This window comes from Caproiciproducens sp. CPB-2 (genome assembly GCF_036287215.1).
GTDB lineage: Bacteria > Bacillota > Clostridia > Oscillospirales > Acutalibacteraceae > Caproiciproducens.
This window is the reverse complement of the sequence record NZ_CP142860.1, coordinates 686,443-1,609,188: the sequence shown is the minus strand read 5'-3', so window position 1 is coordinate 1,609,188 and position 922,746 is coordinate 686,443. Positions and strand designations below refer to the sequence as shown.

At 51.4% G+C, this 922,746-nt stretch carries 876 protein-coding genes, 11 tRNA genes, 2 other RNA genes, 9 pseudogenes, 6 riboswitches and 3 other annotated features (2 of these 907 cut by a window edge); of the genes and pseudogenes, 297 read left to right on the top strand and 601 right to left on the bottom strand.

Annotated features, from left to right (window positions below; all coding sequences use genetic code 11):
* Positions 1–323, top strand: the end of a protein-coding gene (locus VXK30_RS07935; RefSeq protein WP_329494549.1) for an IS3 family transposase. Its footprint begins 604 nt before the window's first position; the window shows 323 of its 927 coding nt (coding positions 605–927); its start codon lies off the left edge, out of view; the stop codon is at positions 321–323.
* Between the two features lie 120 nt (positions 324–443).
* Here VXK30_RS07935 and VXK30_RS07930 read toward each other — a convergent pair whose 3' ends face one another.
* From VXK30_RS07930 to VXK30_RS07835, 20 genes are all read right to left on the bottom strand, one after another.
* A complete protein-coding gene (locus tag VXK30_RS07930; protein WP_275717790.1) occupies positions 444–1,469 on the bottom strand; it encodes a rod shape-determining protein in 1,026 nt (341 codons plus the stop codon).
* Between the two features lie 61 nt (positions 1,470–1,530).
* Positions 1,531–2,193 carry a ComF family protein gene (locus tag VXK30_RS07925; protein WP_275717789.1) on the bottom strand — a complete coding sequence of 221 codons (663 nt, stop codon included), beginning with the start codon at positions 2,191–2,193 and terminating at the stop codon, positions 1,531–1,533.
* The gene (recD2, locus tag VXK30_RS07920; RefSeq protein WP_275717788.1) at positions 2,183–4,399 is read right to left on the bottom strand and encodes an SF1B family DNA helicase RecD2; all 2,217 of its coding nucleotides are present in this window, start codon (positions 4,397–4,399) and stop codon (positions 2,183–2,185) included. The genes VXK30_RS07925 and recD2 overlap by 11 nt, the downstream gene beginning before the upstream one ends.
* Before the next feature lie 48 nt (positions 4,400–4,447).
* On the bottom strand, positions 4,448–4,798 hold the full coding sequence (locus VXK30_RS07915) for a hypothetical protein (protein ID WP_275717787.1): 351 nt from the start codon (positions 4,796–4,798) through the stop codon (positions 4,448–4,450).
* Between the two features lie 50 nt (positions 4,799–4,848).
* A complete protein-coding gene (metK, locus tag VXK30_RS07910; RefSeq protein WP_275717786.1) occupies positions 4,849–6,033 on the bottom strand; it encodes a methionine adenosyltransferase in 1,185 nt (394 codons plus the stop codon).
* 69 nt (positions 6,034–6,102) lie between these two features.
* A riboswitch (SAM riboswitch) is annotated at positions 6,103–6,199 on the bottom strand.
* A 112-nt stretch (positions 6,200–6,311) separates the two neighbouring features.
* Positions 6,312–6,947 (bottom strand): ECF transporter S component, encoded by a 636-nt coding sequence (locus tag VXK30_RS07905; protein ID WP_275717785.1) that lies wholly within the window; start codon positions 6,945–6,947, stop codon positions 6,312–6,314.
* Between the two features lie 177 nt (positions 6,948–7,124).
* A riboswitch (FMN riboswitch) is annotated at positions 7,125–7,253 on the bottom strand.
* 41 nt (positions 7,254–7,294) lie between these two features.
* A complete protein-coding gene (locus tag VXK30_RS07900) occupies positions 7,295–8,533 on the bottom strand; it encodes a CapA family protein (RefSeq protein WP_275717784.1) in 1,239 nt (412 codons plus the stop codon).
* Between the two features lie 223 nt (positions 8,534–8,756).
* Positions 8,757–9,962 carry an elongation factor Tu gene (tuf, locus tag VXK30_RS07895; RefSeq protein WP_275717783.1) on the bottom strand — a complete coding sequence of 402 codons (1,206 nt, stop codon included), beginning with the start codon at positions 9,960–9,962 and terminating at the stop codon, positions 8,757–8,759.
* 102 nt (positions 9,963–10,064) lie between these two features.
* Positions 10,065–12,146 carry an elongation factor G gene (gene fusA / locus VXK30_RS07890; RefSeq protein ID WP_275717782.1) on the bottom strand — a complete coding sequence of 694 codons (2,082 nt, stop codon included), beginning with the start codon at positions 12,144–12,146 and terminating at the stop codon, positions 10,065–10,067.
* A 71-nt stretch (positions 12,147–12,217) separates the two neighbouring features.
* The gene (gene rpsG / locus VXK30_RS07885) at positions 12,218–12,688 is read right to left on the bottom strand and encodes a 30S ribosomal protein S7 (protein WP_038323934.1); all 471 of its coding nucleotides are present in this window, start codon (positions 12,686–12,688) and stop codon (positions 12,218–12,220) included.
* 149 nt (positions 12,689–12,837) lie between these two features.
* Positions 12,838–13,275 carry a 30S ribosomal protein S12 gene (rpsL, locus tag VXK30_RS07880; protein ID WP_275717781.1) on the bottom strand — a complete coding sequence of 146 codons (438 nt, stop codon included), beginning with the start codon at positions 13,273–13,275 and terminating at the stop codon, positions 12,838–12,840.
* 164 nt (positions 13,276–13,439) lie between these two features.
* A complete protein-coding gene (rpoC, locus tag VXK30_RS07875) occupies positions 13,440–16,982 on the bottom strand; it encodes a DNA-directed RNA polymerase subunit beta' (RefSeq protein WP_275717780.1) in 3,543 nt (1,180 codons plus the stop codon).
* A 17-nt stretch (positions 16,983–16,999) separates the two neighbouring features.
* Positions 17,000–20,758, bottom strand: a complete 3,759-nt coding sequence (gene rpoB / locus VXK30_RS07870; RefSeq protein WP_275717791.1) for a DNA-directed RNA polymerase subunit beta — start codon at positions 20,756–20,758, stop codon at positions 17,000–17,002.
* Positions 20,759–21,039: 281 nt separating this feature from the next.
* Positions 21,040–21,471 carry an RrF2 family transcriptional regulator gene (locus VXK30_RS07865; protein WP_038323928.1) on the bottom strand — a complete coding sequence of 144 codons (432 nt, stop codon included), beginning with the start codon at positions 21,469–21,471 and terminating at the stop codon, positions 21,040–21,042.
* Positions 21,472–21,484: 13 nt separating this feature from the next.
* Positions 21,485–22,579, bottom strand: coding sequence for an RNA polymerase sigma factor RpoD (gene rpoD / locus VXK30_RS07860; RefSeq protein WP_275717779.1), 1,095 nt, complete (start codon positions 22,577–22,579; stop codon positions 21,485–21,487).
* 12 nt (positions 22,580–22,591) lie between these two features.
* Complete coding sequence (gene dnaG, locus VXK30_RS07855) at positions 22,592–24,358, bottom strand: DNA primase (RefSeq protein WP_275717778.1); 1,767 nt, start codon at positions 24,356–24,358, stop codon at positions 22,592–22,594.
* 25 nt (positions 24,359–24,383) lie between these two features.
* Positions 24,384–25,382: a deoxyguanosinetriphosphate triphosphohydrolase gene (locus VXK30_RS07850; RefSeq protein ID WP_275717777.1), complete on the bottom strand. Its 999-nt coding sequence runs from the start codon at positions 25,380–25,382 to the stop codon at positions 24,384–24,386.
* Between the two features lie 76 nt (positions 25,383–25,458).
* A complete protein-coding gene (locus VXK30_RS07845; RefSeq protein ID WP_275717776.1) occupies positions 25,459–26,082 on the bottom strand; it encodes a YigZ family protein in 624 nt (207 codons plus the stop codon).
* A gap of 78 nt (positions 26,083–26,160) precedes the next feature.
* Complete coding sequence (gene rpmE, locus VXK30_RS07840) at positions 26,161–26,364, bottom strand: 50S ribosomal protein L31 (protein WP_038323919.1); 204 nt, start codon at positions 26,362–26,364, stop codon at positions 26,161–26,163.
* A gap of 102 nt (positions 26,365–26,466) precedes the next feature.
* Positions 26,467–27,258: a M15 family metallopeptidase gene (locus VXK30_RS07835; protein WP_275717775.1), complete on the bottom strand. Its 792-nt coding sequence runs from the start codon at positions 27,256–27,258 to the stop codon at positions 26,467–26,469.
* A gap of 280 nt (positions 27,259–27,538) precedes the next feature.
* On the opposite strand from VXK30_RS07835, the gene pyk reads away from it, so the two are divergent.
* On the top strand, positions 27,539–29,296 hold the full coding sequence (gene pyk / locus VXK30_RS07830) for a pyruvate kinase (protein ID WP_275717774.1): 1,758 nt from the start codon (positions 27,539–27,541) through the stop codon (positions 29,294–29,296).
* 104 nt (positions 29,297–29,400) lie between these two features.
* Here the strand turns inward: pyk and VXK30_RS07825 are convergent, their stop codons facing one another.
* From VXK30_RS07825 to VXK30_RS07800, 6 genes are read right to left on the bottom strand one after another with little or no spacing between them, the layout of a single operon-like run.
* On the bottom strand, positions 29,401–30,813 hold the full coding sequence (locus VXK30_RS07825) for an aminopeptidase (protein WP_275717773.1): 1,413 nt from the start codon (positions 30,811–30,813) through the stop codon (positions 29,401–29,403).
* Positions 30,806–31,405 carry a lytic transglycosylase domain-containing protein gene (locus tag VXK30_RS07820; protein WP_275717772.1) on the bottom strand — a complete coding sequence of 200 codons (600 nt, stop codon included), beginning with the start codon at positions 31,403–31,405 and terminating at the stop codon, positions 30,806–30,808. Before VXK30_RS07820 ends, VXK30_RS07825 begins: the two co-directional genes overlap by 8 nt.
* Entirely contained in the window at positions 31,402–32,007 is a 606-nt protein-coding gene (gene coaE, locus VXK30_RS07815) for a dephospho-CoA kinase (RefSeq protein ID WP_275717771.1), read from the bottom strand. Before coaE ends, VXK30_RS07820 begins: the two co-directional genes overlap by 4 nt.
* Entirely contained in the window at positions 32,000–33,022 is a 1,023-nt protein-coding gene (locus VXK30_RS07810; protein WP_275717770.1) for an L-threonylcarbamoyladenylate synthase, read from the bottom strand. Before VXK30_RS07810 ends, coaE begins: the two co-directional genes overlap by 8 nt.
* Positions 33,023–33,026: 4 nt before the next feature.
* Positions 33,027–34,121, bottom strand: coding sequence for a peptide chain release factor 1 (gene prfA / locus VXK30_RS07805; protein ID WP_275717769.1), 1,095 nt, complete (start codon positions 34,119–34,121; stop codon positions 33,027–33,029).
* Positions 34,122–34,161: 40 nt separating this feature from the next.
* Entirely contained in the window at positions 34,162–34,359 is a 198-nt protein-coding gene (locus VXK30_RS07800; RefSeq protein ID WP_275717768.1) for a DUF951 domain-containing protein, read from the bottom strand.
* 163 nt (positions 34,360–34,522) lie between these two features.
* Here VXK30_RS07800 and VXK30_RS07795 point away from each other — a divergent pair, with 163 nt between their 5' ends.
* Complete coding sequence (locus VXK30_RS07795; protein WP_275717767.1) at positions 34,523–35,503, top strand: biotin--[acetyl-CoA-carboxylase] ligase; 981 nt, start codon at positions 34,523–34,525, stop codon at positions 35,501–35,503.
* Between the two features lie 38 nt (positions 35,504–35,541).
* Here the strand turns inward: VXK30_RS07795 and VXK30_RS07790 are convergent, their stop codons facing one another.
* The 3 genes from VXK30_RS07790 to VXK30_RS07780 form a co-directional block, all read right to left on the bottom strand.
* A complete protein-coding gene (locus tag VXK30_RS07790; RefSeq protein WP_275717766.1) occupies positions 35,542–37,227 on the bottom strand; it encodes a glutamine--tRNA ligase/YqeY domain fusion protein in 1,686 nt (561 codons plus the stop codon).
* A 15-nt stretch (positions 37,228–37,242) separates the two neighbouring features.
* Entirely contained in the window at positions 37,243–38,712 is a 1,470-nt protein-coding gene (gltX, locus tag VXK30_RS07785; RefSeq protein ID WP_275717765.1) for a glutamate--tRNA ligase, read from the bottom strand.
* Positions 38,713–38,790: 78 nt separating this feature from the next.
* Positions 38,791–39,591, bottom strand: a complete 801-nt coding sequence (locus VXK30_RS07780) for a M15 family metallopeptidase (RefSeq protein ID WP_275717764.1) — start codon at positions 39,589–39,591, stop codon at positions 38,791–38,793.
* A gap of 248 nt (positions 39,592–39,839) precedes the next feature.
* Between VXK30_RS07780 and VXK30_RS07775 the strand changes: the two genes are divergently transcribed.
* The 5 genes from VXK30_RS07775 to VXK30_RS07755 all read left to right on the top strand — a co-directional run bounded on the left by VXK30_RS07775 (position 39,840) and on the right by VXK30_RS07755 (position 41,977).
* Positions 39,840–40,052 (top strand): DUF6774 domain-containing protein, encoded by a 213-nt coding sequence (locus VXK30_RS07775; RefSeq protein WP_275717762.1) that lies wholly within the window; start codon positions 39,840–39,842, stop codon positions 40,050–40,052.
* Between the two features lie 40 nt (positions 40,053–40,092).
* The gene (locus VXK30_RS07770) at positions 40,093–40,278 is read left to right on the top strand and encodes a hypothetical protein (protein WP_275717761.1); all 186 of its coding nucleotides are present in this window, start codon (positions 40,093–40,095) and stop codon (positions 40,276–40,278) included.
* 176 nt (positions 40,279–40,454) lie between these two features.
* Positions 40,455–40,530, top strand: a tRNA-Pro gene (locus VXK30_RS07765).
* A 268-nt stretch (positions 40,531–40,798) separates the two neighbouring features.
* Entirely contained in the window at positions 40,799–41,638 is an 840-nt protein-coding gene (locus VXK30_RS07760; RefSeq protein WP_275717760.1) for a hypothetical protein, read from the top strand.
* A gap of 189 nt (positions 41,639–41,827) precedes the next feature.
* On the top strand, positions 41,828–41,977 hold the full coding sequence (locus VXK30_RS07755) for a hypothetical protein (protein WP_275717759.1): 150 nt from the start codon (positions 41,828–41,830) through the stop codon (positions 41,975–41,977).
* Positions 41,978–42,616: 639 nt separating this feature from the next.
* On the opposite strand, the gene VXK30_RS07750 is transcribed toward VXK30_RS07755, so the two are convergent.
* The 6 genes and pseudogenes from VXK30_RS07750 to VXK30_RS07725 form a co-directional block, all read right to left on the bottom strand.
* The gene (locus VXK30_RS07750) at positions 42,617–43,480 is read right to left on the bottom strand and encodes an IS3 family transposase (RefSeq protein WP_275718017.1); all 864 of its coding nucleotides are present in this window, start codon (positions 43,478–43,480) and stop codon (positions 42,617–42,619) included.
* A gap of 23 nt (positions 43,481–43,503) precedes the next feature.
* Entirely contained in the window at positions 43,504–44,244 is a 741-nt protein-coding gene (locus VXK30_RS07745; RefSeq protein WP_275718016.1) for a transposase, read from the bottom strand.
* Between the two features lie 124 nt (positions 44,245–44,368).
* Positions 44,369–44,731 carry a VOC family protein gene (locus VXK30_RS07740; RefSeq protein ID WP_275714309.1) on the bottom strand — a complete coding sequence of 121 codons (363 nt, stop codon included), beginning with the start codon at positions 44,729–44,731 and terminating at the stop codon, positions 44,369–44,371.
* Between the two features lie 96 nt (positions 44,732–44,827).
* The gene (locus tag VXK30_RS07735; RefSeq protein WP_275714307.1) at positions 44,828–44,956 is read right to left on the bottom strand and encodes a hypothetical protein; all 129 of its coding nucleotides are present in this window, start codon (positions 44,954–44,956) and stop codon (positions 44,828–44,830) included.
* A gap of 45 nt (positions 44,957–45,001) precedes the next feature.
* Complete coding sequence (locus VXK30_RS07730; protein WP_275714305.1) at positions 45,002–45,427, bottom strand: hypothetical protein; 426 nt, start codon at positions 45,425–45,427, stop codon at positions 45,002–45,004.
* 273 nt (positions 45,428–45,700) lie between these two features.
* A pseudogene (locus VXK30_RS07725) lies at positions 45,701–46,102 on the bottom strand (cupin domain-containing protein); the annotation flags it as partial.
* Positions 46,103–46,325: 223 nt separating this feature from the next.
* On the opposite strand from VXK30_RS07725, the gene VXK30_RS07720 reads away from it, so the two are divergent.
* On the top strand, positions 46,326–46,619 hold the full coding sequence (locus tag VXK30_RS07720) for a hypothetical protein (protein ID WP_275714301.1): 294 nt from the start codon (positions 46,326–46,328) through the stop codon (positions 46,617–46,619).
* 644 nt (positions 46,620–47,263) lie between these two features.
* Here VXK30_RS07720 and VXK30_RS07715 read toward each other — a convergent pair.
* The 7 genes from VXK30_RS07715 to VXK30_RS07685 form a co-directional block, all read right to left on the bottom strand.
* Positions 47,264–47,521, bottom strand: coding sequence for an HPr family phosphocarrier protein (locus tag VXK30_RS07715; RefSeq protein ID WP_038323895.1), 258 nt, complete (start codon positions 47,519–47,521; stop codon positions 47,264–47,266).
* 93 nt (positions 47,522–47,614) lie between these two features.
* On the bottom strand, positions 47,615–48,349 hold the full coding sequence (dagF, locus tag VXK30_RS07710) for a 2-dehydro-3-deoxy-phosphogluconate aldolase (RefSeq protein ID WP_275714299.1): 735 nt from the start codon (positions 48,347–48,349) through the stop codon (positions 47,615–47,617).
* A gap of 1 nt (position 48,350) precedes the next feature.
* The gene (locus VXK30_RS07705; RefSeq protein WP_275714297.1) at positions 48,351–49,466 is read right to left on the bottom strand and encodes a DgaE family pyridoxal phosphate-dependent ammonia lyase; all 1,116 of its coding nucleotides are present in this window, start codon (positions 49,464–49,466) and stop codon (positions 48,351–48,353) included.
* 51 nt (positions 49,467–49,517) lie between these two features.
* Positions 49,518–50,384 (bottom strand): PTS system mannose/fructose/sorbose family transporter subunit IID, encoded by an 867-nt coding sequence (locus VXK30_RS07700; protein ID WP_275714295.1) that lies wholly within the window; start codon positions 50,382–50,384, stop codon positions 49,518–49,520.
* 2 nt (positions 50,385–50,386) lie between these two features.
* On the bottom strand, positions 50,387–51,133 hold the full coding sequence (locus VXK30_RS07695) for a PTS mannose/fructose/sorbose/N-acetylgalactosamine transporter subunit IIC (protein WP_275714293.1): 747 nt from the start codon (positions 51,131–51,133) through the stop codon (positions 50,387–50,389).
* 21 nt (positions 51,134–51,154) lie between these two features.
* Positions 51,155–51,649 carry a PTS system mannose/fructose/N-acetylgalactosamine-transporter subunit IIB gene (locus tag VXK30_RS07690; RefSeq protein ID WP_275714291.1) on the bottom strand — a complete coding sequence of 165 codons (495 nt, stop codon included), beginning with the start codon at positions 51,647–51,649 and terminating at the stop codon, positions 51,155–51,157.
* Positions 51,642–52,070, bottom strand: a complete 429-nt coding sequence (locus VXK30_RS07685; protein ID WP_275714289.1) for a PTS sugar transporter subunit IIA — start codon at positions 52,068–52,070, stop codon at positions 51,642–51,644. The genes VXK30_RS07690 and VXK30_RS07685 overlap by 8 nt, the downstream gene beginning before the upstream one ends.
* 326 nt (positions 52,071–52,396) lie before the next feature.
* On the opposite strand from VXK30_RS07685, the gene VXK30_RS07680 reads away from it, so the two are divergent.
* Positions 52,397–53,233, top strand: a complete 837-nt coding sequence (locus VXK30_RS07680; RefSeq protein WP_275714287.1) for a MurR/RpiR family transcriptional regulator — start codon at positions 52,397–52,399, stop codon at positions 53,231–53,233.
* A gap of 100 nt (positions 53,234–53,333) precedes the next feature.
* On the opposite strand, the gene VXK30_RS07675 is transcribed toward VXK30_RS07680, so the two are convergent.
* The 4 genes from VXK30_RS07675 to VXK30_RS07660 form a co-directional block, all read right to left on the bottom strand.
* Positions 53,334–54,554 carry an aspartate kinase gene (locus VXK30_RS07675; RefSeq protein ID WP_275714285.1) on the bottom strand — a complete coding sequence of 407 codons (1,221 nt, stop codon included), beginning with the start codon at positions 54,552–54,554 and terminating at the stop codon, positions 53,334–53,336.
* 35 nt (positions 54,555–54,589) lie between these two features.
* Positions 54,590–55,486 carry a homoserine kinase gene (gene thrB / locus VXK30_RS07670; RefSeq protein WP_275714283.1) on the bottom strand — a complete coding sequence of 299 codons (897 nt, stop codon included), beginning with the start codon at positions 55,484–55,486 and terminating at the stop codon, positions 54,590–54,592.
* A 34-nt stretch (positions 55,487–55,520) separates the two neighbouring features.
* A complete protein-coding gene (locus VXK30_RS07665) occupies positions 55,521–56,765 on the bottom strand; it encodes a homoserine dehydrogenase (protein ID WP_275714281.1) in 1,245 nt (414 codons plus the stop codon).
* Positions 56,766–56,914: 149 nt separating this feature from the next.
* Positions 56,915–59,266, bottom strand: coding sequence for a transglycosylase domain-containing protein (locus VXK30_RS07660; protein WP_275714279.1), 2,352 nt, complete (start codon positions 59,264–59,266; stop codon positions 56,915–56,917).
* Between the two features lie 267 nt (positions 59,267–59,533).
* Here VXK30_RS07660 and VXK30_RS07655 point away from each other — a divergent pair, with 267 nt between their 5' ends.
* Complete coding sequence (locus VXK30_RS07655; protein WP_275714276.1) at positions 59,534–59,746, top strand: BofC C-terminal domain-containing protein; 213 nt, start codon at positions 59,534–59,536, stop codon at positions 59,744–59,746.
* Between the two features lie 72 nt (positions 59,747–59,818).
* Positions 59,819–60,463: a uridine kinase gene (gene udk, locus VXK30_RS07650; protein ID WP_275714274.1), complete on the top strand. Its 645-nt coding sequence runs from the start codon at positions 59,819–59,821 to the stop codon at positions 60,461–60,463.
* A 47-nt stretch (positions 60,464–60,510) separates the two neighbouring features.
* Here the strand turns inward: udk and VXK30_RS07645 are convergent, their stop codons facing one another.
* From VXK30_RS07645 to dinB, 11 genes are all read right to left on the bottom strand, one after another.
* The gene (locus VXK30_RS07645; RefSeq protein WP_275714272.1) at positions 60,511–61,770 is read right to left on the bottom strand and encodes a polysaccharide biosynthesis tyrosine autokinase; all 1,260 of its coding nucleotides are present in this window, start codon (positions 61,768–61,770) and stop codon (positions 60,511–60,513) included.
* Between the two features lie 23 nt (positions 61,771–61,793).
* On the bottom strand, positions 61,794–62,975 hold the full coding sequence (locus tag VXK30_RS07640) for a glycosyltransferase family 4 protein (protein ID WP_275714270.1): 1,182 nt from the start codon (positions 62,973–62,975) through the stop codon (positions 61,794–61,796).
* Positions 62,972–64,192, bottom strand: coding sequence for a glycosyltransferase (locus tag VXK30_RS07635; protein WP_275714268.1), 1,221 nt, complete (start codon positions 64,190–64,192; stop codon positions 62,972–62,974). Before VXK30_RS07635 ends, VXK30_RS07640 begins: the two co-directional genes overlap by 4 nt.
* A complete protein-coding gene (locus tag VXK30_RS07630; RefSeq protein WP_275714266.1) occupies positions 64,189–65,718 on the bottom strand; it encodes an O-antigen polysaccharide polymerase Wzy family protein in 1,530 nt (509 codons plus the stop codon). The genes VXK30_RS07635 and VXK30_RS07630 overlap by 4 nt, the downstream gene beginning before the upstream one ends.
* Before the next feature lie 60 nt (positions 65,719–65,778).
* Positions 65,779–67,539, bottom strand: coding sequence for an Rqc2 family fibronectin-binding protein (locus VXK30_RS07625; protein WP_275714264.1), 1,761 nt, complete (start codon positions 67,537–67,539; stop codon positions 65,779–65,781).
* Positions 67,540–67,563: 24 nt separating this feature from the next.
* On the bottom strand, positions 67,564–68,334 hold the full coding sequence (locus tag VXK30_RS07620) for a Nif3-like dinuclear metal center hexameric protein (protein ID WP_275714262.1): 771 nt from the start codon (positions 68,332–68,334) through the stop codon (positions 67,564–67,566).
* A gap of 1 nt (position 68,335) precedes the next feature.
* Positions 68,336–69,034, bottom strand: a complete 699-nt coding sequence (locus VXK30_RS07615) for a class I SAM-dependent methyltransferase (protein WP_275714260.1) — start codon at positions 69,032–69,034, stop codon at positions 68,336–68,338.
* Between the two features lie 187 nt (positions 69,035–69,221).
* Positions 69,222–69,425 (bottom strand): DUF1858 domain-containing protein, encoded by a 204-nt coding sequence (locus tag VXK30_RS07610; RefSeq protein WP_275714258.1) that lies wholly within the window; start codon positions 69,423–69,425, stop codon positions 69,222–69,224.
* A 153-nt stretch (positions 69,426–69,578) separates the two neighbouring features.
* Positions 69,579–69,854 (bottom strand): zinc-ribbon domain containing protein, encoded by a 276-nt coding sequence (locus tag VXK30_RS07605; RefSeq protein WP_038323857.1) that lies wholly within the window; start codon positions 69,852–69,854, stop codon positions 69,579–69,581.
* A gap of 109 nt (positions 69,855–69,963) precedes the next feature.
* Complete coding sequence (locus VXK30_RS07600; protein WP_275714254.1) at positions 69,964–70,563, bottom strand: sigma-70 family RNA polymerase sigma factor; 600 nt, start codon at positions 70,561–70,563, stop codon at positions 69,964–69,966.
* Between the two features lie 482 nt (positions 70,564–71,045).
* Positions 71,046–72,263: a DNA polymerase IV gene (gene dinB / locus VXK30_RS07595; RefSeq protein WP_275714252.1), complete on the bottom strand. Its 1,218-nt coding sequence runs from the start codon at positions 72,261–72,263 to the stop codon at positions 71,046–71,048.
* Positions 72,264–72,612: 349 nt separating this feature from the next.
* On the opposite strand from dinB, the gene VXK30_RS07590 reads away from it, so the two are divergent.
* The gene (locus VXK30_RS07590; protein WP_275714250.1) at positions 72,613–74,145 is read left to right on the top strand and encodes a YifB family Mg chelatase-like AAA ATPase; all 1,533 of its coding nucleotides are present in this window, start codon (positions 72,613–72,615) and stop codon (positions 74,143–74,145) included.
* A gap of 63 nt (positions 74,146–74,208) precedes the next feature.
* Here VXK30_RS07590 and VXK30_RS07585 read toward each other — a convergent pair whose 3' ends face one another.
* From VXK30_RS07585 to VXK30_RS07570, 4 genes are all read right to left on the bottom strand, one after another.
* A complete protein-coding gene (locus tag VXK30_RS07585) occupies positions 74,209–76,293 on the bottom strand; it encodes a methyl-accepting chemotaxis protein (protein ID WP_275714248.1) in 2,085 nt (694 codons plus the stop codon).
* 176 nt (positions 76,294–76,469) lie between these two features.
* The gene (locus VXK30_RS07580) at positions 76,470–77,504 is read right to left on the bottom strand and encodes a protein-glutamate methylesterase/protein-glutamine glutaminase (protein WP_275714246.1); all 1,035 of its coding nucleotides are present in this window, start codon (positions 77,502–77,504) and stop codon (positions 76,470–76,472) included.
* Positions 77,495–78,319 carry a CheR family methyltransferase gene (locus VXK30_RS07575; protein ID WP_275714244.1) on the bottom strand — a complete coding sequence of 275 codons (825 nt, stop codon included), beginning with the start codon at positions 78,317–78,319 and terminating at the stop codon, positions 77,495–77,497. The genes VXK30_RS07580 and VXK30_RS07575 overlap by 10 nt, the downstream gene beginning before the upstream one ends.
* A 37-nt stretch (positions 78,320–78,356) precedes the next feature.
* Positions 78,357–80,444, bottom strand: a complete 2,088-nt coding sequence (locus tag VXK30_RS07570; protein ID WP_275714242.1) for a chemotaxis protein CheA — start codon at positions 80,442–80,444, stop codon at positions 78,357–78,359.
* Between the two features lie 90 nt (positions 80,445–80,534).
* Here VXK30_RS07570 and VXK30_RS07565 point away from each other — a divergent pair, with 90 nt between their 5' ends.
* From VXK30_RS07565 to VXK30_RS07540, 6 genes are all read left to right on the top strand, one after another.
* A complete protein-coding gene (locus VXK30_RS07565) occupies positions 80,535–81,959 on the top strand; it encodes a hypothetical protein (RefSeq protein ID WP_275714240.1) in 1,425 nt (474 codons plus the stop codon).
* Complete coding sequence (locus tag VXK30_RS07560; RefSeq protein WP_275714238.1) at positions 81,946–82,302, top strand: EscU/YscU/HrcU family type III secretion system export apparatus switch protein; 357 nt, start codon at positions 81,946–81,948, stop codon at positions 82,300–82,302. Before VXK30_RS07565 ends, VXK30_RS07560 begins: the two co-directional genes overlap by 14 nt.
* Before the next feature lie 142 nt (positions 82,303–82,444).
* Entirely contained in the window at positions 82,445–82,948 is a 504-nt protein-coding gene (locus VXK30_RS07555; RefSeq protein WP_275714236.1) for a chemotaxis protein CheW, read from the top strand.
* Positions 82,949–82,983: 35 nt separating this feature from the next.
* Entirely contained in the window at positions 82,984–83,640 is a 657-nt protein-coding gene (locus tag VXK30_RS07550) for a PilZ domain-containing protein (RefSeq protein ID WP_275714234.1), read from the top strand.
* Between the two features lie 38 nt (positions 83,641–83,678).
* Positions 83,679–84,197 (top strand): chemotaxis protein CheW, encoded by a 519-nt coding sequence (locus VXK30_RS07545; protein WP_275714233.1) that lies wholly within the window; start codon positions 83,679–83,681, stop codon positions 84,195–84,197.
* A gap of 23 nt (positions 84,198–84,220) precedes the next feature.
* A complete protein-coding gene (locus VXK30_RS07540) occupies positions 84,221–85,546 on the top strand; it encodes a methyl-accepting chemotaxis protein (protein ID WP_275714231.1) in 1,326 nt (441 codons plus the stop codon).
* Positions 85,547–85,612: 66 nt separating this feature from the next.
* Here the strand turns inward: VXK30_RS07540 and VXK30_RS07535 are convergent, their stop codons facing one another.
* Positions 85,613–86,728 carry an HD-GYP domain-containing protein gene (locus VXK30_RS07535; protein WP_275714229.1) on the bottom strand — a complete coding sequence of 372 codons (1,116 nt, stop codon included), beginning with the start codon at positions 86,726–86,728 and terminating at the stop codon, positions 85,613–85,615.
* A gap of 213 nt (positions 86,729–86,941) precedes the next feature.
* Here VXK30_RS07535 and fliD point away from each other — a divergent pair, with 213 nt between their 5' ends.
* Genes fliD through VXK30_RS07520 form a run of 3 tightly spaced genes read left to right on the top strand, consistent with a single transcriptional unit; the run spans position 86,942 to position 90,549 of the window.
* A complete protein-coding gene (gene fliD / locus VXK30_RS07530) occupies positions 86,942–89,650 on the top strand; it encodes a flagellar filament capping protein FliD (protein WP_275714227.1) in 2,709 nt (902 codons plus the stop codon).
* A gap of 30 nt (positions 89,651–89,680) precedes the next feature.
* The gene (locus tag VXK30_RS07525; RefSeq protein ID WP_329494459.1) at positions 89,681–90,079 is read left to right on the top strand and encodes a flagellar export chaperone FliS; all 399 of its coding nucleotides are present in this window, start codon (positions 89,681–89,683) and stop codon (positions 90,077–90,079) included.
* 23 nt (positions 90,080–90,102) lie between these two features.
* Positions 90,103–90,549: a hypothetical protein gene (locus VXK30_RS07520; protein WP_275714222.1), complete on the top strand. Its 447-nt coding sequence runs from the start codon at positions 90,103–90,105 to the stop codon at positions 90,547–90,549.
* A 78-nt stretch (positions 90,550–90,627) separates the two neighbouring features.
* Here the strand turns inward: VXK30_RS07520 and VXK30_RS07515 are convergent, their stop codons facing one another.
* The 30 genes from VXK30_RS07515 to flgB form a co-directional block, all read right to left on the bottom strand.
* Entirely contained in the window at positions 90,628–91,113 is a 486-nt protein-coding gene (locus VXK30_RS07515) for a chemotaxis protein CheD (protein ID WP_275714220.1), read from the bottom strand.
* On the bottom strand, positions 91,110–91,769 hold the full coding sequence (locus VXK30_RS07510) for a chemotaxis protein CheC (protein WP_275714218.1): 660 nt from the start codon (positions 91,767–91,769) through the stop codon (positions 91,110–91,112). The genes VXK30_RS07515 and VXK30_RS07510 overlap by 4 nt, the downstream gene beginning before the upstream one ends.
* 49 nt (positions 91,770–91,818) lie before the next feature.
* Positions 91,819–93,330, bottom strand: a complete 1,512-nt coding sequence (locus VXK30_RS07505; RefSeq protein WP_275714216.1) for a FapA family protein — start codon at positions 93,328–93,330, stop codon at positions 91,819–91,821.
* Between the two features lie 39 nt (positions 93,331–93,369).
* A complete protein-coding gene (locus VXK30_RS07500) occupies positions 93,370–94,074 on the bottom strand; it encodes a flagellar hook-basal body protein (RefSeq protein WP_275714214.1) in 705 nt (234 codons plus the stop codon).
* Between the two features lie 26 nt (positions 94,075–94,100).
* Complete coding sequence (locus VXK30_RS07495; RefSeq protein ID WP_275714212.1) at positions 94,101–94,832, bottom strand: flagellar hook-basal body protein; 732 nt, start codon at positions 94,830–94,832, stop codon at positions 94,101–94,103.
* A gap of 19 nt (positions 94,833–94,851) precedes the next feature.
* The gene (locus VXK30_RS07490) at positions 94,852–95,592 is read right to left on the bottom strand and encodes a sigma-70 family RNA polymerase sigma factor (RefSeq protein WP_329494455.1); all 741 of its coding nucleotides are present in this window, start codon (positions 95,590–95,592) and stop codon (positions 94,852–94,854) included.
* Positions 95,593–95,675: 83 nt separating this feature from the next.
* Positions 95,676–97,736, bottom strand: coding sequence for a flagellar biosynthesis protein FlhA (gene flhA, locus VXK30_RS07485; RefSeq protein WP_275714331.1), 2,061 nt, complete (start codon positions 97,734–97,736; stop codon positions 95,676–95,678).
* 2 nt (positions 97,737–97,738) lie between these two features.
* The gene (gene flhB / locus VXK30_RS07480) at positions 97,739–98,800 is read right to left on the bottom strand and encodes a flagellar biosynthesis protein FlhB (protein ID WP_275714208.1); all 1,062 of its coding nucleotides are present in this window, start codon (positions 98,798–98,800) and stop codon (positions 97,739–97,741) included.
* Positions 98,801–98,839: 39 nt separating this feature from the next.
* Positions 98,840–99,604: a flagellar biosynthetic protein FliR gene (locus VXK30_RS07475; protein WP_275714206.1), complete on the bottom strand. Its 765-nt coding sequence runs from the start codon at positions 99,602–99,604 to the stop codon at positions 98,840–98,842.
* Between the two features lie 48 nt (positions 99,605–99,652).
* A complete protein-coding gene (gene fliQ / locus VXK30_RS07470; RefSeq protein ID WP_275714204.1) occupies positions 99,653–99,919 on the bottom strand; it encodes a flagellar biosynthesis protein FliQ in 267 nt (88 codons plus the stop codon).
* 34 nt (positions 99,920–99,953) lie between these two features.
* Positions 99,954–100,748 (bottom strand): flagellar type III secretion system pore protein FliP, encoded by a 795-nt coding sequence (gene fliP, locus VXK30_RS07465; protein ID WP_442867975.1) that lies wholly within the window; start codon positions 100,746–100,748, stop codon positions 99,954–99,956.
* Positions 100,687–101,127, bottom strand: a complete 441-nt coding sequence (locus VXK30_RS07460; protein WP_275714203.1) for a FliO/MopB family protein — start codon at positions 101,125–101,127, stop codon at positions 100,687–100,689. Before VXK30_RS07460 ends, fliP begins: the two co-directional genes overlap by 62 nt.
* A 33-nt stretch (positions 101,128–101,160) precedes the next feature.
* Positions 101,161–101,523, bottom strand: coding sequence for a response regulator (locus VXK30_RS07455; protein WP_275714202.1), 363 nt, complete (start codon positions 101,521–101,523; stop codon positions 101,161–101,163).
* A gap of 33 nt (positions 101,524–101,556) precedes the next feature.
* Positions 101,557–102,660, bottom strand: a complete 1,104-nt coding sequence (fliY, locus tag VXK30_RS07450) for a flagellar motor switch phosphatase FliY (protein ID WP_275714201.1) — start codon at positions 102,658–102,660, stop codon at positions 101,557–101,559.
* 19 nt (positions 102,661–102,679) lie between these two features.
* Positions 102,680–103,678, bottom strand: a complete 999-nt coding sequence (gene fliM / locus VXK30_RS07445) for a flagellar motor switch protein FliM (RefSeq protein WP_275714200.1) — start codon at positions 103,676–103,678, stop codon at positions 102,680–102,682.
* Between the two features lie 57 nt (positions 103,679–103,735).
* Positions 103,736–104,599: an OmpA/MotB family protein gene (locus VXK30_RS07440; RefSeq protein WP_275714199.1), complete on the bottom strand. Its 864-nt coding sequence runs from the start codon at positions 104,597–104,599 to the stop codon at positions 103,736–103,738.
* Between the two features lie 61 nt (positions 104,600–104,660).
* A complete protein-coding gene (locus VXK30_RS07435) occupies positions 104,661–105,533 on the bottom strand; it encodes a motility protein A (protein ID WP_275714198.1) in 873 nt (290 codons plus the stop codon).
* A gap of 54 nt (positions 105,534–105,587) precedes the next feature.
* Entirely contained in the window at positions 105,588–105,785 is a 198-nt protein-coding gene (locus VXK30_RS07430) for a flagellar FlbD family protein (RefSeq protein ID WP_275714197.1), read from the bottom strand.
* Between the two features lie 72 nt (positions 105,786–105,857).
* On the bottom strand, positions 105,858–106,715 hold the full coding sequence (locus VXK30_RS07425; RefSeq protein ID WP_275714196.1) for a flagellar hook-basal body complex protein: 858 nt from the start codon (positions 106,713–106,715) through the stop codon (positions 105,858–105,860).
* 82 nt (positions 106,716–106,797) lie between these two features.
* Positions 106,798–107,202: a TIGR02530 family flagellar biosynthesis protein gene (locus VXK30_RS07420; protein WP_275714194.1), complete on the bottom strand. Its 405-nt coding sequence runs from the start codon at positions 107,200–107,202 to the stop codon at positions 106,798–106,800.
* A 39-nt stretch (positions 107,203–107,241) separates the two neighbouring features.
* Positions 107,242–107,754: a flagellar hook capping FlgD N-terminal domain-containing protein gene (locus VXK30_RS07415; RefSeq protein WP_275714192.1), complete on the bottom strand. Its 513-nt coding sequence runs from the start codon at positions 107,752–107,754 to the stop codon at positions 107,242–107,244.
* A 24-nt stretch (positions 107,755–107,778) separates the two neighbouring features.
* A complete protein-coding gene (locus tag VXK30_RS07410; RefSeq protein WP_275714190.1) occupies positions 107,779–109,146 on the bottom strand; it encodes a flagellar hook-length control protein FliK in 1,368 nt (455 codons plus the stop codon).
* Positions 109,147–109,189: 43 nt separating this feature from the next.
* Positions 109,190–109,630, bottom strand: coding sequence for a flagellar export protein FliJ (gene fliJ, locus VXK30_RS07405; RefSeq protein WP_275714188.1), 441 nt, complete (start codon positions 109,628–109,630; stop codon positions 109,190–109,192).
* Between the two features lies 1 nt (position 109,631).
* Positions 109,632–110,933: a flagellar protein export ATPase FliI gene (gene fliI, locus VXK30_RS07400; RefSeq protein WP_275714186.1), complete on the bottom strand. Its 1,302-nt coding sequence runs from the start codon at positions 110,931–110,933 to the stop codon at positions 109,632–109,634.
* A gap of 28 nt (positions 110,934–110,961) precedes the next feature.
* Entirely contained in the window at positions 110,962–111,747 is a 786-nt protein-coding gene (locus VXK30_RS07395) for a FliH/SctL family protein (RefSeq protein WP_275714184.1), read from the bottom strand.
* Positions 111,740–112,747, bottom strand: coding sequence for a flagellar motor switch protein FliG (gene fliG, locus VXK30_RS07390; RefSeq protein WP_275714182.1), 1,008 nt, complete (start codon positions 112,745–112,747; stop codon positions 111,740–111,742). The genes VXK30_RS07395 and fliG overlap by 8 nt, the downstream gene beginning before the upstream one ends.
* A complete protein-coding gene (gene fliF / locus VXK30_RS07385) occupies positions 112,740–114,362 on the bottom strand; it encodes a flagellar basal-body MS-ring/collar protein FliF (protein ID WP_275714180.1) in 1,623 nt (540 codons plus the stop codon). Before fliF ends, fliG begins: the two co-directional genes overlap by 8 nt.
* A gap of 37 nt (positions 114,363–114,399) precedes the next feature.
* On the bottom strand, positions 114,400–114,705 hold the full coding sequence (gene fliE / locus VXK30_RS07380) for a flagellar hook-basal body complex protein FliE (RefSeq protein WP_275714178.1): 306 nt from the start codon (positions 114,703–114,705) through the stop codon (positions 114,400–114,402).
* A gap of 6 nt (positions 114,706–114,711) precedes the next feature.
* Positions 114,712–115,161 carry a flagellar basal body rod protein FlgC gene (gene flgC, locus VXK30_RS07375; protein ID WP_275714176.1) on the bottom strand — a complete coding sequence of 150 codons (450 nt, stop codon included), beginning with the start codon at positions 115,159–115,161 and terminating at the stop codon, positions 114,712–114,714.
* A gap of 37 nt (positions 115,162–115,198) precedes the next feature.
* Positions 115,199–115,585: a flagellar basal body rod protein FlgB gene (gene flgB, locus VXK30_RS07370; RefSeq protein WP_275714174.1), complete on the bottom strand. Its 387-nt coding sequence runs from the start codon at positions 115,583–115,585 to the stop codon at positions 115,199–115,201.
* 323 nt (positions 115,586–115,908) lie between these two features.
* On the opposite strand from flgB, the gene VXK30_RS07365 reads away from it, so the two are divergent.
* The 8 genes from VXK30_RS07365 (at position 115,909) to VXK30_RS07330 (ending at position 122,997) form a co-directional block, all read left to right on the top strand.
* Entirely contained in the window at positions 115,909–116,265 is a 357-nt protein-coding gene (locus tag VXK30_RS07365) for a flagellar biosynthesis anti-sigma factor FlgM (protein WP_329494445.1), read from the top strand.
* A 47-nt stretch (positions 116,266–116,312) separates the two neighbouring features.
* Positions 116,313–116,795 (top strand): flagellar export chaperone FlgN, encoded by a 483-nt coding sequence (gene flgN, locus VXK30_RS07360; protein WP_275714170.1) that lies wholly within the window; start codon positions 116,313–116,315, stop codon positions 116,793–116,795.
* A 12-nt stretch (positions 116,796–116,807) separates the two neighbouring features.
* Complete coding sequence (flgK, locus tag VXK30_RS07355; protein WP_275714168.1) at positions 116,808–118,424, top strand: flagellar hook-associated protein FlgK; 1,617 nt, start codon at positions 116,808–116,810, stop codon at positions 118,422–118,424.
* Between the two features lie 29 nt (positions 118,425–118,453).
* Positions 118,454–119,776: a flagellar hook-associated protein FlgL gene (gene flgL, locus VXK30_RS07350; protein ID WP_275714166.1), complete on the top strand. Its 1,323-nt coding sequence runs from the start codon at positions 118,454–118,456 to the stop codon at positions 119,774–119,776.
* A gap of 29 nt (positions 119,777–119,805) precedes the next feature.
* On the top strand, positions 119,806–120,414 hold the full coding sequence (locus tag VXK30_RS07345; RefSeq protein WP_275714164.1) for a DUF6470 family protein: 609 nt from the start codon (positions 119,806–119,808) through the stop codon (positions 120,412–120,414).
* Between the two features lie 63 nt (positions 120,415–120,477).
* Entirely contained in the window at positions 120,478–120,909 is a 432-nt protein-coding gene (fliW, locus tag VXK30_RS07340) for a flagellar assembly protein FliW (RefSeq protein ID WP_275714162.1), read from the top strand.
* Between the two features lie 12 nt (positions 120,910–120,921).
* Entirely contained in the window at positions 120,922–121,161 is a 240-nt protein-coding gene (gene csrA, locus VXK30_RS07335; RefSeq protein ID WP_275714160.1) for a carbon storage regulator CsrA, read from the top strand.
* 381 nt (positions 121,162–121,542) lie between these two features.
* Entirely contained in the window at positions 121,543–122,997 is a 1,455-nt protein-coding gene (locus VXK30_RS07330; RefSeq protein ID WP_275714158.1) for a flagellin N-terminal helical domain-containing protein, read from the top strand.
* A gap of 193 nt (positions 122,998–123,190) precedes the next feature.
* On the opposite strand, the gene VXK30_RS07325 is transcribed toward VXK30_RS07330, so the two are convergent.
* Both VXK30_RS07325 and VXK30_RS07320 read right to left on the bottom strand, forming a co-directional pair.
* Entirely contained in the window at positions 123,191–123,550 is a 360-nt protein-coding gene (locus VXK30_RS07325; protein WP_275714156.1) for an endonuclease domain-containing protein, read from the bottom strand.
* A 143-nt stretch (positions 123,551–123,693) separates the two neighbouring features.
* Positions 123,694–126,636 carry an SH3 domain-containing protein gene (locus VXK30_RS07320; protein ID WP_275714154.1) on the bottom strand — a complete coding sequence of 981 codons (2,943 nt, stop codon included), beginning with the start codon at positions 126,634–126,636 and terminating at the stop codon, positions 123,694–123,696.
* Between the two features lie 385 nt (positions 126,637–127,021).
* Here VXK30_RS07320 and eno point away from each other — a divergent pair, with 385 nt between their 5' ends.
* The gene (eno, locus tag VXK30_RS07315) at positions 127,022–128,302 is read left to right on the top strand and encodes a phosphopyruvate hydratase (RefSeq protein ID WP_275714152.1); all 1,281 of its coding nucleotides are present in this window, start codon (positions 127,022–127,024) and stop codon (positions 128,300–128,302) included.
* Between the two features lie 387 nt (positions 128,303–128,689).
* Here the strand turns inward: eno and VXK30_RS07310 are convergent, their stop codons facing one another.
* From VXK30_RS07310 to VXK30_RS07260, 11 genes are all read right to left on the bottom strand, one after another.
* Positions 128,690–130,699: a methyl-accepting chemotaxis protein gene (locus VXK30_RS07310; protein WP_275714150.1), complete on the bottom strand. Its 2,010-nt coding sequence runs from the start codon at positions 130,697–130,699 to the stop codon at positions 128,690–128,692.
* A gap of 271 nt (positions 130,700–130,970) precedes the next feature.
* A complete protein-coding gene (surE, locus tag VXK30_RS07305) occupies positions 130,971–131,741 on the bottom strand; it encodes a 5'/3'-nucleotidase SurE (protein ID WP_275714148.1) in 771 nt (256 codons plus the stop codon).
* A gap of 81 nt (positions 131,742–131,822) precedes the next feature.
* On the bottom strand, positions 131,823–133,253 hold the full coding sequence (locus VXK30_RS07300) for an FGGY-family carbohydrate kinase (protein WP_275714146.1): 1,431 nt from the start codon (positions 133,251–133,253) through the stop codon (positions 131,823–131,825).
* Positions 133,254–133,328: 75 nt separating this feature from the next.
* The gene (locus VXK30_RS07295) at positions 133,329–134,111 is read right to left on the bottom strand and encodes an SDR family oxidoreductase (protein ID WP_275714144.1); all 783 of its coding nucleotides are present in this window, start codon (positions 134,109–134,111) and stop codon (positions 133,329–133,331) included.
* Between the two features lie 308 nt (positions 134,112–134,419).
* Positions 134,420–134,995, bottom strand: a complete 576-nt coding sequence (locus tag VXK30_RS07290) for a glycerol-3-phosphate responsive antiterminator (protein WP_275714142.1) — start codon at positions 134,993–134,995, stop codon at positions 134,420–134,422.
* Positions 134,996–135,089: 94 nt separating this feature from the next.
* Entirely contained in the window at positions 135,090–136,667 is a 1,578-nt protein-coding gene (locus tag VXK30_RS07285) for an ABC transporter permease/substrate-binding protein (protein WP_275714140.1), read from the bottom strand.
* Entirely contained in the window at positions 136,664–137,791 is a 1,128-nt protein-coding gene (locus tag VXK30_RS07280) for a betaine/proline/choline family ABC transporter ATP-binding protein (protein ID WP_275714138.1), read from the bottom strand. The genes VXK30_RS07285 and VXK30_RS07280 overlap by 4 nt, the downstream gene beginning before the upstream one ends.
* A 224-nt stretch (positions 137,792–138,015) precedes the next feature.
* Complete coding sequence (locus VXK30_RS07275; protein WP_275714136.1) at positions 138,016–139,431, bottom strand: FAD-binding oxidoreductase; 1,416 nt, start codon at positions 139,429–139,431, stop codon at positions 138,016–138,018.
* A 28-nt stretch (positions 139,432–139,459) separates the two neighbouring features.
* Complete coding sequence (locus tag VXK30_RS07270; RefSeq protein ID WP_275714134.1) at positions 139,460–140,443, bottom strand: electron transfer flavoprotein subunit alpha/FixB family protein; 984 nt, start codon at positions 140,441–140,443, stop codon at positions 139,460–139,462.
* Positions 140,440–141,264 (bottom strand): electron transfer flavoprotein subunit beta/FixA family protein, encoded by an 825-nt coding sequence (locus tag VXK30_RS07265; protein ID WP_275714132.1) that lies wholly within the window; start codon positions 141,262–141,264, stop codon positions 140,440–140,442. The genes VXK30_RS07270 and VXK30_RS07265 overlap by 4 nt, the downstream gene beginning before the upstream one ends.
* The gene (locus tag VXK30_RS07260; protein WP_275714130.1) at positions 141,261–142,712 is read right to left on the bottom strand and encodes an FAD-binding oxidoreductase; all 1,452 of its coding nucleotides are present in this window, start codon (positions 142,710–142,712) and stop codon (positions 141,261–141,263) included. Before VXK30_RS07260 ends, VXK30_RS07265 begins: the two co-directional genes overlap by 4 nt.
* A 395-nt stretch (positions 142,713–143,107) precedes the next feature.
* Between VXK30_RS07260 and VXK30_RS07255 the strand changes: the two genes are divergently transcribed.
* Positions 143,108–144,364: an MFS transporter gene (locus VXK30_RS07255; protein WP_275714128.1), complete on the top strand. Its 1,257-nt coding sequence runs from the start codon at positions 143,108–143,110 to the stop codon at positions 144,362–144,364.
* Positions 144,365–144,474: 110 nt separating this feature from the next.
* On the opposite strand, the gene VXK30_RS07250 is transcribed toward VXK30_RS07255, so the two are convergent.
* A complete protein-coding gene (locus tag VXK30_RS07250) occupies positions 144,475–145,035 on the bottom strand; it encodes a hypothetical protein (protein ID WP_275714127.1) in 561 nt (186 codons plus the stop codon).
* A gap of 437 nt (positions 145,036–145,472) precedes the next feature.
* Here VXK30_RS07250 and VXK30_RS07245 point away from each other — a divergent pair, with 437 nt between their 5' ends.
* The 3 genes from VXK30_RS07245 to VXK30_RS07235 all read left to right on the top strand — a co-directional run bounded on the left by VXK30_RS07245 (position 145,473) and on the right by VXK30_RS07235 (position 146,426).
* Positions 145,473–145,721, top strand: coding sequence for a hypothetical protein (locus tag VXK30_RS07245; protein WP_275714125.1), 249 nt, complete (start codon positions 145,473–145,475; stop codon positions 145,719–145,721).
* Positions 145,722–145,803: 82 nt separating this feature from the next.
* Complete coding sequence (locus tag VXK30_RS07240) at positions 145,804–146,142, top strand: four-helix bundle copper-binding protein (RefSeq protein WP_275714123.1); 339 nt, start codon at positions 145,804–145,806, stop codon at positions 146,140–146,142.
* Positions 146,143–146,261: 119 nt separating this feature from the next.
* Complete coding sequence (locus VXK30_RS07235; RefSeq protein ID WP_275714121.1) at positions 146,262–146,426, top strand: hypothetical protein; 165 nt, start codon at positions 146,262–146,264, stop codon at positions 146,424–146,426.
* 123 nt (positions 146,427–146,549) lie between these two features.
* Here VXK30_RS07235 and VXK30_RS07230 read toward each other — a convergent pair.
* The 17 genes from VXK30_RS07230 to VXK30_RS07150 all read right to left on the bottom strand — a co-directional run bounded on the left by VXK30_RS07230 (position 146,550) and on the right by VXK30_RS07150 (position 164,189).
* Positions 146,550–146,634, bottom strand: a tRNA-Leu gene (locus tag VXK30_RS07230).
* A gap of 52 nt (positions 146,635–146,686) precedes the next feature.
* Complete coding sequence (locus tag VXK30_RS07225; RefSeq protein WP_275714119.1) at positions 146,687–147,283, bottom strand: toprim domain-containing protein; 597 nt, start codon at positions 147,281–147,283, stop codon at positions 146,687–146,689.
* On the bottom strand, positions 147,280–148,329 hold the full coding sequence (gene holA / locus VXK30_RS07220; protein WP_275714117.1) for a DNA polymerase III subunit delta: 1,050 nt from the start codon (positions 148,327–148,329) through the stop codon (positions 147,280–147,282). The genes VXK30_RS07225 and holA overlap by 4 nt, the downstream gene beginning before the upstream one ends.
* A gap of 1 nt (position 148,330) precedes the next feature.
* On the bottom strand, positions 148,331–150,553 hold the full coding sequence (locus VXK30_RS07215; protein WP_275714115.1) for a ComEC/Rec2 family competence protein: 2,223 nt from the start codon (positions 150,551–150,553) through the stop codon (positions 148,331–148,333).
* Positions 150,554–150,580: 27 nt separating this feature from the next.
* On the bottom strand, positions 150,581–151,120 hold the full coding sequence (locus tag VXK30_RS07210; RefSeq protein WP_275714112.1) for a phosphoribosyltransferase family protein: 540 nt from the start codon (positions 151,118–151,120) through the stop codon (positions 150,581–150,583).
* Between the two features lie 39 nt (positions 151,121–151,159).
* A complete protein-coding gene (locus tag VXK30_RS07205) occupies positions 151,160–151,498 on the bottom strand; it encodes a histidine triad nucleotide-binding protein (protein WP_275714110.1) in 339 nt (112 codons plus the stop codon).
* Positions 151,499–151,544: 46 nt separating this feature from the next.
* Positions 151,545–154,175, bottom strand: a complete 2,631-nt coding sequence (gene alaS, locus VXK30_RS07200) for an alanine--tRNA ligase (protein WP_275714109.1) — start codon at positions 154,173–154,175, stop codon at positions 151,545–151,547.
* A 370-nt stretch (positions 154,176–154,545) separates the two neighbouring features.
* Positions 154,546–156,147 carry a peptidoglycan D,D-transpeptidase FtsI family protein gene (locus VXK30_RS07195; RefSeq protein WP_275714107.1) on the bottom strand — a complete coding sequence of 534 codons (1,602 nt, stop codon included), beginning with the start codon at positions 156,145–156,147 and terminating at the stop codon, positions 154,546–154,548.
* Positions 156,148–156,238: 91 nt separating this feature from the next.
* The gene (locus tag VXK30_RS07190) at positions 156,239–157,462 is read right to left on the bottom strand and encodes a peptidase U32 family protein (protein ID WP_275714105.1); all 1,224 of its coding nucleotides are present in this window, start codon (positions 157,460–157,462) and stop codon (positions 156,239–156,241) included.
* A gap of 20 nt (positions 157,463–157,482) precedes the next feature.
* Positions 157,483–158,796, bottom strand: coding sequence for an endolytic transglycosylase MltG (mltG, locus tag VXK30_RS07185; protein ID WP_275714103.1), 1,314 nt, complete (start codon positions 158,794–158,796; stop codon positions 157,483–157,485).
* A gap of 38 nt (positions 158,797–158,834) precedes the next feature.
* Complete coding sequence (locus VXK30_RS07180) at positions 158,835–159,431, bottom strand: 5-formyltetrahydrofolate cyclo-ligase (RefSeq protein WP_275714101.1); 597 nt, start codon at positions 159,429–159,431, stop codon at positions 158,835–158,837.
* Positions 159,422–159,961, bottom strand: a complete 540-nt coding sequence (locus VXK30_RS07175; protein WP_275714099.1) for a DJ-1 family glyoxalase III — start codon at positions 159,959–159,961, stop codon at positions 159,422–159,424. The genes VXK30_RS07180 and VXK30_RS07175 overlap by 10 nt, the downstream gene beginning before the upstream one ends.
* A gap of 16 nt (positions 159,962–159,977) precedes the next feature.
* Positions 159,978–160,862 carry a GNAT family N-acetyltransferase gene (locus tag VXK30_RS07170; protein WP_275714097.1) on the bottom strand — a complete coding sequence of 295 codons (885 nt, stop codon included), beginning with the start codon at positions 160,860–160,862 and terminating at the stop codon, positions 159,978–159,980.
* 37 nt (positions 160,863–160,899) lie between these two features.
* The gene (locus VXK30_RS07165; protein WP_275714095.1) at positions 160,900–161,565 is read right to left on the bottom strand and encodes a dTMP kinase; all 666 of its coding nucleotides are present in this window, start codon (positions 161,563–161,565) and stop codon (positions 160,900–160,902) included.
* Positions 161,565–162,335, bottom strand: a complete 771-nt coding sequence (gene thyX, locus VXK30_RS07160; RefSeq protein ID WP_275714093.1) for an FAD-dependent thymidylate synthase — start codon at positions 162,333–162,335, stop codon at positions 161,565–161,567. Before thyX ends, VXK30_RS07165 begins: the two co-directional genes overlap by 1 nt.
* 149 nt (positions 162,336–162,484) lie before the next feature.
* Positions 162,485–163,117 carry a DUF47 domain-containing protein gene (locus tag VXK30_RS07155; RefSeq protein WP_275714091.1) on the bottom strand — a complete coding sequence of 211 codons (633 nt, stop codon included), beginning with the start codon at positions 163,115–163,117 and terminating at the stop codon, positions 162,485–162,487.
* A 70-nt stretch (positions 163,118–163,187) separates the two neighbouring features.
* Positions 163,188–164,189: an inorganic phosphate transporter gene (locus tag VXK30_RS07150; RefSeq protein WP_275714089.1), complete on the bottom strand. Its 1,002-nt coding sequence runs from the start codon at positions 164,187–164,189 to the stop codon at positions 163,188–163,190.
* A 597-nt stretch (positions 164,190–164,786) separates the two neighbouring features.
* On the opposite strand from VXK30_RS07150, the gene VXK30_RS07145 reads away from it, so the two are divergent.
* Positions 164,787–164,963: a hypothetical protein gene (locus VXK30_RS07145; protein ID WP_275714087.1), complete on the top strand. Its 177-nt coding sequence runs from the start codon at positions 164,787–164,789 to the stop codon at positions 164,961–164,963.
* A gap of 44 nt (positions 164,964–165,007) precedes the next feature.
* Here VXK30_RS07145 and VXK30_RS07140 read toward each other — a convergent pair whose 3' ends face one another.
* From VXK30_RS07140 to VXK30_RS07130, 3 genes are read right to left on the bottom strand one after another with little or no spacing between them, the layout of a single operon-like run.
* The gene (locus VXK30_RS07140) at positions 165,008–165,160 is read right to left on the bottom strand and encodes a hypothetical protein (protein ID WP_275714085.1); all 153 of its coding nucleotides are present in this window, start codon (positions 165,158–165,160) and stop codon (positions 165,008–165,010) included.
* A complete protein-coding gene (locus VXK30_RS07135) occupies positions 165,157–165,291 on the bottom strand; it encodes a hypothetical protein (RefSeq protein ID WP_275714083.1) in 135 nt (44 codons plus the stop codon). The genes VXK30_RS07140 and VXK30_RS07135 overlap by 4 nt, the downstream gene beginning before the upstream one ends.
* Complete coding sequence (locus VXK30_RS07130; protein ID WP_275714081.1) at positions 165,288–165,488, bottom strand: hypothetical protein; 201 nt, start codon at positions 165,486–165,488, stop codon at positions 165,288–165,290. Before VXK30_RS07130 ends, VXK30_RS07135 begins: the two co-directional genes overlap by 4 nt.
* A gap of 182 nt (positions 165,489–165,670) precedes the next feature.
* Here VXK30_RS07130 and VXK30_RS07125 point away from each other — a divergent pair, with 182 nt between their 5' ends.
* From VXK30_RS07125 to VXK30_RS07115, 3 genes are all read left to right on the top strand, one after another.
* Positions 165,671–167,149 (top strand): recombinase family protein, encoded by a 1,479-nt coding sequence (locus VXK30_RS07125; RefSeq protein WP_275714079.1) that lies wholly within the window; start codon positions 165,671–165,673, stop codon positions 167,147–167,149.
* Positions 167,150–167,528: 379 nt separating this feature from the next.
* Positions 167,529–167,762 carry a hypothetical protein gene (locus VXK30_RS07120; RefSeq protein ID WP_275714077.1) on the top strand — a complete coding sequence of 78 codons (234 nt, stop codon included), beginning with the start codon at positions 167,529–167,531 and terminating at the stop codon, positions 167,760–167,762.
* 416 nt (positions 167,763–168,178) lie between these two features.
* Complete coding sequence (locus tag VXK30_RS07115) at positions 168,179–168,637, top strand: hypothetical protein (RefSeq protein WP_275714075.1); 459 nt, start codon at positions 168,179–168,181, stop codon at positions 168,635–168,637.
* Between the two features lie 77 nt (positions 168,638–168,714).
* Here the strand turns inward: VXK30_RS07115 and VXK30_RS07110 are convergent, their stop codons facing one another.
* The 3 genes from VXK30_RS07110 to VXK30_RS07100 all read right to left on the bottom strand — a co-directional run bounded on the left by VXK30_RS07110 (position 168,715) and on the right by VXK30_RS07100 (position 172,927).
* On the bottom strand, positions 168,715–171,108 hold the full coding sequence (locus VXK30_RS07110; RefSeq protein ID WP_275714073.1) for an ATP-dependent helicase: 2,394 nt from the start codon (positions 171,106–171,108) through the stop codon (positions 168,715–168,717).
* A 187-nt stretch (positions 171,109–171,295) separates the two neighbouring features.
* The gene (locus VXK30_RS07105) at positions 171,296–172,537 is read right to left on the bottom strand and encodes a sodium ion-translocating decarboxylase subunit beta (RefSeq protein WP_442867974.1); all 1,242 of its coding nucleotides are present in this window, start codon (positions 172,535–172,537) and stop codon (positions 171,296–171,298) included.
* A 30-nt stretch (positions 172,538–172,567) separates the two neighbouring features.
* Complete coding sequence (locus tag VXK30_RS07100; protein ID WP_275714071.1) at positions 172,568–172,927, bottom strand: OadG family protein; 360 nt, start codon at positions 172,925–172,927, stop codon at positions 172,568–172,570.
* A gap of 193 nt (positions 172,928–173,120) precedes the next feature.
* On the opposite strand from VXK30_RS07100, the gene VXK30_RS07095 reads away from it, so the two are divergent.
* The 6 genes from VXK30_RS07095 to VXK30_RS07070 all read left to right on the top strand — a co-directional run bounded on the left by VXK30_RS07095 (position 173,121) and on the right by VXK30_RS07070 (position 178,263).
* Positions 173,121–173,978: an AraC family transcriptional regulator gene (locus VXK30_RS07095; protein WP_275714069.1), complete on the top strand. Its 858-nt coding sequence runs from the start codon at positions 173,121–173,123 to the stop codon at positions 173,976–173,978.
* Positions 173,975–174,553, top strand: a complete 579-nt coding sequence (locus VXK30_RS07090; protein WP_275714067.1) for a DUF1836 domain-containing protein — start codon at positions 173,975–173,977, stop codon at positions 174,551–174,553. Before VXK30_RS07095 ends, VXK30_RS07090 begins: the two co-directional genes overlap by 4 nt.
* Positions 174,554–174,702: 149 nt before the next feature.
* A complete protein-coding gene (gene asnB, locus VXK30_RS07085; RefSeq protein ID WP_275714065.1) occupies positions 174,703–176,556 on the top strand; it encodes an asparagine synthase (glutamine-hydrolyzing) in 1,854 nt (617 codons plus the stop codon).
* 115 nt (positions 176,557–176,671) lie between these two features.
* On the top strand, positions 176,672–177,643 hold the full coding sequence (locus tag VXK30_RS07080; protein WP_275714063.1) for a D-2-hydroxyacid dehydrogenase: 972 nt from the start codon (positions 176,672–176,674) through the stop codon (positions 177,641–177,643).
* A gap of 176 nt (positions 177,644–177,819) precedes the next feature.
* Positions 177,820–178,005: a hypothetical protein gene (locus VXK30_RS07075; RefSeq protein ID WP_275714061.1), complete on the top strand. Its 186-nt coding sequence runs from the start codon at positions 177,820–177,822 to the stop codon at positions 178,003–178,005.
* Between the two features lie 12 nt (positions 178,006–178,017).
* Positions 178,018–178,263 (top strand): spore coat protein, encoded by a 246-nt coding sequence (locus tag VXK30_RS07070; protein ID WP_275714059.1) that lies wholly within the window; start codon positions 178,018–178,020, stop codon positions 178,261–178,263.
* 420 nt (positions 178,264–178,683) lie between these two features.
* Here VXK30_RS07070 and VXK30_RS07065 read toward each other — a convergent pair.
* The 4 genes from VXK30_RS07065 to VXK30_RS07050 form a co-directional block, all read right to left on the bottom strand.
* Positions 178,684–178,770: transfer RNA gene (locus VXK30_RS07065), tRNA-Leu, on the bottom strand.
* A 58-nt stretch (positions 178,771–178,828) separates the two neighbouring features.
* On the bottom strand, positions 178,829–179,836 hold the full coding sequence (locus VXK30_RS07060; RefSeq protein ID WP_329494555.1) for a M23 family metallopeptidase: 1,008 nt from the start codon (positions 179,834–179,836) through the stop codon (positions 178,829–178,831).
* 70 nt (positions 179,837–179,906) lie between these two features.
* Positions 179,907–180,086 (bottom strand): hypothetical protein, encoded by a 180-nt coding sequence (locus tag VXK30_RS07055; protein WP_038323665.1) that lies wholly within the window; start codon positions 180,084–180,086, stop codon positions 179,907–179,909.
* 53 nt (positions 180,087–180,139) lie between these two features.
* A complete protein-coding gene (locus tag VXK30_RS07050; RefSeq protein WP_442867973.1) occupies positions 180,140–180,817 on the bottom strand; it encodes a sugar transferase in 678 nt (225 codons plus the stop codon).
* 223 nt (positions 180,818–181,040) lie between these two features.
* Between VXK30_RS07050 and VXK30_RS07045 the strand changes: the two genes are divergently transcribed.
* Both VXK30_RS07045 and VXK30_RS07040 read left to right on the top strand, forming a co-directional pair.
* The gene (locus VXK30_RS07045) at positions 181,041–181,994 is read left to right on the top strand and encodes an ROK family protein (protein WP_275714057.1); all 954 of its coding nucleotides are present in this window, start codon (positions 181,041–181,043) and stop codon (positions 181,992–181,994) included.
* Positions 181,995–182,031: 37 nt separating this feature from the next.
* Positions 182,032–183,090 (top strand): aldose epimerase family protein, encoded by a 1,059-nt coding sequence (locus VXK30_RS07040; RefSeq protein ID WP_275714055.1) that lies wholly within the window; start codon positions 182,032–182,034, stop codon positions 183,088–183,090.
* Between the two features lie 35 nt (positions 183,091–183,125).
* Here the strand turns inward: VXK30_RS07040 and VXK30_RS07035 are convergent, their stop codons facing one another.
* The gene (locus tag VXK30_RS07035) at positions 183,126–184,874 is read right to left on the bottom strand and encodes an ABC transporter ATP-binding protein (RefSeq protein ID WP_275714053.1); all 1,749 of its coding nucleotides are present in this window, start codon (positions 184,872–184,874) and stop codon (positions 183,126–183,128) included.
* The gene (locus tag VXK30_RS07030; protein WP_275714321.1) at positions 184,871–186,607 is read right to left on the bottom strand and encodes an ABC transporter ATP-binding protein; all 1,737 of its coding nucleotides are present in this window, start codon (positions 186,605–186,607) and stop codon (positions 184,871–184,873) included. The genes VXK30_RS07035 and VXK30_RS07030 overlap by 4 nt, the downstream gene beginning before the upstream one ends.
* 130 nt (positions 186,608–186,737) lie before the next feature.
* On the opposite strand from VXK30_RS07030, the gene VXK30_RS07025 reads away from it, so the two are divergent.
* A complete protein-coding gene (locus VXK30_RS07025; RefSeq protein WP_275714051.1) occupies positions 186,738–187,610 on the top strand; it encodes a LysR family transcriptional regulator in 873 nt (290 codons plus the stop codon).
* Positions 187,611–187,657: 47 nt separating this feature from the next.
* Here the strand turns inward: VXK30_RS07025 and VXK30_RS07020 are convergent, their stop codons facing one another.
* The 4 genes from VXK30_RS07020 to VXK30_RS07005 form a co-directional block, all read right to left on the bottom strand.
* Positions 187,658–188,314 carry a flavin reductase gene (locus VXK30_RS07020; protein ID WP_275714049.1) on the bottom strand — a complete coding sequence of 219 codons (657 nt, stop codon included), beginning with the start codon at positions 188,312–188,314 and terminating at the stop codon, positions 187,658–187,660.
* A 97-nt stretch (positions 188,315–188,411) separates the two neighbouring features.
* Positions 188,412–189,683 carry a replication-associated recombination protein A gene (locus VXK30_RS07015; protein WP_275714047.1) on the bottom strand — a complete coding sequence of 424 codons (1,272 nt, stop codon included), beginning with the start codon at positions 189,681–189,683 and terminating at the stop codon, positions 188,412–188,414.
* Positions 189,684–189,713: 30 nt separating this feature from the next.
* Complete coding sequence (gene glyA / locus VXK30_RS07010) at positions 189,714–190,967, bottom strand: serine hydroxymethyltransferase (protein WP_275714045.1); 1,254 nt, start codon at positions 190,965–190,967, stop codon at positions 189,714–189,716.
* A 54-nt stretch (positions 190,968–191,021) separates the two neighbouring features.
* Positions 191,022–191,675: a TraX family protein gene (locus tag VXK30_RS07005; protein ID WP_275714043.1), complete on the bottom strand. Its 654-nt coding sequence runs from the start codon at positions 191,673–191,675 to the stop codon at positions 191,022–191,024.
* A gap of 245 nt (positions 191,676–191,920) precedes the next feature.
* Between VXK30_RS07005 and nth the strand changes: the two genes are divergently transcribed.
* The 10 genes from nth (at position 191,921) to VXK30_RS06955 (ending at position 203,568) form a co-directional block, all read left to right on the top strand.
* Positions 191,921–192,574 carry an endonuclease III gene (nth, locus tag VXK30_RS07000; protein ID WP_275714041.1) on the top strand — a complete coding sequence of 218 codons (654 nt, stop codon included), beginning with the start codon at positions 191,921–191,923 and terminating at the stop codon, positions 192,572–192,574.
* An 87-nt stretch (positions 192,575–192,661) separates the two neighbouring features.
* The gene (locus VXK30_RS06995; RefSeq protein ID WP_275714039.1) at positions 192,662–193,069 is read left to right on the top strand and encodes a bacteriohemerythrin; all 408 of its coding nucleotides are present in this window, start codon (positions 192,662–192,664) and stop codon (positions 193,067–193,069) included.
* A 111-nt stretch (positions 193,070–193,180) separates the two neighbouring features.
* Positions 193,181–193,257: transfer RNA gene (locus VXK30_RS06990), tRNA-Ala, on the top strand.
* A 44-nt stretch (positions 193,258–193,301) separates the two neighbouring features.
* Positions 193,302–193,377, top strand: a tRNA-Ala gene (locus VXK30_RS06985).
* A 458-nt stretch (positions 193,378–193,835) separates the two neighbouring features.
* The gene (locus VXK30_RS06980) at positions 193,836–194,468 is read left to right on the top strand and encodes a DUF6088 family protein (protein ID WP_275714037.1); all 633 of its coding nucleotides are present in this window, start codon (positions 193,836–193,838) and stop codon (positions 194,466–194,468) included.
* 110 nt (positions 194,469–194,578) lie between these two features.
* Positions 194,579–197,587, top strand: coding sequence for an HsdM family class I SAM-dependent methyltransferase (locus VXK30_RS06975; RefSeq protein WP_275714035.1), 3,009 nt, complete (start codon positions 194,579–194,581; stop codon positions 197,585–197,587).
* Entirely contained in the window at positions 197,580–198,239 is a 660-nt protein-coding gene (locus VXK30_RS06970) for a hypothetical protein (RefSeq protein ID WP_275714033.1), read from the top strand. The genes VXK30_RS06975 and VXK30_RS06970 overlap by 8 nt, the downstream gene beginning before the upstream one ends.
* An 18-nt stretch (positions 198,240–198,257) precedes the next feature.
* Positions 198,258–200,231, top strand: a complete 1,974-nt coding sequence (locus tag VXK30_RS06965; RefSeq protein WP_275714031.1) for a site-specific DNA-methyltransferase — start codon at positions 198,258–198,260, stop codon at positions 200,229–200,231.
* A 16-nt stretch (positions 200,232–200,247) separates the two neighbouring features.
* Positions 200,248–203,208 (top strand): type III restriction-modification system endonuclease, encoded by a 2,961-nt coding sequence (locus tag VXK30_RS06960; protein ID WP_275714029.1) that lies wholly within the window; start codon positions 200,248–200,250, stop codon positions 203,206–203,208.
* A gap of 81 nt (positions 203,209–203,289) precedes the next feature.
* Positions 203,290–203,568, top strand: a complete 279-nt coding sequence (locus tag VXK30_RS06955; RefSeq protein ID WP_180345891.1) for a hypothetical protein — start codon at positions 203,290–203,292, stop codon at positions 203,566–203,568.
* 144 nt (positions 203,569–203,712) lie between these two features.
* On the opposite strand, the gene VXK30_RS06950 is transcribed toward VXK30_RS06955, so the two are convergent.
* A complete protein-coding gene (locus VXK30_RS06950; RefSeq protein WP_275714025.1) occupies positions 203,713–203,964 on the bottom strand; it encodes a helix-turn-helix domain-containing protein in 252 nt (83 codons plus the stop codon).
* Positions 203,965–204,099: 135 nt separating this feature from the next.
* Here VXK30_RS06950 and VXK30_RS06945 point away from each other — a divergent pair, with 135 nt between their 5' ends.
* The gene (locus tag VXK30_RS06945) at positions 204,100–205,104 is read left to right on the top strand and encodes a GGDEF domain-containing protein (protein ID WP_275714023.1); all 1,005 of its coding nucleotides are present in this window, start codon (positions 204,100–204,102) and stop codon (positions 205,102–205,104) included.
* Between the two features lie 89 nt (positions 205,105–205,193).
* Positions 205,194–205,454 carry a hypothetical protein gene (locus VXK30_RS06940; RefSeq protein ID WP_275714021.1) on the top strand — a complete coding sequence of 87 codons (261 nt, stop codon included), beginning with the start codon at positions 205,194–205,196 and terminating at the stop codon, positions 205,452–205,454.
* A 97-nt stretch (positions 205,455–205,551) separates the two neighbouring features.
* Here the strand turns inward: VXK30_RS06940 and VXK30_RS06935 are convergent, their stop codons facing one another.
* Entirely contained in the window at positions 205,552–205,728 is a 177-nt protein-coding gene (locus VXK30_RS06935; protein ID WP_275714019.1) for a hypothetical protein, read from the bottom strand.
* Positions 205,729–205,792: 64 nt separating this feature from the next.
* Between VXK30_RS06935 and VXK30_RS06930 the strand changes: the two genes are divergently transcribed.
* The 5 genes from VXK30_RS06930 to VXK30_RS06910 all read left to right on the top strand — a co-directional run bounded on the left by VXK30_RS06930 (position 205,793) and on the right by VXK30_RS06910 (position 210,443).
* Positions 205,793–206,131, top strand: coding sequence for a hypothetical protein (locus tag VXK30_RS06930; RefSeq protein ID WP_275714017.1), 339 nt, complete (start codon positions 205,793–205,795; stop codon positions 206,129–206,131).
* Between the two features lie 363 nt (positions 206,132–206,494).
* Positions 206,495–206,818, top strand: coding sequence for a helix-turn-helix domain-containing protein (locus tag VXK30_RS06925; RefSeq protein WP_275714015.1), 324 nt, complete (start codon positions 206,495–206,497; stop codon positions 206,816–206,818).
* Between the two features lie 260 nt (positions 206,819–207,078).
* The gene (locus VXK30_RS06920) at positions 207,079–207,585 is read left to right on the top strand and encodes a hypothetical protein (RefSeq protein WP_275714013.1); all 507 of its coding nucleotides are present in this window, start codon (positions 207,079–207,081) and stop codon (positions 207,583–207,585) included.
* Between the two features lie 114 nt (positions 207,586–207,699).
* Positions 207,700–209,322, top strand: a complete 1,623-nt coding sequence (locus tag VXK30_RS06915) for a recombinase family protein (protein WP_275714011.1) — start codon at positions 207,700–207,702, stop codon at positions 209,320–209,322.
* 251 nt (positions 209,323–209,573) lie between these two features.
* Positions 209,574–210,443, top strand: a complete 870-nt coding sequence (locus VXK30_RS06910; protein ID WP_329494408.1) for a hypothetical protein — start codon at positions 209,574–209,576, stop codon at positions 210,441–210,443.
* A 340-nt stretch (positions 210,444–210,783) separates the two neighbouring features.
* On the opposite strand, the gene VXK30_RS06905 is transcribed toward VXK30_RS06910, so the two are convergent.
* From VXK30_RS06905 to VXK30_RS06860, 10 genes are all read right to left on the bottom strand, one after another.
* The gene (locus tag VXK30_RS06905) at positions 210,784–211,569 is read right to left on the bottom strand and encodes a sulfite exporter TauE/SafE family protein (RefSeq protein WP_275714007.1); all 786 of its coding nucleotides are present in this window, start codon (positions 211,567–211,569) and stop codon (positions 210,784–210,786) included.
* A gap of 76 nt (positions 211,570–211,645) precedes the next feature.
* On the bottom strand, positions 211,646–213,142 hold the full coding sequence (locus VXK30_RS06900; RefSeq protein ID WP_275714005.1) for a lactate racemase domain-containing protein: 1,497 nt from the start codon (positions 213,140–213,142) through the stop codon (positions 211,646–211,648).
* A complete protein-coding gene (locus VXK30_RS06895; RefSeq protein WP_275714003.1) occupies positions 213,126–213,503 on the bottom strand; it encodes a DUF1667 domain-containing protein in 378 nt (125 codons plus the stop codon). The genes VXK30_RS06900 and VXK30_RS06895 overlap by 17 nt, the downstream gene beginning before the upstream one ends.
* 3 nt (positions 213,504–213,506) lie before the next feature.
* Positions 213,507–214,775 (bottom strand): NAD(P)/FAD-dependent oxidoreductase, encoded by a 1,269-nt coding sequence (locus VXK30_RS06890; protein WP_275714001.1) that lies wholly within the window; start codon positions 214,773–214,775, stop codon positions 213,507–213,509.
* On the bottom strand, positions 214,765–216,219 hold the full coding sequence (locus VXK30_RS06885) for an NAD(P)/FAD-dependent oxidoreductase (protein ID WP_275713999.1): 1,455 nt from the start codon (positions 216,217–216,219) through the stop codon (positions 214,765–214,767). Before VXK30_RS06885 ends, VXK30_RS06890 begins: the two co-directional genes overlap by 11 nt.
* Before the next feature lie 12 nt (positions 216,220–216,231).
* The gene (locus VXK30_RS06880) at positions 216,232–216,972 is read right to left on the bottom strand and encodes an ABC transporter ATP-binding protein (protein ID WP_442867972.1); all 741 of its coding nucleotides are present in this window, start codon (positions 216,970–216,972) and stop codon (positions 216,232–216,234) included.
* Positions 216,973–216,983: 11 nt separating this feature from the next.
* The gene (locus VXK30_RS06875) at positions 216,984–217,745 is read right to left on the bottom strand and encodes an ABC transporter ATP-binding protein (protein ID WP_275713995.1); all 762 of its coding nucleotides are present in this window, start codon (positions 217,743–217,745) and stop codon (positions 216,984–216,986) included.
* Complete coding sequence (locus VXK30_RS06870; RefSeq protein WP_275713993.1) at positions 217,721–218,542, bottom strand: ABC transporter permease; 822 nt, start codon at positions 218,540–218,542, stop codon at positions 217,721–217,723. Before VXK30_RS06870 ends, VXK30_RS06875 begins: the two co-directional genes overlap by 25 nt.
* Complete coding sequence (locus tag VXK30_RS06865) at positions 218,539–219,381, bottom strand: ABC transporter permease (protein WP_275713991.1); 843 nt, start codon at positions 219,379–219,381, stop codon at positions 218,539–218,541. Before VXK30_RS06865 ends, VXK30_RS06870 begins: the two co-directional genes overlap by 4 nt.
* Positions 219,382–219,553: 172 nt before the next feature.
* Complete coding sequence (locus VXK30_RS06860) at positions 219,554–220,726, bottom strand: ABC transporter substrate-binding protein (RefSeq protein ID WP_275713989.1); 1,173 nt, start codon at positions 220,724–220,726, stop codon at positions 219,554–219,556.
* Positions 220,727–221,220: 494 nt separating this feature from the next.
* Between VXK30_RS06860 and VXK30_RS06855 the strand changes: the two genes are divergently transcribed.
* Entirely contained in the window at positions 221,221–222,309 is a 1,089-nt protein-coding gene (locus VXK30_RS06855) for a LacI family DNA-binding transcriptional regulator (protein WP_275713987.1), read from the top strand.
* A gap of 279 nt (positions 222,310–222,588) precedes the next feature.
* On the opposite strand, the gene VXK30_RS06850 is transcribed toward VXK30_RS06855, so the two are convergent.
* Positions 222,589–223,986 (bottom strand): L,D-transpeptidase family protein, encoded by a 1,398-nt coding sequence (locus tag VXK30_RS06850; protein ID WP_275713984.1) that lies wholly within the window; start codon positions 223,984–223,986, stop codon positions 222,589–222,591.
* Between the two features lie 165 nt (positions 223,987–224,151).
* Here VXK30_RS06850 and dcd point away from each other — a divergent pair, with 165 nt between their 5' ends.
* The 3 genes from dcd (at position 224,152) to VXK30_RS06835 (ending at position 226,300) form a co-directional block, all read left to right on the top strand.
* Entirely contained in the window at positions 224,152–224,688 is a 537-nt protein-coding gene (gene dcd, locus VXK30_RS06845; protein WP_275713982.1) for a dCTP deaminase, read from the top strand.
* 80 nt (positions 224,689–224,768) lie between these two features.
* On the top strand, positions 224,769–225,428 hold the full coding sequence (locus VXK30_RS06840; protein WP_275713981.1) for an endonuclease III domain-containing protein: 660 nt from the start codon (positions 224,769–224,771) through the stop codon (positions 225,426–225,428).
* Positions 225,429–225,553: 125 nt separating this feature from the next.
* Entirely contained in the window at positions 225,554–226,300 is a 747-nt protein-coding gene (locus VXK30_RS06835) for an EFR1 family ferrodoxin (RefSeq protein WP_275713978.1), read from the top strand.
* Positions 226,301–226,553: 253 nt separating this feature from the next.
* Here VXK30_RS06835 and VXK30_RS06830 read toward each other — a convergent pair whose 3' ends face one another.
* The gene (locus VXK30_RS06830) at positions 226,554–227,378 is read right to left on the bottom strand and encodes a hypothetical protein (protein WP_275713976.1); all 825 of its coding nucleotides are present in this window, start codon (positions 227,376–227,378) and stop codon (positions 226,554–226,556) included.
* A gap of 197 nt (positions 227,379–227,575) precedes the next feature.
* On the opposite strand from VXK30_RS06830, the gene VXK30_RS06825 reads away from it, so the two are divergent.
* The 3 genes from VXK30_RS06825 to VXK30_RS06815 all read left to right on the top strand — a co-directional run bounded on the left by VXK30_RS06825 (position 227,576) and on the right by VXK30_RS06815 (position 229,315).
* A complete protein-coding gene (locus VXK30_RS06825) occupies positions 227,576–228,238 on the top strand; it encodes a CPBP family intramembrane glutamic endopeptidase (RefSeq protein ID WP_275713974.1) in 663 nt (220 codons plus the stop codon).
* Positions 228,239–228,301: 63 nt separating this feature from the next.
* Positions 228,302–228,481, top strand: coding sequence for a DUF4177 domain-containing protein (locus VXK30_RS06820; RefSeq protein ID WP_275713972.1), 180 nt, complete (start codon positions 228,302–228,304; stop codon positions 228,479–228,481).
* Positions 228,482–228,532: 51 nt separating this feature from the next.
* Complete coding sequence (locus VXK30_RS06815) at positions 228,533–229,315, top strand: DUF169 domain-containing protein (protein ID WP_275713970.1); 783 nt, start codon at positions 228,533–228,535, stop codon at positions 229,313–229,315.
* Between the two features lie 69 nt (positions 229,316–229,384).
* Here the strand turns inward: VXK30_RS06815 and VXK30_RS06810 are convergent, their stop codons facing one another.
* Positions 229,385–230,152 carry a MerR family transcriptional regulator gene (locus VXK30_RS06810; protein WP_275713968.1) on the bottom strand — a complete coding sequence of 256 codons (768 nt, stop codon included), beginning with the start codon at positions 230,150–230,152 and terminating at the stop codon, positions 229,385–229,387.
* A 216-nt stretch (positions 230,153–230,368) separates the two neighbouring features.
* On the opposite strand from VXK30_RS06810, the gene VXK30_RS06805 reads away from it, so the two are divergent.
* Positions 230,369–231,646: a glycosyl hydrolase family 18 protein gene (locus tag VXK30_RS06805; protein WP_275714319.1), complete on the top strand. Its 1,278-nt coding sequence runs from the start codon at positions 230,369–230,371 to the stop codon at positions 231,644–231,646.
* Positions 231,647–231,690: 44 nt separating this feature from the next.
* Here VXK30_RS06805 and mgtA read toward each other — a convergent pair whose 3' ends face one another.
* Entirely contained in the window at positions 231,691–234,345 is a 2,655-nt protein-coding gene (gene mgtA / locus VXK30_RS06800) for a magnesium-translocating P-type ATPase (protein ID WP_275713966.1), read from the bottom strand.
* Between the two features lie 158 nt (positions 234,346–234,503).
* A complete protein-coding gene (locus VXK30_RS06795) occupies positions 234,504–235,721 on the bottom strand; it encodes an O-antigen ligase family protein (RefSeq protein WP_275713964.1) in 1,218 nt (405 codons plus the stop codon).
* A gap of 288 nt (positions 235,722–236,009) precedes the next feature.
* Here VXK30_RS06795 and VXK30_RS06790 point away from each other — a divergent pair, with 288 nt between their 5' ends.
* Positions 236,010–238,349, top strand: a complete 2,340-nt coding sequence (locus tag VXK30_RS06790; protein WP_275713962.1) for a cation-translocating P-type ATPase — start codon at positions 236,010–236,012, stop codon at positions 238,347–238,349.
* A gap of 3 nt (positions 238,350–238,352) precedes the next feature.
* Here VXK30_RS06790 and VXK30_RS06785 read toward each other — a convergent pair whose 3' ends face one another.
* The 8 genes from VXK30_RS06785 to VXK30_RS06750 form a co-directional block, all read right to left on the bottom strand.
* Positions 238,353–239,225, bottom strand: a complete 873-nt coding sequence (locus VXK30_RS06785) for a polysaccharide deacetylase family protein (protein WP_275713961.1) — start codon at positions 239,223–239,225, stop codon at positions 238,353–238,355.
* 97 nt (positions 239,226–239,322) lie between these two features.
* Positions 239,323–240,261: an alpha/beta fold hydrolase gene (locus tag VXK30_RS06780; protein ID WP_275713960.1), complete on the bottom strand. Its 939-nt coding sequence runs from the start codon at positions 240,259–240,261 to the stop codon at positions 239,323–239,325.
* Positions 240,262–240,350: 89 nt separating this feature from the next.
* On the bottom strand, positions 240,351–241,037 hold the full coding sequence (gene trhA, locus VXK30_RS06775; RefSeq protein ID WP_275713959.1) for a PAQR family membrane homeostasis protein TrhA: 687 nt from the start codon (positions 241,035–241,037) through the stop codon (positions 240,351–240,353).
* 77 nt (positions 241,038–241,114) lie between these two features.
* Entirely contained in the window at positions 241,115–242,014 is a 900-nt protein-coding gene (locus VXK30_RS06770; RefSeq protein ID WP_275713958.1) for a radical SAM protein, read from the bottom strand.
* Positions 242,011–242,853: a peptidoglycan editing factor PgeF gene (gene pgeF, locus VXK30_RS06765; RefSeq protein WP_275713957.1), complete on the bottom strand. Its 843-nt coding sequence runs from the start codon at positions 242,851–242,853 to the stop codon at positions 242,011–242,013. The genes VXK30_RS06770 and pgeF overlap by 4 nt, the downstream gene beginning before the upstream one ends.
* A gap of 157 nt (positions 242,854–243,010) precedes the next feature.
* Positions 243,011–243,892 (bottom strand): 3'-5' exonuclease, encoded by an 882-nt coding sequence (locus VXK30_RS06760; protein WP_275713956.1) that lies wholly within the window; start codon positions 243,890–243,892, stop codon positions 243,011–243,013.
* Between the two features lies 1 nt (position 243,893).
* A complete protein-coding gene (gene typA, locus VXK30_RS06755) occupies positions 243,894–245,714 on the bottom strand; it encodes a translational GTPase TypA (protein WP_275713955.1) in 1,821 nt (606 codons plus the stop codon).
* A 142-nt stretch (positions 245,715–245,856) separates the two neighbouring features.
* Positions 245,857–245,932 (bottom strand) — tRNA-Gly (locus VXK30_RS06750).
* Positions 245,933–246,089: 157 nt separating this feature from the next.
* Here VXK30_RS06750 and VXK30_RS06745 point away from each other — a divergent pair.
* On the top strand, positions 246,090–247,121 hold the full coding sequence (locus VXK30_RS06745) for a DnaD domain protein (RefSeq protein ID WP_275713954.1): 1,032 nt from the start codon (positions 246,090–246,092) through the stop codon (positions 247,119–247,121).
* The gene (locus VXK30_RS06740; RefSeq protein WP_275713953.1) at positions 247,118–248,113 is read left to right on the top strand and encodes an ATP-binding protein; all 996 of its coding nucleotides are present in this window, start codon (positions 247,118–247,120) and stop codon (positions 248,111–248,113) included. Before VXK30_RS06745 ends, VXK30_RS06740 begins: the two co-directional genes overlap by 4 nt.
* A 39-nt stretch (positions 248,114–248,152) precedes the next feature.
* Here the strand turns inward: VXK30_RS06740 and prfB are convergent, their stop codons facing one another.
* Entirely contained in the window at positions 248,153–249,280 is a 1,128-nt protein-coding gene (prfB, locus tag VXK30_RS06735) for a peptide chain release factor 2 (RefSeq protein ID WP_275713952.1), read from the bottom strand.
* Positions 249,281–249,620: 340 nt separating this feature from the next.
* Between prfB and VXK30_RS06730 the strand changes: the two genes are divergently transcribed.
* The 5 genes from VXK30_RS06730 (at position 249,621) to rpsR (ending at position 252,806) form a co-directional block, all read left to right on the top strand.
* Positions 249,621–250,715, top strand: a complete 1,095-nt coding sequence (locus VXK30_RS06730; protein WP_275713951.1) for an RING finger protein — start codon at positions 249,621–249,623, stop codon at positions 250,713–250,715.
* 17 nt (positions 250,716–250,732) lie between these two features.
* On the top strand, positions 250,733–251,608 hold the full coding sequence (locus VXK30_RS06725) for a UTP--glucose-1-phosphate uridylyltransferase (protein ID WP_275713950.1): 876 nt from the start codon (positions 250,733–250,735) through the stop codon (positions 251,606–251,608).
* A 120-nt stretch (positions 251,609–251,728) separates the two neighbouring features.
* Entirely contained in the window at positions 251,729–252,025 is a 297-nt protein-coding gene (rpsF, locus tag VXK30_RS06720; protein WP_141827864.1) for a 30S ribosomal protein S6, read from the top strand.
* 18 nt (positions 252,026–252,043) lie between these two features.
* The gene (locus VXK30_RS06715) at positions 252,044–252,499 is read left to right on the top strand and encodes a single-stranded DNA-binding protein (protein ID WP_275713949.1); all 456 of its coding nucleotides are present in this window, start codon (positions 252,044–252,046) and stop codon (positions 252,497–252,499) included.
* Positions 252,500–252,542: 43 nt separating this feature from the next.
* On the top strand, positions 252,543–252,806 hold the full coding sequence (gene rpsR / locus VXK30_RS06710) for a 30S ribosomal protein S18 (RefSeq protein WP_275713948.1): 264 nt from the start codon (positions 252,543–252,545) through the stop codon (positions 252,804–252,806).
* Positions 252,807–252,933: 127 nt separating this feature from the next.
* On the opposite strand, the gene VXK30_RS06705 is transcribed toward rpsR, so the two are convergent.
* Positions 252,934–253,719 (bottom strand): bactofilin family protein, encoded by a 786-nt coding sequence (locus tag VXK30_RS06705; protein WP_275713947.1) that lies wholly within the window; start codon positions 253,717–253,719, stop codon positions 252,934–252,936.
* Positions 253,720–254,214: 495 nt separating this feature from the next.
* On the opposite strand from VXK30_RS06705, the gene VXK30_RS06700 reads away from it, so the two are divergent.
* From VXK30_RS06700 to VXK30_RS06680, 5 genes are read left to right on the top strand one after another with little or no spacing between them, the layout of a single operon-like run.
* Complete coding sequence (locus tag VXK30_RS06700) at positions 254,215–255,387, top strand: ABC transporter substrate-binding protein (RefSeq protein ID WP_275713946.1); 1,173 nt, start codon at positions 254,215–254,217, stop codon at positions 255,385–255,387.
* A gap of 28 nt (positions 255,388–255,415) precedes the next feature.
* Positions 255,416–256,309, top strand: coding sequence for a branched-chain amino acid ABC transporter permease (locus tag VXK30_RS06695; protein WP_275713945.1), 894 nt, complete (start codon positions 255,416–255,418; stop codon positions 256,307–256,309).
* 1 nt (position 256,310) lies between these two features.
* Positions 256,311–257,402, top strand: coding sequence for a branched-chain amino acid ABC transporter permease (locus tag VXK30_RS06690; RefSeq protein WP_442867971.1), 1,092 nt, complete (start codon positions 256,311–256,313; stop codon positions 257,400–257,402).
* On the top strand, positions 257,399–258,217 hold the full coding sequence (locus tag VXK30_RS06685; protein ID WP_275713944.1) for an ABC transporter ATP-binding protein: 819 nt from the start codon (positions 257,399–257,401) through the stop codon (positions 258,215–258,217). The genes VXK30_RS06690 and VXK30_RS06685 overlap by 4 nt, the downstream gene beginning before the upstream one ends.
* On the top strand, positions 258,204–258,926 hold the full coding sequence (locus VXK30_RS06680) for an ABC transporter ATP-binding protein (protein WP_275713943.1): 723 nt from the start codon (positions 258,204–258,206) through the stop codon (positions 258,924–258,926). Before VXK30_RS06685 ends, VXK30_RS06680 begins: the two co-directional genes overlap by 14 nt.
* A 191-nt stretch (positions 258,927–259,117) precedes the next feature.
* Here VXK30_RS06680 and VXK30_RS06675 read toward each other — a convergent pair whose 3' ends face one another.
* A complete protein-coding gene (locus VXK30_RS06675; RefSeq protein ID WP_275713942.1) occupies positions 259,118–259,909 on the bottom strand; it encodes an NYN domain-containing protein in 792 nt (263 codons plus the stop codon).
* A 113-nt stretch (positions 259,910–260,022) separates the two neighbouring features.
* Entirely contained in the window at positions 260,023–261,000 is a 978-nt protein-coding gene (locus VXK30_RS06670; protein WP_275713941.1) for a Gfo/Idh/MocA family protein, read from the bottom strand.
* A gap of 267 nt (positions 261,001–261,267) precedes the next feature.
* Here VXK30_RS06670 and VXK30_RS06665 point away from each other — a divergent pair, with 267 nt between their 5' ends.
* Positions 261,268–262,605, top strand: coding sequence for a glycoside hydrolase family 18 protein (locus tag VXK30_RS06665; RefSeq protein ID WP_275713940.1), 1,338 nt, complete (start codon positions 261,268–261,270; stop codon positions 262,603–262,605).
* Between the two features lie 53 nt (positions 262,606–262,658).
* On the opposite strand, the gene VXK30_RS06660 is transcribed toward VXK30_RS06665, so the two are convergent.
* The 14 genes from VXK30_RS06660 to VXK30_RS06595 form a co-directional block, all read right to left on the bottom strand.
* Entirely contained in the window at positions 262,659–263,474 is an 816-nt protein-coding gene (locus VXK30_RS06660) for a Cof-type HAD-IIB family hydrolase (RefSeq protein WP_275713939.1), read from the bottom strand.
* A 219-nt stretch (positions 263,475–263,693) separates the two neighbouring features.
* A complete protein-coding gene (locus VXK30_RS06655) occupies positions 263,694–264,353 on the bottom strand; it encodes a potassium channel family protein (protein ID WP_275713938.1) in 660 nt (219 codons plus the stop codon).
* Between the two features lie 15 nt (positions 264,354–264,368).
* Positions 264,369–265,019: a potassium channel family protein gene (locus VXK30_RS06650; protein ID WP_275713937.1), complete on the bottom strand. Its 651-nt coding sequence runs from the start codon at positions 265,017–265,019 to the stop codon at positions 264,369–264,371.
* A gap of 5 nt (positions 265,020–265,024) precedes the next feature.
* A complete protein-coding gene (locus VXK30_RS06645) occupies positions 265,025–267,847 on the bottom strand; it encodes a cation-translocating P-type ATPase (protein ID WP_275714315.1) in 2,823 nt (940 codons plus the stop codon).
* A gap of 481 nt (positions 267,848–268,328) precedes the next feature.
* The gene (locus VXK30_RS06640; protein ID WP_275713936.1) at positions 268,329–268,829 is read right to left on the bottom strand and encodes a hypothetical protein; all 501 of its coding nucleotides are present in this window, start codon (positions 268,827–268,829) and stop codon (positions 268,329–268,331) included.
* A gap of 507 nt (positions 268,830–269,336) precedes the next feature.
* Positions 269,337–270,797, bottom strand: coding sequence for an oligosaccharide flippase family protein (locus VXK30_RS06635; RefSeq protein WP_275713935.1), 1,461 nt, complete (start codon positions 270,795–270,797; stop codon positions 269,337–269,339).
* A gap of 28 nt (positions 270,798–270,825) precedes the next feature.
* On the bottom strand, positions 270,826–272,187 hold the full coding sequence (locus VXK30_RS06630) for a hypothetical protein (protein ID WP_275713934.1): 1,362 nt from the start codon (positions 272,185–272,187) through the stop codon (positions 270,826–270,828).
* 70 nt (positions 272,188–272,257) lie between these two features.
* Positions 272,258–273,373 (bottom strand): glycosyltransferase family 1 protein, encoded by a 1,116-nt coding sequence (locus VXK30_RS06625; RefSeq protein ID WP_275713933.1) that lies wholly within the window; start codon positions 273,371–273,373, stop codon positions 272,258–272,260.
* A gap of 21 nt (positions 273,374–273,394) precedes the next feature.
* A complete protein-coding gene (locus VXK30_RS06620; protein WP_275713932.1) occupies positions 273,395–274,462 on the bottom strand; it encodes an EpsG family protein in 1,068 nt (355 codons plus the stop codon).
* A 1-nt stretch (position 274,463) separates the two neighbouring features.
* A complete protein-coding gene (locus VXK30_RS06615) occupies positions 274,464–275,270 on the bottom strand; it encodes a glycosyltransferase family 2 protein (protein WP_275713931.1) in 807 nt (268 codons plus the stop codon).
* Positions 275,271–275,282: 12 nt separating this feature from the next.
* Positions 275,283–276,395 carry a glycosyltransferase family 4 protein gene (locus tag VXK30_RS06610; RefSeq protein WP_275713930.1) on the bottom strand — a complete coding sequence of 371 codons (1,113 nt, stop codon included), beginning with the start codon at positions 276,393–276,395 and terminating at the stop codon, positions 275,283–275,285.
* Positions 276,396–276,399: 4 nt separating this feature from the next.
* Complete coding sequence (locus VXK30_RS06605; protein ID WP_275713929.1) at positions 276,400–276,804, bottom strand: hypothetical protein; 405 nt, start codon at positions 276,802–276,804, stop codon at positions 276,400–276,402.
* Positions 276,804–277,862: a hypothetical protein gene (locus VXK30_RS06600; protein ID WP_275713928.1), complete on the bottom strand. Its 1,059-nt coding sequence runs from the start codon at positions 277,860–277,862 to the stop codon at positions 276,804–276,806. The genes VXK30_RS06605 and VXK30_RS06600 overlap by 1 nt, the downstream gene beginning before the upstream one ends.
* Before the next feature lie 57 nt (positions 277,863–277,919).
* Positions 277,920–279,326 carry a sugar transferase gene (locus VXK30_RS06595; protein ID WP_275713927.1) on the bottom strand — a complete coding sequence of 469 codons (1,407 nt, stop codon included), beginning with the start codon at positions 279,324–279,326 and terminating at the stop codon, positions 277,920–277,922.
* A 214-nt stretch (positions 279,327–279,540) separates the two neighbouring features.
* On the opposite strand from VXK30_RS06595, the gene VXK30_RS06590 reads away from it, so the two are divergent.
* The gene (locus tag VXK30_RS06590; RefSeq protein ID WP_275713926.1) at positions 279,541–280,764 is read left to right on the top strand and encodes an EpsG family protein; all 1,224 of its coding nucleotides are present in this window, start codon (positions 279,541–279,543) and stop codon (positions 280,762–280,764) included.
* A 457-nt stretch (positions 280,765–281,221) separates the two neighbouring features.
* Here the strand turns inward: VXK30_RS06590 and VXK30_RS06585 are convergent, their stop codons facing one another.
* Positions 281,222–281,506: a hypothetical protein gene (locus VXK30_RS06585; RefSeq protein ID WP_275713925.1), complete on the bottom strand. Its 285-nt coding sequence runs from the start codon at positions 281,504–281,506 to the stop codon at positions 281,222–281,224.
* Between the two features lie 528 nt (positions 281,507–282,034).
* Positions 282,035–282,807 (bottom strand): annotated as a pseudogene (locus VXK30_RS06580) (pirin family protein).
* 496 nt (positions 282,808–283,303) lie between these two features.
* Here VXK30_RS06580 and VXK30_RS06575 point away from each other — a divergent pair.
* Both VXK30_RS06575 and VXK30_RS06570 read left to right on the top strand, forming a co-directional pair.
* Positions 283,304–283,819 (top strand): hypothetical protein, encoded by a 516-nt coding sequence (locus VXK30_RS06575; RefSeq protein WP_275713923.1) that lies wholly within the window; start codon positions 283,304–283,306, stop codon positions 283,817–283,819.
* Positions 283,820–284,347: 528 nt separating this feature from the next.
* A complete protein-coding gene (locus tag VXK30_RS06570) occupies positions 284,348–284,629 on the top strand; it encodes a zinc-ribbon domain containing protein (RefSeq protein ID WP_275713922.1) in 282 nt (93 codons plus the stop codon).
* Positions 284,630–284,734: 105 nt separating this feature from the next.
* Here VXK30_RS06570 and VXK30_RS06565 read toward each other — a convergent pair whose 3' ends face one another.
* Complete coding sequence (locus VXK30_RS06565) at positions 284,735–285,004, bottom strand: AbrB/MazE/SpoVT family DNA-binding domain-containing protein (RefSeq protein ID WP_275713921.1); 270 nt, start codon at positions 285,002–285,004, stop codon at positions 284,735–284,737.
* A 352-nt stretch (positions 285,005–285,356) separates the two neighbouring features.
* A complete protein-coding gene (gene ligD / locus VXK30_RS06560; RefSeq protein ID WP_275713920.1) occupies positions 285,357–287,798 on the bottom strand; it encodes a DNA ligase D in 2,442 nt (813 codons plus the stop codon).
* Positions 287,799–287,959: 161 nt separating this feature from the next.
* Between ligD and ku the strand changes: the two genes are divergently transcribed.
* On the top strand, positions 287,960–288,778 hold the full coding sequence (gene ku / locus VXK30_RS06555) for a non-homologous end joining protein Ku (RefSeq protein WP_275713919.1): 819 nt from the start codon (positions 287,960–287,962) through the stop codon (positions 288,776–288,778).
* A 232-nt stretch (positions 288,779–289,010) separates the two neighbouring features.
* Here the strand turns inward: ku and VXK30_RS17175 are convergent, their stop codons facing one another.
* The 15 genes from VXK30_RS17175 to ffs all read right to left on the bottom strand — a co-directional run bounded on the left by VXK30_RS17175 (position 289,011) and on the right by ffs (position 300,370).
* Entirely contained in the window at positions 289,011–289,376 is a 366-nt protein-coding gene (locus tag VXK30_RS17175; RefSeq protein ID WP_442867970.1) for an NAD(P)H-dependent oxidoreductase, read from the bottom strand.
* Positions 289,364–289,597: a flavodoxin family protein gene (locus tag VXK30_RS17170; protein WP_442867969.1), complete on the bottom strand. Its 234-nt coding sequence runs from the start codon at positions 289,595–289,597 to the stop codon at positions 289,364–289,366. The genes VXK30_RS17175 and VXK30_RS17170 overlap by 13 nt, the downstream gene beginning before the upstream one ends.
* A 261-nt stretch (positions 289,598–289,858) precedes the next feature.
* The gene (locus VXK30_RS06545; RefSeq protein WP_275714313.1) at positions 289,859–290,482 is read right to left on the bottom strand and encodes a glycerol-3-phosphate acyltransferase; all 624 of its coding nucleotides are present in this window, start codon (positions 290,480–290,482) and stop codon (positions 289,859–289,861) included.
* Positions 290,483–290,519: 37 nt separating this feature from the next.
* Entirely contained in the window at positions 290,520–290,888 is a 369-nt protein-coding gene (locus VXK30_RS06540) for a hypothetical protein (protein ID WP_275713918.1), read from the bottom strand.
* Positions 290,889–291,118: 230 nt separating this feature from the next.
* Entirely contained in the window at positions 291,119–291,952 is an 834-nt protein-coding gene (locus VXK30_RS06535) for a DegV family protein (RefSeq protein ID WP_275713917.1), read from the bottom strand.
* 22 nt (positions 291,953–291,974) lie between these two features.
* On the bottom strand, positions 291,975–293,363 hold the full coding sequence (locus VXK30_RS06530; protein ID WP_275713916.1) for a radical SAM protein: 1,389 nt from the start codon (positions 293,361–293,363) through the stop codon (positions 291,975–291,977).
* Positions 293,364–293,412: 49 nt separating this feature from the next.
* Entirely contained in the window at positions 293,413–293,946 is a 534-nt protein-coding gene (locus VXK30_RS06525) for a hypothetical protein (RefSeq protein WP_275713915.1), read from the bottom strand.
* 163 nt (positions 293,947–294,109) lie between these two features.
* Entirely contained in the window at positions 294,110–295,174 is a 1,065-nt protein-coding gene (locus tag VXK30_RS06520) for a HAMP domain-containing sensor histidine kinase (RefSeq protein ID WP_442867968.1), read from the bottom strand.
* Positions 295,171–295,842 (bottom strand): response regulator transcription factor, encoded by a 672-nt coding sequence (locus VXK30_RS06515; RefSeq protein ID WP_275713914.1) that lies wholly within the window; start codon positions 295,840–295,842, stop codon positions 295,171–295,173. Before VXK30_RS06515 ends, VXK30_RS06520 begins: the two co-directional genes overlap by 4 nt.
* A 768-nt stretch (positions 295,843–296,610) precedes the next feature.
* Positions 296,611–296,958: a transfer-messenger RNA gene (gene ssrA, locus VXK30_RS06510) on the bottom strand.
* A 79-nt stretch (positions 296,959–297,037) separates the two neighbouring features.
* Positions 297,038–297,502, bottom strand: a complete 465-nt coding sequence (gene smpB, locus VXK30_RS06505) for an SsrA-binding protein SmpB (RefSeq protein WP_275716654.1) — start codon at positions 297,500–297,502, stop codon at positions 297,038–297,040.
* 76 nt (positions 297,503–297,578) lie between these two features.
* A complete protein-coding gene (recR, locus tag VXK30_RS06500) occupies positions 297,579–298,181 on the bottom strand; it encodes a recombination mediator RecR (protein ID WP_275716656.1) in 603 nt (200 codons plus the stop codon).
* A gap of 2 nt (positions 298,182–298,183) precedes the next feature.
* Positions 298,184–298,534: a YbaB/EbfC family nucleoid-associated protein gene (locus tag VXK30_RS06495; protein WP_275716658.1), complete on the bottom strand. Its 351-nt coding sequence runs from the start codon at positions 298,532–298,534 to the stop codon at positions 298,184–298,186.
* A 24-nt stretch (positions 298,535–298,558) separates the two neighbouring features.
* A complete protein-coding gene (gene dnaX / locus VXK30_RS06490; RefSeq protein WP_275716660.1) occupies positions 298,559–300,196 on the bottom strand; it encodes a DNA polymerase III subunit gamma/tau in 1,638 nt (545 codons plus the stop codon).
* Positions 300,197–300,271: 75 nt separating this feature from the next.
* Positions 300,272–300,370, bottom strand: an RNA gene (gene ffs / locus VXK30_RS06485) — signal recognition particle sRNA small type.
* A gap of 196 nt (positions 300,371–300,566) precedes the next feature.
* On the opposite strand from ffs, the gene VXK30_RS06480 reads away from it, so the two are divergent.
* The 5 genes from VXK30_RS06480 (at position 300,567) to VXK30_RS06460 (ending at position 304,192) form a co-directional block, all read left to right on the top strand.
* A complete protein-coding gene (locus VXK30_RS06480) occupies positions 300,567–300,827 on the top strand; it encodes an autorepressor SdpR family transcription factor (RefSeq protein ID WP_275716662.1) in 261 nt (86 codons plus the stop codon).
* 14 nt (positions 300,828–300,841) lie between these two features.
* Positions 300,842–301,477 (top strand): SdpI family protein, encoded by a 636-nt coding sequence (locus tag VXK30_RS06475; RefSeq protein ID WP_275716664.1) that lies wholly within the window; start codon positions 300,842–300,844, stop codon positions 301,475–301,477.
* Between the two features lie 447 nt (positions 301,478–301,924).
* Positions 301,925–302,551, top strand: coding sequence for a motility protein A (locus VXK30_RS06470; RefSeq protein WP_275716665.1), 627 nt, complete (start codon positions 301,925–301,927; stop codon positions 302,549–302,551).
* A gap of 6 nt (positions 302,552–302,557) precedes the next feature.
* Positions 302,558–303,337 (top strand): OmpA/MotB family protein, encoded by a 780-nt coding sequence (locus tag VXK30_RS06465; protein ID WP_275716667.1) that lies wholly within the window; start codon positions 302,558–302,560, stop codon positions 303,335–303,337.
* 291 nt (positions 303,338–303,628) lie between these two features.
* Entirely contained in the window at positions 303,629–304,192 is a 564-nt protein-coding gene (locus VXK30_RS06460) for a uracil-DNA glycosylase (protein ID WP_275716669.1), read from the top strand.
* 49 nt (positions 304,193–304,241) lie between these two features.
* Here VXK30_RS06460 and VXK30_RS06455 read toward each other — a convergent pair whose 3' ends face one another.
* From VXK30_RS06455 to VXK30_RS06430, 6 genes are all read right to left on the bottom strand, one after another.
* The gene (locus tag VXK30_RS06455; protein WP_275716671.1) at positions 304,242–305,495 is read right to left on the bottom strand and encodes a glycosyltransferase family 4 protein; all 1,254 of its coding nucleotides are present in this window, start codon (positions 305,493–305,495) and stop codon (positions 304,242–304,244) included.
* 37 nt (positions 305,496–305,532) lie between these two features.
* Entirely contained in the window at positions 305,533–306,624 is a 1,092-nt protein-coding gene (gene wecB / locus VXK30_RS06450) for a non-hydrolyzing UDP-N-acetylglucosamine 2-epimerase (RefSeq protein WP_275716673.1), read from the bottom strand.
* A gap of 16 nt (positions 306,625–306,640) precedes the next feature.
* Positions 306,641–307,741, bottom strand: coding sequence for a Gfo/Idh/MocA family protein (locus VXK30_RS06445; RefSeq protein ID WP_275716675.1), 1,101 nt, complete (start codon positions 307,739–307,741; stop codon positions 306,641–306,643).
* A 93-nt stretch (positions 307,742–307,834) separates the two neighbouring features.
* On the bottom strand, positions 307,835–309,154 hold the full coding sequence (locus VXK30_RS06440) for a nucleotide sugar dehydrogenase (protein WP_275716677.1): 1,320 nt from the start codon (positions 309,152–309,154) through the stop codon (positions 307,835–307,837).
* A gap of 18 nt (positions 309,155–309,172) precedes the next feature.
* On the bottom strand, positions 309,173–310,300 hold the full coding sequence (locus VXK30_RS06435; RefSeq protein WP_275716679.1) for a DegT/DnrJ/EryC1/StrS family aminotransferase: 1,128 nt from the start codon (positions 310,298–310,300) through the stop codon (positions 309,173–309,175).
* Positions 310,301–310,912 carry an acyltransferase gene (locus VXK30_RS06430; RefSeq protein ID WP_275716681.1) on the bottom strand — a complete coding sequence of 204 codons (612 nt, stop codon included), beginning with the start codon at positions 310,910–310,912 and terminating at the stop codon, positions 310,301–310,303. It abuts the gene before it with no gap.
* A gap of 316 nt (positions 310,913–311,228) precedes the next feature.
* Here VXK30_RS06430 and VXK30_RS06425 point away from each other — a divergent pair, with 316 nt between their 5' ends.
* Positions 311,229–312,407: a DegT/DnrJ/EryC1/StrS family aminotransferase gene (locus VXK30_RS06425; protein ID WP_275716683.1), complete on the top strand. Its 1,179-nt coding sequence runs from the start codon at positions 311,229–311,231 to the stop codon at positions 312,405–312,407.
* Between the two features lie 185 nt (positions 312,408–312,592).
* On the opposite strand, the gene VXK30_RS06420 is transcribed toward VXK30_RS06425, so the two are convergent.
* From VXK30_RS06420 to VXK30_RS06405, 4 genes are all read right to left on the bottom strand, one after another.
* Positions 312,593–313,357, bottom strand: coding sequence for a type III pantothenate kinase (locus tag VXK30_RS06420; protein ID WP_275716685.1), 765 nt, complete (start codon positions 313,355–313,357; stop codon positions 312,593–312,595).
* Between the two features lie 219 nt (positions 313,358–313,576).
* On the bottom strand, positions 313,577–315,430 hold the full coding sequence (gene feoB / locus VXK30_RS06415; RefSeq protein WP_275716687.1) for a ferrous iron transport protein B: 1,854 nt from the start codon (positions 315,428–315,430) through the stop codon (positions 313,577–313,579).
* A gap of 9 nt (positions 315,431–315,439) precedes the next feature.
* Positions 315,440–315,961 carry a spore maturation protein gene (locus VXK30_RS06410; RefSeq protein WP_275716689.1) on the bottom strand — a complete coding sequence of 174 codons (522 nt, stop codon included), beginning with the start codon at positions 315,959–315,961 and terminating at the stop codon, positions 315,440–315,442.
* A complete protein-coding gene (locus tag VXK30_RS06405; protein WP_275716691.1) occupies positions 315,954–316,541 on the bottom strand; it encodes a nucleoside recognition domain-containing protein in 588 nt (195 codons plus the stop codon). The genes VXK30_RS06410 and VXK30_RS06405 overlap by 8 nt, the downstream gene beginning before the upstream one ends.
* Positions 316,542–316,712: 171 nt before the next feature.
* Here VXK30_RS06405 and VXK30_RS06400 point away from each other — a divergent pair, with 171 nt between their 5' ends.
* Positions 316,713–316,967, top strand: coding sequence for an AbrB/MazE/SpoVT family DNA-binding domain-containing protein (locus VXK30_RS06400; protein ID WP_275716693.1), 255 nt, complete (start codon positions 316,713–316,715; stop codon positions 316,965–316,967).
* A 116-nt stretch (positions 316,968–317,083) separates the two neighbouring features.
* Positions 317,084–317,557 carry an HD domain-containing protein gene (locus VXK30_RS06395; protein ID WP_275716695.1) on the top strand — a complete coding sequence of 158 codons (474 nt, stop codon included), beginning with the start codon at positions 317,084–317,086 and terminating at the stop codon, positions 317,555–317,557.
* 106 nt (positions 317,558–317,663) lie between these two features.
* On the opposite strand, the gene VXK30_RS06390 is transcribed toward VXK30_RS06395, so the two are convergent.
* The 4 genes from VXK30_RS06390 to VXK30_RS06375 all read right to left on the bottom strand — a co-directional run bounded on the left by VXK30_RS06390 (position 317,664) and on the right by VXK30_RS06375 (position 322,999).
* On the bottom strand, positions 317,664–318,338 hold the full coding sequence (locus VXK30_RS06390; RefSeq protein WP_275716697.1) for an HD domain-containing protein: 675 nt from the start codon (positions 318,336–318,338) through the stop codon (positions 317,664–317,666).
* A gap of 11 nt (positions 318,339–318,349) precedes the next feature.
* A complete protein-coding gene (locus VXK30_RS06385) occupies positions 318,350–319,708 on the bottom strand; it encodes a Sapep family Mn(2+)-dependent dipeptidase (RefSeq protein ID WP_275716699.1) in 1,359 nt (452 codons plus the stop codon).
* Positions 319,709–319,841: 133 nt separating this feature from the next.
* Positions 319,842–320,594 carry a glucosamine-6-phosphate deaminase gene (gene nagB / locus VXK30_RS06380; RefSeq protein ID WP_275716702.1) on the bottom strand — a complete coding sequence of 251 codons (753 nt, stop codon included), beginning with the start codon at positions 320,592–320,594 and terminating at the stop codon, positions 319,842–319,844.
* Positions 320,595–320,755: 161 nt separating this feature from the next.
* A complete protein-coding gene (locus VXK30_RS06375) occupies positions 320,756–322,999 on the bottom strand; it encodes a bifunctional diguanylate cyclase/phosphodiesterase (protein ID WP_275716704.1) in 2,244 nt (747 codons plus the stop codon).
* A gap of 205 nt (positions 323,000–323,204) precedes the next feature.
* On the opposite strand from VXK30_RS06375, the gene VXK30_RS06370 reads away from it, so the two are divergent.
* From VXK30_RS06370 to VXK30_RS06350, 5 genes are all read left to right on the top strand, one after another.
* The gene (locus VXK30_RS06370; protein WP_275716706.1) at positions 323,205–323,591 is read left to right on the top strand and encodes a putative ABC transporter permease; all 387 of its coding nucleotides are present in this window, start codon (positions 323,205–323,207) and stop codon (positions 323,589–323,591) included.
* Between the two features lie 113 nt (positions 323,592–323,704).
* Positions 323,705–323,793: transfer RNA gene (locus tag VXK30_RS06365), tRNA-Ser, on the top strand.
* A gap of 38 nt (positions 323,794–323,831) precedes the next feature.
* Positions 323,832–323,921 (top strand) — tRNA-Ser (locus VXK30_RS06360).
* A 229-nt stretch (positions 323,922–324,150) separates the two neighbouring features.
* Positions 324,151–324,684 (top strand): cysteine hydrolase family protein, encoded by a 534-nt coding sequence (locus VXK30_RS06355; protein ID WP_141827756.1) that lies wholly within the window; start codon positions 324,151–324,153, stop codon positions 324,682–324,684.
* A gap of 615 nt (positions 324,685–325,299) precedes the next feature.
* A complete protein-coding gene (locus VXK30_RS06350; RefSeq protein WP_329494368.1) occupies positions 325,300–326,427 on the top strand; it encodes a hypothetical protein in 1,128 nt (375 codons plus the stop codon).
* Positions 326,428–326,475: 48 nt separating this feature from the next.
* Here VXK30_RS06350 and VXK30_RS06345 read toward each other — a convergent pair whose 3' ends face one another.
* The 8 genes from VXK30_RS06345 to VXK30_RS06310 all read right to left on the bottom strand — a co-directional run bounded on the left by VXK30_RS06345 (position 326,476) and on the right by VXK30_RS06310 (position 333,765).
* Entirely contained in the window at positions 326,476–327,090 is a 615-nt protein-coding gene (locus VXK30_RS06345) for a DedA family protein (RefSeq protein ID WP_275716711.1), read from the bottom strand.
* 5 nt (positions 327,091–327,095) lie between these two features.
* Positions 327,096–327,695, bottom strand: coding sequence for a phosphatase PAP2 family protein (locus tag VXK30_RS06340; RefSeq protein WP_329494365.1), 600 nt, complete (start codon positions 327,693–327,695; stop codon positions 327,096–327,098).
* Between the two features lie 125 nt (positions 327,696–327,820).
* A complete protein-coding gene (locus tag VXK30_RS06335) occupies positions 327,821–328,513 on the bottom strand; it encodes a response regulator transcription factor (RefSeq protein WP_275716715.1) in 693 nt (230 codons plus the stop codon).
* On the bottom strand, positions 328,506–329,957 hold the full coding sequence (locus VXK30_RS06330; RefSeq protein WP_275716717.1) for a sensor histidine kinase: 1,452 nt from the start codon (positions 329,955–329,957) through the stop codon (positions 328,506–328,508). Before VXK30_RS06330 ends, VXK30_RS06335 begins: the two co-directional genes overlap by 8 nt.
* A 74-nt stretch (positions 329,958–330,031) precedes the next feature.
* A complete protein-coding gene (locus VXK30_RS06325) occupies positions 330,032–331,264 on the bottom strand; it encodes an MFS transporter (RefSeq protein ID WP_275716719.1) in 1,233 nt (410 codons plus the stop codon).
* 23 nt (positions 331,265–331,287) lie between these two features.
* Positions 331,288–332,289 (bottom strand): ROK family protein, encoded by a 1,002-nt coding sequence (locus tag VXK30_RS06320; protein ID WP_275716721.1) that lies wholly within the window; start codon positions 332,287–332,289, stop codon positions 331,288–331,290.
* 28 nt (positions 332,290–332,317) lie between these two features.
* Positions 332,318–333,187, bottom strand: a complete 870-nt coding sequence (locus VXK30_RS06315; RefSeq protein ID WP_275716723.1) for a PHP domain-containing protein — start codon at positions 333,185–333,187, stop codon at positions 332,318–332,320.
* 359 nt (positions 333,188–333,546) lie between these two features.
* Complete coding sequence (locus VXK30_RS06310) at positions 333,547–333,765, bottom strand: hypothetical protein (RefSeq protein ID WP_275716725.1); 219 nt, start codon at positions 333,763–333,765, stop codon at positions 333,547–333,549.
* 210 nt (positions 333,766–333,975) lie between these two features.
* Here VXK30_RS06310 and VXK30_RS06305 point away from each other — a divergent pair, with 210 nt between their 5' ends.
* Positions 333,976–334,191, top strand: a complete 216-nt coding sequence (locus tag VXK30_RS06305; protein WP_275716727.1) for a hypothetical protein — start codon at positions 333,976–333,978, stop codon at positions 334,189–334,191.
* Positions 334,192–334,415: 224 nt separating this feature from the next.
* Positions 334,416–334,946: a ferritin-like domain-containing protein gene (locus VXK30_RS06300; RefSeq protein ID WP_038323497.1), complete on the top strand. Its 531-nt coding sequence runs from the start codon at positions 334,416–334,418 to the stop codon at positions 334,944–334,946.
* Between the two features lie 96 nt (positions 334,947–335,042).
* Here the strand turns inward: VXK30_RS06300 and VXK30_RS06295 are convergent, their stop codons facing one another.
* The gene (locus VXK30_RS06295) at positions 335,043–336,161 is read right to left on the bottom strand and encodes an aldo/keto reductase (protein ID WP_275716730.1); all 1,119 of its coding nucleotides are present in this window, start codon (positions 336,159–336,161) and stop codon (positions 335,043–335,045) included.
* 340 nt (positions 336,162–336,501) lie between these two features.
* Between VXK30_RS06295 and VXK30_RS06290 the strand changes: the two genes are divergently transcribed.
* Both VXK30_RS06290 and VXK30_RS06285 read left to right on the top strand, forming a co-directional pair.
* Positions 336,502–336,624: a hypothetical protein gene (locus VXK30_RS06290; RefSeq protein WP_275716732.1), complete on the top strand. Its 123-nt coding sequence runs from the start codon at positions 336,502–336,504 to the stop codon at positions 336,622–336,624.
* A gap of 102 nt (positions 336,625–336,726) precedes the next feature.
* A complete protein-coding gene (locus tag VXK30_RS06285) occupies positions 336,727–337,227 on the top strand; it encodes a superoxide dismutase family protein (RefSeq protein ID WP_329494361.1) in 501 nt (166 codons plus the stop codon).
* 85 nt (positions 337,228–337,312) lie between these two features.
* On the opposite strand, the gene VXK30_RS06280 is transcribed toward VXK30_RS06285, so the two are convergent.
* From VXK30_RS06280 to VXK30_RS06265, 4 genes are all read right to left on the bottom strand, one after another.
* Positions 337,313–338,893: an NAD(P)/FAD-dependent oxidoreductase gene (locus tag VXK30_RS06280; RefSeq protein ID WP_275716734.1), complete on the bottom strand. Its 1,581-nt coding sequence runs from the start codon at positions 338,891–338,893 to the stop codon at positions 337,313–337,315.
* Positions 338,894–338,903: 10 nt separating this feature from the next.
* Positions 338,904–340,154 carry an NAD(P)/FAD-dependent oxidoreductase gene (locus tag VXK30_RS06275; RefSeq protein WP_275716736.1) on the bottom strand — a complete coding sequence of 417 codons (1,251 nt, stop codon included), beginning with the start codon at positions 340,152–340,154 and terminating at the stop codon, positions 338,904–338,906.
* A gap of 269 nt (positions 340,155–340,423) precedes the next feature.
* The gene (locus tag VXK30_RS06270) at positions 340,424–340,966 is read right to left on the bottom strand and encodes an NADH peroxidase (RefSeq protein WP_275716738.1); all 543 of its coding nucleotides are present in this window, start codon (positions 340,964–340,966) and stop codon (positions 340,424–340,426) included.
* 24 nt (positions 340,967–340,990) lie between these two features.
* Entirely contained in the window at positions 340,991–341,398 is a 408-nt protein-coding gene (locus tag VXK30_RS06265; RefSeq protein ID WP_275716740.1) for a Fur family transcriptional regulator, read from the bottom strand.
* 203 nt (positions 341,399–341,601) lie between these two features.
* Between VXK30_RS06265 and VXK30_RS06260 the strand changes: the two genes are divergently transcribed.
* From VXK30_RS06260 to VXK30_RS06250, 3 genes are all read left to right on the top strand, one after another.
* Positions 341,602–342,447 (top strand): YitT family protein, encoded by an 846-nt coding sequence (locus tag VXK30_RS06260; RefSeq protein WP_275716742.1) that lies wholly within the window; start codon positions 341,602–341,604, stop codon positions 342,445–342,447.
* Between the two features lie 230 nt (positions 342,448–342,677).
* Positions 342,678–343,157 carry a DUF6530 family protein gene (locus tag VXK30_RS06255; protein ID WP_275716744.1) on the top strand — a complete coding sequence of 160 codons (480 nt, stop codon included), beginning with the start codon at positions 342,678–342,680 and terminating at the stop codon, positions 343,155–343,157.
* Between the two features lie 4 nt (positions 343,158–343,161).
* Positions 343,162–343,506 carry a GIY-YIG nuclease family protein gene (locus tag VXK30_RS06250; RefSeq protein WP_275716746.1) on the top strand — a complete coding sequence of 115 codons (345 nt, stop codon included), beginning with the start codon at positions 343,162–343,164 and terminating at the stop codon, positions 343,504–343,506.
* 57 nt (positions 343,507–343,563) lie between these two features.
* Here VXK30_RS06250 and VXK30_RS06245 read toward each other — a convergent pair whose 3' ends face one another.
* On the bottom strand, positions 343,564–345,132 hold the full coding sequence (locus VXK30_RS06245; protein ID WP_275716748.1) for a putative bifunctional diguanylate cyclase/phosphodiesterase: 1,569 nt from the start codon (positions 345,130–345,132) through the stop codon (positions 343,564–343,566).
* A 382-nt stretch (positions 345,133–345,514) separates the two neighbouring features.
* Here VXK30_RS06245 and VXK30_RS06240 point away from each other — a divergent pair, with 382 nt between their 5' ends.
* The 6 genes from VXK30_RS06240 (at position 345,515) to feoB (VXK30_RS06215) (ending at position 352,240) form a co-directional block, all read left to right on the top strand.
* Positions 345,515–346,180, top strand: coding sequence for a hypothetical protein (locus VXK30_RS06240; RefSeq protein WP_275716751.1), 666 nt, complete (start codon positions 345,515–345,517; stop codon positions 346,178–346,180).
* Positions 346,181–346,210: 30 nt separating this feature from the next.
* A complete protein-coding gene (gene clpB / locus VXK30_RS06235) occupies positions 346,211–348,835 on the top strand; it encodes an ATP-dependent chaperone ClpB (protein ID WP_275716753.1) in 2,625 nt (874 codons plus the stop codon).
* Positions 348,832–349,251 (top strand): PPC domain-containing DNA-binding protein, encoded by a 420-nt coding sequence (locus tag VXK30_RS06230; protein ID WP_275716755.1) that lies wholly within the window; start codon positions 348,832–348,834, stop codon positions 349,249–349,251. Before clpB ends, VXK30_RS06230 begins: the two co-directional genes overlap by 4 nt.
* 49 nt (positions 349,252–349,300) lie before the next feature.
* Complete coding sequence (locus VXK30_RS06225; RefSeq protein ID WP_275716757.1) at positions 349,301–349,594, top strand: Dabb family protein; 294 nt, start codon at positions 349,301–349,303, stop codon at positions 349,592–349,594.
* A 173-nt stretch (positions 349,595–349,767) separates the two neighbouring features.
* Positions 349,768–350,004 (top strand): FeoA family protein, encoded by a 237-nt coding sequence (locus VXK30_RS06220; RefSeq protein WP_038323477.1) that lies wholly within the window; start codon positions 349,768–349,770, stop codon positions 350,002–350,004.
* An 88-nt stretch (positions 350,005–350,092) separates the two neighbouring features.
* Positions 350,093–352,240: a ferrous iron transport protein B gene (gene feoB, locus VXK30_RS06215; protein WP_275716759.1), complete on the top strand. Its 2,148-nt coding sequence runs from the start codon at positions 350,093–350,095 to the stop codon at positions 352,238–352,240.
* A gap of 83 nt (positions 352,241–352,323) precedes the next feature.
* On the opposite strand, the gene deoC is transcribed toward feoB (VXK30_RS06215), so the two are convergent.
* The 18 genes from deoC to VXK30_RS06125 all read right to left on the bottom strand — a co-directional run bounded on the left by deoC (position 352,324) and on the right by VXK30_RS06125 (position 371,020).
* Positions 352,324–352,968, bottom strand: coding sequence for a deoxyribose-phosphate aldolase (gene deoC, locus VXK30_RS06210; RefSeq protein ID WP_275716761.1), 645 nt, complete (start codon positions 352,966–352,968; stop codon positions 352,324–352,326).
* A gap of 100 nt (positions 352,969–353,068) precedes the next feature.
* On the bottom strand, positions 353,069–354,064 hold the full coding sequence (locus tag VXK30_RS06205) for a substrate-binding domain-containing protein (protein ID WP_275716763.1): 996 nt from the start codon (positions 354,062–354,064) through the stop codon (positions 353,069–353,071).
* A 26-nt stretch (positions 354,065–354,090) separates the two neighbouring features.
* Positions 354,091–355,050, bottom strand: a complete 960-nt coding sequence (locus VXK30_RS06200; RefSeq protein WP_275716765.1) for an ABC transporter permease — start codon at positions 355,048–355,050, stop codon at positions 354,091–354,093.
* Positions 355,047–356,546 carry a sugar ABC transporter ATP-binding protein gene (locus VXK30_RS06195; RefSeq protein WP_275716767.1) on the bottom strand — a complete coding sequence of 500 codons (1,500 nt, stop codon included), beginning with the start codon at positions 356,544–356,546 and terminating at the stop codon, positions 355,047–355,049. Before VXK30_RS06195 ends, VXK30_RS06200 begins: the two co-directional genes overlap by 4 nt.
* A gap of 16 nt (positions 356,547–356,562) precedes the next feature.
* Complete coding sequence (gene rbsD / locus VXK30_RS06190; protein ID WP_275716769.1) at positions 356,563–356,961, bottom strand: D-ribose pyranase; 399 nt, start codon at positions 356,959–356,961, stop codon at positions 356,563–356,565.
* 38 nt (positions 356,962–356,999) lie between these two features.
* On the bottom strand, positions 357,000–357,929 hold the full coding sequence (gene rbsK, locus VXK30_RS06185; protein ID WP_275716771.1) for a ribokinase: 930 nt from the start codon (positions 357,927–357,929) through the stop codon (positions 357,000–357,002).
* Between the two features lie 54 nt (positions 357,930–357,983).
* A complete protein-coding gene (locus VXK30_RS06180) occupies positions 357,984–359,009 on the bottom strand; it encodes a LacI family DNA-binding transcriptional regulator (RefSeq protein WP_275716773.1) in 1,026 nt (341 codons plus the stop codon).
* A 483-nt stretch (positions 359,010–359,492) separates the two neighbouring features.
* Positions 359,493–360,836: an APC family permease gene (locus VXK30_RS06175; protein WP_275716776.1), complete on the bottom strand. Its 1,344-nt coding sequence runs from the start codon at positions 360,834–360,836 to the stop codon at positions 359,493–359,495.
* A 135-nt stretch (positions 360,837–360,971) separates the two neighbouring features.
* Positions 360,972–361,121, bottom strand: coding sequence for a FeoB-associated Cys-rich membrane protein (locus VXK30_RS06170; RefSeq protein WP_275716778.1), 150 nt, complete (start codon positions 361,119–361,121; stop codon positions 360,972–360,974).
* A 17-nt stretch (positions 361,122–361,138) separates the two neighbouring features.
* Complete coding sequence (gene feoB, locus VXK30_RS06165; protein WP_275716780.1) at positions 361,139–363,145, bottom strand: ferrous iron transport protein B; 2,007 nt, start codon at positions 363,143–363,145, stop codon at positions 361,139–361,141.
* Entirely contained in the window at positions 363,142–363,375 is a 234-nt protein-coding gene (locus VXK30_RS06160; protein WP_243122606.1) for a FeoA family protein, read from the bottom strand. Before VXK30_RS06160 ends, feoB (VXK30_RS06165) begins: the two co-directional genes overlap by 4 nt.
* 224 nt (positions 363,376–363,599) lie before the next feature.
* Positions 363,600–364,835: an aminopeptidase gene (locus VXK30_RS06155; protein ID WP_275716782.1), complete on the bottom strand. Its 1,236-nt coding sequence runs from the start codon at positions 364,833–364,835 to the stop codon at positions 363,600–363,602.
* A gap of 70 nt (positions 364,836–364,905) precedes the next feature.
* Positions 364,906–365,571, bottom strand: a complete 666-nt coding sequence (locus VXK30_RS06150) for a M48 family metallopeptidase (protein ID WP_275716784.1) — start codon at positions 365,569–365,571, stop codon at positions 364,906–364,908.
* Positions 365,572–366,285, bottom strand: a complete 714-nt coding sequence (locus VXK30_RS06145) for a DNA alkylation repair protein (RefSeq protein ID WP_275716786.1) — start codon at positions 366,283–366,285, stop codon at positions 365,572–365,574.
* A 165-nt stretch (positions 366,286–366,450) separates the two neighbouring features.
* Complete coding sequence (locus tag VXK30_RS06140) at positions 366,451–368,490, bottom strand: FtsX-like permease family protein (protein WP_275716788.1); 2,040 nt, start codon at positions 368,488–368,490, stop codon at positions 366,451–366,453.
* Positions 368,480–369,247 (bottom strand): ABC transporter ATP-binding protein, encoded by a 768-nt coding sequence (locus VXK30_RS06135; RefSeq protein WP_141827724.1) that lies wholly within the window; start codon positions 369,245–369,247, stop codon positions 368,480–368,482. Before VXK30_RS06135 ends, VXK30_RS06140 begins: the two co-directional genes overlap by 11 nt.
* Positions 369,248–369,353: 106 nt before the next feature.
* On the bottom strand, positions 369,354–370,358 hold the full coding sequence (locus tag VXK30_RS06130) for a sensor histidine kinase (RefSeq protein ID WP_275716792.1): 1,005 nt from the start codon (positions 370,356–370,358) through the stop codon (positions 369,354–369,356).
* Positions 370,355–371,020: a response regulator transcription factor gene (locus VXK30_RS06125; RefSeq protein ID WP_442868010.1), complete on the bottom strand. Its 666-nt coding sequence runs from the start codon at positions 371,018–371,020 to the stop codon at positions 370,355–370,357. The genes VXK30_RS06130 and VXK30_RS06125 overlap by 4 nt, the downstream gene beginning before the upstream one ends.
* 216 nt (positions 371,021–371,236) lie before the next feature.
* Here VXK30_RS06125 and VXK30_RS06120 point away from each other — a divergent pair, with 216 nt between their 5' ends.
* Both VXK30_RS06120 and VXK30_RS06115 read left to right on the top strand, forming a co-directional pair.
* Positions 371,237–372,232 carry an asparaginase gene (locus VXK30_RS06120; RefSeq protein ID WP_275716794.1) on the top strand — a complete coding sequence of 332 codons (996 nt, stop codon included), beginning with the start codon at positions 371,237–371,239 and terminating at the stop codon, positions 372,230–372,232.
* Between the two features lie 103 nt (positions 372,233–372,335).
* Positions 372,336–373,019: an SGNH/GDSL hydrolase family protein gene (locus tag VXK30_RS06115; protein WP_275716796.1), complete on the top strand. Its 684-nt coding sequence runs from the start codon at positions 372,336–372,338 to the stop codon at positions 373,017–373,019.
* Positions 373,020–373,046: 27 nt separating this feature from the next.
* On the opposite strand, the gene VXK30_RS06110 is transcribed toward VXK30_RS06115, so the two are convergent.
* Positions 373,047–373,259 (bottom strand): helix-turn-helix domain-containing protein, encoded by a 213-nt coding sequence (locus tag VXK30_RS06110; protein WP_275716798.1) that lies wholly within the window; start codon positions 373,257–373,259, stop codon positions 373,047–373,049.
* An 88-nt stretch (positions 373,260–373,347) separates the two neighbouring features.
* Here VXK30_RS06110 and VXK30_RS06105 point away from each other — a divergent pair, with 88 nt between their 5' ends.
* Positions 373,348–373,518, top strand: a complete 171-nt coding sequence (locus VXK30_RS06105; protein ID WP_275716800.1) for a hypothetical protein — start codon at positions 373,348–373,350, stop codon at positions 373,516–373,518.
* Between the two features lie 4 nt (positions 373,519–373,522).
* On the opposite strand, the gene VXK30_RS06100 is transcribed toward VXK30_RS06105, so the two are convergent.
* From VXK30_RS06100 to VXK30_RS06090, 3 genes are all read right to left on the bottom strand, one after another.
* A complete protein-coding gene (locus VXK30_RS06100) occupies positions 373,523–374,542 on the bottom strand; it encodes a hypothetical protein (protein WP_275716802.1) in 1,020 nt (339 codons plus the stop codon).
* Between the two features lie 116 nt (positions 374,543–374,658).
* Entirely contained in the window at positions 374,659–376,080 is a 1,422-nt protein-coding gene (locus VXK30_RS06095; protein WP_275716804.1) for an NAD(P)/FAD-dependent oxidoreductase, read from the bottom strand.
* Between the two features lie 160 nt (positions 376,081–376,240).
* Positions 376,241–376,678, bottom strand: a complete 438-nt coding sequence (locus VXK30_RS06090) for a YaiI/YqxD family protein (RefSeq protein WP_275716883.1) — start codon at positions 376,676–376,678, stop codon at positions 376,241–376,243.
* A gap of 219 nt (positions 376,679–376,897) precedes the next feature.
* On the opposite strand from VXK30_RS06090, the gene VXK30_RS06085 reads away from it, so the two are divergent.
* Positions 376,898–377,671 (top strand): hypothetical protein, encoded by a 774-nt coding sequence (locus tag VXK30_RS06085; RefSeq protein ID WP_275716806.1) that lies wholly within the window; start codon positions 376,898–376,900, stop codon positions 377,669–377,671.
* A 36-nt stretch (positions 377,672–377,707) separates the two neighbouring features.
* On the opposite strand, the gene VXK30_RS06080 is transcribed toward VXK30_RS06085, so the two are convergent.
* Both VXK30_RS06080 and pglX read right to left on the bottom strand, forming a co-directional pair.
* Positions 377,708–378,370 (bottom strand): HAD family hydrolase, encoded by a 663-nt coding sequence (locus VXK30_RS06080; protein WP_275716808.1) that lies wholly within the window; start codon positions 378,368–378,370, stop codon positions 377,708–377,710.
* Positions 378,371–378,398: 28 nt separating this feature from the next.
* Positions 378,399–381,659 (bottom strand): BREX-1 system adenine-specific DNA-methyltransferase PglX, encoded by a 3,261-nt coding sequence (pglX, locus tag VXK30_RS06075; RefSeq protein WP_275716810.1) that lies wholly within the window; start codon positions 381,657–381,659, stop codon positions 378,399–378,401.
* Positions 381,660–381,788: 129 nt separating this feature from the next.
* Here pglX and VXK30_RS06070 point away from each other — a divergent pair, with 129 nt between their 5' ends.
* Positions 381,789–382,481, top strand: a complete 693-nt coding sequence (locus tag VXK30_RS06070) for a DUF554 domain-containing protein (protein ID WP_275716812.1) — start codon at positions 381,789–381,791, stop codon at positions 382,479–382,481.
* 83 nt (positions 382,482–382,564) lie between these two features.
* Here VXK30_RS06070 and VXK30_RS06065 read toward each other — a convergent pair whose 3' ends face one another.
* Positions 382,565–382,951 (bottom strand): hypothetical protein, encoded by a 387-nt coding sequence (locus tag VXK30_RS06065; RefSeq protein WP_275716814.1) that lies wholly within the window; start codon positions 382,949–382,951, stop codon positions 382,565–382,567.
* Between the two features lie 297 nt (positions 382,952–383,248).
* Here VXK30_RS06065 and VXK30_RS06060 point away from each other — a divergent pair, with 297 nt between their 5' ends.
* Both VXK30_RS06060 and VXK30_RS06055 read left to right on the top strand, forming a co-directional pair.
* Positions 383,249–384,478, top strand: a complete 1,230-nt coding sequence (locus VXK30_RS06060) for a class I SAM-dependent rRNA methyltransferase (protein ID WP_275716816.1) — start codon at positions 383,249–383,251, stop codon at positions 384,476–384,478.
* Between the two features lie 314 nt (positions 384,479–384,792).
* Entirely contained in the window at positions 384,793–386,073 is a 1,281-nt protein-coding gene (locus VXK30_RS06055; RefSeq protein ID WP_275716818.1) for an O-acetylhomoserine aminocarboxypropyltransferase/cysteine synthase family protein, read from the top strand.
* A 182-nt stretch (positions 386,074–386,255) separates the two neighbouring features.
* On the opposite strand, the gene VXK30_RS06050 is transcribed toward VXK30_RS06055, so the two are convergent.
* The gene (locus VXK30_RS06050; protein WP_275716820.1) at positions 386,256–387,077 is read right to left on the bottom strand and encodes a mechanosensitive ion channel family protein; all 822 of its coding nucleotides are present in this window, start codon (positions 387,075–387,077) and stop codon (positions 386,256–386,258) included.
* Between the two features lie 137 nt (positions 387,078–387,214).
* Here VXK30_RS06050 and mltG (VXK30_RS06045) point away from each other — a divergent pair, with 137 nt between their 5' ends.
* Both mltG (VXK30_RS06045) and VXK30_RS06040 read left to right on the top strand, forming a co-directional pair.
* Positions 387,215–388,186 (top strand): endolytic transglycosylase MltG, encoded by a 972-nt coding sequence (mltG, locus tag VXK30_RS06045; protein ID WP_275716822.1) that lies wholly within the window; start codon positions 387,215–387,217, stop codon positions 388,184–388,186.
* A 25-nt stretch (positions 388,187–388,211) separates the two neighbouring features.
* The gene (locus VXK30_RS06040; RefSeq protein ID WP_275716824.1) at positions 388,212–388,940 is read left to right on the top strand and encodes an MBL fold metallo-hydrolase; all 729 of its coding nucleotides are present in this window, start codon (positions 388,212–388,214) and stop codon (positions 388,938–388,940) included.
* 220 nt (positions 388,941–389,160) lie between these two features.
* Here the strand turns inward: VXK30_RS06040 and VXK30_RS06035 are convergent, their stop codons facing one another.
* Genes VXK30_RS06035 through VXK30_RS06025 form a run of 3 tightly spaced genes read right to left on the bottom strand, consistent with a single transcriptional unit; the run spans position 389,161 to position 391,293 of the window.
* On the bottom strand, positions 389,161–390,096 hold the full coding sequence (locus VXK30_RS06035; RefSeq protein ID WP_275716826.1) for a TIGR01212 family radical SAM protein: 936 nt from the start codon (positions 390,094–390,096) through the stop codon (positions 389,161–389,163).
* Positions 390,093–390,608 (bottom strand): HD domain-containing protein, encoded by a 516-nt coding sequence (locus VXK30_RS06030; protein WP_275716828.1) that lies wholly within the window; start codon positions 390,606–390,608, stop codon positions 390,093–390,095. Before VXK30_RS06030 ends, VXK30_RS06035 begins: the two co-directional genes overlap by 4 nt.
* A gap of 28 nt (positions 390,609–390,636) precedes the next feature.
* On the bottom strand, positions 390,637–391,293 hold the full coding sequence (locus VXK30_RS06025; protein ID WP_275716830.1) for a Crp/Fnr family transcriptional regulator: 657 nt from the start codon (positions 391,291–391,293) through the stop codon (positions 390,637–390,639).
* A gap of 338 nt (positions 391,294–391,631) precedes the next feature.
* Here VXK30_RS06025 and VXK30_RS06020 point away from each other — a divergent pair, with 338 nt between their 5' ends.
* Positions 391,632–392,006, top strand: coding sequence for a VOC family protein (locus VXK30_RS06020; protein ID WP_275716832.1), 375 nt, complete (start codon positions 391,632–391,634; stop codon positions 392,004–392,006).
* A gap of 136 nt (positions 392,007–392,142) precedes the next feature.
* Here the strand turns inward: VXK30_RS06020 and VXK30_RS06015 are convergent, their stop codons facing one another.
* Entirely contained in the window at positions 392,143–393,090 is a 948-nt protein-coding gene (locus VXK30_RS06015; RefSeq protein WP_275716885.1) for a bile acid:sodium symporter family protein, read from the bottom strand.
* Positions 393,091–393,127: 37 nt separating this feature from the next.
* Positions 393,128–394,711, bottom strand: coding sequence for a peptide chain release factor 3 (locus VXK30_RS06010; RefSeq protein WP_275716834.1), 1,584 nt, complete (start codon positions 394,709–394,711; stop codon positions 393,128–393,130).
* 527 nt (positions 394,712–395,238) lie between these two features.
* On the opposite strand from VXK30_RS06010, the gene VXK30_RS06005 reads away from it, so the two are divergent.
* Positions 395,239–396,714, top strand: a complete 1,476-nt coding sequence (locus tag VXK30_RS06005) for a GH25 family lysozyme (RefSeq protein WP_275716836.1) — start codon at positions 395,239–395,241, stop codon at positions 396,712–396,714.
* A gap of 289 nt (positions 396,715–397,003) precedes the next feature.
* On the opposite strand, the gene ndk is transcribed toward VXK30_RS06005, so the two are convergent.
* A complete protein-coding gene (ndk, locus tag VXK30_RS06000) occupies positions 397,004–397,408 on the bottom strand; it encodes a nucleoside-diphosphate kinase (protein WP_275716838.1) in 405 nt (134 codons plus the stop codon).
* Positions 397,409–397,629: 221 nt separating this feature from the next.
* On the opposite strand from ndk, the gene VXK30_RS05995 reads away from it, so the two are divergent.
* Positions 397,630–397,800 carry a hypothetical protein gene (locus VXK30_RS05995; RefSeq protein WP_275716840.1) on the top strand — a complete coding sequence of 57 codons (171 nt, stop codon included), beginning with the start codon at positions 397,630–397,632 and terminating at the stop codon, positions 397,798–397,800.
* 139 nt (positions 397,801–397,939) lie between these two features.
* Here VXK30_RS05995 and VXK30_RS05990 read toward each other — a convergent pair whose 3' ends face one another.
* The 11 genes from VXK30_RS05990 to VXK30_RS05940 form a co-directional block, all read right to left on the bottom strand.
* Complete coding sequence (locus VXK30_RS05990) at positions 397,940–398,092, bottom strand: hypothetical protein (protein WP_275716843.1); 153 nt, start codon at positions 398,090–398,092, stop codon at positions 397,940–397,942.
* A gap of 12 nt (positions 398,093–398,104) precedes the next feature.
* Positions 398,105–398,239, bottom strand: a complete 135-nt coding sequence (locus tag VXK30_RS05985) for a hypothetical protein (protein WP_275716845.1) — start codon at positions 398,237–398,239, stop codon at positions 398,105–398,107.
* 70 nt (positions 398,240–398,309) lie between these two features.
* The gene (locus VXK30_RS05980; protein ID WP_275716847.1) at positions 398,310–399,194 is read right to left on the bottom strand and encodes a tocopherol cyclase family protein; all 885 of its coding nucleotides are present in this window, start codon (positions 399,192–399,194) and stop codon (positions 398,310–398,312) included.
* On the bottom strand, positions 399,187–400,521 hold the full coding sequence (locus VXK30_RS05975; RefSeq protein ID WP_275716849.1) for an FAD-dependent oxidoreductase: 1,335 nt from the start codon (positions 400,519–400,521) through the stop codon (positions 399,187–399,189). Before VXK30_RS05975 ends, VXK30_RS05980 begins: the two co-directional genes overlap by 8 nt.
* Positions 400,522–400,626: 105 nt before the next feature.
* Positions 400,627–402,360 (bottom strand): HAMP domain-containing sensor histidine kinase, encoded by a 1,734-nt coding sequence (locus tag VXK30_RS05970; RefSeq protein WP_275716851.1) that lies wholly within the window; start codon positions 402,358–402,360, stop codon positions 400,627–400,629.
* A 12-nt stretch (positions 402,361–402,372) separates the two neighbouring features.
* A complete protein-coding gene (locus tag VXK30_RS05965) occupies positions 402,373–403,068 on the bottom strand; it encodes a response regulator transcription factor (protein WP_275716853.1) in 696 nt (231 codons plus the stop codon).
* An 11-nt stretch (positions 403,069–403,079) separates the two neighbouring features.
* Entirely contained in the window at positions 403,080–403,745 is a 666-nt protein-coding gene (phoU, locus tag VXK30_RS05960; protein ID WP_275716855.1) for a phosphate signaling complex protein PhoU, read from the bottom strand.
* A gap of 72 nt (positions 403,746–403,817) precedes the next feature.
* Positions 403,818–404,573 carry a phosphate ABC transporter ATP-binding protein PstB gene (gene pstB, locus VXK30_RS05955; RefSeq protein ID WP_275716857.1) on the bottom strand — a complete coding sequence of 252 codons (756 nt, stop codon included), beginning with the start codon at positions 404,571–404,573 and terminating at the stop codon, positions 403,818–403,820.
* 12 nt (positions 404,574–404,585) lie between these two features.
* Entirely contained in the window at positions 404,586–405,458 is an 873-nt protein-coding gene (gene pstA, locus VXK30_RS05950) for a phosphate ABC transporter permease PstA (protein WP_275716859.1), read from the bottom strand.
* On the bottom strand, positions 405,448–406,806 hold the full coding sequence (gene pstC, locus VXK30_RS05945) for a phosphate ABC transporter permease subunit PstC (RefSeq protein ID WP_275716861.1): 1,359 nt from the start codon (positions 406,804–406,806) through the stop codon (positions 405,448–405,450). Before pstC ends, pstA begins: the two co-directional genes overlap by 11 nt.
* Positions 406,803–407,690, bottom strand: coding sequence for a phosphate ABC transporter substrate-binding protein (locus VXK30_RS05940; RefSeq protein WP_275716863.1), 888 nt, complete (start codon positions 407,688–407,690; stop codon positions 406,803–406,805). The genes pstC and VXK30_RS05940 overlap by 4 nt, the downstream gene beginning before the upstream one ends.
* Positions 407,691–408,174: 484 nt before the next feature.
* On the opposite strand from VXK30_RS05940, the gene VXK30_RS05935 reads away from it, so the two are divergent.
* The 6 genes from VXK30_RS05935 (at position 408,175) to VXK30_RS05910 (ending at position 413,930) form a co-directional block, all read left to right on the top strand.
* Positions 408,175–409,212 (top strand): ABC transporter substrate-binding protein, encoded by a 1,038-nt coding sequence (locus tag VXK30_RS05935; RefSeq protein ID WP_275716865.1) that lies wholly within the window; start codon positions 408,175–408,177, stop codon positions 409,210–409,212.
* Between the two features lie 73 nt (positions 409,213–409,285).
* The gene (locus VXK30_RS05930) at positions 409,286–410,260 is read left to right on the top strand and encodes an ABC transporter permease (RefSeq protein WP_275716867.1); all 975 of its coding nucleotides are present in this window, start codon (positions 409,286–409,288) and stop codon (positions 410,258–410,260) included.
* Positions 410,257–411,051, top strand: a complete 795-nt coding sequence (locus VXK30_RS05925; protein ID WP_275716869.1) for an ABC transporter ATP-binding protein — start codon at positions 410,257–410,259, stop codon at positions 411,049–411,051. Before VXK30_RS05930 ends, VXK30_RS05925 begins: the two co-directional genes overlap by 4 nt.
* Positions 411,052–411,477: 426 nt before the next feature.
* Positions 411,478–412,326: an amino acid ABC transporter substrate-binding protein gene (locus tag VXK30_RS05920; RefSeq protein WP_275716871.1), complete on the top strand. Its 849-nt coding sequence runs from the start codon at positions 411,478–411,480 to the stop codon at positions 412,324–412,326.
* Between the two features lie 187 nt (positions 412,327–412,513).
* Positions 412,514–413,155, top strand: coding sequence for an amino acid ABC transporter permease (locus VXK30_RS05915; RefSeq protein ID WP_275716873.1), 642 nt, complete (start codon positions 412,514–412,516; stop codon positions 413,153–413,155).
* A 10-nt stretch (positions 413,156–413,165) separates the two neighbouring features.
* Entirely contained in the window at positions 413,166–413,930 is a 765-nt protein-coding gene (locus tag VXK30_RS05910) for an amino acid ABC transporter ATP-binding protein (RefSeq protein WP_275716875.1), read from the top strand.
* A gap of 151 nt (positions 413,931–414,081) precedes the next feature.
* On the opposite strand, the gene VXK30_RS05905 is transcribed toward VXK30_RS05910, so the two are convergent.
* The 4 genes from VXK30_RS05905 to VXK30_RS05890 all read right to left on the bottom strand — a co-directional run bounded on the left by VXK30_RS05905 (position 414,082) and on the right by VXK30_RS05890 (position 418,430).
* Entirely contained in the window at positions 414,082–415,875 is a 1,794-nt protein-coding gene (locus tag VXK30_RS05905; RefSeq protein ID WP_275716877.1) for an aminopeptidase P family protein, read from the bottom strand.
* Positions 415,876–416,224: 349 nt separating this feature from the next.
* Positions 416,225–417,127: an IS3 family transposase gene (locus VXK30_RS05900; protein WP_329493117.1), complete on the bottom strand. Its 903-nt coding sequence runs from the start codon at positions 417,125–417,127 to the stop codon at positions 416,225–416,227.
* Positions 417,124–417,804, bottom strand: coding sequence for a helix-turn-helix domain-containing protein (locus tag VXK30_RS05895; protein WP_329493119.1), 681 nt, complete (start codon positions 417,802–417,804; stop codon positions 417,124–417,126). The genes VXK30_RS05900 and VXK30_RS05895 overlap by 4 nt, the downstream gene beginning before the upstream one ends.
* 140 nt (positions 417,805–417,944) lie before the next feature.
* Positions 417,945–418,430, bottom strand: a complete 486-nt coding sequence (locus tag VXK30_RS05890) for a hypothetical protein (protein WP_275717834.1) — start codon at positions 418,428–418,430, stop codon at positions 417,945–417,947.
* A 335-nt stretch (positions 418,431–418,765) separates the two neighbouring features.
* Here VXK30_RS05890 and sigK point away from each other — a divergent pair, with 335 nt between their 5' ends.
* Both sigK and VXK30_RS05880 read left to right on the top strand, forming a co-directional pair.
* Positions 418,766–419,413 (top strand): RNA polymerase sporulation sigma factor SigK, encoded by a 648-nt coding sequence (sigK, locus tag VXK30_RS05885; protein WP_275717835.1) that lies wholly within the window; start codon positions 418,766–418,768, stop codon positions 419,411–419,413.
* A 546-nt stretch (positions 419,414–419,959) separates the two neighbouring features.
* On the top strand, positions 419,960–420,136 hold the full coding sequence (locus VXK30_RS05880; protein WP_275717836.1) for a hypothetical protein: 177 nt from the start codon (positions 419,960–419,962) through the stop codon (positions 420,134–420,136).
* On the opposite strand, the gene VXK30_RS05875 is transcribed toward VXK30_RS05880, so the two are convergent.
* The 3 genes from VXK30_RS05875 to VXK30_RS05865 are packed head-to-tail and all read right to left on the bottom strand — an operon-like array spanning position 420,128 to position 425,221.
* Positions 420,128–422,599, bottom strand: a complete 2,472-nt coding sequence (locus VXK30_RS05875; protein ID WP_275717837.1) for an ATP-binding protein — start codon at positions 422,597–422,599, stop codon at positions 420,128–420,130. The two genes, VXK30_RS05880 and VXK30_RS05875, sit on opposite strands and share 9 nt — an antisense overlap.
* Positions 422,592–423,893 carry a DNA methyltransferase gene (locus VXK30_RS05870; protein WP_275717838.1) on the bottom strand — a complete coding sequence of 434 codons (1,302 nt, stop codon included), beginning with the start codon at positions 423,891–423,893 and terminating at the stop codon, positions 422,592–422,594. The genes VXK30_RS05875 and VXK30_RS05870 overlap by 8 nt, the downstream gene beginning before the upstream one ends.
* Positions 423,894–423,904: 11 nt before the next feature.
* The gene (locus VXK30_RS05865; protein WP_275717839.1) at positions 423,905–425,221 is read right to left on the bottom strand and encodes an ATP-binding protein; all 1,317 of its coding nucleotides are present in this window, start codon (positions 425,219–425,221) and stop codon (positions 423,905–423,907) included.
* Positions 425,222–425,401: 180 nt separating this feature from the next.
* On the opposite strand from VXK30_RS05865, the gene VXK30_RS05860 reads away from it, so the two are divergent.
* The 6 genes from VXK30_RS05860 to VXK30_RS05835 all read left to right on the top strand — a co-directional run bounded on the left by VXK30_RS05860 (position 425,402) and on the right by VXK30_RS05835 (position 429,086).
* Positions 425,402–425,575 (top strand): hypothetical protein, encoded by a 174-nt coding sequence (locus VXK30_RS05860; RefSeq protein ID WP_275717840.1) that lies wholly within the window; start codon positions 425,402–425,404, stop codon positions 425,573–425,575.
* Positions 425,576–425,577: 2 nt separating this feature from the next.
* Complete coding sequence (locus VXK30_RS05855) at positions 425,578–425,964, top strand: recombinase family protein (RefSeq protein ID WP_275717841.1); 387 nt, start codon at positions 425,578–425,580, stop codon at positions 425,962–425,964.
* A gap of 65 nt (positions 425,965–426,029) precedes the next feature.
* Positions 426,030–427,136 carry a recombinase family protein gene (locus VXK30_RS05850; RefSeq protein WP_275717842.1) on the top strand — a complete coding sequence of 369 codons (1,107 nt, stop codon included), beginning with the start codon at positions 426,030–426,032 and terminating at the stop codon, positions 427,134–427,136.
* Between the two features lie 271 nt (positions 427,137–427,407).
* Positions 427,408–427,483, top strand: a tRNA-Ala gene (locus VXK30_RS05845).
* A 232-nt stretch (positions 427,484–427,715) separates the two neighbouring features.
* Positions 427,716–427,922: a hypothetical protein gene (locus VXK30_RS05840; RefSeq protein ID WP_187034857.1), complete on the top strand. Its 207-nt coding sequence runs from the start codon at positions 427,716–427,718 to the stop codon at positions 427,920–427,922.
* Positions 427,923–428,093: 171 nt separating this feature from the next.
* The gene (locus VXK30_RS05835; protein WP_275717843.1) at positions 428,094–429,086 is read left to right on the top strand and encodes a hypothetical protein; all 993 of its coding nucleotides are present in this window, start codon (positions 428,094–428,096) and stop codon (positions 429,084–429,086) included.
* Here VXK30_RS05835 and VXK30_RS05830 read toward each other — a convergent pair.
* The 3 genes from VXK30_RS05830 to VXK30_RS05820 form a co-directional block, all read right to left on the bottom strand.
* Positions 429,081–429,296 (bottom strand): heavy-metal-associated domain-containing protein, encoded by a 216-nt coding sequence (locus VXK30_RS05830; RefSeq protein ID WP_275717844.1) that lies wholly within the window; start codon positions 429,294–429,296, stop codon positions 429,081–429,083. The two genes, VXK30_RS05835 and VXK30_RS05830, sit on opposite strands and share 6 nt — an antisense overlap.
* Positions 429,297–429,422: 126 nt before the next feature.
* Entirely contained in the window at positions 429,423–431,303 is a 1,881-nt protein-coding gene (locus VXK30_RS05825) for a heavy metal translocating P-type ATPase (RefSeq protein ID WP_275717845.1), read from the bottom strand.
* A gap of 86 nt (positions 431,304–431,389) precedes the next feature.
* A complete protein-coding gene (locus VXK30_RS05820; protein ID WP_275717846.1) occupies positions 431,390–432,073 on the bottom strand; it encodes a Crp/Fnr family transcriptional regulator in 684 nt (227 codons plus the stop codon).
* Between the two features lie 102 nt (positions 432,074–432,175).
* On the opposite strand from VXK30_RS05820, the gene VXK30_RS05815 reads away from it, so the two are divergent.
* The 11 genes from VXK30_RS05815 to VXK30_RS05765 all read left to right on the top strand — a co-directional run bounded on the left by VXK30_RS05815 (position 432,176) and on the right by VXK30_RS05765 (position 443,968).
* Positions 432,176–433,354, top strand: a complete 1,179-nt coding sequence (locus VXK30_RS05815) for a 2-hydroxyacyl-CoA dehydratase family protein (protein ID WP_275717847.1) — start codon at positions 432,176–432,178, stop codon at positions 433,352–433,354.
* A 49-nt stretch (positions 433,355–433,403) separates the two neighbouring features.
* The gene (locus tag VXK30_RS05810; protein ID WP_275717848.1) at positions 433,404–433,802 is read left to right on the top strand and encodes a hypothetical protein; all 399 of its coding nucleotides are present in this window, start codon (positions 433,404–433,406) and stop codon (positions 433,800–433,802) included.
* Positions 433,799–434,512 (top strand): 4Fe-4S binding protein, encoded by a 714-nt coding sequence (locus tag VXK30_RS05805; RefSeq protein WP_275717849.1) that lies wholly within the window; start codon positions 433,799–433,801, stop codon positions 434,510–434,512. The genes VXK30_RS05810 and VXK30_RS05805 overlap by 4 nt, the downstream gene beginning before the upstream one ends.
* Positions 434,428–435,744 (top strand): 2-hydroxyacyl-CoA dehydratase subunit D, encoded by a 1,317-nt coding sequence (locus VXK30_RS05800; protein WP_329494311.1) that lies wholly within the window; start codon positions 434,428–434,430, stop codon positions 435,742–435,744. The genes VXK30_RS05805 and VXK30_RS05800 overlap by 85 nt, the downstream gene beginning before the upstream one ends.
* 4 nt (positions 435,745–435,748) lie before the next feature.
* The gene (locus VXK30_RS05795; protein WP_275717851.1) at positions 435,749–436,603 is read left to right on the top strand and encodes an acyl-CoA dehydratase activase; all 855 of its coding nucleotides are present in this window, start codon (positions 435,749–435,751) and stop codon (positions 436,601–436,603) included.
* 64 nt (positions 436,604–436,667) lie between these two features.
* A riboswitch (cyclic di-GMP riboswitch) is annotated at positions 436,668–436,757 on the top strand.
* Positions 436,758–437,261: 504 nt separating this feature from the next.
* Complete coding sequence (locus tag VXK30_RS05790) at positions 437,262–437,711, top strand: sigma factor-like helix-turn-helix DNA-binding protein (RefSeq protein ID WP_275717852.1); 450 nt, start codon at positions 437,262–437,264, stop codon at positions 437,709–437,711.
* Positions 437,712–437,901: 190 nt separating this feature from the next.
* Positions 437,902–438,147, top strand: a complete 246-nt coding sequence (locus VXK30_RS05785) for a helix-turn-helix domain-containing protein (RefSeq protein ID WP_275717853.1) — start codon at positions 437,902–437,904, stop codon at positions 438,145–438,147.
* Positions 438,128–440,113 (top strand): TerB N-terminal domain-containing protein, encoded by a 1,986-nt coding sequence (locus VXK30_RS05780; protein WP_275717854.1) that lies wholly within the window; start codon positions 438,128–438,130, stop codon positions 440,111–440,113. Before VXK30_RS05785 ends, VXK30_RS05780 begins: the two co-directional genes overlap by 20 nt.
* A 13-nt stretch (positions 440,114–440,126) precedes the next feature.
* Entirely contained in the window at positions 440,127–441,464 is a 1,338-nt protein-coding gene (locus VXK30_RS05775; protein WP_275717855.1) for an ATP-binding protein, read from the top strand.
* On the top strand, positions 441,461–443,641 hold the full coding sequence (locus VXK30_RS05770) for a DEAD/DEAH box helicase (RefSeq protein ID WP_275717856.1): 2,181 nt from the start codon (positions 441,461–441,463) through the stop codon (positions 443,639–443,641). The genes VXK30_RS05775 and VXK30_RS05770 overlap by 4 nt, the downstream gene beginning before the upstream one ends.
* Positions 443,642–443,662: 21 nt before the next feature.
* The gene (locus tag VXK30_RS05765) at positions 443,663–443,968 is read left to right on the top strand and encodes a hypothetical protein (protein WP_275717857.1); all 306 of its coding nucleotides are present in this window, start codon (positions 443,663–443,665) and stop codon (positions 443,966–443,968) included.
* Between the two features lie 71 nt (positions 443,969–444,039).
* On the opposite strand, the gene VXK30_RS05760 is transcribed toward VXK30_RS05765, so the two are convergent.
* The 14 genes from VXK30_RS05760 to VXK30_RS05695 all read right to left on the bottom strand — a co-directional run bounded on the left by VXK30_RS05760 (position 444,040) and on the right by VXK30_RS05695 (position 452,744).
* On the bottom strand, positions 444,040–444,399 hold the full coding sequence (locus tag VXK30_RS05760; protein ID WP_275717872.1) for a NifB/NifX family molybdenum-iron cluster-binding protein: 360 nt from the start codon (positions 444,397–444,399) through the stop codon (positions 444,040–444,042).
* A 61-nt stretch (positions 444,400–444,460) separates the two neighbouring features.
* Positions 444,461–444,793: a CGGC domain-containing protein gene (locus tag VXK30_RS05755; RefSeq protein ID WP_275717858.1), complete on the bottom strand. Its 333-nt coding sequence runs from the start codon at positions 444,791–444,793 to the stop codon at positions 444,461–444,463.
* Between the two features lie 24 nt (positions 444,794–444,817).
* Positions 444,818–445,654: an Mrp/NBP35 family ATP-binding protein gene (locus VXK30_RS05750; protein ID WP_275717859.1), complete on the bottom strand. Its 837-nt coding sequence runs from the start codon at positions 445,652–445,654 to the stop codon at positions 444,818–444,820.
* A gap of 12 nt (positions 445,655–445,666) precedes the next feature.
* Positions 445,667–446,497, bottom strand: coding sequence for an MBL fold metallo-hydrolase (locus VXK30_RS05745; protein WP_275717860.1), 831 nt, complete (start codon positions 446,495–446,497; stop codon positions 445,667–445,669).
* The gene (locus VXK30_RS05740) at positions 446,454–447,371 is read right to left on the bottom strand and encodes an ATP-binding protein (protein WP_275717861.1); all 918 of its coding nucleotides are present in this window, start codon (positions 447,369–447,371) and stop codon (positions 446,454–446,456) included. The genes VXK30_RS05745 and VXK30_RS05740 overlap by 44 nt, the downstream gene beginning before the upstream one ends.
* Positions 447,349–448,224: an ATP-binding protein gene (locus tag VXK30_RS05735; protein ID WP_275717862.1), complete on the bottom strand. Its 876-nt coding sequence runs from the start codon at positions 448,222–448,224 to the stop codon at positions 447,349–447,351. Before VXK30_RS05735 ends, VXK30_RS05740 begins: the two co-directional genes overlap by 23 nt.
* Entirely contained in the window at positions 448,214–448,579 is a 366-nt protein-coding gene (locus tag VXK30_RS05730) for a NifB/NifX family molybdenum-iron cluster-binding protein (protein ID WP_275717863.1), read from the bottom strand. The genes VXK30_RS05735 and VXK30_RS05730 overlap by 11 nt, the downstream gene beginning before the upstream one ends.
* Positions 448,554–448,958: a DUF134 domain-containing protein gene (locus tag VXK30_RS05725; RefSeq protein ID WP_275717864.1), complete on the bottom strand. Its 405-nt coding sequence runs from the start codon at positions 448,956–448,958 to the stop codon at positions 448,554–448,556. The genes VXK30_RS05730 and VXK30_RS05725 overlap by 26 nt, the downstream gene beginning before the upstream one ends.
* 60 nt (positions 448,959–449,018) lie before the next feature.
* Complete coding sequence (locus tag VXK30_RS05720) at positions 449,019–449,291, bottom strand: DUF5320 domain-containing protein (protein ID WP_275717865.1); 273 nt, start codon at positions 449,289–449,291, stop codon at positions 449,019–449,021.
* 462 nt (positions 449,292–449,753) lie between these two features.
* On the bottom strand, positions 449,754–450,149 hold the full coding sequence (locus VXK30_RS05715) for an arsenate reductase ArsC (RefSeq protein WP_275717866.1): 396 nt from the start codon (positions 450,147–450,149) through the stop codon (positions 449,754–449,756).
* 21 nt (positions 450,150–450,170) lie between these two features.
* On the bottom strand, positions 450,171–450,515 hold the full coding sequence (locus VXK30_RS05710; RefSeq protein ID WP_275717867.1) for a thioredoxin family protein: 345 nt from the start codon (positions 450,513–450,515) through the stop codon (positions 450,171–450,173).
* A gap of 35 nt (positions 450,516–450,550) precedes the next feature.
* Positions 450,551–451,312: a DUF2703 domain-containing protein gene (locus VXK30_RS05705; RefSeq protein ID WP_275717868.1), complete on the bottom strand. Its 762-nt coding sequence runs from the start codon at positions 451,310–451,312 to the stop codon at positions 450,551–450,553.
* A gap of 13 nt (positions 451,313–451,325) precedes the next feature.
* The gene (locus VXK30_RS05700) at positions 451,326–452,333 is read right to left on the bottom strand and encodes a permease (protein ID WP_442868024.1); all 1,008 of its coding nucleotides are present in this window, start codon (positions 452,331–452,333) and stop codon (positions 451,326–451,328) included.
* A gap of 84 nt (positions 452,334–452,417) precedes the next feature.
* A complete protein-coding gene (locus tag VXK30_RS05695) occupies positions 452,418–452,744 on the bottom strand; it encodes an ArsR/SmtB family transcription factor (protein ID WP_275717870.1) in 327 nt (108 codons plus the stop codon).
* A 243-nt stretch (positions 452,745–452,987) separates the two neighbouring features.
* Here VXK30_RS05695 and VXK30_RS05690 point away from each other — a divergent pair, with 243 nt between their 5' ends.
* Positions 452,988–453,575, top strand: coding sequence for a thiamine diphosphokinase (locus VXK30_RS05690; protein ID WP_329494303.1), 588 nt, complete (start codon positions 452,988–452,990; stop codon positions 453,573–453,575).
* Positions 453,576–453,681: 106 nt separating this feature from the next.
* On the opposite strand, the pseudogene VXK30_RS05685 reads toward VXK30_RS05690, so the two are convergent.
* A pseudogene (locus tag VXK30_RS05685) lies at positions 453,682–454,482 on the bottom strand (IS110 family transposase); the annotation flags it as partial.
* On the opposite strand from VXK30_RS05685, the pseudogene VXK30_RS05680 reads away from it, so the two are divergent.
* The 6 genes and pseudogenes from VXK30_RS05680 to VXK30_RS05655 form a co-directional block, all read left to right on the top strand.
* A pseudogene (locus tag VXK30_RS05680) lies at positions 454,412–455,512 on the top strand (type IV secretory system conjugative DNA transfer family protein); the annotation flags it as partial. The pseudogenes VXK30_RS05685 and VXK30_RS05680 overlap by 71 nt on opposite strands.
* A gap of 31 nt (positions 455,513–455,543) precedes the next feature.
* Positions 455,544–456,284 (top strand): transposase, encoded by a 741-nt coding sequence (locus tag VXK30_RS05675; RefSeq protein ID WP_275718016.1) that lies wholly within the window; start codon positions 455,544–455,546, stop codon positions 456,282–456,284.
* Positions 456,245–457,171, top strand: a complete 927-nt coding sequence (locus VXK30_RS05670; RefSeq protein WP_329494549.1) for an IS3 family transposase — start codon at positions 456,245–456,247, stop codon at positions 457,169–457,171. The genes VXK30_RS05675 and VXK30_RS05670 overlap by 40 nt, the downstream gene beginning before the upstream one ends.
* Before the next feature lie 86 nt (positions 457,172–457,257).
* Positions 457,258–457,512 carry a helix-turn-helix domain-containing protein gene (locus tag VXK30_RS05665; RefSeq protein WP_275712706.1) on the top strand — a complete coding sequence of 85 codons (255 nt, stop codon included), beginning with the start codon at positions 457,258–457,260 and terminating at the stop codon, positions 457,510–457,512.
* Positions 457,513–458,127: 615 nt separating this feature from the next.
* A pseudogene (locus VXK30_RS05660) lies at positions 458,128–458,535 on the top strand (cupin domain-containing protein); the annotation flags it as partial.
* Between the two features lie 199 nt (positions 458,536–458,734).
* On the top strand, positions 458,735–459,247 hold the full coding sequence (locus VXK30_RS05655; protein ID WP_275712707.1) for a ferritin-like domain-containing protein: 513 nt from the start codon (positions 458,735–458,737) through the stop codon (positions 459,245–459,247).
* A gap of 79 nt (positions 459,248–459,326) precedes the next feature.
* Here the strand turns inward: VXK30_RS05655 and VXK30_RS05650 are convergent, their stop codons facing one another.
* The 4 genes and pseudogenes from VXK30_RS05650 to VXK30_RS05635 form a co-directional block, all read right to left on the bottom strand.
* Positions 459,327–461,855, bottom strand: a complete 2,529-nt coding sequence (locus VXK30_RS05650) for a cation-translocating P-type ATPase (protein WP_275712708.1) — start codon at positions 461,853–461,855, stop codon at positions 459,327–459,329.
* A 107-nt stretch (positions 461,856–461,962) separates the two neighbouring features.
* Positions 461,963–462,052, bottom strand: a riboswitch (NiCo riboswitch).
* A 123-nt stretch (positions 462,053–462,175) separates the two neighbouring features.
* Positions 462,176–462,646 (bottom strand): DedA family protein, encoded by a 471-nt coding sequence (locus VXK30_RS05645; protein WP_329494300.1) that lies wholly within the window; start codon positions 462,644–462,646, stop codon positions 462,176–462,178.
* Between the two features lie 49 nt (positions 462,647–462,695).
* Positions 462,696–463,007, bottom strand: a pseudogene (locus tag VXK30_RS05640) (glucose-6-phosphate isomerase family protein); the annotation flags it as partial.
* Positions 463,008–463,197: 190 nt separating this feature from the next.
* Positions 463,198–464,964: a class I mannose-6-phosphate isomerase gene (locus VXK30_RS05635; protein WP_275712710.1), complete on the bottom strand. Its 1,767-nt coding sequence runs from the start codon at positions 464,962–464,964 to the stop codon at positions 463,198–463,200.
* 449 nt (positions 464,965–465,413) lie between these two features.
* On the opposite strand from VXK30_RS05635, the gene VXK30_RS05630 reads away from it, so the two are divergent.
* Positions 465,414–466,454: a LacI family DNA-binding transcriptional regulator gene (locus VXK30_RS05630; protein ID WP_275712711.1), complete on the top strand. Its 1,041-nt coding sequence runs from the start codon at positions 465,414–465,416 to the stop codon at positions 466,452–466,454.
* Positions 466,455–466,788: 334 nt separating this feature from the next.
* Here the strand turns inward: VXK30_RS05630 and VXK30_RS05625 are convergent, their stop codons facing one another.
* The 4 genes from VXK30_RS05625 to VXK30_RS05610 form a co-directional block, all read right to left on the bottom strand.
* Complete coding sequence (locus tag VXK30_RS05625; protein ID WP_275712712.1) at positions 466,789–467,046, bottom strand: HPr family phosphocarrier protein; 258 nt, start codon at positions 467,044–467,046, stop codon at positions 466,789–466,791.
* 34 nt (positions 467,047–467,080) lie between these two features.
* A complete protein-coding gene (locus tag VXK30_RS05620; RefSeq protein WP_275712713.1) occupies positions 467,081–467,560 on the bottom strand; it encodes a PTS sugar transporter subunit IIA in 480 nt (159 codons plus the stop codon).
* Positions 467,561–467,575: 15 nt separating this feature from the next.
* Complete coding sequence (gene pfkB / locus VXK30_RS05615) at positions 467,576–468,478, bottom strand: 1-phosphofructokinase (protein ID WP_275712714.1); 903 nt, start codon at positions 468,476–468,478, stop codon at positions 467,576–467,578.
* A gap of 535 nt (positions 468,479–469,013) precedes the next feature.
* Positions 469,014–469,772: a DeoR/GlpR family DNA-binding transcription regulator gene (locus VXK30_RS05610; RefSeq protein ID WP_275712716.1), complete on the bottom strand. Its 759-nt coding sequence runs from the start codon at positions 469,770–469,772 to the stop codon at positions 469,014–469,016.
* A 436-nt stretch (positions 469,773–470,208) separates the two neighbouring features.
* Here VXK30_RS05610 and VXK30_RS05605 point away from each other — a divergent pair, with 436 nt between their 5' ends.
* Genes VXK30_RS05605 through VXK30_RS05595 form a run of 3 tightly spaced genes read left to right on the top strand, consistent with a single transcriptional unit; the run spans position 470,209 to position 474,808 of the window.
* A complete protein-coding gene (locus VXK30_RS05605) occupies positions 470,209–471,588 on the top strand; it encodes a PTS fructose transporter subunit IIC (protein WP_275712717.1) in 1,380 nt (459 codons plus the stop codon).
* Positions 471,589–471,617: 29 nt separating this feature from the next.
* Complete coding sequence (locus VXK30_RS05600; RefSeq protein ID WP_275712719.1) at positions 471,618–473,903, top strand: pyruvate formate lyase family protein; 2,286 nt, start codon at positions 471,618–471,620, stop codon at positions 473,901–473,903.
* A gap of 8 nt (positions 473,904–473,911) precedes the next feature.
* Positions 473,912–474,808, top strand: coding sequence for a glycyl-radical enzyme activating protein (locus tag VXK30_RS05595; protein WP_275712721.1), 897 nt, complete (start codon positions 473,912–473,914; stop codon positions 474,806–474,808).
* A 279-nt stretch (positions 474,809–475,087) separates the two neighbouring features.
* On the opposite strand, the gene VXK30_RS05590 is transcribed toward VXK30_RS05595, so the two are convergent.
* The 5 genes from VXK30_RS05590 to VXK30_RS05570 form a co-directional block, all read right to left on the bottom strand.
* The gene (locus tag VXK30_RS05590; RefSeq protein ID WP_275712722.1) at positions 475,088–475,429 is read right to left on the bottom strand and encodes a TIGR04076 family protein; all 342 of its coding nucleotides are present in this window, start codon (positions 475,427–475,429) and stop codon (positions 475,088–475,090) included.
* A 71-nt stretch (positions 475,430–475,500) separates the two neighbouring features.
* On the bottom strand, positions 475,501–477,474 hold the full coding sequence (locus tag VXK30_RS05585; protein ID WP_275712724.1) for an oxidoreductase: 1,974 nt from the start codon (positions 477,472–477,474) through the stop codon (positions 475,501–475,503).
* Between the two features lie 81 nt (positions 477,475–477,555).
* Positions 477,556–478,965, bottom strand: coding sequence for a MocR-like pyridoxine biosynthesis transcription factor PdxR (gene pdxR, locus VXK30_RS05580; RefSeq protein ID WP_275712725.1), 1,410 nt, complete (start codon positions 478,963–478,965; stop codon positions 477,556–477,558).
* 96 nt (positions 478,966–479,061) lie between these two features.
* The gene (locus tag VXK30_RS05575; RefSeq protein ID WP_275712726.1) at positions 479,062–479,307 is read right to left on the bottom strand and encodes a DUF4491 family protein; all 246 of its coding nucleotides are present in this window, start codon (positions 479,305–479,307) and stop codon (positions 479,062–479,064) included.
* Positions 479,283–479,753, bottom strand: a complete 471-nt coding sequence (locus tag VXK30_RS05570) for a pyridoxamine 5'-phosphate oxidase family protein (RefSeq protein WP_275712728.1) — start codon at positions 479,751–479,753, stop codon at positions 479,283–479,285. Before VXK30_RS05570 ends, VXK30_RS05575 begins: the two co-directional genes overlap by 25 nt.
* A gap of 154 nt (positions 479,754–479,907) precedes the next feature.
* Between VXK30_RS05570 and pdxR (VXK30_RS05565) the strand changes: the two genes are divergently transcribed.
* The gene (gene pdxR / locus VXK30_RS05565; RefSeq protein ID WP_275712730.1) at positions 479,908–481,308 is read left to right on the top strand and encodes a MocR-like pyridoxine biosynthesis transcription factor PdxR; all 1,401 of its coding nucleotides are present in this window, start codon (positions 479,908–479,910) and stop codon (positions 481,306–481,308) included.
* A 186-nt stretch (positions 481,309–481,494) separates the two neighbouring features.
* Here pdxR (VXK30_RS05565) and VXK30_RS05560 read toward each other — a convergent pair whose 3' ends face one another.
* The 5 genes from VXK30_RS05560 to VXK30_RS05540 are packed head-to-tail and all read right to left on the bottom strand — an operon-like array spanning position 481,495 to position 485,135.
* A complete protein-coding gene (locus tag VXK30_RS05560; RefSeq protein WP_275712731.1) occupies positions 481,495–481,755 on the bottom strand; it encodes an HPr family phosphocarrier protein in 261 nt (86 codons plus the stop codon).
* A gap of 51 nt (positions 481,756–481,806) precedes the next feature.
* Complete coding sequence (locus VXK30_RS05555) at positions 481,807–482,154, bottom strand: PTS lactose/cellobiose transporter subunit IIA (protein WP_275712733.1); 348 nt, start codon at positions 482,152–482,154, stop codon at positions 481,807–481,809.
* Between the two features lie 20 nt (positions 482,155–482,174).
* Positions 482,175–483,425: a PTS sugar transporter subunit IIC gene (locus VXK30_RS05550; RefSeq protein WP_275712734.1), complete on the bottom strand. Its 1,251-nt coding sequence runs from the start codon at positions 483,423–483,425 to the stop codon at positions 482,175–482,177.
* Between the two features lie 13 nt (positions 483,426–483,438).
* Positions 483,439–483,747: a PTS sugar transporter subunit IIB gene (locus VXK30_RS05545; RefSeq protein ID WP_275712735.1), complete on the bottom strand. Its 309-nt coding sequence runs from the start codon at positions 483,745–483,747 to the stop codon at positions 483,439–483,441.
* Between the two features lie 29 nt (positions 483,748–483,776).
* Positions 483,777–485,135, bottom strand: a complete 1,359-nt coding sequence (locus VXK30_RS05540; protein WP_275712737.1) for a glycoside hydrolase family 1 protein — start codon at positions 485,133–485,135, stop codon at positions 483,777–483,779.
* Positions 485,136–485,296: 161 nt separating this feature from the next.
* Here VXK30_RS05540 and VXK30_RS05535 point away from each other — a divergent pair, with 161 nt between their 5' ends.
* The 14 genes from VXK30_RS05535 (at position 485,297) to VXK30_RS05470 (ending at position 498,907) form a co-directional block, all read left to right on the top strand.
* A complete protein-coding gene (locus VXK30_RS05535; protein WP_275712738.1) occupies positions 485,297–486,004 on the top strand; it encodes a GntR family transcriptional regulator in 708 nt (235 codons plus the stop codon).
* Positions 486,005–486,203: 199 nt separating this feature from the next.
* Positions 486,204–488,477, top strand: a complete 2,274-nt coding sequence (locus VXK30_RS05530; RefSeq protein WP_275712740.1) for an excinuclease ABC subunit UvrA — start codon at positions 486,204–486,206, stop codon at positions 488,475–488,477.
* Positions 488,478–488,689: 212 nt separating this feature from the next.
* Positions 488,690–489,859, top strand: a complete 1,170-nt coding sequence (locus VXK30_RS05525; RefSeq protein WP_275712742.1) for an iron-containing alcohol dehydrogenase — start codon at positions 488,690–488,692, stop codon at positions 489,857–489,859.
* A gap of 66 nt (positions 489,860–489,925) precedes the next feature.
* On the top strand, positions 489,926–491,176 hold the full coding sequence (locus VXK30_RS05520; RefSeq protein ID WP_275712743.1) for an Ada metal-binding domain-containing protein: 1,251 nt from the start codon (positions 489,926–489,928) through the stop codon (positions 491,174–491,176).
* Positions 491,177–491,328: 152 nt separating this feature from the next.
* A complete protein-coding gene (locus VXK30_RS05515; RefSeq protein ID WP_275712744.1) occupies positions 491,329–491,799 on the top strand; it encodes a methylated-DNA--[protein]-cysteine S-methyltransferase in 471 nt (156 codons plus the stop codon).
* A complete protein-coding gene (locus VXK30_RS05510) occupies positions 491,786–492,697 on the top strand; it encodes an Ada metal-binding domain-containing protein (protein ID WP_275712745.1) in 912 nt (303 codons plus the stop codon). The genes VXK30_RS05515 and VXK30_RS05510 overlap by 14 nt, the downstream gene beginning before the upstream one ends.
* Positions 492,694–493,629, top strand: coding sequence for a DUF1848 domain-containing protein (locus VXK30_RS05505; protein WP_275712747.1), 936 nt, complete (start codon positions 492,694–492,696; stop codon positions 493,627–493,629). Before VXK30_RS05510 ends, VXK30_RS05505 begins: the two co-directional genes overlap by 4 nt.
* 57 nt (positions 493,630–493,686) lie before the next feature.
* Positions 493,687–494,181 carry a hypothetical protein gene (locus tag VXK30_RS05500; RefSeq protein ID WP_275712748.1) on the top strand — a complete coding sequence of 165 codons (495 nt, stop codon included), beginning with the start codon at positions 493,687–493,689 and terminating at the stop codon, positions 494,179–494,181.
* On the top strand, positions 494,169–495,107 hold the full coding sequence (locus VXK30_RS05495) for an EamA family transporter (RefSeq protein ID WP_275712750.1): 939 nt from the start codon (positions 494,169–494,171) through the stop codon (positions 495,105–495,107). Before VXK30_RS05500 ends, VXK30_RS05495 begins: the two co-directional genes overlap by 13 nt.
* A gap of 35 nt (positions 495,108–495,142) precedes the next feature.
* Positions 495,143–495,829 (top strand): DNA alkylation repair protein, encoded by a 687-nt coding sequence (locus VXK30_RS05490; RefSeq protein ID WP_275712751.1) that lies wholly within the window; start codon positions 495,143–495,145, stop codon positions 495,827–495,829.
* Positions 495,830–495,843: 14 nt separating this feature from the next.
* Positions 495,844–496,347 (top strand): methylated-DNA--[protein]-cysteine S-methyltransferase, encoded by a 504-nt coding sequence (locus VXK30_RS05485; RefSeq protein WP_275712753.1) that lies wholly within the window; start codon positions 495,844–495,846, stop codon positions 496,345–496,347.
* A 32-nt stretch (positions 496,348–496,379) separates the two neighbouring features.
* Positions 496,380–496,943: a bifunctional transcriptional activator/DNA repair enzyme AdaA gene (locus VXK30_RS05480; RefSeq protein WP_275712755.1), complete on the top strand. Its 564-nt coding sequence runs from the start codon at positions 496,380–496,382 to the stop codon at positions 496,941–496,943.
* A complete protein-coding gene (locus tag VXK30_RS05475; RefSeq protein ID WP_275712756.1) occupies positions 496,940–497,878 on the top strand; it encodes a DUF1848 domain-containing protein in 939 nt (312 codons plus the stop codon). The genes VXK30_RS05480 and VXK30_RS05475 overlap by 4 nt, the downstream gene beginning before the upstream one ends.
* Before the next feature lie 93 nt (positions 497,879–497,971).
* A riboswitch (cyclic di-GMP riboswitch) is annotated at positions 497,972–498,061 on the top strand.
* A gap of 396 nt (positions 498,062–498,457) precedes the next feature.
* Entirely contained in the window at positions 498,458–498,907 is a 450-nt protein-coding gene (locus VXK30_RS05470; protein ID WP_275712757.1) for a sigma-70 family RNA polymerase sigma factor, read from the top strand.
* Between the two features lie 189 nt (positions 498,908–499,096).
* Here VXK30_RS05470 and VXK30_RS05465 read toward each other — a convergent pair whose 3' ends face one another.
* Positions 499,097–500,344, bottom strand: coding sequence for an SLC13 family permease (locus VXK30_RS05465; RefSeq protein ID WP_329494284.1), 1,248 nt, complete (start codon positions 500,342–500,344; stop codon positions 499,097–499,099).
* A gap of 173 nt (positions 500,345–500,517) precedes the next feature.
* Positions 500,518–501,141 (bottom strand): MarR family winged helix-turn-helix transcriptional regulator, encoded by a 624-nt coding sequence (locus VXK30_RS05460; protein ID WP_275712759.1) that lies wholly within the window; start codon positions 501,139–501,141, stop codon positions 500,518–500,520.
* A 516-nt stretch (positions 501,142–501,657) separates the two neighbouring features.
* On the opposite strand from VXK30_RS05460, the gene VXK30_RS05455 reads away from it, so the two are divergent.
* Positions 501,658–501,867 (top strand): sigma factor-like helix-turn-helix DNA-binding protein, encoded by a 210-nt coding sequence (locus tag VXK30_RS05455; RefSeq protein WP_329494282.1) that lies wholly within the window; start codon positions 501,658–501,660, stop codon positions 501,865–501,867.
* Between the two features lie 346 nt (positions 501,868–502,213).
* Here the strand turns inward: VXK30_RS05455 and VXK30_RS05450 are convergent, their stop codons facing one another.
* Genes VXK30_RS05450 through VXK30_RS05440 form a run of 3 tightly spaced genes read right to left on the bottom strand, consistent with a single transcriptional unit; the run spans position 502,214 to position 505,290 of the window.
* On the bottom strand, positions 502,214–502,666 hold the full coding sequence (locus VXK30_RS05450) for a hypothetical protein (RefSeq protein ID WP_275712760.1): 453 nt from the start codon (positions 502,664–502,666) through the stop codon (positions 502,214–502,216).
* A complete protein-coding gene (locus VXK30_RS05445; RefSeq protein WP_275712761.1) occupies positions 502,644–503,807 on the bottom strand; it encodes a TIGR02678 family protein in 1,164 nt (387 codons plus the stop codon). Before VXK30_RS05445 ends, VXK30_RS05450 begins: the two co-directional genes overlap by 23 nt.
* Positions 503,800–505,290, bottom strand: a complete 1,491-nt coding sequence (locus tag VXK30_RS05440) for a TIGR02677 family protein (protein WP_275712763.1) — start codon at positions 505,288–505,290, stop codon at positions 503,800–503,802. Before VXK30_RS05440 ends, VXK30_RS05445 begins: the two co-directional genes overlap by 8 nt.
* Before the next feature lie 614 nt (positions 505,291–505,904).
* Here VXK30_RS05440 and VXK30_RS05435 point away from each other — a divergent pair.
* The 7 genes and pseudogenes from VXK30_RS05435 to sufU all read left to right on the top strand — a co-directional run bounded on the left by VXK30_RS05435 (position 505,905) and on the right by sufU (position 514,700).
* Positions 505,905–507,479: a recombinase family protein gene (locus tag VXK30_RS05435; RefSeq protein WP_275712765.1), complete on the top strand. Its 1,575-nt coding sequence runs from the start codon at positions 505,905–505,907 to the stop codon at positions 507,477–507,479.
* 653 nt (positions 507,480–508,132) lie between these two features.
* Entirely contained in the window at positions 508,133–509,611 is a 1,479-nt protein-coding gene (locus tag VXK30_RS05430) for an Lsa family ABC-F type ribosomal protection protein (RefSeq protein WP_275712767.1), read from the top strand.
* Between the two features lie 148 nt (positions 509,612–509,759).
* The gene (gene sufC / locus VXK30_RS05425; protein ID WP_329494547.1) at positions 509,760–510,500 is read left to right on the top strand and encodes a Fe-S cluster assembly ATPase SufC; all 741 of its coding nucleotides are present in this window, start codon (positions 509,760–509,762) and stop codon (positions 510,498–510,500) included.
* Between the two features lie 17 nt (positions 510,501–510,517).
* The gene (gene sufB, locus VXK30_RS05420) at positions 510,518–511,939 is read left to right on the top strand and encodes a Fe-S cluster assembly protein SufB (RefSeq protein WP_275712769.1); all 1,422 of its coding nucleotides are present in this window, start codon (positions 510,518–510,520) and stop codon (positions 511,937–511,939) included.
* A gap of 22 nt (positions 511,940–511,961) precedes the next feature.
* On the top strand, positions 511,962–513,059 hold the full coding sequence (locus VXK30_RS05415) for a SufB/SufD family protein (RefSeq protein ID WP_275712770.1): 1,098 nt from the start codon (positions 511,962–511,964) through the stop codon (positions 513,057–513,059).
* Positions 513,040–514,267, top strand: a pseudogene (locus tag VXK30_RS05410) (cysteine desulfurase). The gene VXK30_RS05415 and the pseudogene VXK30_RS05410 overlap by 20 nt, the downstream one beginning before the upstream one ends.
* A complete protein-coding gene (sufU, locus tag VXK30_RS05405) occupies positions 514,257–514,700 on the top strand; it encodes a Fe-S cluster assembly sulfur transfer protein SufU (RefSeq protein WP_275712772.1) in 444 nt (147 codons plus the stop codon). Before VXK30_RS05410 ends, sufU begins: the two are co-directional and overlap by 11 nt.
* 77 nt (positions 514,701–514,777) lie before the next feature.
* On the opposite strand, the gene gpmA is transcribed toward sufU, so the two are convergent.
* The 9 genes from gpmA to cysK (VXK30_RS05360) form a co-directional block, all read right to left on the bottom strand.
* Positions 514,778–515,530, bottom strand: coding sequence for a 2,3-diphosphoglycerate-dependent phosphoglycerate mutase (gene gpmA / locus VXK30_RS05400; RefSeq protein ID WP_275712774.1), 753 nt, complete (start codon positions 515,528–515,530; stop codon positions 514,778–514,780).
* Between the two features lie 125 nt (positions 515,531–515,655).
* Positions 515,656–517,548, bottom strand: a complete 1,893-nt coding sequence (locus VXK30_RS05395) for an ABC transporter ATP-binding protein (protein WP_442867940.1) — start codon at positions 517,546–517,548, stop codon at positions 515,656–515,658.
* Entirely contained in the window at positions 517,545–519,788 is a 2,244-nt protein-coding gene (locus VXK30_RS05390) for an ABC transporter ATP-binding protein (RefSeq protein ID WP_275712776.1), read from the bottom strand. Before VXK30_RS05390 ends, VXK30_RS05395 begins: the two co-directional genes overlap by 4 nt.
* A 6-nt stretch (positions 519,789–519,794) precedes the next feature.
* On the bottom strand, positions 519,795–520,262 hold the full coding sequence (locus VXK30_RS05385) for a MarR family winged helix-turn-helix transcriptional regulator (RefSeq protein WP_275712778.1): 468 nt from the start codon (positions 520,260–520,262) through the stop codon (positions 519,795–519,797).
* A 327-nt stretch (positions 520,263–520,589) separates the two neighbouring features.
* Positions 520,590–521,435: an Mrp/NBP35 family ATP-binding protein gene (locus VXK30_RS05380; RefSeq protein ID WP_275712780.1), complete on the bottom strand. Its 846-nt coding sequence runs from the start codon at positions 521,433–521,435 to the stop codon at positions 520,590–520,592.
* 219 nt (positions 521,436–521,654) lie between these two features.
* The gene (locus VXK30_RS05375; RefSeq protein ID WP_275712782.1) at positions 521,655–522,611 is read right to left on the bottom strand and encodes an NAD(P)H-dependent glycerol-3-phosphate dehydrogenase; all 957 of its coding nucleotides are present in this window, start codon (positions 522,609–522,611) and stop codon (positions 521,655–521,657) included.
* A gap of 69 nt (positions 522,612–522,680) precedes the next feature.
* Positions 522,681–524,111, bottom strand: a complete 1,431-nt coding sequence (locus VXK30_RS05370; protein WP_275712783.1) for a sensor histidine kinase — start codon at positions 524,109–524,111, stop codon at positions 522,681–522,683.
* Positions 524,089–524,781: a response regulator transcription factor gene (locus VXK30_RS05365; protein ID WP_275712784.1), complete on the bottom strand. Its 693-nt coding sequence runs from the start codon at positions 524,779–524,781 to the stop codon at positions 524,089–524,091. The genes VXK30_RS05370 and VXK30_RS05365 overlap by 23 nt, the downstream gene beginning before the upstream one ends.
* 362 nt (positions 524,782–525,143) lie before the next feature.
* Positions 525,144–526,073, bottom strand: coding sequence for a cysteine synthase A (gene cysK / locus VXK30_RS05360; protein ID WP_275713208.1), 930 nt, complete (start codon positions 526,071–526,073; stop codon positions 525,144–525,146).
* A 288-nt stretch (positions 526,074–526,361) separates the two neighbouring features.
* Here cysK (VXK30_RS05360) and VXK30_RS05355 point away from each other — a divergent pair, with 288 nt between their 5' ends.
* Both VXK30_RS05355 and VXK30_RS05350 read left to right on the top strand, forming a co-directional pair.
* A complete protein-coding gene (locus tag VXK30_RS05355; protein ID WP_275712785.1) occupies positions 526,362–526,796 on the top strand; it encodes an RrF2 family transcriptional regulator in 435 nt (144 codons plus the stop codon).
* Complete coding sequence (locus VXK30_RS05350; RefSeq protein WP_275712786.1) at positions 526,793–527,224, top strand: RrF2 family transcriptional regulator; 432 nt, start codon at positions 526,793–526,795, stop codon at positions 527,222–527,224. The genes VXK30_RS05355 and VXK30_RS05350 overlap by 4 nt, the downstream gene beginning before the upstream one ends.
* Before the next feature lie 93 nt (positions 527,225–527,317).
* On the opposite strand, the gene VXK30_RS05345 is transcribed toward VXK30_RS05350, so the two are convergent.
* From VXK30_RS05345 to VXK30_RS05330, 4 genes are all read right to left on the bottom strand, one after another.
* Positions 527,318–528,127 (bottom strand): ABC transporter ATP-binding protein, encoded by an 810-nt coding sequence (locus tag VXK30_RS05345; RefSeq protein WP_275712787.1) that lies wholly within the window; start codon positions 528,125–528,127, stop codon positions 527,318–527,320.
* Positions 528,105–529,022, bottom strand: a complete 918-nt coding sequence (locus tag VXK30_RS05340) for an ABC transporter permease (protein WP_275712789.1) — start codon at positions 529,020–529,022, stop codon at positions 528,105–528,107. Before VXK30_RS05340 ends, VXK30_RS05345 begins: the two co-directional genes overlap by 23 nt.
* Positions 529,023–529,043: 21 nt before the next feature.
* Positions 529,044–530,099: an ABC transporter substrate-binding protein gene (locus VXK30_RS05335; RefSeq protein WP_275712790.1), complete on the bottom strand. Its 1,056-nt coding sequence runs from the start codon at positions 530,097–530,099 to the stop codon at positions 529,044–529,046.
* Between the two features lie 142 nt (positions 530,100–530,241).
* Positions 530,242–530,508: a binding site (T-box leader), on the bottom strand.
* A 47-nt stretch (positions 530,509–530,555) separates the two neighbouring features.
* On the bottom strand, positions 530,556–530,927 hold the full coding sequence (locus VXK30_RS05330) for an MmcQ/YjbR family DNA-binding protein (RefSeq protein ID WP_275712791.1): 372 nt from the start codon (positions 530,925–530,927) through the stop codon (positions 530,556–530,558).
* A gap of 296 nt (positions 530,928–531,223) precedes the next feature.
* Here VXK30_RS05330 and VXK30_RS05325 point away from each other — a divergent pair, with 296 nt between their 5' ends.
* The 5 genes from VXK30_RS05325 (at position 531,224) to VXK30_RS05305 (ending at position 534,789) form a co-directional block, all read left to right on the top strand.
* Complete coding sequence (locus VXK30_RS05325; RefSeq protein WP_275712792.1) at positions 531,224–532,027, top strand: motility protein A; 804 nt, start codon at positions 531,224–531,226, stop codon at positions 532,025–532,027.
* Positions 532,028–532,042: 15 nt separating this feature from the next.
* The gene (locus VXK30_RS05320; protein ID WP_275712794.1) at positions 532,043–532,870 is read left to right on the top strand and encodes an OmpA/MotB family protein; all 828 of its coding nucleotides are present in this window, start codon (positions 532,043–532,045) and stop codon (positions 532,868–532,870) included.
* Positions 532,871–532,949: 79 nt separating this feature from the next.
* Positions 532,950–533,273, top strand: a complete 324-nt coding sequence (locus VXK30_RS05315) for a DUF1540 domain-containing protein (RefSeq protein ID WP_275712795.1) — start codon at positions 532,950–532,952, stop codon at positions 533,271–533,273.
* 181 nt (positions 533,274–533,454) lie between these two features.
* The gene (locus tag VXK30_RS05310) at positions 533,455–534,312 is read left to right on the top strand and encodes a GDSL-type esterase/lipase family protein (protein ID WP_275712797.1); all 858 of its coding nucleotides are present in this window, start codon (positions 533,455–533,457) and stop codon (positions 534,310–534,312) included.
* 12 nt (positions 534,313–534,324) lie between these two features.
* Positions 534,325–534,789: a DUF4358 domain-containing protein gene (locus VXK30_RS05305; protein WP_275712799.1), complete on the top strand. Its 465-nt coding sequence runs from the start codon at positions 534,325–534,327 to the stop codon at positions 534,787–534,789.
* Positions 534,790–535,035: 246 nt separating this feature from the next.
* On the opposite strand, the gene VXK30_RS05300 is transcribed toward VXK30_RS05305, so the two are convergent.
* Positions 535,036–535,758 (bottom strand): NAD-dependent protein deacylase, encoded by a 723-nt coding sequence (locus VXK30_RS05300; RefSeq protein ID WP_275712801.1) that lies wholly within the window; start codon positions 535,756–535,758, stop codon positions 535,036–535,038.
* A gap of 152 nt (positions 535,759–535,910) precedes the next feature.
* Between VXK30_RS05300 and VXK30_RS05295 the strand changes: the two genes are divergently transcribed.
* From VXK30_RS05295 to VXK30_RS05285, 3 genes are read left to right on the top strand one after another with little or no spacing between them, the layout of a single operon-like run.
* On the top strand, positions 535,911–536,849 hold the full coding sequence (locus tag VXK30_RS05295; RefSeq protein ID WP_275713210.1) for an AAA family ATPase: 939 nt from the start codon (positions 535,911–535,913) through the stop codon (positions 536,847–536,849).
* A 9-nt stretch (positions 536,850–536,858) separates the two neighbouring features.
* The gene (locus tag VXK30_RS05290; protein ID WP_275712803.1) at positions 536,859–538,046 is read left to right on the top strand and encodes a DUF58 domain-containing protein; all 1,188 of its coding nucleotides are present in this window, start codon (positions 536,859–536,861) and stop codon (positions 538,044–538,046) included.
* Between the two features lie 17 nt (positions 538,047–538,063).
* A complete protein-coding gene (locus VXK30_RS05285) occupies positions 538,064–540,619 on the top strand; it encodes a transglutaminase-like domain-containing protein (RefSeq protein WP_275712804.1) in 2,556 nt (851 codons plus the stop codon).
* A gap of 207 nt (positions 540,620–540,826) precedes the next feature.
* On the opposite strand, the gene htpG is transcribed toward VXK30_RS05285, so the two are convergent.
* The 39 genes from htpG to VXK30_RS05090 all read right to left on the bottom strand — a co-directional run bounded on the left by htpG (position 540,827) and on the right by VXK30_RS05090 (position 576,994).
* Entirely contained in the window at positions 540,827–542,710 is a 1,884-nt protein-coding gene (gene htpG / locus VXK30_RS05280) for a molecular chaperone HtpG (RefSeq protein ID WP_275712806.1), read from the bottom strand.
* 123 nt (positions 542,711–542,833) lie between these two features.
* Entirely contained in the window at positions 542,834–544,009 is a 1,176-nt protein-coding gene (locus VXK30_RS05275) for a cation diffusion facilitator family transporter (protein ID WP_275712808.1), read from the bottom strand.
* Between the two features lie 2 nt (positions 544,010–544,011).
* Positions 544,012–544,542: a FumA C-terminus/TtdB family hydratase beta subunit gene (locus tag VXK30_RS05270; RefSeq protein ID WP_275712810.1), complete on the bottom strand. Its 531-nt coding sequence runs from the start codon at positions 544,540–544,542 to the stop codon at positions 544,012–544,014.
* Between the two features lie 92 nt (positions 544,543–544,634).
* Complete coding sequence (locus tag VXK30_RS05265; RefSeq protein ID WP_038323337.1) at positions 544,635–545,558, bottom strand: magnesium transporter CorA family protein; 924 nt, start codon at positions 545,556–545,558, stop codon at positions 544,635–544,637.
* Between the two features lie 312 nt (positions 545,559–545,870).
* Positions 545,871–546,962: a cell division protein FtsZ gene (gene ftsZ, locus VXK30_RS05260; RefSeq protein ID WP_275712812.1), complete on the bottom strand. Its 1,092-nt coding sequence runs from the start codon at positions 546,960–546,962 to the stop codon at positions 545,871–545,873.
* Between the two features lie 172 nt (positions 546,963–547,134).
* A complete protein-coding gene (locus VXK30_RS05255; protein ID WP_275712813.1) occupies positions 547,135–548,115 on the bottom strand; it encodes a cell division protein FtsQ/DivIB in 981 nt (326 codons plus the stop codon).
* Positions 548,116–548,138: 23 nt separating this feature from the next.
* Positions 548,139–549,392, bottom strand: coding sequence for a UDP-N-acetylglucosamine 1-carboxyvinyltransferase (gene murA, locus VXK30_RS05250; protein WP_275712815.1), 1,254 nt, complete (start codon positions 549,390–549,392; stop codon positions 548,139–548,141).
* A 65-nt stretch (positions 549,393–549,457) separates the two neighbouring features.
* Positions 549,458–550,579, bottom strand: a complete 1,122-nt coding sequence (gene murG, locus VXK30_RS05245; protein ID WP_275712816.1) for an undecaprenyldiphospho-muramoylpentapeptide beta-N-acetylglucosaminyltransferase — start codon at positions 550,577–550,579, stop codon at positions 549,458–549,460.
* Positions 550,580–550,617: 38 nt separating this feature from the next.
* On the bottom strand, positions 550,618–551,721 hold the full coding sequence (gene ftsW / locus VXK30_RS05240; protein ID WP_275713212.1) for a putative lipid II flippase FtsW: 1,104 nt from the start codon (positions 551,719–551,721) through the stop codon (positions 550,618–550,620).
* Positions 551,722–551,957: 236 nt separating this feature from the next.
* Positions 551,958–552,965, bottom strand: a complete 1,008-nt coding sequence (mraY, locus tag VXK30_RS05235) for a phospho-N-acetylmuramoyl-pentapeptide-transferase (RefSeq protein WP_275712817.1) — start codon at positions 552,963–552,965, stop codon at positions 551,958–551,960.
* An 81-nt stretch (positions 552,966–553,046) separates the two neighbouring features.
* The gene (locus VXK30_RS05230) at positions 553,047–553,547 is read right to left on the bottom strand and encodes a hypothetical protein (protein ID WP_275712818.1); all 501 of its coding nucleotides are present in this window, start codon (positions 553,545–553,547) and stop codon (positions 553,047–553,049) included.
* Between the two features lie 26 nt (positions 553,548–553,573).
* Complete coding sequence (locus tag VXK30_RS05225; RefSeq protein ID WP_275712819.1) at positions 553,574–555,793, bottom strand: penicillin-binding transpeptidase domain-containing protein; 2,220 nt, start codon at positions 555,791–555,793, stop codon at positions 553,574–553,576.
* Between the two features lie 131 nt (positions 555,794–555,924).
* Positions 555,925–556,422: a hypothetical protein gene (locus tag VXK30_RS05220; protein ID WP_275712820.1), complete on the bottom strand. Its 498-nt coding sequence runs from the start codon at positions 556,420–556,422 to the stop codon at positions 555,925–555,927.
* A gap of 41 nt (positions 556,423–556,463) precedes the next feature.
* Entirely contained in the window at positions 556,464–557,390 is a 927-nt protein-coding gene (gene rsmH, locus VXK30_RS05215; protein ID WP_275712822.1) for a 16S rRNA (cytosine(1402)-N(4))-methyltransferase RsmH, read from the bottom strand.
* Positions 557,391–557,405: 15 nt separating this feature from the next.
* Positions 557,406–557,825, bottom strand: a complete 420-nt coding sequence (mraZ, locus tag VXK30_RS05210) for a division/cell wall cluster transcriptional repressor MraZ (RefSeq protein ID WP_275712823.1) — start codon at positions 557,823–557,825, stop codon at positions 557,406–557,408.
* 237 nt (positions 557,826–558,062) lie between these two features.
* Positions 558,063–558,539, bottom strand: coding sequence for an ATPase (locus tag VXK30_RS05205; RefSeq protein WP_329494264.1), 477 nt, complete (start codon positions 558,537–558,539; stop codon positions 558,063–558,065).
* A complete protein-coding gene (gene coaD / locus VXK30_RS05200; RefSeq protein ID WP_275712826.1) occupies positions 558,529–559,029 on the bottom strand; it encodes a pantetheine-phosphate adenylyltransferase in 501 nt (166 codons plus the stop codon). The genes VXK30_RS05205 and coaD overlap by 11 nt, the downstream gene beginning before the upstream one ends.
* A complete protein-coding gene (gene rsmD / locus VXK30_RS05195; RefSeq protein WP_275712828.1) occupies positions 559,026–559,577 on the bottom strand; it encodes a 16S rRNA (guanine(966)-N(2))-methyltransferase RsmD in 552 nt (183 codons plus the stop codon). The genes coaD and rsmD overlap by 4 nt, the downstream gene beginning before the upstream one ends.
* Positions 559,578–559,645: 68 nt before the next feature.
* Positions 559,646–561,502, bottom strand: coding sequence for an excinuclease ABC subunit UvrC (uvrC, locus tag VXK30_RS05190; protein WP_275712829.1), 1,857 nt, complete (start codon positions 561,500–561,502; stop codon positions 559,646–559,648).
* Between the two features lie 90 nt (positions 561,503–561,592).
* The gene (locus tag VXK30_RS05185) at positions 561,593–561,856 is read right to left on the bottom strand and encodes an HPr family phosphocarrier protein (RefSeq protein WP_038323319.1); all 264 of its coding nucleotides are present in this window, start codon (positions 561,854–561,856) and stop codon (positions 561,593–561,595) included.
* Positions 561,857–562,107: 251 nt separating this feature from the next.
* On the bottom strand, positions 562,108–562,875 hold the full coding sequence (trmD, locus tag VXK30_RS05180; RefSeq protein ID WP_275713214.1) for a tRNA (guanosine(37)-N1)-methyltransferase TrmD: 768 nt from the start codon (positions 562,873–562,875) through the stop codon (positions 562,108–562,110).
* Positions 562,865–563,380 (bottom strand): ribosome maturation factor RimM, encoded by a 516-nt coding sequence (gene rimM, locus VXK30_RS05175; RefSeq protein ID WP_275712831.1) that lies wholly within the window; start codon positions 563,378–563,380, stop codon positions 562,865–562,867. The genes trmD and rimM overlap by 11 nt, the downstream gene beginning before the upstream one ends.
* A 207-nt stretch (positions 563,381–563,587) precedes the next feature.
* Positions 563,588–564,142, bottom strand: a complete 555-nt coding sequence (locus tag VXK30_RS05170) for a folate family ECF transporter S component (RefSeq protein ID WP_275712833.1) — start codon at positions 564,140–564,142, stop codon at positions 563,588–563,590.
* A 65-nt stretch (positions 564,143–564,207) separates the two neighbouring features.
* A riboswitch (THF riboswitch) is annotated at positions 564,208–564,304 on the bottom strand.
* A gap of 90 nt (positions 564,305–564,394) precedes the next feature.
* The gene (locus VXK30_RS05165; protein ID WP_275712834.1) at positions 564,395–564,628 is read right to left on the bottom strand and encodes a KH domain-containing protein; all 234 of its coding nucleotides are present in this window, start codon (positions 564,626–564,628) and stop codon (positions 564,395–564,397) included.
* 17 nt (positions 564,629–564,645) lie between these two features.
* Positions 564,646–564,888 (bottom strand): 30S ribosomal protein S16, encoded by a 243-nt coding sequence (gene rpsP, locus VXK30_RS05160; protein WP_038323312.1) that lies wholly within the window; start codon positions 564,886–564,888, stop codon positions 564,646–564,648.
* Between the two features lie 67 nt (positions 564,889–564,955).
* Positions 564,956–566,281 carry a signal recognition particle protein gene (gene ffh, locus VXK30_RS05155; RefSeq protein ID WP_275712835.1) on the bottom strand — a complete coding sequence of 442 codons (1,326 nt, stop codon included), beginning with the start codon at positions 566,279–566,281 and terminating at the stop codon, positions 564,956–564,958.
* A 15-nt stretch (positions 566,282–566,296) separates the two neighbouring features.
* Positions 566,297–566,659: a YlxM family DNA-binding protein gene (ylxM, locus tag VXK30_RS05150; RefSeq protein ID WP_275712836.1), complete on the bottom strand. Its 363-nt coding sequence runs from the start codon at positions 566,657–566,659 to the stop codon at positions 566,297–566,299.
* A gap of 127 nt (positions 566,660–566,786) precedes the next feature.
* The gene (locus VXK30_RS05145) at positions 566,787–567,413 is read right to left on the bottom strand and encodes a hypothetical protein (protein WP_275712837.1); all 627 of its coding nucleotides are present in this window, start codon (positions 567,411–567,413) and stop codon (positions 566,787–566,789) included.
* Between the two features lie 61 nt (positions 567,414–567,474).
* Complete coding sequence (locus VXK30_RS05140) at positions 567,475–567,888, bottom strand: EamA family transporter (protein ID WP_275712839.1); 414 nt, start codon at positions 567,886–567,888, stop codon at positions 567,475–567,477.
* Positions 567,889–567,910: 22 nt separating this feature from the next.
* The gene (locus tag VXK30_RS05135; protein WP_442867949.1) at positions 567,911–570,277 is read right to left on the bottom strand and encodes an endonuclease MutS2; all 2,367 of its coding nucleotides are present in this window, start codon (positions 570,275–570,277) and stop codon (positions 567,911–567,913) included.
* 214 nt (positions 570,278–570,491) lie between these two features.
* Positions 570,492–570,827 carry a branched-chain amino acid transporter permease gene (locus tag VXK30_RS05130; RefSeq protein WP_275712842.1) on the bottom strand — a complete coding sequence of 112 codons (336 nt, stop codon included), beginning with the start codon at positions 570,825–570,827 and terminating at the stop codon, positions 570,492–570,494.
* Complete coding sequence (locus VXK30_RS05125) at positions 570,824–571,468, bottom strand: AzlC family ABC transporter permease (protein WP_442867950.1); 645 nt, start codon at positions 571,466–571,468, stop codon at positions 570,824–570,826. The genes VXK30_RS05130 and VXK30_RS05125 overlap by 4 nt, the downstream gene beginning before the upstream one ends.
* Positions 571,469–571,539: 71 nt before the next feature.
* Entirely contained in the window at positions 571,540–572,307 is a 768-nt protein-coding gene (recO, locus tag VXK30_RS05120) for a DNA repair protein RecO (protein ID WP_275712846.1), read from the bottom strand.
* Between the two features lie 235 nt (positions 572,308–572,542).
* On the bottom strand, positions 572,543–573,466 hold the full coding sequence (gene era, locus VXK30_RS05115) for a GTPase Era (protein WP_275712848.1): 924 nt from the start codon (positions 573,464–573,466) through the stop codon (positions 572,543–572,545).
* Positions 573,467–573,478: 12 nt separating this feature from the next.
* Positions 573,479–573,961 carry a diacylglycerol kinase family protein gene (locus VXK30_RS05110; protein ID WP_275712850.1) on the bottom strand — a complete coding sequence of 161 codons (483 nt, stop codon included), beginning with the start codon at positions 573,959–573,961 and terminating at the stop codon, positions 573,479–573,481.
* A gap of 2 nt (positions 573,962–573,963) precedes the next feature.
* Positions 573,964–574,473: an rRNA maturation RNase YbeY gene (gene ybeY, locus VXK30_RS05105; protein ID WP_038323234.1), complete on the bottom strand. Its 510-nt coding sequence runs from the start codon at positions 574,471–574,473 to the stop codon at positions 573,964–573,966.
* A 5-nt stretch (positions 574,474–574,478) separates the two neighbouring features.
* Positions 574,479–575,438: a PhoH family protein gene (locus VXK30_RS05100; RefSeq protein ID WP_275712852.1), complete on the bottom strand. Its 960-nt coding sequence runs from the start codon at positions 575,436–575,438 to the stop codon at positions 574,479–574,481.
* Between the two features lie 113 nt (positions 575,439–575,551).
* Positions 575,552–576,733: a sporulation protein YqfD gene (locus VXK30_RS05095; protein ID WP_275712854.1), complete on the bottom strand. Its 1,182-nt coding sequence runs from the start codon at positions 576,731–576,733 to the stop codon at positions 575,552–575,554.
* 9 nt (positions 576,734–576,742) lie between these two features.
* Positions 576,743–576,994: a YabP/YqfC family sporulation protein gene (locus VXK30_RS05090; protein WP_275712855.1), complete on the bottom strand. Its 252-nt coding sequence runs from the start codon at positions 576,992–576,994 to the stop codon at positions 576,743–576,745.
* Positions 576,995–577,100: 106 nt separating this feature from the next.
* Here VXK30_RS05090 and VXK30_RS05085 point away from each other — a divergent pair, with 106 nt between their 5' ends.
* Together VXK30_RS05085 and VXK30_RS05080 are read left to right on the top strand one after the other, a co-directional pair.
* Positions 577,101–578,162 (top strand): sporulation protein, encoded by a 1,062-nt coding sequence (locus VXK30_RS05085; protein ID WP_275712856.1) that lies wholly within the window; start codon positions 577,101–577,103, stop codon positions 578,160–578,162.
* Between the two features lie 94 nt (positions 578,163–578,256).
* A complete protein-coding gene (locus tag VXK30_RS05080) occupies positions 578,257–578,478 on the top strand; it encodes a hypothetical protein (protein ID WP_275712857.1) in 222 nt (73 codons plus the stop codon).
* 86 nt (positions 578,479–578,564) lie between these two features.
* Here VXK30_RS05080 and VXK30_RS05075 read toward each other — a convergent pair whose 3' ends face one another.
* Positions 578,565–581,450, bottom strand: coding sequence for an Ig-like domain-containing protein (locus VXK30_RS05075; protein ID WP_275712858.1), 2,886 nt, complete (start codon positions 581,448–581,450; stop codon positions 578,565–578,567).
* A 243-nt stretch (positions 581,451–581,693) separates the two neighbouring features.
* Between VXK30_RS05075 and VXK30_RS05070 the strand changes: the two genes are divergently transcribed.
* The gene (locus VXK30_RS05070; protein WP_275712859.1) at positions 581,694–582,017 is read left to right on the top strand and encodes a helix-turn-helix domain-containing protein; all 324 of its coding nucleotides are present in this window, start codon (positions 581,694–581,696) and stop codon (positions 582,015–582,017) included.
* Between the two features lie 81 nt (positions 582,018–582,098).
* Here the strand turns inward: VXK30_RS05070 and VXK30_RS05065 are convergent, their stop codons facing one another.
* A complete protein-coding gene (locus VXK30_RS05065; protein WP_275712860.1) occupies positions 582,099–583,433 on the bottom strand; it encodes a DEAD/DEAH box helicase in 1,335 nt (444 codons plus the stop codon).
* A gap of 211 nt (positions 583,434–583,644) precedes the next feature.
* On the opposite strand from VXK30_RS05065, the gene VXK30_RS05060 reads away from it, so the two are divergent.
* The 3 genes from VXK30_RS05060 (at position 583,645) to VXK30_RS05050 (ending at position 585,506) form a co-directional block, all read left to right on the top strand.
* Entirely contained in the window at positions 583,645–583,839 is a 195-nt protein-coding gene (locus tag VXK30_RS05060; RefSeq protein WP_275712861.1) for a hypothetical protein, read from the top strand.
* 27 nt (positions 583,840–583,866) lie between these two features.
* Positions 583,867–584,055 (top strand): hypothetical protein, encoded by a 189-nt coding sequence (locus VXK30_RS05055; RefSeq protein ID WP_275712862.1) that lies wholly within the window; start codon positions 583,867–583,869, stop codon positions 584,053–584,055.
* A gap of 587 nt (positions 584,056–584,642) precedes the next feature.
* A complete protein-coding gene (locus VXK30_RS05050) occupies positions 584,643–585,506 on the top strand; it encodes a patatin-like phospholipase family protein (protein ID WP_275712864.1) in 864 nt (287 codons plus the stop codon).
* Between the two features lie 77 nt (positions 585,507–585,583).
* Here the strand turns inward: VXK30_RS05050 and VXK30_RS05045 are convergent, their stop codons facing one another.
* Positions 585,584–586,312, bottom strand: a complete 729-nt coding sequence (locus VXK30_RS05045) for a LytR/AlgR family response regulator transcription factor (RefSeq protein ID WP_275712866.1) — start codon at positions 586,310–586,312, stop codon at positions 585,584–585,586.
* Between the two features lie 360 nt (positions 586,313–586,672).
* Between VXK30_RS05045 and VXK30_RS05040 the strand changes: the two genes are divergently transcribed.
* The 8 genes from VXK30_RS05040 to VXK30_RS05005 all read left to right on the top strand — a co-directional run bounded on the left by VXK30_RS05040 (position 586,673) and on the right by VXK30_RS05005 (position 593,220).
* The gene (locus VXK30_RS05040) at positions 586,673–587,911 is read left to right on the top strand and encodes a BTAD domain-containing putative transcriptional regulator (RefSeq protein ID WP_275712868.1); all 1,239 of its coding nucleotides are present in this window, start codon (positions 586,673–586,675) and stop codon (positions 587,909–587,911) included.
* A 213-nt stretch (positions 587,912–588,124) separates the two neighbouring features.
* Positions 588,125–588,403, top strand: coding sequence for a hypothetical protein (locus VXK30_RS05035; RefSeq protein ID WP_275712870.1), 279 nt, complete (start codon positions 588,125–588,127; stop codon positions 588,401–588,403).
* 31 nt (positions 588,404–588,434) lie between these two features.
* Positions 588,435–588,953, top strand: coding sequence for a hypothetical protein (locus tag VXK30_RS05030; protein WP_275712873.1), 519 nt, complete (start codon positions 588,435–588,437; stop codon positions 588,951–588,953).
* Between the two features lie 27 nt (positions 588,954–588,980).
* Positions 588,981–589,640, top strand: coding sequence for a signal peptidase I (locus VXK30_RS05025; RefSeq protein ID WP_275712874.1), 660 nt, complete (start codon positions 588,981–588,983; stop codon positions 589,638–589,640).
* Entirely contained in the window at positions 589,637–590,302 is a 666-nt protein-coding gene (locus VXK30_RS05020; RefSeq protein WP_275712876.1) for a SipW-dependent-type signal peptide-containing protein, read from the top strand. The genes VXK30_RS05025 and VXK30_RS05020 overlap by 4 nt, the downstream gene beginning before the upstream one ends.
* Positions 590,303–590,366: 64 nt before the next feature.
* A complete protein-coding gene (locus tag VXK30_RS05015) occupies positions 590,367–591,521 on the top strand; it encodes a TasA family protein (RefSeq protein WP_275712878.1) in 1,155 nt (384 codons plus the stop codon).
* Positions 591,522–591,631: 110 nt separating this feature from the next.
* Positions 591,632–592,318 (top strand): TasA family protein, encoded by a 687-nt coding sequence (locus VXK30_RS05010; protein WP_275712880.1) that lies wholly within the window; start codon positions 591,632–591,634, stop codon positions 592,316–592,318.
* A gap of 83 nt (positions 592,319–592,401) precedes the next feature.
* Positions 592,402–593,220: a hypothetical protein gene (locus VXK30_RS05005; protein WP_275712881.1), complete on the top strand. Its 819-nt coding sequence runs from the start codon at positions 592,402–592,404 to the stop codon at positions 593,218–593,220.
* A gap of 171 nt (positions 593,221–593,391) precedes the next feature.
* Here the strand turns inward: VXK30_RS05005 and VXK30_RS05000 are convergent, their stop codons facing one another.
* The 8 genes from VXK30_RS05000 to VXK30_RS04965 all read right to left on the bottom strand — a co-directional run bounded on the left by VXK30_RS05000 (position 593,392) and on the right by VXK30_RS04965 (position 599,347).
* Entirely contained in the window at positions 593,392–593,649 is a 258-nt protein-coding gene (locus VXK30_RS05000; protein ID WP_275712882.1) for an HPr family phosphocarrier protein, read from the bottom strand.
* Positions 593,650–593,717: 68 nt separating this feature from the next.
* Positions 593,718–594,782 (bottom strand): MupG family TIM beta-alpha barrel fold protein, encoded by a 1,065-nt coding sequence (locus tag VXK30_RS04995; protein WP_275712884.1) that lies wholly within the window; start codon positions 594,780–594,782, stop codon positions 593,718–593,720.
* Entirely contained in the window at positions 594,779–595,684 is a 906-nt protein-coding gene (gene murQ, locus VXK30_RS04990; protein WP_275712886.1) for an N-acetylmuramic acid 6-phosphate etherase, read from the bottom strand. Before murQ ends, VXK30_RS04995 begins: the two co-directional genes overlap by 4 nt.
* Positions 595,684–596,031, bottom strand: coding sequence for a PTS lactose/cellobiose transporter subunit IIA (locus VXK30_RS04985; protein ID WP_275712887.1), 348 nt, complete (start codon positions 596,029–596,031; stop codon positions 595,684–595,686). Before VXK30_RS04985 ends, murQ begins: the two co-directional genes overlap by 1 nt.
* 4 nt (positions 596,032–596,035) lie before the next feature.
* A complete protein-coding gene (locus tag VXK30_RS04980) occupies positions 596,036–596,338 on the bottom strand; it encodes a PTS sugar transporter subunit IIB (RefSeq protein ID WP_038323282.1) in 303 nt (100 codons plus the stop codon).
* A gap of 27 nt (positions 596,339–596,365) precedes the next feature.
* Positions 596,366–597,040 (bottom strand): PIG-L deacetylase family protein, encoded by a 675-nt coding sequence (locus VXK30_RS04975; RefSeq protein ID WP_275712890.1) that lies wholly within the window; start codon positions 597,038–597,040, stop codon positions 596,366–596,368.
* Positions 597,041–597,057: 17 nt separating this feature from the next.
* Positions 597,058–598,002, bottom strand: a complete 945-nt coding sequence (locus VXK30_RS04970) for a GNAT family N-acetyltransferase (RefSeq protein ID WP_275712891.1) — start codon at positions 598,000–598,002, stop codon at positions 597,058–597,060.
* Positions 597,995–599,347 carry a PTS sugar transporter subunit IIC gene (locus VXK30_RS04965; RefSeq protein WP_275712893.1) on the bottom strand — a complete coding sequence of 451 codons (1,353 nt, stop codon included), beginning with the start codon at positions 599,345–599,347 and terminating at the stop codon, positions 597,995–597,997. Before VXK30_RS04965 ends, VXK30_RS04970 begins: the two co-directional genes overlap by 8 nt.
* Before the next feature lie 245 nt (positions 599,348–599,592).
* Here VXK30_RS04965 and VXK30_RS04960 point away from each other — a divergent pair, with 245 nt between their 5' ends.
* Positions 599,593–600,351, top strand: a complete 759-nt coding sequence (locus VXK30_RS04960) for a MurR/RpiR family transcriptional regulator (protein ID WP_275712894.1) — start codon at positions 599,593–599,595, stop codon at positions 600,349–600,351.
* 133 nt (positions 600,352–600,484) lie between these two features.
* Here VXK30_RS04960 and VXK30_RS04955 read toward each other — a convergent pair whose 3' ends face one another.
* Positions 600,485–600,901: a carboxymuconolactone decarboxylase family protein gene (locus tag VXK30_RS04955; protein ID WP_275712895.1), complete on the bottom strand. Its 417-nt coding sequence runs from the start codon at positions 600,899–600,901 to the stop codon at positions 600,485–600,487.
* Between the two features lie 136 nt (positions 600,902–601,037).
* Between VXK30_RS04955 and VXK30_RS04950 the strand changes: the two genes are divergently transcribed.
* Positions 601,038–601,481, top strand: coding sequence for an Lrp/AsnC family transcriptional regulator (locus VXK30_RS04950; protein ID WP_275712897.1), 444 nt, complete (start codon positions 601,038–601,040; stop codon positions 601,479–601,481).
* 158 nt (positions 601,482–601,639) lie between these two features.
* On the opposite strand, the gene VXK30_RS04945 is transcribed toward VXK30_RS04950, so the two are convergent.
* The 9 genes and pseudogenes from VXK30_RS04945 to thrS all read right to left on the bottom strand — a co-directional run bounded on the left by VXK30_RS04945 (position 601,640) and on the right by thrS (position 609,830).
* Complete coding sequence (locus VXK30_RS04945) at positions 601,640–602,521, bottom strand: DegV family protein (protein ID WP_275712899.1); 882 nt, start codon at positions 602,519–602,521, stop codon at positions 601,640–601,642.
* Positions 602,522–602,703: 182 nt separating this feature from the next.
* Positions 602,704–603,516: a hypothetical protein gene (locus tag VXK30_RS04940; protein ID WP_275712900.1), complete on the bottom strand. Its 813-nt coding sequence runs from the start codon at positions 603,514–603,516 to the stop codon at positions 602,704–602,706.
* Positions 603,517–603,603: 87 nt separating this feature from the next.
* Positions 603,604–604,167: a 50S ribosomal protein L25 gene (locus VXK30_RS04935; RefSeq protein ID WP_275712902.1), complete on the bottom strand. Its 564-nt coding sequence runs from the start codon at positions 604,165–604,167 to the stop codon at positions 603,604–603,606.
* Between the two features lie 273 nt (positions 604,168–604,440).
* On the bottom strand, positions 604,441–605,280 hold the full coding sequence (locus VXK30_RS04930) for a prenyltransferase (RefSeq protein WP_275712904.1): 840 nt from the start codon (positions 605,278–605,280) through the stop codon (positions 604,441–604,443).
* Between the two features lie 87 nt (positions 605,281–605,367).
* On the bottom strand, positions 605,368–605,706 hold the full coding sequence (locus VXK30_RS04925; RefSeq protein ID WP_275712906.1) for a hypothetical protein: 339 nt from the start codon (positions 605,704–605,706) through the stop codon (positions 605,368–605,370).
* A 153-nt stretch (positions 605,707–605,859) separates the two neighbouring features.
* Positions 605,860–606,180 (bottom strand): annotated as a pseudogene (locus VXK30_RS17165) (NAD(+)--rifampin ADP-ribosyltransferase); the annotation flags it as partial.
* Positions 606,181–606,844: 664 nt separating this feature from the next.
* Positions 606,845–606,918 (bottom strand) — tRNA-Gly (locus tag VXK30_RS04915).
* A 47-nt stretch (positions 606,919–606,965) separates the two neighbouring features.
* Positions 606,966–607,475 carry a DUF4358 domain-containing protein gene (locus VXK30_RS04910; protein WP_275712909.1) on the bottom strand — a complete coding sequence of 170 codons (510 nt, stop codon included), beginning with the start codon at positions 607,473–607,475 and terminating at the stop codon, positions 606,966–606,968.
* A 414-nt stretch (positions 607,476–607,889) separates the two neighbouring features.
* The gene (gene thrS, locus VXK30_RS04905) at positions 607,890–609,830 is read right to left on the bottom strand and encodes a threonine--tRNA ligase (protein ID WP_275712910.1); all 1,941 of its coding nucleotides are present in this window, start codon (positions 609,828–609,830) and stop codon (positions 607,890–607,892) included.
* A gap of 597 nt (positions 609,831–610,427) precedes the next feature.
* On the opposite strand from thrS, the gene rny reads away from it, so the two are divergent.
* The 5 genes from rny to recG all read left to right on the top strand — a co-directional run bounded on the left by rny (position 610,428) and on the right by recG (position 617,281).
* Positions 610,428–611,963 carry a ribonuclease Y gene (gene rny / locus VXK30_RS04900; protein WP_442867951.1) on the top strand — a complete coding sequence of 512 codons (1,536 nt, stop codon included), beginning with the start codon at positions 610,428–610,430 and terminating at the stop codon, positions 611,961–611,963.
* A 296-nt stretch (positions 611,964–612,259) separates the two neighbouring features.
* Complete coding sequence (locus VXK30_RS04895) at positions 612,260–613,024, top strand: TIGR00282 family metallophosphoesterase (RefSeq protein ID WP_275712912.1); 765 nt, start codon at positions 612,260–612,262, stop codon at positions 613,022–613,024.
* A gap of 126 nt (positions 613,025–613,150) precedes the next feature.
* Entirely contained in the window at positions 613,151–613,411 is a 261-nt protein-coding gene (locus tag VXK30_RS04890; RefSeq protein WP_038323180.1) for a stage V sporulation protein S, read from the top strand.
* A gap of 181 nt (positions 613,412–613,592) precedes the next feature.
* A complete protein-coding gene (locus VXK30_RS04885; protein ID WP_275713216.1) occupies positions 613,593–615,257 on the top strand; it encodes a DAK2 domain-containing protein in 1,665 nt (554 codons plus the stop codon).
* The gene (gene recG, locus VXK30_RS04880) at positions 615,254–617,281 is read left to right on the top strand and encodes an ATP-dependent DNA helicase RecG (RefSeq protein ID WP_329494234.1); all 2,028 of its coding nucleotides are present in this window, start codon (positions 615,254–615,256) and stop codon (positions 617,279–617,281) included. Before VXK30_RS04885 ends, recG begins: the two co-directional genes overlap by 4 nt.
* Before the next feature lie 149 nt (positions 617,282–617,430).
* On the opposite strand, the gene VXK30_RS04875 is transcribed toward recG, so the two are convergent.
* A complete protein-coding gene (locus VXK30_RS04875; RefSeq protein WP_275712914.1) occupies positions 617,431–618,123 on the bottom strand; it encodes a metallophosphoesterase family protein in 693 nt (230 codons plus the stop codon).
* A gap of 152 nt (positions 618,124–618,275) precedes the next feature.
* On the opposite strand from VXK30_RS04875, the gene VXK30_RS04870 reads away from it, so the two are divergent.
* On the top strand, positions 618,276–619,628 hold the full coding sequence (locus VXK30_RS04870; RefSeq protein WP_275712915.1) for a D-alanyl-D-alanine carboxypeptidase family protein: 1,353 nt from the start codon (positions 618,276–618,278) through the stop codon (positions 619,626–619,628).
* 103 nt (positions 619,629–619,731) lie between these two features.
* Here the strand turns inward: VXK30_RS04870 and rplL are convergent, their stop codons facing one another.
* The 8 genes from rplL to VXK30_RS04830 form a co-directional block, all read right to left on the bottom strand.
* Positions 619,732–620,106, bottom strand: a complete 375-nt coding sequence (rplL, locus tag VXK30_RS04865; RefSeq protein ID WP_275712917.1) for a 50S ribosomal protein L7/L12 — start codon at positions 620,104–620,106, stop codon at positions 619,732–619,734.
* Between the two features lie 37 nt (positions 620,107–620,143).
* On the bottom strand, positions 620,144–620,680 hold the full coding sequence (rplJ, locus tag VXK30_RS04860) for a 50S ribosomal protein L10 (protein ID WP_275712919.1): 537 nt from the start codon (positions 620,678–620,680) through the stop codon (positions 620,144–620,146).
* A 34-nt stretch (positions 620,681–620,714) separates the two neighbouring features.
* Positions 620,715–620,864 (bottom strand) — a sequence feature (ribosomal protein L10 leader region).
* 42 nt (positions 620,865–620,906) lie between these two features.
* Entirely contained in the window at positions 620,907–621,602 is a 696-nt protein-coding gene (rplA, locus tag VXK30_RS04855; RefSeq protein WP_275712921.1) for a 50S ribosomal protein L1, read from the bottom strand.
* Between the two features lie 59 nt (positions 621,603–621,661).
* Complete coding sequence (gene rplK / locus VXK30_RS04850; RefSeq protein ID WP_038323170.1) at positions 621,662–622,087, bottom strand: 50S ribosomal protein L11; 426 nt, start codon at positions 622,085–622,087, stop codon at positions 621,662–621,664.
* A 119-nt stretch (positions 622,088–622,206) separates the two neighbouring features.
* Positions 622,207–622,728: a transcription termination/antitermination protein NusG gene (nusG, locus tag VXK30_RS04845; RefSeq protein WP_275712922.1), complete on the bottom strand. Its 522-nt coding sequence runs from the start codon at positions 622,726–622,728 to the stop codon at positions 622,207–622,209.
* Between the two features lie 20 nt (positions 622,729–622,748).
* A complete protein-coding gene (secE, locus tag VXK30_RS04840; protein WP_275712923.1) occupies positions 622,749–622,982 on the bottom strand; it encodes a preprotein translocase subunit SecE in 234 nt (77 codons plus the stop codon).
* Between the two features lie 20 nt (positions 622,983–623,002).
* Positions 623,003–623,152 (bottom strand): 50S ribosomal protein L33, encoded by a 150-nt coding sequence (gene rpmG / locus VXK30_RS04835; protein WP_038323165.1) that lies wholly within the window; start codon positions 623,150–623,152, stop codon positions 623,003–623,005.
* Positions 623,153–623,333: 181 nt separating this feature from the next.
* Positions 623,334–624,122, bottom strand: a complete 789-nt coding sequence (locus tag VXK30_RS04830; protein WP_275712926.1) for a DUF7674 family protein — start codon at positions 624,120–624,122, stop codon at positions 623,334–623,336.
* Positions 624,123–624,389: 267 nt separating this feature from the next.
* On the opposite strand from VXK30_RS04830, the gene VXK30_RS04825 reads away from it, so the two are divergent.
* From VXK30_RS04825 to VXK30_RS04805, 5 genes are read left to right on the top strand one after another with little or no spacing between them, the layout of a single operon-like run.
* Entirely contained in the window at positions 624,390–625,463 is a 1,074-nt protein-coding gene (locus VXK30_RS04825) for a D-alanine--D-alanine ligase family protein (RefSeq protein WP_275712928.1), read from the top strand.
* 27 nt (positions 625,464–625,490) lie between these two features.
* Entirely contained in the window at positions 625,491–626,303 is an 813-nt protein-coding gene (gene murI, locus VXK30_RS04820; protein ID WP_275712929.1) for a glutamate racemase, read from the top strand.
* 37 nt (positions 626,304–626,340) lie between these two features.
* Positions 626,341–626,805: a DUF1934 domain-containing protein gene (locus VXK30_RS04815; RefSeq protein ID WP_275712931.1), complete on the top strand. Its 465-nt coding sequence runs from the start codon at positions 626,341–626,343 to the stop codon at positions 626,803–626,805.
* Positions 626,774–628,468, top strand: coding sequence for an arginine--tRNA ligase (gene argS, locus VXK30_RS04810; protein WP_275712933.1), 1,695 nt, complete (start codon positions 626,774–626,776; stop codon positions 628,466–628,468). Before VXK30_RS04815 ends, argS begins: the two co-directional genes overlap by 32 nt.
* A gap of 34 nt (positions 628,469–628,502) precedes the next feature.
* Positions 628,503–629,732 (top strand): homocysteine S-methyltransferase family protein, encoded by a 1,230-nt coding sequence (locus VXK30_RS04805; RefSeq protein WP_275712935.1) that lies wholly within the window; start codon positions 628,503–628,505, stop codon positions 629,730–629,732.
* A 51-nt stretch (positions 629,733–629,783) separates the two neighbouring features.
* On the opposite strand, the gene VXK30_RS04800 is transcribed toward VXK30_RS04805, so the two are convergent.
* Positions 629,784–630,017, bottom strand: coding sequence for a hypothetical protein (locus tag VXK30_RS04800; protein ID WP_275712937.1), 234 nt, complete (start codon positions 630,015–630,017; stop codon positions 629,784–629,786).
* Positions 630,018–630,035: 18 nt separating this feature from the next.
* Entirely contained in the window at positions 630,036–630,887 is an 852-nt protein-coding gene (gene rsmA, locus VXK30_RS04795; RefSeq protein ID WP_275712939.1) for a 16S rRNA (adenine(1518)-N(6)/adenine(1519)-N(6))-dimethyltransferase RsmA, read from the bottom strand.
* Between the two features lie 233 nt (positions 630,888–631,120).
* On the opposite strand from rsmA, the gene VXK30_RS04790 reads away from it, so the two are divergent.
* Positions 631,121–631,609, top strand: a complete 489-nt coding sequence (locus VXK30_RS04790; RefSeq protein ID WP_275712940.1) for a deoxycytidylate deaminase — start codon at positions 631,121–631,123, stop codon at positions 631,607–631,609.
* A gap of 41 nt (positions 631,610–631,650) precedes the next feature.
* Here the strand turns inward: VXK30_RS04790 and VXK30_RS04785 are convergent, their stop codons facing one another.
* The 5 genes from VXK30_RS04785 to VXK30_RS04765 all read right to left on the bottom strand — a co-directional run bounded on the left by VXK30_RS04785 (position 631,651) and on the right by VXK30_RS04765 (position 636,636).
* Positions 631,651–631,971, bottom strand: a complete 321-nt coding sequence (locus tag VXK30_RS04785; protein WP_275712941.1) for an AzlD domain-containing protein — start codon at positions 631,969–631,971, stop codon at positions 631,651–631,653.
* A complete protein-coding gene (locus tag VXK30_RS04780) occupies positions 631,968–632,693 on the bottom strand; it encodes an AzlC family ABC transporter permease (RefSeq protein ID WP_442867944.1) in 726 nt (241 codons plus the stop codon). The genes VXK30_RS04785 and VXK30_RS04780 overlap by 4 nt, the downstream gene beginning before the upstream one ends.
* Positions 632,694–632,769: 76 nt before the next feature.
* Positions 632,770–633,843: a 3-isopropylmalate dehydrogenase gene (gene leuB, locus VXK30_RS04775; RefSeq protein WP_275712944.1), complete on the bottom strand. Its 1,074-nt coding sequence runs from the start codon at positions 633,841–633,843 to the stop codon at positions 632,770–632,772.
* A gap of 13 nt (positions 633,844–633,856) precedes the next feature.
* A complete protein-coding gene (gene leuA, locus VXK30_RS04770) occupies positions 633,857–635,557 on the bottom strand; it encodes a 2-isopropylmalate synthase (RefSeq protein WP_442867952.1) in 1,701 nt (566 codons plus the stop codon).
* Positions 635,558–635,632: 75 nt separating this feature from the next.
* Positions 635,633–635,875 (bottom strand) — a binding site (T-box leader).
* 56 nt (positions 635,876–635,931) lie between these two features.
* Entirely contained in the window at positions 635,932–636,636 is a 705-nt protein-coding gene (locus tag VXK30_RS04765; protein ID WP_275712948.1) for a histidine phosphatase family protein, read from the bottom strand.
* 173 nt (positions 636,637–636,809) lie between these two features.
* Between VXK30_RS04765 and VXK30_RS04760 the strand changes: the two genes are divergently transcribed.
* Positions 636,810–637,514: a helix-turn-helix domain-containing protein gene (locus VXK30_RS04760; protein WP_275712950.1), complete on the top strand. Its 705-nt coding sequence runs from the start codon at positions 636,810–636,812 to the stop codon at positions 637,512–637,514.
* A gap of 61 nt (positions 637,515–637,575) precedes the next feature.
* On the opposite strand, the gene VXK30_RS04755 is transcribed toward VXK30_RS04760, so the two are convergent.
* From VXK30_RS04755 to glgB, 6 genes are read right to left on the bottom strand one after another with little or no spacing between them, the layout of a single operon-like run.
* Positions 637,576–637,983 (bottom strand): hypothetical protein, encoded by a 408-nt coding sequence (locus VXK30_RS04755; protein ID WP_275712951.1) that lies wholly within the window; start codon positions 637,981–637,983, stop codon positions 637,576–637,578.
* 29 nt (positions 637,984–638,012) lie between these two features.
* Positions 638,013–639,275, bottom strand: a complete 1,263-nt coding sequence (locus tag VXK30_RS04750) for a glycoside hydrolase family 3 N-terminal domain-containing protein (protein WP_275712953.1) — start codon at positions 639,273–639,275, stop codon at positions 638,013–638,015.
* 50 nt (positions 639,276–639,325) lie between these two features.
* Entirely contained in the window at positions 639,326–640,759 is a 1,434-nt protein-coding gene (gene glgA, locus VXK30_RS04745; RefSeq protein WP_275712954.1) for a glycogen synthase GlgA, read from the bottom strand.
* A 39-nt stretch (positions 640,760–640,798) separates the two neighbouring features.
* A complete protein-coding gene (gene glgD, locus VXK30_RS04740) occupies positions 640,799–641,914 on the bottom strand; it encodes a glucose-1-phosphate adenylyltransferase subunit GlgD (RefSeq protein WP_275712955.1) in 1,116 nt (371 codons plus the stop codon).
* Positions 641,914–643,137, bottom strand: a complete 1,224-nt coding sequence (locus VXK30_RS04735; RefSeq protein WP_275712957.1) for a glucose-1-phosphate adenylyltransferase — start codon at positions 643,135–643,137, stop codon at positions 641,914–641,916. Before VXK30_RS04735 ends, glgD begins: the two co-directional genes overlap by 1 nt.
* A 25-nt stretch (positions 643,138–643,162) precedes the next feature.
* A complete protein-coding gene (glgB, locus tag VXK30_RS04730; RefSeq protein WP_275712958.1) occupies positions 643,163–645,133 on the bottom strand; it encodes a 1,4-alpha-glucan branching protein GlgB in 1,971 nt (656 codons plus the stop codon).
* 577 nt (positions 645,134–645,710) lie between these two features.
* Between glgB and VXK30_RS04725 the strand changes: the two genes are divergently transcribed.
* The 3 genes from VXK30_RS04725 (at position 645,711) to VXK30_RS04715 (ending at position 648,628) form a co-directional block, all read left to right on the top strand.
* On the top strand, positions 645,711–646,538 hold the full coding sequence (locus tag VXK30_RS04725; RefSeq protein ID WP_275712960.1) for a PRD domain-containing protein: 828 nt from the start codon (positions 645,711–645,713) through the stop codon (positions 646,536–646,538).
* A gap of 47 nt (positions 646,539–646,585) precedes the next feature.
* A complete protein-coding gene (gene nagE / locus VXK30_RS04720) occupies positions 646,586–648,055 on the top strand; it encodes an N-acetylglucosamine-specific PTS transporter subunit IIBC (protein WP_275712961.1) in 1,470 nt (489 codons plus the stop codon).
* A gap of 93 nt (positions 648,056–648,148) precedes the next feature.
* Complete coding sequence (locus tag VXK30_RS04715; RefSeq protein WP_275712963.1) at positions 648,149–648,628, top strand: PTS sugar transporter subunit IIA; 480 nt, start codon at positions 648,149–648,151, stop codon at positions 648,626–648,628.
* Positions 648,629–648,835: 207 nt separating this feature from the next.
* Here the strand turns inward: VXK30_RS04715 and gap are convergent, their stop codons facing one another.
* The 3 genes from gap to VXK30_RS04700 form a co-directional block, all read right to left on the bottom strand.
* The gene (gap, locus tag VXK30_RS04710) at positions 648,836–649,855 is read right to left on the bottom strand and encodes a type I glyceraldehyde-3-phosphate dehydrogenase (RefSeq protein WP_275712964.1); all 1,020 of its coding nucleotides are present in this window, start codon (positions 649,853–649,855) and stop codon (positions 648,836–648,838) included.
* 102 nt (positions 649,856–649,957) lie between these two features.
* Positions 649,958–650,950, bottom strand: a complete 993-nt coding sequence (locus VXK30_RS04705) for a hypothetical protein (protein ID WP_275712966.1) — start codon at positions 650,948–650,950, stop codon at positions 649,958–649,960.
* Between the two features lie 20 nt (positions 650,951–650,970).
* Entirely contained in the window at positions 650,971–652,344 is a 1,374-nt protein-coding gene (locus VXK30_RS04700) for a citrate/2-methylcitrate synthase (RefSeq protein WP_275712968.1), read from the bottom strand.
* Positions 652,345–652,736: 392 nt separating this feature from the next.
* On the opposite strand from VXK30_RS04700, the gene spoIID reads away from it, so the two are divergent.
* The gene (gene spoIID, locus VXK30_RS04695) at positions 652,737–653,807 is read left to right on the top strand and encodes a stage II sporulation protein D (RefSeq protein WP_275713219.1); all 1,071 of its coding nucleotides are present in this window, start codon (positions 652,737–652,739) and stop codon (positions 653,805–653,807) included.
* Between the two features lie 81 nt (positions 653,808–653,888).
* Here spoIID and VXK30_RS04690 read toward each other — a convergent pair whose 3' ends face one another.
* From VXK30_RS04690 to VXK30_RS04645, 10 genes are all read right to left on the bottom strand, one after another.
* Positions 653,889–654,602: an ABC transporter ATP-binding protein gene (locus VXK30_RS04690; RefSeq protein WP_275712970.1), complete on the bottom strand. Its 714-nt coding sequence runs from the start codon at positions 654,600–654,602 to the stop codon at positions 653,889–653,891.
* A gap of 1 nt (position 654,603) precedes the next feature.
* A complete protein-coding gene (locus tag VXK30_RS04685) occupies positions 654,604–655,365 on the bottom strand; it encodes an ABC transporter ATP-binding protein (protein ID WP_275712971.1) in 762 nt (253 codons plus the stop codon).
* Positions 655,366–655,368: 3 nt separating this feature from the next.
* Positions 655,369–656,394: a branched-chain amino acid ABC transporter permease gene (locus tag VXK30_RS04680; protein ID WP_442867945.1), complete on the bottom strand. Its 1,026-nt coding sequence runs from the start codon at positions 656,392–656,394 to the stop codon at positions 655,369–655,371.
* 3 nt (positions 656,395–656,397) lie between these two features.
* Positions 656,398–657,279 carry a branched-chain amino acid ABC transporter permease gene (locus tag VXK30_RS04675; RefSeq protein ID WP_275712972.1) on the bottom strand — a complete coding sequence of 294 codons (882 nt, stop codon included), beginning with the start codon at positions 657,277–657,279 and terminating at the stop codon, positions 656,398–656,400.
* Positions 657,280–657,398: 119 nt separating this feature from the next.
* The gene (locus tag VXK30_RS04670; protein WP_275712973.1) at positions 657,399–658,583 is read right to left on the bottom strand and encodes an ABC transporter substrate-binding protein; all 1,185 of its coding nucleotides are present in this window, start codon (positions 658,581–658,583) and stop codon (positions 657,399–657,401) included.
* 397 nt (positions 658,584–658,980) lie between these two features.
* Positions 658,981–660,660 carry a peptide ABC transporter substrate-binding protein gene (locus tag VXK30_RS04665; RefSeq protein ID WP_275712974.1) on the bottom strand — a complete coding sequence of 560 codons (1,680 nt, stop codon included), beginning with the start codon at positions 660,658–660,660 and terminating at the stop codon, positions 658,981–658,983.
* 76 nt (positions 660,661–660,736) lie between these two features.
* Complete coding sequence (locus VXK30_RS04660; protein ID WP_275712975.1) at positions 660,737–661,705, bottom strand: ABC transporter ATP-binding protein; 969 nt, start codon at positions 661,703–661,705, stop codon at positions 660,737–660,739.
* Complete coding sequence (locus VXK30_RS04655) at positions 661,702–662,712, bottom strand: ABC transporter ATP-binding protein (protein ID WP_275712976.1); 1,011 nt, start codon at positions 662,710–662,712, stop codon at positions 661,702–661,704. The genes VXK30_RS04660 and VXK30_RS04655 overlap by 4 nt, the downstream gene beginning before the upstream one ends.
* An 11-nt stretch (positions 662,713–662,723) precedes the next feature.
* Complete coding sequence (locus tag VXK30_RS04650) at positions 662,724–663,767, bottom strand: ABC transporter permease (protein ID WP_275713223.1); 1,044 nt, start codon at positions 663,765–663,767, stop codon at positions 662,724–662,726.
* A 36-nt stretch (positions 663,768–663,803) separates the two neighbouring features.
* Positions 663,804–664,721 carry an ABC transporter permease gene (locus tag VXK30_RS04645; protein ID WP_275712977.1) on the bottom strand — a complete coding sequence of 306 codons (918 nt, stop codon included), beginning with the start codon at positions 664,719–664,721 and terminating at the stop codon, positions 663,804–663,806.
* 686 nt (positions 664,722–665,407) lie between these two features.
* On the opposite strand from VXK30_RS04645, the gene VXK30_RS04640 reads away from it, so the two are divergent.
* Together VXK30_RS04640 and VXK30_RS04635 are read left to right on the top strand one after the other, a co-directional pair.
* Positions 665,408–665,779 carry an ArsR/SmtB family transcription factor gene (locus VXK30_RS04640; RefSeq protein ID WP_275712978.1) on the top strand — a complete coding sequence of 124 codons (372 nt, stop codon included), beginning with the start codon at positions 665,408–665,410 and terminating at the stop codon, positions 665,777–665,779.
* Positions 665,772–667,790 carry a heavy metal translocating P-type ATPase gene (locus VXK30_RS04635; protein ID WP_275712979.1) on the top strand — a complete coding sequence of 673 codons (2,019 nt, stop codon included), beginning with the start codon at positions 665,772–665,774 and terminating at the stop codon, positions 667,788–667,790. The genes VXK30_RS04640 and VXK30_RS04635 overlap by 8 nt, the downstream gene beginning before the upstream one ends.
* Before the next feature lie 78 nt (positions 667,791–667,868).
* Here VXK30_RS04635 and ptsP (VXK30_RS04630) read toward each other — a convergent pair whose 3' ends face one another.
* From ptsP (VXK30_RS04630) to VXK30_RS04575, 12 genes are all read right to left on the bottom strand, one after another.
* On the bottom strand, positions 667,869–669,497 hold the full coding sequence (gene ptsP, locus VXK30_RS04630; protein WP_275712980.1) for a phosphoenolpyruvate--protein phosphotransferase: 1,629 nt from the start codon (positions 669,495–669,497) through the stop codon (positions 667,869–667,871).
* 13 nt (positions 669,498–669,510) lie between these two features.
* Complete coding sequence (locus VXK30_RS04625) at positions 669,511–669,768, bottom strand: HPr family phosphocarrier protein (protein ID WP_275712981.1); 258 nt, start codon at positions 669,766–669,768, stop codon at positions 669,511–669,513.
* Positions 669,769–669,884: 116 nt separating this feature from the next.
* On the bottom strand, positions 669,885–671,078 hold the full coding sequence (locus tag VXK30_RS04620; protein ID WP_275712983.1) for a DHHW family protein: 1,194 nt from the start codon (positions 671,076–671,078) through the stop codon (positions 669,885–669,887).
* A 92-nt stretch (positions 671,079–671,170) separates the two neighbouring features.
* Positions 671,171–672,475, bottom strand: a complete 1,305-nt coding sequence (locus VXK30_RS04615) for an MBOAT family O-acyltransferase (RefSeq protein ID WP_329494215.1) — start codon at positions 672,473–672,475, stop codon at positions 671,171–671,173.
* Between the two features lie 346 nt (positions 672,476–672,821).
* Positions 672,822–675,641 (bottom strand): hypothetical protein, encoded by a 2,820-nt coding sequence (locus VXK30_RS04610; RefSeq protein WP_275712987.1) that lies wholly within the window; start codon positions 675,639–675,641, stop codon positions 672,822–672,824.
* Positions 675,642–675,722: 81 nt separating this feature from the next.
* The gene (locus tag VXK30_RS04605) at positions 675,723–675,983 is read right to left on the bottom strand and encodes a hypothetical protein (protein ID WP_275712988.1); all 261 of its coding nucleotides are present in this window, start codon (positions 675,981–675,983) and stop codon (positions 675,723–675,725) included.
* A gap of 244 nt (positions 675,984–676,227) precedes the next feature.
* Positions 676,228–677,490, bottom strand: a complete 1,263-nt coding sequence (locus VXK30_RS04600; RefSeq protein ID WP_329494212.1) for a hypothetical protein — start codon at positions 677,488–677,490, stop codon at positions 676,228–676,230.
* Between the two features lie 27 nt (positions 677,491–677,517).
* Positions 677,518–678,867, bottom strand: coding sequence for a hypothetical protein (locus VXK30_RS04595; RefSeq protein WP_275712990.1), 1,350 nt, complete (start codon positions 678,865–678,867; stop codon positions 677,518–677,520).
* Between the two features lie 92 nt (positions 678,868–678,959).
* On the bottom strand, positions 678,960–680,315 hold the full coding sequence (locus tag VXK30_RS04590) for a hypothetical protein (protein WP_275712992.1): 1,356 nt from the start codon (positions 680,313–680,315) through the stop codon (positions 678,960–678,962).
* Positions 680,316–680,460: 145 nt separating this feature from the next.
* The gene (locus VXK30_RS04585; RefSeq protein WP_275712993.1) at positions 680,461–680,976 is read right to left on the bottom strand and encodes a hypothetical protein; all 516 of its coding nucleotides are present in this window, start codon (positions 680,974–680,976) and stop codon (positions 680,461–680,463) included.
* The gene (locus VXK30_RS04580) at positions 680,973–681,422 is read right to left on the bottom strand and encodes a type IV pilus modification PilV family protein (RefSeq protein WP_275712994.1); all 450 of its coding nucleotides are present in this window, start codon (positions 681,420–681,422) and stop codon (positions 680,973–680,975) included. Before VXK30_RS04580 ends, VXK30_RS04585 begins: the two co-directional genes overlap by 4 nt.
* Positions 681,412–683,127: a hypothetical protein gene (locus VXK30_RS04575; protein WP_275712995.1), complete on the bottom strand. Its 1,716-nt coding sequence runs from the start codon at positions 683,125–683,127 to the stop codon at positions 681,412–681,414. Before VXK30_RS04575 ends, VXK30_RS04580 begins: the two co-directional genes overlap by 11 nt.
* Before the next feature lie 222 nt (positions 683,128–683,349).
* Between VXK30_RS04575 and VXK30_RS04570 the strand changes: the two genes are divergently transcribed.
* The 7 genes from VXK30_RS04570 to VXK30_RS04540 all read left to right on the top strand — a co-directional run bounded on the left by VXK30_RS04570 (position 683,350) and on the right by VXK30_RS04540 (position 690,860).
* The gene (locus tag VXK30_RS04570) at positions 683,350–683,793 is read left to right on the top strand and encodes a prepilin-type N-terminal cleavage/methylation domain-containing protein (RefSeq protein WP_275712996.1); all 444 of its coding nucleotides are present in this window, start codon (positions 683,350–683,352) and stop codon (positions 683,791–683,793) included.
* 133 nt (positions 683,794–683,926) lie between these two features.
* Positions 683,927–685,519, top strand: a complete 1,593-nt coding sequence (locus VXK30_RS04565) for a hypothetical protein (protein ID WP_275712998.1) — start codon at positions 683,927–683,929, stop codon at positions 685,517–685,519.
* The gene (locus VXK30_RS04560; RefSeq protein WP_275713000.1) at positions 685,516–686,082 is read left to right on the top strand and encodes a GspMb/PilO family protein; all 567 of its coding nucleotides are present in this window, start codon (positions 685,516–685,518) and stop codon (positions 686,080–686,082) included. The genes VXK30_RS04565 and VXK30_RS04560 overlap by 4 nt, the downstream gene beginning before the upstream one ends.
* Positions 686,079–686,855: a prepilin peptidase gene (locus tag VXK30_RS04555; protein ID WP_275713001.1), complete on the top strand. Its 777-nt coding sequence runs from the start codon at positions 686,079–686,081 to the stop codon at positions 686,853–686,855. Before VXK30_RS04560 ends, VXK30_RS04555 begins: the two co-directional genes overlap by 4 nt.
* Positions 686,856–686,866: 11 nt before the next feature.
* Positions 686,867–688,543: a GspE/PulE family protein gene (locus VXK30_RS04550; RefSeq protein ID WP_275713003.1), complete on the top strand. Its 1,677-nt coding sequence runs from the start codon at positions 686,867–686,869 to the stop codon at positions 688,541–688,543.
* Positions 688,544–688,554: 11 nt separating this feature from the next.
* Positions 688,555–689,598: a type IV pilus twitching motility protein PilT gene (locus tag VXK30_RS04545; RefSeq protein ID WP_275713005.1), complete on the top strand. Its 1,044-nt coding sequence runs from the start codon at positions 688,555–688,557 to the stop codon at positions 689,596–689,598.
* 17 nt (positions 689,599–689,615) lie between these two features.
* Complete coding sequence (locus tag VXK30_RS04540; protein WP_275713007.1) at positions 689,616–690,860, top strand: type II secretion system F family protein; 1,245 nt, start codon at positions 689,616–689,618, stop codon at positions 690,858–690,860.
* 78 nt (positions 690,861–690,938) lie between these two features.
* Here the strand turns inward: VXK30_RS04540 and VXK30_RS04535 are convergent, their stop codons facing one another.
* Positions 690,939–691,121 (bottom strand): hypothetical protein, encoded by a 183-nt coding sequence (locus VXK30_RS04535; RefSeq protein ID WP_275713009.1) that lies wholly within the window; start codon positions 691,119–691,121, stop codon positions 690,939–690,941.
* A 115-nt stretch (positions 691,122–691,236) separates the two neighbouring features.
* Between VXK30_RS04535 and VXK30_RS04530 the strand changes: the two are divergent.
* The 5 genes and pseudogenes from VXK30_RS04530 (at position 691,237) to VXK30_RS04510 (ending at position 697,389) form a co-directional block, all read left to right on the top strand.
* Positions 691,237–691,737 (top strand): annotated as a pseudogene (locus tag VXK30_RS04530) (tRNA (cytidine(34)-2'-O)-methyltransferase).
* A 130-nt stretch (positions 691,738–691,867) separates the two neighbouring features.
* Positions 691,868–693,061, top strand: a complete 1,194-nt coding sequence (locus VXK30_RS04525) for a phosphoglycerate kinase (RefSeq protein WP_275713011.1) — start codon at positions 691,868–691,870, stop codon at positions 693,059–693,061.
* A 99-nt stretch (positions 693,062–693,160) separates the two neighbouring features.
* Positions 693,161–693,928 (top strand): triose-phosphate isomerase, encoded by a 768-nt coding sequence (gene tpiA / locus VXK30_RS04520; protein ID WP_275713013.1) that lies wholly within the window; start codon positions 693,161–693,163, stop codon positions 693,926–693,928.
* Positions 693,929–693,959: 31 nt separating this feature from the next.
* Complete coding sequence (gene gpmI, locus VXK30_RS04515) at positions 693,960–695,471, top strand: 2,3-bisphosphoglycerate-independent phosphoglycerate mutase (protein ID WP_275713014.1); 1,512 nt, start codon at positions 693,960–693,962, stop codon at positions 695,469–695,471.
* A 298-nt stretch (positions 695,472–695,769) separates the two neighbouring features.
* Entirely contained in the window at positions 695,770–697,389 is a 1,620-nt protein-coding gene (locus tag VXK30_RS04510; RefSeq protein WP_275713016.1) for a peptide ABC transporter substrate-binding protein, read from the top strand.
* 297 nt (positions 697,390–697,686) lie between these two features.
* Here the strand turns inward: VXK30_RS04510 and VXK30_RS04505 are convergent, their stop codons facing one another.
* On the bottom strand, positions 697,687–698,040 hold the full coding sequence (locus VXK30_RS04505; RefSeq protein ID WP_275713018.1) for a helix-turn-helix domain-containing protein: 354 nt from the start codon (positions 698,038–698,040) through the stop codon (positions 697,687–697,689).
* A 191-nt stretch (positions 698,041–698,231) separates the two neighbouring features.
* Between VXK30_RS04505 and VXK30_RS04500 the strand changes: the two genes are divergently transcribed.
* The 4 genes from VXK30_RS04500 (at position 698,232) to VXK30_RS04485 (ending at position 702,887) form a co-directional block, all read left to right on the top strand.
* Complete coding sequence (locus VXK30_RS04500; protein ID WP_275713020.1) at positions 698,232–698,486, top strand: hypothetical protein; 255 nt, start codon at positions 698,232–698,234, stop codon at positions 698,484–698,486.
* 337 nt (positions 698,487–698,823) lie between these two features.
* Complete coding sequence (locus tag VXK30_RS04495; protein ID WP_275713022.1) at positions 698,824–699,966, top strand: LCP family protein; 1,143 nt, start codon at positions 698,824–698,826, stop codon at positions 699,964–699,966.
* A 201-nt stretch (positions 699,967–700,167) separates the two neighbouring features.
* Positions 700,168–702,111 (top strand): methionine--tRNA ligase, encoded by a 1,944-nt coding sequence (gene metG / locus VXK30_RS04490; protein WP_275713023.1) that lies wholly within the window; start codon positions 700,168–700,170, stop codon positions 702,109–702,111.
* 5 nt (positions 702,112–702,116) lie between these two features.
* Entirely contained in the window at positions 702,117–702,887 is a 771-nt protein-coding gene (locus VXK30_RS04485) for a TatD family hydrolase (protein WP_275713225.1), read from the top strand.
* A 61-nt stretch (positions 702,888–702,948) separates the two neighbouring features.
* Here the strand turns inward: VXK30_RS04485 and VXK30_RS04480 are convergent, their stop codons facing one another.
* Positions 702,949–703,617: a YjgB family protein gene (locus VXK30_RS04480; protein ID WP_275713024.1), complete on the bottom strand. Its 669-nt coding sequence runs from the start codon at positions 703,615–703,617 to the stop codon at positions 702,949–702,951.
* A gap of 249 nt (positions 703,618–703,866) precedes the next feature.
* Positions 703,867–706,191 carry a SpoIIE family protein phosphatase gene (locus VXK30_RS04475; protein WP_275713025.1) on the bottom strand — a complete coding sequence of 775 codons (2,325 nt, stop codon included), beginning with the start codon at positions 706,189–706,191 and terminating at the stop codon, positions 703,867–703,869.
* A 325-nt stretch (positions 706,192–706,516) separates the two neighbouring features.
* On the opposite strand from VXK30_RS04475, the gene VXK30_RS04470 reads away from it, so the two are divergent.
* The 3 genes from VXK30_RS04470 (at position 706,517) to VXK30_RS04460 (ending at position 710,547) form a co-directional block, all read left to right on the top strand.
* Positions 706,517–707,710, top strand: a complete 1,194-nt coding sequence (locus VXK30_RS04470; RefSeq protein ID WP_275713027.1) for an aminotransferase-like domain-containing protein — start codon at positions 706,517–706,519, stop codon at positions 707,708–707,710.
* Between the two features lie 18 nt (positions 707,711–707,728).
* Positions 707,729–708,745: a tryptophan--tRNA ligase gene (gene trpS, locus VXK30_RS04465; RefSeq protein WP_275713028.1), complete on the top strand. Its 1,017-nt coding sequence runs from the start codon at positions 707,729–707,731 to the stop codon at positions 708,743–708,745.
* Positions 708,746–709,026: 281 nt separating this feature from the next.
* Entirely contained in the window at positions 709,027–710,547 is a 1,521-nt protein-coding gene (locus VXK30_RS04460; RefSeq protein WP_275713030.1) for a lipopolysaccharide biosynthesis protein, read from the top strand.
* Positions 710,548–710,638: 91 nt separating this feature from the next.
* Here VXK30_RS04460 and alr read toward each other — a convergent pair whose 3' ends face one another.
* The 7 genes from alr to VXK30_RS04425 all read right to left on the bottom strand — a co-directional run bounded on the left by alr (position 710,639) and on the right by VXK30_RS04425 (position 720,552).
* On the bottom strand, positions 710,639–711,826 hold the full coding sequence (alr, locus tag VXK30_RS04455) for an alanine racemase (protein WP_275713031.1): 1,188 nt from the start codon (positions 711,824–711,826) through the stop codon (positions 710,639–710,641).
* 18 nt (positions 711,827–711,844) lie between these two features.
* Entirely contained in the window at positions 711,845–715,609 is a 3,765-nt protein-coding gene (locus VXK30_RS04450) for a phosphoribosylformylglycinamidine synthase (protein ID WP_275713033.1), read from the bottom strand.
* A gap of 173 nt (positions 715,610–715,782) precedes the next feature.
* Positions 715,783–717,009, bottom strand: a complete 1,227-nt coding sequence (locus VXK30_RS04445; protein ID WP_275713035.1) for a DUF1015 domain-containing protein — start codon at positions 717,007–717,009, stop codon at positions 715,783–715,785.
* 91 nt (positions 717,010–717,100) lie between these two features.
* A complete protein-coding gene (locus VXK30_RS04440; protein WP_275713037.1) occupies positions 717,101–717,946 on the bottom strand; it encodes a metal ABC transporter permease in 846 nt (281 codons plus the stop codon).
* Positions 717,943–718,686 carry a metal ABC transporter ATP-binding protein gene (locus VXK30_RS04435; protein ID WP_275713039.1) on the bottom strand — a complete coding sequence of 248 codons (744 nt, stop codon included), beginning with the start codon at positions 718,684–718,686 and terminating at the stop codon, positions 717,943–717,945. The genes VXK30_RS04440 and VXK30_RS04435 overlap by 4 nt, the downstream gene beginning before the upstream one ends.
* Positions 718,687–718,698: 12 nt before the next feature.
* On the bottom strand, positions 718,699–719,580 hold the full coding sequence (locus VXK30_RS04430; RefSeq protein ID WP_275713041.1) for a metal ABC transporter substrate-binding protein: 882 nt from the start codon (positions 719,578–719,580) through the stop codon (positions 718,699–718,701).
* A 117-nt stretch (positions 719,581–719,697) separates the two neighbouring features.
* Positions 719,698–720,552, bottom strand: a complete 855-nt coding sequence (locus tag VXK30_RS04425; RefSeq protein ID WP_275713042.1) for a patatin-like phospholipase family protein — start codon at positions 720,550–720,552, stop codon at positions 719,698–719,700.
* Positions 720,553–720,701: 149 nt separating this feature from the next.
* On the opposite strand from VXK30_RS04425, the gene VXK30_RS04420 reads away from it, so the two are divergent.
* Positions 720,702–720,777 (top strand) — tRNA-Val (locus VXK30_RS04420).
* Positions 720,778–721,038: 261 nt separating this feature from the next.
* Here the strand turns inward: VXK30_RS04420 and VXK30_RS04415 are convergent.
* From VXK30_RS04415 to VXK30_RS04345, 15 genes are all read right to left on the bottom strand, one after another.
* Positions 721,039–722,079 carry an ABC transporter substrate-binding protein gene (locus VXK30_RS04415; RefSeq protein ID WP_275713043.1) on the bottom strand — a complete coding sequence of 347 codons (1,041 nt, stop codon included), beginning with the start codon at positions 722,077–722,079 and terminating at the stop codon, positions 721,039–721,041.
* A 69-nt stretch (positions 722,080–722,148) separates the two neighbouring features.
* The gene (locus VXK30_RS04410; protein ID WP_275713045.1) at positions 722,149–722,940 is read right to left on the bottom strand and encodes an ABC transporter ATP-binding protein; all 792 of its coding nucleotides are present in this window, start codon (positions 722,938–722,940) and stop codon (positions 722,149–722,151) included.
* Between the two features lie 87 nt (positions 722,941–723,027).
* On the bottom strand, positions 723,028–723,795 hold the full coding sequence (locus VXK30_RS04405; RefSeq protein ID WP_275713047.1) for an ABC transporter permease: 768 nt from the start codon (positions 723,793–723,795) through the stop codon (positions 723,028–723,030).
* A gap of 31 nt (positions 723,796–723,826) precedes the next feature.
* Positions 723,827–724,708: an ABC transporter permease gene (locus VXK30_RS04400; RefSeq protein ID WP_275713048.1), complete on the bottom strand. Its 882-nt coding sequence runs from the start codon at positions 724,706–724,708 to the stop codon at positions 723,827–723,829.
* A 62-nt stretch (positions 724,709–724,770) separates the two neighbouring features.
* Positions 724,771–725,814 carry an ABC transporter substrate-binding protein gene (locus tag VXK30_RS04395; RefSeq protein ID WP_275713049.1) on the bottom strand — a complete coding sequence of 348 codons (1,044 nt, stop codon included), beginning with the start codon at positions 725,812–725,814 and terminating at the stop codon, positions 724,771–724,773.
* A gap of 34 nt (positions 725,815–725,848) precedes the next feature.
* Positions 725,849–726,337, bottom strand: coding sequence for a hypothetical protein (locus VXK30_RS04390; protein WP_275713051.1), 489 nt, complete (start codon positions 726,335–726,337; stop codon positions 725,849–725,851).
* Between the two features lie 2 nt (positions 726,338–726,339).
* Positions 726,340–727,605 (bottom strand): radical SAM protein, encoded by a 1,266-nt coding sequence (locus VXK30_RS04385; protein WP_275713053.1) that lies wholly within the window; start codon positions 727,603–727,605, stop codon positions 726,340–726,342.
* 57 nt (positions 727,606–727,662) lie between these two features.
* Positions 727,663–728,490 (bottom strand): lactate utilization protein, encoded by an 828-nt coding sequence (locus tag VXK30_RS04380; protein WP_275713055.1) that lies wholly within the window; start codon positions 728,488–728,490, stop codon positions 727,663–727,665.
* Between the two features lie 44 nt (positions 728,491–728,534).
* A complete protein-coding gene (locus tag VXK30_RS04375; protein WP_275713057.1) occupies positions 728,535–729,680 on the bottom strand; it encodes an ABC transporter substrate-binding protein in 1,146 nt (381 codons plus the stop codon).
* Between the two features lie 561 nt (positions 729,681–730,241).
* Positions 730,242–731,873 (bottom strand): phosphoenolpyruvate--protein phosphotransferase, encoded by a 1,632-nt coding sequence (ptsP, locus tag VXK30_RS04370; protein WP_275713059.1) that lies wholly within the window; start codon positions 731,871–731,873, stop codon positions 730,242–730,244.
* Between the two features lie 79 nt (positions 731,874–731,952).
* Complete coding sequence (locus VXK30_RS04365) at positions 731,953–732,216, bottom strand: HPr family phosphocarrier protein (protein WP_275713061.1); 264 nt, start codon at positions 732,214–732,216, stop codon at positions 731,953–731,955.
* A gap of 100 nt (positions 732,217–732,316) precedes the next feature.
* Complete coding sequence (locus VXK30_RS04360; protein WP_275713062.1) at positions 732,317–732,967, bottom strand: HAD family hydrolase; 651 nt, start codon at positions 732,965–732,967, stop codon at positions 732,317–732,319.
* 214 nt (positions 732,968–733,181) lie between these two features.
* Positions 733,182–734,171, bottom strand: a complete 990-nt coding sequence (gene srlE, locus VXK30_RS04355; protein WP_275713063.1) for a PTS glucitol/sorbitol transporter subunit IIB — start codon at positions 734,169–734,171, stop codon at positions 733,182–733,184.
* Complete coding sequence (gene srlA, locus VXK30_RS04350; RefSeq protein ID WP_275713065.1) at positions 734,168–734,695, bottom strand: PTS glucitol/sorbitol transporter subunit IIC; 528 nt, start codon at positions 734,693–734,695, stop codon at positions 734,168–734,170. The genes srlE and srlA overlap by 4 nt, the downstream gene beginning before the upstream one ends.
* Positions 734,696–734,732: 37 nt before the next feature.
* Positions 734,733–735,125: a transcriptional regulator GutM gene (locus VXK30_RS04345; RefSeq protein ID WP_275713067.1), complete on the bottom strand. Its 393-nt coding sequence runs from the start codon at positions 735,123–735,125 to the stop codon at positions 734,733–734,735.
* A 309-nt stretch (positions 735,126–735,434) separates the two neighbouring features.
* Between VXK30_RS04345 and VXK30_RS04340 the strand changes: the two genes are divergently transcribed.
* The 4 genes from VXK30_RS04340 to VXK30_RS04325 all read left to right on the top strand — a co-directional run bounded on the left by VXK30_RS04340 (position 735,435) and on the right by VXK30_RS04325 (position 738,998).
* Positions 735,435–736,694 (top strand): zinc-binding dehydrogenase, encoded by a 1,260-nt coding sequence (locus VXK30_RS04340; RefSeq protein ID WP_275713069.1) that lies wholly within the window; start codon positions 735,435–735,437, stop codon positions 736,692–736,694.
* Positions 736,695–736,706: 12 nt separating this feature from the next.
* The gene (locus VXK30_RS04335) at positions 736,707–737,579 is read left to right on the top strand and encodes a class II fructose-bisphosphate aldolase (RefSeq protein ID WP_275713070.1); all 873 of its coding nucleotides are present in this window, start codon (positions 736,707–736,709) and stop codon (positions 737,577–737,579) included.
* 75 nt (positions 737,580–737,654) lie between these two features.
* Positions 737,655–738,005 (top strand): PTS glucitol/sorbitol transporter subunit IIA, encoded by a 351-nt coding sequence (locus VXK30_RS04330; RefSeq protein WP_275713071.1) that lies wholly within the window; start codon positions 737,655–737,657, stop codon positions 738,003–738,005.
* Positions 738,006–738,023: 18 nt separating this feature from the next.
* Positions 738,024–738,998 carry a sugar-binding transcriptional regulator gene (locus VXK30_RS04325; protein ID WP_275713073.1) on the top strand — a complete coding sequence of 325 codons (975 nt, stop codon included), beginning with the start codon at positions 738,024–738,026 and terminating at the stop codon, positions 738,996–738,998.
* A 336-nt stretch (positions 738,999–739,334) separates the two neighbouring features.
* Here the strand turns inward: VXK30_RS04325 and VXK30_RS04320 are convergent, their stop codons facing one another.
* From VXK30_RS04320 to VXK30_RS04300, 5 genes are read right to left on the bottom strand one after another with little or no spacing between them, the layout of a single operon-like run.
* Positions 739,335–740,114, bottom strand: a complete 780-nt coding sequence (locus tag VXK30_RS04320; RefSeq protein ID WP_275713074.1) for an ABC transporter ATP-binding protein — start codon at positions 740,112–740,114, stop codon at positions 739,335–739,337.
* 8 nt (positions 740,115–740,122) lie between these two features.
* Entirely contained in the window at positions 740,123–740,902 is a 780-nt protein-coding gene (locus VXK30_RS04315) for an ABC transporter permease (protein WP_275713076.1), read from the bottom strand.
* Positions 740,903–740,921: 19 nt separating this feature from the next.
* Positions 740,922–741,995 carry an ABC transporter substrate-binding protein gene (locus VXK30_RS04310; protein WP_275713078.1) on the bottom strand — a complete coding sequence of 358 codons (1,074 nt, stop codon included), beginning with the start codon at positions 741,993–741,995 and terminating at the stop codon, positions 740,922–740,924.
* Positions 741,996–742,023: 28 nt separating this feature from the next.
* Positions 742,024–742,500 (bottom strand): hypothetical protein, encoded by a 477-nt coding sequence (locus tag VXK30_RS04305; protein WP_275713080.1) that lies wholly within the window; start codon positions 742,498–742,500, stop codon positions 742,024–742,026.
* A 10-nt stretch (positions 742,501–742,510) separates the two neighbouring features.
* On the bottom strand, positions 742,511–743,758 hold the full coding sequence (locus VXK30_RS04300) for a radical SAM protein (protein ID WP_275713082.1): 1,248 nt from the start codon (positions 743,756–743,758) through the stop codon (positions 742,511–742,513).
* Positions 743,759–744,401: 643 nt separating this feature from the next.
* Here VXK30_RS04300 and VXK30_RS04295 point away from each other — a divergent pair.
* Positions 744,402–745,823, top strand: a complete 1,422-nt coding sequence (locus tag VXK30_RS04295) for a LysM peptidoglycan-binding domain-containing protein (RefSeq protein ID WP_275713084.1) — start codon at positions 744,402–744,404, stop codon at positions 745,821–745,823.
* A 155-nt stretch (positions 745,824–745,978) separates the two neighbouring features.
* On the opposite strand, the gene VXK30_RS04290 is transcribed toward VXK30_RS04295, so the two are convergent.
* Genes VXK30_RS04290 through VXK30_RS04280 form a run of 3 tightly spaced genes read right to left on the bottom strand, consistent with a single transcriptional unit; the run spans position 745,979 to position 748,326 of the window.
* Entirely contained in the window at positions 745,979–747,106 is a 1,128-nt protein-coding gene (locus tag VXK30_RS04290; protein ID WP_275713086.1) for a response regulator transcription factor, read from the bottom strand.
* A gap of 40 nt (positions 747,107–747,146) precedes the next feature.
* Positions 747,147–747,905 (bottom strand): sensor histidine kinase, encoded by a 759-nt coding sequence (locus tag VXK30_RS04285; protein WP_275713087.1) that lies wholly within the window; start codon positions 747,903–747,905, stop codon positions 747,147–747,149.
* Between the two features lie 7 nt (positions 747,906–747,912).
* Positions 747,913–748,326, bottom strand: a complete 414-nt coding sequence (locus VXK30_RS04280; RefSeq protein WP_275713089.1) for a M67 family metallopeptidase — start codon at positions 748,324–748,326, stop codon at positions 747,913–747,915.
* 320 nt (positions 748,327–748,646) lie between these two features.
* Between VXK30_RS04280 and VXK30_RS04275 the strand changes: the two genes are divergently transcribed.
* The 6 genes from VXK30_RS04275 to thiS are packed head-to-tail and all read left to right on the top strand — an operon-like array spanning position 748,647 to position 752,473.
* Positions 748,647–749,513, top strand: a complete 867-nt coding sequence (locus tag VXK30_RS04275; RefSeq protein ID WP_275713091.1) for a 4Fe-4S binding protein — start codon at positions 748,647–748,649, stop codon at positions 749,511–749,513.
* On the top strand, positions 749,510–749,758 hold the full coding sequence (locus VXK30_RS04270; RefSeq protein WP_141827447.1) for a sulfurtransferase TusA family protein: 249 nt from the start codon (positions 749,510–749,512) through the stop codon (positions 749,756–749,758). The genes VXK30_RS04275 and VXK30_RS04270 overlap by 4 nt, the downstream gene beginning before the upstream one ends.
* Positions 749,755–750,984, top strand: a complete 1,230-nt coding sequence (locus VXK30_RS04265) for an O-acetylhomoserine aminocarboxypropyltransferase/cysteine synthase family protein (protein WP_275713093.1) — start codon at positions 749,755–749,757, stop codon at positions 750,982–750,984. The genes VXK30_RS04270 and VXK30_RS04265 overlap by 4 nt, the downstream gene beginning before the upstream one ends.
* A 21-nt stretch (positions 750,985–751,005) precedes the next feature.
* Positions 751,006–751,410: a response regulator gene (locus tag VXK30_RS04260; RefSeq protein WP_275713095.1), complete on the top strand. Its 405-nt coding sequence runs from the start codon at positions 751,006–751,008 to the stop codon at positions 751,408–751,410.
* A complete protein-coding gene (locus tag VXK30_RS04255; protein ID WP_275713096.1) occupies positions 751,407–752,249 on the top strand; it encodes a HesA/MoeB/ThiF family protein in 843 nt (280 codons plus the stop codon). Before VXK30_RS04260 ends, VXK30_RS04255 begins: the two co-directional genes overlap by 4 nt.
* A 2-nt stretch (positions 752,250–752,251) precedes the next feature.
* Positions 752,252–752,473: a sulfur carrier protein ThiS gene (thiS, locus tag VXK30_RS04250; RefSeq protein ID WP_275713097.1), complete on the top strand. Its 222-nt coding sequence runs from the start codon at positions 752,252–752,254 to the stop codon at positions 752,471–752,473.
* Positions 752,474–752,540: 67 nt separating this feature from the next.
* Here the strand turns inward: thiS and VXK30_RS04245 are convergent, their stop codons facing one another.
* The 9 genes from VXK30_RS04245 to VXK30_RS04205 form a co-directional block, all read right to left on the bottom strand.
* The gene (locus VXK30_RS04245; protein WP_275713098.1) at positions 752,541–753,314 is read right to left on the bottom strand and encodes an ABC transporter ATP-binding protein; all 774 of its coding nucleotides are present in this window, start codon (positions 753,312–753,314) and stop codon (positions 752,541–752,543) included.
* 10 nt (positions 753,315–753,324) lie between these two features.
* A complete protein-coding gene (locus VXK30_RS04240; protein WP_275713100.1) occupies positions 753,325–754,122 on the bottom strand; it encodes an ABC transporter permease in 798 nt (265 codons plus the stop codon).
* A 27-nt stretch (positions 754,123–754,149) separates the two neighbouring features.
* Positions 754,150–754,611: a pyridoxamine 5'-phosphate oxidase family protein gene (locus VXK30_RS04235; protein ID WP_275713102.1), complete on the bottom strand. Its 462-nt coding sequence runs from the start codon at positions 754,609–754,611 to the stop codon at positions 754,150–754,152.
* 12 nt (positions 754,612–754,623) lie between these two features.
* Positions 754,624–755,883, bottom strand: a complete 1,260-nt coding sequence (locus VXK30_RS04230) for a radical SAM protein (RefSeq protein WP_275713104.1) — start codon at positions 755,881–755,883, stop codon at positions 754,624–754,626.
* A gap of 13 nt (positions 755,884–755,896) precedes the next feature.
* Positions 755,897–756,925, bottom strand: coding sequence for an ABC transporter substrate-binding protein (locus VXK30_RS04225; protein ID WP_275713106.1), 1,029 nt, complete (start codon positions 756,923–756,925; stop codon positions 755,897–755,899).
* A 144-nt stretch (positions 756,926–757,069) separates the two neighbouring features.
* Positions 757,070–758,248 (bottom strand): methionine adenosyltransferase, encoded by a 1,179-nt coding sequence (metK, locus tag VXK30_RS04220; RefSeq protein WP_275713108.1) that lies wholly within the window; start codon positions 758,246–758,248, stop codon positions 757,070–757,072.
* Positions 758,249–758,581: 333 nt separating this feature from the next.
* Positions 758,582–758,929 carry a hypothetical protein gene (locus VXK30_RS04215; protein WP_275713110.1) on the bottom strand — a complete coding sequence of 116 codons (348 nt, stop codon included), beginning with the start codon at positions 758,927–758,929 and terminating at the stop codon, positions 758,582–758,584.
* Between the two features lie 206 nt (positions 758,930–759,135).
* Positions 759,136–759,375 (bottom strand): hypothetical protein, encoded by a 240-nt coding sequence (locus VXK30_RS04210; protein ID WP_275713112.1) that lies wholly within the window; start codon positions 759,373–759,375, stop codon positions 759,136–759,138.
* Between the two features lie 253 nt (positions 759,376–759,628).
* Entirely contained in the window at positions 759,629–760,096 is a 468-nt protein-coding gene (locus tag VXK30_RS04205) for a DUF2798 domain-containing protein (protein ID WP_275713114.1), read from the bottom strand.
* 461 nt (positions 760,097–760,557) lie between these two features.
* Here VXK30_RS04205 and VXK30_RS04200 point away from each other — a divergent pair, with 461 nt between their 5' ends.
* Positions 760,558–761,679, top strand: a complete 1,122-nt coding sequence (locus VXK30_RS04200) for a GerAB/ArcD/ProY family transporter (RefSeq protein ID WP_275713115.1) — start codon at positions 760,558–760,560, stop codon at positions 761,677–761,679.
* 161 nt (positions 761,680–761,840) lie between these two features.
* Here the strand turns inward: VXK30_RS04200 and VXK30_RS04195 are convergent, their stop codons facing one another.
* From VXK30_RS04195 to VXK30_RS04070, 26 genes are all read right to left on the bottom strand, one after another.
* Complete coding sequence (locus VXK30_RS04195) at positions 761,841–762,101, bottom strand: HPr family phosphocarrier protein (protein WP_275713116.1); 261 nt, start codon at positions 762,099–762,101, stop codon at positions 761,841–761,843.
* Positions 762,102–762,124: 23 nt separating this feature from the next.
* Positions 762,125–762,859 carry a 2-dehydro-3-deoxy-phosphogluconate aldolase gene (dagF, locus tag VXK30_RS04190; protein ID WP_275713118.1) on the bottom strand — a complete coding sequence of 245 codons (735 nt, stop codon included), beginning with the start codon at positions 762,857–762,859 and terminating at the stop codon, positions 762,125–762,127.
* Between the two features lie 4 nt (positions 762,860–762,863).
* On the bottom strand, positions 762,864–763,970 hold the full coding sequence (locus VXK30_RS04185; protein ID WP_275713120.1) for a DgaE family pyridoxal phosphate-dependent ammonia lyase: 1,107 nt from the start codon (positions 763,968–763,970) through the stop codon (positions 762,864–762,866).
* A 32-nt stretch (positions 763,971–764,002) separates the two neighbouring features.
* Positions 764,003–764,650 carry a DUF4310 family protein gene (locus tag VXK30_RS04180; RefSeq protein WP_275713122.1) on the bottom strand — a complete coding sequence of 216 codons (648 nt, stop codon included), beginning with the start codon at positions 764,648–764,650 and terminating at the stop codon, positions 764,003–764,005.
* Positions 764,651–764,678: 28 nt separating this feature from the next.
* On the bottom strand, positions 764,679–765,401 hold the full coding sequence (locus VXK30_RS04175) for a DUF4311 domain-containing protein (RefSeq protein ID WP_038323013.1): 723 nt from the start codon (positions 765,399–765,401) through the stop codon (positions 764,679–764,681).
* Positions 765,402–765,716, bottom strand: coding sequence for a DUF4312 family protein (locus tag VXK30_RS04170; RefSeq protein ID WP_275713125.1), 315 nt, complete (start codon positions 765,714–765,716; stop codon positions 765,402–765,404). It abuts the gene before it with no gap.
* 2 nt (positions 765,717–765,718) lie between these two features.
* Positions 765,719–766,087, bottom strand: coding sequence for an SFCGS family glycine-rich protein (locus tag VXK30_RS04165; protein ID WP_038323009.1), 369 nt, complete (start codon positions 766,085–766,087; stop codon positions 765,719–765,721).
* A complete protein-coding gene (locus tag VXK30_RS04160) occupies positions 766,084–766,461 on the bottom strand; it encodes a PRD domain-containing protein (RefSeq protein ID WP_329494172.1) in 378 nt (125 codons plus the stop codon). The genes VXK30_RS04165 and VXK30_RS04160 overlap by 4 nt, the downstream gene beginning before the upstream one ends.
* On the bottom strand, positions 766,427–767,557 hold the full coding sequence (locus VXK30_RS04155) for an amidohydrolase/deacetylase family metallohydrolase (protein ID WP_275713127.1): 1,131 nt from the start codon (positions 767,555–767,557) through the stop codon (positions 766,427–766,429). Before VXK30_RS04155 ends, VXK30_RS04160 begins: the two co-directional genes overlap by 35 nt.
* A complete protein-coding gene (locus VXK30_RS04150; protein ID WP_275713129.1) occupies positions 767,511–769,460 on the bottom strand; it encodes a BglG family transcription antiterminator in 1,950 nt (649 codons plus the stop codon). Before VXK30_RS04150 ends, VXK30_RS04155 begins: the two co-directional genes overlap by 47 nt.
* Before the next feature lie 342 nt (positions 769,461–769,802).
* Entirely contained in the window at positions 769,803–770,033 is a 231-nt protein-coding gene (gene tlp, locus VXK30_RS04145; protein ID WP_275713130.1) for a small acid-soluble spore protein Tlp, read from the bottom strand.
* 205 nt (positions 770,034–770,238) lie between these two features.
* Complete coding sequence (locus VXK30_RS04140) at positions 770,239–771,411, bottom strand: iron-containing alcohol dehydrogenase (protein ID WP_275713132.1); 1,173 nt, start codon at positions 771,409–771,411, stop codon at positions 770,239–770,241.
* Between the two features lie 19 nt (positions 771,412–771,430).
* Complete coding sequence (locus VXK30_RS04135; protein ID WP_275713134.1) at positions 771,431–772,456, bottom strand: alcohol dehydrogenase catalytic domain-containing protein; 1,026 nt, start codon at positions 772,454–772,456, stop codon at positions 771,431–771,433.
* 24 nt (positions 772,457–772,480) lie between these two features.
* The gene (locus tag VXK30_RS04130; protein WP_275713135.1) at positions 772,481–773,161 is read right to left on the bottom strand and encodes an L-fuculose-phosphate aldolase; all 681 of its coding nucleotides are present in this window, start codon (positions 773,159–773,161) and stop codon (positions 772,481–772,483) included.
* Between the two features lie 47 nt (positions 773,162–773,208).
* The gene (locus VXK30_RS04125; RefSeq protein ID WP_275713136.1) at positions 773,209–774,264 is read right to left on the bottom strand and encodes a 2-hydroxyacid dehydrogenase; all 1,056 of its coding nucleotides are present in this window, start codon (positions 774,262–774,264) and stop codon (positions 773,209–773,211) included.
* A gap of 96 nt (positions 774,265–774,360) precedes the next feature.
* The gene (locus VXK30_RS04120; RefSeq protein WP_275713137.1) at positions 774,361–775,797 is read right to left on the bottom strand and encodes a PTS galactitol transporter subunit IIC; all 1,437 of its coding nucleotides are present in this window, start codon (positions 775,795–775,797) and stop codon (positions 774,361–774,363) included.
* A 65-nt stretch (positions 775,798–775,862) separates the two neighbouring features.
* The gene (locus VXK30_RS04115) at positions 775,863–776,165 is read right to left on the bottom strand and encodes a PTS sugar transporter subunit IIB (protein ID WP_038322984.1); all 303 of its coding nucleotides are present in this window, start codon (positions 776,163–776,165) and stop codon (positions 775,863–775,865) included.
* A 25-nt stretch (positions 776,166–776,190) separates the two neighbouring features.
* Positions 776,191–776,676: a PTS sugar transporter subunit IIA gene (locus VXK30_RS04110; protein WP_275713139.1), complete on the bottom strand. Its 486-nt coding sequence runs from the start codon at positions 776,674–776,676 to the stop codon at positions 776,191–776,193.
* A 140-nt stretch (positions 776,677–776,816) separates the two neighbouring features.
* Positions 776,817–777,308, bottom strand: a complete 492-nt coding sequence (locus VXK30_RS04105) for a hypothetical protein (protein WP_275713141.1) — start codon at positions 777,306–777,308, stop codon at positions 776,817–776,819.
* 13 nt (positions 777,309–777,321) lie between these two features.
* On the bottom strand, positions 777,322–779,043 hold the full coding sequence (gene ptsP, locus VXK30_RS04100) for a phosphoenolpyruvate--protein phosphotransferase (RefSeq protein WP_275713143.1): 1,722 nt from the start codon (positions 779,041–779,043) through the stop codon (positions 777,322–777,324).
* Positions 778,934–781,117 (bottom strand): BglG family transcription antiterminator, encoded by a 2,184-nt coding sequence (locus VXK30_RS04095; RefSeq protein WP_275713145.1) that lies wholly within the window; start codon positions 781,115–781,117, stop codon positions 778,934–778,936. Before VXK30_RS04095 ends, ptsP (VXK30_RS04100) begins: the two co-directional genes overlap by 110 nt.
* A 22-nt stretch (positions 781,118–781,139) precedes the next feature.
* Positions 781,140–781,400 carry an HPr family phosphocarrier protein gene (locus VXK30_RS04090; RefSeq protein ID WP_275713147.1) on the bottom strand — a complete coding sequence of 87 codons (261 nt, stop codon included), beginning with the start codon at positions 781,398–781,400 and terminating at the stop codon, positions 781,140–781,142.
* Positions 781,401–781,702: 302 nt separating this feature from the next.
* A complete protein-coding gene (locus tag VXK30_RS04085) occupies positions 781,703–782,260 on the bottom strand; it encodes a hypothetical protein (protein WP_275713149.1) in 558 nt (185 codons plus the stop codon).
* A 288-nt stretch (positions 782,261–782,548) separates the two neighbouring features.
* Positions 782,549–783,754 (bottom strand): FprA family A-type flavoprotein, encoded by a 1,206-nt coding sequence (locus VXK30_RS04080; protein ID WP_275713151.1) that lies wholly within the window; start codon positions 783,752–783,754, stop codon positions 782,549–782,551.
* A gap of 51 nt (positions 783,755–783,805) precedes the next feature.
* Positions 783,806–785,710, bottom strand: coding sequence for an acyl-CoA dehydrogenase family protein (locus VXK30_RS04075; RefSeq protein WP_275713153.1), 1,905 nt, complete (start codon positions 785,708–785,710; stop codon positions 783,806–783,808).
* A gap of 182 nt (positions 785,711–785,892) precedes the next feature.
* Complete coding sequence (locus tag VXK30_RS04070; RefSeq protein ID WP_329494542.1) at positions 785,893–786,297, bottom strand: RrF2 family transcriptional regulator; 405 nt, start codon at positions 786,295–786,297, stop codon at positions 785,893–785,895.
* Between the two features lie 269 nt (positions 786,298–786,566).
* Here VXK30_RS04070 and VXK30_RS04065 point away from each other — a divergent pair, with 269 nt between their 5' ends.
* On the top strand, positions 786,567–787,013 hold the full coding sequence (locus VXK30_RS04065; protein WP_275713155.1) for a flavodoxin family protein: 447 nt from the start codon (positions 786,567–786,569) through the stop codon (positions 787,011–787,013).
* A gap of 90 nt (positions 787,014–787,103) precedes the next feature.
* On the opposite strand, the gene cysK (VXK30_RS04060) is transcribed toward VXK30_RS04065, so the two are convergent.
* Entirely contained in the window at positions 787,104–788,036 is a 933-nt protein-coding gene (gene cysK / locus VXK30_RS04060; protein ID WP_275713156.1) for a cysteine synthase A, read from the bottom strand.
* A gap of 500 nt (positions 788,037–788,536) precedes the next feature.
* Here cysK (VXK30_RS04060) and VXK30_RS04055 point away from each other — a divergent pair, with 500 nt between their 5' ends.
* Both VXK30_RS04055 and VXK30_RS04050 read left to right on the top strand, forming a co-directional pair.
* A complete protein-coding gene (locus VXK30_RS04055) occupies positions 788,537–789,670 on the top strand; it encodes a trans-sulfuration enzyme family protein (protein ID WP_275713158.1) in 1,134 nt (377 codons plus the stop codon).
* Positions 789,671–789,764: 94 nt separating this feature from the next.
* Complete coding sequence (locus VXK30_RS04050) at positions 789,765–790,211, top strand: RrF2 family transcriptional regulator (protein ID WP_275713160.1); 447 nt, start codon at positions 789,765–789,767, stop codon at positions 790,209–790,211.
* A 503-nt stretch (positions 790,212–790,714) separates the two neighbouring features.
* Here VXK30_RS04050 and pta read toward each other — a convergent pair.
* Positions 790,715–791,704 (bottom strand): phosphate acetyltransferase, encoded by a 990-nt coding sequence (pta, locus tag VXK30_RS04045; protein ID WP_275713161.1) that lies wholly within the window; start codon positions 791,702–791,704, stop codon positions 790,715–790,717.
* 176 nt (positions 791,705–791,880) lie between these two features.
* On the opposite strand from pta, the gene VXK30_RS04040 reads away from it, so the two are divergent.
* On the top strand, positions 791,881–792,222 hold the full coding sequence (locus VXK30_RS04040) for a rhodanese-like domain-containing protein (RefSeq protein ID WP_275713163.1): 342 nt from the start codon (positions 791,881–791,883) through the stop codon (positions 792,220–792,222).
* Positions 792,223–792,256: 34 nt separating this feature from the next.
* Here the strand turns inward: VXK30_RS04040 and VXK30_RS04035 are convergent, their stop codons facing one another.
* The 7 genes from VXK30_RS04035 to VXK30_RS04005 form a co-directional block, all read right to left on the bottom strand.
* A complete protein-coding gene (locus tag VXK30_RS04035; protein ID WP_329494160.1) occupies positions 792,257–793,606 on the bottom strand; it encodes a sensor histidine kinase in 1,350 nt (449 codons plus the stop codon).
* A 46-nt stretch (positions 793,607–793,652) separates the two neighbouring features.
* Positions 793,653–794,345, bottom strand: coding sequence for a response regulator transcription factor (locus VXK30_RS04030; protein ID WP_275713165.1), 693 nt, complete (start codon positions 794,343–794,345; stop codon positions 793,653–793,655).
* Positions 794,346–794,443: 98 nt separating this feature from the next.
* Positions 794,444–794,587 carry an LDCC motif putative metal-binding protein gene (locus VXK30_RS04025; RefSeq protein WP_275713167.1) on the bottom strand — a complete coding sequence of 48 codons (144 nt, stop codon included), beginning with the start codon at positions 794,585–794,587 and terminating at the stop codon, positions 794,444–794,446.
* 22 nt (positions 794,588–794,609) lie between these two features.
* Complete coding sequence (locus tag VXK30_RS04020) at positions 794,610–796,481, bottom strand: urease accessory protein UreH domain-containing protein (protein WP_275713169.1); 1,872 nt, start codon at positions 796,479–796,481, stop codon at positions 794,610–794,612.
* A gap of 132 nt (positions 796,482–796,613) precedes the next feature.
* Positions 796,614–797,165 (bottom strand): DUF2318 domain-containing protein, encoded by a 552-nt coding sequence (locus VXK30_RS04015; protein ID WP_275713172.1) that lies wholly within the window; start codon positions 797,163–797,165, stop codon positions 796,614–796,616.
* A gap of 87 nt (positions 797,166–797,252) precedes the next feature.
* Positions 797,253–797,792 (bottom strand): bifunctional phosphopantothenoylcysteine decarboxylase/phosphopantothenate--cysteine ligase CoaBC, encoded by a 540-nt coding sequence (gene coaBC, locus VXK30_RS04010; RefSeq protein ID WP_275713174.1) that lies wholly within the window; start codon positions 797,790–797,792, stop codon positions 797,253–797,255.
* Complete coding sequence (locus VXK30_RS04005) at positions 797,789–798,574, bottom strand: phosphopantothenoylcysteine decarboxylase domain-containing protein (RefSeq protein WP_275713176.1); 786 nt, start codon at positions 798,572–798,574, stop codon at positions 797,789–797,791. The genes coaBC and VXK30_RS04005 overlap by 4 nt, the downstream gene beginning before the upstream one ends.
* A 229-nt stretch (positions 798,575–798,803) precedes the next feature.
* Between VXK30_RS04005 and VXK30_RS04000 the strand changes: the two genes are divergently transcribed.
* From VXK30_RS04000 to VXK30_RS03990, 3 genes are all read left to right on the top strand, one after another.
* Positions 798,804–799,805, top strand: a complete 1,002-nt coding sequence (locus VXK30_RS04000; RefSeq protein WP_275713178.1) for a hypothetical protein — start codon at positions 798,804–798,806, stop codon at positions 799,803–799,805.
* Positions 799,802–800,563, top strand: a complete 762-nt coding sequence (locus VXK30_RS03995) for a protein-glutamine gamma-glutamyltransferase (RefSeq protein ID WP_275713180.1) — start codon at positions 799,802–799,804, stop codon at positions 800,561–800,563. Before VXK30_RS04000 ends, VXK30_RS03995 begins: the two co-directional genes overlap by 4 nt.
* A gap of 130 nt (positions 800,564–800,693) precedes the next feature.
* On the top strand, positions 800,694–801,527 hold the full coding sequence (locus VXK30_RS03990) for an undecaprenyl-diphosphate phosphatase (RefSeq protein WP_442867948.1): 834 nt from the start codon (positions 800,694–800,696) through the stop codon (positions 801,525–801,527).
* Between the two features lie 72 nt (positions 801,528–801,599).
* Here the strand turns inward: VXK30_RS03990 and VXK30_RS03985 are convergent, their stop codons facing one another.
* Positions 801,600–802,226, bottom strand: coding sequence for a flavodoxin family protein (locus VXK30_RS03985; RefSeq protein ID WP_275713182.1), 627 nt, complete (start codon positions 802,224–802,226; stop codon positions 801,600–801,602).
* Positions 802,227–802,669: 443 nt separating this feature from the next.
* On the opposite strand from VXK30_RS03985, the gene cbiM reads away from it, so the two are divergent.
* The 4 genes from cbiM to VXK30_RS03965 all read left to right on the top strand — a co-directional run bounded on the left by cbiM (position 802,670) and on the right by VXK30_RS03965 (position 805,536).
* Entirely contained in the window at positions 802,670–803,668 is a 999-nt protein-coding gene (cbiM, locus tag VXK30_RS03980; protein WP_275713184.1) for a cobalt transporter CbiM, read from the top strand.
* 22 nt (positions 803,669–803,690) lie between these two features.
* Positions 803,691–804,479 (top strand): energy-coupling factor transporter transmembrane component T, encoded by a 789-nt coding sequence (locus VXK30_RS03975; RefSeq protein WP_275713186.1) that lies wholly within the window; start codon positions 803,691–803,693, stop codon positions 804,477–804,479.
* Between the two features lie 8 nt (positions 804,480–804,487).
* Positions 804,488–805,273 carry an energy-coupling factor ABC transporter ATP-binding protein gene (locus VXK30_RS03970; RefSeq protein WP_275713187.1) on the top strand — a complete coding sequence of 262 codons (786 nt, stop codon included), beginning with the start codon at positions 804,488–804,490 and terminating at the stop codon, positions 805,271–805,273.
* A gap of 86 nt (positions 805,274–805,359) precedes the next feature.
* Positions 805,360–805,536 (top strand): DUF1540 domain-containing protein, encoded by a 177-nt coding sequence (locus VXK30_RS03965; protein WP_081928198.1) that lies wholly within the window; start codon positions 805,360–805,362, stop codon positions 805,534–805,536.
* A gap of 132 nt (positions 805,537–805,668) precedes the next feature.
* Here VXK30_RS03965 and VXK30_RS03960 read toward each other — a convergent pair whose 3' ends face one another.
* From VXK30_RS03960 to VXK30_RS03900, 13 genes are all read right to left on the bottom strand, one after another.
* A complete protein-coding gene (locus tag VXK30_RS03960; RefSeq protein ID WP_275713191.1) occupies positions 805,669–807,489 on the bottom strand; it encodes a glycosyltransferase in 1,821 nt (606 codons plus the stop codon).
* A 346-nt stretch (positions 807,490–807,835) separates the two neighbouring features.
* Positions 807,836–808,642, bottom strand: a complete 807-nt coding sequence (locus VXK30_RS03955; RefSeq protein WP_275713193.1) for an HAD-IIB family hydrolase — start codon at positions 808,640–808,642, stop codon at positions 807,836–807,838.
* A gap of 43 nt (positions 808,643–808,685) precedes the next feature.
* On the bottom strand, positions 808,686–809,504 hold the full coding sequence (locus VXK30_RS03950; RefSeq protein ID WP_275713194.1) for an HAD-IIA family hydrolase: 819 nt from the start codon (positions 809,502–809,504) through the stop codon (positions 808,686–808,688).
* A gap of 52 nt (positions 809,505–809,556) precedes the next feature.
* Complete coding sequence (locus VXK30_RS03945) at positions 809,557–811,068, bottom strand: iron-containing alcohol dehydrogenase (RefSeq protein ID WP_275713196.1); 1,512 nt, start codon at positions 811,066–811,068, stop codon at positions 809,557–809,559.
* A gap of 66 nt (positions 811,069–811,134) precedes the next feature.
* A complete protein-coding gene (locus tag VXK30_RS03940; protein WP_275713198.1) occupies positions 811,135–812,694 on the bottom strand; it encodes an FGGY-family carbohydrate kinase in 1,560 nt (519 codons plus the stop codon).
* Positions 812,695–812,996: 302 nt separating this feature from the next.
* Positions 812,997–813,371, bottom strand: coding sequence for a DUF1667 domain-containing protein (locus VXK30_RS03935; protein ID WP_275713200.1), 375 nt, complete (start codon positions 813,369–813,371; stop codon positions 812,997–812,999).
* An 8-nt stretch (positions 813,372–813,379) separates the two neighbouring features.
* Complete coding sequence (locus VXK30_RS03930; RefSeq protein WP_329494540.1) at positions 813,380–814,651, bottom strand: NAD(P)/FAD-dependent oxidoreductase; 1,272 nt, start codon at positions 814,649–814,651, stop codon at positions 813,380–813,382.
* Positions 814,652–814,683: 32 nt separating this feature from the next.
* Positions 814,684–816,126, bottom strand: coding sequence for an NAD(P)/FAD-dependent oxidoreductase (locus tag VXK30_RS03925; protein ID WP_275713204.1), 1,443 nt, complete (start codon positions 816,124–816,126; stop codon positions 814,684–814,686).
* A 228-nt stretch (positions 816,127–816,354) separates the two neighbouring features.
* On the bottom strand, positions 816,355–817,674 hold the full coding sequence (locus VXK30_RS03920) for a RuBisCO large subunit C-terminal-like domain-containing protein (RefSeq protein WP_329494145.1): 1,320 nt from the start codon (positions 817,672–817,674) through the stop codon (positions 816,355–816,357).
* Positions 817,675–818,054: 380 nt separating this feature from the next.
* The gene (locus VXK30_RS03915) at positions 818,055–819,026 is read right to left on the bottom strand and encodes a sugar-binding transcriptional regulator (protein WP_275718011.1); all 972 of its coding nucleotides are present in this window, start codon (positions 819,024–819,026) and stop codon (positions 818,055–818,057) included.
* 243 nt (positions 819,027–819,269) lie between these two features.
* Positions 819,270–820,106 (bottom strand): hypothetical protein, encoded by an 837-nt coding sequence (locus VXK30_RS03910; RefSeq protein ID WP_275718012.1) that lies wholly within the window; start codon positions 820,104–820,106, stop codon positions 819,270–819,272.
* 101 nt (positions 820,107–820,207) lie between these two features.
* On the bottom strand, positions 820,208–821,773 hold the full coding sequence (locus tag VXK30_RS03905) for an FGGY-family carbohydrate kinase (protein ID WP_275718013.1): 1,566 nt from the start codon (positions 821,771–821,773) through the stop codon (positions 820,208–820,210).
* 391 nt (positions 821,774–822,164) lie between these two features.
* On the bottom strand, positions 822,165–823,484 hold the full coding sequence (locus VXK30_RS03900) for a RuBisCO large subunit C-terminal-like domain-containing protein (protein ID WP_329494145.1): 1,320 nt from the start codon (positions 823,482–823,484) through the stop codon (positions 822,165–822,167).
* A 383-nt stretch (positions 823,485–823,867) separates the two neighbouring features.
* Between VXK30_RS03900 and VXK30_RS03895 the strand changes: the two genes are divergently transcribed.
* Positions 823,868–824,494, top strand: coding sequence for an NUDIX hydrolase (locus tag VXK30_RS03895; protein ID WP_275717941.1), 627 nt, complete (start codon positions 823,868–823,870; stop codon positions 824,492–824,494).
* A gap of 85 nt (positions 824,495–824,579) precedes the next feature.
* Here the strand turns inward: VXK30_RS03895 and VXK30_RS03890 are convergent, their stop codons facing one another.
* The 6 genes from VXK30_RS03890 to VXK30_RS03865 all read right to left on the bottom strand — a co-directional run bounded on the left by VXK30_RS03890 (position 824,580) and on the right by VXK30_RS03865 (position 831,967).
* Positions 824,580–825,179 (bottom strand): HAD family hydrolase, encoded by a 600-nt coding sequence (locus VXK30_RS03890; protein ID WP_275717942.1) that lies wholly within the window; start codon positions 825,177–825,179, stop codon positions 824,580–824,582.
* A gap of 132 nt (positions 825,180–825,311) precedes the next feature.
* The gene (locus VXK30_RS03885; RefSeq protein ID WP_275717943.1) at positions 825,312–826,100 is read right to left on the bottom strand and encodes a response regulator transcription factor; all 789 of its coding nucleotides are present in this window, start codon (positions 826,098–826,100) and stop codon (positions 825,312–825,314) included.
* The gene (locus tag VXK30_RS03880; RefSeq protein WP_275717944.1) at positions 826,093–827,880 is read right to left on the bottom strand and encodes a sensor histidine kinase; all 1,788 of its coding nucleotides are present in this window, start codon (positions 827,878–827,880) and stop codon (positions 826,093–826,095) included. The genes VXK30_RS03885 and VXK30_RS03880 overlap by 8 nt, the downstream gene beginning before the upstream one ends.
* 106 nt (positions 827,881–827,986) lie before the next feature.
* Positions 827,987–829,657, bottom strand: a complete 1,671-nt coding sequence (locus tag VXK30_RS03875; RefSeq protein ID WP_442868026.1) for an ABC transporter permease — start codon at positions 829,655–829,657, stop codon at positions 827,987–827,989.
* Positions 829,654–830,739, bottom strand: coding sequence for an ABC transporter ATP-binding protein (locus VXK30_RS03870; protein ID WP_275717963.1), 1,086 nt, complete (start codon positions 830,737–830,739; stop codon positions 829,654–829,656). Before VXK30_RS03870 ends, VXK30_RS03875 begins: the two co-directional genes overlap by 4 nt.
* A 172-nt stretch (positions 830,740–830,911) precedes the next feature.
* Positions 830,912–831,967, bottom strand: coding sequence for an extracellular solute-binding protein (locus tag VXK30_RS03865; protein WP_275717945.1), 1,056 nt, complete (start codon positions 831,965–831,967; stop codon positions 830,912–830,914).
* A 247-nt stretch (positions 831,968–832,214) separates the two neighbouring features.
* Here VXK30_RS03865 and VXK30_RS03860 point away from each other — a divergent pair, with 247 nt between their 5' ends.
* Both VXK30_RS03860 and VXK30_RS03855 read left to right on the top strand, forming a co-directional pair.
* Positions 832,215–833,627, top strand: coding sequence for a phosphoglucomutase/phosphomannomutase family protein (locus tag VXK30_RS03860; RefSeq protein WP_275717946.1), 1,413 nt, complete (start codon positions 832,215–832,217; stop codon positions 833,625–833,627).
* 64 nt (positions 833,628–833,691) lie between these two features.
* Positions 833,692–834,132 carry an MCP four helix bundle domain-containing protein gene (locus VXK30_RS03855; RefSeq protein WP_275717947.1) on the top strand — a complete coding sequence of 147 codons (441 nt, stop codon included), beginning with the start codon at positions 833,692–833,694 and terminating at the stop codon, positions 834,130–834,132.
* Here VXK30_RS03855 and VXK30_RS03850 read toward each other — a convergent pair.
* The gene (locus VXK30_RS03850) at positions 834,119–834,328 is read right to left on the bottom strand and encodes a hypothetical protein (RefSeq protein ID WP_329494140.1); all 210 of its coding nucleotides are present in this window, start codon (positions 834,326–834,328) and stop codon (positions 834,119–834,121) included. The two genes, VXK30_RS03855 and VXK30_RS03850, sit on opposite strands and share 14 nt — an antisense overlap.
* Positions 834,329–834,368: 40 nt before the next feature.
* Between VXK30_RS03850 and VXK30_RS03845 the strand changes: the two genes are divergently transcribed.
* Positions 834,369–835,397: a methyl-accepting chemotaxis protein gene (locus VXK30_RS03845; protein WP_329494138.1), complete on the top strand. Its 1,029-nt coding sequence runs from the start codon at positions 834,369–834,371 to the stop codon at positions 835,395–835,397.
* A gap of 191 nt (positions 835,398–835,588) precedes the next feature.
* Here VXK30_RS03845 and VXK30_RS03840 read toward each other — a convergent pair whose 3' ends face one another.
* The 3 genes from VXK30_RS03840 to VXK30_RS03830 all read right to left on the bottom strand — a co-directional run bounded on the left by VXK30_RS03840 (position 835,589) and on the right by VXK30_RS03830 (position 838,292).
* Positions 835,589–836,551 (bottom strand): bifunctional 4-hydroxy-2-oxoglutarate aldolase/2-dehydro-3-deoxy-phosphogluconate aldolase, encoded by a 963-nt coding sequence (locus VXK30_RS03840; RefSeq protein WP_275717949.1) that lies wholly within the window; start codon positions 836,549–836,551, stop codon positions 835,589–835,591.
* A 28-nt stretch (positions 836,552–836,579) separates the two neighbouring features.
* Positions 836,580–837,521 carry a sugar kinase gene (locus VXK30_RS03835; RefSeq protein WP_275717950.1) on the bottom strand — a complete coding sequence of 314 codons (942 nt, stop codon included), beginning with the start codon at positions 837,519–837,521 and terminating at the stop codon, positions 836,580–836,582.
* 81 nt (positions 837,522–837,602) lie between these two features.
* Positions 837,603–838,292 carry a GntR family transcriptional regulator gene (locus VXK30_RS03830; protein WP_275717951.1) on the bottom strand — a complete coding sequence of 230 codons (690 nt, stop codon included), beginning with the start codon at positions 838,290–838,292 and terminating at the stop codon, positions 837,603–837,605.
* A 499-nt stretch (positions 838,293–838,791) separates the two neighbouring features.
* Between VXK30_RS03830 and VXK30_RS03825 the strand changes: the two genes are divergently transcribed.
* From VXK30_RS03825 to VXK30_RS03790, 8 genes are all read left to right on the top strand, one after another.
* Positions 838,792–839,763 (top strand): C-terminal binding protein, encoded by a 972-nt coding sequence (locus tag VXK30_RS03825; RefSeq protein WP_275717952.1) that lies wholly within the window; start codon positions 838,792–838,794, stop codon positions 839,761–839,763.
* 104 nt (positions 839,764–839,867) lie between these two features.
* A complete protein-coding gene (locus VXK30_RS03820) occupies positions 839,868–840,626 on the top strand; it encodes an SDR family oxidoreductase (protein ID WP_275717953.1) in 759 nt (252 codons plus the stop codon).
* A gap of 74 nt (positions 840,627–840,700) precedes the next feature.
* Positions 840,701–841,687, top strand: a complete 987-nt coding sequence (locus VXK30_RS03815) for a substrate-binding domain-containing protein (RefSeq protein ID WP_275717954.1) — start codon at positions 840,701–840,703, stop codon at positions 841,685–841,687.
* Between the two features lie 150 nt (positions 841,688–841,837).
* Positions 841,838–843,340: a sugar ABC transporter ATP-binding protein gene (locus tag VXK30_RS03810; protein ID WP_275717955.1), complete on the top strand. Its 1,503-nt coding sequence runs from the start codon at positions 841,838–841,840 to the stop codon at positions 843,338–843,340.
* A 1-nt stretch (position 843,341) separates the two neighbouring features.
* Positions 843,342–844,340: an ABC transporter permease gene (locus VXK30_RS03805; protein WP_275717956.1), complete on the top strand. Its 999-nt coding sequence runs from the start codon at positions 843,342–843,344 to the stop codon at positions 844,338–844,340.
* Positions 844,341–844,371: 31 nt separating this feature from the next.
* On the top strand, positions 844,372–845,184 hold the full coding sequence (locus tag VXK30_RS03800) for a transketolase (RefSeq protein ID WP_442868028.1): 813 nt from the start codon (positions 844,372–844,374) through the stop codon (positions 845,182–845,184).
* 4 nt (positions 845,185–845,188) lie between these two features.
* Complete coding sequence (locus VXK30_RS03795) at positions 845,189–846,115, top strand: transketolase family protein (protein WP_275717958.1); 927 nt, start codon at positions 845,189–845,191, stop codon at positions 846,113–846,115.
* A gap of 52 nt (positions 846,116–846,167) precedes the next feature.
* Complete coding sequence (locus tag VXK30_RS03790; RefSeq protein ID WP_275717959.1) at positions 846,168–846,809, top strand: RpiB/LacA/LacB family sugar-phosphate isomerase; 642 nt, start codon at positions 846,168–846,170, stop codon at positions 846,807–846,809.
* Positions 846,810–847,059: 250 nt separating this feature from the next.
* Here the strand turns inward: VXK30_RS03790 and VXK30_RS03785 are convergent, their stop codons facing one another.
* The gene (locus tag VXK30_RS03785; RefSeq protein WP_275717960.1) at positions 847,060–850,359 is read right to left on the bottom strand and encodes a DUF5107 domain-containing protein; all 3,300 of its coding nucleotides are present in this window, start codon (positions 850,357–850,359) and stop codon (positions 847,060–847,062) included.
* A gap of 132 nt (positions 850,360–850,491) precedes the next feature.
* Between VXK30_RS03785 and VXK30_RS03780 the strand changes: the two genes are divergently transcribed.
* A complete protein-coding gene (locus VXK30_RS03780; protein ID WP_329494133.1) occupies positions 850,492–851,550 on the top strand; it encodes an AraC family transcriptional regulator in 1,059 nt (352 codons plus the stop codon).
* Here VXK30_RS03780 and VXK30_RS03775 read toward each other — a convergent pair.
* The 5 genes from VXK30_RS03775 to VXK30_RS03755 form a co-directional block, all read right to left on the bottom strand.
* Positions 851,452–852,354, bottom strand: a complete 903-nt coding sequence (locus VXK30_RS03775) for an IS3 family transposase (protein WP_329493117.1) — start codon at positions 852,352–852,354, stop codon at positions 851,452–851,454. The two genes, VXK30_RS03780 and VXK30_RS03775, sit on opposite strands and share 99 nt — an antisense overlap.
* Positions 852,351–853,031 (bottom strand): helix-turn-helix domain-containing protein, encoded by a 681-nt coding sequence (locus VXK30_RS03770; protein WP_329493119.1) that lies wholly within the window; start codon positions 853,029–853,031, stop codon positions 852,351–852,353. The genes VXK30_RS03775 and VXK30_RS03770 overlap by 4 nt, the downstream gene beginning before the upstream one ends.
* A 109-nt stretch (positions 853,032–853,140) precedes the next feature.
* Complete coding sequence (locus tag VXK30_RS03765) at positions 853,141–854,184, bottom strand: arabinose ABC transporter substrate-binding protein (protein WP_275716379.1); 1,044 nt, start codon at positions 854,182–854,184, stop codon at positions 853,141–853,143.
* Between the two features lie 63 nt (positions 854,185–854,247).
* Positions 854,248–855,264 carry an ABC transporter permease gene (locus VXK30_RS03760; RefSeq protein WP_275716377.1) on the bottom strand — a complete coding sequence of 339 codons (1,017 nt, stop codon included), beginning with the start codon at positions 855,262–855,264 and terminating at the stop codon, positions 854,248–854,250.
* Complete coding sequence (locus VXK30_RS03755; RefSeq protein WP_275716375.1) at positions 855,261–856,766, bottom strand: sugar ABC transporter ATP-binding protein; 1,506 nt, start codon at positions 856,764–856,766, stop codon at positions 855,261–855,263. Before VXK30_RS03755 ends, VXK30_RS03760 begins: the two co-directional genes overlap by 4 nt.
* A 95-nt stretch (positions 856,767–856,861) precedes the next feature.
* Between VXK30_RS03755 and VXK30_RS03750 the strand changes: the two genes are divergently transcribed.
* Positions 856,862–858,043: an aldose epimerase family protein gene (locus VXK30_RS03750; RefSeq protein ID WP_275716374.1), complete on the top strand. Its 1,182-nt coding sequence runs from the start codon at positions 856,862–856,864 to the stop codon at positions 858,041–858,043.
* A 99-nt stretch (positions 858,044–858,142) separates the two neighbouring features.
* Entirely contained in the window at positions 858,143–858,349 is a 207-nt protein-coding gene (locus VXK30_RS03745; RefSeq protein WP_275716372.1) for a hypothetical protein, read from the top strand.
* Between the two features lie 80 nt (positions 858,350–858,429).
* Here VXK30_RS03745 and VXK30_RS03740 read toward each other — a convergent pair whose 3' ends face one another.
* The 24 genes from VXK30_RS03740 to VXK30_RS03625 form a co-directional block, all read right to left on the bottom strand.
* Positions 858,430–859,074: an ABC-2 transporter permease gene (locus VXK30_RS03740; RefSeq protein WP_275716370.1), complete on the bottom strand. Its 645-nt coding sequence runs from the start codon at positions 859,072–859,074 to the stop codon at positions 858,430–858,432.
* Positions 859,064–859,810 carry an ABC transporter ATP-binding protein gene (locus VXK30_RS03735; RefSeq protein WP_275716368.1) on the bottom strand — a complete coding sequence of 249 codons (747 nt, stop codon included), beginning with the start codon at positions 859,808–859,810 and terminating at the stop codon, positions 859,064–859,066. The genes VXK30_RS03740 and VXK30_RS03735 overlap by 11 nt, the downstream gene beginning before the upstream one ends.
* Positions 859,807–860,283 (bottom strand): helix-turn-helix domain-containing protein, encoded by a 477-nt coding sequence (locus tag VXK30_RS03730; RefSeq protein WP_329494129.1) that lies wholly within the window; start codon positions 860,281–860,283, stop codon positions 859,807–859,809. The genes VXK30_RS03735 and VXK30_RS03730 overlap by 4 nt, the downstream gene beginning before the upstream one ends.
* A gap of 203 nt (positions 860,284–860,486) precedes the next feature.
* Entirely contained in the window at positions 860,487–861,020 is a 534-nt protein-coding gene (locus tag VXK30_RS03725) for a flavodoxin family protein (RefSeq protein ID WP_275716366.1), read from the bottom strand.
* A gap of 69 nt (positions 861,021–861,089) precedes the next feature.
* Positions 861,090–861,797: a DUF998 domain-containing protein gene (locus VXK30_RS03720; protein ID WP_275716364.1), complete on the bottom strand. Its 708-nt coding sequence runs from the start codon at positions 861,795–861,797 to the stop codon at positions 861,090–861,092.
* A 47-nt stretch (positions 861,798–861,844) separates the two neighbouring features.
* A complete protein-coding gene (locus VXK30_RS03715; RefSeq protein WP_275716362.1) occupies positions 861,845–862,453 on the bottom strand; it encodes a TetR/AcrR family transcriptional regulator in 609 nt (202 codons plus the stop codon).
* Between the two features lie 25 nt (positions 862,454–862,478).
* The gene (locus VXK30_RS03710) at positions 862,479–863,240 is read right to left on the bottom strand and encodes a flavodoxin family protein (RefSeq protein ID WP_275716360.1); all 762 of its coding nucleotides are present in this window, start codon (positions 863,238–863,240) and stop codon (positions 862,479–862,481) included.
* A gap of 558 nt (positions 863,241–863,798) precedes the next feature.
* Positions 863,799–864,056, bottom strand: coding sequence for an HPr family phosphocarrier protein (locus VXK30_RS03705; protein WP_275716358.1), 258 nt, complete (start codon positions 864,054–864,056; stop codon positions 863,799–863,801).
* A 77-nt stretch (positions 864,057–864,133) separates the two neighbouring features.
* Positions 864,134–865,279 (bottom strand): galactonate dehydratase, encoded by a 1,146-nt coding sequence (gene dgoD / locus VXK30_RS03700; protein WP_275716356.1) that lies wholly within the window; start codon positions 865,277–865,279, stop codon positions 864,134–864,136.
* Positions 865,276–866,643 carry a PTS galactitol transporter subunit IIC gene (locus VXK30_RS03695; protein ID WP_275716353.1) on the bottom strand — a complete coding sequence of 456 codons (1,368 nt, stop codon included), beginning with the start codon at positions 866,641–866,643 and terminating at the stop codon, positions 865,276–865,278. Before VXK30_RS03695 ends, dgoD begins: the two co-directional genes overlap by 4 nt.
* Before the next feature lie 144 nt (positions 866,644–866,787).
* Positions 866,788–867,069 carry a PTS sugar transporter subunit IIB gene (locus VXK30_RS03690; protein WP_275716351.1) on the bottom strand — a complete coding sequence of 94 codons (282 nt, stop codon included), beginning with the start codon at positions 867,067–867,069 and terminating at the stop codon, positions 866,788–866,790.
* 70 nt (positions 867,070–867,139) lie between these two features.
* Positions 867,140–867,598 carry a PTS sugar transporter subunit IIA gene (locus tag VXK30_RS03685; protein ID WP_275716349.1) on the bottom strand — a complete coding sequence of 153 codons (459 nt, stop codon included), beginning with the start codon at positions 867,596–867,598 and terminating at the stop codon, positions 867,140–867,142.
* Position 867,599: 1 nt separating this feature from the next.
* Positions 867,600–868,226: a bifunctional 4-hydroxy-2-oxoglutarate aldolase/2-dehydro-3-deoxy-phosphogluconate aldolase gene (locus tag VXK30_RS03680; protein WP_275716347.1), complete on the bottom strand. Its 627-nt coding sequence runs from the start codon at positions 868,224–868,226 to the stop codon at positions 867,600–867,602.
* Positions 868,227–868,240: 14 nt separating this feature from the next.
* Positions 868,241–870,340, bottom strand: a complete 2,100-nt coding sequence (locus VXK30_RS03675; protein WP_275716345.1) for a BglG family transcription antiterminator — start codon at positions 870,338–870,340, stop codon at positions 868,241–868,243.
* 389 nt (positions 870,341–870,729) lie between these two features.
* A complete protein-coding gene (locus VXK30_RS03670; RefSeq protein WP_275716342.1) occupies positions 870,730–872,358 on the bottom strand; it encodes an amidohydrolase in 1,629 nt (542 codons plus the stop codon).
* A 51-nt stretch (positions 872,359–872,409) separates the two neighbouring features.
* Complete coding sequence (locus tag VXK30_RS03665) at positions 872,410–873,522, bottom strand: 4-hydroxybutyrate dehydrogenase (protein WP_275716340.1); 1,113 nt, start codon at positions 873,520–873,522, stop codon at positions 872,410–872,412.
* Positions 873,519–874,169, bottom strand: a complete 651-nt coding sequence (locus tag VXK30_RS03660; protein ID WP_275716338.1) for a cytidylate kinase-like family protein — start codon at positions 874,167–874,169, stop codon at positions 873,519–873,521. The genes VXK30_RS03665 and VXK30_RS03660 overlap by 4 nt, the downstream gene beginning before the upstream one ends.
* Positions 874,170–874,195: 26 nt before the next feature.
* Entirely contained in the window at positions 874,196–875,548 is a 1,353-nt protein-coding gene (locus VXK30_RS03655) for an aspartate aminotransferase family protein (protein WP_275716336.1), read from the bottom strand.
* 115 nt (positions 875,549–875,663) lie between these two features.
* Positions 875,664–876,701, bottom strand: coding sequence for a branched-chain amino acid ABC transporter permease (locus VXK30_RS03650; protein ID WP_275716334.1), 1,038 nt, complete (start codon positions 876,699–876,701; stop codon positions 875,664–875,666).
* 17 nt (positions 876,702–876,718) lie between these two features.
* Entirely contained in the window at positions 876,719–877,588 is an 870-nt protein-coding gene (locus VXK30_RS03645) for a branched-chain amino acid ABC transporter permease (RefSeq protein ID WP_275716332.1), read from the bottom strand.
* A gap of 11 nt (positions 877,589–877,599) precedes the next feature.
* Positions 877,600–878,307 (bottom strand): ABC transporter ATP-binding protein, encoded by a 708-nt coding sequence (locus tag VXK30_RS03640; protein WP_275716330.1) that lies wholly within the window; start codon positions 878,305–878,307, stop codon positions 877,600–877,602.
* On the bottom strand, positions 878,300–879,088 hold the full coding sequence (locus VXK30_RS03635) for an ABC transporter ATP-binding protein (RefSeq protein WP_275716328.1): 789 nt from the start codon (positions 879,086–879,088) through the stop codon (positions 878,300–878,302). Before VXK30_RS03635 ends, VXK30_RS03640 begins: the two co-directional genes overlap by 8 nt.
* 160 nt (positions 879,089–879,248) lie before the next feature.
* Positions 879,249–880,487, bottom strand: coding sequence for an ABC transporter substrate-binding protein (locus tag VXK30_RS03630; protein WP_275716326.1), 1,239 nt, complete (start codon positions 880,485–880,487; stop codon positions 879,249–879,251).
* Between the two features lie 336 nt (positions 880,488–880,823).
* Positions 880,824–881,984 (bottom strand): PucR family transcriptional regulator, encoded by a 1,161-nt coding sequence (locus VXK30_RS03625; RefSeq protein ID WP_275716324.1) that lies wholly within the window; start codon positions 881,982–881,984, stop codon positions 880,824–880,826.
* 388 nt (positions 881,985–882,372) lie between these two features.
* Here VXK30_RS03625 and VXK30_RS03620 point away from each other — a divergent pair, with 388 nt between their 5' ends.
* A complete protein-coding gene (locus VXK30_RS03620; RefSeq protein WP_275716322.1) occupies positions 882,373–887,697 on the top strand; it encodes a leucine-rich repeat domain-containing protein in 5,325 nt (1,774 codons plus the stop codon).
* Between the two features lie 264 nt (positions 887,698–887,961).
* Here VXK30_RS03620 and VXK30_RS03615 read toward each other — a convergent pair whose 3' ends face one another.
* The 25 genes from VXK30_RS03615 to VXK30_RS03495 all read right to left on the bottom strand — a co-directional run bounded on the left by VXK30_RS03615 (position 887,962) and on the right by VXK30_RS03495 (position 916,402).
* The gene (locus tag VXK30_RS03615; RefSeq protein ID WP_275716320.1) at positions 887,962–889,026 is read right to left on the bottom strand and encodes a transaldolase family protein; all 1,065 of its coding nucleotides are present in this window, start codon (positions 889,024–889,026) and stop codon (positions 887,962–887,964) included.
* Between the two features lie 14 nt (positions 889,027–889,040).
* Complete coding sequence (locus VXK30_RS03610) at positions 889,041–890,354, bottom strand: L-fucose/L-arabinose isomerase family protein (RefSeq protein WP_275716318.1); 1,314 nt, start codon at positions 890,352–890,354, stop codon at positions 889,041–889,043.
* Between the two features lie 24 nt (positions 890,355–890,378).
* Positions 890,379–891,059: a transaldolase family protein gene (locus VXK30_RS03605; RefSeq protein ID WP_275716315.1), complete on the bottom strand. Its 681-nt coding sequence runs from the start codon at positions 891,057–891,059 to the stop codon at positions 890,379–890,381.
* Positions 891,056–891,550, bottom strand: a complete 495-nt coding sequence (locus tag VXK30_RS03600; RefSeq protein ID WP_275716313.1) for an RpiB/LacA/LacB family sugar-phosphate isomerase — start codon at positions 891,548–891,550, stop codon at positions 891,056–891,058. Before VXK30_RS03600 ends, VXK30_RS03605 begins: the two co-directional genes overlap by 4 nt.
* Positions 891,551–891,563: 13 nt before the next feature.
* The gene (locus VXK30_RS03595) at positions 891,564–892,661 is read right to left on the bottom strand and encodes a M24 family metallopeptidase (RefSeq protein ID WP_275716311.1); all 1,098 of its coding nucleotides are present in this window, start codon (positions 892,659–892,661) and stop codon (positions 891,564–891,566) included.
* Positions 892,636–893,616: a transketolase family protein gene (locus VXK30_RS03590; RefSeq protein WP_275716309.1), complete on the bottom strand. Its 981-nt coding sequence runs from the start codon at positions 893,614–893,616 to the stop codon at positions 892,636–892,638. The genes VXK30_RS03595 and VXK30_RS03590 overlap by 26 nt, the downstream gene beginning before the upstream one ends.
* Position 893,617: 1 nt before the next feature.
* Positions 893,618–894,445 (bottom strand): transketolase, encoded by an 828-nt coding sequence (locus VXK30_RS03585; protein ID WP_275716307.1) that lies wholly within the window; start codon positions 894,443–894,445, stop codon positions 893,618–893,620.
* Positions 894,446–894,478: 33 nt separating this feature from the next.
* Positions 894,479–895,600, bottom strand: a complete 1,122-nt coding sequence (locus VXK30_RS03580) for an iron-containing alcohol dehydrogenase family protein (RefSeq protein WP_275716305.1) — start codon at positions 895,598–895,600, stop codon at positions 894,479–894,481.
* A complete protein-coding gene (locus tag VXK30_RS03575) occupies positions 895,597–896,535 on the bottom strand; it encodes a DMT family transporter (RefSeq protein ID WP_275716303.1) in 939 nt (312 codons plus the stop codon). Before VXK30_RS03575 ends, VXK30_RS03580 begins: the two co-directional genes overlap by 4 nt.
* A 70-nt stretch (positions 896,536–896,605) precedes the next feature.
* A complete protein-coding gene (locus VXK30_RS03570; RefSeq protein ID WP_275716301.1) occupies positions 896,606–897,823 on the bottom strand; it encodes an ROK family protein in 1,218 nt (405 codons plus the stop codon).
* Positions 897,824–897,949: 126 nt separating this feature from the next.
* On the bottom strand, positions 897,950–898,696 hold the full coding sequence (locus tag VXK30_RS03565; RefSeq protein ID WP_275716299.1) for an ABC transporter ATP-binding protein: 747 nt from the start codon (positions 898,694–898,696) through the stop codon (positions 897,950–897,952).
* 18 nt (positions 898,697–898,714) lie between these two features.
* Complete coding sequence (locus VXK30_RS03560) at positions 898,715–899,497, bottom strand: ABC transporter ATP-binding protein (protein WP_442868007.1); 783 nt, start codon at positions 899,495–899,497, stop codon at positions 898,715–898,717.
* Positions 899,470–900,258, bottom strand: coding sequence for an ABC transporter permease (locus VXK30_RS03555; protein ID WP_275716297.1), 789 nt, complete (start codon positions 900,256–900,258; stop codon positions 899,470–899,472). Before VXK30_RS03555 ends, VXK30_RS03560 begins: the two co-directional genes overlap by 28 nt.
* The gene (locus VXK30_RS03550) at positions 900,258–900,884 is read right to left on the bottom strand and encodes an ABC transporter permease (protein ID WP_329494111.1); all 627 of its coding nucleotides are present in this window, start codon (positions 900,882–900,884) and stop codon (positions 900,258–900,260) included. Before VXK30_RS03550 ends, VXK30_RS03555 begins: the two co-directional genes overlap by 1 nt.
* Positions 900,885–901,077: 193 nt before the next feature.
* On the bottom strand, positions 901,078–902,172 hold the full coding sequence (locus VXK30_RS03545) for an ABC transporter substrate-binding protein (protein WP_275716294.1): 1,095 nt from the start codon (positions 902,170–902,172) through the stop codon (positions 901,078–901,080).
* Positions 902,173–902,778: 606 nt separating this feature from the next.
* Positions 902,779–905,520 carry a cation-translocating P-type ATPase gene (locus tag VXK30_RS03540; protein ID WP_275716292.1) on the bottom strand — a complete coding sequence of 914 codons (2,742 nt, stop codon included), beginning with the start codon at positions 905,518–905,520 and terminating at the stop codon, positions 902,779–902,781.
* A 181-nt stretch (positions 905,521–905,701) separates the two neighbouring features.
* Entirely contained in the window at positions 905,702–906,757 is a 1,056-nt protein-coding gene (locus VXK30_RS03535) for a tripartite tricarboxylate transporter substrate binding protein (protein WP_275716290.1), read from the bottom strand.
* Positions 906,758–906,856: 99 nt separating this feature from the next.
* A complete protein-coding gene (locus VXK30_RS03530; protein ID WP_275716288.1) occupies positions 906,857–908,362 on the bottom strand; it encodes a tripartite tricarboxylate transporter permease in 1,506 nt (501 codons plus the stop codon).
* A 39-nt stretch (positions 908,363–908,401) separates the two neighbouring features.
* Complete coding sequence (locus tag VXK30_RS03525; protein WP_275716286.1) at positions 908,402–908,863, bottom strand: tripartite tricarboxylate transporter TctB family protein; 462 nt, start codon at positions 908,861–908,863, stop codon at positions 908,402–908,404.
* 36 nt (positions 908,864–908,899) lie between these two features.
* Positions 908,900–909,877, bottom strand: a complete 978-nt coding sequence (locus tag VXK30_RS03520) for a hydroxyacid dehydrogenase (RefSeq protein ID WP_275716285.1) — start codon at positions 909,875–909,877, stop codon at positions 908,900–908,902.
* Between the two features lie 25 nt (positions 909,878–909,902).
* Positions 909,903–910,820: a dihydrodipicolinate synthase family protein gene (locus VXK30_RS03515; RefSeq protein WP_275716283.1), complete on the bottom strand. Its 918-nt coding sequence runs from the start codon at positions 910,818–910,820 to the stop codon at positions 909,903–909,905.
* Positions 910,821–910,866: 46 nt separating this feature from the next.
* On the bottom strand, positions 910,867–911,907 hold the full coding sequence (gene pdxA / locus VXK30_RS03510) for a 4-hydroxythreonine-4-phosphate dehydrogenase PdxA (protein ID WP_275716281.1): 1,041 nt from the start codon (positions 911,905–911,907) through the stop codon (positions 910,867–910,869).
* 19 nt (positions 911,908–911,926) lie between these two features.
* Positions 911,927–913,078 carry an iron-containing alcohol dehydrogenase gene (locus VXK30_RS03505; protein ID WP_329494107.1) on the bottom strand — a complete coding sequence of 384 codons (1,152 nt, stop codon included), beginning with the start codon at positions 913,076–913,078 and terminating at the stop codon, positions 911,927–911,929.
* Complete coding sequence (locus VXK30_RS03500; RefSeq protein WP_275716279.1) at positions 913,071–914,345, bottom strand: four-carbon acid sugar kinase family protein; 1,275 nt, start codon at positions 914,343–914,345, stop codon at positions 913,071–913,073. Before VXK30_RS03500 ends, VXK30_RS03505 begins: the two co-directional genes overlap by 8 nt.
* 272 nt (positions 914,346–914,617) lie before the next feature.
* Positions 914,618–916,402, bottom strand: a complete 1,785-nt coding sequence (locus tag VXK30_RS03495; protein ID WP_275716277.1) for a sigma-54-dependent transcriptional regulator — start codon at positions 916,400–916,402, stop codon at positions 914,618–914,620.
* Between the two features lie 382 nt (positions 916,403–916,784).
* Here VXK30_RS03495 and spoIIID point away from each other — a divergent pair, with 382 nt between their 5' ends.
* The 5 genes from spoIIID (at position 916,785) to VXK30_RS03470 (ending at position 921,185) form a co-directional block, all read left to right on the top strand.
* Positions 916,785–917,033 carry a sporulation transcriptional regulator SpoIIID gene (gene spoIIID / locus VXK30_RS03490; RefSeq protein ID WP_038322728.1) on the top strand — a complete coding sequence of 83 codons (249 nt, stop codon included), beginning with the start codon at positions 916,785–916,787 and terminating at the stop codon, positions 917,031–917,033.
* A 129-nt stretch (positions 917,034–917,162) separates the two neighbouring features.
* Positions 917,163–918,665, top strand: coding sequence for a spore germination protein (locus VXK30_RS03485; protein WP_275716274.1), 1,503 nt, complete (start codon positions 917,163–917,165; stop codon positions 918,663–918,665).
* Complete coding sequence (locus VXK30_RS03480; RefSeq protein WP_275716272.1) at positions 918,662–919,786, top strand: Ger(x)C family spore germination protein; 1,125 nt, start codon at positions 918,662–918,664, stop codon at positions 919,784–919,786. The genes VXK30_RS03485 and VXK30_RS03480 overlap by 4 nt, the downstream gene beginning before the upstream one ends.
* Position 919,787: 1 nt before the next feature.
* Entirely contained in the window at positions 919,788–920,000 is a 213-nt protein-coding gene (locus VXK30_RS03475) for a hypothetical protein (RefSeq protein WP_275716270.1), read from the top strand.
* Between the two features lie 9 nt (positions 920,001–920,009).
* Positions 920,010–921,185: a GerAB/ArcD/ProY family transporter gene (locus VXK30_RS03470; protein WP_275716268.1), complete on the top strand. Its 1,176-nt coding sequence runs from the start codon at positions 920,010–920,012 to the stop codon at positions 921,183–921,185.
* Here VXK30_RS03470 and VXK30_RS03465 read toward each other — a convergent pair.
* The 3 genes from VXK30_RS03465 to VXK30_RS03455 form a co-directional block, all read right to left on the bottom strand.
* On the bottom strand, positions 921,142–921,732 hold the full coding sequence (locus tag VXK30_RS03465; RefSeq protein ID WP_275716266.1) for a hypothetical protein: 591 nt from the start codon (positions 921,730–921,732) through the stop codon (positions 921,142–921,144). The genes VXK30_RS03470 and VXK30_RS03465 overlap by 44 nt on opposite strands.
* Before the next feature lie 99 nt (positions 921,733–921,831).
* Entirely contained in the window at positions 921,832–922,353 is a 522-nt protein-coding gene (locus VXK30_RS03460) for a transcription repressor NadR (protein WP_275716264.1), read from the bottom strand.
* Between the two features lie 35 nt (positions 922,354–922,388).
* Positions 922,389–922,746, bottom strand: partial view of a GNAT family N-acetyltransferase gene (locus VXK30_RS03455; RefSeq protein ID WP_275716262.1) — the 3' portion only. 1,925 nt of this gene lie beyond the right edge of the window; 358 of the gene's 2,283 nt are visible here — the last part of the coding sequence; the start codon falls outside the window, past its right edge — the gene reads right to left on this strand; the stop codon is at positions 922,389–922,391.

The following is a 922,746-nucleotide window of genomic DNA, read 5'->3' as shown; positions in this document are numbered from 1 at the left end:
TCGGGAAAAATCCGGACGCACATCCCCTGTTTCACAGTGACCGGGGATACCAGTACACGAACCGTACTTTTCATCACAAAATTGACAAAGCCGGTATGACACAAAGCATGTCCCGCGTGGCACACTGCATTGACAACGGTCCAATGGAAGGCTTCTGGGGCATTCTGAAGCGTGAACGCTATTACGGCAAACGGTTCACCAGCAAACAGGCTCTTATCCAGATGATTGAGGATTATATCCGCTATTACAATACCCGGCGTGTTCAACGTAATCTGGGTGTCCTCACACCGATGGAGAAATACGAACGTTATCTTGCTGCATAAAAAGTGGACAGCAGCTTACGCCACTGTCCAGAAAATTTTTATAGTTTTTCATTGTCCTCTTGACGGGATGCGGTTCAAAACTCACAACAATGCTTTGTTTTTGAAATCATTTCTATTTAATTAATAAGCGGCGCTCAACGGATTCAGTACGCCGTAGCCCTTATTTTGTATGTCGTCAATAAACTGAATGGCCTTGCCCGCTCCCAGCGCAACGCAGATCTGGGAATCCTCGGCAAGCTTCACCGGCATTTTCGCCTTTTTGGAAATCAGCGTATCGACTCCGTAAAGCTGGGCCGACCCGCCCGTCAGAATAATGCCGTCCGAATAAACGTCCCCCATCAGCTCCGGCGGCGTTTTTTCCAGCATCTCCTGAATGGTCCGGACAATCTGCATCGCCGGTTCAATCAGGGCTTCCAGCATTTCGTCGCAGGAGATATCCGCCCACTGCGGCAGCCCGGTCATTGCATTTCTGCCCTTAATTCTGTGACTGCACAGATCCTTTCTGGGATACACGCAGCCAATCGCGGTTTTTGCTTCCTCAGCCATCCGCTGACCGATAATTAAATTGTATTTTCTTCGGATATACTTGATGATTGCTTCGTCAAAGGCATTCCCGGCGACCTTAATGGAACGCGAGATCGCGATGCCGCTCAGGGAAAGCACCGCCATATCCGTCGTGCCTCCGCCGATATCGACGATCAGGGTGCCGTGCGGCGTGGAGATATCCACACCGGCGCCGAGCGCCGCGGCCACAGGTTCCTCAATCAGACAGATTTTGCGCACGCCCGCCGCGCTGATCGCGTCCACTACCGCGCGTTTCTCAACCTCTGTAATCTGGCACGGCACGCTGACGACAACGCGGGGCATAAAAACCCTGCTCCCGCTGATTTTTTTCAAATAGTTGCTGATCAGATACTGCGCCAGATCAAAATTGGAAATGACGCCGTTGCAAAGCGGATGGGAAACGGAAATCTTGTCCGAGGTACGTCCCACCATCCTGTAGGCTTCCGAGCCGATTGCCACAACTTCGTCCGTTTCCACATTAACGGCAACAACTGCCGGTTCATTAAGTATAATGCCTTTCCCGTCAAGGTAAATCTTGACGGCTGATGTACCAAGATCTATCGCAATGTCAGTACCCAGCACGTAATCACATCCAATCTATATTCATTTTATTATATTATTACAAAATCAGAAATTTTTCAACTTAAAGTGCGCGGGCCACTGCAGCACACGTTATCTTCTTTGCTCCGCCGCTAAGCAGAACACAGCCGCACTCCCCCAGCGTGGCGCCGGTAGTCACAATATCGTCTATCAGCAGGATGTTTTTTCCCGATGTCTGCTCCCCGTCCTTTATCCGATAGACACCCCGGACATTGCTGCGGCGTTCCTTTTCGCTCAGCTTGTGCTGTTCCCGGTTGTTCCGGATTTTGACCAAATACTCCCGGTAAGGCAGGCCGAGGCGTTTTGCGACCGCCCTTGCCAAAAGCTCCGACTGATTATAGCCTCTCGCTTTATAGCGCTCCCCGGAGATGGGAACGGACGTAACGGAATCGAACCGCGCTTTGGGAAAGCTTTTTCCGATTTGCGCGGACATGCCCTCCGCATAAAAATCAGCAAAATCCTTTTGCCCGTAAAATTTGAACCCAAGAATGGATTCCCGGATTTTTCCGCTGTATAAATAGGGTGCGGTACATAAAATAGTTTCACCGGAACCCGGCAGATAAATGCATTTTTCGCCGGAGGTATGGAAAATTTCTTTTTCGCATTTTTCACATATGGATTGCCCGGATGGAACAATCCCGCGGCAGAAAATGCACTTCGGCGGAAAAATCATATCCAGAAGCACGGAAAAAAGCTTAGCACTCATTCTGCGCGCCTCCGGTCAGAAAATAGTAGAGTCCGGAGTACCGGCGCATTTTTTTATCGTTTTCAACCATGTGCTGAATCGCTTTCTGCGACCCGACAAGAATCAAAAGGGACTTTGCACGCGTAATCGCGGTATACAGCAAATTTCTGTAGGAAAGCTGGGGCGCTCCCTGAAACATGGGCATCACAACGGCAGTGAATTCGTTTCCCTGGCTCTTGTGTACCGTCATGGCATAGGCAAGCTCCAGCTCCGCCGCGGTCTCCAGCTCGTAAAGCACCATGCGGTCATCCATCTGCACCGTAACGGTGGAAGCCCGGCGGTCAATGCCGCACAGAATGCCGAGATCGCCGTTAAAAACGCCCTCCCCGCTTGTCCCGTCCGGTTTCACCCAGGCCAGGTTATAGTCGTTTTTGATCTGCATCACCTTGTCGCCCTCCCGGAACAGGGTGCCGTTAATGGTGATTTCATTTTTCGTTTTCTCCGGAGGATTGATCACTGCCTGCAGCTTTTTGTTGAGCTCCACGGTACCTAACTCCCCTTTTCTGGAAGGAGACAGCACCTGGATATCCGACAAAGGCGAGTATCCGTAGCTTGCGGGCAGACGGGCCGCACACAAATCAACAATCGTGGAACTGATTTCCGCGGGGCTTCCGTACGGCAGAAAGAAAAAGTCGCTGTTTCTGACGGAAAGCTCCGGCATCTGTCCTTTTACAATTCTGTGCGCGTTCATAACAATCAGGCTTTGCATGGATTGGCGGAAAATCTGATTGAGCTGGACAACAGGCAGCAGTCCGGTGGCGATCAGATCGCCCAGCACGTTGCCCGGCCCGACGCAGGGCAGCTGGTCGCAGTCGCCGACCATGATGAGACGGCAGCCGAGCGGCAGGGCGCGCAGAACCGCCTCGAAAATATTGGCATCCACCATGGACAGCTCGTCAATGACCAGCGCGTCGCATTCCAGAAGATTTTTCTCGTTTTTGGAAAAGACAGGCAGATCGTTTTCATCCCATTCCACCTGCAGCAGGCGGTGGATCGTTTTCGCGTCCTGTCCTGTCAGCTCGGACATCCGCTTGGCCGCTCTGCCGGTCGGCGCGGCAAGCAGAACCTTCTCCCCCTTCGTCTCCAGAATCTTGATGATCGCGTTGAGGGTGGTGGTTTTTCCGGTTCCCGGTCCCCCCGTCAGAATCAGCATTCCCTTGGAAAGAGCCTCTTTTATCGCCTGCTTTTGCCCGTCGGCGTACTGAATCTGAAACGTTTCCTCAATATTTGAGATATAATTGTCGATTCCAAGGATGGACTGCGCCGGAAAGCGAAGCATCATGTTCAGCCTTCCTGCGGAGTACAGCTCGGACCGGTACAGCTTGGGGGTAAAAATATACTCCCGGCCATCAAAAAGGACGGCGCAGACAGACGCTTCCGCCTTCAGGGCTTCCAGCGTGTCAAGAGCCTGCTCCGGCCCAATGCCGAGCATCTTCTGCGCGGCGGTCAGAAGCTTGTCCGCGGGCAGGCAGGTGTGGCCATTGCTGATATTGTGCTTCAGAACGTGCAGAATGCCTGCGCGGACCCTGCAGCCGTCGTCCTGCGGCCGCTCAAGCGAAGCGGCAATATCGTCGGCACGCTCAAAGCCGATTTCCAGCCCGTCCTCGCACAGGCAGTAGGGGTCCTCCTGCACGCGCTCCGCGGCCTGCGGGCCATAGAGCTTCCAGACTCTGACGGCCTCGTCGGGCGAAATGCCGAAGCTGCTCAAATACAGCATGATTTCCCGGATGCCGTGTATCTTTTTGAACTCGTCACCCATTTTTTTCGCCTTTGCCCGGGTAATACCCTTAATGGCGCAAAGGCGTTCCGGTTCCTCTTCCAGAACCTGCAGCGCGTTCATGCCGAACATGTCCACAATTTTTCCGGCGGTAGCCGGGCCGATGCCCCGGACGGCGCCCGACGAGAGATATTTCAGCATAGCGGCCGCAGTGGAGGGCTTCGAGCGCTCAAAGCCCTCCACCTTAAACTGGGTCCCGTAGTTCGGATTGTTGATCCAGCCGCCCACAACGCGCACTTCCTCGCCCGCGCCGACCAGCGGCATCGTGCCCACGGCCGTAACCAATTCTTCCCCGTTATTGATTTCTATAATCGCATATCCGTTCTTCTCATTTTTAAAAATGACCTGTTCCACCGAACCGGCCATTTCCAGCATCTGATCTTCCCGCATGAAACTCCCTCGTATTTTATGATTCATAAATTCAGTATAATACATGAGCTATGTATTTGCAAATTTATTACATAGAATATCCGGCAGTTCTTCGGGAGTACAGACCTCTACCCCGGGGTTCCGGTTGGAAATAATTCTGCATACCACGTTTGTTTCTTCATCCATTCCCTTGTCAAGACAAATCAGCATTTTTTCGTCTCCGCGGATCCATTTCAGTCTTTCGATCGCACTTTCCAGCAGCATTTCGGCGCCTTCATCGTGGCCTTCCACGGAAACGACCAGATAAAGCTTGCCCGGACGGGAGGGCCTGAGCATCCAGAAAATAATATTCCTGACGATTTCAGCGGCGCCGATGATGGCCAGAAGAACAAAAGCGATTTTTGCAAGGATCTCAAGCATAAAAAGTCACCTCAACACAGTTTATGTGCCGAGGCGACCAAATGCTATGCTTATTTTGCCAATGCGGCTTTTAGAGCGTCGACCTTGTCGCGCTTTTCCCACGCAACGTTCAGGTCCTCACGGCCCATATGGCCGTAATTGGAAATCGCGCGGTAAATAGGACGGCGAAGATTCAGGTTATGAATAATCGCCGTGGGACGAAGGTCAAACACCTTTTCCACCGCCGCCGCGAGCTCGTCGTTGCTGTATTGGGAAGTGCCGAACGTATCCACCATAATGGAAACGGGTCTTGCCACGCCGATCGCATAGGCGATCTGAATTTCACACTTTTTCGCCAGGCCCGCCGCAACAACATTCTTTGCCGCGTAGCGCGCCGCGTAAGCCGCGGAACGGTCGACTTTGGTAGGATCCTTTCCTGAGAAAGCGCCGCCTCCGTGCCTGCCGTAGCCGCCGTAAGTGTCAACGATGATTTTTCTTCCGGTCAGTCCGCTGTCGCCCACCGGACCGCCTATCACAAAACGGCCAGTCGGGTTGACAAAGAACTTTGTCTTGTCATCCAGCCATTTTTCTGGGATCACCGCTTTTATCACACGCTCGATAATATCCTTTCTGATTCGCTCCAGAGTGACGTCGGGGTCATGCTGGGTGGAAACGACAACGGTGTCCACGCGCACCGGTTCGTCCCCGTCGTACTCCACGGTTACCTGTGTTTTGCCGTCCGGCCGCAGATAGGACAGGGTACCGTCCTTTCTGACCTGGCTCAGGCGCTTCGACAGCCTGTGCGCCAGTGAGATGGCAAGCGGCATCAGCTCCGGCGTTTCGTCGCAGGCGTATCCGAACATCATGCCCTGGTCGCCCGCGCCGGTCACATCGTTTGCGTCCGTCGCGCCCTGCTTCGCCTCATAGGACTGATTGACACCCATCGCGATATCGGGCGACTGGATATCGATGGAGGTGATCACGCCGCAGGTGTTGCCGTCAAAACCGCAGGCGGGGTCGTCGTAACCGATGTCCTTGACTACCTGCCGTGCAATCGACGCAATATCCACATAGCAGTCGGTAGAAATCTCTCCCATGACATGGATTACGCCGGTGGTGGCCGTCACCTCACACGCAACGTGAGCTTCCGGGTCCTGTGCAATAATTTCATCCAGCACGGCGTCCGCAATCTGGTCGCAGAGTTTGTCCGGATGACCTTCCGTTACTGATTCCGATGTAAAAAAATGTCTTGCCATTGAGCAATCCTCCTAAAATAAAAATAAAAAGAAAATGCCGTCCGGAAAATCCGAACGGCGTGTATGATTACCTCATCTTTCGGCTTTACCGCAGGAATTGGCACCTTACGCTTTGTAGGTTGCCGGACATCATAGGGCCTGTTCCCTCCGTCACTCTTGATAAGGGCATATTTAATTTTCAATGTAATTATAACATAGATTAGATTGATCGTAAAGAACAAAAATAGGCAAAGTGCATGTCCCCGATTGGGGATAAACTGTACGGTTTCAATAAAGGATTATCTTCTGCCGATTCTGTTGTGCAGAATCGGGCTGACACGCTTATAGGTCAGCATGGTCACAGCGGAGACCAGCACCCCCTTCAGCAGGTTGAACGGCGCTACCGCAAGCATGACAAAGGATGTAAGATCGTTGATGGAAGGATTGACCGCGTGGCCCATGGCGACAAGCGCGTCCAGCGGCATATTAAACACCTTGGCGTAAAACGGCAGCAGCACAAAAGCGTTCAGCAGGCTTCCCGCCACAATCAGCGTAAACGTACCGACCGCCATACCGATCAGCGCGCTTTTCTTCGACTTATGGTGTCTGTAGATCAATGCGCTGGGAATGACAAACGAACAGCCGATGATAAAGTTCGCGATATCGCCGACTCCGCCCGTCGAGCTTCCGTGAATGATAAGGTAGAGCAATATCTTGACCAGCTCAATGACAACGCCGGCAAAAGGGCCCATGGCAAAACTGCCGATCAAAACGGGAAGCTCGCTCAGATCGATTTTATAAAAGCTGGGCGCAAACCAGAGCGGTATTTCCACGACCATCAGGACGGCGGCAATCGCGGACAGAATTCCGATTTGCGCGATGCCTCTGGTATCCAATAATTTCGCTGACTTTTTTTCATTTGTAATCGTATTCATGATTTCTCCTATCTTCTTCATAAGTATTTTCGCTTCGGCACTAAAACGGGGTGAAAAGGATGCAGGGAACACGCGGGTTACTTCATCTTCCTCATTGAAAAACTCCCTTTCTTAGTTGCCAACGAAAAAAAAAGTCCCACAGTAAAAAACTGCGGGACGAAAGCATACGCAAATACGCGCAATCTTCTTCCATCCGGACTATACCGTCGGCTTTGGAATCAAACCAAATCAGCTTTCGCTCGCGGGCTCGTCGGCTTGCGCCGCTTTACCGCCGGTGGGGAATTACACCCCGCCCCGAAGACAACTTTATTTAATTTATATTATTATAGCACTGTGAAAATTGTGTGTCAATCTTTCTGCAGATATTCTTTTGGAATACTCTGATTGACAATATTGTTGATGTATTTCAGGCTGAACGCCGGAGTATAGCGCTTTACCCCGTGAGCGGCGGCCAGAGCGTCCGTGTACTGGCTAAGCGGATAGATCGTAATACCCGCGCATCCCTTGCCGTAGTGCGTGACGATCGGCTTGAATTTCATATCCGTAAAGATCGTTTTGTTCGTTGTAAAATCCTTGGTCATCGTAACGGTCAGAATGCCGCCGACCATATTGTCCCCGCTCTGCTGGGCGGAAACAAGGTTGCCGAACGCAAAAATGACAGGGCACTGCGTCCCGTCCTTCCGGGTCAGGACCGTCAGCTTCTGCAAAACATGGGGGTGATTCCCAAAAATGATATCCGCTCCCCAATCGACCATATTCTGCGCAAGCGTTTTCTGCTTGTCCGAAAGTGTGTAGGTATTCTCATTTCCCCAATGCACGGAGATAACCACGACGTCCGCCATTGATTTTGCTTTTTTGATCAGTTTTTCTATCAGTTCGGTTTCGTTTGCGTAAATCAGCCGGTATTTGGAATTTTTGGGAAGATAAAGCCCGTTTGTCATTTCCGTAATGCCAATATGGGCGGTTTTGATTCCCTTCGATTCCACGATCCGGATATTCTGCAAATCTTCCTCATCGCGGTAGGCGCCCACGACCTTTACGGACGGTTTGGTCGCCCAGTAGTCCAGCGTGGCGGCAAGGCCCGCTTCGTTTTTGTCCAAAACATGGTTGTTGGCGTGATTAATGACGTCAAACCCCAGATTGACCAGCTCGTCCCCCAATTCCGTAGGTGAGTTGAAGCGCGGATAACCCGACGGCGGCGCGATTTTTCCCGCAATCGGTGTTTCCTGATTGATGACGGAGATGTCCGCATTCTTGATATCCGCCGCTATGCGCGTATAAACCGGAGAAAAATCAAAGCCCTTCCCTCCCGTCCGGCTCTGCGCCTGCTTATAGATCACATCGTGAATCAGGTCGTCGCCGACGCCCAGAATCGTAACGGAAACCGGCTTTTGAACCGGTTTTGACTCCGCTTCCGACGAAGCCGCCGCATGCACCGGCGCGGATACGCCGGACGGCAGCCCAGCCTTTCCATTTCCCTGATTCTGCAGGAATAAGACCATGGAGGCAACACAAGCGCCTGCCAGAACCACAGCCAGACACACACGGAAAACGACCCGGGATAGATTGTTTTGATCCTTCTTCATATGAAAACCCCTAAAAAGTTATTAGAACGCTTCCCCACCAAGCAGTTCAGTATGTTTTCCTTCAATAAAAATGCGATATTCTGTTGAATTCACGTTTTATTTTTCTACATTATAACATGGCTGCCGGCAGAAAGCTACTTTTTACCCGCACAAACACACCCGTTTATAACACAAAAAGGCCCCGCCCTTTCGGGCAAGGCCTTAAACAAACAAGAGTTACAGATTACTGAGCGTTGATCTTGATAACAACGCCGGAGCCAACTGTGTGGCCGCCTTCACGGATAGCGAAGCGGAGGCCCTCTTCAATAGCGATCGGAGTGATCAGCTCAACGTCCATTTCGACGTTATCGCCGGGCATGCACATCTCAGTGCCTTCCGGAAGAGAGATAACGCCTGTGACGTCTGTGGTTCTGAAATAGAACTGAGGACGATAGTTGTTGAAGAAAGGAGTATGACGGCCGCCTTCATCCTTGGTCAGGACGTAAACCTGGCCGCGAAACTTTGTGTGCGGATGAATGGTTCCCGGCTTTGCAAGAACCTGGCCGCGCTCAATTTCCGTTCTCTGGATACCACGGAGAAGAACACCGACATTATCGCCGGCCTCTGCGAAGTCAAGGGTCTTTTTGAACATTTCCAGACCTGTGATAACAGACTTTCTGCGCTCTTCGGTCAGACCGATGATCTCAACTTCTTCGCCGACCTTAGCCATACCACGCTCAACTCTGCCGGTAGCAACAGTACCACGGCCGGTAATGGTGAAGACGTCTTCAACAGGCATAAGGAAAGGAAGGTCGGATTTACGCTCAGGAGTCGGGATAAAGCTGTCGACAGCGTCCATCAGCTCATGAATGCATTTGTACTCCGGAGCATCCGTATCCGTAGATTTGGACTCGAGAGCTGTAAGAGCGGAGCCGCGGATGATCGGTGTGTCGTCGCCCGGGAACTCGTACTCGTTCAGAAGGTCACGGATTTCCATCTCGACAAGGTCAAGGAGCTCGGGGTCGTCAACCTGGTCAACCTTGTTCATGAATACAACAATATAAGGTACGCCGACCTGACGGGCCAGAAGGATGTGCTCTCTGGTCTGCGGCATTGGGCCGTCAGCAGCGGAAACAACCAGGATAGCACCGTCCATCTGAGCAGCGCCGGTGATCATGTTCTTTACATAGTCGGCATGGCCCGGGCAGTCAACGTGAGCATAGTGACGGGCAGCCGTCTGATACTCAACGTGAGCGGTGTTGATGGTAATACCGCGCTCTCTCTCTTCAGGAGCCTTATCAATATTCGCATAGTCAACGAAATCAGCCTCGCCGCTGAAGTTAAGGACCTTGGTGATCGCTGCCGTCAACGTGGTCTTGCCATGGTCAACGTGGCCGATAGTACCAATGTTTACGTGTGGTTTGGATCTGTCAAATTTTGCTTTTGCCATTGGAATTCCTCCTTTTTATTTATACGATAATAATTTTAATGATTCAGCTATGCCTATCATTTTATCAATAACATCAATAAAAATCAAGCGTATTTTTACAAGTTATTCGGACTTTTTGTTGCGTGAAGAAATAATGTGTTCCGAAACCGACTTCGGCACTTCCGTAGAAGTGGCGGGTTCCATGACGTACTGGCCTCTGCCCTGTGTCTTGGAACGCATATCGGTTGCGTAGCCAAACATTTCAGAAAGCGGAACATGCGCCCTGATCTGCTGTGCGCCCGGAATCGCATCCATACCTTCGATCATGCCGCGGCGGGAGTTCAAATCGCCGATGATGTCGCCCATGTACTCTTCGGGCACCGTAACGGTAACCTTCATGATCGGCTCCAGAATGACCGGATCCGCCTTTCTCATGGCCTCCTTGAAAGCCATGGAACCTGCGATCTTAAACGCCATTTCGGAGGAGTCAACCTCATGGTAAGAGCCATCGTAAAGGGTTACCTTGGTGTCGACTACCGGATAGCCGGCGAGAACGCCGGTGAGCATAGCGCCCTGAATACCCTGGTCAACGGCAGGGATATATTCCTTCGGGATCGCACCGCCGACGACGGCGTTGACAAACTCGTAGCCTTTGCCCGGGTTCGGCTCAATGCGGATCTTAACGTGGCCGTACTGGCCGCGGCCGCCGGACTGACGGGCATACTTGGTGTCAACATCCGCATTTCCGCGGATGGTTTCCTTATAGGATACCTGCGGCTTGCCGACGTTTGCTTCCACATGGAACTCGCGCAGAAGCCTGTCGACAATGATCTCAAGGTGAAGCTCGCCCATGCCCGCGATGATCGTCTGACCCGTTTCCTCATTGGTATATGCCTTAAAGGTAGGATCTTCTTCCGCAAGCTTTGCGAGGGCAATACCCATTTTTTCCTGGCCGGCCTTTGTCTTCGGCTCAATTGCGACTTCAATAACCGGATCCGGGAATTCCATGGATTCAAGAACAACCGGATGCTTTTCATCACAAAGCGTATCACCTGTGGTGGTGTTTTTCAAACCAACCGCAGCCGCAATATCACCGGCATAAACAACGTCGATATCCTGACGGTGATTGGCGTGCATCTGAAGAATACGGCCCAGACGTTCGTTGTTATCCTTGGTCGAGTTGTAAACGCTGGAGCCTGCCTGAATGGAACCGGAGTAGACGCGGAAGAAGCACAGCTTCCCGACATACGGGTCTGTGGCAATCTTAAACGCCAGAGCGGCGAACGGCTCGTCATCGGTAGCATGGCAATCCTGTTCCTCGCCGGTCTCCGGATTGACACCCTTGATCGCGGGGATATCCGTCGGAGCAGGCATATAAGCTATAATAGCGTCGAGAAGCTTTTGAACGCCCTTGTTTCTGTAAGAAGTACCGCAGGTGACGGGAACCATATGGTTGGCAATCGTGGACTTACGGATTGTAGAAATGATTTCGTCTTTCGTGAGAGTCTCCCCGTTCAGATACTTCTCCATCAGGGCATCGTCCTGCTCCGCAACATGCTCAATCAGTTCGGTATGATACTTGTTGGCAAGCTCGAGCATATCCTCCGGGATATCCTCCACTTTCATGTCCTTGCCCATATCGTCGTAGTAAATATCAGCCTTCATATCGACAAGGTCGATGATGCCCTTAAAGGTATCCTCGCTGCCGATGGGGAGCTGAATCGGCACGGCATTGCACTTCAGCCGATCTTTCATCATCTGGACAACACGATAGAAATCCGCGCCCATGATGTCCATTTTATTTACATAAGCCATACGGGGAACATGATATTCCTCAGCCTGACGCCAAACTGTTTCCGACTGCGGCTCAACACCGCCCTTGGCGCAGAAAACCGTTACCGAACCGTCGAGCACGCGCAGCGAACGCTCAACTTCCACAGTAAAGTCAACGTGGCCAGGGGTGTCAATGATGTTGATCCGGTGGCCCTTCCAAAAGCAGGTAGTCGCAGCGGAGGTAATGGTAATCCCTCTCTCCTGCTCCTGCACCATCCAGTCCATGGTCGCAGCACCATCATGCACTTCGCCAATCTTATGGTTAATCCCTGTGTAATACAGGATACGTTCAGTTGTTGTTGTTTTACCGGCATCAATGTGCGCCATAATACCGATATTGCGGGTTAATTCAAGTGATACCTGCCTTGGCATAGTTTCCTCCTTAAAGTCTGAGATGTTGGGATTTGTACACTATTTCAGGTAACAGACCAACATGTGTTGGATTACCATCTGTAATGAGCAAATGCCTTATTGGCCTCCGCCATCTTATGCGTATCGTCACGCTTCTTGGCAGCGCCGCCAGCACCATTTACAGCATCAAGAATTTCACCGGCAAGTCTCTCTCTCATCGTCTTCTCAGATCTAAGTCTTGAATAGTTGGTTATCCAACGTAAGCCTAATGTTTGTCTTCTTTCAGGGCGAACCTCCATAGGGACCTGGTAGGTTGCGCCGCCGACACGGCGGGCCTTGACTTCGAGGGCCGGCATAACATTTTCCATGGCGGCCTCAAAAACCTCCAAAGGCTCTTTCCCTGTTTTCTCGTTGATAATATCAAATGCGCCATAAACGATCTTCTGGGCTACGCCCTTCTTACCGTCGACCATAATATTATTGACGAGACGTGTTACAAGCTTGGAATTATACAGTGGATCGGGCAAAACATCACGTTTTGCGATATTACCTCTTCTTGGCACTTTACTTCCCTCCTTCACATGAATGATATCACAGGTACTCGAAAGCGACAAACTCCCGTGGCCAACACAGAGGCGTTTCTATATGAAAAACGCCGCTGCATTCTGTTTCAAAACATGCAGCCGTTCGGTTCCTGTCAATTTAAACTACCTTATTTTTTCGCAGCCTTCGCCGCGCCGGCCTTCGGCCGCTTTGCGCCATACTTGGAACGAGCCTGCATACGCTGTGCTACACCCTGCGCGTCAAGCGTACCGCGGATAATGTGGTAACGCACGCCAGGCAGGTCCTTCACACGGCCGCCGCGGATCATCACGACACTGTGTTCCTGAAGATTGTGGCCGACACCGGGGATATAAGCACTGACTTCAATTCCGTTGGAAAGCCTGACTCTGGCGATCTTTCTGAGCGCGGAGTTCGGTTTCTTCGGAGTCGCGGTCTTTACCGTTGTGCAGACACCACGTTTTTGCGGGGAATCCTGATCGATGGAAATACGTTTCTTGGAATTCCAGCCCTTCAAAAGCGCAGGGGCTTTCGCCTTTGCTACAGCAACTTCTCTGCCCGTATGGACTAACTGGTTGAATGTTGGCATAAGACACCTCCTCACATCAATTTTATTATGTTAAGCGAATAGATAGTATATCCGCCGTAACAGTAAAATAATCTTTAAACAACTGATTCCTGTCCTGAAGGATCAGCCTCAGAACAGGAATGAAGCGCTCAATCAGTAAACCATCACAATTGTTTATTATAAGGCTATACCGCGTCGTTTGTCAAGTCTTGATTTACGGGCTCTATCCTCACGTCGCTGTAGCATTTCATACCCGTACCGGCGGGGATCAGCTTGCCGATAATGACGTTTTCCTTCAGTCCGAGCAGCGGGTCGACCTTGCCCTTGATTGCGGCGTCGGTCAGGACACGCGTCGTCTCCTGGAAGGAGGCGGCCGACAGGAAAGAATCGGTGGCGAGCGAAGCCTTGGTGATACCAAGCAGAACCGGTGAGGCGGTAGCCTCTCTCAAGTCCGTCTCGCCGTTTTTGATACGGTCGCGGATGACCTGGTTCTCTGTTTCCAGCTCCGCCTTCTCAATCAGCGAGCTCGGCAGAAGCGTGGTATCGCCGGAGTCCTCGATCTTGACCTTCTTCATCATCTGGCGGACAATGACCTCAATATGCTTATCGTTGATATCAACGCCCTGCATCCGGTAAACGCGCTGGACTTCCTCAATGAGGTAGTCCTGAACGGCGTGGGTACCGCTGATTGCAAGAACGTCGTGAGGATTGACGGAGCCTTCGGTCACCCTTGTTCCAGCCTTGATCAGCTGACCTTCCGCGACAATCACGCGGGAGCCGTACGGAATCAGGTAGGACTTGGAATCACCCGTTTCGGGGTTCGTCACGACGACATGGCGGTTCTTCTTGATCTCCTCGAAGGAAACCGTGCCGGCTATCTCACTGATAATGGCAAGATGCTTCGGCTTGCGGCCTTCGAAAAGCTCTTCGACACGAGGCAGACCCTGTGTAATATCTTCCGAGCTGGCGACACCGCCGGTGTGGAAGGTTCTCATGGTCAGCTGTGTGCCCGGCTCGCCGATGGACTGCGCCGCGATAATTCCGACCGCTTCGCCGACCGCGACCGTCTGACCGTTCGCAAGGTTCGCGCCGTAGCATTTCTTGCAGACACCGTGCTTCGCGCAGCAGTTCAGCACGGAACGGATCTTAATACGCTCTACGCCGCTCTTGACAATGATGTCGGCGTCCTGGTCGTTCATCAGCTTATCCTTGGAAACAAGGACTTCGCCCGTCTTCTCATCGACAAAGTCTTCGACAAGATATCTCCCGAGCAGACGCTCATGAAGGGTCTCGATCGCTTCCTTGCCCTCGCGGATGTCGTATACCTCAAGGCCGTCGGTTGCGCCGCAGTCGTCCTCACGAATGATGACGTCCTGGGAAACGTCGACCAGGCGGCGGGTCAGGTAACCGGAGTCGGCCGTTCTCAGAGCGGTGTCCGCCAGGCCCTTTCTGGCGCCGCGGGAAGAAATGAAGTATTCCAGAATGTTCAGGCCTTCACGGTAGTTGGCCCTGATCGGAATTTCAATGGTTTTACCGGATGTGTTGGCAATCAGTCCGCGCATACCGGCCAGCTGGCGGATCTGGCTCATGGAGCCACGGGCCCCGGAATCCGCCATCATGAAAATCGGGTTGTAGCGGTCCAGGTTCTTCTGCAGCGCAACGGAAACATCCTCCGTCGCCTTTGCCCAGGTTTTCAGAACCGCGTTGTAACGCTCATTGTCGGAAAGAAGGCCCATCTTGAACTGGCCGTCAACATTATCGATCTGCTTTTCGGCAGCTTCAATGATCTGCTTCTTCTCCGGCGGAATCGTTGCGTCGCTGACGGCGACCGTAATCGCGCTCAGGGTGGAGTATTTATAGCCCTGCGATTTGATGCTGTCCAGAACGTCGGCCGTCTGAGCGGTGCCGTGCGCCTTGATGCATTTGTCAATAATGGCGCCCAGCTGCTTTTTGCCGACCAGAAAATCGATTTCATACTTAAACAGGTTATCCGGATTGGAGCGGTCGACGTAGCCCAAATCCTGCGGAATCGGCCTGTTGAAGATCATGCGGCCAACGGTGGTATCCACCAGCCGGGAAACCTCTTCCCCGTTGATCTCCATCGTTCTGCGGACCTTGATTTTGGCGTGAAGGCCAACAGTCTTGGAATCATAAGCCATAATGGCTTCATTATAATCTCTGAATACTTTGCCTTCGCCGGGTTCCCCGTCCTTTTCCAAAGTAAGGTAATAGGAACCCAGCACCATATCCTGTGTAGGAACGGTAACGGGGCGTCCATCGGAAGGCTTCAGCAGGTTGCCTGCGGCCAGCATCAGGAAACGGGCCTCAGCCTGCGCCTCTGCAGAAAGCGGAACATGAACAGCCATCTGGTCGCCGTCGAAGTCCGCGTTATAAGCCGTACAGGCCAGCGGATGCAGCTTTAAGGCACGGCCCTCAACCAGTACCGGCTCAAACGCCTGAATACCGAGTCTGTGCAGCGTAGGCGCGCGGTTCAGCAGGACCGGATGGTTCTTGATGACGATTTCCAGCGCGTCCCAAACCTCGGGTTTCGCGCGCTCCACCGCCTTTCTGGCGGCCTTGATGTTTCCGGCGGCGCCGGTTTCCACAAGGCGTTTCATGACGAAGGGCTTGAACAGCTCCAGCGCCATTTCCTTCGGAAGGCCGCACTGGTACATTTTCAGCTCCGGGCCTACCACGATAACGGAACGGCCGGAATAGTCCACGCGCTTGCCCAGAAGGTTCTGGCGGAAACGTCCCTGCTTGCCTTTCAGCATGTCGGAAAGGGATTTCAGCGGACGGTTGTTCGGACCGGTTACCGGGCGGCCGCGGCGGCCGTTGTCGATCAGGGCGTCGACGGCCTCCTGCAGCATGCGCTTTTCGTTGCGGACAATGATATCGGGAGCGCCGAGCTCCAAAAGCCTTTTCAGGCGGTTGTTTCTGTTGATTACACGGCGGTAGAGGTCGTTTAAGTCGGACGTCGCGAAACGGCCGCCGTCGAGCTGTACCATCGGACGGATATCCGGCGGAATGACCGGAACCACATCGAGGATCATCCATTCCGGACGGTTGCCGGAAAGACGAAAGGCCTCGATCACTTCCAGGCGCTTCAGAATTCGGACACGCTTCTGGCCGGAAGCGCCGGAAAGCTCCGTCTTGAGCTCTTCGGAAATAACGTCAAGGTCGATTTCCGCCAGAAGCTTTTTGATGGCTTCGGCGCCCATGCTGGCTTCAAAGTCGTCCTCGTACTTTTCACGCATATCACGGTACTCTTTTTCGTTCAGGAGCTGTTTTTTCTGCAGCTCGCGGACGTTGCCGGGATCCGTTACGATATACAGCGCGAAATACAGAACCTTTTCCAGCATACGGGGGGATATATCAAGGATCAGTCCCATTCTGGACGGAATTCCCTTAAAATACCAGATGTGGGAAACAGGAGCGGCCAGCTCGATGTGGCCCATGCGCTCGCGGCGGACCTTCGCCCGGGTTACTTCCACGCCGCAGCGCTCGCAGATCTTCCCTTTATAACGAATTCTCTTATACTTTCCGCAATGGCATTCCCAGTCCTTTTGGGGCCCGAAGATACGTTCACAGAAAAGACCATCGCGTTCGGGCTTGAGGGTACGATAATTGATCGTTTCCGGCTTTTTTACTTCGCCATGGGACCATTCCCTGATTTTTTCCGGTGAAGCAAGTCCGATCTTGATTGATTCAAAAACATTAAATTCCATATTGCAACCCCATTCTATTATATTTCGTCGCTGCCGTCAGAATTAAGGTCAAAGGGTTCGTCCTTATCAAATTCATCTTCCTCATCACTGTCATCGCTGGTGTCGTCTTCAATATAGTCGTCCACGTCGTCAAACAGACTTTCGTCGTCATCCGTGTCCTCCACCGAATAGCCCTCAAGGTCGTCGGCAACATTCGGCTCGTCAAAGCTTTCGTCCGAAGGATTGAAGCCCATGTCGTCGTCATCGTCAAAGTTCTGCTTCAGATCGATTTCCTCGTTGTTCTGGTTCAGCACCTTGACGTCAAGGCCCAGGGACTGCAGTTCCTTAATCAGAACCTTGAACGATTCCGGAACGCCCGGCTTCGGAATGTTCTGGCCCTTCACGATCGCTTCGTAGGTCTTTACGCGGCCCACGACGTCGTCGGACTTGACGGTAAGAATTTCCTGCAGGGTATACGCCGCGCCGTAAGCTTCCAGCGCCCAGACTTCCATTTCGCCGAAACGCTGGCCGCCGAACTGCGCTTTGCCGCCCAGTGGCTGCTGCGTGACAAGGGAATAAGGGCCGGTGGAACGGGCATGGATTTTATCGTCAACCAGATGGTGCAGTTTCAGGTAATACATAATTCCGACGGTAACCGGGTTGTCAAAGAATTCGCCGGTACGGCCGTCCTTCAGAACGGTCTTGCCGTCCTCGCTGATGCCGGCCTTCTTAAAGCATTCGACAATGTCGTCTTCATGCGCACCGTCGAATACCGGGGTCATGATCTTCCAGCCGAGCGCCTTTGCGGCATAGCCGAGGTGAACCTCGAGCACCTGTCCGATATTCATACGGGAAGGAACGCCCAACGGGTTCAGAACAATGTCGAGCGGGGTGCCGTCCGGCAGGAAAGGCATGTCTTCCACCGGAAGGATACGGGAAACAACGCCCTTGTTGCCATGGCGGCCGGCCATCTTATCTCCCACGGAAATTTTACGCTTCTGGGCAATATAGCAGCGGACAACCTTGTTGACGCCGGGGCTGAGCTCGTCGTGACTGTTTTCGCGGGTAAATACCTTTACATCGACCACGATACCGTATTCGCCGTGAGGCACTCTCAGAGAGGTGTCCCTCACCTCTCTGGCTTTTTCACCAAAGATGGCGCGCAGCAGGCGCTCTTCGGCGGTCAGCTCCGTCTCGCCCTTCGGCGTGACCTTACCGACAAGAATATCACCGGCACGCACCTCGGCGCCGATGCGGATGATTCCGCTTTCGTCCAGGTCGTGAAGCAGATCCTCGTTCACGTTCGGAATATCCCTTGTGATTTCCTCCGGCCCGAGCTTCGTGTCTCTGGATTCAATTTCGTATTCTTCAATATGGATGGAAGTGTAAACATCGTCGCGGACAATCTTTTCGCTGATGAGAACAGCATCCTCGTAGTTGTAGCCTTCCCATGTCATAAAGCCGATCAGGGCGTTTTTGCCCAGACTGATTTCGCCATCCTTGGTCGCGGGGCCGTCGGCAATGACGGAACCGGCCTCCACTCTCTGGTTGACATCGACAACGGGAACCTGATTGATACATGTTCCCTGGTTGGAACGCATAAACTTAGTAACATGGTAAACGTCGACGCTGCCGTCGTCACAGGTCACCCGGATTTCATCCGCGCTTACGCTGCGGACAACACCGGAGTGTTTGGCGATCACGCATACGCCGGAGTCGACGCCGGCTTTATATTCCATGCCGGTTCCGACGATCGGAGATTCGGTTTTCAGAAGCGGAACCGCCTGCCGCTGCATGTTGGAACCCATCAGCGCGCGGTTGGCGTCGTCGTTTTCCAGGAAGGGAATCATCGCGGTGGCGACGGAAACAACCATCCTTGGCGAAACATCCATATAGTCCGCTTTTTCGCGCTCAATTTCAAGGAACTCGTCGCGGTAACGGGCGTTGACCTTGGCATTTTTGAAACGGCCCTGCTCGTCGAGCGGTTCGTTCGCCTGCGCAACGATATAATCGTCCTCAATATCCGCGGTCATATAAACCACTTCTCGGGTAACACAGCCGGTCGCTTTATCCACGCGGCGGAACGGCGCCTCAATAAAGCCGTACTCATTGATTCTGGCAAAGGTCGCCAGATAGGAAATCAGTCCGATGTTCGGACCTTCCGGCGTTTCAATCGGGCACATGCGTCCGTAGTGGCTGTAGTGGACATCACGGACTTCGAAGCCCGCGCGGTCTCTCGACAGGCCGCCGGGACCCAGGGCGGAAAGACGGCGCTTATGCGTCAGCTCCGCAAGCGGGTTCGTCTGGTCCATGAACTGCGACAGCGGGGAGGAACCGAAGAATTCCTTGATCGCCGCCACAACGGGACGGATATTGATTAAGGAATGAGGGGTCAGGACTTCCAAATCCTGTGCCTGCAACGTCATTCTTTCACGTATAACGCGCTCAAGTCTGGAAAAACCAATTCTGAACTGATTCTGAAGCAGTTCGCCGACCGAACGGATACGGCGGTTTCCCAGATGGTCGATATCGTCAAGATTGCCGAGGCCCATGGCCAGGCAGTTCATGTAGTTGATCGAAGAGAAAATATCGTCGATAATGATGTGCTTCGGAATCAGCTCATCCACTCTGGTTTTAATGGTTTCTTTCAGTTCCTCGTCGGAGGAACAGGAATCCAGAATTTCAGCCAGCACGCTGAAACGCACTCTCTCGTTGATTTCGCACTCGGCTTTCGCGTCGAACCCGACAAAGTTGTTGATGTCAACCATGCCGTTGGAAATCACCTTTACCTCGCGCTCGTTGACATTGACGAACGCGATGGACACGCCGGCGTCGTCAATTTCGTGCGCCTTGTCATGAGAAAGAATTTCACCCGCTTCCGCCATCAGCTCGCCGGTAAGCGGGTTGACAATGGGACGGGAAAGCTTCTGGCCGGTAATGCGTCCGGCAAGATTCAGCTTCTTATTGTATTTGTAGCGGCCGACACGGGAAAGGTCGTATCGGCGGGCATCAAAAAACAAGCCGTTGATGTGGGACTGAGCGCTCTCAATCGTCGGCGGTTCGCTTGGCCTTAATTTTCTGTATACTTCAAAAAGAGCCTCTTCGGTGTTTTTGCAGGGATCTTTTTCAATAGTGGCGTTCATACGGTCGTCGTCGCCGAAATATTCGCGGATTTCCTCGTCGGTTCCAAGGCCGAGCGCGCGGACAAAGACCGTTACCGGAATTTTCCTGTTTTTGTCGATACGGACATAGAAAACGTCGTTGGCGTCGTTTTCATATTCCAGCCACGCGCCGCGGTTCGGGATAACGGTGGAGCTGAACAGTTCTTTGCCCGTCTTGTCATATTCCATTTTATAATAAACGCCGGGTGAACGGACCAATTGGGAAACAATCACACGTTCCGCGCCGTTGATAACAAAAGTTCCGCTGTCCGTCATGAGCGGGAAGTCGCCCATGAAAACCTCGGATTCTTTTATTTCCCCGCTTTCCTTGTTGAGCAGGCGGGCGGTAACTCTCAGAGCGGCCGCATAGGTAGCGTCGCGCTCTTTGCATTCTTCCACACTGTAATTCGGTTTGTCGTCGTCCAGTTTGTAATTCACAAAATCCAGCACAAGATTGCCGGTATAGTCAGTAATCCCGGAAACATCTTTGAAAACCTCTTTGAGGCCTTCGTCAAGAAACCACTGATAGGAATTCTTCTGTACCTCGATCAGGTTTGGCATGTCCAAGACTTCATCAATACGCGCGAAGCTCATGCGAACATTTTTGCCTACTTGCACCGGTTTGACATTCACCATTGGCTCGATCACTCCATTCATATATTTACCATCTTCGCAATAAATAAAGCACAAAAATAAGCCGCATCCATCTCCCCTTTTGGAAGGTTTTCATGGGAACCTCTTGCCTTTTTGAAATTGTTGTGATATGATAGAGCAAGATAGACATGAGTATATGTTTCCATGATGATGCAGTATATTATTTTATTACAATATATTGTGTTTGTCAAGCCATGTTTTACAAATTTATTATTGAAATGGTAAAAATCCGACGACTAAACAGCCGCCGGATTTTTTTATGTTCATTTTTCCCCTTTTTTCCCCATGATATCGCCTGTGTCGCCATTGCTGAGGGAATCGAAGGTATAGGAGTCCAGTTTTTTACGTACAATGGACGAAATCTCGTCGTAGATCTGATGAACCTTACAGCAGGTGTTATGCTGGCAGGCGTACTCGTCCTGCTGGCATCGGCTGATCATATACGGGCCTTCGACCGACTCAATCACTTCCCGCAGGGTGATTTTGCCGGGTTCCCGCGCAAGCATGTAGCCCCCGTGCGCACCCTTGTACGAGACGATCAGGCCGCCCGCCACCAGCTTGCGCAGAATTTTCAGCGCAAACCGCAAAGGCACATGGGCCTGGTCGGAAATGGACCTCGCGTCTATTTTTTGATTGGATACCGCCAGCATTTCCACAATCCTGACGGCGTAATCGGCTTCCAGTGTCATGACCATTGCAGTCATCCCCTTAATCCAGGAAATCTTTCAGCTTTTTGCTGCGGCTTGGATGGCGCAGTTTGCGCAGAGCCTTCGCCTCAATCTGTCTGATACGCTCTCTGGTAACATTGAATTCCTTTCCGACTTCCTCCAGAGTGCGGGAACGGCCGTCTTCCAGACCGAAGCGCAGTCGGAGCACCTTTTCCTCCCTGGGGGTCAGCGTGTCGAGCACATCGGCAAGCTGTTCCTTCAAAAGCGTGTGGGAAGCGGCATCCGCCGGCGCCGGGGCGTCGTCGTCCGGAATAAAGTCGCCGAGATGGCTGTCCTCTTCCTCGCCGATCGGCGTTTCCAGAGAAACCGGCTCCTGTGCGACGCGCATGATTTCACGCACTTTGTCCACCGGCATATCCAACTCTTCGGAAATCTCGTCGGCGGTCGGCTCGTGGCCGTTGGTGTGCAGAAGCTGACTGGAGACCTTCTTTACCTTATTAATGGTTTCCACCATGTGAACCGGGATGCGGATGGTCCTTGCCTGGTCGGCAATGGCGCGGGTAATCGCCTGACGGATCCACCACGTCGCATAGGTGGAAAATTTAAAGCCCTTGGAGTAATCGAATTTTTCCACCGCCTTAATCAAACCTAAGTTGCCTTCCTGAATCAGGTCCAGGAACTGCATGCCGCGCCCCAGATAGCGCTTCGCAATGCTGACGACCAAGCGGAGGTTTGCTTCGGAAAGGCGCTTTTTTGCGGTCTCGTCCCCGTCGGAAATACGGATGGCAAGGTCGATTTCCTCCTCCGGCGTCAAAAGGGGAACCCGGCCGATTTCTTTCAGGTAAACCTTGACAGGGTCGTCGATCGCGATTCCTTCCGTGCTGAGCGCAGATTCCATGTCTTCGTTTTCGTCCACCTGCGTGTTAAAATCAAGATCATCCAGCGCCGCGTCGGCAAAGTCTTCAATAATTTCCACACCCTGTGCTTCCAGCGTATCATAGAATTTTTCGATCTGCTCGGGTTCAAAATCCAGTTCTCCGATCGCATCCAGAATTTCCTTGGTCGAAAGCTGTCCTTTGCTCTTTCCCTGCTCGATCAATTCCCTGATCACTGTTTTCTTGTCCGGTGCTCCCATAAATTAGTCCCCCTATTTCTTCTGTGACCTCAGCTTTTGCAGGTAATCCTGTATCTCCTGCGGCTCTGCTGAATTTACGTTTTCTACGCTCATTTTTTCATATTCCTGCTGAATAACATCGATATATTCCTCTGCGTCCCGCATCGTGACGGAAACACCGTGAAATTTCGCAAAAATCTTGGCAATGGAAGAAATCTCCTCCACGGAGAACTCTTCCGCTATATCTGTAAGGCTGACCGCCTTAGCATTCCTAATTCTTTCCATTATTGTCCCATATACACGGCGGTTAAACGTTGTCGCAAATTTTTCGGCCGGCAACAGCCTTTCTATTGCTATAGCGTTCTCAGGGTATTGAACAATATACGCAATCAGCGCCTCTTCCGCGCTTGCAGCCCTTAAATGCTGCACTTTTTCGGGATTAATGCTGTCGCGCACACCCGCCGACTGCTGCTGGAACGCCCTGAACGCCTTTTGCTCCTGATTCTTTTTCAGTTTCGAGCGGTTCTTCCGTACCTGCTGCAAAATGGCCGTACGCTCAATTCCGATTTCCTCCGCAAGCTTTCCCGCGTATACCTCCTGCTCAATCGGGTTGTCCAGCGTCGCCAGCACCGCGGAAGCACCCGTGAGATAATCCACCCTGCCCTGCGGCGTCTGAATATTGCAGCCCTGCCGGATTTTCTGCAAACGGTATTCCACGTCGTTTCCGCTGGCGTCAATCAACTGCTTGAATTTCACCCGGCCGTTCTGGCCGTTCGATCGTATGTATTCGTCCGGATCCTTTCCTCCGGAAATCGTAAGCACTTTCACAAGCAGCCCCGCTTCGCGGAGAATCGGGATGGCGCGCGCGGTCGCCTTCTGCCCCGCCTCGTCGGAATCGTAGGAAAGAACCACTTCTTTCGTATACCGCGCCATCAGGCGGGCCTGATTCGGCGTCAGCGCCGTGCCCAGCGTGGCGACCGCATTGGTGAACCCGGCCTGATGCATGGAAATCACGTCCATGTAGCCCTCACACAGGATCAGCTGCTCGGTGCCGCTGTTTTTGGCAAAATTCAGCGCGAACAGAAAATTGCCTTTATTGAACACGGGCGTGTCCGAAGTATTGAGATATTTCGGCTTTTCATCGGTCAGCACGCGGCCGCCGAAGGCAATCACGTTCCCCCTCAGATCGATGATGGGGAACATCACCCGCGAAAAAAAGCGGTCCACAGCTTGTCCCGACCTGCCCTTGAAAGCGACATTGGCCAGAATCATTTCGTTCTGTGTATAACCCTTCTTCTCCAGATATCCCACCAGAGAGTAACGGGAAGCCGGAGCGTACCCCAGCCCGAAATGGCGGATCGTATTGGGCGATAAGGCGCGGCGGTTCAGATAATCCATTCCCGCCTTCCCCTGCTCTGAATTTAATATCGAATAATAGTACCGCGCGGCCTCGCGGTTGATTTCCAGAATACGCGCCCGCAGCCTGGCCATGCCGTCGTCGACCTGGTTTTCCGGCACCTGAATCCCGGCGCGCTGCGCCAGAAAGCGAACCGCCTCCATGTAATCCAGATTTTCAATGCGGCGGACAAACGTAATGACGTCGCCGCCCGCACCGCAGCCAAAGCAGTAAAACGAACCGTTTTCCGGATACACGTTGAAGGACGGCGTCTTTTCATTGTGAAAAGGACAAAGTCCGACCAGATTCCTGCCGCTGTGCCTGAGATTGACATAAGAAGCGACGACTTCGGATATTTCGCAGCGCGCCTTCAACTCCTGCATAAAAGCTTCCGGCAATGGCATATCGTCACCTCATTTTTATTCAAATTTATATTTTCCAGGATTTCGGCACATAAATATCCTGAAACAGCTGGACCGCAAAATGATCGGTCATCCCCGCAATATAATCGCACGCGGCGCGCTCGATTCCGTCCTGCTCCGCAATCAGGCACATATCGGGCGGGAAACGCTCGGGCCGCTGCAGATAATAGCTGTACAGCGCGCCGATCAGGTTCGGAACCTTTTTCTCTTCCGCCTTTGCGTAGGGATTCAGGTAGACGGACTCAAACATAAAATCGTGCAGCCTGTCAAAGGCCTCCTGAACCCCCGGGTCCATTCTGATTTCCCCGTTCCGGCTGTTGTTCACGACGGAATGGACCAGAGTATCGATTCTTTCCGTCCGCCGTCCGCCCAAAACGGATTTGATGTCCTGCGGAATATCGCTTTCCAGCAGTACTCCCGCCCGTTCGGCGTCGTCCATATCGTGATTGATGTAGGCAATCCGGTCCGCCGTACGGACAACCCTTCCCTCGAGCGTCATTGCTTCCCTGCCCTTGGTATGGCACAGGATTCCGTCGCGCACCTCTTTTGTCAGATTGAGTCCGGCGCCGTTTTTCTCAAGCTTTTCCACGATACGCACGCTTTGCTCGTAGTGGCGGAACCCGCCGGGACAAAGCTGGTCCAGCGCCCGTTCCCCCGCGTGGCCAAACGGCGTATGCCCCAGATCATGGCCGAGGGAAATCGCCTCCGTCAGATCTTCGTTCAGCCGGAGCGCCCTTGCTATGGTGCGGGCAATCTGTGAAACCTCCAGCGTGTGGGTCAGGCGCGTGCGGTAGTGGTCCCCCTCCGGGGAAAGAAAGACCTGCGTCTTATGCTTAAGCCGGCGAAAAGACTTGCAGTGAAGGATTTTATCCCGGTCCCGCTGATAGGGCGTGCGCAGATCGCACTCCTCCTCGGGAACATCCCTGCCCAGCGTATTCCTGGAAAGCGCGGCATAGGACGAAAGGGTCTGTTCTTCAATCTCCTGTGTACGTTCACGGACTGTCATCATATCACCGCCTGTTTCTATAATCCTTTGGGTTTCATATAGATATACGCAGGATGATACAAAATCCCTTCAATTCTCAGGAAAATTTAAAAAACTTTTCTCCTGTGACCTCCGCCCTGCACTGACCGCAGGTGGCGTCTGCCAGTTTTTGTTCAAAGGAGCGCATATCTTCGTCGCTCATATGAAAAGATAGCCTTACAGAGTCGGTAAACTCCGCATTGTCCACCGTCCCGCCGCTTTCCGGTATCAGCGCGCTCACTCTGCCGTACTGATTGTAATCGCAGCAGACCTCAGCCGTCAGGCAGGTTCTCATCGTAATGATTCCGGCCTGCTCCAGCGCGATGGACGCCCCGTGGGAATAGGCCCGCACAAGGCCCCCGGCGCCGAGCAGGATCCCGCCGAAATACCGGGTGACCACAACCGCCGTATCCACCACGCCGGACTTCACCAGCACGTCCAGCACCGGGATCCCCGCCGTGCCCTGCGGCTCGCCGTCGTCCGAATAGCGCCTGATCTGTCCCTGGCGGAGCGAGTACGCGTAGACGTTATGGGCCGCGTTCCAGTTTTTGGATTTTACGGAATTGATGAATGAAACCGCCTCTTCCTCGGTTTTTACGGGCTTTACGCAGCCGATAAAGCGCGAGCGCCTCTCGACAAACTCTGCAAGGGCTTCCTTTTCAACTGTTCGATACTCAACCACGGGCATCCTCCACAAAAAATAAGCGGCGCAGAAAGCCTGCGCCGCCTAAGCTAATCCAAGAAAACTCAATAGTGTCAATTACTTGCCCATACCGTAACGCTTCTTAAACATATCAACACGTCCGCTTGTATCAACAAGCTTTTGCTTACCTGTAAAGAACGGGTGGCACTTGGAGCATATTTCAACGCGGATGTTTTCCTTCGTGGATTTTGTGTTTATAACATTCCCGCATGCGCATGTGATCGTAGTCTCTTTATACTTGGGATGTATATTTTCCTTCATTACCTGTCACCTCTTTCAACCAAACTGCAACTTAACATTTGAATTTTACCATAGAGATTCCCAAATTGCAAGTAAAAAATCGTATTTCAGGAATATTTCTGCTTATTTCGGACTTTGCTTGTGGATATACGCCGCAAATTCTTCCAGGCACATGGAATATTCCCGCATCTTTACGGCGTTGCCGCTGCCGACATACCGAAAATGACGCGGGCTGAACGCCACACCGGTAATCGCGGTCTTTGCTTCGGTGTACCGCAGCACGAAACCGTACTGCACGCTGTTCTTGACAAGCCATTTATACTGCGGTGTAGTGGAAAAATCAGTACCCGCGGTTTCGCCCTCCGCCGCAAACTCCACCGCCATACCGGTCTGATTTTCATTATACCCTCCGCGCCCGACGGTATTCTGCACCTGATTTTCCGCCCGTACCTGCGTAAAACCCTGATTCTTCACCAGATCCTGTACGGCGGCGGCAAAGAGCTTGTCCTGCTCCTTCGCGTCCACATAGCCCCTTGTCAGCTTCAGGGGACATCCCGCGGATTTCGCATCGTCCATCATTTTTCGGAGCGCGGGAACGATTCTGGTATCGACGGTGATTCCCTCCAGCTGCCCGGGCTGAACCTGAAAATCAGACTTGATCGGGGTGGACGCGTTTACCACCATTAGATTATAGGAATCGTCGTAGACAGGCAGCGCCCCGCTTTTGGAAGAGGTTTCCTCGACCGTACCGGAAACCGAAGCGGACGCCGGTTTCGTGAACGGATGCTTGAGCTGGACCCACACCAGAATGGCTCCCGAGGCAACCGAAATACAGACGATGACCGCAATGACGGTCATAACGATTTTTATTTTTCGCACCTGATCGGCATTCCGCCAGCCAGTGCGGCTTTTCATGATCTTTTCTCCGCGTCTGCGCAATGAGCCGCCCCCTTTTCTACGGTTCGCTTTACCGCAATCCGCCAAACCGATTTTCCTTTGCGGATGGAAAACCGGCAGCTTTCTTATAATGATATCATTGTATAACTTAAATCAAATAATTTCAACCGCTTTCTCAATTTCAGGCTTGTATACAATATCTGACAATTCATTTGATTTATGGCGATAAATATAATATCATATACACTGGGTAAAATTTTTGATTTCTATTTTTACGTTAGGATTGGAGTCTTAGAACATGAGAAAAACCAAAATCATATGTACTCTCGGCCCTGCGACAGATAATATCGACGTACTGCGGCAGCTGATGCTCGCCGGCATGGATGTCGCCCGACTGAACTTCTCCCATCAGACCTCTGCGGAACAGAAGGTGCGCGCGGACGCGGTCAAAAAGCTGCGCAGCGAACTCAAGATTCCCGTCGCGCTTTTGCTCGACACCAAAGGGCCTGAGATCCGTGTCAGGGACTTTAATCAGCCAAAAATTACACTGAAAACCGGCGAAAGCTTTACGCTGACCAACCGGGATATTGTCGGTGATGAAACCATTGCTTCCATCACCTTTGAGCGGCTTCCGCTGGAGGTTTCCACCGGGGCCAGAATCCTGATCGACGATGGCCTGATCGAGCTGAAAGTACTTTCCTGCACCGAAACCGACATCCACTGCAGCGTCGTCAACGGCGGGACCATCTCGGCCCATAAGGGAATCAACGTACCGGGCATCAGGCTCTCCCTTCCGTTTATCAGCGAACAGGACAAGGAAGATATTGCCTTCGCCGTACGGGAGGATTTTGACTTTATCGCCGCTTCTTTTACGCGCAGCGCAAAAGACATCATCGACCTGAGAACGGAGCTGGAAAAACACAACTGCCATAAAATCCGCATCATTGCGAAAATCGAGAATTCGGACGGCGTGGAAAATATTGACGACATTATCCGGGTATCGGACGGCATCATGGTCGCCAGAGGCGACCTCGGCGTAGAGATTCCGCTTCAGGAAATCCCCGTCATTCAGAAAAAGCTGATCAAAAAGGCTTACAATGCCGGGCTGCAGGTCATTACGGCGACTCAGATGCTGGATTCCATGATCAAAAATCCGCGCCCGACGCGTGCGGAAGCTACCGACGTTGCAAACGCCATTTACGACGGAACCAGCGCCATCATGCTCTCCGGCGAAACCGCCGCGGGGAACTACCCGATTCAGGCTTTGAAGACCATGGCGATCATTGCGGAGCGCACCGAACAGGATATCGATTACAAGGGCCGCTTTGAAAAACGCGATTTCACCGAACAGCCCAATGTCACCTCCGCGATCTCCCACGCAACCTGTACAACCGCCCAGGACCTCGGCGCGGTCGCGATTATGACCGTAACGAAATCCGGCAGAACGGCCCGCATGATTTCCAAGTACCGCCCCGAATGCCCGATCATCAGCGGAACCACCGATCCCACCGTCCAGCGCCAGATGAATCTTTCCTGGGGCGTGGTGCCGATTATGATGGATGAAAAAGACAACACCGACGAACTGTTCGACCACGTAGTCGACGTCGCCCGCAGTCAGGGCCTTGTCAAAAACGGCGACCTCGTGGTGATTACCGCCGGTGTGCCGCTCGGCGTTTCCGGCACCACCAATCTTCTGAAGGTCCAGCTGGTCGGCGACGTGCTGGTGTCCGGCATCGGCGTTACCAAGGGCGCCGTCTGCGGCAACCTGTGCGTCTGTGCCGACGAAGACGAGGCTTTGAAAAATTTTAAGGACGGCGATATCCTCGTCATTCCGCAGACCAGCAACAAAATTCTCCGTATCATAAAAAGCGCTGCGGGAATCATCACCGAATTCGGCGGAATGAACTCTCACGCGGCGATTGTCGGGCTGACGCTGGACAAGCCTGTGATCGTCGCGGCGGAAAACGCGGTGCAGATTTTAAAGAGCGGCACGACGGTCACGCTGGACGCGTCCCGGGGCATTGTGTTCAGCGGAATTGAAAAATGTACGCTGTAAGCCATCCGCTCAGCCTCAAAAAAGCCTGAGGTTTCGTATTTGAAAGATACAAAAACAGCCTGACACTGTGGGGAAAACACAGGTCAGGCTGTTTTCATTTCTCTTTAGCTTGCCTCGTAAAAAGCCTTGATTCCCTTATAGGTCATATAGACGTCCAGCTTCGCCACAACCTCAAACGGAGAATGCATCGAAAGGACCGGAACGCCGACATCGAGAACATCCACATTCAGGTTGGCAATGTATAACGCAACGGTTCCGCCGCCGCCGCCGTCCACCTTGCCCAGTTCGCCGATCTGCCACAGCACGTTATTCTGCTCAAAAATGTTTCTGATTTCGGCGACGAATTCCGCAGACGCCTCGCTGGAGCCGCTCTTTCCCCTGGAGCCGGTGTATTTGGCCATACCGACACCGTCGTTGATATAGCAGGAGTTGGTTGGCTCGTACGCGCTGGCGTAGTTCGGGTCATACGCGGCCGTCACATCGGCGGAAAGGCATTTGGATTTGCTCAGAACATGCCTTGCTTCCAGCCCCTCGGCGTGAGCCAGATCGGAAATGAAATAGCGCATAAACTGGGAGTTCAGGCCGGTGTTTCCGTCGCTGCCGATCTCCTCCTTGTCGGCCAGAACCGTAAGGATGGTGCTGTCGGGCGTTCCGGCATGCAGCGCGGCCATCAGAGCCGGATAGGCGCAGACCCTGTCGTCGTGGCCGTAAGCGCCGATCATGCTGCGGTCGAAGCCGATGTCGGAGGCTTTGAACGCCGGTACGAATTCAATATCCGCGGAGACAAAATCCTCCTCGGTCATACCGTATTTGTCGTGAATCAGCTTCATAATGTTCAGTTTCACCAGATTTTCACCCTCGTCGGCCCGGACGGGACGGCTGCCGGAAACGATGTTCAGGTTTTCGCCCTCGATCGCTTTGGAAAGCTTCTTTTCCATCTGTTCGGCGCTGAGGTGCGGAAGCAGATCGGTTACGCAGAACTGCGGTTCGCCCGGTTCCTCGCCGATGCGGATTTCCACGGAGACGCCGTCCTTGCGTACGGCAAGCCCGTGCATGGCAAGCGGGATGGCGGTCCACTGATATTTTTTGATCCCGCCGTAATAGTGGGATTTGAAGAACGCAATATCGTCCTTCTCATAGAGCGGATGGGGCTTCAGATCAAGCCTTGGCGAATCGATATGGGCTGCGGCGATGCGCACGCCGTTTTTGCAGCCGTTCTTACCGATCACCGCAAGGATCACAGCCTTTCCGCGGTTGTTGTAATAAACCTTATCTCCCGCCTGATATTTTTTCTGAGGGTCAAAGGGCACAAACCCGGCCTTTTCAGCCGCTTTCAACGCAAAAACGGTCACTTCGCGCTCTGTTTTCGCAAGATTCAAAAACTTTTTGTAATCCTCGCAAAAATCATCGGCTTTTTTAACCGTCTCATCCTCCATTTGAAAATAGCCGTTTTTCCGGTTGAGCAAAAGCTCCTCTGTCAGCTTTTTCAATTCGTCTTTTCCCATATTTTTAGCCATCGATCGTTTCTCCTTTGCTGTTAAATTGATATAGTTTTTTATAATTCGCATAATTTTTTAAAACGGCGTCCACATAGTTCCTCGTCTCCTCGTAGGGGATGCTGTCAAGCACGGCGCCGTCTTTGGAAATATCCGGATTTTTCAGCCACGTGTTTACCGTACCGATTCCGGCATTGTACGCGCTCAGCGCGGTGGCCTTCTCGCTGTACCGTTCAAGCAGAAGGGCCAGAAGCTTGCAGCCGTAACGAATGTTGATGTCCGGCGCGTAAAGGTCCTCTTCCACATATTTCGTGTCGCTTTTCAGCTTGGTCTGCACCCACTCAAAAGTATCCGGCGTCATCTGCATCAGGCCGACGGCCCCGGCGTGCGACCGGGCGTTCGGGTCAAAATTGCTCTCCGCCTTGATCACGGAATAGACCAGCGCGGGGTCGAGCCGGTTGGCCGTCGCCTCTTTCGCCACAAGCTGTGTATATTGAAGGGGATACGCCCTTTTCATGAAAAAAGTATACCCCCGATTCAATGCAAAATAACCGATCAGCAGCAAAACGGCGGCCGCCGCGCAGGCCAGAAGAATTCTTTTAAAATGTTTCATGCATAATCTCCGATAATTTTCTCCAAAAGCTGATTCACTCTTTCCTGGATATCGCTGTCACTCATAGTGCCGGTAAGCTGATATTGCGCGCGGGAGCTGTAATACGCGTCGTCCTGCTGCGTGCTCATCCGCGCCCTGGCCAGCTCCGGCGTGATGGAATCGCGGTTTACAATGCGGTAAAGCCGGACTTCGGCGGGCGCGGTGACCGCCACGGAGGTCGTGCAGAGCGAATCGGCCCCGCTTTCAAAAAGGAGGGGAGCGTCAAGAACAATCGCTTTCGCAGTTTTTTGCCGGTATTCGGCGATTTTGCGGATCACTTCCTCTTTGATGAGCGGATGGGTGATCGCGTTCAGCCGCTGTGTGCTTCTTGGATCGGCAAAGGCGCGCTGCGCCAGCAGCGTGCGGTTCAGCCGGTTGTCTTCCCCGACAATATCATTCCCAAATTCGGCTTTTAAAGCCGCAAGGCATTTTTCGTCCGCAATGGTTTCGCGGGCGATCCGGTCCGCGTCCACAATCAGGCAGCCCGCCTTCTGAAAGGCGGCGGCCACGGTCGATTTTCCGGCGCCCGTCGGGCCGGTCAGTCCGATTACCAGATCAGTCAAGATGAAGCACCTCAAATCCAGCCGCGCGGATCAGCCGGTTATAAACGGCAAGGCCCACGCCCTTCGGCTCAGGGCAGCGTGCGTAAACGGTTTTCGCGTGAATTTCGTCAAGGCGGCGCAGCGCGTCGAAAAGCTCGCGCGCCTGCTCGCCGTAATCGTCTTCCCCGCCGTAGCAGACGGTCGGAACCGTCAGCTCCGCGTCCTCCCCGCTGTAGCAGAGGGCCGCGGTACCGTCGCCGCCGTGGCTGTTTACATAATTTCTATATGCGTCAAAACTGCCGTCAATGATAATTACGTTCGCTTTCGGCGAATAATGCTTATACTTCATGCCGGGAGAAGAAGCGCGAACGCCTTCCTTCAGCGGATGCAGCACCGCGCTGTCCATTTCCACCGTTCCCAGAACACTGCGGAGCTGCTCCAGCGTAATGCCACCCGGCCTTAACAGGCGCGGGGGATCGCAAGCTAAGGTAACGACGGTCGATTCCACCCCGACCCCGCAGGGCCCGCCGTCCACCACCGCCTCTATTTTCCCGTCCAGATCGTTGAGGACATGCCCGGCGGTCGTGGGGCTGGGGTGCCCGGAAAGGTTGGCGGACGGCGCGGCAAGCGGAATTCCCGCGGCATCGATCAGCGCCCTGGCGGCGGGATGGGACGGAAAACGGATAGCGACCGTGTCGAGCCCGGCGCTCACCTCGTCCGGAATTTTGTCCGACTTCGGCAGAATGATCGTCATCGGACCGGGCCAGTATGCCTTTGCCAGCTTTTCGGCTTCGGGCGTTACTTCCCGAACCAGCCGGCCAATCTGGTCAAAATCAGAAATATGTACAATTAAAGGGTTGTCCATGGGCCTGCCCTTCGCGGCAAAAATACCAGAGACGGCTTTTCCGTCCAACGCGTTGGCGGCAAGCCCGTAAACCGTTTCCGTCGGGATGCCGACCAGACCGCCGTCCCTGAGAATCTGGGCGGCGGTAAGGATGTCTTCCCGGTTGTTTGCGTTCAGCCTTAGGGTCTGCATTGCTTTATTCTCTCTCTTCCGATTGGTTGTCTATAGTGTTTTGAAGCTTTGCGGCCCTGTCCGCCGTAATCAAAGCGTCTATCATTTCATCGAGACTCCCATTTAAGATATCGTCCAGGCGGTAAATAGTCAGACCAATCCGGTGGTCGGTCATCCGCCCCTGCGGATAATTGTAGGTGCGTATCCGCTCGGAACGGTCGCCGGTTCCCACCTGTGACCGGCGTTCGGAGGCGATTTTTTCGTCGTGCTCCCGCAGCTTCGCCTCATACAGCCTGGAACGCAGCACTTTCATTGCCTTGTCTTTATTTTTGTACTGGCTCCGCTCATCCTGGCATTCTACCACCGTGCCCGTAGGCAAATGGGTAATCCGGATTGCGGAGGAGGTTTTATTGATGTGCTGGCCGCCCGCCCCGCTGGAACGGTAGGTGTCGATCTGTAAATCCTTCGGATTGATCTCGATTTCCACTTCGTCGGCTTCCGGCAGAACAGCGACCGTGGCGGTAGAGGTGTGCACCCTGCCCTGCGTCTCCGTTTCCGGCACGCGCTGCACGCGGTGCACGCCGCTTTCATATTTCAGGCGGGAATACGCCCCGTCGCCGGTAATCATAAAGCTGATTTCTTTAAACCCGCCCAGCTCTGTTTCGCTGACGTTCAGAATTTCCGTTTTCCAGCCCTTCGTTTCCGCGTACATGCTGTACATACGGTACAGGACGGCTGAAAAAAGGGCGGCTTCCTCGCCGCCGGCACCGCCCCGGATTTCAACGATGACGTTTCGGTCGTCATTGGGGTCGCGCGGCAGAAGCAGGATTTTCAGCTCCTCGGAACACCGCTCAATATCCGATTTCGCGGCCTGAAACTCCTCGTCGGCCATTTCCTTCAGATCTTTATCAAGGCCGCCGTCCTCCAGCAGCTCGCGCGCTTCCGCCATGGAGCGGACGGCCTTTTGGTATTCCCTGTATTTTTCGACGATGGGCGTGATATTTTTATGCTCCTTCATCAGTTCGGTATAGAGGGCCTGATTGGATAAAACCGAAGGGTCATAGAGCTTCTGGTTCAGCTCCTCATACCGTTTTTCAAAAACTTCCAGATTTTCAAACATAGTCATTCTCCTTCATTGATTCTATTGATAAATAAAGGAGCTACAATTCGTGCTGCGGCTCTTCCCTGATAATCTTTTTAATATTCTTTTCGCATTTCAGCCTTGGAACCATGATCTCATGCCCGCAGGCGGTGCAGCGAATTTTAAAATCCATGCCGGAACGAAGGACAAGAAAGGTTTTACTTCCGCATGGATGCGCCTTTTTCATCTGTAAAATATCACCCGGCCTGACATCCATGTTCAGCACCCCGCTTTCCGCAATTTACTTTCTTTAAAAAATATATAATATAGTATATCACGAAATCCGCTGAACCTACAATATATTTTTCATATTTGCTTGCCCGCTTACTGGGAAAAAGGGTATAATCTGTTTATAATTATGAAATAAAGGCCGTGATCGCATGTCTACGAAGGACGAAATATTAAAATACCTGCAAGGGCGCAACGACTATGTTTCGGGCGGGGAGCTCAGCGAGCAGCTGCTGGTCTCCCGCACCGCCGTATGGAAGCACATCAACACCCTGAGAAGCGCGGGCTATGAAATCGAATCCGTTACAAACCGCGGCTACCGCCTTGTTTCCTCCCCCGATCAGATCACGCCGGAGACCATTCTTTCGGGTCTGAAAACAAAAGCGCTCGGAAAAACCGTTTTCAGCTTTGACAGCATCGATTCCACCAACGCGCAGGCAAAACGCCAGGCTCTTTCCGGCGCTCCGAACGGCAGTTTGTTTATTGCGGAGCGGCAGACCGGCGGCAAGGGCCGCCTTGGCCGTACCTGGGAATCCCCTTCCGGAACGGGGCTGTGGTTTTCCGTGCTGCTGCGGCCCGGCAGCCTGCCCGTACAGGTAACGGGCATCACGCTCTTAGCCGGGCTCGCCGTCTGCCGGGCGATCCGAAAACAGACGGATACCCCGGCCATGATCAAATGGCCGAACGACATCGTGATCGGAAGCAAAAAGGTCTGCGGCATCCTGACGGAAATGGCTGCGGAAATCGACCGGATCGAGTACGTCGTCGTCGGCATCGGCATCAATGTGAATATGGAAAATTTCCCCGACGAGCTGTCCGGAAAGGCAACCTCCCTGCGCAGGGAATGCGGCCGGCCAATCACCCGTATAGGACTGCTTCAAAAAATCCTGAAGGAATTCGAAGAGATTCTGTGCGATGATATCGACCGTCCCGAAGCGATCCTTGCGGAATACAAAACGCTCTGCGTTTCCTTAAACCGTACCGTCGGCTTTACCCGAAATCAAGAGTCCGTCACCGCGACGGCGGTGGATATTTCCCCCGCCGGGGAACTGATCGTCCGGTGCGGGGACGGAAGCCTGTTATCCATCAACGCCGGAGAGGTCGCCGTACAGGGAATATACGGGCAGACATAAAAACTCGCTGCTTTTCCGGCAGCGAGTTTTTGCATTCCTTATTTCTTTTTGAAGCTGTCTTTCAGAGATACGCAGCGGTTAAAGACCGGGTGCTCCGGCGTACTGTCGCGGCTATCCTGGCAGAAATATCCCTGACGCATGAACTGATAGGAATGAACTCCCTCCGCTCGCGCGAGGGACGGTTCCACCTTACAGTCGGTCAGCACCTTGAGGGAATCCGGGTTCAGCTGGGTAAGGAAGTCCCCCGCTTCCGGGTCCGGCACGGTAAACAGGCTGTCATACAGACGTACTTCCGCATCGGCGGCGGTTTTTGCGTCCACCCAGTGGATGGTGCCCTTGATCTTTCTGCCGTCCGGCGTATTGCCGCCGCGGGTCTGCGGGTCATATTCCGCGTAAACCTCGGTGACATCGCCGTTTTCATCTTTCTTACAGCCGGTGCAGCGAACAATATAAGTCGTTTTCAGCCGCACTTCATTGCCCGGGAAAAGCCGGAAGTAACCCTTTACCGGCTCTTCCATAAAGTCTTCCTTCTCAATCCACAGTTCGCGGGAGAAAAAAACCGTCCTTGTGCCGTCCTCGGGGCGCTCGGGATTGTTCTCCACTTCAAATTCCTCGGTTTTATCCTTCGGATAATTTGTCAGGACCAGCTTGACCGGATTCAGCACCGCCATGGTGCGCTGCGCGTTCCTGTTTAAATCTTCCCGCAGGCAGTGCTCCAAAAAGCCGTACTCCACCGTGCTGTTGACCTTGGAAACGCCGATACGCTCACAGAAATTCCGGATGGAGGCCGGCGTGTAGCCCCTGCGGCGAAGCCCGCAGAGCGTGGGCATGCGGGGGTCGTCCCAGCCGCTGACATCATTGTTTTCCACCAGCAGGCGGAGCTTGCGCTTGCTCATGACGGTGTTGTTGATGCCCAGACGGGCAAATTCGATCTGTCTGGGCTTGTCCGGCAGATCGATGTGGTCGATGACCCAGTCGTAAAGCGGCCTGTGGTCTTCAAACTCGAGCGAGCACAGCGAATGGGTGATTCCCTCCAGAGCGTCCTCGATGGGGTGCGCGAAATCGTACATGGGGTAAATGCACCAGGTGCTGCCGGTGCGGTGGTGCGTCATATGGTTGATGCGGTAAATCACGGGGTCGCGCATGTTGAAATTCCCGGAGGCCAGATCAATTTTGGCGCGGAGCGTCATTTTCCCATCCTCAAATTCCCCGTTTTTCATGCGCTCAAACAGATCGAGGCTTTCCTCCACCGGCCTGTCGCGGTACGGGCTGACCGCCGGGTTTGTCAGGTCGCCCCGGTTCTCGCGCATCTGCTCCGGAGTCAGCTCGCAGACATAGGCAAGGTTCTCCCGGATCAGCTTGACGGCCAATTCATACATTTTCGGAAAATAATCGGAGGCATAGTAAAAACGGTCGTCCCAGGTGAAACCCAGCCAGCGGATGTCCTCCTGAATGGCGTCCACGTACTCCGTGTCCTCCTTGGTCGGGTTGGTGTCGTCCATCCGCAAATTGCAGATACCGCCGAACTTCTCCGCGGTACCGAAGTCGATGCAGATCGCCTTCGCGTGGCCAATGTGCAGGTATCCGTTCGGCTCGGGCGGAAAACGGGTGTGGACCCTTTTCCCCTCAAACCTGCCCTGCGGAGCAATATCCTCTTCTATAAAGGTATGAATAAAATTACCGGAAGCTTCCGCTTCGCCGCCAGTCGTTATTTCGTCACTCATTTTCGTTTCCGCTCCTTATGCCTGCAATTTTTCAAGACCGATACGAAGCCTGCGGATGGATTCCCTCTTGCCCAGTATGGCAAGGATTTCCATCGCTCCGCCGGGCGTGACCGTCATCCCCGCCGCCGCGATACGCACCGGCCACAGCAGGGTCCCGTTTTTCACTTCCAGCCTTTGTGCAAGCGCAATCAGCAGATCGTGCAGTCCTTCCACCGACCAGTCGTCCGTCTTCTCCAGTTCCGCAATGGACTCCTGCAGCATCTGGGCCGAATTTTCAAGATTGGTCCTGCTCTTCTTATTCACAAAGAAATCGGCCGGATATTCCGGCAGCTCCTTCAAAAATCCGATCATTTCCGGAATCTGCGTAAGCTTGGTCACGCGGGGCTGTAAAATGGAAGCGAGCACCCGCCAGTTCAGCTCCGCGTCCGGAAAAACCTCTCTGAAATACGGCATGGCGTTTTCTATAAATTCCTGCTCCGACATGGCGCGGATATATTCCCCGTTAAACCAGGTCAGCTTATCGTAATCGAACACGGCGGGCGATTTGCTGATGCCGTCGATCGAAAAATTTTCAACGAGCTCGGAAAGCGTAAACAGCTCGCGGTTTTCCTTCGGGCACCAGCCCAGAAGCGCGATATAATTGACAATGGTCTGCGGCAGATACCCTTCCCGTATCAGGTCCGCAAAACCGGTGGAGCCGTGGCGCTTGGACAGCTTGGAAACGCTGCCGTCCTCATTTTTTCCCATAATCAGCGGAAGATGGACATAGGTAGGCACGTCCCACCCGAAAGCCTGATAAAGCAGGTTGTACTTCGGCGTGGAAGTCAGGTACTCGCAGCCTCTGACCACATGAGTAATCTGCATCAGGTGGTCATCGATAACGTTTGCAAAATTATAAGTCGGATAACCGTCGGATTTAATGAGGATCTGATCCTCCAGCTCCCTGTTTTCAATCGTGATGGAACCGTACACAGCATCGTCAAAGGTGGTGGAACCCTCTATCGGCATCTTTTGGCGGATCACATACGGCGTGCCCTCCTGAAGCAGCCGGTCGACCTCCTCTTTGGGCAGGTCGCGGCAGTGGCGGTCATATCCCCCGGAAAAAGTTCCGTCCTCTTTGCTTTCATGCAGCGCGTCCAGCCGCTCCTTGGTGCAGAAGCAATAATACGCTTTTCCTTCCCTGACAAGCTGTTCCGCATACGGTTTGTAAATATCCTTGCGCTCACTTTGCACATAAGGGCCGTACCCGCCGCCGATATCCGGTCCCTCGTCGTGCTTCAGGCCGACTTTTTCAAGCGTATTGTAGATAATATCCACGGCGCCCTGTACAAGCCTTTCCTGATCGGTATCCTCAATACGCAGTACAAAAGTGCCGCCGAGCGATTTTGCAATTAAATATTCATACAAAGCCGTACGGAGATTCCCGACATGCATAAAGCCTGTCGGGCTCGGCGCGAACCTTGTCCTTACTGTTTTTTGCTGCATTGACTGCCAGACCCCTCTCGTTGTTATGAAATTGGAAACCTGTCTATTGGTTCATTATACCAAACTCGAGGGTAATATTCAATGAGAAGCAGTTTGATTTTTATTGAAATAGTCTATATATTCCTCAAGGCACAGATTCAGTTCTTTCATTTTCTTCGCGTGTTCCACCCCGACATAGCGAAAATGCCAGGATTCGTATTTGATATGGGTGATATCCTGCTTGTCCTTTGGATAACGGAGGATAAAACCGTAATCCTGCGCGTGCTCCGAAAGCCAGTGGAATTCTTTGGTGCCGCCGAAATCTTCAAGCACACCGTTCACATCAATGGCAAGCCCCGTAATATGCTCGCTGGTACCCGGAGGCGCAACCGATCTGGCAGCCTCGCTTACCGCGTCCTCATAGCTGATCCCTGTTTTGTAAAAAGCTTCAATTTCTTCCGAATAAAGCTTCTGCTGCTTCTCATCATTGCGATAGCCTGAAGACAGCCAAAGGTGAATATCGTCCCTTAAAGCGGCGTCGCGCATCTGACGAAACGGTTCGACAATTCTTGAGTCCATATCCACATTGAATGCATGTACGATTTTCGATTCGAAGGTGTCCGGAAGCGTATGCTCGTAATTGACCAAAACAAGCCTCCAGTCATCCGGCTGCTGAAACTGCTGACCGGCCGGCTGACTCGTCTGGCTTGGAATCGACTGTGCGGCGGAGGACGAAGGCACACTGCTGCCGGCCGTCGGCTTTGCTTCGGTGTTCTTTGCCTCCACGTGTTCAAACGCCATAACAAAAACGACAGTCGTCGCCGCCATAAGAGCCAGTTCTACTATGATAACAGCAAATGCTGAAAGTGTTTTCCGAATTTTATTCTTTTCCTGATACATCCTTTTCCCACCCAATAAAAACAAATCGTTTTTATTATAATACAAACCCGACTAAAAATGCATCCTCCTTTTTCTGTCAATTGCATTTTCCCTGCGTATAATATAACATTGGGAATAAAGAGATGATATTTCATGTATGACCATTATCCGTTTCAGCGGCTTCCTCTCCCCTATGCATATCATGCTCTGGAATCTTATATCGACGCGGAAACAGTAGAAATTCATTTTTTCAGAAAGTTTGAGCTGACATGAACAACTGTTGTGGTGAAAAACTTGTAACACTTGCTGCGGCTATTTCCATGCAGATTGCCCATTGCGTCACAAATGACGAATTGGCAGTATTAGGAGAACTCTTCACAGTCATTGGTGATCAGTTGTCCCTGCTGGCTGTCGCAAATCCGCTATGCTGCCCGGACAGCGGTAAAAAAGTGCCGCCAAAACAGGAAAACGACAGCGCATGAATCCACCGCAAGTGCGGAGAATACTCTTCGGGGTGAATTTATGAATGAAGAACCCAGCCATCTTCCGCCGGAATTCAGCATGCTTTTCTCAAACGATCTGAGAGTTCAGGAATACCTGAATTCAAGGCCCGCTTCTCAGCGATATCAGGCGGAAAAATATCAATATGAGAACTATGCAAAAAATGAGTCGCCGCACAGCGTCCGGGAAAAAGAGGACGAAGAATAGTCAGGTCAGCATCAGAGCTTTTTCTGATGCTGATTTCTTTACGATTGCTATCCTTTCAGGTTCGCTGTAATCGCGTCATTAAATTCAGCGGAGAGATTTTGAGCAGTTTATCGGTAAAAATAGAAGTTTTCACTTGCAAGGCTTTGGATGTTGTGATATACTAATTAACGTTGTTTCCGGGTGTGGCGCAGTTGGTAGCGCGCTTGACTGGGGGTCAAGAGGCCGTGAGTTCAAGTCTCGCCACTCGGACCAAAGAATAAGCCGCATGGATACTGAAAAATTCAGCGTTCATGCGGCTTTTGCTGTTTTTGTGTGGTTTTATGAAAGACTCAAAAGGCCAATATTGGCACTTTTATGTGGCGTTTTGTCTTTACCCTATGTCTTCCTACTTAAAATCGTCACTAATATCGTCAAGTCCAATAAGATACAAAAGAAAAATAAAGTGACAGATTTTACTTGGAATGTTATAATTTAATTAAACCATATGTTCAGAAATGAGCGCAATAAAAAGGTGAATGCTATGAAATATCACAGTTCCATTTTAGAGGAAGAAAAATGGAGTATCGACATTGATTTATGTGCTGATTTTAACGCTATTCTGTGGCACCGGCTAAAAAATATGGGATACACTCCATCGTCCGCAAAACACAGCGCTACTGAATATTTTAAGGTGAAGAAGCTGCAGATTCCACAAAAAAAACGGCAGGCATGCTATTCAAAAGAATTTTCCTGTCCGCCAGGTTATGAAGCAGCCTTGTCCGAATTCCAGTCACGCGTGGAAAATGGAAGCGACTACGAGCTATTTGTATATTTTACGGATACAACAGCCTATTTTTTGCAAGTATACCGTCATCAGAAAAAACATCTGTTCGCGTCGCAGGATTTGGTTCGTATTCTTCATGACAATTGGCCGGAACTTATTTCCAACCGGAAGCTAAATGACGTCCTGTCACTTTATCCCCATGCCCCATCGGACGAAGAATACGACTGCTTACGTAAGGCCCATGTCTTAACGATGGTGGAAGTTAAGCCCGGCACCGTTTATTTCCCGTTGGGAGGCGGATATGCGAGCGACGGCTCATCGACAGACGCGGTACGGCTTTCGGACCATTGGCATAATCTTCTCAAACGGATAGAGATAGAAATGGTCAGCAAACCCAAGGAACTCATTTCCGCTATAAAAACAATCTGTGAAAATGATGAACAGGCAGCGGACATGTCTTTCAAATTGATTGCCGTATCCGGTCAGGAACTGCTGCTGTTTGAAGAAAGGAACAGTATTGTCATGCAGTTTTTCTTAAATACAGACAGACCCGCAAGATTATGCAGGCCCGCTGATTTATATCCATCTGATATTTAATCGAAAAGAGCCGCAGATTATGGCATAATAGAGGAACCCTGCAGTTCATTATAAAACGCCTAAACTGCAGGAATCGTTTCAGAAGCATATGGTAATTTCTGTAATCATATAATAATCGCATTTCGGCAATTAATGTTCAAGAAAAATCGGTATAATGGAAGAACATTAATTTGATTGGAGATGTAAACGATGGTAAAAGCAGAGACAAAGGTAGAAACAGCAGAAAAAATAAGGCGTATGCTTCAGGAATTAGGTTGGTCCGATGAAGTAATAAATGATTATCTTGTAAATTCTCCGGACTTAGGAACTCAGATTCCTACGACACCGAAACAGCAATGACTACATAACATGAAGCTTCCAGGAAGTATATTGCCGGACAATATCTCCCATGCTTTTCCCTTTGAAATCTGACATTGTCTGAATAGTTTTGTATAAAACAAGAAATCCGGTCCCAAAGGGGTCTTCAATGGATCGAATACGCCGGTCTAATTTTTTGATTTCTTCTTGTGTCATTTTGTTGTTACCCCCTAAAATATTTGTTTTTATTATAATCGATTTTTCGTCAATTTTCGACACATGTAACATAATGTAACAAATTTATCTTTTAGATAAAAATGAAAATGTTTCTCCGACAGCCGCAAGGCAACAGCAAAACGGGCTCATCGAATTCATGGAATCCCGATGAGCTCTGGTCTTTATTCATAAAATCATCAATTTGGCATGTTATCTCGTAGTACAAGTTTCATTATTGGATTTTACCACATAGACTTATATCAGATATGTCAATTCTCTGAAATAAACAGAGCCTGGCAAATATAATAATCCTTCTTCAAATAATGAAATGATGATTTACCACCAATTCCAATCTGAAATAGCAAATAAAAAGCCCTCCCAGACGGTATGAACCGCATCCCGTCAAGAGGACAATGAAAAACTATAAAAATTTTCTGGACAGTGGCGTAAGCTGCTGTCCACTTTTTATGCAGCAAGATAACGTTCGTATTTCTCCATCGGTGTGAGGACACCCAGATTACGTTGAACACGCCGGGTATTGTAATAGCGGATATAATCCTCAATCATCTGGATAAGAGCCTGTTTGCTGGTGAACCGTTTGCCGTAATAGCGTTCACGCTTCAGAATGCCCCAGAAGCCTTCCATTGGACCGTTGTCAATGCAGTGTGCCACGCGGGACATGCTTTGTGTCATACCGGCTTTGTCAATTTTGTGATGAAAAGTACGGTTCGTGTACTGGTATCCCCGGTCACTGTGAAACAGGGGATGTGCGTCCGGATTTTTCCCGACAGCTTTGTCAAAGGTCTTGAATACGAGAGGATTGTCATTACGCTCACTAATTACGAAAGCTACGATGCGCCTGTCATAGAGATCTAAAACAGCACTGAGGTAAACCTTGTGTACTTCAAGACCTTCGTACCACTTAAATTCAGTAACGTCGGTGAGCCACTTCTCATTCGGCTGAGAGGCGAAAAACTGGCGGTCAAGAAGGTTTTCGGCAAGATACTGCGGATTCTTTGCCTGCCTTGTGCAACCGTGGTTGTTGTACTTGATGGTGGATTTTATGTTCTTTGCCCGACAGATGCGAAGTACCCTCTTGTCATTGATGTGGATATCGTGGTCGTGTCGCAAATCATCGTTGATACGGCGGTAGCCTTTGTCTGGGCTTTCCATATGGATTTTCTCGATCTTTTCCGCAAGCCACTCGTTTTCGGCAATCCTGCGGCTTTGGTTCCCCGACGCCCATTTATTGTAGGCGGAACGGGCGACATGAAGTAGCTTACAGGCAGTCTCGATGGGATATCCCGCTTCCGCACGGCATTCTTTTATGGATGTGTAAATATGGCCTTGCCTTACTTGCGAGAGGCATCCCTCCTCTCCACCTCGTCCAATTTTTTTAGCAGGGCATTCTCCATTTCCGCCAGATACAGCTTGTGTTTAAGTTGTTCGATCTCAATTTGTGCCTGCTCCAACTCTGTGCGTGGTGCCTGATCTTTTTTTCGCTGCCCACGCCTATCCTGCAGACCAGCTTCACCCATTTTCTCAAAGTTCAGCGTCCAGGTGCGTGCCTGCTGGTAGCTTACATTATATTTAAGCGCCATCTCGCCGTAATTTTTACCGGATGCAATACAATCTTTCACGATTCGAATACGTTCATCTGGCGTTGTGCTGCGTGCTTTTCTCATGTAGCTTCCTCCTCCGGAATGCTTGACGGAGTTGAATTCTCCATGATTATTATACTTCTTTATCCAACATCGAAGTTGTTTTCTTGACCGGATTTTGTATTTCTCGCATATGGCGTGCTGACTACATCCGCCTGATAAATATTCCAGCACCGCTTGCTTTTTGAGCTCTTGGCTGTAGACGTGATTCTTTTTTCCTGACGCAAAGCCCAGAACTCCCTCTTGGCGATAAATCCGTGCCCAATCTGTTATGACATCAGGTGCGACTTCCGCCCGTTTCGCGGCTTCTTCCCTTGAGATATTTCCAGTTATATATTCCCGGGTGATTCTTACCTTTTTCGCAATTGCTATTTTTGACTTACTTGACATCAAAATGCTCCCTTCATGATCAACAGTGTTTTTCTTTTTCACTGTCTCTCATAAAGGGAGCATATCAGTAAGACTGAGAGGGCAAATTATTAAAGAAGATACTGAGAGAATCCCCCGTTGGCAAGCCGGCCGACGGGGGATTCAGCATATTGCCGCGCTGCAGACATCAGAGGTCATTTTCTACAAACTGAATGGCAACACCGTTAGGATCCTTCACAAAAAAGAAAGAGGCCCCCGGTACTTTTTTGGGTCCGCCGAAAGGGGCGAGTTTTTTGGATTTGACCATGGCAAGCGTATCCGTAAGCGATTTCACTGCAAATCCCAAGGAGATACCGTCTTTTTCCGCGCCGACAGATCTGCCGTTTTGCAGCAGCTCAATCTCAAAGCCGTTTTCGTCTTCGAGAAAAGCGATTTCTGTACCCGGATTGGGTGAAAAGCGCCGCGCTACGGAGAGCCCGACGACCTCCCTGTAAAATTCCACGGACTCGTCCAGTTTTTCCGTCGTAATCGTGCACCAGCAGCAGTTCATAAATTGATCCTTCCCTTCGTGTCTGCTGTCGTTTTGGATTATATCAGCAGTAATTTCAGTATAGCATCGCAGAACCGCATTGTAAAGCTATGTAAACTACTGAAGATACTGCTCCGCCTGCTTCCTTCGTGCTCCGATCAGTTTGATCAAGGACCACATCAGCCACGCGTGAAAAACAATATCGATGATATAAAAAGTAAAATCGTCAAGCGACAGATAAAGCACAACCAATGTATCCAGCACGACCAAAACCAGGGTGGCTACAACGGGCTAGAACCTTTTCTTTGCAAGCAGGTAAAGGAGCAAATACACGGAGGCAAAAATCACAGAAAGCACGATCCCTGAGACGAAAAGAACCGTGGATGGGGACTCTTCATTCCACGACAAAGCAATGCCGAGAACAAGCTGAGGAACGGTTGCACTGAACGGAAAAGAAAGAGAGGCATTCATCAGAATCAGGATCAGGTTCACATAAGTAAGGCCGACAAAAGTCAGAAAAGCTCCCATTCCCGCCCTGTCGTTTGCAATGATCGGGTTCTGGCTCTCTTGAGCGGAACGAAAAGCGGACAGTACGGTTTCTTCCATTGGCGTTCCCGTTTCCAGATAAACGCCGTCCTGTATCAGTCCGACGGGGTGATTTTTCAAGTCAAGCCTTAGGATGATCTCGCTTCCATCCACCTCAAACGGACAGAACATACCAACCCCCTTCACTAAAAAAGGGGAATATACAACCGGGATCCCGTCAATACGGAGTTTGATTTTTCCTGAAATTTTACATCCTTCAAAAACAATTTCATGCTTGATTCCATTTACAAAAATATCCCATTGGCGCATCGGCAATCACTCTTTCTCTTTCTTTTTCTTAAATTATACTGAATCGATTTCAAATACACAAAGGTAATATCTGGAAGCCGGAATACCCAAAAACAAGAAAGCGCCTGCCCAAAGGCAAGACGCTGTTTATTTTCGCTATTCGGCTGCCATCGCATCGGCTTTGTTCCTATGGACTGTCCCCCAAGGATGCTGGGGCGGCGCATAAATTGAATATAATTTTATCGGGATATTTCCGATATTGATTAAGTTGTGCCATTTCCCCGCTGGGATTATGATCGCATGATCCGCAGAAACCCGCCTTTGAAAATATAAATTATCTTTCTGATCTCCCATTTTGATCATTCCCTGCCCTTGTTCAATACGGAGAAACTGGTCAAGGTCCGGATGAATTTCCAAACCAATGTCATCCCCGACGTTAATGCTCATCAGAGTAAGCTGCAAATGGTTTCCTGTCCATAAAGCGGTCCGAAAAGTATTATTTTTCCTGGTAGCTTCCTCAATGTTTATCGTAAAAGGTTCGGGGCCATAATCCTTAGAAATCATATGATTGCAGTTGTCCTGACAGGGGCACCTGTTATACATAGTTCCTTACTCCTTTCCATTCTTGTATGCCATCATATGAGGGATGCTCCTGGAAAGTGCCGAATAAGAACCGATCATGTGAAAGAAGTAAATTAACGCCGGAAGTATTGAGGCCTTGTAATCTCTCTGTGCACAAAGGCATATATTGAAATTATCCCAACAGAAAAGAGGTAAATGAATGAGCGGCACTTACAACGTTACTCTGCATACGCCAATGGGGGGCCAAAAGGGAACCGTAACCCTTGTTGACGATCACGGAACGCTAAGCGGCTCTATCCGTTCTATGGGAAGCACAAGCTTTTTCAGGAACGGGAAAACCCGTGGAAATTCCTTTGAGTTTTCCGGAACTCTCGGCCTCGGATTTTTTCAATTAAAGTACCTTGCGAAGGGGACCGTAGAAGGGGATATCATCAAAGCTGTTGCCATGACCAATTCCGGAACGTTCCAGATAAACGGAACACGGGCGGCATAAGAAAACGCGAGCATGAGAAGCGCCTTCTGAAAAGGCTGAAAATCCGGCGTTCATAAAAAACAGCCCTTTCGGCCTTTACGACTGAAAGGGCTGTTTTCTCCTGTGTTACAAACAGGATGATCCGGATATTAGACAACAATCTTGGCATATTATTTTTAAAAGCAAGGTTGGTGTATGTACTTTGACACTGAATATGATCATCGGATTTATCATCCCGTGGATAGCGGCGCTGATCTTCATACGGGAAAGAAAGGTACTGTTTCTGATCGCCCCTTTTTCCGCCGCTATGGCCTTTTTGATTAACGATATCGGATTCCTTTATTACTGGAAGCTGTATCCTTTTCATCTTTATAATCTCGCGTCGCTCCCGTTTACATTGGGGTTATTCTGCCTTTATCCATGTTTTGCAATTTATTTCATACGTAAATATCATTTCCCCGATCATGCCGTCTTAATATTGTCCAGTCTTCTGCTGACTTTAACAGAAGGCTGCGGTTTTTTCATAAAAAGAGTTTATTATCTGAACCAATGGAATATTATAGCGACTTTCTTATCTTACTATATCGCGCTTCTGGGTTCCTATATCTTTTATCGAATACTGAAGCGAAACGGATATCTATAGCGGCAGGCTGCCGAACCTGCCCTTATACGTTCTCCCGGAAGAAGCGTTCCAGGGCAGCCGCCGCTTCGGCTTCATCAGGGCCTTCTACGGAAACGCGGATTTTTTCTCCCTGCTTGACCGCGAGCTGCATAACCGCGAAAAGCTTCTTCAAATCGGCGGAGCTTTTATCTCTGCTGATTGTAACGGAAGAGCTGTATTTTTTTGCTTCCTTTGCAAGGATACCTGCCGGACGGGCATGGATCCCCATCTCGTCCCGAACGGAATAGTAAAATTCTTTCATAGGAAATCTCCTTTTGCAGTAAAATGGTATTCATTACAAGCAGGATCCCCGGTGAATTTACCGCCGGGGATCCTGTTCTGTCATTCTGTAAAATTACTTTACCAGCCCGGTAATGATCTTATAGAGTTTACGGACCTCTTCAATCCTGGTATCCCCCGTCTCCTGATCGATGATGGAGGAATAGACATGCGGGATGATTTTCGGCACCCCGGCATCCAGAACAATCTGCAGAATTTCGCCGAAGTTTTCCGTGGTGATTCCTCCGGTGGGCTCCAGCCCGAAATACGCGTCGGCACAGGCTTTCGCCACTTCCGTGAGCTCATCCCGTACCTTCAGACCGCCCATCGGGAAATATTTCAGAGAATCCGCTCCCTGTTCCTTCGCCATGGCGATCGCCGTGGCAACCGGCGCAATCACGGGTTCCAGCTTCCCGCTCACCGGACCGGTTGAAATGCGCACATAGCCCGGCCTACCGCAAGGGGACACCATCGCGTTCAGGAAAGGACCCTCCCCGGTCTTGCCGCGGGTAAACCCCGTAGCCGTAAAGGTCTGATTGATGTGTTTGGGAATGATCTGGGAAGAAATTTCAGCCACTGCGCGCCACTGGTTCGGGTTTCCGGCGCCAAGCCCGACGGAAATATTGTTGTCCACCGCTTTCTGATAAATTTCCATATCCTTCACCGCGCTGGCGACATCGGGATAATTGGCGGACAGAATCCCCACGACCACATGGCCGTTTGCCGCTTCCAGAATTTCCCCGGCGTTGCGCACGGAATTGGTCAGGCAGTTCAGCGCGACGCGGCCTTTGTAAAATTGAATTTCGTCCATATTAATCTCCTTTGCTAAGACGTTTCATGCTGTTGTAGATTGTTTCCAGCTCCTGCGCGGAACGCAGCGGACGGGGGTCAATGGCAATTGAGCCTAAATTCGCCTGATAATCGCGGGTATAAATGGCTGGATTCCCTTTTTTCAGCTGTTCCACAACCTCTTCGGCACTGAGGCCGAACTCTTCTCCGAACGTAATCTTGCACCGGTAAATCAGCCGTCCCGCCTCGTCCTGTACAATCTGCGTACGGCATCCGGGGATGGAGCTTATTTTTTCGGCAAACTCTCTGAGCTGATCCAGATTGACCGCAGGCTGGTGCTCGCCGGCAAGATATTCTTCCATGGCCTTGAGCAGGCCCATGATATTTTCTTTGCCCACCTTCATGGCCCGTCCGATTCCCTTATACTGCAGGCGCATATTGGCGGCAAGTTCTTCCGTTTTGCAGACAACCAGCCCGCTGGTGGGGCCCTCGATCGCCTTGGCCCCGCTGTAGCAGACAAAATCCGCACCCAAACGGTTGTAAAGGCTTAAATCTTCCTCCGCAGCAGCATCCACAATGCAGGGAATCCCCAGCGAATTTGCCAATTCGATTGCCGAACGGGCATCCACCATTTCTTTCTGTACGCAGTGATGCGACTTCACGAATAAGATCGCCAGCGTTTTTTCACTGACCGCGGAGCGGATATCGCCCAAGGTGGATTTGTTGGCGTATCCAACCTCCACCACTTTTCCGCCGCCGATCTGGATCATCTCGCCGACCGGCGCACCGAAGTCCACATTCTGCCCTTTCAGGAGAATGACTTCCCGGCGCTGTGTGTCGGGGAGAAGCTCGTACAGATGCTGCACCCTTTCCAGACTGTCTTTGCAGATCAGGGAGGCGACCGAAAGCGCGATTCCCGCCGAGGCGCTGGAGGTAACGCACGCATCCTGTGCGCCGACCATGGAGCCGATTTTCTTCCCGGCATATTTCATCAGGTCTTCTATAACGACATAGTGGTCGGCTGCTTCGGCAACCGCCCGGCCCACTGCTTTGGAAACCGTGGACACTCCCAGAATGGTCATGCGCCCGGAAGCGTTTATCACCTCCTGCAGTCCGTTTTGGGTGTAAATATTTGCCATGATACCAGTTTCCCTTCTTTTATGTTTTCGTCCGTTGTATTGCGGCGTTCTTTACAGGATTCCCAGGAAGGCCGCAGCAACGGAGATCACAACGATCGTTCCCAGAATCAGGTTGTAGCGGGGGCCGCGCTTTTTCAGGTAGAAATAGATGAGGAACACCGCAAGCAGCGGCAGCAGGCCGGGAACGATCAGATTCAGAATATCCTGAAGTACAATTTTGTTTCCGCTCGAGAATACAAAGGTCAGCGGAGTGCTGAGCTTCACATAGCTTGCCGAAAGCGCGCCCATCATGGTAAGCCCGATGACGTTGGCGCTGAAAATAATGGACTGCATCTTTCCGCCGTTCAAAAGAGAGGTTACGGATTTCTTTCCGAGTGTATATCCCTGGTGAATCAGAACATACGAAACGCCGATCGTGATCAGCGGATAAAGAATCAGCGGAAGCAGCCCGCCCACCGGCGAACCGTTGGAAGCAAAGGGCAGGAAAATGGAAATGAGGATCGGCATGAGCGCCGCCCAGATAATAGCGTCGCCAATACCGGCGATCGGGCCCATCAGGCCGGTTTTCAGTCCGGTAATCGCATCGTCCGTCACGTCTTTGCCGTTCGCTTTTTCTTCTTCCATCATAATGGCGATTCCCTGAATGACCGCGCCGAACGTACCCTCTGTGTTGAAAAACACAAGATGGCGTTTGAGCGCTTTGCTGAGCTCCTCGTCCGTGTCATACAGCTTTTTCAGCACGGGAGTCATGGAAGCGCAGAAGATCAGGCTCTGTAAACGCTCATAGGAATTGGACAGCTCTGCGCCGAGGTAGTAAATCCACATCGCCTTGGTGATGTCTTTTTTCTCCAGCCGGCTGGTTTTCTTCTCGGCCGGCTCTTTCAGGGCCTCTGTTTGTACCGTCGTCATATTGTCCATTTTTACGCCTCCTCCTTAATCTTGAACAGGTTCAGCAGCAAGGCAGTGCAAACCGCAAAGATTGCCATTGCCATGGTGTCCAGTTTCAGATACTGCACGGCGAAAAAGCCGATGATGAAAAAGGGCAGCAGCTTCTTTTTGCCGATCACCATCAGGGTAATCGCGAAGCCCAGTGCCGGAAGAATTCCTCCCATGACCTCGAATGAGTGCATCAGCCAGGTGGGAACAACGGTCATAAATGTTTTGACCGCGTCGACGCCAAGATAATCGATGACAAACACGATTGGGAAACGAATGACAAATCCAAGCAGGGCCGGGAACAGAAACGCGGCCATCAGGATTCCCTTCGTGTTGGCCTGCTCCGCGTAACGGTCTGCCATATGTACCCAGATGGCGTTGGTGGAACGGCGGAGCTGGTCGACGAAGACGCCCAGAACACCGAAGGGAATCGCCAGCGAAATGGCGACCTCCGGTTTCATGTTGGCGAGCACGCCCAGCGGGATCGCCACACAGCCCGCAAGTGCGGGATCGCTGGGAACATTGCCGCCGGGAGTGGAAGTAACCCCTAAATAGACCAGCTGAAGCCCCGCGCCGATCTGCATGGACAACGCCATATTGCCCGTGAGTATGCCGACGAAGATACCGATGACAACGGGCTGGAGCAGCATGGATGAAAAGGTGTAGCCAAGCCGCAGCCGGGAGAACCAGTAATAGATACCCATTGAAATAGCAAGTGGCAAAACGCTCATTGTTGTTTCCTCCTCAAGTATTTAGTTTTGACGATACTTCTTCAAAATTCCTTCCAGGCTCTGGGGAGTATCCTCCGGAATTGTCTGAAAAATGATTTTCACACCTTTCTGCTGCAATTCGGTAAGGATCTCCACATCCGCGTCGTCCAGCGTGATGTTCTGAAAGACCACTTTCCGGTTCGGCGCTCCGCCGAGACCGCCTACCTGAATATCGGTAACCCGGATGCCTCCGTCATAAACCTCTTTCATTGTCTTGAGATTTGGCAGCAGAAGCAGCACTTTTCCCCCGCCGAATTGATTCGCATTCCAGCTCTCAATAACATCCTTCTGGGTATAACAGCTCACCTTGACATCCCGCGGCGCGGCCAGAAGATAAATCTCCATCATGAAAGGATCTTTTGCAAGCTCATCACTGACTACGACGATTTTGTTCGCCCCGGACTGATTGACCCATTTGGTCATGACCTGCCCGTGAATGAGTCTGCTGTCAATTCTGCACAGAACAATTTCAGCCATTTTTTTCCACCTCCTTTTCCTGAAGCGATTTTGTGATCTTTTCGATTACATCCATAACGGAAGATTTCCCCGTCTCCAAAACAGAATCGAAGTCTATCCTGCCTTCCTCCATCAGCCCGAGACACGCCTCGATCAGAAGCGGGGCATTCAGCCCGGAAAACACCCTGATGTTTTTTTCCCGCCCTACGAGCGCGCCCGCGTTGGTCGTGGTTCCGCCAAACATATCGGTAAGGATCAGCGACCCGTCGGGCATTGCATCGGCAGCTTCCCGGACAAGCGCAAGATATTCCTGAAAGGTAACCTTTGGTGTCAGCGGCACTTCCTTCACGAAATCGACCGCGCCGATCACCATCCTGACCCCTTCCATCAGGGACATCCCCCACCCTCCGTGAGTCAGCAGTAAAATCTGTGGTTTCCCCATAAAACACTCTCCTAATGGCTAAAAAATCGAATTGTCATATACTTTATTATTCTGTAATTATTGTAGTACACTACATTACCCGCGTCAATTCACAAATCAGATAAAGAAACCCTCCTGTTTTTGTAATTTACTACAAATCGTATCAATTCAATGTAGGCAATCAAAAAAAACTATGATATAATAAAAAAATAATAAGGATCGGCTGCATGACAAAATTATTTGGTGTTCTTAAATAGTACTATTCCCTTTTATTATGCCAGATCAACTGTAAAATGTTGGATTGCTGACGCAAAATCCTAATTCAAATATGGAGGTACCCATCCGCAATGGCACAAGAGAACGATTGGTCCAGTCTGATTACACGGATGAACGCAATGTCGAACCAGTTTACAAAGACCGACTGGAAAATTGTCAATTATATTAAAAAGAAAGCGGAAGCCATTCTGAACTGCAACGCGCAGGAGCTTGCGAAAGCAATCGGCACATCCGACGCAAGTATCATCCGCTTCACCCAGAAGGTGGGATATTCCGGCCTGAACGAATTCAAATACGTGCTGCAGCAGCAAATTGCGAAACCCGCAGCGGAGACCGGAACGGGAGATTATGCCGCTCTGCTTCAGGACAACATAACGCTCCTGGAACTTCTGTATCAAACGGTCAAGCCGGAAAATGTGGACCTGCTGCGTAAAAAGATGCTGGCTGCGGAAAGGATTTTTATCGTCGGCCTGGAAATCAATCAGCATGTGGCGGAAATTCTGGCGTTTAAATTCGCGAAACTCGGATTGCCGATCTGTGCTGTAACAAACTACGACGTGCTGAAGGTCTACAGAAAAATTTCCACCCCCCGCGACCTGTTCATTACCATCTCACTTTCCGGGGAGGATGAGCTTCTCTCGGAAACGCTCGCAGATTTTATTAACAACGGCAGTTATATTGTGCTGTTCTCCAACCATGAAAAATCCCTGTGCGCCGCCTACACGGACCTGCTTTTCCTGATCCCGAAAACGGACCTTCTGTCAAGCTCCAACGTAATCTGCCGCGAAATCCTGCTGCTTCAGCTTGGAGACATGATTTTCCAGAATTTTCTGGCGAAGGACAGCCCCTCCTACAAAACATTTCTAAAAACGGCTTCCTATGCCGTCCCCGACGACGAAGACGATTAGCAGAAGAATGGCTATAAAAAAGATCGCTGCCCCTGTGAAATAAAAAGGGACAGCGATCTTTTTGTTCTGTTTCACGATTTCAAAGCACAAAATCCGAACTTCAAGCTTCCATCGCTTCGCTGAAAAATTTATTGTGTACCGCCGTGACGGCCTTATCCGCATCGGAGCGGTCGATCAGGACCGAAATCTTGATTTCACTGGTAGCAATCATCTGGATGTTGATATTTGCTTCAAACAGCGCTTCAAACATCTGGGCGGCCGTGCCGGGATGCGTTTCCATTCCCGCGCCCACAATGGAGACCTTGGCGACATTTTCATCGTAGACGACGCTGGTCGCGCCGATCAGCTCCACATAGGGGCTCAGGATATCGATCGTCTCCTTCAGGTTGGCCTGGCTGACCGTAAAGCTGATATCCTTTGTACCGTTTCTGCCGACGGACTGGAGAATAATATCAACATTAATATTTTTCGCGGAAAGCTTTGAGAAAATTTTGAAAGCGAGGCCCGGTCTGTCGGGTACGCCGATGATTGAAACGCGGGCCACATCCTCGTCTTTCGCAATACCGCTGATCAACATTTTTTCCACTTTCGTTGCCTCCTTAACAATTGTGCCGGGTTTTCTTGTCATGCTGGAAAGGACCTCGAGCTGAATTCCGTACTTCTTTGCCATCTCAACCGAACGGTTATTGAGCACCTGCGCGCCCAAAGTCGCAAGCTCAAGCATTTCATCATAGGAGATGTAGGCAAGCTTCCTTGCATTTTTTACCTTGCGCGGGTCGGCGGTATAAACGCCCTCCACATCCGTAAAGATCTGGCACAGGTCCGCATTCATCACTGCCGCGATGGCGACCGCGCTGGTGTCCGAGCCGCCCCTGCCGAGCGTCGTCATGTCGTTGTAGCGGTTAATTCCCTGGAAGCCCGTTACAATGACGATATTCCTTTTGTCGAGCTCCTTCTTGATACGGTCGGGCACGATTCGTTTGATTCTCGCGCTGCCGTAGGCCGAGCTGGTATAAAACCCGGCCTGCCACCCCAACAGCGAGACAACCGGGTAACCCAGCTTTTCAATCGCCATTGCGAGCAGCGAAGCGGATATCTGTTCGCCCGAAGTAAGGAGCATATCCATTTCTCTTTTGGAGGCATAGGGATTGATTTCTTTTGCTTTATCGATCAGATCGTCTGTCGTATCGCCCTGTGCGGAAACGACGATGACAATATCGTTGCCCTGTGAATAGGTCTTTGTGACGATGTCCGCCACATTAAAAACACGTTCCGCATTCGCAACGGAACTGCCGCCGAACTTCTGGACTATAAGGCTCATTCGGTTCCATCCCCCATATTAAAGTAAAAGTATTATTATTCAATCGATATCTGCGCACCTTTTGAATCCGTATTCAAAATCTTGATCTCCCAGCCCGTAATCCCTTTTTCCTCCAGATGGTTCGCCGCGTATCTGGCAAAGACATCCGTATCGGAGGCATCGATCATGGAGATAATCGTCGGGCCGGCGCCGCTGACATAAGTACCGAGTGAACCGAGCTCATAGCTCAGGCGGAACACGTCGTCCAGATGATCGATCAGGCTGGCCCTGTACGGCTGGTGAATCTTATCCTGAACCGCCACACGCAGGTTTTCAAGCTTGCCGGAAAAGAGCGAGGCCGCCATCAGCGCGGACCTTGAAAGATTGTAAACGGCGTCGCTTCTCGAATACTCTTTGGGAAGCACGGAGCGTGCCTTCTCTGTTTTCAGTTCAAAAGGCGGAATAAACAAAGCAAACCGGATCTTTTCCGAAACGGGAACGCTCACGCTGTAAACCCTTCCCGCTTCCATGGCGGAGGCGGCAAGGCCGCCTTCGATCGCGGGCGTGGTGTTATCGGGATGTCCTTCGATTTCAGCCGCGAGGTTAATCAGCTCCTGTACCGAAAGAGGGCCGCCCAAAAGGCGGTTCGCGCCGGAAATTCCGGCGACAATGCACGCCGAGCTGCTGCCCAGACCGCGCGCCATCGGGATATTGTTCAGCTGAACGATTTTAAGACCCGGCAATTTGCGGCCGCACCGCTCATAAACCTGCCTTGCGGCCCAGAAAATCAGGTTGCTGTCATCCGTCGGCACCTGAATATTGTCTTTGCTGGAAATATCAACGGTATCGGATTCTTCCATCCAAACCTGATTGTACAGGTCCAGCGCAATTCCAAGGGAGTCAAAACCGGAACCAAGGTTTGCGCTGGTAGCCGGTACCTGAATTCTTATCATATCATATCAACATCCTAATCCTAAATAAATGAATTTACAGATCCCCTATGCGGATGGTATTCTTTACCGTTACACCCAGCGGTTCCAGTTCCGCAAGCTTCGCGACGATTTCTTTTTCCCGCATGACCTCTGTCACAAAAGCGATTTCGCCGCGGGCCGGTTTCCTGCGGGAAAGCCGGGTAACTCCGCCGAAAATCTGATTGATGTTTTTAAAGGCGAGGTCCTCGTCGTCCGTTTCGGCGCGGACGAACATGGCGACCTCGTTCAGGAGGTAGTCCTCCACATAATCCTTTGAGCCGTCTTCCCAGTAGAGGTATTTTCTGGCCCTGAAATGCTTCACGCAGTCAATGACGTCCGCAACAACCGCGCTTGCGGTCGGGAGCTTTCCGGCGCCCTTTCCGTAGAACACGACATCGCCCGTCGAGTCGCCGCGCACCATAATCCCGTTGAACACGTCGTCGACATTGGCAAGCTGGCTTTCGCGCGGAATAAACATCGGGCAGACAATGATCTGCAGTTTTCCGCTCTCCATCATTTTGACCTGTCCGATCAGTTTGACCACTCCGCCCCAGGCGGCGGCGTATTCCACATCCGCCAGAGCGATTTTGGTGATGCCTTCGGTGTGCACCTGATCGGGGTAGACGTGCTTGCCGTAGGCCAGAGAGGACAGGATGCAGATTTTGCGGCAGGCGTCCTGGCCCTCCACATCCGCAGCCGGGTTGCGCTCCGCATAGCCCAGCTTCTGGGCAAGGGCAAGTGTATCCTCAAAGGTCATCTGCTCACGGATCATTTTGGTCAGTATAAAATTGGTGGTACCGTTTAAAATACCCGCGATTTCCACCACGTCGTTTGCCGCAAGACACTGGCTGATCGGGCGGATAATCGGGATGCCGCCGCCGACACTCGCTTCGAACAGGAAATTCAGGTTGTTTTTCTGCGCGATTTTCAGCAGTTCGGCCCCTTTGGCGGCCACCAGCTCCTTATTGGAGGTAACCACGCTTTTTCCCGCTTCCAGGCAGCGTTTCACATAATCGAAGGCCGGGTTCAGCCCGCCCATTACTTCCACCACGATTTTTACTTCCGGATCATTCAGGATTGTATCAAAGGATTTTGTGAATTTGCTTTCAAACGGACTGCCGGGGAATTCACGCAAATCCAGAATATATTTGATATCGATTCGCTCTTTGGCGCGTTTGGCGATATTCTCCGCGTGATTGGTCAAAACCTCCACCACACCGGAGCCGACTACGCCGTATCCCATTACAGCTATTTCTACCATATGTAGCACCCCTTACTATTTCTACTGATCTCCGAAAAAACAGATAAGCACTTTAACAGTTTACCACGTTTCAGTGTGACAATCAATTTACAAATTAACCGAAATGCAGATGCCCGCGAACAGGCATCCGCATGAAAATGACAGAGCGGTCAGTCGGCCGCAGCCGCCAAATCCCCTTGGGGACGGCCCGGCTTCGACGGTTTATCCGGGCGGGAATTCCTTGCGGACGACGTATGGGACTCCGGCGTTGTGGAAGACGTCGGAGCTTCTGAGGAAGTGTCGGGATTTTCGTGCGACTCCCCGCCGCTTGAAACGGCGCTCTCCCCGCTTTCCGTACCGGACTCAACGGGATGGGAAACAACGGAGGAGGCCGATCCGGCGTGGATACCGTCACAGATAGCCGGCATATGGCTCTTGTCGTACCAGCCGATCTGGGTATCCTTGTCGTTAGCCGGGTTCGCCAAAAGTCCGGTCACTGTACAGAACCTGGCCGAAACCACGTTGGGATCGTAGGTAAAGGTCAATTTCTCTTTATTTTTCAGATACGACGCCATAATATTCTTCCATGTAGAGGCGGCATAGGTCGTATTGGTCAGATGCGCGGGCGTCAGATAGCCTGTCCAGATGCCGGCGACCGCGTAGGGCGTTCCGCCGATGAACCAGCTGTCCTTTTCATCGTTGGTGGTACCCGTTTTGCCGAACACCTCCCACCCGCTGATCGCCGCGCCGCGCCCGGTTCCGTGGGCGCCCGTCACGACATTGTTGAGCAGATGATGCATGATGGACGAGGTGGTGGAACTGATTGCCTGAACGGAAGTCTGATTGCGGTTGTCCAGAATCACATTGCCGTCGTGGTCGTCCACATGATAAAAGGTATAGGGCTGATAATATTTCCCGCCGTTCGCGAAAATCTGGAAACCGGCCGTCATCTCGCGAACGGTGACACCTTCGCTCAGGCCGCCGATCGCCATAGGCGCGCGGTTGTTGTCCGCGGGAAGCAGACTGGTAAAGCCCAGCTTTTCTTTCAGAAAATTAAAGCTGACGTTTGGCGTAATGGCGTTTCCGACCTGCGCCGCACTGGCGTTGAGGGAACGCTCCAGCGCCCATTCCAGAGGAATGGGGCCCCAGTATTTTCCGCTTGTGTTCCCCGGTCCCCAGTTTTTCGGACCGGAGCTGCCGTCGCTGAACCAGTTCGGCAGCGGATTGTCATTGACTAAAGAAGAATAATTGTATTTTCCGGATTCTATCGCCGGCCCGTAGACCGCTAAAGGCTTGATGGTGGAACCCGGCTGTCTTTTGGAGTCCGTAGACAGACTGAACAGGCGGTTGCTCTTTTTCTCCCCTCTGGAACCCACCGTGGCCAGCACCCGTCCGGAGTAGTCCATGGCAAGGTACCCCGCTTGCATCTTGGTATTGCTTCCGAAGAGCTTGTCCGATTTGAACGTATTTTCCGCAATGTTCTGCAAATCGGTATCCATTGCGGCGTAAATCTTCAGTCCGTCATGGTAAATCATATCCACAGCCTTCTCGCTGGAGCAGTTATAGTGCTCCATCAGGCCGCTCTTGACGTCTTCAAACAGGGTATCCACATACCAGTTCCAGATAGGAACGTCGTCTACGACATTTTCGGTCTTTTTCCCTACAAAAGTCATGTGTTCCGATTTTGTCATCGCGGTGTTGTACTCCGCGTCCGTAATCATTCCCTGAACGTGCATCTCGTTCAGTACCGTCTGCTGGCGTTCCTTGTTCTGATCCGGATGGACGAGCGGGGAATATTTCGTCGGGTTCTGCGTGATGCCCGCAATCGCGGCGCACTCCGCTATATCACAGTCCTGAATATTCTTGCCAAAATAAAGGTTCGCCGCGGCCTGAACGCCGTTGCTGCCGCTGCCGAAGGGGACAACATTGAGATAAGCGGCGAGGATTTCCTCTTTGGTATATTTTTGCTCCAGATTCAAGGCACGGAAGATTTCCTTTACCTTTCTGGTAAGACTTACGTCCTTGTCCCCCGTAATGTTTTTAATCAGCTGCTGGGTAATGGTAGAACCGCCGTAGCTGCTCCCTTTGGAAAACAGCGTAGTCACCGCGCCGGCCGTTCGTATCCAGTCGACGCCCTTATGATCCTTGAAGCGCTTGTCCTCAATCGCGATAATGGCGTCTTTCATGGATTGCGGTATTTTGTCGTAATCCACCCACACCCGGTTTTCACTGCTGTACAGGCTCTGGTACTGAACGGGATTGGAACTGTCGTCGTTGGGTCCGTTTACATAGATGAAGCTCGTATAATTCAACTGCAGCTTATGCAGGTCATAATCGACGGATTCATTGCTCAGGCTGAACACAAAGGAAAGCAGCGAGACAGACACAATGATGCCGGTAATGAATAATATAGTAAAAACGGTGAAAAGACCCTTTAATACAATCCGGCCAACGGACCTTGCTTTGCCGTCTTTTTCTCCGTTTCGGGAGCCGACATATTTATTGATATCGGTTTTTCTCATCGGGAACCACCTCCTTGATAAAAAATGGATTATCGCAACAAAAAATGAATAATTTTCCAATATTTTCAAATAATACCTATGAGGTGATGCTATTTGAAAAGAAACTGGATTGTGCTGCTGGGTACAACTGTTATTATAATCGGAATGTTAATGTGGGGTTTTTCTCAAACGAGAATAAACCAAATACCTGAAGTTTCAAGCTCAGATATATTAGATAATTCTACCTCAAATGAGGCTTCAAGTCAAGAAAACAGCGAAATTCCGACCATGGCAAGCCGAAGCAGCAGCGTGAACACCTACACGGTAAAGGAGTATGAAGGGCATATCGGAGTCTTTTACAACAACGAGAGCACTCCCTATCAGGAGATCGACGTCGACGTCGCATCGCTGCCACAGGCGGATCAGGTGCTTTTAAAAGATGGAATCCGGGTCACGGACGTCGACCGCCTGAACAGTATCATTGAAGATTATGAAAGCTAAAAGAATGCTTTTCGCCGGTTTTTGTGCTATAATTTGAAGCTGTAAAATAACATTGCAATACAGGAGGCAGCTATGGATTGTTCACCCTTTGTAATCGGTGTTGCCGGCGGCACCGGTTCAGGAAAAACAACGCTTTCGACGAAGCTGAAACAGGCAATCGCCGACGACGCCATCATTTTATCCCATGATTTTTATTACCGCGCAAATTCTGATATTCCATTCGAACAGCGTGTCAAAATGAATTATGACCATCCTAACGCATTCGATACCGATTTACTGATTGAGGACGTAAAAAGACTCAAAAGCGGTCGGGCAATCGACCATCCGGTTTATTCTTTTGTCACCTACACCAGAACCGGCGAGACCGTACACATGGAGCCGGCGCGCGTGATTATTGTGGAAGGGATCCTGATTTTTGAAAACAAAGACCTCCTGGATTTAATGGATATGAAGCTTTTTGTGGACACGGACGCGGATATACGGCTTCTCCGCCGTCTGACCCGGGACGTGAAAGAACGCGGCCGCAGCCTGGATTCTTTTATGTCCCAGTACATAAATACGGTCAAGCCCATGCACGAGCAGTTTGTAGAACCCAGCAAGAAATACGCCGACATCATTATTCCCCAGGGCGGAGAAAACCCCGTCGCCCTGCATATGCTGATCGACCATATCAAGGCGCTGATCCGTAAAACGGATCAGCTTGCCGTTACCCGTTAACAAAAACGCTCCGCGGAAAATCCGCGGAGCGTTTTTGTTCTGTTCTGTCAGATGTCGGTGGTAACAAAGCCGATGGGATTGCCGCCGGAAGCGTTCAGGCGGTGGAACGAATCCTTGAATTCATGATACGGAGTCGAACCGTATTTTACGACCATAATCACAGAACCGGCAAGCCTTGCGATATTATCCGCCTCCGGATACCGCACTTCGGAAGGCGTATGAATAATCACATAATCGAACTTTTCGGAAAGCTCCCGGAACAGCCCGGTGAATTTTTCGGAAAACAGCACGTCCGCGGGATTTTGGGATGCTTCCGTGCCGGAAACAAGGCCCAAGCCCTTGACAGAAGTCTGGGAAACCGCCTCTTCTGCGGAACAGGCTCCGTTCAAGGCATCCGTCAGGGAATGCTGCGGTTTTACATTCAGCAGCTTTCCGATCCCGTTTTCACGGAGATCCGCGTCGATCAGAAGCGTGGTTTTTCCGGAACAGGCCAGCGCGCCCGCCAGCCCGGCCGCCACGGAGGCGGCGCCGTTGTGCTCGCAGACATCAGTGACAAGGAAGCTGGTCTTTCCCTGTGCACAGTGAACCGCCGCGGCACGAAGCTTGCGGAAGCTGTCTTCCTTCTTTTCGCCGCCGCCTTTCTTCGGCACCGTTCCCAGAAGCGCGGTGTTCAGCGCTTCGCTGACATAGCGGCTGTTGCGGATCGTTCTGTCCGTCAGCACGACAATAATGCCGTAGCATACATACACGATAAAACCGATGACGAGGCCAAGGATACCGGCCTTGAGCATCGTGGACTTATTGGACTCCGGCTCCGCCGGAATCGCGGGGTCGGCGATCACCGCGGTCAGCTTCGGGGACGGGAACGCGCCGGTAAGCTTTTCCCCCAGCACCTCGGCCGCTGTGTTGGCAATACGGTCCGCCATGGCGGCGTTCGGGGTTTTCGCGGTCAGCTTGACGACCGGAGCCGTATTGACCTGAACCGCGCCGATCGAAGTGATTTCCTTCTCGTCGATGCCAAGCTTTTCGGCGGTCTGGGAAATCATATCTTTGCCCGTCGCAATGGCGATGGCGGTCTGCACCCTGCTGTTCAGAATGCTGGTGTACTGCAGCCGGTAGTCCGTCTGCGCGTCCTCGGGTACCTCACAGGAAATGATCATGGTGGTATCGCAGGTATATTCATTGTGGACAAATTTGAGGGGCATCAGCCCAAACACAATTCCAAAGGCAGCGATGACGATGATAAATTTCAGGATGCTCCTCTTAAAATATTCCAGTATTTCTGAAAAGCTTACGAAAAGTTCCATATTTAACCTCCAAATATCGTTGATCAATCTATATCCATTGAAGCTCCGGCAAAATCAAGGACCTGCTTCATAATGGTTTTCCAGTCGTAATTCTTCTCCGCGAATTCGCGTTCCTTCCGCGCTATGGACGGGTCCCTGCGGCAATGCCGGACAAATTCGATGACGGCGTCCATATCCACCGCCGTCCCGTCGTTCGGCAGCCTGAGCGCAAACGGCGTATCCTCTCCGATTTTCGCGTCGTCGTAGGCATACAGGAAGGGCAGCGCCGCGGCGCAGTATTCGCGCGCTTTTAAGGAAAAGCAGGCGGTCAGGCCTCTGCGGTAACAGCCGAGAGAGGATACCCCCACGTCGACCGTTTTATAAATATCGGAAAGCTCCCTGCCCTTTTTAAAGCCGCAGAACGTCACGTCTTCAGTCAGGCCAAGCCTGTCCACCAGCGCGCGGAATCCGGGCATCTCCGTGGCGTCGCCGCCGACCAGCACAAATTTCAGCGCGGGCGCGCCGTCCGGTTTTTTCTTTTTATACTCGCTCATTCCTTCAAGGACCCGGTCGTAGCCCTGCCACCACAGGGTACCGGCAACCCCGAGAAAGACGATGTCCTTGCCGACGTCCCCGCAGTGAGGGACGGGCGATATCCCGTCGATGTTGATGCCGTTGTCCCCGTTCATGGCTTTGACTCCGAAAAACGAGTCCGCCCGGTTTCCGTACAGCACCACCGCGTCCACATACCGTTTCAGCCTTCTGCCCGACAGACGGTCGTCCGCCACCGTTACGGCCACCTTTGCGGCGGTCACGGCACGGTTTTTGAGCGTTTTGGCATATTGGATGTTGCGGATATAGTCCCCCAGATAAGGATAATTCGGGATTTCGACCACAATGGTTTTTACCCGGTTTTCCCGCGCGGCCCTGCAGATTCTGAGCATGTCGGAGCTGACACGGTCAAGACGCAGATACAGGACGTCAAAGCTGTGCTTTCGAACATACTCAAGGGCAATCCGCGTAAGCTGCTTCATGATTCCGCCGGCGGAATCAAAGCCGCTTTTCTGCGGCTCGGCGCCGAAGAACTGAAACGTGCTCCCCTGCCACATGGAATAGGTCACCTGGTAGCCCAGCTTCTCAAACGCGCCGGCCTGGCCCTCGATTTTATTTTTCACGCCCAGATACAGCGGAGCATCCTCCTGAAAAGTAAGATACATCAGTTTCATTGACTGATCTCCTTGTAAAAGTCCCGGTAGTTTTTCTGCGCGTTGAATTTTTCGGCCCATATTCCGCGCGCATTCCGGCACAGGCGGTCATACTCCTCATCCGGCAGCTCTTTCAGCTTCTTCAGCCGGGACAGCAGCTCGTCCGGCGAAAAATCCGACGGGAGCAAATAGCCGTTTTCCCCGTCGTACACCGCTTCCCGGGTACCGCCGACATCCGTGGCGATCACGGGAACGCCGAAGGAGCAGATTTCCATAATGGAAACCGGGATCCCCTCGCTGGCACTTACATTGACAAAGACGGAAAGGTCATGGGAACGGTAATAATCCATGATGGATGCGTTGTCCATCTGCCCCTTCCATTCCGTACGGACACAGTCCGGCAGCTTCGACGCCATCCCCTCGACTTCCCCGCGCAGCGGCCCGGAACCGATATGCGTCCACAAAATGGGGAAATCCGCTTTTTCCAGCGCCTGCACGATCAGATGCAGACGCTTGACCGGGGCTATGAAAGAACAGGATACGATATGCAGACCGTTTTCTCTGGTGCCGTGTTTTTCGCCGTGGTCGGCCGTCCCCAGAAAAGCGGGTGCTATTTTTTCCGCGTACCGGGGATACCGTTTTTGAAGGTACTCCGCGCCGGAAGCGGAACAGGGCAGCACCCGGTCGATCCGGTCCAGCAAAAACTCCCTCATCGGAAGGTAATTCATTTTTGCAAACTCACTGTAAAGGTCAAAGCGGTGGGCGCGGGAAATCTGTTTCACCCTTTTTCCCCGCCGTTTCAACTCCTGCGCAAGCAGCGCCCCCGCGGCCGCGGCGTCAAAAAGCCAGTAGCTGTAGATGGTGACTTCATCGGCAGAGGCAAGCTCCGGGATCTGTGCCAGCGCCGTATCAATCTCGTAGGCGCGCTTCATAAAGAAAAGCATTTCATGCGCCCTTTGCAAGGTAAATGTCCCGGACTTCATCATACTGAGCAGCTCGTCCCGTACAAAAGGCCTGAGCATCAGCCCGGCGTAGGCCGACTTACCGCCCGGAACCGTTTTGAGCGGAACACAGGAGATAAAATCAGGCAGCTTCTTTGTAACGGCGGAATTCGGTTTCAGGTTGCAGGGACAGATCAGTACCCGGTCGTATCCATTGATATAATTGACCTCATTGAGCAAAAACTCTTCCCCGTTGTCGTATGGAAATGAGGTGGTAAGCAGCAAAAGCAGCTTCATGGCTGTTCCTCCCATGTCAACCATCCGCCCCGGGCATGGGAAAGCGAGCGCGCGTGCGTTCCTTTCGCAATCAGCAGCGCCGCAAGGTATATCCCCACAAAGAAGCAGATATAGGTGATGTTAAAAACCTCGGTAACCCACAGAAACGCAAAGTTGCGCGGAATATATACAAAGTTTTTCAGAGCGAGCAGCCCGAAGGCAATGGTCACCCAGGAACGGGTCAGCAAAGAAGAGAAAAAGCGGAAGATGATACCAATCATCGCGCTGACCAGGACGACCCCTAAAATGCCGTAGGCGACATAGGCCTCGGCCACATAGGAGGTGCCGAAACCGCCCCCGCTCAGGTAACGGTCCGGATCGACCATAAAGGTCAGGGCATGTCCGAAATTATGGGTGGTGCGGACAAATTCCGTGTTCTGCACTTCGATGATCGGGGTCAGGCCGAACAGGGTTTTCGTAACAATATTATTATGGACGAACAGTTCAAACGGATAGAATAAATACCAGTAGGCTGTGGAAGGATTGAACAGATCGATATAGTTGACCGTCTGGACAACGACGCGAAAGCTCGCCCCCTGGGAATCGATAAAGCTGACGAGCATTTCTCCCAGTCCCCTGTCCGTGTCCAGGCCCGCGCGGATCAGCGCCAGAAGCTGAAGCAGGTACATGGCGGCAATTCCGAACACGCCCCCGTAGGCAACCGTTCTTTTTTTCAGAACCCTTTTCTCTTTTTCCAGCATAGAGTCCCGCAGGACAAAATAGGCGATCAGCATCAGCGCTTCCGTTACAATCGTATTTCTCCGTCCCGTCAGAAGGGACGCGAGCATGTAGGCCCCGTAGACGGCAAGCGGCAGCTTCATCTGATTTTTGCCGGGCAGAGTGGCGAGAAAAACCGCAAACGCCGGGACAAAAAACATGGAAAGGCGGCTGACGGCGGAAGGAACACTGGCCGTATTGGTGTAAGAGCTGAGATACCCATCTCTCAGAACCGCCAGACCCGAAGTGAACAGGATATAGAAAAACGGAACGGAACTGATATACAGTACAACCGCGCTGATCTGACGGATAATGGGATTCAGGTCGTTCCGGGTGACGGCGTGGATTCCTTTTGTCTGTATCGCAGATTCCCTGCGGTAAAAAAACGGTCCCATGGCACGGTAAACCGCGTAAACACAAAAAAGCGACAGCGCGACAATCTGGAGGGACTGAAACAGCTTCGGAAAATCATCCGCCTCCAAAAGCATCAGCAGCTTATGGTGATAACCGAACCAAGAAGTATACACACGCCCCAAAAGGAGGATGTTGTAGGCCCCCACAAAGATCAATAACGCAAAATCGCGCCTGATATTGACAATCAGGCTGCTGATAATTGCAACATTCATCATGATGACTGCAAAAAACAGGACATCGACCGCCGCTTCCGCCCTGCCGAAAACGGTCATCAGATTGGCGGCGAACATCAGCAATATCGTAATTCCAAAAAGGATGGTATCTCTCAGAAAATCGGATGTTTTTATTTTTAGCATCGGCACACTTCCCAAATAGATTATTGGTTATTATAACATGAATCTCATGTTTTTACCAATTTAATTTGCTTTGCGGCTGTCTGTAAATGCAGCATCCGGGGTAACGTAAACGGTTTTATAGTTTACATAAATAACCATGCCGGGTTTTGCGCCCTGAGGCTTGCTGACATTGCGCACCTCCGTATAATCCACGGGAACCTTGGAGGAGTCCTTTCCCCTGCTGTGGAAAGCCGCCAGCATGGCCGCTTCGTAAATCGCGGTTTCCGTCACAGCGCGCCCCTGCGTCGAAAGGATGGTGTGGGAGCCGGGAATGTTTTTCGTATGGAGCCAGAGGTCGTTGTTATTGGCCTGCTTCATCGTCAGGTGGTCGTTCTGACGGTTATTGCGCCCCACCAGAATGGGAAAGCCGTCCGAGGAAACAAATTCGATGGGCCCCATGGCCGCAGGCTGCTTCTGGCGGCCCTTCGGCGCGCGGATATAGCCCTGTTCGATCAGTTCGGCGCGGATTTCGGAAAGGTCGCGCTCCGTCGCCGCCCGGCTGAGCTCCTCAAATACGGTGTCGATATAGCTGAGTTCCTGCTGAGCCTGCTGAAGCTGAGCGGTCAGCATCTCCTCGGCGGTACGCGCTTTGCGGTATTCCTTATAATATTTCTGCGCGTTCTGGGAAGCGGAAAGTGCGGGATTCAGCTTGACCTTGACCAGAGGCATCGACTCCTCATAAAAATTCTGCAGTTCAACCATCGCCGAACCTTTCGGGATATTGTACAGATTGGCGTTGATCAGGTCGCCGCAGATCCTCAGGTCGTCTCGCTCCGCGCAGTGCGCAAGCTCCGCCCGCTGCAGGTTCATCTTCCGGCTGAGGCGGTCGGAGGTGGTGGTCAGAACGCGCAGCAAATCCTGCGAACGCACCCGCATACGGTCAATCCGGTCGCGCTCGTCGTAAAACGCGTCCAGAAGGGTGGAAAAATCGCAGTACGGTTTCACAACCGCGGTCAGACCGTACTGCTCAATATTCATAAAAGAGAAGTCCATCGGCTTCTGGACGGGGCTTACCACCATGTGCGGCTTTCCGTCCACATTTTTGACCGTATCCGCCATTCTGCCCAAAAAGAAAGCAAGCCGTTCCCACTGCTGGGCAGACATCGATTTCGTGCTGATATCGTCCCCACGGCCGGTCAGATGTTCCAGCTCGCGGCAGACGATCGGGGAAACTCCCTGCAGCGTATTTAAAATGGCTTTTGAAAGCTCCGTATCCGAGGGGACCCGCTGAATTTTTTCGATTATGTCAGGAACGGAGTCCGTTAAAAGGCACAGCTTGTCCTGCGGCGGCGGCAGCTGATACGTCAGCCCCGGCAGCACCAGGCGCTCGGAAGACATTTCCGCGTCCACCCGTTTGAGGGCATCGATGATTTTTCCCGCTTCGTCGACAAAAATAATATTGCTGTAGCGCCCCATGATCTCCATGACCAGCGTCAGGCGGATTTCGTCGCCCAGTTCGCTGACCGCGTCGAAATCCAGGCAGAGCATCCGCTCCAGCCCGGGCTGACGCACTGCGGCAAGGCGCGCCCCGGCCAGCCTTTTGCGCAGCAGCATGCAGAGCATCGGCGGGACCTTCGGATTTTCCGGGACAGAGCGCGTAAAATGGATCCTGGCGCTGTTGGCCCTTGCGGACATCAGCAGCTTCAGGGTTTCCCTGTACGTGCGCAGGGAAAGAACCATTTCCTCTCTGTTCGGCTGGTAGATCTTATCCACCCTTGCGCCGATTGCGCTTTCCTCTATTTCTTTTTTGATATGATGTAAAAATGCTCCGTCAAGAGCCATTGATATTCCTCCCGTGTATGCGCATTACAGATATTTTGCGGGGCTGTGCATCCGCTTTGACTCAAAGAAGGCTACGTCGGGGAATTTTGTTTTCAGCTTTACCGCAAGCGGTAAAATCACGGGATTTTCCGTATGGAAATGCCCGGCGTCGACCAGAGTCACTCCCATATTTTCGGCATCCAGCAAAATATTGTGCTTGCTTTCCCCGGTTACGAACGCCTGACAGCCGGCCTGTGCCGCGGCATAGACCAAATCCGCACCGCCGCCGCTGCAAAGGCCCACGTGCGTGATCGTACGTTTTCCGTCCGTAAAGCGCAGCCCGTCGCAGCCCAGCGCTTCCTTGACAAACCGCGCGAAGGCTTCCGGCGTATATTCGCAGCCGGTTTCCCCCTCCAGTGCCTCGGGCAGGCCGGAATCCTCGTATTCCCCGAGCGTACCCACATTCCGGAGCCTCAGGCGCTCCGCCAGGCAGGTGTTCACCCCGCCCGCCGCCATGTCGAGGTTGGTGTGGGCGCAGATTGCCGCGGTGCCGTATTTGGCCAGCAGATAAGGCGCGGAATCCGCGGAAAGGCTTTTCAGCGGATGAAAAATGACCGGATGGTGGCTGACAATCAGTTCCGCCCCGAGTTCATGGGCCTCCTGAACAACCGCGGGCGTAATGTCCAGCGACAAAACCGCCGAAGACACCCCGGCTTCCCTGTTTCCGACCAGCAAACCCGGATTGTCAAAGCTCATTGCCGACCGAAACGGCGCAAAGCTGTCAATGTAATCGTAAATCTCACCAACGGAAATCATATTACCGCTCCTTTTGCATTTTTATTTTGATTTGTTCCGCCGTACGGATCAGCGCGGCGGCTTCTTCCTGCCGGCCGGAAACGGACAGTCCCCCGGCCTTTTTTTCAAGCTGGGCGATCACCTTACGCATGTACGCGCGGCTGTCCTCCGTCGCGGCGTCCAGCTTCCCGATATAGGGGTACAGGCTGTCCGTGCCGGTTTTTTCGGGAGCATACTGTACCTGCATGGCCGAATAAGCATGGCCGTCTTCCACAGCCGCCTGTTCCCGCAGAACCGCAAAGCCCTGCTGCGCAAGAAATTCACGCAGCTGGGGGATCGACGTCATCGGCTGCAAAATCAGCCTTTTTTCTCCGTCCCGCAGCCAGGGCGCGTTTTTAATAATCCGGATCATCATTTCGCCGCCCATTCCGGCGATGACGATATCGTCCGCCTCCACGGAAAAAATCGCTTCCAGCCCGTCGGACAGACGTGTGGAAACAAGCTCCTCCACACGGTAGCGGCGGATATTCTGCTGTGCGGACTGAAGCGGCCCCGGGCGGATATCCGCCGCAATGGCGCGGGAAACAAGCCCCTGCTTCGCAAGCCAGATCGGCAGGTACGCGTGGTCGGTGCCGATGTCCGCCAGGGCCGTACCCGGCCGGACCATGGAGGCGCAGAGCTGAAGCCTGCCGCCCAAAGTGAATAAAGGATGAAGTCCCATCCGGCACACCCCTTTATAAAGTGATATTCGCCGGCTTCCCTACGGACAGAAATGCCCGCACAGCTTCCTATCGGCATCAGAGGAAACCGGGACAGGGGAACGGCAGCCCAAAAAAGCACGCACCGTCCCCCATACTTAAGAACCGCCCGGCAACTTGATTGCCGGGCGGCCGTGTTCAGAAATTCTTTTATTTAGACGCGATGTGATCGTTCAGCTTTTTCAGCATTGCGTCCGGATCCACGCCGTGAACCAGGCAGGCCTGCTCAAGGGTTTCTCCGCGGGAAGCGGGGCAGCCCAGACAATGCATGCCCATTTCCAGGAAATAAGGCGCCGTGGTTTCGTCAATATCAAGAATATCACCAATAATGGTATCTTTCGTTATAGCAGCCATTGTTTAGAATCCTCCAGCTTTTCAATAGATTTCATGTATATTATAATACCCGTGTCCAATCTTTGCAATACATTTCTGATTTGGCGAAAATAAAATACCCCGGAAATCAATCCGGGGTACCTGGTCACGAATAAGAAATATCAGGCTATATGCTTATTCTTCCCTCATCTTTGCAAAGCACTCGCTGCAATATACAGGACGGTCTTCACGCGGCTTAAAGGGGACCTTTGCTTCCTTGCCGCAGCTTGCGCAGATAGCGGTATACATTTCACGCTCTGGCTTGGCAGCATTTTTACGAGCATCGCGGCAGGCTTTGCATCTTTGCGGCTCATTTACGAACCCTTTGGAAGCATAAAATTCCTGCTCACCGGCGGTGAATACAAATTCAGCGCCACATTCCTTGCAGATGAGAGTCTTGTCTTCGTACATTTAATTTACCTCGCTTTGGATAAAGATATTTGCCCATAGACGGATTTGCACCGCCGCCTTTGATTACCAACGCTCTACTTAAGCTACCCGGGCATATGAAATGAATATACTAAACTAAGAGCAACTGTTTTAATTTCAGCCGAACCCGCTGCAGAGCATTATCGACTGCCTTTGAGGAAACACCGAGTTTCACCGAAATATCGTGGTAACTGCAGCCGCCCAAATAAAGCGTCAGCACCTGCTGTTCCAGCTTTGAAAGCAACTGTTTCATCCGCAGCTGCATGGCCGCGTAGCTTTCGCTGTCCATCAGCACCGCTTCAGGATCCGAGGCGCAATCTGTCATATCCATGTGCGAACCGTCGTCGCTGAGAGAAACAAAATTATTCAGCGGAAGATTTTTGCGGCTGGCCGCCGTGCGGTAAGCCATAATAATCCGGTTATTGATGCAAACGCCGGCATATGTTTTAAAACCGGCCTTCCCGGCTGAGTCATAAGTACGCGCCGCATTTAAAAGGCCCAAAAGTCCTTCCTGGCACAGATCGTCGGCTTCCAGCATCGCACAGCGAAACGGCGCCGCCTTGACTCTGATCAGCGACATATAACGCGCGGTAAGTTCCACAAAAGCATCCGAATTTCCGCTGTTCACAAGGCAGGCAAGCTGACTGTCGGTATAATCTGCCATTTTATTAAAATGGTTGTTATCAACCAAGCCCAACACCTCATGGCTCACATTAAACTTGAATTCTGCATCTATCATACCTCATTGTGTCTATTAAGTCAACAAATATTTTGCTTTTGAAGCTAAATATTTGTTTTATTTAGTTAAATTTTATAAAAATACCAATTTTGTCGGACAATGTCTGATTTGACCTCCGCAATATTTTTCATTTACACAGATCAAGCCCTGTTTGTAAAGCAAAAATCCTGATCGGCTAAAATCACGCCCGACCGCATCAAAAGCACCCGGCATACGGCAGCTGCGCCTGCAAACACGTTTGGCCCGGAGGTTCCCTCAGAGGGCCTCAAAGCGAAGTGTGCAGAAAACCGTATTAAATAGGCCATGGCCGTGGGTGACATAGGCGGGTAAGACGCTTTATATCCGAAAATCCATCGATTTTTTATTTACAAACAAGGCCTGATAAAGGAACATTTTCATTATATCATAAGAATCGTAAAACATCCAGAAAAATCTTAATCAGCGCTTTTCTCCGCCCCCGTGGGAAGCGGAAGCTTTTCCATCAGCACGGCGCGCCTGACGGAGGCTTTTCCGTATTTGTTTCTGACATGCTCCATACGGCTTTCCAGCTGTTCCATTTTTTCATCGCACAGGACACTGTGAAAAAGGGATGTCTGCTGCATTTCCGACTCCGGCAAAAGGCCGAATCCGCTGATGCCCAGCGCCCGCACAGGACAGGGCCATCCGTAGCCTTTCTGAAACAGCTCTTTCGCCGCCCGCGCCAGATCCATCGTCAGCCGGGTGGGAACCTCCAGCTGCATCTGATGCTGCGAAACACGCAGGCGGTTATCCTTGATGGAAAGCTGAAGGCCCGAAGCGATCACCCCGGCGTCCCTCATGCGGAAAGAGACTTTTTCGGCAAGATACAGCAGCACCGGCCAGACCTCATCCAGGTCGAAGAGATCATGAACGCAGGTGATGCTGTTGCCAATGCTTTTCGGCGCGGAGGAAACCTCGCTTGAGCATACCCCGGAATCATCCAGCCCGTTCGCGTTTTTCCACATGTCGTATCCCATTTTCCCGAAGGAAGAAACGATGTATTTGGAATCGGTGCGCGCCAGGTCGCCGATCGTTTTGATTCCCAGCGAATTCAGGCGCCGGGCGGTCACCCTGCCCACTCCCAGAAGGGAATCCGTCGGAAGGGGCCACACCTTTTCCCTGAAATTTTCCCGGGTAATCACGGTAGTGGCGTCCGGTTTTTTCATATCGCTGCCGAGCTTCGCAAAGATTTTGTTGAAGCTGACCCCGATGGAAACGCCCAGGCCCAGCTCCGATTTTGTACGGTCCCGTATCTGATCCGCTATCTCCGGCCCGTTTCCGAACAAGCGGGTGCTTCCGGTCACATCCAGCCAGCATTCGTCGATGCTGAAAGCCTCCACCTGATTCGTATAGCTGAGATAAATCTGTTTTACCAGACCGGAGAAATACAGATACCGGTCAAAATGAGGCGGAACGACCAGCAGGTCCGGACATTTTTGCTTCGCCTGCCAGACGGGCTCCGCCGTTTTCACGCCGAAGCCTTTGGCCCGCTCGTTTTTAGCCAGCACAATCCCGTGACGGTCCTCCACGCTGCCGCAGACCGCGACGGATTTTCCAAAGAGTTCGGGATGGTCCCTGCATTCCACGGAAGCGAAAAAATTATTCAGATCACAGTGTAAGATAACCCGCTCCACGATACATTCCTCCGCATACCGTTTTTCAGTATCCCCCGCCCTATCTTAATGGGTACTGGGGAATCTGCTTATTTTTCATTGTAGAATCAATAGAATACAGAGTATCGAAAAACCTGTCATGCACCGAGAAATCATGTCAAGACGGTAAGCGCGGCCAGCGCAGAAAGCAAAATCGTCCCGCAAGTTTGCGGTTGCATGACTTCTTCGATTGGTAATAGAACAAATGTTTGATATTATTATATGCCGAGGAGCGGATTCTGTAAAGCGTCCATTTTATTCCAAGTCAGGAATTGCCAACAGAATTCGACAGGAGTATAATCATTTTAGAAAAATAAAGGGAGGAATGGGGATGGTATCACGTTCCTACAGCATGGGGCTGTATGGTCTGGACTCCTTTACCGTGGCTGTTGAAGCCGACATCAGCGTCGGTCTGCCCGGTTTTGACGTGGTCGGACTGCCGGACGCGGCAGTGAGAGAATCCCGGGACAGAGTGCGCTCCGCGATGAAAAACTGCGGGTTTCAATTTCCCGTACATAAAATAACGGTGAATCTTGGTCCGGCCGACAAGCGCAAGGAGGGACCGATTTACGACCTGCCCCTCTTTGTCGCGCTGATGAAAGCAAGCGGCCAGCTTGACGCCGGGGTGGAGGACAGCGTGTTTATCGGAGAGCTGTCGCTTACGGGAGAGGTACGCCCCGTAAAAGGTGTGCTTCCCATGGCGATCAAGGCAAAGGAGGCGGGCTTTCAAAAGCTCTACGTACCGGAAGCGAATTCCGCCGAAGGCGTGGTCGTGGAGGGGATTTCCGTTTACCCCGTCAGGGACCTGCCGACGCTGATGAGGCATTTCGCCGGAGGGGAAGAAATTCTCCCCGCCTCGGAAGTACCGGCATCGCGGCAAAATCATCCTCCTTTACCGGACTTTTCGGAGGTGCGGGGGCAGAACGAGGCGAAGCGCGCGCTGGAAATTGCCGCGGCGGGCGGGCATAACGTTCTCCTGATCGGCCCTCCCGGCTCCGGAAAAAGCATGCTCGCGAAACGGATTCCATCCATTCTTCCCGACATGACGTTTGCAGAAACCATTGAAACCACCAAAATTCACTCCATTGCGGGCACCCTTCCGGACGGAGTTTCCCTGATCACCTCCCGCCCGTTCCGTTCGCCCCACCACACGGTATCGCCCGCGGGCCTGTCCGGCGGCGGAAACGTTCCGCACCCCGGAGAAATTTCCCTGGCGCACAACGGGGTGCTGTTTCTGGACGAGCTGCCCGAATTTTCCCGCGGAGCAATGGAAGTCCTGCGACAGCCGATCGAGGACGGCAAAGTGACGATTTCCCGCGTCAACGGTACCATCTCCTATCCCAGCGCCGTGATGCTGGTGGCGGCGATGAACCCGTGCCCCTGCGGTTACTTCGGGCACCCGACCAAGCCGTGCACCTGTTCCTCCGGCGCGGTCTCCCGCTATCTTTCCAGGGTTTCCGGCCCGCTGCTGGACAGGCTGGACCTGCACATAGAGGTCCCGCCGGTAGAGTTCGACGAAATCAGTTCCCGGGAAAAGGCCGAAAGCTCCGCAGTTATTAAAGAACGAGTAAACAGCGCCAGGAAGCTGCAAAACGAGCGTTTCAAAGGCACGGCCGTTACCTGCAACGCGAGAATCACGCCGGATATGCTCCAGGAAGTATGCCGGCTGAGCGAGCCGGGACGGGAGCTGCTGAAAAAAGCGTTTGAAAAGCTCGGGCTTTCGGCAAGGGCCTATGACCGGATTCTGAAGGTTTCCCGCACGATTGCGGACCTGGATCAAAGCGAAGAAATCGAGCCGCGGCATGTTGCCGAAGCGGTGCAGTACCGCAGCCTTGACCGGAAATACTGGACAAAAGAGCTCTGATCCCATAAAAAAATCCCTGCGGCCGAACTGGAACCGGCCGCAGGGATTTTATGATATCGGAATTTAATATTTGCTGCTCTGACCGCTTTCGGAAACGGAACCGGCGTCAAGAGAGGAAGTCGGGCCTCCCGCTCCGTCCGGGACGCTTCCGGCGGAATCCTTCAGCTTCAGGAACGCAAGGGATTCCTTGAGCTGCTGCGCCTGTGCGCTCAGTTCCTCGCTGGTCGCCGCGCTTTCCTCCGCCGTTGCGGAGTTGGTCTGCACCACGGCGGAAATCTGATCGACACCCATTGTGACCTGATTGATGGAAGAGGCCTGACCATCCGAAGACTTTGAAATTTCCCCGATCAGGTCCGTAGTCTTTCTGGTGCTGTCTATAATTTTATTGAGAGACTTCGCAGTCTCATCCGCGATCTTTGTGCCGTTTTCCACCGCCCTGATCGAGCTTTCAATCAGGTCCGTGGTATTTTTCGCGGCTTCCGCACTCTTGCTCGCAAGATTGCGGACCTCATCCGCGACAACGGCAAAGCCTTTCCCCGCCGCGCCGGCACGTGCCGCTTCCACCGCGGCGTTGAGCGCGAGAATATTGGTCTGGAAGGCAATATCCTCAATCGTCTTTATAATTTTGCCGATCTCCTGTGAAGTTTCGCTGATCTGCGCCATGGCTTCCACCATCTGCTGCATGTGCTCGTTTCCGACCTCAACTTCGCTGGACGCTTCCAACGACAGCTGACTCGCCAAACGGGAATTGCTGGCATTCTTATTGACTTCGTCCGCAATTTCCGTAATGGAGGCCGAAAGCTGCTCAATGGAGCTCGCCTGCTCCGTAGCGCCCTGTGAAAGCGCCTGCGAAGCAGAGGAAACCTGGCCTGCACCGTTCGCCACCTGATCCGCCGATCCGTTGATACCAGAGAAGATATTGTTCAGATTGTCGATAATGGTGCTCAGGGACGTTTTGATCGATACAAAATCACCTTTATAATCCTCTGTTACTTCAATCGTACAGTCACCCATGGAAAGGCTGTCCAGAACGACGGCAATCTCTCCTATGTAACTGGTCAGTATATCGATTGTATTGGAGAAGGTCTCCGCAAGAACGCCGATTTCATTCCTGCTTTTGATCACAGGTACTTCGGAATGGAGATCGCCTTCCGACAGTTTCTCAATACGCTGTACAAGGCCTTCGACCGGCTTGGCGATCGGCCCGGCGATTCTGAAGGCAACCACGACGGACAAAAGAATGAAAAGAAGCATTAAACCGACGGTGATGGCGACCGCGGTATAGCATCCGCTCATCATCTCATTGACATTCGCGCTGACCGCCATGGACCAGCCGTCCGTACCGCTGATCGGAGCATATCCTACCAGCTGCTTGGTGCCGTTTAACGTAATGGTCGCGCTTCCCGTTTTTCCTGAAGTCATATTTTTGACGATTGACGCGGCACCCGCATAGGAACCGTCTTCTTTCGCCTTATTGATATAATTAACGAATTCAAGGACATTTTTTCTGTCCTTATGGGCGATGATCGTACCCGATTTGTCAACGATAAACCCGTACCCGGATTTGCCGACGGCAATATTGTCGATCATCTGGCTGAAAGTATCGCTGGCCAAAGCCGCGTAGACGACGCCGCCATGGTTGCTTCCGTTGTTCACCTTGGCCGCAACGTAAAGCACAACATTGGAATCGGTTTTTCTGACCACGGGGCTGGAAACATAGGTGGTCCCTATTGTCTGTGCCGTCTGAAAATAGTTGCTGTCACTGATGTCGGTGCCGTCCAGCGTTCTTCCGTTGGAATCCGCAAGACCGACTTCCATGAAACTATACCGCTGGCAAAGCGTCTGCAGCACTGCTTTTCTGGAGGAAACGGGCAGCGTTTCGTCGGTGATCTGTTCATTGGTGGCAATGGATTCCGCCCTCAGCTTATACATATCGATCGCCTGCTGCACGGCATAATTATAAGCAACCGAATTTGTGTTGATCAGGGAAACCATATTGCTGCTGGAATTGGAGTAAAGCAAAAAAGCGTTTGTCACGCCGCAAACGACGCTGATTGCAACCGCCAGGCCCACCATTCCGAGAAGAAGAGTTTTTTTCAGGCTGGTCTTCTTTTTTACCTTGATCTTCTTTTTTCTTTCTTTTTTCACTTAATACCACGTACCCTTCTGAAGTGCTTTTTCTGGAGTGCTTTTCGCTACAGCTCAAGCACGAAAAGTAACGCATTCTCACACACAACCACAACCAAAGAATGCTTTTCCCTATTCTATATCGACAATATTTCGTAAAATTTAATCAATTTAGACAAATATTTTCACCATAAATATTATTTATTTAATTTTTGGATGATCAGTCTGGCAATGGAGGAACAGGGAGCCTGTTTTTCAACCGCGCCGATCTCAAATGCCACCATCGGCATTCCATAGACTACGGAGGACTGTTTGTCCTGTCCGATGGTATAGGAGCCCTTCTGCCGCATTTCCAAAAGCCCATTCGCTCCGTCCTTGCCCATACCGGTCAGGATAATGCCCATGGCGTCCTTACCGGCCGTTCTGGCCACCGAGCGGAACAGGACATCCACCGACGGGCAATGGCCGCTGACCTTTTCCCCCGCGGCGCACTTCACATAGTAGCCCTTAAAATCCTTCTCCAGGGTCATATGCCTGTCCCCGGCGGCAATCAGTGCCTGCCCCTGCACGACCCGGTCCCCGTCACTCGCCTCTTTGACCGTAAATTTGCAGATTTTGTTCAGCCGGTCCGCATACATCTTGGTAAAACCCGCGGGCATATGCTGCACCACCAGAATCCCCGGTATATCGCCGGGAAGCTGCTGCAGAATTTCGGCGGTAGCCTCTGTGCCGCCCGTAGACGCTCCGATAGCGATAATATGCTCCGTCGGGTCCTTGCCTGACAGAACAAGCGGGAGGGAAGCGATCGAGGCAAGGGAGGGCGTGTGCTTCACCTTTGCGGAAGAGGCAATTTTGATTTTGACACACAGTTCCTGACAAAAAATGGAAAAGTCGCTGCTGTCGCGCAGGTTCGGCTTCAGTACAAAATCAACCGCTCCCGCGCTTAAAGCCTCAAAGATTCCAATATCGAGCGAGCTGACCAGAACTACCGGAACCGGATGGACGGGAATCATCTTTTTCAGGAAATCCGTCCCCTTCATATCCGGCATTTCCACATCCATGGTCACGACGTCCGGAGACAGGTCCATGATTTTTTTCTCCGCTTCGGCCACATTGGATGCGCTCCCGATGATTTCAATATTCGCGTCGCTCAGCAGCGCTTTCTGCAGCGCTGTTCTGAAAAAGAGAGAATCGTCTACAATGAGGACCCGGATTCTTCGATTCATCGGCATATTGATACTGATCCTTTCTGATAGACTGACGGTTCAACATATAAAAATTTCGAGGTATCTCTCTGCACTGTTTCGGAATGTCCGATAAAAAGATAGCCGCCCGGCTTCAGCACGTCGTAAAACTTGTTGATCAGCGCATTTTTGGTCGGCTGGTCAAAATAGATCATGACATTTCTGCAGAAAATCAAATCAAACGGCTGCTGGAACGAAAACGGTTCCATAAGATTCAGCCGTTTAAAAAAGACCTGATTTCTGACTTCTTCCTTTAATTCAAAAAGATTTTCGCCCTGTTTGATAAAATACCTTTGTTCCCAAGCCTTTGGAATATCCTTCAGGGATTCCGTTCCGTACAGTCCGTGTTTCGCCGCTTCCATGGCTTTCAGGGAAATATCCGTCGCGAGGATCCGGAAATCCCAGCCGGCCCTTTTCAGCCCAAAATAGTCCATCATCGTCATGATGGCGGTATACGCTTCCTCCCCCGACGAGCACCCGGCACTCCAAATGCGGATGTCCCTGCGGGCGTTCATCTTTTCCTGCATCGGCAGGATGGTATTCTTTAAAAAATTGAAATGTGCGGGTTCTCTGTAAAAATAAGTATGGTTCGTCGTAAGCTTATTCAGCATTGCGGTGATTTCGTCGGATTTATTCTGCTTTATCAAATCAAAATAGTCCGAAAAATTGTCAATTCCCTTTCCGAGCAAAACGGATTGCATTCGCGATTCTATCAGCTGTCTCTTGTTGGTAAGGTTAATCCCGTAATTGCCTTTTATGTAAGCTACGATATCGTTGAACTCTTTATCGGTCAAACGTATCATCGTTTTCCTCCGCGAATTTCATATCTCCCCTGAAACATCAGTTATTGTTGTAAAGATTGAGGATATCCAGAATCAGGCTGATGCTGCCGTCGCCAAGAATGGCGCATCCGGTGATGCCGGTTTCTTTCACATTGTACTGGTTGAGGTAAATCGGCAGGGATTTGACGACCACCTGCTGTTCCCCCAAAAGAGCATCCGCAAAAATGCAGTACGCCTTCTCGTGCGTCTCCACAAGAATGACGATGCCGCTGCCGATGTCGGTAATTTCGGTTTCGATCCCGAAAATCTTGTACAGCCTGAGGACCGGATAATATTGGTTGCGGACCATGATGATCTCGTTCATGTCGGTGTCATAGTGGAGGCTGGACTGGTCCACCTTGAACGACTGGCGGATATTGTTGATCGGAATCGTAAACACCGTCTCACCGACGGAGATTTTCATGCCGTTCACAATGGCCAGCGTAAGCGGGATTTTAAAGAGAATTTTGGTCCCCTTCCCGACCTCGCTGATCAGGGAAACGTCTCCGCCAACCTTCTCCACATTCTTTTTTACAACATCCATTCCAACCCCCCTGCCGGAATATTCCGTCACGACGTCATTGGTGGAAAATCCGGGCATGAGCAGAAAGTTATAGATTTCGCGGGTGGAATACTCTTTTTCCGGCTTTTTCAGGAGTCCCTGTCTTTTTGCTTTCTCCAGGACGGATTTTTTGTCGATGCCCTTGCCGTCGTCCTGCACCGAAATCAGAATTTCGCCGCCCGTGTTCTGAGCGGAGAGCGTAATGGTGCCTCTGGGGGATTTATTCGTCTGCGCGCGCTCTTCCTTTGTCTCAATCCCGTGGTCCATGGCGTTGCGGACCAGATGCATGATCGGATCGCCGATATTGTCAATGATGGTTTTGTCCACCTCGGTGTCCTCGCCGACCATGACCAGCTGGACATCCTTGTCCAGCTTTTTGCTCATATCGCGCACGATACGGTTCATTTTCTGGAATACGCCGGAAATCGGAACCATCCGGATGGACATTACAACTTCCTGCAGCTCGTCCGTCAGCTTGCGCAGCTGGCGGGACGCCTTGTTAAAGTTATTGTCCACTCCCGTGCCGCTCTGGGCGGAAGGAGTCGTCGTCACCATGGACTCGGTAATCACGATTTCCCCCATCAAATCCATCAGGTTGTCCAGTTTGGAAAGATTGACGTTGATCAGATTCTGCTTAACGGAGCCATGATTGGTTCCCTGGGTTTCCTGACCGGCCGCGCTGTTCCCCAAAGCCGTTTTTTCCGCAGATTCTGCTCTTGACGCATTCCCCGGTTTGTCCAAAACGGTATAATTTTTGGTATAGACAAAATTCTCAATAATTTTCAGCACGCTCGCCAGGCCCTGCTGCTCTTTAAAAGAAATCAGGAAGCCGTTCCTGATGATTTCTTCGGCGCTGGCGGGATTCGTTTCGATATCCTGCGGAAAATACCGGATATCCTGATAAATATCCCTGATTGCATTTACCAGAATGACGGCGCGAAGGTTTTCCATTTCTGTTTCTTCATCGAAAAACACCCTGACAGAATAGGGATAATCCGGATCTGCCTGGGCGGGAACGGCAGACGCCTGAATCTGTTTGGAAGCTTCTTTCACAGGAATGGCTTTGGACGGAACCGCAGGCTGTTCGGGAACCGGTGCGGGAACCGGAATCTGAGACTGAGTTTCGGCGTGTTCGGATTCTTTTTGAGAAATCTTTTTAAGGAAATCGTTAATTTCCTGCTCAAAAGTGCCGATATTTGTTGTGAGCGGCTCATTGTTTTCCACCTTGGATATTTCGTCCTTGATAAAGTCGCTGGAACGGAACATCAGCTCGAAAAGCTCCGCGTTGTACTTTTCGTCGATGCCGTTCTCACGTACATAGTAAAATAAATCTTCCGCCTTGTGCGAAATCGTCATCAGACTGTTGAACTGCATCATTGCGGAAGAACCTTTAATCGTATGCATGATCCTGAAAATCTCGTTGATGCTGTCGGTATCGAAAGCATTCGCCTTCTCACAGTTAATCAGGATTTCATCAAGGTGCTCAAGCAGGTCGTTTGCTTCAAATAAATATACTTCCAGCATGGATTCCATATTGTTGTCCATTAATTTTCACCGCCTAATAATACTTTGTAATATATATATCGTAACAAATTTTATAAAATTAACGTCAATTTATATTTTCGAGGTGATTTTATGCCCGATAACCTGAGAATTACCGCACCCGTTACCACAAATGAAAGCCTTCCTAAAATTTCATCGACAAAACAGCCGGAATCCATGGTGCCCATCGACCCTACGAAGGTGCTTCAGCCAAATACCGACAAGCAGGGCAACCAGAACAGCAACTTTGATCTGCTGCTGAACCGGAATTCCGTTTTCAGTAAATTTCTGCAGCAGCTGGGCGAAACGCCCGCGCTTTCACAGACTTTGCAGAAAATCGTATTTGAAACCTTCAGCCGCTCGGAAAACGTCCATGACAACAGGCCGGTCTCCCTGCTGATGAAACAGCTCTCCGCCGCAATGAAAATGCAGCCGGACGACATGTTGAAAAACCTCATGTTTCAGGGAAGCAATCACACGAAATTTTCCGGGCCCGTGTTCGACGTTCTCCGAAACCTGATGAACGAATATCCGGAAAGCGGCCTGGAAAAGCCTCTGGCCGATTTTCTGAAGGCGTTCGACGGGTATTTTTCAATCTCGGAAACCACATCGGCGATCGCCCAGAGCCTTGACACCCTCGCCCATCAGATTCCCGGCGCCTACGGCAAACAGCTGCGGGAGCTGGCGGACCAGATGATGACCGAGCAGCCTGTCAACAGCCTGGATAGGAACCTCAACCTGCTGAAGGAGAAAGTTCTTCCCCTTTTGAGCAAGTATGTCGCTTCCACCAACGACTTCGGCGCAGCAAGGGACACCATTACCCTTCTGGTCCATCATACCGCCCGCCTGAACATCAGTTCCCATCAGGAAGTCGTGGAGAAGCTTACGGCACTGCTCGACTACTGCAAATACGAGCTCAACCTGCCCGAGGACAAAATGAGTCAAATCCGGGCCATGTTTCTGAAGAGCGTCACCAACGCCGCCCAGAAGCCGGAAAACCAGCTGTACGATTCCCTGATGAAGGTCCTTTCCGAAAACCTGCGCCAAAGCCCTTCCGGCGCAAGCCAGTCGGTTTACAAGGATACGGTCCTTTCCCTGCTGCTGGACAACAGCGTTTATATGCCCTTCACCCATCTTCTGCTGCCGCTGAATTACAACGGTCAGTTCCTGTTTTCAGAAATCTGGATCGAAAAAGACGACGACAGCGAAAAAACTTCAAAAAGAAGCCGCGGGGAACCGAAGCCGGTCCGGCTCTATCTGTCGTTCGACATCAAGGCTCTGGGAAATTTTGAAGCTTCCATTGCCCTTTCCCGTGGGAAAGCCGACATCCAGATGCGCTGCCCGCCCGCTTTAATGAAAAACAGCCGGGAAATCGGAAGCCGGATTTCCGAAATATTTGCCAAAAACGGCCTGTCCGCGCAGAGCGTTGAGTTTCTGCAGGAAGGCAGCCCAAGTATAGAAAAGCGGGTTTTAAAAAGAATCTACGAAAGGAAGAATGTCATCGATGTCACAGTATGACCGGACGAATCACGCCGCCGCCCTGCGGTATGCTCAGGATTCCCCGCACAGCGCACCGGTTGTCGTCGCTTCCGGTTCCGGCTATGCGGCGCAGAAAATCATAGACATTGCGCAGGAGAACGGCGTGCCGGTTTATCACGACGACTCCCTCGCTTCCCTCCTTTCCCAGCTGGAAGCGGGAACGGAAATCCCCCCCGAACTCTATCAGGCCATTGTGGACATTTACGTATATTTTTTAAACTACTCCTTCGAGGCTGCGGGAAAAGGAACGGCCCCTTCGCAGAAAGACCCCGTACCCGCTCCGGAAAAAAGCCCGGAAAAACAGATATTTTCCGAGCTGTAATACTAATTATTTTGAAATTAAGCCGATATATATCTATAGGATTTTTTATATGACTTGATGATTGCGTGCCGCCAAAATAATGCCGGGATTGGCAGCACAAAAACTCTTACCGAAACGGCAGCGGTAGAAAAGGTGAAACAGTATGGCAGAAACAACAGCAGTAAAAAACAAAATTACGACCTCGGTCAATGAGAATATGACGACGGAAAAATATCTTACCTTCTTTATTGACGGGCAGCTGTTCGCAATTCCGAGCAGCCAGGTGGTCGAGATCATCCGGATGCAGCCCGTCACCTTCATCCCTAATTTGCCGCCTTTTATCATCGGCGTTATTAATCTGAGGGGAAAAATTGTTCCGTTGGTGGATATCAGACTGAAGTTCAACAAGGCTCCAAAGGAGTATGACGACCACACCAGCATCATCGTGGCTGAGACCGGCGATCTGAGCGTCGGATTCATCGTCGACAGTGTAAACGACGTCACAAACGTTTCCAAAAACCAGATCAGCGAGACCCCCAGATTCGCAAGGGACACGGCAAACCATTATGTAAAAGGAATTGCCACCCTGAACGAAAATGCGGTAATGCTTCTGGATATTGAAAAGATCCTTTCAGACGGCGAGGAAGTCCAACTCCCTGTTAAGTAATTTTGCCGAATACGTTTGTTTTGGAGGTTCTTCCCATGTATCCGCTTTCTGAACAATATCAGCATTCGCCCTGTGAAATCAAGACTCTTACCAACGAACTGCTCACTACCGGAATCCTCAGCGAAATCCGTAAGGACTCCGTTAAAGTTCAGAACAGTTTTGACATCCTGCCGACCCTGCATTGCAATATGCCTGTGAAAATCAATATTTACAATGAATCTCTGGGTTTCAAAGTACTGATTGGGAAGGTTTTTCTTTCTACCTCGGAAATGATGACGATTACGGATCTGCAAAGCCTTACCGAATTTGAGCGAAGAAGCTTTTTCCGCCTGAAAGTCAACATTCCGACAAGGGCTTTCCTGCTTCAGGAAGATTCATCGCCTGAAGAGGAGGAAATGAAGCTGTTCGGCGTAACTGTGACGGATCTGAGTCTGAGCGGCGTATTTATCACAACGAGGGAATATCTCGATATCGGCCAGTCCTTTATCATGACGCTGGAGCTGTATGATATGGAGGTCACATTTTGCTGTCAGGTTCAGCGAACCAGTCCCGTGGATTATGCACTGAACGGGTACGGCTGTTCTTTTCTGGATAACTCAACCCGCCAGTTTGACCTTTTGTGCAAATTTATTTTTGAAAAGCAGAGGGAACAAATCAAAAACTCACGCGAAGAAAAAGACGAGCCGAAATAAGATACACATATTTTATATTGATGATAGGGTGGTAAAAAATGGAGAATGAAAAAAATCTGGCATTATCGGATGAGGAAATCGAAACCAATGAAATGAAGGGCAAGTACCTGACCTTCTGGACCGATCATCAGCTGTTCGGCGTTCCAATCGCGGACGTGGTCCAGATCATCGGCAAACAGGAAATCACACCCATCCCCGACTCCCCCAGCTACGCCAAGGGAGTCATCAATCTCCGCGGCGATATCATCCCTGTGATAGACGTGCGCCTGAGATTTAAAAAAGAAGAAGTGGAATACGACGAGCATACCTGTATTATCGTAACGAAAATTGAAGAAACCCATATAGGGTTCATCGTGGATTCCGTCGACGAGGTTACGACCATCGGCGACGAAAATATTTCGCCCGCTCCAAGGATGTCCAAGGATCGTACCACGGCATATCTGACCGGTATCGGGAAGGTGGACAACAAAGTCGTCATGCTGCTGGACACCAGCAAGATACTGAACGAGAAAGAAATTGAAATTGTCAGTAACGCTGCAAAAGCCGAAGTAGAATAAACACATAGAAGGGAACTATAAAAATGCGATTGGATAATATAAAAATCTCAAAGAAACTGATGCTTTCATTTGTCGCGGTGACGGTGCTGTCCATAGTCTGCAGCGGGGCCGCAGTTTATCTGTACCTGAAATCCAGCACCCTTTTCCCGCTGGCCATTGTATTGATTGTGGCAGCCTGCTTCACATCAATCCTTGTTGCGAAGCTCACCTCGGCCAGAATCCGCCGCCCGCTTGCGGAGCTGACACAGGCCGCTGAACAGATGGCTCAGGGAAATCTGAATGTGGACATTCAGTACCAGTCAAAAAATGAAACCGGCAAACTTGCAAAAGCATTTTCCGATACCGTCTCGGAGCTGAAACAAAACATCAATGAAATCACGGAAGCTTTAGGCGAAATGGCAAACGGCAATTTTGACATTCAAATTTCCCGTGATTTTCAGGGCGATTTCGCGGAAATCAGGACGGCGCTTGAAAATATTTCCTCCAAACTGAACACCTACATGGTTCAAATCGACCGTTCCGCCGATCAGGTCACGAGCGGCTCCGTACAGGTTGCAAGCGCGGCTCAGGCTTTGGCGCAGGGCGCTACCGAACAGGCCAGTTCCATTCAGGAGCTGTCGGCCTCCATCACCGAAATTTCAGAACAGGTAAAGCAGAACGCCGCCAACGCGGCGGAAGCGAACCGGGCTTCTACCGAAGCGGAAACTAAAATCCAGGGTGTCTCTCACGAAATGAATCAGATGCTGCAGGCGATGAGCGAGATCAGCGAGTCGTCCACCAAGATCAGCAATATCATCAAAACCATCGACGACATTGCGCGCCAGACCAATATCCTCGCCCTGAACGCCGCAGTGGAAGCGGCCCGCGCCGGTGCGGCCGGCAAAGGCTTCGCCGTTGTCGCGGATGAAGTCCGCAATCTTGCGAGCAAGAGCGCGGACGCGGCCAAGGACACCACTGCCCTGATTGAAAATTCGCTTTTGGCAGTCGAAAAAGGCAAGAAAATTACGGACGCCACCGCGGCCACCCTGAACGATGTCATTCAGGCGACCCTGAAGTCCACCAACCTGATCACCAGCATCTCAGAAGCTTCCAACGCACAGGCGACCGCAATCAGCCAGGTCACCCTGGGTGTGGACCAGATTTCCGCTGTGGTTCAGACCAATTCCGCCACCGCCGAACAGAGTGCGGCGGCAAGCGAAGAAATGTCCGGCCACGCACGGAATCTGAAAAAACTGGTCGGCCAGTTCCATGTCAAAGCCGACGCGGACGACGAAATTCCGGAATCCGCCGATACACAGCCAGTATTGGATATGGCGGCCGGACAGGATTTTTCATTGCCGAAATACTAAGCGATTCAGCTTTCCTAAAACGGGGAGGGCATCAGACCATGGTCTGATGCCCTCCCCGTTTTCTGTTCAATAATTTTCCGCCGTTTTTACATCACAAATATTTTCAACAACGATATTCTGTACGTCGCGCTGCATGCACAAATCCATCAGGACATCCGGCTTATTGAAAAGGCGTATCACCGGCCTGGACGGATTATAATCGTTTTGTTTGACAATAATGGCAAGTTCTCCGTTGCTCAGCTTGACGCATGAGCCAATCGGGTAAGGGGCGACCTTGTTGAGAAACGCCCGCACAATGGCAAGATCGAACGAGATGCCGCTGGAGCCCATGATATATTCAATCGCTTCCGCCGGGGTTGACGGCTTTCTGTATGGTCTGAACGAGGTTAAAGCATCGTAAACATCGGCTACGGAAATAATCCTTCCGAACAAAGGAATATCGTCGCCGGAAAGGCCGTTGGGATAACCGGTCCCGTCATACTTTTCATGATGCGTAAGCACACCGGCACAGATTGTATTGTTGGCCAGATGGTGCTTTAAAAAGAATTCCGCTCCCTTGGCGGGGTGCTGCTTGACAATATTGAACTCCTCCTCCGTCAGTTTGGAGGGCTTTGCAATAATGGAGATGGGTACCGCCATTTTCCCGATATCGTGAAGCAGGGCGCACAGGCCCAGGTCATACAGATCCTGCGTTTTCAGTCCCAGCTCCAATCCAATGGCAATGGAAAGAATGGAGACTCCTAAAGAATGGTTATATGTATAATCGTCATACATCTTCAGGTTTGCAATACTGATTTTGGCCTCTACGTTACATCTTAATGAATTGACAAGTTTTTTGGAAATATTCATCGTCTGGTTGATGCTGCTGACGTTAATTTTCTGTGCTACCTGGTTGAACATGTTGTATACCTGATGGATATTGCTGAGGGCTTCCTGCCGCAGCTCCCTTTTGACCGGCTGCCTGGCATGTGTCTGCGCCGTAGTGATCGTTCGTTCTTTCTCCTGATCGGTATGAATATAAGCGCCAAGAATATCGAATTCGTGCAGTTTTTCAATATATGCCTGTGTTAACATCTGCCCGCATCGCAACATAATGATTTTTGAAGTGATGCTGTTAAACAGATAGATATCTCTGTCCAGGATCATTCCCGCCTTCAATTTATCAATCGGAACAAAAGTCATATTCTATACCATCCCCTTTATATCTTCAAATTCGGATCGATTGTAGCTATGCATCCATATCATACCATATTACAATATATATCGTCAAAAGAAAGTGCTTCTTTAAAGATATTTTTATGATCTTTTATGCTTTTACTAATTTTTTAGGCTTTTCATACGATATATAAGACAAAGAGGTTACTATGGAAGGCATTTTCTGTCAGGAGGTAAATTATGATCAGTACAGCATCATCAAGTCTTGCATCTTCATTAAATGCAACTTCGACTTCATCCAAGCGCCTGAGCGGTTTGGTATCCGGCCTGGATACGGACACCCTGGTCAAGCAGCTGACGGCGGGAACGCAGAGTAAAATAGACAAACAGGGACAATTAAAACAAATCGCCCTTTGGAGACAGCAGTCCTACAGGGAAGTCACCACAGCCCTGCAGGAATTTCAGTCGAAATATTTTTCTTCGACCACCAGCAGCTCCAGTATTCTGAACGCGGCCTTTTTCAATTCAACGTCCATCAAGAATACCTCTTCTTTTTTAAATGTGAGCGGAAGCGCAAGCGCCGCTAAAAATATGGTTGTGACCGGGATTGCGCAGCTCGCGCAGCAGGCCGGTTTCGCTTCAAAGCACAAGGTGTCGGATCAGACGATTTCCGGCGCCGTGAACGAAAGCTGGCGGACGAGCACGGTTGCGGGCTCCACCATTACGGTCAATTATGGCGGCAAGGATTATCAGCTTGCCCTTGACAGCGATTTTACCCTGACAAGCGGCGATAGCGCCACGGACCAGCTCAGCAAGGCTACGGAGGCCCTAAACGCAAAGATCGCGAAAACGGACGGGCTGGCCGGTAATATCGAATTTGCCGTTGTCGGTGGAAAAGTAACCCTGACGAAAACAGGCTCTTCCAGCGCGGATATTAAAATAACGGACGGAAGTGACGGTCTTCTCAAAGGCTTGGGCTTGTCGAAGGATACCTCCGGCAGCACCGTGATAGAGGGCGGAGACACCAATACGGACAGCTTCTTTAAAAGCACGCTGACCGCCGGTTCTACACTGGATATTGAAATCGACGGTAATGCCTATACGCTGACCATCCCCTCCGACACGTCCATATCGTCGGAAGATTCGCTCGGCACCCTGTCTGTGAAAGCCATTCTGGAGGAAGCGATTCGTTCCAATCCGGATTTAAAAGATAAGCTAAGCGTGGACATTACCGGCAATACCGTTTCTTTCAGCAGCTCGGCGGGAGCTTTGAAGATTACGGGCGGAAGTCAGAACCTGCTGCAGGGCCTTGGCCTGACAAAAATTGAGGACAAAAATTTTGCTCTTACTGGTACATACAGCTATGAGAATCTGGTAAGCAGCTATCTGGGCGATTCCCTTTCCGGTTCCACCCTGACGGTCAGCCTGGACGGAGTCGATAAATACATTACCTTTAAAGAGAGCGAAAAAGAGGATTATTCAACGCCTGAAAAGCTGGCTGAATATCTTCAAACAAAGCTGACCGCTGCCTACGGAAAAAACTCCGACGGAAACAGCAAATTTCAGGTTTCTTATGATGATGCTACAAAAACCCTGAATTTCAAGGCGGCGAGCAGCACCTCTATCATTGCGATTGAATCGAGCGACGTGTCCGGCATTCTGGGAAAAACCGGGGCGCTGGGGATTTACGCAGGCGAAACGAACCGCCTGAACACCAACAAGGATCTGGAGGACGTACAGGAAAACCTGGCGACCCCTTTGGTCGCATCTACAGGCAGTACTACGGATGATACCGAAGACGATACTTACGGCATTACCATCAACGACAAGACCTTTACCTTTAAAAGCACCGATACCATCAATACCATTATCAAAACCATCAACAACGACGCGCAGGCCAACGTAACCATCACCTACTCCAGCGTCAGCGATACGTTCAGCGTCACCGCCAAGAACGGCGGCAGCGGCAGCCGCGTGGACATTGAAGAGGTCGGCACCGGCAACCTTGCCGCAGTGCTTTTCGGGACCGTACCGCAAAAAGACGAGAACGGAAACTATATTGAAAATGCTGACGAGTACAGTTTGCAAAAGCCGCAGGACGCGGTCATGACCGTCAGCTTTGACGGCAACCCGGACAACGCAATTGAAATCACGAGAACTGAAAACAAGTTCACACTGGATGGTGTCGACTTTGAATTGCTGGCCAAGACGGACACCACTGTTTCCAAAGACACCCCCATTACTTTTTCCGTCAACAACCAGACGGATGATCTGTACGACAAGATCAAAAGCTTTGTCGACGATTACAACGCGATTATCAAACTGTGCAACGACAAGGTCAGCGAGCGCAAGGACACGGACGAGACCTACGATCCTCTGACGGACGCGCAGAAGGCGGACATGAGCGAGGACGAGATCAAGAACTGGGAAGCAAAGGCAAAAAAGGGAATCTTAAACGGCGATTCCATCTTGAGCAATCTGAGTGTTGATCTGCGCAGCTCCATGACGGACCAGGTCGCGTCGATGAAAGCCGCTCTTTATGAGATCGGTATCGCGACCAAGGCCAACGATTATTCCGCCAACGGCCAGCTGACAATCGACGAAGAAACGCTGAAGAACGCCCTGAACAACAACCCGGACAAAGTCGCTTCGCTGTTCACCAGCGAGGACGGCATTGCAGCCCGGATGCAGGATGTCATCAACAAAAACATCAAGACCACCGGTGGAGACGGCATCTTGATTACAAAAGCCGGTGTGGACAACAGCACAAAGGTAGACAACAGCACTCTGACACAAGCGGTAACCGATTATAACACGAAAATCAAGGAGCTGAAAACGCTTCTTGAAACGCAGCAGGAACAATATTACGCGAAATTTACCCGGCTGGAACAGTATCTGAGCAACATGAATTCCCAGGCCTCCCTGTTCCTGACAGACACTTCAAGCTGACGGCCTCTATAGAATCAAACCCGCAGGAGGATGAAAATCATGCAGAGCAATCCGATTATGCAGTATAAGGAGCAATCCATAAATACCATGTCCAAAGGAGAGCAGCTGGTCACTTTGCTGAATGAAGCGTTAAAGAACCTCCATTACGGTTCTATGATGCTGAAGGACAAAAACTACGCCACGGCTGAAAAATGCACCGGAAAAAGCAAGAATATTTTCAGCTACCTCTCTTCCGTATTGGACTGGAATTATGAAATCACCCATGATTTATATGATCTGTACTATTTCTTCAATCAGGAGATCATCAAAGCGGAAGTCAGACGCGACGCCGCCGTGCTGGATGAATTGGTACCGCTGGTGGAACAAATGCGGGATACGTGGGAAGAAGCGGAAAAGCTGAGCCATATGAATAAAAACAATGGGGTTTGACACCCTTGCCCTGCGGAGGACTTATGTCAACAGAAAATATCATTACCTGCCTTGACCAAAAAGTGATCTTACTGACTCAAATCTGGGATCTGACAAAACAAATTGAATTGCGCTGTACGCAGGACGATATTCAGCTGGACGATTTTTTGGAACGGCGCGGCGTGTTTATTGAACGTATCAATAAGTGCAATGACCTGATTGGCCGGCTGACCGCAGAACTCCCGCCGGAGCAGTGGGAACGCATGACAAAGCTTCTGAACGGAAAAGGAACGGAAGCGGACTGCGGAAACGAAGAGGAACGGCATATCCTGAAGCTCTCCAGGGAGTATCGTTTCATCCTGCAAAAAGCGGCTGCGCTGGATCAGTCCGCCCGCGATAAACTCCGGAAGCAGTGTGACGAACTCAGAGAGAAGATCAATCAGGGCCGCCGGACCGAAGGACATGACGGCATATTTCAAAACATCAAATAATTCCAATAAAAAAACAAAGGTTTTCTTTCAACCTGCCTGAAAGAAAACCTTTATTTTTATCCATTATGTTCATTCGGATTAATATGTCCTGATCCCATTGGAGAAAGATTTGACCACCATCCTGCCGTCCTCTGTATAAAAATAGACTGTCCTGCCGTAGTTCAGTCCCGTATCTTCCGCACAAATCCTGATTTGCAGCTTATTCAGGGTGTTTTTGACCTCCGAAACATTGCGCTGGCCAATATTGCCGAAACTGGAATCATCCGCAACCTCAAACATCTTTGCTCCCCCTGCAATCTTAGCCGTAATCCGCCGGCGGTTGCAGCCCAGCTTTTCCATTTGAAGGAGCATTTCCGGGATACAGGTGTCCGCAAAGCGGAAACGATTTTCTTTGGGATTGTTAACCGGGTAGGTTGGGAGCATGATATGTCCCAACCCCCCTATTTTCATTACCGGATCGTATAAACAGATTCCCACACAGGAACCAAGCGCGTAAGTCACAAGCGAGTCCATACTTTTGGCAACCTTCATATCCGATATCCCGATCGTAAACGTTTCACTCATAGTTGAATACCTAACTTCTCCATTAATCTATTCAGGGACTCAATAGAAGGCACCAGCAGCATATTCGCCGTAACGTTGTCGTTGCCGCTTAAAAAATCATCTTCGATAAAGATAATTTTATCTGAAACGGAGCCCATTTCTATGGCCGGTACGCTGAGAATGGCGCCGACCATATCCACAGTGATCGCGGGCACGGTGGTTTTCAGGTTCATCTCAGAAAGCGTCCCGATGGAACCCGTATACGACGCGATCATGATATTCCCGATCTCCGAGATGGCGGAAAGCTCCATATCGGATAACCGGTCACAGCTGACCTCCTGAACGCCCAGCAGGGAAGTCAGGATGGATTTCCCGAAGTCCTGCTCAATGATGAACATCATGATTCCTTCGATGTCGCCCTTCAGCTTTGACAAAATACCGATGACGACGTTTTCCGGGCCGCCCAGCAAATTCGCGGCTTCTGAGATATCCAGAATTTTGACGACCGGCGTCGTCATGTTTACTTCCGTATCCAGCATTTTTGACAGGGATGTAGCGGCATTTCCGGCCCCGATATTGCCGATTTCTTTTAAAACATCAATGTGCATTTCATTCAGTTGATCAAGCTTTTGAATGGACATCATAAACTCCGTACCGCCGCACTTCGGCCGTAGCAAAAATAAGCATCCAGTATGCGGTTTTATTTGGAAACTTATCAAAAGAAAATCAAGGCAGGTCGGAAAGAAGGACCGGGGCGGAAACAATTCCTTCCGGACCCGCGTAGAATTTTGTATTGCTGTAGTCATTGTTGATATTCATGATGAATGGCCCGATCGTCATTTTTGTGCCAATATAGATAATGCTTGACCCAACGATCTTGTAGTCCGACAGTTCGTTTTTGGTTTCTTTCAGCTTTTGAATTTTCGCATCGATGGCTTTTATCGCTTCCCCTAACTGGACTTTTCTCATCAAAGCAGCTTTTACAATCAGATTCTCCCTTCCGGAATCGCTTCTGCCTCTCAAAGAAGCCTGAGCAGTCAGTTCCAAATATTTACTTTGAAATTCTTCAAACTCATGCTGTGCCTGTAATCGCTTCTGCTCCAATTGCTCCACACTGTCCTCTTCTTTTCCGATTACAAGCTTATCGTTAAGCTGTTTGGACTGGATCGATACTTGCGTCGTCGTATAGGACGGCGCTCCGATATTTTTGACAATCATTTTCTGCCCGGCCTGATAACTGCCGCCGATCAGGGAGCCTCTGCGTCCTTTCAAAATAATGGAACCCTGTGCGGTCGCCTTGCAATTCATCAGGATATCCGCGTAAATATCGTTTTCAGAAATTAAAATCGCATTTTCAAAATACTTGCCGACGATATTTCCGCCCGCTTTCAAAGTCCCCCTACCCATCCCGTTCATTCCGTTGGAAATAGAGATGGTTCCCTGCGCTTCTATTAAAGCCCCTTCAACCATTCCGCGAATCGAAATGTCTTTTCCGGCCTTGACGGAAAAACCTTCTCTTACGTCGCCCATAACCACTACCGAGCCAATCGCGTTGACGTTGCCGGAAGCGCTGTCCACATCGCCGCGCACATAAAAGACCTCGCTGATATTGATCGCCGATTTGCTATACTCAATGCAGCCATCCACACCAGAAATCAGGCTCAGACCATCTTCCGAAACAACCGTGTTATTGCCCGTGGGCAAGACCGGAAAGCGCCCCCCCACAAAGGGAACCACATGACTGAAAACATCCGTACCGTCCATACCGTCCCCCGGTGGCGTAATCGTACATAGAACCGTATCCTTTTTCACATTTTTTACAATGTCCAAGTCGCGGAAGTCGATGGTTCCGTCTTCTCTTTCCTTTGGTTTATAATCCGTACTGGTGTTAAAGAAATAATCAATAGAGCCGTCGGTTCCGTCAACGGGATAGGTACCCTTCGCACAGAGCATCTCGGAATAGAATTTGCCTTCCTCACAGAATAGGCGTATCTGCTCTTCACAAATTCCATATGTGATTCCCTGCTGAGTCAAAAAATCGCTGACATCGTCGTAGGATACCTTCTGTCCGGAATACGCCTGCTTGATTTTCAGGTATGCCGCCATATTGTCCGTGGATACCCTGACATCAAGCTGGGGCGGCTGTTCCTCTTTGACCTGGTTTTCTTCCAACTGGCTCTCTTCATTCTCGCGCTCAGTAATGACTTCTCTTCCGTTAAAATCAGACTCCGTACTCATTTTAACGTCTCCTCCCCCAGATTTTTTGTGTAGACAGTTTTACCGCAAAGAATTCACAGTCTGCATAATTTCATCGGAAAGCTGCACCATTTTGGAATTAAACTGAAAAGCTCTCTGCATCTCAATAACGGAGGTCATCTGATCCGCGATATTCACAGCAGAATCCTCCAAATAGTTTTGTTTCATTTCCGGGTCGGTTACCGCGGCAGCCGCGCCGGAAAGGTTGCTCAGCTGAAAACAGGCATTCCCGGACCGGACAAGCCCGTCCTTATTTTCCACGGAAAAGACCCCGATGGCCGGAGTATCCTCTTCACTTTCCATGGCGATCCGGCCTCCGTTGGCATCCAGCACATAGCCGCCGTCCGAAGAAACCAGATAACTGGTTCCGTTTTCCACCGAAAGATGGAAATTTCCGTTACGCGTATATTTTACTTCCCCGTTGGACTCCACCGCAAAATAATTGTTGGGGTTTACCAGCGCATAATCAAGAGCGCGTCCCGTCTGTCTGAGGCCGCCCTCGTTAAAGACGGTGTCAGTCTTTTCCACCTTTATGCCGTGGCCGCTTTTCAGCTCGCTGTCGGCCCCCGGTTCCGCGTGGATATTCGTATAAATCAAATCCGCAAAGGTGGCGGTGGAAGGCTTGTAGCCAACCGTAGACACGTTTGCGATGTTGTTTGCCGTGACATCAAAGCCGGACTGCAGGTTAATGGCTCCGGTAGCCGAGGTATAAAAAGAACTGATCATCGTTCATCCACCCTTCCTATGGCAAATTATATTTTGGCGATATTGGTGACGGCATCCGACAAAACCTGATCGTACATCTTGATTGCCTGGGAACAGTTCTGCAGATTGCGCTGGGCCGAAAGAGCATCCGTCATTTCCTCGGCGGCGTTTACATTGGAGCCTTCGATCGTTTTCCACATGATATCCGGATTTTGTACAAGCACCGCATTGGTACCTGTGAACATTCCGTCGCCGGATATCCGAAGGTTATTATAATCGTCAAAACCATAAACGGCGATTTTGTCGACAACATTTCCCCCAACCGCCAGGTTTCCCTGCGCATCGGCGGTAAACTGGTCGGTGCCGATCTGAATGGGGCCGTTCTGACCCATTACGCGGCCGACATTGTCCAGAACAAGATAGCCTTCCGCGTCAACGTTAAAGCTGCCGTTGCGCGTGTAGACCGTTCCGTTTGCCCCCTGTACCGCAAAGAAGCCCTCTCCCTGGATGGCAAAATCCAGAGGGCGCTCCGTATTCTTGAGGGTGCCCTCGGAATGAATGACGTTGGTTTTATCCGCCGCCGTAATCAGGCTCATGGTGCCGATGGGCGTTTTCTGCGAGTCGACGCGGTTAATCACCATGCTGCCGAATGTGGAGGCGGTGACTTCCTTCTTCTTATACCCCGGCGTTTCTATATTTGCCAAATTGTTGCTGACGCCGGTCAGAATCCTGCTCTGTGTCAGCATCCCGGAACCGAGCGCGTAAAATCCTCTGACCATGATTGTTTCCTCCTACATTCTATTGATTCAGGTATTCCGCCAGAGATTTTTTCAGCTTTCTCAGCGCGCTGGAATGAATCTGCGACACTCTGGAATCGCTGATCCCCATCACGCTGGAGATTTCCTTGATTTTCAGCTGTTCCTTATAATACAGCGAAATAACCACCTGTTCTTTTTCATTGAGCAGTTCGATATCCTTCGCAAGCACAGCCTGCAGCTCCTTTTCCGCCACAACCTGCTCCGGCCCGTGAATAGAGTCCCCCGACTGGCTGACCTGAATATTCTCAACGCCCTTTTCGTAGATCATCTCTTCAAAGGAAAGCATATTGAGCACGCAGGTTTCCGCCTGCATCTTTTCATAGTCCGGCAGGCTGATCTGCAGATAATCCGCGATTTCCTGATCGGTAGGATTGCGCCCCAGCCGGTGGTTGAGCATGTTCTCCGCCTCGCTGATATTTTTGGCGATGCGTTTGAGCCTTCTGGGGAAACAATCCTGTTTGCGTATGTAATCAATCATGGCGCCGCGCACTTTGATGGAAGCATAGGTTTCAAACTTCACCTTTTTTTCAAAGTCAAATTTCTCCACAGCATCCAAAAGAGCGATCAGGCCTTCATTGACGATATCATCCATATAGTTGAAATACTGGTAGCGACCGACTGTTTTCAACGCTATGCACTTCACGATATAGCTGTACTGAACAACAAGCATATTCCGCAGGTCGGTGTTTCTTGTCTGACGATACCTGGTCCATAACTCCACTGCTCCTATCTTCTCTGTTTCCGTATTCTTCACTGCAGCCGCTCCCTCCTTTCAAGCCTAAAATTGATCATGGAATCCTCTGTTTATTCCAAAGTAACATTGGCAACCGCCTGGATCTGGACATTGGAATTCAGCTCGTTAAACGAAAGAACCACCGCGTTGGGATAAAACTGCTCCAGCATTTTGCTGAAATAAATCCTGACCAGCGGGGAAGTTAGGATAATCGGGATATTGATCGCGTCCTTAACCTTTGTGATACACTCCATCAGCTTGGATATGATCTTCTGCGTGGACTGGGGGTCGAGCGAAAGATAAGTGCCCTGATCGTTTTTGCTGATGGAATTGATGATCAGCCTCTCGACCTCGCTGTCCAGTGTAATCACCCTGATCTGGCCGCCGTCGGACCATTTGCGGGTGATCGTGCGCTTCAGGGCCTGCCGCACATATTCGGTCAGGACCTCAAGGTCGCGGACAGTGGAGGCGTTGTCCGAAATCGTTTCCAGAATGGTTTCCATATCCCTGATGGGAACGCCCTCCTTCAGCAGGTTGCACAGAACCTTTTGAAGGCCGCCGAAGGTAATCTGGTTCGGGATGACGTCGTCCACAATGGTGGAACCGGTCTTTTTGATGTTTTCCAGCAGCTGGTTCAAGTCCTGTCTGGAGAGCAGCTCATGCGCATATTTCTTGACGGTTTCGGAAAGATGCGTTACCACCACGGACAGCGGGTCAATTACGGTATAGCCGTAAATTTCAGCCATTTCCTTCTTGTCTCGGGTGATCCACTTGCTCGGGATGCCGTAGGCCGGCTCAATGGTCTCTATGCCGTCGATGGTTCCGGTAAGGTTACCCGGGTCCAAAGCAAGGTAATAGTCGACCAGAATCTCGCCGCGGCTGACCTCCTCGCCCTTGATCTTGATCACATACTGATTGGGGTTCAGCGTGCCGTTGTCCCTTAACCGTACGGCCGGAATGACGATTCCCATGTCCACAGCGAACTGCTTCCGGAAGGTAACCAGCCGTTCAATAAAACTGCTGCCGCTGTTTTCGTCGACCAGCGGAATCAGGCTGTAGCCGAATTCCATTTCAATGACGTCGATTTTCAGCAGGTCGTAGATATTGTCGATGTTTTTGAAATAATCCGTGTCGTCCGCCTGCTGCTGTGCCGCTGTGTGAGCCGTTTCGGCCTTGGCGGCCACAGCCGCCGCAAGCTCGTTCCTTTTCCGGAGGTTGAATCCGGCAAACAGCATACCGACCGCCACGATCAGAATCTGCGGAACCGGCATACCGGGGATAAAGCAAAGACTGATCATGGTACAGCCGCTGATGATCATAACGACGGGATGGGAAAAAAACTGCCGTGAAACGTCCATGCTCAGGCTGGAATCGGACGCCGCGCGCGTAACGATCATACCGGTCGCGGCGGAAATCATCAGTGCGGGAAGCTGCGATACAAGACCGTCGCCGACGGTCGCAATCGAATAGACATTCAGCACCTCCTGAAAGGTACTGCCGCCCTGAACCATGCCGATCACGGTACCGGCGATAAAATTGATAAACGTGACGATGATGGAGGCGATCGCATCGCCCTTTACAAACTTGGTGGCGCCGTCCATGGCCCCGTAAAATTCCGCCTCGCGCTGGATATCCGTCCGGCGCTGGCGTGCCGTCGATTCATCGATCAACCCGGAGCTCAGGTCCGCGTCGATCGCCATCTGTTTTCCCGGCATCGCGTCCAGCTTGAATCTTGCGGAAACCTCGGAAACACGTTCCGCGCCTTTGGTAATAACCAGAAAGTTGACAATGACGATGATCAGAAAGACGATGAAACCGACGATGACATTTCCCTTTAGTACAAAGCTGCCGAAGGTTTCAATCACCTGTCCGGCTTTCCCGGACTGGGTAAGAATCAGCCTGGTCGAAGAAATGTTCAGTGCCAGGCGGAACAGTGTGGTAATGAGCAGCATCGACGGAAAGACGGAAAACTGGAGCGCGTCCTTCACGTACATGGTCATCAGCAAAATCATAACGGAGATCGTAATATTTATGATAAACATCATATCCAGCAAAAAAGGAGACAGCGGAATGATGATAAATCCGACTATGAGGATGACAAAAATTGCTACGACGTTATCGAGGACCTTCAATATCACCTCATCTCCTTTTTCAATGAATATACCCAGGCCATAATTTCAGCAAGAATCACATAATATTCCTCCGGAATTTCCCGGTTGACATCAACCGTTTTGTATAAAGCCCTTGCGAGCTGTACATTTTCCGTCATCGGGATATGGTTTTTCTCCGCGATCTCTATAATTTTCAGCGCAACGTGATCCTGCCCTTTGGCAACCACAATCGGGGCGCTGTTTTTTTCGATATCATATTTAAGCGCTACGGCAAAATGGGTCGGGTTCCTGACGATCACATCCGCAGTCGGCACCTGCTGCATCATTCTCTGCATGGAGATTTTGCGCTGCCGTTCCTTGATCTGTCCTTTAATCTGCGGGTCGCCCTCCATCTGTTTGTACTCTTCCTTGATTTCCTGTTTGGACATTTTGATATTCCGCTCATACTCCCACCACTGGTACAGATAGTCGAAGGCGGCGATCAAAATAAAAACCATGGAAAGCTGTATGACAATGTCCATGATGGAATTCAGGATGAACTGCACGGCATCGAAAATATCTTCGAACATCAGCTTCGTAAAATATTTTGCAATGTTCATGAACGACGAGTACAGGATGTAAAAAATAACGGAAATTTTGAGCATGGCTTTGACCAGTTCGGTGACGGAACGGATGGAAAACATCCGTTTGATTCCCTGCAGGGGACTGATCCTGGAAAACTTCATTTTCAGGTTCTCTTTGGACACCTTAAATCTGGTCTGCGCCCCGGTAGCGATTACCCCGACCGCTATGGCGGTGAGCATCATCGGCCCGGCCAGTAAAAAAAGAGCAATCAGCGTATCTTTGGCCACATCCATTGCAAATTCGGCCGAAAGCACCGGAATTGTCTTTACATAGGCGATATACCGGGAAAGGTAAATGGAAAGGTAATGATACATAAAGGGAAAAAGCATCTTTAAGATCAGAAAAAGCGACAGAATGGACAGTGCGCTGATTACGTCGCTGCTTTGAAAAATATTGCCTTTTTTTCGTTCGTCTTCCCTTTTTTTCGGGGTCGCTTTTTCGGTCTTGCTGCTGTCTGCCATATCATCCCCCCTAAAATCAGATACGAACGGAACCGGAAGCTACAGCAATGCCTGAAACACCTGATTGATATTGTCAAACATCAGTAAAATCAGTTTTTCAAGAAAAGATGCCAGAGGCGGCGCCATAATGATGATGATAACGAATCCAAGGATTACTTTCAGCTGGATATTGATGACGAAAACGTCAATCTGGGGAACAGCCCGCATCACCAGGCCCACGGCGATCTCGGTAATCAGCTCCGCCGCAAGGACGGGCAGCGACATTTTCACCGCGTACACCAGAATGAGGGAAAACATGTTGATGAGCGGCTGATACATGGCCGGCTCAAAATGAAGGGTACCGTAGGGAACCATGACGCACAGCTTCACAAAAATCTGAATCAGTGTCAGATGGCCGTTTACAGCGAAAAAGATCAGAATAAACATCGTATTGATAAACGACGCGGAAAGAGGCATGGACACATTGCTTTGCGGGTCGTAGATCTTCGACATGGAAATACCGATCTGCATGTCCATATTTTCGCCGCTGATGAGCATGACCGACAGAAACAGCTGGATGACATATCCTACCATATAACCGATCAGCAGTTCTTTCAGCAGGCTGACGGACAGGACCAGAAAAGAAGGGATTTCCAGCGTCTGGGCGGGAACAAGGTGGTAGGAAAAGACCGAAAGCATCAGGGTGAGACCGACTTTGAGAATAACCGGAAGATTTTTTCTTCCCAAAATGGGGTTGAACAGAACACAGCCGGACATTCTCATGAAAATGAAAAGCAGAAGAGTAAAATCATAATTCAATTCCATTTTTCGTTTATGACCACACCTTCCTGCCGTTCTGGAAAAGAGGCTGTTTTAATTTAATTTTGTTATCAGGCTGAATATGTAGATGGTAAAATCATTCATGGTTTCCATCATCCACGGTCCTAAAATCACCAGAATCAGCGCGATGGCCACCAGTTTGGGAACAAAGGTAAGGGTCTGCTCGTGAATCTGCGTGGCCGCCTGAAAGATGGACACGATCAGTCCCAGTAAAACACTGGCAATCAGAATGGGCGCGGACAGCTTGAGCGCCGCAACCATTGCAGCCTGTATCACTTCCGTGATTTGCGATGTTGACATGCCTGCATCCTCCCACAGTTATTTGAAAGCCAAGCTACAGATTGAAACTGGCCGCCAGCGTTTTGAACAGGAGTCCCCACCCATCCACAAGCACAAAAAGCAGCAGCTTAAACGGCAGCGAGATCATCGCCGGAGGAAGCATAATCATGCCCATCGACATCAGCGTGCTTGCCACAATCATATCGATAATCAAAAAGGGAATAAAAAGCAGGAATCCGATTGTAAACGCCCGCTTCAGTTCACTGGTCATAAACGCGGGAATCACTACCGTAATGGACAGCTCATCGACCGACTTGACCTCCTTTGCTTTAGAAAGATTGATAAACAGGTTCAAATCCTCTTTTTTTGTCTGCTTGAGCATAAATTTCTTCATTGGGACGGCCGCCTTATGCAGGAATTCCTCCTGCGTGATTTTCTGTTCCTTGTAGGGCTGGTACGCCTGCGTATTCACTTCATTGAGCACGGGATTCATGATAAAGAGCGACAGAAACAGCGCGATCCCAATCAGCACCTGATTCGGGGGCGTCTGCTGCAGCCCCAGCGCGTTGCGGAGAAAAGACAGAACAATGATAATCCTGGTAAAGCAGGTCGTCATAATCAGAATGGAAGGCGCAAGGGCAAGGACCGTAAACATTTCGATGATTTCCAGAGTGTCCATTCCTTTGCCGTTCACATCGACATTGACGGACGCCGCGGAGGCGCCGACCGGGAGCAGAAAAATCAGCGCAAGAGAAATCGTAATCAGAATCAGAGCCTTTTTACTGATCTTACTTTTTTTCTTTTTTGTCTTCGGAGTCTTCAGTTTTATCGGCTCTTCTGAATATTGCATCGCTTATTTTCACATCCCATCTGCTTTTCAGCGTCGAGTTCAAAACATCAAGAAAGGTATCCTTCTGCAAAGATCCGGGGATGTTCAATTCTGCTTCATCCAGTTCTTTCAGAATCTCGATATTGTTGTTTGCAAAACCCACCAGATAGTACCGTTTGCAGACTTCAATAATGACAAGCCCTTTGTCCTGTGTCAGGGCCACCCGCTCCAGTACCTTGATATTTCCCGATTTTGAAACGTTGTTGACCCTGTTTGCCATGAACCTGCTGAATGCATAGCAAAGATACAGCACAAAAACAATCGCAATCAGGGAAAACAGAAGCGGCAGGATATCTGAAAAAAAGCTGAGCAGCGGCAAAGCACCCCAAGCAAAATTCAACACGGTTCCTCCTTTATTCAGCCGACGGCATCATCACCCTAAAATACCGTTTACCGTTTTCATAATGCGGTCCGGCTTGAACGGCTTTACAATAAAGTCCTTTGCGCCCAGCTTCAAGGCTTCAACCACCATTGCTTCCTGACCCATGGCGGAGCACATGACCACTTTGACGTTTGCATCCAGCTCCTTTAATTGCTTCAGGGATTCCAGACCATCCATGACGGGCATTGTGATATCCATGAGAATCAGATCCGGCTTTTCCGCAGCGTAGACGGTAAGAGCTTTTTCTCCGTTTTCCGCTTCGACAATTTCCGTATAGCCATTCTGCTGCAAAGTATTTTTAATCATCATCCTCATAAAAGCCGCGTCGTCTACCAACATAATTTTTTTGCTCATTTCTGTTCCTCCTAAAAATACACCTAACGGCGTTTATATTAATTTCATTATTTCATTATTGCTCAGCACTTCTGTAATTCTTACACCGTAAAAGTCGTCTACCACAACGACATCTCCCTTGGCAATCGGCTTGCCGTTCACGAAGATATCGACCTGAGAACCGGCCTGCTTATCCAGTCCCACAATCGTTCCCGAAGTGAAATCCAGGATATCTTTGATGGGCTTCCTGATCCGGCCGATTTCCACGGTAATTTGAAGAGGGACGGACATAATCATGTTCAGGTTACTGCTCTGATCGCTGGTAAGAATCGAATCGGCTTCGTCAAAGCTTTGATAGGACATTCTTCCCACATTGTAATTCTGCTGATAACCCGGCTGCGGTTCCGGTTTTGCGACGGGTTCCGGCACCGTCGTCTGTACCGGCTCCGGTCTTCTCGGCGCTGCAGGCGGCTGGGGGGCTCTGGGCGTTTCCGGCTGCGGGGAAGGCGCAGGCTGCTGCTGCACCGGCTGTGGATGTTTTTCCTGCGGGGCAGACGAACCAAAATTAAAGGAGGAAATAATTTCTTTTGCGAGGTTGACTGTCATTAAGCTGATAAATTCACTGTTGACCAGATCACCGATCATCAGATTGAATTTAACGGAAACAACCAGTTCATCGCTGCTGAAATATTTGCTTTTAAACTGTTCGGAATTATCGATCTGAAAGGAATTCGGCGGCGAAATATTGATCGCCATATTCAGGAATTGGGAAAGCGCGGTGGCGGAGGCGCCCATCATCAGATTCATTACTTCACAAATGGCTCCAATGCTCATCTCATCCATAACAAATTCCTGATCGGAATAATCGGTATGAAGCAGAAGTCCCACAATTACCTTTACATCCGACTCTTTCAGAATCAGGATGTTTTTTCCGCTCAGGCCGCTGACATAATTGATTTCGACCGCAACGGCCGGCTCCATGGATTCAAAATGGACCTCGGAGGAAGGCTGTATTTCAACATGCGGCGTCGTTATGTTGACCCTCTGTTCCAGCATTTCCGAAACAGAAGTCGCTGACGAACCTAAACTGATATTCAGTATCTCCCCTATCGCATCAATTTCCATAGGAGAAAAAGTTTCTTCATTATTCGGCTCCATAGAAATCACCTTTCATCGTTTATTGCAGAGATTTGTCAATTTTAACTGCGTATTTTTTCTTTTTTGTTCCTATTACGCCGGTAAACCACGGCAAATTCTCCACTTCCAGGACAATAGAGTCTTTGTTTACCTGAGTATTGAGGGGGATAATATCGCCGACCTGCAGATTCAGCAATTCTTTCAGGCTGATTTCCGTTTTGCCTAATATTGCACACACTGTCAGCGGAGAGCTTTTCAGCCCATGCATAATCGCCGACTTACGCTGCTGCTCCATCATGGGGTCGTCTTTTTTCGGCGGTTTGACATACTTGGAATTGAAAAAGCGAAATACTTCTTCCAATGAGGAAGCAGGCAAACAGATATTCATATTTCCCTTCAGGTTTTCAATCGTTATTTCGATTGCAACAATCGCAACCGCTTCATCCGGCTGTATGAGCTGAATTAACCGGGAATTGGTTTCAATCATATCCAGGGTATGATCGATTTCCATATAATTGCTCCAGGCATTATTTAAAAGAGGAGTGACCTGCTTAAACAGATATTCGAGCAGCGAAAGCTCAATATCCGTATAATCTCTTTCAATTTCGTAGCCCGTTCCGTTGCCGCCGAGCATACGGTCCATGATGGAGAAGGAGATGGGACGCGACAGTTCGATCAATATCTGCTTATCGTCTATTTTATTTTCGGCATTGTGCATTCCGAAGATGGCGACCAATATGGAATCACCCAAAGCGTTGTTGAACTCCCGGTACTCTTCCTCTTCGACCTGCAGGATTTCCATCTGACAGGTCGACCGGAGCATTCCGCCAAGCTGAAGGCTGAACATCCTCGAAAAGTTATCGAAAACATTATCCAAAAGCTTCAGCTGTTCCCTTGTAAATTTTTTAGGCGACATGAAGTCGTACTCTTTTACCTTGGAAGCCGTCGTCTGTTCTTCTATTTCATTAAAATTAACATGACCACTCTGCAAATTGCCCAACAATTCATCAATTTGCTTCTGTGATAATACTTCTGCCATAAAACCTCCCATTCCCCGCACACAAGGCATACGGAAAATTTAATACTGTCAAGCGAATCACTTGCTGCTTACAGTGCCCTTACTGTCAGCAGACCCAATGTCCTTATAAACCTCATCCAAAACGGAACTGACCTTACCCGCTTTGGAAATATAAATTTCGACCCTTCTGTTTTTTGCCCGGGTGGCTTCCGTCCCGTCATGCGGTACGATCGGCCGGTATTCTCCGTAGCCCTCTGAAACCATTTTGGCCGGGTCAATTATATTTTTCAACTGGACATACAGCAAAACATTTTTTGCCCTGTCGGATGACAAAGCGCGGTCAAAAGCCTGTGCGGTGGTAGTGGTGGAGTTACCCGCGCGGGCGGTATGGCCATAGAAACGGATTTCGCCGATCTGATCCGGAATGTTTTTAATTCCGTCACAGACAAAGTCCAGAATTTTTTTCCCATCATCTCGCAGTTCAGAGCTGTCTCCGTTAAAAAAGATGCTGTTCTGAAAAGTCAGAAAGGTGTAATTATCTTCTTTATGTACCTGCACGGAATCCTGCAGGCCATTTTTATGGACGTAATCGTTTAAATATTTGTACAGGCTGTCAAAGTCCGTTACCTGATCGCTTCCGTCCCCGCTGCCGGCCTCTTCCCCCTGTCCGGATTCGGAACTCACATTGCTGGCACTGGCATCGGCATCGAAATAAGAGCCGCTGTCAGAATTCAGGGCATCCGACTGTATGGCCTGTTCCATGGTCGCGGCCGCTTGTTTATTCGTAGAGAAAGCTTTTACAAGCTTCTGCCATTTGGTAGCGTCCATGGTCGACATGGCAAACAGCATCACAAAAAAAGTCAGCAGCAACGTTACCATGTCCGCATATGTATCCAACCAGTTCGGGCCGCCGCCGCCGGGATCCGCTTTTTTTCTGGCCATTTTCTCACACCCCCGCTTTTATATAAATACGCTGAAACTCAGCTTCTGTTTTTGAACAAAGTTACTTCTTCTTACTGCGTTTTGGCTTTTTTCCTTCAGGCACGCTGGACGTGCTTTGAGAAGGACTCTGCCCTCTGTTTCCGGATTCGATTCTCTTCTTTTCGCACACATAAGCGTTCAGTCTTTCCTCAATATGTTTCGGGTTATCTCCCGCCTGAATCGCCATAACGCCTTCCACAACAATTTCCTTACACACCATTTCTTCATCATGACGCATATGCAGCTTGTGAGCAAGCGGCGTCAATAACAGGTTGGACATCATAGACCCGTAGAATGTGGTTACCAGTGCCGTAGACATGCCCTGTGCCATTCTGGTAGCGCCGCCGTCCGCATTCATGTCCAGATTGGCAAGCATATTGATCAGTCCGATCAGGGTACCGATCATGCCGAACGCCGGGCCGAAGGTGGAAAACTTTTCGTAGAACTGCCATGCATGGGAATGGCGGTCCTCCAACCCGTCCAATTCGTCGTCCAGGATTTCCTTTACCTTTGCCGGGTCAATGGCGTCGACGATCAGCATAATGCTGTTTCTGAGGAACGAATCCTGCTCCTGATTTGCCTTATCTTCCAGAGAAAGCAGACCCTTTCTTCTGGCTTCCTGCGCAAAATCCACAATCGTATCGATGTACTGCTGCGGATTGTACCTGTTCCGTGAAACAACGATTTTCATATGCTTCGGAATGTCTTTGAAATAAGTAATCGGGAATGCAATGACGGTAGCGGCAATCGCACCGCCAAAAGTAATTGCCATGCTCGGTACGTCGACGAAATTCATGATGGTTGACCAAATAACTCCGGCGGAAGGATCGAAAACGATTCCGAAGATAACCAATCCAAGGCCGGCTATCAAGCCTATGATACTGGTAAAATCCACATAAACACTCCCTTGGTAAAGATACATATTACGGAATATCCCGTTAAGTTCATCTTATAATTTAATGGTATTCTGAAATATCTGCCGATTGTAATGAATGATTTTATCGATAATATCCTGTCTTTCTTCCGCGACAAGAAAATATTTTCCCGTGGTCAGGGTGATTTTTGTTTCCGGTATATTTTCTATCGTTTCAATCAGATTGGAATTCAAGGCAAACGAAACACCGTTTAAGCTGGTTAAATTTATCATCTCAATTCCCCTTTTTTAACTAACTGACCGTTTCTGAGGCCGCAGTTGACCTCAGAAACGGCAGTCATTCAATTATCTCTTTAAATTGACGAGATCCTCAAGCATTTCATCGCTGACCGTGATGATTTTTGAGTTGGCCTGAAATCCGCGCTCGGTGATGATCATCTGTGAAAATTCATTCGCCAGATCCACATTGGAGGATTCCAGCGCGCTGGTGACTAAGCTACCGGTTGCGCCGCTGCCCGGGGTGTAATATGTCGAAGTTCCTGTATTGCTGACCGGCTTTAAATAAGAACCGCCCTGCAAGGTAAGGGCATCCGGGTTCGGGATGTTGGCAAGGGCGATTGAGCCAAGCGTTGTCACGGTACCTCCTTTTTCTCCGGTAATTTTTCCGTCGCTGCCAATGGTGATATTTGTATAGTCTTTGTAATCTGCAACCTTAATCGCCGCGGGAGCCGTAACTTCACCAGTTGTCGCATTCGGTAGCGGAACTAATGCACCAGACACCACATTGCTTCCACAGATAATTTTTTTATTGCCGTCTATCAGGTTACCGTCTCCGTCAAACCCCAGGGAACCAACCCGGGTGTAAAGGTAGCCACTCCCGTCCTTGACGATAAAATACCCTTCGCCGTCGATATAGCAGTCCGTTGGTCTGCCTGTTGTAGCCATGCCGGAACGGGTGTTGAGCACATCCACCGTTGCGGCGGTAGCGCCGTAACCGATCTGGACAGGGTTGCCGCCGCCAATGCTGCTTGTGGCATTCGAGGCGGAAGAGCCGGAGAGCGTCTGATAATAAACGTCGCGGTAGGTTGTTCTGGAGGACTTAAATCCGTAGGTGTTGACGTTGGCGATATTGTTGCCGATGACGTCCATACCGGTCTGGTACGCTTTTAATCCGGCTACTCCGGAAAACAATGATCTCATCATAAGTTTGATCTCTCTCTTTCTTTTTGAAACCGCATGAGCTTATCTGTCAGTCAAAGCTCAATAACTTCCTCAAGAGGTCCAGTTATAAAATTACGGCTCCGTCAATATTTGTAAATACGTTTTCTGTCATTTCCCGGCCGCTCATGGTTGTTACAACCGTACTGCTGGGAACATTCACAATAAATGCAGTCTGCCCGTTTAAAATCAAAGCGTCTTTAATGCCTTTCGATTTTGCTTTTTCAACCGCGCCGTTGATCTGGGAAACGAGCTGCGGGGAAACCGGAATATTTCTGGAATCCATGCGCTGCAGTGCGTGTTTGGAAAAGGTAAGCTGCTGCTGTTCCACAGTCTTGCGGAAAAGCTGCCCGAATTCGCTGTTGCCCGGATCAGCAGCGCTGGACTTCTGCGTATTTGTGCTGACGGGGGGCACCGTGTAATTCGGATTGATAAACGAGGAATAATTCTTTTTGAATTGAATGTCATCCATGACTGTGCTCCTAACTGTTTCGTCCTGTAAAAAGCGGATTCAAACCGATTCTCCGCTTGTATCCGGTACCGAATCATCTGGATCATCCGGCGTTTCCTCGGGTGGTGTTGCGGCATCCGGATTGACGACCTTCATGACGGAGGAAAGATCATACGCCTTGCCGTTGACAACAAGGACATTGGAACCGGTAGCAAAGTTGACGCTGTCTACAATGCCGGTATCTTCCGTATACTTTCCGTTCGTGTCATAACTTGCGACCACAACCTTTTTGCCGACAAGGGACGCCCCGTATTGCGTATAAGTTATTTGCGAAAGCTCCTGCATGGCCTGCAGAGCGGAAAACTGAGCCATCTGGGAAATATACTCCGTATTGTCCGTCGGATTCATTACATCCTGATTGGCAAACTGGGCGGCCAAAAGCTGCAGAAAGTCATTCAGGCCCAGTACAGATGAATTTTGGGAGGCAGCGGTTTGCGAAGTGCCGGAAGCGGAATTGGTACCGGAAGTGGAATTCGTGCCATAGGAATAGGCATTGATCTGATTGATTGCCAAATGAAGTCCTCCTTTCCTTGAATTTTACAGCGAATAGGCCTGCTGCTTCAGCAGCTGCATAACGGAAAGAAAATCGCCGGTGCTGGTATCGTCGTCCCGTAAACCGACCCGGTGGAGCTGCTGATTGTGCTGCTGTTCTTCCTGTTGCTGCTGCGCCTGATCCTGCCGGCCCTGCTGATCCTGCTGGTACCATGCCTTTTCCTGGGCGGGTTCTGAAATCTGCACCGGCTGGGTAACGGTTGTCTGCAGAAGGGTACGGATGTCGGAGCTGTTTTCCATCAGCATGCTCTGGGTCTTGGGATTCGACGCCTGAATGGAAACAGTCAGCACACCGCTTTGCATTGCCAGCTTCACTGACACTTTCCCCAGATCCCGGGGATAGAGGTCCATCTGAAACTCCGGTTTGCCCGCCTTATAGTTGACAAGGATCTGGTCGGCAACCTGCTTGCAGGTCGTCCTGGCGGCATCCGACGGAGCGTCGGAAATTTTGATCACCACATTGCCCGTCCGGTAAATGTCCGAAAACTGCGCCGTGCTCTGGCTTTGACCGTCTGCCGGAGCAGCATCCCTGTCATCAGCAGGAGAAACATTCTTCGGCCGAATTTCAAGCGTTGGAGCAGAAGCAGAGAGCGTTTTCTCCGTACCGGGTTTTGCCTGCACCTCTGAAAGTGTCTGCTGCGCCGGTAAACTCTTTTCCTGCGGCTGTGCTGGAGACTGGACGGAAACGGCGGTTGCCGCATCCGAAACCTGCTGAGAGGGATTGACACCCGGCTGATGATTCGTCAGCGGAGCCATCTGTACAGGAGCATCGGTACCGGCGGCAATAGGAGCCTGAACGGACTGTGTTTCCGCACTTTGGCGGGAAGTCACCTGTGCGTCGGCTGCGCTTACGGACGAGGCCGCATCTGCCGTCATCTGCTGAGACGCATTGCCGGACACCGGGATATTCACTGCCGTCTGCGGGAGGGTATCCGCCGTCAAAAGCGGGGTCGCGGTTTCTGCCTGCGGCTGGATTTGCTGAAGGAATCCGGAACCGGCCGGCAGCTGCTGGACGGTATCCGCACTCAGAACCTGGTCCGCAGTCATTGCCTGCGGTAAAACCTGTAACGGCTCCGGTACAACGGATGGGAACTGTCCGGATGGCAGCAGCTGGCTCAAAAGAGAAACATCCGCTGCATTGAAAACCGGTAAATTTCCCTCGGAAACAGCTTTGCCGCCTTTTGTTTCCTTTTCTTCGGGTTCAGCGCCCGTCTGGGCCGTACTTTTCAGCTCCCTGCCAAGGGTCGCCAGCTGCATGAAAGTATCAAAGGCGTTCGTGGGATTCTTTGTCTGGGATGCTTTGGAATTTTGCGGTACGGTGGAACGTGTGACTTGCTGTATCGTTTTTATCACCTCCTTATCAGAATATTTTATAAATAAAAATATTTATAAGCATTTAAACGGCGCCGCGCGCCTGCCCGACATATTCATCCATTGCGAGCTCCTCGCTTTTCTGAATCTGCTTGAGATACTCCGCCAGCTGTTTGTCGCGAAGCTTTTCCAGCCCCGAAATCTCGCTGTTGACGGCTACAATGTCGGCTTTTTTCTGTGCGATAATATCTAAAAGCTGTTTTTTCTGATCGATTAAATGTAAAATTTTCTGATTCAGGGTATTGAAATACGTTTTATAAATAAGCATATCGCCGGCACTCAGCCCATTTTGCAGCTCCTCGAGCATTCTGCGGTTGGTAGCTGTGAACTGATCGTTCAGCGCATAAATTTCTTTTTCCAGTTCGGTCAGCTTCATCTGCAGCAATGCAAGCTCGTTCTTTTTGACATCGAGCGTCTGCTGTTTAAAGCCGAGTACTTTTTCAAGCGAAAATGCAAACTTTTTCATCTTACAACTCTTTCATCCTGTTCAGGGTTTCTTCAAACGAAAAGCTCTCATCGGTTCTCTGACACAAAAAAGCATTGATCGCGTCTATTTTCTTTACTGCCTCGTCCAGCCTTGGATTCATCCCCGGCTTATACGCGCCGATCGAAATCAAATCGTAATTCTGGTAATAGACGGACAGAAGGTTCCGGACCTTCGCGGCGGCCTGCTTATGTTCCTCCGACACAATATCGTTCATCAGTCTGGAAATGCTCCCGTTCACATCGATCGCGGGATAGTGGTTTTTATGGGCAAGGGAACGGGTCAGAACGATGTGACCGTCGATGATACCCCGGACGGTGTCGGAAATCGGCTCGTTGGTATCGTCTCCCTCCACCAGCACCGTATAAATGCCGGTAATGGAACCTTCCCTGAAGTTTCCGCTTCGCTCCAGAAGCTTGGGAAGCTCGGCATAGATGGAAGGCGTATATCCTCTGGCAACCGGAGGTTCCCCGGCCGCCAGGCCGATTTCCCTCTGTGCCATTGCAAATCTGGTCAGGGAATCCATCATCAGCAGGACGTCCTTGCCCTGATCCCTGAAATACTCGGCGACCGCGGTGGCGACCGTAGCGCATTTCACGCGGTACATGGCCGGCTGGTCGGAGGTGGCGACCACCAGAACGGAGCGCGCCAGCCCTTCCTTGCCCAGGTCCTTTTCAATAAACTCGGTAACTTCCCTGCCTCTTTCCCCGACAAGAGCGATTACGTTGATATCCGCTTTGACATTTTTCGCAATCATTCCCATGAGAGTACTCTTGCCAACGCCGCTGCCGGCGAAAATCCCCATTCTCTGCCCCTTGCCGATCGTCAGCATCCCGTCTATCGCCTTGATGCCGAAAGTCAGCTGTTCGCTGATCCTGGGCCTTTCCAGAGGATTGGTATAAGTGGAATCGACATCGTAATACTGCCGGATATCAAATTCGCCCAGTCCGTCAATGGGCCTGCCCGCGGCGTCGATGGTCCTGCCCACCAGGAAATCCCCCACCGGAACGCGGAGCTTGCTGCCGGTGGAACGCACCAGGCTGCCGGGGCCGATGCCCTTGATATCGCCGTAAGCCATCAGCAGGATATTGCTGTTTTTAAACCCGATGACTTCAGCCATGACTGTTTTTTCGTCGTTGGAATTGCGGATGACGCAGATATCGCCGACATTGGCCCTCAGGCCGGTGGTCTCTATCATCATACCGACGATATTTTTCACCTTGCCGATATAACAGAGCGGATTCAATTTTTCCAAAACATCGTAGGAATCCTGAAAATTCAACATTTTTCGCTCCATCTTCAAAAATTGACTGTTATACCTGGAGTGCCTGTTTGATTTTTTCCATCTGCGTATTTACGCCGGCATCGACCATCCGGTCGGGCATTTCTATAATACAGTCGCCGTCGTCCATATCGGGAGAGACTTCAATTTTAATGCTGTCGGAGACATCGCTGAGCGCCTCAACAATGGACTTGTCCACCTTCTGAAGCAGCGTTTTCGTGTTTTTGGAGACGAAGATTCTGACCCATTCCTGATTGCGGTAGGCATCCACAGCGCTGGTAATGATGGATTGCATCGCTTTTTCATTCATGCTCAGTTCCCGCCGGATGACTTTTTCCGCAATCGAGACGGCCAGCTTTTTAAGATCGGCCTCATATCTTTGCAGGATTTCAGCCTTCCTGGTTTCCACGGTATCCAGCATTCCGGAAAGCTCTTCGGCCGCCGCCCGATTCTCTTCTTCGGCCTTCTGCAGACCGGCCTGCCGGCCTTCCTCATAACCGTCCCGGTACCCGAGCTCCCGTCCTTCTTTTTTTCCTTCCGCAAAGCCCCTGCCGTAGCCTTCCTCCCTGCTTTGCACCAGAACCTGAGCGGCTTCCTGGTTCATCTGCTGGGTGGATTCCCGCACCTTGTTCACGGTGTAATTCTGGGCGGCTTCTATAATCTGCTGAGCTTTCTGAAAGGCTTCGTTTACAATCTTTCTATGCTGATCCTCTTCCAGAGGCGGATCAGGCGCTTTCGGAACGCTTCCGTTGTTCGCCGGGAAAGCAGTCCCGTTTTTAACCGTGACATACTGGGAAGCTTTGATAACGTTAGGCAATAACCTCATCCTTTCCGCCCTTGCTGATGACTAACTCGCCTTCGCTTTCAAGACGCCGGATAACACCGACAATACGCTGCTGTGCTTCTTCGACATCCCTGAGCCGGACGTTGTGCGTGAATTCCAGATCGGATTTGATGGTTTCGGTTGTACGGTTCGACATATTTTTGAAGATGACGTCGGAGACCTCCTGATTGGCTCCCTTGAGCGCGAATACCAGATCCTTGGAATCCACTTCGCGCAGAAAACGCTGAATGGACATATCGTCCAGGACGGTGATATCTTCGAAGACAAACATTCTCTTTTTGATTTCATCGCAGAGCTGTGCGTCCTTACGCGTCAGTTCATCAAAGATATACTTCTCGTTGGCGCGGTCCATATTGTTCATAATGTCGGCAATATAATTGACGCCGCCGAATTCCATGAAGTCCAGAGACATCAGCGAGGAGAATTTATTTTCAAGGTTATTTTCCACAATCCTGATAATTTCAGGGGAAGTGCGGTCCATGGTGGCAATCCGCTCCACGACGTCAAGCCGCTTGTCCTTCGGAAGCTCCGCAATCACCATAGCCGCCTGATCCGCTCTGGCATAGGAAAGAATCAGGGCGATGGTCTGCGGATGCTCGCTCTGAATCATTGCCATCAAATTTTTGTAGTCTGTTTTCCGGATAAACTCAAAGGCCTTGGTTCTCAGCGACTTGGTGACGCGTTCCAGAAGAGACGACGCCGTCTGGGCGCCATACGCCTTTTCCAGAACATTTTTTGCGTATTCCATGCCGCCTTCCGTAATGACTTTCTGAGTCAGGCAAACCTGATAGAAATCTCCGAGGACATTTTCAATTTCTTCGGAAGACATATGGGACATTCTCGCTATTTCATAAGTCAGCTGTTCCACTTCGTCTTCTTTCAGATATTTATAGACCTTGGAAGCATTTTCCGCTCCCAACGAGATAATGACAGCGGCGGCTCTCTGCTGGCCGCTCATTTGTTGATTAGCCATTGCCATCGTCTCCTCTCAGCCAGGATCGGATCAGTTGAGCGGCAATTTCAGGATTCTGTGAGGAGAAGTCCTGAATTTCTTTTGTAAGAGCCTGTTCCTTGGACGCTTTTTCAGCACGTGCGTCTTCAATCGCCTGCAGCTCAATCGCTTCTTCCTCCGGCTGCTGCTCTTTCTCCTCTTCCAGACGGTCTTTCAGAGAAGCATCCTCCTGATTTTCGTCCTCTTCCAGTTGGGCCAGTTCAAGCATCTTTTTCTTCTTGCGTCCGCGCGCAACCATCGCCGCAACAAGGATAACGATCAACAGGGTGAGCAGCGCGACACCGCCGATAATCAGAATCTGGTTTAACGGGAGGGCCGTCGGCGACGGGCCGCCGGTCTGCTGATCCCCGCCCGGGAAGACGGCGTTGTATACAGCCACCTTATCCGGCTGTATGGCGGCGGCGTAGGCGGCAAGCTTTGCAATCTCCTGCTTCTGGGTGTCGTCCATCATTTCCTTATTGACGGCAACGGAAATCGTCATGTCCGCAACGCTTGCGGCATCTCCCTGAATCTGCTGTTTCACCTGGCTCACAAGATATTTGTAGCTTTCGCTGTCTTTCGTGTAAATCGTATCGCCGTTCACGGTCACGCCCGGATAGGTCGTGGTTTCCGTATTGGATTCGGTCCCGGCGGCTCCCCCGGTTGTTTTCTGGCCGCCCGTTTCCTGCTCCTTCTGCGTTTGGGATTCGCTGATAACACCCTTATTGTCCTGTGACGGATTATAAGTGATGATCTCCTGTACTTTTTTATCCACATCCATTACGCTTTTGGCGGTCACTTTTACATTGTTCTGGCCAAAAAGCGGCGTCAGGACCTTTAGAACGCTTTTCTCAATATCGTTTTCATATTCCTTTTCGATTTCAAGCTTAAACTGTGAAATGTTGACCTGGTTCCCTCCGTCCGTGTCGGAAACATTCAACTCATTGCCGGTGGCCGTATCGATGACCGCAACGTCGTCCGTTTTTAAATTCGGCACGCTTTTCGCAACCAATTGCTTGATTCCGTTGACCTGGGACGATTCCAGCGTCTTTCCCGTCGCCAGCGTTACCGTGACGGAAGCGGTCGGTGTCTCGGAATTTTCATCCCACGCATAGCCGCTGCTGTCGGGAATGCTGATGGTCACATTCGCGTTCTTGATGCAGTCCAGCGTTTTGATAACGGCCTCCAGCCTTTGGTTCAGCTGGTATTTTTCTATGGTTTTCTTTTCAAAATCAGTGGACATGATATCGACATTATTGGTAAAGAAATCATAGTTCGGGGCCGTTTTCGGATACCCCTCATTGGCCAGTTCCATCCTCAGGGCATTTTCTTTGTCCTTAGGAACCATGATGGTACCGTTGTCCTCTTTATAACTGATATCCCGGTCCTTGAGCTCGTTCATAACCTCAACGGCCTCTGTGTGATCCATCCCGGGATAAAGCACTACATAGGGCTGCCTGTTCAGCAGAATCCCCGCGATTACAGAAAGCAGGACAATTCCGCCCAGAACGCTTATGATGATTATTTTTTTCTTCTTTGTCAAATTTGCCCAAAAAGTTTTGATTGGGTCAATATATTTTTTAATTTGTATATTCATTGTTTAACCCGCAATCACCCTTCCAGTATACTTTGGCCTAAACACTGATCCTCATGACTTCATTATACGCATCAAGGGCCTTGTTGCGGAGCTGAACCAGCATCTGCACGGAAAGGGTTGCTTTTGTAGATGCAATAGCGATATCATGCAAATTGTCGGACTGGCCGGTGGTCAGCTTGTAAAGCTCCCGGTCAAGGTCGGCGTTGGTCGTTTTTACATTCTGGACAGCGTCCTGAAAAAGGTCCTGAAACGGAACTCCCGCGGTATTTCCGGAAGAAGATACTTTTCCAGAGCTTTCAGGGTCAATGATGGAGCTAATTTTTTCGATCGGCGTTATCTGCAACTTACGTTACCTCCCTAATTCCAAAGCCTTTACCGCCATTCCTTTTACGGCGTTAAAGGCGGTTAGATTTGCATCGTATGCTCTGGTGACCGACATCATGTCCAGCGTTTCCTTGATCGGGTCCACGTTCGGCATCATCACATAGCCCTGTTCGTTCGCGTCCGGGTTGGTGGGGTCATAAACGGGGGTAAACTCGCTGGGATCTTCCGCAATTTTTGAAACCTTGACCCCTTTCGGCGTCTGCTCCGATTCATTTTCACTCATTTTCCTGTCAAGAATGTGCCGGAACGAATTTTGTTCCGCCGGTTCATAAACGACGATTTTTCTGCGGTAGGGTCCCCCGTTTTCCGTTTTGGTGGTGGAGGCGTTTGCGATATTCTCAGAAATAACATCCATGCGAAGCCTGCTCGCAGTAAGGGCAGAACCGCTGATATCCAGCGAATTTAAAAAGGCCACACGAATTCCTCCTACTATTTCATTTTAGGGAAGCCCCTCAGGCTTTCCCGTCCGTAATGGCGTATCTCAGACGTGAAAAATAGTCCGAAAGCTCGCGCAGGGAATAATTATAGTTGATTTGTGTCCTCGCAAGCTCTATATTCTCTTTTTCCGCGTCCACGTTATTTCCGTCCAGCCGTAAGGATTCGTCATCCGACACGCTGGTCTGCGGAGTTGTACTTTCAATCCGGCTGATCAGATCGCCGCTGTTTTCCCCGCCCTCGGCCATCAGCTTTTTCAGCTGGTCCTCAAAGCTGACGGACTTACTCTTATACCCCGGCGTTTCAATATTGGATACGTTGTCGGAGATTTCCCGCTGCCTGACCCACAGGCCGTCCAAGTCCTTGTTTAATAGCGCAGCAGAAACACTGTTGAACCAATCCAAAGCAATCCCTTCTTTCATTCATTAAAGCGCGGTCACGAATTCCTCTGAATAACTCGATAAATAATTTCAAAGATATAAATTCGTGACCAAGCTTATAAACAATAATAATTGTTTTATATCATATATTTTACCTAATTATATATGCAAATAATGACAAAAGTCAACTGAAATTCGTTTAAAATTCTCTTAATTCGAAATATTTCGATTGTATTTTTTATTTCATAATCATACAATCATTGATATAGTAAAAAAGTATTTAGAAATTAAGCATTTTTTTCTAAACATTTAATGAAACATGCCGATAATTTCTGCAGAGGTGAGTATTGATGATTGTTAATAGTGCTGACCATAATTTCAATTATATAACCAGCCAATATCCCGCCAAACAGCCGGGCCGGGTTGACACCGACGGCACAGCGGCCGGGCCGGCGTTTTCCGGCAATCTGAATAAGGCGGTAAATGCTTCCAAGATGGATAAAATTGAAATCTCGCAAGGCGCTGCGCGCCTTTCAAATAACAGTCAGTTTATTTCGGAAACCAAAGATAAGATTGTTGCGGAAATAAATAAGGATAAAGACGAGGAAGCCGTCAGCAGAATCAAGGAACAGCTGAATGTCAGGCAATATGCCGTAAACCCTGTGGAAATCGCGAAAATTCTTTTGACGGACAATAACGAATGAATATACAAAACAAATGCAAAAAATCAAAGGGCGGGTGAACAGAGAGAATGATCGAGAAAGAGCTTACTGAAAAGCTGCTGAAATTCCTTCGCGATTACCTGAATTTTTATAAAAGCTTTCTGGAGATTGAATCTGAAAAATATAACGATTTAGCAAACAACAACGTCACCACCCTGGACGGGCATGTCAGAAAAGAAGAGGCGTTCATGCTCAAGGCCAGAGGGCTTGAATTGGAGCGCGACAAGCTGGTCGCACAGACCGGCAGTCCAAAAGCGACCTTCCGGCAGCTGATCCCGATGTTCGAGCCTTCCCTGCAGCCGCAGGCCAAAAGCATTTTTGACGAACTCTCACAGGTGACGCTGGACCTGAAGGAGATCAACCTTCGCTGCAATCAGCTCACCGAGCTAAAGCTGCACAGAATCGAAAAAGACGTCAGTAAACTGAAAAACAATCCCGAACTGCAACGGATATACTCCTCAAAAGCGGAAGAGGGATCCACTCCCCCCAGCATTCTGTCCAAAAAGGTTTAAGGAGGTATTCCCATGTCGTCAACTTTTTCCGGGTTCTACGTTGCCAAAAGCGGAATTCAGGCAGCCCGGGCCAATCTGCAGATAACCGGTCAGAATATGACCAATGTAAATACCACAGGCTACACAAGGCAGCGGGTGGACTCCTATTCTCTCGGCCCGACCGGCAACAACATGCGTTATACGGGCGGCAACCTTGCCATCGGCAACGGCGTGTACTGCAGCGGGACCAGTCAGATCAGGGACCCCTATCTGGATATCCGCTACCGCGCGGAACATGCCTATGTGGGCAAAACCGACGTCCAGCTGGATACCCTGAGCGACCTTGAGGATATTTTTGACGAATCCTCCAAGGACGGACTCAGCGCACAGTTTTCGGACCTGATCACACAGCTGAATACACTCGCGTCTTCCCCCACCTATTCCAGCGAAAACATCGTCAAAAACTCCGCCATGCTTCTGACCAAGGCTTTCAACAGCGCGTCCCAGCAGCTGTCGAAAATCCGAAAAGAGCAGACAAAGTCTCTCCAGGACGACGCGATTACAAAAGTAAATAATCTTTTAAAAAATATAGCGCACCTGAATCAGGAAATTAAAAGCTCGGAAATTTCCGGCACCTCCGCGCTGGAACTGACCGATCAGCGCAATACCATGATCGATGAGCTGTCAAAGTACGCCAATATCGAGGTTTCCACAAAAACGGTGGGGGTCGGTTCCGACCGTTCGGTTTCGGAACTGCACATCGACCTTGTGTCCGGCGATCAGAAATTCAGCCTGGTGGCAAACGGGGATTACAGCGAGTTCAGCATGACAACGAACAGCGGCACGGGCTATGTCACCATGGCGCTGAAGGATGTCGCTTCCGACACCCCTGTTCAGGCAGTGGATTCCGACGGAACGCCCCTTTTCGACAGTGTCACCGGCGATCCCGTCGTTATGGGCAACACGGACCTGACGGAAGGAGCGTTCGGCGGATATCTTTCCATGCTGAACGAAAGCGGGGAATTCGACCCTGTCACCGGGGAACGCGGCCTCGGCTATTATGAGAAGATGCTGGACAAGCTCGCCGTCGATTTTGCGGACACAATGAATCAGGCCAACAGTACAAATGAAAGCGGAGTTTACAACAAGCCGCTGTTCACCACCACGGACGGCACGTCGACCACCGGCATCACCGCCGGGAACATCAGTATTTCCACCGCTTGGAACACCGCGACCAGCTCTTATATCACCGCCACCAAGCAGACGGGCGATGTGGATACTTCCAGCAATGGCGATAACGTGCTTTATATGATCAACCAACTTGGCAAAGACAAAACTTACACGACAAATGCCAACAACACGGACGGCACGACCCTGTTCACTACCTCCATCGACTCGTTTATATCGGACTTATCGGTTTCCGTGCTCGCCCTGCAAAAAAGCGACGTCAACCGGCAGAACACCACTTATAATTCAACCCTTACGGAAATCGACACGCAGAGAGCCTCCATATCCTCTGTCGACGTCAACGAGGAAGGCATCAACCTGATTATGTACAACCAGTCCCTCACCGCTTCTTCCCGGTTTATGACTACTCTGGACGAGGCGCTGGATACGATCATCAATAAAATGGGGATAGTAGGAAGATAATCCCCATGGTTTAAAAGGAGGACGGCAGTATGAGAATCACTATGGGCATGGTCATGAAGCAATACAATAAAAACCTCAATAATTCCTTAAACGCGCTGAACGAAGCAAGCCTGCGGGAAACAACGCTGCGGAAGTTCAACAAAGCGTCGGAAGACCCGTTTTCGGCTTCCAAGGCATTTGCGCTCCGGCGCGAATACCTGAAAAATCAAAGCTATCAGAACGAGCTGAGCGACGCGGCGGATAAGCTTACAACCGCGGACTCCACCCTTCAGAGCATCAGCAAGGTCCTGTCGGAGGCGGGATCGGGCGAATGCATACAGGCCATCAGCGACACCACTTCCGATACCGGCCGGAGTGCGATTGCGAAAACACTCCGCGGGTATCAGCAAACCATTTTGACGCAACTGAACACCCAGTTCGGCGAAGGATACCTTTTCGGCGGCGCCAATACCAACGACCCGCCTTTTTCCGTCGGCGCAAGCGGGAATCTGTTGTACCGCGGGATCGATGTCAACACGGGCAAAATTGAAGCAGGCCCCACTTTGAGCTATAACGGCGCACAGATCACGCTGGGCGATTCGCAGTTCAAGGACTATACATTTCAGGTTAATACCGGAGCCTCCTCTTCCGTTTCAGTAGATACCTCTTTGAAAACACTGACCGTTACTTTACCGGCCGGAGCGAAGAACAGCGATGTGCTGGCAGCGCTGAAAGACTCTCCGGACTTATCGTCTTTCGACTTGTCAAAAGCGGCGATTTCGGGGGATCTGAACCGCCCGGTGGACACGAGCCAGACGGCCACGGCGACGGATACAATCGGGTCGGAAGGCCTGAAAAAGCTGGCCAGTGAACAGACCTTCGTCAACATCGGACTGGGACTCAGCACGGAAAGCGGAAGCACGACAATCAACAGCCAAAGCGTTTACAACTCCGCTTTGCCCGGTATCTCGTTTATTGGCTATGGTACATCGGACGGTACGGGAAGTGGTGTTTCCAACAATCTTTACACCCTTCTTGGGCAGATTGCCGACAAGCTTGACGGCGGTGAGAATGCCACTGGTTTTACCTACTCGTATGATGAAATAAAGCCCCTTCTGGACAATTTCAGCGATCAAGCCGACGTCCTGACCGATAAAATATCGGAAGTTGGCTCAAAATCCAATTTTCTTTCGACCACTCTGACGAACCTGACGTCTATCGGCGATAAAGTCCTTGAAAAAATCGACAACACCGAATATGTGAATTTTGAGGATGCCGTTATGGACCAAAGCTACCAGCAGTACGCTTACACGGCTGCTTTAAAGGTTGGCGCACAGATTCTTCAGCCGACATTTTTGGACTTTATGGATTAGGAATCACGCAGCAGGCGAGGTGAGTTAATATGGAACAGCTTTTGGATATCATTCATGTTCCCATTTCTTTTGAAATGAAAGTTCATAATGCAAAGCTTGAAATATCCGACGATACCTTTTCCCAGCAGGGGATTGTGGATTTTACGGATTTAACCCCGTATACATCCAGACTGTATTTCGATACGCATGAGTACAAATACAAAGCAAGATCAGCCGCCGCAAAAAACCAAACCGGTCAGGTTTCCTACGAAGATCAGATTCTGATGTCCATGAGCGGCACCGCCGATCTTGCAAAGGAAGAGAAAACGCTGATGGAAACACAAAACAGCACAAGCACATTGAGCGCCTTTGCTTTTCAGCATATTCAGCCCACCATCCAAAGCACAATCGGAGTTCCTTCTTATCCTGTCAATTTTGACTGGGACGCGCAGAGCCTATCCGTCCAATACGAAACGGACAGGCAGAATTACGACTGGCTGGCGAAAAACAGGCCGAAGCTGAAATTTACCCCCGCAAGTGTTGAGTTTGTTGTAAAGAAATACGCTCATGTGGAGTTCAAATATCTGGGCAAGCCCCAGTACGTTCCACCGTCGGCCAGTCCCGACTATCAGCCGCCGAAGCTCAATGTGACCGCATAATGCAAAATCGATACAGCCCCCTTCGGGAGGCTGTTTTTTCTGACAGCTAACAAGGAGGAAATTATGGACACGAATCAGGCAGAATTACAGAACACGGAAACCGGCGTTCAAAATATCATTTATTTTGAAGAAGGGATTTTAGGCTTTGAGGATATCAAGGAATATCTTCTGTACCATGAAGAGGAGAACGGGATTATCTGGAGCCTGCAAGCCGCCCACAGCGACATCCCCTCCTTCGTGGTGGTGGACCCCTACCCGATCGTCCATGACTACAGCCCCGTTTTCCCCCAGTCGGAGCTGGATTATTTCGGAGAAACGGACGCGGAAAACCTTTGTGTTCTGGCAGTGGCGGTCATCAAACCGGATTTGAGTGAATCCGTCATTAACCTGAAAGCGCCGATCGTGATCGACGTCAACACCAAAAAGGCGAAACAGATCATTTTGGAAAATTCAGATTACCCCATTCGCTATCAGTTATTCAGCGATAAAAGATAGGAGGCGCTTTCGATGCTCGTCATCAGCCGAAAAGTCTCCGAATCCATTATCATTGGAGACAACATTGAAATTATTGTATCCGAAATCAGCGGCGACCGCGTTAAAATCTGCATCAACGCGCCAAAGGAAATCCCGATCATCCGCAAAGAGCTTTGGGAGACCCGCGCCATGAATGAGGAAGCCAGCGTGGCGCCTAAAAAGCAGGCCCTTGATCAGCTGAAGAAGGCTTTGCAGAAAAAGCCAAATGAGTAAACTCCTCCCACTCCCTCCGTCGCGCCGGAAGGGACGGGACATCTTTCCGGTTTGAAAACTCCCCCAGTCAGGCTTCGCCTGCCAGCCCCCTCAGGGAGGGGGCCTTTTCTTTGCCTCCTTCTATGAGGGAGGTGTCGCGCACGGCGCGACGGAAGGAGTTTAGAAAATTTTTCGAAATTCTGCAAAATACCCTAAACTTTTCCAGATTCATACCGAAATATCAGTTGTAAGCAAAAAACTTACACAATATCTTGTTTCTGCTGCGACAGGGCCCGTCGGGGCAGGAATCAACCGCACGGCAAAGAACATGGACGTTCTTTCAAAAAAGGCGTGACCGGCTTTTCGCCGCACGTACTAAACAAAATTCAGGAGGAAAAAATTATGCGTATTCAACACAACATCGCCGCGTTAAACGCGAACAGACAATTAGGCGTAAACAATAACGCCGTCAGCAAGAACCTTGAGAAGCTGTCTTCCGGCTACAAGATCAATCGCGCGGGCGACGACGCCGCCGGCCTTGCGATTTCCGAGAAAATGCGCGGCCAAATCCGCGGGCTGGATCAGGCGACCAACAACGCGAACGATGGTATTTCCCTTGTACAGACCGCTGAAGGCGCGCTGAACGAGACCGCTTCCATTCTGCAGAGAATGAAAGAGTTGGCGACCCAGTCCTCAAACGGCACCTACCAGAATGAAGTGGACCGTGAAAACATCCAGAAGGAAGTCGAGTCCCTGAAGAGCGAAATCGACCGGATCGCCACTTCCACCAACTTCAACAAGATCAACCTGCTGGACGGCTCTCTGAGCGGAGCTGGGGCATCTGCGACCGACGAAATAGTCAGTGGGAAGGATGTTACTGTTTCCGGCCTTGAGGCGGGTACAAAAGTTGTATTTGCAGCGGGTACTGAAGGCGCGTCTTGGAATTTGGATACGAAGACATTGACTGTTAATCTTACAGCTGCAACGGCCTATACTTCAGCTGATATTACCGATCTCATGAACAGTGCAATCGGATCGGGCGCACCGAAGAATGCTAAGGCTACTTTGAGCGCTGATATTGCTACCACTGATACCGTTACCGGTGTCACTCTGACCCTTGCAAAAGCGACACAGGCAAAAGTGGATACTACCGATATTCAAACAGACGGCTTTACTCTTGACGTAACAAAGCTTGGTGCAACCGGTATTACTAATATTAAAATTGCGTCTGGTACTGGTGAGTCTGGCGTAGCGGTTTCATCGGGTACGATGACCATTACTCTCGACGGTGCTAAGTCTTTCAGCGCGGATGACATCAATGATTTGGTAAAATCCGCGACCGGCACTGACGTCTTCAAGTTTGGATTCAACGGTAAGGTAGCTACGGCTGATATTGTGACTGCTTATAACGGTTCTACTGGTGTTTCTATCACTGACGGCAATGGAACCTTGGGCGGTAAAGGGTTAACGCTGCAAATTGGTGCAAGCAGTTCTTCCGACCAGCAGGTATCTTTAAATGTTGGCGATATGAGTACAACCGGTCTGCTTCTTTCCGACATTTCTGTCAAATCGCAGGATGACGCTCTTGCCGCAATCGACGTTATTGATAATGCGATCAACACGGTTTCCGGCACAAGAGCCGACCTTGGTGCACTGCAGAACAGACTTGAGCACACCGTTACCAACCTCGGCGTAACCAGTGAGAACCTGACTTCCGCTGAGAGCCGTATCCGTGACGTTGACATGGCGAAGGAAATGATGGAAATGACCAAGAACAACGTTCTTGCTCAGGCCGCTCAGTCCATGCTTGCTCAGGCAAATACACAGCCTCAGAACGTTCTGAAACTCTTACAGTAATTCACATTCCTACAGATATCGCTTCATTCACAAAGCGCCCACGGACAATGTCCGCGGGCGCTTTTCGCGTTGCAGTCTGACTTCCTCCGTCGCGCCGGGCGCGACACCTTCCTCATAGAGGGAGGCAAAGGAAAGGCCCCCTCGGAGAGGGGGCTGGCAGGCGCAGCCTGACTGGGGGAGTCTCCGAAAGGAGTCAGCAAAGCCTCTCCTTAACTTTTCTATCAATCGCCTGACATACGCCTTCAAACTGCTGTTGTACTTCCTTGTTTGAAAAACGGAGAACTTCCAGAGAATAAGCATTTAAAACACTGGTGCGGACTTCATCATATTCCATGCCTACTGCGGTATAATGCTGTCTCCCATCCAATTCGATCACTAATCCCGCTTTGTGGCAATAGAAATCCGCAATGTAACCATCAATGACCTTTTGGCGCTGAAATCTGACCGGATACATCCGCAGAAGATCATACCCTAATCTGTTTTCTGTCTCCGTAGCATTTTTGCGCAAGTCCCTTGCCACTTGTATCAAGTGGTGCTTATAAGGTAAGGACATCCATTTCATCCCGTTTCAAATTCTCAAGTTTCCGACTCCCTTCGTCGCACCCGGCGCGACACCTCCATCTAAGATGGAGGCAAGGAAAAGGCCCCCTCAGTGGGGGGCCGGGCAGGCAAAGCCTGACTGGGGGAGTTCGCTTTTTAGCTCAGTCCCGCCGCCGCGTTGGGATAGGTGTAATTGTAACGGTTGAACTTCACCGCTTCATAATCGCCGTAATTGTAAACGTTCGCTTCGCCGAGCCTTCTGTAGAACAGGCCGGCATAGAATTTGCCGCCCGCCTGATTCCAGCGGATCAGGTCGGAGCCGAACGCGTTGGCGTTGGTATAATTGAGGTCATGGGTCAGCGAGTCGGAGTTGGACAGATTGATGTATCCGGAATTGACCCAGCCGGTGCTTCCATTGGAAAGCTGTACCTTATACCAGCCGTCCTTTGTGTTGGCGAAGTTGCATTCGGTCACATTGAGCGAAGTACCCGACAGCACGCTGCAGACCTCATTCCCTCCGATACTGGGCTGATCCCTGACGATGGTGTCCTTCGTCACAGTCGCCGCAAGCGTTTCCCCGGAGAAGAGCGCCGGCGGGACCACCGCGTTTTTCATGATCCTTCTGAAATCCATTTCCGCGCTACTGTTGAAGTAGCCCGCGCCGACATTATAGGCAAAGCTGATTAAGCAGTCAGCCTGATTCTGGCTCATCAGGAAACGGTTGTTCTGAATCATTTTATTCAGTTCGGTTGTGTAAGAGGAATTATTGATCTTATTGATGAGAAGCGACCATGCCTCCGTCTCCGTCATATTGTTGTAGAAAATCGCGTTCGCCCCGAAAGTACAGCCGTACCCGATCGTGGGCACCTGATTCGACGTCAGCTGGTCGGCGTACACGGTCGGGCTGTAGCCCTCCCATTTGGCAATCAGGGAAATCATCTGGTCACTGGCCCTGCGCTCCTCACTGGAAGTCGTAACGAAATCCTGCTGGTTGGAAACATACGCATTGGTGGTGCAGCCCGTAGAACTCATGCTTCCGTTCAGCGACGAATAAGCGGTAAAAGAATAGGTCCCGGCCGCGCTGAAGGTCGTTGTAGCCGTCCACTTTTTCGTATAGGTGTTTTGTTTGGACTCATCCGTGCAGGAATCGGCGTTCAGCGCCCTTTTGCTGCCGTCCGGCATCGTAATGACGAACTGCACACCGTCGCGCGTGGTGTCGGTCACTGCGGTCAGCGTTACCGTCGCACCCGTACTCGCAATATTCGGAGATGCAAACGCGGTCTTTACCGGTTCCGCATCCGTTACCGTTACATTGCAGGCCGCCGTATAGGTTCCCGATTTGGCAGTGATCACGGCGGTGCCGTTGGAGACGGCATAGACATATCCGTTTGAAACCGTGGCGACATTCGGATTGCTGCTTGTCCAGCTGATATAGGTTCCGCTCGGGGAAATGCTGGCCTGAATATACAGCGTCTTCCCTACCGGGATACTCTGGGCTGTGGTGGAGAGCGAAAGCGCGGTGGTATTCGTTACATCGTCGGAATAATGAAGTTGAATATACTCCGAGCTGACGTAGCCTGCAACCCCGCTGGCGGTCTGCACCTTGGTCCAGGCCGAATTGGAAGTGTCCAGCACCGTCAGGCTCGTCCCCCTCGGCAGGTTTGCGAGAATTTTGGCGCTTGTATCGGGCGATTCCCTGAGCCGCAGCATGTCGGCCGTTACGCTCGCACCCGTAATAGTGTGGGAATCGGAGCCTGTATTATCCCCGGAACCGGTATCCGTTCCGGTGTCCGTATTGGTATCCGTTCCGTTATTGTTGCCGGTCTGTGTGGTGGAGATATTCAGGAATTCCTTGCTACAATAGCCTTCCTTTCCATCGGAAGTCTTTATTTTCGCCCATGATGCATTGGAATTGTCCGTTACCGTCACGGTAACGCCCTTGGCCAGCGTAACAAGGATGCTGTAGCCGGTCCCCGCGCCGCTGCGTACATTCAGGGAAGCGGTCGTCACCGCCGTGGAAGTGCCGGTGGTTCCCGTGGAAGGCGGGGTATTGGTATTCGTATTCGTGTTGGTCCCGGTGGAAGTGCTGATATTCAGATACTGCTTGCTGCAATAGCCTTCCTTCCCGTCCGAAGTCTTGATTTTTGCCCAGACGGAATTGGAATTATCCGTGACAGTCACAGTGACGCCTTTCGCCAGCGTAACAATGATCCCGTAGGTAGTTCCCGCACCGCTGCGCACATTCAGGGAAGAAGTAGTTACCCCCGTAACAGTGGTGGTTGTTCCCGTTCCCGTAGAAGGAGGGGTATTGGTATTCGTATTCATTCCGGTGGAAGTGCCGATTTTCAGATACTGCTTGCTGCAGTACCCCTGTTTTCCGCTGGAAGTCTCCACCTTTGCCCACTGGGCGTTGGAGTTGTCCAGCACCTTTACGGTCGTCCCCTTGCTGATGGTCAGTATGACCTTATAATTGGTACCCGCGCCCTCACGCAGGTTAAGATAGTCCATGGTCAGCGCAGAAGCCGCCGACGCCGTGGAACCGGTATTGGCGGAGCCCGTATTTGTCGTCGTACCGGAGCCGGACGAAGCGGACACGTTTAAAAACTCCTTGCTGCAATACCCCTGTTTGCCGTCCGCTGTCTGCACCTTCAGCCAGGAGGGGTTGGAGCTGTCGATCACCTTGACGGAAGTCCCCTTCGGAAGGGTAACGATAATTTTGTTGGAGGTGCCCGCGCCTTCGCGCAGATTTAAAGACGCCGTGGTAACTGCGGTCGTCCCGGAAGACGAGGCCCCGGAATTGGAAGCAGCGCCGGAGATGCTGAGATACTGCTTGCTGCAGTACCCCTGTTTGCCGCTGGAAGTCTGCACCTTCGTCCATGTTGCGTTGGACGAGTCAAGAACCGTGACGGTGACTCCTTTGCTGAGCGTCAAAATGACTTTTTTATCCATACCCGCGCCTTCGCGCAGATTCAAATAATCCGTTGTTTGTGCGGTCGCAGCCGCCGCTACGGAAACAGCCGGCGGCAGGGTGATCATAACACCCGCGGCACAGATCAGCGAAACCGTTCCCGCTACAATCCGCTTTTTCAGACTTTTCAATTCATTCACTCCAATTATGTATTATTTATTCAATATAAAATAAACCGGCAGCAATCCCTGATAAGGAACAATTTTTCTTTCCTGTAAAATACAGGCGCTGCCTTACAATCAAATAAGCTCTGGTATCCGTTGACACTACTGGTTCGATTATACCCTAAAAACTGGCAATTATCAAGTTAATATGTCAAATTTTAACAATTTCCGCCCCTTTGGAACAGGCGATTTTTTCCGGCTGCCGCATCCATTTTTTTTAATCTCTTTTTAACAGAAAAAAGCGGAAGATATCGGATACACCAATTGACATTTTCAGTAAATTGTGCTATTTTTAATAAAGGTAGTTAGCTTTTGCTAACTGATATGAAAAACCATAAGGAGGGCAAGCAATATGTCTGACTATCGTATTAAAAATATTGTTGCAAGAGAAATTCTGGATTCCAGAGGCAATCCAACGGTTGAGGCGGTCGTAACGCTGAACGACGGCACCGTGGGAACGGGTTCTGTTCCGAGCGGAGCGTCCACAGGCTCGTTTGAGGCCCTTGAGCTTCGCGACGGAGATTCTGCCCGCTACGGCGGAAAAGGCGTCTTGAAAGCGGTCGATAACATCAACACGGTGATCAACGATGCTCTCAGCGGATGGGACAGCACCCGCACGGCGGCCATCGACCAAAAGCTGATTGAGCTTGACGGCACCAAAGAGAAGTCCAAGCTGGGGGCAAACGCCATTCTGGCGGTTTCCCTTGCGGCGGCAAGGGCTGCGGCAAGCGCGCTCCATCTGCCGCTGTACCGTTTTATCGGCGGCGTAAACGCCGACACCCTCCCCGTTCCCATGATGAACATCCTGAACGGCGGAGCGCACGCGGCAAACAACGTGGACATTCAGGAGTTCATGATTATGCCCGTAGGGGCGCCTTCTTTCCGGGAAGGGCTGCGCTGGTGCGCGGAAGTGTTCCATAAGCTCGCTTCCATCCTGAAGGAAAGAGGGTTGTCCACCTCCGTCGGCGACGAAGGCGGCTACGCCCCCAACCTCGACACGGACGAAGAAGCGATCGAGCTGATTTTAGAAGCGATCAAAAAAGCGGGCTACCAGCCTTCCAGGGACTTTGTTCTCGCGATCGACGCCGCCTCCAGCGAATGGAAGTCCGGCAGCGGCTACCTGCTTCCGAAGCATCATACCTCCTATACGACGGACCAGCTCGTCGCGTACTGGAAAACCGTGAGCCAGAAATACCCGATCCGCTCCATTGAAGACCCGCTGGGCGAGGACGACTGGCAGGGCTGGGAAAAGCTGACGGCAGAGCTGGGCGATTCGGTACAGCTTGTCGGCGACGATCTGTTCGTTACCAATACGGAAAGGCTAAAGAAGGGAATCAACCTGCACTGCGCGAATTCCATCCTGATTAAACTGAATCAGATCGGCTCCCTGACAGAGACAATGGACGCCGTGAAGATGGCGCATAAAGCCGGCTATACGGCGATCATCTCCCACCGCTCGGGCGAAACGGAAGACACGACCATTGCCGATCTGGCGGTCGCGCTGAACGCGGGACAGATTAAGACCGGCGCCCCGAGCCGCAGCGAGCGTGTCTCAAAATACAACCAGCTGCTGCGGATTGAATCCGATCTGGGAGACGGCGCCTGTTTCCCCGGGGACAGCTGCTTTCATTAACAACTGTTATTCTTCATAATTGATTTCCAGGATGATACACGAAGCAAACGGATAAAAGCTGTTCCAATAGGTCCGCCCGACGGAATTCACCTGATATCCCAAGCTTCTGAGAAAATTCGCGGCTTTGTATCCAACTTTTTTATCAAAGAATCTGATAATAACCGTTTGCATGCGATCACCTCAATTGAAAAGAATGGATCAATATCAGGATATTCCATAAGCCGCCGTCTGTTTCATAAATTCCGAAAGTAAATAGCCGGAGCGAAAGCTTCCCGAAAATCAGCAAAGCAGGCAGAGTGACCACTCTGCCTGCTTTTGATGAAATCGAACCATTTTAAACGCGTTTGCTTCTTCGAGGGTGACTGCCGTAAACCGGCCGGACAGATTTTAATCCGTTTCCTTCTTTAAGCGGAATTTTCCGACAAGCGACCGCATGATCTGCACCTGCGTAGAAAGCTCCTCGCTGGCGGCGGCATTTTCTTCCGCGGTCGCCGAGTTGGTCTGAACCACCGCGGCGATCTGATCGGCGCCCTGTGTCACCTGACTGATGGACTCCGCCTGACGGCTTGACGCCTCTGTGATCTGCGCAACGGCATCCGAAACGGATTCTACGCTCTCCACTACCTGAAGAAGGGCTTTCGCGGTCTGGTCCGCGATTTTTGTGCCGTTCTCCACCTGTCTGGCAGAATTTTCGATCAAAGCGGTGGTGTTTTTCGCCGCCTGCGCGCTTTTGCTCGCCAGATTACGGACCTCGTCCGCCACAACGGCAAAGCCCTTTCCCGCGGCCCCCGCTCTCGCCGCCTCAACAGCCGCGTTCAAAGCGAGGATGTTGGTCTGGAAAGCGATATCCTCAATGGTTTTGATGATTTTTCCTATTTCCCCGGAGGATTCATCGATCTGAGCCATTGCGGACACCATTTCATCCATATGCCGGTTGCTGGCTTCTATTTCGGTTCGGACAAGGCTTACATTTTTATTTGCTTCGGCCGCATGCTCCGCATTCTGTCTGACATGGGTGGAAATTTCGGTAACTGTGGCCGCAAGCTCTTCGACGGAACTTGCCTGTTCCGTCGCGCCCTGCGCCAATGCCTGCGCCCCGTTGGCGATCTGGGCCGAACTGGAATCCACCTGCGCCGCGGAGCGGCTGATCTCCGTCAGGGTGCCGTTCAGAGAATCCGTGATCTTTTGGATGGAGGCTCTGATGGAAGCGAAATCGCCCAAAAATTCCTGCTGAAGCTCAAAATCAAGCTGTCCGTTCGCAATGCTCCCCAGCGCGGAATCAATTTCCGCAATATAATGCTTCATATTCTCTACCGTGTAAAAAAGGGAATTTGCCAAAACCCCGACGTCGTCCTTTGTTTTGACGGAAGGAACTTCGGAGTGAAGGTCGCCGCGGGAAAGCAGCTCCAGCCGCTGGCTGAGCTTTTTCAGCGGAATCTGAATCGCGTCCGTAAATTTCCATACGGCTGCCAAGCCGATCAGCAAAGTCAGGAACGCAATCAAAAGCACGGCGGTGGAAACGCTGAAGGTTGCGGCGTCAATCTCCTTTTGGGGAATCATCGCTATGACCTTCCAGCCCGTATTGGGAGAAGTATAAACATTGGTAAGGAATTTCTCCCCGCCCAATCCGGTGCTCTTTACCCCATCGGTTATCTTCTCCGCATTTTCCAATCCCGTGATTTTCAGTTCTTCGATTTTCTTGAGGTTATGCTCCTTGTCCATGGAGTCGGAAATAACGGTTCCGTTCTGATGGACGAGGATCAGGTATCCGCTCTTTCCGATCTTCACCTGATTAAGCATTTCCGTCATGGAATTCAGGTTGACGTCAATTCCGGAAACGCCCAGAAGATCATTGCCGTCGTATACCGCCTTGACCAGGCCCAGGATAATATTGCCGTCGTTTTCGTACGGCTCCGTATACACATATTTCCCTTTGCCCGTAATCGCGGTCGTGTAAAACAGCCGCTGTGTGGGGTCGTAGTTCGGCACTACCGCCCCGCCCTCCGGGCTCTGCATATATTCCTTGCTTTCCAGCCCGTAATAGACGTAGGTGACATAGGGATGCGCCTGCCGGAAGGAGTCGAAGGACTGGAAAATTTCCTGCTCCATCCCGCCCGCTTTGGAAGACCGGATTACCCTGTCGTCGTTTTCCCCTCTGTTCACATAGCTGGTCAGATGCCCCTTCGATGTTTTCATCAGGCTCGCCGGCGCCATATAGTCAAGATTGTACTGAATCTCTGAAAAGAAAGTTTCCATGTTTTTATCGGCCAGCTTCAGCTGCTGGCTGCTGGACTCGACGTACTGCGACTGAATCTGGTTGGGCAGTATGAACAGGGACATCACTGCAAAAGGAACTGCAATCACAATGGCAAAAATGATGCTGAGCTTTTTCTTCAAACTGGATTTTTTAACTGATTTGTGAGATTCTTCCCGAATTGTTGCGGAACGTTTAAAGAAATGAAACACTCTACTCTTCAACCTTTCATCAATATACTTTCCGGAAAAGGGCTTTCAGGAAAAAAATACCAAATCGGGAATGAATAAAAAAAGAGGCGGTCTATCGCCGCCTCAATCATCATTTCCCGTTTTGCATTCCTCCAACCGTTGGCCAAAGCCTTTATAAATGAAAATTGCCGCGTTCCTGCTGTGTGCCTGTCTCCGGATCCTTTTAACCCGCTGTCATATTCCAGGTCATTGGCGTAATGGAAATTGCCTTATCGATGTAAACGGCATAGATATCGCTGTCCGGCTCCAGGGTATCCGTATTGACGGACAGCCGGGATTTCAGTTCAAATCTCTTTGAAAAATCCCGCTCCCCCGGCCGTATAAAGCAGAAATAGTTCTGATGGCTCTGCCGCGTAATATGATAATGCCCCGCATCCCGCAGCCGGTCGGGAATATTGATATTCAGGACGGTGGCTCCGTTGGGCATGCCGTCTTTCAGCACGGACTGCGCCGCTCTTCCGGTGATTTCCGCCGCGGCGCTCCAGTCCGCGGGACTGTAATCCGTTTTTCTCTGCAGATGCAGCGGGATTTGCAGGGAGGATGCAATGGCGGGAATTTCATGGGAATTCGCTTCAAACGCGGCGCCCAAGGTTCCGCTGCAGGTAACGATGGTGCCGAGGTTTTCACCGTAATTGATACCGCTGACGCACAAATCCGGCTTGCGGTCCGCAAGCTCCAGCACGGCATGAGCCACCGCGTAGGCGGGCGACCCGTGTACGGCGTAGGCTTTTGTCCGCACTCCGTGAATCATCAGGGTAGTCGTTTCAATGATCCCCAGGTCCTCCGTACGGGGAAAAGCGCGACCCATGCTGGTCTGCTGGCGATGCGGCGCAACAATGAGCAGCTCGCCCAAATCGGCAACCGCTTCCGCCGCCGCGCGCAAACCCGGAGAATATATTCCATCGTCGTTCGTAATCAGAATCAAAGGTTTCATATCGTTCCCCCGCGCTTAGCCGAAAATGGGCAGAAATACTGCAGTCGCTCTGCAGATTTCTGCAATGTCTGTTAAAATCGTTTAACTGAAAATTTCATAGGAGCGCTTCAGGAGGTCATCCGTACCCTTTGTAATGTCGCGATAGACCGCGTTCGCTCTCGCATATTTCCCGGTATTCTGCAGATCGGGCCGGAAGGTGTCGCGCATGCGAACCATATGGGCCACAGCCTCGTCGAAGGTTTTGTAAGCCCCGACTGCAACGGCGGCACAGATTGCCGAGCCGACCGCCGCGGAACCGTTCACCACGTTGCGCGAAGCGGGAATCCCGAAAACATCGGAGAAAATCTGCATGAACAGATCGCTGTTGGAACCGCCGCCGGAAATGATGAGATTATCCAGCTTAAGGCCAAGCTCCTCGCACATCTCGTCCACACGGCTCTTCATGGTCATGGCAATGCCTTCCAGAATGGAACGGTACATATGCGCGCGGCCGTGGCGTCCGTCAAAGCCGATCATGATACCCTTTTTGAACGGCTGGTCCGCAGGGGCCAGGAAGTCGAGAACGGTCATCAGGCCGTCGCTTCCGACGGGGACCTCTTCCGCCTCCCTGCTCAGCAGCTCTTCCGCAGACATGCCCATGGATCTGGCTTTCTCCGCGTAGCTGTCGCCCAGTACGTTCTTGAACCAGCTGACCGTCCACATACCGCGGCGGATGCCGTTGCTTTCATACAGGTACTGGTTGGGAACGGAAGCGAAGTTGCTCCAGAAATTCACGGTATTCTTAGGATTGTCGTGGCCCTGAGCCATTGCGGCAATGTAGGTGCCCAGGGAGATCAACGCCGTCTTTTCGCCGGTACAGCCCGCGCCCAGCGCCTCAACCGCCTTGTCGTTCGCGGTCGCCACGACCGGAAGGCCTTCCGGAATCCCGGTCGCCTCGGAGGCTTCCTTCGTCACGTAGCCAAGGATCGTGCCGGGCATCTGCAGATGGAACAGCATGTCGCGGGTAAGATTGTATTCGGCAATCTTCCGGTCGTCCTCATACCACTGCCATGTGTCCGTATCCATCGGCCAGACACCCTGATAGTTGGCGGCCGTATCGTTAAAATTGCCGGTAAAGCGATGGGTGATATAACCGGAGGAAGTGGTGACATAGGCGATTTCGTCGCTAACCTGTTCATGTACGCGGGAAACGCGCTGATCCATCCAGCTCATCACCGGGGAATACAGCGAACCGTCCTTTTTCAGGAGCGCCCGGCAGAACCGGATGGTGCAAAGCCCGACCGCCATGATGTCCTTGACGTCGCCGTCAAATTTCGCCAGCGTCTTTTTGCTGGCAACCGCAATGGAATCCCACAGATCGTCATCGGGATGCTCTACGATCCCCGGCGACGGCAGATTGACCGGCCTGAGGTTTTCTTTCTCTTCGCAGACAATATTCCCTTCCAGATCAAAAATTACGATTTTAGAACTCTGAGAACCGCCGTCGACGGCTAAAATGTATTTTTTACTCATACCAAACCTCTACTGCCTTTCGGATAGTGTTGGGGCGGGGAGAAAACCCTCTCCCCCACCGCGCAAACCGGTGAATCAGCGAACCAGGTAGCCGCCGTCGACAACAAGCAGCGTGCCGGTGACATAGTCGGACGCGTGGCTGGCGAGAAACACGGCGGTTCCCATCAGATCCTGTCTTTCCCCCCAGCGGTTGGCCGGAATATGGTCAAGCACTCTCTGGTTGGTAACAGGGTTGCTGCGGGTTTCCACGGTAATGTTGGTTGCGTAGTAGCCGGGAGCGATACCGGTAACCTGAATATTGTATTTGCCGAGCTCGTCCGCATACGCTTTTGTCAGACCCGCAATGCCGTGCTTCATAGCGGCATAGGCCGGGGAGCCGAGTCCGCCCAGATACGAGAACAGCGAGCAGATGTTGATGATCTTGCCGCTCTTCTGCGGGACCATGTATTTGGCTGCCTCATGGCTCAGTTCAAAGGCCGCGGTAAGGCCGGTCGCAATCATCGGATCCCAGTCGGCACGGTCGAAGTCCAGAACGTCGTTCAGTTTGCAGATACCGGCGCAGTTTACCAGAATATCGATGCTGCCGAACTGGTTGACACAGGCTTCAATGACTTTCGCGGGAATGCCTTTCTCAGTAAGGTCGCACTTCATAAAGCCCATCTTGCTGCCGGCTTCCTCAATCAGCTTCTGCGTGGTTCCGTCGTCCTCCAGAAAGCTGGCGACGAACACATTTGCGCCCGCCTTTGCCAGCGCCAGTGAAAAGCACTGTCCAAGGCCGCTGTTGCCGCCGGTAACGACCGCGTTCTTCCCTTTCAGGCTGAAGAAGTCCAAAGAAAAATCATTGATATCGAAGCTCATAATGTTTACCTCCATAGTTTTATGTATTGTGTTTGTGAGACGAAGAGCTGCACCGCCGAGCAATATCTGCACACTATACTGTTCCCGATACTTTTTTCCGTACGCGTGAAATAAAATAAACATTCACACAACAAAAAAAGCAGCTTCAAGACAGCATAACGCTGTGTTGAAGCTACTTTCTCTTCATCTCTTTAGTAACTGTGTTCAGTATAAAGAAAATACCTCTGTTTGTCAATGCTATTTTGTGCGAATTTTTTAGGATATTTTTGTACAATTTGCAGAAGCGATATTTCTAAAGGATGCTGCGTTCAGTCACGCCAGATTTCCTGATTGGTGGTGGATATGGCAATCGCCCCTGCGCTGAGCGCGCCGATCACGTCGTCCTTGTCGAGGATCAGCCCGCCTGCAATCACGGGACGGTCAATTTCGTCACACAGGTACCGGATGACCTTCGACAAACCCGCCGGAAGCAATTCCACCACATTCGGATCGGTGACACGGACATGCTTGACCACATTGGCATAGGTAATAAAATCAATCATAAAAAACCGCTGAATCGTGAACAGTCCCAACTCATTGGCACGCTTAATCAGAAACGGCTTTGTGCTGATAATGCCGTCGGCCTCCGTGTATTTCTGAATAAAATCCACACAGACCTCTTTGCTGGCGAAGCCCGTAATGAGATCAACATGCACAAAAACGATTTTCTCCATTTTCTTCAGTTCCTTGACGATATCCGCAATGGTGCAGATATCCCCGAACAGAACGTTGACCATCTTGCAATCCACGCTTCCGCACTTCTCCACGGCTTCCCACTTGTTGACTGCCGCTATAACCGGACAGATTTCCGTGTTTTCCAAGAATTCTTCCGTTGTTAATTTCATATTGCACCTCTGCTTGTCGATTTGGATTTCCATTCGGCAACTGGTTTTTCAGTTTGATTTATTATACCACGGCCCCCCTGTTCATACAAATTTCTTACAGCAGGCCTTTGCTCTTTAAGAAGTTGAGCGCTACGTCCTCCGGAGACTGTCCTCCCTGATCGACAAGGTAGTTGAGGTCTCGCATGGATTCGTCATCCAGAAGCCCCGTCATCAGGTCAATGACATTCTTGAGCTCCGGGTATTCCAGCAGAACCGATTCGTTGATCATCGGGATGGCATAATAGGAAAGAAGGGCGTTTTTGTCGTCCTCAAGGACCTTGAGCTGATAGGTTTTCAGAAGGCCGTCCGTGGCATACGCAGTCAGGACGTCGCATTTCTTACTGGCAATGGCCGGGTAGCCCAGCCCGCCCTCCATGGGCGAGGAACCTTTGAATTTCAGCTTATCATAAGCGTCGTATAAGGCGGCAACCCCGTCCTGGCGGTTGTTGAATTCGATGGTAGGCGAAAAAATCAGCTGGCTGCTGGCTTTTTCCAGATCGGAGATGGTATTCAGACGATATTTGTCGGCCGTCTCCTGACGGACCGCCAGCACAAACGAATTGCTGAACCCGATGGGGTCCAGTACCTCGATGCCCTGCTTGGCCATCAGATCCTTAACGGTGGTATAAATATGCTGCTTGTCGGTGGACGAGCCCTGCTTGAGCAGGCTGCCGTAAGCCGTGCCGGTGTACTCGATATACATGTCGATATGATGGCTTTTCAGTGCGTTATAGCAAATATCGGTGCTGCCCAGGTTCAGGTCCCGAACAACCCTGATATCCGTCTTGTCCTCAATCAGATCGGCATAGATATTCCCCAGAATCAGCTGTTCGGTGAAGTTCTTGGAACCGACATGGATCACCTTCCCTTCGGCCTTGTTGATGGGAGCAACCGAACCGATAATGATCGCAACCATAACGGCCAGCGCCGCGGTGGAAACGATCCAGCGCTTTCTCTTATGGCGGCGGACTTTTTCCTTATTCATATCGATCGTCGGATGAATCAGGTTGACCGGGGTCACGACCTTTTCAAGGAAACCGACGACGAAGTCGACCAGCAGAGCCAGAATACAGGCGGGGATAGCGCCGCTTAGAATCAGATAAGTATTGCTGGTCTGGATGCCGGAGTAGACCAGATACCCCAGCCCGCCCGCGCCGATAAAGGCCGCGATGGTCACAAAACCCACCGCGTTGACCGCGGCGATACGGATACCGGCCATAATCACCGGGAGCGCAAGCGGGAGCTGGACCCTTCCCATGACCTGTCCCTGGGTCATACCGATGCCCTTCGCCGCCTCCAGCGTGTCCGGGTCGATATTGTTCAAACCGATACAGGTGTTTTTCACAATGGGCAGCAGGGAATAAATCACCACGCAGAAAATGGCGGGCGCCGTACCGATGCCGAGATACGGAATCAAAAATCCCAGCATGGCAAGGCTGGGGATTGCCTGTACAATATTCGTCATCCCCAGGACCGGCTTTGCAAGCTTTGGCGAATGACTGATGAGAATTCCGACGGGAATGCCGATCAAAACCGCGATTCCCACGGACAGAATCGTTAAGTGGATATGATCGAGCAGCAGCGACAGGACCTGTTCGCGGATGTTCCAGAAACTCGTAAAAAATTCCGTCATCGTCCACCCTCCGTATCGACAAATTGCTGACTTAAAACAGTCATCAGATTCTTGGATGTAATCAGGCCGATCAAGCGTCTCTCCCCATCTACGACCGGCACGAAATCCAGCTGGCGCTCACGGATATAAGCGAGAATTTCCAGCAGGTTTTTTTCGGGTACCGTCGTTGGAAATTCCGTTTTCATGATTTTTCCGACCGGCTGGGTACGGTCGGCCTGCTTCTGAACGTCGGCCCCGTATGCAATTCCTACCAGACGCTTTTCCGAATCGGTAACCGGCATCGCGTTGATTTCGTTGGCTCCCAAAAGCTCCGCGCACTCCGCCAGACCGGTGTCCGGGGTGCAGCTGACGGGATTCGCCATCATAATATCCCTGACGCGTATCAATTCGGGAGTGTTCCAGATTCTCTTCTTCCCTACAAAATTGGAAATATAGTCATTCGCCGGATTCTTCAATATATTTTCCGGAGTATCGTATTGAATGATGCGCCCTTCGTCAAGAATGCAGATGCGGTCAGCTATTTTGATCGCTTCGTCCATGTCGTGCGTGACAAAGACAACGGTCTTTTTCAGCCGGGTCTGCAGCCCGACAAGCTCGGACTGGAGCTGCGCCCGGGTAATCGGGTCCAGCGCGGAGAACGGCTCGTCCATCAGAACGATTTTCGGATCGGACGCAAAGGCTCTGGCGACGCCGATTCTCTGCAGCTGGCCGCCGCTCAGCTGCGAAGGATAGCGGTACAGATAAGCCTCCGGGTCCATACCCACGATTCTCATCATCTCGGAAGTGATATGATCTCTTTTCTCCGCATTCATTCCTTCTATCTGCAAAATGATCTCTATGTTATCCTTGACTGTCATATGGGGAAAAAGCCCGGTCTTCTGAATAACATAGCCTATCTTCCTGCGCAGTTTCACAGTGTCCATCCGGGCAATGTCCTGATCGTCAATCAGAATCCTCCCCGAAGTGGGGCGTGTCAGTTTATTGATCATTTTCAGCGTTGTGGTTTTCCCGCATCCGCTCGGCCCGACCAAAACGACCATTTCCCCATCCTGAATCTCAAAGTTCAGGCCCTTGATGACTTCCCCCTGTTTAAATGCCTTCGTTACGTTTTCAAATCGGATCATAGGGGCACCTCCTCCACAGATTTTACGATTTGCAAGCGTCAAACACTTGTCCGCCTTTTCAGTTCCGGCTCAGGCAACGTCCTCTTCTTCAGCCGGTCAACTTGGGAACCATTTCATACAAATCTTCCATAATTAAAATATAAAAACAGCAGGTGCGGGCAGAACCAATTCTTATTGTCCCGCCATTTCGACCGCCCTATACAGCGTGTGCGAGACGGTCTTTATCAAAACATATTGCCGGGATTCCAAAAGCCTTCCGGATCATACCGTTTTTTCAATTCGCGCATCCGTAAAAGCGCGGCGTCATCCGCCGGAAGCCAGCGACGTTTGATTTTGCCGACGCCATTTTCCCTGGCAGCACAGCCTCCGAAAGCAGCCGCCTCATGCAGAATCCAGCGCATCCATGCCTCGCACTGCCGCTGTTCCGAAGAATCTTTCGGAAAAAGGTTGCAGTGCACATGGCTTTCCCCGATATGGCCGAAAATACAGTGCGCGGGCCTGAGGTCTTTCAGGCAGTCCCCGTACCACTCCATCACCCGGGTAAACGACTTTCCGGGAAAGGAAATATCGGTGGAAAGCTTGGTGATTTCCGGATGGTTGCGGTGGTTTTCCCCCACCACAAGGTTGACCGTTTCCGGGATTGCGTGACGGAAGGCGCGCAGAGACTCGATTTCCTTTTCACCGGATACCGCCCATGCGCGGTCCGGGTCGCTTCCGCACTGTAGCGCCCGTTCCATCAGGGTTTCCGCCACAGCCTCGATTTCGGATTCCTCCCCCGCGATTTCCAGATAGATCATCGCGTGAAAGGCCGGGTCGACGGGCGGAATACTGTCGAGACTGCTCAGCAGTTCTTTTTTCTGCTCTATGAGCCGGAGGGAATCCCCGTCAATATATTCCGCCGCGGTCACCCGCGCCTTTTCCGACCCGGCCGGATCGTTCTGCAGCTCGTCGGCAAAGCGCCACGCGTCACGCGGGTTTTCAAAAAAGAAGGCGATGCCCCACTGCTCCGCGGGACAGGGCATCAGGCGGAGGGTCAGAGCGGAGAAAATGCCGAGCATTCCCTCGCTGCCGAGAAACGCGTCCAGCTCATCGAGCCGTTCGCCGTTTACTTCCAGAAAACGTTCCCCGCGGCGGATATCCCGCACGGTGCCGTCGGCCAGAATCACGCGCGCCGCTTCAAAGTACTGCCCGGCGTCCCCGTAAGCATAAGCGCAGATTCCGGAAGCCGCCATTGCGGCTGCGCCGCCGACCGTCGCGGAGCTTTCCGTCGGCTCGGGCGGCCAGAAAAGGCGGACGGGTCCGCCCAGCTTTGCAATCGCCTGCTTCAGCTCCGACAGGCGCAGCCCCGGCTCCACCGTCAGAAGATATTTTCCGTCCGTTTCGGAATATTTCAGTACCCGGTTACAGTCGGCCACATTCATCAGATGTCCGCTCAGCGGTACTCCGCTGCCGACAATGCCGGTTCTGCCCCCCTGAACCGTTACCGGGATCCGCTGTTCGCGCAGTTCTCCGAGGATCGCGCAAATCTCTTCCTCGCTGCGCGGAAACGAAATACTCTGCGCGCCGCCGGAAAACCGGGACTCATCGCGAATATATTCCGTGTACGATTCGTCCATAGGAAAAATTGGACGGCTGCTCATGAAATCATACCCCACTATCAGATTATAATCATTCTTCGTTCTTTCGGGTTGCTTTTAAAGGCTTTTCGGAAATCTCACTGAGACGCCGTAAGACCTTGTGCCAGTCGTCCACGATCGCAACGTTGGATTTTCGGTGGATCGGCGCCCTTGGGTCCGAATTGACGGAAACGATAAACCCGCTTTTTTCAATTCCGGCATAAAAGGCCGGCGCGCCCGAAACACCCGCAGCAATACAGATTTCCGGCTTCGTCATGACACCCGAAACGCCGATCAGGCTGCTCATGGGCGCCCACGCGTTCATGGCGACCGGGCGGCTGACCCCGAATTCAGCCCCCATTTTTTCCGCGGCCTGCGCCATGGACTCGACGCCTTCCCGGCTTTTTGCCCCCCACCCGGCGGCAAGAATAAACGGCGCGGTTTCCAGATTCTTTTCCTCTTTTCCGGGAATAAGAGTATAGTCTTCGGAGAAGCCGTTTTCCGGGCCTTCCCGGACCGTTCGCTCCTCTGCGGCCACGGCGGACCGGCCGGTCCCTTCCTCCGGTTCGGCGCAGGACCGGGAAACGGAAAGGCAGTACGGCGCTTTCTTCAGCGCAAATTCCGCCTCCATATGCCCGCCGTACACGGATTTGGTGACGGTAATCTGCTCCCCGGAACACTGCACGCCGTCGACCGCCGCCATAAACGTGCCGCCGCAGCGCTGCCCCATTCGCACCGCCAGCTCCGACCCAAAGCAGTTCCCGGCAAACAGATAGACTGCTGTTTCCCCGCTGCCTCCCAGCTCGGCAAGCTGATTCAGCATGGTTTCCGTCCGCGCCTGCGGAAGGCCGATCAATACGGCTTTTTGCACCGGGACCGCACGAAGCAGTTCATCATGACCGGCTTCTTCCTTGTGAAACACAACGGCGGTATCCGCTTCGATTCCGTTTGCGCGCTGTTTCAGGAATCCCGCAAGCAGCCGGCACTGGTCCGGGTAATCGTTCGTGCAGGCGTTCAGCACCAGTATTCCTTTCATAATCGATTCAGCCTGCCTTTCAGATAGTCCCGGTACAGGATTTCCGCTTTTTCCTCCGGCGTATCCGCCTCGATCAGGACACCCTCCCGCTCCTTCCGGATGGGAACCAGCGAACGCAGCTCCGCGTTGGAACCGGACAGCAGGGCTTCCGCTCCCGGAAAATCCGACAGCCTCAGCAGGGTGATGGGTTTCTTCCCGTAGGCCATCTTGTCCTTCAGCGTCGGAACACGCAGATAGGTGCACGGAGCGTCGCCGATGCTCAGAACGCACGGCGCGGAGACCGTCTGTACCGCCGTCCCCCCGTCAACCGCGCCGGTAACGCGCAGACGGTGTTTGTCCGCCAGCTCCAGCGCAGTCACCTGCGTTACGCAGGGCCACCCCAGCAGTTCCGCCGTCAGGAGCGGTGTGCAGGCGTTGTCGCCGACCTGTGTCTGCCGGCCCATCAGAATGAAATCCGGGTGTGCCTGTGCCTGAGCAAAGTCCGCAATGACCCTGGCGACCACCTCGGGCCGGAACCGTAAATCCGCGTCACCGGGATCGATCCGGACAAGCTCGTCGAATTTCAGCGCGGCCAGCGTTTTCAAGAACCGGTCGCTGGGCATTCCGCCGACGGTCAGCGCACACCGGTGAAAGCAAAATGAGCCTGAAGCTCCGTTGTCGGATAGCTTCAGGCTCATTTCCAGCGCACTTTCATCAAAGCTATTCCAGTCCAGCGGCGTGAACGACGTATCAACTTTTAAATCGGGCTGGAGGGCCCAATCTTCTTCGGAAAGGGCCTCCAGATCCGGGGTAATGGAAAAAGGAAGTAAGAGTTTCATCATTTTCTGAGTGGAATCAGCGTTCCCATATTCATGATGCCGTTCGGGTCAAACGCCTTCTTGAGGGTATCCAGCATATAGAAGGAAGAACCGTACTCTTCATGGACATAGTGCGCTCTGGCTTTGCCGAGGCCATGGTGGTGAGCGATGGACCCGCCGTATTGAACGACCTGTTCGCAGATGATCCGGTTGATGAGGTTGTGGTATTTGTTGATCTCCTCTTCCGGCGGGCAGTCGACAATATTGTAATAGTAAACGAAGTACATATTGGTGCCGTTGATATAGCTGTGGGAGGAATGGCCGCCGATCAGCGTGATGTCCGGCACTTCTTCCATGATGCGCCTGCGGGCGGTGTCATAGATTTCATAAATGCAGTCCCAGCAGCCGGAAACCTCGGTGGTAATGCCGATGTTCTGTGTCGCCTTGATTTCCTCGCGCTCCTGTGCAATCTGCTCCGGACCCCAGTTCAGGTGGCTGAACCACTTCTCGATGTATTTCGGGTCGACCGCTTCGCACTCGTCATAGCGTGCGACGATCTCCTTGATGCCGGCTGCCGTGGCCTCGGCGATCGCCGCAGGGCCTTCCGCCGTAAAGATCAGCACGCACTTTCCGGGAGCGGCGAAATGAGAGAAGCTCATGGCGCCGTCGGCGGGGTCGTACAGACGGGCGATGGACGGCTTGTAGCCTTCCACCATCACTTCACGAAGCACCTCAAAGCCGGTCTTCATGTTGTCCAGCGTGTAGCCCATAAATTGGTTGTTTTCCGGACGGTACTTGAATATTTTGACGGTCACTTCCGTGATGTAGCACAGGGCGCCTTCGTTGCCGATGACGATATTTCTGATGTCCGGACCGACGGAGCGGCGCGGAACGTTTTTGATGCGGCAGATTTTGCCGTTGGGGAAAACCGCTTCCAGGCCGACGACCATGTCTTCGATGCCGCCGTACAGAGTGGAGAACTGGCCGATACTGCGGGTGGCCACCAAGCCGCCCATCTGTGCCAGAGGCTTGGACTGCGGGGAATGGCCGGTGGTATAGCCCTGCTCACGGAGCATATCGTCCAGATCCTGTAAGGGAACGCCGCACTGGCAGGTAACCTGCATATTGTATTGATCCACCTTCAGAACCTTGTTCATCTGGGAACCGTCGACAACAACCGAGTTTTCCAAAGCTGTTTCCAGCCCGCCCTCGATTGCGGAATGACCGGTACGCGGCACAATATTAATCTGATACTCATTTGCGAATTTCAGCACATCAGCGACCTCTTCCGTACTGTGTACATAAACAACTGCCGCGGGGATCGGCTGCGTATATACTTCGCAGACCTGTTCATATTTTCTGTAACGATCAAGGCTGCTTTCTTTCAGAACCTGTTCATCCGTGATTACGTTTTCTTTTCCAAGAATTCGGATCAGGCCTTCCACGATGCTTTGTCTTTCAATTAGTGCCATGCTGTTTACTCCTTTTCTTCATCTCATTTTGACCAATAAAAAAAGAGAAAGCAACTTTCAAATGGGTATACGCCCATTAAAAAGTTACTTTCTCTTACTCTCTTTGGTAACTGACTTCAGTATAACGGCTGGCACTTTATTTGTCAATTGTTTAATTTGACCAGTTCTGCCGAATTTTATTTAGCGTTTTTGTTTAATGACAACTCGGGGTATTTGCTGTATACTGTCATCAGTTACTATCAGAGAGATTGAGAGATTGAGTAACTTCAACCGATCCGCCGTCCATGCGGATGGGTTGAAGTTACTCTTTTTTTCTCTGAAATTATTGTGCACAGATAATTCCGGAGCGTCTCTCGTCATCCTGCAGCTAAACAAAAAAGAGGAGGAAATGTTAAATGAACAAAGCATTTATCAAAAAATACGGCACTCTCCTGCTGCTTGCCGCAGGTGCAGGCATCATTTTCCAGTTACCGTACATCCGTGAAACCTTCTATGTTCAGATTCAAAACGCAATGCAGCTTACCAACGAGCAGATGGGTCTTCTGTCGTCCGGTTATGCTTCAATGGCCCTGTTATCCTATTTCGTCGGCGGTATGATCGCCGATAAATTCTCCGCAAGGAAACTGCTGACTTTTTCATTCATCATAACCGGTGTTCTGGGCCTCTGGTTCTCCATGTTCCCCGGCTACAACGTCTGCCGCCTTATCTTTGTTCTGATGGGTATTTCCACCATCATTACATACTGGTCGGCGTGCATCAAAGCGACCCGTATGCTTGGTTCCAGCGAGGAGCAGGGTCGTCTGTTCGGCCTTCAGGAAGGCCTTCGCGGCATCATGAACGCTCTCTTGGTATTCGGTATGATGGCGGCCTACAACCATTTTGCAGATAAGGTTCTGGGCGCACAGTGGGCCATCCGCGTCTGCGCGATTGTCGTTATCATCATCGGCGTCCTCAACTGGTTCTTTATTGAAGACACAAAAAGAGAAGAAAATTCCGAGGGCATCCTCGACATTGCAAAAGGCATGCTGCACGCCATGAAGCTGCCGCGCGTATGGGTTATCTGCGCGATCGTCTTTACCGCATACAGCATCTATGGGATGCTGGGCTACCTGAACACCTACTGTGTGAAGGTTTACGGCGCTCCGGAGTCCGTGGGCACAACGCTCGGCGCCTTCCGTTACGTCATTCAGGCCGTCGGCGGCGTCATCGGCGGATTCCTGGCTGACAAGATCGGCTCCCGTATCAAGGTCATCATCGGCTCCGCGGTACTATTCATCGCGTCCTTCCTCGGATTCCTGGTCCTGCCGGAATCTGCCGCAGTGCTGAATGTCGTTATTGTCAACTTCATCTTCGGCCTGTTCATCATCTATGTTGTACGTTCCATGTACTTCGCCATCATCGACGACGCACATCTTCCGGTCAATTCCACTGGCCGTGTTTCCGGCTTCGTATCCTTCCTGGGTTATTCCCCCGACATTTTCATGTACACCATGATCGGCAGCTGGATGGACGCGAACCCCGGCAAAGCGGGCTATAACATGATGTTTGTCTATGCCCTGGCAATGGCCGCTCTCTGCTGTGTCTTTGCTTTCGTTCTGTTCCGGATTGTCAAAAAGGACGAAAAGAAGGCGGGCAGCACCGAAACCGCCTGAACTTGATAAAAACTTTGTTTAACCCTTGCTCAACAAACGCTCCGAACAAAGACTGCCGCCAAACGACAATTGTCGTTTGGCGGCAGTCTTTTGTAATCAGATCATTCTTTTTATAATACACCCATATACGGGTGTAGCCCTACGTCCGCGGATATTTTCATGATACGCCAAAAGTCTCCGTCTTTGACAACCGTCAGCGCAGCGTTATAGTCTTCGGCGGGACCGCTCGATGTTGCAGTGGAAAAAGAAAGCTGAATCACAGATTGGCCGTTTCCCGTTTGCGTCTGATTGGTGATTTTATAGCTTTCTATCCAAGGGCTGGACATTCCCGTTACCCAATTGGGATTGTATTGGTCAAGCTGTTTGACATACTCTTTTTTGAGTTTGGAATCCATTACGGAATATTGCATCGCCCCGCTTCTGCTTTTCAGGCCATCGGCCCATACCACGGCGGCGGATGCCGGCGCGCATACCCCCACCCGGTCCATTGCATCCATCAAAAGCCGGGTCCTTACTTCGTATTGATCCACCTCGGCCACCGCTGCCGCAACGCTGATATATTTGCAGTGAAAGAAATACCCTGCCGCATTGAAAAGCGCCGCGATCAACAAACAAACGACGATTACAAACCCAACGAACCTTTTTACCTGCTTTGAAAAAAGCAATTTCATGCAAACTCCCCCTATCAATATTTCCATAAAGTGTATGACGGGCAATGGAAAAATAGGCAAATTCCCGCTGTTGGTCAATCATTAATCAATACGATTCCGCTCCGCGTTACTCCAAACCTGGCGGTTTTTCCGCCTTAATCCAAAAGTAAAAAGCCCTCCCAGCCGCCCGAAAGCAGTTGAGAGGGGTCCCAAATTGTGAAATTGAGCTAATTATTGTATTATAGATTCGTGCACAAACCTATCCCCCAAATTATAAAAGCTCAATTTTAATTGTATTATAGCAGAATAATAAATAATTTTCAAGAAAAAATTCACCAGTTAATCCGATGCCGCTTTGTCTATAAAGCTGTTAACAGAATCATCCCGGCTATTCGGGAAGAATATGATTGTACAATCGGGCAAAAGTGAAGTATAATAAAAGAAAGCAGGTGATGATTATGAAAGGAAAAATTATTCGGAACTTAACAGATTATAACGGGAAACCGGTTTGGGTGGAATTTGAAAACCCGGACGCATGCAGCTGCGCAAACTGCGGAGCTTGCCGGTCAAGCGATGCCGAAGCGCATCTTTATACCAGCGGCGTATATCGTGCCGAGGGCCATTTTCTCGTCTCGCTTACGAACGAAGAACATCGTTTCCATGAGTTTACGCCGCGTATCCTCGCCATTTACGAGTGGCGGGAATAAGGGAACGGCTATCGGATATCATCCACATAAATCTTAACTTCTCAGAAATAATAGTAGAAATAAAATCTGCAAGGAGTTAGTTATGGGGATTGTAAATATGAATAATAAAAATCAAACCTGCATTGACGAATGCAACAAATGCGCACAGGCATGTTTGGAATGTATGAAAATGTGTCTGGACGAGCCCGATGTAGCAAATAGAAAAAAGTGCATTGCCAAACTTCATGAATGCGCTTGTATCTGTAAAGAAGCAGCATCCTTTATGGCGGTGGATTCTTGCCATGCTATGGAATTATGCAAACTATGCGCGACGATTTGTAATGAGTGCGCTCAAGAATGCGGAGCATTTAAAGACGACCACTGTGCGAAATGCGCCGCAGAATGCAAAAAATGCGTGCAGGAATGTCAGTCCATGCAGTGACGGCGGATTTGTAGATCATATTTCAAATTGAATTTGCGGCTTTCGCTTCACGGCGAGAGCCGTTTTTTGATAAAATCCGAGCGATTGGACAGGCTAATTTCCGAAAGGAGGTTGAATTGATGAAAGAAAAATTGCTTGTGCCTGACCCAGACTCGGTTTCTCCCGCACATATTCCAACGGTTCCGGCTCCGATACCAATACGAATGCCGACATCCAGAGAGGATAAAGAAACTGCGAAACCCGCTCAAAACGGAAGCACAAAAGACAGCGACCCAACCATGTAATTCTCTTGCCGTCCTCAGCGGGCGGCATTTTTGCACCCAGAAATCCGCTCTCCAGATAAATGGCTTTATGGATATAAAAAGCCCGGAAAACCAGCATTCATGCGGCTTCCCGGGTTCCTATTCTGGTGCGCGAGATGGGACTTGAACCCATACGTCATACAACACACGCCCCTCAAACGTGCCTGTCTGCCAGTTCCAGCACTCGCGCGAATCAGCGAGATTTATTATATCATTTTATCCGTTCGATTGTCAACCCCCAATTATGCGTTTTTAAAAAGTTTGTCAATGAAACTGCAAAATTCGTCGTAACTCATAATGCTGTTCAGAACGCCGACCATCGAATTTACCGCCAGATGCTCCGGCAGCGCCAGCTCCTTCAAAAATGTCCTTCTTTTCTGCGCGCTGTTTTCCCCGCCTGACAGGCCGGCAAGATAAAGGTCCGTCTTGGCAATCTTCCGTCCCGCGGGGGCTTCGTCCTCGCTGCAGGTAACGCCCGCACGCCGCAGGGCGTCAACGATCGCCTGCACAGGCACCCCTTCCACCCCAAGCTTCCCTTCCTTGGAGGGTTTGTCCTTACGGCCCTCTTTCCCGAAAATATCGGGAATATAGGCATGCTTGATTTTATCCGGGCTGACCGCGCCGGAAAGATAGTTCCGGATGAGGAATCCGGCCGAATCGCTGTCCGTCAGAACCAAAATTCCGCGTTTGTCCGCCAGCCGGCGGATCATTTCCATCTGTTCTTTATCGCGGAAGATCCGGAATCCCCGCGTCTCTATAATTAAACCGTCAATGATCGAGGAAAGCTTGATCTTATCGTACTTCCCCTCTACTATGACCGCTTCCTTTACTTTAATCAAGCCGTTTTCTCCCTTTCCGCTATGAGTAAAAGCTGCGCGATCAGCTTTTCCATAAGGATGCGCCGGTCGCCGCGCGCGCTTTTCAGCGCGGTATCCGCCCCCAGAAGCGCCTGAAGGCTCTGGCGCAGCATGGGCGTGGTCAGTTTCTTCGCGTCCCTCTCCGCGTTGGTGAGCCTGAATTCCTTGCGGGCATAGTCAAAGTGCTTTGCGGGCTCCGACGCGGTGAATCCGCTCTGAATGGAAACCCTGACGCGGTACATGTCGACATAAGCGGAGGAAAGCACCGCCAGAACGGAAACGGGCTCCTCATTCTGATAAAACAGCAGGTCCAGAATCCCGTAGGCTTTGTCGTACTGGCCCGCGATAATCGCCTTGGACAGATCATATACCCGGGTTTCCAGATTCTTCACCACCAGCGCGTCAATCGTCTTCGCGGTGATCGCGCCTTCCTTTACAAAAGCGCATAGCTTTTCCAGCTCGTTGAACAGCGTCTGCAGGTCGTTTCCGCAGTAACCGACAATACGCCCGGCGTTCTGCCGCGAGAGCTCGCAGCCCCGTTTTTCCGCCGCGGCGCACAGGGCTTTCTCAAGGTCCGGCCCGGAGCGTTTTTTCAGGTGAACCGTCACGCCCGCCTGATTGACCGTATCCATCAGCTTTTTCCATTTTTTATCTTTTTTGTAATTGATTTCCGCAGACGGCAGATAAAGCACCAGCACGGTTGTGTCCGGAACGCTTTTCAGGAGCTCGTCCAGCTTGGCCGCTTCCTGCGCGTGCAGACCTTCCACATCCAGGTCGGCGACCGCCACGCATTTGCGCTCCGCCATAAAGGGGAGCGCTTCCACCGCCGACGCGATCTGATCGACCGTAGCGGAATCGTCAAAGCGCTGAAAATTGAAATCGAGAAACGCGGTCCCCGCGGCTTTGGCAATCAGTTTTTTCGCATAGAACCCAACCAGGTATTTTTCTTCCCCATGCAGAAAATAGAGGTTTGCAAAATCCGCCTTTTCAATTTGTTTTTTCAATTCCGCTTCGGTAATTTCGGGCATATTACTCCCTCCTTAATTGTAAAGTCCCGTCGTCCTTGATCTGCAGTACAATATTCCCGGCGCCGCCCGTCACAATCGGGCTCAGCTTTTTTATCTGTGAAACGTTTCCTCCCATCGTTTCCCCATCCGCAGAAAAGATGGTAAACAGGGGATGAAACAGGTCTGCGTTTTTCGGAACGGAATCCGCCGCCACAAAATCGGAGGCAAGCCATTTCTCCGGCAGGCCGTCAAGGTTTGCCCCGGCGGGGCAAACCAGAACCGACACGCCGCCGCACGTAATCCGCGCCGCGGAAGCGGTGCCGTCAAACCGCGTCTGCACCTGCGTATTCTTCCACAATTTCGTGTCGGCAGAAAGATCGTATGGAGCCACGCTCCCCGTTTGCGGAACCGCTTTTCGGATAAACGTATCGATCATCCCGTCTTTTTGGATCACAAGCCTGTCCGGCGTAAACGCATTCATCAGCTCCGCGGCGTTTTTTGCTTCCTCCGCCGTCAGGGTCAGCGGCTGAAGGACGTCCAGCCCCGTTACCCCCTGGCTGCGCAGATAGCTGCCGATGGTTTCGGAGCGAAAGCCTCCGCAGCCGATCACCGCCGCGCGGCCGTTGCGCGTAAGAACGACGGACCCGGCGCCGTCCAGAACGGCAAGGCGCGTCACGTTGCGCATGGAGAGCTGATAGGAAAAAATACCTGTCAGAAGCAAAATCAGCGAAAGCAGCGCGGTGACCCGAAACAGCTTCCGGCTTTTCATCATCAGGACGGTCGCGGCAGTCAAAAGAAGCGTACCGGAGAGCCAGAGCGTCACAAAGCCGTAGGACGCCGAAACAGAGGCGAACGGAGTTTGCGCGAGCCAGTGCGCGCAGGCAAGCATATATTTCGCCAGCAGCCCCGAAACCAGCGCAAACGGCATGGCGAGGAAGGACTGTGGGGCGATCAGATTGATCACGGCGGCAATGGCCGCAAAATTCATCATCAGCGTGGAAGGGACCAGCTCCAGAAGGTTGGCGACCGGCGCGGCGAGCGAAACGCTTTGAAAGGAAAGGATGACGATCGGCAGCGTAAAGAGCACCGCCCATACGGTGGTCCCCAGAATCCCGTTGACCCCGCGCACAAGGGGACCGATCTTCTTTATTTTATCATATTTCCGGTTCAAATAGCCAGCCGTCTGTCCGGAAAATAAAATCAGCCCCAGTGTTGCGGAAAACGAGAGCAGCAAGCCCACGTCCGCGGCGGCGTACGGGTTCGACCAGCCGATCAGCAGCACGGAAATGCTCAGGGAATTCAACGAATCCGGATGACGGGACAAAAGCATGCCCGAAAGGTAAATCAGACACATCACCCCGCTGCGCGTAACGGACGGGACAAAGCAGGTAACCGCCATAAAGCAGACCACGCCGACACCGGCCAAAGCCGCCGCGGGCTTCTTCGGCACCCTGAAAAACAGAAGCAGCATCAGGATCAGCTCGGCCATCGTCGTCATGTGCAGCCCGGAAACGGATAAGATATGGGAGACGCCGATAGCACGGAAATCGGCGGTCACCTGTGGGGAAAGGCTGGTCTGATCGCCGAAAAGGACCCCGTTGACCAGCCTGGCCTCACTGGGAGGCAGCATGGAGCGGACGGATTTCAGCAGCGCGGACCGAAGCTTCAGCGCGTAATAGTACGGCGGCTTTCGCGCAGGGGGACTCACCCGCACGCTTTCATATTCATAAAGGTAGGAAAACAGGGTGATTCCCTTGGAAGCATAGTAGGAGCGCGAGGAATAGCCCTCCCCGCCCGAAGGCAGGAACAGATGCACCTTCCCTTGGATATGGGAATACGGCTCCACATTCAGAGCGCCCTGTGACGAAATCCGTATTTTCAGCGGCCTGGGGGCGTCTTTCAGGGAGATGTCGTTGACTTCCACAATATAATAAAACCGGTTGTACGCCTGATAGGGAAGCTCGCAGACAGTACCGTCGATCACCGCGTCCCGGCCGGCAAGCAGCTCCGCCGGTTCCACCTGGGACTGATGAACCGCGTAAAAGCTGCCGAACGCCAGCGTCACCGCAAGCAGTGCGGCGGGAAACACGCCAACAGCACGCGTTTTCGGCGCCAGCGCGGTAATCAGGAACCCCGCCAGAGAGGCACAGGCAAGAACCAGCGATAACTCCGGGCCAAAATAAACGGCGGCCGCCAGTGTCAGCAGATAACAAAAACCCACCAGCACAAGCGGCCGCTTCATCATAACTCCCCCGAAATAAAAATGTCCGGATTATTTAAAAAACAACGGCAGAGGCTCCAGATAAATAATATCGTCCCTGTCCTTGGCGTCGCCCTCGGCGAGCACGCAGGCGCGGCCGACAATATTGCCGCCGAACTGCCTGACAAGGTCCTCCATCGCAGCAAGGGATTCCCCCGTGCTGATCACGTCGTCCACAATCAGGACGCGCTTGCCGTTCAGTCCCTTATAATCGTCTTCCGCAAGATAAAGCTTCTGCACATGATCCGTGGTGATGGATTTCACCTCTACGTGAATGGGGTTGCGCATGTATGCTTTTACGCTTTTGCGCGCGACAATATAACGGCGGCAGCCCTGACGGGCCATTTCATAGCAGAGCGGGATCCCCTTCGTTTCCGCCGTGACGACGACATCATGCTCCGGGCATTTCTTGAGAAGCGCGGCCGCCGTTTTTTCCGTGATCTCCACGTCGCCGAGCATCACAAAGCCCGCGATGTCGAGCGTGTCGCTGATCGGACAAATCGGCAATTCGCGCTTGCAGCCCGCAATTGTCATCTTGTAATATTCACCCATTATTATTCGACCTTTCCGATTGAAATCAAACGCTGTTTATCAGCCCGGAGGCCACTTCATGGAACGGCCCCCAAGCAGGTGGAAATGCAGGTGCGGCACGCTCTGGCCGCCGTCCTTCCCCACATTGCTGACAACACGAAACCCTTTTTCCAGATTGTTTTCTTTTGCGAGCTTTGCCGCCACTTCAAAAATATGGGCGACAATCGCGCTGTTTTCCTCCGTGATATCTTCCACAGACTGAATATGTTCTTTTGGAATCATCAGAATATGCACGGGCGCCTGGGGATCCAGATCGTAAAACGCCAGCACACGGTCATCCTCATATGCCTTTTTACTGGGAATTTCGCCGTTCGCTATTTTACAAAACACGCAGTCCACACCGAGACCTCCTTTGTTCTAACAATGCAACGCTATTATTATAGTATCATTTGAGCATATTGGCAACAATTTTCTCAACTTCCGCCAGAGCGCCGTCCAGCTTTGACAAATCCTTCGCACCGGCCATGGCACTGTCCGCCCTGCCGCCGCCGTTGCCGCCCGCAAGCTGTGCGACCGCGCGCACAATCTGACCGGCGTTGACGCCCTTCGCCAGTGCTTCCTTAGCGACGCACGCGGCGATGTTGGCCTTTCCGTCCCGGGTTCCGGCAAACACGGCAACCATGTCCGGGGCATGGTCACGCGCTTTGTCGCAGAGGGCGCGCAGCGCGTCCGGCTCCGTTCCGGGGAACACGGCGGTGATGACCTGAACGCCGCCCACCTGCTTTGCGCCGGCAATCAGGCTGTCGATCTGAATTCCCGCCAGCCTGGAGTTGAGCGCCTCTATGGTCCTGTCCTTTTCCTTCAGCTCTGCGGAAAGCTGGGCTGCTTTCTGCACCAGCTCGGAGGAATTGTTCAGCTTCAATGCGGCTGCCGCCTCGTCGATCTCGCCGATGGTACGGTTCAGCAAATCGAGCATGCCCGTGCCGGTAACGCCCTCGATCCGGCGCACGCCGGCGGCGACGGAGCTTTCCGACAGGATTTTAAACAGGCCGATTTTCGCGGTGTTGTCCATATGGGTACCGCCGCAGAATTCACGGCTGAAATCGCCGACGGTGACGACGCGGACGATATCGCCGTATTTTTCGCCGAACAGGGCCATCGCGCCCAGCTTCTTTGCCTCTTCGATCGGCATTTCACGGCACTCCACGTTTGTTCCGCTCAAAATCACCTGATTGACAAGCTGTTCGACCTTTTTTAGCTCTTCCTTCGTCAGAGCGGAAAAATGCGTAAAGTCGAAGCGGACATGCTTTTCATTGACAAGCTGTCCGGCCTGCTCCACGTGGTCGCCCAGCACCCTGCGCAGCGCGGCCTGAAGCAGATGCGCGGTCGTGTGGTTGCGCATAATTGCGAGGCGTCTTTCCCGGTCCACAGAAGCTTTGACTTCTTCATCGACGCTGATCTGCCCGGCCGTCACAACGGCGTGATGCAGATAATTTTTCGCGTGGTTCTTGGTGGTATTTCTGACCTCCAGCATCGCGTCGGCGGACTCGACGGAACCGGTATCGCCGACCTGACCGCCGCTTTCCGCGTAGAAAGCGGTCCTATCGAGCACCAGGGTGATTTCGTCGCCCGCGGTTGCGGATTGTACGCGTTCGCCGCCGCGGATAATCGCAAGGACCTTTGCCACGGTCTCCATCTGCCCATAGCCGAGAAATCTGGTTTCCGGAATATTTTCGAGCAGGTCGCTTTCGCCTTCCCAGGCGTCCGCTCCGGCGTTCTTTCTCGCGGCCCGCGCGCGTTCGCGCTGCTCCCGCATCAGGTGCTGAAACTCCTCTTCATCAACGGTCATGCCGCGCTCCGCTAAAATTTCCTTTGTCAGGTCGATCGGGAAGCCGTAGGTATCGTTGAGGCGGAACGCGTCCGCGCCGGAAAAGACCTTGTTGCCGCTGTTGTCGATATAGCCGCCCAGAAGCTGAAGCCCCTGATCGATCGTTTTTGCAAAGCTTTCTTCCTCCACGCCGATGAGCTTTGTGATCATGGCGCGTTTTTCATCCAGTTCGGGATATGCGTTTTTATTCTCGTCAATGACCGTCTGCGCAACCTCCGCAAGGAACGTGCGGCTGATCCCGAGCAGGCGCCCGTGGCGCGCGGCACGGCGCAGCAGGCGGCGCAGGACGTAGCCGCGGCCCTCGTTGGACGGCATGACGCCGTCGCCGATCATAAAGGTGGTGCTGCGGATATGGTCGGTGATGACCCGCAGGGAAATGTCCTTTTTCGGGTCGTCGCCGTATTTGACGCCGGAAATGCGGCAGATATGCTTCATGATGTTCTGGACGGTATCGACAAGGAACAGGTTGTCCACGCCCTGCATGATGCAGGCAAGGCGCTCCAGCCCCATGCCGGTGTCGATATTCGGATGCTCCATCGGCGGGTAGTTGCCCTTGCCGTCGCTGTTGAACTGGGAGAACACCACGTTCCAGAATTCGACGTAGCGGTCGCAGTCGCAGCCTACGCCGCAGGTCGGCGAGCCGCAGCCGTACTGTTCGCCACGGTCAAAATAGATTTCGGAGCAGGGGCCGCAGGGGCCGGAGCCGTGCTCCCAGAAATTGTCCTCTTTTCCCAGGCGGACAATGTGCAACGGGTCGACGCCGACTTCCTTCGTCCAGATTTCAAACGCTTCGTCGTCATCGGTATAAATGGTGACCCAAAGCTTATCCACCGGCATTTCGAGCACTTTGGTGCAGAATTCCCACGCCCACGCGGTGGCCTCATGCTTAAAATAATCGCCGAAGGAAAAATTGCCCAGCATCTCAAAATAGGTGCCGTGCCGGGCGGTGATGCCGACGCGCTCAATGTCCGGCGTACGGATGCATTTCTGGCAGGTCGTCACTCTTTTGCGCGGGGGAGTCACCTCTCCGGTAAAATATTTTTTCATCGGCGCCATGCCGGAATTAATCAGCAAAAGGCTGTTGTCGTCCTTGGGAATCAGCGAAAAGCTCTGCAGGCGCAGATGCCCCTTCGATTCAAAAAACGACAGATACTTTTCACGCAGTTCATTTAACCCTGTCCATTCCATTGCAATAACTCCATTCCGCCTGTCAGGCAAAAATAATTGACTTTGAAATTGCGGCGCGCCGCAAAAAAATAGACTTCACCGTCCACAATGGGACGGAGAAATCCGTGGTACCACCCAAATTGCGCCTGAGCGCCGCTTGAACCCCCTTAACGCGGGGAAAACGCCGCGGTTCTTCACCGCGGGGCTGCGGGTTGGCTTCGGTGACGGCAGCCGCGGAAATCTTTCAGCCGTGAATTTCCTCTCTTTTGCAGTGCCCGGCACCTTCGTACCCTTCATCGCCCTTATTGCTGTGCCGGGGTTCCCGGCACTATTCATTTTATTTCATCCTGATTATAAACTGAATCCCGCGGCTTGTCAATATAGTTGTCGGTTATTGACCGATTTTATCGGCCAGCGCGTCGGCAATCTGCTTGAAGACCGGTCCGCAGGTCGCGCCGCCGCCGGTGCCGTCCTCCGCAAACACCGTGATCACGTACTTCGGATTTTCATACGGATAGAACCCGGAAAACCAGGATTCCACCGCCTCCACCCCGTTCACATACCGTCCCGTCTGGGCGGTCGCGGTTTTCGCGCCCGCCCCGCCCTTGGCCGGTTTGCCTTTTTTGCTGGTTCCCGTCTCAATGGATTCCTTCATAAAATCCCGGAGCAGGTCCACCGTGTTCTGTGAAATCACCTGAGTGCTTTCCTGTGCGGGCGCTTTCGCCGTGTATTTCAGATTTTCATCCACAAGACCCTCGTACAGGTAGGGCTGGGTATACTCCCCGTTGCTTGCGATCGCGTTCACCATTGCCGCAATCTGCAGAGGCGTGGCGGTCAGATCCCCCTGCCCGAACGAAAAGTTCGCCAAAGCCCTCGGGATATTGAGGCTTTTTAAGGTGGGAAGATTGCCCGAAGCCGACGAGACGCCCGGCGCGATCTCAAAGGAACGGCCAAAGCCCATGCTCTGTGCCATCAGCAGGAACTGGGCCTGGGGCACCTGCTTCATGAGACTGATGAAATAGGTGTTGCAGGACTGCGCGATCGCCGATTTCATATTTTCGGCGCCATGGCTCTCTCCGTTAAAGCAATGGAAAATGCCGCCGTCCACGTCGATCGAGCCGGTGCAGGTGTACTGGGTGTCCGGTGAAATGCCGTATTCCAAAGCCGCGGAGGCGGAAACGAGCTTGAATACGGAACCCACGTTATACGCGGAAAGGCAGCGGTTGACGAGCGGAGAGCCCTCCGCTTTCAGCGCCGTCGCGATGTTGTTCGGTGAAAAGTCGGGCAGGCTGACCATCGCGCGGATTTTGCACGACGGCACCTCCGTAACGATCACCGCGCCCTTGGTCAGATATTTCCCGGCGGCTTCTTCGGCGATTTCCTGAATATTCTTATCGATTGTCAGCACGACCCCGCTGTTGTGCAGGTACGAGGAATCGCTGATTTTTTTGTCCTCTCCCGCCAGCACGCGGTTGACGGCGTCCACCTTATAGGTGACGGAAATCTGCCCCTGATTCTGCGTCAGCTGCTTGTTGAACGCTTTTTCTATCCCGGCGGCGCCCGCACCGGAGCCGTCCAGATAGCCTATGATGTGAACGGCGGGCTGTTTGTCGGCATACCTTTTCTCAACGGGAAATACGTCGATCCCGTTTGCGGTAATGCTTTTCGGCAGCTTCAGGGCAAACGGCTTGCCCGCGGTCAGGGATGGATAAACACTCTCCAGCTCCTTTTCCGTCAGCACCTTGCTGAGCGCCGCCGCCCCCTCCACGCTCGGCGCAATGGCGGCGGCGTACTCCGTATCCGCGCCCGTCAAAGAGACTTTATTGCAGTCGTAAATGGTCCCTCTTGTTTTTGCCACAACCAGCTTGTAACTGCTCTGGTTGTCGGCGGTCGCGGCAAGCTGGGCGCCGTCCGACACCGTGTACAGGCTTAAAACGCAGAGAAACAGACAAAGCATAAATACACCGAAAAAAGCGGCTGTTCTTTTTTCCATAAAAACACTCCCCCATACTGGTTAGGATTCCCAATATGGAGGAGCTTTAATCATGATTTTCCCTGCCAATGCATGGAATCGATACGATAGGTTAGGTTCTTGCCTTGCGCAGGATTGCGCCCTTTTTTATGGGCCGGTCGGTTTTCAGAAATACGGTCATCGTGGCGTGGGGCGCCGAATCGATCGGGTTCCAGTCCCCGTCATATAATTCGTTCAGCGGAAGCAGGAACGGACGGTTTCCCGCCTCCAGCACGTCGGCGGTATCGCCTTTGAAAAAGCGGTTGCGCTGGGAAAGCGCCGCCACGCCGTTTTCATAGCTTTCACAGACGGCAATGACATCGTATTCCCGCACATAGCCGCCGTTTCCGTACACCTGCCCCGGTTCGGTCCCGAAGTAGAAGCCGGTGCTGTACTCGCGGTGGCTGATCTTGTTCAGCTCCTCCATGATCCATGGGGAGACCTTTTTTTCCGGGTCCGCGCAATATTCGTCAATGGCGTTCCGGTAGGCGTTGGTCGTCACCGAAACATAGTACGCGGACTTTGCCCTGCCCTCTATTTTCAGGCTTGTCACGCCGGTTTTCAGAATTTCCGGAATATACTCGACCATGCATAAATCTTTTGAATTCAGGATATAGGCGCCGTGGCCGTCCTCGGAAACCGGCATGTACTGGCCCGGGCGCTTGGCTTCCATCAGCGCGTATTCCCAGCGGCATGGCTGCGCGCAGTCGCCGCGGTTCGCGTCGCGCCCGGTCAGATAACTGGACAACAGGCAGCGGCCGGAAAACGAAACGCACATAGCGCCGTGCACAAAAACCTCCAGTTCAAGCTCCCGGGGCGTTTTGGCGCGGATTTCCGCAATTTCCCCGAGGCTCAGCTCGCGCGCCAGCACAACGCGGGAAGCGCCCAGACCGTATAGCTCGCGGGCGCTGACGTAGTTCGCGACGCCGGCCTGTGTGGACATGTGGATATCCACCTTCGGAGCGTATTTCTTCGCCATCGCCATCACCCCGAAATCCGCGATGATCAGCGCGTCCACCCCGGCTTCCTGCGCAAACCGCAGAAATTCCGGCAGACGCGAGAGTTCGTCGTTGTGCGGCACGGTGTTGCAGGTCAGATAGACCTTGACGTTTTTTCCGTGCGCGTATCGCACCGCCTGAACCAGTTCTTCGTTTGTAAAATTGGACGGCGCCGTGCGCATGCCGAACTCCTGTCCCGCCAGATAAACCGCGTCGGCGCCAAAGCTGATTGCCGCGCCGAGCCGTTCCCTGTCACCCACAGGGGAAAGCAGCTCAACGCGTTGATTCGTATCCGTCAATTTCTGTCCTCCAAAGCCTTCTATTTCAGTCCCGCCTTTTTCAGATTCGCTTCATGCTGCGCATTGGTTGCAGCATAATACGCTTTTCCGTCTTTATCATGGCAAAAGTAATAATATTTGGTGCTTGCGGGATTTAAGGCCGCGTCGATCGCATCCGCGCCCGGGTTGCAGATCGGCCCCGCGGGCAGGCCCTTGATGGTATAAGTATCGTATTTGCTCTTATAGGTTTCGCGTATATTGGACGGTACGGCCGCCTTGGTACGGTACGGATAATAGGTGGTCGGGTCCGAACGCAGGCGAAGCAGGTCGCCCTCTCCGCCGCTGTTCAGGCGGTTGTGGAAAACGGAGGAAATTTTGTACATATCGTCTTTGTCCGCCGCTTCCGCCTGGATCATGGAAGCCAGCGTCATCAGCTGGTCAATCGTCATATTCTCTGCCGCCGCCTTATTGCGGATCTGCTTGGTCAGCTTCTTGCTGCAGTTGCTGATCAGCTTTTCGACCGCCTGCTCGGGGTCCTCGTCCTTATAAAATTCATAGGTGTCCGGGAAAAGGTAGCCCTCAAGCTTGTAGTAGCGGTCCGGCTCGTTTGTGATTGCCTGAAGCATTTCATAGCTTTTATCAAAGGCGTCGGAATTTACGACGGAAAGCATATCCTTGGAAGAGCAGACTCCGTTTTTCTCCATCAGGTCCGCAATTTCAAGGATGTTGGCGCCCTCTTTGAAGGTGATTTTAACGGTATCCACACGGTTCATATTAGACTGAAGGTTATTGATAATGGCTTCATAGTCCATATTGGTATCGATCTTATAGCTGCCGTTGCTGTAATGGCCGTCCGCTTTCGTCAGCTTGGAATAAACCTGAAAGAAACCCGTGTCGCGGATAATGCCGGCGCTGTTCAGAACTTCCGCAACCTGCCTGGTAGAGGCGTTCTTCGGTATTTCGACCGTCACGCTCACCTTTTCCTTGCCGATTGCAAGCATATCGTTGATTCCCGTAATCAGAAACTGCGAAAAAAGGATGGAAGCAAACAGAACCATAATGATCCAGATGAACCGGAAAAAGCCCTTGTTTTTTCTGCCCTTTTCCTTGTTGCGGAGCTGGTGCGCCCTTTCTGCTTTGATTTCCGCTTCATCCTGCATGGACTTTGCCCTCTGCGCCTCGCGCGGGTCGCTGTAGCTGCTGATGACGCTGTTGGCCCCGGCGTCGTCCGTACCGCGCAGATCGGAAGAAAGGTCCGTACCCGGCGTATCGCCTAAATCCTCATCGGGAATATTCAGCTTAAAGCTTTCCACCTTTTTCTGGTGGTACTCGTTAAGGTCCCTGTCGTCGTTCATGGATACGTCCTCCTGTTTTGAACATCAGGATGGCCACTTCAGTTTTTCTGATTTGCCATTCTCCGGATGTATTTCTCTGTAATCAGAATGTCGACCGGCTTGTCGTAGTAGCCGTGGGGCAGATTCCACTGGACACAGCCGGAATAGCAGATTCCGACGGTGGTCCCGCCGAACTCCGCCAGAAAGCGGTCGTAATACCCCTTGCCGTAACCGAGGCGGTACCCCTGCGCGTCAAAGCTGAGTCCCGGCACAATGCAGAAACCCCGGGAAAAATCGGTCACCCTGCGGCACTTCGATACGATCGGTTCCAGCACGCCGAAGCTGCCTTTTTCCAGATCGTCAAGAGAGGTGATATAAAAGAATTCCATATCGTAGGTGTCCGGAACGCAGCGCGGCGCGGCGACCAGCTTGTGATTGGCCAGCGCGGCCTTGATCAGGGCAATCGTGTCCACCTCGATCGACTTGCTGACATACGTAAAGACCGTGTCCGCCAGCGCGTATTCCCGCAGCGCGAGCAGCCTGCTCTGGATCGTGGAATCCAGGCTGATTTTCCGGTCCTCACCCAGCTTTTCGCGGAACTGGCGGTAGCGCGCGCGCAGATTCATCTTGATTTCCCGGATATTTCTTACATACATTGCATCGACTTCCTAAGCATCTTTGATTTTTCAGCGCCGAACAGCACTTCCACAATTTGAAGCGCAAATTCGACGGCGACGCCCGCGCCCCTCGCCGTGACGATCTTTCCGCTGACGCAGACCGGTCCGGAGGACACGGTTTTTGCGTGCAGCTCCTGCTCATAGCCCGGGAAACAGGTCGCCGTATGTTCTTTCAGCAGATTCATATGGCCAAGGATGGAGGGGGCCGCGCAGATCGCGCAGAGATATCGGTCGTTTTCCGCGCAGTAACGGATGACGGCTTTCACAATCGGGGATTTTTCAAGATTGAGCGTTCCCGGCATTCCGCCCGGCAGCACCACCATATCCAGCCCGTCCGTCACCGCTTCCTTTTCCTCTATGTCGGCGGTCACTTCGATTCGATGCGACCCGGTGATTTTTTTGCCGCCGACGCCGACCGTAACTACGTCGCAGCCGGCGCGCCTTAAAACATCGACGGTCGCCAGCGCTTCGATTTCCTCAAATCCATTTGCCAGAAAAAGATAAATCATTTTCACACCTCCAAAATTAATCCAGCGGCAGTCCGAGATACGGCGCGGCCGAAGCCTGACGCAGCGGGTCCAAAGCAGCCCCTCCGAGGGGCTTCAGCATTCCGAAATCGGATATTTCCCCCCGCTTTCCCAAAAGGGTCTCCCAGACGGGCAGACGGAACGTATACCGTTCGGCCGGCAAGCCGCTGATAATGTTCGCCGCAAGATCGCGGATGGTATCGCCGTCCGCCATCAGTTCCAGAACCGTACAGGCGTCGGAATCCGTCCGGCGGCACAGGGCGTACGCGAATTTTTCACCGGTGCGGGAGCAGATCATTCTGTCTCCGTAGATTCTGCCCATTCCGGCGGCAAAGGCAAACGCTTCGTCGCTCCAAAGCACGGAACCGGTTCTCCCCGCCAGCTTTTCCCGGCGGAGCCCGTTCATCTGGCCATACGTCAGAAGGGCTCTGGCAGAAATCCCCGAATCGGCCAGAGAGCACATTTCCTCCAGCGACAGGGAAACGGTACCGACCTGAAAGAATTTCGTATAGTCGGACTTTTCATAAAGGCCGTACAGCCCCGGTTCGGCGGGAAGCACCGCGGAATACTGATCCCCCCGGTTAGCCCCCACCAGCGCGGCCGCGGCCAGAAGCGCCGCCATACAGCCGTGCCCGCGGTACTGCGGCAAAGTAGCCGCCGCATAAATATAGTGCGCCTGTACGGCCGCCGGGCCGGCAAGAATCCGGGCGGGCAGCAGATAAACGACGGACGCGGTTTTCTCCCCCATTTTATAAACCAGACAGTTTTCGGGCTTATAATAATTATTGAGGAAATATTTTGCCGGACGCACCGGCTCGTGGAAACAGCTTGCCCAGATTTCGGCAAGCTCGCCGCGCATTTCCCAATCAGCAAAGCAAATCATACCAAACCGTCCTTCTTTTTCGCAGGGAAGCCGCGGGCTACAGCACGCCCACCGCAATCTCCAAGACTTCGCCGTGAATCTGTTCAACCGTTTTCAGCCTCCCGCTGTCCGCGCACTGAACCGTTTTCCAGTTCAGCCTCCGCACCGCGTAGTCCGCGCTGGTGCGGCATGCGCGCAGGTACTCCGCGTTGCTTTCGTGGATATCCTTCTTCTCTTCGTTTCCATGGTACCTGCCGCTCAAAAGCTTCTGCGAAACCTCCAGAGGCATATTGAGGTAAATGGTCAGATCGGGGCGGGGCAGCCCCAGCTTGTCGTATTCATAATCCTGCACCCACTCCACAAAACCGGGCCACTGTTCCCGCGGCAGCTTGGAAAGCTGAAACACGATGTTGGAGGTGGTGTACCGGTCGGCAATAATCAGGGAACCGTTACGGTAATCCTGCCGCCAGTGTTTTTGGTAGCTCGCATAACGGTCGACCGCGTAAAACGAGGAAGCGGCGTACGCGTTCACATCGTCGGGATCGGCGCCGAATTCCCCGTTCAGGTACATCCTGGCCAGAACGGAGGACGGCTCGTTATAGTCCGGAAAGGAAACGCGGCGCAGACGCACGCCCCGCCCGGCCAGCGCTTTGCAGAGCAGTTCGGTCTGCGTTGCCTTTCCGCTGCCGTCCAGGCCCTCCATGGTAATTAATTTTCCGCTCATCAGTTTTCCCCTATTCCATTAAAAAACTCGCGCACCTCGTTGATTTTGCCGCAGGACATTTTGCCCTCCGGGCATGCACCGCGCAAACAGGGCGGCCCGCAGTGCCTGAAAAGGTGCGGCGCCACGCCGCGGACCAGCCGCAGCATCTCCACCGCGACGGCTCGGATTTCCCACTGGGCGCGGTTGCAGCAGCGGTGGGAAAAGAAATTATACAGCGAGCGGGCGTTCATCGTGCACACCATCTTGGTGTCGCAGGCGTTGGGCAGGACAAACCGCGCGTCCTCAATCGCCTGCTTCTGCGCGGCGCGCTCGGCGGACTTTTCATCCTTTCCGGCGTCCGTCAGCGTTTTTTTATGCTTCTCCTTTAAAAGGGACGTCAGCTTTTCGTAGTGTTTTTGGTCCTCCTTCATGGCCAGAAGGAACTCCGCCTTCGCTTCGGGGATCGCCTCGATCTCCGGCGGAATCACGTATTCAAAACAGGCTTCCGTCACGTAGCGCTGGCTCTGCACGCTGTAGGAAGCGATGCGGTGGCGGGTCATCTGCGCCAGGAAGGAACGGGAGACCCCTTCGATCCCAAAGGTGAAGGACGCGTGCTCAATCGGGCTTTCATGCCCGATTTCGGCCAGCATGTCCACAAAGGACGCGACCTTTTCGCCGGTGAGTCCTTCCGATATCTCTTCTATGGAAGCAGGCGAATAACAGAGCTTTGCCGCCTGCGCAACTGTTTTTTCCGGTTCGGGAGTATAAGCAATCAAAGTAACCTTTGCCATGAAAAATCCCCTTTTACACAATGATGTCATGATTAAGAGTATTATAGCAAACTATTGGTTGCGGTTCAATATGCAACTTTCCCACCCTTTTTGCCGGAAAAATAAAAAGCCCACCCGTCAGAAAGGTGAGCTTCAAAAAGGCAATGAACTCAGGTGTTGGAAATAATAATCTGTTCTACAATGTCGGCGACGTCTTCACAGTAATCCAGCGAATTCTCCATGGTATTGTAAAGATTCTGGAGCCGGATCACATCGATCATTTCCATTTTGTTTGCCGGATCGAACAGTTCTCTCATTGCTTCGCTGAAAATAGCGTCTCCCTCTTCTTCCAGATGGTTAACATAAACAGACATTTGCTTAATGCTCTTCAGATTTTTCTTAAACTGTTTAAAGTCGGCCATTAAAGTACAAAGGCCTTCGCAGCTTTTGACGATCAGATCCACCAGCTTGACGGTCGTTTCATTCGCCTCGGAAATATGCATCATATAAATCTGATTCCCGATATCGTCGATGCTGTCCGTAATCGACTCGATCGCGCGGACCATATCCATCATATCCGAACGGTCGATCGGCGTGATAAAAGCGTCCGCAATGAGGTTGGAGCAGTAATGAACGTGCTTGTCCCCGTCATGTTCAAGCTCTTTCAGCAGGGTGATTTCTTTTTTGTCGATCCTTCCATCCGTAAACGAGGTCTGAAGCACTTTTGCGGCCTGACAGGAAATACCGATTCCCTTTTCAAACAAGGAGAAATAGTCCGGCCCTTTAGCAAAAAAATTACTCATGATAGTTTCCCTTACCCTTCACATACACAGATTCTTTCCTATATACATATTCTATACCGTCTACACCATTCTAAAAGATCAGTATAAACAGTTTGGTCATCGCATAACCAAGAATCAGGCAGGCAGGGAAGGTCAGTACCCACGCCATTACCATTTCTTTGGCAATTCCCCAGTTTACGTCGGAAAAACGCCTTGCCGCGCCCGCGCCCATCATGGCGGTGCCTTTCGTGTTGGTGGTGGAAAGGGGAATTCCGGAGCACACGGTCGTAACCAGCATACACAGAGACGCCACGATTTCAGCGGAAAATCCCTGATACTTTTCCAGTTTGACCATATCGATCCCCATGGTCTTGATGATGCGGTACCCGCCGACGGAGGTGCCGACCGCCATCACAAGCGAGCACAGCAGCATAATCCAGATATCGATATGTACCGTTGCCGGAACAGGCTGATTGTTTGCAAGAAGAATCACAAGCACAAAAACGCCCATAAATTTCTGACCGTCCTGTGCGCCGTGGCTCGTAGCCATTAAAGCGGCGGAAGCGATCTGTCCCAAAGAAAAAAAGCGGTTCGCTTTGGCTCGTTTCATCCTGCAAAATAAAAAGCCGATCACCTTGGTGACGACATAGGCCGCAAAAAAACCGACAATCGTCGAGATGACGATTCCCCACAGCACCTTTTGAAACTCGGCCAGCTTAAAGGCGGAAAAGCCGTTGTAGGCGATTCCCGAACCCATCAGCCCGGCAATCAGCGCGTGGCTTTCGCTCGTGGGGATTCCGAACTTCCAGGCCGACACCGACCATATTACTATGGAAAGCTGAGCGGCGCAAATGGCGATCAAAGGGTTGGAGCCGGTTCCGACATTGACGAGATTGGCAATGGTGCTGGCAACAGCCGTACCGAAGCACATGATGCCCACCAGATTAAAAGCCGTGGCCATTAAAACGGCCGCCCGCGGGGAAAGCACCCGGGTCGAAACAACAGTGGCGATTGCATTCGGCGCGTCCGTCCAGCCGTTGACAAAGATGGAAGCGCACACAAGGAGAAGTGCTACTATGAGCGCAAGTGACATGAAATTAACCTCATTTCGTCCTGTCGAGGGATGAATTCTTAGCTTCGATTAACATCTTACATTTATTTAACACAATTATAACAGAATCTTAATAAAATATAAATAGAAAAGATTTTATAAAAGGACGAATTAATCAGGAAGGAATCAGCTAATTTTGTATTGATTGCTTATTTTTTGCAGATTTTTACTCTATTTTGATGATTAATATTACTATATATTTATTATTTTATATTATTTAATTTGTTTTACAAAATTTTGAAAAATCTGACTTATAATCAGGAAAATATTTCTGTAACACAATGAAACAGCCGCCATAAAATGGTATTGAGAAACAAAGGTTTCACTAAATGTGTTAGGAGGATTATTTTATGGATGGAAATTGCACGGAAACATCTGCAAATGTGCAAAACACAGGAAATTTTAACGAAGCTGTATGCATAGACGGACTGCGCGTATATGACTCATGCAGTGAAGAACAGCAAACACGTTTGATACATGCGGACCCGAATGCCTTTCTTTCATCGCCTTCCGGAATAAAAAAGGAAAATTCTGCATGTTTCGGAAAAATAGTCATACACTATTCCAGAGGTGATTGGCTTGGACTATACAGGATATTACGAATTCCCGTTCCCGTCGGATCTGCCCGAGCAGGACAGAAAGGTAAAGGATTTCTTTTTTTCCCTGTCGGATGACCTGCAGCTGAAGCTGCTGAACGGAAGCACTTCCTACGCGCATTTTCACGACCGCGTTGCGGAGTATATGGGAAAACAATGAGGAACGCCGCCCCGTGTTGGGGCGGTTCCGTTTTTCTCCCCGTTTTATTTGGAAATCCTGGCGAGCCGGCGGAACAGCGTTTCGTCCAGCTGCCGTTCCACGTTCCGTTCAAAAGCACGTTTATAAGCGGAACAGAAGCGGCGGCAGACCCTGTTGTCGGACCTTCGCTTACATTTTTCACATGGCGCGCAGATCATTTTTTGCTTTCCCCCTTTTTCAGACACTTTGCGCGCTCTCCGCGGTTGAATGCTTTCAGTCCGGCCCAGGTTGGTTTCCATCCGTAATAACGGCACAGGGCCATATATCCCTGAAGGACCTCGTATTTCATGGGTATTTCCCCTTTCCACTTATAAGGCCTTTCCCCGCCGGCGCTCCCCAGTCGATGGTCACTTTCACGGCGGACTCGCTTTTTTCACTGCAGATCTGTTCCGTTACATACCGCAGATTTTCCCTGTTGCGTGCGATCTCCCCGGCCGTTCCCGATAAAATATGCACGGTGACGGCCGGTTTTCCTGTGTCGCGCATATGCATCACCTCGGTAAAAAATATGAATTCCGGTGTTTGTCCTATTCGCGCCAAAGCGCTTCCGACACGGTAATTCCAAAATTATTCAGAAACGGAAAAGGCCTCCGGATCCCAAAGGACGCGGAGGCCGGTATATTCACGGAACTCTTCCATAAATATAGGAAGAGAAAGCGGGTGATAAAATGAATACAGCCGTCTATCTGCGGAAAAGCCGTGCGGAAGAGCTGAGCGACACGGTTGACGAAACATTAAAGCGGCACAGGGAAATCTTGCTGGAATTCGCCGCAAAAAGCAATCTGACCGTGGTAAAAATATATGAGGAAGTGGTTTCCGGGGAATCGCTGTACGCCCGTCCCCAGATGCTGCAGCTGCTGGCCGACGTGGAGCATGGTCAATACGACGCCGTACTCTGCATGGATATCGACCGCCTGGGGCGCGGCGCCATGAGCGACCAGGGGATCATTTTGGAGACGCTGAAAAACGCGGACACAAAGATCATCACGCCGCGTAAGGCGTACGACCTGAATAATGAAACGGATGAGACCTATTCGGAATTTGAAACCTTTATGGCCCGGCAGGAGCTGAAGGCAATCAAGCGCCGGATGCAGCGGGGCATTCAAAAAACCATTGCGGAAGGGGGGTACATCGCCAACGCCCCTTACGGATACGTGAAAACGACGGTCGGCAAGAGGCCGACGCTTGCGGTACTGGAAAAAGAGGCCCGGTTTGTACGGATGATGTTCGACCTGTACGCCAATCAGGGGATGGGCTGCCAGCAGATCGCCGACACGGTAAACGCCATGGGCGCAAAACCGCACCGTGCCGAAAAGTTCGGCAGGTCTTCCGTCATGAAAATACTGCACAACCCTACTTACATAGGAAAAATTGTCTGGAACCAAAAAACGCGGTTCCGGAAAGGCGCAAAAGGCGGCAGAAAACAGGTCACCGTGAAAAACCCCCGTGATCAATGGACCGTTGTACAGGGAATCCATCCGTCCATCATTGACGGGGAGCTCTTTGAACAGGCGCAGAAAACGGCGGCGTGCCGGTCCCATCCGCCGGCCAATACGGGCAAGGTGGAAAACCCGCTCGCCGGTCTTGTTTACTGCGCACACTGCGGCTCTTTGATGCAGCGGCAGGTGGCCCGCCGCGGCGGAACCTATCTGCTTTGCCAGAAACCCGGCTGCATGGTATCCTCCTCCCTGCCCCTGGTGGAAGCCGCGGTGCTGAACGCGCTGAAACACAGCATGGACCGTTTCATAATCACACAAAAGGATTCTGCGATGCGGCGGTCCGACAGCAGGGAAATGCTCAGCGCCCTCGAATCGGAAATCAAAACCACCGACGGCCAGATGGAAAAGCTGCACGACTTTCTGGAACAGGGAATTTACGACCCGGATACGTTCCTGACGCGTCAGGCTTATTTAAAAGCAAAAAGAAGCAAGCTGGAGGAGATAAAAGAAAAAGCCATGACCCCGCATCCCGGCAGCTGCGATATCGCCGGTATCGGTACCGTGCTGGAAGCTTACGATTCGGCCTCTTTGCAAAAAAGAAATCTTCTCTTAAAAGCGATGGTGGACAGAATTGTCTATTGCAAGGAAAAGGGCGCCAGACCGGCGCAGTTCACGCTGGAAGTGTATCTGAAACCGTTTTATCCGTAGTCCAACCCTTTTTCGGGACATATTCGGCGCATCCGGGCGCAGCTTTGCTTCTTACCTGCTCCTACTCCGCGAAATGGTTTGATAATCATCCTGAGTATTACGATATTCGCATAAACAGACCATAAATCTAACTGCTTCGACAGGAAGCATTCGAATATTATTTTTCTCACAAATCAAAATAGTCTTATTTCTACAAAATAGCATCAAAAAATTCATAAAAAATCCATCGTATAAATGAATGTTTTGTTTATTTATCCTATTTTTTTTTATTTCTTTAAATCTCTAAAATTGCGACTTTTTTCGCTATTGCAATTTTGGAACATTTCCTCTAAAATTACAACATGTTGCGCAACGAATAAAAATAAAGGATGTTTTTGAAATGCAAAGAATAAGCGTAAATCTCAAGCTTCTGAAAGAAAAAATTATGGAAATTGAGAAAGATGGAATGGGCTTAATTGAGCTGCATATTGTTGCAAGCCAGATCGACGACAAGCTGATTCACCCCTCCTTCCTTCATCTGGAGGGCATTTCCGAAACCGGCGAATACAAAGATTACGAAAGTATTGACGAATACCCCGCTAAACAGTACCTGCTGAAAAATATGCCTGCATAAGCGCATCTCTTCCTGTAACGATACATAGCACCTGCCGGGTATCCTGAAACTGATGATCTCATGATGAATGGAATAATAAATATAATAAATAAATACCAAACCTGCTTTCGCACTCGAACCTGACCACCAGAGTGTACTTATAGCCCGTATACTCTTCTGATAAAGATTGCCTTGAAGATTTAAGGGTTTATTTCCCACCGGATAAGCACGACCTGATTGAGCATGCGACAAACGTCAGGCTTAGAAGCGCCGACGTCATTACCGTGTTCCTTGATCTGGAGCCGGTACCATTCAACAGGGGCTTTTATTCGGTAGATATGACCTTTTTCTTCGATGTATGCGTAGACGTATTCTGTCCGTTGGCCACAAGCCCCTGCATTGTAAATGGTGTATCCATATTCAATAAGAGGGTAATTTTGTATGGCAGCGAGGGCAACGTAAAAATGTTCAGTTCCGATTGCACGCAGGACGACATCGACAGCCCATCTTCTGTGTGCGGCAACGTGCTCCCCAAAGCAACCTGCCAGATTGCGGAGCCGATCTGCCTGTCCGCCAGAATCTGCGACTGCCAGTCGCATTGCAATGAAAGCTGCTGCCGGATTCCCGACTCTATCTGCAGACATTTCGGGGGACAGCTCGACTTTGCTTCCAATCGTACTGTTTATGTTACACTCGGCATTTTTACAATCGTCCAAATTGTCAGAAACGTACAAATGCTGATTCCTGCGTATGACTTCTGCATCCCGGAAAAAGAATGTGTCACTACATCAGACAATCCATGCGATATGTTCCGCCGCATTGAGTTTCCGACCGACGAGTTTTTCCCGCCAAAAGTCACTGAATGCAGCTGCAACGACCGTTCCCGCAAAGCATAAAGTCAGACAGCAGTCTGCCGAGTACAGATAAAGCCCGCCTGTTTTTTCAGGCGGGCTTTGGATTTATACCGCTTTGATCAGACTTTTTGCAGGCGGGCGAAATTCGCCATCAGCTTTTTTGTTCCGGCTTGTTCAAAAGTAATTTCCAGAAGGGTATCGTTGCCCATAGGAGAAACGGAAAGGATCATCCCCGTCCCAAACGTTTTGTGGACCACGCTGTCCCCCACTTTGAACCGGACCTTCGGCGGCTCGCTGTGGATCAGGTTCGACGGGCCGAAGCTGCGCGCCGATTCGGTCGTAACAGCTCTTGCCTCAAAAGCGGAGGTGGGAAGGGCCGTTCCCGGCGTCGGCTTTTTCCATTCCCTGGTGCGGCTGCGGACAACCAGTTCCTCGGGAATTTCCTCAACAAAGCGGGAGGGCCTGTTGCGGGAGGTGCTGCCGAAGATCATGCGGCTTTCCGCGTTGACAACATACAGCTCCTCTTTCGCCCTGGTGATGGCGACATAGGCCAGACGGCGCTCCTCTTCGATTTCCGAAGGATTGTAGATTGCCTGCATCCCCGGAAAAATTCCTTCTTCGAATCCGGGCAGGAACACAACCGGAAATTCCAGTCCCTTTGCCGAGTGGATGGTCATCATGACCACGCTGTCGGAATTTGCGTCGAAGTTATCGATGTCGGTCAGCAGGGAGACTTCCTCGAGGAAGCCGGAAAGGGTCGCCTCTTCGCCGTTATCCTCCTCGTACTTGATCAGGTTGGACGCAAGTTCGTTGATATTGTCGATCCTGTCCTGCACGTCGTCGTTCTCGGAAACCTTCAGGCTGCCGATATAATCCGTTTTGTCAAGGATCAAATGGTAAAGCTCATTCAGGCTCGTATTTTCATCGTTCGCGGCGTCAATCAGCTGCTGCATGGTCGCGGCAAACTGCAAAAGCTTGGGCGCGGTCCGCTTCAAGGGTTCGTACTGATCGGCGTTTTTAATCACGTCGAACACGCTTTCCCCCAGTGTGGCGGCGATTTCCGTAGCCTGTGCAATCGTCTTGTCCCCAATGGAGCGCTTCGGCTGGTTGATGATCCTGCGAAGCCGGATTTCGTCGTAAGGGTTGTTGATGACGCTTAAATACGCAATCATGTCCCTGATTTCCTTCCGCTCATAGAAGCGCAGGCCGCCGATAATGCGGTAGGGGATGCCGGATTTTACAAAGATTTTTTCAAGGATATTCGACTGGGAATTCATGCGGTACAAAATCGCATGGTCGGAAAATTTCCGGCCGGCCGCAACGCCTTCCAGCACCTTCTTCGCGATAAAATCCGCTTCGTCCTGTTCGCTGAAAGCGGTGTGTACGCCGAGCTTCTCCCCCGCCGGATTGTCCGTCCAGAGCGTTTTTCCTTTGCGCTCCCTGTTGTTTTCAATGACCGCGTTGGCCGCATTCAGAATATTTTTGGTGGAACGGTAATTCTGCTCCAGCCGGATCACCTTCGCGTTTGGAAAGTTCTTTTCAAAGCTCAGGATATTCTCGATGGTTGCGCCGCGGAACTTGTAGATGCTTTGGTCGTCGTCACCCACAACGCAGAGGTTCGCGCTCTTCTGGGCAAGCAGCTTTACCAGCAGGTACTGCGCGTGGTTGGTGTCCTGGTACTCGTCCACCATAACGTATCGGAATTTATTCTGATAGTACTCCAGCACGTCCGGGTTCTGCTGAAGCAGGTACACCGCGTTGCAGATCAAATCGTCGAAATCCATGGCGTCCGCTTCCTTCAGCTTTGCCTGATAAAGCTTGTACGCCTGTCCGACCAGTCCCAGCCTGCTGTCGCTGCCGGCCTGCCGCAGATATTCCCCGGGCAGGATCATGCTGTCCTTCGCGTGGGAAATTGCCGAAAGAATGGACTTATAAGAGAGGATCTTATCGTCAATGCCAAGGGTTTTCTGACATTCCTTCATCATCCGGCGGGAATCATCCGTGTCGTAAATCGTGAAATGATTGGAATAGCCGAGCTTCTCCCCGTCGTGCCTCAGCATGCGCGCGCAGGTGGAATGGAATGTGGAAGCCCAGATATCGTTTCCTTCCTCCCCAAGCATGGCGATCAGCCTGTTTTTCAGCTCTCCGGCAGCCTTATTGGTGAAGGTAATGGCAAGGATCTGCCACGGGCGGCAGGGCTCCACCGCAAAACGGCTTTTTACCTGCGGCGGCAACGGCTCGTCCGCGCTCAGATACCGTCTGGCCGCTTTCAGGTCTTCCTCAGTCAGATCACCGGAAATGGTTTTGCTTATGTAGGCGTTTCCGTAACGGATGATATTGGCGATACGGTTCACCAGCACGGTGGTTTTCCCGCTTCCGGCGCCGGCAAGGATCAGCAGGGGGCCGTTTACGCAGAAAACCGCTTCCCTCTGCCTGTCATTCATTCTGAAAAATTCCTTATCCAGAACATTTTTCCTGATCTCTATCACTTGATCCGTAGTAGTATTGTTCATGAATTCACCGCCAGAACTTGATAATTTGGACGGAAGCCCGCCCATAGGTTTCTTGTTGCATAAGTTTAATTATACAATATTTCGAATACAATAGCAAACAGAAATGGGGAACATACAAATACCCGCACCAAACCGAGTGCGGGTATTTCATAAAAAATATATTATTTCGTTATTTAATAATGCCATATTATCCAAGGATGCTGATCAGCACACCGGCCGCAACCGCGGAACCGATGACGCCGGCCACATTCGGACCCATTGCATGCATCAGCAAGAAATTGCCGGGATTTTCTTCCTGGCCAACCTTCTGCGCCACGCGGGCCGCCATAGGAACGGCGGAAACACCGGCCGACCCGATAAGCGGGTTGACTTTTCCGTGTGTCGCCCAGCACATAAGCTTACCGAACAGCACACCGCCGGCAGTGCCAAAGCTGAACGCCAGCAGCCCGAGAACAATAATCTCAATCGTCTGCAAGGACAGGAAAACCGTTCCTGTCGCCGTTGCACCGACGGTAACACCGAGAAAAATCGTAATGATATTCATCAATTCATTTTGGGCCGTATTGGAAATGCGTCCCACCACTCCGCTTTCACGGAACAGATTGCCGAGCATCAGCATCCCCACAAGAGGGCAGGCGTCCGGAAGCAGCAGGGAAACGATCACCGTTACAATAATCGGGAATAAAATCTTTTCCAGCTTGGAAACCGGACGAAGCTGCTCCATAACGATACTGCGCTCTTTCTTTGTTGTCAGCGCTTTCATAATGGGCGGTTGAATAATGGGAACCAGCGCCATGTAGGAATACGCCGCGACCGCAATCGGACCCAGCAACTCCGGAGCAAGCTTTGAAGTAACAAAGATGGCGGTCGGGCCGTCCGCCCCGCCGATAATTCCGATAGAACCCGCCTGTTTTCCCGAAAAACCAAGAAAAATCGCGCCGATGAAGGTAGTAAAAATCCCGAGCTGGGCAGCCGCGCCCAATAAAAAGCTTTTCGGGTTAGAAATCAGCGGGCCAAAATCGGTCATCGCACCAATGCCGAGAAAAATCAGAGGAGGATAAATACCGAGCTTAACGCCCTGGTACAGATAGTAGAACAGTCCGCCGACCTGTGTGACCTGATAGTATTGCTGGCCATTTAAAACCACAATCGGGTAATTTCCCACCGCGCCGCCGTGGGCAGCCATATAATCGGAAACAAGCTGCATGGTCGTCTGCGGTGGAACCATAATGGCGGGAAAAAGATTGACAAGCAGCATACCAAACGCAATCGGCAAAAGGAGCAGGGGTTCGAACTGCTTTTTGATGGCGAGATAGATCAAAACGCAGGCAATCCCTATCATAACGTAGTTGCGCCAGTCGTTTACGGAAAATCCGGACGCTTGGAAAATTCCCTGGATGGATCGCAAAAATTCATTCAGTATCATCAATACCGGATCAGTCCCTTCTGTTTTTCAATTTTAAAAAGGGCGCGTACTCTCCAATAATCCCGCCATTCCCCATGCGGAGCGGCTGGGCTGCGAAGAGCGGCGGATACCGGTCACCCTCCCGGCGGACGTGCCGTATAAAGCGTAAACAGCTGCGGAAATGACCGCTACCGTTTCTTCGGGAATACCGCCCTGAACAGACAATGACTGGAGGGGGGCAGCAGCAAGCGGCTCAGAAATTTCCTTTTTGCCGTCTGAATTGGTTTGCAGTCCGCTGAGTACCCTGCCATAGCCTTTAATAACATAAGTCAGAAAGATCAGCACAATAAAAACGATGACCAGGCCAGTCAGTAAAACGATGACAGAAAGTTGAATTTTTTGGTCAAGACTCATAATTTTATCCCCTCGCTTCTGAAATTTCATTCTATCAAAATGAACAAATAATGAATGATTCTATCTAATTATAAACGAAGAAGGTATTTATTTCAATTATATTTTACTACTTTTTGATTTTTATTGCATAAATGTGACGTGCGAATTATAATAAATTCATAAAGAAATATTGGAAGGGAGGGTGGATTTCCTGATGACAAATGACGAATTCAGGCGTTCTTTCCGGGTACCTTTTCACAACAGCCTGGGGCTGGCCGTTTACAGCTGCGGAGTCCAGCGCTGCGGCGCGTGCCATTCCTGGGGACCCGCCGTACGCGACCATTACCTGATTCACTATATTTTGTCGGGACACGGCGCTTTTACCAGCGGCGGACAGGAATACCATCTCTCGGCGGGGGACGGCTTCCTGGTGGAACCGTCGCATGTCGTCCATTACGTTGCGGACAGGGAAGATCCGTGGGAATACTGCTGGGTCGGCTTCAACGGCAGCGACGCAAAAAGGCTGATGAGCCAGACAGGCCTTCTGGACCGCAGCCCTGTTTTTCACTATGATGAAGACCGGCTTTTTGAGGAGCTTCTGTTGAAAATCTGCAATGCTTCCGGGTCCAGCCCGAGCGACGAGGCGAGAATGGAATCCGGCCTTCTGCTGTTTCTGGCCGCGCTGATGGACAAATTCGGGGTTCCTTCCACACAGCAGGCAAACGGGTACGAGTATGTGCAGAAGGCGATCAAGTTTATCGAATACAACTATTCCAGCGATATCGGCATCACCGATATCGCCTCCAGCGTGGGAATCAGCCGCAGCCACCTGTACCGGCTGTTCATGCAGCATATTTCCCTTTCGCCAAACGAGTATCTGATGCGCTACCGCATCGGCAAGGCTTCCGAGCTTCTGGAATCTGGGAATCTGTCGGTCGGCGAGGTCGCATATTCGGCGGGCTTTTCCGATCAGCTGTATTTTTCCCGCGTATTCAAAAAATGTATGGGCACGCCGCCAAGCCGTTTTACCTGCTATGAGCGCGCGGCAAAAACGAAGGAGGACTCAAAATGAGCGAAGCAGCCGAACAAATCGCAAAATGGGCGGAGGAAATTGAAGAATACAGCTCGGTGGACTGGGAAAGGCTGCCGGAAATATATTTATATATGGACCAGGTGCTGACCTATATGAACAAACAGCTCTGCCTTTTTGAGCGCAACGAAAGCACCAGTCTTCTGACGTCGAGCATGATCAACAACTATGTAAAGGACGGGGTCCTTCCCCGGCCCGAGCAAAAAAAATATTCCCGCGAGCATCTGGCGATGCTGATGGTCATCTGTATGCTCAAGCAGGTCTTATCCATCCAGGACATCTCTTCCCTGCTGAAAACCCTTTTGGAGGACGCTTCCAAGGACGAGATGTACAGGCGTTTCTGCGAAGCGCACTCCGTCGCGCTGAAGGAGGTCGGCGACCGCGTCCGTTCCACCGCGGGAGAAGGCGACGCCGAACTGACCAGGCTGGCGATCGAGCTGTCCATCGAGGCCGCCGCGCGCCGTACGGCGGCGGAAAGAATCCTGAGCGAGCTGGCTGCCGAACAGGAAAAGAGAGCGAAAGCGGAAAAAGGCAAAGGCGAAAAAAAAGAAAAATAAACCAAATCGCACAAACCGGAAATCCAACCGTCCCGCCGTCATACGGGGCGGTTTTTTCATTCCCCGCTCCACATAAACGATGCGGATCTGTTAACCATAATGACGGATGAGCATAATATAAAAAAGACAAAAGAAAGCGAGGGATTACTATGTGTGGAATTGCGGGATTCTGTGATTATCATGACGATTTGAGCGAGGAGGCGCTGTTCTGGCGCGCTCTGGCAAAAAGAATGGGAGCAAAACTCAATCACCGCGGCCCGGACGACAGCGGCGTCCATGTTTCGGCCCACGCGGCGCTGGCCCACACAAGGCTTGCGGTTGTGGATATTGAGGGCGGCAAACAGCCGATGACCGCTGTGGCGGACGGATTCCGCTACACCATCGTGTACAACGGGGAACTGTATAACACCGGGGAACTGCGGTCGGAGCTGAAAGCACTCGGCTATACGTTTGAAACCAAAAGCGATACGGAAGTCCTTTTGAAATGCTACATTGAATTCGGATTTGCCTGTGCGGAAAAGCTGAACGGCATTTTCGCCTTTGCGGTAGACGACGAAAGGCGCGGCTGCTGCTTTTTATGCCGCGACCGTTTCGGCGTAAAGCCGCTGTTTTATTCCATGGAAAACGGGCGGCTTGTGTTCGCCTCGGAAATCAAAGCGCTGTTTGAATATCCGGGAATCAACCCTGTGATTGACCGGCAGGGGCTGTGCGAGATATTCGGAATCGGACCGGCCAGAACCGCCGGAGTCGGCGTATTCAAAAACATACTGGAAATCAAGCCCGGCTGCATTGCCGTGTTTGACAGTCAGGGTTTTGAAACATATCCCTATTTCAAGCTGAAGAGCTACGAGCATCCCGACAGCTACGAGGACAGCGTAAAGCGGGTACGGTACCTTGTGGAGGACGCCGTTACCAGACAGCTTGTTTCCGATGTGCCGCTCTGCACTTTTCTTTCCGGCGGCCTCGATTCCAGCATCATCACCGCACTGGCGGCAAGGAATTACCGGGCGGCGGGCAAAACACTTTCCACCTATTCCTTTGATTTTACCGGGAACGACAAGTACTTTAAGCCCACGGCCTTCCAGCCCGGCGCCGACAAGCCATGGGTCGCCAAAATGGCGGAGCTGTTTCAGACCGACCACCACTATCTGGAATGCGACAACGTGATGCTCGCCGACAAGCTTTACGACGCCGTTGAGGCGAAGGATTTGCCGGGCATGGCGGATGTCGACTCTTCCCTGCTGTATTTCTGCAGCCTGATCAAGAAAAATCATGTGGTGGGCATCAGCGGAGAATGCGCGGACGAAATCTTCGGCGGTTACCCGTGGTTCCATAAGAAAGAGGCATTTGAAGGCCACTGCTTCCCATGGTCGCCCGACCTGTCCATCCGAACCGGGCTGCTGATTCCCGAAATCGCCGACGCGCTGCACATCGGGGAGTATGTGAATATGCGGTATGAAGAATCCATTGCCGCCGTTCCCGTCCTGGAGGGCGAAAGCGCGCAGGAAAAGCGGCGCAGGGAAATTTCGTTCCTGAACATCAACTGGTTTATGTCCACCCTGCTTGACCGCAAGGACCGGTCGAGCATGGCAAGCGGTCTCGAGGTGCGTGTGCCGTACGCCGACCACCGGATCGTGCAGTATGTGTTCAACACTCCCTGGGGATACAAATGTCACGACGGCGTGGTAAAAGGCCTGCTGCGCGACGCGGCGCGGGAATGGCTGCCGGAAGACATTCTGATGCGCAAAAAGAGCCCCTATCCCAAAACGCATAATCCGGCCTACGAAACGCTTGTGAAGCAAAGGCTGACGGGAATCCTGTCGGACAGGGAAGAACCGCTTCACAAGCTCGTCAGCGAAACCGCCGCCGCGGAGCTGCTCAGTGAAAAATCAGATTACGGCAAGCCGTGGTTCGGCCAGCTGATGGCGGGTCCCCAGATGATGGCCTATTTGCTTCAGATCAACTACTGGCTGAAGAAATACGATATCGCGATTGAACTGTAATTCCCCGTCCCGATGAAAGCATCTCCCGGTTGCAATTTGAAAGCTCCTGTTATACAATAAAACAAATTTCAAACCAGAAAAATAGGTTCTATAAAAATTGCAAGGGAGTATCATCATGACTTTTTCCAAGCGAATCCTTGTTCTTCTTCCCGCCGAAGCACGGCATCAATCGCTGCTTGAACAGTCCGCCCCGGACTGCCGGTTTACGTACAGCTCCTACAGAAGCGTCACCAGAGAGCAGGTGCAGGACGCCCAGATCATCATCGGCAACCCGCCGGCGGAGTACCTGAAGGATTCCCCGAATCTGGAGTGGCTGCACTGCAGCAGCGCCGGGGTGGATCCTTACCTGAAGGAAGGCATCCTTCCCAAAGGCACGGCGCTGACGAATTCGACGGGGGCGTACGGCCTTGCGGTTTCCGAACATATGCTTGGCATGCTTCTGGAAATCATCAAACGCCTTCACACCTACCGCGACGCGCAGAAGCTGCATGTCTGGAAAGGTCAGGGCAAGGTGAAGTCCATTTATCGTTCTACCGTACTGGTGCTCGGTATGGGGGATATCGGCGGCGAATTTGCCCAAAAGGTAAAAGCGCTGGGCGCGTACGTCATTGGGCTGCGCCGCACCGGCGGAGAGAAGCCGGAGTACGCCGACGAAATGCATTTGACCGCGGATCTGGACAGTCTTTTGCCCCGCGCGGATATTGTCGCCCTCTGCCTGCCCGCCACAAGGGAAACCGAGCACCTGTTTTCGCGCGAACGCCTCGCCCTGCTCAAAGAAGGCGCGATCCTCCTGAACGTCGGACGCGGTACGCTTATCGATACCGAAGCGCTCTGCGACGCGCTGGAAAGCGGGTGCCTCTTCGGAGCCGGCCTTGATGTGACGGACCCGGAGCCTTTGCCGGAAGATCACCGGCTCTGGGATATCCCCAGCGCCGTGGTCACGCCCCATATATCGGGGCTTTATCATTTGCAGGAAACCCTTGAGCGCGTGGTGCGCATTGCCGCGGAAAACCTGAAGCATTACGCAAACGGTGAACCGCTTAACAACACTGTCGACTTTGCCACCGGCTATCGGGTGAAAAAATAATAAAGAGAATTCAAGGATTTTCTCAAAGATAAAAACGCTGCAGCCCCGTAAAAATGTGGGGCTGCAGCGTTTTCCCGTTCCGCCGAAATATTCTGTTTTTTCATTCCCTTAAGGTATAAAATAATAAAAACATCGCAAGCTATAATGAAAAATTCATACAGAAAGGAATGTTCCATATGGCACAGCTAAATCAAATGGAATTGCAGAACTTGCGGCATATGCTGGGAGCACACGATACCGCGTGTGAAAAAATGCAGACTTATGCTCAGCAGGCAACGGACCCCCAGGTGAAATCTTTCTTTGAAAAGGCCGCTCAGGATGCAAAGAGCACCAAACAACAGCTTATGACTTTTTTACAGTAGGAGGTGTAAACGATGCAGGAAAAAACAATGGTGAACGATGCTCTGTCCATGGAGAAAAGCGACCTGACTTTTTACGCTAACGCGATTTCCGAATGCTCCAACCAAAATCTGAGGTCAACGCTCCAGCAAATCCGCAACAAGTGCGAAACTTCGCAGTACGAGCTGTACAAGCTCGCCGAGACAAAAGGTTTTTACAAACCGGCCGCACAGGCAAACGAGCAGGAGATTCAGCAGATCAAAACGCAGCTGCAGGGCTGATCTTCCAGAGACGCCCGGTGATCTGAGAGCATTTCTATCAGTTCAGAAGCTCCTGAGTGAACGAAAGAATCCGTTCACTCAGGGGCTTCTTTCTGTCTGGCAGCTGTTTGCCCTTTCGGTCTGTACCGGGTTCCGGGTTCTTGGGGTCATCAACGCAAAAACAAGGGACGAATTATCACATGGGACAAATCGCGTGCGATAAAATGCGCCCACACCGTTACAGGTACGAGCGCGAATTGTCAGCGGCGACTCGCCGCTGATCGGACTTGGGCGGTCGTACAACGGCGCGCGTTCCGCGAGTCCCTGCGTATTTCATCCGTTAAGGCAACCCTGATTCTTTCTCCCGACTTGTGCCGGGTTCCAGATTCTTGGGGTCATCAACGCAAAAACAGGGGATGCCCATGCGGGCATCCCCTGTTTTGGTGCTGGTGATCGGACTTGAACCGATACGGTGTTGCCACCGAGGGATTTTAAGTCCCTTGCGTCTGCCGATTCCGCCACACCAGCAATTTAACAGTTGCTATTATAGCATAGCACAACGGCAAAATCAAATAGAATTTTCCTGTCAATACTGAATTTGAATCTGGTTTTTTCGGGAATATTCTTTTGTGGCGCTGTCACGCACCACTTCGGACTGATTTTGACGCAGCAGCTTGCACAGCTGATACACATCCACCCAGATTTCGTTGACGCTTTCCTTCTGACTCTCGTCGAAAATCAGCTGAAGGCCGAAGTGCAGATGGCTCACCTTAATATTATTGACATTTTCCTTCGTACTATAACCCGTATGGCCCACATATCCGATGACGTCGCCGGCGGTCACCGTCTGGCCGACCGCGAGATTGGCGGCATAGGGGCGGTTCTGCCTTAAATGCGCATAGTAATAATAGCGCTGTTTGTCAAAGCTGCGGATCCCGATGCGCCAGCCGCCGTACTGGTTCCAGCCCAGCGCCTCCACAATACCGGATTCCACCGCGATGATGGGCGTGCCGGTCGCAGCCATCATATCGTGGCCGAGGTGCTGCCGCTTGTATCCGTAAGTCCGGGATGCGCCGAAATCGTCGTATTCCTCATACGGAAAGGTTTTGGCAATCGGTGAAAATCCGATCAGGCCGTATTTCTCCTCCCCGCTGCCGTCGGTATAGGTACCGAGAAGTCCGCCCAGAACCGCCGTGTACGCCTTAAAATAGTAGGGATAATATTTCATGTCCTTTGTCAGGTCCGCCATGCTCTGCGTTTCCAGCTTTGACATCAGAACGTCCAGGTCATTGCTCTTATAGCGTGAAAAATTTCCGCCGTACTTCGCGGCAAGATAGGCAAGCAGTTCGATCCAGCTTACCTTCTTCTCCTCTTTCTGAGAGGCAATATCCAGATTCATTGCTTTTTTGAGAGCAAGATACGGCACGTTGAACTCAACGTACTTTATGTAATCACCGGAGGAAGACGACGCTGAGCTCTCCATCTGTGCATCCGCGGGCACACTTTCTCCGTAACGGCCTGAAGCGGCGGCAATTCCTGCCGTCGCCGCGAGGACAAGGATAAAAGCAATGAGCCTTTTTCTCTTCATAATCATACGATTCAACAAGCAATCACCTACTGTCTATCCATTATTATGAAGGAAGGGCTGAAAATATTGCAAAAATTCAAAGGTCATCCGCGTCCTGATCCGGTTTTTCACCGTCTCTGGCCGTGCCGGTATAACTGCCCAGCACATCGGTCGGAATCTCGCTTTTGCTCATATTGGGAAGCGTAGCCGCCATTTTGTCTACATCCGTATATTCTTTATTTTCTTTTTTCCTGTTCTTCCGCCAATTCTCAAACATAAAAAATCACCTCATGCTTATTATGAACAAGCAGAGGTGAAATATGAATCCGCCTATTTCAGCACCGCGCCGACGGTCCGGAACATGATCTTGATGTCGTTCAGCAGGGAAATATTTTTCATGTATTCCAGATTATATGCCATTTTAGGCGGTAAAATCTGTTCCACATACACTTTCTCCGGGTCTTCGGCCGCATTGAGCAGGCTGTCCTCATCCTTGAACGCAATGCTCGAGGTAGCCGTAATGCCGGGCCGGATCAGCAGCGTCGCCATATATTCCGGGGCATAGACATCCACATATTTGCGGACCTCCGGCCGGGGACCGACAAGGCTCATACTTCCGCCAAGGACATTTAAAAGCTGTGAAAACTCATCGAGCCGCAATTTCCGGATGAACCTTCCGACTTTTGTCACACGCGGGTCATCGCCCACCGTCAGCGGAGGTCCGATTTTATCGGCATCCTGTACCATTGTTCTGAACTTGAAAATTTTAAAGTCCTGATTGTAGCGTCCGACGCGAACCTGCCGGTAAAACACAGGCCCTCTGGAGTCGATTTTGACGGCCAGCGCCAAAAGAAGAAAAAACGGCGAACAAACCGCAAGAATCAGCAGCGATACCACGATATCAAACGCACGCTTCGCGCCGAGCGAAAACCTGCGCTTGTTCAGCAGAGTGAGATATTCCTTCGTATATTTGTTTCTCATTCCCTTGGGGAGTGCTTTAAAATCCACGACATGATCTCCATTCCAGATTTTGTATCTTTCCTATTATAGCACAAGTTTTCGCTTCATAACAATTTTTTGTATTGCAGAGCACAATATGTTTACAATTCCCATGCGATAATGCTATACTATTCACATATTACAGCAGATTAACGAACGGCGGGCACCTGAAAGAATCGTGCTTTTGTTGAAAATTGCTGTACTTTGAAATAACGGACGAAGGGGATAAAAAATGTATTATCTGGGAATTGACCTTGGGGGAACCAACATTAAGGTTGGCGTCGTCGACGAAAACAGTCAAATCATTGCTACGGCGAAAAGGAAGACCGCCGTACCCTGCCCTCCTGAAGATATGTGCGAGCAGCTTGCTTCCACCGCAATGGAAGCGCTGCGCAATGCAAATCTCACCCTGGACGACGTTCCGTGGGTGGGCATCGGCACCCCCGGTACCGTCAACACGGACACCGGCGTGGTGGAATTTTCCAACAACCTGTATTTTAACCATTTCGAGCTCAGAAAATTTCTGGAAACAAAAATGAATAAAAAGGTCATCGTGGAAAACGACGCGAACGCGGCGGCCTACGGCGAGTATCAGGCGGGCGCGCTCAAGGGCGCGAAAAACGCAATGGCGATTACGCTCGGCACCGGAGTGGGCAGCGGCATCCTCATCGACGGTAAAATTTATTCCGGCTCCAATTACGGCGCGGGAGAAATGGGACATACCGTTATTGTCTTTCAGGGAAGGCACTGCACCTGCGGCCGCGACGGCTGCTGGGAAACGTACGCTTCCGCCACCGGCCTGATCCGCTCCACCAAAGAGGCGATGGAGAAATCCGCCGACCGCAGCAGTCCTGTCTGGAAGCTGGTGGACGGCGACCTGAACAATGTGGACGGTCGTACCGCCTTTGACGCAATGCGCGCGGGCGACCCGATCGGGAAAGCCGTTGTGGACGAATACATCGAATACCTGGGCTGCGGGCTGGCCAACTGCATCAACGCATTCCAGCCGGACATCCTCTGCATCGGCGGCGGCATCTGCAACGAGGGGGAAACCCTCCTGAAGCCGCTGCGCGAATATGTGGCCAAGGAAGCCTATTCCCTCAGCCCGCAGGGGCAGACAAAGATTTGCAGGGCATTGCTGGGAAACGATGCGGGAATTATCGGCGCGGCACTGCTGGGCAAATGATTCCTCATCACCAAATATGACAGAAGAAGGCTGAACGATGAGCATTGAAAAATCTGTATTTGGAAAACTGCCGGACGGCACCGTAATCGACAGCTATACCCTGCGCAATAAAAGCGGGATGACCGCGCAGGTGATCACCTACGGCTGCCGCATTGTCAGGCTGCTGACCGCCGACAAAAAGGGCAATTTCGGGGACGTGGTCCTGGGACACGACACGCTGGACGGATACCTTGAAAAGGGCGACGTTTTCGGGGCCGCCGTCGGCCGCTATGCCAACCGGATCAGCGGGGCGGAATTTGAAATCGGCGGAAAGAAATATGCGCTTGCGGCAAACGATGGAAAAAATTCCCTGCACAGCGCCCCGGGCGGGTTTCAGGACCGGGTCTGGCGGCTGAAATGCAGCGACCATGACGACGACGCGCCGTCCGTCACCTTTGCCTACCTCAGCGAGGACGGGGAATGCGGATTCCCCGGGAACCTGAACGTAACCGTCCAGTACACCCTCAGCACGGACAACGCGCTGATTATCGATTACGGCGCGCAGACCGACCGTGAAACACCGGTCAACCTTACCAACCATTCCTACTTCAATATCAGCGGGGACGTCGGAAACAGCATCCTTTCACAGGAGCTGCAGATCAACGCGGACGCGATTACCGCGGTCGGAACCGATCTGATCCCCACCGGCGGGCTGACCCCGGTCGCCGGTACGCCGTATGACTTCAATAAGCCCAAAACCATCGGGCAGGACATCCGGGCAAACGACAGCCTCTTGAAAAGCTGCGGAGGCTACGACCATAATTTCGTGATTAAGGGCGCGGACGGCATGAAAAAAGCCGCGGAGCTGTATGATCAGCTGAGCGGCAGGGCGATGCTGGTCTTTACCAATATGCCCGGGATACAGATTTACACCGCGAACAGCTTTGCCCCCGGCGCAGCCGGCAAGGCGGGAAAAAAGCATTTAGCGCACCATGCGGTCTGCCTGGAAACACAGTTTTTTCCCGACTCGGTCCATCACCCGGAATTCCCGTTCCAGAATTTAAAACCGGTCGAGAAATACAAGCACACAACCATTTATAAATTTACGGTAAGATAACAGGAGCCCCGGCTTTGCCGGGGCTCCTGTTTCCGCTAATCCGCGACCGCGAACTGGCTGTTGTAAAGATTCGCGTAAAAGCCCTGCTTTTGCAGAAGCTGTTCATGCGTTCCCTGCTCAATAACGCTTCCCTTGTTCATCACCAGAATCAGGTCCGCCTCCTTAATGGTGGAAAGGCGGTGGGCTACGATAAAGCTGGTCCTCCCCTTCATCATTTCGGTAAACGCCTTTTGAATACGGATTTCCGTTCTGGTATCGATGGAGCTGGTCGCCTCGTCCAGAATCAGGATCGGAGGGTCGACCAGCATTACCCGGGCAATACAAAGCAGCTGCCGCTGCCCCTGAGAAATATTGCCGCCGTCCTCCGAAATCAGGGTGTCGTACCCGTCCGGCAGGCGCATGATGAACGAATGGGCGTGCGCCGCCTTTGCCGCGGCGACGATCTGTTCCTCCGTCACATGTTCGCTTCCGTACGAGATATTGTCGCGCACCGTTCCGGAAAAAAGCCAGGTCTCCTGCAGCACCATGCCGAACATTTTCCGCAGGCTGTCGCGGGTAACGTTTTTTACATCGACCCCGTCGATTTTGATGGTGCCGCTGTCCGCGTCATAGAAGCGCATCAGCAGATTGATAATGGTGGTTTTTCCGCACCCGGTCGGGCCCACAATCGCAATCCGCTCGCCCTTTCTCGCCTTCAGGTTCATATCCTGAATCAGCTTTACTTCCGGACGGTAGGAAAAATACACGTGCTCCACGTCCACGTTCCCCTCGCTGTCCGTCAGGGCCAGCGCGCCGGGAGCGTCCGGTGTTTCCTCCTCCTCGTCCAGCAGCCGGAAAAGGCGGTCGGCGGAGGCAAACGCCGTCTGAATCTGGGTAATGACCGCGGTCACCTCGTTAAACGGCTTGGTATACTGATTGGCATAGGCTAAAAACGAGGTGATCTGTCCGATCGTCAACGGACCGGGACGGCCCGTAATCGCGCAGAGCGACCCGATTGCCGCGACCGCGGTGTACACAACGCCGTTGACAAAACGGGTGCTGGGGTTGGAAAGGGAGGAATAAAACTGCGCTTTTACCCCGCAGTTGTAGAGCCGCCGGTTAATCTCGTTGAATTCTTCTTCCGAACGGCTTTCATAGAGGAACGTCTTTACGATTTTCTGGCCGCTGATCATTTCCTCCACATAACCGCTGAGCTCGCCCTGGGTCGCCTGCTGTTCGATAAACTGCCGGTGGGAAATCCGGGCGATAAAGCCGGCCACAAACAGCGAAAGAGGCGTAACCAGCACAACCACCACCGTAATGACCGGACTGATGGTGAGCATGAAAACAAGCGTTCCCAGAATGGTCACGACGCCGGTAAAAAGCTGGGTAAGCCCCTGCAGCAGGCCATCCGCGACCTGATCGACATCGTTGACGACACGGCTGATGACATCGCCGTGCGCGTGGCCGTCAACGTATCGGAGCGGCAGGCGGTTGATCTTCTGATAAGCCTGTACGCGCAGGTCGCGCACCGTATGATAGGTGATTTTATTCGTACAGTACGCCATTACCCACTGAAACACCGCGCTGATCACAATGGTTCCCGCAAGCGTAACGAGAATGGGAATCATATCCCTGTGGCCGACATTGGAGGGTCCAATGATGTGGTCGACCGCTTGACCGATCAGGATCGGTCCGTAGAGGGTGAGCGAAATATGAATCAGCGCGCTGACGAGCGCACCGGCCAAAAAACCGGAATACGGCTTCGCGTAGCGGAACAGCCGCTTTAATGTGGAACCTTTCATTTTTTGCTCACCTCGTCCCTGCTGAGCTGCGACAGGCAGATTTCCTGATAGACCTGGCAGCTTTCCATCAACTGTTCGTGCGTGCCGATTCCGGCGATCTCGCCGTCGTCCAGCACGATGATTTTATCCGCGCGCCGGATGGTGCTGGCGCGCTGAGAAACCATCAGCACGGTCATGCCGGAGGTTTCCCTTTGAATCGATTTTCGTAACGCCGCGTCCGTCGCGAAGTCCAGCGCGCTGGCGCTGTCGTCCAGGATCAGAATCCGCGGGCCGCCGACCAGCGCGCGGGCAATCGTCAGCCTTTGCTTCTGGCCGCCCGAAAAATTCTTGCCGCCCTGGTTGACCGGGCTTTGAAGCCCCTGCGGCAGAGCGGACACAAACTCATACGCCTGCGCGATCTTCAGCGCCCTTTCCATTTCTTCCTGTGTCGCGTCCCGGTATCCGAAGCGAAGATTGCTCTCAATGGTACCGGAAAACAGAACGGCCTCCTGCGGAACCATACCGATCTGGCCGCGCAGAGCGGAAAACGGATACTCGCGCACATTGACCCCATCGATCAGGATTTCCCCCGACGACACGTCGTAAAAACGGGGAATCAGATTGACGAGCGTGCTCTTTCCGGAGCCGGTGCCGCCGATAATGCCGACGGTTTTCCCGGGCATAATGGAAAAGTTGAGATTCTTCACCGCGTATTTGTCCGGCCCGTCGTAGGAAAAGCTTACATTTTGAAACTGAATTTTCGGCGTATCGGGCACAGGGGCAACCGGCGCCCCGACAGGCTCCGGAACAGAGGAAACGGTCTCAAACACTTCGTTGACCCGCGAAGCGGAAGCGGAGGCTTTCGTAAAGGTCACCACCAGATTGGCGACGACGATCATTGCCAGCAGGGTCTGCGACATGTAGTTTACAAACGCGATGACCTCTCCCTGCGTCATCGCGCCGGAATCGACCCGCCAGCCGCCGAACCATACGATGGCGATCACCGCGAAGTTCATGATCGTATAAGTAAGGGGGTTCAGCAGCGCGGAAAGCTTGCCGACCCGGATGGCGGTCGCCGTCTGGTCGTCCGCCGCCGCATTGAAGCGCTCCTCCTCGCTCTTCTGCTTGGAAAACGCCCGGATGACCCTTACGCCGCTCAGCCCTTCGCGGGTGACAAGGGAGATCGCGTCCAGCTTTTTCTGCATGACCCGGAAGAACGGCACGGAACGCGTCATAATAATGTAGAGGACCAGGGCAATCAACGGAGTCGCGGTTAAAAACACGACGGAAAGCGGTAAATCCACCAGCATCGCCATGATAATCGCGCCCACCGCAAGAAACGGGGCGCGGATGACGAGGCGGATCAGCATTGCGACCGCGTACTGAAGCTGGTTGATATCGTTCGTCATGCGGGTAATGAGGGACGGGGTCCCGAAACGGTCGATTTCCGAATGGGAAAACGTGTTGATATGTTTGTAAAGTTCGCTGCGCACCACGGTTCCGAAGCCCTGTGACGCGATGGAGGCAAGCTTCTGGCAGATCAGCGCGGAACACAGGCCGGTTACGCCGAGCAGGAGCATGACTGCGCCCATGCGCCAGACATAGCCGACGTCGCCGGTCCGCACGCCGTTGTCGATCATCTTTGCCGTGATGATCGGCACAATCAGTTCAAAGATTGCCTCGATCAGCTTAAAAATCGGCCCGACAATGACCTGCTTTCGGTATTTTTTCAAGTATTTCGCGAGCTTCAGCATTTTTTGAATCATTCCTCTGTTCTATCTTGTGAATTTCGTGTATTATTATAGCATATCGATACCCATATGAGTAATATTGATTTTATCTATTTCCCATACTGGTTTCATATAGATTTCGGAGGAAAAAAGGATGGATTTAAAACGCCTTGCATATTTTGTGGCAATCTGTGAGGAAGGCAGCATCAGCGCGGCCGCGAAAAAGCTGCATATCTCCCAGCCGCCGCTGAGCCACCAGCTTCAGCTGCTGGAAACGGAGCTGGGCGTCAAGCTGGTGGAGCGCGGTGCGCGGCACGTCACGCTGACGGACGCTGGAGTTATTCTTTACAAGCGCGCGGGCAATATTCTGGAGCTGGCCGACGCCGCCGCGCGCGAGCTGGGCGAGTACGGGGAAAAGATGAAGGGGACTTTGCGTCTGGGCGTCACCTCTTCCTCCTTTCTCCCCCTGCTTGACCCGCGGATTACGGAATACGCCAAGCTGTATCCGGAAGTGAACTTTGAGCTTCATGAAGGGAACACCTTTCAGATGATCGAGCTTCTGGCGGGCGGCGTCATTGAAATCGCGGTCATCCGGACCCCGTTTCACGCGGAAAACACATTGTGGTACAGCCTGGAAAAAGAGCCGATGATCGCGGTCGGCAGCCGGAAATATTTCGGCAGCGCACAAGACGACCGGATTCCCCTTGAAGCCCTGAAAGGCAAACCGCTGATTATTTACCGGCGCTATGAAAAGCTGATTGTATCGGCCTGCAAAGCGGCCGGATTCCAGCCGGATATTTTCTGCCTGAACGACGACTCCCGCACAGCCCTGATGTGGGCGAACGCGGGACTGGGCATCGCCGTCGTCCCTTATTCGATGGACTCGTTTTACCGCAGTCCCGGCTGCCTGTGCAAAATTATCGACAGCCCCGTGATGGAGACCCAGATCACGGCGATCTGGCGGAGCGATCGCGCGCTTTCCGCCGCGGGCAAAAGCTTCCTGACCGTATTTAAAAAGCAGCGGTAATAAAAAAGAACCCGTCCGAAACCGGACAGGTTCTGAGAAAGCTTTTGTTATTTTCTTCTGAACGCCGACTTCGGCGCGCCGCAGATGGGGCAGACCCAGTCGTCCGGCAGCTCCTCAAAGGAAATGTCCGGATCGTTGTATACATAACCGCAGATGGTACAGATCCAGCTTTCCCCGTCGTTATTGTCGTCAGACGGCTGCTCCTTCTGATAGGTCGGCGCGTTTTTCGGCGCCTTGCCCTTAATCACCTTGTGGTAATAATCGTAGGTCATCGGCACGCCCTTGGACTCATCGCTGCCGGCGACCACTTCCGCGACAAAAATCGTGTGGGTCGGCGTCTCCGCGCTGCTTACCACACGGCAGAGAAGCCAGCAGCAGATATTTTCCTTGATGACGGGCACGCCCTCCGCCAGAATTTTGTGGTGAACATTGTTCAGCTTATCCGTATCGCGGCCGGAATTGAAGCCCAGCGCGCCGATGACGGCGCCGGAAGTATCCTCCGATAAAACGCATACGGTAAAAAGCCCGCTTTTGACGATACAGTCATGGCTGTAATTGTCGTGGTTCATACTGACGGCAATCATGTTCGGTGTGTTGCACACCTGAATGACCGTATTGACAATGCAGGCGGAGGCTTTTTTTTCGTCCTTTACGCCGATGGCGTACATTCCGTATGTTAAATTAAAGAGAACCTCATTTTTCATATTGATACGCCCCCCGTTTCCTTTGTCTCAATCATATCACTCTCATGCGGCCGATACAAGCGCAAACTCCTGAATTCAGACACAATTCACACAATTTTCAGGTATTATTCCCCTTTATTTTACTCCAATACTGCAGGAAAGCCTGCTCTGTTTTATTTTGTCCGTACTCATAATAATGAACGTCCTTCAACTCGTCGGGCAGGTATTGCTGGGCAACCCATTTGTTCGGATAATCGTGGGGATATTGATAAAACTGCCCCTTGTGCGAGTTGTCCTCCCCATCATAATGTTTATTCTGAAGCTGACGGGGAATATTCCCGATTTTTCCTTTTTCTATGTCGGCAATGGCGGCGTTGACGGCGCAATAGGCGGAATTGGACTTCGGCGCGCTGCACACAAGGATGACCGCGTCCGCAAGCGGAATCCTCGCTTCCGGCAGCCCGACCTGAATCGCGGCGTCCACCGCGGCTTTGACGATCGGGATAATCTGCGGGTAGGCCAGCCCGACATCCTCGCAGGCGCAGACCATCAGCCTCCGGCAGATGGACGGCAGGTCGCCCGCCACGATCAGGCGCGCCAGATAGTGGACGGCGGCATCCGGGTCGGAGCCGCGCATGGACTTCTGGAACGCGGAAAGGATATCGTAGTGCTCGTCCCCCGCGCGGTCATACCGGAGCGCGCTGCGCTGGGTAAGCTCTTTGGCAAGCGGAAGCGATACGCGGCAGACGCCGTCCTTTTCCTCGCCGGAAAGCACGCAGAGCTCCACCGCGTTCATCGCCTTGCGCACATCCCCGCCGCAGGCGGAAGAAATGTATTCCTCCGCTTCCTTCTCAACGGAGACGGGCCTTCCCTGTTCCTGTTCCATAAAAGCAAACGCACGCCGGACAGCCGGGAGCACGTCCTCTTTTTCCACCGGCTTGAATTCAAACACCGTCGACCGGCTGAGAATGGCGTTGTACACATAAAAATACGGGTTTTCCGTCGTGGAGGCAATCAAGGTGATCTGCCCGTTTTCTATGAATTCCAGCAGCGTCTGCTGCTGCTTTTTATTAAAATACTGAATCTCGTCAAGGTAAAGCAGAATCCCGTTCGGGGCGGCGAGCGTGTCAAGCTGTTCGACCACCCCGCGGATATCCGCCGTGGACGCGGTCGTACCGTTCAGCTTGTAAAGGGCCCGTTTCGTCTGCTTCGCGATAATGGAGGCGAGCGTGGTTTTCCCGATGCCCGACGGCCCGTAAAAGATCATGTTGGGGATTTCCCCCGAATCGATTATCCGGCGAAGGGCCTTGCCCTCCCCCAGAAGATGGCGCTGGCCGACAAGGTCGTCCAGCTTCTGCGGGCGCAGCCGGTCCGCCAAAGGCGCTGCCATATTGTAACCACCCCACCTGACTTCAATGAATTATTCGTACAGCGGATACCGGTCGCAGATTTCCGTGACCATCCCGCGGATTTTGTCCTCGTTTGCTTCAAAATCATGGATCGCAAGGCTGATGCATTCGGCGATGATGTCCATATCCCCGGTGTTCAGCCCGCGTGTCGTAATCGCCGGCGTACCCAGACGCACGCCGCTGGTAACGAACGGGCTGCGCTGCTCGTTCGGCACCGTGTTTTTGTTGGCCGTGATGTACACGGAATCAAGGCGGTGCTCCAGCTCCTTGCCGGTCAGCTCTAAGCCGCTCAGGTCCACCAGCATCAGGTGGTTGTCGGTTCCGCCGCTGACAAGCCTGACCCCGCGTTTCAGCAGGCCGTCCGCAAGGGCGGCGGCGTTTTCCACGATTCTGCGGCCGTACTCCTGAAACTCCGGCTTGAGCGCCTCGCCCAAGCAGACCGCCTTGCCGGCGATCACATGCATCAGCGGGCCGCCCTGCGTTCCGGGGAAAATCGCCTTGTCTATTGCCTTCGCGTACTCCTCGCGGCACAGGATCAATCCGCCGCGCGGGCCGCGCAGGGTCTTGTGAGTCGTCGTGGTGACGATATCCGCCCACTCCACCGGGCTCGGATGCATGCCCGCGGCGACAAGGCCCGCAATGTGCGCCATATCCACCATCAGATACGCCCCGCAGGCGTCGCAGATTTCACGGAAGCGCCTGAAGTCGATGGTGCGCGGATACGCGCTCGCGCCGGCCACAATCATTTTGGGCTTTTCTTTGACAGCCGTTTCGTAGAGCCTGTCGTAATCTATCCGTCCGGTTTCCGGATTAACGCCGTAGGGAATGAAGTGAAAATATTTTCCGGAAATGTTGACCGGAGAACCGTGAGTCAGATGGCCGCCTTCGGCAAGGCTCATGCCCATGATGGTGTCTCCCGGGTTCAGCAGCGCGTAATAGACGGCAATGTTCGCCTGAGCGCCAGAATGCGGCTGCACATTGGCGTATTCCGCGTGAAAAAGCTCGCAGGCGCGGTCGCGCGCAAGGTTTTCCACGACGTCGACATACCGGCATCCGCCGTAATACCGTTTCGCGGGATAGCCTTCGGCATATTTATTCGTCAAAATGCTGCCCATTGCGGCCATTACCGCAGGTGAAACAAGATTTTCAGAAGCAATCATTTCAAGATTGCGCTGCTGGCGCTTCAATTCCTCTTTCATCGCCGCGCCGACTGCGGGGTCCGCCTGAGAAACAAAGCCGATGGAGTCCATCATATCACTGTACATTTTCTTCATTCCCTTTCCCAGAGTATTTTATTGTTCATTATACACTTTCGTGTGTTAAAACGCAACCTTATGCACTAAATACAGGATCAGCAGATGCACCGGGTAAAAAGCATAAAAGAAATATTTCCAGTTCCATTTTCCCCTTTTCCCGTTGTAAGCGAGAATCGGAAACCCCGCCAGCGCGGCATAGAGCTTGATCGGACCGGTCAGCAGGCTGTAGCCGGTATTAAAAACGGTAAAAATCAGCACGCCCCTCGTCCTGTAATTTTTAAAGCAGTAAAAGATGATAATCAGGACCACGCCGAACCAGCCGTAATCCGTATGCAGCACTTCGGCAAGCAGCGCGCAGGCGACAGCAAGGAGTACCGCCGGGGCCGGCCGGGCGATGAGGTAAGTGTGAAGGATCGCAATTGCCGCAAGGCCCAAAAAAAGCGTAAAAAATACATTCTGGCTCTGCGGGTAATACACCGTTCCGTGAAACGCCAGATCGTACGGAACTTCGGAAATCAGCGAAAAGAAAAAAAGGCGCGTCAGATAGCGCTTAATACTGGAGGTGTAAAGGAGTCCCTCCGAGATAAAAAAGCAGAAAAGCGGAAAGGAAAGCCGCCCGATGATGCGGAAAAGCGGAACGGACGGGAAAAAGATCGCGCCGACGTGATCGATCAGCATGGTAATCACTGCCAGCATTTTCAGCTGCGACCTGCTCATATTCTCTCCGCCTTCCCCGATTACAGCATTTCCAGTTGGTTCTGCAACAAGGTTATGTTCCTCCCCCGCCAAAGGCGGGGGAGGAACATGTTTTATCTTGCAAACTGAAATGGAATTGCTATAAGATTCATTTATAACATGATATTGGATAATCCTGTCCTTGTCAACTTGTACTTTTGCGATATTTCATATAAAATGAAAGAGAATCAGGCATCGTGACGATCACGAAACAGGAGGGATTCATCATGACAAAAAAACAGCGTGCCGCTCTGGCGGTGGAAGCGCTAAAAAAAGAATACCCGGGGGCTGTCTGCTCCCTGACCTATACCAACCCGCTGCAGCTTTTAATCGCGACCCGGCTGTCCGCACAGTGTACCGACGCGCGGGTCAACCTTGTGACGCCCGCGCTGTTCGCGCGCTTCCCGACCCTTCAGGCCTTTACGGAAGGCACTGTGGAGGAAATCGAGGAACTGATTCATTCCTGCGGGCTTTATAAGACAAAGGCGCGCGACATCTTCGCCATGTGCCGGATGCTGAAGGAGGAATACAGCGGCGTGGTGCCGGACAGCATTGAGGAGCTTACCCGTTTGCCGGGCGTGGGCAGAAAAACCGCCAATCTGGTTGTCGGGGACATCTACCACAAACCCGCCGTGGTTACCGATACGCACTGTATCCGCATCTGCGGGAAAATCGGCCTCAGCGAGGGCAAAGAGCCCTTCAAGGTGGAAAAGCAGCTGCGTTCCATCCTTCCGCCGGAGGAATCCAACGATTTCTGTCACCGGCTTGTCCTGCACGGCCGGGCAGTGTGCACCGCGCGCAGTCCGAAATGTGAGCTGTGCTGCATGAAAGAATTCTGCAAATACGCCCTCTCCATGGCAAAAACATCCTCTAAAAAATAGTTTCAAGGAAGTATTGAACGAAGGCCGCAAAAACTATATAATAATGGAAGAAGATAGCAAATTTTGCAGAAGGGCGGTATGTTTTTTATGGCTATGGGATGGACGGAGGATTTATCCGTAGGAGTAGACATAATCGATCAGCAGCACAAGATTTGGTTTGAAAAGGCAAACCAGCTGTTTGACGCCGGCAAAAACGGCAAGGCGAAAGAATTCATCGCACAAATGCTGGATTTCCTGGATGAATACACAAAGATGCATTTTCGCGACGAGGAAAAATACATGCTCAGTATTCATTACCCCGAATACGGAACGCAAAAGGAGCTTCACACCAACTTTATCGCGGAGCTGGCGAAGCTGAAAGCCGAATACGCCAGGTCCGGCGGAAATATCGCCGTGATTATCAACGCCAATCAAATGGTGATCAACTGGCTGATTCAGCATATCTCCACACAGGACAAAAAAATAGGCCAATACGTAAGGAGCCATAAAGCCTGAAATCAGGTTTCAGGCCATTTTCAGCACGCTTGATTGGAAATAAGATCAAATAAAGTTAAAAATAACAGTTGAAATCGTCCCGCCAACATGATATAATAGCTTTCGTTGTGGGGGCGTAGCTCAGCTGGGAGAGCGTACGGTTCGCATCCGTAAGGTCGAGAGTTGTTCGTAAAACCACATCGGGCTCAATGCCATCAAAACAGCAACCTGTCTTTTTAATAAAATTTCATATGGGCTTGTAGCTCAGCTGGGAGAGCGCCGCGTTCGCAACGCGGAGGTCGACGGTTCGATCCCGTTCAGGTCCACCAAAGCCGCTAAATCTTATGATTTGGCGGCTTTTTCGTAATTTTATGAATTTTGTGAGAAGCAAAACAAGTAAGGCCGCACAGCTTTGGAAACTGTGTGGCCTTACTTGTTTCAGGGCGTTCTAAAGGGATAATAGCACTTCTGTCGGCGTAAGTGTTTTCATAATAGAACCCAAGAATTTCGTTGAAACTGGTAAGCATCCATTGCGATAAGCACTATTTTTGCGGCGCAACTCCGCGCAAGAGCAGTGCCTTAATTTTTGATTCATGATACCAGTTTTCTCCAAAAAATATAGGCGGATGGCACCTTCAGAATGACTTCCCCTATCTCGCTGTGTATTTAGAGAATCATCCATGCTGCTGTGGATCGTTATAAAACAATATTTTTATAAGCGTGTATTTTACTCTTGTTTTCTCGTTATAAATAAGATATAATTTTTATAACGAAATGAGGTGAGGCCATGGGCCGTCCCAACCATCTGGAGCAGGTCCGCAAGCGGGTCAAGGCAGCCGAAGCTGATTCCGTCTTTATTCCCTCCGACTTTTTTGATATTGCCGAAGCCGTTAAAGTGAACACATGTTTAAACCGGTTGGTTGAGAGCGGCGAACTGCACCGCATGATGCGTGGTGTATTTACTAAGCCTCGATACAGCGAGCTGCTGCATGCCAACATCCCACCGAGTCCTGATAAAATTGCAAAGGCGATTGCCCGAAATTACGGATGGACGATTATCCCCTGCGGCGATACAGCACTTAATATGCAGGGAATCTCAACGCAGGTTCCGGCCGTCTGGATATATGTAAGCGATGGCCCATATAAAAACTATGATGCCAGTGGTGTAATGCTGAAATTCAAACACACGGACAACAAAAATGAGATCATTGAGGTTTCTTATCAGACAGCCCTTATCATTCAGGCACTGAAAGCTTTGGGTAAAGACAACATCACAATAAAAGATATTCGCATCCTCTCAAAGAGACTAACAGACGACGAAAAGAAACAAATGCTTGTTGAAAGTAAGCGAATTACCGCGTGGGTATACGAATGCATCAAGCAAATTTGTGCGGAGGACAGCCATGAAGCAAATTTCTAATTTAACCAGAGCGCAGCGGCAGAAGCTCTAATCGTCGCCGTGCGGAAAATGAAATTAAACGGCAAATAATCTTGGCAAGATGGTGCTCAGAAGTTCGCAAGGAGATTATAATGAAATATTTTGAATATAATTTGGGAAGTATTTTTCAATCACTCGATATGAGCTACAGCAACGGCTTGACAGACGCGAATGATACGGATTTAACCGTTTTTCAACGGTACTTTTTTGCTCAGGCAAAAGAGAAACTTAATGTTGATGCTGTATACTTTTTGAGAGATGCCGAAGGTATTCCCAAAATCCCAATGATTTATTTTTCTGCCATGGATTCATATAATTCCGAAAGAATAGCTGAGCTTCATAGAATGGCTTGGAACATGGGAGAAGCCCCTTTATTGTTTATCGTTCTTCCAGATGAACTTCTTGTGTACAACAATTATACTCCCCCTGCACCAAGGAAGGAAGATGGGAGTTATAATAACGATGCAGGGATGTTTGCCAGAATCAAAAAAGTTAGTGATCTGGAAGAGCAGCGCCAGCAACTGCTTCAATTTCATCGTTCCCAGATAGAAACCGGAGAATTCTGGAAGCAAAATCAAACACGCTTTAATATTGATACGCGTGTTGACGTAACACTAATGGCAAATCTCCGTGCAATTCGGAAGCTACTGCTTAAAAGTATCGAAAAGAGAGATGTTGAGAAACAAATTGACGATCAGCTGCGGTGTGAAATTGTACATGGTTTGCTCGGGCGTTCTATATTGATTAAGTACTTGGAGGAAAGGACAGATTCTACTGGGAAAACTGTATTCCCAAATGACTTTTTTGGTAAATTCCTTCATGGAGCAAAAAAATACACCGATGTCTTAGCAGACAAGCAATCGACCTATATGCTTTTCGCTGAATTGGAAGAGCGATTTAATGGCGATATGTTTCCGTTAATTGAGAACGAAAAGGATGTTATTACTCAATCTGACCTAACCGAATTACAACAATTTCTTTTGGGCACAAGTGAACTTGCCAGTCAGCAAATGGTTATATGGCCGTTGTACTCGTTCAATGCCATTCCCATTCAATTAATTAGTAGCATTTATGAATTGTTTTTTCATCTTGCAGAGACAGACCCCGACAAGGAAAAAGGAACATACTACACGCCATATCATTTAGTTTCAATGCTTATGGATGAGGTCCTTCCTTGGGATGGTCCATACACACCTCAAAAGATTTTAGATCCCGCTTGTGGCTCAGGAATTTTTCTGGTGGAAGCATATAGGCGATTGGTTGCAAGATGGATATTCACCAATCAGCCAGAAAGCATCGGATCAAATGATCTAATCAACATTATGAAAGCATGCATTTTTGGTGTGGACAGCAATAAAGAGGCTATACGAATCGCTTCTTTCAGTCTCAGTTTAGCTATGTGCGATTTTCTCGAGCCACGGACCATTTGGGATTCTTTACAGTTTCCGCGGTTGCTGCACTATAATCTTTTTCATAATGATTTTTTCGATAGGGATTGCGAATTTGAGCAACGTGATTATGATATTGTCATCGGAAACCCGCCATGGGAAAGCAGACTATCTCCGGCTGCAAAGCAGTATATCAAAAACAACAAATTTAAAGTCAGTGACGAACAAATAGCGCAGGCGTTTACATGGAGGGCGGGGGATATTTGCCCAAAGGGCGTAATTTGCTTTCTGCTTCCAAGTAAAGGCTTCTTGTTTAATCGCTCAGTAAAGGCACAGCAATTCAGAACAGCATTTTTTGAAAAATACGATGTTTCCGTTATAATTAATTTCTCGGCTTTCAGATGGGTATTGTTTGAACATGCCGCAGGGCCAGCTGTTGGTGTAATATATCGAGTAAGCAATTTAGACAAATCTGATACTATTTTCTATTGCACACCAAAGCCATTATATACCATTGAAGATAAACGGCGATTTTTAATTGAGCCAACCAATATTTGCCGAATACCACGAGAGCTCATTTATGATGATCTAATATGGAGAATTGCTATGTGGGGCGGCCCGCGCGACATGGATTTGGTACATACCCTGCAGGCATCAGGTACTCCACTTCGAAAATTGCTTGATGAAAATGACATGGTATATGCAGAAGGATACAAAAAGGGAAACAAGAAAAAAACTTGCGATGCTTTTCTGGGCATGCCGATGCTTAACGCAAAGACTTTTTCTCCCGGAAAACACTTTCCTGACGCACTGCCAAAAATGACAGAAAGAAAGTTTGAATGCACAGTCGATACAAAACGCCAAATTTTTCAAAGTCCGCACCTAATAATCAAGCAAAGTCATAAGGGGTCAAGATTCCTCGCTGATGTATTAAGCTTTGATGCAGTGTTCAATCATAGCTTCCTGGGTGTACATGGAGATGAGCGCCTCTTAAAGTATTTTTGTTCGATTATTTCCTCAAAGGTGTTTGTCTACTACCAGATAATGACTAACCGCAAATGGCTCGTTGAACGAGATGAATCTGAAGTTGGAGACATTATCGATACGCCATTTCCCATGCCCACAACCGCCGCAGTTGATGAGGCGGTTAACCTGTTTGATCGTGTTATTGTTGGTAACGGTGATCTCTCGATCATAGATCAATTCGCGTATAGGCAGTATAAACTGCTGCCATATGAAATTTCCCTCATTGATGACGCAATAGACTATGTCTACGACTACTATAGCAAAAAAGGGAATTCCTCCGCATTGAGCCAGCCCGACAATGCCTTGTTGCAAAAATATTCTGTGTCACTGCAAGAGGTCATGCAGAACACATTGGGAAACCACTATTCATTCTCATGCTGTATATATCACGGGGATGCCCCTCTGATAATCGCGGTTCTTGATTTATCACCGACCTCAAATCCAAAGTTTTCGCTTAATCGCAATAGCGAGGAGATGGATGTGCTTTTGCATAAACTTGATCGGCAATTATTGGAAGATCGATCTGGAAGCGTCTTTGTAAAGAGAAATGTACGGGTATACAATAAAGACAGTATCTATATTGTTAAACCAAATCAATCGAGATACTGGAACTTTTCGGCAGCTTGTAGAGATGCTGATGAAATATATGCTGATGTAATGAGGGCGTGGAGGGGTGAAAATGAGTAGTATTCGCAATATCACTGCGTCCAATCCAATGCCCGTAGATTTGGCTAAGAGACTGGGCAAGGGAGGGATTGCCGAACTTCTTTCAGTTATGTGGCAAGGGTATGATGATTTGCATGATGCCAGCATCATTACGAAAGAGATGAACGAAAATGCCATTACGGAAGAATGGTTTCTCCGTGTAAATGAAATATGGCATCAGGAAAATCGGGCAGCAAGAGTATCAATCCACTTATCCCCGATAACCCAATTGGGGGATGACACGATGGCAAAGCCTCGTGGGCAATCGCCGGCAATTGATTTTTGTTTTCGTGCGTGGAATAAAAATGATGGGTATTTTGGAGCAGAATGTAAAAACCTATATGATCATGACCCAAAGCATATAAAGCGCTACGTTGAAACAGGCGTGTGCAACTATACCAGCGGGAGATATGGATCGAAGTCATCCGTTTCTTCTTTAGTGGGTTATGTTCTCACGGGAAAAATACCAGAGATTGTTGATGAGTTGAAGCAAGAGATTGCAAAGACTAAACCACGTTTGAATATTAGCCGTGAAATAGGAAGCCGAGATGTTCAATACAAGTCCAGTCATATCAGGGATTCCGATGGAAAACAGATCACCATTCATCATCTGCTTTTCAATTTTGTCGCTTGAAGTCCTGGAGGAAAAGAAATGATTAAAGATATTATCGCCGCGAATGACAGCGTTACGCCTAATAGCCGTGAGATGGCTGTTTTGAAAGAGTACTTCCCTTCCTGTTTCCACACGGACGGCAGTTTTGATTTGGAACGGTTCAAGGAATTTTTGGACGACAAGCTCACTGTCACCGGTGAGGGTTATGAGCTCAAGTTTCTCGGCAAAAACTATGCCCGTTTACTGGCATCTGTGGACACAACCACAGTCACCGTACCTGATGAGGAACATAACAAGAAGCCGGAGAATGCTAACAGTCAGAATATCTATATCAGCGGTGACAATCTGGACGGATTGAAGCATATGATGAAATCATACATAAGGCAGATTAAGTGCATCTACATAGACCCACCGTATAATACTGGTAAAGATGATTTCGCATATGCGGATAGCTTCAACTTTACAGTTGATGAGCTATCAGAAAAACTAAGTATAAGCGAAGAACAAGCGCAGCGGATAATTGATTTAACAAAGCGTGGCTCGGCATCTCATTCAGCCTGGTTAATGTTCATGTATCCTCGGCTCCAATTAGCACGGGATTTACTTAAAAATGATGGCGTGATTTTTATATCTATTGATGATAATGAAATTGCCAATCTTCGCCTAATTTGTGATGATATCTTCGGCGAAGAAAATCACATTGGTACAATAATTTGGAACAATGTAACAGATAATAATCCGACAAATATTGCTGTTGAGCATGAATACATTGTAGCCTATTCAAAGAGCCGAGAATCCCTTGAGCCTATTTGGAAGTCCTCAATAGATGACTTAAAAATGATCTTGCTGGACAAAGAAGCAGAATTGCTTTCCCTTCCTTTTGATTCCGAAGCGGGTTTACAAGATGCTTATACTGCATGGTATTCTGAACATAAGGCTCAGCTTGGGAAACTTGAGGGATACAAGTTTATCGACAAAGGTGGCATCTACGCTGGCAGTAGAAGCGTACACAACCCTGGAAAACAAGGCTATTATTATGACGTCATACATCCCGTCACAAAAAAAGCGTGTATGCCTCCGCTGATGGGATACCGTTTCCCTCAAGAGTCTATGCAAAAGTTGGTTGACGAAGATCGAATAATATACGGCGAGGACGAAAAGAAAATTATTGAAATAAAGCAATATGTTAGGGAATATACTGATAAACTCTCAAGCGTGATATCTATGGATGGACGATCTGGAGCTAATGTCATAAGGGCTCTCTTCGATAATCAAAACGTATTTAAAAATCCAAAGGCCCCAGCTATTCTCGAGAAATTGCTATCATTTGCAATGAGCGATTCGGATACCGTTGTTGATTTTTTTGCTGGCTCATCGACAACAGCTCACGCAATTATGAATCTTAATAGTACCGATGAGGGAAATAGACATTATATTTTGGTACAACTAAAAGAGCCCAATAAGCCAGGCAGTGAAGCACTGAATGCGGGCTATGCCACGATTGACCAGATTGGCATGGAGCGAATTATCCGTGCCGCTAAGAAGATCCGTGAGGAACATCCAGACACTACGGCAGATCTCGGTTTCCGCCACTATACTCTTTCTGAGCCCTCCGAGGATACGCTGGACAAGCTGGAAGATTTCTCTCCAGAGGATAACGGCATGTATGTGGGAAACACTGTTCTGGATGATTTTGGGAAGCCGACCGTTCTTGCAACATGGCTTGTCCGGGATGGCTATGGGTTTACCGCATCCGTGGAGCAATTGAACTTCGCTGGATACACGGGATACTACATAGGAAAACATTTGTATCTCATCGACGAAAAATTGTCCGATTCGGCGATTGAGGCCATTGTAGTGAAATATGAGACGGATGGGGACTTTAACCCCGAAAATGTCGTTCTGTTCGGGTATAGCTTTACATGGACAGAGCTTGAAAGTTTGAAAACAAATTTAAAGCGGCTGAAAGATGAGGAGAAGAATCTCCGCATTAACTTTGACGTCCGTTATTGACGGGAGGACATGACTTATGGAGCTAATCCTCCAACAGGCGCTACCGCATCAGCAAAAAGCGGTCGATGCTATCTGTGCTGCACTGGACGGCGTACAGATTACCGCGCCCAAACAGTTTTATGAAAATCCGCATATCATGCTTACTGATCCTCGCCTTGCCGAAAATGTGCGGGAATTACAAAATGCCGTTCCTCCGGAGTATCGCAGCAATACGCCTATCGGCAATTGCCTAAATCTCGATATTAAAATGGAGACGGGCACTGGAAAAACATATGTATACACCAAGGTCATGTTTGAACTGCACAAACGGTATGGAATTAATAAATTCATCATCGCTGTGCCGTCGCTTGCCATCAAAGCGGGAACCGCGCAATTTTTGCGGGATGAATATGCCCGTCGCCATTTTGCGGACGGCTGTGGGTATGGCACAGAGATCGAAGTTGGTATTCTGGAAGCACCTAAGAATAAGAAAAAGGGACGCAGCTATTTTCCAAGCGTAGTCAGTGATTTTGTTAAAGGTTCCTGCCAGGATACGAAAAAAATCCATGTGTTGCTTATGAATATGCAGTTGCTTGTCGTAAGAGCAAACGGAATGCTTAGCCGCGACGATTACGATTACGGAGCGGAAGGGTTCTATCGGCCGTTAGACGCTATTCGCGCAACAAGGCCTGTAGTCATCATAGACGAGCCGCATCGTTTTTCCCGCGATCAAAAAGCATTTAAAGTCATTACCGATGAGATATGCCCGCAAAGCATTATCCGCTTTGGTGCAACTTTTCCGGAAACCACTTCCGGGCGCGGAAAAAACAAAGTCACAGTAAAAGATTATCAAAATCTGCTTTATGATCTCAATGCTTGCGCATCATTCAACCAAAATCTGATCAAGGGCGTTGCAAAGGAACACTTTGAACCGGTTTCTAAGCGCGAAGAAAAGGTGAAAATTACATCTATTGCAAGCAAAGACTCTGTTACGTTCCAATATAAAAAACGTGATGAAGCTACAAAGTCATATACGCTCAAGACCAGTGGCTCACTGTCCATAATAAGCGATGCGTTTGAGGGAATAACGGTTTACGCGATAGGTAACACAAAGGTAGAATTTTCAAACGGTGTCATAAAATCAGTCGGCGAGGAACTGGATGTAGACATTTACATGACTTCCTATCAAGAGCAGATGATACGTCTGGCACTTGAGCGCCATTTTGAAACGGAGCGTGAAAATTTCTGTGGACGCACCTTCAAGATAAAAACGCTGGCTCTTTTCTTTATAGACGATATATCATCCTATCGCCCGGGTACAGACGGTAAAGAGCCATACCTTCGCTTGGCCTTTGAACGCCTGTTGAAAGAGCGCATTGAAGCCGTACTTGCCACACTCGATGATCATGATGCCGAATATCGAGCGTATTTGAAAGCGAGCCTCGCCGACATCTCCGCTTGCCACGCCGGATACTTTTCTCAGGACAACAGCGATTCCGATGAAGATGTTGCCAAAGAGGTCGACGAGATTCTAAACGGGAAAAAACAGCTTTTGTCTTTTAAGAATACAGACGGAAGCTATAATACGCTTCGATTTTTGTTCTCAAAATGGACATTAAAAGAGGGCTGGGATAATCCCAATGTATTTACGATAGCCAAACTCCGCTCCAGCGGCAGCGAGAATAGCAAACTGCAGGAGGTCGGACGTGGACTGCGCCTGCCTGTGGACGAAAACGGAAATCGCATATCTAATGAAGAATTCCAGCTTAATTATATTGTAGACTTCACTGAGGCCGACTTCGCACAGCGGCTTGTCAATCAGATAAATGGGGAGATTCCGCAAGCAATCACCATCAGCGAAGAAAAACTTCAACAGGTGGCAAAAAAGCTTGGGGTTTCTTCAGACAATTTATTTGATGCTTTGTATGCAAAAAAGCATTATATCGACAGGCATTATAATATCAAGCCGGAAACACGAGATGCGTTTCTTGCAGAATATCCTGACTTCTTTGCAGGACTTTCCACAGGCAAGGTCAAAGACCGCAACAAGGACAAGCCGCGTCCCATCAAAATTCGCAAAGCCGCATATAGTGAAATCAAGGAACTGTGGGAGAAAATTAACCAGCGCTATCTTTTGTTTTACGATGCAGACATAAACGAGGATATGAATGCTGTCATCCTCTCTATTCTTGAGCAGCCGGGAACGTTTACCGATATGGTTATACGCAGTGCAAGAGAACTCGTTAAGAGCGACGGAGATCAGATGGAAGCGGTAACGAGTACAGGAGTCCAATATACCGTGACCCGACCTATCCCATATGGCTTATTTCTTAAGCGCATTTCACAGAATACAAATGTTCCAGTAACTACGCTTCATAACGCCTTGTGTGAATATGTAAAAAGGCACGGACATATAGAACAAAAATTTTTTAATGATAATTCTGCAATTGAGTTCTGTTCAAGATTCCGAGATTGGAAAACCAAGCATTTACAAGGGCGATTCCACTATGCAAAGAGCAGAACTCCATGCGGTGCAACAGCGCTGACTTATGCTGATGGGACGCCGCGTACTGATATTGCACAGGGGCGTATTGGAACAAAAATAATTCCCGGTACACCAAGCGCAAAATATTTGTATGATGTCTATGCATATGATTCACCATTAGAAAAAGACAATATTACAGCAAATATTGAAGAAGTAGTCGTATTCGGAAAAATACCGCGTAGCAGTATTGCTATACCAACGATTACAGGTGAGATGTATAGTCCGGACTTCATGTATATCGTAAAACGTAAATCCGGCGAAAAAGAGCTCAATATTGTAGTTGAGACAAAGGATGTTGAGGGGAAGTCTTCCTTGCGTCCCATAGAAAATGCAAAAATTGAGTGTGCAAGGGTGTTCTTTGACATGCTATCAAGGGATGGATACACAGTATACTTCAGAGATCAATTGAACAATAAACAGATGGCGCAGATTATTAATGAAGTACTGACTTAATGTCAGGTACCCAGAGAATCTTTTTTATAGCTATTTTCTGAAACATATGCTTTTGTGTCTTGCTACAAGGAAGCGAGACACATGGACAGAGCCCTGAAAGTACTGTACGGCAAGCCTTTACACGCGGCCGAAGATGGCAGAATTGAAGCGAGCTGTGGAAGCAAATCGGACATTGCTGCGAGACAAGCTACCGTGGCAGAACGAAAGATCGTGCTGCGGATCGTAGATGATCTAAACATGATGGCGACCGATTTTTCTCTTGACAGCTTCATCTGCGGCTTCAAACTGTTATGCCAGATGGCAAACAAATTGAACAACACGTTAACAGGCGTTCAACGCCGGCGAAGCAAGCCGGGTTGAGCGCCTGTTCTGTATTGCGTAATAAAAACAGATTATAAAAAATGTGTGCACAGCCGACTTGATGACTCGCATACAACTTTGTCCGGCTTCCTCCGGCCACTCCTGTTTTTGAATCAATTTGGAATAGCGTCATACGTCTTGCATTCACTTGAACAGAAGTAATTGGCTCGGATCAACATCCAGAGCCTTCGCAATCTTGTAGATAGCAATGATGGACATGCCATAGGAAGATGTACTTTCAATATGACTGATCGTGGTATAGCTTAAATCTGCTTTTTCAGCAAGTTCATTTTGGCTGAGGCCCCGCTGCTTTCTGAAAAATTGAATTTTGAAACCGATATTTTTAAGAAATTGCTTTTCTTCCTCTGTGTATGATTTGCTGTTAATTGGGGGCACAGCAATCCCTCCAATCAGATAAAATCTTCTCTTATATTTTATCCAATAGAGAGTTGCAATCATACGCAGTATAGAGGTATAATATTGTAGTAATACTGCAAGTTATGACATAAATAATGAAAACAGGAGTACATCATGGCAGATCGTGAAATCCGGACAGAGCAGCAAGTGAAAGACAAGATAAAGGCTTTCAATAAGCAGAGGGCTGGATTGTCCATCGTGTTTATCATATTCATTGGCCTATTGATGTTTCTTCCGGCGGCTGAGGCGGAAGCGCTGCCTGTCCGACTGTCCGTGTTCTGCTCCGTCATTTTTTTACTATGCGGCGCGGCTTTCGTGATCTCATTCCGGGACTTGTTATTATTGCTCATCGTGACAACAGGCATCCCGGCGGTCTTGCTTGGCTTGGGCCAAATACGCTTTGAACTGTTTTTGATTCTTCTGCTGACCAATGTCGGGACAGTTTTCACCGCCAGCATAACAGGCAAGGCCATCATCCGTTCATTTACAAACGAGATTGAGAAAATAAACCGCCTAACAGCGGAAGCAACAACGGACGCCTTAACGCACCTTCTAAACCGCAACGGTTTGGAGCAGACGATAGGAATCGCCTGGGCTCTTTGTAAGCGGGATAAGAAGAAAGTCGGCGTCATCCTTGCGGATATTGATTATTTCAAAAGCTACAATGACACCTTGGGGCACCCGGAGGGCGACAATATCTTAAGGCAGGTGGCGGACAGCGTAAAAAGCTGCTTCAGGCGAGAAACGGACATTATAAGCAGAATCGGTGGAGATGAGTTCTTAATTTTTCTTTCGGAAGTAAACGATGATCGTATTTTGGAAATGGCGCAATCCCTTTCCTCATCCATTATCAATTTGAAAGTCACAACAGCCTCGGAAAACAATCCAGGCGATTTTTTATCTGTCAGCATAGGCGTTGCGACGAATACACCACAACCGGACGATTTGCTGGTCGATCTTTATAAAGCCGTGGATAAAGCGCTATACCGTGCCAAAAGAGCCGGAAGAAACTGCATCTCTTTTCACGATAAACTGATACAAATCGGGGTGCCCGTGGAGACATCATTTCCTGTAGGCGTATTATCGGCAAGCACGACCAGCGGGGATGCTGAAAACTGATAGGCTGCCGGAGCCGCAGCCTTTATTACGCGCAGAGATGTCTGATAAGCCGGCTATGCCAAATAAATTATAGTTGTGAGGTTGGAAGCGTGGGTAAGAAAAAGAGCGGAAGCAAAACAGCAAAGCGGATCGTAGCTGAAAACGCCATCAGGAAAATCGCCGAGCGTGACGGTGTTTCAACGGAATATGTAAGAAAGCAGATGCAGATCGCCATGCTGAATGGCTTGTGCAGCACCGATCCGAAGGTCAAGGCGTTTTGGGACGCTGTCCCATGCGAAAAAGATATACCCACGCCTGAAGAACTAATTCTATATATTTCCGAGATGGTAAGACGCAAGAAAATAAGCTGAGGATAGCGTTAAGGGAGCGGTCATTGCCGCTCCCTCTCTTGCACTTCAAGATTCTTCTATACAGCTGTCATTATCAATATGAATCTGCTTTGCGCAGCTAAGTTGACCATCCAGCCAAGACAAATAAATCCGCTTTGGCCTGCTCGTATGCCTGGCGATCTGCCCAGCTTTTCTTCTCCGCCTTATTCAACGCCTCCCAAGCGGAGCGGAACTGCTCCTGATGGGTATAGTTCTCCTCATAAAACTGCCGCAGCACCTCGTGCGGCTTCACCATGGCTCCGCCGTCCAGGCAATACTGGTGGCGGAGCTCTTTTTGCTTTTTATCCTTGGAAGTGAGATTGGCGACGATATCAAAGGTATTTGGTGTGCCGAGCCTCATCGGGACGCTGCTGACAAGCATCTATTATGTTATGATTTTATATCTCAACGACAATCAGATCACGCAAAGCGAGATAACCGCCGTGATGGTCGAACGGATGATGGCTTGTATTCGAACGCTTCCCATGGAAGAGCGGAGTTTGATTCGTGAACTGTTTTTCCGTAACGAAAGTGAGCGCCAGTTGTCGGCGGAAACCGGTATTCCGCAGATGACGCTTCACTACCGGAAAAGCAAAATCCTGAAGAAATTACGCAAGCTCTTGGAAAACCAACAACGCGGAGAGACAGCCGGGGTATGACAATTGTCGTGCCCCGGCTGTCTCTTTTGTACCAACTTGGTGCAAGTTTTTATCAGGCAGAGGAAGACAATAAGGAAATGCACCAACATGGCTCACTTTAAAACTCAAAGTATACCATGATGGCATAACTTTTTTTATGCTTAGCCAAACGTATACCATCATGGCTAACATTTCCGTTGGCCGCTGTCTTCTCCCAACTATAAAACAAATCTATTATCATCGTTATATCAAACAATTTTAGAATTCTGAAGCTATGTATATCTCTGAAATTTTTAAATTCCTGTAAAAAAATCCGCTCAACACTTCATTTGAACGGGAAAAGAAGTAGAGGGTTTTCTTTACAAAGTCAGGGGGTGTATTTCAATGAAATACGGAAATTTCTTTATGGTGAACAACGATGTGTTTCGGTACAAGCTGTCACCCATCGCTTTTTATGTCTATTGCTACCTGCTCCGATGTAACAGCCGTGAACGGGGATGCTATCCCAGCAAGCGCACCATTGCGGAAGCCTGCGGCATCGCAGTCAGTTCGGTGAGCAAAGCGCTGACGTTGCTGAAAGCTTGCGGCCTTATCAGTGTGCGCCACAATTTTGCGGACGGCAGGCAGATCAACAATACTTATGTATTTCAGGGAGTCGATTGCCTGGCGGACAGTCCCTTGGGTCACGATGAATCATCCCCCGTCTGACAGACGGATAGGAAACAACAAGAAGAATGGTAACCGCCCAATATAACAAGAGTTAACATCAGAAAGAAAAAAAGAGAATCCCCCACTGTTGCCACCTGTGTGCGGCTGTGTCGCGTTATTCGTACAAGGGTGGCATTGCTTCTCGCCGGGAGAGGAGCCGCCCCGCGTTGGGGCGGATGAAAGCCCAAAATTCTCTCAGGTGTCCTCTTGCACGAGAAAACGAGCACTTTTATTTTCTCTGATGATAATGGGGGTGAACCATGGGGTTGAAAATGATGCAGGTTAAAGGAGCGGGGTCGCTAACGCCTCCCGCTCCGGCTTACATCGCCCCGCAATGCGGGTCGAAGGGCATTTCTCAGCGGGGTCGGAAAATACCCCCTGGGGTCGGCTTCGGGGTCGTGGATCAAATGAATGCCCAACAAACTGCGGAAAATCAGGAAGTCCTGCGGGGCTGCGAGCGGGGTCAGGGCCCGTTTGTGGCGAAATCACGGCAGATGAGACATATATTGGAAGCCTGTCATGACGAGACGATAAGGAGGATGAAGTCAATGGATAAAAATCAATTTTTAGAAGCGCTGGATAGAGTCGACGGTGTGATTTTACCTGTGGAAAAAACCGCGCATACCGTAGAAGTTGATCAAGTGAATTTCTGCGTGATCAGTCACTTCTGCGGCTGGGAAACCATCGTCCCGAAGCTGGGCGAACTGATGATCGAAGATTTGAAACAGCCAGAAAAACCTGAGAATAAAAATACGGATTTGACTTGATGATTCAATAGCTTTGGGGCCGCAAGTGTGATATGTTGGACATACAGACAGGTTGCTGTTGCGAACAGGCGGCCCCGGCATACGGGGCAATATTGAGTCCGGGAAAGGAGCATTATGCAGGCAACAGTCAACGCCGGCGTTTATTGCCGGCTTTCCGTAGATGACCCCGATACAGACGAAAGCGAAAGCATCCAAACCCAGAAAGCAATGCTGACCGACTACTGCCACCAGCACGGATTTCATATCGTAGATTACTTTATTGATGACGGCGTGAGCGGAACTTCGTTCGACCGCCCGGATTTCCGGCGAATGCTGGATGCCATTGAATCCGGAACCATCAACACCGTGATCTGTAAGGATCTGAGCCGTTTCGGCCGAAACTATTATGAGTCCGGAATGTACCTGGATAATTACTTTATCCGTAAAAACATCCGGTTCATCGCACCGGGAAACTCGGTGGACAGCGCCAACGGAGCTTACAATCTGAGCGTTCCCATTTTGAACATGATGAACGACTTCTACGCCCGCGATATTTCCACCAAAACCAGGGACGCGAAAAAAGCCCGTGCCAAACAGGGGATGTACCTCGCCGCCAAGGCTCCTTACGGATACGTCAAAGATCCCGCTGACCGGCATCACCTGATTGTAGACGAGGATGCGGCGGCGATCGTGCGACGCATTTTTGACATGGCGGCCCACGGGGCGGGCTATAACAAGATTGCCCGAACACTCCACGCCGAGGATATCCCCAATCCGCTGACCTACTTCAACCAGAAAAATCCGGACTATTATCACAGCGACTACTGGAAACAGGGTACGCAGTGGCATGTGACATCTATTCAGTCCATTCTGAACAATCCCGTCTATCTGGGCTGTGTCGCCCACAACCGGGTTGGCAGCAAGGTCATGAACGGGAAAACGGAGAAAAAAGCCAGGGAGGATTGGATTGTGGTGGAGCATACGCATGAGCCGTTAGTCAGCACGGAGCAATGGGAAATTGTTCATAAACAGATGGAATCCAGACGCAGAGCGCAAAAGGATGGAGAGCCGCAGATGTTCGCTGGGCTTCTCTACTGCTCAGACTGCGGCAGCGCCCTTTCCTTCTCTGCGGTTCACCGCAAGACCAAGCCGGACGGCGGGCAGTACAAATGCTGGTATTACATGCGCCACGGCAAGGAATACTGTTCCAGCCACTATATCACTCTGGATCAACTCACCACCGTTGTTTTGGATGACATCCGCAGGCAGGCCCGGTATGCGTATCTCTACCATGGACAGTACCTGAAGACGCTAAAGGAGGCCAAAACTGAGCAGAGCGTCAAGCAGCTTCAGAGCCGGAAAAAGGAGGCCGAGAAATGCGAAAAGCGCCTTGCGGCGCTGGACGGTATCCTCAAGAAGCTGCTGGAGCAGAATGCGGCGGGAGCCATCACAAACGAGCGCTTCGCCGCCCTGTCAGCCGATTACGAGCAGGAGCGCAAAGCACTGGAGGAAACGGTCGCGGACTATGGAAAAGCCGCACAGAGCGCCCGTGAGGGTGAGGAACAGGCGGAGCAGTTTGTGGAGCTGATTCAGGAATATGCCGACCTTGATTTTCTGGACGCCCGGATTCTTAACAAGCTGATCGACAAGATCGTCGTTCATCAGCGAGAGAAGGACGCCGAGGGCAATATCACCCAACTGGTGGAAATTTATTATAAATTTGTAGGGATGACCGTACTTAATTTTAAGGAACAATAATCTGTGGTTTTATCAACATACCAAGGTCGAGAGTTCGATCCTCTTCGTCTCCACCAGATTTTTATCAAAAGAAGCCGATTTCTGCAAAAGAATCGACTTCTTTTTTTATATGATAAAATGAAATATAGATTCGGCCCTGACGTGATTGAGCGGATCAAGGACTGACTGGTATTGGCTTTCGGGCCGCAAAGGGAGGGCTATTCACGCGTAAAATTTTCACTTTTGTTCTGGTTTTGGGTATATTCTGCAGCTTGTGCGGGTGCAGCAAACAAAGTCCCGGTACAAATGATTCCGGCTCGTCCCGGACGGTATCGCAAACTGTGTCAAGCTCTGCAGATTATTCTGTTTATCAATTTTATACGGTGGATGATCATGGCAATATCTTAGACTCCAAAACCGGGAAGGTTGTCACGAATGACATATTGGCCGTTGACAGCAGCGGAAACATTGTGCTGAAAGAAAGCCAACAGGTCGTTGTATCATCAAAGCAAGTTCAGAAAAATAAAAAGCTGTACAGTTTCTCGCAAAGCACTTCCTCGCAAACCACAAATAAAGCAGAAAGCGCATCAAAAGCCGAAGAAGCGAACCGCTCCTCTTCCAGCAAAAAATCCACTTCCTCAGCAGTAAAGCCTGCCGTTTCGTCAAAACCTAAGCCGCACAGCGAGCCGGTTCCCATGGACAAGGCAAAAAACTGGGATTCGCTATACAGCCAAAAGGAATGGACATTCTTTAACACGGAAGAAAGCAGGCAGAAATATGACGGCTCTTCTGCCTTTGTATGCAGGTTTTCCGCGGGGCAGGATTCGCGCGCAACGATTTCTGTGGAATCCTATTGTTTGTTAGACAAATGGAAATATCCTTTGAACAGTGACGATGTAGTACGAACAATGAACGGTCAAAAATATGTTCAGATCTTTTGGAGCGGGTATAAAGGAGACCTTTATACTTTTGTCGGCAGCGAAGATACCGTCATCCTTGAACTGAAATGCTATGATGCTACCGGCCATAATTGGCTGTCCGACGAGCTGAAATTCAAACGTACCGAAAATAATTCTTTACAGCTGATAAGCGGCGATTACAATGAGTTCGGACTGAAAAACGGAGATGTTTTTGTACGATAATCTGCGCATTGGCCGCAGTAAATGTTTATGCCGCCGCAAATGAGTTTTGTGCTGTCTGTGGGCGGGCGGAGAATAAACTTTTTTGACCTCATCCGGTGCGGACAAAAGCCGCATTTCCCAAGGTTTCAAGAATCTGAGAAAAAATAAAAAAAGCAGAGCATATTCGATGAATGGCTTTAAAATGGAATTCTCACAATACCATTTTAAAGGTCACCGATATGCTCTGTAATTATTTATGTCGGAAAACTGCCTGGAGTCAGAGAGGGAATCTTTGAAGCGCCGGTATCGCTGTCCGTGATGCGGCGATGCTCAGTCCAGTTTTTCCGTATGGGGTCCTGCCTCAGAATAAAAATTGCTTCGCGTTGTAACAGCTGATCACAATAATAACTGCCATGAGGGCAATAAAGAGCTTACGCACCTGTTCGTCATTCAGGCGCCGGTTCAGAACTCGCCCGGCAATTCCCCCCATGACTCCTCCCGCTACCATTGCGATCAGCCAGATCATCCTGCACTCCGGCACACTGCGCGTGGCAAGAGTCGTCAGCAGGCTGGCCAATTGGCTGATAAAAATGATATACAGACTGTTTTGGGCGGCTGTTTTCGTGGACATAGAGAAGAAATAGTAAAACAGTACCAGATTGATGGGTCCGCCGCCGATGCTCAGAAAGCTCGATATAAGTCCAAGCAGAAGGCCGATCATCAGACAGGCCGGAATATTCCGGACGTTATGCGTCCGGATACGGTCGCTTTTGACCGTATACAGCAAGGTGCCCAGAACAATGACTGCAAGGCTGACAGCCTGATATCCTCCTACCCGCTCAGGCTGAGCGGCCGCGGCCCGCAGTAAGCTGAACAGGTCATTCCCCAGAATGCCGCCCGCCGCCGCGCCGACGGCCAGAGGGGTGACGGTCCTAAAGGCCACCTGGCTTTCTCCGTTCAGCAGTTCCTTACACACCGAGTAACAGGACATGCTAAGCACCATGCAGCCCGACAGAAAACTGATAGTTGAAACCGACGCGACGGACAGGCTGTCCAGAACCGGCTTCACAATGACACCGCCGCCGATCCCGCAGATCGCCCCGGCGACGCTGGCCAGAAAGCTGATAAGCAGCAAAATAATGGTCATGACGTGTAACGCTCCTTAAAAATAGAGGCACGGCGCGCAGCGCTGTCCCTGTCAGGCCGCGCAGACTCCGCGGCACTCAGCCGCAGCAGGGATGATCGGAAGCGCCGTCCCTGAAAGTGCTGTTTTTGCCGGGGTCCTTCATGCACAAATGCACCGCCGCGGTCGTAAAGGTCTGGGGCAGAGCAAGGATGTTGGGATTTCCCCCAACGAATTTCCGTTTGGCATCCTCAAGCGCCTCTTCGAAAGTCGCGCGGGTTTTCAGCCCCATTCCCCGGGCAATGCCCGGCTCTCTGGCGCCCACGATATAGATCGCGCTGGTGTGCATTTCCGCAATATGCCCGCAGCTCATCATGGAAAAGCCATGGAAGGGGTGGAACGCATTCGCAAACCGATATTTTCGGATATAGTCCTCATTGGTCGCAAAGTATTCTCCGTAACGGTTCATGTCCGGCAGAATCTGCATATAATCGTGCTGGAACAGGTTGTACAGCTCCCGGAGATACGGCCAGCGTTCGTCGTGGAAATAGCCGTCGCAGATGCTGGAAACGATGAAAACACAGTGGTCGCTGAGAATCCGCTTGTGCCGGATGACCTGTGCCGAGAGGGCCTGCATCATCTGGATCGGGTTCGTTCCCATGCCGTTGCCGTAGTGGAAGTTCGTGGGCATGCCGAACACGACGACGTCATATTTCTTTTCGGCCCAGTGGATATAGGTGCGCTTGTCAGCCGTCTTCCAGCTGATCGGCTGCATTTCCTTTGCCCAGCCCGAGTTGATCTCGATCTGGCGGGATTTCGTATCCAGAACGGCGTCGCAGCAGAAGAATTTCTTTCCCATTTTTCCTTCCATAAACTGGCCCTGCTGATTGAACTTGTTCCGCATCTCGCTGTTTGTGGACACGGGGACGAAGTCCTGACGGTGCATGACTTGGGGAACATGATGGGCCGCAATACTCCGCCAATGCGTGATGCCTGTCGAGCAGTGTTTGTATCCACCGGAATATCCGCCGTAGGGGTTGCCCTGCGTATGGCCAATCAGGATGGCAACGTCAGCATCATAAACATACTTGTTCATGATGACGTGATCGCCGTTTGCGGTGTAGCCAAGATCGATCAGATGCTCATAATCCTCGCTGTCATGGCTTGTGATCTGTCCGGAGGGGTAAAATTCATTAAAAAGATCCGGTCCAAGAATGGTTTTCATTTCCGGAACGGTCGCTCGCGGATGAAGGCCGTTTGAAATAAGAAGCAGAACGTCCTTTTTTTCAACGCCCGCGCCGTAAAGCTCGTCGAGACAGACCCGGATTGCCACCTTTCGGTGGCTTGTGGGCTGATTGCCCCCCTTTACGATGTCGGGGATGATGATGACAGCCCGGCTGCCCTTGTGCGCGAGCGCTGAAAGCGCCGGCATGCCGATGGGGTTCCGGACGCTCTCAAGCGTCGCGTGATAGAGACTGTCCCAATCCTGTGGAAGGCAGGGTGGGTCCGGGACGGTTTCACCGGGGATAAAAATGTCCGTATCGTCGGGCAGCTCGGCACTCATCATGCCCTGACCATATTCAAATTCTAATTTCATTGCTTCCGTTCTCCCTTCCCATATCTTTAGTGGCGACCCAGTCGCAGCCCGTTCCGCATACATTGGGCACCACCACGTCGCCGATCTTTACCGGAGCGCTCAGGCAAACCGTATTCAGCATGCGCATCACCTCGCGGATTTTCGCTTTTGGTACGGCTCCGGACGTTTTGACCGGACAGCACGGATGCGCCGCGTTCCGGATATGTACGATGCTGGTCAGCACCCGGGTAGGATCCGTAAGCTCTTTTTTACCGTAAGCTTCACCGCGGGGACAGCCAAAATTCGTGACCCGGTAGCCATTTTCTTCATCCACGCGCAGGTGGCAGCCCTTTGGGCAGACAATACAGATCAGTTCAGTCATCGTTTATTCCTCCTTAACGGCCAGCTCCACGGTCAGCCCATCCCCAAGCGCCTTGTTAAGCAATCCTGCCGGAATTGTGATTTTTTCCATTTCTCCGGGTGCCAGATGGTCCCGCTTAAAGCTGCAGAGCACGTTTTCGCCGTCCGTCACGCGGACCGTACCGCCGTGATAGACGTTGTTTACGCGGAAAAAGACATCGACGGACTTTTCCACCTTGCCGGGACGAATTTTCTGAGGCACCGTATAATTGACGCGCGGCCCATTTTTAAGGTTCAGCACCCGGCCAGGCATCTCCTCCCCGCCCGCTTTGACATATTCGGCTGCGGCCCTTCCGGCACGCTGGCTCTCCGCGGTAACAAAATCGACGAGGTCATGCACATGAACCACATTGCCGCAGCTGAACACGCCCGGCATTTCGGTCTCCATATTCTCGTATACGACCGAGCCGTTGGTACGCCTGTCCATGGGAATGCCTGCGGCGCGGGTCAGCTCATTTTCAGGGATGAGTCCCACGCTCAGCAGCACCGTGTCGCAGTCCAGGCTTATCTCCGTACCGGGAATCGGCTTTCTGTCCGGTCCGACCTCGGAGATCAGCACCTTCTCCACCCGCTGCTTACCAACGATTCCTGTGATAGTATGAGAGAGATACAGCGGAATGTTATAGTCGTTCAGGCACTGAACGATATTTCGGTTGAGCCCGTTGGAATAGGGACACAGTTCCACACAGGCGAGCACCTTCGCGCCCTCCAGGGTCATACGCCGCGCCATGATGAGACCAATATCGCCGGAGCCCAGAATGACCACCCGTCTGCCGACCATCCAGCCCTCGACGTTGATATAGCGCTGGGCGGTACCTGCCGTAAAGATGCCGGCCGGCCGGTCGCCGGGAATGCCGATGGCGCCGCGGGTGCGCTCCCGGCAGCCCATCGCCAGGACGACCGCTTTTGCGTGCACTTCGAGCAGCCCCTCCGCGGCGTTGACGGCGTATACGGTTTTGCCCTCGATCAAAAGCACCATCGTATCCAGTTTTAACACCACGCCCATAAGATTTGCCTTATGGATAAAGCGGGCGGCATACTCCGGGCCGGTCAGTTCCTCTTTAAAGTAGTGCAGTCCGAAGCCGTTATGAATGCATTGGTTCAGAATGCCGCCGGGCTCTTTGTCCCGTTCCAAAATCAGTACGCTTCCCGCTCCGTTTTCCTTTGCCGCGCAGGCGGCCGCCAAACCGGCCGGACCGCCGCCCACCACAACAATGTCGTATTCAAGCTCCATAATCGTCCGCCTCCTTGATTGGAGAAGTAAGCAGGAAGGTACCCTGCTCGTCCATGAGAATGTCCATGGGCGAGACGTTCAGTTCCCTCGCCAGTATCTCGTGAACCCGGGGACCGCAGAAGCCGCCCTGGCACCGCCCCATGCCCGCGTTGCACCGGCGCTTGATGGCGTCGATGGTTCGCGGCTGTATGGGCCGGTGGATAGCCTCCACGATCTCGCCCTCTGTCACAGTCTCACAGCGGCAGATGACCCGGCCGTAAAGCGGATTTTGAGAAATGATCTTCTCCTGCTCTTCCCGGCTCAATTCGCGGAATTTGATCCGCTTCCTTTTATCAATAAAGTTTTTCTTTTCATTCAGGACAAGGCCGCAGCCTTCAAGAAGCTTCGCGCCCTCTTTTGCAATTGCCGGCGCACTGGACAGCCCCGGACTCTTGATTCCTGCCAGATTAATAAAATGCGGGCAGATTCTGGATTCTTCAATAACAAAATCCGGTATCTGCGTGTTGGGCCGCACGCCCGCGTATTCGTGAATGATCTGCCGGAAATCAATGCCGGGCACCGAACGGTGGCCGTGTTCCTGAAGCTCCTCCAGCAACGGGGAAACGGTGGCCACGCAGTCGCCGTTTTCGACCACATAGGAATCCGGGCCTACAATCAGATTGCCGTGTACGGTGGGCGCCACGAGCACACCTTTAAAGCCGTGCTCGTCAGGGCACGGAAAAATAACCGAATTGATGAGTTTTCCCTGATTTTTGTCCAGCACGTAGTACTGTCCGCAAAAATTGGTCTGTTTCAAGTCGTTTCCGCCCACCAGCCGGTAGACGTCCGCCGAGAACGCGCCGCCCGCGTTAACGACATACTTTGCCTCGTAAACGTCCGTCCCGGCCGTCACCTTAAAATGCCCCTCCGGCACTTTCTCAATGGCCGTAACCGGACTGCAAAGCCTGACCTCGGCGCCGTTGGTCACGGCAGTCTCGGCCATGGCAATGGCATACTCCCAGGGGTTGATAATCGCCGAGGAGGGCGCGTATAAGGCGGCGATCAACTTGGGATTCAGACCGGGCTCCAAAGCCAGCGCTTCCTCCGGGCCGACAATGCGCACGCCCGGCACACCGTTGGCTATGCCCCGCTCGTAAAGGGCGTCCAGCTCTTTCCTCTCCCGTTCATTAAAAGCAATGACAAAGCTGGGGATCTCCCGCCTCTCGACATCCAGCTTTTCGCAGATTTCTTTGGCCAGCCTCACGCCCTCCACGTTCAGTCTGGCCTCCAGGCTGCCGACGGGACAATCGAATCCGGCGTGCAGAATAGCGCTGTTCGCCTTTGTCACTCCGTTGGCCACATCGTTGGAGCGCTCGCATACGCATACCGAAAGGTCATACCGTGACAGTTCATAAGCCATCGCCGCGCCGACTACACCGCAGCCCACAATCAAAACATCATACATACATTATTCTCCTTACCACCACTTGATCTGATCGGTAACATACTGACGGATATCAATGAACGCCTTATCGGTTACGTCCCGGGGACGGGGCAGTTCCACCTTCATATCCTCTTTGATAGTGGTAGGCTTATTGCTGAGGATCAGAATGCGCTCGGCCAGATAAACGGCCTCTTCGATATTGTGTGTGATGAAGATCACCGTACTGCCCAGTTCCCGCCACAGGCGGATCACTTCGTCCTCAAGATAAAAACGCAGCTTGATATCCATCTGGCCGTAGGGCTCGTCCATCAGCAGAAGGTCTGGATTCATGGCAAAAGCCCGACCGATGATAATGCGCTGCTCGGTGCTTACCGACAGCTGATGAGGATAAGAGTCGCGAAACGGCTCCAGGCCCATGAGCTTAATGATGGTTTCCACCCGTTTGTCGATTTCCGCCCTTGGAAGCTTTTTCAGCTCCAGGCCGAAACGCAGGTTCTGCTCTACCGTCTTCCATGGGATGGCGGAAGGCTCCTGAAAGACAAACGCCAGATTATGCTTTTTGGGGGTCGCGGATTCTCCGTCGATCAAAAGGTCGCCCTTGGAGGGCATATAAATACGGGTCAGCAGGTTTAAAAAGGTGGTCTTTCCGCAGCCCGTCGGGCCTACGATACAGACGAACTCCCCCTTTTTGACCTTAAAGCTGATGTTGTCGAGAACATGCAGGTTCCCGAAATATTTGGTGAGGTTGTTGACCTCCACTTTATATTCGCTCATCATGCGCCTCCTTACAGTGTTAGGTCGGTGTTTTCGCTGATCAGCTTTCGCAGGCGCAAAAACTCCGGGTCAACGGCATTGCGCGGCCGCGGCAGATCGATCTCGTAGACGTCCTTGACCGCCGCCGGACAGTTTGTCAGCAGGATAACCCGATCGGCCAAATACAGGGCCTCCTCTATGTTGTTTGTCACAAAAATAACCGTGCGTTTTTCGGCTTCCCATATCCGCAGGACTTCGTCCTGCATGGCATAGCGGGTCTGGGCATCCAGCTGGCCGAACGGCTCGTCCATCAGCAGGATTTCCGGATTGTTCGTATAGGCGCGGGCAATGCCCGCCCGCTGCTTCATGCCGCCGGAAAGTTGATTGGGATAGCATTTCTCAAAACCCTGCAAGCCTACCAGATCGATGTATTTCTGTGCGATTTCCCGCCGGGTTTCTTTTTTCATGCCTTTTATCTTGAGACCGAACTCGACGTTTTCCATAACGGTTTTCCACGGCATCAGCGCCAGCTTCTGAAATACCATGCCGATTCGCTCGTCGCTGCCCCGTATTTCCTCTCCGTCCAGCAGGATGTGCCCTTCCACCGGTTTTTCCAGTCCGGCGATCATATTGAGCAGTACGGATTTCCCGCAGCGTCCGGGGCCCAGAATGACCAGGAATTCAGATTCTCTGACTTCCAGGGACACTCCGACAACCGCGTCAAAAACCCTGTTCTTGACGATATAGCTTTGGGAGATATTTTCCAGTTTCAGCTTGATTTTTTTGCTGTCCATGGCAAGATGATCCTTTCTAAGACTTGAATAATAACAGCCAGCAGCGCTCCCACCAGACCAATGCAGATCATTGAAAGCAGGCAAAGGGAATAATCTCCCGAATCCATGCCGCGGGTAATCAAAAAGCCCACGCCGGATTTTCCGCCCAGCATTTCGGCGGCCAGCACCACCATCCAGCCCGCGCTGGTGGATGTCCGGATGCCCGCGAATATGGCGTCCAGCGAAGAGGGAATGGCGATTTCAAACAGCATCTGGCGCTGGTTGGCGTTAAAAATGCTCCCAACGTCCAAATACAGCTTCTGTACGTTGGCAATGCCAGCCTCTGTATTCACCACCACCGGCATCAGCGCGCCGACAAAAACGATCAGGATCTTCGGAAACTCGCCGGTTCCGAACCACATGGTCACCAGCGGTACCCAGGCCAGAGGAGGAACCGAGCGGAAGGCCGTAAACATCGGTCCTAACAGGGCGTTCGCCTTTTTGTTCCAGCCGATCAGTACGCCGAAGGAAATACCGATCAGCCAGGACACGCCCAACGCGATGAAAACGCGCTGGAGGCTTGCCCAGATATGGCCCATCAGGCTCAGGTTCTTAATGGGCTTTTGCAGAAACAGGGTAAATCTGTCGGCGATGTCCTTTGGCGAGGGAAAGTTGCTGCCTTCCGCGGAAGATGCCGCGAACCACAGGATCAGCAGCAGTGCAACGGATACGAACGGAAGTACGCTGTAAATTTGACTGCGCCGGCGTTCCCTGCGTTCATACTCGCTGCATACGATCGTTTCTTCCGTTTTTTTCATTTCTTCCACCCCAATACTTTGTATTCGATCCTGCCCAGCAGCGAGGTGAACAGAACCCCAATGGCGCCGATGACCACGATGCCGAGAATAATAATGTCGGGCCGGGCAAACTGACGGCCCTGCTGGATCATATAACCCAGGCCGGTACTCGCAGCCAGCATCTCCGCCGCTACGAGCGTGGCCCATGCATTGCCCAGCGCCACCCGTATACCGGCAAAGGTCATGGTCATGGCGGAAGGAATCCCGATTTTTCTGAAAATCGTGAAAGTAGAGGCGCCGCATGTTTTTGAAAAATTGATCAGCACGGGGCTCGTCTGCCTGATCCCGGTATAGGCATTGATCACGCAGGGAACGAAGGCCGAGAAAAAGACGATGAACGCTTTTGCTTTCAGGCCCACGCCCAGCCAAAGGATCGTGATCGGAATCCATGAAACGGGCGGGATCGGGCGCAGTATCTCAAAGATCGGGCGCATAAATTTGTCGAAGGCACGGAACCAGCCCATGAGCAGTCCAAGCGGTACACCGATGACGATCGCCAGTCCGAAACCCGTGAGCGCCACCTGCAGGCTGCTCAGGATATGCAGGCCCAGCGTCGCGCCGTCGGGATTGGGGTCCATCCATTTTTCAAAAAACAGTTCGACGACTCTGGACGGCATGGGCACGTACCGGCTGGGCAGCCAGCCTGCCGCGACCGCCACCTGCCATAGAATCAGGAATCCCAACACGCCGATAATGGAAAGCATCGTAAGCTGATAATCACTGCGCCGCTTTTGATGCTGTACCAGCCGGACGCGTTCTTCGTCTGTCAGTCTGGCTGCTGCGTATTCTTTTTCACTCATATTCGTTCCTCCTTAAAGGCTTGTTACCGGTGGATTGACCAGCTACCGAAAAACGCCGCATAATGCCGGTGCTGAAATAAACGCTTATAGAATCTTCGGGATCGTCCGATCCAACCGGTTAAGGAGGCCGGGACGATCCCATAAGATCTTGCTGTTTTTTAAAGGCGCTGCTTTATGAAAGATATCCCAGCTGCGTCAGCGTATCCTTACAGGACTCGGCAATCGAGGAGTCGACGAGACCCTTGTCCAGAATGTTCTTACGGTCCGCCGCCGTATAGCTTCCCAGCCCGATAAAGAAATCCAGTGTTTCAAAAAGATAATTGGTAGCCTGAAGAACCTCTCCGGAGCCGGAACGGTCCGTCACTTTGGTCGTCATATCGGTATAGCTTTCCTTGACGGAGGGGCATTTGAAAATCTTCAATGCGCGCTCACAGATCGACTCGCTGGACGCCACACCCTCATCCTCGCAGGACTGCACATAAAGTTCCACTGCCTTGGACATGTTTTCATCGCTCTCCTGGCACCATGCCGCGGTCATATAGTAGACCATCCAGGTCAGTTTGAGCAAATCTGCTTTGTTTTTAACGGCGTCCCCCGTCGCGCACAGACCGCAGACGTTGTTCAGGCCCATTTCGCTCATGTCCGTCACACGCACGAGTCCGCTGTCGTCCGCGTTGTACGCTACGGCGTTCCATGCGCAGACCGCATCACCCTGACCTGCCTTAAACGCAGTCAGACTACTGGTAACGTCCATACTGACAATATTCACGTCGTTGATGCTGGAACCGATGCTTTTCAGATAACTCGCGCACATGTACTGCAGGGTCGTTCCGCTGTTAAGGATGATGGTCTTGCCTTTCCACAGATCCGGATTCGCAGGATCCTTTGCAAGGTCGCTGTCCGGACGGACGAAAAGAGCGGTGTTCAATTCGTTGTCGCACAGCCCGATCATGTGGACGTCGTGGTTCTTCATGCCGTTCAGAACGCCGGGGCCGCCCACGTCGCACACATCCCAGTTTGAGCTTACCTCCATCATCGCCGGGCCGTTAATGAAGGATTCATATTCCACATCGATGTTCAATTCTTTGAAAAATCCCATTTTGTCGGCAATATAGAAGGGCATGCTGTGTGCGGAACCGGAAAAGAACCCGACCCGCAGGGTCGTGGGCTTGTCCAGCGGGGTAAGGCCGAAGGTGGTGCCGGATTTTTCCGTGCCCGCAGCGCTTCCCTCCGGACCTGAAGCCGCAGGGGGCGTGGAGTCCGCGGTTCCGCCGCAGCCAGCCATCGTCGCGCAGATCATCGCAAGCGTAAGAAACAGTGCAAGTGCTCTTTTCATGTTTTTCATGTTTTTTCCCCTTTCAATCATAAAATCTTCCCCGTAAAAAAATGTCGCCGCAATCTGAAAGATTAAACAGGGCAGAAGCCTCCGGCAAAAATGTCAGAACCAGACCGCACATCTGCAACAGCACGCAAAGTTCTGCATTATTTTCCATTTTTGCTTTAATTTGTGTGAACATCTGCCAAATATTTTACAATTTCAGTTGATTTTTGCGACACTTTCTTTTCGATATCCATCGATTTTCCTCATTACAAAGGTACCATTTCCCCTTGTATACTTCAAGAGATTTTCGTCAATTTTACATACGGTTTTACCCAAACGTTTTCATTCCCACTTATTTGCGGTTTTTACAGCCGATTTTTTGTGATATCTGTCAATCAAGTTGTACCTTTTGCATAATTTCTATAGAAAATTCCATGATAAGCTGAAAATTGTTTCTGCGTTTTTATTGTTTTTTGCGTATTTTTGTGCTATCTTTTTAAGCAAAGGAGCTGTTGTATATGACTTTAAAGGAAATTGCGGCTCAAGCTCATGTATCCATCTCAACCGTCTCCCGGGTACTTAACGCCTCATCGCCGAGCGCCGCCGGCAAAGAAATTCAGGACCGTATATGGAAAATTGCGCAGGCGGGCGGTTATATGCCCAACAGGGAAGCCCAGTCTCTGAAGAAGTCCGGCAAGACCCCGCCGCAGCCGGTAAGTTCCATCTACTGCCTCGTGGCCTGCTCTCCCGAGGAGGTGCGGAAAGATCCTTTTTTCACCCACGCCATCGCCAGTATCGAGCGTGAAGCCTTCCAAAACGGCTATACGCTGAAATACACCTTTTATTCGGGCGGAATCGAAAACGGCTCTACCGCTCAGTTTATGCAGGAGGCTTCCAGTGATCAGCTCATCATCATCGGGAGGTTTCAGTCTCAGCTGTACCAGCTTCTGAGCAAGCATTTCAAAAAGACCGTTTATCTTGGATGGAACGATCTGGACGTGAGATGCGACGGCATAATCTGCGACGGTTATCTGGCTTCCCAGGAGGCTGTACGTTATCTGTACAGCCTTGGACACCACCGCATCGGCTTTGTGGGAACGGATCGAAACGAGGCCCGCTTCCGGGGTTATCTGCACGGGCTGGAGCTGCTGGGCCTTGAGCGCAGCGAACGGAACATTGCCACAAATTCGGTGCTTTCCTTTGAATGCGGCTTCCGGGGTTTGGAGCGTCTTCTGGCGCAGGGTATGGACGCCACAGCGCTTTATTGCGCCAACGACAATACTGCCATTGGGGTACTGCAGGCCTGCAAGGGGCACGGTCTCCGGGTGCCGGAGGACCTTTCGGTAATGGGTGCGAACGACATCGAGACAGATCGGTATGTCTCTCCAATGCTCACAACCATCCATATCCCGTTGGACGAGATGGGAAAGATCGCGACACGCGTGCTCATCGACCGCATCAACGGCGGGCATTCCCTGCCTCTGAAGGTCATCGTGCCGTGCCACATCGTGCGGCGGGAAAGTTGTTCTGCTCCTCCCGCCGAGCCGCGTACCGTCGAAGGTCTTTCCCCGGGAGCAACAAACTCCTGCGTGGAACCAAGGCCATGAACGGAGTTAAAAAGCAGGAAAGGGATTTGAATCACAAAGGTTCAAATCCCTTTCCTTTATTCTGAATATGGAATATAATAAAATCAATGGACAATCGGTAAACCGTACCCTGCTTCTACCCGATCGATCAAACAGGTAGGACAAGATTCAAAAGACAAGTTAACTTAGAAAGCAGTGAAAACTTGGGCAGTTATCGGAAGTGGTATCGCAAAGATGAGACTTTCAAACGTTTCGGATATTTCGTTATGGGTGAGCGCTCGGGCGAGTGATTATCCCGTTTTATCCTTCTTTATAACTAATGATGGGGGTCCCTACTTCTATATTTTCAAAAATCGTTTTCGCCAGATAGAACGGGGCATTGATGCATCCGTGAGTCCCGTTTCTTTTATAGATCTCTCCTCCAAAGGAATACCTCCAGCTGGCGTCGTGCAATCCTGTATTTCCGAAAAAAGGCATCCAGTAAGTGACATTGGCTTCATATCCCTGGCCGCTTAAGACGGCGCCTTCCTGTTTGTAATTGAGCATGTAAACCCCGGTTACAGTGGACCATCCCCTGTTGGGGTTTCCGGTTACCACGGAACCGCTGGCCAGGAGCTTTCCATCCAGATAAAACCACACATGCTGTTTCGTTATGTTGATTTCCAAATAGGTATCGCCGATTTCATCTTCCCCTCTGGATAAAGCCCTTTGGACATAGACCGGTTCTTTTTCCACTACCTCGCCGCGTGTTATATTTTCCAACAGCGCTTCCGCTTCGGCATCCCGGTCGATTTTCCATCCGTAAAGACCGCCTTTCACCGTAACGGTTTTCCCCACAGATGTTTTGAAGTTTCTTGCCGCTCCGACCGTATCGTATTTTCTGCCCAATTCATTTACATACTTTTGAACTGCGGCTTTATTGATTACAACATCTAAATCTTCGCTGACAGTAAGCCATTTATGGATGGCATCCCCATTCACTGTTTCCTTTTTACCGTCGAATTGATAAGTAATATTGGCTGATACATACCTGTTCAGCAGGTTCTCTACTATGTGCGTTTTATAAGAGCTCAAGGTATATTTTGGCTCTTTGTAGCAATGCTCCTCCTCTAAATTTAAATTTGTTTCTCCTCTCTCAATACTCGTCTTTATGGCTTTGTTCAATTGATCCTGAATGATTGTATTTCCATATACTTCTTTAACCGCTTCGTATAACCCGTTGGAATACTGAAAACTGACATTTTGCGGTTCCGCGGCAGTCCTATTGAAACAATTCAGCTGGTCAATTTTATTTTTTAGAAGGTCCTGATTGTAAACATATAAATCACTGATCGTATATTTTTTACCTTCGAATAACGAGCCCATCCATTGAAACGGTCTTTGCAGAGGATAAATTCCGGAAATCCCGACTTTTTCATGATACTGCAAGTCTATATCGCGTCCTGCTATCTTCTCTGTTTCCCCATTTCTTTCCGTTAACTGCAGTTCATAGCCTTTCATATAGTCTCTTATCGCCTGATTTGCAGTGCCGTACGCTTTTAATGAGACATTCGCTCCATTTATTTCCGTATTGAAAAAGAAATGACTGCAGAAGTACAGCGAAATCAATGAATAGATCAATGCAACGGAAGCGGCTGAAATGGCGATATTTGCCACAAGTCCGCTTTTCAGAAGTTTTTTTATATCAATATGTCTCATATGGCTCTATCCCTACCATCACATCTATAATCAATCCTATCATATGTGCGCATTTTTGCTTTTAAAACTCTAATACCGCAGTTAACTTCTTTTGCGTTTACAGATTTTAGCTGATATAATACTTAACAAGTACGTTGTTTATAAAATGCAAAGGAAGGATCCATTATGATTTTATCGGATAAAACCATTATTAAAATGTTAAAAGAAAAAACATTATTGATAGAGCCGATCAGGGAAGAGCAAATACAGCCCGCAAGCGTAGATATCCGTCTTGGAAACACATTCAGTATTGTGGAAGACTCACCCGACGGAATCATTACCTTACAAAATGAAATCAGATATAAAACCATTCAAACGGATAAATATCTTCTTCTCCCCGGACAGTTTGTCCTTGCCACTACGTTGGAGTATTTTGTAATGCCCGATAATCTGACCGCATTTGTTGAGGGAAGAAGCTCCCTTGGAAGATTGGGCCTGTTTATCCAAAACGCCGGATGGGTGGACCCTGGATTTGAGGGAGAAATCACTCTTGAATTATTTAATGCGAACCGCTGTGCGATCGAACTGCAGTCCGGCTGGAGAGTGGGACAGCTTGTATTTGCCCAAATGGATGATATTGCCCTCAAACCCTATCAGGGAAAATATCAGGGGCAAAAAGGTGCCACAGGTTCAAGAGTGTTTATGGATAAAGAAAAAAAGTGACATTTCTGTTCTTTAAAGCAGGCAGAAGCAAATTGGAAGCCGGATTTATAAGTGATCTATTGAATCAAGGGGACAAATCCATGTCAAACAAATCAAATTGGATTTACAATAAGCTACTGGAATACTATGGAGATCTCGGCTGGTGGCCGGGGAATTCCTATGAAATTATGGTCGGAGCCGTTTTGGTTCAGAATACGGCGTGGGGAAATGTTGAACGGTCGCTGGCAAACTTCGGCGGCAGGCTTACCCCTGAATATGTTGAAGCTTTGCCGCTGGATGAATTAATCAGGCACATCTATCCCAGCGGATTTTACTCTGCAAAAGCGGTCTGTTTGAAAAACGTAACCGCGTGGTATCAACAATATGGATATTCCGTGGAAACGGTTCAACAACAGCCGCAGGGCAAAATCAGAAGGGAACTGCTTTCCATAAAGGGAATCGGGCAGGAAACCGCCGATGCCATCCTGCTCTATGTCTTTTATTTCCCCGCATTTGTAGTCGACGCTTACATAAAAAGGCTGGCAGAAAGGCTGTCTGTCCCTGTGGAACTGGAATACAAACCGCTGCAGACATATTTCACCGAGGGGCTTGAGAAAGACGCCATACTATTCGGCAAATACCATATATTGATTTTGGAGCACGGGAAAAGGCACTGCAGAAAGAAGCCTGTATGCGGTGGCTGTCCATTCATAAACGAATGTGATTTTCCGAAGCGGCAAAAAAGCATGCCTTTGCAGTAATAAATCCTGTAGCCAAAACACGTTGATAGGCTGCACAAAAAGAGCAGCTATAGGGAATATAACACGCAAATAAACAGAATTCTTGTGTCAACAAGAAGACGTCACAGAAAGAAGGTCATGCTGCAATGGTAATATACTATAGCTCAACTGGTAATTCAAAGCATGTTGCTATAAAACTGCACGAAACATTTCAAGGGGATCTGGTGGATGTTTGTGAGTTTGAAGAGCCTGCCGTATTTTACTTAGAAGATGGGGAGCCTCTATTTCTGACGACATTTAATTGTTTTTGGGGGATTTCAGACCGGATGGAAACATTCATCCGAAAAAGTGAATTTATGAACGTCAGTAAAATTGTCGTTATTATCACATGCTGCGGGTATTTAGGCGGAGGAGACGCCGCGATAGAAAAGCTTTTTTTAGAAAAAGGACTTCCTAAACCAACCGTCTACTCCCTCGTCATGGTCACAAACTATTCGATACTGCATGACATACCATCCTTGGAGACGCAGAAAAAGAAATTGATTCATGCAGAAAAAGTCCTTCATAAGATCATTGAAGGGACACAAAAACCTTATCGGAGCAACTGGCTCATACGCCGATTAACGCCCGGCATTCACACTCATTATGAGAAAGCCCGAAGCACTTCCCCCTTTACTGTGGACCATTCCTGCATTCGTTGTGGGCTGTGTGTGAAGAACTGTCCGGTTCATGCGATAGAAATGAAAGAAAACAAGCCGTTTTGGGTGCTCCCGAAATGCGATAATTGCCTGCGTTGTCTTCATCATTGTCCGGTTGCGGCAATCAACTATGGAGATTCCACCCGGAATCGTCTGAGATATACTTACGAGTCTTGCCTGCAGAGGTTTTTATAAATTTTAATTTATCCGTCTGATTATGAGCATATTGTGATGGTGAGATAATAAAAGTCATTGATTGCTCAAGTTGATGGATCATTGCAAAGGTACATCAAAATGAGATGCAAAATTATAGAAGAACGTATGATACAGCACCATTGCAAAATGGGAAACCGATAGATTGCGTCAGTTTCCCATTTCTTTTTATTGGTGCATTTAGCGGCGCCGGAATCATAGCGGGTTTTTGAAAACGCTGCTAAGCAGTTTCCCGTCACGTTGCGAAATTGTTCCAAACGGAACTTTCCGTACGAAATCCTTGCGTTTCGTTATACGGAATAGAAATTTCGGCATGGTCGCCCAGCGTATAGATCACAGTGAAACTCACAACTATTCCGTCCTTTTTGAAATAGAGCTCGGACTGGTCCAGACTGTCCTTTAAAACCTGAGGTGTAAAATATGTCTGAAGTTCTTTGGAAAGCTGCTTTTTTACGGCCGCATCCGCCGCTTTGTACAAAGCGCCATTATTCACAATCAGGTCCTGTTCCATAACGGCCTTTTCCGCTTTCAGATCATAATTCACTGTGCGAAGCGACCGGAACGTATGCGTATTGTCTTTTGTCAGGAAAGAAGTCTCAAACACCGCGCTGACAAAATCTTTTGAACTAAATTCCACACGTCCGGCTGTTTCGGCCGTGATACCCGTCGATTTACTATCCGCCTTTACGTTGTCCATAGTACTGAGAGCTTCCTTTTTCATCTGCGAATCGACTCCGGCATATCTGTTTCCTTCAAATTGCGGGTATTCTGCTCTGATCTCCGTATCGCCTTTTTTGTATTCCGCAGAAATCGTAGACGGCGCCACCCCGAAAGGTATGGCGGAAGAAACGCCGGAAACCGTACCGCCGTTTTTTGACGGGACCTGTACGGCAGAACCGGAAGTTTCCGATGTCTGAGAGGAACCTGCGGCATCGGAGCCGGACTCCTGTGAACTTTTCGGTGCGCTCTGTGCGGTGGGTATCGCGTGGATTTCCGAGCCGCATCCGGCAAGCGCAGTCAGTATAGCCATTCCGATACAAAAAGCCATCCATTTTTTCATAAATCAGTGCCCCTTTTTAATAATGCAAGTTTGATTTTGCTTGTTCCATTATAGACTTCGTTTCCAAAAGTTTCCAGTTACAGATAAGTAATTATGGTTACAAGGGTCCGATATTGTCAAGGCAACCCGAATACGGAATTTCCGTGGGGCAGAAAGCATATGTAAATTCTTTATGAAGCGTTAATTGAGGGATTGTAATGCTAACTAAAAAAGTTAAAAACGTTTTAAGCCCGGCTCTCATTGTGATACAATATTTGATATTCATGGGCTGCTGTCTCGCTTACGAAAAGCAGCAGGGTTTATTGATTCGTTTGCCCGAGATAACAGCACTGAATATTGGAAAAAGGGCTTTACATGATTCTATAAGTTTATTCCCTGTGATCGTGCTACTAATCATTACGCTGTTTAAGGATAAAACATTAAACAATTTAGGAATTACCTTAAAAAGGCCCTTGCTTATTATTGCCTTGTTCTCAATATACCTAATTATGTTTTTTCTCAATGGTGACTTTTCGATGAAAGGGTATTATTCGGCCTTTTTCTATTTGATTATTGTCGCATTTCCGGAGGAATTAATTTTCAGAGGATATTTATTTTCGAAAATAGAGGAGGAAACGGGATTCTGGATAGCCGCAATTATAAGCGGTGTCCTTTTCGGTGCAGCACATTCGTTGGTGCCGGCTATTCTGTATGATTTTACCCTGAGACAATTAATAAGATCAATTTTATCCAATTTATTAGGTCAGGGGATATTGATAAGCGGAGTTTTTGCTCTATTATATAAAAAGAGCCATACTTTGTTTGTCCCGGTCTTAATTCATGCTGTTTTGGATTATTCCAGTATCTTATTTATAAAATGACATTTCGGTTATGGGCATATTTTTGATATACTGATTTTTAATCGTACTATTAAGGAGTTTAACATGTGGGAATATACAACAGTGACTTTCAACAGCCTCTTTGACACGGTGAAAAGCTTAAAGAGGAAAAGCGATGCGATGCTGGAACGGTACGGCAAAGACGGCTGGGAATTTGTGAACTTTCAATGTGCCGGCGGTCTGGGTTCTATGATGATCTTTGCGTTTAAGAGAGAAAAGAAATAAAAGGGCGTTAAAGAGAAAAACCGGCCTCAATGAAGAAAGGAGAGCAGAACCATGGAGAGCAAAATTGCAAACGCAGTCAACCTTCGTTACTCGCCCGTAGCCGTTCTTTTTTCCGACAGCAAGCCGGAAGGCGCCCTGCAATTCGCACAGGGGCGTCACGGCTGCGTGGCGGCAATGCTGATGTCCGCGGCAAAAGGAAGAACCGCCGCTTTTGACCGTCAGACATTCGGCTGTCTGGGCGGGGGGACCGGGCTTGGCTTCGGCAATCAATACACCAAATTTCCCGGCGGAATCGAGTATTACCTTTCGACGGGCAATCAGGAGTTTGCCCGCAGCGAGGCCGCCAAAAATTTTCATACCTCCACCCCGCTGGATATAGGGGAAAGATATTATAAGACCCCGGAACTGGCAAAAAAGTTCATCGATTCCCTGCCTATGACGGACGTCCCGACCGAATATGTCCTGTTTCAGCCGCTGGAACAGGTGGACGGGAACGAAACGCCCGAAGATATCGTATTCCTGGCAAATCCGGACCAGCTTTCCGCGCTGATCGTCCTGGCCAACTACGACAGGGAAGCCGGAGAAACGGAAACCGTGATCGCCCCCTTCGGCGCCGGATGCCACAGCGTGTGCATTCTGCCGTTTGCCCAGGCAAAAAAGGAACATCCCAGCGCGATTATCGGCATGACGGATATCTCTGCGAGAAAATACATCGATAAGGACCTGCTCTCCTTTGCCGTCCCCTATCAGATGTTTTTGCAGATGGAAAACAACGTGGAGGGCAGTTTCTTACAGGGCGCGACCTGGGCGAAGGTATTGGAGAGAAACCAATAACACAGATCATTCTATCTACAGACAGGCGGCGGACAGGATTTTATCCTGCCCGCCGCTTTCCTTTTACGCTTATTCGCTTTTTGTACCGGTGTAGACGAGAACCGCGTCACGCAGAAACGCGGCCAGCCCCGGCTGGTGCTTGTCATAATAGGCGGTGAAGCGCGGATCGTCCACATACATCTGCGCGACCCCGGCGTGCGCTTCCCTGCTGTAGCTGTCCCAATAGAAGGTCAGCCACTGACGGTGCAGGTCCGCCGCCCGCTGCGCAAGCTCCCCGGCGGGGTCCCCCGTCCGGTAGGCGCTGAGAAGCGTCTGCATGATTTCCTCACCCAGGGCGGTAACCCGGCCGTACTCTTCCTGCGTCATATTCTTCAGCTTTCGGTTGCTTCTGCCTACCGCTTCTTCTCCGTACTTCTCATGGATTTCCGCTCCATATTTCCGTTCGTTTTCGTCAACGAGCTTCTGCTTAAAGCCTTCAAATTTTTCCTGATCGGCCATATCTGTCTCTCCTTTCGCATAAGCCAGTGTTTTTTCCACATTGGCGATGAGCGCGTCGAGCCGCGCCCTTTTGGCAAGGAGCTTCTCACGGTGGGAACTCAGCGCGTCCTTCACGGCAAAATCCGGTGCGCTGAGGATCTTCCCTATTTCCTCGAGGCTGACGTCCAGCTCACGGTAAAACAGGATCTGCTGCAAACGGTCGACCTGATCCTGCCCGTAGATACGGTATCCGGATGAGTTGATCCTCGCCGGCTTGAGAAGATTGATCTCATCATAGTACCGCAGCGTACGTGTGCTGACACCCGACAGCCGCGCCAGCTTCTGAATCGTGTATTCCATGAAATTCCCTCCCTGCAAAAAGATCATACACCTTTCCGTTGCGTCAATGTCAATAGCCTGTTTTTTCCAGTCAATTTTTATTTTTGCTTTTACCGCTGCGTTCTTTTTTGGTCAGGAATACACCGGAATTTCCTCTCATATACTGGTAGAAAGCGGTTCTGTGCAAAGAAAGGACAGCCGCTTACCGCCATTTTATAAGGAAAAGGTGTGATGGATTTGGTGATACATATCGTGCGGCAGGGGGACAGCATCTATTCCCTCTCCAGACGCTACGGCGTTTCCATACAGAAAATCATTGCCGACAACAGCCTGGAAAATACGGAACGGCTGATGATCGGGCAGGCGATTGTGGTGGACGCGGACAGTGTCGACCACACCGTGGCTTCCGGAGAGTCGCTGTATTCCATTGCCCGGCGCTACGACACCACGGTGTTCCGCATTCTGAGCGCGAATCCCTCTATCACCGACCCCTCCAGAATCAGGGCAGGCCAGGTCATTACGATTCCCCTTTCCACCGAAAAGCTGGGAACCATCGATGTAAACGGATACGCTTTCCCAAACATCAACACCACTACGCTCGAAAACACCCTGCCCCATCTCACCTATCTCAGCATTTTCAGCTATCAGGTCCGTCCGGACGGCAGTCTGGCCCCCATACAGGATACCCCGCTGATTCAGGCCGCATGGAATCAGAATGTCGGTCCCATGATGGTCATTACCAACATTCAGGAGGGAGCCAGCTTTAACAGTGATCTGGCCCATACCATTCTGGCGAATCCGGATATTCAGAATACCCTTTTGGAAAATATCGTAAGGACGCTGAACGCAAAACAATATTACGGGCTGGATATCGATTTTGAATATATCTTTCCAAATGATAAGAACAACTATAACAGCTTTATCAAAAAGGTCGTCGACAGGCTGCGTCCGCTGGGCTATATCGTTACCACCGCTCTCGCGCCGAAAACCAGCGAGGGACAGACGGGGCTGCTGTACGAGGCGCACGACTATGCCGCGCACGGCACCCTGGTGGACCACGTCATCCTGATGACCTACGAATGGGGCTACACCTATGGGCCGCCCCGCGCGGTCGCCCCGGTCAATCTGGTGGAGAACGTGCTGCAATACGCCGTTTCCGTCATTCCCAGCAAAAAGATCCTGATGGGGATTCCCAATTACGGCTACGACTGGACGCTGCCCTTCGTTCAGGGCAGCGCCGCCCGCTCCCTGACCAACCCCGGCGCCGTCAGCCTCGCGTCCAGAGTGGGCGCGCAGATCATGTTCGACGAGGAGGCACAGTCCCCCTTCTTCAATTACTATGAAAACGGAAAACAGCACGTCGTCTGGTTCGAGGATGCCCGAAGCATTCAGGCAAAGCTCAGGCTGGTGGATCAATACAATCTGGGAGGTGTCAGCTACTGGACCATCAACAGTTTCTTCCCCCAGAACTGGATCGTGCTGAACTCCATGTACAATGTCAGAAAAGTAAGATAAGCAGAAAGAAGGGCCTGAGCGGGATGCTCAGGCCCTTCTTTCCGTTACAGCCATGAACGGTTTTTTCTGATATAGAGGGACTTGACGATCTGCGCAAACAGGGTATATCCCAGTACAATCACCGCCAGCCAGCCGAAATAGGGAAGCGGCAGAGCCGCCAGCCCAAGATATTCGCCGAGCGGCGTAAACGGGATCGCTACGCCGATCGCCATAATCACCGTAGTCAGAAGGACAACGGGAGAAGCCGCGCGGCTCTGGATAAACGGCAGCTTCGGCGTGCGGATCAGGTGGACGATCAGCGTCTGCGAGATCAGGCTTTCCACAAACCAGCCGGCGTTGAACAGCGCGACCAGCGCCGGATCGGAGGCCGTATTGCAGCCGAACACAAACCACATCAGCAAATAAGTCGCGATATCGAACACGGAGCTGACCGGTCCGATAAAGATCATAAATTTGCCGATGCTCGAAGCCTCCCATTTACGCGGCACGCGCAGGTAGTCCTCATCCATATTGTCCCACGGGATGGAAATCTGGGAAATGTTGTACAGCAGGTTCAGCACCAGAATCTGTACCGGCATCATCGGCAGAAACGGCAGGAATGCGCTGGCAACAAGCATGGAAAGCATATTGCCGAAATTGGAGCTTGCCGTCATCTTAATGTATTTGATGATATTTCCGAATATTTTCCTTCCCTCAATCACGCCGTGCTCCAGGACCATCAGGTCTTTTTCCAGCAGGATGATGTCGGCGCTCTCCTTGGCGATGTCCACCGCGGTATCCACGGAAATCCCGACGTCCGCCTTGCTCAGCGCCTGCGCGTCATTGATGCCGTCGCCCATAAACCCGACGGTATGGCCCAGCTCCTGCAGCGCGTCGACAACGCGCGCCTTCTGAACGGGGGAAAGCTTCGCGAAAACAGTGGTATCCTCCACCTGCTTTAAGAGCTCGCCCTCGCTCATTTTCTCCAGTTGGGAGCCCAGCAGGATTTTGTCAACCGGCAGGCCGACCTCGCCGCAGATTTTCTGCGTAACCCCTTCATTGTCGCCGGTCAGCACCTTGACCTGTACCCCGTACTCCTTCAGGGCCCGTATGGCGGTGGCGGCGGATTCCTTCGGCGGGTCCAAAAGGCCGAGATAGCCCATCAGCGTCATGCCGCTTTCGTCCTTGACGCCGAAAACGCCCTCCACGGCCGGATTCTTTTTCTGCGCGACCGCAATCACTCTCATTCCCTGTGCGTTGAGCTCGTCCGTCATGCGCACGACCTGTTGGCGCAGTTCGCCGGTCAGCGGGACAACCTCCCCGTCGTATTCGCAGAAGGAACAGATCTCCATGACCTCTTCCACGGCGCCCTTTGTGATCACCTGCGCCTCTCCGGTTCTGTTTTTCAGCACGACGCTCATTCTGCGGCGGGAAAAGTCAAACGGAATCTCATCGACCTTTGTGTATTCGTTGTTCAGATAGGTGATGCTCTCTTCTCCGGCCTTCTCAATGACGGCCAGATCGATCAGATTTTTCAACCCGGTCTGGAAATAGCTGTTCAGGTAGGCGTGCTTCAGGACGCGGATGTCTTCCTCCCCCCGCACGTTCAGATGGCGTTCGATAATGATCTCGTCGCGCGTCAGCGTACCGGTTTTATCGGTGCAGAGGATATCCATCGCGCCGAAATTCTGGATGGAATTCAGGTGCTTGACCACTGTCTTCTGGCGCGACATACTGACGGCGCCCTTGGCAAGGTTGGTGGTCACGATCATCGGCAGCATCTCCGGCGTCAGGCCGATGGCGACCGAGATGGCAAACAGCAGCGCTTCAATCCAGTCGTGCTTCGTGATGCCGTTGATCAGGAAGACGACCGGCACCATCACCAGCATGAAGCGGATCAGAAGATAGCTGACGGCGTTGACGCCCTTGTCAAAGCTGGTGGGCGCGCGGTCGCCCGAAAGCTCCTTTGCCATATTGCCGAAATAGGTGAAGTCCCCGGTGGCGAGCACAACGGCGGTAGCGGCGCCGCTGATGACGTTGGTCCCCATAAAGCAGATATTCCGCAGATCGAACAGGTTATGCCCTTCCGTGGTCTTACCCGGCTCCGGATATTTCTCCACCGGTTCGGCTTCGCCGGTCAGGGCCGACTGGCTGACGAACAAATCCTTCGCCTTCAAAATCCGGACGTCCGCGGGAATCATGTCGCCGCCGGACAGCACAACAATATCGCCGGGCAGCAGTTCCGCCATAGGAATCTCTTCCCGCCCGTTTTCGCGGCGGATCACCGTCGCGGTCGTCTTGACCATGGATTTCAGCCCTTCCGCTTCCTTTCCGGAACGGAATTCCTGAAAGAAGCGCAGCCCCCCGCTTACCAGGACCAGAAAAAGAATGACGATCACGGCCGCCGGGCTTTTTTCGTCCGGCTTTGCGAGGACCACCTCCGTCAGGAAGGAAATCGCGGCAATAATCAGCAGGACAAGGGTGAACGGGTTGACAAAGGCTTTGATCAGCTGCACGTACCAAGGCTTTGGCTTCTCATGGGAAATCTCATTGCTTTTGTACTCTTCGGAAAACATTTCCACATCGACAATGTCCAGTCCCTTTTCCCTCGTTTTCAGGGCGGAGAGCAGCATGTACTTCTCCATTCTGGAGTACTCCGCCAGCTTTTGCGCAATGGCCTGCGCGCTGATTCCGGTTGCCTGCAGTTTATTCTTTTTCATTTTTTGCACCTCTCTTTCGGGAATGAATCAAGCATAGAAATCCCCCTGCCGGATTTTGTGAGGCAGGGGGACAATAAACCGTATTGCTATCACATACTATTCAACTACAAGCAGATGATAGTCTCTTTTCTGCGATAAGTCAAGACCAAACCAGAAAATCAGTTTTTCAGGTAGACAGGCTGTGCCTTGACGTCCTCGGCGTAGTCCGGAATGAGCGAAGGCAGACGCAACCTGCGCTCGAGGTACTCCGACCCGATACCTGTCGACGAAAACATCAGCAGGAACATCATTCCCGTCTGAATCCAGAAAATCGTAACGTCGGTAAGGCCGTGCACGGAGACCGCAACGACGGCGGCAAGGACAAGAATATTCAGATCTCTGCCCAGATTGTTCTTAAACCGCAAAGCCAGCAGTTTCAGCTGCATAGCCGCATAAAAACCGATTGCGCCGAACCCGATAAAACCGAAATTCAACAGGGTGTCCAACAGCAGATTATGGCAGTGGTAGGTTTTGTACCCGCCCAGCTGCTCACAGATCATCTGATAGGAAAGCGCGCCGGTTCCCAAAAACGGATGGCGTACAATCCCCTTGATCGCGGTTGTCCAAATTGAAATCCGCTGTCCGCAGGTGCTGTCGATCGCTTCCAGCCCCCTTGGGAAAATCGACGGAAAAATAAGGCTGACGGAAATAAACGCAGCCGCAAGCAGCACCAGGCCGCCAGCCAACCTGTATCTCTTTTTGTAAAACAGGACGGTCATAACCGCGCACGCGGTGGCAACGAAGGCCGAAAGGCTCGCTGACAGATAAAGCCCGACCAGATTGATGCCGATAACGCCCAGATAAAAGTTTTTGTTCTTTGCCTTTGTAAAAATCCGATAGATGGCAATAATGATAATAAATTCAATCATCATGCCGTAGCAGTTCGCGTTGTGAAACGCGGAAACCGGGCGGTATCGGGGCGCGGCGCCGTAAGCGGTGATCTTCTGAAAAACCGCGATCATCGCGCACCAGATACTCGCAATACAGGACACATCCATGACCTGATCGAAAAGCTGGCGCGTCATGACGCTTCTGACATAAAAGGCGCAGGTCGCGGCGGCCAGAATCACAATGGCATAGAGCATGCCCCAGTAATTGTTATAGGTGGCGGACACAAAAAAAGGAATGATTAAAAAGCCGAGCAGATATTTGGAGTACGGAGACGAAAAAGCTTTCGTCCTTATTTTGCAGTTCATCATCGTCATCACGGCGATCCCGCAGGTTACGGCAACGCTGAAATAAAAGGGAGTAAAAATAGAGACTGTCAGCAGCAAAACGAGCAAACTGTCAAAATCCCGGACAGGCAGCTTTGTCTTCTGAAAATCAATGTTTATCATGCTGATAAGGGCCAGACCCCTTTCTTCACATATTCCTACACTGTTAAACGGTGGACCCAATTCATCCACGATATCTTATACCGCTTAATTATACTCATAATGCAAATACGAAACAAGGTAAAATATCAATCGAATATCCCGCTTGGCCAAATCACAATTTGGTGATTTCGACGGAAATTGTTGCGAAATTTTGAAGTTTTTTTCAAATATTTATTACAATGACAAAAAAGCGGCTGACTATAGTATAATGAATTTCATTAAGATTAATACACGGACGGGGATAAATTCATGATGGATGCAAGCAAAATTTCCGGGCTTTCGGAAGAAGAAGCGGAAGCGCGGCGCCGGCAGGGTCTGGTAAACGGCACAGAGGAAATAAAAACCAAAACGGTCGGACAAATTATTCACGGCAACCTGATCACGCCCTTCAATATAGTAAATGCAATTCTCGCGGGCTTGATTTTAATGGTGGGTTCCTACAAGAACCTGCTGTTTATGGGCGTCATTTTTTCGAACATCCTGATCGGGACCATTCAGGAAATCAAGGCAAAAAAGACGATCGACCGGCTGAAGCTGATCGCCGCGCCGAAAGCGCATGTTCTGCGCGGCGGCGTCAAGCGGGACCTTCCCGTCAGCGAGCTGGTGCTGGACGATATGATGGTGCTTTCCTCCGGAAATCAGGTCTGCGCCGACTGTGTGATCGCGGACGGCGAATGCGAGGTCAACGAAGCGCTGATTACGGGCGAAGCCGACCTGATCGTCAAAAAAAGCGGCGACCATCTTCTGAGCGGAAGCTTTATCGGGAGCGGAAGCTGCCTTGCGAAGGTCGAACATATCGGAGCCGAAAATTACGCGGCAAAAATTACGCAAAGCGCCAAATACCTGAAAAAGCCGAATTCCGAAATCATGACATGGATCAATAAAATCATCAAATACACCGGGTTTTCCATTATCCCGATCGGCCTGATGCTGTTTTACAAACAAATCTACATTTCGGGACAACCCTTCAACCGCGCGGTCGTCAGCACCGTGGCCGCGCTGATCGGCATGATTCCGGAAGGGCTTGTCCTTCTGACCAGCGTCGTGCTGGCGGTGAGCGTGCTGCGCCTGGCCCGCCACAAAGCATTGGTGCAGGATCTCTATTCCATTGAGACCCTCGCCCGCGTCGATACGCTCTGCCTGGACAAAACGGGAACCATTACGGAGGGAACCATGCAGGTGGACGCTGTTGTCCCCCTGTGCGACATCTCCCGTCAGGAGGCCGGGGACGCGATCACCGCGGTGATGAAGGCGGTCAATGACGACAATCCGACCTCCAACGCTCTGAAGGCGCTGGACCGCAAGCCCCCCGCGTGGAAATGCACAAATACGGTCGCGTTTTCTTCCGCTCGAAAATGGAGCGGGGCGAGCTTTCAGGAAGCGGGCAGCTTTCTTGTGGGCGCGGGCGAGTTTATCCTGAAGGACGGCTTTGAGCAGATCAGGCCGGAGGTTGAAAAATATTCCTCCCGGGGGCAGCGCGTGCTGCTTCTGGCCCACAGCAAACATCCGCTGGACGGCAGCGGCGTACTGCCCGCCGACATCTCTCCCCTTGCGCTGATCCTCCTGAGCGACAGAATCCGCAGGAACGCAAAGAAAACCCTGGAATATTTTTCTTCCCAGGGCGTCGATCTGAAAGTGATTTCCGGCGACAACGCGGTCACGGTCGCCAATATCGCCAAAAAGGCCGGGCTGAGAAAGGCCGACAGCTATATTGACGCGACCACGCTGAAAACCGATGAAGAGCTGAAGGAAGCGTCGGCGAGATACTCCGTATTCGGGCGCGTTACGCCGCAGCAGAAGCTCGACCTGATCAAAGCATTAAAAGGGCGGGGACGCACGGTCGCCATGACCGGCGACGGCGTGAACGACGTGCTTGCTTTAAAGGAAAGCGACTGCAGCATCGCGATGGCCTCCGGCAGCGACGCTTCCAAAACGGTTTCGCAGGTGGTTCTTCTGGATTCGGATTTCTCAAGCATGCCCCGCATTGTCAACGAGGGGCGCCGCTCCATCAACAACCTGCAGCGCTCGGCCTCCCTGTTTCTTGTAAAAGCGATATTTTCCGCGATCATCGCGGTGCTGTTCATTTTTTGCAGCTGCGACTACCCTTTCCAGCCGATTCAGTTTACGCTGATTAACGCCGTAACCATCGGATATCCGTCGTTTATCCTGGCGCTCGAACCCAACCGGGAACGGATCCGGGGCAGGTTTATTGTCAACGTGATCAAAAAAGCGCTGCCGGGCGCGCTGACAATGGCGCTGAACATCGTTCTGCTCGTGCTTCTTTCCGGATTCCTGAATTTTACACAGGAGCAAATCTCCACGCTTGCAGTGATCATTACCGGATATACCGGCCTGATGACACTATTTAAAGTCTGCATGCCGTTCAACCTGAAGCATGCCGCGTTATTTTCCGTCATGGCCTCCGCTTTTATCATTGCGCTGGTTTTCTTCCAGTCGTTTTTTGCCGTGGTGGACCTGACCCTGCCCATGGTGCTGGTGCTGGTGCCCATGTTCCTGGTGGCCACAAGCCTGATGACCGTCATCCTGCATATGATTGAAAAGGTGATCATGAAAAAAATCGGAAATTAGGCCTCATTCCAGTTTGATTTTCCGGAAGTAGGCCTCCGTCGTCATTTTGCCGGGCCGGAGGTACCTGCCGAGGCCGTAAAGGCATTCGGGGTCCTCCGTAATATAGTTCATCCGGCTCTCACAGGTCAGGCTGGCCTGAAAGCCGAGCTTCCGGATAATCGGTACCGACGCGCCGCTGATGGCGCCGAACGGATAAACAAACGCGCTGGGAGTATGGCCGGTATGCTCTTTTACTTCCCCCTGCATTTTGCTGAGGTCCTCTGTCAAAAGGGAGGTGTAGCTGCTGACGCTTTCTCCCCGTTTCATTCCCGCCCCGAGCCGGCCGTTTTTGTTTTCATGAAGATTATAGGTATGATTCTGAATTTCCACACGGCCGGATGCGATCATTTCATTCAGTTCATCCCAGGTGCAGTGTGAATAATTGGCATGCTCCGGGCTGACGCTGTCGGAAAACAGGTCGGTATAGTAGCCGATTGGGGAAAGCACCATTTTCATATTGTATTTTTTAACGAGAGGATAAGCGTAGAGATAATTGTTGTAGTACCCGTCGTCAAACGTGATCATCACGGGCTTGGACGGCAGCGGCTTCTTCTGGTTTACATAATCCAGCAAATCCTGTACGTCAACCGCCGTATAGCCTTTTTTCCGGAGATACTGGAGATCTTTTTCAAAGAGATCCGGTGAAATGACATACACTCCCTGATAGGATTTATCTTTCAGCATACTGTGATACATCAGGACAGGCAACTTGATCCCCTTGCCGTTATCCGTCGCTTTGGCGGGGTTCACCGCGCCGAAGGCGATGATCAGCACAATGGCCGCCGTGGTAAATAACATCAGGGACAGCCTGCGGTTCATGCGGACAGTTACAAACATAGGAATTCTCCTCCTATGGAAATATATGGAGCACGACCGGCAGATATCACAAAAGGACAGGGCAAAGCGTTGGCTTTGCCCTGTTTCCTTTGGGAGTTTATTTTTTTGTTACGGACACAAGAAAGTTTTCTATTTCACCATAGACTTCCTGTTTATTGGTTTCGCTCAGAAGCGCGTGACGCGCCCCGGGATATAGAACCAGGCGGACATCGTGGCCGGTTCTCCTGAGCCTTGCCGCAACCTGTTTGACCCCTTTTCCAAAATCGCCGACGGGGTCTTTTTCGCCCGACAGCAGCAAAATGGGAATTTTCGGCATCTTCTTAAACCAGCGGGAAGAACTGATTTCGGCCTGCAGGTAAACGATATCCCGGTAGCCGGAAACAGTCAGGTCAAACCCGCAGAGCGGGTCTTTCGTATATTTCTCCACCTCGGCCTCATCGCGCGAAATCCAGTCGTTCGGCGTCATAAACGGCGCAAAGGCCTTGTTGTATTTCACGGTGGAAAGCTTTGCAAAAAGCGGATCGTGGCTTTTTTCGCCCTTCTTTTTGACAATGGCATCGCCGAGCCGTTTCTGGGCGGTAAGCACCCCCGAGCCGGGACTGCCGCAGGTACCCATATAAATCACCCCGTCCAGCTCCTCGCCGTATTGGGCGGCGTAGGAACGGGCCAGAAAAGAACCCATGCTGTGTCCCATCAGCACATACGGCACATCGGGATAATCCTTGCGGATCAGGGCATACAGCTTATGCATGTCTTTTACAAGGTTCTGACAGCCGCCTTTGCCGAAATAACCGTACGCCCCGCCAGCCGAAACCGATTTTCCGTGGCCAAGATGATCGTTGATGGCCACGGCGTAGCCGCCTTTAGCCATTTGGCGGGCAAAATCCATGTAAAGGAGGCTGTGCTCCGCCATTCCATGAGCAATCTGCAGCACAGCCCGGACATCCGCCTGATCGGCAGGCTCCATAATCCGTGCAAAAATCCTTTCGTCATCTGCACAGGAATCAAAAGACATCTGTCTTTCTACAATATCCAATTGCGTCACCTCTTCATGCTGCGATTGTATTCTGTGTATTCATTATATCGCAGAAAAAGAGGAAAATGTGATACGATTTGTAAACAAATTTATACGGAAATATGATAAATGACCAAATAATGAAAAATGGTTCCCCCAAGCACAAACAAATGCCACACGGAGTGCATATACTTGACTTTTTTCCCCACTCCGTAAATCACCGCGCCGACTGTGTAAAACACGCCGCCGGCAATCAGGTCAAAAATAGCGCCCGGGTCAAGGTGCGTGAGCAGCGGCTTGAAAAAGAAGATCACAAGCCAGCCGAGGGCCAGATAACAAATCATGGAAAACGTTTTGAAGCGCTTGAGATCGATCGCGTTGAGCACGATGCCGACAACGGCCACTGTCCAGACAATCGAAAACATGACCCAGCCCGTAACCCCGCCGAAGCACAGCAGCGAAATCGGCGTGTAGGTTCCCGCAATCAAAAGAAAAATGGTGCAATGGTCGAGTATCTGGCAGATTTTTTTTCCCGGGCAGACCCCGAGCGCATGATAAAGCGTGGAAACCGTATACAGCAGGATCATGGTTACGCCGAAAACGGAATCCGCAGCAAGCGTCAGCGGATCGGGGTGCCCGTTGACCAGGAGCGCAGCAAAGCCCGCTATCGCAAGACCGGCCCCGACCCCGTGCGTGGCAGCGTTGATCACTTCTTCCGTCATGGTATAACTGGGAAGCTCCAGCTCTTTGCGGCGTGCGGTCCTCCATTCGGATTTGCTCATACTGTTATCGTTCATAATATCAACTTCTATCATAAATTATTTTATGTAGTATTAAAAACTATATAACAGTTTACAACGACGCTTTCCGTTTGTCAAGAGCCTGCCGAAACGCCTTCCAGATTAAAAGGAGGAATAAAGCTCCGGCTCGCCGATTCCATTTCCTGCACGAAGCCGTCCAGATTCAAACGGAACAGATGCTCCTGAACCTTTTGATATTCCCGTTTTGTGATTCTGCGGTTGATTTCGGGGTAATCCGCCGCTTTTCCGCAGGGCACATACTGCGCCATCAGGCTGACAAGCGCCCCGTCCGGCAGATTTTCGCCCAGCCAGTCCAGAACGGCAAGGGAATTGCGCGTATTGCCCGGCAGAATCAGGTGCCGCACGATCGTGCCGCGCGTCATCATCCCCTCGTCGTCAAATTGGGCCGGGCCGGTCTGCCGCGCCATTTCCAGCACGCAGGCCTTCGCGCGTTCCGCGTAGTCCGGCGCGCCGGAATATTTCAGGGCAATCGGGTCATCCGCGTATTTCAGATCGGGAAGATAGATATCGATCAGACCCTCCAGCAGCTTCAGCGTTTCCAGGCTTTCGTAGCCGCCGGAATTGTACACGACCGGAATCCGGGATTTTCTGAGTTTCAAAGCCTCGATGACGGCGGGGACAAACTGTGTGGGGCTGACCAGATTGAGGTTGTGCGCGCCCTGTTCGGCAAGGCGGTCGAAAATATCCGCAAGTTCCCCTACACCGACTGTTTTCCCCACCGCCTTTTCGGTGCTGATCCGGTAATTCTGGCAGAACACGCATTTCAGGCAGCAGCCGGTAAAAAAGGCCGTACCGGAGCCGCGTTTTCCGCTGATACAGGGTTCCTCCCAAAAATGCAGCGCCGCGCGGGCGACGACGGGATCGGTCCCCAGCCCGCAGAACCCGGCTCCTTCGGTTTCCGTCCGTCTGGCTTTGCAGGCGCGCGGACACAGCATACAACGCTCCGTTGTCATGCTTTTTCCCCCTTCAGGCACATCATCGCGGCAAGACCCCCGCGTTTTCCCCCGCTGGCCCGGTGGGACCAGAGCCACTGCGCGTTGCATTTTGTGCAGAGCTGCGCCACCTCGATATTCTGTGCGGGCACGCCCGCTTCCATGAGGATGCGCCGGTTGGCCTCCCATAAATCGATCATATATTTTCCCCCGCCTTTCTCAACGATGAATTCGTGCGGACGGATTTCGGTCAGCGCGGCAAATTCCCTGTAAACTGGGGCATCCACCTCAAAGCAGCATGGGCCGATGGACGGCCCGACGGCGGCAAGAAGCTCCTTCGGGCTGCTGCCGAACTCCCGGACCATGGCTTTGACCATTTCGGCCCCCATTTTGGCAACGGTACCGCGCCAGCCCGCGTGGGCAAGGCCGATCGCGCGGCGCTCCGGGTCGAGAAAGAACAGCGGCACGCAGTCGGCGTAAAAAGTGGTCAGGGTCACGTTTGTTTCATTGGTGATCAGTCCGTCCACGCTGTTCCTGTCCTTCGGCTTCCAGACGCCTGTTCCGCGGTGTTCCGGCCCCACCCGGCGCACAATCGTGTGGTGGTCCTGGGCCGACGCAACCAGCGTGGAATAATCGAAGCCCGCCGCGGAACAAAACCTCTGAAAATTCCGCACCACGTTTTCGTCGCTGTCGCCCCGTCCGAAATTCAGGTTCATAGAAGCGTATTCCCCTTCGCTCACACCGCCGGTCCGGGTGGAAAAGGCGTGATTGACGAAGCCGTATTTTTCAAAAGAGGGAAAAGTCAGAAAGACAACACCGTCTTTTTGCCGCAGCTCCATATTTTTACCGTTATCGCTCATAATACCTCCGTAGATTGGTTATTCCCGCCTGAAACGGGTCTATGCGAGCCCGCCCAGGCTGGGAAAGCTCTCTCAGGATATTCCATAAAAAATCAGTATGATTTTAGCATAACAAAAAGGGGAATGCAAATCCGGGCGTAAAAAAAGAGGAGAGCTTTCAGCTCTCCTCTTGAGGCCCTTCGTCCTCCGTTTTATCCTTTTCGGCATTGACCGGAAGGATCGTCTTTTTTACAACCATGCCCTCGTATTTCAGCTTGAACTGCACCCGGCCGTAAAACCTGCGGTGACAGTGCCAGCAGATGAACTCCGCGCGGTAGCTCTTGTTCTTGAGCTGCCATTCGCTCGTCCTGTGCGCCCGCCCTCCGCAGAGATCGCATTTGAAATGCATATCGCTCCGTTTGATCAGCGGGTTGTTCAGATCGCAGACAATCAGCGTCTTGAAAAGGATCCGGTTGTAAAACTCATCCGTTGTCGCGTCCTGAATAAACGGTTCCAGCTGCCCGGGGGCATACAGCTTCTGAAAACATCGCAGAGACAGCAGGCTGTCTCCCAAAGCACGGTGATGGTCAAAGCCATCCTCGTCGATATCCAGCAGCTGTGCGGAAGTACTCAGGCCCATTTGCTTCGCCGGGTCGTAATCGAGCCTCTTTTCGCAGTAGGCCTGAAGATCGACATAGCGCTTCAAAAAGGGGATACGCTCGTTGCCGCAAAAGTAGCGGCAGTTTTCAATCAGCGCAAGGACATCCGACGTACCCCACGTCATGAACACCGCGTCCCCGGCCCATTTCCGGAACCGGCTCACAACCTGCATGAACTGCAGCCCGTCCTTCAGGTCCTCGTTGGTAATACTGGTCAGCGTCTTGATCTTCCCGCTGATTTTCTTGCCGACCTGCGGACGGATCAGGGCCTCAAAGGTATCGACTACGTTCAGGTCGCGGTCCACCTTCACCGCGCCGAACTCAATGATCTCGTTCATAAAGCCCTTGAGCCGGCGGTTGTAGGTTCCGTTCCATTCCAAATCAAGTATTACAAAACTCATATCATTTATTTTTACTCGCCTGTTTCATCCGAAGCTCTTTGCTCAGTACCATCTTACGCATGCGGATGCTTTTTGGCGTCACCTCGACCAGTTCATCGTTGCGGATAAACTCAAGGCTCTGTTCCAGACTTAAAACCGTGTGCGGAGTGAGCTTCAAAGCATCGTCCGAACCGGAGGCGCGGGTATTGGTAACATGCTTCTTCTTGCAAATATTGACGACGATATCGTCGGATTTCGGGCTGGCGCCGACAATCATGCCCTCGTACACCTCAACGCCCGGCCCGATAAACAGGCGGCCGCGGTCCTGCGCGTAGAAAAGACCGTAGCCGGTGGACTCGCCGGTTTCGTGCGCGATCAGCGAACCCTGCGCGCGCGTCTGGACGTCGCCCTTATACGGCTCATAGGAATCAAACACATTGTTCATGATTCCGTTGCCGTTGGTGTCCGTTAAAAATTCCTGACGGTAGCCCATCAGGCAGCGGGCCGGAATCTTGAACTCGAGATGGGTCATGCCAGTGTCGCGCGTACCCATGTTGAGCAGTTCGGCCTTGCGGTTGCCCAGCTTTTCCATGACGGCGCCGACGTAGCTGTCGGGCACTTCGATCATGAGCAGTTCCATCGGCTCGCATTTTTTCCCGTCGATGGTCTTATAGATCACGTGCGGCGCGGAAACCTGAAACTCGTAGTTCTGGCGGCGCATCTGCTCGATCAAGATGGAAAGGTGCAGCTCGCCGCGCCCGGACACCTTAAAGGTATCCGCGGAGTCGGTCTCTTCCACACGCATGGCGACATTGGTTTCCACCTCTTTAAAGAGGCGGTCGCGCAGGTTGCGCGAAGTGACGTATTTGCCCTCTCTTCCGGCGAACGGGCTGTTGTTGACCATGAACATCATCGAAACGGTGGGCTCGTCTATCTTAACGAAGGGCAGCGGCTCAATACAGTCCGGTGCGCAGGCGGTTTCCCCGATATTCAGCCTGGTAATGCCGGAAACAGCGACCAGATCGCCCAGCTTGGCTTCCTGCACCTCCACCCGCTTCAGGCCCTCAAACTGATACAGCTTGGCAACCTTTACATTCTTCTGCTCGCCGTCACGGCAGCAAAGGACGACGTTTTCCCCGCTGTGGACCTCGCCGCGCTCCACGCGCCCGATCCCGATCCTGCCGACGTAGTCGTCGTAGTCGATATTGGAAAACAGGACCTGTGTCGGCCCGTTCAGATCGCCCTGCGGCGCGGGGATATACTGAAGGATGGCGTCGAAGAGCGGGGTCATATCCTTCCCCGGCACATCCGGGTCCAGAGTGGAGTAGCCGTCGCGGCCGGAAGCGTAAACGACCGGGAATTCCAGCTGGTCGTCATTGGCGCCCAGCTCAATAAACAGGTCGAGCACCTCGTCCACAACCTCCGCCGGCCTCGCGCCCGGACGGTCGATCTTGTTGACCACCACCAGCGGTTTTTTGCCAAGGCCGAGCGCCTTTTTCAGCACGAAGCGCGTCTGCGGCATACAGCCCTCAAACGCGTCCACCAGAAGCAGGACGCCGTCCACCATCATCAGGATACGTTCCACCTCGCCGCCGAAATCAGCGTGTCCCGGAGTGTCCACGATATTAATTTTGACGCCGTCGTACATGACGGCCGTATTTTTGGAAAGGATGGTGATGCCGCGTTCGCGCTCAAGGTCGTTGGAGTCCATGACCCGCTCCGCAACATTCTCATTGGCACGGAAAATGCCGCTTTGTTTCAGCAGCTGATCGACCAGCGTGGTTTTTCCGTGGTCGACGTGTGCGATAATTGCAACATTTCGAATGTCATTTCTTAAATCCATAATTGATATTCCCTCTTTAATCTAAGTTCACAAAACTTTAATATTATATCACATTCCCATAGGTTTGTGAATAAGCGCCGCGAATAAAACGCGGGCCTACCCAACAAAAAAGCGCCGGCAGTATACCGGCGCTTCGCAATATTGGAGCGAACGACGAGGCTCGAACTCGCTACCTCCACCTTGGCAAGGTGGCGCTCTACCAGATGAGCTACATTCGCAGATTTGGTGCGTGAATAATTATATGACAAAACCTGACCTTTTGTCAAGGGAATTTTCAAAAATATTCTCCCCCTTTTTTCAATTCCCTATTTCGCATCCTTATGCTATAATAACAGACAAGACTAAAACCGAATTGTTAGGGAAAGGTGACCCTCTATGAGTTATTCCATTAATCTCGGAGACTGGAACTCCGTTTTCGCGGTGCCTTGCTCCGTAGTTGACCAACATATCAAGCTGGCCGGTTCCGTCCAGCTGAAGGTGCTTTTATGGGAGCTTCGCCACGCGGGCGATCCCTTTGAAGCGGCGGATATTGCGAAAGCGCTGTGCATCGACAAGGCCGACGTTGCCGACGCCATGCTGTACTGGCAGCAGACGGGGCTTTTCTGCGAAAAGAACAAAGAACTGTCGCCTCCGGAAAAAACGGAGGCTATACCTGAAAATAAAGAAGCTGGCCCGAAGGAAAAAGAGCCGGAACGCGAACCGGAAAAGCCCGAGGCGTCGCCCGCCGAAAAACCGCGCAAGCTGCTTTCCCGCCCGCAAAAGCCCGACAACGCCTTTGTCGCGAAAAGGATCGGCGAATCGACGGAAATCGCCTGCCTGATGCAGGAGGCCGAGCAGATTCTCGGACGGCTGATTTCCAACGGGGACTCCGCCATGCTCCTGATGCTGCACGATGATTTCGGGCTGCCCGCGGACGTGATCATCATGCTACTGCAGTATGTGGTCAGCATCGGCAGGGCAAACACCCGTTACATAGAGAAGGTAGCCATGAACTGGGCCGACGAGGAAATCTTCACCCATGAAAAGGCGGAGGAAAAGCTGCGCAGGCTGGACGAAAGCCAAAAGGCGTGGCGGGTGGTAGAGCAGGCAGCAGGTATTCCCCACCGCGCGCCTTCCACCAAGGAGCAGGCGTTCGCCTCGGTCTGGGTCATGCAGTGGAAGTTCACTCTTCCGCTGATTCACGAGGCGTATGAGCGCAGTGTGGACAACACCGGAAAATTCACTATCAGCTATATGAACAAGATTCTGGAGCGCTGGAACCGGGAAGGCATTTCTACGCTGGAACAGGCGCAGAAGGACAAGGAGGAAAGGGCGGCCGCGCGCAAAGGCGCCAAGCCGCAGAAAACCTCCTATGACATTGAAGAATACGAGCGTTCCAGCGTTTTTGACAATTTTGACAGGAAGTGATCGCATTGGGCTACAGCAGGGAGATTTACGAAAGCGCGGAACAGATTCTTGCCGAACGCCGTAAAAAAGCGGAGGACACGGCCGCGCAGCGAAAGGCGGCGTTTTACGGAATCTGCCCGGAAGCCGCCGAAATCGAGTCCGTCCTGTCACGCACGGCAATCGCCGCGGCAAGGGCGGTTTTGGGCGGCGGCAGCGCCAGAGAGCAGCTAACCCGGCTAAAAGCGGAAAATCTGGCCCTTCAGAGCCAATTAAAGGAAAAGCTGAATTTCTTCGGCTACGGCGAGCATTATCTGGAGCCGAAGTATTCCTGCAGGCTTTGCGGCGACACCGGGTACGTTGACGGCAGGATGTGCGAATGCATGAAGAAGCTTCTCCGCGCGCAGGCCTATGATTCCTTAAACGCCCTTACGCCGCTGAAGCTCTCCACCTTTGAAAGCTTTTCACTGGATTTTTACCCGGACAAAGCCGAAGGCGACACGGCAAGATCCCCGCGCAGCGTCATGGAAGGCGTGTACCGCAACTGCCGCCGATACGCGGACAGCTTTTCCCCCTCCTCCCCCAGCCTGATGATGCAGGGCGCTACGGGGCTGGGCAAGACGCATCTGTCGCTCGCCATTGCCAACACGGCCATCCAGAAAGGCTTCGGCGTGGTTTACTGCTCCGTCAACAACATGATTACCAAGCTGGAACGGGAACATTTCGGCCGCGACGAGGGAAACACCGGCAGCATGATTCTGGACTGCGACCTGCTGATTCTGGACGACCTGGGCACGGAATTCCGAACCGCGTTTTCCTGCGCCGAAATTTACAATATCGTCAACACGCGGCTGATGACCCAAAAACCGACCATCATCAGCACAAACCTTTCCATCCAGGAGCTGCAGGAACGGTACACGGAACGCTTTGCTTCCAGAATCATGGGGGATTATGTGCGCGTCCTTTTTAGCGGAAGGGACAACCGGCTGCAGAAGCTGTTAAGAAGTCAGTGCTAAAACAAAACGGGGGCTGCGTAATGCAGCCCCTTGCTTATTTTATTCGATATTTTCGCCGAGGGCGTCAAGGCTCTGCGCTTTCAGGTAGGCGTTGATAAAGCCGTCCAGATCGCCGTCCATCACGGCGTTGATATTGCCCGACTCAAAGCCGGTGCGGTGGTCCTTTACCAATGTATAGGGCATAAAGACATAGGAACGGATCTGCGAGCCCCACGCGATTTCCTTCTGGACACCCTTGATGTCCTCGATACGCTCCAGATTTTCACGCTCCTTGATTTCGACCAGCTTGGATTTCAGCATTCTCATCGCCACGTCGCGGTTCTGGTACTGGCTGCGCTCCACCTGACAGGATACCACGATCCCCGTGGGGATATGGGTCAGGCGCACCGCGGAGGAGGTCTTGTTGACCTTCTGGCCGCCCGCGCCGCTCGCGCGGTAAACGTCCATTTTGATGTCCTCGGGGTTGATCTGGACCTCCACGTCGTCGTCGATTTCCGGCATCACTTCCAGGGAGGCAAACGAGGTGTGCCTCCTGCCGGAGGCGTCGAACGGGGATACGCGGACAAGCCTGTGCACGCCCGCCTCGCTCTTCAAGAAGCCGTAGGCGTTGATGCCTTCGATCAGGATACTGGCGCTTTTCAGCCCCGCTTCTTCGCCGTCCAGATAGTCCAGCGTTTCCACCTTGTAGCCGTGGCGCTCGCCCCAGCGGCAGTACATGCGGTACAGCATTTCCGCCCAGTCCTGCGCCTCCGTGCCGCCGGCGCCCGCGTGGAACGTCAGAATCGCGTTCTTGCCGTCGTATTCCCCGGTCAGCAGCGTGGAAAGGCGCTGCGCTTCCAGCTCATCCTGAAATTTCTTCAGTTCTTCCTGCGCTTCCGGCAAAAGGGACAAATCCCCTTCCTCATTGGCAAGCTCTATTAATGCCAGCGTATCGCCGTACGAATTTTTCAGCCGTTCATATGCCGCAGCCTTATTTTTCAGCATACTGGAACGCTGCAAAACCTTTTGAGAAGTGCTCATATCGTCCCAGAAACCGGGCTGGGCTGCTTTTTCGTCGAGCTTCGCAATCTCTTCGCGCATGCCTTCAAGCCCAAGCGCTTCCGCCAGATCGTTCAGATCCGGTTCCAGCTCCTGCAAAGCAAGCTTCATTTCTTCAAACTGCAGCATACTATCATCCTTCAAATAAATTATGATTTTTCCATTACAGGATTTCAATCCGCTTATCGCGTAATTCCGTGTTCCCCTCGCCGGAAACGGACGGGAAACACAGTGGAGTCTTTCAGTGAAAAATGCAATGATTGTTATTAATTATAAATTATTCCGTGTATAATGTAAAGATGAAATTACGGAACAACGGCCCCGCACACCGCGACGGGCGTAAGCCCGACGCGCGGCCAATTATGAATTAGGTGAAAACTTATTGAAGATATTATTGAAGTTTCTTTTGAAATTATATACAATAGGTTAATATAACAGGATTGATATCTACATTATGGGAGGATAAACTATGATTGACTATACAGGTTTAAACTGCCCTGTCTGCGGAAAACCTTTTACACGGGACGACGATATCGTCGTCTGCCCCGAATGCGGCGCGCCGTATCACCGCGAGTGCTACGCGAAGGTGGGCAAATGCGTTTTTTCGGACAAACACGGCACCCCTGCCGCGTGGACTCCCCCGCAGAAGGAACCGAAGTCCGCCGACCCGGCGGCAAACGGGGCGGAAAACAGAACCAAACGCTGTCCGCGCTGCGGCAGTCTGAATTCACAGAACGCGATGTTCTGTGACCATTGCGGCCAGTCGCTGACCATGAACCAGCAGGATGTCGCCGGTTTCCCCAAAAGCGGCGGTTTTCCTCAGAACGGCTTTCCCCAGAACGGATTCCCTCAGAACGGCTTTCCCCAGGCGGGTGGCCCCTTTCCGTCGGGCCAGCCAGGTCAGCCGGGCCAGCCCGTGCCGTTTATCTTTGACCCGATGGGCGGCGTGAACCCCAACGAGCCGATCGGCAGCGTCCCGGCGGGAGACCTCGCCAAGCTGGTACAGGGCAATACCCAGTATTATCTGCCGGTATTCCTCAATCTCAAGCGTTTTCACAGAAACCGTTTCAATTTCAGCGCGTTCCTGTTTTCGGGCGGCTGGATGCTGTACCGCAAACAGTACAGAATCGGTTCCGTGATTACCGCGGTCATGACCGTCCTGTACCTGATTTCCACCTATGTGTCCCTTAATTTTTCCATGCCGCTGCTGGAATCCCTGATGCAGCAGCAGGGAATTTCCATCGATACGGTTTCGCCCACCTATTCCCAGCTGCTGCAGGTTTCGGAGCAGCTTGCACAGCAGCCGGTCCAGCAGATTCTTCTGTTCTGCGTGCCGACCATCATTGCGCTGATCCAGATCGCCATCATGCTGGTGGTGGGATTTAACGGGAACAAGTGGTATTTGAATCACTGCATCGGTAAGATCGAGCAGATCCATCATCATACGCCGGAGGCGACCCTTGCCGCGATTCAGCTGCAGGAGCAGGGCGGCGTGAACACTTCTCTGGCAATCGGCCTTTTGATCTGTTACATGATTGTGTTCTATCTGCCTCAAATATTTTAGATATTAGGAGTGTAAAAATGAAAGTAACAAAAGCTGTCATTCCGGCCGCCGGACTGGGAACCCGCGTGCTGCCGGCAACCAAATCCATGCCGAAGGAAATGCTGCCGATTGTGGACAAGCCCGCCATCCAGTATATTGTGGAGGAAGCCGTCCGTTCCGGTATCACGGATATCCTGATTATCACCAACCGCGGCAAGGGACTGATTGAGGACCACTTTGACCGTGTGCCGGAACTGGAGGCAAAACTGACCAGCGGCGGCCCGGATAAGGAAAAGATTTTAAAGGAAATTATCGATCTCTCCCACGAGGCGAACATTTACTTTGTCCGTCAGAAGGAAACCAAGGGCCTTGGCCACGCGGTAAACTGCGCCCGCTCCTTCGTCGGCGACGAGCCGTTCGCGGTCCTGTACGGCGACGACGTCATCATCGGCGAGGACCCCGCCTGCGGCCAGCTGATCCGGGCTTACGACGAGTTCGGCAAGGGCGTTTTGGGCGTGAAGCAGGTGACCGCCGAAGCGATCACCAAATACAGCTCCCTGAAGGTGGAGCCGATCCACGATAACTACTTCAGCTGTACGGATATGATCGAAAAGCCGTCCCCGGACAAAATCATGTCCCTGTATTCCATTCTGGGCAGATGTGTCCTGACGCCGGATATCTTTGATATTCTGGACCGGACCCAGCCGGGCGCGGGCGGGGAAATCCAGCTGACCGACGCCATGTGCGCGCTGGCCCGCTCCGTGGGCATGGTCGCGGTGGACTTTACCGGAAAGCGCTACGACATGGGAAACAAGCTGGGCATCATGCAGGCACAGGTGGAGGTTGCGCTGAAGCACCCGGATATCGGGCCCCAGTTCAGGGCGTACCTGAAGGAGCTTTGCAAAACGCTGTAATTTTTGTCTTGACTTCATAATGCCTTGCTGATATAATTACTCTGTTAAGCCGCAGTTTTCGGCTTACTATCCTTGCTCCGGATTTATTTCGGGGCCAAAGTCCAAAAGGAGGTGCAAATAATGTCAGATGTAAAGAATTCCTATGAAACCGTATTTATCCTCTCCACAAAGCTCGGTGAGGACGCGATTGCCGCTTTGGTTCAGAAGTTCAAGGATTTGATCGAGGCAAACGGTACCATCGACAGCATTGATGAGTGGGGAAAACGCAGACTTGCATACCCGATCATGAAGCAGGAAGAAGGCTACTACACCTTAGTGAACTTCACAAGCGCTCCCGAATTTACGGCTGAGCTCGACAGAATTTACAAGATTACCGACGGTGTCCTTCGTTCTCTCATCATAAAGAAAGAAAGCTAAGAAGGAAGAGTGATTTGAATGCTCAATGTCGCTGTTTTAATGGGCAGACTTGTTGCCGACCCTGAACTTAGGCATACGCCGAACGATGTTTCCGTAACAAGCTTTACAATTGCCGTCGACCGTTCCTACGTGAAAGCGGGAGCGGACCGCCAGGCCGATTTTATTGATATTGTCGCGTGGCGCAGCACGGCGGATTTTGTGTGCAGATATTTCCACAAAGGCCAGCTGGTTGCGGTACAGGGTTCCATCCAGACGCGTACCTATACCGACAAGGACGGAAACAAGCGCAAAGCGTTTGAAGTCGTTGCTGACAATGTGCATTTTGCAGAGTCGAAACGCGACAGCGCAGGAGCGCAGGGCAGCAATTATCATTCAAAAACGGATGTTACCGCTGAGCAGCCAGTTCCCGCTTACACAAGCGGCGATACCGGCGATTTTGAGGAGATGCCTTTAGACGACGATCTGCCGTTCTAAGCATTCCCTCTGCAATACTGATGAGAAAAGGAGGCTTATTGCCATGGCTGATAGAAACGACAGAAACGACAGACAGGACCGCCGCCCCGGCGGACGCAAGTCCCGCAAGAAGGTTTGCGGCTTCTGCGTCGACAGAGTGGATTCCATCGATTACAAGGATGTTGCAAAGCTTCGCCGCTTTATTTCTGAGAGAGCCAAGATTCTGCCCCGCAGAGTAACCGGCACCTGTGCGCATCATCAGCGTGAGCTGACCATCGCCATTAAGCGCGCGCGTCATCTCGCACTGCTTCCCTTCAGCAGCGACTGATGCCGCTGACTGCAAATTGAATTTTCAGAGCGGACGCATGAGCGCCCGCTCTTTTGTTTTCCCCTGAAATGATAACAAAACAGGGACGGAAATTTCCGTCCCTGTTTTGTTATTTCTCATGGTTTCCTTATTCGGCGGGAGCGGGATGAACGGTCCTGTCGTCGTCCTGAATCCTGATATCCCCCAGCTGGCCGCTGAAAATTTCCAGCTTGCCCTGAAGCTTTGCGCCGTTGTTCACCGTAACCGTGCCGGCTTTCAGATCGCCGATCACAATTGCGTTGCTCTGGCAGATGATGCTGTTCTTCGCCTGAATATTGCCCTGGAGCCTGCCGTTGATCGTCAGGTTCTTGGTCCTGATATCGCCGATGACAACGGAATCACTGTCTATGTTCATATCCTCGGTGGCGGTGACATTGCCGCGGACCGTACAGGCCGAAAGCGTAATGCCGGAACCCTGAATGTCGCCGACCTGCTTTCCGTTGATCTTGATATTGCCGGTGGTCGTAATTCCGCCTGTGACCGTTCCGTAAATCTCAAGATTGCCCTCCGATTTGATATCGCCGGTAATAACGGTGCCCTTCGATATCACCGTGGTCTGCTTGGATGAATTGTAATCATTGGCGGTAGGAAGCTCATACGGCTTCTGGGGCTGAAAATCCGGTTTCAGCGGCTGGAATTCGGGTCTGCCCGTTTCAATCGGCTTAGGCGCGCTGAACTGCAGGTCCTCCGGCTCGTCTTCCTTTACCTCGAGTTTGAATTCCGCGACATTTTCTTCACGGGCATATTCTACCATTTTGGATTTGCCAAACCGCATGGAAGAAACTTCTTCCTCTTCTTCATAATCCGGGCCGTCCCAGATTCTTTTCAAAATACTGATCAATCTGCTGTTATCGTTTTTTCTGACTGCTTCCATCGTCCTGCCTCCACAAACGTTGTTTTATCATGATATAAAAAAATATATTCCACCACTTTCTTTAATAATAATCTATTTTTTCAAATTTTTCCAGTATTATTTGCAAAAATTTTAACTTTTTTGTAATAAAATGTATAAATTCGGGATTTTCGAATGATTTTGCAGGAACCACGCAAAAAAATTTCACACGGCCCCGTTTTGGCATCGGAGAAATTTTTTACGAAATTGCAAGACGGCGGCACCTGAAAGAAGGATGACGCGTACATTATATCAATTCATTTACACTTTTACAGCCATGGATATTCATCATGCCGTCCCATTGAATGGAAATGAGCAAATTGCGCTGTGAAAAATGCCGGATGGTAAAACGAAAAATTCATTTTGCTTGAATTCTATATAGTAGCATGATATAATCATAAAAAGTTTACACAACGTTCACAGGCGTCCCGGATGGGCCGCAAAAATAAACTGAATTGACTGAGGAGGCAACTTGACATGAAAAAAATTGCAGCACTGCTGCTGGCATTGGTAATGACAGCGGCGGCATTTTCAGGATGTAAAAAGGTGGAAACCGCGTCCGGCTCCGGGGAAACCGGCGGCGACACCATCAAAATCGGTGTATTTGAACCTTTGACGGGTGCAAACGCCGCAGGCGGCGAGGCCGAAGTCGAAGGCATAAAAATCGCCAACAAGCTCTATCCTGAAGTTCTCGGCAAAAAAGTGGAAATCGTTGTTGCGGACAACAAATCCGACAAGGCTCAGGCTACCACGGCTGTCGCCCGTCTGATTGAAAAAGACAAGGTTTCCGCCATTATCGGCTCGTGGGGTTCCAGCTTTTCCATGGCTGCCGGCGATCTGGTAAAGAAAAACAAGGTCCCCGCGGTCGGCGCTTCCTGCACAAACCCGCTGGTGACAAAAGGAAACGACTATTATTTCCGCGTCTGCTACCTCGATCCGTTCCAGGGAACCGTCATGGCAAACTACGCCTTTAAGAGCGGCGCGAAAAAGGCCGCCATCATTCAGGAGGTTTCCAACGACTACGCAGTCGGTCTGGCTACATATTTCAAGGAGGCCTTTGTCAAACTGACCGGCGACCCGAACTCTGTTGTAACGACCGTTAACTACAACACCAACGATCAGGAATTCGGCGCGCAGCTTTCCACCGTAAAAGCCGCCAATCCGGACGTGATCTTTGCCCCCGGCAACTTTACGGAATCCGCGCTGGTTATGAAGCAGGCCCGTCAGCTGGGCATCACCGTCCCGTTCCTCGGCGGCGACACATGGGATATCGACGAGTTCACCTCCGTGGGCGGCACCGACGTGGAGGGCGCCACCATTTCCACCTTCTTCGACGATTCCGCCCCCGTAACGGAAGAGGGCAAGAAGTTTGTCGAAGCCTATAAAAAGGAATACCCCGACAAGAACATGGCCGCGGTCAGCGCGCTGGGCTACGACGCTTACCTCGTCATCATCAAGGCGATTGAGGCCGCCAATTCCTCCGACTCCACCGCTATCCGCGACGCTTTGGCAAAGACAAAGGACGTGGAAGGCGCGACAGGAAAACTGACCTTTAACGCGGACGGAGATCCCGACAAAGATTCCGCCATCATCAAAGTAGTGAAAAACGGAAAATTCACTTACAAGGATACGGTTACGGTTGCAAAATAACGAATAATCGATGTAGGGATGTTGTGCTATGACACTGGAACTGTTTTTACAAAATCTGGCAAACGGGATTGCGGTGGGAAGCCTGTACGCCCTGATAGCCGTCGGCTATACAATGGTTTACGGGATTCTGCGCCTCATCAACTTTGCCCACGGTGATATTTTCATGATGGCGGCCTACTTTACCTTTTTTGGTGTCGCGGTCTTTCACCTGCCGTGGTATTTCGCGTGTATTTTTGTCGTCGTGCTGACCGCGGGGCTGGGTATGCTGATCGAAAGAGTGGCCTACCGCCCGCTGCGCGACGCGCCGAAGGACTCCGTCCTTGTTTCGGCGATCGGCGTTTCCTTCCTGCTTGAGAATCTCGCCACCTATATTTTCAGCGGAAAACCAAAGGCTTTTCCTGATTTTTTAGGATTGATGTCCACCATTTCGCTTGGGACGGTCTCCCTTCAGAAGGTCGCGCTCGTTGTGCCGCTCGTTCTGGTTGTGTGCATGTCGATTCTTCTGTTCGTCACCAACAAAACCAAGCTCGGCATGGCGATGCGCGCCGTTTCAAAGGACTATGAAATCGCGCGCGTAATGGGAATCAACATCAATCTGGTCATCGCCGCAACCTTTGGCATCGGCTCCGGCCTGGCCGCTGTCGGCGTGATTCTGTGGGGAATGAAATACCCGCAGGTATCCCCCCTGATGGGGGTTATGCCCGGACTGAAATGCTTCATCGCAGCGGTCATCGGCGGGATCGGCAACATTAAGGGCGCTGTTCTGGGCGGTTTTATTCTCGGCCTGATTGAGGTTATGCTGGTTGCGTTCTTCCAGCCGCTGACCGGTTACCGTGATGCATTCGCCTTCATCCTCCTGATTTTAATCCTGCTGGTAAAACCGACGGGGCTGATCGGGGAAAAGACAACGGAGAAGGTGTGATATGATGAAAGATACGAAAAAGCGCAACATCATCTGCACCGCGATTCTTGCGGTCATTGTACTGGCACTGATTTATTTCGCGAACAACTATCTGGACGCGTACATCGTCAGAATCCTGAATCTGTGCGCAATTTACACCATTATCGGCCTTTCCATGAATCTGATCAACGGCTTTACCGGCCTGTTCTCTCTGGGCCAGGCCGGTTTCATGGCGATCGGCGCGTATACGGTGGCGATTTTCACGCTCCCGCTGGATATGCGCTCCACCATCTTTTATATGGAACCCATGAATCCGGCCATTGCCGGGATTCATCTTTCCTTTGTCCCGGCGCTGCTTCTGGGCGGCGTGATCGCCGGAGTGGCGGCCTTCCTGATCGGCGCGCCGGTTCTGCGGCTGCGCGGCGACTATCTGGCGATCGCTACGCTCGGCTTTTCGGAAATCATCCGCATCCTGCTCACCAACCTGCAGAGCGTAACGAACGGGCCGCTCGGAATCAACAAAATTCCGGATAACGCGAACAATATGTGGTGGTCGTTCGGCGTCGCCATCGTGATCCTGATTCTGACCGCGCTGCTGATCAATTCCAGTTACGGGCGCGCGTTCAAGGCGATCCGCGAGGACGATATCGCGGCCGAGGCAATGGGCATCAACCTGTTCAAGCACAAGGTCATGTCCTTTGTCGTGGGCGGCTTTTTCGCCGGCGTCGGCGGGGGCCTTTACGCCTCCCTGCTCGGCACGGTGGACCCCAAGCAGTTCTATTTTACGCTCACCTACAACTTCCTGCTGATTATCGTTCTGGGCGGCATGGGCAGCATCAGCGGCACCGTTATCGCGTCGTTTATCGTAACCTGCGGGCTGGAGCTCCTGCGCACCTTCGACGAGCCCCTGACCGTTGCAGGCTACGAGGTTTCGCTGTTCCGCCCCGGCTTCAGCATGGTGATTTTTTCCCTTCTGCTGATGATCATCGTTCTGTTCTACAGCAAGGGCTTAATGGGCAGAACGGAACTGACCTGGGACAGGATCTTTCGCTTCTTTGAAAAACGCAGGTCTAAAAAATCCCCGAAAAGCACAGAAGGGGGCGGCACGAAATGACACCGGACAACAAAAGCATCAATGAAACAATCGATAAAAACATCGTACTCAGAACCGAAAATATGACCATGCAGTTCGGGGGCGTCGTCGCTGTCGACAATCTGCACCTGACGATCCGGGAGCACCAGATCGTGGCCCTGATCGGCCCGAACGGCGCGGGCAAAACGACCGCATTCAACATGATTACCGGCGTGTACACCCCTTCCAGCGGCAAAATCTTTCTGCACGGCGAGGATATCACGGGCATGGGCCCGGACAAAATCACCCGCAAGGGCGTGGCGCGTACCTTTCAGAATATCCGCCTGTTTAAGGATTTGTCCGTATTCGACAATATCATCATTGCGAAACACTTTTCCATGAAAAGCAATCTTTTCAGCGCAACCCTGCGGCTTCCGGGCGCGGTCCGCGCGGAGAAAAGGATGCGTGAGGAAAGCGAAGAGCTTCTGGAAAGGATGGGGCTGGCCGATGTGAAAGACGCCGTCGCAAGTTCCCTCCCCTACGGGCAGCAGCGCCACCTTGAAATTGCGCGCGCGCTGGCCACCAAGCCGGAGCTTCTTCTGCTTGACGAGCCCGCGGCCGGGATGAACCCACAGGAAACTGAGGACCTGACCGCCTCCATCAAGCAGATCCAGCAGGATTTCAACCTGACGGTTTTCCTGATCGAGCACCATATGGATCTGGTGATGGAGATATCCGACCGGATTTATGTGCTGGACTTCGGTCAGACGATCGGCAAGGGGACACCCGCCGAAATACAGAACAACCCGCGTGTGGTAGAGGCTTATCTGGGGGTGGACGAAGATGCTGAAAATTGAGAATTTATATGTTTCCTACGGCGGCATCGAGGCCGTCAAGGGCATTTCCTTTGAAGTGCCGGACAAGAGCATCGTTACGCTGATCGGCGCAAACGGCGCGGGCAAAAGCACGACCCTGCGCACCGTGGTCGGCCTTGTCAAGCCGCAGAGCGGCAAGATCATTTATAATAACGAAGACATTACCGGAAAGCCTTCGGAGGAAATCGTGCGGCACAGAATCACGCTGGTTCCGGAAGGCCGCCGTATTTTTCCGAACCTGACGGTTTTCGAAAACCTGAAAATCGGCGCATACATGAGAAAAGACGATTACTCAGAGGATATCAAATGGGTTTACGAACTTTTCCCCCGCCTGAAGGAACGCTCCTGGCAGCTTGCCGGAACCCTTTCCGGTGGTGAACAGCAGATGCTGGCCGTGGGCCGCGCGCTCATGAGCAAGCCGGAGCTGATTATGATGGATGAGCCTTCGCTCGGCCTTGCCCCGCTGGTGGTCAAGGGTATTTTTGAAATCATCAAGGAGATCAACAAGCTGGGCGTCACCATCCTCCTGATTGAACAGAACGCCAATCTGGCACTCCGGGTGGCGGACCAGGGGCACGTGCTTGAAACGGGACGCATCAAGCTTTCCGGCAAGGGACGGGAGCTTCTGGAAAACGCCGAAGTCAAAGCCGCCTATCTGGGCAACAAGAAACACGAGCTTCCGGCGCAGTAAATGGATAGCAAGATTCCCGGCCCCCTCCATGAGGGGGCTGTCAGGCGAAGCCTGACTGAGGGAGTTCGATATCAGTCTTTTTTCACTCCCTCCGACGCGCCGGGCGCGTCACCTCCCTCTGTGAGGGAGGCAGAGAACTTTTGTCTGTAAAACTGACTGAGGGTCCATGACAATGTCATGGACCCTCAGTTTTATTTGGTATGCAGTTTTCTTCCGTTCGTTTTCTGCTGTGCGGGGGCGCTTTTTTCTTTGATATAAACCAGCCTGTTGTAGCCGTCGCTGTTCCGTTCCGAGAAGATGTCGAAAATTTTCAGCGACTGGAGCAGCGGGGTCAGCTTTTTAAAGCCGTAATTTCTGACGTCAAAATCGGGATAGCGGCGAACCAGCATGTTCCCGATTTCACCGACGAAGGCCCTTCCGTCGTCGTCGGATATTTCCTGGACGATCGTCCGGACGGCGCTTTTAATCGTTTCCAGGGGCGTCATTTCCGGCGCAACCGTTTCCGTGGCTTCCCCTTCCGCGGGCAGATCGTTGGACGCTGCCGTTTCACGCGCCAGGACCTCCAGATAACGGAACTTGTTGCAGGCGGATATAAACGGAGGGGGCGTTTTCTTCTCCCCCATGCCGACCACGTTCATACCGGATTCGCGCAGCCGCACCGCGAGGCGCGTAAAGTCGCTGTCGCTGGAGACGATGCAGAACCCTTCCACATTTCCGGAGTACAGGATGTCCATCGCGTCAATAATCATCGCGGAATCCGTCGCGTTCTTCCCGGTGGTGTAGCCGTACTGCTGAATGGGAGTAATCGAAAATTCCAGCAGCACGCTTTTCCACGAGCCGAGCGCGGGCTTCGTCCAGTCGCCGTAAATCCTTTTGTAGGTCGCAACGCCGTCATTGGAGACCTCATCCAAAATGTACTTGATATATTTCTCCGATACATTGTCCGCATCAATCAGTACTGCAAAACGGTTGTCCTGCGGCATTAAAATTACCTCTCTTTTCTTTATATGTGTCAGTAAGGATTCAAACCTCTTTTTATCTCATTACTTAGTATAAATCATATGGAAGAAATTATCAAACGGTACGGCGATCCGATTTATTCAAACGGATAATGGACGCCCCATTCGGCGCGAAGCTGATCCATCAGGCCCAGAAGGCGAAGCGTTTCCCCGTGCGGCATTTCGTCACAGGCCAGCTTTCCGCTGCCGATCGCTTTGACCGCGGCGCGCACCTCGTATTCGTAGCCCGTAAAATCATGGGGCAGGCTGACCGTTTTTGGCTCTTTTTCTCCCTTACCGTATATCTGAACAGCCTGCGCCATATGAAAATGGTCCAGCACGATATGCCCCTTGTCGCCATAGATGACCGCCCTGTTTTCGTAAGGGCATAGGAAGGTAAAATTCAGGACCGCCATACGGCCGTTTTGAAAGACAAGCGTCACGCTGTCCTGACAATCCACCCCGCGGGCCGTTTTAACGCAGGCGGACTGAACCTGCGAAAGCTCGCTGCCGAAAAACATGGAGGCAAAGGTCAGGGGATAAATACCCATGTCGAGCAGAACGCCCCCGGCCAGCTCCGGATTGACAACGCGCTCGATATGCCTTAAATCCTGCCCGAAAGATACCGTCATCGTGAGAGGCTCGCCGATGACACCGCTGTCCAGTATTTCGCGCAGCTTGTCCGCAAAAGGCATGAAGCGCGTCCACATGGCTTCCGACAAAAACAGCCGCTTGCTTTCCGCAAGGCTAAACAGGTCCTCGGCCTGCTTCTGATTGACGGTAAGCGGCTTTTCACACAGGACATGCTTGCCGTGCTCCAGACAGAGCCTGGCGTGCTCATAATGATGCGAATGCGGAGAGGCAATATAAACGAGGTCAACGTCCGGATCGCTTACAAGCTCCCCGTAGGAACCGTAGGCCTTCTGAAAGCCGTACTGATCGGCCATGCCTTGTGCCCTGGACAGCTCCCGCGCCGCAATCGCGTACGGGGTTACTTCGTTCATCTGTGAGACCGTTTTTGCCATTTTCCCGGCGATATTCCCGGCACACAAAATGGCAAAATTCAGATTTTTCATACATTTCTTCCTCCACTGTCTTATTATCATAGGGTTTGGTGCTTCCATCCTGTCAAATTCCAAAAGGCTTCCTTTCTGACTTTTATTATGAAAATCCCATAATTCATAACATCCGTATACATAGAATACTATAAAATTTGCCGGGTTTCAACAGCTATCCCTTTTGCTCAGGATAAATTTTACGCTTATTTTGCCATCTATTGAGGTTTGAGATTTCTGCCGCGCAATGTTAGTATAAGGATAAAATGATCGAAACATGGAGAATTTATGAAAAAGAGTACCTTCCTTCACAAGTTCTTATGCGCGGCAATCGTTTTGGTTCTTTTGGGCGCAGTGATCGGAGCCGGCGGCACCAACCCGGGCACGGGAACCGGCAGTGTTCCTTCTTCCCCCGGATCTGCGGCTGACCGCACGGACAGTTCATCGTCGCAGCCCGCGTCTTCGGCGGCCGGGAGCACAGCTTCGGCAGGCTCGTCCGGTTCATCGAAAGCGGGCTCCTCTTCCCCATCAAAAAAAGCGGCCCCATCCTCTCCGCCTGCATTCCAGCATCCCGCAAAAATGCTGGTCGGATACTACGGCGGCTGGTCGGCATATTCCGGATTTTCTCCCGATAAGATCAGCGCTTCCAGTCTGGATGTTCTGAATTACGCGTTTGCGAAAATCGGAACGGACTTAAAAGTAACCGTAAGCGATTCCTCAATAGATTACTCTAACTTTAAGAAGCTTAAGAATTTGAAACATACATATTCCAAACTCAGAACCGTCATTTCCATCGGCGGCTGGAGCGACTCCGGCCGGTTTTCCGACGCCGCGCTCACGGAAGCCTCCCGGGCTGCTTTTGCAGACAGCGCGGTCCGCTTTATGAAGGCCAACGGCTTCGACGGCATCGACATCGACTGGGAATACCCCACCGGGGGCGGGCTTGCCTCCAACGTCACGCGTTCCGCGGACCGAACCAATTTCCGCCTTTTGATGAAGGCGCTGCGCGGCAGGCTGGATGCACAGGGGGCCAAGGACCATAAGCACTATATTCTCTCCTTCGCCGGCGGTTCGGACAGCAGCTACGCGAGCCGGATCGGCCTTTCCGCCGTTGCGCAGTATGTGGATTACGGAATGATCATGACCTACGACCTGCACGGCTCCTGGGAACCGTATACGGACTTCAACGCCCCTCTCTATCCCCCTGCGGGGCAGTCCCCGCAGGCAAAGTCCAGCGTGGACGCGGCTGTGCGCAGCTGGCTGAACAATGGCTTCCCTTCCGGCAAGCTGATTCTGGGCGTACCGTTCTACGGTTATCTTTATCAGGGAACCGTCGGTGCGAACAGCGGGCTGCACCAGAGATTTTCTTCCGCGGCTCCCATCGGCTATGATACCGTTCAATCAAAATATCTGAGTAAATCATCATTTAAGAGATACCGTGACTCTTCTGCGCAGGTACCCTGGCTGTTTGACGGCAGTACTTTTATCAGCTACGACGACGCTGTTTCCATTCAGAAAAAAGTGCAGTATTCCAATTCAAAAAAGCTGCTGGGCGTCGGCGTGTGGGATTTGGGGTTTGACAAGACGGGCGCCTTGATCAAGTCGGTCGGACAGGCGCTCAAATAAGGCGGATGCCTTAAAAAGCAGCGGAACCTTTTTTAAAGGATCCGCTGCTTTTCTTATGGTATGGATAAATATCGGCCGGCACCCCACGCAACACCGCGGTCGCACTCTTCCTTTGGCACGACCGCAAAGCGGCCCGGCATTTCCGGGACCTTGCACCCGCGGGGAATAAACACGGAGGTACCGGCAAATTTCAGCATCGGCAGGTCGGTTTCTCCGTCCCCCATGGCCAGGACCTCCTCCGGCCGGAGTCCCAGTCTCTCACAGACATAAGAGAGCGCGGCGCCCTTGTTCGCTTCAGGAGGATTGATTTCTCCCACATAGGGATAGGAACGCCCCGTAGCCAGATGAGAAATTTCTTCAGGCCAGGTCTGGAACACCCTGTCTATGGACTGTTCGCTGCCTACGAGCATCACTTTGTTGACCTGCTCCAGCGGCAAATCCTGAAAGGTGGTCACCTCTGCCCTTTTGAACAGCTGAAAAGAATCCATCACATCGGAAATCCACTGTTTATCCATATTCTCCGGAATCCACAGCCGGATGATATCCGGCTGAAAGGCCATTACGGAGATATTTCCGGTTTCCGCGCCCTGTCGATAGACCGTCTGCAGATCCTTGGCAGACAGGCAGGTTTCCGCCCACACCTCGCCATCCGACAGAATCAGAGAGCCGTTTACCAGAATCAGCGGGCCTGTGATACCCAGCTCCGAACAGATGGCTTCCACTCCCTGCAGCGGCCGGCCCGTGGCCAGAACGACCTGAATTCCCCCGGCTGCCGCCGCTTTGACAGCGTTGGCGTTTTCCGGACTGATTTTCCCCTCTTCATCGGTCAGGGTACCGTCTACATCCAGCGCCATGAGTTTGACAGACATAGGATTAACCCTCTTTCAAAATCAATTCCTTTTTGCCCAAAGGCAGACTTTTCCCTTTCCTGCTTCTACTTGTATTATAAAGAAGAAAATGGTAAAAATCAACCTTCATCAGCTGCCACAGTTCTCCGGACCGACCCGGCACTCGCCTGATCGGTCTTTGACCCGTCTTTACGGCAAAAGAAAAGGACCTGCGTGTACAGGTCCTTTTCTTTTGCTTTCTCAGCCGAAGATTTCCTTCAGTTCTGCGCGGCTTCCGCCGTCGGTCAGCGCCAGTATATCGTCATCTTCCAGGATTTGGGTATCTCCCTTGGGGATCAGTGTGGAATTGTCACGCGTAATCGCAATCAGCACTGTTTTCTTCGGGATGGACAAATCTTTCAGAAGCTGATTGGCGGCCTTGGAATTCGGCTGAACCTTCATCTGGACAATCGAATAATCTCCGCGGTTGAGCTTCAGGAGAGTGAACATATCCTTCATGTTCATTTCTTCCACTACGAAGTGCGCCATCAGCTCCGCCTGGTTCACACCGATATCCACACCCATGCCGCTGTTGAACAGCCATGCGTTTTTAGGATTGTTGACTCTGGCTACCACTCTCGGCACACCGAATTCCATTTTGGCAAGGGTGGAAACAACCAGATTGATTTCATCCGCACCGGTAACGGCGGCAACTACGTTTGCAGAAGCGATGCCCACGCTTTCCAGCACTTCCGGGTCCGAGCCGTTGCCGAACACCAGGGTTTCCTGAGGCAGTTCTTTTTCCAGCTTATGAAAAACACTTTCGCGGTGCTCAATGACCCGTATTTCGTGGCCGTTGGAAAGCAGCAGGGTGGCAAGATAGGAACCGACCTGTCCTCCGCCTATAATGATGACTTTCATTTCAATTCCCCCTTTTTATGCCAAGCCCAGCATCGATTTCAATTTGTGAGCAGCGGAGGCAACCACCGTAATATAAAGAATGTCTTCCGCTTCCAAAGTGGTACCGCCCGTTGGAATAAATGTCTTGTTGTACCGGCTGACACCGGTTACATGGATTTCTCCGATCGCCGTTATCTCCTTGACCGTATGGCCGACCAGCAGGGGCGGAACCTCAATGCGCACCACATTCACATTTCCGTTTCCCATTTCAAACACACTGTCCAACTGGTGATACGTCAAAAGTTCTGTCGCCCTTTCAATGCCCCACACCGTTGTGGAAATGGTCTGGATTCCGATCCGGCGGTAAAGATCGGCCTTGGTCGAATCATAAAGGCGCGCAACCACACGGGGCACACGGTAAATATTTTTGGCGATCCGCGCGATCACAACGTTGGCTTCATCGCTCGCCGTACAGGATACTACAGCATCTACCTGATCTATCCTGGCTTTTTTCAGTACGTCCCGGTCAAACCCGATTCCAGTCACTTTGTGTCCGCTGAAATCTTTTCCAAGATTCTGAAAAGCTTCCGGATTGGAATCAATCACCGTTACCTGGTGTCCTTTTCTCATCAGATTGAGGGCCAGTCCCGTCCCCATTCTTCCTAAACCTACTACGATCACTTTCATGCCGTTCACCTCTCTGTTCTTTTTTCATAACGCTTGGCAATTTTCTTTCTCAAAAACGCTTTTCTTACTTCTTCAATTACCAAAATCAACGGAGGCCAAGCACATAGAATCAGAAAATCCTGCAAATCAAGCGGCGCCGTGTGGAAAACGGACTGCAGCGGAGGCAGATAAATCAGAACAATAATCAGAACAATTTCAAAGACAATCCCGAAATTCACCTGTTTGTTGCTGAACAGGCCGACATGGAAAACAGACTGTTTTTCCGTACGGCAGTTAAACGCGGCCCCGATCTGGGAAAAGACAATACCGGTAAGCGCCATGGTGGTCGCCTTGATATAAACCGGATCCACTCCGCCTGCAAGCGGTACAGCGGGCCACCCGTTTTGCAGATTGACAAAAAAGTAAGAAAACGCTGAAGCGATAGACCCTAATAAACCATACCACAAAAATGCCTTGACGACCAGTTTTTTTGTTAATAAAGATTCTTTTTGATTGCGCGGGGGCTGGTCCATGATGCCTTCCTCCGGCTTTTCCGTTCCCAGGCCCAGTGCGGGCAGCATATCGGTACCCAAATCGATAGTAAGGATCTGCATGACCGTCAGGGGCAGCGGAATGGCTCCGCGGGAAAACAGGAACATGGCGGAAGGAACCGCCTCCGGCATGTTGGAGTTCAAAATATAAAGCAGGAACTTCCGGATATTGCTGTAAACCGCGCGGCCTTCTTCAATAGCATGGACAATCGAAGCAAAATTATCGTCCGTCAGAATCATATCCGCCGCTTCCTTGGCCACATCCGTACCGGCAATGCCCATGGCTACGCCGATATCGGCCTTCTTGAGCGCCGGAGAATCGTTCACGCCGTCGCCCGTTACGGCGACGACTTCGCCCATTGCCTGCAGATTGGACACAACGCGGAGCTTTTGCTCCGGAGCCACACGGGCAAAGATGATTTCATCCTTCAGATATTCCCTTAACTGGTCGTCCGAAAGCTCTTCCAGCTCCAGGCCCGACACGACACGCGGATTCGGGCTTTTCACAATGCCGATGCGTTTCGCAATGCTCTCGGCCGTCAGGCCGTAGTCTCCGGTAATCATAATGATGCGGATGCCGGCGCGGTGACATTCTTCGACGGCGGCGGCAACCTCCGGACGCGGGGGATCAGCCATGACCACCAGCCCTACAAAAACCAGATTCTGCTCAATCGTTTCGGGCGTGTAGGCGCTCATCGCTTTCGGGATGTTGTCCTCTTTATGCAGAAGACGATACGCGACCGCCAGAACGCGCAGACCCTCATAGGCGTATCCGTCGTTTGCCTCCATGATCTTCTGGCGCATCTCTTCCGTCATCGGCTGAACCTGGCCGTTCACACGGATAAATTCGCTCAGCTTCATGACTTCCTTCGGCGCGCCCTTCACATAGGCAATGCGTTCGGTTCCCTCTATCGGTTTCTGCAGCTGATGGATCGTCGTCATTCTTTTACGCCGCGATTCAAAGGGCAGCTCCCTCAAACGCGGGGTCAGTTCCAGCTGTTTATGGACGTCAATTCCTGCCTTCTGCGCTACCACGCCCAGGCAGGCTTCCGTCGGATCGCCCAGCACCGTGTAGCGGGCCGATTCTTCGTTCGGCGGCAGCAAACGGGCATTGCTGCATAAGGCCGCGCCCGTCACCAGCAGGTTCAGGTCCTGATTTTCGCTGGCAGTGACCTTTTTTCCACCCTCAAGGATATCTCCTTTGGGTTCATAGCCGACGCCGGTGACGTCAAACTCTTTTTCCGCCAGCCATAAATGGCTGACCGTCATTTCATTTTGCGTAAGCGTACCGGTTTTATCCGTACAGATAACGGAAGTGCTGCCCAGCGTTTCCACCGACGAAAGCTTCTTCACCAAAGCGTTCCTCTTGGACATGCGCTGTACAGCCATGGCAAGCGACAGGGTAACGGTGGGAAGCAGCCCTTCCGGAATAAAGGCGACGATCATCCCCAGCGCAAAGACAAACGATGCGGCAAAGGGCTCGTTTACAAAGAAGTATGACGCCAGGAAAAACAGGATGCCAAACATGATTGCAATGATGGAAATCTGCTTTGTCAGGCGGTTCAGCTCTTTTTGAAGAGGGCTTTCTTCTTTTTCCATGTTCTGAGTCAGGTCTGCAATTTTACCGAACTCGGTTCCCATGCCGATCCCCATCACAACGGCTTTTCCGTTGCCCTCCGAAACATTCGTGCCCGCAAAGATGAGGTTCGGCGTTTCAGCCCGCGTCAGGTCGTCCTTCAATACGGCGTCCTTGAGTTTGCGGACCGGGTTTGATTCTCCCGTCAGCGTGGACTGGTCCACCTGCAGGTCGTTGCATTCGACCAGACGGGCGTCCGCGGATATTTTATCCCCTTCTTCCAGGAGCATAATATCGCCGGTAACCAGATCCTCGGCCAGAATTTTCTGTTCTTCACCATCCCGGATCACCCGCACATACGAGGGCAGCATATTCTTCAGGGCCTCCGTAGCCTTATCGGCACGGCTTTCCTGCCAGAAGCTGAATACGCCGTTGATGACATTGACCAGCCAGACGGCCACGCCCAGCTGGGGCATACCCGCAAAAAAGGCCACCGCACCCGCCACCCACAGCAAAATTGCCATCAGATGGGTGAAGTTGCCCAAAAAAGTAAGAACGGCGGATTTTTTCTTTTTGGAACTGATCAGGTTTTTCCCCTGTTCCTTCTGTCTCTCCTGCGCCTGCGCCTGTGTCAACCCCTGAGGAGTTGTTTCCAGTGCTTCATAAGCTTTATCTACGGGGAGTTTATAAATGATTTCTTTATCACTCGATGTATTCTCCATGGTACTCAATTGTTTGCCAATCCTTCTTTCTGTAAGAATAAAAGTTTCATTTGCCGGAAAAGAACGTGAAGAATAGTGAGAACAGGGAATTGTTAATAAAATATGTATTCCCCATTGATAGAGAATCATTATAAACCTTTGTGAACCAATCTACAATTTGTACAGCCAAATCTTAATACAATATTAATATGCATTAAGCGACAAAACGTGACAGGTATCCCGGAGGAGAGCCTGCTTTCCCACTAAGCTTATTTACCTTGCTGTATTCTGTGCAGGCAAGATTAGGATGCCTAAGCCAGTTAAAATAAACAGAGACAACAAAAAGCGCCGTACGGCGCTTTTTGTTGCCCCTAATAAATAGCCCCTGTCCGTGACCGTTTGAATTAACGGGCATGATCCGTTAAAAATCCACTTTGATCTGTACGGCGGGTGAAAATGTATCCGGATCAGTTTCTCATCACCGACAGCCAGCAGTCGGCATTTAACGAAAAGAGTTCGTATTCTGGTGATTTTGTTTTTTGATGGCATTCCAGTTCTGTGCCGTAATGCCGATATGACCGATGCCCAGAACAATAGCGGCAGCGCCCAGCCAGACCGCCCGCGCATAAACGGATAAAAAGAACACCGCGGCCACCGGCAAAACAGCCAGCGGCAACGGGATTCCTAAAAAAGGCCTGTAAAAATCCACGGATATATGCTTACCGGTAAAATACCTTCCCCAGCACATCAGATAGAAAAGCATAAGAAAGCCGGCGACACCTAACCATATCGTCCAGAAATCGATTTTCCGTATATTGAGGTCATCAAAAATCAATACCAGCGTGGTGGTCAGGACCTGCCCTGCCCTCTCGAAAACCAGCAGTATTCTGTTTTCTTTTATTTCCCTGAAGTCCACCGGCAGGTTTAACCCGTAGAAAATATTGGGAATAAACAGGCAGCATAAAAAAATCAATCCGATATAAGAAAATCCCAATCCTCCCAAGCTGTTTCCTCCCGTCGTGATCATTCGTACCGGTCCTGTATGCGCTGAGGAACCTCTCCCCGCTTTTCCACTGTCTAATCGAGCGGCTATCGCCCGCCGTATGGACTGCCCCGATGAAAGCAGAAATCTAATCTTCGATTTTATTATAATCGATCAACGGATCGTGTTCAACTCCTTTTTAGCCGTCATGATCGGTCACAATACATAAATAAGCATAAATCGGATACGAATACGCGCCGGAATGCGCGGATTTCGGACGGTACGACGACCGCTGCATGTCCGAATCCGGAAAAGTCTGCGCTATCTATACCCCGGGGTAAAAAAATAAAAAGCAGTCCCTCGCCAGCCAACAGGTCAGCGAGGGGGTATAAGGCGCTTAAAAATACATGCAAAATTTAATCAAGCTCTGGGAAACTGAAAAATGCAATTTTTACATCTGATATTGTCGTGCAAATTGAAATTATACACTGTCTCTGATGCATATGATGAAATATATGGAAAATTGATTTATATTTCTATATTCAATTGTTTTACTATAATATTTAATTTTTTAAAATTCAATCCTAACAGAATTAATACAAATGTCACATATGTTATGACTAATATACATGTTGAGTTAACCAACACGGAATATAAACCATTTTTAATAAACTTACATATTATCCCCGTAATAACCAATTTCATTAAAAAAATAATCATTCCACGTATATTAATTATTTTGAAAAATGATACTCCTGCAATTACTGAACCATGAATCAACTGTAAAATATTCATCGTAGCCATACTTATTAAAGTACCAATGGCAGATCCAATCATTCCCATAAAATGAAATAGAATAATATTTAAAAATAAATTTAGCAACATTGTTATTAAAGAGTAAAATAATATTATTTTTGTCCTGCCTTTTGCCGTTAAAATCATTCCGAAATAAGTAAATCGAAACATTCCCACTATTATGTATATAATAAAGATATTTATGCCATCTATGTATTTTTCTGAGTATAGAAATGTTAAAAGTTCTGGTGCACATACAATGGCGCCACAGCAAAAAGTCCATGTAGTTAAATAGCCAAGTTGAATATAATTTGACCATATCCGAAAAAATGTCTGCTTTTCGCCTGCATTAAACAGCTTTATAATTACAGGAGTGATTACTGTTGTCAAGCACCCGCCAATAAAAGAAAATGGGAGTTCCTTTGACATATTGGTATATAAGGCTAGATCTTCAGTACTCATTAGCTTTCCAATAAACAAATTATCCATGTTTATAAGTAGAGTACCAACCATCAAAGCGGCTGCCAATGGGACAGCATATGTAAGAATCGGTCTAAATATATTAAAATCAAATTTAAAAAGTTTAATTTCAAAAACCTTTTTCCTATAAAAAGTGCTAAATATAAAAATTTGTGTCAAGTCCAATATACATAATAAAATAAAAATTAAAGCAATATTATGCACGAATAAGGAGACCAGAGTTGTTATAGCAACTTGGCAAATGGAAACCATTAAATTCCTGATAGCAATTACTTTTGTCATTTGGTTTGAAACATATAGTGTCTGATACAAACTGATGATATTGATAAATAACGGACGAAAAGATATATAAATAATCAGATGCGCTAATTGTGAGTTTGCAAAATAATCTGCAATTAGTTTATTTGATAAAATGATTATTAACGCACCTATTAATCCAAATATGAATGTAAGAAAAAAAATGGTGTTTGTATAAATTTTCTTTTTTTCAATATCTTCCGTCTTATTATAAAAATAATTTATCGAATTATTTAATCCAAGTCCAACAAATGCTGTTGCCACAGAAACAAGCAATACTCCCTGAGAATAAGTGCCATATTCAAATTTGGTAAGAGTACGGGATAGTATCATTGCTTGGACCAAACTGCCACACATTGTTACACACTGAACAAATATCAATATAAACGAATCTTTTGCAAGATTGTTCTTTTTCATTCTATAATATCCTCATATTTAACCATTATTATCTTGGAAATAATAATTTAAAATTTTCTACAATTTTTTCATAACTATACTTTTCAATTTCTTCCCTGTTTGGTTCATAATTTACAACACCATGTTCGATAAATTCATTATATTTGTTCAACAAATATTGTTTTAAAATTTCATAGTCTTTGTCGCTGTTCGCCTGTTCAAAACAAACCCCCAAATTACAGGCGGATGTAAGTTCTTTAATTTTACTGTTCGGAATTTCTCCAGTTATCACAGAAATAACTGGTTTATCCATCATCATATACTCTAAAAATTTGCCTGTAACAATTCCATTACTTTTCTCCGTATTCCACGAGGCCAAAAGTAAAATATCACTATCGCTTTGCAAATGCAAAGCAGCTTTTCTTTCTAACTTCCCATAAGATAAGGATATATTCTCCAAGAAGAAAGGACGAACTTGAGAGAAAAATATATCTTCTTCGCCCCCTGCATAGCAGATTGATACTTTTTCTTCTTCAATCAAATTTTCATTTATAAGCTCGTGTAGTGCTTTAAAAAGAACACTTAAATCTCGCTTCCCAGAATATAAAGATCCCGTATATGAAAGAATAAATTTTCTATGCGAGTCAAATTTTGTGAAATATCGGATATCGTCTCTGTCAAAACCGTTGCTAATTACCATTTTTTTTATATTATTCTTTATATAAAGCCCATCTATCACGCCTTGAGAAACAGCAGTAATGACATCTGCGTTTTTGCATATCCGGTTTGAATAATTTTTGCAATAATGCTTGAAGCCTATCGGGACAAAATCACTTAAAACAGCATCTCTAAAATCTGCAATCCAAAAAGCATTTTTATTCAGCTTTTTTATATTTTTACCAATTTGGTGAGATGCCAATGGTCCATATGTAGAAAATATAATGTCAAAATTTTGATTCTTATTTTTTTTGAAATATTTTTTTGCATTTCTAAAAAAAATGTGGCTGTCTGCATAATCTGGGAAAAATACTGCGATTCGTGAGATCTCTTTTTTTACCCAGTTATTGCTTATACTCCATGATTTATGAATACTTAAATTGACATGATTTGCATTCGCTGGCGCATACTCATCCGTTTTGTTGCATTTAGCCTCTATTCGTCTTCTAATTTTCATTATTTTGGGAATAATTACGCTTGTTTTACTGTAACCATCAACTGCGATTAAATTATCAACATACCGCAAGTCATTTTCAAGAATACTATCAGATATTTCTAATTTTTTTTTGGTTGTTAAAACCGTAATATGATACTCACCAAGTTTTTTAAAGTATTTTGCTATTTTTGTTGGGCGAATAGCCGCTATAACATTTTCAGGTGCAAAATGTTCGCTGATTATCAATATATTTTTCATCAAATCTCTCCGCGAAATATAATTTAATATTTTCAATGATTATTTAAACTATGACAAATATACCACCATACTAATTTTCCACTCCCCTGCTCAAATAAAACTCCTCAAGCCACTTTGCTTGTTCTTTTGTATCATATCCCGCTTGCCTAACTTGTTCTGAGGTATCTTTTCGCTCAAAGCCTTCTTTGTATTTCAGAATTTCTGTCGACCAAACTTCAGGGGGTTCTTCTAATGGAACAGATTTAATTAAGTCCGTGATAAAAGCTTCGCGTGGTATTGTATTGGCAACAATACAAGGGAGACCAGCTGCCTGTGCTTCGATAGCCACAATGCCCAGTCCTTCAAAAAGAGACGGAAAAACAAACACGTCCATTGCCTGATAAAGCTCTGCCGTATCCGCGCGGACACCAGTTAAAATAACGCTATCAATTAAATCTAAATCAGCAATTTTTTTCTCAATTTGCGGGCGTAACTCGCCGTCCCCCACAAGCAGTAAAACAGAATCCTTATTTCTATCGTGGACAGCTTTAAAAATATCCAGTAAAAATATATGGTTCTTCGAGGGCTGGAATCTCCCTACATGTCCGATTATAAATTTATCTGTTATCTCCATCTTTTTCCTTACTTTATTTCTTATATTAATATCAAAAGAAAAATCGTTTGTATTAATTGAGTTATTTATTACAATTCCCTTGGCATCAAAAATTTGCTTACTATATAAAAACTCCCCCGCCCTATAACTACATGCAAAAAAGTCTGTAGCATATTTTAATATCTGCTTTCTCATTATATAGGCATAAAACCGGGTAAGTATCATTTCATTTATTCTGTTTTGTGTACTATGAGAATGAGAAATTCTATTTGGTATTCCAGTTTTATACGCAGCTCTTAATATAAATCCATTATTAAACAAGATATGCGCATGAACTATTTTATAGGGTCCATTAGTCCGCATAACCTTCTGTAAATTTTTATAAAACTGATAATAATTGGAGGATGGAGTTTGAATATGAATAACCTTCGCGCCATATGTAATAACTTCTTTCTCATAATCACCTATCGCATCTCCATACACCAAAAAATCGAATTGAATTTTTTGTGTATCAATATTTCGAAGAACATTCACGATCATAGTTTCAGCTCCTGCTCGATTTAAACAACCTATTACTTGTAAAACTCTTATCATTAAATAGCCTCCAATGTTTCCTTAAAATCCAAATACCGTTTGATAGGGTACTACTCCACCATTCCCGACATACAGCTGATAAAAATGAAAAAGAAAGCCGATGGTTAGAACAGTAACCAAGGCAAATCTCTTTTGTTTGTTACCTTCAAAACAATCAATTATTTGAGGAATAGACAAAATAGAATAAATGGCAAAAGAAGGCACAAAACGTGAAAAAATATCTACTTTTGTTTGCATGATGGACATGGCCAAAGCAACAAAAGCGAAATTTATTAAAATATTATTTATTGGATTAATGAAAAGCAATTTATTTTTTAAAATATATAAACTTAGAAAAATTAATAAATATAATAGAATGCTCTTATAATTTCTATTCGGCTGTAGAAATTCTGTATTCAGATATATAGAGTATTTTGGCATAAATCTAATAGCAATAAGAGCTAACTTATCCAAAAGAATATACAATATCCCGATAATTATACTTGATATAATAAAATTTTTTGCATTCAACTTTATATGAATTATAAAAGAAACAGGAATAAAAATCAAAATAGAGATATGGAACAAAGCAGCAAATAATACTACTAAAAAATATTTTAAATATTCTCTCCGATATAAAAATGGTAAAGCTGCAAATACAATGGATAGTGCAAATGCCTGCCGTATTCCATTATATGAAAAATACAAAAATCCAAGAGTTAAATAAAAATATATGCTCAAACTAAAATGCTCCGAATATTTGTAGCAAGTCCATATAATCAATGTTATAATCAGCACAGAACAAATAGCAGAAACCCAAACAAAATTGTCCGTAAAATAGCCAATGATACGATTTAAAGCTGTGTATCCCCACTCCATTGGACTTATCCCAAGTGCTTTTGGAAACGAGTGAGCTTTTCGAATATCCTGAAATAGTGCATTATAAGTTATAAAGTCAGTTCCGACATTATATCTAATAGCTGAAAGAAAACATAACTGTAGCCATGTAAAAACTGCTAATTTTTCTTTACTTAAGTTTCCTTTTTTATTAATATATGCACCATATCCAATGAAAGAAATAGATAAAAGATTTATAAAATAAATTAGCAAGTTATTGTTCCTCCAGCTTTTTTGTTCGTCGCACCTTTATTAAAAAAGATGATGGAAGCAAGCCGACAATCAGAGGCTTCATGACATATAAAAAGCCTTTGGGCATTAGTCCTAAATTTTTAAATCCACGATATCTGACCTTCATTTCATCTATTCTGTAACGGTATTTTCTTCTTTGATAGGCATCTTGTCCTTCATAGACTTTATAGAGTGGTTGTTGCATATTATAGCCTTTCATACCTAAAGCATACATTCTCATAAATAGATCATAATCTTCGCAACGAAGAGTTATTTTTTCACAATGGTATAAGCCCGCTTTTCTTAATGAATCTGAATTATATAGTATACTTGCATGACAAAAAGGAGATGTCCATAAAAAGTCTTCTTTCGTTGGATATTCTTTTAAAGTTCGTTCACCCCATAGCTTATTATCATCAAAAATATAAATAGAGCAACCGACCATATCATAATCAGGATGTTCTGTTAAGAATTCAACCTGCTTTTCAAGCCTTGTAGGCATAGAAATATCATCACCATCCATTCTGGCAATGTATTTCCCTTGCGCGACTTTGATACAATTATTAAGAGAGGCAGCCAGTCCGAGGTTGTTGTAATTTTTAATAACTCTAAATTTGTCAGGAAATCTTTGTTCGTATTCTTTTGCTATGAAATATGAATTATCTGTAGATCCATCGTCACAAATAATAAATTCCCAATCTGTATATGTCTGATTAAAAATAGAATCAATACTTTTTGAAAGCGATGTTTCACAATTATAAATACCCATGATAACTGATACTTTTGACATTCGATCACCCTTCTACATAAAACGACAATATATCTTAGCCATCGCGGCAACCGCTTTGTCCAGCGAACACTTTTTTACATCTTCCAAATTGTTGCTTTTTATTTGTGCAGATAGTTGAACATCATTATGTATTTTCAACACACGATTGACAAACTCCTCTGCGTTATTAAGAGAATATAAAAATCCATTTCTTTGATTTTTTACAATATCGCTTTGACCCCGAATATTAGCACAAATAATCGGTAGACCACTCGCCATACCCTCGATAATATTAATTGGTAATCCCTCTTGTTTACTTGACGTTATTAAACAGTCTGCCAGTTGATATAATTTATTCACATCTTTACGATATCCCACAAAATTTATTTTGTTTTCTAAATTCATTTTTTTTGAAAAATCAACACATTCATTCAAAGTTTCCCCACATCCAGCAAAAATGAGCTTAAGGTTTGGTATCTGCTTAGCTATATTAGGCAATGCATTTATAATAAATTTGTGATCTTTCCTTTTTATAAATTCCGCCACATAAATTAATATGTAGTCATCAGCAGAAAATCCATATTCGCTACGTAATGCCATTTTCTCTTCTGTACTAACAGGTTGAAAGCGTTTTAAATCGACTCCCACTCCATTAATTTTTTCTATATATTCTGCTTTAAATTTTCTACTTATTGCAGTTTGATAGTCCTCATTATTTATGGTAATTAAACAGTCCGTAAACTTAGCTAAATACTTTTCCATAGTGTAATACAAGATCCAATTTAGCTTTGGCGCCCCCTTATAAAAATGAAACCCATGAGCCGTATAAATAACCTTTGTCCCATTTTTTCGGGTGCATTTTGCAGATAGCCTGGTTACAACCCCACCCATCGGGGTATGACAATGAATGATATCATAGTGTTCAGTGTTAATGATATATTTAAGTTGATGATAGGCTTTTATATTATCTATCGAATAAGGGGAGCGATTGAAGCACACCTTAAAATGCCTATCACATTCCCGAATTGGCTCTTCATCAAGAGAAGCATAGTGCACCTCCCACCCCTGTTCCTGAAACCATTTCATAAACGGGATATTAAATTTTGAGAAATTTGCAAGGTGAGAAACAAAGAGAACTTTTTTCATTGCATTATACCATGATATATCCCAATATCTTTTTCCCCATGTCCTGATAAGCCATAATTTGCTTTTCAATTTCGGTAATAACGGACTCATTTTTTCTTTCCACTAAAATAATCAAATCACACTGAGCGGCTATATCAATTGTTTCTGGGTCGGCAAGAACGTTACCGGCAAAAAGGAATTGCGGATAATTTTCATTCCTTTCAGTAAATAGGCTGGAAAGTCTTTGCCCCACATGGGAAATATCATCTTTCGATATACTACCGGCAAAAAGAAGCTTATTAACATTCACCGTCTGTTTTAAGGACGCTATAATATTTTCAAAAACAATTCGCAGCGCATCCTCTTCAGATAAATTGTAATCCTTATTACCTTCCAGCTTTTCTATCCATTTATCTATCAAGCGCGCCATTACTTTCCACTCCCATTTTCGTTTGGTATTCTGCCAAAGTATTGCAGTTTATACATCTTTCTTATTTCGTAATCATTTTGAATGCTGTTATTAAAAACATCTATAAAGAAAGCCAATAAAACGCCAAGCAAAATACCGCCAAAAAATCCCAAAAGCATAAATTTGATTATGCTTTTGCCGTATTCCAAAAATGCCGACTGACCGGTTAATTCTGTCTGTAACGTAGATGCATCCGGCTGTTGCAAATTTTTAAGTTCATCCTGTTTTGCATTTAAAGATTTCGTCAGTTCCGCACTTTGTGCTAAATAATTTTTCTGGGTTGCATAAATATCCATTTTGATACTGCTATATTCCGAATTATTTATAACCTCAAGAGTATGCTTTCCCAGCCGATCAGTCATTTGATCTTTATTATCGATGATACACTGAAGCAAGTAATCCTTTATTTGTGCACTCATTTTTGCATCCGGAGAAGAAACCTGAATAGATAAAATTCTTATGTCTCCGTCTATCCTGTTATCCCTCTCATTACCATTATACGTATTATCTGCTATATTTATTAGCTCCCTTAGATATCTCTGTTCTGTATTTAAATTTAGATCTTTGATCATAGATTCATACATAGAACCGCTTTGGATTAACACAGAATAAGCGTCTACAATCTGTTCCGCATAATCTGGAATTTGATATGTTATATCCGAAACAATTTTATGATCGGTTTTTACATATATATCTAATGCTGCAACATTCACTTTATAAGGATTAATCTTCATAAAAATGCTGTTTATATTGTATTTAGCCGCTTCACTCTGCTCTGATTGGATGGTACTTATTGCATTTTCAAGGCTTGTCTTTTGGTTTTGATAGGCTTCTGCCTCTTGTTCATAATTCGTTTTTAACTTATCAGATAAAATCCCGCTGTCTGCCCCATTTAATAAAATTGGTACTGCCTTGTATCCTCCGCCTAATACACAAAAAGCAAGCGCTAAGATAACTATCATTTTCCATCTTCGTAAAATAGTGATAATAAACTCCTTTAGATCAAAAACATCGTCCACTCTATTTCCTCCAATATTAATTACTTAATAATATTTAAAATGGATGACTGACGCTAGTTAAACTGTTCCAGCTTTATGCTCTATTCTTTCATGTTTAAAATTAGCGGCGGTCTGGGCTCCATTTTCAATTCCTTCCGTACTTTCCTTCATGAACATAATTTTTACCGTTTTAAAGACTAATTTTAAATCCAGTAAAAGCGAATAGTTTTCAATATAAATTAAATCCAGTTTTAACTTATCATATGGATTGGTATTATATTTTCCAGCTATCTGAGCATATCCAGTTAGCCCGCCTTTTACACGAAGCCGATAATCAAATTCCGGCATATCCTTTTTATACTGCTTAACAATTTCTGGCCTTTCCGGACGCGGACCTACAATTGACATTTCTCCCATCAAAATGTTAATTAGTTGAGGCAATTCGTCAATTCTGGTTTTTCTGATTACTTTACCTATGGGAGTAATTCTTCTATCATCTTTGCTGGAAAGTCGGGCCACTCCATCTTTCTCTGCATCAACAATCATACTTCGAAATTTGCAGATGGAAAATACCTTTCCTCTGATTGTACAGCGATCTTGGCGAAAAAACACCGGCCCTCCATCATACAGCTTTATTACGATTGCAGTAATTAACATAATTGGAGATAGAAGTAAAAGCATTACTCCTGATATAACAATGTCTATCGACCGTTTGATAAATCTTTGTTCATAGGAAATTCCATCATTTTTACATAGCAAAAGAGGAGTGTCAAATAACTCAATTGTATCCGCCCCACGCATAATAATATCAGATATTTTAGGAGTAACATAGACCCGTTTGGATTGCTCAAAACAAAATTTTAAGATCTTATTGCGAGTTTCGGTTTTCACATCATAAATAACAATCGATCTAAAATGGTCAACTCTATTCAGTACATTTTCTAATCCTGTCTCCAAACTGACACTTTCACTCACATGAAATTTTTCCGGTCTGGAATTCAACTTGTGAATAAAGGTATCCAAAGTGGCCTTTCCGCTTTTTCCATAAACAATCAGAATATCACGAGGAGAATGTATTTTAAAATAAAGTTTGTTCATCCACCAAGCCCATAACGATGCAACAATAAAATCAGCACCGGTTAGAATAATCATAGGCAATGGTCCCATCAAATGACGGCATATCAGCATTACCTGGCAATAACTAATTACATTTGTAATAAATATAGATAAAAATTGGGAATAGATAATTTCTGTAATGCGCAAATAGCCTATTTTATATGCACCATAAATATGAGAGAACGTGTATAACAGAACTGCATATATAATTACAACCAAGATATTTCCCTTGTTCTTAAACGTATCAAACAACATATTGTCAATATAATAACTATACCATAAATAAGCAAACATACCGGATAGAACAAACAAGGAAATTAACGTAGATAGATGTGCTATTATCTTACTGTATTTTTTCGCTGTCTTCATAATATTCATCCCTTTTCCAGTCAATGGAGATAACAAATCTAAATTCAAATAATTATTGTGGAATCTATGAATTATTATAGCATATATTTTCCGTAAATTTAACAATTTTCCTTTAATTTTTTTACAGATTAATTTATATAATTATAGCATTTATTGAATAATCTCCCTGCTAATGGTATAATCAAATAAATTGATTAATAAGGGAGATTTTCTGGTGTTAGTATATAATCTATTACTTTTATGGATCATCATATCCGGTATATTTCTATGTGAAATACATAAGGACAATCATCATATCAAATTAAGAATAACCTTATTCATTGTACTATCTTCTATAGCGATGATTATTTTAGCATCTTTACGTGGAAGTACCGTTGGGATTGATTATCCAAACTATTCCGGTTATTTTACCGAGGTTTATGCTGGAATACATAAACAAGGAGCCACATTTTTGCTAAGCAATGCAAATATATATCGTCCTGAACTTGGGTATAGCTTTCTAAACTATGTAGTAGCTCTATTTACAAACGATGTGCATATTTTTATGGCTGTGGCGTCTATTGTAGTGATAGGATTAACCGCAGTCTTGGTATATAAATATTCTCCTATTCCATGGGTAAGCATGTTTGTATTTGTGAGCTTCGGTTTTTTCGGAAATTCATTAAATTTTATAAGGCAGTGTATCGCCATTGCAATTTTTCTATTTTCGATTAAGTACCTTAAAGAAAAGAGATTCTTACCGTATATTGGAATTGTTGTTTTAGCAGCATCCTTCCATAAGGTAATGTGGATTATGATACCTCTTTTCTTTATTGCGCGTATCAAAGTGAATTGGAAATCTCTCACAGTATATGGAGGGTTAACCGCTCTCATTATGGGCTTATCCTGGCCGTTATTTAACCTTATAACAAAATATGTTTACAAGTACTATGCCACAAAAGAGGGCCTGTATTATATGATGGGGCGCGATTGGCAGACTGCGGCAATACCGGTAATTACAACGGTAACTCTCCTGATCGTCAAAAAATTCATTCTGCAGCGTGATCCTAAGAATGTGGTATTAATTAATTTCTCAATTTATTCCGGGCTCCTTTATATCATGACCTGTCAGCACTTCCTCTTCCAGCGATTTGGAATGATTTTCTTCACCTCTGCTATCCTGATTATCCCAGAATTGCTTGCCAGCGTAGGTGTAAACAACGAGCAAGTAGATGTATTGAGAGACACAGAAAGCCTCAAAATCTATAAGAACAAGGACCAAAAGAAAAAGGCGCTTCAGGAACGCCGTCAAATTAAAAGCAGCCAAAATATGCGCAAGTATATCTACTATTACGCAGCTGCTGCCGTTCTGTTTATTGGATTCCTTTATAACGTTTGGATATTAATGGCGAATAGAGTCAATCTGATTCCGTATGTTACATTTTTTGCAAAAAAATAGTCTTCTAAACAAATGAGACTCCAATACGAAAAGAGCCTTCACCCTATAAAATTTTTTCAGGGGGTGAGGCTTTTTTCTTTGCTGAAACCAAAAAATATAGTCGGGGCAGTCAGGGTGTAAAAAATGCAGAAAGTCCAAATGGAAAAAAGGAAGCCCTCCCAACCGCTGAAAAGCAGCTGAGAGGGTCGCCAATGTGAATTGAGCTAATTATTGTATCATAGGTCCGTGCACAAACCTATTCCCCCTATTATAAATAGCCCAATCTTAATTATATTGTAGCAAAATAATTAATGATTTTCAAGAATAAAATCAATAAATCAATGTTTTATTTTATTCTTCATGGTCTCTGTGGACTGCATACGCAATGAATCCGACTATTATTGCCAGCACAGCGACTGCCGCTGCGACGATCAATGAAAACATTGAATTACCTCCTCGCCTTTTTCCGTCAGGGCGTCTATTCTTTTTTATCCTCTTCCGCCTGATACCGCTGATTCAGCAATTCTAATTTTGTTTTTGCTTCATCAAGAAAGGTAAACCAGTTCTTTCTGTATTTTTCATCGCTTCTCAGATATTCAAATTTTTCTCCCTTGAGCAGTATGCTGTATCCTTCATCTGAGCGGATATTAAAACCCAAACATTTTTCCTCTAAAAGTACGTATTTACAATTTTGCATATCCCATCCGAAAGAGTATATCGTATCTCCTATACGGCACGGGAATAATTTTGACAATTCAGCCATAATGCCTCCATTCATTCTCATGGTTTGCAGCGGTCATTGTATTATGATCCATTTTCTGCAATATTGAAAAGATTATCCGTTATTCAGTGCGCTAAGGATTAACCGTACTATAAATTATTCGATGAACGCACACAAATTTTTGGGGTAGCGCTGATAGATCATTCAACATTCTGCTGGAATGGCCTGCATAATTCAACCTGCTTATCGCAAACTATTTACGAGGTGATTTTAATGGCTCAAGGTTTACAGGATCTTTTGGCATCGAATAAGGATATCAGTCAGTACTTTTTATCGCTGCCTACCAATGTACAAAACGCAGTTACCGGCAGCGGAGAGGAAATCTGCACACTGGAAGATCTTCTTCGCCTCATTCAATCAATATCCGGAACCTGCTGAGAATGATGCGAAAAATAAATCCCCTGACGTCCGTCAGGGGATTTTCCTTATCATAAATTTTTATCTGTTTCCATGCGCACCGGGCCGCAGTACGTCCGTTCACAGCGGTGCTGTAACAAACGGGTTTTCCCGTTACCGCTTGATAAAGGTCCCCCGGTCTAACTCGTCGAAGGCGAGATTCAGCTCATCGCGGGTATTCATTACAATCGGCCCGCCCCAGGCAATCGGCTCGTGCAAAGGCTTCCCGGAAAAGAAAATCATACGCAGTGCAGAGTCAGGCTCTGCCGACACGGAGAGGCAGTCCCCTTCCTCAAACAATACGGCCGATTTTAATAAAATCAGCTGACCGTCAATGAGGGCGTTCCCTTCAATCAGGAATACAAATACGGTTTCATCCTTTTTTGTGGGGAGCTCAATTTTTCCGCCCTCTGAAAGTGCTATGTCATAAATCGTTGCCGGTATATGGGCCGGAGTCACCCCCACTGCATCCTCAAAACTTTCTGACAGGACACGGATATCCGCCTTCTCTTTTGTGGCATGGCCCATCATTTCCGGCGTAATGCTCAAATACGCCGGGGCGGTCATCTTTTCCGCGCGGGGCAGGTTCAGCCACAGCTGAAATCCGAGCATTCTGCCGGACTCTTTCGGCATTTCCTGATGCAGAATGCCCCCTCCCGCTGTCATCCACTGGCTCTTTCCCGCATGAATGGTCCCTTTATTTCCCAGACTGTCTTCGTGTTCTATTTTTCCGGAAATCAAATAAGTAATCGTCTCGATTCCTCTGTGCGGATGCATGGGAAACCCGGCGATATAGTCCGACGGGTCTGTGGAATCAAAGGAATCCAGCATCAAAAACGGTCAAAATCTTCCACGTCATGGTATCCGATCACACGGACAAGCCGCACCCCGGCACCATCCGTCGCTTTTTGTCATCGGATTATTTTTTTAATCGTGCGTTTTTTCATATCCATTTTCCCTCCCGGCGATAAATTGTTCTGTAATTTGCAGTATAAAATTTCAGCAAGCGCGATCCCCCGAAAGGCATCTTCCGGGTTCAAACTTAACCTTCGGTATTTCCGTTCATGCCGGCAAAGGGATATGCCAAAAAATGTTCACCCTCTGCATTCCTGTTCCCCATATTGACAAGCAATATTTGAAAATCATAGTATGTAACAACTCCGATCGAAAGGTGGAACCAAATATGTGTTGGCTAATACCATTTCTGATTTTAGCGGGATGCGGCTGTGGGCGTGGCTGTTGCTGCCGCAGATGTAAATAACAGATCGTGGCACTCACTGATAGTGGGTGCCATAATACATAGAAAAGCGCCTTGAAGGTCGTTTCTGAACACAAAAGTAATCTGCCTCCGAATTTCCTCATATTATTTTGTGAGGTGAGAATATGAACGACAATGCCAGCGGCGCCTATCTGTCCGCCAGGGTCGACGAACCATATCCGGTTGTAACTGTTACTGAAAAAAACTGCAGATATGCGTCAATCATTTCAGACGGATATGCGGGAGAAGGGTCCGAATCAACCGCCATCGCCCAATATGGGGTACACCGCTTGTATTTAAAGGATTTGGCAAATTCATATGAGGCATACGGGACAATCATACAAGTAGAAATGATTCATTGGAGACTGTTAGGCGATCTCGTGTTACAACTGGGTAACGCTCCTCTGCTCCGATCATGCTTATCCGGAAGGTACTGGAGCGGGAGTTTCCCCATGTACCGCAATACTTTTGCACAGATTATTCAGTCCGACATTGAAGGAGAAAAAGCTGCCATTGCGCATTATCAAAGAATGATCCGACAGATCGGAGACACCCAAATCCAGAATTTATTCAAACGGATCATTCTTGATGAAGAAAGGCACATCGAAATACTTACCGGGCTGAAGGCAGCCGCAAAATAAAACACCCGTCTTTTGAATAATCTGCTTTTTCTCTGCCAATCCTTCTATCAAACTTCTTTTCTGTTTTCTCTCTCTGTCCGGGTCGCTCTGTAACAGGAGCGGCCTTTTCAAATTAGTAGAATTTTAACCCAATCTTCACGCCGATTTCACATTGGGCCATTATACTTTAATCATTCCAAACAGCTTACAAGTCCTATATGAGGAATCATATACTTCTTTTTCATTAATACCCCTCTGTTGCCGCTCCTGAATTGGAGCGGCTTCTCTATTCCCATAAATTACCTTTGCAAAATAATTACAAATTTGTTACTATTTAATTGTCAATTACACAATTGGCAATCCTCCTATTTTTTCTTTGGGCCGCCCAGGCGTTAGGGCGGCCCTTTTTAATAGGAAAATCATGGATTTTCACTCCTGATTGGGTTCCCTTCCTTAAATTTGAGTTTGACATTCCGCCTATAATTAGGTATAATTAATTTAATGTTCACCTTGTTGAGCATATATTTAGAAATTGAGGTATACTACTACATGTACGAAGACAAAACTCTAATTTGCAAAGACTGTGGCGCCGAATTTGAATTTACTGCAAGCGAGCAAGAATTTTATGTTTCTAAGGGGTTTACCAATGAACCGCAAAGATGCAAATCCTGCCGTGATGCACGTAAAAACACAAGAGGAAATTCAAATAGCGGCGAACGCGAGATGTTTGAGGCTACCTGCGCATCTTGTGGTAAAACTTGCAGAGTCCCTTTTAAACCTCGTGAAGATCGTCCTGTATACTGCAGCGATTGCTTTGCAAACAGAAGATAATATAAACAAGGTTTTGAATGTGTCCCGAAAGGGGCACATTTTTTATTTGTTTTCCGCTCTTGCTTATCCCCGCGCTGTGTTTTATTTCCGCAGGATATCCGGCGTTCATTTCGGTTTTGGTTTCTTTCTCACTTTGTCGAGATATTCCTCCGGGTTTCTTCCGGCATCCTTCGCCGCCGCGAACAGCGCTTCGCGCAGCTCTTCTTTCGTCCAATCCTCATATGGCACGTATTTGTGCAGGATAATATTTTCTTCGTCATCCGTATAAAACTCGATCGGATCTCCGTCCTCGATTCCGTTGATTTCGCGAAGCTCTTTTGGAACGACAATACGCCCCGTGTTATCAATTTTGCGGACAATTCCTGTTGCCCTCATAGATTTTTCCTCCCTTAAATTTCCCTATCCCATGGAAAACGGAAATACCCGATTTTCCGCCATGGCCTTTTCATCAATAGTATATCAAACAATACACGGAATCCGCTATTTAAAATCCAATCTGCCGGGCAAAGCCGCGGCGATCCGGCACAACTATGGATTGATTTTACAGGTTATTTACGGTATTGTTGCGCCAATATCGTGCAGCAGAAAAATCTTTGTTCCAGATTATATCACATTCTCTCAAAAGCCGGAACTCTTCGGAAGAACTCGGGCATAAAAAACGGCAGCTGATATCCGGACATTTCAAAATGTTCCAAAATACAACCACCGCTCTGTTTGACTGATTTGCTTATTTCAATACCTGATTATTTTGAAAAAAATCTTTCCACGGGTCATTGCCGCCGATCCTCTGGAGTGCATCCTCCATAGTAATGCCGTCGGGGGCAACCGTTTCCAGTTCGTCCCAGGCGATTGGCATGGACACTTTGGCCCCTTTTCTTGCTCTTACGGAATAAGGTGAAACACTGGTAGCGCCTCTGCCGTTTCGGATCCAATCGATAAAGATTTTGTTTTTCCGTTTTTCCTTCCGGACATTGCTTGTATAACGGTCGGGCCACTTCTGTTCCATCACTTCGGCAACGCGTTTTGCAAAGTCGTGGAACACGTCCCATGAAGCAACGGGTTTAAAAGGGACGACCACATGGTACCCCTTGCCGCCGCTGGTCTTCAGATACGACTTGAGCGAGAGCTCGGCAAGAATGCTTTTGATATCTTTTACTCCCCGTCGGACCGTGCCGAGGTCCATTCCCTCGTCCGGATCAAGATCGAATACCATTACGTCGGGGTTTTCAAGCTTGTCTACGCTGCTCCCCCAGGTATGGAATTCCAGCGTGCCCATCTGGGCTTCGGATATCAGTCCGGATACGTTCTCAATATAGAAGTAATCTTCCGTTTCTCCATCGTTGGTGGGGATCGATACTGAAACGACCCCTTTACTGTCCGAACCGGGATGCTTTTTAAAAAAGCAGCTCTGCGATATTCCCTTGGGACAGCGCACGATGCTTAAAATTCTGCGGGATACATAGGGCAGCATGCGCGCCGCTGCTTTTTCATAATACCGGATCACATCCGCCTTGGTTATTTCAGGATCGTGAAACATGATCTTGTCCGGGTGGGTAATCTTGACGCCTTCTATGATAAGGTCATCGCCAGCTGCTTTCATGGGTTTCTCCACATTTTCGGCGGACGCCCGAGGCTGTGCCTCATCATCCGCTTCCTCCTTTTTGATATCCTTCGGGTCTTTATCGGTCCGCAGGCCCTTGAAGCTTGCCTGCCGTAACAGATTTTCTTCGGTCCACTGTGCAAACTTGATTTCCGCAACCAACAGGGGGGCAAGCCAGGTGATTTTTTCGTGAGTTCTCGCCTGCGGCGCCCGACTGAAAGGAGCCGCTTCTCTTTTCAAAGCTTTAAACCGATTCTCAAGCTCTGCCGCGCTGCGGGCGCTCAGACCAGTTCCGGCCCGCCCGGCATAGACCAGTTCTTTTCCTTCATAAACGCCAAGGAGCAGCGAACTCACTCCGCTTGTCTTTTTATCGGACAGGGTATATCCTCCAATGACGAATTCCTGTCTTTTATCACATTTAAGCTTGATCCAGTCACCGTTTCTGGTCCCGCTGTATACGGAGTCGGCCTTTTTGCCTACAATCCCTTCCAGATTCGCCTGACTGGCGGCCGCGAAGCTTTCTTTTCCATTGCCTTTGATATGCCGGCAATAATAGAGATTTTTCGGTGAACTCTTCATGAGCGTTCCAAGCGCTTCTTTTCTGTCAATCAGACGCTGTCCCCTTAGGTCCGCTCCGTCCAAAGCCAAAAGATCAAAGACGATATAAGTGCAGTTTTTCCCTTTCGGATCTTTCATATAGTTTTGCAGAGCCTGAAAATCCGTCCTGCCGTGGGCGTCCGTGACCACCATTTCACCGTCCAGAACCATTGCCCCTCCGGCGGCCAGATCGATAAGGGAATTGGCAACTTCCGGAAACCGGTCCGTATAATCGCTGCCGCCGCGGGTTTGCAGCCGAACGCTGTTCCCTTCCACAAACGCCAGAATCCTGTAGCCGTCGTACTTTACCTCGTAAAGCCAATCCTCGCCTTTGGGAACCGTGCTGACAAGTCTGGCAAGCTGTACATCCGCCTTTTCAAAAGGATTATGGGTGAACTTTTCGCCCTCGCCTTTTTCAATTTCCTCTATGGTGCGTCCGGTCCGGATACTTGTGGTAAACCCGGAAATTTCATCGCCGGTTTTGCTGTAATCATCTTTTTCTTTGAGCAAAAGCCAGTTGCTTCGGGTCTCGTCCGCTTTTGCTTTCATTCGGATCAAAGCCCATTTGCCCTTCAGTCTTTTGCCTTTCAGGATAAACTTAAGCGAACCCGTACGGAGTCCTTCCGCTGCATCCGTCTGGGGTTCCCAGAAACCTTCATCCCAGAGCATTACGACTCCGCCGCCGTATTCGCCCTTGGGAATTAGCCCTTCAAAGTTTCTGTATTCCAGTGGATGATCTTCCACCTGTACGGCAAGCCTCTTGTCATGGGTATCATAGGAAGGTCCTTTGGGTACCGCCCAGCTTAAAAGTACTCCGTCCCATTCGAGGCGGAAGTCGAAATGATCCCGGCGGGCAATATGATGCTGAACAACAAATTTCAGGCGTTCTTCGGGATTTTCCGATTCACCCTCCGGCTCTTCGGTTTTTTCAAAATTTCTTTTCCGATTGTATTCTTCCAGTTTTGTAACCATTGATATGCACCCTTTTGACAAACAGCTCCATCAGTCCGGAACCTGAGCTTTCCGTTATTATCCGCCGGTTCCTCGATATTTATCCTGTTTAGAAATCATACGAGCCGATTTTCAATTATTTGCGGTGCTTTGGTTATACTAAATCCGGAGGTGACAGTTTTATGCCAGTGGCACATCATTCCGTTATTTCATTTGGACTTGTGGCGATTCCTGTGGCTATGTATACGGCCACTCAGGATAACGATATTCATTTTAATCAGCTGCACAAGGAAGACCAGAGCCGTGTACGGTATAAAAAAACCTGTGCTCATTGCGGAAAAGAACTGAAAACTGAAGATATCATCAAAGGCTATGAGTATGATAAGGACCAGTATGTCGTCGTATCGGATGAAGAAATAGAAAAAATCAAGACTGAAAAGGAAAAATCGATCCAGATCCTGCATTTCGCGCAATTAAACCAGATTTCGCCGGTTTATTACGATAAGACGTATCAGGTGATCCCGGATAAGGGCGGAGAAAAAGCCTTTGAACTTCTGAGGTCCGCTCTGATGAAGGAGCAGAAGATTGCAATAGGCAAGACTGTTATGGGGACAAAGGACACTTTGATGGCGATCATCCCGCGTGAAAATGGGGTGTTGATTTCAACCATGTTTTATCAGGATGATATTAAAGATCTCCAGAAGTCTTACGATATTCCAGAGCCAAACGAACAGGAATTAAAAATGGCTCAGGCGCTGATTGACACAATGGACACGCCTTTTGATCCGTCTCAGTATAAGGATGAATATCAGGAAAGGCTCAAAGAGCTCATTGAAGCAAAAATCGCCGGAAAGGACGTTGTCGCTGCCAGTTCCGAGGAGCAAACCGGAAAAGTGATCGATTTGATGGATGCGCTGAAAGCCAGCATTGAAAAGCAGCATGAGGATAAAACAAAGAATGAGCCGACAAAAAAGAAGGCAAGTAAAACGAAAGGTGCGTAAAGCAGCGAATTTCTGCCCGTGTTCCGCGGGTCCCTGCCTTTTTCTATTTGTAAATTTAAAAGTTCTGCTGCTCCCGACTTTTGCCGGAGTTCGCTGTGGCACCCCCTCAAAGAAAAAAGACACCCCCTCACGGGGTGCCTCTTTTCCGTTGTCTAATAACGGTAATATTGATACAATTTCACGTTGCGGCTATCGAAAACTATGCTCATTATCTCCATAACAACAATGGCATTTAAACGTTAGCATATATCCTTTCACCAAATTCGTATGCTTCGCGCAAATGGATGGTTTTGTTGATATGAGGCTTCCCATTGGTATCTCCGCAACCGCCAGCTAACACCATACCTTTGTCATGGAATCCGATATAATTGACCAATGCGAATTTGTAATAAGATACCGCCTGCTCAAAGGTCCAGAAATAGTTGTCCGCTGCCGTCATAAGCAAGGCACAATCTTTGACCGGATATTTTTCATAGCGCCCCAACGGTGGATTTGGATCTTCTTCCGCAATACGGTAGAATCGTTCAATAAAGGCTTTCAGCTTGGACGAAATTATCCAAAAGTAAAGCGGTGAGGCAAATACGATCAAATCTGCCATCTTGATCTTCGGTACAATATCATTAAAAGCATCTTTTGAATACAAGGCTTTCCGTAACGGCAGGCATTGCAACCAAGGCAACCTTTTACTTCATGCTTCAAAAGCGAAATCATTTCAACATCATGCCCTGCTTCTCTGGCACCGCTTGCAAACGCGCTGGCCAGTTGGGATGTATTACCGTTAGCACGCCCGCCGCCTTGAACTACTAATATCTTTTTCATAATGGCTTACCTCGTCAAATTTCTGCTTATCTTGTAATCCTCATTATTATAAAAAATACATACTTGCGATTGCCCTTAAACTTATATGCCATTATATCACAAAGGTAATAAGTTTTTGTACTAAAAACAAAGCCCCCGTAGGAATGAGCTTTTAAAGCATCGTCCTACGGAGGTTTTATTAGGTCTTAGCTTTCTTGGAATCGACAAAAGCCTTTCCCATAACTTGTAATAACTCAGTTAGGGTGTCTTTCTTGACCGATTCTATCGTAACGCCGAATTCTCCGAGCTGAATTTTGCCAGCAAATCGACTTTCTTTTCCACTTTATTTGCAATTCTTCGGATGGAATCACGATGAAGAAAAAATACAAGTGCAACACCAGCCAAAGCGACGAAACCTGCCTCAAGCCCAAAATTCAGAAAAACCGGAATCAAAAACAGCGTGGGAATCGCCAAAGCACCAAGCGCCAGATATCCCGTCGCAATAACAATACAGAGTCCGGTTAGATTGGCGATCAGTCCCCACAAGGGGGAAAGCAGCACGATATACATACAGATGACAGCGACGCTTCTGCCGCCGCGAAATTTGTGCCAGAACGGGAACCCGTGACCGAGTGCGGTGCCTAAGCCCGCATAAAGGATTGCCGACGGGCCCAGTGATTTGAACAAAAGGTATCGGCAGAGGAGGCAGGGCAATACGGTTTTAAAGACATCCCCGAGCAGAGTGATAGCGGCCCACTTCGCACCCAACTGCTCCAAAATATTCGCCATGCCCGGATTCCCCGTCCCAATCTTAAAGGCGCTTTTACCCGTTTTATAGCGGGCGACAACATCGGCCGTCAGGAGACAGCCGCACAGATATCCGATGACGATACATAAAAATTGCATATCCACTTGATGTCCTCCTGAATAAGAGTTGCTTCGCTTATTTGATCCCCTTGCAGATGGGGATGAGTGCAAGCAGAATCACGATGCCCACGATACCGACGAGGATGCCGTTGATCATCATGCCCCATACCATAGTCATGCACATGCCGACGCCCAGCGCCAGCGCGCCTACGATGCCAAGCAGAACGGTTATAACAGTTTTGCCATTCCACTTGATGGGCGCTTTATGCTCCATCCTGCGGCGGACAGCGATCATTGCAAGCAGAATCATAAGTCCGACCGTACCCATCACAATGCCGGGTCTGAATGCATTCCATTCGGGCAGTAGGGACATGCACATACCGATCGCCAGCAGAATTCCTCCGACGGTTGACATGACCAGGGTGACAAAATCGCTTCTTTTCATAATGTAAGTCCTCCCATTATTATTGAATGATGCCTCATCCATTTGATAGGCTAATCTTACTGTCTAAATGTTTATGATTTGCTTACGAAATGTTTGAAAAATATTAAAATGCCCCGCCCATACAAAAATGTGGGCGGGACATCGGTATTTTCAGCCTACGCACGGCGCAGATGATTGTTTGCGCCGATTACCATGAAAATGCCGATGGCAAACAATAGCTGTGCGCCCGATTAAAAGGCCAGCACAATCCCCCTGTCGTCGGCGTAAAGGGAGCTAATTCCTCCGGTCGGGACGACGAATATTTCTTTGAAGTGATATTTTTGCCCGATGGCAACCTTTAAGCGTTTTGCAAGGCCCGGATTGTTGCAGTGAGAAATGACAAGACTTTCGCCCTCCGTCCTTTTTCCGCTGCTTTCGATCAGCGAAAGCAGCTTTCCGATCATTTGGTTGATCCCTCGGGGCTTTGCGTACAACGCGATATTTCCGCTTCCGTCCGAGCCCATCACCAATTTGATATTCAGTACACTGATCAATTTTCCTGTGATCCTGTTCAGCCGCCCGTTTTTCTGCAGATTGCCATACTGTTCCAAGACAAAATAGGTTTTCATGTTTTCAATAAAGTGATTGATCGCCTGAATGATATTGTGCCTGGATGTCCCCTTCAGGAGCAATTCCCGTATTTTAACGGCAATCAATACCTCTCCGGCGGATGCGCTTTTGGAGTCAAAGATATAGGTATCGGCCTTTCCACGTTCATCTGCGAGCATTTTGCCCGTAACCGCGCTGGCATAGGAGCCGGAAAGCCGGCTTGACAATGTGACCACAAAAGATTCCCGGGCGTTTTCAATCGCTTCCTGATAAATGAGGGGGGACGGAGACGCGGAGGCGACCTTTTCGGTGCAGCCTTTCATTTCCGCCATAAAACGGGTCAGATCGAGCGAATTATTGTCTATGAATTCATTTTTGCCTACGATCATGGTCAGGGGAACCGATGTCACATCCAAGCGTTCTTTGAGCTGCGGCGTCATATCGCAGCAGCTGTCCACGATGATTTTACACGTCATGCGCAACAACTCCTCAAATCTTTCACAATGCAGAACTTTTCTGATTTACTTCACATCCGGCGCAGCACCCGGAACATTCCCAGAGATCATCCGCCACGGGAGCCCAGCGCTCGGCGGGCATTTTGCACTTCGCGGAAAGATCGCGAACGTTTTCGGGACTTTCCAGATCGGTGGAGTGAGCGTCGGAGCTCTCCACCATCGACGCCAGCCGGCCGGGATTATCCAGCAGAGGGCAGGGGCGCAGGTGGTTTTCATTGAAGGGCTGGTCCTTCCGGTACGCCATGAACAGGGGCGACCGCAGGGCTTCCAGCAGAGTCTTCTCGCGGATGTTGGAGTCCGAGTAGTGGATGAACGCGCACGGTTCGATGTCCCCGCCCGCGTTGATGTGGAAGTACCGTCTGCCGCCGGCAATGCATCCTTCCACATACTCTCCGTCGTTCCAGAAATCCATGGTAAAGATCGGCTTGGTCTCCCGGAATTTACGGATCTGGCGATACATGAACGCTCGCTGTTCGGCGCTGACCATCAGTTCCGGCACGGCCGCGTTACCAACCGGCATGTAGGTAAAGAACCAGCAGAATTTGGCACCCCAGTCGATCATCTGGTCGAAGTATTCCTCCGAGCCGATCATTTCGCAGTTCTTGCTCGTGTAGCAGCAGGAGATGCCGAACGGAAGATGTTTGGCTTTTAGGATCGCCATAGCCTTCTCTACCTTTTTGAAGGTCCCTTCCCCACGGCGGAAATCGGTGTCCTTCTCGAATCCTTCGACGCTGATGGCGGGGATGAAATTTTTGACCCGCAGCATCTCGTCTGCAAAGGCTTCGTCGATCAGCGTGCCGTTGGTGAAGGCGGTAAACTGGCAATCAGGATGCGCCTCGCAAAGACGAATGATGTCCGCTTTCCGCACCAGGGGTTCCCCGCCCGAATACAGATAGAAATAAGTTCCCAGCTCCGTGCCCTGCCGGATGATGCTGTCGAGCGTCTCATAGGACATATTCAGCTTGTTGCCGTATTCGGCCGCCCAGCACCCGGTGCAGTGCAAATTGCATGCGGAGGTCGGGTCCATCAGGATCGCCCATGGGATATTGCAGCCGTACTGTTCCGAAAGGGCTTCCTGTTTCGGAAAACCGAACAGAGCGGCGTTCAGCACAAAATTGCGGAAGGTGCTCTTCAGAACGTCGTTGTCGATGTCCCTCCAGAGCCTCATAATATACTGATGCCAGACGTTCTCCGGATCGTCCACGATTTTATGGATCGTCTCTTTCGGGCCGTTCGAGCCGGAAAAATCCTTCCCCCATCCGATGCGGTCGACCCATGCCAGAAGCTTCGGCAGATTTTTCTCCGGGTCGCCCGAAAGGTAGTTCATGGCCTGATCCAAAGCAAATGCCTGGGCTTTTTCTTTTATGTTCATCGTCGATTCTCCCTTACGTTTTTGTTTGATCCCTGTCTACAGCCTTTTCTTATTTTGCCAGCAGGACATGGGCTTTTTCGCACACCTCGTACATTTCGTCATATTTCTGATCGATCAGTGGAGAGACTTTATCGGTCCTTTTCCTGCGGATGTTAAGGAAACAGAAATACGGCAGAATCCAGCCGATGAAGGCGGGGATCGCCAGAATGATGCAAAGCGGCAGCATACCGGCGAGATAGGCAAAAACGGAGCCTGCCATAAAGGCGGTCCCGACAAGGCCGACGCTGAACGCGGCGATCATGGCTCCGTTGGTCTTGGACTTTTCCAGGCTCTCGATCTGGCTGGCACAGGATTCAAACTGGCGCTGCAGCCTGCCCAGCTCCGCTTTGTTGCGGATTTTTCGGTCGCGCTTGAACTTCATAGTGATGGAGCCTACGCCCTGCACGGGGGTGGAAGTGTCCTCCAGAGTCCAACCGAAATTGGCATAGCCATCCGCATACACAGACTCCATGCTGCGGCTCACCGTGATGTCCTTATACTCGTAGCCGATGAAATTATTCTCGTTCTTCGTAATCTCAGCCATCATCAATAGCTCCTTTTCTTAAGTTTCGGATGACTTTCATCCATTTAACGTGTTCATCATAGCCGCGAAGTGTTTATGAATTGCTTACGAAATGTTTGAGAAATATTAAAATAAAAAACAGCCTTCCGAAAAACGGAAAGCTTGTTTTTGCCTTTCTAGTGATTTAAGCCTTTAATCTGACTGTAAACGTCGTCCCTTCACCGGGCTCACTTTTAACAGATAAAGAGCCGCCCGCAAGCTCAATGACCCGCAGCGAAAGGGCTAAACCGAGACCGTTGCCCTCCCCGGAGTGGGAGGTATCGCCCTGATAGAATTTGTCGAAGATGTGATTCATAGTTTCTTCGCTCATGCCGCAGCCGGTGTCTGAAACCGTTACGGTCACCGTATCCTCGTCCGAGGTTTGGGTCAATGTGACCGTCCCGCCCGGATCGGTGAACTTCAGCGCATTGGAAAGCAGATTATTCCAAACGATCTCCAGCATGCTTTCGTCCGCGCGGATCACGGCGCGGTCCTCGATGTCCGCCACGAATTCGATATTCTTTTGCTCCCACAGATCTTCAAAAACGAGCGCGCACTCGCTGAGCTGCCGGCACAAGTCAAAGGGTTCGGCGGAGGGGGTGATCTGCTGGTTTTCCAGTTTGTTGAGTTTCAGAATATTGGTAACCAGCGATGTGAGTTTCCGGGAAGCCGAAAAAATCGTGTCGGTATATTCTTTGCGCTGTTCAGCCGATAGGTTTTCTTTTTGGAGCGCCATGGCGTAACTCTGGATCACCGACAGCGGCGTTTTGATCTCGTGGGACACGTTGCTGATAAAATCGTTTTTCAGCGTTTCGATGCTGCCCAGTTCCTCCACCATCTTGTTGAAGTCCTCGAACATCACATCGATGTAGTCCTGCCTGTCGGCCCGGTGCATCGGCTCCAGATAAACCGAAAAATCGCCCCCGGCGACTTCTTTGGCCGCTTCGCTGAGCTTTTGCATCGGCCGATCGAATGCCCGGACCTTTTGCCGGGCGACGACAAGGCAGAAAACGGCGGTCACGATCGCCCAGTATCCGAGCATCCCCCAGATGAATTCCGGCGGCATGCTGCCATAGTCCACGTACTCGTCATAAATCATCCACTGTCCAGCGGACAGGGTCAGCAGCACAAAGTAGGTCAGCGCGTATTCCTTCCATGTGAAATGCTTCCTTTTGACCCGGTCGTCCCTTTCCGCCTTTTTTTCCTTCAAGATAGCACCGCCTTGTATCCCAACCCGTGCACCGTGACGATTTTGAAATCCTTGCATAAGGAAAACTTGTCTCGCAACTTCGTGACATATACATCCACGGCCCTTAGGCTGGTGTCGCTGTCGACGCTCCAGAACTCGTCCATCAACTGCGCGCGGGAAAAGGTGTGCTTTGGATAGGAAAGCATCTTATAAAGGATGTTGAACTCCCGGGCCGTCACAGGAATTTCTTCCCCGTCCACCGTGGCGGTCCTTGCATCCGCATCCATCGCGAGGCTTCCAACTGTCAGCTTTTTTTCATTGGCAATATGCGCGCGGCGAAGCAGGGCGCCGACCCGCAGCACCAGTTCGTCTATGTTGATGGGTTTAACCATATAATCGTCGATGCCCGCCCCAAATCCCTTTTGCTTTGAGGAGATGTCATCCCTGGCGGTCATAAAGAGGATGGGGACCGTTTTGTCGATATTCCTTACCGCTTCGGCAAATTCAAAGCCGTCGATTTCCGGCATCATGATGTCGGAAATGATAAGATCGTACGGATTGTTATACATGAGGTCATAGGCCTCCCTTGGGTTCAGGCAGCCCTTGGCGGCATAACCGCTGTCGTTTAGGTATGTGCATACGATTTGATTGAGTTTACTGTCGTCTTCTACGACAAGGATATTCACCATATGAAAACCTCCCTTGCTATGTGGATCATAACAGACAAATGTTTGAGAATTGTTAAAGTCTTTATTTATGAAAAAATCCTGCCTTTAGTATAACTTATTTTTGCCTATATTTGTTGTTTCATCACAGAATAAAGCTCTACGAGAAAGAAATGTCAACCCAAAATCAAAGTACAAAAGTATGGATATCCCTGATGGGCGGCTTATAAGGCGCACTTTTTCACGATTCCCTCAAACCTTTTCACGTTCCCTAACTTTTTCAAGAAAGATAATGGAACGCTACAGAGCAGGGTGCGTCTTTTCACGATACGGGTGTAAAAAACAAAAAGCCGCCCACCAGGGCTGCCAATTTCTCATATAAATAGAAAAAAGCCCAGTATTACTGGGATTTTTCATGCGTCAACATTGTATCAATATTGACGTTCTTTTATGGTGGAGATGACGAGAGTCGGGCGGTGCAATTTCTGCCCGCGTTCCGCGGGTCACTACCTTTTTCTATTTGTAAATTTAAAAGTTCTGCTGCTCCCGGCTTGCGCCGGAATCCGCTGTGGGCACCCCCTTCAAAGAAAAAAGACACCCCTTATGGGGTGCCTCTTTTCTTTGGTGGAGATGACGAGAGTCGGGCGGTGCAATTTCTACCCGCGTTCCGCGAGTCCCTGCCTTTTTTATTTGTAAATTTAAAAATTCTGCTGCTCCCGACTTGCGCCGGAATCCGCTGTGGGCACCCCCTTCAAAGAAAAAAGACACCCCTTATGGGGTGCCTCTTTTCTTTGGTGGAGATGACGAGAGTCGAACTCGTGTCCGAAAATCACTTACCAAAGCTTTCTACGAGTGTAGCCGTTGATTTTACATTCCCTCCCCGCAGCGCCCAAAGGCAGGCTCTGCGGCTCAGTAGCCTTTTGGTCATGACCGGGGTAAAGGCGTTCCCCGGTTCACGTTCACCGCTAATCGACGCCCTTATCCGGGCCGCGGTGTACCCGGTAAGGACGGCAGCCTAATTAGGCTGCGTACGCAACAGTATTGTTGTCGTTTAATTTTAAGTTTGCGGCTTTTAAAGCGGTTCCGCGCCGCTACTCGCTTACTAAGGCTCACAATCCCCGTCGAAGCCTTTACATCCCCATATTTAACCGACAGTAAACTTGTTTGCCTGATCCTATTATACACGCATTCCAAAGAAAAAAATACAAGAATATTTTTCTTACCGGTTCTTTTCCTTCATCGCGCGGTCGATATCCCGCTTTGCGGATTTCGCCGCCATATCTGCGCGTTTGTCATAAAGCTTTTTGCCTTTGCACAAACCGACCTGCACCTTGACCATGGACCCCTTCAGATAAACGGACAGCGGTATCAGCGAATAACCGTCCTGCTTGACCAGCCCGAACAAACGCATGATCTCGCGCCTGTGCATTAAAAGCCGCCGCACCCGCATAGGGTCCTGATTAAAAATATTGCCGTGTTCATAAGGGCTGATATGCATTCCGTTAATCAGAAGTTCTCCCTTGACAATGGAACACCACGCATCCTTCAGATTTACCTGCGCCTTGCGGAGCGATTTGACCTCTGTTCCGCGAAGCTCGATGCCCGCTTCCATGCTTTCTTCCACAAAGTAGTCGTGAAAGGCTTTTTTATTTTGCGCCAGCGTTTTTAAATTGTCTTTTGCCATTTAAAAAAGCCTCCCGTCCACGATGTTGGTATATGAGCATATCATACTCATTGAAAATTGTCAAGCATTCTGTCAACTACATCTCGCTGCGGCCCTCGATCGCGCGGGTCAGCGTTACCTCATCCGCATACTCCAGATCGCCGCCCACGGGAATTCCATAGGCAAGCCGCGTCACTCTGACGCCGAGAGGCTTCAGAAGGCGCGAAATATACATGGCGGTCGCCTCGCCCTCAACGGTCGGATTGGTCGCCATAATGACCTCTTTCACTTCACCGTTGTTCACACGCGCCAGAAGCTCCTTGATGCAAAGCTGATCCGGACCGACGCCGCTGAGCGGGGAAATGGCCCCGTGCAGCACATGATAGGTCGCGTTAAACTCGTTGGTACGCTCCAGCGCGATCACGTCGCGGGGGTCCTCCACCACACAGATGACGGATTTGTCCCGCGCCTCGTTGCGGCAGACGGGACAAAGCTCCTGGTCGGTCAGATTGCAGCATATTTTGCAATAATGTATTTTTTCGTGAGCGTCCATAATGGCGTCTGCGAAATTCTGCGCGCCCTCTTTGGAAAGGCCGAGCACATAATAGGCCAGCCGCTGCGCGCTCTTATGTCCGATGCCGGGCAGCCGCTCGAACTGCTCAATCAGGCGCGACAAAGGCGCCACGTTATAGGATGGCATCGTTAAAGCATACCCGGCATATTGATGCCGCCGGAGATTTTCTCCATGCGCTGGCTCTTGTCTGCGGCGGCGGCCCGGAGCGCCTCGTTAACAGCGGCGAGAACAAGGTCGGAAAGCATTTCCACATCTTCGGGGTCGACGACCTCGGGCTTGATATCGATGGCCTTTACCTCCATCTTACCCGTTACCGTTGCCTTTACGGCGTCCCCGCCGGCTGTTGCGGTATATTCCTTTGCTTCCAGCTCGGCTGTCGCCTGATCCATATCCTCCTGTATCTTCTGGGCCTGGCGCGCCAGCTGCTGCAAATTGGAAGCTCCGCCTCCGCCGTATCCCTGCGGCAATCTTGCTTTCATATCAAATTCCTCCTGTAAATCCTTTTATTTTTTGATAACCTGAATGCCCTCGCTCTCAGCCAGCCCGGCCAGCTGCGCGAGCGGATCCGTTTCCTTTTCGCTTTCACGGGCCTTGTAAGGGCCCAGCTTATAGGTCCTGCCCGTCACCTGCTGAATCGCCCTGCGCATATTTTCACGCTGGGCGGGCTCTCTCAGCAGCCGGAACGCCATATCGTTCGGCGCGTCGATCAGCACATAGGCACCGCTGATATAAGCGGCGGAGCCGTTGAACGCGGCCGCAATGGTATGGGAATAATTTTTCAGGATCTGAAGGATCTCCGGCCATTCGGAAAGGCGCTTCGCGTCCTTCTGCAGCTCCCCAATTTCCTTTTTGGGTTCCGCGACGGGGTCGTCCGGCCTTTCAAAGGAAGGCTCCGGCGGTTCCTCCTGCAGCATTTGTGCGGGCGGGCTTTCCGGTACCTTCACTTCCGGCTTTGGTTTCGTTTCCGGCTCCGCCGCCCTGACGGGCTTCGGCTTCGAAACAGCCGTGCCGCGCTCAAGGGCTTCTATGCGGCGAATCAGCGCGTCCGGCGTGGAATCCAGCTCCGGCGAACACAGGCGGATCATCGCCATTTCAAATTCGACGCGCCTGTCCCCTCCCCGGTACATCCGCTCCAGCGCGGACTGCATGGTATCCAGGCCGTGCAGAATGGCGGGCAGCGGCGTGGAAAGCGCCTGTTTTGTCAGGCTTTCGTACTCCGCGTCGGGTACGGCGATCATGTTGTGGGCATCCTTCGTAGTTTTGATCAGCATCAGATTCCGGAAATGGGAGGACAGCTCCTCACAGAGCCTCGCCATATCCTTGGAGGAATTGTGCAGCCGGTCGATCAGCTCCAGCGCGGCGCCGGAATCATGTTCCTTTATAGTGTCGGTCAGCTCAAAAAGATGTTCCCGCCCGACCAGACCGGCCGTTTCATTCACCACTTCCACCGTGATGTTTTTTCCACGGCCCAGGCACTGATCCAAAAGGGACAGCGCGTCGCGCAGGGCGCCGTCCGCCAGGCGCGCAATCAGGAGCGCGGCCTGCGGGTCGAGCTCCGCGTTTTCCTGCCGGGTAACATAAGTAAGGCGCTCCGCGATTTCCTTCGGCGGAATGCGGCGAAAATCAAAGCGCTGGCACCGCGACAAAATAGTCGCGGGCAGCTTGTGTACTTCCGTTGTCGCAAGGATAAAGATGACGTGGGCGGGCGGCTCTTCCAGCGTTTTGAGCAGCGCGTTGAACGCTCCCGTGGAGAGCATGTGCACCTCGTCGATAATATAAACCCGGTATTTCGCGGCCGCCGGGGTAAAATTGGCTTCCTCCCTCAAAGAGCGGATATTGTCTACGCCGTTGTTGCTGGCGGCGTCGATTTCCACAATGTCCATCAGCGAACCGGCGTCCGCGGCGCGGCAGATCTCACATTCGCCGCAGGGGTCGCCGTCCGCCGGGTGCAGGCAGTTGACCGCCTTGGCAAGAATCTTCGCACACGTGGTTTTCCCCGTTCCCCTGGAACCGGTAAACAGGTACGCATGAGCAATGCGGCCCGCCGTCAGTTCATTTTTCAGCGTAACGGTGACCTGCGGCTGGCCGACAACATCGGCAAACACCCTTGGCCTCCATTTCCTGTACAGAACCTGATACACGCGAACACCACCCCCAGACAAATTGAAAGCAAGACAGACCGTCATAGAACGGTTTATCATGCATCAGGATATGCAGACGAACAGACCGCCTGTATCGCGCGGGGCAGTCCACTTAATGCTGCTCGGTTCCCCGCCTGACATGGTTCATGGCGTCCCGCCGTACAGAGCCCGCCCGCCTGCATATCCTATTGCATGCATTTCTGCCTTGCTTCTCATTTCCGACTATCCTATTATAAACGATCCCGTTAAAAAAGACAACCTCTATTTTTTGAATCCCCCCCGCCCGCGTTGCTGAAAATCCATATTGACAATGGAAGGAAACGTGCTATTATACATTTAGATAAATTTCTAAATGAAAGGAACTGATGCTGTGTCGTTTCCTGAAACATTTAAGGCTCTTTCCGACCCGACACGCAGGGAAATCCTGAATATTCTGAAGGGCGGGGCGCTGCCCGCCGGGGAAATTTCAGAGCACTTCCCGATGACCGGCGCGACGGTTTCCCATCATCTGGCCATACTGAAGGACGCCGATTTGATTACGGACCGTAAATCCGGCAAATTTATCTACTATGAATTGAATCTGTCCGTCTTTGAAGAGGTCCTGAACTGGTTCCAAGGTTTTCTTAGATAAGGAGAATGTATGCAATGAAAAATAAAATCGGTAAATATCTGTATTGGCTGGCCGCGGTGTTTCCCTTTCTTCTGTCGGCGGCCTTCTATTCCCGGCTGCCGGAGACGATGCCCACGCACTGGGATATACAGGGAAATCCCAACGGCTATTCCTCCCGCTTTTTCGCCGCGTTCGGGCTTCCCGCCATCCTTCTGATTTGCACGGTATTTGTAAATTTCAGCATTTCCGCCGACCCGAAAAAGCAAAATATCGACCGCTCCCCGCAGATGAAGCTGATCTCCAGATGGCTGATCGTCATCGTCGCCAACGTAACGCAGGCTTCTGTCATTGCGAAAGTGCTGTACAAGGACTTCAATATCAGTGTGCTGATCACCGTCCTCGTCGGTATTGTGATTGCCGTCTTAGGCAACTATCTTCCCAAATGCAAGCCGAATTATACGGTGGGAATCAAGCTGCCGTGGACGCTGGCCAGCGAGGAGAACTGGAGAAAAACGCACCGGTTGGCCGGTTTTGTCTGGATTGCGGGCGGGATTATGATCGCCGCTTCCGCGTTTACTCCCTATAAATGGCTTATGATCGCGGCTGTCGTCCTGCTGAGCGTTATTCCGGCCGCATACTCTTACTACCTCTACCGGAAGGGCGATGTCTGACACCGCCATTTGAGAATTTCCTTCTGACCGGCGACAATGGCTGGTCTGAAGGGAATTCCTGTTTTACCCCCAAAACACGGTGTATTGCCTTAAAAGTGCAGAAAAGACGAAATAAACAAGGAAACAGCAACCAGGTCACATTTTTTATGTTTTGGCTGTGTAATCATGATATTTAGGCTGATTCCCCTAAAATATCTGACGAATCGTCCGATATACAAAACAATGGGAAATTTTAGTTCTTTAGGGGGTCTTTCAATGAAGAAACCAGCCATCTCTACGATGATTGGATTTGGGATCGGGATCTTTTGTATCATTTATTCAATCAGATTATCAGGAAATTTCAGTTCCTTTTTAAACTGGCCCTCTGTTTTTATTACGGTAGGCGGCACAACAGGCGTTATTGTCGTTTCGTTCCCGCCAAGCAAATTGAAAACGCTCGGGCGGGTTATGAAAAAATCTTTCAAAAAAGTGCAGTATGATTTTGTAAAAGACATTCAGACGATCGTGTCACTCAGCGAGATTGCCAGAAGCAAAGGGCTTCTGGCCCTTGAAGACGCTGCCCCCAAGTATGCCGACGACGAGTTCCTTCAGAAGGGGATCCTGCTGATCGCGGACGGCGTCGGCGAGGATGTGCTCAAAAAAGCCCTCCGGTCGGAAATCTATTTCGCTAAGAAAAGGCATCAGGACGGGCACGCCATGCTGGATATGATCGCCTCCACCTCAACCTCCCTGGGCCTTCTCGGAACGTATATCGGCCTGATTCCCATGCTGGAAAACCTGGAGGACCCGACCAAGCTGGGACCTTTGATGGCAATCGAACTGGTTACTTCCTTTTACGGCGCCTTTATCGCCTATGTCGTTTTTATGCCGATGTCAAAAAGGCTCAAGGTGATGAGCGCGGACGAAGCGCTGAGAAAGGAATTTTTGCTCGAGGGGCTGACTTCCATTATGGAAGGAAAAAATCCGAGGACTATCCAGGAAAATATGATTTCCTGCCTGACGAAAAAGGATGTCAAAAAAATGGGCTCGGTCAGTAAGCAGATACATGAACTGAAGATGAAGGGGGTTGCATAATAACTCATGCCGGAGGATGAAAAATATTTCGATATGGACGAACCGGAAGGCGGAGATGATGATGAAGCTCCCGCTTGGCTGACCAGTTACAGCGACATGATGACCGACCTGCTGGCGATTTTTGTAATCCTGTTTTCCTTCGCCATGATGGCCGTATCTCAGCAAAACTACAGCATCAGGACTGAATTGGAAAAGAGCAAACAGGCTGCCGCCGGCAACGCATCCGTTGCTCAGGAGACGGTAAGCGGGACAGCAAGCCAAGCGGAAAATCAAGCGGCGAATAATGATTTTGATGAGATTTATGAATCCATTCAGAAAAAAATCAATCAAAGCGGTTACTCCGAATCTATTTTGCTTGAAAAAGGCGAGGGATTTATTAAATTCCGTTTTAAGGACAACGTGCTGTTCTATCCGGACAGCCCCACTATGAGAGAATCCAGCTTCGATATCCTTCAATATATGGGCGGTCTTCTTTTGAGCGTGGACGACCAGATCGGTTCCATAGAGATCAGCGGACATACCGCCATGGCGGGAGATGAGTCCCAGAACAACTACTTTGCGTGGGAGCTTTCGTCCGACCGCGCCATTGCGGTACTGAAATTCTTTTCCAGCAAATGCGATCTTCCCCAATCCAAAATGATTGTTTCGGGGTATTCATATTACCATCCGGTAGCCGGCAACGAAGTGGAGGAAGGACGGTCACAGAACCGGCGCGTGGAAGTAAAGATCAACCGGACGGGATCCTCCGGGGATAAAATGGCAAGCTCCGCCGATGAACTCAATTAATAAAGAACAGCAATAACCTTTTTCCCCGCAGAACAGTTCTCCCCTGCCGCAGCGCGTAGGACGGCAGGGGAGATTTTTCGTCTTTCCCGTAAAATTTTCTGCACAACGGCATTCGATTTTGCGATATTCATGCTATAATAACCTTACAGCGCAAGCCGAAGCAAAGCTTCGGGCGCCTGAGAGAACATGGAAGCATGACAGGCGCACATCTTGGGAAGAGAAAAAAATACCTTTGTGACGATTGTCATGCCATCATGAAAAGAGGATTCAAATAGGAAGGTGGATACCGCATTGTTTGATAACTGGGAAGAACTGAAATCCGCTTGTCTGGAATGCCGCAAATGCGATCTGTGCACCGGGCGGACCAACGTTGTGTTCGGTGTCGGAAACGAGAAAGCCAGCGTGCTGCTGATCGGAGAAGGCCCCGGCGAAAACGAGGATTTGCAGGGGGAACCGTTTGTAGGCCGGAGCGGGCAGCTGCTTGACAAAATGCTGGATGCCGTCGACCTTGACCGGCACAAAAATATTTACATCGCGAATATCGTCAAATGCAGGCCGCCGCAGAACCGCGACCCGCTTCCGGAAGAGCAGGAGCTGTGCATCGGCTGGCTGCGCAACCAGGTGGCGCTGATCCGCCCGAAAATCATTGTCTGCCTCGGCCGCATCGCCGCCATGAAGATCATCAAGCCGGACATCAAAATCACCAGGGAACACGGTATTTTCTTTGAACGGAACGGCGTTCTGATGATGGCCACGCTCCACCCCGCTGCGCTTCTGCGCAACCCAAGCAGCAAACCCGACGCGTTTGACGATTTCATCAAGCTGCGCGACAAAATCAAAGAGCTCGGACTATAAAAGAGGGCAGCCGGACCGGCTGCCCTCTCTGCTTCTGAAAAGCAATCAGCTATTTTGTTTTGGGTTCATAGGGCATGGAAAATACGTCGAGGAATTTCTGCGACAGCACGTCATACTCATTGTTCCGCAGGATGTATTCCCTGCCGCGGCGGCCCATGGTGTTCAGCTCTTCTTTGGAAAGGCCGGCAAGCTTCTTCGCCGCCTTCGCGATGGCCGAGCTGTCCTCCGGCGGAATGGAAATTCCGCATTTGGCGTCCTTCACCATGTCGTTTCCGGCTTCAATCGCGAAAATGACCGGCTTTGCGGCCATCATATAGTCCATCAGCTTGTTCGGGCTGACCCCGAAACGGAACAGCGGCTGCCGCTGCAGCCCGACGTAAAGGGCGTCCATCTGACTTAGCAGCTCCGGAATCTGGTCGCGCCTGACCGGCTGCAGCATCTCCACGACATCGCGCAGGTTCCTGTCGATTACCTGCTGAGCGAGGCGCTCGCGTTCCGGGCCGGGGCCGACCATAATCAGCTTGATTTTTTTGCCGCGGAGCTTCTCCCCCGCCTGGACAAAACTGTCCAGCGCGTTGGCGATTCCGTGCGCGCCGGTGTAGCCGATCAGGAAATATCCTTCGTCATGGAACTGCTTCAGCAGCTCGTAATATACCGGCGGATCCGCCATCGGCTTTTCCCAGTCGGCTTTGACGATCCCGTTGGGGATACAGATGTATTTTTCCGGCTTCAAGCCGTGCTCCACCATATGTTCCTTCGCGTTCGGCAGAAGCGAAACGACATAGTCGCTGTTTTTATAGCAGTAATTTTCCGCCGCCTGCATCAGCATGATATAGGGGTGGCGCGGGCTCATGCCGCCGAGCTCGATCGGGCTGAGCGGCCAGAGGTCGTGCACCTCGTAAATCAGCATTGCCCCGTATTTTTTTGAGAGCCGGTGCGCGGGATAGATGTCCAGCGGATACGTGGAAGACGCAATGACCGCGTCGGGCTTTCCCTGCGCGGCGATCTGATCGGCGTATCGATAAAGGCCGTGCAGAAAGGACAGCATATTTCTGATTCGCCCCACGCCGTTGCCGTGGTACTCGGGGCCCTCAATCCAGAAATAGCGGACGCCGTCCAGCGTTTCCTCCATCGTCTTTTTCCCCTGCAGATCCGGGTTCACGGTGCGCAGATGGGAATAGGAGCTGGCGACAATCGTCACATTGTGACCGGCGGAGGCCCAGCGCTTCGCCATAAAATACGGGCGGAACTCCATTCCGTGCCGATCGGAACCGGCGTAGTGATTGATATAAATGATATTCATAAATTACCTCTTACCCTTTTACAGGAATTGCCTTGGTTTACGGACGCCCGCCCATTTCCCGTGACAGAGCATCCGCGATCTTCTTCGACGCGTTACCGTCGCCGAACGGCATCTGTTCGTGCGCGGCCTCGTCCACGACGGTGTGCATCGCCTTCCGGTAAATGTCCTCCGTGGTGAGCGCGGAAAGCACATTCCAGTTTCCTTCGAGCGTCTCCACCCATTCGGTTTCCCCGCGCAGCGTAATGCACGGCACCTTCATAAACCACGCCTCTTTCTGCAGGCCGCCCGAATCGGTCATGACCTGACAGGCGTTGGAGGTCAGAAGCAGCATTTCCAGATAGCCGACCGGATCGATCAGTTTGATATTCCGGAATCCGCACTTTTCAATCGCTTCCTGCGCGAGCGGCCTTGTCCTTGGGTGAATCGGCAGCACGACCAGCTGCGGAAGCTGCTCGAAGGCCTTGAAGATCGCAATGATCGCGTCAAGCCCGCCGTCGGTCGTTTCCGCGCGGTGCAGAGTGGCAAGGCGGTAGTTTTTCGGCTCGATGCCGAGCTGGGCGAAAATGGCGGTTTTGGACGGATTGTTTTTCGCAACCTGCAGAAAATGCAACACGGAATCCAGCATCACGTCCCCGCAGACGGAAACGCCGGCGGTAACGCCCTCTTTTTTCAGGTTGTCCGCCGCGGTCTTCGTCGGGCAGAAAAGCCATCTGGAAATATGGTCGGTCAGAACACGGTTCTGCTCCTCGGGCATGCGCATGTTGTAGGAGCGGAGCCCGGCTTCCACATGGGCGACCGGAATGTGCAGCTTGGACGCGGCCAAAGCGCCCGCCAGCGTGGAGTTGGTATCGCCGTAAACGAGCAGGATATCCGGCTTTTCTTCCAGAAGGACGTCTTCGATTTTCATCAGCATTTCGCCGGTCTGGTGCCCGTGGGAGCCGGAACCGACCCCCAGGTTGTAAGCCGGCCTGGGAATGGAAAGCTCCTCAAAGAACACGTCCGACATATTGCGGTCATAGTGCTGGCCGGTATGGACCAGCACCTCTGTGCAGACCGGCTTCAGCGCCGCCGATACCACCGACGCCTTGACAAACTGCGGCCTTGCGCCGACTACGGTTACAATTTTCATCTTCCGTTCCCCCGGCTCAGCGGCAGCGGACGTCGGAATCGTCCATGTCGAGCGTGGAGAAGCTCAGGCCCTCAAACGGAACCGCCTGACCTGTTTTCTGGGACTTGTAGGCGGCCAGAATAATCTTCATGGCCTTGATTCCCTCTTCGCCGCTCACAAGCGGGTCGGTGTGCGTGTTGACCGCACGGATATAATCGGCGTAAAGCAGATTGTGGCCGCTTCCGTAAACATCCTTCGGGTCCGTGCCGGCCAGCGCGGCAATGCGGGAATCCTGTTCCGCCGGGGTCTCAAAGTTCCAGGTTTCCACACGGTTGACGGCAATCCCCCCGATGACCGCGGTGCCCGTGCCGCCCAGAATGGTCAGCGTTTCCTCCAGATTTTTTGGGTATACGCAGGTGGTGCCTTCCACAAGGCCGATCGCGCCGTTTTTGAAGCGGATCAGGATGGCGCCGAAATCCTCGGCGTGAATGTCGCGCAGGTAATTTCCGGTCATAGCCATAATGGTCTCGGGTTCGCCGCCGAGGTTCCACTGAAGAAGGTCGATATCATGGATGCACTGGTTCATCAGCGTGCCGCCGTCCTGTTCCCAGGTGCCGCGCCACGGGGCCTGCTCGTAATACGGCATCCCGCGGTTCCAGAAAACGCAGGCCGTTCCGCTGACCAGCTTGCCGAAGCGCCCGTCCCCGATCGCCCTGTGGAGCTCCTGAATCGGCGCGTTGAAGCGGTTCTGGTGGCAGACGCCGAGTGCAACGCCCTTTTCCTTCGCCTCACGGATCATCTGCTCCGCGTCGGCGGTGCTCAGCGCCATTGGCTTTTCAATCAGGACATGCTTGCCGAGGCGGATGCAGTACAGCGCGATTTCCGCGTGATAGCCGCTCTCCGTGGCAATGGCGCAGCAGTCGATCTCCCGCTCGTCCAGCGCCTTTTTATAGTCCGCGTAAACAGCCGGTTTGACGCCGGTCGCCTCCAGATAATCATTTGCTTTTTTCTCGGCGTTTTCCAGCACCGGGTCACAGACCACAGCCAAATCCATGGTTTCGGCGTTTGCAATCGCCGCGGCGATATGATTTTTTGAAATGCGGCCGCAGCCGATCAAAGCAAAACGAAGCTTCTTCATCATCATTCTCCTTTATTACATTATTTTCCAAAACATCCCTGTTTATTCCACACAAAATTCCCCCGTCACTTTTCGGAAACGGGGGAGAATCTTTTATAAAAGCTCAATATTGGAACGGTCTTTTACATCCTTCATGGCGTTTCTGGTATCAAAAACCTCTTTGGAGAGCTTTTGGATCCTGTCATAGTCAAAGCAGGCGTGCGCCGTGCAGATGATGACGATATCCGCGCTTCTCAGCAGGTCGTCCGTCAGCTCCTTCGCGCCGGTGTAGGTAACGCCCTTGTGCCGGTATTCCGGAATATACGGGTCATAGTAAGTGGTGTCCGCGCCCTCTTTGACGAGGTGCTCGATGACGTTCAGCGCCGGGCTTTCGCGGTAATCGTCGATATCCGATTTATAGGCGACGCCGAGAACGAGCACCTTGGCGCCGTTCATCGCGGTCTTATTGCGGTTGAGGACCTTCATGGCGCGGTCGACGACATACTCGGGCATGCCGGTATTGATTTCGCCGGAGGTCTCGATCAGGCGGGTGTGGTAGTCGAACTCGCGGGCCTTCCAGGCAAGGTAAAACGGGTCGAGCGGAATGCAGTGTCCGCCGAGTCCCGGTCCCGGATAAAACGCCTGAAAGCCGTACGGCTTTGTTTTGGCCGCGTCGATCACGTCCCAGACATTGATGCCCATGCGGTTGCAGATGATCGCCATCTCGTTTGCAAGGCCGATATTGATGTTGCGGTAGGTGTTTTCGAGGAGCTTTTCCATTTCGGCAACGGCCGGGGAGGAAACCTCGTATACGCCGCCCTCCAGCACATTACGGTACAGCGCGGCGGCAACCTCCGTGCCGTCTTTTCCGACGCCGCCGACGACCTTCGGGGTATTTTTCGTCTTATACTGCTTGTTGCCCGGATCCACGCGCTCCGGCGAGAAGGCAAGGTAAAAATCCTCGCCGCATTTGAGGCCGCTTGCCTCAAGGATCGGCTTTAAAAGCTCCTCCGTGGTCCCCGGATAGGTGGTGGATTCGAGAATGATCACCATGCCCTTATGCAGGTATTTGGCAACGGATTCCGTGGAACCCTTCACATAGCTGATATCCGGCTGCTGGTACTTGTCCAGCGGAGTGGGAACGGCGATCGCCACCGCGTCCACGCCCTTGATGAAGGAAAAATCGCTGGTCGCGGAAAGGGCTCCGCTTTCGACCACGTGCTTGAGCGTATCGCCCACAATATCGCCGATATAATTCCGGCCCGCATTGACGGAATCGACCTTTTGGGACTGAACGTCAAAGCCGATGGTCCGGTAGCCGGCCTTTGCAAATTCCACGGCGAGGGGAAGTCCGACATACCCCAGGCCGACAATACCGACAACGGCGGACTTGTCCTGAATTTTATTCAATAACTCAGTTTTCACGTTTGACATTTAAATTCTCCTCATAAATCAGATATTTTGCAGCGTCGTGCAAATATAATCGATAACTTCTTCTGTGATATAGCCGTGCATCGGCAGGCTGAAAACCGTTTTACTGAGCTTTTCGCTCACGGGCAGATCGCCCTCCCGGTAGCCGAGCGGCGCGTACACCTTCTGCAGATGCAAAGGCAGGGGGTAATAAATCATGGTGGGGACCCCCGCCGCCTTCAGGGCGTCTGTCAGCTTTGAACGCTGCTCTTCGCTTTCCGCTTTCAGCGTATAATATCCATAGCTGGAGAAAAATCCGTCCTTTAAGACCGGCACCCGGAATTTGCCTTTCAGAAGCTCGGCATAGCGGGAAGCGGCCCAGTTGCGGTGCTGCGTCTCCTTGTCAAACTCGTGAAGCTTCGGCAGCAGAATGGCCGCCTGCAGGGTGTCCAGCCTTGCGTTCAAACCGATACGCACATTTTCATATTTAAAAGAACCCTTGCCGTGTACGCGGATGGAGACAAGCAGCCGATACATCTCTTCGTCGTCCGTAAAGACCGCGCCGCCGTCGCCGTAGCAGCCGAGCGCCTTTGCCGGGAAAAAGCTCGTCGCGGAAACGTCGCCGAAGCTGCAGGCCTTCCTGGAGCCGATCGCGCCGCCGAACCCCTGTGCCGCGTCCTCCATCAGGAAAAGGCCGTACTTTTTGCAAAGCGGCTCTATATTTGTAAAATCGGCGGGCTGGCCGAACAGGTCGACCGCGATCACGGCCTTTGGCTTTAGTCTGCCCTCTTCCAGCACCCTTTTAATCTGTTTTTCAAGGGATTCGGGATCCATGTTGAAAGTATCTTCGTCCACATCGCAGAAAACGGGGGTCGCCCCTAAAAAGCTGGCTACTTCCGCCGTAGCGAAAAAGGTGAACGCCGGAACAAACACAGCGTCGCCCTCGCCGATCCCCTTCGCCATCAGCGGCATCAGAAGCGCGTCGGTGCCGTTGCTGGTGCTGACGCAGTATTTGCGCCCCGTATAGCTGCAAAGCTCTTTTTCCAGTTCCTCCGTCTGGGGACCGGAAATAAAATGGCAGCCGCCGATCACATCGGCAATGCCTCTATCAATTTCGTCCTTTAAATGGCGGTATTGCGCGCCAAGGTCGTTAAAAGCAATCTTTTCCATTTATTTTGTTTCCTCCTGAAGGCCGTTTTCGGCCTGCACATATGTTTTCCCGCATTTTGGGCAGACCAAATCCCCGCTCAGTTTCTCCCCGCACTCACAGGCCCATCCGTGCTGACGGGCGGGATTGCCCATCATGACCGCATGGTCGGGAACGTCCTTTGTCACGACGCTGCCGGCCGCGATAAACGCGTTTTTTCCGATTCTGTGGCCGCAGACGATGGTGGCGTTCGCGCCGATGCTGGCGCCCTCCCCAATGGGGGTATGGGCGTAAAAGGCCGCGCCGCGCTGGGGATATTTGCAGCGCGGGCGCTGCACATTGGTAAACACCATGGATGGCCCGCAGAACACATAGTCGCTCAGCTCCACGCCCTCATAAATGGATACGTTGTTCTGGATTTTGCAGAAACTGCCGATCTTTACCCCCGGGGCCACAAACACATTCTGCCCGATGGAGCAGTTTTCGCCGATTTGGGAACCGCCGCCGATGTGGCAAAAATGCCATACTTTCGTACCGTTTCCAATTTTCGCGCCGTCATCCACACACGCGCTGGGATGTACAAAAAAATCTTCCTTGCCGTTCACATTAACACCATTCTTTACAAACTGCGGCAAAAATTTTTCCTGCTTCCGCCCGGCCCGACAGGCCGCCGCAGTTAAAAATTATTCTGCTATAACTTGTACATTATATAACCAACGGGGCTTTTAGTCAATATTTCAAAAGGCAATATAGTTGACATTAACAATCAATCGTATTATCATTTACTTTGATTTATTGGTAAAACTGATACTGCAACATTTCCAGTTAAGCTGCAGAATTGATATCCGTTTCTCCCCATTTTTTGGGGGCCGGAAGCGCATCCCGACTTACAGCCGCAAACGGATTTGCTGTGAAAATGGAAAATCAACTGAAAAAAAGAGGATGACAAGTATGAGTCAGTTCGTGAAACGAGAAAAATTCATTCCATACAATCTGCCCAACATCACCGATCTGGAAATCAACGAGGTCGTCGACACGCTGAAATCCGGCTGGGTGGCCAAAGGTCCCCGGACCAACGAATTCGAGAACGAATTCGCCGCGTATCTGGGCGCGAAGCACGCAATCGCCATGAATTCCTGTACGGCGGCGCTGCACGTGGCGCTGCTGACAAAGGACATCGGCCCGGGCGACGAAGTCATCACCACGCCGATGACGTTCGCCTCCACCGCGAACACGATTATCCACACGGGCGCGACCCCCGTCTTTGCGGACGTGGACTTTAAAACCGCCTGCATCGACCCGGACGAAATCGAAAAGAAAATCACGCCGAAAACCAAGGCGATCGTTCCGGTGCATTACAGCGGACAGGTCTGCGACCTTGACCGGATTTACGAGATTGCCGACAGGCACGGCCTGTTTGTTTCGGAGGACGCCGCGCACGCCCTTTGGAGCCGCTACAAGGGCAGGCTGATCGGCAGCGGGCTTCCGGGCGCCGCTTCCTACAGCTTTTACGCCACGAAGAACCTGTGCACGGGCGACGGCGGCATGCTGGTCACCGACGACGACGAGATCGACCGCAGGGCGCGCATCTTCGCCGGACAGGGCATGAGCAAAAACGCGTGGAACCGCTACGCCAAGGGAGGCACTTGGAAATACGACATCTGCGAGCCCGGCTTCAAGTACAACATGTTTGACATTCAGGCGGCGCTCGGCTTAAAGCAGCTGTCCCGTCTGGAAGAAATGCAGGCGGCGCGCCTGAAGATCGCCGCGAAATATCAGGAGGCGTTCGGCAGGATCGACGCGATGGACCCGCCGTACGTTCCCGACTACACGACGCACTGCTGGCATCTGTACGTCGTGCGCATCGTCCCCGAGCTGCTGACCATTGACCGCGACCGGTTCATCACCGAGCTGAACGAGCGCAACGTCGGAACCAGCGTACATTTTATCCCGGTAACGTATATGAGCGTCTACACGGACCGTTACGGCTACAAAAAGGGCGATTTCCCGAACGCCGAAAAGCATTTCGACCGCCTGATTTCCCTGCCGCTCTACCCCACCATGACGGACGAGGAAGTCCAGTATGTCATCGACGCCGTGAAGGATATTGTGGAAACCTATCACAAATAACCGCTTCAAAATAGAAAAAAACGCTGTACCAGGACGGTCAGCCTTTCTTTGAGTGAAAAAGATAACCGCGGCTTGGACGGGCGCGGTTCTCTTTTTTGTATACAAAACACGGAGCCGTGTAACGCGGCTCCGTGAGAGTGCCGAAAAACTTTGTCAGGCGCGACTTTATCGACTGTCTGGCGGGTCTATTGATTATCCTCGTAAAGAATTCGGAGCCCCTCGAGCAGAAGCGTGTCGCAGAAATGGATGCTGCGTTTACACAGCGGAACAATTTCACGCGAAAGGCCGCCGGTGGCGACGACCTCGCATTTCTCCCCGAGTTCCGCTTCGATGCGCCCGATCATGCCGTCGATCATACAGGCGGTCCCCAGCAGGATGCCGGAACGCATGCACTCGATCGTATTGTTCCCGATGACGCTCTTCGGCGGCTCCAGGCTGATGCGCGGGAGCTGCGCGGTGCGGCGGGTCAGCGCGTCCAGAGAGATCGCGACGCCCGGAATAATGGCGCCGCCCAGCATATTTTTATCCCTGTCCATCACCTCAAAGGTCGTCGCCGTCCCCATATCCAGAACAATGCACGGGCCGTCGAACATTCTGCCGGCGGCGACACAGCCGACAACGAGATCGGCACCGGTCAGTTCGGGGTGTTCGATTTTGTTTTGAATGCCGGTTTTTGTCTTCGGCCCGACACAGATCGGTTCCACCCCGGTCAGATAGCGGATAGCGCGTACGATATACGTGGTGAGCGGCGGAACCACCGAGCTGACCGCCGCGCCCGTAATATCGCACAGCGAAACGCCGTGGATATCCAGAATATCCCGCAGCTCTATGGCGTACTGGTCCTCCATACGCGAGCAGTCGGTCGCCATACGGGAGACAAAAAGCAGCCTTTTATCGTCGTAAACACCGATCGTTATGTTGGTATTGCCCATATCCAATGTCAGAATCATCCTTTTAACTCCCCATCTTTTTCAGATTCTCAAATTATACCAACTATTTTTTTAATATGCAATGCTAAATTGATAATAATTTAACGATTATTGCAAAAGAAATTTTTTCCCTGTATAATCTAACTTGCGCGATTTTTGTCTTACCGTGTTTTTCCAGGTGAAAAAAAGGGGAAAACCGACCTAACTGCATAAAAATGCCTCGGCAGAGATTGCCGGGGCTTATTTACGGAATAAATTCTGAATCAGAACAGCGCACTGATAGAACATGGCGGACCAGTACCAGGCGGTGACCAGCTGGTAAATTGCCGTGACGGCCGTCCATTTCAGGCTGCCCATCTCACGGCGTACGGCGGACAGCGCCGCGACGCACGGGGTGTAGAGCAGCACGAAAATCAAATAGGAGCATGCGCTCAGCGTGGTGAAGTTCGCGCGCAGGGCGTCTGTCAGGCCGCCCGGATACAGCACGCTCATGGTGCTGACGACCGACTCCTTCGCGACAAGCCCCGTCAGAAGCGCGACCGCCGGTTTCCAGTCGCCGAAGCCGCAGAGCGTGAAAACGGGGGCGATCGCCCTGCCAACCGCGGCGATGATGCTGTTCGAGCTGTCGTTGGTCATCCGCAACCCGACGGTAAAGGATTGGAGAAGCCAGACCGCCACCGTCGCAACAAACACGGTGGTCCCGGCTCTTTGCAGGAAATCGCCCGCCCGGCGCCGGACGTGAAGCCAGACCGTCCGCACCGTGGGCAGCCGGTAATCCGGCAGCTCCATGACGAACGGCGCGGGGGCTCCCTTCAGGATACTGTTTTTGAACAGCAGCGCGGACAGAAGGCCGACGAGGATGCCGAAGGAGTAAATCAGAAACATGGCAAGCGGCCTGCTGCCGACAAAAAACGCCGCGATAAACAGGGAATAAATCGGAGTTTTCGCGCTGCAGGACATGAACGGCGTAATCAGGATGGTCAGCCGCTTATCCTTTTCGCTTTCCAGAATCCGGGTTCCCATGACCGCCGGAACGGTACAGCCGAAGCCCATCAAAAGCGGTACGAACGCGCGCCCCGACAGCCCGATGCGGCGCATCGGCGCGTCCATGATGAAGGCGGCGCGGGCCATATAGCCGCTGTCCTCCAGCAGAGAAAGCAGAAGGAAGAGCAGCAGGATCTGCGGCAGAAATTCCAGCACCGCCCCCACCCCCGCCAGGATCCCGTCCACAACCAGGCTGCGCAGCCAGGACGAGGCGCCGGCGGACACGAGCGCGGCGTCCGCGTTCGGAGAAAGACAGGATGAGATAAAATACTCAACGCCGCGGACCAGATAAGAGCCCACGGAGCCGAAGGTGATGTAAAAGACGAAAAAGATCAGCAGGAAGAACACGGGAATGGCCAGAAAGCGGTTGGTCGCAATCCAGTCGATTTTTTCCGAGACGCTTTTGACCGACGCGCTGTGCTTTTTTACCGCTTTTCGCGTAATGGCCTCTATGTAACGGTACCGCGCGTCGGCCAGCGCCGTATCCGGGTCTTTGCAGTCCTGCCCCGGCTTGGGAACAGAATGGTAGGCGGCCGGCCTTCCCGCCGCGCTGTCCGCGGCTTTCAGAAGCCCGGACAATCCCTCCCCCTTTGACGCCGAAATCGGTACGGCCGCAATGCCGGTCAGCCGGGACAGCAACGCACAGTCCACCGAATCCCCGCGTTTTTCCACCACATCCATCATATTCATCGCGATAACGAGCGGGATGTTCAGCTCCATGAGCTGCGTAGTAAGATACAGATTCCGCTCAATATTGGACGCATCGACAATATCGATAATCAAGTCCGGCCTTTCCCGTTCCAGGAACCTTCCGGCGATCGCTTCCTCCGGCGAGTACGGCACGAGCGAATAAATGCCCGGCAGATCAACGATTTCCAGCGTATCGTTCCCGTACCGGGCGCTGCCGCTTTTCTTCTCCACGGTTACGCCGGGCCAGTTGCCCACATAGGCGGTGGAGCCGGTCAGGGCGTTGAACAGAGTCGTTTTTCCGCAGTTGGGATTTCCCGCAAGCGCAACGACATAATGATTTGTTGTTTTACGATCATTCATAGGCAGTCCTTAATGAAAAAACAGTCTGACGGTCAGCGCCGAAACCACAAAAGCGGTCAGATCGGCAGTCACCGCCGCGGGAATCGTATGACGCGTTTTTTTGACGCCGACCGAGCCGAAATACACTGCGATAGCGTAAAAGGTCGTTTCGGTGGAGCCGGACATCACCGACGCCACGCGGCCCGCAAAGCTCTCCGTGCCGCTGTTTTGAAAGATCTGTGCCAGAACCGCCGTCGCGCCGCTGCCGGAAACCGGCTTGATAAGCGCAAGCGGCATCACCTCCGGCGGCAGGCCCAATAAACGGGCGGCGGGCGCCAGAAGCGAGGAAAGGATATCCAGAGCGCCGGAGGCGTTGAGCATGGACACCGCCATCATCAGCCCCACCAGGGAGGGAAGGATGGAGATGGAGGAAGAAAAGCCTTCCTTTGCCCCGGCGACGAAGGTGTCGAACAGGGGCACGCCGCGCATCAGCCCGAACAGCACGATCAGGAATACTACGATGGGGATGGCGTACACGCCCAGTTTATCCACTTTTTTTCCCCTCCAGCAGCTTTGCGGCCGTAACCCCCACAGCAAGCGCGCAGACGGAAGTCAGCCACACCGCCGGCAGAATGTCAAACGGCGCGGGAGAACCGTACTGAGCCCGCAGGGTCCCCATAAAGGTGGGGATCAGCTGAATGGACGCGGAATTGATCACGACGAACATGACCATGGAATTGTCCGCGGTCTGTGTCGGGTTCAGCTTCGCCATTTCCTTCATGGCGGCAATTCCCAGGGGCGTGGCGGCGTTGCCGAGGCCCAGCAGATTTGCGGTAACGTTCATGCAGATTGCCTTTTCGGCGGGGCCCCCTTTTTTGAGATTCGGGAAAATCCGCCGCATCAGCGGGTCAAACAGCTTGGACAGCATCAGTGTAATCCCGCCCGCGTCCGCGATTTTCATCAGACCGGTCCAGGCGCACATCATGCCCATCATGGTAATGACCAGTTCCACCGCGCCGGCCGTCCCGCTCATAATTCCGGCGGAAAGCTGCGGCATCCGCCCCGTAACGGCGGCACAGATAACGCTCAGCACAATCAGCCCCGCCCAAATATAATTCAGCAGTGCGCTCACCCCTTTCCGGATTGTTCCGTATTATATGTATTCATAAAATTTTCCGCTTATCACATATTTTTTTACTTTCCAAACATGCATTTAATTGACATTTTTGGAAAAATATACTATAATTTTGTCGTTAAATTGAATAATCAAACACTGATTTTAAAGTGAAAGGTGATGAATAAAATGAAGTCTACCGGTATTGTGCGCAAAGTTGACGAATTAGGGAGAATTGTGTTGCCGAAGGAGCTCAGAATAACCCTTAACATAAACGAAAAGGATCCTCTGGAGATTTTTGTTGATGAGGACGGTAAGATCATTCTGAAAAAATACGAGCCCGCCTGTATTTTTTGCAACAGCATGAATGACGTTGTTTCGTTTAAAGGCCATAATATCTGCCACGAGTGCATGAAGAAAATCGCGAACAGACTGGAGGAATAACGGCGTTAAAGCTGCCCTGCGCTGCAGGGCAGCTGATTTTTTTCATTTCCTCTTGCTATGAATGAAGAAAAGAATTATGATAAGAATAATTCCATAGTAAATACGGAGATGGCAAGATGAAATTATCCCGGAGCGAAAAACAGTATTTTACGGACTGTTCCTTGGAACTGCTGAAATCCGAGATCGTTCAGCGGATGGGGACGTTTATTCAGCACGCCAATGTTTCGTGCCTGGAGCACAGCATTTCCGTGGCTTATTACAGTTACTGGCTGTGCAGAAAACTGAATCTGAATGTGGACTGCCGGAGTATCATCCGGGGCGCGCTGCTGCATGATTTCTTTCTGTACGACTGGCACGTGACGAAGAATCCCAAGGGCCTTCACGGCTTTAAGCATCCTCTGACCGCGCTGGAAAACGCCGAAGAGCATTTTTCACTCAACGACTGTGAAAAGGAGATCATCGTCAGGCACATGTGGCCGCTGACGCTGACCCCGCCGAAATGCAGGGAGGCGCTGATCGTCAGCCTTTCGGACAAATTCTGTTCCATCATCGAGATTTTGAGAATCTACCCCGCGCTGATATCCCGCTAACGCGGCGGATTCACCCCTGCGCGCAAAAAGGCCCGGATTGGCGTCGTCAGACGCTTCTCCGGGCCTTTTACCATCCTGTCTGAATTTCCGTTACGGCAAAAAACGCCTATAAAAGCCGGGTATCGTTGATAATCAGCTCAAACTGCAGGCCGAGGTACATCGCCGCCTGTCGGCAAAGCACCATGCGGGTCATAAAGATTTCAAAATACTCCATGACGGGGCAAATCTGCGTATCGATCTTAATGTCGAGAATCGCCGTCTTCTTTTCAGCGTTCACCTTGGTGGACGCCCGTTCCACCGCGTAATTGACGCGGTCGTGGATATCCGCGCCGACGGTCTCCTTGTCGCGCACGCGGGTGCGGCGCACATCCCCTTTGTCGGAAAGAATCAGCGCCGCGGCAATCGGATTGACGGCGGCGGCGGTCCCCTCGTCGTGATTGCCGATCGCGGCGACGATCAGCGCCACTTCGCTTGGGGGCATCCCGAGCCGGTTCAAAATCTGAAAGGCCATCAGCGCGCCGCTCTGGGCATGGTCGGCACGGTTGACCACATTGCCGATATCGTGCATGTACCCGGCAATGGCCGCCAGTTCGCAGGTGCGGTCGTCGTAGTGCAGGGTGCGCAAAATATAGCTTGCGTAATTGGAGGACCGCTTGGCGTGGGCAAAACCGTGCTCCGTATAGCCGATTACCCCCAGATTCTCGTTGCCGTTGGTGATATACGCATTGATTTCTTCATTTTTCAAAATGTCTTTGATGGTAACTTGATTGTATTTCTCCATTGATTCTCCGTTTACTGCGTCAGCATCCGATACATTGCTTCCAGGCACACCTGTGCGTGAACCATGAAGCGGTCAATATCAATATTCTCATTCGTGTTGTGCAGTCGTCGGTCGGGTTCGTCGGGGAAGAACGGGCCAAACGCGACGGCACGGCCCTCAAAGGCGCGCGCATAGGTTCCGCCGCCGGTGGCGTAGACTTCCGCCGGTTTGCCGGTAACCGCCGCGTAGGCATCCTGAAGCAGGGTGATGAACGGACTGCTTTCCGGAAGGAAAAGCGGCTTATTCTCCTGGTTCAGCGTGGTTTCCAGCCCGTACTGCAGAGCTTTTTCCGCGATGGAAGCAAAAATATCCTTTCCCTTTGCGGTAACCGGATAGCGGATATCGATCCCGACGGACGCGGATCTGTCATAAATGCCGGCAAGCCCGAGGTTCAGCGTCAGGGGGCCGGATTCCTCGTCGCTCACGTAAACGCCGAGAGATTCTCCGTGCAGCTCGGTCCCGATATTCCTGTTGACAAAGCTGATCAGCCCGCCGAGCTCTTCCTCGGAAAAGATTTCACCCAGCAGCTTCATCAGATGAGTCGCGGCGTTGAAACCCTCCTGCGGCTGCATGGCGTGGGACGCTTTGCCGATGGAAGTGATTTCGGTCCCGTCCTCCGTCTTTTCAAAGCTGAAATCCCCCTCCAAACGGGAAGCGGCGCTTTGGAGCTTTGCAAGAACTTCGTCCGTACACATCACGACCGCCTTCGCCTTGGCGGGGACGGCGTTGACAACGGTACCGGCGGAAAATTCGCGGACCACCGCCGAGCTGTGCTCCCGCGAGGAGACAGTCAAACGCATGATCCCCTTTTCGCGGTTGCAGATACCGTACTCGGAATCCGGGGTGAAGGCCATAACGGGCATCTGCTCCGATTTCAGGTACATTTCCAGATCGTTGCTCGCGGTCTCCTCTCCCGCGCCGAAAATAACCCGCAGGCGGCGCTTCGACTTGATATTTTCATCCTTCAGAGCCTTTAAGCAATACAGGGCGACCACCGCCGCTCCCTTGTCGTCCGCCGTGCCGCGGCCATAGTACAGGTTTCCCTTCCTGGTAAGCGTAAACGGGTCGGTATCCCAGCCCTCCCCCGCCGGCACGATATCCATGTGGGCGACCACCGCGGCGACCTCGTTCCCCTCTCCGTACTCCGCGTGACCGGCATAGTTACCGACGTTCTTTGTGGCAAAGCCCATATCGGCGGCCATTTGCAGAATCCGGTTCAGAGCCTCTGCGGGCGCCTTGCCGAACGGCATTCCCTCCACGGCCTCGCCGCGCACGGAGGGGATGGCAACCAGTTGTGCCAAATCATGTATGATAGCATCCTGATACTTCAAAATTTTGCTTCCAAAACTCACGGATATTCTTCCTTTCCTGTTATGTCGCTTGTTATGTCGCTTTTATTATAGCACAAAAAATACCAAAAAATAAGGGTGAACCGAAGTCCACCCTGTAAAATCGCTATGAAATTTATCCGATCGCAGAGGGATACTGCCCGCGGATGACCGCAAGCGCCTCTTCGTCCGCGACAACCGTCAGGTCATTGTGGAGCTGAAGGATGGACGCCGGGACTTCCGGGGTGATCGGCCCGAAGAGCGAACGGCAGAGAATCTCCGCTTTGCTGGCGCCGTTGGCGACCAGAAGAATCTTTTTCGCCTGCATAATCGCCTTGATGCCCATCGTGAGAGCACGCTGCGGCACTTCCGAGGCATTTTTAAAGAAACGCGCGTTCGCATCGATGGTTTTCTGCTTTAGCTTTACACAGTGCGTCATTTTGTCAAAGTCGTCGTCCGGCTCGTTGAACCCGATGTGGCCGGTGTGTCCGATGCCCAGAAGCTGCAGGTCAATGCCGCCCAGGCTGGTGATGACGTTGTCATACCGTTTACATTCCGCGTCGATATCCTTTGCAAGCCCGTTCGGAACATTCGTGTTTTCAATCGGAATATTGACCTGGCTGAAGAAATTTGTATTCATATAATAACGATAGCTCTGTTCGTGTTCGCCCGACAGCCCGCAATATTCGTCAAGATTGACGCTGTGCACCCTTGAGAAGTCGATATCGTCTTTTTTATACCATTCTATCAGCTGCTTGTATACACCAAGCGGTGTGGAACCGGTGGCAAGGCCCAAGACCGAATTCGGAAACAGAATAACCTGTGCGGAGATAATGTTGGCCGCTTTCCGGCTCATGCTCTGATAATCCGGTGCGCTGATAATTTTCATAAACCTCTTCCTTTCCTGTGGCGGCTGAAGCTCGAAAAATAAAAATTATTTTTATTTTCGGCGGAAAATATCGAAAATTTCTTTTCTAAATCAAATTATAGCACAAAAGACAAAAAAAACTACGGGGCAAAATCAATCAATCTCACCCCGCAGTATGTCCATTATTTATGCACTCCGTCCAACAGCGCGACCGCTTTCTCCCAGGGCACCGGCGGACTGATGAAATACCCCTGAATCATCCTGCAGCCGCAGCTGTAAATACAGTCGATCTGGGCCTGCGTTTCCACGCCCTCCGCAATGACTTCCAGATTCAGCCTTTTCGCCAGCCGGACAATCATGTCCACAATATCGCGCCCCACCCGGTCGGTTACCACCTCGTCGATAAAGCTTTTATCGATTTTCACCGAATGGATGGGGAGATTTTTCAGATAGGTCAAGGATGAAAATCCCGTCCCGAAATCGTCAAGGTACACGGAAATGCCATGGCCGCTCAGAATTTCGAGCTTTTTGATGACCCCGTCGAAAGATTCTATGAGGGTGGATTCCGTTACCTCGATCGCCACGCTGCCGGGAGTCAGCCCATAGTAGCGGAAGCGTTCCAGCACATAATCCACATAGTCCGCCTGCAGCAGCTCCACAGGTGAGGTGTTGAAGGAAACCCGGAGCCCGCGGCCTTGTACGCCCTGTGCGAAAGCAAACGTCCGGTCGACGACAGACCGTCCCAGTTCCTTGATGAAGCCGGTGTTTTCCGCCATCGCGATAAACGTAACCGGCGATACCATCCCGAATTTGGCGCTGTTCCAGCGGGCCAGGGACTCAAAGCCGACAATCGCCCTTTTCTCATAGTCGTACTGCGGCTGAAAATAGCAGCAGAACTCGCCATTGTGAATGGACAGCTTGAGTTCCCGCTGCATCTGATGCTGGCGGTCAATCGTAATTCCGAATTCGTCGTTAAACAGGGCGTAGCTTCCCTTCGACGTGCTCTTCGCTTCATGCAGGACAAATTCGCCGCGGTTAATGATTTCATCGAACCGGTCGTTCTCGATGATCTCCCGGTAATGAAACAGGATCGCGCCGACGCTGCACGTCAGCTGAATGACATTGCCATGAATCAGAAACGGCTCCTCAAACAGATGCAGAATCGTTTTAGCACAGCTTTCAAGCTCTTCCGGAGTATTCACATTGGAGATCAGGAGGGTAAACTCGTCCCCGCCGATTCTGCCGACCAGCGTGTTTTCTCCTTCCACGGATGCCAGACGGGCCGCCGCCGAAGCGAGGAAAGAATCCCCGATGTCGTTGCCGAAGGTATTATTGACCGACTGGAAATTGTCGATATCAAGGAAAATGGCGGCTCCGTTTTTGCTTTCCGCACGACAGAGCCTGATCCATTCGGAAATATTCTTTTCCACTCCCTTGCGGTTCGGCAGATTCGTCAGAGGGTCGGTATAGGTGTAATAGCTGATATCCTCTTTACGCCGCATACTCGCTTCATAGCTGCTTTTTTTGAATTTAAAAAAGCCGACGGAGGCAGCAACGAATTCAAGGATCAGCAGTCCGAATAAAATTCCGCTCATGATCAGGATCTGATTGCCGGGAGCCATGATTTTATTTTCTTCCACCATGACCGCAAACATCCAGCCGTCGGTTCCCTGGATGCCGCTGTATCCGATCAGCTTATCGACTCCATTGATCGCACAGACTCCCCTGCCCGGCTGCCGGGAAAGAAAATCACCTTTCATTCTGCTGATTTCCGGCTGAGAGGACTCACCGATGTATTGGAAAAAGTTGCTGAACCGATCCTGTCCGCTTCGGTTGGAAACCACTGTTCCGTTATGGGAAAGAATATAAATGGAATAATCCGAATCAACGGCAATATTATCCATGATATTCAGCTCTTCTTTGTCCGGCGTCGTTGCGACCAGTACGCCGACAATTTCCCGGTTACGGATCACCGGCACCGCATACGCGATAATTTTGCTTTTTGAATCAAATAAATCGTACAGTTCCCCCGAAATATTGGCGTGGCCGGCCAGCGCCTTCTGAAAATATTCCCTTTCGCCAATCATCATCGTCTTGCCGTCGTTGGTAACCGCCCGGCCGGACCTGTCGACATAAGCCACCCGCACGAAATTTTTTCTTCTGGCTTCATCCGAAAGGATTCTCATTTGTTCCGCCGTGCTTTGGGTAAGCCCGTTCTGCTGCGCAATGGCGCTGAGCGCGTCCAGATTACCCACAATCGCCGCGCGAACCGCGTTTGAACCCTGTTCCGATATTTTTTGCAGCGAAGTCTGCGTATTCGCTGTCAAAATACTGCGGACACCAAAGACAAAACCCAGCCCCAGCGCAATCAATATTGCGACAATCCCGACAATAATCAGAACCATTTTATTTCTCTGGTATTTCATTTAGCCACCCATTTCGACAGATTTTGCGTAATTGGATAAGTGAATGGTTCTAAATCCTTTTATTAAATGATTTTAAAATATTTTACAAGCTTTTAATATTTTATTAATTATAATATCGGACCTTCCTTTTTAAATTTGAGTCCGAACGAATAAATTTATTCGCCCTGCAAACAATTTCAACGAACGCAAAGTGGGGTGATATAGGATGAAAAAAAATGCGTTTCTATTTTTGACCGGAGGAACTGTATATCCGGCGCTGGAAATGATCTGTCGCGGGAAGACGGATATTTCCATGGCTGCGGCAGGCGGGCTGTGCTTATGCCTGATTGACCGCGTATGCAACCACACGATGAGAAGCAGACCGATTTCCGTCAAGTGCTTTGCCGGTTCGGGAATTATCACCACAGTGGAATTTGTCACCGGGCTTCTGGTGAATGTCGCTCTGAAGCAGAACGTATGGGATTATTCCGCACTGCCGCTGAACATTATGGGGCAGATCTGCGTACCGTTTTCCCTGCTGTGGTTTGTGGTCACTCTTCCCGCCCTGGGACTCTGCGGGCTGTGTGAAAAAGCCCCTTTCCTTGCCGAATAGCAAAATATCCGCCTCCCCGCATGAAACGGAGGCGGATATTTATTTAAGAATTTTAATGGAATGCATTGACACAAGCCCCTAAAATATGATATTATTGTTTTCGCACTTGTGATGGAGAGGTGTCCGAGTGGTTTAAGGAGCTAGTCTTGAAAACTAGTGATCCCGCAAGGGACCAAGAGTTCGAATCTCTTCCTCTCCGCCATTTAAGAAACTTCATATTTGTTTTGTTTTCACCAATAAGGAGAAATACCCAAGTGGTGAAGGGGCTCCCCTGCTAAGGGAGTAGGTCGGGTAACCGGCGCGAGGGTTCAAATCCCTCTTTCTCCGCCAAAGACCGGCAAATTTCATTTCTGAAATTTGCCGGTCTCTTTTGCTTGTTTACATGCTATCATAAAAACAAATGATTTTATATGATGCGAAACCAAACAGGAATCTGATAAGAGTTAATGGTCAAAAAAGCTTTAAAATCCGGTGGCGGCGTTGTTTTGTCTTGCTTTTGTTTTCCAAGCTTTCAATAATACATATCCTCTATTTTTATTCTATGTTTAGGGAGGGGCAAATGAACTACGATGCATTGATTATAATAGATATGCAGACAGCCCTTGTTGAAGGGCATCCTTATAATGAAACTATCGTTATTCAAAACATAAAGAATTTGCTGCAGGCATGCAGGAAGAAAAAAATCCCTGTTATTTACGTCCAGCACGACGGCGGGGCCGGTGATGAGTTAGAACACGGCAGCAAAGGGTGGAAAATCTACAGGGAGATTGCGCCATTGCCCGATGATAAGATTTTTGAAAAGCAGTATAACAGCGCATTCCGAAATACGGGATTGCATGAGTATCTTCAAAAAATCCATACGAAAAATATTATTATGTGTGGCATGCAAACAGAATATTGCTTCGATGTTTCCTGTAAAGTCGCCTTTGAATACGAGTACAATGTAACTGTACCGCGAGCAACAACAACAACATTTGATAATACATTTGCAAGCGCAGAAGCTTTATCTGAATACTATGAGAATAAAATTTGGAACAATCGTTATGCTCGGGTTATTTCAATGGAGCAAACCATTTCTGAGATAGACGACTAACTTGATATCATAGGCATAACGCGAGCCAACAGGCTTGCATCTTTTATTGCCTGACTTTCCGAAAGCCGCATGAATACTGAATTCGTGCGGCTTTTCTCTCTGCTTCTATTCTATCCATTTCGGGTTACTGCAAATTGTGAAAATTGCACCCACTCTTATTCTCTTGTATATCCCGTTTTATGTCCGTTGTCCTTACTCGGCGGGCTTACAGCATTTCCAGTTAATTCTGCAACAAGGTTGCGTTTCTCCCCCGCCGAAGGCGGGGGAGAAACGTGTTTTGTCTCGCAAACTGAAATGGAATTGCTATAGTAAGAATTTCGGAGTGCTACAACAGAAAAGCCTTCAGGCACTTGACAACACCGTTTCTGAATCATAAAATAATTTTGAAAAGGCTCAAAACAGGAAAATAGCGAAACCCACGGTGTCAGCACCGAGAGAAAACTATTGAGGCAGCGGAGCGGACGGAGGTGTTAAGTCATGAACAGGGAAAAAATCAAAGCGCAGGCTTTTGACTGCATGCAAAATTTCTACGGGACGGTACAGGAGCCGCGCATCCGTTGTTATGTCCGGTTCCATGACCATATCAGCGAAACCTCTCTTAAAAAAGCGGTTCAATTGTCTGTGGGAGCAATTCCGGAGCTTACCTGCGTATTTGATGAAAAACGGCACTGCTGGGAAAAACGACCCTTTACCGCTGAAGACATGGTCTGCCTGATAAACGTCTCAGGTGAAGGTGAAATCTCTCCATTTCCATATTTGCTTACTGCAATCGAGCCTACCTGTGAACCTCAGATGAAAATTCTGCTTCTAAGAGACGAAAGACATGACACGCTCTGCCTGATTATCAACCACATGGTTAGTGATGGAGCCGGCTTCAAGCAATACCTGTATCTGCTCTGTGACCTATATTCCAAGTGTGAAAAAGATGCGAGATTCAATAAAAGTCCTGAGCCCCTCGGAAGGCGCAACCTGAATCAGCTTCTGAAAAATCTGAGTTTCAAAGAGAAACTGGCAATATTGTTTTCAAAATCAGATTATGGGAAGCCCGATCCCGCTATCGTTCTTCCGCTGACAGGGGACTCTTCCCATCCGATTATCTGCAGAACACAGATAGAGAAAGAACAGTTTGACGCCATACGGCATTTTACAAATGATTGCCATGTGAGTGTAAACGACATGATCCTCACAGCGTACATCCGTGTTCTTCATCAAATAACAGGGTGCAAAAAAATAACGGTTCCATGTCCCGTTGATTTGAGAAAATATAAAAAGGAAGGCCAGCAGTGCGGCATTTGCAACCTGACCGGAAATTACTGGTGTGACGCGGAAATAGCCCCAGGGGAGACATTTGCCGAAACCCTCCAGAAGGTGTCCGGGCAAATGCGTTCCCAAAAACAAAGCAACGATTGCTTGAAAGGACCAATGCTGTTTCATATGCTATTCCATATACTGCCCTTTTCCGCCGTGCAGAAATCTTTTCTCAGGATTTCGCCCGTTCCCGTCACTTCCTATTCGAATTTAGGCATCCTCGATAACGAACGGCTCTGTTTCGGCGGACACGAGATTGAAGACGCATTTATCAGCACGGCAGTGAAAAAGGTGCCTTACTTTCAGCTTTCAGTTTCTACCTATCAGGGACGCTGTACCTTGACGAGCAGTTTGTACGGCTCGGAGGAAGATCAAAAACTTGTCAGCGGCGTTTTATACCAAATCGTTCAGGAAATAGGATTGAATTTTGCATAAATAGAAAATGCCAGCAAGCCGCCAAGGCAAGACGCGTATTTGCCTATTCTACGATTTCTTCCTTTTTCTGAAAATCTTCCAGGCTGCATAACCGAAAGCAGCTATGATACACACAATAACTGCGACTGTAGAATACTGGCTGAGATATGGCAGAGCAGATTCCCAGGCGCTTCCCAGAAAGGCGCCGGACAGAACCAGGACAGTATTCCACACTGTACTGCCAATCATAGTCAGCACCAAGAACAGCGGAATATTCATTTCATTACATCCGGCGGGGATGGAAATCAGGCTGCGCATCAGCGGAATACAACGGCAGATAAATACGGCCTTGTTCTGATATCGGGAAAACCACCGTGTAGAACGGTTCACATATTCCGGCTTCAGATGCATAACCTGTCCGAATTTACCGGCAAACAAAGTCTTCAGGCGCTCCGCTTTTAAAATACGCCCGAGTCCATAGAGGACGACAGCTCCAGCCAGCGAACCGAACGTGGCAAAGACAATAACCAGCGGAACATTCATGGATGTGCTGAGTGTCAAAGCCCCGCCGAACAGCAACACCACTTCCGACGGAATAGGCGGAAATATATTTTCAATAAAGATCAAAAGAAAAATTCCAAGATAGCCAAAACTATTAATGATGGAGATGATACCGTCCTGCATAATCGTTACCTCTGATTCCATTTAGAATGCCTTTGATTCCACAGGGTAAAACCAATGTCGGCAAATTTGTAGGCAACCCAGCCCAGAATAATTCCCAGAATTGCTCCGGCAAGAACATCGCTGGGATAATGCACGTAAAGATACAGTCTGGAAAAAGCCATCAGCACAGAAAAGATGGCGATTGGAATCCACAGCCTTTTCCTGCTGAAAAACAGTGCGGAAGCCGTCGCGAAAGCAGCAGCGGTATGCCCTGACGGAAAAGAAAAATCATTTGGGCGTGGAACAAGGAGTTGAATTGCCGTGACGTAGCACGGCCTGACGCGGTCAACCCATGGTTTAAGAATCAGGTTGCTGCAGACTGCGGTCATTCCAATCGCCAGAACAATCGTGAAGCCGGCCTTCCGGTATTCAGGAATGAAGCACAGAAAGGCCGCTGTTATCAGCCAAATTGCCGCATAGTCTCCCAGTTTGGAAATGAACGGCATGATCACATCTCCAAAGCCGCTGCGTAGGTGCTGCTGGATAAAGTCCAGGAGGGAGAGCTCAAAAGAAATCAACGAATCACATCCTTTATGCATTTGATGATAACAGTATATCAGCAACATTTAAACTTTCGCTTTACAGCGGTTAAACAGGAGATAAACTATTACTTAAATGCATTTGAACCCAAAGACGCCCGCCCGTACTGATTTAAGTCAGTACGGGCGGGCGTTATATGTCTCTCTTATGCTTAAGCTATCCCCCCGAAGCGGTATCCTGCACCCCACACCGTTTGAATGTAGCGTGGTCTGGCCGGGTCCTTCTCAATTTTTTCCCGCAGACGGTTGATATGAACGGCGACCGTCGCGTTATCGCCCATGGCATCCATTCCCCAAATTTTTTCATACAGTGTTTCCCGATCGAATACAATATCGACGTTCAGCATGAAAAAAAGCAACAGCTCATACTCCTTGTTTTTCAGTTCGATTTCTTTCCCATCCACATAAACACGGTGGGTATCCGTATGAATCTCAATCGTATCGATCGATACGATTGCAGGAGCTCTCCGGGAATGTGTCAGTCTGGCATATTGGGCCAAATTTGCTTTCACACGCGCCACCAGAACACCGGGAGAAAACGGCTTTTCAATATAATCGTCCGCACCGAGGCCAAGGCCGCGGATCTTATCGATATCCTCCCGACGGGCGGTCACCATCAGAATCGGAATATCGAGCGTTTCCCTGACTTTTCGGCATACGGCGAAACCGTCCATACCCGGCAGCATCAGGTCCAGCAGAATCAGATCGAATTCTCCGCTTAAAGCCCGTTCCAGTCCCGTCATCCCATCTGCGGCAATTTCCACTTCAAAACGGTCGATTTCCAGATAATCCCGCTCGATTGCAGCGATATCTGCATCGTCTTCAACGATCAGTATTTTACTCATCGGTTCCAATCTCCTTTGGCAGCGAAACAGCAATGGTAAGCCCGCCCTCCGCAGCGTTTCGCGCTTCCACGGAACCACCCATTTGCTGCACCGCCTTTGCGACAATGGCAAGCCCAAGGCCGCTGCCTTTCTCCGGATCACGCCTTGCCGGATCCGTGCGATAAAACGTGTCAAACAGCTTCGGAAGGTCTTCCTCTGCAACGCCCGGTCCGTCGTCCGTCAATGTAACGATCGCAAAATTCTCCGTATTCTGCAAAACAATAGTCAGATGTCCCGTTTCTTTGTTCTTATATTTCAAGCTGTTGTCGGCAATATTCATCAGTACGCGGTGGAGCTGTTCCGGATCGGCATTCACAGCTGCCGGTTCCAGCGCAGGCTTTACTGCCAGACTCAATCCGCGTGTTGCATACTCTGCTCCAAAGTTCTTAACAAAATCTTCGATCAGAGAGTCCAGGCGCAGCGTTTTCATATGGAGAGGATACTCATCCAATTCCATTTTGGAAAACAGAAAAATCTGCGATACCATCCGCTCAATGTCCTCTGCCTTGGCCTTAATGGTAAGAAGATATTTTTTCCGCGCTTCCGGTGTTTTCGCAACACCATCCAGTAACCCTTCCACATACGCTTGGACGGAAGTAAGCGGTGAACGCAAGTCGTGAGAAATACCCGCAAGCAATTCCTTTTGGCTTTCCTCATGCCGCCGAGTCTGTTCCACAGATACTTTCAGTCTTGCCGCCATTTCATTGAAGTCGGCGCATACCAATGCAAACTCATCCTGATTGTCATAGTGGATATGAAAGTCCAGATTGCCGTCGCGGATTTGGTGCACACCGTCCGCCAGAATATCCAGCGGACGTTCAATTTTCTGAAACACAAACTTTGTCAGAAAACGATTGGTCAGCAGAATTGAGAGGAAAATCGTAAACACCAGGATAAGCGCAACCAGTACGATCAGCATTTTTAAAGTTGCATTGGAAAATTTGGAGGAACTGCACAGTAAGAAAATTTGATAATGATCGTTTCCAACTTTAATTTGATGGGCGTAAAGGCTGCGGTTTCCGCTCGAAAGAGTCCCCTCGTTTCCAAGCGAGGCTGAAGCTTTCAAGAGAGCAGCGTCGGCGGCGTTTGCATTTCCGTATCGATAGTAATTGGTACCGTTCGCTTCAACCGTCAATGTCATTGCTTCGCGGTCAAGCAGACTGCTCAGCAAAGTCAGTTTTTCCAGACGTTCTTCCGGGGCCGCTTTTAACGCCTTTTCAACAGCGGCAGAGATTCCTTGCCCTGCATGGTAAAAATCTTCGCTGTCGTCAAAGCTCAAACCCGTTCCATTTGTGACCGCGTACCAGATAACTCCAATGCTTCCCAGCGCAATCAGCAAAGTAATTCCGACAGGGACTAAGATCATTAACAAATTAGATAGAAACAGACGCTTTTTAATGGTCATACTGATTGCCGCCTCCAATTTATTTTATCATAGCATAAATTGATGACAGAAATGATAAACTCCAGATAAACTATTCAAGATCCCAACGTTTGTCCGGCTTCACGATCGTCAGCCTTGTCTTCCGGTTCCCGAACCGGGGATTCCTTTTTTGTGATTGCAATCAGATATGTCCTGCAGACAAGTAATCCAACAGCGCAGGCCAGGAGCACACAGGGCATCAGTGAAAAGGAAACGTTCGCGAAAAGCTGTCCAAACAGAGGGGCCATTAGAGTGTTTCCGGTGTATGCAAACGACATCTGTAAGCCCATGACAGCCTGTGCATTGTCTTTCCCGAAGTAAACGGGCGTCTGGTGCAGCATGGAAGGATAAATCGGTGCGAGCCCCAGCCCGACAAGAATAAACGCGCCGATTGCAAACACGGCGGGTAAAGGCAAGATCATAAAAACAAAACCGACAATCAGAAAGATGGTGCCTATACGGATTAATGCTTCGTTGCTTAATTTTATGGAAACAAACCCGCTCACCATACGCCCGACCGTTACCCCAAGGAAGAACAGCGATACCCATCCGGCCGCGCTTTCCGGTAAAACCCCCTTCATTTTCACCAGATAGCTGGCTCCCCAAAGCATCATGGAAGCTTCCATCGAGGCATTCAATAAAAAGGAAAGCATAACAAAAACAGAACCTTTTGCCCGAAGCATCATGAGCAGGCTACGCTTTTCTTTGCCCTGCCGCACTTCATCCGCAGGTTCGGAGGATGGGCTTTCAAACTTCTTCCACATAGGAAGAGAGAAGGCCAGCAGTGCAACCAAAGCGAACTGGATAATGGATATGCTCAGATACCCGCTTCTCCAGGTGCGCCCCCAAAGTGCCAGGACAGAAATCAGAGCGGGGCCGAGCATGGCTCCCACGCCCCAGAAGCAGTGCAGCCAGTTCATATGCTTTGCCTCATAATGCTCGGCTACAAATTCATTCAGCCCCGAATCCACCGCTCCGGCTCCAAGGCCGAGCGGAACAGCACAGGCCAGCAGCCATGCAAAGGAAGGAGACAGAGAGAAGCCCAGCAGCGCAATGGCCGTCAGGGCGACGCTTACGACCGTGACCTTGCCCGTACCGAACCGGCGAATCAGCCGATGCGAAAATAAGCTGGACAGGATGGTGCAGGCCGATATCATGATGGAAACGAATCCCGCGTTCCCTACCGGGACCCTGAACTCCATATTCATGATAGGCCATGAGGAACCAAGCACGGCGTCCGGAAGTCCTAAACTGATAAACGAGAGATAAATCAAAGCTAAAAAAATCATCTGGAATCTCCTATACTCATCTGCTAAAATTCCGTTTTCTGAAATTGTCCTCTCAGCCCGGACCGGTAAGCGGATACCGCCTGCGCGATTAATCCGGCAGTAATATCGGAATCCAAATCCCTTTGATAGATTACAGAGGGGAATATCTCCCGTATCGTCTGTGTGGGGATTTCCCTTTCAAGCGTTTTCTTGAAAGCATCGGTAAAGAAATCGCCATACAGGACGACATGCCCCGGATTGACAATGCCGCAGAAAACGCTGATCAATCTGGATATTGCGGGACCAGCCTCCTGCGGTTTTTCATAGTCAATCGAAAGCCAGTCGATCCCCAATGGCAGCAGGGACACTTCACCGGCAAATCCAAAAGCTCCTTTCAGGATTTTGCCATCAATCACGATTCCTGCACCGGGGCCGAAGCACTTCGGAAAGTAGATTCCCGCAATGACGGAAACTTCCACGTTTCTGCTGTATCCAAATACAGCAGCATTGACATCATTTTCTATGACCACAGGCAAATGATATTTTCCCTGAAAATGCTCTGTGAAAGAAACGCCTTCCAATTCTGTATAGTCATTGGTCAGGATAACGCCGCCGCGCTCGACCCCCGGCAGGGAAAAGGCGGCGATACTGATCGTCGGATACGCGCGCAGGGATAAATCCAGCATGGCCTCAAAGCTCGCAAGCCGTATATTGTCAAAGGATTGTTCCGCCTGCCATACTATCTCGCCGTACAAATTTCCGACACAGGCACTGATGATATTTTTTCCGTTCCGTATCCGTGCCGACAGCGCGAGCACATGGGCGTATTCCGCATTGAAGGTATAGGCCTGTGACGGCCTCCCTCCGGTAGCAGAACGCATTTCGCCCAGGATCACTTCCCCGCTTTCCACAAAACCATTCAATATGTTCCCAACCGTAGCAAAGCTGAGCCCCGTCCGCTGCGTCATCTCTTTGATCGTGGAGGTTTTGCAGGAACACAAATTCCAGAGAACGGTATGCGCATTGCTTTGTTTCATATCCAACATATTGATTCCCATCAAATCACCTTTCTTATCAGCTGACCTTATCCGTGCCACAGCAGCCCGGCTGGACCATTGGCTTTGTTTTGCCGTGAAAATCGCTCCCGCGTGTAACAAACAAGCCAAATTGTTCCGCCTTATTCAAAAACCACCGGGCAGTTTCGGGGGTGTGGTAACTGCTGTAAACTTCTATCCCTTTCAGCCCCAAAGAAATCAGCTGATCGATCCTCTCAAAATTGCCCTGCAGATTCACCCCCGGATGGGCCAGCACGGATTTACCGCCGTTTCGGTGTATGATCCCGATTACATCCCTCATATCGGGAAAGGTCATTCCAACGTAACAGGGCTTTCCCTGCGAGCAGTAATCCCAATAGAAATTGACATACGGGTTATCGTTTCGGTCGCCGCCCTCCCTGTAAGGACGCAAAATGCCGCTCCCGAGATATTTTTCATTTTTCAGTAAGGCTTCGGCAAAAGCCTCCCCCGTCCAATGCTCACTCCAATATCCTCCGGCGGTGATCGCTTTCAACTCCGTCTCGGTAAGGGTAAAGCCCATGCGGTTGATCAGCCGAAGTCTTTCTTTGGATGCATCGGCACACTGTCTTCTCACATTTTGTTCTATGGCCTCAAAATCAGGGCTTTCGAGCTGAATATCATAGCCGAGGACATGAAAATTGGTATTTTGATAAGTACAGTCAATTTCGACGGCCGGATAACACCTTAAGTGTTCATGTCTTGCTATTTCAACTGCTTCCTGAGAACCTTTCACACAATTATGATCGGCTATTGCCATGATGGTAACACCCGCTCCCATGCACATCTGAACAAGCTTTGCGGGTGTGTATTCCCCATCTTCGCTGTAGCAGGAATGAATATGTAGGTCGATATTATGAAATCCATTCATCTATTTGCCCTCCCATCGTTAATAGCAGCGAACGCCGCTGAATATTCTCAGGGATTGAACCGCCAAAATATATTTTCCATATTATTATAACTAATATAATAACTTATGAAATAAGTATAAATCAAGTGATTGGGAAAGTCAATAGCTTCAAATCGCCTGAACCACTCTCGGCGTCTGTTAAAACATCTGTTTGACAATTGTTCTAATGAAATCGGAAATATATTTCCCTTATTATCCATCAGGCTATATTCCATCAACTACTTTACATAACCACGATACCGCAAAAGTAGAATCGGAGGGGATCACTCCCTTATCTGAAATTAAGAAAAGCGCCACCAAACTGGCGGCGCCGGAATCACTTAACGAAATGAGATATTGTCTTTTGAAATTCCATACTTTCTGGTTATGGCAGATTTAATTTTTTCTTCATTCAAGAAAGGAACTTTATTTATCTCATCAATAAATCTCCTCGTTGCTTGAATGTGCATATTCCTGCTGCCAACAAAGATGTCTATATCGATCACGCTCATTCCTTCTGCCGTGTTGTTGGCGATCACGGTGACTTTGTTAGAATCCATCAAATTCCCCTCCCTATCTGTTTTTATAATAATTCCAATAATAAAAAAAGTCAACGCTCTTTTTCATATCCTCCCAATTTGCCGCCCATACAGGGCGGTTTTTCCTTCTTCGACATATTATGCCACAAAATAAGAATGATTCCTGTTATAATAAACTTGACCCCCATAGAACACAAAGGGTGATAAAGCGTAAGAGAAAGGATGTTCAAAATGAAAATTATTGTTGATAGAAATGAATTGGAAAAAAGACTGACGCAAGCCCGAAAGGGAAAACTGATTGAATTTTGTATTGTCCCTTCTCAATTTGATTCCGGCAGATTGAATCCGGCTCTGCTACATATCGGTACCGTATATAACGACGGTTCCTATGAAGATCTGGAAAGCATTTACGAATTCAGAAGATTGCAGTTAGTCGACGATTTCTGATTCCCACGGCCCCTGTCTTACGGCAGGGGCCGCTTTTTTTCATAAAACCTGATCTCCGGACACCCTAAATCCGAAAGGAAGCAGGTTCATAAACAGTAAAAAAAACAATAAAAATTCATCGGTATCTGATTCGACAGGGTCACAGCGGTATTTTCCTTTCACTGAATAAACCGCCGAACATTCTCATATATATGTAGATGTATCCGAATATAGGAGGCATTTGCATGGCAGTGACCAGCAATCATGTAATCTACCGTGGATATACCGATTCATCGCCGTATCCGCCAATCAGAATTCAAGCTCCCAACAAGGATTACGCCAACATATTGATGGATGACCTCGCCGGTCCAAAAGGGGAATTCACCGCAATGAGCATGTATTTTTACCAGCATAACATGGCAGGTAAAGATTCAGGAGATTACGGCGCCGTCATCATGCGCATAGCCATTGCGGAGCTGCATCATATGGATATTCTGACGGCGGTAATACGCAAACTGGGCGGGAATCCTCAGTTTCGCGGCAGCAGCAAATCCAACAAGCGATATTGGAATGCGAACAGTGTTTCCTATAGCCAGGACCTGTGCAAAAGCTTGAAAATTGCCTTGGAGGGTGAAAATCACGCCATCGAAGCATATGAAAACCATATACAAATTATTGAAGACCCGTATATTAAGAACATCCTTACAAGGATCGTCGTTGACGAAAAGCTGCACAAAAATTATATTACACAAATGATTGAAAAATATTGTACATAAAATTTCAGCCACAATGGATTTCTCCATTGTGGCTTTTTTATTTCGGGTCCGCTTTTGAAAAGATAAAAGTGCCTGTAGAAAGCATTCCTGATTGTATTATTCCAGTGTTGCGGCTACGCGCTTCAGCTCGGATATGATGCCGATATGCTGGGGACAGACGGATTCGCACTGCCCGCACTCGATACAGTCGCTGGCGGCGCTCCCTCCCTGCGTTGCCCACATATAACCGTGTTTCGCAATCTCGAGGCTGCCAAAAATAAGCCGGCGGTTCATCGCATCAAAGATATCGGGGATGGCGATTTCCTGCGGGCAGCCTTTCGTGCAGTACCGGCAGCCCGTGCAGGGGATGCCCGGAATCTGGTCGAACGCCGCTTTTGCCTTGGCAATCACTTCCCGCTCGGAGGGTTCCAGCGGCCGGAAGGCCGACATCGTGGCAAGATTGTCTTTCATCTGTTCGACGTTGGACATTCCGCTGAGCACGGTGATGACATGGTCGAGCGACGCAGCATACCGGAGCGCCCAGGAAGCGAACGAAGCGTCCGGGTTCCCTTCGCGCAGCACCTCCGCCACCGACTCGGGTGGGTTGGCGAGCAATCCTCCCTTGACCGGCTCCATGATGATTACAGGTTTGCCGTGCTTTTTCGCCACCTCGAAACACTTACCGGACTGTACGGCGGGGCTGTCCCAATCGGCGTAATTGATCTGCAGCTGCACAAATTCCATTTCCGGGTGCCGGGTGAGAATTTCATCGAGCGCCTCGGGTTTGTCATGCATGGAGAACCCCACGTGCCTGATCAGTCCTTTCGCGCGCTGCTCGAGCACGAAATCCCACATGCCGTAATCGTCGAACGCTTTGGTTCGGTCGCCGCCGCAGTTGTGAAGCAGATAAAAATCAAAATACCCCGCCCCGGTCCTCCGGAGCGACGTGTAAAACATCTGTCTGGCTTCTTCGGCGTTCTTTGCACCTGCCCAGGCGGGCAATTTTGTGGCCAGCTGAAATTTTTCACGCGGATAGCGGTCCACCAACGCAGTTTTGACTGCTTCCTCGGATTTTCCGCCGATGTAACCGTAAGCCGTGTCAAAATAGGTAAAACCCGCCGCAAGAAACTGATCCACCATGGCTTTCGTCTGTTCGATGTCGACCTCCTTGCCGAGCATCGGCAGACGCATCAGTCCAAAACCGAGTTTGGGAATGTCTTTACCCAGATAATTCATTCATTTTCCTCCTTATCCTATTGACTCTTACGCTGTTTTCCTGCAGCATTTCCAGTTGATTCTGCAACAAGGTTACGTTCCTCCCCCGCCTTCGGCGGGGGAGGAACGTGTTTTGTCCCGCAAACTGAAATGGAATTGCTGTAGAATGATTCTACAACTTAAACTTAACTTTAAGTCAAGGCTTTTTTGAAAATTTTTATACCTGCCGTTGAAGCGACGGCTTAGACATGGAGATTCATAATCCGGATGTTGAGGCGAAGGATATCCGATAAATTCATCCAGCCATCACCAAAAATTCACAAAAGATCAATACACTGAGAATGTTAAGGAGGCTTCTGCATTGGAAGAACTGATTTCTCAGGTATTTGTGTACATACTGAATCATCCGGCTAAAATCTGTATCGCCGCTGTGGTCTTCAGCTGTCTTCTGGGGGTAATGAAAGCACGAAAAACATGGCCGTGAAAATCCCGGATATTTTGGTTCCCGCCGACGGCGGGAACCTTTTTTCTGTTTGGATTAACTGGAATGGAAGGAACAACATAAAATGGCTCAGGAGGTGTTCGTTTGTATTTAGAACCGCAATTCGATCAAATGCAAAACATTTTGAAAAGCCCGCCCTCCGCATATGCCATGGTGAAAGGCGGTCCGGGATTTCCCAATATAAATGGTATGGTCTGCTTTTATCAGTTAGCGGACGGTGTTCTCGTGCTCACACAGATCAACGGTCTTCCCCACAGCACGGGGAATTGCCCCGCCGATATCTTCGGATTCCATATTCACGAAGGAAATCAATGTACCGGAAACGCTCAGGACCCCTTTGCCAACGCGAAAGCGCATTACAACCCAAATCACTGCCCTCACCCCGCACACGCGGGCGACATGCCCCCGTTATTCGGGAATCATGGATTCGCTTTTATGGCATTTATGACGGACAGATTTTCAGTGAACGAAATCATAGGACGTACCGTCATCGTTCATTCATCACCGGACGATTTCAAAACCCAGCCGTCAGGAAATTCAGGAAACAAAATAGCATGCGGCCAGATCGTGCAAAACGGCATGTAAGATTTTCATTGTCAGGGAGTGCGGAAAGTACTCCCTGTTCTTATTCTCCCATCCATCGTTTCGGGCAGCCGCCCGCAGACCGCGCTCAGCATCCCCTGACGATCTGTTCCGCGCACTTGATTCCGTCCACCGCGGCGGAAATAATGCCGCCCGCGTACCCCGCGCCTTCCCCGCACGGATAAAGCCCCTTCACGGCAACAGACTGCATGCCGTCGCCGCGCAGGACGCGCACCGGCGACGAGCTGCGGCTTTCCACCGCGGTCAGAAGGGCATCCGGATCAGAAAAGCCCTTCAGCTTATGCTCCATCAGAAGAATCCCCTGCCGCATGGAATCGGCAATAAAGTCCGGCAGGCAGTCGTCCAGGCCGCAGGGCGTTACCCCCGGAAGATAGGTCGGCTGACAGCCGCCGATCTTTTTAGACGGCACGCGCCTGAGAAAATCTTCGACCCGCTGTACCGGCGCGCGGTAGTCCCCGCCCCCCAGCTGAAACGCTTTTTCTTCCAGCCTGCGCTGAAATTCCACACCGGCGAGCGGATGCCCGCTGCCGAAATCTTCCGGCCCGACGCTGACAAGCAGCGCCGCGTTCGCGTTTCTTCCGTTCCGGGCAAAATTGCTCATTCCGTTCGTTACCAGACGCCCTTCCTCGCTCGCGGCGGCGACCACCTGTCCGCCCGGACACATGCAGAACGTATAGACGCCCCTGCCGTTTTTCAGGTGTACGGCCAGCTTGTAGTCGGCCGCGCCCAGAGCCGGATGGCCGGCAGACGAGCCGTACTGGGAACGGCTGACCAGCTCCTGCGGATGCTCGATCCGGGCGCCGACGGAAAACGGCTTCTGTTCCATCGGCAGCTTCAGGGAATACAGCATTTCAAAGGTATCCCGGGCGCTGTGGCCGACGGCCAGGATCACGCGGTCCGCGTCCAGCGTATAGGACGAGCCGCCGCGCGGTTTTACCTCCACTCCGGTCACCCTGCCGTCCTTCATCAGGATATTTTGCAGACAGGTTTCAAAATGCACCTCTCCGCCGAGCGCAATGATCCGCTCCCGGATATTTTTGACCGCGCCGGGCAGCCTGTCCGTACCGATATGCGGCTTTGCCAGATACAGAATTTCCTGCGGGGCGCCCGCGGCCACAAATTCCTCCAGCACCTTGCGGGCGCGGAAATCCTTTGTCCCGGTATTCAGCTTTCCGTCCGAAAAGGTACCGGCGCCGCCCTCTCCGAACTGGACGTTGCTTTCCGTGTCGAGCTTTCCCGTTTTCCAAAAAAGGGCGACCTGTTCCTTTCTGCGCTCTACGGCGCTTCCGCGTTCAAACACGACCGGCCTCTGCCCCGCCTGCGCTAAAATCAGCGCGGCAAAAAGCCCCGCCGGGCCGAAGCCCACGACCACGGGACGGATTTCGCGCGGTTTTCCCACAGGAAGCTCATAGCGGTAAGGTTCGGCTTCCGTAATTTTGGGGTCCTGAGGGCTGTGGTTTTGACCGCAGTCCACATCCACCGTACAAATAAAATGCACGTCGTTCTTTTTGCGTGCATCCACGGATTTTTTATAAAGCTTACAGGCACGGATCCGGTCGGGAGCGACTTTCAGCCGCGCGGCGGCCTCCCGCTTCAAATCCTCCTCGGTTCCATCCAGCTTCACGCTGATTTCAGAAATTCGATACATGGTTTCCCCTCTACAATTTTAATAAGGAACGCGCGGCGGCGCTTCCCGCGGTAATTCCGGAGCTCCACGCCCAGTGAAGGTTGAAGCCACCGCAGTCGCCGTCTATGTTCAGCAGTTCCCCCGCAAGGTACAGACCCGGGCACGGCCTGGATTGCAGATTTTCGTCCATCTCCCCCAGCGGGACCCCGCCCGCCGTAATCTGGGCGTCCTTCCAGGACAGCGTTCCCAAAACGTCAAAGCGGAAATCCTTGACCCGGTTGGCAACGGAAACAAGCTCCGCCTGCTTCAGCTGTGCGGCACGCTCCGGCACCCGGGAAAGCGCGGCCCGGACCACCTCCCGCCCTACCAGCTTATGGACGCATCCGCCCAAAAGATCGCCCGTCGGCAGCGTTTCCGGCCCTTCTTTTCTGCCTTTGAGCATGGAAACGATCTGCTGAACGGAATACTCCGGCAGCAGGTCGAGCGAGATCTCCGTTTTTCCGCCGGTACCGGCTTCCCCCACCAGACGGGAAAGCTCAAAAATACAGATACCCGACAGCCCGTTTTCGGTAAACTGAACCTCGCCGCTGACGGTTTTCACGGGTTTGCCGTTGAGAAGGAGAGTCGCCGCCGCCGCGCTGCGCGCCCCTTTCAGCGGTTTCGCCAGGCGGGGATCGGTTCTTACCTGAACCAGAGCCGGAAACAGCTTCGTAACGCTGTGGCCCAGAGAGGACGCGATCTGATACCCGCTTCCGTCGGAGCCAAGCTGCGGATAAGCCTTTCCTCCGCAGGCCAGAATCAGGCGCTTTGCGCGAATCTGTCCGGACGCCGAGGAAATTTCAAACCCGGACGCGGATTTTCTGACCGAAACAACGGGAAAATCGCAGACGGTTTCCACCTTCATCCGCTCCAGCTGCAGCCGAAGCACGTCCAGAACGGCGGAAGCCTGCAGGCTGTTCGGATAAACACGGCCCTCGTCCAGCTCCCTGCAAAGCAGGCCGAAAGACAGAAAGCGGTCGATGATCTTCTGTGGGGGACAGGCATTGATAACAGGCGCCGCCAGGCCGGTATCCCCGTGATAATGCGCGATGCCGGCGTTCCTGTTCGTCAGGTTGCAGCGCCCGTTCCCGGTCGCCAGCAGCTTTTTTCCAACGCGCGGATTGGCTTCCAGCACCGCTGTTTTCGCGTGAATATGCATCCGTCCGCATTCCTCCGCCGCGGCCGCGGCGGCCATCAGGCCGGACGCTCCCCCGCCGATGACGGCAATATCGCAAGAATCCATGATATCCTCCTAAAACTGCCGGACCCGCTCGGGCATTCGGCAAAAGTTACTTACAGTATAAGGCATTTTACGGGCAAATGGCAAGCTGTTTGAAAGCATTCCGTGATCGGATTCTTCCTTGCTGTGGATCTGCATTTGATTGGTCCTGACAAAAGTTTCTCAGGATTTTTGACGGATATTCCAAAGCTTTAGAATAAAAGACGACAAAACCGGCGCGGCTCAAAAGAACCGCGCCGGTTATCTATGAATATTCAGGGAAGGATAACAGCTTAGCCGAAATATCTTGCGAGCAAGCCCTTGAAGCCGGCGCCGTGGCGGGCTTCATCCTTTGCCATTTCATGTACGGTATCGTGGATCGCATCGTAATTCAGCGATTTCGCTCTCTTCGCAAGATCGAGCTTTCCGGAGCAGGCGCCCGCTTCAGCATCCGCGCGCATCTGAAGATTCTTCTTGGTGCTGTTGGTTACGACTTCACCGAGCAGTTCCGCAAATCTGGAAGCATGGTTGGCTTCTTCCAGTGCGTATCTCTTAAACGCTTCGGCAATTTCGGGGTATCCCTCACGGTCGGCCTGACGGGACATTGCCAGATACATGCCGACTTCGCAGCATTCGCCGTTGAAGTTTGCAACCAGCCCGTCGTAAACTTCCTTGTCGATCCCCTTTGCGATGCCGACTTCATGCTCGCAGGCAAACGAGGCTTCCTCGCTCTGCTCTACAAACTTCTCCTTGGGAGCCTTGCACTGCGGGCAAAAATCAGGGGCTTCTTCGCCCTCGTAAACATAACCACATACGGAACATACAAATTTCTTCATCTTAAATCCTCCATATTTAAATATTTATTCTAAAGGCGTCTGCCTTTTTAAGCACTCTGAGCACAGTCCGTGAAACTGAACATCCGTGGAATCGACAGCGACGCAATATTCTTTGGCAATTGCATCTTTGACCGCCGCATGGACAAATTCGCCGGGAATATCAATCACAGCACCGCAGGAGGAACAAATAAAATGCGTGTGCGGTTCCGTATTTCCGTCAAACCGTTCCTGACCGTTCACCGTTCCCACACTGACAATGACCCCGTCATTTTTAAACTGGGCCAGATTGCGGTAGACCGTACCAAGGCTCAGGTCCGGGTAGGCCGGCTTCAGCGTTTGATACACCCATTCCGCCGTGGGATGAATGGACGTGCTTTTGATCGCATTTAAAATCGCTTCGCGTTTTCTGCTGTAATTTTGTTTCTTTTCCATACCGCTCTCCACAATTAGTAATGATTACTGTTCTTGTTTTATATATTAACATACTGTTTTCGGATTGTAAAGGGGTTTTACAAAAATATTTTTAATAATTGAAAATATTGATGCGGAAATTATCATTATCGGTTGATTTATGCCTGTTTTCTGATACAATAAGCAATGGATTTGAAAAAGAGAAATATCGGAAGAGGATTTTTATGAAATACGGGACGATTATCAAAGAATATTTCTATATTACGGTCAGCACGCTGTTAATTGTTGTGGGCGTCTATTTCTTCAAATTTCCGAATAATTTCACCTTTGGCGGCGTGACCGGCCTTTCGGTCGTTCTCGGCAGGGTCACCCCCATCTCGCCCGGCACCGTCAACCTGATTCTGAACGTGGTGCTCCTGATTCTGGGCTTTCTGTTTCTGGGGAGAAATTTCGCCGTTAAAACCGTGTATTCCAGCCTGCTGCTTTCCCTGTGTCTTTCGGGCCTTGAGCACTTTTGTCCAATGAGTAAGCCGCTCACCGACCAGCCGATGCTGGAGCTGATATTCGCGGTGGCGCTGCCCGCGTTCGGCTCGGCCCTGCTGTTCAACATTGACGCTTCCAGCGGCGGCACCGACATTGCGGCCCTGATCATGCAAAAACACACCACCTCCGACATTGCGCACACGCTGTTTTACAGCGACGTGCTGATTACCCTGTCCGCCTTTTTTGTGTTCGACATCAAAACCGCCCTGTTCTCCACCGTCGGCCTGCTGACCAAATCGCTGGTCATTGACAATGTGATTGAAAGCATCAACCTCGCCAAATATTTTAACGTGGTCTGCTCCAATCCAGAGATCATCTGCCATTACATTGTGAACGAACTGAAACGAAGCGCTACGGTCTGCGACGCGCAGGGGGCTTTTTCCCACAAGCACAAATATATCATCTTCACCGCCATGCGCCGTCCACAGGCGGTACAGCTCAGGCGGTACATCAAAAAAGTGGAGCCCGACGCCTTTATCCTGATTTCCAACACCAGCGAAATCATCGGAAAAGGCTTTCACGGCTGAAAGAAAATCCTGCGGAAGCGAAGCGGAAGATTTCCGTTTCGCTTTTTTATTGACAATTCCGTCATTTTGATCTATTATTAATTTAGTAATTTACTAATTTACTAATTCAATACAACAATTCCATTTCTGTCTGTGAGACAAAACACGTTCTTCCCCCGCCTTCGGCGGGGGAAGAACGTAACCTTATTGCAGAATCAACTGGAAATGCTGTAAATTTATGAGGTGAGGTTATGAAAATTCCTGCGACACTGAAGCACAAGCCCGTGATCGTATCGGAAAATTATGAAAACATTGACGGAAGAAGCGCTTACCATTCCGACACAAAGGGGCTTTCTTTGGGGCTGGCGCAATGGAACGACCGCGGCAAGGTGGACATTTCCGCAAAGGTATGGCGCTATACGGGCGAAAAATGGTCGCGCCAGTCGGAAGAGCTGCCGCTGCACCGCGTGATCGACCTCGCCATTCTGATCTGCCGGGCAAAGCAGTATTTTTCGGAAGCCTACCGCTTTGAAAAGCTGTACGACCCGGAGCACACCACCATCGACCGCATCGGGCTGCAGGGCGACGCCATGACCGTCTCCGTCTGTACGGACAACCCGATGATCGACGAGGATATCCGGCTTTTCTCACAGGTGCTCAGCAACAACGATGAATTTTTAAGCGACCGCCTGAAAACGCTTGCGCGCATTCTGAAGGACATGGGGTATTAGAAAGATGGACAAGCAAAGCAAAAAGGAACTGACCGCAAGATATAAGGAACGCAAAATCACCGGCGGCGTATACGCGGTTGTAAACAGTGCGACTGGCAAAATGCTGGTCTTGTCGGCTAACGACCTGCAGGGCAGCAAAAACCGGTTCGAGTTTTCTCAGAAAACGGACGGATGTATGAACTTAAAGCTGCGGGACGACTGGCGGAAATACGGAAGCGACGCCTTTCGCTTCGAGGTTCTGGAGGAGCTGGCAAAGAAGGAAACTCAAACTTTGGATGAATTTGCACAGGATATCGATACTCTGTACGAACTTTGGACGGAAAAGCTCAGCGGCAAAGACCTGTATTGACCAAAAAAAAGTAAAAAAGCCTGTCAGGCATCGATAAAGCTGCGGCAGGGCTGGCGCTCAAGCGCCGGCCCTGCCGTTGTCGTATTCCTGTTCCCAAACCAGTTTCTCATACTCCCCGACCGGCATCGGTTTCGCGAAATAAAAGCCCTGGATCGCATCGCATCCCGCTTTTTTCAGGAAATCTACCTGCTGTTCCGTCTCGATCCCTTCCGCGACGGTAGTAATGTTCAACTGTTTTGTCATGGCAATAATATGATTTACGATGATTTCCGACCGACGCTGCTCCTGTTCGTCGCTGACAAGGAAAAAACCGCGGTCCAGCTTCAGCGTGTCCAGGTTTAAGCATTTCAGGGTGTTCAGCGAGGAATATCCCGTACCGAAATCGTCCATGGAAAGCCGGAATCCGATCCGGTGAAGCTCGTCTGTCAAAGTGACAAAGAGCCGGATATTATCAAAAACGGCGCTCTCCGTCAGTTCGAGTTCTATCAGATTCGGCGGAATTTCATGTTGAATCAGCGGCTGGCAGATGCTGTCCACAAAATCTGCCCTGTATAAATCCGTTCTTGAAATGTTGATGGAAACCGGCAGAGGGTCCAGCCCCAGGTCAAGCCACTTGCGCTGCTGCCTGCAGACCTGCTCCAGAATATTGAGATCAAGGTCGATCACGGAACCGTTCTTTTCAAAGATGGGAATAAAGTCGTTCGGCTGAAGCATGCCGTATTTCGGGCTGTTCCAGCGTACCAAAGCTTCCGCTGCGCAAACGGTCCCCTCCGGCAGACTGTATTTCGGCTGATAATATACCGTAAACTGGTTTTCCCGGAGCGCTTCCTCCATCTGCTCCTCTATTTCCCTATTTCGCTTCATTTCCCTGCGCATGGCCTCATCAAAGAAGGCGTAGTTACCGCCGAGGCCGCCCGCAACGGCTTCGCGCGCAAGATTTGCCCGGTCGATCATTTTTCTGACGGAAATGTTTTTATCCGAAATTCTGTAAATTCCAAATGTAAAAGCCTGTTTTTCTATAAAATTCACATTGCTCAGCTGATGCGCCCTCGCGGTAAAACAGCGGATAAAATCAAGGGCTTCCTGATCGTTTCCGCACCGCACAAACGCCAGAAACGAGCCGTCCTTGCTCCTGGAGCACAGCTCCCCTTCCTTCAGAACGTCGGTCAGTGCCCGCGAAAGGCGGCAAAGAAGCTGGTCCACCGTCTGATGGCCGTAAATATCATTGATCACCGCCAGCTTATTGATATCAAAAACGAGGATGCAATACTTGCCGGCAGGATTCCTGCCGAGCTTATCCCCCACATCCATTTCAAATTTATAGATATTGGAGATGCCGGTAAGACTATCGTAATAAGCCATCTTTTCCAGCTTGCTCTCGCTCTGCCTGTGCCCGTGAAAAATATAGAGAAGAAATCCGCAGTAAGCCAGTACCGTCGCGCCCGCAAGAACCGCTTCCCGGGCCATGAGCTCTCTGGAAATCCCCCTGAGGTACGGCTGGGCGGAAGCATTCAGCATATGATAAAGGCTGATCGCGTTGACAATCGCGCTCAGGCAGACAAGCCCAAGGGAAACAGCGGCCATAAAAACAGATTTTGTATCATTTCTTCCGAATTGTTTCTTCAATCGTACACCGCCTAACAAAAGTTGGATGGGAAACCGATTTCTATTTTAGAATACTACAAAATTCCCCAAATTACAATTCAAATTTCCCATAGGAAAATTTGAAATTTTCCGGGCTTAAATTTTGTAATTAAAATTATATAATCTTATTGACAAATTATATAACATGTATATAATGTTAATAAAGGAATTGAAGAGGTTTTACCGGCGGGTCCGCGCCCGGCGCACCGAAGGGAATGGGAACCGCAGGAAGTTTCCGTAAAACTCCCTCAGTCAGGCTTTGCCTGCCGGTTCCCTCAAAGAGGGCGCCTAAGGGAGCTGTATGGCCTGACCGGCTGCCTGAGCAGGAATACACGCAACAACAAATTGGATTGGGATGAGCATCATGGGAAAAAGCGTATACAGCCTGGTACTGATCGATGATGTTGTAGACGCCATAGACAAGATTGCATATGAAAAGAAGACGAGCCGCAGCAATCTGATCAATCAGATTCTGGCCGAATACTGTTCGTACTCCACCCCCGAAATGCGCATGCGGGATATTTTTGAAGGCGTAGAGCAGATGATGTCCGACTGGGAAAGCTTTCAGGTACAGCTCCAGCCCAGCGACGCGATGATCTCTATCCGTAGCGCATTAAGGTACCGATACAAGCCTACTGTCCGTTATATGTTGGAGCTGTACCGGACGTGCGGGCCAACGGTGGGCGAGCTGCGCGTTTCGATGAGAACGCAGAGCCGGCAGCTGATTGAAATTCTAAACGATTTTTTTGATTTCTGGTTTGCATTGGAAAACAAATATATCGGTTCCCTATTCCCGCACGGAGAGGTTTTCTGCGAAATTACGCCCGGAAAGTGCGCACGGCAGTTTCTGCTGCCGCAGGACAGCGCCCGGCAGACAAACGAAGCCATCGCGGCCGCGATTTCGGATTATATTCATGTATTCGATACCTGTATGAAACTGTACTTTGCCCATCTGGACGAACCGGAGAAGGCCCTTGCAGCTCTTGAAAAGAAATATCTTCAATATAGAAAAAGCGGTGTCATCATATAGCACCGAAGATGAGCGAGGAGGTTTGATTTTATGAACGCTCAGAAATTTACCCAAAAATCACTGGAGGCTATCCAGGAAGCGCAGAATATCGCGATTGAACACAATAATATGCAGATCGAGGAAGAACACTTGCTGCAGGCGCTTCTGACGCAGGAAAACGGCCTGATCCCCCAGCTTTTTAAAAAGATGGATATCCAGCCGGAAGCCGTTCTGCGCAGCGTGGAACAGCAGGCCGCGAAGCTGCCCGGCGTGACCGGTCCGGGACGCGAGCCGGGAAAAGTCTATGTTTCGGCGGATGTGGACGCGGCGCTGGTCGGCGCGGAAAAGGAAGCCGAGCGCATGAAGGACGAATACGTCTCGGTTGAACATATTCTGCTGGCCCTCCTGAACCACCCGAACGCCGGGGTACAGACCGTTTTCAACACCTTCGGCATCAGCAAAAACAAATTTCTCGCCGCGCTGTCCACTGTGCGCGGCAATACCCGGGTGACAAGCGACACCCCGGAGGAAACCTACGATTCGCTTTCCAAGTACGGGCAGGATCTGGTGGAGCTGGCGAAAAACCACAAGCTGGACCCGGTCATCGGCAGGGACTCCGAAATCCGCAACGTCATCCGCATCCTTTCCCGCAAAAGCAAAAACAACCCCGTCCTGATCGGCGAGCCCGGCGTGGGTAAAACGGCCATCGCCGAGGGCCTTGCCATCCGCATTGTGCGCGGGGATGTGCCGAACAACCTGAAGGAGCGCAAGCTGTTCTCCCTGGACATGGGCGCGCTGATCGCCGGGGCAAAGTTCCGCGGCGAGTTTGAGGAAAGGCTCAAGGCCGTCCTGAACGAGGTCAAAAAGAGCGACGGCAGGATCCTTCTGTTTATCGACGAGCTGCACACCATTGTGGGCGCGGGCAAAACCGAAGGCTCCATGGACGCGGGCAATATTTTAAAGCCCATGCTTGCGCGCGGCGAGCTGCACTGTATCGGCGCCACCACCCTGAACGAGTACCACCAGTACATTGAAAAGGACGCGGCGCTGGAACGGCGTTTCCAGCCGGTCATGGTGGAAGAGCCCAGCGTGGCGGACACCATTTCCATCCTGCGCGGGCTGAAGGAACGGTACGAGGTTTTCCACGGCGTCAAAATTCAGGATCAGGCGCTGATTGCGGCCGCCGTGCTTTCCAACCGGTACATCTCCGACCGGTTCCTGCCGGACAAGGCGATCGACCTGGTGGATGAAGCCTGCGCGATGGTCCGCACGGAAATCGATTCAATGCCGGCGGAGCTCGATGAGATTTCCCGGAAAATCATGCAGCATGAAATTGAGGAAGCGGCGCTGAAAAAGGAGACCGACTCCCTTTCCCAGAAGCATCTGAAGGAAATCCAGAAGGAGCTGGCCGACCTGCGCGCACAGTTCAAGGAAATGAAAGCAAAATGGGAAAACGAAAAGCAGGCTATTTCCAAGGTCCAGAAGTTGCGCGAAGAAATCGAAAAGGTCAATGCGGAAATTGAAAAAGCGGAACGCAGCTATGACCTGAACAAAGCGGCGGAATACAAATACGGCAAGCTCCCCGAGCTGACCAGGCAGCTGGAAGCGGAGGAACAGATTGCGGAACGGACGCAGGCTTCCGACTCCCTGCTGCGCGACAGGGTCACCGACGAGGAGATTGCGAAGATCATCGGGCGCTGGACCGGTATCCCGGTTTCCAGGCTGATGGAAGGAGAGCGCGAAAAGCTTCTGAGGCTGGACGACATCCTGCACGAAAGGGTGATCGGGCAGGACGAGGCCGTGGAAAAAGTAACGGAAGCCATTCTCCGCTCCCGCGCGGGCATTCAGGACCCCAACCGGCCGATCGGCTCGTTCCTGTTCCTCGGCCCCACCGGCGTAGGCAAAACCGAGCTGGCCAAAGCGCTGGCACAGGCGCTGTTTGACGACGAGCACAACATGGTGCGCATCGATATGACCGAATACATGGAAAAATACTCGGTGTCCCGCCTGATCGGGGCGCCTCCGGGCTACGTCGGCTACGAGGAGGGCGGCCAGCTGACGGAAGCGGTGCGCCGGCACCCGTACTCCGTCGTGCTGTTCGACGAGGTAGAAAAGGCGCATCCCGACGTGTTCAATATTCTGCTGCAGGTTTTGGACGACGGCAGAATCACCGACTCCCAGGGCAGGACGGTGGATTTTAAAAACACCATCATCATCCTCACCTCCAATCTGGGCTCCAGCACGATTCTGGAAGGGATACAGTCGGACGGGCAAATCAGCGGGGAAGCCAAATCGCAGGTACACGCCATGCTCAGGCAGCAGTTCCGCCCGGAATTCTTAAACCGTCTGGACGAAATCGTCTTCTACAAGCCGCTGACCAGACCGGAAATCGACCGGATCGTCGATCTTCTGATCGAGGACCTGCAGAAGCGTCTGGAAGAAAAACAGCTCGGCGTAAAGCTGACGCCCGCCGCCAAAGAGTACGTCGTGGATCAGGGCTATGACCCCGTTTACGGCGCCCGTCCGCTGAAAAGGCTGATTCAGAGCAAGGTGGAGACCTTGATCGCAAAGGCCATCATCTCCCATGATTTAAAGCCCAAAACAACGTTGACAATCGATTACGATGGCAGTAAGCTTATTATAAAAGAAAAGGAAACGGGGAATGAACCATCATGACGTACAGGATTTTCGGAGACACCATCGTGGCCCGGATCGACCGCGGCGAGGAAATTATCCAGAGCCTGAAGGCTATCTGTGAGAAGGAAAATGTCGGGCTTGCCAGCGTTACCGCCCTTGGCGCGGTGGGTCACGCGGTCGTGGGCCTTTACCGTGTCGGGGAAAAAAAGTATTATTCCAACACCCTTGACGGGGAAATGGAAATGACCGCACTGACCGGAAATGTCACGGAAAAAGACGGAGAAGTGTATCTGCACCTGCATGCCAATTTTGCCGACGCGCAGGGGCATGTCTTCGGCGGACATCTGAACGAAGCCGTCGTCAGCGCTACGTGCGAAATGTTTATCCATACCGTAAAGGGTTCCGTGGGACGCCGCCCGGATGAAGTTACAGGATTGAACTTATTTGATATGTAAAAATGATTTGCTCAGATAAAATGATATAATAAGGAATGAGGAAAATCACATGGTAAAACACATTGTCCTATGGACCCTGACAAAAGACGCCAGGAAAAACATTGACGCGGTCGCGGAGGACCTGCAAAAAAGGTTCAAAGCGCTGCTGGGCGTGGTGGACGGGCTGACGGCGATTGAAGTCGGCCGCAACTACAACGGCGGCACCTTTGATCTGGTTCTGTACTGTGAATTCACCACCAGGGAAGCGCAGGACAACTATCAGGACCACCCCGCGCACGTCGCCGTGAAGCAGGTCGTCCACTCGCTTGTGTGCGGCAGGGACTGCGTCGATTACGAAATTTAACAGGTTTATTCTTTAAAAGGAGCAGGGAAGACAGTCCGATCGCTGTCTTCCCTGCTCCTTTCGTTTTGCGCCGAATATTCGTCATCTGAATGGTACAAAAATCGTTTTCACCAATATTATAGTGTAAGGGGACTCAAAAAGAACGATATTCAGGATACAAGGAGGCTTCTGAATTGAATGAAATCAGTACGTTGAACAGCCTAAAGGTCGGCCAAACCGCTACTGTGAAAAAGCTGCGCTCAACCGGAAGCATGAGACGGCGGCTTCAGGATATTGGATTGATCGAAGGAACGCAGGTCGAATGCCTTCAAAAAAGCCCTTCAGGCGACCCCATTGCCTATTTAATCCGCGGCGCGGTCATCGCGCTCAGACAGGAAGACAGCAGTAACGTGATGATCAGCGCGAATTAATCCGGACTCAATGCAATTCTGCGAATACAAATGAAAATTTGCGCTTGCAGAATTGCTTTTCATAAAAAACTGATAAGGAGTGATTGTGGTGGGATTGGCGGCAAACCCGACCGGGATCAAATGGATCGATTCCGGCCTTACCATAAACAGGGAAAATCCCGACGACAGGGTCGTAGCGCTGGCCGGAAATCCCAATGTGGGCAAAAGCACCGTTTTCAACGCCCTGACCGGCATGAACCAGCACACCGGCAACTGGCCGGGCAAAACCGTGACGAACGCGCAGGGAAAATGCTCTTATGACGGAATCAACTATATCATGGTCGATATTCCCGGTACATATTCCCTGATGGCGCATTCCGCCGAAGAGGAGGTAGCGCGGGATTTTATCTGCTTTGGAAATCCGGACGCGGTCATCGTCGTCTGTGACGCGACCTGTCTGGAACGGAACATGAACCTGGTGCTGCAGACCATCGAAATCACCGACCACGTTGTAGTCTGTGTGAATCTGATGGACGAAGCAAAAAAGAAACACATCCGTATTGATTTCGGCAGCTTACAGAAGGACCTGGGCGTTCCCGTCGTCGGCGTTACGGCCCGGAGCGGAAAAAAACTCGGGAAGCTGATGGAAACGGTCGGCAGCCTGAAAACGGAAAATTTCATCAGGCCGATTCAATTAAAATACATTGCGCCGATCGAAGAAGCCATCTCCATTGTGGAACCCGCCGTGAAAGCATGCCTCGGTGAAAAGCTGAATTCCCGCTGGGCGGCGCTGAAGCTGATCGACAACGACGAAAGCCTTCTCAAAAGCATGAGCGACTATCTTGGATTCAATCCCGCGCTGGAGGAACCCGTCGCCTCAAAAATCGAGCAGGCCAGACGGCGTCTGGAGGAAAACGGCATCAGCGGCGAAGCGCTGCGCGACCGGATCGTTTCCTGCCTGATTATCACCGCCGAGGGGATCTGCGCCGACGCGGTAAAGTTTGAATCCGACAGCTACAACGCAAGGGACCGGAAAATCGACCGGATACTGACCAGCAAATGGAGCGGCTTTCCCATTATGATTCTGCTTCTGATGCTGATTTTTTACATCACCATTACCGGCGCGAACTACCCGTCCGCGCTGCTCTCGGATGCCCTGTTCCGCTTTCAGGATATTTTGCTCGCGTTTTTCAGCCGGATCGGCGCGCCCTCGTGGGTTTCCGGCATGCTGGTCATGGGTATTTACCGCGTGCTTGCGTGGGTCGTATCGGTGATGCTGCCGCCCATGGCGATTTTCTTCCCCCTGTTTACCCTGCTGGAGGACTTGGGGTACCTGCCCCGGATCGCCTTCAATCTGGACAAATATTTCAAAAAAGCCCACACCTGCGGAAAACAGGCGCTGACCATGTGTATGGGGTTCGGCTGCAACGCGTGCGGCGTGTCGGGATGCCGGATTATCGATTCGCCGCGGGAAAGGCTGATCGCCACCATTACCAACTGCTTTGTTCCCTGCAACGGGCGGTTCCCCACCCTGGTCGCGATTATCTCCATGTTCTTTGTCGGAACGGTTTCCGCGCCGTTTCAATCCTTTTTCTCCACCTGCCTGCTGACGGGCACGATCATTCTGGGAATCTTTATGACCTTTATCATCTCAAAGCTTCTCTCCGTCACCATCCTGAAAGGAATCCCCTCCTCCTTTACACTGGAGCTTCCCCCCTACCGCAGGCCGCAGATAGGGAAAGTGATCGTCCGCTCCATCTGCGACCGCACCCTGTTCGTTCTGGGCAGAGCGGTGGTCGTGGCCGCCCCCGCCGGGTTGATTATCTGGCTGCTGGCCAATATCCATGCCGGCGGAGCCAGCCTGCTGCTCCACTGCTCGAATTTCCTCGACCCGTTCGCAAATCTTCTGGGGCTGGACGGGGTGATTTTGCTCGCGTTTATTCTGGGATTTCCCGCCAATGAAATCGTGGTGCCGATCATCATCATGGCGTACATGTCCACAGGGAGTATTCTGGAACTGGGAAGCCTGGAAGAGCTGAAAAACCTTCTTCTCAGCAATGGGTGGACCTGGCTGACCGCCGTATGCACCATGCTGTTTTCCTTAATGCACTGGCCGTGCTCCACAACCTGCCTGACCATCCGGAAGGAAACGCAGAGCTGGAAATGGACGGCTGTCTCGTTCGCGGTTCCCACCGCCGCGGGCATGGTGATCTGTTTCCTCTTTGCCGGCACCGTAAGGCTTCTGGGCTTGCTGTAAGCCTGATAAGGGAAATGCCGTGCTGCGGCAGTGATCGGCTGTGCAACGCGGCATTTCCCTTTGTATTTTTACAGAATATTTTCTCAGTGTTCCATCATCTTGACGCCGTTGCTTGTACCGATCCGGTCCGCGCCGGCATGAATCATATTCATGGCATCCTCATAGGTCCGGACACCGCCGGAAGCCTTTACCTTTGCTTTTCCCTGTACGGTACGTTTCATCAGCCCAACATCGCGGACAGTAGCGCCTCCGGTACTGAAACCGGTCGACGTTTTTACAAAATCGGCGCCCGCCTCCACAGCGAGTTCACAGGCTTTTACTTTTTGTTCATCGTTCAAAAGACAGGTTTCAATAATTACTTTTAATAACGCCTTTGGATGTGCTTCGCGGGCAACCGCCCGGATATCCTGAAGCACGGCCTCATAATCCCCGTCAAGCAATGCACCGATATTGATCACCATATCCACCTCGCCGGCGCCGTCCTGTACCGCCTGTTTTGTTTCAGAGGCCTTTCCCTGTGTGGACATTGCGCCGAGCGGAAAGCCGACGACACAGCACACAGTGACTCCGGAATCCTTTAAAAGCGTATTTGCCAAGGGCACATAATACGAATTGACGCAAACGGAAGCAAAATGGTGTTCCCTTGCCTCCTTACAGAGTGTTTCTATCTGTCCTTTGGTTGCGTTCGGTTTTAAAAGTGTGTGATCGATATAAGTTTCCAGTTCCATTATTTTCCTCCTGTATCATTCATGAAAGGCAGGCTCCGCCCGTATTTTCACCGAAAATCGGTGGGCCGCTCTGGTGCCGCGGCCCACCGGTAAAATCAGACTAATCTCTGGTCTTTACGGAATCGACGTTTTCTTTTGTAACCAGAGTGGATTCAAGGATCACGCTCTTTTCAACCTTTTCGCCCTTCAGATATTTGACGGCGGTCTGAACCGCGTTTTTGCCCAGGAAATAAGGGGGCTCGTTGATGGTGGCCTTCATCTTATCTTCCTTAATTGCTTTCATGGTATCGTCGAGGCAGTCATTGCCCACCAGTACGATGTCCTTTGTCCGCCCGGCTGCTTCAATGGCTTCGAGGCATCCGAGCGCCATCTCGTCGTTCGCCGCGTAGACGGCCTGAATATCCTTGTTCGCCTGAAGAATATTTTCCATGACCTTCATTGCCTTGGCTCTGTCAAAATCCGCGCTCTGCGTGGCAACCTTCTTGATGTCCGGATATTTTGCAATGACATCGTTAAAGCCTTTGCTTCTGTCCTGCGCAACATTCGTGCCCATAATGCCCTGAATTTCCACTACATTTCCTTTGCCTTTCAGCGTATCGGCGATAAACTGTCCCTCAAGGCCGCCCGCTTTGATCGCGTTAAAGCCCATGTGGCTGACGACTTCCCCGCCCTTCGCGGCACGGTCGATCGTAATCACCGGAATTTTCGCGTCATTCGCTTCCTGAATGGCAGATACGATCGCGTCGCTGTCGGCCGGGTCGATGATGATGAGGTCCGGTTTCTGTGTAATCAGGTTTTCAACATCCTTCATCTGGGTGGACGCATCGTTCTGCGCGTCGGTTACGACCAGCTTGGCTCCCAGCTCATCCGCACCTTTCTGGGCGCCCTCTTTCACGCTGACAAAGAACGGATTAGTCTGCGTATTCATTGAAAGACCAATGACGAGCTGTTTGTTCGAGCTTTGGGCGGGTGCAGCGCTCTCCGCCGCTTTTGATTCAGCGGTGCTGGTTGCGGCTCCGGTGGAACAGCCCGCGGCTGTCGCGGCAATCATCGCTGCGGATAGTACTAACGCCAATAATTTTTTTGACCTTTTCATAAACTTCTCCCTTTCTTTCTGCCAATTTATTGATTAACTTTAGCTGACAAGTCCTTGAATTTCTTGTCGGCCAATACGGCGATAAGAATGACAACGCCCTTCACAATATTGGTGGCAAACGGGTTTACGTTCATCAGTGTGAGGATATTGTCAAGCACTCCAAGAATCAGCGCGCCGATTACCGTCGGAAGAATAAAGCCCTGGCCTCCCGCCAGACTGGTTCCGCCGATGATAACGGAGGCGATGGCATCCATTTCATATCCTTCCCCCGCCGTGGCGGCCGCTGTACCAAGCCTTGCGGTGAGGATGATTCCGGCCAGACTGGAAAGCAAAGCGATGATGATATAGACAATCCATTCGTTCTTCACAACGGAAATTCCGGAAAGCCTGGCCGCCTCACGGTTTCCGCCGATTGCGTAAACCGTGCGCCCGTAAGCGGTGTGCGTAAGTAAAATATAGGCGGCCAGATAAACGAACAATAGAATAATAATCGGAACGGGGATTCCGGCAAGGCTGCCTTTTCCCACAGCCTTATAGATATCCGACTGTACGGAGATCGGCGTGCCGTTGGTATAAACCAGAATGCAGCCTCTCAGGAGGGTCATCATTGCCAATGTGGCGATAAAGGCTGGAATGCCGCACTTTGCAATAAAGAATCCGTTGATGAATCCACAGATAAGACCGGTTAAAAGACCGATGCCGACGGCGAGCGGAACGGAATCCGTCGTCTGCAGCACACCGGCGGAAAACGCGCCGGCCAGTCCCACAACGGAGCCCACCGAAAGATCAATTCCGCCTGTCAGGATCACAAACGTCATCCCTGCGCCGATAATGGCGGTAATGGAAACCTGCCGGATCACGTTCAGCATGTTGGAGGCGCTTAAAAAGGCGGGCGACAGGAATGCGGCGACAATCAGGATCAGGACAAGAATGATGCTCGTTCTATGTACGGTTAAAACCCGAAAAGTTTTCTCTTTCGCATTCATTCACCAACACCTCCTGCGGCATAGGCCAAAATCAATTCCTGATTAGATTCATTTCTATTTAAGGACATGACAATTTTTCCTTCCCTCATAATCAGTATTCGGTCGCTCATCCCAATGAGCTCCGGTAAATCTGATGAAACCAGAATGATACTTTTCCCTTCTTCCGTCATCCGGTTCATGATTTGATAAATTTCCGACTTTGCGCCGACATCAACTCCGCGGGTAGGCTCATCCATAATACAGATCGACGGGACCGTTTCAAGGATTTTTGCAAAGACCACCTTTTGCTGATTTCCGCCGCTTAAATTCTGTCCCAGCTGGTTGTAGGAACTTACCTTAATATTCAGGGAGCGAATGTTCTTGGTTACCATTTTCTCCTCTGCCTTATGGTTCACGAAAGAATGGCTGCATATTTTTTTCAGCGATGACAGCGAAATATTTTCCTTTACGCTCCGGATGAGAATCAGTCCCTCGTTTTTCCGGTCGTCGGAAACAAATCCGATTCCGGAACGGAGCGCTTTGCGCGGAGTGCTGCAGTCCGCCGGTGCATTCCCGATTTTTATTTCGCCCTTTTCCATGGGGATGGCTCCGTACAAAATTTTGGAAAGCTCGATATTTCCGGACCCCATCAGCCCGGCGATGCCGAGGATTTCTCCCCTTTTCAACGCGAAGCTGACGTCCTTTACTCCGCGCCCCGTAATGTTCTTTGCTTCCAAAACCGTTTCCTTCCCGGAATACTCTCTGTGGGGATACAGGTCCGAAATGTCCTTACCCACCATCATCGACACCAGCTCCTGATAGCCAATGTCCCCGATATTTTTTGTCGCCACATTTTTTCCGTCCCGGAAAACCGTGACCCGGTCAGCCAGCTTGAAGATTTCATCCAGACGATGGGATATGTAAATGATCGAAATACCTTCCTGCGAGAGCGACCGGATGATGGAAAACAGGATGTCGATTTCCTCATCGGTCAGCGCCGCTGTCGGCTCATCCATAATGATAACCTTTGCGTTTCTGGACAGGCACTTGGCGATTTCAACCATCTGCGCCTGTGCAACAGACAGCTTATTGACCGGAAGCTGTGGATCAACGTTCAGCTTCAGCCGTTTTAGCAGTTCTTTTGCTTTCTGATTCAGCGTTTTCCAGTCAAACAGCCCGTTCTTCTTTTTTGGAAGAGCTTCCAGAAAAATATTTTCGGCAACTGAAAGATATGGGATCAAGTTGAATTCCTGATAAATCATGGAAATTCCTTTGTCTCTGGCTTCTTTCGTAGAGTGGAAAGAAATTTTTTCACCCTCAAAATACATGTTCCCGGAAGTGTAGGGATGCGCGCCGGAAATAATCTTCATCAGCGTGGATTTGCCCGCGCCGTTTTCACCGCACAGAGCATGAATTTCGCCTTTTTTTATTTCAAGGTGTACACCGTCAAGTGCTTTTACGCCCGGAAAAATTTTGACAATGGAATCCAGTTTTAAAATGATATCGTCTTCCGGCATTCTTTGACCTCCTTACTTAGTAGGCACATGCACAAACCAAAATAACGCTCGGATAAGGGGTGAATTCCCCGGTGCGGACAATCGCCCTGGAGGATTTGGTTTTTTCTTTCAGGTCCACATGGTCTACATACTCTATCGGAATATCCTTTGGAAGCACTTCTAAAATCTTCCGATGCATGTCCGGGCTGACCGTTTTCAGTTCTTTTGCAAGAATCGCCTTTTCCACCACAATGCTGTCCAGAATTTCTTTCAGAACGTCAAGATACTTTGGTTCGTTCGGCTTCCACGCCAAATCTACCTTTTCCACTCCGTCCGGAACGGGCAGACCGGCATCGCTGACAACCAGCGTATCCTTATGGCCGAGATCAGCCAGCACATGGGCAAGCTGCGCGTTTAAAATTCCACCTTTTAACATTTGCGTTCTCTCCTTTGACTGTTTTCAGGACGTTTGCTTCATTTATGTTCCGACAAGAACTGATCGATCTCGCTGCGCACAGGCATGGAGGGAGTCGTCCCCATCCGTGTGACGGAAATGGACGCCGCCGCGTTTGCAAACCCGCAGGCTTCCCAGATATCCTTGCCCTCCGCAAGAGACGCAACCAGCGCGCCGTTGAAGGCGTCTCCCGCGCCCGTAGTGTCAAGCACATCCACCTTGGGTACGGGAAGAATTCCGTGCTTTTGCTTCGTTGAAACGAACACACCCCGTTTTCCAAGGGTAATGACAACGGTTTTTACCCCTTTTCCGAAGAAATACTCCGCCGCTTTCTGTGCGTTTTCCTCGCTGTCAACCTGAATGCCTGTCAGAATTTCCGCTTCCACCTCATTGGGCGTAATGATGTCGACCTTTCTCAGGAGCTCGTCGCTGATCGGCTGTACGGGAGCCGTATTGAAAACAACGGTCACGCCGTAACGGTGCGCCATGTCCACGACGCGCTCCACGGCATCCACATTGGTTTCCAGCTGCGTTAAAAGATACCCTGAGTTTTTGACGACTTCCTCAACGGAGTCCACGTTTTCCTTCGTAATTTCGGAACATGCGCCCAGCGTAACCATGATCGCGTTCTGGCTGGTCGTTTCATCCACCATGATCAATGCGGCACCGGTTTCACTTTTTTCCGAAAAAAACACATGGCTTGCATCCATATCCAGTTCCTTCATCGTATTCAGTGCGATATTGCCGAAGGTATCGCGCCGGATTTTTGTCACCATTGTGACATCCGCGCCGGCTTTCTTGGCCGCGACCCCCTGATTGAAGCCTTTGCCGCCGGGTCCGATCCGGAACACCGACCCTTTTACGGTCTCTCCGGGTACGGGCAGATGGGGCGCTCTTGACATCAGATCAACAACAAAGCTTCCGAATACGGTAATGTGTTGCTGTTTCATAATCATTCCTCCATTTAAAAATATGTAATCGGTTCCACATTATGGTATAAAAAATCACCTGAGCCCTTTTAATTTTTCGGAACCGCGCAGAATCAGTTTCGGCATCAGAATGGTCCGCTGGATGTTGTCCGTATTTTTACCGGATTCCAGTTTTTCCATCAGCAGTGTAATGGCCACTTCACCCATGGCAAAGGTGGGACGGTCGATCACCGATATCTTGATATTAAGAATATTCAGCATTTCAATTTCATCAAAACCAAGCAATGAAATATCTTCCCCGATCTTCTTCCCGGTTTCATTCAGATATTTAATGCACCCAAGCGTCATCATATTGTTGGAAGAAAAAATAGCGGTGGGAAGCGGCGACATGGCAAATATCTTCTTCGTGATTTCATATCCGCTTTCAAGCCTGAAATCGCCGTAGAAAATCAGGTTTTCGTCCAACGGAATCTGATAGGCTTCGAGGGCCTGTTTATACCCTCTGAGACGGTCGCGCCCCGGCTTGGAAGTCTTGGGGCCCGCGATAATGGCGATCCGCCGGTGCCCGTTCTGAATCAGCGCCTGCATTCCCTCAAAGGTACCGGCAATATTATCAATAAACACGCCGTCAAATTTGGAATGCTTCACATCTCTGTCGATCAGGACAATGGGAATGCCGATGCTTTCCATAAATTTCAGATATTCCGCATTGAATTCATTTGCGTCTGAGGTCGGCGTAATAATGATTCCCTTCAGCTTCTGCCCTTTCAGCATTTTCAGCGAGCGCCGCTCGTTCTCTTCGCGCTCGTTGGTGTCACAGAGCAGAATATTCAGGTTGGATTTCTCCGCTTTCATTGTAATTCCCTTGATGACCTCGCCAAAAAACGGATTGTTGATATCCGGTACTACAACGCCAATGGTATTTGTTTCGTTTTTACTCAGGTTTCTTGCCAGAACATTGGGAACATATCCGTTTTCGCGGATAGTTTCCTCCACAATAGCTCTGGTTTCCATCTTTACATAGCCGCTGTTATTGATGACTCTGGAAACCGTTGCAGGGGATACTTTTGCAATTTTTGCGATGTCTTTTATTGTAAGCAATGGTCAATACACCCTTCGCAAAGATTTTGTTGCAGAAAATTTATAAAACTGGTTTCATAAATTTATAAATTATTTGGTTCATCTCTTAGTGTGCTTTTATTATATCTTAATATTTTTTAGATATCAATTATAATATTACCTAATTATATAAAGTATAATTAGACAATTTAAATAATGAAATCGATTTCATCATATCTGTTTCACAGCTGAATTGATAGCTTGGTAATACATCCATTTAGAGAATTCTGACATGAAAGGAGAGCTTTGTCAGGCACAAAGAATCAATCCGGACAGCAAAATTTCAATGGGTTCTGACGGTTTTATGGAATCCCTTTCATATATTCGGGGACCAAACAGCCCTATTGACCCATAGCAAAAGGACTCAGAACAAAGATAGTTCTGAGTCCTTTTTATTGTCGGTTTGAAAGGCAGGCAATTTTATGCCTTACATAAGTCCCTGCCTTAAAAGCTGTCCATTCAATTTTATGAAACAGATAAATGGTGCCTCCGGTAATAAAGCAGAGCAGCCAGCACCACCAGAATGCAGAACGCCGCGTACAGGAAGAAGAGCTTGCTTTGCAGGCCGCCTGAAAGGATGAAGAGGGAGCCGAGCGTCGCCAGAATGGGAACGGCAACCCCGCGGAAAGCACTTTTGATTTCTCCCGCGCGGTAAAGCGCAAACACCTTGTAGTACAGAATAATATAAAAAATATAGCTCATAACGATAGCGATTTCAGAAACATCCGAATTGGGGAGCAGCCCGAATTTGACGGTGATAAAATGAATTGCCGCCCAGAACGTGGTGATAACATAGCAGAAGATTGCGGAATTCACCGGCATTCCATGTTTTCCATCCTGCTTTGAGAGCTTTCCGGCAAGCGGGAACATCCCTTTTCCTCGCAGAGCCATGGAGTACGGAAGGCGGATATAACCCAGAATAATGCCGTTTGCCGTACCCATTACCGCAATAATAACGAAAATCAGGACCAGCTGCGCACCGAAACCGCCGAACAGATTTTTAGCGACCGTATAGACATGAGCGTCCTGCAGCGCGACGATTTTCTGAGGGTCCAGCAGGCTGGAAACGCCGACAAAATACGCGACATAGGTAATCAGGATAATGACCGGCGCAATCACCAGCGCGCGGGGCAGGTTCTTTTTGGAATCGCGGATTTCCGGCGCAATGGAAGTGGAAATGGACCAGCCGTCAAAGGAATAGGCAATCGGCCCAATGGCGGAAAGCCAGGCCGCTCCCCCCAGGGTAGAGGGGGCAACGCTTTGAAATCCTTTGGCGGGATTGCCGAAAAACAGGCCGCATACCGCAATGACGGCCAAAGGAAGCATCTTGCTGATGGTGGAAAAATTCTGGAACCCACCTCCCAGCCTGGCGGACAGGGAATTCATCACAAAGTTCAGCGTATAAAAGAGAAAGCCGATCAGCATTTGATTTTCCAGTGTGCCTTCCCATCCGAACAAAAGGCAGATGTAAATGCCGACCACCCACGAAACCACCGCGGCAATGGTGGGAAAATACACAAAAATCTGGAACCAGCCCATCCCACAGGCGAGTTTTTCGCTCGCGAATTCCTCCACATACGTGATGATCCCGCCGGGGCGGTCGGCGCGGGAGGCCAGCTCGCTGATGCAGAGCCCGCCGAAAATGATGCTGGTCGCACCCAGCACGAAAACAAGAACGCCAAGCGGGACGCTTCCTCCGGTAGCCGCCAGAATATTGTCGCTCTTAAAGAAAATTCCGGAGCCGATGCAAATACCGATAATCATGGTTACCGTAGTGAATAGTCCGTAATGGTGCCTTGTCTGTTCCATATATTATTATCTCCCCAAACCAATTTTCCTGCCTGATTGCAACGTTTCTATTCTATCACGGCGCAATGTGTTTGAATAGTGTTTGAGCAAGAAAAAATCTCTCTTTTGCCGGGAAGGCAAAGGAGAGATAAATTTCTATTTTTTATCTTTTCTGGTACAGGAATGACAGGATGCGCACCGGCTGCAGTCGCCGCAGCATTCGTTTCTGTGCCGGTAGGAATACCGGATCGCAAACACAAGCAATACGGCGATCACCGCCAGAATTGCATAATCAATCAGCTGCATAACGCTCCCTCCCGCCGTCAGCGGCAAATCAAAAGGCCGATATGATAGACGAAAAACGCCACGATCCAGGCGACGCCCGTCTGGTAAAGCACCATGGCCACCGCATTTTTCGAGCTGTTCATTTCACGCCGGACAGCGCTGATCGCCGCCACACAGGGTGTATAAAGCAGCGTAAAGGTCAGGTACGACCACGCAGTCAGCGGGGTGAAAAGCTGGGACAGCGCCGCGGGCAGATTGGAAACACTGGTTCCGGTCAGAACCGCAAGGGTGCTGACGACCGCTTCTTTGGCGGTAAAGCCGGTAATCAAAGCGGTGGAAACACGCCAGTCGGTAAAGCCGAGCGGCGCAAACAGCGGCGCGATCACCTTGCCGACGCCGGCGAGCATGCTGTCGGCGCTGGTGGCCACCACATTCAAGCGCGTGTCAAAGGTCTGAAGGAACCATATGATAATCGTTGCCACAAAGATAACGGTAAACGCACGCGTTAAAAAATCCTTTGCCTTATCCCACATCAGCAATGCAACACTTTTCGCACTGGGAAGGCGATAGTTTGGCAGTTCCATGACAAACGGCACCGGTTTTCCGTGAAAAAGCGTGCTTTTCAGGATCAGACCGCTGATAATGCCGACGAGGATTCCGGTAACATAAAGGGCGATCATCACCAGCGCGCGGTGCTTCGGGAAGAACGCGACGGTAAACATCGCGTAAATCGGCAGCTTTGCGCTGCAGCTCATAAAGGGAGTCAGGAGGATGGTCATTTTGCGGTCACGCTCACTGGAAAGAGTGCGGGTCGCCATGATGGCGGGAACGGAGCAGCCGAACCCGATCAGCATCGGCACAAAACTGCGGCCGGAAAGCCCGATCTTGCGGAGCAGCTTATCCATGACAAAGGCGACCCGGGCCATATACCCGCTGTCTTCCAGAATGGAAAGGAAAAAGAACAGCACCACAATGATGGGTAAAAACGAAAGCACGCTGCCGACCCCGGCGAATACGCCGTCGATCAGAAGCGAATGCACGACCGGGTTGATGCCGTACGCGGTCAGGCCCGCGCTGGCGGCTTCGGTAAGGAAGTCGATGGCGAGGGAAAGAAGGTCGCTCAGCGCGCTGCCGATCACCCCAAAGGTCAGGTAAAATACCAGCATCATAATGGCAAGAAAAATCGGGATCGCGAGATATTTATGCGTCAGGATTTCGTCGATCGCCACGCTGCGCCGGTGTTCTTTGGATTCCCCTATTTTTACAACGGAATCCTTGCACAGTCCTTCGATAAACGTGTAGCGCATATCCGCCAGGGCGGCTTCCCGGTCGGTGCCGAGCTCCCGTTCCATTTCCGTTACGCTGTGGCCCACCATATCCTTTTCGTTGTCCGAAAGGCCCAGCGCGTTCATTATGGGATCGTCGCCCTCGACCAGCTTCGTCGCCGCGAAGCGCGGCGGTACGCCGATCCGTTCGGCGTGATCCTCCACCAGATGGGCTACGGAGTGAATGGCTCTATGTACTGCGCCGGTGCAAAAGTCCTGGCGCTTCGGTTTCTGCTTCGCCGCGGCGGTGCTGATCGCCGTTTCAATCAGCTCGTCGATCCCTTCATTCTTGCTGGCCGAAATGGGAACGACCGGCACACCGAGTTCTTTCTGAAATTTTTCTATAATAATGGTCCCGCCGTTGGCGCGGACCTCATCCATCATGTTCAAAGCGATTACCATGGGAAGATTCAGCTCGATCAGCTGCATGCTCAGGTAAAGATTGCGCTCAACATTGGTTGCGTCCACGATATTGATAATCCCGTCCGGATGGTTGTTCAGTATAAAGTCGCGGGTGACAATTTCTTCACTGGTATAAGGGGAAAGAGAATAGATGCCCGGAAGATCCACCACCGTTACGTCGCGGTGCCCGCGGATCACCCCGTCCTTTCGTTCAACCGTAACCCCCGGAAAATTTCCCACATGCTGGTTGGAACCGGTGAGCTGGTTGAACAGCGTTGTTTTTCCGCTGTTCTGGTTCCCGGCTAACGCAAAAATCATCGGCTTAACGTCCCTTCCACTTCAATCTTTTTTGCATCCTCAATCCGAATGGTCAGTTCGTAGCCCCGAAGATGGATTTCAATCGGATCGCCCATCGGCGCAACCTTTCTCACCATCACCTCTGTGTGGGGAGTCAGTCCCATATCCAGCAGCCTGCGCCGCAGCGCGCCCTCACCCCTGACTTCAACAATCTTTGATTTACGGCCGATTTGCAGTTCATTTAAGGTCATAAGAGCCTCCATCATCTGATTTCTTATTAACTTGTGATGCTCCTCAGGCATTATATGTTAGCCTCTGCTAACATATAATATTTTAGTCTGTACAATGGAATTTGTCAAGGAAACCATGGCTAATTGTTAAATGTTTTTCAAAAACCGATTCCCGCATTCCTTCTCCCGCTTTTTTGCTTTAAGGCGCAAAAAAGCGGCCACAAAAGCGAACCGCTTTTCTTAATTTAAATGATGAAATTTCCGTTCCGGAATACAGCGATCTGTTTTCCGGCCCACGTGGTACCGGTAATCTCCATATCCGCGCTTCCGAACATAAAATCACAGTGGATTTTGGAATAGTTGGAGCCGAGTTTTTCCAACTCTTCCCGCTTTAATTCCGCGCCGTTTTTCAGATTGTCCGGGTAGGAAGCGCCGAGCGCCAGATGGCAGGAGGCATTTTCGTCAAAGAGCGTGTTCAGGAACAGAATCCCCAGCCGTGAAATGGGCGAGTCGTACGGAATCAGCGCCACTTCGCCGAGGTAACAGCTGCCCTCGTCGAATCCGATCAGATTTTTCAGGGTATCCTCTTCCTTTTCCGCCTGAAAACCGATTACCTTTCCGTCCTGAAAATCCAGATGGAAATTTTCGATCAGCTTGCCCTGGTAGCTCAGCGGCTTTGTGGCGTATACGCGGCCGTCCACTCTGTATTTATCCGGCATGGTAAAGACTTCCTCGGTCGGCATATTCGGATTGAAAACCGCGCCGTTTTTCGCCCTGTCGCAGCCGCCCGCCCAGATGTGGTCTTTAACAAGTCCGACCGTCAGGTCCGTTCCCAATCCGTTTTTAAAATGGAGGGACTTGAAGCGGAACCCGTTCATTAACTCGCAGTGATGGCTGAGCTCCTCATTGTGCCGCTCCCACTCGGCGACCGGGTCGTTATCCTCCGTAATCCGGACGCTTGTGAGAACCGCGTCCCACAGCGCGGCAAGGGCCTTTTCGCCGCTGAGGTCAGGAAAGACTTTTTTCGCCCACGGGACGGTCGGAATCGCGACGATGGACCACTGGCCGTAGTTCGCCATGGTATAGTATTCAAACGGCTCAAACGCGGTTTCTTTCGCCATACGGACAGTTTGGAGCTTCTTTCCGTCAATTCCCGCCAGAAGTCCGGGAGTCGCGGACTCGACATACAGGAAACAGCATTTTTGGTCGATGCAGTTTCTCTTCTGCTCAATCTTCCACGGAGCTATCCGGGCCAGCGTTTCCGTGCTTTCCTGCTGAAGGGCAAGCTTCGTTACCGCTTCGTCGTTCCAAAGGACAAGCACTTCCCCGGCGCCCGCCCGGTATGCTTCCTCCACACACAGGCGGGTAAAATACGCACACTCCACGGACGACGTAAGAACAAGCATCTGTCCCGGCTGTACATGGACCCCCATGCAGACCGCCAGGCGCGCATATTTGCGCAATATTTCCTCTTTTACCATCAATAATCTCCCTTTCTTTTGATGTTCAATGTTCCCCCTGCAAATCAGTTTATACCCATTGGGACCGCAATCAATCCCATCCCTGCTTCTGCAGCTTCTGCGCGGAAGCCTTCAGCTGTCTGCGCCGCTCCGGATAGTCCGGCAGGATCTGCCCGACCAGCGCCCAGAAGCGCGGGGAATGGTTATGCTCGACGGTATGCGCAAGCTCGTGGACGATCACATAGTCGATCTGCTCCGGCGGGACGAGAATCAGCTTCCACGAATAACTCAGGCGGTTTTTTCCGGAGCAGGAACCCCAGCAGGTACGCGCCGAGCCAATCCGCACGCCCGAGGGCCGAAAGCCGGTGCGCCCGGCATAATCATCCGTCCTGCGTGAAAGGACGTCCTGCGCAATCGACTGATACAGGCGGACAAGCTTCGGTTTCAGCGTTTCAAACGCTTCCTGCGGCAGGAGGAAACCCGTCCCGTCAAAAGCGACGTGTTCCCCGGGCAGTACCGGGTATTCCTTCCCCATCAGCGGCAGCGTCGAGCCCGGGGAAACGCGGAATTCCTGCCGGGCAGCGGCGTTCGCCGCCATCTGAGAGGACTTCTCCTCGATCCATTCCTGCTTTTCACGGACAAAGCGGTCGATTGTCCCCTGGGCGGCCCTGAGCGGGGCGCGGACAGTCACGTTGCCGTCCCGGTCCACACAGATGGCAACGGTTTTGCGCCGGGAACGGATCAGCTGATATTCCATTTACTTCCCCCTGCGTTTCATTCCCCGGATGACCGCTTTGGTCCGGTCATCCACACGGAAGGATTCCACGATTTTCTGCAGCGTTTTGTTGTAGGTCCAGTCGTCCAGGCCGTCCGTCTGCAGATAAGCCATGGTCTTTTCCGGATATTTCACAAAACAGACGGACAGCGCCCACGCCACGCCCATTTTGACATAGTAGCCGTCGTGACGCACCCGGTAGTAGATTTTCAGGACCGGATCGATGGTTTCGTCCGTAATAAAATAGTCCATCAGCATGATGACGGCAAAGCGCAGCTCGTATTCTCTGCCGCTTCGCAGATACGGCTGTAAAAATGCGAACAGCCTTTCCCGGTCCTTCGCCGCCGCTTTCAGGGTGGAGCAAAAGCCGTCGCACACCGCCCAGCTGTTGATTCTCGGGACAAAGTCCGCGATCAGGGCGAAAAGCTCGTCCTGCTCCATTTTGGCATAGCCGATGAGAAACCCGCGCAGCATGATTTCTTCCATAGAGGCGTCCCGCAGCCCCGCGAGGCAGGCGCGCCAGTCGCCCTTCCCGATCTGCTTTGCAAGCGCCCGCAGCTTCGGGATACGCACGCCGAGAATATGCTCCACCCCGGGGACAATTTTATACTGCATTTCGCGGTACGGCTCGTCGGCCAGCGAAAGAAGATGCTCCGAGAGCGAAGGATAACCGGTGTATACAAAATCGTTTTTCATATCGTTTCCCCTGTTATGATTTGGTAATTCCATTATATATTCTTTGGGGAAGAAAGACAACAGCCGCCGGTCAAAATGACCGGCGGCTGAAAGGCTTAAAGAAATCTTTCACAGCAGGAAAGGAAATAAATCAGCAGCAGCTTGATCAATAAAAGAATAATCATATCAGTTCTGCCTTTGATGAATCATGCTCCTGCTGCCGAAATAGGTCGTGAGGAAATAGCCCCCGTAGATAACAAGGAAAAACACGGCGGTAATGAGGGTGTTTCCCAAAATATCCAGATGGCCGAACTGCGCCACCAGCGAATTGGCGACATAGATGCCGACCGCCGAATGGACGACCGCAAGAGAAAGCGGAAGCATAAAATAGATGGCGATCTGGACAAACAGGGAGTGATCGATCATCCTCTGTTCCGCGCCGAGCCGTTTCAGCAGGCCATAGCGCTCCAGATTGTCGGAGGCTTCGGAAAGCTGCTGCAGCGCAAGCACGGCGGCGCTGGTAATCAGGAAGACAAGCCCGATATAGATCGCGAGATACGAAATCATCGTCTTGATCCCCGTACTCTGATCGTAGACCAGCTGTTTGGTAAGAGATGTGTGATAGGGGGTGGAAGACTCATCGGCCGATTCTTCAGGATAAACCTTTTCTACCGCCGCAACGAACTGTTCGTCGGTAACGCCGTCTTTATACTGGAGATTGAGAAAAGCGATCTCTTTTTTCAGGCCTTCCACCAGCGCGTCCGGCACAATCAGCGTTCCGGGATCGGCCATCATCATGCTTGTCTGGAAGGCGGTATCCAGATACTGGCGGCTCTGCGCCTTCAGCGTTTTCCCGTTCAGCACAACCGTATCCTTATGATTCAGAAAATACTCGATCACGGGCTTCATATCGACGTAGCTGCAGTTGATCAGGAATTCATCGTCCCGCAGGGAAACCGTGGGCCTCCCCTGCAGCTTTGCGGCCGCGTTGTAGTCGCTTTGCGAAACACAAACCACCGCAGCGTCTTTACTCTGTTCCATCAGCTTGCCTTGTGACGGCGCACCCGGCAGAAACAGCTCGGAGTACTTCAGATGATCGGTGTAATAAGCGGTCATCTGTGCGTACGACCTGGTCAGTCCGTCCAAATCGACGCCATGGGCAATCATCTGCCCGGCGATATCATCCGCCAGCGCATTGCGTTTCAGTTCGTCCTCCCCATACGAATAATAATAGGTGTAGGTCGCGTCATACGGCGTAGCGCCCTTCAGGTCCTTGCTGAGCACGTCGGAAAGCCCTATCCCCGTGGACAGCGTGCCGATGGTGACCAGCAGCATGATGCAGATGACGGACATGGAGACGAAGGTCGTATTGATTTTAGAATTGATCTGGCGCAGCACGAACATGTTCAGGTTTTTGAGATACAGCTTTTTGTTCGCCTTCACCACGCGGAGCAAAAAGCCGGACAGGGACATAAAGAACAGCAGCGTACCGATGCTGCCCAGAACAATGGCCGCCGTAAACTCGGAATTCACCTCCATCATGCCGTTGTCGATAATCAGGTGATAGGCGGTGAGGATGCAGACAAGCGCCACCAGAAACAGGATCACCGAAATCCAGAGATGCGTAAACCGCAGCTTCTGATTTTTCTTCGAAGCGTTCAGCAGATCGATCAGTTTATACCGCGAGACCGCAATCGTATTGAAAACAATCACGATCAGAAAGATGATTCCGAAATACAGGACGGTCTTATAAAACGCGTGGGTGGAAAACGTAAAAAGGAACGCTTTCATGTCCACCTCGAACAGCTTCGCGGTGACAACGGAAAGCCACTGGGAGGCAAACACGCCGACCAAAAGGCCCACCGCAAGCGAAAACACGCCGATAATCATCGTTTCCAGAATCAAAATGCGCGATATCTTGCCTTTCGCCATGCCGAGCGTCATGTAAACGGCAAGCTCTTTTTTCCGGCGCTTGATCAGGAACTGGTTCGCGTAAACGACCAGAAAGCCCAGAATAATGGAAATAAAAACGGACACATAGTCGATCGTGGTAATCAGCGACGCAATGATTCTCGCCTGCGCCTTGCTGACCTCCAGCAGCGCGGTCTGGGAATCGATGGAATTGAAAACATAAAACAGGCTTACACCGAACGTCAGGGTCAAAAAATAGACGGTGAAATCGCGGATGCTTTTCGTGACATTCTTGAAAGCAAGCTTAGAGAACATTGGCGTTGTCACCTCCGAGCAGGGTCACGACCTCAATGATTTTATTGAAGAACTGCCTGCGGGTGTCGCCCCCGCGGACCAGCTCGTTGAAAATCCGGCCATCCTTGATAAACAGGATCCGGTGGCAGTAGCTGGCGGTAAACGCGTCGTGCGTGACCATCAGGATGGTCGCTTCCAGATTGCTGTTGAGCGTTTCAAAGCTTTCCAGCAGCATCCGGGAAGATTTGGAATCCAGCGCGCCGGTGGGCTCATCCGCCAGAATCAGCGCGGGCTGGGTGACGATGGCGCGGGCCGAGGCGACGCGCTGCTTCTGTCCGCCGGACATCTGGTACGGATACTTTTTCAGGACATCCTCGATCTCCAGTTTCTTCGCGACCTGGCGCACGCGCACGTCGATTTCCCCCGCCGGAGTCTTGATAATGGTCAGCGCGAGCGCAATGTTTTCATACGCGGTCAGTGTGTCCAGCAGATTGAAATCCTGAAAGATAAACCCGAGCTGTTCGCGGCGGAACCGGGACAGCCTTGCGGAGTTCAGCCGGGTAATATCCTTTCCGTCGATGATGATATGGCCGGCCGTCGGGGAATCAATGGTGGAAATACAGTTCAGCAGCGTCGTTTTTCCGCTGCCGGAAGCGCCCATGATGCCGACGAATTCCCCTTTTTCCACTTCAAAGCTGATATCGTCCACCGCTTTGGTCAGGTTGCCTTTATTTCCGTAATATTTCTCAACATTCTCAACCGTCAGAATTTTTTGCATCTGTTTTTCTCCTTTTCAAATTGTATTAACAGTATAATACAATTTTACGGAACAAACCATTGATTTCCCTTACGGCAGACTTACAGTTTTGTAAGCTTGAAGCGGATCATTCAAACATGTTGCTTCTCGGGAAGACGATGGAAACCAGCGTCCCCTTTCCCTCGGTGGACGCGATCGAGACGCCGAGGTTCAGCTTATCGCAGAGCTTTTTGCACAGATACAGCCCGATCCCGGTCGATTTTGCGGAGGTTCTTCCGTTTTCGCCGGTAAAACCCTTTTCAAACACCCTGCCCAGGTCTTTTTTCGAAATACCGATCCCGTTGTCCGAAATCATCAGTGTAACGCTGTTCTGATTCTGAAGCCCGTAAATTTTGATTTCCGGCTCCCGGCTCCGGTACTTTACGGAGTTCATCAGAATCTGGCCGATAATGAAGTCCGTCCACTTCCCGTCGGTAAACACCGTTTTGTCCAGCGCGGAGGTTTCCACATGGGTCCTGCTTTCGATCAGCGCGGCGGAATTCTTTTTGAGCGCCGAGCCGACAAGCGCTTTCAGCGTGATGCTTTTGATGACGTAATCCTTTTCCACATGGTTGCTTCTGGAATAGAAAAGTGCCTGCTCCACATAATTCTCTATTTTTGATAGTTCCTCATTTAAGCTGATCGTGACCTCGTTTTTGTTGTTTTCAATCATCAGCCTGCTGGAGGAAATCGGCGTTTTGACCTCGTGCACCCATGTCTCAATGTATTCCCGGTATTCGCTGGAAGCGCGGCGGTACCCGGCGATCTCGTCGTTCATCGCCTTGCCGGCCGTCTTCACACATTCGCAAAGCAGCTTTCCCTCAAGAAAGGACGGCTCGTCCAGCATTTCGGAAATCAGATATTTTTTGTCCAGCTTTTCCAGGTTTTCAAGCATTCCGTTATAAAATTCCCTTTTCCTGAGAAATTCCAATGCCAGCGCAGCCGCTTCCCCCGCCAGAAACACCAGCGGAACAAAAAGGGCGGCATAAGCGCCCACTTTCAGAACGGACAGCAGTACGGCCGCAAAAAAGGCCGTCAGCACCACAAAGAGCAAATGATAAATCTTATCCGCTAAAAAATTTTTCAGACTCATACCAGATACCCCAGACCCCGTTTGGTCGTCAGATAATCGCGCACGCCGATGCCGTCCAGCTTTTTGCGCAGCCGGTTGATGTTGACCGTCAGCGTGTTGTCGTCCACGAATTCCTCCGACTGCCACAGGTCGTTCATGATTTCCTCGCGGGAAACGATGCGGCCCCGGTTGCACAGAAGCACGTGCAGAATGCGCAGTTCGTTTTTGGAAAGCTCCGTCTCGTTTTCCCCGAAACGCGCGGTCCCGCGGGAAAGGTCGAGCTCCAGCCCCCGGTGGGAAAGGACGCTGACCGGTTCGGACGGATAAGCGCGCTTTAAGACGGAGGCGATCCGCGCAAGCAGAATCTGCGTATTGTAGGGTTTCGTAATAAAATCGTCCGCACCCAAACTCATGCTCATCAGTTCGTCGACGTCGCTGTCGCGGCTGGTCACGATGATAATGGGAAGCTGGGAGCTGCGCCGGATTTCCCGGCAGATATGGTACCCGTCGTAAACCGGCAGGTTGATATCCAGAAGCACGAGCTGTGGATTTTCCTTCAGGATCACCTCCGGCATATGGGCAAAATCATCCGACGAAGCACAGGCATAGCCGTATTTTTCAAGGAGCCTTGTCAGCTCCTGTCTGATTTTCACATCATCTTCCACAATAAAAACAGAGGACACGCAAATCCGCCCTTTCTACCAAAATATCATTGGTCCCATTTTTCTGATTTTCATTATAAAACATTCCGTGTTGGGAAGCAATTGGGCGGTTTTGTAGAAACTGCGAGAAAAAGCTTGGAGAATGCCTCTGATTTTAGAGATCGCTTCATTTACTTTCTAAGCTATTAATGATAGTATATTGTAAATCATGCTCATCAATATAACCGGGGTGTTACCATGAATCAATTACTGCTGATTACCACCGGGGGGACCATCGCCTCCGAACCGACGGACGAAGGGCTTGCGCCGTCGCCGAGCAGCCGGCAGCTGGCCGACTTCATCGGCGGGCTGACCGCCGAATACGACGTTGACGTTGAAGATTTATTTCAGCTTGACAGCTCCAACATACAGCCCGAGGAGTGGCAGTGCATTGCGCGCACCATTGCCCGCGAATACGGCAAATACGACGGAATCGTTCTGACCCACGGCACGGACACCATGGCGTACACCGCCTCCGTACTTTCGTTTATGCTGCGCAACATTCCCATTCCGGTGGTCATCACCGGCTCCCAGCTGCCGATCAGGCATCCCCTGACGGACGGCGTGGAAAACCTGCGCTGCGCCTTTGCAATGGCCTGTTCCAAAAAGCCCGGAGTCTTTCTTGCGTTTGACCGCAAGGTCATTTTAGGAACACGCGCGGTGAAGGTGCGCACCACGGGCTTTGACGCCTTTGAAAGCGTCAACTGCCCCCCCGCCGCAACCGTCGACGCGGGCGGCTTAACGTTCAACGAAAGCATTCTGCCGCAAATGGGAGGCGGATTTTCTCTGGAGGATCAGCTTTGCACCGATGTTTTTCTCATCAAGCTGACTCCCGGCCTGAACCCCGAAATTTTCGACATGCTCCTGAAAATGAACTATAAGGGAATCGTGATTGAAGCGTTCGGCGCGGGCGGGCTGAATTTCATCCGCCGCGATCTGACCGCACAGCTGCAAAAGATCGTGGAGCGCGGCATTTCCGTTGTCGTATGCAGCCAGTGCCTGTACGAACGGAGCGACTTCACCATTTATCAGGCCGGACAGAAAGCACTGCAGAGCGGGGTCGTCCAGGGATTTGACATGACGACGGAGGCGGCTGTCACAAAGCTGATGTGGGCGCTGGGAAAAACAGAAAAATCCGGGGAAATAAAGCGGATTTTCGCCACAAATTATGTGGGAGAGATCAGCCTTACATAATATTCTGCACTCTTTGCGTAATAATATTGACATATGATGTATTCTGTTATATAGTATTAAATACTATATAACAGAATTATTATAATTACAAAGGAGTGCTGTTATGATTCAATCCGTATGCGTATTCGGCGATTCCGTAGCCGAAGGTATTGTTTTTGACAGTGTCCGTAAAAAATACATCCTTTTGAAAGACAGCTTTGTCGGCATGATTGAAAAGAACAGTCATATTGCCATCAGAAACTTTTCAAAATTCGGCTGTACCGTCACAAAAGGCGGCGAGGTACTGAAAAAGCACATATCCGAACTGGGCCGGTACGACTACACGGTGCTGGAATTCGGCGGAAACGACTGCGATTTCAACTGGGCGGAGGTCTCGGCTTCCCCGGAAAGTAACCATGTACCGAACACCCCGGTTTCCGTATTTGAAGAATATTATTCCCGGATGATCGACGAAGTGAAAGCGTGCGGCGGCAAGCCGGTGCTGCTTTCCCTGCCGCCGATCGACGCGAAACGGTACTTTGACTGGATTTCACGCGGGCTGAACCCGGAAAATATTCTCCGCTGGCTCGGCGACGTGGAATTTATCTACCGCTGGCACGAAATGTATAACCTTGCCGTCAACCGGCTGGCGATCCTGCACCATGTCCCGCTGATCGACATCAGCAGCGCGTTTCTGAAAACCGGAAATTATCAGAACCTGATCTGCGAGGACGGTATCCATCCCAATGAAAACGGACACCGGCTGATCGGCCGGACCATTGAAAAATACGCTCTTATAAACGCATAGGACAGAGAAAAACGCCTAATCCCGTTCTCAGGGATAAGGCGTTTTTGTATCGGTCAGGCCAACCAGATAATCTACGCTCACCCGATAATACCGGGCAAGTCTTACAATCAGGTGCAGTGGAATCTCCCTTTCCTCCCGTTCGTATTTGGAGTACAGGGACTGGTCACACATTAAGTAGCCGGCTATCTGTTTTTGGGTAAGGTCCCGGTCTTCTCTGATATCACGGATTCTCAATTTCATTATGATCACCAAATGCATTATACTTTAGTACAATCTGTCCATTGACAATATGGACTATTTGTCCTAAACTATATTCGGGGTGAGTATAGTGGATCATTATAAGGAAATGTATTACAGCCTTTTCAACAAGATTACAGATATCATTAATGAGTTGCAGAATATACAGCAGGAGTCGGAGGAGGTGTTCCTTTCCCATGAAGTCAAAGAAAAGGAACATACCATCCTCTATCCTCATAGGGAAATCTGGAGAAAGCCATAGACTTTCAATCTCCGAATACCGTGTCTCTGATTTTCTTTTCGGCAAGGCCGAGCGCCTCCGCGCTGATTTTTGAGATCATTCCCTTTTGCACTTCGTCGTAATATCGTTTCGCGCGGGCCAGCTGTTTGGTCGCCTTTGCGACTTCCGTCTTATAATCCATCATAATGGCCGTGATTTCCGTGCGGTATTTTTCGTCTGTTTTCTCCGCGACCGCGGCTTTGTAAATATCAATGACCTCGTCGTCCGGACGGGACGGAAAATATTCGTGCGGGGAAGTGCTGTCAAACAGGGCCACGCTCAGTTCCCGCAGAATCACCATATCCAGGCTGTTCGGGTCAAACGCGCAGTGGTAAATTTCCGTATCGAATCCCGCCGCGGCGGCATACTCCGCAATTTTCCCCAGGAAAGTCGACTTCCCGGTGCCGGGCCGTCCTTTGATAAAATACCGTTTTTCAAGGTCCTCCGTCAGATTGTCAATGTAATCATAAGCGCCGTTCACGGTTGCCGCGCCGAAGTAGCGGTGAACCTGCGCCCCCTTTTTTCCCAGTGTTTTTTCCCCGATCACCTTTTCGATTGTCCGGGCCGTCAGCCTGTTGGCGGCGTCGAAATCCATATTGGAAACGTAGATTTGCTCCCATTTGTCGTGGATGGCGCGCGCGGCGGAAAAATGCCGGACCGCGCCCGCCAGGCAGGCATGGGTCTGGCTCCGGTTGTCGTCATTGAGAATTGCCGCCACGGGATATTCTTCCTCCCCGTAAAGCGGAAAATTGATCATTCCCGCGTTTTTTTCCGGGATAAGGACCCCTTCCATGGAATTGTCCAGACAATTGTGGATCAATTGCGCGTGACAGCCGCTGTCACGCGCGGCGGAACAAAGGCTGCTTACAATGTCCGACACGACGATGGACGGATAACCGCTGAGACGGACGACCGTTTTCAGGCGGCCAAAATTCGATTGAAAAAAGCTGACATATCCCCTTGAGCTGTTGGAACCGATAAAATAGTTCAAAGAAAAATCCGGCAATGAAACGTCCTCCCCCCACATATTGTTTATCACATTATATGATTGGATTTTTAAGACATGCATAAAAGCGGCAAACCCGCCGGACGGGTTTGCCGCTTTCCAAACTTTAAAAAAACTCAGTTTTGCTTGTTCGCGATATCCCTCGCGACCACAACGCCGGTTACGGAAGCCTGCATCAGCCCGCGGGTAATGCCGGCGCCGTCGCCGATGGTGTACAGATTTTCGATTTCGGTCTCAAAATTCTTTTTGACCGATACCTTGGAGGAATAGAACTTGACCTCCACCCCGTAAAGCAGGGTGTTCTTGGAGTAAAGCCCCGGGGCCAGCTTGTCAAACGCGCGGAGCGACTCCACAATGCTGGTCAGATGACGGTGAGGCAGCACAAAGGACAAGTCGCCCGGCACCGCGTTTTTCAGGGTGGGCACCGTCGTGGACTTTTTCAATCTGGTGTAGTCCGTACGCCTTCCCATCAGGAGGTCACCCAGCCGCTGCACCATAATGCCGCCGCCCGTAAGCATGTTCCCCAGCTGCGCGATATACCGGCCGTACTCGATCGGCTGATTGAACGGCTCGGTAAAGCGGGTGGAAACCAGCATGGCAAAATTGGTGTTTTCGCTGTGCTTGTCTTCGTCGGCGTAGGAATGGCCGTTCACAACCGCGATGCCCCCGCCGATGCCGCCGTCGTAATGCTCCTCGCTGACAATGCCGCCCGGATTCATACAGAAGGTACGCACCTTATTTTCAAACGTATCCGAATAATACACCAGCTTGGCCTCATACAGGTTCTTGGTGAGGTGGTCCATCACCGCGTTCGGCACTTCCACACGCACGCCGATGTCGACCTCGTTGTTGGTGGTGGCCAGCTTGTTTTCCTGGGCAATGCGGGCCAGCCACTCGGCGCCGCCGCGTCCCGGCGCTGCCACCACGTAGGGCGCGCGGACAAGGGTGCACCCGCCGGAACGGTCAACCAGCCACACGCCTTCCGCTTTTCCGTTTTCCACAAAGATGGAATCCGCCGTGGTGTGTTCCCTGAACTCGAAATTCGGCCTGGCGGAAAGGTAACGGTACATGCCCCTCAGCACTTCAAAGGAGTATTCCGTACCCATATGGCGCACCGGGCAGGGGATCAGCTGGATATTTTCCCTGCGTGCCTCATAGGACACCTTTTCCGCAAATTTGTCGCTTTTTCCGAAAATCTTGTCCGGAGCGCCATAATGCAGATAAATATCGTCGGCGTAGCGGATGAGCTCCCGTGCCTTTTCCACCGGCATATAATCCGTGATATTGCCGCCGACTTCCTCCGAAAGGGACAGCTTTCCGTCCGAAAAAGCGCCGGCGCCGGCCCAGCCGTTCATAATATTGCAGGTTTTGCAGTGGGCGCACTGTCCGGAGGTCCTTGCCGGGCAGGCGCGCCGGTCAATCGTGCTGCCGCTGTCTACCACCAGCATCTTTTTCCCGGGCGCAAGCTTATCCATCTCCAGAGCCGTAAAAATGCCGGCAGGGCCGGCACCGATGACAATCAAATCATAATCGTACATATTTTCAACCTCACAATATTCGTGTTAATCGCTATTTTTTAACTACAGCATTTCCAGTGGATTCTGCAAACGTATTTTATCTCGCAAACTGAAATGGATTTGCCATATGATTTTTTGCTTCAGGCAAAACAATGGTATTATAACATATCTATTTCGTTTGTCAAATGTTTTCTTCCATCATGTGTAAAAGGACCCGCTCAAACGATTCGTCGTCCTGCCTGCTTCTCTTTTTGAACTTTCCGATCCTTGCCCCCGCGCGGCGCATTTCCTGGCCGAGCGCGCGTTCAAACAAAAGGCGGTCCATATTGGAATCGTCGTAGACCATGCCGTTCTGGTTCAGCGCCTTTGCGCCCTTGGCAAGCGCCATCGCCGCCACGCCGAAATCCTGAGTGACGACGATGTCCCCGCTCCCGGCCAGATTGACCAGACGGATATCCGCGCTGTCACGGCCCTTGTCCACCGTGATCACCTTGCTGTACCCGTCGTCGAGCAGATGGCTCGTGTCGGTCAGCATGATGACGGGCACCTTCTGTTTTTTCGCCAGCCGGACAATAATTTCCTTAACCGGGCAGGCATCGGCATCCACCAGAATATTCATCAAACAACCGCCGCCTTCTAAAATTTCCCAATTCCGGCGCCCCAAGCTTCGCTCCGGTTTGCGCTACGAGATTATTATAGCACGAAACCGCAAGAGATGGATTGTATTAAAATATAACAGAATTGTAATGATTTATTACAATTTTTACATCATAATTGACTTTTACAAGCACCCGGAATATGATGTAGCTGTAAAGTTATGCCCGAATGGAGGAGATTTATGAGGAAACTGAAGCTTTTCATACCGTTACTATCGGTTCTGCTGGTTTTGCTGACCGCATGCGCGTCAAAAACGGAAGCTCCCGCCGTCATGCTTGCGGAAACCGCCCCGTCTGAAATCAGAGCCAAAAGCAACGCAAAAAGCAGTGCTGTTCAGAAATTTTATACAAACGACAAATTGAGTTTTTCACTTGCAGTCCCCGACAGCTGGGAGGATAAAAATTATACCCCGGTGGTTACTACGGAAACCATGTCGGACGGCGGCACAAAATATACGAAAGTGGATTTTCTTTTTCAAAATGACAAAAACTGCTCACTGCTTACGATTTTCCTTGTTTCAAAGGACTGGTGGGAGAAAACAAAGGGCGGAACGCTCGATCCCAAACCCACCTATCTGGGAACAAAGGCAGACGTCGTTTACTGCTTTACTCTGCCGAAAAACTCCCCTTACGAAGTAGGAGAAAAGTCGGACCTGTTCAACAGTATGGTTCTGCCGGACAGCGACGTCCTCAACCGATTCAAGATTCTGGACGCGAATGCTTCCTCCAGCGGTATTTCCACCGTGGAAGGAACGCTGGAAGAAATCATGACGCAGACCATTACCATTAAGACGGACGACGGCCGCTCGATCACCTTCCTCAAGGACGGAACCGATGCGGATACTTCCGGCAAGGGTCTGCAATTGGGGCGCAGGCTGAGAATCTATTATGAAGGCGCCATAGACGGCTCCAACACAAGAGCCGTAACCGTCACCAAAATCGAAAGGCTGAACTGAACACGCGAAAAGGCTGCCGCTTGTGCGGCAGCCTTTTTATTTTCCTTTTTTCAGGTTCTTTAGCACCGGAATGACGCCGCGGAGAGTGGGGACGCACGCAAAGAGCATTTTCTCCAGTTCCGGATTTGCGGGAACCGTGTCCGGTATCATAACGGTTTTCATCCCCGCGCGGTAAGCGGAGAGAATTCCGTTCGGAGAATCCTCCAGCGCCATGCACTCCTGCGGCGGAACCTGAAGCGCCTGGGCCGCTTTCAGGTAAATATCGGGATCGGGCTTGCTTTTTTCAATCATGTCGCCGCAAATGATCTGATCAAAGTATCCGGTTATCTTTGTATTTTCAAAATGGCTCATGGTGCTGCTGCGCGAAGAGGACGTTGCGACCGCGATTCTGTAGCCTTCCCGTTTCAGATAGTCCAGCAGTTCAAACAGCCCCTCTTTTACCGGGACGCCGTTCTTTTTGATATAGTCCCTGCTGTAATCCACACTGATCTTTCTGAATTCTTCAAACGGAAAGTCGGGGCCGTATTTTGTTAAAAACAGTTCTTTTTCGGCGGCGGCGGTAATTCCCATCGCCTGTTCAATCAATTCCATCACATTGCCGCACCCGAGCGCTTCTCCGGCCTTCTTCCAGCCGTCGATCGAAAGGCGTTCGGTGTCGAACATGGTTCCGTCCATATCCAGTACCACTGCTTTCATCATGCGTAAACCTCACTTATTCCTTACTGATTCATTTCATTGGGGGAAAAAGCGCTTCCCCGCCCTGTACCTTTGCGTAATTCGTCAACACACCGTCATCCGGATCAATCCGGATTTTCTTTTTCGCGGCAATTTCCAGCCGGATTCCGAAATCCCGCAGCCGGGTAAGCTGCTCCGCCAGTCTTTTCTGCTGTTTTTTGGTCAGTCCCTCCTTTTCCGCATATTTTTTAAGCCCGGACTGCGTTTTCCGCAGAAAATCCAGCCCGCGGGCGAAGGTGTTTTCATCATAGGCATGCATATAACAAAGCGCCCGAAAAGCGCCGCCGTCAATCATCCAGTAAATCGGCCTCTTTTTATAAATACGGATATGCTCGCGGTAAAATTCATTCCCGTAATAGTTTCGGATAACGTCCACCGCGCTGCCGCTCCCGCCGAGCGCGGAAACAATAAAAGAGAGATTCTCTTCCAGCGTTTTTTCACCGAACACAAGCTTTACAAAGGAAACCAGCCGCACGGCAAGGTCGTTTTCCAGATACGGGGTAACGGGCAGGAGGTCCGTCCCACCCCGCGGATCATAGCCGGGAACGGCGTACCGCCCGAACATGCAGCCCAAGGCGAAGCTGAGGAAGCTGCGGATATCGCGGGAAAGCTCCGCGCGGCGGATGGTGACGTCCCCGTCCTCCACCTGCGGCTTCAGCTCGTTTTGCAGACCGTAAAGGCTGATAAAAATCCGGTTGAGCTCTTCCTCGTTTTCCTTCATCCGCTGAAAACGGAGGTCGGTAAAATCCTTCCACGCCGCAAAGGCATCGGCAATTTTACAGTCTTTTTCCTCCGTCCTGAAACGAACCAGCGGATGAATCCGGAAATTCCAGCTGGTTTCAAAGGAATCCCAGTCCTCCCTGGAAATTTTGATATTTTCAGCGACCAGCACACCGACCCGCTGCTTCACGGTTTCATCGACCCGCAGCGGAAGCTTGGCAATATTGCCCGCCTGATAGTTCAGCGTGGGATTCATCAGGTTCAGCATGGCAAAAGCGCAGCTGCTGGACAAAAATCCAAGAATATAATAGAAATCGTCCTCCCGGCTCGGGAAAACGGAGGAACCGGCGATGTCGAACACAAAGCCCTGCGGATAATACCGCACGCCGAATTTGGAGGAGCTGACGAACGACCAGGACACGCTCCGCTCAAAATAAAAGCCCTGGCCGGGAAAGGAAGCGGACTGTCCCGACTTTACGCGGAACTCGCTGATCTCCCGCCCGAAATGCTGAAAATTGACCACATACTCCTGATTGCCGTACCATTTCCGGAAATCGCCGCCCTTGTTATAGGGGTACCATTTCCGGCTGCTCTGCAGGCAGTCGGCCCGGTCGATGCAGTGGAAATGGATGTTTTCAGGAGCTACCTCGTACCAGAAACGAAGGAAGCGCTGATTGTCACAGGTAAAAAGCCCGTTCGTAACCGCCGCGCTTTCGGAAAGGGGTGGGACGGAGGAGAAGATCTCCCCCGGCTTTTTGCCCGCCCAATAGGCGATCGGCATGCCGGGAATCCGGGCAAACTGCTTTGCCGGAATCTCAAAGCGGTAGGAGCAGCGCGGGTTCCGCACCGCTTCTTTTACCTTTTGTTTCTGCACCTCCATGCCGCCCCGGAAGTCGGAGAGCTTCAGATACACGCCGGGCCTGCTTTCCGGCCCGTTTTTCAGCACAAAGGTACAGATCGGCACGGTGGCCTCGTCAAAAGCGGAATACTCCAGCTGAATCAGCGAGGAGATCGATTTTTCCCGGATGATGTATTCCCTCAGCTTCTGATAGGATTTGATGAACATCCAGACAAACGGCGACATAAACGCGCAGTAGCCGTCCGGAATGCAGAAGCCGAAGCTGCGGTAAATAAACACGGAGAACAGGTCCCCGGCATAGTCGCGGTAATGCCGATTGACGTAGGATTTCAGCTTTTTATTCATCCGGTTCAGATAAGGCGGATTCGTCGCAACCACCGTGTATTTCCCCGCCATTGCGCGGGCCTGCCGCAGCAGCGGCAAAAGCTTGTGGACGGTATCTTCCCGGTACGCGAGCGCAAACAGGCTGTCGCACGGCTGCCGCCTGATTTCCTCCACCCGCCGGAAAATCCGGTCAAAGCCGGCCTGCTCCACACGGAGCAGGCTGCCGTATTCGGCGGCCCCGTGAAGGGCCGAAAGAAGACTTTGCAGATCCGCTTCGATCTGCCCGTCGCCGTCCGCCACAAAGGACAGCAGGTCCCCGCCGATCCCGGACCCTTCCCGGATGACATACAGGTTCAGCGGGATTCCAAGCGTCAGAATATCCTCATTGTATCCGCGCGCCTTCATCAGCAGCGCAAAGCAGGCCAACTGCCAGGAACGCCTGTCGATGTCAAACCCGTAAAGGTTGCGGCGAAGGATCAGCTCCGCCGCGTCCCGCGGGCCCACCCCGCATTCCCGGTAAATTTCAATCAGCAGGTCAAACGCGTAGACAAGGATATGCCCGCTGCCCATGCACGGGTCGAGAAGCTTCAGCTCCTGCGGCGGTACGTTTTCCTGAACGGCGGCATTTTCCGCCCCGAGATAAAATTCCAGCTTTTCTCTGAGCGCGCTGTCCGGATTCCGTTCCAGCCAGTACTGGCCAAGAGAATTGTCCACCATGCTGCGCACGACCCAGTCCGTGGTAAAAAACTGCGTGGCCGCCGGGACGTCCTCTTTTTTCACCCTGCCGCCGTAAAGGCTGATGACCTCGTTCCGGCGGGCGTCATTGTAATACTGGTACAGCCAGCCGATGATCTCAACCGCTTCCCGGAAGTCCTCCTCGGAAATCCCGTCCACCAGGCTGCGGACGACTCCATCTTCCTCCCGGAAGGACAGCTGCAGCAGCGGCTCGAGATACTCGCATTCGCTTTCAAAATACTCCGGAAGGATTTTGGCAAGGGACCGGCAGACAGAAATAAAAAGCGCGGTAAAGCGCTCGTCCGACCGGACCTCCTGCGGTTCGGCCGCCAGGATATCCGGAAGGATCTGTCCCGGCTGCCCGGAAGAAAGGACGCGCACCTTCCCCGGCAGATAGCCGTTGACCTCCATGAACCGGATGCCGATGATACGGATAAACCACGTATAGGAGACTTCCTCCACCACGGCCTGAAAGCCGGTGTTTTCAATGTCCTGCGTCAGTCCGGGAAACGGGTTCCGTTTCTGCGCCGTCAGTTCGACGGCGCGCCGGGAGACGGACGCGATAAGCTTTTCTCTGGCGCCAACCGCAAAAGCCCGGATTGCCGCCTTATTCACCCTACCATCCCCCTTCTCTTCGAATGAGACTATCATACCATATCTTCGCCAAAAAGTTAATCTTATTGACACCGATTCCCAAAATGATATATGATTAAAACCATATGAAGAAACGGGAAGTGCTGAAACATGTTAGGAACCATTGTCAACGCGCTGTCCATTGCGCTGGGAACGGCGCTGGGACTGATTTTAAAAAGCGGTATCCGGGATCATTACCGTGAAACCATTATGGACGGGGTCGCGCTGTCCGTCCTGCTGATCGGAATGATGAGCGCCATCAAAACAAACGATCTGGTGCTGCTGATTTTCAGCCTGGTGATCGGCAGCATCATCGGCGAGGCGCTGAAAATCGAGGACCGGCTCGCGGGGCTGGGCCAGCTGATCGAAAGCAGGACTTCGAGCACGGACGGCAGCGTCGCAAAAGCCTTTGTGACCGCCAGCCTTGTGTTCTGCGTCGGCTCCATGGCGATCGTCGGCTCCATTGAAAGCGGGCTGACCGGCAATCACCAGACGCTGTTCGCCAAATCGGTGCTCGACGGCATTGTGTCCATTTTCCTCAGTTCGACCATGGGCTTCGGCGTGATTTTTTCCGCCGCAGCCGTATTCCTTTATCAGGGCATGATCACGCTGCTGGCGTCTTCTCTCAAGTCTCTGCTGACCGACGAAATGATACGGGAAATTTCGGCCATCGGCGGCGTCCTGATTATGGCGATTGGGCTGAACATGCTGAAAATCAAAAAAATAAAGGTCGGCAACATGCTGCCGGCCATTCTTCTTCCTTTTCTGTATTATTTCATTAAAAAAGCAATCGGGATCGCATAAGCTTTTCCCGATATCGGCATATCCCGAAAAGGCCGCTGCCGGATTCCCGGCAGCGGCTGTTTGTTGAGTACTTCGAAAGATGCTCAGCATTTGGATTTGAATACTCCGTCCTGATAGACCTGTGTCACGGTGTCGTCCGGGTAATAACAAAGGACGGCGCCGTTGTGCTTGCTGACAATGATGGACGGCTCTATGGACTCGCTTTTGTCGGAAATCAGAAACTGGTAGTACTGGTTTCCCTGATACTCAAAGTTTCCGTTGATCAGGTCGATTTTGTATTTTGTATAATCCATACGGATCATATTTTTGACGGCGTTCATTGCTTCGTTCCGGTCGATGTTCTGTACCGACTGCGCGGGCTGAAAGATTTCCGGTTTACTGTTCTGAGCCGTTCCGGCTTTTGAGCAGGCGGTCAGAATTGTCAATAAAGCCACTAAAACAATCGCAGCCGCAAACTTCCCTGTTTTCATTGAAATTCCTCCCATATCATTTTCACTTTACAAATTTATCATAGTATCCGCCGGCGGTGAAAGCAAGAAAAGCAACAGAACTGTAAGTGGTTGCTACAAAACTGTAAACGATGGCGGCAAAAAATGATAAATCTGTATTTTTTGATAGGCGGGAACGGAAAATGAACGAGGCGCTTTCCTTGTAAGCCGGCAATTTCGTGCTATAATAAATCCATCATTACAGACTTATCCTTCGCCGCGCTTGATGCGAAATCCGGCGGCCGGCTGTAAAATCATTTCAGGTTGTGAGGAAAATTCATGAAGCAAAACAGAAGATACCCTAAGATCACTCTGACCCGCAAGGCGGAAAACAGCATTCTGTCCGGACACCCGTGGATCTACAATACGGAGATTCTCAAAATTGAGGGCCCGTATGAAAACGGCGGTCTGGCCGACGTTTTCAGCATCCGCGAAAAATATCTGGGCACCGGGTTTATCAACGACCACTCCAAAATCAGGATCCGGCTGATTTCCCGCAGCGCGAACGACGTCTTTGACGAAGCTTTTTTCGAGCGCCGCCTGCGTCACGCGTGGGAGTACCGCAAAACCGTGATGGGGGACGACGTCTCCTGCTGCCGGATCATTTTCGGCGAGGCGGATCTTTTCCCCGGGCTGACGGTGGACCGCTTTCGCAACATACTGGTCGCACAGACGCTTTCTCTCGGTATGGAAAAGCTGAAGCCCGTTCTCTTCCCTCTGCTGTGCAAAATTCTGAGGGAGGACGGCCAGAACATAGACGGCATCTACGAACGCAACGACGTCGCTATCCGCGAGCTGGAAGGGATGCGGCAAAATAAAGGTTTCTTCCCCATCGCCGGGCTGGAAACGCCGCAGGCAACCCGGACAACGATCACGGAGAACGGGATCGAATACGCCGTCGACTTTGAAAACGGGCAGAAAACCGGATTTTTCCTCGACCAGAAGTACAACCGGCAGGCTGTCGCGAAAATCAGCCGCGGCAAGCGGGTGCTGGACTGCTTTACCCACACCGGCTCCTTTGCGCTGAACGCGGCGAAGGGCGGAGCGGAACACGTACACGCGGTGGATATTTCCGCCGACGCGGTCGCTATGGCGGAGGAAAACGCCGGGCGCAACCAATTGCAGGAAAAAATGAGCTTCCAGACGGCCAATGTGTTCGACCTGCTGCCGCAGATGCCGATGGGCAAAAAGGACGGCTACGACCTGATCGTGCTCGACCCGCCAGCTTTTACCAAATCGCGCCAGACCGTCGACCACGCGATGAAGGGGTACAAGGAAATCAACCTGCGCGCCATGAAGCTGCTGCCGCGCGGCGGCTACCTTGCGACCTGCTCCTGCTCCCATTTCATGACGGAGGACCTCTTTTGCAGCATGCTGCGCAGCGCGGCGTTTGACGCCCAGGTGTCGCTCCGCCAGATCGAAGCGAGGCAGCAGTCCCCCGACCATCCTATTTTATGGAATGTGCCGGAAACCAATTACCTCAAGTTTTACATTTTTCAGATTACCTGAACCACTGTGCACCCCGGAAAATCAGGAGCGTTCGCGCCTGATACCGGGGCGCTTTTTTTAGAAAAAAGCCCTTGACATTTCTTCTTTAACGTAGTACTATGTCAACAATATATATTACTAATTTGATATGAATTGTAATATTACATAAAAAGGAGGAGCCCTATGAAAACAAAATCCCACTCTTTTCACAAGCTGAATCGTCCCCTCTTTCTGTATGACCGAATGTGCGCCTCCTATTGTTGTAACAGGAAATCAATTTTGTAATTCCCCGGGATACGGAATACGGAAATAAAGATGCAGAAGGAGTAACGACAATGAGTGAAAGAAAATATAAGTTTGAGACCATACAGGTACACGCGGGACAGGAGAAGCCGGATTCCGCAACGGACGCGCGAGCGGTTCCGATTTACCAGACCACTTCCTATGTATTTAAGGATTCCGCGCAGGCCGGGGGGCGTTTTGGCCTAACGGAAGGCGGCAACGTCTACGGCAGACTGATGAACCCCACCTCCGATGTGTTTGAACAGCGCGTTGCCGCTCTGGAAGGCGGCGTGGCGGCGCTGGCCACCGCGACCGGTGCGGCCGCCATTACCTACGCGATTGAAAATGTCGCTCACGCGGGCGACCATATCGTCTCCGCCAACACCATTTACGGCGGGACCTACAATCTGCTGGAACATACGCTCGCGGCTTTCGGCATCACCACCACGTTTGTCGACCCCGACGTGGAAGGCAGCTTTGAAAAAGCGATTCAGCCGAATACCAAGGCGATTTTTATTGAAACCCTCGGCAACCCGAATTCCAGTATTATCGACATCGACGAGGTCGCCGCGATCGCGCACAAAAACGGAATCCCCCTGATTGTGGACAATACCTTTGCGACGCCGTACCTTCTGCGCCCCATTGAGCACGGCGCGGACGTAGTCGTCCATTCCGCGACAAAGTTTATCGGCGGACACGGCTCCTCCTTGGGCGGAGTCATCGTCGACGGCGGCAACTTCGACTGGGAGGCCTCCGGCAAATTCCCGTGGCTGAGCGAGCCCGATCCGAGCTACCACGGCATCAGCTTTACAAAAAACGTCGGCGCGGCGGCCTATGTGACCCGAATCCGCGTAATCCTGCTGAGAGATACCGGCGCGACCATCAGCCCGTTTAACTCCTTCCTGCTGCTGCAGGGCCTTGAGACCCTCTCCCTTCGCGTGGAGCGTCATGTTGAGAACGCTCTGAAGGTAGTGGATTTCCTGTCCAAACACCCGAAGGTGGAGCGCGTCAATCACCCCGCCTTACCGGACAGCAAATACAACGTTTTATATAACAAATATTTTCCCAACGGCGCAGGCTCCATCTTCACGTTTGAGATCAAAGGCGGCGCGGAAGAGGCGAAAGACTTTATCGACCGTCTGGAAATTTTCTCCCTGCTGGCAAACGTGGCCGACGTGAAGTCGCTGGTCATCCACCCGGCGAGCACCACCCACTCCCAGATGAACGAAAGCGAGCTGCTCCAGTCCGGCATCAAGCCGAACACCGTCCGTCTTTCCATCGGCACCGAGCACATCGACGATATTCTGTACGATCTTCAGCAGGCGCTGGCGTAAACCTTGCGTTTCCGGCAAGACGCGCCGGAGGGAGTAAGCGTTCCCCCGGTCCGGTTTCTATCAAACTCCCAGGCTTTGCCTGCCAGCTTTCTCAAAGAGGGAGTTCTCCTTGATCGGCAGCCTGAAAGAGCGGCAGCCCTGTAAAACAGGGCTGCCGCTCTTTCCCGTTTGGGCCGTGTCTTTTATTCTTCGGGCTTTACATGGACATCGAGCTGATTGTGAGGAATCCGGATGCCCGCCTCGTCAAACGCAAGCTTTACCTTTTCCTGCATATCAAAATAAAGGGTCAGGTAATCGTCCGTTTTGCACCATGCCCTCACCTCCACCGTGATGCCGTTTTCCCCGTGCTCACCGACCACGACCAGCGGAGCGGGGCTGTCGAGCACCATGGAATTCCGTCCGGCCAGATTCCCGAGCAGGCTTTTCACCTTTCCAAGATCCTCGTCATAAGCGACGGTATATTTCAGGTCCAGGCGGCGGGTCGCCATGGCGGAATAGTTGACGATAACGCCAGAGGTGATTTTGGCGTTCGGAATCACGACTTCTTTATTGTCGAAGGTCCTGAGCGTGGTGAACATGGTTTCGATCCGCTCGACCGTTCCTTCCGTCTCCTCAAAGAGGATGTAATCCCCGACGCGGAACGGCTTTGTAAAAATGATCTGCGCGCCGCAGGCGATGTTGGCCATATTGTCTTTCACGGCAAGGCCGATCGTCAGGCCGGCCGCGCCGATCGCGGCGATAATGGAGCCGACGTTCATGCCGAGCTGTGCCGCCGCCGTAATGCATACGATCATTTTCAGCAGCACTTTGGCGAGAGAGCTGATAAAAGTGACGAGGCCCGTGTCCGTCTTTGAGCGCGACATCGCGCGGAACATCAGTCTGACCGCCTGGTTGCTCAGCCACCAGCCGATCCCTAAAATCAGCAGCGCGCCCAGAATCCTCGGCAGGGATGATTCCAGAAGCAGAAGGAGCTGCTGTCCGTATTTTTCAAAGCTGAATTCCAAAAAAATTACCTCCCTTAACGGTTCAGTGATCTGTTTTCCTGTTTTTGGAGATGTCAAAGAATAGCACATTCTATTGAATTACACAGAAAAAGGTTATAAAATAGTAGAAAATGATAGAATAAAAGGTGATTCAATACATGAAACAATTTCTTGCAATGCTGACCGTACTGGCAGTCTGCCTTTCTCTTTCCGCCTGTTCAAAAAACGACGGAAGCAGTGAGTCCTCCAGTCCGGCAAGCAGTGCCGCAGTCAGTGAAACGGGTTCTTCCGAACCGGATACATCCTCCAGCTCCGGAGTTTCTTCCGTCTCCTCCGCGGCGGTGGCCTCTTCGAAAGAGACCTCTTCCCAAAAGCAGAGCGCTTCTTCCGCGCCCGCTTCCCCATCCCAGCCGGAAAAGGCCCAGACCGTGCGCGTGGTGATCCCCGAAGGGTATACGCTGTCGCAGATCGGCGACCGGCTGGAAGCGAACGGCGTCTGCAAAAAAAGCGAACTGCTGAGCACCGCGAATTCCTACGATTTCAGCTATTATTCCCTGATCGGCAAGCTCGGTTCCAACGCGAACCGCTGCTATAAGCTGGAAGGATACCTTTTCCCCGATACCTATGAATTTTATAAGGACATGAAGCCGCAGGACGCGCTCGGCAAAATGCTGAGAAACGCGGAAAGCAAAATCGGCGGCAGCTACAGCTATTCCGGTATGACCACCGACCAGATCGTCACCCTTGCCTCCATTATCGAAAAGGAGTCGGGAAACGTAAATGAAATGGCAAAGGTATCCTCCGTGTTCCACAACCGGCTGAAAGCCGGCATGAAGCTGCAGGCGGATGTAACGGTCATCTATGTGGAAAAATATCTGAAGCCCAACCTCACCGGCGATATCAACCGCTACAATTCCTATTATAATACCCGGAAATGCCCCGCCCTGCCGGTCGGCGCCATCTGCAACCCCGGCAAAGCCGCGCTGAACGCCGCGGTCAACCCGGCAAACACCGACTACCTTTACTTTGCCGCCGATTCCAGCGGAAATTACTACTACGCGAAAACCTATGAGGAACACAAGCAGAACCTGAACAAAGCGGGCATCATCGAGGGCGGCAGCATGCAGTAACCGCTCCGAACGGAAGGAGAATCGTATGAAAGCCGAAATCAGATATCTGTACAACAGCGGATTCACACTGAAAACGGACCGCCATCTTTTTATCTTCGATTATTACCTTGACTCCCCAAAAGGCTGTGGGCTCGCCAAGGGCGTCGTCGACCCGGAGGAAATCAAAGACCTCGATGTGGTCGTCTTTGTCTCTCACAGCCACCCCGACCACTATAACCCGAGAATTTTCAGCTGGCGCAAAACCATTGGAAAAATCCGCTACGTACTCTCCGACGATATCAAGACCCTTGAGAACGTAATCAGGGTCGTTCCCGAAGGGGAATACGACCTTGGCGATCTGAGCGTGCGCACGCTCGATTCCACCGATATCGGCGTGGCGTTCCTCATTCAGGCGGACGGCCTGTGCATTTATCACGCCGGGGATTTAAACGACTGGTACTGGAACGGGGAGCCCGACGGCGACAACCGCGAAATGACCCGCCGTTACAGGGAACAGGTCCACACGCTGAAGGGCGAAGCGATCGATATCGCGTTTGTTCCGGCCGACCCCAGGCTGGAGGAACACGCGCTGCGCGGTCTGGACTACTTTATGAGAACCGTGGGCGCAGAGCTGGCGGTACCGATGCATTTCAGCGAAAACACCTCCGTGTTTGAGGAGCTGAAAACCGACAGCCGTACGGAAGGCTACCGCGGCCGGATCGCATTCTTTTCCCAAAGGGGAGATATGATTCCCTATCCGAACGCCGACAAATAAAGCGGGAACGCGTTCCTGACAGCGATCAAGCCGTGCAGCCTCTTTTGGGCTCCTTTGAGGGAGCTGGCAGGCAAAGCCTGACTGAAGGAGTACTCCCTCGGACGCGCCGGGCGCCCCGCTTCCCTCACGGAGGGGGACTCATTGGCTTTCTTTCGCTTTAGCGCGATTTCTCATCTTTCGATACTCTCGGAGCGCTTTTCGGTTGAAAAGGCGCTCTTTTTTATACATATCGTTTTCCCTGCCAGGTATCCTTTTGGACAAGCGCGCGGTCAATGCCGCCGAGCACGGCAATTTTATCCACACCCCAGAGCGGCGTGATCAGCTGGTCGCGGGCGCCATCCCCCGTGATCCGTTCGATCACCGTTTCGGGCGGCAGAACCTCCAGCTGGGAACAGACCACGTCGAGATACCCTTCCCTGGTCATGGGGACGACTTCTCCCACCGCAAGCTGACGCTCCATGGGAGTCCCCCGCATGACCTGCAGGAGATGGATTTTCACCGCGTCCGCTCCCAGCGCGCCGACCGCCCGGGCAGTGTCCAGCATCATTTCGGGGGTCTCCCCCGGAAGCCCGTTGATGATGTGTACGCAGACACGGATGCCGCGGGATTTGAGCGCCTGAAAAGCCTCTGTAAATACGGCGCAGGAATGGCAGCGGTTGATTTTTTCGGCGGTGGCGTCATGGATGGTCTGCAAGCCCAGCTCCACCGTCAGATACGTTTTTCCGGACAGTCCGGCAAGATAATCCATCGTTTCGGCTTCCAGAGCGTCCGCGCGCGTGGCGATGCTGATCCCGCACACGCCTTCGGCGCCCAGGGCGGATTCATACAGCTCCCGCAGCCTGGGAAGCGGCGCGTAGGTGTTGGTGTGCGCCTGAAAGTAGGCAATCACATCCGCGCCGGGTGTTTTTTCGCGCACCCGATCAAGCTCCATGCGCACCTGCTCGGCGACGCTCCTGTCCGCCCCGTGGGTAAAGTCCCCGCTGCCGGACAGGCAATAGGTGCAGCCGCCGAAGCCTTTGGAGCCGTCCAGATTCGGGCAGGTGAAGCCCGCGTCGATCACCGCCTTGAAAACCCGGCGGTCAAACCGCTTTTTCAGATGATAGCTCAGCGTATGATACCGTTTATTGTCATTGGAATAAAGGAAAGGACTTTTCAAACCGACGCTCCGTCCCGGGAGTTCAGATACATTTCAGAAAGATATTCCTTACCTGTTTCCGTTTTGAAATATTTTTGCAGAACGGACCGCGCCTGCGCTTCGGCCATACCGTCCTCATAAAGGTTGACCAGAAAATCCGCCTCGACCAGGATCTGATAATCCGGGCCGCTGATTTCGGTATAGGTGTGGTGGCGGCCGATCAGAAAGCAGACGCGGTCGATCACCGCCCGCGGGATACCGGCCTCCAGAAGAATTTTTTCCGCGACCGGGGGGCCCTCCAGCTCCTGATATTTTCCGGAGGAGGAGCCGTATTTCCGTTCGCTGTTCCGGATTCCGATATCGTGAAGGATGGCGGCAAGCTCCAGAATCTCCATTGTGTTTTCGTCCAGGCCTTCCATCTCGCCGATGGACTTTGCGAACGCGTATACCTTCAGCGCGTGCTGTACCCTTTTCGGGTCCCCCTCGTTGTAGCGGACCATGGCTTTCAGGATTCGGTTGTTTTGGCTGTTCATTTGTCTCTCTCCTTTCCTTTTCAGGTTTCTACTGTACAAAGCTTTTCAGCTTTTCCACGTCGAGCAGTTCGAAGCTGTCCCCGCGAAAGGCGAGGATTCCCTCGTCGCGCATCCGGCCGAGCTCGCGGGACATGGACGGGCGGGAAACATTGAGAAAATCCGCGAGCTCATTGCGGTTGTACGGCAGAGTGAACCGCTGTTTTCCCGACTTGCGGTACTGCTCGAAAAGATAAGTGCAGAGCTTTCCGCGCATGCTTTTGATCGTCAGAAAGTCGATTTTGCGGTTCAGATAAAGCGCCCTGTCCGCCACAAGATGAATCAGATTTTCCGTCAGCAGGGTGTGCCAGCGACAGGTTCTGCTGCACGGCATTAAAATTTTAGACGGCCGGATAAACATCACCGTGCTTTTTTCCAGTGCGAAAATCGTCGCGGGGGAACGCTGAAGGTCGGACAGAGCCGCCACTTCCCCGAAAATTCCCCCGGGCCGGATTTTATTTAAAACGATCCGTTCGCCGAGCGGCGTTTCCTTCGTCACCGCGACCGTGCCGTCAAGCACGATTCCGACTTCCTGCATCGGTCCCGAGGCCTGAGCGATCAGGCCGCCCTTTGCGTAATCCGCTCCGCGGGGAGAAAGGCAGTTCAGCATCTGTGCGATCTCGGCCGGAGTGATCCCCTTGAACAGCACGCATTTTTCGAGAACGCCGATGAATGTCTCAAAAATAAAACCACTTCCCCTTGAGGTGTTTTCCCTTACTGTAAACCCGTATAGCCGCAGTCCTTACAACATTTCCAGTTGATTCTGCAACAAGATTGCGTTCCTTCCCCGCCTTTGGCGGGGAAGGAATGTGTTTTGTCTCGCAAACTGAAATGGAGTTGCTGTTGGGCATATTGGAAATACTTAAAATGATTATATCTTGATTTCATCAAAAAAACAACCTGAGCGCTCCGCTTTTGGACGATCGGATCATTGAAAAGCGGCCCGATATGAAATATAATAAATCCATAAAAGACGGAGGTGTTTTTATGAAAGCGAAATTTCTGCACAACAACCTGAATGTGTTTGATTTAGACAAGAGTATCGCGTTTTACAAAAAGGCGCTCGGGCTGACGGAAATCAGGCGCAAAACCGCCTCGGACGGCTCCTTTATCCTTGCGTTTTTAGGGGACGGACAGACCGGGCATCAGCTTGAGCTGACCTGGCTGCGCGATCGCAAGGAACCGTACAACCTGGGCGACAACGAAATCCACATCGCGTTCAGTGTGCCCGACAAGGCCGAAGCCTATGCCCTGCACAAGGAAATGGGATGCATCTGCTACGAAAATCACGACATGGACCTGTATTTCATCTCTGACCCCGACGGATACTGGCTGGAAATTCTGGCGGAAAACAGGAACTGAACCGAAAGGCCCCCAAAAAAGATATTAAAAAAATGCGTCCTGACCCGGATCAAAACCCCGGCCAGGGCGCGTTTCTTATCTTTTAAATGATTTATGTAAGCATTGAAGACAGGCAGGAAAATGCTTCTTTTGAAAATCAAACTTCTTTCTGGACGCCGCAGCGTTTGATAAGCAGCTGGGCAAAACACGCGGCCAGAACCTGCTGAAAGAGCGTCCCGATCATGACCGGGAACATGACCTCCGCCGGAAAATACGCCGCGGCAATGACCGCGCCCGCGCTGATATTTCTCATTCCGCAGCCGAACGTCATGGATACGACAATCTCCCGTTTCAGTTTCAGCACCGCCGCAAAGGCCCAACCCAGCGCGTACCCCAGCACGGCAAGCAGCAGAATGGACCCGGCCACCGCAAAGAGGCGCGGCGTCATATTACGGATAAAGGGCGCCACCTTGGACGAATTGGCGCAGACCACCAGCATCAGTGCGATTTTCCCGAACGGCGCGAGCCTGGGCGACAGGGTCTGTTTGACCGTGCCCCCGGTAAGCTGATTCAGCGTCATCCCCACAAGCGCGGGGATGCCCACCATCAGCAAAAGCTCCTTCATCATGCCAACGGTGTCAACCTGCACATTCGATCCAACGAGAAGATGCAAACTGAACGGCACGCTGAACGGAGCCAGAAGCGTGTCGATCAGCAGAAGGGAAAGCGTGAACGGAGCGCTGCCGCAATAGATGGAAACCCACATGGTGCTGACCACGGCGCTCGGCACAACGAATTCCAAAACCATCCCGGTAATGATATACGGGCTTTGGGGAAAAAGCAGATTCCCCGCGCCGAGCGCGAGAAAGGGCAGGACCGCATGCAAAATCAAAACGGACAGAAACAGCGGCAGCGGGTGCTGCACCACCCGCCTGATGTCGGAAAACCTTGACCCCAGGCTGCCGCAAAAGGTCATAAACGCAAAAATATAAGGCACCAGAAACAAAATCCGGCTGAACTGGGACGCGAAAAGCACGCCCATAAAAAGGCAGAACGGCGTAACCAGCGCCATCCATTTCTCAACAAACGCATTAAAGCTCCTCATAAACCGCACAAGAGCCCCTCCAATACCGTATTCGCCGTTATCTGCCGAATTCCGCGAGGTTCAGGCCCTGATTATGCTCCTGTGCCCAGCGGATGCTCCATTCATTCGCGAAAATCAGAAGACGGTTTCCCTTCAGGTCCTGAATCCGCTTGGTGTCGGACGTCAGGTTCAGCGTCTTGGGGTCAAGCTCTTCGTTTTCGATCCAGCGGATATACTGATACGGCAGCCCCTCCATGCGGATGTCGACGTTATATTCGTTTTTCAGACGGTATTCCAGAACATCGAACTGAAGGGTGCCCACCACGCCGACGATCACCTCTTCCATACCGCCGCCCAGCTCCTGAAAAATCTGGATGGCGCCCTCCTGCGCGATCTGCGAGATTCCCTTGACGAACTGTTTTCTTTTCATGGTGTCCACCTGCTGCACACGGTTGAAATGCTCCGGCGCGAAGGTCGGGATCCCGCCGAACAGGAATTTTTGCGGCGGGGTGCAGATGGTGTCGCCGATGGAAAAGATGCCGGGGTCAAACACGCCGATAATATCGCCCGCGTAGGCCTCGTCGATCACCTCGCGGTCCTGCGCCATCAGCTGCTGGGGCTGCGAAAGCTTCATCTTTTTTTCGCCCTGTATATGCATGACTTCCATGTTCTTCTCAAACCTGCCCGAACAGATGCGCATGAACGCGATTCTGTCGCGGTGCGCCTTGTTCATATTGGCCTGGATCTTAAAGACAAAGGCGGAAAACTCATTGGTCAGGGGGTCGATCAGGCCGGTGTCCGCCTCCCTGGGAAGCGGCGGGGTGGTCATGTTCAGAAATTCCTCAAGAAACGGCTCCACGCCGAAATTGGTGAGCGCCGAACCGAAGAAGACCGGAGAAAGCTTTCCGTTCCGGACGGCTTCCAGATCAAATTCGTAGCCCGCGCCGTCGAGCAGCTCGATATCATCCACCAAAGTCCTGCGGTGGTCCTCGCCGATCAGCGCTTTTAGCTTTTCATCGTTGAGTTCGACTTCCGTCGCCTCCACTTCCCGCTGACCGTTGTTGGCGGTAAAGGCGATGATCTCTTTTTTATTTCTGTCATAGACACCCTTGAATTCTTTTCCCGAGCCGATCGGCCAGTTCATGGGAAAGGTCTGGATGCCCAGTTCTTTTTCAATCTCTTCCAGAAGGTCGAACGGACTTCTGGCTTCCCTGTCCATTTTATTGATAAAGGTGAAAATAGGGATATGCCTCAGTGTGCAGACCTTAAAAAGCTTGCGGGTCTGCTTTTCAACACCCTTGGAAGCGTCGATGACCATGACGGCGGAATCCGCCGCCATCAGAGTACGGTAGGTGTCCTCTGAAAAATCCTGATGCCCAGGGGTATCCAGAATATTGATACAGTAGCCGCTGTAATTGAACTGCATAACGGAAGAAGTAACCGAGATTCCCCTCTGTTTTTCGATCTCCATCCAGTCGGAAACTGCGTGCTTTGCGGTTTTTTTCCCTTTGACCGAACCCGCCAGCGTGATGGCTCCGCCGTAAAGCAAAAGCTTTTCCGTCAAGGTCGTCTTTCCCGCATCCGGGTGGGAAATAATAGCGAACGTCCTTCTTCTCTTAATCTCATTTACATAACTTGACAAATTACTTCCTCCAACCAACTACAGCATTTTCAGTTGATTCTACAACAAGTTTGCGTTTCTCCCCCGCCTTCGGCGGGGGAGAAACGTGTTTTGTCTCGCAAACTGAAATGGAATTGCTGTAAAAATACACTTGTTCATTGTAAAGCATTTACTGAAAATAATCAAATATAATTTTGCCGTTCTTTTGGGCGAGAATAAAAAAGCAAAAGGGAATTTATCCCAAAAAGCAGGGGGCAAAGCCGGGGTTTTTAAAACGCAATCCCAGAAACACTCAGGAAAACTGCCACTTTTTGCTTTCACCGGCTTGTTCTGTTATTCTTTTGGGGGATTTTGACGCATTTTAGGGGATGGAGTTTTTTGGTGTATTTACTTGACATAATTAGTAATAAAAAATATAATTGAAATTGTATCGTTCCTGCTGTATTGTGCAGTGTTGCTACTTCAAAATCGAGAAGAAAATGCATGCCTTTTGCGAATTTCAGTGGGTAAAAACATGGTGGAACAACGAAAACAATTGGAGGAAAATTATGAAAAGAAAGCTCGTCTCTCTCGTATTGGCGCTTGCAATGATTGCATCGCTCTGCACAACTGCCGCTTATGCGACGGACACCAGCACCGTTACTTCCGCAGCCATGACTCTTGACAGCACCAAGCTGGCTTTAAGAGTCGGCGAAAGCGCTTCCCTGACGGCTTCCGTTATGGGATGCATCATGAGCGACGCCGTTCTGACATCAAGCGACCCCGGTGTGGCGACCGTCGTAGGCAATACGGTAACGGGCGCCGGTCTGGGAAAGGCGGTCATTACGGCGACAACAAGCGACGGACAGACCGCGACCTGCAACGTACACGTGGTCCTGAAGGGAATTGATGTTTCCGCCTGGCAGGGCGGCATTAACTGGAGCAGTGTAAAAAGCAGCGGCGTTGATTTCGCCATCATCCGCACCGGCTACGGCAGCGAGCAGTGGGATAAGCAGACCGACGCTTATTTTAACGCCAACTACGACGGAGCGACCGCGAACGGGATCAAAGTCGGCGTCTATCACTTCAGCTACGCAACGACCGTGGCGGCGGCGGCTGAGGAAGCGAGAATGTGCCTCAGCATCTTAAATGGCCGCAAGCTCGATTACCCCGTATTTTACGATATTGAAGACAGCACTCAGCGTGTTCTTTCGCGGGAGCTTCTTTCCAGTATCGCCCAGACCTTCTGCTCCGCGATCGAAAGCGCGGGCTACAAGGCCGGTATTTACAGTTCTCCCAGCATCTTTAACTCCAACCTCTCCAGTTCCGTTCTGGACCCCTACGACAAATGGGTGGCGCACTGGGGCGTAGACGTTGCCCGGTACAGCAATCCGTATACCGTATGGCAGTACGGTTCCGCGACTGTTCCCGGGATCAGCGGTGCGGTCGACCAGGACTACTCCTATGTGGATTACTCCTCTTCCAGCCAGCCCACCAATCCGGTGCAGGATCCTTCCCAGACGCCCTCTACAACCACTTTCAGATCAGATACCACAGCGCCGTATTCTTTCGGCACCAACAGCTCTTATATCTATAAAATAACCACCACCTCATCCGTCATGCCGAAGGCGGTTTCATCCAACCCTTCGGCGGTTTCCGTGGCGTTTTACCAGAAAACAACGGGCGGTTATCTTTATCGGATCACAAATGTGAACCAGGGTTCCGCTACCATTACCACCACCCTGGGGGACCTTTCCACCTCCTTCACCGCCAACGGCAGGGCATCCGGAGTGATTTCCGACACGACCTATCCGTTCACGATCAAGCGGGGCGCGACTTATCAGTTCAAATTTACCCCCAGCGGCACCAGCGCCGCTCCGGTATTCACTACGGGGAACGGCAGCGTGCTCAAACCAGTCCTTCAGCAGAAGGTCGGTTCGAGCTACTATTATAAAATCAGCGGCCTGAGCGCCGGATGCACCGGCGTTTATTCCACCCTGCCCGGCCAGCAGCCGGTCCGCCAGTGCGTCGTGACCGTGGCGTAATATTAGGAAAACGAGGCGGCGGAGAATTCTCCGCCGCCTGAGAGTATCGAAGAATTTGTCAGGCGTCGAGAAATCGCGCAAGACAAGGCGGCAAGCGCCGACAATGAGGGAGCATACTCTCTGTATGTGACCGAAATTTGCAAGCGTGGCTAACGCAGTAAGCAAAATTGTTTTACAATTTTGCGGTTGCGCGACTTTATCGATGACCTGAGGCGGCGGAGAATTCTCCGCCGCCTTTTTATCGCCTGGTTTTCTCATGGAAAAACAGGATGGACGGACCGTCGGCCGTTCACCGCCGGGCAAAAAACCGTCCGATTTCAATCTCCGCGCTTTCCGCCGAATCCGAGCCGTGAATCAGGTTCTGCCGGGTGCTGAACGCATAATCGCCGCGGATGGTTCCGGCGGCCGCGTCCTCAAAGCGGGTGGCGCCGATGATCTTGCGCGTTCCCTCAACAGCGTTTTCCCCCTCCACAATCATGGCGAGCACCGGGCCGGATACCATGTATTTGACGATGTCGGGGAAAAAAGACTGGTCCGCAAGATGGGAATAGTGCTCCCGCAAAACAGCCTCGTCCAGCTGCAGCATTCTGGCGTCCGCAATTATGTATCCCTTGTCTTCAATTCTTGCAATAATTCTGCCCGCCAGCCGCCGTTTCAACGCGTCCGGCTTCAAAAGAATACAGGTTCTTTCCATTGTTTCATCCTCCTGTCGGCATTGATGATTCCATCGATCTTTTATTCAGTATATCATAATTTTAGGAAGTTTTCATGGAAACGGATCTATCTTTTTCTTGCTTTTCCCGCCTATCCCGCCTATTAAGAATTTTTAATAAATAAATTTTTAACTGCTATAACGTAAAAATCGACTGAATGATTTGACGCGCCGGGCGAACACTAATCCGGGAGGTGATAACGGTGGAGCTTCCGCTGGGTTTTGGCATGGCGCTCGCCCAAAACGTGCAGGCAATGGAGTATTTTTCGGCTCTTCCTCAACAGAGGCAGGAGAACATTGTCCAGCAGACGCACGCGATCCAGTCCAAGCAGGAAATGCACGATTATGTGCAGAGCCTGATAAACAAATATTAACAGTCATATCTCTGCTGAGCGCGGAGAAGATATTAGCGGCGGGGCATTTATCATCTTTATAAAAACGTGCCTTGTGCATGGATATATACCCTGTTAGGGCGAGGCCCAAACCTCGCCCGGTCTACATATTGGATTCCCGCTACATGGGCGGGGCTTTCTCTTTGGTGTGCTTTGCTTTTCCCTGAAGCTCCGGAACGGGCTGAACATCATTTTTCGGGATATGCGTCTTATGGTTGCTTTCCGTTCCGTGCGGTTCCTTCGGATCCGGCCGTCTCATCCCTGCTTTTGCCAAGATTCTTCCCCCTTAAACGTCGTTGTTTTTGATGGACTGTTTTTTGGCGTTTTTATTTTGATTCTGATTTTCCCGGGTAATCGGCGTCTGTCCGTTCGCCTTTTTCACCCGGCTTTCTTTGTTGTCCGGCTGGCTGTCCTTCGGCAATGCATCCACCTCCCTTTGCCGTTATTATGTGCACAGGGAAATACCTTATGCAATTTTCGGAAAGAGGGCGCTATTTTACATATTCGTACCCCGCATCCTTGCCGGTCAGGTCAAAAAGGAGCGTATTGTCCTCATACAGGCAGAACCGTACGCCGGAGGACATATTTTCACGGATGATCCGGGACATTTCGCCCGACTGCGGCGCAAACAGCTTGTGGGCGGGCTGGGAGAGAATGTCCGCTTCCAGCAGATATTTTCCCTGCTTCAGAAGAAATCCCTGCTCCGCACAGCGGAGCATTCTGACGCCGCGGTAGGTGGCAAAGCGGTATTCTTTGCCCTGAAAGCAGACAACGGCAATGCATCCCTGAAAATGAAACAGTCCAAACGGAATTTTGGCAATGGAAACCATTATGCTGCAGGAAGGATCGGGAAAACGGTTGCACTGCACCCAGAGATAGCTGGAGGGAAACGAAGTCCCCCAATCCTTTTCAATGTATCCGTCACCCCCGCCAAAATCGATTTTTTTGCCATTCAGGATCATGGAACCCGTCAGGGAATGCTTCATGCTGATGACGCCGTGATTGCACTCCATAAAGGGGACAAAGCGAAACGGACCCATAATGTCCGACGCAATCGGCGTAAGCGGACCGTAGCGGATATCCCCCGTGCAGCGAATGTCCGGGCCGGCCAGATCGATATGAACGCCCTTTTCGGTAAAAATATTTCTGCCGACGCGTACGGAAAACCTTTTCCGGCAGACGCGGAACGCGGAATACGGATAAGCCAGCTGAAAAGAGCCTTCCCGGGTAATCACCTGAAGGAAGGCCCTTTTTTCTCCCCGCGGGCTGAAGCTGACTCCCGGGATGAAAGCGACGGCGCCGTCCGCGTTTTGGTGCTTGAAGTACCAGCCCTCGAAGAAGGAACGGGTTTTGTGAAGGGAGTGGTAATCAGTCATGCTTAGTCCCCCTTAACGCGGGACCGCCGATCAGCTCTCCCTGTGCGGTGAATCTTGACCCATGGCAGGGGCAGTCCCACGTTTCCTCCTCCGGATTCCAGTGCAGGCGGCAGCCCAGGTGCGTGCATTTCCGTGTCGGCGCGGAAAACAGACCGGCCGTCAGCTCCACGGCGGAGGTTCCGAAGTCGGCCAGCATATTTTTGGCGGACGCCGCCGCGTGAAAGCGCTGGGGAGAAAAGACTTCCGCTTCCCCGTTCCTTCGCCCGCAGATCATATCCGTAAGGATCATGGCGGAGGCCATGGAGGTCGTCATTCCCCATTTTTGAAAGCCCGTCGCCACATACAGGTTCGGGGTGGACGAAGCGTAGCGGCCGATATAAGGAAGGTTGTCCCACGTCACGCAGTCCTGCGCGGACCAGTGGCAGACCTCCTCGCTTTGCGGGAAAAACTGTTTGGCTGCGCTGCGGAGCTTTTCATAGCAGCCCGTCCCCGGATGCTTGCCCGTGCGGTGCCCGGCCCCGCCCAGAAGGACATACTCCCCACAGGTACGGAACGAATAGCCGTCCGGGTCCGCGTCGATATACATTCCCTCGAGGCGGCCCGCATTTTTCAGCGCGATGACATAGGAGCGCTCCTGATGCATCCGCGCAAAATACCAGCCGGGGACATTGATGATCGGGAAATGCGTGGCAATGACGATCTGGTCCGCCGTCACCCTTCCCCGGTTGGTAATAATGGAATCGCCGCGGACGATCAGCACCCGGGTGTTTTCATAAACCGTAAGGTCCGCCGAGATGGATTTCAGAAATTTCAGGGGATGGAACTGAGCCTGACCGTTAAATTTCACCGCCGCCAGAACCGGAAACGGCAGGTCGGTTTCCGTTGTAAACTCCGCGTCGATGCCCAGTTTTTCCGCCGCCTGCGCCTCGGACATCAGTTCCTCTTCCCTGTCGAGGGAATAGATAAAGGCGGGTTTTGTTTCAAATTCGCAGTCAATGCCATTCTCTGTAATGATCTTCTCAAACTTGCCGATTGCCTTTTGGTTGGCAACGGCATATTGCCTTGCGGATTCTTCCCCGAAGTCCCGGATCATACTGTCATAGATCAGATCATGCTGTGAGGTGATCTTTGCCGTTGTGTTTTTGGTCACGCCGCCTGCGGTCTGCTCCGCTTCCAGCACAGCGACGTTCCGTCCCTCCTTCTGCAGAAGGTACGCGGTCAGAAGTCCGGCCATGCCCGCCCCAATCACCGCGGTATCGACCACGATGTCGTTTTTCAGCGAGTCCCTTTTCGGAAAGCTGCAGCTTTCACTCCATATTGATTTCATTTCAGATCCCTCCGCCATTAAGGTTTACTAAAAGAAAAACAATATGCAAAAAGCCGCCTGATTTCCGGCGGCTTTTTTGGCAGGGCGGACTCCCTCCCGCTCCCGTTATCCTTCGTTCAGCGCAAGAGGCAGACGGACGACAAAGGTGCTGCCCTTTCCGACTTCGCTTTCCACGCCGACCTCTCCGCCGTAAAGTGCGGCAAGGTGCTTGACGATGGACAGTCCCAGACCGGTTCCCCCGATTTCCCGCGAGCGGCTGGCGTCCACGCGGTAGAAGCGCTCGAACAGCCGGTCAAAATGCTCCGGCGCGATGCCGATCCCGGTATCCTTCACCCGGATGATCGCCATCTGACGCTGGCGGCGCGCCGTCACGGAGACGCTGCCGCCGGACCTGTTGTATTTGATTCCGTTTTCGATCAGATTGCCGAACATCTGCTGAAGCCGGGTCGGGGAACAGGCTACAAACAGCGTGCTGTCGGCGTCCAGCGTAAGCCTGATCTGGCTTTTTTCCGCCAAAGGTCCGAGCCGCTCGATGCACTGCTCCAGCTCGTTCCGGACACTGCACCGGCGCACGGAAGGGTCTTCCTTCGCATTCTCAATCTGCGACAGCGCCAGCATATCGTCGATCAGCCGGTGCAGCCGTTCGGCTTCTATATCCAGTACGTCGTAGAAATAGCGCCGGGTCTCCTCGTCCCTGTCCGCGCTTTTTAAAAGCTCGATACTGCCGCGGATGGAAGTCAGCGGTGTTTTCAGCTCATGGGTGACATTGGCCACGAACTCGCTTCGCATCTGCTCCAGCTTGTGCATCCGCGTGACGTCGGTGATGACGGCGAGGGCGGACTGCTCCTGCCGCCCCGCTATGGGAGAGACATAAACGGTAAACTGCTTTTCATTGGGCCCGCCCAGCACCGTCTCTTTTCCAGCCGCGGAGTTTTCAATGGCACGCTTCATCATATTTGCTATTTTTCCGATCAGCAGGCTGCCCTCCAGCTTTCCTTTTTCGGCAAGGCTCTGCTTTTCCAGAAGGCGGCGGGCACTCTGGTTCAGAAACAGGATTTCATTTTCGGCGTTGACCGCGAGCACTCCGTCGTCCATGCCCTGAAGCACGCCCTCCAGCTGATTCTGTTTGCTGACCAGCTGGGAAACAGCTGTTTCGGTGCTCTGTGCCATCATGTTGAAAGAACGGGCAAGCTCCCCTACTTCATCCTTGTAACTCCCCGTCACACGGCTCGAATAATCGCCGCCGGAGATTTCCCTTGCCGCGTCGGTCAGCTGCTTGAGCGGCTCCGTCGTGCGGTAAACAAGAACGCCGGTCACAACGCAGACAATGGCGATACCCAGAAGCATGCTGAGAGCGGCAACCATCCACAGCCGGTACAGGACCCTGTCGAGGTCCGCGGTGGGAAGCGCGGCGCGGATAAAGAAGCGGTCCTTGATATAGACGGCCTCGTAATAATAACGCTGGTTCAGGCTTGCGCTGATGCGCGTATCGTATCCCCGGCCGTTTTTCCGTGCCTGGATGATCTCGGGCCGGCTGCTGTGGTCCTGATTGATCTCTTCCCTGGCGCTGTCGCCGGTCACTTTGCCGTCCAGGCCGATGATGCTGATACGCATTTCCTGGCCGGTTTTTTCCAGTTCGACACCGACATTGGTCGCGGCGGCCTCGGGGTCGCGCTCGATCTCTTCGAGCTGGGTGGAAAGGATGCTCAGCGCAGTGTCGAGCCGCCGGGTGAATTCGGTCTGATACTGCCGCTGGATCTGAAGCGCAGCAAGCAAAAAAGCCGCGATAAATCCGACCACGATAATGACCGCATTGCTGAGCATCAATTTCCTTTTCATAGCCGCCTCCGATTAATTCTGTCCGCTGAATTTATATCCCACCCCGCGCACCGTCTGAATATAGGCCGGATCGTCGGGATTATTCTCTATTTTCTGGCGCAGGTAGCGCACGTGAACATCCACCGTTCTGGTATCGCCGTAGTACTCAATTCCCCACACCTTATCCAGAAGGGTGTCGCGGGTAAGCACCTTGCCGCTGTTTTTCATCAGCATGACAAGCAGGTCGAATTCCTTCACGGTCAGCTCGATCGCGGCATCTCCTTTGGTCACGCTGTGCCGGGTGATATCCACGGTCAGGTCGCCGCTTGTCAGCACCTGATCCGCCGCGTTATCCTGCCGCGCCGCCCTGCGCAGAACGGCGCGCACGCGGGCACAGAGCTCCTTGATGCTGAACGGTTTCACAATATAATCATCCGCGCCGATTTCCAGCCCCAGCACACGGTCGATTTCTTCACCCCTCGCCGTAAGCATCAGCACCGGCACGGCGCGCGTGCTCTCGTTTTCCCGCAGCATGCGGCAGACGGCAAGGCCGTCCGGCTGCGGCATCATCCAGTCCAGGATGATTGCGTCCGGCACCCGCTGCCGGACAGCGTTCATCAGCTGGGTCCCGTCCGGAAACTCCGCGGTTTCAAACCCGCTGTCCTTCAGCCCGAAAGAAACCAGCTTACGGATATTCAGCTCGTCGTCCGCAATATAAATCAGAGCCATGTGGTCCTCCTTTAGCTTTCTTTGGTATTCAGGTCGGGATGCATCCCGGTCTCCATATAAATAACCCATTCGGCAATATTGGTGGCGTGGTCGCCCATGCGCTCAATATATTTTGAAATGAAGAGAAGGTCGACCTCGCGCATTACGTTCTGCGGATTCTGGGTGATGATGCCGCAGACTTCCAGTATGATTTTCGAGAACATGCCGTCGACGATATCGTCGCTTTCACAGACCGCCTGAGCCGCTTCCACGTCGTGGCTGAGGAAAACGTCCATTGCGCGGCGGAACATGTCGTGCGCCGCCTCCAGCATCTGCACCACGTGCGTGATGGCCAGACTGTTGGTGTTCAGCTCCCCGATGGTGAGAATGTCGCAGATGTCCGCGCACTGGTCAGCCTCGCGTTCAATATCCGTCAGGATTTTCAGGCAGGCCGCGATCACCCGCAGGTCCGTGGCGATCGGCTGCTGCATTGCAATCAGGTTCATGCACATTTTCTCGATATTGTGCTCGAGCCGGTCAATTTCATTGTCGCCGTTCGCGACCTCCGCGGCCTTTTCCAGGTCCATGGTGCGCAGGGCGGCAATCGTGTCCTCTATGCGCTGATTGACCGTGTTGCCCATGTCTGTCATCTGTGTGATCAGACTGGCAAGCTCCCGGTCAAAGATTTTTCTCGGCATGATATTTCCTCCTTTATTATACAATTTCCTTTCTGAAATAGCTATAGGCAACTGACTCTTCCGACCGCAAAATCAGCCGAAACGTCCCGTAATATAGCGTTCCGTGCGCTCATCCTTCGGATTGTTGAACATGGAAAGCGTATCGGTGTATTCCACAATTTCCCCCAAAAGAAAAAATGCAGTCCTGTCCGCGATACGCGCGGCCTGCTGCATATTGTGCGTCACAATAATCACGGTATACCTGGCGCGCAGGTCGTCCATCAAATCCTCGATTTTCAGTGTGGAAATCGGGTCAAGGGCGCTGGTCGGCTCATCCATCAGAATAATGTCCGGCTCCACAGCCAGCGCACGCGCAATGCACAGACGCTGCTGCTGCCCGCCCGAAAGGCCGAGCGCGGATTTTCTGAGCCGGTCCTTGACTTCCTCCCAGAGCGCCGCGCTTTTGAGCGACTGCTCTACAATTTCATCGAGCTTCTGTTTATTTTTAATCCCGTGAACACGCGGGCCGTAGGCGATGTTATCGTACAGCGTCATAGGGAACGGGTTCGGCTTCTGGAACACCATGCCGGCGCGCTTGCGCAGCAGGGTGACGTCGGTGCGGGGATCGTAGATGTCCTCGCCGTCGATCGTTACCTTTCCCGTAATTTTACAGTTTTCGATCAGGTCGTTCATCCGGTTGATCGTTTTCAGGCAGGTGGATTTTCCGCAGCCGGAGGGACCGATAAAAGCCGTTACTTTGTTGTGGGGGACTTCCATATTGACGCTTTTCAGCGCATGGAAATCTCCGTAAAACAAATTTAAATCCTGAATTGATATCTTTGTTTCCATATTCCTATTCTCTTATCCTTTCCTGAGAGTCCTGGAGAGCAGCGCCGCAAGCCGGTTGAGTAAAAAGACCAGAATCAGCAGCACGGACGCCGTGGCAAATGCGATGTGCATGGCGTCGGGCGAGTTGGCCTCCCGCGCGGTCTGGTAAAGGTGCAGGGTCAGCGTGCGCCCGCTCGCAAAGATCTGCTGAACAAATCCCTTCGGCATATTATAGGACAATCCCGAGGTGAACAGAAGGGCCGCGCTTTCGCCCACGATTCTTCCCATGGCGAGAATCACGGCGGTCAGCACGCCGGGCATGGCGCAGGGCAGCACAATCCCCATCACGACGCGCAGCTTTCCGGCGCCGAGGGCCAGAGCGCCCTCCTTATAGCTGCCCGGGACGGACAGGAGCGACTCCTCCGTCGTGCGGATGATCGTCGGCAGAATGCACAGGGTCATGGTAAGGCATCCGGCCAGAAGCGATGTCTGCAGGCGGAACAGGATACAGAAGACCGTATAGCCGAACAAGCCGAAGATAATGGACGGAATCCCCGAGAGAATCTCCGTGGTAAAGCGGATCGCTTTGACCAGCCTGCCCTGCTTTGCGTACTGCGTCAGATAGATTGCCGAGGAAATGCCGATGGGGGCGGAAATCAGCAGAGTGATGACCACAATATACATGGTGTTGATAATCATGGGCAGAATGCCCTTTAAGTCGTCATTCGTTTCCGAATAGGCTGTGGAAATAAATTTCCACGAAATGTAGGAGACGCCGTTGACCAGGATGTAGAAAATAATCCCCAGAAGCACGATCACCGTGACCGCCGCCGCGGTATTGATCAGCACCTTCAGGAAGGTATCGAAGGGGCGCTTCCGTTTCCCGTAAAGAGAGCTACTCGGCATCCATCTGCACTCCCTTCCTTGAAATATAAGTAAAGGTGATATTGACGATCATGATAAACACAAACAGCACCAGCCCGATGGCAAAAAGCGCCTGACGGTGCAGACCGGAGGCATAGCTCATCTCCATGGCGATACCGGTCGTCAGGAAACGCACCGTTCCCAGAAGAGACGGCATATTAGCGACGTTTCCCGCCACCATAATGACCGCCATCGTCTCGCCGATCGCGCGGCCGACACCCAGAATGACGCCCGCAAGGATTCCGGACCGGGCAGCCGGGATGCTGACCTTGAAAATCGTGGCGGTGGGTGTTGCGCCCAGCGCGAGGGACGCCTCCCGGTAAGCCTCAGGCACCGCTTTTAACGAGGTCTCCGTTACGCTGACGATAGTGGGAAGCACCATGATGGCAAGGATCAGGATCGACGCCAGCAGGCTGTCGCCGATGGTGTTGTTCCGGAACGGCGGAAAATCGCGGATGGCCGGAACAATGACCAGCATTCCGAAAAAGCCGTAGATGACGGACGGAATTCCGGCGAGCAGTTCTATCGCCGGGTGGACCAGACGGGCAAGCTGCGGTTTCGCCGTTTCCGCAAGGAAAACAGCCGTCAGAATCCCGACGGGAACCCCCAGCAGAATGGCTCCCACCGTCCCCGCAATGGAGGAAAGGATCAGCGGCAGGATGCCGAAGATGTTCGCCTCCGCGTTCCACTCCCTGCCGAACAGGAACTGCCCCAGGCCGATCTGCAGAACGGCGGGAGAACCCGCGGCGAAAATGTACACGGTAATAAGGACGACCGAGCCGACGGACACACAGGAAAAGACCAGAAAAATCGATTCCGCAAGCTTCTCCGTCCCCTGCGTCCAGAGGGAAAGAACCGCGCACACGATTCCGCCGACCAGCACATAAATGGACGGCCAGAGGTAGGCAATCGAAATTTTGCTGATATTCAGCTGCGTGACCGCCGTCTGGATGCTGGAGGTGGTAATCAGGACAATCAGGGGAGTAACCGCGGACAGCACGAACGCCGTCCCGGCCATCACCGGTTTTTTGAACAGGAGCAGAAGGATTCCAGCGGCCGGAAGAAGCACCCCGGCAATCACCGAAATTCTGGTAAGAAGCGGAATCGTGACAAGGCCGCTGAGTTCCGCCCCCTGTACGCGCATCCCTCTCACCGTCGCCAGCTGGAAAGCGCTGACAATATATGTTGTATTTTTAAAAACAAACTGAATGTACGGAAGAAAAAACGCAAGGACGGAAATAAGGCCTAACAAAATTGCCAGGCCTTTTTTCACACTATTCTTTTTTTTGTTTTTCAGCGCGTTCTCCGCGCTGTCCATTGCTATGCTCATTTTGCCAGTACCAGTCCAGCTTTCTTGATAACATCCTGTCCTTCGTCCGATTTGATGAATTCAAACCATGCTTTTACAAGATCGCTGTCGGTGCCTTTTTTATAGATTTCAATGAAGGGTCTCTGCGCTTTGTAGCTTCCGTTTACAATATTTTCTTCATTCGCTTTGATGCTGTCGACATCGACCGCTTTGACGGTATCGTTTACCGAGTCGAGGGAAACGTAGCCGATTGCACCCTTATCGCTGCCTACTTTGGTAACTACTTCACCGGTGGAGGAAAGCTCCGCGGCGTATTTGCACTTTTTCTCTACCTTGAAGATGCTTTCAAAGCCGTCGCGTGTACCGCTTGCCGCTTCACGGCCGAGCACTGTGATCTTGGCATCGTCGCCGCCGACATCTTTCCAGTTCGTAATTTCGCCCGTGTAGATTTTGGCAATCTGATCGGATGTAAGGCCGCTGACCTTGTTGTCCTTATTTACCGCGATCGCGATACCGTCGATAGCGATCTGTACGATTTCATAATCTTCCGGTTTCTCTTCGTCCTTCATTTTTCTGGAAAGGTCGCCGATCAGGGCCGTACCCGCGCTGACCGCCTTTGCCGCATCGCCGGAACCAGTTCCGCTTTTTTCAACCGTTACGCCGGGGTATTTTGCCTGGAAAGCTTCGCCCAGAGCCTGGCAGACCTTAGCCATGGAAGTGGAACCGTTGAGTGTCAGCTTGCCGCTCAACTGCTCTGTGGCAGACGACCCGCTCTCGGATACCGCTGTATTGGATGTATCTGCGGCGGAAGCAGCGGAAGAAGTTCCTTCAACTTCCGAACTACACCCCACAAATACAGACCCCAGAATCGCAGCTGTTAAAACAGCAGATATGATTTTCTTCATTTTGGACAGTCCTCCTACAAAATTATGTTTTTCGGTTCTTTAACACATTGCCATTTTACGAATCCAATGTTAAATCCCTGTTAAGCTTAGTTTAGATTGAATTTAAATAAATATGCCGCCTGGAATCGGCTTTGAAATTCATTTTACAAAATATATTTTCTTCTCCTTTTCTTTACTTATATTATTAGTCCTTGTTTGTAAAATCAAAGGTCCTGTGTATTCGACTGAGATCGCGTCTGACCGCGTCAAAAATGCCCAGCATACAGGCAGACTGAGCCTGCATGCACGTCTAAGTCAGAAGCGTTTTTTTAGCCGTCAGGAATGATTTTGATCAATTTACCATAACCCGCCGAACATATTTTGTGAAATTAAAGATTGACGAACCGGAAAAAATATTGTAAAATTAATAAATCAATTTAAAGCGATAAAGTATTTATAGCTTTAAAGCAATAAAATCAGAAATAGGCGAGAGGATGGGTATTTCATGAAAAAGACACTCGCATTGCTGTTGGCCGGGGTGATTGCGCTTTCCGCGGCGGCCTGTACTTCCAGTACTTCCGCTTCTTCTGCCGCAGGCCCGGCGGCCGGTTCGCAGGCGGCTTCCGGAGCGGCTGAAAAGAAATTGAAAATCGGCATTGTGCAGCTTGTGGAGCATCCCGCACTGGACGCGGCGTATAAGGGCTTTGTCGACGGGCTTGCAAAAGAAGGCTATGTCGACGGGCAGAACATTACGCTGGACTACCAGAATGCGCAGGGCGAGCAGCCGAACTGCCAGACCATAGCGAGCAAGCTGGTCAACGACAAATCCGACCTGATCCTTGCGATCGCGACCCCGGCCGCTCAGGCGGTCGCAAACACGACCAAGGACATTCCGATTCTGGTAACAGCGGTGACCGACCCCGCGGACGCAAAGCTCGTCGCTTCCAATGAGAAGCCGGGCGGAAACGTGACGGGCACCTCCGACCTGACCCCGGTGGCCGAGCAGATGAAGCTGTTGAAACAACTGCTGCCGAACGCAAAGAAGGTTGCGATGCTCTACTGCTCCAGTGAAACCAACTCCAAATTCCAAGTGGACATCGCGAAGAAGAGCGCGGCCGAACTCGGGCTGGAATCAGTGGACGCGACGGTTTCCAATTCCAACGAGATTCAGCAGGTGGTCCAGTCGCTGGTCAGTAAGGTCGACGCGATCTACGCTCCGACGGACAATATGATCGCCGCCGGCATGGCGACGGTTTCCATGGTTGCGCAGCCCGCGAAGCTGCCGATCATCGTGGGCGAATCCGGCATGGTGGACAACGGCGGACTTGCTACATACGGCATCAATTACTACGACCTCGGGCTGCTTACCGCGAAACAGGCGGTAAAGATTCTGAAGGACGGCGCAAAACCGGCGGATATGCCGATTGAGTATTCCACCAACTGCGACCTGACCATCAACAAAGAGGTCGCCGAAAAAATCGGCGTGACCATCCCGCAGGAACTGCTGGATAAGGCGGGTGCCGCAAGCACTGCCAGCAAATAAACACCAAAAACAGAACAGCACGGCGATAGGGGGAAATCCCCTATCGCTCATGTTGCGTTAAGGAGAATTTACAATGGGTCTATTACAGGCAATGCAGGGCGCGGCGGCGCAGGGTGTTTTATGGAGCATTATGACGCTGGGCGTTTACATCACCTTCAAGGTACTGGATTTTGCCGATCTGACGGTCGATGGCAGCTTTGCCACCGGCGGCGCGGTCACGGCGATTTTAATTTCTCACGGAATGAATCCTTTCCTCTCGCTTTTATTCGCTTTGGCCTCCGGTATGGCCTGCGGCTTTATCACCGGCTTTTTACACACCAAACTGGAGATTCCGGGGATTCTGGCGGGGATTCTGACCATGATCGCCCTCTACTCCATCAATATCCGCATCATGGGGCAGGCGAACATTCCCCTTCTCGGCATCTCCACCATCATCACCACGGTTTCCGGGCTGTATCCGGTGCTCAGCGTGAACATGATCTCGCTCATGATCGGCCTGATTTTCACCGCCGCGGTAATCCTGTTCCTGTACTGGTTCTTCGGTACCGAAATCGGATGCTCGGTCCGCGCAACCGGCAACAACGAATACATGGTCCGCGCGCTGGGCGTCAATACCGATAAGACAAAAATCCTGGGGCTGGTATTGAGCAACGGCCTTGTCGCGCTGTCCGGCGCGACGGTGGCGCAGAGCCAGGGGTACGCGGACGTCGGCATGGGCACCGGCACCATCATGATCGGCCTTGCGTCCGTCATCATTGGCGAGGTCCTGATGGGCAACCGCTTCTCATTCGCCTACAAACTGATTTCGGCAGTCGTCGGCTCCGTGATCTATCGCGTGATTATCGCCCTTGTGCTGTGGTTCGGCCTGAAATCCACGGACCTGAAGCTTCTCACAGCGATCATGGTTGCGGTGGCTCTGGCCATTCCGGTTGTGAAACGGAAGTTCCCCGCCTTCTTTAATAATCTGGTGGAAAAATGGCAGAGTTTCTTCAGCCGCTTCAGAAAAGGCAAAAAAGCATCTGCCGCGAACGGAGGGGAAACAAGATGATTCAACTGACAAATGTAAGCAAAACCTTCAATGCCAACACCATCAACGAGAAAAAAGCGCTGATCGATTTGAATCTGACCATTGAGACCGGCGATTTCATTACGGTCATCGGCGGAAACGGCGCCGGAAAATCCACGCTGCTGAACCTGATCGCGGGCGTTTTCCCCTGTGACGGCGGGCAGATTTTACTGGACGACATCGATCTGACCAAGCAGCCCGAATACCGCCGGGCAAAGCTTCTGGGCCGCGTGTTTCAGGACCCGATGATGGGCACCGCCGCGGACATGGGCATTGAGGAAAATCTGGCCATGGCGTATCGCAGAGGCAAAAAACGCGGTTTGGGCTGGGGAATCAAAAAAGGCGAACGGGCCGTCTATAAAGAAAAACTGGAAACGCTGGAGCTCGGGCTGGAAACCAGGCTTTCCAGCAAGGTGGGGCTGCTGTCTGGCGGCCAGCGTCAGGCGCTGACCCTGCTGATGGCTACGCTTCAAAAGCCGAAGCTTCTGCTTTTGGATGAGCACACCGCGGCGCTGGACCCCAAAACCGCGCGCAAGGTGCTGGAGCTGACCGACGAAATGGTCAGCCGGGACAGCCTGACCACGCTGATGGTCACACACAATATGAAGGATGCCATCCGGCTGGGCAACCGCCTGATTATGATGCATGAAGGCAGAATTATTTTCGATATCAAGGGCCAGGAAAAGAAAAACCTGCAGGTAAAAGACCTGCTTGAAAAGTTTGAGACCGTGAGCGGAGACACCATGGACAACGACAGAATGCTTCTGTCATAACCCCAGTTAAGAGCCCGCCGCGTTTTAGGCTTTTTTGGCTCCCTCTTTGAGGGAGCTGGCAGGCAACGCCTGACTGAGGGAGTTTCATAGAAACCTGACGGGGTACTCCCTCCGGCGCGCCGAGCGCGCCACCTCCCTCACAGAGGGAGGCTCATTCGGTCTGTGCTTGTTTTTTGCACGATTTTCCGAAACCTGACAGTTTTTCGATGTTCCTGGGCGCGGCGGAGAATCCGCCGCGCCCTCTCTGTGCCTTTTTTCTTTTCCGACCGGTATGTTTTGTCCATATCGCGGTGAAAGGAAGCGGAATTTCCGGTTATCCTTCGTACAATATCCCCAAATTTTAAAATACCCCTTTACTTTAACGTGCTAATAAGGTAAAATATTGATATTGGAGAGTCCAATGAGAAGAGAAGTGGGGTATTTAAAATGAAAAAAATATTATCTTTATTATTAGCGGCGGGCATCGCCCTTTCCTGCGCCGCCTGCGGCGGCACAGCTGCCGGCAGTACCGGTACCGCGTCGGCCGCGGACGAATCCTGGACCAAGGTTGAGAAAGCGGGCAAGCTGGTGCTCGGCCTTGACGACGCCTTCCCCCCGATGGGGTATGTGGACACCAAAACGGGCGAACTGGTCGGCTTTGATATCGACCTTGCCAAGGAAGCCTGCAAGCGCCTCAACATTGAGCTGAAAACACAGCCGATCGACTGGGACAGCAAAACCGCCGAACTGAACAACGGCAACATCGACTGCCTGTGGAACGGTTTCAGCAAAACCGACGAGCGAGAAAAGGAATTCAGTCTGAGCATTCCCTATATGAAAAACGAGCAGATCATCCTTGTCAAGACGGATTCCTCCTATCAGGGGCTTGAGTCCCTGGCCGGAAAGACCATCGGCGTACAGTCGGATTCTTCCGCGGAAGTCGCCCTGAATGAGAATGAGGATTTCAAGAAAACCTTAAAATCCGTTGTACAGATCGACGACTACTCCAAAGCGGTCATGGAATTGCAGAACGGCACCATCGACGCGATCAGCATTGACGAAGTGGTTGCACGTTACTACCTGACCAACAACCCGAACGCCTATAAGGTGCTTCAGGACAAGGACGGCAAGGACGCTTCTCTCGCCACCGAGGATTATGTCGTGGGCTTCCGCAAGGCGGACAGCGCGCTGACGGAAAAGATCAACGGCGTATTGAAGGAAATGGCGGCGGACGGCACCATGGCGTCGATCTCCCAGAAATGGTTCGGCGAGGATGTTACCACCGTAGAAAAATAAAACGATTTCACGTTGCATTCTGAGGGATAACTGTAACCGAAGAATCCATGTTATAGCTGTCGTCTGGGACACTCTCTTCACTCAGAAGGACAGATTCAGATTTTTCCCCTGCGCGGCATAGAGCCGGACTCTGTCCGGTTCTGTGCCTTTGGCTTTTTTACCCAATCATTTTATGGAGGTCGCGTTCATGAATTATCAGGCGCTTTTGACACAGATGCTGGAAGCAACCCTTATGTCACTGCGTATCTTTTTCGTCACGCTTATTTTTTCGCTGCCGCTCGGCCTGCTGGTGGCCAAGGGACGCATGACGAAGGTCAGGGTCGTCAATCTTCCGGTCAGGCTTTACATACTGCTGATGCGCGGAACACCGCTGATGCTGCAGCTTCTGTTCTTCTTTTATGCCCTGAAGCCCCTGTTCGGGATTCAGCTGGACCGCGTTCTGGCGGCGGAGGTCGCCTTTGTCCTGAACTACGCGGCGTATTTCGCGGAAATCTTCCGCGGGGGGATCGAGGGGATTCCCCGCGGCCAGCACGAGGCGGCAAGGGTGCTCGGTTTTACGCGCGGCCAGACCTTCTTTCGCATCATTCTGCCACAGGTCGTCAAGCACATTATCCCGCCGATGGGCAACGAGTTCATCACGCTCGTAAAGGACACCTCCCTGGCGCAGGTGATCGGCATCGTCGAGCTGCTCAAGGTAACCTCCAACTGGGTTTCCTCGGCGGTCAACATGACGCCACTGGTGATTGCCGGCGCGTTCTATCTTGTGATGAACGGCGTGGTCACCCGGTTCTTTACGATGGCCGAAAACCGGCTGGACTATTATCATTAGGAGGATGGAAATGCATATCTTAACCGCCAAAGACATCTGCAAAAGCTTCGACAGCACAAAAGTGCTGAACGGCATTTCAATAGAAGTAACCAAAGGGCAGGTACTTGCGGTCATCGGGCCGTCCGGCTCGGGAAAAAGCACTCTGCTTCGCTGCGTTACCCAGCTGGAAACGGTAGATTCCGGCGAGATCACCATCTGTGGGGATACACTGGTGAAAAACGGCGAAAATGGCAAAGCCGTCTATTCGGACAAGGCCGCATGCAGCAAAATCGGGCTGCATATCGGGCTGGTTTTCCAGAATTTCAATCTTTTCCCCCACCTGTCCGTGATGCAGAACATTACGGAAGCGCCCATCCGCGTACTGCACCGTTCAAAGACGGAGGCGGAAGCTTCCGCAAAGGAGCTTCTGAAGAAAATGGATCTGGCGGACAAGGCGGATGCCTACCCCTGCCAGCTTTCCGGCGGACAGCAGCAGCGCGTATCCATTGCCCGCGCGCTCGCAATGAATCCGGATATCCTGTTTTTCGACGAGCCGACCAGCGCGCTCGATCCGGAGCTGACGGGAGAAATTCTCAAGGTCATCCGCGAGCTTGCGGCGGAGCATATGACGATGGTGGTTGTCACCCACGAAATGAAATTTGCCAGGGACGTGGCCGATTACGTGGTCTTTATGGACAACGGAACGATTGTCGAGCAGGGAAATCCGGAACAGCTTTTCGGCAATACGCAGAACGACCGCACCAAAGCCTTCCTTTCCCGTTTCAATGAAAATTAAAAGAGACCGCTGCAAAATAAATAAGCAGTGACAAATCAAAATCGTGCCCCAAAACGAAAAAATACGTCTTGCTACGGCTTTGAAAGCCCAACCAAGACGCATTTTTTGTGCATTATTTTTTTATGACGTTGTTTTCAACAGCTTCTTTGCTCTATACCCTTTTGACTGGCTGGGTGTGGTCCTTCAGCCACTGGAGCTCTTTTCCGGAAAGGCCCGGGGAAAGCTTCTCGTAGACCATATGATGGTAGTTGTTCAGCCACTCCAGCTCGTCGTCCGTCATCAGCTCCGTCAGGATTCCCGCGGTATCGATCGGGAAATAAGTAATGGGTTCAAATTTTAAGAACTGTCCGTACTCGTTATTGACAAAATCAGTGACAAGCATGATATTTTCGGTGCGGATCCCGTGCTTTCCCTCTTCGTAGATACCCGGTTCGTTGGTGATGGTCATGCCCTTTTTAAAGGCAACATTATTGCTGATCCTCATGTTCTGCGGACCCTCGTGCACCCCGCTGAACATGCCCACGCCGTGGCCCGTGCCGCAGCGGTAGTCGATTCCGTGCTTCCAGACCTGCTCGCGGCTGAGGATGTCGATATTGCCGCCGGTGCAGCCTTCCAGGAATACGGCCGTCGCCAGCGCGATATGGGCTTTCAGCACATAGGTGTAATGCTCCTTTTCCTCCCGGCTGAGCGGTCCCAAAGCGAAGGTACGGGTGATATCGGTGGTCCCTTCCAGATACTGTCCGCCGGAATCGATCAGCAGGAAATCCCGATTTTTCAGGGTGCTGCAGGTTTCCGGCTTCGGGCTGTAATGCATCATCGCGGCGTTCGCGCCATAGGCCGCAATGGTGCCGAAGCTTTCGCCCTTGTTGTTCGGCTGCTTTGCCCTGCACTCCCGCAGCATATCGCAAACGGTGCATTCGGTGACAGTCTCCCCGTTCTTCATCCTATCCTCGAATTGGACGCAGAACTCCACGAGCGCGCGGCCGTCCTTGATATGCGCCTCTATGATATTTTTAATCTCCGTTTCATTTTTGACCCCCTTGAGGGCAATGACGGTATCGCCGCCCTCTTTGACGGTCACATGCCGGTTCTGCTTCAGCAGCTGATACAGGTCGTAATTGACGGTGACCGGGTCGACCAGAATCGTCTTGTCAGAGCTGATTTTTTCCAGCGCGCGGTCGATTTCCTCGTATTCCCTGACCGTAACGCCGTTTTCCTCCAGGTAGGCAAGTGTTTCCGGCAGGACGCGGCCGGTATTGATAAACAGGTAAGCGGAATCGGTATAAACAATCGCGTAGGAAACCGCGAGCGGATTGTATTCGATGTCGTCCGCGCGGATATTCATCAGCCAGGCGACGCAGTCCAGCTTGGTAAAGATTTCCCCGTCGGCATGCTGCTTTTTCAGCTCCGCGCGGACCTGTTCCAGCTTTTCTTCGCAGGTATAGCCCGCGTACTTTACGTCGTGAACAAACACCTTGCTTGCGGGCATTTGCGGCCTGTCCGTCCAGATATCCTGAATGAGGTCGACCGCCTTGATTTTCAGCTTTTTTTCGGCGAATTTCTCACGCATTTCCTCGACGGCGGCAGCGGAAAGCATTTTGCCGTCAAATCCGACCGTTTCACCCTCGTTCAGCTCCTCCGCTAAAAATTCGGTATAGGTCGGCACCCCTTTGACCGCCATGCGGTACAGGGTGATTTCGCTGCCCTCCAGCTGATGCGCGGCCTGGATAAAATACCGCCCGTCCGTCCAGAGCCCGCTTTGCGTTTCCGTAACCACCAGCGTTCCCGCGGAACCGGTAAAGCCGGAAAAATAGCTTCTTGCCGCCCAGTAAGCGGGCAGGTACTCGCTCATATGAGGGTCGGCGGAAGGCACAATACAGGCCTGCACGCCGTTCTGCTTCATCTGGCGGCGCAGCGCGGCAAGCCTTTCATTTACGCTGTTCATGATTCATTTCCCCTTCTATCTTAAAATGGCATCTTCCCTGAATCTGTATTACAGATTTCCAGTCGATTCTGCAACAAGTTTACGTTTCTCCCCCGCCTTCGGCGGGGGAGAAACGTGTTTTGTCTCGTAAACTGAAATAGAATTGCTGTAGTGCGAATATTAAAAAGTATAGGCTCAATCATAGGGATTGTCAAGCCGATCCCCCTTGGGCCACTTCACTGGGCCGGGAGTTTCCCCCGGGCAACAAATGCCGTCCGGGTGCTGATGGTGTGCACCCCGTCAAGAGGACAATGAAAAAATAAAAAGATTTTTAGGACTGCTGTCCGCCGGAACCGGCGGGCAGCAATTTTTACGCAGCTTTTGCGTACTGTGCATGGAACTCCATGGGTGTCATAACAGACAATCGGCGCTGCAGTCGCCGGTAGTTGTAAAAGTAAATATACTCTGAAATGGCTTGCGTGATCTGTTTCCGGTCGGTGAATTTGCGTCCATAGTACATTTCCCGTTTGAGGATACCCCAAAAGCCTTCCATCGGCCCATTGTCAATACAGTGCGCCACTCTGGACATGCTTTGCTTCATCTTGGCGGCATGCAATTTCGAGTGAAAAGAACGGCTGGTATACTGGTACCCCCGGTCACTGTGAAATAGCGGGTGTGCGTCCGGATTAGCGGCCACGGCAGCATCCAGCGTATTGAATACCAACCTGTTGTCATTATGATCGCCTACGGCATAGGCAACGATGCGCCGGTCGTACAAGTCCAGAATAGCGCTCAGATAAACCTTGCGGATTTCCGGGCCGATGAAATACTTGAATTCCGTTACATCGGTCAACCATTTTCGGTTCGGAGCGTCCGCATAAAATTTGCGGTTCAAATAGTTTTTGGCAATGTATTCCGGCGATGCCGCACTTTTTGTGCACCCGTGCCGACGGTATTTGACGCTGGACTGAATATGAAGTGCACGGTCGATGCGGAGTACTCGCTTGTCGTTGACATGAATGCCATGATGCCTGTCCAACTCATCCCGTATTCTGCGGTATCCCATATCCGTATGCAGGCTATGGATTTTCTCGACCTCGCCTGCGATGAGTTCGTTTTCCAACTCGCGGCTGCTTTTCGGGTGCTTCAGCCATCTGTAATACGCCGAGCGCGTGATGTGCAGAAAGCCGCAGAGTTTCCAAACAGGGAATACCCGTTCCGCAGACAGCGTGCTTACCGCGCCGTAAGCCGCCGGATGCCTGATGAAGCTCAACGTCGCCTCCTCTCCAATTCCTTCACTTTTTTTAACAGAGCGTTCTCCATTTCCAGATCATAGTTTTTCCGTTCAAGCTGAGCAACCTTGTCTCTGAGTTCTTCTTCCGGCGTCCGGCTCGGAAGCGTCCCGGCCCGGTGTCCCCGCCGGTCCTCCAGCCCCGCCCTGCCCATATTTCGGTATTTCCTCGTCCAGGTGTAAACCTGCTGGTAAGAAACTCGATACTTAAGCGCTGTACCGCCGTAATCATTCCCGTTGACGATACACGCTTTTACGATCTCCATCCGTTCTTTCGCGGTTGTATCCCGGCCCTTCGTCATGCGACTCCCTCCCGTATGTATCCTGAAGTCTTCATGACAATTATATACCCTCAGCCAATCCCTGAGCTGCCGGGTATCACGGATTCCGTACTTTTCGCAGATTTCCTGAAGAGAACCTTTCCCAGCAAGATAATCCAAAACTGCCGATAGTTTCGTTTCCTTGCCGTATGCCCGGTCGTGTCCGTGGGTCAGAAACCCCGCAGGCCCTTCCGTCTTGTACCGACTGACCCAACGCGCAATCGTCTTGCAATCTACTCCCGCCTGTTTTCCTGCTTCGCTGTATCCAATTTTGCCTGACAAATACAATTCTACAATACGGATCTTTTCTTCGGCTGTTGTCTTCTTCCTATTCGGCATAATTTTACCCCCAGACTGAAGAACAGTGCTTTTTTATTTCACTGTCCTATCTGGGGGTAGCATATCACTGACTCGGGCGGCATTTTCAATATGAAAAAGCACGGGTACAGTTCATTGACTGTTCCGGGTTTCTTTTCCTTTTATTTTGATTCGGATTTCTTTCCGTCCCAGTTGACGACCGGCGCGGCTCCCTTCATGGCAGCCTGCTCCATCAGCTTGAGCATTTCCAGGGCGCTGCGGAAATGAAGCGTCTGATTCTGCTCAACCCAGGTAATCGTACCCTGCCAGGTGGCATTCTTGCGGTACTGCACGTTTACGACAAAGGTCGTCGGTGTTTCATTTATGATTTTATTCATTGTCTCTTCCACAGCGTCATCCACCCTTTTTATTTTTGGCTTTGCCTTTTTTACTTCAAATTCCCGTTCCTGAAAAGAAGCCTGAGGAAAGGAAATGCTATCAAACAGATCGTCCATTCCGCGCAGAAGCTCGCATTCATTGCGAAAAGGCATGATCCTGTTGTAGTGCTCACTGTAAACATGCCCTCTCAGCGTTTCATTTTTTATGGGATTCAGATAGATAATGCTTCGGGAGTTGGCAGGAGCCTGTCCCCTTTGCCCGTTTTGCATCTTGATCACCTGTGTTTCAAATATGTTCTGTTCCGCTCCAGTCGTCTTCCTGTAAACCGGAGTACGAAGCCGCCTGCCGGCATCCAATGCAGAGGATCAGCCAAGGTTATTTTAACATAACCATATAAAATAATCAAAGAGTTTTCAGCGTTTTTTTATAAAGCCCTATCCTATATAGTCAGGATACTCACCGATATCGTCCCCATTTTACACGATCGTTCGGCCCTTTTCAACACTGTTTACGGAAATAAAGGGATCGTAAAACCTGCCGGACTTGCAACGGACAGGCGCCCGACGGCATATAATGGCAAACGACAATATAAAGGAGTGGTTATATGCTTGGTGCCGTACTTGGATTTGCGCTCTCCGGACTGCTGTTTTTTATTCTTCACGTCACAGGCTCGGGGTCCTTTCCCAGACCGCTTACGGCACAGGAAGAGAGGGACTGTCTGGAGCGGCTGAAAAACGGGGACATGAAGGCCAAAAATGAACTGATCGAACACAACCTCCGCCTGGTCGCCCATATCATCAAAAAATACTACGCCAACTCAAACGATCAGGACGACCTGATTTCCATTGGAACCATCGGTTTGATTAAAGCGGTAAATACGTTTGACAGCAGCAAGGGAATCCGCCTTTCCAGCTACGCAGCCCGGTGCATTGAAAATGAAGTGCTGATGTTCTTCCGCTCTTCCAAAAAAACCGCGCAGGATATCTCCATCAACGAGCCGATCGACACCGACAAGGATGGAAACGCACTGACGCTGATGGACGTGATGGCTACGGAGGACAACATTATTGACAACCTTGACTGTAAAATCAAATCGGAGCAGCTTAAACGGTATATCCGCGAGGTCCTGTCCCCCCGGGAGCAGACCATTATTGAGCTTCGGTACGGTCTGACCGGCCGCAGTCCGCTGACACAGCGGGAAGTGGCGCAGAAGCTGGGCATCTCCCGCTCGTATGTATCCGGGCGCGCTTAATGTAAGCGATAAGGCCACAAAAATAAAAGCGGCCATTCATCCCAGCTGTTGAAGGGAATAAGCCAGATACTGAGTAAACCGTTCCATTCTGGAACGGTTTACTATTAGTATAAGTCCTTTGAAATGAGATACAATTTCGCAACAAGGCCCTCGATATTTTGGTTTGTGCTAATATCTTGCTTTAGATTAGCACAAAACCCACTTTTAACTGAGATATAAATTCATCATGGTGATAGCGGTTTTCTGGAAGATCAATTGCGTAACAATTTAGAGATGCAAAATCACCTATAGCTCAGATGATCGTAGGTTTGTCTTCATAAGTACCGATGTGCACGCTCTGGATGCTAAAATTCTTCTTAGATAGCCAGAAATCCCATCTTAAAAATTCTTCTTTCTTTTCTTTCGCGAAATTACCGATGCCCAGTCGAAGTCCGCTTTCATGACAAAATCAGACAGTCAAATGCAAAAATCCAAGAGAAACAATTCTCTGAATAATTGCAGAAATATTGAATAAAAATAAGTATATATTGATCAGGAGGAAAATATATGCTTCAGATTCCATCCATGGCTCAAATCATTGCAGATTTAGAGGCTATTGAAGAGAAAATAAAAAACCAGCAAGTCATATCAAGTGATATGCTTCAATCAATACAAGCGGCAAAGCAAATCACTATTGCATTTGAACTATTAAATATTTCTTCTTCGATGAGTCAATCACTTTGAAAACATGGCATTGTATATATCTCTCATTGCAGCAGGCACCTCAGAATTAATCGCATTTGTAATATGTCGTTTTATGATTTCAGGGGAGCAGTCTACTGAAACATAGCGGTCATCGAGGTGAAACTGTCCGGGAATAATGTTTTTAAGAGCTTCAATATACGTTCTAATCTTCGCCGTAGAAAAGCTCGTTTTTAATTTTTCGTTAACTTTCATGCGTACGACTTCAATCGTAGGAGGTTCTGGATCGGTTTTCTGAAGATTATAGACCACTTCTATAATATCAAAATACGGACCCTGGTCCGATTTTTCTTGGATTAATTCATCAATCCAAGCCGTTACTTGTGATGGTGTATAACATGTTTCAAAAAGATTTTGTAATTTTGCCAAGCCAAGTTGTTTTGGAGCAGCAAAAAGTAAAAGCCTTGCAAGATCTTGAACTTTCATAACAGTAACAGCTTGTTGCTGCGATTCTTTTGCAATTGCACTTTCTGGATCATCTTCTCCTGCATAACCAATTGCAACTTCTACGGCATATGTAGCATGATAGTCAGCTTGATGCCTTTTTAAACCAGATAATTTAGCAGTTCCGGCAGCAATACGTTCACCGGCTGTGCTCTTTGCATCAAAAGTTAACGAATAGTTTTTTGTTGTCCCATCAGGGTTATAACCAAGAATCGCTTCCGCATACCCATCAGGCTTACCATTACCACCTATTCTTCGCGCTTCAAATCCTAATGCCAAAAACGCTCTATATACAGCATCTTCCAATCCCATGGGGTTTGCCACAGCATCATGCAATAGCTGAGCAACAGCAGGAACTCCCTCCCTATCAGATAATGCTAATTGCCTAAAAGTGTCATCGCGCTTTTTCATTATTGCATGTATGTCAGTCTCATCGATCCCAATTTCATAAAGGAAAGCCTCTGTTAAAACTTCAGTTATAACTAAACTTTCAAGTGGCAATGTATTTCTGTAAGCGTCACTATAATTGGCAATATAAGGATGTAATGAATTAATAGTTAGGGTTTTAGTCTTCAAATTCAATTTGGCAATTGGAGACTGCGCTCCTAGTATTCCCCACTCAATAGTTTCGATTACCTGTTTTGCCTCTTGATCCTCGTCATCATATTGTGGGAGCAATTCTTCAGCCGATGTATCCTGAGGCTTTTCAATTAGAAATGGATTAGAGATTTCATTTGCGTAATACTTTTCTATAAATTTGTATATTGGCTTTTTAGAAGTTGTGTATGCAGTTTGTGAAAGCCGGTAGCCAACACTTTTCTTTTTTTCCTGCTGCTCTTCTACCTCAAAATAGTATTTTCGAACCTCATTATTAAATTTCTTCTTTATATAATTTTTCAATTCGTTGAATGGACGAGAATCTTTAACAGATTCCCGTGTAGATGTAAGGTTGCTATCAAGTCCATCCGCATTTATTATAATTCTACAGCGATTGAATGCACCATGTGAGAATGCTTCCATACCCAGAAGGGGATCATCAAGATTTATAAGCCGACCTCTTATGCTTAGAAAAATACCGTGGCTTCTCCCATAACCCGACGATTTTCCACCCAAGAGTGAATCTTCATACAGAATAAAGGCTCCGTTTACTCCCTTTAAGAACTCAAAATCAACAGAATATGTATCTGTATCTTCATCGTGGACACAAGTCGCATACTCTAATGATTCTGCAGTTATATCATCTTTGCCTATAATCCATGTTTTCAGAATAGGTATTTTGATTTTAGACGATTCAATTTTTTCACGATTATAATAAAGATTGAATCCAGGGCTGAGTGGTAGAGCGCTTCGAAGTATCCACTTAAGACGGCCTTCCTGTATCTCAGTTGCCTTTGCTTTTAAATCCGTCAGAATTGAAAGCGTCCAAGAATCGCTTGCCTCGCAGCCAAACATTTTAAAGGATACCATATCCTTACCGCTTACTATAGTGTACTGCTCTACTAAGCTTTTGGCATCCATTTCAGATATCTCAATTTCATCAAGAAAAATTCTTTGGGTATCACCCTGAATTCGGTTATAATCCATCGTAGTGAGAAGATAACGATTATCCTTTTTTGAAATATAGGTAAGGTTTCTAGCTAAAATATATGTTGAAAGTTTTCCAATACCGAATTGCCCAATTTGCAATCGCGTTTCTTCTTCATCAGGAACTAACCGCTTTGAGGATTCTCCTATTTTCCATAAGTTTTTAAGCTCTTTCGAGTTAAGGCCCAACCCATTATCGCATACCCAAACGAATGCCCCATCGGCTGCTAGATCAGGGGACACATAAACTGAAACTGTATTAGCCAAAGCATCATATGAGTTACATATTAATTCTTCAAAAGCTTTATTTGGGCTTGAATACAAACCTGCAGAAAACAGCTCAATAATTTTATAACTAATGCTTACTTCAATATCATCAATTTTTTTAGCATCTTTATACTTATCTAAGCTAATCATCTGCCATCCCTACCTTCCGTTTTATGCCAATTATTACGAATTCCTCATGGTATACTTCGCGTTTGTTTTTATCGGTGGTAAACTTACCTTTTTCATCTCTATATGGCGTTAATATCTTTTTAGATATTTTCCTTTTAGAAACTCGAACTGACTGAAATCCACTTCTTATTAATGATTCAACAAGATGCCTTGAATTGCAAATTTTTATATCTTTGTATTCTGTATCTCCAACAACAAAGAATGCCATTCCTTCCTCACATAATATATCATAGCATTTTTGCGCTGTATGTTGCATGTCGATAAAATATCTGGCAACAGATTTTATCTTACTATTGTCTATTGAATGATTATTTCTTAGTGCTTCAATGACACTTTTACCCGTTTCATTAAGATCCATTATTTCAAAATAGTAGTTTTCGCAGTTATAAACGCTCCCAATTGTTCCCTTCCGTAATGTTTTATAATCCTTTGTATATCCCAACCATAAGGAGGATAATTGGTGAAGATCAGCATATTCGTAAGACGTCACATAGGGAGGGCTAGTAATAATCAAATTGACAGGAGGAATATTTTTTTTGGTTAAAAAGCTGCCAGTAACAATTTGAACAGAAGAATTTGAATGTATACTATCGGACCTTAATATTTTTATGAATTTATTATATTGAATGTCAAACGCACATCGTGTATCAATTGACTTTTTATTTGGGTCTAATTGAGGTTTAATAGATTTTGTAAGCCACCGAGATGTACTCTTTAAAATAGAAGAAAAAAGGCATAAAAAAGCTCGCCTATATTTATTATTAGGCATAGAGTTTATTGCCATAAGCAATTTTTTTAAATCAATGTAATGTTCTTGATCAAACCAGTACTGTAACCGCTCATTGGCTGTTTCATATATTTCTGAATTAATATTAATAGACTCATATTGATTAATAATAGCCTGATAATATTTTTCAAGTGTTCCAATTATATATTCATCGCTTTTTACTTTTGCAATCAATGTTGCAACAGGATTAATATCACATCCCCAAAAATCAATACCATATCGTTTTGCTTCAAGTGCTACAGTCCCACAACCGCAAAAAATATCACATATTCTTGTAACATTTATTCCCTCATCCCTGGCATAATTAATCGCTTTTTCTGCTATAAATGCGGGAAATTTTGCTGGGTATGCATGAATAGAATGAATCTTATGTTCTGGAATATCACTGAGATTCCATTTTTCATCAAAATCTATTTTATCAATATCATAAGATATGGCTTCTGCAATTGTTTTGATAATTGTGGCCATTACTAATTCTCCTATTGCTGACAAGTTTTATAATCAATTAAAGCTGATTCGATCGCCCACAGCGGCAAATTCAACAGCCAGTCTTCTTTCTTGTAATCCGCCATGGACGTGCGAATTGACAGTTTGGGTTGGAACTTTTCTCGGTAGACCTTCAGGCTTTTGGCCTGAAGATTGGCCTCGGCCTTGACTTCAATGGGAATGATGTCGCTGCCGTTGTCAATGATGAAATCCACTTCGGCCATACCGCGCTCAGCGGTCCAATAATAAGTCTGGACATCTTTCAATGTCTTAAGCTGCTGAAGAACATACTGCTCTGTCAACGCGCCCTTGAATTCTTTGAACAAATCGCTCCCGTCTAAGAGCGTTTGCTGGCGTAACCCCGTCATACAGGATAGAAGACCTATATCTACTAGAAACAGCTTAAAGGCTTTCAAGTCCTCATAAGCTTTCAACGGCAAATTTGGTGTCATGACCCGCTGCACCTTGTGGACAAGCCCGCAATCGGTCAGCCAGAGCATGGCAAGTTCATACTCCTTGGCTCTGGCACCCTCTTTGATCAGACCGTAAATGAACTTTTTATTTTCTTTGGCAAGTTGGGCAGGAATGCTGTTCCACAGCATCCGGATACGCGGAACCACTTCATTGGGAGCATGTTTTGAAAAATCCTGTTCATAGGCGGATAGAATGCGTTGCTGAATTTCACGGGCCTCATTAAAATCTTTGTTCTCCGAAAAGTTCAGTACGACCTCCGGCATACCGCCGACATAATAGTAATGCTTCAGCAGATCCACATACTCCTGTTTAAATGTCGTAGCCATTTCAAAATCACTATTTTGCAGGAGCTTCACATACTGTTCTTTGCCCATAGCCTGCATGAACTCGAAAAAGGACAAGGGGTAAAGATCGAGAAATTCCACCTTTCCTACGGGAAACGATGTTCCTTGATGCAGCGCCACGCCAAGCATGGAGCCGGCACAAACGATCTGATACTGCGGGGCGTTTTCATTAAAATATTTCAGGGAGGTCAGTGCCTTAGGTACCTCCTGGATTTCATCAAAGATAAGCAGGGTATTTTCAGCGTCAATCTTATGAGCGGCATAGAGCTCAAGCCCGGTAATGATCCGCTCAACGTTGAGGTCACCGTCAAAAAGCGTCTGCATCCGGCTGTTATTGTCAAAGTTGATATAGACCATCTCTTTGTAGGCGGTCTTTCCGAATTCCTTCATCAGCCAAGTCTTGCCGACTTGGCGCGCCCCTCGGATAATGAGGGGCTTTTTATTTTTCTTGCGCTTCCAGATCAGAAGGTTTTCCATGGCAGTACGGTACATACAGTATCACCTCATATCATTCCATAACTTAGTATAGCACATGATTACAAAAAATCAAACGACTTTTTGAAAAATATTTGCATTTATACAAGCGATAAGATGGGGGGGACCGTTCTTGCTACAATACTATATATTTAAAAGAGCCATTCACGCTCTCAATTCCGCTAAAAGGAGGTGGCGATGATGAAAACCTGGGAAGAGATGACCAAAGATGGATATGTCATTCAGGGCAAGCAGAAGAATGTAGCTGTAAAGCAGATGAATCCGACATCCGACAATCTGGGTGAACTGATCAAATCGATCCTTACAAATTCGTATGTTGACAGCGTACTCCAAGAAAGAGAGAAGGTGTAAATATGCAGACACGAGTTTACTGCCTGTATCGTGTATCCACAGTAAAACAAGTAGATTTCAACGATGCGAACGAACCGGATCTTCCCATGCAGCGAAATGCCTGCCATTCGTTCGCGGATAGAATGGGGTGGTCCATTATCCATGAAGAGCAGGAGACCGGAGTCTCCGGTTTCAAAGTCAGCGCCGACCAACGCGATAAACTGCAGTTAATCAAGAAGTGTGCTGCTCAGGGTGAATTTGATGTGCTTCTGGTTTTCATGTTTGACCGTATCGGGAGAAAAGCCGATGAAACACCATTTGTCGTAGAATGGTTGCCCGAAACGGAATTCGGGTCTGGAGTGTACGGGAAGGAGAGCAGCGGTTTGACAGCCATGTCGACACTCTGCTGAACTACATCCGCTTTTGGCAGGCAGACGGTGAAAGCCAAAAAACCTCTGTTCGTACGAAGGAAGGAATGCGTCAGCTGGTCCTTAGCGGCGGATACCGGGGTGGAACGGTGCCGTATGGCTACCGCCTTGAGCCTACCGGAAAATTGAACAAACGAAAACGGGAAATATCCAAGCTGATCATTGACGAGAATGAAGCTGCCGTAGTCCGTAAAATATTTGAACTTTGCGTTTCTCATGGATTTGGCCGTCTTCGAACCGCTATTGAACTCAATCGGCTTGGCTTCCGAAATCGAAAGGGTGAAACCTGGAAGGAAGCGGCCATAGCGCATATTCTTCATAATCAGACTTATATTGGAATGTTGCACAGTGGAGAAACGATATCGGCACCTTTTGGAGAGTTGGCTATTGTTGATCGCAATATCTTTAATCATGCTCAACAAATTCTTCTTGACCGTCAATGCGAACAGCACTCGGTGCCCATGAATACAAAGGGTCGAGCACTGTTGTCAGGAAACGTATTCTGTGGACATTGCGGCGGCCGTCTGGTGTTGACGACGAATGGGAAAACAGTATATTTGGCCAGCGGAGAAAAAAAGGGAGTCAAAAGAATCCGATATATCTGCCATAACAAATCCCGAAAAAATTGCGAATGTGAGGGACAGACCGGATATACCTCGCATATTTTGGATGAACTGGTAGATTCGGTTGTCAGAGAACTGTTGGATCAACTCGGATTTGTGGATGAAAAGCGTCTGTTAAGCGATATTCATCTGAGGTCCGAACGTCAGCTGAATGAAAAAATACGGCTTGCATCGCAGAGGCTCAGAGAAGCCGAAGAGGAATACGAACTCTTAAAGCCGGAGATTTTAAAGACGCTGAAAGGAGCAGGGAAATTCCCTGTGGAACTTTTATCCGATATGGTCCGGGATGCTCAGGAAAAAGTTCAGCGTGCCGAAATGCAGCTGAACCTTCTGAAATCAGAGCGAAAGCTCTCCAGAGATCGGGCTAATACAGATTTGAAACATTTTAAAAAGGTCAAATGGGGGGATTTATATGAAAAAAGCAGTCCAGAGGTTAAGAAGATGATCGTCAACTATCTGATTCGGCGTATTGATGTTTTCCGCGGCTATTCGATTTGCATGGAAGTCAACAGCCTAATAGCCTTCATTTGAGCAAGTTCGTCTCATAAGGGGGTATTGCTTGTCCGGGAGCGCAACGTATCCGCTGTGCAACACCTCAGAGACTAAAAAAATTTGCGCCGCTTTTATCATCGCTTACGCAATGACAAAACCGCCGCTCCCCATTTTTGGGGTTAAAATTGAACATGGGGGTATAGCTCAGCTGGGAGCGCAAGCGCTCAGGTATGCGACCCCTCAAAAATGAGAAAAAGCAAAAAACTGAATAGCCGGGAAATCCAGTGAAATCAAGGGTTTCCGAACACATGGGGGTATAGCTCAGCTGGGAGAGCGCTTGAATGGCATTCAAGAGGTCAGCGGTTCGATCCCGCTTATCTCCACCAAAAACAATAAGCCACAAGGCCAAAACCTTGTGGCTTTCGTTTTACCTATCAGACCGGGCACTTGATAAAGAGCAAAGCATAAAAAGAGACGCCGTTGCACATTACTGCACACGACCGCGCCTCTTTTTTGCATATCATCCTTACCCCCTTCACGTATAGAAGCGGAAGCACTTGATTTGGCAGAAAAAAGTAATTATACTGAACCTATACTTTATAGAGAAGGGTGATTAAAATGCCGCGCGGATCACGTAAAAAGCCCATTGAAGAACAGATTGCGGATGTTGAATCCAAGATTCAGGAACTCCAGACGAAAAAGAAAGAACTGCTGGAGGCAAAAGAACAGGAAGATATCCGTCGACTTCTGGATGCCGTAAAAGAAGCCGGCACAACTCCCGAAGAACTTGTAAAGCAGCTTCTCTCTCAAAATGAAAATCAGTGATCTTTGATCGATAAAAACGAAGGCATGAGGGGAATTCCTGATGCCTTTGCTTTTTTATAAAGTGAGCGCAAGCATAAATAAATTTGGACAGAGCCATGTTTTCCGATTTGGAGAGCATGGCTCTTTTTTATACCCCGATATAAAATTCAGAAAAGAAAGGCGGAATGCTCCATGGTCTATGCAACCCTATCAAATTCAAACCGGCCCGGCTCACCTGCCGTGACAGTCGGCTTCCCCATCACGGAAAATGTATACGCGGATTTGGAGTCCATTGGTATCGGCAGCGCTACGGAGCGTGACTGTTATGCTGCTTCGGTCGGCGGTGACGTTCCGATCCTCAAGCGTCTTGAAAAGACTGCCGTGAACGTCGACGAGCTGGACTATCTCGTCAAACGGCTGGACAGCTTTGACCGGCGCGAGCTCGCACAGTTTCAGGGTGTGGCTGTCAGCCGCGGCTATTTTGACATGACCGATCTCATCAATCTGACCTTTTGTTGTCAGAGCGCAACGGTGGTGCAGAATTTTTCCGACCTCGCCTCCATTGGCCGCGCGCATTATCTGGACATCCATGGCGGCGCAACGGCAGAAGAACTGCAGTCAGTCGACGCCCGAAAGCTGGCCCTGTCCCTTCTGCTCAACGAGGACGGTAAGGTCACGCCTTACGGCGTCGTCTATGACAACGGCATGCAGCTGGAACAACTCTACGATGGACAGTACTATCCCGACTACCTGTACAGCGGCAATACCGTGCTGACTGTGGCGATGACGGATCGCAGATTTTCTGAAGATGCCACGCCGATCACCTGGCTGCACTTTCCTATAAACGACTGGCAGATAGAACGATCTGTCATTCGAACCGGGATCTCTGTTCCCGAAGACATGCGGCTGCGGTATTCCGACAGCGAGCTACCGAAGGAATTAACTGCGTTGCTGGGCGGCGAGAACCTCCATGACGTCAATGATCTATGCGCCGTCTTTGTAGAATTGGATCAGGGCTACCGGCAAAAGCTTGGCGCCGTCCTTCAGATGGTTCAGCCCGATGATCTTGTCCAAGCCTGGCAGATAGAACGATCTGTCATTCGAACCGGGATCTCTGTTCCCGAAGACATGCGGCTGCGGTATTCCGACAGCGAGCTAACTCTCTCTTATCTTTTATTCTTATGAAAGTTTCAATACTTCATAGCCGATACTTCTGACAACCTCGGCGAGCTTTTCAGGTTCCGTTGTCTGTTCATCGTACTGCACCTTGGCTTTACTGGAGTTGAACAAGATGGACACGGAATCCACTCCCGGAGCATTCTTCAGTACGGCCTCGATTTTCTGTGCACACATAGGACAGACCAGTTCGCCCAACTGCATGGTACATTTTTTCATATTAAATTCGCTCCTTTTTCATTGATATCATGATTTTAACATGGGTTGCTTATCAAATACTTGATGCAGATCAACTTTTTACAATCCATGATTTAAACTGCGCTTTTTCCATGGACTCATAACCCTTCATGATTTCTTTGTTCTATGAAGAAGCCGCATAGCATTCAGGATGACCACCAGGATACTTGCTTCATGTATAAACATGCCGCTTGCCATGCGGATATATCCGGCAAAAAGTCCCGCTAAAAGCAACAGCACCGTACCGACGGCAATCACGATATTCTGTTGCAGGACACTGACTGTTCTTTTTGCCAGCTTTATCGCCACCGGGATGCTCTCAAGGTTGGAGCGCATCAGAACCACATCCGAGGTTTCCACAGCCACATCTGTTCCGCCTCCCATGGCAATTCCTGTGTCAGCTGCAGCAAGTGCCGGGCTGTCATTAACGCCGTCCCCTACGAATGCAACGATTCTGCCTTCTCTTTGCATCTTCTGTATTACAGAAAGCTTGTTCTCCGGCAGAAGTTCTGCCTGCACTTCATCTATTCCAATCTCTGCTGCAACTGCTTCTGCTGTCTTACGATTATCTCCCGTGAGCATCACTGTCTTTTTGATGCCCAGACGCTTTAGATTTGCAATCGTTTCTGCTGCGCCATCCTTAATCTTGTCAGAAATAGCAAACAATAATAAAATCTTTTCATTCTCAGAAATCAGAACTGTGGATGCGCCATTCCTTTGTGCCTCTTGTAAATCTCGCTGCTGTTCCTTTGTCAGGGTGATTCCCTGTTCCGTCATCATCCGTTTGCTGCCTGCTATTATGACATTTCCATCTATGTCAGCACGAACTCCAAATCCTTTCAATGTCTCACTGGCAACCGCTTTTTCCACTGTAACATCCTGCTTCTTTACATAATTCACAATTGCCTTTGCCAGCGGATGATCGCTTGTACTTTCTAAGGCTGCCGCCAACTTCATAGCACCTGGAATATCTTCTGTGTAGCTGTAAACATTTGTCACATCAGGATGACCTGTAGTAAGTGTTCCTGTCTTATCAAACAGGAAGGTATCCACCTTGGCGAAGGTTGTCACGCTGTCACCGCCTTTTAACAACACACTGTCTCTCGCACCGCGGCCGATACCAGCCACGTTGGCTACCGGTGCCCCAATGACCAGGGCTCCCGGACATGCAAGGACAAGAACGGTGATCGCTGTATCCAGGTTACGGGTAATGAGCAGAACAAGTGCTGCAATTACAACGACTGCGGGTGTATACCATTTGGCAAACCTGTCAATAAATCGTTCCACCGGGGATTTCGCATCCTGTGCCTCCTCCACCAGTGCAATAATCTTGGAAAAGGTGGTATCCTCCCCCACACGGGTTGCACGCATCTGTAAGATTCCACTGTCAAGGATGGTTCCGGCATAGACCTGATCTCCAACCACCTTATGAATTGGAACGGATTCGCCGTTGATGCTTGCCTCATTCAGATACCCTTCTCCGAATTCGATGATACCATCAACGGCTACCTTTCCACCAGTCTTGACCAGCAGCAGGGTATCCTCTTTCACCTCATCTGCATCAATCTCCTCTGGTTCAGCTGTCTGGCTCTCCAATCTCCATGCAGTGGCGGGTGCCATCTCTGTAAGCATCCGGATGGCACTGCGGGTCTTCTGCAACGTACGCTGTTCCAGGTATGTTCCGAATTGGAAAAGAAATGTCACGATAGCTGCTTCGCTGTACTCTCCGATAAACAGTGCGCCAAATACTGCAATGCTCACTAAAACTTCAATGCCAATGGCTTTCATCCTCAGTCCTGTGATTGCCCGGAAGAAGATTGGCAATCCTGCTAGCACTGTGGCAACGAGATAACAAATGATTGTGGCTGTTCTCATATTTGTCAGTCGTTCTGCCAGATACCCTAAGACTGTCAGTATGCCTGCTGCAAATGTAAAAGGTGTCGTATACTTTTTAAGGAATTGATTCAGTTTTCGATTCCATTTACTCATGTGTATCTACCTCCTAACTGTCTGAATCGTAGCAGATCCTGTCAGGGAAGTAATTGACGTGTGTCAAAAAACTTATCTTCTTTGTGTCATGAGTCGATATGCAGTTGGCTCAGCGAATCAACATCAATGATTGTAATCTGTGTGGGATCATAGGTGATTAGGCCGTCTTTCCTCATTTTATTCAGTTCTCTTGACAGAGATGGCCTTTGAACCCCTATTTTTTCAGCCAGTTCTTTTTTGGTCATATTCAATTTAATTGTTGCGGATTTTTGAGCGTGGTATTCGTAAAGCAAAAACTCAATAATGCATTGTCGAATTGTCTTTAACGTTAATACTTTAATTTTGCCTGTTAAAATAAGCGTTTTGTCGGATACGGACTGGAGAAAACCCTTCAGAAACTTACTGTTATCCTGGCATAGCTTTAAAATCAATTCTTTCTTGATCTGGAGAATTTCCGCGTCACATTTGGCGGTGATTGTCATGGGATAAAAATTCCTGTGTGAAAACAAAAGGTTTTCTCCCATAACCTCGCCGGCAGAAAAACTGCAAATCGTGAGCAGATCCCCATTCGAATCAATTTTTTGTACCGAAACAGCCCCATTTAAAATGATGTCGAGGTTTTCACATTTTTCGTTCTGAAGATGTACCACGGAATCTTTGGAATAAGTTCTGATATGGTAAAGATTGTTTTGAAACAATTTATCCAACTCATCAGTAGAGAAGCAGTTAAACAGATCAACCGTTTCAAGTATCGAAAATAAATTATCCAAAATAGCACACCTTTCTTCAAAGGAGTAACCGTGGTTACTCCTTTCACTTTTGTTTTTGATTATAATACATAAGTATCAAAGATGAAAGGGGCCTTAAATGTTTTGGATAAAAAATATGAGAATCAGATTCTGAAATCGATGGATGCCGTGCGCGAAAAAGCACCAGATATCCCGCTTGATTATTTTTTTGATATCTGGAAGGGATTCTGGTTTGGTGAACAAAAGGCAGAAATGCCGTCCATAGCGGTATTGGGGACCGGTATTCCCGAATTATATATCCGAGCTGCCGGTGCGAACCCGCAATTTCTGCTTGGCGGTAATTACTTTACGGATCAATATGCGGAACAGGTGTTTCCGCAGATTTCGGACCCTGTATTGAAATCTGCAAGCAGCATTCTCTTTTCCGGGCAGCTTGCCCGCATGAGGGATATCATCGCCATGGTCGTGCCGGTGAGCAACGCCGACACGCGCAAAGTCCTGCCTTATTTAAAGGATTTGGGGCATCCGGTGATCGTGGTGGAGGAGGAGCCGTTTCTGAATTCAAAAGCCACCCTGCGGTTTCAGTCGTCACAAATGGATTTTGTTATGGAGCTGCAAAAGCTCACACATCGGCCGGTCACCGCCAAGAGCATACGAACTGCCGCGAAGCAGATCACCAGCGCGCATCATGCCCTCCGTTGCCTGAAGGCTATGGACATTCCGCAAATCGCAAAGGATTTTATCAATCAGACCTATTATCTTGCTCCTGACATTCATGAATGGACTGACCACGTGAATGGATTGGCCAAAGAAAATTTGAAACCGATGTCCGAAAACCGGTCTCGTCTGCTTCTGATCGGATCGCCGATCTTTTTCCCTAATGCCAAAATTCCGTCCGTACTACATAATGTTGGTATCCGCGATTATGAGAATCTCTGCGGAATCCCCGATCCGGAGGATTATACGGAGCTTATGAAGCGTGATCCTTCCTCACTGAATTCAATGTTCAGGGAGCTACATGAAATTCATTACAGATCGGCACGAAACGATATTGCCCGCGTGCTGTGTTCTGATACCTCTTTCCTGCAAAACACTGGAGGCGTAATCTACCATCTTCTCAAGGGACAGCTCATGTATGCTTATGAAGCGGAGCGGATCGAAAAAGCCGCGATCAGAGCGGGGATTCCGTTTGTCTGCATTGAAACGGATTATACGAATGCCGATACCGAACAGATCAGAATTCGCCTGGAAGCGTTTTCTGAACTGCTGATGCAGACCGGAAGACTGTCCGCGGTAGTATAAAAATGAATATTCATCAGCTTAAAAACTCAAAACGATCAAGGAGGAACTTATGTCATTCAGCTTTCTTTTACAAGAACTGCATCAAAAGACTGTGGAAAAGAAAAAAGCGGCAAAAGCGCACCGCGGAATTATGACCGTCGTGATAGCAGCCGCTCTTGTCACAATCGTATTTTTCGCTGTCAAAACAAATCTTGCGCGGAGCCCGGCAGTCGGAACCTCAGCGCACGCAAGCAATATAACACAAAACGCCGGGAGTGCGGCCCAGCCAAACGGCGGTAATCAAACCGAAACCGCTATGCAGGCAAAAACACTTAAGCGCATCGAAAATGTTGCCTCTATTTTTGGTATTGCTGTATTGACATCGGGAGGCATGATAATCTATTACAAAAAAAAGAAAAACCGCATTGAACCGCTTCCGGTACTGCAGAGTGAGGGGGAGACACATTGAAACAGCGTAAAATTACGGCTTTCCGTATCATGTGTCTACTGATTGCCGTTGTCGCACTCGTTTTTCTGGGAAGCGGATACCGGATTATTATTTTGTTGCTCAGCATCTTCAGCGCTCTGGTTTTTGGGCGTCTCTGGTGCGGCTATGTCTGCCCGCTGGGCTTTTATCAGGAACTGCTGTCAATGCTTCGGAAAAGGCTGCATATCCCAACATTCCATGTGTCATTAAAAGCAAAGTCCTATTTGCGTCCGCTGAAATGGATCATACTTGTGTATTTTCTGGCTAGTGTTTTGTTTTTTGGAATGCGCCCGGTTATGTACATACGGCCCGACCTTTCCTTCAGCAGCGCGGATATGAGTATTTATAAAATCATCATCGTAGGCGTCGTGACGGGAATTTGCTTTTTGAAAGAACGGGCGTTCTGTAAATACTGCCCGTTAGGGACACTCCGAGGCTTTGTCAATAAAATCAGTTTCGGAAAAATAAAAAAAGACAGCACTGCGTGTACACACTGCCGTGCTTGTCTTGAATGCTGCCCCATGGATATCCGTTCCATTTATGAGGAACGCAGCAAATCCGATATCACTCACTCAGACTGTATTTACTGTATGAAGTGCATTGAGGCATGCCCGGAACAGGATGTGCTTTCCTTTACCTTGTTCGGGAAAACGGTATTGTCATCCAAACGGAATATAAAGCAGGTGAAATAATGGAAGATCGTACATTGGAACGTTATAAGAGAAATATTTCGCGCGTGTCCGCAGGCTCCCTGAAACAGTTGACATCCTCGCGGGATATTCCTGAGGGGCTTGGATATTTCACTGATGTCCTCAGAAAAACATTTGTCGATTTTGAGAAGGATGACAACGAGTACATTGGCAGCTACTGCGTGATGGTGCCGGATGAAATGATATACGCGTTTGGTTACAGGCCGCTTCGCTTATGCGCTGGGCACAGCGTTGCGGCAATGATCGGAGACGAGATTGTCCCGCGTGACGCCTGCCCGGTTTTGAAAGCAACCGCCGGTTTTCACGCAATGCGCGTCATGCCAATCTATCAGCAGTGCAAGTTTGCGGTGCTGCCGATGACCTGCGATGGCAAACGAAAGAGCGCGGCGCTTTTGTCGCAGTACCTTCCGGTTATCCCTTTGCCGCTTGAGATGGATAAGTCGGAGGATCGTTTTGCGCAGAATTTGCAAAACATGCACGCGCTCATGAAAAGTATTTCCAAAGAAACGGGCCGCAGGTTTTCCAACCGAAAACTGATCGAATCATGCAAAAGCATTAATGCGGCACAGCAAGAAGCATACAAACTATACGCTCTGCTCTCATCTGACAATCCGTCTGTCATGGGTTCACAGGTTATGGCTGTGCTTAACAGCTATTGCTATGATACACCGGAAAGCTGGACGCAGCATGCGAAAATGCTGAATGCCGGACTCTCTCACAAAGCGGCTGTAATGCAACCGCTTAAGAGGAAAAAACCGCGTATCTTTATTGCGGGCTCTCCCATTACATTTCCAAACTATAAACTGCCGTTTTTGATGGAAAGTCTGGGGGCGCAGATCGTCGGAGACGAGACGTGTATGGCGGGGCGGCTTTTATATGACCCGGTTGTTCCTGACGATTACAGTACGGATGGTATCTTGCGTGCGCTTACGGCACGATATGTCTGCGCATGTACGTGCCCGGTATTCGAGCAGACGGATGACCGTCTCAGCAGTCTCACAGAAAAGTTGCGTCAGACGAAGGCGGAGGGCGTTATCTATCATATCCTGCGCGGCTGTACGCCTTACGATTTCGAGCTGTCAATGGTGGAACAGCTGGCGGAAAAATTGAATATTCCGGTTCTGCGTGTTGAAACTGATTTTTCCGCCGAAGATGCCGAACAGGTGAAAATCCGTCTGGAAGCGTTTGTTGAATTGATAGAGCAAAGGAGATAAATACATGGGAAACTATTATGTGGGACTGGATGCCGGTTCAACTTACCTGAAAGCGGCATTAATAAAGGATAACCGTGTTTTAGGTGCGGAACTCCTTCCGACGGGCATCGACTGCGAAGAAACCGCGGCGAAGCTGCTTGAAAAAATCTATATGGATGAAGGTATCACACGCGATAATATCGCCGTAATCACCGCAACCGGATACAGCAGGCGCAGTATCGGCCTTGCGGACGCTACGATTTCAGAAATCACCGCTCATGCCTGCGGTGTACAGCTGACGGCCCCCGAAAATGTGCACCCGCGTCTGATTATTGATATCGGAGGCCAGGACAGCAAGATCATCAGCCTTGGTCTCGATGGACATATCGTGAATTTTACAATGAACGATAAATGCGCCGCTGGAACAGGAAAATTTCTGGAGGTTGTGGCTGATCTTTTGGAAACCACAATCGATCAGATTGCTTCACTTGCGAAAGAGAGTACTGACCCCTGCCAAATCAACAGCACCTGCGCCGTTTTTGCCCAGACGGAAGTGATCTCTCTCCTTGCTCAAAAGAAGAGCCGGAATGACATCCTTGCCGGTATGCACATCTCCATGGCAAACCGTATTGCCAAACTGGCACGCAAATATAAATCGGACGGTGATGTGTTGATGACCGGAGGCGGCGCTAACAATGACGCTCTTCGATCAGCTCTGGAAGATGAACTGATGTGCGATATTTACAAGGCAAATTATCCACAGTTCAACGGTGCAATCGGGGCTGCTTTAATTGGCATGCAGAACGCTGAAAAGGAATTTAAAAGTTATGAGGAAACTGAAAATCATAAGGGCACTATCCAGAAGTTTACTGGTAGGTGATGTAAAGGCAGCGCTCCATGTACTAGAATGTACCGGGGCAAGCCGGTGATATTCAGTAACAAAATAATGATAAGGGCAAACTTGTCGAAAGACTGGGACGCAAAGCCAAGGATCTAAAGCGTTTAAATAACGCTATGACAGCCTGGTTGCAAAGAATGTCCTGAGTCTGTCCTTTTGACAGGATCAGGGCATTCTTTGCAATGTACATTGGAACGGAAAAATTAAGAACATGGCGCTACCCGCCAACAAAAAAAACGTGAGTTTGGCGGGTCTATTCTTATGCCTGAATAAACACGTACCCTCCAGACTTGCAGGTTTGGAGGGCTTTTCTATGCGCATTCGATATGCTCTGAACTTCAGGCGGCCGCTCGGTAACAGCGGCCGAGCGTGATGTAGCGGACTACAATCTGCTGCACATCGCTTTTCTAACCGGTAGCTTGTCAAAAAAAGCCTGTGCTTTTCAAGGGAGCAACGCGGGCAGCAATACGAACCACCAGAGCAGGTAGAATATGAAATAATTTACAGGGGCGAACCTGTGGGCAACCATGCTCACAAGTACGCTCCTGTTTTGTTGTTTGCAGCTATACCGCGCTGCCGGGCTCCGCCGCTTGTTCTTCATTTCCGGATTTCAACAATCACGAAATGGAGGACAAGCCTTATGGCAAAGTATCAGAAAAGAACGGATTACCATGCGAAATATCCCGGTGTGAGCAAAGAAATCATTGAGGTCTTGGAGAAAAGCGACCGACAGATGGAATATTTGCAGTATGACATCAAAGTCGAGCGATGCCGGATCGATTCTGTGAGCGGCGCCGTTACATATCTCCCCAGCAGGGAGGACTCCTATGAACGGCTTCTGGAGGAAAACAAGCAGTTTATCGCCGCTGGCGAGGGCGTGGACGATGCCGCAATCAAGACCGTGATGATCGAAAAAATGCTGACCTGCCTCAAGCAGCTCAGCACGGAGGAACAGAAATTGATCACTGCTCTGTTTTTCAAAGGCAAAAGTGAGCATCAGGTGTCCAGAGAAATCGGCATCGCCCAACGAACCATTCATGACCGGAAGATAAAAATTCTGGCGAAGTTAAAAAAACTTATGGAAAAGTAAAAAAAATTTTCTGCTTGTCCCCCTTGCTCAACATAGAAATGAGTGAGGGGGACATCTCCACAATTCCATAGGCTCATATGAATACTGACTGTGACATCATCTCGGATTTTTCTTTGATTTCTCCCAAATATATTTGAGAATTCGACAGTTACGTTGTATAATGTGAATATCCAAATTTAGGGGGATGTCTATGTCTGTTAGCTATAAAAAATTATGGAAACTGCTCATCGATCGTGATATTAAAAAGAAAGATCTGTGTGTTTCGGCCGGCATCAGCCCATCCTCGCTTGCCAAGCTGGGGAAAAGCGAAAATGTCAATACGGATATTCTCGTAAAAATCTGCAACGCGTTAAATTGCGATGTGTCCGATATCATGGAGGTCAAGCCAGTATCCACAGAAAAGGAGGAATCCGAGAATGAAAAGCACAACTCCTAAGCTGCCCGGAAAGTTCTGCAGGGTGCTCTCCTTTATTCCATGGATCAATTGGCTTTCCGTACTTTATATCGGAATCGTGAATACTAACGCACTGCATATTATCTGCGGGATTGTTTATGCGGTTGTAACCTTCGCGGTCCCATCCACAGCGCCGTTCCTTTGGATTGTCGGGATCGTTCAGTATATTTTTGCTTACAGGAGCATCAGAAAGCGGATGGCTTCGGCCGGGGTGTCTTCCGCCAGTCCGCAAGAAAAGGCCAATATCCATTCCCCATCACCGACGGCCCCCGGCTTTTCCGACATGGTGCTCCAGGGGGAGCCGGAGAAAAAACAAGCCGTTCCCGCAAGGCCGCAGTATTCCGCTTCTACAGTCCGGGTTTCGATCCATGATCCGCATGAAAAGTTCTTTGCGGATATGAAAAGGTTTGCACAGAAGGATGGAAAAGAAGTCCCATTTGTGCCGTTTATGTCTTATTGGCCGACTTACGACAGTATGAACAAAAGCCAGCAGGCATGGTACTTCTACTGGCGTTCTCAGGTCCGCCAGAGAAATTACATTGACACGGATCTGTCGTACATTTTCGTACTGATTTATGAGCTGCTCAGCGGAACCGGATGGGAATCCCCGCGGGACGGCTATGAAAAGCTCAAGCGGGTATGGAACGCCTACCGGGAGAGATTTCCCGCGCTGGACCGTTATCTGGGAGATTGGATATTTGACTTCGCCCGACAGTATGAACTTACAGACTTTTCCCTTTCAGAGCAGGAGAACCCTCACGCATCGCCCTCGGCTAAAACGGATCTGATGATTGCCCGGCATGCGTCCGAGGTTCCATTGAAGCTCTCTTTTTCTCTCATTGACGCGCTGTGCGACTATTCCATCGTCAGCAGCAAGTTCTATAAAGACGGCAATCAGGAACTGATGCGGGAGGCTATCCCTCGGGTTGTGGCTCTTGCCGACGCCGCTCTTCAAAAGAAGACGGGAAAGGGCATCTTGGATACCTATGGTCCGACCCGAGCAAAAAAGCAGGAATACTATGCGTTTGCAAGCGCGGTATGCCCCCAGGCAAATCAAAAAATAGCCTTCACGGTTAAGGGCTATTCCGCTTATCCAAAGTTGCGCGCTTACATCAACGAGCTGGTTCGCTACGGCGAAAACTCGCTGAGAAACCTATGCGGATGCCGGGGCCGTCTTCGCGGGATTACGCTGGACCCGGAAACCTCAAAACTGATCGACAGTTTCCTGACAAAAGAGTATGGCAATCGACAGAGAACCGATTTATCAGAGGAAAAGCCCACGAAGGTCGTCTTGAATTTTGAAAATATTAACACGCTGCGGGAAGAATCGGATGCCGTGCGGGAAGCACTCTCAGTGGAAGAACCAGAATCCAAAGCAGAAAAGGCTTTACTGACCGATGTGAAAGAGGTCACCTCGATTTATCTGGCGCTGTCGCCTGAGACGCGAGGCCTTCTGGACCTCTTGCAGAAAAGCGCATGGGAGGCTCCTTCCCAGCCGGGGGACGAAGCTTTGATTCAGGAGATCAACCGGCAGTCGGAACGATATCTGGGGCGCGCGCTTCTGGTCGTGGAAAATGCCGATATTATCGCAGAGGACGATTACCGGGACGAGCTTGCCTACATTTATGAAAATCCGCCCGCGATACCGGCGGAGGAAGCCCGGACAAAGTGCTTCGACGCATCTCTCCTGCCGGAAGAATTCCGTGACTTTATGGAAGCGCTCTCGCCGGAGCAGGAAAAGGCTCTATTCGCTGTGACCGCGTCCGTTGACTCGCAGCCGGAACTGGAAAAAATCGCAGAGGAAGCGCTGACCATGCCGCAGATTCTTCTGGACGACATTAATGCGGCGGCCATGCAATATCTGGGGGATATTCTGATTGATACCGCCGAGGAATCGCCGCATATTCTGGACGAATACGCGCCGGCTTTGAAAAAATCAATTGCTTAGGGGGAACGTTATCATGCAGACCGTAAAGATCAGCCGCCGGGAATCCGGCGCGCTTCTCAATTCTCTGATTGCCGGAGTCGTGCCGCGCGTCGGGCTTCGGCACATCGCTGTCGGACGGCAGAAAGAGGTAGGCGCTTTTTTACAGGATTTATCCACAATTGAAGACGGAGGCGCGTCTTTCCGCCTTGTGACTGGCCAGTACGGCAGCGGCAAAAGCTTTCTGCTTCAGATGATCCGAAATAATGCCATGGAACGGAATTTCGTTGTCGCGGATGCGGATCTTTCCCCTGAACGCAGGCTGACCGGCACGAAGGGACAGGGCCTGGCAACCTATCGTGAGCTGATGCAGCATCTTTCGATTCTGACACGACCGGAGGGCGGGGCGCTGGAGGCGATTCTGCAGAAATGGATCAGTTCCCTGCAGGCGGCCGTCATTCAGGAAAGCGGCTTGCATCCCGGCGATCCGGGAATGGTTGACGCCGTCAGCGGCAAAATCGCGGCGGTCATGGCAGAGCTTTCCGAAATGGCCTATGGCTTTGCTTTTTCCACGGTGATCGAAGCCTACTGGCGCGGAATGAAAACCGGGCAGGAGGAACAGAAGCAGTCGGCGCTCCGCTGGCTGAGAGGCGAGTACACAACAAAAACGGAAGCGCGGCAGAACCTCTCGGTGGACTGCATCATCGACGACCAGAGCTGGTATGATTTTCTGAAGCTGTTCGCACTGTTCGCGGTAAAGGCGGGCTATCAGGGACTGCTCGTCTTTCTGGACGAGGGCGTCAACCTCTATAAGATTACCAATAAGCAGGCCAGAGACAGCAACTATGAAAAGATCCTGACGATCTTCAACGACACCATGCAAGGCAAAGCTCGGTACATTGGCGTTTTCATGAGCGGAACGCCGCAGTTTGTCTATGACGAACGCAGAGGCTTGTTCAATTATGAAGCACTGCGTTCCCGCCTGGCGGACAATCAGTTCAGTGCAAGCGGCTATACCGATTATTCCGGACCGGTGATCAAGCTCAACCAGCTGACCCCCGAGGAAATCTATCTTCTGCTGGAACGCCTTTGCGAGCTTCACAGCTGCCATTACAATTATACCTGCCCGCTTGGGCAGCGGGAGCTTACCACGTTTCTGAATGCGGTCGTTTCCCGTATGGGAGCGGATCAGCTCCTGACGCCCCGTGAGGTGACAAGGGACTTTCTCGGCCTTTTGAATATCCTCCATCAGAATCCGGAGCTGAGCTTCGATACATTGGTGAATGAGAAGGGCTTTTCCGTCCAGAGCGCCGAGCAGAACCCGGAAGAAGTGCCGGACAAAGAGGACAAGCTTTTTGCGGAATTTGACATATGAGCGGGACCGCGTTCGAGCGCTACGCGCCGTTTATTCAGGAATACATCTACCGGAAACGCTGGACGGACCTGCGCGAGGTACAGACGGAGGCCTGCTCCGCGATTCTTGACACGGACGATCACGTTATTATTGCTTCCGGCACGGCGTCGGGCAAGACGGAAGCTGCTTTTTTCCCCATCCTGACCACTCTGTACCATCACCCGTCGAACTCCGTTGGCGTTTTGTATATTGGGCCGCTGAAAGCCCTGATCAATGACCAGTTCGAGCGGCTGAGCGGTCTATTGGAGGACAGCGGTATCCCGGTCTGGCCGTGGCACGGGGATGTTTCGCAGTCCATGAAGCAGCGCGCACTGAAAGAGGCACAGGGCGTCTTGCAGATTACGCCGGAATCGCTGGAAGCCCTGCTTATGCTTCGTCCGGCAGAGACGGCCCGCCTTTTTGGGGACCTGCGCTTTGTTGTCATCGATGAGATTCACGCCTTTATGGGAACGGATCGCGGACTGCAGGTGCTGTGTCTGCTGGCCAGACTGGAGAAAATCGCGGGCTGCCACCCGAGACGCATCGGCCTGTCCGCCACGCTGAACGACTATGAACCCGCGCTCCGGTATCTGGCGGCTGGGACGAACCGCCATGCGCAAGCCGTTGGTATCAAACATCATGGACGCACGATCTCCCTCTGTGCCGATAGCTTCCTCTTGCCTCACGACCCGGAAGAAGCGGAAAAGGTCATGGAGGAATACAATTCTTTTCTCTATGATAACTGCCATGACAAAAAGTGCCTGATTTTCACGAACAGTAGGGGCAGCGCCGAAAAGGTCATCGCCGACATGAAGGAGATTGCGCGCAAAAAGCATAAAAAAGACGTTTTCTTTGTGCATCACGGCAGCGTTTCCGCCGCGCTGCGGCAGGAAGCGGAAGCCGCCCTGCGTGACCGGGAGGGCCCGACCGTCGCCGCCGCCACGCTGACGCTGGAGTTGGGTATCGACATCGGAGATTTGGATTCCACCATACAGATCGGCGCGCCTTACTCCTGCACCAGCTTTGTCCAGCGTCTGGGACGTTCCGGACGGCGCAGCGGAAAGTCGCAGATGATGTTTCTGGAACTGCTGGAACCGTCGGAACGGAATATTTTTGAACAGCTGCCATGGACGCTTCTGCGGGCGATTGCCATCATCCAGCTTTACCTTGAGGAAAGCTGGGTGGAGCCGTTCACCCTGAAGCCAAAGCCGTTCAGCCTTCTTGCGCATCAGACGCTGAGCACCCTGATGACCTACGGAGAGCTCAGTCCGCCGGAACTAGCCCGGCGCGTCCTGCTTCTTCCCGCCTTCCAGAAGACGATCACCCAGGAGGAATACAGGCTGATTCTTCGCTATATGATTGCTGAGGATTACCTGCAGCGTGTGGAAAACGGGGCAATTATCGTAGGTATCCGTGGCGAGCGGATTACCAACCATTATTCATTCTACGCTGTTTTTCAGGATGAACAGGCTTACCATGTGCAAAGCAAGGAAGGAGAAATCGGCACTCTGGACAGCTGCCCGACAGCGGGAGAGGTTTTCGTTTTGGCCGGACGAACTTGGAAAACGCTTGATGTCGATATGGAGCGGAAAATCGTATATGTCACCCCGGTGAGAAATAACCGGATTCCCAGCTGGAACGGAAGCGGAGGGCATATCCACACCAAGATCGTTCAGAGAATGAAAAAAGTTTTGGAAGAAGACGTCTGCTATCCGTACCTGACACCCAGGGCGCAAAAGGTTTTGGAAGCTGCCCGCTCTATGGCAAGAGAGTCCGGGATGCTGGAAAGCAGCATTCTCCCGTGCGGGGAAAACTCCTTCTATTTCTGCCCATGGGTAGGCTCAATGACAATGAAAACCATCAAGTGCCTGCTCAACTGCGGACTCAAGGAGCCGCTTCAGATCTACTCCGTTTTTGGGGGCGACCATTACCTGCAGATCACCAGCGGCTTTTCAGGGACCGAACTGTTCCGGAGAATGGCGGAGCTGTCCATTGACATGGACGACCCGGACATGGTTTTGCCGGAGAATCAAATCCCACAGGTAGATAAATACGACGCCATGATTCCGGGAGAACTGCTTCGCAGCGCTTTTTTGCATAATGAGCTGGATCTGGAGTCGGCAATTGATGTTTTAAAAGATGTGAAAACCGACAGTTAGTACCGAGGTGATAAAAACAATATGAAATCGGCAATTACTCAGAATACCTATGATGAAGTTTCACGCCTGGTGGAATGCGCCTTAAGCGCTGACACAAAAAAGCAGGCGGAACAATATACAAAGCGGCTGGAGTTTTTACGTTCCTCCGACGGATATGGTGGATACGTAAATTGTGTTTTGGGCGACTTGATCGCGTCGACAAAACGCGCGTCCGGGAAAGTGGCTGACAAGGAAAGATTGAGCAGTTTCGCACGTACTGATCTTTATAAATTGGAAGGTCAGATCAACAATTCTGCCGATAGCGAAAATGCGAACGGCGGGAATTGACGTACAGGCAAAAAGGGAAGCAGTACCATTGTGTACTGCTTCCCTTTTTACAAGAAATTGATTATGGCTTTTTACTCGCCGCACTCGTCATGGTGCTGGTGTTCATGGCATACGCTGCCGGTGGATTTCAGATCACCCTTCAGGTAGCGCTCCGCCGCCGTCCTCGCGTCCCCGGAAGCGCCGGTGACAACCTCGACATCCCGCTCGTTGAAAATATCCACCGCACCCTGTCCCATACCGCCGCTGATAATGACCCTCACGCCCTTATCTGCAAGGAAGTTGGGCAGAAAACCGGGCTTGTGGCCGGGATTGTCCACGGATTCCTCTTTTGTAATCTTGTTGTTTTCCACATCATATAGCATAAAATTGACACAGTGACCGAAATGCTCCGTCACATTTTTGCCTTCGGCGGCAACCGCAATTCTCATCATCATTTTTTCCTCCGATTCATTTAATTTAGATAATTGTAAAGTCTTAACGCTTCTGTAAATACTAATGGGTATAATCGAAATACCTTATAGATTCAGGTAGATCTTTTTGGATCAGATCTTTCATCTTTTTTGCGAAAGGGCAGGGATAGCCAATTGGGTTGCCGCGCTGAATGCATGAGGCAAACACAATTGTATCGGCACCCCGTTTTACGAGTTCCCGTGCACGTAAAACGGCTTTTTTTCCGGGACATCCTCCACAATTGATAAAGCCGATGATTTCAAGTTCCTCTTCTGTGTTCTCAAATGCACCTTTCTTTTCCCGAATAAACTTAAAATCTGTCGTTCCGGGGCAAAAGTCCTCAGTTTGCATGCATCTGATGATTCCAAGTTTCATACGATACCTCCTTTCTCAAACGGCTCATTTTAAAATACTGGCCAGCAGCTCGCCAGCGGCGTCAAACCAGCTTCCGTCAAACAGCTCGATCATTCCGGCGTCACAGGCGGCAGAGATTTTCGGGTCGATTGGCAGCTTTGCCAGCACTTTCAGGCTGTGCTTTTCGGCAATCTCGTCAACATGACTTTCACCGAAAATATGGTAGTCCTTTCCGTTATCCGGGCACCGGAAATAGGACATGTTTTCTACCAGCCCCACCACGGGAATTTTCATCATCTCCGCCATTTTCAGCGCTTTGGAGACGATCATGGACACCAGCTCCTGCGGCGAGGTTACGATAACAATGCCGTCCACGGGGATGGACTGGAAAACCGTCAGGGGAACGTCGCCGGTTCCGGGTGGCATATCAATAAAGAGAAAATCCAAATCGCCCCAAATCACATCTGTCCAGAACTGTTTCACGGTATTGCCGAGAATCGGGCCGCGCCAGATTACCGGATCGGTGTCGTTATCCAAAAGCAGATTGACGGACATAATTGCAATGCCGGTTTTGCTCTGCCTGGGGTACAGCCCTAAATCGCTTCCCTCGGCTTTTCCACGGATGCCAAAGGCTTTGGGAATAGACGGCCCTGTCACGTCCGCGTCCAGTACGCCTACCCGGTATCCCAACCGCTGCATGGTGACCGCCAGCATCGCGCTGACCGAGGATTTTCCGACGCCGCCCTTTCCACTGATAATGCCGATTACTTTTTTGACATGGCTCAGCTCATTAAGCGCCGCTCGAAAATCATGCTTTTCTTCCTTGCGGTCAGCGCAGTCCTCGCCGCAGTTTCCGCAGTTGTTGTCACAATTTTCATTCATATTCTTCACCTCTTACAGATTAATTTCCAATCGGCTTCCTGCCGCTAAGTAGCCGATCTGATTCCCCATCACAGCCTTTAGCCGCAGATAAGCCTCCCGACCGGTACAGTGACAGGTGTAGTACCGCGCGCCGGTTTGCAGAAGCTCCCGCGCCAGTACGTCCACAGCCTCCGGTGCTTCGCTTTTCCCGGAACCGCGGCTGTGAAGATGAAAACCGCCGACCACAATGTCGGGAAAGCGCCCGTGATCCGATTCAAACTGCCGGACAATATTGAGAATCCCACGATGGGCGCATCCTGCAATCAGAAGCGCGCGCCCGTTTTGCCAGATCACGAGATTGTGTTCATGGGAGAAATCGTCCGGTAAAAAGTCTTCGCCCGCTTTCCGGTACAGCTCCGCATTGCCGGAGGGTGCGGGCATCACCTCCCGAACCGCCGAGAACAGCTCCAATTCCTCGTCAATTTTTTGATGCTGCCCGCAGAACACGAAACGTTCATTGGGCAGGAGCGCTGTATCAAGGCCGATATATGCCTTGTTTCCGTCCGGTCGGTCAGCATAATGCGGCTCAAAGGCCTGTTCCCGTACGTACACCTTGGCACGGCTGTTTTTATCCAAAAAGGTTTTCAGCCCCCCGCCGTGGTCATAGTGCCCGTGGGATAAAACGGCAGTGTCCACCACCGAAAGCTTCACGCCCAGCCGGGCAGCATTTTCCGCAAACAGGCCACTGGCTCCGGTATCAAACAGCAGACGGTGCTTTCCCGTTTCCACATACAGACTCAAGCCATGCTCACATCCGAATTCATCCGATGCCGCCGTGTTCTCCGACAGCACTTTTATGATCATGCTGTTTCGCCTCCTTCCAAAGCAGTTCCATCACATTTTCATAGACCTTTCTTACCGCCCGGCCGGAGGGAATGTCCAGCTCCGCGATGCTTTTGCCGCTGTTAATCGCTTTCACCGCCTCTGCGTCAAAGGGGATTACCCCGGCAAAGGGAATCCCCCTTGCCCGGCAAAATGAGAGTATCTCCTCCGTTTTAGCAGGATTGACATCGGCCTTGTTGACGCACACCGCTGTTATTACGTGAAAGGACTCCGCCGTTTTCACAATGCGCTCCATATCACTGATGCCGGAGAGGGACGGCTCCGCCACGATCAGCACCATGTCTACGCCGCTGATGGAGGCGATCACCGGGCAGCCGATGCCGGGGGAGCCGTCGATCACCGCCAGCTCCACGTCTTCGGTGGCAGAACCCATCCGGCGCTTCACCTCGGTGACCAGCTTTCCCGAGGTGCCGCTGCCTATACTTAGCTTCGCCGTAGAGAAAACATGCATATCACCCCTGTACAGTGCCAGTTCTCCCGCTATGGCAGGCTCCATGAAAACAGCGCCTGCCGGACAGACCGCCGCGCAGACCCCGCAGCCCTCGCAAGCAAAGGGTTTCACCCGAAACGGGGTTCCGGCTTTGATCGCGTCAAAACGGCAATGTGAAAGGCACTCGCCGCAGCCGATACATTTGGCGGTATTAATACGGGCTTTGGGCATTCCAAAGTAGTCGGATCGCTGGGGGGCACTGCTCCAATGGGAAATCAGATGCAGGTTCGGCGCGTCCACATCGCAGTCGGCATAGGCTTTTGCCTTTGAAAGAGAAATAAATGCCCCGGCGACGGTGGTTTTCCCCGTGCCGCCCTTACCGCTAAGAATCAGAAGCTGCTTCATGCTGTGCCTCCTTTCCGATCCGCTCAAGCAGGGAGCCAAAGAGTTCCCGGTACCGTTGGTTTTCCCGCGCGGCAATGTTTCCTTCCGAGTTCAGCGCGCCCAGCTCGGGATCAAACGGGATGCGACCGAGAATGGGAACTTGATGCTCCAGACAGAATGCCTCCGAAGGATTTTCGCCTTCCTGACATTTGTTCAGCACCGCGCCGAAGGGCTTACGGAACAACGTCACCAGCTCATAAACCATGGCCAGATTGTGCGCGCCGAATACGGTAGGCTCCGCCACCAGAACACAGAAATCCGCGTCCTTAATGCTTTCCATCACGGCGCAGGCGCTACCGGGCGGGCAGTCGATGAAAACGGGGCGTTCTCCGCCGCTTGGAATTTTCCCCAGCAGGTGCTTAATTACCGGAATGCCGGAGGCTTCCCCAATGTTCAGCCGCCCGGTAAACACGTCTACATGGCCCGATCTGCCAGAGGAAACCGTTCCCACCGCCTTGTCCATCTCCCGGATCGCCCCGGCGGGACAGAGCAGGGCGCACCCGCCGCAGGAATGGCATACCTCGTCAAACAGCATCGGATGATTGTCTGCAAAGGCCAGCGCGTGAAACGCGCAGAACTCCACGCATTTCCGGCAGCCGGTGCAAAGGTCCGTATCAATTTGGGGAATTTTGACCGCAACAGTTTCTTCCCCCGGCTTCTCGGGCTTAAAAAACAGATGGCCGTTGGGTTCTTCCACGTCGCAGTCTAGATACACCGCTTCACCGGCCGCCGCCGCGAGGTTGACCGACACCAGCGTTTTTCCCGTGCCGCCCTTACCGCTGAGCACCGCGACGGTCAGAGGCTTATCCGCCATGACCGTGAAAGCCCGCGTGGAACTCCGAAAGCGGCGAAAGCTTTCCCTCAATCAGTGCATCAATATTTTTCTTCGCCGTTCCGTCCACGGAGCGGTAAACTTTTATATTTGCGCTGCTTAGTACCTTTTCCGCGTTTTCCCCGCACCGGGGCGTGATTAAAGTATCCGCGCCACTGTCCGCCAGAAGCTGAGCCGCGGCAATCCCCGCCCCACCAGAGCTTTCCGCCGCGCTGTTGGCAATCCATTTGCTCTCATTCGTATTTGTATCATAGAGCAGGAAATACGGCGCGCGTCCAAAAGACGGACATACGCCGGATTCCAGTTTCTGCTCATTCATGGGAATCGTGATTTTCATGAGTGTCCTCCATTTCGTTTTTCATATCTGCAAAGTGCCTGCCGCACCGGTGACGGCGACACCCGGTTCCGCCGCAGCCGCGCCCCTGCCCGTCGCAAAGGCGGTATTCGCCGCCTTCGATCAACAGCACCTTGCCATTTACCAGCGACTGTGCCAGCTTTTTCCGGGCGCTGTCGTAAATTCCCTGCACCGTGGTGCGGGAAATATCCATCTGCACCGCGCATTGCTCCTGCGTAAATCCGTCCACATCAATCAGCCGTATAGACTCAAATTCATCGACCGTCATAATAACGGTATCGTTCGACGGAACGTCCAACGGACCAAACCGGCTGCTTTCAGGGAGGCAGCAGACCTTTCTCCACTTTCTTGGTCTTGGCATCGTTTCACCTCGTTTCAAAGCAGAAATGACCGGAGCGTCCCCCGGTTGTTTCTGCTTGCCTTACAGACTTTCCAGCTGCCTGTCAATGTCCGCAAGACGGTTCTTTAGCGTGTTCTTCTGCAACTGAAGAAGTTCTTTGCGATGATTCGCCGTCATTTCCTCATCGGCAGAAAACATCCGAAAGCCGCGGCCAAAGCCTCTCCTGCAGGCCATACCGAGTCCAAGACCAAGTCTGGCACCTCGGGCGAGATTTCCAGCCCCGGAGCAGAGGCCAAGGCCCCTTCCGGTCATTGCGCCGGCACCCATAGGGCCGGTTCCGTTTCTTCCTGGCATTTTGTTCACCTCCTTATAGTTTCGGACATATGTCGCTTACAAAACTATTATAACCAGTTTCGGGCATATGTCAACAATAAGGACGAAAATTTTGAAGCGGGCGGCAGAATTCAGAATTCATGCAATGCACATTACGCTTACATGGAGAAGTGTAGAAAGAATAACAGTAAAAACCATGATGCGTGGTATGCACAAGCCCTGAAAAGGCATAGTACTAGCATCGTCTCAAGACGTCGAACGACTGTCAACCTCATTACACGTCTTACAGCCGATTAACGGGCAACCTTCGCGAGTCCTATTCCTACGCAAGTAATGTGATTGTCAGTTTCTCCGTTTCGATACGAAATAACGAAAATACTGTAAGCGTTTGGTTTCACCAGCAAAGCAGGTGGTTTTATGCGCTGAAGCCACAATCAAAAGGTCGACAGTTCTTTATAAGCTGTCGACCTTCTAATTCTATCTCTATTCTAACGATTCGGCTAATTTCAAAATCTTAGTTTCAATTGACTGAATTTCAGAAAGAAATTCTTCATCACTTTTCCCTGTCGGATCGGGCAGTCCCCAATCCTCACGGCGCTTACACGGCAGATACGGACATTCCACACTGCAGCCCATTGTAACAACCACATCCACGGGAGGGAGTGCCTTAAGCAGCTTCGGACGCTGATTTTGTTCCATATCAATTCCATAGAGTTGCTTCATAAGGCGAACCGCATCGGGGTTTATGCGGTCTTTAAGTTCCGTGCCAGCGGAATAGCTTTCAAAGATATCGGCGGCAAGGTGCTTTCCCAGTGCCTCGGCGATCTGACTTCGACAAGAGTTATGGACGCAGATAAAGGCTACCTTTGATTTACTCATCTAAAACCGTCCTACTAAAATTCATCTGACTTTTTGCAGAATCTTCACAACTTCCTCGGTCTTTAATACCTTGCCGTAAGAAACTACCTTTTCGTCTATCACAAGGGCGGGTGTTGACATTACGCCATAGGCTGCGATCTGTGAGAAATCGGTCACATGGTCAATCGTCGTATCCATGCCGAGTTGCTCCAGCGCTGCTTTGGTAGCCGCTTCAAGCTGGTTGCATTTTGCGCATCCGCTTCCAAGTACCTTCACGCTCGCACCCTCGGTTTTAGCGTTTTCAGCCTTTGTCATGCTTTCCGCATCGCAGTTTCCTCCGCAGCAGCAAGAGGACGTTTCTTCCTTTTTCTTTCCAAACAGTGACATATTCATTACGCTCCTTTATCAATTGATGTTACTGGTTAGCAGCAATTGCTCCCGCAGGAACATGCTGATTTACTGGCTTTCCCCTCATAAAAAGTTTTCAGATTGTCCGGCAGTTTATAGTCGCCGCAGGAACAATCACCTGTTGTTCCAAATATGGTTTTCAGAATTGCCTCGGCAAGCATCTCTTTGGGAGGCACTTCATAACTTTCCCTATTGTATTCAAATATTCGGCAGTCAACATCAGTTCCGCTGATTTCGCTGCAGCATCCGCAACTGTTCTCTTTCACAAACCCGCAAATATCCTGACCGTTTACACGGATCGTCGGAGAGGAAAGAAACCTAAACCGTTCGGCAAACTCCGCCGTCTTCATCTCGATCTTGTTATACTCAATATCAAAACCGGCAAGCCGCAGCGCGGGGGTAAGCGTCTCCATTACTTCATCAAGCACAGTGTCCGTTCCGATGCAGCGGTTACAGGTATGCAAATCAAGATAGAGATACTCAACGACAATCTTCTTTTCAGAAGATGTGTCGCATCCGCAGGAACAGCCGTCTCCCTCAGATTCCTGTGCGCCGTTCGGCGGTGTCCAGCCGGTATCGTCGCCAACAAAGGTAATCGCACCAACCGGACAGCTGTTCCCGCAGCCGTGACAATGGTCAATGCAGGCCTCCGGATTTTTTATGACGGGTGACGGAGCCTTTGAGGGATCATAGACACCGTGAGGACACGTTGCACTACAGGTGCCGCACTCCGCGCAGGTGAGATAATCAATAACTGGATACCATGTCTTTGCCATAATACTTTCCTCCCTATATGATAAATGCCTGAATCGTGTTAAAGAAGTAGCCTACAAGAATAATGCCTATGGTACAGATACCGATGAACAGCGCCAGCAGCTTCGGCTTGACTGCTTTGCGGAGCATGATCATGGACGGCAGTGACAGCGTGGTAACGGCCATCATAAATGAAAGTATCGTGCCAAGCTGCGCCCCTTTGTATAACAGTGCCTCCGCAATCGGAATGGTGCCAAAGATGTCGGCGTACATTGGAACACCGATCAGGGTTGCCAGAACAACGCCAAAGGGATTTTTGCTTCCCAGAACAAGTGAAACCCATTCTTCAGGAATCCAGTTGTGGATAATTGCACCGATGCCCACGCCTATTAAAATATAGGGAAACACCTTTTTGAAGGTGGACAACATCTGCTCCTTAGCATAAACCAACCGGTCTTTTTTGGTCAGGTCCGGCGATTCAATGTCCACGCTGCCCGCTGACAGGATAAAGCTCTCAACATACCGTTCCATATGCAGCTTCTCAATAATCGTGCCTCCGACGACTGCGACGATTAGACCAACAATTACATAAATAATTGCTACCTTTGCGCCGAAAATGCTCATCAGCAGAAGCAGCGATCCGAGATCCACCATTGGGGAAGATATCAGGAACGAAAACGTTACCCCAACCGGAAGCCCTGCGGATGTAAACCCAATGAACAGCGGTATAGAGGAACAAGAGCAGAATGGTGTTACCGTACCAAGGAGCGCCGAAATGCAGTTTGCCCAAACACCATGGAAACGACCGAGAATCCGTTTACTGCGCTCCGGTGGGAAGTAACTTTGGATATAACTGATGAGAAAAATCAGCGAGCACAGAAGTATCGTAATTTTAATAACATCGTACAAGAAAAATTCAATGCTCCCGCCCAGCCGTGCCGACGTATCAAGTCCAATAGCGGATAGGCCTCTTCCAATCAGCCCATCCAGCCACTTCATGGCAAGGATCTGATACTGGAAGAAATCCCAAATTGCTTTTAGCATTTGCACTGGATAAAAACCTCACTTTCGATAAAAGGACAATCACATCAAATTATTTTGATGTATTCAGTTCTTAAAAAGCCATCGTCAGGATGGCTTTTTCGATGCGCAACAGATTTTTTCTTCTGTAACTGCGTTCGGCTTTGTCAGTTTTTTGAGTAGAGTACCGGCATAGGCGCTGCCTTTTTCACTAATTTTGTAATGCGTCCACTTGCCTTCCTGCCGACTCTCCACAATACCCGATTCAACCAGAATCTTCATGTGATAGGAAAGCCCCGACTGCCCCAAGTCTAACTGTTCCAACAGAACGCAAGCGCATTTTTCCCCTTCGCGCAAAAGCTCAAGTATTCTAAGGCGTTTTTCGTCGCAAAATGCTTTGAACACTTTTGCTTGTTCTTCATAAATGGTTGCCAAATTATCGCCTCATATCAAAATTATTTGATATGTTATTAGTATATGCGTCAAATCAAGTTTTGTCAATATAAAGATGTTCCTTTTTGATTAATACCATCTTTTTACAAACTTGTAAGCAATTATGCACAAGGTATTCTCTACTGTAGTTCGTCAAAAAGGCCTATGCTTCTTATGGGCAACGACGCCAACTACAACTACAGGTAAAATATAAAATAATTTACAGGGGTATATCTGTGGACAACCATGCTCACAGGTACGATTCTGTTTTATTGTTTGCGGCTATACCACGCTGTCGGGCTCCGCCGCTTGTTCTTCATTTCTGGATTTCAACAATTACGTAATGAAGGACAGGCCCTATGGCGAAGTATCCGCAGCGGAAACGTAATTACCATGAACACTGAAAAAGACGATACGGATACATTTGCCGCCGCGCGTAAAGGGATTAAAAGGGGCTACCGCATTTTCCACATTTATTGCGGGACGGGCGGTAGGCTGGAGCATACGGTTGCCAATATGCAGTTGCTGGCATATCTGGCGCAGAGCAACAGGAAAGGCTTCCTATTTGATCAGGACAGAATCATCACCGCGATTACGAATAGCAGCATGAAATTCCACCAGCACCCTACCGGCTACGTTTCCGTGTTCTCACATTCGGAAAATTCGACGGGGGTATTTCTCAAAGGGCTGAAATATGAGCTTGATAATGCTACTTTGACAAACACCTCCCCCATTGGCGTGAGTAACGAGTTTATCGGAAAAGAAAGCATAATCACCGTAGAAACCGGCACATTGCTTATTGTGTTTCCACGCGAAATAAAGACTAACTATTAAAAGTCAAGTCCCAAAATGAGGAGGGATGCAAAAAGGCCAGATAGTTCAAAAAGGATATAGCAAAGCAGACGTCCGTCAAGCCGCCATGCAGGCTATTGAGAGAAAATTATGCTGCCAGATGGTAAGGCTCTCCGGATTTCTCCAAGGCGTAAATGAGCCGCACCAGTTTCTTGGCGGCGTGAGAGATGGCAACATTGTAGTGCTTGCCCTCGGCGCGTTTTTTAGCGAGATAAGCAGCAAAGGTCGGATCCCAGTGGCAAACATACTTGGTGGCATTGAAAATGGCAAATCGCAGGTACCTGGAGCCGCGCTTCTCCATATGGGCATAGCAGTTTGTGAGCTGCCCGGATTGGTATGTGGATGGCGACAGTCCGGCATAGGCCAGCACTTTGTCGGGGGAATCGAAACGGGAGAAGTCGCCCACCTCGGCAAGTATCATGGCCCCCATTTGAGTACCAATGCCGGGTATGGTGACAATGGGTGAGGAAATTTCATCCATAATGGTCTGGATTGCGGTTTCAACTTCTTCAATCTCAGCGTCCAGTTCCCGAATGAGGTGGATGGTATGCCGAAGCTCCAGCGACTTTGCCGGCAGTACGGAACCAATCGACGCTTTGGCAGCCTCACGGATTTCCACAGCTACATCCCGCTTGTAACGCCCTTTGGACGCTTCAAGCAGGAGAGCTTTCAACCGTGTAAGGTGCGCTTCGGCAACCTGCTTGGCCCCCGGAAACTCAGCCAACAAAGCGTAGACAGAGGCCATATGGAGTGACGGCACCAGCTTTTCCAACTCTGGGAACAGAATGCATACCAGCCTGGCAATGGAGGATTTCAGCTTAACCTCGGTCATCCTTCTGCTCGCGGAATTCTGCCCTCCGGAGAAGCGCCATATCGTCTCCGTCTTCAAGCTGATTCAAGACCTGCTCGCACCGAGCGGCGTGAAGGGCAGGACTCTGTTCCAGCTGCTGATGGCGCATCTTCCGGACGACCACAAGACAAAATGGTTCGCGGGCGCGGCACTCAACAGCGCGGATATGGCGATGCAGAGCGTCCTTTCCACGGCACTTTCCAGGCTCAACGCATTCCTGGATTCCGAACTGGAGCAGGTCCTGTGTTTTGACACTGCGATCGACGCGGAAAAGTTCTGCAACACTAAGTCCGCGATATTTTTGGTGATGCCTGAAGAGGATTCCACCAAATACTTCATCATCAGCCTGATCGTCCAGCAGCTCTACCGCGAAATCCTTGCCGTGGCCGACGAACACGGCGGCAAACTGCCCAACCGTGTCATGATGTACCTTGATGAGATAGGGACCATTCCCAAAATAGAGTCGGCCGAGATGATGTTCTCGTCCAGCCGCTCGCGCAGGGTGTCCATAACAGCCATCATCCAGAGCCTTGCTCAGTTGGAGAAAAATTACGGAAAAGAAGGCGCCGCCATCATCGTGGATAACTGCCAGGACACGATTTTCGGAGGTTTCGCGCCTAACAGCGAGTCGGCAGAAACCCTGTCCAAATCGCTGGGAACCCGAACGGTGATGAGCGGGACCGTTAACCGGGGCAAAAGCGACGGCTCGCAGAACCTCGAAATGATCGAGCGTCCGCTCCTTTCGCCGGACGAACTCAAATCCATGTCCAAGGGCAGATTCGTTGTGACGAAAACCGGCGCTTATCCAATGCGCACCCGGCTCAAGCTGTTTAAGGATTGGGGTATCACCTTCGGCAAGCCTTATGAGGTTGAGGAAAAGTCGGCCCGGAAGGTGGAGTACGCCGACCGGTTCGAGCTGGAGGAAGAACTCATCCGCAGGAATGCGGCTTATACGGTTGACCCGGACATAGCTGAAGGTAAACCCAGTACACACGGTGGGATCGAGCATGCGCCTGCGCAGGAGATAAGCAATTTTCCGCGAAGAAAAGATCCCGTTCGCATCGAATAGGAGTGATGATATGCTCCCTTTATGAGAGACAGTGAAAAAGAAAAACACTGTTGATCATGAAGGGAGCATTTTGATGTCAAGTAAGTCAAAAATAGCAATTGCGAAAAAGGTAAGAATCACCCGGGAATATATAACTGGAAATATCTCAAGGGAAGAAGCCGCGAAACGGGCGGAAGTCGCACCTGATGTCATAACAGATTGGGCACGGATTTATCGCCAAGAGGGAGTTCTGGGCTTTGCGTCAGGAAAAAAGAATCACGTCTACAGCCAAGAGCTCAAAAAGCAAGCGGTGCTGGAATATTTATCAGGCGGATGTAGTCAGCACGCCATATGCGAGAAATACAAAATCCGGTCAAGAAAACAACTTCGATGTTGGATAAAGAAGTATAATAATCATGGAGAATTCAACTCCGTCAAGCATTCCGGAGGAGGAAGCTACATGAGAAAAGCACGCAGCACAACGCCAGATGAACGTATTCGAATCGTGAAAGATTGTATTGCATCCGGTAAAAATTACGGCGAGATGGCGCTTAAATATAATGTAAGCTACCAGCAGGCACGCACCTGGACGCTGAACTTTGAGAAAATGGGTGAAGCTGGTCTGCAGGATAGGCGTGGGCAGCGAAAAAAAGATCAGGCACCACGCACAGAGTTGGAGCAGGCACAAATTGAGATCGAACAACTTAAACACAAGCTGTATCTGGCGGAAATGGAGAATGCCCTGCTAAAAAAATTGGACGAGGTGGAGAGGAGGGATGCCTCTCGCAAGTAAGGCAAGGCCATATTTACACATCCATAAAAGAATGCCGTGCGGAAGCGGGATATCCCATCGAGACTGCCTGTAAGCTACTTCATGTCGCCCGTTCCGCCTACAATAAATGGGCGTCGGGGAACCAAAGCCGCAGGATTGCCGAAAACGAGTGGCTTGCGGAAAAGATCGAGAAAATCCATATGGAAAGCCCAGACAAAGGCTACCGCCGTATCAACGATGATTTGCGACACGACCACGATATCCACATCAATGACAAGAGGGTACTTCGCATCTGTCGGGCAAAGAACATAAAATCCACCATCAAGTACAACAACCACGGTTGCACAAGGCAGGCAAAGAATCCGCAGTATCTTGCCGAAAACCTTCTTGACCGCCAGTTTTTCGCCTCTCAGCCGAATGAGAAGTGGCTCACCGACGTTACTGAATTTAAGTGGTACGAAGGTCTTGAAGTACACAAGGTTTACCTCAGTGCTGTTTTAGATCTCTATGACAGGCGCATCGTAGCTTTCGTAATTAGTGAGCGTAATGACAATCCTCTCGTATTCAAGACCTTTGACAAAGCTGTCGGGAAAAATCCGGACGCACATCCCCTGTTTCACAGTGACCGGGGATACCAGTACACGAACCGTACTTTTCATCACAAAATTGACAAAGCCGGTATGACACAAAGCATGTCCCGCGTGGCACACTGCATTGACAACGGTCCAATGGAAGGCTTCTGGGGCATTCTGAAGCGTGAACGCTATTACGGCAAACGGTTCACCAGCAAACAGGCTCTTATCCAGATGATTGAGGATTATATCCGCTATTACAATACCCGGCGTGTTCAACGTAATCTGGGTGTCCTCACACCGATGGAGAAATACGAACGTTATCTTGCTGCATAAAAAGTGGACAGCAGCTTACGCCACTGTCCAGAAAATTTTTATAGTTTTTCATTGTCCTCTTGACGGGATGCGGTTCATGATATATCATGGGGTATTTTACATCCCTTTACGCTTCTGAGCTTCCTCACCGCGCGGTTGCCGTGTATATGTACCTGCACGACCGCGCCGATAAAGACGGCAAATGCTACCCGGCGATCGGTACCATCGCACGGGAACTGAAGCTGTCCAAAAGCACGGTCAAGCGGGCAATTTCCGACCTTGAAAAAAGCGGTCGTCTCTGCAAAGAGCCGAGGTGGCGCGAAAACGGCGGAAAATCCTCCAACCTGTATCACATCAAATAACGCTGAAAAAGGCATCACTTCCGCCAGGGAGAAAGTCTGTCTACAGGTGAACCGTGGAACGGTTCATGTTGAACCATGAAAGCGAACCTCCTACTCTAAGCAGATCTAAATCAGAGAAAAGACAAGCGGAAAGGTTTATTTTTTCTTTCTTCCTTTCTTTCACCGGTATGGGAGTAACCTCCGCTGTATCCGGGTCAATCAGAATAATTTCCTTGTTCTTTTCTCTGGCATATGTAATGAGATGAGCGGCAGATTCCACAAAAACGAGCATCTGTTCTTTGTAAACCGCCAGAACGGAGCCGGAGCGGTTCACCAGTATTCATTGCAGCGGGGATAACAACTGTTTTTAAGTAAGCGTCAAAAACGCCGTCACCTTGACAGAATCAATTGGTGTCGCGCTAAGTTTTCATTGCCCCTGAATGTCCGGCAAATCCGGTCTAAGCAAGGTTTCCGTTCCCTTCAGCGGAACAGATTGAAGCGAACTGAGCCAATCGCGCGGCAATAACATGGAACAACGCTCGAAACCCGTATCGTTTTGAAAAGCACTTTTCAGGCAGATAATTCATATTATGGGTTAAAATCAACGGGAGAGGATCGGAAGATATGCCTGATGAAGAATTAAGAGACTATGGTCCCATACCAATAGTAGTGAATATTGAAGCGGTTACGGAGCAAAACAATACCTTCCGTACCGCTTTATGGACAGGGAATCATCTGCAGCTTACGCTGATGAGCATTCGTGTGAACGATGATATCGGCTTGGAAATGCACCCTGATGTTGACCAGTTTATCCGCATCGAGCAGGGCGAAGGGCTTGCGAAGTTCGGAAACCGGAGAGACAATATGAATTTTCAAAAGCGAGTCGGGCCAAGCGATGCCATTGTCATACCAGCCGGGACATGGCATAACGTCATCAATGTAGGCACCGTACCCTTAAAAGTATATTCGATTTATGCACCTCCCCAACATCCCTGGGGAACCGTTCACAAAACAAAAGACGACGCAATAGCAACAGGGACATAAAATAACGGTATCATCAGCGCTTTAGAGTATTTGAATTCGGGCCCAAGTCCCATTGGAATAATGATGCAGAAAAAGATTTGAACAGATGACTAAGGCAGGATCAGCCTACTGTACGCTATTCCTGCCTGTCCAATTTTGAGGCTAAAAGGGAGGGGCTCTCAGCGGCTGCAGGCAGATTTATATGAAAGGCGGAGGATTAATGAGCTATACGCATCCGAACGGACAGCCGCAGGGCACGGCACAGAAGTTTACGGATAAACTCAGAGAAATCCTGATCAGTGAAATCATCGCGATTAACGGTTACCAAACCCACATCGCCAACTCGGACATTCCTGAAATAAACGATGCCTGGCACAGTATTATGCTCGACGAAAAGCAGCATTACGGCTGGGTGCTGAAGCTGCTCCGCAAATATGATCCGGAGCAGTACAAACAGTTTTTAGCTCATAAGGGCGACAACCCCGGGCCCCAGACACCGGTGTCGCTCTCCCATTCCCAGTCCGGCGGTGCAGCCATTCTGAACGATATCCGGGACGATATCAAGGGAGAACTCGAGGCCGTGGTTCTGTATGAAGCGCAGCTGCCAAGATATCCATACCGGGATATCCGCACCACCTTGCAGGCCGTGATTGATGACGAAAAAGGGCACGCGGAGCATCTTACCAGGCTATTGCTGAAATATGACGTCGATCCGTATGATGAATTGGTCTGATTCCGGGTATCTCAGGAAACCGACGACTTGAACGGCCGTGAAATCCATTGGGGATGTCACAGCCGTTCTGATTTTACTGTTAATTCTTTCTCAGATGTTTTACAAGTTTTACGATTTCGACCCAAAGTACCGACGCCGCCGACATCACAATTACGGCGATCGCTTCCGGTCCGGTCAGCGGAGCCAGCTTCACAAAGGCTGAAAGCGGAGTGTATAAGAGCAGGACAAGCATGAAAATAGTTCCCGCAAAAGCCGCCCACATCACCTTGTCTTTGATCAGACGGCGGAATGACTGGAATGCAAAATCCGTTTGTGAACTGTTGACCAGAACCAAAAGTATATTGCTTAGAAAAATAATGGAAAGGCCCATTGCACGGGCAACCGGGGCGTTTATGGCCGGATCCGCCATAAGAACCGTATAATAGGTTCCAAAAGAAGAGGCAAAAACCGTCAGCCCCTGCAGGATGCTTCTGAAGAGACCTTTCGCTCTCATCAGTTTTTCTTCCGGATCACGGGGATCGCGTTCCATCACATTCTGTTCCGCGGGCTGCCGTTCAAAAATGATGGAACAGGTCGGGTCGATAATCAGTTCCAAAAGGACGACATGGATGGGCAGTAACATAAGATTCGCCGGATTTACTTTTAGGAGAGGGGCCAACAGACAGGAAAACGCGATTGGAATGTGAATCGTGAACACATATCCGACCGCTTTTTTGATGTTGTCGTAAATCCGCCTGCCGTCCCTGATGGTATCCACAATCGTCGAAAAATTATCGTCAAGCAGGATGAGATCGGCGGCTTCGCGGGACACCTCCGAACCGCGCTTTCCCATCGCGATGCCGATATCGGCATATTTGAGCGCGGGGGCGTCGTTGACCCCGTCGCCCGTCATTGCCACGATCTCGCCGTTTGCCTTGAAAGCTTTCACGATGCGCATCTTATGCTCCGGGACGACGCGGGAAAAAATGCTGACGGAACGGACCCGTTTCTGAAGTTCCTCATCCGTCATCCGGTCGATCTCGTCGCCGGTGACGGATTCCCCGCATGGCATGCCGATCTGCTTCGCGATCGCGCTTGCCGTGATGCCGTTGTCGCCCGTAATCATCACAACGCGGACGCCTGCCTTCCTGCAGCGGAGAATATCCGCTTTTACGGATTCCCTCGGAGGATCCGCAAGGCCAACCAACCCACAGAACTGAAGGCGGCACTGGGCCAAAGAAGCGGGAACTTCGTCCGCCGTTCCAACGTCCATTCTGCCAACCGCAATCACACGGAGCCCGCGTGCCGCCATATCGGCGGCTTTTTCCTGTACTTTGTCCCGTTCGTCCGAATTGAGATTACATAAAGCGAGGATCTTTTCCGGAGAGCCTTTCGCGGCGATCAGAATTTGGTTGCCGCGCCGCCAGACGTGGCCCATCATTTTCGCTTCATGGGTAAACGAATATTCCTGAATCAGTTCGCCGCCGAAAAGGAACTCCTTGGACAGGCCCCTGCCTTCACAATACGAAATCATGGCCTTTTCCATAGGGTCATATGCGTCCGGTTCACAGGCCATCCCCATGACCGCGCAGAGGTCCCGCTCTTTGTTTTCCTCCGTCCACGTATCGCATACGGTCATCTGATTCATCGTAATGGTGCCGGTCTTATCAACGCAAAGAACCGACACGGCGCCGAGCGTTTCTACGGAAGCCAGCCTGCGCATAAGCGAATGCCTTTTTGCAAGCCGCCATGCGCCCATGGAAAGGAAGACTGTCAAAATAACCGGGAACTCTTCCGGGATCATGGCCATGGCGAGCGTGACGCCGGAAAGGATGCTTTCGATCAGCCTGTCGGTAAATTGGTGGTCCGGGATATTCAGCCAAGTGAAGCAGCCTACCAATACAAACAGGACCGCCGCAATAACCGCGCAAAGCTTCACGAGCCCGCGGGTCTGCCTCTGAAGCGGCGACGGGGCTTCCGGCGCGCCGACGACATTTGTACCGATTTTCCCGAACTCGGTGGCTTTGCCGATTTGATCCACGCGGACCAGCGCGCTTCCCTGCGTCACAAGAGTCCCCGCGTAGCAGTGGTCGCACCGCCAGTGCCCGCCGTCTGTATCGGCGGTCCCGAGCGCGACCTTCCAAACGCCTTCCGCTTCGCCCGTCATGGACGACTCGTCGACGCACAGATCGTTTGCCTGAAGGATCTCCCCGTCCGCCGGGATCTTGTCGCCTTCGGCAATCAGCATGATATCTCCCGGGACAAGATCAGCGCTGTCGATCCGCTGCTCCGCTCCGTCCCGCAGCACCGTAATGCGCGGTGCCGCGAGATCCTTTAAGGCGTTCAGGGTCTTGTCGGTTTTCCAGCCCTGGATCACATCGATACTGATCATACCCGATACAAAGATCAGCATAACAACTCCGTCGCGCGGCTCACCCAGCAAAAAATAGATGACCGCCGTCACGATGAGCAGCAAAAACATAGGTTCCGACAAGGCTTTCAAAATCTCTTGAAGAACATTCTTCTTCTTTTTCGGAATCAATTCGTTCCTGCCGAATCGCTTTTGACGTTGCACGGCTTCCGCCGTCGTCAGGCCGGTTGGATTTGTGGTGTTCTTTCGTTCTGTCATAAAAGTTACCTCCATAATGCTTCTTAAGCATTTATGCGACAGCTCCATGGCATTGCAAAGATACAGCTGCAGTCTCAAAAGGGTACAAAAATACCTGTGAGACAACATACTGTCCCACAGGTTCTGATCAACCTGTTGCCGCGAGGCCCAGCCCCATAAACCCATATCGGGTTTATCGCCTGCTCAGTTTGTACTGTAGATCAAATGCAGCGCAAAGAGATGAAAGATATTCTATCATATTCATTTACTCGCGTCAAGTGATTAAAAACAAAAAGATAAGATTCCCATCATGAATTTTATGGCGGATCCTGAGAGAAAACCTATTTTTTCTTTTTCCTTTTTTTAGAAATCCAAACAACAAAACCAACCCCGCCGACCGCCATCACGGCGAGAGTAATGTAGGTATAGAGATTCATGGATTGGCTGACGCGTTCCCAGCCGGCTCCGGCAAAAGCACCCAGCGCCACCAGAACCACATTCCAAATTGCGGAGCCGAGGGTGGTGTACAAAAGGAACCTGCCTCTGCGCATCCGCGCCATCCCCGCGGGGATGGAGATGAGGCTTCGGACTAATGGAATAAACCGGCAAAAAAAGACGGTGGAGGCACCGCGCCGATTAAACCAGCCTTCCGCCCGTTCCACATCCCCTTTTTTCAGCCCGAGGACATGTCCCCATTTCCCGATGAACCTGTCCATTTTCTCGGCCGGAAGCAGCCGTCCGACACCGTAAAGGACGATTGCCCCAGCCACCGACCCGATGGTGGCGGACAAGGTGACAATCCAGATGTTCATAGTCGAAGCCGTAGTCTCGGACGCACCACGCGCCGAAAGTCATTTCGCGCGTCGGGTCGGCATTGACGGTGCAGTGCACCCAACCCTCCGGCACGATGACCACTTCGCCCTCGCCGGCGCGGACCGCATAGCATTCGCCCGCGTCGTCGCCGTCGGACTCCTGCATAAAGATGACTGCTTCTCCGCTCCAGATCTCATATACCTCCGGTGTCGAGCTTCCGCACGACGGGGAAACCGCGTGCACATGTCCCTGGCTCCTGACTGGCTCGTCGCCCACCCTGCCCTTCGCGTAGATCATCGCGCCGTATAGCAAGTTGCGCGCACGAAGGTCGTCCTGATCCCGTGTCTTTCCGACGTCCATGGCGACCGAATAGACAACTTCTGGCCCGCTGGCACTCGGGTCGCTGAGGCTCCGACGGATGTCATCCAGCCGTCTTTTTTCGGTCACAGGCCCGAACACACCCTCTCCGTAACTGAAATCCAAGCTTCCTATATCCGGTTTAACGTCAAATCCGGGATAAAACATCTCCATCTTCCTTTCCGTTTTTCAATTAAATGCGCACGGACGCCTTAATTGTTGCAATCTCTTTGCCCTCCGACTTTCCGTACGGCCGGATCGTGTAAGTGCCGACCGCAGCGGGTACGATGAAAGTCTCTGCGTAATGCACCACGTAGGGCTCGAATGCGCAGGTCGGGGATTCCACTAACGCCTCTTCACCCTCGATCAGGTTCAGCACGTTGACCGAGCCGTTTGTATTGTGGGTGACGGGCTTTGTGAACCAGTGCCTTCTGGTCTCGATGAATTCCAGTTCATGCAACCCCGTTTGCTCTTCCCTCCAGCCGTCGCCCTGCGCGACCTCTTTTTCGCGGTGGAGCAGATTCGTCTCGACCCACTCCGTCGTACGGTTATACTGAATTACCCTGCTGCCGTGGTCAACATGAACCGGTCTGGGAATTCCGTCCAGCCCCACGCGTCCCCAATCCCACAGCTTGAAGGTGAAAATGTAGGGAGTCGCGCTGATTTCAAGCACCATCGCGTTTTTGCCGGAGCAGTGGATTGTCCCCGCCGGGATCAGGACGTGGTCATGCTTTTTGATTGGAAATTTGTTAATGTATTTTGAGTCGTCAAAGGTTTCGCCCCTACCTTGCGCATTTTTCAGATCGCCAATCAGTTCCTCCGGAACCACGCCATCCTTCAGGCCAAGGTAAGCACAGGCATCCGGTCCCGCGTCAAGAATATAATAGCTTTCATCCTGTGTGTAATGCATTCCGAAATTTTCCTGAATGTATTCCGTAAGCGGATGCACCTGCAAGCTGAGGTTACCGCCGCCCATCGTGTCCAGAAAGTCGAACCGGATTGGAAATTCCAACCCGAACCGCGCGTGGACTTTCGGGCCGAGCAATTCGTCCGGACGCATAAACACGATATTTATCGATGGGACCTCGGCGGTCACGTCTCCCACCCGCAAAAGCACGGAATTCTCCTCAGGCACGCCGTCGAAGCACCACGCCATGTTATTTTCTCCGTGGGCCAGGTCGCAGACCTCTTCCATCCATCTGCCGCCCCATACCCCCTCGTCAAAATAAGGCATCAGCCGAAACGGCTTTCTCGCCGCCTGCTCTATGCCGTTGCGGAACGCTTCCCCGGTGATCGCCTTTCCGCAGCCTTTGGCTGTCGTATCCAACACATAATCCATGTCCTGATAGAGAGACCGCTTATGCCGGTCTAGCACGCGCCACTCGATAAAAAACGCCCTTTTATACTTTCGAAGCGTGTCCTCCTGAAAATTTCCTACTCCCCAGTTGTCCAACTCATGACTTCTGAACCGCTGCTGAATCTCCCAACGCGGCATGTCGGCGTAAACCAGAAGATCGCCCTTCGTAACAAGCGAAGCGCCGATGCCGTAGACGACAACAAGCCCTTCTTCGACCGCGTCCACCCGTTTTCTTAGCTCTTTCAGCTTTTCGGCATCATAAAACTCCTCGATTTTGTGTGTGGACAGGACGCCGAAAACGCGGTCATCCGTAATGTTCCGTTTCAGCTTTTGGCTGATTTCCGTCTCCGCCAGCTTTGCGGATTCGCACAGGATCGTCTCCTTTGCCCCCAACGGGGAAAGCAGTTGGGAAAGAACTTCCCCATGGCGGACACCGTGATAGAAATCGGCCACCAAAACCTGCTTCCGCTTACCGAGCTGTTTAATTCGGCGTTTCAGCTCCTCCGCGAAATCCTGATAGCTGCCCCAGGACTCCCTGTCGTGTCCCTCCACGCGGATGATCGGAAATTTTTCATAATTCGGGGTTCTGTGTTCAAAATACATAGACTTTCCTCCACACAATCAAAGTTTTTCCAGAAGGCTTTTAGGGAAAGTTAACGGTATCGATACCGTTAACTTAAAATAGACATATATACTATATTTTTGCATATATTATCTTAATTTCTTTATTATTATAACACTATTTATCTAAATTTCAAGTGATTTTAAAAAAATATTATTATGAATTTTATATTTTACGGTAACGATATCGGTAAATTTCAAATCCTTTGCTGAAAAGGGTTCCGAAGCCAAAAGCCGTCCGTAAGCTGAGGACTTTTTGAATAGGTGTCAGCCAAAACTCAAACCTTGCGGCTTTTATCTTTGCCCGTAAGATTGAAAAAAAGCATCCTGTGTATTATAATAAATATCATATTATTTAGATGATATTATCAAACGAGAAAATTGGGACAGCGTTGAAAAAATACGAGATAGCAAAACGAGGAGTGCAGGGAGTGGAAGATAAAAACTCAAACAAACAGACGCGGCAGCAGACGACGATTGCAGATATTGCTAAATTGGCCGGCGTCTCTGTCAGTACAGTTTCAAGGGTGCTGAATAACAGCACCGAGGTCAGCAAAACGACTAAAAAGAAAATACTGAAGCTGATCAAGGAATATGACTATACGCCGAGCGAGCTGGCGCGCGGCCTGGTAACGAAGACAAGCAAAACGATCGGGTTGCTGATACCCAATTTGCTTAATCCCTACTACGTGGAACTTATCGAAAGCATTGAAAAATTTGTTTCAAGCCAAGGCTTTTCGCTTTTTCTCTGCATCACCGATGCCAAGGAAGAAAAAGAAAAATATTACATCAATGAAATGCTCCGAAGAAGGACAAACGGCTTAGTGATGCTGAGCACCAACATTAAAGACCACGACCTCATTAAAAAGGTGAAGAAATCAATGGAGATCGTTTCGGTGGAAGCAGATATTGAAGATGTGGACAAGATCAGCGTGACCAATGAAAAAGGCACTTACGATGTGATTAACCACCTCATCGAATATGGGCATAAAGATATCGCATTCATCGGGTATCGGTTTTCACTGAGCGGCCTACAACAACGATTCACGGGATATCAGCGGGCGATGGAGGAACACTCTATCCCCATCAGACCGGAATATGTGATCGAGGGTGAAGGGACAGGCAATTCGGGATACACCATGACGCAACGGCTTTTGGAGTTACCGAACCCACCCACAGCAATCCACTGCATGAACGAACATCTGGCTGTAGGCACCTATCTCGCCATTAATGAATATGGGCTTCGAATCCCACAGGACATCTCGGTCACAGCATTCGACAATCTCGCATCATCCAACATACTCAAGCCGAGGCTCACCACCGCTGCGATGCCAATCCGCGAGATGGGCGAAGCGGCGGCGGATCTTCTCATACGGAATATCCTGGAGGGTAGCAAACAGGTAAAACAGGAGATCATTTTTTCCACAAAGCTGATCTTGAGGGAATCCACGCGGCGGCTGGATTGCCCGTAAGGAAAATCTGCCGCGCAAGCGGGGCTTTCGCTCCTAGCAAACCAAAAAGAAGGACAAGGTTTTTGCCTTGTCCTTCTTTTTGGTACGCCCGGAGGAACACGGACCCGCGATCTCTAATGTGTTTATCACCACCAAAGCCGGGGGGTAAACATGAACGAACTCTACAACTTAACTGAAGATGCTGTAAAGTGCGGTTTCATTTCCTGTACATTGTCACTTATATAGTTCTCTTTGTTTTTGATAGGTCGGAAAAGGGTTCCTTGGATGTCGCCGCATTTCACATATAGGAGTTCAAGAATGACGGTAATAGGATAGCTGTCCCCACGGGTATCCGTTACAGATTCCGCTTGAAAAAGTCCTGTAGTGCCCCAATGGCGGCCGACTCATCGGCTCCTTCGGCGCTGATCTTAACACTTTCTCCCTTTTTCACACCAAGGCCCATTACCGCGAAAATCTTTTTCGCATCGCTTATTTTGTCCCCTTTCGTAATTTTAATGGTGCTTGCAAATTTTCCGGCCTCTTTGGTCAACATTCCTGCCGGCCTTGCGTGGATTCCTTCCAGGTCGGTAACGACGTAGCTAAATTCTTTCATGATTATTTCCTCTTTCCATCCATTTTTTATGCTTCTAAATTTGCTCTTCGCCGAATCTTGCTGTTTCCGCCTTGTCGATTAGAGAAAGAAACTCCGATTTGCTTTTCGCCTCAATCAAGTTTCGGCGAAAATCATCATCCATTAAAAGGACGGACAGCCGGGCCAGAACATCCAGATGAATATTCTCGCTTGTATCCGGAGCTGCAATCATAAACAGCAGTTTCGCGGGGGAGCCGTCCAGCGATTCATACTCAACACCCTCTTTAGCCACCATGGCACTCAGCCCCGCATTCGTAACGACTTTTGTCTTGGCATGCGGAATGGCTACGCCTTCGCCAATCCCGGTCGTTCCTTCCTTTTCCCGTTTCAGCACACATTTTTTGTATTTTGCTTTGTTTTTCAGTTTGCCTGTAGCATCCATCAACTCCACCAGCTCGTCAATTGCATCCGCTTTTGAGTGCGGGCTTGCGTTCAGGTTAATGCCGGGTTCACTTAACAAATCGGTAATTCGCATGTTCATTCTCCTTGCTTATATTAGTTTTAGCAATTCATGGATTTTCTCTTCTGTCGCCAACTCCGCACTGAATGCACTGGCGCTTCCGGCAGCCAAGCCCAGTCGGAACGCTTCTTCATAATTTCCGTCATGAAGATATCCGGCCAGAAATCCTGCAACCATGGAGTCACCCGCTCCTACAGAATTGACGACTACGCCTTTCGGTGCCGGGTTTCTGAATGTCTTGCCGTTCTCCCCCACAAAAACAGCGCCGTTTCCCGCCATGGAAACCAACACGTTTCGTGCGCCGATTTTTTGAAGCTCTTTGGCATAAAAAACGATATCGTCTTTGTCCTCCAGCTTCCTGTTAAAGAGTTCGCCCAGTTCGTGGTGGTTTGGTTTAATTAAAAACGGGTGGAATTTCAGCACATTCAAAAGCAAGTTACGCGTCGCATCCACAACCACCCTGACATTTTTCTCCGCCATGCGGCCGCAGATGATTTCATAAATATTTTCCGGAATCGTGTTTGAGATGCTTCCCGCCAAGACCAGAATGTCCCCGTTTTCCAGCAAATTAAGTTTGTCATACAGTACCTGCAGCGTCTGCGCGCCAATCTGCGGGCCCCGGCCATTTATTTCGCTTTCTTCCTCCGATTTTAGTTTTACGTTGATTCTGGACATGCCGTCTTGGATTCGGATGAAATCAGTTTTGCAGCCATGCTCCTTCACCCTTTGTTCAATCTGGTCCCCGGTAAAGCCTGCAATAAACCCCAAAGCAACACTTTCAATTCCCAGATTTTTGAGTACAATGGAAACATTAATCCCTTTCCCGCCGGGAAAAATTTTTTCTGAAACGGTACGGTTTACCTTGCCGGCTTGAAAAGAATCTACTTCTACGATGTAGTCAAGGGAGGGATTAAAAGTTACGGTGTAAATCATTTCCTTCAGTCTCCAATATCGTTATATTAGGATTGTTCTGTTTCCCCGAATAAAAGTTATTGTACTTATAATACACGCATTTATGAGCGCAGTCAATCATAAACGATCAAATGGGGATATAATCTTTCCGTCGTAAGGAGGAATAATGACGGTGAGAGCAACGGAAAATTTTCAAGAGAATTAGGAGCGGGCAAATCTCTGATCTGTCATTGGGCAAGGGAATCTTGATTCTCATTTCAAGCAATCCGAAATATCTTGTCAGTTATTACAGCAATTCCACTCAGAATTGCGAGATTAAGATGTGTTTCAAAATTGTATTACAAATCCCCCCTGTTCAATTTCATTTGGACAAGAGTATATAAAAAATTCTTGCTTTTTCTGTCTAATTTCTATTGAACAATACACAGAGCGGGCGGTTCTGTGTATTCCTATCACCAAGATGGTTGGAATACCCGCTAAAGCTGAAAAAACGGATGACGCGAGGTCGAGGTCTCTGTTTGGAGAAAAAAATGAAAAACCGGGAACTGGCGCCAATCTAGTCACAGACGGTAATATTACACTTTTTCCTGTAAAGTGCCAACAAACTGGCATCCACTTCCCGATCGGTAATGATACACGAAGCTTTATCCATGTCGATAATCTTGTAAGAGGAGATTCGACCGAATTTCGGGTGATCGCACAGGAAAAAAATCTGTTTACTGTTCTGGCAGAAGGCTTTTTTACTGTTGGCTTCAATGGCGCTGGTCGTGGAAAGCCCAAAATTGTAATCAATGCCGTTCGCGCCTAAAAATGCCTGATCGAAATGAATCTGCTGAATTTGATCGATTGCCATCATTCCTTCAATCGTCCGGGCGCTGTGAATGTAATTACCCCCAAGGATAACGAGGTTATAGTCCGGCCGCTGGACCAGAACATTAACGACGTCTATGGAATTCGTAACGATCGTCAGCCCTGACGCAGTCAGCTCCTGAGCCATCAGATGGGTCAGTGTACTGGTGCCTAAAGCAATGGTGCTGCCGTTTTTCACCAATGAGGCGGCGTGTTTGGCAATTGAGAATTTTTGCTGACGGTTAATGTCGCGCTTGGCGTTATAATCATATTCGTGAGAAAGCGGCTCTGCCAGAATCGCCCCGCCGTGCGTCCGTTTCAGTAGCCCTGACTTTTCAAGAGAAGCAAGATCCCTTCGGATCGTGGACTGAGAGACGCTATATTTTTCCGCCAACTCATCCGTGGTAATACGGTGGTCAATGTTGATTTTATTTAGAATTGAGATTCTTCTTTCTTCTTCAAACATGTTATCGCCTCACTAACTGCATTTTATAATAGCAATTATAGCATAAACATGCATGGATTTGAATCGTTGTATTTAAATTCGCGCACAAATTCTCTTACAAATGGCAAAATGAGCATAACTAGGTTATCGGTGAACGTTTTGCTGCAAAGAGCTGTATTTTCTTTTAAAATTAAAAGGTATTATGGATAAATTTACATATTATCACCAAAATTATATTGAAACTGTATTGACAAACGAAATTTTCTATCATAAAATGTACTCATAAACGAGAGTAAATGAGCATAAACAAAAATAAAAAAGCAGTCGTAATTTTTGCGAATGAGGTTTTTCCTTCGCAAAAGGGTCAAAAATCTGAGTTAGGGGGTCAAGAGCGGTCCTGATGAAAATGTGCGCACATTTTTTGCCGGATGCTCAATTTAATACAGGAGGAAAAGTAATGAAAAAAATCATAGCAATTACATCTTGCCCGACAGGAATCGCCCACACGTATATGGCGGCCGAGTCGTTGGAGAAAAAAGCAAAGGAGCTAGGGTACGAAATAAAAGTGGAGACGCAGGGCGCTTCCGGAGTAAAAAACGCGCTGACGGCACAGGATGTTGCGGAAGCGGACGCGATTATTCTTGCCGTTGACAAAGGAATTGATGAATCCCGCTTTGCAGAAAGAAAAGTGTTAAAAATCCCGGTGGCAAAAGCAATTAAGGACGCGCAAACTGCTATTGAGGACGCACTGGCAGACAATGGAACGGTCCTGGTAAAAGGATCAAAGAATTCCTCCGGCGAGAGTGCGGCAGAAACAGACACAGGAATACGCAGCCTCTACAAACATATCATGAGCGGTGTTTCCTACATGCTGCCGGTGGTTGTCGCTGGCGGAATTATTCTTGCTTTATCCTTTGCGTTCGGTATTTATGCGTTTAAGGAAGAGGGGTCTTTCGCTTGGGCGCTATATCAAATCGGCGGCGCGGGTCTTGGTATTATGGTTCCGGTGCTGTCGGCCTATATCGCCTATTCCATTGCGGACAAAGGCGGTTTCGCCGCAGGTTTAATCGGCGGTATTCTGGCGAACAACATCGGTGCCGGATTCCTTGGCGGCCTGCTTTCCGGTCTGATGGCCGGTTATGTTGCTCTGCTGATCAGCAAATACGTGAAAGTGCCAAAAACCTTTGCGGGAATTAAGGACATCCTGATTTTGCCGATTTTCTCCACCCTGATTACCGGCTTACTGATGCTCTATCTGGTCGGCACACCTATCAAGGGGCTTTCCGGAGTAATCACACAGTTTTTAACAAATATGAGCGGTGTAAGCGCGGTGCTTCTCGGTATTATCTTCGGCCTGTTATACTTTGATTTGGGCGGACCGTTCTCAAAGGTTCTGTACGCGTTTGCAATCGGCGTCCTGGCCAACGGAGTTTACGAGCCGATGGCAGCCGTTATGGTGTGCGGAATGGTTCCGCCGATCGGCATTGCGATTGCGACCTTCCTGCGTCCGAAGCTTTGGGACGTTCATCAGCGCGAGGCGGGAAAAGCGGCTGTGTTTCTCGGACTGAGCTATATTACCGAGGGCGCGATTCCGTTCGCCGCTGAAAAGCCGCTAATGGTTCTACCCTCCTGTATGCTGGGCTCTGCGGTCGGCGCAATCGTTTCCATGCTTCTGCACGTAGGTGTAAAAGCGCCGCACGGAGGAATTTTCCTTCTGTTCATCCCCAACGTAGTCACGAATGTACTCGGATTTCTGATTGCTCTGTTGGCGGGCTCCCTTGTAACGGCGCTTATGCTGACATTTCTGAAAAGCAGGAGTACCGCAAAACAAAGATAAATTTTGGAAAGGAAGTCAATGGAATTATCATGAATGATAAAAGTGTAGCGGAAACAGTTGAAATCAGTAAAAAAATAGAATGTGAAAAACCGCTGGAAGAACAGATTCAGATTATGGAGGAATATACAGAGTGTCATCGGGTGCATAGCGAATGTTCCGTTTCCAGAAGAGAAGTGGAATGTCTGAAAGTATTATATCCGCGACTGTTTCGCCACATTGAGGATCAGGATCTGGTGGTCGGCAGGCTGGACGCGCTGCCCATTGGTTTTGGGTGCGTCACGTCTGTCGGCGGGGTAGGGCATTATTGCGTGTTCAGTAAGCTGGCGAAGTTAAGGCAGAAAGCAGCCGGCACCCCCGAATTGGTTGAAAGACTGAACGCTCTGGAAGCATATTGGGACAATCACGATACAAGGAGCATTTTTTTCAACGATTCCCTGACGGAAACCACAATGGGAAAGTTCGTTGACGCAAAGTACCCGGCTATCTTGACGGCCCGTCTGAGCGGGATGTATCTGGATTATCCGAAGCTGATCGATCTCGGTATTCCCGGCTTGGAAGCATTGATCACCGGTTGCCTAGAAAAAGAGCAAGAGGCGGACAAGGTCGATTTTTACAAAAATCTTCTGGAGTGTCTGCAGTTGCTTAAAACCACCATTCTCTATCATGTGAATTTGTGCAAAAAGCAACTGATGCAAACGGCCGGCACAACGCGGAAAAAGCAATTGGAAAATATTATGGAAGCGCTCGGAAACATTTTGAAAAGAAAACCGGAAACGCTTTTGGAAGGGATTGAACTGAGTTGGCTATACAGTCTGCTTTCCAGTGTGGTCAATTACGGAAGAATGGATGACTATCTCGGAGAACTGTTGGTCCACGACCTGCAGGCAGGCCTCTATGACGAGCGGCAGGCTCTCGCTTATATTAAGTCCTTCTTCAAGCTGATTGAGGCGCGTCGCTCCAACGTAAACGGGCGCGTGGTAATCGGCGGTAAAGGACGTCGCAATCCCGAAACAGCCGATGTTTTCTGCAAAATTGCGATTCAGGCCGTCATGGCAAATAAGGACATTGAACCGCAGTTTACGCTCAGGATCTATTCCGGGATGAATCCTGAAATCTATGAGCTCGCACTGCAGGCGATCGCGACCGGATGCACCTATCCTGTACTCTATAACGACGACGTAAATATTCCTTCGGTCGAGCGCGCTTTACGTGTCAGTCATGAGACTGCCTTGCAGTATGTTCCGTTCGGGTGCGGGGAGATCGTCATTTCCGGGCAGAGCGTCGGAACCCCAAACGCCTGTATCAACCTTTTAAAAATCCTGAATATTTCTCTGAACGGTGGAATTGATCCGTGGGACGGCAAGGATAAAAGCGGAGGGCTGGCGCTGGAGACGCCGGATCGGATGAAGACCTTTGACGATGTTCGCTCACAGTACGAAAGGCTTTTGGAGTATTACATTGTCCAGACCGCCGGGGCTCACCGGCATTCCTACGAAGTGATGAAGTCACAGGTGAGCTTTTTGTTCACTTCCATGCTGGTGGACGACTGCATTGCGAGGGGAAGGGCCGTTTTGAACGGAGGCGCACGATATCTGGGCGGCACGAATGAAACGTACGGAAACATCAACGCGAGCGATTCTCTCACCGCGATTAAATACTGGGTGTACGACAAAAAGAAATACACGCTCAGCAGAGTGGTTGAGGCCATGAATGATAATTTCGAACATGATCCGGAGCTGCGCAGAGATCTTGTGAACGCTCCCAAGTACGGCAATGACGACCCGTACGCGGACGATATTGCGGTCGCCCTGCACCAGTTTACCTGTGGAAAAATTGAAGAGCAGGCGAAAGCGTTTGGCTTCTACTCCTATAACGCGGTGGTTATCAACAACCAGGTCAATACGGAGTGGGGACGCGCCACGTCGGCTTCGGCGGACGGCCGCCTGAAGGGCGTCTATATGAACAACGGCAACAATCCGCAGGGCGGAGCGGACAAAAACGGGCCAACGGCGATGCTGAACAGCCTTGTGAGGCTCAAAACCGATATTCATGCGGGTTCCGTACAGAACATGAAATTTAACCGTTACATGTGCCAAACGCAGGGAGAGAAGGTCAAAGCGCTGCTGCGTACTTACTTTAAAAACGGCGGGGGCCAGATCATGATTTCTGTCGTTAGTCGCGGGGAACTGGAAGACGCGTATCAGAATCCTGAAAAATATCCGAATCTCCTTGTCAGGGTAGGAGGATTCAGCGCCAGATTTGTGGAGCTGGAGAAAGATGTTCAGCGTGAAGTTATATCCCGAACTCTGAATTAGGTGAAGTTGTGGGAATAATTTTTGACATCCAGCGATTTTGCCTGAATGACGGCCCCGGAATCCGTACGACCGTATTTCTGAAGGGATGCCCTCTGGCGTGCAGATGGTGTCATAATCCGGAATCGAATGCTTTTTGCAGGCAGCTTGCCTACGATCCGTCAAAATGCGTTTTGTGCGGAAAATGTCAGGAGGCCTGTCCATGCTCCGTGCATCGGATTGAAAACGGCGTTCACCATGTGGATTTCAGTAGATGTACGGCGTGCGAGAAATGTGTACGGGTGTGTCCGCAGCAGGCGTTGAGCATTTACGGAAAAGAAACGTCGGTAGAGCAAATTGTTGAAACCGTCTTAAAAGACAGGAAATACTACGAGGAATCCGGCGGCGGCGTGACCATCAGCGGGGGTGAACCTATGGCGCAACCCGCGTTTTCCCTGGCTCTGGCAAAGGCTTGTAAACGGGAAGGCCTGCACGTTTGCATGGAAACAAGCGGCTTCGGGAAAAGGCAGGATTATTCGGAGATACGACCGTATATCGATCTGTTTCTGTATGACTGCAAAGCGACGGGCGACAGCCTGCACAGAAAACTGACCGGCGTAAGCAACCGGATTATTTTGGAAAACATGTACAACCTGTTGGATGAGGGCGCTCAGCTGATTTTGAGATGCCCCATAATTCCGGGATACAACCTGAGTGAGGAGCACCTTCAGGCCATTGCGAAGCTCAGCCGGTTGAAGAATATTGTCAGAACGGAGATTCTCCCTTACCACAACATGGGGACGGGAAAGGCGAAAAAAATAGGCTCCGGGTTGTATGTGGAACAGGTACAGATTCCACAGCAGGAGCAGGTGGATGAATGGATCAAAAAAATCAGGGCGCATGGCGGCCTTTCCATCCAGAGGGGGTAACCTGTCGTATTCATATAGAGTCTGCGACCGACAGGGTACGAATACACGGATCCGCCGCCATGCCAATGCGTTCCGGTAAGCAACCGAAAAAACTGAAAATCCGCCGGACTTATTTTAGTTGGCGCAGAGATCATTTGAAACATACCATCCGGCAATTTAATATTCCCTTGAAAAAAACGGCGTCGTCCGAAAGATTGAAATCTTTTGGACGACGCCGCCGGTTTTAGCGCCAGTTTGTGTTAAAAAACAGCACATCATTTCAGAGGGCAGGATACGGAATCAATCGCCACACTGTTCTGTCACATCCTCATCGGTGCGTTCCAGTTTGAAAACCACAGGACGCATCCCGTCGGTGCAATTCAGAATTGCCACATTGTCGTGCCGAATCCACGGATCAACACCGTCGAAGAATTTCCCGTCCATTCCGTTAGACAGCGCAAAGGCGTAGTGCTGCATCACCTTCCACGCTTCGTCGCAAAGGCCCTCTGGCTTGCGATAGTCAGCATAGAAAACCTGCCCGACCTGATGTACCGGGCAACGGGTAAGTCCTTTCACAGCATATTCGCTAACCAGTTTTTCATTATAATTTGTTTCTAAAACAGTAATTTTAACACGTTTCATATCTTCCCTGTGTTTTCCTTTCCAGTAAAGGCAGGCAAACAGGCGATTCCTGTCGGCCTGCCTCAATTCAATTAAAGCAGACGCGCTAACTCATAGGCATCCCAAATGGCGTTTTTGATATTTTCCACAGAGCGGCAATCACCGATCTGGTAAACCTCAGTTTTACCGGCTAGCTGGCGATACAAAGTATCCTCCGGGCGGAAACCCGCGGCCATGATGACCGTATCCGCCGCAAGGCATTCCTGGTTTCCGTCGCTTTCTACGATTGCTCCGCCGTCCTCGATTGACAACAACCTGCTGCTTGTCTTTACAGCGATCGGGCTGGCCTGAATCAGGTCGAAGAGCATCATTTTATTCATCAACGGCACGGTTTTCCCGCTGCTGAGGATTTCCGGCATCATTTCAACAATGGTTACCGTTTTGCCCTGCTCCTGCAGATGCAGCGCCAATTCGCTGCCCACGAGTCCGCCGCCGACAATTACCACATTTTGCCCCACAGGCTTCTTCTGCAGCAGAGCGTCCGTGCTGGTAATCGCCCTTTCGGCGCCTTTCAGGCTTCTGGGGATAACCGCTTCCGAACCGGTTGCCACAATGACGATTTCCGCACCGAAGGCAAGAATATTTTCTTCCGTGGCTGTTTTGTTTTTTTCAACCGGTACTTTCAGCGATACCAACTCCTGCTCGTACCAGTGGATCAGACGTCTTTCGTCTTCTTTAAAGTGGGGAACGCCTCCCGGAATCAGATGTCCGCCCAAACGGTCGCTTTTTTCCCAAAGAGTGGGCGCATGCCCCCTCAACTTTACCGCGCGGGCCGCTTCCATACCAGCCACTCCGCCGCCGACAATCAGTATTTTTTTCGGCTGCAACGCAGCCGTTAAGCTATAAGTCGTTTCACGCATGGCCTGCGGGTTTACGGCGCAGCAATATCTGCGGCCGGTAAACACACGGTGGAGGCAGCCGACGTCGCAGCCGAGGCACGGGCGGATTTTTTCATCCTGCCCGAGCATGGCCTTGTTTACAAAATCAGCATCCGCCAGAAGGCCGCGCGAAATGCTGACTCCGTCAGCGCGCCCTTTTGCAAGACCGTCCTCAATAATATGAGGCTCGTCCAAACGCCCGGTGCAGATCACCGGAATGCTCACCGCTTTTTTGATGGCTTCCGAGTATACAAAATTGCTTCCTTTTTCCACATACATCGGCTGGTACAGATGGTACATGGAATCGAAGCATCCCGCATCAATGAGCAAAGCATCGACGCCGATTTTCTCCAGATAGCGTGCGATTTCGATGCTGTCCTCTAAGGTTCTGCCAACTTCTTCCCCGCCGTCCAAAGAGGGACAGTTGAATCCCTTCAGATAATTTTTAGCCGCCATGCGAATACTGATGGGAAAATCCTTGCCACAGGCATTTTTAATGGCTTCCACAAGTTCCCGTGTGAACCGCATCCGGTTTTCGAAGCTTCCGCCGTATTCATCCGTCCTTCTGTTGAAAAAAGGAGTCGCGAATTCTTCCATCAGACATCCTTCATGCAGTGCGGAAAGATCCACTCCGTCGAAACCGGCGTTCTGCGCAACCACAGCCGCGGAAGCAACCAACTCTATTTTTCGCTTGATTTCGTCTTTTGTCAGACCGTGCGCCTGTTTTGTGGGATCTCCCCAAAGTGTGTTTTCCGAAGAGCAGCTGTTATTATGGAGCGCCCTCCCAAATCCCGCGGTAATTTGGATAAAGATTTTGGCGCCGTGACTGTGTACTCGTTCCGTCATCTCACTGCAGTGCTCCACGAAAACCTTCGGATTGTAATTCGGATTTACATACCCGGCGACCCCGCCGTTCGGAAATTTGTCCACTTCGAAGTCCGGTTCCGTGATTCCCGTCAGAATCAACCCGACTCCGCCTTTTGCGCGCAGAGCGTAAAAATCCTCGGCGGCTTTTGAAAATTCGCACTCCGGCGCTGCCTGCCCGTGGCCCACGGCTCCCATTACCACACGATTTTTAATCGTAAGGTTTCCGATCTGCATCGGAGTAAACATTGTTGGATACTTCATCAGAACAACTCCCTTCAAGATAAGATCGTCATTATTATATCAATTAACTGAGGCTCGTTAAAGCTCCAGTTGTAGAGATTTTCATGGACACGGTTGCGGCGTGTTCCATGCCTGCGCAAGCAGAAGAAGCACGTTCGGAATATCTTCGGCGGTCAAGCCGGTGTATCCCAGAAGAAGCATGCTGGGGGGAACTGCTTTCTTGTCCATCCAGTATTCCAGAGCGGGATACACTCTTACACCGCACGCGGCGGCTTTTTCTATAAACAGGTTTGCATTCCCCGGCTTCGGTATTTCCAGCACAAAATGGGTTCCCGCGTTCATTCCGTAAATTTGCACGGAAGGCGGCAATATCTGCTTTAAGCCCGCTAAAAGCAAGTCGTGTTTTTTACAGTTTCCTGTCACCATACGGCGGATTTGCCGATCCCAATGTCCGTCTTCCATATAATGCGCCAACACTCGTTGCTGCAGCCAGGAGCATTGGCAGAAGGTATCCCGGAATACCGTGCGGTAACGTTCCAGCAGAGCGGGAGGCAGAACAAGGTAGCTCATTCTCAGGGATGGGGAAAGAAGCTTTGAGAAAGTACCCATATAGATCACCCGGCTGCCGTCGCTGACTCCCTGTAAAGCGGGAACGGGCTGCAGATGATAACGCAGCTCGCAGTCATAGTCGTCCTCTAGAATGTAGGCGTCCTGTTGTTCCGCCCACGAGAGAATCTGAATCCGTTTCGCTATGGGAAGGACGGAGCCCAGTGGAAACTGGTGGGAGGGCGTAATGTACACCAGCTCCGCGCCGCTCTCTTTCAGCGTCTCGATATCGATACCGTCTTCATGAACCGGGACGGGATGCACGACAAGGCGATGATTTAAGAACTCTCTGCGTGTAACATCGTAGCCGGGGTCTTCAAAGGCAATGCTGCCATTTTCAAGCAGATGCGCGATAATCCCGACCGAATACTGTGCGCCGCAGGTCATCACCACTTGCTCTGGCAGGCAGTTCACTCCGCGGGTTTTGCGCAGATAATGAGCAATTTCGCCGCGAAGCTCAATGTCGCCCTGCGGATCTCCGTATTGATTGAGCTGTTCGGATTCCTGCGAATAAAGAATGTCCCTGGCATAGCGCAGCCAGACTTCGCTGGGAAAGGTGCCTTGGGGTAAATTGCCGTACTGAAGATCGTATTGGTAAAAGCGCGGGGAGTCCCGTGGAATCCGTGCCGCCGGAACCGGTTCGGCCGCGGTGAACGGCAGACGCTCCGACGGAATGTCCATGACGTAATAGCCGGAGCCGGGGGCGGATTTCACATACCCTTCCAGGGCCAGCTGAAAATATGCTGTTTTTACGGTATTCACGGAAATACACAGGTCTTTGGCAAGACTTCTGGTAGAAGGCAATTGTTCTCCCGGAGAGAATTGCCCCAAAGTGATCTGCTTAACAAACATGGAATAGAGCTGTTGATAAAGCGGCTCTTTTAACTTCTGATCAAGATGAAACATATCTGATTTATCCTCTCCCCAGAAAATTGAGTTCCCGAAAAGCTGTATCCGCTTTGGATTTTTGGGGAACCAGCCCTTTTGAACTTTTTTTCCTGTTCAAAAAGTTTTTGACACTCCAAACAGTGCGGAGGCAAGCTGATTCCGAATGAAAAAGGCCGCGGCCAGACAAGCGATGCCAACGATAAGAAACACCGGGAAAACGCGCTTGGTAAAATAGTATTCCGCTTTCACCACAATGGGATGAAACAGTCCGATCAGTAAAAAAGAACAAAAACCGATTCTCCGCAAAATGCGCCCTCTGTTCCATCTCCAAATTTTTACTTGTGATATTTGCCGGTGCATTCTTCAACCTGAAGTTCTATAACGGCAGTGCCCTTGATCATATTTTCCGGCAGTTCCATTCCAACAAGCTGCGGCGTGTATTTTTCTACGAGCTTGTTCAGCACCTCCCGCTTGTATTCCAAATCATCCAATACCCGCGCGGAACCGGTCAGCACCACGCTGTTGTAAACCGCCTCGGTGTCGCAGGCTACCTTGACTCCGGGCTGCAGCCCGAGGAGTTCGTCCACTTCGAAGCACGCCTTGGGGCTGTGGTTGACGTTATCGATCTTCTGGCCTCTTGGAAGTCCGTGCATATAGATATTTCCTTTGTAGTAAACGAAATGCATGGCGATCACATAAGGGTACCCGTTATCACGGATTGTTCCCAAACGGCCGGCTTCCGCTTTCTGAAGAAGGTCGTTGATTTGTTCCTGTGTCAGTTGGAAATGCTTCATTCTGTACTGCATGGTGATTCCTCCGGTTTATAGTTTGTAATGTTTGTTTTTTCGCTTATCGAGTTGCTTGCAATTTTATTTTTTTTATTATACAATAATACTGATCCTGTTAAAAGTGACACTTTTAACATTATAGATGGGTACACTCGAAAAGGGGGAACCGGCCGTGATCTATCTGGAAAAGGAATCGAAGCTACCTCTTTATGAGCAAATCTATCAGCAAATGAAAAGGGATATTGAATCCGGAACCGTCAAAGCAGGGACGCTTCTGCCCGGAATTCGAACGCTCTCCCAAACACTGGGAGTTGCGCGGAATACCGTAGACAAGGCCTATACACAGCTTGCGGTTGAAGGGTATATCTCCTCACGGAAAGGCTCCGGTTTTGCAGTGAATTCAAACAAAAGTATTTTTGTTTCAAAGAGCGGGTGCGGCTGTTTCCCGCCTTCACAGATTGCGGCGCCGGAACATCTCCGAAAAACCGAAACAATAAAATATGATTTTCAGTACGGCAACTTTCCACCTGACTGTTTTCCCAGCGCCGCGTGGAAGAAAGCAATTTCCAAGGCTCTCTCTTCGTTCGGAATGACACAGTATCATGAAAAGCAAGGAAATCTTTCTTTGAGGCGCGAATTGCGGAGTTATCTGAATCAATCACGCGGCGTCGTTTGTGAAGAGGATCAGATCGTCGTCGGCTGCGGCTTGCATTCCTCACTCGATATTCTTTGTAAGCTTTTCGCAGACCGGAAAAAAATTGCGATGGAGGAGCCGGGATACAACGGTGCACGAGAAGTTTTCCAAAACAACGGCTTTTCCCTGTTTCCTATTTCTGTCGGAGCCGCCGGGATCGATCCGGCCAGTCTGAAAGACGCCGATGTTTGTGCCGCATACGTTACGCCTTCCCATCAATTTCCGATGGGGTCGGTCCTCTCTGTCGGCAGAAGAAAAGAACTGCTGAAATGGGCCCGTGACCATGGCGCTTTTCTCATAGAAGACGACTATGACAGTGAATACCGATATGACGCGAACCCCGTGCCTTCTCTGCAGTCGCTGGATCAGGACGACAGGGTCGCGTATATCGGCACGTTCTCGAAGTCGTTTTCCCCGGCACTGCGGGTCAATTATATGGTACTCCCAAAGCGCCTGCTGCCTCAATATCTTCGGCTGTTCTCTTCCTACAGCAGCCCCGCGTCGTGGCTGACGCAGGAGGCACTTGCCCGATACGTTGCCTCCGGCGAATACACCCGGAATGTGCGGAGAATGTGCGCGGCCTACCGAAAAAGGCACGACGTTCTGACGCAGGAGATTTCGCGGCAGTTCGGAGAGCGGGTTGTAATCCACGGCCGGGGGGCAGGGCTTCATTTGATTCTGGAATTCCCGAAGGGCGCGGATTCAAGCCGGCTGATTCAGCGGGCGGAGGAGGCCGGCGTCCACGTCTACCCGGTTCAGCCGTTCTGGTTTCATCCGGAAAACTGTCCTGAAAATTTAGTTTTCGTGGGCTACAGCCTGCTGGACGAGCAAAGCATACGGGAGGGGATTCGCGCGCTGCGTCAGGCGTGGTTGTTATAAGGAAGGAACACATACCGCGGGTTTTGCCCGTGTACCGCTTTCCTAATCCTTCCTTTGACGCATTTAAAGAACACCCCATTTGTTTTCAATATACTGAAAACAAATGGGGCTCTGTTCGCGGGCTTTTTTAAAGCGCCTTTTTAAATTCGGGATTGCTGCCGGTTCCCGCGAAAGCTTTGATTTGTATTATAAATATTTCGTACAAATCTCGCGCATTTCAGCCAAAGCGCTGTCGGCATCCTCCCCGTCGGCAGTGACTTTGATCGTATCGCCGCACTTTATACACAGGCTCATGACCGCGAACAGCTTCGTTACGTCGGCCGTATGATTGCCTTTCAGAATTTGGATATGGCTTTGGGGATGATTTTTCGCGGCCTGTACCAACAGGCCAGCTGGTCTTGCATGAACTCCCAGTTCTTCCTTGATTTTATACTCAAAACCGGACATAAATGTACCTCTTCATATTAGTTTAATAGGGGCGACGTGCGATCTTATTTGTCACGCGTCAAATTTTTTGTAAAAGGACGCGAACACCTTAACCAGTTCTTTCGCAAGAATATATTCACTGTTAACGGTCATCAGGGTATCCTGAGCGTGTGAAAAAAGGACGGAGTACCCAATTTTATCACCGCTGATTTCTTTTTGCAGAATTTCTGTCTGCGCGTTGTGCGCTTCGGCAATTTTCTTTTTTGACTGCGTCAGCTTTTCTTCCGCCAGAGTAAAGTCGAATTGTTCCACGGCCTTCAACGATTCCGTCACATATAGCCTTGCGTCCCCGGCGCTCATGATAATTTTCATTGAAATTTCAGCCAGTTCGTCGGGTATATTCTCTTCGTTTTTTTCCATAAAATAGGAACTCCTTTCGTTTACCATTCGGTCTTTTCGCCGACGCGATTCTGTTCGTTTTTCAATTCTACGCCGTCGGCTACTTTAAAGAATGGATAATAAATAATGCAGGTGATTGCAACGCAGACAACCATCAGGATTAACCCTCTTACGTCCTGCGTCATCAGCCATGTCGAAATCGGAAACGGCAGATACCAAAGCTGCATCACTTCGGCCGGAATATTAGCCAATCCGGTGCTAAGGGCGAAATATGTAACAAGGGAGGTGAAAAAGGCCGATAAAACCATCGGAATCATGAGCAGCGGATTCCAGGCAATTGAGCCAAACACCGCCGGTTCATTGATATTCATGATGCTGGGCACCAAAGACGCTTTTCCGACCGCTTTGAATTTTGCTGATTTTGCTAAAAATGCCATAAAGACTACCAGAGCGAATGTCGAGCCCGTCCCGCCGATGCAAACCCAGCCGGAGTGCATTACTTCAAAAGTGTTGATAAATTCAGGCGCTTTTCCCGCTGAAACATTGGCGGCGTTTGCCGCGATAGCCTGATACTGAATGGGGGATAAAAAGGCGAAAACGACCCAAGGAGAGATTCCCATGGAATAAACCAGCGCGCCGAACGTCGCCAGGAGGACAAAGCCAAAATAGGTTTGGGCAAATGCCATGATCGGTTTGAAGACATTCAGAATTACATTCACAATATCGATCCCGACCACATAGGCCAGTATCCATCCGGTGGCGATGACAATCGTTACTGGGATAATCGAGTCGAACCAGGCGACAATAAAATCGGGAATGGTTGTATCTTTTTTAAAAAACGTAAAGTTTGCGAACAGCCCCATAATAATGGCGGTGAAAAAGCCGGTAATTAAAGCAATAAACATTCCCTGAGCGCCAAACAAAGCAGTATTGAAAACAGATCCGTCCTTTACCACCTGTGGCTTTAAAACCAGCAGGTAAAGGCCAAGCCCCGCAAAAAGGGCTACGATTTTCATTTTATTGTAGCCCTTTTTCTCCATTACATTATAAGGCAGCATAAAGGAAATAATCAGCGCCATCAAACCGAACGTATAATTGTTGACAACGCTAAAATCAGGAAACCATTTGAGATAGATTTTAACTACATAAAAAACAGTAGCCAGGGAACCCACAAAAATCAGCGGCATCGTTTGTACGATAGAAGTTTGAAGAGACTGCACCCAGATGTTTTTACTAACTTTTTCCATTTTCGGAGCAAATACTTCGGACAGCCAGCTCATTATCTTTTTCATATGAATTTCCTCTCTAATCTTTTAATATATAAAGGATATGATCTAACGCACGTTCCCCGTTCAGTGTTCCGTAATAAGACTCGTCCAGCAAGGCAACCTTGACACCGGCGGCCTTGCATTTGGGTTCTACCTCGCTTAAAAGGTATTTCAGGTGCGGTGCCAGCATCAGACAGTCTATGGACGGAAGCATACTGTCAATAGCCGATTCGCTCAGTGCTTCCACCTCCACGTTGACGCCCCGCTTTGAAATTGCCTTGCGAATATTGGCTGCCAGAAATCCGCTCGAGGCTCCTCCCCCACATACTAATAAAACTTTTTTCAATTTACATTTCCTCCTTTTTATTCTATCGGTTACAGCTTTTCACCGTTTGACTGAATTACGTCCTTATACCAATAAAAGCTTTTCTTCTTGTATCTTGCCAGATCTTTCAAATCTTTTTCATCGCGGTTAACATAAACAAACCCGTATCTTTTGCCGAACCCTTCGTGGGTGCTTACCAAATCTATGGCGGACCATGGGTGGAACCCCCAGATTTCTACACCTTCGTCCGCGGCCGCTTTCATCTGCCGGATATGTTCCCGAAGATATTCAATACGATAATCATCGATAATTTCTCCGTTTTTATCCCGCGTATCGTAGCCGCCAAGTCCGTTTTCCGTCACAATCACGGGGAGCCGGTACCTGTCATATATTTCCCGCAAAGTAACGTGAAATCCTACGGGGTCCACTTCCCACCCAAATTCTGTCAAGGGGAGATTCGCATTTCGCGTTTTAGCGTAAAAATCGGCCTTTCCGCTAACATTCCCGTTTTTGCCATATTTCTCTACTGTTTCACTGAAATAATAATTAAACCCGATAAAATCCGGCTTCGCTTTTTTGCACAATTCCAGGTCATGATCCAATATTTCAGGTTCAAGCCCGTGTTTCACAAAATAATCCCATACCACATGGTTATAGCGGCCAAAGCAAGCCATGTCGAGGACAAGCCAATTGCGCAGTGCGCTGTAATTGCCGGCGGCAAGGATATCGTCGGGGTGACATGTGGCCGGGTAAATAGCGACAATATTGGGGGCAGGGCCAATTTTTGCATTCGGCAGAATCTCGCGGCAGGCAAGAGTTACTTTTGCATGAGCTACCATCATGTTGTGATTTTGCTGATAAAGCTCTTTTTCGCTCAAAATCTTTACACCAAGCCACTGACTGTTCAAAATCATCGTATTCTGTTCGTTGATAGTCAACCAGTATTTAACCCGGTCCCCATACAACCGGAACAACAATCTCGCATAATTTTCAAAAGCGTCAATGGTATCCCTGTTGAGCCACCCACCCTTTTTATCCAGCGCAGCCGGCAAATCGAAATGGTACATCGTCACAATGGGTTCAATATTATATTTGGCCAGTTCGTCGAGCAGCCTGTTGTAGAAATCTACTCCCTTCTGATTGATCTCTCCGACTCCGTTCGGAAGGATTCTTGTCCAAGCGATGGAGAAGCGATAGGATTTTAGGCCCATTTCGCTCATAAGCGCAATATCCTCTTTGTAACGGTGATAGTGATCGCTGGTGACTTTAAAGTCACTTAATTCAGGGGGATGGTTTCCTTGGTCAATAACAGAACAACCTTTTCCATCTTCATTCCAGGCCCCCTCAAACTGATAAGCAGAAGTTGACGCCCCCCACAAAAAGTTTTTTCCAAATGATTTACATCCCATTCCAAACACTCCTATTCGTAAAGATTTGTTTGAGTACATTATAATTGTGTGGTATCAATTTGTCAACTGCCAATTTATATATGTTATACATAACATATTGATTATTACAGAAGATTTGTGATATTATGAATATAATGAAATTTGAAAGGATTGTTTAGAAGATGCCTAAATACAAATCATTAGCAAAAGACATTCATGAAAAAATAAAAAATGGTACTTATTCCATTAAGTTGCCAACAATAAATGATTTTGTCTGTGAATATCAGGCGGGACGAAACACTGTGCGCAGCGCGCTTGATATTCTTGTACAGCAGGGAGAAATACACAAGGTTCAAGGCAGCGGCTATTACATCAATAAAAATGTTAACAGTGAGAAAAAAACGCTGAATATATCCTTAAAAAGAGGGCTGACCGGCAGCTTCCCCGGGCAGCAGATTAAGTCCAAAGTTCTGGAGCTGTCCATTCTTTCTTCAGATGAGAAACTAAGCGCGAGGTTTAACTGTTCCGTCGGAACCCCGCTCTATTTTGTGCGCCGGCTTAGATTTATTGACGATATTCCTATCGGGATAGAAAACGCATATTATAACAAAAGGTTTGTGATTTATCTGAATGAAGAAATCGCGAGCCGATCAATATTTTATTTCATCAGGGACGAACTCATGTTAAAAATTGGGTTTTCGGATGAATTCGTCTCTGCCAAATGTCTCGATAAAAATGAATGTGCTTTATTAAACCTCGACGAAGGTCAGCCGGGATTGATTATCAACGAAATAAACTATTTGAAAAGCGGAGATATTTTTAATGTTTCAAATACAATTTACAATTATCAAGAGTTGGACTTGTACTTTTCAATACAAAATCTGAATTAGAAAACGACCTGAATGAAGACGTATGCGGACCTTACGCACAATAAAATTACATGATGTAAAACAGGAAGACATTCACGGGAAGGGGAAGTATACTAATGAAAAGGAAATATATGAGCCAAACGGCAAGCATAAAATTCACAATATTTTATTATTGTTGAATCATAACAAAACATAGATCGGAGCGCGTTTCAAAGAATATATGGATAACATTTTTCAGCAGGGATACATTGAAATCAAGGATGCCTATCAGAACAATTTACAGCATATCAGCATCCGAATCCCCAAATATAAAACCACTGTATTCGTGGGACTTTCCGGGTCGGGAAAATCGTCCCTCGTCTTCGACACGATTGCTGCTGCTTCCCGCCGGGAGCTGAATGAGACTTTCCCCAGCTTTACGCAGCAGTATCTGCCAAAGTACGGCCAGCCGCACGTCGGAGAGATCGACCATCTGCCGGTTGCCATCGTCATTCAACAGAAGCGGATTGGCCAGAACGCGCGTTCCACATTGGCGACCTACACAGGGATCTACTCGCTTCTGCGGCTGCTGTTCTCCCGTATCGGGAAGCCGTTTATCGGATATTCGGACAACTTTTCCTTCAACCTTCCGCAGGGGATGTGTCCGCGCTGTCAGGGACTCGGCTACGTGGACGAAATGGACGAATCAAAGCTGATTGACCCGGAAAAATCCCTGAACGAGGGGGCGATTACTTTCGTAAGCTTCGGCCCTCATACTTGGCGCTGGGACCGGTACGCCCTGAGCGGGCTGTTTGATCTTGACAAACCGGTTCGTGACTACACGGAACAGGAATATGAGCTGTTGATGCACGCGCCGCAGCAGACTTTGAAAAACCCTCCTTCAGACTGGCCGCGCACGGCCAAGTACGAGGGGCTTGTCCCGCGTATCCGCCGTTCCATCCTCAACAGCGAGGAGGGAAAGCACCATCAGGCGGCCCTGGCGGAGGTAGTAACCCGGAAAGTCTGCCCCGCCTGCCGCGGGACGCGGCTGAAGCCGGAAGTCCTGACGAACAAAATCGCGGGGCGGAACATTGCGGACATCTGCGCGATGGATTTGCTCCACGTGCTGGCTTTTTTGGACGGCGTCACGGAACCGCTGGCCGCCGACGCGGTGCGGGAGCTGAAAACCAAAATCCGGTCGCTTGCGGATATCGGCCTCGGTTATCTGACGCTCAACCGAAGCACAGACACGCTCTCCGGTGGGGAAGCTCAGCGTATCAAAGTGGCCAAATACCTGACGAGCATGCTTTCCGACATGGTCTACGTACTGGACGAGCCCAGCGTCGGCCTGCATCCGCATGACATCCGGCTGATGCAAAAGGCTCTGTCCAAGCTAAAGGACCGGGGAAACACCATTATGATTGTGGAGCACAACCCGGAGCTGATCGCATTCGCGGATTACATTGTGGAAATGGGACCCGGTGCGGGGCGCAGCGGCGGAACGGTAACCTTTACGGGAACCTACCCGGAGCTTCTCCGCTCGGACACTCTTACAGGAAAATGGCTGAGCCGCCCGATTGCCTTCCGCGAAGAACGAAAAGCTTCCGGCAGTCTGCCCCTGCGCCATGTTTGTGACAACAACCTGAAAGATATTTCGGTGGATATTCCGCTGGGAATCCTGACGGTAATCTCCGGTGTGGCGGGCTCCGGAAAAAGCTCGCTGGTTCACGCCATAAAACGTCAGCTGCAACAGGATTATATCGATCTCTCTCAGGTTCCGGTCGGAATCAATATCCGTTCCACGCCCGCTACCTATCTGAATATTCTGGATGAAATCCGTCGTCTGTTCGGTTTGGAAAATCATGTTTCCACCGGGCTTTTCAGCTACAATGGAAAGGGTGCCTGCCCCCGCTGTGCCGGGAAAGGGGTTACCATTACCAACATGGCCTTCATGGACCCCGTTGTTCAGATCTGTGAGCTGTGTGGCGGGAGGCGGTATAATGCGGAAGCGCTGTCCTACCGGTACCGGGAAAAAAATATTGCCGAGGTGATTGGGATGCCGGTCTCACAGGCGCGGGACTTTTTTTCCGACCGGCCGGAAATCAACAAGCCATTGGAAAACCTAAAAAAGGTCGGTCTGGGATATCTGACGCTGGATCAGCCGATGACAACACTTTCCGGGGGGGAACTGCAGCGCTTAAAGCTGGCCTTTGAGCTTGGCAGAAAAGGAACCGTTTATCTGCTGGACGAGCCGACCGCCGGTCTGCACCGGCAGGATACGGAGCGGCTGATCGTTCTGTTTAACCAGTTGGTGGAAAACGGCAATACGCTGATTATTATCGAACACAATTTGGCGGTGATCAGTCAGGCGGACTGGCTGATTGACCTCGGCCCCGACGCGGGACGGTACGGCGGGCGGATTTTATACAGCGGTACGCCGCGCGGCGCCATGGAATCCAAGGAATCCAAGACCGGGGCGGCTTTTCGGATCTCCTTTGACCATGGGACATTCTAAGTATCTGTACTCAAGAGTTAGAATTAAAAGAGATAATATCGGACGCTTTCATTTCTCCCACGAGTTATACTGTGGAAGAAAAGAGCGGATATACTGATTTGCGATGCGTTTGCAAATTTCGCCTGCAAGGCAGCGTTTCTGCTTTTTACAGTCTTGCCGTCCCTGTTTTGTACCCCGTACAATAAGAGCGGCAAAAGAAAGAAGGTTTTTGAATGGCACGATTTACCATTCCCCGCGACGTCTATTACGGTCCGAATGCCATGGAGGAGCTGAAAGCTCTTAAGGGACATAAAAAGGCCATCGTTGTAACGGGCACCAATTTCATGATTGAAAACGGAAGTCTTGAAAAGCTCACAGGTATCCTGAAAGAAAACGGGATGCAGGTGCAGGTGTTCGACAAGGTGGAAAGCAATCCTAGAATTTCCACAGTATACCGCGGAGCCGAGGTCATGAGAAACTACGAGCCGGATGTCATTGTAGCGCTCGGCGGCGGTTCTCCCGTTGACGCCGCGAAGGCAATGTGGGTGTTTTATGAAAACCCAGAGCTCAAATTCGATGATATCAAAACACCGTTCAGCCTGCCCAAAATGCGCAGAAAGGCCATTTTTGCCGCGGTCGGCACGACATCCGGCACCGGAACGGAAGTAACGTCCTTCTCCGTCATTACGGACGATGACACAAAAATCAAGTATCCGATCGCCGACTTTGAAATTACGCCGGACATTGCCATCGTGGATACGGAAATTCCGCTCTCCATGTCGAAGACGCTGACCGCCGATTCCGGTATGGACGCGCTGACCCACGCAGTGGAAGCATACGTCGCCACGGCTCACACGGATCTTACCGACTGCCTGGCAATTAAAGCAGCTCAGCTGGTTTTTGAAAATCTTGTCGATTCTTACAATGAAAGCAGCGCTGCAAGAAGAAAGCTTCACGTTGGACAGGATCTGGCCGGCATGGCCTTCTCCAACGCCCTGCTCGGAATCGTCCACTCTCTGGCTCATAAAGTCGGCGTTACTTATGACGTCACACACGGACGCTGTAACGCCATCATGCTCCCGTATGTCATTGAGTACAACAGCACGGTGTCGGAAGACCGCTTTGCGGACATTGCCCGTGCGCTCGGTCTGGACGGCGCAACGAATAAGCAGCTGACCAACTCGTTGGTGGAAGCCGTGAAGAACCTGAACGGAAAATTAGGTATCCCTCTTTCCTATAAGGAAGCGGGAGTGAATGAAAAAACATTCCTGGATACCGTCGACGTACTTGCCGAGGCAGCGTGCGGTGATCCCTGCACACTGTTTAATCCGCGCGAAACGAAATTCGATAATATGAAAAAAGTTCTCACCTGTTGCTATTACGGTACCGACGTAAACTTCTAAATCGTACAAAGCCCTCGGCAGCCTGCCGGGGGCTTCCTTCTATCAGGGATTGGAAAGGAGGATAACATGTCGGCCCCACTTTATTATCTGGAAGGTAATTTTATACCCTATCGAGCTCTGTTTCTGGAACAGTCTTACCGCACATTACATTACAAAGCCGGTAATATCATATATGAACCACATACGGAGTGGGACAGCATGATGTATCTGAACTCCGGAAAAGTTAAAATTTCCATTGTACAGAATGAAAGGGAAAAACTGCTTGCGTTTTATGGAGAAGGATATTTAATTCCTTATTACGTTCCTGCCGAGATTTGTATCTCGCATTTAATTCAATTTACGGCGGTTACAGATGTGACCGTTCTGCAAGTCAGCCGACAGGATTTTGAAGAACTTCTTGCGAAAAACACGAAACTTCGCAATGAAGTTTATTTGTCGGCGTGGCGGCTGATTCATCTGCTGACGCACGAAGTGGAAAGCCAGACTTTGGATTCCGGACTGGAGCGGGTGGCCACTTTTTTATACACCTATTTTGAAAATACCGGGCATGAGCTTTTTGAAATCTCCACTCGCGACCTTCAATCGTTTGTGGGGCTGAACCGAACCAACCTCAGTAAATATCTTTCTTTCCTTGTAAATGCTCATGTGATCGCGAAAGAACGGGGTTTTATTAGAATTATAGCTCCCGAAAAGCTGAAAAACTTTTGCTCTGACCGAGTGATTCGCTGCGATATCGTGCCGTCGAATATGGCGCACGGCGCTATTTCGGAAGAGGATAAATGGGAAGCGATTTGCAACAGGGACGCGACCTACGACGGAGTGTTTTGGTACGGTGTAAAAAGTACCGGAATATTCTGCGTCCCGTCCTGCAAATCCAGGCTCGCTCGCAGGGAAAATATCGAATATTTTGATTCTCCTCAGGAAGCGCTCCAGGCAGGTTATCGCATCTGTAAACGATGTAGACCGGATATCCTTTCTTACAACCCAAACCGGAGACTCGCGGAGCAGATACGGGATTATTTGGATGAGCATTTTTGTGAAAAAGAGGTGCTTGAGCAGTGTTCGATTCATCTATCTGTGGAACCGAAACATCTGATCAAAGTTTTTAAGATACAGTATGACGCGACACCCCACGCCTATATTCAGGAAAAAAGGCTTGAAAAAGCAGTACAGTTGTTGGAACACACGGATATGAATATTTTGGACATTGCCCTTTCTTCCGGGTTTAGCAGCATGTCAAATTTCTATAGCACGTTTAAAGGCAGCTATGGAATGTCCCCCACGCAGTACCGAAAAAGTGAAAGCGACAAACAATAGTTTTTCCTTTAGAGTGTCCTAACGATTAGTCGTTGATATAACAAAGGGGCTCATTCATACCGTAACGAGATGCTGAAAATTAGATAGTGCAAAATCGGAAGACATGCGGATAAAAGACGGGTAATATAGGAGTATATCAGGAGGCGATACAAATGAAAGATACGGCAAAAATTTCAACCCCACTGGGTCTGGTTTTGATCACTGCCGCGAACGACACCATTACGGGTCTGTCCTTCACGGACGATCCGCCGGAGACTGCCGTTACGCCGAAAACGCCCTTGTTGAAGGAAGCGGAGCGCCAGCTTTCGGAATATTTTTCCGGAATCCGCAAGGCCTTTGACTTGCCGCTCAGAGCGGAGGGGACGGAGTTTCAAAAAACCGTTTGGGCGGCGCTGCGGAGCATTCCGTACGGAGAGACCCGGAGCTACGGGCAGGTTGCGAAAAGCATCGGTCGCCCGTCGGCGTCGCGTGCCGTAGGCATGGCGAACAATAAAAATCCGATTTTGATCTTAACGCCGTGCCATCGAGTCGTTGGTTCCGACGGCGGGCTGGTCGGCTACGCGGGCGGGCTGGAACGAAAAGAACAGCTTCTGAAGCTGGAACGGACTCATGCGAACCGTTAAAACCAAATATTTCGATTATGGGTCTAAAGAAGTAGCATACCTTTCTGCCTCAGACGCGGTTCTCGGCTCGGCCATCGCGCGGCTCGGACGGGTGGAACGTGTAGTCATTCCGGATGTATTCGCGGCGCTCGTTTATGCCGTGATCGGTCAGCTGGTCTCCGTCCGTTCCGCAAACACGATCTGGGGCCGCATGCAGGACAGGTTCAGCGACATTTCACCGAAGAACCTGTCCTCTGTTTCGGCAGACGATATTCAGCATTGCGGTATGACCATGAAAAAAGCGGTTTGCATTTCGGAACTGGCTGAAAACATTTGTTATGGAAGTATCCGGCTGGATGATTTGCGGAATCTTTCGGACGCGGAGGTGGTTCACCGCCTGACGCGAATTCGGGGTGTCGGACCGTGGACCGCGGAGATGCTGCTTCTCAACTGTATGGAGCGGCCCGACGTTGTCAGCTGGGGTGACGTTGCCATCCGCCGCGGCATGGAAAAGCTGTATGGTTTTCCGAAGCTGACACGAAAGCAATTCGATCTGTGCCGGTCACGGTATTCACCATACGGCTCGGTGGCTTCCATCTATCTGTGGAAAATTTCCTTTCTAGGAGCAAAAGATATGGAATGTAAGAAAGAATACACGCTGATCGGTACGGATGGAAAGCCCTATCTGAGCGAAGAAAAAGGGACCCTGGGCGGGCACCGTAAAAATAAAATTTACGGACGGTTGGACTGCCCTTCCGCTCTGCGCGCGATTGCAAAAGGGCAGTATGTAAAAAGCCGTGTGTTTTTTGCGGACGAAAAAACGGCTGTTGCGGCTGGGTACCGTCCCTGCGCGGTCTGTATGCCGAAAGAGTACGCCGCGTGGAAGAACTCGCAAAAAAGCAAGGAGGCGGGCGGATGATCATCAATATCAGCGGACGAACCGACATTGTAAACCACTATTCGGACTGGATGTTCCGCCGGTTTGAAGAAGGCTACGCCTTTTCGCGGAACTCTCTTTTTCCCAACTCGGTGCGTCGCTACGAACTAACGCCGGATCAGGTGGACTGCGTCATTTTCGGGTCAAAAAATTTTGCGCCTGTTTTAGACCGTATCCATACGATCACGGAACGGTTCCATACTTATTTTTATTATACGATTACCGCCTACGGCCGGGATGTCGAACCCGGAGTCCCGGATATTGACACAAGCATTGCCACCCTGCTGCGACTTGCTGAAATTGTCGGAGCCAAACGCATTGCGTGGCGGTATGACCCTGTGCTTCTCACAAAAAAATATACTGTCGCCCGCCACCTCGAAACCTTTGAGTCGATGGCGAAACGGCTGGCGGGCCATGTGGACCGCTGTATTTTCAGCTTTGTAGAGATGTATAAAAAGCACGAGGTGAATTTTCCGGAACTGGTCCCGCTGCGGGAAGAGGACAAGGATGCGCTGGCCCGGGGCCTTGGTGCAATCGCGGCGAAATACGGCATTCCCATCCAGACCTGCGGCCCGGAAGAAAATTATGCCGGGTATGGGATTGAAACTTCCGGTTGCGTTACCCTAGACATCTTAGGACGCGCAAATGGCATTCAGTTCCGTAAACTCAAGCACCGCGGATTTCGTGAAGGGTGTCACTGCATAGAAAGTCGGGATCTCGGAGCGCTCAATAGCTGTCCTAACGGCTGTAAATACTGTTACGCGAACAAAAATTCACAGCTTCCTTTAGAAAATTATCGTCTTCACGATCCCATGTCTCCTCTGCTGATCGGCCGCCTGAAGCCCACTGACCGTCTGGAAGCGGGTGCTCAAAAGTCGTTTCTTTTACCGGAGAAACAATCTGCCCACCGGTAGAATGCGGCAGCCGATGGGAAAGGTTCTGCATTGCACAACGAAAATAGGAGTGGTTGTATGACGGGAAAACTGCCGCCAATAGAAAAATTATATGAAGCTTACAGTGCAATCGCAGACGGACGCGTGAGTCTGCGGGAGGGAGAAGCCGAAGTCGTCTCATCGGACGGCTCCAAAGCCTATAAGGTCGTCTGGCAAGGGAACACTTATTCTTCCGGTGACAACGCGACCTACTGGCAGGGGTATCCGGGCTACCCGATTCTGGCAGTGTTGATGCTGCAGGGAAAGCTTCCAATGAACCCGGAAATCGCCGGGTGTTTTCGAGGAATTAACTGGAGATGTCTAAATGCAAAACACAGGGCGGACTATGCCTCAGCGGCAGCCGAGGTTTTTCAAAAGCAGATTCCAGAAGCCAAAGCGGAGGCTATTCGGGAGACAGTGAGACAAGCATATGAGGAACTTAAAAAACTGGAGTTGACAGTCAAGCGCGGCAAACGCGCACAAAGCTTCTCAAGTCGGTCGTTGGCTGCAGAGGAAGAAGGATGCAGCCGATGAAACCGCGTGACAAATTTCTTGCTCTTCTTGTAGTCGTGCTGTGGGGAATCAATTTTACGGTTATTAAATTCGGCGTGAGTTCGCTCCCCCCTATGCTGCTTGTGGCTTTACGCTATATTTTTGCGGCGGTTCCCGCTGTCTTTTTCGTCAAGCGTCCGGATATCAGTTGGAAATATCTCGTCGCTTATGGCCTGACTGTCGGAGTGGGGCAGTTTTCCTGCCTGTTTTATGCGGAACATATCGGAATGCCGGCCGGTGTGGCATCGGTTATGTTGCAGTCTCAGGCGCTTTTCACGATTTTGCTGGCAGGTGTTTTTTTTCGGGAGCGCATCCGGGCAAACCAGGCGGTAGGATTATTCGTGGCTGCCATAGGTTTAGTCCTCATCAGTGGGGGAATCTGTGTCGGAGGCGTCTCTACCATTCCATCCAGTGCACTTGCTCTTACCCTGTTGGCGGCTTTTTTCTGGGGAATTTCCAATATTGTTGTGCGCCGTGCCTCCGATGAGGCCCACAGGCAGGGAAAAAATCTGAATATGTTCAGTTTGGTTGTATGGTCCAGCCTGGTGCCCCCGCTCCCAATGTTAGCCGCCGCGTTTCTGGCAGATTCACCGACGAAAATCTGGCAGGCACTCTATACCATTACGCCGTTCACAGTATTCTCCATACTTTATCTTTCCTTACTGGCCACGCTGTTCGGATATGGCGTTTGGAGTTCCCTGTTGTCCAGATATCCGGCTGGAAAAGTTGCGCCTTTATCTCTTCTTGTACCGGTGTTTGGCCTCATCACAGCCTGGGCTTTACTAAAAGAGCAGCTTTCCGCCGCACAGTGGGTCGGATGCGCTATTGCTATTCTGGGACTGATCCTATCGAATCATATTAGTCGGAAAGAAAAAAGTCGCAACCAAATACCAAATATCGATACATAAATTTTTAGTGATCCGAAGGTGGAAGGAGGCAACTCATGCAAAATAAAATTAGACAGGAGCTTGAACAACTGTCGGATGAAAAATACCGTATCTTTTCATCCGGTCTCCTTCCAAAAACAGATCATGTGCTTGGCGTCCGCCTGCCGCAGTTGCGCAGGCTTGCACTACGGCTGACAAAAGAGGACTGGCGCGGATTTCTCCGTACGGCAGAGGAAGATTCTTTTGAAGAAATCATGCTGCAGGGCATGGTGATTGGTTATGCGGATTGTGAGCCCGAGGAGCGGTTTCGGCTGATTCAGACTTTTGTCCCCAAAATTGACAACTGGTCGGTTTGCGACAGCTTTTGCTCGGGACTGAAATTTGTGAAGAAATACCGCGAACAAACGTGGATTTTTCTGCAGCCGTATTTGACATCAAAAAAGGAGTTTGAAGTCCGTTTTGCTGTTGTGATGCTGCTTTTCTATTTTATTGACGAAAGTCGGCTTTCGGATGTTTTTCGCATACTGGACGCGGTGCAGAATGACGGTTATTATGTAAAAATGGCTGTCGCGTGGGCGGTATCCATCTGTTTTGTCCGTTTTCCGAAAGAGACGATGACCTATTTGTCCGACAATCATCTGGATGACGTCACTTATAATAAAGCCTTGCAGAAAATCACGGAATCCCTGCAGGTAAATAAGGAAACAAAAAGCCGGATTCGTGCAATGAAACGAAAAGTTTGAAGGAGAGATTTTTGATGGACGCAATCTGCCGCATTCCTTCCCCATTAGGCCAGCTGACCGTTTCGGGAAACGATCGGTCCATCACAGGCCTCTGGCTGGAAGGACAAAAATGCTACGCCGCTACACTAGACGTACATGCCGGGGAGAAAAACCTCCCGCTTTTCGACCGGGTGCAGGAATGGCTGGCAATCTATTTCAGCGGAAAAGAGCCGAATTTTTCTATTCCGCTTGAACCGAAGGGAAGCGAATTCCGGCAGTCCGTATGGAAAATTCTACAAGACGTTCCATACGGTACGGTGATCACATACGGAAGTATTGTCAGGCGGCTAAACGTAATCGGCGTCCATACCTCCGCGCGGGCCGTAGGCGGCGCGGTCGGACACAATCCGATCTCTATCCTGATCCCTTGCCACCGAGTGATTGGTTCTGACGGCAGCCTCACCGGATATGCGGGCGGCATAGAAAAGAAAATTCGGCTGTTACAGTTGGAGAAAGTTCCTGTGGACAAACTAAAGTAATGGAAAGACAAACCCGAAAGGAGCGACAAGAGATGACGGACGAAGAAAAGTGGCAGGCGTCTTTGGCCTGTGACACTGCTTGTGATGGCAGATTTTTCTACGGTGTGAAGACGACGGGAATCTTCTGCCGTCCTTCCTGTCGGTCAAAAAGTCCGAAAAGGGAAAACGTTGTCTTTTTTGATACGGCGGAGGAAGCCCGAAAAAGCGGGCTTCGCCCCTGTAAGCGCTGTCGTCCTGACTTGTTGGAGTTCCAGCCGCAGAAAGAGGCCGCCGAGAAAATCAAAGCCGTCTGCGACCACTGGTATGCGGATCATCCCAGATTTAAGGCGGAGTTGAAACAACTGGGCCTCAGCCGAAACCGTGTTGCTCAAGTGTTTCAGGCACAGTATGGAAAGAGTCTGACGGAATACTGGAACGAACTGCGCATATCCGAAGCAAAACAACTGCTGGCTGAGACGCAAGACAACGTTTTACAGATTGCGCTACAAAGTGGTTTCGAGAGCCTCTCCACCTTTTACACACAGTTTCGGCGTGTCACTGGAGTTTCCCCGATGGAATACCGGGAATCGTCCGCACACGGGAGTGATAACCGATGATCGTCAGTGCAAGCCGCCGCACCGATATTCCGGCCTTTTACTCCGAATGGCTGCTGAATCGACTGAAAGCGGGTTATGTATTGGTCCCGAACCCACGAAATCCGCTTCGGTTCAGCAAGGTGGCGTTGAACCGGAGCGCGGTGGACTGCCTCGTGTTCTGGACAAAGAACCCGAAAACAATGCTGCCAAAACTCGGGAAGATTTCCGAGTTGGGGTATCCGTTCTATTTCCAATTTACCCTGACCCCCTATGGGAAGGAAATTGAGCGGAACCTGCCGCCAAAAACTGAACTGATTCGCACTTTTTGCAGCCTAAGTCAAATATTGGGGCCGGATCAAGTGGTGTGGCGGTACGACCCGGTAATCCTTTCGCGTGAAATGCCGGTTGAATATCACGCGCGCTGTTTTGAACAGATGGCGGCGGCGCTGGATGGTATGACACACCGTTGTATTTTCAGTTTCCTTGATTTTTACCCCAAAGTGAGAGGAACTCTGCAAAAAATGGGTGCCATTGAAATGCAAAAGGCAGATATGTATCAGCTGGCAGAGGCATTCTCGGAAATCGCCCGAAGACACTGTCTGCAGCTATTTACCTGTTGTGAACCGATAGATTTGTCTCAGTACGGGATCAATCATGCATCCTGCATCGACGCCGGCATGATTGAAAAAATTCTTGGTTGTCCAATCCATGTTCGGAAAGATTCCAACCAGAGGCCTGGCTGTGGGTGTGTGGAGAGTGTCGACATCGGTTCTTACGACTGCTGCCCACATGAATGCCGCTATTGCTACGCAACTTCTTCGGAGAAAAACGTCCGAAGGCATATTGCGGACCATGACCCAAACTCTCCCCTTTTATTTGGTGTATTACCGCAAGGGGTACAAATTAGTGAAAAAGATATGAAATCCATTTGTGATGGCCAAATGTGCCTGCTTTAAAGGAAGTGATTGAAAACCGCAAAGAACTTACGAGAAGCAATCCTTTTTATTCAAATAAGCAATGGGATATGCAAAAGCACAACAGAAAATAAATAAAGCCAAGGGCAAACCCACCCAAAGGTGGGGACGCAAAGCCGCAGGATCTAAGGTGCATTAACACACTATGATAGCCTGGCTGCCGGAAGCTCTATAATAGGGCTGCCCTCTTAATTATGAGGGCAGTCTTTTGTTATTTACCGAGCTTGCCACATTAAGTCTTTAAAAATTGTGCGTCTTTCGCCATGCCTTCGGTGAAAGGAGTCTTTATGGTCTGCTCTGGTAATTTGGGGAGGTCAAAATAAAGACATCTCCCCGACTAAATATATTGTTGCGGTAAATAAAAAATCAGCACTCTGTTTATATGGGCAGAGTGCTGATTTTTTATTTTCGACACAAAGTCTTAAAAAGAATGCAATAAATTTAAATTTCGAGTCTATTTTTGCGTCCTTTATCCGCGAGATAAAAAAGCCTTGTTGCCGTTCACCGCCGCTCGTTCTTCATTTCCGGATTTCAACAATCACGAAATGGAGGACAAGCCTTATGACAAAATATCAGAAAAAGACAAATTACCAGGAGAAGTATCCTGATGTAAGCAGAGAGATCATCGAGGTTTTAGAAAAAAGCGACCGTCAGATGGAATACTTGCAGTATGACATCAAAGTTGAGCGATGCCGGATCGATTCTGTCAGCGGCACCGTTACATATATCCCCAGCCGAGAGGATTCCTATGAACGGCTTCTGGAGGAAAACAGGCAATTCGCCGTTGCTGACGAGGATGTGGACGATGCCGTGATTAAGGCCGTGATGATCGAAAAAATGCTAACCTGCCTCAATCATCTCAGCCCGGAGGAACAAAAATTGATCACTACTTTTTTTTTCGATGATAAAAGTGAGCATCAGATGTCGAGAGAAACAGGTATCGCCCAACGAACCATTCACGACCGGAAGATAAAAATCCTGGCGAAATTAAAAAGACTTATGAATGAATGAAGTTCCCGGCTCCCCCTCGCTGCAGAAAGGCGAAGGGGAACCGAAATTAAGAGGGCTGTATTCTCTTATGAACTGGCAGTTCAATTGTTTCGGTCAGGCCATACGGATCAGCGTTGGTAAAGTTGATTTTTCTCCGATGTACTTGGACAATTTGTTTGACCAACTTTATGGCTTAACACATGGACGTAATTACATTTTGGCGATAATAACAACAGCAAACACGGCGCCCAGAACAATGAGCAAGATAAAATTGTAAATCAGGAAGGCACGAATGAATTGAAGCTTCTTTTGTGCAAAAGTTCGGCAGAACAATGAATATGCGATGATGCTGGCGAGTGAGGCAATAGGAGTACCAAGCCCGCCAATATTGACACCGTAAAACAATTCACGCATATGGGTAGTAAACGGCGCAAGCATGACTGTACTGGGGACATTGCTGATGATTTGACTCAGAAAAAGCGCGGATACATACGTTTTGAATGGAGTGGCTGTAAGTGCCGCTAATTGTCCTTTCAATTCGGGCATATGAGAAATATTGCCCACTGCAACGAACAGGAATAAAAAAGTCAGCAGAAGCCGGTAATCCAGCTTGCGTATCAAAGCCCTGTCTAAAATAATGGCGATCACCAACACGAGCAAAAGAGTAAACTCATAAGGGATCAGGTTCAAAACACCGGCAATCACCGGAACCGCCAGCAAGAGGAACGCCGTCACCTTTTTCTTTTCGGTAACAGGAATGCCGTCAAGCTTAGTCTGGATTTTTTGGGGCCGGATAAGCAGACATGACACCGTCAGCAGAAGCAGACTTATAAAACATAAGGGTAAGGAATCTCTGAAAAAGGATGTCGGACTCATCCTGTAAAACGAAAAGATGTAAAGGTTCTGTGGATTGCCGATCGGGGTCGTGCTGCTTCCCAGACTGGCCGCGGCGGTAACCAGTACGCAGGAAACGGCGGCGGAAAAACCGCATGTTTGCGCGATGATGATCAGAATGGGGATAACCGTCAGAATCGCGACGTCGTTCGTAGTGAACATTGAGAGCAGAAATGAAATTACACACAGACCTATTGTCAACCGCCTTTCGTCCCGGCAGCGATTCACGATGTTTACGGCGATGTGTCCAAGAAGTCCATACTCCTCCAACGCCTTTACGATCAACATCAGCTCGAATAGGCAGACAAGCACTTTCACGTCAATATAGCCCCATTGGGGCTTGCTGAAACAAGAGGTGATAGCTGCAACAATCAGGGAAACGGAAAAGAGTGTATGCTCTGTAAACTCATGATGAATCGTTCTCCATATCCGCACGAAAAGGCTCCGGATGGGAATCTGGATCAAAGATAAGCGAGTAAAAGCGGCCCTTTCCGGATGGACGGCAGACACCTCTTTTGAACCGGCCGACTGTTTGGGATCGCTTGTTTTCATGCAAGTTTTCAAATGTTCTACCTCCTGTGGAATTTTATGATTGCTGAAAAAGGCGTACAAATTACCAGGCTATACGGAATATAGCCGAAAAAAGATAATATGAACTGCAATTTCCAAACTGTATTTTTATGGAATCACTCGAACGGTTCAGTTTCCAATTGGTTCTGATGGTACGGATTAATTGGTTATCTTCTCAGATGAGGCGGAAGCGGCCCATTTTTCGGCGGACCGGGCGGGTCTCTCCGTAAATGAGGAGGAACAGGCCCTTCTTCCGGCGGTGGAGGCGGCATGTGATCTCCCCTTAAATGCGGGGGCAGGGATTCGTCATCATCTTCACCCACAAGCAACGCCTGCGCTTCAAATATGGCGCAAAGCTTCTTCAAGATGGTGTAAAATGTGTATTTTTCTTCGTCAGACAATCCTTCAAAAAGCATTTCCGCAAAATTTCCCTGATCTTGTGAACCATTTACAAGTTCGCGCCCTGCGGTCGATAAAAAGACCCGTGTGACCCGTTTATCCATCTCATCCTTTTCCCGTGTGATCAGATTTGATTTCTCAAGCTTGTTCAAAAGCTCGGACATGGATGCGGAACGGATGTCAAGAAGCTCTGCAAGCTCCTTCTGGTTCAGGCCATCATTATCCGCGATGATGTGCAACACCCGGTTCTGGCCCCGATAAGGCACATAAGGAAGCCTTGCACGGTACATTTTTTTCTGGTACAGCCTGATGAACTGGCTCAGAATAAACAGTAGTTCATCTGGGGAAATGATGAAACATTCATCCTTCTGTTTGCTATTGTTATCGTCCATTATGATTCTCCTCTTATTATGGTTAGGTACCTATCTATAACACATTATACACGATTCGCCGGATATGTCAAGGTACCTATCTAATTTTTTGCTGGATTGAATGTTTCTTATTGTCCGATTGAATTTCAGGCCAAGTTGGCCGAGGTTGAGGTTGAACAAAAGACGGGAGTCTCCATCTATGCCCTGTTCGTTTTCCTGTCGCTTCAAATACCCTTGTTTTCCACGACGGTAATGAGCACTGAAGCGGCGACGCTGACAGAGCGTATAGCACAACTTTGCTTCGAAAAGTCGTGGTCCAAGGGGCAATCACCCTTGGAATCACCAACAACAAAGCGGCGATATGTCACCCTCTCCGGGAGCATATCGCCGCTTTGTTTTCAGCAGTCCATTTTGCGGTTTGTGTGTAGTTCCTTGTAAACTGACCTAACTGTCAATATTGATAACATATCAATTTCTTGTTAATTTCTCCTGCTAAACAAACTAAATTATAACAAATAGAAAGGAGTTTTTCCATGAATGACAAAGGCAATTAAGGCTGTGATGATCGAAAAAATGCTGACCCACCTCAAGCATCTCAGCACGGAGGAACAGGAGTTGATCTCTGCTCTGTTTTTCAAAGGCAAAAGTGAGCGGCAGGTGTCCAGAGAAATCGGCGTTCCGCAGCGATCCATTCACGGCCGGAAGATAAGAATCCTGGAGAAATTGAAAAAATTTATGGAAAAGTAAAAAAATTTCCGCTCAACCCCCTCGCTCAACGTGGAAATAAGTGAGGGGGTTTTTCTATTCCCTCGTTGCTCCTTGAAAATTTCATATCCGGCAGCATAAATACATGATCTGTCCGGCCGTGATGAGCGGCAGCGACAATAACGGGCGCGCCAAGACTACCTGCGGATGGGTGACAGACATCCGTCGAACCGATGGCATCGAAGGCGACGAGCGGCAAGGCCCGGTTATAAAACAGCCCGTGGTGGGCTGTTTCGCAATGAAACGGACAGTGCTAACGCTACTTCCGTCCAGCCACAGACTCAAGCAATGGGGACGGCTCGGTGAGAACCACGGAGAGGTGAAATTCCTATGGCGTTTGCTTAACCGGCAAACCGTTTATGCTACCAACAGTTTGATAAAGCTGAACTTGCGACGGAATGATCCTTCTTCCATCGCACAGGCAAAAGCCCCAGAAATCAATATTTTTCCCTTTTTGTGCCCGCATCCCAACACCGATGGTAAGATATTCTTCCAACCCTTTTTTCTTGAATTCCAAGTATAGGTAGCCAGTGGATTCCTCCCGCTCACCGTCTCCCAGCAAGTAAAAATCCATTCGCCTGTCTCGTGACCCAAACGGATCCAACCGTTCAGGACTTTTATTACCGTCCAGCAAAAATGGGATAAAGCTCTGAGTTGTGATAGACTTGCCAGAAGCATTGGCGCCGCGCAGTAAAATATGCCCATCTTCAAGGTCAAATTCTTCTACGTCATAGAGCCAGAAATTCACGAATCCAAGCCTATGCATTTTCCATCGATCCATCCTCTTGCGCCCCTTTCCGATTCCCGCTGAAACCTTTTATAAAGTTGCCAGTCCACTTACCGGCCGCGGGACAAATCAACAGATAATCACCATGGTCTTCAGCAAGCATCCAACTTTCCATGTATGTAAGCAGCTCCTGATAGAGCTTGTCTGGAGAAAGCTCGCGAAGCTGCTTGCCCCAGCCGCATCCGTTGCTTTCTTTGCATGTATTCACCAGGTGTCGGAATTCGCGATGCGTCAGAACAATCATATCATCCTCACGCCGATCAATCTCTCCGCGCGTTACCCGTTCACGGATGAGCGAGCATAAAAGAAGGGCCACATCTGAAAGGGCTAAATCCCTGGGATGGCAAACGCCAAAAGGAGAATCTTCATTGAACACAAAAAAGACCCCGTTTTTGTGGATATGCAATTCTCCACCCAGAGCATTGTCCAGATTTTTCTCCAGCCACTGCCGCTGATTTTTGACATACTCGTAATCAGCCCGATCCCCCTCCGACCAGTAAAGCGCGGGAGCCAAGGTCAGCTGGCGATAGACGCGGTTAATCCGCTGCCGCCCCCGTTCGCCGTCCTCACCCCAAGAAAAAGCCTCGAAATCTTCAACGGTCAGGCAATCCGAGATGTCCCGGCCAAAGTGAACGGGAAAATGCCGAGAAAGCCCAGTGTTTTCATAGAGCACTTCCTGGTCCTGCTTGTTCCCAAAGCCTTCGCTGTTTCCATCATAGACCACAAGCAGTCCCATGCTCTGCACATACAAAAGAACCCGAACCAGAGACTTCCGATGGACATATTTCGTCCAGTCCACTGGGCAGAACCCGGTCATATAGGTTTCAATGGCTTCGGTCAGAGACGAAAGCAAAAACTGCTCTCCGTCATCCAGATCCTCCAAATAGAGAAGCAATGCGCAAAGCAAACAATAATCCATGGTGTCGGTAAAGCTCTCTATCCCCATCCATGGCATCGACCGGGGCGGCACCTTTTCCAATTTAATGACGGATTCATTGACAATGAGATTCCAGCCCAAAAGCTCATTAACGAAACGGCGGTACTGCGGCAGAGCACGTTTCACATCAAAATAAAGCTGTTTGTCCTGACTCTTGATAATCCAAAACCGATCCAGAAGAGAACGCAGTTCATCCATACGCTTTACCCTCAAAAACCAGGACATAGTCCGGCATCGTCAATATCCCATCCGTACAGGGAAGTCGGCAGTTCCCGTCCCCTCTTCGCTTCAATGAGAAAGTTTGCCCATACTCCGTTCGTCCCCGATGATCCTGACTGAGATTGGCTGCAGCTACCCAGGACAGAAAAATATTTCTGATATCTGGTGTGAGGGGAGTTTTCATCGCGCTGAAATCCAAAACCCCGTCTTTGATATAACCTTCCACAAGCCGGCGCAGCCTGTGCTGTTCTTCAAGAATCAGCTGGCGCTGCAGCTTCTTATCCTCCGATTTGTCGGAAAAACTGCTTTTGTCTATCCTGGGCTTGTACGTACGCACGCGAGGTTGAACAGCATATTCCATCGGAGGTTCGTCATAGGTGCTAATGTCAATTCGCTCGGTATCGCGCGGTGCGTTGACGCAAAAATGTCTGACTTCCTGGGCTCCAAACACCTGAGAAGAAAGCCTGTGTGCTTCTTTAAGATCCTTACATTGGCCAAAGAGGGAAAGCAGCCGACGAATTTCCGCTTTTTTGCTGACGCCCATATTTTGCATCTGTACCAAAAGAGCCGCGTTTTGCACAATCCTGCGGATGATCTCGTTCGTAACCTCCATAACTTGATTGGCAGTGGAATTTTCTCCAACAAACCAATGAACCAAAGACTGCCATACACCCTTGTCCTGTTTTAGAAGATCTGTTTTCCAGTCGGGGCTTTGTTCTGATTGCGGCCGTGGCAGATCCAATTGGCTTTGATGCACAAGCCTCACAATATGCTCTGCCTGTTCTGGCGGAATAGCTTCCAGCTGGGCCGCTATCTGGGCAGAGCTGCTCTGCAAATCCTGAATAAACTCTTCCAAATAGCGAATCAAGCGTTGCTTGTGAGTGATGAAGGAGGTGGACTTCATGCTTTTTTCAGCAGTGGGTCCATAAAATTCCCGCAAATAATCCTGATGGTTTTGACTCAGACGGCTAAAATCTTCCTGAAGATCCTGCCACCATGCGGCGATTTCTTTTTGAGACAATTCATCCAAACGAGTTGCCGTACTTAGCGCATCATGGATTCGCCGGAATGCACTGAAAGACAGACCCGCTGTCCGGGTATGGAGGTTCTCCAGGGTAATGGTCATCCGCTCGATTTCCAAGGCTATCTGGGACATCATATACTGAAATTGCCTGTTCTTAAAATCGGCTACCGTATAGACTTTATGCGGATCCTGAATTGGGGTTAGATTTTTCCAATTGACCAGCTGATCCAGATCCACCGTCAACTGTTCCGGTGAATATTGGGCGAAAATGGTGTCTTCATGAAGCTGAACCAAGATCGTTTCCTTGTCCAGCTGATAATGCATTTTTTGATATTCCAAATAGAATATGCGCATGATGGCCCTGTATTGGATATAGTTATCGGCAGACAAATACTTTGTCTGAGAAATACTCTCCAAAAGTGCGGCCTGAAATGCCACTTCGAATCCCACCTTTCTGATTCACCATTGGAATGGGGCAGAATGAGGTATGCTTTTCTCTAAACCTATAGTAAAACTCTGCAATCAAGCAGAGTCTTTTACGCTCTCTGATATTCCGACATTTTTCTTCTTAAATTGTACAGCAGGAAGAAAAAACTGTCAATTCAAACGGCAGGCAAAACAAACGAGCACGTTCCCACATACCAGCTGCCTTAAATTTTTATTCATATTTGTGTAAGCTTGGCCCCATGCGCAACCGCACATTAAAAAAAGCGTTTACACGGTACCAAATTAAATAAGTGATATCAGCTATTAAAAAGCACTTGGATTCACAACGTCCGGTGCTTTTTCTTTTATGGACACGCAGAAAAATTTCCGCCCGCGCATATCTATAAAACATAGTTCTGGAGGAGGTGTTTGACATGAGCGCCCATAACATATCTGTGGATTGCCGTTATACGCAGGACGGGGACGACTTTCGGATTTTGCTGTTCCAATCGTTCCGCTTTTTTCTCGAAAGAGAGCTTAAAAATAACAATTTCAGACTTGCTTTCTCAAAAGCGGCCCGCCTATAATGTCCATGATGAATGGTCGCTTATTTTCGGAGGTATGACATGTACCTGGAAATAAGCAACCCGATGGACTATCATGTGGGACTGTACATCAGACTTTCAAAGGAGGATGAAAGCGAAGGACAATCCGAAAGCGTAACCAATCAGCTGTCCCTTCTTACCGCTTTTGCGAAAGAGCACAAACTGTGCGTGTTTGATACCTATATCGATGACGGATGGAGCGGAACAAACTTCGATCGTCCGGCCTTCCAGCGTATGATTGCGGATATCGAAGCAAAAAAGGTCAATATGGTGATTACCAAGGACCTGTCCCGTCTAGGCCGCGATTATATCATGACCGGCCATTACATGGAGCGGTATTTTCCGGAAAACCGGGTCCGCTACATCTCCCTGCTTGATGGAATCGACACCGGAATTGAGAGCACGGCAAACGACATCACACCTTTTCGCGCCATCATGAACGACATGTACGCCAAGGACATCTCCAAAAAGATCAAGAGCGTCAAGCATGACAAACAGCGCAAAGGACTCTTTATCGGAGGGAAACCGCTTTACGGTTACAAAATGGCGGAGGAAAAGAATAAAATTGTTATTGATGAAGAGGCGGCACCCATGGTGCGGCGCATCTTCGGCATGGCGCTGGAGGGGCTGTCCTGCCGCCAAATTGCAGCCCGGCTCAATGTGGAAAAAGTGCCGACGCCGGCAACTTATGCCGGACTGAGTCAAGGGCGTACCGGACCATACGCCGGAATGTGGAGCAGCGAGCGAATTTCCGACATGCTCCAAAATGAGACGTATATTGGTAACATGGTGCAGGGGCGATCCAAGAAGATCAACTACAAGTCGAAGAAATGCGTCCGTCAGCCGCGGGAGAACTGGATTGTGGTAGAGGGCACTCACGAGCCTTTGATCGACCGGGAACCCTTTGATAAGGTGCAGCAGCTGTTGGGAAGCCGTAAGACCACCCGTTCACGGACCTACGATTTTTTGCTCAAGGGACTCATCTACTGCCACGAATGCGGTTATCCGCTGGCCGTCATCAACCGTCCAAACGTAAGAGGCGAAGACTGCCTTTACTTTGTTTGCCGCACCTACCAGCGCTTCACGAAGGCCAATGTTTGCACCTGCCATTCCATCAAGGAACAGACTGTCACACAAGCTGTTATCGAAAAGGTACGGGAGGTCTGCGAGAACTATGTGCGGACTGAAGAGCTCCTTCCTACGGCGGAAAAGGCAGTAGAAGAAGCCAATCAGGCGAACAGTCAAGAGCAGGAGGCCGCGGCACTCAAGGCAAAAATTGAGAGCCTGACAGCGCACCTTGACCGTATGTATATGGATCGCCTGTCCGGAATTCTGGAGGAGCAGGACTTTGAACGCATTTATCAGAGAGCCAAGCAGGAACGGGCAGCGTTGGAACAGAAACTGTCCGGTCTGGAGGCACCCACGTATGAGCCGGAAAAGCAGAAGAAACTGGCCCGCGAACTGGTGAACCGTTTTGTCGACGGCGCGTGGTCAAACCGGGAGGTGCTCGTCAGCCTGATCGAGCGGGTCGAACTGACCGAGGACAAACATATTATCATTCATTTTCGCTTTCGTCAGCTGGAAGCCTTTTCTTAGAGCCAATCGCTTACAATAGGCGATACGAACAGTATCCCGTATTGAGAAAAAGTCGCTCGGCGCTTTGTATAAGCGCTTTACAAAATAGTCTGGCTGATACATAAATATTGAGAGTTCCGAAAAACTGTCAGGTGCCGAGAAATCGCGCAAGACATGATTCCCCTATCAGGGGAAATGCCGCGAAGCGGCAAAAGGGTTGGCAAGCACCGCAAATAAGGGAGCATACTGGTTGTATGTGACCGTAATTTGCCAACGCAGTAAGCAAAATTGTTTTACAATTTGCGGTTGCGCGACTTACCGACTGCCTGAAGTATTATCCGTTTGTCTGAACATCCCCCGTTCCGGTTTTGCCTGTTGACTTGACACGGCAAAACCGGCATGATATAGTAAGAGCGATAAAAATAAGAATTGGAGTTGAAAAGATGCGCAATTTTTCTTGCTGACTATGAATTGAATAGTGTACTCCAAAAGAAGCAGTGTTTGGGCTGTTTATTTTGCTGTGCGTAAGCAGGAAAGTTGCAAATCTCGTACCCCGGAATTCGGAATAAAGTTCAGAACATCTCCATGCCTTTGTGCGTGGAGTGGCTGTATTTTCGGTCTGCAGGAATTGACTTTCCTGCAGACCTTTTATTTTTTATCGGAGGTGTATGCTTATGTCGCTGATTCAGATCAGCAACCTGACCTTCTGCTATGACGGAAGCTATGATCCCATATTTGAAAACGTCTCCTTCCAGATCGACACCGACTGGAAGCTTGGATTTACGGGCCGGAACGGACGGGGAAAAACCACGTTTCTGAATCTTCTGATGGGAAAACACGAGTATGCCGGAACGATCTCGTCTTCCGTACCGTTCGATTATTTCCCCTTCGACGTTCCGGACAAAACACAGGACACGCTTGACGTGGTCAACAGCATCTGTCCTCAGGCGGAGCTCTGGCAGCTGAACCGGGAGCTGTCCCTGCTGGACGTTTCGCAGGACGTCCTGCACCGCCCCTTCGAGACACTGAGCAGCGGGGAGCAGACCAAGGTTCTGCTTGCCGCGCTGTTTCTGAACGACCATCATTTTCTGCTGATTGACGAGCCGACCAACCATCTGGACATGGAGGCCCGCAAAATCGTCGGCGATTATCTGAACGCAAAAAAGGGCTTTATTCTAATTTCCCACGACCGTGCGTTTCTGGACCGCTGCATCGATCACGTCCTGTCCATCAATAAAACCAATATAGAAATCCAGAAAGGGAATTTTTCTTCCTGGCTGCATAACAAGGAAATGCAGGACCGATTTGAAACCGAGGAAAACGCAAAGCTGAAAAAACAGATCGGCCAGCTTTCCGCCGCCGCGAAAAGAACCGCCGGATGGTCGGATAAAGTGGAAAAGACAAAAATCGGCAGCCTGAATTCCGGCTTGAAGCCGGATAAAGGCTACATCGGCCACAAGGCCGCCAAAATGATGAAGCGGGCGGGCGCGATTGAAGCGCGCAGGGAAAAGGCGGCGCAGGAAAAGGAAAAGCTCCTGAAAAATATCGAAACAGCCGAAACCCTGTCCGTCAAGCCGCTGGAATATCCCAAAAACAGGCTGGTCGAACTTGAAAACCTCTCCGTGCTTTACGGGGACAAAAGGGTCTTCGACGATCTTTCCTTTACGGTCAGCCGGGGCGACCGGATCGCGCTGTGCGGCAAAAACGGCTGCGGAAAATCCAGTATCCTCAAACTGCTGACCGGGGAAGAAATCAATTTCACCGGCAGAGTGCAGATGGGAAAAAATCTGATCATTTCCTATGTTCCCCAGGATACCTCCCTTTTGCTGGGAAATTTAAAGGACTACGCGGAAGAAAGCCATATTGACGAAAGCCTGTTCAAGGCGATCCTGCGCAAGCTGGACTTTTCGAGGGTGCAGTTTGAAAAGGACATGGCGGATTTCAGCGAAGGCCAGAAAAAGAAGGTGCTCATCGCGAAAAGCCTGTGCGAGCAGGCGCACCTGTATCTTTGGGATGAACCGCTCAATTTCATCGACGTTCTGTCCCGTATGCAGATCGAGGAGCTCCTTCTGAAATACCGGCCGACCATGCTGTTTGTGGAACACGACAGTTCGTTTGTCGACTCCATAGCAACCCGCCGGATCCTGTTTTAAGCTTTGAAACAATATAACCAAAGTCAGCCGTGTGAAACTCCCGAATTTAATGGATTATTTCGCTTGTAAAACAAGAAAATGATGTTATAATGATAATGTACACTAATTTAGTATACATTAAGCTTAAAAGAGGTGTAATGCGGTGTCACTGTTGGAAATAAAAAATCTGCGCGTCAGCGCAGATGACAAAGCGATATTAAAAGGGATCAACCTGTCCGTAGGCAAAGGGGAAATCCATGTGCTGATGGGACCCAACGGCGGGGGAAAATCCACGCTGGTCAATACGGTTATGGGACATCCCCAATACCGTGTGGACGAAGGTTCGATCGTGTTCGACGGCAAGGATATCACCCGGGAACCCACGAATGAGCGCGCAAAGGCGGGGCTGTTTTTATCGTTCCAAAATCCGGAAGAGGTTCCGGGGGTCACGCTGGAAAACTTTATGAGGACTTCACGCACGGCAATTACCGGCAGACCCGTGAAGCTGTTTTCCTATCAGAAGGAGCTGAAGGGAAAAATGGAGGAACTCGGCATGGACGGGGAATACGCTTCGCGCTACCTGAACGTGGGGTTCTCCGGCGGCGAAAAGAAAAAGTCCGAAATCCTGCAGATGCTGATGCTGAACCCAAAGCTCGCCATTTTGGACGAAACGGATTCGGGGCTGGACGTGGACGCGGTAAAAATTGTTTCACAGGGTGTGGAGAAATTCAAGAACAGGGACAATTCCCTGCTTGTGATTACGCACAATACCAAAATTCTCGAATACCTGAACGTGGATTACGTCCATGTCCTGATGGACGGAAAAATCGTGAAAACCGGTCCCCGCTCGCTGATCGGCCAGATCAACGAAGCCGGCTTTCAGCAGCTCGCCGCGGCCGCCGCGGGCTGACGGAGGAGGAAACCGAATTGAGAGATACAGGTGTCAGAAAGACCTATGTGGAAGATATCGACCGCAGTATTTACGACGTGAAAGACAAGGTCAACGCCTCTTTTCAGGTCGAAAAGGGACTGACCGCAAAGATCGTCAACGAAATTGCAATCAAGAAAAACGACCCGGAGTGGATGCGGCTTTTCCGGCTGAAATCCCTTCAGGTCTACAACCGCCTCCCCATGCCCTCCTGGGGCCCGCCGCTGGACGGACTGGATATGGATCAGATCATCACCTATATCCGCCCGGATACCGGGATGAGCGCCAAATGGACGGAGGTTCCCGACGATATCAAAAACACCTTTGAACGGCTCGGCATTCCGAAGGCGGAACGGGATTATCTTTCCGGCGTCGGCGCACAGTACGATTCCGAGGTGGTTTATCACAACCTGCGCGAGGAAGTCAGCCGCCAGGGCGTGATTTACACCGATATGGAAAGCGCGATCCACAACCCGGTGTACGGGCCGATGGTGAAAAAGCACTTTATGAAGCTGGTTCCGCCCGAGGACCACAAATTTGTGGCGCTGCACGGGGCGGTCTGGTCCGGCGGGTCGTTCGTATATGTTCCGCCCGGAGTCAATGTGGAGATTCCGCTGCAGTCCTACTTCCGGCTGAACGCGCCGGGCGCGGGGCAGTTTGAGCATACCCTGATTATCGTGGGCGCGGGCGCAAGCCTCCATTTTATCGAAGGCTGTTCGGCTCCCAAATACAACGTGGCCAATCTGCACGCGGGCTGTGTGGAGTTGTACGTGGGCGAAAACGCGCATCTGCGTTACTCGACCGTGGAAAACTGGTCGAAGAACATGTACAATCTGAACACCAAGCGCGCGCTGGTCGGAAAAGGCGCCAGCATGGAATGGGTTTCCGGCTCGTTCGGCTCCCATGTATCCTATCTGTACCCGATGAGCATCCTGAAGGGTGAAAAAGCCCGCATGGAATTCACGGGCATCACCTTCGCCGGAAAGGGACAGTCGCTCGACACCGGCATGAAGGTCGTACACGCCGCGCCCTACACCTATTCCAATATCAGCACCAAATCGATTTCCAAGGACGGCGGGAACTGCACCTACCGCAGCTCCGTCAAAATTCTGCCGGACGCGCACGACTGCAAATCCTCCGTTTCGTGCGAATCCCTGATGCTGGACGACCGCTCCCGCTCGGACACCATCCCGGTGACGGATATCCAGAACGACAATGTCGACATCGGGCACGAGGCGAAGATCGGGCGCATCAGCGACGACGCGATCTTCTACCTGATGAGCCGGGGGCTGTCCGAAGAGGACGCAAAGGCGATGATCGTCACCGGCTTTGCGGAACCGATCGCAAAGGAGCTTCCGATGGAATACGCGGTGGAAATGAACAACCTGATCAGACTGGAAATGGAGGGGTCCATCGGCTGACGCCGGTGCAAAGGAGGCATCCATGAATACAACTTTTCAGAAAATAAACAGCCTGCCCGTTCCCACCTGGGGCTGGCTTGGCGTAAACGGCACGGACGTTCCGGCGGAAATACCGGAAATCGCGCCCTGCAAAAAAGAAAATAAGATTGTCCGGGTCCCGGACAGCGTAAAACTTTTCAGCGGCGTGCTTCCCGTCCCGGAGCTGGAAACAGCATTGGGGGCGGATGCCGCAGATTTTGTCCGGGGCCATTGGAATTGCGGCATCACCGCCGTCGTTCCCGCGGGGACCCGGCCGGAGCAGCCGATTTTCCTTTCCTACCATATGGATGAAAGCAATCCGGCCATTGTAGACAGGAATACGTTGGTGGCGGAGGAGGGAAGCGAGGTCACGGTGGTCATGAGCTATCTCTCCAAAGAAGGCGTTTCCGGTTTCCACAGCGGGCTGACACGCCTGTTTGCGGGAAAAAACGCCGTCATCCATCTGGTGCAGGTTCAGCTGCTCGGCGACACCTGCGTGAATTTCGACAATATCGGCGCGGTGACACAGGAAAACGGCGCGGTCGACATCGTACAGGTGGAGTTCGGCGCCAAGAGCTCGTACGCGGGCTGCAAAGCCCGCCTGCTCGGAAAAAACAGCCGGATGGACTACAACACGATTTACTTCGGCGATCAGGGCCGTTCCCTCGATATGAACGTCGTCGCGGAACACGCGGGCCCGAAGACGAACAGTGAAATCAGCGCCTCCGGCGCGCTGCTGGACGAAAGCAGCAAGATTTTCCGCGGCACCATCGACTTTCTGAGAGGCGCAAAGCAGGCGGTCGGCCACGAAAGCGAATACAGCCTGCTGTTCAGCCCGAAGGTGCGCAGCCGCACCGCGCCGCTGATTTTATGCGGGGAAGAAAATGTCGAGGGGCAGCATGCCGCGACGACCGGAAAGATCGACGAAAACAAGCTGTTTTACCTGATGTCGCGCGGGCTGGACGAACTCGTCGCCAAAAAGCTGGTGATCGAAGCGCAGTTCCGTCCGGCAACCGAAAAAATTCCGGACGATGCGCTCAGGCGCGCCGTATCCGATTATGTGGAAAAGAGGCTGAATAAAATTGAATCCTTATCTCAATGATTTTCCCATTCTGCAGAAAAAGGGAAACGGCAGGCGCCTGGTCTATCTGGATAACGCCGCCACCACCCAAAAGCCTCTCTCCGTTCTGAAAGCCGTCGAGGAATACTATCGTTCCGAGAACGCCAATCCGTACCGCGGGCTGTATAGCCTGAGCGTCCAGGCGACGCAGGCGTATGAAAACGCGCGCCATACGGTCGCCGAATGGATCGGGGCCGGGGACGACAGCGAAATCATTTTCACGCGCAACGCCACGGAGTCCCTCAATCTTGTGGCGTACAGCTACGGCCTCCCCTTTCTGAAGGAAGGGGACGAAGTGACCCTCTCCGTTCTGGAGCATCACAGCAATCTGGTGCCGTGGCAGATGGTGGCCAAGGCGAAGGGTGTCAAATTGAACTTCCTATATCCCGACGCGTCCGGGCGCCTGACCGGTGAAGAGATTGAAAAAAAGATCACCCCGAACACCCGTGTGGTCGCGGTGACGTATGTTTCCAATGTTCTGGGGACGGTGAATCCGGCCGCGAAAATCATCGACGCGGCGCACCGGGCCGGCGCCGTCGTCGTTCTGGACTGCGCGCAGAGCGTTCCCCATTTTCCCCCTGAACGTCGGGGAGCTCGATGTGGATTTCGCCGCGTTTTCCGGTCATAAAATGCTTGCGCCGATGGGAATCGGCGTCCTGTACGGCAAAAAGGCCCTTCTGGAAAAGATGCCGCCCTTCCTCACCGGCGGTGAAATGATTGAATATGTATACGAGCAGGACGCGACCTTCGCCCAGCTTCCGCAGAAATTCGAGGCCGGAACCCCGAACGTCGGCGGCGCCGTCGGCCTTGCGGAAGCGATCCGCTATCTGCAAAAGGTCGGTTACGATACGATTCAAAAGACGGAGGCCGAACTGCTTGCGTATGCTCTTCAGGGACTTGCGGCCATCCCGCATGTGACGGTGTACGGAGACAAGTCCGGCACCCGGGACCGCTGCGGCGTCATCTCCTTCAACGTGGACGGGGTGCATCCGCACGACGTGGCCACGATCCTGAATGAGGACGGCGTGGCAATCCGTGCGGGCCACCACTGCGCCCAGCCGCTGATGCGGTACCTGGGCATCAACGCCGCGTGCAGGCTGAGCCTGTACTTCTACAATACGAAAGAGGATATCGACATTTTTCTCGAAAGCCTGAAAAAGGTCAGGGGGTGGCTCGGTTATGGAGCTTAAAGAGCTTTATACACAGATTCTTACGGAACACAACAATTCCAGCCGCAACAAGCACCATATTGAAAACCCCACAACGGTGCTGAAAGGAGTCAATCCCAGCTGCGGCGACGAAATTGAACTGGAGCTGCGAATCAGGGACAATATCATTGAGGACGCCGCGTTCACCGGGGTCGGCTGCGCGATCTCACAGGCGTCCGCCTCCATCATGATCGACCTGATCAAGGGCGAGCCCGCCGACGAAGCGTTAAAGCTTGCCAAAACGTTTCTGGGGATGATCAAAAATGAAATCACGGATGAAAAGCAGTTGGAAGCGCTGGACGAGGCGATCGCCTTCCGTGATATTTCCCACATGCCCGCGAGAGTAAAATGCGCGGTCCTGGGCTGGCACACGCTGGAGAACGCCGTGGAAAAAGACAAGGAAAAACAGGCATAAATGAATAGAACGACTGAAAAACGCCCGCCCGGCACAAAACCGGACAGGCGTCTTTTTTTACAGGAAAAGATTGGAACTTATTTGACAGGGGAAGATTTCCCCTGATTCGCCACGCGCTCCATTTTGGCTTTCAGCAGGGCCTGATCGCCCAGATAGTATTTGCGCAGGACATGGAACCCATTGTCGAACTCATAGACGAGCGGGACACCCGTCGGGATGTTCACTTCCATGATTTCTTCTTTGGTCAGCCCGTCAAAATGCTTGACCAGCGCGCGGATGGAGTTGCCGTGCGCGGCGATCAGGACCCTTTTACCGTCCCGCATATCCTTTTTGACCGCAGCCTCAAAATAGGGAAGCACCCTGTCTATGGTGTCCTTCAGGCTTTCGCAGAGGGGAAGCTCCTGTTTGATTTCGTTTCTGTACGCCGGGTCGAATTTCGGATTGCGCGTATCGTCCTCCGCGAGCGCCGGCGGCCGGACGTCGAAGGAACGCCTCCAGATTTTCACCTGGTCCTCCCCGTACTTTTGGGCGGTCTCCGCTTTGTTCAGCCCCTGCAGCGCTCCGTAATGCCGCTCGTTGAGCTTCCACGATTTTACAACCGGCAGCCATTCGCGGTCAAGCTGCCCAAGCGTCAGATTCAAAGTCTGAATCGCCCTTTTTAAATAGGAAGTATAGCATATGTCAAAATCATAGCCCTCCTGTTTCAGCAGAACGCCGGCTTCCGCCGCCTCGCGCCTGCCGTTTTCCGAAAGGCCGACATCCGCCCAGCCCGTAAAAAGATTTTTCTGATTCCACTCGCTTTCCCCGTGCCGGACCAAAACCAGTTTCATTTTATGTCCTCCTTAGCCGTCCGGTATTCCCTGAACCGTTGGCGGACGGTATATTTATTGTCTACTATTTTAGTATACAATATCTTTTCCCAAAAATCAACAGCAATCCGGCGGGCCGTGACAAATTACGCAAGCTCTTCCGGCCTGACGAACTGGCTGTTGTACAGGTTTGCGTAAAATCCGTTTCTGCCGAGCAATTCCTCGTGGTTTCCCTGCTCCACAATATCGCCGTCCTTCATGACCAGAATCGTATCGGCGTCGCGGATGGTGGAAAGGCGGTGGGCGATGACAAAGCTGGTACGGCCCTTCATCAGATGATCCATCGCTTTCTGGATCAGAAGCTCGGTACGGGTGTCCACGCTGCTGGTCGCCTCATCCAGAATCAGGATCTGGGGGTCGGCGAGGATCACGCGGGCGATGGTCAGAAGCTGCTTCTGGCCCTGGGACACATTGCTGGTATCTTCGTTGAGAATCATGTTGTAGCCGTCCGGCAGCGTCCGTACAAAATGGTCCACCTGAGCGGCCTTTGCGGCGGCGATGACTTCCTCGTCCGTGGCGTCCAGCCTGCCGTAACGGATATTGTCCGCAATGCTGGCGTTGTAAAGCCAGGTATCCTGCAGGACCATGCCGAACAGGGAGCGCAGGTCGTTGCGTTTGAAATCGCGGATATCGTAGCCGTCAACCAGAATCGCGCCCTCGTTCACGTCGTAGAAACGCATCAGGAGTTTGACCATCGTGGTTTTTCCGGCGCCCGTCGGGCCGACTATGGCGACCTTCCGCCCCGGCTGGATATCCGCCGAGAAATCGTTGATGATGATCTTATCCGGATGATACCCGAAGTGGACGTGCGCGAACTGAACGCTTCCCTGAATGTGTACGTTCAGCTCCGTATCCGGACCGTTGCCGGTGTTGACGCTGATCGGGAAGCTGCTTTCCGGCACCTCCTCCGGCTGCTCCAGAAACGTGAACACACGCTCCGCCGCGGCCGCGGTCTGCTGCAGGACGTTGGAAATATTGGCAACCTGCGTCATCGGCTGCGTAAACTGGCGGACGTACTGAATGAACGCCTGAATATCGCCGACGGAAATCCTGCCGTTAGCGGCAAGATATCCGCCTAAAATGCAGACCGCAACATAGCCCAGATTGCCGATGAAGCTCATGACGGGCATCATCATGCCGGACATAAACTGGCTTTTCCACGCGGAGGAATACAGCGTATCGTTGTAATCCTCAAAGGTTCTGGTCGACTCGGCCTCGCCGTTAAAGGCTTTGACCACAACATGACTGGCGTACATTTCCTCAATATGGCCGTTGACATGTCCAAGGTAAGTCTGCTGGACCATAAAATGCTTCTGTGATTTTTTGATAATGGTCAGAATGAAGGTCATGGAAGCGGGAATAATGCAGAGCGCAACCAGCGTCATCCGCCAGCTGATGGACAGCATCATCATCAGGATCCCGATGATGGTGGTGACAGAGGTGATAATCTGCGTGACGCTCTGGTTCAGGCTCTGGCTGATGGCGTCGACGTCGTTCGTGATGTGCGAAAGCACTTCGCCGTTGCTGGTCGTGTCGTAATACTGAAACGGCAGCTTCTGGATTTTGGCGGCGATTTCACGCCGAAGCTGATAGGTTACCTTCATGGATATGCCGGTCATAATGTAACTCTGGATATAGGAGAACAGGGCGCTGACCAGGTACAGGCCGACCAGCCACAGCATAATGCCCGCGATGTAACCGAAGTCGATGCCGGTCCCCGCACCGGTGATCTGGCTCATGATGCCGGTAAAAAGCGCGTTGGTCGCGCTGCCCAGAATCTTCGGGCCCACAATGGAAAACACGGTGGACGCCACGGCGAAAACGAGGACGGTAATCAGCGAAAATTTATATTTGCCCATGTAGCGGACCAGTTTTTTGAACGTTCCCTTAAAGTCTTTGGCTTTTTCCCCATGCATCATCATTCCGTGAGGACCGCGGCCCGGAATCGCCTTACGCGGCTGGGAGGTTGTTTTACTCATGCCAGTTCCTCCTTTGAAAGCTGTGACGACGCAATTTCATAATAAGTCGGACAGGACTTTAAAAGCTCCTTATGCGTACCGATTCCTACGATTTTCCCTTCGTCCAGTACAATGATCTGCTCGGCGCTCATAATCGTGCTGACACGCTGCGCCACAATCAGGACGGTGCTCTCGCCCGTGTGCCTTTTCAGCGCAGAGCGCAGAGCCGCGTCGGTTTTATAATCGAGTGCGGAAAAGCTGTCGTCAAAAATATAGACAGGCGGTTTTTTTACCAGTGCGCGCGCAATGGAAAGGCGCTGCTTCTGTCCGCCGGAGACGTTTGCGCCGCCCTGCGCGATCTCCGAATGAAACCCCTCCGGTTTTTCGGAGATAAATTCCATTGCCTGGGCAACTTCCGCCGCGGTGCGGACATCTTCCTCCGCCGCGTCTTTGTCGCCGTAGCGCAGGTTGGAATCGATGGTGCCGGACAGAAGGATTCCCTTCTGCGGTACATAGCCGATCTGATCCCTCAGCTCCTTCTGGGAGACATTCTTTACATTGACGCCGTTCACCAGCACTTCGCCGGCGGTCACGTCGTAAAAACGGGGGATGAGGTTCACAAGAGTCGTTTTGCCCGAGCCCGTCGAGCCGATAAAGGCGGTCGTCTGTCCCGGTTTGGCGGTAAAGGTGATATGCTGGAGCACATCCTCGCTTGCGCCGCTGTACCGGAAGGAGACGTCTTTGAAATCGATATAGCCGGTTTGATTCCCGTCAAAGGATACGGGATGCTCCGGGTCCTCAATAGAAGGCTCCACATCGAGCACCTGGGCAATCCGGTTGCCGGACACCGCCGCGCGGGGCACCATAATGAACATAATGGAAATCATCAGGAAGCTCATGATGATCTGCATCGCGTACTGCATGAACGCCATCATGTCGCCGACCTGCATGGCGGAAGCCGCGATCTGATGCGCGCCCACCCATACAATCAAAAGCGTGGAGGCGTTCATGATCAGCATCATCACCGGCATCATGAACACCATGATGCGGTTGACGAACAGCGAATTCTTCGTAAGGTCGCGGTTCGCGATATCAAACCGTTCCTCTTCAAATTTTTGTGTTCCAAAAGCGCGGATGACCATCAGGCCGTTCAGGTTTTCACGCGAAACCAGATTGAGCCGGTCGACCAGCTGCTGCACAATCTTGAACTTGGGCAGGGCGACGCTGAACACGACCGCAATCATACCGACCAGCACGACGCAGGCCAGTGCGATGATCCAGCTCATGGACACCGATTTGTGCACCGCCATAATAATCCCGCCGACCCCCATAATGGGGGCGTAGCAGAGCATGCGCACACCCATCATCAGCAGCATCTGCACCTGCGTGACATCATTGGTGGTACGCGTAATCAGAGAGGCCGTCGAAAATTCGTCGAACTCGCGGTTGGAAAAGCTTTCTACCTTTCTGAATACCGCGCGGCGCAGGTCGCGCGCCACCCCGGCGCTGAGCTTTGCGGCGAAATAGCCGACCATAACGGTCGCCGCGCCGCCCGCCAGCGCGATGAGAAGCATCAGAAGGCCCATTCTGAGGATATAAGCGGTCTGGATGCCGGAGATATTCATCCCCAGTTCCCGGTAAAAGCTTCTGCACATTGCCGTGCCGCTCTGCAGCAGCATGGATTCGGAATTTTTCAGCGCTTCGCCGCGCGCATTCTCAATCACGCCGGCGGGCAGCTTTTCCAGTACCGGCCCCAGTGCGTAAACTTTACTGAGGTCCATTTCCGAAACATCTGTCTTTCCTCCCGCGGAGGCCGTCAGGCTTTTGCCGGACTGCTGCGCAAGGGTCTTCATGGTGTTGATCAAGGTCCAGGCTGATTCCCCGAACGCCCGGTCCAGCTGCGTAAGGGTCGCACTGTCCACACTGCCGCGCACATAGATATCCTCTGTTTTCAGCAGCGGATACCGCCTGACGGCATCTTCGTGGCTGTCACCCGAACCGGAGGAAGGAATCAGAGTGTAGCTGTCCCCGACGGTCTTTTTCTGCTCCTCCGTCATAAATCCGGTTACGAATGTAAGCCCTTTGGCGCTGATCGCTTCCGGAGCGGCGTCTTCGATGCCGCTTTGCTGAATGCCGATATTGACGATCTCGGACATGTAATTGGGCAGATTCAAATCCGCCATCGCCTGCCCGAACAGCAGGGCAATCGATATCAAAATCATGAGTGTATAAGGCTTTAAGTATTTCGCCAGTTTCTTCATATTTTGTTATAATCCTTTCATCTGGTCCGCCCGGAGATTTTCCATAATACCGTGCAGCTTATTGACAAGCCGGGTAAGCTCCGCGGTATCCTCCGGCCCCAGCTCTTCCATCACTCTGTCGAACCAATAATGGAACTGCCGATGGGTCTTTTCAAGCTGTTCCGCTCCCTTTTCCGATAATTTCACATAAACGACCCGCCGGTCGCTTTTCGCCATGATCCGTTCCACCAGCTGCTTGTTTTCAAGGGCGTTCAGCATTTGGGAAACGGCGGGCCTGCTCATTTGCGCCGCCCTACTCAGGTCGGTAACCTTCGCTCCGGGACTGCTTTCGCCCGCTTCCTGTGTCAGCCGCCGAATCGTATGCAGCGTAAAATACTCGCCCCGGGATACGCCCTCCATCGACGGTCCCCACGCATGAGCCCTTTTCAGGTTGTGCATTGCCTGAATCAGTTTCTCCTTTTCCGCCTGGTCCATACATTCCCTCTCCTTTGTTCTGTTTACGAATATTAAGTACCTTAATAGTTAACTACATGAAACATTATTATACGCAATCTTTTTCATAAATCAAGACCCTTTTTTCACTTTTAACGCATTGTTTACAGACTATCCATATATTTACCGGATTCTGGCAAGTTATGACGCATAAAAAACGCCCCGCTCAAAACCGGCAACAGCTTGAAAAAAGGCGAAAAAGAACGTTGCCTCCCCCCGCCGAAAGCAGGAGGAGGCAACGAAACGAATTTCTCTGTATGAACAACTGCTGTAAAATCAGTTGAGAAGGGCAGATTTTATATGCGATGATTAAGATTTTGCCGGCTGCTGCTCGACCGCGTCGGCGGCGGCTTCCAGCCACTGCGCGTTGATCAGCTCGACCAAACCGGAATCGCAGTTTTTTGCAACCTCGGGGTCAAGCGGGCACTTGCCCAGGACCTTCAGACCGAATTTTGCGGCGATCTCTTCCACATGGCTCTCGCCGAAGGGCTTGATGATCCTGCCGCAGTCCGGGCACTTGACATAGCTCATATTTTCCACAATACCGACAATCGGCACATTCATCATTTTCGCCATGTTCACCGCTTTGGCCACAATCATGGAAACAAGCTCCTGCGGGGAGGTGACAATGATGATGCCGTCCAGCGGAATGGACTGGAACACGGTCAGCGGCACGTCGCCGGTCCCCGGAGGCATATCGACAAACATGTAGTCCACGTCCGTCCAGATCACGTCCGTCCAGAACTGCTTGACGGTATTTGCGATGATCGGGCCGCGCCAGACGACCGGAGCCGTTTCCTCATCCAGCAAAAGATTGACGGACATAACGTCGATACCGGTCTTGCTTTTGACCGGAAGCAGGCCGAGTTCGCTTCCCATAGCCTTTTGGTGAAGACCGAATGCTTTGGGGATGGAGGGGCCGGTGACATCCGCATCGAGGATGGCGGTGTGGCTGCCGCGGCGGTTGAGAAGGACGGCCAGCATGGAGGTCACCATGCTTTTGCCTACGCCGCCTTTGCCGCTGACTACGCCGATCACTTTATTGATTTTACTCATTGCGTTTGGGGCTTCCAGAAAATCGGCCGGGCCGGCGGCGCGGGAAGGGCAGTCCTCGCCGCAGGAATCGCAGTTATGCGTACAATTTTCTTCGCTCATGATAATCATCCTTCATTTCAAAATACGATCTGCGGCTTGCCGCAGAATCCGATCCATAGAACAGATATATTGTAAAATTATATACTAAATTTGTCAACTTTATCCCTGAAATATTTAAAAAACAGGCCGACACAGCAGCCTGTTTTTAAAGATTCCCGCCGCGGCGGAAAATATCCAAAAGGAAATATTTTTTACAAGGGTATCGTTTGGAAAAGGCAGTCAGAACTCCATTTTCAGACTGCGCAGGAACAAATCCGAAAGCACTGTTTTCGGCTCCTTCTTCCCGTTGATCACCACGTCCACCGCGCGGCAGATCGGCAGTTCCACCCGGTACTCTTCCCCCAGCCTCAAAAGTGCTGTGGTGGTCGCCACCCCCTCGGCCAGCTCGCCGTAATTTTCTCCCCTGACGAACAGCTCGCCGAACCTGCGGTTATGGCTGAACTCGGAAAAGACGGTCGCCTCGCAATCGCCCAGGTGGCTGAGGCCGTAAGCGGTAATTTCATTGCCGCCCATCGCCTGGATCAGGCGCGCGATCTCCCTTGTCCCTCGGGACATCAGGGCGCCCTTCAGCGCGGTGCGGTTCAGCCCGTCCAGCATTCCGCCCGCAATGCCGATGACATTTTTGGCGGCCGCGCCCACCTCGTTGCCCAGCAGGTCGGTCCCGTAATAAAAGCGGATCAAATCGCTTGAAAACGCCTTGACCAGATATTCCTTGATCTCCATGCTGTGGCTGTCAATGACCATACAGTTGGGGATTCCCCTTACGAAATTCTGCACGTGTCCCGGCCCGACCCAAATGGCGCAGGGCACCTTCGGCGCGTATTCCTCTGCAATCTGCGTCAGCCGCCTGCCCGTTTCCGCTTCCAGCCCCTTCATGCACAGCACAATCGTTTTGCCGCCCAGGCTGAGAGCGGACAGCTCCCGCATCAGCGAGCGAAAGCTCTGCGCCCCGATGGAAACCACCAGGATCTCCGCAGTGCCCACCGTTTCGGCGAGATTTTCCGAAAGAACGATCCCTTTATTCAATGTAACCAGTCCATTGGTGCGCGTCTCGAGAAGCGTCCTCATCTTCTGAGAGCCCGCGCGCCCATAGAGGGTAATACGATGATTCAATCTGTCAAGATACCACGCCAGGAAGCTGCCCCATCTTCCGCAGCCGACGACCGATATATCCATTCCATCGCCTCCTTTTTTTATGATACCATACTGCCCGGCTTTTTACAGCAATTCCTCCCGGAGTCCGTCTCAAAGAATTTCCAGCTCAAACCAGAACACGCTTCCGCTGCCCTCCCGGCTCTGCACGCCGTACGCGCCGCCGTGCATATCGAGAATGGCCTTTACAATGGAAAGCCCCAGCCCCGTGCCGATCTGTGCGCGCTTATGCGCCTTGTCTACCTTATAGTAACGGTCCCAGATATCGTTGAGTTTGTCCTCCGGAATCCCTTCGCCGGTGTCGCGGACGGAAATTTTCACTCTGCCGTCCCGCACCAGCTGCGTAATTTCAACAACCTTATCGTTCCCGGTGTAGGTGATGGCGTTGTTTACCAGATTGTAGACAACCTGGGAAATTTTCAGCTCGTCGGCGTTGACCGTCACGTCCTCGTCGGCGTGAAAGGTAATGTTGTAATCCGTCAGCTTGGAATAGCGCTGCAGAATCGTCCGGATGCTCTGCGTCAGATTGAAATCGGCTTTGCTGAGCGGCTGGGTGCCGGACTGCAGCTTGGAAATATCGAGAACGTCGTTGACCAGCGTGGTCAGGCGCGTGGCTTCGTCGATGATGATCTGTACGTTTTCCGGGGTATTTTCCCCGGGCAGATCGCGCATAACCTCGCTGTAGCCGGTAATCATGGTCAGCGGCGTGCGCAGGTCGTGGGAAATATTCGCGATCAGGTCCCGGCGCAGCGCTTCCGTTTTGGAAAGCTCCTTCGCCGCGTAGTTCAGGGTCTGGCCCAGCTCCGATATCTCCCTGTAACCCGTCTCGTCGAAGGATACGTCGTATTTCCCGGTACCGAGGACCTTTGCCGCCTCGTTGATTTTGATGATCGGCGTAGAAATTTTTTTGGACAGGAACAGCGCAAGCAAAAGGGACAGGATCAGCATGACGACGGTGATGCAGACAAGCTGGATCCGCAGGGTGTTTACGGTGGAATCGATCGGCGAAATCGTGGAATTGAGCAGCACCATTTGGCGGGTGCCGTCCTTTTTCTCCACAATCTGCGCGTAGATAATGCTTTCCGCGCGCGGCGGCTCAAGCCTGCGCTGATAATTTTCCACGCTGAAATCGCGCGTCAACCGCTCAAAATAAGTACCGCCCTGCGCTTTCGTCACGGCGTAGACCTGTGCAAGATTGAAAAGGCTCAGGCGGCTGATAACGCTGTTCGGCAGGGAATCTTCCTTATAGTAGATCACTCCGTTCTGGTCGGAAACAATAATGCACATCTGGTTTCTCTGCGAAAGGCTCTGTACCGTTGCGGACAGGTCGCCGGAATCGATGTTTTTTGCGATCGTCTGGGCGGACGTCCTGATTTCCCGGGTTTTAATGGCTTTGTAGAAGCTGTTCAGAAAGACCACCTGAAACACCCACAGCAGGACCAGGATCACTGCCGTAAAACCGGCGAAAGAGGCAAAAATGCGCCATTTAATACCGATGCGCTCAAAGTGTTCTTTCAACTTCAAAGCGGTACCCCACCCCTCGTAACGTGACAATGAACTTGCTGTATTGCTTCAGGCTGCGGCGAAGCAGCTTGATATGGGTATCCAGCGTGCGGTCGTCCCCGTAAAAATCATAGCCCCACACATTGGTAATCAGCTTTTCCCGCGTCAAAGCGATGTTCTTATTGTTGACAAGATAGAAAAGAAGGTCGTACTCCTTGGGAGACAGGTCAACCTTTTCCCCGTCCACGGTGACGATCCGCCCCGTAAAGTCGACGGTCAGGCCCTCAAACCGCTGTACCTCCTTCTGAGCCGCGGCGCTTTCCGGGCTGGCGCGCTTGATGATCGCGTGAATCCGCAGCATCAGCTCCTTCGGGGAAAACGGCTTGACGACATAGTCGTCGATCCCCAGCTCAAACCCGTGGATTTTGTCGTACTCTTCGCCCCGCGCGCTGAGCATCAGGACGGGCGTGGCGCTGTATTTGCGGATTTCCCGTACGGCGGAAAACCCGTCCAGCTCCGGCATCATGACGTCCATCAGAATGATGTCGAAATCGTTGGGGTGGCTGCGGCAGATGGAAACCGCCTCCATACCGTCCCCGGCCTCGGTGACGGTATGCCCCTCAAACGTGGCGTATTTTTTAATCAGTTCCCGGATCTTTTCCTCGTCGTCCACTACCAAAATATGATACAAGCTGTCCGCCTCCGCTTTTTCCTTCAATTTATACATCATCATTATAAAAGATCATTGTGAAGACTTTGTGACCGTTCAACGATTGTTTGATACAATCCCCCGCGGAACGGGATGGCTTTATTGTACCACAGATCATGCTTGCAGGAACAGTGTTTTTATGCAATAATGAAATTATAATGATAAGATGGATGGGGTATGAAGATGAAAAATCCATACGCTCCCGCAAATCAATTATTCCCCAAAAAGCGCACGATCATGATGCACGCCCCGTTTCTGGAAACCGGAGGCAAAGAAGCTGCGGCAGACGAATGAAATCTGCCGCAGCTTCTTTGGAAATGTATATGAATACTTGGAGGTATGAATCAGTCAAAAACGCCTGTGGAGAGGTAGCGTTCGCCGGTATCCGGCAGCAGCGCCACAATCAGTTTCCCCTTGTTTTCCGGGCGTTTCGCAAGCTGGGTCGCTGCAAACGCGGCGGCGCCGGAGGAAATGCCGACGAGCAGTCCTTCGCTGGAAGCGAGGTGCTTGGTGGTTGCAAAAGCGTCCTCATTGGCGACGGTAAGCACTTCATCCAGAATGTCCGTGTTCAGAATATCCGGAACAAAGCCCGCGCCGATTCCCTGAATCTTGTGCGGTCCGGATTTCCCTTCGCTGATGACCGGGGAAGAAGCGGGCTCCACGCCGACGATCTTCACGTTCGGATTCTGGGATTTCAGGTATTCGCCGACACCGGTAATGGTGCCGCCCGTTCCGATACCGGCAACGAAAATATCGACTTTTCCGTCGGTATCGCGCCAGACTTCGGGTCCGGTCGTCTCACGGTGAATTTTCGGGTTCGCCGGGTTCACAAACTGGCCGGGAATATAGGAATTCGGAATTTCCTTCGCAAGTTCATCCGCTTTCGCGATCGCGCCCTTCATACCCTTGGCGCCCTCGGTAAGAACCAGCTCGGCTCCCAAAGCGGCAACCAGCCTGCGGCGCTCGATGCTCATGGTTTCCGGCATGGCAAGGATCAGCCGGTAGCCCTTTGCCGCCGCGACAAAGGCAAGGCCGACGCCGGTGTTGCCGCTTGTCGGCTCGATGATGGTGGTATCTTTATTGATAAGCCCTTTGTCCTCCGCATCCTTGATCAGCGCATAGCCGATTCTGTCCTTAACGGAAGAAAGCGGATTGAAATATTCCAGTTTTGCCGCAACGGTTGCTTCCAAGCCCTTTTCCTTTTCATAATTCGTCAGTTCCAAAAGCGGAGTGTTTCCGATCAGTTCAGTTAAATTCTTAGCGATAGACATAATCATCTCTCCTTAATTTATGATATTAAAGGTAACAAATTTTTTTGGGGCATCCACCTATTTGGCAAGCTGGGACAATAAATATTGCGCCCCGCTCTGAGAAAGAACAGCCGGTTCACCAACATTCCCCCAATCAATATTAAACATATCTATTTAGTAATGTATTCGATTTGACTTTATTATAGAACTCATATATGATAATGTCAATAGGAAAAGTAATATTTTTTATTGCAACGATTATGAAAACATAGTATCATGTTTTATAAGGGATAAAAAAATAAGGAGTGGCCTATGAAACTTTCCACAAAAAGCCGTTACGCGCTGGAAGGAATGCTGTATCTGGCGGTCTTCGGCAATGAAAAACTGCTGAGCATCAGGGAATTGTCCTCGGGGATTCAGGTTTCGGCAGCATATATGGAGCAGATCTTTTTCAGTCTGAAAAAAGCCGGGCTGGTGTCCACTATACGCGGCGCGAAGGGCGGCTTTCTTCTGAACCAGCCGGAGGACGGGATCACCGTCGGCAAAATCATCCGCGCGACGGAAGGCGATATGGTGCCCGTCGAGTGCGTGAGCAGCCTGTCCGCCTGCAAAAGCAAGGTGCGTTCAAGCTGTATCAGCCGGAACGTATGGATACGGATTTCCGCGGCAATATCCGACACGGCCGACAGCCTGACCCTGCAGGAGCTGAAAGAAAAATATATCGCGGAAAACGGAGGGCGCTCATGAAAATCTCGACAAAAGGAAGGTACGGGCTGCGCGCCCTGATCGATCTTGCCATGAACAGCGAAGAGGGCTGTGTCTCCCTCTCCGGAATTTCCCGGAGGCAGGACCTGTCCCTCAATTATCTGGAAAGTATTTTCGCTTCCCTGAAGCGCGCGGGGATCGTCATCGGAATCGCGGGCGCACAGGGCGGCTATGTGCTGGCCAAACCGGCAAAGGAGATCACCCTGCGGGACATTATGACCGTGCTGGAGGGCGACATGTCGGTTTACGACAATCTGGGAGAAAGAACCAGCATCCGCAGCTTTCTGAACCGCAACGTCTGGGATATGATTGACCGCAGCGTGGACGAGGTTCTGACCGGCACCACGCTCGAAGATGTGCTCAAGGATATTGAAGCCCGGCAGCTTTCCGCGGACTGCTCGGAACTGTAATATCCGTCTGTAAAAAAGAAGGAACGCCCGTGGACTGAAACCAGTTCGGCGGAGCGTTCCTTTTCTTTATTTTTATTTAAATCTGCGTCACAGTCAATTCCCGACCTCAATGCTGATTTCGTTGAATTTATCCGTCAGGTCCTTGATGGCCAGCTCGTTTTTCCGCTCTCCGGCGGCATCGACCACAATCCCGCCGCGGTGCATCATCACCAGCCGGTCGCCGTAATTGACGGCGAATTTCAGATTGTGCGTAACCATCAGCGTCGTCAGCTTCTTTTCACGGACAAACCGTTCCGTGAGCTCCATGACGTTTTCGCTGGAGCGCGGGTCGAGCGCCGCGGTGTGTTCGTCGAGGATCAGAAGATCAATCGGCGTCATGGTGGAAATGAGCAGCGCCAGCGCCTGACGCTGGCCGCCGGAAAGGCTGGCGACCGGCAGATCGAGCTTCTCTTCCAGGCCGAGCTTTAACAGCTCCAGCTGCGAACGGTAAAAATCGATTTTCCTTTTATTCACCCCGGGCTGCAGCCCGAAGGAACCGCCCTTATTGTCCGCAAGCGCCATATTTTCCAGAATGGTCAGCTCGGGACAGGTCCCTTTCGACGGGTCCTGAAAAACACGGCCGATGAATTTGGAATGCTGGTACTCTTTCAGCCGGCTGATTTCCTGACGGTTCACGGAAACGCTGCCGCTGTCGACGGCGATGCTCCCGCAGAGGATGTTGAGGATGGTGGTCTTTCCGGAGCCGTTGCTGCCGATGACGGAAACAAACTGTTCCTTTTCAATTTCCAGATTGAAATCGGTGAACAGCACCACCTCGTTGACCGAACCGGGGTTGAAGGTTTTATAAATATGCTTCATGCTGACGAAGCTTTCGCCCGTCTCAGATTTGGGTTGGATTGACATTTTGCTTTTTCCCCCTCCCCATGAACATATTGTTGGATATCAGCGCGACGGTGAAAAGGACCGCCATCAGCAGCTTCAGATAATTGGTCGGCAGTCCGAGCTGCATGGCGATCACGAGGCACGCCTTATAAATAACGGCGCCCAGGATCGCCGCCGTGGTGGCTTTCATCAGCCTGATTTTCCGGAACAGGTTCGTGCCGATAATCACCGAGGCAAGCGCCATTACCACCATGCCCGTTCCGCTGGCCACGCTGGCGGATTCCGTCTGCTGGCTTAAAATGCTGCCCGCCAAAGCCGTACAGCCGTTGCCGATGGCAAGGCCGACGACCTTCATGGTCCCGGGGTTCCTGCCGAGAGAGGTAACATACTGCGCGTTGTCCCCCGAAGCGCGGAGCAGCAGGCCGGATTTGGTCTTCAGGTACCCGTCCAGCAAGAGCTTCACAATGACGCAGGAAACCGCCGCGATGACCACCACCCGGTAATTTTCCGGAAGGCCGCCTGCCAGCAGGCCGGAAAACCCGGAATTGAAAATGGTGCTTTTGTCGTAAAACGGCATCACCGCGCTGCCTTTGGTAACGACAAGGTTCACACTCCAAAGCCCGGTCATCACGAGAATACCGGAAAGAAGGTCGGTAATTCCGAGCTTCACGTGCAGCAGGCCCGTCAGGCAGCCCGCGGCGGCGCCGCAGACAAAGGCCGCCAGGCACGCCAGCCAGGGGTCGGTTCCGACGGTAATCAGTGCCGCCGTCACACACGCCCCGAGCGGGAACGTCCCGTCGACCGAAAGGTCCGGGAACCCCAGAACGCGGTAGGTGATGTATACGCCGACGGCCATGATCCCGTAAATGAATCCCTCTTCCAGCACATTGACAGCCAGGCCCAGAATGATATCCATGGAGAGTTTACCAGCTTTCTGTTATTTTGTTACCGCCGTGGCGCCGGAGTATTCCGCCGGCAGGGTCAGGCCGAGCTGATCCATGACCGCTTTGTTGTAGACGGGGGTGCAGTCCTTGACCATATAAACCGGCGTTTCGGAAGCCTTCGCTTCCCCTTTCAGGATTTTCGCCGCCATCTTCCCGGTTTCCTTGCCCAGGGCGACATAGTCGATGCTCTGGGATGCGAGGCAGCCGTTTTTCACCTGTTCCTCTTCCGAGCCGAAAACGGGGATGTTTGCCTTTCCGGCCGCCTGAAGGACGGAGGAAAGATTGTCGACGACATTATTATCGGTAAAATTATTGATGCAGTCAACGCCCTTGGAAACGGCCGTCGCAGCCGCGGCGGCAACCTCGGAGGCGTTGGTCACGCCGACGTCGACGACTTCAAAGTTGTATTTCGGGGCAAGCTCCGTGAACTGCGCGAGCTGGGACACGGAATTCGGCTCGCTGGTGGTGTAGAGGATGCCGATTTTTTTCGCATCCGGCAGGAACGCGCGGATCATTTTGATCTGCTGCTCAAGCGGAAGCACGTCGGACGAACCCGTGCAGTTAACTTCCGGCTTTTCGTTGGACTTGACGATTCCCGCGGCGACCGCGTCGGAAACGGCGGTGAACACAACGGGGATATCGGTGCTTTTCGCCGCGCTGTACGCGGACATGGCCGCCGGAGTTGCGATTCCCATCATCATGTCATATTTCTTGGAAACCATGTTTTTCGCGATCAGGTCGCCGTTCGCGTTATCGCCCTGCGCGTTTTGAAAATCAATGGTGATATTGTCCCCGTCTTTGAGTCCGGCTTCTTCCAGACCCGCTTTAAACCCGGTGTAGCAGTTGTCGAGCGAGGGATGCGTCGCGTACTGAATGACGCCGATCTTGAAATTTTTCGCCGCGCCCTGGCTCTGTGCTTCCGAACCGGCAGCGCTTGCCGCGGAGCTGGCCGCCGTACCGGATGAACATGCCGTAAAGGAAGCCGCAAGCGCTGCCGCAAGAATCCCCGCCATGATCCTTTTTATTGTATAATGAAATCTGTTTTTCATTGTCGTTTCCTCCTGAAAGTTAAGTTGTTTCGTTTTTGCCGCGGTTGATTGACACAGCCTCGCCATCGTATCCCATACATTGCCATTTCCGTCACTCCTTAACCTGGATTCCCTTAGAAATAAAAAAACCCTTGCCCCTGAAAACAGGGACAAGAGCATTCGCTCCTGTGGTACCACCCAAATTGACGGTTAAACCGCCCGCTTTTTCCATACACGACTTTCCATGATGTATGCTTCCTTGGTAACGGGCGAAGTTCCCGTCAAAAGCTAATAGGCAGAGCCGGCTGCTCCGCTTTTCATTTTGCCCTCATAAGTCCATTCAGCCTGCCTCACTCCTCCGCAATCCCACCATCTGCGGCTCTCTGCGCGAGCGATCTGCCTGCCTACTACTCTTAATCATCGGTTTATGGTTTTTATTCTCTTTGACAGCTATTATATGCAAAACACGGAAACTTGTCAAGCACTATTTTTTCTTTTCGCGGTCCTGGGCCTGATGAGATCGTAGCTCTGGCCGATCCACGTGTAAATTTCCTGCTCCGGAACAGAACCGTCCACCTTTACGGTATTCCAGTGCACCTTGTTCATATGATAGGCGGGCGTCACCGCGGAATAAGCGCCGCGCAGCAAATCGGCAAACATCGGGTCGCACTTCAGATTGATATTGACGGCCCCGCCGCGCTCATAAATAAAGGCAAAGGCTTTTTTGTTGGCCCGGTGCCGCAGAACGGCCCACGCCTGCGCCGATCCGGGATCGTCGTCAAACGGATAATCCTCATATGCGCCGGGAAATGTCAGGCAAAATTCAATCAGCGCGCGTTTTGTCAGCATACCGCAGCCCCTCCTCCTTAGTATCATGAAAGATTCCCGGAATGTATCCGAAAGCTATTCAAATTGTAAGCGATTTTCCTGTAAAGTCAAGAGGATTCCGGCCGATATAAAGATTATATAAAGAAAAAACATTCCTTTCGCAGGGACTACATATTTAAATAATCCTGTCGATATTTAGTATAGAAGAGGTTTCATCTCTGTCGGATAATACGATAAAAGAATTATTCCGAATTGGAAATGAGCTTCTTTCTGTAATTTTGTTCGGCATGCATTTTAAGATATCGGAGGAATTTCGTTTGGATATTTCAGTTGTTTTGGGAATTGTGATTTCGTTTGGTGCTTTGATTCTGGGATACACCTTGGAGCACGGAGTGTTGAGTTCCCTTTTTCTGCTGAGCCCCTTCGTCATTGTTTTTGGCGGTACCATGGGCGCCGTCGTACTTTCTTACAAGCTGACCGATATTCTGTCGGCGTTTAAGTCCCTGGTGGGTACGTTTTCCAACAAATCGTCGGGAGATCCAACCAAGGTCATTGAAAAAATCACCTTTATGGCCGACGCCTGCCGTCAGGGAGGAATCCTGAAGCTGCAGGAGCTGATCAACGACTCCGAGCTGGACAGCAACGAATTTCTGGTTTTAAAATCCGGCATGGTGCTGGCGCTGGACATGAAGTCCGACGAGGAAATCCAGTACGCCCTGGAATCCAACATCCGCGCCTATACGGCGCAGAAGCAGATGGAAATATCCGTATTTACCAGCGCCGCGGGCTTCTCTCCCACCATGGGCGTAATCGGCACCGTCATGGGACTGATCCAGGTGCTGTCGAACATGACCGACGCGGCGGCGCTCACAGCTTCCATCGGCGTCGCTTTCGTCGCTACGCTGTACGGCGTCGTGCTGGCGAACCTTGTGTACCTGCCCTTTGCCAGCCGCCTGAAAAGCGTTCTGAAGCGGCAGCAGATTTTAAGGGAAATGATGACGGAAGGAATCTGCATGATCGCGCGCGGAGAATCTTCCCGCAGCATCGAAAATAAGCTTTCCGTTTATTACCAGCTGTTTCCGCACGGCGATAAGAAGTATAAGGAAGGTATCGAGAAATAAATCAGGGGGAAACATATGGCTATTAAAAAGCATGTTGCTTCAGAGCATGAAGAAGAAGAAAACAGCGAGAGATGGCTTCTGACCTATTCCGATATGATTACCCTTCTGCTCGCTTTATTTATTATTCTCTATTCCATGAGTACCGTCGACGCGAAAAAGGTCGCAAAAATGGCTGAGAATTTCGGCATGGCGATGGGCAACAGTTACTCCACAAGCGCCAACGGGGCGGGAACCGGAACAGGGACAGGCACCGGAACCGGAACAGGGACGGGGACTGGCACAGGGACGGGAACCGGAACAGGGACGGGAACCGGTACGGGCACAGGTTTTGGCGGATCCGCGGTAAATCCCGACGCGCTGGATCAGGTTTACGACGTGCTGGAAAACTATGTTCAGAAAAACAGTCTGCAAAATTCGGTCGGGCTGGTCAATTCGGACACCTATGTAAAGATCCATCTGAAGGACACGCTGATGTTTGTTCCGGACAGCCCCAAAATGCTGCCCTCCAGCGAACCGGTGCTTCACGAGATCGAAGGCGCCCTGTCGCAGGTATACGACCGCATTGATTACATTACCATCAGCGGGCATACCGCGGACGTCGGCGAACATACCGTCGCGAGCGACCAGGTTTCCTGGAGGCTGTCCACGGAGCGCGCCATCACGGTGATGAACAGCTTTGTCAGCTACGGAATGAAGCAGGACAAGCTGTCGATACAGGGCTTCGCCCATTTTTCGCCGATTGCTTCCAACCTGACCGAGGAAGGCAGAGCCAAAAACCGCAGAGTAGAGATCACCGTGGTCAAAAACCCTCCTGCCGGTAAAACGGAAAGCAAGGCAAATTAAAGGGAAATCTGCCATCTGTATAAAAGTCCCCAGTCGGTACAGAATATTAAAAGAAATTTTTAATAAAGAGGTGCCGACCATGACAAATTTACATTGTGACGTAATGACCTGTGCCAACAACAGGGACAACTTTTGCTGCAGACCCGAAATTCAGGTCAGCGGCCGTCAGGCCCGGGACAGCGAGGAAACCTGCTGTTCTTCTTTTCTCGATGCGACGGAAGGCGCGCAGAACTCCGTTGGCTGTTCCCTTCCCAATACGGCGCTGGACATCTACTGTGAAGCGAAAAACTGCCGGTTTAACTCAAACGAGCGGTGCGGCGCGAATGAAATCAGCGTCCAGTCCGGAAACGCCCAACCGCACTCACAGTCCGCAACGGCATGTGCCAGCTTTGAAAACAGATAGGATTTCGGAAATCCCCATAACAACAGACAGGATGGGCGGCGCCACAGGGCGCCGCCCATTTTCTATGTCTGGAATTGATGGGGATATCTTCCTGTCATATTTTGTAACAATTGTTGTGATACGGTCCTACATATGCTATACTGTTTGTGTTAATTTTACTTGTTGATTAGAAGGTGCTAAGATGAATCATAATAAAAATTACAGCAGGAGAGGACTGGTCCTTCTGACGGCCGGTCTGCTGCTTTTATCCGGCTGCGGCGGAAATAAGCAAGCTTCTTCCAGCGCCGCCCCCGCGAGTTCCGCAATACAAAGCGCGGTTTCTTCCGCGGTAAGTTCACAGGAGGCTTCCTCCTCACAGACGCCGCCTTCTTCCTCTCAGCCGGAAAATTCCGCCGCGGTGCAGGAAAGCGCCAAGGCGGACGCAAGCTACCTTGATGACGCGGTATTTATTGGGGATTCCGTATCCCTGAAGCTGAAAAACTACGTCACCGCAAAGCGCAAAACAGAGGCGGGCTTCTTTGGAAAGGCACAATTTCTGGCCGCCGGCAGCATGGGCAGCGGCAACGCGCTGAAACCCCTTGGCACTTCTTCCATCCACCCGGCCTATAACGGAAAGAAGGCGCTTCTGGAAGACAACGTTGCGGCGATGGGCGCGAAAAGGGTCTACATTATGCTGGGAGCGAACGACCTGGCCCTGTACGGCATCGACGGCTCCGTAGAAAACATGTCCAAGCTTCTTGCGAAGATTCAGGAAAAATCCCCGGACGCCAAACTATTCGTTCAATCCGCGACCCCCATCATCAAGGAGCAGCAGATGACGACCCTGAACAATCCGAATCTTTCCGCTTACGACGCGAAGCTGGCGGAAATGTGCAAAAAGAACGGATATTATTACATTGACGTTGCGTCGGTCATGCGGGACAGCGAGGGGAACCTGATTCCCGAATACTGCAGCGACCCCAACGACCTCGGAATTCATTTTACGGACAAAGCCTGTCAGGTATGGATTGATTACATTTTGACACACACTGTAAAATAAGGGAGAATACCGATGAAAAAGCTTCTATCATTGCTGCTCGCCGCGGCAATGCTCTGTTCTCTGGCCGCGTGCGGCGGCGGAACAAAACAGGCCGACCTTTCTAAGGTGATGGCGGATATGAAGACGGCCGTTTCCAATAAGGAAATGATGGATTTGTCCGCCGAGGACCTGATGCCGAATTACGGAATTGACACTGCGGACGTCAAGCAGTTCGCCGCCTACGTTGATTCGACCGGCATCAAGGGCGACGAGATCATCTTCCTGGAGGGAAAGGACGCCGACGCGGCCAAGCGGATCAAGGAAAAGCTGGACGCCCGCTACCAGCAGAAGGAAACCGAAATGAAGGACTATCTGCCGGAGGAATACGCGATGCTGAAAAAATGCGGCGTCAACCAGAACGGAAATTACGTCAGCATGATTGTCTCGCCCCAGTACGAGGAGCTGAATAAGATATACGACGCCGCGGTCAAGGGCTAAACAGCCGAGCGGCGGCTTTTGCAGGAAATGGTACAAAAGCCCGGAGGAACGAAAAAAATCACGTTCTTCCGGGCTTTCCTTCTGCTTTCAGAAAAGTTTTGCGGGTTCACCTTTCCGCTAAAATATTGCGGTCCATAAGGGAGCCGGAGAGTATCAAAAAACTTGTCAGGTGGCGGGAAACTGCACTAAGGCGATTAAAAGCCAATAGAGAAGAAAGTTCGATTTTCCATCTGCAACCTTTCAAGGTCACACTTTGATTTTGTCAAGCACCTCGCCGATGCTGCCCTGAATCACCAGATTGGCGTTGCGGTCCTGCGGGGTACTGGTGCGGTTGATCAGGACCAGCCGGTCCCCGCCGTAGTAGTCGATCAGGCTTGCTGCCGGATAAACCGCAAGGGAGGTCCCGCCGATGATCAGCATGTCCGCGCGCTCAATCGCCTCCACCGCGCCGTAGAGCGTGCGCTGATTGAGGCCCTCCTCGTACAGCACCACATCCGGCTTAACGGTGCCGCCGCAGGTGCAGGTCGGAATTCCCGTGCTGTTCAGGATGAATTCCGCGTCGTAAAGCTTATGGCAGCGCCGGCAGTAGTTGCGGTGAACGGAGCCGTGCAGCTCGTAGACCGTTTTGCTCCCCGCCATCTGGTGCAGGCCGTCGATATTCTGCGTGACCACCGCGGTCAGTTTTCCCGCCCGCTCCAGCTCGGCAAGCTTTCTGTGGGCGGCGTTCGGCTTTGCGGTCAGGCAAAGCATCTTGGCCCGGTAAAAGTCGTAGAATTCTTCCGTATGCGTTTCATAAAAACTGTGGCTCAGCATCGTTTCGGGCGGATAGCGGTAATGCTGGTGGTAAAGCCCGTCCACGCTGCGGAAATCCGGGATTCCGCTTTCGGTGGAAACACCGGCTCCCCCGAAAAACACAATGCGTTTGCTCTCGTCAATCATGCTCTGCAGCTTTTCAATATTCTGTTCCATTACACAGCCTCCATTCTTGCTTCTTCTATTTTGCGCCTGTGGCGGCAATTTTTCAAGAGAAAATTCTTCCGGAATAAAATACCCGGTTTGCATAACGGATTGATTTCGACTATAATAATACGGAATAAAAAAACGGGGCGGTGGCTTTGAAAATGCAGGAAAAGGCTTTGCGAATCATCAACGAGGTAAAAAAAGCAGTGGTCGGAAAAGACGTGATTGTCCGGAAAGTGCTGATGGTGATTCTGGCGCAGGGGCACATCCTTCTGGAGGACATCCCCGGCGTTGGAAAAACGACGCTGGCCCTTGCCTTTTCCAAGGCGATGTCCCTTGATTACAAGCGGGTCCAGTTCACGCCGGACGTAATGCCGACCGACGTAACGGGATTTTCCATCTACAACAAGGCGACCGGTTTATTGGAGTACAAGCCCGGCGCGGCGCTGTGCAACCTGTTTCTGGCCGACGAGATCAACCGCACCTCCAGCAAGACGCAGTCCGCGCTTCTGGAGGTCATGGAGGAAGGCAGCATCACGGTTGACGGAATCGCCCACCCCACCCCGAAGCCCTATATCGTGATTGCGACCCAGAACCCCATCGGTTCGGTGGGCACGCAGATGCTGCCGGATTCCCAGCTCGACCGCTTTATGGTCCGGCTGACCATGGGGTACCCCGAGCTGCGCGACGAAGTGGAAATTTTGAAGCGCAAGCAGGGCGAGGACCCGCTGGAATCGGTCCAGAAAGCCGCCGACGCGCGGGAAATCATCACCATGCAGAACGAGACGGACACCGTCTATCTCTCAGACGATCTGTACGCATACATCGCCCATTTGGTGAGCGCGACCCGCGAAAACAGCCTGATCCGGCTGGGCGCGAGCCCGCGCGGCTCCATCGCGCTCGTCAAAATGGCGCAGGCGAACGCCTACCTTTCCGGCAGGGACTATGTGGTCCCGAAGGACGTGCAGTCCGTCTTCACCGACGTGGTGGAGCACCGTATGATTCTGAAGCCCCAGGCGAAAATAGGCAACGTGACCGCAGCCGGCCTGCTCAGGGACATTTTGAGGGACGTCCCCGCGCCCGCCGTCGCGCAGAAATAGGGGCGCGCCATGTTCCGCTGTCGTGCCGCCTACTGCGCCGTGCTTGCCGCCGCAATTCTCTTCTTTATCTTTTTTAAAGAATATCTGGCCTTTTTTACGCTGGTGCTGATTCTCATCCTGCCGTTCTTCTCGTGGCTGTTTCTGGTGCTCGCCGTACGCAAAACAACCGCGGAGCTTGCGGCGCAGAATGTCACCCCGTACAAAAATCAGGAATTTTCTCTGTATATTACCCTGAAGAGCGCGTCCGCCTTTCCCCTGCTCCGCGCAAAGCTGCACTTCTCCTGTGTAAACTCGCTCAGCGGCGAAAGGCAGGAGCAAACCCTGTTCACGCCGGTGAACGCCCGCTCGGAGCAGACCGCGGAATACCGGATGCAGTCCCGCTACTGCGGCCGTATCACGGTAAAGCTGACGCAGCTTCAGTACTACGACCCCCTCGGAATATTTCAGATCAGCCGGAAACCGGACCTTCGGGCCGAATGCTTTATCGCTCCCCGGGTGCATCCGGTCGATTCTTCCATCGATATGACGGCGGCCGCGGGCACGGAAAGCAATACCTACTCGGAAGAAAAGCCGGGGGACGACCCGTCTGAAATTTTCGACGTGCGCGCGTTCCGCAGCGGCGACCGCCTGCGCAGCATCCACTGGAAGCTCAGTTCCAAGCTGGACGAGCTGATGGTAAAGGAATTCAGCCTTCCGGTCGACAGCGGCATTCGGGTGCTGTTGGAGCTGCTCGCGCCAGATATGGAGACGCTGGACGCACTGATGGAAACAGCCGCCTCTTTATCGCATTTCTTTACGGAAAACCGGATCATCCACCGAATCGAATGGTACGGAAAAGAAGAGGACCGGCTGTACACGTCGCTGATTCAAAGCGACGAGGATCTGGCCTCTCTGCTGAACAGCCTGCTTTCCGCGCAGTCCTACCGCGAGGAACCGTATGTCCTGAAGTCCCGCAGCAAGACGGAGCAGGACGCCGGAAGCTTTTCCCACGCCGTTTATATCACGGGAAAACTGACCGAAGCGCTTACGGAGCTTTGTGACCGGCCGAACGGAGAAAAGATCACCGTGCTTTTTGTCGGAGGAGAAACGGACGACGAACAGCTCCGGCTGGCGGACGCGCTGCGCGCGATGAACGCGGAAGTGGCAACGGTCCATCCTGAAAAAATCCAGCAGTGCCTTTCCGGCCTGATTCTATAAAGGAACAGGTGAGCCGCATGAATACTGAAAATCATCTGCCGGATTCCCCCGGCCTGAAAATCTCCCCGCCCCGCCTGAGCGGACAGACGCCGTCGCCCGTAAGGAACACGGTGTTCCGGCTGATTCTGATCCTGTCCGGCGTTTTCGGCGCGGGCTGGTGTTTTATTTCCGCCTTTGCGCTCCCCGTGCTTCCCCTGACGGTTTTATCCTACACCCTGCTGTTTACCGCCGTATTTGCGCTGATTGATTCCTTTAAACGCTTTCAGCCCCTGTTGCTGCTAATCTTTTGTCTGGCGTACTGCGCGGCGGTCTGGTACCTGCGCCAATTGATCTTTCAGGGCTTCCTCATCACCATCAACCGGATGATGACCGCCTACGCGGAGCATTCCGACTTTGAATTCCCCATCTACCTTGTTTTGGCCCCGGCGGCGCAGTATTCCCAACTATGCACGCTGTTTGTGCTGTTTGTGCTGTTCCCCGTCACGGGCCTGATGAGCAACGCCGTCATCAAACGGAAGAGCTTCTGGCTGGCCTTTCTGTCCACTTTTCCCTTTTTGCTTGCGGCGCTGGCCTTTACGATCACGCCGTATTTCCCCGCCGTGCTTCTGCTGTTTCTCTGCTGGACGCTGCTGATTCTGACGCGCCTGTCTGCAGAAAAAAAGAAGGGCTCCGCCAAGGCGAAGGGCTTTTCCGTCAGAAACGACGCGGTATCATCCCGAAGCGGCCTGCTGATGATTCCGGCGGTCCTGCTGAGCTTCGCGCTGATTATGAGCACGTTTCCCCCGCAGAGCTACCGGCATCCCGAGGGGGCGGAAAAGCTGCGCACGGAGCTGATCGACACCGCGACGGACGGTACCTTTTTGAACGGCGGCAAAGCCTTTGCCGGAAACGTTTCCCATGTGGACCTGTCCGGCGCCGGGAAAGTGGAATTCACCGGAAAAACCGCCCTGCGCGTCAAGACGGACCGGCCGTATCCCCTCTACCTGAAAAGCTTTGCCGGAAGCGTCTATACCGGCTCAAGCTGGGAGCTGCTGCCGGATTCCGACTACACCGATATCAACCAAAAGCTGGACGGCTTGAACGTTCAGAACCTATCCGGGGCGTACGCCTCCCTGTCCCGCCGCGGGAATACCCCGGACTTTCAGCCGTTTGGGATTCAGGTTCAAAATGTCGCGGCGGCAAAGCAATGCATTTACGCGCCGTACAACCTGACCACTACCCCGCAGCAGATTTCGGGCGTGCGGTTTATCAACGATGCGTTTATCCGCTCCGGCGCTCTTTTCGGCACCGGTCAATACAATTTTTACGCATACGCCCTGTCGGAAGAGGCGACCCGGTCCACTCCGTGGAGTATCCTTTTATCGCTGGCCCCGAATTCCCTGCTCCGGACAAGGGGCGCGGCAGATTATTTAAACGCGCAGAGCAGACTGGACAGTCTGAATTCCACTAATATTGCGGATTATTACAAAAGCACGCTCCCCGACCAACTTCTGAACAGACTGGATGGGGAAACCAAAACCTTTGTCAGCAAAGAGCAGGAGTACCGCCTGTTTCTGTACGACAAATATACGCAGCTGCCGCAGGGTACAAGAGAAGAAATATTGAGCCTGATGAAGCAGGACGAGCGGCTGAACGGATTCTTTGTACAGGACTTAGCGAGTTCCTACTCTTATTCGTCCGTAGACAGCATTGCCAACGCAGTCAAGCGCTATCTGAGCGACCACTGCTACTATACCCTTTCGCCGAAAAAACCGCCGAAGGGCAGGGACTTCGCCGACTATTTCCTGTCGGAAAGCCACGAGGGCTACTGCGTCCATTTTGCCACCGCCGCCGCCGTCATGCTGCGGGCCATGGGTGTTCCGGCCCGCTATGCGGAGGGCTATATCGTCACGACCGGGGACTATTTGAACGCGGGAAGCGACGGCTGGGCGGATATCCCCGACAGCCGGGCGCACGCCTGGGTGGAGCTTTATTCCCCCGGGCTGGGCTGGCAGCCGTTCGACGTCACGCCCGGTTTCAATCCGGCCCGGAATCTGACGCAGGACAACAATCCGGTGAATCAGCCCCCGGTTCTTAGCGCGGAATCCGGCAATCCATCCGCGGAAAGCGCCGTGCAGAGCGAGCCGGAAACCGCTTCCTCCCAGCCCGCGCAAACCGAATCGTCTCCATCCGCGAGCTCCGCCCCCGGCGCGGGGCCGCAGGAAAACCCGGATCTGAGCAATTCCACTTTGCCGCTTGTCCTTATCATTGCTTTGATTGCCCTTTTGCCTGCCTGTACGGCGTTAAAGCGCAGAATCGCATTAGCACACCGTTTGAAATTATTTGAGCACACAGACGTCAACAGGGCCGCAATCGCGGTCTATGCCTATCTCACAAAACTCACGGAATACGGCGGAGAAATCAGTGAGGAAATCGGCGGTCTCGCGCTGAAAGCCCGGTTCAGCCGTCAGGGAATCACGGAGAAGGAACGAAAAAGGATGACGGACTATGCGGAACAAACGGCACGCGAATGCTATGGACGACTGCCGAGGGCAAAGCGCTTCGCATTCAAGTACCTGGACAATTTAATTTAGCCGCGCAAAACGGTCAAAAAGCACCGGGATTGGATGGATATTCCGCTCCCGGTGCTTTCGCTTGTAAAATAATAACTACAGCATTTCCAGTTGATTCTGCAACAAGATTACGTTTCTCCCCCGCCTTCGGCGGGAGAGAAACGTGTTTTGTCCCGCAATCTGATATGGAATTGCTGTAGCTATTTTTGTGATGATATTAGTCGGTGTTTATTTCGTCATCAGGCCGCAGATCTGATTGGAAAACGCGACCGGGTCGTCGATGCTGACGCCCTCGATCAGCAGGGCCTGCGTATACAGCAGGGAGGCGTATTCCTTTAAGGTATCTTTATCATTCTCGTAAAGCTCGCGGAGCTTCGCGAAAACCGGATGGTTCGCGTTGATTTCCAGCACCCGCTGCGCCGTGACCTTTTCATCCGTCGGCATGGCGTTGAGCACCTTTTCCATCTCGATGGAGATCGCGCCGTCGGTGGACAGGCATACCGGATGCGTTTTCAGCTTCTGCGACAGGATCACCTGTTTGACCTTGCCGTCAAGAGCATCCTTCATAAAGGTCAGCAGGTCCTTGTTCTCCTCCACCTGCTTTGCGGCTTCCTTCTTTTCCTCCTCGGTTTCCAGCCCCAGGTCGTCGGCGGAAACGGAACGGAACTCCTTGTCATCGTACTTTATCAGCATCCGCAGGGCGAACTCGTCCACATTGTCGGTCAGATAAAGGATTTCATAGCCCTTGTCCTTCAAAGCCTCGGTCTGCGGGAGCATATCCACCTTATCCGTGGTTTCGCCGCAGGCGTAATAAATATATTTCTGGTCCTCCTTCATACGGGAAACGTATTCCTTGAGCGTGACCAGCTTCTTTTCGCCGGAGGAGTAGAACAGCAGCAGGTCCTGCAGGACATCCTTATGCATGCCGTAATCCTGATAAATACCGTACTTCAGCTGCAGGCCGAAATTCTTGAAGAATTCCTCATATTTTTCGCGCTCGTTTTCCAGCATCGTTTCCAGTTCGGACTTGATTTTCTTTTCCAGACGTCCGGCGATGATTTTCAGCTGGCGGTCATGCTGCAGCATTTCGCGGGAAATATTCAGCGAAAGGTCCTGAGAGTCGACAAGGCCGCGTACAAAGCTGAAATAATCCGGCAGCAGGTCCGCGCACCTGTCCATAATCAGCACCCCGTTGGAGTAAAGCTGAAGGCCCTTTTCATAATCGCGGGTGTAGAAATTCATCGGCGCCTTGGCGGGAATGAACATCAGGGCGTTATAGGTTGCGGTGCCCTCGGTGCTGGAATGAATCACCCTGATCGGATTGACGTAGTCCATGAATTTGCTCTTGTAAAATTCATTGTACTCGTCTTCGGTGATCTCATTTTTATTTTTCCGCCAGATGGGGACCATGCTGTTCAGCGTTTCGTTTTCGGTATAGGTTTCGTATTCATCCTTGCTGCCCTCTTTCAGACGGCTTTTTTCTACGTCCATCTTAATGGGGTAGCGGATGTAATCGGAATATTTCTTGACAAGGTTCCGGATGGTATAGGAATCGAGATACTCGTCGTAATTGTTGTCGTCCGTATTCGGCATGATCTTCAGAATGATTTCGGTGCCGTGGCCTTCCTTTTCGCAGGGCTCCATCGTGTAACCCGCAGTGCCGCTGCTTTCCCAGCGGTAAGCCTCTTCCCCGCCGTACGGCTTGCTGACGACGGTTACCTTTTCGCTGACCATGAACGCGGAATAGAAGCCCACCCCGAATTGGCCGATGATTTCAATATCTTCCTTCTGCTCGTTTTCTTTTTTAAAATTCAGAGAGCCGCTCTTGGCAATGGTGCCGAGGTTGTTTTCCAGTTCCTCTTTCGTCATGCCGCAGCCGTTGTCGGTAATGGTCAGCGTGCGGTTTTCTTTATCCGGAATAATCTGAATGCAGAAATCATCCCGGTTCAGTCCGGTGTCGCCGTCGCTCAGCGTCCGGTAATAAAGCTTGTCAATGGCGTCGCTGGCATTGGAAATCAGCTCGCGCATAAAAATTTCGCGATGGGTATAAATGGAATGGATCATCAAATCCAAAAGGCGTTTGGATTCCGCTTTAAATTGTTTTACTGCCATAATCAACCTACCTCTGTCCATCAATTTTAGCACTCTCTTGTTTTAAGTGCTAAAAGTATTTTAATACAAGCCCCTAAAAAATGCAAGTAGGTGAATTGTTAATTTTTTGTTGCGGGCGGCGCGTTATGGCTCCGGAACATAGCTGTGGTCGACGGTAAGGACCACAAAATAGGTCGGGTCGAGCTTACTGATCTCCTCCGTAATCCGCCGGGTCAGCTCGCTGTCGCTCAGGGGGAACGCGAAGGAAACGCAGACGTCAAAAATCAGGTTGGAGTGGGTGGTGCCCCACACCACACGGAAATCATGCATGCTGATTTCCGGAGAAATCCCTTTGATGATCTCCATAACCTGCTTTTTCAGTTGGTTGGTGCGCTCGTCGTCCGTCACAATCGGGTCAAGGTGGATCACGAGGTGGATTCCCTTTTCGCTGAGAAAATCCCGTTCGATATTGTCGATGATATCATGGCTCACCATGATATCCTGTTCGGCGGAGACCTCGCAGTGAACGGAGGCAAAGCAGCGCATGGGGCCGTAATTGTGGACATTCAGGTCGTGAATCCCCAGAATCCCGTTGTAGCTCATGATTTTGGCGTAGATTTCATCCACCAGTTCCTTGGTAGGGGCCATCCCCAGAAGCGGATTGCTGGTTTCGACAATCAGCCGGACGCCCGTAATCATGATGAGCAGGGCGACGATCACACCCATGTATCCGTCAAGGTTAAAGCCCGTAAAATAGGTGATGAGGATACCGGCCAGCACGGACAGGGTGGAAAACACGTCGTTCAGGCTGTCCGCCGCGTTGGCGGAAACGGTGGTGGAGCCGATGGTGCCGCCGACCTTTTTATAGAACAGGCACTGCCACAGCTTGATCAAAGCCGACAGAACCAGCACGCCGATGGAAACCAGACTGAATTCGGCGTCCTCCGGGTTCAGAATTTTATCGAAGGAACTCTGAACCAGCTGAAAGCCGACCATCAGAATGGCAAACGACACAATCAGGCCGGAAAGATATTCAATGCGCGCGTGGCCGTACGGATGCTCCTCGTCGGCGGGCTTTCCCGCCATCTTAAAGCCGACCAGAGTAACGATGGCCGAGCCGGAATCCGACAGGTTGTTGATGGCGTCCGCGGTGATCGCGATGCTGTGAAAAAGAATCCCCGTTGTGATCTTCATGAGAAACAGCAGGATATTCGTCACAATCCCGACCGCGCCGGAAAATTTCCCGTAGCGTTCCCGCACCTTGCTGTCATCCGTTTTCTGATAATCCTTCACAAACAAGCGAATTAAAAACTGAAACATAGCTACACCTCAAAAAGGCTGCCTCCACAGCAGTCGATTGCCGTAAACAGCGGAAAATCCTCTATCTGCAGCTCTTTCACGGATTCACAGCCAAGGTCCTCAAACGCAAGGACCTTGACGGAACGGACGCATTTCGCCGCAAGCGCCCCCGCGCCCCCGATCGCGCACAGATACACCGCCTGGTTGCGCCGGATAGCGTCTACTACCTCTGAAGAGCGTCCGCCCTTGCCGATCATGCATTTCAGGCCCAGATCCAGCAGGCGGGGCGCAAACACATCCATGCGCGAGGAAGTGGTCGGCCCGCACGCGCCGATCGGCAGGTGATCCGGCGCGGGTGTCGGTCCGGCGTAATAAATCGCGGCTTTTTTCAGCCCGAACGGGAGCGGCTCCCCCTTGTCAAGCATGGCGAACAGCCGCTTATGCGCGGCGTCGCGCGCCGTGTAGACCGTGCCGCTCAGCAGAATCCTGTCGCCCGCGCGCAGCGTTTTGGCGGCCTGTGCCATATCGTTCGTATGAATTTGCAGTCTGTCCATGCTAACCTCACAACTATCAGAATAGGGAACTGTATTACAGTTCCCTATCAATTTATTTTATTCTCATTTATTATAGCATATACCGGAATCAATTAAAACATATTTTTCTTTCTCAGTATCAAATAGGCAATCCCCATACAAACCAGGGAAAGCGATACCGGGAACCAGAAATTCGTCAGCGGAATCCCGCTCACATTCATGCCGTAAACGCCCGAAATAACAGTCGGGATGGAAATCAGGAGGGTAAGGGAAGCCAGAACCTTCATGACGATGTTCAGGTTGTTCGAGATCACGGAAGCAAACGCGTCCATGGTACCGGACAGAATGTTGAGGTGGATATTCGACATTTCGATTGCCTGTTTTACTTCTATCAGCACATCCTCGACCAGATCCTGATCGTCGTCGTAAAGCTTGACGACGCGGCCGCGCATGATTTTTTCAATGGTAATTTCATTTGCTTTGAGCGAAGAAGAAAAGTACACCAGGGATTTTTCAATATCCAGAAGCTGGATCAGCTCGGAATTCTTCATGGATTTGCGGAGCTCGCGCTCCACAAAGTTGCTGATCTTATCGATCTGTTTTAAGTATTGCAGATACCGTGACGCGACACGCAGCATAAAAAGAAGGACAAAGCGGGTTTTCATGTTGGTCTGAACGCCCTTGACAACGTCCTCAGAAAATTCATTGATAATCGGGTTTTCCTTGGTGGAAACGGTGATCACGTTTTTTTCCGTCAGAATAATGCCGACCGGCGTGGTGGTATACGTAATATTTTTACCGGCCTTTTCAATCACCGGGATATCGATGATGATCAGCGTGCTCTCGTCTTCCTTGTCGATATGGGAGGATTCCTCTTCGTCCATGGCCGCGCGGAAGAAATCCGGTTCAATCTGAAAGTCGGCAATCAGGCTGTTGATTTCCTCGTCGTCCGGCGCCACGCAGTTGATCCAGCACCCGGGTTCACAGGAAGGAATCGGCGAGATGTGACCGTTGATCGTCTTGTAATAGGATAGCATTGCGCTCATCTCCTTTATGAAATTGAATGAAGTGTCGACTTAAAGGGTCAGGTTTCACAATGCCACCCCCAGTATGTTCAAATTTGGATGTCTTTATTCCAAAAGCTATTATAACACAATATCAGGAGATTACAAGAGCAATCGGGGTATTTTGAGCAATATTTGTTCAAATCTGTTCTAAAATGCTCTACATGGCTCATTTTGAATGAATTAGGCAAATTCTAACCGGATTTTATCGTGCATTTTGATAGAAAGCAAAAAACGGCGGATACGTTCCCGTATCCGCCGAAAGGCCGCTATGTACTGTTTCACTTATTTGCGGTTAAAAATCGACATGATGTCGGTGAAGTCCTCGTCGTCGATCGGGTTGGGCTTGCTGACCGGCTTTGCGGGCTCGTCCCGTTTGGCGTCCTGCTCCGGCTTGTCCGAAGAGAAAACCGTTCCGTTGGTGGTGGCGAAGCCCGTGGCGATGACCGTAACACTCATTTCGTCGTCCATGTTCTCATCGAACGCCGCGCCCCAGATAATGTTGGCATCCTGATGCGCCTGTTCAGCAATCATGGAAGAGGCTGTCTCGATTTCATCCAGACCGATGTCCGGCGAAGAGGTAATATTGATAATGACGCCCTTGGCACCGTTGATGGCGGTTTCGAGAAGCGGGCTGGAAATCGCCATATTGGCGGCGGTTTCCGCTTTATCCTTGCCGGAAGCCCTGCCCACGCCCATGTGCGCGTAGCCGGCGTCCTTCATGACCGCGGTGACGTCTGCAAAGTCCAGGTTGACAAGGCCGGGCAGCTTGATCAGATCCGAAATGCTCTGTACGCCCTGACGGAGAACATCGTCGGCAATGGAGAAGGCGTTGATAAGGGTGATGCGCTGTTCGCTGACCAGCTTCAGTCTTTCATTCGGGATGACAACAAGGGAGTCCACATGCTCGCGCAGGGCGGTAATTCCGCTTTCGGCCTGCTCCATACGGCGCCGGCCTTCAAAATCAAAGGGCTTGGTCACAATTCCAACGGTCAGAACGCCCATGTCGCGCGCAATCTCCGCGACAATCGGTGCGGCGCCGGTGCCTGTCCCGCCGCCCATACCGGCGGTGATGAAAACCATGTCGCTGCCCCTGATGGCGGCCGCGATGGCTTCGCGGCTTTCATCCGCGGCCTTCTGCCCCATTTCCGGCTTGGAGCCCGCGCCCTTTCCGTGCGTGACTTTTTCTCCGATCTGTATTTTCTGTGTGGCCTTGGAACGGTAAAGCGCCTGTTTGTCCGTATTTACACTGATAAACTCAACGCCCTGGACACCCATAGTGACCATGCGGTCAATCGCGTTTCCGCCGCCGCCGCCCACACCGATTACTTTAATCTGCACAATGTTGTCAAAGTCATTGTCAATCTCGAAAGACATGTGCTGCATCCCCCTTAATATACGTAATCATTCGCGCCCGGCGGGCTGCCGCGGCTGCAAACATTATATTTTTTATATAATATTAATTTAACACTTATCGGTCACAATTTCAATAAAATTCTATCTTATTCAGTATAGTATAATTCGCGGATATTAATATTCATAAAAAGAACTATCCACTGCTATTTTGTGAAGGCTGACTCGCCTTGGAAGAGGACGCAGAAGAAGACGCGGAAGAAGACGCGGGAGAGGAAACCGAATAGTTGGGATCAAAGAAGGCGTTGTTGTCTTCCACTACTACGGAAAGATTCAGCGTGCCCCGTTCGTTCTCCTTGATTCTTCCCTCATCAAAAATACGTTTTGCAAAGCGGAGTTTATAATCCAGATCGGACGGCAGGCCAAGGTTCATAATAATGCGTCCGTCGTAGACAACCTGGATTTTGTATGGATTGCTGAAATCCATCTCCGTAATCTTTTCAAACTTGTTGGCGCTGATCGCGGCGCTGAGGCTCTGAAAGGTCTCTTTCTGAGAAGCGTCCGCGTAAACGACAGCTTTCCCGGCCTCGGCTTTGGAAAGCGAAAGCCCTTTGATGGAGGTGCAGTTTTCCGGCATCTTTTCCGCCAGCTCAAGCACCTTGCCGTTTGCGCTGACCACCGCGTATTTTCCCTTGTACTCGATCGCGCCGGAAACGGCTTCCTCCGTTACCTCGATCACAATCTTGGCAGGAAGGCGCCGGGAAACCTTCGCCGTGCCGATATACGGCAGCTTTTGCTGGATGGCGGCCGCCGCGCTTTTGGTATGGGCAAGGAAAAGATTTTCCCCTTTCCGGATTCCTCCCGCCTGCACAATCTCCTGCGCCGGATAGCGGGAGGTCCCGGAAACCTCTATGGTCTCTATTTTAAACAGGACGGTCAGGGAAACGACCACCGCCCCCACAATCACCGTGAGAAACAGGAAAACGTAAAACAGCAGAAGGAACCTTCGCCTGCGCCTTTTCCGGTTATCTGCCCTGCGCTTCGGCGAAGCGTATTTTGCGCCGACGCGCGCGCCCGCGCCCTGTTCTTCCCATTCGGAGACAGGACGGTATTCCCCGCTTTTCTTGTCGTAAACGCGCGGGATGGCATCCTTGCTGTTTCTTCGGTTCCTGTCCATTTGTAATTCCTCCGGTAGTGGGATTAAATTCTTTTAATGTCCGCTCCCAGCATAGCCAGGCTCTTTTCAATGCTCTCGTAGCCGCGGTCCAGATGCTTTAAACCGGAAATCAGCGTGGTGCCCTGCGCCGCAAGCCCTGCTACCACTAAGGCGGCTCCGCCGCGCAGGTCCGCGGCCTCCACCGGCGCGCCGGACAGCCGGCTGACCCCCTCGACGATCGCGACGCGCCCCTCCACCTTGATGTTGGCTCCCAGGCGCATCAGCTCTCCGACATGCTTATAGCGGCTTTCAAAAATATTTTCAACAAAAATACTGGTGCCGTCCGCCAGCGTGGTCATTGCCATCACCGGCGCCTGCGCGTCGGTCGGGAACCCGGGGTAGGGCATCGTCCGGATGCTTTTGACTCTTCCCAGCCGTTTCGGCGCCGTTATTTTAATGTTGCGGCCCAGAATATCGATCTGGCACCCGCACTCTTCAAAAGCGGGGATAACGGGTGAAATATGTTCGGGGATCACGCTGGCAACCGTGAGCGTGCTGCCGGTGATCGCGGCCGCCGTTAAATAGGTTGCCGCCGCGATGCGGTCGGGAATCACGCTGTGTTCACACCCGGTCAGGCCTGCGACTCCTTCAATGACGACGGTGCTTTCTCCGGCTCCCTGGATTTTCGCGCCGCAGGAATTCAGAAAATCGGCCAGATCCCAGATTTCGGGTTCGCGCGCCGCGTTGGTGATGACCGTAGTCCCCTTTGCGCGGCTGGCCGCGATGATGATGTTTTCCGTAGCCCCCACGCTTGGGAACGACAGATTGATACAGGCCCCCTGAATCCCGTTCGGCGCGCTGCATTTCAGACAGCCGTGGTCTTCGTTAATGATGACTCCCATTTTCCGCAGCGCCAGAAGGTGCAGGTCAATGGGTCTTGGGCCAAGCTCACAGCCGCCGGGGAAGGAAAGCTCCGCTTTGCCCATCCGGCTGACGATCGCTCCCAAAAAAATAATGGAGGAGCGCATTTCACGCATCAGAAGGTCCGGTATCTCATATTCGTTTGCACTGCTCGGGTCAATGGTCACGTCGCTGCCGGAGCGTTCCACATGGCAGCCGAGATACCGCAAAATCTTTAAGGATGTGTCCACATCCGACAAAATAGGACAATTATGTAGTATGCATTGGCCACTACAGAGTAAAGAAGCCGCCATAAGAGGCAATGTGCTGTTTTTTGCGCCGTGGATATGGATTTCACCCTGTAATTTATTCGGTCCCTGTATTAAAAGCTCTGACATAACAACACCCCCACATAGTCTAATCACATACTATGCGGTCTTTTGTTCTGCTGTGAATTGCTTTCTCAGGTGCCTGCCAATACCTCTTTCATGATTTTGTAAATTCGTTCATTGGTATCAAGAATCGCCATACTGTGCGCGTTTTCCCCCAGCGACCGGATGGTTTCTGGCTGCCGGAAAAGGTCGTCCACCATTTTGCACAGGGCCGGGCCGGAAAGATCTTTTTCCTCTAAAATGGCGGCCGCCTTGCGGCTGACCATGGCCATGGCGTTGTGATACTGATGATTTTCCGCCACATTGGGCGACGGAATCAGAATAGCCGCCTTCCCCTGCGCCTGCAGCTCGCTGAGAGAGATTGCTCCCGCACGGCAGATCACAAGGTCCGCGGCGGCAAGGCATTCGGGCATATTGTTGATATATTCCCGGACATCGATATGGGGATGCTCCGACAGATTCAGCCCCTTTTCTTTCAGCAGGTCGGGAAACCATCCGCCCCACTGGCCGTAGCCGTGAATATGCTGGAAACGGTCCGTCCGGGCGCTTTTGACGAGCAGGTCGGCAGCGGCCTCGTTGATTTTACGGGCGCCGAGGCTTCCGCCGAACGAAAGGATCACCGGACGCTCGTCCAGATGCAGCGCTTTACGGGATTCCTCCCGGTTCGCGCGGATGACGGCCTGTCTCACCGGGTTGCCGGTAAGGACGCATCTGGCCGCCGGGTCGAGATATTTCTGAGCGTCCAATACCGCAAGCATCGTTCTGTCCGCGTGTTTGGAGAGCATTTTATTGGTCACGCCCGGAAACGCATTCTGCTCGTGGATGACCGACGGAATTTTCATCTTCATCGCTTCGCGCAGGACCGGCCCGGCCACATAGCCGCCGGTACCCACACAGAGATCGGGCTGAAACTCCCGAATGATTTTGCGGGCCTCCCGGCTCGAAGTGAAAACATGGACCACGGTCTTTACATTTTTTTTGATATTTTTCCAGTTCAGCTTACGCTGAAAGCCGGAAATGGTGATACTCTCAAAGTCGAAACCCGCGGCGGGAACCAGCCGTTCCTCCATCCCGCCCTTCGCGCCGACGTAAAGGATCTGTGCGTCCGGCTCCTTTTCACGAAGATACCCGGCAATGGCAAGCGCCGGGTTGATATGTCCCGCGGTGCCGCCGCCGGCAAATAGAACTTTCATGGCAATACCCCTTTTATATTGACCGCCAATGGCGGGTGCTAAGTTTTTTCAATCGCCGACGTTCGCGAGATGGAGAGCACGATTCCCATCTCCGCCAGCAGGATGACCAGCGACGTGCCCCCGTAGCTGAAAAACGGCAGGCTGATACCGGTGTTCGGAATGGTGTTGGTCACAACGGCGATATTCAGGACCACCTGAAGCCCGACCTGAACGACCAGCCCGATCCCGAGCAGCATGCCGAATTTGTCCTTGGCCTTGAGCGAAATGGTGATGCCGCGCCAGACCAGCATGGCAAACAGGATGATGATGATCAGCGCGCCGATGAAGCCCAGCTCCTCACAGACGATCGCAAAAATGAAATCGTTCTGCGGTTCGGGAAGATACAGATATTTCTGCCTCGACTGGCCGAGCCCCAGCCCGAGCAGGCCGCCGGAGCCGATTGCGTAAAGCGACTGCCGCGTCTGCCAGGTGTCCTCCATAATCGCCTTGCTCGCCGTGGAAAAAGGGTCCAGCCAGGCGACAATACGGTCATTGGCATAGCTGAACTTCTGCGTAAACAGAACCAGGTAAGCGACCGCCGCGCCGGCGCCGCCGAACGCAAGCCCGAACCAGCGCAGGCGGACCCCGCCGATAAACAGCATCACCCCGGCCAGAAGCACCATAATGACGGTGGCGGAAATATGGGGTTCCAGCACCAGCAGGCCGACTGTGGCGCCAAGAATCAAAATATACGGCAGAACGCCGTACCGAAAGGTATCCATCCGTTTGAAATTGAGGGAAATCAGGTGGGAAAACACCAGTATCACCGCGAATTTGGAGAGTTCGGACGGCTGGAACTGCCCTAACGGCCCCAGATCGATCCAGCGGTGAACGCCGTTGATACGCGGCATAAAAAGCACAAGGGCCAGCATCATAAAGGATAAAAGGAGAAAGGGAATGGCGAACTTGTGCAGATGGTGGTAATCGAAATACGAGATAAAAATCATGGCGGTAACGCCCAGAACCGCAAAGACAGCCTGGCGGCTGATAAAGAAGTAGCTGCTTCCATGGCGGTAGTACGCGTTGGCATAGCTCGCCGAAAAGAGCATCACCAAACCGATGACAAGCAGGGTGAGAATCAAAAACAAAAAGGGCATATCCATGCCTGAACGCACGGAAAAGATCCGGAACTTTTTCCGGATTCCGTTTGGTACCGACTCCCTGGTGTCCTCTTCTTTTTTCCGGGAACCGCGGGGGGCGGTATGGTCTTTTTCTTTTGTTCTCGTCATGGTATCCCCCTTTTTCCATCTCAGGGCATGCATTCCTGTCTATTTAAGCATATGGGAAATAAAATATTTGTCACAATTAAATACTGCGCACACACGGCGAAAATATTCGGTCAAAATCCATAATATACGAGAAGGGCGGAGCCGATGCCGAACAGCACCGTCACCAGACCGAACACGCGGCAGATTTTCAGCTCTCCCCATCCGCACATTTCAAAGTGATGATGAATCGGGCTCATTTTAAAGAGCCGCTTTCCGTGCGTTGCCTTAAAATAAGACACCTGAAGCACAACGGAAAGAATTTCGCAGATATAAATAATACCGAGCGGCAAAATCAAAATCGGAAGATTCAGCCCGAAGCCGAGAGCGCACACGATTCCGCCCAGAAAAAGCGAGCCGGTGTCCCCCATAAAGACCTTCGCCGGGTTCATGTTCCAGATCAGGAAGCCGAGGCACCCGCCCGCGGCGGCGGCGGCAAAAATACTGATCCCGTGAATGCCGATCATGCCGGCAATCAGCATGAAAAAAAGGCTTACGAAAAAAGTAACCGTAGCGTTCAGCCCGTCGATGCCGTCCGTGAAATTGACGGCGTTCACCATTCCGACAATGCCGAGCAGCGCGATGACCCAGTACCAGACGCCCAGATCGACGCTGCCCACAAACGGAATCAGCGTGGCGGAGGTGCTTCCGGCCAGGCGCAGCGAATAGAGATAGGCGGCCGCGATGATAAACTGCAGAACGAGCTTCTGCCGCACGTTCAGTCCCAGATTGCGCTTTTTGACAACCTTGATATAATCGTCGAAAAATCCGACCGCCCCAAAGCCGATTGCCATCAGCAGGCCGCCGAAAACTTTCGTCCTCATCATCATTTCCAAGGAATTCTTTTCGGTCACGCTGTAATAAAGCGGCACACAGACCAGAACGGCGGCGACAATCCCGATCATAAACATAAAGCCGCCCATCGTCGGGGTACCGTTTTTCTTCTGGTGCCACCTGGGACCGACCTCACGGATCGTCTGGCCGAAATTGATCTTATGCAGAAAAGGTACCATCCATCTGCCGAGCAGAGCGGTGATTCCAAAGGAAAGAATAACCGTGGAAATGATCCAAACCGAGTTCATATGTTCTGACTCCACCTTTTTATCGTTGTCGCCCGCACGCAAAGTACAAGCATTTTATTATACCATAATTCTTTTGTTTTTTTAATCCCCGATTTGAAGGCTGTTCAGCGCGTCGAGCACCTCGGCAAACGAAATCCCGCAGGCAATCGCCGCCGCGGCGGCGGCCAGCGCGGGACCGACCCAGTCCAGGCTGTCGGCCGCGAGCCTGACCCGGCCGATCACGCCGACCCCGATCATTTCAAAGGCGGCAAACCCTTCCGGAAGCTTCCGGATATTTCTCGCCGTAAAGTCCGCGCTGTCGCTGACCGTGGAATAAGTAAGCGGCTTCAGGGCGGCGATTTCAGGCATGGCGGAAAAGGCGTAGTCCGCCACGCAGACCGCAAATCCGTCGGCAGCCGGGCGCTGGGCGTCGCAGAGGAGCAGAACCGCAGGCTGCACATCTTCCGGAACACTTTCCCCCGCCGGCGCGAGCAAATAATTTTCGTGGCCGCAGAAAGCCAGAATATCGTTCAGCACCGAAATAGTATGCCCCTTTTTATCGCTTACAGCAATCAGCTTTTTCGCTGAATGAAAGTTTGCCAAAATTGTCATCCCCCTGCTCTAAATGATTACTCCACCTGATTCGGCTCTATAAATCCGACGGTTACCACTGTTCCGGGTGCCACCTTGGTGCCCTCGGCAATACTTTGAGAATTGGATACCGGGTTGGTCCCGTTGGTCAGCGCCGCACCGGAGATACTGATATTGATTCCCGCGTCCGCGGCCTTCTTGTTGGCGGCGGAAAGGGAAAGCCCGGTCAGTTTCGGCACCGTGACCGTCTTGCTGGAACCCGAATCGTCCGTAAACAGCACCACCGTACCGTTCTGCGGAATGGTTTTGCCCGGTTCCGGAACCTGAGAAACAATTTTGTCCCCGCTTCCGTAAACCTTCGGCGTTAGCTTCATCTTGGCAAGATCCGCTTTGGCCTCTGTAATGGTCTTTCCCACAACATCCGGAGCGTTTACGTCAAGCTTCGCCAGCTCCGAATCGGTATATTTGCGTTCCACGCCGAGGTACGGCAGGATTTCCTCCATCGTTCTGGAGAAAACAGGGCCGGCTACGGCGGCGCCGTAGTAGCTGTCGCCGTGCGGTTCGTCAAAGAACACCAGCATGGCTACCTGCGGATCGTCCGCGGGGGCAAAGCCCAGATAGGACGCGATGTACTGCATGGTTCCGGTCTTCTGGAACACATCCATCTTCTGGGACGTACCGGTCTTTCCGCCGACACGGTAGCCGGGCAGATAGCCGTTTTTCGCCGTGCCGATGGTGGCGTTGGTCTGCAGGATTTTGCACATGCGCTGGGAAATGTCGGTGGAAATCACCTGACGCTTCGGCGTTGTATCGGCGGATTTCACGATATTGCCGTCGGCGTCGATAATCTGGCTGACCACATGGGGCTGCACCATATAGCCGCCGTTGGCGACCGCAGAGGCCGCGGTAATCATCTGAATAGGCGTAATACTGAAGTTCTGCCCGAAGGATTCCGTGGCAAGCTCCACGGGGTTCAGCTGGGCGGCGGTATAATAGATGCTGCGCGACTCGCCGGGCAGATCAATGCCCGTCTTGGCCGTCAGGCCGAACGCGGTAAAGTACTTAAAGAAATTGTCGGGGCCCAGCCTTTCGCCGAGCTGTACGAAAACCGGATTGCAGGAATTGCAGAGTCCCTGCACAAAGGTTTCGCTGCCGTGGCCGTACGACCTCCAGCAGTGAATCGTTCTGTCCGACACCTTGATGGAGCCGCTGCAGAAGAAGGTCGAGTTTTCATTGACCACGCCCTCTTCCATCGCGGAGGAACCCGTCACCATTTTGAAAACGGAGCCCGGATAATAGGTATCGCTGACCGACTTGTTTCTCCACTGCTTTTCCTGCGCGGCTTTCAGCGCGACGGTTTTCTCTTTTCCCTCGGGCATCGCGGCAATCTGGGCGGCCTCTGTCTGGTCGGCCACGACAAACGGATTGTTCGGGTCGAAATCCCCTTTGACCGCCATCCCCAAAATCGCGCCGGTCTTCACATTCATGACGATCGCGCAGGCGCGGTTGCCGACCTTGTTGGTGATAACGCCTTCCTCCAGATTTTTTTCAAGGAAGTGCTGGACCACCTCGTCGATAGTCAACACAAGGCTGGAACCGTTCTGGGCTTCCACCTTCTGCTCATACTGAAAGGGCATATCCGTACCGATGGCGTTTTTCGCGGTGACCAGCTTTCCCGGCACGCCGGTCAGATAGCTGTCGTACTGCTTTTCAATGCCGTAAAGGCCCTGGCTGTCCGTACCGGTAAAGCCCAGAACGGAAGCCGCGAACGCTCCGTACGGGTAATATCTTTTATAGTCCTCGATCAGCCGGATTCCGCTGCCGATGTCATTGTCCGCCTTGAACTTGAGGACCTCATCCTTTACATCCGTTTCCACCTTGCGCTTGAGCTCGTCGTAATATGTTTTTTTCTTGCTGCGCTCGATGATTTCGTTTTTGTCCATGTCCAGAATCTTCGCCAGGCCGTCCGCGATTTTTTCCCGGTTCTTATCCGTGATAAACGCGGGCTCCAGCACTACCTTCCACACGGTGGCGCTCTGGGCGAGCGGCTTCATATTGCAGTCATAGATCGTACCGCGCTGGGCGCTGATGGAGGTATCCTTCAGCTGCTGGTCGACCGCGCGGGTCTGAAGGCTCTCCCCCTCCACCAGCTGCAGTCTGGCAAGACTGAAAATAATCGCGCCGAAGCCGACGGCGATCAGCACGACCAGCACAAAGATCGTACGGCGCCACATTCTGATTGTCGTCCCTTTTGCCATTGCTGTTCCTCCAAAAAGACTATGTTACAAAAATGAGAGTCAAGATTCGCTCTCAACTCTCCTTTTTTTGCATACCAAACCAAACATCTCAACAAATTTGGGTAGTAATACTTATTTATCAATTATTTTTTTTATGACAATAATTGCAGGATAGAGTTCCAAAGCGAAGTGAGCCAGTTTTCATCCCCGCTCTTCTGGACAACCTGCGTTTTATCCCCCTTGGAAAGAGAGATCGGCTCCACCTGATTCTGTTCAATTTTTTTCAGGCCGAGCTGATTGGTCGCATAGTTTTCCACGGTCTGCAGGGAAAGCTGGGAGTCGGATTTCATTTGAAGCTGCGTATAGACGCTTTCGCTTTCGTTGAGCGTTTTTGTCGCGGCGTTCAGGTCCTCGGTCAGCTCGGTCAGCTGTACCTGTCCGTAAACCATGGTTCCCACAATGCCGACCATAATGGCAAAGGTCAGGAAAGTGGATACGGCGCGGAAGAAGCCGATCTTTGTCCTTCTGTTTTGCTCCAGTTTTTCCTTGGGAAGTTCTATAATATTGCTTTTTCTGGCGGGTCCCTGCTGCTGTCGTTTGGGTTCAAACAATGCAAAATCATACGCTTCGTTGCTGTTTGGAGAAGCCATATTTTCACTTCCTGTCATAAAATTTATTTTAAATGGATTTTTTACAATTTAATGCAGACGCGGAGCCTTGCGCTGCGGCTGCGGGGATTTTCTTTCAGCTCCGCCTCACCCGGTGCAAGCCCTTTTTTGTAGAGCAGCTCTGCTTTCGGCTTTTTGCCGCACACACAGACCGGAAAATCCGGCGGGCAGGTACAGCCCGTACACCAGGAAGCCATGCGCTGCTTTACGATTCTGTCCTCCAGCGAATGGAACGTAATGACCGCGAGTCTTCCGCCGGGCTTTAAGATGGAAAACGCGGCGTCCAGTCCTTCGGACAGCCTGTCCAGTTCCCCGTTGACCGCGATTCTGAGCGCCTGAAAGGTTTTCCTCGCGGGATGCCCCTGTTCGCGGCGGACCGCCGCGGGGACGGATTCCTTGATGATCTCCGCAAGCGCAAGGGTCGTCTGAATCGGTTTCTGTTCCCGGGCCTTTACGATTCCCTTCGCAATGCCGCGCGCATTCCTGTCTTCGCCGTAACGGCTGATGATCTGCGCAAGCTCCTGCCACGAGAGGCTGTTGACCAGATCCGCGGCGGAAACGCCCGTTTGGCTCATGCGCATGTCAAGGGGCGCGTCCGAATGGTAGGAGAACCCGCGCTCCGGGTTGTCCAGCTGATAGGAGGACACCCCTATATCGAGTAAAACGCCGTCGGCGGGGACAAGCTTCAGGCTTGCCGCCACTTCGGCCATTTCGGAGAAATTCGCCTGATAAACAGTGGAACAGCGGTAGGCTTTCAGCCTTTCGGTCACGGCTTTGACCGCGTCGGGGTCCTGATCGATGGAAAGGAGCCTGCCCGTAGTCAGCCGGTCCGCAATGGCCTGCGAATGCCCTCCGCCGCCCGCGGTCCCGTCAATATAAACGCCGTCCGGATGAATATCGAGGCTTTCAATGGTTTCATCGAACAAAACCGGCTTATGAAGAAATTCCATACTGATACCGCCCGCTTAAAGCTCAAGCATATCCATTGCCTCGGCTATGCTTTCCTCTGTCAAGTTGGAATTGAAGTCATTCCAGCGTTTGCTGTCCCAAATTTCCGCCCGGCTGGACGTACCGATGAAGGTCACGTCCTTTGTAAGCTGCGCGTGGTCGCGCAGGACCTGCGGAATGAGGATACGCCCCTGCTTGTCCGGTTCGACTTCCGCCGCGCCGGAAAAGAAAAAGCGCTGAAGGCCTCTCGCTTTGGAAATCGGCATTGCCTTTACCTTGTCCTGAAGCCTTGTCCACTCCTCGGGTGAAAGCACAAACAGGCAGCCGTCCAGCCCCTTTGTGATGTAAAAATGCTCGCCCAGATCCTCACGGAATCTGGCCGGAACGATCACACGGCCTTTCGTGTCTATATTATGTTGGTACTCGCCGATCAACATTGCAAGCCACTTTTCGGGTAAAAGCACGTCTTGAAAACCACTTTGTGCTACTTACCCCCACCTTTCACCACTTGTGTTTTGATTATAGCGTATTTATTTTTAAAATGCAACTGTTATTTTTTTGATTATGTCAACCAAATTCCCTTGTTTTTGCATATAAAATCCTATATTGGTGCAGTAAAAAAACCACGATACAATATCTTGTACCGTGGTTTTTAAAAAATTGGAAAATTTTGTTTAATTTTGACCGGAGCGCTGGGACGCTTTAATATTCTGCCTGGTCTGGCGAAGCTCCGCAAGGTTGGCGGCGAGACCGTCGTCCGTGCGTTTCATCAGATCGTCTATGTAATCGTTGGAGGCCTTGCGCATTTCCCGGAATTTCGCCTGCGCCTGACTGAGCAGGTCGTTGGCCTTCTGCTGCGCCTGTTTGACGATTTCATCCTGGTTTACCATGGCCTTGGCGCGTTCTTCCGCCACGCGGACGACGGTCTCGGCCTCGCGCTTCGCGTCGCTGATGATCTGCGCGCGGTCCGCGCAGATCGCCTTTGCCTGCCGGATTTCCTGCGGAAGGCTTTCGCGGATTTCATCAAGAATCTGTTTTACCTCGTCGCCGTCCAGCACCGCGCGTCCGCGGCTAAGGGGAAGACTCCAGGCCTTCTCTACCATATCGTACAGTTCGTCGATTAAATCTTCGGTGTTTAACTCACTCATCATGCGATTCCTCCCCTGCATTTAATCTTTCTTTGATGTCGCTCAAAATACACTCCGGCACGAAATTGGAAACGTCCCCGCCGAAACGGGCGATCTGTTTGACAATGCTGGAGCTTAAAAACATATTTTCGGCGCTTGTGGTCAGGAACATGGTTTCCAGATTGGGATTCAGCTTTTTATTGGTAAGCGCCTGCTGAAATTCATATTCAAAGTCCGACAGGGCCCGCAGTCCCTTGACAATTGCCGTCACACCGCGCTCGCGGGCGTAATCGGCAAGCAGCCCGTCGAAGCCGACCACTTCCACATCCTTCATCTCACAGGTACAGCGTTTCAGAAGCTCGATTCTTTCTTCCACCGTGAACAGTGTGTGCTTTTCCGGATTTACCAGAACGGCGACAATGGTCTTGTCAAAAACCTTGCGTGACCGGTTGATAATGTCCAGATGGCCTAAGGTAACCGGGTCGAAGCTGCCCGGGCAAATTGCAATTTTCATGATTCGGTCACGTCCTTATGTCTGTATAGGGTAAGCTGGATTTTGCCGTGGCGGTAGCTGCGGGCGCGGATAAAATCGCCCGCTGTTTCCGGCAGTTCCTCGTCGCGGGGATGCTCGCAGATCATGGTCCCGCCCGTGTTCATCACCTGTGCGGTCATCGGCAGCGCCCGCTGAAGCAGCCCGGTACGGTAGGGCGGGTCCAGAAACGCAAGGTCAAAGCGCTCACGGTTCTGCAGCAGAAAAGCGGCGAAATCCATGGTTCTGATCACCGCGTTTTCGGCAAGGCCGGTATGCTCCAGATTTTTCTCCACGACAGCAATGGAATTCCTGCTCGCATCGACAAAAACCGTCTGCTTTGCGCCGCGGCTCAGCGCTTCGATCCCAAGCTGGCCGGAGCCGGCAAAAAGGTCCAGCACCCGTCTGCCCTCAATCTGGAACTGAATGGCGCTGAACAGCGCCTCCTTGACCCTTTCCGGCGTAGGGCGGACGCTTTCGCCCTCCAGTGTGGTCAGCCGCGAACCGCGGGCAGACCCGGTGATTACTCTCATATATGGATCTCCTTAAAAATTACAAAATAATCCTATAAACGTTATTATCCCATTATAAAGGCGCCGTGTCAACTTTTTTCCTCTTCCGGATGAAAATAACGGAACAGATTCTGCGCGGCCGGCTTCGTCATGCCCGGCGCGGCGGACAGTTCCGCCAGATCGGCATTCCGGATCGCCCGGATGGTCTTGAAGTGCTTTAAAAGCGCTTTGGCGCGGGCCTGTCCCACGCCCCCGATGGAGGTCAGCTCGGAGGAAATGGCCGTCTTTTTGCGCGCCTGCCTGTGGTATCCAATGGCAAAACGGTGCACCTCGTCCTGAATGGAAGAAACCAGCGTAAAAGCCTTGCGGTTGGAATTGATGGCGATTTCTCCCCCGTCGGACGCAATGGCCCGGGTGCGGTGCTTATCGTCCTTGACCATACCGAAAAGCGGGATTTTCAGCCCCGCGGCTTCCAGCACGGGCCGGACCGCGCCGACATGCCCCTTGCCGCCGTCCAGCAGAATCAGGTCCGGCAGACGTCCGAAGCCGTCGGTAATATTTTTTCCCTGTGCGTCGAAATATTCATGAAAGCGGCGTTCAATTACTTCCTGCATGGAAGCGTAGTCGTCCTGCCCCTCCACCGATTTGATTTTGAATTTCCGGTAGGCGGATTTCAGCGGCCTTCCGTTTTCAAACACGATCATGCCCGCCACGTTCTCGCTGCCGGCAAGGTTCGAGATATCGTAGGATTCAATATAGAGAGGAGGCTGTTCCAGCCCCAGAAGCCGGCCGAGCTCGTCCAGAGCGGAGGCCTCCCGCACGGTCCGGCCCGTGGCCTGAGCCACCTGCTCCGCCGCGTTGTTGCGGCACATTTCCACAAGCCGGGCCTGCTCTCCCTTCTGCGGAACGGTAACGGTCACTTTTTTTCCCGCCTTCTGCGTCAGCCATTCCCCCAGAAGCTCCGTGTTTTCCGCGGGGCCGTCCAGACAGACGCGCGGCGGAATCCGGTCGCGCATGGTGTAATAGCGCTCTATAAATTCCCCGCGGGCAACCTTGGGATTTCCGGTTTCCCCCATTAAAAAAGTTTCGCGGTCGCAGAGGCGGCCGTTGAGAAAACGGAAAACTTCAAAGCAGCTTGTTTCGGCGCCCTGCGCCAGCGCGATAACATCCTGCTCCGGCACGCGCGCGGCCACCACCTTCTGCCGGTCGCTCATGCGCCTGATGGCCGTCAGACGGTCGCGGATGCGCGCGGCTCGTTCAAATTCCAGCGTCTCGGCGGCGTCGTTCATCTTTTTTTCCAGCTGGCGCATGCTTTTGGCACTGCCGCCGCGCAGGAAATCGATGGCTTCCTCCACGTACTCGTTGTACTCCTCCTCGCCGATCCTCCCGCGGCACGGCGCGCAGCACTGCTTGATATAATAATTCAGGCACGGCCTCGCTTTGCCGATATCCTGCGGGAACCTGCGCGAGCAGGACGGCAGCCGGAAAATTTTCAGCGCCTCGTCGATGGCTTCCTTGGTCGCCCACGAGCTGACGTAAGGGCCGATGTAATTCGCGCCGTCGTCAAGGATCTGCTTCGCCTGTGAAATCCTTGGCCACGGCCCGGAGGTAATCTTGATATAATGATAGCCCTTGTCGTCCTTTAACAGGATGTTGTATTTCGGGGTGTGCTGCTTGATCAGGCTGCACTCCAGCACCAGGGCCTCGAATTCGCTGTCCGTCAGAATATACTCAAAATACTCCACGTTGGCGACCATGCGGCGCACTTTCTCGTCGTGGTTCTTTTCGGAGCCGAAATACTGGCTGACGCGGTTTTTCAGCGCCTTGGCCTTGCCGATATAAATGATCCTGCCCGACTTGTCGTGCATGATGTAGACGCCGGGACTGAGCGGAAGGCGCATGGCGCGGCTTCGGAGCTCCCTGATATGTTTTTCATGGTCTGTCATGATACCCTCCTCTGCTGCGCAACCCGATCAGCACGGGTTGTAAATACAAAAAAGCACCGCCGGTTAAGCGGTGCTGTTTGGCAGAATAAATTACTCGGTAAAACCGGACTGAACCAATTCCACAAGGCTGTTTACCGCCTCTTCTTCATCCGTGCCGTCCGCAATAATGCGGATGGTGGTCCCTCCGACAATACCAAGGGACAAAACGCCCAGAAGGCTTTTCGCGTTCACGCGTCTTTCTTCTTTTTCCACCCAGATAGAGGATTTGTATTCATTCGCCTTTTGAATAAAAAATGTAGCGGGGCGCGCGTGAAGGCCCACTTGATTCTGAACCAGTACTTCTTTAACACACATTACTTCATTCACTCCTAAACAGAAAGTCGTTTCCGCATCATCATTAATAAATAAAAAATATCAGTTTCATTATTATTTTTCTATGATTCACAGTTATTATATCACAATTCAGCATACCGTCAACTAAATAAAAAAACTTTGGATTGATGACCGAATCGAGTGGATTATGTTCGGCATTGCTTTGTGCAATGTGCCATAATTGTTGAAAACTTTTGTTTTCTCTGCTGTACTGTTCCCATTTTTCTTTCGGTTCATGCTTCGTTTTCGTTTTCCGTTTCGGTTTTTTTCGTCTCGGAAAGCAGTTTGGATAAAAACTCCGTATCCTCTTTTGTCAAATCGGCCTTTTTCAGCAGCTCCGGCCTTTTCCGCAAAGTGCGCAGAATCGACTGCTGCCTACGCCATTTTCTCACATTTTCATGATGGCCCGTCATCAGTTCGTCCGGGACCCTGACCCCGCGCCACACCGCCGGGCGGGTGTACTGCGGATACTCCAGAAGGGAATGAAAATGGCTTTCCTCCTGAAAGCATTCCTCGCTGGAAAGAACCCCGCCGACCATCCGGCAGACCGAATCCGCCAGCACCAGCGCAGGAAGCTCGCCACCGGTGAGGACATAGTCCCCGATGGAGATTTCCTCGTCCACGTACCGGTCGATCACGCGCTCGTCGATTCCCTCGTAATGGCCGCACAGCAGCGCAAGATTCGGGAGCTGCGCCAGCTCCTTCACACGCTGCTGGGTCAGGGTTTTCCCCTGTGGGGACAGGTACACCAGATGGGGCTTTTTTCCCAGCTTTTCAATTAAATCGTCAATACACAGGGCAATCGGCTCCGCCATGAGCAGCATGCCCATGCCGCCGCCGAACGGGCAGTCGTCGACCCTGTTATGTTTATCATATGCATAATCACGGATTTGGTGGCAGTACACCTCGATCGCGCCTTTTTTGCGCGCCCGCCCGATGATACTTTCGGACATGACCGCCTCGCACATGTCGGGGAAAAGGGTGAGAAAATCAATCCGCATCATCGAAAATCCCCCCAAGCGGCCGTATCTGCATTTTACCATTCGTAATATTAATATCTATAATTACTGCCGGTATTGCCGGAATCAAATAGTTCTTCTTATTTTCCGACGTAATCTGATAAACGTCGTTTGCACCGGTGCGCATAATTTCCGTCAGGGTCCCGTAGTAGATGCAGGTATCGGCGTCAAAAACCTCCAGTCCGATCAAGTCCTGCATAAAATACCGGCCCTTGTCCAGCTTCACGTCGTCGCGGCTGATGTAGAGAATTTTGCCGCGCAGCGCGTCCCCCTGCTCAATGGTGGAAATCCCCTTCAGCTTTAAAAGCAGCTGCGTTTTGTGGACGCGCGAAGAAGTGACTTCCAGCTTTTGAGCGCCTTTGTCCCAATAGAGCGTTTTGAACTGGGCCAGGAACTCGGCCGAATCGCACCAGGGATCCACGCGCAGTTCCCCCTGAAGGCCGTGTGTCCCCACAATTTTGCCCGCCTCCAAAAACTGATTGACCATAATATCCTCCATGAATCAATAGGATTCCCCGCGGCGGCTTTTCTACACCTGCCCATTCGGCGTAACTGTCTGAGAGCATCGCCGCAGGCGTCCCGAAAGCGAGAACTCCCCGGTTTATTAGACTCCCTCAGTCAGGCTTTGCCTGCCGGCTCCCTCACAGAGGGAGCCAAAAAGAAGTTGCTTTGCCTGACCGGCTGCCTGAAACGCCTAATGCGTTTTTCTCAGGCGCAGGACGGGGATTTTCTGAACGAATTTCAGCAGCGTATAAAGCATGGCCACATTCACCGGGAGTAAAAGCAGATTTGTCACGACGCGTACGGAGAGAACCACAAGAAAGGCCTTGCCATACATGATGGAAAGCCACAGGGAGTTCAGAAGGAAGTTCACCAGAACCATCACAATGGTATTGGCGGCCAAAACCCTCCATACCGTCACCGGTTTTTTGTAAAGAATGAGTCCGTAAACGAACCCGGAAAGAAAGGCGTTCAGGGTAAAGCCGGGAAAAAACGGACCCGCCGGGCGAAGCACGTAATTTACCACGTCCCCGATGGCCCCCACAATGCCGCCGACAACCGGGCCGTACAAAAAGCCCGACGTTGCGATGGTCAGAAAGGAAAACCGTATCTGCAAAATGTCGGAAACGGGTACGGTAAAAATGCCCAGAACGGCATTTAAGGCGATCAACAGCCCGCACATTGCAATGGTTGTTACGTTCCTCAGCTCCTGAACGGATGATTTAACAGACTGAAAAGAAAAACTCAAAGAAATTTCCTCCTTTATGTTGTGTATTCATCTGCTACATAAAAGAGGGAATCCTCAGAGTATGCAGCAGCGGGATGCGAATTTTGTACCGCAAGTTTCCTTTTCGTCCGCCTGACAACTCCCCGTTCAGGCGGCACTTAACGCACAAAATTCTACTCTGCCATAATTGTTTTCTGTTTGCCCCGTTACCCGGGGCGGCGCGTTTCTACAAAGCAGGGCCGCAACAGCACTGTTGCAGCCCTGCCTGAACGCTTAGTCAATCTCAACGGATACTTTCCCGTTGCTGCGGGTAGCGGCGGCGCGCATGACAATGCGAATCGCTTTGGCAATGCGGCCCTGCTTGCCGATCACCCTGCCCATGTCGTCTTCGGCAACGTGCAGGTGATAAACAACGGTTCCTTCCTCGTTGGGCTCGTCAACGTCCACGCGAACGGCGGACGGGTCTTCGACAAGTCCCTGTGCAATCGCAATCAGCAGTTCTTTCATTGTTTTATCCTCCGCGATTACAGTACGCCGTGTTTCTTGAACAGAGATTTCACGGTGTCTGTCGGCTGTGCGCCGTTAGCAATCCATTTCTTGGCCTTTTCAGCATCCACCTTCACGACGGACGGCTCCTCGAGCGGATTGTAATAGCCGATTTCTTCAATGAAACGGCCGTCGCGCGGAAAGCGGGAATCTGCAACAACTATACGATAGAAAGGAGCTTTTTTTGCACCCATTCTGCGTAATCTAATCTTTACTGACATGATGTTTCACCTCCACAAATTGATCAATATCTTCACCAAAAGGGAATTCCTTCTTGGATGAATTCAATTAAAACGGCATCCCCATGCCGGAAAAGCGCCGCTTTCCGCGGCCTTTCATCTGCTTCACCAGCTTCTGCATCTGCTCCAACTGCTTGATCAGACGGTTGACGTCCTCCACCTTCATCCCGCTGCCCGCGGCCATGCGCCGCTTGCGCGAGGGGTTGATGACGGACGGCTTGCTCCGCTCCTCGGGGGTCATGGAAAGAATAATCGCCGCCACACGGTCCATCTGACGGTCGTCGATGTCCACGTCCTTGAGCTGTTTATCCATTCCGGGCATTTTGGAAAGCACATTCTTGAGCGGCCCCATTTTCCTTACCTGCACCAGCTGGTCGAGCAGGTCGTTGAAATCCAGCTTGTTCTGCATCAGCTTCTGGGCGGTCTTTTCCGCGGCATTGCGGTCAAGCCTGCTCTGCGCGTCCTCAATGAGGGTGAGCACGTCGCCCATGCCGAGGATACGCGAGGCCATGCGGTCCGGGTGGAAAACTTCAAGGTCCTGCAGCTTTTCGCCGGTACCGGCGAATTTGATCGGCTTGCCCGTCACCGCGCGCACGGAAAGCGCCGCGCCGCCGCGGGTGTCGCCGTCCAGCTTTGTCAGGATCACGCCGGTGATGTTCAGCAGCTCGTCAAAGGTTTTCGCGACATTGACGGCTTCCTGGCCGGTCATGGAGTCCACCACAAGCAGAATCTCGTGCGGGCCGATCTCGTTTTTGATGTTTTTCAGCTCGTTCATCAGGACTTCGTCGATCTGAAGACGGCCGGCGGTATCGATCAGGACCATGTCGTTGCCGTAGTCTCTGGCGTGCCTGACGGCGGCCCTGCAGATTTTCACGGGGTCTTCCCGCCCCATTTCAAAAACGGGAACACCGGCGTTTTCGCCGACGACCTGCAGCTGTTTGATGGCGGCGGGACGGTAAATGTCGCACGCGACCAGAAGGGGCCTGTGGCCCTTGTTTTTCAGCATCAGCCCCAGCTTTCCGGCGTGGGTGGTTTTACCGGCGCCCTGCAGGCCGCAGAGCATGATAATGGTCGGGGGGGACGGAGGGCTGGCGAGCTTCGCGTCGCTTCCGCCCATCAGAGCGGTCAGTTCCTCGTTTACAATTTTAATCACCATCTGCGCCGGGGTCAGGCTTTCCATCACCTCGGTGCCGACGGCACGCGCGCTCACGGTATTGGTAAAGTCTTTGGCGACCTTATAGTTTACGTCGGCTTCCAAAAGGGCAAGGCGGACTTCGCGCATTGCTTCCTTTACGTCGGCCTCATTCAGTTTTCCTTTTGATTTCAGCCGTTTAAATGCGGCCGACAGCTTATCGGCAAGACCTTCAAATGCCAACAGGGGCCCTCCTTCCTATTCGCAGAGCTTTTGGGAAATATCAAGAATCAGCTTCGCGTTGTTTTCAAGCTCATTGGAATATATGTAATGATCGTTGTATTCTTTAATCTGTTCGGCAGCGGAGCTGATGTGCTCCAGACCGCTTCTCATCTCACGGAAACGGCGGGCCAGGCCCAGGCGCTCCTCCATGTCCAGCAGCTGAAATTCGGCGCGCTTGATGGAATCGCGTACCCCCTGGCGGGTAATGCCCTGGTTGTCCGCGATTTCGGAAAGCGATAAATCCTCGTTGTAGTAATATTCGATTACCTCGCGCTGTTTGTCGGTCAGCATATCCCCGTAAAAATCAAGCAATAACGATATTTCCAGATTTTTCGACATCCGATACCCCTCCATTCAGCCTGTAAAGTAATTAACTTTACAGTTACGAATTATACAATAAAACGCGGCGCTTGTCAATAGGAAAAAAGGCCGAAGCGCCGCGCTTTTTATTTTTCACCGGGATTGATTACAGAATCGATTTCAGCTGCTCTTTCAGGTAATCCTCCAGTTTAGCCATATCCACGGAAAAATTCAGCAGGAATTTCCTGTAGCGGACCTCCAGCCCGCTGATGCTGCCCGGGGCGTCGTTCGGCATTTCATAGGTGCCGAACATCGGCGGCGGCAGGTACAGGATATTGCCCTCCCGCCCGGCACCTTTCGGAAGGGAATCCATGGCATGGGAAAGCGCCCACGCGGGATCGACCGGCAAACGGCCGATTTTCACGGAGTTGACCGCGGCGCGGATCTCCTTTTTCGCGCTGTCCCAGCCGACCGTCAGGTTGGCGCTGACGCCCAGCTTCATCCCTTTGTAGGAAACGGGCAGATAGGCGTCAACGGTGTTGTCGCTGTTGACGGTAAGCCGCACTCCGGAAACGGCGCGCTGTCCGTTCTGCGCAAGCTTTTGGGTCATCAGCGCACCGACCTCTTCTCCGGTCAGCTCGGCCGGCTTTCCGGTGCCGGCGGCGACAAGGAGCTTTGCGGTCACCGCGGAAGAATCCGTTTCCCCGCCTGGCGCAAGGGGTGCGTTGGGGTCGTTCAGAGCCAGCGCAAACAGGATCCCGACGACCGCGAGCAGCAGAACAGGCACGGACACAAGAATGATCAGAGACCCTTTTTTTCGGGTTTGCGTCGTTTTCAGAACAATCTCCCCCTCTTTACAGAATCAGGACGAACGTACCGGCAGTAATCAGAATTCCCCCGAGAATGGTCTTCATGTCTATCTTTTCATGCAGGAACAGAAACGCGAGGACAATTGTGATGACCACGCTGAATTTATCGATCGGAGCGACCTTGGAAACCGGGCCGATCTGGATCGCCTTGTAATAAAAAAGCCAGGAAAGGCCCGTTGTGATGCCGGACAGGACCAAAAACAGCAGGCTTCTCTGTGTAATGTTTTTGATTCCGGTATTCGCTCCGGTAAAAAAGACGATTCCCCACGCAAGAACCAGCACCACAACGGTTCTGACCGCTGTGGCGAGATTGGAATTGACATTCTCGATACCGATCTTTGCCAGAATCGACGTCAAAGCCGCAAACAGCGCGGACCCAACTGCGTAAACAACCCACATCACGCCGCCTCATCTCCGATCATTATTTTAATTCCACAATGGTAACGCCGGCTTCTCCCTCTCCGAACACGCCCAGCCGGTAGCTGCGCACGTTCGGGTGCCTTTTCAGGTGCTGCTGCACGGCCGCGCGCAGGGCCCCCGTTCCTTTGCCGTGGATGACGGTGAGCTGCTCAATACCGCTGAGCAGCGCCGAATCGATAAACCGGTCGACATTCATAATGGCTTCTTCCGTCGTCTGCCCGCGCAGGTCCAGTTCGGTCGTCACCTTTGCCTGCGCCCTGCCCGTGACATTTCTGGTAACCGTCCTGCGCTTTTCCTTCCCTTTTTTCTCCTGCACCAGCCGCAGATTGGAAAGCGGCACCCTCGTCTGGATGATGCCCGCCTGCACCAGAACGTTCCGGTTGTTTCCCTCCGGCAGCTGCAGCACCGTTCCCTGCTTGTCAATATCGTAAAGCAGGACGGTATCCCCCACCTGCAGCGGACGCGGCAGCACATACGGGCCCTCGTCCTTTCTGCCGTGAATGGGATCGGCCGTTTCCTCCAGAACGCGCAGCCCGGCTTTCAGCCTTGCCTTCTGCTCTGCGGAGAGCGTTTTGTTCTGCTGTTTTTTCAGTTCTTCCATTTCGTTCAGAAGGGCGTCGATCTGCCCGCGGGTACGGGAAACCAGTTCGGAAGCCTGCTGGCGCGCCTTCCCGATCTCTTTGTCCGCCTCGGCCTGGATGCCGCTGCGGATTTCCTGCGCCTCCTTCTGCGCCCGGACGGCTTCCAGATGCGCCTGCTCCGCTTTGGTGCGTTCGCCCTCCAGCTTCTGGCGGCTGGTTTCCAGGCTTTGGACCACGTCCTCAAACCGTGTATTTTCACTGGATACCAGCTCTTTCGCGCGTTCCACAATTTCTTCTTCCATACCAAGGCGCAAAGAGATGGCAAACGCGTTGGAGCGGCCCGGTACGCCGATCAGAAGACGGTAGGTCGGCCGCAGCGTTTGTACGTCGAACTCGCAGCACGCGTTTTCCACGCCGTCTGTCTGCAGCGCATAGGCTTTCAGCTCCGCGTAGTGGGTCGTAGCGGCCACCCGCGCGCCCTTTTTGCGCAGAGCCTCCAAAATCGCCATCGCGAGCGCCGCGCCCTCGACCGGGTCGGTCCCCGCCCCCAGCTCATCCAGCAGAATCAGGCTGTTCTCATCCGCCTGACCGATGATCCGGATGATATTCGTCATATGCGCCGAAAAAGTGGACAGAGACTGTTCGATGCTCTGCTCGTCGCCGATGTCGGCCAGCACCTGATGAAAAACGGAAATCTCGCTGTTTTCCGCCACCGGCAGCATCAGCCCGCACATGGCCATCAGCGTAAGCAGACCCACCGTTTTCAGCGACACCGTTTTTCCTCCCGTGTTGGGGCCGGTAATCACCAAGGTGTCAAAATGAACGCCGAGTTCAATGTCCGTGGGGACGACCCGGTTCTTGTCAATCAGCGGATGGCGCGCTTTTTTCAGCAGGATTTTCCCCTTGTCGTTCACCGCGGGAAGGCTGGCCTTCATCTTATAGCCCAGGCTCGCCTTGGCGAAAATCAAATTCAGTTCCACCGCGGCGCGGTACCCGCTGATGATCCCGCTGGAAAAGTTTCCGGTCTCCGCCGAAAGCTCGGCGAGGATCCGCTCTATTTCCGCCTGCTCCTGCGACTGCAGCACCCGCACCTCATTGTTGGCCTCGACGACCCCCATCGGCTCCACAAACACGGTCGCGCCGCTTGCGGAGGTATCGTGCACCAGTCCGGCGATTTCCCCCCGGAACTCCGCCTTGACCGGCACGACGAACCGGCCGCCGCGCAGGGTGACGATCGGGTCCTGCAGATATTTCTGATAGAGCGGGGAACGAATCATTTTATCGAGCTGTTCCCGGACGCGGGAGGACGCGGAACGGATTTTGCGGCGGATGGACGCGAGCTGAACGGACGCGTTGTCCGACATTTCCTCTTCGGAAACGATCGCGCCGTAAATCCGGTCCTCCAGATATTTGTTGGGCATCAGGGAATCGAACCGCCAGTCCAGACAGCTTTTTACCCCCGCGCTTTTCGCGCGCCAGTCCACGATCCCGCGCAGCGTGCGCAGAACGCCCGCGATGCGCAGCAGCTCGGCCATGTTGAGCGTGCCGCCCGCCTCCGCGCGGCGCAGGGAATTGGTCATGTTGTACAGCCCGCCGAAGGACGGCGCGCCGAAGCGGGCCATCAGCGTAAAGGCCTCGTCCGTATCGGCCAGAAGCCGCTGTACCTCGGAAAGGGAAACGGACGGGGTAAGCCGCAAAGCGAGCTCCGCCGCGTCCTCGCACGCCGTTTCGGCCGCCAGCAGCTTTCGTATTTTATCAAGCTCCAAAGCCCTGTAATGTCTTTGCATCGTATCTTCCATAAGTTACCTCTACCTATTTCTATGAAAATGAAGTCTTCTTTATCCATGATATAAAGGCCGCCGAAACATCCTCTCCCCCTGCCCCCTCCCATTTCAGGAAAACTGCCTATTTGCGCTTTTATAAAAAGGGGAGGGGGCAGGGGTGGGGGAAAACACTCGAAGAGAAAGCGCTCTGGTCTCACCGGCATCGCCGGCGGTTTTGCTACACAAAAATAAACTGAGTGAAAAACATGTAAAGGAGCGTTCCTCCCCCGATGCTCAAAAGCGTATTATGTTTCCATTTGTGCAGAAAGACCACCGCCGCCACGGAAATCAGCTCCGGTGCGCCGAACGGCGCCGCAAAAACGGAGATCCCCTTCAGACAGTAGACGATCAGCATCCCCATCACCGCGCAGGGAAGCACACTGCCCAGATAGCGGACAAACGCCGGCGTCTCCCTCCCCTGCGGGAACAGGAGAAACGGCAGGGCGCGGGTAAACAGCGTGATCAGCGCGATCACGAAAATCAGGATCAGAGCCTGACCGGATGTCAGCGTCATACGGTTTCCTCCCTTTCAGCGGCTTTCCCGAAAAGGCTGAGGACGGCAGCGATCAGCGCCATGGAGGGCAGGATAAAATTCCCCGGCCCGAACACGGCAAGGCACAAAACGGAACCGCCCAGCCCGACAACGGCGGGAAAATGGTTCCTGTTATTTTCCCACTGATCCACAAAGATAACCGTAAAAAGCGCCGTCATTACAAAATCAATGCCCTTTGTATTGAAGGAGACCAGAGAGCCGATCAGGCCGCCCGCCGCCGCACCGGCGACCCAGTAAAGCTGGTCCAGAAGGGAAACCCAGAACAGAAACCGGTTCTCGTCGACGCCTTCCGGCGCGCGGGCGCTGCACAGCAGGGAAAAGGTTTCATCCGTCAGCGAAAAAATCATGTAAGGCTTTTTCTTTCCCATGCTCCTGAACCTCTCCAGCATGGGAATTCCGTAAAAGGTATGTCGGGCGTTGACCATCAGGGTCATCAGCGCCGCCTGCAGCGGCAGAAACGGGCCGGACAAAAGTCCGATTGCCACAAACTGCATGGAGCCCGCGTAGATAAACACGCTCATCAGCACCGCCCAGCCCCAGCCGTATCCTTTGCTGTTCAGCAGGATTCCGAAGGCGGCGCCTAAGAAAAGATAACCGAGCATCACCGGAATGGTGTGCGGAAAAGCCGCGCGCAGCGCGTTTTTATGCTTCAAAAAGTTTTCCCCCAATCATTCTAACCGTTCGTTGATTCGTCCTCTGTTTTCATCTGTCTGTAAAATTCCAGCGTATTGAAGCTGCGCTCCAAGGTGGATAAAACATACTGCTCGCTCGCCGCGGAAAGCTCCTTCAGCCCCTGCTTCGACAGGCTGAAGGAAAAAAGCTTCTCAAAATCGGCGTAAATAATATGCCGCAGGCCGGTCAGCGCGCCGCGGCTCAGCCGGACGGCGGGTTCCGCAGAATCCGCAAAGCAGTCCCTGCAATCAATCAGTCCCTTGCGGGGAAGGAAGAACATCTCCTCCGCCTCATAGCACGTACAGCCGGAACAGCAGATCAGATTGGGCATATACCCTGCGAGCGAGAGCATTTTCATTTCCACGATCGCCTTGATCTGTGCGTTCGGCCTTAAGCCCTTGCACAGAAAGTGAAGGGAATTGAGCATTAAACGCAAAAAATCCCCGGCCTCGGCTTCCTGCGGCGCCAGCGCACCCGCCAGCTCACAAAAATATTGGGCAAGGGAAAGACGCTCAATATCCCTGCGAAGGTCAAAAAAAACTTCAATGGGCTGCGCGTCGTCAATTATGTATTTATCCCGCCCCTTGAAAATCGTAAGGCGGGAATAACTGAAAAGCTGCGTCGCGGAAAGTTTGCTGTTTTTTAACTTTTTAGCCTGCTGCGCAAAAGCGCGCACAACCCCTTCCCCGCTTGTAAGTACGGTGACAAGGCGGTCGCTTTCACCCACGGAATTCTCCCTGATGATCAGGCCTTTGGTCTCTATCTGCATCCGCGCCCTCCCGCATCTGCCTTTCTTCATTACTGTGTTTGCATTGGCTGTAGATCAGATAATCGCTGATATTTCCGGTATGTTGAAAACAATTCCAAGCTGTTTGTTCATCCATATTTTCCGCTCCCTTTTCATTTTCTGATTTAAGTATTTGCCTTAATTCAGCTTATATGAGCGGTAAATAAATGAATTAAACCCATAATCAGACAAATTTCACTGCAAAAATGTGCTTTGTCTAACCGTTGAAGGAATTGCTGTCAAACCCAAGGCTGCGCAGAACCGCGGTGCGGTTGCGCCAGTCCTCTTTTACCTTTACCCAGAGCTTCAGATTGATTTTACAGTCAAAAAAACGTTCCATATCGGCACGGGCCAGCGTGCCGACTTTTTTCAGCATCGCCCCGTCCCTGCCGATGATAATTCCCTTATGGCTTTCCTTTTCGCAGAAAACCGTAGCCTCCATATCGGTGATGCCGCTTTTGTCCCCGCGCTCGTGCATGCTTTCCACCAGAACGGCAATGCCGTGCGGGACCTCTTTGCTGCACAGGCGCAGCAGCTTTTCCCGGATGATTTCCGCGGCCAGCACGCGCTCGGGCTGGTCGGTCAGCGTATCCTCCTCAAAAAAATGCCCGCCTGGCATCGCAAGCTTTTCCAGCTCGCCGGTAAGGTCCCCCACCCCGTTGCCGTCCATCGCCGAAACGGGGACCACGGCCTCGAAGTCGTAAAGCGCGGACAGTTCGGAGATCTGCGCCATCAAAACGCTCTTGTCCTGCAGCAGGTCGATTTTGTTGATCGCCAGCACCGCCGGGATTTCGATCGACTTGAACCGTTCGATCAGTTCCTGGTCCGCCGGCGAGATTTTTTTGCCCGCTTCCACTACCAGAAGGCAGGCGTCCACCCCGGAAACGGACTCCGTGACGGAGCGCACCATGTACTCCCCAAGCTGATTATGCGGTTTCAAAAGACCGGGCGTATCAATAAAGACCAGCTGGTATTCCCCCCTGGTCAGAACGCCCATGATACGGGTGCGCGTCGTCTGCGGTTTATTGGAAACGATAGCGACCTTCTGTCCGATCATCGCGTTCAAAAGGGACGATTTTCCCACATTCGGGCGGCCTACTATCGCAATAAAAGCGGATTTCTCCTGTTTCTGATCCACCATGGACTCTTCTCCTTATTTCTCTCGTTTTTTTCTGATATAATCGCGGATGCCGGTGGGTCCCATAACGATATAAACAATGCTTGCCGCCGTCACCGCAGCAAGCAGCAAAAGCATGGGCGGGCTGGAGGCAAAATACCGGAGGATCCTTCCGAAGGCCTCGGGCTGCCAGAAAACGCACACGCCCACCGCAGCCGCGAAAACGGCACAGACCAGAACCGCGCCCGCCGCCATATCCTTGATAATGCGCACCACGGGGTGAAAGCTCGCCGCCGTCAGGTCGCAGAGCTCCTCCGCGACGGTGTTGAACAGTTCGGCGGTCATCACCATGGCGGTTACAATCATAACGGCGGCATAGCTTGTCCGTGACATTTCAAAAAAGAACGAAAAGACAAATACATACAGTGCAGCCACCGTATGTATCCGCATATTCCGTTCATTATTGATGCAGTAGATGATTCCGCGAAAAGCATACCGAAAGCTTTTAAAAAACCGCAAGCTTATTCCTCATCCTCGTCCAATACATAGCTGCTTGTGCTGGGAAGGCCCAGCTGGGTCATGACCAGCTCTTCCTTCTCACGCATATGGACCCGCTGGATTCCGCCGTTTTCATGGTCGTATCCAAGCAGATGCAGCATGGAGTGCACGGAAAGGTAGCCCACCTCGCGCTCAAGGCTGTGGCCGTAGCGTTCCGCCTGTTCCACCGCCTTTTCCATGGAAATGACGATGTCGCCCAGAATTTTCGCACCGGTGGAATGGTTGATGTCGTACACGCCGTTTTCCCCCATGGGGAAGGAAAGCACATCGGTCGGGACGTCCTTTCCGCGGTACTGCCTGTTCAATTCATGAATCTGCTCGTTATTTACAAAGGTGACGCTGATTTCTGCGGGCGATCCGAATTTTTCCATACGCAGCACAGCGTTGCAGCAGCGCCGAACCAGCATGCGCAAACCCGTAGGAATTTTAACCTCTTTCTGCTTATTTTCAATGATAACTCTCACTTTTTCCATGGTCTTTAATGCCCGGCCTCCTCGTTTTTCTCATATGCTTTGATAATGTCCTGCACCAGTTTATGGCGAACGACATCTTTTTCATTGAACCGTACCTGTGCGATATCGTCAATGTCGCGCAGGATTTTCATGACGTCCTTCAGGCCGGACCTGCGCCCGTCCGGAAGGTCTATCTGGGTAATATCCCCGGTGATCACCATTTTGGAATTGAATCCCAAACGGGTGAGAAACATCTTCATCTGCTCGGGGGTCGTGTTCTGCGCCTCGTCCAGAATAATAAAGCTGTCGTCAAGCGTTCTGCCGCGCATATACGCCAGCGGGGCTACTTCAATATTGCCGCGCTCCACATACTTCTGGTACGTTTCCGCGCCCAGCATATCGAACAGCGCGTCGTACAGCGGGCGCAGGTACGGGTCCACCTTCTGCTGCAGGTCGCCCGGAAGAAAGCCCAGCTTTTCCCCCGCCTCCACGGCGGGACGGGTCAGAATAATGCGGTTGACCTCCTGCGCGCGGAACGCCGTAACGGCAAGGGCCACGGCCAAATAGGTCTTTCCGGTTCCCGCGGGGCCGACCCCGATGGTGATCGTGTGGTTTTTAATCGACGTACAGTACTTTTTCTGCCCGAGTGTTTTTGCCTTGACCGGCTTCCCTTTGGACGTTATACAAATGCAGTCCCCTGCAAGTGTTTCAATTTTATCTTCGCTGCCTTCATTTACAAGGGAAATACAGTAGCGGACGTTCTGTTCGCTTAAAGCCTCTCCCCGGTTGACGAGGGACAGCAGGCTGTCGATTGCGCGGACGGCCGGCGCGACGTCTTCCGGATCGCCGGAAACCTTGATTTCACTTCCGCGTCCGACAATGCCCACATGGTACTCTTTTTCGATCAGCCTGATATTTTCATCAAAGTTGCCGAAAAGAGCGACCGCCTGTTCCATGCGGTCAATATTGATCCTTTGTTCAAACATTCTATCTCCTTTTGAAGATTTGCCCAGCGGTGGAAAACCTTCCCTCAGATAAATTAGGTTCATTATAACACAGTAAGCCTATTAAGTCACCATGATTCATGACAAAAATATCATTATTTTATTAATATTTCCGATTCCCGGGCAATATTTTCCTCACATTTTGCTTGGATTGTGTAAATCAGCCCGGAATCGGTAAATCTGGCGTCCTCGCTGGCGGAAACGATCTTCGCGTCCTTCAGTTCCTCCTTCTTTTTCTGTTCCATCTGCTTCTTCGCCTCGGCAAGCGCCTGCTCTTTTGTCAGCGTGATAGTTTCCGTTCTTTCCTCCGTCCATTTCTCCTCGTAAAAACCCAGGGGCAAAACGGAATTCATCAGCTTCAGGTCGGTACGGACGCCCTGTGTCCGGTAGTTTCCCCGCGGCTTTCCCGCAAAGGTGAGCGGCACGCGCGCGCCGAAAAGGCACAGGCATCTGCGCGTAAGCGTTTTCCCCGTTGGCCTCACCTCGCTGCGCTTTAAATCGACTTCGGTCGAAAGGGTGCGGGAGGTTTCGGCAATGATTTTCCCCGCAGCGTGCCTGAGTGTGGAGTAGCCGAGGTTATCCTCGACAACACAGCTGATCAGCAGCTGCCCCTCCACAACGGCATCGCCCTCGCTGACCTGCGCGGTGCCGGTATAAACGTCCATGGAAAGGATCTGGCCCGTACGGGCCGCCTTGATATTGCAGATCGTTTCGCGCTTGTCGCCGACAATCAGCGGCCGGTCGACCTTTTCCTCCAGACGGACCTCCGCGGAGCATCCTCTGGTGTTGACCGAGAGCCACCCGATCCGGGGAAATTTCAGCATGAGCTTCTGCTGCAGCAGCTGGGGCTGTACGTTTGATTTCAGCGTGCCGGACGTGACGCCCAGGCGCGCCAGCTCCGCCTCGATCTGTTCGGTCGGGATGGAGGTGTTCCCTTTTACCTCGATGCTCCAGACATGGAGCGACAGCAGATGGACGATCACCATAAACAGAACGGCGCCCGCCAGAATCCCCCTGCGCCTGCGGATTCCCTTCGTAGCGAACGGAAAGCCGTGCCGCTCGCGGACTTTCAGCTTTGCGTTCGCTTTTCGCGCGCAGGGCCGCAGCGCGCGGTAGTTTTTTACGGCAACACAGGCTCCTCCCTCTTTTCCCGCCGCGATATCCCAAAGATAGATCCCGGCGCGGGCACAGTTGTTCAGAAAGCGTTCCTTGCTGCCGCCGACAACGGCAAACCGGGCGTAGCCGAGGAGCCAGCGCGTCAAATGTAAAGAAATCATCCCGCCACCTCACACAAGAAACTCTATTCCGGTCAGGAATCCCGTTACCACCAGGGAATCCGCCGTCAGGCATTTGATGACCAGGCCGCGCCCCGTGAAGCGCACAATCAGTTTTCCCGTCTTGATCCTGACCGCTTCGGTGCCGTATTCCAGCACGCCGCTGCAGCCGTCGACAATCACTTCCTGATTTCCGTTTATCTCCATATGAGTGGGCATCTGCATCGTTGACGTCAGCTTGCGGATATTGATTTTTTTCTCCAATTGAATCCCCGCCCTACATCGAATTTATCCTGTAAAGCCTATGCGGCGGGCGGCGTAAATATCCGCGAGGCGACATATATATAAAATGATGAAAGGGTGGATCGTCATGAGAATAAAACAGGGCCTGCTGCTGACTGCGACATTTCTGGCCGCCTGCGCGCTGCTGATTTTTCCTGCGGCGGCGGCGGCGGGTGCTAAAAACGGAATCGGATACTGCCTGCAGATTCTTGTTCCCTCGCTGTATCCGTTTATGGTGCTTTCCGTTTTTGTGGTCAAAAGCGGGCTGTCGGAAAAAATCGGACGGGTGTTTGAGGTTCCGTGCCGCACCGTTCTGAAGCTGCCGGGCAGTTGTGCCGCGACCATTCTGATGAGCGCGGTCGGCGGATACCCGACCGGGGCGCGCGGCATCGCGGCGCTTTATGAAAACGGCTCCGTCAGCGAAAAGCAGGCTTCGCGCATGCTCTGCTTCTGCGTCAATTCCGGCCCCGCGTTCGTGATTACCGCCGTTGGAGCCGGATTCCTGCACGACGAGCGCTCAGGGGTCATTCTGCTGATTTCACAGCTTGCCGCCTCCCTGATTCTGGCGCTGGTGTGCGGCATCGGCGCGGAAAACGAAGCTCCCGCACCCCGGGCGGGGAAAAAGCGCGTCAGGGGCCGGGCGGCGGACGCCCTGATTCTGTCCGCCGCGGACGCGGCGCGCGCCATGATCAACATGTGCTGCTTTGTCATCCTGTTCGCGGCTTTCCTGAATCTGCTGCGCCAGTGGGCGGCGGGGCCGCGCGCCGCCGCGGCGCTTTCGGCCCTGCTGGAGGTAACGGGCGGCTGCTCCGACCTGGCGAAGCTCCGGGCGCCGCTGTGGGCGGTTTCGCTCGCAATCGGCTGGGGCGGCATCTGCGTCCATTTCCAGGTTCTGTCCGCCGTTTCCAATATCCGTGTGAACCTGCCCCGTTTTATGCTGTTCCGCCTGCTCCACGGCATTACCGCCGCGGCGCTCACCTGGGCTCTGCTGTGCATCTTTCCGGAGGATGTGGAAGTGTTCAGCACAACGTCCCAGCAGCTCGCGGGTAACTTTTCCGGCTCCGTTCCCGCCGCCGCCGCGCTGATTGCGCTCTGCGCGGCGCTGATTTTCAGCCTGCCGCGCGAAAAGCTGGAAATGGAGGAAGAATAATGTTATAATAATATTGCCAAATTTTTCATGGAAAATGCAGGAATAAAAAAATCTCCCGCTTACGGCGGGCGGGAAATCCTATAGGAGAATCAAAATGTTTGGGAAAAAGAAAGCAAAGCTTTTCGGCAATCACATAGAGACGGACTGCAGGCACTGTGCAAACGGCTCCGATTTCGACGGCGCAAGCGTGTGCAGGCTCGGAAGATACCTCGACCCCGACGGCGGCTGCAGCCGTTTTGTCTACGACCCCTTAAAGCGCACCCCTGTGAGCATGCCTGCGCTCAAACCGCACAGCGCGGAGGAATTCAAGCTGTAGGAAAAAGCCCGATACATACGGAAAGCCGGCGCCATGTCAGACGCCGGCTTTCTTTTTTTACACTTTCGGGAACCGATTGGAACGGATTAAGCGACAGTGGCGACCGTAACGGGCGCTTTGTCGGAATTGATATAGAACCCCGCCGCCTGCCCGGATTTACCGACTGCCGTGACCTGATAGAAATAATCCTTGCCGGATTGCTTTACAAATTTCACCTGAAACACCTGAGAATTTCCCGAAACAAAGGCCGGTTTTTCATCAGCCGTCAGTTTGAAAACATACGTTTTTCCCCGGGAAACCTGAATCGGCTTTGTGGTATCGCACTTTACAGAGGAAGCCGCGGCCCCCACTGTGGCAACCAGCAGCTTGACCCCATTCACATAAACGCCAGCCTGATCGCCGGGTTTGCCGACAGCCGTCAGCTTGAAGTAATAATCGCTGCCGGAAATGCTGACCAGCTGTGTTTCAAATACACCGGCCGTACCGACGACAAGGGACGGAACCGCGCCGTTCGTACTGGTGATCTTGAACTGATAGGCGCCGTTCACGCTGAAATCCATCGTCGTGTCGCTGAGAAAGCTCGGAGCGGATGGAGTCGCGGGAGTATCGGAGTTGGAACCGGAGCTGGAATGATGATGGTCCGAATCAGAGTCCGAATCTGAATTTTTAGGAGTTGAAATTAAGGTAAAGGCTGAGAAAGAGGACGTCGTAAAGGAGGCGGACTTGTAGTCCGGACTGAAGGTAAGGGGCAGCATTTCCGTCTCATCCTCGTCCTCGTCGATCATGTGCTGGATTTGGTAGGTTTTGGATGGGTCATAGACAAAGGAAGCGGGAAGCTTGAACGTAACCGTTACAGGGATGAAAAGCTCGTGCGTTTCATCTCCGTCAACGGAGAGGTTCAGATTAAACGCGAGAAGCGCGTTCTCCGCCGTGGGAATAACCTGATTCATTTCCAATGTGACCTGGGCATCGTCCTCATCTCCCGTGATTCCGGAAGCGAGCAAAAGCCCGGATACGGACGGCTGCTCTGTTATTTTTTTGCCGCTGTCCTTAATGCTTCCACTGTTCACAGATACCGTCTTTGTGACAACGCCGTCCGTCAGCTTCGCAAGCAGGGATTCAAGGTTATCGATTGCGGCGGCGTCCAGTTTTTTCGTAACGTCCTCGCCGTAACCCTGAACGTTGGACACCGCGTCTTTGATGGCCGCCGACGTATCCGAATCGTTAACATCTGCTTCGGAGGCTTTCGGAAGCGCTTTAACAGCATCTGCCGCTTTCTTAACATCCTCGTCATACTTTGCCTGTTCTTCATCATGCTCTTGCTGACTCTGGACGGTTACCGCGCAGGAAGCAGTATACCCGCCATCCTCAGTGGTGACGGTGATCGTTGTCTTTCCAAGTTGTTGATAGGTCATCAGACCGTTTTCGTCAATCGTGGCAACCGCAGAATCGGAACTTTCCCATGTCACTTTTTTGTTTGTGGCATCGGAAGGCCTAAACTTCACACTCAACTGGCGTGTGGCGGGCAGCGCACCCCAATAAGTGATCCGGGTGGGCAGTCCATATATTCCTGTTACCGGTTTGACTTCCTGTGAATAAATGGAGACTGTAACAGTCGGAATGTGTATTCCGTCTTCCACTTTATAACCGTCGAGCACCGGCGTAAAGAGATAATTGCCTTCTTTATCCGGTGTAAATCCATCCTTGCATTCCCATTTGATGTCTTTGAGGGTTTCATGTGTTTTGTCGGAATAGTAGACCGTTAACGTATCTGAGAAAGGAATCTTCTGCTCCTCGGTTCCCTTCGGAAGTGTTAGTGTTTTGTCGGAGCCGGCAAAGCGAACAATGGTTTTGTCGGGTTCTTCCGGTGCGGTAATGGTATAGCAATACGCCTTGGTTTCATCACCGTACGAAACATAGTTGTTATTGCCCCACACCGCTTCGTCACCGGCGCGTACCATGGTGAGGAACTCAATCTTGCTTTCACCCAGCTTTGTGGTGTCGAGCTTGATCGTCCATGTTCCTGTGCCGCTTTCTTCATCATATTCATAAGCAATGTTTTCCCCGAGCGCTTCGACAGAGGTAACGGTTCCCTGATCATTAAACTCAGCGCCCGCGGCTTTCAGAAGCTTGATTGTATTTTCTTTCTCGTTTTCCTTGTCCTCAGGAATCTGTCCGAGCAGCTCATTTAAACTCTCCACCGTGAAATTTGCGGACACCGACGCATCCGCAAAAAGATTCAGCTGCACCGCTTCATTGTATGCTTTCCCTTCAGCATCGCGTCCTTCGCCTGCCTTGTCACCCAGATAAATATCGAGCTGCAGTTCGGAAAGGTAGATACCGCCCGTTGTTTTGAACGGAAAAACAAAAGATTGCTCCGTTTTAGCGGTCAGCGGCGTCTCAGGATCCCCCGCCGGGCCTTCCCAGTCTTCCTCAGCAGGGAACACCGCGCTCTCCGGTGCGGTCACGCTCACTTCTGTCTCCGCCAGTACCTCATTATCAACTGTTACGTTAACCAGTTGAATGGTTGCCGTATAATCGCCGGGCTGGCTGGCTACCAAATACACATCCGTGGTCGCATCAGCCAGTTGGAAACCTGCCGGTGGTCCCCATCCGGACTTGGCAATGTTCCACCAACAGTCATCGGTATCCTTTGCTATGAGCTGAACGTCATCGGTTTCTTCCCCGTCCTTATCAGTGCACTGAACGATCACTCTCACTTTGGTAAAATCCGAATCGCCCTTCTTGATGCTAACAGAGACAGGCGTCCTGCCTTCCGGATTGAAAGAGGAAATTTGCCCATTTTCGTCCTCTGCGAACTTTTCTTCCGTTAATACGGTTTCCGGGACGTTGCCCACCGTGAAATACGGTTCCCCGGAATCTTCCGTTGCAAACGCCGCGGTACCGGAAAAAGCCGTAACGGCCATGCTGAGCGCTAAAACCAGGGAAAGCGCCCTTTTTTGAATCTTCATTGTTTAATCCCTTCTTTACTTTATTTTGACGCATTTATTGAATAGAATCACTCACCCCTTTTTCCGACATGCGCCTGCCTTGATTTTTTGATTTTCTGCCAGAATTTCCCTTTGAGCATATTTTCATTATAATACTGCAAATTGCAGTATTCAAGTGTAAAAATCAACATTTTGCATGATATAGCAGGACGATTCCTTTCTGATTTTATAATGTGTTTATCAAAATATAGGATGGTGTAGAATTTGAAGGAGGCGTCTTTTGGAGCAAAAATAAAGGCACTGCGAACGGATTTGGATTTAAAACAGTCGGATGTAGCCGAGAAACTCGGGATTTCCCAGTCTGTTTACGGCAATTATGAGCAGGGCAAACGTAATCCAGACTTTGAAACCCTGGTGAACATCTGTGTGTTTTACCAAGTTTCGGCAGACTATCTTTTGGGCGTACCGACGGAAAGCGGCTGTTTCAGCGCGTTGTCCGGTACGTTACGGTCTATGCATCCCGCAGACCAACAGCGGGTGTGCGAATATGCTGAGATGCTGTGTTTTTACCGGAAACACAAAAAATGAAGGAGGCAGGAAAAATCCTGCCTCCTGACCGGCCCGGAAATTTGGGCCGTTTTTCGGAGTGGAAACCGAAGCGGACAAGCACTATCCCTTGCGGGGATACGTTTTCTTCCATTTCGGTTTCTCCGTATATTTTTTGGCGGGCGGCTTGCCTTTCGCACTTTCGGCAAAGCCGCTTTTTCCGGCTGCCTCTTTTTTGGCGGAGACCCTCTTTCCCTGTCCGGCGCCGGGCGCCATGGTACGGCGGCGGCGGAGCTCCGACTTCGGGGTCGGGGTGGTGATCAGCATGGGGTAGGGATTGTCCTGCACCACCGGAATGGTTTTCCCGATCAGCTTCTGAATATTGTGCAGGTCCGGCTTTTCGTCGATACAGCAGAAGGAAACGGCCGTGCCGCTCATTCCCGCCCTGCCGGTCCGGCCGATGCGGTGCACATAAGTTTCGGGAATCTCGGGGAGATCGTAGTTGAACACGCAGGACAATTCCTCAATATCGATCCCCCTCGCCGCGATATCCGTGGCCACAAGCACGCGGATGCTGCCGTTTTTAAAGCTGCTCAGCGCCGTCTGGCGGGCATTCTGCGATTTGTTCCCGTGAATGGCCTGCGCGTTGATATGGGCCTTTTCCAGCTCTCTTACCACCCTGTCGGCGCCGTGCTTCGTTCTGGTAAACACCAGCGCGGAGCGGATGGACTCATCCTCCAGAAGGGAGACCAGAAGCTTCCGTTTATTATCCTTGTCCACAAAATACAGGGATTGGTCGATCCTGTCGACCGTTGTCGCCGGGGGCGTAATTTCCACCTTTGCCGGATTGGTCAACAGGGTGTCAACCATTTCTTCGATCTCTTTGGGCATGGTCGCCGAAAACAGAAGCGTCTGCCGCTTCTGCGGGATTTTGGCAATGATTTTTTTTACGTCCGCGATAAAGCCCATATCGAGCATGCGGTCGGCTTCGTCCAGAACGAGGATTTCCACATTTTTCAGCTGAATATATCCCTGATTCATCAGGTCGTTCAGCCTGCCGGGCGTCGCAACCAGAATATCCACGCCGCGGCGCAGCTTCTCCACCTGCATTTTCTGGGATACGCCGCCGAACACCACACAGGTATGCAGCCGGGTGTAGCGGCCGTAGGAACGAAAGCTCTCATAGATCTGAAGGGCAAGCTCCCTTGTGGGAGTCAGAACCAGGGAACGGATTTTCCGCGGCTCTTTTTGATCCGCCGGGCGGCCGCTTAAAAGCTGCAAAATCGGCACCGCGAAAGCCGCCGTTTTGCCGGTGCCGGTCTGTGCGCACCCGAGAAGGTCCCTGCCGGCGAGCACAAGCGGAATTGCCTGCTCCTGAATGGGCGTCGGTACGGCATAGTTTTCTTTTTCAAGTGCATCCAAAATTCTGTGACTGAGGTTAAGGTCTTTAAAATCCATATTTACTCCTAATTTCATATTTATAGATAACCTGGCGCTTTTCTGTTTTCCACTACCATGTTCTATATTTTCAATTTTTAAAATTATAGCACAACTTTGCCCAATAGTCTAATGATCCCCGGAATGCATTCCCTTCATGGGTCCGATACCGGAACGGCGCGCATACTCTCCGTCCCGGAAACACATACTAACCGCGAAAGGAAGTGCTTTCATGAGCAAAGACATCAAAAAGGCGGTAATCAACGAACTCGACCGCCGGATTGCATTGCTGAAGGAACACCAGTCCGAGCGGATGATCACCACCGGCGATCAGTACGAAGAGCTGAACCAGGCCCTGTCAAAGGTGATCGGCGTACCGCTGACTGGGGAACTGGAAAGCATCAGGGAATTCGTTCAAACGCTGTGAAATATCGATAACTTGCGGAGGTAAATTATGTCTGATAATAAATTTGCGAAAAATCTGGAAAACAATCAGTATTTTCTCTCGCTGCCGAAATTTGTGCAGGAAAGCATCAAACAGACCAGCCCCGACGTGCGTTCGGAAGAGGATCTGCGCAAAATCGCCGAAAATCTGATCCGGGAAGCCGAGCCGGAGAAACCAAGCGGCACGCCCCGGTTCTGAGAAAAGCACACAGGCAGACGATAAAAATATCCCGTACCGGGGGCCTTCCGAAACTCATCGGATACCTCCGGTATTTTCATAGCCGGGCATTCCTTAACTTCATATTGACAAGCTGTTTGCTGTTTTCATAGTATATGACAGAACCGTCGAAAGGAGTTGAGGGTTAAAAATGTGTTGCAACTCTTGCTGGCGCTGGCGTCGGCGCAGATGGCGCTGGCGCCGCTGCCGTGGCTGTTTCTGATTCCGTAATTTCTGCCTCCTTAAAGTAACCGCGAACGTGTGGCGCCTGCTGTGACAGCGGGCGCCATTGCTTTTGCGCTCTTCCCTTCTCCCGCCATTTGGAGTATAATCGCAGATGAGGTGATATCGTTGAAAAAAGGAGTGTCTGTAGCGGGCTTCATTCTGGGCATTGTCATCACCGCCTGCGGTGCGGCCGTGACCGTTTTATGCTCTCTGGGATTTGCGAAAAAAGACTGATTTTCTCTTTTTTTAACTCTGATAACCGGCGGAAACCCGAACCGTTTTGCCGAGTCTCTAATATACTTTTATCAGGAAGGTCTGAATTTTTAGAGAGTCGGTGAAAAAAGATGTCATTTGGGCTTGCACTTTCAGGAGGAGGAACAAAAGGGGCTGCTCACGTAGGGGTCCTGCTTGCGCTGGAAGAAGCCGGGATGCGTCCCTCCTCCATTGCCGGAACCAGCGCCGGGGCTATCGTGGCCGGGCTTTACGCCACAGGGACGAATGCGCCGGCGCTGAAACAGATGGTTACGGATCTGTCCAAAACAGGGATATCCCTGTGTGATGCGGATTTTGTAAACCTTTTAAAGGCGGTGCCGCAGCTTTTGTTCCGCCATAAGATCGACATTACCGGGCTGTTCAAGGGAAACCGTCTGGAAAAGTTTCTTTGTGCGCAGACGGATAATAAAAATATTATGGACGCCAATATCAGAACCATTATTCCGGCGGTGGATATCAATTCGGGTGAAACTATTGTTTACACAAGCTCCCTGCGGAATGTCGCCGCGGTGGAAGGGGTAACGTGGAAAACGGATATCCCCATCTGTCAGGCGATCCGCGCGAGCATGGCGGTGCCCGCGGTTTTCCGGCCGAAGCTGATCGGCGACATGTGCCTGGTCGACGGCGGCGTGACCAACACCCTGCCGGTGGATCTTTTAATTGCGGCGGGCGAATCCAACGTTTTGGCGGTCGACGTCACCAAGGAGTACGAGGTGCCCGCCAGAATGAATATCATCGATATTACAACGCATTCCCTGTCCATCATGAGCACCCGTTTAAAGGAGTTGAGCTCCCACGGGGAAAAATTGCTGCTGAAGCCACAGCTGCCAAAGGAATCGGGGCTGCTGACGTTTGAGCAGATGGAGCAGTGCATGGACGCGGGCTACGAAGCGGCGCAGATGAGTATGGCCGCAATCAAGGCAATATTCAAATAATCCCCGGAACAAAGACGATCTATGCAAAAGAAACGGTGCTCTCTTAAAGAAAGAGAGCACCGTTTCTTATCCCCTTTTTAAATCATCTTTTCTTCTTCCAGATAGTTTTTCCACGCGCACAGCGCGTCCCGATATCTCCGGCGCGCAACCGGAATCACGCCGCCGTCCTCGAGCACGAATTCATTTCTGCGCAAACGCCTCACGCAGGAAAAATTGACGACATAACAGCGGTGGCAGGCATAGAACCGCCCCGCCGGAAGACGCCTGAAAAAATCGGTCAGCGGCCCGGCGGCGGTCAGAGTGCCGCCGTCTCTGCAATGCACCAGAATCATTTTGTTAAATACCTCAAGGTAAAAGATATCGCAAGCCGCCAGCACGGTGATCTCCCTTCCGGCGGTCTCCATCATACAGACAGAACTGTCTTCATACTGCCTGAACGCCCGGCAGAGCGCGGTATGCAGTTCCTGCTTCCGCACGGGCCTGAGCAAATAATGAACGGGCGCGGCGGCATAGGCGGCCAGAGCGGACTTTGCGTCGGAGGAGATAAAAACGATCGGGGAAAGCAGCCCGGAATCCCGCAGTTTTCCGGCAAACGCCACGCCGTCCTTTCCATCCAGCACGGTATCCAGAAAAAGGATGTGATACTTCGTTCCGGGGCTCGCGACCGCCGACTCCAGCTGTTCGCAGGCGGTGTATCTGTCACAGGAAAAGGCCGTACGCCGGCCGGCCAGGATTTCTTCAATCATTTTCTGCAGCTGTGCGGCGCAGTCCGGGTCGTTTTCACAGACGGCAATATGGTAAACCATCCTCTTTTTTTCCCTCCGATTTGCACATCCGGATCCCTTTTCCGGCAAAATGCAATTTTTTCTTTCCCAGCATATCACCGTATCAGATTGTTGTCTATAGGAAAAATAGCCGAAAATATTTCGTAAAAATCTACCGTCCGCTCTTCATTATCAACCATTCGCGCAAAAGCATTTGTTATTTCAAAAGTTTTTGATTATTATTTATTTGAATTAATTTAAAGAATTATCATGTCAGAAAAACTGTTCTTTGGAATATGGTCGTTTAAATATTCTCGGCTGGTTCCTTCGGTTCCGGCCCTCAAAACGGACACGGATGCAGGGACGCAATCGGGCAGGTGGCCAAAGGATGGAGGAAATCAAATGTCGGTGGAAGTATTTACTTTGGGAGGCTGGGACTTACAGAAGGACGGCAGGTCTCTTTTTACCGGAAGCAGGAGGTCCCATAAGAGTCTGGAACTGCTGAAATATTTTGTGGCGAACAGGGGGAAGCGCCTTTCTCCCGACAGCATTGTGGAGAATCTATGGGACGACGCGGATCTTGTCGATTCCAAAAACACTCTTCGGACTCAGATTTTCCGTCTGCGCCAGATGCTGCAGGAGGAAGAGCTGCTTGGAAAAAGCGGAAATGACGATTCGCCTTTCAACCTCGTCTGTGACGGCGGCTTTTATATTTTTACCCTTGGAAAAGGCTGCACGGTGGATACGGACCTTTTTGAGAAGGAAATCCGCGAGGCCGACGCAAAGCAGCACGGTGACCCAAATCTGGCGATCGGCCACTATGAGCGGGCCGTCCGGCTGTATAAGGGAGCCTATCTGGCGGAAATTCCCAACTGCGAATGGACCTTCCCCCTGCACACTCATTATTCCCGGCTCTATGTACAGTCTTTGCTCCGGCTTTTTAAGCTGCTGAAGGGACAGGGCCGCCACTCTGAAATCGTGGAGTATTTCGAGCAGGCCGTCTGCCATGAACCGCTGGAAGAATCTTTGCATCTTTGCTTCCTGGAAGCCCTTCTGGCCCTGAACGAATACAGCGTGGCGCTGAGCCACTACAATTATATTACCGAACGGATGTCCCGGGAGCTTGCCGTGAGACCTTCCGCGGCCATGAAAAGCATTTACAGACGAATCACCGCAGGGGAACAAAACGTCCATCGGGCCGATCTGTCGGACCTGAGCAGGAATTTCTCCCAGTGCGACGATCCGGACGGCGCACTGTACTGCGATCTGGAGTATTTCCGTATTATCTATAACCTTGAAGAACGCCGCCGGATGCGCGGGAGCAGAAACACCTTTCTCGGCCTTGCGACCATTTCCGGCGCGGGAAACGATCTTTTCCCCGCCCGGATGGAAATGGCCTGCAAAGGCTTGAAACGGATTCTGGAAGACTCCCTGCGCAGGGGAGACGTCTTTACACAGTGGAACCAGTACCAGATGATCCTGCTGCTGACGGACACCAAGCAGGAAGGGCTGATTCTGGTCGGTTCCAGAATCCAGAAGCGGTTTGAAAAGCAGGTCGGCAAAGGTTCCCTGACAGTCGTCATGGAATTCACACCGTTCAGCGATGTGCCGTCGCATTATCTGGAGCAAATCAACCGATAAAATTCAATTTTATTCGACAAATAACAACACTCTGTGAGGATTTTATCCTTTAACAGGGTGTTTTTTTGTTTCTGTAATTGAACTGTGCCTGAAATATAACTGGAAATAAATTCCTGTGTGCGGGAAATGAAATCCATTCAACCTCATAATGAAATCGGCGCCTGCTATAATGGGAACAAATCACAAAAGCAGAGAGAATACGGAGGATATATCATGAAAGCTTGTTCAGGGAAGAGTATGGTGCGAACGGCATCCGATACTTCCCCCACTTTTTTAATCAAGGTGGTACGTTCCGACCATTACAGCATACAGGGTTATATCCGCTGGCTGGAAAAAGATAAATATGTTCCGTTCCGGAGCAGCCTGGAGCTTTTTCATCTGCTTGAAGCCGGAATCTGTCAGAGCCGCGAAGAGCTGGCGCAGTTAAGATCGTGGGATTCTTGGGGGGAAAGTCGGGAAGAGGACTATCCCCAAAAGAAGATCATAGGGTAAAATGACAAAACAGTGCGAGGAGGAAGCGCGAATGCGCAGAGCAGGGCATTCATGGAGCAATCGGCGAAAAACGTGGAAACCGGATGAAACGGCTGCAAAACGGATTGGGGAAATTCTGTTGCTGGCCGTTCTCTGTATGGCTTTTCTGTTTTATACAATCCCCCATATGCAAACCGGCGCCCGTTTTACTGCTTCCGGCAGTGCCTCAGCCACCTTTGATTTTACCTCGGGAGGCAGAGGACCCCGCCTGAATTTAGAGGCCGCGCCGGAGGCTCAGCCCGGGGAAAGCTCCTCCGCAGCCGCCAAACCGGGCGCTGCGGAAAGCAAAGCCGAAAGTAACGCGGAAAGCACCGTCCAAAGCTCAGCCGCAAGCACGGCGGAAAGTACCGCGGAAAGCACGGCACCGCAGTCCGAAACGGAGTCCCACTCCGAAATACAAAGCACTCCGGCACAGGACGGGGATACAGCGAAAACGGAGAGTACAAACGCAGACGCTCCCGGCAACGTAACGGAAACCGGGCATTCCGCTCAGAGCGGAGCAGAATCTTAAAAGCGGGCATACGCCCGGGAGGTAATTATGGAGACGGAAACAGGAACGGTTGAGAGATCGGAGCCCCAAAAGGACTCTCCTAAAATTTTCCGAAAAATATTTAAGGCAGTCGGAAATGTGCTTTTTGCCTTATTGATGATCCTGATCGCTTTTATGCTGTTCTGCATGGTACGCAGCAAAATGACCGGCGGCGCGCCGAAGATCGCGGGGCATTATATGCTGGTCGTGCTCAGCGGCAGTATGGCTCCTCAGTTTGACACCGGCAGTGTTGCCTTCGTCAATCCGGTGGACGCCGCGGAGATCAAAAAGGGCGATATTATTACCTTCAAGGGTTTCGCGGGAAGCGATCAAATGACGACGCACAGGGTAGTTGGAATCAACCAAAAGTCAAACGGCCCGGAATTTCTGACCAAAGGCGACGCAAACCACGCCAACGACCCCGACCCCATACCGGGAGAAGACCTGATTGGCAGAGTCAGTTTCACCCTCCCCTATCTGGGTTATTTCATGAATTTTGCCCAGACCAGGAACGGGCTGCTGCTGCTGATTATCGTTCCCGGAGCGCTGCTGCTTTTCTTCGAGTGCCACAGTTTATATCAAGCTTATTCGAATTCTAAAAAGCAGGTAAAGGAAGAAAGCAGTTCTCAGGAAATCCCCGCGCAAGCCGTTGGAAAGGAGGAACGATGATCAGAAAATCTGTTTTTATCAGCGTTCTCCTTGTCATTCTGACGGTCGGCATGCTGGGAGGGTCGACCAACGCCTATTTTACGGATGCTCAGGTTCCCCCGGCTGAAATCAACACCGGCAATGCAGCCATCACAGTTGAGGTGACAGATCAGGGAAGCAAAGAAAAAGATGGCGGCCACAAAGGCAAATTCGAGGAGAAGCAATCCGATTCCCAGATTCAGTGTGAACCCGATTGCGACGATGATGACGATCAAAAGTATTACGTTGAATGGACCATTACCAATACAGGAACGACTCCGGTTACCCTGCAGGCAAAGCTTTCTGAAAAGTGGCTGTTTGTCGGCTCAAAAACAAAAGACACGGAAACCGTGGAAAAGGGATGGCAACGTCCCTCACAACCGAAAATAGACCCTGAACCAATCAGCAAATGGTCTTATTCTTCTAAAAAAGCTACCTATTATTACAGATCTTACAAAAATAGAAAATCGCGCGACATTGTCGTAGAGCCCGGATCGAAAGCGACCTTTTATTTGGTATTTCAGGTAAAAGGCAATGCAGCTTCTTTAAAAAATTACAAACTGAATCTCAGCCTGAATGTCACGGCTACTCAAGTGATAAGAAACGCAGGCCATTCCACGATGGAAGCGGATGAAAGCACTTAATGAACAAGGGGTTAAAACAAATTCCACAAAGCTTAGACAAAATACAAGAAGGGTGGATCATTGTATGACAAAATCAAGAGTGAAACTTCTGACGGGAATAGTCGGCATCGTAACGGCCGTCGCCCTGGTCGGCGGCGGGACCATGGCCTGGTTTACTGACAAAAAGGAAGTCGAGGGCTCCAAATTCACCGCGGGCACGGTGGAAATCCAGGCGGGCCAGTCCGTAGTGGAGGATACCGACGAATCGGGCAAACCTCTTTACTACGAAGACGTGGCGCCGGTAAGTGTTGTCAGTGTAAAAAGAGGAACCTATAAAAACGGCGATCCTCTTCCGAAACCAGGCCCCAGCAACCGGAATGACCCGGATAAAGTTTTGATAAAAGCGGAAAAGAAAGCTGACTCCGAGATTTACAGCATGGGCTACGGCGGGGAGATCGTCGTTCAGTTTGACAATGATAAACCGCTCCGGAAAGGCGACGTGCTGGTAATAGAAGGTACGTGGGGAAACAGCGCGTCAAACTATGTTGAAACCGCCAAGGTTTATGTAAGCGACGACAACAACGATTGGACTTACGCGGGAACGGTTTCCAACCAAACAAATTCAAAAGGCGACTACCATAAGAGCATGGTGCCCAACCCGATCGATACGGCTTGCTATGTCAAGCTGGTGGACGCCACTCCAAAAACATTGTCGAATGGAGGAGACAACCAGAGCGACGACGGCTTTGACATCGATTACATCTGCGGCAGAAACATCATCGACGAAGCCAACTGGAACCCGGGCGACACAAACAAGCTCGCGTTCTACGTCACCAATTCCGGAACCAAGGACATTGACGTGCGGGTAAAGCTGGAAGGCCATTGGGAGACATTCCGGAATGATAAGTGGCAGAAGGATGAGAGCCTTACAAACGACGTGATCGACACCGTCGTCACGAACGGTACGAACTGGACGAAAAATGCTGCCGACGGTTTTTATTATTGCTCCAGCAATGATAAAGGCGGACTGAAAGGCACCTACGGCGGCGAATCTCCAAGCGCGACTGATACGATCGCCGTGCTTGATCTGACCGTTAAGCTCAGCGAAGATGCCGGCAACGAGTATCAAAACGCGAAGTATGTTCTGACCCCCACCTTCCAGGCGATTCAGCATTCTCACAGCGACGGCTGGGATTGGGAAAAATTTGATACGGAGTACAACATTGTTTCCAAACCGTAAACGCAGTTCATGACGCCCGCTCCCGATCACGCGCAGGAGCGGAACCAAATCCCCGCGGAACGCGGATGACAAGTAATCTTAATAAAATAATTTATATGGAGGAAAGAAAAATGAATTTTAAGACAAAAGTTTTGACGAGTGTTCTTGCAGTCGGGCTGACTGTGGCATTGATCGGCGGCTCCACAATGGCGTGGTTCACAGACTCTAAAGAAGTCAAGGGCGCTACGTTCCAGGCAGGTACGGTAACGCTCAGTGAAGATTCCGGCAAACTTGTTATCAGCGGGTTCGATAAGGAAAACATCAACCCCGGCGATGGATTTAATGCCAGTCTAAACATCGTTTACACAGGAACAAAACCCGTAAAGCTTAGAATTAAAGTTCCTGAAATTTCTTGGCTGGCTGCAGATGGAGAAACTGCATTGTCCACGGATAACGTCGACTATGGCTGGGACGCTATTAAATCAAATTGGCGTAGAGATGGAGATTATATCTATTATATCGGCTCGACTACTTATACAGGTACAGATGGGATAGAGCATACTCTTACTGACGGTATTCTTCCCGGTATTAAAGACGATGACAATGGAACAACAAAATACTTTGGCGCTGCTGCTGAAGCCGCAAGAACCATTCATTTCAGTCTGGATGGACTTTTCAACGGCGCAGAAACCGACAACCAATATCAAGGAGCAAAATTCACCCTTGGCGACTCTTCCGTCGAAGTCATTCAGGCGACCAACAGCGCGGCTTGGCCGGCAACTGGAACTGTCCCCCCGGCGATAGCTCCGGCAGCTTAAGGACTGCGAATTAAGCGAATTTCAACGTACAGCGCTTTAAAAAATCGTACCGGCAAGGTACGGGAAAAGGAGGGAAACCGACCATGCTGAAAGCTCCGAAAACAGTAAAATTTTTCATGGCGCTTCTGGCTGCCGCCCTCCTTGTCCCCGGGATGGTTCACGCGCAGGCGCAGAGTATTGCGACGGGGTACCAGAACGACGGCCAAAGCAGCGGTCTGAGCATTACCGCCCCGGACCCCGCGGCCGATGTCGGCAACCTGAACCCTGGCGACACAAAGTCCTCCCGCCTGCTGCTGAAAAACACCGGTGGGTATACGCTGACAGTATACATGAAAATGCTGATCGAATCGGAATCCGCGCCGAACGGCGGTTCTTTGGCGGACGGGATGACGCTGACCGTCAAAGACGGCGGCACTTACCTGACACAGGGAAAGCTTTTCCGCACGGCCGACGACGATTCCGTTCTGGTGGGCAAAATGGGTCCGGGCGCGAGCAAGACGCTGGATTTTAACGTCGACCTGCCCGGTCAGGGAACCGGAAACCAGTATCAGGGCGCTTCCATGCAAGTAAAATGGGTCTTTACCACCACCTATACGACCAGCAGCGGGGGTGGCGGAGGCGGAGGCGGAGGCGGGGGTGGCGGAGCAGCGGCCAACGTCACTACGCCCACGGAGATCATCGGCGCGGAAAGTGTCCCGACGGTCGGAACAACCCCCGAGGAAACAGTGACCGTGGCACAGGAAACCGTTCCAAAAGCCAGCCCCGCTACCGGAGAACGGTCCGTCAGACCGGTAGCCATTGCAGGGGCAGTCGCGGGGATGATTGCAGTCTGCGCGATCCTTTCCCTGAGGAAACGGTGGCAAAATCAAAACGTTTCATCGGATAACAATAAACACCCCTAATAGAAAAAAACAGGAACTGCCCGTTAAACGGTACAGTTCCTGTTTTTTCATTCTGCGGTCCGCTCCCTGCTGCAGTGTCACAGCGGCTGGGAGTTTTTCACAAAATCAATTTTATAAAACCCGCAATTTTGCAGTTGCACGATTTTATCGACAGCCTGAAAGCTGGTTATCTTATAAATTTTCTTTCAATACCTTCCCCAGCGCGGCGATTGCCGCGTCTTCGTCCGGCCCTTCCGCCGTGACCCTGACTTCCGTCCCCTGCTCGATTCCCATCCCGATCACCTGGAACAGTCTGGTCAGGTCCGCGCTTTTTCCTCCCGCGTGGATCATACAGGCAGACTGAAAGCTCTTTGCCTGCTTGACCAGCATGCCGGCCGGTCTGGCGTGTACGCCGATCTCGTCACGAATGACATAGGTAATACTTTTCATGGTTGATTCCCTTCCTTACAGCCGCCGGAACAGATATTCTTTTTCCGGCGGCCCTCACTGAAATTCCGTTATCCTTCCGGGCCGACAGCAAACCGGATTCCCAGGCCGTTCCTGAGATAAGGCAGATACGGCAGCGCTTCCTCTTTCACGCGCCCGATCACATTGATTCTGGGATCGGACGGCAACGGAACGCGCGCAATTTCCAACTCTCCCTCATAACGCAGGAAACCGGTGTTGGACAGCAAAATATCCCCCGCGCTGCATGCGGTCTCTTTTGCAGGCTGAAGCAGCCCGCGGTCCGGGACGGGAATTCTGCGCGACTCTACCGACCGGAAAACACAGTCGCTGGAATCCCGTCTGTCGTGATGGATCGTTTCCGCAAGATAACGATAGCGCCGGTCCAGTTCCACCGGCAAACTGACAAACCCCCGGCTGAGACCCGCCCAGGCGTCCCAGGATTTTTCCGAAAGGCTCACGTCCCCGACCAGCACCGTATCGCACGCCGCGTCAATAAAAAGTTCCAGCGCGTTTTGGATAATATCCGCGCGGCGGCGGTGCGCCTCAACGGTCGGCAGCCCCTCATACAGCGGCCCGCGCAGCATTCCGTCGCCCGGAATGAAAGCCATCGTCCGGAATCCGTATGTCTTGAGCTGCCGGTTAACCTGTGCGACATCCGCCAGGGGCAGCCCCGTCCAGGGCTTCGGGTAATAATTATGGCAGGCGGTAAAGCGGGTCAGGTCCGCTCCCGCTTTCCGCCAGCCGGTGATCTCCGCAAAGGAAACCGTAGAAGCGTTAAATACAATCTGAAAGGTATGGGAAAGCTCCGCCGCCTGCTGCGGGGAATAGCCGTCGTCCAGACGGATATGTGTGACGCCCCAGTCCTGAAGGTCGTACAGGGAACGGCAGCCGAGACGCTCCGCCGTGTCCGGCCCCACATCCATCACCAGGTCCATCCCGTATTTTTTACAGGAGGAAAGCAGCTTCTTCGCGGAAGACCGGAGGCCGTCCCGGCTTTCTTCCGGAATCTGCAGGGAAGTAAACGCGCATCGAATCTCCGCATCCGCCGCGCGTGCGATGATCTCCGCGTTTTTTTCCTCCGCAGTGCTGCAATATAAGCAAACTCCCGTATTCATCGCAGTTTTCCGGCAAGTGCTTCGCGGACCCTGCCGTGCGCGTGGGCCAGCACCTGCTCTCCCCTCTCTGCGGAAACGTTCAGCAGCAGCAGCACGATCGCGGTTTTGACCCTGCCGCCCGCCTCGCGCAGCGCGGTTTCGGCGGTCTCCCTGTCGCACTTGGCTGCCGCCATCACCATGTTCTGTGCGCGTACGGTCAGCTTTTCGTTGCTGGCCTGCATATTTACCATGAGATTCTCATACGCGTGTCCGATTTTCACCATACTCGCGGTGGAAATCATATTCAGGATCATCTTCTGCGCTGTGCCCGACTTGAGCCGTGTCGACCCCGTCAGCACTTCCGGGCCGACATTCGGCTCTATCGCCACATCCGCCTCTTTTCCGATGGCGGAGTCCCGGTTGCAGGCGATTGCCGCCGTACGGCACCCCAGCTGCCTCGCGTAGCGCAGGCCGTACAGTACATAGGGAGTACGGCCGCTGGCGGCCAGCCCGATCACGGTATCGCACGGCTTCAGCCCGATCCGCTCCAGATCCTCCCTGCCCAGCGTACAACTGTCCTCCGCGCCTTCAACGGCCTCAATCAGAGCGCCCTTCCCGCCGGCGATCAATCCGACGACAGTGTCCATGGAGACGCCGAACGTCGGCGGGCACTCGGAAGCGTCCAGAACGCCAAGCCTTCCGGAGGTTCCCGCACCCATATAAATAATTCTTCCGCCGGACCGCAGGCTGGCCACGGTATATTCGACCGTCTTTGCAACCTGCGGCAGAACGGCGCGCACACCCGCAATCACCTTTTCATCCTCGCGATTCATCACAGAGACAATTTCCATGGCGGACATGCAGTCCAGATCCCTCGTTTCCGGGTTTCTTGCTTCGGTAGTAAAGTGGGAAAGATCCGTCATTATAAAACTCCTTTGTCACTCATGGCCTGATACAGCGCCAGAAATTCTTCCGCCAGAATGCCGAAAGCCTCCGCGCTCATCAATTGGTCTTCGGCGTGCGTCAAAAGCATGATCCGTTCATCTTTCTGAAAAACGGGGACATGATCTTCCCCGGACACTTCCCGGATCAGGTCCGCGTGAATATGGTGCCCCTTGTTAAAGGCGCCCTGTCCCTCGCGGATCAGCTCCTTTGCCTTATCGATCTCCTTTTCGCGCGCCGCCTGTATCGCCTCAATATATAAGCTCCGGGCGCTTCCCACTTCCGTTATGATTTCAAAAAGGGTAGATTCTATATCCATTTCCTGCATATTTTCAACACTCCATAATTTTTCTGGCTTGCATAAGGGCCTGTTTGCCGTCCACCATTCCATAGATCCGCATATCAACGGCTTCGATCTTTTTGTCAGGATATTCTTTTTTTAATTTTGACAGCATATAACGCACCTGAGGCCCCAGTAAAACGACATCCGCACCGGGGATCACATTCGGGGCCTCCGCTACGCCGTAAGCCTGAATCTCGCAGGGAAAATCGGTTTCCTTCGCGGCATTCTGCATTCTGGAAACCAGCAGGCTGGTAGACATCCCCGCCACACACAGTAAAACAATCTTTTTCATCGTCATCCCTCGTTTCTGAAAATATATTTATTCGCTATCGATCAGCGCGCCGTGCATATACGCCTTGGCAAAGCCGTGCTCCCCGGCCTCCACGGACCGGATCAGGGCCATGGAATGATAGTATTCGAAATACGGCATGTCGTTGACCCCGCCGTTGAAGATACGATATTTTCTGAGTCCCGCAAACCATTGATCCAGTTCCTCCCGGGTCATGGAAAGATATACCGTCGGGGTAAAGCCCGCCAGGTCTTCGCAGTTTTCGCCGTAGAACAGCTGGATCTTCCGTCCCTCCCGCCGCAGCAGGCGCACGGCCTCCGTCACGGCCTCATATGTGTAATAATGCCTGGGGTGCAGGGTGCCGCGGGCATGAGTGATGACACAGTCCGCTTTCTGCTCCCGCAGATAGTCCGCGAGAAGGGAAATAAACTTTCCCGTCTCCGGCAGCTCGCCGGAAAGATAGTCCATCGCATAGCAGTCGCAGTCCAGCGCGGCGGCGGCGGCGGCGATCTCGCGGTGCAGCGCGAGATCGTATTCCTCCTTCTGTTCTTCCGTTGCCTTCGGGTCGGTCAGCCTTCCCTTTGTCACATGGACCAGCGTGCAGTGCGCATGGCGCGCCGCGTAGCGCAGCAGCATCGGCCCCCCCATGATCTCCGCGTCCAGGGGATGCGCCCCGATACAGATTACCCGCTTATAGTCTCCCATATTCCGTCATCTCCCAATTAAATCTTTTTGCGGTACAGCTGATAGGTACGGTACACCTTCAGGCCGTGGCGCTCATAAAAGCGCATGGCGGCCCCGTGGGTCCAGAGGAAATAAAGATAATAGATGCCGCGTTTCCTCATTTCCAACATTTGAAGGTCGATCAGAACGCCGCCGAGCCCCTCCGACCGCAGGGCCTCCGCCACACCGATCGGACCGAACCGCGCGTCATTCCCGTCGATCTTGCGCATACAGTAGCCGATGACGTGATCTTCCCGGTCCGCCGCAAGCAGAATCGTATCCTCCGCCTCCCGATTGCGCAGGGCCAGCAGAATGTTGCGGACCCAGCCGGCGTCGAATTCCCGGCTCACAAAGTTCAGAAGCTTTTCCATATACGGCATGGAAAAGGGATGAAAGGTAATCCCCTTTTCCGCCAGCTCTTCGATATGCTTTGCCGTTTTTTCGGGGAGAGTATAGGTAAAGAGGTCCCGCTGCATACTGACGGCGTCCGTCCCCCGCGCGTACCCGTTCTTGTCGAAGAAGGGCACGCCGCCCGGATATTGCAGGTCAACGCCGGGAGCAAAGTAATTGGGGCTGTATGCGCACAGGGTGATTTCCTGTGTTCCCGCGGCTTTCAGCCTTGCTTCCTCCTCCTCCAGAAGCCTTTGCCCGATTCCCCGTCGCCGGTATTCCGGAAGGATAAAGAAGCTGCTGATCCAGCCCCGCTGCTCCTCCAGCCCCCGCGTCAGATAAGGATATTTTCTTCTGATTCCCAGACTGAAGCCGGCCACATGTCCGTCGGCGACGGCAACCAGAGCCAGTTCGGGGTCGAAGTTCTCGTCAAGAAGAACCTCCTGGATAAAACGCTCCCGGGTAATCGTATCATAGAACAGGGAAGCGTTCCAGCCGGAAACAATCTCATCGATGTATTCCTGCCGATAAGGGTGTATTTCTATTTCAGACATTCTTACTATCTTCCTTTTGTTTTTTGTATTCTTTTTCCGCCGCGAGTTCCTGTTTTTCCATGACTTTGAAGAACGGCAGGAACATAAAGAAAATAATGACCATATTGACCAGGGTAATCACCATGGACTGCAGCTTAAAACCGCTGCCGATGAAGGACGCAAGCGGAGCAGGCATTGTCCATACAACCATGGATACCATCGGCGGCGTGATTCCCAGAACGCCCAGAATGGCATTGAGAATAAACAGCACGCTGAAGCCCAATACCCATGGCACGAACATCAGCGGATTGAGCACAACCGGCAGGCCGTACATCACCGGCTCGGCAATGTTGAAAATCGTGCCCGGCAGGGAAAGCTTGCCCAGGACCTTGAAGCGCTCGGCCTTGCTCATGGTGCAGAGCAGCGCAAGCGGGAAAACGGAGCAGCGCACGTAGAAGTTGATCCACTGTTCCGTAAACATATACGGAATCGCCTGATGCGCCGCAAAAGCATTGATGTTGTCCGTAATCATGGTCGTCCAGATCGGCTGCATGACGGAAGAGACGATGTTGGAACCGTGCAGACCGACAAACCACAGGATACGGTCGAGGAAGAAGCCTGCAAACTGTGCAACGGGTCCGCTGCCGCCAACCACAAGGTAAGCGCAGAGCTTATTGAGCAGAGCCAGAAAATCAAAGCCTGCAAAGCCCTGACCGATGATGGCGCAAATAACAACGACCACGGACACCGGAATCATGCTGGTGAAGGCCGCCGCAATCATCGGCGGAACGGCTTCCGGCATCTTGATGGTGATGTTTTTGCCGATCAGGAAACGATATACCTCTATGGCAAGAATGCTGATCAGGATGCCGCCGAAAAGGCTGGGAGAGCCCAGGATATAGGCGGGCCAGTCAAAATTTTCACTGAGCTTGGTAAAATTGATAAAGCACAGGAATGCCACAAAGGATACGACCGCCGCCGCAATCGGGCTGACATTTTCGTCCTTCTTGTGATAATAATCTCCGAGAAAATATCCGTTCAGCACGGTCGTAATCAGGGCAAGCAGATTAATGGTCACAAAAACCACCTGCAGCAGCCACGGCCGACAGGGTTCCACAACCGCGCTGATCGCGTCTGCGACACCGGGAAGGTTCAGACCGCCGTCTTTTCCGAATAAGCCGGCCAGATTCAGGATCAGGGTCGCCGTCGCCCCCAGAATCATGTACGGCATCAGCGTGACGAATGTGCGCTGAAGAGCCTCCAGATACCGGACCTGTGAAAGTCTCAGCAGCGGCGGCGCCACCTTTTCTTCAATAAGATTTGTCACACGGTCGAGAAGCCCGCTTTTTTTTGTCTGTTCCCCCATAACTGATCTCCTCCTTAAGCGTTTGTTTTTTTCATGTATGTACCTCACGAGAAAAACCGGCCGGTTTTCTAACCATAGTATAGCGGAACCGAAAGGCGAAATCAATACATTTACCAAAAGTTTTGGGAAATTTCTTAAAATTCTGCGAGGTTTCCCAAATCTGGCATATTAACGACCGAATTCTCTCAAAACTTTTTCCTTTTGTGCATGTTTTATGATATAATACGAAAAAGAGGAGAATGAAAATGAATCCAATTGAACAAATCAAGCTCTGCGAACCGCAGTTTACGCGTTCCGACCAGAAAATTGCGCAATACGTCCTGGAGCATCTGGATGTGATTGCTTCCTACCCCATTATTGAAATTGCGAATAAAGCCGACGTTTCAAAATCCGCCCTGCTCCGCTTTTGCCAGAAGCTGGGCTATACCGGTTTTTCGGAATTTAAATACGAGGTGTCGAAGCATCTGCTCTCCGGTTCCTTCAAGGACCCGAACGCCGTCAACGGCAGCGACGATATCGTCAATATTTATCTTTCCTGTATCAGCCATATCCCATCCCATATTTCGGACGGAAAAATTAAGGAACTCTGCAGCCTGATCGTTCATGCCGATAAAATCAAAATATACGGCGTTCATGAAAGCGGGCTCTCCGCCAGCTATTTTGCTTTCCGGCTTGCCTCCCTTGGGATTGACGCGGAAACGATCACGCTGCCGGGAGTTTTTAATGAAAAAGCCAGTTTTTCCGGCGCGCGGGATCTGAATATCTTTATCTCTGTTTCCGGTATGACGGCATGCGTCATCGAGGCGGCGGGCACGTCGTTCCTCCAAAAGGCGAAAACCGCCATGATTACGCAGAACAGCAAAGCAAAATATGCGAACCGGTATGACAGCCTTTTGATCATTCCTTCTCTGGAAACCGATAAAAACAAACTGTTTCTGGACTCTCAGGCCATCTTTTACATTTGCATCGATCTGATTATCAACAAGCTTGCCGAGCACCTATAAAGGGGAACGTGCCTTTTACAGTGCCCGTCAGGAGAGGGGCGGTTTGGATAAAAGAGTTTCAGTATAACAAAAACGGAGTCTGTGCCGCGGCGCAGACCCCGTTTTTCGTTTTATACGGCAATGTGTAAACCACTCAAATTTGACAGCTTGGCCCTAAGTCCAGTAAGGCTCCGAATCTTTGGCAAGCCGTGATAAAGCAAATAAGCGCCAAAAGCTCCGAAATCTCGTCGTCTGTAAACGTCTCTTTCAGCACGCCGGATTCTTCGTCACTGATATGTGTTGTTCTGCCGGACAGATCTGCGATATGGACAGCCAGCCGCGTCCGCGCATCCATTTCCGTTTTTGACGGAGCCCCCTTGGCCTTACAGTATTCACAGCCGTTATGAAAAGCCAGGGTGCGCCGGACTTCCTCTTTTAATTCTGCGGGAAACGTATCGCTGGAAAAAATACATTCTTCCAGAGAAGCCCATTTCTCCAATATGGCTTTATTATGCCCCAACAGCTGCTGAAACGGTGTAAGCCCGTTTTGTGAAAAAGAAATGATTGCCATAATTTTTCCTCCTTCATGATGTGTTCCATTGACAAATCAATTATAGCAGGAATATAATAAAAACTGTATTTTATACGATATGATATTACCATATTTATATTTCTATTGATATATATATTTGAAAAGAGTGTTTTAAATGAAAATAGACGAAATCGATGTGCAGATTTTGCATGAGTTGCAGGCAGACAGCCGGATTTCCATAAGGGAGTTATCTAAACGAATCAATCTTTCACCGCCTTCTGTTACCGAGAGGGTGAGAAAACTTGAGGATCATAACATTATTGAGGGATATACCATCCGTTTAAACAAAAAGAACCTTGGCTTTGCAATCGATTGTATCATTGAAGTCACAATGAGAGATGGACAATACGAGAAATTTAAAAGTTTTATTAAGGATTATAAGCACAGTGAATGGTGCTACAGAATTGCGGGGGCTGCGTGCTTTATCGTTAAATTGTCAGTCGCTTCTTTAGAGGATATCGAACAGTTTATAAATGCCATATCCCCGTATGCTCTGACGAAGACATCCATTGTTTTTTCAAAAGTGGAAGTGAATAGCAGTATCAATAAGTTTTTTTAAATTTCATTTTGCAATAATCTCTCCCACTTTCCCGGTACGCGGGCTATCCTTCTTTTTCTCTGTACCTGCGTTGGGGGTACTCTTCCACCATCCGCAAAAAACAGTCCGGCCAAAAGGCCGGACTGTTTTTTCTCCGTATTTACGCCGGGGTTCAGGCCCTAAGAAAGCGGATCTTCAATGAACCCAATTCCTGCCGCACCGGGGCCGGAATGCGCCCCCACAACAGCCCCAAGTTCACTGTGATAGATGGACCCCGAAAAATTTGTTATTTTTCTAAAATAATGAACGGCATAATCAATATCTTCCTGGAATTCTGCATTTTGAAAAGTAATAATCATTTTATTGATATTGGTAATTCGTGAAACCGCAATGTCCACCATGGTTTTCAAAGAATGTTTTCTTCCTATTACGACCTTCACCGGGTGCACCACGCCGCTGATAAATTCACACACTGGCTTGATCTGGACGAGTTTACCGACAAAAACGGCGGCTCCTCCAATTCTTCCGCCTGACTGCATATATTTTAAACTGTTCACTACAAAAAGCGTATTTGTTTTCTCGACGATCTTATGAATGAGATCGATAATTTCCTGGAAACTTCGACCGCTTTTAATAATTTTAGCAATTGCAATTTCTAATGCGGCTTGTCCACAGGCACAAGTATTGGAATCAATGACTTCGATCTGTACGTCTCTGTTTTTTTCCATAAAAAAGTTTTTTGCCATAATGGCGTCCTGAAAGCTGGAGGACAACTTAGAAGAGATTGTTGTGACAACATAATTTGTAAACCCCTTGGCATGTCCTTCTTCAAATACTGCCAACCAATCGTTCATATTGGGGGCCGAAGTTTTGGGAACATCATCCGGGTATTCGTCCATATGCCTATAGAAATCAGCTAAGCGATAATCAAGGTTTTCCCTGCAGTAATCGGTGTCTTCAAACTTCAAATAAAAGGGCACTTCTTTAATCTGATTTTGCTCAATAAAATCCCGCGCTAATCCCCCTGAAGAGTCTGTAACCTGACATATCAATTCATTCATTTATCTGCACCCTTATAAATTAGTTTGTAAAACCCATAAACTCGTCATGCTCACTTACTTTTTGTATTCTGTAATAGGAAGGATCTCATTATTAATAATTTCAATTATATTCTTTGCTCTCATGCTTTTCAAGTTTATACCGGTTTTTTCTGTATAAAAATAAAAAGCACACCGGAAGGCAGTCACTGCTTCGCTTTTGACGCATCTTCTATCATGCTGATTTCCATAAGAGGGCGCAGACGATTTATTTTACAAAAATACTGGTAAAACGCAAGTGCCGATTCCTTCTGTTCCGTGTTTTCAAGCAGCCGTGTCATTTCGGACAGTATGTGATTCATTACCGTGCCGGAACAATACTTAAATGCCGTGTTTCCCCAACGCGGCGCTGCATTCTGATCGAAATACTCCCAAAACAGCAGAATATTCTCAGACGGGACGCGCATTTGATACTTCGGGTGTCCCTCGATCAGCCCGTCATGCACATCCTTGCCAAAAAAATCCTCTCTGACCATGAACGCACCTATCATTCGCCGTTCCTGCTCTGGCTGCCCTCTCTGGCGTTCAGTCAGCAGGCACACCGAATTTGGCTTCAGTCTCTCTGCAATTCGCGGCTGTCCCTTTGAATACCCGCTTAAATACCGTCCCGTCGAAACGATACAGGTCTTGAATATCTGTTCCGCATGTTCCGGCATAATGTCAAAAGCGGCGTGCGAGTTGGCTGTTATGGGGAAATTGAGCAATTTTTGCCTGCGCTCCTGTTCTGCCTGCTCCGCCTGACGCTGCCGGTTTAATTCAGCTTCTTTTTTAGCAATTTGTGCTGTGATATGCCGCTGCATATTCTTATCTTTCAAGACCAAATACTCTCTGAATGCATCCGGATAGATAAACTTTTTTTCGCCTCCAGAGAAGCACACCGTTATTGTATTGGCAGTTAAAGCCGTAACAACACCGAATCCGAATGTCTTATGCCTAATTGCCTGACCGTTAATATCCATTTTTCTCCTTTCTAAGGTGTGAAAAAGAACTTCTCACCCCGACAACAAGAGATGGAAGCTCTTTTCAAAAATGCGATGGATAAAAGATTATTGCTCCGTTCTCACATCGGCTCGTTTTTTTTCGCTGATGCGCAGAACAATATTACCCGCATCGGCCTGCAGTTCGATTTTATCGCTTTGAAATTCCGGGATATCACCGATCGTAAGCGTCGTCCCGATCGGCATATTTTCAAGATTGACCGTAACGGTATCGAGCAGATATTCCGGTTCGGCGGCGTGAGGAACCTGCATCTGCATCTGCTCCAGAACCCCTGTCACTTTTTCCTTGTTTATAAGCACAATATCAGCAACGCTGTTGAACTTTTTTCCCGCAGCCAATACCTGGAAGCTGACATGGACTATTTCGTCGTTCATACTGTTATATTCCAAATCCTTAATGAGCGTCGGATAGGCTTTCCCATCTACCTGAATATTCACCTTGCTTCCGTTGCGCTTGGTTCGCTGGAGTTGCCTTGCCGTCCTCTGATCGATCTGGACGGAGAGCGATTCCTTCAATCCTGCGCCATAGATAACGCACGGCACAATTCCTGAACGCCTCAGTTGTTTGGCCTTTGCGGCCGGGTCGCGCTTCTGCGCCAAAATGGTATTCATCTTAGCTCCTCCTACTAAAAATTTTTTTGGTGTCTTGTAAAAAAAGAAGGGCTTTTTATAGTACGCCAATCAGCGCAATACCAAAAGCCCTTCTTAAAGACGGTTCTTTTTTATTCGATTTTTATTAGTATAACACACATTTAAGAAAAAAGCAAATCTTCGTACCTGCGCCAGGGTTCGATTCCCCATCATTCTATAGAGACAAGGTGTCCGATTATTATCAGCAGGACATGTTTCATAAGCTTCACGTTATGCTCATAATGGGAATATAGACTATTTCTTTGTTTGAAGATTCCGCAAAATTTCATGATAGCGTATTGTTGCCATTTCGCTTGTTTTACCCTTTTTACAGAAAGAAAGCCCGGCCAGCTTCGGAACAACACGCTCGACCACAATCTGTCCATCTACAATTTTGGATTTCAAAGTTTCTAAGGCTTCAAGAAACCGTCTATCCTCCTTAGCTCGGTTGTAAAAGGACAAGACGTAGGCGTATATAAAAAGGTTGTAGTTTCGGAAAGGGTATTCAACTTGCATGAATAATGTGCCAATTCCATAGTGACACGGGCCAATAGGCTTTCTGATTGTCCAATGCTCCAGCAAAAAATTCACGGCCTTGTCAAGTGCGGGTTCTTTGTTAAGATATTCGGTGAAGCGGAACGTGTTGAGAGCGTTAAGCGTGGGGAAAGGGTTTGAATACTCCGTTTCCGGCCCTCGGCCAAAGCTGAATTTATCGCAGCGCCAGCCGCCGTCTGTATACTGTATATCTAATAGATGCTGCAAGGTTTTTTGCAGTCTGACATCAGAAACATACCCCATGTGGCAAAGCACATTGGCGGCGTGGATGGTTTGGCATGGGTAGACAGCGCCTTGAGGATACAGCTTAAAACGTCCGTCCTCCTGCCAAGTGCTAAATATCAATTCGGAGGCTTCTTTCAGCAAAGGTTCTGTAGGCTCCATACCCAATTCCAATAGGTACATTACGCTCTCTAAAGTTGAGAACGGCGCACCTTTTATCAGACGCTTATCTGGCGTAGTCCAGAGGTCAGCTCCATTATCATGCCTATGGGACAATATCGCTTCCACATCTGATGCATATCGCTTCTCTACAGCCATCCCTTTCCCCTCCCTCAATTAGATCCAAACCTAATCAATTTCCTTAGCCATCTTAATATTCGTAGCTCACCAATAAATTGGAATACTTCAGAAAATATCAAGCAACCTTAAAATCACTATAACTGTACCAATCCCAAAAAGCGTTCCCAAAATGGCTTTATTATTCTTGGCAAGCCATTTTGGAAGGAAGATATCAAAGCCTATCTCATGATCATCTGTATATTTTTCCCCCACAACCGTTAACGGACATCTCCAACCAAACAGAATGAGAATCAATCCTTCTATCAAGACCAGCCCAATTGCGATAAAGGTATGGATATTGATCCTGTCAAATATACCTGTGAACAGAATATAGAAAATCACTAAGACAAAAAACGCCCAAATGATTGTATGAATCAGTTTTATGCATAGCAACTTCTTACTCATTTTCTCTCTTCTCAATAGGATCAAATTCCTGTTAATCTGGTGTATGTCTTAGTTTATAATTTCTCCTTTGTTATTGGCCATCTTATCACGCCAACGGCGAAGTTCCTCAGGCATCTGTTTCAGCCACGCTGTTTCCTCTCCAATAATTTTTTAAGGCTCCTGAGAGCGATATGATCGTGTCAAATTGCCTGGAAATTTCTTGTCAGTTACATTTGGGTCGTTTTCAAATTCCCCTGTGGGTTCCACAATATAAATTCGTTCTCTTCCATCTCCTCTTGCTAATGCCGCCGCAAGTCCTGCTCCATTAATACTGGCCGTGAAATAAATGTGGTTCATTTTGAGCTCAGGTTTGTAATTCGAAATCCCTCCTGTTGTCAGCAAATCACCCACCTGCAAATCTGCTTTTGTCCCATGATAAAAGGGACCTTTATCAGAAGGCATAACCTTATACGAATTTGATAATTCGTAATTCATTTTTGCCTTGTCTGGATCGCGTAACTCCTCATGGCATTTGGCAATGTTAAAATATAACGATGGGAAAGCACTCTTAACACTATCATCATTTAGTTTTAATGCAAACTGCAAAGATGTTTCCAACCATCTTAATTCGGCTGAAATACTATCTTGATGTCGGGCTACATAATAAGATGAAATAAATCTCTCAAAGTCATTTGTTGCTTCACTCCAGGCTTTAAGAAACAGCATACTTGCATCGTTGGGTTTGCCATTGTCTTCCATGCCCATACCGCTCAGACATAGTTTTATAATATTGTTATTTGGGTCAAATTGAATATTCATTTATTTTACCTCATCCTCTCTTTTCATAAAATTTCTCCACAAGTCATCAAGTTCGTGTTTATCTTCGTGTTTTATAAACGATTTGAAGTTGAAATATGCCTTTATAAGTATAACAGAAAATCAGACTAAGTATAGATACAAAATTGTATCTATAACTTAGTCTGATAACCATGGAGCGGGAGAGGGGAATCGGGTGGCCGTGCATTTGCCCGCGTTCCGCGAGTCCCTGCTTTTTTCCCGGTGCTCAGGCCGCCTCTCTTTTTCTCCGCACTTGCGCCGGGGTTCGATTCCACCATCTTCCGAAAAAAACAGCCCGGCCTATCCGGCCGGGCTGCTTTTTTGGAGCGGGAGAGGGGAATCGAACCCCCGTCATCAGCTTGGGAAGCTGATGTTCTACCATTGAACCACTTCCGCATGTGCATTATTTTATCATAAAAATTTTAAAGAATCAAGTGAAAAATTCATTTCACAATTTCGGTGAACAATTTTTCATTCGTGGAAGCTTTATTGCCGACAGTGACAAGAACATATCTTCCCTGCTGCACAATTACAAAATTCTTCAGCAAATTGTACTGTTCAGGATTCAGGCTTTTAAAACCCGCGGCCTTGGAATTGATATGGTTGGCGGCGGCGGCTTTCAATTCGGGAAACTTTGATTTATCCGTCAGCAAAAAACAGGCGATTTCCGAAGCGCTGTCGGACGATTTACTCATGTACAGCGAGCTGTCGGCAATAATCCCGTCGGGAATACTGTAATGCTTGGACAGCTGCTTCCGGCTGACCTCAATCATATCGGAATAATGCATTTCACTGATAATTTCCGCGGTAATACTGGAGGGAGAAAGCCCCACCGAATTTTCTTTCACATTTTTAGCCCAAAAAAAGGAGCCTCCAAAAATAGCGAAAGCAACCAGCAGCAAGGCTACGGAGAATATTTTCCATCCCTTCCGGCTCAAAACTATTCTGCTCAATTTCTCGCCCCCACCCCACTGCTATTATTGTGTATTTTAACGCATGACCGAAACGACTTAATTTCATATGGGAATTTTTTCAAAATATAACAGCATTTTATGGAAACTCCAAAATATTTTTGTACAAGCGGAAGAAAACGTCCCACGATCGTCTGACTTTACATAAATCGCAGCATAATATTTCTAAAATATAATAATAAATGATTTCTTCCACACTTTCAACTGAGTTTTCAACATATTAACCTTACAGGAACCGGATTTTTCCCTATTTTTCAACTTATCAAATAAACGGTGGAAAGAATATGGTGGAATAATAGAAAGTTTCACAGGTTGACATAAAAACCGATTATGTTGGCCGACCCGCAAAAGGAAAAGGCCGGATGATGATACATCCGGCCCCGAACAAAAAGGAAATCAGTCTTTTGATTTTTCAGCAACCTGAGCGACCGCTTTTGCAACAAATGCATCAACAGCCATAGAACCAATATCGCCATCCTTGCGGCTGCGCACGGAAACGGTACCCTCCTGCGCCTCTTTATCTCCGATAATGAGCATATAGGGAATTTTCTGAAGCTGCGCTTCGCGGATCTTATATCCGATTTTTTCGCTTCTGGTGTCGCAGGCCGCTCTCAGACCGGATGCCTTCAGCTTTGCGACTACCTTGTCGGCTTCCGGCTGCAGGCGGTCGCTGATCGGCAGCACCCTGACCTGCTCGGGCATCAGCCACATGGGCAGCGCGCCGGCGTATTTTTCAATCAGCAGGGCCAGCGTGCGCTCGTAGCAGCCGATGGAGGTACGGTGGATAATATAGGGATTCTTCTGCTTCCCGTCCGCGTCCGTGTATTCCATGCCGAACTTTTCGGCCAGCATCTGGTCGATCTGGATGGTGATGAGCGTATCTTCTTTGCCGAACACGTTTTTGATCTGGATATCGAGTTTCGGGCCATAGAAAGCGGCTTCGCCGACGCCCTCCACATAGGGAATCTCAAGATGGTTCAGAATCTTGCGCATGACGCCCTGCGCTTCGTCCCACTGCTCCGGCGTCCCGATATATTTTTCGCGGTCGTTTGGGTCCCACATGGAGAACCGGTAGGAAACGTCCTCGTAAAGACCGAGCGTCTTCAGCATGAATATGGCAAGCTCCAGGCAGGCCTTGAATTCGTCTTCCAGCTGGGCGGGCGTACACATCAGATGCCCTTCGGAAATCGTAAACTGCCGCACCCGGATCAGGCCGTGCATTTCTCCGGAAGCCTCGTTGCGGAACAGCGTCGATGTCTCATTGTAGCGCAGCGGCAGGTCACGGTAGGAACGCTTCTTGTTCAGGTAAGCCTGATACTGGAACGGACAGGTCATCGGACGCAGGGCAAAAACCTCGTCGTCCTTTTCCTCGTCGCCGAGGACAAACATGCCGTCCTTATAATGATCCCAGTGCCCGGAAAGCTTATAAAGGTCGCTTTTCGCCATAAAAGGCGTCTTTGTCAGCAGCCAGCCCCGGCTTTGTTCCTCGTCTTCCACAAAGCGCTGCAGAAGCTGAATCACGCGCGCGCCGTTCGGAAGCAAGATCGGCAGGCCCTGCCCGATCAGGTCGCTGGTGGTGAAGTAGCCGAGCTGACGGCCCAGAATATTATGGTCGCGCTTTTTCGCCTCTTCCACCTTCGCCAGATATTCCTCAAGCTCGCTGCTCTTCGGGAAGGAAATGCCGTAAATGCGCTGCAGCATCTTATTTTTGGAATCGCCGCGCCAATAGGCCGCCGTATTTGCGGTCAGCTTAACGGCTTTTACGCAGCCGGTGCTCATCAGATGAGGTCCGGCGCAAAGGTCGGTGTAGTCTCCCTGACGGTAAAAGCTGATCTTTTCCCCCTTGCCGGAATGCTCCTCGATCAGTTCCACCTTGTATTTCTGGTTTTCCTTCTTCATCAGCTCAACCGCTTCAGCGGGGTCAAGCTCAAAGCGCTCGATCGGGATATTTTCCTTGATGATCTTTTTCATTTCCGCTTCAATTTTCGGAAGATCTTCCGGGGTCAGGGAGCGTTCCAGATCAATATCATAATAGAAGCCGTTGTCCACTGCCGGGCCGATGGCGAAGCCGGCGCCGGGGAACAGCCTTTTCACCGCCTGCGCCATAATGTGCGAGGTGGTATGCCAGTAAGCCTTCTTGCCCTCTTCACTGTCAAAAGTGAGGATTTCCAGCTTACAGTCGCCGGTTACGGGCGTTCGCAGGTCCACTGCCTTTCCATCTATTTTACCGACACAGGCGGCCTTGTACAGGCCCATGCCGATCGACTTTGCAATTTCAGCCACCGTGATGCCGTTTTCAAACTCCCTGACATCCTCTTTCAGTTTTACTTTTACCATATCTTTCACTCCTTCAAATAAAAAAAGCCTTACCCCAAAAAGGGGCAAGGCTGTCGCTCGCGGTTCCACCCAATTTCAGCGGACAAATCATCCGCTCTCATTGCAGCAGGTAACGGTGCTGTCCGGCGTGCCTTTGGCAACCTGCGTTCGGCACGCACTCGGAGGCGGTGTCCTTTCGGCCAAACTGCGCGCACGCTTTCAGCTGCTGCATGCGCTCTCTGATGCAATTGCACGGTGGAAAGGCTTCCTCGTCAACATTTTTTACATATTCTTATATATCGTTTATATTAGCACCGTCTGCGGAATTTGTCAACGGACGGCCGGGCGATTTGTTAATATGATACAGATTTTTTTCGGATCATGTGACTGAAACAACAATCGTCCTTAAATAATATGAACAGTTTGTATCGATTGCAAGCGATATTTCTTGACATTAGGGTACCAGAAGTAATACAATTATGAATAAGATGCACATATATGCATTCATGGGCTTAACGCACCCATCTTAATTAATTTTAAACTAAGAATATTGAAAAAGTAAGAAAGACAAGGAGGTGCCAACAATTGACCACAGCCACTGTTAGTTTGCTAACATGTATTATCATCGCGCTGGTCTGCGCGGTGATTGCAGGCGTGATTGCTTTCTTAGGCGGAATCGCCCACCGGAAAAAGCAGGCCGAGTTTACCATCGGTTCCGCTGAGCTGGAAGCCAAAAGAATCATCAGCGACGCGATTAAATCATCCGAAGCCAAAAAGAAAGAAGCTGTTTTAGAGGGCAAGGACGAAATCCACCGTTTGAGAAACGAGTCGGAACGCGAGCTGAATGAACGCAGAAAAGAAGTACAGCGTCAGGAACGCCGCATCCAGCAGAAGGAAGAAACCCTGGATAAAAAAATGGAAAGTCTGGAAGCGAAAGACGAAATCCTGACCAATAAAAACAAACAGGCGGATGAAAGGCTTGCCGAAGCGGAAGCCGTAAAGAAAAGCCAGTTTGATATGCTGGAGCGGATTTCCGGATTCACCGTGGACCAGGCGAAGGATTATCTGCTGAAGAATCTGGAAGACGAGCTCACCCATGAAAAGGCCGTCAAGCTGATGGAATTTGAACAGCAGACCAAGGAAGACGCCGACAAATCCGCGCGGGAAATCATTTCGATGGCAATTCAGCGCTGTGCGGCGGATCATGTGGCGGAGGCCACCATTTCTGTTGTTCCGCTGCCAAATGATGAAATGAAGGGCCGTATTATTGGACGTGAGGGAAGAAATATCCGGGCGATTGAAACTCTGACCGGTGTCGATCTGATTATTGACGATACTCCGGAAGCGATTACCCTTTCCAGCTTTGAGCCTGTTCGCCGCGAGGTAGCCCGCATTGCGCTGGAGCGTCTGATTGCGGACGGCAGAATCCATCCCGCAAGAATAGAGGAAATGATAGAGAAGGCGCGCCGCGAGGTGGATGCCACCATCAAACAGGAAGGCGAGCGTGCCGTGATCGAGGCCGGAGTGAACGGAATCCACCCCGAGCTGATCAAACTGCTGGGACGGTTGCGTTACCGCACCAGCTACGGACAAAATGTTTTGAATCATTCGCTGGAAGTTGCTTTTTTATCCGGTGTGATGGCTTCCGAACTTGGTTTGGATCCTACAATCGCACGCAGAGCCGGTTTGCTGCATGATATCGGCAAATCGCTCGACCATGAAATTGAAGGTTCCCATGTCGACATCGGCGTCGACGTGGCTCGCAAATACAAGGAAAGCGAAACCGTTATCCACGCAATTCACGCGCATCACAACGATGTGGAGCCTAAAACAGTCATCGCCTGCATAGTACAGGCGGCAGACGCAATTTCAGCCGCCAGGCCGGGCGCAAGGCGTGAAAACCTTGAAAATTATATCAAACGGCTTGAAAAGCTGGAGGAAGTCGCCTCTTCCTTTGACGGTGTGGAACGCTGCTTTGCGATTCAGGCCGGCAGAGAGATCCGGGTCATCGTAAAGCCCGAAATGATCAGCGACGACAAAATGGTGCTTCTGGCCCGCGACATCTGCAACAAGATTGAGAACGAGCTGGAATATCCGGGACAGATCAAGGTAAACATAATCCGTGAAAGCCGCGCGATTGAGTACGCGAAGTAACTGGGCGGAACGTACTGAATGGCGCATAAGCGGCGGAGCGTAATATAGGGCGCTTCGGCGCATTGGGGAGAAGTTTTTGGGGAACAGCGAAAGCTGTTCCCCATATTCATTTCTTCCGCGCCCTTCTGTTACTGGGAATTCTCACCGCTTTGGCCTGTTTTTGACGTCAACCGGACCGGCGTCAATGCGTATTTAGGGATTTACTTGATAAAAATAAACTGTTACAATTACAATGAATTATTACAGAAGAGCCCGCAGGAACACTGGGGGCATCCATACAGAAGGTAGGCTTTCGAATGAATATTCTTGCAATCGGCGACGTTGTCGGCAGCATCGGCTGCCGCTTTCTTCGCCAGCATCTCCCGGTATTCAAAAAAATGAAAGGGATCGATCTGGTCATTGCAAACGGTGAAAATTCCGCCGACGGCAACGGCCTGACGCCCGTTTCCGTCCAGTTCCTGTATGACAGCGGCGTGGATGTGATCACCGCCGGCAACCACAGCTTCCGCCGCAAAGAAAGCTACGAGCTGTTTGATTCCAGCGAATATCTGATTCGTCCCGCGAATTTTCCGTCCTCGGTCCCCGGCAGGGGCGCCTGCATTGTGGACATGGGACGGATCCAGATAGGCGTCATCAATCTGATGGGGACGATTTACATGGAGAGCCTGGACTCCCCGTTCGACACGGCCGACCGCCTGCTTGCGGACATGCCCAAAATCACGCTGGTGGACTTTCACGCGGAGGCGACCGGGGAAAAACGTTCCTTCGGCTATTATCTGGACGGGCGCGTTTCGGCGGTTTTCGGCACGCACACCCACGTTCAGACCGCGGATGAATGTGTGCTTCCGCAGGGAACCGGGTATATCACGGATCTGGGCATGACGGGACCCATCCAGTCCGTGCTCGGCGTAAAGCCCGAGCTGGTCATAGAGAAAATGAGGACGAAAATGCCAGTCCGTTTTGCGCTGGCCGAGGGCAACTGTAAAATGGAATGCGCCCTGTTTCAGGTCGATGAAAAAAGCGGAAAAACCGTCTCTGTGGAGCGGATTCAGATCCAATAACAGCAATTCGTTGGTTTTTACAGTTTTTTTTTCATAATTTACGTGTTTTTGGTAAATACTACTTGCAAAACTTTGTGTTTCGTTTTATGATGATACTATGATTTTGCATAGTCTGGAGGATGGCCTATGGAAATATTGAAAGTATCGTCAAAGTCAGCGCCAAATTCCGTTGCGGGCGCAGTCGCAGGAGTGATTCGCGAAACAGGGTCTGTCGAGCTGCAGGCTGTCGGCGCCGGCGCCGCCAATCAGGCAATTAAGGCCATTGCGATCGCACGCGGATACCTTGCCCCGTCCGGAATCGACGTCGTCTGCATCCCAGCCTTTGCCAGCGTAGTGATTGACAATGAAGAACGCACGGCGATCAAATTGATTGTTGAACCCAGATAGTACCGACCCGTATTGATATCCTCACATGATGTGAGGATATTTTTTATGGCTCCTTATGCCCTTTTTTCACCGCGCCGGAAGGCCGTGAGAAATTAAGATTGAATCTGCCTGTGCACTATGATATAATATTAAGATGAAAAATAAGGTAATGCAATAAGTGAAATTTAGGGAGTGCTGAATGGTGATAAATGGAATTGACCTGAGAAACGCTATAATATCAGGCGCTAACAATATCGTAAAGCATAAAACATCGGTCGATGAGTTGAACATCTTCCCTGTTCCCGACGGAGATACGGGGACCAACATGTCCATGACAATGAGCTCCGCTTCCCGCGAGCTCTCAAAAAATACCAGCAGTAACGCGGGCGAAGTCGCGCACACCGCAGCTTCCGCCATGCTCCACGGCGCAAGGGGCAACTCCGGGGTCATCCTTTCCATCCTGTTCCGCGGGTTCTCCAAGGGCATTGAGGGAATGGAGGAGGTCAGCGGCACCGATCTTGCCAACGCTTTGGGCATTGGCGTGGAGGCCGCCTATAAGGCCGTGATGAAGCCGACGGAAGGAACCATCCTGACCGTTTCCCGCGTTGCCAGCGAAAAGGGCAAGGCGGCCGCGGCCATTGACGACGACGCCGTTTATGTGTGGAGCGCGATCTGCAAGGGCGCTGCCGAAGCGCTGGAAAAAACACCGGAGCTGCTGCCCGTACTGAAAAAGGCGGGAGTAATCGATGCCGGAGGAAGAGGACTCTGTTATATTTTGGACGGAATGCTGAGCGTCTTTAAGGACGGTACCATCATTATGAATGAAGCGGACTCCCCCGAGGAGCAGGCGGCTGAAACCGACTTTTTCAGAAACGCCGCCGCGGAATTCGATCAGGTCATCAACTTTACCTATTGCACCGAATTTATCGTGGGACGCGACCTTGAATGCAAGAAAGACCCGCAGGAGCTTCGCGGCTACCTGGAAAGCATCGGTGACAGCGTGGTTCTGGTGGACGACGACGACATTATCAAAGTGCATGTGCATACGGAAGAACCGGGCAACGCGCTGCAGTCGGCTCTGGTATTCGGCCAGCTGCTGACCGTGAAAATAGAAAACATGAAGGAACAGCACCGGAAGGCCGCGGAGGCAAACGAAGAGGCAAAGGCAAAGGCCGTGGCTTCCCTGGAACCTGCGGAGCCAGCCGATGAGGTCGGGTTTGTCTCGGTTGCCGCCGGAGAAGGCCTGAAAACCCTTTTTACCGACCTGGGCTGCACGCACGTCGTCAGCGGCGGGCAGACCATGAATCCCAGCACAAACGACCTTCTGGCCGCGATTCTGGCGACTCCCGCAAAAACCGTTCTGGTTCTGCCGAACAACAAGAATATCATTATGGCGGCCGAACAGACCATCCCGCTTGTGAACGACCGCAAGGTAATCGTCCTGCCCACCCGCACGATCCCGCAGGGCCTTTCCGCCATGCTCGCCTACGATCCGGACGCAAGCACGGAAGTAAATACCGTCGCGATGATGGAGGCCGCTTCCAACGTCTCGACCGCTTCCGTCACCTTCGCCGCGCGCGACTCCGAATTCGGCGGCCACAAAATCAAGGCGGGCGACATTCTGGGCCTGAACAACGGCAAGCTGGAACTGATTGAAAAAGATATTGTCCATACCTGCAGCAAACTGACGCGCTCCATGATTACCCGCGGCACTTCGTTCATTACTATTATTTACGGGGCGGACGTTACGGAGGAACAGGCAAACGAGGCTTACAACCGGATTAAGGCCAGGGTCGGCAACGAAACCGAGGTTACGCTCGTCAACGGCGGCCAGCCGGTGTATTATTTTATTGTTTCTATTGAATGATGCGTTCTTTATTTGAAAGAAATATCCGCGACCTGAAGGGCGTCGGCGAAAAGCGTGCCAAGCTGTTTGAAAGGCTCGGCGCGCCGACCGTCGGCGCTCTGCTGCGTCTGTACCCCCGTACCTACGAGGACCTGAGCCGCCCCTATCCGATCCGCCTGGCTCCGCTGAACGAGCCCTGCGCCGTACGGGCGACCGTTCTGAAACGGCCGAAGGAAACGAGAATCCGCGCCGGAATGATGATCTGCAAGGTAACGGTCACCGACGGCGAAAGCGATATGGAGCTGACCTATTTCAACAATCCCTATATTCCTTCCATGCTGAAGGCGGACGAGGAATACGTATTTTACGGAAAGGTAACCGCCAATTTCCTGAAACGGGAAATGACCACGCCGGAATTTGTGCGCGCGGCGGTCTGTCCCCCTATCCGGCCCGTTTATCATCAGACGCTGGGGCTGACCAGCCGGATGATCGAAAACGCGGTCAAAAGCGCCCTCGATCTGCTTCCGGACAGGATACGCGACCCGATTCCGGAAGCAATCCGGGAAAAGTACGGGCTTTGCCCGCTGCGGTTCGCGCTGGAAAACATCCACCTGCCGCAGGATATGGAGGCGGTGGAAACCGCCCGGAAACGCCTGATTTTTGAAGAGCTGCTCATTCTGCAGCTGGGTCTTCTCCGGCTGAAGGGCCGCAGCCGCTCTGTAAGCCCTCTGAGGCTCGATTGCGACTGTTCCGAACGTTTTTACGGCTTACTCCCCTTTGAGCCCACACAGGCCCAGCGAAGGGCCGTAAAAGAAGCCGTAGCGGATATGATGAGCGGATTCCCGATGAATCGGCTGATCCAGGGAGACGTCGGCTCCGGAAAAACCGCGGTCGCTGCGGCGCTTTGCTGCTGCGCCGTTGAAAACGGGATGCAGGCGGCGCTGATGGCGCCCACGGAAATACTGGCGCAGCAGCACTACGCTTCCCTGTCCGCCCTGCTGCGGGATACGCGCGTCGCGCTGCTGACCGGCTCGATGCCGGCCGCAAAGAAGCGGGAGATTCTGCAGGGACTGCTGGACGGAGAGATCCAGCTTGTCATCGGCACGCACGCCCTCCTTTCCGAAGACGTCGCGTTCCGACGCCTCGGCCTGGTGATCACGGACGAGCAGCACCGTTTCGGCGTGGCGCAGCGCGCGGCTCTCGCCTCCAAGGGCGACCATCCGCATATGCTTGTCATGAGCGCCACCCCCATCCCGCGCACGCTCGCGCTGATGATCTACGGCGACCTCGATATTTCGATTCTGGACGAGCTTCCGCCCGGCCGGCAGAAAATAGACACCTACGCCATTACGGGCGATAAACGCCTGAGGGCGTTCCGTTTTATCCGGAAGCATATCGACGAAGGCAGACAGTGCTACATCATCTGCCCGATGATCGACGAAGGGCAGAACGATATGGCGAGCGTGAACGAATACGCTGAAAAAGTAAGGACCCGGTGGCTTCCCGATTATCCGGTCGGCGTGCTTCACGGAAAAATGAAGCCCAGGGAAAAAGAAGCCATTATGACGGATTTTGCGCGGGGAAACATCGCGGTGCTGATTTCCACGACCGTTGTGGAGGTCGGGGTGGACGTGCCCAACGCGGTTGTGATGCTGATCGAAAACGCGGAGCGGTACGGCCTTTCCCAGCTGCACCAGCTGCGCGGGCGCGTAGGGCGCGGAAAATACAAGTCCACCTGCATTTTAATATCGGACGCTCAGAACGAAGAAACCGTCGCGCGGCTGAAAACCATGTGCGCGACCAACGACGGCTTTCAGATTGCGGAGCAGGACCTGAAGCTGCGCGGCCCCGGCGATTTCTTCGGCCACAGGCAGCACGGACTGCCGGAGCTGAAGATCGCCGACATGGTCCACGATATGGACCTGCTGAAAGAAGCCCAGTCCGTTGCGCGGGAAATTCTGAGCATGGACGCCGAGCTGGAGTCCCCGCAGCACCGGGGCCTGCGTGCGGAAGTAAAACAGCTGTTTGAAAACAGGGCGGATTAAGCATCCGCCGGCTGCGGCTGTTGAAAAATGGCTCCAGCAAAAATATTGCATAAAAATGCGCCTTGATCGGTGAATCCGTTTCAAGGCGCACTTTGCTGAGATCGTCTCTTTGTATATCATTTTCCGCCGCAAATCTGTCCTGCCAGCCGCTATGATCGGAATCTCTTGTATTGCGGAGGCTCCACCGGGATAATGTCATTGAACACCGCATAATTTTTGGTGGTGATTTTCCGGTCGATATGGATGGAGCCGAAAAACCATTTCTCGAATTTGACCTGCTTGACCAGCTGCTCGAAATATGCCTCCAGCTGATTGGTGCTTTCCTTGGGATTCACCGTATGGGACATCACCTTCGGGGCCGGTTCGTGGGTCAGAATATAGTCCACCGCCATATCAACCGCGGAAAGGTTCCTGACGCCCTCGCGCATTTCCTCCATGCTCGGCATTTCGCGCTCCCACCATTTTCCCGCGGCGATGCGCATCTGCTTTTCCGTGCTTTCCCCGCCGCCGAACACGAACAGCTTCTTCCCTTCTATGGTATAGACCTGTCCGCGCATGAGGTGATACAGGTTGCCGCTGATGTTCTGCACCCGGCCGCCGTTCCACTCCGTCACGGGATACTGCTCCAGCAAATCAAAATTTTCATGGGTCCCGTCAAGAAAAAGAAGGTTGTATTTTTTCTTGCCCAGCCTTTTCAGATTCTTTTCCTCTTTCGGGCCGCCGTCCCAGAGGAAGCCGAAATCACCGCATACAATCAGCGTGTCCCCCTTCTTCAGCTTCTTGGCCTGACCCGAGTCAAAACGACATATTTCGCCGTGAGTATCCCCTGTTATGTAAATCACTGTGATTCCCCCATCAAATCTTACAATTTAATTACATTTCCAAACTGCCCTTTATCTTTCGCAGAAATGCTGTTATACTAATCTACAGGTCTGTACGCCCCTGATAATATCAAACTTTACACATATAATATCACATCGGAGGAAAAAGTTCCATGAAAAAAACGCGCCAATTCCTGTCTGTTTCCATCCTTCTGATTCTGGTTCTGTTTTCGCCCGTCAGGGCGGCCGCGGCCACCTTCAATATTGATTTTGAACCGAACTGCGCCGCCATTGAACTGGTCAATCTGGACACGGACACCGTCGTTTATCAGAAAAACGCAAATGAACGCCGGGAACCCGCTTCCACTACCAAAATTATGACCTTTATCGTTGCCAGCGAACATATTAAGGACCTCGAAGGGACGAAAATAACGATTACCAAAGAAGTCATGGACACGCTTCTCGGGACGGGCAGCTCCATGTCCAATATCAAGGTCGGCGACGAGCTGACCGCCCTTCAGCTGATGAACTGCATGCTGGTGCCGAGCGGAAACGACGCGGCGCTGTTTCTGGCGGACTATGTGGGAAAAGGAGATATCGACGCCTTTGTCGATATGATGAACGCGAAGGCAAAGGAGCTGGGCTGTACCGGTACGCACTTCACCAACCCGCACGGCCTTCACGACGAGAACCACTACACGACGGCGCACGACCTTTACCTGATGACGAAATACGCGATGACCCTGCCGCATTTTACCGAGATCACCTCACAGGCGCGCGCTTCCTACAAACCGGTGGGCGGTCCGGGGGCGGGGACCCTGCGTACCCTTTCCACCACCAACCTGCTGATCGATAAAAACACGGGAAGCCAGTATTATTACCAGTACGCGCGCGGCATTAAAACGGGCCACACCGACGAGTCCGGCTACTGTCTTGTTTCTTCCGCCACCGCGGAGGGCTACAGCTATCTGTGCGTCGCGCTCGGCGCGCCGTCCGTAGACGCGAACGGCAAACAGATCAAGACACGGGGTGAACTGGTCGATACAAAGAAGCTTTACCAGTGGGCGTTTAAAAATCTGGAGCTGAAAAATATACTGAACAGCGAGGAGTCCATCGGCGAGGTCAAGCTGAAGGACGCCTGGAACAAGGATAAGCTGCTGCTCGTGGCTGAGAAGGATTATTCCGCGATGCTGCCGATGAATGTGTCGGCAAGCAGCGTCATCGTCACCAAGAACGTCCCCGACGCCGTCACTGCGCCCGTCAAAAGGGGGCAGGTCATCGGAACGGCGACCCTCAGCTATGCCAATCAGAAGCTGACGACCGTCAATCTGGTGGCCGCGGAAAGCGTTGAGCGCAGCGAACTGCTGCATTCCGCCAATACCGTCAAGGCCATTTTCACTTCCGTCTGGTTCGTCGTCATCGCGGCGGTGATCGTTCTGCTGGTCATCATCTACATTGTCCTTGCGCTGATCTACAACCGCAAAAAGAAGAACCTGCGCAGAGTAAAGAAATACAGGAAAATGTGATCAGAGCAAAGCTGAGCCCCCGGCGTTGCCGGGGGCTTTTTATGGAATTACAGAAAAAAGCCCTGCTGTTAAAACAGCAGGGCTTTTTGTATTGGAAATGGAATTATTTAACTTCGACTTCTGCGCCAGCCTCGGCAAGCTTTGCTTTGATGGCTTCTGCATCGTCCTTGGAAGCGCCCTCTTTAACAGCCTTCGGTGCGCCGTCAACAAGCTCTTTTGCTTCTTTCAGGCCAAGACCCGTGATCTCGCGGACAGCCTTGATGACCTGGATCTTGTTGGGACCGACAGCCTTCAGGACGACGTCGAACTCCGTCTTCTCTTCAGCGGCGGCGGCAGCCGGAGCAGCGGCGGCGGCAACGGCAACCGGAGCGGCAGCGGATACGCCGAACTCCTCTTCCAGAGCCTTTACGAGCTCGGAAAGCTCAAGAACAGTAAGGGATTTTACATCTTCAATTAATTTTACAACTTTATCAGACATTGTGAATTACCTCCAAAATTTTTATTTTTAGGAAACCTTATGCGTTGGCAGCCTGCTTTTCCGCGATTGCGTTCAAAGCGACGACCAAGCCTTTCATTGTGCCGCTCAGCACAGTAACGAAGCCCGCAATAGGAGCGTTCAAGCCGCCCAGAGCTTTTGCAACCAAAACCTCTTTGGAAGGCAGGGCAGCCAGTTCTTTGACTCCGTCGGCGTCAATGGCGCCGCCGTCGACAAATCCGGCCTTGAGTTCAAATGTTTTGCTGGTTTCAGCAAATTTAGCGAGGATCTTTGCGCTGGAAACATAATCGTCCTTGCTGATTGCCAGAGCGGTCGTGCCTTCAAGAACATGGTCGAGGCCATCGATCCCGGCGTCCTTCAACGCAAGACGCAGCAGGGTGTTCTTGACGACCATGTAGTCGCTGCCCGCTTCACGCAGCTCTTTGCGGAGCTTTGTGTCCTGAGCGACCGTGATGCCCTTATAGTCGACGATGACACCGGTGCATGCGCCCTTCAGGTTCTCGGTCAAAGCGGCAACCGCCTGCTTTTTTTGCTCTAAAATCTTCTCACTTGGCAAATGTATTCACCTCCGTCAGTTGGAATGCGGCGCGCAGGAAAATGAAAAAGCCCTTCCCGCATGACCGCGGAAAGGGCATAAATACATCATCATAACAATGCGTATCGGCCTCTATCCTCGGCAGGCTGGGCAAAACCCATTAAGCAAATGCGCCTGCTGTCTTTGGAATAAAGAACAGCGAATATTATACTATCACAGACCGTGCGGCCTGTCAAGCCTTTCGGAATCAGACGCCAACCTTGTTCGGGTTGATTCTGACGCCGGGGCCCATTGTGGAAGCCACGACGCAGCTCTTGATATACTGGCCCTTGGAAGCGGCCGGCTTTGCCTTTACGATTGCGCCGAGCAAGGCGTCAAAGTTTTCGAGCAGCTTCTGACCGCCGAAGGAAACTTTGCCGATTGTGCAGTGGATAATGTTGGTTTTGTCAAGCCGGTACTCGATCTTACCGGCTTTGGCGTCGGCAATTGCCTTGCCAATCTCGCGGGTAACCGTACCGGCTTTCGGGTTCGGCATCAGGCCGCGGGGGCCCAGAACCTTACCTAAACGGCCGACAAGGCCCATCATGTCCGGAGTCGTGATCAAAATATCGAAATCCATCCAGTTTTCGGACTGGATTTTCTGTACCATTTCTTCGGCGCCGACGAACTCGGCACCGGCAGCCTCGGCTTCTTTGGCGGCGTCGCCTTTGCAGATCGCCAGTACGCGGACCTTTTTACCGGTTCCGTTCGGCAGTACGATCGCGCCGCGGACCTGCTGGTCAGCGTGGCGGCTGTCTACGCCCAGCTTGACATGGACCTCAACGGTCTCGTCAAACTTGGATGTCCCGGTCTTGACGCAGAGGTCAAGAGCCTCGTTTGCATCATAAAGCTTTGTACGGTCGATCAGCTTCATGCCTTCAACGTATTTTTTACCGTGTTTCATTGGTTTTCCTCCCTATTGAGTGGTAAAATCGGAGTAGAAAAGTTCCTCCCACCCGGGTGTCAATCTACGACTTCAATGCCCATGCTGCGTGCTGTGCCGGCAACCATGCTCATGGCTGTCTCAACGGAAGCCGCATTTAAATCGGGCATCTTTGTCTCAGCTATCTTTCTGACCTGCTCGCGTGTGATCTTTGCTACCTTTTTCTTGTTCGGTTCACCGGAACCGCTCTCAATACCGCAGGCCTTTTTAATCAGGACGGCAGCAGGCGGGGTCTTGGTGATAAAGGTAAACGAACGATCCGCATAAACGGTGATGACAACAGGAATAATCAGTCCTACGTCATTTTTCGTGCGCTCGTTGAATTCCTTTGTAAACGCCATGATGTTGACGCCGTGCTGACCGAGAGCCGGTCCTACAGGCGGCGCCGGGGTAGCCTTGCCAGCAGGTATCTGGAGCTTAATCAAGCCCGTAACCTTTTGAGCCATTTGTTTGCACCTCCAAAATTCGTGGTAGATGGCGGAGCGGATGCTTTGAGTTTATCCGTTCCTCCCACAGGGGCAATGCCCCTCATAATCAGCGGTCTCCCGCAAATTATCGTGAAATATTATTCCATCGCTTCAGCCTGATTCAGTTCAAGCTCAACCGGTGTTTCGCGCCCGAACATGGATACTGTTACGCGGACGCGGTTTTTGTCGACGTCGACTTCTTCGACAGTACCGACAAAACCCTCCAACGGGCCGTCGATAATGTGTACGGAATCGCCGACGCTGTAAGAAACCTCGATTTCCTTCTGTTCAACGCCCAGCTTCGCCACTTCTTCATCCGTGAGCGGAATGGGCTTGGACGACGGGCCGACAAAGCCCGTACAGCCCCTGATATTGCGGACAACATACCATGACTCATCGGTTAGGAGCATCTTCACCAAAACATAACCGGGGAAAATCTTGCGCTCGACATCGCGCCTTTTGTTATCTTTGATTTCCGTAACAGTTTCCGTCGGCACACGGATTTCCTGAATCAAATCATGGAGCTGACGGTTTTCCACAGTCTTTTCAAGATTAGAGGCTACCTTGTTCTCATACCCGGAATAGGTATGAACAACATACCATTTTGCGTCTTCAGGCATCGTAATTTCCTCCGCTTATCCTACTTTGCAACATTCATAATCAACCCAAGCAGGTTCATGAGCAACGTGTCGAGTCCAAAGATAAACAGGCCGATCAGAAATATTGTTGCCAAAACGACGCCGGTATTCCTAAATACCGCCTGCGGTGTGGGCCATACAATCTTTTTTACCTCATTTTTGCAGTCGCGGAAAAACTTGGAAGCATTCTTGCCCGTTCTCGCAAAAAAGTTTTCTTTTTTGGATGTATCTGCCATTCTTCGTCCCTCCGTCCGGCTTACTTCGTCTCTCTGTGAAGAGTGTGCTTCTTACAGAATCTGCAGTACTTGTTCATCTCAAGCCTGTCCGGATCATTCTTCTTGTTTTTCATCGTGTTGTAGTTGCGCTGTTTGCACTCAGTGCAGGCTAATGTGATTTTAACTCTCATGACGGCACCTCCCGTTATACGGAAAAATATTTAGGCCTTTTTTAAGGCCTCAGCCTCCCTCTTAAAAGGGTGCAAAAAAATAACCCCTTTATGAGGTATAAACATCATAGCATCTCGTGTGGAATCTGTCAAGTTTTTTTTACGAAACGGAGCGGATTTTGCCCGCCCCGATTTCCCGTCTTTATTTCATGTCGTTCAGATTGGCCGCGACAAATCTCTTTTCTTTCTTTTTCTTTTCGGGCTTTACCACTTTCCCCTTGAATTTCAGCCCCGCGGCATAGCCTTTTTTCAGATCGTCGCTGAACATCGGCTTCATATTTTCCGCCGCCCGGTCGCTCACGCCGTTCAATACCACGATCGTAATAATGGAGCGCACGTCCATGTCGCCGTTGGCGTACATGTCGTTCAGAAGGTCGCAGCAGCGCTTGATGCTGTCCGTTTTTGTTCCCTGGGCGCAGAGCGCGTCAATTTTCGGCACCAGACGCTCCTTTGCGAAATGAATCGCGCGCACTTCCTCGTACTGATTTCTTTCGCCGTTGAGCTCCTCTTTCAGCTCCGGGAAAATACCGACGAAGCGGTTGAAGAAAAACACCGGGTCGGCATTGTTTTCGTCGTCTTTCTTGCGCTTTTTTTTCGTTTTGGCCGCCGCCACGCGCTTCGGCCCTTCAATGGTCTCTATAAAGTCGTTCACAATGCTGTCGGCCTCGGTCAGGCTGTCCGTCTCGGGGTCAAAAAGCCAGATGGAAATGGACTTCCACTTTAAGTCCGGCTCCCCGTCCTCGGCATCGCAGGTTCGAAGCTCAAAGCGCTTTTTGTCCTGATGATAAAGAATACTGTAGGCGGTATTCTCCCCTTTAAACAGCACCGAACGGCCGCTGCCTTCCTGTTCCTCACCGGCCTTTACGAATCCCTGTCCGTTTAAAACCGCGCCGACTTTTTCAGCAATCAGGTCAAATGCCTTCTGCTCCAAACAAATCACTCCTGAATCTGTATTTCCGCACACCGCTTGTCCGCACTGGCGGGACCCCGGTATGCACCTGTATTTTTCTTCTATATTCAACCAAAGATAGTATGGCTCACGATATTTATAAATTATACTACATAAACATTTTTTTGTCACCATACAATTTAATAAAATTCCGATTGCACCGCTAAAAGCCTTGTGGTATGATATGTATTTGTAGGATTATATATTATGATATAAATTAGGAAAAGAGCAGAGCTTTGGAGGATAATTATGAATAAAAAGAGGATCGCCGTCATTTTCGGCGGCAGCTCATCCGAACACGAAGTATCTTGCATTTCTGCGGCATCGGTCATCAACAACCTGCCGAAAGAGAAATATGAAATCGTCTGTCTGGGCATTACGAAGGACGGACGCTGGTATCTGTTCAGCGGCTCCCCGGAGGAAATCGCCGACGGGCGCTGGGAGCGCGACCCGCTCAACCAACCCGCGTTTATCGCCCCCGACAGAAGCATCCGCGGAATCGTGGTAGACGGGAAAATGGGGTTTGACGTGATCAAGGTGGACTGCGTGTTCCCCGTCCTGCACGGCAAAAACGGAGAGGACGGCACCATACAGGGGCTTCTGCAGCTGAGCGGGATTCCGTTCGTCGGCTGCCGCGCGCTTGCTTCCGCCGTGTGCATGGATAAGGCGGTCACCCACACGCTGCTAACCGCGGCGGGCATCCATCAGGCAAAATATCTTTGGTTCTATACGGACAAATACAAAACCGGCGCTGAGAAAATCAAGCGGAAGATCGACGCAAGGCTTGGATATCCCATCTTCGTGAAACCGGCAAACGCGGGTTCCTCCGTGGGAGTCAGCAAGGTAAGCAGCGAGGCCGGGCTTGACGAAGCGGTGAAAAAAGCGGCGCGCGAGGACGACAAGATCGTTGTGGAAGAGGCCATTGTGGGCCAGGAGGTCGAGTGCGCGGTACTGGGCAACGCGGAGCCGGAGGCTTCCGTTGTCGGTGAAATCGCGGCTTCCGCTGAATTTTACGACTACGACGACAAATATAAATCCGGAACGTCCCAGCTCTATATCCCCGCGCATCTCGACGAGGCGGTGATGGAAGAAATCCGTTCCACCGCCCGCAGGGCTTACTATATGCTGGGCTGCACCGGCCTTTCCCGCGTGGACTTTTTCGTACGAGACGGCAAAGAGGTCATTCTGAACGAACTGAACACCCTGCCGGGCTTCACTTCCATCAGCATGTACCCGAAGCTGTGGGAGGCTTCCGGCGTCCCTTACGGCGAGCTGCTCGACAGGCTGGTGTCTCTTTCCTTTGAAATCCGGACACAATATTAATAAATCATTTTGGAGCGATGGAATAGAATGGACAACAGACCGATCGGCGTCTTTGACTCCGGGCTGGGCGGGCTGACCGCCGTAAAAGAGCTCTTGCACATCATGCCGCACGAAAACATTATTTATTTCGGCGACACCGGCCGCGTTCCCTACGGATCGCGAAGCCGCGAAACGATTATGAAATACGCCGGACAGGATATGGCGTTTCTGGAATCCAAAAATGTGAAAATGATTGTCGCCGCATGCGGCACCGTCAGTTCGGTTGCACCCGGAATCGGCGAAAAGCTGACCCTTCCCTACACCGGCGTGCTGAAACCGGCCGCGGCCGCGGCCGGGAAAGCCACCAGAAATGGGAAGGTCGGCGTCATCGCCACCACGGCGACCATCCGCAGCGGTTCGTACCGCCGCGAGCTTGCGGCCATCAACCCCGAAATCGAAGTTTTCGACCGCGACTGCCCGTTGTTCGTCCCGCTGGTGGAAAGCGGGTGGATCGCCGAAGACGAGCAGGTTACGCGTCTGGTCGCGCAGCGCTACCTGACCCCGCTGAGGGAAGCCGGAATCGACACCCTGATTATGGGCTGTACGCATTATCCGATTATCCGGCATATCATTTCCGAAGTCATGGGCAGCGGCGTGACCCTGATAGACAGCGGACGGGAAACCGCCGCTTACTGCTCCGCCCTGCTGAGGAAACAGGGGCTTCTCTGCGACAGAAGCGCGGACGGCGACTGCTCGTTCTACGTCAGCGACCGGATGGAAGGCTTTTCCCAGATCGCGGGTATCTTTCTCGGGAAAGATATCAAACGCGAGGTCAGCCATGTGGATATTGATCTCTATTAATTTGAAATGAACCGAATAAATTGCAAGGAGTAAACAAATGCTGGAAAATTACCTGATTTCCATTAAAGGCCGGCAGAAAATAGACAACGAAACCGGCGAAGTCGAACTGACCACCCTTGGTTCGTATGTAAAAAAGGGCAACAGCCAATATATCGTGTATAAGGAATACGACGCGGACAACAACAACGCGGTGCAAACCTCCGTTCTGAAGGTGGACGGCAGCTCAAAAGTAACCCTGATGCGCGGCGGAACCGACAGCACCCGCCTGATTCTGGAAAGCGGGAAGCGGCACCTCTGCCAGTACGACACGGGCTTTGGAAATATGATGGTGGGTGTTTTCACCAGCAGGGTAAAATCCAGTCTCGGAGAATTGGGCGGAAATCTGGAAGTCAACTATACGCTGGATATCAATTCCAATTTATCGAGCTTAAACGAACTCTTCATTACGGTCAAGGAGGCAAATAAAAAAGATGTCAAAAATAGTGTTGCAGGCGACCAGTGAACTGAAAAGCGCCATTCTCCGCGCGGTGGAAAAGGCACAGGCCGCCGGCGGTCTGCCCCAGGGGGAAACGCCCCCTTTTTCCATTGAGGTGCCCGCCGACCGCAGCCACGGCGACTGGGCGACCAACGCGGCCATGGTGTCCGCCAAGGCGTTCCGTTTGGCCCCGAGGAAAATCGCGCAGCTGATCACGGAGCATATCGCGCTGGACGGCACATTTTTTGACCGTTTTGAAATCGCGGGTCCCGGATTTATCAATTTCTTTCTGAATCAGCGCTTTTATTCGGAGGTTCTGAAGGATATTACGCAGAGCGGCGCTTCTTACGGCCGCAGCGATTTTGGCAAAAAGGAAAAAATCATGGTCGAGTTCGTTTCCGCGAATCCGACCGGCCCCATGCATATGGGCAATGCGCGCGGCGGCGCGCTGGGCGACTGCCTTGCGGCGGTCCTCGACGCCGCCGGCTACGACGTATGGCGCGAATTCTACGTAAACGACGCGGGAAACCAGATCGAAAAATTCGGCGCTTCCCTTGCCGCGCGCTACCTGCAGCTTTTTCAGGGCGAGGACGCCGTCGAATTTCCGGAGGACGGATACCACGGAGACGACATCCGCGAAAGGGCCGCCGAATTCGCGAAAGAGCACGGCGACAGCTATGTTGGCGCCGGCCCCAAGGAGCTGAAAAAGGCTCTGGTGGATTTTGCGCTTCCGAAAAATATCGCCAAGATGCAGGCCGACCTGAAAAAATACGGGATCGTTTACGACGAGTGGTTCCTGGAAAGCCGCCTGCACAACGACGGCGAGCTGGAGGAAACGATTCAGATTCTGAAGGAAAAGGGCCTGACCTACGATAAGGACGGCGCCCTCTGGTACCGCGCGACGAATTTCGGCGTGGAAAAGGACGAGGTTCTGGTCCGGCAGAACGGAAATCCAACCTATTTCGCGGCGGATATCGCCTATCATAGAAACAAATTCGCAAAGCGCGGCTTTGACCGCTGCATCGACGTCTGGGGCGCCGACCACCACGGCCACGTGGCGAGAATGAAGGGAGCCATGGACGCGGTCGGGCTGGACGGAAGCAAGCTAAACGTCGTGCTGATTCAGCTGGTAAGACTCGTAAAGGGCGGGGAAGTCGTGCGCATGAGCAAGCGTACCGGCAAAGCGATTCAGCTGGCCGATCTGCTCGACGAGGTGCCGGTGGACGCCGCAAGGTTCTATTTCAACATGAGGGAAGCCAATTCCCAGATGGATTTCGACCTTGATCTGGCCGTTCAGCAGGACGCGCAGAACCCGGTTTATTACGTGCAGTACGCCAGGGCGAGAATCTGCAGTATCTTCAAGGCGCTCGCCGCCGAGGGAATCCTTCCGCGCGGCTGCACCGACGAGGAGCTCGCGCTTTTGACCGAACCCGAGGAAATTGAGCTGATCCGGCATCTTTCCTCCTTCACCGGGGAAATTGTGGCGGCGGCGCAGGACTACGATCCCGCCAGAATCACCCGGTACGTCATTACGCTGGCTACACTCTTCCATAAATTCTATAACGCATGCCGTGTAAAAGGCGAAAACGAAGGTCTGACCGCCGCCAGGATGTACCTGTGCGGCGCGGTTTCCACTGTGATCTGCAACGTGCTTTCCATGTTTAAGATTTCGGCGCCGGAGAGCATGTAAGCAGGCTGAACATGTTAGGAGCAATGAAGAACAAATGAGTTTCCCTTTTCATCTTCCCCTGCTGCTGGATGGCGCTACGGCCACGAATCTGGCCGCCGCCGGAATGCCGGGCGGCGTTTGTGTGGAAAAATGGATTCTGGAAAATCCCGAAAGGCTCACAAAGCTGCAAAGCGGCTTTATCGAAGCGGGCGCACAGGCGGTCTATGCGCCGACCTTTGGCGCAAACCGGGCCTGCCTGAGCAGCTACGGTCTGGAAGCGGAAGTCGCGGACATCAATCAGAAGCTGGTAACGCTTTCCCAAAGCGTTGCGAAGCCCGCCGGGTTGCTGGTGGGCGGGAACGTCTGCCCCACCGGCCTGTTCGTACCGCCGTTCGGCGAATCGGATTTTGACGACATCTATGACATTTACCGCGAACAGATCCGTGCGCTGGACGACGCGGGGGTCGATTTTATCGCGATCGAAACGCAGACCTCGCTCGCCGACATGCGCGCGGCGGTGCTTGCCGCCAGAACGACCAATCTGCCGGTTTTCGTGACCATCACCGTGGATGAAAGCGGACACACCCTCACGGGAGGAAGTCTTCTGCCCGCGGTGATCACCCTTCAGGCCATGGGGGCGGACGCCATCGGCCTGAACTGCTCCTTTGGGCCGGAGCACATGCTGGAGCATGTGGAACAGGTTGCCCCGCATATCAGCGTTCCGATCATCGCCAAGCCGAGCACCGGGGTACCTATGTGGAATTCTCCGGAAAACAGCGGAAACCTCTCCCCTGATGAATTCGCCGCCCGGATGCGCAGGCTGATGGATGCGGGAGCGAGGATTGTCGGGGGCTGCTGCGGCTGTACCATGGAGCATCTGAAAGCATTGGCGCAGGTGGCAAAGGAGTTCGGCCCGCCGGAAATTCCGGAAGAACCGGACTGCTACGCCGCCGCAAATGAACGGGAAGCGTTTTTTCTGGGGGACGACATCGTATTCAGCGAACCGATCGCCTGTACCAGCTCGCTCGGCGAAGACCTGATCGATCTGGACGACGAGCAGGTTACCGCGGCGTTAGTGATGGTCAGCAGTCTGGACGACGCGATGCTGCTGAGCGAAAACAGCACGATGACGCGCCTGCCCATTGCCGTGTACTGTGACAGCCTGCCGGTGCTCGACGCGGCGCTCCGGTATTTTCAGGGCCGGCTGATCGTCGATTCTGCCTGCCCGATTGAAACCGACCTGATCGAGCCGCTCGCGGCGAAATACGGCGCGATTGTTTATTAAAAATATCAGAAAACCGGAAGCGCAACGCTTCCGGTTTTTTATCTTGAAATTTTATTTTTCATGCGCCTCTGTGTCATGAGGCTCTTCCGGCGGCGGTTCGTCTTCCTCATCGGGCTCGTTCCAGCTGCAGAAAGCAAGATACATTCCGGCCAGCGCGACAAAACAGGCCACGGAAGCACAGGCGAGCGCCCATCCGGTAATTTCAAACGGACCGAGCACCATGGAAATCAGCGTCAATACGATGCCGGCTTCAAAAAACAGAACCGCAAGTTTTCCGTCGCTCATAAAAAGCCCTCCCTTATTTTACAAAAATACTTCGTTGGACAGCGCCGCGAGCTGCTCCATGGAAAGCTGTTCCGCGCGCGCGTTCGGGACAATTCCCGCCCTTTCCAGCGCCGCGACTACCACTGCCCTGTCCAGCGAAAGCCCGGCGGCGACGGAATTGAGCACCGTTTTGCGCCGCTGGCCGAAAGCCGCCTTGACAAGGGCGAAGAAGTCCTTTTCCCTGTTGATTTTTACCGGCGGCTCTTTGCGGATTTTCAGATGGATGACCGCCGAATCGACGTTTGGCGGCGGAAAAAAGTTGTCCCGGTTCACTTCAAAAAGGACCTCCGGCTCGGCAAAGTAACGCACCGCCGCGCTCACCGCGCCGCAGGAACGGGTTCCCGGCAGGGCGCAGAGGCGTTCCGCCGCTTCCTTCTGCACCATGACCGTCACGGAGCGGATCGGCAGCCGTTCTTCCAGAAGCCGCATAATGACCGGCGAAGTGATATAGTAAGGCAAATTGGCGCAAACGGCCGTTTCCCCGACGGGGAACTCGGTTTCGATCAGCTTCCTGAGATCGGCCTTTAAAATATCTTCATTCACGATTTTGATATTGCGGTACCCGGAAAGCGTGTCGTCCAGAACCGGCAGCAGTCTTTTGTCCAGCTCTACGGAAACCACCTTGTCCGCCCGCTTGGCGAGCTCCGCGGTCAGCACCCCCACGCCCGGCCCGATTTCCAGCACGCCGACTCCCTTTTGCGCGCCGCACTCGGCCGCCATGCGCGGGCAAATTTCCGGGTTGATCAGAAAATTCTGCCCCAGCGATTTGGAAAAGTGGAAGCCGTGACGCGCCAGTATATTTTTAATGACTCTGATATCCGATAAATCCATTTCCTGTCCCCATATCTTTTCTGCTTACTCTTTTATTTCTTGATTATATCATACAAATTCCCACATTTCCATTGATTATCTGTCGAAAATACAATATGATAGGATTACTATAACATTTCCAGTTGATTCTGCAACAAGGTTGCGTTCCTCCCCCGCCTTCGGCGGGGGAGGAACGTGTTTTGGTTCGCAAACTGAAATGGAATTGCTATCATAAAGGACTGGGAGGCATGAAAATGAACCGTACGGACAAAGAAAATTATTACCTTGATATTGCTGAAACCGTGTCGGAGCGCGGTACCTGTCTGCGCCGGAATTTCGGCGCGATTATCGTCCAGCATGACGAGATCGTATCGTCCGGATACACGGGGGCGCCCCGCGGCCGCCGCAACTGTATCGATACCGGCGTCTGTGTGCGCGAAACGCTGGGGGTTCCGCGCGGGGAACGCTACGAGCTTTGCCGCTCCGTCCATGCGGAGGCCAACGCCATTATCAGCGCCTCCCGCCGCGATATGATCGGCAGCACGCTGTATCTGGTGGGAAAGGACGCCAAGACGGGCGGATACGTGGAAAACGCTTCCCCCTGTTCCATGTGCAAAAGGCTGATTATCAATGCCGGCATCACGCGCGTGGTTGCGCGGAACACGAAAAACACCTTCTCCTCCGTTTATGTGCAGGAATGGGTGGACAACGACGAATCCCTGAGCGGGAAATTTGGATACTGATACCATAATAAAATGCCGCTGCAATGTCGCAGCGGCATTTTTTATGTAAAGAAGTTCATGATCTGTTCCACAACAAAAACAACGGCGGTGGAGCCAAGCGCAACGGTAAGAAGGCCTTTTCCCTTATACGCAAGGACGAGGGCCGCGGCAAGGCCGAACACCGCGGAATACGGATTCCCCGTGGAGTACAGAATTTCGGGGAAGGTCATGGCCGCAAGCACGGCGTAAGGCACATAAGCCAGAAACGACCGGATAAAACGGTTGTGAATCTTCTTCCTGAAGATCGCCAGCGGAAGCATGCGGATGATATAGGTGACCAGCGCCATCAGGAAGGTACAGATCAAAATTCTCGGGTAATTCATTCCTGCACCTCCGGGTCGTCCACAGGGTAACGCAGCGCGGCATAGGCCGACGCGATCACCGCGCAGAGGATGATGACCCATCCTCCGGAAATCCGGTTCAGGAAGGGCGTCCACCGGAAAAGGCAGCTTAAAACCACCGCGATGGCGATGGCTAAGGAAATGGGGCGCGTATGCTTTGCGGGCGGAATGATAATGGCGATGAACATCCCGTAGATCGCGATGCCCAGCGCGGTGCGGACGCTGACCGGCAGCAGGCCGGTAGCGGTGCCGCCGAGCAGGGTCCCCAGCGTCCAGCCGGTGTAAGGAGTCAGAATCAGCCCCAGAAGATACCGCGCGCCGATACTTCCGTCCTGCTTCATGGCGACGGCGAAAATTTCATCGGTTACGCCGAAGGAAAGGACCAGCCGCTGCAAAGAGGTCATGGCACCGTCCACTTTTTGGGAAAGGGAAAGGGACATCAGCATATAGCGGATGTTGATGACAAAAGTGGTTACGACAAGCTCTATGTAATGCCCTCCCGACAAAATCAGCTCGGTCCCGGCAAACTGCCCCGCGCTGGTCATGTTGCTCATGGTAATCAGCATCACCGCCCAAAGCGGCAGCCCGCCCTGCGTCGCCATCATTCCAAACGTAAAGGAAACGCTGATATACCCCAGGCAGATCGGCAGTCCGTCTTTCAGGCCCTTTTTAAATGTCAAAGCCTCTGTTCCGTGCATTTCCATGCTCCCATACGATAACAATTTTTAGAAAAACCAAAGGAATTCTTTCCGCCGTTGACATAGGAGAGAATCTCTTATTTTACAGCAGCCCGCAGACCAGATCGCCCATTTCCTCACAGGTGACCTGCCGCATCCCTTCCGTATAGATGTCCGGCGTACGGGCCGTTTTCAGCACTTCGGACACGGCGTCCTCGATTGCCTGCGCCGCCTGCGGTTCGTCCAGCGAATAGCGAAGCATCATTGCGGCGGAAAGAATGGTCGCCAGCGGGTTGGCCTTTCCCGTCCCGGCAATGTCCGGCGCGGAGCCGTGGATGGGCTCATACAGGCCGGATTTTCCTTCGCTCAGGCTGGCGGAGGCCAGCATCCCGATGGAGCCGCTGATCATGGACGCTTCGTCGGAAAGGATATCGCCGAAGATGTTGGAAGTGACGATCACATCGAACTGCTTCGGGTTGCGGACAAGCTGCATGGCGCAGTTGTCCACATACAGATTGGACAGCTCTATATCAGGATACTCTTCTTTCCCGATTCTTTCAACCGTTGCGCGCCACAATCTGGAGGATTCCAGCACATTGGCCTTGTCTACGCTACAAAGCCTGCCGCCGCGCTTTTGCGCCATGCGGAAGGCCACGCGCGCAATACGCTCAATTTCCGGAACGGAGTACATTTCGGTGTCGTACGCGGCCTCGAAGCCATTGACCGTCCTGCGGCCCCGCTCGCCGAAATAAATGCCCCCGGTCAGCTCCCGCACCACCATGATATCCAGATCGTCGCCGATGATCTCCGCTTTCAGGGGGGATGCCCCGCGCAGCTGTTCAAAAATCCTGGCGGGGCGCAGATTGGCGAAAAGCCCAAGCGCGCCGCGAATGCCCAGCAAGCCCGCCTCCGGCCTCAGATTGCCTGGCACCGTGTCCCATTTGGGGCCGCCGACCGCGCCGAGCAGCGTGGAATCGGCGGCTTTGCATTTTTCAATCGTTTCCGGCGGAAGCGGCACCCCGGCCGCGTCGATCGCACAGCCGCCCAGAAGCGCTTCGTCATAGGAAACGGTAAATCCGAACCGGCCGGCGGCGCGGTTCAACACCTTCACGGCCTGGGTTACGATCTCCGGGCCGATCCCGTCGCCTTTCAGCAGGACGATTTGATAGCTTTTCATTGTGGTTCCCCCTTTAAGATTCTTTTACGGCGGCATTCTTTGTGCGGTTGATCGCGCAGATGATGCCTTTGATGGAAGCAAGGCTGATATTGTTGTCGACGCCTACGCCGAAGGCCGGGCTGCCGTCCGGCGCGGTCAGCTGAATATAGGAAACCGCCTTGCTGTCCGCGCCGCTGGAAATGGCGTGCTCACGGTAGGAAACGAACTGGTAGTCGGTGATGCCGACGGATTTGAGCGCGTTAAAGAATGCGCTGACGGGCCCGTTTCCGCTGGCGCTGATGGCATGGTCCTCGTGCCGGAATCGGATCACTCCGTCGAAATGGACCTGTGTGTCCCCGCTGATATCGTTTTCCTCGTAAAGCTTATACTGCTTGAGATTGTACGGGGCATTGACTTCGAGAAATTCCCTGCGGAAAATGCCGAAAATCTCATCGGGCTGAAGCTCGCGGCCCGCTTCGTCGCAGGCGGCCTTGACCATCGTACCGAATTCGGGATGCATCGCTTTGGGCAGCTCGTAGCCGAAGCTCTGCTGCATCACAAACGCGGCGCCGCCCTTGCCGGACTGGCTGTTGATGCGAATGATCGGCTCGTACTCGCGGCCGACGTCGGCGGGGTCGATCGGCAGATACGGCACTTCCCAGTAGCCGCCGCCGTTTTTCGCCATATACTCGACGCCCTTTTTGATCGCGTCCTGATGGGAGCCGGAAAACGCCGTGAACACCAGATCGCCCACATAGGGATGGCGTTCGTGGATCTTCATCTTGGTGCATTTTTCAAAGACCTCCTGAACGGCGCGCATGTTGGAGAAATCGAGTCCGGGGTCCACTCCCTGGGAGTACATGTTCATGGCGACCACCATCACATCCGCGTTCCCGGTGCGTTCTCCGTTGCCGAAAAGGGTGCCCTCCACCCTTTCCGCGCCCGCCATCAGGCCCAGCTCGGTCGCCGCCGTGGCGGTGCCGCGGTCGTTGTGAGGGTGCAGACTGATAACGACACTTTCGCGGTTTTTCAGATGCCGGCAGAAATATTCGATCTGGTCGGCGTAGCAGTTCGGGGTGCTCATCTCGACCGTATTGGGCAGGTTCAGAATCAGCCTGTTCTCCGGCGTGGAGCCGAGCACCTCCATCACCTTTTCGCAGATCAGCACGGAATTGTCGATCTCGGTCCCCGAGAAGCTTTCCGGGGAATATTCATAGCGGATATTCGCGCCGCTCTTCCCGATTTCCTCGTCGGTGAGTTCCTTGATCAGCTTGGCGCCCTCCACGGCAATATCGATAACGCCCTGCATGTCGGTGCGGAAAACCACCTTGCGCTGCAAAGTGGAGGTGGAATTATAAAAATGGACGATGACGTTCTTCGCGCCCTTGATCGCTTCAAAGGTCTTATAAATCAAATGCGGCCTTGCCTGGACCAGCACCTGGATGGTCACGTCGTCCGGAATCCGGTTTTGCTCAATCAGCGCGCGGAGGATTTCGTACTCCGTCTCCGACGCGGCCGGAAAACCGATTTCAATCTCCTTGAACCCGACATCCACAAGGGTCTGGAAATACAGCAGCTTTTCCTCGAGATTCATCGGGTCAATCAGGGCCTGATTGCCGTCCCGCATATCCACGCTGCACCAGACCGGCGCTTTCGTAATGACTTTGTCGGGCCATTGGCGGTCCGGCAGGCTGATCGGCTGAAACGGAATATACTTTTTGCAGCCTTCAAACATCATCCAACACTCCTTTGTCAATTGATCAGTTGATCGGTGAAATAAATAAAAAAAGCCCCGAACACAGAATTCTGTGTTCGGGGCGAATAAACAAATCCGCGGTACCACCCAAATTCGGCTCCGCAAAGCGGAAACCCTCGGCAAACCTCTAACAAGGCTCCGGCCTTTAACGCTGCCACTGCGTCCGCTTCTCCGTTTTCACATCGAAGACGGCGGCTCCGGGATGAGCTATACACATAGGCCTCCGCGCCGGCTCGCACCAACCGCCGGTTCTCTGCAATGCTTCTGCCGATGTCTTTTTCCCTTCATCGCTTTTGCATATTAAATTATTTACTATTATATTTTATGCGGGTCCCTTTGTCAAGGATTAAATTTTATTCCTGCTCCTTTTTTCCAAACGCGCGGTCGGCAGCCTCGCGCGCAAGGTCGATGACCAGCCGTTCGCTGCTCTGCGCGGACTTTTTCCGCGGAGGAATCGTTTCATATACCTCGGCCACCATGGAACGCATCCACAGGCCCGGCGTAATCCGCAGGGAATACCCGCAGCCGTTGTCGGTCATCCAGTCGTAAAAATTGGCGCGCGGCAAGCCGTAGGCGGAAAGGATGCACATTATACTGCCCCCGTGGGCGACCAACGCGGCGCTGCTCGTTCCGGAACGCATCATTTCCTGTACGATCGACTCAAACGCGGAGCAGACCCGCTGCATGAAAACGCCGCCGGATTCTCCGTTCGGAGGGGTTACGATCTCTCCGCTCCCCACCCAATGGGTAAAGCTTTCATCCTCCGCCGCAATTTCCTTCGCGGTTTTTCCCTCCCAGTCGCCGAAATCGCATTCGCGCAGGCCGTCGACCACCGTCGGCTGCGCACCGGGGTAGAGGATCTGCAGGGTCTGCAGGCAACGCTGAAGGGGGCTGCAGTAAAACACCTGAGCGGGCGGATAGGAGCTGTGCCGTTTCAGGTCCTCAAGCTGCGCGATCCCCTCCGGGGCAAGGGGCAAATCGGTACGCCCCACATACTGGCCCAGAAGATTTCCCGCCGTAATTCCGTGACGGATTAAATGGATAGTGTAAGATTTCATTTTTCGGCTCCTTAAGATTTTTCTGACTTTGGTCTTGACAAACGCAAAATTCCCAGATACATGTAGGCGCAGAGCGAAAAGGCACGATATATAGCGGCTTTACAAAGCGTTATATTTGTTATATACTTTACAAGGCGTTAATTTTTCCATATTTCGACACAGGGGATAGTTCAATGAATAGCAGTTTCCCAAGAATTATTACTTTGCTGCGTAAAGAGCGCGGATTAAGCCAGAAAAAGGCGGCCGAGGAACTGGAGGTTTCTCAGGCCCTGCTTTCGCATTACGAAAAGGGAATCCGTGAATGCGGGCTGGACTTTGTGGTAAAGGCCGCTGAGTTTTATGACGTTTCCTGCGATTATCTCCTTGGAAGGACTCCGCACCGCAGCGGGGCCACCATCAAGGTGGACGATATTCCGGAGCCGGACGCCATCGGCAAGGAGAATATTCTGAAAGGCAGCCTGCTGCCCGTTTTGAACAAAAAGCTGCTTGCGAATTCAATGAATATTATTTTCAGCACGCTGCAAAAGTGCCAAAACAAGTCGCTGACCTCGGAAGTGTCGACATACCTCAATATTTCCGTTTACAGGAGCTTCCGGCTTTTGTATTCCGCCAACCCGAAAAATCCGCAGGGCCTTTTTTCCGTTCCGCAGAAGCTGAGCGACGGGCGTTCCGGCGCGGCGATGGAAATCGCGTATTCCAACGCGGCCTGTCTGGCGAGCGGGGAAAACGCCGACGGGATGGAAGGGCTGGGAAAAACCAATCTGCCCGTGCTTTCACCGGAAAAAATCTCCGAAGAGTACCCGCTGTTTTCCAGCTCGCTGTTTAATCTGATTCAAAACGCCGAAGCGCTGATGGGCGCGAAAAAGCCTGTTAAATAAATTATATCATATCCGACTTAAATTGCAACCGGCCCGCCAGGCATTGGCGGGTCGGTTTTTTTTACTTCTTCCGGGCTTCCTTTATTCCTTTGAAGGTAAGGGTAGCGTAGCCCTTTCTCATATACGGCAGGTTAAAGACCGCACCGGGCTGCTTTGCGCCCTCCAGCACGGTCCGGCACAAAAGCTCGTAGATTTTGCTCTTGTAATAAACGTCATAATCGCCCGAAACCCATACGCGCACCGTATAGTCGATAAAAACGAGGCCCTTTTCCATCAGGCTTTTCAGCGCGGCGGAACGCGCCTTGACCGTCTCCATGGAATCCTCTTCGTCGGTAATCCTCACATAATTGAGCGCAATGGAAACCAGTTCCTCATTTTCGGAATTGTGCAGCTCCAAACGCACAATCGGATATCTTTGTGAATCCCTGATCTCCGTCAGGATATTTTTTTCTTCTTCCGTTAAGTTCAATTGATCAGATCCTTCCGTAATACTCTCTTTTATATTATACCCATTTTATACTTCCACGCAAGGATACGGAGCACACTTTCGTCAAGCCGCTGTTCGCTGACGGTCCCGTCCCGCACCGCGGCGCACAGCGCGTTGAAATCCCGCGCCATGTCGGAGGACAGCACAATATCGTTTCCCGCTGTAAAGGCGGCGACGGAAGGGCTTTTCCCCGCTGTAAAATCGGTGATGGCGCCCATGGAAAGGTCGTCGGTCATAATGACCCCCGTAAAGCCCAGCTCGCCGCGCAGAATCTCGTGCGCCTTCAGCGAAAGGGAGGACGGACGGGACGGGTCCATGCAGTTCACAATATTGTGCGAAACCATTACGCACTGCGCGCCCGCGTCGATTCCCGCCTGAAACGGAACAAAGTCCTGCTTCTGGAACACGCTGTAATCGCGCTTGTCGTAGGCGATCCCGGTATGGGTGTCCCGATTGTTTCCGTAACCGGGGAAATGCTTGAGCGTACAGGACAGGTTCTGGCTGTTGTACGCACTGACCGATACCCTGACAAAGTCCGCCGTTTTGGAGGCGTTTTTGCCAAACGTCCTGCTGTAAATAAAATCGGAAGGATCGGTGGAAACATCACATACGGGCGCGAGATTCAGATTCAGTCCGAGCTTTTTCAGAAGCTGGGCCTTCTGCACGGTGTCGTCATAAATCCCGTTCAGGCCGGAAAGCCGGAACACCTGCTGCGGGGACCGGAACGCGGTTTTCCTGAGCGCCGGATACCTGCTGATACGGACGACCGTGCCTCCCTCCTCGTCCGTGCAGAGAATCATCCCGACTTTGCTTGCGTCCTGATAGGATTTGAGCGCAGCCTGCACCTGCGTCGTGGTTTTACCGCTGAAATCCGAAGCCATCAGGCAGTACCCGCCCGGCTGATAGTCGGCGGCGGCTTTGGCCGCTCCCGTCTGGGGACAGCGGAAAACAAACACCTGCCCAACCTTTTCCTTCAGGCTCATGGACATAAGCTTCTTTTGGGCGGGTACGCCGTAATCGGCGAAAATCCCGTCAAGCGGCGACACGGCCGGGCTGCTTGACGCCGGAACAGCTGAGCTGCCCGTGGCCGGGTTTGACGGACCGGAGGGTTCCCCCGCGGAACCGGCCGCAGAGGAGGTCTTTTCCCCGGACGAAGCGCCCGGCAGAAAAGGATTTCCCTGTGTGTAAACCCAAAACACTGCAGCGAGAGCCAGAACGACTCCCGCTGCTGTAAAAAGGATTTTCCTGTTCTTTTGATATCCTGTCTGTTTCATCTTTGTTCCCCATCAGTCCGACCCGCCGATGCCGGCAGCCGGCGGAGCGGTCAGGATTGATTTTCTTTCATCAGTTCCCGGTACAGACGAATGTATTCGTTTGCGGAACGTCCCCAGCTGAAATCGCATTTCATGGCGCGTTCCACCAGAATGCTCCATCCCTCCGGATTGGCGTAGCCCTCCAGCGCGCGGTTGATTGCGCACCGCATATCGTCGGAGTCATAGGTCTGGAAGGTAAAGCCGTTGCCTTCCCCGTCGCCGCTGTCCCTGATGGAATCCTTCAGCCCGCCCGTTTCGCGGACGACCGGGACGGAACCGTAGCGCAGGGCAATCATCTGGGCAAGCCCGCAGGGCTCGCTCCTGCTCGGCATCAGGAAAATATCGGAGCCGGCGTAAATCTTGCGCGAAAGCTCGGGTATGAAACCGAAACAGGCGCAGAGCCTGCCGGGGTACCGGTTCTGCATTTCACGGAAGAAATTCTCGTATTCCCAGTCGCCGGAACCCAGAATCACAAACTGCGTGTTCGTTTCCCGCATCAGCTGGTCGAGCGCTTCCTTGACAAGGTCCAGTCCTTTGTGGGAAACCATTCTCGTTACCATGCCGATGAGCGGCGTCTGCGGCTCCTGATTCAGGCTGAGCCTTTCCTGCAGCTTTCTCTTGTTCTCCGCCTTTCCGGAAAGGTCCTCCGCCGAATAGGGTGCGTAGAGTTCGGGATCGTTGGCGGGGTCGTAGCTGACCGTGTCGATCCCGTTCAGGATGCCGGAAATCTTCCACTCGCGCGCCTTCAAGATACTGTCCAGGCCGTGGGAAAACCACGGATCGAGGATTTCCTGCGCATAGGTCGGGCTGACCGTGGTGACGCGGTTTGCGCTCTCGATCGCGCCTTTGAGCATATTGATGCAGTCGTCGTACTCCAGAACCGGCATATCCGATTTGGGAATCCCCAGCACGTCCTCCACCAGCTCCTTGCCGTATTTGCCCTGATACTGAATATTGTGGATCGTCAGAATCGTTTTTATGCCCTTGTACCAGTCATTATTTGCATAAAAGATGCTGAAATAGATCGGTACCAGCGCCGACTGCCAGTCGTTGCAGTGAATGATGTCGGGTCTGAAATCAATATACGGAAGCATTTCAAGAGCCGCGCGCGACAGGAACGCAAAGCGCTCCGCGTCGTCGTAATGGCCGTACAGGCCGTGGCGCTTAAAATAGTACTGGTTGTCGATCAGATAGTAGATCACCCCGCCGACCTTTGCCTCAAACACGCCGCAGTACTGGCGGCGCCAGGCGACCGGCACGGAAAGGCTCGTGATAAATTTCATGTTTTCCCGCAGCTCCTGCGGAATATCCTCGTAAAGCGGCATCACCACGCGGCAGCCGATCAGCCGGAGCCGGAGCGCCTGCGGCAGGGAACCCGCCACCTCCCCCAGCCCGCCGGTGGCTGCAAAGGGTCTTGCTTCACTGGTGCAGTATAATACTTTCATTTTTAAGCCTCCCTAACTGAAATGTCGGTTCCGATCACATCAGACCACGCTGCCCTTGCTGATAAAAACGGGATAGGACTGGAAGCCGAGGAGCGAACGGTCGTTTTTAATGACGACGTCCTTATCCATGACGACATAGTTGAGCCTGCAGTTCGGGCCGATGACGCTGTCCTGCATGACCACGCAGTTTTCGAGCTTTGTCCCCTTGCCGACGCAGACGCCGCGGAACAGCACGCAGTTTTCCACCGTGCCGTCAATCACGCAGCCGTCGGCAATCAGGGAATTGGTGACAATGGAGCCCAGCCCGTAACGCGCGGGCATATCGTCGCGCACCTTCGTGAAAATCGGCCGGTCGGCGTTGAACAGCTCCGACCGTACCTTCGGCAGCATCAGGGACATGTTGGCGTCGAAGTAGGAATTCATGGAACAGATCGTCTGGGTAAAGCCCTTGAATTCATAGGCGAAAATCCTGTAATTGGAAATATTGCGCTGGAGAAAGTCGCGCTTGAAATTATACAGGTTGCGGCTGACGCAGTCCGCGACGATCTTCATCAGGGTTTCGCGCTTCATCAACAGCATGCTCAGGCCGTAGTTGCACTCGCCGTCGGCGCGCGGGTTGATGAGCATGTCGCGTACGCGGTTGTCCGGGTCGATGGTGTAGACCGTGGGGTCGCAGATTTTTTCCGGCAGCTTCCCCGAACGGTAAACGACCGTAATATCCGCGTTATGCTTGAGGTGGGAGGACATCACGTCGGTAAAATCGATATTGCAGACCACGTCGCTGTCGGAGACGATCACAAACTCTTCCCTTGAATTGGAAAGGAAAGTACTGATGGAGGAAAGGGATTCTATCCGGCTGTTGGACACGCTGCACTCCCCGCTGAACGGTGGCAGAATAAACAGCCCCTCCCTTTTGCGGGATAAGTCCCACGCCTTTCCGGAACCGAGATGATCCATCAGGGACTGGTAGTTGCTCTTGGTAATCACGCCGACTTTGTTGATTCCCGAATTCACCATGTTGGAAAGCGGGAAATCAATCAGGCGGTATCTGCCGCCGAACGGCACCGAACCCATGGTCCGTTTTTCGGTCAGCTCCCGGACCCGCTCCTCATGCACATTTGAAAAAATCAGTCCAAGCACATTGTTCCCGCGCATTATTTTTCCGCCTCCCCTGCCAGCGTGTCGGCGTCGATCATCGCTTTCGGCGGCACGGTCGTGCCGGGGGCAATGACACAGCCGTCGCCCACGACGGCGACGCCCCACTCATCCTTGTTTTCAATGTCCTCCGGCCGCGCGCCCACAACGGCGCCCTTGCCGATCACGGCGTTTTCGGATACGATCGCGTACTGGACAATGGCGTTTTCCTCCACCCGGGAACCCGGCATGATGATGGAGTCCTTCACCACCGCGCCCGGAGCGATGTAGACGCCCGCAAACAGCACGGCAAAGTCGATTTCACCGTACACGTTGCAGCCCTCCGCGACAAGCGAATTCTGCACTGTCGCACCGCTGGCGACATAGTGCGGGGGCATGACCGGGTTGCGGGAATAGATTTTCCAGTTTTCCTCGCTCAGGTCGAGGGGAATTTTCGGGTTCAGCAGATCCATGTTGGATTCCCACAGGCTGTCGATCGTCCCAACGTCCTTCCAGTACCCCTCGAAGCGGTACGCGAACATCCGCTCGCCGGCGTTCAGCATGGCGGGCAGAACGTCTTTTCCAAAGTCGTTGGAAGATTTCGGGTTTGCCTCGTCCGCCTCCAGGTATTTGCGCAGCTTGCTCCAGGTAAACACATAAATGCCCATGGAGGCCTGATTGCTCTTCGGCACCTTCGGCTTTTCGTCGAACTGGTAGATCGAAGCGTCCTCACGCGTGTTGAGGATGCCGAACCGGGACGCCTCCTCCAGAGGGACCTCAATGACGGCAATGGTGCAGTCGGCTTCCTTTTCCTTGTGGTAGGCGACCATTTTCGAATAATCCATCTTATAAATATGATCGCCGGAAAGCACCACGACGTATTCGGGATGATATCGCTCTATGTAAGGGATATTCTGATAGATCGCGTTCGCCGTACCCTTGTACCAGTCCGATTTTCTGCCGCGCTGGTAAGGGGGAAGAACGCGCACCCCGGCGTTGATGCTGTCCAGATCCCACGGCTGGCCGCTTCCGATATATTCGTTCAGCACAAGCGGCTGGTACTGCGTCAGCACGCCCACCGTTTCGATTCCGGAGTTTACGCAGTTGGAAAGCGGAAAATCAATAATGCGGTATTTGCCCCCGTAGGGCACCGCCGGTTTTGCAAGGTATTTTGTCAGTACGCCCAGCCTGCTGCCCTGACCGCCGGCAAGCAGCATGGCGACTACCTCTTGTTTTGGCAACATTTTATGCTCCTCCCTGGTTATGATTTTATTTTTTTTCTGCTTTGCGTGTCGTTTTTATTTTTTGTGTAAGCGCCTCGGGTTTTGCGGTTTTTCTTGCCTTGCGGCGGCATTTCAGAAAGAGAACCGAAAGCGGGGGAAGCGTCAGCTCAACGGACTGCTCGAACCCGTGCATCGGTTTTGCGCTGGAATGGATGCTGCTGCCGTTCGTGATTCCGCTCCCGCCGAATTCAGGCCGGTCGGAAGAGAAGATTTCCGTATAGATTCCTTCAAACGGCACCCCGACGGAATAGGGGGTGCGCTCTACGGGCAGGAAATTACAGACGGCAATCACCTCATTTCCCGACTTGTCAATGCGGCGGAACGCGATGACGCTCTGGGTGTAATCGTCGTTGGAAATCCATGAGAAGCCTTCCCAGGAAAAATCGACCTCCCACAAGGCCGCGGTTTCCAGATAGAAATGGTTCAGGCTTTTGAAGAAATCGTTCAGCACCTGATGCTCGGGCTTGTTCAGCAGAAGCCAGTCGAGGCCCTGCTCGTAATTCCATTCGTTGCGCTGGCCGAACTCGGTCCCCATAAAGATCAGCTTTTTCCCGGGATGCGCCATCATATAGCACATAAACGCCCGCACGCCCGCGAATTTCTGCGCTTCGTCACCCGGCATTTTTTCAATCAGGGACCGCTTCCCATAAACGACCTCATCATGGGAAATCGGCAGAATAAAGTTTTCCGAAAACGCATAAAAGAACGAAAAGGTTATATTGTCGTGATTGAATTTGCGGTAGACCGGGTCAAGCGACATATAATGAAGCATGTCGTTCATCCATCCCATATTCCATTTGTAATTGAAACCCAGGCCCCCGCAGTACGTCGGCTTGGATACCATCGGCCAGGAGGTGGATTCCTCCGCGATCATCATCACGTCCGGGAAAAGGCCGAACACGGACTCGTTCAGCTTCTGAAGAAAAGCGACCGCCTCCAGATTTTCCTTGCCGCCGTTCTTGTTCGGAATCCATTCCCCGTCCTTACGGCTGTAATCAAGATACAGCATGGATGCGACCGCGTCAACGCGGATTCCGTCGATGTGATACTTTTCGAGCCAGAACACCGCGCTGGAAATCAGGAAGCTGATCACCTCGCTGCGCCCGTAATCAAAAACCAGCGTCCCCCACTCCTTGTGCTCGCCCTTGCGAGGGTCGCCGTACTCGTAGCAGGGCGTACCGTCGAACCGGGCCAGGCCGGACTCGTCCTTGGGGAAATGGGCCGGCACCCAGTCCATGATCACGCCGATTCCCGCCCTGTGGCACTTTTCCACAAAGCTCATAAATTCCTTCGGTTCCCCGTACCGCGAGGTCGGGGCGAAATACCCTGTGACCTGGTACCCCCAGGAGCCGTCGAACGGATGCTCCGTAACCGGCATCAGCTCAATATGCGTATAGCCCATGCTTTTTACATAGGGAACCAGTTCGTCGGCAAGCTTATCGTAAGAAAACGCGTTGCCGTCCGGATATCTCCTCCAGGAACCGATGTGAAGCTCATAGACATTCACCGGCTGGCCGTAATGCTTTTTCACCGCCTTGTGCTTCATCCACGCGGTATCGTTCCAGTTGTAGCCCTCAATATCATAGTATTTGGAGGCGTTGCCCGGACGCGTTTCAAAATGATAGGCATAGGGGTCGCTTTTGAAGGTCTGTTTTCCGTCGGCGCCGGTCACACAGAATTTGTAGGCCTGATACTGCCGCATGACAAACGGCAGGAAACACTCCCAGACGCCGCCGCTGATCTTTTCCATGGGATAATCCTCCGGCTGCCAGCCGTTGAAGTCCCCGGCTACGGAAACTTCTTCGGCATTCGGAGCCCAAACGCGGCAGACCATGCCCTCTTTTCCGTCTTTTTCTGCTTTATGTACTCCCAGAAATTCATAAGCTTTTATGTTGGTTCCCTGATGGAACAAATAAAGCGGCAGATTCCCGTTATTTGATGCAGTTTCCTTTTGCATTTTAAACAACTCCCTTCTGGGTTTCATCGTTCCTTTTATGCTTGAATTTATCATATCACAATTTCCCAAAATATCAATACTTTAGTAAATTATTGGTAATAAACATGGTATCTATTTGATAATTTTAGTTATTTTGTTATAAAACTGCCCTGTTTTCAGTTGTAACAACGAAATGAGCTGCCAAAGTTTCAGCCTGCATTTTCCGAACGGTTTCCCCAATGAATGATTGTGCATAAGAATTAAAAATTCTGCAAAAAAGTAGTCAAATTCAACAATGAATATAGGTTTGAAAATAAGATTTATGTATTTAATTTAAATTTTATATTGACAAATCTTTTGTGATCGGTATAATAGAAATTGTTAAAAGAATATTAAGAGTGTGTAACTGATTCGATCAGGCATAAACTTTCATGGAATTTTAATTTTCATGGTAGTTTATGCTTTTTGTTTTTCTGTGAGAATTCTGACGAAATCCGGCCCGCGGCTCCTCTTCCCATTCGGCGTATTCAGACAGACTTGCGGCGTCTGTCCGGAGCGGGCCGCCGTTTCAATCAAAATTCAAATTGAGGGGATGCAAATGAACTATAGGATAGCTAAGGTTTTGAACAGCAACGCGGTCCTGGCTCAGGACGAAGAAGAAAATCAGGTTGTCCTCATGAGCAAAGGAATCGGCTTTGGCAAAAGAGTAGGAGAAAAAATTCAGGACAACGCGGAAGACCGGAAAATATTTTATATCCACGACGACAGCGTCAATTCCGCAAAATTGAAACAGATCGACTCCCAGGTCCAGCAGGTGGAGGAGGTCACCAGAGAAATTGTAGAGGTGGCGCGCGAGAGGCTTCACATTGACAACAGCAAGCTTTACGGCGCTTTATTGGATCATATCACCTTCGCGGTAGAATGCTTACATATGGGTTTGCCGATCGACAATCCGTTCTGCGGCGAAATCGCGATCCTTTACAGCAGGGAATACGAAACCGCACAGATCGCAGCCGAGATCATCAAAGAGCGTATCGGCGTGGAAATCGGGGACGGTGAGACAGGCTTTATTGCGCTCCACCTCTACTCCGCCAGAGAAAACCGGCACATCCGTTCCGCCATGAAGAGCACCCGCGTCTACAGCGAAATACTCAGCATGGTGGGAAACGCCATCGACAAAAAGCTTGACAACACCCACGCGCCCGCAAAAAGCTTTCTGCTTTCCCTGCACTGTCTGGTTACGCTGACCGTCAACCGCAATCCGATTGTCATGAAGCTGAACCAGCAAGTCAAGCTGAGCATGCTCGATTCCTACCGGACGGCGCTGCAGGTCGCGAAAATGATTTACGGGGAGATGGACGTCCAGCTCAGCGAGGACGCGGTCGCTTTTATTGCGGTCGATATTGAAAAGCTGAAACAGTTGTGACCCATTCGAGGGAACTCGATTCAAAATATTTCTTAGGAGGAAAAACAATGCAAAAAGTTTTAGCGGCACTTCAAAAACTTGGCAAGGCATTGATGCTGCCTATCGCATCGCTGCCAATCGCGGGTCTTCTTCTCAGGCTGGGGCAGAGCGACATGCTCAATATCCCCCTTCTGGCGGATTCCGGCAACGCCCTGTTCAGCAACCTTCCCCTCTTGTTCGCAATCGGTATTGCGGTAGGACTTGCAAAAGACAATAACGGCGCTGCGGGCCTGGCCGGAGCGGTCGCCTACTTCGTACTCAACGCGGCCGGCCAGGCCGTCAACCACGCCCTGCAGGTCGGCAGCATTTTCATGCCGGCGGCGGGCCTTCCCGAAGGAATCACTGAAATCAACATGGCGCATTTCGGCGGAATCATCGCCGGTGTCATCGCCGGTCTGTGCTACAACCGGTTCCACAGCGCCAAGCTGCCCGACTGGCTTGCGTTCTTCGGCGGCAGACGCTTCGTTCCGATCGTCACGGGCGGTTTCTCCCTTGTGATCGGCGGCTTGCTCGGTACCGTATGGCCGACCTTCCAAAAGGGTCTGGACGCGGCCGCAAACTGGATGACCGGCAGCGGCGGACTCGGCGAATTCATCTACGGCACGCTGAACAGACTGCTCCTGCCCTTCGGGCTGCATCACGTTGTGAACACGGCCGTATGGTTTAACTTCGGCACCTACACGGGCGCGGACGGCAAAACCGTTTCCGGCGACCTGTGGAGATTCTTTGCGGGCGACCCCCACGGCGGCGTATTTACCGCCGGTTTCTTCCCGATCATGATGTTTGCGCTTCCCGCGGCTGCCCTGGCCATGTATGTATGCGCCAGGAAGGAAAATAAAGCAATCGTCGGCGGCGCTCTTTTCTCCGTTGCGCTGACCGCGTTCCTGACCGGCGTAACAGAGCCGATCGAATTTATGTTCATGTTCCTCGCGCCCGTCCTCTTTGTCCTGCATGCCGTCCTGACAGGTCTTTCCCTGGTGGTTTGCAACATGTTCGGCATCCGCGACAGCTTTACCTTCTCGGCGGGTCTTTTCGATTACCTCATCAACTGGACCAAGGCGGCAAACGGCTGGATGATTATCCCGATCGGCCTTGTATTCGCTGTTGTTTACTTCTTCCTGTTCGTGTTCTTTATTAAAAAATTCAACCTGAAAACACCGGGCCGTGAAGACGACGAGGAAACCAACAGCTTCTCCGCGCTGGTTGAAGATCAGGGCTTCGATAATATTGCGAAGCAATACATAGCGGCGCTCGGCGGAGCAGAGAATATTAAGGAGATCGATTCCTGCATCACCCGCATCCGCCTGACCCTTGTCAGCAACAAGGAACTGAACGAAAAAGATTTCAAAGCCCTCGGCGCTTCCGGCGTCATGAAAGCAGGCACCCAGGTTACCCAAGTCATCGTCGGCACAAAAGCCGAGCTTTTGGTCGACGCAATGAAGAAATACCTCCCCGGCCACGACCACGCGACGGCCTGATTCATTTCTCCCTTTCGTTTCCCTCCCCCATTTCGGGGGAGGGAAACGATCTTTATGATCTTAATTCGTTGAAATCAACATCGGAGGTCTATCATGCAATTATTCGGCAGAAATAAGAAACAGACCATTTTAGCTCAACAAACCGGAAAAGCCATTTTAATAACCGAAGTACCGGACCCTGTATTTGCCGATAAAATATTAGGCGACGGAATTGCCATCCTTCCTTCGAAAAACGGGGTTTATTCGCCCGTGTCCGGAACAATCGTACAAATTGCGCATACGCTCCACGCAATCGGAATAGAAAGCGACGATGGGGTCGAAGTGTTGGTTCATCTTGGAATCGACACCGTAAAACTGAACGGCGAAGGCTTCACCTGCCATGTAGAGGTCGGTCAGCATGTCGCCGCAGGGGAAAAAGTAATGGATATGGATATTCAGGCAATCGCGGAAAAGGGCTATAGCACGATTTCTCCCTGTATCATCACCAATCTTGACGCGGTCAAAAATCTCGAATGCGGGCAAGGCAATGTTTCCGGCGGCAAATCGGTCGTCATGAGCTTCAGCAAGCAGTGAAGCCGGCCTCCTGTCAATCTGGAAAATAAAAGGGATGTCGCGGTCAGCGGACATTCCTTTTTTGTTTGCAGAAAGCCCCGGGCAAAGCTGAAAATCTCCCTGTACGGGTAACAGCCGGATGGCCGCCGGATAAAGAAAGCACCCCACGGCGGACGGTTGCCCGCTGTGGGGTGCTGAGCATTCAAAAGATTTCAGCCCTGAGGTAAATTATTTATGGTCGACGACATTCATGTGCTTGATGAGGTCCAGAACCTTGTTGCTGTAGCCCCACTCATTGTCGTACCAGGATACGAGCTTGACGAAGTGGTCGTTCAGCATGATGCCGGCATTCTTATCAAAGATGGAAGTGCGGGGATCGCCGAGGAAGTCGGAAGAAACGACCGCGTCCTCAGTGTAGCCGAGGATGCCCTTCATTTCGTTCTCGGAAGCCTCTTTAACGGCTGCGCAGATCTCTTCATAGGTGGTCGGTTTTGCAAGGCTGACGGTCAGGTCGACAACGGAAACATCCAGTGTGGGAACACGCATGGACATACCGGTCAGTTTGCCCTTGACTGCAGGAATAACAAGCGCGCATGCTTTTGCGGCGCCGGTGGAGGAAGGAATGATGTTGCCGGCCGCGGCGCGGCCGCCTCTCCAGTCTTTGCTGGAAGGACCGTCAACGGTCTTCTGGGTGGCGGTGGTGGAATGGACGGTCGTCATAAGGCCTTCCACAATACCGAACTTGTCGTTGATCACTTTTGTCAAAGGAGCAAGACAGTTGGTGGTACAGGATGCGTTGGAAACGACCTTCATGTCCTTTGTGTAGGTGTCGAGGTTAACGCCGCAGACAAAAGTCGGTGTTTCCTTATCCTTTGCGGGAGCGGAAATAACAACCTTCTTTGCGCCAGCTGTAATATGGGCGGAAGCCTTCTCGGTTGTGCAGAACACACCGGTGGACTCTACAACATACTCGGCTTCCACTTTGCCCCACGGAATCTGGGTGGGATCCTTTTCGGCAAAGACGCTGATCTTTCTGCCGTTTACAACAAGCTTACCGTCTTCGGCGGAAATGTCACCCTGGAAGTGGCCGTGCATGGTGTCGTATTTCACCATGTAAACCATGTAGTCAACGTCAATAAACGGATCATTGATACCGACAATTTCAAATGTTTCCGGCTGAGCGACGGCTGCGCGGAAGACCAGGCGGCCGATACGGCCAAACCCGTTGATGCCAATCTTAACAGACATAAAAATATACCTCCTGAAATTTAATCTTTCTTATTCCTATTTTATAGCATTTTAAGATATTTTACAAGTCATCTGACATAATTTTAACTAACTTTTTTCATCTTAATTCCCAAGAAAAGGACTTTTCATCCTTTCACGGAACTGCTCCTGACTGTGGTACGCTTTCGCCAGAAATTCCAGGCAGCTTTCTTCTTTCAGGACGCCGCCGGAGGGTTCGTCCTCCGCATTGTCCGCCGCTTCGCTTACGGCCGCGCCGGTCCGGGGTTCCTCCGCCGGAAGCTCATCGTCAGGCTGGGGCTTGTCCTCCCCGATCTTAGCGTACCGGATCAGGAACAGCACCACATACAGCGCTAACAAAACATTCACCGGATACAGCCCGGCCGGGAAAGTACCGGCGCCGCGGAGATTAAAAAGGAGCATTACCGTGCCCGGAATTCCGGTGGCCAGCAAAAGCAGCGCCGCCGGAAGGCCGAATACATAGACCATTTTCCCACTTTTTTCATCTTCTATGCGCGCGAACATTTTTGCCTGGGCGAACAGGAACAAAAGCAGAAAGATTACCGCGAACGTGTCGTAGATATTCTCCGAGACATTGACCACCGCCACATAGGTGATAAACAGCGAAACAAGGCTGGCACAGCCCCATACGGACGGAAGCAGCGCCAGAAGCGGGTGGCGTTCAAAGGTGTTGCCGCCCGTCGCGAACTGATAGGCGGTCAGGATGATCACCCCTCCCGCGCAAATACCGATCAGCGCGAGAAGAACGGAAGGAACGGGATTTTCAGATTCGGCCGAGGTGAAAATGCCGACGGCGTACTGCAGGATGATCCCCAGTCCGGCCAGGGTGCCGAATACCGCCGCCGGAAGGCTTCTGATCGGGCTGTACTTCGGCTTTTTCTCCTTATCCAGGAAGCACATCAGGACCAGCAGAAGGACCCCCGCCGCAAGACCGGCGGAAACAAACGCGGTCGTCTTCATGCCGTCGATATAAAAGCCGGTATCCTGATCCATCAGAAACAGGATCTGATAAATTCTGGTCGGCATCGTAATCAGCAGGGCAACTGCGAACACAATCCAGGCATTCTTAATATTCATGATGTTCTGTCCTTCCAATCTTACTTTGCGTTTCGTTTGTCAAGGGATATGTACGGTTTGCTCTTCGACAGGGAACGATACGCCGGGCGCATGATCCTGCCGCAGGTCTCCATCTCCTCTATGCGGTGGGCGCACCAGCCCGCAATGCGGGAAATCGCAAAAAGCGGCGTAAACAGGTCGCTCGGAATCCCAAGCATCTCGTAAACCAGCCCGGAATAGAAGTCGACATTGGCGGAGATGACCTTCATCTCCCCCTTGACCTTCGCAAAAGCCGCCGGCGCGAGCTTTTCCACCCGCTCGAACAGCTCGAATTTCTGAAGCATATCCCTTTCCTCGGCCATTTTGCGGGCTTTTGTCTTCAGGATGACCGCGCGCGGGTCGGAAAGCGTATAAACCGCGTGCCCCATGCCGTAAATCAGGCCGGAGTGGTCGCAGGCTTCCCCGCGGACGATTTTCTCAAGGTAATTTCCGAGCTCCGTTTCGTCCTCCCAGTTACGCACATTCTCCATGATCTCGTTCATCATCATCATGACCCTGTGGTTGGCGCCGCCGTGCTTGGGGCCTTTCAGGGAACCGATCGCGGCCGCGATGGCGGAATAAATATCCGTGCCGGTGGAGGAAAGCACGCGCGCGGTAAAGGTGGAGTTGTTGCCGCCGCCGTGCTCCGCGTGGAGAATCAGGCACAGGTCGAGCAGCTTTGCCTCCTCATCGGTGAACATGCGGTCGGGACGGATCGCGTTTAAGATGGCCTGCGCCGTGGAATGGGAAGGGTCAATGGGATGGAAGTACATGCTCTGCTTGTCAAAATGACGGCGCTTCACCTGATAGGCATACGTCATGATGGTGGGCATCCGCGCAATCAGCTGGATGGCCTGGCGCATGTTATTCTGGAGGGAGGTGTCGTCCGGATTGTCGTCGTAGGAATACAGGGCCAGCACGGAACGCGCCAGCTTATTCATAATATTCTTGGACGGCGCCTTGATAATCATATCTTCCGCAAAATATTCCGGAAGCTCGCGGTAGCTGTTCAGGGTTTTACAGAAGGTCTGCAGCTGCTGCGCGTTCGGCAGCTCGCCGAAAAGCAGAAGCCAAGCGACTTCCTCATACCCGAAACGCTTTTCCGCAAGGCATCCTTCCACGATCTCCCGAAGGTCGATCCCGCGGTAGGTAAGCTTGCCCTCGTCCGGGATGCGCTCGCCGTCCGCAATTAAATAGCCGTGTACGTTACAGATCGTGGTAAGGCCCGCCATGACGCCCGTGCCGTCCGGGTTGCGCAGGCCGCGCTTGACCTGATATAATTCAAATTTGTCCTGCGGAATTTTATTATTTGCCCTGAACTCGTCACACAGGCTCTTCAGGCCCGGATTGTCCTGTTCAAGTACAATTTCTGCCATATCAGCACACCATTTCCCCACGCAAATTCAATAAAAAAAGCCGTCCCGCTCCGCATGGAAGAACCGACGGCGACGCCAATATCTCCTATCAACACTTTCGTATATAATATATATCACCGCGAAATCAAAGTCAAGTAACCTCGCATTGCAGAATCACTGATTTTGCAGCAAAAATATTTAAGAATTTCATTTTTATGTCAAATTCCGCCTTCAATGAAATATATTTATAATTTTATGAATAATCTTTAATATGCTCATGTAAAATGTAATACGGTAGCTTTCCTGTTCAGAAAACGGACCAGCCAAACCGTGATAGGCCGCTGAGCTTTCCCGTGCAAAATTCAGCCGCTTATCAGCCGATTGGATACTGCACGGAGGAATGGTGGTTGAAAATGAAAGGCAAAACCTTACTGGGACTTCTGCTTTTTCTGATAATGTTCCTGATCCCGTTTTTATCCGTAGGTGCGAAAATTCCGGACAAGACAGACAAGCCGAGCTCCAGGAGTTCCTCGTCCGCCGTACAGTCCGGCCAGCAGCCGCAGGCAAAACCGCAGTCCCAGCCCGTATCCCAGACACCGCAAAGCAGCGCGCCCGCAGCCCGGAATACGGCCCAGTTTAAGATACTCGATACCAAGAGCAATCAGGTTCTGACGGTGAACGACCGGGATTTCCTCTACGGCGCGATCGTCACCGAAATGTCCCCCGAATCCCAGCCGGAAGCGCTGAAAGCGCAGGGCGTCGCCGCGTATACCTATTACAGCCGTCTGCGTACACAGGAAAGGGCCAACCCCACGGCCGCGCTGAAGGGCGCGGATTTCTCCGCGGACACACAGGGGTGGCAGATTTACGTCAGCAAAGCGCAGATGCAGGAGCGCTGGGGAACCAAGTTCGACGAATACTACAACAAGCTTACGCAGGTGGTAAACGCCGTATACGGGCAGGTGCTCAAAAGCGGGAATGATCTTGCCGACGCGACCTACTACGCCATTTCTTCCGGCAGGACGGAAACCTCCGAGGACATCTGGGGCGGGAAGCGCAGCTATCTGGTCTCCGTCGCAAGCCCCGGGGATGTATTCGCCGGCGGGTACCAGACCACGGTCACGCTCAGTGCCGACCAGTTCAAAGCGGCGGCCCTGAAAGCCGCGCCGAAGGCGAGCTTTGGAACGGACGCGGCCAAATGGGTCGGCGCCGTCAGCCGCACCGCCGCGGGTTCCGTGAAAACCATACAAATCGGCGGGGTCTCCGTAACGGGAAACGACGCGCGCAACGCGTTCGGGCTGCGTTCGGCAAACTTCACCCTTACCTGCAAGGACAATGTTTTTACCTTTGTGGTAAAAGGATACGGACACGGCGTCGGGATGAGCCAGGTGGGCGCGGATTACATGGCTTCGCAGGGATTGACCTACAAACAGATTCTGGCGTGGTATTATCCCACCACCTCGCTTACGGCGACCGCTGCATAATGAGCATGGAAAAACCCGCATTTGTCCAATTCCCGATTTCCGCGTACAAAAAGGGGCTGCCGCGGCAGCCCCTTTTTTACATCAGCCGCCCAGATAAGCCTTGCGGACCTTCTCATCATTCGCAAGCTCATCCGCGTCGCCTTCCATGGCGATCGCGCCCGTTTCCAGAACGTAGGCGCGGTTGGCGATTTCCAGCGCCTTCTTCGCGTTTTGCTCGACCAGCAGGACGGTGACGCCCGACTGGTTTACGTCCCGGATAATGCTGAATATCTCGTTCACCAGAAGCGGGGAAAGGCCCATGGACGGTTCGTCCAGCAGAAGCATTTTCGGATTGCACATCAGCGCGCGCCCGATCGCGAGCATCTGCTGTTCCCCGCCGCTGAGGGTACCGGCGATCTGTCTGCGGCGTTCTTTCAGCCGGGGCAGGCGCTCAAACAGCTTTTCAAAGTCGTCCTCGATTTTATCGCCGTCATTGCGGATATACGCGCCCATCTCCAGATTTTCAAGCACGGTCATTTTGGAAAAAATACGTCTTCCCTCCGGAACCTGAGCCAGCCCGAGCTTAATAATCTTATGGGGCTCCGTCGTACGCAGATCGTTGCCCATAAAGGTGATCTCGCCGTTCTTCGGCTTGATAAGTCCGGAAATGGAATGAAGCGTCGTGGTTTTTCCGGCGCCGTTCGCGCCGATCAGGGTAACGATTTCCCCCTCCTGCACTTCAAACGAAATATTTTTAATGGCATGGATGGACCCGTAGAAAACGTCCAGATTTTTTACCGACAGCATAACTCCCATATCACTCACCTCCAAGATACGCGGCGATCACTTTCGGATCGTTGCGCACCGTTTCCGCGGTACCTTCCGCGATGATCCTGCCGTAGTCCAGAACCACAATATGTTCGCAGATTCCCATGACGAAGTTCATGTCGTGCTCAATCAGCAGGATCGCAACGTTGAATTTATCACGGATCAGCATGATGGTTTCCATCAGCTCCATGGTCTCGGTCGGGTTCATGCCGGCCGCGGGCTCGTCAAGGAGCAGGACCTTCGGATTGGTCGCGAGCGCGCGGGCAATTTCCAGCTTGCGCTGCTTGCCGTAGGGAAGGTTTTTCGCCAGATCGTGCGCATGCTCGTCGAGGCTGAAGACCTGTAAAAGCTCGTGCGCGCGTTTGGAAACCGCCTTCTCCTCCTTACGGTAGGAGGGGAGGCGGAACATCCCCGCCAGAACGGAGTACTTCATCTGGCTGTTCATCGCGATCTTTACGTTGTCAATCACGGTGGCATCCTTGAACAAGCGGATATTCTGAAAAGTTCTCGCAATCCCGTTCTGAGTGATCTGATAGGTCTTTTTGCCGACGATGTTGTTTCCGTCAAGCTCAATCACGCCCTCCGTCGGCATATAAACGTCGGTCAGCAGGTTGAAAACGGTGGTTTTTCCCGCTCCGTTCGGTCCGATCAGGCCGATAATTTCCCCTTCGTTGATGGAGAAATGCACATCCTCAAGGGCCTGAAGGCCGCCGAAAGCAATTCCAAGATTTTTGGTTTCCAGTACAGACATCGGTTAGCCCTCCTTATTCGAAGCCGGGTCCTGCTTTTTCCCTTTTACGGCGCCTTTGATTTTATCCGCTGTTTTCATCAGCGAAAATTCGCTGCGGCCCAGCAGACCGGTAGGACGGAACAGCATCACGCAGATCAGCACGACGGAGTAAAGCAGCATACGGTAGCTGGCAAACCCGCGCAGCGCCTCCGGCAGAACGGTAAGCACGCCCGCGGAAATAATGGAGCCCGTAATCGAGCCCATACCGCCCAGCACAACCATTACGAGAATTTCCACCGAACGGTTGAAGTCGAACTTCGACGGGTCGATCAGACCGATCTGGTGCGCGTAAAGGCCGCCCGCCACACCGGCAAAGAACGCCGCCAGAATAAACGCAAGCAGCTTGTAATAGGTGGTGTTGATGCCCGAGGCCTCCGCGGCAATTTCATCCTCGCGAATGGAAATGACGGCGCGGCCGTGGCGGGAAGTCCCGAAAGTAAAGCTGATAAAGATGGTCAGGACGGCGATGAAGAACATATAGGTAAACATCGCCGTCAGGTTATGGCGAGAGTTCAGGGAGTCGATGCCGTAAAGGCCCTTCGCTCCGTTGGTAATGGTAAGATTGTTGGCGATCACGCGTATGATTTCCCCAAAGCCCAGGGTGATAATCGCCAGATAGTCGCCTTTCAGGCGCAGGGCCGGCACGCCGATGATGACACCGAAAAGCGCCGCGACCAGTCCGCCCAGCACCAGCGCGATAGGGAACGCGACTGGAAGCGGAAGCCCGGAGTGAAGGGTGAACAGGCCCGCGGCGTACGCGCCCACCAGCATGAATCCCGCGTGGCCCAGAACCAGCTGGCCCAGCAGGCCGGTCACAAGGTTCAGGCTGACGGCCATAATGATGTTGATGCACATCATGTTGATAATATCGGAATAATAGCTGTTCACAACGCCCTGGCGGATCAGCATGGTAAAGACCACATACAGAAGAATAACGATTGCCAGATTCACAACGTAAGAAATCTTTTTTCTTCTTGAAATACCCAACATTCGTTACACCTTCTCCCTTGTATTTTTGCCGAGCAGACCCGCGGGCTTTACCAGCAGGACGATAATCAGGATTCCGAATACCACGGCATCCGTCAGGTTGCTGCTGATATAGGCGTTCGTCAGGCTTTCGGCGACGCCCAGCAGGTAGCCGCCCAGCATGGCGCCGGGGATGCTGCCGATTCCGCCGAGCACGGCGGCGACAAACGCCTTCAGGCCCAGCAGACCGCCCATAATCGGCTTAATCTGCGGATATGTGTTGCAGTAGAGCACCGCGCCCGCGGAAGCCAAAGCCGAGCCGATGCCAAATGTAAAGGCAATGGTGGTGTTTGTGTTGATGCCCATCAGCTTAGCGGCGCCCGCGTCTTCAGAGGTCGCGCGCATCGCCTTGCCGATCTTCATCTTGCTGACCATAAGCTGCAGCCCCGCCATCATGACGACGGATACCAGAATGTTCAGGACCGTGGACGAGGTAATCTGCAGTTCGCCGATCTGCAGCGGGCTGAAGGAAAACATTTTCGGCATTGATTTCGCGTCCGAACCAAACAGCAGCTGGAAAAGGTTCTGCAGAAAGATGCTGACGCCAATCGCCGTAATCAGCAGAGAAATTCTGGGTGCGTCCCGGACCAGAAGCCTGTGGTATGCTACGCGCTCAATCACGACGCCGATAAGCCCGCAGAAAAGAATCGAACCCAGCACCGCAAGCCACAGGGGAAGATTCATCATAATCAAGATAACAAATACGACATAAGCGCCTACCATAATGATATCGCCGTGCGCAAAGTTGATCAGCTGTACGATACCATAAACCATACTGTAGCCCAGAGCGACCAGCGCGTAAATACTGCCGATGCCCAGGCCATTGATGATTTGCGAAAAGAAATCCATAAACCGCACCCTCCTGCATTTAATTGAAACACTGATATTGTCCGCAGAAAACCCGAAAAGAGGGCGAATTTCTTCACCCTCTTTTCCCCTTTTGATTCCTAAAATAGAATGGGGTAAACTTACTTTTTAAAGTTCTCTACAAATTTGTATTTTCCGTCCGCAATGGTCGTAATGACAGCTTCTCTGACCGGGTTGCGGTTTTCGTCAAATGTGGTGTTGCCGGTAAGGCCCTTGTACTCAATGCCCTTGAGCGCTTCGACAATCTTGTCGGAATCCGTGGAACCGGCCTTTTCGATCGCGGCGGCCATCATGCCCATGGCATCATAGCCCAGAACGGCAAACATGTTTGCATCCGCGCCGTAGGACTCCTTGTAGGTTTTCAGGAAAGCCTGCAGATCGGGATCGGAGCTTTCAGCGGAGTACTGGCTGCAGAAATAGCAGTCCTTCACAGCGTCGAGGTTGCTCTTGTCAATCTTCTCGAGAACGCCGTCCCAGCCGTCCGCGCCAAGGAGTTTTGCGCTCAGGCCGATATCCTTCGCCTGTACGGCGATCAGCGCTACGTCGGAATAATAAACCGGAACCATAACGACATCGGGGTTTCCGGCCTTAATCTTTGTAAGCTGTGATTTGAAATCAACGCTGCCGCTCTGATAGGCTTCTTTGTTGGTAATGGTCATGCCGGCTTCTTTCGCAGCAGCTTCAAAAGCATTTGCAACGCCGGTGGAATAGTCGTCGCCGTTATCATAGATGATGGCGGCGGTTTTTGCGCCGAGCTTCTGAGCCGCATAGGCAGCCATCAGTTCACCCTGGAACGGATCGATAAAGCAGGCGCGGAAGATATTGTCGCCGGCCTTTGTAATGTCCGCCGCGGTGCCGGTAGCCGTAATCATCGGCAGGCCGTCTTTTACAGCCTTCTGCGCAACGGCAATGGTCGGTTTAGAGGTAACGTCGCCAACCAGCGCGACAACCTTATCGTCCTGTACAAGCTTGTTGTAAGCATTGACAGCCTCGATTGCATCGCCCTTTTCATCGTAGGAGATGTATTCAATCTGCTTTCCAAGAACGCCGCCGGCTTTATTGATCTTATCTACAGCCAGCTTAACGCCGTTATTTGTGGCAATACCGTAAACGGATACGTTCCCGGTCAGCGGTGCAAGTCCGCCGATTTTAATTGTCTCACCAGCCGCAGCGGCACTGCCCGCAGCCGCAGAATCCGTGTTCCCGCCTCCCTGAGCACAGCCTGTTGCAGAAGCAGAAAGCATTACAGCTGCCAAAACAGCTGCCAATAAACGCTTTTTCATCATGTTTTACCTCCCAAGTAAAATAGTCTCTTCGCATTTTTATACTACAAGCCGAGCTGCCGAAACAACCCCGCTTTATGCCCTGACCTTAATATTCTAATGTTTTTGATTATACTACTGATGAAACATATTTGCAACTGCATATTTACAATTATTCGTTTTATTTTATAAAATCGTAAAAATTAACAGTTTTTATTTGCTTTTTAAACTTCCGTCGTATATAAATGAAATATCGAATTACTAATATTGCAAATCCATTGGCTAACTATCGCTTTAAACCAGTAAAATTTTGTTTTGGTGCAGTGAAGCATACCCGCTTCATTCATATCCGAATAAAATTGTATAAAAAAGGCGCTTCCCAAGCGGAAAGCGCCTTTTGTTTGATTCTGTTTTTGAAAAATTATTCTGCCGTCGTGTACATGAAGAAGTCGAAACCGAGCGGAGACTCGTAGAAGTTCTTCAGGTTTTCGTTTATCAGATACGGATGCGTGTAGAAGAACAGCGGAGCAATGCCCATATCATCCATCAGAATCTTTTCCGCATCGTGCAGAGCGGGCATTCTGACAGAGTTGTCGTCGGTGGACAGCGCCTTCTTAATCAGTTCGTCATACTGTTTGTTGCTGTATTTACCGCTGTTGTTAGCATCGCCGGTAACCCACAGCGTCAGGTAGGAAATCGGATCGTTGTAGTCGGCGAGCCAGCCGTGACGGGCAATGCTGAAATTACCTTTATTACGGGTATCTACAAAGACAGACCATTCCTGAGCGGACAGGGTCGCGTTGATGCCAAGCTCCGTTTTCCACATATTCTGCAGGGCCTCGGCAACGGACTGGTGCTTGGAAGAAGTATTGAAGATATATTCGAAAGTCGGGAAACCTTTTCCGTCCGGATAACCGGCTTCCGCCAGCAGCTTCTTGGCTTCGGCTACATTCTTTTCATAATCTTCGGGCTTTACGGAATAGTATCCGCCGCCCACATCGTGGAACTGCTTGGATTCATCCTGATCCGTTACGCCGGTGGAAACCATGGCGTCGGCAGGGATTTCGCCGCCCTTTGTAACCTTTTCCACAAGGTAGTTGCGGTCAATGGCGAGAGAAAGGGCTTTTCTCACCTTCGGGTTGTCAAAAGGAGCTTTCTGAGTATTATAACAAACCAGATAGGTGCCCAGCTGGTTGATGGTGTGATAATCGGGCTTATCCTTCCATGCGGCGATCTCATCCACAGGGAACTGATAAGCGAACTGGATTTCATTGTTCTGATAGGCGGCCAGCTGTGCGGCGTCGTCCTCAATCAGGACAAACTTCAGCGTATCGTTCGTAATGCTGTCTTTATCATAGTAATTCGGGTTCTTGACATACGTCATGCTCTCTTTGTGGCTCCAGTCCTTGAGCATGTAGGAACCGTTGCTGACATAGGTTGCGGGATCCTGTGTCCACTGGTCGCCCTTGGCCTCAATGATGTCTTTTCTGACAGGCATGTAGGTCGGGAAGGTGAACAGCTCCATAATATATGCGCAGGGTGCTTCCAAAGTGATTTCCAGCGTCTTGTCGTCCTTGGCTACAATGCCCAGGTCGGAAGGAGCGTAAACGGAACCGTCCGCTTTCTTCTCGCCGCTGCTGATCTTGGTGGCGTTTTTGATCGGATCAAAAATGCTGACGTATTCAGAAGCTGTTTTCGGATCCACGCCTCTCTGCCACGCGTAAACGAAATCACCCGCCGTTACGGCTTTGCCGTCGGACCACTTGATGTCGTCGCGCAGGGTAACCGTATAGGTGAGGTGGTCGTCGCTTACCTTAATGTCCTTTGCCTGTCCGTTGACAATCTTTCCGTCCTTGTCATGCTTTGTCAAACCTTCAAAAGCATGGAGGATCAGGGTACCGCCGTCTACCGTCTGGTTATGGACAGGGTCGATCGTCGCCGGTTCCGGCCCGATGCATACCGTAAGGGTTTTTGCTTCTGCGCCGCCGTTGCTGGCGGGCGTTGACTCCGTTCCGGATGCTTCCCCGCCTCCGCCGCAGCCGGCAAAAGCGGAAACCATCATCGCCATCGCAAGAACGAGAGCAACAATTTTCTTTTTCATTAAAAATCCCTCCAATTTCTTTCTTATTTTCTCTTCAATAAATATTATTTCAATTTGCAACGCAAATTAAAACCTGTTAAAACTCCCCGATACGATGGCAGGCCGCAAAATGGCCCGTTTCATATTCCTTGAATTCCGGCACCTCAGCCGCGCACTGTTCCGTCGCGTACGGGCAGCGGGTTCTGAAGCGGCAGCCGGAAGGAGGATTCAGCGGGCTGGGCACGTCGCCCTCCAGCACAATTCTTTTTTTCGCGCGGCTCATCTCCGGGTCCGGAATCGGAATCGCGGAAAGAAGGCTTTGCGTGTAAGGATGGATCGGGTGGTCATAGAGCGAATCGCTATCCGCAAGCTCGACGAGCTTTCCCAGATACATGACCCCGATCCGGTTGCTGATATGCTTTACAATCGCAAGATCGTGGGCAATAAACAGATAGGTCAGGCCAAGCTCCTGCTGTAAATCCTCAAACATATTGACGACCTGCGCCTGTATGGAAACATCCAGCGCGGAAATCGGTTCGTCGCAAACAATAAATTCCGGATTCACCGCCAGCGCGCGCGCAATCCCGATTCTCTGGCGCTGACCGCCGGAAAATTCATGGGGATAGCGGTTTGCGTGCTCGGAATTCAGACCCACCCTCTCCAGCAGGGAAAGGATTCTGTCGTTACGCTCCTTGCGGCTGGAAGCCAGATTGTGGATATCGATCGGCTCGCCGACAATGTCGCCGACCGTCATGCGGGCGTCCAGAGACGCGTAAGGGTCCTGAAAAACGATCTGCATCTTTTTACGGTAAGGGGCAAAGTCCACATGTGTGACATCCTCCCCGTTATAGATGATTTTTCCCCCGGTCGGCTCATACAGCCGCAATATGGTTCTGCCGGTCGTTGTCTTTCCGCAGCCGCTTTCTCCAACCAGCCCTAAGGTCTCTCCCTTATTGATATAAAAGCTGACATCATCAACAGCCTGCACATAATTTGTCTTGAATATACCTCCGCTTACCGGAAAATATTGCTGAAGATGCTGAACTTCCAACAGCTTTTCGCTCATTTTGTGTTTCCCTCCCCGGCTTTTTCAAACTGCTCTTTCTGCAAGAGCCAGCAGGCACTTTTGTGGCCCGGAGAAATCTCGGTAAACTCCGGCATCTGCCTGAGGCAGATTTTCATGCACCGGCTGCAGCGGGAGGCAAACGGGCATCCGTCCGGCGGGTTCAGAAGGTCAATGGTGGTTCCCTCGATCGGAATCAGCCTTTCGTGTCCCTGCTCGTGGATCTTCGGGACGGAGTTCAAAAGGCCGACCGTATAGCAGTGCTTTGGATTATAAAAAATATCGTCCGTACTGCCGATTTCAACGATCTTGCCGGCGTACATGACCGCAATACGGTCACAAACGTCGGAAACGACGCCCAAATCGTGTGTAATCAGGATAATCGACATGTTTATTTTCTTTTTCAGTTCCACCATCAGTTCCAGAATCTGCGCCTGAATGGTAACGTCAAGCGCCGTGGTGGGTTCGTCGGCAATCAGCAGCTTCGGCTCGCACGCCAGCGCCATGGCGATCATCACCCTCTGGCGCATACCGCCCGAAAATTCGTGCGGATACTGCTTCATGCGTTTTTCCGGCTCGTTCATACCGACCAGACTCAAAAGTTCGATAGCCCTCGCCTTGCACTCCGCCCTGTTTTTGTCGGTGTGCAGACGAAGCATTTCGGTAAGCTGGCTTCCAATGGTATAGACCGGGTTCAGAGAGGTCATCGGGTCCTGGAAAATGATGCTGACTTCACTGCCGCGCATTTTCCGGAACTCTTTCTCTTTCATTTTTTCAATATGGTGTCCGTTGAACTCGACGGTGCCGCCCACGACTTTGCCGGGCTCGGCAATGATTCCCATCAGGGTGTAGGCGGAAACGCTTTTTCCGCTTCCGGACTCTCCAACGATTCCAAGCACCTCGCCGTGGTCAAGCGTATAGGATACGCCGCTGACGGCCTTTACCTCTCCGGCGGGGGTAAAAAAGGAAACTTGAAGATTTTCTATATCAAGCAAACAATTTGAACTCATTTTCAAATCTCCTATCTCTTAAGCTTCGGATCAAACGCATCTCTCAGGCCGTCACCGAAGAGATTGAAGGACAGAATAATCAAACTGATTGCAACTGCCGGGACGATCAGACGATAGGCATAAGACGTGATTCCGTCAATGGCGGATGAAGCCAGCGAACCAAGACTCGCCATCGGCGCGGCAACACCCAGTCCCAAAAAGCTCAGGAACGCTTCCGTGAAAATCGCGGAAGGGATCTGGAGGGTCGTCGTAACGATCAAAGTACCGATACAGTTGGGGATCAGGTGCCTGCGGATAATTCTTCCGTTTGAGGCGCCCAGCGCCTTGGCCGCCGTAACAAATTCCTGTTCCTTCAGCGACATGACCTGTCCGCGCACGATACGGGCCATGCCGACCCAGTACAGCAGGCTGAAGGTAATAAAAATACTGATCAGCCCGACGCCGACTTTCTGCAGGCCCGCGAAAGCGGGATTGGTTGCAAACAGCATATTCAGCGGCTCTTTCAGCGAAACCTGAAGCAGAATGATAATCAGAATATCCGGTATCGAATATATAATATCCACAATTCTCATCATAATTAAATCGACCTTGCCGCCGAAGAATCCGGCGACCGCGCCGTAGATGCTGCCGATCAAAAGGACCAGCGCGCTGGCAATCAAGCCGACCAGAAGAGAGATTCTGGCGCCGACCATTACGCGGATTCCCAGATCACGGCCGAATTTATCGGTGCCGAAAATGTGGGGGAATACTTTTTCGCCGGCGTCCATTCTCTGGATCTCGCTCTGGGAATACTGCATCGGCGTCAAATCTTCGCTCCCGCGGATCTGCTGGTCATACTGATACGGGTAAAAATTAGGAACAATAAACGCAAAGACCAGAACGATCAAAATAACAACCATTGCGGCCATGGCCACTTTATTTTTACGAAAGCGCTGTATCGCGTCTTTCCAGTAAGTTGTGCTTTCGCGCATGACATCGAGCTGCGCTTTCTCTTCAGAGCTGGCAGGCAGAAAATCTTCCGCATTGAGCTGCAAGCTGAAAGGATTCTTCTTCATTTTTATTTCTTCCATTGCTGTGCTTTCCCGCCTTTCTTACTTTAACTTAATTCTGGGATCGACCAGTTTGTAACAAATGTCTACGACGACATTCATTAAAACCAGCAGCACCGCAAGAAAAATAGTCGTACTCATAACCATGGGGTAGTCGCGCCCGCTGATGCAGTTGATAAATTCGCGGCCAAGGCCGGGAATATTGAAGATTTTTTCAACAACAAAGCTGCCCGAAACAGTATAGGCAAGCAGCGGACCCACATAAGTGATAATCGGGATAATCGCGTTTCTCAGAGCATGCTTGAACAGCATGGAGAATTTGCTTACGCCTTTCGCCTTCGCCGTGCGTATGTAGTCCTGATTGAGCGCGTCCAGCATACTGGAACGCATCAGGCGCGTAATATACGCCATGGGATAAAACGCCAGCGTGGTGACCGGCAGAATATAATGCAGAGGAGTTTTCAGCCCCATGGTCGGCAGCCAATGCAGGTTTACGCCGAAGGTCATCATCAGAAACGTGGCAACCACAAAGGAGGGCACCGCGATACCGAGCGTTGAAATAACCATCAGAAGGCTGTCAGCCCATTTGCCCCTGTTCAGAGCGGCCACGGAACCCATGACAAGCCCTAAAAACAGCGCGACAAGGATCGAAATTCCGCCAAGCCGGGCGGAAACGGGAAAAGTCGATAAAATAATGTCGTTAGCCGTCCGGCCTTTCTGCTTCAGAGAAATACCGAAGTCCCCGTGCAGCAGATTGTTCATATAGTTCCCATATTGCACATACAGTGGTTTGTCCAGTCCGTACTTGACCTTCATCGCCTGTGTCGTCGCCGGCGAAACCGCTTTCTCACTTAAAAACGGGCCCCCGGGTATCATGTTCATTAATGCAAAGGTGATGACGGAAATCAGAAAAATCGTCAAAAGCGCATAGGCGATACGCTTTATCACATAGTTTGTCACTACAGCCACTCCTTAAAATTCCTGTTTGCAGAAGGCAATGTCATATTTCATGCATCATAATGAATATGACCGGGTATCCTAAAAGGAATACAATACGGAATTATATCACAAATATGCCCTTAATTCAACACAGTCTATCATTTACCTTCATACGCCTATGTAGGACACACCCTTGTCCGGATGTGCCCTACATGCCATATCTTATTTTGTTATTATATCAATTTTTGATTCAGAATACAAGTTAATTATGTGGAATAGTCTTAAATATTCTGATTTTTTGCATATTTTTTTTCCGGATATTCAAAAAACAGGCCGGTGGAAATGGATCGGTCGCTGCGGCACAGCTTCTCTTCTCCCATAATTTGGAATTTTATTCTTGATCGGCCCTTATCCGTAAAATCAGGAGCTTACCGCATCAAAACGACCGGTATACGGCAGATTGCGCCTGCATGCGCGTTTTGTACATAGATTCCCCGGAGCGTAGAAAAGATCATGGAAAGCGGAGTTTGTAAAAAATATACGGAACAGGCCACCGACAAGGAATACGTAAGGCCGGAAATTTCAGGAAACCCGGCGGGTATTTGCAAATATTTTTTATTTTTAAAAATCTATTGCATAAACCGTTGAATCGGAATATAATAGAACAAACAAATGAATATATGTTCATATGAACAGGAGTGATTATAATGGAAGAAATAACCGACTTATGCGAAGAAAAATGCATTCACCCCAATCTTGTTGAAAATACACTCCACAGCATGCCCGATCTGGATACACTGTTCGCCCTTGCGGAATTGTTTAAGGTCTTTGGCGATACCACCAGAGTCCGCATCATCTGCGCGCTGTTTGAAAACGAGCTGTGTGTCTGCGATATCGCGGAAGTATTGGGCATGGGCCAGTCCGCCATTTCCCATCAGCTCCGCCTTCTGCGCAATGCCCACCTTGTGCGGGTAAGACGCGAAGGAAAGTCCTCTTTCTACTCCCTTGACGACGACCATGTCCGTCTGCTGTTTGAACAGGGCTTAAACCACGTAAAGGAGGAAAACCCGCATGCATGAATACGAGAATGAACAACGGGAGCCCCTGTGCTCCTGCTGTGCACACGAACACCATGAACACGAGGAGTGTCATGAGCAGGAACACGACCATGACAGCCACGGCGATCAAAAAGCCCAGCCTCCTTTAGCCTCCTGCGGATGCGGATGCAGCCACTGTGAAAGAGAAGAAAACGAAGAAGAAGAAAACTCGAACCGATTTAAAATAGAAATCATATCTTCTCTGCTGTTCTTTGCGGCGGGCTTTCTTTCGGAACATATTTTTCAGGCTCCGCCGCTGATCCAGGGAATCCTGTTCGGTCTGTCAGTTGTTTTATCCGGCTGGCGCGTATTCAGAAGCGGCTGGCGTTCCCTTTTGAAGCTCAGAATGGATGAAACCACGCTGATGGCGGTCGCGGTGATCGCCGCCTTCTGCCTCGGGCAGTACCTGGAGGCGGCAATGGTCGCCATCCTGTATCAGCTGGGAGAAATGATTGAAGACAAGGCGATCGATAATTCCCGCGAAAGCATCGGCAAACTCGCAGAAATCCGTGCGGATACTGCGCGGAGAATCCGGGACGGAAAAGAAGCGATTGTTCCCGCGCAGGAGGTGCAGGTCGGGGACACCATCGCGGTCTATCCCTTCGAGCGGGTCCCGCTGGACGGCACCGTCCTTTCGGGGACCTCCACACTGAACGCTTCCGCGCTGACGGGAGAGAGTATTCCTATCGACGCCTCCGCCGGTTCCGAGGTCCTGTCGGGCATGATGAACGAACAGGGCCCCCTGACAGTTGAAGTAACGCACGACCTTCAGAATTCCGCCGCCTCCCGGATCATTGCCATGGTGGAATCCGCCGCCGCACGAAAGGGCAGGGCGGAAAAGCTGATCACCCGCTTTGCGGAAATCTACACCCCGCTGGTGATGGTGCTGGCCGTCCTGCTGATGGTTCTTCCCCCTCTGTTTGGACTGGGAGAGTTTCGTGTCTGGCTTTACCGCGCGCTGGTCTTTCTGGTAGCCTCCTGCCCATGCGCGCTGGTCATCTCGGTTCCGCTCGGGTTCTACGCCGGGATCGGCGCCGAAAGCAAAAACGGCGTCTTAATCAAAGGCGGCAGGTTTTTAGAGGCTCTTGCACTGGCCGACGCGGTTGTATTCGATAAAACAGGAACTCTGACCAGCGGCGAACTGAAGCTGAGCAAGGTGAACGCTCTGGGCAGTCTGGACAAAGCCGAACTTCTGCGGATCGCGGCCTCCGCTGAGCAGTACAGCTCCCACCCCGCCGCGAAAGCGGTGATAAAGGCTGCTGCCGGCGCGGAGCTTCTGCCCGCCGAGCAGGCTGAAGAAATTCCCGGCAACGGCGTTATCGCGGTGATGGACGGTAAAAAAGTTATCTGCGGCCGCAGAAATCTTTTGGAAGAGAATGGACTGAATATGGAAAACTTCTCCCCCGCCTCCATTTTTATTGCGGTTGACGGCGTCGTAGAAGGCAGCATAGAGCTGAGCGACACCGTGAAACCCGATTCCGCAGAGGGAATCGGGCTGCTGAAAAAAATCGGCCTGAAGCGGATCGTCATGCTGACCGGGGACAACGAAAGCTCCGCGGCCGCGGCCGCGGGGGATTGCGGAATTACGGAGTACCACGCCGGACTGCTTCCGGAAAATAAAGTATCCATTATGGAAAGCATCCGCACAGAGACCGGAAAGACCATCTTCGTCGGCGACGGCATCAACGACGCCCCGGTACTGGCCGCGTCCGACTGCGGGGTCGCCATGGGGCTTGGCACCGACGCGGCGATCGAAGCCTCCGACGTTGTACTTACGCTGGATAAACCCTCCAAACTGGCGCCCGCCATCCGGATCGCGCGCCGCGCGATGGGGATCATCCGCTTCAATATTGCCTTTGCGCTTGCCTGCAAAGCACTGGTGCTTGTCCTCGCCGCTCTCGGCTACTCCTCCATGTGGATGGCCGTATTCGCGGACATGGGCGTCTGCATCATTTCCGTTATCAACGCGACAAGGATTTTGAAATTCCGTTAATTGTACAACTTCCTATTGTCAAAATGACAAAACAGCCTTCCGTTCAAGCTGAACGGAAGGCTGTTCTTTTATTTGATCTTATAACTCGACTTGCTGGACCGCCTTGCGCAGCTCAAGCACTGCGGACGGAGTAACTGAAAGCTCGCTGATTCCGATTTTGACGTAGAATTCCGTCAGCGTAGTATCCGCGGCGGATTCCCCGCAGATGCCCACCCAGATACCGGCATTCTTTGCGCTCTCCGCCGTCTTCTCAATCATGCGCAGCACTGCGGGATGGCGCGAATCAAACATCTTGGAAATGGTATGGTTCATACGGTCGACGGCCAGCGTGTACTGCGTCAGGTCGTTGGTGCCGATGCTGAAGAAATCGACTTCCTTCGCAAGCAGATCGCTCAGCATGACCGAAGCAGGCGTTTCGATCATAATTCCCATCTCAATATCCGGAGCGAACGCGATCTTCTCCGCGGTCAGATCCTTTTTGACCTTCTCCACAATTTTCTTGATCTGTTTTACCTCGTCAACCGAAATAATCATCGGGAACATAATGGCCAGCTTTCCAAAAGCGGAAGCCCGGATCAGCGCTCTGAGCTGGGTAACGAAAAGCTCCTGACGATCCAGGCAGATACGGATCGCGCGGTAGCCCATCGCAGGGTTTTCCTCGTGCGGGATGTCAAGATAAGGCACCTGTTTATCCGCGCCCAAATCCAGCGTACGGATAATCACGCGCTTTCCGCCCATTTTTTCCAGCACCCTTTTATAGGCCTTGAACTGATCTTCCTCGCTGGGGAAGTTCTTGCTTTCCATATACAGGAATTCACTGCGGAAAAGGCCGATGCCGTCCGCATCGTTTTCCAATACCATGGAGACATCTTCCGGATGGCCGATGTTCGCGTTGATTTCAATGACCGTTCCGTTCTTTGTAACGGCTTTGGTTCCTTTCAGCAGATTTAACTCATGCTGATAATTTTCAAACTCCTGCTGCTTCTTCCGGTACTCCTCAAGCATCTGCTCATCCGGCTCAAGGATAACGTCTCCCGCGGCGCCGTCTACAATAATGGAGGCTCCGTCCGTCAGCTCGCCGTATCCGCCCGCAAGCCCAACCACGGCGGGAATTCCCATCGTCCTGGCCAGAATGGCCGAATGGGAGCTTTTGGAGCCTTCGCGCGTGACAAAGGCAAGGACCAGGTCCTTATCCATCTGTACGGTCTCGCTGGGCATCAGGTCAACCGCGCCGACAATCGACCGGTCGGTCAGGCAGTCCAGTCCATTGGCAAGGGTCTCGTCAAGATTGCGGATCAGCCTCTTGGAGATATCGACAACGTCCGCCGCGCGGCCGCGCATATATTCGTCGTCCATCTGCGCGAACATCTCGGAAAATTGCCTGCCCGCCTGCCATACGGCGTATTCGGCGTTCACTTTGTCATTCTTGATCGCGTCCTGAATCGTGTTGAAATAGTCCTCGTCCTGAAGCATCATGATATGTATCTGAAAAATCATGGAATTTGCTTCTCCAACACGCTTGAGCGCTTTCTTGTAGATTGCGTTGAGTGCCTCTACCGCCGCGTCTTTGGCAGAGTCAAGCCGGGACAGTTCCGCAGAAACGTCCGTAATGCTCTTTTTTTGAATATGATCGTCAATATTGACACAAAGGGTCAGTTTTCCAATTGCGTAACCCTTTGATGCAGCGACTCCGTGTATTTTTTTCATCTTACCACCAGCCTTACAGATTTTGTTCACAGAATTCTTTGATTTTCAGGCAGTCCGCCTCCTCATTTTCACCCTCAACCGTAACGGTGATTTCATCGTCCTTCTTTACGCAAAGGCCCATGACGGCAAATAATTTCTTTGCGCTTACTTTCTTGGAATGAAACGTAATGCTGATGTCCGATGAACAGGAAGACGCCAATTTCACAAGGAGCCCCGCCGGTCTTGCATGAAGCCCCACCTCATCCTTTACAATATGTTGGAACGCCTGCACACTAACCAAACCTTTCTTAAAATTTATTTTTAATATTCCTAATAATCAGATTTTCTATTTTGTAAATATGACTAAAAATATTGTATCAATTTTTCGTGATTTGTCAATCACTGTTTTTACCGTGGGCTCAACTTATTCGCCACTAATACATCACAAAGCTGCTTAATACTGTAGACCGCAGCCGTATCAGTGATTGCATTTTGTTGAATATAGTCATAAATATCCTGATTGTAATATCTTGGATCGATAATATGAATTTCCTGAAAATTTGTCGCCAAAAAGGGCACCATGCTGTTTGCATAAGAATCCTTGATCATCAGCAGCTTCCTGCCATTGCTTACCGTGGAGCTCTTTACGACGTCAACACTGTGGTTTCCGCCGAGAAATACGGAGTATTTATCTTTCTTTTCCAGGTATTCTTTCCAGTAAAGGCTGTCCCTTTGCTGCTTTCCGGTCTGCTGTGTCAGTACAGCCGTCTTTTTATATAACGGCAGATACAGCACGTCGGGCGCCTGTGTGGTCAAAATCGCTTTGGAATACAGTGTTCCCAGAAAGGAGTCCGAAACCGCTTCAAAATCAAAATCTTCCTGCGGAGTCGGCCGGATATCCATAGCCTTTACAAGCGCCTCGTAGCCCTTATAGGCGCCGAAAGTGTTCCAATGATGATCTGTCTTATAATAGTAATCGTTCCCTGTCCGGTCGCTCAGCGTATCAAAAAGATCGATCACCTTTGTATTCTCCCCCGCACCGGCCTGAATGGCGTTGAATTCCTCACGCTGGTCGTGGCTTGGCGCGGAAAAAGGAAGCCTGTCCTGCTGCTCCTGCGCACCGGAAGGCACGGGCATAAAATAGAACGGGAGGCCCGTTTTTTTCGCGAAGAGACGGATCGCCGCCACATTGCGTGTAAAAGTATCGGTGTGGTTTGGCAAAAGCACTTCATAAAGATGGCCGTCTTTTCCGAAATACACGCCGCCTTCCGCAGGGGTCCGGCCGTAGTTGGAGCCGAGATCCCGCTTCCCCATCGTCAGCTGTATACGGGTATTGAGCGCAATCGACGCCTTGCGAAACATAAAATGGTCGCCGACGTAGCTCTCTATGGAATCCATAAAGGAACCGTTCGCAAGGGAAGCCAGCGTCACTTTCGGGGCTGACTCCAGCACACGGTTTTCATCCTCTGAAAAGTCCTGTTTCGGTGCAAAGATCAGGTACATTGCTCCGATTAGGATCGTCATTAGCAGAACCATCGTGACAACGACGGCTTCTATCTCACATTTCTTACTATTTTCTTTTATATTCAGAAATAATTTCATGTTATCCCCTTAAAACACCGATGTGATTCTTATCACGATATCGCGGAAATCAGCTTTCTGTCCGGCTGACGGAACAGAAAATGGAATCCTCACTAAAAGCGGAAATACAGGAACGGATTGTAAGAATTATCGATCAAAAAGGTCATTGACATCACGAAAAGGCAGAGAAAACCAAGGCTCCAGACAATTTTTCCCGGCGTTCCGCTTTTGCGAAGCCTTTCCGTCCAATCAGCGACCAATGTTGAGCTGCAGAGCGCCGCAATGATCAGCAAGGGCGCACAGGTAACCAAAGAATAGACGCCCAATTTGTCCGCGCCGGGTGCGAATCCAAACATCGCCCCAAGCACCCCAAAGGCTTTCCGAATGTCGAGATACGAAAAGAATACCCATCCGATCACCGCGGCTAAAAAGCTGTATAACCACTGAAAGAACGCCGGAATCCTGTCCAGCCATTTTTGAAGGAACAGCTTTTCACAGATGATCAGAACCGCGTAATAGGCGCCCCACATCGCAAAATTCCAGCTGGCGCCGTGCCAGATTCCGGTGAGCACCCAGACGATCGCAAGGTTGCGGACATTTTTCATCGTGGAGCAGCGGTTGCCGCCGAGGGGGATGTAAACATATTCGCGGAACCAGGTTCCCAGTGTAATATGCCAGCGACGCCAAAATTCCGAAACGCTGCGGGAAATATACGGATACCGAAAATTTTCGGGAATCTGAAAGCCGAACATCCCGGCAAGGCCGATCGCCATATCCGAATAACCGGAAAAATCAAGATAGATCTGGAAAGTGAAGGCCAGAGCGCCGAGCCACGCGGTCAGCGTACTGGGATTTCCCAGATACTGCACTTTGTCGGCAAGCATCGCGAGGTTGTTTGCCAGCAGCACCTTTTTAAAGAGACCGACCAGAAACCGCCTGCCGCCGGAGGTGAATTTTTCCAGCGTTTCCTGCCGGTTCTGCAGCTGCTCCGCCAAATCTTCATAACGCACGATCGGGCCGGCGACCAGATGCGGGAAAAAAGAAATATACGCGCCGAAATCAATGATATTGCGCTGCGCCGGCGCTTCTCCGCGATAAATATCAATGGAGTAGGAAAGCGATTCAAACGTATAAAAGGAGATGCCGATCGGCAGCGCAACCGCGGGCAGCGGCACAGAAAAACCGGAAACCGAGTTGAAAGTTTCCACCAGCAGCCCGGAATATTTGAAAAAGCCAAGCAATCCTAAATTGACACAAATACTGATGATTAAAAAAACGCGGGCTTTTGCCTTTTCATCACGGTATTTGCTGATAAAATACCCGGCAATGTAATCGAAAACCGTAGTGAAGAGCATCAGGAAAACGTAGACAGGTTCCCCCCACGCGTAAAAAATCAGGCTGAAAAGAAACAAACACAAGTTTTTAAACTTGCGCGGTACAAGAAAATAAGTAATTAGAACCACCGGTAAGAAAACAAAAATAAAAAACAAGCTGCTGAATATCATTTTACCGTTCCCCTGCGTTTGTATAATATCTCTATTTTACGTTATCCCGCCTGTTTTTTCAAGTGACAGTAAGAAAACAATCCTTGTAAAGTATCGTATCCTTGCGCCGCCAACATGCAGACGGTACGCTTACTTTTTAAAAGAGCAGCACAAAGCGGCGGCCTGGGCTTTCGCCCAAACCGCCGCTACGCAAATACAACTATACTTATTTTGTTGAGATAGTAATAATTTGATTAAAAGAGTCTGTGCAATCGATTACTTAGCCAACAGTAGCAACAAAGGTCTTAACACCGTTTACATAGATGCCAGCTTTTGCGCCAACTTTGCCGACAGAAGTGATCTTGTAGAGATAATCGTTACCATTCTTGGAAACGAACTCCGCTTTGAAAACGCCCGCGGTGCCGACAGCAAAGCTCGGTGTTGCAGCGGCAGTAACCTTAACAGTGTACGCGCCCTTAACGGTCAGATCCTTGGTTGTGTCTGTTGTGAAAGCAGGAGCTTTTACAGTAGCAACAAGGAGCTTATTGCCGTTGAGGTAGATACCCGTTGCAGCGCCAACGTTGCCGATTGCAGTAATCTTGTAGAAGTAGTCGTTGCCGTTCTTGGAAGCAAGTTCTACCTTGAAGACACCGGCAGTACCGGTTGTGAAGGTCGGAGTACTTGCGGAAGTAATCTTGAACTGATAGGTGGAACCCTTCGCAACGGAGAAGTCATCATTTGTGTCGGAAGTAGCTTCCGGTACAGCAAGAGCAGTAATGTCGCAAGTAGCCGCATCATAATCTTCGATTTCTTCGCCATCCTCGTCATAGAGGGTAGCGGTCAAAGTTGTCTTGTTCTCAGACTCAAAGTCCTTATCAATGCTTACAACGTCAACCTTGGCAGTGTTGCCAGTGGTGGTCAATGTGAAGACATCTTCGCTGCCGCCGTCAAGTTCCCACTTAATGGTTGCGCCAGCCGGGAGAGATGTTCCGGTCGGATAAGCGGAAGCGGTAAAGGTTTCGGAATAGCCTTTCGCGATCTTGGAAGAAGTCTTGTTAATCGCGATACCAGCAAAAGCAATCGTCTTGATCTTGAAGGTATCAACATCGTTGCCGGAAGATACATCGAGCGTAAATCCGAAAGTATCCATATCGTCAACGTCGACCGCGTCTTTATCGGCCTTGAAAACGGTTGTTCCGGGAGCCAGAGTCGCGTCGGAAAGCTTCAGCGTTACGTTGGAAGCACTTTCGCTGACATACAATTTGCCTGCCGCGATCTTCAGTGTGCCGTCGCCGTCAATATTCTTGACATTGACAGAACCAGTGAATGTTGCGCTTGTATCGCTATCAATCGAAACAGTATCTGCAGCGAGATCACCGGTTACGGTCAGAACAGTATCCTCATTTTCAGTGGAAACCGTTGCTTTCTTTGCGTTCTTCGGCGCAGGAACTGTGCCTACAAAAGCATCATCGGAATCATCGCCGAAAGCGAATTCTGTCTCATAATAATCCGCATCAATCGTGCCAACGGACAGCTTACTTTCGCCCTTGATAACGGTCTTGCCAGCGTCTGCGCTGATTACAAGGCCTTTTACGGTCAGTTTTGCGTCGTCGGAAGTAATGGTTGCATAAGGAGCGGTGATCGTACCAACAGAAACAGCAACATCCTCATCATCGGAAGTAACAATAACTGCGCTGTCAGAATCAATGTCGCCTACTGTGCCAGCCTTGACTTCTACGTCCTTGTTGGAAGCGTCTGTGTTGTCAATATTGCCGACAACAGCCTCGTCACCATTGACAGTAACTGTACCATCATCTGTGGTAACATTTCCGACCGTACCGCCGGTTATGTCGACATCACCTTTGTCCAGATCAACTTCGCTGACTTTACCGTCGGAAATTTTCAAAGTCCCGAGTTCACCAGAAATTTTGGCAACATCGGTTTTCTCGCCAACACTAACATCTTTTGCATAGTTGTCCGGGAAGATGACTTCACAATCTTTCACATTTGTCTCTGTCAAAGTACTGCCGGCATCAGAGAGAACTGTTGTGGAGCCGGAACCCTTTTTAATGCTGATATTGACTTGAGCACCCTGAACATATCCATCAATATACTGTACATCGACTTTCTTATCGATCTTGGTTTTTAAGGTGTATTTGTCCTCGGATTCCTTAGAAGCCTTGTATACATCATCGTCATCATCATATTCCAGCTTCTTTACGTTAATCGTAACACTGCCGGTCTTAGCGTCATCCTCATATTTGCCACCAGTGACTGTTCCTCTACCGACTATGACATCCAACTCAGAGTTTGGCGTTCCGTCCGCAACCGTATTTCCGTCGGAATCTGGTGCCGGAAGGCCACTATCTTTAAAATGCACATCATCCTCACCGCTGGTCATTTCATAGGAGTAAACATCACCATCATCGACACCCGAATTAAGAGTAATGTTGTCTTTAGCGTCAACCAACTGTACCTCATCAAAGTCGGCTAACGGGGAACCGCTGTCCTGAACAGCCTTATAAATACCGATTGTCTTCTCAGCGTTTTTGTTCTTTGCAAAGGTCTTGAACTCGTCGAGTCCTTCGCCAGCTGCATAATCACCAGGCTTTGCTTCGCCGAAAACGATGTCGCCCTGATCATAGGCATAAACCGTGAAGGTTGTTCTGCCTTTTACGGTGTATTCGGTATCGTCTTCGTCGTCCGGGTCAGTGTAGTCGCCGGCAAACAAAACGGAAAGGACTTCCGTGCCGGACTTGTTTTTGAGCTTCAATGTGGCATCGCCATCATCAACGTCCACAGAAACCAGCTTGTCACCGGAAACATGGGAAACCGCAATGATGTCAGGATCACTTGCCTCACCATGATCCTTTGTTTCCAGCTTGAATTCGTTGTCATTGCCTGTAATCCATGCCTTAAGGCCTGTGACATCATCATTATCGCCGTCATTGTTGACAAGATAAATCTCGTCATGTTCAGTACCACTAATGGTTCCGCTTAGCGTCTTATTAGCCGCGAAAGCGAAGTTTGCCGAAAAGCTGGTGACTACAAGTGCTAAAGCAAGCACAAGAGAGACAACTTTTCCTGTGATTTTTTTCATCCTTTTTGTCCTCCTTAAAATAGTTCGTTTTGCGTATTTGCGTGTGCTATGAGAATTTAACATACATGTTCGCCATGGGTGTTAAGATTTTCTCCCCTGACTCGCAGCAATTTTGCGGTACACTCTGCCAATGATGCGTTTGGCATAGCCGCAGCCGCAACTACCGCTCATATGTTTAATTGGATTATAAGATATTTGGTAATCAATGTCAAGTAGATAATGGACATATTTTTCAATAAAATTTGCACAATTCCTTAAGATTTTCCAGTATTCAAGCCATCTTTCCCCAAAACGATGGAAAACATTGGAACAACAGGAAAATGATGCACCGGAATTTTCCATTTTACTCCTTCCGCCGCGCCGGGCGGACCATGCGGTCGGCACGCGCCTACGGCGATTCTCTCAGGAAGATTGTGCTTGCCGACTCCCTCCGTCGCGCCGGGCGCGCCACCTCCCTCACGGAGGGAGGCAGGGGTTCGTTCTCTTCAGGCCCCCTCCCGGAGGGGGCTGGCGGGCGATAGCCCGACTGGGGGAGTTCCGCGCCGGCTGGGTCGAACTCCTTCCGACGCGCCGGGCCGGGGGAGTATCAGTTAATATTCGCCGGTTTTCCGTCGCACAGGCACGAAGGCGCCCGATTGGGAGAAATCACCCGAATTCCGCAGGGAGCGACAGCTTCCGGGTCCCGGCAGCAGGGGCATTTGATCGTCAGTCCGGGGGGAGACAGCTCGTAGCAGCAGCTCAGCCGGTTGCAGGAGCACCCGCTGCCCCGCATCCACGGGCAGCTGGTACAGTCCGTACAGTGACGGATGGCGGGCAGATCGAGGTATTCGCCTGCAATGGATTCCTTTTCCATAGGATTCCCGTGGGTCATTAAAATATGAGAGGCGCTGATTTCCCCGAAAATATGGCTCCAAGCGCGGGAAACGCCGTGCTGGGGCGCTTTTAAGATGTAATAGCCGTCGTAAAGCCGGGGGGACACCGCGTCCATGCTTTCCGGTTCCGCCGCGCCGGTCATCAGGATGTCGTCGGTGCTGGCCTCGCTTTTGCGCCGGTTATGGAAGATCACGCCCGACGCGCGGCATTCAAACGCGTAAGCGGCCCGTGTGGTCGGGCGGCCGAGAATTTCCGCGATATCCTGCGCCGGGGGCAGCTCCCGCAGCTGAGGGGCGAGCTGTTCGATCCTGTCATACAGCTCCGCCATTTGGCCGATGTTTGTCTGTTCCACCGGTGAAACGCGGCAGCAGGCCGCGTACGCGGCGCAAAACCGCTCCTTCAGGCGCAGAAATTCCCGTGCCGCCGCGGGCAGAAACGGCGAGGACAGGCAGACGTTCATACTTTCCACCGCCGAAGAAAACAGGTCTGTAAACGGGAATGCCTGTGCGGCGGGCCACAGCACGTCATAGTCCACTTTGTCGAAGCGAAAACTCCGGTCCGCCTGTAAAGGGAAAATACGGTCCGCCCCCGTTTTCGCCGCGAGAACCGGCAAAAGCCTCAGCACGGCGGTGTTCAGGTCAAAAGTTCCTTCCTTCTGTTTTTGGAACACATGCGCAAACAGGGCAAATTCCAGCATCAGCGGCCTTCCCTTTTTATCGCAGGGAGAGACCGGCAGATAAATCCTGTGAAAATAGTTCGGATTGACCCGGAGAATCCAGTCCAGCGCCCGCAGCCCGTCGTCATGCCAGTGGGTCAGCAGGAAGCTGCGGGACGTCATGCCCGCATACCGCTTCATAAGGCCGGAAACACCGCCGAAAGCCGTTTCCCCGCAGTCCGCCATCAGAATGTTTTTGTCCGCCCCGCACAGCACGACGCATTCGCCGCGGTTCATTTGATGCAATTCCACACTCCGCATTTCCACACCCTCATCCAGGCAATCGCCCTAAATACGTTTATATCCCGAATAATACCGGTCCTCACGGAATTCACCCGTAAAGACGATTTCCCCATCCTGATTGTATTCCGTACCGTGACCGTGGCGCAGGCCGTCTTTCCATTCCCCGGTATAGATCAGCCGTCCCTGTGCGTCGAAAGCCGCCCCGCTGCCGGTGGGGATGTTGTCTTTCCACCGTCCTACGAAAATAGAACCGTCCCTGGAGCTGTAGGATACCCCTACCCCGTCGCGTTTGTTGGCTTTCCAGCCGCCCACATAACAGATTTTGCCGGACTTATAATAATACGCGCCGAAGCCGTCGCGCTTGTCGTTCAGGTAATTCCCTTCATAGGCGGTACAGCCGTTCTGCATCTGGGTACGCCCCCGCCCCTGCCGAAGCCCGTCGATCACCTTGCCGAAATAGGTATAGCTTTCCTCCGCGCTGATGACGATGCGTTTCGTACCGCGCTCCACACGCAGGGGAAGATCATCGCTGACCCGCGGTCCCCCGTTCAGCCCTTTCCCGGCGACCGTATAACGAACCGGCGGCGCGGGCAGTGCCGGCAGTTCCTCCGTGCTGTAGAGTTCATGGTCCGCGGCATAATCCGGTTCAGCCGGAACCGACGCAGCCGGAAACGGCACAGCCGCAACCTCCTCCGCCGGTTTTTCCGGCGCGGGGCGGTCGTTTTCAATATAGACAAAAGGAACCGCTTCTTCTTTCTTATCATCGGGGCCGGGCCATTCGGGAATCACGCTTTCTTTTCCCGCGCTCAGGTCCTTCATCACCGCCATGCGGCGCTCCGTTTCCTTTAACGGGCAGTAGAAAAAGCCTCCCCCGTCCGTTTCCGCGTAGATTTCCGGCTCGCCCGCGATGGCGTTCACCAGGCTCTGCCGGGCGGTCGCGCCGCAGCTTTCGCTTGGGAAAAGCTCCACGCGCGCGTATCTTCCCGTTTCCGGAACAAGGCGAAGCAAAACGAGGCCGTCATTCCCCTCGTTCGGCTTTAAAACCGCCTCCGGACGGGCCGTATTTCCCGAGTAATAAGCGGTCTGCAGCCAGGCGTGGTCCCTGCCGAACCGGGCTTTGCCGACGGTTTCCCCCGCGCCGTTGCGCGTCAATATGTAATAGCCGTATTTCTGACGATACGCCTTCTGGAGAACCGTCTTTCCGCTTGTCATCCTCCACGAAAACTTTCCGGGACCGATTTTATAGCGGACGGCGAACTCCATTCCGGCCAAACAGCCGCCGGTTTTGCCCGATTTGCTTTTGCGGGTCGTCAGATAGCCGCGCCGTACTTCCGTAAGAACCGCACTGTTTTGGGCACTGCCGTCATACCGTCTGTAACAGACCGTATAAAACATCCGAAAGCCTCCCCCTCATGCAGTTGTTTCTATTATATATGATAATGCACGGCGCATGCAATAGGTACCGGGCAATTGGCCATGGTTGTTTTTCATTCTCTGCCGCCGGCATATTTCAGCTCGTAAAGATTGCGGAAATAGCCGGTTCCGGGCATGGCCCAGTCATAAAAAGTGATTCTTTTCAGGTCGCTGGTTCCCCCGCTCTGAACGATGAGTTCGTCCGAGCATTCAGAGGTGCAGGCGCTGGTCGTCATAGGGGTAAAGAGCTTTACCTGAACACCCCATTTTTTCTTTGTTTTCTCGTCAAGGGCAAATTCATGCTCCAAAAATTTGCAGGGATAAAACAAAGAAAAGCTGTAATTGCAGGAAATATTTTCAATAAACGGCGTAATAAAGCAGTATTCATAAGAAATGTTCACGGCTTCCCCCGCCACGCCCGGATAGAGACGGAACCGAAAATCCACTTCGGTACTGGTAGTCCCGCCGATATGATCGTGCGCCTGCCTGACGGTCAAAAGCTGCTCCGCGCCCGTATAACGCGCGTTTTCATGCAGATTGAGATATTTCACGATCGGAATATGGTTCACGGTACAGCTAAACTTTTGAAAGGTACTTCGGATCATTGCTTCCTCGGGCATATCCACATAATGATTGAGCGACTGGCGCAGGACGACCTCCTGCGGCCTGAGCGTCTGAAGCACGATCTGCTGGCGCCCTTTGATTGTGCGCACCATTTGTGCGGCGTCCTCAGAAATGGAAATCACTTCCGTACGGTGAACATAATTGTAAAACGGTTCGCCCGCCTGATTCTGCACAAACCGGTCAACAAGGTCCACCACGGACCTTCCGTCGACGACGGTATTGATCTGGCGGCGGATATTCGCCGCGTACACCACATTTAAAAGCTGCCTGAGCTTCGCGTCATCGAAGGTGTCTCGGTTAATGACATCGCATATTTTCTGATAAAGGATGTCGGACTGCACCGGGCACCGGGAGACCATGCAGCCGGAAAAATCCATTTCCGAGTTGGCGTAGGCCTCTTCATAACAGCAGCGGATAAACCGGGGGATTTCAGCCGTGCACAGCTTTTTCGCGGCATCGTCGTCCACCGGCCCGGCTCCGGTCAGGGCTGACGCCGCGTTTTCCAGCTTTTCTGAAATCAGATAGCTGTCGCAGATCATCCGCGCATACGCCGAAAAGCGCCTGACGGTGCTGCCGGAGGGCGCGAACGACTGTACCACCCCCTGAGCAAAACCGGCGCCGATGACATCGGGGTGCATTGCGGACGGCATCTTATTCAGCTTTGCGTGCCTCAGCTTGGAAACGGTGGATTCCGAAACGTGGAAAATACGCGCCAGACGCTTATACTTTATTCCAAGCGGTTCCCCTGAAAGAGATGTAAGAAAATCATTAAACAGCAATGCCTTTTTCATGCTTTTCGCATTCATATTTCTGCTCCCAACCTACGATGATGCTATGAATTTCCTTTAAAATCATCATTTTTTGGTATTATTTACCATATTATAGCATATTCACCCCGGCAGGGAAATAGAAATTCTTTACTCATTTACCGAAATTGCGAAATTTCCGGAATCAATCCGAAGACGTAGGAGCGGTGAGATCCATAAAAAGGCATTCCTCCCTGTTTCCGGTCAGGTCGGCCGCATCGCCGCCGGTACAATTATTCAGTACCGTTCCGCCCGCCAGCCGATAGGTCCCGTCCTTCGATATAATCGTATAGGAAAGAAGAGTCCCCTCCACCTGAAATTCCACCCGCCCGATTCCGTCAATGGAGGCGAGCTCCTCCGGAGACGCGCCGTCAGCCGGTTGCTTCGTGACGCGCAGCACATTGCCGGAAAGCGTAAACACAACGCCCGCATCCGAGCCCTTTGACGAAGAAATCTGAAAAGCGGTGGACGCGTACCGCTGGATGTAGGTTTCCGCAAGAGCCGCCTTCTGCTGGTTGGCGGCGCTTACCGTACCGCTTTTAAAAAAATTGCCGCCGAGGAACAGCACGGCGCACGCGGCCGCGATCACGATCGCCGTAAAGGCCACCGCGATAATCAACTCCACCAGCGTCATGCCCTTTTTACCGCGCAATTTCCTCATGACGCGCCGCCGTCCTTTGCTGAAAACGCTGTCATCTGCACGCATTTTCTGCCGCCGCCGTCCGTAAAATAGACGGCGGCCTTGATCCGATAGCCCTCAATGCCGTCCGCGTCCTTTTCCACGGAAACAAAGGTGAACTGCTGATCGTTTGGAGATGACGGGTCCGGGAAATCCGCGTTTTCCACATATTTCGCCCCGAGGACCCCGGCGGTTTTCAGCGAATCCGCGTCCGCGCCGTGCAGCTCCGTAATAAGCGCGTCCGCGATTTCCTGCGCCTGGGCCGCCGCGCCGCTTTCCGTGCTTTTGGAAAGGATCGTCCGCTGGGAAAAGCCGATCGTCGAAAGCACCGCCGTAACGACCAGCGCCAGGATCACGACCGCGGCGAGGACCTCCACCATGGTCGTGCCTTTCCTGCTCCTGAAATTTAAAAACATCCTATTCCCCATCGGTATAAACACCTCCGGTAATCTCCGTTCCTCCGCCGCCGCCCGAACCGCCGGACGGGTCGTCTATAGGTTCGGTATCGTTGAAAAAGTCCTTCGCGTCGTCGCTGAACAGATTCAGCTGCCGTACTTCATACCACCCGGCTTTGATCTGATATTTGCGGACAATTCCATTCTGATCTTTATATTCAACCTGTAGGGTGTTCGGAATATGCAGCCGCACAGCGTCGCCGGGGTCCTGCGCTTCCAAAATGAACCGGGCGGCGCTTCCGGAATGCGTGATTTTCGGCTGGCTGTCCCCGCCGCCTGCTTCCGTATCGCTGTGTCTGACATTGAGCGTAATGCTGTCAGATTGAAAGGCCACTGTTTTATATTCCGGAATTTCAAAATTCGTACCGACGTTGACATAGAGAAGATTGATTTCTTTTGCATAATAAATATTGGAAATATTCAGATAGTATTCATCACTGTTTTGGTTATTATTTCCCAAGAGAGCGTTTCCCCATTTTCCGACATCATTCAGATACCAATAAACAATTTGTTCGTCATCATTATAATGGTTGGAATTTGGGTTCGCACGATATAATTCTCCCGGATTAATATTGGTATCTTCTATCTGCTTTTTATAAGAAACAAACGGCGGTACAAATCCGACCCCACTGTTATAACGATTTTTTAACAGGCCGGTGATGATTCCCTGACCGCACCAGTTGGAGCCCCGGTTGTTATCCCAGCTGTCCCCTGTAATCATGTTCTCTTCGTTGCCGACAATAAAATCCACGTCATCCTGATTGATGCCGTCCGGAAGTGTACCGTCTTCTATTTCTTCCAAATCACCGGGTTTGAGATCATAAAGGTTGATATTGTTCTTAAAGGAATAATATCTTCCTCCTTCAGCAATAAAATCTCCATCTTTCTTTACATCTTCTCCAAAATAAATAATCCCCTGATTTTTATCTGAGTAAGTTTTCAGGTTTAACGGCCGATAAGGGCCCTGCGATTCTTTATAACAATCGATGCCTCCCGCAATATAAATAAAATCGGATTTTAGCGTCACTTGATTTCCATCATAAATAGTAATGGAAATCCCGTTATTTTGTCCCAAAAGATATATCTGTGGCGCGGTAAGCACATTATTCCCGGAGGTCTGCCGGGGCAGGTGTGAAACCACCGGGTAAACAGACGTGGAATTTGGCGAAAACGTCGGATTATAGGGATAAAAGACTTCATTGCCTGCATATCCGTTGCTGGCCACAAGAAAATCATGGGCAACAGAACCGCTTCCCCCGCTCCCCTCATCCTCTTCCGTCGTAAACTGGTAGCCCAGCTTCCTGACGCGGTCGGAAGAACGGTACTTTGCGCTGGCCGTAATCAATTTATCTGTGTTGTCGTAAGAAGCGATCGCGTTGGATTCCCCGGTGGGACCGATTTCAAAGCCCGGACCTTCGGCGGTCTTTAAAACGGTGAAGTCGCCGGTGTCGGGATTCCGCAGCACATACGCGCGACCGTATTCTATAGCGGATTTTGCGTCGAGGTAGGCCTGACGGCCTTCCAGGCTGTTCGTGGCGGAATCCAGGTTGAATTTGGCGCTGAAAACCAGAGCGGACGCCAAAATCATCAGAGCCGCCGAAACCACGATGACATATGCCAGGGCAGCACCCCGTTTGGAACCCGTCTTCATCCGTCCGCACCTCACTTTCAGAATCATCTTGATTATAGCCTGATTGCGGGAAGAGCGCAAGAATTTTCAACGGATGGCGAATTTTGATATTTCAGGGAGAAAATGCCTTAATAAAAAACATTTTTTGTAAATTCACGGAGTTTATTGACAGAAAAAACAATGGGCTTTATAATCAGAATATAAAAGATAGAAGCGGTTCTTATTTTTCCTTTCTTACTGAAAATTAAACAAAAAAGAGGTAGAACGAATATGGTAAAAACCCTGCGAAAAACAAATAAAAAAGGCTTTACCCTTGTAGAACTCGTCATTGTCATCGCCATCCTCGCCATTTTAGCGGCCATTGCCATCCCGACCGTCAGCAACGTCATTTCAACCGCCAATGAAAATGTGGACAAGGCCAACGCGCAGACGGTGGAGCTGGCGCTCAAATCTGCTCATGCGGAAGCAACTGCCGGTACATGGAAAGGTGCACCAGATGCAGATGCTTTAACTGTCCAAGAGGCTCTGGACCATGAAGGTATTTCTGAACTTCCTCAGATAAAGGGCGATGGGTCTTACCGTGCTATCAATGGAAAGATTAGCATTTCAAAGAGTGATAATGATGGTAAGACATTTGATAACGACAACTATGATACTGTTACTGTAAAAACCGTTTTAGATAACAAGAGTAAAGGTCCTGGCTCATTTTCATAAAATTTAGATTCATGATTGCAAGCCCCGGGAAACCGGGGCTTGTTCCATACACATGAAAAACCGATTGCCGCAAATAACAGGATAATGTATAATAGTATCGAAATTGAAACAGTAAAGTGTGGTGTCAGCCGCTTTGAACGTGATTCTGCTGCAAACGACCCGCAGGGCGCTTTACCTGACGTGGGTAAAATATACGCGAAAACCGGTTTTCGGGCTGCCGCAGTGCTTTGAGCTGCCCGAAAGCATGCGCGGCGGAAAGACCTGCGATGATCTCCCCGCTTTTGCGAAATATGTGCGGGAATGCGCAAACTCCGTGAACATGGGAACCAATAAGATTATCTTCTGCCTGGAAGACGATCCTGTCGTCAGCAAAGAGTACCAGCACCTTCCGTGCAAAAAGAAAGACCTGCTTTCCCTGGCCGGGCTGGAAGCCGAAACGGTGCTTCAGGACGGCGTGGACAGCTATATGATCCAGAACTACGAGTACAACCGTGTGAACCCGCTCACCGGCAAGCTGACAAGCTCCCTTTTCGCGGTAAAAACCAAGCTGCTCGGAGACATTCGGAAAGCCTTTTCCAAATACGGCCTTCACGTCATGAAGATCGTTCCGCCCATCAGCGGATTATTACACGCGGGCAAATCGATTCCGGCTGATCGGGATCAGACGATCGCCCTGCTCGATTTTGACTACGCAAAAACACGCCTTGTCCTTTTTCAAAACGGGATGCCCGTTTTTCAGAGAACCTTTGAAACGGTTTTCGACGACATTGTCGAAATCATCATGCGAAACCGCTCGGTGTCCTTTGCCGACGCGGTCAGAAGCGTGACCACCTACGGATTCACCGTGGAAAACGACGAAGCCGCGGCGCGGCAGATTTCCGATCTGCTGGACGCCAGCGTCAGCGAGGCCATCCGCAATATCCGCATGGTTCTTTCCAGCGAGCGTCTGGAACTGAATCGGCTGATTCTGTGCGGGGGCCTTTCCATTGTGCCCAAATTTGACGAATTCTGCGCAAGATTGGAACTGGATATTCCGATTGAAAATATCGCTTCCCTTTCCGTTCCCCTGCCTGCCGTCAACGCAGCTGCAAAAAGGGCCGGGTTCCAGCCCGCCGCCTTCTTCACCGCCGCGGGGATCCTGGCCGCCAAAAAGGCCGAGGATATCGATTTTCTGCTTCTGGTAAAATCCATATCGGGCACCCGGGCGGCAAACGTGGCCGTGCTTGCCGTCATCACGCTGCTCGCCGTCGGGGTCATGGCGCTGGAACCGATTGTTTACCTGTCCGCGCTGAAACAGCAGGCGCAGGACAAGCGCGCCCTGAACGACCCGAAATATACGGAGGTAAAAGCCCTTTTACAGGAGCAGAGCGAACTGGAACAGCAGCTTTCCAAACTGAAAAGCGACCAGAAGCTGCTTCCCTCCGGCAAAAGCAATGCGAAAGAAATCACGGACCGGCTGATCAGCCAGATCACCGCAAAAGCAAAATCGGTGGACAGCTGTGAGCTGGACAATATGACCGGCACCGTCTCCCTTACCTTTACGACCGCAAATTACAACGACTATCTGACCGTCAAGCGTCAGGTGGAGTCCAACGGCTATTTTGCAATTGCCGTGCCGTTCCGGGCCGAAGTCGGTTCCGACGGCCTGTGCGCCTGCAGCGTTTCCCTCAGCGTAAAGGACTTCATCCCTTTGGTATCGGGCGGTAAGGACGGTGGACAGCAATGAAAAGTGTAAAAGTATCCGGCGTCCTGCTTTATCTGTTCGGTTTTTCTCTGGTGCTTTTGCTCTATGTAAACTATATCTTTCTCCCCCTGAACCAGAAGGTTTCCGATCTGAACGGAGAGCACCTCGGCAATCTGGAACAGCTGCAGATCTATGAACTGCAGTCGGCCCGGTCCAGCGACCTGCAGCAGAAGATAGACGGCCTCAAAACACAGCTGAACGAAGAGAAGGCCGATACGACCGTAACAGGAAAAAACGTGGCCGAGGATATCGGAAAAATCGTGGGTTCCTCCGGAGTCGCGCTGAAAAGCATCAACGTCGGCCCGGAGCAGGCCGAAAAGGGCAAAACCGCCGCAAGCGGAAAACAGCTTTACACGGTATCCGTCGAGCTGAACGTCCTGTGTACCCAGGTGCAGTTGCCCGCGCTGATCGGTTCTTTTGAAAACGAGTCCGAAGGGGTCTATTTCGTCAATCGCGTGAAATACGCGGGGCCGGACGATGCCGGAAAAGTCGACGCGGTGCTCACCATGACCCTGTATTATTTTTCCGAAGGTGCCAAACAATGATCTCACTGAATGGGGCTGAGGCCGGGCGCGTTTACGACGCCGTTGTGTGTCTGTTCTGCATCCCTGCCGCGGCGGTGCTGGCAAACCTCAGCGTAGGGCTGTTCAACGCGCTGCCCGCGAGATGGTTCTGCGACTACGACGAGCAGCCGGGCGAGGATCTTTCCCGCAAAAGGCTCTTTTTCAAGCCGCACGGCATCTGGATGACGGTCTCCCTTTCCCTGTCGTTCATCCTGATTTATCTACAATATAAGGGCGATCTTTTTTTCTTTTTCGCCTTCTGCGCCGCAGCGGTCGTCCTCCCGATGGTTGCGGCGGCAGACAGTAAATATTTTATTATTCCCGATCAGTTTACGCTGGTGCTGGCTGTAATCTTTACCGCCGTGTCCGGCTACGATCTTCTGAGCGGGACCCGCCTGTTCCACACGGGCTGGTTTTCCCCTCTTTACGGAGCGGCCGCCGGGCTGATCCTGATGCTTCTGTTTGCCGTCGCGGGCAGAATCGCCTGCAGAAAAGAGGCGATGGGCTTCGGTGACGTCAAGCTTTTCGCCGCAGCAGGAATACTGACGGGGTTCCCTTCTTTCTTTCTCGTATTTTTGATGACCGTTTTCCTTGCGTTTTTCTACATTGTTTCTTTGCTGCTGCGCAGGCGGCCGATACGGAACCTCTATCTTCCGCTCGGGCCGTATCTGTGCCTCAGCCTGCTTTTGTTTCTGGCGTTTCACCGCCAGATTGAGTCCTTCGCAGTCTGGTACATGTCTTTGCTGAATATGTAAAGGAGCCTATCATGAAAATTACGAATTTGAAGCTCGGACAGATTTTGATCAATTCCGGGGTGCTCACCGAAGAACAGCTCCAGCAGGCTTTGGAGCGGCAAAAGGGCACCAATGTGCGCTTAGGAAGGATTCTGATCGACAACCGCTTCCTGACGGAAATGCAGATCATCCGTTCGCTGGAAAAGCAGCTCTCCATTCCCTACCTCGACCTTTCCTCCGTCAGCGTGGACCCTTCCCTTTCGTCGCTGGTGCCGGAGGAGCTGGCGCGCTCCAATCTGATTGTCCCCATCAGCCGCTCGGGCAGCATTCTGACCGTGGCGGTCGCGGACCCGCTGGATTACAACGGGATCAACGATATCGGAATCTACACCAAATTAAAGATGAATCCCGTCATTGCGGAACGCGAGAAGCTGGAAACGAAAATCCGCGAGCTGTACACCACTCAGAAAGCGTTTGCCGCCGCGCGGGAGCTTTCCACCGCCCAGCCGGACATCCCGCTGGACCAGCTCGAGGGACAGACCGGGACGGACCAGCCGATCATCCGCTTTGTCAACAATATGATCGAACAGGCCGTCCTGCTCAAGGCAAGCGACATCCACATCGAACCGGAGGAAAAGTCCATGCGCATCCGCTTCCGGGTGGACGGACGGCTCAGCCTTTATATGGAAACCAGCGCCGAGCTGATTCCCTCGGTGGTTTCCCGTATCAAGTTCATCGGCGGCATGAACATCGCCGAAAAGCGCATTCCGCAGGACGGCCGTATCAATTACCGGATCGGCGGCAAGGATATTGACATGAGAATTTCCGTCCTGCCCTGTGTATTCGGCGAAAAAGTGGTCATCCGTATCACGACCGCGCTCAGCTTCTCCCTTGTGAAGGAGGAGATCGGCTTTCTGCCGGAGAATCTTGAAAAATTCAACTCCCTGCTGAAAAACAATCACGGCATCCTCCTGCTGACCGGACCGACCGGAAGCGGGAAATCCACCACCCTTTACACCGCGCTGAAAGAAATCATGCGCGAGGATATCAACATTGTCACCGTCGAAAATCCCGTGGAAATGATTATCCCGAACATCACGCAGGTGGACATCAACGCAAAGGCGGGCCTGACCTTTTCCGCCGTGCTGCGCTCGATTCTGCGCCAGGACCCCGACGTCGTCATGATCGGCGAAATCCGCGACACGGAGACCGCGGAAATCGCCAGCAGCGTCGCCATCACCGGGCATCTGGTTCTCTCCACGCTGCACACCTACGACGCCCCGAGCTCCATTATCCGCCTGATCGACATGGGCGTGGAGCCCTACATGGTGTCCTCCTCCGTACTGGGCGTCATCGCGCAGCGGCTGGTGCGCACCCTCTGCCCCCACTGTAAAGAGGAATACCTTGCGGAGGAAAACGAGCTGGAGCTTCTGGGGCTGCCCAAGGATACCCGGCTGAAGCTGTACCGGGCAAAGGGCTGCAGCTACTGCAGCGGAAAGGGCTACCGAGGCAGGACCGCCATTCATGAAATCATGCCGGTTTCCACCGGAATCAAAGCCTGCATCAACAATGGAAAAAGCACGGACCAGATCCGGGAGACCGCCGTTCAGGAGGGCATGATCACGCTCGACGAAAATATCAGGAGAATCGTAATAGAGGGAAAAACCTCCGTACAGGAAATGCTGGAAGTTTACTCCCTGCAAATGTGAGGCTTGCAAGTATGGATTTTTTACAAATCGTTTCGGGCGGCGTTGCAAGACACGCCTCTGACATCCACCTGTCCGCCAATAACCGTCCCGCTTACCGCATCAACGGCAGAATGCATTTTCTCGACGTTCCCGCGCTGACGCCGGAAGAGGCGGACGGCATGATCCGCCAGTGCCTTTCCCATGAAAAATACGAAGAATTCCGGAAAACCGGCGACATGGACGCCTCCGCGGAAATCGGCGGGTGCGGGCGGTTCCGTATCAACGCGTTCCGTCAGACCCGCGGCGAAACGCTGGTCATGCGCATTATCAGCGCCGCGACGCCGGAAATTTCCGAGCTGCGCCTTCCGGCCTCCATCAGCCGGGTCCTGGAGCTGCAGGACGGCCTTGTGCTGGTGACCGGCCCGACCGGAAGCGGGAAATCGACCACGCTGGCGGCCATCATCAACGAATTCAACAAAAACCGGCACTGCCACATTATTACAATCGAGGACCCGATCGAATATCTGCATACCCCGAAAAACAGCATCATCAACCAGAGAGAGATCGGCGCGGACAGCGTTTCGTACGCGCGGGCGCTGAAAGCCGCCCTGCGCGAGGACCCGGACATCATTCTGGTCGGCGAGATGCGCGACCTTGAATCGATTTCGATTGCCGTGACCGCGGCGGAAACCGGGCATCTGGTGCTCTCCACGCTGCACACGATCGGGGCCGCCAAAACCATCGACCGTCTGATCGACGTGTTTCCTCCCCAGCAGCAGCAGCAAATCCGCACACAGCTTTCCCTGGTGCTGAAAAGCGTCATTTCCCAGCGCCTGCTGCCCACCGCCGACGGCAGGGGCCGCGTCGGAGCCTTTGAAATGATGTTCATCAACTCCGCGATCAGCAACCTGATCCGCGAGGGCAGAACGGCCAATATCTCCCAGTCCATCCAGACCGGGATCAGCCAGGGAATGATTCCGCTGGAACGCAGCGTCGACGACCTGCTGCGGCGGGGAATCATCACGGGCGGCACCGCCGGGGAATTCGGCTTTGACGCCGTCACGCGAAATTCATGACGTAAGAGGGGATTTTATTGCGGTATCAATATACGGCGGTTGACCATAGAAATAAAAAATCCCGCGGCTTTCTCAACGCCGACAGCAAAGCCGACGCGATCGACCGGCTGCAGAGCGAAGGCCTGACCGCGCTTTCCCTGGCGGGCGGCGAGGGCAAAACGGAAGCGGAACCCACCTCTATCTGGGAGATGGAAATCACCGGTTCCGACATTCATAAGGCGAAAATCAAAAAGAAAAAGCTTCTCACCATCATGAACCAGATGGGAATTATGATGAAGGCCGGCGTGTCCCTTTCCATGGCCATGGAGGTGCTGATCAGCGGGGAAAAGGATAAAAAGATCAAACGGATTCTGGAGGAAATGAACCGGGACCTGTACACCGGTATTCCGATTTCCGAAGCCATGTCGAAATTCAGGGCTTTCCCGAAAATCATCACCAACATCATCCAGTCCGGCGAAACGGACGGGCGGCTGGACACCGCGTTTGAACGCTGCGCAAAAATTCTGGACAAGGAAATCGAGCTGACCGCCAAGCTGAAGGGCGCGACCGGATACCCGATTTTCCTTCTGTGCCTCACCCTGCTGCTGATGATTGTGATGAACGTGTTCGTGCTTCCGAATTTCGCGAATATCTTTCAGGAATTCAATACCGACCTGCCGGCCATTACGAGATTCGTCATGTCCTTTTCCTCGTTTATAATGGCGAGATGGTATCTGATCCTGCTGGTGGTTTTTGTCCTCGTATTTTGCTTTATAATATTGAAAAAGAAATCCGCTCCGTTTTCCACCGCGGTGGACCGGCTGATCCTGCGGATTCCGGCCGTCGGGCCGCTGCTGCGCCAGTCGTATATCGCCCGGCTGTGCCGCATCATGTCTTCCCTGGTGGAATCCGGGGTGGATATCGTAAAGTCGCTTGAAATTTCGCGCGACGTGATTCCGAACCGCTTTATGAAGGAGCAGCTGACACAGATCATTTCCGAGGTGAAATTCGGCTCCGCCATCAACGCCTCCATGGCGAAATTCCCGATTTTCGACGCGCTTCTCGTCTCCATGATCAAAGTTGGAGAGGAATCCGGCATGCTGTTTGAAACGCTGGACAAGATGGCTTCCATGTACGAAGAGGAGACGGACGAAGCCACCAAACGGCTGACCAGCGCGCTGGAACCGGCGATGACGGTCATCATCGCCGTCATTGTCGGCACCGTGGTGATTTCCATCGTTATTCCCATGTTCAGTATGTACAGCGTCATCTCCGGCGGATAAAGCCGGTCAAACAACTGTCGGCGGGGTATTCCCCGCCGATGTCTTTGGAAATCTGCTGTTTTGTAAAAATACCGCCGTTTACTGTTTAAACATGCCCTGTACGTCGCCAAACATGCCGTTTACCGCGTGCATGGCTTTATTGGCGTTGCGTCTCAGCTTGCGGTTGTTTTTCATCATTTTGCTGCCCATAGAGGCAACTGCGATGCCGGCGACCATACCGGTGCCGACGCCCCTGACGAATCCCATCGTCTCTTTATACATAACGTAAAACCTCCCGACTGAAAATATAGAACCTGGGCCTTTCAATATCATCCCCTCTTTCTTTCCGTTTATATTTGAAAATTAATGCCAAATTTTTTGAATAAAGGAGTCTCCCATGCCAACACTGAACATTGTTATGGTCGAACCGGAAATCCCGCAAAACACCGGTAACGTTGCCCGCACCTGCGCCGCAACCGGAGCAAGACTGCATCTTGTCGGGCCGATGGGCTTTCAGATTGACGACAGAAAGCTCAAACGCGCCGGGCTGGATTACTGACACCTGCTGGATATCACCTGTTACAATAGCCTTTCCGATTTTTTCAGTAAAAATTCGGGTAATTTCTACTTCTTTTCAACGAGAGCCCAACACATCCATTCGGACATCCGGTACCCCGACAACAGTTACCTCTTTTTCGGCAAAGAAACGGCCGGACTGCCCGAAAAACTGCTGTATGAAAACCCCGGCCGCTGCGTCCGCATCCCGATGATCGACAACGCCGACGCGCGCAGCCTGAACCTGTCCAATTCCGTGGCGGTGGGCGTTTACGAGGTACTCCGGCAATGGGGGTATCCGGAACTTTTGTGCAAAGGGCAATTAAGGGAATATCAATGGTGATACTTTTTTAACAAAGTTTCCGGAAAAGGCCGATTCGGCCCGCAATATGCTTGAATTTATCGACGGATTATTGTATAATAACGGAGGTAAATCGTATTTTCTGTTATCATAATATAAAGGAGTGCTATGCATGAATTATCTCAACAAGAAAACCGTGGAGGACATTGATGTTTCCGGAAAACGGGTACTGGTCCGCTGTGATTTCAATGTACCGTTCGATGCGGAAGGCAATATCACCGATCCGAAGCGTATTGATGAGGCACTGAAGACCATTCGGTATTTAATCGGTCACAAGGCAAAGGTAATCCTCTGCTCCCATCTGGGCCGCCCGAAGGGCGAATTCAACATGAAATACTCCCTCGCGCCTGTTGCCAGATACCTTTCCAAGGTCCTTGGCCAGGAAGTAAAGATGGCTTCCGACGTCATCGGCGAGAGCGCAAAAAGCATAGCCGCCTCCTTGAAGGACGGAGAAGTGGAACTGATCGAAAACGTCCGCTTCCATAAAGAAGAAGAAAAGAACGATCCTGAATTTTCAAAGCAGCTCGCCTCTCTGGCGGAAATCTACGTCAACGACGCGTTCGGCACCGCGCACAGGGCACACGCTTCCACAGCGGGCGTGGCGGCGTATCTCCCCGCGGTCTGCGGATATCTGATTCAGAAGGAAATCACCATCATGGGCGGCGCGCTCAGCAACCCGAAGCGTCCGTTCATCGCCATTTTAGGCGGCGCGAAGGTTTCTGACAAAATCGGCGTGATCACAAACCTGCTGGAAAAGGTCGACACCCTCATCATCGGCGGCGGCATGGCCTACACCTTTATGAACGCGCTCGGCTACGCCATCGGCACTTCCATCTGCGAGAACGACAAGGTCGAGCTCGCGAAGGACATGATGGCGAAGGCAAAAGAAAAGGGCGTTAAATTCCTGATCCCGATCGACAACGTCGTCGCCACGGAATACAAACCCGACGCCGAGCATAAGATCGTCGATTCCGACCAGATTCCAGAAGGCTGGATGGGCCTTGACATCGGTCCGAAAACCTCCGCGCTGTTCTCCGAGGCCATTCAGGGCTCCGGCACCGTCGTGTGGAACGGACCGATGGGCGTTTCCGAATGGGACAACTTCGCCGCCGGCACGATCGCGGTTGCGAAGGCGGTCGCAAACAGCGGCGCGATTTCCATCATCGGCGGTGGCGATTCCGCGGCTGCGGTTGAAAAGCTCGGCTTCGCCGATAAGATGACCCATATTTCCACCGGCGGCGGCGCTTCCCTTGAGTTCCTGGAAGGCCTCGAGCTGCCCGGCATCGCCTGCCTGAACGACAAATAAATAAAAAACAAGCGTTTGCTTGTACGTGAAAATGCGGCAGCCTGTCTGCCGCATTTATAACAAAATCGGAAAATTAAATTTTTAAAGGAGATATGCTTTATGAACAAAAAGCTGAGAAAAGCAGTCATCGCCGGCAACTGGAAAATGAACAAAACCCCCGCCGAGGCAACCCAACTGATTGAGGCGATCAAGCCCCTGGTAAAAGACGCGGACTGCGGCGTTGTCGCGTGCGTGCCCTATGTCGACCTTGCCGCCGCGCTGGAAGCCGCGAAGGGCTCCAACATCGGCATCGGTGCCCAGAACTGCCACTGGGAAAAGAGCGGCGCCTTCACCGGGGAAATTTCCGCCGACATGCTGGTTTCCACAGGCGTACAGTACGTGATCATCGGCCACAGCGAGCGCAGGACCTATTTCGGTGAAACGGACGTCACCGTAAACAAGCGCATCCGCGCGGCGCTGGACGGCGGACTTTCCGTCATCCTCTGCGTGGGCGAATATCTGGAGCAGCGCGAACAGGGCATCACCGACGAACTGGTCGCCATGCAGACCAAAATCGCTCTCGGCGGCGTCAGCAAGGACGAGCTGAAAAAGATCATCATCGCCTATGAGCCGATCTGGGCCATCGGCACCGGCAAAACGGCGACCGCGCAGCAGGCCAACGAAGTCTGCGCCGTCATCCGCGCAGCCGTCGCGAAGCTGTACGACAAGGCGAGCGCCGACGCGATCACCATTCAGTACGGCGGTTCCATGAACGCCAAAAACGCGGCGGAGCTGCTCGACCAGCCCGATGTGGACGGCGGCCTGATCGGCGGCGCTTCCTTAAAGCCGGCCGACTTTGCGGAGATCGTAAAGGCCGCAAGCAGGTAAAAATACTCCGAAAGGCAGGTTGGTCAAAAACATGAAAAAACCTTTGATACTGATGATACTCGACGGTTTTGGGATCGCCGGAGAGAGCGGCAACGCGATCAAGGCGGCGCACAAACCAAACATAGACCGTCTCTTTGCAAATAACCCAATCACGCAGATCGGTGCCTCCGGCCTTGACGTCGGCCTTCCGGACGGCCAGATGGGAAACTCCGAGGTCGGCCATACCAACATCGGAGCGGGCCGCATTGTTTATCAGGAACTGACAAGGATTACAAAATCCATTCAGGACGGCGATTTTTTTGAAAATCCCGCCTTTCTTGCCGCCGCGGACAACGCGGCGAAAAACGGCGGCGCCCTGCACCTGATCGGCCTGCTTTCCGCGGGCGGCGTGCACAGCCACAACCGGCACCTTTACGCGCTGGTCGAGCTGGCCAAAAGACGCGGCTGCAAAAAAGTCTACGTTCATGCCCTGCTGGACGGCCGCGACGTTCCCCCGGATTCCGGAAAAGGCTATGTCGCCGAATGCGCTGAAAAGCTGAAGGAAATCGGCGTGGGTGAAATCGCCACCGTGATGGGCCGCTACTACGCGATGGACCGTGACAACCGCTGGGAACGCGTGGAAAAGGCATACGCCGCCATGGCGTACGGAGAAGGAATCCAGTGCGGCGACCCGGTTCAGGCTATCGAGGATTCCTATCAGAAAAAAGTAACCGACGAATTCGTCGTTCCCACCGTCTGCGCAAAGGATGCCGCCGTCAAAGCGAACGATTCCGTTATTTTCTTCAATTTCCGGCCCGACCGTGCCCGCGAAATCACGCGCACCTTTGTTGATCCGGACTTTCAGGGCTTTGAGCGCAGAAACGGGTTCTTCCCCCTCACCTATGTCTGCATGACGCAGTATGACGCTACCATGCCCAACGTTCTGGTCGCCTTTAAGCCCCAGTCGCTGAAAAACACCTTCGGCGAATATATTTCCGACAAGGGCCTGACCCAGCTGCGGATTGCCGAAACGGAGAAATACGCCCACGTCACTTTCTTTTTCAACGGCGGTGTGGAAAAACAGTATCCGGGCGAAGACCGCGTCCTGATCCACTCCCCCAAGGTTGCGACCTATGACCTGCAGCCCGAAATGAGCGCGTATGAAGTCACGGACGCTTTGGTGGAACGCATCAAGAGCGGAAAATACGACGTCATCATCCTGAATTTTGCCAACTGCGACATGGTGGGCCACACCGGCATTTTCAGCGCCGCCAAGGCCGCCGTGGAAGCGGTCGACGCCTGCGTAGGCAGAGTGGTTCATGCCATTTCCGAGGCGGGCGGCGTCGCTCTGATTACGGCCGACCACGGCAACGCCGATAAAATGTACGAAGAAGACGGTTCTCCCTTCACCGCACACACGACAAATCCCGTCCCGTTCTGTGTGGTCGGGTATCCGTGCAGGCTCCGCTCCGGCGGAAGGCTGGCGGACATTGCCCCGACCATGCTCAAAATTCTGGATCTTCCCCAGCCGCCGGAAATGGACGGCGTCAGCATCATCGAATGATTTTTCACTGACAAAACTATAAACTGATCTAAGAAACAGGCTGCCGAAAATCGTATGTGACCGAAATTTGCAGGCGCAGCCAACGCAGTAAGCAAAATTTGCTCTGCAATTTTGCGGTTGCGCGACTTTATCGGCAGCCCGAGCTCTTTCCCTTATGGGAAGGAGCTTTTTTATGCATATCCGACCGTATGAATCCCCTCCGCGCAGAAAAAGATAACAATTATGTTAACCTCGTTGCAATAGCACAGAAAAAATGATAAAATAATGAAATCCCGTAAACCAAGGGGTGACTGAACGATTGCTGAAAAGAATAACGGCAGCCCTGCTCTGTCTTACAATATTATTTTCTTTTTCCGGATGCGGAAAAAACGAACCGAAAAACGCGAATAAAAAATTCAACTACTATCTTGCCTCCGAACCGAAAACGCTGGATCCTCAGATCGCATCGGACAGTGCCGCCGCAGTGGCGGTCGAAGCACTGTTTGAGGGATTGGTGCGCCTTGGCGCGGACAATCGCCCCTACCCGGGCGTTGCGGAAAAATGGGTCGGCAGCGAAAACGATACGGTATTTACCTTCACCCTGCGCAGCAGCGCCAAATGGTCGGACAAGGAAAAAACGCCCGTCACCGCGAACGATTTTGTCTATGCGTTCCGGCGTGCGCTTTCTCCGCAGACCGGATCGCCGACCTGTTCCCGCATGTTCTGTATTCAAAACGCCAGAGAAGTAAACGCCGGAACGGTGCCCGCCGACCAGCTTGGGGTAACCGCCCCGGATGCCCATACGCTGGTGGTGCGGCTCAACTATTCCTATCCGGACTTTCCCGCCATCACCGCGGCGCCCGTCTTTATGCCCTGCAACCAGAAATTTTTTGAAAGCACTTCGGGGCGTTACGGCCTGGAGATAAAATACCTGATTGGAAACGGCCCCTTTGAAATAGACGGCAAGTACGGATGGTCCCACGGCCAGTACCTCAGCCTTGTCCGTTCCGACACCTATGCCGGAAAGCAAAAGCCGCTGCCGTCCAACCTGAAATTCACCGTGCAAAACGAGGACAACGCGATTACCGACCCGGTCGACGCGCTGAAGAGCGGCACAGTGGACGCGATTGCCGTTTCCGGCAGTCAGGCCGCCGCCGCACAGGCGCAGGGCGGTACCATCACCTCCTTTGAGGACACAACCTGGGGACTCTGCTTCAACACGCAGTCCGAACTGATGAAAAGCAAAAATATCCGGCGGGCTTTCATCCAGGCCTTTGACCGGGCAAAGGTACTGCAGCACCTGCCGAAGAACATGTCCGCCGCAAACGATATCATTCCCCCGTCCACCACCCTGCTGGGCAAGCCTTACCGCAGCCTTGCCAACGGCGGCTCCTACTTTTTAAAGCAGGACAAAAACGCGGCGGCTCTTCTGGCCGCGGGGCTGAACGAGCTTTCCCTTTCAGAGCTGAAAAGCGTGACCGTCATCTGTCCCGACGACGCCAATGTCAAGCTGATGCTCAATGAAATGATCGCTTCCTGGAACGTCCAGTTCCACAATTACTTCAATATGGAGCCGCTTCCCGAAGACCAGCTCGCTTCCCGTATTCAATCGGGAGACTATCAGGTTGCGCTATGCCCTGTCCAGCCGGCCGGCGACGGCCCGCTTTCCGTTCTGTCCCTGTTTAAAAGCAGCGAGAAGAACAATCCCGCCAAATGGAAGGATCCCGCTTTCGACGCCATGCTGGACAGCGCGGAGAAAAACGGCGGAGCGGATTCCGCCGCAATTTTCGCAAATGCCGAAAAGTATTTGAATGAACAGGGCGTGTTCTATCCCCTGTACTACGAAAAGCACTACTACGCCTGTGCAAAGGGCGTGACCGGGGTCGTTTTCCACCCTTACGGCGCGGGCGTGGATTTCATCCAGGCCGGAAAAGAATAATATTCCACATAGAAAAAGGCTTCCGCCCATGGGCGGAAGCCTTTTTCTGAAGCTGTTATCCGAAAGCAGCAAGAAACGCGGAGCCAATAATCACCGCCGCGCACAGGACTGCCACCACGCGAATCAGCAGTTTACGCATGTCGATGCGGTGTCCCGACGTTTTACGGATCTGCATTTTGATCTCCTCCTTTTCCTGCTGACTTATCAGTCCATTATAGCAAAATCACAAAAAGAGCCGTGAACATTCTGTAAATTTTCATAGCGAGCTTCTTATCATTCATTCTTATTTTAGCGGGATCATATGACCGGCTCGGAAAAGTCTCTCCTTTTGATTCCTCTCTGATACTCCACTTTGGCCATTCCCATGACATTTTCCCGTCCCCGCTGGTCCATGGCGCGGTAATACTCAAGCAGCAGTTTTTCCTCACTCCCGAGCGGCCCGGTCAAATCCGGCCGATCGGACCGCCCAAACAGATAATCCAGTGTCACATGATAATAATCGGCAAGAATACAAAGGGATTCGTAGTTTAATTGTCTTTTCTGATTTTCGTACATACAATATGCTTCTCGTGATATATTTAAAAGGGCTGCTATGTCATTCTGAGTGAGTTTATGTTCCGTGCGAAGCTCCTTTAATCTTCGAGCAACCACTTTATCATCCCCTTACGGAAATTATACAGTTTAGGAAATTTACAAGCAATTTATGTAACAAACAGTTACTAAATTTGCCGAAACTTGTGTAAATATGTTGACTAAGTAACAAAACGTTACTATAATGATATATGGTAATTCTATTACAGGATTTTTGTTACCGGCTTGTAAGTAGGAAAGGCGGTGTGTGAATGAGTGAGAAGATGGTAGAGTATATTGCTGAATCATGCAATCTGTATATTTCCAATATTCGGCTGTCGGAAAACAGCGCCGTCATTTTGCCCGTGGTAGAAAGCATGGATCCCGGCCTTTTTTCCGCCGAGGATTGGAGCACCAGTCTTTCTTACATTTTCATGAAACCACTAAGTTTTCAAACACCGGCCGCTGCCAAGGACTATTATTTAAAAGAGCTTCGACGAAAATTTTCCGACGACAGTCTGACATAATCTTTGAGTGTCGAAAAACTGTCAGGCGTCGAGAAATCGCGCAAGACCAGGCGGCAAGCGCCGCAAATGAGGGAGCATACTCATTGCATGTGACTGAAATGTGCAAGCGCAGCCAACGCAGTAAGCAAAATTGTTTCACAATTTTGCGATTGCGCGACTTGATCGACTGCCTGACACAATCTGTCTGTTCTTTAACAACACTTCTTTTCCACCTGAAAAACAGCGTACTGAAAGCAGGGACTCCGCTTTCTTTTTTTAGTTTACATAACTATTGACATGCGAGCGGAATTGCAATAGAATAAGACTGCTTTGTGTATTACGTTTTTTGAGGTGAAATATGAACAGACAAAACCGCGACAGCCGGTCGCAGCGCAACGGTGTTGGTTCGGGGCCGCGAAACGCGGGCAGAAGAACAAATTTTGACACCGGTGAAATCGACCGGTACCATTATGTCGACCGCGATATTTACAGCAGCAGTCAGCCCGCACGGCGGGGAGGCAAAAAATACGGCAGGAAAAAAAGCGGCCTGAAGAAATTTCTCACGGGCCTCCTGTGCCTGATTCTGATTGTATGCGCGGGCGTCTTCGTATATGGAAAATATCTGATGTCGCGTCTGGACCGGTCGGAAGAAATCAACACTTCGAAATATATTGAGCAGCCCAGCGCCGCACCCACGTGGGGAGTTATTTCGGACAACCAGATCACCAATATTCTGCTGATCGGCACCGACAAGGGAGACGACGGGAACAGCAGCCGAAGTGATACCACCATGCTGATTTCCATTGACACAAAAAACAAGACGCTCCGTCTGGTTTCCTTTCTGCGGGATTTGTACGTTGAAATTCCCACAATGAAAAAGCAGAAGCTGAACGCGGCCTATACAAAGGGCGGCGCGGCGCTTACCATGCAGACCCTGGAAAACAATTTCAGAATCAATATCGACAAGTATATTTCCGTTGACTTCGAGAATTTTGCCACCATTATCGATAAAATGGGCGGATTGGACATCGAAATGGATCAAAAGCTCTGCGACGCGGAAAACCGGAATATGGGCAGCAACCTGAAGCCGGGGGTCAATCATCTGGACGGCCGGCTGGCTGTGTATTACGCCCGAATCCGCGAGACGGACAGCGACTTTGGCCGTACCGGCAGGCAGCGTGAGGTCATGGAGCTGATGATTAAAAAGCTGGAAGGCATGAGCCCGATCAAGATCAACAGCATGATGAATGAATTTCTGCCGCTGGTCAAGACGAACCTCACCGATTCGGAGCTGATGTATCTTGCTTCCATCGCGGGCTCCGTTTCCAACTATCCCATGAAAACCATGCATATTCCAAACCTGAACACCTATACCGAACCTACCATCAAGGGAATCGGCGAAGTGCTCGACCCGGATCTGCCGGAGAACTGTCAGCTCCTGAGAGCTTTTCTCTACGGTGAAGATGCCGGAACCGGCGAATCCGGCACGGCTCCAAATTAATCATATCATAATTCTGCCGTCTCATTGTACCGCTTCGGGATTGATTTCAATTCCGGAGCGGTATTTTTCGACAAAATTTATGATTCCGGCGGGTAAGTCTTTCATGTTTCTTGATTTTCTATTCACTATCGGTGAAAATAATGGTATAATATTAAAATTAATCACTTTATTTGAGAATACTATTCTCTTGGAGGCTGAAAAATGGACAAAAAAACTTTTTACATCACAACGCCTATTTATTATCCCTCGGGCAAGGCGCACATCGGGCACAGCTACTGCACCGTTGCCAGCGACGCAATCGCGCGCTACAAGCGAATGCAGGGCTACGACGTGATGTTTCTGACCGGTACGGACGAACACGGTCAGAAAATTGAGATCAACGCCGAAAAAGAGGGTGTGACCCCCAAGGAATATGTCGATAAAATTGTCGCGGGCTTTCAGGATTTGTGGAAGCTTCTGAATATTTCCAACGACCGGTTTATCCGCACCACCGACGATTATCATGTCAAGGCGGTACAGAAAATCTTCAAAATTCTCCATGATAAAGGAGAAATTTACAAAGGAAAATATGAGGGCTGGTACTGCACCCCCTGCGAATCCTTCTGGACGGAGACCCAGCTGAAGGACGGCAAATGCCCCGACTGCGGCAGAGAAGTAAAAAGGGCCAATGAGGAAGCCTATTTCTTCCGTCTTTCCAAATACGCGGACAGGCTGTTAAAGCTCTATGAAGACCAGCCGAATTTCATCCAGCCGGAGAGCCGCAAAAACGAAATGATCAATTTCATCAAGCAGGGACTGGAGGACCTGTGTGTTTCCCGCACCAGCTTTACGTGGGGAATCCCCGTCGATTTCGATCCGAAGCACGTCGTATATGTGTGGCTGGACGCTCTGACCAACTACATCACCGCGATGGGCTACGGTTCGGACGATGATTCCGATTACCAAAAATACTGGCCCGCCGACGTGCATTTTGTCGGCAAGGAGATCGTGCGTTTCCACACCATCATCTGGCCCGCCATGCTGATGGCGCTCGGCCTTCCCCTGCCCAAGCAGGTCTACGGCCACGGCTGGCTTCTGTTCGGCGACGGCAGCAAGATGAGCAAATCGAAGGGCAACGTGGTCGACCCGGTCATCCTGTGCGACCGCTACGGCGTGGACGCCATCCGTTACTTCCTCCTGCGGGAAATCCCGTTCGGCGCGGACGGCGTATTCACCAACGAGGCGCTGATCGGCCGCATCAATTCCGACCTTGCGAACGATTTAGGAAACCTTCTCTCCCGCTCCACCGCGATGGCGGAGAAATACTTCGGCGGCAAAATTCCCGCCGAACGGGAGAGCGCGCCCCTTGACGACGAGCTGATTCAGACGGCGCTCGGCCTGCGTCAAAAATGCGACGACGCGATTGCCGGCTATCAGTTCAGCAACGCGCTGACCGAAATCTGGAAGCTGATTGCCCGTACCAACAAATATATCGATGAAACCATGCCCTGGGCTTTGGGAAAGGACGAGACAAAGCGCGCGCGTCTGGCCGCGGTTATTTACAATCTCTGCGAGAGCCTGCGTATCGTATCGATTCTGATTACGCCTTTCATTCCGGAAACGGCGCCGAAAATCCAGGCGCAGCTCGGCGCAAAGGCAGACGTGCTGACCTACGACGCGGCGGCGAAGTGGGGACTTCTGCCCTCTGACACCGTGATTTCCAAAGGAGAAACCCTGTTCCCGCGCATCGACGTGGACAAGGAAATCGAAGAGCTGAACAAGCTGATCCCGAATCCCGCCGAGGAAAAGAAGGAAGCCCCCGCGGAAAAGGAAATCGAAGGCATTGCGCAGATCGGCATTGACGACTTCGGAAAGGTCGAGCTGCGTGTCGGTAAAATCATCGCGTGCGAACCGATCAAGCGCGCAAAGAAGCTGCTGAAGCTGACGATCGACGACGGAGAAGGACAGAGGACGGTCGCTTCGGGCATTGCAAAATGGTATCAGCCGGAGGACCTGACGGGACACAGCATTATTCTGGTCGCAAACCTGAAGCCCGCCGTGCTGTGCGGTGTGGAAAGTCAGGGCATGATTCTGGCGGCGGATGCCGGAGAAGACGTAAAAGTGATTTTCGTGGACGGAATTCCCGCCGGGAGCAAAGTCCGCTGATGGATATGCTGAAGCCTATTTTCGATTCCCACGCGCATTACGACGACGCGGCTTTTGACGACGACCGCGACGTGGTTCTGTCCGGGCTTCCCGGCCGCGGAATCTGCAACGTGATCAACTGCGGGGCGGATCTGGACTCTTCCCTCGCTTCCATCCAACTGGCGGCGGATTATCCGTATCTTTACGCCGCCGTGGGCATCCACCCGGAATGTGTCAAGGATGCGCCCGAAAACTATCCGGAACAGCTGGAAGAGCTGCTCCATCGGGACAAGGTCGTCGCGGTCGGAGAAATCGGGCTGGACTATCATTTTGAGGACAACGCTCCGAGGGACGTACAGAAAGCGGCCTTTGAAACCCAGATTCTGCTGGCGGAAAAGCACCGCCTGCCAATCATCGTGCATGACCGCGACGCGCACGGCGACACCATGGAGATTCTTCGCAAACACAAGCCGTCCGGCGTGGTGCACTGCTTTTCCGGCAGTGTGGAAATGGCGATGGAGTGCGTCCGGCTCGGCATGTATATCGGTCTGGGCGGCGCGGTCACATTCAAAAACGCGCGCGTACCGGTGGAGGTGGCGGCCGCCGTTCCGCTCGAACGGATGCTGATGGAAACGGACTGCCCGTATATGGCGCCGGTCCCGTTCCGCGGAAAGCGCAACGATTCCACCCTGATCGCCTATACCGCCGCGCGGATCGCTGAAATCCGGGGAATCACCGCGGAAGAGCTTTTAACAGTTACGCGCCAAAACGCGGAAACACTTTTTCATATCGGATAGCAATAACAAAAAAGGAAGCGCGTTTTTGAAACGGCTTCCTTTTTTATGATCCTTTTTTCCGTTACCACTGGCGGCCCGGGTCGTCGGCCATCATGTTGACCGTACCGGCAGGATAAAACACAGAGTAATGATCGAGCACGGCGTTCGCGCCGTTCGCCTTGGAATCCGGGAACACCATCAAAATTTTATAATCCTTGCTGACAACGTAACCGATGATCCTGTCGTTGCCCGAAGTCACGTCGTAATCCGGCTTTCCGAAAACTTCTTCCGTTTTGGAAAGGGTGATTTCTTTCAGCTGGCTGTCAAACGACCTGACTTCAAACAGCTGAGAGCCCTTGTTGAAGCCGAACACAAAGCCCTTCTTGGAATAGGTCGCGTAGGTTCCCTTGGCGGCGGCAATGTATTCGGATTTGTCTTCCTTTCCCCACTTTTCCTCTACATCCTCAATTACATTGGATTGAACCGCGAAGTCGCAGTTAATCACTTTTCCTTTTACCGCGGTCTCTTTCATCAGTTTGAGAAGATCCGCCTGAGCATCAGCCGGCTGGGAAGATTCCGGCGCCGAGCTGACCTCGGAGGCGACGGAGGAGGAAACAGCTTCCGAAGAGACCGGTGCGGAAGAGGCAATCTGTGAGCTGCCGGAGTTGAAATTGGAGCAGCCTGTCATTGCCGCGAGCGTACACGCCGCACAGACGCAGGCCGCCAGTGTTCTTTTCACATTCAATGTCATAATCGTACTCCTTAATTTTCATAGTATGGTTACGCTTGGCCGGCGGACTTTTGCAAGTTCCGCCATGAACAACATACTACATCTCCACAGAAAAAATATCAAGTACTATGTGGAAGTATGTAGAAAGCTATTTTGTAAATTTTTTCTAAAATTACTTGTCACCTTTATTTTTTACCCCGATTTCCTGCCGGAAGAGAAGAAAACTTAGGGCGGGAGGCAATGCCTCCCGCCCTTTTCCGGTCACCGTCCTTATTCGTTTTCTCTTACTTTTATGACCAAAGCAGTGATATCGTCGTCGTGTCCGTCGGTACGGCGGGCAATCGCCTGTGTTACGATTTCCTCCGCAAGCTCCTGCGGGATCTGGCCGTTCCATTTCTCCACCGTTTCACAGATCCAGTCGTCCCCCGCGGCGAGCGCCCCGTCGGAAAGCATAATCAGCAGATCGTCTTTTTCCAGGCTGTCCGAGGACTTGGAAAAATTGATTTCGTTCAGGATGCCGATCGGCAGGCTGGGGGCGTCGATCACCATGGCCCGCCCCGATTTGCGCAGCACGCTGACGGGCGCGCCGGCTTTCATAAATTCAAGATTCCCGTTGAAAAGGTCGAGCGCGGCCAAATCAACGGTTGCGAGCGATTCGTCGCCCGATTTCACCATCAGTGCCGAATTCACGATCTTGAGCGAGGCGTCGAATCCGATACCGGCCTTGACCAGACGAGACAAAATCCCGCAGGCCATCGCGCCGTCCACCGCCGCGCGGCCGCCCGTCCCCATTCCGTCGCTGATGATCACGATCTGGCGGCCGTTGCCGTCGGGGAAGGCGTCCCAGCTGTCGCCGCAGAGCTGCCTGTTTCCGCAGGAGTGCTGGGCGCATCCGGTCTGTACGCGGTAGAGGGGACGCTCCGAAATCTGCAGCCTGCACTTCCCTTTTACCATGCTGATGCAGGGCTGCTGAAAACTCCGGCCGCACGCGCGTGAAATTTCGTCCGTAAGCTCGCCTTTGTTCAGGCGGACGCCGTCCAGCTGAGCGGTGATGATTTCGATCGACATGCGGTCGAAACGGTCTGTCCGGCAGCTGATGTCAATGGGCAGGATGCCCGCCCCGCGCAGGACTTCCCCGACCTTCTGAGCCGCGGCGAAATCAAACTGCTCGTAAAGCTCAAGCTCCGCCGCCATATCCTCCAGCATGTTGCTGGTGGTGGTAAACTGGTCGGAAACCATGCTCCGCACTTGCTGCGCGCGGCTGTCCGCCGCGTCCCGGATCATGAATTCATTGTAATTGGTGTTGACGCTGTCCATAACCACCGGCAGCCTGCTGCAGTGTGTGGCAAACTGCGTGTTAAAGTCGGAGCGCTCGATTTTCCCTTTCACCCTGAGCTTGTCCGTCAGGTCGTTGAACGCGTTCATGCTTTCGCTGTAGTTGCGCTCCCAGCAGTAGACCTTTAACCCGCAGCTGCAGCAGACGTCGTCTATCGTTTTCTTGTACACGCCGTTGATGTCCGGCGCGCACGCGGTATAAAGCTTTTTGGAGACTTCCTCCACCGATTCGGAGACGCTGCCGAGAGCCTTCGCGGCGTAATCGAGTTTCATGATGACCGAGCGGCGAAGGCCGTCGGAACGGGATGTATCGTCGGCGTGGGAAAACATGCCGATCAGCGGCGCTCCGACCCTCTGCGGCAGCAGCATATAAAACACAGTCGCCGCCATCACTTCGTAAAGTCCCCCGATGACGGCTTCCTGATTGCCCACCTGAAGAGAGGCGACCGCGTTGGAAAAAATAAAGGCGACCACGGACGCGAGCTGCCCGACCGGGGAAAATACGCCCGCCATCATGCCGCCGAGCGCGTAGGCGCCGGAAAGATAGTTCAGTCCCGAGGTGGAAAGGCTGAACACGATGCCCGCCGAAATGCCGGCCACGCTGCCGCCGGCAACACCGCCGTAGCGCGCGGCAAACAGGATCGCCACCACCGCCAGCACGCGCCCGAGCGAGACCGGGCCGATGCTCAGGTTGGAAAGCGACAGCAGGACCACGCCCGCCGACAGCGCCGCACAGGCGATTTCCTGCGGGTTCATGGTTCCGATGCTCCTGCCGGAAGCAATCACCTTGGACGTGCGCGCAAAGAAGTACGCCATCCCGCCGGCGAGGAGCGCTTCCGCCACATACATCGCCACGGTCGTCGAAGCGGAGCCGTTGACAAAGACGATGGCCATGCCCGTACAGAGCACCGGGAGAAACGCCGTCGCGGGAGCAAAGCCCGGATGCATTTTGAGCTTGATAAGGTCGTTCAACGTCCAGCGGATCGCCGCGGCGGCCAGAACCGCCGCTATATAATGTACCGGCACAGCCGCCGGAGAAGGCAGCAGATACCCCGCCGTGCTCCCCAGCACAACGCTCCAGATCCCCGAGTACGGAAATGCCGCGACCGCCGCAACGCCGAACGGCGCGTATTTGCCGAATACCAGTCCCCGTGAACAGAGCAGCGCCACCGTGAAATAAACCACCTGCTTTGCAACAGCCTTTGTAGGGTCCAAAGCAGCCGCCGTAAAGCTGACGCGCCCCGCCTTCGCTTTTAACATTCCTATCACCGCCATACATTATTTGGAAACTTGTCCATTTTTTGCTAAAAATAATTATACTATATGTATATGGTTGCTATTGTCATAACGCGCCGTAAAAATTTGACGTTTCCAATCGCTTTATAAGTATTTTTATAAATTGTACGGTTTTTTATAGTCTTTCCCCGGTTTCTGTGGTAAAATAATACTTACTAAAACGGTCACGCGAAAGCCAGCGATCGCCTTCCTCCGCGAGGGAGGCGGCGCGCTAAACGGGCCGGAGGAAGTGAAAACGGCGCGGTATGCCTGTGACAAAAAAATCAATCGTAATGAGAGGGTGACCAATATGGAATACCAATTTTCCGACCGCGTTTTATCGCTGAAACCGTCGGCAATCAGGGAAATCTTTAAGTATGCCTCCGATCCAAGCGTGATATCACTCTCTGCGGGCAATCCCGCGCCCGAGGCTTTCCCGGTAAAGGAAGTCAGTGAGATCTCCGCGCGGATTCTGTCGGAGCGGCCCATCGACGCGCTGCAGTACAGCATTACCGAAGGCTACGCGCCCCTGCGCGAATATCTCTCCTACTACATGAAAAGCATACACGGCGTAGGCCGTGATTTTGACAATATCCTGATTACGAGCGGAGCCCAGCAGGTCATGGACCTGGCGACGAAATCGCTCTGCAACGAAGGCGACGTGGTGATTTGCGAAGCGCCGAGCTTTATCGGCTCTCTGAACACCTTCCGCTCCTACAACTGCCGCCTGCGCGGGATCCCGATGGAGAGCGACGGCATGGACATGGCCGAGCTGGAGAAGGCATTACAGGAAGAAACAAACGTCAGGTTCATTTACACCATCCCCAATTTCCAGAATCCGTCCGGCATCACCATGAGCTGGGAAAAACGGCGGCGCCTTTACGCCCTGGCCAAAAAATACGGCGTCCTGGTTCTGGAGGACAACCCCTACGGCGACCTGCGCTTCTACGGGGAGCATATCGAGGCGGTCAAGTCGCTGGACGAAGAGGGCCTCGTCATTTACGCCGGTACCTTTTCAAAGGTGATTTCCCCCGGCATGCGCGTGGGCTATGCGATCGCGCCGCGGGAGATTTTACAGAAAATGATCGTCTGCAAGCAGGGCGAGGACGTACACACCAACATCTGGTCCCAGATCGTCTGCCATGAGCTGATGACAAAATACGACTTCGACGCGCATCTGAAACGGCTGCGCGAGGTCTACCTGAAAAAATCCGCCATCGCGACGGCCGCGCTCGACAAATACCTCGCGCCGGAAGTTACCTACAATCCGATCGAGGGCGGTCTGTTCCTGTGGTGCACGCTGCCGGACGGGATCGATATGACCGACTTCTGCAGTCAGGCGGTCGGGCGCAAGGTCTGCGTCGTGCCGGGCAACGCGTTTCTGACCAATGAAAACGATCCCTGCCAGTCTTTCCGCATCAATTTTTCCACTCCCACCGACATCCAGCTGCTGAAGGGAATTCAAATTCTGGGCGGGCTTGCCCGCGATATCATCAGGAATTAATTTTGGAGGCATTCAAAAATGGAAACAGCCAACACCGAGCGCAAAAAAGTCATCTTCAGCGCCATTCAGCCGAGCGGCACGATTACCCTCGGCAACTATCTGGGAGCGCTCAAAAACTGGATCAGCCTGCAGGATGAATACAGCTGCATTTTTGCTCTGGCCGATCTGCACACCATCACCGTCCGTCAGGAGCCCGCGAAATTCCGCCGCAACGTGCTGGAAGCGTACGCGCTGCTGCTGGCCTGCGGCATCGACCCGGAAAAGAGCCCGTTTTTCATTCAGAGCCACGTTTGCACCCATTCCGAGCTTGCGTGGGTCCTGAACTGCTACACGCAGTTCGGCGAGCTGCAGCGGATGACGCAGTTCAAGGACAAAGCGGCCAAGCACGCCGACAATGTCAACGCGGGCCTGTTCACATACCCCAGCCTGATGGCGGCGGACATCCTGCTGTATCAGGCGGACCTCGTACCCGTGGGAGCCGACCAGAAACAGCATCTGGAGCTCACCCGCAATATTGCGGAGCGCTTCAACGGCATTTACGGCCGGACCTTCACCGTACCGGACGCCTATATTCCCCTGCAGGGCGCGCGCATCATGTCCCTGCAGGAGCCGACCAGAAAAATGAGCAAGTCCGATGAAAACGCCAACGCCTATGTCGCCGTTCTGGATAAGCCGGAGGACATCATGCGCAAATGCAGGCGCGCGATTACGGACAGCGAAGCCTGTGTCCGCTGCGGGGAAGGCAAGGATGGGATCAATAACCTGATGGGCATTTACTCCTGCGTGACCGGGCTTTCCAACGGGCAGATCGAAAAAGAGTTCGAGAATAAGGGCTACGGCGATTTCAAGACCGCCGTGGGCGAAGCCGTGGTAGAGCATCTGCGCCCCATTCAGGAGCGGTACGCCGACCTGATTAAAAACAGGGATTATCTGGAGCAGTGCTATACCGAAAGCGCGCAGAAAGCGCTTTCCATTTCCGTACGCACCCTGAACAAGGTCATGAAAAAGGTCGGCTTTATTCCAAGAGCCTTCTGAGCCACGGTAATCAAGCAAAACAGGGACAGTCCCTATGAGTGAAGTGACCCCGAAAAGTTAGACAGTATGATATACTGATAACGACTGGTGGTCACTTCATGAGCGGGGGCGTCCCTGTTTTTATTGCTTTGTTTTCTTTTTGGCAGGAATATAAAAATTTCTTCCCCGCTGCGGAATTTGTCCGACATATACTGTTAATGACCCGTCAAAGATAAATTCATAAATAAATGATAGGATGAACTATCCGGCGGAATTCATTTTGGACAGAAAGGCTGTGAACCATGCGCAGTAAGAACTCGATCAGGAATATTATTGTCAATGTCGGCAGCCAGCTGTTCAGTATTCTGCTGAGTTTTCTGTGCAGGACCATTTTTATCAGGGCACTCGGAGAGACCTATCTGGGGATCAGCGGGCTGTTCAGCAATATCCTGACCCTGCTTTCCCTGGCCGAGTTGGGCGTGGGCACCGCGATCATTTTCAGCATGTATCAGCCGCTGGCGCAGAACGACCGAAAGAAAATCGGGGCGCTGATGGCCCTGTACAAAAGGGCCTATCACACCATCGGGCTGATCGTCGGCATCGCGGGTCTTGCCTTTACTCCGTTTTACCCGCATTTTATTAAAAACGACCCCGGAATTCCGCACCTGACCGTCATTTATCTGCTGTATATTTTCAATACGGTCATCACCTATTTCTTCTCCTACAAGCAGTCGATTATTGTGGCGGACCAGAAAAATTATGTCTGCACTTTATATCAGTACGGCTTCTGCATTTTACAGAATATCATTCAGATTGCCATCCTGTTTCAAACCCGCAACTTTATTCTGTACCTCTGCGTGCAGATTCTGTTCAGCTTTTTCACGAACTTCTTCCTTGCGCGCAAAGCGGATCAGATGTACCCATACCTCAAACAGTACGAAAAAGAAAGGCTCGGAAAAAGCGACAGGGCCTCCATCCTCAAAAATATCCGCGCAATGTTTATGCACCGGATTGGCTTTACAGTGGTCAACGGAACCGACATCCTGCTGATTTCCCGCTTTGTGGGCATCGTCAGCGTGGGCATCTACTCCAATTACTTCCTGATTACCAGCACCCTGCGCCAGCTGACCGCGCAGATTTTCAGCGGAATCACGGCCAGCGTGGGAAATCTGGGTGTGCTGGAGGACAGAAAGAAATCGTACGATATTTACCTTTCCATCAATTTTGCGGGCTTCTGGATTTTCAGCTTCTGCTCGATCAGCCTTTTCTGCCTTTTCAACCCGTTCATCGTCCTGTGGACAGGGCGGCAGAACCTTCTGTTTGCCCTTCCCATTGTCTTTGTCATTGCCCTCAATTTCTTCGTCACCGGCATGCGGCAGGCAACGCTGACCTTCCGCGACGCGTTCGGCCTGTTCTGGTACGACCGGTACAAGGCGGTTCTGGAAGCCGCGGCAAACCTGATCTTTTCCATTATCCTGGTACAGAAATACGGAATCATCGGCGTTTTTGCCGGAACCTTCATCAGCACCATGACGATCGATTTCTGGGTGGAGCCGCTGGTCCTGTTCCGGCACGGCTTCCGCCGCCCGGTCCGAACCTATTTTGCGCGGTACGTTTATTACGCCGCGCTGACGGGGCTGACAGGATCTTTCACCTATCTGTGCTGCTCCTTCCTGCCCGGCGCCGGGTTCTGGGCCTTCGCCGTGAAATGCGTGATCTGCCTTCTTGTACCCAACACGGTTTATTTGGTTCTGTTCCGGAACACCCGCGAATTTCAGTATTTGAAAGGCTTTGTGAAATTACCTAAATTCCGCAAAACCTGACTGACCGTATAAAAATACCGTAAGCCTGTTTGGGCTTACGGTATTTCTTCTATATCATCAAACTGTAAAAGCTTATAGGGCGGAAGATGCCTTATTTACAGATATAATTCAGCTCGCCGACTTCTTTGCCGTCCTTGTAGTAGATTCGCGGCACGCGCTTTGAGATCATGCAGACAAGCTCATAGTTGATGGTGTCGTTGTAACCGGCAAGCTCCTCCAGCGTGACGGAGGCGTCCCCGTCGCGGCCGAACACGGTCACAATATCGCCCTCTTTTACGTCGGGAATCGCCGTGACGTTCAGCATCAGCTGATCCATGCATACCCGGCCGATGATCTTTGCCTTATGCCCGCGCACGAGCATGCTCGCCTTGATATAGAGGTGCCGCGGGTAGCCGTCCGCATAGCCGATCGGCACGGTCGCGATTTTGATCTGTTTCTTTGCAATATATTTCCTGCCGTAGCTGACGCTGGTCTGCGGTTCAACGGTTTTCACCAGCGACACAACGCTTTTCAGCTCCATCGCGGGCATCAGCTCCACGGCATTTTTCATCCTGTCCGACGGCATCAGTCCGTACAGGATCACGCCGGGGCGCACCATGTCAAGCTGCATATCCGGGTAATCGAAGATCGCGGCGGAATTCGCGCAGTGGCGGATTTTAAAGGCGATGCCGCGCTGTCCCAGCAGGGCAATCGCTTTCATCAGGTTGTCAAACTGCATGATGGTATAGCCGCGGCCGCCGTTGCCCTCGTCGGCGACGGCGAAATGAGTAAAAATACCTTCCGGGTCAAGCGACGGCAGCTTGCAGACTTTTTCGATCTCATCGATCACGCCGCCGTCCCTGGCGGGGTTCTGGTATAGAAAGCCGATGCGGCTCATGCCCGTATCCAGCTTGATGTGAACGCGCACCGTAACGCCGGCCCTGACCGCTTCGGCGGAAAGCGCCTCGCCGTACCCGGCGGAGAACACGGTCTGCGCAATGTTCAGCTCCCACAGCTGCGCGGCCATGCAGGGCGGCGTGTAGCCCAAAATCAGGATCGGCAGGCGGCTTCCGGCGCTGCGGATCTGCATTGCCTCCTCCAGATTGGAAACGGCGAACCAGTCCGCGCCCAGCTTTTCATATTCCTTCGCGAGGGCCTCCGCCCCATGGCCGTAAGCGTCCGCCTTGATGACACAGCAGACCAGCGTTTCCGGCCTGAGCTGTTTACGGATCGTTTCAAAATTGCGGTCAATTGCGTCAAGGCTGACCTCGGCCCAGGTTCTTCTGAAAAATTCACTCATTCTATTCTTTCACCCGTATTACTTGAAGTATTTGACACCTGATTCAAAAATCATCTGGTCCTTCGCTCCGGGAACATTTGCGTACAGGTCTTTTCCTTTGCGCTCGGAATGGGCCATCTTGCCAAGAATGCGCCCGTCCGGGCTGGTGATGCCCTCCACCGCGCAGACCGAGCCGTTCGGGTTCCATTCGATACGGCCGCTGGGGGCTCCGTCCGGGGTCCCATACTGGGTCGCAATCTGGCCCCCGGCAATCAGACGGTCCATGACCGCGCCGCTTGCGACAAAACGCCCTTCCCCGTGCGAAACCGGCACCGCGAACACATCGCCCGCGTTTACGCCCGCGAACCACGGGGATTTGACGGAGGTCACGCGGGTATACACCATGCGGGAAACGTGGCGGCCAAGGGTGTTGAACGTCAGGGTAGGAGCGTCCTCGCTCGGCTTTGTAATCTCGCCGTACGGCACAAGGCCCAGCTTGATCAGCGCCTGGAACCCGTTGCAGATACCGAGCATCAGCCCGTCGCGGTTGTTCAGCAGGTCGCCCACCGCTTCGGCAATCTTCGGATTGCGGAAGGTGGTCGCGATAAACTTTCCGGAGCCGTCCGGCTCGTCGCCGCCGGAAAATCCGCCCGGCAGCATGATGATCTGAGACTGACGGATCGCCTTTTCCATCCGTTCAATTGTAGCTTCAATATCGGAAGAAGTCAAATTCCGCACAACCAGAATTTCCGGCTGCGCTCCCGCGCGCTCAAAAGCGCGGGCGGTGTCGTACTCGCAGTTGGTTCCCGGGAACACCGGGATAAAGACACGGGGCCTCGCGGCCCTGATCGCGGGCGCTTTTGCAAAGCGCTCCGTAAAGAGCGGAACCTCCTTCGTAAGCGGCTGCTCCGGCGCTTCGTTCGGGAAAATCTTTTCCAGCGTGCCGCACCATGCGGCAATGAGCACTTCGATCCGGAGCGTTTCGCTTCCCAGAACAATCCGCGGCTCTTCGCTGATTGTTCCCAGAACAACCGGATGGAATCTCCCGTCGACCCGGCAATCTTTTGCAAGCTCCACAATCAGCGCGCCGGAAGCGGGAGCAAACAGCGTCTTTTCATCGATCGCCCCTTCACGGAACACAAAGCCCAGCCGATTGCCGAAGCACATCTTCGCGACCGCCGCGGCTGCGCCGCCTTCCTTGACAACGGAAGCGGATACCACCGCGCCGCGATGAATCATATTGTAAATTTCCGCGTAGTATTCCTTCAGCTTTTCCCAATCCGGAAGCAGGGTTTCCGGATTTTCAGGAACCGGAAGCAGTACAACGGACGCGCCCGGATTTTGAAACGCGGCGGAAACGGTCCCGCTCGCCTTGGTCATGGCGACGGCAAAGCTGACCAGCGTGGGCGGAACGTCCAGCTGCTCAAAGCTGCCGCTCATGCTGTCCTTGCCGCCGATCGCGGGCAGCCCCATGCCGAGCTGCGCGCTCAGCGCGCCGAGCAGCGCGGCAGCCGGTTTGCCCCAGCGCTTCGGGTCGGTGTTCAGCCTTTCAAAATATTCCTGAAAGGTCAGCCGGGCTTTCAGCGGGTCCGCGCCGACGGCGGCGAGCTTCGACAAGCTCTCCGTGACCGCCCAGGCCGCGCCGTGGAACGGGCTGAACCGCGCGATGCCCGGAAGATACCCGTAGGACATCGCGGTGGCGTCGTCCGTTTCTCCGTGCATGACCGGGACTTTCGCCAGCATTGCCTCTTCCGGGGTCAGCTGATATTTTCCGGCAAACGGCATCAGGACAGTCGCCGCACCGATGCTCGCGTCGAACCGTTCGGCAAGGCCCTTCTGGCTGCAGACCTCAAGCCGGGAAAGGTTCTCTTCAAACGCTCCGGCAAACGGTTTGTTTTTCAGGCATTCCGGCACTAAGCTTCTGTAATACCGCGCCGGGTCCACCGCTTCAATGGTCACGCCGTTTTTCTGGGTCACGCCGTTGGTGTCCAAGAACGCGCGGCTGATGTCCACAATTGTGTCGCCGCGCCACGTCATGCGCAGACGCGGCTCCTTCGTCACAACGGCGACCACCTGCGCGTTAAGGTTTTCTTCGTTTGCTGCTGCAATAAACGCTTCCGCGTCCTGCGGGGCAAGCACGACCGCCATTCTCTCCTGCGATTCGGAAATGGCCAGTTCGGTTCCGTCAAGGCCCTCATATTTTTTAGGAACTTTATTTAAATCGATTTTAAGGCCGTCCGCAAGCTCGCCGATGGCGACGCAGACGCCGCCCGCGCCAAAGTCGTTGCAGCGTTTGATTTTCCGAGCGACCTCCGGATTGCGGAAAAGGCGCTGGATTTTGCGCTCGGTCGGCGGGTTTCCCTTCTGCACCTCCGCACCGCAGACCTCGATGGACTGTTCGGTGTGCGCCTTGCTGGAGCCGGTGGCGCCGCCGCAGCCGTCGCGCCCCGTGCTGCCGCCCAGCAGTACGATGATATCGCCCTCATCCGGCACGAAACGCACCACGTTCTCTTTCGGCGACGCACCGATGACCGCGCCGATTTCCATGCGCTTCGCGACATAACCGGCGTCGTACAGCTCGGTGACCTGACCGGTCGCAAGGCCGATCTGGTTGCCGTAGGAGCTGTAGCCCTGCGCCGCGCCCGTCGTAATTTTCCGGGTCGGCAGCTTGCCCGCCAGCGTGTCCTCAAAAGGGACTCGCGGGTCGCCGGAGCCGGTTACGCGCATCGCCTGATAGACATACGCCCTGCCGGAAAGCGGATCACGGATCGCGCCGCCGAGGCAGGTGGCCGCTCCGCCGAACGGCTCGATTTCGGTAGGATGGTTATGGGTCTCGTTTTTAAACTGCACCAGCCACTTTTCTTCTTTTCCGTCCACGGTGACCGGCACCTCAATGGAGCAGGCGTTGATTTCCTCGCTCAGGTCAAGGTCGGGGATCTGCCCCCGCTTGCGCAGAAGCTTCATGCCGATGACCGCCATATCCATCAGGGAGACGGGGCGGTCCGTTTCACCGTACACCTCGGAACGCGCCTCGTAATACGCTTTCAGCGCATCCTCAATCGCGCCGCTGACCGCCGACTGCTCAATTGTGATATTTTCCAGCCTTGTGGAAAAAGTGGTGTGGCGGCAGTGGTCGCTCCAGTAGGTATCGATGACGCGCAGCTCGGTCACGCTGGGGTCGCGGGTTTCCTTCCGGAAGTAATCGCGGCAGAACGCCAGGTCTTCAAAGCTCATGGCGAAGCCCATGGATTCATAATAGGCCTTCAGTTCGTTTTCATTCCAACTGATAAAGCCCGTCACGCGAGCGACGTCCGGCGGAACATCCGCTTTCACGTCGAGGGTTTCGGGCTTTGCTAACGAGGCAAGACGGCTTTCCACCGGGTTTACCAGATAGCTTTTGATTTGATTCAGTTCCTCTTCGCTTAAATTGCCTTTTACGGCAATCACGCGGGCGGTAGCCACCTGCGGGCGCTCCCCCTGCGTCAGAAGCTGGATACACTGCGCGGCGGAATCGGCGCGCTGGTCGTACTGCCCAGGAAGATATTCCATGGCGAACACGGTAAAATTCTCCGGGACCGGAACCGCTTCATCATAAACGTCATCCACATTGGGTTCGGAAAAAATAGTCCCCCTTGCGGCGGCAAATTCTTCTTTGGTAAGTCCGGACACGTCGTACCGGTTTATCAGCCTGAGTTCCTCAATGGAAGTCAGGCCCAGATTGTCTACAAGGTCGGTTTTGATGTGCTGTGCTTCAACATCGAAGCCGGGTTTCTTTTCCACAAATACTCTGATTACGCCAGACATATTTCCCCCGTTCCGCCGCCTGAAGGCAGCCGATTCAACATACTTTATCCTCAATAATATCACATTTGTTTTCCATTATAAAGAGGAGATGAAAACATTGACATTTTCCATAAAAAATCATGTTCTGAAAGCAAAAAAACCAGCGGGGGACCGCCCCGCCGGCACTTTCGGATTCACTTGATTCTGCGGCACTCCATATAGAAGCGTTTGTCGCAGGCATGCCCCATGGAAAAGGTTTTCCGCGGAAGGGCCCCGTCGACGGCGACCGTTTCAAACAGGCTGCTTTTCTCCATTTTGGGAAGAAAGAAAGCCATTGCATTGCTGTCCCCGGCACAGAGCTTTTCCGCTACCCCGACGCCGTGTATGTAGTCCATTTTTCCGCCCACGCGCGCGAGGCGCGCGTCCAGAAATTTCTGCAGCGTACCGACTTCCAAATTGGACGGCGGATTCTTTACCCAGATATCCTTTTTCCGTCCGTTCAGCAGGCAGGTGATCCGGTGCCCCTCGCAGGGCACGTCGGAAACGTCGTAGAAACGGTACAGCTCCCGCATCAGCTCCCCGGGATTTGTCTGGAACACCACCCGCTGGATTGGTTCAAACTGCAGGGAATCGTCGTACAGGTTCACGACCTCCACAAGCGCCCAGCGCGCGGGATGAACCGCCGCTTCCTGCGGGGACAGCGTCTTTTTCAGTTCCTCATAGCAGGCCTTTGCGGTCGCGAGGGAATGGTTGCCGTCACCCACGGCAAAAAGCAGGTTATCGCGGACCGGCAGACGGTCCAGCGCGTCTTCCAGCTTTTTGGCGGCCGCGGGATTCAGGCGGAAGCCTCGGATGCTCCCGCTTCTTTGCATCAGCTTTCCCTCGTACTCCGGGGCCAGCTCAGAAGGATCGATCTTCTCAATCACGCTGCGCTCAGGATCGTCGATCAGAATCATGATATGCGGCAGCTCCAGCGGCGCGCCGCGGCGGATTTTTACGCGGGGCGGAATCCGTTCCAGCACCGTTCCCTCCGTCGCGCGGATGGGCGTCTTGCTGCCCGCCTCGTACCGGTACTGCTCCAGGTCGAGCGCCATCATGACCCCGCGGCGGAGCTTTCCGTCCGCCAGAGTGCGCTCCACGTAAAGGTAGCTGTTCTTTATTTCACGAAAAACGCCGTCCGAAAGGTAACGTTCCATGGCGGCGTTGATTCCGGCGGCGTACTGCTCCGCGTCGGTCGTTTCCAGATAACATTCGGGGTAGACCATGTGGTAGGTGGAGGGAGTATCCCCCGCCGCCTTTTTCGCTTCCTGCCAGTACTCCGGCTGGGAAGTATATTGGTCACAGGCAACCACACACCAGTTTTCTGTCGGTACGTCCTTCGGCAGCAGGATATCCGCGGGTTTAAAATAAGGGTGCAACATTCAGAAATCTCCTGTTCTCTTACGAAATTCGGGACATCGCCCATTCAGTAATCAAATAGTAACACATTTCCGACAGTGTTCGCAACCTGTTTCAGCCTTTCTCCCGTGTCCGATTGAGAAAATAGCTGAAAAAGAAGATCGCCGCAGCAATCAGCACGATGGTGCCGCCCGCCGCCGTACCCGTATAGTAGGAGACGATCAGCCCGCTCACGCCGGAAAACAGCGAGATCAGGACGGCGATCAGGTGATAGGAACGCATCCCCTTCGCAAGATTGCGGGCCGAAGCCGCCGGAAGAACCAGCAGGGAATTGATAATCAGCACGCCCACCCATTTGATCGACACGGTTACAATGGCGGCCACAATGATCACAAACAGCTTTTCAACAAAGCGCGTATTGATGCCCTTGCTCGCGGCCAGATCGGCATTGATGCTGGTCAGCAGCAGTTGATTGAAGAACAGGGACCAGATCACGAGCACCGCCAGCAGGATAAATGCCAGCATGACGATTTCCCCGGGCTGCACCGTTAAAATATCGCCGATGAGATACCCGGAATATTTCGCGAAGCCGCCGGAAGCCGACAGCAGCACGATGCCGAGCGCCAGCCCGGTAGAGGAAAACACCCCGATAATGGTATCCGCGGAGGAGGTGCCGGAATTCATCACAGCCGAGATGCACAGCGCGAACAGGAGCGCGAAGCCCATCATGGAAATCAGATAATTGTCAATGCCCATCAGAACGCCGATGGCGATTCCGGTCAGCGCGGAGTGTCCCAGCGCATCCGAAAAAAAGGACATCTTGTTGTTTACGATCATCGTCCCGACCAGCCCGAACAGCGGGGTGATCAGCAAAACGGCGAGCAGCGCGTTTTTCATGTAGTGGAATTCCGTCCACTCAAACGGCAGAAGCAGATCGATCAAGGAATATATTGCGTTCATGATTTCACACCTCCGGTCAGCTTCAGGCCAAAGGCTTCCTGCACCTCGGGCGTTCTCATCACTTCCCGGACGCTGCCGCTGACCAGAACGGTGCGGTCCAGCAGCACGGCGCGCGTCGCGTATTTCTCCACATGGGAAAGGTCGTGGGACACCAGAATGATCGGCATCTGGTGTTCCGCGCGCATCGAGGTGACCAGGTCGTAAAAGACCTCTATCCCCCTGCGGTCCACCGCGGACACCGGTTCATCTAAAAGCAAAAGGTCCGGCTTCGGGTCCAGGGCAAACGTGAGCAGCACACGCTGCATTTCCCCGCCGGAAAGGCTGCCAATCCGTTTGTTTAAGAGCGCGGGGCTGCCCCCGACCGCGGCAAGCGTCTGCCGGACCCGGTTCAGCCTTTCTTTGTTATGACCCAGCCAGACCGGGAACCCGCTCATGTTGGCGCAGAGCATGTCGCCGACCGTAACGGGCATGGAGCGGTCAAATACCAGATTCTGCGGAACATAGCCGATGCGGGGGTTGGAAATCTTTTCTCCCTTAAAATTGTGGAACACAACGGTCCCCGTATAGGGAATACGCCCCAGCAGCGCTTTGAGCAGCGTGGTTTTGCCCGCGCCGTTGCGTCCGATCAGCGCCAGAATTTCTCCGTGATGCACATCGAAGGAGACGTCGTGAAGAATCACCCCGTCGTGCTTTCTCACCGTAAGGCTGCGTATCTGTATGCTGCATTTGCAAGTATCCATGTCATTCCCCTTTTATTTCAGCGCCTCTTCGAGTGTTTTCAGGTTGCTTTCCATCGCGTCAAGATAGGCGTTTTTGCTGTTTTCCCCGGCCACCGCCGGGTCAAGCGAATATACCTTCACGCCGCTTTCATTTGCTACAATATTGGCGGCGGACTTCGGATACTGCGGCTCCGCAAAAACGGCTTTTACGCCGCTGCCCCGTATCAGCCGGATGGTTTCCGCCAGCTCGCGCGCACTCGGCTGGCTGTCGGGCTCGCGGTTGACCACGCTCACGATGTTCAGGTCGAATTCTTCGGCAAAATACGGAAAAGCTTCATGGAAGGTAATGATATCCCTGTTCGCGATACGGCTCAGCTCGCTGTGCATTTTATCACGCAGTACGCTCAGCTCCGCCATGTAGTCCTGTGCATTCTTCCGGTAAGCTTCGGCATTCTGCGGGTCGGCCTGTGCCAGACCTTTTTCGATGTTGGAAACCTGCCGGATGCAGTTCGAAATGGAAACCCAGATGTGCGGGTTCTTCTCCCCGCTCTCATCCGTCAAAAGGGAAATTCCCTCGCTCGAATCGACCACCCGCAAATTGGGCAGCTGGGATGTCACTTTGGCCATAAAGCTTTCCATGCCCGCGCCGTTCATCACGAACACATCCGCCTGCTCTATATTTTTCATGTCCTTCGACTGCAGCTGATAATCGTGCAGGCAGCCCGCCTGCTGCCCCGCCATATTGTCCACCTGTACGCCGGGCACCCCGTCGGTGATGTTCAGGGCCATAATATATAAAGGATAAAAGGATGTCACCACCCGAAAACGGACATTCTGCGTTGTTCTTCCGGCACACCCGGCGGAAAAAAGCAGAATCGCAGCCGCCAAAATGACGGCGGCAGCTCGTTTCAGCATTTTGTACGGCCTCCTTAAATGCAAACTCATGAGCAATGTATAATAATGTATAATATAGACCGATCACCGGTTATCGTCAAGTGAAGGGACGGATAACATCCGTCCCTTCATCTTTATTTATGCGCGCGCCATCATAGCACGGATTTCCGGAAGTTTTCTTTCGCAGTCGCTCATTCCCATTTCGTAGATCCCTTTCAGCACCTCCGGGTTTTTCTCATACCGGCCCGTCACGATCGGCCTGCTGGGACGGACGATGACTGCTTTTTCCTCCGCCTCCTGTCTGCGGCAGACCTCAAGCTCATTGTTGTAAACCTCCGCGCGGACCTGCATGGTATTTACAAAATTCGGGTACTCCCCGTATTTTACACGAAGCACCGAACGCGGGAATTCCGGGCGCGGGCTTTTCCGGTAGGTGCTGTCACGGGTAAGTACGACCACATTCAGATTGTTTCCGTCAAAAATAGAGCGCTCGATCGGAATCGGAGTCGCGCAGCCGCCGTCCAGCAGTTCATGTCCCCGGTAGGAAACGGTGTTGGAAATGAAGGGCAGCGAACTGGAGGCTTTGACCGCGGTGAAATCCTCATCCAGATTCGCCTTGTCGAAAAAGACCGTCTGACCGGTTTTCAGGTCGGTAGCGCCGACCTTCAGGTCAACCGGAGAATTGAAAAAGGATTCATAATCGAACGGAAGAAGCGTATGGAAAAGTTCTCCGAAAATAAAGTCAAAACCAAACAAAGAACCGGTCCGGTTTAAATTTTCCACGCTGATATATCGCTTATCCCCGATATACTGATAAAAAATATCGTAATTCCTGTTCTTCTGCCTGGAAATATAGCTGAGCGCGTTGCAGGCGCCGGCCGAAATGCCGTAGACATTCGGGAACTCGATCCCATGGTTCAAGAAAACTTCCAGCACGCCGCTCGTATACGCCCCACGCATACCGCCGCCTTCCAGTACAAGGCCTATCGGCATAGCAAACACCTCACATCAAAAATATTATGTTCTATTATAGGCTAATCCCCGGTCGAAAACAAGCGAAGGAAATAAAAATGAGATTTTTTTGAAATTTTATATTGATTTTTAGAGCTATTTAAGGTATAATAATCGAGCACTCAAAAAATGGACGTTTAGCTCAGCTGGTAGAGCATTCGCTTGACGTGCGAAAGGTCATAGATTCGAGTTCTATAACGTCCACCATAAAAGGCAAGCAGTTTTTTCTGCTTGCCTTTTTTCATGCTCTTTTTTATAATATATCTTCCTTTGCGTTAACTTTCATGCCGTCTTCGATGCCCGCAGATATAAGCTGTCTACCCCCAGGCTTCAAGCCATTTCTTTTGAGAAATTCTGTGGGAATGGAAATGAAACCTTTCCGAATAGTAACGCGGGTCTCATTGTCAAGCGTCTCTTCAAAGACATAGAGCTGTTCTGATCCGCCATGGTAATTAAAGAAAAATTTTTTCAGCCGTCTACATTTGGAAGGGATATGTTCTTTCCAAGATCGGACAGCGCTGCACGAAGAAAGCTTTCGTCCACCCATTTTTCAATAGGAAAGTCTTTCGCTATGTAACCGCGATCATAAAGAAATTTCTTCTGGCCTTCCAGCGCCAGCAAACCTTCCTTGGAGAATCCGGGCGTCAGATGCTTGTAAAAATCGCGCGGCAGCGCCGTTACAATTTCACCGGGTGTCGCGTGAAGCTGCTTGGAAAAGAGAGCCAGAGTCCCGGAAAGGTTTGTTTTCGCCCATTCCGCGGCCAGAATTGTTTGTTTAAGGTACTCCACAACTACTTCCGGATTTTCGTCCGCCAGCTGTTTGCTGACCGTCAGGATATGCGGATATTCTCCGCAGACGGTAGAAATCGAACCGGGATGCGCGCCAAGCTCAAAAATTGTCTTGAATTTTCCTGTCAGCATCAGCCGTAGGGCACGTACACCGCTGCTGACGATCGCATCCACCTTTCCGGCCTCCAGGGCATCCGCCTCGGCTTTTCCGAAATGATTCGTTTTGTCCGACGTAATGTTGATCTCCGACTCGCTGGCCGGGATTTCCACAAATTCGACCTCGGCGGTGCCGACTCCTCTCGCCGCGAGCACGCTGCGGAAAAGATGCTCGGCGTCAGATTTAAAAAAATCGACGACCGGATATTCCGGACGCGTCGGCAGCGCCAATTTCTTATGGCGCAGTTCCTCCACATAATCGACAGGAGAATCCATGCGTGTCAGAATATAGGTTTTCTGCGCATGCATCGTAAGGCCAAGTAGGACGACCTCCGTCCCGTTCGACTTCGCCCAGATCGGCGGTACATTTCCGCCTTCCCGGAAGAGCGCGGGGTCCTGATAGGTAAAATGTGCCAACCACCTGTCACGAGGCAGGCTCTGCAGCAAAACAGGCCGGATTCCCAGCGGTCGAAATGCGTCATACAAGAAGCCTTCCCGATTTGCAGAAAGAAAACTGGCATTTCCGACCGGGCAGATGGTGTAGCGGAATTCTTTGATTGCCATTCTTAAACTCCTTTTGTTTTCTTATCGGGTCGTCAGCATGTTCCGTGCCCGTTTGCCGTATTGCGGCAGTTACAGGTAATATTCCAGCTCGTAGGTTTTTTCGCCGAACAATTGGGTGTAAATTTCTTTTTTGATATTGAAAAAATCTTCTGTGTTCCGGCTTCGCGGCCTTGGAAGGTCAACGTGGAATACCCGCTTAATTTCTCCAGGCCGGCTGGAGATCACCACGACCGTGTCCCCAAGGTAAATCGCTTCGTCAATGTCGTGCGTCACCAGCACCATTGTCTTTTTTTCCGCCTTCCAGATGCGCAGGATTTCATTCTGCATTCCCATCCTGGTAATGGCGTCCAGCGCACCGAAGGGTTCGTCCAGAAGCAGTACCTTCGGATCGGTCACCAGACTTCTTGCGATGCTGGCCCGCTGCTGCATACCGCCCGACAACTGAGAGGGGAACGCTTTTTCAAACTCCTTCAGACCGACCAGCTCAATATGGCGCTGCACAAGTTCTTTCCTTTCCTTCTTACTTACCGTTTTACGTGAAATTCCAAACCCGACATTCTTTTCAACGGTAAGCCAGGGAAACAGCCTGGACTCCTGAAAGATCAGACCGCAGTCCCCGGAGGAATCGGTGATTTCCTTTCCGTCCAGACAGACGCTGCCCTGCGTTGCGCTTTCCAGGCCCGCTATAATGCGCAGCAGCGTACTTTTTCCGCATCCGCTGGTTCCGACAATGCTGATGAACTGGCCATCCTCAAAGCTGATGTTGATGTCCCGCAGCACTTCAATCTGCTGCCCGTCAATCGTAAACTCCTTATGCAGATGATCCACTTGTATAAGAGGATCTTTGTTATTCTGTGACATAACGGTTTATCCTTTCGTTTAATGTAGCCGGAATTTTTCCGCGCTCAACTGAGGCGGCGGATTCCGGTGCGGCCGCCCTGTTCACGCTTACGGCTTTCGCTCCGCAAGGCGCCAGACCAGAAGGCGCCGCTCAAGCAGCGAGAGGACCTGATTTAACAGGAGACCCACGATTCCGATTGCGATGATTCCCATGATCACGATGTTCATGCGAAACGCTTCTCGCGCGTCGTTCATCATATTGCCTATCCCTCCGGAAGTGACGCCGAATATTTCGGCGACCACAACGAACATCCACGAATTGGAAAGGCTGATGCGGATTCCCGTAACAATGGACGGAAGTGCGGAGGGAAGGACAATCCGTCTGAAAATCTGAGAATCTTTTAAATTGAAGATCCGGCCTACCTCAACATAGTTCCGGCCGGCGCTGTGGATTCCCTGATAGGTATTCAATACGGCGGGGAAAAACGCGCCGACCGCGATCAGCATGATTTCCGACAAATCGCCGAACCCAAACCAGATGATAAAAAGCGGAATCCACCCCACAATGGGGACATTCCGCACGGCATGAAAAAACGGTGAAATGATCCGGTCCGCCCGCGCGGAGACCCCGGTCAAAGTGCCCAAAAAGAGCCCCGCAAGCGATCCGTAGAGAAAACCCTGCATCACGCGGCTGAAGCTCACCAGAAGATTTTCCAATAAAAAGCCGTTCTGAAGGGATTCCACGATCGTATCATAAACCTCGCCCGGAGAAGACACCAGGCTGCTGCCCGGCGATGCGTGGAACCAAGCCAGTATGATCAGGAGCGGCAGCGCCAGTCCCATCGCCGTTTTGCGGATGAATTCGCCATACTTCAAAGGATTGTTCCCCCTTTCATAATCCGATGCTTTATTCGGAGGAGCGATATGTGGTACGCCAGCGAAGGACATGCCGCTCGATCCGGTTTACGATCAGGCTCATCAGAAAGCCCATGATACCGATGACAAAAACCATCGCGTACACAACGTCGTACTCAAACATGGTGCGCGAATAATTCATCAGATACCCCACTCCCAGGCTGGCGGCCACCATCTCCGCGCCTACCACGGTCATCCACGAAAGGCTTAGCCCGGTTTTCAGACCGGTGAAAATCGAAGGCATCGCCTCTGGGATAATGACCTCAGTAAACCGACGGAAATAACTAACGCCGAAGATTCTGGACACCTCCAGATGCTCCGGTGAAACGCTCTTTACGCCGTCATAGGCATTGACCACCATCACATAAAACGTACTCAGGCCGATAAACACAATCTTGAATTCCCGGCCGATGCCAAAAAGCAGAATTAAGAAAGGAAGCCACCCGAAAAGAGGAATCTGACGTATCGCCTGAATGAGCGGATGAACAAGGCGGTCGACGGTCCGGAAAATCGCCATCAAGGCGCCGACCGCGATTCCCCCGAGGACCCCCCAAGTGAACCCCAGAAGGACGAGAGAAAGGCTGACCCTCAGATTCTCCCACAGAACTCCGCTTACGGTCAGTCTGACAAGGCACTGAAATACGCTTTCGGGCGGCACAAGCAGTTGGGGAGGAACCAGGGAAAAAATCGTCGCGACCTCCCATACCGCCAAAACCGCCGCCGGCAAAAGAAATCCCGACAGGATCCGTTTGATCCGCGATTCGGGCACGCCCGGCGTTCCCTTGTGCCGCACCGCCTTATGAATTTTTTCCGCGATATGCGCGAACGCCGGCGCAGGCGGGGAAGCCTGCCCGTTTCTCTGGTTGGTACTCATGTTTGATTCCTTTCCTTTCCTTATCTTTCCGCCGGATTTTCCGACGGCCCCCGGGCCCGGACTTACTCCAGCGCCTGCTTGAGAAACCGGTCGTCGACCCATTCCTCAAGGGAGAAGTCCTTTTCGATATATCCGTGCTTTAATAAGAATTCCTTCTGAATGTCAAGGGCGGCCAGTCTTTTGGGCGACAGGTTCGGCACGAAGTCGTATTCTTTTAATTTCCGCACGATGTTTTCAAGGCCGGACTCGCCGGTCACTTCAAAAAACGTTTCGGCGGCTTCACGGGTGTTATCCCTGATCCACTTTCCCGCTTTCACGGATGCCCGAAGCCATGCTATGGGGATCTCGGGATATTTTTCGGCAACCTCGGTGCTGACAGTCACCACCGTCGGCGTATTGGCAACCTGCAGCGTCCAGTCGGGATGATCGGCAATGCGATGGATGACCGTTACAAGACCTTTCTCCTCAAGCGGCTTCGATTGCCCCGGCCTTGCGTAGACCGCGTCCACACGTCCGTCCAGCAGGGACTGCCCGTCCCGCCAAGCCTGCGCCCTCAGCTTACCCCCGCCCCAAAGGGCAACGGGATTTTTGGCTGGCTCCAGCTTCTCCCACGAGGGGTCGCCGGCTTTTCCCCCGGATTCCGGCAGGTCGACGAGCGTCACCTCGTCCTCTCTCAGCCCGCCGAGCCGCAGGGCCAGGAGAACAGCGCGGTGCGCCGTTGCGCGCGCGAAGTCCACCCGGTCCGGCTTTTCACGCAGAGAAAGGCCGATCCGTTTTCCCTTCAAATCCGCGACCGTATGTATTCCGTCCCTTGCCCTCACGACAAGCTGTCCGCCGGACCGGCTGAACGAGGTGGTGGCGATCAGCTTGTTTACCGGGGAAAGGGATCTTGCCCAAAGCGGCGGAATGCACCCGCCGTCGCGGAAAAGGTTCGGATGGATCGACGTGAAATGCGCCAGCCACTCGCTTTTGGGCTGCTCGCGCAGAAAGCGGGGCGCGGCGCCTGCCTTCTCCAGTTCTTCCGCGAGCCAGCCCTTCTCAACGGCGATATGGGACGCGACGATCAGCGGGCAGATGGTGTAAAATACTTCTCTTTTTATGGTCATGGTTTCCCTCCATTCTCAGTACGGCAGGTCTTTTTCAAGCTTTGATACTCGATCGGTCAAGGTGACGGTCGAAATAGGGATGTTCTTTTTCCTGCCGCCTCCGCAGGACCGCCGGGGACGTTTCGCTTATCTCCAGAGGGAGAAGCTCCCAGACCGTTGAAATATCGGCGTCGTCCCCATACGCGTTTCGTTTGCGCGCGAGCATCTGTTCAAATATTTTTCCGACGATCAGGCAGCGGTGCACCCGCGCCTTTATTGCGAAGGAGGCTTCTCCGTATGAAACCGTCACGCATACGGTCCTGCCGAACCAGACGCTGTTCACGAGATTGACGTTGCTGACGGATTTTTCCAGATCCTCGCTCAGAATCAGCGATTTTCCGTCCAGGCTTGTCAGCGTAGTATTTACGCTGACATACGGGGAACCGTCGGGGTTTACCGTTCCGACCGCTTTTACGGCGGCCGGCTCCTGAAGCAGTTTCAAAAGTTTTTCCGGAATCCCGACCGGCTGGGAAAATGCGTGCACGGTCAGTCCCCCCTTTCCAAATCGCTGTCCGCGTGATTCCCGCAGTGCTTATAATCGTCATTGTCTGACGTCAGCCCATACGACTTGCGGATTTCATGAAGGCCGCGCACCAGCCTCACGTAATAGCCGAGAGGCGGGACCGGACGCTCGCCCAGGGACGCGTGTTTATGCGGATGCCAAACGGTGCTCAAAAAGACGACACCGTGCTTCGCGAAAAATTCACACGCCTGAAAATTGGATTCCAGCGCTTCCTCAACGGTCGGAAAGCCGTACGGCTGCACCATCTCCACGCCGGCGACCACCTGGGTATACACATTGCCCTTCCCGAAAATTTCCACCGCGTCGATCGTCCGGCGAATCCATTCCGCGTTTCCGGGCCAGCGGTTCTTTCCGGGACATATGTGTTTTGAAATCTCCTCGTCCCACACCTCGACGTTCGGGCAGTAGGAGGTGAGGCCGGTTTCCTGATAGATGCGCCTGAGCTGTTCCCTGCTATAGGCAGGCGCCATGATCTGGCTGGAAAAGCGTCCTTTGAAATTGCGCCCGATTGCCTGCAGAATACGGATATAGCGGTTCACTTCATTCTCGAACAGTACCTCCCCGCTATAGTCCATCCCGCCGGTCAGGTAAATCTCCGATATGCGTCCGGGCTCTTTCAAAACCTCGCGGACCGTTTCGTAAATATCCTCGGCATCCACCTCTTTGGAGGCGCGATCCTCCCGGGCGGCCTGCTTCGCCCGGATCAGGTCCGTGAAGAAGGCGCAGTACCGGCACTGGTCTCCCGTATCCCACAGATGGCAGTGCTTGTAGGTGTTGATGATCAGCCGCTGAGCGCGGGCGCTGGCGATGCTTTCCATCGGCACCCCCCGGCTTGTTTTCTTTCCGTAATATTTCGGCCGAGGCGTGAAGTCGATCGTGTCGACAAACTCATCCCCGTCATAAAGGGCAAAGGCGCCGTTCTCCCTTTCGATCCGATAGGGCTCCCGGTAGTCCTCGTCAAAAGACACGGATGCGGTGGTTGCATCGCGCAAAAGGATGGAACCGGGAATCTCCCTGTCCGTTCCTTTCGTGCTTCCATGAGAATAGAAAATCCTCATGGGTCCAAAACGATATTCATCGTTTTGGACCGCGTCGAGCGCCTTTTCCGTTAAATATGCGCCGCGCCGCAGCAGGTCGAGTTTCAAGATAATATGGAACGGCACGTCAGGGTAATCGGCAACCGCTTTTTCAAACGCCGATCTCGCTGATTCCGTCGTTTGGATGCTCATTTCTCCGCTTCCTTCATTCAATGTGATATGGGGGTGCCGCCTTATTAGTTCGGCCGGTCAGCCGCCCGCTTTTTCCCCGGAATCGGCCTGTGCGGGAACCTTCAGTCCGGACGGCTCCTGTCTTTGCGGCGGGATCCACACCAGCTTTTTGTACTCTTCGATGATGCTTTCGATCCGCTCTTTCGGCCAGGAGTCATCCCATCCCAAACCGAGGTCCTGATTGACGAACACGACGTTGATATTGGTGCCTTTGGGCTTATGCTCGATCACCGTGAATACGTTGCAGGTGCGGTCCTCGCCCCTGCAGTCCACGCAGCGCCCGGTCTTGACGCACCCGGTCTTAAAGGGCCGGCCGCCAAGGTCCGTGCTGCGTATTTTCACGTGCTGCGGGGAAATCTGATACCGGATCCGGTTGAAGGCTTCGTCCAGATCCTTTGTGATCTTGTTGCGGCCGACGATCAGAACCGAATTCTCGTGCCCGTAAAACATGCCGGCCACGCGGTTTCCGAGAGCGTCCACATTGACAAGCCTCCCGTCGCGCGTTACGGCGTTGGTTCCCGTCAGAAAATACCTGCACTCCGAACTGTAGGACAAGGCGCTGAGGCGTCTGGTTTCCGCAAAGGTCTTTCCCCTTGCGTGTCCCGTGTAAACCGTCGTTCCCTGCGCTTCCAGCGCCGCGTAGATGCCAAGCTGCGCCACCGAGGTCGAATCGCCGGTCCCCACTTTCTCGCCGGAGGGAATCAATTCGGTTACGATTGCCCGGGCCGCTTCCGCGTCCGGTGCGTAATAGACATTGAAATGGCGGTTCTTAAACGCTTTCAGAACGGCGACGATGTCTTCGTCTTCAATGGAAGAGTAGTCAATATCCAGTAATTTTGTGCTCATATTTTAGCTCCTTAATCTTCGTTTTGAGGAAAGAATCATCCATGTCAATATTTTTTCCAGTTGTCCTGCAGCTTCGTCTCCTCCAAAACTTTTTTCAAAGGCTCTTCGACGATGAGATCCTTCGCGTCGAAGGCATTTTTAATCAGGCCCAGATCCTTCATAAGGCTGATGGTGCCCGAGTAATAATTCACAACCGAATCGTCAATTAAGGGCGAATAGATGTAGCTCGGATCCGTTCCCTTCGCGCCTTCGCGAAGGCCATCCACGGACTGGCCAGTGTGGGAGGCGATCACGTAGTAGTCCTCCTGATTTTCTTCTTTTGAAATCCACTGCGCCGCCTTCAGATACGCTTTCAGGAAACGCTCCGTGATGTCGGGATACTTTTCAAGGAAGCTGTCGGCAACGAACACGCTGGTCTGCGGCTTTTCATCCGCCTTGAATTCCGGATCGTCGGCGGTGGTGTACAGAATCTTGACTTGCCCTTTGTCCCTGGGTGGGAACAACTGCCCCGGTCCCCCGTAGACGGCGGCGTCGATATTCCCGCTCACCAGGGCTGCGACACCGTCCGCAGGCGCAAGATTGAAGAATTCAAAATCCTTGATCGTCAGATTGCGTTTTGCCAGAATTCTGGCCAGAGTCACCTGAAAAGTGGTTCCGTTTGTGGTGGCGAGCTTCTTTCCGGCAAGATCTTCAATCTTTGTGGCCGTCGATTTGGCGGGCACACCGAGATAGGACTCTCCGCCCCTCGACTGGGAAGCGATCAGCTTGATATTCAGCCCGTTCGACTTGCCGACAATGGCCCCCAGGTCGCTTGTGGCGGCAAAGTCGATGGTGTTGCTGGCAAACGCCTCATTCACCGCGGGGCTGACGCCTTTAAAGAAGTTCCATTCAATTTTGATGCCGTCTTTTTCAAATTCCTCTTCCAGCAGATGATGCTCGTAGAGCACGCCGAAAGTCATCAGCGAGGCCTTGTTGCTGTTGCCCGCGGTAAAAGCCGTTCCCACCCGGATCACATCCGGCTTCTCCGAGGAGGCCGCAGTGGATTCCACGGCCGAACCCGTTTTGCTTGCGGGCGCGCCTCCGGAGGAAACCGACGGATTATTGCCGCAGCCGCTAAAGGCGATTGACAGCATCAGCGAAGCGGTCAGCAGCCCGGATGCGAATTTTATTGTCTTTTTTTCTCTGTTCATACTCCCTGTCTCCTTTTAACACACACATTTAAAATTGATTTATATAGAGACCATGTTTCACCGGCAACGTCCGAACCGATACAAAAACATCTTTGTCCGCCCCGCGCCCAGAAAAACATCGTCGTTTCTCCGCCTTTTCTGCCGTGAAGCCTGTCGGCAGATCGCTAATTTTTTATTAAACATATATGTTTATTTAAGTATATTATACAAATTCGGCTGACAATCACAAGTTAAAATCTTTAGCTCTTAAAGGGAAAATTTTTTGTATTCTGAGACTTCACCTGTTTCTTCATCCGTACTGATGCAGCTTTGCATACCATTGAGTGATAAGAATCACATTTTCTATATCTCTACTGGATACTAAAAGGCCACCGGATTTTTAGTATCCGATGGCCAAAATCTTAGAATAACCTTTGCTGTTCACCTTGCGGTTCTTGCTTAACTTTTTGTTTATGCACTTTTCTGAAAGGGAACTGGACAACGCCGTAATTTATCTAACTTTTTGGGTCATTTCATTGCCAGTTCCGCAGGCGTTTTATAAAAGTGCCGCCATTTAAACATTTAACGATCAACGCGGGTTTCCATGACTTTTTTCCGCAGCGGTAACACACAGGGCGCCGATACGGAAAGATCGTCAATTTCCATCCTTAAAAAAGTCTCCGTCAGGGAAAGGTCCGCCCCGAGTTCACCGCAGATCCCTACAAAAATGCCGTTTTTGTGTGCATTTTCAGCCGTGATCCGGATAAGGGTCAACACCGCTTTATGATGTGCATCGTAGAAATGCTCCAGACCTGGATTCTGCCTGTCGATCGCCAGTGTGTATTGAGTCAGATCATTGGTACCGATACTGAAGAAATCCACTTCCTTCGCAAGCTCATCACTAATAAGAGCGGCCGCCGGAGTTTCGACCATGATGCCCAGTTTTGTTCCCGGATTGTAGGCTGCCCCTTCCCCGGAAAGCTCCAGCTGAACAGCCTGCGCAATTTGCTTTATAGCCCTGACCTCTCCCACGGAAATGATCATGGGAAACATGATCGCGATGTTTCCAAACGCAGTAGCCCGGTACAATGCTCTTAACTGTGTTTTAAAAACATCCTGCCTGGTTAAGCAAATGCGTATGGCACGGCAGCCCATAGCGGGGTTTTCTTCCTTTGGCATTTCAAAATAGTCTGCCTGCTTGTCCGCGCCGATATCCAGTGTACGGATAATGACCTGCTTTCCCTTCATTTTTTCCGCCACCGACCGATAAGCCTGAAACTGTTCTTCCTCGGTCGGATACGTTTCTCTGCCAAGATAGAGAAACTCGCTGCGGAACAGTCCAATGCCTTCCGCGTCATTGTTCAGGACCGCCTCCACGTCTTGCGGCCCACCGATATTTGCAAAAATCTTGATTTTCCTTCCATCTATCGTAACGCTGTTTTTCCCTTTCAGGCAATGCAGCTGTTCCTGTTCCGCCTCTTTCGCTTCTTTCCTTTCAGAAAATAATTTCAGCGTCGCAGTGTCCGGCTCAATATAAATCCTTCCGGAAGCGCCATCCACAATTGCGTTCTTCCCGTTATATCTCAGGCCCAATTGCTCTCCGACAGCGACCACGGCGGGAATATTCATGCTCCTCGCAAGAATCGCAGTGTGAGAATTAACAGAACCGTTTATGGTAATGAAAGCAAGTATTTTTGATTTATCCATCTGCACTGTCTCGCTTGGCGTGAGGTCGTCTGCGACGATAATAACGGGTTCATCCGATGTAAAAGCATCCGATTCGGCATTGGCAAGGATTTCAATCAGCTTTTGAGATATATCCTTGATATCGGCAGCACGTTCTTTCAGATATGGATCGTCAATAGCAGAAATTGTCTGAACGTATGTATCGCATGCCTTTTTCACGGCATATTCCGCATTGACCCGCTCCGATTGGATCGTATCCGTTATGGCATCGCAAAAATCGATATCCTCCAGAATCATCTGATGGATTTCAAATATCTTGGCGCTTTTCTCTCCCGCCTCATGAAGCGCCTTCTCATACAGCTTCTTCAGTCCCGCTGCTTCCTGCTGTTTTGCGTCCCGGTAACGACGAAGTTCCTCCTCTGTATTTTCAGCATGACGTTTAACTGCTTCCCTTCCCTTTCGCTGATAGAACACAATTTTTCCGATTGCGATCCCATCCAATACACCTTTTCCATTTAGGACTGTCATCCTGTTTCCTCCTTAGAATTGATATATGAAAACAAATGGGCAGGGCTGTATAAACCCTGCCCGTTGTATGAAAGCTCTGTTATTCTCCCAGACCTGATTGAATCGCATCGACCAGTTCACGCAATGCTTTCTGCTCATCTGTTCCATTGCAGATCAGTTCGACTTCCGTGCCGCACTTTACTCCTGCGGCAATCACGCCCATGATTGATTTTATGTTGAATGTTTTTTCATTTGACTGCATTTTTATATCGCTTTGATACTGCTGCGCCAGTTTCGCCAGCGTACCGGCCGGCCGGGCATGCAGTCCGTATTTTAATTGAATTCTTACTTTTTGACTTACCATATTGATTCCTCTCATTATTTAAATAAACAGCCCATACAGGTCTCTCTTTACGTCAACCGTATGAGACAGACATTATGAACTCTGTACTTTCCTCATCCCATTACTTTAAATCATTTAAAAACTCTTTCAATGAATCTAAATAGCGATCCGCAAGTAACTGAAGCATTTGCTTTTCGTCCTTAGCCGTTTCATCATAGACTGCATATACTGTGAACCCGTCTGCCTTTGCAGTACGGCTTGCCTGAATATTATCCTCTACAACAATGGTATTATCGCGTGTCGTATGAAGAATTTTAAGTCCCTCCCGCCAAATATTGGGATGCATCTTATTATATCCGACTTCTTGGCAGGTTAATATGCCGGCGAACATCTCATAGATTCCCAATCGTATAAGCGGCTTTTCTATTAATACACGGTCCGTAGCAGTGGCTGCGCAAAATCTGATGCCCATATCAGTGAGCCGCTGCAGCACTTCCAGCACTCCGGGCTTTAGGCGGATACTGTTTTCATAGCGATAGGTCATTTCCTGATCAAATTCATTCTTAATGTCCTCCGCCGAATCCGCAAGATTGAATCTCATGCGAAGATATTCCGCGGATTCCATAGAACCCATTTTAACCAAGGTACGTTCCAGTCCCGGCGGAAAATCGATTTTCTTCCTTTTCAGATATTCCACGCGTAAATTATTCCAATAACCCATCGAATCAAGAAGTGTTCCGTCCAGATCAAATATTACGCCTTTTATTTTCATACCATACTACCTCTTGAAACATATTCTGTTTTGCAGAGTTGTGTGCTTTTATGTACGCAAGTTTACACGTCCGTGTATTTTTCGAAACAGCTTTCCATTGACTTCTTAGGCGTGCCACCAGGAAACGCCTTCCAGCATTTTTTCCTGGTGGCATTGACGGGCATACCTGTCTTCTCAAAGTCTTTATTTTATACTTTACTTACAGATCCTTTGTCTAATAAAGTCCGAAGCTCAGAAGGAACGCCACCAGTACCGCTATGGGACCCGTGATGAGCCGGGAGAAAAGCATCGCCGGGACACCGGTTTCCACTGTCTCCGGCTCAGCCTCTGCCAATGTCAACGCGACCGGCAGGAAATCGCAGCCGACCTGAGAATTGATTGCGAACAGCGCGGGCAGAGCGTAGGACGGCGGAATCGTGCCCTTTCCGATCTGAACACCCAGCAATACTCCGATGACCTGCGCGATGACCGCACCCGGTCCCAATACGGGGGACAAAAACGGGATCGCACAAAAAACGGACAGCCCCAACAGTCCCGGCAAACTTCCGGCCAGCGGCTTAATAGCGTTAGCAAGCACATTGCCAACACCTGTGTAGTTGATGATGCCGACCATGATGCTGACAAATACCATAAATGGCAGGATGCTCTTCAATACGATTTCAACGGAATCACGGCCGGCCTGATAGAAGATGTTCACAACGCTTCCGATTGCTCGTCCGGAATTTGTAATAAATCCGACCATCCCTTTTGAAGAGGCTGCGGGCGCCTCCGCCGCCGCTGCTTTTGTCTCTGGAGCAGCTTTGGGAGCTGCCTTTGCAACGGTATCGGTTTCCCCGCTTTCCACGAGGCTGATGTTATCCTCGACGACCCCCGATACAAAATTGCCTTCGTTGATGTAGCGGCTCAGCGGGCCCGACGGTGAGATCGGATGGGTGTCGATCGTTTTGACCCCGAGCTTTGGGTATACGCCGCACCGCAGTGTTCCGCCGCAGTCTACGATAGCAATAATCATGGTATCAGGCTCGACCTTTTCTTTAAAACCGTCTACGGCCGGAACATGCAGCATATCCGCGATTTTCTGCGCCAGCGGATGAATACCGCCGCCTGTAATCGACGCCACGACTTTGCGGGTCTCGGTCTCCTGCACGGTAAACGGGCCGCCCCAGCCCCCGGGTCCTCTCGTTACTTTTACTGTCGTCTTCATTTCGCCGCCCCTTTTCTCTTCATCATCAGAGTCGTAATAAGCTCAGTCACGTTGCCGCGGATAAATATGACGATAATACCCACAATAAAATACCGTACCGCCAGCGGCATAGCCGATTGCCCCAGCGTTGTAATCCCTGCGGAGATGCCCGCCCATACAAACAGTTCCCCTGGGTTAGCGTGCGGAAAAATTCCGAGTATTGGATGCGCAAACGAGAAACACGCGTCAATAAAGGCCGGCTTCTCTTTCTCCTCGACAAACCGCCCCATTGTATAGCACATCGGATTTGTCAGGAAAAACAGCGACATGATTGGTAAAAGCGTATAGCGCAGCAAGCGGAACCGCGTCAGTTTTTTCGCAAAATTATTGACGCGTTTCTCTCCAATCAGCTTAATTAACGCGTTGATCGTCGTCAGAAGCACCAGCAACGTGGGCAGGATCCCCGTGATTAGCCCCGTCAGGTTTTCGCCTCCGGCCTGGAACACACCGGTAAATACTTCTGCAAATTTTACTAAGAAATCCATAAAATGCCCTCCTAAATCCTATCAATTCGATTCCCTTTTACAATGTGACAGCCTGCCTGTTGCGCTGCTCGTCAATCAGCTCAATCGCCTTTTTCAAGGCCTGCACTCTCATTTTCTCAGCCACCCGGCTGACTGCCGTCTCCATCGTCAAACCGGTCAGTTCTGCCCGCCGCCTGAATTTGGCAAATACGGTTCTGCCCTGCATCTCACGGTATTCCACGACAACTCCTGTTTCATCCACCACGATAATGACAGCTACTCCCTTGCAGAAAGGGATCTTTGATTTTGCTCTCCCCATTGCCAGATATCCCGATCCGGCGTGCTCACGCTTCATCTGCCCCAGCGTACCGTACACGGCCTTTAATTGCATGTATGAAAAAAATGCCTGCAACGCCATGGCCAAGAACAGCCCGCCTAATACTATCGTCATAGAATCACCCCCCTTTATCACTTGCCTTCTCCTTTCTCACATTTGTCAGGTCGTGTGACGACTTACTCATCTTGCTCATTGATGTTATATTATTGCACATTAAATGTCAACATAATATTAAAAATTTGAACATATTCTACAGTTTAATTCCGCAACATGTTGGATCCGCAAAATAGTCATCACATATGTTCCAATGTATCGCAAATAATTGACAATACCGATAAACTGTCGCTATTATAGTAGTGTCATCAGGCACTCACAACCATTCCATCAAAGGAATGAAAATATAATCTTAACGGAGGTACCTACATGAAAACAAAAGCAATCAGGCTGCATGGAACAAAAGATCTACTATTAGAAGAATTGGAATTACCTGAAATCAGGGAGGATGAGATTCTTGCAAAAATGATGACGGACAGTGTCTGTATGTCTACATACAAGCTGGTTCAGCAGGGTAGCGCGCATAAGCGCGCGCCGGACGATCTGTCTGAAAAGCCGGTAATCATCGGCCATGAAATGGCGGGTGTCATCATATCGGTGGGCGCTAAATGGAAGGACAAATATCGGGCGGGCCAGCGGTTCACAATCCAGCCTTCCCTGAATTATAACGGAACATTCGACACCCCGGGTTATTCGTATTCTTATTTCGGCGGCGACTGCACCTATTGTGTGATTCCGAACGAGGTGATGGAGCTCAATTGCCTGATTCCAATCAAGGGGGAGTCCTTTTTTCAATCTTCGCTGGCGGAGCCGATTGCGTGTGTAATCGCGGGATACAACCGGATGTATCACACCTCGGATGTCAATCACGAGCATACGATGGGAGTAAAACCCCAGGGAAACCTCATTATTTTCGGAGCCTGCGGCCCAATGGGGCTCGCCGCTATCGATTATGCTCTGCAGTTGGAAAACGGTCCGGCACTCATCGTTGCCGTCGATGTCTCTAAGGAACGAATCGCGCGCGCCCAAGCCGTTTTGACTGTGCCAAACAACAGGCGGCTTGTATTTTTCAATGCGGAGTCAAGCAGCGACGTCGTGCAGGATCTTAGAAGTCTCAGCAATGGAGCCGGATACGACGATGTCTTTGTATATGCGCCCGTGCAGCGATTAATTGAACAGGCTGACAAGGTACTGGCAACCGACGGTTGCCTGAATTTCTTTGCCGGTCCCGTGGACAAGGGCCTGTCCGCAATGATCAATATGTATAACATACACTATGCAAAAACCCATTATGTCGGCTTCACCGGAAGCACCAACGACGACCTGCTTGACGCAATTCGTCTGTCGGATGAGGGGCGCATAAATCCCACCGTCATGCTGACACATATCGGCGGATTAAACAGTGTAATCGAAACAACCTTAAATCTGCCGCAGATTCCAGGCGGCAAGAAGCTGATTTACACGCAGATTGATCTGCCACTGACCGCAATTAAGGATTTTCACAAATTGAGCGCGGAGAATCCGCTGTTCGGCGAACTGGCGGATGCCTGCGACCGTGCAAACGGCTGCTGGAGCGCAGAGGCGGAACGTATTCTGCTTGCACATTATAACGTTGATACAACAAAATAGGAGGATAAAATCATGCTGGCCAATCTCAAGGATATTTTAGCCGACGCCAAAGCGCGTCGATACGCAGTAGGTGCATTCAACGGTACAACATTGGAGAGCGTGCGCGCGATTATCGCGGCAGCCGAAGAACTTGGATGTCCTGTTATCCTGCAACATGCACAGAGCCATGACAGCATTGTCGACATGCATGAGATCGCACCATTGATGCTGCACTATGCCGGACGCGCGTCTGTCCCGGTTGCTGTGCATCTGGATCACGGAAGTTCATTTGAACGCTGCGTGCAGGCTGTCCGGCTCGGTTTCACGTCCGTGATGTATGATGCATCCGGGAAGGATCTTGACACAAACATCGCTCAGACAGCTGAGATCGTTAAGATCGCACACGCCGCGGGAGTCTCCGTGGAAGCAGAACTCGGCCACGTTTTCACATCGAAAGTTGTCGTCGGTGAGGGTACAAACGCAGACAGCGCCGACGACTACACTAATCTGGATGATATATACACCGATCCGGATATGGCCCGCCGTTTCGTGGATGCAACCGGAGTCGACTGTCTGGCCGTTGCTTTTGGAACTGTGCACGGCGTGTATCTCACCGAGCCCCGTCTGGATCTTGACCGTGTCAGTAAAATCCGCGACGCGGCAGATATTCCGCTCGTTATGCACGGGGGGTCCGGTGTTTCCAATGAAGATTACAGGACCGCCATCCAGAATGGTATCTGCAAGATCAATTATTATACCTATATGAACAAGGCCGGCGGGGAGGCAGTCAGGCAGTATCTGAACACAGATCATGATGCACTGTTTTTCGATGCTATCTCACTTTGCGCTACGAGCGCCATGAAATCAGATATTCTGCGTGCAATGCGTGTCTTCTCCGGCAAGTAAATCCGCGCTGAGTTATGGAACGCTTTCTTTTTTCGAAGCATTGCGCTATAATGTATAAAAAGGAGCATGATGCAAATGTTCAAGACAACCGTGACTGCAATTGGCAGGGATGCCATATTTGACGAAAGTCCGATGCTGGTTCTTTTCGGCAAAGATTGTCCTGAAGAATTACAGGATGCCTGTATTATTCACGAATTCAAGGGCGAACAGAGTGACGGAATATTGCGTCCGGGCGGACATATGTTGTTTGATGATAAGGAGTACACTGTAGAACAGGTCGGCGAGGTGGCGAATGAGAATTTCAGCCGTTTGGGACACATGACGCTGATATTTGATCCGTCTGAAGACGTATTGCCGGGGGCGGTCGTGCTATCGCCCGCCGGTGTTCCGGAGGTCAGAATTGGGAGCTCAATTGTATTTATGTAAGCTGTGAGGGATTAGAGAATGGGTACTTCCGATGATACGCAATTGCTGGTAGAAATCGCACATCTGTATTATGACGACTACCTTACGCAGGATCAGATTGCGAAGAAATATAATATGAGCCGCTCGCTGGTCTCGAAACTGCTCACAAAGGCGCGCACCGTCGGAATCGTGCAGATCATCATCCACGACGCCGGAATGCGGCCTTACCATGTACTGGAAAATCAGCTAAAATCGACCTTCAAGCTTCATGATGTCATCTGTGTCAATGTGGACGAAAGCAACCAGCCGAAGAAACGGCTGGGACATTTAGCGGCGAAATACCTGTTCCGGCGCATGTACTCGGCCAAACTGGTGGCCGTATCATCCGGTGAAACCAACTTCGCGCTGGCCAACAGCTTTTCCTCCCCGGTCCCATTTCCGGATGTGACCTTTGTGCCGCTATCCGGCGGGTTACTGCGTAATGACAGAGACACCCAGGCGAATGTTATCGCCGAGATTTTTGCGCGTCAGTGCGGCGGCGACAGTTTGCAGCTCCATGCCCCTGTAGTCGTCGATTCCCCGGAGGCAAAACGGATTCTTATGAAACAGCACTTCATTAAGGATGTGCTGGACAACGCCAGAAATTCGGACCTCGCTATCGTCGGCCTCGGTAGCTCTCCCATCTATTTTGAAATGACAGAAGCCTACATGCACGGCATTGATAAATATACCGACAACGTCAGTGATCTGATTAAAGGCGATATCTCATTCAATTTTTTCAATGAGCACGGCCAGTTGGTGGATTGCAAATGGAACCAGCAATTGATGTCGCTGAGCTTAGATGAAATTAAGAAAATACCGGAAGTGATCGGGGTCGCCGGCGGGGACGAAAAAGTTGAGAGTATTTATATTGCCATCCGTTACCGATTGATCGACACGCTGATCACCGACATCACCACTGCAAAGAAGCTTCTTCATGTCAGTGCCCAGCAATATACAAAAGATTTGCGTTAACAAGATTTGAAAACGGAGCTTTTTCCTTTCTCCCGGCTTGCACCACGAAGTTTCGACCCAATGGCAAAATAAAAGAAGAAATAATTTGATGAAGTTATTTCACCAAAAAACTTCGCCTATAGAGTTGATTATAGCTACACCCCAAAAGTTAAACAGTTATGATATACTCGTTTTTGCCCAATATAATCTCGTAAAAGGTCTCCCTTTTTAATGGAAAAAGAGATGCCGTTAAAGAAAGCCGCAACCATTCCAATCGGTCTGGCTGCGGCTTTCCTGATATGATATAGTGCTGAATTTTCAGATGCTCCGGATAGTATGCAAGACGGGAAAATGAAACTACAGATAGTATTCGATCGACAGGGAGGAGTCCTCGAAAAAATGAGTGTAAATTTCTTTGCGGATCTCGATGAAGCGGGCGCTGCTGCGGTCCCTGGGGCGGTTCAGACCGACGGAGATCACTTTCTTGACCTCTCCCGGACGATTTGATAAGAGCACAATCCGGTCGCTCAGAAAGATTGCCTCGTCCACATCATGGGTGACTAAAACCATCGTCGATTTTTCTTTGTCCCATATCCGCAGAATCTCATTCTGCATGTGGATTCGGGTGAGAGCGTCCAGCGCGCCGAACGGCTCATCCAGCAGAAGCACGTTGGGCTGATTGATCAGCGCACGGGCGATGCTCACCCGCTGCTGCATTCCACCGGAAAGCTGCTTTGGCAACGCCTTCTCAAAACCTTTCAGCCCCACCAGTTCGATATGTTCCGCTATGGACCGCGCCCTTTGCTCCTTATCGATTTTTTGATGGATGCCGAACGCGATATTTTGCTCTACGTTCAGCCATGGGAACAGCCTGGATTCCTGGAAGATCACGCCCGTAAGCACGCTGGGGCGCTCCACTTTGCGCCCGCCGATCCGCACCTCGCCCGTGGTGGCTGTTTCCAGCCCGGAAAGAATCCGTAAAAGGGTGCTTTTGCCGCACCCGCTGGCGCCCACCACACTGATAAACTCGCCGCTTTCGATCTGCAAATCGATGCTGTTGAGCACCGGCAGGTCCCCGGACGAAAGCCTGAAGGTTTTTGAGACACCTGCTATATCTATGTTTTTATTTTCAGCCATTTTGATATCTACTTTCCATCAGTCTCGTTCCAGCGCAAAACGTGCTTTTCGATTTGCTGCAGAACCGTATCGAGAAGCAATCCCACCAAGCCGATGGTGATTACGCCGGAGAACATTACGGGCGGCTGTGAAAGCTCGCGCGCATACATGATCAGGTAGCCGATGCCCGAGGCGGCCGCGATGGCTTCCGCCGTTACGACACAGGTCCACGCGCTGCTCACTCCCAGACGCAGGCCGGTAAAAATAAAGGGAAACGCACCGGGCAAAACCACCTTGGTAAGCATCTGAAATCGGGTTTTCTCCAGAATAGTGCCCACCTCCAGCAGCTTTTTATCGCTGTTGAGTATCCCGCGGCTGGTGTTGATCACCACCGGCCAAAAGGTACCGATTGAAATGAGCGTCACCTTGGAAGCTTCGTCGATCCCCATCCACAAAATGAGCAGAGGGACCCACGCGATCATAGGGATCGGGCGCAGAAGCCCGATGATGGAGGCCGCAAGGCTGTTTGCCGTTTTGGAAAGACCGATGATAACGCCGATACTCAGCCCCAGGACGGAACCAATGCAAAAGCCCTTGATAACCCGCCCCGCACTTACGGAAAGATCCTTTTGTATGCTGCCCTTCCGCACCATATCCAGATAGGTTTCAAAAATGCGTGTGGGATAAGGGAAGATGGAGCGGTTGATGATTCCCTGCCGCCCCAGAATTTCCCAGGTCAGGATCAGCACCGCCGGCAGAACGCACCCCAGGCCGATCCTGATAACCCGGTTTTTCAGGTTTGAAGTCATACAAAAGCGTCCCTTCCGGTTAATTTTTGCTGATTCCTGCTTTCTCCAGATAAGAGGTGTCGATAATCTGGTCCAGGTCCACGTCTTTTATGGTACCCTGTTCCTGCAGGAACTCCTTTGTGTCCTGTAGGGTACCGAGCCGTTCTTTGTCCAGATATAATGAAAATTCAGTGGAAGCAAAGGACGCTTTATAAGAGTTTTCCGCCACGCCGTTTCTCTTGGAAAGAATCTTGATCGCCTCGTCCTCGTGTTCCTTGCAATAAGTAACCGTTTTGTCCAGCGTTTTCAGGATGCGGGGAATCAGCTCGGGATATTTTTTGGTAAATTCCTCCGAAACGATAATGACGCTCGACGTTCTTGGAAATTGAGAGCCGTCTACCTCCAGCAGGGTGGCGGTCCCGTTGTCGATTACGGTCTGCAGCTGCGGAAGCTGGCTGACGCCGGCGTCGATATTGCCGGCCTCCAGCGCGGTGTTGATGTCCGTGAAAGAAAGGTTTACCAGCTGGATGTTTTTTTCGGTCAGGTTGACCGACTCCAGAATCCGCAGCAGGAGCATATGGGAATTGGAACCGATCTGCACGCCGACTTTCTTCCCGCGGATATCTGCGAGCGCATTGATGCCGGAACCCTTTCGGGCAAGCAGGCCGTCGCCCTTGCCGTTTCCGGTCATATAGGCGGCGATGATTTTAAGCGGAATATCGTTGGCGGCCGCCTGGACGGCCGGCTGCGCGCCCACCTGACCGATATCGATATCACCGGCGGCAAACGCCTCGATGATCGGAGGGCCGGAAGCAAAGGTACGCACATCGAAATTGATGTTGTTCTTGCCGAATTCCTCCTTAAAATAGCCAAGCTCCTCCGCCAGGGCGGGCTGGGTCTGGCTGGGCTGGGTGGCGATATGGATGGTCAGCCCACCGTAATCTTTTTCGGACTCCTGCGCCGAAGCGGAAGCGGAGGACGCGGGAGCGGAGGCGACCGCCTGCGAGGTACCGGAAGACGGAGCCGCGGACGCGCACCCGGATACCGACAGAAGGGTCGCCAGAATCAGCACCGGAATGAAAGGCTTACTCCTTTTTAAATGGTTTTTCATCATGAAATTTCTCCTCAAATTTTAAAAATAGTTATTGACCGGTTACGGTCAGGCGGTCTAAATGCTGCAGCAGGGGGTGTGCCGCCTCTTCCTCCTGCCTGCGTTTGTCAAAGCTCTGTTCATACGACGCGACCGGTTCAATCACCCAAACGGCAGACAGATCGATATCCCCCCGTTCTTCCCGGGCCGCTGTGTAGTGCGTACGGAATTCCCTTCCCGCGATCAGCACCCGAAGGGGACGCCCCACGATGTTGTAGCCGCACCGGTCCGGGGTCAGCAGGCTGATGGAAACGGTTTTCCCGAACCAGATGGAATACACGAGGTTTTTATTGGTTTGGGACGTTTCAATCCCCTCGTCGTACTCAAGGTTCCCATCCCCGCGCAGCCTGAGAGATTGTTTGAATGCGATATGCGGAGCGCCGTCCTTCCCCACGGTGGCCACGGCCCGGACCGTTCCGGGATCGGCAAGTGCCCGCTTGATTTCTTCGCCGAGTATTGCACTCATCATCGTTCTCCTCCTAAATTCTGGAAAGATCCGTATCGGGATGGTTGCCGCACCGCCGGTAATTGTCCATATCGATACTAAGGTTGTATTTCCGGCGTATCTGGTCAAGCCCGCGGGCAAGACGCACGTAATATTCCAGGCTGGGAGACGTCTGCTTACGAAAAACAGAACCGGGATGCACCTTCCACACGCAGCCGACCACCCCCACGCCGTGGGAGGATATTTCATCCGCTTCGGAGAGGGTGGATTCCAGAGCCTCCTCCTCTGTTTGAAAGCCGTTTGGCTGCGCGAGTTCCACGCCCGCCACGATTCCGGTGTCCACATTGCCGCGTCCGAATATCTCTACAGCCTCATACAAACGGTTTTTCCATTCCTCATAACCGATCGTCGCCGCCTTGCCCGGACAGATCCATTCAAACAGGCTTTTATTGAGCACCTCGAGGTCCGCCGTATAGGAAGCAAGGCCCGTGCTGTCGTGCAGGCGCCGGAGCTGCTCCCGTGAGAAGGCCGTGCTGATCAGCTGGCTCGGAAAACGCTTTCCCCCAAACAGCCTGGTGATTCCTGCCAGAATGTCAATATAACAGTCGAGCTCCTCGTCCAGGAAATTTTTCCCGCCCCTCAGCGTTCCGCCCGTCAGGAAGATATTGACATTGCGCCCCGGCTCCTTGAGTGCCTCGGCCACAGTCTCCACAATATCCTGCGTGTTCAGCAGCTCCGGCTTGTTGCCCGCGTGGTAAACGGCGGACATGGTACAGAACTTGCAGCCGTAGCCGGGCGTTTTCCAAAAATCGCATTGCTGGTGGGGATGGATGCACAGCCGCTGCGGGCGGGGAGAAACCACATGCCACATGGGAGTACCCCGTGAGGTTACTTTTTCATAATAATCCGGCTTTTCCCAGTAAGAAACCTCTTCAATGACGTTTCCTTCATCCACCAATACGATTTTTCCATCCACCACATCCACTTGGTAGGGGTCTCTGTCGCTATGCGCGTCCCCGCTACCCTCGTCCCCGACGTTAATGGAGGTGCCGTCCCGCATCGTAAGAGAAACAGGCGTCAAATCCTCCTTATTGCTGTAATCGCTGCGCAATTTGGTAAGATGGATGTCCGGATCGACGGCGGCGAGAGCCTTTTCGGTATAGAGAACCCCTCTGCGCTGCACATCGGTTTTTATAATGACAAACGGGGAAACGTCGGGATATTTCCGGATCACTTCCGAAAGGCTGCGCTCTTTTTCCCGCCAATTGCGATCATTACTCAATCTGTATCCGCCTACTTTCTTTTTCATTGAATGATAAATAATCTATAGGAGCCGAGACAGTACTCCCGGATCCCTCTTGGGATTATGAAATGATAAAGCACGCGCATCTCCCCCTTGTTCCACCTTGTCAATCAGTTCCTGATCCGGGCGCATCATAACAGCAACAGGAGCATAGCAAACTCCTGTTGCCGAGCGTTTTACAGATAGCCAGGATTATCGATAAAACCACCGGAGCAGACCTTGCCGGTCTGCAATTTGAGAGCAAGGTTTATAATCTACTAAACATATATTAATTATATATCATGAAAATCTCTTCTACAACATGACTAACTTTTGCATAATGGCAGAAATTGTTTGGATAGGACCTGGCGCAGAACAAATTTTGCTGCCGCAGTATTGTTTGTCGCCTTCTTCACGGATCGACCGTGCTGTGATCCGGCTATTGTTTTTATATTCCCTATGGCTGGCGGAGCGCAGCTTTCCTGCTATCAAAAACGCTTCTCAAAAGTTGCTGTTCCCGATCTTTTATGAAGCTGAAAAGACCGTTCGGATCCCGTATTTTGCAGATTGGTTCCCGGTAAAGGAAAGCTTTCACACACCCCGGAATTTTCACATATATTGTGAAAAAAGAAGGTGACGTTTTATGTTCATTCATGTAGTCATGCCGGGCGAAACGCTTTGGCAGATTGCAAATCGATATGGTGTTTCCGCGGCGGAAACAGCGGCGGTGAATGGGCTGCAAAATCCCAACCGGCTTGTTATCGGTCAAGCCCTGGTGATTCCCAGCGAGGATTTTTATACCGTACGGCCCGGAGACACCCTGTGGAGGATCGCTCAGACATACGGGACCACCGTACGGGAAATCGTGCAGGCCAACCAGATTACGGACCCGGACAGTATCCGTCCGGGAATGATCTTGTATGTCCCCGCCCCCCGGCACCGTGTACAGCCCGGGGAAACCCTGGGGGGGATCGCGCAGAGGTACGGCGTGCCGCTGCAGTCCCTCATTACAGTCAACCGGATCGCTGATCCGGACGTGATCATTCCCGGAACCGTACTGGTTATTCCGCGCAGGGCAAGGCCCCCTCTCAATGTGAACGGGTATCTTTATATGCTGGGGGAGGACGCCGTTCCGATCGTCAGGGAGGACGGCAGATTTCTGACCTATCTGAGCCCGTTTGCTTATCTGATCAGGGAGGACGGGACGCTGCAGCCGATCGATGATGAACCCGCCGTACAGGCCGCTCTGGCGGAAAGAGTGGTCCCCATGATGTCCATCACCAATTTTACTTCGACGTCCCAGGGAGCGAATCTTGCGTCCGTCGTGCTGAACAGCCCGCAGATCGTGGAACGTCTGCTGACTGAAATCATTACCCTGATGAAAGAAAAGGGATACCGGGGATTAAACATCGATCTGGAGAACGTGCTTCCGGCCGACCGCGAAGCCTACAACCGCTTTCTCCAGCGCGCGGTGGACCGCCTGCATGCGCAGGGCTTCTTTGTATCCACGGCGCTCGCACCGAAAACATCCGAAGAGCAGGCCGGTCTGCTCTATGAAGCGCACGATTACGCGGCGCACGGCAGAATCGTCGATTTCGTGATCCTGATGACTTACGAATGGGGCTATCGGAAAGGGCCGCCTCAGCCGATTTCCCCTTTGAATCAGATCGAGCAGGTTCTTGACTATGCCGTCACGGTCATTCCCCGGGAGAAAATCTACTTCGGCTTCCAGATCTATGCCAGAGACTGGTTATTGCCCCATACCGAGGGGCAGGAGGCGGAAACGTTCAGCTCCCAGGAGGCGATCGCGAGGGCCGTCAGGTACGGCGCGGAAATTCAGTACGACCCGGTCGCCCAGGCTCCTTTCTTCCGGTATTGGGACGAACAGGGCAGGGAGCACGAAGTGTGGTTTGAGGACGCGCGCAGCGCCCAGGCAAAATTCGATATGGTGAAGAGCTATAACCTGCCGGGGATAAGCTACTGGGCCCTGGGCTATCCGTTCCCGCAGAACTGGACCCTGCTTGAAGATAATTTTACGATCAGAAAATGGAATTTCTCCTCATAATCCCTCCCGCAATGCTTGCTGCAAAAGCGTATTCCGTTCCGCTCCGAAGCATCGTCCGGCTGTACTCCCATGGAATTCCACATGCCCCGCACTCAAATGCAAAAGCCCGAAGAAACGCTGAAAAGCGTTTTCGGGCTTTTTTGTGTGATGCTGTTTTACGGAGCTATCTTGCAGCAGCTCTCCATGGCCACCGGGCAATTTTTGAGCTGCAGGCTCCGGTACTCCGCCGGGCTTTTGCCGATGTAGCTCTTAAATAGTCTGGAAAAGTAATTGATATCGTGATACCCCAGCTGATAGCAGATTTCATAGGTTTTCAAATCCGTATTTTTAAAAAGGTATTCCGCGCGCGCCATCTTTACCATCGTGACGAAGCTGTTGTAGTGCATTCCGGTTTTAACGACAAAGGTATTGCTCAGATAAGTATTGTTGATATAAAATTTTTCCGCGAGCACCTTCAGCTTGATATCGTCTTCCGAATGGCCCAGTATGTAAGCGCAGATTTCGCTGATGGTACCGTTCTCCACCTCCGGCTGATACCTGCGGATGAAGTTCAGCAAAAAAGTTATTTTCCCGCAGTAATATTCTTTATAGGTATCCGGTCCGCTTTCCTGCAGATATTCCGTGGCGTCAAAAAAGCGGATATCGATAAAATCGCTCAGCCAGGGGATTTTTGAATAAACCTCTTCGATGATATGGTGGTACAGCTTTCTGACAAGGATGTCGGCCTTGATCATATTGTCGCCCATCATGGTGTACACGCTTTTCACGGCGCTTTCAAAAATCTGCGCCGTATCGGGGCTCCGGTTCAGGAACCCGTCGACAACCCTTTTTTCCTCCGCAGAGGGGTATGCCCAGCCAAAGTCGGTCTCCAGCGGGTTCCCGTAGGCGTCTTCCCCTTTTTTGCGGGTTTCCAGAAAGCGGTGCGCCCGCCGGAACAGCTCCAAAAGCTTTTCCCGGCTGGGAGGCTTGACAAGATAATCGAAAGCGCCCAGCACAATTCCCTGCCGGGCGTAATTGAATTCACTGTACTCGCTCAGGAGCACCACGCAGGAGCACAGGTTCTCCTGATTGATGACCCGCAGAAGCTGCAGGCCGTCGACCACCGGCATGCGGATATCCGTAAGGACCAGATCATAGGAAGAGGATTTCAGCATTTCCATTGCCTGTCTTCCGTTGTTGGCCTTTCCCGCCACCTCGAACCCGGAAATATTCCCCCATACCTTCAGCCTTTTCAGCTCCATGAGAAAAATATCCCGGTCATCCACCAATAAAACCCGATACATCTGCCGACACCTCCTAACAGAAACAAGCGACCACACGGCTCTATTTCAAAATATTGCCCGGGGGAAGGGTAAAATACACACAGGCCCCCTTTCCGACCTCGCCGGTTATCCAGACTCTACCGCCCATTGCCTGAATGAGCTTTTTCACAATGGAAAGGCCTACGCCGCTCCCCTCGAATTCATCATCGGAATGCATGCGCTGGAACATGCCGAACAGATTCTGGGAATATTCCATATCGAACCCCACGCCGTTATCGCGGATATAAAATACATCCTCCCCGTTTTCGGGATGGAAGCCCGCGGTAATGACGGCGGTCTGTTCTTCGCGGGTAAATTTCAGCGCGTTTGAGACCAGGTTCACCACCACCTGATGCATCAGGGTCCCGTCGCACAGGACAAACGGAATCTCCTCCTGAAATTTCAACACGGTAGCTTTTTTGCTTTTATAGCCCGCCGCAAGCTCGTCGCACACGTCCTGAATCATCTGCTGCAGATTGACCGTTTCCTTGACGGGTTCCACTCCGGAAAGCCGGGTGTATTCCAGAAGCCTGTCGATCATGGCAAGCGTTTCCCCACATATCGTGCGGATATTGGAGATCAGCAGCAGGCCGTCCTCATCGATTTTATCGCGGTAATCCTCAAGGAAGATCCGCGCGTAGCCGTCAATGGCGCGTACCGGCGCTTTGATTTCATGGGAGATCGTAGAACTGAGCATCTGCAGGTCATGGCCGTCGTCGCGCGGGGATTTCTGCTCCTGTTCCTGAATTCCTGCAAAGGCCTCGTGTTCACGGGGGTCCATGACAAACTCACTCCAAACTTTTTATTTCTTCTTTCTCCACGGATTGATTCCGTATCAGAAAGCTGTTCAGCACCGGCTCCCGCCTGTTCGCAAGGGAAAGGATCAAATAGCTCAGCGACGGGTCAAAGGCCAGCCGGATGTCCTCCTGTGAAGGGCGGGACGGCGTCTGCGGATGGCTGTGAAAATTGCCGATCAGCTTCCAGCCGTTCTTTCGCATATCCGCGACCGCCGCAAACTGCTCCCGCACATCCATGGAAAAATGCTCCGGGCTTTCGTCGATGTTCCTCAGCAGATATACCCTTTCAATCGTTTTGCAATCGTTTTCGACGGTTCCCGCGATCAGCCCGCAGCTTTCGTTGGGAAGCCCGGCAATGCTGTGGCGTATCATTTCCCCTATCTGCTGTTTTTTTAATATTATCACAATAAACCTCCCGTATCTTCTAAAAAAGATATTAACTTAATTTAACATATATGTTTTATATGCTATAGAAATGTCAAATAAAAGGGCGTGCATTTCAAAGCTCCTCCCGGAAATGCAGCGCTTTAAAAGTATATAATACACATATGTTTACTGTATCAGTTATGAAATAGTTTAACATGCCGGCGGGCAAAGTCAATCGTCCGGTTTTGACAGCCAAAGATATTCCCCCCTTATGCTAAATTTATTCGCCTTGTCAGAGCGGGGACCGTATTCTATAATTAAATGTACAATTCAGAAGTACGGTAAGGAGGAATACTCAGATGGATGAGTCGATATATAAAGAGCTGAAAAAAGGCGGATTTATGAGGCAGATTCAAAACAGTAAATTTTCGCTGAGAATCCGTGTGGTCGGCGGTCAGCTGCAGGGAAAGCAGATTAAAAAAGTCAGCGAGATAGCCGAGCGGTACGGAAAGGGCTATGTCCATATGACGTCACGGCAGGGAATTGAAATCCCGTTCATCGACTTTGCAGACGTGGAGGCGGTAAAGGGCGAGCTGGCCGAAGTAGGGCTTCAGCCGGGGGCATGCGGCCCGCGCGTGCGTACGGTCACCGCGTGCCAGGGCAACGCGATCTGCGGAAGCGGTCTGATCGAGACCAGCGGGCTCGCTAAGGAACTGGACGCCAAATATTTCGGCAGGGACCTGCCCCACAAATTTAAAATCGGCATTACCGGGTGCAAAAACAACTGCCTGAGAGCGGAAGAAAACGACCTCGGTATTAAAGGAGGGCTTCGCCCCGAGTGGCACAGCGGAGACTGCACCTACTGCGGCGTATGCGCGGCCGCATGCCCCGTAAAGGCAATCAGCGTCAGCCGCGGGCCAAATTCGCTTGCGTTTGACGAAAGCCGCTGCATTTACTGCGGGAAATGCGTAAAATCCTGCCCCACAGACGCCTGGTCGGGGAAAAGCGGCTACATTACCTCCTTCGGCGGCACCTTCGGGAACGATATGGCCTTTGGAAAGCCGCTGCTTCCGCTGATTACAGAGAAGGAACAGCTGTTCCGCGTGGTAGACGCCGCCATCGCCTTCTTTCAGGAACACGGAAAGCCGGGCGAACGTTTCCGCCGGACGATCGACCGCATCGGCGAGGATCAATTAAAGGAAAAACTGGAGGAGGCAATCCGATGAGCAAGCAAAGCTATGACGCTTTTGTCGATATTACGGATGTGGTGTGTCCGATCACCTTCGTAAAGACAAAAGTCGCGCTGGAGGAGCTGGAAAACGGACAGACCCTGCAAATCCGGCTGAATGACGGAGAACCGATTCAGAATGTTCCCCGCAGCCTGAAAAATGAAAAGCACAAGGTGATCGAGGTGGTTCAGAACAGCGACGGAACCTACCTGCTCGGCGTGATAAAGGGCGGATTGGAATGAGGTTCAATACTGCTCTGCTTCATAAAGACAACGGCCCGGACAGGGCGACGGGAGCCACCCATACGCCCATTTACCAGTCCAGCGCCTTTGAACACAAAACCGCGGAGGAGCTGGAGGCGATCTTCAACAACCGTGCGCCGGGCTTCTCCTACACCAGAATCAACAACCCCACCGTCGAAGCTTTTGAGCGCCGCGTCGCCACGCTGGAAGGCGGTATCGGGGCGGTGGCCTGCGCTTCCGGCATGGCCGCCATCTCCCTGTCCGTTTTGAATCTTTTGAGCGCCGGGGATGAAATCCTTTCCGCCGCGGGAATCTTCGGCGGAACGATCGGCCTGTTCCGCGATCTGGAAAGCTACGGGATCACCACCCGCTATGTCGCGGACAGCGCGCCCGAAAGCTTTGAAAATCAGATCACCGGGCATACGAAGCTGCTGTTTGTCGAGACCATCGGGAACCCAAAGCTGGACGTCCCCGACATTTCTGCCCTGTCGCAAATGGCGCACAGACACAAAATTCCGGTAATCGTCGACAATACCGCCGCCACCCCCTTCCTTGTGCGCCCCATCGAGCTTGGCGCGGACATCGTCGTGCACTCCGTGTCCAAGTATATCAACGGCAGCGGAAATTCCATCGGCGGGATCATTGTCGACAGCGGAAACTTTGCGTGGGACCCGGAGCGTTATCCGGCGATCGCAAAATTTGTCAGGTTCGGGGAATTCGCCTACCTTTCCAAACTGAGAGGCGGGCTATTCCGCAACACCGGCTCCTGCTTTTCCCCGTTCAACGCCTTCCTGTGCAGCCTGGGCCTGGAAACGCTGGGCATCCGGATGGAGCGCCTCTGCGGCAATGCCCAGAAGCTTGCGCAACAGCTTTCGGGCAATCCCAAGTTAGCGTACGTCAACTATCCGGGACTAAAATCCAGCCCGTGGCACCAAACGGCCCGGCGGCAGTTTTCCGGCGGTTACGGGGCGATATTGACCCTGCGGGCCGGTACGAAGGAAAACGCTTTTTCCATCATCAATCATTTAAAATACGCGTGCAATATTGCAAATATAGGCGACCTTAGGACGCTGGTCATCCATCCCGCTTCCACGATCTATGCGAACAGCAGTACGATGGAAAAGGAAAACGCAGGCGTTTACGAAGATCTGATCCGTGTCAGCGTCGGTCTGGAAGATATTGAGGACCTGGCCGAGGATTTTGAAAACGCTGTCGGCGGACTATAAAACGATACGGAGGATTGCCGAATGCAAACCATCAACGTCCTCATTGTGGAGGAATTCCGGTATATTGCCGATCTGAATGTCCTGGAGCTGAAGCGGGGAGGCTACAGCGTCTGCAGCCGGTACGTTTCCAGCGAACTGGCCATGTGCCAGGCATTGCTGCAGGAAAAATGGGATATTATTCTTTCCGACGATTCCACGCCGCACTTCAACGCCATTCAGGCGCTGTCCGTGCGCAACCGCCTGACACCGAAAACGCCGTTTATCATCGTTTCCGAAGACGTTGCGCCGGAAAGCATCCGCTATGCGATGAAGAACCGCTGCTGCGCCTATCTTCTGAAAGAAAATTTACATCAGCTTGCCATTCTCGTGCGTAAAATACTGGAAAGCCAGTCCACCGGCCAAATTCCAAAGGAGACTTCCCTATGAAATTCACGAACGAACAACTTGAGCGGTATTCACGGCACATTATTTTGAGCAACGTCGGCGTGAGCGGACAGAAAAAGCTGCTGAACGGAAAAGTGCTGATCATCGGCACCGGCGGGCTCGGCGCGCCCGCCGCAATGTATCTGGGCGCAGCAGGCGTAGGCACCATCGGCCTGGTCGACGCGGATTCCGTGGACCTTTCCAACCTGCAGCGACAGATTATCCACGGCACGCGGGACGTCGGCAAGCCGAAGGTACTCTCCGGCAAAGAGACGATCAACCAGATGAACCCCGACGTAGACGTCGTTATGTATCACGAGTATGCGACTTCGGCAAATATTCTGGATATTATCAGGGACCGGGATTACGACTTCATCATCGACGGCACGGACAATTTCCCCGTGAAATTTCTGATCAACGACGCCTGTGTCATGCTGAAAAAGCCCTTTTCACACGCGGGAATCATCCGTTTTCAGGGGCAGACCATGACATTCCTTCCCGGGGAAGGCCCCTGCTACCGTTGCGTATTTAAAAATCCCCCGCCGCCGGACGCTGTTCCGACCTGCCAGCAGGCCGGGGTGCTGGGGGTCATGGGCGGCGTCATCGGAACGATTCAGGCGGCCGAGGCCATGAAGTATCTTTTAGGAGTCGGCGATCTGCTGAACGGGAGCCTGCTTACCTACGACGCGGCAAAAATGGAGTTCCGTAAAATCAAAATCACCCGTGACCCTGAATGCGCGGTTTGCGGAGACCACCCGACCATCACTCATCTGATCGACTATGAACAGAAGGCGTGCAGTTTTTCACCTGCCGGCCGGCACGAAGAAAGTAAGGAGATTTAGCTATGATAATTACGATCAACGGCAAGCAAAACAGTTTTGAAGCGGAAATGTCTGTTCAGGAGCTTCTGGAAAAGACCGAGGTCGATATGCAGGAATATGTAACGGTACAGCTGAATGATGAGATCATCAGCCGGAAGGATTTCAGCTCTATTACCGTCCGCGACGGGGACCGTGTGGAGTTCCTTTATTACATGGGCGGCGGTCAGTACAAAAAAATCGCATGATAAAAGCGTTGAAAAGACGGCCGTTCCGGCAAATGCCGGAACGGCCGTCTTTGGTTTCGCAGGGCTCTCAGATATAGTAATCCGGTGTGATTTCGGATTCCTCCAGAAATTCGCGGTACACCTTCTGGCGCATGACGGCAAAGTTTTCACTTGTCCGGCTGTGGGGACGGGCAAGCTCCACCGGGATGATCTTTTTGATGACGCCGGGACGCTTGGACATGACCACCACCCGGTCCCCCAAGTAAATCGCTTCGTCAATATCGTGGGTGACAAGCACCATTGTTGTTTTCTCCGCCTCCCAGATGCGCAGGATTTCCTGCTGCATATTGATGCGGGTCAGGGCGTCGAGGGCTCCGAAGGGCTCGTCGAGCAGCAGCAGCTCCGGCTGTCCGACAAGCGCTCTGGCGATGCTGACCCTCTGCTGCATTCCGCCCGAGAGCTGGTTCGGCCTGGCCTTTGTAAACTCGGTGAGCCCCACCAGCGCGATATGCTCGTCAATCCTTTTTTTCCGCTCCGCCGCGCCGACGCTTTTCGGAATGCCGAAGTCAATATTCTGCTCCACGTTGAACCAGGGAAACAGCCTCGATTCCTGAAAGACCATGCCGCACAGCTCCGAAGGCTCCACAAGGGGTTTGCCGTCCAGAGTAATCTGTCCGTCCGTCGCGCTTTCCAGCCCGATGATCAGCTTCAGCAGCGTGCTTTTTCCGCATCCGCTCGAACCGATGATGCTGATGAATTCCCCTTTGTTTACATCCAGGCTGATATCTGAAAGGACTTCCACCTGTTTTTTATCGATGATAAAATTTTTCTTGATGTGATTGATAGACAGTAATCCGCTCATAGCTACCCCCTCAGTCCTTCGTTTCCGTTTCATTCCAGCGCAGCAGGCGCTTTTCGAGGTGAACGAGCAGAAAATCGATCAGCAGGCCGAACAGTCCGATCATCAGGATGCCGACCAGCATGACATCCGGCTGAGACACCTCTCTGGCAAACATCACAAGGTAGCCGATTCCCGACGAGGCGGCGATCATTTCCGCCGCCACCACGCAGGCCCACGCGTTGCTGGCCCCCAGCCGGATCCCCGCAAAAATGGACGGGAGGGCGGCGGGCAGCACGATCTTCAGAAGCGTCTCCGTACGGCTTTTCTTCAAAATAAAGGCGACCTCCACCAGCTTTTTGTCGACACTTTTGATTCCATAAATCGTATTGATCAGAACGGACCAGAAAGAGCCGACCGTAATCACCGCGATTTTTGAGGTTTCATCGATTCCCATCCAGAGGATAAACAGAGGAATCAGCGCGATCATCGGAATCGGCCGGAGAACGCCGATGATCAGCGTCAGGGCACGGTCGATTTTATGGAACAGCCCGATCAGAATCCCCAGCACCAGCCCGCCGGCACTGCCCAGCAGGAACCCCGAGCATACGCGAAAAGCGCTCATCCGCATATGCCTTGCGATTTCGCCGCTGGCAAGCATGGACCAGCAGGTAGAAAAGATGCTTGACGGCGCGGGCAAAATGGCAGGATTGATGATGCGCCGCGCGCTCAATGTCTCCCACACAAAAAGCAGCAGCAGGGGAAAAAGCACGGGCAGCACCAATTCCGTAAAAACGCCGCTGTTTCCCACCTTCTTTTTTTGATTGATCATGAGAATGTTTCCTTCTTTACAGGTTTGTCAGAATCGGTCAAGGTGCCCGATCAGCGGGTAAGCTTCCCGCTCCCGCGAGGCCTGCACGCTGAACGTTTCCTCTCTGATTTCTTCGGGATCAATGATCCATACGGTCGAAAGGTCCGCGTCCTTACCGAAACGTTCCCTTACGGCAATATAATTTTTTTCAAATAATTCTCCGCAGATCACGGCCCGTACCGGAGTGCCTTTGATCTGATAGTTTCTGGAATCCTGTGTAAGGATACCGACGGCAACCTGGCGGCGGAACCAGATGCTGTGCACCAGATTCCTGTTTGTCTGAGAGGTTTCGATGATTTCAAGATATTGCAGCTTCCCGTCCGCATTGACGGAGACGGAGCCTTTAAAGACCACATGGGGAATTCCGTCTTGATCGGCGCTGGCCAGTACCTTCAGTGTTTTGGGATCGTTGATCAGCGCAATCATCTGATCGTTCAATTGTATGCTCATTTTTTCCGCTCCTTATATCCGCGCCAGATCGGTGTTGGGATGGTTCCCGCAGGTACGGTAGTCGTCGAAGTACGCTTCCTGACGGTACCTGCGCTGAAGCGTGTCAAGCCCCTTGGCAAAAGCGGTCAGGTAATCCAGGGACGCCGCTTTCTGCTTCTGGAAGTACGAGCCTTCCGCCACACGGTAAACCGTCTGGGCGACGCCGACGCCGTGCCGCGCGAGCTCCTCGGCTTCCGCAAGGCCCTTTTCCAGCGCTTCCTCTTCGGAGCGGAAACCGTTTGGCTTCACCAGCTCCACACCGGAGACGATCCCGGTATTGACGGCTCCCGGGCCGAAAATTTCAGCCGCCTGATACAGGCGCCTTTTCCATTCCTGATAGCCGATGTACTTCGCTTTGCCGGGGCATATCCAGTTGAAAATTTCTTCATTCAGGACTTCGATGTCGGCGGTATACCCCGTCAGGATCGTTTCCTCGTGCAGGCGGCGCAGCTGCCGTTCGTTATGCGCGGTGGAAATAAGCTGGGTCATCACCTTTTTATGGCTGAAATTCTTTTCCAGCAGCTTCAGCATGGTGATATACTGGTCAATTTCATCATCCAGCAGCTCCTTCCCGCCCAGCAGGCTGCCCGAACAAAGCTGGATCATCCGGAACCGCCCCGGCTGTTTGAGCGCCTCGGCGACCGCCTCCGCGACGTCCTGATAATCCAGATGCTCGCGCTTTATATTTTTGGTTTTGCTGTAGGTTGCCGCGATCGGACAGAATTTACAGCCCATGCCGATATCTTTCCAAAAATCGCAGTTCTGATAAAGATTAATGTCCATCCGCTGCGGCCTTGCGACCAGCACCTGCCACATAGGCTTTCCGCTGCTGGTCACTTTGTCAAAATAATCGGGCTTCGGCCAGTATCCGACCTCTTCAATCACTTTGCCTTCGTCGGTCAGCACGGCTTTTCCGTCCGCGATATCAATGAGATAGGGGTCGCGTCCGCCGTTGAATCCGGAGGAGGGAACGACACGGTCGGCCAGAATCGTTGTTCCGTCCCGAAGAATCAGCCCGTTGGGGATACGGTCGTTTTTTTCGCTGTAAATCCCGCGATAAACAACCGCGTCCCTGTCGGGGTCCACCGCGTCGATCGCACGCTGTGTGAAGTCGACTCCCCTTCGCTGAACATCTGTTTTCAGAATCACGAAAGGAGATACGTCCGGGTATTTCTTTATGACCTCCTGCAGGCTGAGCTCATCCTCACGCCAGCTGTGTTTGCTCTCTGCCATGCTGTCAGCCTCCTTATTGAATTCCCGCTTTTACGGCGTACTCGTCGTTAAAAATCTGGTCGATCGTCAGGTCCTTACGGATAATATTGTTGTTCTTCAGATACTGGGCGGTTTCCAGGATCGCCTGTTTATGGCTGTCCTTCAGCGCCAGAAGCGGCGGCATGGAGGAAGCACTGGCACGCAGGGCTTCCTTGTCAACGCCGGTGCGTTTTGCAAGGATACCCAGAGATTCTTCAAAATTGGAATCACGCCACTCCGCCGTCTTCTTGATGACCTTCAGAAAACGCACAGCCAGATCGGGATGCTCCTTCGTAAATTCCGTCCTGCCGACAATGACGTTGATAATTTCCTTGTATCCCTCGGCATCGCTTATTTTCTTGATTCCGCCGCCCGCCACGGCCTTGGTCAGGCTTGGCTCGAAGGTAACGGCGGCCTGGATGTTTCCGGTCTGTAGCGAGGTGACGATATCGCCCGCCGCCAAATTGACAAGCTGGATGTCCGAGGTTTTCAGGTTGTTCTTTTCGAGCATTTTAATTAACAGCTGATGAGCTGTCGTCCCGACAGGCACGCCCACCTTTTTCCCTTTCAGATCGGCCACCTGACTGATACCGGCGTCTTCACGGGCAATCAGACCGTTTCCGTGCGTGCCGTCCAACAGACCGGAAATCACCTGAATACCGATTTCATTCGCGACACCCTGCACCGCCGGCTGGTCGCCCATCAGAGCAAAATCAAGGTCTTTCGCCGTCAGCGCTTCCAGCTCCGGCGGGCCGGACTGAAAGCTTTTGATTTCAACGGTAACACCGTCCTTGGAAAATTCTTCTTTAAAAAATCCTTTTTCATCGGCGTCCTTGATCAGCTCATAGCTGGCAAGATCGCCGACACGGATCGTAACGCCCTTGTCGCTGGAAGAATCCGCATTGCTTTGGCTGCCGGAGGCCGCCGGCACCGCGGATGCCGACGTATCGGAACCGGTATTTGCGCAGCCGGCGCCGGTAAGGGCAAGGGCCGCAATCAATAACGAGATCAGTAATTTTTTCATAAGGTTACCTCTTTCATATGTTTTCTGCATCAACCGCTGTATGGTTCATTTTCATCCGTTTGTCATGGGAACATCGGCGGCGGCAGCCGAAAAAATTGTCTGGAAAAACTTGATTGTCCTGGCATGGCGGCGGCCATATCCCAATTACAAATATTTTTTGATTTCATCGACCTTGTCGAGTGCTTCCCAGGGAAGGTCGATATCGATTCTTCCGAAATGCCCGTACGCGGCCGTTTGCCTGAAAATGGGCCTTCTCAAATCAAGCGCGTCTATAATGGCGGCCGGCCTGAGGTCAAACACGTTTTGGATGATCTCAATGATTTTGCTGTGCTCGATCTTCCCCGTCCCGAAGGTATCCACCGATACGGATACGGGAGTCGCTACGCCGATTGCATAGGCAATTTCAATTTCCAGCTTGTCGGCCACGCCGGCCGCCACCAGATTTTTCGCCACCCATCTGGACGCATACGCCGCGGAGCGGTCCACTTTGGTCGGGTCTTTCCCCGAGAAGGCTCCGCCGCCGTGCCGTCCGGTCCCTCCGTACGTGTCTACGATGATCTTTCTTCCGGTCAGCCCGGCGTCCCCCTGCGGGCCGCCGATCACGAAGCGCCCTGTGGGATTGATAAAATACTTCGTATTTTCATCCAGCAGATCGGAGGGGATCACCGTCTGAACGACATGCTTGATGACGTCCTCTCTGATCTGCTCCAAGGGTACCTCTTCACTGTGCTGGGTGGAAACAACGATGGTATCCACTCTGGCCAGCTTCCCGTCGTCGTCGAATTCCACCGTGGCCTGTGATTTCCCGTCCGGCCTTAAATAGCCCAGGGTTCCGTTCTTGCGCACTTCCGCCAATTTTCTGGCCAGTCTGTGGGCAAAGGAAATGGCGGGCGGCAAATATTCCGGTGTCTCATTCGTCGCGTACCCGAAAATGATTCCCTGATCTCCGGCTCCGGTCCCGTAATCCTTCTCCGTATTTCCCTCTTTGTTTTCATATGCCTGATCAACGCCGAGCGCAATATCCGGCGACTGCTCGTCAAGGGAAACGAGGACAGAGCAGGTATTTCCGTCAAATCCGCCGCCAAGGCCGTCGTACCCGATTTCACGGATGGTTTGGCGGGCTATTTTGGAAATATCGACATACGCTTTCGTCGTCACTTCTCCAATAATCAGCACCAATCCGGTGGAAACGGCCGTTTCCACTGCTACGCGCGAAGACGGGTCCTGAGAGATCAGCGCGTCCAATACGGCGTCGGATATCTGATCGCAAATTTTATCCGGATGTCCTTCGGTGACTGATTCAGATGTAAATAATTTTCCCACAACATTTTCCTCATTTCTTTTCTTGGTTTACAGACAGTGCAAGAACCACAAATCTTTCTGGATGGAATGGCTGTTCTGCTCATGAAGGCCGGAACTACAGCGGCCCGAAATATTCATAGTATTCATATCTGTTTTAAATATTATATGTTTTATCCGGCGAATGTCAATTACAGGATGGCAATGCATAAACTTTTTCTTGGTAACACATAAAGAATATCTACAGCGAGCCGCAGCCTGTTTTTAAACCGTTCCAAATCGGAATAAAAAAGCCGGAAGCCTTCCGGCCTCCGGTTTTGCTCATTGTTATGAAAAATAAAGGCAGCCATAGAATTTCTACGGCTGCACCACGGTCTTTGACTTACGCGCCCGGTTCCTCTTTTGGGAATCATCCTTTGCTTTTTTTAGCGCCATTCTTCGGTCGTTTTCCTCCTGTTCCCGTTTCTGTTTTTTCATCAGTCTCTCGGCTTCGATCTGCTTCTTTTTATCATCCAGCTCTTTCAATACGGATGACTCTAAATCGTCATTTAACAGCTTTAAATATCTTTGAAATGCATCTGGATATATAAACTGCTTGATTCCATACCGGTCTGAAAATTGAATCGTCAGCTTTTCATCATTCTGATCGACGACTACCCCCTGACCGAATACACGATGACTGACTTTTTCATTCCATAAAACCATGGGAACACTCCTTTCATCAAATATCTTCCACTGCAAAGCGTTATGCAGTTAGAAAAATCCAATAAGTCTGTCCTGAAAAATCGATTTGCCATAAAATCAAATAATTTCGACCAAAAGGCAAGATTGCTTTTGTTAACAGCAATCTTGCCTTTGTTAAGTAAGGGACGGTGCGTCATATAAAAAATAAGTCTGGTTTTCAACTGATGTTATGCCAAATATTCTCCGCAGTTCTTTCCATTGTACTGTTTTTTGATCTTTACGGTAACGGAACCGTCTGGCTGTGTTTTCTCCTCTTCAATTTTATACTGAATGCGCTTATGTTTCAATTGCGCTTTATACTTTTCGACCTCCGTCTTTATATCGTTGACTGCCTCTTCATGCCCAAGATTTTCATTAAGCTGAAAATGAATGGTTTGCTCCAAACAAGCAGATTGAATCCGTTTCATTGTAAAATTCCTCCTTTTTTATAATAATATTGTAATCCTTTTCAAAATTCACGCGCAAGCAAAATTTTTGCGCTTCGGAAAAGTTCGTTAAATCTGCGCATGATAGTCCATTGCATTTTTGTTTAAAAAGCAAAGCACCAATTTGCCAATATTCAGCCCATCCTCCCGGCCGAAGAAGTAGGAATTAATGTTCCCTTATGCTCCCTGCCCTAAATTTCCCTTCGTTGCTTCCTGATTGGTTTCCGCATGGCAATCAGATCAACTGTTTTTTAAAGATCGTTCTGAAAAGCAACCGGACTAAGGGTCCCGCAAAGAACAGCTGCCAAAGCAGGGCCATGGGAAAATTTTTTACAACCGTTGCGAACCAGTCCGCAATAAACTGCGTACTGACGCCAGAAAAAACAACCGTTGCTACCAGACTCATTGCGGGACACATAAATCCAACCGTACAACCGGATATCATGACCGTAATAAAAAATGGATTGTCCTTTCCGGGCGAGACATGTCTAAAAGCCAGCTTCTTCCCGATTTTATTTCCGCACAAATTCGATATTGCAAACACGAACAGACTCATGTAGGACGTCTCAATCAGCGCGGGCAAAAATACAGAATTGCTCATTCCCCCCATTTTTTGTGCAACGTTGTACAATTCCATACCATAGGCCATGATAATCGACATCATTACACTGAAGATAAATCCTTGGAATTTTGTTTTTGGCATTGAATTTTCCTCCTAAGGTCAATATGCGCGCTCGCCATTCGGAACGGGGCCGCATACTTTATGGCAGCAAAAAACGCGTAAGTCCGGAATCTGGACTTACGCGTTAAAGCTACTCGATCAAATAGATATTAGCACAATTTTTGTTTTAAAGTCAAGCGAATCCCAATGAAAACATTTATCGCTGTATTCTGATACAATGTGACAAGATCAATGGCCACCGCACTGGCTGTACGATAATACCGGCCGAAGCTGTTTCCCTTGTTTGGCTGTTCTTGGGTATAAAAAGCGGTTAGAAACCCACAATATGCAGGATGGCTTCAGTAAACTTTGGGCCGGATTTTTGGGGTCTGAAATCAAATTCCCCTTATCACACTTAGAGTAAATTACCCTGCTCTTGAGAATAATAGCAATGATTGTTGCCGATCACCAAATTTTTTTGTTCACGCGAGGAAGCAGACAGAATGACAAATTACAAAATAACGGGAAAACAGATGACAAGCCTCTTTTCTCTGTTCTGGTTTGGGACTCTCGTCCTTTTCGGCGCCGATAAGGATGTAAAGCAGGACTTTTGGGTATCGATTTTACTTGCGGCTGTTTTCATGATACCGATGGCCGCACTGTATATCCGATTAACAAGGCTTTACCCGGAAAAAGATCTGTACGAAATGCTGTTTGCCATATTCGGGCGTTTCTTCGGAACCGTCATGTCGCTTATCAGCGTGTTTTTTTCCCTCTTTATCGGGTACAGGGTACTGGGCTCTTTCAGTCTTTACATCAAAACTACCGCTTTGGACAGCACTCCAAGAAACGTTACCTCCATATTTTTCATTATAATGACCATAGCGGCTGTTACATGCGGAGCCGAAACAATCGCCCGTACTTCGAATTTTCTGATAAAATTTGTGATCGGCTTTGTGTGCGTTTCCACTCTGATTTGCCTTGGTAATATGAATTTGGAAAATTTAAAGCCGGTGATGAATTCCGATCTGAAAGTGATTTTGAATTCATCCTATAAAATATTTATCATTCCATGGTCGGAAGCTTTCATCTGTCTGTCTTTCTTTTCCAAAATAGACCGAAAAGAAAGCACTAAAAAAATCCTCGTAAACTCTATGCTGCTGATCATATTAACCCATTTGGTGATAGGGTTGCGGAATGTGCTGGTTTTAGGACCGTCGGCATCAATCTATTATTTTTCGTCCGATATGGCAATCAGTACGGCTTCTCTGGGCGATTTTTTCGAGAGATTTGAAATACTGGTTGGCGTAAATCTGGTGCTTGCCGGGACTATAAAGCTCTGTGTCTGTATTTACTCCGCTTCTTTAGGACTCTATCATATTCTCGGCAATACGGAGCGAAAGTTTCTGGTCGTTCCCTGTACTCTTATCATATTGACAACCAGCCTGTCGGATCTTCAAAAACTGAGCGATGTTTTTGACCGGATTCCCTCTCTGGTAATTTCCATGACTCCTTTTGAAGTGATTTTTCCCGTAATCATATGGATTTCCGCTGAAATCCGAAACCGCAAAAAGACAAAGCCGGCCGCCGATCTCCCCGGCGATCTTCCCGGCATCGTTCAGTAATACTGCGGCCCGATATTGTTACAGCCGGTGCAGTTGTTAAAAACAACTGCACCGGCTGTACGGTTATGCCCCGTTTTGTGCGGAGATTTTCCGAGTCGGAAGGAATTTTGCCGGCAATCCGCACGGCAGGGACCTCCGGAAGCCCGAACGGGTCTCCGCTCCTACAAATTGTTGGTAACCAGTGTCTTCATCGCGGAGATAGCGGCTTCCTCGTCCTTACCGTCAGCCTGTACCGTGATGACGTCGCCGTGCTTGACGCCCATCGCCATCAGGTTCAGAATTTTGGAAACGTCCGAGCTTTTCCCGTCTTTGCCGCGGATGGTAATCGAACTGCTGAACTTTTTCGCTTCCTTTACCAGCATCCCGGCGGGCCTCGCATGAATTCCCAATTGATCTTTGATTGTATAAGTAAATTCTTTCATATCTTCTTTTCCTAATTCTAAATTTATACCAATTCTTTTACGATCGACAGCAGATTCCTTACCTCGTCAATCTTTGTGTTTCCGCTCTCTTTGTCAATAATAGAGCTGTAGACATGCGGAATGATTTTTTCCACACCCGCCTGTAAGATAATCTCCATAATTTCACGGAAATTATCCGGGCTGATCCCGCCGGTCGGCTCCAGAATGAAATGGTTTCCGGCGCAGGCCTGCGCCACCGCTTTCAGCTCTTCCCTGCTTTTCAAGCCGCCCATCGGGAAAAACTTGATGGAGTTCCCGCCCATTTCCCGAATCATGGCAATGGCCGTGTCCACCGGGATGACCGCGGGCTGTTCGCAGTCCTTGGACAGCGGCCCGGTGGAGATCTTCACCATTCCGGCCGTTCCAGAGGGGGACACGAGGGCGTTGATATGGCTGGATTCATTCCCCACGTTTGCCCTTGTGCAGCCGACCGCGGAAAACACCTGGTTAAAGTGATTGGCCTTGACTTCCCTTGCAATCTCCGCGACCGCTTTCCACTGAGCGGGATTTCCGCCGCCCAGCCCGACAGAGAGATTCCCTTCCAGCACGTCCATGTATTTTTTCATATCCTCTACCGCGCTCGGAACATCCGGATAGCTGGCGGAGAGCACGCCGGCCTCCACATGCTTTTCCGCCGCCCGATAGATTTCTTCCGCGTTTTTCAGGCTTCCGGCCAGCACGTTCAGGCATACACGATGATGATAGTAATTGATTCCCATGATTTCATCCCTTCATAATTTCTTTCAGTCTGCTTACAATCAGTTCCTTGTCGCCCTCGCACAGCGGTCTCGGGTCAAGGTCCAGCTTGCCCAGATTCAGAAATTCGGCCCGGCAGTAAATAATGGGGTCCCCGGCGCGCAGCTCCCTGTTGATGTCCTCGATCTTTTTGTCGCTGACCGCCGTGTCCACCGTCACTCTGGCCCGGTAAATCGCCCGGCCCGCTTCATCCTGGATCTGAACCGCCTTCAGGCCGGGAATCCTGTTGATCTCGTCGCACAGGTAGCGCACTTTTCCCAGATTCTCTTTGACTTCCTTTTCGCGGTCCTTGTTTTCATAGCGGTCCAAAGCCTTCAAAAGGCCCATAATGCCTTCTTTGCCGATCTTCATGGGGCGTCCGATTCCGTGGTACTGCTTTTTTGCATACTCGATATATTCCTTTTTCCCGGTCACAAATCCGGAGGTCGTCGCTTCAAGGGCCTTTGCCCCGCTGTACACCACCAGATCGGCCCCCATGGCGAGGTATTTCCGGAAATCCTCTTCCGCCGCCGCGTCGATGATCAGGGGGAGCTGGTGACGGTGCGCGATATTCCGCATTGTTTCGATATCCAGCATCCCCTTCTGCACGCAGTGATGGCTCTTGACATACAGCAAAGCAACCGTTCTTTCGTTGATGGCCTCTTCCACGTCCTCCGGGACGACTTCATTCACGGTGCCCGCTTCCACCGGCACCCCGCCTCCAAGCCGGAGCATCGTCGTCATCGGCGCCCCGAATTCGATGCTGTGCCCCTTCTGAAGAACAATTTCATTCGGAAGCCCTGCGGAGTCCGGAAGGCGGTCCATAATCGATTTTTTCCCTTTTGAGATCAGCCCGGCCACTGTGAGGCAAATCGCGGCGGAAGCGCAGGACGCCACGCAGCTGTCCTCGCCCCCTGTGTACCGGGAAATAATCTCGCCTGCGCGGTTGATCAAATCCTCGATCACCACATAGGACTGTCCCCCGGCGGCCGCGGCCCGGGCCACTTCATCGCTCAGGGTGGAAACACCCAGCAGGGTTACGCGCCCGCAGCAGTTAACCACCCTTTTTAATCCGATATCCTGATATACACTCATTTTGAATTCTCTTTAATCCCTTTCACTGTTCATTACAGAAAAATCGCACCCAGAATCATGGCGCCCAGAATGGCGCCGCCGGTCATTTCTTTGCCCCACTTGTAGAAAATTGCCGCCCCGACAATCGCGCCGATTCCCGCAAAAACATTATACTGTGTTGCCGCGACGACAATCAGCGGAGCAAGGTAACGTCCCACCGCATTGCCGGCGCCCATCATGATGCTGGTACCGCCGACGGTCATGCCTTCCGGCACTACCTTGCGGATAATAATCAGCACAACACCAATGACAATTCCAATCACCGCGCCTACGATTAACGCGGCAAAGAAATTGGAAAACGGGAACTTCCAGCCCATGGACAAAAACACTGCCGGGATGCCGATGCCTACGCCGGTCATCAGGCTTCCGCCGATATCCATCAGACCGACCAGCGGCCCTTCCAGAATTCTGGCGATCAGGAACCCAGCGGCAAAGCCCGCGGCTGCCGCGTAATCGCCGCTGCTCATCCCGTCGGTCAGCATGGCGACGATGGAGATTTCATTAAACGCGCCGGTACCGAATTTGATAAACAGATAGGTTCCGGCAAAGATCGAGGCGGCCGCTCCCATCACGAGCAGAATAAAGGTACTGTCTTTCATCATGAAGGCATCAAATTTTTCCGAAAATGTTCTCTTTTCCATTTAAGATTTCCTCCTGTATGTATCAGAATCATGAACCGATAACGAACTTGCCGAAAAATCCCCTGAAATAAGCGATCGCGACAAACATGATCACCACGATGCCGATCAATATCTGGACCATTCTGCTCTTATAGCCGTTTTCTTCAGCGGATTTTCCAATCAGAATTCCCAGTACGATACCGGGCACCGCATTTCCGGAAATCAGCGCGGAGACTCCGCCCAGCACGGTCCCCCATATTCCGACTACCTTTCCGGCATCAACAGCGGCCAGCCAGAAAATAGCGGGCATGACCGGATTGATCAGCCATCCGGTGGCAGGGGTCAGTACATTTTTTGCAATCAGGGACAGCTTTTCCGGAATGAGCTGAGACATGGTGTTCAGGAAAACAACGACGACCGCGCCCACCGCGGAACCGGCCAGCATCATCTTTCTCGGATTCCAGACCGTCTCCTCCATATTTCTGTTTTTCAACAGCAGAACCGCCGCGCCCCAGTTTGTAACGATTCTGTGAAACACATCCTGCGTCAAGGCACCGGCCGCGACAGCTGAAGCCGCTGAGGAAAAGAAAAATCCCAGTCCAAACGAAAAATGGGCGATCGGGTCCCCGTTGCAGGCGTTCATTTCGCCCAGTGTTCGGAAAGACCCCATTGCCTGTACTTCCGGCGCGTGAAACATGCGCGCCGCGCCGGCGGCAATACAGCCCCCGCCGACAGCCCCGATAATCAAGGAATAAAGAATGATCTCCAACATTTAAAGCTCCTCCTTCGCAATATCAAGATACTTTACTTTCACCACGATTTTGGCGGTAATGGTATAAGCGACTTTCTCCCTCGGCCAGAAGAACAGCATAAAATGCTCCGTCCGGCTCTTTGTATCCACCTTTTGAAAAAAGACTTCCTCGGCTTCCATCTGGATAATCGGTTTCCGGAACTCCGCGAAGATTTGTTTCCGCATATTCTGGAAAAGCTTGCCTGTAACACTTTCCAAAGAATCTCCGCTTGCGGTAACCACAAGCTCGTGGCTGATTTCTTTCAGCAGCTGCTTGTTTTGCAGATTATTCAGCATACTTATTCACCGTGGACCTTGCGATAAGTTTCTACCAGCCTCTGGCCCAGCTCTTCCACATCCAGAAATCCCAGACCGACCACCTTGCACCCTTCTTCCACGGCAGTACAGGCTGCCTCTACGGAACGAAGCTCGGATTTTGCCGGATAACCGTATTTGGTCTTTGCCGTCAGCGCGCCGGCGCCGCCGCTTCCGCAGAAGCTGATCCCGAGGTCCGCATTGTTTTCATGCATCACGTCCCCCAGCTTCATATCCGCGGCCATTCCCGGAATCACGATGGCCGTTCCCCCGGCCTTTTCCACTCCGCGGGCGACGGCCTGACCTTTCCCCATACGGTGTCCGATCACGACCAGCACCTTTTTTTCACTCATTGTTCTGTTCCTCCTTTTGTCTTTTGGATTGTCATTTCTATATGGGTTGCCACAAGAAATACTTCTGTTTGATTGATGGGCAGATGTTCTTTTTCAAACAAGCCCCCGACAATGTCTTCCGCCATGTCATACACTTTTTGGGGCACCTGTTCGAAATCTTCCTCTTCCATATCCTCTACAAACGAACGGGTCTTTACCCTTTTGAGCAAAGCCAGGATATGGTTTGCGAACATGAAGTCCGCCTCTTCATCCATCACGATCCCATACGATTTCAATTTTTCCTTTGCTTCCCGATAGCACCGGATAAACTCGTTTTTTACAGAGATATCCAGCTTACTTTCATTTAACAGCGTGTTCCATGATTGCACTTTCATTACCTCTACTGTATATCGTTTTCTTTAATACAAGCTTTTGTTTCAGTTTCAGGGAATCGCCGATGGAATCCAGCACGGTTTCCTCGCAGGACGTCAGTTCCATAACGTTAAAGTCGGCGGTCATGCCGACGACGATCTCCCCCAGCCCTTTCAGGCCGAAATGTCTGGCCGGTACGCTGGTGCACTTCGCCACCGCGTTTTCCAGCTCTTCCCCGCAGTTGATGGTCTTGCTGACAACAGCCGCCAGGCTGTAAACAGGCCCGTTATAATTTTCAATATGTAAATCGGTAGAGATCATATCGCAGTCGAAACCGTCCCTCAGCGCCCGCTCAAACACGCGGAAGCTGAAGCTCGCGACTCCGTGGCCCACATCAAACTGGACTCCCCTTTCCCTGGCCCTGCGCGCCTGTGGGATCACATGTCCCTCTTCGTCGAGGATGCCGCCCGCCTTTCCGTGGAAGGAGTGGGTCACGACATCGTTTTTCTGCAGCAGGTCCAGCACCTCCGTAAATTCCGGAGGGCGGTTCCCGACGTGCACCATCAGCGGCTTGCCCACCTCGCGGGCCGTCCTGACCGCAAGCGCGATGGGCTCCAGCCCCATGGCGCAGACGACGCTGGCGCTGGCTCTGGCCTTCAGCCCCACGATGTTGTCCGGATATTTTTGGAGCATCTCCTTCAGCCGGGGAATGTCGATATTCTTCCTGTCGCTCAGCTCATGGCCGTGGGTGAGCCCTTCTTTGGCGAGGTTTAAAAGGGTAAATACTTTTGTTCCGCTTTTTTCAATATAGTTCTCCCGGAAATCCTCGTAATTGTCCGCGCCGCTGCTCCCGGCGTCCAGAATCGCCGTAGACCCCCGCCGGATACCCAGCTCATCCGGTTCCATTCCCAGCGATACCTTCGGGTAACAGTGCGTATGGATATCGATGAAGCCGGGGGTAACGATACATCCCCGTGCATCGACGACGGTCCCCTGGGGATCGATGGAATCCCCGACTGCCGCGATGACTCCGTCCCTGACCAGAATATCCCTGACATCCCCGTGATATCCGTTAACCGGGGAAATCAGCCTCCCCTTTTTGATCGTTAGTACTTTCATCCTCATTTCCTCCTATAATGTATAAGAAAAACGCTATTTTTTCTTCTATGCTGATACTCACCTGCAGGGAGTTTTCCACCAGCTTAAAGAACTGCTCCATGATCTCGTAAATCACCCTGTGGTCATTCGCGATCCTGATGTACTCTTCCGCGATTTCGGGCGGGGTATCGTGATCCGAGCCCTGAAACCACCGTGGAACAGCCATGCTCATATGGATCACCATGCCGAGAAGCACATCCTGACTCATCCTGTAATTCTCCGGGAATTTGGAGGTATATTCCAAAAGCGTCAAAATCAGCTTGCTGATGATATTGGCGGCATAGGTCAGATTATGAAAGGCTGTTTTCTGCTGAACGGTTCCGGCTATTTCAAACGGGTCGTCCTTTGAGTTAAAGGAGGCCCGGTTTTTCTCCTGCAGGGGAATCTCATCGACCAGTTTGCCGTAGTCAAGAAACTCCTGAATGCGTTTGATGTCCTCCATCGGAAGTATCTGTGAGATTTTCAGAACCGGTATGCTTGTGATGTTCAGCGGGATGGTCGATATGACAAAGTCGACCGCTTTCCCGAAATTCATATTGGAAAGCTGATAAGGAGAAACCTGTCCCGCGATATTCAGCATGGGAAACACGTTGCCCAGCCGGATGGCCAGCAGGTTCGACAGGCCCTTGCCCGTTCCGCAGACCAGCAGAACATTTTTCTTCCTGTTTAATTGATTTTTGCAGTTTTTATATAAGTAAACGGCAATATAGCAAACTTCCGTTTCCGTAAAATCAATTGAAAAATCCTGTTTCAGGATGTTGGAACACTCTTGTGCCATGCGGTAGAAGTCGAGGTAATTTTCTTTTACCTCACGGATAACAATATAGTTCTCCTCTTTTTTCTCCTTCGCGTTGAGGAACAGGAACAGCGAGCTTTTCAGATGCCCGTATAAATCGTCAAAAAGAGAGGTCATATCAAACTTGTAGCTGCCTTTTTCTTCCTGCGTTTTCAAGAACTTTAGAATCTTCTGCAGGCTGGAATTGACCTTCTGCTCCTCGATTTCCTGAATATTGACGATGATTTCGTTTTCCATCAGAACGGACTTCAGATAACCCAGTTCCGTTTTGTCGATCTTTTTGTTCAGCCTTTTTAAAAGAGTTTCGGCATACCCCTGCGAATCGTCCGCAGAATCCCCGGGGCTGCAGAAGTATTTCCGTATATCGCCCGCAATGCAATAAGACAGCAGATTTAAAAAACCGCTGTTGGAAATCCAGACATTATACTGCTCATTTACTCTTTTGATCTCATTGCTGATCGTAATGATCCTTTGAAGATTGATGTATTTTTTCAACGGGTCGGGCAAAAGCAGATACCAGTCTTCCGCCGTATAGCTTCCCTTAAAATACTGAGCCAGCCGTTCCGCCAGAATATGGCGAATGGTAAATTCGTCCCCCTGAAGCTCATAGCCCCCTGTTTTGAGGGAGGACAGATGAATCCGGTTATCGAAATATTCGTCAAACCGCGGTACGATTCTCATCAGAGTGGACCGGGAGATATAAAATTCTCTGGCGAGCAGCTCCGCCGTGACGTCTCTTTTCTTCACATAGAAATAAAAGAAAAGGTTTAAAATGCGCTCATCTTCAATACTCTTCAGAAATCCCGCGTCCTTTTCGGGCCGTCCGGCAATCAGGATTTCCGAGCACCTGGGCTTTTGTTCGACCGGTATGTAGAACCCCCACTTTGAGCGGTGGCGTATTTCCACGTTTTTTTCCGCGCAGATTTTCTTCAGTTCATTGATGTCATACCAGACGGTCCGTTCACTTTTTTTCAGTTCGTCGCGGAAAAAGGTGATATCCAGCGGGGCGGAGGAAGTAACTAAAATTTTCAGTATTTCATATTGCCTTGGTTTCAATTTTCTATTCATTCTGCCGCCATCCTTCCCAAAAGCTTTCCCCGATCAATCTGTTTCCGTCATTCCGTTCCGCTATACCGCCGCATGTTTTTTGGCTGTCTGGACAGATTGACAGTGTTATCCGCCGTTCGTGTAAAATTTATGTTAAAATTATGTTATCATAATTTCCCTCCCGCGTTACCTTATTCTTTTGCAAAATAAAAATTTTTTCTGCAATTTTGAGACTCAGCAATTGTTTTATTCCCAAGAGGTTGTGCCGTTTCTCTCTGTCAAAATATAAAAACCAGCCAATTTTTCATTGGCTGGTTCAAACAGACGAAATATTTTGTCAGACGCGGGTGCTCCGGGCATCGGTCACTTGTCGTATCCTTTTTTACGCGCGGCGGCTTCGTCACGGATTTCTTCGCGCATGCCGCCGAGCGCTTCTTCTCTTCTTTCATTTTTCGCGATCAGATTCTTCCTCATTTTATGATCGGAAGTCGCTTTGATCGTCTCATCCGCCCGGCGCATGTTTTCGACCGTCATGTTGATGTTTTCCTGAATGCGTTCCACATTGTCCCGGCGGTCGTCCGGTTTGCTTTTCATAAATACAGCTCCTTTACAAAAGACTTCGCTATTATTATTGATAAAGCATCTCGTTTTATGAGCAGGAATACAGTTGTTTTGAAAACAACCGTTAAAACAAAGCCTGCTCAAGCACAAAAACGCCGCTTAACAGCGGCGCTTTTGCTGAATTCTAAGTATCGGAAGTCGTTCGTCATGAGCAAGTACGTATAAACAATCGGGAAAATTAAGCCTGATGCCCTTTTTCTCCGTAGTAAACCTTTAGGATCAACGCTTTCAGCTCTTCCATGGTGGGCTTTACGGGAGTAAACGGCGTACAGACGTCGGACATGGCCTTTTCCACAAGCGCGTCGATTTTGCCGAGCACGTCCTGCTCATCGGGCACAACGTCTTTCATGCGGGGAGGCACGTCGATTCGTTTGCGCAGCGCCAGGACCCCGTCCAGCAGGGAGGCTTCCCCCACAAAGGAAGCCAGCTCGTCATAACGGGCCTGCGTTCGGCTGTCGCGCGAATTAAATCGCAGTCCGTACGGAAGCACAATAGCGTTCGCCAGGCCGTGCGGCACACCGTACTCAGCCCCGAAGGTGTGGGCAATGCTGTGTACGATGCCCAGCGCGCAGTTGGAAAACGCAATACCGGCCATACAGGAAGCCTCCAGCATCTTTGCTCTGGCCTCCGCATTTTTTCCGTCCTCATAGCAGACAGGCAGATTCTGATATCCGTAAATAAACGCGGCCATTGCCATCCCGTCTGAAAACGGATTGGCAATCGGGGTGACATAGGATTCGATGGCATGGGTCAGCGCGTCCATCCCTGAAGCGGCCGTCAGGCTTTTCGGCATCGTCATGGAAAATGCCGGATCGAGGATGGCGACATCCGGCACCATGCGGCCTTTCAGGCAGCGGATCGAGTATTTCTTCTTCTTTACGGTATCTTTGATCAAAGCGGCGCGGGTCGCCTCGCTGCCGGTTCCCGCCGAGGTGGGGATACAGGCCACGCGCGCCTTTACCTTTAGGTTTCTGATCTCGTTGGGGGGCATTACGTCGTCCAGCTCCCGGTACTCCGGATTTTCATAGAAAACCCACATGGCTTTCGCGGCGTCCATGGCGGAGCCGCCGCCGAATCCGATCACCCAGTCCGGTTCGAATTCCATCATGTCCGCGGTTCCGCGTCTGACGGTTTCAAAGCTGGGCTCCGGCTCCACATCGGTATAGGCCTTCCATGCGAAGCCGGACTCTTCCAGAACGTCCGTGACAATTTTGAGCTGCCCCAGTTCCTGAAGAATGGTGCCGCTCATGACAATGTAGGCGCGCTTACGGACGGCGGGCAGCTCCTTCAGGTACTGCACCGCGTTTTCCCCGCAGTAGATATGTTCACAGCCGAGCTTGATTGAATACATTGTTGCTTTCCCACTCCTTTTAATCGTATACGATACAGTTTTTGATAACGCTGCCGGAAGCGTGTTCGCGGATCGCCTTTTCCAGATCCGGCAGCCTGTATTCCTTCTGAATATAATCCTCGCTTAAAATCACACCCATTTTCAAAAGCTCCAGCGCCGTCATGACATGAAGCGGGGTGGTGTGGAACACGCCTTTGATGGTAATCTGCGAGTAGTGCAGCAGGGTGGCGTCCACCGTCAGCTCGCTGCCGGATTTTGTGCCGCCGAACAGAAGCACGAATCCCCCTTTGCGCACCATCTGCACGCTGGTTTTCCACACGTCGATCAGGCCCGTGGCCTCGATGACGATGTCCGCGCCGCGCTTCTCATCCGTCAGCTCACGGACAGCCTCCACCGGATTTTCCACACCGGTCAGATTGCAGGTTTTCCAGACCCCCATTTTTTCCGCCAGCTTCAGACGGTTCTCCATCATATCCGTTACAATGACCTTGGCGCCCTTCAGCACCGCCAGACGCGCAAACATCAGGCCGATGGGTCCCGCGCCGTTCACGACGACGGTGTCGCCCAGATGGACGGGGCAGTTCTCAATGCCGTAAACCGCGCAGGAAAACGGCTCCATCAGGGAAGCGGTCTTGTGGGAAACGGAACTGTCCAGAACAAACATGTTCTGACGCACAATGGACTCGGGTACCTTTACGTATTCCGCGTAGCTGCCGCGGTTAAAGGTCATATTGGAGCACATGGAGTAAAGGCCTTTCTTGCAGTAATAGCACTCGTTGCAGGGGGCCGTGTTGTGGACCGCTACGCGGTCGCCCTCGTGAAAGCCCTTAACGTCTTTTCCCACTGCGGCGATCACGCCGGAAAATTCATGTCCGTAAGGATGCGGCGGCTTTAAAAGAGGATATCCTCTTTTAAAGTTTTTCACATCGGTGCCGCAGGTTGTTGAAATCTTATTTTGAATCAGTACCTCGCCCGGTCCGATTTCCGGGATAGGTACTTCCATGATGCGGATATCCTCCACACCGTACAGCATGGCAGCCAGCATTTTTCCATTCTCCCGTCATTCAGATTAATAGCCCATTCCGTCCTTTTTCTCATCCGCTTTTTTCGGCTGGCCGTAGCTCTTGAAGCTTTCCATCACCGTATCCATCTCCGCGTCGCTCAGCACAACGGGGGTTCCCACGCAGGAAGCTCTCCACTGCATTTCGGCTACGAATTCCAGATTGACGGCCAGGCCGAAGGCTTTGGCAAGGCTTGGGCCGCTGGTGACAAGGCCGTGGTTCGCCAGCAGAACGGCTTTGCTTTTGCCGATCGCCTTGGCGACGTTTTCCGCCAGCTCCGGTGTTCCGAAGGTTGCGTATTCCGCACAGGGGACCGTTGCCGCACCCGCGCCGCCGATAACGTAGTGCACCGCTTTCAGAGGGGTGTTGAGGCAGGCCAGCGTAGTGCAGAAGGTGGAATGGGTATGTACCACCGCGCGGGCGTCCGGTTTGTTCAGATACATCACGGTGTGAAGGCCGTGCTCACTGGAGGGTTTGCGGCTGCCGTCGATAATATTGCCCTTCAGGTCCATGACGACCACGTCTTCCGGCTCGGTGTCGAAGTATCCGAGGCCGGAAGGGCTGATTGCCATATAGCCGGTTTCCGGGTCATAAATGCTGATATTGCCGCTGGTGCCCTTGCTCAGGCCGGAAGAGCTCATTTTACGGCCGTACTCTGCAATTTCTTTTCTTTCCTTTTCCATCAACATAAGTCATTTCTCCTTTTCATACGCGGGGAATATCCCCGCCAATCGGTTCAAAGTTTGATATTTCTGAGATTCACCACCATATCGCTCTTTCCGGTCTCCCAGAAAGCTTTGATGGTGCGCGCGAGCAGCAGAGGCGATTTGGGAAGGGCGTCCACCACGTTGCCCGCGTTGTGCGGCGTCATGGTCAGATTGTCCAGCGCCAGAAGCGGGTCGTCCTTCGGGATGGGCTCTTCCCAGTACACGTCCAGCGCGGCGCCGCCGATGGTCCTGTTCTGCAGCGCTTTCACGAAGGCGTCCTTATCCAGCACGCCGGCGCGGGAGGTGTTGATGAGATAGGCGGTGGGCTTCATCAGGCCGATCAGCTTCCCGTCCACGCTGTTTTTTGTTTCAGGGGTCAGGCGCAGATGCAGCGTGACGATATCCGCCGTTCTGAACAGTTCCTCCTGTTCCGCCAGCCGGACCGGCAGTCCCATTTCATCCAGGGACTCCTGCGTTACGTACGGGTCGTAGGCGATGACCTTCATGCCCACTCCCGCGGCCTTTTTGGCGACCAGCTTGCCGATATGTCCAAGGCCGACCACACCCAGCGTTATTTCGCACATGGAGGTGGTATAGCCGTTATTTACATATTCCTTGCGCCATTCACCCTGTTTGAGCGCGGCGTGTGCCCGGGCGATATTGCGTGCTTCCGCGAACATCAGGCCGATTGCAAAGTCCGAGGTTGCTTCCGCGTTGCGGATGCAGTGGATAACGGGAATGTTGTATTTGGTCGCGGCCGCGACATCCACATGCTCCATGCCGCCGCGGCAGGTCCCGATGAGTCTGAGCTTTTTTCCCTGTGCGATGAGATCCCCGGGAACCGGGCAGAAATGCGTGAGCAGGATGTCCGCGTCCGCGATTTCACGGTAGACCTCTTCGGGGACCTTCTCCGCCGTCGGACCGTTTTTTTCTATGTTCTGCGCTTTCTTTTGAAATTCCTGGCGCGTTTCGGCCGGCCACACAATCGGAACGACCGTGTTCTGACCGGGTTTGCCCAGGGACTCCGCCGCCTCCGTCAGCAGCTCACAGGGGACGACGATATCGCCGATTACTACAATTTTCATAGAAATTCCTTTCTTCTTAAACAAGCATCCATTCTGCCGTTTCAAAGCGGCAAAATGAATGCTTATCCGTCAGTCTCTCATACTAAGGTTTCGGGGTCAGGCGTTTACAGCCGGCTGGGGAGCGACATACGCTTCGCCCAGAGCATGCTTTTCCAGATATTCCTGTACAGCGCCCTTATTCTTCTTATACAGGACAAACAGCACCAGATACACGGCGACGACCGCGGCGATGATGATCGGGTTCATGGTCAGGAAAGCCATGGTGATGATACCGGCCGTGCAGTTGGACATAATGAAGCCGATGATGAGGGTGCCTCCGGCCAAAGCGGTGGTGGCCGCCTCAAATCCGGCGCCGGCCGCGACCTGGGTAAAGACGGTCGCCCAGTAGGAGGCCATCATGATCTTGGCCGCGAAAACGATGCAGCCCATCAGCCAGGACTTCACAATATTGCCGTTGCTCAGGCATACGGGGATTTCCACCATATATGGCAAAGAGGGAAGAACCATAACCGGAATTACCACGTTGCCCGGGAGCAGAAACGCAAGCAGAACGGCGAAGGGAATGACCAGCAGTCCGGTGGTCAGGGTAGCCGGCTCGCCGTAGCCGAGCGCGTCGTTGACGGCGATAATGAACTCACGGTCTTTCCCGTACTTGCTGTTCTTCAGCGTCTTGCGGGAATAATCGGTCAGAGTGGTAAATCCGGAGGCAAACAGCCCGGCAACCTTCGGGAAGATCGCCATAACGGCGGAGCAGGTCACGGATACGTTGACAACCTGTCCCCAGGACGCCATGTTGTTCAGCGCGGTAATATTGCCAATCACACCCAGAATAATACCGACAATCAGTCCTATGTACATCGGTTCTCCCATGAAGCCGATCTTTTTGCGGATCGTAACAGGGTCCGCCTTGATTTTATCCATCCCCAGCTTGCTGAACAGAATGTTCAGGACAAGATACATCGGGGCGTCGCCGTTGTGGTGCGGCGCGGTCATTGCGCAGGAGGGATAGTGATAATAAGTGGACCATCTCTTCTGCAGGACCTCCGCAATCAGCAGGGTGACCAGGTTGACAAAAAGCATCAGCGCAAACGCCATCGCCAGGTTTTGCGTCAGCTGGTACAGCATGGAGCCCCAGACGATGATCGAATAGTTGTTCCACAGGTCGGACGGCATAAAGATGTCGGTCCATTTGATCAGCCAGAGGATGATCTGGAAAACCAGACCGACGCCGATGAACATCATGCCGATGTTCGTGGAATAAGCCACGGAGGCGACCGCCTGCCAGCCGATGTCCAACGCGGGCAGATTCAGCCCGCTCGCTTTTACAATCTGCTGTACCAGCGGGGACAGGACGGCTCCGAATTCTGTGGTGATGAAAGCCATGCCCTTGAGTCCCACGCCGATCAGTACGGCGGAAGAAAACGCTTTTTTGGTGGGGGCCTTAAACAGCTTGCAGATAACAAAAATAATGAGGGGTACTGTGATATAGTTTCCAAAGGTGTCAAATACACTTTTCAATACTGCAAAAAACATAATTCCTTACCTTCCTCTTTTCGGTAATTTCTGTCTGAAAAAGGGGATCTTCCACGTATGCCGCTTTAACCCAGATCCAGCTTGCTCAGTACAGCAAGGAGCTCCTCTACAAACTCGTCTTCATTGATTCCAACCAGAAACCCCGTCGCATTCAGTACCGGGATTCCGTAGATGTCGTCCACCGGGCTTGTGTAGGCGATTAAATCATAGCCTCCGTTCGCGACTGCAAGTTCCACGCCGCCCGGCGCGACCTCCGTGGATTCCATTTTGTAGCCGTGCTCCGCCAGCACGTCCTCCAGTTTGGACGACAGCATGGCAGAACTGACCGTACCGGAACCGCATACCGATAAAACCTTCACTGCGCGCATCAAGATTCTCCTCCCTTAGTTTTTATTATGATTCGTCTTCCAAAGAACTCAGGCAGTCCATAATCTCCGCCTTGCTCCCGGAATTTTTCAGCTTCTCCAACAGCTCACTGTTTTGAATGATCTTCATGATTTTTTTCAGCATCCCTATCTGCTGCTTGGAATCCTTGACCACCAGCGGCAGAATCACTTCGCAGTCCAGCGAGGTTTCCCGGTCCCCCATCATATGAAAAACAACCGGCCTTTTCGGGATAATGACCCCGACCGCCGGCTTGATCACCAGCTTGTTGTTCGTGTGAGGGATTGCTAAGTTGATCTTTTTTCCCGGAAGACCGGTGGGAAGGGCCTTTTCCCGTTCAATCACTGCGTCTCCGTATCCGGGCTTGACATATCCGGCTTCTTCAAACCGGGTAGCCATCAGCCGGATACATTCTTCGTCGCTGTTTACATCCGCATCCAAAACGATCAGCCGTTCATCCAGTAATGCTCCTATTCCAGACGCCTCCTTTTTCATTTCTCTTTCAACTAGTTGATGTGAATATCTCGCTGTTTACAACATACCATATTCCACCGGTTCAAAAAAGACCAAGTTTTTTCACAGATTGTACAGTTAATTTTGCAATCCGCTGAACTGTTTTGTGCAAACCGGCACACTTAGTAACAAATAATCAACAGCAGCGCAAATGCAGAAACCGCCGCCGCCGCAACCCGGATGATCTTCCGCGTCTTCCCGATCCCGAATTTCTGGTAACGTTCATACCGGGTAAAAACCAGCGGACATACAAAAACGGCAATCCCCATGCCGAATAAAGGCAGGTAAGTCCACCGGGCAGCGGGTTGAAACGTGAACAGCAGAAGATTTGCGATGACGAAAACCAAAAGCACCATATAAAACGGTGTGCGGAAGCGGGTATCGTAATCCACAAACTGCCTGGTCTTATGAAAGCATTCCTCGCTGCAGCAGGGCAGCTCATGCTCCGCCTCCGGATTGATGATATATTTCCTGCAAAGCGTCGGCTTCCCGCAGTACAGGCAGGGCTCCTCCCCTATCTTTCTGGTAGCGCGCGCTTTTTCCCTCTGCTTTCTCGCCTCCTGCGCTTTTGCCGCTTCCCGGCTTTCCGCGCGCTTTTTGGCTTCCGATTTCATCCGGCACCCCTTCCTATTCCGCGGAATACTCCGCCAGCAGTTGTTTCACTTCCTCAATGGTATTGCTGTCGAGCACCCGCTCTTTCAGTCCGGCGAGCTTACCCAGATCGTACCGGCGGACCAGATATTTGATTCTGCCCACCTGTTTGGGCACGACGCTGAACTCGTCCAGACCCATTGCCAGCAGCAGCGGCGTCAGCCGTGCATCCGAGGCGACCTCGCCGCACATACCGACGGAAATCCCCGCGCTGTGCGCGCTGCGGATCACCGTATCAATGGAGCGCAGCACCGAAAGATTACAAGGGTCGTACAGGTGCTGGACGCGCTCGTTCATCCGGTCGGTCGCCGTGGTGTACTGGATCAGGTCGTTTGTCCCAATCGAGAAAAATACAGCTTCCCTTGCCAGCTTGTCGCTGATGAGGACCGAGGCCGGTGTTTCAATCATGATGCCGATGGGAATGGTTTCCGTAAAAACAGTCCCTTCGGCACGGAGCTGATCCTTTGCCTTTTTCACCATTCCTTTTGCCTGACGCAGTTCTTCCAGTGTCACGATCATCGGGAACATGATCTTGACATTTCCATATGCCGAGGCGCGCAAAATGGCTCGCAGCTGCGTCAGAAAAACCTCTTCGCGGTCCAGACAGATCCGGATCGCGCGGTAACCCAGAAATGGATTGCTTTCCTTCGGAATGTCCATATAATCCAGCTGCTTGTCACCGCCGATATCCAGCGTGCGGATAATCACTTCTTTTCCCTTCGCGTTCTCCGCAATGCTTCTGTAGGTCTGGAACTGCAGCTCTTCATCCGGATAATCGTGCTGGTTCATAAAAAGAAATTCGGTGCGGAAAAGGCCCACGCCGTCACACTGCTCCGCGCAGAAATTTTTCAGGCTTTCGGCGTCTCCGGAATTCATGCACACCGCCACCGGATGGCCGTCCGCCGTGACGGCGGGCTCCCCCGCCATGGCGGCGTAAAGCTTTTTTTGTTCGTCAAGGCAGGCTTTGTCCTTCCTGAAAGAGCAGGCAAAAGCCTCGTCGGGTTCCAGAATCCCGTAGCCGCAGTCGCCGTCCACAAAGATATTTTGGCCGGAACGGGCCTCCCGCATAATGCCGGCCGCGCCTACGACAGCCGGGATCCCCAGCGTTTTGGCCAGAATCACCACATGGGAGGTGATCCCGCCCTTTTCGGTAATGAAGCCCCTCAGGAAGCGCTTGTCGACCCGGATGGTGTCCTCCGGGGAAAGGTCCTCCGCCACCAGGATGAAGGGCTCCCGCATATTCCGCATTTCCTGCCCGCCGTCGGCAACGCCGTTCAGGCGGCGGACGATCTCATCGCAGACGTTGCGGATATCGTTCGCACGCTCCTGCATATACGCGTCGGGCATGGCGGCAAATTTTTTGCTGATTTTCTCCTTTTCCTGCTCAATCGCGTAATCGATTCCTATCTGTTCCTCCCATACGGTCTGAATCGGATTTTTAAACAGAAAATCGTCCTCAACGATCGTGCGGTACGCCTTAAAAATACCGGCTGTTTTTTCCCCGTCCTCAGCCAGGGTGGTACGGTACAGCCTTTCCAGCTCTTCGGCGTACTCACGACGCACCTTTCTGAAGCGCTCTATTTCCTGTTCACAGTCCTCCACCGCCTTTTTCTCCAGTGTCAGCTTCTTCCTGTGCAGAACCAAGGTCTGCGACAGGTCGCGTCCTCCCGCTCCCGCAAGGCCGGTAAATTTTTTCATTTCCGCAATGCTCCTTGTCATTTTGATAGATTTGTTTAATGCCGTTGATATGATTGGGGTCGCTGAAATAGCGGTAAATGCTTTCCAGCACCGCCCAATGGGAATAAGAGTCCTTCGTCGCAAGCCCGACCAGAATCCCGGCGGTTCTTCCGTCGGGGCATTCCAGCCCTTTTGGGGCAAGCGCGATACAGACGTCTATTTTCGGATTTGCATCTCCCTGTAAAGGAAAATGGACCAGTACCACGTCCCCCTGAATACGGTAGGTCTGCAGCTTTTTGTTCTGCATCAGATTGTACATTCTCTGTGCAAGACGCTGACCGGCCGCCCCCTGCCGCAGCACCTTGCTGCAGTTGTGGAGAGTCTGTTCCAGATCCGCCGTTTCCGGGAGCAGCAAAAACCGGTTCTGTTCAATTTTTTCATAAAAGATATCGCTCTTGGCGCGCGGCCGTTTACCTCGTTCTTTTTCCTCAAAATAACGGAAAAGGTCAAGGTACAGCTTGTCATCCTGCACCTTTCCGTCCACGCTGCCCTTGACCCGGTTGATAATTTCGCAGATCATGTCGTCGTAACGGGCGACGGAGCGGTCCCCGCGCAGGATTTCCATGATCCGGCGCTGCGTGTTTTCCGTAATGATGGGGCCGGTTTCCACGATTTTACTGTAGGAAAAGTTTTTGCCCAGCGGCACCAGAGAAACCACCAGCGCGTAGTCCCCCAGCATCCATTCGCGCAGCTTGCTCTGGCTGATGACGCGGTAATCCAGCGAAAGGCCGAACACATCCTGCAGCTGTTCCCGCAGCAGGACCGCCACGGCCATGTTTTCGGCACCGACAATCAGCACGCCCTTGCTGTCCGCGTTTTCCTTGACCAGATATTTTTCGCTGAGGTTGCTGACAAAATAGACGCACAGATACGCCAGCTCATCCTCCGAAATCCCCCCCTCCGGAAGATCCATCTTGGCCTCCTGCACGGCTTTGCGGGTAAAGTCAAACACAAACGGGTACATGGTCTTGATATCCTTGACCAGCGGGTTTTTATCGGGGATTCCGTATTTGATGCGGTAATACATGGGGCGGATGTGATGGCTGAGCTGCCTCTGCAGCCGTTCGCGGTTCGGAAAGGAGAGGCAGGCGATGCGCTCAAAGCTCAGCACCAGCTCCTCCGCAAATTCCGCAATAAAGGTATCCTCCTGCTCCTGGGACAGAAAGTCCGTTGTCTGGATACCGAGAAACAAAGTGGTTATGTAATAGGTTTCCTGCATGGCGACTTCCACTCCGTGAACGCGCAGCTTCTGGAGGCTGAACTCCACGGAACGGAAGGAAAGGCTTTTCATCAGGGCAAGCTGTTCGTCGCTGCTCAGCTGGATGATATTCCCCTTGCGGCTGCGTATCCAGGAAACCTGAATCATCATTCTGATTAATTCGATATTTGCCAGAATATAATCGCCGTGAATATCCGTCTCGTACTGTTTGATCAGGCAGCGGCACAGCTCGCCGAAGTCGATTTCATTGTGGTAGAGGCACACAAGGTTTTTCTGCAGAAACTGATGGATATACGTCTGGCAGCCCGGGCTGGACAGCATTTGAAACTGTTCCCCCAGCATTTTCCGGATGGTCATTTCTTCACCAGAAATCAGATAACCGGATTTAATGGTACTGTTCAGGGTCAGGCCCCATCCTTCCAGCACGGCGCGCACTTCCCTGATATCGCTGAGAACGGTGTTTTTGCTGACCCCAAACAGCTCCATCAGGCAATTGATGGTAATGTTGGTGCTGGAAAGCGAAATATGGACCACTTCCATTGCGCGCCGCTCTTCCACCGAAAAGAAATAGGTCGTACTTTCCCGCAGCCGCTGGTCCAGAGCCGACGCGTCCGGCACTTCCGCAAGGATGGTCCGCCCGGAAATGACTACCTTTCCCAGTCCGTAGTACTTTAACCAATCATTGATTTTTTCCAGATCGTAATACATGGTGCGTTTGCCTACGCCCAGCTTTTCCAGAAATTTTTCGGGTGCAACACCTTGTTTCGTCGTCAGCAGGACGCGTAAAATATAAATCTGCCTGCTCTTAAGTTCCATTTGTGCCTCCCGTCTTCCGGCCTCAGTCGGAAAGATTTTGTAAAAAATGAATGACCTGCGGGCCCGCCGTCTGCTCATCCGTACCATTTACTTGTACCACAAGTTTTGTTCCCTGATACACTCCTCCGCTCAAAATACTTAAAATACTTTTTGCATTGATTTCTTCGGTGCCCTTTTTCAGAATGATGTCGCTTTTAATATTTTTGCAAAATTCCACCAATTCCGACGCCGGACGCGCATGAAGCCCCGTTTTATTATTGATGACGATCTCTTTCTGATACATTGTTTTCTCCTTCCAAGGCTCTGCCTTTTTGTAAGTTTATTAGTTTAAACATTTTATTGCATGTATCTTAACATATATTGTTCATATTGACTATTACCAAAAGCATTCATGGCGAAAAGCGCGATTTGTGCAAAGAATTGTTTCGGTTACTATTTCCCATACAGTTTTTTGCGCAGTCACGTGCTTCCGTATCCCGCAGAACGAAGAAAAACTTTTTCCAATCAAAAAAGCCATCGCCCGAAAGCGACAGCTTTTTATAACAACGGAGAAATTTCTGAAGGGATTTCAGTGAAAAAGAAACGTCAGACCACAATCAGTTCATTTTCCTTAGCCATATAGCGGGTCAGGACAAACAGCGCGCACAGCAGACCGCCATCCGCTATGGAGCTGCTCTCAAGCGCATATCCCTGAAAGGGACGGTACCCCGACAAAGTCCCCACCGTCTGATTCTGCCGGTTGTAAATCCGGCAGGAGCCGTCCCGTTCCATACGGATTGTCACGCCGGACTGTCCGGGGTCTTTTATCTGAATATTCAGGCGCTCCGCCCGCGGCAGCTTATAGGGAAAATGCCGCACGTCTTTCCTGCCGGAGGACACTTCATAGCCTATGGCGGCTGTTATCACCGGTTCCGCTTCTCTGGAGCCGCGGCAGACGATATACCGGTGGGAAGCAGGTTCGTCAGCGGATGCGGAAGAAGCTTCCGACCCGATAATGTCGGTGTAGTACAAAATTCCATGATGATTGGCCGCGATTACTTTTTGAGGGCTGAAAGGGCGGCTCCTGATCTGATAGAGCGGTTGGCCGGAAGGATCACAGGCCACCATTTTAAACAAGCGGTTTTTCAGGATTAATTTCACCACAATACCCTCTTTCCCCATGTATCTACAAAGAAATGTGCGCACGGGCAGACAATTGTAAAATAATATTATGCTATAAACTTTATATCATAAATCCAATGATTGCAAGGGCAGGGGAAGATGTGATCCCGAAAAGATGGGAAGATCGTTCCGGCCGTCAGCCGAAAAAAGCGCTGCCAAGGCCGTAGGGAGGCTGTACCGCCTGAATTCCGCCGCCCCGGGACACGAAAAAACCACCGGAGTCAAACTCCGGCAGTTTTTCGCAAGGACGGCAGACGGATTCTGTTTGGGTTATCGCTTCATAGACGCGATCAGGCTGTCGGCAAGGGCGTCCATTTCCGGCAGGTTATCCTCGTTCATGGCGGAATTCAGCGTCAGCTTCTCATCCAGCACGTTGATATCCTTCATCTCATTTTCGAGGAATTCACGCATCAGGGTCCCGGACTTGCACGCCCAGGAGCCGTTTTCCACAATCGCGACGGTGCGTTTCTGAAGATTGAGCGCCTTCATATCCATCAGAAAATTGTGCATCGGCGGGTAAATCCCCAGATTATAGGTAACGGAGGCCAGCACAATATGACTGAGGCGGAAGGCTTCCGAAATCAGGTAGGACACATGGGTTTTGGACACGTCGTACATCACGACATTGGTCATCCCTTTTTCCGCCAGCCTGGTCGCGAGTGCGCCCGCGGCGCTTTCGGTATTTCCGTACATGGTGGCGTAAACAATCATGATGCCCTGCTCTTCCGGCTCGTAGCTGCTCCAGTGAGCGTATTTATCGAGAAAATATCCCAGATCGGTGCGCCAGACCGGCCCGTGCAGCGGACAGATGATCTTGATGTCGATCCCGCCCGCCTTTTTCAGAAGCGCCTGCACATGCGGCCCGTACTTTCCGACAATGTTGGTGTAGTATCTGCGGGCGTCGTCGATCCAGTCGCGGTCGAAATTCACCTCGTCGTTAAAGAGCTTTCCGTCCAGAGCGCCGAAGGAACCAAAGGCGTCCGCGGAGAAAAGCACTCCGTTGGTCGTGTCGAAGGTCACCATCGCCTCCGGCCAGTGCACCATCGGCGCGGACACGAAGGTCACCACATGTTTCCCGAAGGATCTTGTGTCGCCCTCCTTCACTTCCTCCATGCGGCCGTCGATATGGAAACCGAACTGACGCATAAGCATGAAAGCTTTTTCCGTGCTGATAATTTTTGCCTTGGGGTAGCGCAGCAGGATTTCCTCTATGGACGCACCGTGGTCGGGCTCCATGTGGTTGATCACCAGATAATCGAGCGGCCTTCCGTCCAGAAGATACTCCACATTCTCCAAAAACTGGCGGCAGGCCGACCAGTCCACCGTATCGAACAGAACCGCCTGCTTATCCAGAAGCAGATACGAGTTGTAGGAAACGCCGCGCGGAATCGGATGAATATTCTCAAAAAGGGCAAGCCGGCGGTCGTTGCCTCCGACCCAATAAAGATTTTCCGTTACTTTTCTGACACAATGCATGATTCAATCCTCCTTGATACGAAATCATTGTTTTCCGGCTTCCATACCGGGTCAGACCTCAATAAACTGGTCTTTTTCCTCACCGCACTCCGGGCAGATCCATTCTTCCGGGAGCGCGTCGAACAGGGTGCCGGGACGGATATCGTTTTCCGGGTCGCCCACCGCGGGGTCATATTCGTAACCGCAGCCGTTGCAGACATAGGTGTGCCAGGAGGGCTTTACTTTCTTCACAACGGCCCGTTTCATTTTCTTCATGGGAGGCGCGGGCTTTTTGGCCTCCCCGTTGTCCAGCGCGGCGGTGAGCAGCGGGAGGATTTCCAGCACGTCGCCCACAATGCCGTAGTCGCAGTTTTTGAAAATTGGCGCGTTGGGGTTGTTGTTGATGGCAACAATGGTGGTGGCGTCCTTGATGCCTTTCAGATGCTGGCCCGCTCCGGAAATACCGCAGGCTATGTACAAATTGCCGTTGAATTTCTGGCCCGACATTCCCACATAGCGGTTCAGCGGCACATATTTCAGCGTTTCCGCCACCGGACGGGAGGAACCGAGCGCCGCGCCGGCCTGAACGGCAAGGGCCCTGACCAATGCCATATTTTCCTTTTCCCCGATGCCCTTTCCGGCGCTGACCACCCGCTCCGCCTGGGTGATGGGAGTGTCGATGTCGATGCCGACGGTAAAGTCGTAGCCGTCCGCTTTCAGAGCCTCCACCAGTGCGTTCACCCGCTCTCCGGCGGCGCCCTCCTTGAGGATCATCTTCTTGCGCACGCCGGTAACGGGTCCATGCTGGGCACCGGACGGAACCGCGTCCTTTGGCATTTTTCCGATAATGTGGGAAGCGATGACCACCCTCTGAATCTCGTTGGTGCCTTCATAAATGGTGCAGATTTTGGCGTCGCGGTAGGCGCGCTCCACTTCCATGCCCTTGAGGTATCCGTTGCCGCCGAAAATCTGAAGGGCGTCGTTGACGATTTCCAGACAGACATCGGAAGCGTACTGTTTTGCCATGGCGGACTCCATGCCGTAGGGCTCGTGATTTTCTTTCAGCTCGGCGGCACTGTAGACCAGAAAACGGGCCGCGCGAAGCTTGGTCGCCATATCCGCCAGCTTAAAGGAGATGATCTGCTGCTGACAGATGGGCCTGCCGAACTGGACACGCTCCTTGGAATACTCCAGCGCGCTTTCGTAGGCGCCCTGCGCAATGCCCAGCGCCTGCGCGGCGATCCCGATTCGGCCGCCGTCCAGCGTGGACATGGCGATTTTGAAGCCTTCGCCCTCTTTTCCGAGAAGATTTTCACAGGGGACCTTCACGTCGTTGAAAATCAGCTCCGCGGTGGAGGAGGAACGGATGCCCATTTTGTCGTAGTGGTCGCCGAAGGTAAAGCCTTCCCAGCCCTTTTCCACAATGAACGCGCTGATTCCGTGCGTGCCGATGTCCGGAGTGGTGACGGCAAACACCACATAGGTATCCGCCTTGTCGGCGTTGGTGATAAAAATCTTGCCGCCGTTCAAAACGTAATGGTCGCCGTCCAGCACGGCGGTGGTTTCCGTTCCGCTCGCGTCGCTGCCCGCGTTCTGCTCGGTCAGGCCGAAAGCACCCAGCTTTTCGCCTTTGGCCAGCGGAATCAGGTATTTCTGTTTCTGTTCTTCCGTGCCGTAGGCAAAGATCGGCCAGGACCCGAGCGAGGTGTGCGCGGAGAGGATGACGCCGGTTCCGCCGTCCACCCGGGCCAGCTCCTCCACGGCAACGGCATAGCTGACCATGTCCAGCCCCGCGCCGCCGTACTCCTTCGGGTAGGGGATTCCCATCAGCCCCATTTGCCCCATTTTTGTCACAATGTCCGCGGGAAATTCATTCTCCTTGTCCAGCAGGAACGCCAGCGGCTTCACCTCCGCCTCGGCAAACTCCCGGACCTTCGCACGGAGAGCCTCGTGGTCTTCCGTTGTTTTAAAAGACATATTGATTCCTCCCTTTAATAACCAGTTATATTTCATTTTATGAATTCCATAAGAAATTTATAAAACAGAATCGTAAGGAAACGCGGCAGACCGGGAAAACCGGCCTCCGCTCAGGCAGCAATATACTTGATAAATCTTATCCAGTTTGGCCGCAAAAAAACACCGGCTATGCCGAAGTATTTTCAATCCGCCTGAAACAGCATCTGGTGAAGACTGACCGCACGCAGCTCCGCGTCCAGAATGCCCTGAATCCGGGAAAGCTGCCGATGAACCGTACAAGGAGCGCTGCATTTCTGCTGCCACGCGCACTGAAACCCGGGCTGCATACAAGCGCTGATGAGCTTTTCCGCATCCATCACTTCCGTCAGGTCGTAGAGGCTCACCTTTTTCAGATCCGCCGCCAGCCGGCAGCCGCCGCCCGCACCGCGGGTGATTTGAACCAAGCCGGCCCGTTCCAGCTTTTTGAGAATTTTATATACAAACTGCTGCGGCAGCAGTTCCCGCCGGCAGATATCCCCGGCCGTAAGCTGTTCCCCGTGGGACACCGCGCGCAGAATGCGCAGCGCATAATCCGTTTCCCTTGTAATCAGCAGATAAAACCCCTCCGCTCCATAAAATGGAAGTTTTTATTTATTAAAACCAGTGTATCATTCTGGATAAAGCTTGTCAAGTTTATAACCAATATTTTCTGCAATTCTCCAATAAAATTGTGCCTTCCTTCCAAAAGCCGTCCGTATCGGTTTTGTACCGCCCGAAAATAAAATATCGATTTTCATCGTCGGAATATTGCATCTCTCCCTTCATCATACTATCATAGAGACAGCACAGTCCGATTTTATTTTAGGAGGAATCTTTTTTGAAAAAATGCCTGATTGTTTACGACTCCTACCATCACGGCAACACGGCAAAGATCGCCTCCGCTATGGCGGAGACTGCCGGTGCAGAACTCTGCAAAGCGGACGGAATCAAAAATAAAAGTCTTTCGGATTATGACATGATCGGATTCGGCGCGGGTATCGCCTACGGAAAACATTACAGCGGGCTGATGGAGGCCGTGGAGGAGCTCAGCCTGAACGGCAAACCGGTCTTCGTGTTTTCTACGAGCGGAATGGGAAATACCGCAAGCCACAGCGCTCTGAGTGATCTGCTGAAAAAGAAGGGCGCTGTCATCGCCGGGGACTTTGCCTGCAAGGGATTTGACACCTACGGGCCGTTCAAGCTCGTCGGGGGCATTTCCAAAGGGCATCCCAACGACGCCGACCTGGAGGCCGCCAATCAATTTATCCTGGAAATGGTAAAATAAAACCGCCTGCCGCTTCGGATTGCCGAAGAACGGCAAACGGGCCGGGGCAATCTTACCGATTGCCCCGGCCCGCTGTTTTGTGTGGGGATATTATTCAGAAAAAAGCGGGGTGGATAAATACCTTTCCCCGGTATCCGGCAAAAGCGCCACGATCGTTTTTCCGGCGTTCTCCGGCCGCTTTGCCAGCTCGGCGGCCGCCCACAGCGCCGCCCCGGAAGAGATACCCGCGAGCAGGCCCTCCGTTTTGGAAAGCTCCCTGCCGGTCCGGAAGGCATCTTCATTTTTCACCTTGATGATTTCGTCATACACCGCCGTATTGAGTACCTTCGGCACAAAGCCCGCGCCGATTCCCTGAATTTTATGCGGTCCGGCCTTGCCCTCGGAAAGGACCGGAGAATCGAACGGCTCCACCGCAATGACCTTGACGCCGGGATTTTGGGATTTCAGATATTCCCCGACGCCTGTGATCGTTCCGCCGGTGCCGATCCCCGCGACAAAGAAATCTACCTTGCCCTCGGTGTCCTCCCAGATTTCCGGACCGGTGGTCTCCCTGTGTATCTTCGGATTGGCGGGATTGACAAACTGGCCGGCAATAAAGGAGTTCGGAATCTCTTTGGTAAGCTCATCCGCTTTATCGATTGCTCCCCTCATGCCCTTGCTGCCATCCGTCAGCGCAAGCTCCGCCCCGTAAGCCTTTAAAAGGTTCCGGCGCTCCATGCTCATGGTTTCCGGCATGGTGAGAATCACCCGGTATCCCCTGGCGGCCGCGACGGAAGCAAGGCCAATACCGGTATTGCCGCTGGTCGGTTCAATAATAACGGAATCCGGCTTTAAAAGTCCCTTTTCCTCCGCGTCGTCGATCATGGCTTTGGCAATTCTGTCCTTTACGCTCCCCGCAGGATTGAAATACTCCAGCTTTGCAACAACCGCGGCTTTCAGGTCATGCTTCTTTTCAAAGTTCGACAGCTCCAGCAAAGGTGTTTTTCCGATCAAATCGGTCAGACTATGATAAATCTTCGACATTTACAGGAAACCTCCGTTCAAATTTAATGATTTACAGCATTTCCAGTTGATTCTGCAACAAAATTACGTTTTTCCCCCGCCTTCGGCGGGGGAAAAACGTGCTTTGTCTCTCAAACCGAAATGAAATTGCTGTAGATATGCAAATTTTCATATATGTTTAATATATAAAAATATTTTAACCTGAACAAATCCGCTTGTCAAGGCCGGCAGAGAGATTGCAAGTGGGATTTCCCGGCGCGGGCTATTGACACAACCCTTGTTTTCGATTATTATTTAATACATATAATATTACTATGATTTGGAGAATGTGATGAAAATTTTTACAAGGGCCTGTTCGCCCGTTCTCATCACCGGCCCCGGACAAAACGGGCGCTGCCGCCGGAACCTGAAATTTTTCATACACGGAGGGATTGCGCGAATGCGCGGGCAGATAGCCGCACCCGGTTATCTGCTTAGGATACGCATTTCTCTCTAATATGATTCAGACAGGAGACGGAAATATGGATTTTACCACACTTTGTATACACGGAAGCTCCGACCGGTACGACTATACCGGCGCCGTGAGCGTGCCTATTTTTCAGTCGGCCACCTTTGCGCACCCCATGGTCGGCCAAAGCACGGGCTACGACTACTCACGGCTGCAGAATCCCACAAGGGAGCATCTTGAAAAAACGGTAGCGGCGCTGGAAGGCGGCGCTGGCGCCAAGGCTTTTTCCAGCGGAATGGCCGCCATCGCGACCCTCATGGAGCTTTTTTCGCCCGGCGACCACATCATCGCGTCCGACGACCTCTACGGCGGCTCCCACCGCTACTTTCACAAAATATCCATCAAGAACGGCCTTACCTTCGACTTTGTGAACACCTCCGATCCCGCTTTGATCGAGTCCCGCATCAGGCCGGAAACCAAAGCCGTGTTTATCGAAACGCCCACCAATCCGATGATGCAGGTGACCGATATTGAAGCCGTTTCAAAAATCACCAAAGAGCGGAACCTGCTGCTCATTGTGGACAACACGTTTCTGACCCCGTATTTTCAGCAGCCGCTGAAGCTGGGGGCAGATATCGTCGTCCACAGCGGGACAAAATATCTTTGCGGGCACAACGACACCCTTGCCGGCTTTGTCATCACCGCCGATCAGCAGCTCTTTGACCGGCTGCAGGTTCTGAGCACGACCACCGGAGCGTGCCTTCCCCCGTTTGACAGCTGGCTTCTGATCCGCGGCATCAAGACGCTTGCCGTGCGCATGGAAAAGCAGCAGGAAAACGCGATGCGGCTCGCCGGGTGGCTGTGCGCACAGGAAAAAATCAAAGCGGTGCACTATGTCGGCCTGCCCGAAGACCCGGGGTATGCGATTTCAAAAAGGCAGTCCTCCGGATTCGGTGCAATGATCTCTTTTGAAGTGGACCGTGAGCAGACGGCAAAACAGCTTTTGGAGCGCGTCGGGCTGATCCAGTACGCGGAAAGCCTGGGCGGGGTGGAAACGCTGATTACCTATCCGATGCTGCAGACGCACGCCGACGTTCCCAAAGAAGAACGGGAAGCAAAGGGAATCAACGAGTGCCTGCTGCGTCTTTCCGTCGGGCTGGAAAGCGCGGAAGACCTGATCCGTGACCTGGAACAGGCATTGCGATAATCCGAAAAATCCGCGCCCCTCTTGACGAAATCCTTCTTTCAAGATATGATAAATAGGTATTATAAAAAATATGATCTTTATAAAGGAGAAACCCATGAGAATTTCTTCAAAAGGAAGGTACGGACTGGCCGCCATGATCACCATGGCGCAGAATTATACCACCAACGAATGTATTACGATTGTGAGCATATCGGAAAAGCTGGGAATTTCCAAAATTTATTTGGAGCAGGTGTTTTCCCTTTTAAAAAGGGCCGAGCTGGTGATAGCCGTCAAAGGAGCGCAGGGCGGGTACAAGCTTGCGATGCCTCCTCAGAAAATAAATGCATACGAAATCCTGCGGTCACTGGAGCAGTCCCTGTTCGAGAAAACGGAAGAGTCGGTGGAAAAGAAAGCCCCCGCAATGGAACAGGCCATGCAGCACTCCGTTTTTTCCGTCATCGACAACGCAATTGAAGCGGAGCTGAAAAGGATCTCCCTTTACGATATTGCGGATGACGTGGAAAAGAGGACGCAGGAAGGCGGATTCATGTTCTATATCTAAGGGGAGCCGGACCCGGAGGGATGTTTTTTGATACATCCCTCCGGGTTTTTTCTGATCTTGAGCCTCCAGCGGAACCTTTCCCGGCGGATTTTCTGAAACAGGGAGCCCCTCACCTTTGAAAGATTGAAAAGATTTCTCGAAATTTTCAAATCAACTTCACCATAAATACACATAATATGCCTATACTATAAACATCGCAAATACATTTGTATCCCCGGTCTTTGTTTGTGACGCGACGTCGGCGCAAGGGCCGGAAAATCAATTACAAGCCCCTCGGGTGAGGGTTTCAATATCTTTTTCATATTTCTCTTCTTTCTTAGAATACCGCCCGTAAAACGGCGGTATTTTTCTGTCTGCTTCCTATTGCCCTGTTCACATAGCCGGGGGTTCGTACAAAAAGGGACCGCCGCAAAACTTTCGTCTTGCAGCAGTCCCTTTTCCTTGGTCCTGCGGTCTGTAAGCCCGCTTCTAAAGAAGAAGGCTCCTTTTATGAAAAATACCGGTCAGGACTGTGCCTGTACCGCCGTCATGGCGACGACGCCGACAATATCCTGTGCCGAGCAGCCTCTGGACAGGTCGTTGACCGGCTTTGCGATTCCCTGCAGTACCGGGCCGAACGCTTTCGCCTTCCCCAGTCTCTGTACCAGCTTATACGCGATGTTGCCGCAGTTCAGGTCCGGGAAAACCAGAACGTTTGCCTGACCGGCTACGTTGCTTCCCTTCGCCTTGGACTGGCCGATGCTCGGCACCAGCGCCGCGTCCGCCTGCAGCTCCCCGTCGAGCGTAAGCTCCGGTGCTTTTTCCTTTGCCAGCTTCGTCGCTTCCGCCACTTTGTCTACCAGCTCGTCTTTGCCGCTTCCGTAAGAAGAGAAGGACAGCATGGCGACCTTGGGCTCCGCTCCGACCATATTTTTGAATGACTTTGCCGACGCGATCGCGATTTCGGAAAGCTCGTCCGCGTTGGGGTTAATATTCAGCGCGCAGTCCGCGAAAACAAAGTTTCCCTCGCAGCCGTATTCGCAGTCGGGAACGGAAAGAACGAAAAAGCTGGAAACGAGCTTTACGCCCGGAGCGGTCTTAATGATCTGCAGAGCCGGACGGATCGTATCCGCCGTGGAGTGCGCCGCGCCGGAAACCATTCCGTCCGCATCGCCTTTTTTCACCATCATCACGGCCCAGAAAACGTTGTCCGCCATAATTTTCTCCGCCTGCTCCGGAGTGATGCCCTTTGCTTTTCTCAGCTCATAAAATGTATGAATATAGTCCTCGCGGCTGGTGGAAGTCAGAGGATTTACAAACTTTGCTTTTGAAAGGTCCAGCCCGCCGGCCTGTTCTTTGATCTTCGCTTCGTCGCCCACAAGAATCAAATTGGCGATTCCCTTTTCCAAAACCTCCGCGGCGGCCTGCAGGGTTCTCATATCGTTGCTCTCCGGCAGGACAATGGTCTTTTTCGTCTGTTTCGCTCTCTCAATAATACTCTCAATAAATTCCATGCTTATCACCTTTCTGCTGTTTTAATGATATCGACATTTTCACTATAACACTCACGTTTCAAGATTACAATCCCTTAATCCGTTGTTTTCATAAAACGCGTCGGCATTCTGTTACCAAGTCACAGACAAAATAAAAGAATCCGGTTATATTAATAAAAAAGAAAGGTGATGAAAGAATGTTCAAGACATTACTCAGAACAAAAACATATGAGACCGTTTCCCCGAAAGAGGCTAAAAAAAGGCTGGAGGAAAATCCCGATCTTCTTCTGCTTGACGTCAGAACCCCCGAGGAATACAGGGAAATCCGTATTCCGGGAAGCAGGCTGATCCCTCTCAACGAGCTTGAGCAGGGAATCAAGAAGACTGTGCCGGATAAAAGCCGGGAGATTCTGGTTTACTGCCTGAGCGGCGCGCGGGCTGCGGCCGCCTGCAGGCGGCTGTCCGCAATGGGATATACCCGCGTCGGCAATATGGGAGGAATCCGTTCCTGGCCGTATCAGACGGTAAGCGGCCGGTAAAATTTACGAAGGATGTTTTTGCAGGATTTACTGATTATCCGGATTTCGGCAGGCTGACTGTAAAGGTAGTTCCCCTGTCAACCTCGCTCACGACCTCCACGGTTCCCCGGTGGGCTTCCACAATGGCCTTCGTGATCGTAAGTCCAAGGCCCAGGCCGCCGGTCAGCCTGTTGCGCGACCGGTCCGCCCTGTAAAACCGTTCGAAGATGTACGGCAGGTCCTCCGGCGGAATCCCCTTCCCGCTGTCGCTGACGATCAGTTCGGTACTGTGCTCCGCAGCCCGCACGCGCACCCGTACCTGTCCGCCCTCCGGGGTATATTTGAGCGCGTTGGAAACAAGATTGGTGACGACCTGGCTGATTTTATCCCGGTCGGCGCGGAGGATTTCCTCCTCCCCCTCGAAGGAAAGCGCGACGCCCTTTTTGCGGAACTCCGATTCAAAATTATGCAGAATGTGCCGGATCAGATCGGATACGTCAAATTCGGAAAGCGAAAGGGATGCGTTTTCCGCCTCATACCGTTCCAGCTTTTCCAGGTCGCCGACCAAGCGGTTCAGCCGGATGATTTCTTCATGGCAGCTTTCCAGCCGGGCCTCGTCCGGCTCCCAGATCCCGTCGAGCATTGCCTCCATGGAGCTTTGCAGGTTCGCCAAGGGCGTCCTCAGCTCATGCGCGACGTCGGCGGTCATCCGCTTCCTTAAATCCTGCTGCTTCTCCAGAGAGTCCGCCAGATAGTTGATGGTATCCGTCAGGCGCGCCATTTCCCTCGTTCCGGAGCTTTCCGTGATTCTCTGCCGAAAATTCCCCTTTGCGATCTGCCCCGCGGCACGGATGGACTTGGAGATCGGCCCGCTCACCCGCTTCGCCATAAAGGTCCCCAGAATCAGCGCCATTACAAGCGACAAAATGCCCACCGCAATCAGGATAGTGTTGACGCTGTTCAGGAAAGCGATGTCGTTATCCGTAAAATAATAAGGGCCGTAATACCCCAGCTCGACGTGCCCGACTTCCTTTGCGCCGGCCTTGACGGAATACGTCTTCTGCTCATACCCGCCCTTGAAGCCGGGATAGCGGCTGTTCATATTTTCGGACATATGGGTCAGCATCTGTACGCAGAGGCCGTTATTGTGGACCGTGGCGTCCCACACCGTTTTCCCTTCCGCGTTTTTCAGCCTGACAATGACTCCCTGTTCCAGGGCGTTCACGCCGATATTTTCAATGACGTTCGTATTCCAGCCGCCGTTCAGCCCGTTATACTGCTTTTCGATCATACTGACGATTTCGCTGTTCCTCTGCTCCCGCTGGTTGATGACATAGTCCTGAAAACGGTTCTGCAGCAGAACATTGATGCAGAAGCTGATAATCGCGACCATCAGAAGCGACATCACCGCATAGGAAAACGACAATTTTGATTTTAAACTGTATTTCAGCTCAATCGCCTCCGAACTTGTATCCGACTCCGTGAACCGTCAGGATGTACTCCGGATTTCTGGTGTCCGTTTCGATCTTCTGGCGGATATTTTTAATATGGGTATCGATGACCCTGTCAAATCCGTTAAAATCGTCTCCGCTGACAATGGCGATCAGTTCTTCGCGGGTAAACACCTTGTTCGGGTGCCTTGCCAGCGCGCCGACAATTCTGAATTCATTGGGGGTCAGACCGGCCGGACGGCCGCTCAGCATGACGTCGTAACCGTCCATATCCACGATCAGTTCTCCCCGGCGGAAAGAAAGGACCGGGGACGAATTGCCTTCCGTCCTGCGAAGAACCGCCTCCACCCGCGCCACAAGCTGACGGGGGCTGAACGGTTTGGTCACGTAATCGTCCGCGCCGATCTGCAGCCCGCGCAGGATGTCCTCTTCCTCCACCTTGGCGGTCAGCATGATGATGGGGACGTCGGACTTCTGCCGCAGCGTCCGGCAGATTTCCTCCCCCGTAGTGTCCGGGAGCATCCAGTCGAGGATCACAAGGGACGGCTTCTCCCTTTCAAAGCTTTCATAGGCTTCTTTTCCGCTGAAAACGCCGCGCACGGCGTATCCGCTTTTTTCAAGATAGGACGTCACGACCTCCACAATTTTCGGCTCGTCGTCCACAACCAAAATCCGCTTTCTGTTCCGGTTCAATCCGTTTCCGCCTCCAATGACAAAAGCCCCTTTTTCAAAAGGAGCCTGCCGTTTTGATTATTATACCATATTTTCCTGCCGATTCTGAAAGCGGCGTATTATTTTCTTGGCCGTCCGTTGGCCTGACGGTTCATTTTGCAGCAGTCGGGCACCCCGCCGCCGAACTGCTTCTCGTTTTCCTTTGCCATACGGTCCAACGAGCGTTTGACGGATGCTTTCATCCGTCTAAAAATTTTCAGCATTCAAGAATCCCTCTTTCATAATTTATCCGCAGCAGCCGGAGCCCCCGCCCGCGGGAACATAGTTCTGCACCTCGGCTTTGATCGCGTCCAGATCCGCTTTGCCGAGGTCGTCGACCACCTTTACATAGCCATGGAGCATTCCCATCCCGCACTGGAAAGTAAAATCCTGCTCGGGCGTAATCGGCGGCGTTTCCTTATCCGTGTCCAGATTCAGCTGACCGCCGTATTCCGGAAAAACCATGATGCTGTTACAGGAATTCAGGCTGCCGGTATCGAATTTGATCTTCGCCGGAATCCCCTTCTGAAGAACGACCACCGCGGGCGTGTAGCCCTGATCGTCCACCTTAACCGTTACTTCCTGCTCCTTGCCGCTGATTTTTGCAACGCCGATGCTGTCCGTGGGGACCCCACCGTCCGCGAATCTCGCCGGGGTGTTGCCGCAGCATCCGCCCGCCGCAAACGCACCGCCCGCGGAAAGGCCGGATTCCTGCGCGACCTCCTGCCCGGTGATATTGCCAAGATCGTCGACGACCGTAATATTGCTCCGGATCATTCCCATCCAGCAGGTATAGGTGATTTTCCCGGTCTCCTGCGGGGTGAAATCAATCTCGTTATCGCCCGGTTCCAGCGTCCTGGTAATGTTGTACTGCGGAATCGTGATGGTCCGGTTGCAGCCGTTCAGCGAGTCCGCGTCGGCCCTGATCGTCCATTTTACCGGGACGCCCTTCTGTACGACAAGCGGGCTGTAGCTGCCGGGCTGCAACGTTGTCGATACGGTCTGCACATTGTTTTCGATTCGGGCAATATTGCCGCCCCCGGCCGCCGCCGCGGAAACACCGGGGAAACCGATTCCCGAAAGGGCAAATCCCCGGTTGAGCATCACGACGCCCAGAAGCATCACCAGAACGGCGCTGGCCTTCATCATTTTATGGGTGAATTTACTGCTCAGGAAAGAGCTGAGCGCACCGAAGCTGAACATCAGCGGCACGGTGCCGAGGCTGAAAACGAACATGGAGGCCGCTCCGGCCAGAACGCTCCCCGTACCCAGCGCGTAAATCTGCATCGCCTGCAAAGGGCCGCAGGGCATCAGCCCGTTCAGAAGCCCCACATAGAACGGCCCGCGCTTCCCCTGATTGCGGTAAATTTTGCTGCCGAAAAATTTGGGCATCCGAGGGACAAATTTACGCAGCCACGGGAACAGGTCGAGCATATTCAGGCCCATCATCACCATAAATACGCCGGAAAGGATCGAGACGATCCCCTTTGCCGTCCCCGAAAAGCTGACGACGGAGCCCAGGCCGCCGACGATGCCGCCCACAGCCGTGTAGGAAAGCACCCTGCCCGCGTTGTACATCAGGCTTGGTTTCAGCTTTGCCCATTTGCCCGTATCGTTTTCCCCGTATCGGTAGGACACGCACTGCGAAAGATTGATTCCGCCGCACATCGCCACACAGTGCAGGGAGGTAATCAGGCCGACCACAAACAGAATTCCGTATCCCATATTCTGGGAGACCTCGGGAATAAAATTCAGGCCGACCGTATTTTGAACAATCAGATAGCCCGCGAAAAGAAGCAGGCCGACGCCGATGAGCTGACTGACGAATTTTTTGTCCGCCGTCCCGCCCGCCTTTTCCTTCGCGGCGCTTTCTTTTTCCGCGCTCCGGCGGCTTTTATCGTCTGTTACATGATAATCCAGCTCTTCAATTGCGGCAATGATTTTCTCAAGACGAATGATTTCCGGGTCGTAAACGACGGTCGCCGTCCCGCTGCCGTAGCTTGCGGAGACCTTCTCGACCCCGGAAAGCCCGCTGAGCGTGCTTTCAATTTTCAGGGCACAGTTCGCGCAGGTCATGCCCTCTATTTTCAGTGTTTTCTGCGCCAGCTTCCGTTCCATATCATTTCTCCCGTCCGAAGATGATTGTAGCTGCATCCTACCAGCCCGCTGTGAAGATTTTATGAAGATCGAAGAAGAAAATGAGGACCTGACCGAAAAAGCAGTACCGCCGGCCGGCGGTACTGCTTTTTATCATCTTTTCCAGTTTTCAAACAGGGTTTTGCTCTGCTGCAGGAAATCTTTTGAAATGGTGATCGTCGTTCCGTCGTCCGTTTTACTGTCCTCCAGAATCGGCACGGGGTTGCAGCCGTTTTTCTGCTTTTCCACCTGGCTGATCTGAAAACGGTTCCCGCAGTTCTGGCAGACCAGTTCGCCGCCCTCCTGCACATAGTACCCTCTGCCGGAGTCGTAGCAGACCTGACAGGTGTTCAGCGCCGTCCTGACGGTGCCGTCCGGCGCTTTTACGGCGATCAGTTCCATATTGGTACCCCCGGCGTTATAGGGAATAAACTTCGCCGTTTCGGTGATCTCGTTTTTGGCAATGGAAACGTCCGCGCCCGTCTCTGCAACGCTGGTCAGCGACGCGCCGGACGGAGCAGCCGTTTTGGGGACGGTCAGCCCTTTCACAAGAAAGAAAGCCGCGGCCAGAAGGACCAGAAAACCCGCGCTCAGATAAATCGTGCGATTGCTCTTTTTCTTCGCGTCCGCCTTTCGGCCGGAGTTTGGTTTTTGGGATTTTGCCATTTCATGCACTCCTCTGATCTGTTTTGGCATCATCTTATCAACAGATTGTGGAGAATTTATGAAGATGGAAGCGAACGCAGAAGCAAATTACCGCCCTACGGCGGCATTCACCGCACTGCAGATATCGTCCAGCTCGGCGAGCGCGCCTTTTCCTAAAGTTCCGCACGCGAGCAGGCTTTCCTTCGGTTCTATAAATTGGTAGCCGTATTTTTTCAATTTAGAAATATTCTCCTGTACAATCGGATTTTCCCACATATTCGTATTCATCGCCGGAGCGATCAGCACCGGTTTGTTCCTGACGGCCAGAATCGTGGTGGAAAGCATGTCGTCCCCGATGCCGAAGGCGATCTTTCCGATAATGTTGGCGGTGGCGGGAGCGATCAGCACGACGTCCGCTTTCGTGGCGAGGGAAATATGCTTGATTTCCTGCGGAAAATCGTCCTGAAACACATCCGTGTACACGCGGTTCTGCGTCAGGCTGCGGAACGTGAGCGGCGTTACAAATTTCGTGGCGCCGTTTGTCAGGATCACCTCTACCTGATAGCCCTGTTTATAAAAGCGGTGGGCCAGATCGGCGGCCTTATACGCCGCGATGCTTCCGGTCACTCCCAGTATCATATTTTTCATCCTTGAGCCTCCATTAATTTTCTCAGCACGCTGTCCGCGACGCCCTTCGCAATCTGTTCCTTCCCGGAAAACGCCGCATAGTTTCCGCTCTCGTCCACCAGGAATCCCTCGTGGTTTCCCCGTACGACGGAATCCATATCGTTGGCAAGGACGTAAGTACAGCGGTTCTTTTTCAGCTGACCGTACGCCGTATCGATCAGCACTTTCCGGCTGACCCCGCTGAGCAGCTTGAAACCGACCAGAAGGGTCTTCGGGCTGGCATCTTTGATCAGGCCGATAATCTTCGGCGTTTTTTCCAGCACCAGCACCGGATGCTCCAGATCGGAGCTGATCTTGTGCTCCGCGCTGAGCGGCCGGGCAAAAACCGCCTGTGAGACCGCCCGCTCCCACTCCGCTTCGGAAAGCGGAAGCGGCGCGCCGCGGAATTTTTCCGCCAGCGCCTGCGCAATGTGCTCCGGCGTCGTCACGCTGCTGACCTTATAATCGCTCACCGCCATGGAATGGATGACCGCGTCGATCTCCTGTTCTTTCAACAGGCCGATCAGCGTATCCTGCAGCTGGCCGGTCCCTTCGACATGCAGGACGCGTATATTCCCACTTCCTGTTTTTGGAAGGCACGAGCCCGTACCGCAGAGAAAATAGACGGTGTGTTCTTTTCCCGAAAGCCTTTCGGCCAGTTCTTCCGCAATCAGGCTGCCCAGCTTCCCGGTGGCCTCGTTCGCAATGGTCCGGACCGCGTCGATTCTTTCCCGTGTACCGCCCGCGGTAACAATGAAATTCAAGCGCTCACATCCTTGCTTATCCATATAAATTTACTATGGTTTTAATGTATATGATTTCGCGAAATTTGTCAACTCGCCGCGTTCCGGTTCAATCCATGTACCGTACTTAGAATTCTTCCTTTTTTCCCGTTTACTCCGTCGATTACAGAAACCAAAAACGCTCTTTCAAAATATTATGGAAGGAAGGCCCTTCTGGGACTATTTCATAATGGAAAGAAGCGCGATTAGGATGAATTCGGGCTACAACGGTCCCATCGGTTATCTGGACCGTATCAGACGCACGCGGGGAGCGAACTTCTGCAGAAACGCCTTCCTGAGAACGGAAAGGGGAAACAGGCAAAACGCCGTCAGGCTCATCAACGACGACAGGCTCCTCTTTGCCACCCTGTTTGTCCTGCAGCCGGAGATCCGGGAGCGGAACCTATATCAGGAGCTCAGTGAACGCAACCGCACTGCGCTGAACATATGTCAAAAAATCAGGAGTGCAAAAAATCCGCAGGACGGTACGGGCGGGGAAATTTCTTTAAAAAGCGAGGACGTCCACTCCGTAATGCTCTGGATGTTCAACACCGGCGCGGGCGAAGACGGGCTGAGCGCCGAATTCGACCAGATTCTGGATATCACCGCGTCCGTGCTGGTGAAAACGCACCATGAAAAAACGGTTCTGCCGGTCATTGCAGACCTGATTTTCCGGCGCAACCGCAGGGGCGTATACAACCACGACCTGATCTGGGCTTTCTTCCAGGCCCGCGACCCGCAGTCGCTCACGCACATTGCGGGGAAGCTGCGTTCTTCCTACAAAAAGGACGTCGAGCTGGCCTGTCAGCTTCTGCACATTCCGGAGGATACGCCGCTGAACACAGGCAGGGACAAACAGAAGCAGTACGACGCCTACCTGTCGTGGCTGAAGGAAAACAGCCCCTATGTCTATTTCACGGGGGAAAGCCTCCAGCTGACCAACGCCCCCTCCGTCTGCGGGGTCAATCTGGAAGCAAAGTACCTTTGCAAGGATGTTTCTCCGCGCAACAACAGGCCCCTCACCCCCCTGACCGACGAGGAAATCGCCAATCTGGAGCATTTCCACGAAGTGGAAGATGAAGAAAGGGCGGCCCTCGCGACATTTTCCCACAATCTTCATACCAAAAATGAGTCCTCGTGGAACGAATGGATGCAGTATCCTGTCAGCAAACAGGTCGACATTGCCAAATATGGCCGGAGGGAACTGGCATGATTGTGATAGCAGGAAATACGGTTCAGCCCGACAGCATAGGGGAATACGCCCCCGGCAGCATAGAGAGGACCATCCTCGACATGCTCGCTTCCAGCAGCGCGAAAAGCGCCTACGACTCCGTCGATCAGCTGAAATTTGAGCTGGCGCTGCGCAAAGAAATCATAGCAGCCTCCCTGCAGCTTTACCGGAGCGGGCTGGGGTTCGAAATTTTCCGTGAAACCCGGTGCAACCCGGATTACTGGAAAAGGACGCAGGAGGGGGGCTTCCTGCTGAAAGACGGCGTAAAGCCGTCCAAAGCGATCATGGATATCTACGAAAACGGCTCCAAATACGGCACGGAATGCGCCACCGCCATGATGATCGTCTATTATAAGGCGCTTCTGTCCGTCTACGGGGAAGCCCTGTTCGACAAGACCTTCCCGAAAATCGAACTGATGAACTGGCACCATATCGACCCGCTTCTCCGCGAAGTCGGCTATATCAGCAAAAGAGACGTCTACCTGCCGGGGGACCGGCGGTATTTCGCGAATCCCGACGTCGACCCGCTGGTCCCGCAGTGGCAGGGCGAAAATGTCATCGACCTGGGCGACGGCAAATATTACGGGCACGGCATCGGCATCCGCAACGCGGACCAGATCATCCGCGCGCTCAACCAGAACCGGAGCGAAGACGCGGACGAAGACGCCCATCTGCTCGATTCGGCCGGACGGCCGAACTTTAACCGGCTTTACGGTATCTCCCGCCGCAGCGCCGCCTGACGTGTCCTTTTCCTCCGCGCCGCCCCTGTAAAAGCAGGAGCGGCGCTTTATTTTGCTTGTATTTGACAGATAAGTATTTTATAATAGAAGGCAATCCGTAAGCACCGGATGAATAACGAAGATTTGAGTGATGACAGTGGTCTTAATCGATATCCTGAAAGCGCTTGTGCTGGGAATCATAGAAGGGCTGACCGAATGGCTGCCCATCAGCAGCACCGGACATATGATCCTTGCCGATGAATTTATCAGGCTGAACGTAAGCCCCGCGTTTAAGGAAATGTTTCTGGTGGTCATTCAGCTCGGCGCCATCATGGCGGTCGTCGTGCTGTATTTCCATAAGCTGAATCCCTTCTCTCCCAAAAAGACGGCCGGTCAGAAACGCGAAACCGTCAACCTCTGGCTGAAAGTTCTCGCCGCCTGCATTCCGGCGGGCATCATCGGAATCCTGTTCAACGACCAGATCGATAAAATCTTTTACAATTACCAGACTGTGGCGGTCACCCTGATTCTCTACGGCGTGCTGTTTATTGTGATTGAAAACCGCAACCGGAACAAGCGGCCCGCTGTTCGCAATTTTTCGCAGCTGACCTACAAAACAGCCCTTTTCATCGGCATTTTCCAGGTGCTGGCGCTGATTCCCGGGACCTCCCGTTCCGGGGCCACCATCGTCGGCGCCATGCTGATCGGGACCTCCAGAAGCATCGCGGCGGAATTTACCTTTTTCCTTGCGATCCCCGTGATGTTCGGCGCCAGCTTGATCAAGATGCTGAAATTCGGATTCGCCTTTACCCCCGCGGAAGGGATGATTTTAGCGACCGGAATGATCACGGCGTTCATCGTCTCGGTCTTTGCCATCAAGTTCCTGATGGGGTATATCAAAAAGCACGATTTCAAGGCGTTCGGTTATTATCGGATTGTCCTGGGAGTGGTGGTTGTCCTGTATTTCCTTCTGGCTGGAAAATAATCTTCATAAAAAACTGCCCGCTCCGAAAGGGAACGGACAGTTTTTTTCTGTCGGTTTTGCCCCGGCAGGCTTTTACCGGATAAAATTCGTGACCTGCGGCTCTTCCGCCTCCGGAATGGAAATGCCCGCCTGTTTTCCGGCCTCAATGGACTTTAAAAGCCAGGCCATGTTTCTGCCCAGAGTCCTCATGGTCTGCATCCCCTCCAGGTCCTGACGCACTTCCTCGGGCGTATTCCCGTGCACCATGTTCCAGTACTGAGAGGAAACAACCGGCATGCTCGAAATGGTAAAGTATTTGTTCAGCTGGTCAAACGCGGCGGCTGCCCCGCCGCGTCGGCAGCTTACAACGGACGCGCCCGGCTTGTACTTCAGGGCGGTTCCCGCATAGAAAAACCGATCCAGAAAAGACGTCAGCATTCCGGACGCCGCCGCGTAGTGGACGGGAGAGCCGAAAATAAAGCCGTCCGTTTCTTTGGCCTTTTCCAGCGCGTGGTTCACGGGGTCGTTGCCGAACACGCATTTGTTGCCCTTGTTCTTCTTGCAGAAGCCGCAGCCGATACAGCCGCGGATCGGCTGCTGGCCGACCTGAAAAATCTCGGTTTCCACTCCGGCTTTTTCAAGCTCTCCGGCAACCTCGCACAAGGCCGTATACGTGCAGCCTTTTTCATGAGGACTTCCGTTGATCAGCATGACTTTCATTTTGAACCCTCCATACTTTATCATATTTTCAACCTCTCCGCAGGCGGCGGAGAGGTTCTCTTCAAAATTTCCGGGAACAGCGATCCGGCCCGTAAGGTGATCAGACCGGGCCGGTTACAGCAACCGGCCCGGTCTGATCTGCACACAGGAATACAGACTGAATTTTCAAAACGCAATACGTCAACGATCTATTCCGATTAAATTATGACTCCTGATCGTCGTAATGTCAATAATAATATGAGGAATTTTGAAATATTTTCCATCCGTTTTCAGGAATACCGCGCCGTTCCTTAATTGACAAAAGTCCTGTGCTGTGGTAAAATGATGTCAATATAAGCCATGAAGGCCGCAATCAAACATTTCTTTTGAATTTGATGAACCCAAAAAGCAGCTACTGAAGTAGTTCTTTTTGGGTTATTTTTTGTGATTGGAGAGGTTGTAACATGCATATTCCCGACAATTATCTGAGCCCCGCCACCTGCGCCGCTTTGGGCGCGGCCGTCGTTCCGTTCTGGGCGGTTTCCGTAAAAAAGGTGAAAAAGGAAATCACCAGGGCCAAAATGCCCCTGCTGGGGATCGGCGCTTCCTTTTCCTTTTTAATGATGATGTTCAATGTTCCGCTTCCGGGCGGCACAACCGGCCACGCGGTGGGCGGGACCCTTCTGGCGATCCTTCTGGGGCCGTTTTCGGCCTGTATTTCCGTTTCGGTGGCGCTGCTGATACAGGCCCTGTTTTTCGGCGACGGCGGAATCCTTTCCTTCGGCGCAAACTGCTTCAACATGGCGTTCGTGTTACCGTTTGTAGGGTATTTCATTTATAAGTTCATCAGGGACAGGGTGCGTTCCGAAAAAGGCGAATATCTCGGAATTGTCATCGGTTCGTACATAGGCATCAACACCGCCGCGCTGTGCGCCGCGATTGAGTTCGGCATTCAGCCGCTTCTGTTCCGGGACGCCGCCGGTCAGGCGCTTTACAGCCCTTATCCCCTGTCCGTCGCCATCCCGGCCATGCTGATTCCCCACCTTCTGGTTGCCGGCGTTGTGGAAGCGGCCTTCACCGCCGCCATTTTCGCATTCATTAAAAAGGTTTCCCCGGGCACGATATACAAAGGGGCAAAAGAAAAAAGCAAAGCCGTATACGGGCTGCTTGCCGCTTTGATTCTGCTGACGCCGCTCGGCCTGCTCGCCACCGGAACCGCCTGGGGCGAATGGGGCGCCGACGAAATCGGGGAGGTCGTCTCCAACGGCAGGGCGCTCGGCTTTATCCCTCAGGGAATGCAAAACGGCTTCAGCTTTGAAGCGATGATGCCCGACTATTCGGTCGGCGGCATCCCCGAAGTCGCGGGATACATCCTTTCGGCAGTCGCCGGCGTCGCCGTTTTGCTGATCGTATTTAAAATCGTATCTTCCCTCAAAAAGAACAATCACGGCGTTCACGAATAAATTTGGAAGGAAACCGTAAGATATGCCCGAATGGCTGCTGAAGGATGAAAATTACCAACTGCTTCCCGACAGGGACACCTTTATCGATAAAAGTATTCTCTCCCTGCTGCGCATCCTGTCGCGCATCCGGGCGCAAAGCGGCTATGTCGGCGGAAAACACGGCGTACACGCGCTCTGGAAGGTTGCCGGTACGTTTCTGCTGATCGTGCTGCTTTCCCTTTCCAGAAATATCTGGTTTCTCGCCGCCGTCGGGGCGTATCTGCTGGCGGCTTTAAGCCTGATGCCCGCCGAAAGGATTCTCCGCATTTTAAAAACGGGACTGGTCATTTCCTTCTTTTCGTTTCTGATCCTCCTTCCGTCGTTTTTTATGGGGAACCGGTACAGCCTGGTGATGATCCCCCTGAAAACGCTCGCGACCGTCACGGCGGTCGGCATTCTTTCCCACACCACGGGCTGGCACTGTGTCACCGGCGCGCTGAAAAGCTTCTTTATTCCGGATATTTTCATTTTTGTTCTGGATATTACCATTAAGTACATCGTCCTGCTGGGCGAGTTGTCGCTGGACCTGTTTTATTCGCTGAAGCTGAGATCGGTGGGAAAAAACACGGGAAAATACTCCTCCCTTTCGGGGATCGCCGGGACCCTGTTCCTCCGCTCGAAGGAAATGGCGGAGGACATGTACTCCGCGATGGAATGCAGGGGCTTTACCGGCAGCTACCGCGTCCGGCGGCGTTTCCGTTTTACGGCGGCGGATTTTCTGTATGTCATGGTCCATGCCGCGTTCATCGCCATTTTTGTTTATTTAGGATGAAGAAATCAATGATTAAATTAAACGACGTATCGTATTCCTACGAGGGAATTCCCGCGCTGAAGCATATCGGCCTGCGTATCGAAAAAGGCGAGTCCGTCGTGCTGATGGGCGTGAACGGAAGCGGGAAATCCACCCTCTTAAAGCTTTTGAACGGCATTATCTTCCCCGACGGCGGAGAATACCGGTTCGCGGGGGAAAGCATTACACGGAAAAAAATGCAGGATCCCGTGTTTTCCAAGCGCTTTCATCAGCGGGTCGGCTTCGTGTTTCAGAATTCGGACACACAGCTGTTCTGTTCCGACGTGTATGACGAAATCGCCTTCGGTCCGCGTCAGATGGGCATGGACGAAAGCGAAGTCGAAAAAAGGGTGGACGATTGCCTCGCACTCCTGAACATCCGGGATTTCCGCCACCGCCAGCCGTATCATCTGAGCGGCGGCGAAAAGAAAAAAGTGGCCATTGCCTGTGTGCTGGCGCTGAACCCCGAGATCCTTGTTTTCGACGAGCCGCTGAACGGGCTTGACCCGCGGACACAGCGGTGGTTCGTGTCTTTCCTGATCCAGCTGCACGAGTCCGGAAAAACGCTGATCTCCTCCACGCATGACCTGGAGATGGTGCAGGAGATCGCGGGCAGAGCGGTCCTGTTTGACGAAAACCACACCATTGCCGCCGACAAGCCGGCTCAGGAACTGCTGGAGGACACAGAGCTTCTGAAAAAAGCAAATCTGATCGACGAATACTACCACAGGCACCCGGGAAGCGGTCATCAGCATTTCCATATTCATCCTTTTTAATTTTTTGTTTTGCAAGTTCAAACTCTTTCCAATGATATTTTGCATTTTCATGGACAAAATAGCTGTTGGAAAGGAGGTCTTTTAAAATGATGAACAATGGAAAAAAAGCCAATGAAAGTATAAAATGTTCTGTTGACCAGTGTGAATATCACTGCCAGAGCCAGGACTACTGTAGTCTGGACTGCATCCAGGTCGGTACCCACGAGGCTAACCCGACAATGGAAGAGTGCACGGACTGTGAGTCCTTTCAGCGCAAACAGTAATTAAAACGAAATCATTACGAACCGAACGGGCAAAAAAATTTGCTTCTTCGGTTCTTTTTTTGCTGTTAAAGCTAAAAAAAGCACGATAGCCGGCCGCATCCGCGCCCGGCTATCGCATTTCTTAGAAGATTTCTATTTTCTGCTTGTGCGGAGCAGAATATTCAGTCCTGCGTCGTCCAGATAATTCAGCTCTCTGACAGAACGCACAATCTGGTCAGCCGCCAGCGTATCGTATCCGTTGCTGAAATACACGCCGGCCAAAGCAGTCAACGCCGCGGGACTGTTTATGTCGTTTAAAACATACAGCAGCTTCTGAAACAGATCAAACTCCCTCGCGCGGATCAATCTGTCAAAAAGGACCGTCACTGCATTTAAAACTCTCTTCCAGTTTTCATCCTTTCGGAAAGCAAGCTCGCCGTTCCCCCGGTATACGTTCCAAATCTGCCGGAAGGTACGGACGGTTGTTTCGCCGCAGCCGCCTTTTGCCAGACGGATACACTCTCCTGTTTTTCCGTTGTCCAGAATCAGGGATAAAAGATACAGGTACTCCGCGCTCTCCCTGCCGGCCTGCCGCAAAACGGCGCCCGCGGGGCGCGCGGCCGCCAGCGGTTCAAACAGTTTCCATGCCTTTTCATACTCCCGCGTATAAAAATACAGCTTCGCCCGCAGAAAAGTTTTGTCCGGTTCGTATTCGGGCTGCTTCGCCAGAATATCCCAGTAAACCACGCCGTAAGCGTAAAGCTTTTCCTCGATCAGAATATCCGTGAGCACGATGAGGTTGGGCGGGTCCTCCAGATTGGAAAAGAACGCCGTCAGCTTCGCGACGGCTGTCCGTTTATCCTCATACATCTGGTTGAGGACATGCCCGACGGAATAAAGGGTCTGGTAGTGGAAGGGTTCCTGCACGACCGCCTGCTTGTAGCATTGGAAAGCTCTTTCGTAATCGCAGAGCCGGACGTACAGATCCGCAAGAAGCAAAAGCGGCCCGGCCGGACCGTCCCCGGCCAGCCTCAGTTCGGGCGGAGGATCGCCCATCCGCATACATCGCTGAAAGCTGTCAATTGCCAGCGTATATCTTCCCCACTCCGAATAAACCGCACCCCGGAGCAGTTCCAGATCCGTACACTGAGGATAAACGGCGAGCGCCTCTTCAATCGCTTTCAGGGAGCGCTCATACTGCTTCAAGTGATCATACGCGATTGCGCGCCGGTAAACCAGATGGGGCGCGTAAGGCTGCGTCTCATCCATATTGGCGTATGCCCTGTCATAAAAGCAGGCCGCGTTCTTATAATCGGAATCCGACAGATACTCATTGCCCAGATGGAACTGAAGGAATGAATTTTCCGGCTCTTCTTCGAGCTCTTTCAGAAGGGCCGCGCAATTCTCTTTTCTCTTTTGGCGTTCCTTCGCGGCTTCCTCAAAGCGGCTGAAGCGGTAAATTCTGAAATCCCTTCGCTCAAACAATCCCTTCGCGACCTTTTTGCCGTCCTTTCTGCAAAGCTGCTCCCGCACCTTCCCCCGAAAACAGTAAAGTCCGTCGTTGCGCAGCAGGCGCAGGGTATTGGGCATTGTATAGCACGGTCCGCCTTCGGGATTTTCCGCAGGACTGAGGACGGTAAAATGGCATCCATGGTTTCTGGAGTGCTGAACGTAGTCCACAAGGGCTTCGCGGCCGCTCTTTTCAAACACCTCGCAGTCGTCCATCAGCAGGACCCATTTTCCTCCCGCCTTGCCGATGGAATAATTTCTGACGTCGCTGATACTGCCGTTCCACGGAAAGGAATAAACCTTTGCTCCGAATTTTTCTGCGGTTTCCGCAATTTTCCCGGCTGAACCGATATCGACAAGAATAATCTCGTCGGCGGCATCCCCCACGCTCTCAAGACATTCTTCTACAGCGCTTTCTTCCTCTTGCACAATTACACACAGGCTGAGAGTTCTTTTACGACCCATATCTGCATCACTCCCTGTGGATTACTGAAAATGACTAAAAACGGGATTTGCGTACAGCTTTCGTCCTGAGACGGGCTCTGATCCGCAAAAATACGGGCCTGTTTTCTTTCAGGCTTTCAATATATTCACTATCATTCTATGAATTTGGAATATATCTGGTTCGATATATTTTTCCTCTCCGTAGATATTTTTTCGCGGGCACTTTCGTAAAAAGCAGGCTGCCGGTTCGCTCTTACGAGCGAACCGGCAGCCTGCTAAAAATAAAGGACAGTGCGTAAATTCTGTAAAAAGATGAAAAATCAGGATGAAGGGTGCAAAATTTACGACTGCCTGAGAAAGCCCAAAATCACATACAGTGCGTCAGCGCCCAGGCGACGCCGCGGTCGCGCTCTTCCGTCGGAACCACAAGCGCGCCGCCAGGCAGCTTCGGAATTGCGGAGCCCCGGCGAACAAACACCGCCGTCCCTGCAAAATCAAGCATGGGCAAATCCGTTTCACCGTCCCCGACCGCCATGACCTCCTCCGGAGAAAGCCCCAGCCGCCCGCACACAATGGAAAGCGCTTTGCCCTTGTTGGCCGTCGGCGTATTGACCTCTCCCAGATAGGGGTAGGAGCGCCCCGTTGCAAGATGCCCGATCTTCTCCGGCCATGTGGCCAGCGCCTGTGCGACCGACTGAGCATCGCCCAGAAACATGACCTTGTTCACCCGCTCAAGCGGCAGGTCGGCCGCCGCAGGGACGTCGAACCGCTTATAAAGCCGGAACGAATCCAGAATATCCGACAGCCAGTTTTTGTCCATGTCCTGCGGGAACCAGTAGGGGATGACCTCGGGCTGGAAGGCCAGCATGGAGATGCCGCCGACCGTTATTCCTTGTTCGTAAACGGCGCGCAAATCCTCCGGGTCCAGAAAATCCTGATACCACACTTCGTCCCCCGACAGGACCAGAGCCCCGTTTCCCAGAATCAGCGGCCCGTTCATTCCCAGCTCCCGGCAGATGGATTCCACTCCCTGGAGCGGCCTGCCCGTAGCCAGGATCACCTGAATTCCGGATTCCATGGCCGCTTTGACCGCGGAAGCATTTTCCGCGCTGATTCTGCCCTCTTCATCGGTCAGGGTACCGTCCACGTCCAGTGCAATCAGTCTGATGGACATTCCTCCGTCCCCCTTTTTCAGTAATGTATGACAAGGACCGATTTTACAGATAGGGAATGATTTGCTTAACGGAATCAAAAATCAGATGAGGCTTGACATCCGAATCCGGAAGGTCCTTCAGCTGTGCCTCGCCGCTGAGGACAAAGATTCCCGTGAGCCCGTTGTTGACCCCGGCCGCGATGTCCGTATACAGGCGGTCACCCACCATGGCGGTCTCTTCTTCCGTACAGTGGGTCATTTTCAGCGTATACGCCACAATCTCACGGTTCGGTTTTCCGATCACCTTGTCGGGTCGGCGTTTGGTGGACGCTTCTATAAAAGCGTGGATGGAGCCGGCGTCCGGAATAAACCCGGTTTCCGTCGGGCAATTAAAGTCCGGATGCGTCGCTATGTACGGAAGTCCCTCCCTGACGAAATCGCAGACCTTGCACATTTTTTTATAATCCAGAGAGGTGTCGAATGCGGTGATGACAAGGTCCGGATGCTCGTCGTCCAGCGGGATTCCCATTTTTTCAAATTCCGCGGTCAGCATGGGGTTCCCCAGCAGGAAAACTTTTTTGCCAGGAAAATTCTTTTTCAGGTAATCGACGGTCGCGTGACCGGAGGTAATCAGCTGCTCGGGACGGATCTTCAGCCCCATCCGCTCCAGCTTGTCATAGTATACATCCGCGCTTTTGGAAGAGTTGTTGGTCATGAAAACATATTTTCTCCCGGTCTCCTCCACCCGTTTCAAAAAGTCCCTTGCCCCGTCTATCCACTGCTCCCCCAGATAGATCGTCCCATCCATATCCAGCGCAAAGCATTTGATTCTGTCCAAAAGACGGTCGGGGTCCGCGTTTACCTTAATACGATTGTCGCTCATGGTTAACCTCCAAAGACTCCCTCTTTCCCCCGCGTCAAGAAGTCTGATTTTATTAGCGGGCCGCTGATGAATTCTCAGCGCGCACGGTTCTCACTATTTCATAATATCGGCTGATAATGTCATTTTCCCAATCCATATCATACCACCCCAGGAAATAGGTCAAATCGGCGGAAGTAAACCGCTTGCGCATCAGATTGGCGAAGCGCATGGCCCAGCGGAAGCGCTCTTCCGTGACAGGGGCGTCCAGCTCGCCGAACAGCAGAGGATGCTCCGCTTTGTTCAGCGCCCGCGCGCAGGCAAGCGCCGTGTGCGGAAGAAGTTCTTTGAGGACGGCGCGGTGTTCGGGCCACTCCTTCAGGAACGCTTCGAACTTCGGACGGTTATCGTTCCATTTTTTCAGCTTCTGGCTGTAATCGTTCCAGCATTCGCGGCCCATTTTCCCCGTGGGGTCGATCGGCCGGAACGTATCCAGAACCTTTTTCTGCATTTCTTCCTCCGAAGGATAGCAATTGCCGATATCGATTCCGCCGTCCGCCAGCTCCTTGTCAAGGCGGGCGACGAGCTTTTCCATATTGATCAGAGCAAGGAGCACCGATTCACCCACCTGCTGACCGTGCACCCCCGTCTTTCTTTTGTCGTAATCCGCAGTCATGTCCAGCAGATGGCTGATGACATGCTCATAGCCGGAAACCGGCACGGAGTCCTGCGCAAACGTCATGGTGAGCCCGGTCACCAGCAGGCATTTCCCCAGCACTTCCATTCCGGCGGAAGTCCGGTTGGCCACTTCTTCCATATACGGGATCAAAAGGTCCTTGATGTCGTCCACAATGCGCCAGCAGGCGTCTAATACCGTTGCGGTGCCCATGCAGTCGGCCAGATACCAGTCCGCGAAAGCGTCGAACACCGGGAAAAGGTCGCCTACTCCCCCCACCGTATAGTGCAGCGGGCAGTCCATCAGGGTCTGCACGTCCATCAGGACAATATTCGGCGTACGGGAAGGCCATGTCCGCTTGACGCCGTCCTTGGAAATAATGGAGGAACGGGACGTGTAGGCAGGTACCGTATTGGCCGTCATAAAGGAAATCAGCGGGATGCGTTCGCAATCGTTTTCATTCTGATAGAGGAAGCATGCGTGCTTTGCAATATCCGTAACGGTTCCTGATCCGACGGAAATGACCGCGCAGGTTTTGTCCAGACGGGACTGAACCGTTTCCACCTGCTTTGCGTCCGCGTGAACGACCCCGTACTCGTCTCCCTTGAGGACGAGCTTTTCCACGGCGTAACCCGCCCGGGTCAGCAGCGCCTGCACCTGCTCCTTCAGCTTTTCGCCTTTGCGGAGAATGACCGTCTCGTCCATGACCGCGAGCACCCTGCGCCCGGCCCGGACATTCAGGGACTGCAGCGCCTCGGGAAGCCGCTCGATGGCGTCCCTGCCGACGATCACGTCCTCCAGTTCTATTTTGGGAATCTGATCGTAATCCGACCAGCGTTTAATCCGTTCATTCAAATCCTTCATATTGCCAACGTCGTACTTGAATACGGGAGGCATTAACCGGTTTAACATGATGAACTCCTTCCTTTTTGCGGGGTTGCGAAAGCCCTTCTCAGGCTTTCGCAACCGGGAATGCTGTTAATGATTTTCAGTAAAATTGTTCAGTTTTTTATAGAAATCTCCCTGCGCAAGCGAGCTGTAGGCGGTCTTGAATAAATCGTACAGTTCGTTATACTGCGGTACCGTCTTCGGATTCGGCTCGTAGGTGCTTACCTTCTTGACCATCGTGTCCACGCCTTCCTGCACGCTCTTGAACACGCCGGCGCCTACGCCGCCCAAAATGGCCGCACCCATGACCGTGCATTCGCCTTCCCTGAGCATCGTTGCGGGACGGTTGTAAACGTCCGCCTGAATCTGGCACCACAACTTGGAATTGGTCGCGCCGCCGCTCAGGATGATTTCGTCGATATCAATAAAGGAATAGAACGCTTCCAGAACACTTCTGGCTTCCAGAGTTACGCCTTCCAGCACCGAGCGCGCCAGAGACGCAAAATCGCTCTTGAAGCTGAGCCCGAGGAAAGCGCCGCGGGCCGTGCCGTCGTAGTTCGGGCAGTTGGACCCGGCCAGATACGGCTGGAAGATGACGCCGTTGCTGCCGACAGGCGCCTTTTCCGCATGCCTGTCGAGAATCTGGTAAGGGCTGGTCTGCGTAATCGGTTCGATCATCTTGCATACCTGCCCGACGGTGTCGCGGAACCAACGGTAGCTGCTGGCGGCCGCCATCTGCAGTCCTTCGGACTCCCACGCCTTTTCCGGGAAAGCGGCGGCCGAAAGGGAAACCTTCTTATTGGGATCGTGTTTAGGTGTGTCGAGAGCGGCCAGACTGACTCCGGAGGTTCCGAAGGTCACCTCGCACAGGCCCTCGCGTATAACGCCCGCGCCGATTCCGGCACACTGCTGGTCGCCGCCGCCGGTACAGACCGGCATGCCGACCGGCAGCCCGGTGCGCTCGCTCGCGTATTTGTCGATCGTTCCCACCTGCCAGCCGGAACCGACCAGGCTGGGCAGCTTATCCTTGCTGATGCCAAACCGTTTCAGGAGCGGATCGCTGAATTCCATGGTCTGCACATCGAGCAGTCCGAAATAAGAGGCGTTCGACCAATCCTGGAACCAGCCGTCCCTCGCACCGAGCTTATACAGGAAATATTCCTGCGTGGTCAGAATTTTGGAGGCCCTCTCATAGGTCTCCCGCTCATTATTCAAAACCCATTTTACTTTGCCGCTTCCCCAGGCGGTACCCACGGGAAGGCCCGTGATCTGAGTGTATTCGTCGCCGAATTCACTCATCCATTTCGCTTCGGCCTCGCAGCGGGAATCCTGCCAGGAAATCCCCATGCCGTTGCGCATGACATTGCCGTCCTGATCGACGTACATATGCAGGATACGCTGGGTGGATAAGCCGATGGACGCGATTTCATTGGGATCCACACCGGCCTTTTTCCCCTTTGCCACAACCTCCGCCAGCGAGTCGTACATCGCCTCGACCATCATGTTGATGTCCTGGTCGATCCATCCGGGCTTGTAGTAAACGCAGTCATACTCGCGGTATCCCTGCGCAATTACGTTCCCGCTCAAATCATAAATTTTGCTCCTGAGTCCCGTTGTCCCGCTGTCCAGACCAATCAAATACTTTGCCATTGTTTTTCCTCCCTTTATAAGCCTTTTCAATACTTTTCCCGCAGTCACAATGACCGCGGCATTTGATGCTTCGCCTTAAAAATTTACACAGCTTTTAGTCCTGACCCAACCGAAAAGCTCCGCTGTAACCGATTCCAACCCATATAAAACCTGCCGTCAGGTTTATTCCCCGAGTGGAACGTTGCATATTTCTTTGTACAACGATCGCTGTGTCCAATAAAAGATCTGTAATAAGGCTGAGGAAAAATCACACGGTGCGCGCCCCTGCGCGCAGTGAAAAAACGGGAGATAACCAAATTTTCTCAGAGGGAGCTTCGGAATTTCACATTTTTGGTGGCCACAAAAGGAATCCCCGTTCCCGCCGCGTCCTTTAAGATGATGTCTCCGATTCTGACCGGAGCGGCCACCTTGACGGTTTTCAGAGCATTTGCACAGTCAAATATTTTTTCTTTGGGAACCGCTTCCCTTGTTTTCACGGACAACACATGAATATCCCCGCCGGAGACCCTTACCGAAGAGGTTACGATCCTTGTGGGACATGTAACTTCTTTTACAGCGTACTTTTCTCCGCGCGGGCAGGTATTCCCGGTCACCTTCACCACTTTACCGTCCTGCATATCTACGGTAATCATGCAGCCGAGCGGGCAGCCGATACAGATCAGTTCTCTCTTCTCCATGATGCTCCTTACTCCTTTTCGATCTTAACGGTAATTTTCTTCAAATCGGGATATCCCAGCAGCTTTTTCCTGTCGAGGGTGATATCCTCCATTTCCCCGGGGGCCATAATGATTTTTTTGCGGTGCAGCACCCGCTCATCGTCATAGTAAACGCTGACATAGCTGTCCTTAAAGACATTCCCGACACGGAAACGCACCTTGACCGTGTCCTCCATCCGGCCGATATTCACGGTTTTCGGCACGGTGTAGCGGACCCCGTCAACCGCTTCCAGCGTAATGGTATGTGCGGAATTTTCCTGACCGCTGAATTTTCCGAGCACGTATTTTGCGGCGTTCTTTCCCGCCAGAGCGGCTTCTTCGGAAACATAATCCACCAGATCGTGCACATGAAGGACGTTCCCGCAGGCGAATACCCCCTCGACATTGGTTTCAAGGCTTTCGTTGACGACCGGCCCGCTGGTGACGGCGTTCATCTGAACGTTTATCTTGTTCGACAGCTCGTTTTCCGGGATCAGGCCCACGGAAAGCAGGATGGTATCACAGTCGTAATCCTCCTCGGTTCCCGGAACAGGCTTCATGTGCTCATCCACCTGCGCGATGGTGACCCCTTCCACACGTTCAACCCCCCGGATATCCACAATGGTATGGCTTAACCGGAGAGGGATCCCGAAATCGTCGAGGCACTGCACGATGTTCCGCTTGAGTCCGCCCGAATACGGCATAATTTCGGCGACCACCTTGACATGGGCACCCTCCAGCGTCATTCTGCGCGCCATAATCAGGCCGATGTCCCCCGAACCCAAAATAACGACCTCCCGGCCGGGCATATAGCCCTCCATATTGACAAGCCGCTGGGCGGTGCCCGCGGAGAAAATGCCGGCCGGCCGGAAGCCGGGGATGTTCAGCGCCCCTCTGGGCCTTTCCCGGCAGCCCATCGCCAATATGATCGCTTTTGCCTGAATATGTACCATGCCCTCCGTCCTGTTCATATAGGTGACGATTTTGGACTGCGTAATATCCATGACCATGGTATTCAGCTTATACTCTATCTTCTGTTCAAGAACCTTCTCAATAAACCGATAGGCATATTCCGGTCCGGTCAGCTCCTCCTTGAAGGTATGCAGTCCGAAGCCGTTGTGGATGCACTGGTTCAGAATCCCGCCGAGTTCCCTGTCCCTTTCGAGAATCAGGATGCTGCCGACGCCCGATTCCTTCGCCGCCAAAGCCGCCGCAAGCCCGGCGGGTCCCCCGCCGATAATAACAATTTCATATGACTTCATCATTCATCATGCCTTTCTTCCATGTAAACCTTTTACAGTTCTTTGGTTTTGCCGACAACGAGCCGGGAACCGCCGCCCTTTTTGGTGATTTCGGTCATATCGATCCGCAGTTCCCTGGAAAGGATCTCCATCGTTCTGGGCGTGCAGAAGCCGGCCTGACACCTGCCCATGCCCGCGCGGGTTCTTCTTTTGATACTGTCCATGGATTTTGCCCCCAAAGGCCGGTGAATCGCGTCCACAATTTCCCCTTCGGTAATCATTTCACAACGGCAGATGATATTGCCGTACGCCGGATTTTTCTTAATCAGTTCGTTTCTTTCCTCATCCGTGAGTTTTTCGGGCTTTAAAACCCCTTTTCTGGCAGAAACAAAACCAGTTTTTTCTTTCAGCTTCAGTTTTTCCGAAACCATCTTCGCCATCATCACCCCGATCGCGGGCGAACTGGTCAGTCCGGGGGATTCGATTCCCGCGGCGTCGAAGAAGTACTCGGCGTCCGGAACCTCCTGCACAATAAAATCATGTTTGTCCTGATGCGCACGCAGGCCCGCGAAAGAGGTAATCACCTTATTCATGGGAATCACCCGTTTTGACAGATGATTGGCCTTTGCCTTTTCCGTCAGAACCTGCAGGATATCCTGCGTGGTATTGGTTGATTCCTTATCCTCCACGTCGTTGGCGGTGGGGCCGACATATAAATTTCCATGGACAGTGGGCGCAATGAGAATCCCCTTTCCCATTTTTCCCGGAACCGGGAAAACGGAAGCGGTGAAAAGGTCCCCCACCGTTTTGTCAAACAGCAGATATTCTCCTTTGCGCGCGGTAATATGTATTTTTTCTTCGCTCACCATGTTGTGGAATTTATCCGCATAAACACCGGCTGCATTGACGACGCATTTCGTCTCAATGGTTCCGTGATTGGTTTCCAGCTCGTATTTTCCGTTCTTTTTACGGATCTGCAGGACTTCCGTCTCAAACCGGAACTCCACCCCGTTCACGTTGGCGTTTTCCCCCATGGCAATGGCAAGGTTGAACGGGTCGATCACTCCGCCCGTGGGTGCGTAAAGAGCCGCCACCGTTTTATCCGTAAGGTTGGGTTCCATGTTCATGACTTCCTCACGGGAAAGGATCCGTACGCCCGGAACCCCGTTTTGACGGGCCTGATCGAGCAGAAGTTCCAGATGCTTTACTTCCTCCTCGTCGGTGGCAACCACCAGAGCGCCGTTCTTTTTCACCGGAAAATCCAGTTCTTCCGCCAGTTTCCAGAGAAGAGCGTTGCCTTCCACATTTAATTTCGCCATCAGCGACCCAGGCTTCGCGTCAAACCCCGAATGAATGACTCCGCTGTTCGCTTTTGAAGTGCCGGAAGCGACATCATCGCCCTTTTCCACCACACACGCGTTCAGCTGATACCGTGATAATTCCCTTGCAATACAGCACCCGGTAACCCCGGCGCCGATGATTACAACATCATACATTATGATTACTCCTCCGTCCTTTTCGTCTCATAAGCAGACCAGGAAAGCTTATGAATCAAAGCCAACACCGAAAATTTGGGTAAACGGGACCTCTATTGCCCCAAGATAGAAGGCAATAAATAATTCTTCATTGGTAAAATATCTCTTTAAATCTGACAGTTGAATGTGCGCATCGGCACATTCAACTGCTTTTAACATCTCAATTCTTTTAAAATTCCTGAAAAACAATCAGCCCTTCAGATCAAAGATGCCGGTCTTGCCTTCCTGATAGTAGCCCCACGCGTCAAACGCCGCCTGCAGCTCCTTATGCTGCTTTGCCGCTTCCAGCATGTTCTGCCCGGAAACAGCGGCGTCGATGGCCTGACGGAAGGCGATTGCCCCGGCCCTCGGCCCCATCGGATGGCCGTGAATGCCCGCGCCGCTCGCGATCATCACGTCGTTGCCGAACTTCTTGACGACGTCTTCCACGTGACCCTGCGTCGTGCCGCCGCCCGGCATCGGGAACACCGGCTTGATGTTGCCCAGAGGGGACAGCATCCGGTATCCGCTGTCCACAAACGTATCCATCATCATCGGGAACTTGCCGTAAGGCGTCAGGGCGATGATCATATCCACACCGGCCAGCCTCGGCAGCTTCGCGCCGATCAGGCCCGCGCTCACGCCCGACCACGGGGACTCGTACAGCGCTCCCGTATAATCCGAGTGTCCCAGAATCGGAACGTTGATATCCTTGTCCTCCGCGAGCATTCTCGTCGCGTCCAGACCGATCGTGTTGTAGTTCACCATCAGGCAGTTGGCTCCCGCTTCCAGCGCTTTGTAAGCGTTGTCCTTCAGGTTCTCCGTCCTGTCTGTTATGTTAAAGGCATAGAGCGTCTTTTCGCCCTTCTCCTCGTCCGCGCGTTTCAGAGCGGCCATGACCGCCTTAACTCTTTTCACCAGCGGACAGTGGACCGGGTTGGAGATCAGTTCGTCGTCCTTGATGACGTCCACGCCGCCGACGGCGGATTCAAAAGCCAGCGCGGCCGTCGCTTCCGGCGAAAGGCCCGTGCAGGGCTTGATCATGTTGTTCAGCAGCGGGCGGTCGTAAACGCCGAGGAGGTCGCGGATGCCCTTGACGCCGAACTTCGGGCCCTGGAACTGGTTCAGGAAGGAATCCGGGAATTCCAGATCGATCAGCTTGACCTTGCCGGAACTGGAGATATTGCCGATCACGGCGCTCAGCATCATCGCGAAATGCGCTTCGCCGAAGTTGGCCCACGGATAGGCGATACGGACGATAAAGTTTCTTTCCTCAACTTCCTTCGGAAGCTCGATCTGGTAGGAAGGCGCTTCATAAACGCCGACGACTCTGCCGATGCATTTCTCACGCACCTCGGCGGTTTCCTGGGGTACCTGGATCCAGGTTCCGCAGGTCTGCTCGCACGCCAGAGCAGCGGCGAACTTCATCATATTCGTGTTCCGTTTGGTTCCGCAGTAATAGGTTGCGATGACGAAACGGTCTTTTTCCAGCCCTTCCGGGTATTGAATGATAATAGGATCGATATACACGATGTCCACTCCTTCTTTGTTTTCTTTGGCTAAGTTATTTCCTATGGCCCTATTATAACTGCCTAAAAATCATAAGAAAATATTGAAAAATATTTCAATATTAACTAAAATTATAGGCTTATCCCATCCTGTTTACCGTCTGCGCCGCAGGAGTATAAGACGCTGGAAATGACCTGCGTCAGTCCGGGGAATTCCCGATAACGAATTGCGGGCTTTCTGATTTCGTTTCAGAAAACCCGCAATATCGCAAGGATGTTTCAAAGGAGGTCTTACGTTTCATGGGAAGGTGTTTCAACCAATATTTCAAAACATCATCTATATATAAACAGCCGCGGGTACCAGTTGAGAAGGGAGGTACCCGCACCCGTTTCCGACCGCTTTCAAAGCGCGTACAGGGCACTTGCAAGATAATAGTCAATAACAAGGACGTCGACCAGATTTCCTTTCAGCAGAGCGCGGATGGCATGCGCCTTTTTGCTGCCGGAGGCCACCACGATTTTGCAGGGAATCTGCCTGTATGTATCGAGTCCGATGGAAAGGGTCCGGTCCTTCAGGCTGCTTTCGCACTCCTGGCCGTCCCTGTTAATGAAACGGAGGGAGAAATCGCAGCACACCTTCTGCTCGATCAGCTCCTTCATTTCATGGGGCTTCAGATAGCCGGAGGAAGCCAGCAGGGAATCCACGCTGGGATAAAACACCCCGACCCCGCTTACGGAAATATTGATGTATTTCAGCAGGGAAAATATTTTCTGGAATTTCGTGTCATCCTGAATCTGACGGCAGTGTTCCCTGCTGTCAGCAAGGCCGTTCGCGCAGATCGACACATTTTTTCCGCCGAAAGCCATGGCGGCGCGCCGTACAAGGTTGTTGACCGCCAGCTTTTCGTCACAGTCGGCAATGCTGCCGTGCATCGTGATGACTTTGGCGTTCACCTTCCGGCAGGGGTTCAGATACTGGATCAGATGATACATCGTACCACCCCAGGTCAAACCGAGGATATCGTCGTCCGTAACGATCCGCTGTACATAGCGGGCCCCTTCCAGCGCAACCCTTTTCTTGGTCTCTTCGGGATTCAGCAGCTTTTCCGGCTCCAATACCGGGACGACAATCACCGATTTCAGATCATAGCGGCTCATAATCTTCTTTTCCAGATCAATGCAGTCCGCAAACGGCTTGGAAATTTTGAATTCGACAACGCCTTCCTCTACCGCTCTCTTCAGAAGCCGCGAGACGGTAGGCTTGGAAATGCCTAAATCCTGCGAAATTTCTGCAAGAGTCCTTTTTTCAATGTAGTACAGATACGCGACAGAATCCATAATGCAAACAGACTGATTGTACACTTCGCTTTTCATTACTCTTTCCTCCCATAGTGATGTCGGCACATAAAATTCACCATCATGTATTGAACAGCGTCCACTTTCATTATATCTATCAATTATTGTATAATGACAACCATGTCTGAATTTTGGGAAAAATCTTAATTTCATGAATCATACTTCACAGCCCCGGGGACAATTTGATTTTTTCTTATTTTCTGCCGCCCCGCCGGCCAACGGCCGGTGAGGCGGTATAAGCTGAATGCCCGGCGTTTCCGCTCAGGCGGGGAAGACAGTGAATATAACGAGACTTAAAGTGGCAATGGTGGACGCGGGAGCGTCAATATGGGAGTCCACATTGGAATTGATGATATTCTGATACAGTTCAAACACAATGCAGGCAAGCACCCCGAACAGGATGCCTGTCAGCACGCTGCCGGAGCGAAGCGTCGCGTAGCCCGCGATCAGGGTAACATGGTGGGTAACGGGAAAATCGCCGTCCCTGAGGAAAAAGATGAGAGAAAGGGCACTGATGTAAAACCCGGTCGTTGCAATGCCCGTCAGATGAACGGCATAGGCCGCTACCGTCGCAACCACCAGACCGACCAGTATTTTAAAGGCCCAGTGCGGGATGCCATCCTTATGAAAAAGAAGATTTTCGTTTAATTTGGGATTCACGATTGTCCGGTTGCCGAACAGCAGCCTGACGATAAATCCGGAAAGCATCACCGTCAAGGCGCCCGCGTCCAGCGGCAGCTTGAAATAGACGGCCAGGTTCAGGCACAGAAAACCGAACAGGCCGAAAATCCCCCCGACCAAAACCGTCATCGGGTCCTTTGTAAAACCCAGCGCTTTATTGAGGTTCAAGCCGTTAATATCGTATTTCCTTTTGTTGGCGGCAAAAGCCAGCGCAGCCACGCCGCCTGCAAAACAGATGCACGGGGTGAACAGCGTGTATTCCACAGTCTGCTGCAGAACCGCTGCAGCCGGCACGTTTCCCATGGAAAGAAAAATGACCCCGACAATACCCGCGATGACAAAAGCCGGGTTTCCTCCGACCAGCGCTCCAATACATCCTCCTGCAAATGCTCCTATCACACTAACAGCGTTTACCATTTTCATTCCTCCTGTAATATAGATTTATAAAATCCGTATAAGGAAGCTTCCGCGCGATCCTTACAAACTGCGGGAAACTCCCGTCGGTTCCTACGGATCGCTCAGCGGTATTTCTCCTGGAACGCCGTAACAGCGGAATAGGCTTCCCCGTTGAGCGCCTGATACACTTTTCTCCAGGTCTGGTAAGCATCTTCATAAATGGGAACATTTTTGGGATTCGGTTCATAGCGTTTTGTGACCTTAACCATGTGCGCGGCGGCTTCCTCAAAGTCCTGATAGATTCCGACGCCGACGGCAGCGACCATGGCACACCCAAGTCCCGTGGCTTCCTCCACCGCCACGGTTTCACAGGGTCTGTTGTAAATATCGGCCTGCATCTGGCACCAGAAACCGGACCTGGCGACTCCTCCGGTCAGCCGGACAACATCAAAATTGGGAACATTTCCTTTTACCATTGCTTCAAGCATATCGCGGATATCGAAGCAGATTCCCTCCATCGTCGCGCGGACAAGATCGTTCCTCGTGTGGGCGAAGGTCATCCCTATGTAAGTGCCGCGCGCATCCGCGTTGTAATTAGGCGTGTTCGCCCCCTGCAGATAGGGAAGGAAAAAACATCCGTTCGCACCCGGGCTGGACTTCTGGGCCGCTTTCGTCAGAAAGTCATATGCCTCCAGCCCCAAGTACTTCGCGGTCATGCTTTCCACATCGCAGAATTCTCCCTTGAACCACTTAAAGGCGCTGCCCGCGGCATTCGCCTGCCCTTCCATGACCCATGCTCCGTCGGGCGTTCCCAATATGTAGCATTTCTTCGCCGGGTCCCTCAGCAGCCTGGTGGATTTTCCGGCCGTAATGCCCGCCGTACCGCCGCAGGCATAGCCCGTGCCTTCCTTGACACAGCCGCAGCCGAGGCATCCCGCCTGCTGGTCGCCCGTACCCATGACCAGTGGAGTCCCGACCGCAAGCCCGGTCTTTTCCGCGATTTCGGGAGATACTTTTCCGATGATCGTTCCCGTCGTTTTCAGAGGAGCCAGCTTGTCGATATCCACCCCGAATACCTTGCACAGCTTTTCGCTGTACTTGAAATCCGGCCCGTTCAGCTGAAGCCACGGCGTGTCGTTGATATCGTCGTAGTAGTCGTCGGCGCCGTAGGCTTTGGTCAAAAGTCCCATCATAGTGTGGATTCTGACGGCATTCTGATACGCCTCGGGTTTCTTTTCCTTTACCCACTGCAATTTTCCGGATGGGTTGACGCCGCCCAGCGGCATTCCGCACATGTCGTAAAGGTCACCCGGCGTCATTCCCGCCGCCGCAAGCTGCTCCTTCATTTTCGGGAGCATTTCGGCGCTGCGCAGATCCTGCCAGATAATAATCGGCGTGGTAAACCCGCCGTCCCGATCGCGAGTCACCATAGTGCAGCGGAACATGTCGAAGCTTACCCCGGCAATTTCCTCCGGGTCCACCCCGCTGTTCTTAATAGCGAGGCGGGTCGTCTCATGCAGGACCTTAATCAGTTCCTCTCCGTCGCACTCCACCCGTCCGACCGCGGGGTACGTCAGCGGGTTCATGATCTGTCCAGAACCGAGGCAGTTCCCTTCCAGGTCAAAGACAAACGATTTGCTGCTTGTTGTTCCACAGTCCACTCCAACCACATACTTTTTCTGTTTCAATACAATTCCTCCCGTAATTTGTTTTACTGCACTTCCTGGTTCTGACCCTGCCAGGAAGATTTCTGCAATCAACTCCAACCCTTTCAAAAAACTTTTCTCCGAATCTATTGATCCGTCCGCGGCCCTCAATCGGCTGCGGGCGGTTTCGGAACCAGACAATCGCACTGGAAAAGAAACCGGGCAGTTCATAAACAAATATAAGGAAAAGGCACTCCCCCTATTGGCGTCCTTTTACGCAATACGGGAAGAAACCTGTTTTTAATTCAAGATTCTGAATATTTTATTAGTTTGTATTGGAAAATAAAGTTCTTAAATGGAGCAGTTGAATGTACGCATGCGTACATTCAACTGCTTTTAACATCTCAATTCTTTTAAAATTCCTGAAAAACAATCAGCCCTTCAGATCAAAGATGCCGGTCTTGCCTTCCTGATAGTAGCCCCACGCGTCAAACGCCGCCTGCAGCTCCTTATGCTGCTTTGCCGCTTCCAGCATGTTCTGCCCGGAAACAGCGGCGTCGATGGCCTGACGGAAGGCGATTGCCCCGGCCCTCGGCCCCATCGGATGGCCGTGAATGCCCGCGCCGCTCGCGATCATCACGTCGTTGCCGAACTTCTTGACGACGTCTTCCACGTGACCCTGCGTCGTGCCGCCGCCCGGCATCGGGAACACCGGCTTGATGTTGCCCAGAGGGGACAGCATCCGGTATCCGCTGTCCACAAACGTATCCATCATCATCGGGAACTTGCCGTAAGGCGTCAGGGCGATGATCATATCCACACCGGCCAGCCTCGGCAGCTTCGCGCCGATCAGGCCCGCGCTCACGCCCGACCACGGGGACTCGTACAGCGCTCCCGTATAATCCGAGTGTCCCAGAATCGGAACGTTGATATCCTTGTCCTCCGCGAGCATTCTCGTCGCGTCCAGACCGATCGTGTTGTAGTTCACCATCAGGCAGTTGGCTCCCGCTTCCAGCGCTTTGTAAGCGTTGTCCTTCAGGTTCTCCGTCCTGTCTGTTATGTTAAAGGCATAGAGCGTCTTTTCGCCCTTCTCCTCGTCCGCGCGTTTCAGAGCGGCCATGACCGCCTTAACTCTTTTCACCAGCGGACAGTGGACCGGGTTGGAGATCAGTTCGTCGTCCTTGATGACGTCCACGCCGCCGACGGCGGATTCAAAAGCCAGCGCGGCCGTCGCTTCCGGCGAAAGGCCCGTGCAGGGCTTGATCATGTTGTTCAGCAGCGGGCGGTCGTAAACGCCGAGGAGGTCGCGGATGCCCTTGACGCCGAACTTCGGGCCCTGGAACTGGTTCAGGAAGGAATCCGGGAATTCCAGATCGATCAGCTTGACCTTGCCGGAACTGGAGATATTGCCGATCACGGCGCTCAGCATCATCGCGAAATGCGCTTCGCCGAAGTTGGCCCACGGATAGGCGATACGGACGATAAAGTTTCTTTCCTCAACTTCCTTCGGAAGCTCGATCTGGTAGGAAGGCGCTTCATAAACGCCGACGACTCTGCCGATGCATTTCTCACGCACCTCGGCGGTTTCCTGGGGTACCTGGATCCAGGTTCCGCAGGTCTGCTCGCACGCCAGAGCAGCGGCGAACTTCATCATATTCGTGTTCCGTTTGGTTCCGCAGTAATAGGTTGCGATGACGAAACGGTCTTTTTCCAGCCCTTCCGGGTATTGAATGATAATAGGATCGATATACACGATGTCCACTCCTTCTTTGTTTTCTTTGGCTAAGTTATTTCCTATGGCCCTATTATAACTGCCTAAAAATCATAAGAAAATATTGAAATATATTTCAATATTAACTAAAATTATAAGCTGCATTTTATGGACAGCTCCTGTAAAGCAACAGGGAAAAAACCGAAACAACAAAGGACCCGTTCTCTTCCTAACAGGGAAAGAGAACGGGCCCTTTATCAAAATATTATGTTTTATGGAGGACTGAGGCCCTTTGATTTTTTCACTTTCACGGCGTACCGAGGGAATTCTTGCGCCTATGTGTTTATTATTTCAGAATTTCATTGACTTTTACATTTTTCCTATATACGATTAAAATATGGAATTTATACCCGCGAAAGGAATGGATGAATTTGGAAATTTCCGTATCTGTAAAAGGTGTATTCAATAGAAACGGCAAATATCTTCTAAGAAAAAACAGAAGAGAGGAATATGAACTGTTAGGCGGAAAGCTGGAACGAACCGATCAGTCGACCGTTGAAAGGCTGATACAGGAATATAAGGAAGAGTCCGGTATCGGGATAGCGGTACAGGAATTAAGGCATCCATGGCTTTACAAAATCGGCAGGGAGCAGACGCTCATCGTGCCCTATGTCTGCACGGCTGAATATATCCCTGAAGTCCTGTTTGATGAAGACGGAGGCCAATTGGATTGGATAGAGGAAGCGGACATAGAGAACTTGAACATGCCGGTCGGATACAAAGACACGATAGCGAACCGCCTTCCGCAAATCAGCATATCGAATGTCCCGAAGCACCAGAAGCTTTACCGTGACGACCGTTTTCAGGTGGTTTTTATTTTTATGAAAAACGGCTGTATCTTTTTAAAAGAGACTCTTAAGAAAGACCAGGCTCCTTACAATCTGTTCTGTCAAAACTTTACCCCGCGGGAAGTCGGGCGATTGAGCCCCAAAAAAGCAATTTCTTCCCCGGATAAGATTGAAATCTATTATGAATATAACGAAGAACCATAAAAAGATAGGATTACAGAACAAAGCATAGAAGCCGCATACATAAAATATCCCTTCGGAAAGCTGAGCGCTCTCCGAAGGGATATTTTTAAAGGATGTGATTTGCTTCAAGATATCGGGAAAGCTCCTCCGCCCCACGGAAAAGGTGCCCGTGAAATCCCGCTTTTTCGGCTCCGGCAATGTTCTGCTGCAGGTCGTCGATAAAAAGGCATTCGCCGCTGACAAGGCCGTACCTCCTGCAGAGGCATTCAAAGATGGCGGCATCCGGTTTTACCAGCTTTTCTTTTGCGGAGACAATAAAGCCGTCAAAGCTGCGGAACATTTCCACCTTATCCCGATATTGAAAGAAGCGCAGGCTCGTATTGGAGAGGAGATAAATTTGATAGCCCTTTTTCTTGAGCCGGGTCACGATTTCAGGCATGCCCGGCATGGGCGTCAAGTCGGAGTGCCAGTTGTCCATTGCTTTTTTCACTTCCGCGGTATATTGAGGAATTCTCGCGCAAACCCGGGCGACCGCGGCCTCCTCCGTAATGGTGCCGGCGTCCAGCTGCCGCCATTCCCCGGATTGAAACAGTTCTTTCAGCACGGCGGCCGCCGCGGCCTCATCCTGTGTGATCGTCTTGATGTATTCCTCCGGAGTATAGGCCAGCAGAACGTTTCCCATATCAAATACAATGTTCTTTATCATCGGTTATCATGCCTTTCAAAATGATTTACAGTAATTCCATTTCAATTTGCGAGACAAAATATGTTTCTCCCCCGCCCTTGGCGGGGGAGAAACGCAGCCTTACTGCAGAATCAATTGGAACTGTCGTAGGACTTATTCCAGTCTTTCACGAAATTCTTTTGGAGTGACTCCCACCAGTTTTTTAAAGATCATGCTGAAATAGCGCTGATCCTTGTAGCCGATCAGATTGGCGACTTCATAGATTTTCCCATTTGGTTTCTTCAGCAGCTCACAGGCTTTTTTGATGCGGTAATAGGTCAGATAATCCCCGAAGGTCTGCCCTACCGTATTTTTAAAAAGGCGGCTCAGGTAGCTTTCGCTGATAAAAAGGCTGTCCGCGACGCTCTTCACGCTGATGTCCTTCTGGTAGTTGGCACTGATATGCTTGACAGCCAGAGCAACATAGTCGTTATCCTTTTTTTCATCCAGCAGGTATTCCTTAAACAGCATGACGCGGCTGTCCGAAATATCGTTCATTTTATCCTGTATTTTGTGGATGCGCTGCTTATCGTGCACCGCTTCACAGGTGCTTTTCAGCGCGGCGTCCAGATCGTCGTCGTCAATCGGCTTAATCAGGAAATCGCGGACGCCAAGCTTTACCGCCTGCCGGGCATACTCGAATTCGCTGTAGCCGGAGATGATAACAAACTCCGGCTTGATGCCGCCTGCCTTAATCTGTTCGATCATGCTGATTCCGTCGAGGCCGGGCATGCGGACATCCGTGATCACGATATCGGGCCGGATACGGGCGATCTCACGGACTCCCTCCATCCCATTGGAGGCTTCCCCCACGACTTCACAGCCATACTTCTGCCAGTCCGTGGTCAGGATCAGGCCCTTCTTGACCAGAACTTCATCCTCAACAACGACTACTTTAATCATTACCGAACCCCCCCAGATTCTCGTTTCCAAGCGGTAAAGTTGAAAAGGGCATCGTGATCCGTGTGATCGTACCGATATTCTCTTCGCTTTGAATTTCCAGCCCATACTCTTCGCCGTAGTACAGTTTGATCCGTTTATCTACATTTGCAATTCCAATGCTGTCGCTGTCGAGTGCTTTCGCGCGGGCGGACCGCCGGATGCTGCTCAGCTTTTCTTCACTGATTCCCACGCCGTCGTCTTCCACCTCGAAGATGATTTTGTCATCCTGACGCCAGCCGCGGATAACTAAATGCGCTTTCCCGATTTTATCCTCGATTCCATGAATAATCGCATTTTCGACGATCGGCTGGATGATGAATTTCGGCACATAACAGTCCATAATGTCGTCGTCCACCCGTACGGCGGCGTCGAACTTGTCGTCATACCGTATTTTCTGGATGGACAGATAGCTCCCGACCAGCCCGATTTCCTCTGAAATCTGAACGGATTCCTTTTCGTTGCGGATACTGTTTTTCAGAAGCTTCCCAAGCTGGGAGACAATCAGCACGATATCGTCCACCCCGTTCAGCTTGGCGAGCCATTTGATGGAATCCAGAGTGTTGTACAGAAAATGGGGATTGATCTGCGAATACAGCGATTTCAGCTCCGCCAGGCGCAGCCGGTTCTGCTTTTCCAGATTGGTGGCAAACAGTTCGTTCAAGCGGTCCAGCATGGAGTTCAAGCTCCGGCCGATATAGCCGAATTCATCGTCGTTGCGTACGTCGACGCGCGCGCTGGTGTCGCCGTTCTGGACCTTGTTCATCGTGTGGACAATGGCGTTCAGCGGTTTGGTCAGGCTGCGCACCAGCATGGGTGAAATCAGCACGCATAGGAAAATGGAACCCAGCGCGACCGCGATGGCGGTATCCATAATATAGTTGCTGTTGATGACAACCAGCTCGACCGGAACCGAGGAAATCACCCGGAGGGGATATCCGCCCGGGGTCGTTTCCCACGTAATGATGCGTTTCGGTTTTTCTAAATAAAACTTTTTGCTTTCCCCGGCCTGAAGCATTTGATCGCGGAAGTCCGTATCCATAAAAATCCGGTTCTGTCCGCTGAAGATTTCATCATACAGAATATAGTTGTTCTGATCCACAACGGCGTACCGGACCGGAAGCGATACGTTGACCGAGTCGAGCGCCGTCTGAAAGACGTCGGACGGAATATCGATCACCGCATAGGCAATGATCCGGCCGTCCTTCCGGATACTGTCTCCCACCGCGATACAGTAGTTTTTCCCTTCCTGTGAAACATAATGATTGGAGTACAGGACGGTGCCGTAGGATGCATTCATTTCGCGGAAAATCCCCCAGTCGCCGTGGTTCCGGACATGATAGGCTTCCGGTATCACGGAGGTGGAAATCCCGAACGACCCGTCCGCCTTGATCAAGTGCATGGCCACGTTGGTCGATTTTCCCGCCAGTAAAATATACATTTTCTGGTAGAGGCTTGTGCTGTCCGACGGGGTGATCGCGGGAGCGCCGATTTTCTGAATCGTGTCGTCGTCCTCGCAGAAATAGGACAGGGCGGACCGGTATTCGCCGATGGTCTGCTCCAGGCTCACCGCCGCGTTGTTCACCGTTTTGGAGGACTGGTACTCCACATTTCCCATGGAGATATTGGAAGAGATGGTGTAGGTAAGCGTCCCCAGGATCGCAACGGGAACGATGCTGATAACGGCAAAGCAAATAAACAGCCGTGCAAAAAAACTGATCTTACCCTTTTTTTCAGAACTCATATGATCACCATCCCTATTCCATTATACAATGGTTGCCGGGATCCGAAAAGCCCATTACGAAAACAGGGGAGCCGACAGTTTCTGTCCGCTCCCTTTTTTCGTTCCGTCAGACCACGGAAACCCTGCCCTTGCTGACCCAGTTGAACAGCAGCAGGGACAAAATGGTGGCAACCGTCAGAATGGACGCCAGCGCCGCGGCGGTTCCAAAGCTGGAACGGACCACTTCGGTATAGATCGCTACCGAGATCGTCGCGGTTTTCCCGCTGTACAGCATAATGCTGGAGCTCAGTTCGTTGATTGTGGTAATCCAGCTCAGGATCGCGCCGGACAAAACGCCGGGCGCCATCATTCTCGCCGTTATTTTAAAGAAGGTGCGCATTGGGGATACGCCGAGGTTGATGGAGGCCTCCTCAATGCTGGGGTCGATCTGGTACAGCAGCGCGCTGCTGGAACGGATCGTATAGGGCATTTTCCGGATGACATAGGCAATAATCATAATGACGGCGGTGCCGGACAGCATGAGCGGGGGCTTATTGAACGCAACGAGCATGCTGATGCCGAGCACGGCGCCGGGGATCACATAGGGGAACATCAACAGCAAATCCAGCGTGCTGCTGATTTTGCTCTTCTTTTTCACGACAAGGTAGGAAAGAAGCATTCCGAAGATAATAATGATGATAATTGCTATGAAGGAGAACATAAACGTATTCGTGATATTTTTGGACAGCTTATAGAAGATTTTTTCATAGCTTTCCAGACTGAATCCCTTCACAAAGATCGGCCCGTTTGTCTTGATAAAAGACGTAAAGATCACAACGATCTGCGGTAAAAAAGCGACGGACGCGACGAACATGCAAAGCGCGGTCAGAAGGATCCTCTTTCCCCTGGAAAGCTCTTCCACAACCGGGGGGCGAAGCGCGGTCATGACGTAATTCTTGCGCGCCACCACATATTTCTGAATCAGGAGCACCGCGGTGGAGCAGCAGATGATCACGACGCTGAGCGCTCCGGCCATGTTGGCGTTGCCGCCCATCTCGCTCATGTACTCCTCATATACGAGGACGGGAAGGACCTTGTAGCCTTCGCCGATCAGCATGGGGGTGCCGAAGTCCGCCAGCGACGACATGAACGCCATAATCGCGCCTGCCGCGAGCGTCGGCATGATCACCGGCATGGTAATCGTCATCACTCTTCTCAGCTTGCTGGAACCGAGGTTTTCGGCCGCTTCCTCCAGAGAGCGGTCGATGCTCGACATGGCTCCCGAAACGTATAAATAAACATAGGGGAAAAATTTCAGGGTAAACACCAGAACGATTCCGCCAAAGCCGTAAATCGGCGGAGTGATAATGCCGATTTTCGCAAGCGCGTTCGTAAACAGGCCGTTTCTGCCGAGCAGCATGATCCAGGAATACGCGCCGATAAACGGAGGCGACATCAGGGACATGATGATCAGCATATTGATGCATTTTTTCCAGTACACGTTGAAGCGGCTGGTTATGTAAGCGAGCGGAACGCCGATGATGACCGCAAAAACGGTGGAGATTCCGGAAGTTGCGAGGCTGTTCCACAGGGTGCGGTAATAGTACTGCTTGGTAAAGAAAATCTTATAAAATTCCAAAGTAAATTTTCCGTCGCCGCTGAGAAAGCTGTGGAAGATAATGGAGAAAAACGGATAGACCAGAAACACCAGCAGCAGCAGCATGGAGCCGTATTTTACCAGATTCCAGAAACTGAAGTATTTCGCAAAATTTCTGTGGGAAGTCCTCTCAGCGTTCATGAGAACACCTCGGTTCCGTCTTCGCTGAACACGCTGATTTTCTCCGGACGGAAGCTTAGGCGCACCTTATGGCCGATATCGCGGACAAAATCAATATCCTTCGTGTATTCGTTCGCCTGTACGACCTGACCGTTTTTTAGCTTGACCTCATAGCTGGCGAAGTCGCCGAGGAAGGTGTACATCTGGATTTCGCCTGAAATTCCGGTTCCGCTCTCGTCGTCCATGAGGAACTGCTCCGGGCGGACCGAAGCCCTGATTCTTCCCTCAAGACCTTTCTTCAGCTTTACGGAAAATTCAAAACCGGCGTCCAGCCTCACGCGCGCGATTTTGTCGGGGTCAAGCTGCTCGATCTGTCCCTCCATAAAGTTGGAGGTCCCGATAAATCCCGCGACAAAAGAATTCTGCGGCTTTTTATAAATGGTGGACGGCGTGTCGATCTGCATGATCCGGCCCGCGTTGATAATGGCGATCCGGTCCGAAATGGCAAGCGCCTCTTCCTGATCGTGCGTGACATAAATGGTGGTGATGTTCAGATCCTTCTGCAGCTTGCGGATAATGGTGCGCATCTGAACCCTCAGCTTTGCGTCCAGGTTGGAAAGCGGTTCGTCCATCAGAAGGACGCCCGGCTTGATTACGATCGCCCGGGCAAGGGCGACGCGCTGCTGCTGGCCGCCGGACAGTTCGGAGGGCTTTCTGTCTTTCAGATCTTTGATCTGTACAAGCTCGAGCGCCTCCAGCACCCTCGGCTCAATCTCGTTTTTCGGCAGCTTGCGCGCCTTCAGCCCGTAAGCGACGTTGTCAAAAACCGTCATATGGGGAAAAATGGCATAATTCTGAAACACCATGCCGATATCGCGCTGATAAGCTTCTATATCGTTAATTACTTTGTCGTCAAAATAAATTTTTCCACCGTCAATCGTATTAAACCCCGCGATCATCCGGAGCAATGTGGTCTTTCCGCAGCCGGAAGGCCCCAGCAGCGTAAAAAACTCCCCTTGCCGGATATCGCATGAAATATCGTTTACCGCGGTAAAATCGTCGTACCGCTTCACCACATTACAAATTTTTACTCCATGGCTCAATCTGTTCAACCCCTTTAAACTCACACTGTCGCCCACGCGTTCCGAGAGCAGGAACAGGCGCCGGCCAACCGCCTTAATAGAAAGCGTGCAGGCGCTCATCTGCTTTTCACGCCTGCACGCAAAGACTCCTTGATTGCGTGGAATCTGTCAGAACCGCTTTGACGCCCTGCGGTTAACCGACGATGACCTCTTTCCACTTTTCCATGATCTGTGTTTTCTGGGAAGACGCCCAGTCAAAGTCGTAGTTTACCAGCTTCACGTCCTTCATTTCCGGAAGATCCTTCGGAACCTGGGTGTCCAGTCTGACGCCTCTTCTGGCAAAATCGGTCGCCATCATGGTCTGGCATTCCTTGCTCAGAACAAAATTTATGAAGGTTTCGGCATTTTCCCTGTTTTTGCAGCCCTTGACCAGCGCAATGCCGTCCGGAACCGCGGAGGTGCCTTCCGACGGATAAATGATGCCGACGTCCGCACCGGCCTGAACATATTTAATGGCTTCTTTTTCGAGCGTCAAGCCGACGCTGTATTCGCCGTCGGATACCTTCTTGTAGACGTCGCCGGAGGAACCGAGAATTTTTCCGTCCAGATTGGCGACAAATTTCTGAATGAACTCCCAGCCCTTGCCGTCGTCCTTACCGAACGCGGTCAGCATCGTGCACAGGATGGTGTAGGAGGAACCGGATTTCGCCGGGTCCGCGTACGCAATTTTTCCCTTGAACTTCGCGTCGATCAGATCGCCCCAGCCCTTCGGGACGTCGCTTTCCCCGACCAGCTTTTTGTTGTACATAATGACCATCGGCAGCGGGGATTCCCCGGTCCAGAGGCCGTCCTTGCTGACATACTCCTTATCGATGCTGTCAAGATCGGCGGGCGTAAACTTGTCGAAATATTTGCTGTAGGCTGCAAGGGAATCCGCTCCGCCGCCCCAGAACACATCGCATTGCGGGCTGTCGCTTTCCGCCTCGATACGCTTGAGCAGTTCGCCGGTTCCCGCGGCGACAAGGTCCACCGTAATTCCGGTCTTCTCCTGGAACTCCTTGATTCCTGCGTTCAGCGGGTCCGCCGGATGTGGCGAATAAACCGTGACATGCTTGGAATTCGGCGTCTGCTCCGCAGCCTGGCTGGCGTCCGTATTGGCCTGTGACGATGCGCTCTGCGTGCTTCCGCATCCGGCTAACACGCCGGCGAGCATGGTGATCGCCAAAAGTGCGCTGACAAACTTTTTCATAACTCTTCCCCTCAGTTCGTTAAAATTTGAATTCCGGGGGCCTTGCCCCGCGTTGTTGTGATTTCATTATTACATCTTGGCCGGGCAAATACAATGTGACGATCCTGTACTTTTGTAGAGGATTCTAACATATTCACGAAATCCGGTATATTTTTACGTCAAAACTGTGCAATTCGCAGTCATCCAAGCTTGAAAATGAAAATTCAGAATGCTAAAATAGCCCCAGATTCTACGGGAGGGATGGAATATGATTAAATTTGGTACCGGCGGATTCCGCGCAATTATCGGAGAGGATTTTACACGGGGCAATCTGGAGCTGCTCTCCGCCGCATTGGCAAAAATGATAAAAAAGGACCATGCCGAAAACCTTCCGGTCGTCATTGGATACGACCGCAGGTTTCTGTCCGATTTCGGTGCAAAGTGGATTGCGTGCACCCTTGCGGCCGAGGGCGTCAGGGTACATCTCATCAACCACGACGCGCCGACGCCCCTGATTATGTTTCAGGTGCTGAAGGAAGCCGCCGCTTACGGGATGGCGGTCACGGCGAGCCATAACCCGGCGGAATACAACGGGGTCAAGCTTTTTACGTCCGGCGGAAGGGACGCGGTCGAAGAAGTAACCGACCGTCTGGAAAAAGAAATCGCATTGATGAATCCGGCCGAAATCCGCACGATGGAATATGAAGAAGCCGCCGCGGGCGGGCTGATTCTGGAGATTGACCCACAGAACCATTATATCGACAGTATTCTGAATGTAATTGATACCGAAGCCATTAAGAGAAAAAATCTGAAAATCCTTCTTGACCCCATGTTCGGAGTCAGCAAAACGACCCTGCAGACGATTCTGCTCACCTGCCGCTGCAGCGTCGAGGTCATCCACGACCGGCACGACACCCTGTTCGGGGGAAGGCTTCCCGCCCCGAACAGCTCGACGCTGTCCCATCTGGCCCAGATGGTCGTCCAGAACGGCTACGATCTGGGCATCGCCACGGACGGCGACGCCGACCGCATCGGCCTGATCGATTCCAGCGGAAGCTTTATCCACCCCAACGATATCCTCGTGCTGCTTTACTATTACCTGCATGAATATAAAGGCTGGAAGGGCGCCGCGGTGCGTAATATCGCCACGACCCACTGCCTCGACCGGATGGCGGAAAGCTTTGGGGAAGCCTGCTATGAGGTCCCGGTCGGCTTCAAGTATATTTCCGCCAAAATGGAGGAAACCGACGCCCTGATCGGCGGCGAGTCCTCCGGCGGGCTGACCGTGCGCGGCCATATTCACGGAAAGGACGGCGTTTATGCCGGTTCCCTGCTGGTGGAGATGATCAGCGTGATCGGCAAATCTTTGCGGGACATTCTCGACGAAATCCACCGAAAGTTCGGCAATTTCGTCATGGACGAGTTCGACTGCCGCATGACCGGCGAACGCAAGGAAGAATTGCAGCATCTCCTTTTTGAGGAGAAAAAAACGCCGCGGTTTGACCTGAAAATCGAAAAGATCTCCTACATGGACGGATGCAAGGTTTATTTCAAAAACGGAGGATGGATTATCTGCCGTTTTTCAGGAACGGAACCGGTGCTCCGTATTTTCAGCGAAATGGAAAATGCGGCTGAGGCCGCGCGCATCAGCCGGGTATTCCGTGATTTTCTGGGGCTTTGATTTCGATTCGGATACCGCGTTCCGGCCGGTAGGTGTGAAACACAATTGAGGAGGGTATGGGAAGATGTTGAAAAATAAGAAGATCGGCACAAAATTGGCGCTTTCTTTTATTTTTGTCATTGTCATCTGCAGCATCGGCGGCATTGCCGGGTTTATCGTAATGTCCGATATGGAGACAAAGTACAGTGCGGCTCTGGTGGATTTCGGCTTTGCGCAGGGAGAGATCGGCCTGTTCAACTCGGAGTTCAAAGACAACAGCGCTGTGCTCCGCGATATGCTTTACACAACGGATGTCAGGGACCGGAATTCGTACGCGACTCAACTGGAAAAATCAAACGGGCAGGTGAACACCTTCTTTTCCGGCATGGAAAAGAGTATGGCCGGCAGCAGGGAGCTGGGCCTGTACAGCGACATTCAGGATAATCTGGCCAATTATGAAAAGCTGCGGTCGCAGATCGTCGAGCTTGTAAAAAGCGGTGTCGCCTGCTTGCTCAGAATATTCTGAGCAAGCAGGCGACACCGCTTTCCAACAAAATTTTCTCCGATACCAGCGCTCTGATCAGCGAAAAAACGGAGAGCGGCCGCAAGGTATCCGCCAGCCTTGCCGCACAGTCCTCCGCGGCGAAGGGAAGCATTCTGGCGGTCATTTTTCTGGCGGTCCTGCTGTCCCTTATCATTACGCTGAAAATGGGCCGAAGCATCCGAAGACCGCTGAAAGAAATGGCGGACGCCGCAGAAAAAATGTCGGAAGGCAATCTGAGCTTTCCCATTCAGCAGAGATCGAACGACGAGATCGGACAGCTCGGCGCAGCCTTTGAAAAATCGGCCGGAACAATCCGGGAATATATTGCCGACATCAAACGGATGCTCTGCGAAATGGGACGCGGGAATCTTGCCGTCGGCACTGAGCTGGAGTACATCGGAGACTACATTGAAATAAAGCAATCGTTTCACAGCATTCTGATTTCCCTGAACGATACTCTCGGGCAAATCGACCAGGCGGCGGAACAGGTTTCCACCGGAGCGGGACAGGTTCCGCAAGGAGCCCAGGCCCTGGCGCAGGGAGCGGCCGAACAGGCGAGCTCAGTGGAGGAGCTCACCGCGACGATTGCGGAAATATCGGAAAATATCCGGTCGAACGCGGAACAGGCCGACGGCGCCAGTAAAAATGTGAATACGGTTCTTTTTGAGATCGAAACAAGCAATCGGCATATGGAGGAAATGGTCGCGGCCATGGGGCGGATCAGCGAGTCCTCCGGTCAGATCGGGAAAATCATTCAGACCATTGAGGATATCGCCTTTCAGACCAATATTCTCGCCCTGAACGCCGCTGTGGAAGCGGCGAGAGCGGGCGCGGCAGGAAAGGGCTTTTCCGTGGTGGCCGACGAGGTGAGGAATCTGGCAAGCAAAAGCGCCCGGGCCGCAAAAGACACGACTGCCTTAATCGCGGGCTCCATGGAGCAGGTGGAACACGGTACCAAAATTGCCGACGAAACGGCAAAGTCCCTGCTCCGGGTCGTGAAAAGCGCGAAAGAAGTCACCGGTACCATTGAAAAAATTTCCGACGCCACCAACCAGCAATCGGCTGCGATCGCACAGGTAACGCTGGGCGTGGGGCAAATTTCGGACGTGGTACAGACGAACTCCGCAACGGCGCAGGAAAGCGCCGCGGAAAGTGAGGAACTGTCCGCACAGGCGCAATCGCTGAAAAAACTGGCCGGCCAGTTTACACTGAAATCCATCACGGCAGATAAAGCAGAGTCTGCGTAATATCGCAGGCATCGATCCGGATCATTTCAGGCCGGCCCGCCGACAAGACGAATCCCCCAATCGTAGACAATCAAACTACGATTGGGGGATTTTTCAATATTTTTCTGATTCCGTTCATAGAAGAATGATTCTGTTCGGCGGCGTTTCCCGCACGCCGTTCGGGCCGCCGGATACTTTTTCGCCGAAACAGCTTATTTCCTTCTCAAATGGATGGCAAAGCCGCCGATCGTCTGTTTGAAGTAAATTGCGATCAGACCGCCGTTTTCGTCGCGCACCGCCGAACTTTTATCCAGCTCCGCTCCCATGCACTCGAAATGATGGACCGCGCGCTCGATATCGCTGGTCTGAATGGCGATATGCCCGTTTTCGCCCAGGAACGGACCCTTCACGATTTCAAACATGGTCCCGGCAAAATAAGCGCCCGGGAACTCCATGACCGGAATGGAAAGAAGTCCGGCAAAGCTGTTCGCCACGTTGGACGCGTCCTGAGCATCCTTTGTGTTGACACCGACATGCAGCAACTCAAATCCGAACGCCCTGCGCACGGCCTCCTTGCACAGGCTGACAATCCGGCTGAAATCTCCCGCTTCGACCAAATCTTTCGGCACCATCCAGGAACCGCCGCATGCGGCGACGTTGGAAAGGGAAAGATACTCTTCCACATTGTTTTCACTGATTCCACCTGTGGGGATAAACCGGAGCCCTTTGTAAGGACCCGCGAACGATTTCAGCGCCTTGATTCCGCCGCTGGCCTCGGCCGGGAAAAACTTAACGGTATCCAGGCCAAAACGGAGAGCCGCTTCCAGATCGGTCGCATTGGAACAGCCGGGGATCACCGGAATATCGTTTTTCAGGCACCACTCCACAACGGCGGGGATAAAACCCGGCGTCACGATAAATTTCGCCCCGGCGTCCACGGCACTTTTCGCCTGCTCCACTGTATGGATGGTACCGGCTCCGACAGTGATTTCCGGCACCTTTTCAGCCATCTCCCGCACTGCCTGCCGTGCGGAATCCGTGCGGAAGGTAATCTCGGCCATGGGAATCCCCCCGGCGCACAGTGCCTTTCCCAGATCCGCGGATTTGGTATGGTCGTCAATAACAACCACCGGCACCAGGGCGGCGCCCGTGATAATATCCATCAGGTTCTTCATGATCGGTCCCTCTCTTTATTGTAATATTTTATTTTGCCTGCATAAAATGCTGCAGCTGTTCCCTGGTCGGCAGTCCTTCATTGTCGCCGCGGGACATGACCTGAATGGCGCCGATCGCGTTTCCGCGGCGCACCGCCTCCCTCAGCGGCAGGTTTTCCATTAACGCGCTGATGATGCCCACGGCAAACCCGTCACCCGCGCCGACTGTGTCAACCACCTTTTCCACAGGGAATCCCGGAACGAAGAAGCGTTCTTCCGCACGCGCGGCATAGGCGCCCTTCGGCCCCTGCTTGACTACCACGGTTTTGGCTCCCCGCTTCAGGTAGAATTCGGCGATGGCTTCCGGCTCCCTGCTTCCGGTAAGGATAAGGCCCTCCGAATCGCCGGGAAGAACAATGTCGCTTTTTGCCGCTATTTCATTCAAAACCCTTACCATTTCCTGCTGACTGGCCCAAAGCTGAGGCCGCAGATTCGGGTCGAAAGAAACGGTCAGCCCGTTTTCGCGGGCCTTTTCCAGCAAAAACATCGTCGCTTCTCTGGTGGACTGGGAAAGCGCCGGCAGGATTCCGGTAACATGCACCCACTGATAGGCTGAAAAGTCCACCCGGGCAATATCTTCGGCGCTCAAAGTAGACGCCGCGGAATTTTTACGGAAGTAAAAGATGTCGGGATCGCCGGAGGAAACCATGGATTTCATCATGAAGCCGGTGCTGTGGTCCTCGCTCCAGGAAACCAGATTGGTGTCGATCCCGTTGCGTTCCATCGCCTTTACGATCTGTTTCCCGAAAGGGTCCCGTCCCAGTTTTGTAAGATAGCTTGCGGAAAGCTCCAGCCTGGTCATTCCCACCGCAACATTGAACTCGGCCCCCGCAACGGCGCAGGAGAAGCCGGGGATATCTTCCAGACGGCCCTCGGACTGCGCGATAAACAGCCCCATTGGTTCCCCGATCAGCATCATACCTTTTGACATTTTAAAATAAAGTCCTTTCTGAAATTCAATGAAAATATTGAACGTGATTTGCCCAAACCGCAGCCGGCAGGACATGCAAAATTAAAATGCGGATATATTGGTATCTTTTTTTGTATAAGCCGGTAAAAACGTCTCATAAAGCTTCATCGTGTTTTCCAGATGCGTGCGGATCAGGATCTCCAGCTTTTTGCCCTCTCCCTCTTCCAGACATTCATACATCAGCTTGTGTTCCTGATGGGCGGCTTCGTGCCGTTCCATAGGATGCCTGGAGGAAGCATAGACAAGGAAGGAGAAGCTTACGCCCATCAGCATATCGTAAAGCTCCGTCAGCTTCTGGTTTTCCGTCAGGCGGATAATGCTTCCGTGATAAATCTGTTCATACTGGTTGGCCGTAACATAGTCATTTGCCTGAACATCAGCCATTTTTCTTAATACCTCGCGCATTTTCACCTGAATTTCAGGGTGCACGTGAAAATTTTTCGCTGCCGGTATTGCCGCAAAGGTTTCCATCATAATACGGCAGTCCATGATATTTCGGATTTCGTCCATGCTTAACTGTTTTACAACAAAGCCCCGGCGGGGCAGCATGTCCATTAACCCCTCCGCCACCAAACGATTCATCGCTTCTTTGACGGGGGTGGGACTGATCGAAAGACTTTCGGCAATTTGATTGACAACGACTTTTTTGCCCGGCTCCATTTCGCCGGACATAATTTGGTCCCTGATCTGGGCATAAGCCCATTCCAATAAAGAAAGGGGTTGCTTTTCCATACTTGACCTCCTATGGACGACAGCGCAGAAGCTCATCCAATTTTTTCGCATTCCTTTTAGACTGAAATGGCTGTCAACAGCCTGTCTGAAAATAATAACGATGATTAACAACTTGTTTATTTTATCACAAACAAAACAGAATGTCATCAAAAAATATAGATATTTTATAAATAGTTGTTAAGTAATCCATCAAATATAAAATATTATATTCAATATCCAAATCTATTATATAAATGATTTCTATAAAAATCAAGTATTTATTTGCTATATTTCCAGCAAAATGTTTAATATAAATAAAAACGCAGTTTTTCATTATATTATATAAATTAGCGAATTATAAAGCTATTTTAAGTGTATATTCATAATTTTTTTAGATAAAATGACTATAATATACAAAATTTATTCATTGATTTTCACTATTGCGTAATAATCGGCGCACCTATATAATATAGATCGAAATCAAATTTTAGATTTAAAATTCAAAAAGGAAGTGTAGCGAATGGTCAACCGGAATCTTGTGGCGATTACAGACTGTGACCATGACAGCATCACGGTGGAAGCCGGAGTGCTGAAAGCGGCCGGATTGGAAGCGCCCTGGCTCCAATGTAAGACGGAAGACGACCTGATTCGTGAATGCGTAGGATTCAAGTCAGTGATTAACCAGTATGCCCCCTTCACAGAAAAGGTGTTTGACAATCTGCCGGACCTCAAGGTGATTGTGCGTTACGGCGTGGGTGTGGATAATATTGATCTGACGGCCGCCACAAAGCACGGCGTTAAAGTCTGCAATGTGCCGGACTACGGGATGTACGAAGTGGCGGATCATGCAATGGCGCTTGCTTTGGCCCTTGCCAGAAAAATTGTTCTAAACAACGACAATGTAAAAAGCGGCGTCTGGGAATATCAGAAAGCGATTCCCATTTACAGGTTGTCCACTCAGACGGTCGGCGTGATCGGCGTAGGACGGATCGGCACCGCTTTCGCGGAAAGAGCCAAAGCCTTTGGAATGAAGGTCCTTGCCTATGATGAATACGCACAAAAGGCCGGCCGCACGAAGGACTATATGAAAATGGTCAGCCTGGACGAGCTGCTAAAGCGTTCCGACATTATTTCCGTACATTGCCCGCTGGACGGGAACCGTGATCTGATTGCGGCCCCGCAGTTAAAGAAAATGAAAGAAAGCGCCTATCTCATCAACGTGTCCCGCGGCGGCATCATCAATGAGCGGGACCTGTTCAACGCCCTTTCCGACAAGGAAATCGCCGGCGCTGCATGCGATGTCTTCAGCCCGGAACCGATTGCGAAGGACAACCCCCTTCTGAGCCTTCCGAACTTTCTTGCCACTCCGCATATCGCCTGGTACTCGGAAGAGTCCGCAATCGAACTGGAGCGCAAGGTGGCGGAAGAGGCCGTTCGGGGCGCTCTGGATCAGCCCCTGCTCAATGTTGTCAACGCAGCTGCCGGAAAGTAATTAGCGTTTTGATTCTGCGTGGTTTCTCCGTCGGCCGACGAAGGATCCTTTCCTCTGAAAAACGGGAAATACTCTTAGGCCTAACAGAAAAGGAAGGAAAAAATATGAACTTATTCGATTTAACGGGAAAAAAAGCGATCGTAACGGGCGCCGCTTCGGGTCTGGCCCACGGAATAGCCGAAGGCTTGATGGAATCGGGCGCTGAAGTGGCGATCATCGACATTTCAGCCGGCACGGAAGCGGCCGCGAAAGAATTCTGCGAGCGGGGATTCAAAGCCCATGCCGTCCGCGCCAACCTCGGCAACCGTGACGAGCTGAACCGTGCGTTTCATGAAGCGCTGGAAAAGCTTGGCGGGAAAATCGATATCCTTGTTCCGGCCGCGGGCATTCAGCGCCGCAGCAAGTCAGAGGATTTTTCGATAGAAGACTGGGATTTGGTCCTGAACATCAACCTGTCCGCCGTTTTCATGCTCTGCCAGCTTGCGGGACGCGAAATGCTCAAACAGAAGAGCGGAAAAATCATCAATATCGCTTCCATGCTCAGCTTCTTCGGCGGCTACACCGTCCCGGCCTACGCTGCCAGCAAAGGCGGCGTCGCCCAAATCACCAAAGCGCTCTCCAACGAGTGGGCCCGCGAGGGAATTAATGTAAACGCGATTGCGCCGGGTTACATGGCTACACAGATGAATACAAAAATCATTGAGGACGAAACCCGCAACACTGAAATCACAAACCGCATCCCGGCACGGCGCTGGGGCACGCCGGACGATGTCAAGGGCGTGACGATCTTTCTGGCTTCTCATGCATCCGATTATCTTAGTGGCGCAATTATTCCGGTAGACGGCGGTTACCTTGGCTGCTGATTTATGATTGATCGTCCTGCCGGATAATTATAATTTGCAAGGAGGAGAAACTAAAAATGAAAAGGAGCTTCAAAATGAAAAAATTAGGTGCAATCATTCTGGTTCTGGCTATGGTTTTGTCTCTGGCGGCCTGCGGAAACAGCAGTACGGCCTCTTCACAGGCGGCTAGTGCGGCGGGCAGTGCGGCTGAGAGCACTGCATCGGGCACAGCTACCGACAAACCTCTCAAACTCGGTATTTCCGTACCGAACCTCACAAACGTCTTTTTTGTACAGATCAAAGACGGCATGCAGAAGGCGCTCAAAAGCCCGGAAGACAGCCTTGTGGTGATGGACTCCCAGGGAGATCAGAACAAGCAGATGAACGACGTAATCGATCTGATCAACCAGGGCTGTAACGTAATCGGCCTGTCCCCCATCAACTCGGACGGCGTCCGCGCAACCCTTGAAACCTGCCAGAAGGCCGGCGTTCCGGTCATCGCTTTTAACGTAGGCGTTAAAAACCCCGAGCTTGTCGCCAGCACGATCGTTTCCGACAACGAGGCATCCGGACATATGTGCGCACAGGCCCTGGCAAAGGCACTGAACAACAAGGGCAACGTTGTTGAAGTCACTTTCAGCACCACCACCACCTGCTATGCCCGCCAGAAGGGTTTTGAAGATGAAATCAAGGCCAACTATCCGGATATCAAGATCCTTCAGAGCAAGGACGTGGAAAAAGCAACCGCAGACTACTCACAGCCGATCATGGTCGACTTTATCAATGCCTATCCGGATCTTGACGGCGTTTTCACCATTAACGATCCTACCGCCCGCGGCGCTATTTCGGCACTGAAGGAGGCGGGAAAAATCAAGGATGTCAAGGTTGTGTCCGTCGACGGCTCCGATGAAGGAAAAGGCTTTATCCGTGCGGGTGAAATGGTCGCTTCCGCCGCCCAGGACCCGACCGGCATCGGCAGCACCACAGTGGGAACCGCATACAAACTGATCGCCGGCCAAAAAGTGGAAGCAAACATCATTATGCCGATGTCCATTATTGACGCCAGCAACGTAGACAAATAAAAAACAGATTTTCAGATATGAATTGAAGTGTGATCGGCCGCCTCTTTGCGGATTGGCGGCCGGTTACACAACTAATTCGCGAAATTCATTTGCCTGTTTCCAAAGTAAATGCCGTCTTTCAGGCGGCAAGCAGTAAAAGGAAGTGATTCAATGCCAAGTGAGTATACCCTTGAGATGAATAACATTTTTAAGTCATTTGGCTCCAACAAAGTCCTGGATGACGTATCGATCTCCATTAAACCGGGAGAAGTACGTGCTTTGATGGGGGAAAACGGTGCCGGAAAATCCACTTTGATGAAGATTCTCGGCGGTATTTACCATGCCGATCAAGGCAATATCAAGATAGACGGGGAAACGGTACAGATTAACACTGTGGATGACGCCCGCCGTTACGGCATCAGCTTTATCCATCAGGAAATCAGCAATGTTCCCAGTATGACAATCGCTGAAAACTTTTTCCTTGGCAAGGAACCCAAGACAAAAGCGGGGCTGATCGACCAGCGCAGAATGCACCGCGAAACCCGCGCCGCGCTGGACCTGATGGGAATCGATCTGCCGACAAACCGTCTGATCACGGGCCTGTCGATCGCAAAGCAGCAGATGCTGGAAATCGCGCGCGCCATCAATGAAAACGCAAAAGTGATTATTATGGACGAGCCTACCGCTTCGCTGGCCAACGCCGAGGTTGAAGACCTTTTCCGGCAGGTAAAAATGCTGAAGGAAAAAGACGTAGCCATCATATACATTTCACACCGTATGGAGGAAACCTTCCTTGTCTGCGACACGGTTACCGTGCTGCGCGACGGTAAATTTATCGGTACGAAAAACACGGCGGAAGCAACCGAAAAAGAGCTGATCAGCATGATGGTCGGCCGCAAGTTCGACGAGATCTACGGACAGGAGCGCGCTGTGGGCGGCGAGACGCTGATGCAGGTAAAAGGGCTGTGCAGCAGGGCTGTGAAGGATGTCAGCTTCGACCTGAAAAAGGGCGAGATCCTGGGCTTTGCCGGACTCGTGGGTGCGGGTCGTACGGAAACGGCTCTTGCGCTGTTCGGAATCGATAAAATCCACTCCGGCGAAGTATGGATCGAAGGAAAAAAAGTATCTATCTCCAATCCGACGGAAGCAATCCGCGCGGGCATCGCACTGGTTCCCGAAGACCGTAAAGGGCAGGGGCTCTTTTTGGGCCACAGCATCGCGGTGAACCTTACTTTTCAGGTTTTGAAAGAATTTATCTACAATCTCAGAATCAATCGTAAAAAAGAAGCGAATTTGATCTCCACATATCAGAATAAACTTTCGATACGCATGGCATCCGTCAACCAGCTGGTGGGCGAGCTGTCCGGCGGTAACCAGCAGAAAGTTGTAATTTCAAAATGGCTGGCGTCTAAGCCAAAGGTTCTGATCCTGGATGAACCGACCCGCGGCATCGACGTGGGCGCAAAGGCGGAAATCTACAAGCTGATGAGCGACCTGAGCAAAGAAGGGGTATCTATTATCATGATCTCGTCCGAATTGCCTGAGATCATTAATAACTCCAGTCGTATTGCGGTTATGAGCGAAGGCAGACTTGTTAAAATATTAGACCCTGATGTAGACGAAATCTCTCAGGAGATTATCATGTCCTACGCAGTGGAAGGAGGAAACAAATAAAATGGGTAATACTAACCATCCGGAATCCGCGGCATTGAAAGGCGGCGCGGCGGGAAGCGTAGCAGTAAACTGGCTGAGACGCAACCTGGCTGCGATTGCTGCGGTGCTGGGACTCTGTATCGCGCTTTCCATCACTACAAATACTTTCCTTGTTTCTACAAATCTGCTGAGCTTGCTGCGGCAGTCCTGTGTAAACGTTTTAATCGCATTCGGAATTACCTGTGTCCTGATCTGCGGCGGAATCGATTTGTCCGTCGGTTCGTGCGCCGCCGCTTCCGGCGTTATCACGGTACGTCTGGCAAACGCCGGGCTTCCGCTGGTAGTGTGCATTCTGACCGCGCTTGTTTTCGGCGCGCTGCTCGGGCTCTTCAACGGATATGTCATTTCACATACCACGATCCCGGCCTTTATCGTAACTCTTTCCACACAGATCATTGTGCGCGGCGTCGGCTATGTCGTAACCGGCGGCCAGCCCACCCAATGCACCAACGAGACATTTAACCTGATCGGCACCGGCGATCTGTTCGGAATTCCGACCCCGGTATTTGTGGTCGCTTTTGTTTTCATCGTCCTGTTCTTTATTATGAACCGCACTGGATTCGGACGCCACGTTTACGCCACGGGCGGAAACGCGGAAGCTGCGAAATATGCCGGCGTCAACACCAAATCGGTTCAGATGCGCGTTTTCATGATGAGCGGTATTTTAGCCGCTCTTGCCGGTGTGGTTCTTGCGGCACGCCTCTATTCCGGCCAGCCGTCCGTCGGCGAGGGCTTTGAGCGCGACGCGATCGCCGCGTCGGTTCTGGGCGGTACAAGCTTTAACGGCGGTGTCGGTACTCTTGGCGGCACGGTTATCGGCGCCCTGATCATCGGCGTCTTAAACAACGGCATGAATCTTCTCCGCATCAACAGCTACTGGCAGTTCGTTGTAAGAGGATGTGTCATTTTGGGAGCGGTCTATATCGATTTTCTGAAAAAAGCCCGTACCCTGAAAAAATAAGAAACGGAACAAGGTATCTTAGATGAAAAGACTGGACAATGAACAACTTGTTTCCCTATGCACACAGCTGCGCCGCGACATCATTGAAATGATCGCCGGCGCGGCCAGCGGGCATCCGGGCGGCTCGCTTTCCATGGTGGAGCTGCTCGCCGCGACATACTGCACACAGATGAGAGTGGATCCCAAAAATCCAAACGACCCGGCGCGGGACCGGTTTGTGCTCAGCAAAGGGCACGCGGCTCCCTGTTACTATGCCGTCCTGGGTGAAATGGGATTTTTCGACAAGGCGGAATTCAAAAATTTCCGCCAGCTTCACAGCATTCTTCAGGGCCATCCGGACGCAAAAAAAGTCCCCGGCGTGGACGCTTCGACCGGCTCGCTCGGCCAGGGCGTTTCCATCGCCGTAGGGATGGCGCTGGGAGCCAAAGCTTCGAAAGGCCCCCAGAAGGTCTATACGATCCTCGGCGACGGCGAACTGCAGGAAGGGCAGGTCTGGGAAGCATGCACCGCGGCCGCCCACTACAAGCTGGACAATCTTACGGTGATGGTCGATAACAACGGGCTGCAGATCGACGGCACCAACGATCAGGTCATGGCTTTGGGCAATCTGCGGGACCGCTTCGAAGCGTTTGGGTTCGACGTGATCGAGCTGGCGGACGGCAACGAGATCGGCCAGGTGATCAACGCGCTAAAAATCCCCGCAAGGCCGGGAAAGCCGAAATGCATTCTGGCGCATACGGTCAAAGGAAAAGGTGTTTCCTTTATGGAAAATCAAGTGGGCTGGCACGGGAAAGCACCGTCTCCCGCCGAGCGGGATGCCGCGCTCGAAGAAATGAAGGGCTGATAGAATGAGTGAATTAAAAGCAATACGAGCCGCCTACGGGGAAGCGCTGGTCGACCTTGGCGCAAAAAACGACAAGGTCGTCGTTCTGGACGCCGATCTGGCGCACGCAACCATGACCAACGGCTTCGCCGAAAAATATCCGGAGCGTTTTTTTAACGGCGGAATAGCGGAAGCAAACATGATCTCCATGGCCGCGGGACTTTCCACGATGGGCTTCATCCCATTCTGCAGCACGTTCGCCATCTTCGGCGCGGGACGCGCGTACGAGCAGGTGCGCAACAGCGTTGCGTACCCGAATTTTAACGTGAAGCTGGGCATGACGCACGCGGGAATCACGCTTGGCGAGGACGGCGGCAGCCATCAGGCAATCGAGGACCTCGCTCTGATGCGCGTGATCCCGGGCATGACGGTGATCGTACCGTGCGACGCAAACGAAGCGAAGCGCGCCGTCAATGCGGTGGCCGCTATGAAAGGCCCCGCCTATCTGCGTCTCGCAAGGCCCGCGTCTCCGGTATTTGAGCAGGAAATGCCGTTTGAGATCGGCAAAGCCAATGTTCTGCGGGAAGGCGGCGACGTTGTCCTCTTCGCCTGCGGCATCATGGTGGCCACCGCGCTGGAATGTGCGGCGAGGCTGTCGGAAAACGGAGTATCCGCCTCTGTAGTCAACATCCATACCGTCAAACCGATCGACGAGGACTGCGTGCTGCGTTATGCCTCCCGGTGCAAAAAGGCAGTCACCGTTGAAGAACACAGCGTAATCGGCGGTTTAGGCGACGCGGTATCCGCCGTGCTGATCGGCAAAGGCGATTTCCGGTTCAAAAAGATCGGGGTGCAGGACCGTTTCGGCCAATCCGGAAAACCGGAGGAGCTTCTGCGTGAATACGGTCTGGATACTGACTCCGTATTGAAGCAGATAAAAACCATTTTATAAAAAAATCCCCCGGACGGCATCATGTGGCCCGAGGAAATAAAGGAGAGGTACCATGAAAATAGCACTGATAAACGAAAACAGCCAGGCTTCCAAAAATGAATTGATCTGCAGCGTATTGAAAAAGGTAGTCGAACCAATGGGTCATACGGTATACAATTACGGCATGTATACGGCAACGGATAAGGAATGGCTGACCTATGTGCAGAACGGCATTCTGGCCGCCGTATTACTGAACAGCGGCGCGGCCGATTATGTCATTACCGGCTGCGGCACCGGCGAAGGGGCCATGCTCGCCCTCAACAGCTTCCCCGGTGTGATCTGCGGTCATGTGGTCGACCCGAGCGACGCCTTCATGTTTGCCCAGATCAACGACGGCAACTCGATTTCCCTTCCCTTTGCAAAGGGCTTCGGCTGGGGCGCGGAGTGCAACCTGGAATATATCTTTGAAAAACTGTTCGGCTGCGAAAGCGGCGGCGGCTATCCGAAGGAAAAACAGCAGGTCGAGCGCAGCAACAAGAAGATTCTTGACGCCGTAAGGGCAAACAACTTCCATGATCTCATTACCTGCCTGAAGGGGATCGATCAGGAACTGCTGAAGGGCGCTCTGGGCGGCGCACACTTTAAAGAGCTTTTCTACGCGAACAGCAAGGACGAGGCTCTTACCGCATTTGTAAAATCGGTCGTAGGCGAATAAGCAAGCTACGTTCCAACTGCATAGTGACATTTCGATATTTCAGCTGAATGCGGCCATCACTTTTTGTGATGGCCGCATTTTTATCCGCAATTGAATGGAATGTAACTTTTCCAGCGCCTCCATAGGATGGAGGAATTCAGAAACGCCGTGAAGCCGCTCTCCCCTGCTGTGCGGCAAATGTCAGCGAATATACGAAAGCCGGAGATTCGCGCGTATTCCTGTGCGGAGAGCGAAAATCCCGGCTTTTCTTTTATGGTTCGTCCTGAAGGAACAATTTCTGATGCAGAACCGCGCCGACGTGAGCACAGTCGATTTTCAGCGTTTCTTCACAAGCCTTTTTTGCACGCTCACGGTCACCCAGACCATAACTGCCCAGTGCGATGAGGTACTGGCAGTGCGCCTGGTTCCGGATGTTCAGATCTTCGTCGAAAAGCTGTAAACCCGGCAGGGAAACGGCAAAATAGTCGATAGAAACAGTATCAAAAATATGTTTTTCACCGTAGTCCACCAGCTTGTGGAACCGACTGAGAGCTTTTTCCTCAAGGCCGAGCTTTCGCAGGGCCAGGCCCTGATAAAAGATCATATCGGCGGGCTGGTCGTTGTAGTACATCACTCCCGCGGGCTCCTGATCGCCGACGGAGGCGCGCCGCCAGTTTTCTTCTGCGCCCGCTGAATTGTCCAGAGCTTTACAGGCACACCCCAGATAATAATAAAGATTGTTGTCCTTTTCCCCTTCCAGCTTGCCTTCTCCCAGGTTTTCCGGGAACACAAGCGCTTCCTGAAGCAGCTCTTTCGCTTTTGCCGCTTCCCCGCTGCGCAAAGCCCCGCGCGCCAGCTCCGCCAGCGCCAGCGTATACTGCGTGGTGATCTTTCCTTCCCCGCCTTCCCATGGGTGGAACTTCCTGATCTGCGTGCGCCGGTATGCTTCCTCATGCCGGCCCAGAAGATTCAGCAGGGTAATATATTCCACGCACAGATCGTCGCGCTGTTCAACCAAAGACTTGTATTTGTCAAAATTCCGGATCCGCTCGGCGGGAGCAACGCCGCGTTTTTTGTAGAGCTGGTCGAGCTCCAAAAACACCCGCGCGTCGGTCGTATCCAGCAGAAAGGCTGTTTCCAGCGCTTTCTGCGCTTCCTCAGGATTTTTTTCTTTATTATAGTAAGCGAGGGACAGGTTTCTCCATGCGGTCGGGAACTGACGGTCTATGGAAACGGACTTTTCCCAAAGCCCGCGCGCTTTTGCGTACTGCTTTTTATCGTACCAGAGATTTCCCAAATAGTAGGGGGCTTTTGCGTCCTCCGGGGAAACCCGGACGGCATATTCCAGCACCGCGATATCGGTAAGCTTATTCGGGAAACAATAGAGCGGACTGCGCTTTGCCGCATCCGCAAGGGCAAGCCTGCTTTCCTCCCTGTTCCCGCTCAGGGCGCTGTAATAGGCGGCATAATATGCGGGCATAGGGTGCTTCCCCGCGTATAAACGAAGCAACTCCAGCGCTTCGTCATAGCAGCCGTACGCGGCGTAATTCGCTGCAACATCAAGAAAGGTGTTCGGCTCGCCGCGCATCAGGGAAAGCATTTCCTCCCGGCCGGAACCGTCCGGATAGCCCTGCTCCATTCTCGAAAAATAATCGAAAGGATCCAGCCGGATATTTTCCTGTAAAAATGCTTTTGCTTCCTCCGTTTTTCCGATTTTTCGCAGGATCAGCGCCTTTAAGCCGCGTGCCCTGATATGATGCAGGTTCCTGACGAGCGAGCGCTCCACATAGCCGAGCGCTTCCGTCCAGCGTCCGGACTTCGCCGCAAGGGCGGCAAGCCAGTAAAATGCCATCTCCTGCTGTTCATTCGTCCACGTCGCTTTATAAAAAGCGTCGAAAGCTTCCCCGTAACGCTCCTGATACGTCAGGCTCAGTCCGAGGTTGAAATACGGCTCGCTGTCATACGGGTTCGGGTTTTTCCAGGTGATGCGCTCGACCGCCCTCCGGAAATACGGCTCGCTTTCCGCAAACAGGCCCCTGCGGAACAACAGCAGGCCGTAGGCGTTATTGATACGGCTGTCGTAAGGATCGCGCCTCAATCCCTCCAGATAATACGGGTCGGGGTCATAGGTCGCATGGCGGTACTGTTCAATATGCAGACCGGTTAAATACAGCTCCTCATTGGTCAGGATCTGTGCGGGCGCCTTCGCGGGCTGCGAGGGGTCCGGAAGCTTTTCGATCTTTTCTGACGCGGAAGTATAGCTCAGCATCAGTCTGCCCGTTCCGTCATACACCGACAGGGTCAGTTCCTCCGGCTTTGCTCCCTTTGCAGAGAGCTTTGCGGTGTAAACATCGTCCGGCGACAGTGTCTGAACCGTGTCGAGCAGGACACCGGCTGCGCTTTTGAGCTCGATTTTCGCATGGGGATAGATTCCGGTCGCGTACACGCAAATGCTTACGTCATCGCCTTGTGTTTCCAGGTTCAGCACAACCTCGGTGCTGGCGTTTTTCACGTTCCCCGCCTTTTTATAGGGCATAAAATACTGGGTAAAGCATTTTTCCTCATACGGTTTGAGCCAGGTGAAATCCGGCTGGTTGTCGGTGAACATTCCGGTCATCAGCTCAATGTACGGGCCGTTTTCATCCGTCAGGTTCCTGTCCCAGGCCTTTCCGAATTCTCCGCTGCCCCAGGTCCACTGTTTTTTCCCGGGGGAAATATGGTGATCGGCAATATGCAGGATTCCGGCCTGTGCTCCGTAGTCATAGCCGCCGACAAAATTATAGTCGGAATGGTACGCCATATAGGAAGTCGGGACCGGGATGTTTTTATACCGTGAAATGTCCACCCCCGCGCCGTAATCGTGTTTATAATAAACACCGGTGGCAATGGGGAACTTGGAAACGTCCCGTTTTCCGTGGTCCATCACCGCGTGTACATCCGGCGGGAAAATGGACTGGGTATCCTCATTGACGCTGACCGCGGGATTAGCCCACCACAAAAAGGTCTGCGGCATATCGGTGGGGTTGTAAAGCTGACCTTTGATTTCAATGTAGGCTTTGTCAGGATAAAGCGTAAAGCCCGCCATTCCCTTTGTCCCGTTGATTCTGTCCGTTTCGTTAACCCGGACGGTTTTGCTTCCGTCCTGATTCTCACATATGGTATAATCCACGGGAGAGAAGGTCGACGGACGGTGGTGCTGCGGCCAGTTGAATTCAATTCCGCCGCTGACCCATGGACCCGTGAGTCCCACCAGCGCGGGCTTAATGACTTCGTTATAATAAACAAAATCATATCCGTTCGTTTTATCATACGCACGCTGGATCCGGCCGCCCAGCTCCGGCAAAATCATTACGCGCAGATAATCGTTTTCCAAAAAAACAGCGTGATAGGTCTTGTCTTTTTTCTCGTCATAAATTTTATCGATGACCGGGCACGGATAAACTTTTCCGGAACTGCCCTGGTAAACACGTTTCTCAAAAAACATCGGATTCTTATCGGCGGCGCCCACCTCATAGGTGGGGATTACTACGTTTTCCTGCCATACTTCCACCTGTTTTTCAGTATGCTTCATGATGATGCCTCCTAATGGTAAAATAAGGTTTCGCGCAAATCCCGCACGGAAACAATGCCGTTTGACGGATGTAATAAAAATATTTATAATATAAGAAAAGCTCTTATTATTCAGTAAAAAGGTTGTGTTATCGTGAAAATATATGACCAGGCCGGTATTCTGGAAGCCTCTGATCTTTATTTCCATACCCACAGCACACAGGCGGAAGAAATGTACTTTTACCCTGTTTGCACCGGGCATTACTTCTGCGATAACACTTATGTCGTAGACCGGCAAAGCTACAACAGTTTTCTGATTATCTATGTAAAACAGGGGACCGGATTTGTGGAGCAAAACGGACGTCACATTCCGCTTCACGAGGGTTCCCTTGCGTTTATTGACTGTTATAAACCGCATTTATATTACACAAAGAGCGATTGGGAAATCTATTGGGTTCACTTTGACGGAATCCTTGCAAGGCAGTATTTTAACACCGCGACCCGCAACGGCATCATTTTTACTCCCCAGAACCCCTATAACGCCGAGCACTGCATCTGTAAAATATTCGAGCGTTATCACGGCCATATGAAGGTAAACGAAGTCGTTATTTCCAAGATCATCACGGATCTTCTGACCGAACTGATATTGTGCGCCAATAAAATTGTTTCAAAGGACAATAACGGCGTTGTGATCGAAGAGATCATGACCTATATTTCTGAAAACGCCGACCAGCCGCTGACGCTGGAGCTGCTGGCAAAACGCGCGTCCCTGAGTCCATACTATTTTACAAGGGTATTTAAAAAAGAAACCGGTTTTACCCCTCACGAATATCTCATCCGTGTCCGCGTAGAGCTTGCGAAGTTCCTGTTGACCACCACGGACGTACGGATTAAGGAGATCGCCTACCGGAGCGGATTTGACAACGAATGCAGCTTTTGCACCTCATTTAAGAAAGCAACCGGCACTACGCCCCTGAAATACAGGGGAAGGACCGCAAAAATTCCAAAAAATAGCCGCCCTGCAGAAAACTGGTGTGCACCCCGTCAAGAGGACAATGAAAAAATAAAAAGATTTTTAGGACTGCTGTCCGCCGGAACCGGCGGGCAGCAATTTTTACGCAGCTTTTGCGTACTGTGCATGGAACTCCATGGGTGTCATAACAGACAATCGGCGCTGCAGTCGCCGGTAGTTGTAAAAGTAAATATACTCTGAAATGGCTTGCGTGATCTGTTTCCGGTCGGTGAATTTGCGTCCATAGTACATTTCCCGTTTGAGGATACCCCAAAAGCCTTCCATCGGCCCATTGTCAATACAGTGCGCCACTCTGGACATGCTTTGCTTCATCTTGGCGGCATGCAATTTCGAGTGAAAAGAACGGCTGGTATACTGGTACCCCCGGTCACTGTGAAATAGCGGGTGTGCGTCCGGATTAGCGGCCACGGCAGCATCCAGCGTATTGAATACCAACCTGTTGTCATTATGATCGCCTACGGCATAGGCAACGATGCGCCGGTCGTACAAGTCCAGAATAGCGCTCAGATAAACCTTGCGGATTTCCGGGCCGATGAAATACTTGAATTCCGTTACATCGGTCAACCATTTTCGGTTCGGAGCGTCCGCATAAAATTTGCGGTTCAAATAGTTTTTGGCAATGTATTCCGGCGATGCCGCACTTTTTGTGCACCCGTGCCGACGGTATTTGACGCTGGACTGAATATGAAGTGCACGGTCGATGCGGAGTACTCGCTTGTCGTTGACATGAATGCCATGATGCCTGTCCAACTCATCCCGTATTCTGCGGTATCCCATATCCGTATGCAGGCTATGGATTTTCTCGACCTCGCCTGCGATGAGTTCGTTTTCCAACTCGCGGCTGCTTTTCGGGTGCTTCAGCCATCTGTAATACGCCGAGCGCGTGATGTGCAGAAAGCCGCAGAGTTTCCAAACAGGGAATACCCGTTCCGCAGACAGCGTGCTTACCGCGCCGTAAGCCGCCGGATGCCTGATGAAGCTCAACGTCGCCTCCTCTCCAATTCCTTCACTTTTTTTAACAGAGCGTTCTCCATTTCCAGATCATAGTTTTTCCGTTCAAGCTGAGCAACCTTGTCTCTGAGTTCTTCTTCCGGCGTCCGGCTCGGAAGCGTCCCGGCCCGGTGTCCCCGCCGGTCCTCCAGCCCCGCCCTGCCCATATTTCGGTATTTCCTCGTCCAGGTGTAAACCTGCTGGTAAGAAACTCGATACTTAAGCGCTGTACCGCCGTAATCATTCCCGTTGACGATACACGCTTTTACGATCTCCATCCGTTCTTTCGCGGTTGTATCCCGGCCCTTCGTCATGCGACTCCCTCCCGTATGTATCCTGAAGTCTTCATGACAATTATATACCCTCAGCCAATCCCTGAGCTGCCGGGTATCACGGATTCCGTACTTTTCGCAGATTTCCTGAAGAGAACCTTTCCCAGCAAGATAATCCAAAACTGCCGATAGTTTCGTTTCCTTGCCGTATGCCCGGTCGTGTCCGTGGGTCAGAAACCCCGCAGGCCCTTCCGTCTTGTACCGACTGACCCAACGCGCAATCGTCTTGCAATCTACTCCCGCCTGTTTTCCTGCTTCGCTGTATCCAATTTTGCCTGACAAATACAATTCTACAATACGGATCTTTTCTTCGGCTGTTGTCTTCTTCCTATTCGGCATAATTTTACCCCCAGACTGAAGAACAGTGCTTTTTTATTTCACTGTCCTATCTGGGGGTAGCATATCAAACTAAGCACAGGGCGGCTTACTTTTTAAAGATCACAAGGGCTTAGTCTGCAGCAGCACCCATCACTTCTTTGTAGTTTTCCGGAGTAACGATTTCTGCGCTTACTGCCGTTTCCTGCTTCACTTCTTTCCCGGCGATCGTATCGAGCAGCACCTGCACGGAGCCGGCCCCGATCGAATCGGAGGAGAAATAAGTTGCGGCTTTCATTGGGGAACCGCCGGACTTCTTGAATTCGTCCTTTGCGAGATAAGCGCCCAGGCCCACCACACAGGCATTTTTATCGAGCCCCGCGCTCTCGAGAGCACGGCACGCGCCTATGGTGCCTTCTTCATTCGCGCCGGTCACAAGCCAGGTCTTGATTTCCGGATGAGCGGTAAACACGGTCGCGGCGGCGGTGTTGCCCTTATCGGTCGTTCCGTCGTAATCCGCCTTGAAAATCCTGCTTGCCGCAAAGTCGGGACATTCCTTCGTAAAGGCGTCATATTCCCCTTCCGCGCGCGGCACGCAGCTGGAAACAGTATCCATGGTCATAATCAGCAGGCCGACATCGGATTTGGAAACCAGATCGTTTTTCTTTGCGTAATCGGAAAGCCATTTCCCGTTCGTTTCTCCGATGGCATAAGCGTCGATTCCGACCCAGGGAGCCAGCTTTTTACCGCTCCCGTCCTGCAGGGCGTCGTCCGCCGCAATGACGGGGATCTTTGCCTGTGCGAGCTTATCCACGACGGACTGGGACATCGTCTGGTCGGGAATACAGGTGACGACCCCGGATGCGTTGTTGGCGATCGCGTTGTCGATCGCTTTCAGGTACTCCTCCGGGCTCATCTTGGCGTCGACATAGATAAACTCTCCGCCCGCGGCCTCAACCGCCTTTTTCGCGGCGGCGCCTTCATCGATGAACCACGTTTGGTCCCCGGCCTTATAGATTCCGTAAACCGTCAATTTTCCGGAACCTTTCGACCCCGCGTCCGCGGCGGCCTGTGAGCCCGCGGCCGAACCGGCGGAGCCTGTGTCTCCGCTGCTGCAGCCCGCCAGGCTTGCAAAGGCCATTGTGACTGACAAAATAAATGCTAATGCCTTTTTCATACAATATCCTCCTGTTTTACATTTTTCTAAACATGCTGATGCATGTAAAGCAACGAATCATCATTACGCATTCTTCATGCTGGCCGCCAGCAAAACCTTGTTGCGTTTCTCTTTGCGCAGGTAATCGGTGGTAAGGGCAAACAGCAGCAACGCGCCGCGCGCCACATACTGCCAGAAGGAGGGAACGTTTACCATAATCAGCCCGGTGTTGAAGGCCTGGATCAAAATGATCCCGAGTACGGTTCCTCCCATATTTCCGACGCCGCCGGTAAAGGAGACGCCGCCCAAAATTACGGCCGTAATGGCGTCGAACTCAAGGTTTACGTTAGCGGCGGGCTGCCCGCTGTTCATTCTGGCGGCAAAAACGATTCCGCCGATCCCGCAGAACAGGCCCATCATCACAAAGCAGATTAAAATAATCCTCTGGGGGTTCAGTCCCGCCAGACGCGCGGCGTCCTTATTTCCGCCGATTGCATAGATGCTCCGCCCGAATTTGGTTTTCGCAAGAATAAAACCGAAAATCCCGATGGAAAGAAGCATGATCCAGACCGATAAGGGAATTCCCGCAAACCTTGTTTTCCCGATTTCAATAAACGCCGGATTGCTGATCGCGACCGGTTTGCCGTCGCAAATGATATAGGCAAAGCCGCGGAGAATCGCCTGTGATACCAGAGTGGCTATAAAAGGGTCGAGCTTGATCTTATTCACCATCGTCGCATTGCAGACACCCACACCCGCCGCAACCGCAAGGGTGATCAGAATGGACAGCACCAGCGGGATTTTCCAGCTTACCAGTAACGCGCAGAGCGTTCCGGAAAGAGCGGCGAGAGATCCGGGCGACAAATCGTTCTGCCCGGCAATAATCAGGTATGTATGGCCTATGGCGACCAGACCGACCAGGGATGCCGCCACCAGCAGGTTGACAATATTGGTCAGTGAGAAAAAGTTTGAGTTCAAGGATGAAAAAAGGATAAATACCACGATGATTGCGCCGATCAATACCAGTCTTTCCCCGCCGATGATATTGAATATGTCCTGCAATACGGATATTCCCTTCTTCTGTTTGGGTGTCTCGTTCATTCTGTATCCTCCCCTATCATTCCCATACTGAGGAGTCTGTCCTCAGTTGCTTCATCGTGCGATATCTCCCCGACAATCTTTAATGATTTCATGACAATAATCCGGTCGGAGAGCCCCATGACCTCCGGCATTTCCGAAGATATTAAAATCACCCCAAGCCCCTGTTTTGCGAAGGCGCAGATCATATGGTAGAATTCGGATTTCGCGCCCACGTCGATCCCCTTGGTGGGTTCATCCAGAATCAGGACCTTCGGATTGGTCGCAATCCATCGCGCAACAATGCATTTTTGCTGGTTCCCGCCCGACAGCTCGATAATCTTTTTGTCTGCGGAAGGGGTTTTGATCCTGAATTCGGAAATCCCCTTCTCGGCAACGGCGTCTTCTTTGTTCTTATCTACAATCCCGAATTTTTTTGCATTTTGATCCAGCATGGAGATATTAATGTTGCCCTTTACGCTCAAATTCGCCAGAATTCCCTGCATTTTCCGATCCTCCGGGACCAGCACAATGCCGTTGTCCATAGCGTCTTTCGGCGAGCGGTTGACGATTTTTTTGCCTTCCAGATAGATTTCTCCGCTGCGTATGGGATCGGCGCCGATAATGGCACGGATCAATTCGGTCCGCCCCGCGCCCACCAGTCCGCTGAACCCCAGCACCTCGCCGCGCCGCAGCTGAAAGGAATTTCCCTTCACATAATCGGAGGAAACATTTCTGACATCCAGAAGCACGTCCCCTATGGTCTTATCCCGGTCAAGGCTCTTATAAACGTCCCCCAGATCACGGCCGACCATCAGCCGGATCAGCTCTTTGTCCGAAACCTCTCCGGTGGAAACCGTACAGACATAACGGCCGTCCTTGAAAACCACGGTTTTATCCGTGATCTTTCTCAGTTCCTCCATCCGGTGCGAGACATAGATAATGATTTTATTTTCACTTTTCAGTTTGCGGATAATCGTAAACAGGCACTCGATCTCGGCATCGCTCAAACTTGCCGTGGGTTCGTCAAAGCAGATCACTTTGAGGTTCTCCCTGCTGTAAGCCTTCATGATTTCCACCATTTGCTGGTAGGCGATACTCAAATCCTTGACTTTTGTCTGGGGGGTGATGGGCAGCCCGAAATCATTGATGATTTTCTGCGCCATTTTGTTGGCAAGGCGCTTATTGATGACTCCCAGCTTGTTGGCCGGCATCCGGCCCAGATAGATGTTCTCCGCAACGGTCAGCTCCATTAAAATCTGACGTTCCTGATAGATGACGCTGATTCCCTCTTCGATTGCTTCGTGAGGCGAGCGAAAGTGTTTAGGGACCCCGTCGATTAAGTAATCTCCCCGATCCGGCTGGTAATCGCCGTTCAATATCTTCAGCAGGGTCGATTTTCCTGCGCCGTTTTCCCCAAGGAAGGCCAATACTTCTCCGCTGTGTGCCTGGAAACTGATATCATCCAGCGCAACGACACCGGGAAAATATTTGGATATATTTTTAAATTCCAGTACACTTTCCATCCCTTTCTCCTCCTTCTCCGTATAATTTGCTATATTTTATTCGTGAGTCGACTACTCTTTTGTTAATATGTTGATATTTATGATATCACAAAGAAATGGGTTTTTGTTTTTCAAAATTGCGTAACTATTTAAAAAAATTGCTCTTTTCACAGTTCCGTATTGCTTTCCGTACAGGAATCTGTAAACTAAAATGGAGAAGAAAAAGAGAAGGGGGTGCTTGTCCCATTTTTACGCATATTACACAATATTCGAAGGACTCCCGTGCGGATCATCCGGTTTATTGCTTAAAGAACGACCTCGGCACGGAGGTTGGCTTTGTAGCTTTGGGTGCTGCCATTGCCTTTGTAAAAACGCCGGACAGGAACGGACACCTTATAAATATTGCGCTTTCTTTATGCAGCTACGAGGAATACTCCCGTAGCGACACCTACAGCGGCGCTACAATCGGCCCGGCGGCCGGCCGTATCCGGAACGGCCTTTTGCCGATTCTGGGAACGGAATATTCCCTGCAAAAAAACGATTCCGGGAACACCCTGCATGGCGGAACGAATAATCTGGGACATTCTCTGTGGGAGATCGGCGAGTTCTTCTGCGGCCCGGACGAGGCCGGCATTGTTTTTAAAGCCCGCCTGAACGATGGCCAGAACGGATTCCCCGGCGAACGTCACTTTGGGGTACGGTATACTCTTTCCAGCGATAATACGCTGAAAATACGGTATACCGCCGTCACGGACAAAACGACGTTTCTCAATCTGACAAACCACACTTACTGGAATCTGACAGGCGATTTTACAAAACCGTGTGACAGCATAGTGCTGCAGATCAACGCGGAGGAAGTTTATTTCAACGACGCCGATCATCTGCCGGTTTCGTGCGAAAGCACAGTGGGCACTCCTTTCGATTTCACCTCTCCCCGTCCGGTCGCAGAAGCAATGAAAAGTGCTCCCGCCCACAGCCAGCTTCAAAATGCGCGGGGGTATAACAATGCGTACGTATTAAGGGACGCATGCCTTCCCGCCGCTTCCCTTTACGACCCGAAAAGCGGGCGGCATGTCACCGTTGCTACGGACTATCCATGCCTTGTTTTTTATTCCGGCGGTTATCTTTCAGAGGCCGGGTTCACCGCCGACGGTCAGAAAATCGCGGCCGGCAGCGCGTATGCCCTGGAAGCGCAATATCCGCCGGACGCCCCAAATCTGCTTGGAAAAGACGCCCCTCTTCTTTTCCCCGGCGACGTCTACCATAAGGAAATATCCTTTCATTTTGATACCCTGTGATAGACATCCAGTGAAATCAGCGCATAATTTATTTACCAATAGGGCGGAGCAGCGAGAGATATTGTTGAGGAGCGCGCCGTTGGGCCCGGCGAGTACATAATGAAGCAGAACCACCGTGCATGGCGCAGCAAAAAAATTTGGCGTCATCCAGAGCACTGTTATACGGTTGCTAAGTTAAATGAAGTTTTCCGTTGTGGTCAAATAAGAAGAAAACCAAGGATTCCGGTGCTCTTGATTGAAGAGAGCCGGAATCCTTGGTTTTTGATCATTATCAGACTTCCTGCCGCATGGGGCGACCGTAAATGAAACAGCAGCACAGGACGCGATGCGTCGTCTGTCTGCGGGCAATGTTCTACAGAAGCGATTCAGAGTTCCGGGCAAAAACTTTACAAATCGACCTGCTCAAAACGCTTTGCAGAAATCAGATATGCAATCAGCATTCCAATCATATATACTGCCGCGCCAACAACCAATATGGGCAACTGCCGCAACATCATATTGGGTATAACGCTGTCGAGCCACTCGAACCCCGGAAAATGTACGAGCACCTCCATTATAATCACTGCAATGGCAGCCGGTATGATAGCAAGAAGGAACGCCATGTCCACTTTATAGGCTGTTTTGAAAAACTGTGTCAGCAAAACCACATTGAAGACAGCATATATCATCAGCCCAAAGCCATAGTAGGCCACATTTGCTTCAATCCCAGCCGGATTGCCATTTGGCAGAACATGAACACGCAGTACGGCAAACGGCAGGGAAATAAGAAGTTGCGTCATTTGGGCCAAAACCATAAGCAGGCATTTGGATTTCACCGTATCCCTTTTTTTTACCGGCAACAGAGCGGTATAGTAAATATCGTTTGTTTCTCGGCCATACAGGAAAGTAAGATACGGCGCAAGGCAGCCGAACAGGAACACCATGCCATAAGGATACGCCGGAACGATAACCAGAGCACCAAGCAGGGTGAAGATATACAGGTTGGGATGGGCAGCCAGCCGCAGTTCCTTGTAAAGAAGATTAGATATCATAGCTTCTCCTTTCGGTGCGTATCATAATTTCCTCCAAAGACAGCTCCCCGTTTTCCCCCGGCTCCCTCAGGTTTTGAAACGACCGGATAAAAACGGATTTTTCGGCGCTTTTCAGCAGTTCCCCGTCTTTGATATAGGTAATATCGTCGGCGCATTTTTCCAGATCAGACGTAATGTGGGTAGAAAAAAGGATGCTCCTTTCCTCGTCTTTCACAAGCTGCCGAAACAATCCCAGCAAATCATCACGGGATACCGGGTCGAGCCCGCTTGTGGGTTCATCCAAAATCAAAAGCCTGGCATTATGGGATAGCGCAAGGGCTAACATATATTTTACTTTCATGCCGGACGAAAGTTCCTTCACCCGTTTTTGCGGGTCGAGAGCAAAAGCCTTGAGATATTTTTGATAGGCTTCCTCGTCCCAATTCCGGTAAAAGCGCTTTGTGACCGTCGTAATAACCGCTAACTTTTTATGCTTGTAGAAATCAATCCCGCCTAAAACTGCACCGATGTTCTGCTTGCAGCTTTCTTCATTTTCCACAAAGCTGCGGCCAAACATTTCAATCACCCCACTGTCCGGGCGCACCAGATTCAGCGTGGATTTTAAGGTTGTGGTCTTTCCTGCGCCGTTTTTTCCAATCAGCCCCATGATCCTGCCCTGTGGCAGTGAAAACGTAATGTCACGCAATGTAAAACCTGGATAATGCTTCGTTATCCCCTGCACAGACAATAGATTCAAGTTTTATCCTCCTTACCCTTGAAAAAAGCATCAATAGTCTTGCCGGTCATCTGCAGAAAAGTATTACTGCTTACCAACGCAATTCCGGCGGTTGTCGGGTCGCTGTCCCCCAGAACCACCAGCGTATCGCCGGGTTGAAGTTTTAACGTGTCCCGCGCCTTTTTAGGTAATACGATTTGTCCTCTTTCGCCTATGGTTACCGTACCAAAGATGTGCTTGTTTTTAGGGCCAATAGGAATTCCCTCCTGTTCAGGATCATAACGCACAAGGTCATTTAGGGATACATCAAATAAGTCGGCCAGTGCTCCACAATTGAGGATGTCGGGCAGGGAATCTCCATTTTCCCACTTTGCCACGGCCTGCCGTGTGACGCCGACTTGCTCGGCGACTTCCTCTTGCGATAAGCGGCGGCGGGTTCGCAGATAACGCAGATTGGCAGCAATGTTATTTTTAAGATTATTCATACTTTTCATACCTCGCTCTTAAATATTACAATTGAAATTCAAGGAATACAACCAACTGCTGCATACGTATTATGTTCGTTTTGGTTGCGTATATAAATGCTACGCTTTTCAATTGTCACGGAAGGATGAAAAAAGCGGCTTAAAGTTATAAGTCCATGGCCCTTCACTGCCGCGATTTCTCGTCTGAACAGGCATCTTAAGTTTTGCTTCTATTATAAATTATAAAGCGAGGATTGTCTGATCCTTTCTACTGCAGCCTTAGTCAGCCGGTTTACGTCATTCTTATTGATCCGGTAAGCGGAGGTTTCCTTGCGTGAGGTTGGATTGTCTGGAGAAATCAATTCAGCAATATGCTGATCTATCAGTATAGAGGGCTGCTTTCCCGTTCTTCGCAGCAGCTCGTTTGATAGCTTTGGGTTTCCGCCGTCGGCCCCGCCGCTGATGGATAAAAAGCCGTACGGTTTCGGATTTTGTTTTAGATCATCTAAGTACGCCCGAAGCGGGGACGCTGCCTGACCCATCCAGACGGGCCCGAAAAAAAGTATGAAATCATATTGCCGAAGAATATCCGGGGCAGGCAGTACTTTAGGCGTCCGGGAAAAAAGCATATCCATAACGATGCTCCCCATTGTTATGGGTTTTTTTACGGAGACTTTGATATGCTTTGCCATCAACTCTTTTGCCACACTTTCCGCAAGAGCTTCATTATTACCCGTGTAAGAATACGATACAACCGCGATGTTCATCGAGATCCTCCCCGTTCTGTTTTAAATTTAACTTTGTTTTATACTCACTGCCTTTTTAATAAAACCATTTTACATATTTTCCGTGATCCGTTTTTCCGATTCGTTCCCTCTGTTCAACCTTAGAAGCAGGATAGAGAATACGACAATCCATAACATGTATCCATAAATATTAATGCGCTCCCAAACGCCCATCATGGGAGTAGGCATATTTAAAGCGTATTTCGGCTGATCCAGACCGGCCAATATGCCGAAAATCACAAACAATATCATGGTAATGATCGAATAGGCCCTGAACTTTCCTTTAAAGGATACCGCTCCCGCTATCATCGCCGGAAACATACAGAGAAAAACCCCTGCCGCTGTTAGAATTCCATGCATCGTATCCGAAAAATCCGCTTCCACGCCCCGCAGATGGATCGGAAAGAAAAGTGTAGCCGCAAGTCCGAGGGCCTCTTTCGCGATAATCAGCAACGCTGCTATTTTAAGCGTCCGTTTGCCATTTGAAGAGAGCATGATGCCAATGCCGTACGCATAGATCAGCAGGTCATAAACAACAAAAAGCATCGCTACATACAATCTGGTCGGCGCGTCGATCGCAATTAGTTCGCTGACGGTTTGTGATACGGGGCTATAATCGCTCCACACAGCGGATGCGGTTGTGACGGTGATAAGATAAAGAATGGAGGATACGATCCCCATGGTAATCAAATCCGTTTGAAGCTTGGTTAATACCTGCCGCTTTTCTCCTTGAGCATGATCATTAGTCGTATGATTCATATTTTTCTCTCCTTCAAAACATGAATTTACCGGCCTTCGGCTTGTTTTCACTGTTTATTCTCAGCGTCTGGCGGCGTGTCCGCGGAGCAGTCCATAAGCCCCTTCATCGTGAATTCGGCCAGGTATTCAATCAGACGCGGGAAATAATCAAGCCCGATTTCATCTTTATGTGTTTCCGTAACAACCAATGCGGTGAAAATCGACATGATCATTTCGGCGTCGATATCCCGCCGCATCCGTCCTTCAGCCTGCCATTTTTTCACGATCTCAATAAAGCCGCTGTAGAGAAAGTCCACATGCTCCAGCCCATTTTCTTCCCGAAAACTTTTTTCTATTTTACCGAACACCTCGCTGTTGTACCATTCCCGCAAGATCGGATTGGCCTTCATACCCTCGAAATTCAGCCCCAGTATTTTCCGCATAGTCAGCATAGGATCGGCATTAATATCTATGACCTCCATAATGCTCTTTTTCAAAGCGACATTTTCATCATTGTAAATCTCCAGGAACAAGGCATCTTTCGAGGGATAATAATTATAAAACGTACCCGCCGCCATTCCAGCCATTTTCGTGATTTCCGCAACATTCGTGTCTTTAAATCCCTTTAGGCTGAACAGATGCTTCCCGCAGCGATAGATTTCCGCTTTTCTGTCCATTTTTATCCTCCTGTAGTGGGTGACTTTAGACGGTCGTCTTTCTTCCTATAAAATCAAAGAAGCTTCCCATGACCTTTTTAAGCAGCCCCAATGAAGTTTCATAATAATAATCAGACTCAAACCAGCCGTGTTCCTGATAATACCGAAAATCCCGGTATTCCTCATTGAGCATCATGCGTATTTTGGTACGTGAAATGCGGAACATCATCAGCCGGAAAATGGAAGGAGGCAGGGTGCTGCGCATCAGCGCTTTGTAAAAAGCCGTTGCCGCCCTTTGTATTTCCCTGTCATTTTTCCTGCGCATGGCTTCCGTGGTGGGCTCCAGCGTTTGCAGAACACAGCCGCGGGACGTGTGAAATCCTAAATTTTCACCCATACTGTTCAGATACTTCACGATTTTGTTCCCGCCAAAAATCCCTTGCGCAACAATCGACGTACAGGCTTTGCCCCAGAAGCGCGGTCTGTGAAAGATAAAAGCCAGCCTGTCAAACAAATTCTTCATCCGTGCGGAAACATGGAATGCGTAATTGGGAGAGGCAAAGATCACGCCATCCGACCGGCTTATTTTTTCAATCAGAAGATCCCGGTCGTCCTTCAGGGGGCAATATTCCTCCCCCTTGTCAAAGCATAGCTTGCAGCCCGTGCAAAATCCAAGGTTGTAATCATGCAAAAAGATGGTTTCAAATTCAATCCCGCCATGCGATGTTAAGTACTCACCAAAATTGAGGACGGCGTCGTAGGTTTCTTTCTTTCGTTGGCTCCCGATCAATGCGATAACCCTTTTCATAGCTGACCTCCATAGGATATGAACAAGTCTTATGAATGAATATATTTTAATTCATTCATATTGTACTATACTAAGACGGATTTGTCAATCCCTCTGACTTGGCCCGAAGTGCCAGGGCAAGACTTGCAAAGCCGCTACACCGAATGGATATGCATGGCAGCAGACCTGATTATTTCCGGGGCGGGTATTGCCGGCTACCGGCTATTCGGTTTCCAGCAGCGCCGGCCTGATTGTGACAGGGTTTCTGATCTCTCCTTTCGCCTCCGCGCAGAAAGGTTTATAGACAGGCTATCCGATTTGAATGATTCCCTGAAAGGCTTTGTGATGGGTTGAACATAATAGCCGATACGCAAAAGCGGGCCACAGCGGCCCGCTTCAACTTTTTGTTGTGATAAATGGAAAATTAAAGCCACACGTTAGTGAACCGAATCCCGTGCAATAGACAAGGAGAGGAACCCTGGTGGAAACGGTATAATAAACAAGTCCGGTGTTCAGTCCCTTCGGAGGGTATTCCGAAGGTAGGGGAACTGGCTGTGTGGGCCGTTTCCGATCGGAAGCCTAAACGCTTTTCTCAAGAAAAGCCTTCAGGGAAGCGGCGTTCGCTTCCTCGCTGCCGCCGGATACCGATACGGTGATAACATTGTCCTGCTTGACGCACAGGCCCATGATCGCGAAGATTTTCCTCGCATCGGCCTTTCTGCCGTCCAGCGAAATGGTTACGTCGGAATCGAGACCCTGTGCAAATTTGACAAGCTGACCTGCCGGGCGGGCATGAAATCCTTCGGGATCTGTGACTTTATAGGTGAATTCCTTCATGGTATGTTACATGACCGGGACAATCGGACGCATGCCGATCATGCGCTCCTTTCAAAATATTGACGCGAGAAGTACGGTTACCACTCCGCAAAAGTGCCGTCGTAGTTCTTCCATTTCGGGTTTGTCCAGACCAGTTCGTCCATGGAAACCTTCTTGACCTTTTCCTCGTCCAGCTCGATGCCAAGCCCCGGCTTCGTCGGCAGGCCGACATATCCATCTCTGTACTGAAAGATTTCCTTGTTCTTCACAAAGTCAAGCAGGTCATAATCCCGATTGTAGTGGATACCGAGGGATTGCTCCTGAATGAACACGTTCGGGGTGCAGGCGTCCACCTGCAGCGTCGCGGCCAGTGCGATCGGGCCGTAAGGCGCATGCGGCGCAACGGCCATGTCAAAACCCTCGGCCATCGCCGCGATCTTCTTCGTTTCCAGGATTCCTCCGACCAGCGCGACATCCGGCTGCACAATGTCGATGACACCCTCACGGAACAGATTCTTGAACGCCCAGCGGGAATTCAGGCGTTCGCCGGTTGCCAGCGGTGTGGATGTGTGCAGAGCCACTTCACGGAACGCTTCTTCGTTTTCCGGCAGAACGACCTCCTCCAGGAACATCAGCCGGTAAGGCTCCAGCTCTTTTGCAAGTACCTTGGCCATCGGCTTGTGGACCCTGCCGTGAAAATCGATGCCTATACCGAGATCATATCCGAATTTGTCGCGCAGCGAGCCGACGCGGTCAAGGACTTCCTGAATCTTTTTGAAGGAATCGATATAATGCAGCTCCGAAGTCGCATTCATCTTGACGGAGTCGAATCCGGCGTCGACGCGCTCCTGCGCGTTCGCCACCACGTCGTGCGGATGGTCTCCTCCGATCCAGGAATAGACCTTGATTTTATCTCTTGCCGCGCCTCCCAGGAGCTCATAGACGGGCACATTCAGCGCCTTGCCTTTAATGTCCCACAAAGCCATTTCGATACCGGACACAATGGTGGAATTGATCGGACCGCCCCGGAAGAACGACTTGTACAGTTCTTCCCAGATACCTTCGATAGCGAACGGGTTGCGGCCGATCAGCGTATTGCCGATTTCATAGGCTCCGGCAACGACGGTCTTCGTCTTGGTGCCGGAGATCATTTCGCCCCAGCCTTCAATGCCCTCGTCCGTCGAAATTTTGATAAATATCCATCTTGGTTTAACAGTATAAACTTTGACCGCACTGATTTTCATGAAGCTTCCTCCATAATTCCTTTTAACTTCCTGACATGCCCGAAGTAATACCAGCAGGCTGCAAGCACCACGATCAGGATCGGCAGGGTAATCATTACGTTGGAGACGAACACCTCATAGACAAGATAGCTTACCGACAGGCTGGTGGCGGCAAAGCAGGAGATCTGCGAGCCGTTCGCAAGATTGAGGCCCGTGGATTTTGCAAGCGCGGTCAGGACCGGAGAGGTAGCAGTACCGGCAAGCAGGATGGCACCCGTGGTAAAAATGCCCATGATGATGCTCTTGAACAGGTTCCCGTTGCACAGCGCGACAATCATCGCCACACGGAATGTGATGACGGCGAGATCCGCGAACGGCAGCACCCTGTTCCCGGGCAGGACCGCAGCCATCAGGATGGTGATGGGCGTGACGATCAGCGCGGTGGTGATGACGGACTGGTCGCCGACAATGACGGCGGCGTCAAGCCCGATCAGGAACTTCCTGCCCTTAAAGCGTTCCTGGGTGAATTTGGTCGCCGCTTCGGAAATCGGCATCAAACCTTCCACGAACAGCGCGGTCATCTTCGGGATCAACACCAGAACCGCTGCCATGTAAACAGCCAGCGCCAGCACCTTGTCCACAGGGTAGCGCGCCAGCAGGCCGATGACGGCGCCGAGGATAAAGCCCAGCATGATCGGTTCGCCGAAAATTCCGAATTTTTTCTGCGCGTCCTTGATGGAAAAGTTAATCTTGTTTACGCCGGGGATTTTGTCAAGCAGCCAATTCATCGGAACCGCGATCAGCAGAGAGGACAGGGCGGACATCGTCGGAAGCGAGATACTGGGCAGCCCGAAGTATTTTTCAACCAGCGGAGCGGACCAGTCCGACAGCTTGAAGGTAATGATCGCCATAAACAGAGTGGCCAGCGAGGCGTAAAGCAGGTTGTTTGTGACAAAATAGACCATGACGCCAACGATCGCCATGTGGTGGTAGTTCCAGATATCGACGTCCAACGTGTCGGACGCCTTGAGCACAAGCAGCAGGATATTCGTCAGAAAGATCACGCCGATCAGGACCGGAATGATCGGCGACGACCACGTCACCGCCGCGATAGCACCCCAGCCGACATCCAGAATGTCCAGCTTGATTCCGAAGTTCTCGACCATTGCCTTGGCCGCCGGGCCCAGGTTGGTAGACAGCAGGTTGATCACGAGGTTGATGCCGGCGAAGCCGATGCCGACCGTCAGGCCGGCTTTCAAAGCCTTTGAAAATTTCAGCCGGACAATCAGACCGACAATGGTGATGATAATCGGTAGAATGACAACTGCGCCCGCGCCCATCAAAGCGCGGAAGGCAACGTAGGTTGCCTGAAGAACTTGATTCATAATTTTTCCTCCTGCCAAATTGGAAGCCATACTGTATGTAAATCCCGATGGCCCCTGTAATGGAATTCCGCGGAAGAGCGGCCGCGTCGGCCATCCCATGCCCGGAATCCGCCGCCGGGTTCTGACCGCCCGGCGGACTTTGCTTTACTTGCTCAGAAAATCCGTTATCTTCTCAATGGTCTCTTCCGCGCCGATTCCGGTCAGCAGGGAAATCGCGCTGAAAATCGGGATTTTGATGGATGGGTCCTGAAATTTCCCCGTGGTGACGATCAGGTCATAATCCTCCGCCTTGGAGGGGACCTCCAGGATTTTGCACTGCGTAATCGAAACAGGGATTTTCTTCTCCTCGCACGCCTCTTTGATTTTGACGGCGGCGATGGTAGAGGTCGCGATTCCGTTGCCGCAGGCAACCAAAACTTTTTTCATTCTCGACATTCCTTTCGTTCGGCCGGCGTTTGCGGCGTCGGCCGTAATTATTTCACCCGCAAAGACGCGGTCAGAAATATTTGCTGATGATACCGTAAATGTCCTTGCGGGAGGCGGCTTCCGTAATTTTCTTCAGGGCGCCCTGTTCCTGTATCAGGTCCGTGACCCGTTTCAGAACATCGGTGTGCCCGTGGGGGTCCTTCAGGGCCAGCAGAATCACCACAGAAACCGCCACTTCCGCGTCGGGGTCACTCATCTGGCGGAACGTCACCGGAGCATCCAGCACGCCGATGATAATAGCGGACTCGTCGACAAGCCTGTAGTCGGCGTGCGGCATGGCCACGCTGATCTCCCCGGTGTAAAGGCCCGTCGGATACTGGCGCTCGCGGTCCAGAATCGCCTGTACATATTCCTTTTGCACCCGTTTTTTTTCAACGAGCCGGTTGGTGAGAAAGCTCAGCACCTCCTCCCTGCTCCTGTATTTCAGATGGATATAGACATCCTCTGGGGTTATCACAATTTTTTCCAAGTCAGATCACTCCAATTGCTTGTTTGTATTTTTCAATGCTCCGCGCCAGATTGGCGACGTTCCCCGCAACGATATCCTCTTTTTCAAACATCTTGCCGCCGATTCCGAGATAGTCGATCCCGCTTTTCAGCAGCGCGGCGGCGTTGGAAAGCCCCACGCCGCCGACTCCCATCAGCGGGATGTTGCCAAGCGGGGCCTTGACGGCTTTGCCATAGCCAAGCTCCAGCGTGCTGACCGGGAAAACCTTGACGATATCGGCGCCGGACAAATACATCTGGTAAATTTCGCTGGGACTGAAGGCGCCGGGAATCGCAAGCACATTGTTTTCATGGGCATATTCAATCATTTCCCGCTCCATGATGACGGGGGACAGGAGGAATTTGGCCTTCGCGCGGACGGCGGCGACAGCGTCTGCCATGTTCCGCACAGTACCGGCACCCACCAGAAGGTCTCCGGCAAATTCCTCCGAAAGCTTTTTAATGATATCCAGCGCGTCCGAAGAGGTCATGGAAATCTCAACGGAACACGTACCGGCTTTTTTCATGGCCTCGGCTACGCAGCGTACCTGGTCATACGGGCTTCCCCGCATGATAATAGTCATTTTCGGAAAATTTTTTAAAACAGACATAGCTTCTCCTTTCGTCAGGTCAGGTTGTATTCATAGCCCGCGATCACTTCCGCGGCTTCTTCCGCCGTCTCCGCGTGCAGCAGGTCCTGCTTGAACCGGCTGACGGCGAGCAGGTTGACGAGATGGAACAGCGCATTCAGGTGAGTCGTATTGTTGATTGCACAAAGGCAGCAGACAAGCTGGACAGGGTCCAGAATACCCACGTCGAAGCAAACGGGCTGTTTTAAACGGATCAGGCTCATGCCTACCTTTTTGACCCCGTCGTCCTTGCCGCTGTGGGGCAGCGCAAAACCCGGTGAAATGACGATATAGGGGCCGTTTCTCTCTACATTTTGAATCATGCTCTCAATGTAGCCCGCGCTAATGTATTCATGCCCCAGCAGAATGCCGCCCGCCTGCCGCACGGCATCCCGCCAGTCCGCGCAGTCCACGTCAAGACGGATAAAATCCTGCGTCAGGAAGTCGGACAGCATACATTCCCGGTGAAAACCCGACGGGATTTTTCTGAAATACTCCTGTACGGTATCCGCGACTTCCCGCTCCAGTTCCTTATCGCTGCTCAGATACGGGGAAATCTTCTCCATAATTTCTTTTGGACCGCTGAACGATATGCCGCGGCCGCTACGGTCCACCGGCGCGCCACGGTTCTTGATCTGCTCCACTTTCCGGCCGATCTTCATATAATCCTCGTCGTTCAGAAGCGGCGTGACAGTCACGCTGTCCACGGGACTGTTCCGAACGGGCACGGTGGAGATGATCAGGTCCACCTCGCCGCGCCGAACCTTGCCCAGCTCGTAGGAGGTGATGACTCCCACGATGTTAAAGGGAAACAGCTTTTTGATGCGCACCTTCAGCAGCTGGGAGGTTCCGATCCCGCTATTACAGATCAGCACAACGTTGATGCACGTAATGTTGTGCATCTTTTCGATGGCCGCGCACAAATAAACCGCGATATATTCCTTCTCGGTATCCGACAGGTCCCGGTTGATATATTTTTGAATGATATGCGCATGCTCGTCGATCACATCCCGCACCTGCGGATATTCCTCAAGAATATCGTGTCCCTCGGGAAAATCCGGTAAATTCTGGTCCCGTTCAAAGGCCGAGCCCAAATGGTTGGAAAGGCCTTCGAACAGACTGTAATCCGTGTTGAGATTCACTGCCAGTGAGCCCGAAACAGCCTCGATGAATTTTCTGGTGATGGTCTGCACTTCCACAATATTGGAATTGTCCGCCTGTCTTTCAATGTAATGCAGGTGCGCCATCTGTTCATTGAGCAGCCGCAACTCGCCGGGGCTGTAGCTCAACTGAAAATACTGGATGATGTTTTTATATAAATGAATCGCGATCTGCCTCCGGTCTTTCTGTTCCGGCAGAGAGTCCGGTCCGCTCAGAAAATTTCCGTTTTTCGTCCTGAGCACGGAAAAAAGAAGGACATACTGGATCTGTGTGAAGGAATCCTCTGAAAGAAAGACGGTATGCAGATTTTCGGATTCCGTAATCAGCTTGCGGATGACCAGCATCGTGTCGTCCAGACTTTTTCCGAGAGCAGGAAGGAACTGCTCCACACTGCCCTGATTGAAAAATATTCTGACAAGCAGCGGATCTTCCCGCATGAACCGGAAAAACAAAAGCCGGACTTTCTTCTCATCCCCGATGACCCTGACGCCCCTGTTCGGGTGCGAAGACAGCACCAGCCCACTGACAGCGAGGCTCTCATGCAGCGCCTCCAGATCATTCGCGACCGTCGAACGCGAAACATTCATAAAAACAGCCACCTGCTGCAGCGTAATGAAACCGGCATGACAGATCAGCAAAAGAGAAGAGATTCGGAGCCGTTCTTCACGGGAAATCGAATAATCGTAAAAATCGATGTGGGAGATCAGCTCCTGCACGGAGAACAGGTCTGCCTCCAGGTCGAACAGGCCGTCCTTCTGAACCGTGATTTCCGGGAAGCCACTGCGCACGAGGTAATCGTTGATGACCCCGAGGTCCGTACGGACGGTACGCTCCGTCCTGTTTTCCTTCTTCGACAGAGTGGACAAGCTGTAATGCTTCTTTTTCGACGCAATATCCGTCAGGATGTCAATCGCTCTTCGATTAATGAAAATCACCCGTCTTTCTTTCCGTAGTCATTTTGGTATTGATAGATCGTCCCCATCGGCTTTCGCAAGCCGCTCTCTTTACTACATTTTTAGTATAAACCCTAAAAAAATGAAAGAAAAGTTGAGAATTCTTCTGTTCATTTGAAAGAAATTGTTCGATTAGCACAGCAAAATCGGAGCGCGTCTCACAACTCACGCCTCTGAAACTGAACTCTTTTCGGTTGTGGTCAACAAAGAAAAAGCCAAGGATTCCTGCGCTCTCCGATAAATGAGAGCGAGAGTCCTTGGCTTTTCATCATGAATGATCCTTACCCGGCAGGAATATGCCTGTTGCCGTTTCCATAAATGGAACCATGCTTTTTTACAAGCCGTCTCAGGATTCAGCGGGTGGAATCCTCTTATTTTTCATAAACGGTCCTGCCGTCGAAAATCGTTTTTACCACCGACATTTTGCTGATTTCACGCGGTGTCTTCTCTGTAATCCTGCCGTCCAGGACAACCACATCGGCCAGTTTTCCCGCTTCAAGGCTTCCTTTGATACCTTCGTCAAACCCCGCGTACGCCGCGGAATAGGTATAGCAGCGGATCGCTTCCATCAGGGAAATCGCCTGGTTTTCCGCAACCTTTTCCCCGTTTGCATAAACCGTCCTGTCCATCGCGGAGGCAATTCCCTGAATGGGCCGGATATCCGGGATGCACTCCCAGTCGGACGCCGCCGTGCAGACAATCCCTCTGTCGATCGCGCTGCGCATGGGAATCAGGTATTTCTGACGGCTTCCCTGATAATACTTATTGAAGGAGACACCCCAGAGATTAATGAACGCGGGATTGAACGTTGGGATGACCTCCAATTTCCGGATACGTTCCAACAGATCCGGTTCCGCAATCATGCAATGTTCGATTCTGTGCCTGCAGTTTTCACGCGGAAATTCTTTCTGCGCTTTCTCATAAGCGTCCAGAACCATCTCCACGCCTTTATCGCCGATACAGTGCGCCGTAATCTGGAAGCCCGCCCGATGCGCCCTTACGACGATGTCGTCCACTTCCTCCTGCGTCATGGAGGGCGGCATCGTCTTGCCGTTATGGCTCATGGGCTGCCGTGTCGCACAGGTTCCGGACGCCCCCGACCCGTCGACCATGATCTTGACCGGTCCGATTTTCATATATTCGTCGCCAAAGCCGGTAACGAACCCGGACTGAATCTGGGCGTTTACAAAATTGATGTTTAAATCCTTGCCCATCAGGGTAAACAGCATGGGGTACATCCTGACGGTAAGCTTTCCCGATTTCACTGCTTTTTGCATTGCCCGGATTGTCGTAGTCCCGGTTGCGCCCGCATCGTGAGCCGTCGTGATGCCGACGCTGTTCATGAGTTTCGACGATTCCATCAGAGTCTGAACGAGCTTTTCTTCCGTGACGGGATTGAATTGATCAATAACATCCAGAATCTTAAAATGACCTACTTCTTTCATGACTCCGTTCGGAACGTTGTTTTCATCCTTTACCACATGTTCGTCCGGATAGTCGATTCGGCCGTCCAGGACATGGCAAAGCTCAAAAGCCTTCGTATTATACAGGCCGGTGTGCCCGCTGGAATGAGTGATCGCAACCGGATTGTCCGGGGAAACGCGGTCGAGCTCCCATCTGGTCGGCCAGCGTTGTTCCTCCAGATTTTCAAAAGTCAGGCCATGGCACTGCAGCCATTCCCCCTTTTTCAGGGCGGCCGCGTTTTCTTTGATACGGTTCAGAAGGTCTTCGATATTCAGGATGCCGGATTTTCGGGACAAATCGATTCCCTTGGTCAGAACGACTCTGGAAGCCGTATGGATATGTGTTTCGATAAATCCCGGCAGGACGGTATTTCCCTTCACATCGATTTTTTGAGTCGATTCATCGCATCGTTTGAACGCTTCTTCATCGGACCCAACGAATTGAATTTTGTTTCCTTCGATCAGGACCGCTTGTGCGATTTCATCCTTCGCATTTACGGTAATGACTTCCCCGTTATACAATAAAATTTTACTCATTTACTCTGCCTCCTTCATCTCCGTTACAGGAGCGGGAACCTCCGAAAGCCCTTAAAACAGTTCCTTATAAATTTTATAAACTCTCTTCTGATCGAGCTCCACAAAGTTATTGGCCATCAGGCGGCCCTGGTTTCGCATGACCGAGTCGGTAAACGCTTCCAGCTTTTGTTCCGTCACCCCATATTCATGAAGGGCCTTTTTCGGTATCAGGATATCCAGCAGCTTCTCCAGTTCCTCGTAAACGCGATCCGCGCCGCAGGCTAAAATATCCGCAAGGAACCGATTGAGCGCCGCGATTTCACCGTCGCTTTTCAGTTCCATGTAATTTTTCAGCACACCGGTGAACATGGCGTAATTGGCCTCGCCGTGAGGAACATGATAGATTGCGCCCAACGGATAGCTTAACGCGTGCACCGCCGCGCAGCCCGCGTTCCCAAACGCGATGCCGGCGTAATTGCTTGCCGTCAGAAAATCGCCGAGCAGCGGAGTCCTTGCATCGGGTCCCTTATCCCGGATTTCCTTGTAACCTCTTAAAATCATATCAATGGCTTTATAGCTGAACATTTTTGTCGCGTCCGTCGCTTTCGGTGAAAGGGCGGATTCAACCGCATGAACCAGCGCGTCGATCGAGCTGGTTGAAAAAAACCGGAAGGGAAGGCTGTTCAGCAATTCCGGAATCAGTACGGCGCTGTCCGCGTACAATGCGTCCGCGGCCAGCCCTTTTTTGGTCCCCCGGCTGTTGAGTGCGAGAATAGAGATATTGGTAACTTCGCTTCCGGTCCCGCAGGTTGCCGGTACGATCACCAGTTCCTTATCTTTTACAAGGGGCAGCTTCCCGTCGAAAAGATCCAGAACGGGCGATCCGTTTTTGAGCGCGAACAGTTTGGAAAGATCAATGACGGAACCGCCGCCGACCGCAATAATACGCTTATAGCCGCCTTTGACGTCCCTGTACATGGCTTCGGCCATCTCATCGGACGGCTCGCCCGCGCCATATTTTTCCTTCAGGAGCACGTCGCACTGCAGATTCAGCGCCGCCAAGAAAGGCTTGTAAATATATCCGTTCGTAATGAGCAGATCTCCCCGCCCGATTTTGAATTCCTCCGCGAATTCCGCACAGGTGGAATATTGGTAGATGGTTGGCCTGATAAAAAGCTGTTTCATGACTGTACACCCTGCTCTTCCTTGGTATCGAGCTTAATTTTAATATAGTCCTTGATCAGCTCCACACATTTTTTCCGTCCTATTCTGGCGCTGTTCAAGGTCATGTCGTAGTTGATCGGATTGGTCCAATTCCCGCCGCCGGTGTAATATTTATAGTACTCCGCGCGATATTTATCGGTCCTGTGTATCATCTGGTTTGCCTCGTCCTCATCGACCCGGAGCTTGCTCATGATGGACTTCACGCAGTCCGCCCTCGGAGCTTCCACATACACGCTGATGACATTTTCATAATTCCTCAAAAGGTAATCGGCGCATTTTCCGATGATCACGCAGGATTCCGTATTGGCAAGGTTGCGGATAATTTCCGCCTGAATGTTGAACAAATTGACGTCCGAAATAAAATCCTTCTCGCTTGGCTCAGCCACAGTGGAAAAGGGGACCTTTTTCAGCATATTGGTGAGATAACTGCCCTTTAATTTTTCGTCGACATCGTAGAACAGCCCTTCCGCAATCCCGCTCACCTCAGAGGCCATCTGAAGGATCTGCTTCTCATAAACCGGAATGCCCAGATCCTGAGAAAGCATGGTTGCAATATCTTTTCCGCCGCTGCCAAAGCCTCTCGCGATTGTAATCACATAATTTCTCATGGTGTACCCCTTTCCATACGGTTTCGTCACATACACTTTTGTATCGCGTCTTCCAAAATCGAAAGGCCCGCATCCAGCTGCGCGTCCGTGATTACGAGCGGGGCCAAAAAACGGACGACATTTCCATAGGTACCCGCGTTTTCAATCAGCAGGCCGTGAGCGGCGCATTCTTTGATCAAGGCTGAAACAAGCGGAGCGTTGGGCTCCTTTGTTTTCTTATCTTTGACAAACTCAATTCCGACCATTCCGCCAAGGCCTCTGACGTCTCCGACAACCGCGTATTTTTCCTTCCATTTATTGAACGTCGTCCGGATTTTCTCGCCGATTTCCAGAGAACGTTCGCACAAACGATCCCTTTCCATGACTTCGATCACCTTCAGGGCCGCGGCGCAGGCAAGCGCGTTTCCGCCAAAGGTTCCGCCGATCACGCCGGCCGGAACCGCGTCCAGAATTTCAGCGCGGGCTGTAATCGCGCTCAGCGGCACGCCGCCGGCGATTGATTTGGCGGAGGCAATGATGTCCGGCTCGCAGTCCGCTTCTTTCCAGTAGCAGCTTGCAAACATTTTACCCGTGCGCCCAAAGCCCGACTGGACCTCGTCCGCGACCAGAAGAATCCCTTTTTCATCGCAGATTTTGCGAAGCGCTTTCACCCATTCGATTGGCGCGGGGATAAATCCGCCTTCTCCCTGCAGGGGTTCGACCACAACGGCGGCGACCTGATCGGCGGGCGAGGCCTCTTCAAACACTTTGTAGATTTTTCCGATATAGTAATCGATTGCTTCCGCTTCCGTCATATTGCCCGGGCATCTGTAAAGATAGGGAAATTCGGCGCGATAAACACCGTCCGGAAAAGGTCCCATCCCCAACGCGTACGATTTCTTTGACGTCATGGCCATCGTCAGCATGGTCCTGCCGTGGAAGGCGCCTGAAAAAACGATGATATTGGGCCGCTTCGTATAGGCCTTCGCAATTTTCACCGCATTTTCATCCGCTTCGGCGCCGCTGTTGGCAAAGAAGGTTTTTTTGACCGCGCCCCTTACGGGAACGATTTCATTCATCTTCTCCGCCAACGCGACATAACCTTCATGCGTTACAATATTGAACATTCCATGAAAATATTTTCCGGCCTGCTCCCTGACGGCCTCAACCACTTCCGGATGGCAGTGGCCGATATTCAGCACGCCCACGCCGCCGATCCAGTCAAGGAAAAGGTTTCCGTCCAGGTCCTCTATCATGGCGCCCTGTGCCCGTTTCATTGCGCAGGGGTAAACACATCGGATCGCTCCGGGCGTCGCTTTTTCCCTCCTTGCGATCAAGGCTTCGGATTTTTCACCCGGCACGGTTTTTGTAATAATCTTTGGCAGCTCGTCTTTCAGCATTTCGATTCCTCCATAAAATATATCATTTATTCCAGACGTTTTCCAAAACGTCGAAACCTGCGGTAATTCAGTCCGTTCTTCCCATTTTCCCGGAAAAGCCCTGCGGTGTCAGCCGTCACTTCGTCTGGGCTGCTTTGCCGGATTTTTTATTAAAATGTTTTTTCAGCTTATTGGTGCCGCTGGTAAATTCCGATTTGCTGTTTAAAACTCCGCCGGGAAGAAAGATCATTACCAGAATTAAGATCCCTGCGTAGATAAACAGCTTATAATTGGCAAGCGATTTTAAGGATTCCATTAAAATCGTAATAAAGAAAGCGCCGAAAATGGGACCGCTGATAATCCCTGTGCCGCCGAATAAGCTCATCGCGATAAATTCCGTCATCAGATTCTGACCGAACATGGCGTCCGGAGTCAGGATTTTCATATAGTGCGCATAAAAAGCGCCAACTACGCCGGCCATGAACGCGCTGACAACAAAAACCTTGATTTTGGTTCTGGCGATATTTACCCCGATTGCCTCCGCCGCTTCCTGCGATTCGCGAATGGCTTCCATGGCCAGGCCCGTCGGAGATTTTACGATGTAAACGCAGGCGCCTACAATCACCGCGAAAATGATAAGGATTAAATAATAATATGGGATTTTATCGACGCCGCTGAAGTCGATTCCGGAGATGTTTTCATACGAACGGATCTGCCAGAAGCCGCTGGAGCCTCTGGTCCAGGTCTTGAGGTTTGTAAAGACAAGCCTGACGATTTCCGCCAAAACCATGGTCGCTATGATGATATAAGGCGCCTTTTTCAGCCGCAGACAGGGGACGGCAATCACGACACTGACCAATGCCGCGCAAACGCCGCCGACCAGAAAGCCGAGCCAGGGGGATGTTCCGGCATACAGGCCGAACATCGCCGTAGCATACGCGCCGATCCCGAAGAAAACCTGATGGGCCATGCTGAAAATCCCAAGATAGCCCGCCACCAGGTTCCAGGAGGAAGTAAGCGCCGCCCAATAAAAGCACATGATGAAAATGTTCAGGAAATAGTTCTGCTGGCTGTTGTCACAAACCAGACGGATCAGGACCGGCAAAATGAGCAGCACCAGGAAAAACGCGGCGGAAGCATTCCTTTTGGACTTTTTATGATCAAATAGTTTCATGATTGTTTCTCTCATATCTAATGTCCCTTCTTTTCAAAAAGTCCATTCGGCTTAAACCAGAACATGAGAATCAGCAGGCTGTAGGCCAGGACATTCTGCCAGTCCGTTCCGATATACTGTACCGCAAAGCTTTCGATCAATCCCAGCAGAAGTCCGGCTACGATGGAACCGCCGATATTACCGAACCCCCCGATGACGCAGACCACAAAGGATTTCAGCTGAATGCTGGCGCCCATCCAGGGGTTGATCCCGTAAATCGGAGCGAGCAGGCCGCCGGACAGCGCCGTCATCCCGGCGGCTAATCCGAAGGTAAACATATAAATCTTTTTCGTGTCGATTCCCATCAGGGTCGCGGCGAACGTGTTTTGCGAGGTTGCCGAAATCGCCCAGCCAAATCTTGTTTTCCGGATGAAAAGCATGGCGGCGAACATAGCGAGAAACGCCACGATCACAACGATGATCCGCTGAGCCGCCAGGGTAACGCCCAGAAATTTGATAATGGCGTCGTTAAAATAGGGGACGCTTTTATATCTCTCACCGTAAATCAACTGTACGAAATTCTGCAGCAAAATGGATATTCCAAGCGTAATAACAAACGGGGAATTCCCCATGCTGTCCCGTGTCAAAGCCGGCGTAAGGACTGCGCGCTCCAGGATCATCGCCAGAACGGCGGCGACGAGAACCGCAAGAATGACGGCCGGGATTACGGGGACTCCAACCATGGTTAAAAAGGTATATAACAGATAGGCGCCCAGCATATAAAAATCGCCGTGGGCCACATTGATAATCTTTAAAACGCCCCAAATGATGGTCAGCCCCATCCCCAGAACCGCGTAATAGGAACCGGCGACCAAACCGTTGATTAAATTCTGTAAAAAATTTGTCATAATGTCACCCCTTACAGCCCGAGATACAGTTTCTGTATCTTGGGGGACTCCAGCATCTCATGGGCGTTCCCCGACATTTTGATTTCGCCGGTTTCCATAACATATGCCCGATCGGCCGACTGCAGCGCCATATTGGCATTTTGTTCCACGATCAGAACCGTAATGTTTTTTTCCTTATTGATTTTACCGATGATGTCGAAAACAAGGTCGACAATATTGGGGGCCAACCCTAAGGACGGCTCGTCCAGCATAAGAAACTTCGGATCGGAAATCAAAGCTCTCGCAATGGCGCACATTTGCTGTTCCCCGCCCGACATGGTACCCGCGAGCTGATTCAAACGCTCCTTCAGCCTCGGAAACATATCCATAATCTGCGTGAAGGATTCGCTTTCGGCAACTTTCCCTTTCTTTGTGTAGGCTCCGAGCAATATGTTTTCCCTTACGGTCAGCTCCGGGAAAAGATGCCTGCCTTCCGGTATCAGCGCAATTCCCTTGGAAACAAGCCGATAGGCCGGAACATTCATGATATTTTCGCCGTTCAGCTCGATGCTGCCGGAGCGATTTTTGATGACGCCGCAGATTGTTTTCATCAATGTGGTCTTGCCCGCTCCATTGGAACCCAAAATGGTTACGATTTCGCCATCCCGCACTTCGAGACTGATATCGTACAATACCTGCACATCGTCGTAAAAAGCATTTAAATGGTCGATCTTAAGCATGCTTGACCTCCCTTTTATTTCCCAGATAAGCGCTGATCACATCGGGGTTTTTTATGATCTCCGCCGGTTCGCCTTCCGCGAGCTTTTCTCCGTGGTTCAGGACCAGAATCCTGTGGGAAACGCCCATGACCGCTTTCATAACATGCTCGATCATCAAAATGCTGACTCCGGATTGATTGATGCTTTTGATGATCTCCATCATATCGACAACCTCCGTCGGATTCAATCCGCCGACGACTTCATCCAGAAGCAGCAATTCCGGCTTCGTGCTTAACGCCCTGGCAAGTTCGAGCTTTTTTCTCTGGGATACGTTGAGGCTGCCGGCCGGATCATTGATTTTATCTGAAAGCCCGACCTTTTCTATCAAATCATAAGCTTCTTTTTCACAGTCTTTGATAGAGCTTTTCTTTTTCAGGCTCTTGCCATAATAAGCCCCCACCATGACGTTTCCAAGAATGGAAATGTTTTCGAACGGCTTTGTAATCTGAAAGGTTCTCGCGATTCCCATGCAGCAGCGTTTGTCCGGCCGCATGCCGCGCACCGACGTTCCGTTGAAAAGAATCTTTCCGGAATAAGTCTGGTAATAGCCCGTGATGGTGTTGAACAGCGTCGTCTTTCCCGCGCCGTTCGGCCCGATAATTCCTAAGATACTGCCTCTCTCCAAATCAAATGAAATGTCATTGAGGGCCATAAAACTGTCAAATTTCATTGTGATATTGCGAACGCTTAAAATCATATTTTCTGCCATTTTGTCCTCTTTTCCCAAATCATGTGTCAGCATTGGGCACCGTCCCACAACACTTTGAAGCCGCATCGCAAAAGTTCCCGTAAAGGCTGAACCGATTTTACCGCCCGATTTTTTCACCGCTGCCGAAAGAGCATATCTTCCTCAGAAAATATGCCCTTATCAAGCAGAAGCGGACCAAAATTCTATGGAAAACTCATCCTTGTGAAGGCCACACGACTTTATTGCTTCCGCTGTCGATCTTGCAGATTTTGATCGGAATGAAATCCGCGCCGTCTTTGCCCGTATGGGTCTCAGGATCGAACGAATAGGTTCCTGAGTATCCCTTATGATCAAGGCTCAGCAATGCCTGCGACAATTGCTCCCCTTTTGTGGTTCCGGCCTGTTCCATTGCCTTCAGCACTTTCATCATCATATCGTAGCCCTGAATATTGTCGAGATTGACTTTATCTCCGTTGTGCGCCTTGAGTTTTTCCGCAAACTCCTGAATGCCTTTATCTTCTTCATTGATCAAAAACGGAGTCCAATACAAACCGTTCGCCAGGTCACCGACCTGACTGACAAATTCTTTCTGAGACGGATAATAAATCGCGAAGTGGGTAGCCCCGATTCCGTTTTCCTGATACTGCTTCACAAGCGCGGACCCCGCAGCGGTGGAAGTAAAGCAGGAAACCAGAAGATCGCTTTTCTTATTTTTAATATTGCTCAATACCGAGTAGAAATCCGTTGTATCCATGGGCACGTAATCTTCAGAATCGATCGTATAGCCCGCCTGTGTCAGCAATTCTTTGCAGGCGCCCAAATTGGACCGGCCGTAGTCGGAATCTTCTCCAAGCAGGGCGACCTTTTTATCGCCGGCATCCAGTTTTCCGGATTTGGCCATGTCTATGATCGAATTTGCGATCGCGTTGCCATACGCTTCGCTGTTAAACTCAAATTTGAAGAAATTTTTGTAGCTGTTCGGGTCGGAAACATATTTCTTTGAGATTTCGGTACTTACGCATTCGAGGGTCGCAACACAGATATCGGTGGTTTTGGCGACTTCCATCGCCGCAATGCCGACGGAGCTGTTGATCGTATCGGCCCACAGAAAATCGACATTATCCACGGAAACCAGTTTCTGGCAGTTGGAAAGTCCCGTCGCCGTATTCGTCTGGCTGTCGTAGAAAATCGCTTTCACCTGCTTCTTCGCGCCGTCGACCTGAATACCGCCCGCTTTATTCACGTCGTCAATCGCCATCTGAATGCCGGTATTAATTGCAACGCCTGACTCGGCGCTTGTTCCCGACGTAGGGCCGGATACGCCAATCTTGATCGTATCGCCGCCGGACGCCGCATTGCTTGCCGGCGAGGAAGTCGCACCATTTGTTTGACCGCATGCACCCAAGCTTACGGACAGTGACACTGCCAACAAAATAGATATGATTTTTTTCACTGTTCTTTCCCCCTTAGAGATGGTTGAATTTTTGAAGTCCTGTGTATGATAAAAGCAAAGAGCCTTTATCCGGATGAAGAAAGCCCCTTTGCTTTTAACCGCCAATTCCTGATATTATGATTTTTGTTTTTTTTGCTGCTGAGATTCTTTTTGATTGAATAAATATACAAATTTAATGAATAAAAAAAGGGCAAAGAAACTCCCGTTTAAGGAATAGCTTCTTTGCCCTCAATTTATAGAATTTAGTGTATGCGTCTTATTTAAGGACGATTATAACAGATCATATGCGGATTGTCAACCGACATGATTGCGAATTATTTTGTGCATATGCACAATTTACAAAAGATCATCCATAAAAATACTCAGATGAATTTTTAGTCTGTCTTCCCAATTTTCCAAATTTATATTACATATTTTTTCAATTTTTCTCAATTGGTAATTGATTGTGTTTCTATGGACAAAATGGGAGCTGGCCAGTTTCTGAATACTTCCGTTCATTTCAAAATACTGCTTTAACAGTTCACAGCAGTTTGTATGGTTCGCTTTATCATATTCGGCAAGCCGGCCATAGGTATTCCTGTAAAAGTCTTTGATTTCATCCTGCGATCCGACTGCCAGAATCAATTTGTAAATAACTTCCTCGTCATATTCCATCATTTCCCGGTTCTTACCGACAGCCAGCTTCAGCATCGCGTTCAGACGTTTATAATAGTCGCTCAGGGATTCAACCGGTAAATTCCTCGGGGAAAAAACCGCGTTCAGCTGAAATTGTTTTGAATACGTCTTTTGAAGTTTCAGAAGGCTCTGTTTGATCGAATCAATTTCCCCTTCGTTATAATTCGCAGATACCATATAAATACGTCTATCCCTCGTAAAAAGGACAAAGGAGGCGTTGATCCTGTTTAAATCCTCGATGAGCTTATCGGTTGCAAGGTTGATACAGTATTCCATTTTCTCTTTCTGGCCGGTCTGCAGAGCCAAAGCGATCAGGCAATATCTGGTTTCCTCTCCAAATCCGTTTCTGGCCAGTATTTTTTTGTATACATCCTGTTCCTTAGGTGAAAAAATAGCATTCTGAACTGCTTCGGAAAGGTTGTCTTCAATCTGCTCTCTCTTCAAAATAGAACGTCCCATGTCATGCATGATATCAACAAGACGAACCTCCCATGGCAGTACAAAAAGCGGGAACCCTACTTTATTGCAGTATTGAATGATCCTGGGAGATATATTCTTTATATAAGGTCCGATATTAATGATCAACCCGCTTATATTCCTGTCATAAAGCTGTTCGCAAAAGGATATCAAGCCTTCTTCATCATGGTTTGCAACGCCGGTAGAAATAACCAACTCATTCTGTCTCTGGAAAGGAATCAGGTTGCTGTTTTCAACAATCTGGACCCAATCCACTAAATTAAAGATTCCTTCTTTTCCCGCAATCAGTTTGAGCTGGTACTTCGGGCCAATTTCAGAATATAATTTCCCCAGTAAAACCGCCATAATGCGCCTCCTTTAAACCATGAAGAGCGGAGGAGCTTCTAACCTTAACCACAACCGGCAATCGGCAGATTTTCATTCCGCTAAGGCTTGGACATAATAAACATAATAGATTAGTATATCACAATTTTACCGAAGAAAGATAAAAGATAATGAAAAAGGACAACAACTTGGTACCGCGGACTCTTGAAAATGCCATGTATGTTAGCGGACTGATGAACGTCTGGAACACAACCCATCAGTCTCGGTTTCCAACATAATCCGCCTTCCAGCTTGGATTTACATAAAAAGGGATATTTTTTGGAAATTATTGTGCATTGAAAGAAAATTTTGCTAACCATATAATAAAAATGAATAAATTATAAACAAGGAAGAGAATAAAGGTGGAACTATGAAAAGGTCAGCAAAATTTACCTCGGTTCTTTTAGCATTTGTCATTCTCATCAGCAGCCTTTCCAATGTGGCCGTGTATGCGGCGGCCAGTGATTTTCAAATCGACAGCAACGGGGTCCTCGTCAAATACAACGGCCCCGGCGGCGCCGTCACGATTCCCGACAACGTTACCTCCATTGGGGCCAGCGCGTTTTCTTATGATCACGCCCTCACCTCTGTAACAATTCCTGACAGCGTTACCTCCATCGGGGCCAATGCGTTCCGGCAATGCGACAGCCTGACTTCCGTCACGTTGGGGGACGGGCTTCAGAGCATTGGCTCTTCCGCTTTTGTGAACTGCATCGTACTCAAAGACATTGTACTTCCGAAGAGTCTTACCGAAATCGGGGAAGGTGCATTTTCCATGAACCACACACTCTCTTCTATCGTGATTCCGGACGGTGTCACTGTGATTGCGAATCAAATGTTTGAGAACTGCGGCAGCCTTGCCTCCGTTACCCTTGGAAGCCATGTGACCCGTATTGGCGGCTCTGCCTTTGCAAACTGCAGTTCGCTTACCAGCATCGCGATTCCGGACAGTGTCACGGAAATCTGGAGCAACGCCTTCGACTACTCCGGCCTGACATCCATCACTTTGCCGAAGGGCCTGACGGAAATTCAAAGCGGCACGTTCCGGAATTCAAAACTGACGAGCATCGATATTCCGGAAGGAGTGACGAGCATTGACGATTACGCTTTCTCCTATTGCGCCGACCTTGCGAGCGTCACCCTCCCCCCGACGCTCACGAAATTCGGGACAGAGGCGTTTTACCAAACCAAATGGCTGCGGGATTACCCCTCCGACTTTGTTGCCCCCAATGGGATTTTAATTTATTACAAGGGAAAAAGCGGAGAGGTTACCGTCCCGGGCGAAATACATACGATCGGTTCCGACGCTTTTTCAGGCAATCTGTATCTGACCCACGTCACGCTCTCCGAAGGCGTAACGGAAATCAGCGACAACGCGTTTGAGCGCGACGCCAACCTCACCGGGGTTACTTTTCCGGAGAGCCTGACTAAAATCGGCACAAAAGCCTTTTCGGATTCCGGCCTGACCTCAGTCGTTTTGCCGAGCCGTCTGACCAGCCTCGGCAGCGGCGTTTTTTCTGACTGCGCGTCCCTGAAAAGCGCGTCCGTCCCCGCGAGTCTGCAGCAGCTCGGATACGGCACCTTTTCCCACTGCACCTCCCTTGAAAATGTACAGCTTGCGAAGGGTCTGAAAGAGATTGGCGGTTATGCCTTTGCAAGCTGCGGCGCCCTCAAGTCCATCACGCTGCCGGACGGCCTGCTGTCCATTGGCGAGAGCGCATTTTCGTACTGTAACGGCCTTACGAAAATCACCCTTCCCGATACGGTGACCAGCCTGGGCGGCAGAGCTTTTGAGAACAGTTCCCATCTGAACAGCGTGACCCTGTCCCCCAGACTGACTTCCATCAATGCCTGGACCTTTTTATCCTGTTACTCCCTGAATACGCTTGTGATCCCGGACGGCGTAAAGCGGATTGAAAGCAGCGCTTTCATAGGCAGCGCGATACACAGTGTTACGATTCCTGCAAGCGTTACCTACATCGACTCCAATGTGTTCAGCAGCGATATGACACCTGCCGTTTCAGGCTATGACAGAACCATGGCGCAGTCTTTTGCCAATACGCGCCAATATCGCTTCGTTTCCCTCGGTCCGGTGCTGAGCCCGGCAAAGACCTTCCGTCTGGATACTACCGGTACCTATGACTTCGGCCAAAGGGATACCTACACCTATCTGGTGAAAACCAGTTCCTCCACAGTGCCGACCGCGTATTCCAGCGATTCGGCCGCGGTTTCCGTCAGTTATGTGCAGAAGACTGCCGGCGGGTATCTGTTCCGCATCACACGGCTGAAACAGGGTCTGTCCGTCATTACAACGCGCATTGGCAACGAAGGAGCTTCCTTTACGGCGGTGGCCGGCCCGTCTGTCCGCTCGGATACGACGGCTCCCTTCACGGTGAAGGAAGGCGCTTCCTACACCTTTAAACTCACCGTACTCAGTACCAGTACAGCCACGCCGCAGTTCTCGGTAGAAAGCGGCAATGTTCTAAAAGCTCAATATGTCAGTAAAAGCGGCCGCGACTTCTACTACAAAATCACGGCGATCGGCCAGACCGGCGACTCCTCGCAGATTTTCGCAAAACTGCCCGGGGAAGACAGTGTGTCCTGCACCGTTACGATCGCTCCGACAAACGATTTTATAATCGACAGCAAAGGCGTCCTGACAAAATACAAAGGCCTCGGCGGCAACGTCATCATCCCGAAAGGGGTTACGGCTATCGGAAAACAGGCATTTGACGGCACCAATGTTACAAGCGTCGTGATTCCCGATACCGTGACCAGTATTGGGGATTACGCGTTCGATTTCAGTAAGCTTAAAAGCGTTACGATTCCAGACAGCGTCACCAGCATCGGAGTTTCCTCCTTCGGATACTGCAACGACCTGACCCAAGTGACGCTTCCGAAAAACCTGACGGAAATTCCAGACTACGGGTTCGAATATTCCCCGATCAAAAACCTTGTGATTCCGGATTCCGTCACGAAGATCGGCGCGCACGCGTTCGAGGACTGTACCGCCCTGACCTCCGTTACTTTGCCGAACCAGCTGAAAACCATTGGAAACAACGCCTTTGCGGGCAGCGCGATCGCCGCCATTACTCTTCCGGACAGCGTGACCTCCCTTGGAGCCGGCGCGTTCGACGGCTGCGAGGACCTTTCTCAGGTCGTACTCTCAAAGCAGCTTAAAGAAATCGGGGACAAAACGTTTAACGGCACGCCGATCACGGAAATCGGCATTCCGGACAGCATATGGAAAATCGGCAAAAATGCGTTCTATGGAAGCAAATTAAAGAGCGTCACCCTGCCGGACAGCGTGACTGAACTGGGAACGGAAGCGTTTTCCCATTGCCAGAATCTCACCGATATTACGCTTTCCAGAAAATTGAAAGCGATTCCGGAAAATGCCTTCTATTACTCCCGCCTCACCGGAATCACGATTCCGGAGGGCGTTGTCAGCATTGGGAAATCCGCTTTTCAGGAATGTTTTTCTCTGAAAAGCGCCTCGATCCCGGACAGCGTCATCAGCATCGGCGACAGCGCTTTTTACGACTGCGGCCAACTGGCTGAGGCGAACCTCCCCAAATATCTGACCCAAATAGCCCCGGGAACGTTTAAAGACACGAAACTGTCCGCCGTCACGATTCCCGATAAAGTAACGTCCATCGGAGCGGAAGCGTTTCACGGCGCCCCGCTGACCAGCCTGACCATTCCGGGCAGCGTGACCGAAATCGGGGATCGGGCCTTTTACGGTTGTTCCGTTCTGGCCTCCGTCACGCTGGAAAGCGGGCTATCCGGCATAGGGGACGCTGCTTTTTACGGTTGCCCGTCGCTGGCGGAGGTGGTGCTCCCGGACAGCGTTACCCATCTTGGAAGCGGTGTTTTCGGCGGATGCAAGTCCCTCACATCCGTTACGCTGTCCAGCCAGCTTTCAGAAATCCCGGATTCTGCTTTTTCCGGAACAGCGATCACCGACTACACCGTGCCGGAGGGCATCACCCACATCGGGGCCCACGCGTTCAACAACCAGAAACTCAAGAGGGTCGCTTTACCCTCCAGCCTGCGGGAAATCGGCGACTGGGCGTTTGCGAACGATCCCCTCACCGAAATCACTTTGCCGGACGGCCTGAACAGAATCGGGTCCTATGCCTTCGTAGGCACCGGACTGTCGGAGATCGTTTTCCCGGACCAGCTCAGGGAAATTGACGACCACGCATTTTACAACTGCCTGAATCTTACCGGCGTGACCATGTCGCCGGGCGTGACCGACTTTGGGGATTCCATCTTTAAAGGCACCCCATGGGATCAGAACTTCACAGGCGATATGATGATCTTCAACGGCGTCCTCTTTTCCTACCGCGGAAGCGCGGCTTCGGTCGTAGTTCCGGATGGGATTACGAAGATCGGCGACAGCGCTTTCCGAAACGACACGACGCTCACACAGGTGACTTTGCCGGAGGGCCTGACGGAGATTGATGACAACGCTTTTTTCCAGTGTACGAATCTGACCACCGCCGCCTTTCCCGAAAGCCTGAAGCACATTGGCGCATCCGCATTCAGCTCTACAAAAATCACGGAAGCGATTCTTCCCGAGGGGCTTGTGCACCTTGGAGACAACGCATTTTCAGGCTGCAAATCGCTTCAGAAAACCTCCCTCCCCGCGGGCCTCACGGAATTCGGAAAGGATACGTTCTCCGGCTGCGATAACCTGACGACTGCCGCCATCGAAGACGGCATTCAAACCATCGCTCCCGGTACGTTCCAATTCTGCTTCAATCTCAACGGCGTCGTTCTTCCGGACAGTATCACCAGCATCGGCTCGTCCGCCTTTGAATGGTGCGAAAATCTGACCGAGATCCACATTCCGAACCGCCTGACCGAAATTCAAGCCTTCACCTTCTCCGGCTGTCTGCGCCTGACCGATATCACGCTGCCGGAAACCGTCACCAGCCTCGGCGATCTGGCTTTTTACAACTGCTACGCCTTTGACACCATTACCATCCCGAAGAGTGTCACTTTCATCGATCCCAACGCATTCCAGAATGCCTTTGTGCAGCCCCCGTTCAACGGGATCACGGAGACGACGGGGCTGGTCATCCGGGGTTATGAAAACACGGCGGCACAGACTTTCGCGAACTCCTATGGGATCAAGTTCATCTTTATCGGCACGGCTCCTACCCCATCCAAGCACTTCGGCCTGGACACTGAAGGGACTTACGATTTCGGCGACCGGAATACTTACTGCTACATGGTCTGGACCTCTTCCTCCACCGTCCCGAAGGTTTCTTCCAGCAACCCGGCAGCGGTCACTGTGCGTTTTGAAAAGCAGACCCCCGCCGGTTATCTGTTCCGCATCAATCGCCTTGCGCAGGGCACTTCTGAGATTACTACGACGATCGGTTCCGAAAGCATTTCCTTCACGGCGAAAGCGGGCCCCTCGGTACGGTCGGACACGACGATGGCGTTTACTCTGAAAAAGGGGATGACCTATACATTCAAAATGACCGTACTCAGCGCCAGCACCGCCGTTCCGCAGTTCTCAGTGGGCAACGGCGCGGTGTTCCAGACACAATACGTCAGAAAATCCGGCAGCGACTATTACTTCAAAATCACCGCCACCGGAAATTCCGGAGCCGAGACCGGAATCTACACCACAATGCCCAGCGAAAACGCCGTGAGACATTGTGTTGTGAAAATTGCTTAATCATTCGGCCGGAGTGATTGTACCCTGCCCCGCGAACAATTTATAATCCCGCAAACAAAATAAAGAAAGAAAAGCCAAGGATTCCAGCGCTCTCTGACGAAGAGAAGTTGAAATCCTTGGCTTTATTTTTGGGTCGTTTTGATGAGAAAGATCAAAAAGAACTATTATATTGAAACTCAACCCAATGATGAATTCTTACAGTTGCCGTCGTTCAAAAGGGGATTCCCGCAAACCGGCAAAAAACACATGTACAGAATTGTTGTTTCAAATCATATAGCCTCTTATCAGCTTAACAAGGTCGTCATATCCCGAAAGGAAAGTAGAAATCGTATTGCGGAAGCCGCCGTATTTTTCAAACTCTTCGGGCTTCATTCCGTTTTTATCAAACGATTTGTGGAATTCTGACAGCTTATTCAGTTCATTTAGATATTTCGGGTTCACCGGCTCATCTATACGGTTCTTTACTTCAATATTGCATGCGTTGATCTTTTTATGCCACGCGTAATTGACCGTCATGGCGAGGTCGCCGCCGATCAGCTGTGACCAGTGGTAATGGTTGCGGTTCGCTGCGGACAGAAGCCTTGTCGTATAGCCTCGTTCTTTATAAATCCGGTAGGCCTCCTTGATGACGGCAACTCCGGCCCATTCCAGACATTCCGGATCAAGAACGAGATTTTCATTTTTCACATACTCTTTCAGCCAGTCATCCGTCCTGCCGATCATAATGGTACAGACAGGCGACATGTCCTCGACTGGAAGGTTTTCTTTTCTTCTTCTTTCCAATCCGCGCTCCACTGCTTCGGCCACAGCCACAGCCTGAGCTACGGTAAAGGAGACCGTTGCGTTGATGCTCACGCCGTGGTAGGTAGCTTCTTCCATCGCTTTGATGCCAGCTTTTGACGCGGGCATTTTCACCTGCATGTTTCTGCCGAGGGAATTAAGAAATATAGCCTGCTCCAGCATTTTATCCGCATTCCTGTAATACTTCGCGTTTACCTGAATGGAAAGCCTTCCTTTTTTCCCTTTGTATTTTTCAAATATCGGAAGAAGCTTTTTCGACCGCTCACGGCCCGCCTCATAGATCAGGCCCCATGCAATGTCGTCTTCCGTCGCGTCAGGCATCTCAGCCAGAAGCTCTTTGATCTTTTTCTCCCAAAAAGGAAGCTCTTCTTTAATGACCGCGCCAACAATAATCGGATTGCTTGTAGCGCCTACAATCCCGCGTTCCAGGCCGTAGTTCAGTTCTTCTTCGCCGCAGGAGTCCATCCAGACATCCGTATCGGGAAATCGAACGGCGGTTTCGTGCAGTTTTCCTTTATACTCACTCATCTCTTTACCTCCGGCTATTCTATAATTTCATAGTCCATCATCTTTGCGAACGCTCTCATGATATCTCTGTATTCGCCATACACCATCGTGACATGGTGCGCAAGGCCCGTGTACACTACCGTGTCTATCACCTCCGTGATATGCTGTTCGAATTTTACCTTGGCGTAAGTGCCGCAAAGCTGTTTTTCCATATCGACCGCTTCCCCGGCGGCAACGAACATCCTTGTTTTTCCGCGGGCGGTGTCGATACGCATCATGTTTACATGGCCGCTTTTCATAACAAAGCCTGCAGTCACGCCCTTTCCGCCTGCAAAATAGGTATCGAGCGTTCTTTCGCATTTGCCGTCCCAAAGATTGAGCGGTGCGACCCCGCAGTGCCACATCAGGGCAAAATCCTCTTTCAGGTCAACCTGCGAAAGGTCGGCGAGGAACGGCGTCTCAGCGCCCATAGCCCTGGCAGCCAGCATGGAGAGGGTCCCCTCTATGTCCCCCTCGCAGCCGAGGATCATTCCGCGGGACTGCAGGATGGACATGGTTGCGCACGGCGAGACACCATAGTTTGCCGCGTATTCCGGCCAGCAGCGGATGGCGGCGGCGGTGAGCTGATATTTTTGCATAAATTTCGCCGCGCTCACGCACAGACGCGCGACATTCTCAATCTGTCTATCGGTAAGCTCTTTACAGTTAAAGAGTCTGAGAATTTTTTCCCTCTCTTTTTTTACTTCGCTGTCGTCAACCGGCTGGGAAAACATATCGGAAATTTCAAAATGATCGATCAGGATACCCGTTTTCCGGTAAACGTCCAGATCGTCGGTTCCCACGTTGAAGAAACCATGCGCCCGATAGCCCACAAGCCCGATCCTCGCGTTTTCGACCGCAGCTTTTACCCGCAGCGCCGCAAGCCACGTCTTGTCGATGCTTCCGCCGATGATGCAGGTATAATGGTCGTTCCCCGCCTTATAGAGATTGGAGGCGTTCAGGTTCAGACCGCATACGGAATTGAGGCGGATTTTTCCTCCGTCATAGGGAAGCTCGTCGAACGCCCACAGCAGGATAGGTTTTTTTATGTATTTATTAAAGATCAGGGCCAGATGACCCAAATGGAAAGTGCCGCTGATGATTACAAGACCGTCCACATTATTCTTCAGCATCTTTTGGGCAGCGCTCTCAGCGTCCTCTATTTCGATTACCGCCTGCTCTTCAAATATCCATTCGACATCCGGTATTTTCTTCAGGTCTTCCATCGTTTTGTTATAAATTTCCTGGGCTGTTTTATAATCGTAGGTTGTCCTGGTCAGACATACTACTCCCACTTTAACCTTTTGCATATTTCGTTCCCCCTTTTCAGTGTGTCAGGACTGAACCGTACTGTCCCACGCTTTACGGAATACGTCGATGCCGTAAGCGGTGAACGGATGCTCAAAGCTCGCCTTGTAAACGTCAAGCCCACAGGTCACGATATCCGCGCCGATTTCGGCATAATCGCCGATCTGCTTTCCGTTGCGGACCGCCGCCACAATGATCTCCGTCTTAAAATCAAAGGTCCTATAAATTTTAACAATCTTCGCGATATATTCCAATGCGTCGTCTCCGCTGTTTTCTTTCCAGCCCACAAAGGGAGAAACAAATTTTGCCCCGAGCTTTCCGACGGGGATTGCCTGAGACGGAGAGAACACAAGCGTGACGTTGGTGCGCACATTCATCCCCTCCAGCTTCCTTGCGGCAATAAGGCCCTGCTCCGTACAGGGGACTTTAATAACATAATTCGGGGAATAGGAGGAAATCTTCTTTGCCGCGGCGATAATGTCCGCCGCTTTCTCCAGATGCGGATTAATTTCGAAGGACACAGGGAATCGATCGGCGCCCTCCAGCCCATTTTTCCTGATCCAGGCCGCCACATCCTTTACAATCTGCATAAAAGGCTTCCCGCTCAGCTTAATATGCTTCGGGTTGGTGGTAACGCCGTCGATCCCGTAGTTTTCATAAGCGTATTGAATTTCGTCCAGCTTTGCACTGTCTAAGAAATATTTCATTCTTTTCCCTCCGTCTGTTGATAAATTTCCTCTTCAATATTTTTCACCTGCTCGCGCGCACCCCTGAGGAACTTCTGCCGCCATTCCTCCAGATTCTGGGTAAATCCCGTATGCAGAAAGACATCGGCCATTTCACAGCCGAGAACCTCCCCGATCATCCAGCCGCCCATGGTCAGGATGTTCGCGTCGTTGATCGCGCGGCATTTTTCCGCCGCATAGGTACTTTCGCAGGCTGCCGCATAAACGCCCTTGAATTTGTTTGCAACAACGGACATACCCATGCCCGTTCCGCAAATCAGAATCCCGCGCTCAAATTCGCCGTCCTGTATCTTTTTTGCGGCAACAGGAGCGACCTCGTAAAACGTCATTCCTTTTTCCAGGCTTTGCGTTCCGCAGTCCTCTACCTCATACCCCTGTTCGCAAAGATGGGTTTTGATTGCTTCTTTCAGCGTAAAACCCGATTTATCTGAGCCGATAATAATCTTCTTCAATGTCTTTTCCTCCTTAGCCTAAAATGAGGATGTCTTCCGTCATGACTGTTTTCCCGTTTATTTCAAAAGTAAGGTAAGGATAATCGCCTGTATGGGTCAGGCTTTCAAATCCGTCTTTCGTAATAAAAATGGTATTTTCCGACTTGGTGCCCTGCACGGAAGGATTCCACGCATATACTTCATTTTCCCGGATGATGTGGGTACTGCCGCTTACGGCTTTCAGCTCCCTGGCGGCATAACCGGTCAGTCCCCCCTGATGATGGAACTTCCATTCATCCGCATACCCTTTTTCCGCATACGCTGCAAGCGCCGAACCAAACACGCTGCCCACTGTTCGCCCCGGCAGCGTATTTGCCGCAAAAACCGCATTCACATACGCGGAAACCTTCTGCCGCTCTCTCATTTCGCTTCCGGGGTCTTTCAGAGCTGCGAGCCTTGTCGCGGAAGCGATCAGCCCGCCCCTGCGGGCACAGACGGCGATGAGCGCATAATTTTTCAGGACCGCCCCCGCTGGCACGGGATGCCTGTACCGAAGCGCTCTTTCGTCAAAACCGATCAGCAAAGTGATCGGTTCCAGATTGTCCGCCCAGAATTTCCGGGCAAGCTGTCCGGCCAGTTCATACTCGGTAATGCCGGACCTGAGCGTACGGCAGACCTCTTCCAGGTCCTTCGCCGCAGTCTGGCAAATATCGCGGTAACGTTCAATATCATAGGCGCTCATCCGCGTGCGCGCATCGAACAGTTTCTTTTCAACCTCACCGGCATCCAATCTTTTTCCGGAGCCGCAGATTTTGTCAAGAATTTTACTTCTCTCTCCCGGCTCCTGCCAGGGATACTCTTTTACGGCCACAAGAGGATTTCCCCCAAGCTGCTCATTATAAAGGCGGGCTGCCTCAATATTTTCCGCCACCAGATAAGTCCTGTCCTTTGTGACCACAACAGTACCGCAGGCCGCGGTGGAAGCGGTGCCAATAAAGCCGCGGCCCCCTGTCAACCAGCTGAAATCCTTCTGATTGCTCAGCAAAAGCGCTTCAGCGCCCTTGTCCCGGAGAATTTCCCGCAGGACCTGCTCCTTTTCTTGAAAATCAGCAATCTGATTTTTGTCCAGCATTCAATTTCCTCCTGTCCTTCATGGCTATTGCTTTTTCGGCGGCTTCCACGATGTTTCGGGCCTTGAGTCCATATTTTTCTTTCAGGAATTCGGTCAGTCCGACTTCGCCGAAATGATCTTTTACGCCGACCTTTTGAAGCGGTACGGGAAAATGCTCACTCAGGCAGTCCGCAACTGCGCTGCCGAGCCCGTTGATTACGGTATGATTTTCCGCCGTGACCACCGCACCGGTTTTACGGGCGCTTTCCAGCAGCAGCCCGGTGTCCAGGGGTTTTACCGTATGGATATTGATGATTTCCGCATCGATTCCTTTTTCGCCAAGCAGCCTGCCGGCTTCCATTGTCTCCGCGACCATAATGCCGGAGGCAACGAGGGTCACGTCCCGGCCGGTTTTCAGGACAATGCCTTTACCCAGCTGGAATTCGCAGTCGTCCTCGAAAATTCTGACCGCGTTTCTCCGGAGCAGGCGGATATACACCGGACCGTCATGGTACATAATCTGCGGAAACGCTTTTTTCAACTGGGCGCTGTCCGTGGGCTCAAACACCGTCATTCCGGGGATATTGCGCATAATGGCAACGTCCTCCATGCTCATATGAGTTCCGCCGTTCAGTTCCGCGGTCACGCCCGGATCGCTTCCCATCATCTTCACATTCAGCTTCGCGTATGCAACCGATAACGTGACCTGATCGCAGACGCGGCGGGTCGAGAACGGTGTAAAGGTATGCGTAAAAGGGATTTTGCCCATAGCCGCCATTCCCGCAGCTACTCCGATCATATTCGCCTCCGCAATACCGACGTCAAAGGTCCTTTCCGGATACTTTTCGGCAAAACGTTTTGTACCGGCCGCAAGCATCAGGTCCGCCTCAACAAGAACCAGCCTCTCATCCTTTTGCGCATATTCCATCAGCAGATCCACATAGGTTTCACGCAGCCATCTGTTTTCCAGTTCCATGTTATGCTTCCTCCCGATCCAGTAAATCTACCGCTTCTCTCCACATCTCCGGCGTAATCTGCATATTGTGGGACTTTACCATGTTCTCGCAGAAATATGCGCCCTTGCCCTTAATGGTGTTGAGCAGAATCATAGAGGGCCTGCCCGGTATTTTCTTCGCGTTGTCGACGGCATTCAGAATTTCCTGAATATTGTGCCCGTCCACCGATTGGACGTGCCAGCCAAAAGCCTCCCATTTTTTATCCAGGGGATACAGCCCGTTGACGCTTTCAATCATCCCGTCAATCTGCATTTTATTGTAGTCGGTAAACGCAATCAGATGGTCCAGCTGCCTGCTGGCGGCAAACATGGCGGCCTCCCAGATCTGGCCTTCCTGGCTTTCGCCGTCACCGATAATCGTATAGACAAACAGGTCTTTATGTTCCATGTTTGCCGCCGCGGCCATACCGACCGCCGCCGAGAATCCCTGTCCCAGCGAACCGGTGGTCATATCGATCCCGTTCGTCAGGTTCCGGTCGCAGTGGCTGGGCAGATGGGTATTCGGTCTGTTCAGCGTAGCCAGCTCGCTTTTTTTCAGAAAGCCCTTCAGAGCCAAAGCGGCATAGACTGCCGGTCCGCCATGCCCTTTGGACAGTACGAAACGGTCGCGATCCTCCATTTTCGGGTTTTCCGCGTCGATCCGCATAATGTCGAAGTAAAGGGCGGAAAGTACCTCGCAGATGGAAAGGCAGCCTCCGATATGCCCTACCCCGAGCTCTCCGATTTCCTGTATCGTCAGCTTCCGGATTTCATCCGCTTTCTCCTGAAGCATTTGTACCTTATTACTCATGATTGTGGCTCCTTTAATTGATCTGTGCGAACCTTACAGCATGGATGTCAGAAGTCCGCACACGGTTTCCTCATTCATTTCGGCAGGCGTCAGCTGGATAATTGCCGCATTTAAACCCACTTTTGCAATATGCGGTATATCGGATTCCCTGACCCCGAGCTGATGAAGACGCACGGGCATTTTCATGCTTTCCATCAAATGCTCAACCGCATCTGCAAATTCATTGATCTCCGAATAGCCGAGGTAACGCATGAGCTTCTCCATTTTTTCCTTTGCCTGTTTGTAGCAGAGACGTATAAACGCGGGTAGCGTTATGGAGCAGGCGGTCCCGTGGTTGGCCCCGAATTCCGTCGTGAGCGGGAAGCTCAGCGCATGAATGCCGGTGGTCCTTGTCTGGCTGAACGCGACCCCCGCTGTCAGGCTCGCCAAAATCATCGACGCGCGCGCTTCCTTGTCGGACGGCGTGTCATAAGCTTTTTTGATGTTTTTCAGAACCAGTTCCAGCGCGCCCAGCGAGAGCATATCGCATAAAGGCTGCGACTCTTTGTTCCAGTAGGCTTCTATTGCATGGCAGAACGCGTCCATTCCGGTAGAGGCGGTGACGGCGGGCGGAAGGGTATAAGTGAGCTCGGGATCGATCATTGCGCAGTCCGCCCAGAAGCAGTCGTTTACCATCGGCATTTTGATCCCGGCCCTCTGATTGGTAAACACGCCGACGTTTGTAACTTCACTTCCGGTACCTGCCGTTGTAGGTATCAGAATCAGCTGTGCTTTCCTTGATTCAAGCACACGGTTTCCGCCGGCGTAGTAATCGTAGATACTTCCCGGATTGGTCACAAGGCAGGAAACAATTTTGGAAACATCCATTGCACTTCCGCCGCCCAGCCCGATCACGCAGTCCGCCTGAATTTCCCGGGCGGCCCGCGCCGCTTTATCCACACTTTCACAGGATGGGTTTGGCTCGATTTCACTGAAATACACAGTGTTCTTTTCAGTCATAGCATCGCCCAGCGTTTTTGCCACGCCGGACTTATAAAGGAAGGGATCACAAATCAGGAGGACGCTGTTCCCTTTCACATATTGGCTCAATTCTTTTGTTATGCCGTTTCCAAACCGGATATTAACCGGCATATAAAAACTGAATTGTTCTTTCATTTTTCTTTTACTCCTTCCGTCACGGTATTTTGCTGAAATTGGCTTTTTTTCTTTTGCTCCAGAAGAATTCCCAGAGCTCCGAGAAGGACTACCGCCATACCACCATATTGCATCGGTACCAGCCTTTCACCGAAAGCCATGTAGGAGACCAGCGCCGCCACAACCGGCATCAGCAGCAGAAAGACCTTTACGATCCATACGGGAAAACGTCTGAGGTTATCATAGTAAACGATATAAATCAGGGATTGGCCAACAGAGCATATCAGCAGTATCACAATAATAAATGCGTTGCCGCCGATTTTTGCAAGCTGCCGGAAATCCCCGGTAAACAGCGCAGACAGCGCGAAGAGCGCCATGGTGATAAAATTGTTATAGAACGCAACCACATGATCGCTTACCGCGCTTACTTTGCTGGTCTGTACGCTTTTGATCAGGAAAGCGTTGATAGATACGAACAGGGCGCTGAGGATGAAAAAAATATTGCCCGCATCGCCCAAATGGAAGCTGGAAAAATTGATCCCCATCACCAGAAAGACCCCGAAAAGCATTATCATGGAACAGGCCCAGTCCGCGCGGGTAAACCTGTATTTATAAATCAGCACCGAAATGATATTTACAAACAGAACATCACATTTCAAAAGCGCGGTACCGCTGCCCGCCGGAGAAACCGAGAGGCCGATAAAAGCGGTCAGGTCCAAAAGATAGCCGAACCCTCCTATCAGAAACAGCCTTTTGGTTACCCCTTTTGTGTGGAACAGATCCGTAAACTTTCCCTCGGCCAGCATGATAGCCGCCAGAATCATCATGGTGATAAAGCGAACTACAATTCCTACTGAAAAAACCGACAAAACTCTGACAGCTCTTTGGGTGGCGACATAGTAAACGCCCCAGATTACTGAAAGCAAAAGCAACGATGTTACAGATTTTAGTTTCATGATTTTTCTCCTCAAAATTTTATCGATTTCGATACAATTCAGCAGACATGAGGAAAATTTTGCACTTCCCTCAAACTTCTTCCTGTGCCACCTGATATTCGTTCTCCATGATCATCATAGCGGCTCCGACCGCACCGATATTATCCTGCGCCTTGATGCATTTGACGCTGAAATTTTCAATGAGCGCGGAGGGCACACTGTCCTGAATCACACCATAGACCATATTGGAGAAGACCTCTCCGCCCATCCCGCTTTTGCTCGCAATAATCACCTGCTTGGGATTAATGGCTGCCAGCGCCATCGCAAGGCTTTCGCCTAAATAAGCAGCCGTTTCTTTCATCAGGTCCACGGAATCGGGATTTCCCTGCAAAGCGGACTCCACAAACATGCTCATAGAAAAGCGGTCCATATCGCCCTGAACCATCTCTTTGATATCGGCAAAATATCCGCATTCCATCCGTTCTATGATTTTGGTCTTAATCGCTTTGAAGGAAGCCTCCGTATCCAAACATCCTCTTTTGCCGCAGGAGCAGTAACGGTAACCGTTTACCAGCCGGACATGGCCAATTTCACCCGCTGTCCCATTATTGCCGGAATACAGCTTATTGCCAATGATCATACCCATCCTGAGACCGTATTTCATGGAGAGCAGGACAAAATCGTCCGCTCTTTCCCCATACTCCATCCAACGGTAGGCTATCGTCATGGTGTTGATGTTGTTTTCAATAATGACCTTATAGCCGAATTTTTCTTCGATCATCCGTTGAATGGGGATGTTCCTCCATCCGTTGATATATGCGTATTCCACCCCGAGTCCTTTTTCCTTGTTCACATAGCCCGGCAAACCGAGGCCGATTCCCAAAACCTTGGACTTATCTTCCCCCACGAAGTCCAGCGCACGTCGAATGGCGGCTTCAATCTTTTCAAGGATGCTCTCAGGCGTATCTGTTGAATACAGCCTATCATTTACAGAAAAAATGACCTGAAAGGCAAAGTCCACCACCACACAGTTCAGGCTGTCCGCGTTGAACTCCACGCCAATGAAATATTGCCCATCCGGACAGATATGCAGCCATGTGGGCCTGCGGCCCACCCGGACAGAATCGCAGTCTTCCTCAACGAGCAGTCTTTTTTCAATTAAGTCATTGATTGTATTCAGCACAGTTGTCATACTGTAGCCGGTCCTCTTTTTGACTTCATGCCTTGAGATCATTTCGTTGTACCGGACTGTACTGATTATTTTATTTCTTTTCAGGTCTTTTCTGCTCTCTACGATTCCCTGTTCCATGGTACTGCCTCTCTTTGCTTTTTTCATAATTATAAATTAATTATGATGAATTTTGAATAGTCCACAAAGAATTTCTTTCATTGGGCATTATTCTGACGCTCAACCCAAACCTTTTCAATCGTCTTCTTACCACCACTTGATCTGATCGGTAATATACTGCCGCTTTGCGATAAAATCAGGACTGGCGACATTTCTCGGCCTGGGAAGATCAATCACGGTTTCTTCTTTAATGTGTGTGGGCTTATTGGAGAGGATCAGACAGCGTTCCGCCATATAGACCGCTTCTTCAATATTGTGCGTAATAAAAATAATGGTTGTTTTTTCTTTCTGCCAAAGCTTGATCAGTTCATCCTCCAGCTTAAAGCGAAGCTCGATGTCGAGCTGGCCGTAGGGTTCATCCATCAGCAGCAGCTCCGGATGCACTGCAAAAGCTCTTGCGATAACCACTCTTTGCAGCATACTGGCGGAAAGCTGTTTTGGATAGTAATCGCGGAATTTAGTCAGGCCGACGATTTCCATCACTTCTTCCGCCCGCTTTTTTTGATCCGCTTCAGGTACCTTTTTAATATTCAGGCCAAACCGGACGTTTTGTTCCACGGTCAACCACGGCATTGTGGAATATTCCTGGAAAATGTAAGCGATGTTGTGCTTTTTCAGATTCACCGGTTCGCCGTCAATATAAATTTCGCCCGCGGTAAGCTCGTTAAGTTTGGTCAGGCTGTTGAGAAAGGTCGTTTTGCCGCAGCCAGTCGGTCCGACAATACATAAAAACTCTCCTTTTTTCACTTCAAAGGATATATCGTCCAAAACAAGCAAATCACCGAATTTTTTTGTAATGTGGTCTGCCTTTACTTTGATTCTGTCTTCAGCCACTTGAACTCCCCCTTCCATTTAAAGTGTCTTGTCCACTATATTGGTGATTTCTTCCCTAAGACGTAAAAATTCAGGGTCCACATAGTCTCTCGGACGTTTCATGGTGATATTGTATTCACACTTTACACTCGCGGGGCAGTTTGTGAGTACGACGATCCGATCAGCCAGATACAGCGCCTCCTCAATATTGTTTGTAACAAAGATCGCGGTCCTTTTTTCGGATTCCCAGATACGGACAAGCTCTTCCTGCATCAGGTACCTTGTCTGAGCATCCAGGTGGCCGAACGGCTCGTCCATCAGCATCACGACCGGTTCGTTGCAGTACGCCCGGGCAATGCCGACGCGCTGCTGCATCCCTCCGGAAAGTTTGACCGGATAGGAGTTCTCAAATCCTTCCAGACCGACTAATTTAATATAATGGGCCGTCCTTCTTTCTCTCTCCGCTTTTGATATTCCTCTTACCTTCGGCCCGAACTCCACATTTCCCTTGACGGTGAGCCAGGGAAACAGCGCCGTCGTCTGGTAAACCACTCCGCGTTCGGGATCCGGTTTGTTCACTTCCTTATTATTAACGGTTATTTTTCCGGAGGTAACGGGCTCAAGTCCCGCAATCAGGTTCAGCAGAGTGGTTTTACCGCACTGACCGGGGCCAAACAGAACGAGAAATTCATTTTCCTTCACCTTCAGTGAAAAGTTATCGGCAACCTTAAGGGTTCCCCGTTCCGTTGTAAACTCCTTCGTGACGTTTTCACAGTCGATAATAAAATTATCCTTTATACTCCCCTGTTGTTCCATGCGCATAGCCTGGCCTCCGCTTCTCTCATAATAATGGCAAGGATAAACCCTACAATACCGATCGCAAGGATTCCCACCAGAATCTGTGTTGTGTCGTTCGTCTGCATTCCGCCGAAAATCAGCCATCCGACTCCTTCGGAGGAACGAACCATTTCAGCCGCCACAACCGTTGCCCAGCTACTGGAAAGCGCAATCTGCAGGCCGGCGAAAATGTACGGAACGGAAAAAGGGATTACAATCTTGGTAAAGAGCTGGCGGTTGTTGGCCCCCAACATTTTAGCGGCCCCGACCAGGACCGGATCAACCGCTTTCGCACCCGCATATGCGTTTTGGGTGACATTTGTGAACGCTGCTAAAAAGATCAGGAAGAATTTCGTCATCTCACCGATTCCGAACCACAGGATGGAAAGCGGAATCCACGCGATCGGAGGAATCGGGCGGATGACCTCAAAAATCGGACGGAAAATCGCCTCGATCGTCCGGTTCCAGCCCATTCCCATTCCTAAGGCGACTCCCGCAACACAGGCCACTACATAAGCAAGCATTACACGTTCCAGGCTCCAGAAAATATGCCCGATCAGCGTATACTGGCCAATATTGGAGTAGCAATCCTTAACAAAATCCTGAAACACCACGACCGGTGTCGGAAGAAGCTTTCCAACTGCCGTACAGGCCGCGCCGTATTGCCAAAGCAGGATAAACAGCAGGATAGAGACAGCCCCGGCGATGACTTTTGTCATATTTTTCGACTTAAGCCTTTTTCCCATTACTGTTCTCCTCCTTTCAGCACGATCTTTTCAATCACGGAAAGCAGCTGCCCAAGCAGGGCACCGATCGCGCCGATGGAGATCATACCGACGATAATAACGTCCGGGCGGGATAACCCTCTGCACTGCTGAATCATAAATCCGAGCCCTTTTGTAGACGCAAGCAGTTCTGCGGCGACCAGCGCGGTCCATGCGGAACCAAGCGCAACTCTGCACGCCGTCATGACCATGGGCATCGCCGTAGGGACCGCGATCTTAAAAAGCAGCTGCATGTTGGAGGCGCCGAACGTCTGCCCGACCCACAGATGAACTGCTCTTGTCCGTTTGATTCCCGAATAAGCGTTCACAATACACGGAACCAAAGCGGAAAGGAAAATGACCGCGGCCTTGGAGGCAATCCCGATCCCGAGAAAGATGATCATGAGAGGGATCCAGGCGATACCGGGAACAGGTCTCAGCAGGTCGAACAGGGGACGGAAAAACATGTCGATCTTTTCGCTCCATCCCATCAGTATGCCTAACGGAATGCCGATCAAAAGCCCGAGAAAGTAGCCCAGCAGGGCAACCTGAAGACTTGCTCCGATATGCTGCGGCAGTGTGGCGCCGTCAGGGTTAACATCATACATTTTAATAAAGAAGGTTCTGACAACCTTAAGCGGACTTGGAAAAATAGAAGAGGGAAACATTTTTAATATATCTGTGACAAGATACCACACGAATATAACGATAACTACGGATAACACAGATAGCAGCAGGTATTTGGCTCCGTTCTTCTTGTTTTTCATTTTGCACCTCGTTTCTTTATCCGTTAGAATACGCTTATTGCGCAGTGCTGATCTTTACGCCAAACGCTTCCTCAATAACCGACGCATCAAAGTTTTTGGGAACATTGGGAAGAAGGTCTTTTTCAATTTTTCCTGCTTCGGCAAAGAAGTTTGCCAGCAGCATGTAGCTGTCGCCCAAGGTGTAGCCGGACTGCTCGTAATCTTCCTTTGTGATATAGTCGCGTACGGAGATTTCATCATCCATCATTTCGTCCGTATATACCAGGCCGTTATCTTTGAAGAACTTCATGGAGAAGGTATGTCTTTCGTCTTTGTCCTTCGCAAGTGCTTCGCAGGCTTTTTCGTAAACCTGAATAAATTTCACAACATCCGCTTTTCTGTCTTTGAGAACGCTTTTCCGTACGAGAATGCCGTCCTTCATTTTCATACCGGAGGCTTGTTCAAACGAAATGGCCCTCACTGCTCCGGCGGCTTCCGCCTGGAAGGAAAACGGAGGAGGAACGGAGATCGCGTCGCCCTCGCCGGTCTTGAAGGCCTGAAGGGCCTGCGCAAATTCCATGGAAACCTGCTGGATATCCGTCTCTTTAAGGCCGAATTTCTGCGCGTAATTTATCGTAACATACTGAGATACGGTTCCCAGAGACCCGAGCACTTTGATTCCCTTAATCGTATCCTTGGAACCTAAAACGTCCGGATTACCCTGCAGCTGTCCTTTTATCTTCGCGATCGGGCTGTCCTTTCTTACATAAAGTCCCATGCCACCTGCCGTATTCGACTCATAAACCAGCGTACTGATGTCGTTCGCCATGGAAAACACCGCCGCGGTCCCCGCAACGCCGATATCAAGCTGCCCTGCAGAGAGAGACTCGTTCATCGGTGTGCCATTCTGGAACATAACAAATTTTACATTCAGCCCCGCATCCTTGAACCAGCCTTTTTCGTAAGCATACTGCGCCGGTACGTTTACGGTAAACGGCATCATTCCAACATTCAGCACCGCTCCGTCTGTTGCCGTTCCACTTGCGTTTGCAGCGGTGCCTGCGTCTGAAGCGGGGGTATTCGCCTGACATCCTGCAAAAACGCTGATTAACAATGCAGTTGATAAAATCGCCGAAACAATCCTTTTCATTAACAATTCCTCCTTGATTTTTAGTTGAGAAACTTAAAACGCCCCGATGTTCCAAACAAAATCCCGATAACCCGATTCACACTTCCTTCCCGATTTTATTATGTTTCAACAGGCTCCGGTCAAACAACAGAATTCCCCAAATTATCTGCCATTCTATTGAAATCCAGTGCTTGTTGTCACATTAATTTATCGTTTTCGATTATATTATATCGTAATTATATGTAATGTCAATATATTATTTCAATATATTTTAATTTATTGTCGAATATTATAAATTATTTGATATTTTTTTAATTTAATATTATTTTTTCGATATTTTATGGAATTTCTAATATTTTGAACAGTGGATCAGTCAACATGATCATCAGACTCTTGTAAAGGACTTGGAAACAAACGGGAGCAGGATAAAGGATCGGCAGGGAGGATTTCTCTCCCTGCCGATCCTTTATCAGTTAGTCTGTTCCCTGACGATGCAAGAACCCTTTGCTTTCCGTTCTCCCTGACAGTTTCGCAGGCGCATGCCGAGATTACCATAGCAAACGCAGAGCCGGCCTGTACCCAATATGTTCAATCGTCTAAATTCAAATTTCTTCTTATGGATCTGATTTAGCGCTGGCAAGAGGATAAGCTTTCCACTGCGGTTTTTTTGCCCCTGCTCTTTACTGCTTTCGTAAGTTCTCCAAACACTACGGGAAGAAACGCCACCAGGATGACAAAATCCCAATCCTGCCAGTTAAAAGGAACCACATTGAACACCGTACGCAGACCGGGCAGCAAGATTACAACCGCCATCAGTACAAATGAAACGATAGTGGCCAGATTCATGTAGCGGTTGCTGAAAATCCCGATTTTGAGCAGGGTGAATTTTTCCGAACGGCAGGTATAGGCACGCAGCAGCTCGCAGGTGGTAATAGTGACAAACGCATAGGTCCGCCCGGTTTCCAGATTGTAGAAATGCCATCCGAAATAAAAGGAGCCGAGAACCGCGGCAGTCATAACCAGACTTTGCACCACAATATTGATAATCATATTCCGGTTGATAATCGGCTCCTCCGGATTCCGGGGCGGGTCCTGCATGATTCCCGGTTCTTTCTTTTCCGTTCCGAGCGCCAGCGCGGGAAAAGCGTCCGTTACAAGGTTGACCCATAAAAGATGAATCGGAAGAAGAGGAATCGGCCACTGGAACAGCATCGAAAGGAACACGATCAGGATTTCACCGATATTACAGGACATCAGGAAAAACACGAATTTACGGATGTTGCTGTAAATGACACGCCCCTCTTCCACGGCGCTGACGATGCTGGCGAAGTTGTCGTCCGTCAGGATCATATCCGCGGTCTCCTTGGCGACGTCCGTTCCGGTGATTCCCATCGCGATGCCGATATCGGCGCGCTTGAGTGCCGGCGCATCGTTCACGCCGTCCCCGGTCATCGCTGCGATTCCGCCATTGTCCCGTACCGCCTGTACAATACGGACCTTATGCTCCGGGGAAACGCGGGCAAATACTCCGACCGTCTTCACCGCTTCCTTTAACTCGATGTCGTCCATCCCGCTCAGCTCCGCCCCGGTGAGAACCTGGTCGTCGGATGCAACGATCCCCAGCTTTTTCGCCACCGCCGCGGCCGTGTCCCGGTAGTCCCCGGTAATCATCACAGCGCGGATGCCGGCCGACTTGCAGACCTTGATCGCCTGAATCGCTTCCACCCTCGGCGGATCGATCATACCGACCAGCCCGGTAAAGACCATGTCCCTTTCATCTGCCTGAGGCGTTGGATGATCAGGGATTTTCTCCATCGGCTTAAAGGACATGCCCAACACCCGCAGCGCACTCCGCGCCAGCCTGCGGTTCTCGTCCAAGATCGCCTTCCGGTCCCCCCCGGTCATCTCTTCGATCCGGCCATCACGGCGCATGATACGGCTGCAAAGGCCGACCAGAATATCCGGCGCGCCCTTCGTATACGCGACAACGCGCCCTTCCCCGTCCCGGTGAAATGTCGTCATCAGCTTTCGACCGGAGTCAAACGGGATTTCCTGCAGGCGCGGGTGCGCGGTGTTCATAGACCCGCGATTTTTCCCGGCCTTCGCGGCCGCTACGACCAACGCTCCCTCCGTCGGATCTCCGAGAATCTTCCACTGGTCCTTCTCCTCCGGGCAGCATTCTTTTTCCAGCGAGGCGTCGTTGCACAGCACCCCGATCTCCAGTAAGCGTGAGACCGCCGGCTCCGTGGACAGCTCCATCTCCTGCTCTCCGATCAGGAATCCGCCCTGGGGCGTATAACCCTCGCCGGTAACGTCAATCTCCGCGCCCGGGACGAACATCTTGACGATGGTCATCTGATTCTGCGTCAGCGTACCCGTCTTGTCCGAACAGATCACCGTCGTGCTGCCCAGCGTCTCCACCGCGTGAAGCTTTTTCATGATCGCGTGATGCTTCACCATCCGCTGCATCCCCAGCGCCAGCACGATTGTCACCACCGCCGGCAGCCCCTCCGGGATCGCCGCGACCGCAAGGCTCACCGCTGTCATGAACATGCTCAGAAGCTGTTCTCCGCGCAGCAATCCCATTACAAAAACCAGCGCACAGATAGCCAGGCATCCCGTTCCGAGAAACTTTCCCATCTGCGCAAGCTTTTTCTGCAGCGGAGTGGCTTCCTCCTCCGCGTCCTGGATCATTCCGGCGATCCCGCCGATCACGGTGTTCATGCCCGTGGCCGTCACAACGCCCTTCCCGCGGCCGTATGTCACGATAGTGCTCATAAACCCGCAGTTCACCTGGTCTCCCAGAGCGACCTCTCCCTCCAGAAGAGCTGAAGCGTCCTTATCCACCGGTACGGATTCCCCCGTGAGCGCGGACTCGTCCGCCTTCAGGTTCACGGATTCCGTGATCCTCACGTCCGCCGGTATGTAATCGCCCGTCTCCAGGACGACCAGATCGCCCGGAACCAGTTCCTGTGCGGGGACCGTTTTCAAGCATCCTCCCCGGATCACCTTTGCGTTTGGTGCCGACATTTTCTTGAGTGCCTCCAGCGCCTTTCCTGCCCTGTACTCCTGAAATACGCCGAGACACGCGTTTACAATCACGATCCCGATGATTACAATCGAATCCGTGGTCTCCCCGACCGCGATCGAAACGATGCTCGCGATGATCAGGATGATCACAAGGTAATCCTTGAACTGTTCCAGAAGCATTTCAAAGATTGTCGTTCCCGATTTCTGAGCCAGCTCATTGGGACCGTATTTTTCCCGCAGCGACCCGACCTGTTCGGTACGGAGCCCATTCTCCTTGTCCGTATGAAGTACCTTGCAGGTTTCCTGGATACTTTCGCTGTACCACAATTTTTCTGCCATAACCGTTTTGCTCCTCCCCGTTCGCAGGCGTAAATTTCTCCATCTGTTTTTACAAAGCAAAGCCCGCCCTCCGTTTCCTCCTCCGCTGCTGCAGCTGAGTGGAAGTCTGCCGATCTTCCGGCGGCAGATCCAAGAGGACAGGCCTTTCATAACATTTGTAACCGTGTGCAGTCAGTGCTGTTTATTTTTTCTTCTCCAGTCCGAGTTCCTTCAGCAGGGGAGAGAAATCATCGCGCATTTTGTCCAGATCAGTTTTCAGCTCATCGCCGGTTTCATACTTCAGATAATTGTAATCGCCCGTCTTCTGTACGATCTTAATAAATTCGGGGTCCTCCATGGTCTGTTTAAAAGCGTCGTGAATTTTCTGAACAACGTCGTCCGGCAGGCCGGCAGGTCCGCTGATTCCTTTGTTAACCTGTACAACCACTTCGTAGCCGCATTCCTTGGCAGTCGGAACATCCGGATAATCAACAAGCTTTTCATCGCTGAAAACCGCCAGCATGCGCAGTTTTCCGCCTTTGAGCTGCTCGCTGATTTCCGTGGGATGAAGCACGCTGACGTCGATGTGATTGCCAAGCAGTGAAGTCGTCGCTTCGGAGGTACCGCCGCCGAACGGGATTTCATTGGTTTTAATTCCCGCCGTTTTGGTAAATCTCTGCCATGCCATATGATTGGTTCCGCCGGGCACGCCTGCTCCGGCTTTCAGCTTTCCGGGATTTTCCTTGCAGTAATTCACCAGGTCCTCAAGGGTCTTCCACTGGGAATCCGCATTCACGACTATCGCCATAGGAAGAGATTCGATGCCGATAATATGTTTTACATCCTTGACCGGATCATAAGGGGCTCCCTGCACGATGGGAGTCGTGGTAAAGTTGCCGGAAGAGGTGATCAGCAGAGTATATCCGTCCGGCTTGGATTTCAGAACATAATCCGTCCCGATCGTGCCGCTTCCGCCCGGCCTGTTTTCCACCATTACGGTCGCTCCGATATACTTATTCACCACAGAGGCAAGCGCACGGCCGAGAACATCCGACGAGCCGCCCGCCGCGAACTGGTTGATAAGGGTAATCGTCTTTTTCGGGTAATCGCTGTTTGCTGTCGTTTTGGAATCCGCCGCGGTGCTGTTCGCCCCGCCGCCGGACTGGGATTTGGGCTGGCTCTGGCAGCCGCCTAAAAGCGGAGCCGTCATCAGAGCGACCGCAAGCAAGCCACAGACTGTCTTTTTAATAGATAACATTTTCAATTCCTCCCTAATCTTTTACTATGAAATCCGGCCGTAAGACGGCCTTTCCGCCTCATACGCCCGAATACATCGCCTTATGAACGACGGGCCGGATCAGTCCTCAGAAATAGAAACCTTATATTTCTTTTTCACCTGTCCGACAACGACCCAGATCAGCACAGCCAGGCAAACCAGATACATGGCGCCGGCGATCGGCCGCATAAAGAGAGAAGCAAAGTCGCCGCTCGCAACCAGCAGCGACTGGCGCAGGCCCTTTTCAAATACGTTGCCAAGAACAAACCCAACAATAATGGGAGCCGGTGAGATATTCACAATCTTCAGAATGTAGCCGATCACACCGAAAATCATCAGAATCAGGAGATCAAAGGTACTGTTGTTTACGCTGTATGTACCAATCATCATGACGGCGACAACAATCGGCATCAGAACCTCCGGTCTGACCTTGGTGAGAGACGCGAACACTCCGACCAGGGGGAGGTTCAGGATCAGGAGCATAACATTGCCGATATACATGCTGGCTACAATCAGCCAGAACAGGTCGGCGTGCCCGCTGATGAACGTGGGTCCGGGCGCCACACCCTGCAGCATAAAGCCGCTGAGCAGAACAGCCGTAGCGGGCGCGAACGGAATTCCGAGCGCCAGCAGGGGGATCATCGTGCCGGAAGCGGCAGCGTTGTTGGCGGATTCGGGACCTGCTACGCCTTCAATCGCTCCGTGTCCGAATTCCTCCTTATGCTTGGAGAAGTTTTTCTCCATCTTATAGGAAACCAGCGACGAAATAACCGCGGCGGGGCCGGGTATCAGACCGATCGGGAAACCGATCGCGGTGCCGCGCAGAATGGGAACGACCGACCGTTTCAGTTCTTTTTTCGTGGGGTACAGATCCCTGAATTTTACCTTGATGAGTTCCCCGACCTTGTAGGGTTCTACCGCGACAGAGAACACTTCCGCCATACCGAAAAGGCCCATAATGACCGGAAGCATCTCAATTCCTTTGGATAGATCCAGGATATCGAAGGACAGACGGTTGATTCCGGATATCGGGTCGATTCCGATCGTCGTGATTATCATGCCCAGAATAAACATTCCAAGGGAAACCAGAAACGACCCTCCGGTCAGATTGCTGAGCAGGAGCATTCCGAGTACGGAAATCGAGAGATATTCCTGAGGGCCGAAGGATAGGGCAAAATTTCCAAGCGGCGGCGCAAAGATCATCAGCAGGACAACCCCCACCGTGCCCGCAATGAACGAACCGATGGCAGAAACGGCAAGGGCGGCTCCCGCGCGTCCTTTCTTTGCCATTTCATGTCCGTCAATCGCCGTAACCATTGAGGCGGATTCCCCCGGTACGTTCAGCAGAATAGAAGTGGTGGAACCGCCGTACATAGAGCCGTAAAAGATTCCCGAAAGCAGGATCAGGCTCGTACTGGTATCCAGCCCGAAGCTAAACGGCAGCAGAAGCGCCGTCGCCCCGACAGGGCCGATTCCCGGCAATACCCCGACGACGGTTCCCACAAACACGCCGGCAAAACAGGCGATCAGGTTCTGAAGCGTAAGCGCCGACATAAATCCGGTACCTAATTGGTTCAATATATCCATATTTATCAACTCTTCTCCATAAAAGCTCTTGAGCCATATTTAAATGAAACTAATCAATCCCTGCGGCAGCGGTACCTGCAGCACCATTGCAAACAGACAGTAAAAGAAAACGGATGTGATCAGGCCCAAAACAGTGGATTTCCACCACTGTTTAAGTCCTGATATTTTGGACAACAGCAGGACCAAAACAAAAACGGAAATCAGTGAACCGAGAAAATCGAACATGGGCAGGAACGCAAAGCAGACAAGCACATAAAGTCCCAGCCGGATCAGGCTGGTCTTATCCTCGCCGTTCCCTTCCTTCTTTTCCAGCTTCTGCCGGAAAGCCTGTACGGTCAGACAGGACGACAGAACCGTACCGACCACCCCCAGAAAAACGGGGACGAAGCCCGGGCCCGGAGTGGAAAAATCGCCCACCTCAAGCTGCATGCACAGGATCGTATAAACAATGCAGAAAACATTAAAGGCAACGAAGAATATGCGTTTTGACAGGGTCATCATATTCACCTCTTTTACAGAAGACTTCGGGTTTCTTTCTCAGGCATTTTGCCATTTCGGGTGCCGGTAGACTTCAGGGTTGCATACGTTTGGCCACTTTTCCCCTCTCAGAACAGCCAGCGTCCCTTCCACAGCCATCAAAACTGTTTTTTCCGTCGTTTCCTGCGTCTGTGCCGCCATATGCGGTGTAAGAATCACGTTGGGCAGCTGCATGAGCGGGTGGTCAGGCTTCATTGGTTCGTCCGCCAACACATCCAGTCCGGCTCCGGCTATCTCATGATTCGTCAGAGCCTCGATCATATCCGGCTCGTTGACGATGTCTCCCCGCGCGCAGTTCAGGAAAAACGCGGTCTTTTTCATCGCCGCAAACTGTTTCCGGGCGAACATTCCGCGTGTGGCGGGCAGGGACGGCATATGGATGGATACGAAATCACCCTGTCCGACCGCCTCAAGCATATCGTCAGAGTAAGAATAATTCAGCGCGGCCACATCTTCCTTTTTGATGTACGGGTCATAGACGCAGACCTTCATCCCGACCGCGCTGCACAGCCGGGCAGCTTCCCGGCCGATGTTTCCGAAGCCTAAAACCGTTATGGTCTTTCCGGCCAGCTCTACCGCGGCGTATTTACTGCGTATCGAGAAATTTCCTTTCCGTGTTTCTTCCACGCTTTCGAGCAGATTTTTGCTGAGGGCAAAAACGAGAGCCAGCGTATGCTCCGCCACCGCATGGGAATTCGCGGCCGGACAAATGACAACGGGAATCCCATGCTCGGTAGCCGCGGCAACATCCACGGAATCCACCCCCACTCCCGGGCGGGTAATCACCTTCAGCTTCGGGCAGGCCCCGATCGCTTTCCGGTCGATCTTCCCGATCCTTAAAATATAAGCGTCCGCCTGTTTCAGCTGTTCGATGATTTCGTCACTGTTTCCGTTATCGGGGATAATCAGGTTCGCTTTTCCGGCAAGGGCATCCATGCCGGGTTGATAAAGTGCGTGCGACAATACAATGGTATCCAAAGCCTTAACACTCCTTCCGGAACGGTTACAGATTCTTCTTGAATTCTTCGTATTTCCGATTGATTTCTTTTGTCTTTTCGATTATCTTCTGTTCCTCCTGCGGAAGGATGGAATCCTGCGGCCAGATCACCCGCTCATCGGTAAACCCAAGCTGCGACAGCGCAAATTTATTGGCAGAGGTGGCGTTCTTCGTCATGCCGAGAATTTCAGAGGTTTCGCGCAGCAATCCATCGTATTGCATCGCCAGACCGATATTTTTGGAGCGGCCCGCTTCGTACGCCTTCACAAACAGCTCGGTGAACAGCGGAGCGATGGAGGGGACGAATCCGTCCGCACCCAGCAGCATGCTCGGCATCGCGTAAGCGGTCGTGCCCTGAAGCACGGAAAAATCCTTATCCCTGAAATAATCCAGACACTTCATGAATTCCTTAAAATCACCCGAACTGTCCTTCAGCCCGACCACATGGTCGATCTGGGAGATACGGATGATGGTGTCTGCCGACAGCTTTAAGCCCGTAAACATCGGAATGTTATAAATCATCAGATCAATCGACGTTTCCTTCGCTATCTTCTCAAAATGGCGCACTGTTTCATCCTGAGAAGTATGGCGGGCATAAAAAATCGAAGTGACCACCGCGCATGTTCCGCCCATCTGCTCAAGGCTCTTGATATTATCGATCACGCGACGGGTACTGGTATCCATCACGCCCGCCATGACCGGGACTCTGCCGTTCGTCCGTTTCAGCACAACATCGATGGCATGGTCTCTTTCCTTCTGTGTAAGGGCCATCGTCTCCCCGTTGCTTCCGGCCACAAACAGCCCGTGCAGGCCGCCGTCAATACAGTGGTCAATCAGTCTGCCGAAGCCTTCCTCATCAACGTTTTCCTTTTCATCCACCGGCGTAATGATCGGCGGAATGACTCCGTAATACTTTTTATTCATCGATTTACTCCTCCATCGTTTTGAAACTCTATTTTATGAGAGCCGTTTACAGGGCCGGCCCTTTCCCGGTCAGCCGTACGGCGTATTCGATTGCGTTGATCAGGCTCAGTTCGCTCGCGGTCCCCTTGCCCGCCTGGTCGAAAGCCGTCCCGTGATCCACAGAGGTCCGGATAATCGGCAGGCCAAGGGTGATATTCACCCCGCTGACGGAGTTCCATTTCCCGGCGTCCCGGTCGTAAACAAACCCCAGGACCTTCAGCGGAATATGGCCCTGGTCGTGGTACATCACCACCACAATGTCGTACCATCCGCCCCGTGCCTTGGAAAACACCGTGTCCGGCGGGAGGGGCCCGTCGGCATTGATCCCTTCTGAAACGGCCTGACGGATCGCCGGAAGAATTTCTTCTGTTTCCTCGCTGCCAAACATCCCGTTTTCCCCGGCGTGGGGGTTCAGACCGGCTACGGCAATCCGCGGTTTTTCGATTCCGAATTTCCGGCAGGCGTTGTCCGCCAGCCTGATCACACGGTAGACCCGGTCCTTTTTCACCCGGTCGCAGGCGGTGCGCAGCGACACATGAGTGGACACGTGCGCGACGCGCAAATCGCCGTCCGCCAGCATCATGGCGTAGTCCCGGGTGCCCGTGAACTCCGCGTAGATTTCCGTATGCCCGGAATAGTGGAAGCCCGCAAGGTTCATGGCTTCCTTGTTCAGAGGGTTGGTAACGGTCGCGTCCACCTCATGGGACAGGGCGAGCTCAATGACCTTTTTGACGCACTCGAACGCCGCTTTGCCTGACATGGCGGAAACCTTGCCGTATTTTAGTTTTTCTGTTTGCACATTATTTAAATCGTAAACATCCATCGTACCGAACCGGAAACAGGAATCCTCCACCCTTGAAACGGGATGGACGGCGATTTGTCCGGCGCCGACAAGACCGGCCGCCTTTTTCATCACTTCGGCGTCCCCGATGATGACGGGGCGGCAGATGCTATACAGCTTTTCATGCATAAGGGCTTTTACCGTAATTTCCGGCCCGATTCCGGACGGGTCGCCCATGGTAATTCCCAAAATCGGAAGGCTGCTCATTTTTCTCCGTCCTTTCGTACTACAGCACCTGCCGATAGATGTTTCTGATATCGTCAAGGCTGAGTTTTTTCCGGTTATTGTTCAGTAATCGGGTGACCTGGCTGCCCGCGGCTACCAAAAACTCAAGGTCCTCTGCCGGAACCCCAAAGCTGCCGAGCGTTTTCGGAATTTCCGTAAACCTGCAGATCTCTTCGATCAGATCAATGAGATGCCTTGCCTTCCGGGTCGTTTCTCCCGAAAAGTCCGGCTCCACGGCCTCACAGATATCCGCAAGCCGGTCTGCACAGTCCAGAAGGTTGCAGTTCATGACCGGGGCAAGCAGGATGGCGTTGGATACGCCGTGTGCGATATGATACGTCCCCCCCAGCGGATAGGACAGCGCGTGAACCGCAGTCGTACCGGAAGAGGTAATCGCCACTCCCCCATAGAATGCCCCAACCAGCATATCGGCTTTCGCTTCGCTGTCGTCCGGGTCCGAACAGGCTCTGCGGATACTGCCGAAAATCAGCCTTGCTCCTTCCAGAGCAAACGCATCGCTGAAGCGGTTCGCCTTGTTGGAGGTGTAGCATTCCACACAATGTGACAGCGCATCGATGCCGCTGGACGCAATAATTTTGCGGGGCAGCTTCGCAATCAGGTCGGGGTCGAGTATTACATAGTCGGGAATCATCCCGTCGTTTACAATGCCGACCTTCAGCTTTTCCTCAGGAACCGCCACGATGGCATTGCAGGTCGCTTCCGAACCGGTCCCGCAGGTCGTCGGCACCATGACCGTCCGGATTTTTTTTACTGCGAGCGACGGGTCCTTTACCAGATCGCCGACCCGGTATTCAGAGCCTTTCAGCATGGACACCAGCTTTGCCGCGTCCATTGTGCTTCCGCCGCCCACCGCGATAATCAGGTCGCAGTGCATGTCCTGTGTCTCATCGATCACCTTCTGCACGTCATCCACGCTCGGTTCCGGAACCAGATCATCGATGACCCGGTATTTTACTCCGCACTGATCCAGAACCTTCAGGGCGAAATCCGTCACTCCGGAATCGCGGACTCCTTTGTCAGTAAAAACCAGAACCTCCTTCGCGTTCTCCGCAGCGATCATCTCCGAAAGCTTATGTACACTGCCCACCCCTCCATATATGCAGGACGGCATTTTGATTTTGTAATTAACCACCGTAAAGTCTCCTTTCATTTTCGTGCCGGTTATCGTCAAGGTAATTAACAACCTGAATCAGGGCATCTCCGTTGCCAAACCCGCCGGATTTCGTGATAATCATCATTCCGTCGGCTTCTCCTCCTGCCATCCGTCCAACCGGAATTCCCGCCGCAATCTCATCGCACAGCTCAATCCCTTTTGAACGAAACGCCTTGCATATCTGCAAGGAGGTATCTCCCCCGGTTGACACCACGGCGCGAAGTCGGATTTTTCGGTATATTTTTTCCACCGTTTCCCCCAGCGCCGCGGCGATATTCACCGCCTCAGGGTCTTTGTTCTCCGGTTTTGGCTTTTCCTGTGTCGCGGAAAACAAGCTGCTCACCGCCAGAAGAATCAGTCTATGCCCCTCTTCTGCCATCTGAAGAATTTTATCCGTGCATCTTGTAATTTCCTCGCTGTATGACCGGCCGCCGTTTTCGACCTTGGAGACATCAATTCTGACGATCGGTGCCAAAAAAGCTTCCGAAATCTGCTGAAGCTGAACGGCTGTTTCTTTCCTTCTGGAACCGGCGACTACAAGGACCGCGTCTTCGGATTTTTCACTTGTAACAAGTTCTTTCTGGAATCTTTTTTCGTTGCTGAGCTGTTTTGCAAAGCCGGCGCTTCCACAAAAAATCATTTTTCCGTCGATCGGTTTGGCAGCGTTTTTGATCGTTTCCAATTCCGCATCGGAAGTAGCGTCCGCAATGAAAATTTGAAAGCCTTCCTTCCGTTTCCGTTCCATCAGCTGTTTTAAGTTTTCCGGGCCTTTCCTGATTTCCTCCAAAGACAGCTTAAAAGTGGAGCGTTTCGAGCCTTCCCTGAAAATCTGTTCCACATTGATCCGATCATCCGGCGTTACCATAATTCCGTTGACAAGCTGCCTGCCGTTTTCAGGAAAGCTCGGCACAACGAGCGCCGTTCCGGCCCCCAGCGCGTCCATCACCGCGTCCAGTTCCACCGCGGGGTTTCCCCGAAGCAGGGAATCGATTTTTTTATAGACGTATTCCGTGGGGATACCGCTGATCTGTCTGGCAAGATTGTAAACACGGCTGTATGCTTCCTGTGGAGGCAGCTGCCGGCTGTTTACATTAATGGAAAGGGCATCATAGCGATTGCACCATTGCAGGGATTCGGCCTGCACATCGCTGTATTCCGTTTGAACCATTGTGGAAAATCCGTTTTTCTGAAACTGTACGCCGGTATCATTGGCGCCGGTTAAATCATCCGCAATAATGATAATCATATTTCATCAATCCTTTTTGCTTTCAGTACCCTATTGACTTTTAAATTTTGTAAAAAGTCGAATTTCTATTTGCTGCCCGTATATTCCTCCCACAATTAATTGATGCATTTTGAAACGAATCGTTCGATATCATTTATTTTCTGTTTCAAATTATAGTATAATATATTTTAAATTGCAATAGTTTTTCATAAATAATGATAAAAAATCCAGATACAAGTTTCAAATTGCATCTGGATTTTTTATAAGGACCGGAAAGCTAACTTAAATTCGTTTCATTTTTTACTATTCTCTTCGCTCCATTCATTTTTCATACGTCTCCAGATCGTAGTGCGGCTGACCCCAAGCCGGTTGGATACACGTGTTAGATTTCCGTTTTCTTCATTCAACACATTTCGGATGATATCCTGTATCTGTTCATCTAAAGTTTTATCCGGTACCTTCTTGTGTCCTGGCTGCAGACCGTCTTCCGATTTCAACACTTTGGAGACGCTTTCCGCACTGATATAAGGCTCTTCGGCTTCCATAACCAGCTTGAAAACAATCCGCTGCAGCTGGTCAAGGTTGGTTACCCAATGGAAATCCGTCAGAAGCTTCAATCCCCCATCGTCAACGGCAACAATTTGTTTTCCGTACTGGGAATTGGCAAGATTAATATAATTGCCCGTCAGGTCCCTCATATCCCCGCTTCTTTCCCGCAGGCTGGGAAGATGGATCCGGTATTCGCCGACCCGCTTGCCAAGCTCTTCCAAAAGAGTACCGGCTACCATCATCGTCTCCGGGGATTCGCATACGGACGCTAAAAGCAAATGCGTACGGGTAAAATCCGGAGCAGCCAGCATTTCCAGTAAAAGCCGCTGGTCCTGAAGGCTCATCGCCTGAAGCTGTTTCAGATAGAGCGTGGAGAAAGGATCCGAATCAATCAGGGCGCGGCTGTTTTTCAGACTGTCGCTGTCCGCGATTTCGCCGTCGATGGCAATAAAGGGATGCTGACGGTTAACGCCCATGGAATGAATCATTTTTGCAAGAGCATCTTTCCCCGTTCCGATTTCTCCGGCAATGAGGATCGGAACGCAGAGCTTGCTGAATTTTTGTACCTCTTCATAGGTTTCCCTGAGATAGGTACTGTTTCTGCCAAATACCGTGATGGAAAAATCTGCGGTATTTTGAACGTTTTCGGCAGTGACCCCTTTCATCTCCGATTTCTGATTGATACATTTCGAGAGATAAAACACGGCATACGGATGATTCCCGCCGGCGTAAATCCTCGTCCCGGTTTCATTCCAGTAATGGCCGCCCAAATCCAACAGCGCATGCTGTTCTCCGGAGCTCAGCACGATTTTTGAGTATTCGGCTAATTCAGCCGCCATTTTTCCGGCAGCTTCTTCCGGCAACTTCTGAAACACGATATTGCCCGTACAATCGAAGACGGCGCAGTACTGGGGAATCTGGCGGAGCGTTTCCGTAAGAAGCTCTGTTTTCAGGTTGTATTTCTGGATATACTCATAGATCTTTAAAGCATCGTTGAAAGCTTTTTTAACGCTTTCCTCACCTGATGTCAATAAGATTGCGTTAAAGCTCATTTCTTTGGCTTTTTCCGCCGTAATGGTGTCGCCCACAATAACAAGGTAATCTCTCCGCCGCAGTTCGGACAGCAATCCCGGCAGTTCCCTGGAATTGTCAATTGTAAAAATATCGATTCCGCTTCTCAGAAGGGTTTTGATCGCCTGAGCGCCTTCCGTAATGCTGTGGTATCCCACTATGGCCGCTTTGCCGGAAAAGTTATGTGTAAGCGCTATTACACGCATATAATCGTAACCTGAAATATCAATACTGATAACCGGAATGGAGACCGCTTCCTGTATCATTTCGGCCGTACCGCCTCTGGAGATAATCATTTGATATCCGTCCCGCTGCGCACGCACAGCAGCCTCTACGCCCTGATCAAGGTTGCCGACCTCCGTTCTGATATCAAACATCGGATATTGTTTGGCTATATTGAAAATCAATTCACTGAGCCCTTCATAAGGGACTACAATGAATACTTTTATTTTCGGCATTCGCCTTCATCCTTCCCTATTGCTATATTCCAATTGCGTAAGCCGTCGTTTTGTAGTTACATTATAACACAGGCTTATGCGTAATCAAGTAATATTGATTAAATTTGCAACAGTTCTTTAAGGCCCTTTCGATCTGAAAGCCGGGTGCTTTCTATATATGTACAGTTTTCGTGCTGTTGTCTACTTGATAATTCTAATAATCATAGATTTCTACAAAAATTCATACAGCTCTGTCGGTAAGTTAACAAGTTGATATCCCCCTTCCTGTTTCGGTTAAAACGCAACCTGACTGATTAGTTTTCAGGCAGCTCCTTTCTTTGTACTAATTCCCCTTTCCCCCGCATAATTATTTACCAATCGGAATCGTTTGGAGGGTGGAACAGTGAAAGGTATTGTTGAGGAGCGCGCCGTAGAGCTCGGCGAGTACATAATCAAGAACAGAACCACCGTGCGCGGCGCAGCAAAAAAATTTGGTGTCAGCAAAAGTACCGTACATAAGGATGTGGCGCAGCGTTTGAAATATGTCGATCCCCAGTTATACAGGCAGGTCAAGCAAATCCTTGAGATCAACAAAGCGCAGCGCCACATCCGCGGCGGAATGGCCACAAGGCTGAAATACAAGAAAACATAATAAAGACCCGCATGCATGGAATTCAATTTCGTGCATGCGGGTTTTTATTTAAAAATCGGAGGAATCGCATAAATTTCCCATTATTACAAATAGTAACAGATGCATTGTTTTAGTCGGGAAGGTGAAAAAATGGAAAAGAAAAGCGCGGACCAAAAGGAAGAAAAAGTTGCCTTTACCGGCAGGATCAGCGCCAACAAGGAACTGCTGCAGGGCATTTTTAAAAACGATGAAACGCTTGTTTTCAGGCCGGTGGAAAACCCGTCGGTACCGTCCGTAGGATTCTGCCTTGTCTATATTGACGGAATGGTCAACAACAAGCTGGTAAACGAGGACGTTATCAAGCCCTTGGTGGAGTACAGGGTGGGACAGAAGGATGTCGTATCACTGGATATCATCGCGAAGCAGGTAATGCTGTCCAACAGTGTGGAACGCACGTCGGACACGGACGAAATTCTTCAGGCGATCGTCTACGGGGACTGTATCCTGATGATGGACGGCTTTTCCGATTTTCTGATTCTGAATACGAAAGGCTGGGGCAGCCGATCTGTTTCAGAGCCTGAAAATGAAAAGGTGATCAGAGGGCCGCGCGAAGGATTCAACGAAGCGCTGATGATGAATCTTTCCATGCTTCGCAGGAAGCTGAGAACACCGGATCTGAAAATGGAATTCCTGCGCTTTGGAACAAGATCAAACACCAAAGCCTGCATCTGCTATCTGGACAAAATCGTCAATAAAGAAGTCCTTACGGAACTAAAGAAAAGGCTTCAGACTTTTACGATCGACGGTACTTTAGACGCAAACTATATCAACGAATTTATCAAAGACTCCCCGTACTCTCCCTTCAAAACGATCGGAAGCACGGAAAAGCCGGATATTGTCGCGGCAAAGCTCCTGGAAGGAAGGGTCGCTCTATTTTTGGACGGTACCCCAGTTGTTTTAACCGTTCCGTTCCTTTTCATCGAGAATTTTCAAAGCGACGAAGACTACTACCTCAACTATTTTTTTGCGTCCATCGGGCGCATGCTGCGATTAATCGCCTTCTTTGTCGCCACCAGTATTCCCGCGATTTACGTTGCCCTGACTACCTTTCACGACGAAATGCTTCCGCTCGCCATGACCATGAGTATTTCGGAGGCAAGGCAGGGCGTTCCGTTCCCCACCGTGCTGGAAGCGGTCTTAATGCTGATCGTATTTGAAATGCTCCGGGAATCCGGGGCCAGAATGCCCGGAATGATGGGACAGGCCCTCAGCATTGTCGGCGCGCTGGTCATCGGGCAGGCCGCCGTGGAAGCAAAGATCGTAAGCGCGCCGATGATTATCATCGTAGGAGTCACGGGAATCTCCGGCCTGATGATTCCCCGTGTAAAAGGAGCCACCATTATTCTGCGCTTTATCCTGCTTGCCATGGCGTCCATTCTCGGGCTGCACGGTTATATGTTCGGAGCACTGGGACTGTTGATCCATCTTTTCAATCTCAATTCTTTCGGCATTCCCATTATGAGCAGCGCTTATGAAAACACTTTACAGGATAAAAAAGATATCGCAGTCAGAGCCCCGTGGTGGTTTATGAAAAAAAGGCCCAAATACCTTTCCCCAAACGAAACGAGGGAAACTTCGAGGAGCGAGAAATGAAAACCGGTAAACGACTTTGCATCCTTCTGTTAATCGTGAGCATGCTCCTTTTAAACGGCTGCTGGAATTATCAGGAAATAGAGCGCCTTTCCATGGTCTCCGGCATCGCAATCGACAGAGGAACAGCGGGACATAAATATCATTTTACCTTTGAATTTTTGGACCTGTCCGAAGACCGTCCGGGTTCCAAGCTGCTGGAAACCGAAGGGAATACCGTGTTTGACGGAATCAGGAATGTGATCGGCAAGAGCCAGAAAAAACTGACGTTCAGCGAGTGTAAAGTGGTAGTAATCAGCAAAGACCTTGCTTCGGAGGGAATCGCTCCGCTTCTGGACTTTGTTTCCCGTGACGCCGAGCCGAGGCTGACATTGGTCCCCATGATTTCAGAAGAAAAAACAGCCGGAGAAATCCTTCAGCAAGAACCGGTAACCAACCACCTGATCTGTCTGGAAATCGATCAGATGCTGGTGCAGAATGTAGCCAGCCTCTCGAAAGCGCCCAGAGTCAAACTGTATCAGGCCAATAATATGCTTGCCGGAGAAGGCACCTCCCTGATTCTGCCATCCATCAAAATCGCAAAACAGCAGACGGCGACCACCGTCGAACTGTCCGGTTCAGCCATTTTCAAAAAGGACAAGCTGCTGGGTTTTCTGGATACCGATCAGTCCCAGCTGATGCTGTTCATCAAAAACCAGATAAAAGGGGGGCTGCTGCTGACAAGCCCCGATTCCGACGGCAGGAACGTCACCCTTGAGATAGAGGAGAGCGGAACAAAAATCACCCCCGTCATTGCCCAAAATCCTCCGGCATTCAGAATAGAAATCAAAACCGTATGTGCGCTCGGCGAAGACCAGACCAATAAGAGCCATATTACCGCAGAAAGAATTCAGCAGGTTGAAAAAAGCGCCAAAAGCGGATTGGAGACCAGCGTGTCCAAGCTGATAAAAACAGCCCAGGATCAATATAAATGCGATATTTTCGGATTCGGAAATCTGATTTATCAAAACGATCCCCAGCGATGGGAACAGGACAAACAAAAATGGGACGAAATATTTCGTACGATGAATGTCACTGTAACGGCAGATATTCAAATCAATAACACGGCAAAAGTTGGTGACTGATATGAGTTCTATGATTGTTTTTTTGATTCTTTACGCGATCCTGATCGTCTTCGACCTGATCCCGGTTTTAAAAAAAAGAGACAAAAAGGCTCTTTGGTTTTCCATTCCCGTCTACCTGATTACCCTGACGGCCAATATCATGCTGAGCTTCAGCGCTGATATTACGGGTTCGAATAAAATCATCAGCCAGATCATTTCATCTATTTTTCATTAGAGGTAAAAGATGAATCATAAGATAACGGAAAAACAGATTCAGGCCACGATCTTTATGTTTTGGATGGGCAGCATGGTGGTCGTCGGCATCAACCCGCAGGCCAAGCAGGACTCCTGGATCGCCGGCCTGTTTGCGGGAATTATGATGCTCCCCCTCCTTTTTCTGTATATCCGGCTGACGTCCCTGTACCCCGGAAAAAATTTATTCGAAATCCTGACGCAGATTTTCGGCAAGGTTTTCGGCCGGATCCTGATCCTGATCTATGTGGTTTTTTCCATTCAGCTTGGCGGAATCACATTAAAGATTTTTTCCACCTTCGTTCATATCCTGAACATGCCGGAAACGCCCGAACCCGCGATTCTGTTTTTTATTATCCTTTTATCTGTCTGGGCCGTAAAAAGCGGGCCGGAAAATATCGGCAGAATGTCAAAGTACACCTTTCCGATTCTCCTAATATCCGTCGCCGCCACGTTCATAATCGGCGCCAGGGATATGGATACCAGCAATCTAAAACCGATCATGAATACCGATCTGAAGACGCTGCTCGGCAGTGCTTTTTCCCTCTGCATTCTGCCCTTGGGCGAGGTCTTTCTCTGCCTCTCTTTTTTCTCTGCGCTCGAGCCGCAGGCGAAACCGTCCCGGTTTTTTTTCAAAGCCCTGATCATGACACTGGCGATCCTGATCACTGTCAATCTCAGAAATATTCTGATCCTGGGTTTTCCCTCTGCGAGCATGTTTTATTTTCCTTCCTATGAAACCGTCAGCATCATTTCCATAGGCGACTTTTTTTCCCGTACAGAGGTTCTGATCGGCATCAATCTGATGCTGGCGGGATTTATTAAGGTTGCCGTCTGCCTGTATTCCTCTTCTCTGGGTCTCGCCAAGCTGCTGAACGCAGCCGACCAAAAGCTCTATTGTCGTTCCCTGCGCTCTGCTTATGGTTACCCTGGCCGGCATGCTTTACGAAAACACGGTGGAATGGAAGGACTGGGCGCCAATGTACGAGATTTACGCGATCCCCTTCCAGATCATGTTCCCCATTCTCATTCTGATCGGCGCGGAGATAAAAGCAAGAGCGGGACACCCAAAGACAAAAAATCCCCCCGCTGCAAACAACAAAGCGGGGGAATCCTGAAAATATTTATTTTACGGCGGCTTCCCGTTTCAGCACCGTCTTCGCGCTGACCGGAATGCTGATCACGCGGCTCAGCGGCTTCCATACAATCAGGGCGATCCCAAAATCGATCATGCTGTGAACAATGGTGCCGACCCCGACCAGCAGAATGACGGACATAAAGTACCCGTTGGCATAATAATTTTTCGGCATATTGTTTCCAAAATAAAACAGCGTAACGACGGTCACTTCACTGACTGCGTGAATCAGCGCCAGAAGAAGCCCAAACACCGTGGATTTTCCAACGGAAGCGAGCATATCTTCTTTTCTTTTCAAAATGAACGCGCCTGTCAGCGCAAAAAACAGATGGCTGAACGCGCGCAGCACAATCACGATTGGAAATCCGGCAAATAAAAAGCCAAACGATGTTCCGATGGAAACCGCAACGGCCACCGGCGGGGAAATAAACAGGGCGATAAAAATCGGCACATGGCTGGCAAGGGTAAAGGACGCCGGTTCCAAAATGATTTTCGGGGCGAACATCGGAATGACGATCCCAATGGCGCAAAGCAGCGCCGCAATGACCATACTGATTAATTTTGTTTCACGGTTCCTCATAAAGATTCCTCTCTGACAATCCTCATATTTTATCTTTACACATGTCTTGACACCTGTAATTAGTATTGTAAAGAAGATTTTCGGATTTGTCAAGAGGATTTACCGGGAAAACAAAATTCCCTTTTCCTCCAAAGCGGCAAGGACCCTTTGATACGCGTCCTCCGACCGGCAGGAAATCGTATGCAGATGCACTCCGCCCGTCAGGTCGCACAAGGGCGACGCGTGGTCCTTCGACAGCTTTTCCAGAAAACAGTCGGCGTCGTAGCGGGAAAAAATATGCAGCTGGCCGGAAATCTGGCCGTAAACCGCGTGCTCCACGATCACGTCGATCAGGCCGCAGCCGTTGTCCACAATCGTATACAGCTCTTCCGCAAGGTTTTCCCTGCTGTGCCTGCAGGCGATCGTCCGGATGATCTGATCCCCGTCTCCGGCGCCGGACGTAAGGATATAGCCCCGCGGCGTGGCGGAAATAGCGATGTTCGCCGCCCGCAGGAGCGCAACGTCCCCCACGATAACCTGCCGGCTCACCTGAAATTGCCCGGCAATGGTACCGGCGCTGACAGGCTGTGCGCTTTTTTTCAGAATTTCAAGAATCTCCCGGCGCCTCTGCGCTGCATCCATCGGTATCCCCCTTCCTGCTGTTTCTCAGTATTGTATCATTTTATCCGGCGGTTTTCCACCGTTCCCTTATTTTGTCCGGGGCGTTTCCCTCTTACGCTTCTTGCCAGAATCCTGTTTTTCAGTTTTACATAGACAAACAGCCCGCCCGCCAAAAACAGATACGCCAGTATTTTCTGCTGGGTGAAGATCCCGCCGCCGGAGAATATTCCCGGCATCAGCAGAGCCAGGACCTGAAGCAGAGTAAAAAACAGCAAAATATAGTTCAGGTTGGAGGAATCCAGCCTGTCCAGAAGGTCGCGCTGGGTGTCGAACACGCGCTGAAGCTGATTCTGGTTTCGTTCCAGACGCTGCAGCTGTTCGTTGATGCGGAACGCGTCCCGCAGCATGGCCAGC

What these genes read in the sequence shown, in the direction of transcription:
- VXK30_RS07925 (WP_275717789.1), bottom strand. Translation starts at nt 2,193, where the DNA reads ATGAGTGCTAAGCTTTTTTCCGTGCTTCTGGATATGATTTTTCCGCCG.
- recD2 (WP_275717788.1), bottom strand. Translation starts at nt 4,399, where the DNA reads ATGCGGGAAGATCAGATGCTGGAAATGGCCGGTTCGGTGGAACAGGTC.
- VXK30_RS07915 (WP_275717787.1), bottom strand. Translation starts at nt 4,798, where the DNA reads ATGCTTGAGATCCTTGCAAAAATCGCTTTTGTTCTTCTGGCCATCATC.
- metK (WP_275717786.1), bottom strand. Translation starts at nt 6,033, where the DNA reads ATGGCAAGACATTTTTTTACATCGGAATCAGTAACGGAAGGTCATCCG.
- VXK30_RS07905 (WP_275717785.1), bottom strand. Translation starts at nt 6,947, where the DNA reads ATGAATACGATTACAAATGAAAAAAAGTCAGCGAAATTATTGGATACC.
- VXK30_RS07900 (WP_275717784.1), bottom strand. Translation starts at nt 8,533, where the DNA reads ATGAAGAAGGATCAAAACAATCTATCCCGGGTCGTTTTCCGTGTGTGT.
- tuf (WP_275717783.1), bottom strand. Translation starts at nt 9,962, where the DNA reads ATGGCAAAAGCAAAATTTGACAGATCCAAACCACACGTAAACATTGGT.
- fusA (WP_275717782.1), bottom strand. Translation starts at nt 12,146, where the DNA reads ATGCCAAGGCAGGTATCACTTGAATTAACCCGCAATATCGGTATTATG.
- rpsL (WP_275717781.1), bottom strand. Translation starts at nt 13,275, where the DNA reads ATGCCAACATTCAACCAGTTAGTCCATACGGGCAGAGAAGTTGCTGTA.
- rpoC (WP_275717780.1), bottom strand. Translation starts at nt 16,982, where the DNA reads ATGGAATTTAATGTTTTTGAATCAATCAAGATCGGACTTGCTTCACCG.
- rpoB (WP_275717791.1), bottom strand. Translation starts at nt 20,758, where the DNA reads ATGGTGAATGTCAAACCGGTGCAAGTAGGCAAAAATGTTCGCATGAGC.
- VXK30_RS07865 (WP_038323928.1), bottom strand. Translation starts at nt 21,471, where the DNA reads ATGGTCATGACACTGGAAGCCGATTACGCCGTCAGGATTGTGGAAATG.
- rpoD (WP_275717779.1), bottom strand. Translation starts at nt 22,579, where the DNA reads ATGGGAGCACCGGACAAGAAAACAGTGATCAGGGAATTGATCGAGCAG.
- dnaG (WP_275717778.1), bottom strand. Translation starts at nt 24,358, where the DNA reads ATGCCATTGCCGGAAGCTTTTATGCAGGAGTTGAAGGCGCGCTGCGAA.
- VXK30_RS07850 (WP_275717777.1), bottom strand. Translation starts at nt 25,382, where the DNA reads ATGACAGTCCGTGAACGTACACAGGAGATTGAAGAACAGACCCTTTCG.
- rpmE (WP_038323919.1), bottom strand. Translation starts at nt 26,364, where the DNA reads ATGAAGGAAAATATACATCCCAAGTATAAAGAGACTACGATCACATGC.
- VXK30_RS07835 (WP_275717775.1), bottom strand. Translation starts at nt 27,258, where the DNA reads ATGAAAAGCCGCACTGGCTGGCGGAATGCCGATCAGGTGCGAAAAATA.
- pyk (WP_275717774.1), top strand. Translation starts at nt 27,539, where the DNA reads ATGAGAAAAACCAAAATCATATGTACTCTCGGCCCTGCGACAGATAAT.
- VXK30_RS07825 (WP_275717773.1), bottom strand. Translation starts at nt 30,813, where the DNA reads ATGGCTAAAAATATGGGAAAAGACGAATTGAAAAAGCTGACAGAGGAG.
- VXK30_RS07820 (WP_275717772.1), bottom strand. Translation starts at nt 31,405, where the DNA reads ATGAAACATTTTAAAAGAATTCTTCTGGCCTGCGCGGCGGCCGCCGTT.
- VXK30_RS07810 (WP_275717770.1), bottom strand. Translation starts at nt 33,022, where the DNA reads ATGCAGACCCTAAGGCTGAACGCAAACAACCGGGAAGACATCCTTACC.
- prfA (WP_275717769.1), bottom strand. Translation starts at nt 34,121, where the DNA reads ATGTTTGAAAATCTGGAAGTTTTTGAAAAACGGTATGAGGAGCTGAAC.
- VXK30_RS07800 (WP_275717768.1), bottom strand. Translation starts at nt 34,359, where the DNA reads ATGGATGTCAGGCCGGGTGATATTTTACAGATGAAAAAGGCGCATCCA.
- VXK30_RS07795 (WP_275717767.1), top strand. Translation starts at nt 34,523, where the DNA reads ATGTCTACGAAGGACGAAATATTAAAATACCTGCAAGGGCGCAACGAC.
- VXK30_RS07790 (WP_275717766.1), bottom strand. Translation starts at nt 37,227, where the DNA reads ATGAGTGACGAAATAACGACTGGCGGCGAAGCGGAAGCTTCCGGTAAT.
- gltX (WP_275717765.1), bottom strand. Translation starts at nt 38,712, where the DNA reads ATGCAGCAAAAAACAGTAAGGACAAGGTTCGCGCCGAGCCCGACAGGC.
- VXK30_RS07780 (WP_275717764.1), bottom strand. Translation starts at nt 39,591, where the DNA reads ATGTATCAGGAAAAGAATAAAATTCGGAAAACACTTTCAGCATTTGCT.
- VXK30_RS07775 (WP_275717762.1), top strand. Translation starts at nt 39,840, where the DNA reads ATGAACAACTGTTGTGGTGAAAAACTTGTAACACTTGCTGCGGCTATT.
- VXK30_RS07770 (WP_275717761.1), top strand. Translation starts at nt 40,093, where the DNA reads ATGAATGAAGAACCCAGCCATCTTCCGCCGGAATTCAGCATGCTTTTC.
- VXK30_RS07760 (WP_275717760.1), top strand. Translation starts at nt 40,799, where the DNA reads ATGAAATATCACAGTTCCATTTTAGAGGAAGAAAAATGGAGTATCGAC.
- VXK30_RS07755 (WP_275717759.1), top strand. Translation starts at nt 41,828, where the DNA reads ATGGTAAAAGCAGAGACAAAGGTAGAAACAGCAGAAAAAATAAGGCGT.
- VXK30_RS07740 (WP_275714309.1), bottom strand. Translation starts at nt 44,731, where the DNA reads ATGAACTGCTGCTGGTGCACGATTACGACGGAAAAACTGGACGAGTCC.
- VXK30_RS07730 (WP_275714305.1), bottom strand. Translation starts at nt 45,427, where the DNA reads ATGTTCTGTCCGTTTGAGGTGGATGGAAGCGAGATCATCCTAAGGCTT.
- VXK30_RS07720 (WP_275714301.1), top strand. Translation starts at nt 46,326, where the DNA reads ATGAGCGGCACTTACAACGTTACTCTGCATACGCCAATGGGGGGCCAA.
- VXK30_RS07715 (WP_038323895.1), bottom strand. Translation starts at nt 47,521, where the DNA reads ATGAAAGAATTTTACTATTCCGTTCGGGACGAGATGGGGATCCATGCC.
- dagF (WP_275714299.1), bottom strand. Translation starts at nt 48,349, where the DNA reads ATGGACGAAATTCAATTTTACAAAGGCCGCGTCGCGCTGAACTGCCTG.
- VXK30_RS07705 (WP_275714297.1), bottom strand. Translation starts at nt 49,466, where the DNA reads ATGGCAAATATTTACACCCAAAACGGACTGCAGGAGGTGATAAACGCT.
- VXK30_RS07700 (WP_275714295.1), bottom strand. Translation starts at nt 50,384, where the DNA reads ATGGACAATATGACGACGGTACAAACAGAGGCCCTGAAAGAGCCGGCC.
- VXK30_RS07695 (WP_275714293.1), bottom strand. Translation starts at nt 51,133, where the DNA reads ATGAGCGTTTTGCCACTTGCTATTTCAATGGGTATCTATTACTGGTTC.
- VXK30_RS07690 (WP_275714291.1), bottom strand. Translation starts at nt 51,649, where the DNA reads ATGGCTGAAATTGTTCTGTGCAGAATTGACAGCAGACTCATTCACGGG.
- VXK30_RS07685 (WP_275714289.1), bottom strand. Translation starts at nt 52,070, where the DNA reads ATGGGGAAACCACAGATTTTACTGCTGACTCACGGAGGGTGGGGGATG.
- VXK30_RS07680 (WP_275714287.1), top strand. Translation starts at nt 52,397, where the DNA reads ATGGCACAAGAGAACGATTGGTCCAGTCTGATTACACGGATGAACGCA.
- VXK30_RS07675 (WP_275714285.1), bottom strand. Translation starts at nt 54,554, where the DNA reads ATGAGCCTTATAGTCCAGAAGTTCGGCGGCAGTTCCGTTGCGAATGCG.
- thrB (WP_275714283.1), bottom strand. Translation starts at nt 55,486, where the DNA reads ATGATAAGAATTCAGGTACCGGCTACCAGCGCAAACCTTGGTTCCGGT.
- VXK30_RS07665 (WP_275714281.1), bottom strand. Translation starts at nt 56,765, where the DNA reads ATGGTAGAAATAGCTGTAATGGGATACGGCGTAGTCGGCTCCGGTGTG.
- VXK30_RS07660 (WP_275714279.1), bottom strand. Translation starts at nt 59,266, where the DNA reads ATGAGAAAAACCGATATCAATAAATATGTCGGCTCCCGAAACGGAGAA.
- VXK30_RS07655 (WP_275714276.1), top strand. Translation starts at nt 59,534, where the DNA reads ATGGCAAGCCGAAGCAGCAGCGTGAACACCTACACGGTAAAGGAGTAT.
- udk (WP_275714274.1), top strand. Translation starts at nt 59,819, where the DNA reads ATGGATTGTTCACCCTTTGTAATCGGTGTTGCCGGCGGCACCGGTTCA.
- VXK30_RS07645 (WP_275714272.1), bottom strand. Translation starts at nt 61,770, where the DNA reads ATGGAACTTTTCGTAAGCTTTTCAGAAATACTGGAATATTTTAAGAGG.
- VXK30_RS07640 (WP_275714270.1), bottom strand. Translation starts at nt 62,975, where the DNA reads ATGAAACTGATGTATCTTACTTTTCAGGAGGATGCTCCGCTGTATCTG.
- VXK30_RS07635 (WP_275714268.1), bottom strand. Translation starts at nt 64,192, where the DNA reads ATGAAGCTGCTTTTGCTGCTTACCACCTCATTTCCATACGACAACGGG.
- VXK30_RS07630 (WP_275714266.1), bottom strand. Translation starts at nt 65,718, where the DNA reads ATGCTAAAAATAAAAACATCCGATTTTCTGAGAGATACCATCCTTTTT.
- VXK30_RS07625 (WP_275714264.1), bottom strand. Translation starts at nt 67,539, where the DNA reads ATGGCTCTTGACGGAGCATTTTTACATCATATCAAAAAAGAAATAGAG.
- VXK30_RS07620 (WP_275714262.1), bottom strand. Translation starts at nt 68,334, where the DNA reads ATGATTTCCGTTGGTGAGATTTACGATTACATTGACAGCTTTGCGCCG.
- VXK30_RS07615 (WP_275714260.1), bottom strand. Translation starts at nt 69,034, where the DNA reads ATGGGACTTCATCCTTTATTCACTTTGGGCGGCAGGCTTCAGCTCTGC.
- VXK30_RS07610 (WP_275714258.1), bottom strand. Translation starts at nt 69,425, where the DNA reads ATGGCTGCTATAACGAAAGATACCATTATTGGTGATATTCTTGATATT.
- VXK30_RS07605 (WP_038323857.1), bottom strand. Translation starts at nt 69,854, where the DNA reads ATGTACGAAGACAAGACTCTCATCTGCAAGGAATGTGGCGCTGAATTT.
- VXK30_RS07590 (WP_275714250.1), top strand. Translation starts at nt 72,613, where the DNA reads ATGGTATCACGTTCCTACAGCATGGGGCTGTATGGTCTGGACTCCTTT.
- VXK30_RS07580 (WP_275714246.1), bottom strand. Translation starts at nt 77,504, where the DNA reads ATGCCGATGAATCGAAGAATCCGGGTCCTCATTGTAGACGATTCTCTC.
- VXK30_RS07575 (WP_275714244.1), bottom strand. Translation starts at nt 78,319, where the DNA reads ATGATACGTTTGACCGATAAAGAGTTCAACGATATCGTAGCTTACATA.
- VXK30_RS07570 (WP_275714242.1), bottom strand. Translation starts at nt 80,444, where the DNA reads ATGGACAACAATATGGAATCCATGCTGGAAGTATATTTATTTGAAGCA.
- VXK30_RS07565 (WP_275714240.1), top strand. Translation starts at nt 80,535, where the DNA reads ATGCCCGATAACCTGAGAATTACCGCACCCGTTACCACAAATGAAAGC.
- VXK30_RS07560 (WP_275714238.1), top strand. Translation starts at nt 81,946, where the DNA reads ATGTCACAGTATGACCGGACGAATCACGCCGCCGCCCTGCGGTATGCT.
- VXK30_RS07555 (WP_275714236.1), top strand. Translation starts at nt 82,445, where the DNA reads ATGGCAGAAACAACAGCAGTAAAAAACAAAATTACGACCTCGGTCAAT.
- VXK30_RS07550 (WP_275714234.1), top strand. Translation starts at nt 82,984, where the DNA reads ATGTATCCGCTTTCTGAACAATATCAGCATTCGCCCTGTGAAATCAAG.
- VXK30_RS07545 (WP_275714233.1), top strand. Translation starts at nt 83,679, where the DNA reads ATGGAGAATGAAAAAAATCTGGCATTATCGGATGAGGAAATCGAAACC.
- VXK30_RS07540 (WP_275714231.1), top strand. Translation starts at nt 84,221, where the DNA reads ATGCGATTGGATAATATAAAAATCTCAAAGAAACTGATGCTTTCATTT.
- VXK30_RS07535 (WP_275714229.1), bottom strand. Translation starts at nt 86,728, where the DNA reads ATGACTTTTGTTCCGATTGATAAATTGAAGGCGGGAATGATCCTGGAC.
- fliD (WP_275714227.1), top strand. Translation starts at nt 86,942, where the DNA reads ATGATCAGTACAGCATCATCAAGTCTTGCATCTTCATTAAATGCAACT.
- VXK30_RS07525 (WP_329494459.1), top strand. Translation starts at nt 89,681, where the DNA reads ATGAAAATCATGCAGAGCAATCCGATTATGCAGTATAAGGAGCAATCC.
- VXK30_RS07520 (WP_275714222.1), top strand. Translation starts at nt 90,103, where the DNA reads ATGTCAACAGAAAATATCATTACCTGCCTTGACCAAAAAGTGATCTTA.
- VXK30_RS07515 (WP_275714220.1), bottom strand. Translation starts at nt 91,113, where the DNA reads ATGAGTGAAACGTTTACGATCGGGATATCGGATATGAAGGTTGCCAAA.
- VXK30_RS07505 (WP_275714216.1), bottom strand. Translation starts at nt 93,330, where the DNA reads ATGAGTACGGAGTCTGATTTTAACGGAAGAGAAGTCATTACTGAGCGC.
- VXK30_RS07500 (WP_275714214.1), bottom strand. Translation starts at nt 94,074, where the DNA reads ATGATCAGTTCTTTTTATACCTCGGCTACCGGAGCCATTAACCTGCAG.
- VXK30_RS07495 (WP_275714212.1), bottom strand. Translation starts at nt 94,832, where the DNA reads ATGGTCAGAGGATTTTACGCGCTCGGTTCCGGGATGCTGACACAGAGC.
- flhB (WP_275714208.1), bottom strand. Translation starts at nt 98,800, where the DNA reads ATGGCAGACAGCAGCAAGACCGAAAAAGCGACCCCGAAAAAAAGGGAA.
- VXK30_RS07475 (WP_275714206.1), bottom strand. Translation starts at nt 99,604, where the DNA reads ATGGAATTGAATTATGATTTTACTCTTCTGCTTTTCATTTTCATGAGA.
- fliQ (WP_275714204.1), bottom strand. Translation starts at nt 99,919, where the DNA reads ATGTCAACATCGCAAATCACGGAAGTGATACAGGCTGCAATGGTTGCG.
- fliP (WP_442867975.1), bottom strand. Translation starts at nt 100,748, where the DNA reads ATGCAATATTCAGAAGAGCCGATAAAACTGAAGACTCCGAAGACAAAA.
- VXK30_RS07455 (WP_275714202.1), bottom strand. Translation starts at nt 101,523, where the DNA reads ATGAGCAAAAAAATTATGTTGGTAGACGACGCGGCTTTTATGAGGATG.
- fliY (WP_275714201.1), bottom strand. Translation starts at nt 102,660, where the DNA reads ATGGAGCCGAATAATGAAGAAACTTTTTCTCCTATGGAAATTGATGCG.
- fliM (WP_275714200.1), bottom strand. Translation starts at nt 103,678, where the DNA reads ATGGCAGAAGTATTATCACAGAAGCAAATTGATGAATTGTTGGGCAAT.
- VXK30_RS07440 (WP_275714199.1), bottom strand. Translation starts at nt 104,599, where the DNA reads ATGGCCAGAAAAAAAGCGGATCCCGGCGGCGGCGGCCCGAACTGGTTG.
- VXK30_RS07430 (WP_275714197.1), bottom strand. Translation starts at nt 105,785, where the DNA reads ATGATAAATTTAACCAGCTTAAACGGTGTTTCGTTTGCCTTGAATTCC.
- VXK30_RS07425 (WP_275714196.1), bottom strand. Translation starts at nt 106,715, where the DNA reads ATGATGAGATCATTGTTTTCCGGAGTAGCCGGATTAAAAGCGTACCAG.
- VXK30_RS07420 (WP_275714194.1), bottom strand. Translation starts at nt 107,202, where the DNA reads ATGGATGACATTCAATTCAAAAAGAATTATTCCTCGTTTATCAATCCG.
- fliJ (WP_275714188.1), bottom strand. Translation starts at nt 109,630, where the DNA reads ATGAAAAAGTTTGCATTTTCGCTTGAAAAAGTACTCGGCTTTAAACAG.
- fliI (WP_275714186.1), bottom strand. Translation starts at nt 110,933, where the DNA reads ATGTTGAATTTTCAGGATTCCTACGATGTTTTGGAAAAATTGAATCCG.
- fliG (WP_275714182.1), bottom strand. Translation starts at nt 112,747, where the DNA reads ATGGCTAATCAACAAATGAGCGGCCAGCAGAGAGCCGCCGCTGTCATT.
- fliF (WP_275714180.1), bottom strand. Translation starts at nt 114,362, where the DNA reads ATGAATATACAAATTAAAAAATATATTGACCCAATCAAAACTTTTTGG.
- flgN (WP_275714170.1), top strand. Translation starts at nt 116,313, where the DNA reads ATGATCGAGAAAGAGCTTACTGAAAAGCTGCTGAAATTCCTTCGCGAT.
- flgK (WP_275714168.1), top strand. Translation starts at nt 116,808, where the DNA reads ATGTCGTCAACTTTTTCCGGGTTCTACGTTGCCAAAAGCGGAATTCAG.
- flgL (WP_275714166.1), top strand. Translation starts at nt 118,454, where the DNA reads ATGAGAATCACTATGGGCATGGTCATGAAGCAATACAATAAAAACCTC.
- VXK30_RS07345 (WP_275714164.1), top strand. Translation starts at nt 119,806, where the DNA reads ATGGAACAGCTTTTGGATATCATTCATGTTCCCATTTCTTTTGAAATG.
- fliW (WP_275714162.1), top strand. Translation starts at nt 120,478, where the DNA reads ATGGACACGAATCAGGCAGAATTACAGAACACGGAAACCGGCGTTCAA.
- csrA (WP_275714160.1), top strand. Translation starts at nt 120,922, where the DNA reads ATGCTCGTCATCAGCCGAAAAGTCTCCGAATCCATTATCATTGGAGAC.
- VXK30_RS07330 (WP_275714158.1), top strand. Translation starts at nt 121,543, where the DNA reads ATGCGTATTCAACACAACATCGCCGCGTTAAACGCGAACAGACAATTA.
- VXK30_RS07325 (WP_275714156.1), bottom strand. Translation starts at nt 123,550, where the DNA reads ATGTCCTTACCTTATAAGCACCACTTGATACAAGTGGCAAGGGACTTG.
- eno (WP_275714152.1), top strand. Translation starts at nt 127,022, where the DNA reads ATGTCTGACTATCGTATTAAAAATATTGTTGCAAGAGAAATTCTGGAT.
- surE (WP_275714148.1), bottom strand. Translation starts at nt 131,741, where the DNA reads ATGAAACCTTTGATTCTGATTACGAACGACGATGGAATATATTCTCCG.
- VXK30_RS07300 (WP_275714146.1), bottom strand. Translation starts at nt 133,253, where the DNA reads ATGAGTAAAAAATACATTTTAGCCGTCGACGGCGGTTCTCAGAGTTCT.
- VXK30_RS07295 (WP_275714144.1), bottom strand. Translation starts at nt 134,111, where the DNA reads ATGAGCTTCGATATCAATGATTTTTCTTTGGACTTCTTCAGCCTGAAA.
- VXK30_RS07290 (WP_275714142.1), bottom strand. Translation starts at nt 134,995, where the DNA reads ATGAAATTAACAACGGAAGAATTCTTGGAAAACACGGAAATCTGTCCG.
- VXK30_RS07285 (WP_275714140.1), bottom strand. Translation starts at nt 136,667, where the DNA reads ATGACGGAATTTTTTACGAGTTTCTGGAACATCCGCGAACAGGTCCTG.
- VXK30_RS07280 (WP_275714138.1), bottom strand. Translation starts at nt 137,791, where the DNA reads ATGATCCGATTTGAAAACGTAACGAAGGCATTTAAACAGGGGGAAGTC.
- VXK30_RS07275 (WP_275714136.1), bottom strand. Translation starts at nt 139,431, where the DNA reads ATGAGCAGCCGTCCAATTTTTCCTATGGACGAATCGTACACGGAATAT.
- VXK30_RS07270 (WP_275714134.1), bottom strand. Translation starts at nt 140,443, where the DNA reads ATGAAAGGAATACTGGTGCTGAACGCCTGCACGAACGATTACCCGGAC.
- VXK30_RS07265 (WP_275714132.1), bottom strand. Translation starts at nt 141,264, where the DNA reads ATGATGAAACTCTTACTTCCTTTTTCCATTACCCCGGATCTGGAGGCC.
- VXK30_RS07260 (WP_275714130.1), bottom strand. Translation starts at nt 142,712, where the DNA reads ATGGCACTAATTGAAAGACAAAGCATCGTGGAAGGCCTGATCCGAATT.
- VXK30_RS07255 (WP_275714128.1), top strand. Translation starts at nt 143,108, where the DNA reads ATGAACAAAGCATTTATCAAAAAATACGGCACTCTCCTGCTGCTTGCC.
- VXK30_RS07250 (WP_275714127.1), bottom strand. Translation starts at nt 145,035, where the DNA reads ATGAAATTGCTTTTTTCAAAGCAGGTAAAAAGGTTCGTTGGGTTTGTA.
- VXK30_RS07245 (WP_275714125.1), top strand. Translation starts at nt 145,473, where the DNA reads ATGAAAGGAAAAATTATTCGGAACTTAACAGATTATAACGGGAAACCG.
- VXK30_RS07240 (WP_275714123.1), top strand. Translation starts at nt 145,804, where the DNA reads ATGGGGATTGTAAATATGAATAATAAAAATCAAACCTGCATTGACGAA.
- VXK30_RS07235 (WP_275714121.1), top strand. Translation starts at nt 146,262, where the DNA reads ATGAAAGAAAAATTGCTTGTGCCTGACCCAGACTCGGTTTCTCCCGCA.
- holA (WP_275714117.1), bottom strand. Translation starts at nt 148,329, where the DNA reads ATGCCCGAAATTACCGAAGCGGAATTGAAAAAACAAATTGAAAAGGCG.
- VXK30_RS07215 (WP_275714115.1), bottom strand. Translation starts at nt 150,553, where the DNA reads ATGATGAAGCGGCCGCTTGTGCTGGTGGGTTTTTGTTATCTGCTGACA.
- VXK30_RS07210 (WP_275714112.1), bottom strand. Translation starts at nt 151,120, where the DNA reads ATGGGTGAATATTACAAGATGACAATTGCGGGCTGCAAGCGCGAATTG.
- alaS (WP_275714109.1), bottom strand. Translation starts at nt 154,175, where the DNA reads ATGGAATGGACAGGGTTAAATGAACTGCGTGAAAAGTATCTGTCGTTT.
- VXK30_RS07195 (WP_275714107.1), bottom strand. Translation starts at nt 156,147, where the DNA reads ATGGAAAAAAGAACAGCCGCTTTTTTCGGTGTATTTATGCTTTGTCTG.
- mltG (WP_275714103.1), bottom strand. Translation starts at nt 158,796, where the DNA reads ATGAACGACGACAGGGACCTTAACGAGTACCACCAGAAAAAGGTGGAA.
- VXK30_RS07180 (WP_275714101.1), bottom strand. Translation starts at nt 159,431, where the DNA reads ATGTATGTAAGAAATATCCGGGAAATCAAGATGAATCTGCGCGCGCGC.
- VXK30_RS07175 (WP_275714099.1), bottom strand. Translation starts at nt 159,961, where the DNA reads ATGATTTATCTTTTTCTGGCAAATGGATTTGAGGAAATCGAAGCGCTG.
- VXK30_RS07170 (WP_275714097.1), bottom strand. Translation starts at nt 160,862, where the DNA reads ATGATTTGCTTTGCTGATTGGGAAATGCGCGGCGAGCTTGCCGAAATC.
- VXK30_RS07165 (WP_275714095.1), bottom strand. Translation starts at nt 161,565, where the DNA reads ATGAGCGGAAAATTAATTACCATGGAGGGCCTGGACGGCAGCGGAAAG.
- thyX (WP_275714093.1), bottom strand. Translation starts at nt 162,335, where the DNA reads ATGGCAAAGGTTACTTTGATTGCTTATACTCCCGAACCGGAAAAAACA.
- VXK30_RS07155 (WP_275714091.1), bottom strand. Translation starts at nt 163,117, where the DNA reads ATGAGTAATTTTTTTGCTAAAGGGCCGGACTATTTCTCCTTGTTTGAA.
- VXK30_RS07150 (WP_275714089.1), bottom strand. Translation starts at nt 164,189, where the DNA reads ATGTCACTTGCGCTCATAGTAGCACTTCTCCTTGTGTGCGCTTCCATC.
- VXK30_RS07140 (WP_275714085.1), bottom strand. Translation starts at nt 165,160, where the DNA reads ATGATCTGCGCGCCATGTGAAAAATGTAAGCGAAGGTCCGACAACAGG.
- VXK30_RS07135 (WP_275714083.1), bottom strand. Translation starts at nt 165,291, where the DNA reads ATGAAATACGAGGTCCTTCAGGGATATATGGCCCTGTGCCGTTATTAC.
- VXK30_RS07130 (WP_275714081.1), bottom strand. Translation starts at nt 165,488, where the DNA reads ATGCGCGACACAGGAAAACCGGCCGTCACCGTGCATATTTTATCGGGA.
- VXK30_RS07125 (WP_275714079.1), top strand. Translation starts at nt 165,671, where the DNA reads ATGAATACAGCCGTCTATCTGCGGAAAAGCCGTGCGGAAGAGCTGAGC.
- VXK30_RS07120 (WP_275714077.1), top strand. Translation starts at nt 167,529, where the DNA reads ATGCAAAGAATAAGCGTAAATCTCAAGCTTCTGAAAGAAAAAATTATG.
- VXK30_RS07110 (WP_275714073.1), bottom strand. Translation starts at nt 171,108, where the DNA reads ATGAACAATACTACTACGGATCAAGTGATAGAGATCAGGAAAAATGTT.
- VXK30_RS07100 (WP_275714071.1), bottom strand. Translation starts at nt 172,927, where the DNA reads ATGAGTCTTGACCAAAAAATTCAACTTTCTGTCATCGTTTTACTGACT.
- VXK30_RS07095 (WP_275714069.1), top strand. Translation starts at nt 173,121, where the DNA reads ATGACAAATGACGAATTCAGGCGTTCTTTCCGGGTACCTTTTCACAAC.
- VXK30_RS07090 (WP_275714067.1), top strand. Translation starts at nt 173,975, where the DNA reads ATGAGCGAAGCAGCCGAACAAATCGCAAAATGGGCGGAGGAAATTGAA.
- asnB (WP_275714065.1), top strand. Translation starts at nt 174,703, where the DNA reads ATGTGTGGAATTGCGGGATTCTGTGATTATCATGACGATTTGAGCGAG.
- VXK30_RS07080 (WP_275714063.1), top strand. Translation starts at nt 176,672, where the DNA reads ATGACTTTTTCCAAGCGAATCCTTGTTCTTCTTCCCGCCGAAGCACGG.
- VXK30_RS07075 (WP_275714061.1), top strand. Translation starts at nt 177,820, where the DNA reads ATGGCACAGCTAAATCAAATGGAATTGCAGAACTTGCGGCATATGCTG.
- VXK30_RS07070 (WP_275714059.1), top strand. Translation starts at nt 178,018, where the DNA reads ATGCAGGAAAAAACAATGGTGAACGATGCTCTGTCCATGGAGAAAAGC.
- VXK30_RS07060 (WP_329494555.1), bottom strand. Translation starts at nt 179,836, where the DNA reads ATGATTATGAAGAGAAAAAGGCTCATTGCTTTTATCCTTGTCCTCGCG.
- VXK30_RS07055 (WP_038323665.1), bottom strand. Translation starts at nt 180,086, where the DNA reads ATGTTTGAGAATTGGCGGAAGAACAGGAAAAAAGAAAATAAAGAATAT.
- VXK30_RS07045 (WP_275714057.1), top strand. Translation starts at nt 181,041, where the DNA reads ATGTATTATCTGGGAATTGACCTTGGGGGAACCAACATTAAGGTTGGC.
- VXK30_RS07040 (WP_275714055.1), top strand. Translation starts at nt 182,032, where the DNA reads ATGAGCATTGAAAAATCTGTATTTGGAAAACTGCCGGACGGCACCGTA.
- VXK30_RS07035 (WP_275714053.1), bottom strand. Translation starts at nt 184,874, where the DNA reads ATGAAAGGTTCCACATTAAAGCGGCTGTTCCGCTACGCGAAGCCGTAT.
- VXK30_RS07030 (WP_275714321.1), bottom strand. Translation starts at nt 186,607, where the DNA reads ATGCTGAAGCTCGCGAAATACTTGAAAAAATACCGAAAGCAGGTCATT.
- VXK30_RS07025 (WP_275714051.1), top strand. Translation starts at nt 186,738, where the DNA reads ATGGATTTAAAACGCCTTGCATATTTTGTGGCAATCTGTGAGGAAGGC.
- VXK30_RS07020 (WP_275714049.1), bottom strand. Translation starts at nt 188,314, where the DNA reads ATGAAAAATGAGGTTCTCTTTAATTTAACATACGGAATGTACGCCATC.
- VXK30_RS07015 (WP_275714047.1), bottom strand. Translation starts at nt 189,683, where the DNA reads ATGGCAGCGCCTTTGGCGGACCGGCTGCGCCCGCAGAAGCTGGACGAC.
- glyA (WP_275714045.1), bottom strand. Translation starts at nt 190,967, where the DNA reads ATGTACAGTGATATGATGGACTCCATCGGCTTTGTTTCTCAGGCGGAC.
- VXK30_RS07005 (WP_275714043.1), bottom strand. Translation starts at nt 191,675, where the DNA reads ATGAGCAGGTCGCAGCTGAAAATGCTGGCAGTGATTACCATGCTGATC.
- nth (WP_275714041.1), top strand. Translation starts at nt 191,921, where the DNA reads ATGACAAAAAAACAGCGTGCCGCTCTGGCGGTGGAAGCGCTAAAAAAA.
- VXK30_RS06995 (WP_275714039.1), top strand. Translation starts at nt 192,662, where the DNA reads ATGGCTATGGGATGGACGGAGGATTTATCCGTAGGAGTAGACATAATC.
- VXK30_RS06980 (WP_275714037.1), top strand. Translation starts at nt 193,836, where the DNA reads ATGGGCCGTCCCAACCATCTGGAGCAGGTCCGCAAGCGGGTCAAGGCA.
- VXK30_RS06975 (WP_275714035.1), top strand. Translation starts at nt 194,579, where the DNA reads ATGAAATATTTTGAATATAATTTGGGAAGTATTTTTCAATCACTCGAT.
- VXK30_RS06970 (WP_275714033.1), top strand. Translation starts at nt 197,580, where the DNA reads ATGAGTAGTATTCGCAATATCACTGCGTCCAATCCAATGCCCGTAGAT.
- VXK30_RS06965 (WP_275714031.1), top strand. Translation starts at nt 198,258, where the DNA reads ATGATTAAAGATATTATCGCCGCGAATGACAGCGTTACGCCTAATAGC.
- VXK30_RS06960 (WP_275714029.1), top strand. Translation starts at nt 200,248, where the DNA reads ATGGAGCTAATCCTCCAACAGGCGCTACCGCATCAGCAAAAAGCGGTC.
- VXK30_RS06955 (WP_180345891.1), top strand. Translation starts at nt 203,290, where the DNA reads ATGGACAGAGCCCTGAAAGTACTGTACGGCAAGCCTTTACACGCGGCC.
- VXK30_RS06945 (WP_275714023.1), top strand. Translation starts at nt 204,100, where the DNA reads ATGGCAGATCGTGAAATCCGGACAGAGCAGCAAGTGAAAGACAAGATA.
- VXK30_RS06935 (WP_275714019.1), bottom strand. Translation starts at nt 205,728, where the DNA reads ATGGTGAAGCCGCACGAGGTGCTGCGGCAGTTTTATGAGGAGAACTAT.
- VXK30_RS06925 (WP_275714015.1), top strand. Translation starts at nt 206,495, where the DNA reads ATGAAATACGGAAATTTCTTTATGGTGAACAACGATGTGTTTCGGTAC.
- VXK30_RS06920 (WP_275714013.1), top strand. Translation starts at nt 207,079, where the DNA reads ATGGGGTTGAAAATGATGCAGGTTAAAGGAGCGGGGTCGCTAACGCCT.
- VXK30_RS06915 (WP_275714011.1), top strand. Translation starts at nt 207,700, where the DNA reads ATGCAGGCAACAGTCAACGCCGGCGTTTATTGCCGGCTTTCCGTAGAT.
- VXK30_RS06905 (WP_275714007.1), bottom strand. Translation starts at nt 211,569, where the DNA reads ATGACCATTATTTTGCTGCTTATCAGCTTTCTGGCCAGCGTCGCCGGG.
- VXK30_RS06900 (WP_275714005.1), bottom strand. Translation starts at nt 213,142, where the DNA reads ATGAAATTAGAATTTGAATATGGTCAGGGCATGATGAGTGCCGAGCTG.
- VXK30_RS06895 (WP_275714003.1), bottom strand. Translation starts at nt 213,503, where the DNA reads ATGACTGAACTGATCTGTATTGTCTGCCCAAAGGGCTGCCACCTGCGC.
- VXK30_RS06890 (WP_275714001.1), bottom strand. Translation starts at nt 214,775, where the DNA reads ATGGAGCTTGAATACGACATTGTTGTGGTGGGCGGCGGTCCGGCCGGT.
- VXK30_RS06885 (WP_275713999.1), bottom strand. Translation starts at nt 216,219, where the DNA reads ATGTATGATGTTTTGATTGTGGGCTGCGGTGTAGTCGGCGCGGCGATG.
- VXK30_RS06880 (WP_442867972.1), bottom strand. Translation starts at nt 216,972, where the DNA reads ATGAGCGAATATAAAGTGGAGGTCAACAACCTCACCAAATATTTCGGG.
- VXK30_RS06875 (WP_275713995.1), bottom strand. Translation starts at nt 217,745, where the DNA reads ATGGACAGCAAAAAAATCAAGCTGAAACTGGAAAATATCTCCCAAAGC.
- VXK30_RS06870 (WP_275713993.1), bottom strand. Translation starts at nt 218,542, where the DNA reads ATGAAAAAAACGGAAGAAACGATCGTATGCAGCGAGTATGAACGCAGG.
- VXK30_RS06865 (WP_275713991.1), bottom strand. Translation starts at nt 219,381, where the DNA reads ATGAGTGAAAAAGAATACGCAGCAGCCAGACTGACAGACGAAGAACGC.
- VXK30_RS06860 (WP_275713989.1), bottom strand. Translation starts at nt 220,726, where the DNA reads ATGAAAAACATGAAAAGAGCACTTGCACTGTTTCTTACGCTTGCGATG.
- VXK30_RS06855 (WP_275713987.1), top strand. Translation starts at nt 221,221, where the DNA reads ATGACTTTAAAGGAAATTGCGGCTCAAGCTCATGTATCCATCTCAACC.
- VXK30_RS06850 (WP_275713984.1), bottom strand. Translation starts at nt 223,986, where the DNA reads ATGAGACATATTGATATAAAAAAACTTCTGAAAAGCGGACTTGTGGCA.
- dcd (WP_275713982.1), top strand. Translation starts at nt 224,152, where the DNA reads ATGATTTTATCGGATAAAACCATTATTAAAATGTTAAAAGAAAAAACA.
- VXK30_RS06840 (WP_275713981.1), top strand. Translation starts at nt 224,769, where the DNA reads ATGTCAAACAAATCAAATTGGATTTACAATAAGCTACTGGAATACTAT.
- VXK30_RS06835 (WP_275713978.1), top strand. Translation starts at nt 225,554, where the DNA reads ATGGTAATATACTATAGCTCAACTGGTAATTCAAAGCATGTTGCTATA.
- VXK30_RS06830 (WP_275713976.1), bottom strand. Translation starts at nt 227,378, where the DNA reads ATGAAAAAATGGATGGCTTTTTGTATCGGAATGGCTATACTGACTGCG.
- VXK30_RS06825 (WP_275713974.1), top strand. Translation starts at nt 227,576, where the DNA reads ATGCTAACTAAAAAAGTTAAAAACGTTTTAAGCCCGGCTCTCATTGTG.
- VXK30_RS06820 (WP_275713972.1), top strand. Translation starts at nt 228,302, where the DNA reads ATGTGGGAATATACAACAGTGACTTTCAACAGCCTCTTTGACACGGTG.
- VXK30_RS06815 (WP_275713970.1), top strand. Translation starts at nt 228,533, where the DNA reads ATGGAGAGCAAAATTGCAAACGCAGTCAACCTTCGTTACTCGCCCGTA.
- VXK30_RS06810 (WP_275713968.1), bottom strand. Translation starts at nt 230,152, where the DNA reads ATGGAATACACGATTCAGAAGCTGGCGCGGCTGTCGGGTGTCAGCACA.
- mgtA (WP_275713966.1), bottom strand. Translation starts at nt 234,345, where the DNA reads ATGAAAAAGAATAAACTGCAGGCAACCGGAATCAGCGCGCAGGCCATT.
- VXK30_RS06795 (WP_275713964.1), bottom strand. Translation starts at nt 235,721, where the DNA reads ATGATAAACATTGATTTTCAGAAGACAAAGCTGCCTGTCCGGGATTTT.
- VXK30_RS06790 (WP_275713962.1), top strand. Translation starts at nt 236,010, where the DNA reads ATGATGGATGCAAGCAAAATTTCCGGGCTTTCGGAAGAAGAAGCGGAA.
- VXK30_RS06785 (WP_275713961.1), bottom strand. Translation starts at nt 239,225, where the DNA reads ATGTTTGTAACTGTCCGCATGAACCGCAGGCTGTCCCTGATGTTATTT.
- trhA (WP_275713959.1), bottom strand. Translation starts at nt 241,037, where the DNA reads ATGAACGATAACAGTATGAGCAAATCCGAATGGAGGACCGCACGCCGC.
- VXK30_RS06770 (WP_275713958.1), bottom strand. Translation starts at nt 242,014, where the DNA reads ATGACAACGGAGCGTTGTATGCTGTGTCCGCGCGCCTGCAAAGCCAGA.
- pgeF (WP_275713957.1), bottom strand. Translation starts at nt 242,853, where the DNA reads ATGAGCGATAACGGTAAAAATATGGAGCTGCGGCAAAAAGACGGTGTT.
- VXK30_RS06760 (WP_275713956.1), bottom strand. Translation starts at nt 243,892, where the DNA reads ATGAGTTTTGTAATACTTGATTTGGAATGGAACGGAACCTACAACCGC.
- typA (WP_275713955.1), bottom strand. Translation starts at nt 245,714, where the DNA reads ATGGATTTAAGAAATGACATTCGAAATGTTGCAATTATCGCACACGTC.
- VXK30_RS06745 (WP_275713954.1), top strand. Translation starts at nt 246,090, where the DNA reads ATGAGTTATTCCATTAATCTCGGAGACTGGAACTCCGTTTTCGCGGTG.
- prfB (WP_275713952.1), bottom strand. Translation starts at nt 249,280, where the DNA reads ATGCTGCAGTTTGAAGAAATGAAGCTTGCTTTGCAGGAGCTGGAACCG.
- VXK30_RS06730 (WP_275713951.1), top strand. Translation starts at nt 249,621, where the DNA reads ATGATTGACTATACAGGTTTAAACTGCCCTGTCTGCGGAAAACCTTTT.
- VXK30_RS06725 (WP_275713950.1), top strand. Translation starts at nt 250,733, where the DNA reads ATGAAAGTAACAAAAGCTGTCATTCCGGCCGCCGGACTGGGAACCCGC.
- rpsF (WP_141827864.1), top strand. Translation starts at nt 251,729, where the DNA reads ATGTCAGATGTAAAGAATTCCTATGAAACCGTATTTATCCTCTCCACA.
- VXK30_RS06715 (WP_275713949.1), top strand. Translation starts at nt 252,044, where the DNA reads ATGCTCAATGTCGCTGTTTTAATGGGCAGACTTGTTGCCGACCCTGAA.
- rpsR (WP_275713948.1), top strand. Translation starts at nt 252,543, where the DNA reads ATGGCTGATAGAAACGACAGAAACGACAGACAGGACCGCCGCCCCGGC.
- VXK30_RS06705 (WP_275713947.1), bottom strand. Translation starts at nt 253,719, where the DNA reads ATGGAAGCAGTCAGAAAAAACGATAACAGCAGATTGATCAGTATTTTG.
- VXK30_RS06700 (WP_275713946.1), top strand. Translation starts at nt 254,215, where the DNA reads ATGAAAAAAATTGCAGCACTGCTGCTGGCATTGGTAATGACAGCGGCG.
- VXK30_RS06695 (WP_275713945.1), top strand. Translation starts at nt 255,416, where the DNA reads ATGACACTGGAACTGTTTTTACAAAATCTGGCAAACGGGATTGCGGTG.
- VXK30_RS06690 (WP_442867971.1), top strand. Translation starts at nt 256,311, where the DNA reads ATGATGAAAGATACGAAAAAGCGCAACATCATCTGCACCGCGATTCTT.
- VXK30_RS06685 (WP_275713944.1), top strand. Translation starts at nt 257,399, where the DNA reads ATGACACCGGACAACAAAAGCATCAATGAAACAATCGATAAAAACATC.
- VXK30_RS06680 (WP_275713943.1), top strand. Translation starts at nt 258,204, where the DNA reads ATGCTGAAAATTGAGAATTTATATGTTTCCTACGGCGGCATCGAGGCC.
- VXK30_RS06675 (WP_275713942.1), bottom strand. Translation starts at nt 259,909, where the DNA reads ATGCCGCAGGACAACCGTTTTGCAGTACTGATTGATGCGGACAATGTA.
- VXK30_RS06670 (WP_275713941.1), bottom strand. Translation starts at nt 261,000, where the DNA reads ATGAAAAATCTGAATTTTGCCATTTTGTGTGCCGGGAATATCGCCGGG.
- VXK30_RS06665 (WP_275713940.1), top strand. Translation starts at nt 261,268, where the DNA reads ATGAAAAAGAGTACCTTCCTTCACAAGTTCTTATGCGCGGCAATCGTT.
- VXK30_RS06660 (WP_275713939.1), bottom strand. Translation starts at nt 263,474, where the DNA reads ATGTCTGTCAAACTCATGGCGCTGGATGTAGACGGTACCCTGACCGAT.
- VXK30_RS06655 (WP_275713938.1), bottom strand. Translation starts at nt 264,353, where the DNA reads ATGAAAGTCATCATTATAGGCGGAGGACAGGTCGGTTCCTATCTTGCC.
- VXK30_RS06650 (WP_275713937.1), bottom strand. Translation starts at nt 265,019, where the DNA reads ATGAAAGTGATCGTAGTAGGTTTAGGAAGAATGGGGACGGGACTGGCC.
- VXK30_RS06645 (WP_275714315.1), bottom strand. Translation starts at nt 267,847, where the DNA reads ATGGAGAATACATCGAGTGATAAAGAAATCATTTATAAACTCCCCGTA.
- VXK30_RS06635 (WP_275713935.1), bottom strand. Translation starts at nt 270,797, where the DNA reads ATGAAAAAGAACAATCTTGCAAAAGATTCGTTTATATTGATATTTGTT.
- VXK30_RS06630 (WP_275713934.1), bottom strand. Translation starts at nt 272,187, where the DNA reads ATGAAAAATATATTGATAATCAGCGAACATTTTGCACCTGAAAATGTT.
- VXK30_RS06625 (WP_275713933.1), bottom strand. Translation starts at nt 273,373, where the DNA reads ATGATAAGAGTTTTACAAGTAATAGGTTGTTTAAATCGAGCAGGAGCT.
- VXK30_RS06615 (WP_275713931.1), bottom strand. Translation starts at nt 275,270, where the DNA reads ATGTCAAAAGTATCAGTTATCATGGGTATTTATAATTGTGAAACATCG.
- VXK30_RS06610 (WP_275713930.1), bottom strand. Translation starts at nt 276,395, where the DNA reads ATGAAAAAAGTTCTCTTTGTTTCTCACCTTGCAAATTTCTCAAAATTT.
- VXK30_RS06605 (WP_275713929.1), bottom strand. Translation starts at nt 276,804, where the DNA reads ATGGCGCGCTTGATAGATAAATGGATAGAAAAGCTGGAAGGTAATAAG.
- VXK30_RS06595 (WP_275713927.1), bottom strand. Translation starts at nt 279,326, where the DNA reads ATGAAGACAGCGAAAAAATACAGTAAGATAATAGCACATCTATCTACG.
- VXK30_RS06585 (WP_275713925.1), bottom strand. Translation starts at nt 281,506, where the DNA reads ATGGCTGAATTGTCAAAATTATTCCCGTGCCGTATAGGAGATACGATA.
- VXK30_RS06575 (WP_275713923.1), top strand. Translation starts at nt 283,304, where the DNA reads ATGAACGACAATGCCAGCGGCGCCTATCTGTCCGCCAGGGTCGACGAA.
- VXK30_RS06570 (WP_275713922.1), top strand. Translation starts at nt 284,348, where the DNA reads ATGTACGAAGACAAAACTCTAATTTGCAAAGACTGTGGCGCCGAATTT.
- VXK30_RS06565 (WP_275713921.1), bottom strand. Translation starts at nt 285,004, where the DNA reads ATGAGGGCAACAGGAATTGTCCGCAAAATTGATAACACGGGGCGTATT.
- ligD (WP_275713920.1), bottom strand. Translation starts at nt 287,798, where the DNA reads ATGGTTACAAAACTGGAAGAATACAATCGGAAAAGAAATTTTGAAAAA.
- ku (WP_275713919.1), top strand. Translation starts at nt 287,960, where the DNA reads ATGCCAGTGGCACATCATTCCGTTATTTCATTTGGACTTGTGGCGATT.
- VXK30_RS17175 (WP_442867970.1), bottom strand. Translation starts at nt 289,376, where the DNA reads ATGGCAGATTTGATCGTATTTGCCTCACCGCTTTACTTTTGGATAATT.
- VXK30_RS17170 (WP_442867969.1), bottom strand. Translation starts at nt 289,597, where the DNA reads ATGAAAAAGATATTAGTAGTTCAAGGCGGCGGGCGTGCTAACGGTAAT.
- VXK30_RS06545 (WP_275714313.1), bottom strand. Translation starts at nt 290,482, where the DNA reads ATGCAATTTTTATGTATCGTCATCGGATATCTGTGCGGCTGTCTCCTG.
- VXK30_RS06540 (WP_275713918.1), bottom strand. Translation starts at nt 290,888, where the DNA reads ATGAAAAGAAGCGATTTTGTCACCCTGGTCATGTCAACCGTCGGAGGA.
- VXK30_RS06535 (WP_275713917.1), bottom strand. Translation starts at nt 291,952, where the DNA reads ATGACGTGTAAAATCATCGTGGACAGCTGCTGCGATATGACGCCGCAG.
- VXK30_RS06530 (WP_275713916.1), bottom strand. Translation starts at nt 293,363, where the DNA reads ATGAACATAAAAGAAAAAGCCCAGGCATTTGCTTTGGATCAGGCCATG.
- VXK30_RS06525 (WP_275713915.1), bottom strand. Translation starts at nt 293,946, where the DNA reads ATGGCTGAGATTACGAAGAACGAGAATAATTTCATCGGCTACGAGTAT.
- VXK30_RS06515 (WP_275713914.1), bottom strand. Translation starts at nt 295,842, where the DNA reads ATGGTGAATATCCTTGTCGTAGAAGACGACAGTAAACTCAATCAAATC.
- smpB (WP_275716654.1), bottom strand. Translation starts at nt 297,502, where the DNA reads ATGGCAAAAGACAATTTAAAAACGCTGGCGCAAAATAAAAAAGCCTTT.
- recR (WP_275716656.1), bottom strand. Translation starts at nt 298,181, where the DNA reads ATGCCATCCTATAACGTGGCGCCTTTGTCGCGCCTGATTGAGCAGTTC.
- VXK30_RS06495 (WP_275716658.1), bottom strand. Translation starts at nt 298,534, where the DNA reads ATGAAAGCAAGATTGCCGCAGGGATACGGCGGAGGCGGAGCTTCCAAT.
- VXK30_RS06475 (WP_275716664.1), top strand. Translation starts at nt 300,842, where the DNA reads ATGAAAAATAAAATCGGTAAATATCTGTATTGGCTGGCCGCGGTGTTT.
- VXK30_RS06470 (WP_275716665.1), top strand. Translation starts at nt 301,925, where the DNA reads ATGAAAAAATCTTTCAAAAAAGTGCAGTATGATTTTGTAAAAGACATT.
- VXK30_RS06465 (WP_275716667.1), top strand. Translation starts at nt 302,558, where the DNA reads ATGCCGGAGGATGAAAAATATTTCGATATGGACGAACCGGAAGGCGGA.
- VXK30_RS06455 (WP_275716671.1), bottom strand. Translation starts at nt 305,495, where the DNA reads ATGAATATCATTTATATCAATCACTACGCCGGTTCCGATCGGCACGGA.
- wecB (WP_275716673.1), bottom strand. Translation starts at nt 306,624, where the DNA reads ATGAAAATTGTAACCGTAGTCGGCGCAAGGCCGCAGTTTGTCAAGGCG.
- VXK30_RS06445 (WP_275716675.1), bottom strand. Translation starts at nt 307,741, where the DNA reads ATGAAGAAGCTTCGTTTTGCTTTGATCGGCTGCGGCCGCATTTCAAAA.
- VXK30_RS06440 (WP_275716677.1), bottom strand. Translation starts at nt 309,154, where the DNA reads ATGTCAAACGTGAAAACTGAGTTATTGAATAAAATTCAGGACAAGTCC.
- VXK30_RS06435 (WP_275716679.1), bottom strand. Translation starts at nt 310,300, where the DNA reads ATGGAAAAGATTGCTTTTAACGACCTTGGCGCGCAATACCGCCATTTA.
- VXK30_RS06425 (WP_275716683.1), top strand. Translation starts at nt 311,229, where the DNA reads ATGAGTCAGTTCGTGAAACGAGAAAAATTCATTCCATACAATCTGCCC.
- VXK30_RS06420 (WP_275716685.1), bottom strand. Translation starts at nt 313,357, where the DNA reads ATGATTCTGACATTGGATATGGGCAATACCAACATAACGATCGGTGTT.
- feoB (WP_275716687.1), bottom strand. Translation starts at nt 315,430, where the DNA reads ATGAATGATCGTAAAACAACAAATCATTATGTCGTTGCGCTTGCGGGA.
- VXK30_RS06400 (WP_275716693.1), top strand. Translation starts at nt 316,713, where the DNA reads ATGAAGTCTACCGGTATTGTGCGCAAAGTTGACGAATTAGGGAGAATT.
- VXK30_RS06395 (WP_275716695.1), top strand. Translation starts at nt 317,084, where the DNA reads ATGAAATTATCCCGGAGCGAAAAACAGTATTTTACGGACTGTTCCTTG.
- VXK30_RS06390 (WP_275716697.1), bottom strand. Translation starts at nt 318,338, where the DNA reads ATGGAGAAATACAATCAAGTTACCATCAAAGACATTTTGAAAAATGAA.
- nagB (WP_275716702.1), bottom strand. Translation starts at nt 320,594, where the DNA reads ATGAAAATTATCAGCGCACCGGATTATCAGAGCATGAGCCGGAAAGCG.
- VXK30_RS06375 (WP_275716704.1), bottom strand. Translation starts at nt 322,999, where the DNA reads ATGAAATACCAGAGAAATAAAATGGTTCTGATTATTGTCGGGATTGTC.
- VXK30_RS06370 (WP_275716706.1), top strand. Translation starts at nt 323,205, where the DNA reads ATGAAAAAAAATGCGTTTCTATTTTTGACCGGAGGAACTGTATATCCG.
- VXK30_RS06355 (WP_141827756.1), top strand. Translation starts at nt 324,151, where the DNA reads ATGAACTACGATGCATTGATTATAATAGATATGCAGACAGCCCTTGTT.
- VXK30_RS06345 (WP_275716711.1), bottom strand. Translation starts at nt 327,090, where the DNA reads ATGCAGGACGGTATCATCTCCATCATTAATAGTTTTGGCTATCTTGGA.
- VXK30_RS06340 (WP_329494365.1), bottom strand. Translation starts at nt 327,695, where the DNA reads ATGTTGCTGATATACTGTTATCATCAAATGCATAAAGGATGTGATTCG.
- VXK30_RS06335 (WP_275716715.1), bottom strand. Translation starts at nt 328,513, where the DNA reads ATGAGTAAAATACTGATCGTTGAAGACGATGCAGATATCGCTGCAATC.
- VXK30_RS06330 (WP_275716717.1), bottom strand. Translation starts at nt 329,957, where the DNA reads ATGACCATTAAAAAGCGTCTGTTTCTATCTAATTTGTTAATGATCTTA.
- VXK30_RS06325 (WP_275716719.1), bottom strand. Translation starts at nt 331,264, where the DNA reads ATGATTTTTTTAGCTTTGATTTATCTCTCGTTTATCAGTTTAGGACTT.
- VXK30_RS06320 (WP_275716721.1), bottom strand. Translation starts at nt 332,289, where the DNA reads ATGTTGGATATGAAACAAAGCAATGCGCATACCGTTCTCTGGAATTTG.
- VXK30_RS06315 (WP_275716723.1), bottom strand. Translation starts at nt 333,187, where the DNA reads ATGAATGGATTTCATAATATCGACCTACATATTCATTCCTGCTACAGC.
- VXK30_RS06310 (WP_275716725.1), bottom strand. Translation starts at nt 333,765, where the DNA reads ATGGATTCTAACAAAGTCACCGTGATCGCCAACAACACGGCAGAAGGA.
- VXK30_RS06305 (WP_275716727.1), top strand. Translation starts at nt 333,976, where the DNA reads ATGAAAATTATTGTTGATAGAAATGAATTGGAAAAAAGACTGACGCAA.
- VXK30_RS06300 (WP_038323497.1), top strand. Translation starts at nt 334,416, where the DNA reads ATGGCAGTGACCAGCAATCATGTAATCTACCGTGGATATACCGATTCA.
- VXK30_RS06295 (WP_275716730.1), bottom strand. Translation starts at nt 336,161, where the DNA reads ATGAATTATCTGGGTAAAGACATTCCCAAACTCGGTTTTGGACTGATG.
- VXK30_RS06280 (WP_275716734.1), bottom strand. Translation starts at nt 338,893, where the DNA reads ATGTATCGAATTTCTGAAATCAGCGTGAAGCTGGATGGAACCGAGGAG.
- VXK30_RS06275 (WP_275716736.1), bottom strand. Translation starts at nt 340,154, where the DNA reads ATGGATTCTTGCGATATTGCCGTCATCGGCGGGGGAGCGTCCGGCCTG.
- VXK30_RS06270 (WP_275716738.1), bottom strand. Translation starts at nt 340,966, where the DNA reads ATGAAGAAATTTGTATGTTCCGTATGTGGTTATGTTTACGAGGGCGAA.
- VXK30_RS06265 (WP_275716740.1), bottom strand. Translation starts at nt 341,398, where the DNA reads ATGGAAAAGAAACAAAATTACAGCAGAAAACGCGAAGCGATTTTAAAT.
- VXK30_RS06260 (WP_275716742.1), top strand. Translation starts at nt 341,602, where the DNA reads ATGAAATACGGGACGATTATCAAAGAATATTTCTATATTACGGTCAGC.
- VXK30_RS06255 (WP_275716744.1), top strand. Translation starts at nt 342,678, where the DNA reads ATGAAAATTCCTGCGACACTGAAGCACAAGCCCGTGATCGTATCGGAA.
- VXK30_RS06250 (WP_275716746.1), top strand. Translation starts at nt 343,162, where the DNA reads ATGGACAAGCAAAGCAAAAAGGAACTGACCGCAAGATATAAGGAACGC.
- VXK30_RS06240 (WP_275716751.1), top strand. Translation starts at nt 345,515, where the DNA reads ATGGGAAAAAGCGTATACAGCCTGGTACTGATCGATGATGTTGTAGAC.
- clpB (WP_275716753.1), top strand. Translation starts at nt 346,211, where the DNA reads ATGAACGCTCAGAAATTTACCCAAAAATCACTGGAGGCTATCCAGGAA.
- VXK30_RS06230 (WP_275716755.1), top strand. Translation starts at nt 348,832, where the DNA reads ATGACGTACAGGATTTTCGGAGACACCATCGTGGCCCGGATCGACCGC.
- VXK30_RS06225 (WP_275716757.1), top strand. Translation starts at nt 349,301, where the DNA reads ATGGTAAAACACATTGTCCTATGGACCCTGACAAAAGACGCCAGGAAA.
- deoC (WP_275716761.1), bottom strand. Translation starts at nt 352,968, where the DNA reads ATGGAACTGGAAACTTATATCGATCACACACTTTTAAAACCGAACGCA.
- VXK30_RS06205 (WP_275716763.1), bottom strand. Translation starts at nt 354,064, where the DNA reads ATGAAAAGGTCAAAAAAATTATTGGCGTTAGTACTATCCGCAGCGATG.
- VXK30_RS06200 (WP_275716765.1), bottom strand. Translation starts at nt 355,050, where the DNA reads ATGAATGCGAAAGAGAAAACTTTTCGGGTTTTAACCGTACATAGAACG.
- VXK30_RS06195 (WP_275716767.1), bottom strand. Translation starts at nt 356,546, where the DNA reads ATGCCGGAAGACGATATCATTTTAAAACTGGATTCCATTGTCAAAATT.
- rbsD (WP_275716769.1), bottom strand. Translation starts at nt 356,961, where the DNA reads ATGTTAAAAGGTGGAATTTTAAACGCGCAGCTTGCCCATGTGCTGGCT.
- rbsK (WP_275716771.1), bottom strand. Translation starts at nt 357,929, where the DNA reads ATGAAACAGCAACACATTACCGTATTCGGAAGCTTTGTTGTTGATCTG.
- VXK30_RS06175 (WP_275716776.1), bottom strand. Translation starts at nt 360,836, where the DNA reads ATGGAACAGACAAGGCACCATTACGGACTATTCACTACGGTAACCATG.
- VXK30_RS06170 (WP_275716778.1), bottom strand. Translation starts at nt 361,121, where the DNA reads ATGCAGCTGATTGATTATGCAATTCTGGCGGTGATCGCCGTATTGCTT.
- feoB (WP_275716780.1), bottom strand. Translation starts at nt 363,145, where the DNA reads ATGATTTTTGCGTTAGCCGGGAACCAGAACAGCGGAAAAACAACGCTG.
- VXK30_RS06160 (WP_243122606.1), bottom strand. Translation starts at nt 363,375, where the DNA reads ATGACCTTAAATGAACTGCAAATCGGCCGTAAATCAAAGATTGTTGAA.
- VXK30_RS06155 (WP_275716782.1), bottom strand. Translation starts at nt 364,835, where the DNA reads ATGGTAAAAGAGGAAATATTGCGCAAATATGCGCGCCTGGCGGTCTGC.
- VXK30_RS06150 (WP_275716784.1), bottom strand. Translation starts at nt 365,571, where the DNA reads ATGGAATATCAGCTGATCCGTTCCCGGCGCAAAACCGTTGCCATCTGT.
- VXK30_RS06145 (WP_275716786.1), bottom strand. Translation starts at nt 366,285, where the DNA reads ATGAAAAACGATTTTGTATACACCGGTTATCCTTCGCTCTCGGAGCAT.
- VXK30_RS06140 (WP_275716788.1), bottom strand. Translation starts at nt 368,490, where the DNA reads ATGTTCTCTAAGCTTGCTTTCAAGAATGTCACGAAAAGCATCCGCGAT.
- VXK30_RS06135 (WP_141827724.1), bottom strand. Translation starts at nt 369,247, where the DNA reads ATGCAAAAAATTCTGACGGTTGAGAATGTTGAGAAATATTACGGAAAT.
- VXK30_RS06130 (WP_275716792.1), bottom strand. Translation starts at nt 370,358, where the DNA reads ATGAGTCTGAAAAATTTTTTAGCGGATAAGATTTATCATTTGCTCTTT.
- VXK30_RS06120 (WP_275716794.1), top strand. Translation starts at nt 371,237, where the DNA reads ATGAATCAATTACTGCTGATTACCACCGGGGGGACCATCGCCTCCGAA.
- VXK30_RS06115 (WP_275716796.1), top strand. Translation starts at nt 372,336, where the DNA reads ATGATTCAATCCGTATGCGTATTCGGCGATTCCGTAGCCGAAGGTATT.
- VXK30_RS06110 (WP_275716798.1), bottom strand. Translation starts at nt 373,259, where the DNA reads ATGAAATTGAGAATCCGTGATATCAGAGAAGACCGGGACCTTACCCAA.
- VXK30_RS06095 (WP_275716804.1), bottom strand. Translation starts at nt 376,080, where the DNA reads ATGTACGATTATGATTTGATTGTCATCGGTGCCGGCCCTGCCGGCATT.
- VXK30_RS06090 (WP_275716883.1), bottom strand. Translation starts at nt 376,678, where the DNA reads ATGAATATTCTGGTGGATGCCGATGCCTGCCCGGTTAAGGAAATTATT.
- VXK30_RS06085 (WP_275716806.1), top strand. Translation starts at nt 376,898, where the DNA reads ATGAGGAAACTGAAGCTTTTCATACCGTTACTATCGGTTCTGCTGGTT.
- VXK30_RS06080 (WP_275716808.1), bottom strand. Translation starts at nt 378,370, where the DNA reads ATGATGAAAGCAGTGGTACTGGATATGGACGGAACCATGTTCGACACC.
- VXK30_RS06070 (WP_275716812.1), top strand. Translation starts at nt 381,789, where the DNA reads ATGTTAGGAACCATTGTCAACGCGCTGTCCATTGCGCTGGGAACGGCG.
- VXK30_RS06065 (WP_275716814.1), bottom strand. Translation starts at nt 382,951, where the DNA reads ATGAAAACAGGGAAGTTTGCGGCTGCGATTGTTTTAGTGGCTTTATTG.
- VXK30_RS06060 (WP_275716816.1), top strand. Translation starts at nt 383,249, where the DNA reads ATGAAGCAAAACAGAAGATACCCTAAGATCACTCTGACCCGCAAGGCG.
- VXK30_RS06055 (WP_275716818.1), top strand. Translation starts at nt 384,793, where the DNA reads ATGAGTGAAAGAAAATATAAGTTTGAGACCATACAGGTACACGCGGGA.
- mltG (WP_275716822.1), top strand. Translation starts at nt 387,215, where the DNA reads ATGAAACAATTTCTTGCAATGCTGACCGTACTGGCAGTCTGCCTTTCT.
- VXK30_RS06040 (WP_275716824.1), top strand. Translation starts at nt 388,212, where the DNA reads ATGAAAGCCGAAATCAGATATCTGTACAACAGCGGATTCACACTGAAA.
- VXK30_RS06030 (WP_275716828.1), bottom strand. Translation starts at nt 390,608, where the DNA reads ATGAACAGCCAAAACAACCGAATCCTGAAAGCCATGGTCCGCTACAAC.
- VXK30_RS06020 (WP_275716832.1), top strand. Translation starts at nt 391,632, where the DNA reads ATGAAAGCGAAATTTCTGCACAACAACCTGAATGTGTTTGATTTAGAC.
- VXK30_RS06015 (WP_275716885.1), bottom strand. Translation starts at nt 393,090, where the DNA reads ATGAGGAGCTTTAATGCGTTTGTTGAGAAATGGATGGCGCTGGTTACG.
- VXK30_RS06005 (WP_275716836.1), top strand. Translation starts at nt 395,239, where the DNA reads ATGAAAAGAAAGCTCGTCTCTCTCGTATTGGCGCTTGCAATGATTGCA.
- ndk (WP_275716838.1), bottom strand. Translation starts at nt 397,408, where the DNA reads ATGGAAAGAACCTGTATTCTTTTGAAGCCGGACGCGTTGAAACGGCGG.
- VXK30_RS05980 (WP_275716847.1), bottom strand. Translation starts at nt 399,194, where the DNA reads ATGACTGATTACCACTCCCTTCACAAAACCCGTTCCTTCTTCGAGGGC.
- VXK30_RS05975 (WP_275716849.1), bottom strand. Translation starts at nt 400,521, where the DNA reads ATGAAATCAATATGGAGTGAAAGCTGCAGCTTTCCGAAAAGGGACTCG.
- VXK30_RS05970 (WP_275716851.1), bottom strand. Translation starts at nt 402,360, where the DNA reads ATGAAAAGGAAATTGATGCTCAGCAATGCGGTCATTATCGTGGTCGGA.
- VXK30_RS05965 (WP_275716853.1), bottom strand. Translation starts at nt 403,068, where the DNA reads ATGGCTCTGATTTATATTGCGGACGACGAGCTGAATATCCGTAAGCTG.
- phoU (WP_275716855.1), bottom strand. Translation starts at nt 403,745, where the DNA reads ATGCCGAGAAAAATCTTTGACCGGGAGCTTGCCAGTCTGATCACACAG.
- pstB (WP_275716857.1), bottom strand. Translation starts at nt 404,573, where the DNA reads ATGGAAACAAAGATATCAATTCAGGATTTAAATTTGTTTTACGGAGAT.
- pstA (WP_275716859.1), bottom strand. Translation starts at nt 405,458, where the DNA reads ATGCCGAGTAGCTCTCTTTACGGGAAACGGAAGCGCCCCTTCGATACC.
- pstC (WP_275716861.1), bottom strand. Translation starts at nt 406,806, where the DNA reads ATGAGCATAGCAATGGACAGCGCGGAGAACGCGCTGAAAAACAAAAAA.
- VXK30_RS05940 (WP_275716863.1), bottom strand. Translation starts at nt 407,690, where the DNA reads ATGAAGAAAATCATATCTGCTGTTTTAACAGCTGCGATTCTGGGGTCT.
- VXK30_RS05935 (WP_275716865.1), top strand. Translation starts at nt 408,175, where the DNA reads ATGAAAAAGACACTCGCATTGCTGTTGGCCGGGGTGATTGCGCTTTCC.
- VXK30_RS05930 (WP_275716867.1), top strand. Translation starts at nt 409,286, where the DNA reads ATGGGTCTATTACAGGCAATGCAGGGCGCGGCGGCGCAGGGTGTTTTA.
- VXK30_RS05925 (WP_275716869.1), top strand. Translation starts at nt 410,257, where the DNA reads ATGATTCAACTGACAAATGTAAGCAAAACCTTCAATGCCAACACCATC.
- VXK30_RS05920 (WP_275716871.1), top strand. Translation starts at nt 411,478, where the DNA reads ATGAAAAAAATATTATCTTTATTATTAGCGGCGGGCATCGCCCTTTCC.
- VXK30_RS05915 (WP_275716873.1), top strand. Translation starts at nt 412,514, where the DNA reads ATGAATTATCAGGCGCTTTTGACACAGATGCTGGAAGCAACCCTTATG.
- VXK30_RS05910 (WP_275716875.1), top strand. Translation starts at nt 413,166, where the DNA reads ATGCATATCTTAACCGCCAAAGACATCTGCAAAAGCTTCGACAGCACA.
- VXK30_RS05905 (WP_275716877.1), bottom strand. Translation starts at nt 415,875, where the DNA reads ATGAACAGCGTAAATGAAAGGCTTGCCGCGCTGCGCCGCCAGATGAAG.
- VXK30_RS05895 (WP_329493119.1), bottom strand. Translation starts at nt 417,804, where the DNA reads ATGCCGAATAGGAAGAAGACAACAGCCGAAGAAAAGATCCGTATTGTA.
- VXK30_RS05890 (WP_275717834.1), bottom strand. Translation starts at nt 418,430, where the DNA reads ATGCAAAACGGGCAAAGGGGACAGGCTCCTGCCAACTCCCGAAGCATT.
- sigK (WP_275717835.1), top strand. Translation starts at nt 418,766, where the DNA reads ATGCTTGGTGCCGTACTTGGATTTGCGCTCTCCGGACTGCTGTTTTTT.
- VXK30_RS05880 (WP_275717836.1), top strand. Translation starts at nt 419,960, where the DNA reads ATGCTTCAGATTCCATCCATGGCTCAAATCATTGCAGATTTAGAGGCT.
- VXK30_RS05875 (WP_275717837.1), bottom strand. Translation starts at nt 422,599, where the DNA reads ATGATTAGCTTAGATAAGTATAAAGATGCTAAAAAAATTGATGATATT.
- VXK30_RS05870 (WP_275717838.1), bottom strand. Translation starts at nt 423,893, where the DNA reads ATGGCCACAATTATCAAAACAATTGCAGAAGCCATATCTTATGATATT.
- VXK30_RS05865 (WP_275717839.1), bottom strand. Translation starts at nt 425,221, where the DNA reads ATGTACCGTACTGCCATGGAAAACCTTCTGATCTGGAAGCGCAAGAAA.
- VXK30_RS05860 (WP_275717840.1), top strand. Translation starts at nt 425,402, where the DNA reads ATGATGAAAACCTGGGAAGAGATGACCAAAGATGGATATGTCATTCAG.
- VXK30_RS05855 (WP_275717841.1), top strand. Translation starts at nt 425,578, where the DNA reads ATGCAGACACGAGTTTACTGCCTGTATCGTGTATCCACAGTAAAACAA.
- VXK30_RS05850 (WP_275717842.1), top strand. Translation starts at nt 426,030, where the DNA reads ATGCGTCAGCTGGTCCTTAGCGGCGGATACCGGGGTGGAACGGTGCCG.
- VXK30_RS05840 (WP_187034857.1), top strand. Translation starts at nt 427,716, where the DNA reads ATGCCGCGCGGATCACGTAAAAAGCCCATTGAAGAACAGATTGCGGAT.
- VXK30_RS05835 (WP_275717843.1), top strand. Translation starts at nt 428,094, where the DNA reads ATGGTCTATGCAACCCTATCAAATTCAAACCGGCCCGGCTCACCTGCC.
- VXK30_RS05830 (WP_275717844.1), bottom strand. Translation starts at nt 429,296, where the DNA reads ATGAAAAAATGTACCATGCAGTTGGGCGAACTGGTCTGTCCTATGTGT.
- VXK30_RS05825 (WP_275717845.1), bottom strand. Translation starts at nt 431,303, where the DNA reads ATGAGTAAATGGAATCGAAAACTGAATCAATTCCTTAAAAAGTATACG.
- VXK30_RS05810 (WP_275717848.1), top strand. Translation starts at nt 433,404, where the DNA reads ATGTCATTCAGCTTTCTTTTACAAGAACTGCATCAAAAGACTGTGGAA.
- VXK30_RS05800 (WP_329494311.1), top strand. Translation starts at nt 434,428, where the DNA reads ATGCCCGGAACAGGATGTGCTTTCCTTTACCTTGTTCGGGAAAACGGT.
- VXK30_RS05795 (WP_275717851.1), top strand. Translation starts at nt 435,749, where the DNA reads ATGGGAAACTATTATGTGGGACTGGATGCCGGTTCAACTTACCTGAAA.
- VXK30_RS05790 (WP_275717852.1), top strand. Translation starts at nt 437,262, where the DNA reads ATGGCAAAGTATCAGAAAAGAACGGATTACCATGCGAAATATCCCGGT.
- VXK30_RS05785 (WP_275717853.1), top strand. Translation starts at nt 437,902, where the DNA reads ATGTCTGTTAGCTATAAAAAATTATGGAAACTGCTCATCGATCGTGAT.
- VXK30_RS05780 (WP_275717854.1), top strand. Translation starts at nt 438,128, where the DNA reads ATGAAAAGCACAACTCCTAAGCTGCCCGGAAAGTTCTGCAGGGTGCTC.
- VXK30_RS05775 (WP_275717855.1), top strand. Translation starts at nt 440,127, where the DNA reads ATGCAGACCGTAAAGATCAGCCGCCGGGAATCCGGCGCGCTTCTCAAT.
- VXK30_RS05770 (WP_275717856.1), top strand. Translation starts at nt 441,461, where the DNA reads ATGAGCGGGACCGCGTTCGAGCGCTACGCGCCGTTTATTCAGGAATAC.
- VXK30_RS05765 (WP_275717857.1), top strand. Translation starts at nt 443,663, where the DNA reads ATGAAATCGGCAATTACTCAGAATACCTATGATGAAGTTTCACGCCTG.
- VXK30_RS05760 (WP_275717872.1), bottom strand. Translation starts at nt 444,399, where the DNA reads ATGATGAGAATTGCGGTTGCCGCCGAAGGCAAAAATGTGACGGAGCAT.
- VXK30_RS05755 (WP_275717858.1), bottom strand. Translation starts at nt 444,793, where the DNA reads ATGAAACTTGGAATCATCAGATGCATGCAAACTGAGGACTTTTGCCCC.
- VXK30_RS05750 (WP_275717859.1), bottom strand. Translation starts at nt 445,654, where the DNA reads ATGAATGAAAATTGTGACAACAACTGCGGAAACTGCGGCGAGGACTGC.
- VXK30_RS05745 (WP_275717860.1), bottom strand. Translation starts at nt 446,497, where the DNA reads ATGATCATAAAAGTGCTGTCGGAGAACACGGCGGCATCGGATGAATTC.
- VXK30_RS05740 (WP_275717861.1), bottom strand. Translation starts at nt 447,371, where the DNA reads ATGAAGCAGCTTCTGATTCTTAGCGGTAAGGGCGGCACGGGGAAAACC.
- VXK30_RS05735 (WP_275717862.1), bottom strand. Translation starts at nt 448,224, where the DNA reads ATGGCGGATAAGCCTCTGACCGTCGCGGTGCTCAGCGGTAAGGGCGGC.
- VXK30_RS05730 (WP_275717863.1), bottom strand. Translation starts at nt 448,579, where the DNA reads ATGAAAATCACGATTCCCATGAATGAGCAGAAACTGGAATCCGGCGTA.
- VXK30_RS05725 (WP_275717864.1), bottom strand. Translation starts at nt 448,958, where the DNA reads ATGCCAAGACCAAGAAAGTGGAGAAAGGTCTGCTGCCTCCCTGAAAGC.
- VXK30_RS05720 (WP_275717865.1), bottom strand. Translation starts at nt 449,291, where the DNA reads ATGCCAGGAAGAAACGGAACCGGCCCTATGGGTGCCGGCGCAATGACC.
- VXK30_RS05715 (WP_275717866.1), bottom strand. Translation starts at nt 450,149, where the DNA reads ATGAGTAAATCAAAGGTAGCCTTTATCTGCGTCCATAACTCTTGTCGA.
- VXK30_RS05710 (WP_275717867.1), bottom strand. Translation starts at nt 450,515, where the DNA reads ATGTCACTGTTTGGAAAGAAAAAGGAAGAAACGTCCTCTTGCTGCTGC.
- VXK30_RS05705 (WP_275717868.1), bottom strand. Translation starts at nt 451,312, where the DNA reads ATGGCAAAGACATGGTATCCAGTTATTGATTATCTCACCTGCGCGGAG.
- VXK30_RS05700 (WP_442868024.1), bottom strand. Translation starts at nt 452,333, where the DNA reads ATGCTAAAAGCAATTTGGGATTTCTTCCAGTATCAGATCCTTGCCATG.
- VXK30_RS05690 (WP_329494303.1), top strand. Translation starts at nt 452,988, where the DNA reads ATGCTCACAGGTACGATTCTGTTTTATTGTTTGCGGCTATACCACGCT.
- VXK30_RS05665 (WP_275712706.1), top strand. Translation starts at nt 457,258, where the DNA reads ATGGGGTATTTTACATCCCTTTACGCTTCTGAGCTTCCTCACCGCGCG.
- VXK30_RS05655 (WP_275712707.1), top strand. Translation starts at nt 458,735, where the DNA reads ATGAGCTATACGCATCCGAACGGACAGCCGCAGGGCACGGCACAGAAG.
- VXK30_RS05650 (WP_275712708.1), bottom strand. Translation starts at nt 461,855, where the DNA reads ATGACAGAACGAAAGAACACCACAAATCCAACCGGCCTGACGACGGCG.
- VXK30_RS05645 (WP_329494300.1), bottom strand. Translation starts at nt 462,646, where the DNA reads ATGAACATCTGGATTGTCACCTTGTCCGCCACCATCGGGTCGGTGGCT.
- VXK30_RS05635 (WP_275712710.1), bottom strand. Translation starts at nt 464,964, where the DNA reads ATGTATTTTGAACACAGAACCCCGAATTATGAAAAATTTCCGATCATC.
- VXK30_RS05625 (WP_275712712.1), bottom strand. Translation starts at nt 467,046, where the DNA reads ATGAAAGAATTTAGCTACGTCGTTACCGACCTGGAAGGAATCCACGCA.
- VXK30_RS05620 (WP_275712713.1), bottom strand. Translation starts at nt 467,560, where the DNA reads ATGCGAATTACCGATTTGTTAAGTGAACCCGGCATTAACCTGAACGCA.
- pfkB (WP_275712714.1), bottom strand. Translation starts at nt 468,478, where the DNA reads ATGATTTACACCGTAACTTTTAATCCCTCCCTTGACTACATCGTAGAA.
- VXK30_RS05610 (WP_275712716.1), bottom strand. Translation starts at nt 469,772, where the DNA reads ATGTTTGAAGAAGAAAGAAGAATCTCAATTCTAAATAAAATCAACATT.
- VXK30_RS05605 (WP_275712717.1), top strand. Translation starts at nt 470,209, where the DNA reads ATGAAAAAAATCATAGCAATTACATCTTGCCCGACAGGAATCGCCCAC.
- VXK30_RS05600 (WP_275712719.1), top strand. Translation starts at nt 471,618, where the DNA reads ATGAATGATAAAAGTGTAGCGGAAACAGTTGAAATCAGTAAAAAAATA.
- VXK30_RS05590 (WP_275712722.1), bottom strand. Translation starts at nt 475,429, where the DNA reads ATGAAACGTGTTAAAATTACTGTTTTAGAAACAAATTATAATGAAAAA.
- VXK30_RS05585 (WP_275712724.1), bottom strand. Translation starts at nt 477,474, where the DNA reads ATGAAGTATCCAACAATGTTTACTCCGATGCAGATCGGAAACCTTACG.
- pdxR (WP_275712725.1), bottom strand. Translation starts at nt 478,965, where the DNA reads ATGTTTCATCTTGATCAGAAGTTAAAAGAGCCGCTTTATCAACAGCTC.
- VXK30_RS05575 (WP_275712726.1), bottom strand. Translation starts at nt 479,307, where the DNA reads ATGCACCGGCAAATATCACAAGTAAAAATTTGGAGATGGAACAGAGGG.
- VXK30_RS05570 (WP_275712728.1), bottom strand. Translation starts at nt 479,753, where the DNA reads ATGCAGTACAGAATGAAGCATTTCCAACTGACACAGGAACAAATCAAC.
- VXK30_RS05560 (WP_275712731.1), bottom strand. Translation starts at nt 481,755, where the DNA reads ATGTCCGGTTTTGAGTATAAAATCAAGGAAGAACTGGGAGTTCATGCA.
- VXK30_RS05555 (WP_275712733.1), bottom strand. Translation starts at nt 482,154, where the DNA reads ATGGAAAAAAACGAAGAGAATATACCCGACGAACTGGCTGAAATTTCA.
- VXK30_RS05550 (WP_275712734.1), bottom strand. Translation starts at nt 483,425, where the DNA reads ATGAAAAAGATAATGAGCTGGCTGTCCGAAGTATTTGCTCCGAAAATG.
- VXK30_RS05540 (WP_275712737.1), bottom strand. Translation starts at nt 485,135, where the DNA reads ATGGGATGTAAATCATTTGGAAAAAACTTTTTGTGGGGGGCGTCAACT.
- VXK30_RS05535 (WP_275712738.1), top strand. Translation starts at nt 485,297, where the DNA reads ATGCCTAAATACAAATCATTAGCAAAAGACATTCATGAAAAAATAAAA.
- VXK30_RS05530 (WP_275712740.1), top strand. Translation starts at nt 486,204, where the DNA reads ATGGATAACATTTTTCAGCAGGGATACATTGAAATCAAGGATGCCTAT.
- VXK30_RS05525 (WP_275712742.1), top strand. Translation starts at nt 488,690, where the DNA reads ATGGCACGATTTACCATTCCCCGCGACGTCTATTACGGTCCGAATGCC.
- VXK30_RS05520 (WP_275712743.1), top strand. Translation starts at nt 489,926, where the DNA reads ATGTCGGCCCCACTTTATTATCTGGAAGGTAATTTTATACCCTATCGA.
- VXK30_RS05515 (WP_275712744.1), top strand. Translation starts at nt 491,329, where the DNA reads ATGAAAGATACGGCAAAAATTTCAACCCCACTGGGTCTGGTTTTGATC.
- VXK30_RS05510 (WP_275712745.1), top strand. Translation starts at nt 491,786, where the DNA reads ATGCGAACCGTTAAAACCAAATATTTCGATTATGGGTCTAAAGAAGTA.
- VXK30_RS05505 (WP_275712747.1), top strand. Translation starts at nt 492,694, where the DNA reads ATGATCATCAATATCAGCGGACGAACCGACATTGTAAACCACTATTCG.
- VXK30_RS05500 (WP_275712748.1), top strand. Translation starts at nt 493,687, where the DNA reads ATGACGGGAAAACTGCCGCCAATAGAAAAATTATATGAAGCTTACAGT.
- VXK30_RS05495 (WP_275712750.1), top strand. Translation starts at nt 494,169, where the DNA reads ATGCAGCCGATGAAACCGCGTGACAAATTTCTTGCTCTTCTTGTAGTC.
- VXK30_RS05490 (WP_275712751.1), top strand. Translation starts at nt 495,143, where the DNA reads ATGCAAAATAAAATTAGACAGGAGCTTGAACAACTGTCGGATGAAAAA.
- VXK30_RS05485 (WP_275712753.1), top strand. Translation starts at nt 495,844, where the DNA reads ATGGACGCAATCTGCCGCATTCCTTCCCCATTAGGCCAGCTGACCGTT.
- VXK30_RS05480 (WP_275712755.1), top strand. Translation starts at nt 496,380, where the DNA reads ATGACGGACGAAGAAAAGTGGCAGGCGTCTTTGGCCTGTGACACTGCT.
- VXK30_RS05475 (WP_275712756.1), top strand. Translation starts at nt 496,940, where the DNA reads ATGATCGTCAGTGCAAGCCGCCGCACCGATATTCCGGCCTTTTACTCC.
- VXK30_RS05470 (WP_275712757.1), top strand. Translation starts at nt 498,458, where the DNA reads ATGACAAAATATCAGAAAAAGACAAATTACCAGGAGAAGTATCCTGAT.
- VXK30_RS05460 (WP_275712759.1), bottom strand. Translation starts at nt 501,141, where the DNA reads ATGGACGATAACAATAGCAAACAGAAGGATGAATGTTTCATCATTTCC.
- VXK30_RS05455 (WP_329494282.1), top strand. Translation starts at nt 501,658, where the DNA reads ATGACAAAGGCAATTAAGGCTGTGATGATCGAAAAAATGCTGACCCAC.
- VXK30_RS05450 (WP_275712760.1), bottom strand. Translation starts at nt 502,666, where the DNA reads ATGGATCGATGGAAAATGCATAGGCTTGGATTCGTGAATTTCTGGCTC.
- VXK30_RS05445 (WP_275712761.1), bottom strand. Translation starts at nt 503,807, where the DNA reads ATGGATGAACTGCGTTCTCTTCTGGATCGGTTTTGGATTATCAAGAGT.
- VXK30_RS05435 (WP_275712765.1), top strand. Translation starts at nt 505,905, where the DNA reads ATGTACCTGGAAATAAGCAACCCGATGGACTATCATGTGGGACTGTAC.
- VXK30_RS05430 (WP_275712767.1), top strand. Translation starts at nt 508,133, where the DNA reads ATGTCGCTGATTCAGATCAGCAACCTGACCTTCTGCTATGACGGAAGC.
- VXK30_RS05415 (WP_275712770.1), top strand. Translation starts at nt 511,962, where the DNA reads ATGAATACAACTTTTCAGAAAATAAACAGCCTGCCCGTTCCCACCTGG.
- sufU (WP_275712772.1), top strand. Translation starts at nt 514,257, where the DNA reads ATGGAGCTTAAAGAGCTTTATACACAGATTCTTACGGAACACAACAAT.
- gpmA (WP_275712774.1), bottom strand. Translation starts at nt 515,530, where the DNA reads ATGAAACTGGTTTTGGTCCGGCACGGGGAAAGCGAGTGGAATCAGAAA.
- VXK30_RS05395 (WP_442867940.1), bottom strand. Translation starts at nt 517,548, where the DNA reads ATGAGTAAAACAACCTCCCAGCCGCGTAAGGCGATTCCGGGCCGCGGT.
- VXK30_RS05390 (WP_275712776.1), bottom strand. Translation starts at nt 519,788, where the DNA reads ATGAAGAAACTGGCGAAATACTTAAAGCCTTATACACTCATGATTTTG.
- VXK30_RS05385 (WP_275712778.1), bottom strand. Translation starts at nt 520,262, where the DNA reads ATGGACCAGGCGGAAAAGGAGAAACTGATTCAGGCAATGCACAACCTG.
- VXK30_RS05380 (WP_275712780.1), bottom strand. Translation starts at nt 521,435, where the DNA reads ATGAGCGAAGAAAATTGTACGCATAACTGCGATTCCTGCGGCGAGGAC.
- VXK30_RS05375 (WP_275712782.1), bottom strand. Translation starts at nt 522,611, where the DNA reads ATGGATATATCGGTCGTCGGCTGCGGAAGATGGGGCAGCTTCCTGGCG.
- VXK30_RS05355 (WP_275712785.1), top strand. Translation starts at nt 526,362, where the DNA reads ATGAAACTTTCCACAAAAAGCCGTTACGCGCTGGAAGGAATGCTGTAT.
- VXK30_RS05350 (WP_275712786.1), top strand. Translation starts at nt 526,793, where the DNA reads ATGAAAATCTCGACAAAAGGAAGGTACGGGCTGCGCGCCCTGATCGAT.
- VXK30_RS05345 (WP_275712787.1), bottom strand. Translation starts at nt 528,127, where the DNA reads ATGTCAATCCAACCCAAATCTGAGACGGGCGAAAGCTTCGTCAGCATG.
- VXK30_RS05340 (WP_275712789.1), bottom strand. Translation starts at nt 529,022, where the DNA reads ATGGATATCATTCTGGGCCTGGCTGTCAATGTGCTGGAAGAGGGATTC.
- VXK30_RS05335 (WP_275712790.1), bottom strand. Translation starts at nt 530,099, where the DNA reads ATGAAAAACAGATTTCATTATACAATAAAAAGGATCATGGCGGGGATT.
- VXK30_RS05330 (WP_275712791.1), bottom strand. Translation starts at nt 530,927, where the DNA reads ATGCTGACAAAACGCGCGCTGATTGAATTTTGCCTGACATTTCCCGGC.
- VXK30_RS05320 (WP_275712794.1), top strand. Translation starts at nt 532,043, where the DNA reads ATGGCTATTAAAAAGCATGTTGCTTCAGAGCATGAAGAAGAAGAAAAC.
- VXK30_RS05315 (WP_275712795.1), top strand. Translation starts at nt 532,950, where the DNA reads ATGACAAATTTACATTGTGACGTAATGACCTGTGCCAACAACAGGGAC.
- VXK30_RS05310 (WP_275712797.1), top strand. Translation starts at nt 533,455, where the DNA reads ATGAATCATAATAAAAATTACAGCAGGAGAGGACTGGTCCTTCTGACG.
- VXK30_RS05305 (WP_275712799.1), top strand. Translation starts at nt 534,325, where the DNA reads ATGAAAAAGCTTCTATCATTGCTGCTCGCCGCGGCAATGCTCTGTTCT.
- VXK30_RS05300 (WP_275712801.1), bottom strand. Translation starts at nt 535,758, where the DNA reads ATGGAACAGAATATTGAAAAGCTGCAGAGCATGATTGACGAGAGCAAA.
- VXK30_RS05295 (WP_275713210.1), top strand. Translation starts at nt 535,911, where the DNA reads ATGCAGGAAAAGGCTTTGCGAATCATCAACGAGGTAAAAAAAGCAGTG.
- VXK30_RS05290 (WP_275712803.1), top strand. Translation starts at nt 536,859, where the DNA reads ATGTTCCGCTGTCGTGCCGCCTACTGCGCCGTGCTTGCCGCCGCAATT.
- VXK30_RS05285 (WP_275712804.1), top strand. Translation starts at nt 538,064, where the DNA reads ATGAATACTGAAAATCATCTGCCGGATTCCCCCGGCCTGAAAATCTCC.
- htpG (WP_275712806.1), bottom strand. Translation starts at nt 542,710, where the DNA reads ATGGCAGTAAAACAATTTAAAGCGGAATCCAAACGCCTTTTGGATTTG.
- VXK30_RS05275 (WP_275712808.1), bottom strand. Translation starts at nt 544,009, where the DNA reads ATGTTTCAGTTTTTAATTCGCTTGTTTGTGAAGGATTATCAGAAAACG.
- VXK30_RS05270 (WP_275712810.1), bottom strand. Translation starts at nt 544,542, where the DNA reads ATGGACAGACTGCAAATTCATACGAACGATATGGCACAGGCCGCCAAA.
- VXK30_RS05265 (WP_038323337.1), bottom strand. Translation starts at nt 545,558, where the DNA reads ATGCTATCCTATTACAAGACGATCAACGGTCACATCTCGCCGATTCCT.
- ftsZ (WP_275712812.1), bottom strand. Translation starts at nt 546,962, where the DNA reads ATGTCTTTCGAGATTGACAATGACTTTGACAACATTGTGCAGATTAAA.
- VXK30_RS05255 (WP_275712813.1), bottom strand. Translation starts at nt 548,115, where the DNA reads ATGGACAGGAACCGAAGAAACAGCAAGGATGCCATCCCGCGCGTTTAC.
- murA (WP_275712815.1), bottom strand. Translation starts at nt 549,392, where the DNA reads ATGTCAGAGCTTTTAATACAGGGACCGAATAAATTACAGGGTGAAATC.
- murG (WP_275712816.1), bottom strand. Translation starts at nt 550,579, where the DNA reads ATGAAAGTTCTATTTGCCGGCGGCGGCACCGCGGGACATATCAACCCG.
- ftsW (WP_275713212.1), bottom strand. Translation starts at nt 551,721, where the DNA reads ATGGATATGCCCTTTTTGTTTTTGATTCTCACCCTGCTTGTCATCGGT.
- mraY (WP_275712817.1), bottom strand. Translation starts at nt 552,965, where the DNA reads ATGAACTCGGTTTGGATCATTTCCACGGTTATTCTTTCCTTTGGAATC.
- VXK30_RS05225 (WP_275712819.1), bottom strand. Translation starts at nt 555,793, where the DNA reads ATGGCAAAAGGGACGACAATCAGAATGTGGCGCCGTACGATCTTTGTG.
- VXK30_RS05220 (WP_275712820.1), bottom strand. Translation starts at nt 556,422, where the DNA reads ATGGCTTCTCCAAACAGCAACGAAGCGTATGATTTTGCATTGTTTGAA.
- rsmH (WP_275712822.1), bottom strand. Translation starts at nt 557,390, where the DNA reads ATGGAATTTCTTCATAAGCCGGTTTTGTTCGATGAAACCATTGAAAGC.
- mraZ (WP_275712823.1), bottom strand. Translation starts at nt 557,825, where the DNA reads ATGTTGATCGGCGAGTACCAACATAATATAGACACGAAAGGCCGTGTG.
- VXK30_RS05205 (WP_329494264.1), bottom strand. Translation starts at nt 558,539, where the DNA reads ATGATGAGTGAGTTAAACACCGAAGATTTAATCGACGAACTGTACGAT.
- coaD (WP_275712826.1), bottom strand. Translation starts at nt 559,029, where the DNA reads ATGAAAATTGCAATTTGCCCGGGCAGCTTCGACCCGGTTACCTTAGGC.
- rsmD (WP_275712828.1), bottom strand. Translation starts at nt 559,577, where the DNA reads ATGAGAGTAATCACCGGGTCTGCCCGCGGTTCGCGGCTGACCACACTG.
- uvrC (WP_275712829.1), bottom strand. Translation starts at nt 561,502, where the DNA reads ATGACAGACCATGAAAAACATATCAGGGAGCTCCGAAGCCGCGCCATG.
- VXK30_RS05185 (WP_038323319.1), bottom strand. Translation starts at nt 561,856, where the DNA reads ATGTGTGTTAAAGAAGTACTGGTTCAGAATCAAGTGGGCCTTCACGCG.
- trmD (WP_275713214.1), bottom strand. Translation starts at nt 562,875, where the DNA reads ATGCGGATTGATTTTCTCACCCTTTTCCCCGACATGTGCGAGGCGGTC.
- rimM (WP_275712831.1), bottom strand. Translation starts at nt 563,380, where the DNA reads ATGGTCAATCAGTTTTTGGAGGCGGGCAAAATTGTGGGGACACACGGC.
- VXK30_RS05165 (WP_275712834.1), bottom strand. Translation starts at nt 564,628, where the DNA reads ATGAAAGAACTGCTGATTGCGATTGCACAGGGACTTGTCGAAGACCCG.
- rpsP (WP_038323312.1), bottom strand. Translation starts at nt 564,888, where the DNA reads ATGTCAGTAAAGATTAGATTACGCAGAATGGGTGCAAAAAAAGCTCCT.
- ylxM (WP_275712836.1), bottom strand. Translation starts at nt 566,659, where the DNA reads ATGTCGAAAAATCTGGAAATATCGTTATTGCTTGATTTTTACGGGGAT.
- VXK30_RS05140 (WP_275712839.1), bottom strand. Translation starts at nt 567,888, where the DNA reads ATGTGGGTTGTTTACGCAGTTGGGTCCGCGCTGTTTGCGGCTTTGACG.
- VXK30_RS05135 (WP_442867949.1), bottom strand. Translation starts at nt 570,277, where the DNA reads ATGCAAAGACATTACAGGGCTTTGGAGCTTGATAAAATACGAAAGCTG.
- VXK30_RS05130 (WP_275712842.1), bottom strand. Translation starts at nt 570,827, where the DNA reads ATGACGCTGACATCCGGTCAGGCTCTGATCCTGATTTTCGTGATCGCG.
- VXK30_RS05125 (WP_442867950.1), bottom strand. Translation starts at nt 571,468, where the DNA reads ATGCTCGGTTATCTTTTCTTAGGCGCCGCCTTCGGAATCCTGCTGAAC.
- recO (WP_275712846.1), bottom strand. Translation starts at nt 572,307, where the DNA reads ATGCAGATAGAGACCAAAGGCCTGATCATCAGGGAGAATTCCGTGGGT.
- era (WP_275712848.1), bottom strand. Translation starts at nt 573,466, where the DNA reads ATGGTGGATCAGAAACAGGAGAAATCCGCTTTTATTGCGATAGTAGGC.
- ybeY (WP_038323234.1), bottom strand. Translation starts at nt 574,473, where the DNA reads ATGGAAAAAGTGAGAGTTATCATTGAAAATAAGCAGAAAGAGGTTAAA.
- VXK30_RS05100 (WP_275712852.1), bottom strand. Translation starts at nt 575,438, where the DNA reads ATGTTTGAACAAAGGATCAATATTGACCGCATGGAACAGGCGGTCGCT.
- VXK30_RS05095 (WP_275712854.1), bottom strand. Translation starts at nt 576,733, where the DNA reads ATGATTTCTTTACATTTGACGCGCTGGCTCCTCGGCTACGCCCGGTTT.
- VXK30_RS05085 (WP_275712856.1), top strand. Translation starts at nt 577,101, where the DNA reads ATGAGAATAAAACAGGGCCTGCTGCTGACTGCGACATTTCTGGCCGCC.
- VXK30_RS05080 (WP_275712857.1), top strand. Translation starts at nt 578,257, where the DNA reads ATGTTTGGGAAAAAGAAAGCAAAGCTTTTCGGCAATCACATAGAGACG.
- VXK30_RS05075 (WP_275712858.1), bottom strand. Translation starts at nt 581,450, where the DNA reads ATGAAGATTCAAAAAAGGGCGCTTTCCCTGGTTTTAGCGCTCAGCATG.
- VXK30_RS05065 (WP_275712860.1), bottom strand. Translation starts at nt 583,433, where the DNA reads ATGGATTTTAAAGACCTTAACCTCAGTCACAGAATTTTGGATGCACTT.
- VXK30_RS05060 (WP_275712861.1), top strand. Translation starts at nt 583,645, where the DNA reads ATGAGCAAAGACATCAAAAAGGCGGTAATCAACGAACTCGACCGCCGG.
- VXK30_RS05055 (WP_275712862.1), top strand. Translation starts at nt 583,867, where the DNA reads ATGTCTGATAATAAATTTGCGAAAAATCTGGAAAACAATCAGTATTTT.
- VXK30_RS05050 (WP_275712864.1), top strand. Translation starts at nt 584,643, where the DNA reads ATGTCATTTGGGCTTGCACTTTCAGGAGGAGGAACAAAAGGGGCTGCT.
- VXK30_RS05045 (WP_275712866.1), bottom strand. Translation starts at nt 586,312, where the DNA reads ATGGTTTACCATATTGCCGTCTGTGAAAACGACCCGGACTGCGCCGCA.
- VXK30_RS05040 (WP_275712868.1), top strand. Translation starts at nt 586,673, where the DNA reads ATGTCGGTGGAAGTATTTACTTTGGGAGGCTGGGACTTACAGAAGGAC.
- VXK30_RS05035 (WP_275712870.1), top strand. Translation starts at nt 588,125, where the DNA reads ATGAAAGCTTGTTCAGGGAAGAGTATGGTGCGAACGGCATCCGATACT.
- VXK30_RS05030 (WP_275712873.1), top strand. Translation starts at nt 588,435, where the DNA reads ATGCGCAGAGCAGGGCATTCATGGAGCAATCGGCGAAAAACGTGGAAA.
- VXK30_RS05025 (WP_275712874.1), top strand. Translation starts at nt 588,981, where the DNA reads ATGGAGACGGAAACAGGAACGGTTGAGAGATCGGAGCCCCAAAAGGAC.
- VXK30_RS05020 (WP_275712876.1), top strand. Translation starts at nt 589,637, where the DNA reads ATGATCAGAAAATCTGTTTTTATCAGCGTTCTCCTTGTCATTCTGACG.
- VXK30_RS05015 (WP_275712878.1), top strand. Translation starts at nt 590,367, where the DNA reads ATGACAAAATCAAGAGTGAAACTTCTGACGGGAATAGTCGGCATCGTA.
- VXK30_RS05010 (WP_275712880.1), top strand. Translation starts at nt 591,632, where the DNA reads ATGAATTTTAAGACAAAAGTTTTGACGAGTGTTCTTGCAGTCGGGCTG.
- VXK30_RS05005 (WP_275712881.1), top strand. Translation starts at nt 592,402, where the DNA reads ATGCTGAAAGCTCCGAAAACAGTAAAATTTTTCATGGCGCTTCTGGCT.
- VXK30_RS05000 (WP_275712882.1), bottom strand. Translation starts at nt 593,649, where the DNA reads ATGAAAAGTATTACCTATGTCATTCGTGACGAGATCGGCGTACACGCC.
- VXK30_RS04995 (WP_275712884.1), bottom strand. Translation starts at nt 594,782, where the DNA reads ATGAATACGGGAGTTTGCTTATATTGCAGCACTGCGGAGGAAAAAAAC.
- murQ (WP_275712886.1), bottom strand. Translation starts at nt 595,684, where the DNA reads ATGACGGATCTTTCCCACTTTACTACCGAAGCAAGAAACCCGGAAACG.
- VXK30_RS04985 (WP_275712887.1), bottom strand. Translation starts at nt 596,031, where the DNA reads ATGCAGGAAATGGATATAGAATCTACCCTTTTTGAAATCATAACGGAA.
- VXK30_RS04980 (WP_038323282.1), bottom strand. Translation starts at nt 596,338, where the DNA reads ATGAAAAAGATTGTTTTACTGTGTGTGGCGGGGATGTCTACCAGCCTG.
- VXK30_RS04975 (WP_275712890.1), bottom strand. Translation starts at nt 597,040, where the DNA reads ATGGGAGACTATAAGCGGGTAATCTGTATCGGGGCGCATCCCCTGGAC.
- VXK30_RS04970 (WP_275712891.1), bottom strand. Translation starts at nt 598,002, where the DNA reads ATGTCTGAAATAGAAATACACCCTTATCGGCAGGAATACATCGATGAG.
- VXK30_RS04965 (WP_275712893.1), bottom strand. Translation starts at nt 599,347, where the DNA reads ATGGGGGAACAGACAAAAAAAAGCGGGCTTCTCGACCGTGTGACAAAT.
- VXK30_RS04960 (WP_275712894.1), top strand. Translation starts at nt 599,593, where the DNA reads ATGAATCCAATTGAACAAATCAAGCTCTGCGAACCGCAGTTTACGCGT.
- VXK30_RS04955 (WP_275712895.1), bottom strand. Translation starts at nt 600,901, where the DNA reads ATGGCAATCATTTCTTTTTCACAAAACGGGCTTACACCGTTTCAGCAG.
- VXK30_RS04950 (WP_275712897.1), top strand. Translation starts at nt 601,038, where the DNA reads ATGAAAATAGACGAAATCGATGTGCAGATTTTGCATGAGTTGCAGGCA.
- VXK30_RS04945 (WP_275712899.1), bottom strand. Translation starts at nt 602,521, where the DNA reads ATGAATGAATTGATATGTCAGGTTACAGACTCTTCAGGGGGATTAGCG.
- VXK30_RS04940 (WP_275712900.1), bottom strand. Translation starts at nt 603,516, where the DNA reads ATGGATATTAACGGTCAGGCAATTAGGCATAAGACATTCGGATTCGGT.
- VXK30_RS04935 (WP_275712902.1), bottom strand. Translation starts at nt 604,167, where the DNA reads ATGAATACCATTTTGGCGCAGAAGCGCGACCCGGCCGCAAAGGCCAAA.
- VXK30_RS04930 (WP_275712904.1), bottom strand. Translation starts at nt 605,280, where the DNA reads ATGGCTGTAGAGAAGCGATATGCATCAGATGTGGAAGCGATATTGTCC.
- VXK30_RS04925 (WP_275712906.1), bottom strand. Translation starts at nt 605,706, where the DNA reads ATGAGTAAGAAGTTGCTATGCATAAAACTGATTCATACAATCATTTGG.
- thrS (WP_275712910.1), bottom strand. Translation starts at nt 609,830, where the DNA reads ATGGTAAAAGTAAAACTGAAAGAGGATGTCAGGGAGTTTGAAAACGGC.
- VXK30_RS04895 (WP_275712912.1), top strand. Translation starts at nt 612,260, where the DNA reads ATGAATATTCTTGCAATCGGCGACGTTGTCGGCAGCATCGGCTGCCGC.
- VXK30_RS04890 (WP_038323180.1), top strand. Translation starts at nt 613,151, where the DNA reads ATGGAAATATTGAAAGTATCGTCAAAGTCAGCGCCAAATTCCGTTGCG.
- recG (WP_329494234.1), top strand. Translation starts at nt 615,254, where the DNA reads ATGATGCGTTCTTTATTTGAAAGAAATATCCGCGACCTGAAGGGCGTC.
- VXK30_RS04870 (WP_275712915.1), top strand. Translation starts at nt 618,276, where the DNA reads ATGAAAAAAACGCGCCAATTCCTGTCTGTTTCCATCCTTCTGATTCTG.
- rplL (WP_275712917.1), bottom strand. Translation starts at nt 620,106, where the DNA reads ATGTCTGATAAAGTTGTAAAATTAATTGAAGATGTAAAATCCCTTACT.
- rplA (WP_275712921.1), bottom strand. Translation starts at nt 621,602, where the DNA reads ATGAAACACGGTAAAAAATACGTTGAAGGCATGAAGCTGATCGACCGT.
- rplK (WP_038323170.1), bottom strand. Translation starts at nt 622,087, where the DNA reads ATGGCTCAAAAGGTTACGGGCTTGATTAAGCTCCAGATACCTGCTGGC.
- nusG (WP_275712922.1), bottom strand. Translation starts at nt 622,728, where the DNA reads ATGCCTGAAGACGCAAAATGGTATGTTGTTCATACCTATTCCGGGTAT.
- secE (WP_275712923.1), bottom strand. Translation starts at nt 622,982, where the DNA reads ATGGCAGATACATCCAAAAAAGAAAACTTTTTTGCGAGAACGGGCAAG.
- rpmG (WP_038323165.1), bottom strand. Translation starts at nt 623,152, where the DNA reads ATGAGAGTTAAAATCACATTAGCCTGCACTGAGTGCAAACAGCGCAAC.
- VXK30_RS04825 (WP_275712928.1), top strand. Translation starts at nt 624,390, where the DNA reads ATGAATAAAAAGAGGATCGCCGTCATTTTCGGCGGCAGCTCATCCGAA.
- murI (WP_275712929.1), top strand. Translation starts at nt 625,491, where the DNA reads ATGGACAACAGACCGATCGGCGTCTTTGACTCCGGGCTGGGCGGGCTG.
- VXK30_RS04815 (WP_275712931.1), top strand. Translation starts at nt 626,341, where the DNA reads ATGCTGGAAAATTACCTGATTTCCATTAAAGGCCGGCAGAAAATAGAC.
- argS (WP_275712933.1), top strand. Translation starts at nt 626,774, where the DNA reads ATGTCAAAAATAGTGTTGCAGGCGACCAGTGAACTGAAAAGCGCCATT.
- VXK30_RS04805 (WP_275712935.1), top strand. Translation starts at nt 628,503, where the DNA reads ATGAGTTTCCCTTTTCATCTTCCCCTGCTGCTGGATGGCGCTACGGCC.
- VXK30_RS04800 (WP_275712937.1), bottom strand. Translation starts at nt 630,017, where the DNA reads ATGAGCGACGGAAAACTTGCGGTTCTGTTTTTTGAAGCCGGCATCGTA.
- rsmA (WP_275712939.1), bottom strand. Translation starts at nt 630,887, where the DNA reads ATGGATTTATCGGATATCAGAGTCATTAAAAATATACTGGCGCGTCAC.
- VXK30_RS04790 (WP_275712940.1), top strand. Translation starts at nt 631,121, where the DNA reads ATGAACCGTACGGACAAAGAAAATTATTACCTTGATATTGCTGAAACC.
- VXK30_RS04785 (WP_275712941.1), bottom strand. Translation starts at nt 631,971, where the DNA reads ATGAATTACCCGAGAATTTTGATCTGTACCTTCCTGATGGCGCTGGTC.
- VXK30_RS04780 (WP_442867944.1), bottom strand. Translation starts at nt 632,693, where the DNA reads ATGGAAATGCACGGAACAGAGGCTTTGACATTTAAAAAGGGCCTGAAA.
- leuB (WP_275712944.1), bottom strand. Translation starts at nt 633,843, where the DNA reads ATGAAAAGCTATCAAATCGTCCTGCTGAAAGGCGACGGGATCGGCCCG.
- leuA (WP_442867952.1), bottom strand. Translation starts at nt 635,557, where the DNA reads ATGTTTGAAGGCTGCAAAAAGTATATTCCGTTTCAGCCGATCAGCCTG.
- VXK30_RS04765 (WP_275712948.1), bottom strand. Translation starts at nt 636,636, where the DNA reads ATGAAATCTTACACTATCCATTTAATCCGTCACGGAATTACGGCGGGA.
- VXK30_RS04760 (WP_275712950.1), top strand. Translation starts at nt 636,810, where the DNA reads ATGAATAGCAGTTTCCCAAGAATTATTACTTTGCTGCGTAAAGAGCGC.
- VXK30_RS04750 (WP_275712953.1), bottom strand. Translation starts at nt 639,275, where the DNA reads ATGAAACAGACAGGATATCAAAAGAACAGGAAAATCCTTTTTACAGCA.
- glgA (WP_275712954.1), bottom strand. Translation starts at nt 640,759, where the DNA reads ATGAAAGTATTATACTGCACCAGTGAAGCAAGACCCTTTGCAGCCACC.
- glgD (WP_275712955.1), bottom strand. Translation starts at nt 641,914, where the DNA reads ATGCGCGGGAACAATGTGCTTGGACTGATTTTTTCAAATGTGCATGAG.
- VXK30_RS04735 (WP_275712957.1), bottom strand. Translation starts at nt 643,137, where the DNA reads ATGTTGCCAAAACAAGAGGTAGTCGCCATGCTGCTTGCCGGCGGTCAG.
- glgB (WP_275712958.1), bottom strand. Translation starts at nt 645,133, where the DNA reads ATGCAAAAGGAAACTGCATCAAATAACGGGAATCTGCCGCTTTATTTG.
- VXK30_RS04725 (WP_275712960.1), top strand. Translation starts at nt 645,711, where the DNA reads ATGAACTATAGGATAGCTAAGGTTTTGAACAGCAACGCGGTCCTGGCT.
- nagE (WP_275712961.1), top strand. Translation starts at nt 646,586, where the DNA reads ATGCAAAAAGTTTTAGCGGCACTTCAAAAACTTGGCAAGGCATTGATG.
- VXK30_RS04715 (WP_275712963.1), top strand. Translation starts at nt 648,149, where the DNA reads ATGCAATTATTCGGCAGAAATAAGAAACAGACCATTTTAGCTCAACAA.
- gap (WP_275712964.1), bottom strand. Translation starts at nt 649,855, where the DNA reads ATGTCTGTTAAGATTGGCATCAACGGGTTTGGCCGTATCGGCCGCCTG.
- VXK30_RS04705 (WP_275712966.1), bottom strand. Translation starts at nt 650,950, where the DNA reads ATGAATATTAAGAATGCCTGGATTGTGTTCGCAGTTGCCCTGCTGATT.
- VXK30_RS04700 (WP_275712968.1), bottom strand. Translation starts at nt 652,344, where the DNA reads ATGGCAGAAATTGTACTTGAACAGGACAATCCGGGCCTGAAGAGCCTG.
- spoIID (WP_275713219.1), top strand. Translation starts at nt 652,737, where the DNA reads ATGAAAGGCAAAACCTTACTGGGACTTCTGCTTTTTCTGATAATGTTC.
- VXK30_RS04690 (WP_275712970.1), bottom strand. Translation starts at nt 654,602, where the DNA reads ATGGGAGTTATGCTGTCGGTAAAAAATCTGGACGTTTTCTACGGGTCC.
- VXK30_RS04685 (WP_275712971.1), bottom strand. Translation starts at nt 655,365, where the DNA reads ATGTCTGTACTGGAAACCAAAAATCTTGGAATTGCTTTCGGCGGCCTT.
- VXK30_RS04680 (WP_442867945.1), bottom strand. Translation starts at nt 656,394, where the DNA reads ATGTTGGGTATTTCAAGAAGAAAAAAGATTTCTTACGTTGTGAATCTG.
- VXK30_RS04675 (WP_275712972.1), bottom strand. Translation starts at nt 657,279, where the DNA reads ATGGATTTCTTTTCGCAAATCATCAATGGCCTGGGCATCGGCAGTATT.
- VXK30_RS04670 (WP_275712973.1), bottom strand. Translation starts at nt 658,583, where the DNA reads ATGATGAAAAAGCGTTTATTGGCAGCTGTTTTGGCAGCTGTAATGCTT.
- VXK30_RS04665 (WP_275712974.1), bottom strand. Translation starts at nt 660,660, where the DNA reads ATGAAAAAGAAAATTGTTGCTCTCGTTCTTGCGATGGCGATGATGGTT.
- VXK30_RS04660 (WP_275712975.1), bottom strand. Translation starts at nt 661,705, where the DNA reads ATGAGCGAAAAGCTGTTGGAAGTTCAGCATCTTCAGCAATATTTTCCG.
- VXK30_RS04655 (WP_275712976.1), bottom strand. Translation starts at nt 662,712, where the DNA reads ATGAGTTCAAATTGTTTGCTTGATATAGAAAATCTTCAAGTTTCCTTT.
- VXK30_RS04650 (WP_275713223.1), bottom strand. Translation starts at nt 663,767, where the DNA reads ATGAAGAAGAATCCTTTCAGCTTGCAGCTCAATGCGGAAGATTTTCTG.
- VXK30_RS04640 (WP_275712978.1), top strand. Translation starts at nt 665,408, where the DNA reads ATGGAAGAAATAACCGACTTATGCGAAGAAAAATGCATTCACCCCAAT.
- VXK30_RS04635 (WP_275712979.1), top strand. Translation starts at nt 665,772, where the DNA reads ATGCATGAATACGAGAATGAACAACGGGAGCCCCTGTGCTCCTGCTGT.
- ptsP (WP_275712980.1), bottom strand. Translation starts at nt 669,497, where the DNA reads ATGAAAAAAATACACGGAGTCGCTGCATCAAAGGGTTACGCAATTGGA.
- VXK30_RS04620 (WP_275712983.1), bottom strand. Translation starts at nt 671,078, where the DNA reads ATGAAATTATTTCTGAATATAAAAGAAAATAGTAAGAAATGTGAGATA.
- VXK30_RS04610 (WP_275712987.1), bottom strand. Translation starts at nt 675,641, where the DNA reads ATGAAAAAAATCACAGGAAAAGTTGTCTCTCTTGTGCTTGCTTTAGCA.
- VXK30_RS04605 (WP_275712988.1), bottom strand. Translation starts at nt 675,983, where the DNA reads ATGGAAAATTCCGGTGCATCATTTTCCTGTTGTTCCAATGTTTTCCAT.
- VXK30_RS04600 (WP_329494212.1), bottom strand. Translation starts at nt 677,490, where the DNA reads ATGCGGAGTGTGGAATTGCATCAAATGAACCGCGGCGAATGCGTCGTG.
- VXK30_RS04595 (WP_275712990.1), bottom strand. Translation starts at nt 678,867, where the DNA reads ATGTTTTATACGGTCTGTTACAGACGGTATGACGGCAGTGCCCAAAAC.
- VXK30_RS04590 (WP_275712992.1), bottom strand. Translation starts at nt 680,315, where the DNA reads ATGAATGCGAAAAGCATGAAAAAGGCATTGCTGTTTAATGATTTTCTT.
- VXK30_RS04585 (WP_275712993.1), bottom strand. Translation starts at nt 680,976, where the DNA reads ATGAGGAAATTGCGCGGTAAAAAGGGCATGACGCTGGTGGAGTTGATT.
- VXK30_RS04580 (WP_275712994.1), bottom strand. Translation starts at nt 681,422, where the DNA reads ATGGGGAATAGGATGTTTTTAAATTTCAGGAGCAGGAAAGGCACGACC.
- VXK30_RS04575 (WP_275712995.1), bottom strand. Translation starts at nt 683,127, where the DNA reads ATGATTCTGAAAGTGAGGTGCGGACGGATGAAGACGGGTTCCAAACGG.
- VXK30_RS04570 (WP_275712996.1), top strand. Translation starts at nt 683,350, where the DNA reads ATGGTAAAAACCCTGCGAAAAACAAATAAAAAAGGCTTTACCCTTGTA.
- VXK30_RS04560 (WP_275713000.1), top strand. Translation starts at nt 685,516, where the DNA reads ATGAAAAGTGTAAAAGTATCCGGCGTCCTGCTTTATCTGTTCGGTTTT.
- VXK30_RS04555 (WP_275713001.1), top strand. Translation starts at nt 686,079, where the DNA reads ATGATCTCACTGAATGGGGCTGAGGCCGGGCGCGTTTACGACGCCGTT.
- VXK30_RS04550 (WP_275713003.1), top strand. Translation starts at nt 686,867, where the DNA reads ATGAAAATTACGAATTTGAAGCTCGGACAGATTTTGATCAATTCCGGG.
- VXK30_RS04545 (WP_275713005.1), top strand. Translation starts at nt 688,555, where the DNA reads ATGGATTTTTTACAAATCGTTTCGGGCGGCGTTGCAAGACACGCCTCT.
- VXK30_RS04535 (WP_275713009.1), bottom strand. Translation starts at nt 691,121, where the DNA reads ATGTATAAAGAGACGATGGGATTCGTCAGGGGCGTCGGCACCGGTATG.
- VXK30_RS04525 (WP_275713011.1), top strand. Translation starts at nt 691,868, where the DNA reads ATGAATTATCTCAACAAGAAAACCGTGGAGGACATTGATGTTTCCGGA.
- tpiA (WP_275713013.1), top strand. Translation starts at nt 693,161, where the DNA reads ATGAACAAAAAGCTGAGAAAAGCAGTCATCGCCGGCAACTGGAAAATG.
- gpmI (WP_275713014.1), top strand. Translation starts at nt 693,960, where the DNA reads ATGAAAAAACCTTTGATACTGATGATACTCGACGGTTTTGGGATCGCC.
- VXK30_RS04500 (WP_275713020.1), top strand. Translation starts at nt 698,232, where the DNA reads ATGAGTGAGAAGATGGTAGAGTATATTGCTGAATCATGCAATCTGTAT.
- VXK30_RS04495 (WP_275713022.1), top strand. Translation starts at nt 698,824, where the DNA reads ATGAACAGACAAAACCGCGACAGCCGGTCGCAGCGCAACGGTGTTGGT.
- metG (WP_275713023.1), top strand. Translation starts at nt 700,168, where the DNA reads ATGGACAAAAAAACTTTTTACATCACAACGCCTATTTATTATCCCTCG.
- VXK30_RS04485 (WP_275713225.1), top strand. Translation starts at nt 702,117, where the DNA reads ATGCTGAAGCCTATTTTCGATTCCCACGCGCATTACGACGACGCGGCT.
- VXK30_RS04480 (WP_275713024.1), bottom strand. Translation starts at nt 703,617, where the DNA reads ATGACATTGAATGTGAAAAGAACACTGGCGGCCTGCGTCTGTGCGGCG.
- VXK30_RS04475 (WP_275713025.1), bottom strand. Translation starts at nt 706,191, where the DNA reads ATGTTAAAAGCGAAGGCGGGGCGCGTCAGCTTTACGGCGGCTGCTTTG.
- VXK30_RS04470 (WP_275713027.1), top strand. Translation starts at nt 706,517, where the DNA reads ATGGAATACCAATTTTCCGACCGCGTTTTATCGCTGAAACCGTCGGCA.
- trpS (WP_275713028.1), top strand. Translation starts at nt 707,729, where the DNA reads ATGGAAACAGCCAACACCGAGCGCAAAAAAGTCATCTTCAGCGCCATT.
- VXK30_RS04460 (WP_275713030.1), top strand. Translation starts at nt 709,027, where the DNA reads ATGCGCAGTAAGAACTCGATCAGGAATATTATTGTCAATGTCGGCAGC.
- alr (WP_275713031.1), bottom strand. Translation starts at nt 711,826, where the DNA reads ATGAGTGAATTTTTCAGAAGAACCTGGGCCGAGGTCAGCCTTGACGCA.
- VXK30_RS04450 (WP_275713033.1), bottom strand. Translation starts at nt 715,609, where the DNA reads ATGTCTGGCGTAATCAGAGTATTTGTGGAAAAGAAACCCGGCTTCGAT.
- VXK30_RS04445 (WP_275713035.1), bottom strand. Translation starts at nt 717,009, where the DNA reads ATGTTGCACCCTTATTTTAAACCCGCGGATATCCTGCTGCCGAAGGAC.
- VXK30_RS04440 (WP_275713037.1), bottom strand. Translation starts at nt 717,946, where the DNA reads ATGAACGCAATATATTCCTTGATCGATCTGCTTCTGCCGTTTGAGTGG.
- VXK30_RS04435 (WP_275713039.1), bottom strand. Translation starts at nt 718,686, where the DNA reads ATGGATACTTGCAAATGCAGCATACAGATACGCAGCCTTACGGTGAGA.
- VXK30_RS04430 (WP_275713041.1), bottom strand. Translation starts at nt 719,580, where the DNA reads ATGCTGAAACGAGCTGCCGCCGTCATTTTGGCGGCTGCGATTCTGCTT.
- VXK30_RS04425 (WP_275713042.1), bottom strand. Translation starts at nt 720,552, where the DNA reads ATGCCGATAGGCCTTGTACTGGAAGGCGGCGGTATGCGTGGGGCGTAT.
- VXK30_RS04415 (WP_275713043.1), bottom strand. Translation starts at nt 722,079, where the DNA reads ATGGCAATCAAAGAATTCCGCTACACCATCTGCCCGGTCGGAAATGCC.
- VXK30_RS04410 (WP_275713045.1), bottom strand. Translation starts at nt 722,940, where the DNA reads ATGTCACAGAATAACAAAGATCCTCTTATACAAGTGGATCATCTGCAT.
- VXK30_RS04400 (WP_275713048.1), bottom strand. Translation starts at nt 724,708, where the DNA reads ATGAGTACCAACCAGAGAAACGGGCAGGCTTCCCCGCCTGCGCCGGCG.
- VXK30_RS04395 (WP_275713049.1), bottom strand. Translation starts at nt 725,814, where the DNA reads ATGACCATAAAAAGAGAAGTATTTTACACCATCTGCCCGCTGATCGTC.
- VXK30_RS04385 (WP_275713053.1), bottom strand. Translation starts at nt 727,605, where the DNA reads ATGAGCATCCAAACGACGGAATCAGCGAGATCGGCGTTTGAAAAAGCG.
- VXK30_RS04380 (WP_275713055.1), bottom strand. Translation starts at nt 728,490, where the DNA reads ATGAGCACAAAATTACTGGATATTGACTACTCTTCCATTGAAGACGAA.
- VXK30_RS04375 (WP_275713057.1), bottom strand. Translation starts at nt 729,680, where the DNA reads ATGAACAGAGAAAAAAAGACAATAAAATTCGCATCCGGGCTGCTGACC.
- ptsP (WP_275713059.1), bottom strand. Translation starts at nt 731,873, where the DNA reads ATGACAGTCCTAAATGGAAAAGGTGTATTGGATGGGATCGCAATCGGA.
- VXK30_RS04365 (WP_275713061.1), bottom strand. Translation starts at nt 732,216, where the DNA reads ATGGTAAGTCAAAAAGTAAGAATTCAATTAAAATACGGACTGCATGCC.
- VXK30_RS04360 (WP_275713062.1), bottom strand. Translation starts at nt 732,967, where the DNA reads ATGAAAATAAAAGGCGTAATATTTGATCTGGACGGAACACTTCTTGAT.
- srlE (WP_275713063.1), bottom strand. Translation starts at nt 734,171, where the DNA reads ATGAAGACGACAGTAAAAGTAACGAGAGGACCCGGGGGCTGGGGCGGC.
- srlA (WP_275713065.1), bottom strand. Translation starts at nt 734,695, where the DNA reads ATGGATTTCTTAGTAAAATTTGCAGAAGTATTTACCGGTGTGTTCCAG.
- VXK30_RS04345 (WP_275713067.1), bottom strand. Translation starts at nt 735,125, where the DNA reads ATGACGATAGTATTAGGCGGGCTGTTCTTGGCCATGGCGTTGCAGGCA.
- VXK30_RS04340 (WP_275713069.1), top strand. Translation starts at nt 735,435, where the DNA reads ATGAAAACAAAAGCAATCAGGCTGCATGGAACAAAAGATCTACTATTA.
- VXK30_RS04335 (WP_275713070.1), top strand. Translation starts at nt 736,707, where the DNA reads ATGCTGGCCAATCTCAAGGATATTTTAGCCGACGCCAAAGCGCGTCGA.
- VXK30_RS04330 (WP_275713071.1), top strand. Translation starts at nt 737,655, where the DNA reads ATGTTCAAGACAACCGTGACTGCAATTGGCAGGGATGCCATATTTGAC.
- VXK30_RS04325 (WP_275713073.1), top strand. Translation starts at nt 738,024, where the DNA reads ATGGGTACTTCCGATGATACGCAATTGCTGGTAGAAATCGCACATCTG.
- VXK30_RS04320 (WP_275713074.1), bottom strand. Translation starts at nt 740,114, where the DNA reads ATGGCTGAAAATAAAAACATAGATATAGCAGGTGTCTCAAAAACCTTC.
- VXK30_RS04315 (WP_275713076.1), bottom strand. Translation starts at nt 740,902, where the DNA reads ATGACTTCAAACCTGAAAAACCGGGTTATCAGGATCGGCCTGGGGTGC.
- VXK30_RS04310 (WP_275713078.1), bottom strand. Translation starts at nt 741,995, where the DNA reads ATGATGAAAAACCATTTAAAAAGGAGTAAGCCTTTCATTCCGGTGCTG.
- VXK30_RS04305 (WP_275713080.1), bottom strand. Translation starts at nt 742,500, where the DNA reads ATGATGAGTGCAATACTCGGCGAAGAAATCAAGCGGGCACTTGCCGAT.
- VXK30_RS04295 (WP_275713084.1), top strand. Translation starts at nt 744,402, where the DNA reads ATGTTCATTCATGTAGTCATGCCGGGCGAAACGCTTTGGCAGATTGCA.
- VXK30_RS04290 (WP_275713086.1), bottom strand. Translation starts at nt 747,106, where the DNA reads ATGTATCGGGTTTTATTGGTGGATGACCGGGATATTTTTCTCATGGAG.
- VXK30_RS04285 (WP_275713087.1), bottom strand. Translation starts at nt 747,905, where the DNA reads ATGGACCCCCGTGAACACGAGGCCTTTGCAGGAATTCAGGAACAGGAG.
- VXK30_RS04275 (WP_275713091.1), top strand. Translation starts at nt 748,647, where the DNA reads ATGGATGAGTCGATATATAAAGAGCTGAAAAAAGGCGGATTTATGAGG.
- VXK30_RS04270 (WP_141827447.1), top strand. Translation starts at nt 749,510, where the DNA reads ATGAGCAAGCAAAGCTATGACGCTTTTGTCGATATTACGGATGTGGTG.
- VXK30_RS04265 (WP_275713093.1), top strand. Translation starts at nt 749,755, where the DNA reads ATGAGGTTCAATACTGCTCTGCTTCATAAAGACAACGGCCCGGACAGG.
- VXK30_RS04260 (WP_275713095.1), top strand. Translation starts at nt 751,006, where the DNA reads ATGCAAACCATCAACGTCCTCATTGTGGAGGAATTCCGGTATATTGCC.
- VXK30_RS04255 (WP_275713096.1), top strand. Translation starts at nt 751,407, where the DNA reads ATGAAATTCACGAACGAACAACTTGAGCGGTATTCACGGCACATTATT.
- thiS (WP_275713097.1), top strand. Translation starts at nt 752,252, where the DNA reads ATGATAATTACGATCAACGGCAAGCAAAACAGTTTTGAAGCGGAAATG.
- VXK30_RS04245 (WP_275713098.1), bottom strand. Translation starts at nt 753,314, where the DNA reads ATGAGCGGATTACTGTCTATCAATCACATCAAGAAAAATTTTATCATC.
- VXK30_RS04240 (WP_275713100.1), bottom strand. Translation starts at nt 754,122, where the DNA reads ATGATCAATCAAAAAAAGAAGGTGGGAAACAGCGGCGTTTTTACGGAA.
- VXK30_RS04235 (WP_275713102.1), bottom strand. Translation starts at nt 754,611, where the DNA reads ATGAGCATACAATTGAACGATCAGATGATTGCGCTGATCAACGATCCC.
- VXK30_RS04230 (WP_275713104.1), bottom strand. Translation starts at nt 755,883, where the DNA reads ATGGCAGAGAGCAAACACAGCTGGCGTGAGGATGAGCTCAGCCTGCAG.
- VXK30_RS04225 (WP_275713106.1), bottom strand. Translation starts at nt 756,925, where the DNA reads ATGAAAAAATTACTGATCTCGTTATTGATTGCGGCCCTTGCCCTTACC.
- VXK30_RS04215 (WP_275713110.1), bottom strand. Translation starts at nt 758,929, where the DNA reads ATGGTTTTATGGAATGAAAAAGTCAGTCATCGTGTATTCGGTCAGGGG.
- VXK30_RS04210 (WP_275713112.1), bottom strand. Translation starts at nt 759,375, where the DNA reads ATGAAACGGATTCAATCTGCTTGTTTGGAGCAAACCATTCATTTTCAG.
- VXK30_RS04205 (WP_275713114.1), bottom strand. Translation starts at nt 760,096, where the DNA reads ATGCCAAAAACAAAATTCCAAGGATTTATCTTCAGTGTAATGATGTCG.
- VXK30_RS04200 (WP_275713115.1), top strand. Translation starts at nt 760,558, where the DNA reads ATGACAAATTACAAAATAACGGGAAAACAGATGACAAGCCTCTTTTCT.
- VXK30_RS04195 (WP_275713116.1), bottom strand. Translation starts at nt 762,101, where the DNA reads ATGAAAGAATTTACTTATACAATCAAAGATCAATTGGGAATTCATGCG.
- dagF (WP_275713118.1), bottom strand. Translation starts at nt 762,859, where the DNA reads ATGGGAATCAATTACTATCATCATCGTGTATGCCTGAACGTGCTGGCC.
- VXK30_RS04185 (WP_275713120.1), bottom strand. Translation starts at nt 763,970, where the DNA reads ATGAGTGTATATCAGGATATCGGATTAAAAAGGGTGGTTAACTGCTGC.
- VXK30_RS04180 (WP_275713122.1), bottom strand. Translation starts at nt 764,650, where the DNA reads ATGGAAAAGAGAACATTTTCGGAAAAATTTGATGCCTTCATGATGAAA.
- VXK30_RS04175 (WP_038323013.1), bottom strand. Translation starts at nt 765,401, where the DNA reads ATGTTGGAGATCATTCTTTATTCCTTGATTATCGGGGCTGTCGGCGGG.
- VXK30_RS04170 (WP_275713125.1), bottom strand. Translation starts at nt 765,716, where the DNA reads ATGCTGAATAATCTGCAAAACAAGCAGCTGCTGAAAGAAATCAGCCAC.
- VXK30_RS04165 (WP_038323009.1), bottom strand. Translation starts at nt 766,087, where the DNA reads ATGAGTGAAAAAAAGGTGCTGGTCGTGATCGGACACCGTATGGGGAAA.
- VXK30_RS04160 (WP_329494172.1), bottom strand. Translation starts at nt 766,461, where the DNA reads ATGAAAGTGCAATCATGGAACACGCTGTTAAATGAAAGTAAGCTGGAT.
- VXK30_RS04155 (WP_275713127.1), bottom strand. Translation starts at nt 767,557, where the DNA reads ATGAAAGTACTAACGATCAAAAAGGGGAGGCTGATTTCCCCGGTTAAC.
- VXK30_RS04150 (WP_275713129.1), bottom strand. Translation starts at nt 769,460, where the DNA reads ATGAATAGAAAATTGAAACCAAGGCAATATGAAATACTGAAAATTTTA.
- tlp (WP_275713130.1), bottom strand. Translation starts at nt 770,033, where the DNA reads ATGAAAAGCAAACCGGACGACCGCCGGGACAATGTGGAACGCATTCAG.
- VXK30_RS04140 (WP_275713132.1), bottom strand. Translation starts at nt 771,411, where the DNA reads ATGTATTCAATCAAGCTCGGCTGTGAACATATCTACTGCGGGGAAAAC.
- VXK30_RS04135 (WP_275713134.1), bottom strand. Translation starts at nt 772,456, where the DNA reads ATGCTGGCTGCCATGCTGTACGGTGTGGAGGATATCCGCATCATGGAA.
- VXK30_RS04130 (WP_275713135.1), bottom strand. Translation starts at nt 773,161, where the DNA reads ATGTTGATGGAAAAGGAAAGAAAAGAAATTGCAGAGTACGGCCGTAAA.
- VXK30_RS04125 (WP_275713136.1), bottom strand. Translation starts at nt 774,264, where the DNA reads ATGAAAATTGTAGTAATCGGCGATATCGTCGTCCCCTGTGAGCTGCTG.
- VXK30_RS04120 (WP_275713137.1), bottom strand. Translation starts at nt 775,797, where the DNA reads ATGTTTTTTGCAGTATTGAAAAGTGTATTTGACACCTTTGGAAACTAT.
- VXK30_RS04115 (WP_038322984.1), bottom strand. Translation starts at nt 776,165, where the DNA reads ATGCGCGCAGTGAAGGTTTTATCGGTATGCGGTTCCGGTACGGTCAGT.
- VXK30_RS04110 (WP_275713139.1), bottom strand. Translation starts at nt 776,676, where the DNA reads ATGAAAAAGGAGGCGTCTGGAATAGGAGCATTACTGGATGAACGGCTG.
- VXK30_RS04105 (WP_275713141.1), bottom strand. Translation starts at nt 777,308, where the DNA reads ATGAAATCGGAAGCCAAAAAGCGCGCGGAAAGCCGGGAAGCGGCAAAA.
- ptsP (WP_275713143.1), bottom strand. Translation starts at nt 779,043, where the DNA reads ATGAAAAAATTTACCGGCCTTGCGGGAGCGGGAGGACGCGACCTGTCG.
- VXK30_RS04095 (WP_275713145.1), bottom strand. Translation starts at nt 781,117, where the DNA reads ATGGAACTTAAGAGCAGGCAGATTTATATTTTACGCGTCCTGCTGACG.
- VXK30_RS04090 (WP_275713147.1), bottom strand. Translation starts at nt 781,400, where the DNA reads ATGTATCAGAAAGAGATCGTCATCAATAATAAAACGGGGCTTCATGCG.
- VXK30_RS04080 (WP_275713151.1), bottom strand. Translation starts at nt 783,754, where the DNA reads ATGCATTGTGTCAGAAAAGTAACGGAAAATCTTTATTGGGTCGGAGGC.
- VXK30_RS04075 (WP_275713153.1), bottom strand. Translation starts at nt 785,710, where the DNA reads ATGTCTTTTAAAACAACGGAAGACCACGAGGCTCTCCGTGCGAAGGTC.
- cysK (WP_275713156.1), bottom strand. Translation starts at nt 788,036, where the DNA reads ATGTCGAAGATTTATCATAGTCTGACCGATTTGATCGGAAAAACACCT.
- VXK30_RS04055 (WP_275713158.1), top strand. Translation starts at nt 788,537, where the DNA reads ATGGATTTTACCACACTTTGTATACACGGAAGCTCCGACCGGTACGAC.
- VXK30_RS04050 (WP_275713160.1), top strand. Translation starts at nt 789,765, where the DNA reads ATGAGAATTTCTTCAAAAGGAAGGTACGGACTGGCCGCCATGATCACC.
- pta (WP_275713161.1), bottom strand. Translation starts at nt 791,704, where the DNA reads ATGGAATTTATTGAGAGTATTATTGAGAGAGCGAAACAGACGAAAAAG.
- VXK30_RS04040 (WP_275713163.1), top strand. Translation starts at nt 791,881, where the DNA reads ATGTTCAAGACATTACTCAGAACAAAAACATATGAGACCGTTTCCCCG.
- VXK30_RS04035 (WP_329494160.1), bottom strand. Translation starts at nt 793,606, where the DNA reads ATGTCGCTTCTGATGGTCGCGATTATCAGCTTCTGCATCAATGTTCTG.
- VXK30_RS04025 (WP_275713167.1), bottom strand. Translation starts at nt 794,587, where the DNA reads ATGCTGAAAATTTTTAGACGGATGAAAGCATCCGTCAAACGCTCGTTG.
- VXK30_RS04020 (WP_275713169.1), bottom strand. Translation starts at nt 796,481, where the DNA reads ATGGAACGGAAGCTGGCGCAGAAAACACTGAAAATAGAGGGCATGACC.
- VXK30_RS04015 (WP_275713172.1), bottom strand. Translation starts at nt 797,165, where the DNA reads ATGGCAAAATCCCAAAAACCAAACTCCGGCCGAAAGGCGGACGCGAAG.
- coaBC (WP_275713174.1), bottom strand. Translation starts at nt 797,792, where the DNA reads ATGAAAAATATGATACTGGGAGTGACCGGAAGCATCGCGGCGTATAAG.
- VXK30_RS04000 (WP_275713178.1), top strand. Translation starts at nt 798,804, where the DNA reads ATGAATTCGGGCTACAACGGTCCCATCGGTTATCTGGACCGTATCAGA.
- VXK30_RS03995 (WP_275713180.1), top strand. Translation starts at nt 799,802, where the DNA reads ATGATTGTGATAGCAGGAAATACGGTTCAGCCCGACAGCATAGGGGAA.
- VXK30_RS03990 (WP_442867948.1), top strand. Translation starts at nt 800,694, where the DNA reads ATGACAGTGGTCTTAATCGATATCCTGAAAGCGCTTGTGCTGGGAATC.
- VXK30_RS03985 (WP_275713182.1), bottom strand. Translation starts at nt 802,226, where the DNA reads ATGAAAGTCATGCTGATCAACGGAAGTCCTCATGAAAAAGGCTGCACG.
- cbiM (WP_275713184.1), top strand. Translation starts at nt 802,670, where the DNA reads ATGCATATTCCCGACAATTATCTGAGCCCCGCCACCTGCGCCGCTTTG.
- VXK30_RS03975 (WP_275713186.1), top strand. Translation starts at nt 803,691, where the DNA reads ATGCCCGAATGGCTGCTGAAGGATGAAAATTACCAACTGCTTCCCGAC.
- VXK30_RS03970 (WP_275713187.1), top strand. Translation starts at nt 804,488, where the DNA reads ATGATTAAATTAAACGACGTATCGTATTCCTACGAGGGAATTCCCGCG.
- VXK30_RS03965 (WP_081928198.1), top strand. Translation starts at nt 805,360, where the DNA reads ATGATGAACAATGGAAAAAAAGCCAATGAAAGTATAAAATGTTCTGTT.
- VXK30_RS03960 (WP_275713191.1), bottom strand. Translation starts at nt 807,489, where the DNA reads ATGGGTCGTAAAAGAACTCTCAGCCTGTGTGTAATTGTGCAAGAGGAA.
- VXK30_RS03955 (WP_275713193.1), bottom strand. Translation starts at nt 808,642, where the DNA reads ATGTCCATCAGACTGATTGCACTGGACGTGGACGGTACCCTGACCGAT.
- VXK30_RS03950 (WP_275713194.1), bottom strand. Translation starts at nt 809,504, where the DNA reads ATGAGCGACAATCGTATTAAGGTAAACGCGGACCCCGACCGTCTTTTG.
- VXK30_RS03945 (WP_275713196.1), bottom strand. Translation starts at nt 811,068, where the DNA reads ATGTTAAACCGGTTAATGCCTCCCGTATTCAAGTACGACGTTGGCAAT.
- VXK30_RS03940 (WP_275713198.1), bottom strand. Translation starts at nt 812,694, where the DNA reads ATGGCAAAGTATTTGATTGGTCTGGACAGCGGGACAACGGGACTCAGG.
- VXK30_RS03935 (WP_275713200.1), bottom strand. Translation starts at nt 813,371, where the DNA reads ATGGAGAAGAGAGAACTGATCTGTATCGGCTGCCCGCTCGGCTGCATG.
- VXK30_RS03930 (WP_329494540.1), bottom strand. Translation starts at nt 814,651, where the DNA reads ATGAAGTCATATGAAATTGTTATTATCGGCGGGGGACCCGCCGGGCTT.
- VXK30_RS03925 (WP_275713204.1), bottom strand. Translation starts at nt 816,126, where the DNA reads ATGTATGATGTTGTAATCATCGGCGCCGGGGTTACCGGGTGCTGTATT.
- VXK30_RS03915 (WP_275718011.1), bottom strand. Translation starts at nt 819,026, where the DNA reads ATGAAAAGCGAAGTGTACAATCAGTCTGTTTGCATTATGGATTCTGTC.
- VXK30_RS03910 (WP_275718012.1), bottom strand. Translation starts at nt 820,106, where the DNA reads ATGGTAAACGCTGTTAGTGTGATAGGAGCATTTGCAGGAGGATGTATT.
- VXK30_RS03895 (WP_275717941.1), top strand. Translation starts at nt 823,868, where the DNA reads ATGAATTTGGAAATTTCCGTATCTGTAAAAGGTGTATTCAATAGAAAC.
- VXK30_RS03890 (WP_275717942.1), bottom strand. Translation starts at nt 825,179, where the DNA reads ATGATAAAGAACATTGTATTTGATATGGGAAACGTTCTGCTGGCCTAT.
- VXK30_RS03885 (WP_275717943.1), bottom strand. Translation starts at nt 826,100, where the DNA reads ATGATTAAAGTAGTCGTTGTTGAGGATGAAGTTCTGGTCAAGAAGGGC.
- VXK30_RS03880 (WP_275717944.1), bottom strand. Translation starts at nt 827,880, where the DNA reads ATGAGTTCTGAAAAAAAGGGTAAGATCAGTTTTTTTGCACGGCTGTTT.
- VXK30_RS03875 (WP_442868026.1), bottom strand. Translation starts at nt 829,657, where the DNA reads ATGAACGCTGAGAGGACTTCCCACAGAAATTTTGCGAAATACTTCAGT.
- VXK30_RS03865 (WP_275717945.1), bottom strand. Translation starts at nt 831,967, where the DNA reads ATGAAAAAGTTTGTCAGCGCACTTTTGGCGATCACCATGCTCGCCGGC.
- VXK30_RS03860 (WP_275717946.1), top strand. Translation starts at nt 832,215, where the DNA reads ATGATTAAATTTGGTACCGGCGGATTCCGCGCAATTATCGGAGAGGAT.
- VXK30_RS03855 (WP_275717947.1), top strand. Translation starts at nt 833,692, where the DNA reads ATGTTGAAAAATAAGAAGATCGGCACAAAATTGGCGCTTTCTTTTATT.
- VXK30_RS03850 (WP_329494140.1), bottom strand. Translation starts at nt 834,328, where the DNA reads ATGCTTCGGCCCATTTTCAGCGTAATGATAAGGGACAGCAGGACCGCC.
- VXK30_RS03845 (WP_329494138.1), top strand. Translation starts at nt 834,369, where the DNA reads ATGTCGGAAGGCAATCTGAGCTTTCCCATTCAGCAGAGATCGAACGAC.
- VXK30_RS03840 (WP_275717949.1), bottom strand. Translation starts at nt 836,551, where the DNA reads ATGAAGAACCTGATGGATATTATCACGGGCGCCGCCCTGGTGCCGGTG.
- VXK30_RS03835 (WP_275717950.1), bottom strand. Translation starts at nt 837,521, where the DNA reads ATGTCAAAAGGTATGATGCTGATCGGGGAACCAATGGGGCTGTTTATC.
- VXK30_RS03830 (WP_275717951.1), bottom strand. Translation starts at nt 838,292, where the DNA reads ATGGAAAAGCAACCCCTTTCTTTATTGGAATGGGCTTATGCCCAGATC.
- VXK30_RS03825 (WP_275717952.1), top strand. Translation starts at nt 838,792, where the DNA reads ATGGTCAACCGGAATCTTGTGGCGATTACAGACTGTGACCATGACAGC.
- VXK30_RS03820 (WP_275717953.1), top strand. Translation starts at nt 839,868, where the DNA reads ATGAACTTATTCGATTTAACGGGAAAAAAAGCGATCGTAACGGGCGCC.
- VXK30_RS03815 (WP_275717954.1), top strand. Translation starts at nt 840,701, where the DNA reads ATGAAAAAATTAGGTGCAATCATTCTGGTTCTGGCTATGGTTTTGTCT.
- VXK30_RS03810 (WP_275717955.1), top strand. Translation starts at nt 841,838, where the DNA reads ATGCCAAGTGAGTATACCCTTGAGATGAATAACATTTTTAAGTCATTT.
- VXK30_RS03805 (WP_275717956.1), top strand. Translation starts at nt 843,342, where the DNA reads ATGGGTAATACTAACCATCCGGAATCCGCGGCATTGAAAGGCGGCGCG.
- VXK30_RS03795 (WP_275717958.1), top strand. Translation starts at nt 845,189, where the DNA reads ATGAGTGAATTAAAAGCAATACGAGCCGCCTACGGGGAAGCGCTGGTC.
- VXK30_RS03790 (WP_275717959.1), top strand. Translation starts at nt 846,168, where the DNA reads ATGAAAATAGCACTGATAAACGAAAACAGCCAGGCTTCCAAAAATGAA.
- VXK30_RS03785 (WP_275717960.1), bottom strand. Translation starts at nt 850,359, where the DNA reads ATGAAGCATACTGAAAAACAGGTGGAAGTATGGCAGGAAAACGTAGTA.
- VXK30_RS03770 (WP_329493119.1), bottom strand. Translation starts at nt 853,031, where the DNA reads ATGCCGAATAGGAAGAAGACAACAGCCGAAGAAAAGATCCGTATTGTA.
- VXK30_RS03765 (WP_275716379.1), bottom strand. Translation starts at nt 854,184, where the DNA reads ATGAAAAAGGCATTAGCATTTATTTTGTCAGTCACAATGGCCTTTGCA.
- VXK30_RS03760 (WP_275716377.1), bottom strand. Translation starts at nt 855,264, where the DNA reads ATGAACGAGACACCCAAACAGAAGAAGGGAATATCCGTATTGCAGGAC.
- VXK30_RS03755 (WP_275716375.1), bottom strand. Translation starts at nt 856,766, where the DNA reads ATGGAAAGTGTACTGGAATTTAAAAATATATCCAAATATTTTCCCGGT.
- VXK30_RS03750 (WP_275716374.1), top strand. Translation starts at nt 856,862, where the DNA reads ATGGGTTTTTGTTTTTCAAAATTGCGTAACTATTTAAAAAAATTGCTC.
- VXK30_RS03745 (WP_275716372.1), top strand. Translation starts at nt 858,143, where the DNA reads ATGAAGCAGAACCACCGTGCATGGCGCAGCAAAAAAATTTGGCGTCAT.
- VXK30_RS03740 (WP_275716370.1), bottom strand. Translation starts at nt 859,074, where the DNA reads ATGATATCTAATCTTCTTTACAAGGAACTGCGGCTGGCTGCCCATCCC.
- VXK30_RS03730 (WP_329494129.1), bottom strand. Translation starts at nt 860,283, where the DNA reads ATGAAAAGTATGAATAATCTTAAAAATAACATTGCTGCCAATCTGCGT.
- VXK30_RS03725 (WP_275716366.1), bottom strand. Translation starts at nt 861,020, where the DNA reads ATGAACATCGCGGTTGTATCGTATTCTTACACGGGTAATAATGAAGCT.
- VXK30_RS03720 (WP_275716364.1), bottom strand. Translation starts at nt 861,797, where the DNA reads ATGAATCATACGACTAATGATCATGCTCAAGGAGAAAAGCGGCAGGTA.
- VXK30_RS03715 (WP_275716362.1), bottom strand. Translation starts at nt 862,453, where the DNA reads ATGGACAGAAAAGCGGAAATCTATCGCTGCGGGAAGCATCTGTTCAGC.
- VXK30_RS03710 (WP_275716360.1), bottom strand. Translation starts at nt 863,240, where the DNA reads ATGAAAAGGGTTATCGCATTGATCGGGAGCCAACGAAAGAAAGAAACC.
- VXK30_RS03705 (WP_275716358.1), bottom strand. Translation starts at nt 864,056, where the DNA reads ATGAAGGAATTCACCTATAAAGTCACAGATCCCGAAGGATTTCATGCC.
- dgoD (WP_275716356.1), bottom strand. Translation starts at nt 865,279, where the DNA reads ATGAAAATCAGTGCGGTCAAAGTTTATACTGTTAAACCAAGATGGATA.
- VXK30_RS03695 (WP_275716353.1), bottom strand. Translation starts at nt 866,643, where the DNA reads ATGAATCAAGTTCTTCAGGCAACCTACGTTGCCTTCCGCGCTTTGATG.
- VXK30_RS03690 (WP_275716351.1), bottom strand. Translation starts at nt 867,069, where the DNA reads ATGAAAAAAGTTTTGGTTGCCTGCGGCAACGGAATCGCGACCTCTACC.
- VXK30_RS03680 (WP_275716347.1), bottom strand. Translation starts at nt 868,226, where the DNA reads ATGTCTGTTTTAAAAAATTTTCCGAAAATGACTATTATCATGCGGGGA.
- VXK30_RS03670 (WP_275716342.1), bottom strand. Translation starts at nt 872,358, where the DNA reads ATGAGTAAAATTTTATTGTATAACGGGGAAGTCATTACCGTAAATGCG.
- VXK30_RS03665 (WP_275716340.1), bottom strand. Translation starts at nt 873,522, where the DNA reads ATGAAACAGCTTTTTATCAGGCCAACCATCTACCAATATTCCACCTGT.
- VXK30_RS03660 (WP_275716338.1), bottom strand. Translation starts at nt 874,169, where the DNA reads ATGAGAAATTATGTGATTACAATCGCGAGAGGCTTTGGCAGCGGCGGA.
- VXK30_RS03655 (WP_275716336.1), bottom strand. Translation starts at nt 875,548, where the DNA reads ATGCTGAAAGACGAGCTGCCAAAGATTATTACAAAAACCGTGCCGGGT.
- VXK30_RS03650 (WP_275716334.1), bottom strand. Translation starts at nt 876,701, where the DNA reads ATGAAACTATTTGATCATAAAAAGTCCAAAAGGAATGCTTCCGCCGCG.
- VXK30_RS03645 (WP_275716332.1), bottom strand. Translation starts at nt 877,588, where the DNA reads ATGACAAATTTTTTACAGAATTTAATCAACGGTTTGGTCGCCGGTTCC.
- VXK30_RS03640 (WP_275716330.1), bottom strand. Translation starts at nt 878,307, where the DNA reads ATGCTTAAGATCGACCATTTAAATGCTTTTTACGACGATGTGCAGGTA.
- VXK30_RS03635 (WP_275716328.1), bottom strand. Translation starts at nt 879,088, where the DNA reads ATGCTGACACATGATTTGGGAAAAGAGGACAAAATGGCAGAAAATATG.
- VXK30_RS03625 (WP_275716324.1), bottom strand. Translation starts at nt 881,984, where the DNA reads ATGGCGGTTTTACTGGGGAAATTATATTCTGAAATTGGCCCGAAGTAC.
- VXK30_RS03620 (WP_275716322.1), top strand. Translation starts at nt 882,373, where the DNA reads ATGAAAAGGTCAGCAAAATTTACCTCGGTTCTTTTAGCATTTGTCATT.
- VXK30_RS03615 (WP_275716320.1), bottom strand. Translation starts at nt 889,026, where the DNA reads ATGAGTGAGTATAAAGGAAAACTGCACGAAACCGCCGTTCGATTTCCC.
- VXK30_RS03610 (WP_275716318.1), bottom strand. Translation starts at nt 890,354, where the DNA reads ATGCAAAAGGTTAAAGTGGGAGTAGTATGTCTGACCAGGACAACCTAC.
- VXK30_RS03605 (WP_275716315.1), bottom strand. Translation starts at nt 891,059, where the DNA reads ATGAAATATTTCTTAGACAGTGCAAAGCTGGACGAAATTCAATACGCT.
- VXK30_RS03595 (WP_275716311.1), bottom strand. Translation starts at nt 892,661, where the DNA reads ATGCTGGACAAAAATCAGATTGCTGATTTTCAAGAAAAGGAGCAGGTC.
- VXK30_RS03590 (WP_275716309.1), bottom strand. Translation starts at nt 893,616, where the DNA reads ATGGAACTGGAAAACAGATGGCTGCGTGAAACCTATGTGGATCTGCTG.
- VXK30_RS03585 (WP_275716307.1), bottom strand. Translation starts at nt 894,445, where the DNA reads ATGAGTAATAAGGTACAAATGCTTCAGGAGAAAGCGGATGAAATCCGG.
- VXK30_RS03580 (WP_275716305.1), bottom strand. Translation starts at nt 895,600, where the DNA reads ATGAAAGAACAATTCAGTTTTTATATGCCGGTTAATATCCGGTTTGGA.
- VXK30_RS03575 (WP_275716303.1), bottom strand. Translation starts at nt 896,535, where the DNA reads ATGAAACTAAAATCTGTAACATCGTTGCTTTTGCTTTCAGTAATCTGG.
- VXK30_RS03570 (WP_275716301.1), bottom strand. Translation starts at nt 897,823, where the DNA reads ATGGAACAGGGAATCGTAGAGAGCAGAAAAGACCTGAAAAGAAATAAA.
- VXK30_RS03560 (WP_442868007.1), bottom strand. Translation starts at nt 899,497, where the DNA reads ATGCGCATGGAACAACAGGGGAGTATAAAGGATAATTTTATTATCGAC.
- VXK30_RS03555 (WP_275716297.1), bottom strand. Translation starts at nt 900,258, where the DNA reads ATGGGAAAAAGGCTTAAGTCGAAAAATATGACAAAAGTCATCGCCGGG.
- VXK30_RS03550 (WP_329494111.1), bottom strand. Translation starts at nt 900,884, where the DNA reads ATGTATGATGTTAACCCTGACGGCGCCACACTGCCGCAGCATATCGGA.
- VXK30_RS03545 (WP_275716294.1), bottom strand. Translation starts at nt 902,172, where the DNA reads ATGAAAAGGATTGTTTCGGCGATTTTATCAACTGCATTGTTAATCAGC.
- VXK30_RS03540 (WP_275716292.1), bottom strand. Translation starts at nt 905,520, where the DNA reads ATGGCAGAAAAATTGTGGTACAGCGAAAGTATCCAGGAAACCTGCAAG.
- VXK30_RS03535 (WP_275716290.1), bottom strand. Translation starts at nt 906,757, where the DNA reads ATGTTATCTATTAAAAAGACAGTCTGTGGCTTGCTTGCGGTCGCTCTG.
- VXK30_RS03530 (WP_275716288.1), bottom strand. Translation starts at nt 908,362, where the DNA reads ATGGATATATTGAACCAATTAGGTACCGGATTTATGTCGGCGCTTACG.
- VXK30_RS03525 (WP_275716286.1), bottom strand. Translation starts at nt 908,863, where the DNA reads ATGATGACCCTGTCAAAACGCATATTCTTCGTTGCCTTTAATGTTTTC.
- VXK30_RS03515 (WP_275716283.1), bottom strand. Translation starts at nt 910,820, where the DNA reads ATGAATAAAAAGTATTACGGAGTCATTCCGCCGATCATTACGCCGGTG.
- pdxA (WP_275716281.1), bottom strand. Translation starts at nt 911,907, where the DNA reads ATGAGCAGCCTTCCGATTTTGGGAATTACCATGGGCGACCCGTCCGGA.
- VXK30_RS03500 (WP_275716279.1), bottom strand. Translation starts at nt 914,345, where the DNA reads ATGATTATCATTATTGCGGATGATTTAACCGGCGCCAATGATACCGGC.
- VXK30_RS03495 (WP_275716277.1), bottom strand. Translation starts at nt 916,402, where the DNA reads ATGCCGAAAATAAAAGTATTCATTGTAGTCCCTTATGAAGGGCTCAGT.
- VXK30_RS03485 (WP_275716274.1), top strand. Translation starts at nt 917,163, where the DNA reads ATGGAAAAGAAAAGCGCGGACCAAAAGGAAGAAAAAGTTGCCTTTACC.
- VXK30_RS03480 (WP_275716272.1), top strand. Translation starts at nt 918,662, where the DNA reads ATGAAAACCGGTAAACGACTTTGCATCCTTCTGTTAATCGTGAGCATG.
- VXK30_RS03475 (WP_275716270.1), top strand. Translation starts at nt 919,788, where the DNA reads ATGAGTTCTATGATTGTTTTTTTGATTCTTTACGCGATCCTGATCGTC.
- VXK30_RS03470 (WP_275716268.1), top strand. Translation starts at nt 920,010, where the DNA reads ATGAATCATAAGATAACGGAAAAACAGATTCAGGCCACGATCTTTATG.
- VXK30_RS03465 (WP_275716266.1), bottom strand. Translation starts at nt 921,732, where the DNA reads ATGAGGAACCGTGAAACAAAATTAATCAGTATGGTCATTGCGGCGCTG.
- VXK30_RS03460 (WP_275716264.1), bottom strand. Translation starts at nt 922,353, where the DNA reads ATGGATGCAGCGCAGAGGCGCCGGGAGATTCTTGAAATTCTGAAAAAA.